At 61.9% G+C, this 916576-nt stretch carries 846 protein-coding genes, 12 tRNA genes, 3 pseudogenes and 5 riboswitches (2 of these 866 running past the window's edge); of the genes and pseudogenes, 423 read left to right on the forward strand and 438 right to left on the reverse strand.

Annotated features, from left to right (window positions below; translation table 11 throughout):
• Positions 1–449: the 3' portion of a 4-(cytidine 5'-diphospho)-2-C-methyl-D-erythritol kinase gene (locus VWY75_RS02620; protein ID WP_416537176.1), read on the forward strand. 388 nt of this gene lie to the left of the window's left edge; 449 of the gene's 837 nt are visible here — the last part of the coding sequence; its start codon lies off the left edge, out of view; it ends in the stop codon at positions 447–449.
• A 71-nt stretch (positions 450–520) separates the two neighbouring features.
• On the opposite strand, the gene VWY75_RS02625 is transcribed toward VWY75_RS02620, so the two are convergent.
• Positions 521–1519, reverse strand: coding sequence for a polyprenyl synthetase family protein (locus VWY75_RS02625; RefSeq protein ID WP_416537177.1), 999 nt, complete (start codon positions 1517–1519; stop codon positions 521–523).
• Positions 1520–1576: 57 nt separating this feature from the next.
• Here VWY75_RS02625 and VWY75_RS02630 point away from each other — a divergent pair, with 57 nt between their 5' ends.
• From VWY75_RS02630 to VWY75_RS02640, 3 genes are all read left to right on the forward strand, one after another.
• Positions 1577–1789, forward strand: a complete 213-nt coding sequence (locus VWY75_RS02630; protein WP_340544262.1) for a DUF2007 domain-containing protein — start codon at positions 1577–1579, stop codon at positions 1787–1789.
• Positions 1789–2556 (forward strand): tRNA1(Val) (adenine(37)-N6)-methyltransferase, encoded by a 768-nt coding sequence (locus VWY75_RS02635; RefSeq protein ID WP_416537178.1) that lies wholly within the window; start codon positions 1789–1791, stop codon positions 2554–2556. Before VWY75_RS02630 ends, VWY75_RS02635 begins: the two co-directional genes overlap by 1 nt.
• Before the next feature lie 157 nt (positions 2557–2713).
• Positions 2714–2893 (forward strand): YdcH family protein, encoded by a 180-nt coding sequence (locus tag VWY75_RS02640; protein WP_340544264.1) that lies wholly within the window; start codon positions 2714–2716, stop codon positions 2891–2893.
• A gap of 170 nt (positions 2894–3063) precedes the next feature.
• Here the strand turns inward: VWY75_RS02640 and VWY75_RS02645 are convergent, their stop codons facing one another.
• The 8 genes from VWY75_RS02645 to VWY75_RS02680 form a co-directional block, all read right to left on the reverse strand.
• A complete protein-coding gene (locus VWY75_RS02645; protein ID WP_416536433.1) occupies positions 3064–3927 on the reverse strand; it encodes a DMT family transporter in 864 nt (287 codons plus the stop codon).
• Complete coding sequence (locus VWY75_RS02650) at positions 3924–4865, reverse strand: transcriptional regulator GcvA (RefSeq protein ID WP_340544266.1); 942 nt, start codon at positions 4863–4865, stop codon at positions 3924–3926. Before VWY75_RS02650 ends, VWY75_RS02645 begins: the two co-directional genes overlap by 4 nt.
• Before the next feature lie 334 nt (positions 4866–5199).
• Entirely contained in the window at positions 5200–5922 is a 723-nt protein-coding gene (gene phbB, locus VWY75_RS02655) for an acetoacetyl-CoA reductase (RefSeq protein ID WP_416536434.1), read from the reverse strand.
• 205 nt (positions 5923–6127) lie between these two features.
• Positions 6128–7303 carry an acetyl-CoA C-acetyltransferase gene (locus VWY75_RS02660; RefSeq protein ID WP_340544269.1) on the reverse strand — a complete coding sequence of 392 codons (1176 nt, stop codon included), beginning with the start codon at positions 7301–7303 and terminating at the stop codon, positions 6128–6130.
• A 301-nt stretch (positions 7304–7604) separates the two neighbouring features.
• Positions 7605–8426 (reverse strand): EAL domain-containing protein, encoded by an 822-nt coding sequence (locus VWY75_RS02665; RefSeq protein WP_416537323.1) that lies wholly within the window; start codon positions 8424–8426, stop codon positions 7605–7607.
• 135 nt (positions 8427–8561) lie between these two features.
• The gene (locus tag VWY75_RS02670) at positions 8562–9497 is read right to left on the reverse strand and encodes a sterol desaturase family protein (RefSeq protein WP_340544270.1); all 936 of its coding nucleotides are present in this window, start codon (positions 9495–9497) and stop codon (positions 8562–8564) included.
• On the reverse strand, positions 9490–9933 hold the full coding sequence (locus VWY75_RS02675; RefSeq protein ID WP_416537180.1) for a hypothetical protein: 444 nt from the start codon (positions 9931–9933) through the stop codon (positions 9490–9492). Before VWY75_RS02675 ends, VWY75_RS02670 begins: the two co-directional genes overlap by 8 nt.
• Positions 9934–10099: 166 nt before the next feature.
• Entirely contained in the window at positions 10100–10663 is a 564-nt protein-coding gene (locus VWY75_RS02680) for a TlpA disulfide reductase family protein (RefSeq protein WP_416537181.1), read from the reverse strand.
• A gap of 22 nt (positions 10664–10685) precedes the next feature.
• Between VWY75_RS02680 and argH the strand changes: the two genes are divergently transcribed.
• The 4 genes from argH to VWY75_RS02700 all read left to right on the forward strand — a co-directional run bounded on the left by argH (position 10686) and on the right by VWY75_RS02700 (position 16536).
• Positions 10686–12080, forward strand: a complete 1395-nt coding sequence (gene argH / locus VWY75_RS02685) for an argininosuccinate lyase (protein WP_416537182.1) — start codon at positions 10686–10688, stop codon at positions 12078–12080.
• 71 nt (positions 12081–12151) lie between these two features.
• The gene (locus VWY75_RS02690) at positions 12152–12337 is read left to right on the forward strand and encodes a hypothetical protein (RefSeq protein ID WP_340544277.1); all 186 of its coding nucleotides are present in this window, start codon (positions 12152–12154) and stop codon (positions 12335–12337) included.
• 52 nt (positions 12338–12389) lie between these two features.
• Positions 12390–13655, forward strand: a complete 1266-nt coding sequence (gene lysA / locus VWY75_RS02695; RefSeq protein ID WP_340544278.1) for a diaminopimelate decarboxylase — start codon at positions 12390–12392, stop codon at positions 13653–13655.
• Positions 13656–13707: 52 nt separating this feature from the next.
• Entirely contained in the window at positions 13708–16536 is a 2829-nt protein-coding gene (locus VWY75_RS02700) for a DUF4175 domain-containing protein (protein ID WP_416537183.1), read from the forward strand.
• Positions 16537–16604: 68 nt separating this feature from the next.
• On the opposite strand, the gene VWY75_RS02705 is transcribed toward VWY75_RS02700, so the two are convergent.
• Complete coding sequence (locus VWY75_RS02705) at positions 16605–17465, reverse strand: zinc-ribbon domain-containing protein (RefSeq protein ID WP_340544280.1); 861 nt, start codon at positions 17463–17465, stop codon at positions 16605–16607.
• Between the two features lie 216 nt (positions 17466–17681).
• On the opposite strand from VWY75_RS02705, the gene VWY75_RS02710 reads away from it, so the two are divergent.
• Genes VWY75_RS02710 through VWY75_RS02725 form a run of 4 tightly spaced genes read left to right on the forward strand, consistent with a single transcriptional unit; the run spans position 17682 to position 20584 of the window.
• Entirely contained in the window at positions 17682–18359 is a 678-nt protein-coding gene (locus VWY75_RS02710) for a cell division ATP-binding protein FtsE (protein WP_340544281.1), read from the forward strand.
• Entirely contained in the window at positions 18356–19255 is a 900-nt protein-coding gene (locus tag VWY75_RS02715; RefSeq protein WP_340544283.1) for a cell division protein FtsX, read from the forward strand. Before VWY75_RS02710 ends, VWY75_RS02715 begins: the two co-directional genes overlap by 4 nt.
• The gene (locus tag VWY75_RS02720; protein ID WP_416537184.1) at positions 19252–20001 is read left to right on the forward strand and encodes a lysophospholipid acyltransferase family protein; all 750 of its coding nucleotides are present in this window, start codon (positions 19252–19254) and stop codon (positions 19999–20001) included. The genes VWY75_RS02715 and VWY75_RS02720 overlap by 4 nt, the downstream gene beginning before the upstream one ends.
• Positions 19979–20584, forward strand: coding sequence for a pyridoxamine 5'-phosphate oxidase family protein (locus tag VWY75_RS02725; RefSeq protein WP_340544285.1), 606 nt, complete (start codon positions 19979–19981; stop codon positions 20582–20584). Before VWY75_RS02720 ends, VWY75_RS02725 begins: the two co-directional genes overlap by 23 nt.
• A 67-nt stretch (positions 20585–20651) precedes the next feature.
• On the opposite strand, the gene VWY75_RS02730 is transcribed toward VWY75_RS02725, so the two are convergent.
• The 9 genes from VWY75_RS02730 to sucC form a co-directional block, all read right to left on the reverse strand.
• Positions 20652–20966 carry an EthD family reductase gene (locus tag VWY75_RS02730; protein WP_340544286.1) on the reverse strand — a complete coding sequence of 105 codons (315 nt, stop codon included), beginning with the start codon at positions 20964–20966 and terminating at the stop codon, positions 20652–20654.
• Positions 20967–21082: 116 nt separating this feature from the next.
• Positions 21083–22480: a dihydrolipoyl dehydrogenase gene (gene lpdA, locus VWY75_RS02735; RefSeq protein ID WP_340544287.1), complete on the reverse strand. Its 1398-nt coding sequence runs from the start codon at positions 22478–22480 to the stop codon at positions 21083–21085.
• 107 nt (positions 22481–22587) lie between these two features.
• Positions 22588–22998, reverse strand: a complete 411-nt coding sequence (locus tag VWY75_RS02740) for an MAPEG family protein (protein WP_416537185.1) — start codon at positions 22996–22998, stop codon at positions 22588–22590.
• A gap of 7 nt (positions 22999–23005) precedes the next feature.
• On the reverse strand, positions 23006–23413 hold the full coding sequence (locus tag VWY75_RS02745) for a hypothetical protein (RefSeq protein WP_416537186.1): 408 nt from the start codon (positions 23411–23413) through the stop codon (positions 23006–23008).
• Between the two features lie 6 nt (positions 23414–23419).
• Entirely contained in the window at positions 23420–24973 is a 1554-nt protein-coding gene (gene odhB / locus VWY75_RS02750; protein WP_416537187.1) for a 2-oxoglutarate dehydrogenase complex dihydrolipoyllysine-residue succinyltransferase, read from the reverse strand.
• 6 nt (positions 24974–24979) lie between these two features.
• Complete coding sequence (locus VWY75_RS02755; RefSeq protein ID WP_416537188.1) at positions 24980–27937, reverse strand: 2-oxoglutarate dehydrogenase E1 component; 2958 nt, start codon at positions 27935–27937, stop codon at positions 24980–24982.
• Positions 27938–28202: 265 nt separating this feature from the next.
• The gene (sucD, locus tag VWY75_RS02760; protein WP_008559701.1) at positions 28203–29087 is read right to left on the reverse strand and encodes a succinate--CoA ligase subunit alpha; all 885 of its coding nucleotides are present in this window, start codon (positions 29085–29087) and stop codon (positions 28203–28205) included.
• A 1-nt stretch (position 29088) separates the two neighbouring features.
• Positions 29089–29538 carry a hypothetical protein gene (locus VWY75_RS02765; protein ID WP_416536447.1) on the reverse strand — a complete coding sequence of 150 codons (450 nt, stop codon included), beginning with the start codon at positions 29536–29538 and terminating at the stop codon, positions 29089–29091.
• Positions 29539–29543: 5 nt separating this feature from the next.
• A complete protein-coding gene (gene sucC / locus VWY75_RS02770) occupies positions 29544–30737 on the reverse strand; it encodes an ADP-forming succinate--CoA ligase subunit beta (RefSeq protein ID WP_340544296.1) in 1194 nt (397 codons plus the stop codon).
• 356 nt (positions 30738–31093) lie between these two features.
• On the opposite strand from sucC, the gene VWY75_RS02775 reads away from it, so the two are divergent.
• Complete coding sequence (locus VWY75_RS02775) at positions 31094–31636, forward strand: AAA family ATPase (RefSeq protein WP_416537189.1); 543 nt, start codon at positions 31094–31096, stop codon at positions 31634–31636.
• A gap of 103 nt (positions 31637–31739) precedes the next feature.
• Here VWY75_RS02775 and mdh read toward each other — a convergent pair whose 3' ends face one another.
• Positions 31740–32702 (reverse strand): malate dehydrogenase, encoded by a 963-nt coding sequence (gene mdh / locus VWY75_RS02780; protein ID WP_416537190.1) that lies wholly within the window; start codon positions 32700–32702, stop codon positions 31740–31742.
• 163 nt (positions 32703–32865) lie between these two features.
• Between mdh and VWY75_RS02785 the strand changes: the two genes are divergently transcribed.
• Positions 32866–33621: a sulfite exporter TauE/SafE family protein gene (locus tag VWY75_RS02785; RefSeq protein WP_340544299.1), complete on the forward strand. Its 756-nt coding sequence runs from the start codon at positions 32866–32868 to the stop codon at positions 33619–33621.
• A gap of 176 nt (positions 33622–33797) precedes the next feature.
• On the opposite strand, the gene VWY75_RS02790 is transcribed toward VWY75_RS02785, so the two are convergent.
• Positions 33798–34127 (reverse strand): hypothetical protein, encoded by a 330-nt coding sequence (locus tag VWY75_RS02790; protein WP_416537191.1) that lies wholly within the window; start codon positions 34125–34127, stop codon positions 33798–33800.
• 383 nt (positions 34128–34510) lie between these two features.
• On the opposite strand from VWY75_RS02790, the gene VWY75_RS02795 reads away from it, so the two are divergent.
• The 13 genes from VWY75_RS02795 (at position 34511) to VWY75_RS02855 (ending at position 45988) form a co-directional block, all read left to right on the forward strand.
• Positions 34511–35365 carry an HpcH/HpaI aldolase/citrate lyase family protein gene (locus VWY75_RS02795; RefSeq protein WP_340544302.1) on the forward strand — a complete coding sequence of 285 codons (855 nt, stop codon included), beginning with the start codon at positions 34511–34513 and terminating at the stop codon, positions 35363–35365.
• 35 nt (positions 35366–35400) lie between these two features.
• Entirely contained in the window at positions 35401–35949 is a 549-nt protein-coding gene (locus tag VWY75_RS02800) for an NnrU family protein (RefSeq protein WP_416537192.1), read from the forward strand.
• A 6-nt stretch (positions 35950–35955) separates the two neighbouring features.
• Positions 35956–36159 (forward strand): DUF1737 domain-containing protein, encoded by a 204-nt coding sequence (locus VWY75_RS02805; protein WP_340544304.1) that lies wholly within the window; start codon positions 35956–35958, stop codon positions 36157–36159.
• Complete coding sequence (locus VWY75_RS02810) at positions 36159–37190, forward strand: MaoC family dehydratase (RefSeq protein WP_416536452.1); 1032 nt, start codon at positions 36159–36161, stop codon at positions 37188–37190. Before VWY75_RS02805 ends, VWY75_RS02810 begins: the two co-directional genes overlap by 1 nt.
• 25 nt (positions 37191–37215) lie before the next feature.
• Positions 37216–37848, forward strand: coding sequence for a histidine phosphatase family protein (locus VWY75_RS02815; RefSeq protein ID WP_416537193.1), 633 nt, complete (start codon positions 37216–37218; stop codon positions 37846–37848).
• A gap of 32 nt (positions 37849–37880) precedes the next feature.
• Positions 37881–38570, forward strand: a complete 690-nt coding sequence (locus tag VWY75_RS02820) for a DUF1194 domain-containing protein (RefSeq protein WP_416537194.1) — start codon at positions 37881–37883, stop codon at positions 38568–38570.
• A gap of 192 nt (positions 38571–38762) precedes the next feature.
• A complete protein-coding gene (sdhC, locus tag VWY75_RS02825) occupies positions 38763–39146 on the forward strand; it encodes a succinate dehydrogenase, cytochrome b556 subunit (protein WP_416536455.1) in 384 nt (127 codons plus the stop codon).
• A gap of 18 nt (positions 39147–39164) precedes the next feature.
• Positions 39165–39536 (forward strand): succinate dehydrogenase, hydrophobic membrane anchor protein, encoded by a 372-nt coding sequence (sdhD, locus tag VWY75_RS02830; RefSeq protein WP_340544311.1) that lies wholly within the window; start codon positions 39165–39167, stop codon positions 39534–39536.
• 15 nt (positions 39537–39551) lie between these two features.
• Positions 39552–41357: a succinate dehydrogenase flavoprotein subunit gene (gene sdhA, locus VWY75_RS02835; protein WP_416537195.1), complete on the forward strand. Its 1806-nt coding sequence runs from the start codon at positions 39552–39554 to the stop codon at positions 41355–41357.
• A gap of 90 nt (positions 41358–41447) precedes the next feature.
• A complete protein-coding gene (locus VWY75_RS02840) occupies positions 41448–42359 on the forward strand; it encodes a hypothetical protein (RefSeq protein WP_416537196.1) in 912 nt (303 codons plus the stop codon).
• 150 nt (positions 42360–42509) lie between these two features.
• A complete protein-coding gene (locus tag VWY75_RS02845) occupies positions 42510–43289 on the forward strand; it encodes a succinate dehydrogenase iron-sulfur subunit (RefSeq protein ID WP_340544315.1) in 780 nt (259 codons plus the stop codon).
• A 539-nt stretch (positions 43290–43828) separates the two neighbouring features.
• Positions 43829–45010: a type III PLP-dependent enzyme gene (locus tag VWY75_RS02850; protein ID WP_416537197.1), complete on the forward strand. Its 1182-nt coding sequence runs from the start codon at positions 43829–43831 to the stop codon at positions 45008–45010.
• Positions 45011–45112: 102 nt separating this feature from the next.
• Positions 45113–45988, forward strand: a complete 876-nt coding sequence (locus VWY75_RS02855; protein ID WP_416537198.1) for an urea carboxylase-associated family protein — start codon at positions 45113–45115, stop codon at positions 45986–45988.
• A gap of 75 nt (positions 45989–46063) precedes the next feature.
• Here VWY75_RS02855 and deoD read toward each other — a convergent pair whose 3' ends face one another.
• The 3 genes from deoD to VWY75_RS02870 form a co-directional block, all read right to left on the reverse strand.
• Positions 46064–46768: a purine-nucleoside phosphorylase gene (gene deoD / locus VWY75_RS02860; protein WP_340544319.1), complete on the reverse strand. Its 705-nt coding sequence runs from the start codon at positions 46766–46768 to the stop codon at positions 46064–46066.
• A gap of 23 nt (positions 46769–46791) precedes the next feature.
• Positions 46792–47109: an H-NS histone family protein gene (locus VWY75_RS02865; protein WP_340544320.1), complete on the reverse strand. Its 318-nt coding sequence runs from the start codon at positions 47107–47109 to the stop codon at positions 46792–46794.
• Positions 47110–47228: 119 nt separating this feature from the next.
• A complete protein-coding gene (locus VWY75_RS02870) occupies positions 47229–49196 on the reverse strand; it encodes a protein meaA (RefSeq protein WP_416537199.1) in 1968 nt (655 codons plus the stop codon).
• Between the two features lie 180 nt (positions 49197–49376).
• On the opposite strand from VWY75_RS02870, the gene VWY75_RS02875 reads away from it, so the two are divergent.
• The 6 genes from VWY75_RS02875 to VWY75_RS02900 all read left to right on the forward strand — a co-directional run bounded on the left by VWY75_RS02875 (position 49377) and on the right by VWY75_RS02900 (position 56396).
• Positions 49377–50831 (forward strand): 1-acyl-sn-glycerol-3-phosphate acyltransferase, encoded by a 1455-nt coding sequence (locus VWY75_RS02875; RefSeq protein WP_416537200.1) that lies wholly within the window; start codon positions 49377–49379, stop codon positions 50829–50831.
• 110 nt (positions 50832–50941) lie between these two features.
• Positions 50942–52222 (forward strand): crotonyl-CoA carboxylase/reductase, encoded by a 1281-nt coding sequence (gene ccrA, locus VWY75_RS02880; RefSeq protein ID WP_340544323.1) that lies wholly within the window; start codon positions 50942–50944, stop codon positions 52220–52222.
• 315 nt (positions 52223–52537) lie between these two features.
• Entirely contained in the window at positions 52538–53257 is a 720-nt protein-coding gene (locus VWY75_RS02885; RefSeq protein ID WP_340544325.1) for a helix-turn-helix transcriptional regulator, read from the forward strand.
• Between the two features lie 94 nt (positions 53258–53351).
• Positions 53352–53993, forward strand: a complete 642-nt coding sequence (locus tag VWY75_RS02890) for an acyl-homoserine-lactone synthase (RefSeq protein ID WP_340544326.1) — start codon at positions 53352–53354, stop codon at positions 53991–53993.
• Positions 53994–54102: 109 nt separating this feature from the next.
• Positions 54103–55641 (forward strand): ATP-dependent DNA helicase, encoded by a 1539-nt coding sequence (locus VWY75_RS02895; protein WP_340544328.1) that lies wholly within the window; start codon positions 54103–54105, stop codon positions 55639–55641.
• On the forward strand, positions 55638–56396 hold the full coding sequence (locus VWY75_RS02900; RefSeq protein ID WP_416536463.1) for an SDR family oxidoreductase: 759 nt from the start codon (positions 55638–55640) through the stop codon (positions 56394–56396). The genes VWY75_RS02895 and VWY75_RS02900 overlap by 4 nt, the downstream gene beginning before the upstream one ends.
• 111 nt (positions 56397–56507) lie before the next feature.
• On the opposite strand, the gene VWY75_RS02905 is transcribed toward VWY75_RS02900, so the two are convergent.
• The 18 genes from VWY75_RS02905 to pcaF all read right to left on the reverse strand — a co-directional run bounded on the left by VWY75_RS02905 (position 56508) and on the right by pcaF (position 72595).
• Positions 56508–57275 carry a TIGR02186 family protein gene (locus VWY75_RS02905; RefSeq protein ID WP_340546273.1) on the reverse strand — a complete coding sequence of 256 codons (768 nt, stop codon included), beginning with the start codon at positions 57273–57275 and terminating at the stop codon, positions 56508–56510.
• A gap of 112 nt (positions 57276–57387) precedes the next feature.
• The gene (locus VWY75_RS02910) at positions 57388–58311 is read right to left on the reverse strand and encodes a sulfite exporter TauE/SafE family protein (protein ID WP_340544330.1); all 924 of its coding nucleotides are present in this window, start codon (positions 58309–58311) and stop codon (positions 57388–57390) included.
• Positions 58312–58551: 240 nt separating this feature from the next.
• Positions 58552–59517, reverse strand: a complete 966-nt coding sequence (locus tag VWY75_RS02915; RefSeq protein ID WP_340544331.1) for an ABC transporter permease — start codon at positions 59515–59517, stop codon at positions 58552–58554.
• On the reverse strand, positions 59517–60611 hold the full coding sequence (locus VWY75_RS02920; protein WP_340544332.1) for an ABC transporter permease: 1095 nt from the start codon (positions 60609–60611) through the stop codon (positions 59517–59519). Before VWY75_RS02920 ends, VWY75_RS02915 begins: the two co-directional genes overlap by 1 nt.
• Positions 60612–62141 (reverse strand): ABC transporter ATP-binding protein, encoded by a 1530-nt coding sequence (locus VWY75_RS02925; protein WP_340544333.1) that lies wholly within the window; start codon positions 62139–62141, stop codon positions 60612–60614.
• Positions 62142–62340: 199 nt separating this feature from the next.
• The gene (locus VWY75_RS02930; protein ID WP_340544334.1) at positions 62341–63336 is read right to left on the reverse strand and encodes a BMP family lipoprotein; all 996 of its coding nucleotides are present in this window, start codon (positions 63334–63336) and stop codon (positions 62341–62343) included.
• Positions 63337–63465: 129 nt separating this feature from the next.
• Positions 63466–63882 carry a GNAT family N-acetyltransferase gene (locus VWY75_RS02935; RefSeq protein ID WP_416537201.1) on the reverse strand — a complete coding sequence of 139 codons (417 nt, stop codon included), beginning with the start codon at positions 63880–63882 and terminating at the stop codon, positions 63466–63468.
• Positions 63883–63936: 54 nt separating this feature from the next.
• Positions 63937–64533, reverse strand: coding sequence for a tRNA (adenosine(37)-N6)-threonylcarbamoyltransferase complex dimerization subunit type 1 TsaB (gene tsaB, locus VWY75_RS02940; RefSeq protein ID WP_416536465.1), 597 nt, complete (start codon positions 64531–64533; stop codon positions 63937–63939).
• Positions 64523–65086 (reverse strand): NifU family protein, encoded by a 564-nt coding sequence (locus VWY75_RS02945; protein ID WP_416537202.1) that lies wholly within the window; start codon positions 65084–65086, stop codon positions 64523–64525. The genes tsaB and VWY75_RS02945 overlap by 11 nt, the downstream gene beginning before the upstream one ends.
• A 168-nt stretch (positions 65087–65254) precedes the next feature.
• Positions 65255–65710 (reverse strand): universal stress protein, encoded by a 456-nt coding sequence (locus tag VWY75_RS02950; RefSeq protein WP_340544338.1) that lies wholly within the window; start codon positions 65708–65710, stop codon positions 65255–65257.
• Positions 65711–65795: 85 nt separating this feature from the next.
• On the reverse strand, positions 65796–66662 hold the full coding sequence (locus VWY75_RS02955) for a branched-chain amino acid aminotransferase (protein ID WP_416536466.1): 867 nt from the start codon (positions 66660–66662) through the stop codon (positions 65796–65798).
• 129 nt (positions 66663–66791) lie between these two features.
• Positions 66792–67559: a Phenylacetic acid catabolic protein gene (locus VWY75_RS02960; RefSeq protein ID WP_416536467.1), complete on the reverse strand. Its 768-nt coding sequence runs from the start codon at positions 67557–67559 to the stop codon at positions 66792–66794.
• A 66-nt stretch (positions 67560–67625) separates the two neighbouring features.
• Positions 67626–68699, reverse strand: a complete 1074-nt coding sequence (gene paaE, locus VWY75_RS02965) for a 1,2-phenylacetyl-CoA epoxidase subunit PaaE (RefSeq protein ID WP_416537203.1) — start codon at positions 68697–68699, stop codon at positions 67626–67628.
• A 10-nt stretch (positions 68700–68709) separates the two neighbouring features.
• On the reverse strand, positions 68710–69183 hold the full coding sequence (gene paaD / locus VWY75_RS02970; RefSeq protein ID WP_416537204.1) for a 1,2-phenylacetyl-CoA epoxidase subunit PaaD: 474 nt from the start codon (positions 69181–69183) through the stop codon (positions 68710–68712).
• A gap of 99 nt (positions 69184–69282) precedes the next feature.
• Positions 69283–70044, reverse strand: a complete 762-nt coding sequence (gene paaC, locus VWY75_RS02975; protein WP_416537205.1) for a 1,2-phenylacetyl-CoA epoxidase subunit PaaC — start codon at positions 70042–70044, stop codon at positions 69283–69285.
• Positions 70044–70328, reverse strand: a complete 285-nt coding sequence (gene paaB / locus VWY75_RS02980; protein WP_008557866.1) for a 1,2-phenylacetyl-CoA epoxidase subunit PaaB — start codon at positions 70326–70328, stop codon at positions 70044–70046. Before paaB ends, paaC begins: the two co-directional genes overlap by 1 nt.
• A gap of 63 nt (positions 70329–70391) precedes the next feature.
• A complete protein-coding gene (gene paaA, locus VWY75_RS02985; protein WP_260017688.1) occupies positions 70392–71369 on the reverse strand; it encodes a 1,2-phenylacetyl-CoA epoxidase subunit PaaA in 978 nt (325 codons plus the stop codon).
• A 23-nt stretch (positions 71370–71392) separates the two neighbouring features.
• Positions 71393–72595, reverse strand: coding sequence for a 3-oxoadipyl-CoA thiolase (gene pcaF / locus VWY75_RS02990; RefSeq protein WP_416537206.1), 1203 nt, complete (start codon positions 72593–72595; stop codon positions 71393–71395).
• A gap of 316 nt (positions 72596–72911) precedes the next feature.
• Between pcaF and VWY75_RS02995 the strand changes: the two genes are divergently transcribed.
• The 7 genes from VWY75_RS02995 to VWY75_RS03025 all read left to right on the forward strand — a co-directional run bounded on the left by VWY75_RS02995 (position 72912) and on the right by VWY75_RS03025 (position 82578).
• The gene (locus tag VWY75_RS02995; protein WP_416537207.1) at positions 72912–74558 is read left to right on the forward strand and encodes a sulfatase-like hydrolase/transferase; all 1647 of its coding nucleotides are present in this window, start codon (positions 72912–72914) and stop codon (positions 74556–74558) included.
• A 278-nt stretch (positions 74559–74836) separates the two neighbouring features.
• Positions 74837–76930, forward strand: a complete 2094-nt coding sequence (locus VWY75_RS03000) for a 3-hydroxyacyl-CoA dehydrogenase NAD-binding domain-containing protein (RefSeq protein ID WP_416537208.1) — start codon at positions 74837–74839, stop codon at positions 76928–76930.
• A 1-nt stretch (position 76931) separates the two neighbouring features.
• The gene (locus VWY75_RS03005; RefSeq protein WP_416537209.1) at positions 76932–78107 is read left to right on the forward strand and encodes an acetyl-CoA C-acyltransferase; all 1176 of its coding nucleotides are present in this window, start codon (positions 76932–76934) and stop codon (positions 78105–78107) included.
• Positions 78108–78202: 95 nt separating this feature from the next.
• Entirely contained in the window at positions 78203–79402 is a 1200-nt protein-coding gene (locus VWY75_RS03010) for an acyl-CoA dehydrogenase family protein (RefSeq protein ID WP_416537210.1), read from the forward strand.
• Positions 79399–80544 carry an acyl-CoA dehydrogenase family protein gene (locus tag VWY75_RS03015; protein WP_416537211.1) on the forward strand — a complete coding sequence of 382 codons (1146 nt, stop codon included), beginning with the start codon at positions 79399–79401 and terminating at the stop codon, positions 80542–80544. Before VWY75_RS03010 ends, VWY75_RS03015 begins: the two co-directional genes overlap by 4 nt.
• Complete coding sequence (locus VWY75_RS03020; protein ID WP_416537212.1) at positions 80525–80989, forward strand: PaaI family thioesterase; 465 nt, start codon at positions 80525–80527, stop codon at positions 80987–80989. The genes VWY75_RS03015 and VWY75_RS03020 overlap by 20 nt, the downstream gene beginning before the upstream one ends.
• 71 nt (positions 80990–81060) lie before the next feature.
• Positions 81061–82578, forward strand: a complete 1518-nt coding sequence (locus VWY75_RS03025) for a class I adenylate-forming enzyme family protein (RefSeq protein ID WP_416537213.1) — start codon at positions 81061–81063, stop codon at positions 82576–82578.
• A 128-nt stretch (positions 82579–82706) separates the two neighbouring features.
• Here the strand turns inward: VWY75_RS03025 and rpe are convergent, their stop codons facing one another.
• Positions 82707–83396: a ribulose-phosphate 3-epimerase gene (gene rpe / locus VWY75_RS03030; protein WP_416537214.1), complete on the reverse strand. Its 690-nt coding sequence runs from the start codon at positions 83394–83396 to the stop codon at positions 82707–82709.
• Between the two features lie 177 nt (positions 83397–83573).
• Between rpe and phnC the strand changes: the two genes are divergently transcribed.
• The 5 genes from phnC to VWY75_RS03055 all read left to right on the forward strand — a co-directional run bounded on the left by phnC (position 83574) and on the right by VWY75_RS03055 (position 88423).
• Positions 83574–84392 carry a phosphonate ABC transporter ATP-binding protein gene (phnC, locus tag VWY75_RS03035; RefSeq protein ID WP_416537215.1) on the forward strand — a complete coding sequence of 273 codons (819 nt, stop codon included), beginning with the start codon at positions 83574–83576 and terminating at the stop codon, positions 84390–84392.
• A gap of 59 nt (positions 84393–84451) precedes the next feature.
• Complete coding sequence (gene phnD, locus VWY75_RS03040; RefSeq protein ID WP_416537216.1) at positions 84452–85360, forward strand: phosphonate ABC transporter substrate-binding protein; 909 nt, start codon at positions 84452–84454, stop codon at positions 85358–85360.
• Positions 85361–85520: 160 nt separating this feature from the next.
• A complete protein-coding gene (phnE, locus tag VWY75_RS03045) occupies positions 85521–86390 on the forward strand; it encodes a phosphonate ABC transporter, permease protein PhnE (protein ID WP_340544364.1) in 870 nt (289 codons plus the stop codon).
• A complete protein-coding gene (gene phnE, locus VWY75_RS03050) occupies positions 86387–87757 on the forward strand; it encodes a phosphonate ABC transporter, permease protein PhnE (RefSeq protein WP_416537217.1) in 1371 nt (456 codons plus the stop codon). Before phnE (VWY75_RS03045) ends, phnE (VWY75_RS03050) begins: the two co-directional genes overlap by 4 nt.
• 51 nt (positions 87758–87808) lie before the next feature.
• On the forward strand, positions 87809–88423 hold the full coding sequence (locus tag VWY75_RS03055; RefSeq protein WP_340544366.1) for a chloramphenicol acetyltransferase: 615 nt from the start codon (positions 87809–87811) through the stop codon (positions 88421–88423).
• Positions 88424–88469: 46 nt separating this feature from the next.
• Here VWY75_RS03055 and phnF read toward each other — a convergent pair whose 3' ends face one another.
• Positions 88470–89204: a phosphonate metabolism transcriptional regulator PhnF gene (phnF, locus tag VWY75_RS03060; RefSeq protein ID WP_340544367.1), complete on the reverse strand. Its 735-nt coding sequence runs from the start codon at positions 89202–89204 to the stop codon at positions 88470–88472.
• A gap of 108 nt (positions 89205–89312) precedes the next feature.
• On the opposite strand from phnF, the gene phnG reads away from it, so the two are divergent.
• The 7 genes from phnG to phnN all read left to right on the forward strand — a co-directional run bounded on the left by phnG (position 89313) and on the right by phnN (position 94608).
• Positions 89313–89789 (forward strand): phosphonate C-P lyase system protein PhnG, encoded by a 477-nt coding sequence (gene phnG, locus VWY75_RS03065; RefSeq protein WP_340544368.1) that lies wholly within the window; start codon positions 89313–89315, stop codon positions 89787–89789.
• Entirely contained in the window at positions 89789–90385 is a 597-nt protein-coding gene (phnH, locus tag VWY75_RS03070) for a phosphonate C-P lyase system protein PhnH (protein WP_416536485.1), read from the forward strand. Before phnG ends, phnH begins: the two co-directional genes overlap by 1 nt.
• A gap of 3 nt (positions 90386–90388) precedes the next feature.
• Positions 90389–91498, forward strand: coding sequence for a carbon-phosphorus lyase complex subunit PhnI (locus tag VWY75_RS03075; protein WP_340544370.1), 1110 nt, complete (start codon positions 90389–90391; stop codon positions 91496–91498).
• 220 nt (positions 91499–91718) lie between these two features.
• Complete coding sequence (locus VWY75_RS03080) at positions 91719–92576, forward strand: alpha-D-ribose 1-methylphosphonate 5-phosphate C-P-lyase PhnJ (protein ID WP_340544371.1); 858 nt, start codon at positions 91719–91721, stop codon at positions 92574–92576.
• On the forward strand, positions 92576–93346 hold the full coding sequence (gene phnK, locus VWY75_RS03085) for a phosphonate C-P lyase system protein PhnK (protein ID WP_416537218.1): 771 nt from the start codon (positions 92576–92578) through the stop codon (positions 93344–93346). Before VWY75_RS03080 ends, phnK begins: the two co-directional genes overlap by 1 nt.
• Positions 93347–93355: 9 nt before the next feature.
• Positions 93356–94039: a phosphonate C-P lyase system protein PhnL gene (phnL, locus tag VWY75_RS03090; protein WP_416537219.1), complete on the forward strand. Its 684-nt coding sequence runs from the start codon at positions 93356–93358 to the stop codon at positions 94037–94039.
• Positions 94036–94608: a phosphonate metabolism protein/1,5-bisphosphokinase (PRPP-forming) PhnN gene (gene phnN, locus VWY75_RS03095; RefSeq protein WP_416537220.1), complete on the forward strand. Its 573-nt coding sequence runs from the start codon at positions 94036–94038 to the stop codon at positions 94606–94608. The genes phnL and phnN overlap by 4 nt, the downstream gene beginning before the upstream one ends.
• Here phnN and VWY75_RS03100 read toward each other — a convergent pair.
• Complete coding sequence (locus VWY75_RS03100) at positions 94590–95273, reverse strand: DUF1045 domain-containing protein (RefSeq protein ID WP_416537221.1); 684 nt, start codon at positions 95271–95273, stop codon at positions 94590–94592. The two genes, phnN and VWY75_RS03100, sit on opposite strands and share 19 nt — an antisense overlap.
• Before the next feature lie 52 nt (positions 95274–95325).
• Here VWY75_RS03100 and VWY75_RS03105 point away from each other — a divergent pair, with 52 nt between their 5' ends.
• Positions 95326–96468, forward strand: a complete 1143-nt coding sequence (locus VWY75_RS03105) for an alpha-D-ribose 1-methylphosphonate 5-triphosphate diphosphatase (RefSeq protein WP_416537222.1) — start codon at positions 95326–95328, stop codon at positions 96466–96468.
• Positions 96469–96493: 25 nt separating this feature from the next.
• Here the strand turns inward: VWY75_RS03105 and VWY75_RS03110 are convergent, their stop codons facing one another.
• From VWY75_RS03110 to VWY75_RS03140, 7 genes are read right to left on the reverse strand one after another with little or no spacing between them, the layout of a single operon-like run.
• Positions 96494–96970, reverse strand: a complete 477-nt coding sequence (locus VWY75_RS03110; protein ID WP_416536491.1) for a class I SAM-dependent methyltransferase — start codon at positions 96968–96970, stop codon at positions 96494–96496.
• The gene (locus tag VWY75_RS03115) at positions 96971–97729 is read right to left on the reverse strand and encodes a polysaccharide deacetylase family protein (RefSeq protein ID WP_416537223.1); all 759 of its coding nucleotides are present in this window, start codon (positions 97727–97729) and stop codon (positions 96971–96973) included.
• Positions 97726–98868 (reverse strand): glycosyltransferase family protein, encoded by a 1143-nt coding sequence (locus VWY75_RS03120; protein ID WP_416537224.1) that lies wholly within the window; start codon positions 98866–98868, stop codon positions 97726–97728. Before VWY75_RS03120 ends, VWY75_RS03115 begins: the two co-directional genes overlap by 4 nt.
• The gene (locus VWY75_RS03125) at positions 98868–99455 is read right to left on the reverse strand and encodes a histidine phosphatase family protein (protein ID WP_416537225.1); all 588 of its coding nucleotides are present in this window, start codon (positions 99453–99455) and stop codon (positions 98868–98870) included. The genes VWY75_RS03120 and VWY75_RS03125 overlap by 1 nt, the downstream gene beginning before the upstream one ends.
• The gene (locus VWY75_RS03130) at positions 99452–100564 is read right to left on the reverse strand and encodes a glycosyltransferase family 4 protein (RefSeq protein WP_416537226.1); all 1113 of its coding nucleotides are present in this window, start codon (positions 100562–100564) and stop codon (positions 99452–99454) included. Before VWY75_RS03130 ends, VWY75_RS03125 begins: the two co-directional genes overlap by 4 nt.
• Positions 100561–101820: a glycosyltransferase family 4 protein gene (locus VWY75_RS03135; RefSeq protein ID WP_416537227.1), complete on the reverse strand. Its 1260-nt coding sequence runs from the start codon at positions 101818–101820 to the stop codon at positions 100561–100563. Before VWY75_RS03135 ends, VWY75_RS03130 begins: the two co-directional genes overlap by 4 nt.
• Positions 101817–103028, reverse strand: a complete 1212-nt coding sequence (locus tag VWY75_RS03140) for a glycosyltransferase family protein (RefSeq protein ID WP_416537228.1) — start codon at positions 103026–103028, stop codon at positions 101817–101819. The genes VWY75_RS03135 and VWY75_RS03140 overlap by 4 nt, the downstream gene beginning before the upstream one ends.
• A 441-nt stretch (positions 103029–103469) precedes the next feature.
• Here VWY75_RS03140 and VWY75_RS03145 point away from each other — a divergent pair, with 441 nt between their 5' ends.
• Positions 103470–105815 (forward strand): mechanosensitive ion channel domain-containing protein, encoded by a 2346-nt coding sequence (locus tag VWY75_RS03145; protein ID WP_340544387.1) that lies wholly within the window; start codon positions 103470–103472, stop codon positions 105813–105815.
• Between the two features lie 4 nt (positions 105816–105819).
• Here the strand turns inward: VWY75_RS03145 and VWY75_RS03150 are convergent, their stop codons facing one another.
• The 5 genes from VWY75_RS03150 to VWY75_RS03170 are packed head-to-tail and all read right to left on the reverse strand — an operon-like array spanning position 105820 to position 113143.
• Positions 105820–107196: a CoA transferase gene (locus tag VWY75_RS03150; RefSeq protein ID WP_416537229.1), complete on the reverse strand. Its 1377-nt coding sequence runs from the start codon at positions 107194–107196 to the stop codon at positions 105820–105822.
• A 38-nt stretch (positions 107197–107234) separates the two neighbouring features.
• The gene (locus VWY75_RS03155) at positions 107235–108389 is read right to left on the reverse strand and encodes an ABC transporter permease (protein WP_340544390.1); all 1155 of its coding nucleotides are present in this window, start codon (positions 108387–108389) and stop codon (positions 107235–107237) included.
• Entirely contained in the window at positions 108386–109414 is a 1029-nt protein-coding gene (locus VWY75_RS03160) for an ABC transporter permease (RefSeq protein WP_416536501.1), read from the reverse strand. Before VWY75_RS03160 ends, VWY75_RS03155 begins: the two co-directional genes overlap by 4 nt.
• Positions 109415–109428: 14 nt before the next feature.
• Positions 109429–111372, reverse strand: a complete 1944-nt coding sequence (locus VWY75_RS03165; protein ID WP_416537230.1) for an ABC transporter substrate-binding protein — start codon at positions 111370–111372, stop codon at positions 109429–109431.
• The gene (locus VWY75_RS03170) at positions 111365–113143 is read right to left on the reverse strand and encodes a dipeptide ABC transporter ATP-binding protein (RefSeq protein WP_416537231.1); all 1779 of its coding nucleotides are present in this window, start codon (positions 113141–113143) and stop codon (positions 111365–111367) included. Before VWY75_RS03170 ends, VWY75_RS03165 begins: the two co-directional genes overlap by 8 nt.
• 276 nt (positions 113144–113419) lie before the next feature.
• On the opposite strand from VWY75_RS03170, the gene VWY75_RS03175 reads away from it, so the two are divergent.
• The 3 genes from VWY75_RS03175 (at position 113420) to VWY75_RS03185 (ending at position 115452) form a co-directional block, all read left to right on the forward strand.
• On the forward strand, positions 113420–113929 hold the full coding sequence (locus VWY75_RS03175; RefSeq protein ID WP_416537232.1) for a class I SAM-dependent methyltransferase: 510 nt from the start codon (positions 113420–113422) through the stop codon (positions 113927–113929).
• A gap of 107 nt (positions 113930–114036) precedes the next feature.
• Complete coding sequence (locus VWY75_RS03180; protein WP_416537233.1) at positions 114037–114666, forward strand: glutathione S-transferase family protein; 630 nt, start codon at positions 114037–114039, stop codon at positions 114664–114666.
• Positions 114667–114786: 120 nt separating this feature from the next.
• Positions 114787–115452 (forward strand): TetR/AcrR family transcriptional regulator, encoded by a 666-nt coding sequence (locus VWY75_RS03185; RefSeq protein ID WP_340544397.1) that lies wholly within the window; start codon positions 114787–114789, stop codon positions 115450–115452.
• A 9-nt stretch (positions 115453–115461) separates the two neighbouring features.
• Here the strand turns inward: VWY75_RS03185 and VWY75_RS03190 are convergent, their stop codons facing one another.
• The gene (locus tag VWY75_RS03190) at positions 115462–118884 is read right to left on the reverse strand and encodes an indolepyruvate ferredoxin oxidoreductase family protein (protein ID WP_416537234.1); all 3423 of its coding nucleotides are present in this window, start codon (positions 118882–118884) and stop codon (positions 115462–115464) included.
• 140 nt (positions 118885–119024) lie between these two features.
• Here VWY75_RS03190 and VWY75_RS03195 point away from each other — a divergent pair, with 140 nt between their 5' ends.
• Positions 119025–119495 (forward strand): Lrp/AsnC family transcriptional regulator, encoded by a 471-nt coding sequence (locus VWY75_RS03195; protein ID WP_340544400.1) that lies wholly within the window; start codon positions 119025–119027, stop codon positions 119493–119495.
• A 45-nt stretch (positions 119496–119540) separates the two neighbouring features.
• Here the strand turns inward: VWY75_RS03195 and VWY75_RS03200 are convergent, their stop codons facing one another.
• The gene (locus VWY75_RS03200; RefSeq protein ID WP_340544401.1) at positions 119541–119933 is read right to left on the reverse strand and encodes a DUF3307 domain-containing protein; all 393 of its coding nucleotides are present in this window, start codon (positions 119931–119933) and stop codon (positions 119541–119543) included.
• A 292-nt stretch (positions 119934–120225) separates the two neighbouring features.
• On the opposite strand from VWY75_RS03200, the gene VWY75_RS03205 reads away from it, so the two are divergent.
• Entirely contained in the window at positions 120226–123183 is a 2958-nt protein-coding gene (locus tag VWY75_RS03205) for an ABC transporter transmembrane domain-containing protein (RefSeq protein ID WP_416537324.1), read from the forward strand.
• A gap of 100 nt (positions 123184–123283) precedes the next feature.
• Here VWY75_RS03205 and VWY75_RS03210 read toward each other — a convergent pair whose 3' ends face one another.
• The 9 genes from VWY75_RS03210 to VWY75_RS03250 form a co-directional block, all read right to left on the reverse strand.
• Positions 123284–124516 carry a mandelate racemase/muconate lactonizing enzyme family protein gene (locus VWY75_RS03210; protein ID WP_416537235.1) on the reverse strand — a complete coding sequence of 411 codons (1233 nt, stop codon included), beginning with the start codon at positions 124514–124516 and terminating at the stop codon, positions 123284–123286.
• Between the two features lie 27 nt (positions 124517–124543).
• Entirely contained in the window at positions 124544–125635 is a 1092-nt protein-coding gene (locus tag VWY75_RS03215) for a zinc-binding dehydrogenase (RefSeq protein ID WP_416537236.1), read from the reverse strand.
• Positions 125636–125774: 139 nt separating this feature from the next.
• Positions 125775–127124 (reverse strand): class-II fumarase/aspartase family protein, encoded by a 1350-nt coding sequence (locus VWY75_RS03220; RefSeq protein WP_416537237.1) that lies wholly within the window; start codon positions 127122–127124, stop codon positions 125775–125777.
• Complete coding sequence (locus VWY75_RS03225; RefSeq protein WP_416537238.1) at positions 127124–127846, reverse strand: alpha/beta fold hydrolase; 723 nt, start codon at positions 127844–127846, stop codon at positions 127124–127126. Before VWY75_RS03225 ends, VWY75_RS03220 begins: the two co-directional genes overlap by 1 nt.
• Positions 127839–128630 (reverse strand): 3-oxoadipate enol-lactonase, encoded by a 792-nt coding sequence (gene pcaD / locus VWY75_RS03230; protein WP_416537239.1) that lies wholly within the window; start codon positions 128628–128630, stop codon positions 127839–127841. Before pcaD ends, VWY75_RS03225 begins: the two co-directional genes overlap by 8 nt.
• Positions 128631–128726: 96 nt before the next feature.
• Complete coding sequence (locus VWY75_RS03235) at positions 128727–129929, reverse strand: endonuclease/exonuclease/phosphatase family protein (RefSeq protein ID WP_416537240.1); 1203 nt, start codon at positions 129927–129929, stop codon at positions 128727–128729.
• Between the two features lie 52 nt (positions 129930–129981).
• Positions 129982–130956 (reverse strand): threonine ammonia-lyase, encoded by a 975-nt coding sequence (locus VWY75_RS03240; protein ID WP_416537241.1) that lies wholly within the window; start codon positions 130954–130956, stop codon positions 129982–129984.
• A complete protein-coding gene (locus tag VWY75_RS03245; RefSeq protein WP_416537325.1) occupies positions 130953–131825 on the reverse strand; it encodes an alpha/beta fold hydrolase in 873 nt (290 codons plus the stop codon). Before VWY75_RS03245 ends, VWY75_RS03240 begins: the two co-directional genes overlap by 4 nt.
• Before the next feature lie 7 nt (positions 131826–131832).
• Positions 131833–132519 carry a haloacid dehalogenase type II gene (locus VWY75_RS03250; protein WP_416537242.1) on the reverse strand — a complete coding sequence of 229 codons (687 nt, stop codon included), beginning with the start codon at positions 132517–132519 and terminating at the stop codon, positions 131833–131835.
• A gap of 198 nt (positions 132520–132717) precedes the next feature.
• Here VWY75_RS03250 and VWY75_RS03255 point away from each other — a divergent pair, with 198 nt between their 5' ends.
• Both VWY75_RS03255 and VWY75_RS03260 read left to right on the forward strand, forming a co-directional pair.
• Complete coding sequence (locus tag VWY75_RS03255) at positions 132718–133146, forward strand: FKBP-type peptidyl-prolyl cis-trans isomerase (protein ID WP_340544413.1); 429 nt, start codon at positions 132718–132720, stop codon at positions 133144–133146.
• Between the two features lie 83 nt (positions 133147–133229).
• Entirely contained in the window at positions 133230–134303 is a 1074-nt protein-coding gene (locus VWY75_RS03260; RefSeq protein WP_416537243.1) for an NAD(P)H-dependent flavin oxidoreductase, read from the forward strand.
• 75 nt (positions 134304–134378) lie between these two features.
• On the opposite strand, the gene VWY75_RS03265 is transcribed toward VWY75_RS03260, so the two are convergent.
• The 3 genes from VWY75_RS03265 to fabA are packed head-to-tail and all read right to left on the reverse strand — an operon-like array spanning position 134379 to position 136962.
• Positions 134379–135170 (reverse strand): enoyl-ACP reductase FabI, encoded by a 792-nt coding sequence (locus VWY75_RS03265; RefSeq protein ID WP_340544415.1) that lies wholly within the window; start codon positions 135168–135170, stop codon positions 134379–134381.
• 6 nt (positions 135171–135176) lie between these two features.
• Positions 135177–136406, reverse strand: coding sequence for a beta-ketoacyl-ACP synthase I (gene fabB, locus VWY75_RS03270; protein ID WP_416536514.1), 1230 nt, complete (start codon positions 136404–136406; stop codon positions 135177–135179).
• 46 nt (positions 136407–136452) lie between these two features.
• Positions 136453–136962 (reverse strand): bifunctional 3-hydroxydecanoyl-ACP dehydratase/trans-2-decenoyl-ACP isomerase, encoded by a 510-nt coding sequence (fabA, locus tag VWY75_RS03275; RefSeq protein WP_340544418.1) that lies wholly within the window; start codon positions 136960–136962, stop codon positions 136453–136455.
• Between the two features lie 234 nt (positions 136963–137196).
• On the opposite strand from fabA, the gene irrA reads away from it, so the two are divergent.
• Positions 137197–137613: an iron response transcriptional regulator IrrA gene (irrA, locus tag VWY75_RS03280; protein ID WP_260099685.1), complete on the forward strand. Its 417-nt coding sequence runs from the start codon at positions 137197–137199 to the stop codon at positions 137611–137613.
• A 35-nt stretch (positions 137614–137648) separates the two neighbouring features.
• On the opposite strand, the gene VWY75_RS03285 is transcribed toward irrA, so the two are convergent.
• On the reverse strand, positions 137649–138548 hold the full coding sequence (locus tag VWY75_RS03285; protein ID WP_416537244.1) for a LysR family transcriptional regulator: 900 nt from the start codon (positions 138546–138548) through the stop codon (positions 137649–137651).
• Positions 138549–138673: 125 nt separating this feature from the next.
• Between VWY75_RS03285 and VWY75_RS03290 the strand changes: the two genes are divergently transcribed.
• Positions 138674–139471, forward strand: a complete 798-nt coding sequence (locus tag VWY75_RS03290) for a phytanoyl-CoA dioxygenase family protein (protein ID WP_416537245.1) — start codon at positions 138674–138676, stop codon at positions 139469–139471.
• A gap of 36 nt (positions 139472–139507) precedes the next feature.
• Here the strand turns inward: VWY75_RS03290 and VWY75_RS03295 are convergent, their stop codons facing one another.
• Positions 139508–140377 (reverse strand): hypothetical protein, encoded by an 870-nt coding sequence (locus VWY75_RS03295; RefSeq protein WP_416537246.1) that lies wholly within the window; start codon positions 140375–140377, stop codon positions 139508–139510.
• Positions 140378–140519: 142 nt separating this feature from the next.
• Between VWY75_RS03295 and miaB the strand changes: the two genes are divergently transcribed.
• The 17 genes from miaB (at position 140520) to trpB (ending at position 157374) form a co-directional block, all read left to right on the forward strand.
• The gene (gene miaB / locus VWY75_RS03300; protein WP_416537247.1) at positions 140520–141842 is read left to right on the forward strand and encodes a tRNA (N6-isopentenyl adenosine(37)-C2)-methylthiotransferase MiaB; all 1323 of its coding nucleotides are present in this window, start codon (positions 140520–140522) and stop codon (positions 141840–141842) included.
• Positions 141843–142048: 206 nt separating this feature from the next.
• Positions 142049–142600: an OmpA family protein gene (locus VWY75_RS03305; protein ID WP_416537248.1), complete on the forward strand. Its 552-nt coding sequence runs from the start codon at positions 142049–142051 to the stop codon at positions 142598–142600.
• 11 nt (positions 142601–142611) lie between these two features.
• Positions 142612–142908 carry a hypothetical protein gene (locus tag VWY75_RS03310; RefSeq protein ID WP_340544426.1) on the forward strand — a complete coding sequence of 99 codons (297 nt, stop codon included), beginning with the start codon at positions 142612–142614 and terminating at the stop codon, positions 142906–142908.
• A 153-nt stretch (positions 142909–143061) separates the two neighbouring features.
• On the forward strand, positions 143062–144069 hold the full coding sequence (locus tag VWY75_RS03315; protein WP_416536521.1) for a PhoH family protein: 1008 nt from the start codon (positions 143062–143064) through the stop codon (positions 144067–144069).
• Positions 144070–144196: 127 nt separating this feature from the next.
• Entirely contained in the window at positions 144197–144727 is a 531-nt protein-coding gene (gene ybeY, locus VWY75_RS03320; protein WP_416537249.1) for an rRNA maturation RNase YbeY, read from the forward strand.
• A 5-nt stretch (positions 144728–144732) separates the two neighbouring features.
• A complete protein-coding gene (locus VWY75_RS03325; RefSeq protein ID WP_416536523.1) occupies positions 144733–145632 on the forward strand; it encodes a hemolysin family protein in 900 nt (299 codons plus the stop codon).
• Positions 145629–147140 carry an apolipoprotein N-acyltransferase gene (gene lnt / locus VWY75_RS03330; protein WP_416537250.1) on the forward strand — a complete coding sequence of 504 codons (1512 nt, stop codon included), beginning with the start codon at positions 145629–145631 and terminating at the stop codon, positions 147138–147140. Before VWY75_RS03325 ends, lnt begins: the two co-directional genes overlap by 4 nt.
• A 61-nt stretch (positions 147141–147201) precedes the next feature.
• Positions 147202–147250: riboswitch (SAM-SAH riboswitch) on the forward strand.
• 6 nt (positions 147251–147256) lie between these two features.
• Positions 147257–148438 carry a methionine adenosyltransferase gene (gene metK, locus VWY75_RS03335; RefSeq protein WP_340544431.1) on the forward strand — a complete coding sequence of 394 codons (1182 nt, stop codon included), beginning with the start codon at positions 147257–147259 and terminating at the stop codon, positions 148436–148438.
• 245 nt (positions 148439–148683) lie between these two features.
• Positions 148684–149331 (forward strand): ATP-dependent Clp protease proteolytic subunit, encoded by a 648-nt coding sequence (locus tag VWY75_RS03340; protein ID WP_340544432.1) that lies wholly within the window; start codon positions 148684–148686, stop codon positions 149329–149331.
• Between the two features lie 105 nt (positions 149332–149436).
• Entirely contained in the window at positions 149437–150201 is a 765-nt protein-coding gene (gene trmB / locus VWY75_RS03345; RefSeq protein WP_340544433.1) for a tRNA (guanine(46)-N(7))-methyltransferase TrmB, read from the forward strand.
• Between the two features lie 127 nt (positions 150202–150328).
• Complete coding sequence (aroA, locus tag VWY75_RS03350) at positions 150329–151678, forward strand: 3-phosphoshikimate 1-carboxyvinyltransferase (protein WP_416537251.1); 1350 nt, start codon at positions 150329–150331, stop codon at positions 151676–151678.
• Entirely contained in the window at positions 151675–152280 is a 606-nt protein-coding gene (gene cmk / locus VWY75_RS03355) for a (d)CMP kinase (protein WP_340544436.1), read from the forward strand. The genes aroA and cmk overlap by 4 nt, the downstream gene beginning before the upstream one ends.
• A gap of 392 nt (positions 152281–152672) precedes the next feature.
• Positions 152673–154352, forward strand: coding sequence for a 30S ribosomal protein S1 (gene rpsA / locus VWY75_RS03360; protein ID WP_340544437.1), 1680 nt, complete (start codon positions 152673–152675; stop codon positions 154350–154352).
• 341 nt (positions 154353–154693) lie between these two features.
• Positions 154694–154978: an integration host factor subunit beta gene (ihfB, locus tag VWY75_RS03365; protein WP_008560927.1), complete on the forward strand. Its 285-nt coding sequence runs from the start codon at positions 154694–154696 to the stop codon at positions 154976–154978.
• Positions 154978–155328: a LapA family protein gene (locus tag VWY75_RS03370; RefSeq protein WP_340544448.1), complete on the forward strand. Its 351-nt coding sequence runs from the start codon at positions 154978–154980 to the stop codon at positions 155326–155328. The genes ihfB and VWY75_RS03370 overlap by 1 nt, the downstream gene beginning before the upstream one ends.
• A gap of 6 nt (positions 155329–155334) precedes the next feature.
• On the forward strand, positions 155335–155985 hold the full coding sequence (locus VWY75_RS03375) for a phosphoribosylanthranilate isomerase (protein WP_416536528.1): 651 nt from the start codon (positions 155335–155337) through the stop codon (positions 155983–155985).
• A gap of 135 nt (positions 155986–156120) precedes the next feature.
• Entirely contained in the window at positions 156121–157374 is a 1254-nt protein-coding gene (trpB, locus tag VWY75_RS03380; protein WP_340544450.1) for a tryptophan synthase subunit beta, read from the forward strand.
• 93 nt (positions 157375–157467) lie between these two features.
• Here the strand turns inward: trpB and VWY75_RS03385 are convergent, their stop codons facing one another.
• The 7 genes from VWY75_RS03385 to VWY75_RS03415 all read right to left on the reverse strand — a co-directional run bounded on the left by VWY75_RS03385 (position 157468) and on the right by VWY75_RS03415 (position 163542).
• A complete protein-coding gene (locus tag VWY75_RS03385) occupies positions 157468–157851 on the reverse strand; it encodes a DUF2237 family protein (RefSeq protein ID WP_340544451.1) in 384 nt (127 codons plus the stop codon).
• Between the two features lie 9 nt (positions 157852–157860).
• Entirely contained in the window at positions 157861–159024 is a 1164-nt protein-coding gene (locus VWY75_RS03390) for a serine hydrolase domain-containing protein (RefSeq protein WP_416537253.1), read from the reverse strand.
• Positions 159025–159101: 77 nt separating this feature from the next.
• Positions 159102–159854 carry an aminoacyl-tRNA hydrolase gene (gene pth, locus VWY75_RS03395; protein WP_416537254.1) on the reverse strand — a complete coding sequence of 251 codons (753 nt, stop codon included), beginning with the start codon at positions 159852–159854 and terminating at the stop codon, positions 159102–159104.
• A gap of 200 nt (positions 159855–160054) precedes the next feature.
• On the reverse strand, positions 160055–160684 hold the full coding sequence (locus VWY75_RS03400) for a 50S ribosomal protein L25/general stress protein Ctc (protein WP_416537255.1): 630 nt from the start codon (positions 160682–160684) through the stop codon (positions 160055–160057).
• 128 nt (positions 160685–160812) lie between these two features.
• Complete coding sequence (locus tag VWY75_RS03405; protein WP_340544455.1) at positions 160813–161976, reverse strand: alpha-hydroxy acid oxidase; 1164 nt, start codon at positions 161974–161976, stop codon at positions 160813–160815.
• A gap of 153 nt (positions 161977–162129) precedes the next feature.
• Positions 162130–162921 carry a tryptophan synthase subunit alpha gene (trpA, locus tag VWY75_RS03410; protein ID WP_340544456.1) on the reverse strand — a complete coding sequence of 264 codons (792 nt, stop codon included), beginning with the start codon at positions 162919–162921 and terminating at the stop codon, positions 162130–162132.
• Between the two features lie 108 nt (positions 162922–163029).
• Positions 163030–163542: an acyloxyacyl hydrolase gene (locus VWY75_RS03415; RefSeq protein ID WP_416536534.1), complete on the reverse strand. Its 513-nt coding sequence runs from the start codon at positions 163540–163542 to the stop codon at positions 163030–163032.
• 297 nt (positions 163543–163839) lie between these two features.
• Here VWY75_RS03415 and ychF point away from each other — a divergent pair, with 297 nt between their 5' ends.
• The 3 genes from ychF (at position 163840) to VWY75_RS03430 (ending at position 166279) form a co-directional block, all read left to right on the forward strand.
• Positions 163840–164937, forward strand: coding sequence for a redox-regulated ATPase YchF (gene ychF / locus VWY75_RS03420; protein ID WP_416537256.1), 1098 nt, complete (start codon positions 163840–163842; stop codon positions 164935–164937).
• Between the two features lie 154 nt (positions 164938–165091).
• Positions 165092–166012, forward strand: coding sequence for a nucleoside hydrolase (locus VWY75_RS03425; RefSeq protein WP_416537257.1), 921 nt, complete (start codon positions 165092–165094; stop codon positions 166010–166012).
• Positions 166013–166189: 177 nt separating this feature from the next.
• Positions 166190–166279, forward strand: a tRNA-Ser gene (locus tag VWY75_RS03430).
• Between the two features lie 612 nt (positions 166280–166891).
• On the opposite strand, the gene VWY75_RS03435 is transcribed toward VWY75_RS03430, so the two are convergent.
• The 13 genes from VWY75_RS03435 to VWY75_RS03495 form a co-directional block, all read right to left on the reverse strand.
• On the reverse strand, positions 166892–167569 hold the full coding sequence (locus VWY75_RS03435; RefSeq protein WP_416537258.1) for a DUF2461 domain-containing protein: 678 nt from the start codon (positions 167567–167569) through the stop codon (positions 166892–166894).
• A gap of 9 nt (positions 167570–167578) precedes the next feature.
• Entirely contained in the window at positions 167579–167923 is a 345-nt protein-coding gene (locus tag VWY75_RS03440) for a TfoX/Sxy family protein (RefSeq protein WP_416537259.1), read from the reverse strand.
• Positions 167923–168321 carry an MAPEG family protein gene (locus tag VWY75_RS03445; RefSeq protein WP_340544464.1) on the reverse strand — a complete coding sequence of 133 codons (399 nt, stop codon included), beginning with the start codon at positions 168319–168321 and terminating at the stop codon, positions 167923–167925. The genes VWY75_RS03440 and VWY75_RS03445 overlap by 1 nt, the downstream gene beginning before the upstream one ends.
• A gap of 12 nt (positions 168322–168333) precedes the next feature.
• Positions 168334–168720: a VOC family protein gene (locus VWY75_RS03450; RefSeq protein ID WP_416537260.1), complete on the reverse strand. Its 387-nt coding sequence runs from the start codon at positions 168718–168720 to the stop codon at positions 168334–168336.
• A 67-nt stretch (positions 168721–168787) separates the two neighbouring features.
• Positions 168788–170023, reverse strand: a complete 1236-nt coding sequence (locus tag VWY75_RS03455; protein ID WP_416537261.1) for an RNA polymerase sigma factor — start codon at positions 170021–170023, stop codon at positions 168788–168790.
• 4 nt (positions 170024–170027) lie between these two features.
• Positions 170028–170534: a YciI family protein gene (locus VWY75_RS03460; protein ID WP_416536539.1), complete on the reverse strand. Its 507-nt coding sequence runs from the start codon at positions 170532–170534 to the stop codon at positions 170028–170030.
• 262 nt (positions 170535–170796) lie between these two features.
• A complete protein-coding gene (locus VWY75_RS03465; protein ID WP_416537262.1) occupies positions 170797–172401 on the reverse strand; it encodes an amidohydrolase in 1605 nt (534 codons plus the stop codon).
• A 10-nt stretch (positions 172402–172411) separates the two neighbouring features.
• Positions 172412–173335, reverse strand: a complete 924-nt coding sequence (locus VWY75_RS03470; protein ID WP_416537263.1) for an oligopeptide/dipeptide ABC transporter ATP-binding protein — start codon at positions 173333–173335, stop codon at positions 172412–172414.
• Positions 173332–174315, reverse strand: coding sequence for an ABC transporter ATP-binding protein (locus VWY75_RS03475; RefSeq protein WP_340544472.1), 984 nt, complete (start codon positions 174313–174315; stop codon positions 173332–173334). The genes VWY75_RS03470 and VWY75_RS03475 overlap by 4 nt, the downstream gene beginning before the upstream one ends.
• A complete protein-coding gene (locus VWY75_RS03480) occupies positions 174312–175169 on the reverse strand; it encodes an ABC transporter permease (RefSeq protein ID WP_416537326.1) in 858 nt (285 codons plus the stop codon). The genes VWY75_RS03475 and VWY75_RS03480 overlap by 4 nt, the downstream gene beginning before the upstream one ends.
• 11 nt (positions 175170–175180) lie before the next feature.
• Positions 175181–176119: an ABC transporter permease gene (locus VWY75_RS03485; RefSeq protein WP_416536542.1), complete on the reverse strand. Its 939-nt coding sequence runs from the start codon at positions 176117–176119 to the stop codon at positions 175181–175183.
• Between the two features lie 73 nt (positions 176120–176192).
• The gene (locus tag VWY75_RS03490) at positions 176193–177755 is read right to left on the reverse strand and encodes an ABC transporter substrate-binding protein (protein WP_416537264.1); all 1563 of its coding nucleotides are present in this window, start codon (positions 177753–177755) and stop codon (positions 176193–176195) included.
• Positions 177756–177777: 22 nt separating this feature from the next.
• Positions 177778–179760: a CocE/NonD family hydrolase gene (locus tag VWY75_RS03495; RefSeq protein WP_416537265.1), complete on the reverse strand. Its 1983-nt coding sequence runs from the start codon at positions 179758–179760 to the stop codon at positions 177778–177780.
• A 126-nt stretch (positions 179761–179886) separates the two neighbouring features.
• Between VWY75_RS03495 and VWY75_RS03500 the strand changes: the two genes are divergently transcribed.
• Positions 179887–180654, forward strand: coding sequence for a helix-turn-helix transcriptional regulator (locus tag VWY75_RS03500; RefSeq protein WP_416541610.1), 768 nt, complete (start codon positions 179887–179889; stop codon positions 180652–180654).
• Between the two features lie 68 nt (positions 180655–180722).
• On the opposite strand, the gene VWY75_RS03505 is transcribed toward VWY75_RS03500, so the two are convergent.
• Entirely contained in the window at positions 180723–184646 is a 3924-nt protein-coding gene (locus VWY75_RS03505; RefSeq protein ID WP_416537267.1) for a Hint domain-containing protein, read from the reverse strand.
• A 212-nt stretch (positions 184647–184858) separates the two neighbouring features.
• On the opposite strand from VWY75_RS03505, the gene VWY75_RS03510 reads away from it, so the two are divergent.
• Positions 184859–185698: an SDR family NAD(P)-dependent oxidoreductase gene (locus VWY75_RS03510; protein WP_416537268.1), complete on the forward strand. Its 840-nt coding sequence runs from the start codon at positions 184859–184861 to the stop codon at positions 185696–185698.
• 35 nt (positions 185699–185733) lie between these two features.
• On the opposite strand, the gene VWY75_RS03515 is transcribed toward VWY75_RS03510, so the two are convergent.
• On the reverse strand, positions 185734–186831 hold the full coding sequence (locus VWY75_RS03515; RefSeq protein WP_340544480.1) for a DegT/DnrJ/EryC1/StrS family aminotransferase: 1098 nt from the start codon (positions 186829–186831) through the stop codon (positions 185734–185736).
• Complete coding sequence (locus VWY75_RS03520) at positions 186831–187241, reverse strand: sugar 3,4-ketoisomerase (RefSeq protein ID WP_416535556.1); 411 nt, start codon at positions 187239–187241, stop codon at positions 186831–186833. Before VWY75_RS03520 ends, VWY75_RS03515 begins: the two co-directional genes overlap by 1 nt.
• 412 nt (positions 187242–187653) lie before the next feature.
• On the opposite strand from VWY75_RS03520, the gene VWY75_RS03525 reads away from it, so the two are divergent.
• A complete protein-coding gene (locus tag VWY75_RS03525; protein ID WP_340544482.1) occupies positions 187654–188598 on the forward strand; it encodes a glycosyltransferase in 945 nt (314 codons plus the stop codon).
• Between the two features lie 25 nt (positions 188599–188623).
• Here the strand turns inward: VWY75_RS03525 and VWY75_RS03530 are convergent, their stop codons facing one another.
• A complete protein-coding gene (locus VWY75_RS03530) occupies positions 188624–189286 on the reverse strand; it encodes a GntR family transcriptional regulator (protein ID WP_416537269.1) in 663 nt (220 codons plus the stop codon).
• A gap of 158 nt (positions 189287–189444) precedes the next feature.
• On the opposite strand from VWY75_RS03530, the gene VWY75_RS03535 reads away from it, so the two are divergent.
• From VWY75_RS03535 to VWY75_RS03555, 5 genes are all read left to right on the forward strand, one after another.
• Positions 189445–190404 carry a dihydrodipicolinate synthase family protein gene (locus tag VWY75_RS03535; RefSeq protein WP_416537270.1) on the forward strand — a complete coding sequence of 320 codons (960 nt, stop codon included), beginning with the start codon at positions 189445–189447 and terminating at the stop codon, positions 190402–190404.
• Entirely contained in the window at positions 190395–191339 is a 945-nt protein-coding gene (locus VWY75_RS03540) for a proline racemase family protein (RefSeq protein ID WP_416537271.1), read from the forward strand. Before VWY75_RS03535 ends, VWY75_RS03540 begins: the two co-directional genes overlap by 10 nt.
• Entirely contained in the window at positions 191339–192769 is a 1431-nt protein-coding gene (locus VWY75_RS03545) for an aldehyde dehydrogenase family protein (protein ID WP_416537272.1), read from the forward strand. The genes VWY75_RS03540 and VWY75_RS03545 overlap by 1 nt, the downstream gene beginning before the upstream one ends.
• Positions 192770–192825: 56 nt before the next feature.
• Positions 192826–194076, forward strand: a complete 1251-nt coding sequence (locus VWY75_RS03550; RefSeq protein ID WP_340544490.1) for an NAD(P)/FAD-dependent oxidoreductase — start codon at positions 192826–192828, stop codon at positions 194074–194076.
• A gap of 166 nt (positions 194077–194242) precedes the next feature.
• Positions 194243–196522 carry a methyl-accepting chemotaxis protein gene (locus VWY75_RS03555; RefSeq protein ID WP_416537273.1) on the forward strand — a complete coding sequence of 760 codons (2280 nt, stop codon included), beginning with the start codon at positions 194243–194245 and terminating at the stop codon, positions 196520–196522.
• Between the two features lie 193 nt (positions 196523–196715).
• Here the strand turns inward: VWY75_RS03555 and VWY75_RS03560 are convergent, their stop codons facing one another.
• The 8 genes from VWY75_RS03560 to VWY75_RS03595 all read right to left on the reverse strand — a co-directional run bounded on the left by VWY75_RS03560 (position 196716) and on the right by VWY75_RS03595 (position 204438).
• The gene (locus VWY75_RS03560; protein WP_416537274.1) at positions 196716–197870 is read right to left on the reverse strand and encodes a M56 family metallopeptidase; all 1155 of its coding nucleotides are present in this window, start codon (positions 197868–197870) and stop codon (positions 196716–196718) included.
• Complete coding sequence (locus VWY75_RS03565) at positions 197860–198255, reverse strand: BlaI/MecI/CopY family transcriptional regulator (protein WP_340544494.1); 396 nt, start codon at positions 198253–198255, stop codon at positions 197860–197862. Before VWY75_RS03565 ends, VWY75_RS03560 begins: the two co-directional genes overlap by 11 nt.
• Positions 198256–198413: 158 nt before the next feature.
• On the reverse strand, positions 198414–198692 hold the full coding sequence (locus VWY75_RS03570; protein ID WP_340544496.1) for a DUF2160 domain-containing protein: 279 nt from the start codon (positions 198690–198692) through the stop codon (positions 198414–198416).
• Positions 198692–199489: a carbohydrate ABC transporter permease gene (locus VWY75_RS03575; RefSeq protein ID WP_008561997.1), complete on the reverse strand. Its 798-nt coding sequence runs from the start codon at positions 199487–199489 to the stop codon at positions 198692–198694. Before VWY75_RS03575 ends, VWY75_RS03570 begins: the two co-directional genes overlap by 1 nt.
• Before the next feature lie 12 nt (positions 199490–199501).
• Positions 199502–200365 carry a carbohydrate ABC transporter permease gene (locus tag VWY75_RS03580; protein WP_340544503.1) on the reverse strand — a complete coding sequence of 288 codons (864 nt, stop codon included), beginning with the start codon at positions 200363–200365 and terminating at the stop codon, positions 199502–199504.
• Positions 200365–201468 carry an ABC transporter ATP-binding protein gene (locus VWY75_RS03585; protein WP_340544505.1) on the reverse strand — a complete coding sequence of 368 codons (1104 nt, stop codon included), beginning with the start codon at positions 201466–201468 and terminating at the stop codon, positions 200365–200367. The genes VWY75_RS03580 and VWY75_RS03585 overlap by 1 nt, the downstream gene beginning before the upstream one ends.
• 7 nt (positions 201469–201475) lie before the next feature.
• The gene (locus VWY75_RS03590; RefSeq protein ID WP_416537275.1) at positions 201476–202552 is read right to left on the reverse strand and encodes an ABC transporter ATP-binding protein; all 1077 of its coding nucleotides are present in this window, start codon (positions 202550–202552) and stop codon (positions 201476–201478) included.
• Positions 202553–202704: 152 nt separating this feature from the next.
• Complete coding sequence (locus VWY75_RS03595) at positions 202705–204438, reverse strand: ABC transporter substrate-binding protein (protein WP_340544511.1); 1734 nt, start codon at positions 204436–204438, stop codon at positions 202705–202707.
• 327 nt (positions 204439–204765) lie between these two features.
• Between VWY75_RS03595 and VWY75_RS03600 the strand changes: the two genes are divergently transcribed.
• The gene (locus tag VWY75_RS03600) at positions 204766–205896 is read left to right on the forward strand and encodes a THUMP domain-containing class I SAM-dependent RNA methyltransferase (RefSeq protein WP_416537276.1); all 1131 of its coding nucleotides are present in this window, start codon (positions 204766–204768) and stop codon (positions 205894–205896) included.
• 15 nt (positions 205897–205911) lie between these two features.
• Here the strand turns inward: VWY75_RS03600 and VWY75_RS03605 are convergent, their stop codons facing one another.
• On the reverse strand, positions 205912–206766 hold the full coding sequence (locus VWY75_RS03605) for a 2-dehydro-3-deoxygalactonokinase (RefSeq protein WP_416537277.1): 855 nt from the start codon (positions 206764–206766) through the stop codon (positions 205912–205914).
• An 846-nt stretch (positions 206767–207612) separates the two neighbouring features.
• Between VWY75_RS03605 and VWY75_RS03610 the strand changes: the two genes are divergently transcribed.
• The 3 genes from VWY75_RS03610 to VWY75_RS03620 all read left to right on the forward strand — a co-directional run bounded on the left by VWY75_RS03610 (position 207613) and on the right by VWY75_RS03620 (position 210880).
• A complete protein-coding gene (locus tag VWY75_RS03610) occupies positions 207613–208356 on the forward strand; it encodes a sugar transferase (protein WP_416537278.1) in 744 nt (247 codons plus the stop codon).
• Positions 208357–208431: 75 nt separating this feature from the next.
• Positions 208432–209490 carry a CpsD/CapB family tyrosine-protein kinase gene (locus tag VWY75_RS03615; protein ID WP_416537279.1) on the forward strand — a complete coding sequence of 353 codons (1059 nt, stop codon included), beginning with the start codon at positions 208432–208434 and terminating at the stop codon, positions 209488–209490.
• A gap of 103 nt (positions 209491–209593) precedes the next feature.
• A complete protein-coding gene (locus tag VWY75_RS03620; RefSeq protein WP_340544519.1) occupies positions 209594–210880 on the forward strand; it encodes a DUF874 domain-containing protein in 1287 nt (428 codons plus the stop codon).
• 22 nt (positions 210881–210902) lie between these two features.
• Here VWY75_RS03620 and VWY75_RS03625 read toward each other — a convergent pair whose 3' ends face one another.
• Positions 210903–212267 (reverse strand): oligosaccharide flippase family protein, encoded by a 1365-nt coding sequence (locus VWY75_RS03625; protein ID WP_416537280.1) that lies wholly within the window; start codon positions 212265–212267, stop codon positions 210903–210905.
• Between the two features lie 144 nt (positions 212268–212411).
• Here VWY75_RS03625 and VWY75_RS03630 point away from each other — a divergent pair, with 144 nt between their 5' ends.
• A complete protein-coding gene (locus VWY75_RS03630) occupies positions 212412–213629 on the forward strand; it encodes a glycosyltransferase (RefSeq protein ID WP_416537281.1) in 1218 nt (405 codons plus the stop codon).
• An 18-nt stretch (positions 213630–213647) separates the two neighbouring features.
• On the opposite strand, the gene VWY75_RS03635 is transcribed toward VWY75_RS03630, so the two are convergent.
• The 8 genes from VWY75_RS03635 to VWY75_RS03670 form a co-directional block, all read right to left on the reverse strand.
• On the reverse strand, positions 213648–214490 hold the full coding sequence (locus VWY75_RS03635; protein WP_416537282.1) for a glycosyltransferase: 843 nt from the start codon (positions 214488–214490) through the stop codon (positions 213648–213650).
• Positions 214487–217060 (reverse strand): hypothetical protein, encoded by a 2574-nt coding sequence (locus tag VWY75_RS03640; protein ID WP_416537283.1) that lies wholly within the window; start codon positions 217058–217060, stop codon positions 214487–214489. Before VWY75_RS03640 ends, VWY75_RS03635 begins: the two co-directional genes overlap by 4 nt.
• Positions 217057–217959: a hypothetical protein gene (locus tag VWY75_RS03645; RefSeq protein ID WP_416537284.1), complete on the reverse strand. Its 903-nt coding sequence runs from the start codon at positions 217957–217959 to the stop codon at positions 217057–217059. The genes VWY75_RS03640 and VWY75_RS03645 overlap by 4 nt, the downstream gene beginning before the upstream one ends.
• Entirely contained in the window at positions 217956–218669 is a 714-nt protein-coding gene (locus VWY75_RS03650) for a 4'-phosphopantetheinyl transferase family protein (RefSeq protein WP_416537285.1), read from the reverse strand. Before VWY75_RS03650 ends, VWY75_RS03645 begins: the two co-directional genes overlap by 4 nt.
• Positions 218666–223303 carry a MupA/Atu3671 family FMN-dependent luciferase-like monooxygenase gene (locus tag VWY75_RS03655; protein ID WP_416537286.1) on the reverse strand — a complete coding sequence of 1546 codons (4638 nt, stop codon included), beginning with the start codon at positions 223301–223303 and terminating at the stop codon, positions 218666–218668. Before VWY75_RS03655 ends, VWY75_RS03650 begins: the two co-directional genes overlap by 4 nt.
• Complete coding sequence (locus VWY75_RS03660) at positions 223300–224373, reverse strand: glycosyltransferase family 2 protein (RefSeq protein ID WP_416537327.1); 1074 nt, start codon at positions 224371–224373, stop codon at positions 223300–223302. The genes VWY75_RS03655 and VWY75_RS03660 overlap by 4 nt, the downstream gene beginning before the upstream one ends.
• 2 nt (positions 224374–224375) lie before the next feature.
• Positions 224376–230867 (reverse strand): type I polyketide synthase, encoded by a 6492-nt coding sequence (locus tag VWY75_RS03665; RefSeq protein WP_416537287.1) that lies wholly within the window; start codon positions 230865–230867, stop codon positions 224376–224378.
• Between the two features lie 266 nt (positions 230868–231133).
• Positions 231134–232597: a hypothetical protein gene (locus tag VWY75_RS03670; RefSeq protein WP_416537288.1), complete on the reverse strand. Its 1464-nt coding sequence runs from the start codon at positions 232595–232597 to the stop codon at positions 231134–231136.
• Positions 232598–232761: 164 nt separating this feature from the next.
• Here VWY75_RS03670 and VWY75_RS03675 point away from each other — a divergent pair, with 164 nt between their 5' ends.
• The gene (locus VWY75_RS03675) at positions 232762–233514 is read left to right on the forward strand and encodes a WecB/TagA/CpsF family glycosyltransferase (protein WP_340544538.1); all 753 of its coding nucleotides are present in this window, start codon (positions 232762–232764) and stop codon (positions 233512–233514) included.
• Positions 233515–233589: 75 nt separating this feature from the next.
• Here the strand turns inward: VWY75_RS03675 and VWY75_RS03680 are convergent, their stop codons facing one another.
• On the reverse strand, positions 233590–234576 hold the full coding sequence (locus tag VWY75_RS03680; protein WP_416537289.1) for a glycosyltransferase: 987 nt from the start codon (positions 234574–234576) through the stop codon (positions 233590–233592).
• On the reverse strand, positions 234573–235688 hold the full coding sequence (locus VWY75_RS03685; protein ID WP_416537290.1) for a glycosyltransferase family 2 protein: 1116 nt from the start codon (positions 235686–235688) through the stop codon (positions 234573–234575). The genes VWY75_RS03680 and VWY75_RS03685 overlap by 4 nt, the downstream gene beginning before the upstream one ends.
• A 161-nt stretch (positions 235689–235849) precedes the next feature.
• Between VWY75_RS03685 and VWY75_RS03690 the strand changes: the two genes are divergently transcribed.
• Positions 235850–236800, forward strand: a complete 951-nt coding sequence (locus tag VWY75_RS03690; RefSeq protein WP_416537291.1) for a glucokinase — start codon at positions 235850–235852, stop codon at positions 236798–236800.
• Between the two features lie 25 nt (positions 236801–236825).
• Here the strand turns inward: VWY75_RS03690 and VWY75_RS03695 are convergent, their stop codons facing one another.
• From VWY75_RS03695 to VWY75_RS03705, 3 genes are all read right to left on the reverse strand, one after another.
• Positions 236826–240488 carry a translocation/assembly module TamB domain-containing protein gene (locus VWY75_RS03695; RefSeq protein WP_416537292.1) on the reverse strand — a complete coding sequence of 1221 codons (3663 nt, stop codon included), beginning with the start codon at positions 240486–240488 and terminating at the stop codon, positions 236826–236828.
• Positions 240485–242338, reverse strand: a complete 1854-nt coding sequence (locus tag VWY75_RS03700; protein ID WP_416535530.1) for an autotransporter assembly complex protein TamA — start codon at positions 242336–242338, stop codon at positions 240485–240487. The genes VWY75_RS03695 and VWY75_RS03700 overlap by 4 nt, the downstream gene beginning before the upstream one ends.
• A gap of 229 nt (positions 242339–242567) precedes the next feature.
• The gene (locus tag VWY75_RS03705; RefSeq protein ID WP_340544549.1) at positions 242568–243800 is read right to left on the reverse strand and encodes a urate hydroxylase PuuD; all 1233 of its coding nucleotides are present in this window, start codon (positions 243798–243800) and stop codon (positions 242568–242570) included.
• Between the two features lie 228 nt (positions 243801–244028).
• Between VWY75_RS03705 and VWY75_RS03710 the strand changes: the two genes are divergently transcribed.
• Positions 244029–245006, forward strand: coding sequence for a LysR family transcriptional regulator (locus tag VWY75_RS03710; RefSeq protein WP_416535528.1), 978 nt, complete (start codon positions 244029–244031; stop codon positions 245004–245006).
• Positions 245007–245093: 87 nt separating this feature from the next.
• Here VWY75_RS03710 and uraH read toward each other — a convergent pair whose 3' ends face one another.
• Positions 245094–245465 carry a hydroxyisourate hydrolase gene (uraH, locus tag VWY75_RS03715; protein WP_340544551.1) on the reverse strand — a complete coding sequence of 124 codons (372 nt, stop codon included), beginning with the start codon at positions 245463–245465 and terminating at the stop codon, positions 245094–245096.
• Between the two features lie 155 nt (positions 245466–245620).
• On the opposite strand from uraH, the gene puuE reads away from it, so the two are divergent.
• The 3 genes from puuE to VWY75_RS03730 all read left to right on the forward strand — a co-directional run bounded on the left by puuE (position 245621) and on the right by VWY75_RS03730 (position 249114).
• The gene (gene puuE, locus VWY75_RS03720) at positions 245621–247036 is read left to right on the forward strand and encodes an allantoinase PuuE (protein WP_416537293.1); all 1416 of its coding nucleotides are present in this window, start codon (positions 245621–245623) and stop codon (positions 247034–247036) included.
• 28 nt (positions 247037–247064) lie between these two features.
• The gene (locus VWY75_RS03725; protein ID WP_340546280.1) at positions 247065–247550 is read left to right on the forward strand and encodes an ureidoglycolate lyase; all 486 of its coding nucleotides are present in this window, start codon (positions 247065–247067) and stop codon (positions 247548–247550) included.
• Positions 247551–247686: 136 nt separating this feature from the next.
• Positions 247687–249114, forward strand: coding sequence for a uracil-xanthine permease family protein (locus VWY75_RS03730; protein ID WP_416537294.1), 1428 nt, complete (start codon positions 247687–247689; stop codon positions 249112–249114).
• 85 nt (positions 249115–249199) lie between these two features.
• Here VWY75_RS03730 and VWY75_RS03735 read toward each other — a convergent pair whose 3' ends face one another.
• The 4 genes from VWY75_RS03735 to VWY75_RS03750 all read right to left on the reverse strand — a co-directional run bounded on the left by VWY75_RS03735 (position 249200) and on the right by VWY75_RS03750 (position 252656).
• Entirely contained in the window at positions 249200–250189 is a 990-nt protein-coding gene (locus VWY75_RS03735; protein ID WP_416536326.1) for a type I glyceraldehyde-3-phosphate dehydrogenase, read from the reverse strand.
• A gap of 145 nt (positions 250190–250334) precedes the next feature.
• A complete protein-coding gene (locus VWY75_RS03740) occupies positions 250335–250823 on the reverse strand; it encodes a hypothetical protein (RefSeq protein ID WP_416537295.1) in 489 nt (162 codons plus the stop codon).
• A gap of 117 nt (positions 250824–250940) precedes the next feature.
• Positions 250941–251771: a bifunctional allantoicase/(S)-ureidoglycine aminohydrolase gene (locus VWY75_RS03745; RefSeq protein WP_416537296.1), complete on the reverse strand. Its 831-nt coding sequence runs from the start codon at positions 251769–251771 to the stop codon at positions 250941–250943.
• A gap of 114 nt (positions 251772–251885) precedes the next feature.
• Positions 251886–252656, reverse strand: a complete 771-nt coding sequence (locus tag VWY75_RS03750; protein WP_340544559.1) for an IclR family transcriptional regulator — start codon at positions 252654–252656, stop codon at positions 251886–251888.
• Between the two features lie 406 nt (positions 252657–253062).
• On the opposite strand from VWY75_RS03750, the gene VWY75_RS03755 reads away from it, so the two are divergent.
• From VWY75_RS03755 to queF, 8 genes are all read left to right on the forward strand, one after another.
• Positions 253063–254514, forward strand: coding sequence for a glutamine synthetase family protein (locus tag VWY75_RS03755; RefSeq protein ID WP_416536329.1), 1452 nt, complete (start codon positions 253063–253065; stop codon positions 254512–254514).
• Between the two features lie 223 nt (positions 254515–254737).
• A riboswitch (glycine riboswitch) is annotated at positions 254738–254818 on the forward strand.
• Positions 254819–255113: 295 nt separating this feature from the next.
• Positions 255114–255476: a glycine cleavage system protein GcvH gene (gene gcvH / locus VWY75_RS03760; protein ID WP_340544561.1), complete on the forward strand. Its 363-nt coding sequence runs from the start codon at positions 255114–255116 to the stop codon at positions 255474–255476.
• 142 nt (positions 255477–255618) lie between these two features.
• On the forward strand, positions 255619–258468 hold the full coding sequence (gene gcvP, locus VWY75_RS03765) for an aminomethyl-transferring glycine dehydrogenase (RefSeq protein WP_416537297.1): 2850 nt from the start codon (positions 255619–255621) through the stop codon (positions 258466–258468).
• A 143-nt stretch (positions 258469–258611) separates the two neighbouring features.
• Positions 258612–259850, forward strand: coding sequence for an acyl-CoA dehydrogenase family protein (locus tag VWY75_RS03770; RefSeq protein WP_340544563.1), 1239 nt, complete (start codon positions 258612–258614; stop codon positions 259848–259850).
• 274 nt (positions 259851–260124) lie between these two features.
• Positions 260125–260823 carry a 7-cyano-7-deazaguanine synthase QueC gene (gene queC, locus VWY75_RS03775; RefSeq protein WP_416537298.1) on the forward strand — a complete coding sequence of 233 codons (699 nt, stop codon included), beginning with the start codon at positions 260125–260127 and terminating at the stop codon, positions 260821–260823.
• Positions 260823–261176 (forward strand): 6-carboxytetrahydropterin synthase QueD, encoded by a 354-nt coding sequence (queD, locus tag VWY75_RS03780; RefSeq protein ID WP_260075073.1) that lies wholly within the window; start codon positions 260823–260825, stop codon positions 261174–261176. The genes queC and queD overlap by 1 nt, the downstream gene beginning before the upstream one ends.
• The gene (queE, locus tag VWY75_RS03785; RefSeq protein ID WP_340546281.1) at positions 261173–261880 is read left to right on the forward strand and encodes a 7-carboxy-7-deazaguanine synthase QueE; all 708 of its coding nucleotides are present in this window, start codon (positions 261173–261175) and stop codon (positions 261878–261880) included. The genes queD and queE overlap by 4 nt, the downstream gene beginning before the upstream one ends.
• A 26-nt stretch (positions 261881–261906) precedes the next feature.
• A complete protein-coding gene (queF, locus tag VWY75_RS03790) occupies positions 261907–262371 on the forward strand; it encodes a preQ(1) synthase (RefSeq protein WP_340544567.1) in 465 nt (154 codons plus the stop codon).
• 55 nt (positions 262372–262426) lie between these two features.
• Here queF and VWY75_RS03795 read toward each other — a convergent pair whose 3' ends face one another.
• Positions 262427–263098 carry a PAS domain-containing protein gene (locus VWY75_RS03795; protein WP_416537299.1) on the reverse strand — a complete coding sequence of 224 codons (672 nt, stop codon included), beginning with the start codon at positions 263096–263098 and terminating at the stop codon, positions 262427–262429.
• A 173-nt stretch (positions 263099–263271) separates the two neighbouring features.
• Positions 263272–264045, reverse strand: coding sequence for a tRNA pseudouridine(38-40) synthase TruA (gene truA, locus VWY75_RS03800; protein WP_416537300.1), 774 nt, complete (start codon positions 264043–264045; stop codon positions 263272–263274).
• Between the two features lie 145 nt (positions 264046–264190).
• Here truA and VWY75_RS03805 point away from each other — a divergent pair, with 145 nt between their 5' ends.
• Genes VWY75_RS03805 through VWY75_RS03815 form a run of 3 tightly spaced genes read left to right on the forward strand, consistent with a single transcriptional unit; the run spans position 264191 to position 267182 of the window.
• Entirely contained in the window at positions 264191–265606 is a 1416-nt protein-coding gene (locus VWY75_RS03805; RefSeq protein WP_416537301.1) for a YcjX family protein, read from the forward strand.
• Positions 265603–266148, forward strand: a complete 546-nt coding sequence (locus VWY75_RS03810; RefSeq protein ID WP_416537302.1) for a GNAT family N-acetyltransferase — start codon at positions 265603–265605, stop codon at positions 266146–266148. Before VWY75_RS03805 ends, VWY75_RS03810 begins: the two co-directional genes overlap by 4 nt.
• The gene (locus VWY75_RS03815) at positions 266145–267182 is read left to right on the forward strand and encodes a YcjF family protein (RefSeq protein ID WP_416537303.1); all 1038 of its coding nucleotides are present in this window, start codon (positions 266145–266147) and stop codon (positions 267180–267182) included. The genes VWY75_RS03810 and VWY75_RS03815 overlap by 4 nt, the downstream gene beginning before the upstream one ends.
• A 107-nt stretch (positions 267183–267289) precedes the next feature.
• Here VWY75_RS03815 and VWY75_RS03820 read toward each other — a convergent pair whose 3' ends face one another.
• Positions 267290–267712, reverse strand: coding sequence for a group III truncated hemoglobin (locus tag VWY75_RS03820; protein WP_416537304.1), 423 nt, complete (start codon positions 267710–267712; stop codon positions 267290–267292).
• A gap of 156 nt (positions 267713–267868) precedes the next feature.
• Here VWY75_RS03820 and VWY75_RS03825 point away from each other — a divergent pair, with 156 nt between their 5' ends.
• The 3 genes from VWY75_RS03825 to ileS all read left to right on the forward strand — a co-directional run bounded on the left by VWY75_RS03825 (position 267869) and on the right by ileS (position 272866).
• Entirely contained in the window at positions 267869–269176 is a 1308-nt protein-coding gene (locus VWY75_RS03825) for an SDR family oxidoreductase (protein ID WP_416537305.1), read from the forward strand.
• A gap of 1 nt (position 269177) precedes the next feature.
• Complete coding sequence (locus tag VWY75_RS03830; RefSeq protein ID WP_416536338.1) at positions 269178–269666, forward strand: DUF2269 family protein; 489 nt, start codon at positions 269178–269180, stop codon at positions 269664–269666.
• Between the two features lie 269 nt (positions 269667–269935).
• Positions 269936–272866 carry an isoleucine--tRNA ligase gene (gene ileS / locus VWY75_RS03835; RefSeq protein ID WP_416537328.1) on the forward strand — a complete coding sequence of 977 codons (2931 nt, stop codon included), beginning with the start codon at positions 269936–269938 and terminating at the stop codon, positions 272864–272866.
• A 245-nt stretch (positions 272867–273111) separates the two neighbouring features.
• Here ileS and VWY75_RS03840 read toward each other — a convergent pair whose 3' ends face one another.
• Positions 273112–273507, reverse strand: coding sequence for a hypothetical protein (locus VWY75_RS03840; protein ID WP_374015375.1), 396 nt, complete (start codon positions 273505–273507; stop codon positions 273112–273114).
• Between the two features lie 202 nt (positions 273508–273709).
• Between VWY75_RS03840 and VWY75_RS03845 the strand changes: the two genes are divergently transcribed.
• Complete coding sequence (locus VWY75_RS03845) at positions 273710–274204, forward strand: methylated-DNA--[protein]-cysteine S-methyltransferase (RefSeq protein ID WP_416534711.1); 495 nt, start codon at positions 273710–273712, stop codon at positions 274202–274204.
• A 60-nt stretch (positions 274205–274264) separates the two neighbouring features.
• On the opposite strand, the gene VWY75_RS03850 is transcribed toward VWY75_RS03845, so the two are convergent.
• The 5 genes from VWY75_RS03850 to fsa all read right to left on the reverse strand — a co-directional run bounded on the left by VWY75_RS03850 (position 274265) and on the right by fsa (position 278095).
• Positions 274265–274960, reverse strand: coding sequence for a CDP-alcohol phosphatidyltransferase family protein (locus VWY75_RS03850; RefSeq protein ID WP_340544582.1), 696 nt, complete (start codon positions 274958–274960; stop codon positions 274265–274267).
• Positions 274961–275129: 169 nt separating this feature from the next.
• The gene (locus VWY75_RS03855; protein ID WP_416537306.1) at positions 275130–275471 is read right to left on the reverse strand and encodes a hypothetical protein; all 342 of its coding nucleotides are present in this window, start codon (positions 275469–275471) and stop codon (positions 275130–275132) included.
• 97 nt (positions 275472–275568) lie between these two features.
• Positions 275569–276504 carry a tyrosine recombinase XerC gene (locus VWY75_RS03860; RefSeq protein ID WP_416537307.1) on the reverse strand — a complete coding sequence of 312 codons (936 nt, stop codon included), beginning with the start codon at positions 276502–276504 and terminating at the stop codon, positions 275569–275571.
• Entirely contained in the window at positions 276501–277208 is a 708-nt protein-coding gene (locus VWY75_RS03865) for a DUF484 family protein (RefSeq protein ID WP_340544586.1), read from the reverse strand. Before VWY75_RS03865 ends, VWY75_RS03860 begins: the two co-directional genes overlap by 4 nt.
• Before the next feature lie 233 nt (positions 277209–277441).
• Positions 277442–278095 (reverse strand): fructose-6-phosphate aldolase, encoded by a 654-nt coding sequence (gene fsa, locus VWY75_RS03870; protein ID WP_072505527.1) that lies wholly within the window; start codon positions 278093–278095, stop codon positions 277442–277444.
• A 192-nt stretch (positions 278096–278287) separates the two neighbouring features.
• On the opposite strand from fsa, the gene VWY75_RS03875 reads away from it, so the two are divergent.
• On the forward strand, positions 278288–280483 hold the full coding sequence (locus VWY75_RS03875; RefSeq protein ID WP_340544588.1) for a primosomal protein N': 2196 nt from the start codon (positions 278288–278290) through the stop codon (positions 280481–280483).
• Positions 280484–280612: 129 nt separating this feature from the next.
• Here VWY75_RS03875 and VWY75_RS03880 read toward each other — a convergent pair whose 3' ends face one another.
• The gene (locus VWY75_RS03880; RefSeq protein ID WP_416537308.1) at positions 280613–281677 is read right to left on the reverse strand and encodes a YeeE/YedE family protein; all 1065 of its coding nucleotides are present in this window, start codon (positions 281675–281677) and stop codon (positions 280613–280615) included.
• Between the two features lie 130 nt (positions 281678–281807).
• Here VWY75_RS03880 and VWY75_RS03885 point away from each other — a divergent pair, with 130 nt between their 5' ends.
• From VWY75_RS03885 to VWY75_RS03895, 3 genes are all read left to right on the forward strand, one after another.
• On the forward strand, positions 281808–283043 hold the full coding sequence (locus VWY75_RS03885) for an MFS transporter (RefSeq protein ID WP_340544592.1): 1236 nt from the start codon (positions 281808–281810) through the stop codon (positions 283041–283043).
• Between the two features lie 108 nt (positions 283044–283151).
• Entirely contained in the window at positions 283152–284024 is an 873-nt protein-coding gene (locus VWY75_RS03890; RefSeq protein WP_416537309.1) for a 50S ribosomal protein L11 methyltransferase, read from the forward strand.
• Positions 284025–284129: 105 nt separating this feature from the next.
• Entirely contained in the window at positions 284130–284474 is a 345-nt protein-coding gene (locus tag VWY75_RS03895) for a hypothetical protein (RefSeq protein ID WP_260086218.1), read from the forward strand.
• Between the two features lie 206 nt (positions 284475–284680).
• On the opposite strand, the gene VWY75_RS03900 is transcribed toward VWY75_RS03895, so the two are convergent.
• A complete protein-coding gene (locus VWY75_RS03900; RefSeq protein WP_340544595.1) occupies positions 284681–284899 on the reverse strand; it encodes a DUF1127 domain-containing protein in 219 nt (72 codons plus the stop codon).
• A 361-nt stretch (positions 284900–285260) separates the two neighbouring features.
• Here VWY75_RS03900 and ruvC point away from each other — a divergent pair, with 361 nt between their 5' ends.
• The 17 genes from ruvC to folD all read left to right on the forward strand — a co-directional run bounded on the left by ruvC (position 285261) and on the right by folD (position 301470).
• On the forward strand, positions 285261–285758 hold the full coding sequence (ruvC, locus tag VWY75_RS03905) for a crossover junction endodeoxyribonuclease RuvC (protein WP_340544597.1): 498 nt from the start codon (positions 285261–285263) through the stop codon (positions 285756–285758).
• The gene (gene ruvA / locus VWY75_RS03910) at positions 285755–286444 is read left to right on the forward strand and encodes a Holliday junction branch migration protein RuvA (RefSeq protein WP_416534705.1); all 690 of its coding nucleotides are present in this window, start codon (positions 285755–285757) and stop codon (positions 286442–286444) included. Before ruvC ends, ruvA begins: the two co-directional genes overlap by 4 nt.
• A gap of 111 nt (positions 286445–286555) precedes the next feature.
• Entirely contained in the window at positions 286556–287587 is a 1032-nt protein-coding gene (gene ruvB / locus VWY75_RS03915; protein ID WP_340544600.1) for a Holliday junction branch migration DNA helicase RuvB, read from the forward strand.
• Positions 287588–287894: 307 nt separating this feature from the next.
• Entirely contained in the window at positions 287895–288563 is a 669-nt protein-coding gene (locus tag VWY75_RS03920) for a hypothetical protein (protein WP_340544602.1), read from the forward strand.
• Positions 288564–288603: 40 nt separating this feature from the next.
• A complete protein-coding gene (ybgC, locus tag VWY75_RS03925) occupies positions 288604–288990 on the forward strand; it encodes a tol-pal system-associated acyl-CoA thioesterase (RefSeq protein ID WP_416537310.1) in 387 nt (128 codons plus the stop codon).
• A 114-nt stretch (positions 288991–289104) separates the two neighbouring features.
• The gene (gene tolQ / locus VWY75_RS03930; protein WP_027247939.1) at positions 289105–289800 is read left to right on the forward strand and encodes a protein TolQ; all 696 of its coding nucleotides are present in this window, start codon (positions 289105–289107) and stop codon (positions 289798–289800) included.
• A gap of 3 nt (positions 289801–289803) precedes the next feature.
• The gene (tolR, locus tag VWY75_RS03935; RefSeq protein WP_260114293.1) at positions 289804–290292 is read left to right on the forward strand and encodes a protein TolR; all 489 of its coding nucleotides are present in this window, start codon (positions 289804–289806) and stop codon (positions 290290–290292) included.
• Positions 290293–290305: 13 nt separating this feature from the next.
• Positions 290306–291457, forward strand: coding sequence for an energy transducer TonB (locus VWY75_RS03940; protein WP_416537311.1), 1152 nt, complete (start codon positions 290306–290308; stop codon positions 291455–291457).
• Positions 291454–292794 (forward strand): Tol-Pal system beta propeller repeat protein TolB, encoded by a 1341-nt coding sequence (gene tolB / locus VWY75_RS03945; protein ID WP_340544609.1) that lies wholly within the window; start codon positions 291454–291456, stop codon positions 292792–292794. The genes VWY75_RS03940 and tolB overlap by 4 nt, the downstream gene beginning before the upstream one ends.
• 121 nt (positions 292795–292915) lie before the next feature.
• The gene (pal, locus tag VWY75_RS03950) at positions 292916–293425 is read left to right on the forward strand and encodes a peptidoglycan-associated lipoprotein Pal (RefSeq protein WP_340544610.1); all 510 of its coding nucleotides are present in this window, start codon (positions 292916–292918) and stop codon (positions 293423–293425) included.
• Positions 293426–293431: 6 nt separating this feature from the next.
• Positions 293432–294277, forward strand: coding sequence for a tol-pal system protein YbgF (gene ybgF, locus VWY75_RS03955; RefSeq protein ID WP_416537312.1), 846 nt, complete (start codon positions 293432–293434; stop codon positions 294275–294277).
• 53 nt (positions 294278–294330) lie between these two features.
• Positions 294331–295536 (forward strand): tRNA lysidine(34) synthetase TilS, encoded by a 1206-nt coding sequence (tilS, locus tag VWY75_RS03960; RefSeq protein ID WP_416537329.1) that lies wholly within the window; start codon positions 294331–294333, stop codon positions 295534–295536.
• Between the two features lie 77 nt (positions 295537–295613).
• Positions 295614–297527 (forward strand): ATP-dependent zinc metalloprotease FtsH, encoded by a 1914-nt coding sequence (gene ftsH, locus VWY75_RS03965; protein ID WP_340544613.1) that lies wholly within the window; start codon positions 295614–295616, stop codon positions 297525–297527.
• 172 nt (positions 297528–297699) lie between these two features.
• A complete protein-coding gene (locus VWY75_RS03970) occupies positions 297700–298278 on the forward strand; it encodes an MOSC domain-containing protein (RefSeq protein ID WP_416537313.1) in 579 nt (192 codons plus the stop codon).
• A gap of 211 nt (positions 298279–298489) precedes the next feature.
• Positions 298490–300166 (forward strand): formate--tetrahydrofolate ligase, encoded by a 1677-nt coding sequence (locus VWY75_RS03975; RefSeq protein WP_340544615.1) that lies wholly within the window; start codon positions 298490–298492, stop codon positions 300164–300166.
• 57 nt (positions 300167–300223) lie between these two features.
• Positions 300224–300529 (forward strand): chorismate mutase, encoded by a 306-nt coding sequence (locus tag VWY75_RS03980; RefSeq protein ID WP_340544616.1) that lies wholly within the window; start codon positions 300224–300226, stop codon positions 300527–300529.
• A gap of 38 nt (positions 300530–300567) precedes the next feature.
• Positions 300568–301470, forward strand: a complete 903-nt coding sequence (gene folD, locus VWY75_RS03985) for a bifunctional methylenetetrahydrofolate dehydrogenase/methenyltetrahydrofolate cyclohydrolase FolD (RefSeq protein ID WP_416534698.1) — start codon at positions 300568–300570, stop codon at positions 301468–301470.
• Between the two features lie 120 nt (positions 301471–301590).
• Here folD and VWY75_RS03990 read toward each other — a convergent pair whose 3' ends face one another.
• The 16 genes from VWY75_RS03990 to VWY75_RS04065 form a co-directional block, all read right to left on the reverse strand.
• The gene (locus tag VWY75_RS03990; RefSeq protein ID WP_416537314.1) at positions 301591–302001 is read right to left on the reverse strand and encodes a PaaI family thioesterase; all 411 of its coding nucleotides are present in this window, start codon (positions 301999–302001) and stop codon (positions 301591–301593) included.
• A gap of 86 nt (positions 302002–302087) precedes the next feature.
• A complete protein-coding gene (gene pdeM / locus VWY75_RS03995; RefSeq protein ID WP_340544620.1) occupies positions 302088–302774 on the reverse strand; it encodes a ligase-associated DNA damage response endonuclease PdeM in 687 nt (228 codons plus the stop codon).
• 53 nt (positions 302775–302827) lie between these two features.
• The gene (locus VWY75_RS04000; RefSeq protein WP_416537315.1) at positions 302828–305263 is read right to left on the reverse strand and encodes a ligase-associated DNA damage response DEXH box helicase; all 2436 of its coding nucleotides are present in this window, start codon (positions 305261–305263) and stop codon (positions 302828–302830) included.
• Between the two features lie 75 nt (positions 305264–305338).
• Positions 305339–306646, reverse strand: a complete 1308-nt coding sequence (locus VWY75_RS04005; protein ID WP_340544623.1) for an ATPase — start codon at positions 306644–306646, stop codon at positions 305339–305341.
• 182 nt (positions 306647–306828) lie between these two features.
• Positions 306829–307335 carry an A24 family peptidase gene (locus tag VWY75_RS04010; protein ID WP_416537316.1) on the reverse strand — a complete coding sequence of 169 codons (507 nt, stop codon included), beginning with the start codon at positions 307333–307335 and terminating at the stop codon, positions 306829–306831.
• Positions 307336–307352: 17 nt separating this feature from the next.
• Complete coding sequence (locus tag VWY75_RS04015) at positions 307353–308201, reverse strand: tetratricopeptide repeat protein (RefSeq protein ID WP_340544625.1); 849 nt, start codon at positions 308199–308201, stop codon at positions 307353–307355.
• A 40-nt stretch (positions 308202–308241) separates the two neighbouring features.
• The gene (locus VWY75_RS04020; RefSeq protein WP_416534695.1) at positions 308242–308844 is read right to left on the reverse strand and encodes a tetratricopeptide repeat protein; all 603 of its coding nucleotides are present in this window, start codon (positions 308842–308844) and stop codon (positions 308242–308244) included.
• A 3-nt stretch (positions 308845–308847) separates the two neighbouring features.
• On the reverse strand, positions 308848–309828 hold the full coding sequence (locus tag VWY75_RS04025) for a type II secretion system F family protein (protein ID WP_340544628.1): 981 nt from the start codon (positions 309826–309828) through the stop codon (positions 308848–308850).
• A 10-nt stretch (positions 309829–309838) separates the two neighbouring features.
• A complete protein-coding gene (locus VWY75_RS04030; protein ID WP_340544629.1) occupies positions 309839–310807 on the reverse strand; it encodes a type II secretion system F family protein in 969 nt (322 codons plus the stop codon).
• Entirely contained in the window at positions 310807–312249 is a 1443-nt protein-coding gene (locus tag VWY75_RS04035) for a CpaF family protein (protein ID WP_416537317.1), read from the reverse strand. Before VWY75_RS04035 ends, VWY75_RS04030 begins: the two co-directional genes overlap by 1 nt.
• Before the next feature lie 29 nt (positions 312250–312278).
• Entirely contained in the window at positions 312279–313511 is a 1233-nt protein-coding gene (locus tag VWY75_RS04040; protein ID WP_340544631.1) for an AAA family ATPase, read from the reverse strand.
• A 204-nt stretch (positions 313512–313715) separates the two neighbouring features.
• On the reverse strand, positions 313716–314342 hold the full coding sequence (locus VWY75_RS04045) for an OmpA family protein (RefSeq protein ID WP_340544632.1): 627 nt from the start codon (positions 314340–314342) through the stop codon (positions 313716–313718).
• Positions 314343–314361: 19 nt separating this feature from the next.
• The gene (locus tag VWY75_RS04050) at positions 314362–315768 is read right to left on the reverse strand and encodes a type II and III secretion system protein family protein (protein ID WP_340544633.1); all 1407 of its coding nucleotides are present in this window, start codon (positions 315766–315768) and stop codon (positions 314362–314364) included.
• Positions 315769–315995: 227 nt separating this feature from the next.
• Positions 315996–316856: a Flp pilus assembly protein CpaB gene (gene cpaB / locus VWY75_RS04055; RefSeq protein WP_340544634.1), complete on the reverse strand. Its 861-nt coding sequence runs from the start codon at positions 316854–316856 to the stop codon at positions 315996–315998.
• A gap of 156 nt (positions 316857–317012) precedes the next feature.
• Positions 317013–317189, reverse strand: a complete 177-nt coding sequence (locus VWY75_RS04060) for a hypothetical protein (protein ID WP_340544635.1) — start codon at positions 317187–317189, stop codon at positions 317013–317015.
• Between the two features lie 90 nt (positions 317190–317279).
• The gene (locus tag VWY75_RS04065) at positions 317280–317465 is read right to left on the reverse strand and encodes a hypothetical protein (protein ID WP_014873714.1); all 186 of its coding nucleotides are present in this window, start codon (positions 317463–317465) and stop codon (positions 317280–317282) included.
• Positions 317466–317819: 354 nt separating this feature from the next.
• On the opposite strand from VWY75_RS04065, the gene VWY75_RS04070 reads away from it, so the two are divergent.
• A complete protein-coding gene (locus tag VWY75_RS04070) occupies positions 317820–318749 on the forward strand; it encodes a lytic transglycosylase domain-containing protein (protein WP_416534691.1) in 930 nt (309 codons plus the stop codon).
• Between the two features lie 145 nt (positions 318750–318894).
• Positions 318895–319386, forward strand: coding sequence for a hypothetical protein (locus VWY75_RS04075; RefSeq protein ID WP_416541626.1), 492 nt, complete (start codon positions 318895–318897; stop codon positions 319384–319386).
• A 71-nt stretch (positions 319387–319457) separates the two neighbouring features.
• Here the strand turns inward: VWY75_RS04075 and VWY75_RS04080 are convergent, their stop codons facing one another.
• The 5 genes from VWY75_RS04080 to tldD form a co-directional block, all read right to left on the reverse strand.
• A complete protein-coding gene (locus VWY75_RS04080) occupies positions 319458–320087 on the reverse strand; it encodes a 3-oxoacid CoA-transferase subunit B (RefSeq protein WP_416534689.1) in 630 nt (209 codons plus the stop codon).
• A 12-nt stretch (positions 320088–320099) separates the two neighbouring features.
• The gene (locus VWY75_RS04085) at positions 320100–320819 is read right to left on the reverse strand and encodes a CoA transferase subunit A (protein WP_340544649.1); all 720 of its coding nucleotides are present in this window, start codon (positions 320817–320819) and stop codon (positions 320100–320102) included.
• A gap of 333 nt (positions 320820–321152) precedes the next feature.
• A complete protein-coding gene (gene topA / locus VWY75_RS04090; protein WP_416537319.1) occupies positions 321153–323840 on the reverse strand; it encodes a type I DNA topoisomerase in 2688 nt (895 codons plus the stop codon).
• A 113-nt stretch (positions 323841–323953) separates the two neighbouring features.
• The gene (gene dprA, locus VWY75_RS04095; RefSeq protein ID WP_340544651.1) at positions 323954–325192 is read right to left on the reverse strand and encodes a DNA-processing protein DprA; all 1239 of its coding nucleotides are present in this window, start codon (positions 325190–325192) and stop codon (positions 323954–323956) included.
• A gap of 285 nt (positions 325193–325477) precedes the next feature.
• Positions 325478–326899, reverse strand: coding sequence for a metalloprotease TldD (gene tldD, locus VWY75_RS04100; RefSeq protein WP_416537320.1), 1422 nt, complete (start codon positions 326897–326899; stop codon positions 325478–325480).
• Between the two features lie 199 nt (positions 326900–327098).
• Between tldD and coxB the strand changes: the two genes are divergently transcribed.
• The 10 genes from coxB (at position 327099) to VWY75_RS04150 (ending at position 336135) form a co-directional block, all read left to right on the forward strand.
• Positions 327099–327938, forward strand: coding sequence for a cytochrome c oxidase subunit II (gene coxB / locus VWY75_RS04105; RefSeq protein WP_416534684.1), 840 nt, complete (start codon positions 327099–327101; stop codon positions 327936–327938).
• 122 nt (positions 327939–328060) lie between these two features.
• On the forward strand, positions 328061–329002 hold the full coding sequence (cyoE, locus tag VWY75_RS04110; protein ID WP_340544654.1) for a heme o synthase: 942 nt from the start codon (positions 328061–328063) through the stop codon (positions 329000–329002).
• A 1-nt stretch (position 329003) separates the two neighbouring features.
• A complete protein-coding gene (locus VWY75_RS04115; protein WP_014873724.1) occupies positions 329004–329183 on the forward strand; it encodes a hypothetical protein in 180 nt (59 codons plus the stop codon).
• Positions 329183–329770 carry a cytochrome c oxidase assembly protein gene (locus VWY75_RS04120; protein ID WP_340544656.1) on the forward strand — a complete coding sequence of 196 codons (588 nt, stop codon included), beginning with the start codon at positions 329183–329185 and terminating at the stop codon, positions 329768–329770. Before VWY75_RS04115 ends, VWY75_RS04120 begins: the two co-directional genes overlap by 1 nt.
• 24 nt (positions 329771–329794) lie before the next feature.
• The gene (locus VWY75_RS04125) at positions 329795–330610 is read left to right on the forward strand and encodes a cytochrome c oxidase subunit 3 (protein WP_340544658.1); all 816 of its coding nucleotides are present in this window, start codon (positions 329795–329797) and stop codon (positions 330608–330610) included.
• 120 nt (positions 330611–330730) lie between these two features.
• Positions 330731–331405, forward strand: coding sequence for an SURF1 family protein (locus tag VWY75_RS04130; RefSeq protein WP_416539353.1), 675 nt, complete (start codon positions 330731–330733; stop codon positions 331403–331405).
• Positions 331406–331409: 4 nt separating this feature from the next.
• A complete protein-coding gene (thrC, locus tag VWY75_RS04135; protein ID WP_416539350.1) occupies positions 331410–332798 on the forward strand; it encodes a threonine synthase in 1389 nt (462 codons plus the stop codon).
• Entirely contained in the window at positions 332795–334057 is a 1263-nt protein-coding gene (locus tag VWY75_RS04140; protein WP_340544663.1) for a M16 family metallopeptidase, read from the forward strand. Before thrC ends, VWY75_RS04140 begins: the two co-directional genes overlap by 4 nt.
• A complete protein-coding gene (locus VWY75_RS04145) occupies positions 334057–334647 on the forward strand; it encodes a GNAT family N-acetyltransferase (RefSeq protein ID WP_260105589.1) in 591 nt (196 codons plus the stop codon). Before VWY75_RS04140 ends, VWY75_RS04145 begins: the two co-directional genes overlap by 1 nt.
• Positions 334648–334710: 63 nt before the next feature.
• Positions 334711–336135: an FAD-binding oxidoreductase gene (locus VWY75_RS04150; RefSeq protein WP_416539349.1), complete on the forward strand. Its 1425-nt coding sequence runs from the start codon at positions 334711–334713 to the stop codon at positions 336133–336135.
• Positions 336136–336153: 18 nt separating this feature from the next.
• On the opposite strand, the gene VWY75_RS04155 is transcribed toward VWY75_RS04150, so the two are convergent.
• The 5 genes from VWY75_RS04155 to VWY75_RS04175 form a co-directional block, all read right to left on the reverse strand.
• Positions 336154–337374, reverse strand: a complete 1221-nt coding sequence (locus tag VWY75_RS04155) for a CynX/NimT family MFS transporter (protein ID WP_340544667.1) — start codon at positions 337372–337374, stop codon at positions 336154–336156.
• A 242-nt stretch (positions 337375–337616) separates the two neighbouring features.
• The gene (locus VWY75_RS04160; RefSeq protein WP_416539348.1) at positions 337617–338093 is read right to left on the reverse strand and encodes a fasciclin domain-containing protein; all 477 of its coding nucleotides are present in this window, start codon (positions 338091–338093) and stop codon (positions 337617–337619) included.
• A gap of 218 nt (positions 338094–338311) precedes the next feature.
• On the reverse strand, positions 338312–338851 hold the full coding sequence (locus VWY75_RS04165) for an adenine phosphoribosyltransferase (protein ID WP_008563170.1): 540 nt from the start codon (positions 338849–338851) through the stop codon (positions 338312–338314).
• Between the two features lie 244 nt (positions 338852–339095).
• Entirely contained in the window at positions 339096–339971 is an 876-nt protein-coding gene (locus VWY75_RS04170; protein ID WP_416539347.1) for an S-methyl-5'-thioadenosine phosphorylase, read from the reverse strand.
• Between the two features lie 147 nt (positions 339972–340118).
• The gene (locus VWY75_RS04175; RefSeq protein WP_416539346.1) at positions 340119–341531 is read right to left on the reverse strand and encodes a hypothetical protein; all 1413 of its coding nucleotides are present in this window, start codon (positions 341529–341531) and stop codon (positions 340119–340121) included.
• Between the two features lie 260 nt (positions 341532–341791).
• On the opposite strand from VWY75_RS04175, the gene VWY75_RS04180 reads away from it, so the two are divergent.
• Complete coding sequence (locus VWY75_RS04180) at positions 341792–343432, forward strand: SulP family inorganic anion transporter (RefSeq protein ID WP_416539345.1); 1641 nt, start codon at positions 341792–341794, stop codon at positions 343430–343432.
• Between the two features lie 100 nt (positions 343433–343532).
• Here VWY75_RS04180 and VWY75_RS04185 read toward each other — a convergent pair whose 3' ends face one another.
• Both VWY75_RS04185 and VWY75_RS04190 read right to left on the reverse strand, forming a co-directional pair.
• A complete protein-coding gene (locus VWY75_RS04185) occupies positions 343533–344174 on the reverse strand; it encodes a CatB-related O-acetyltransferase (RefSeq protein ID WP_416539344.1) in 642 nt (213 codons plus the stop codon).
• A gap of 9 nt (positions 344175–344183) precedes the next feature.
• Positions 344184–344789: a flavin reductase family protein gene (locus tag VWY75_RS04190; RefSeq protein ID WP_416539343.1), complete on the reverse strand. Its 606-nt coding sequence runs from the start codon at positions 344787–344789 to the stop codon at positions 344184–344186.
• Positions 344790–344993: 204 nt separating this feature from the next.
• On the opposite strand from VWY75_RS04190, the gene VWY75_RS04195 reads away from it, so the two are divergent.
• The 4 genes from VWY75_RS04195 (at position 344994) to VWY75_RS04210 (ending at position 347698) form a co-directional block, all read left to right on the forward strand.
• Complete coding sequence (locus VWY75_RS04195; protein WP_416539352.1) at positions 344994–345503, forward strand: GNAT family N-acetyltransferase; 510 nt, start codon at positions 344994–344996, stop codon at positions 345501–345503.
• 96 nt (positions 345504–345599) lie between these two features.
• Positions 345600–346379 (forward strand): EcsC family protein, encoded by a 780-nt coding sequence (locus VWY75_RS04200; protein WP_340544674.1) that lies wholly within the window; start codon positions 345600–345602, stop codon positions 346377–346379.
• A gap of 130 nt (positions 346380–346509) precedes the next feature.
• Entirely contained in the window at positions 346510–347043 is a 534-nt protein-coding gene (locus VWY75_RS04205; protein ID WP_416539351.1) for a DUF1178 family protein, read from the forward strand.
• A gap of 13 nt (positions 347044–347056) precedes the next feature.
• Positions 347057–347698, forward strand: a complete 642-nt coding sequence (locus VWY75_RS04210) for an SDR family oxidoreductase (protein WP_340544676.1) — start codon at positions 347057–347059, stop codon at positions 347696–347698.
• 113 nt (positions 347699–347811) lie between these two features.
• Here VWY75_RS04210 and VWY75_RS04215 read toward each other — a convergent pair whose 3' ends face one another.
• Positions 347812–349602 carry a serine protease gene (locus tag VWY75_RS04215; RefSeq protein ID WP_416539342.1) on the reverse strand — a complete coding sequence of 597 codons (1791 nt, stop codon included), beginning with the start codon at positions 349600–349602 and terminating at the stop codon, positions 347812–347814.
• Between the two features lie 258 nt (positions 349603–349860).
• Here VWY75_RS04215 and VWY75_RS04220 point away from each other — a divergent pair, with 258 nt between their 5' ends.
• The 8 genes from VWY75_RS04220 to glmM all read left to right on the forward strand — a co-directional run bounded on the left by VWY75_RS04220 (position 349861) and on the right by glmM (position 360745).
• Positions 349861–350790 carry a glycine--tRNA ligase subunit alpha gene (locus tag VWY75_RS04220; RefSeq protein ID WP_340544678.1) on the forward strand — a complete coding sequence of 310 codons (930 nt, stop codon included), beginning with the start codon at positions 349861–349863 and terminating at the stop codon, positions 350788–350790.
• A 32-nt stretch (positions 350791–350822) separates the two neighbouring features.
• Complete coding sequence (locus VWY75_RS04225; protein WP_340544679.1) at positions 350823–351356, forward strand: DUF6446 family protein; 534 nt, start codon at positions 350823–350825, stop codon at positions 351354–351356.
• Between the two features lie 145 nt (positions 351357–351501).
• On the forward strand, positions 351502–353730 hold the full coding sequence (glyS, locus tag VWY75_RS04230) for a glycine--tRNA ligase subunit beta (protein ID WP_416539341.1): 2229 nt from the start codon (positions 351502–351504) through the stop codon (positions 353728–353730).
• A gap of 185 nt (positions 353731–353915) precedes the next feature.
• On the forward strand, positions 353916–356495 hold the full coding sequence (locus VWY75_RS04235; protein WP_416539340.1) for a putative PEP-binding protein: 2580 nt from the start codon (positions 353916–353918) through the stop codon (positions 356493–356495).
• Between the two features lie 135 nt (positions 356496–356630).
• On the forward strand, positions 356631–357314 hold the full coding sequence (locus VWY75_RS04240) for a cell wall hydrolase (RefSeq protein ID WP_340546285.1): 684 nt from the start codon (positions 356631–356633) through the stop codon (positions 357312–357314).
• 150 nt (positions 357315–357464) lie between these two features.
• Entirely contained in the window at positions 357465–358385 is a 921-nt protein-coding gene (locus VWY75_RS04245) for a dihydroneopterin aldolase (RefSeq protein WP_340544682.1), read from the forward strand.
• The gene (gene folP / locus VWY75_RS04250) at positions 358382–359377 is read left to right on the forward strand and encodes a dihydropteroate synthase (RefSeq protein WP_340544684.1); all 996 of its coding nucleotides are present in this window, start codon (positions 358382–358384) and stop codon (positions 359375–359377) included. The genes VWY75_RS04245 and folP overlap by 4 nt, the downstream gene beginning before the upstream one ends.
• A gap of 21 nt (positions 359378–359398) precedes the next feature.
• Positions 359399–360745: a phosphoglucosamine mutase gene (glmM, locus tag VWY75_RS04255; RefSeq protein WP_416535785.1), complete on the forward strand. Its 1347-nt coding sequence runs from the start codon at positions 359399–359401 to the stop codon at positions 360743–360745.
• 124 nt (positions 360746–360869) lie between these two features.
• Here the strand turns inward: glmM and VWY75_RS04260 are convergent, their stop codons facing one another.
• The 3 genes from VWY75_RS04260 to ilvC form a co-directional block, all read right to left on the reverse strand.
• Positions 360870–361787 (reverse strand): DMT family transporter, encoded by a 918-nt coding sequence (locus tag VWY75_RS04260; RefSeq protein WP_416539339.1) that lies wholly within the window; start codon positions 361785–361787, stop codon positions 360870–360872.
• A gap of 93 nt (positions 361788–361880) precedes the next feature.
• On the reverse strand, positions 361881–362789 hold the full coding sequence (locus tag VWY75_RS04265; protein WP_416539338.1) for a DMT family transporter: 909 nt from the start codon (positions 362787–362789) through the stop codon (positions 361881–361883).
• A gap of 89 nt (positions 362790–362878) precedes the next feature.
• The gene (ilvC, locus tag VWY75_RS04270; protein ID WP_340544688.1) at positions 362879–363901 is read right to left on the reverse strand and encodes a ketol-acid reductoisomerase; all 1023 of its coding nucleotides are present in this window, start codon (positions 363899–363901) and stop codon (positions 362879–362881) included.
• Positions 363902–364033: 132 nt separating this feature from the next.
• Between ilvC and VWY75_RS04275 the strand changes: the two genes are divergently transcribed.
• A complete protein-coding gene (locus VWY75_RS04275; RefSeq protein ID WP_340544689.1) occupies positions 364034–364489 on the forward strand; it encodes an Lrp/AsnC family transcriptional regulator in 456 nt (151 codons plus the stop codon).
• Positions 364486–364944, forward strand: coding sequence for an Lrp/AsnC family transcriptional regulator (locus VWY75_RS04280; RefSeq protein WP_340544690.1), 459 nt, complete (start codon positions 364486–364488; stop codon positions 364942–364944). The genes VWY75_RS04275 and VWY75_RS04280 overlap by 4 nt, the downstream gene beginning before the upstream one ends.
• A gap of 88 nt (positions 364945–365032) precedes the next feature.
• Here the strand turns inward: VWY75_RS04280 and VWY75_RS04285 are convergent, their stop codons facing one another.
• The 3 genes from VWY75_RS04285 to VWY75_RS04295 form a co-directional block, all read right to left on the reverse strand.
• Positions 365033–366229 (reverse strand): UbiH/UbiF family hydroxylase, encoded by a 1197-nt coding sequence (locus VWY75_RS04285; protein ID WP_340544692.1) that lies wholly within the window; start codon positions 366227–366229, stop codon positions 365033–365035.
• A gap of 111 nt (positions 366230–366340) precedes the next feature.
• A complete protein-coding gene (locus VWY75_RS04290; protein ID WP_416541673.1) occupies positions 366341–366583 on the reverse strand; it encodes a hypothetical protein in 243 nt (80 codons plus the stop codon).
• Between the two features lie 181 nt (positions 366584–366764).
• On the reverse strand, positions 366765–367406 hold the full coding sequence (locus tag VWY75_RS04295) for a pyrimidine 5'-nucleotidase (protein WP_340544694.1): 642 nt from the start codon (positions 367404–367406) through the stop codon (positions 366765–366767).
• A gap of 180 nt (positions 367407–367586) precedes the next feature.
• Here VWY75_RS04295 and VWY75_RS04300 point away from each other — a divergent pair, with 180 nt between their 5' ends.
• A complete protein-coding gene (locus VWY75_RS04300) occupies positions 367587–368240 on the forward strand; it encodes a GntR family transcriptional regulator (protein WP_416539336.1) in 654 nt (217 codons plus the stop codon).
• Here VWY75_RS04300 and VWY75_RS04305 read toward each other — a convergent pair.
• Positions 368237–370189, reverse strand: coding sequence for a glycosyltransferase (locus VWY75_RS04305; protein WP_416539335.1), 1953 nt, complete (start codon positions 370187–370189; stop codon positions 368237–368239). The genes VWY75_RS04300 and VWY75_RS04305 overlap by 4 nt on opposite strands.
• 137 nt (positions 370190–370326) lie before the next feature.
• The gene (gene carA, locus VWY75_RS04310; protein ID WP_260087337.1) at positions 370327–371490 is read right to left on the reverse strand and encodes a glutamine-hydrolyzing carbamoyl-phosphate synthase small subunit; all 1164 of its coding nucleotides are present in this window, start codon (positions 371488–371490) and stop codon (positions 370327–370329) included.
• 220 nt (positions 371491–371710) lie between these two features.
• Here carA and VWY75_RS04315 point away from each other — a divergent pair, with 220 nt between their 5' ends.
• Entirely contained in the window at positions 371711–372184 is a 474-nt protein-coding gene (locus VWY75_RS04315) for a GatB/YqeY domain-containing protein (protein WP_416539334.1), read from the forward strand.
• A 27-nt stretch (positions 372185–372211) separates the two neighbouring features.
• Here VWY75_RS04315 and VWY75_RS04320 read toward each other — a convergent pair whose 3' ends face one another.
• From VWY75_RS04320 to VWY75_RS04330, 3 genes are all read right to left on the reverse strand, one after another.
• Complete coding sequence (locus VWY75_RS04320; RefSeq protein WP_416539333.1) at positions 372212–373033, reverse strand: prephenate dehydrogenase/arogenate dehydrogenase family protein; 822 nt, start codon at positions 373031–373033, stop codon at positions 372212–372214.
• 230 nt (positions 373034–373263) lie between these two features.
• Entirely contained in the window at positions 373264–373755 is a 492-nt protein-coding gene (locus tag VWY75_RS04325) for a DUF2244 domain-containing protein (protein ID WP_340544699.1), read from the reverse strand.
• 156 nt (positions 373756–373911) lie between these two features.
• The gene (locus VWY75_RS04330; protein ID WP_340544700.1) at positions 373912–375585 is read right to left on the reverse strand and encodes a cytochrome c oxidase subunit 1; all 1674 of its coding nucleotides are present in this window, start codon (positions 375583–375585) and stop codon (positions 373912–373914) included.
• Positions 375586–375911: 326 nt separating this feature from the next.
• Between VWY75_RS04330 and VWY75_RS04335 the strand changes: the two genes are divergently transcribed.
• Positions 375912–376340 (forward strand): HIT family protein, encoded by a 429-nt coding sequence (locus VWY75_RS04335; RefSeq protein ID WP_416535882.1) that lies wholly within the window; start codon positions 375912–375914, stop codon positions 376338–376340.
• Between the two features lie 451 nt (positions 376341–376791).
• Entirely contained in the window at positions 376792–378705 is a 1914-nt protein-coding gene (locus VWY75_RS04340; RefSeq protein ID WP_416539332.1) for an alpha/beta fold hydrolase, read from the forward strand.
• A gap of 29 nt (positions 378706–378734) precedes the next feature.
• Here the strand turns inward: VWY75_RS04340 and lipB are convergent, their stop codons facing one another.
• A complete protein-coding gene (gene lipB, locus VWY75_RS04345; RefSeq protein ID WP_416539331.1) occupies positions 378735–379406 on the reverse strand; it encodes a lipoyl(octanoyl) transferase LipB in 672 nt (223 codons plus the stop codon).
• A gap of 123 nt (positions 379407–379529) precedes the next feature.
• Here lipB and VWY75_RS04350 point away from each other — a divergent pair, with 123 nt between their 5' ends.
• The gene (locus VWY75_RS04350; RefSeq protein WP_416539330.1) at positions 379530–381203 is read left to right on the forward strand and encodes a peptidoglycan-binding domain-containing protein; all 1674 of its coding nucleotides are present in this window, start codon (positions 379530–379532) and stop codon (positions 381201–381203) included.
• Between the two features lie 157 nt (positions 381204–381360).
• Positions 381361–381447, forward strand: a tRNA-Leu gene (locus VWY75_RS04355).
• Positions 381448–381985: 538 nt separating this feature from the next.
• Here the strand turns inward: VWY75_RS04355 and VWY75_RS04360 are convergent.
• Both VWY75_RS04360 and VWY75_RS04365 read right to left on the reverse strand, forming a co-directional pair.
• A pseudogene (locus VWY75_RS04360) lies at positions 381986–382966 on the reverse strand (recombinase family protein); the annotation flags it as partial.
• The gene (locus tag VWY75_RS04365) at positions 382966–383250 is read right to left on the reverse strand and encodes a hypothetical protein (protein ID WP_416539329.1); all 285 of its coding nucleotides are present in this window, start codon (positions 383248–383250) and stop codon (positions 382966–382968) included. The gene VWY75_RS04365 and the pseudogene VWY75_RS04360, both read right to left, overlap by 1 nt.
• 256 nt (positions 383251–383506) lie before the next feature.
• Here VWY75_RS04365 and VWY75_RS04370 point away from each other — a divergent pair, with 256 nt between their 5' ends.
• The gene (locus tag VWY75_RS04370; protein ID WP_416539328.1) at positions 383507–384229 is read left to right on the forward strand and encodes a hypothetical protein; all 723 of its coding nucleotides are present in this window, start codon (positions 383507–383509) and stop codon (positions 384227–384229) included.
• On the opposite strand, the gene VWY75_RS04375 is transcribed toward VWY75_RS04370, so the two are convergent.
• The 5 genes from VWY75_RS04375 to VWY75_RS04395 all read right to left on the reverse strand — a co-directional run bounded on the left by VWY75_RS04375 (position 384219) and on the right by VWY75_RS04395 (position 391713).
• Positions 384219–385244 carry a hypothetical protein gene (locus VWY75_RS04375; RefSeq protein ID WP_416539327.1) on the reverse strand — a complete coding sequence of 342 codons (1026 nt, stop codon included), beginning with the start codon at positions 385242–385244 and terminating at the stop codon, positions 384219–384221. The two genes, VWY75_RS04370 and VWY75_RS04375, sit on opposite strands and share 11 nt — an antisense overlap.
• A gap of 488 nt (positions 385245–385732) precedes the next feature.
• Positions 385733–387316 (reverse strand): deoxyguanosinetriphosphate triphosphohydrolase family protein, encoded by a 1584-nt coding sequence (locus tag VWY75_RS04380; protein ID WP_416539326.1) that lies wholly within the window; start codon positions 387314–387316, stop codon positions 385733–385735.
• A 2-nt stretch (positions 387317–387318) separates the two neighbouring features.
• On the reverse strand, positions 387319–387516 hold the full coding sequence (locus VWY75_RS04385) for a hypothetical protein (protein WP_416539325.1): 198 nt from the start codon (positions 387514–387516) through the stop codon (positions 387319–387321).
• A 681-nt stretch (positions 387517–388197) separates the two neighbouring features.
• Entirely contained in the window at positions 388198–388803 is a 606-nt protein-coding gene (locus VWY75_RS04390; protein ID WP_416538405.1) for an AAA domain-containing protein, read from the reverse strand.
• A gap of 51 nt (positions 388804–388854) precedes the next feature.
• Positions 388855–391713 (reverse strand): AAA domain-containing protein, encoded by a 2859-nt coding sequence (locus VWY75_RS04395; protein ID WP_416538406.1) that lies wholly within the window; start codon positions 391711–391713, stop codon positions 388855–388857.
• 433 nt (positions 391714–392146) lie between these two features.
• Here VWY75_RS04395 and VWY75_RS04400 point away from each other — a divergent pair, with 433 nt between their 5' ends.
• Positions 392147–392653 carry an antirestriction protein ArdA gene (locus VWY75_RS04400; RefSeq protein ID WP_416538407.1) on the forward strand — a complete coding sequence of 169 codons (507 nt, stop codon included), beginning with the start codon at positions 392147–392149 and terminating at the stop codon, positions 392651–392653.
• A gap of 393 nt (positions 392654–393046) precedes the next feature.
• A complete protein-coding gene (locus VWY75_RS04405) occupies positions 393047–393682 on the forward strand; it encodes a recombinase family protein (protein WP_416538408.1) in 636 nt (211 codons plus the stop codon).
• Positions 393683–393764: 82 nt separating this feature from the next.
• Here VWY75_RS04405 and VWY75_RS04410 read toward each other — a convergent pair whose 3' ends face one another.
• The 8 genes from VWY75_RS04410 to VWY75_RS04445 form a co-directional block, all read right to left on the reverse strand.
• Positions 393765–394400, reverse strand: a complete 636-nt coding sequence (locus VWY75_RS04410) for an HNH endonuclease (RefSeq protein WP_416538409.1) — start codon at positions 394398–394400, stop codon at positions 393765–393767.
• A gap of 1 nt (position 394401) precedes the next feature.
• A complete protein-coding gene (locus VWY75_RS04415) occupies positions 394402–395628 on the reverse strand; it encodes an AAA family ATPase (RefSeq protein ID WP_416538410.1) in 1227 nt (408 codons plus the stop codon).
• A gap of 72 nt (positions 395629–395700) precedes the next feature.
• Positions 395701–396045, reverse strand: coding sequence for a hypothetical protein (locus VWY75_RS04420; protein WP_416557825.1), 345 nt, complete (start codon positions 396043–396045; stop codon positions 395701–395703).
• A gap of 90 nt (positions 396046–396135) precedes the next feature.
• Complete coding sequence (locus VWY75_RS04425; RefSeq protein ID WP_416538412.1) at positions 396136–396375, reverse strand: hypothetical protein; 240 nt, start codon at positions 396373–396375, stop codon at positions 396136–396138.
• 66 nt (positions 396376–396441) lie between these two features.
• Entirely contained in the window at positions 396442–398319 is a 1878-nt protein-coding gene (locus tag VWY75_RS04430; RefSeq protein ID WP_416541670.1) for a type IV secretory system conjugative DNA transfer family protein, read from the reverse strand.
• Positions 398320–398386: 67 nt separating this feature from the next.
• On the reverse strand, positions 398387–399712 hold the full coding sequence (locus VWY75_RS04435) for a relaxase/mobilization nuclease domain-containing protein (protein ID WP_416538414.1): 1326 nt from the start codon (positions 399710–399712) through the stop codon (positions 398387–398389).
• Positions 399667–400023 (reverse strand): plasmid mobilization relaxosome protein MobC, encoded by a 357-nt coding sequence (gene mobC, locus VWY75_RS04440; RefSeq protein WP_416538415.1) that lies wholly within the window; start codon positions 400021–400023, stop codon positions 399667–399669. The genes VWY75_RS04435 and mobC overlap by 46 nt, the downstream gene beginning before the upstream one ends.
• A 693-nt stretch (positions 400024–400716) precedes the next feature.
• The gene (locus VWY75_RS04445) at positions 400717–403011 is read right to left on the reverse strand and encodes an adenosylcobalamin-dependent ribonucleoside-diphosphate reductase (protein ID WP_416538416.1); all 2295 of its coding nucleotides are present in this window, start codon (positions 403009–403011) and stop codon (positions 400717–400719) included.
• Between the two features lie 185 nt (positions 403012–403196).
• Between VWY75_RS04445 and VWY75_RS04450 the strand changes: the two genes are divergently transcribed.
• Entirely contained in the window at positions 403197–403628 is a 432-nt protein-coding gene (locus VWY75_RS04450; protein WP_416538417.1) for a DUF1489 family protein, read from the forward strand.
• Between the two features lie 135 nt (positions 403629–403763).
• On the opposite strand, the gene VWY75_RS04455 is transcribed toward VWY75_RS04450, so the two are convergent.
• Together VWY75_RS04455 and VWY75_RS04460 are read right to left on the reverse strand one after the other, a co-directional pair.
• Positions 403764–404081, reverse strand: coding sequence for a DUF1244 domain-containing protein (locus VWY75_RS04455; protein WP_416538418.1), 318 nt, complete (start codon positions 404079–404081; stop codon positions 403764–403766).
• An 88-nt stretch (positions 404082–404169) separates the two neighbouring features.
• Complete coding sequence (locus VWY75_RS04460) at positions 404170–404907, reverse strand: N-formylglutamate amidohydrolase (protein WP_416538419.1); 738 nt, start codon at positions 404905–404907, stop codon at positions 404170–404172.
• Positions 404908–405027: 120 nt separating this feature from the next.
• Between VWY75_RS04460 and pyk the strand changes: the two genes are divergently transcribed.
• From pyk to pheT, 7 genes are all read left to right on the forward strand, one after another.
• A complete protein-coding gene (pyk, locus tag VWY75_RS04465; protein ID WP_416535844.1) occupies positions 405028–406473 on the forward strand; it encodes a pyruvate kinase in 1446 nt (481 codons plus the stop codon).
• Positions 406474–406510: 37 nt separating this feature from the next.
• Positions 406511–406732, forward strand: a complete 222-nt coding sequence (locus VWY75_RS04470) for a hypothetical protein (protein WP_340544710.1) — start codon at positions 406511–406513, stop codon at positions 406730–406732.
• Positions 406733–406921: 189 nt separating this feature from the next.
• Positions 406922–407122, forward strand: a complete 201-nt coding sequence (gene rpmI / locus VWY75_RS04475) for a 50S ribosomal protein L35 (RefSeq protein WP_014873788.1) — start codon at positions 406922–406924, stop codon at positions 407120–407122.
• A gap of 15 nt (positions 407123–407137) precedes the next feature.
• Complete coding sequence (gene rplT / locus VWY75_RS04480) at positions 407138–407503, forward strand: 50S ribosomal protein L20 (RefSeq protein ID WP_014873789.1); 366 nt, start codon at positions 407138–407140, stop codon at positions 407501–407503.
• Positions 407504–407718: 215 nt separating this feature from the next.
• Complete coding sequence (gene pheS / locus VWY75_RS04485) at positions 407719–408792, forward strand: phenylalanine--tRNA ligase subunit alpha (RefSeq protein WP_340544717.1); 1074 nt, start codon at positions 407719–407721, stop codon at positions 408790–408792.
• Positions 408793–408919: 127 nt separating this feature from the next.
• Positions 408920–409741, forward strand: coding sequence for an alpha/beta hydrolase family esterase (locus tag VWY75_RS04490; protein ID WP_416538420.1), 822 nt, complete (start codon positions 408920–408922; stop codon positions 409739–409741).
• A gap of 89 nt (positions 409742–409830) precedes the next feature.
• A complete protein-coding gene (gene pheT / locus VWY75_RS04495; protein WP_416538421.1) occupies positions 409831–412227 on the forward strand; it encodes a phenylalanine--tRNA ligase subunit beta in 2397 nt (798 codons plus the stop codon).
• Between the two features lie 67 nt (positions 412228–412294).
• On the opposite strand, the gene VWY75_RS04500 is transcribed toward pheT, so the two are convergent.
• Complete coding sequence (locus VWY75_RS04500) at positions 412295–413173, reverse strand: LysR family transcriptional regulator (protein WP_416538422.1); 879 nt, start codon at positions 413171–413173, stop codon at positions 412295–412297.
• Positions 413174–413260: 87 nt separating this feature from the next.
• Between VWY75_RS04500 and VWY75_RS04505 the strand changes: the two genes are divergently transcribed.
• From VWY75_RS04505 to VWY75_RS04515, 3 genes are all read left to right on the forward strand, one after another.
• Positions 413261–413896 carry a class I SAM-dependent methyltransferase gene (locus VWY75_RS04505; RefSeq protein ID WP_340544723.1) on the forward strand — a complete coding sequence of 212 codons (636 nt, stop codon included), beginning with the start codon at positions 413261–413263 and terminating at the stop codon, positions 413894–413896.
• A 178-nt stretch (positions 413897–414074) separates the two neighbouring features.
• Positions 414075–414524: a YtoQ family protein gene (locus tag VWY75_RS04510; protein WP_416538423.1), complete on the forward strand. Its 450-nt coding sequence runs from the start codon at positions 414075–414077 to the stop codon at positions 414522–414524.
• Positions 414521–415048, forward strand: a complete 528-nt coding sequence (locus VWY75_RS04515) for a GNAT family N-acetyltransferase (protein ID WP_340544726.1) — start codon at positions 414521–414523, stop codon at positions 415046–415048. The genes VWY75_RS04510 and VWY75_RS04515 overlap by 4 nt, the downstream gene beginning before the upstream one ends.
• A gap of 60 nt (positions 415049–415108) precedes the next feature.
• On the opposite strand, the gene VWY75_RS04520 is transcribed toward VWY75_RS04515, so the two are convergent.
• Both VWY75_RS04520 and mscL read right to left on the reverse strand, forming a co-directional pair.
• The gene (locus VWY75_RS04520) at positions 415109–415915 is read right to left on the reverse strand and encodes a mechanosensitive ion channel family protein (protein WP_416538424.1); all 807 of its coding nucleotides are present in this window, start codon (positions 415913–415915) and stop codon (positions 415109–415111) included.
• A 130-nt stretch (positions 415916–416045) separates the two neighbouring features.
• Positions 416046–416480 carry a large conductance mechanosensitive channel protein MscL gene (mscL, locus tag VWY75_RS04525; protein WP_340544729.1) on the reverse strand — a complete coding sequence of 145 codons (435 nt, stop codon included), beginning with the start codon at positions 416478–416480 and terminating at the stop codon, positions 416046–416048.
• A gap of 409 nt (positions 416481–416889) precedes the next feature.
• On the opposite strand from mscL, the gene VWY75_RS04530 reads away from it, so the two are divergent.
• Positions 416890–419259, forward strand: coding sequence for a Hint domain-containing protein (locus VWY75_RS04530; RefSeq protein WP_416538425.1), 2370 nt, complete (start codon positions 416890–416892; stop codon positions 419257–419259).
• A gap of 37 nt (positions 419260–419296) precedes the next feature.
• Here VWY75_RS04530 and VWY75_RS04535 read toward each other — a convergent pair whose 3' ends face one another.
• Together VWY75_RS04535 and VWY75_RS04540 are read right to left on the reverse strand one after the other, a co-directional pair.
• Positions 419297–420841, reverse strand: a complete 1545-nt coding sequence (locus tag VWY75_RS04535; protein WP_416538426.1) for an alanine/glycine:cation symporter family protein — start codon at positions 420839–420841, stop codon at positions 419297–419299.
• Positions 420842–420860: 19 nt separating this feature from the next.
• Positions 420861–421295, reverse strand: coding sequence for a universal stress protein (locus tag VWY75_RS04540; RefSeq protein WP_416535851.1), 435 nt, complete (start codon positions 421293–421295; stop codon positions 420861–420863).
• Between the two features lie 146 nt (positions 421296–421441).
• Between VWY75_RS04540 and VWY75_RS04545 the strand changes: the two genes are divergently transcribed.
• On the forward strand, positions 421442–421897 hold the full coding sequence (locus VWY75_RS04545) for an Lrp/AsnC family transcriptional regulator (RefSeq protein ID WP_374015359.1): 456 nt from the start codon (positions 421442–421444) through the stop codon (positions 421895–421897).
• Between the two features lie 90 nt (positions 421898–421987).
• Here the strand turns inward: VWY75_RS04545 and VWY75_RS04550 are convergent, their stop codons facing one another.
• The 6 genes from VWY75_RS04550 to VWY75_RS04575 all read right to left on the reverse strand — a co-directional run bounded on the left by VWY75_RS04550 (position 421988) and on the right by VWY75_RS04575 (position 428581).
• The gene (locus VWY75_RS04550; RefSeq protein WP_416538427.1) at positions 421988–423208 is read right to left on the reverse strand and encodes a cytochrome-c peroxidase; all 1221 of its coding nucleotides are present in this window, start codon (positions 423206–423208) and stop codon (positions 421988–421990) included.
• A complete protein-coding gene (locus VWY75_RS04555; protein ID WP_340544736.1) occupies positions 423205–423954 on the reverse strand; it encodes an SCO family protein in 750 nt (249 codons plus the stop codon). The genes VWY75_RS04550 and VWY75_RS04555 overlap by 4 nt, the downstream gene beginning before the upstream one ends.
• A gap of 72 nt (positions 423955–424026) precedes the next feature.
• Positions 424027–425340, reverse strand: a complete 1314-nt coding sequence (locus VWY75_RS04560) for a selenium-binding protein SBP56-related protein (protein WP_416538428.1) — start codon at positions 425338–425340, stop codon at positions 424027–424029.
• A 22-nt stretch (positions 425341–425362) separates the two neighbouring features.
• Complete coding sequence (locus tag VWY75_RS04565; RefSeq protein ID WP_416538429.1) at positions 425363–426175, reverse strand: IclR family transcriptional regulator; 813 nt, start codon at positions 426173–426175, stop codon at positions 425363–425365.
• A gap of 177 nt (positions 426176–426352) precedes the next feature.
• Complete coding sequence (locus VWY75_RS04570; RefSeq protein WP_416538430.1) at positions 426353–427318, reverse strand: NAD(P)-dependent oxidoreductase; 966 nt, start codon at positions 427316–427318, stop codon at positions 426353–426355.
• 225 nt (positions 427319–427543) lie between these two features.
• Positions 427544–428581, reverse strand: coding sequence for a LacI family DNA-binding transcriptional regulator (locus VWY75_RS04575; protein WP_416538431.1), 1038 nt, complete (start codon positions 428579–428581; stop codon positions 427544–427546).
• Between the two features lie 94 nt (positions 428582–428675).
• On the opposite strand from VWY75_RS04575, the gene VWY75_RS04580 reads away from it, so the two are divergent.
• Complete coding sequence (locus VWY75_RS04580; protein WP_416538432.1) at positions 428676–429860, forward strand: phytanoyl-CoA dioxygenase family protein; 1185 nt, start codon at positions 428676–428678, stop codon at positions 429858–429860.
• A 12-nt stretch (positions 429861–429872) separates the two neighbouring features.
• Here VWY75_RS04580 and iolG read toward each other — a convergent pair whose 3' ends face one another.
• From iolG to iolD, 5 genes are read right to left on the reverse strand one after another with little or no spacing between them, the layout of a single operon-like run.
• Complete coding sequence (gene iolG, locus VWY75_RS04585; RefSeq protein ID WP_416538433.1) at positions 429873–430859, reverse strand: inositol 2-dehydrogenase; 987 nt, start codon at positions 430857–430859, stop codon at positions 429873–429875.
• Positions 430853–431692 (reverse strand): class II fructose-bisphosphate aldolase, encoded by an 840-nt coding sequence (locus tag VWY75_RS04590; RefSeq protein WP_416538434.1) that lies wholly within the window; start codon positions 431690–431692, stop codon positions 430853–430855. Before VWY75_RS04590 ends, iolG begins: the two co-directional genes overlap by 7 nt.
• Positions 431689–432546, reverse strand: a complete 858-nt coding sequence (locus VWY75_RS04595; RefSeq protein WP_416538435.1) for a 5-deoxy-glucuronate isomerase — start codon at positions 432544–432546, stop codon at positions 431689–431691. Before VWY75_RS04595 ends, VWY75_RS04590 begins: the two co-directional genes overlap by 4 nt.
• Before the next feature lie 11 nt (positions 432547–432557).
• Complete coding sequence (gene iolC, locus VWY75_RS04600; protein WP_416538436.1) at positions 432558–433550, reverse strand: 5-dehydro-2-deoxygluconokinase; 993 nt, start codon at positions 433548–433550, stop codon at positions 432558–432560.
• Positions 433550–435424: a 3D-(3,5/4)-trihydroxycyclohexane-1,2-dione acylhydrolase (decyclizing) gene (iolD, locus tag VWY75_RS04605; RefSeq protein WP_416538437.1), complete on the reverse strand. Its 1875-nt coding sequence runs from the start codon at positions 435422–435424 to the stop codon at positions 433550–433552. Before iolD ends, iolC begins: the two co-directional genes overlap by 1 nt.
• A gap of 119 nt (positions 435425–435543) precedes the next feature.
• Between iolD and VWY75_RS04610 the strand changes: the two genes are divergently transcribed.
• The 3 genes from VWY75_RS04610 to VWY75_RS04620 are packed head-to-tail and all read left to right on the forward strand — an operon-like array spanning position 435544 to position 438732.
• On the forward strand, positions 435544–436647 hold the full coding sequence (locus VWY75_RS04610; protein ID WP_416538438.1) for a Gfo/Idh/MocA family protein: 1104 nt from the start codon (positions 435544–435546) through the stop codon (positions 436645–436647).
• A gap of 22 nt (positions 436648–436669) precedes the next feature.
• Positions 436670–437563 carry a sugar phosphate isomerase/epimerase family protein gene (locus VWY75_RS04615; RefSeq protein ID WP_416538439.1) on the forward strand — a complete coding sequence of 298 codons (894 nt, stop codon included), beginning with the start codon at positions 436670–436672 and terminating at the stop codon, positions 437561–437563.
• An 11-nt stretch (positions 437564–437574) separates the two neighbouring features.
• A complete protein-coding gene (locus VWY75_RS04620; RefSeq protein ID WP_416538440.1) occupies positions 437575–438732 on the forward strand; it encodes a Gfo/Idh/MocA family protein in 1158 nt (385 codons plus the stop codon).
• Between the two features lie 64 nt (positions 438733–438796).
• Here the strand turns inward: VWY75_RS04620 and VWY75_RS04625 are convergent, their stop codons facing one another.
• Positions 438797–439798: a LacI family DNA-binding transcriptional regulator gene (locus VWY75_RS04625; protein WP_416538441.1), complete on the reverse strand. Its 1002-nt coding sequence runs from the start codon at positions 439796–439798 to the stop codon at positions 438797–438799.
• A 226-nt stretch (positions 439799–440024) separates the two neighbouring features.
• On the opposite strand from VWY75_RS04625, the gene VWY75_RS04630 reads away from it, so the two are divergent.
• The 3 genes from VWY75_RS04630 to VWY75_RS04640 all read left to right on the forward strand — a co-directional run bounded on the left by VWY75_RS04630 (position 440025) and on the right by VWY75_RS04640 (position 442945).
• Entirely contained in the window at positions 440025–440975 is a 951-nt protein-coding gene (locus tag VWY75_RS04630; protein WP_416535867.1) for a sugar ABC transporter substrate-binding protein, read from the forward strand.
• Positions 440976–441036: 61 nt separating this feature from the next.
• Positions 441037–442158, forward strand: coding sequence for an ABC transporter permease (locus VWY75_RS04635; protein WP_340544756.1), 1122 nt, complete (start codon positions 441037–441039; stop codon positions 442156–442158).
• A gap of 1 nt (position 442159) precedes the next feature.
• Positions 442160–442945 (forward strand): ATP-binding cassette domain-containing protein, encoded by a 786-nt coding sequence (locus VWY75_RS04640; RefSeq protein ID WP_340544757.1) that lies wholly within the window; start codon positions 442160–442162, stop codon positions 442943–442945.
• A 63-nt stretch (positions 442946–443008) separates the two neighbouring features.
• Here VWY75_RS04640 and VWY75_RS04645 read toward each other — a convergent pair whose 3' ends face one another.
• From VWY75_RS04645 to VWY75_RS04690, 10 genes are all read right to left on the reverse strand, one after another.
• Positions 443009–444925 (reverse strand): beta-galactosidase, encoded by a 1917-nt coding sequence (locus VWY75_RS04645; protein ID WP_416538442.1) that lies wholly within the window; start codon positions 444923–444925, stop codon positions 443009–443011.
• 8 nt (positions 444926–444933) lie between these two features.
• The gene (locus VWY75_RS04650; RefSeq protein ID WP_416538443.1) at positions 444934–445806 is read right to left on the reverse strand and encodes an SMP-30/gluconolactonase/LRE family protein; all 873 of its coding nucleotides are present in this window, start codon (positions 445804–445806) and stop codon (positions 444934–444936) included.
• A complete protein-coding gene (locus VWY75_RS04655; RefSeq protein WP_416538444.1) occupies positions 445796–446407 on the reverse strand; it encodes a 2-dehydro-3-deoxy-6-phosphogalactonate aldolase in 612 nt (203 codons plus the stop codon). Before VWY75_RS04655 ends, VWY75_RS04650 begins: the two co-directional genes overlap by 11 nt.
• Positions 446404–447381 carry a 2-dehydro-3-deoxygalactonokinase gene (locus VWY75_RS04660; RefSeq protein ID WP_416538445.1) on the reverse strand — a complete coding sequence of 326 codons (978 nt, stop codon included), beginning with the start codon at positions 447379–447381 and terminating at the stop codon, positions 446404–446406. Before VWY75_RS04660 ends, VWY75_RS04655 begins: the two co-directional genes overlap by 4 nt.
• Entirely contained in the window at positions 447378–448148 is a 771-nt protein-coding gene (locus VWY75_RS04665) for an SDR family NAD(P)-dependent oxidoreductase (RefSeq protein WP_416538446.1), read from the reverse strand. The genes VWY75_RS04660 and VWY75_RS04665 overlap by 4 nt, the downstream gene beginning before the upstream one ends.
• Positions 448148–449863, reverse strand: a complete 1716-nt coding sequence (locus VWY75_RS04670) for an IlvD/Edd family dehydratase (RefSeq protein WP_416538447.1) — start codon at positions 449861–449863, stop codon at positions 448148–448150. Before VWY75_RS04670 ends, VWY75_RS04665 begins: the two co-directional genes overlap by 1 nt.
• Positions 449860–451959 carry an alpha-galactosidase gene (locus tag VWY75_RS04675; RefSeq protein ID WP_416538448.1) on the reverse strand — a complete coding sequence of 700 codons (2100 nt, stop codon included), beginning with the start codon at positions 451957–451959 and terminating at the stop codon, positions 449860–449862. The genes VWY75_RS04670 and VWY75_RS04675 overlap by 4 nt, the downstream gene beginning before the upstream one ends.
• Complete coding sequence (locus VWY75_RS04680; RefSeq protein ID WP_340544765.1) at positions 451956–452804, reverse strand: carbohydrate ABC transporter permease; 849 nt, start codon at positions 452802–452804, stop codon at positions 451956–451958. The genes VWY75_RS04675 and VWY75_RS04680 overlap by 4 nt, the downstream gene beginning before the upstream one ends.
• Complete coding sequence (locus VWY75_RS04685) at positions 452804–453742, reverse strand: carbohydrate ABC transporter permease (protein ID WP_340546288.1); 939 nt, start codon at positions 453740–453742, stop codon at positions 452804–452806. The genes VWY75_RS04680 and VWY75_RS04685 overlap by 1 nt, the downstream gene beginning before the upstream one ends.
• Positions 453743–453902: 160 nt before the next feature.
• Positions 453903–455153 carry an ABC transporter substrate-binding protein gene (locus VWY75_RS04690; RefSeq protein ID WP_416538449.1) on the reverse strand — a complete coding sequence of 417 codons (1251 nt, stop codon included), beginning with the start codon at positions 455151–455153 and terminating at the stop codon, positions 453903–453905.
• Between the two features lie 134 nt (positions 455154–455287).
• On the opposite strand from VWY75_RS04690, the gene VWY75_RS04695 reads away from it, so the two are divergent.
• Both VWY75_RS04695 and VWY75_RS04700 read left to right on the forward strand, forming a co-directional pair.
• On the forward strand, positions 455288–456079 hold the full coding sequence (locus VWY75_RS04695; protein WP_340544767.1) for an IclR family transcriptional regulator: 792 nt from the start codon (positions 455288–455290) through the stop codon (positions 456077–456079).
• A gap of 17 nt (positions 456080–456096) precedes the next feature.
• Positions 456097–457158 carry an ABC transporter ATP-binding protein gene (locus VWY75_RS04700; RefSeq protein ID WP_416538450.1) on the forward strand — a complete coding sequence of 354 codons (1062 nt, stop codon included), beginning with the start codon at positions 456097–456099 and terminating at the stop codon, positions 457156–457158.
• Between the two features lie 31 nt (positions 457159–457189).
• Here the strand turns inward: VWY75_RS04700 and VWY75_RS04705 are convergent, their stop codons facing one another.
• Together VWY75_RS04705 and VWY75_RS04710 are read right to left on the reverse strand one after the other, a co-directional pair.
• Entirely contained in the window at positions 457190–457786 is a 597-nt protein-coding gene (locus VWY75_RS04705; RefSeq protein ID WP_416538451.1) for an SDR family oxidoreductase, read from the reverse strand.
• Between the two features lie 62 nt (positions 457787–457848).
• Positions 457849–458463: a glutathione S-transferase family protein gene (locus VWY75_RS04710; RefSeq protein ID WP_416538452.1), complete on the reverse strand. Its 615-nt coding sequence runs from the start codon at positions 458461–458463 to the stop codon at positions 457849–457851.
• A 266-nt stretch (positions 458464–458729) separates the two neighbouring features.
• On the opposite strand from VWY75_RS04710, the gene VWY75_RS04715 reads away from it, so the two are divergent.
• Complete coding sequence (locus tag VWY75_RS04715; protein WP_340544771.1) at positions 458730–458999, forward strand: DksA/TraR family C4-type zinc finger protein; 270 nt, start codon at positions 458730–458732, stop codon at positions 458997–458999.
• A 201-nt stretch (positions 459000–459200) separates the two neighbouring features.
• The gene (locus VWY75_RS04720; protein WP_416538453.1) at positions 459201–460322 is read left to right on the forward strand and encodes a serine/threonine protein kinase; all 1122 of its coding nucleotides are present in this window, start codon (positions 459201–459203) and stop codon (positions 460320–460322) included.
• 162 nt (positions 460323–460484) lie between these two features.
• On the opposite strand, the gene VWY75_RS04725 is transcribed toward VWY75_RS04720, so the two are convergent.
• From VWY75_RS04725 to VWY75_RS04750, 6 genes are all read right to left on the reverse strand, one after another.
• Positions 460485–460946, reverse strand: coding sequence for a DUF995 domain-containing protein (locus VWY75_RS04725; protein WP_340544773.1), 462 nt, complete (start codon positions 460944–460946; stop codon positions 460485–460487).
• Between the two features lie 132 nt (positions 460947–461078).
• Positions 461079–461315: a hypothetical protein gene (locus VWY75_RS04730; RefSeq protein WP_416539240.1), complete on the reverse strand. Its 237-nt coding sequence runs from the start codon at positions 461313–461315 to the stop codon at positions 461079–461081.
• 51 nt (positions 461316–461366) lie between these two features.
• On the reverse strand, positions 461367–461561 hold the full coding sequence (locus VWY75_RS04735; RefSeq protein WP_416539241.1) for a hypothetical protein: 195 nt from the start codon (positions 461559–461561) through the stop codon (positions 461367–461369).
• On the reverse strand, positions 461558–463402 hold the full coding sequence (locus tag VWY75_RS04740; protein ID WP_416539242.1) for a M3 family oligoendopeptidase: 1845 nt from the start codon (positions 463400–463402) through the stop codon (positions 461558–461560). Before VWY75_RS04740 ends, VWY75_RS04735 begins: the two co-directional genes overlap by 4 nt.
• A gap of 162 nt (positions 463403–463564) precedes the next feature.
• Positions 463565–464527 carry an alpha/beta hydrolase gene (locus tag VWY75_RS04745; protein WP_340544776.1) on the reverse strand — a complete coding sequence of 321 codons (963 nt, stop codon included), beginning with the start codon at positions 464525–464527 and terminating at the stop codon, positions 463565–463567.
• Entirely contained in the window at positions 464527–464814 is a 288-nt protein-coding gene (locus VWY75_RS04750) for an SCP2 sterol-binding domain-containing protein (RefSeq protein ID WP_340544777.1), read from the reverse strand. The genes VWY75_RS04745 and VWY75_RS04750 overlap by 1 nt, the downstream gene beginning before the upstream one ends.
• A gap of 97 nt (positions 464815–464911) precedes the next feature.
• Here VWY75_RS04750 and VWY75_RS04755 point away from each other — a divergent pair, with 97 nt between their 5' ends.
• The 6 genes from VWY75_RS04755 to VWY75_RS04780 all read left to right on the forward strand — a co-directional run bounded on the left by VWY75_RS04755 (position 464912) and on the right by VWY75_RS04780 (position 471155).
• On the forward strand, positions 464912–465481 hold the full coding sequence (locus tag VWY75_RS04755) for a tetratricopeptide repeat protein (RefSeq protein ID WP_416534725.1): 570 nt from the start codon (positions 464912–464914) through the stop codon (positions 465479–465481).
• Positions 465482–465522: 41 nt separating this feature from the next.
• The gene (locus VWY75_RS04760; protein ID WP_416539243.1) at positions 465523–468531 is read left to right on the forward strand and encodes a helicase-related protein; all 3009 of its coding nucleotides are present in this window, start codon (positions 465523–465525) and stop codon (positions 468529–468531) included.
• A gap of 19 nt (positions 468532–468550) precedes the next feature.
• Complete coding sequence (locus VWY75_RS04765; protein ID WP_416539244.1) at positions 468551–468925, forward strand: RNA-binding S4 domain-containing protein; 375 nt, start codon at positions 468551–468553, stop codon at positions 468923–468925.
• A gap of 63 nt (positions 468926–468988) precedes the next feature.
• Positions 468989–469327: a ferredoxin FdxA gene (gene fdxA / locus VWY75_RS04770; RefSeq protein ID WP_008559821.1), complete on the forward strand. Its 339-nt coding sequence runs from the start codon at positions 468989–468991 to the stop codon at positions 469325–469327.
• 364 nt (positions 469328–469691) lie between these two features.
• The gene (locus VWY75_RS04775; RefSeq protein WP_340544782.1) at positions 469692–470201 is read left to right on the forward strand and encodes a CarD family transcriptional regulator; all 510 of its coding nucleotides are present in this window, start codon (positions 469692–469694) and stop codon (positions 470199–470201) included.
• A gap of 180 nt (positions 470202–470381) precedes the next feature.
• Entirely contained in the window at positions 470382–471155 is a 774-nt protein-coding gene (locus VWY75_RS04780; protein ID WP_340544783.1) for an ion channel, read from the forward strand.
• A gap of 20 nt (positions 471156–471175) precedes the next feature.
• Here VWY75_RS04780 and VWY75_RS04785 read toward each other — a convergent pair whose 3' ends face one another.
• Positions 471176–471934, reverse strand: coding sequence for an adenosylcobinamide-GDP ribazoletransferase (locus VWY75_RS04785; protein WP_416539245.1), 759 nt, complete (start codon positions 471932–471934; stop codon positions 471176–471178).
• A gap of 99 nt (positions 471935–472033) precedes the next feature.
• On the opposite strand from VWY75_RS04785, the gene cobT (VWY75_RS04790) reads away from it, so the two are divergent.
• Positions 472034–473050: a nicotinate-nucleotide--dimethylbenzimidazole phosphoribosyltransferase gene (gene cobT, locus VWY75_RS04790; protein ID WP_340544785.1), complete on the forward strand. Its 1017-nt coding sequence runs from the start codon at positions 472034–472036 to the stop codon at positions 473048–473050.
• A 29-nt stretch (positions 473051–473079) separates the two neighbouring features.
• Here the strand turns inward: cobT (VWY75_RS04790) and VWY75_RS04795 are convergent, their stop codons facing one another.
• The 3 genes from VWY75_RS04795 to VWY75_RS04805 all read right to left on the reverse strand — a co-directional run bounded on the left by VWY75_RS04795 (position 473080) and on the right by VWY75_RS04805 (position 476958).
• Positions 473080–474972 carry a monovalent cation:proton antiporter-2 (CPA2) family protein gene (locus VWY75_RS04795; RefSeq protein WP_340544786.1) on the reverse strand — a complete coding sequence of 631 codons (1893 nt, stop codon included), beginning with the start codon at positions 474970–474972 and terminating at the stop codon, positions 473080–473082.
• Positions 474973–475219: 247 nt separating this feature from the next.
• Positions 475220–476440, reverse strand: coding sequence for a PAS domain-containing protein (locus tag VWY75_RS04800; RefSeq protein ID WP_340544787.1), 1221 nt, complete (start codon positions 476438–476440; stop codon positions 475220–475222).
• 62 nt (positions 476441–476502) lie between these two features.
• Positions 476503–476958, reverse strand: a complete 456-nt coding sequence (locus tag VWY75_RS04805; protein ID WP_416539246.1) for an Lrp/AsnC family transcriptional regulator — start codon at positions 476956–476958, stop codon at positions 476503–476505.
• Positions 476959–477102: 144 nt separating this feature from the next.
• Between VWY75_RS04805 and hppD the strand changes: the two genes are divergently transcribed.
• A complete protein-coding gene (gene hppD / locus VWY75_RS04810) occupies positions 477103–478203 on the forward strand; it encodes a 4-hydroxyphenylpyruvate dioxygenase (RefSeq protein WP_416539247.1) in 1101 nt (366 codons plus the stop codon).
• Between the two features lie 111 nt (positions 478204–478314).
• Here hppD and VWY75_RS04815 read toward each other — a convergent pair whose 3' ends face one another.
• Positions 478315–480996, reverse strand: a complete 2682-nt coding sequence (locus VWY75_RS04815) for a hypothetical protein (protein WP_416539248.1) — start codon at positions 480994–480996, stop codon at positions 478315–478317.
• A gap of 169 nt (positions 480997–481165) precedes the next feature.
• Between VWY75_RS04815 and VWY75_RS04820 the strand changes: the two genes are divergently transcribed.
• Positions 481166–481882: an SIMPL domain-containing protein gene (locus VWY75_RS04820; protein WP_340544792.1), complete on the forward strand. Its 717-nt coding sequence runs from the start codon at positions 481166–481168 to the stop codon at positions 481880–481882.
• A gap of 60 nt (positions 481883–481942) precedes the next feature.
• Here VWY75_RS04820 and VWY75_RS04825 read toward each other — a convergent pair whose 3' ends face one another.
• The 3 genes from VWY75_RS04825 to VWY75_RS04835 all read right to left on the reverse strand — a co-directional run bounded on the left by VWY75_RS04825 (position 481943) and on the right by VWY75_RS04835 (position 484654).
• A complete protein-coding gene (locus tag VWY75_RS04825) occupies positions 481943–483235 on the reverse strand; it encodes an O-acetylhomoserine aminocarboxypropyltransferase/cysteine synthase family protein (RefSeq protein WP_416534734.1) in 1293 nt (430 codons plus the stop codon).
• 172 nt (positions 483236–483407) lie between these two features.
• Entirely contained in the window at positions 483408–484397 is a 990-nt protein-coding gene (locus VWY75_RS04830; protein ID WP_416539249.1) for a hypothetical protein, read from the reverse strand.
• A complete protein-coding gene (locus tag VWY75_RS04835; protein ID WP_416541671.1) occupies positions 484394–484654 on the reverse strand; it encodes a hypothetical protein in 261 nt (86 codons plus the stop codon). The genes VWY75_RS04830 and VWY75_RS04835 overlap by 4 nt, the downstream gene beginning before the upstream one ends.
• 122 nt (positions 484655–484776) lie before the next feature.
• Here VWY75_RS04835 and VWY75_RS04840 point away from each other — a divergent pair.
• From VWY75_RS04840 to VWY75_RS04850, 3 genes are all read left to right on the forward strand, one after another.
• Positions 484777–484852: transfer RNA gene (locus VWY75_RS04840), tRNA-Thr, on the forward strand.
• A 384-nt stretch (positions 484853–485236) separates the two neighbouring features.
• Positions 485237–486940 carry an ATP-binding protein gene (locus VWY75_RS04845; protein WP_416539251.1) on the forward strand — a complete coding sequence of 568 codons (1704 nt, stop codon included), beginning with the start codon at positions 485237–485239 and terminating at the stop codon, positions 486938–486940.
• A gap of 155 nt (positions 486941–487095) precedes the next feature.
• Positions 487096–487698: an acyl-homoserine-lactone synthase gene (locus tag VWY75_RS04850; RefSeq protein ID WP_416541672.1), complete on the forward strand. Its 603-nt coding sequence runs from the start codon at positions 487096–487098 to the stop codon at positions 487696–487698.
• A gap of 35 nt (positions 487699–487733) precedes the next feature.
• On the opposite strand, the gene VWY75_RS04855 is transcribed toward VWY75_RS04850, so the two are convergent.
• From VWY75_RS04855 to VWY75_RS04905, 11 genes are all read right to left on the reverse strand, one after another.
• On the reverse strand, positions 487734–488843 hold the full coding sequence (locus VWY75_RS04855) for an alpha-hydroxy acid oxidase (RefSeq protein ID WP_416539253.1): 1110 nt from the start codon (positions 488841–488843) through the stop codon (positions 487734–487736).
• A complete protein-coding gene (gene comE / locus VWY75_RS04860; protein WP_416539254.1) occupies positions 488843–489397 on the reverse strand; it encodes a sulfopyruvate decarboxylase subunit beta in 555 nt (184 codons plus the stop codon). The genes VWY75_RS04855 and comE overlap by 1 nt, the downstream gene beginning before the upstream one ends.
• Positions 489394–489900 (reverse strand): sulfopyruvate decarboxylase subunit alpha, encoded by a 507-nt coding sequence (gene comD / locus VWY75_RS04865; protein WP_416539255.1) that lies wholly within the window; start codon positions 489898–489900, stop codon positions 489394–489396. The genes comE and comD overlap by 4 nt, the downstream gene beginning before the upstream one ends.
• A gap of 39 nt (positions 489901–489939) precedes the next feature.
• Positions 489940–490350: a universal stress protein gene (locus tag VWY75_RS04870; protein WP_416539256.1), complete on the reverse strand. Its 411-nt coding sequence runs from the start codon at positions 490348–490350 to the stop codon at positions 489940–489942.
• A gap of 30 nt (positions 490351–490380) precedes the next feature.
• Positions 490381–491361: an alcohol dehydrogenase catalytic domain-containing protein gene (locus VWY75_RS04875; RefSeq protein ID WP_416539257.1), complete on the reverse strand. Its 981-nt coding sequence runs from the start codon at positions 491359–491361 to the stop codon at positions 490381–490383.
• On the reverse strand, positions 491358–492119 hold the full coding sequence (locus VWY75_RS04880) for an SDR family NAD(P)-dependent oxidoreductase (RefSeq protein ID WP_416539258.1): 762 nt from the start codon (positions 492117–492119) through the stop codon (positions 491358–491360). Before VWY75_RS04880 ends, VWY75_RS04875 begins: the two co-directional genes overlap by 4 nt.
• The gene (gene hisD / locus VWY75_RS04885; RefSeq protein WP_416539259.1) at positions 492112–493419 is read right to left on the reverse strand and encodes a histidinol dehydrogenase; all 1308 of its coding nucleotides are present in this window, start codon (positions 493417–493419) and stop codon (positions 492112–492114) included. The genes VWY75_RS04880 and hisD overlap by 8 nt, the downstream gene beginning before the upstream one ends.
• A gap of 11 nt (positions 493420–493430) precedes the next feature.
• Positions 493431–494759, reverse strand: a complete 1329-nt coding sequence (locus VWY75_RS04890; protein ID WP_340544842.1) for a TRAP transporter large permease — start codon at positions 494757–494759, stop codon at positions 493431–493433.
• Between the two features lie 13 nt (positions 494760–494772).
• Complete coding sequence (locus VWY75_RS04895) at positions 494773–495285, reverse strand: TRAP transporter small permease (RefSeq protein WP_340544843.1); 513 nt, start codon at positions 495283–495285, stop codon at positions 494773–494775.
• Between the two features lie 111 nt (positions 495286–495396).
• Complete coding sequence (locus VWY75_RS04900; protein ID WP_416539260.1) at positions 495397–496542, reverse strand: TRAP transporter substrate-binding protein; 1146 nt, start codon at positions 496540–496542, stop codon at positions 495397–495399.
• Positions 496543–496565: 23 nt separating this feature from the next.
• Entirely contained in the window at positions 496566–496751 is a 186-nt protein-coding gene (locus VWY75_RS04905) for a hypothetical protein (protein ID WP_340544846.1), read from the reverse strand.
• Between the two features lie 128 nt (positions 496752–496879).
• Here VWY75_RS04905 and VWY75_RS04910 point away from each other — a divergent pair, with 128 nt between their 5' ends.
• The 4 genes from VWY75_RS04910 (at position 496880) to argE (VWY75_RS04925) (ending at position 501943) form a co-directional block, all read left to right on the forward strand.
• On the forward strand, positions 496880–497905 hold the full coding sequence (locus tag VWY75_RS04910; RefSeq protein WP_416539261.1) for a LacI family DNA-binding transcriptional regulator: 1026 nt from the start codon (positions 496880–496882) through the stop codon (positions 497903–497905).
• A 299-nt stretch (positions 497906–498204) separates the two neighbouring features.
• A complete protein-coding gene (locus VWY75_RS04915) occupies positions 498205–499578 on the forward strand; it encodes an aspartate aminotransferase family protein (RefSeq protein WP_416539262.1) in 1374 nt (457 codons plus the stop codon).
• A 21-nt stretch (positions 499579–499599) separates the two neighbouring features.
• Positions 499600–500784, forward strand: a complete 1185-nt coding sequence (locus VWY75_RS04920; RefSeq protein ID WP_416539263.1) for a M24 family metallopeptidase — start codon at positions 499600–499602, stop codon at positions 500782–500784.
• A 4-nt stretch (positions 500785–500788) separates the two neighbouring features.
• The gene (gene argE, locus VWY75_RS04925) at positions 500789–501943 is read left to right on the forward strand and encodes an acetylornithine deacetylase (RefSeq protein WP_416539264.1); all 1155 of its coding nucleotides are present in this window, start codon (positions 500789–500791) and stop codon (positions 501941–501943) included.
• Positions 501944–501970: 27 nt separating this feature from the next.
• Here argE (VWY75_RS04925) and VWY75_RS04930 read toward each other — a convergent pair whose 3' ends face one another.
• Both VWY75_RS04930 and VWY75_RS04935 read right to left on the reverse strand, forming a co-directional pair.
• Positions 501971–503302 (reverse strand): GH1 family beta-glucosidase, encoded by a 1332-nt coding sequence (locus VWY75_RS04930; protein WP_416539265.1) that lies wholly within the window; start codon positions 503300–503302, stop codon positions 501971–501973.
• A gap of 39 nt (positions 503303–503341) precedes the next feature.
• Positions 503342–504370 carry a substrate-binding domain-containing protein gene (locus VWY75_RS04935; protein ID WP_340544854.1) on the reverse strand — a complete coding sequence of 343 codons (1029 nt, stop codon included), beginning with the start codon at positions 504368–504370 and terminating at the stop codon, positions 503342–503344.
• Positions 504371–504617: 247 nt separating this feature from the next.
• Between VWY75_RS04935 and VWY75_RS04940 the strand changes: the two genes are divergently transcribed.
• The 5 genes from VWY75_RS04940 to VWY75_RS04960 all read left to right on the forward strand — a co-directional run bounded on the left by VWY75_RS04940 (position 504618) and on the right by VWY75_RS04960 (position 511127).
• Entirely contained in the window at positions 504618–505970 is a 1353-nt protein-coding gene (locus VWY75_RS04940; RefSeq protein WP_340544856.1) for an ABC transporter substrate-binding protein, read from the forward strand.
• 140 nt (positions 505971–506110) lie between these two features.
• Entirely contained in the window at positions 506111–507118 is a 1008-nt protein-coding gene (locus VWY75_RS04945; protein ID WP_260102984.1) for a carbohydrate ABC transporter permease, read from the forward strand.
• A 13-nt stretch (positions 507119–507131) separates the two neighbouring features.
• Complete coding sequence (locus VWY75_RS04950) at positions 507132–508280, forward strand: carbohydrate ABC transporter permease (RefSeq protein ID WP_416539266.1); 1149 nt, start codon at positions 507132–507134, stop codon at positions 508278–508280.
• Between the two features lie 65 nt (positions 508281–508345).
• Positions 508346–510004 carry an alpha-amylase family glycosyl hydrolase gene (locus VWY75_RS04955; RefSeq protein ID WP_416539267.1) on the forward strand — a complete coding sequence of 553 codons (1659 nt, stop codon included), beginning with the start codon at positions 508346–508348 and terminating at the stop codon, positions 510002–510004.
• A gap of 31 nt (positions 510005–510035) precedes the next feature.
• Positions 510036–511127: an ABC transporter ATP-binding protein gene (locus VWY75_RS04960; RefSeq protein ID WP_340544861.1), complete on the forward strand. Its 1092-nt coding sequence runs from the start codon at positions 510036–510038 to the stop codon at positions 511125–511127.
• 22 nt (positions 511128–511149) lie between these two features.
• Here VWY75_RS04960 and VWY75_RS04965 read toward each other — a convergent pair whose 3' ends face one another.
• Genes VWY75_RS04965 through VWY75_RS04975 form a run of 3 tightly spaced genes read right to left on the reverse strand, consistent with a single transcriptional unit; the run spans position 511150 to position 514276 of the window.
• On the reverse strand, positions 511150–512229 hold the full coding sequence (locus VWY75_RS04965) for an ABC transporter substrate-binding protein (protein ID WP_416539268.1): 1080 nt from the start codon (positions 512227–512229) through the stop codon (positions 511150–511152).
• Positions 512199–513614: a sensor histidine kinase N-terminal domain-containing protein gene (locus VWY75_RS04970; protein WP_416539269.1), complete on the reverse strand. Its 1416-nt coding sequence runs from the start codon at positions 513612–513614 to the stop codon at positions 512199–512201. The genes VWY75_RS04965 and VWY75_RS04970 overlap by 31 nt, the downstream gene beginning before the upstream one ends.
• The gene (locus VWY75_RS04975) at positions 513611–514276 is read right to left on the reverse strand and encodes a response regulator transcription factor (protein WP_260090142.1); all 666 of its coding nucleotides are present in this window, start codon (positions 514274–514276) and stop codon (positions 513611–513613) included. Before VWY75_RS04975 ends, VWY75_RS04970 begins: the two co-directional genes overlap by 4 nt.
• Before the next feature lie 131 nt (positions 514277–514407).
• Here VWY75_RS04975 and VWY75_RS04980 point away from each other — a divergent pair, with 131 nt between their 5' ends.
• The 3 genes from VWY75_RS04980 (at position 514408) to VWY75_RS04990 (ending at position 517547) form a co-directional block, all read left to right on the forward strand.
• Positions 514408–515385 (forward strand): Bug family tripartite tricarboxylate transporter substrate binding protein, encoded by a 978-nt coding sequence (locus tag VWY75_RS04980; protein WP_416539270.1) that lies wholly within the window; start codon positions 514408–514410, stop codon positions 515383–515385.
• 148 nt (positions 515386–515533) lie between these two features.
• On the forward strand, positions 515534–516028 hold the full coding sequence (locus tag VWY75_RS04985; protein ID WP_416539271.1) for a tripartite tricarboxylate transporter TctB family protein: 495 nt from the start codon (positions 515534–515536) through the stop codon (positions 516026–516028).
• A 1-nt stretch (position 516029) separates the two neighbouring features.
• Complete coding sequence (locus VWY75_RS04990; RefSeq protein ID WP_416539272.1) at positions 516030–517547, forward strand: tripartite tricarboxylate transporter permease; 1518 nt, start codon at positions 516030–516032, stop codon at positions 517545–517547.
• A gap of 58 nt (positions 517548–517605) precedes the next feature.
• Here VWY75_RS04990 and VWY75_RS04995 read toward each other — a convergent pair whose 3' ends face one another.
• The 7 genes from VWY75_RS04995 to VWY75_RS05025 are packed head-to-tail and all read right to left on the reverse strand — an operon-like array spanning position 517606 to position 524244.
• The gene (locus VWY75_RS04995) at positions 517606–518538 is read right to left on the reverse strand and encodes an AEC family transporter (protein WP_340544869.1); all 933 of its coding nucleotides are present in this window, start codon (positions 518536–518538) and stop codon (positions 517606–517608) included.
• 51 nt (positions 518539–518589) lie between these two features.
• Positions 518590–519387: an MBL fold metallo-hydrolase gene (locus VWY75_RS05000; protein WP_340544870.1), complete on the reverse strand. Its 798-nt coding sequence runs from the start codon at positions 519385–519387 to the stop codon at positions 518590–518592.
• Positions 519387–520208 carry a TatD family hydrolase gene (locus VWY75_RS05005; RefSeq protein WP_416539273.1) on the reverse strand — a complete coding sequence of 274 codons (822 nt, stop codon included), beginning with the start codon at positions 520206–520208 and terminating at the stop codon, positions 519387–519389. The genes VWY75_RS05000 and VWY75_RS05005 overlap by 1 nt, the downstream gene beginning before the upstream one ends.
• 44 nt (positions 520209–520252) lie before the next feature.
• A complete protein-coding gene (locus tag VWY75_RS05010; RefSeq protein ID WP_416539274.1) occupies positions 520253–521374 on the reverse strand; it encodes a DNA polymerase III subunit delta' in 1122 nt (373 codons plus the stop codon).
• Positions 521371–522075 (reverse strand): dTMP kinase, encoded by a 705-nt coding sequence (gene tmk / locus VWY75_RS05015; RefSeq protein WP_416539275.1) that lies wholly within the window; start codon positions 522073–522075, stop codon positions 521371–521373. The genes VWY75_RS05010 and tmk overlap by 4 nt, the downstream gene beginning before the upstream one ends.
• Entirely contained in the window at positions 522072–523262 is a 1191-nt protein-coding gene (locus VWY75_RS05020) for a D-alanyl-D-alanine carboxypeptidase family protein (RefSeq protein ID WP_340544874.1), read from the reverse strand. The genes tmk and VWY75_RS05020 overlap by 4 nt, the downstream gene beginning before the upstream one ends.
• Positions 523263–523314: 52 nt before the next feature.
• Positions 523315–524244, reverse strand: coding sequence for an SPOR domain-containing protein (locus tag VWY75_RS05025; protein WP_416539276.1), 930 nt, complete (start codon positions 524242–524244; stop codon positions 523315–523317).
• Positions 524245–524577: 333 nt separating this feature from the next.
• On the opposite strand from VWY75_RS05025, the gene VWY75_RS05030 reads away from it, so the two are divergent.
• A tRNA-Ser gene (locus tag VWY75_RS05030) sits at positions 524578–524667 on the forward strand.
• A 75-nt stretch (positions 524668–524742) separates the two neighbouring features.
• On the opposite strand, the gene cobF is transcribed toward VWY75_RS05030, so the two are convergent.
• The 7 genes from cobF to cbiE form a co-directional block, all read right to left on the reverse strand.
• Positions 524743–525510, reverse strand: coding sequence for a precorrin-6A synthase (deacetylating) (gene cobF, locus VWY75_RS05035; RefSeq protein WP_340544877.1), 768 nt, complete (start codon positions 525508–525510; stop codon positions 524743–524745).
• A gap of 69 nt (positions 525511–525579) precedes the next feature.
• A complete protein-coding gene (locus VWY75_RS05040) occupies positions 525580–526257 on the reverse strand; it encodes an energy-coupling factor ABC transporter permease (RefSeq protein WP_416534760.1) in 678 nt (225 codons plus the stop codon).
• A 27-nt stretch (positions 526258–526284) separates the two neighbouring features.
• Positions 526285–526501: riboswitch (cobalamin riboswitch) on the reverse strand.
• 188 nt (positions 526502–526689) lie between these two features.
• Positions 526690–527454 (reverse strand): uroporphyrinogen-III C-methyltransferase, encoded by a 765-nt coding sequence (cobA, locus tag VWY75_RS05045; protein WP_416539277.1) that lies wholly within the window; start codon positions 527452–527454, stop codon positions 526690–526692.
• On the reverse strand, positions 527451–528770 hold the full coding sequence (locus tag VWY75_RS05050; protein WP_416539278.1) for a cobyrinate a,c-diamide synthase: 1320 nt from the start codon (positions 528768–528770) through the stop codon (positions 527451–527453). Before VWY75_RS05050 ends, cobA begins: the two co-directional genes overlap by 4 nt.
• Before the next feature lie 4 nt (positions 528771–528774).
• Positions 528775–529569, reverse strand: coding sequence for a precorrin-4 C(11)-methyltransferase (gene cobM / locus VWY75_RS05055; protein WP_416539279.1), 795 nt, complete (start codon positions 529567–529569; stop codon positions 528775–528777).
• Positions 529566–529943 carry a cobalamin biosynthesis protein gene (locus VWY75_RS05060; RefSeq protein ID WP_416539280.1) on the reverse strand — a complete coding sequence of 126 codons (378 nt, stop codon included), beginning with the start codon at positions 529941–529943 and terminating at the stop codon, positions 529566–529568. The genes cobM and VWY75_RS05060 overlap by 4 nt, the downstream gene beginning before the upstream one ends.
• The gene (cbiE, locus tag VWY75_RS05065) at positions 529940–531136 is read right to left on the reverse strand and encodes a precorrin-6y C5,15-methyltransferase (decarboxylating) subunit CbiE (protein ID WP_416539281.1); all 1197 of its coding nucleotides are present in this window, start codon (positions 531134–531136) and stop codon (positions 529940–529942) included. The genes VWY75_RS05060 and cbiE overlap by 4 nt, the downstream gene beginning before the upstream one ends.
• Between cbiE and VWY75_RS05070 the strand changes: the two genes are divergently transcribed.
• Positions 531135–531875: a cobalt-precorrin-6A reductase gene (locus VWY75_RS05070; RefSeq protein ID WP_416539282.1), complete on the forward strand. Its 741-nt coding sequence runs from the start codon at positions 531135–531137 to the stop codon at positions 531873–531875. The genes cbiE and VWY75_RS05070 overlap by 2 nt on opposite strands.
• Here VWY75_RS05070 and cobJ read toward each other — a convergent pair.
• The 7 genes from cobJ to VWY75_RS05105 form a co-directional block, all read right to left on the reverse strand.
• On the reverse strand, positions 531872–532636 hold the full coding sequence (gene cobJ, locus VWY75_RS05075) for a precorrin-3B C(17)-methyltransferase (RefSeq protein ID WP_416539283.1): 765 nt from the start codon (positions 532634–532636) through the stop codon (positions 531872–531874). The genes VWY75_RS05070 and cobJ overlap by 4 nt on opposite strands.
• Positions 532633–533361, reverse strand: a complete 729-nt coding sequence (locus VWY75_RS05080) for a precorrin-2 C(20)-methyltransferase (protein WP_260087413.1) — start codon at positions 533359–533361, stop codon at positions 532633–532635. Before VWY75_RS05080 ends, cobJ begins: the two co-directional genes overlap by 4 nt.
• Before the next feature lie 3 nt (positions 533362–533364).
• Positions 533365–533994, reverse strand: coding sequence for a precorrin-8X methylmutase (locus VWY75_RS05085; protein ID WP_416539284.1), 630 nt, complete (start codon positions 533992–533994; stop codon positions 533365–533367).
• Between the two features lies 1 nt (position 533995).
• Entirely contained in the window at positions 533996–535174 is a 1179-nt protein-coding gene (cobG, locus tag VWY75_RS05090; protein WP_416534769.1) for a precorrin-3B synthase, read from the reverse strand.
• Positions 535171–538416 (reverse strand): cobaltochelatase subunit CobN, encoded by a 3246-nt coding sequence (gene cobN, locus VWY75_RS05095; protein WP_416539285.1) that lies wholly within the window; start codon positions 538414–538416, stop codon positions 535171–535173. The genes cobG and cobN overlap by 4 nt, the downstream gene beginning before the upstream one ends.
• A 91-nt stretch (positions 538417–538507) precedes the next feature.
• Positions 538508–539587, reverse strand: coding sequence for a cobalamin biosynthesis protein CobW (gene cobW, locus VWY75_RS05100; protein WP_416539286.1), 1080 nt, complete (start codon positions 539585–539587; stop codon positions 538508–538510).
• 4 nt (positions 539588–539591) lie between these two features.
• Entirely contained in the window at positions 539592–539999 is a 408-nt protein-coding gene (locus VWY75_RS05105; RefSeq protein ID WP_416539287.1) for a DUF1636 family protein, read from the reverse strand.
• A gap of 97 nt (positions 540000–540096) precedes the next feature.
• Positions 540097–540317: riboswitch (cobalamin riboswitch) on the reverse strand.
• A 50-nt stretch (positions 540318–540367) separates the two neighbouring features.
• Here VWY75_RS05105 and cobO point away from each other — a divergent pair.
• Together cobO and VWY75_RS05115 are read left to right on the forward strand one after the other, a co-directional pair.
• Positions 540368–541003 carry a cob(I)yrinic acid a,c-diamide adenosyltransferase gene (gene cobO / locus VWY75_RS05110; RefSeq protein WP_340544893.1) on the forward strand — a complete coding sequence of 212 codons (636 nt, stop codon included), beginning with the start codon at positions 540368–540370 and terminating at the stop codon, positions 541001–541003.
• Positions 541004–541250: 247 nt separating this feature from the next.
• Entirely contained in the window at positions 541251–542483 is a 1233-nt protein-coding gene (locus VWY75_RS05115; protein WP_416539288.1) for a PAS domain-containing protein, read from the forward strand.
• Between the two features lie 306 nt (positions 542484–542789).
• Here VWY75_RS05115 and glpD read toward each other — a convergent pair whose 3' ends face one another.
• The 12 genes from glpD to VWY75_RS05175 form a co-directional block, all read right to left on the reverse strand.
• Complete coding sequence (glpD, locus tag VWY75_RS05120; protein WP_416539289.1) at positions 542790–544379, reverse strand: glycerol-3-phosphate dehydrogenase; 1590 nt, start codon at positions 544377–544379, stop codon at positions 542790–542792.
• Positions 544372–545157: a DeoR/GlpR family DNA-binding transcription regulator gene (locus tag VWY75_RS05125; protein ID WP_416534773.1), complete on the reverse strand. Its 786-nt coding sequence runs from the start codon at positions 545155–545157 to the stop codon at positions 544372–544374. The genes glpD and VWY75_RS05125 overlap by 8 nt, the downstream gene beginning before the upstream one ends.
• A gap of 94 nt (positions 545158–545251) precedes the next feature.
• A complete protein-coding gene (locus tag VWY75_RS05130; RefSeq protein WP_416539290.1) occupies positions 545252–546346 on the reverse strand; it encodes a DUF1513 domain-containing protein in 1095 nt (364 codons plus the stop codon).
• A 3-nt stretch (positions 546347–546349) separates the two neighbouring features.
• On the reverse strand, positions 546350–547480 hold the full coding sequence (locus VWY75_RS05135) for an imelysin family protein (RefSeq protein WP_416539291.1): 1131 nt from the start codon (positions 547478–547480) through the stop codon (positions 546350–546352).
• Positions 547480–549114 (reverse strand): di-heme oxidoredictase family protein, encoded by a 1635-nt coding sequence (locus tag VWY75_RS05140; protein ID WP_416539292.1) that lies wholly within the window; start codon positions 549112–549114, stop codon positions 547480–547482. The genes VWY75_RS05135 and VWY75_RS05140 overlap by 1 nt, the downstream gene beginning before the upstream one ends.
• Before the next feature lie 216 nt (positions 549115–549330).
• Positions 549331–550599, reverse strand: a complete 1269-nt coding sequence (locus VWY75_RS05145; protein WP_416539293.1) for an imelysin family protein — start codon at positions 550597–550599, stop codon at positions 549331–549333.
• Positions 550600–550677: 78 nt separating this feature from the next.
• Positions 550678–551184 (reverse strand): hypothetical protein, encoded by a 507-nt coding sequence (locus VWY75_RS05150; protein WP_416534777.1) that lies wholly within the window; start codon positions 551182–551184, stop codon positions 550678–550680.
• A complete protein-coding gene (gene hemP / locus VWY75_RS05155) occupies positions 551181–551348 on the reverse strand; it encodes a hemin uptake protein HemP (RefSeq protein ID WP_317961085.1) in 168 nt (55 codons plus the stop codon). The genes VWY75_RS05150 and hemP overlap by 4 nt, the downstream gene beginning before the upstream one ends.
• Positions 551349–551775: 427 nt before the next feature.
• A complete protein-coding gene (gene metG, locus VWY75_RS05160; protein ID WP_416539294.1) occupies positions 551776–553494 on the reverse strand; it encodes a methionine--tRNA ligase in 1719 nt (572 codons plus the stop codon).
• A 107-nt stretch (positions 553495–553601) separates the two neighbouring features.
• Positions 553602–554825: an MFS transporter gene (locus VWY75_RS05165; RefSeq protein ID WP_340544909.1), complete on the reverse strand. Its 1224-nt coding sequence runs from the start codon at positions 554823–554825 to the stop codon at positions 553602–553604.
• 162 nt (positions 554826–554987) lie between these two features.
• A complete protein-coding gene (locus VWY75_RS05170; RefSeq protein WP_416539295.1) occupies positions 554988–555389 on the reverse strand; it encodes a rhodanese-like domain-containing protein in 402 nt (133 codons plus the stop codon).
• A gap of 86 nt (positions 555390–555475) precedes the next feature.
• A complete protein-coding gene (locus tag VWY75_RS05175) occupies positions 555476–555877 on the reverse strand; it encodes a rhodanese-like domain-containing protein (RefSeq protein WP_340544911.1) in 402 nt (133 codons plus the stop codon).
• A 180-nt stretch (positions 555878–556057) separates the two neighbouring features.
• Between VWY75_RS05175 and VWY75_RS05180 the strand changes: the two genes are divergently transcribed.
• On the forward strand, positions 556058–557101 hold the full coding sequence (locus VWY75_RS05180; RefSeq protein WP_416539296.1) for an aldo/keto reductase: 1044 nt from the start codon (positions 556058–556060) through the stop codon (positions 557099–557101).
• A gap of 68 nt (positions 557102–557169) precedes the next feature.
• On the opposite strand, the gene VWY75_RS05185 is transcribed toward VWY75_RS05180, so the two are convergent.
• Complete coding sequence (locus VWY75_RS05185) at positions 557170–558261, reverse strand: GlxA family transcriptional regulator (protein WP_260114364.1); 1092 nt, start codon at positions 558259–558261, stop codon at positions 557170–557172.
• A 132-nt stretch (positions 558262–558393) separates the two neighbouring features.
• Between VWY75_RS05185 and VWY75_RS05190 the strand changes: the two genes are divergently transcribed.
• The 4 genes from VWY75_RS05190 to VWY75_RS05205 all read left to right on the forward strand — a co-directional run bounded on the left by VWY75_RS05190 (position 558394) and on the right by VWY75_RS05205 (position 562014).
• Complete coding sequence (locus VWY75_RS05190) at positions 558394–559311, forward strand: 3-keto-5-aminohexanoate cleavage protein (RefSeq protein ID WP_416539297.1); 918 nt, start codon at positions 558394–558396, stop codon at positions 559309–559311.
• A 128-nt stretch (positions 559312–559439) separates the two neighbouring features.
• Positions 559440–559775 (forward strand): hypothetical protein, encoded by a 336-nt coding sequence (locus VWY75_RS05195; RefSeq protein WP_416539298.1) that lies wholly within the window; start codon positions 559440–559442, stop codon positions 559773–559775.
• Positions 559772–561244, forward strand: coding sequence for a carnitine 3-dehydrogenase (locus VWY75_RS05200; protein ID WP_416539299.1), 1473 nt, complete (start codon positions 559772–559774; stop codon positions 561242–561244). Before VWY75_RS05195 ends, VWY75_RS05200 begins: the two co-directional genes overlap by 4 nt.
• 11 nt (positions 561245–561255) lie before the next feature.
• Complete coding sequence (locus VWY75_RS05205) at positions 561256–562014, forward strand: SDR family oxidoreductase (protein ID WP_340544918.1); 759 nt, start codon at positions 561256–561258, stop codon at positions 562012–562014.
• A 78-nt stretch (positions 562015–562092) separates the two neighbouring features.
• Here VWY75_RS05205 and VWY75_RS05210 read toward each other — a convergent pair whose 3' ends face one another.
• Positions 562093–562965: a helix-turn-helix domain-containing protein gene (locus VWY75_RS05210; protein ID WP_416539300.1), complete on the reverse strand. Its 873-nt coding sequence runs from the start codon at positions 562963–562965 to the stop codon at positions 562093–562095.
• A gap of 108 nt (positions 562966–563073) precedes the next feature.
• Here VWY75_RS05210 and VWY75_RS05215 point away from each other — a divergent pair, with 108 nt between their 5' ends.
• The 3 genes from VWY75_RS05215 to VWY75_RS05225 are packed head-to-tail and all read left to right on the forward strand — an operon-like array spanning position 563074 to position 565134.
• The gene (locus VWY75_RS05215) at positions 563074–563280 is read left to right on the forward strand and encodes a DUF2061 domain-containing protein (protein WP_340544921.1); all 207 of its coding nucleotides are present in this window, start codon (positions 563074–563076) and stop codon (positions 563278–563280) included.
• A complete protein-coding gene (locus tag VWY75_RS05220) occupies positions 563273–564214 on the forward strand; it encodes a fatty acid desaturase (protein ID WP_416539301.1) in 942 nt (313 codons plus the stop codon). Before VWY75_RS05215 ends, VWY75_RS05220 begins: the two co-directional genes overlap by 8 nt.
• 17 nt (positions 564215–564231) lie before the next feature.
• Entirely contained in the window at positions 564232–565134 is a 903-nt protein-coding gene (locus tag VWY75_RS05225; protein WP_340544924.1) for a DMT family transporter, read from the forward strand.
• 32 nt (positions 565135–565166) lie between these two features.
• On the opposite strand, the gene VWY75_RS05230 is transcribed toward VWY75_RS05225, so the two are convergent.
• Positions 565167–565934, reverse strand: coding sequence for an NUDIX hydrolase (locus tag VWY75_RS05230; protein WP_416534784.1), 768 nt, complete (start codon positions 565932–565934; stop codon positions 565167–565169).
• Positions 565935–565962: 28 nt separating this feature from the next.
• Positions 565963–566379, reverse strand: coding sequence for a DUF983 domain-containing protein (locus VWY75_RS05235; RefSeq protein ID WP_416539302.1), 417 nt, complete (start codon positions 566377–566379; stop codon positions 565963–565965).
• A gap of 235 nt (positions 566380–566614) precedes the next feature.
• Here VWY75_RS05235 and VWY75_RS05240 point away from each other — a divergent pair, with 235 nt between their 5' ends.
• The 4 genes from VWY75_RS05240 (at position 566615) to VWY75_RS05255 (ending at position 568751) form a co-directional block, all read left to right on the forward strand.
• Positions 566615–567118, forward strand: a complete 504-nt coding sequence (locus VWY75_RS05240) for an EF-hand domain-containing protein (protein WP_416539303.1) — start codon at positions 566615–566617, stop codon at positions 567116–567118.
• 64 nt (positions 567119–567182) lie between these two features.
• Entirely contained in the window at positions 567183–567806 is a 624-nt protein-coding gene (locus VWY75_RS05245; protein ID WP_416539304.1) for an RNA polymerase sigma factor, read from the forward strand.
• Positions 567799–568275, forward strand: coding sequence for a hypothetical protein (locus tag VWY75_RS05250; RefSeq protein WP_416539305.1), 477 nt, complete (start codon positions 567799–567801; stop codon positions 568273–568275). Before VWY75_RS05245 ends, VWY75_RS05250 begins: the two co-directional genes overlap by 8 nt.
• Entirely contained in the window at positions 568272–568751 is a 480-nt protein-coding gene (locus VWY75_RS05255; protein WP_416534788.1) for a periplasmic heavy metal sensor, read from the forward strand. The genes VWY75_RS05250 and VWY75_RS05255 overlap by 4 nt, the downstream gene beginning before the upstream one ends.
• A 318-nt stretch (positions 568752–569069) precedes the next feature.
• Here the strand turns inward: VWY75_RS05255 and VWY75_RS05260 are convergent, their stop codons facing one another.
• Positions 569070–570500 (reverse strand): diguanylate cyclase domain-containing protein, encoded by a 1431-nt coding sequence (locus VWY75_RS05260; RefSeq protein ID WP_416539323.1) that lies wholly within the window; start codon positions 570498–570500, stop codon positions 569070–569072.
• A 115-nt stretch (positions 570501–570615) separates the two neighbouring features.
• Between VWY75_RS05260 and VWY75_RS05265 the strand changes: the two genes are divergently transcribed.
• The 6 genes from VWY75_RS05265 to VWY75_RS05290 all read left to right on the forward strand — a co-directional run bounded on the left by VWY75_RS05265 (position 570616) and on the right by VWY75_RS05290 (position 577228).
• Positions 570616–570900 (forward strand): DUF3572 domain-containing protein, encoded by a 285-nt coding sequence (locus VWY75_RS05265; protein WP_340544939.1) that lies wholly within the window; start codon positions 570616–570618, stop codon positions 570898–570900.
• Between the two features lie 303 nt (positions 570901–571203).
• Positions 571204–571893, forward strand: a complete 690-nt coding sequence (locus VWY75_RS05270) for an HAD family hydrolase (RefSeq protein ID WP_416539306.1) — start codon at positions 571204–571206, stop codon at positions 571891–571893.
• A 202-nt stretch (positions 571894–572095) separates the two neighbouring features.
• Positions 572096–573655, forward strand: a complete 1560-nt coding sequence (locus VWY75_RS05275) for a trimethylamine methyltransferase family protein (RefSeq protein ID WP_416534791.1) — start codon at positions 572096–572098, stop codon at positions 573653–573655.
• A gap of 93 nt (positions 573656–573748) precedes the next feature.
• The gene (locus VWY75_RS05280; protein ID WP_416539307.1) at positions 573749–575536 is read left to right on the forward strand and encodes a DUF4153 domain-containing protein; all 1788 of its coding nucleotides are present in this window, start codon (positions 573749–573751) and stop codon (positions 575534–575536) included.
• Between the two features lie 94 nt (positions 575537–575630).
• A complete protein-coding gene (locus tag VWY75_RS05285) occupies positions 575631–576218 on the forward strand; it encodes a heme NO-binding domain-containing protein (protein WP_416534793.1) in 588 nt (195 codons plus the stop codon).
• The gene (locus VWY75_RS05290; protein WP_416603364.1) at positions 576218–577228 is read left to right on the forward strand and encodes a diguanylate cyclase domain-containing protein; all 1011 of its coding nucleotides are present in this window, start codon (positions 576218–576220) and stop codon (positions 577226–577228) included. Before VWY75_RS05285 ends, VWY75_RS05290 begins: the two co-directional genes overlap by 1 nt.
• Before the next feature lie 292 nt (positions 577229–577520).
• Here VWY75_RS05290 and VWY75_RS05295 read toward each other — a convergent pair.
• The 6 genes from VWY75_RS05295 to VWY75_RS05320 all read right to left on the reverse strand — a co-directional run bounded on the left by VWY75_RS05295 (position 577521) and on the right by VWY75_RS05320 (position 582910).
• A tRNA-Glu gene (locus VWY75_RS05295) sits at positions 577521–577595 on the reverse strand.
• Between the two features lie 272 nt (positions 577596–577867).
• Positions 577868–577942: transfer RNA gene (locus tag VWY75_RS05300), tRNA-Glu, on the reverse strand.
• Between the two features lie 134 nt (positions 577943–578076).
• Positions 578077–579819, reverse strand: a complete 1743-nt coding sequence (recJ, locus tag VWY75_RS05305; protein WP_416539308.1) for a single-stranded-DNA-specific exonuclease RecJ — start codon at positions 579817–579819, stop codon at positions 578077–578079.
• Positions 579820–579962: 143 nt separating this feature from the next.
• Entirely contained in the window at positions 579963–580946 is a 984-nt protein-coding gene (glpX, locus tag VWY75_RS05310) for a class II fructose-bisphosphatase (protein ID WP_340544950.1), read from the reverse strand.
• A gap of 133 nt (positions 580947–581079) precedes the next feature.
• Positions 581080–582366, reverse strand: coding sequence for a homoserine dehydrogenase (locus tag VWY75_RS05315; protein ID WP_340544952.1), 1287 nt, complete (start codon positions 582364–582366; stop codon positions 581080–581082).
• A gap of 214 nt (positions 582367–582580) precedes the next feature.
• Entirely contained in the window at positions 582581–582910 is a 330-nt protein-coding gene (locus VWY75_RS05320) for a hypothetical protein (RefSeq protein ID WP_416539309.1), read from the reverse strand.
• Positions 582911–583007: 97 nt separating this feature from the next.
• Here VWY75_RS05320 and VWY75_RS05325 point away from each other — a divergent pair, with 97 nt between their 5' ends.
• On the forward strand, positions 583008–583625 hold the full coding sequence (locus tag VWY75_RS05325; RefSeq protein ID WP_340544955.1) for a TetR/AcrR family transcriptional regulator: 618 nt from the start codon (positions 583008–583010) through the stop codon (positions 583623–583625).
• 62 nt (positions 583626–583687) lie between these two features.
• On the opposite strand, the gene VWY75_RS05330 is transcribed toward VWY75_RS05325, so the two are convergent.
• The gene (locus tag VWY75_RS05330) at positions 583688–584599 is read right to left on the reverse strand and encodes a pirin family protein (RefSeq protein WP_416539310.1); all 912 of its coding nucleotides are present in this window, start codon (positions 584597–584599) and stop codon (positions 583688–583690) included.
• Between the two features lie 236 nt (positions 584600–584835).
• On the opposite strand from VWY75_RS05330, the gene VWY75_RS05335 reads away from it, so the two are divergent.
• Positions 584836–585351: a hypothetical protein gene (locus VWY75_RS05335; protein ID WP_416539311.1), complete on the forward strand. Its 516-nt coding sequence runs from the start codon at positions 584836–584838 to the stop codon at positions 585349–585351.
• A gap of 90 nt (positions 585352–585441) precedes the next feature.
• On the opposite strand, the gene VWY75_RS05340 is transcribed toward VWY75_RS05335, so the two are convergent.
• From VWY75_RS05340 to VWY75_RS05350, 3 genes are read right to left on the reverse strand one after another with little or no spacing between them, the layout of a single operon-like run.
• Positions 585442–586041: a TadE/TadG family type IV pilus assembly protein gene (locus tag VWY75_RS05340; protein WP_340544960.1), complete on the reverse strand. Its 600-nt coding sequence runs from the start codon at positions 586039–586041 to the stop codon at positions 585442–585444.
• 3 nt (positions 586042–586044) lie between these two features.
• A complete protein-coding gene (locus VWY75_RS05345; protein WP_340544961.1) occupies positions 586045–586605 on the reverse strand; it encodes a TadE family protein in 561 nt (186 codons plus the stop codon).
• A complete protein-coding gene (locus VWY75_RS05350) occupies positions 586602–588284 on the reverse strand; it encodes a pilus assembly protein TadG-related protein (RefSeq protein WP_340544962.1) in 1683 nt (560 codons plus the stop codon). Before VWY75_RS05350 ends, VWY75_RS05345 begins: the two co-directional genes overlap by 4 nt.
• A gap of 359 nt (positions 588285–588643) precedes the next feature.
• Here VWY75_RS05350 and VWY75_RS05355 point away from each other — a divergent pair, with 359 nt between their 5' ends.
• The 9 genes from VWY75_RS05355 to VWY75_RS05395 all read left to right on the forward strand — a co-directional run bounded on the left by VWY75_RS05355 (position 588644) and on the right by VWY75_RS05395 (position 600907).
• Entirely contained in the window at positions 588644–590074 is a 1431-nt protein-coding gene (locus VWY75_RS05355) for a Glu/Leu/Phe/Val family dehydrogenase (protein ID WP_340544963.1), read from the forward strand.
• Between the two features lie 528 nt (positions 590075–590602).
• Positions 590603–591856 (forward strand): sarcosine oxidase subunit beta family protein, encoded by a 1254-nt coding sequence (locus tag VWY75_RS05360; RefSeq protein ID WP_416539312.1) that lies wholly within the window; start codon positions 590603–590605, stop codon positions 591854–591856.
• Between the two features lie 81 nt (positions 591857–591937).
• Positions 591938–592198, forward strand: coding sequence for a sarcosine oxidase subunit delta (locus VWY75_RS05365; protein ID WP_416534798.1), 261 nt, complete (start codon positions 591938–591940; stop codon positions 592196–592198).
• Positions 592198–595119 (forward strand): sarcosine oxidase subunit alpha family protein, encoded by a 2922-nt coding sequence (locus VWY75_RS05370; protein ID WP_416539313.1) that lies wholly within the window; start codon positions 592198–592200, stop codon positions 595117–595119. Before VWY75_RS05365 ends, VWY75_RS05370 begins: the two co-directional genes overlap by 1 nt.
• Complete coding sequence (locus VWY75_RS05375; RefSeq protein WP_416539314.1) at positions 595112–595657, forward strand: sarcosine oxidase subunit gamma; 546 nt, start codon at positions 595112–595114, stop codon at positions 595655–595657. The genes VWY75_RS05370 and VWY75_RS05375 overlap by 8 nt, the downstream gene beginning before the upstream one ends.
• 37 nt (positions 595658–595694) lie before the next feature.
• Positions 595695–596033 (forward strand): hypothetical protein, encoded by a 339-nt coding sequence (locus VWY75_RS05380; protein ID WP_416534801.1) that lies wholly within the window; start codon positions 595695–595697, stop codon positions 596031–596033.
• 1 nt (position 596034) lies between these two features.
• Positions 596035–598260: a DNA primase gene (gene dnaG / locus VWY75_RS05385; RefSeq protein ID WP_416539315.1), complete on the forward strand. Its 2226-nt coding sequence runs from the start codon at positions 596035–596037 to the stop codon at positions 598258–598260.
• Positions 598261–598391: 131 nt separating this feature from the next.
• Positions 598392–600380 (forward strand): RNA polymerase sigma factor RpoD, encoded by a 1989-nt coding sequence (gene rpoD, locus VWY75_RS05390; protein WP_340544973.1) that lies wholly within the window; start codon positions 598392–598394, stop codon positions 600378–600380.
• Between the two features lie 227 nt (positions 600381–600607).
• Positions 600608–600907, forward strand: coding sequence for a hypothetical protein (locus VWY75_RS05395; protein WP_416539316.1), 300 nt, complete (start codon positions 600608–600610; stop codon positions 600905–600907).
• 115 nt (positions 600908–601022) lie between these two features.
• Here VWY75_RS05395 and VWY75_RS05400 read toward each other — a convergent pair whose 3' ends face one another.
• Entirely contained in the window at positions 601023–601697 is a 675-nt protein-coding gene (locus tag VWY75_RS05400; RefSeq protein ID WP_416534804.1) for an SDR family oxidoreductase, read from the reverse strand.
• A 246-nt stretch (positions 601698–601943) separates the two neighbouring features.
• Here VWY75_RS05400 and VWY75_RS05405 point away from each other — a divergent pair, with 246 nt between their 5' ends.
• The 5 genes from VWY75_RS05405 to ribD all read left to right on the forward strand — a co-directional run bounded on the left by VWY75_RS05405 (position 601944) and on the right by ribD (position 605034).
• Positions 601944–602354, forward strand: coding sequence for a hypothetical protein (locus tag VWY75_RS05405; RefSeq protein ID WP_416539317.1), 411 nt, complete (start codon positions 601944–601946; stop codon positions 602352–602354).
• Positions 602355–602388: 34 nt separating this feature from the next.
• Positions 602389–602880, forward strand: a complete 492-nt coding sequence (locus VWY75_RS05410; protein ID WP_416539318.1) for a hypothetical protein — start codon at positions 602389–602391, stop codon at positions 602878–602880.
• A gap of 34 nt (positions 602881–602914) precedes the next feature.
• Positions 602915–603331 carry a secondary thiamine-phosphate synthase enzyme YjbQ gene (locus VWY75_RS05415; protein WP_416539319.1) on the forward strand — a complete coding sequence of 139 codons (417 nt, stop codon included), beginning with the start codon at positions 602915–602917 and terminating at the stop codon, positions 603329–603331.
• Positions 603332–603451: 120 nt separating this feature from the next.
• Positions 603452–603919: a transcriptional regulator NrdR gene (gene nrdR, locus VWY75_RS05420; protein ID WP_340544979.1), complete on the forward strand. Its 468-nt coding sequence runs from the start codon at positions 603452–603454 to the stop codon at positions 603917–603919.
• Between the two features lie 38 nt (positions 603920–603957).
• Entirely contained in the window at positions 603958–605034 is a 1077-nt protein-coding gene (gene ribD / locus VWY75_RS05425) for a bifunctional diaminohydroxyphosphoribosylaminopyrimidine deaminase/5-amino-6-(5-phosphoribosylamino)uracil reductase RibD (protein ID WP_416539324.1), read from the forward strand.
• Positions 605035–605053: 19 nt separating this feature from the next.
• Here ribD and VWY75_RS05430 read toward each other — a convergent pair whose 3' ends face one another.
• The 3 genes from VWY75_RS05430 to VWY75_RS05440 form a co-directional block, all read right to left on the reverse strand.
• The gene (locus VWY75_RS05430) at positions 605054–607084 is read right to left on the reverse strand and encodes a capsular polysaccharide biosynthesis protein (protein ID WP_416539320.1); all 2031 of its coding nucleotides are present in this window, start codon (positions 607082–607084) and stop codon (positions 605054–605056) included.
• A 4-nt stretch (positions 607085–607088) separates the two neighbouring features.
• Positions 607089–608225, reverse strand: a complete 1137-nt coding sequence (locus tag VWY75_RS05435; protein ID WP_340544981.1) for a polysaccharide biosynthesis/export family protein — start codon at positions 608223–608225, stop codon at positions 607089–607091.
• Positions 608226–608321: 96 nt separating this feature from the next.
• Positions 608322–609614 (reverse strand): capsule biosynthesis protein, encoded by a 1293-nt coding sequence (locus tag VWY75_RS05440; RefSeq protein ID WP_416539321.1) that lies wholly within the window; start codon positions 609612–609614, stop codon positions 608322–608324.
• 254 nt (positions 609615–609868) lie between these two features.
• Here VWY75_RS05440 and VWY75_RS05445 point away from each other — a divergent pair, with 254 nt between their 5' ends.
• The 6 genes from VWY75_RS05445 (at position 609869) to VWY75_RS05470 (ending at position 614537) form a co-directional block, all read left to right on the forward strand.
• Positions 609869–610462, forward strand: a complete 594-nt coding sequence (locus tag VWY75_RS05445; RefSeq protein ID WP_416539322.1) for a riboflavin synthase — start codon at positions 609869–609871, stop codon at positions 610460–610462.
• A gap of 427 nt (positions 610463–610889) precedes the next feature.
• Positions 610890–612011 (forward strand): 3,4-dihydroxy-2-butanone-4-phosphate synthase, encoded by a 1122-nt coding sequence (ribB, locus tag VWY75_RS05450; RefSeq protein WP_416534810.1) that lies wholly within the window; start codon positions 610890–610892, stop codon positions 612009–612011.
• A 1-nt stretch (position 612012) separates the two neighbouring features.
• Complete coding sequence (locus tag VWY75_RS05455) at positions 612013–612564, forward strand: 6,7-dimethyl-8-ribityllumazine synthase (protein ID WP_416538352.1); 552 nt, start codon at positions 612013–612015, stop codon at positions 612562–612564.
• The gene (nusB, locus tag VWY75_RS05460; protein ID WP_416538353.1) at positions 612561–613052 is read left to right on the forward strand and encodes a transcription antitermination factor NusB; all 492 of its coding nucleotides are present in this window, start codon (positions 612561–612563) and stop codon (positions 613050–613052) included. Before VWY75_RS05455 ends, nusB begins: the two co-directional genes overlap by 4 nt.
• Positions 613053–613289: 237 nt before the next feature.
• Positions 613290–613619, forward strand: coding sequence for a hypothetical protein (locus tag VWY75_RS05465; RefSeq protein ID WP_416534812.1), 330 nt, complete (start codon positions 613290–613292; stop codon positions 613617–613619).
• A gap of 447 nt (positions 613620–614066) precedes the next feature.
• Positions 614067–614537: an MmcB family DNA repair protein gene (locus VWY75_RS05470; protein ID WP_416538354.1), complete on the forward strand. Its 471-nt coding sequence runs from the start codon at positions 614067–614069 to the stop codon at positions 614535–614537.
• 63 nt (positions 614538–614600) lie between these two features.
• Here VWY75_RS05470 and VWY75_RS05475 read toward each other — a convergent pair whose 3' ends face one another.
• Positions 614601–614789 (reverse strand): DUF6324 family protein, encoded by a 189-nt coding sequence (locus VWY75_RS05475; protein WP_340544989.1) that lies wholly within the window; start codon positions 614787–614789, stop codon positions 614601–614603.
• A 204-nt stretch (positions 614790–614993) separates the two neighbouring features.
• On the opposite strand from VWY75_RS05475, the gene VWY75_RS05480 reads away from it, so the two are divergent.
• Positions 614994–615070: transfer RNA gene (locus VWY75_RS05480), tRNA-His, on the forward strand.
• A gap of 116 nt (positions 615071–615186) precedes the next feature.
• Here the strand turns inward: VWY75_RS05480 and VWY75_RS05485 are convergent.
• Positions 615187–615501: a DUF6476 family protein gene (locus VWY75_RS05485; RefSeq protein ID WP_416538355.1), complete on the reverse strand. Its 315-nt coding sequence runs from the start codon at positions 615499–615501 to the stop codon at positions 615187–615189.
• Between VWY75_RS05485 and VWY75_RS05490 the strand changes: the two genes are divergently transcribed.
• The 3 genes from VWY75_RS05490 to VWY75_RS05500 all read left to right on the forward strand — a co-directional run bounded on the left by VWY75_RS05490 (position 615500) and on the right by VWY75_RS05500 (position 619849).
• Positions 615500–616534 (forward strand): RluA family pseudouridine synthase, encoded by a 1035-nt coding sequence (locus tag VWY75_RS05490; RefSeq protein WP_416538356.1) that lies wholly within the window; start codon positions 615500–615502, stop codon positions 616532–616534. The genes VWY75_RS05485 and VWY75_RS05490 overlap by 2 nt on opposite strands.
• A gap of 220 nt (positions 616535–616754) precedes the next feature.
• The gene (gene rpoH / locus VWY75_RS05495) at positions 616755–617651 is read left to right on the forward strand and encodes an RNA polymerase sigma factor RpoH (RefSeq protein WP_340544992.1); all 897 of its coding nucleotides are present in this window, start codon (positions 616755–616757) and stop codon (positions 617649–617651) included.
• Positions 617652–617914: 263 nt separating this feature from the next.
• Complete coding sequence (locus tag VWY75_RS05500; RefSeq protein ID WP_416556085.1) at positions 617915–619849, forward strand: methyl-accepting chemotaxis protein; 1935 nt, start codon at positions 617915–617917, stop codon at positions 619847–619849.
• Positions 619850–620150: 301 nt separating this feature from the next.
• On the opposite strand, the gene thiD is transcribed toward VWY75_RS05500, so the two are convergent.
• Genes thiD through thiC form a run of 7 tightly spaced genes read right to left on the reverse strand, consistent with a single transcriptional unit; the run spans position 620151 to position 626252 of the window.
• Positions 620151–620945, reverse strand: a complete 795-nt coding sequence (thiD, locus tag VWY75_RS05505) for a bifunctional hydroxymethylpyrimidine kinase/phosphomethylpyrimidine kinase (protein WP_416538090.1) — start codon at positions 620943–620945, stop codon at positions 620151–620153.
• A complete protein-coding gene (locus tag VWY75_RS05510) occupies positions 620942–621931 on the reverse strand; it encodes a ThiF family adenylyltransferase (protein ID WP_416538091.1) in 990 nt (329 codons plus the stop codon). Before VWY75_RS05510 ends, thiD begins: the two co-directional genes overlap by 4 nt.
• Positions 621907–622500 (reverse strand): thiamine phosphate synthase, encoded by a 594-nt coding sequence (locus VWY75_RS05515; protein ID WP_416535514.1) that lies wholly within the window; start codon positions 622498–622500, stop codon positions 621907–621909. Before VWY75_RS05515 ends, VWY75_RS05510 begins: the two co-directional genes overlap by 25 nt.
• 30 nt (positions 622501–622530) lie before the next feature.
• Positions 622531–623298: a thiazole synthase gene (locus tag VWY75_RS05520; RefSeq protein ID WP_416538092.1), complete on the reverse strand. Its 768-nt coding sequence runs from the start codon at positions 623296–623298 to the stop codon at positions 622531–622533.
• A gap of 2 nt (positions 623299–623300) precedes the next feature.
• On the reverse strand, positions 623301–623498 hold the full coding sequence (gene thiS, locus VWY75_RS05525; RefSeq protein ID WP_340544998.1) for a sulfur carrier protein ThiS: 198 nt from the start codon (positions 623496–623498) through the stop codon (positions 623301–623303).
• Positions 623467–624441 carry an FAD-dependent oxidoreductase gene (locus tag VWY75_RS05530; protein WP_416538093.1) on the reverse strand — a complete coding sequence of 325 codons (975 nt, stop codon included), beginning with the start codon at positions 624439–624441 and terminating at the stop codon, positions 623467–623469. Before VWY75_RS05530 ends, thiS begins: the two co-directional genes overlap by 32 nt.
• Positions 624438–626252: a phosphomethylpyrimidine synthase ThiC gene (gene thiC, locus VWY75_RS05535; protein ID WP_416538094.1), complete on the reverse strand. Its 1815-nt coding sequence runs from the start codon at positions 626250–626252 to the stop codon at positions 624438–624440. The genes VWY75_RS05530 and thiC overlap by 4 nt, the downstream gene beginning before the upstream one ends.
• Positions 626253–626373: 121 nt before the next feature.
• A riboswitch (TPP riboswitch) is annotated at positions 626374–626502 on the reverse strand.
• 209 nt (positions 626503–626711) lie between these two features.
• Between thiC and bioB the strand changes: the two genes are divergently transcribed.
• From bioB to VWY75_RS05570, 7 genes are all read left to right on the forward strand, one after another.
• Positions 626712–627689, forward strand: a complete 978-nt coding sequence (gene bioB / locus VWY75_RS05540; RefSeq protein ID WP_416535518.1) for a biotin synthase BioB — start codon at positions 626712–626714, stop codon at positions 627687–627689.
• Positions 627689–628828 carry an 8-amino-7-oxononanoate synthase gene (locus VWY75_RS05545; protein ID WP_416538095.1) on the forward strand — a complete coding sequence of 380 codons (1140 nt, stop codon included), beginning with the start codon at positions 627689–627691 and terminating at the stop codon, positions 628826–628828. Before bioB ends, VWY75_RS05545 begins: the two co-directional genes overlap by 1 nt.
• Positions 628825–629544: a dethiobiotin synthase gene (gene bioD, locus VWY75_RS05550; RefSeq protein WP_416538096.1), complete on the forward strand. Its 720-nt coding sequence runs from the start codon at positions 628825–628827 to the stop codon at positions 629542–629544. Before VWY75_RS05545 ends, bioD begins: the two co-directional genes overlap by 4 nt.
• On the forward strand, positions 629541–630839 hold the full coding sequence (gene bioA / locus VWY75_RS05555) for an adenosylmethionine--8-amino-7-oxononanoate transaminase (RefSeq protein WP_416538097.1): 1299 nt from the start codon (positions 629541–629543) through the stop codon (positions 630837–630839). Before bioD ends, bioA begins: the two co-directional genes overlap by 4 nt.
• A gap of 3 nt (positions 630840–630842) precedes the next feature.
• Positions 630843–631463: a pimeloyl-ACP methyl esterase BioG family protein gene (locus tag VWY75_RS05560; protein ID WP_416538098.1), complete on the forward strand. Its 621-nt coding sequence runs from the start codon at positions 630843–630845 to the stop codon at positions 631461–631463.
• Positions 631460–632248, forward strand: a complete 789-nt coding sequence (locus tag VWY75_RS05565; RefSeq protein WP_416538099.1) for a methyltransferase — start codon at positions 631460–631462, stop codon at positions 632246–632248. The genes VWY75_RS05560 and VWY75_RS05565 overlap by 4 nt, the downstream gene beginning before the upstream one ends.
• A 96-nt stretch (positions 632249–632344) precedes the next feature.
• Positions 632345–632872, forward strand: coding sequence for a DUF2478 domain-containing protein (locus tag VWY75_RS05570; protein WP_416538100.1), 528 nt, complete (start codon positions 632345–632347; stop codon positions 632870–632872).
• Positions 632873–633096: 224 nt separating this feature from the next.
• Here the strand turns inward: VWY75_RS05570 and VWY75_RS05575 are convergent.
• Positions 633097–633180, reverse strand: a tRNA-Tyr gene (locus tag VWY75_RS05575).
• 120 nt (positions 633181–633300) lie between these two features.
• On the opposite strand from VWY75_RS05575, the gene rlmB reads away from it, so the two are divergent.
• From rlmB to VWY75_RS05590, 3 genes are all read left to right on the forward strand, one after another.
• A complete protein-coding gene (gene rlmB, locus VWY75_RS05580; RefSeq protein WP_340545008.1) occupies positions 633301–634077 on the forward strand; it encodes a 23S rRNA (guanosine(2251)-2'-O)-methyltransferase RlmB in 777 nt (258 codons plus the stop codon).
• Between the two features lie 218 nt (positions 634078–634295).
• The gene (locus tag VWY75_RS05585; RefSeq protein ID WP_416538101.1) at positions 634296–634910 is read left to right on the forward strand and encodes a YHS domain-containing (seleno)protein; all 615 of its coding nucleotides are present in this window, start codon (positions 634296–634298) and stop codon (positions 634908–634910) included.
• Between the two features lie 367 nt (positions 634911–635277).
• Positions 635278–635748, forward strand: a complete 471-nt coding sequence (locus VWY75_RS05590) for a CoA-binding protein (protein ID WP_416538102.1) — start codon at positions 635278–635280, stop codon at positions 635746–635748.
• Positions 635749–635961: 213 nt separating this feature from the next.
• Here VWY75_RS05590 and VWY75_RS05595 read toward each other — a convergent pair whose 3' ends face one another.
• The 3 genes from VWY75_RS05595 to VWY75_RS05605 are packed head-to-tail and all read right to left on the reverse strand — an operon-like array spanning position 635962 to position 637555.
• Positions 635962–636279 carry a phosphoribosyl-ATP diphosphatase gene (locus VWY75_RS05595; RefSeq protein WP_340545011.1) on the reverse strand — a complete coding sequence of 106 codons (318 nt, stop codon included), beginning with the start codon at positions 636277–636279 and terminating at the stop codon, positions 635962–635964.
• Positions 636276–637037, reverse strand: a complete 762-nt coding sequence (gene hisF / locus VWY75_RS05600; protein ID WP_416538103.1) for an imidazole glycerol phosphate synthase subunit HisF — start codon at positions 637035–637037, stop codon at positions 636276–636278. Before hisF ends, VWY75_RS05595 begins: the two co-directional genes overlap by 4 nt.
• 35 nt (positions 637038–637072) lie before the next feature.
• Complete coding sequence (locus VWY75_RS05605; RefSeq protein ID WP_416538104.1) at positions 637073–637555, reverse strand: DUF2867 domain-containing protein; 483 nt, start codon at positions 637553–637555, stop codon at positions 637073–637075.
• Between the two features lie 273 nt (positions 637556–637828).
• Between VWY75_RS05605 and VWY75_RS05610 the strand changes: the two genes are divergently transcribed.
• Entirely contained in the window at positions 637829–638275 is a 447-nt protein-coding gene (locus tag VWY75_RS05610) for a DUF302 domain-containing protein (RefSeq protein WP_416535527.1), read from the forward strand.
• A gap of 125 nt (positions 638276–638400) precedes the next feature.
• Here the strand turns inward: VWY75_RS05610 and hisA are convergent, their stop codons facing one another.
• The gene (hisA, locus tag VWY75_RS05615; RefSeq protein WP_340545015.1) at positions 638401–639123 is read right to left on the reverse strand and encodes a 1-(5-phosphoribosyl)-5-[(5-phosphoribosylamino)methylideneamino]imidazole-4-carboxamide isomerase; all 723 of its coding nucleotides are present in this window, start codon (positions 639121–639123) and stop codon (positions 638401–638403) included.
• Positions 639124–639315: 192 nt separating this feature from the next.
• Between hisA and VWY75_RS05620 the strand changes: the two genes are divergently transcribed.
• Positions 639316–639702, forward strand: a complete 387-nt coding sequence (locus VWY75_RS05620; RefSeq protein WP_416536739.1) for a DUF2147 domain-containing protein — start codon at positions 639316–639318, stop codon at positions 639700–639702.
• Positions 639703–639774: 72 nt separating this feature from the next.
• Here VWY75_RS05620 and VWY75_RS05625 read toward each other — a convergent pair whose 3' ends face one another.
• Together VWY75_RS05625 and VWY75_RS05630 are read right to left on the reverse strand one after the other, a co-directional pair.
• Positions 639775–640026: a WGR domain-containing protein gene (locus tag VWY75_RS05625; RefSeq protein WP_416536740.1), complete on the reverse strand. Its 252-nt coding sequence runs from the start codon at positions 640024–640026 to the stop codon at positions 639775–639777.
• A 171-nt stretch (positions 640027–640197) separates the two neighbouring features.
• Entirely contained in the window at positions 640198–640734 is a 537-nt protein-coding gene (locus VWY75_RS05630; RefSeq protein ID WP_416539187.1) for a peroxiredoxin-like family protein, read from the reverse strand.
• A 102-nt stretch (positions 640735–640836) separates the two neighbouring features.
• Here VWY75_RS05630 and VWY75_RS05635 point away from each other — a divergent pair, with 102 nt between their 5' ends.
• Positions 640837–641568 (forward strand): AraC family transcriptional regulator, encoded by a 732-nt coding sequence (locus tag VWY75_RS05635; RefSeq protein WP_416536741.1) that lies wholly within the window; start codon positions 640837–640839, stop codon positions 641566–641568.
• A 95-nt stretch (positions 641569–641663) separates the two neighbouring features.
• On the opposite strand, the gene hisH is transcribed toward VWY75_RS05635, so the two are convergent.
• Both hisH and hisB read right to left on the reverse strand, forming a co-directional pair.
• Positions 641664–642302, reverse strand: coding sequence for an imidazole glycerol phosphate synthase subunit HisH (hisH, locus tag VWY75_RS05640; RefSeq protein ID WP_416539188.1), 639 nt, complete (start codon positions 642300–642302; stop codon positions 641664–641666).
• Positions 642303–642890, reverse strand: a complete 588-nt coding sequence (hisB, locus tag VWY75_RS05645) for an imidazoleglycerol-phosphate dehydratase HisB (protein ID WP_340545021.1) — start codon at positions 642888–642890, stop codon at positions 642303–642305.
• A 203-nt stretch (positions 642891–643093) separates the two neighbouring features.
• On the opposite strand from hisB, the gene VWY75_RS05650 reads away from it, so the two are divergent.
• Positions 643094–643333, forward strand: coding sequence for an Lrp/AsnC family transcriptional regulator (locus VWY75_RS05650; protein WP_340545022.1), 240 nt, complete (start codon positions 643094–643096; stop codon positions 643331–643333).
• A gap of 508 nt (positions 643334–643841) precedes the next feature.
• Here VWY75_RS05650 and VWY75_RS05655 read toward each other — a convergent pair.
• The 6 genes from VWY75_RS05655 to VWY75_RS05680 form a co-directional block, all read right to left on the reverse strand.
• On the reverse strand, positions 643842–645194 hold the full coding sequence (locus tag VWY75_RS05655) for an aminotransferase (RefSeq protein ID WP_416539189.1): 1353 nt from the start codon (positions 645192–645194) through the stop codon (positions 643842–643844).
• 201 nt (positions 645195–645395) lie between these two features.
• A tRNA-Gly gene (locus VWY75_RS05660) sits at positions 645396–645470 on the reverse strand.
• Positions 645471–645700: 230 nt separating this feature from the next.
• Positions 645701–645775, reverse strand: a tRNA-Gly gene (locus VWY75_RS05665).
• A 67-nt stretch (positions 645776–645842) separates the two neighbouring features.
• Entirely contained in the window at positions 645843–646754 is a 912-nt protein-coding gene (locus tag VWY75_RS05670) for a NaeI family type II restriction endonuclease (RefSeq protein ID WP_340545024.1), read from the reverse strand.
• A 102-nt stretch (positions 646755–646856) separates the two neighbouring features.
• On the reverse strand, positions 646857–647831 hold the full coding sequence (locus tag VWY75_RS05675; protein WP_340545025.1) for a DNA cytosine methyltransferase: 975 nt from the start codon (positions 647829–647831) through the stop codon (positions 646857–646859).
• A gap of 158 nt (positions 647832–647989) precedes the next feature.
• Positions 647990–648064 (reverse strand) — tRNA-Gly (locus tag VWY75_RS05680).
• Positions 648065–648297: 233 nt separating this feature from the next.
• Here VWY75_RS05680 and VWY75_RS05685 point away from each other — a divergent pair.
• Positions 648298–648504, forward strand: coding sequence for a hypothetical protein (locus tag VWY75_RS05685; RefSeq protein ID WP_416539190.1), 207 nt, complete (start codon positions 648298–648300; stop codon positions 648502–648504).
• Positions 648505–648619: 115 nt separating this feature from the next.
• Here the strand turns inward: VWY75_RS05685 and VWY75_RS05690 are convergent, their stop codons facing one another.
• The 3 genes from VWY75_RS05690 to VWY75_RS05700 form a co-directional block, all read right to left on the reverse strand.
• Positions 648620–652060, reverse strand: a complete 3441-nt coding sequence (locus VWY75_RS05690) for a pyruvate carboxylase (protein WP_416539191.1) — start codon at positions 652058–652060, stop codon at positions 648620–648622.
• Between the two features lie 126 nt (positions 652061–652186).
• Positions 652187–653392, reverse strand: coding sequence for an alpha-hydroxy acid oxidase (locus VWY75_RS05695; RefSeq protein WP_416539192.1), 1206 nt, complete (start codon positions 653390–653392; stop codon positions 652187–652189).
• A 583-nt stretch (positions 653393–653975) separates the two neighbouring features.
• Entirely contained in the window at positions 653976–655772 is a 1797-nt protein-coding gene (locus tag VWY75_RS05700; RefSeq protein ID WP_416539193.1) for a diguanylate cyclase, read from the reverse strand.
• A 230-nt stretch (positions 655773–656002) separates the two neighbouring features.
• On the opposite strand from VWY75_RS05700, the gene VWY75_RS05705 reads away from it, so the two are divergent.
• On the forward strand, positions 656003–658363 hold the full coding sequence (locus VWY75_RS05705; RefSeq protein ID WP_340545030.1) for an ATP-dependent helicase: 2361 nt from the start codon (positions 656003–656005) through the stop codon (positions 658361–658363).
• Positions 658364–658696: 333 nt separating this feature from the next.
• On the opposite strand, the gene VWY75_RS05710 is transcribed toward VWY75_RS05705, so the two are convergent.
• Positions 658697–658915, reverse strand: coding sequence for a DUF1127 domain-containing protein (locus tag VWY75_RS05710; RefSeq protein ID WP_340545031.1), 219 nt, complete (start codon positions 658913–658915; stop codon positions 658697–658699).
• A gap of 328 nt (positions 658916–659243) precedes the next feature.
• Between VWY75_RS05710 and VWY75_RS05715 the strand changes: the two genes are divergently transcribed.
• The 8 genes from VWY75_RS05715 to mraY all read left to right on the forward strand — a co-directional run bounded on the left by VWY75_RS05715 (position 659244) and on the right by mraY (position 668701).
• Positions 659244–660314 carry an Mrp/NBP35 family ATP-binding protein gene (locus tag VWY75_RS05715; protein ID WP_340545032.1) on the forward strand — a complete coding sequence of 357 codons (1071 nt, stop codon included), beginning with the start codon at positions 659244–659246 and terminating at the stop codon, positions 660312–660314.
• A 698-nt stretch (positions 660315–661012) separates the two neighbouring features.
• Complete coding sequence (gene mraZ / locus VWY75_RS05720; protein WP_340545033.1) at positions 661013–661516, forward strand: division/cell wall cluster transcriptional repressor MraZ; 504 nt, start codon at positions 661013–661015, stop codon at positions 661514–661516.
• A 3-nt stretch (positions 661517–661519) separates the two neighbouring features.
• The gene (rsmH, locus tag VWY75_RS05725; protein WP_416539194.1) at positions 661520–662524 is read left to right on the forward strand and encodes a 16S rRNA (cytosine(1402)-N(4))-methyltransferase RsmH; all 1005 of its coding nucleotides are present in this window, start codon (positions 661520–661522) and stop codon (positions 662522–662524) included.
• Positions 662524–662898, forward strand: a complete 375-nt coding sequence (gene ftsL / locus VWY75_RS05730) for a cell division protein FtsL (protein ID WP_014874069.1) — start codon at positions 662524–662526, stop codon at positions 662896–662898. Before rsmH ends, ftsL begins: the two co-directional genes overlap by 1 nt.
• Positions 662895–664682 (forward strand): peptidoglycan D,D-transpeptidase FtsI family protein, encoded by a 1788-nt coding sequence (locus tag VWY75_RS05735; RefSeq protein ID WP_416536753.1) that lies wholly within the window; start codon positions 662895–662897, stop codon positions 664680–664682. Before ftsL ends, VWY75_RS05735 begins: the two co-directional genes overlap by 4 nt.
• Positions 664683–664697: 15 nt before the next feature.
• A complete protein-coding gene (locus VWY75_RS05740) occupies positions 664698–666182 on the forward strand; it encodes a UDP-N-acetylmuramoyl-L-alanyl-D-glutamate--2,6-diaminopimelate ligase (protein WP_416539195.1) in 1485 nt (494 codons plus the stop codon).
• Positions 666179–667591, forward strand: coding sequence for a UDP-N-acetylmuramoyl-tripeptide--D-alanyl-D-alanine ligase (locus VWY75_RS05745; RefSeq protein ID WP_416539196.1), 1413 nt, complete (start codon positions 666179–666181; stop codon positions 667589–667591). Before VWY75_RS05740 ends, VWY75_RS05745 begins: the two co-directional genes overlap by 4 nt.
• A 27-nt stretch (positions 667592–667618) precedes the next feature.
• Positions 667619–668701 carry a phospho-N-acetylmuramoyl-pentapeptide-transferase gene (gene mraY / locus VWY75_RS05750; protein ID WP_061048820.1) on the forward strand — a complete coding sequence of 361 codons (1083 nt, stop codon included), beginning with the start codon at positions 667619–667621 and terminating at the stop codon, positions 668699–668701.
• Positions 668702–669032: 331 nt separating this feature from the next.
• On the opposite strand, the gene VWY75_RS05755 is transcribed toward mraY, so the two are convergent.
• A complete protein-coding gene (locus VWY75_RS05755; protein ID WP_340545038.1) occupies positions 669033–669947 on the reverse strand; it encodes a glutaminase in 915 nt (304 codons plus the stop codon).
• A 129-nt stretch (positions 669948–670076) separates the two neighbouring features.
• Between VWY75_RS05755 and murD the strand changes: the two genes are divergently transcribed.
• Both murD and VWY75_RS05765 read left to right on the forward strand, forming a co-directional pair.
• Positions 670077–671507 (forward strand): UDP-N-acetylmuramoyl-L-alanine--D-glutamate ligase, encoded by a 1431-nt coding sequence (gene murD, locus VWY75_RS05760; RefSeq protein ID WP_416539197.1) that lies wholly within the window; start codon positions 670077–670079, stop codon positions 671505–671507.
• Positions 671507–671848, forward strand: coding sequence for a thiamine-binding protein (locus tag VWY75_RS05765; RefSeq protein ID WP_416539198.1), 342 nt, complete (start codon positions 671507–671509; stop codon positions 671846–671848). Before murD ends, VWY75_RS05765 begins: the two co-directional genes overlap by 1 nt.
• 56 nt (positions 671849–671904) lie before the next feature.
• Here VWY75_RS05765 and VWY75_RS05770 read toward each other — a convergent pair whose 3' ends face one another.
• Positions 671905–673086 (reverse strand): NAD(P)/FAD-dependent oxidoreductase, encoded by a 1182-nt coding sequence (locus VWY75_RS05770; protein WP_416539199.1) that lies wholly within the window; start codon positions 673084–673086, stop codon positions 671905–671907.
• Positions 673087–673218: 132 nt separating this feature from the next.
• On the opposite strand from VWY75_RS05770, the gene ftsW reads away from it, so the two are divergent.
• The 16 genes from ftsW to VWY75_RS05850 all read left to right on the forward strand — a co-directional run bounded on the left by ftsW (position 673219) and on the right by VWY75_RS05850 (position 691123).
• Positions 673219–674388: a putative lipid II flippase FtsW gene (gene ftsW, locus VWY75_RS05775; RefSeq protein ID WP_416536759.1), complete on the forward strand. Its 1170-nt coding sequence runs from the start codon at positions 673219–673221 to the stop codon at positions 674386–674388.
• An 84-nt stretch (positions 674389–674472) separates the two neighbouring features.
• Positions 674473–675570, forward strand: coding sequence for a UDP-N-acetylglucosamine--N-acetylmuramyl-(pentapeptide) pyrophosphoryl-undecaprenol N-acetylglucosamine transferase (locus tag VWY75_RS05780; RefSeq protein ID WP_340545042.1), 1098 nt, complete (start codon positions 674473–674475; stop codon positions 675568–675570).
• Entirely contained in the window at positions 675567–676964 is a 1398-nt protein-coding gene (murC, locus tag VWY75_RS05785; RefSeq protein ID WP_340545043.1) for a UDP-N-acetylmuramate--L-alanine ligase, read from the forward strand. The genes VWY75_RS05780 and murC overlap by 4 nt, the downstream gene beginning before the upstream one ends.
• 58 nt (positions 676965–677022) lie before the next feature.
• Positions 677023–677277 carry a DUF2484 family protein gene (locus tag VWY75_RS05790; RefSeq protein WP_340545044.1) on the forward strand — a complete coding sequence of 85 codons (255 nt, stop codon included), beginning with the start codon at positions 677023–677025 and terminating at the stop codon, positions 677275–677277.
• On the forward strand, positions 677274–677525 hold the full coding sequence (locus tag VWY75_RS05795) for a DUF2484 family protein (protein ID WP_340545045.1): 252 nt from the start codon (positions 677274–677276) through the stop codon (positions 677523–677525). The genes VWY75_RS05790 and VWY75_RS05795 overlap by 4 nt, the downstream gene beginning before the upstream one ends.
• Before the next feature lie 193 nt (positions 677526–677718).
• Positions 677719–678642 (forward strand): UDP-N-acetylmuramate dehydrogenase, encoded by a 924-nt coding sequence (murB, locus tag VWY75_RS05800; protein ID WP_340545046.1) that lies wholly within the window; start codon positions 677719–677721, stop codon positions 678640–678642.
• 286 nt (positions 678643–678928) lie between these two features.
• A complete protein-coding gene (locus VWY75_RS05805; RefSeq protein WP_340545047.1) occupies positions 678929–679849 on the forward strand; it encodes a D-alanine--D-alanine ligase in 921 nt (306 codons plus the stop codon).
• Positions 679837–680730, forward strand: coding sequence for a cell division protein FtsQ/DivIB (locus tag VWY75_RS05810; protein WP_340545048.1), 894 nt, complete (start codon positions 679837–679839; stop codon positions 680728–680730). The genes VWY75_RS05805 and VWY75_RS05810 overlap by 13 nt, the downstream gene beginning before the upstream one ends.
• Before the next feature lies 1 nt (position 680731).
• The gene (gene ftsA, locus VWY75_RS05815) at positions 680732–682066 is read left to right on the forward strand and encodes a cell division protein FtsA (protein ID WP_014874087.1); all 1335 of its coding nucleotides are present in this window, start codon (positions 680732–680734) and stop codon (positions 682064–682066) included.
• 438 nt (positions 682067–682504) lie between these two features.
• On the forward strand, positions 682505–684283 hold the full coding sequence (gene ftsZ / locus VWY75_RS05820; RefSeq protein ID WP_416539200.1) for a cell division protein FtsZ: 1779 nt from the start codon (positions 682505–682507) through the stop codon (positions 684281–684283).
• A 213-nt stretch (positions 684284–684496) separates the two neighbouring features.
• Entirely contained in the window at positions 684497–685432 is a 936-nt protein-coding gene (gene lpxC, locus VWY75_RS05825; protein ID WP_416536765.1) for a UDP-3-O-acyl-N-acetylglucosamine deacetylase, read from the forward strand.
• Positions 685433–686073: 641 nt separating this feature from the next.
• The gene (locus VWY75_RS05830; RefSeq protein ID WP_340545051.1) at positions 686074–686922 is read left to right on the forward strand and encodes an outer membrane protein assembly factor BamD; all 849 of its coding nucleotides are present in this window, start codon (positions 686074–686076) and stop codon (positions 686920–686922) included.
• A gap of 28 nt (positions 686923–686950) precedes the next feature.
• Complete coding sequence (gene recN, locus VWY75_RS05835) at positions 686951–688597, forward strand: DNA repair protein RecN (RefSeq protein WP_340545052.1); 1647 nt, start codon at positions 686951–686953, stop codon at positions 688595–688597.
• A 114-nt stretch (positions 688598–688711) separates the two neighbouring features.
• Positions 688712–690403, forward strand: a complete 1692-nt coding sequence (locus VWY75_RS05840) for a chloride channel protein (RefSeq protein WP_340545053.1) — start codon at positions 688712–688714, stop codon at positions 690401–690403.
• 216 nt (positions 690404–690619) lie between these two features.
• Positions 690620–690811, forward strand: coding sequence for a hypothetical protein (locus tag VWY75_RS05845; RefSeq protein WP_340545054.1), 192 nt, complete (start codon positions 690620–690622; stop codon positions 690809–690811).
• Between the two features lie 168 nt (positions 690812–690979).
• Positions 690980–691123, forward strand: coding sequence for a hypothetical protein (locus VWY75_RS05850; protein ID WP_416539201.1), 144 nt, complete (start codon positions 690980–690982; stop codon positions 691121–691123).
• A gap of 90 nt (positions 691124–691213) precedes the next feature.
• Here the strand turns inward: VWY75_RS05850 and VWY75_RS05855 are convergent, their stop codons facing one another.
• From VWY75_RS05855 to cobS, 4 genes are all read right to left on the reverse strand, one after another.
• Positions 691214–691555, reverse strand: coding sequence for a DUF427 domain-containing protein (locus tag VWY75_RS05855; protein WP_340545056.1), 342 nt, complete (start codon positions 691553–691555; stop codon positions 691214–691216).
• A 62-nt stretch (positions 691556–691617) separates the two neighbouring features.
• The gene (locus VWY75_RS05860) at positions 691618–693408 is read right to left on the reverse strand and encodes an aminopeptidase P family protein (protein WP_416539202.1); all 1791 of its coding nucleotides are present in this window, start codon (positions 693406–693408) and stop codon (positions 691618–691620) included.
• Positions 693409–693643: 235 nt separating this feature from the next.
• Positions 693644–695521 carry a cobaltochelatase subunit CobT gene (gene cobT, locus VWY75_RS05865; protein ID WP_340545058.1) on the reverse strand — a complete coding sequence of 626 codons (1878 nt, stop codon included), beginning with the start codon at positions 695519–695521 and terminating at the stop codon, positions 693644–693646.
• A gap of 192 nt (positions 695522–695713) precedes the next feature.
• A complete protein-coding gene (cobS, locus tag VWY75_RS05870) occupies positions 695714–696700 on the reverse strand; it encodes a cobaltochelatase subunit CobS (RefSeq protein ID WP_416536769.1) in 987 nt (328 codons plus the stop codon).
• A 427-nt stretch (positions 696701–697127) separates the two neighbouring features.
• Here cobS and VWY75_RS05875 point away from each other — a divergent pair, with 427 nt between their 5' ends.
• Entirely contained in the window at positions 697128–699221 is a 2094-nt protein-coding gene (locus tag VWY75_RS05875; protein WP_416539203.1) for a DEAD/DEAH box helicase, read from the forward strand.
• A 224-nt stretch (positions 699222–699445) separates the two neighbouring features.
• Here VWY75_RS05875 and VWY75_RS05880 read toward each other — a convergent pair whose 3' ends face one another.
• On the reverse strand, positions 699446–700069 hold the full coding sequence (locus tag VWY75_RS05880; RefSeq protein ID WP_340545061.1) for a DnaJ domain-containing protein: 624 nt from the start codon (positions 700067–700069) through the stop codon (positions 699446–699448).
• A gap of 118 nt (positions 700070–700187) precedes the next feature.
• Between VWY75_RS05880 and VWY75_RS05885 the strand changes: the two genes are divergently transcribed.
• Positions 700188–700442: a BolA family protein gene (locus tag VWY75_RS05885; RefSeq protein WP_416539204.1), complete on the forward strand. Its 255-nt coding sequence runs from the start codon at positions 700188–700190 to the stop codon at positions 700440–700442.
• Positions 700443–700516: 74 nt separating this feature from the next.
• Here VWY75_RS05885 and VWY75_RS05890 read toward each other — a convergent pair whose 3' ends face one another.
• Complete coding sequence (locus VWY75_RS05890; protein WP_416539205.1) at positions 700517–701188, reverse strand: DUF4177 domain-containing protein; 672 nt, start codon at positions 701186–701188, stop codon at positions 700517–700519.
• A gap of 230 nt (positions 701189–701418) precedes the next feature.
• Positions 701419–702978, reverse strand: coding sequence for an Asp-tRNA(Asn)/Glu-tRNA(Gln) amidotransferase subunit GatB (gatB, locus tag VWY75_RS05895; protein WP_416539206.1), 1560 nt, complete (start codon positions 702976–702978; stop codon positions 701419–701421).
• 287 nt (positions 702979–703265) lie between these two features.
• Here gatB and VWY75_RS05900 point away from each other — a divergent pair, with 287 nt between their 5' ends.
• Positions 703266–705659 (forward strand): Tex family protein, encoded by a 2394-nt coding sequence (locus VWY75_RS05900; RefSeq protein WP_416539207.1) that lies wholly within the window; start codon positions 703266–703268, stop codon positions 705657–705659.
• A gap of 19 nt (positions 705660–705678) precedes the next feature.
• Here the strand turns inward: VWY75_RS05900 and VWY75_RS05905 are convergent, their stop codons facing one another.
• The 3 genes from VWY75_RS05905 to pepN all read right to left on the reverse strand — a co-directional run bounded on the left by VWY75_RS05905 (position 705679) and on the right by pepN (position 710337).
• Positions 705679–707013, reverse strand: a complete 1335-nt coding sequence (locus tag VWY75_RS05905) for a hypothetical protein (protein ID WP_416539239.1) — start codon at positions 707011–707013, stop codon at positions 705679–705681.
• A 177-nt stretch (positions 707014–707190) separates the two neighbouring features.
• Positions 707191–707667, reverse strand: coding sequence for a hypothetical protein (locus VWY75_RS05910; protein WP_416539208.1), 477 nt, complete (start codon positions 707665–707667; stop codon positions 707191–707193).
• Positions 707668–707772: 105 nt separating this feature from the next.
• Complete coding sequence (pepN, locus tag VWY75_RS05915; RefSeq protein WP_416539209.1) at positions 707773–710337, reverse strand: aminopeptidase N; 2565 nt, start codon at positions 710335–710337, stop codon at positions 707773–707775.
• Positions 710338–710458: 121 nt separating this feature from the next.
• On the opposite strand from pepN, the gene VWY75_RS05920 reads away from it, so the two are divergent.
• The 4 genes from VWY75_RS05920 to VWY75_RS05935 all read left to right on the forward strand — a co-directional run bounded on the left by VWY75_RS05920 (position 710459) and on the right by VWY75_RS05935 (position 714503).
• The gene (locus VWY75_RS05920; protein WP_340545069.1) at positions 710459–710659 is read left to right on the forward strand and encodes a hypothetical protein; all 201 of its coding nucleotides are present in this window, start codon (positions 710459–710461) and stop codon (positions 710657–710659) included.
• A 236-nt stretch (positions 710660–710895) separates the two neighbouring features.
• Positions 710896–713028, forward strand: a complete 2133-nt coding sequence (locus VWY75_RS05925; protein ID WP_416539210.1) for a malate synthase G — start codon at positions 710896–710898, stop codon at positions 713026–713028.
• A 66-nt stretch (positions 713029–713094) separates the two neighbouring features.
• Entirely contained in the window at positions 713095–713520 is a 426-nt protein-coding gene (locus VWY75_RS05930) for a GlcG/HbpS family heme-binding protein (RefSeq protein WP_340545071.1), read from the forward strand.
• Positions 713521–713723: 203 nt separating this feature from the next.
• On the forward strand, positions 713724–714503 hold the full coding sequence (locus VWY75_RS05935) for a gamma-glutamyl-gamma-aminobutyrate hydrolase family protein (RefSeq protein WP_340545072.1): 780 nt from the start codon (positions 713724–713726) through the stop codon (positions 714501–714503).
• A gap of 87 nt (positions 714504–714590) precedes the next feature.
• Here VWY75_RS05935 and VWY75_RS05940 read toward each other — a convergent pair whose 3' ends face one another.
• A complete protein-coding gene (locus tag VWY75_RS05940) occupies positions 714591–716831 on the reverse strand; it encodes a molybdopterin cofactor-binding domain-containing protein (RefSeq protein ID WP_416539211.1) in 2241 nt (746 codons plus the stop codon).
• 3 nt (positions 716832–716834) lie between these two features.
• Positions 716835–717299, reverse strand: a complete 465-nt coding sequence (locus VWY75_RS05945; protein ID WP_416536778.1) for a (2Fe-2S)-binding protein — start codon at positions 717297–717299, stop codon at positions 716835–716837.
• A 102-nt stretch (positions 717300–717401) separates the two neighbouring features.
• Between VWY75_RS05945 and VWY75_RS05950 the strand changes: the two genes are divergently transcribed.
• Positions 717402–717983 carry a TetR/AcrR family transcriptional regulator gene (locus tag VWY75_RS05950; protein ID WP_416539212.1) on the forward strand — a complete coding sequence of 194 codons (582 nt, stop codon included), beginning with the start codon at positions 717402–717404 and terminating at the stop codon, positions 717981–717983.
• An 88-nt stretch (positions 717984–718071) separates the two neighbouring features.
• On the opposite strand, the gene kynA is transcribed toward VWY75_RS05950, so the two are convergent.
• The 4 genes from kynA to VWY75_RS05970 form a co-directional block, all read right to left on the reverse strand.
• A complete protein-coding gene (kynA, locus tag VWY75_RS05955; RefSeq protein WP_340545076.1) occupies positions 718072–718905 on the reverse strand; it encodes a tryptophan 2,3-dioxygenase in 834 nt (277 codons plus the stop codon).
• Between the two features lie 152 nt (positions 718906–719057).
• Positions 719058–720251 (reverse strand): kynureninase, encoded by a 1194-nt coding sequence (kynU, locus tag VWY75_RS05960; RefSeq protein WP_416539213.1) that lies wholly within the window; start codon positions 720249–720251, stop codon positions 719058–719060.
• A 99-nt stretch (positions 720252–720350) separates the two neighbouring features.
• On the reverse strand, positions 720351–720734 hold the full coding sequence (locus tag VWY75_RS05965; protein ID WP_416539214.1) for an MmcQ/YjbR family DNA-binding protein: 384 nt from the start codon (positions 720732–720734) through the stop codon (positions 720351–720353).
• On the reverse strand, positions 720734–721486 hold the full coding sequence (locus VWY75_RS05970; RefSeq protein ID WP_416539215.1) for an SDR family NAD(P)-dependent oxidoreductase: 753 nt from the start codon (positions 721484–721486) through the stop codon (positions 720734–720736). The genes VWY75_RS05965 and VWY75_RS05970 overlap by 1 nt, the downstream gene beginning before the upstream one ends.
• Before the next feature lie 248 nt (positions 721487–721734).
• On the opposite strand from VWY75_RS05970, the gene VWY75_RS05975 reads away from it, so the two are divergent.
• The 8 genes from VWY75_RS05975 (at position 721735) to VWY75_RS06010 (ending at position 729293) form a co-directional block, all read left to right on the forward strand.
• Complete coding sequence (locus VWY75_RS05975; RefSeq protein ID WP_416539216.1) at positions 721735–722688, forward strand: MBL fold metallo-hydrolase; 954 nt, start codon at positions 721735–721737, stop codon at positions 722686–722688.
• Positions 722689–722987: 299 nt separating this feature from the next.
• Complete coding sequence (locus tag VWY75_RS05980; RefSeq protein ID WP_340545081.1) at positions 722988–723449, forward strand: methyltransferase family protein; 462 nt, start codon at positions 722988–722990, stop codon at positions 723447–723449.
• Between the two features lie 137 nt (positions 723450–723586).
• Positions 723587–725158: a Re/Si-specific NAD(P)(+) transhydrogenase subunit alpha gene (locus tag VWY75_RS05985; protein ID WP_416539217.1), complete on the forward strand. Its 1572-nt coding sequence runs from the start codon at positions 723587–723589 to the stop codon at positions 725156–725158.
• A gap of 13 nt (positions 725159–725171) precedes the next feature.
• Positions 725172–726605 (forward strand): NAD(P)(+) transhydrogenase (Re/Si-specific) subunit beta, encoded by a 1434-nt coding sequence (locus tag VWY75_RS05990; RefSeq protein ID WP_416539218.1) that lies wholly within the window; start codon positions 725172–725174, stop codon positions 726603–726605.
• 98 nt (positions 726606–726703) lie between these two features.
• Positions 726704–727078 (forward strand): VOC family protein, encoded by a 375-nt coding sequence (locus VWY75_RS05995; protein ID WP_416539219.1) that lies wholly within the window; start codon positions 726704–726706, stop codon positions 727076–727078.
• 70 nt (positions 727079–727148) lie between these two features.
• Complete coding sequence (locus VWY75_RS06000) at positions 727149–727517, forward strand: MerR family transcriptional regulator (RefSeq protein ID WP_416539220.1); 369 nt, start codon at positions 727149–727151, stop codon at positions 727515–727517.
• On the forward strand, positions 727510–727881 hold the full coding sequence (locus VWY75_RS06005; RefSeq protein WP_416539221.1) for a carboxymuconolactone decarboxylase family protein: 372 nt from the start codon (positions 727510–727512) through the stop codon (positions 727879–727881). Before VWY75_RS06000 ends, VWY75_RS06005 begins: the two co-directional genes overlap by 8 nt.
• 131 nt (positions 727882–728012) lie before the next feature.
• Positions 728013–729293 (forward strand): DUF3422 family protein, encoded by a 1281-nt coding sequence (locus tag VWY75_RS06010; RefSeq protein WP_340545087.1) that lies wholly within the window; start codon positions 728013–728015, stop codon positions 729291–729293.
• Here VWY75_RS06010 and VWY75_RS06015 read toward each other — a convergent pair.
• A complete protein-coding gene (locus VWY75_RS06015; RefSeq protein WP_416539222.1) occupies positions 729229–730302 on the reverse strand; it encodes a YeeE/YedE family protein in 1074 nt (357 codons plus the stop codon). The two genes, VWY75_RS06010 and VWY75_RS06015, sit on opposite strands and share 65 nt — an antisense overlap.
• 12 nt (positions 730303–730314) lie before the next feature.
• Between VWY75_RS06015 and VWY75_RS06020 the strand changes: the two genes are divergently transcribed.
• The gene (locus VWY75_RS06020; RefSeq protein ID WP_416541664.1) at positions 730315–730515 is read left to right on the forward strand and encodes a hypothetical protein; all 201 of its coding nucleotides are present in this window, start codon (positions 730315–730317) and stop codon (positions 730513–730515) included.
• A 53-nt stretch (positions 730516–730568) separates the two neighbouring features.
• Here VWY75_RS06020 and VWY75_RS06025 read toward each other — a convergent pair whose 3' ends face one another.
• From VWY75_RS06025 to VWY75_RS06035, 3 genes are all read right to left on the reverse strand, one after another.
• Entirely contained in the window at positions 730569–731540 is a 972-nt protein-coding gene (locus VWY75_RS06025; RefSeq protein ID WP_416539224.1) for an ABC transporter permease, read from the reverse strand.
• Positions 731533–732540, reverse strand: a complete 1008-nt coding sequence (locus tag VWY75_RS06030) for an ABC transporter permease (RefSeq protein WP_416536790.1) — start codon at positions 732538–732540, stop codon at positions 731533–731535. Before VWY75_RS06030 ends, VWY75_RS06025 begins: the two co-directional genes overlap by 8 nt.
• 153 nt (positions 732541–732693) lie before the next feature.
• Positions 732694–734394, reverse strand: coding sequence for a peptide ABC transporter substrate-binding protein (locus VWY75_RS06035; RefSeq protein WP_416536791.1), 1701 nt, complete (start codon positions 734392–734394; stop codon positions 732694–732696).
• Positions 734395–734723: 329 nt separating this feature from the next.
• Between VWY75_RS06035 and VWY75_RS06040 the strand changes: the two genes are divergently transcribed.
• The 5 genes from VWY75_RS06040 to VWY75_RS06060 all read left to right on the forward strand — a co-directional run bounded on the left by VWY75_RS06040 (position 734724) and on the right by VWY75_RS06060 (position 741550).
• The gene (locus VWY75_RS06040; protein WP_340545092.1) at positions 734724–736544 is read left to right on the forward strand and encodes an ABC transporter ATP-binding protein; all 1821 of its coding nucleotides are present in this window, start codon (positions 734724–734726) and stop codon (positions 736542–736544) included.
• Between the two features lie 4 nt (positions 736545–736548).
• Positions 736549–737715 (forward strand): acetylornithine deacetylase, encoded by a 1167-nt coding sequence (gene argE, locus VWY75_RS06045; protein ID WP_416539225.1) that lies wholly within the window; start codon positions 736549–736551, stop codon positions 737713–737715.
• A 241-nt stretch (positions 737716–737956) separates the two neighbouring features.
• Positions 737957–739123, forward strand: coding sequence for a M20 aminoacylase family protein (locus VWY75_RS06050; RefSeq protein WP_416539226.1), 1167 nt, complete (start codon positions 737957–737959; stop codon positions 739121–739123).
• 10 nt (positions 739124–739133) lie between these two features.
• A complete protein-coding gene (locus tag VWY75_RS06055) occupies positions 739134–740297 on the forward strand; it encodes a M20 aminoacylase family protein (protein ID WP_416539227.1) in 1164 nt (387 codons plus the stop codon).
• 89 nt (positions 740298–740386) lie between these two features.
• Complete coding sequence (locus tag VWY75_RS06060; RefSeq protein ID WP_340545096.1) at positions 740387–741550, forward strand: M20 aminoacylase family protein; 1164 nt, start codon at positions 740387–740389, stop codon at positions 741548–741550.
• Positions 741551–741634: 84 nt separating this feature from the next.
• On the opposite strand, the gene VWY75_RS06065 is transcribed toward VWY75_RS06060, so the two are convergent.
• From VWY75_RS06065 to moaA, 3 genes are read right to left on the reverse strand one after another with little or no spacing between them, the layout of a single operon-like run.
• Positions 741635–742678, reverse strand: coding sequence for a glycosyltransferase family 4 protein (locus VWY75_RS06065; protein ID WP_416539228.1), 1044 nt, complete (start codon positions 742676–742678; stop codon positions 741635–741637).
• A gap of 13 nt (positions 742679–742691) precedes the next feature.
• On the reverse strand, positions 742692–744035 hold the full coding sequence (locus tag VWY75_RS06070; protein WP_416539229.1) for a 3-deoxy-D-manno-octulosonic acid transferase: 1344 nt from the start codon (positions 744033–744035) through the stop codon (positions 742692–742694).
• Position 744036: 1 nt separating this feature from the next.
• The gene (gene moaA, locus VWY75_RS06075) at positions 744037–745044 is read right to left on the reverse strand and encodes a GTP 3',8-cyclase MoaA (protein WP_416539230.1); all 1008 of its coding nucleotides are present in this window, start codon (positions 745042–745044) and stop codon (positions 744037–744039) included.
• A gap of 102 nt (positions 745045–745146) precedes the next feature.
• On the opposite strand from moaA, the gene VWY75_RS06080 reads away from it, so the two are divergent.
• Positions 745147–745617 (forward strand): hypothetical protein, encoded by a 471-nt coding sequence (locus tag VWY75_RS06080; RefSeq protein WP_340545100.1) that lies wholly within the window; start codon positions 745147–745149, stop codon positions 745615–745617.
• A gap of 118 nt (positions 745618–745735) precedes the next feature.
• Here the strand turns inward: VWY75_RS06080 and VWY75_RS06085 are convergent, their stop codons facing one another.
• Genes VWY75_RS06085 through glmU form a run of 3 tightly spaced genes read right to left on the reverse strand, consistent with a single transcriptional unit; the run spans position 745736 to position 749615 of the window.
• Positions 745736–746455 carry a DNA alkylation repair protein gene (locus tag VWY75_RS06085; RefSeq protein ID WP_416539231.1) on the reverse strand — a complete coding sequence of 240 codons (720 nt, stop codon included), beginning with the start codon at positions 746453–746455 and terminating at the stop codon, positions 745736–745738.
• Complete coding sequence (glmS, locus tag VWY75_RS06090; RefSeq protein ID WP_416539232.1) at positions 746452–748260, reverse strand: glutamine--fructose-6-phosphate transaminase (isomerizing); 1809 nt, start codon at positions 748258–748260, stop codon at positions 746452–746454. The genes VWY75_RS06085 and glmS overlap by 4 nt, the downstream gene beginning before the upstream one ends.
• Positions 748260–749615, reverse strand: coding sequence for a bifunctional UDP-N-acetylglucosamine diphosphorylase/glucosamine-1-phosphate N-acetyltransferase GlmU (glmU, locus tag VWY75_RS06095; protein WP_416539233.1), 1356 nt, complete (start codon positions 749613–749615; stop codon positions 748260–748262). The genes glmS and glmU overlap by 1 nt, the downstream gene beginning before the upstream one ends.
• 132 nt (positions 749616–749747) lie before the next feature.
• Here glmU and VWY75_RS06100 point away from each other — a divergent pair, with 132 nt between their 5' ends.
• Together VWY75_RS06100 and VWY75_RS06105 are read left to right on the forward strand one after the other, a co-directional pair.
• Positions 749748–750413, forward strand: a complete 666-nt coding sequence (locus tag VWY75_RS06100) for an HAD-IA family hydrolase (RefSeq protein ID WP_340545104.1) — start codon at positions 749748–749750, stop codon at positions 750411–750413.
• Between the two features lie 94 nt (positions 750414–750507).
• Positions 750508–751716 (forward strand): DegT/DnrJ/EryC1/StrS family aminotransferase, encoded by a 1209-nt coding sequence (locus VWY75_RS06105; RefSeq protein ID WP_416539234.1) that lies wholly within the window; start codon positions 750508–750510, stop codon positions 751714–751716.
• Between the two features lie 21 nt (positions 751717–751737).
• Here the strand turns inward: VWY75_RS06105 and VWY75_RS06110 are convergent, their stop codons facing one another.
• Positions 751738–752802: a Hint domain-containing protein gene (locus tag VWY75_RS06110; RefSeq protein ID WP_340545106.1), complete on the reverse strand. Its 1065-nt coding sequence runs from the start codon at positions 752800–752802 to the stop codon at positions 751738–751740.
• 198 nt (positions 752803–753000) lie between these two features.
• On the opposite strand from VWY75_RS06110, the gene VWY75_RS06115 reads away from it, so the two are divergent.
• Entirely contained in the window at positions 753001–754161 is a 1161-nt protein-coding gene (locus tag VWY75_RS06115; protein WP_416539235.1) for an isovaleryl-CoA dehydrogenase, read from the forward strand.
• 152 nt (positions 754162–754313) lie between these two features.
• Here the strand turns inward: VWY75_RS06115 and VWY75_RS06120 are convergent, their stop codons facing one another.
• Positions 754314–754916 carry an OmpW/AlkL family protein gene (locus tag VWY75_RS06120; protein WP_416539236.1) on the reverse strand — a complete coding sequence of 201 codons (603 nt, stop codon included), beginning with the start codon at positions 754914–754916 and terminating at the stop codon, positions 754314–754316.
• A gap of 149 nt (positions 754917–755065) precedes the next feature.
• Between VWY75_RS06120 and VWY75_RS06125 the strand changes: the two genes are divergently transcribed.
• The 28 genes from VWY75_RS06125 (at position 755066) to VWY75_RS06260 (ending at position 782863) form a co-directional block, all read left to right on the forward strand.
• Positions 755066–756607 (forward strand): AMP-binding protein, encoded by a 1542-nt coding sequence (locus tag VWY75_RS06125; protein WP_416539237.1) that lies wholly within the window; start codon positions 755066–755068, stop codon positions 756605–756607.
• A 152-nt stretch (positions 756608–756759) separates the two neighbouring features.
• Complete coding sequence (locus VWY75_RS06130) at positions 756760–757080, forward strand: hypothetical protein (protein ID WP_340545110.1); 321 nt, start codon at positions 756760–756762, stop codon at positions 757078–757080.
• Positions 757077–758681 (forward strand): carboxyl transferase domain-containing protein, encoded by a 1605-nt coding sequence (locus VWY75_RS06135; RefSeq protein ID WP_416539238.1) that lies wholly within the window; start codon positions 757077–757079, stop codon positions 758679–758681. Before VWY75_RS06130 ends, VWY75_RS06135 begins: the two co-directional genes overlap by 4 nt.
• Before the next feature lie 90 nt (positions 758682–758771).
• Entirely contained in the window at positions 758772–760721 is a 1950-nt protein-coding gene (locus VWY75_RS06140; protein WP_340545112.1) for an acetyl/propionyl/methylcrotonyl-CoA carboxylase subunit alpha, read from the forward strand.
• Positions 760722–760812: 91 nt separating this feature from the next.
• Positions 760813–761673 (forward strand): hydroxymethylglutaryl-CoA lyase, encoded by an 861-nt coding sequence (locus VWY75_RS06145; RefSeq protein WP_416537798.1) that lies wholly within the window; start codon positions 760813–760815, stop codon positions 761671–761673.
• A 90-nt stretch (positions 761674–761763) separates the two neighbouring features.
• Positions 761764–762546, forward strand: a complete 783-nt coding sequence (locus VWY75_RS06150; RefSeq protein ID WP_416535937.1) for a crotonase/enoyl-CoA hydratase family protein — start codon at positions 761764–761766, stop codon at positions 762544–762546.
• Positions 762547–762784: 238 nt separating this feature from the next.
• On the forward strand, positions 762785–763150 hold the full coding sequence (locus VWY75_RS06155; protein WP_014874151.1) for an NADH-quinone oxidoreductase subunit A: 366 nt from the start codon (positions 762785–762787) through the stop codon (positions 763148–763150).
• Positions 763141–763674: a NuoB/complex I 20 kDa subunit family protein gene (locus VWY75_RS06160; RefSeq protein WP_082996117.1), complete on the forward strand. Its 534-nt coding sequence runs from the start codon at positions 763141–763143 to the stop codon at positions 763672–763674. Before VWY75_RS06155 ends, VWY75_RS06160 begins: the two co-directional genes overlap by 10 nt.
• Before the next feature lie 24 nt (positions 763675–763698).
• Positions 763699–764304 (forward strand): NADH-quinone oxidoreductase subunit C, encoded by a 606-nt coding sequence (locus VWY75_RS06165; RefSeq protein WP_340545115.1) that lies wholly within the window; start codon positions 763699–763701, stop codon positions 764302–764304.
• Positions 764304–765515, forward strand: coding sequence for an NADH-quinone oxidoreductase subunit D (locus VWY75_RS06170; protein ID WP_260084618.1), 1212 nt, complete (start codon positions 764304–764306; stop codon positions 765513–765515). The genes VWY75_RS06165 and VWY75_RS06170 overlap by 1 nt, the downstream gene beginning before the upstream one ends.
• Positions 765515–766708, forward strand: coding sequence for an NADH-quinone oxidoreductase subunit E (locus VWY75_RS06175; RefSeq protein WP_416537797.1), 1194 nt, complete (start codon positions 765515–765517; stop codon positions 766706–766708). Before VWY75_RS06170 ends, VWY75_RS06175 begins: the two co-directional genes overlap by 1 nt.
• 53 nt (positions 766709–766761) lie before the next feature.
• Complete coding sequence (locus VWY75_RS06180) at positions 766762–766989, forward strand: DUF5337 domain-containing protein (protein ID WP_340545117.1); 228 nt, start codon at positions 766762–766764, stop codon at positions 766987–766989.
• Between the two features lie 6 nt (positions 766990–766995).
• Positions 766996–768294, forward strand: a complete 1299-nt coding sequence (nuoF, locus tag VWY75_RS06185; RefSeq protein WP_040172812.1) for an NADH-quinone oxidoreductase subunit NuoF — start codon at positions 766996–766998, stop codon at positions 768292–768294.
• A gap of 29 nt (positions 768295–768323) precedes the next feature.
• A complete protein-coding gene (locus tag VWY75_RS06190) occupies positions 768324–768662 on the forward strand; it encodes a hypothetical protein (protein ID WP_416541663.1) in 339 nt (112 codons plus the stop codon).
• Positions 768663–768775: 113 nt separating this feature from the next.
• Complete coding sequence (locus VWY75_RS06195) at positions 768776–769180, forward strand: DUF5333 domain-containing protein (protein WP_340546294.1); 405 nt, start codon at positions 768776–768778, stop codon at positions 769178–769180.
• Between the two features lie 3 nt (positions 769181–769183).
• Complete coding sequence (nuoG, locus tag VWY75_RS06200) at positions 769184–771202, forward strand: NADH-quinone oxidoreductase subunit NuoG (RefSeq protein WP_416537795.1); 2019 nt, start codon at positions 769184–769186, stop codon at positions 771200–771202.
• The gene (locus VWY75_RS06205; protein ID WP_416537794.1) at positions 771199–771585 is read left to right on the forward strand and encodes a hypothetical protein; all 387 of its coding nucleotides are present in this window, start codon (positions 771199–771201) and stop codon (positions 771583–771585) included. The genes nuoG and VWY75_RS06205 overlap by 4 nt, the downstream gene beginning before the upstream one ends.
• 6 nt (positions 771586–771591) lie before the next feature.
• The gene (nuoH, locus tag VWY75_RS06210; protein ID WP_340545122.1) at positions 771592–772629 is read left to right on the forward strand and encodes an NADH-quinone oxidoreductase subunit NuoH; all 1038 of its coding nucleotides are present in this window, start codon (positions 771592–771594) and stop codon (positions 772627–772629) included.
• 3 nt (positions 772630–772632) lie between these two features.
• On the forward strand, positions 772633–773127 hold the full coding sequence (gene nuoI, locus VWY75_RS06215; protein WP_340545123.1) for an NADH-quinone oxidoreductase subunit NuoI: 495 nt from the start codon (positions 772633–772635) through the stop codon (positions 773125–773127).
• Complete coding sequence (locus tag VWY75_RS06220; RefSeq protein WP_340545124.1) at positions 773124–773543, forward strand: carboxymuconolactone decarboxylase family protein; 420 nt, start codon at positions 773124–773126, stop codon at positions 773541–773543. Before nuoI ends, VWY75_RS06220 begins: the two co-directional genes overlap by 4 nt.
• On the forward strand, positions 773540–774142 hold the full coding sequence (locus VWY75_RS06225) for an NADH-quinone oxidoreductase subunit J (RefSeq protein ID WP_416537793.1): 603 nt from the start codon (positions 773540–773542) through the stop codon (positions 774140–774142). The genes VWY75_RS06220 and VWY75_RS06225 overlap by 4 nt, the downstream gene beginning before the upstream one ends.
• 4 nt (positions 774143–774146) lie before the next feature.
• Positions 774147–774452: an NADH-quinone oxidoreductase subunit NuoK gene (gene nuoK, locus VWY75_RS06230; protein WP_416537792.1), complete on the forward strand. Its 306-nt coding sequence runs from the start codon at positions 774147–774149 to the stop codon at positions 774450–774452.
• A 6-nt stretch (positions 774453–774458) separates the two neighbouring features.
• A complete protein-coding gene (nuoL, locus tag VWY75_RS06235) occupies positions 774459–776576 on the forward strand; it encodes an NADH-quinone oxidoreductase subunit L (RefSeq protein ID WP_416537791.1) in 2118 nt (705 codons plus the stop codon).
• Complete coding sequence (locus VWY75_RS06240) at positions 776576–778123, forward strand: NADH-quinone oxidoreductase subunit M (protein WP_340545127.1); 1548 nt, start codon at positions 776576–776578, stop codon at positions 778121–778123. Before nuoL ends, VWY75_RS06240 begins: the two co-directional genes overlap by 1 nt.
• A 13-nt stretch (positions 778124–778136) precedes the next feature.
• A complete protein-coding gene (nuoN, locus tag VWY75_RS06245) occupies positions 778137–779576 on the forward strand; it encodes an NADH-quinone oxidoreductase subunit NuoN (RefSeq protein WP_340545128.1) in 1440 nt (479 codons plus the stop codon).
• 70 nt (positions 779577–779646) lie between these two features.
• Positions 779647–780396, forward strand: a complete 750-nt coding sequence (locus VWY75_RS06250) for a biotin--[acetyl-CoA-carboxylase] ligase (protein ID WP_416537790.1) — start codon at positions 779647–779649, stop codon at positions 780394–780396.
• Between the two features lie 21 nt (positions 780397–780417).
• Complete coding sequence (locus VWY75_RS06255) at positions 780418–781206, forward strand: type III pantothenate kinase (protein ID WP_340545130.1); 789 nt, start codon at positions 780418–780420, stop codon at positions 781204–781206.
• Positions 781196–782863 (forward strand): ribonuclease J, encoded by a 1668-nt coding sequence (locus tag VWY75_RS06260; protein WP_416537789.1) that lies wholly within the window; start codon positions 781196–781198, stop codon positions 782861–782863. The genes VWY75_RS06255 and VWY75_RS06260 overlap by 11 nt, the downstream gene beginning before the upstream one ends.
• 190 nt (positions 782864–783053) lie before the next feature.
• Here VWY75_RS06260 and VWY75_RS06265 read toward each other — a convergent pair whose 3' ends face one another.
• The 7 genes from VWY75_RS06265 to VWY75_RS06295 form a co-directional block, all read right to left on the reverse strand.
• Positions 783054–783227 (reverse strand): RSP_7527 family protein, encoded by a 174-nt coding sequence (locus tag VWY75_RS06265; RefSeq protein WP_416535930.1) that lies wholly within the window; start codon positions 783225–783227, stop codon positions 783054–783056.
• A 216-nt stretch (positions 783228–783443) separates the two neighbouring features.
• Complete coding sequence (locus tag VWY75_RS06270) at positions 783444–784997, reverse strand: DEAD/DEAH box helicase (RefSeq protein WP_416537788.1); 1554 nt, start codon at positions 784995–784997, stop codon at positions 783444–783446.
• Between the two features lie 179 nt (positions 784998–785176).
• On the reverse strand, positions 785177–786142 hold the full coding sequence (locus tag VWY75_RS06275; protein ID WP_416537787.1) for a glycosyltransferase family 2 protein: 966 nt from the start codon (positions 786140–786142) through the stop codon (positions 785177–785179).
• A complete protein-coding gene (locus VWY75_RS06280) occupies positions 786139–786900 on the reverse strand; it encodes a hypothetical protein (RefSeq protein WP_416537786.1) in 762 nt (253 codons plus the stop codon). The genes VWY75_RS06275 and VWY75_RS06280 overlap by 4 nt, the downstream gene beginning before the upstream one ends.
• 21 nt (positions 786901–786921) lie before the next feature.
• On the reverse strand, positions 786922–788529 hold the full coding sequence (locus VWY75_RS06285) for a peptide chain release factor 3 (protein WP_416537785.1): 1608 nt from the start codon (positions 788527–788529) through the stop codon (positions 786922–786924).
• Positions 788530–788618: 89 nt separating this feature from the next.
• Positions 788619–789050, reverse strand: coding sequence for an ester cyclase (locus VWY75_RS06290; RefSeq protein ID WP_416537784.1), 432 nt, complete (start codon positions 789048–789050; stop codon positions 788619–788621).
• Positions 789051–789217: 167 nt separating this feature from the next.
• A complete protein-coding gene (locus VWY75_RS06295) occupies positions 789218–790186 on the reverse strand; it encodes a Hint domain-containing protein (RefSeq protein ID WP_416537783.1) in 969 nt (322 codons plus the stop codon).
• A gap of 295 nt (positions 790187–790481) precedes the next feature.
• Here VWY75_RS06295 and VWY75_RS06300 point away from each other — a divergent pair, with 295 nt between their 5' ends.
• The 3 genes from VWY75_RS06300 (at position 790482) to VWY75_RS06310 (ending at position 793701) form a co-directional block, all read left to right on the forward strand.
• The gene (locus VWY75_RS06300) at positions 790482–791261 is read left to right on the forward strand and encodes an SDR family oxidoreductase (protein WP_416537801.1); all 780 of its coding nucleotides are present in this window, start codon (positions 790482–790484) and stop codon (positions 791259–791261) included.
• A 13-nt stretch (positions 791262–791274) separates the two neighbouring features.
• The gene (locus VWY75_RS06305) at positions 791275–792402 is read left to right on the forward strand and encodes a hypothetical protein (RefSeq protein ID WP_416537782.1); all 1128 of its coding nucleotides are present in this window, start codon (positions 791275–791277) and stop codon (positions 792400–792402) included.
• Between the two features lie 171 nt (positions 792403–792573).
• Positions 792574–793701 (forward strand): ABC transporter ATP-binding protein, encoded by a 1128-nt coding sequence (locus tag VWY75_RS06310; protein ID WP_340545141.1) that lies wholly within the window; start codon positions 792574–792576, stop codon positions 793699–793701.
• Between the two features lie 10 nt (positions 793702–793711).
• On the opposite strand, the gene VWY75_RS06315 is transcribed toward VWY75_RS06310, so the two are convergent.
• Both VWY75_RS06315 and VWY75_RS06320 read right to left on the reverse strand, forming a co-directional pair.
• Positions 793712–794419: a helix-turn-helix transcriptional regulator gene (locus VWY75_RS06315; protein ID WP_416537781.1), complete on the reverse strand. Its 708-nt coding sequence runs from the start codon at positions 794417–794419 to the stop codon at positions 793712–793714.
• A 134-nt stretch (positions 794420–794553) separates the two neighbouring features.
• Positions 794554–794862 (reverse strand): antibiotic biosynthesis monooxygenase family protein, encoded by a 309-nt coding sequence (locus VWY75_RS06320; protein WP_416535921.1) that lies wholly within the window; start codon positions 794860–794862, stop codon positions 794554–794556.
• A 225-nt stretch (positions 794863–795087) separates the two neighbouring features.
• Here VWY75_RS06320 and tatA point away from each other — a divergent pair, with 225 nt between their 5' ends.
• From tatA to VWY75_RS06345, 5 genes are all read left to right on the forward strand, one after another.
• Positions 795088–795306, forward strand: coding sequence for a twin-arginine translocase TatA/TatE family subunit (gene tatA / locus VWY75_RS06325; RefSeq protein ID WP_416537780.1), 219 nt, complete (start codon positions 795088–795090; stop codon positions 795304–795306).
• Positions 795307–795312: 6 nt separating this feature from the next.
• Entirely contained in the window at positions 795313–795798 is a 486-nt protein-coding gene (gene tatB / locus VWY75_RS06330) for a Sec-independent protein translocase protein TatB (RefSeq protein ID WP_260087519.1), read from the forward strand.
• Positions 795795–796769: a twin-arginine translocase subunit TatC gene (gene tatC, locus VWY75_RS06335; RefSeq protein ID WP_416537779.1), complete on the forward strand. Its 975-nt coding sequence runs from the start codon at positions 795795–795797 to the stop codon at positions 796767–796769. Before tatB ends, tatC begins: the two co-directional genes overlap by 4 nt.
• Before the next feature lie 185 nt (positions 796770–796954).
• Positions 796955–797410 carry a ribose 5-phosphate isomerase B gene (gene rpiB, locus VWY75_RS06340; protein WP_416535920.1) on the forward strand — a complete coding sequence of 152 codons (456 nt, stop codon included), beginning with the start codon at positions 796955–796957 and terminating at the stop codon, positions 797408–797410.
• Positions 797411–797457: 47 nt separating this feature from the next.
• Positions 797458–798300, forward strand: coding sequence for an ATP-binding protein (locus tag VWY75_RS06345; protein WP_416537778.1), 843 nt, complete (start codon positions 797458–797460; stop codon positions 798298–798300).
• Between the two features lie 108 nt (positions 798301–798408).
• On the opposite strand, the gene VWY75_RS06350 is transcribed toward VWY75_RS06345, so the two are convergent.
• The 19 genes from VWY75_RS06350 to VWY75_RS06440 form a co-directional block, all read right to left on the reverse strand.
• Positions 798409–799629, reverse strand: a complete 1221-nt coding sequence (locus VWY75_RS06350) for a peptidoglycan DD-metalloendopeptidase family protein (RefSeq protein WP_416537777.1) — start codon at positions 799627–799629, stop codon at positions 798409–798411.
• Positions 799630–799768: 139 nt separating this feature from the next.
• The gene (locus VWY75_RS06355; protein ID WP_340545148.1) at positions 799769–800416 is read right to left on the reverse strand and encodes a protein-L-isoaspartate(D-aspartate) O-methyltransferase; all 648 of its coding nucleotides are present in this window, start codon (positions 800414–800416) and stop codon (positions 799769–799771) included.
• Positions 800413–801195 (reverse strand): 5'/3'-nucleotidase SurE, encoded by a 783-nt coding sequence (gene surE / locus VWY75_RS06360; protein ID WP_416535917.1) that lies wholly within the window; start codon positions 801193–801195, stop codon positions 800413–800415. The genes VWY75_RS06355 and surE overlap by 4 nt, the downstream gene beginning before the upstream one ends.
• Positions 801196–801465: 270 nt before the next feature.
• On the reverse strand, positions 801466–802119 hold the full coding sequence (locus VWY75_RS06365) for an SDR family NAD(P)-dependent oxidoreductase (protein ID WP_416537776.1): 654 nt from the start codon (positions 802117–802119) through the stop codon (positions 801466–801468).
• Between the two features lie 99 nt (positions 802120–802218).
• Entirely contained in the window at positions 802219–802488 is a 270-nt protein-coding gene (locus VWY75_RS06370) for a hypothetical protein (protein ID WP_340545151.1), read from the reverse strand.
• 241 nt (positions 802489–802729) lie between these two features.
• A complete protein-coding gene (locus tag VWY75_RS06375; RefSeq protein ID WP_340546295.1) occupies positions 802730–803272 on the reverse strand; it encodes a DUF2199 domain-containing protein in 543 nt (180 codons plus the stop codon).
• A gap of 113 nt (positions 803273–803385) precedes the next feature.
• Positions 803386–804843, reverse strand: coding sequence for an amidophosphoribosyltransferase (gene purF, locus VWY75_RS06380; protein WP_374015315.1), 1458 nt, complete (start codon positions 804841–804843; stop codon positions 803386–803388).
• Between the two features lie 289 nt (positions 804844–805132).
• Positions 805133–805843: a Hint domain-containing protein gene (locus tag VWY75_RS06385; protein ID WP_416537775.1), complete on the reverse strand. Its 711-nt coding sequence runs from the start codon at positions 805841–805843 to the stop codon at positions 805133–805135.
• A gap of 576 nt (positions 805844–806419) precedes the next feature.
• A complete protein-coding gene (locus VWY75_RS06390) occupies positions 806420–806974 on the reverse strand; it encodes a CvpA family protein (protein ID WP_340545154.1) in 555 nt (184 codons plus the stop codon).
• A 40-nt stretch (positions 806975–807014) separates the two neighbouring features.
• Positions 807015–808379, reverse strand: a complete 1365-nt coding sequence (gene radA / locus VWY75_RS06395; protein ID WP_340545155.1) for a DNA repair protein RadA — start codon at positions 808377–808379, stop codon at positions 807015–807017.
• Between the two features lie 187 nt (positions 808380–808566).
• The gene (locus VWY75_RS06400; RefSeq protein WP_416537774.1) at positions 808567–809010 is read right to left on the reverse strand and encodes a paraquat-inducible protein A; all 444 of its coding nucleotides are present in this window, start codon (positions 809008–809010) and stop codon (positions 808567–808569) included.
• A 129-nt stretch (positions 809011–809139) separates the two neighbouring features.
• Positions 809140–809886, reverse strand: a complete 747-nt coding sequence (locus VWY75_RS06405; RefSeq protein WP_416537773.1) for an ABC transporter ATP-binding protein — start codon at positions 809884–809886, stop codon at positions 809140–809142.
• Positions 809883–810683, reverse strand: coding sequence for an MlaE family ABC transporter permease (locus VWY75_RS06410; protein ID WP_340545158.1), 801 nt, complete (start codon positions 810681–810683; stop codon positions 809883–809885). Before VWY75_RS06410 ends, VWY75_RS06405 begins: the two co-directional genes overlap by 4 nt.
• Positions 810680–811717, reverse strand: a complete 1038-nt coding sequence (alr, locus tag VWY75_RS06415; protein WP_416537772.1) for an alanine racemase — start codon at positions 811715–811717, stop codon at positions 810680–810682. Before alr ends, VWY75_RS06410 begins: the two co-directional genes overlap by 4 nt.
• 338 nt (positions 811718–812055) lie before the next feature.
• Entirely contained in the window at positions 812056–813576 is a 1521-nt protein-coding gene (locus VWY75_RS06420) for a replicative DNA helicase (protein WP_416537771.1), read from the reverse strand.
• A 273-nt stretch (positions 813577–813849) separates the two neighbouring features.
• Positions 813850–814530: an orotate phosphoribosyltransferase gene (locus tag VWY75_RS06425; protein ID WP_416535910.1), complete on the reverse strand. Its 681-nt coding sequence runs from the start codon at positions 814528–814530 to the stop codon at positions 813850–813852.
• Between the two features lie 77 nt (positions 814531–814607).
• Positions 814608–815648, reverse strand: coding sequence for a dihydroorotase (pyrC, locus tag VWY75_RS06430; protein WP_416537770.1), 1041 nt, complete (start codon positions 815646–815648; stop codon positions 814608–814610).
• Between the two features lie 81 nt (positions 815649–815729).
• Complete coding sequence (locus VWY75_RS06435) at positions 815730–816689, reverse strand: phosphoadenosine phosphosulfate reductase (protein WP_416537769.1); 960 nt, start codon at positions 816687–816689, stop codon at positions 815730–815732.
• A gap of 198 nt (positions 816690–816887) precedes the next feature.
• Complete coding sequence (locus VWY75_RS06440; protein WP_416537768.1) at positions 816888–817967, reverse strand: glycosyltransferase family 2 protein; 1080 nt, start codon at positions 817965–817967, stop codon at positions 816888–816890.
• 310 nt (positions 817968–818277) lie between these two features.
• On the opposite strand from VWY75_RS06440, the gene VWY75_RS06445 reads away from it, so the two are divergent.
• From VWY75_RS06445 to VWY75_RS06455, 3 genes are all read left to right on the forward strand, one after another.
• The gene (locus VWY75_RS06445; RefSeq protein WP_416537767.1) at positions 818278–819291 is read left to right on the forward strand and encodes an AAA family ATPase; all 1014 of its coding nucleotides are present in this window, start codon (positions 818278–818280) and stop codon (positions 819289–819291) included.
• Positions 819292–819309: 18 nt separating this feature from the next.
• A complete protein-coding gene (locus VWY75_RS06450) occupies positions 819310–820575 on the forward strand; it encodes a vWA domain-containing protein (RefSeq protein WP_416537766.1) in 1266 nt (421 codons plus the stop codon).
• A gap of 122 nt (positions 820576–820697) precedes the next feature.
• Positions 820698–822572: an OmpA family protein gene (locus tag VWY75_RS06455; protein WP_416537765.1), complete on the forward strand. Its 1875-nt coding sequence runs from the start codon at positions 820698–820700 to the stop codon at positions 822570–822572.
• 90 nt (positions 822573–822662) lie between these two features.
• Here VWY75_RS06455 and rsgA read toward each other — a convergent pair whose 3' ends face one another.
• The 4 genes from rsgA to VWY75_RS06475 all read right to left on the reverse strand — a co-directional run bounded on the left by rsgA (position 822663) and on the right by VWY75_RS06475 (position 826867).
• Complete coding sequence (gene rsgA, locus VWY75_RS06460) at positions 822663–823754, reverse strand: ribosome small subunit-dependent GTPase A (protein ID WP_416537764.1); 1092 nt, start codon at positions 823752–823754, stop codon at positions 822663–822665.
• A gap of 252 nt (positions 823755–824006) precedes the next feature.
• A complete protein-coding gene (locus tag VWY75_RS06465) occupies positions 824007–825191 on the reverse strand; it encodes a vWA domain-containing protein (RefSeq protein WP_416537763.1) in 1185 nt (394 codons plus the stop codon).
• Between the two features lie 54 nt (positions 825192–825245).
• Complete coding sequence (locus VWY75_RS06470; RefSeq protein ID WP_340545170.1) at positions 825246–825413, reverse strand: hypothetical protein; 168 nt, start codon at positions 825411–825413, stop codon at positions 825246–825248.
• Positions 825414–825496: 83 nt separating this feature from the next.
• On the reverse strand, positions 825497–826867 hold the full coding sequence (locus tag VWY75_RS06475) for a DUF2927 domain-containing protein (RefSeq protein WP_416537800.1): 1371 nt from the start codon (positions 826865–826867) through the stop codon (positions 825497–825499).
• 322 nt (positions 826868–827189) lie between these two features.
• On the opposite strand from VWY75_RS06475, the gene VWY75_RS06480 reads away from it, so the two are divergent.
• From VWY75_RS06480 to VWY75_RS06490, 3 genes are all read left to right on the forward strand, one after another.
• A complete protein-coding gene (locus tag VWY75_RS06480; protein WP_340545171.1) occupies positions 827190–827567 on the forward strand; it encodes a hypothetical protein in 378 nt (125 codons plus the stop codon).
• Between the two features lies 1 nt (position 827568).
• A complete protein-coding gene (locus VWY75_RS06485; protein WP_416535902.1) occupies positions 827569–827937 on the forward strand; it encodes a helix-turn-helix domain-containing protein in 369 nt (122 codons plus the stop codon).
• A 217-nt stretch (positions 827938–828154) separates the two neighbouring features.
• Positions 828155–828892, forward strand: a complete 738-nt coding sequence (locus tag VWY75_RS06490) for a hypothetical protein (protein WP_416537762.1) — start codon at positions 828155–828157, stop codon at positions 828890–828892.
• Between the two features lie 70 nt (positions 828893–828962).
• On the opposite strand, the gene VWY75_RS06495 is transcribed toward VWY75_RS06490, so the two are convergent.
• A complete protein-coding gene (locus VWY75_RS06495) occupies positions 828963–829802 on the reverse strand; it encodes an AAA family ATPase (protein WP_340545174.1) in 840 nt (279 codons plus the stop codon).
• 193 nt (positions 829803–829995) lie between these two features.
• On the opposite strand from VWY75_RS06495, the gene dksA reads away from it, so the two are divergent.
• The 3 genes from dksA (at position 829996) to VWY75_RS06510 (ending at position 832202) form a co-directional block, all read left to right on the forward strand.
• Positions 829996–830418 (forward strand): RNA polymerase-binding protein DksA, encoded by a 423-nt coding sequence (gene dksA / locus VWY75_RS06500; protein WP_340545175.1) that lies wholly within the window; start codon positions 829996–829998, stop codon positions 830416–830418.
• Between the two features lie 119 nt (positions 830419–830537).
• Entirely contained in the window at positions 830538–831764 is a 1227-nt protein-coding gene (locus VWY75_RS06505; protein WP_416537761.1) for an FAD-dependent monooxygenase, read from the forward strand.
• Positions 831765–831995: 231 nt separating this feature from the next.
• Positions 831996–832202 (forward strand): cold-shock protein, encoded by a 207-nt coding sequence (locus tag VWY75_RS06510; protein WP_014874221.1) that lies wholly within the window; start codon positions 831996–831998, stop codon positions 832200–832202.
• Between the two features lie 244 nt (positions 832203–832446).
• Here the strand turns inward: VWY75_RS06510 and xth are convergent, their stop codons facing one another.
• Entirely contained in the window at positions 832447–833253 is an 807-nt protein-coding gene (gene xth / locus VWY75_RS06515) for an exodeoxyribonuclease III (protein ID WP_416535899.1), read from the reverse strand.
• Positions 833254–833640: 387 nt separating this feature from the next.
• Here xth and VWY75_RS06520 point away from each other — a divergent pair, with 387 nt between their 5' ends.
• Together VWY75_RS06520 and VWY75_RS06525 are read left to right on the forward strand one after the other, a co-directional pair.
• The gene (locus tag VWY75_RS06520) at positions 833641–833892 is read left to right on the forward strand and encodes a hypothetical protein (RefSeq protein WP_416537760.1); all 252 of its coding nucleotides are present in this window, start codon (positions 833641–833643) and stop codon (positions 833890–833892) included.
• A 78-nt stretch (positions 833893–833970) separates the two neighbouring features.
• A complete protein-coding gene (locus tag VWY75_RS06525) occupies positions 833971–835200 on the forward strand; it encodes a DUF6902 family protein (RefSeq protein WP_416537759.1) in 1230 nt (409 codons plus the stop codon).
• 133 nt (positions 835201–835333) lie between these two features.
• On the opposite strand, the gene VWY75_RS06530 is transcribed toward VWY75_RS06525, so the two are convergent.
• Positions 835334–835657 (reverse strand): HesB/IscA family protein, encoded by a 324-nt coding sequence (locus tag VWY75_RS06530; protein ID WP_014874225.1) that lies wholly within the window; start codon positions 835655–835657, stop codon positions 835334–835336.
• 99 nt (positions 835658–835756) lie between these two features.
• Here VWY75_RS06530 and VWY75_RS06535 point away from each other — a divergent pair, with 99 nt between their 5' ends.
• The 8 genes from VWY75_RS06535 (at position 835757) to VWY75_RS06570 (ending at position 843669) form a co-directional block, all read left to right on the forward strand.
• On the forward strand, positions 835757–836938 hold the full coding sequence (locus tag VWY75_RS06535; RefSeq protein WP_416537758.1) for a deoxyguanosinetriphosphate triphosphohydrolase: 1182 nt from the start codon (positions 835757–835759) through the stop codon (positions 836936–836938).
• A 121-nt stretch (positions 836939–837059) separates the two neighbouring features.
• Positions 837060–837374: a YciI family protein gene (locus tag VWY75_RS06540; protein WP_061048797.1), complete on the forward strand. Its 315-nt coding sequence runs from the start codon at positions 837060–837062 to the stop codon at positions 837372–837374.
• A gap of 187 nt (positions 837375–837561) precedes the next feature.
• Positions 837562–839307 carry an arginine--tRNA ligase gene (gene argS, locus VWY75_RS06545; RefSeq protein WP_416537756.1) on the forward strand — a complete coding sequence of 582 codons (1746 nt, stop codon included), beginning with the start codon at positions 837562–837564 and terminating at the stop codon, positions 839305–839307.
• 92 nt (positions 839308–839399) lie between these two features.
• Complete coding sequence (locus VWY75_RS06550) at positions 839400–840758, forward strand: SPOR domain-containing protein (RefSeq protein WP_416537755.1); 1359 nt, start codon at positions 839400–839402, stop codon at positions 840756–840758.
• Positions 840759–840907: 149 nt separating this feature from the next.
• On the forward strand, positions 840908–841912 hold the full coding sequence (gene nagZ, locus VWY75_RS06555) for a beta-N-acetylhexosaminidase (RefSeq protein WP_416537754.1): 1005 nt from the start codon (positions 840908–840910) through the stop codon (positions 841910–841912).
• Positions 841905–842696, forward strand: coding sequence for a segregation and condensation protein A (locus VWY75_RS06560; protein WP_340545184.1), 792 nt, complete (start codon positions 841905–841907; stop codon positions 842694–842696). The genes nagZ and VWY75_RS06560 overlap by 8 nt, the downstream gene beginning before the upstream one ends.
• On the forward strand, positions 842696–843358 hold the full coding sequence (gene scpB, locus VWY75_RS06565) for an SMC-Scp complex subunit ScpB (RefSeq protein WP_340545185.1): 663 nt from the start codon (positions 842696–842698) through the stop codon (positions 843356–843358). The genes VWY75_RS06560 and scpB overlap by 1 nt, the downstream gene beginning before the upstream one ends.
• 104 nt (positions 843359–843462) lie before the next feature.
• Positions 843463–843669, forward strand: a complete 207-nt coding sequence (locus tag VWY75_RS06570) for a hypothetical protein (RefSeq protein WP_340545186.1) — start codon at positions 843463–843465, stop codon at positions 843667–843669.
• Positions 843670–843692: 23 nt separating this feature from the next.
• On the opposite strand, the gene VWY75_RS06575 is transcribed toward VWY75_RS06570, so the two are convergent.
• The 8 genes from VWY75_RS06575 to VWY75_RS06610 all read right to left on the reverse strand — a co-directional run bounded on the left by VWY75_RS06575 (position 843693) and on the right by VWY75_RS06610 (position 852011).
• Positions 843693–844811 (reverse strand): 2'-deoxycytidine 5'-triphosphate deaminase, encoded by a 1119-nt coding sequence (locus tag VWY75_RS06575; protein ID WP_340545187.1) that lies wholly within the window; start codon positions 844809–844811, stop codon positions 843693–843695.
• A 111-nt stretch (positions 844812–844922) separates the two neighbouring features.
• Positions 844923–844999 (reverse strand) — tRNA-Pro (locus VWY75_RS06580).
• Positions 845000–845088: 89 nt separating this feature from the next.
• Positions 845089–848436 (reverse strand): MerR family transcriptional regulator, encoded by a 3348-nt coding sequence (locus tag VWY75_RS06585; RefSeq protein WP_416537753.1) that lies wholly within the window; start codon positions 848434–848436, stop codon positions 845089–845091.
• Positions 848437–848465: 29 nt separating this feature from the next.
• Positions 848466–848768, reverse strand: a complete 303-nt coding sequence (ihfA, locus tag VWY75_RS06590) for an integration host factor subunit alpha (RefSeq protein ID WP_008207184.1) — start codon at positions 848766–848768, stop codon at positions 848466–848468.
• A 119-nt stretch (positions 848769–848887) separates the two neighbouring features.
• Positions 848888–849859: a beta-ketoacyl-ACP synthase III gene (locus VWY75_RS06595; RefSeq protein ID WP_416535889.1), complete on the reverse strand. Its 972-nt coding sequence runs from the start codon at positions 849857–849859 to the stop codon at positions 848888–848890.
• Positions 849860–849874: 15 nt separating this feature from the next.
• Positions 849875–850999: a phosphate acyltransferase PlsX gene (gene plsX / locus VWY75_RS06600; protein WP_340545190.1), complete on the reverse strand. Its 1125-nt coding sequence runs from the start codon at positions 850997–850999 to the stop codon at positions 849875–849877.
• Between the two features lie 40 nt (positions 851000–851039).
• The gene (rpmF, locus tag VWY75_RS06605; RefSeq protein ID WP_014874239.1) at positions 851040–851246 is read right to left on the reverse strand and encodes a 50S ribosomal protein L32; all 207 of its coding nucleotides are present in this window, start codon (positions 851244–851246) and stop codon (positions 851040–851042) included.
• A 219-nt stretch (positions 851247–851465) separates the two neighbouring features.
• Positions 851466–852011 carry a YceD family protein gene (locus VWY75_RS06610; protein WP_340545191.1) on the reverse strand — a complete coding sequence of 182 codons (546 nt, stop codon included), beginning with the start codon at positions 852009–852011 and terminating at the stop codon, positions 851466–851468.
• A gap of 87 nt (positions 852012–852098) precedes the next feature.
• Between VWY75_RS06610 and VWY75_RS06615 the strand changes: the two genes are divergently transcribed.
• The 3 genes from VWY75_RS06615 to VWY75_RS06625 all read left to right on the forward strand — a co-directional run bounded on the left by VWY75_RS06615 (position 852099) and on the right by VWY75_RS06625 (position 855381).
• Complete coding sequence (locus VWY75_RS06615; RefSeq protein ID WP_416537752.1) at positions 852099–852566, forward strand: outer membrane protein assembly factor BamE; 468 nt, start codon at positions 852099–852101, stop codon at positions 852564–852566.
• A gap of 167 nt (positions 852567–852733) precedes the next feature.
• A complete protein-coding gene (locus tag VWY75_RS06620; RefSeq protein ID WP_374015623.1) occupies positions 852734–853528 on the forward strand; it encodes a GNAT family N-acetyltransferase in 795 nt (264 codons plus the stop codon).
• 65 nt (positions 853529–853593) lie between these two features.
• Positions 853594–855381: an ABC-F family ATP-binding cassette domain-containing protein gene (locus VWY75_RS06625; protein ID WP_416537799.1), complete on the forward strand. Its 1788-nt coding sequence runs from the start codon at positions 853594–853596 to the stop codon at positions 855379–855381.
• Positions 855382–855548: 167 nt separating this feature from the next.
• On the opposite strand, the gene VWY75_RS06630 is transcribed toward VWY75_RS06625, so the two are convergent.
• The 4 genes from VWY75_RS06630 to VWY75_RS06645 form a co-directional block, all read right to left on the reverse strand.
• The gene (locus VWY75_RS06630) at positions 855549–856103 is read right to left on the reverse strand and encodes a sugar O-acetyltransferase (RefSeq protein ID WP_416537751.1); all 555 of its coding nucleotides are present in this window, start codon (positions 856101–856103) and stop codon (positions 855549–855551) included.
• A complete protein-coding gene (locus VWY75_RS06635; protein ID WP_416537750.1) occupies positions 856100–856585 on the reverse strand; it encodes a GFA family protein in 486 nt (161 codons plus the stop codon). Before VWY75_RS06635 ends, VWY75_RS06630 begins: the two co-directional genes overlap by 4 nt.
• A gap of 159 nt (positions 856586–856744) precedes the next feature.
• The gene (locus VWY75_RS06640) at positions 856745–857500 is read right to left on the reverse strand and encodes an SDR family NAD(P)-dependent oxidoreductase (protein ID WP_416537749.1); all 756 of its coding nucleotides are present in this window, start codon (positions 857498–857500) and stop codon (positions 856745–856747) included.
• 72 nt (positions 857501–857572) lie between these two features.
• Positions 857573–858517 (reverse strand): GNAT family N-acetyltransferase, encoded by a 945-nt coding sequence (locus VWY75_RS06645; RefSeq protein WP_340545197.1) that lies wholly within the window; start codon positions 858515–858517, stop codon positions 857573–857575.
• A 45-nt stretch (positions 858518–858562) separates the two neighbouring features.
• On the opposite strand from VWY75_RS06645, the gene VWY75_RS06650 reads away from it, so the two are divergent.
• The gene (locus VWY75_RS06650; protein WP_340545198.1) at positions 858563–858700 is read left to right on the forward strand and encodes a hypothetical protein; all 138 of its coding nucleotides are present in this window, start codon (positions 858563–858565) and stop codon (positions 858698–858700) included.
• 310 nt (positions 858701–859010) lie between these two features.
• Here the strand turns inward: VWY75_RS06650 and tyrS are convergent, their stop codons facing one another.
• Entirely contained in the window at positions 859011–860267 is a 1257-nt protein-coding gene (gene tyrS, locus VWY75_RS06655; RefSeq protein WP_416537330.1) for a tyrosine--tRNA ligase, read from the reverse strand.
• A 153-nt stretch (positions 860268–860420) separates the two neighbouring features.
• Between tyrS and VWY75_RS06660 the strand changes: the two genes are divergently transcribed.
• On the forward strand, positions 860421–861593 hold the full coding sequence (locus tag VWY75_RS06660; protein WP_416537331.1) for an anhydro-N-acetylmuramic acid kinase: 1173 nt from the start codon (positions 860421–860423) through the stop codon (positions 861591–861593).
• A gap of 59 nt (positions 861594–861652) precedes the next feature.
• Here the strand turns inward: VWY75_RS06660 and VWY75_RS06665 are convergent, their stop codons facing one another.
• Positions 861653–862084, reverse strand: a complete 432-nt coding sequence (locus tag VWY75_RS06665; protein ID WP_340545201.1) for a cupin domain-containing protein — start codon at positions 862082–862084, stop codon at positions 861653–861655.
• 62 nt (positions 862085–862146) lie between these two features.
• On the opposite strand from VWY75_RS06665, the gene VWY75_RS06670 reads away from it, so the two are divergent.
• Positions 862147–863586, forward strand: a complete 1440-nt coding sequence (locus tag VWY75_RS06670; RefSeq protein ID WP_416537332.1) for a protein adenylyltransferase SelO — start codon at positions 862147–862149, stop codon at positions 863584–863586.
• 2 nt (positions 863587–863588) lie between these two features.
• On the opposite strand, the gene VWY75_RS06675 is transcribed toward VWY75_RS06670, so the two are convergent.
• Positions 863589–864500 carry a DMT family transporter gene (locus tag VWY75_RS06675; protein WP_416537333.1) on the reverse strand — a complete coding sequence of 304 codons (912 nt, stop codon included), beginning with the start codon at positions 864498–864500 and terminating at the stop codon, positions 863589–863591.
• A gap of 170 nt (positions 864501–864670) precedes the next feature.
• Here VWY75_RS06675 and VWY75_RS06680 point away from each other — a divergent pair, with 170 nt between their 5' ends.
• Positions 864671–865390: an endonuclease/exonuclease/phosphatase family protein gene (locus VWY75_RS06680; RefSeq protein WP_416537334.1), complete on the forward strand. Its 720-nt coding sequence runs from the start codon at positions 864671–864673 to the stop codon at positions 865388–865390.
• A gap of 108 nt (positions 865391–865498) precedes the next feature.
• Here VWY75_RS06680 and VWY75_RS06685 read toward each other — a convergent pair whose 3' ends face one another.
• Positions 865499–866827 (reverse strand): DEAD/DEAH box helicase, encoded by a 1329-nt coding sequence (locus VWY75_RS06685; protein WP_340545205.1) that lies wholly within the window; start codon positions 866825–866827, stop codon positions 865499–865501.
• Positions 866828–867199: 372 nt separating this feature from the next.
• Between VWY75_RS06685 and VWY75_RS06690 the strand changes: the two genes are divergently transcribed.
• The 5 genes from VWY75_RS06690 (at position 867200) to VWY75_RS06710 (ending at position 871287) form a co-directional block, all read left to right on the forward strand.
• Positions 867200–867613, forward strand: coding sequence for a Fur family transcriptional regulator (locus tag VWY75_RS06690; RefSeq protein ID WP_416537335.1), 414 nt, complete (start codon positions 867200–867202; stop codon positions 867611–867613).
• A gap of 310 nt (positions 867614–867923) precedes the next feature.
• On the forward strand, positions 867924–868820 hold the full coding sequence (locus tag VWY75_RS06695) for a DMT family transporter (protein WP_416537336.1): 897 nt from the start codon (positions 867924–867926) through the stop codon (positions 868818–868820).
• Between the two features lie 170 nt (positions 868821–868990).
• On the forward strand, positions 868991–870265 hold the full coding sequence (eno, locus tag VWY75_RS06700) for a phosphopyruvate hydratase (RefSeq protein ID WP_416537337.1): 1275 nt from the start codon (positions 868991–868993) through the stop codon (positions 870263–870265).
• 65 nt (positions 870266–870330) lie between these two features.
• Positions 870331–870846: a hypothetical protein gene (locus VWY75_RS06705; protein ID WP_340545209.1), complete on the forward strand. Its 516-nt coding sequence runs from the start codon at positions 870331–870333 to the stop codon at positions 870844–870846.
• A 210-nt stretch (positions 870847–871056) separates the two neighbouring features.
• Positions 871057–871287, forward strand: a complete 231-nt coding sequence (locus tag VWY75_RS06710) for a hypothetical protein (RefSeq protein ID WP_416537338.1) — start codon at positions 871057–871059, stop codon at positions 871285–871287.
• A gap of 214 nt (positions 871288–871501) precedes the next feature.
• Here VWY75_RS06710 and VWY75_RS06715 read toward each other — a convergent pair whose 3' ends face one another.
• The 18 genes from VWY75_RS06715 to VWY75_RS06800 all read right to left on the reverse strand — a co-directional run bounded on the left by VWY75_RS06715 (position 871502) and on the right by VWY75_RS06800 (position 890371).
• A complete protein-coding gene (locus VWY75_RS06715; RefSeq protein WP_340545211.1) occupies positions 871502–871777 on the reverse strand; it encodes a glycine zipper 2TM domain-containing protein in 276 nt (91 codons plus the stop codon).
• A 617-nt stretch (positions 871778–872394) separates the two neighbouring features.
• Positions 872395–872844 (reverse strand): GNAT family N-acetyltransferase, encoded by a 450-nt coding sequence (locus tag VWY75_RS06720; protein WP_340545212.1) that lies wholly within the window; start codon positions 872842–872844, stop codon positions 872395–872397.
• Positions 872841–873782, reverse strand: a complete 942-nt coding sequence (locus VWY75_RS06725) for a nucleoside hydrolase (RefSeq protein ID WP_416537339.1) — start codon at positions 873780–873782, stop codon at positions 872841–872843. Before VWY75_RS06725 ends, VWY75_RS06720 begins: the two co-directional genes overlap by 4 nt.
• Positions 873783–873954: 172 nt before the next feature.
• Positions 873955–875175, reverse strand: a complete 1221-nt coding sequence (locus VWY75_RS06730; RefSeq protein WP_416537340.1) for a DegT/DnrJ/EryC1/StrS family aminotransferase — start codon at positions 875173–875175, stop codon at positions 873955–873957.
• Between the two features lie 168 nt (positions 875176–875343).
• Complete coding sequence (locus VWY75_RS06735; protein ID WP_416537341.1) at positions 875344–876654, reverse strand: NAD(P)/FAD-dependent oxidoreductase; 1311 nt, start codon at positions 876652–876654, stop codon at positions 875344–875346.
• A 117-nt stretch (positions 876655–876771) separates the two neighbouring features.
• Entirely contained in the window at positions 876772–878130 is a 1359-nt protein-coding gene (locus tag VWY75_RS06740) for a glutamine synthetase family protein (protein ID WP_340545216.1), read from the reverse strand.
• Positions 878130–878810: a type 1 glutamine amidotransferase gene (locus VWY75_RS06745; RefSeq protein ID WP_416537342.1), complete on the reverse strand. Its 681-nt coding sequence runs from the start codon at positions 878808–878810 to the stop codon at positions 878130–878132. The genes VWY75_RS06740 and VWY75_RS06745 overlap by 1 nt, the downstream gene beginning before the upstream one ends.
• 71 nt (positions 878811–878881) lie before the next feature.
• Positions 878882–880216: a glutamine synthetase family protein gene (locus VWY75_RS06750; protein WP_340545218.1), complete on the reverse strand. Its 1335-nt coding sequence runs from the start codon at positions 880214–880216 to the stop codon at positions 878882–878884.
• Between the two features lie 191 nt (positions 880217–880407).
• Complete coding sequence (locus VWY75_RS06755; RefSeq protein WP_340545219.1) at positions 880408–881214, reverse strand: ABC transporter permease; 807 nt, start codon at positions 881212–881214, stop codon at positions 880408–880410.
• Entirely contained in the window at positions 881211–882092 is an 882-nt protein-coding gene (locus tag VWY75_RS06760; RefSeq protein ID WP_340546298.1) for an ABC transporter permease, read from the reverse strand. The genes VWY75_RS06755 and VWY75_RS06760 overlap by 4 nt, the downstream gene beginning before the upstream one ends.
• Positions 882093–882206: 114 nt before the next feature.
• On the reverse strand, positions 882207–882917 hold the full coding sequence (locus tag VWY75_RS06765; protein ID WP_340545220.1) for a transporter substrate-binding domain-containing protein: 711 nt from the start codon (positions 882915–882917) through the stop codon (positions 882207–882209).
• A 35-nt stretch (positions 882918–882952) separates the two neighbouring features.
• Positions 882953–883732, reverse strand: coding sequence for an ABC transporter ATP-binding protein (locus VWY75_RS06770; protein ID WP_340545221.1), 780 nt, complete (start codon positions 883730–883732; stop codon positions 882953–882955).
• Positions 883733–884010: 278 nt separating this feature from the next.
• Complete coding sequence (locus VWY75_RS06775) at positions 884011–884796, reverse strand: phosphate/phosphite/phosphonate ABC transporter substrate-binding protein (RefSeq protein ID WP_416537343.1); 786 nt, start codon at positions 884794–884796, stop codon at positions 884011–884013.
• On the reverse strand, positions 884793–885233 hold the full coding sequence (locus VWY75_RS06780) for a TerB family tellurite resistance protein (RefSeq protein WP_340545223.1): 441 nt from the start codon (positions 885231–885233) through the stop codon (positions 884793–884795). The genes VWY75_RS06775 and VWY75_RS06780 overlap by 4 nt, the downstream gene beginning before the upstream one ends.
• On the reverse strand, positions 885230–885772 hold the full coding sequence (locus VWY75_RS06785; protein WP_340545224.1) for a TerB family tellurite resistance protein: 543 nt from the start codon (positions 885770–885772) through the stop codon (positions 885230–885232). Before VWY75_RS06785 ends, VWY75_RS06780 begins: the two co-directional genes overlap by 4 nt.
• Before the next feature lie 42 nt (positions 885773–885814).
• On the reverse strand, positions 885815–886108 hold the full coding sequence (locus VWY75_RS06790) for a DUF1330 domain-containing protein (protein WP_340545225.1): 294 nt from the start codon (positions 886106–886108) through the stop codon (positions 885815–885817).
• Between the two features lie 280 nt (positions 886109–886388).
• Entirely contained in the window at positions 886389–889499 is a 3111-nt protein-coding gene (locus VWY75_RS06795) for a valine--tRNA ligase (protein ID WP_416537344.1), read from the reverse strand.
• 434 nt (positions 889500–889933) lie between these two features.
• The gene (locus VWY75_RS06800) at positions 889934–890371 is read right to left on the reverse strand and encodes an Lrp/AsnC family transcriptional regulator (protein WP_340545227.1); all 438 of its coding nucleotides are present in this window, start codon (positions 890369–890371) and stop codon (positions 889934–889936) included.
• A 121-nt stretch (positions 890372–890492) separates the two neighbouring features.
• Between VWY75_RS06800 and VWY75_RS06805 the strand changes: the two genes are divergently transcribed.
• The 5 genes and pseudogenes from VWY75_RS06805 to VWY75_RS06825 all read left to right on the forward strand — a co-directional run.
• Complete coding sequence (locus VWY75_RS06805) at positions 890493–891644, forward strand: type III PLP-dependent enzyme (RefSeq protein ID WP_416536286.1); 1152 nt, start codon at positions 890493–890495, stop codon at positions 891642–891644.
• Between the two features lie 114 nt (positions 891645–891758).
• On the forward strand, positions 891759–894056 hold the full coding sequence (locus VWY75_RS06810) for a xanthine dehydrogenase family protein molybdopterin-binding subunit (RefSeq protein ID WP_416537345.1): 2298 nt from the start codon (positions 891759–891761) through the stop codon (positions 894054–894056).
• Positions 894034–895233: a DUF2235 domain-containing protein gene (locus VWY75_RS06815; RefSeq protein ID WP_416537346.1), complete on the forward strand. Its 1200-nt coding sequence runs from the start codon at positions 894034–894036 to the stop codon at positions 895231–895233. The genes VWY75_RS06810 and VWY75_RS06815 overlap by 23 nt, the downstream gene beginning before the upstream one ends.
• Positions 895234–895947: 714 nt before the next feature.
• Positions 895948–896490 carry a tyrosine-type recombinase/integrase gene (locus tag VWY75_RS06820; protein WP_416537379.1) on the forward strand — a complete coding sequence of 181 codons (543 nt, stop codon included), beginning with the start codon at positions 895948–895950 and terminating at the stop codon, positions 896488–896490.
• Positions 896469–897024 (forward strand): annotated as a pseudogene (locus tag VWY75_RS06825) (transposase); the annotation flags it as partial. The gene VWY75_RS06820 and the pseudogene VWY75_RS06825, both read left to right, overlap by 22 nt.
• Positions 897025–897432: 408 nt before the next feature.
• Here the strand turns inward: VWY75_RS06825 and VWY75_RS06830 are convergent.
• The gene (locus VWY75_RS06830) at positions 897433–898383 is read right to left on the reverse strand and encodes an alpha/beta hydrolase family protein (protein WP_416537347.1); all 951 of its coding nucleotides are present in this window, start codon (positions 898381–898383) and stop codon (positions 897433–897435) included.
• A gap of 177 nt (positions 898384–898560) precedes the next feature.
• Here VWY75_RS06830 and VWY75_RS06835 point away from each other — a divergent pair, with 177 nt between their 5' ends.
• The 10 genes and pseudogenes from VWY75_RS06835 to VWY75_RS06880 all read left to right on the forward strand — a co-directional run bounded on the left by VWY75_RS06835 (position 898561) and on the right by VWY75_RS06880 (position 907373).
• On the forward strand, positions 898561–899598 hold the full coding sequence (locus VWY75_RS06835) for a helix-turn-helix domain-containing protein (RefSeq protein WP_416537348.1): 1038 nt from the start codon (positions 898561–898563) through the stop codon (positions 899596–899598).
• Between the two features lie 637 nt (positions 899599–900235).
• Positions 900236–900628: a hypothetical protein gene (locus VWY75_RS06840; protein ID WP_260108715.1), complete on the forward strand. Its 393-nt coding sequence runs from the start codon at positions 900236–900238 to the stop codon at positions 900626–900628.
• 83 nt (positions 900629–900711) lie between these two features.
• Positions 900712–900936, forward strand: a complete 225-nt coding sequence (locus tag VWY75_RS06845; RefSeq protein ID WP_260084249.1) for a hypothetical protein — start codon at positions 900712–900714, stop codon at positions 900934–900936.
• Positions 900936–902396: a TolC family protein gene (locus VWY75_RS06850; protein WP_416537349.1), complete on the forward strand. Its 1461-nt coding sequence runs from the start codon at positions 900936–900938 to the stop codon at positions 902394–902396. Before VWY75_RS06845 ends, VWY75_RS06850 begins: the two co-directional genes overlap by 1 nt.
• A gap of 14 nt (positions 902397–902410) precedes the next feature.
• The gene (locus VWY75_RS06855) at positions 902411–903769 is read left to right on the forward strand and encodes a multicopper oxidase family protein (RefSeq protein ID WP_416537350.1); all 1359 of its coding nucleotides are present in this window, start codon (positions 902411–902413) and stop codon (positions 903767–903769) included.
• A gap of 40 nt (positions 903770–903809) precedes the next feature.
• Positions 903810–904508, forward strand: coding sequence for a copper-binding protein (locus VWY75_RS06860; protein ID WP_416536278.1), 699 nt, complete (start codon positions 903810–903812; stop codon positions 904506–904508).
• A 53-nt stretch (positions 904509–904561) separates the two neighbouring features.
• Complete coding sequence (locus VWY75_RS06865; protein WP_416537351.1) at positions 904562–905764, forward strand: ABC transporter ATP-binding protein; 1203 nt, start codon at positions 904562–904564, stop codon at positions 905762–905764.
• A gap of 11 nt (positions 905765–905775) precedes the next feature.
• Entirely contained in the window at positions 905776–906216 is a 441-nt protein-coding gene (locus VWY75_RS06870; RefSeq protein ID WP_416537352.1) for a c-type cytochrome, read from the forward strand.
• 66 nt (positions 906217–906282) lie between these two features.
• Positions 906283–906849 (forward strand): annotated as a pseudogene (locus VWY75_RS06875) (IS5 family transposase); the annotation flags it as partial.
• A 110-nt stretch (positions 906850–906959) separates the two neighbouring features.
• Positions 906960–907373, forward strand: coding sequence for a hypothetical protein (locus VWY75_RS06880; RefSeq protein WP_416537353.1), 414 nt, complete (start codon positions 906960–906962; stop codon positions 907371–907373).
• 293 nt (positions 907374–907666) lie between these two features.
• On the opposite strand, the gene VWY75_RS06885 is transcribed toward VWY75_RS06880, so the two are convergent.
• On the reverse strand, positions 907667–908224 hold the full coding sequence (locus VWY75_RS06885) for a hotdog fold thioesterase (RefSeq protein ID WP_416536274.1): 558 nt from the start codon (positions 908222–908224) through the stop codon (positions 907667–907669).
• 99 nt (positions 908225–908323) lie between these two features.
• The gene (gene metF, locus VWY75_RS06890) at positions 908324–909193 is read right to left on the reverse strand and encodes a methylenetetrahydrofolate reductase [NAD(P)H] (protein ID WP_260087554.1); all 870 of its coding nucleotides are present in this window, start codon (positions 909191–909193) and stop codon (positions 908324–908326) included.
• 96 nt (positions 909194–909289) lie between these two features.
• On the opposite strand from metF, the gene VWY75_RS06895 reads away from it, so the two are divergent.
• Positions 909290–910195 (forward strand): LysR family transcriptional regulator, encoded by a 906-nt coding sequence (locus VWY75_RS06895; RefSeq protein WP_260087555.1) that lies wholly within the window; start codon positions 909290–909292, stop codon positions 910193–910195.
• 180 nt (positions 910196–910375) lie between these two features.
• Positions 910376–911161 carry an inositol monophosphatase family protein gene (locus tag VWY75_RS06900; protein WP_340545240.1) on the forward strand — a complete coding sequence of 262 codons (786 nt, stop codon included), beginning with the start codon at positions 910376–910378 and terminating at the stop codon, positions 911159–911161.
• A gap of 90 nt (positions 911162–911251) precedes the next feature.
• Here VWY75_RS06900 and VWY75_RS06905 read toward each other — a convergent pair whose 3' ends face one another.
• The 3 genes from VWY75_RS06905 to putA form a co-directional block, all read right to left on the reverse strand.
• On the reverse strand, positions 911252–911665 hold the full coding sequence (locus VWY75_RS06905) for a GFA family protein (protein WP_416537354.1): 414 nt from the start codon (positions 911663–911665) through the stop codon (positions 911252–911254).
• Between the two features lie 40 nt (positions 911666–911705).
• Entirely contained in the window at positions 911706–912482 is a 777-nt protein-coding gene (locus VWY75_RS06910) for a rhomboid family intramembrane serine protease (protein WP_416537355.1), read from the reverse strand.
• Between the two features lie 77 nt (positions 912483–912559).
• The gene (gene putA, locus VWY75_RS06915) at positions 912560–916036 is read right to left on the reverse strand and encodes a bifunctional proline dehydrogenase/L-glutamate gamma-semialdehyde dehydrogenase PutA (RefSeq protein ID WP_416537356.1); all 3477 of its coding nucleotides are present in this window, start codon (positions 916034–916036) and stop codon (positions 912560–912562) included.
• 136 nt (positions 916037–916172) lie between these two features.
• On the opposite strand from putA, the gene VWY75_RS06920 reads away from it, so the two are divergent.
• A protein-coding gene (locus VWY75_RS06920) for an Lrp/AsnC family transcriptional regulator (protein WP_416536269.1) crosses the window boundary here: on the forward strand, positions 916173–916576 show its 5' portion. It continues 70 nt past the right edge of the window; only the first 404 of its 474 coding nucleotides appear in the window; it begins with the start codon at positions 916173–916175; its stop codon lies beyond the right edge, outside the window.

Here is a 916576-nt window from a genome sequence, read left to right on the forward strand (position 1 = left end):
ATCTGCCGGTTTGCATGGAGCCGGGCGCCCAGCGGATGCGTGGTATCGGTGAGCAGCTGGAGCGGCTGCCAGCCTTGCCCGACTGCGCGATTGTTCTGGCAAATCCGGGGGTGTCAGTCGCCACGCCCGCGATTTTTCGTTCGATGGAGAAACGTGACAACCCACCGATGCCCGAAAGGCTACCCGTTTGGCAGAGCGCAGAGGAGCTGGCGGCCTGGCTTTCGGGTCAGCGCAACGATCTGCAGGGGGCGGCAATCATGCTCGAGCCTCTGATCGGAGCGGTTCTCGACGCGCTGTCGGGTTTGGCCCCGCTGTTTCACGCGATGTCGGGGTCAGGTGCGACCTGCTACGCGTTATTTGCCGACGAGGCGACGGCAGAGGCGGCGGCTGCCACCTTGCAGGCGGCACATCCTGACTGGTGGGTGCGCGCGGGCCGGTTGCTGGCATGACCGGCGCACAGCCAAAAAAGCCTGCGCAGCGGTGCGGGCCTCTCAGGCGTTAATCCGGTTATTCTTTAGGCCTAGGCAAGGCGGGCGACAACATAGTCGGCCAGATCATGCAGCATCTGGCGGATCGGATCCTCTGGCAGGGAGGTCAAGGCGTCCTGTGCCTTGGCAACCCATTCCATCGCATCGCGGCGGGTCGCGGCCAACGTGTCGTATTTGTCCATCAGGGACAGCGCATGGTCGAGGTCGCCCTCATCCTGACGTCCCTTTTCAATGGTGCGAACCCAGAAGGCGCGCTCTTCTGCGGTGGCCTGTGCAACGGCCTTGATCACCGGCAGGGTCAGCTTGCGTTCGCGGAAATCATCGCCGACGTTTTTTCCCGTCGCGGAGCTATCACCCTGATAATCCAATAGATCGTCGGCAATCTGGAAGGCGATACCAAGCGCATCGCCATAGGCAAACAACGCGTCTACCTGAGCTTCGGGTGCGCCGGCGACAACGCCACCGGCCTGAGTTGCGGCGGAGAACAGCGCTGCTGTCTTGCCGCGCACAACCTGCAGGTACACGGCCTCATCGGTGGCAAGATCGCTGGCCGCAGTCATTTGCAGAACTTCACCCTCGGCAATGGTCGCCGAGGCGTTGGCCAAGATATCGAGCACCCGCAGAGAGCCGGTTTCCACCATCAACTGGAAACTGCGTGCAAAGAGATAGTCGCCGACCAGAACCGAGCTTTTGTTGTCCCACAAGAGATTGGCTGTCGGACGACCGCGGCGCTGTCCGCTTTCGTCAACCACGTCATCATGCAGCAGGGTGGCGGTGTGAATGAATTCAACGGTCGCTGCCAGTTTCACGTGGTTTTCACCGCTGTAGCCACACAGGCGCGCTGCCGCGAGGGTCAGCATCGGGCGCAAACGCTTGCCGCCGGCCTCGACAAGATGGGCCGTTACCTCGGGAATGCGCGGCGCATGTTTCGAGGCCATGCGTGTCTGGATCAGCGTATTGACCGCTGCCATTTCGTCGCTGAGTGTCGCGGCCAGCATGTCATGCGGCTTTTGCGTCAGGATTTGATTCATCGTTTTCCCGCTTGCAAGGCTCGACAAGGCGCAGCCCTTGCCCTTAGATCCATCCCTATGAAGGAACTTTTGCGCAGCACCGACCCAACTGTCATGGCCTTTGCCACCGCCCTTCTTGAGGGTGAGGATATAGACTGCTTTCAAATGGACGTAAATATGAGCATCCTTGAAGGTGGTATCGGGATATTCCCGCGCAGATTGATGGTGCGCAGCGATGATCATGCCGCTGCCGAGCGCGTGATGCGTGACAATGATATTCCGCTGCGCTGATGTCGGGATTTGAGGACAGCGCTCTTAGCCAGGACGCGTTTCTGGGTGGGCGGGTACAGTTGTTGCAACCAAAGCAGGGGTATCGCGCCGGGGTCGACCCTGTCCTGCTGGCCGCAGCCGTTCCTGCACAGCCTGGTGATCGGGTGCTGGAGCTGGGCTGCGGAGGCGGTCCGGCTCTCTTATGTCTGGCTGCGCGGGTCCCGGATCTGGACCTGACCGGGGTCGAGCTTCAGGCCGATTATGCCGATCTGGCGCGACGCAATGCCGCGCTGAACGCAGTCGATATCACGATCGTCGAGGCTGATCTGGCAGCACTGCCGGTGGATCTGCGCCAGATCCAGTTTGACCATGTCATCGCCAACCCGCCCTATTATCGCGCCGGTGCGCACAGTCCGGCGCAGGACGTGGGGCGGCAGATTGCACTCGGCGGGGCGACGGAGTTGACCGTCTGGTTCGATACCGCAGCGCGACGCCTCACCCATAAGGGATATCTGCACATGATCCAGCGGGCCGATCGCCTGCCGGAAATGCTTGGGGCCTGTTTTGGACGTCTGGGCTCACTTGAGGTGTTGCCATTGGCCGCCCGTGTCGGTCGTGGCGCCGAATTGGTTCTGCTGCGGGCGCGCAAGGGTGGCCGTGCAGGGTTCAGGCTGCATGCGCCGCTGATCCTGCACAACGGTGAAGCACATTTGCGTGACGCCGAAAACTACCAGGCGGAGATCCGGGCTGTTCTTCGTGATGGCCATGGGTTGCCCTGGCCAAGCTGATATTTGCGGGAGACTCGCGGAGAATCGGCTCTCATTCGGCGAGGACATGCCGAAATGACGGTTTCATGACAAAATATATGCTTCTGCAGCGTGACAGAGCAATAATCTTGTGTTCCACTCACTTTGTACGCAACACGCTCAAAGAAGGAGGAATGACATGAGCCTCAGCTCGCATCTGACCGAACTAAAGAAGAAGCACGAGCATCTGAGCATGGAAGTCGAACACGCCCAACGCTCACCCGCGACCGACGGGCTGCGTATCGCGTCGATGAAGAAACAGAAACTGAAACTCAAAGAAGAAATTAAACGTCTCTCGACGGAGGAACTTGCCGTCTGAGAGAGTGGTCTGATCTGAGGTGACCGCAGTCCCGTCGCTGCGGTGCCTGAGGCAGAACCGATTGGTTGTTAGGGGTCATCAGCACGGCTGGTGACCCCTTCTTGTTTCTGCGTCTGGCGCGGGATTTTCTGTTGCGGCCCTGGGGAGGGATGCGCCGGTAGATGGATGCTTCAGGGCGTCGCATTGGCCCGCGCGGCCAGCAGCGCCCCGCCTGTTATCAGGCAGGCTGCAATCGCCAGCGTCCATGACGCAGGCGCAATTCCTGCAACAACAAGGATCAGTGTTGAAAGCAAAGGTGCTGCATAAGAGCTGGTGCCGAGCAGTTGGATGTCACCCTGTTTCACTCCGATGTCCCAGACATAGAACGCAAGGCCGACCGGCCCCAGACCCAGCGCGACTGTCGCTCCCCAACCGCTGATGCCGATGGGCCAATGGCTTTCTTCCAGCGCGAAATGAAGGCCCCAGGATGCTGCCGCAGTGATCAGGCAGAATACGGCAACCGTGCTGGTGGGGGCTGTCCCCAGGCGTCGCGCAAGCACGGAATATCCCGACCACGTCAGTGCGCAGAGTAGCGCAAGCCCATAGCCGGGCAGTGCCGCGGCATCAAACTCGGCTCCGCCACCGGTGATGATTGTTGCGGCACCGGCGAAGCCGAGGAGGGCCCCCAGCAAATGCCCCGCGCGCAGTGTTTCCCCGGGCAGCAGGCCGGACAACAGCACAATCAGCAATGGCCAGAGATAGGCAATGAGCCCTGCTTCGGCTGCGGGGGCCATCCTCAGCGCGGAGAAGTAAAGCGCATGATAGCCAAAGAGACCAAGGCTGCCGAAGAGATAGACCCGCCATGACACTTGTCGCAGTGCCGTGAGGCCACCACTGCGCCAACACCATATGAGGCCCAATGAGCCGCCGATTGTGAAACACAAGGCGTTCAACAGGAGCGGTGGGGTCGGCGCAGTGCCAACGGTGAGAACAGCCAGTAGCGACCAAAGCAATACCGCGACAAAGCCGGTTGCCGTTGCGCGGTTCCTGGTCATGTGAGACTGTCTACCGACACGATGGTCAGCCCATCTGACACAGCGGCGGTCTTTTCGATTTCGGCCAGGATCCAGTCGCGGAATGCCACGATTTGCGGGCGCGTTTCAGCGCCTTTCTGACAGAGGAAGCTAAATCGGGCCTTGCCGGTTAGCGCCGTTTTGAAGGGGGCAACCAGACGCCCTTCGGCAAGATCCTTTACCACCAGCGCGCGCCGCCCTAAAACCACCCCGGCCCCTGCCAAAGCGGCATCCACCGCGTGGTCGGCGTTGCTGAAGCGGGCGCCATGGGTGGGGTTGAACTCCTCACCCATCAACTTGAACCAGGCGGTCCAGTCGAGCTGCGGTGACATAAAGTTCAGTGAATCGTCGTGGATTAGCGGCGCGTCTTTCAGCGCGGCGACGGTGGGGTAACGCTGCGCGATATCAGGTGTCATGACCGGCATCACCCACTCCACAGGCAGCGGCATTGAATAGACGTCTGGGTATGGGCCGTAGCCAAAACGGATCGCCACATCGACGTCGTCGCGCATCAGATCAACACGGCGCAGGCTGGCCGAGAACCGAAGGTCGATTTCAGGGTGGGCGCGCGCAAACTCGTAAAAGCGCGGCGCCAGCCATTTCGCGGTAAAGGCAGGGCCGGCCGTGACCGTCAGGACCCCATCGTCCTGTAGCCGGATTGCCGCGCGCCAGGCTGCCGTCAGTGCCTGAAACCCATCAGACGTCCCGGGCGCCAGGGCAGCCCCTGCTTCCGTCAGCTCGACGGCGCGGTTCAGGCGGCGGAATACCGGTGTTCCCAAATGCTCTTCCAGGGATTTGATCTGAAATGACAGCGCTGCCGGGGTCACGTTCAACTCCTGTGCCGCACGGGCAAAGGACATATGGCGGGCGGCGGCTTCAAAGGCGCGCAGGGCGGTCAGTGGTGGCAGGCGATCAGACATGTGAGATAAGTAATACTTAAGTGAAGTGCTGAGAAGTCTCGTTTGTCTGTTGTCACGAAAAGGCGCATATCTAGGTCAAGTTAGCAACACTGATCTGAATGGAGGCCGAAACGATGGAATATTCTGCCAGTGCTACCGTAAAACTCGCCCTGCAACGCGCACATGAGGAGCGCGGCCAGGTCGTACGTGCGCTGTGGGCGCGTATATTCGCACCGCGTCGCGCCACGCGGCTGCGTGCCGGGGTTTCCCGCTGGGCATAGCGCGCATGTCCTTACGGGATTGGAAAAGGGCCGGCCCAGTGGACCGGCCCTTGCCATCTGTGCTCGGTGCGGTCTTACACGAAGAACTGCGCGCCATTGGCCGAAATGGTGGAGCCGTTGATAAAGCCCGAGTCCTCTGATGCGAGGAAGGTCACGCAGCGAGCAATCTCTTCCGGCTCACCCAGGCGGCCAGCTGGGATCTGGCCAATGATCGACTCGCGGACCTTCTCAGGAACGGCCATCACCATCTCGGTCGCAATATAGCCTGGGCAGATCGCGTTGGCGGTGATGCCCGCCCGCGCCCCTTCCTGGGCCAGAGATTTCACGATGCCGAGGTCGCCTGCTTTGGTCGCGGCATAGTTTACCTGAGCGAACTGCCCTTTCTGACCATTGATCGAGGAGATCACGATCACACGGCCGAACTTGCGTTCGCGCATGCCGGGCCAGATCGGGTGCACGGTGTTGAAGACACCAGTGAGGTTGGTGTCGATCACCTGCTGCCATTGCTCCGGTGTCATCTTGTGGAACGGAGCATCGCGGGTGATGCCTGCATTGGCGACGACGATATCGATCGGGCCGATATCCGCTTCAACCTTGGCGATGCCAGCGGCGCTGTCCTCGTAGCTGGCAACGTCCCACTTGTACGTCTTGATGCCGGTTTCATCGGTAAACTTCGCCGCTGCCTCATCATTACCGGCATAGGTCGCCGCCACAGTATGGCCTTCCGCTTTCAGCGCCTGTGAGATTGCAGCGCCGATGCCGCGAGAGCCGCCGGTGACGAGTGCGTTACGTGCCATGGAAAAGTCCTCCGTTATTTGACTTGGTAATCTTGCTACTATTTTGTTTTTGATTTCGCAATTATATTGCTCCGTGAATCCGGGCGCTGGAGCCGATACGGAGTGCGACGCTGCGTCGCCCTCTTCGACAAAGCTATCGTAAAATGCGCTCCATATAGAAAAGGGCGCCAATCGGGCGCCCTTGATATGGTCAGAATAATGCGCCTCAGGGACGCTCCACGCACATGGCAACGCCCATACCGCCGCCGATGCAAAGCGTGGCGAGGCCTTTCTTGGCACCCCGCCGCTTCATTTCAAACAGCAGCGTATTGAGGACGCGGCAGCCGGAGGCACCAATCGGGTGACCAATTGCGATTGCGCCACCGTTGACGTTGACGATTGCCGGATCCCAGCCCATGTCCTTGTTCACGGCGCAGGCCTGCGCTGCGAAGGCTTCGTTGGCCTCAACCAGATCGAGGTCATCCACGGACCAGCCGGCTTTCTCCAGTGCCTTGCGCGAGGCGTAGATCGGACCAACGCCCATGATGGAGGGGTCCAGACCTGCGGTGGCATAGGAGGCGATCCGGGCCAGCGGTTCGATACCCCGCTTTTCGGCGTCATCGGCGCTCATCAACAGGGTGGCCGCGGCGCCGTCGTTCAGGCCTGAGGCATTGGCGGCTGTGACCGAACCATCCTTGGTGAAGGCGGGGCGCAGCTTCTGCATGGCCTCGATGGTGGCACCGTGGCGGATGTATTCGTCCTGATCCACAATGATGTCGCCCTTGCGGGTCTTGACGGTGAAGGCTGCGATTTCATCGGCGAATTTGCCTGCCTTCTGTGCCGCTTCGGCCTTGTTCTGGCTGGCAACGGCAAATTCATCCTGCATGTCACGGGAGATCTGCCATTTCTCGGCAACATTCTCCGCAGTCTGGCCCATGTGGTAGCCGTTGAAGGCATCCCAAAGGCCATCGCGGATCATGGTATCGATATAGCTCATATCGCCCATTTTGTGCCCGGCGCGCAGATTGGCGGCATGGGGCGAGAGGGTCATGTTTTCCTGACCGCCCGCACAGACGATGGCCGCGTCACCGAGTTGGATGTGCTGGGCGCCAAGTGCCACGGCACGCAGACCGGAACCGCAGACCTGATTGATCCCCCAGGCTGCCGATTCCTGTGGCAGGCCGGCATTGATATGGGCCTGGCGAGCGGGATTCTGACCCTGTGCCGCCGTCAGCACCTGACCCAGAATGGTTTCGGAAACTTCGGATTTGTCGATCCCGGCACGTTCAACCACAGCCTCCAGCACTGCGGCGCCAAGATCATGGGCGGGGGTATTGGCGAATGCGCCACCAAAGCTGCCGACGGCGGTGCGTGCGGCGGATGCAATTACTACATTGGTCATCAGTTAGGGTCCTCTGCCATTCATAGTCCCGGGAGGCCAACCGCGCAGTCCGCATTTCGCAGCCGCAGCAACCGGGATCCCCCTGCCTTTTTTTAAAGGCCGTGTGTTTCGCTGCAATTGCAGCACGTGCAAGGTGTCCCACAGGAAGAGCCTGTGTCAATCAATACTATGGCACATATTCTGAGGCAGGTCCGGTCGTTTGCCAAGCGATCATTCCCGACAGAAATTCTCCCTTAAGCTGCGCGGCAGGTATCTGGCGCAAAGATGCGCGAATTCACCCATAAGGCAACGTGCTGTGAGGTCAGGATGCGCGACTGTTCCTGCGCAGCTCTTCCAGCCATGGCGGGCTGACCGAGGGGGCGCCGAACAAATAGCCCTGCAGGCAGTCCACACCGATGGAGATCAGGAATTCGGCGTCAGCTGGGCTTTCGACGGATTCCGCAACCACCAGCATATCGAATTGCTTGGCGATCCCTACCAGCGCGCGGACAACAGCCTGATTGTCATGGTTGGCATGAATGTTACGGATGTACTGCCCGTCAATTTTCACCGCATCAAAGAAGAACTGCCGGAAATAGCTGACGGCCGTTGCCCCGGCGCCGAAGTTATCAAGCGCAAAGGCGATACCGTGTTTCTGCATCCGGTCCATGAAATCGATGACCAACTCGGGCGCAGCCATGGCAGAGGCCTCGGTGATTTCCAGCACTAGCCTTTCGCCTGCGGCGGCATCTTTCTTCAGATGTTTTTCAAGGACACGCATCCAGCGCTGATAGCCGATCGAGCGCGCGGACATATTGACGGAGAGGCGGATATTGGGGCTGCGGGCAAGTGCCTTCAGGCCATGTTCGAGGGCAAGACAGTCCAGTTCACGCCCGGTTTCCTTATCCTCGACCAGCGGCATGAATTCGCGCGCAGGTATCACGCGACCCGTTGAATCGAGAACCCGGATATACCCCTCGTAAAACGCAACCCCCTGTGGCGGCATAGCCTGTATGATGGGCTGATAGGCAAGCATCGTCTGGTTGTGGCGAATCGCGTCGCTGACCATGTCGAGAGTCGACCGATCACGCGATACAACCGCAGAGGTCAGCGGGTTATCGCCGCCTTCTGGCATGTCGGCCATGACCTTTTGCTTCTTCTTCACGGGTATATCCCTTGGCGCTGGGGTGGTCTGATCAATATGGATCAGACCGGACCTTGGCGCAAAAGCGTTGAGCTAGGATTAAGGCGACAATTTTACCCAAATTGAGAGCTGCACTCAGGTCTTGTCAAAGCCAGCGCTGCCGATGTCCTCAGGATGACGTTGCAAATGCTTTGCGCGGATTGTGTCGGAGCTGTCGCGGCTGCCGTCATGGCTGTAGCCCGGCGGGGCAACCGCATATAGCAACCGCTGCCTGACCGTCAGCCCGGGTTGGGTCACATCCTTGAAGATGCTGACCCATTCGTGGAAGGCGACACGCAGTGGGTTGAAGGTGCCGATGTTGTGAACCAGGCCGTAATCCGGGCGGTCGTGATCCTGTTCGGGTACGAATGTGCCGAACATCTTGTCCCAGATGATAAAGACGCCAGCATAGTTGCAATCAAGATAGCGCGGATTGCGGCCGTGGTGGGCGCGGTGATGGCTGGGTGTGTTCATCACGGCCTCAAACCAGCGCGGCATCCGGCCGATGGCCTCGGTGTGGATCCAGAACTGGTAGACCAGATTGATGCCTCCGACAAACAGCACCATGGCAGGATGGAAGCCCAAGAGAACCAGCGGCGCGCGCACCACCATCATAAAGGTGAATGTGCCCGTCCAGGTCTGCCGCAGAGCGGTGGTGAGGTTGTAGTGCTGGCTTGAGTGATGATTGACATGGCTGGCCCAGACCCAGCGCACCCGGTGGCCAAAGCGATGCACCCAGTAGTAGCGCAGGTCGTCCAGGACGAAGCACAGAACGATCACCCAGACCGATGTGCCCAGGTCCAACGGCGTGATCTGCCACAAAAGCATGAAGAAGGCCCAGGCGATGAAGCCAAGCGCAATGCCTGACGCCACGCTACCGGCGCCCATAACAAGAGATGTGACGGCGTCGCGGGTTTCATATCGCCCGCCACGTCCCTTGATGGCGATCCAGAGGAACTCAGCCAGAATCGCGGCGATGAAGAAAGGGACCGCCCACTGGGTGACATCAGGGTACGAAATCGTATCAGGCATGTGTCTGTCCTTCTGTCTGCGCTGTCACGGTCGGTGTGATTGGTGCGCTGTGGTCGCCCATGATGCGCCGTCGCCAATCGTTGAGCTCGGCATCCGACAGGTGGAGCACCACGGAGGGGGTAGCAAAATCGGCGAACCGCAGCTTCAGGCCCTTGGGGTGATCCAATAGTCGCACCCCGGCAAGTGGCCGGGCAATGGTATCGGCGCCAAAACACCAGACCAGACCAAGCCCGAGATCGGTTTCAATCAGGGCCGCCTGACCAAGAGTGCTTGGCCATGTGTTCAGGATTTGAGTATCGGGATCATGACGAGACCAGGCCTTGGCGGCGGTGTCTCGCGTCATCAGAACCGGAGCGGACCGCCCGGTGACATGAAGCAGTATAGCTATGACAACAATGCCGATCAGCACCATCGCCACCAAGATTTCCAGCGGCATTACGTCCTCCCTGCCGCTCAGATTGGCGGCAGGGTGACGGCTCTGTCAAAGGTGGCGTTGGGTCAAGCTCCGAAAGATGCCAGCTATCTGGCCACCGCCCGCGCACGCCCGGGAAAGCTGCTGCACTGCGGTACGGCCGCGGGTCTTCTTAATGAGCGTCAATCAGTCATTCTGCGTCGATCAGAGTTTGCAGGATTGCCTTGGCACTGTCGGAGTTCCACTCTGCATCGCCACGCAGGCGGCCGATTTCATTGCCGTCGCGATCGAGGATCATTGTCATCGGCAGGCCAAATACGGCCATTTCCTTGGCCAGCGCACCCTTTGGATCCTGATGGCGGGGCAGATTGGTGATGCCCGTTTCATCAAAGAACTTCTGAATCCCGGCGGGCGAGTTGCGGCCGGTGGCTAGGGTCAGGACCTCAAAATCCTCACCGCCAAATTCACTTTGAAGTTCGGACAGCATCGGCATTTCTTTCCGGCAGGGAGCGCACCAGGTGGCCCAGAAGTTCAGCAGGACAAACTTGCCTTCATAATCGGCAAGCGAGGCGCTGCCCTTGCCGTCTTCCAGTTCAAAGCTGTTGCTGGAGGTCGGTTTTGCTTCCGGGTGGAGGATCAGACGGCGCATGTCACCTTCGCGGAGCTCGGAAAGGGCTGCGGGGTCCGCGGCAAAGGCGGCATTTGCACCGAGGGCAAGGGCCATATAAAGGGTTAGCTGACGAAACAGACGCATATTATCTCCGGGGTTCCACACCATGACAGATCAATCCTCGAACCAGATGTGGGGCGGCCGCTTTGCCGCTGGCCCGGACGCGATCATGGAGGCGATCAATGCCTCGATCGGGTTCGACAAGCGGATGGCGGCGCAGGACATTGCCGGCTCCAGGGCCCATGCGGCGATGTTGGCCGCGACAGGTGTCATTACGGATAATGATGCCGAGGCCATTCGGGAAGGGCTGCTCACCGTATTGTCAGAGATCGAGGGCGGAACCTTCCAGTATTCCACCGCACTGGAAGACATCCATATGAACGTGGAGGCCCGCCTGAAAGAGATCATCGGTGAGCCTGCGGGCCGCCTGCACACGGGCCGGAGCCGCAACGACCAGGTGGCAACCGACTTCAAACTCTGGGTACGTGACCAGCTGGACGCCGCCGAAAGCGGCCTCTTGGCGCTGATCCGCGCGCTTCTGTCGCAGGCAGAAGCTGGCGCCGATTGGGTGATGCCGGGCTTTACCCACCTGCAGACCGCGCAGCCGGTGACCTGGGGCCACCACATGATGGCCTACGTGGAGATGTTCGGCCGCGATCTGTCCCGCGTCCGCGATGCCCGCGCGCGGATGAACGAATCGCCGCTGGGCGCGGCGGCGCTGGCCGGTACCTCCTTCCCGATCGACCGGGAAATGACCGCCAAGGCGCTGGGCTTTGACCGCCCGGCGGCAAATTCGCTCGATGCCGTCTCTGACCGCGATTTCGCGCTGGAGTTCCTGTCCTGCGCCTCGATCAGCGCCATGCACCTCTCCCGCTTTGCCGAGGAGCTGGTGATCTGGTCTTCTGCCCAGTTCCGTTTCGTGACGCTCTCCGACCGCTTCTCCACCGGCTCGTCGATCATGCCGCAGAAGAAGAACCCGGACGCGGCTGAGCTGATCCGCGCCAAGGTGGGCCGGATTTTTGGCGCCAACACCGCGCTGATGATGGTGATGAAGGGGCTGCCGCTCACCTATTCCAAGGACATGCAGGAAGACAAGGAACAGGTCTTTGACGCTGCCGACAACTGGATGCTGGCGCTGGCGGCGATGGAAGGCATGGTGAAGGACATGACCGGCAACCGCGAGAGCCTGGCGGCGGCCGCGGGTTCCGGCTTCTCCACCGCCACAGACCTGGCCGACTGGCTGGTTAGGGTGCTGAAGGTGCCGTTCCGCGATGCGCACCACGTGACCGGCACCCTGGTGGCGATGGCCGAAAAGCGCGGCTGCGACCTGCCGGACCTCTCCCTGGAGGATATGCAGGGCGTGCATGCAGGCATCACCGAGGACATCTTCACTGTGCTTGGCGTCGAAAACTCGGTAAACTCGCGCATGTCTTACGGCGGCACCGCACCCGCCCAGGTGCGCGCGCAGGTGGCCCGCTGGCAGAGCCTCCTGGCGGACTGATAGCAAGGCGGTTGCGGTTAAGCGGTGATGTGCCGGTTCAATCGCAACCGCCCAGATCGAAAGGGATCAATATGCAGAAAACCGTTCTGATCCTGGGTATTCTGGTGGCCTGCGTGGGTCTTGCGGCCTGCGGGGTCGACGGAGAGCCGGTACGACCCTCGCTCAATGCCGGAGTTGGCGTGTCCAGCAGCGGCGTCCACGCGGGCGGCAGCCTTGGCCTGCACAAAGGGCCACTCAGCGTCTATCTGGGCGTCTGACCCTGAGCGGAATCATTTGATCCGCGCCCCGGTTCTGGTCTAAGCGCGATCTATGGATCATTTTCTCTATCGTGACGGCGCTCTCTACGCCGAAGATGTGCCGGTGGCCGAGATCGCGGCTGCTGTGGGCACTCCGTTTTACCTGTATTCAACGGCGACACTGCTGCGCCATTTCCACCTCTTTGATGATGCGCTGAAGGAGATGGATCATCTGGTCTGCTACGCAATGAAGGCAGCCAGCAATCAGGCGATCCTGAAAACGCTGGCACAGGCTGGCGCCGGCATGGATGTGGTCAGCAAGGGCGAATATCTGCGCGCCAAGGCGGCCGGAGTTCCCGGTGACAAGATTGTGTTTTCGGGCGTCGGCAAGACCGAGGACGAGATCCGAACCGCCCTGAGCGGTGGTATCCGTCAGTTCAATGTGGAATCCGAGCCGGAAATGGACGTGATCAACGCGGTTGCGCAGGAACTGGGCGTTGTGGCGCCGATCACCGTACGCGTGAACCCGGATGTCGATGCAAAGACTCACGCCAAGATCGCGACGGGCAAATCTGAGAATAAATTCGGCATTCCGATTGCGCGGGCGCGGGAAGTCTATGCCCGTGCCGCCAGCCTGCCAGGGCTGAAGGTGATCGGCATTGACGTACATATCGGCTCGCAGCTGACCGAACTGGCCCCATTCGAGCTGGCCTATCAGAAAGTGGCGGAACTGACCGAGCAGCTGCGCGCTGATGGTCATGAGATTCACCGTCTCGACCTTGGCGGTGGCCTTGGTATTCCCTACACCCGCTCGAACGATACGCCACCGTTGCCGGTTGAATACGGCGCTATGGTACAGCGCACCTTGGGGCATCTTGGGTGTGAGATCGAAATCGAGCCGGGGCGTCTGATTGCCGGCAATGCCGGCATCATGGTGAGCAAGGTGATCTATGTGAAATCCGGCGAGGACCGGGATTTCCTGATCATCGACGGCGCCATGAATGATCTGATCCGCCCCGCCATGTATGAGGCGCATCACGAGATTGTTCCGGTGATCGAAGCCGACGCCGGAGTGGAGCAGCGTCCATATGATATCGTTGGACCGGTCTGCGAAACTGGCGATACCTTTGCGCGCCATCGCGATATGCCGCCCCTGGAAGCGGGGGATCTGGTGGCTTTCCGCAGTGCCGGCGCCTATGGGGCAGTGATGTCGAGCGAATATAACTCGCGCCCGTTGATCCCTGAAGTGCTGGTCAATGGGGATCAATTCGCGGTTATCCGCCGACGTCCGGACTTTGACGAAATGATAAACCGCGATACCATCCCCGAGTGGCTCTGACGGGTACCGCGACATCTGACGCGGCGCAGGGCTGATCGGAGGCGCCGCCCGCATGGTCAACGACCCCAAGTTTCGCCGCAAGGCTGACGCGACATCTGCCGCCGCGCCGGGTTCACCGGCGCGCCCGCAGGCGGAGGGTAGGTACTCGCGGAAAGACGGCGGTTCCGATCTGCCGTCCGATCCGATCCCAACAGGTCGCGGCTCAGGCCCGAGGCTCTCAGATCCGCGCCTTGTGCGGCTTCGCTGGCCGGTGCGGCTGACCTGGGTGGGGCTGTTGTCGGAACGTCTGGTGCGCGCCTTCTGGCCGTTGGTTTCGCTACTGATGCTGGCGCTTGCCGCTGTGATGTTGGGCCTGCACGAGCAGTTGCCGATCGAACTGGTCTGGGTGGGGGCCGTGCTGCTGGTGTTGGCTGCGGCAGTCGCGATTGGCTTTGGGGGCTGGCGGTTCAGTATGCCCAGTCTGTCCGACGCCCTGGCTCGTCTGGATATGACGCTGCCCGGACATCCTATTGCGGCGCTGCTGGACGCGCAGGCCATCGGGTCGGATGATCCGGCGTCGCAAGCCCTGTGGCAGGCGCATCAGCGGCGGATGCAGGCGCGCGCCGCCACCGCAGTTGCCCCTAAACCCAATCTGTCAGTCGCGCGCGCTGACCCCTTTGCGCTGCGCTATCTGGCACTTCTGGCGCTATCGGTTGCCATGCTCTTCGGCTCCATCTGGCGGGTTGGTAGCCTTGGCGAGATGGCCCCCGGCGCGGTGAATGCGGCAGCAGGGCCGACATGGGAGGGCTGGATCGAACCGCCGCGCTACACCGGTCTGCCGGTGCTTTATCTCAATGATCAGTCCGAGCCGGTTCTGACCCTGCCCGAAAACAGCCGCCTGACCCTGCGGTTTTACGGTGAGGTCGGAGATCTTACACTGGATGAAACCCTCTCGGGACGCACCGGAGACGTGCCCTCTGCCGCCGCGGCTGAGCAGAGTTTCGTGATCACCCGCGACGGGACATTGACCATCAATGGCACCGGTGGCCGCAGCTGGGATGTGACGCTGATTGAGGACCTGCCTCCGACGATTGCCATTGTGGGAGAGCCGACGCTGGAGTCCGATGATACGACCTCGCTTGCCTATACCGCCAGTGACGATTACGGCGTGGCGGCTGGTCAGGTCGAAATCTCGCTGGATATGGCCGAGATTGATCGGAGCCATGGGCTGGCAGCCGAACCAGATACGCGGGAGCCGATTGTTCTGGACCTGCCACTGCCGCTGACCGGTGATCGCCACAGCTTCGACGAGCAGGTGATCGAGGCCTTCGCCAAACACCCCTGGGCCAACATGCCTGTCAGCTACCGTATGGTCGCACAGGACGCCAAGGGGCAGGAGACCGAGGCAGAGGTGCTCAGGGCGCCGTTGGTGACCCGGCGTTTCTTTGATCCGATGGCCGCAGCGGTGGCAGAGCAGCGGCGCGATCTGCTCTGGGCGCGTGCCAATGCGCCACGGGTGGCCCAGGTCCTGCGCGCCCTGTCGACCTATCCGGCCGAAGTGTTCCACGACCATGGGGATTATCTGCGTCTGCGTACTATCCTGCGTCGTCTGGAACAGCACAGCAACGCAGGAACGCTTGGGCCAGAGCAGCAGGACGCGTTGGCTGAAGCGCTCTGGGATTTGGCAATCCAGCTGGAGGAAGGCGATGTCGGCGACGCTCTTGCCCGCATGCAGCGCGCTCAGGAGCAGCTGAGCCAAGCGATGCGCGATGGTGCCAGCGATGAAGAGATTGCCCGTCTGATGCAACAGCTGCGCGATGCCACGCAGGACTATCTGCGTCAGTTGCAGCGACAGGCGCAGGAGCAGGGCAATGACGGGCAGCCGCAAGGCGCTCCGGATGAGAACGCCATGCAGCTCACTCAGCAGGATCTTCAGGCGATGATGGATCGTATTCAGGAGCTGATGGAACAGGGCCGGATGGCCGAGGCCGAGCAGGCGCTGCGCGAGTTCCAGCAGATGATGGAAAACATGCGTGTCACCCAAGGGCAGGAAGGTCAGGATGGCAGCCCCGGAGAGCAGAGCATGGAGGGGTTGGCCGAAACCCTGCGTGAGCAGCAGGGCTTGTCGGATCAGGCATTTCGGGATTTGCAGGAGCAGTTCAATCCCGGTGCACGCCGCGGCGAAAGTCAGGGAAATGAAGGGCGCAATGGCGGCCTGGGCCGTGGGGAGTCCCACGAGGGCGGTCAGGGCAATCAGGGTGGCCAAGGCGACAGGCCCGGCTCCGGCGACCCCAGCGGTGACCGGCAGCCCGGTCAGGGTGGTCAGGGACAGCGCGCGCCTGATAATGATGGGACCGGGCAGGGTGGCGGCGCCAACACTCCGCAGGACGGCACACAGGGTCCTGCCGGGTCGCTGGCTGATCGCCAGCAAGCTCTTCGCGATCAGTTGCGGGCGCAGCGGGATGGCCTCCCGCTTGGCAATGGCGAAGGCGGTCAGGCGACGCGTGATGCGCTTGATGATGCCGGACGGGCCATGGATGGGGCGGAGGAGGCTTTGCGGCAGGGTGACCTCGCCGAGGCCATCGACCGCCAGTCCGACGCGATGGAAGCTCTGCGAGAGGGAATGCGCGCGCTGGGAGAGGCAATGGCCGAACAGCAGCAACCGGGTCAGGGACAGGGGCAGGGGCGCACCAGCAGCTCAAGCCAAGGCAACCAAATGGATCCGCTTGGTCGACGCAATGGGGAACAGGGTGATGGTGGTGTTTCCGACGGGCAGTTCAGCGAAGGGCAGGCCTATCGCCGCGCCTGGGATCTTCTTGAAGAGATCCGCCGCCGCGCCGGAGAGCGCAGCCGTAGCGAGACTGAGCGAAGCTATCTCGAGCGTCTTCTGGATCGCTTCTGACGACGGCGGTGGACCTGCGGGGCGACCGTTCGTGTCCGATCGGTCGCCGGTACCGTCTGGCTGCGGTTCTACTGCTGCACTGTGAAGGCACGCACCTGCGTATCTAGCCACAGCCGCGCCGCGTCCACCTTGGCGACATAGGTGCTGAGGTAGGGATCCGCCTGTGGCAGCTTCTGGGCGATCAGGGGCGCGTTGTCATAGGCCATGGCAAGACCCAGCGCGATCAACAGTGCAAAGGCAAAGCCCCGCGCAAAGTTCCGCTTTTTCCTTGGGGCCGGTGCATCGACTGGTGGTGCGATCGGGGCCGCAGGCCCTTCACCGGATCGCAGGGTGGAGTTGATTTCGTCGATATTGGGCAGCAATCCGCGACGGGATTCGGTTTCCGAGGTGGAGAGCTGCTGGGGATCTTCGCCACGCATCCGGGCCATCTGCTCGCGGGCTTCGCGGGCACGGCGGGCGGATTCTTCTTCCGGCAGAGAATCCAGTCCCAAATCCGTCTGTGTTTGTAAGCTGTTGCTTTCAGCGGCGCGCAGCCGGGCTTCACGCTCAGCCTCCTCGCGCAGAATATCGCTGATCGTCGGGTCAAGACCTCGCGACGTGGCTGTGATCTCTGGCGGTTGATTCTGGATTTCATCCTGCTGATCAGGCTCTGCGGTCTCCTCCTCCGGCGCGTCTTCCACGATATCATCGTCTTGTGTCGCCGTAAGGGAAGCAGGATCAGGGGCGCCGATTTCGTCCTCAACCGGGGCTATATCGTCGCCGGGTTCCGCAGCGGGGGAAATGCTCGGGTCATCCTCCGCCTCAATCGCACGGCCAGCCTGAAACCACGTTTGCCCGCAGTTGGAACATTGCACGTCGCGCCCCTCATCGGGGATCACATCATCCGGCACCTCATATTGGGCGGCACAGTTCGGACATGTCAGTCGCATGGGTCACTCCTTGGGACCTGAGGTGGCTCCCGGGGGGGCCGGGCGGCTGTCGGCGGGTGATTGTTGAATAATCATAGGCAGTTCCGTCTTTCCACGAAAGAGCCAATCGCTCTCATCTGAACGGACTGTTTCAGCCGGGGTGGCGTGGCAACAGCGCGGACCATTGAAACTGGGCGCACAGTCGGGCAAAACACCGGTGACCAAAAGGGGACCGCCGTGATCGAGCTGGACAATGTGGGGTACAACTACGGTGGCGGGGAACTGCTGAGCGACGTGTCGGTGCAGCTGGCACCGGGGTCGTTCCATTTCCTGACAGGCCCATCGGGCGCGGGCAAGACCACCCTGTTGAAACTTTGTTACGGCGCGCTGACACCAACGTCAGGCCGCGCACGTGCTTTCAACATGGATATCAAGGGGCTGGATCGTGACCAGATGGCCTATCTGCGCCGCCGCATCGGGGTGGTCCACCAGGATTGCCGGTTCCTCGATCACCTGCCGGTGCTGGAGAATATCGCGTTGCCGTTGACGGTCTCCGGGCGGGATATCACCCAGGAAGAGGCTAATCTGCGCGAGCTGTTGAACTGGGTTGGCCTGTCGGAGCGCGCCCATGCCACCCCACCGGAGCTCTCTGGTGGTGAGCGGCAGCGCGCGGCGCTGGCCAGATCGGTGATCCTCTCGCCTGAGGTGATCATCGCCGATGAACCAACTGGCAACGTGGATTGGGACATGTCGCAGCGGCTGCTGCAATTGTTGGTGGAATTGAATCACATGGGCAAAACCGTTCTGGTCGCGACACATGATCTGTCGTTGATCCGGGCCGCCAAGAAGCAGGTTCAGGCACGAGTCCTGCGTATTTCGAACCGCCAGCTTCAGCAGGCCGGAGCGGACCTATGAAACTGACACGTTTGCGCAACCTGATTGTCGGGGATGCCCAGGCTGACCGTGTTGTTCCGCCCAGTGGATTTACCGCCCAGCTGACTTTGTTTGTCTCTGGTGCGATGGCGTTTCTGGCGGTTTTTGCCTTGGCGCTGTCGCTGGCCTCCGGCCGTTTGGCAGATCGCTGGGCAGAGGAACTGGCGCGCGCGGCCACGCTACGGATCAATGCACCTGCGGAGCAGCGTGCTGCCCAGACCGAGGCGGCAATGACCATTCTGGAACAGACGCCGGGTGTCGCCTCGGCTCGTGCGCTGAGCCGCGAGGAACAGGCGGCTCTGTTGGCGCCATGGTTTGGCACCAAACTGCCGCTGGATACGCTGCCGATCCCACAGCTGATCGAAGTGATCGAGGGCGATCCGGGCTATGATGAGACCGGTCTGCGCTTGCGCCTTCAGGCTGAGGTTCCGGGTGCGATCTTGGATGATCACACGCGCTGGCGGGCGCCGCTGGTGGATGCTGCCCAGGCGCTGCGGCGGTTGGCCTGGGTGTCCATCCTGTTGATCGGCGGGGCCACCGCGGCGATGATCACCCTTGCTGCGAATGCAGCGCTTGCGGCCAATGCCCAGGTGATTGAGGTGCTGCGTCTCGTCGGCGCGCTGGACACCTATATCGCTCAGGCCTTTATCCGGCGTTTCACCCTGCGCGCGCTATTTGGCGCCAGCGTTGGCATGGCGCTGGGAATGCTCGGGGTCTGGCTGATGCCCGAAGCCTCCCGCGAGGGCGGGTTCCTGACCGGGCTTGGCTTTCAAGGTTGGAGCTGGCTCCTGCCACTCTGCATCCCTCTGCTTGGTGCGCTTGTCGCCTTTGCCGCGACCACCCGTGCGGCCAACAAACGTCTTGGAGATTTGGCGTGATAACTGCGTTTAGATGGCTGCTCTCGGCCGTGTTCATGATTCAGATCTATGTGATGATGCTGATCTTTGGTCTGGTCTTTGCGCCATGGGCCCTGGTCTCGCCGCGCGGTGCCCGGGTGGCCTGTCGCAGCTATGCCGGTTATGTGCTGTGGTGCGCGCGTTGGATGCTGGGCCTGCGTACGGAGGTGCGTGGCGAGGTCCCGACCGATGAGGTGATCATTGCGGCCAAACATCAGAGTTTTCTGGATATTCTGATTATCTTTCACGCCACGCCAGCAGCCAAGTTCATCATGAAACGTGAGCTGTTGTGGACGCCGATTATCGGCATTTATGCCAAGCGCCTGGGCTGTGTGCCGGTCAACCGTGGCAAGAAAGGCAATGCCATTGCCCGCATGGTCAAGGACGTGGCAGCAGAATTCGCAGAACCCGGCCAGCTGGTGATCTATCCGCAAGGCACGCGGGTCGCGCCCGGGGTTGACCGGCCCTACAAGATCGGCACTGGCGTCCTTTATGCCGCGCTGGAGCAGCCCTGTGTGCCTGCGGCGACCAATGTGGGGTTGTTCTGGCCACGCACCGGGATCATGCGCAAACCGGGGTTGGGCGTTGTGGAATTTCTGCCTTCTATCGCCCCGGGACTGGACCGCGATGCCTTCATGGCCACGCTGGAGCGCGAAGTGGAGACACATTCAGACAAGTTGATGGAGGAAGCGGGGTTCAAGGTCGATGGAATTTCTCAGCACAGTTGATGAGTTGGAGGCGCTTTATGGCGCTCCGGGAACACCGTCCCTGCGCAAGGTGGCACGGCAGATGACGCCGCTGTACCGGCAGTGGATCATGGCATCGCGACTATGCATGTTGGCCACCGTTGGGCCGGAGGGGACCGATGACAGCCCGCGCGGTGATGATGGTCCGGTGGTGCTGGAGCTGGATCCCGGAACGCTCGCGCTGCCGGATTGGCGCGGTAACAACCGTATCGACAGTTTGCGAAACATCCTGCGGGACCCCCGGGTTTCGCTGATGTTTCTGGTACCGGGGTCAAACAATGTGGTGCGGGTCAACGGGCGGGCACGGGTCACTGCAGATGCGGCGATGTTGGCCCGGTTCGACAAGAACGGCAAGCAGCCGCGCACAGTGATTGTGATCGAGATTGGCGAGATCTACAGCCAGTGCGCCCGCGCGCTGATGCGGGCTCGGACCTGGACCTCAGGCGACGAAAGCGCGGGGCTTCCTTCTATGGGCGAGATCCTGGCCGAGCAGACCGCAGGGCAAGAGGGCGGTGTCGCCTATGACCAGGCCTGGGCGCCCCGTGCAGCCAAGACCCTCTGGTAACCGGGAGCGGCTGTGAATGCCCCATCCGGGCTTTCACAGCAGGGTTCGCCCGGGTGGCAGATCAGGGTCAGCTCATCAAGACCTCACCGACAAGGATCTGCGGACGCACATTGGTGAAATTGGCGACGTCGTCGATGATTGGTCCGCTTTTTTCGCCCATCGCGCGGTCCAATGTGTCCATATCTGGAAAGGTGATCGTGGCGATCAGCAGATAGGCCGGCGGAATATCCGGGCCGCTTGCAATCCCGCGCGATGCCTCGACGGTTTCCATCAGATCGCCAAAATGTTCTTCGACCAGTGGCAGGTGGGTGGTCTCATAATAATCATAGTCAAACGTCGCGTCGGCGGAGGCGGGGTAGATCACTTGCAGGCTGACAGTCATGGTAGAGGCTCCGGTTCATGAGAAAGCGGCCCACCATGGATGGGCCGCTCTGGTGTGGGTTAGATATCTAGCAGGCGGAGCCCGGGTAGGGCACCCGGTTTCCTGCGCTGCTCCATTTAGCTGTGGATCGGACCGTCACCGCAGGCCAGCGCCGCTTCGCGGACAGCTTCGGAATAGGTCGGATGTGCGTGGCAGGTCAGCGCCAGATCCTCGGCGGAGGCGCCGAACTCCATCGCTACACAGATTTCGTGGATCAGGTCACCGGCTGCCGGGCCAATGATCGAAGCGCCCAGGATGCGGTCGGTTTCCTTATCGGCGATCAGCTTGACGAAGCCGCCTTCTGCCTGATGCACCGCTTTGGCGCGGGCGTTGCCCATGAACATGAACTTACCCACCTTGATCTTGCGACCTTCGGCTTTCAGCGCATCTTCGGTCTGGCCGACGGTGGCCACCTCCGGTGTGGTGTAGACCACGCCAGGGATCACGCCGTAGTTGACGTGGCCATGTTTGCCCGCAATCACCTCGGCAACGGCCATGCCTTCGTCTTCGGCTTTATGGGCCAGCATAGGACCTTCGATGACGTCACCGATGGCATAGACGCCTTTGACATTGGTCGCCCATTGGGAGTCGGTGGCGATCTGACCCCGTTCGGTCATCTTGACGCCGAGGGCGTCCAGCCCCAGCCCCTCCGCATAGGGTTTGCGACCCGTCGCTACCAGCACCACATCTGCGTCGATCACCTCTTCGTCGCCGCCTTTTTTCGGCTGGTACTTCACCTTTGCCTTGGTCTTGGCGGCATCGACCCCTTGGACGGCCGCGCCCATGACAAAGGTCAGGCCCTGTTTTTCAAGGATCCGCTTGAAGCTGCGCTGAACGTCCTTGTCCATACCGGGGCAGACGGCGTCCATATATTCCACCACGGTGACTTCGCTGCCCAGGCGGGCATAGACCGAGCCCAGCTCCAGACCGATGACGCCAGCGCCGATTACCACCATTTTCTTTGGGATCTTCGGCAGGTCCAGTGCGCCGGTGGAATCCACCACGATGCCCTTGTCATTGTCGACCTCGACGCCCGGCAGAGCCGAGGGAACGGAGCCGGAGGCAATCACGATGTTCTTTGCCTCATGGGTGTCATCGCCCACCTTGACCTTGCCAGCCTCCGGGATGGAAGCCCAGCCCTTGATCCAGTCGATCTTGTTCTTCTTGAAGAGGAATTCGATGCCACCGGTGTTCTGGCCGATGACCTCTTCCTTGTAGGATTTCATCTGTGCCCAGTCGACCGAGGGGCTTTTGCCCTTGAGACCCATATGGGCGAAGTTGTGCTCGGCCTCATGCAGCAGATGGGTGGAGTGCAAGAGCGCCTTTGACGGGATACAGCCGACATTGAGGCAGGTGCCGCCGAGGGTTTCGCGGCCCTCGACCACTGCGGTCTTGAGGCCCAGCTGGGCGCAGCGGATAGCGCAGACATAGCCACCGGGGCCGGCGCCGATTACGATCACGTCATAGGATGCCATATTGATGTGCTCCTTGAGGGGTTAGCGATGAAGATCATGGGGAAAGGGGGCGCTGCCCCCGGCCCCTGTCGGGGCCTCCCCCGGAGTATTTTGGGAAAGATGACGGCTCATGTCAGGGCCGCAATCAGCATGAGGGTGGTTGCGAGGTAGCCCACAGACCAGATCAGCGAGCGCCACGGGACCCAGCCAAAGGCATAGGCGGGAATGTAGAGGACGCGCGCGCCGAGGTAGGCATAGGCGCAGGCCGCGGTGAACCCGGTTGACTTGTCCGCCAGTGACACCACCAGGCAGACGATTCCGAAGAGGATCAGCCCCTCAAAGTGGTTTGACATCGCCCTGTGTAGACGCGCGGTGCGGGTCGAGAGCTGATCGCGCAGATCACCGCCGAGACGATCCCGGTCGCGCGGGCCAAGCGTTTTGCCCTGACCCAGCTCAAGGTTCGCAGGCACCGCCATCAGGGCGATCTGAAACACCTGCAAGAGCGCGGCGAGGGTGAGGGCGGTGAGTTCAGGGGGCATCTAGACCTTACACAATGCTTGTAGAGGTTGCAGATCGGTTTCGCAGCCAGATCACGATGCCGCACAGAGTCACGAAGTTCAGGATACTGGAAACGATGGTGCCAAGAGCGTAAAGCAAGCCCAACCCGATAAGATTGCCGCCAACAAAAAATCCTAGCAGAAGGTATCCACCGTAAAGAATGCCCACTACCGCCCAATCGCGGGCGAGAGCATAGAGAAAAAAGATATAGAATATGCAAACCGCTACCATCGCTTGCGAGTAGGGCGCAATCTCATTCCCAGCAGCAATCTCCAGCGTGCCAATAACGGCGAACAGCCCCCAGACAACGGCGAGCTGAACAAGAGTTGCGCGCGCTGCGAGGCGGCGGCCATCAGCCGCCCGGCCCTTCTCCGTAATCTGGAACAGCGCGCGCATGCTATCCTACAGATCCATCAACAACCGGCGGGGATCTTCCAGCGCTTCTTTGACGCGCACGAGGAAGGTCACGGCACCTTTGCCGTCGACGATGCGGTGGTCGTAGGATAGCGCCAGATACATCATCGGGCGGATCTCGACCTTGCCATTGAGCGCCATCGGGCGGTCCTGGATTTTGTGCATGCCGAGGATACCGGATTGCGGCGGGTTCAGGATCGGCGAGGACATCAGCGAGCCATAGACACCACCGTTGGAGATGGTGAAGGTGCCGCCCTGCATTTCCGCCATCGACAGCTTGCCGTCGCGGGCGCGCGCGCCTTTTTCGGCAATCGCTTTTTCGATGTCAGCAAAGGACATTGCATCGGCGTCGCGGATGACCGGAACCACCAGTCCCGTGGGCGTGCCTGCGGCGATGCCCATGTGGACAAAGTTCTTGTAGACGATGTCGGTGCCGTCGATCTCGGCATTGACCTCGGGCACTTCCTTCAGCGCGTGGCAGCAGGCCTTGGTGAAGAAGGACATGAAGCCCAGTTTCACACCGTGCTTCTTCAGGAACAGATCCTTGTACTCGTTACGCAGGGCCATCACCTCGGTCATGTCGACCTCGTTGTAGGTGGTGAGCATGGCCGCGGTGTTCTGGCTGTCCTTCAGACGCTTGGCGATGGTCTGGCGCAGGCGGGTCATTTTCACCCGTTCTTCGCGCGCGGCGTCGTCGGCTGCCACAGGTGCGCGCACCGGAGCGGCAGCTGCGGGCGCTGAGGCAGTAGCCGCCGGTGCCGCTGCGGCCGCAGCCACAGCGCGGGCGACATCGTCCTTCATGATGCGGCCATCGCGACCGGTGCCCTGGACCTGATCTGCGGACAGACCGGCCTCGGCCATGGCTTTCTCTGCGGAGGGCGCATTGGCGACATCCTTTGCGGGACCGCCCTGACCTGCAGGAGGTGTGGTGTATTGCGCACCACCGGCGGTTTCTGCCTTTGTCGGCTCGGGGGTGACGGCGCCGGCGTCGCCACCGGAGATCACACCAAGTTTGGCCGTTGCATCCACAGTGCTGCCTTCTGCGGCGGTGATTTCGGTCAGAACGCCGGAGACCGGCGCGGGCACTTCGACCGAGACCTTGTCGGTTTCCAGCTCACAGAGCATTTCATCCTGCGCGACGGTATCGCCGACCTTCTTGAACCAAGTCGAGACGGTGGCTTCGCTGACCGATTCACCGAGAGTGGGGACCATCACATCGGTGCTGGCCCCCGCCTTGTCACCGGTGTCTGCGGCTGGCGTGGTATCGCTCTTGGGCGCACCCGAGGTTGCGGCGCCGGAGGACGCACCTTCGGAGATGGTGGCCAGAAGGGCGTCGACCCCTACGGTCTCGCCTTCGGCGGCGACGATTTCACCCAGGGTGCCTGCGGCAGGGGCGGGGACTTCGACGGTGACCTTGTCAGTCTCCAGCTCACAGAGCATTTCATCAGCCGCTACGGCATCACCGGGTTTCTTGAACCAGGTGGCAACGGTGGCTTCGGTCACGGATTCGCCCAGGGTGGGCACGCGAACTTCGGTGGTCATAGGGTGTTATCCTTCGATGCTCAGCGCTTCGTTGACGAGCGCAGCTTGTTGGGCTTTGTGTTCGCTGGCCAGACCCGTCGCGGGTGAGGCCGATGTGGCGCGACCGACATAGATCGGGCGGCTGTTCTTGGCGCCGATACGGGTCAGCACCCATTCGATATTCGGCTCGATGAACGTCCAGGCACCCTGGTTCTTGGGCTCTTCCTGGCACCAGACCATCTCGGCGCCCTTAAAGCGCTCCAGCTCTTTTACGAGGGAGATGGCAGGGAAGGGATAATACTGTTCGATCCGCATCAGGTAGATGTCGTCGATGCCGCGCGCGTCACGTTCTTCCAGCAAGTCATAGTAGACCTTGCCAGAGCAGAGCACCACGCGCTTGATTTTGTCGTCTGCCACCAGCTTGGTGTCGGAGTTGCCGTGCTGTGCATCATCCCACAGCACGCGGTGGAAGCTTGAGCCGGTGGTGAACTCCTCGGCCTTGCTGACCGCCAGCTTGTGACGCAGCAGCGATTTCGGCGTCATCATGATCAGCGGCTTGCGGAAGGTGCGGTGCAGCTGACGACGCAGAATGTGGAAGTAGTTTGCCGGTGTCGTGCAATTCGCCACAATCCAGTTGTCCTGGCCGCACATCTGCAGGAAGCGTTCCAGACGGGCGGAGGAATGCTCCGGGCCCTGACCTTCGAACCCGTGCGGCAGCAGGCAGACGAGGCCTGACATACGCAGCCATTTGGACTCGCCGGAGGAGATGAACTGGTCGAACATGATCTGGGCGCCGTTGGCGAAATCACCGAACTGGGCCTCCCACAGGGTCAGCGCATTGGGTTCCGCCAGCGAGTAGCCATACTCGAACCCGAGGACAGCATATTCCGACAGGGCGGAATCGATCACCTCATACTGCGACTGGCCGCTGCGGATGTTGTTCAGCGGATAGTAGCGCTCTTCGGTCTCCTGGTTCACGATGCCGGAATGGCGCTGCGAGAAGGTGCCGCGCGTGGCATCCTGACCGGCGAGGCGGACAGGGTAGCCTTCAGTCAGCAGCGAGCCAAAGGCGAGTGCCTCACCGGTCGCCCAGTCGATGCCTTCACCGGTCTCGAACATCTTGCCACGGGCTTCAAGGAAACGGCCGATGGTCTTGTGGATCGGGAAGCCCTCCGGCACGCGTGAAAGTGCGGTGCCGATTTCGTTCAGGGTGTCCGGCTTGATGGCGGTACGGCCGCGCTGATACTTGGCGCCGTGCTTGTCGAGGTGCGACCAGCGTCCGTCCAGCCAGTCCGCCTTGTTCGGCTTATAGTTCTTTCCGGCTTCGAATTCCTCGTTCAGGCGAGCCTGGAACGAGGCTTTCATATCCTCAATCTCGCCCTCGGGGATCAGCCCGTCCTTCACCAGACGTTCGGTATAGAGCGACAGCGTGGTCTTGTGGCCCTTGATCTTCTTGTACATCAGCGGGTTGGTGAACATGGGCTCGTCGCCCTCGTTGTGGCCAAACCGGCGGTAGCAGAAGATATCCAGAACCACGTCCTTGTGAAACTTCTGCCGGAACTCGGTCGCGACCTTCGCGGCATGGACCACCGCTTCCGGGTCATCGCCGTTGACGTGGAAGATCGGCGCCTCAACCACCAGCGCGTTGTCGGTGGGATACGGAGAGGAGCGAGAGAAATGCGGTGCGGTGGTAAAGCCGATCTGGTTGTTCACCACGATATGCATGGTGCCGCCTGCCTTGTGGCCGCGGAGCCCTGACAGGGCGAAGCATTCCGCCACGACCCCCTGGCCGGCAAAGGCCGCATCACCGTGCAACAGGATCGGCAGAACCTTGCTGCGATCGCGGTCTTTCAGCTGATCCTGCTTGGCGCGCACCTTGCCCAGAACCACCGGATTTACCGCTTCGAGGTGAGAGGGGTTCGCGGTCAGCGACAGGTGGACGGAATTGCCATCGAATTCACGATCTGACGACGCGCCAAGATGATATTTCACATCGCCCGATCCATCCACGTCTTCGGGTTTGAAGCTGCCACCCTGAAATTCGTTGAAGATCGCCTTGTAGGGTTTCTGCATCACATTGGCGAGCACCGACAGGCGGCCCCGGTGCGGCATCCCGATCACGATGTCTCTGATCCCCAGCGCGCCACCGCGCTTGATGATCTGTTCCATCGCCGGGATCAGGCTCTCGCCGCCATCAAGGCCAAAGCGTTTGGTGCCCATGTACTTGACGTGCAGGAATTTCTCGAAGCCCTCGGCCTCGACCATCTTGTTTAGGATCGCCTTGCGCCCTTCGCGGGTGAAGGTGATTTCCTTGTCGTAGCCCTCAATCCGCTCCTTCAGCCAGCTGGCCTGCTCGGGGTCTGAGATGTGCATGTACTGCAGGGCAAAGGTGCCGCAGTAAGTGCGTTTCACGATGTTCACGATCTGGCGCATCGAGGCGACCTGAAGACCCAGAACATTGTCGATGAAAATCGGGCGATCCATGTCGGCTTCGCTGAAGCCGTAAGTGCGCGGATCCAGCTCAGGGTGCTGGGCGTCCTCGCGCATCCCGAGCGGGTCGAGGTTGGCCGCAAGATGACCGCGGATGCGGTAGGCCCGGATCAGCATCAAGGCCCGGATCGAATCCAGCACGGCGCGCTGGACCTGATCGTCGGTCACTTCGACACCCTTGGCTGCGGCCTTATCCTTGATCTTCTTGCCGGCGCTCTTGCTCTCTTCCGGGGCGGGCCATTCGCCGGTCAGCGCGGCCGTCAGGTCGTCATTGGGAGCAGGCGGCCAGTCGGAGCGCGCCCAGGAGGGGCCTGCGGCCTCGGCCTTCACGTCGAGCTCTGCGTCCCCCATCTGCCGGAAAAACTCCGCCCAGGCGGCATCCACCGCATTGGGGTCATTGGCATATTGGGCATAGAGCTGCTCCAGATACTCCGCGTTGTGCCCCTGCATGAAGGAGGAGGCATGGAAGAGATCGTTAGGGCTCTGGTCGGTCATGAGAGTACCTCTTGCGGGTTGGGACCGGTTTTGGTGCGACCTTGGGTCAATGCGTTGCAGCCTGATCAGAAGGCGTTTCGGAAGAGTAAAACGCCCTCGGAATCCTGCAGCAGATAAGAACGGCCTCTGGAGGTAACAATCTTATCTGCAAAAGGATCCCTGAAACGGGAAGACGAGCGGCCCGGACAGCCGCTCGGTTCCCGGACAGACAGGGTGTGCCCGTCCGGGATTTGGTCCTTGATGCCATATGAGGCGGCCTTCGGCATTACTTGCCGATAGCTTTCAGAACGGCCTCGCCCAGGGTGGCCGGGCTGTCAGCCACAACGATACCAGCGGATTTCATCGCTTCGATCTTGTCCTCTGCGCCACCTTTGCCGCCTGCGACGATCGCGCCGGCATGGCCCATGCGACGGCCCGGAGGGGCGGTACGGCCTGCGATGAAGCCAGCGACCGGCTTCCAACGGCCTTTTTTCTTCTGCTCGGCGAGGAATTCTGCGGCTTCTTCTTCAGCGGAGCCACCGATCTCACCGATCATGATGATGGATTCGGTTTCCGGATCGTCCAGGAACATATCCAGCACGTCGATGTGCTCGGTGCCCTTGATCGGGTCGCCGCCGATGCCCACAGCGGTGGACTGGCCGAGACCGATATCGGCGGTCTGCTTAACAGCTTCATAGGTCAGGGTACCCGAGCGGGACACAACGCCGACCGAGCCACGCTTGTGGATGTGGCCGGGCATGATGCCGATCTTGCAGGCATCTGGAGTGATGACGCCGGGGCAGTTCGGGCCGATCAGACGCGATTTGCTGTCTTCCAGCGCGCGCTTCACCTTCATCATGTCCAGAACCGGGATGCCCTCGGTGATGCAGACAATCAGCTCCATTTCGGCGTCGATGGCCTCAAGGATGGAGTCAGCCGCGAAGGGCGGTGGCACGTAGATCACGGAGGCATTCGCCTCGGTCACGTGCTTGGCTTCGTGCACGGAGTTGAACACCGGCAGGTTCAGGTGGGTCTGGCCACCCTTGCCGGGGGTCACGCCGCCGACCATCTTGGTGCCATAGGCGATGGCCTGTTCGGAGTGGAATGTGCCCTGCGAGCCAGTGAAGCCCTGACAGATGACCTTGGTGTTTTCGTCGATGAGGACTGCCATTTTAGGAGTCTCCTGTAAATTCTGTGGGGGTTTGCCACACGAGCATCGAGCTACCTGTAGTATAGGGACTCGCGTTTCGACCGCCTTTGAGTGCTGGATTGAACTGGAATGAGATCTCGATGATTTCTTCTTTTTCGGTAGAAACCATGCAAAGCACCTCGACCGCCACGTCTCCGTGCTCCGACGAAAGTCGACTGTCTGGGAATGCATAATTCTCAATGCCGACAATAGTAGAAGTCCAGTAGTTCGAAGCTGTAATGGTGAGACTATTGATCCCTTCAAAACGTTTGCCCAACGCTTTCAAAGCTTCGGTCTGGCAAGCCTTATCGCGTTTCGACACCTTTGACTCAAAGTACTGATGCTGGCTCTCGAGAATGAGTTCTTGAGCCACGACAGGGGTTGCACCAACGAGAGCCAGCGCAGCGACCAGAAGGGATTTGAAGCCTTGCATCGGGTTTACCCCTTAACCGCTTTCACGATCTTCTCGGCGCCGTCGGACAGGTTGTCAGCTGCGATGACATCAAGACCGGAGTTGTTGATGATGTCTTTGCCGGCTTCCACGTTGGTGCCCTCGAGACGAACAACCAGCGGAACCTTCAGGCCGACCTCTTTCACCGCGGCAACCACGCCCTCCGCGATGACGTCGCAGCGCATGATACCGCCAAAGATGTTGACGAGGATGCCTTTGACGTTCGGGTCGGAGGTGATGATCTTGAACGCCTCGGTCACTTTCTCCTTGGTGGCGCCGCCGCCCACATCGAGGAAGTTCGCAGGCTCGGCACCGTAGAGTTTGATGATGTCCATGGTGGCCATCGCCAGACCCGCACCGTTCACCATGCAACCGATCTCACCGTCCAGAGCGATGTAGTTCAGATCGTATTTGGAGGCTTCCAACTCCTTGGGGTCTTCCTCGGTGGTGTCGCGCAGTTCGGAGATGTCAGCGTGGCGGTAAACCGCGTTGCCGTCGAAACCGACCTTGGCGTCCAGGACCTTCAGATCGCCGCTGTCGGAGACGATCAGCGGGTTGATCTCCAGCATTTCCATGTCTTTTTCGACAAATGCCTTGTAGAGCTGGCCCATCAGTTTGACGCATTGCTTGATCTGCTGGCCCTCAAGACCCAGCGAGAAGGCGATGCGGCGGCCGTGGAACGGCTGGTAGCCGGTTGCCGGATCAACGGAGAAGGACAGGATCTTCTCGGGTGTGGCTTCCGCCACTTCCTCGATGTCCATGCCGCCCTCGGTGGAGCAGACAAAGGAAATGCGCGAGGTCTGGCGGTCCACCAGCAGCGCGAGGTAAAGTTCGGTCTGAATGCCGGAGCCTGCCTCGATGTAGATGCGGTTCACCTGTTTGCCGGCCGGGCCGGTCTGGTGGGTCACAAGCGTGCGGCCCAGCATTTTTTTGGCTTCGTCAGCGGCTTCTTCGACCGATTTGGTCAGGCGCACGCCGCCTTTTTCGCCCGCGTCGGCTTCCTTGAAGGAGCCTTTGCCGCGGCCACCTGCGTGGATCTGAGCTTTAACCACCCAGAGCGGGCCGTCCAGCTCACCAGCTGCGGTTTTGGCATCTTCTGCCTTGAGCACCACACGCCCGTCCGAAACCGGCGCGCCGTAGCTGCGGAGGAGGGCCTTGGCCTGATATTCGTGGATGTTCATCTGAAACTGTCCCGTCTGGCTGCAATTGTCTTGTCTAATACGCCGTCATGGCGCCAATGTTTAAAGGGTTTTCTCACAGCTGGTAAAGAATTCCCGAAGATTTATCGAATTTGTGATCACAGTTTTCCGGCGTGTGATCACAAATTTACGGAATGTGAATGCAGTTGATTCGATGGGAGGGGTTTGGATCCTGACCGACCGTAAGATGCCCGGATGCGGCATTCGACCGCCCGGACGCCGCGCGTGTGGCACGAACTGGGCGTGTGGGTCGCCGTCTCAGCGGGGCACGGCAGAGATTTCCAACACCCGAGCGCTGAGGCAACGGGCAGTTTCTATGATGCAAAGGGGGGGGCTTCATGACCGAGGGGACAGCGCGGCATGTCATTCTTTCGGGATGTTCAGGGGGTGGAAAATCCACTCTACTGACCGAGTTGGGACGGCGCGGGTTTGCGACCGTGGCCGAGCCGGGGCGTCGGATCGTCGCCGAGGAACAGCTGGGGAGCGGCGCTGCGCTGCCATGGGTGAACATGGAAGCGTTTTCGCGACGGGCGATGGATCTTGCGCGCGAAGATCGCCGCGGCGTTTCTTCTACCCGGGGATGGGTGTTCTTTGACCGGGGGATGGTGGATGCGGCGGTCGCGTTGTCGCATGTCACCGGACGGCCTGTTGGCGATATTCTGGCCAAATCCGAACGCTACCACGATCTGGTGGTCCTAACGCCGCCCTGGGCGGAGATCTATTGCCAGGACGCCGAGCGGCAGCATGGTTTCGGACAGGCTGTTGAGGAGTATGACCGCCTGGTAATGGCTTATCGACGGCTCGGCTATCGTGTCGTTGTCCTGCCTAAAACGACTGTTGCGGCTCGAGCCGATATCGTGCTGCGCCTTCTTGGGATCTAACTGGGTACGGGAGGGGGCGGCTTCCTGCTGGAGGCCGTGCGGCAAGAAAAAGGCCCGCCAAGATGGCGGGCCTTCTAAAATGACGTGTTTCTTGCCGTCGAATTCAAGCCAATGAGCCGTCGATACCTTTGCAGGCTTCGACCAGGCCTTTGACTGCGTTGACTGAATTGTCGAACATTGCCTGCTCGTCTGCGGTCATCTTGATGTCGATGACGCGTTCGATACCTCCGGCACCAATCACCGTGGGCACGCCAACATACATGCCTTTGAGGCCCAGAGCACCATCAACATAAGCCGCGCAGGGCAGGACGCGCTTTTGATCCTTGAGGTAGGCTTCTGCCATTTCAATCGCCGAGGTGGCGGGCGCGTAGAAGGCCGACCCGGTTTTCAGAAGGCCGACAATCTCGGCGCCACCGTCACGGGTGCGCTGAACGATCGCGTCGAGTTTCTCCTGGCTGGTCCAACCCATTTTCACCAGGTCCGGCAGCGGAATGCCCGCGACGGTGGAGTAGCGTGTCAGCGGAACCATTGTGTCGCCATGTCCACCCAGCACAAAGGCGGTGACATCTCTCATGGAGACGTTGAATTCTTCGGCCAGGAAGTGACGGAAGCGGGCGCTGTCCAGAACACCGGCCATGCCGCAGACCTTTTCGTGGGGCAGGCCCGAGAACTCGCGCAGGGCCCAGACCATTGCGTCCAGCGGGTTGGTGATACAGATCACAAATGCGTTCGGCGCGTGGTCACGGATGCCTTCACCGACGGATTTCATAACTTTGAGGTTGATGCCCAGGAGGTCATCGCGGCTCATGCCGGGCTTGCGCGGGACACCGGCCGTGACGATGCAGACGTCGGCGCCTGCAATGTCCTCATAGGACTGGGTGCCCTTCATTTTGGCATCGAAGCCCTCCGAAGGACCGGATTCTGCGATGTCGAGCGCCTTGCCTTCAGGGGTGCCTTCGGCAATGTCGAACAGGACGACATCGCCGAGTTCTTTCAGTGCTGCGAGGTGGGCAAGTGTGCCGCCGATCTGGCCTGCGCCGATCAGGGCGATTTTGGGTCGAGCCATTGGAATATCTCTCCGGTCCGGTTGTGATTGCCGGGAGGACTAAGCCCTTCTGTGTCTTGGCGCAAGATCCCTGCGTGGCTACGGCTGATCTGCCGCAGACTGTTCATTTCGGACGGATCTGTTTAAAAAATCGACATATGAGGCACTTAGAGGGATTTCTCAGATGCCCGAGATCACGGTTATGTTTTTTCTGGTGGCGGTTCTGGCAGTTACCTTCGCGGGTGTTTCCAAGGCGGGCTTTGGTTCTGGTGCTGCCTTTGCCTCATCCTCGATTCTTGCTCTGATTGTGGAGCCTGGTGTAGCACTAGCCTTTATGTTGCCGTTGCTGATGCTGATTGATGTGGCATCACTCCGACCGTACTGGGGGCGCTGGCGGATGCGCGAGTCGCTTTTGCTGATTGTCGGCGGTTTGCCCGGTGTGCTGTTGGGGGCTGTCTTCTACCGATCTGTCGACGCAGATGCCATGCGGATCCTCATCGGTGTCATCTCGGTGGGGTTTGTGGCTTGGCAGCTGTCGGGGCATCTGCGGGCGCGATTGGCAGAGCCGCGTGAGAACGCTGATGTGACCGGGCTGTTGGCCGGACTGGTTGCGGGGTTCACCAGCTTTGTAAGCCATGCCGGCGGGCCGCCGGCGGCGGTCTATCTGCTGGGGCGCAAAATGACCAAGACGGAATATCAGGCCTCTACCGTATTGGTGTTTGGCGTTCTGAATATGGCGAAGTTCGTGCCCTATGCGATGCTTGGGTTGGTGACCCCGGCATCGTTGACACTTGATCTGATGTTGGCGCCCTTTGCCTTGCTGGGGGCCTGGATCGGGGTGCGGCTGCACCACCGGGTATCTGAGCCGCTATTTTTTGGACTGACCTATGTTTTATTGCTGGCCACGGGGACCAAGCTGATCTGGGATGGGTTGACCTAATGATCGACCCCGCCCCAAAGGTTTAAAATGCCGGAGCCAGAGAAATCCAGGTGTCTTTATCCGTGCCCGTAGTCCCGGTCAGCCAGATTGGCAGAGGGCCGTTTGCTGCTCCCCTCCGCCGCTAGACGAACCGACCAATTAGGCAGGTGGTCCTCTGTCTTCGGGTGGGCCGTCTGTCAGGCGTCACTGTCGACGGCCGGGAGCGCCTCAGCCAGGAACTCAAAGGATTGGCCCGAGGCAACAAGGCATGTCACCCCACCCGGCGTTGTGATCGTGATTGTCCAGCTGCCAGTGTCGGCCGAGGCGAATGTTTCCATCACGACACCACGTTGGCCAATCCCAATGCTTTGGCGGCTTTCACCGTAGCGCTCAGCCAGCCGTTTCACGACCTGATCGCGGGGCGCGCAGTTATTGCTGGTTTGTGCCGCCGCCGGCAGGGTCATAAGACCAAGTGCGGCCAGCGTGGCGCCTTTGAGAACTGCAACTTCAAACGTCTTCTTCAACATGGGTTTTACCCTTTCCGGAAGATCCGGCAGCGGGGCGGTCCCTCGGGTCGTGTGATCCGACCCGGGCGGGTCATGCATCGCGCCGGTATCGCGTCATCGTCTGCGCGGATCTGTTTGCCCGCTCCCGGAAGGGTCATGCCGTTTTGGTTCGGTCCTCATCCGGTCTGAAAAGTGTTGCAAATAGATGCTGACATCCCATTAACGCAGAGTTCTCCTTGATTTTTCTTTAAAATAATAAGTCGTTCCAAGTATTTAGGTTTTCACGGTGACTCGTTTCCAACCGGTGTGATGTCGGGAATTCTGCGCTGCGGCGTAATTTCACTTGAAAGCTTCCTTTCACTTAGGTACCCGTTTGCGCAACAAAATGTCTCAGGAGGTCGCTCATGGATCCGCGCACACGTCCCTATCGTTCGGTACTTTACATCCCCGGTTCCAAGCCTCGCGCGCTCGACAAAGCGCGCAGCCTGCCTGTGGATGCGATTATCTTTGACCTCGAGGATGCCGTTTCTGCCGATGAGAAGGAAAACGCCCGGGCGACGCTGGCGGCGGCACTGGACGAAGGGGGGTATGGCGGTCGGATGAAAATCGTTCGGATCAACGGTCTGGACAGCCGCTGGGGCGCCGCGGATGCAGAGGCGGCGGCCGAGATGGATTGCGATGCAATACTGCTGCCCAAGGTGTCCTCTGCCGCTGACTTGGATCAGCTGTCCAAGGTCACAGGCGATACGCCGCTCTGGGCAATGATGGAAACGCCTCGCGGCATGTTGAACGCAGCAGAAATCGCCGCACACCCGCTGCTTCAGGGCATGGTGATGGGCACAAACGATCTCGCCAAGGAGCTACAGGTCCGTTTCCGCGCGGATCGGCTGCCGTTGATGGCCGGGCTCGGTCAATGTCTGCTCGCGGCAAAGGCGGAAGGGGTCATTATTGTGGACGGGGTCTATAATGCCTTCAAGGATGGCGAGGGCCTTGCAGTGGAGTGTGCCCAGGGCCGCGACATGGGGTTTGACGGCAAGACGCTGATCCATCCGGCGCAGGTTGATGTGGCGAATACGGCCTTTGCTCCGTCAGAGGATGAGATTGACCTCGCCCGTCGTCAGATCGCGGCCTTCGATGCAGCCGAAGCAGAGGGGCAGGGGGTCGCGGTGGTCGATGGCAAGATCGTCGAAAACCTGCATGTCGCCACGGCCCGCGAAATTCTCGCAAAAGCGGATGCAATTGCGGCGTTTTCCGCCTAGGCGTTGGGTCAGTCATATTTCTTGGGGAGACTGACATGGCATTGTTGCTTCTAGGCATCCTGATCTGGTGGGGCGCGCATTTCTTCAAAAGGCTGGCGCCGGATGCGCGCGCCGCAATGGGGGGTCGTGGCAAGGTGATGATGGCGCTTGCGCTGCTTGCAAGCGTTGTTTTGATGGTGATCGGCTACCGCAGTGCCGAATCCTTCGATCTGGCGCTGCCGCCCCCGTTTCTTACCCATATCAACAACACTCTGGTGCTGCTTGGCCTCTACTTTACCAGTCCTGGCCCCAGCAAGGGGGCGCTGTTTTACAAGCTGCGTCACCCCATGCTGCTCGGCTTTGCGATGTGGGCCGTGGCGCATCTTCTGGTGAACTGGGATCCGGCCTCTTTTGTGCTCTTTGGCAGTATGCTCGTCTGGGCGCTGGCTGAAATGGTTGTGATCAACCGGTCCGAGCCGAACTGGACCCCGAACCCCAAAGGCAGCATCGCAAAAGATGGGATGTTCCTTGTCGCGTCGATCGTGCTGCTGGGGGTGATCGGCTATATCCACGGGCTGGTTGGCCCTTCGCCGTTTCCGGGGTGATCGCTGATGAAACTCTATCGTTTTCTGTCCGAGGACGACACCTCGGCCTTCTGCCACAAGGTGACCGATGCACTGAACAAAGGGTGGGAGCTTTATGGCAGTCCCACCCAGACCTTCGATCCGGTGAAGGGTATCATGCGCTGTGGTCAATCTGTGGTGAAAGAGGTGCCCGGCACCTATACCCCTGACACCAAATTGGGAGATCACTAATGGCCAAGACCAATCCGGGCCGGTTCTTTGAGGACTATGCCGTCGGCGACGTGCTGCATCATGCGGTGCCGCGGACGGTTTCAGGTGGGGAGCGCGCATTGTATCATGCGCTCTACCCGGCGCGACATGCGCTCTATTCCTCGGATGAATTTGCGCGCGGATGTGGTCTGGCTCAATCGCCGCTGGAGGATCTGGCGGCGTTTCACATGGTTTTTGGCAAAACCGTGCCGGATGTTTCGCTGAATGCGGTGGCGAACCTCGGTTATGCGGAGGGGCGCTGGCACCTGCCTGTTTACCCGGGCGACACCCTGCGCGCCGAGAGTGAGGTGATTGGGGTCAAGCAGAACTCAAACGGAAAGTCCGGCGTGGTCTACGTGCGGACGCGTGGCCTCAACCAACGTGATGACTGCGTGCTTGACTATGTTCGCTGGGTGATGGTGCGCAAAGGCGATCTGGACGTCCCTGCGCCGGAGACCTGCATTCCGGACCTGGCCCGGGTGATCTCTGCTGAGGAGCTGGTCATTCCTGCCGGGCTGGATTTTTCCAACTATGATTTCACGCTGGCAGGCGAGACGCATCGCTGGGGCGACTATGAGGTTGGCGAGCAGATAGACCATATTGACGGGGTCACTGTTGAAGAGGCTGAGCACATGCTGGCCACGCGCCTGTGGCAGAACACGGCCAAGGTGCATTTCGACACCACCGCGCGGCCTGATGGCTCACGATTGATTTATGGTGGTCATGTGATTTCCATGGCGCGGGCGCTGTCGTTCAACGGCCTTGCCAATGCACAGATGATCGTGGGGCTGAATGGAGGCGCCCACGCAAACCCCTGCACATCCGGCATGACCATTCGCGCCTGGTCGGAGGTTCTGGACAAGGCGGAAACCGCGGCTCCCGGGGTTGGGGCAATCCGGTTACGTCTGGTTGCGACGAGTGGCGGTGCTCCGTTCCAGCTGAAGGGGGATGACAACAAATATCGGCCCGAGGTCCTGCTGGATCTGGACTATTGGGCCCTGATGCCACGATGACCTACGCGGGATCAATGGGTGTGAAATGATCGAACTTGATCCCGCCACTGTTATTTACATCACGCATCCGCAGGTGGAGATAGACGCGGCTGTCGCCCCGCCTGATTGGGGGCTGTCCGCGATCGGCTCAGCGCGGGTGGCGCACCTGGCGCAGCGTCTGACGATATTGAAGCCGACAGGCAAGGCGGCGGTGATCGCCAGCGCCGAACGCAAAGCGGTCGAGACCGCCGCGCCGCTGGCCGCCGCGCTTGGGGCGCTGGTCAGCTGTCGACCGGACACGCATGAGAACGATCGCTCCAGCACAGGGTATCTTTTGCCTGACGCCTTTGAGGCGCAGGCTGATGCCTTCTTTGCGAAGCCGTCGCAGTCGGTACGCGGCTGGGAGAGAGCTATTGATGCGCAGGCGCGGATCCAGCGGGAGGTTCAGGCGGTGGAGCAGGATTACCCGGATTCAGCGCTAGTTTTCTGTGGTCATGGGGCGGTCGGCACACTGCTATACTGCGCCTTGAGGGGCGTGGCGATTGACCGGCGCTGGGATCAGTCCGCTGGTGGCGGCAATTGGTTCGCCTATGATCGGCACAGCCGCCAGGTGCTGGGTCACTGGGCGCCGATCGAGACCCTGTTTGCGGGACAGCGGGCGGGCTGCGAAAAACGATAGGGCAACCGCCCGGTTTTCGCTAAGCTTGGAATATGCGGATCCTTCGACTGTGCGTTTTTATGCTTGTGACACTGGCGCCGATGCAGGCGCGGGCGTGCGATCTCGCCTTGGTTCTGGCGGTTGACGTCTCCGGCAGCGTCGATGTCGAGGAATACCGCACGCAGATGGAGGGATTGGCTGCGGCGCTGCGCGATGGGATCGTCGCCGAGGCTCTGGTGCGGGCACAGGCGCGGATAGCGCTAATTCAATGGTCGGGCAGCGGGCGCCAGGACCTGACGCTCAGCTGGCGCAGCGTCACAGATTTCCCGGCGGTCGACCGGCTGGCTGCGGAGATTGCCAGTGCTCCGCGCCCCTGGCGCAACTACGCAACCGGCATCGGTGAGGCACTGCAGCTGGCGTTGGAGCAGTTCCAGCTGGTGCCGAGCTGTCGCCGCCGGGTGATCGATGTTTCTGGTGACGGGCCGTCGAATGAGGGGATCGAGCCGACGGCGATGCGCGGTGCTCTCAGCGCGGCAGGGGTGACTGTCAATGCGCTTGCAATTGAGGAGAGCGAGCCGGATCTGACGGCGTATTTCTTTGAACAGCTCATTCACGGACCCGGCGCCTTTGTTCAGACTGCGGCCAGATTCGACGACTATCCAGATGCGATCCGCAAAAAACTGTTGCGGGAAGTGGCGCAGCAAAATGCAGATTTGGGCAGCTTTGTCCCGTCAGTCCATTAAATTCGCGAACACCATGTGATTCTGTAAGGATTCACCTATATGCTGTTTTGTGATCACTTACCGGAACCGTGTGATCACATATTGTTGTTTTCGTAGCATTCCCAAAAATAACTGCGCATTTTTACCGCTCGTTTGCGTGACAGGACGCAAAAAACCGCTAAAACGTCGTCAGCTAACCGGAAAGGAGCCAACATGGCCGATGTAAATCGGGGCAACCGCCCGCTTTCGCCACATTTGCAGGTCTACCGCCCGCAGATCACTTCGATCACCTCGATCCTGACGCGGATTACGGGCAATGCCTTGCTTGTGAGCGCGCTATTGATCGCCTGGTGGTTTCTGGCGGCGGCAACTTCTGAAGATTATTTCCGCACCGCAAATGCGGTGATGACCAGCTGGCTCGGCGACATCGTGATGAGCCTGTCGGTGCTGGGCCTCTGGTACCACACGCTGGCCGGTGTGCGTCACCTGATTTGGGACAACGGCAAGATGTTGGATCTGGAACCCGCGCAGAAACTGGGCTGGGCCGTCATTATCGGATCGGTTGTTCTGACCGTCCTCACCCTTGTTATCGTCTGAGCTGAAGGAGTTGTCGCAATGCGCTATTTGACAGATCGCAAGCGTGCCGTTGGCATGGGTGCAGCAAAATCCGGTACAGCACATCACTGGTCGATGCAGGTCAGCTCCATTGGATTGCTGATCCTGGTTCCGCTGTTTGTCTTCACCTTTGGCTCCGCGCTGGGGGGATCCTACGAAGAGATCACAGCCTATTACGCGCGCCCGTTCCCGGCGCTGGTTGCTCTGCTGACCATCTGGGTGGGCATGATGCACTTCAAATCCGGCGCGCAGATTATGATCGAAGACTATGTTCACGGTTTTGCAGGTCGTCTGACGATTATTCTGATCACCTGCCTGTCCTATGCCGTGGCCGCTGTCAGCGCCTATGCGCTGATCCGCCTGGCCCTGTAAACTCCGAGGTTCTCAATGGCTGCTTACGAATACGAAACACATGATTATGACGTGGTCGTGGTTGGCGCCGGTGGTGCTGGCCTCCGTGCGACCCTCGGCATGGCAGAACAGGGCCTGCGCACAGCCTGTGTGACCAAGGTGTTCCCGACCCGCTCCCACACCGTCGCGGCGCAGGGCGGCATCGCGGCATCGCTGTCAAATATGGGGCCTGATCACTGGCAGTGGCATATGTATGACACCGTCAAGGGGTCTGACTGGCTGGGTGACACCGACGCGATGGAATATCTGGCCCGTGAAGCGCCCAAGGCGGTTTATGAGCTGGAGCATTACGGCGTGCCGTTCTCGCGTACCGAGGAAGGCAAGATCTACCAGCGTCCCTTTGGCGGTCACACCACAGAGTTCGGCGAGGGTCCCGCCGTGCAGCGGACCTGCGCCGCTGCGGACCGGACCGGCCACGCCATTCTGCACACACTCTATGGTCAGTCGCTGAAGAACAATGCTGAGTTCTATGTCGAGTATTTCGCCATCGACCTGATCATGTCCGAGGACGGGCAGTGTCAGGGCGTTGTCTGCTGGAAGCTGGACGACGGCACCATGCATGTTTTCAACGCCAAGATGGTTGTGCTGGCGACCGGCGGTTACGGCCGGGCGTACTTCTCTGCCACCTCGGCGCATACCTGCACCGGCGACGGCGGCGGCATGGTGGCGCGCGCAGGCCTGGCGCTGCAGGACATGGAGTTCGTGCAGTTCCACCCGACCGGCATCTACGGCTCCGGCTGTCTGATCACCGAGGGCGCGCGTGGCGAGGGTGGCTATCTTACCAACTCCGAAGGCGAGCGGTTCATGGAGCGCTATGCGCCCCAGTATAAGGACCTCGCGCCGCGTGACTATGTTTCGCGTTCGATGACCATGGAAATCCGCGAAGGTCGCGGTGTTGGCGAGCATGGCGACCACATTCACCTGAACCTCAGCCACCTGCCGGCCGAGGCGCTCGCTGAGCGGCTGCCGGGCATTTCCGAAAGCGCCAAGATCTTTGCCGGTGTTGACGTGACCAAGGAACCGATCCCGGTTCTGCCCACGGTGCACTACAACATGGGCGGTATCCCGACCAACTATTGGGGCGAGGTGCTGAACCCGACCGCAAGTAACCCGACCGCCGTTGTGCCGGGCCTCATGGCTGTGGGCGAGGCGGGCTGCGCCTCGGTGCATGGTGCCAACCGTTTGGGGTCGAACTCGCTGATCGACCTCGTGGTCTTTGGTCGCGCCGCAGCGATCCGTGCGGGCAAGGTTGTCGATGCGGATGCCCCGAACCCGGTTCTGAACCAGGCACAGGTCGACAAGGCCTTTGATCGGTTTGATGGTCTGCGCCACGCGAAGGGCGGTATTCCAACCGCTGATCTGCGTCTTGAGATGCAGCGCACCATGCAAAGCGACGCTGCCGTGTTCCGCACCTCGGAGACCATGTCCGAAGGCGTAACCAAGATGACAGCGATCGCTGCCAAGCTTGATGATCTGGCTGTGACCGATCGGTCTCTGGTGTGGAACTCGGACCTGATGGAAACGCTGGAGCTGACCAACCTGATGCCAAACGCGCTGGCCACTATCGTTGGCGCCGAGGCGCGCAAGGAAAGCCGTGGCGCCCACGCGCATGAGGATTTCACCAACCGAGACGACGAAAACTGGCGGGTTCATACCGTCAGCCGCGTCGATGGCAACAAGGTGGATCTGTCCTATCGCCCGGTGATCGTCGAGCCGCTCACCACTGAGGCCGAAGGTGGCATCAGTGAGGCGAAGATCGCGCCCAAAGCACGGACCTTCTAAGAGCGTGATGCAGTCAGCCCCAGCATATCAGATTGCAACATTTCCCCGCATACGCGGGGGAGTGGCGACATCTGTGCAGGTGGTCGCGTGATGGCGACAGGTCGGACATCATCGGTGACGCCGGTTGCAGGCGTTGTTGGCAATGCGGGCTGTTGGCCAGAACTCGGCTGGCGGCCCGATGCTGCGCTGCGGATGTTCGGGATGCGTCGTTCCGGCAATCATGCGGTTGCCAATTGGTTGCAGCGCAATGCGCCGCACGGACAGGCGTTGTTCTTCAACAATTGCAAATCGGGCCGGGGGCCGCTGGCGCATCATCAGGGAGTGGAGCGCAACGCTGTGCAGCTGGCGCGCCATGATACGCGCGATCTGGCAGGGTTGGGGGCAACGCTGGGGGCCGGTGGCCTTTTGCTCATCTCATATGAGGATACGGTGCCGTCGGACTTCGGTCTGGAACGGCCAGTTTCCGGTGATCTGGACGAGACTCTTCTGAGCGGTGATATCCTGTTGCTGCGTGGGTTTCTGAACTGGTCGGCCTCGCTTTTGAAGAAGCTACAACGGAACCCGGATTTCACGGTAGCGCATCGTAGCGCTTCGGTGCTGCGGGCGATCGACAGCTACCGCAAGATGCTGGAGTTGGTCGCGCAGGCGGATGATCTCGCTCTGACCGTGATTGACTATGATGTCTGGATACATGACGCGGAATACCGCTCCGCTCTGCTGGATCGATTGGGGCTGCCCTGCGTTGACAATACCCTTGGCAAGGTTCAGCGCTATGGTGGTGGTTCGTCCTTTGATACGCCAGAGGCTGGCGCCGATTTTGATTTGCGGACGGATCAGCGCTGGCAGCGCATGTCCGGTGACGCTGAGTATCAGGCGATCCTGCATATCGCAGCGCGTGACCCGGCACTGCTTGCCGCGCTGAGCCGACACTACCCTGACGATGCCAAAAGGCTTGCGGCGCTTGCAGATCAGACGCCGATAGCGGCGGGAGGGCTGCGCTGATGCTGCCCTGCGCCTACCAGATTGCGACCGACCGGGTCGCTACACCGACAGATCTTCGTTCCGGCCCTGCCGGAGCGCGGACACCGATCTCCTGCCAGCGCAGCGCTTTGTGCCTGTGGCTGGCGGGCAGCTAAGCAAGGAGAACGATCTATGGTCGAATTCGCACTTCCGAAAAATTCCAAGATCACCACGGGTAAAACCTGGCCCAAGCCCGAAGGCGCAACCAATGTGCGCAAATTCAGCATCTACCGCTGGAATCCGGATGACGGCAAAAACCCGCAGGTGGATACCTATTTTGTCGATATGGACAAATGCGGTCCGATGGTTCTGGACGCGCTCATCAAGATCAAGAATGAGATCGATCCGACCCTGACATTCCGCCGGTCCTGCCGCGAGGGGATCTGCGGCTCCTGTGCGATGAACATCGATGGGATCAACACCCTGGCCTGTATCTACGGCCTCGATGAGATCAAGGGCGACGTAAAGATCTACCCGCTGCCGCATATGCCGGTGGTGAAGGATCTGATCCCTGATCTGACCCATTTCTACGCCCAGCATGCCTCGATCATGCCATGGCTGGAAACCAAGACCAACCGCCCCGCGAAAGAGTGGAAGCAGTCCATTGAGGATCGCAAGAAGCTGGACGGGCTGTATGAATGCGTCATGTGCGCCAGCTGCTCGACATCCTGCCCGAGCTACTGGTGGAACGGGGATCGTTACCTTGGGCCGGCCGCGCTGCTGCACGCCTACCGCTGGATCATCGACAGCCGCGATGAGGCAACCCCTGAGCGTCTGGATGAGCTGGAGGATCCGTTTAAGCTCTATCGCTGCCACACCATCATGAACTGTGCGAAGACCTGCCCGAAGGGATTGAACCCGGCCAAGGCAATTTCGCATATCAAGCAGATGATGGTTGAACGCGCGGTTTAAGCCCTGCCAAGCTTTGATTAGGGAGAACGCCGCTCACCTGCTGTGGGCGGCGTTCTGCGTTGTCGAGCAGCCACTGCGCCCCGAAGTTGCGGCTGACAGTGGGGATCGGTAAACAGGCGATATGCCAGTGTTGATCCTCTTTCTGTTGCTCGGTGTCCTTGGATATTTCCTTTGGCGCCACAATACATCCACCCTCAGCCGGGATTGTCGCTGGCGTCAGGAAAAGTCGGCGAGCCAGTGGCGCTGTGCATCCTGTGGTGCCGTCCAACCAGGAGACGGTGCGCCGCGTGCATGCCTCAGACCCCGAAACACCGGGTAAGTGTTGCAATAGGTGCATGGCTGAAATCTGATCAAATTCCCCATGAAAATAAGGGCTTCAGTGGCCCAGAAAACTCTTGATCGACTCGTGTGTTTGGTAGATATGGCGGACAGACGCCAACGCACGCGCCTCTGTCCCAAGGGTTATCCCCCATGGTTACGTAGCGACGGTAACGTCTCTGATTGAAGTGAGCGGTCATAGATGGCCGGGTCTTTTGGAGATGACCATGAACGCAAACGTAACCGGGCAACTTGCCCGTCAAGATGCTATTGTCCCCGTTTCTCGCCACCTGTCCTATATCGCACAGACCGCGTTTGACCGCCCGACACTGGTGATTGACAGCCAAGCTGTTGCCCGGCAATACGCCGCCCTGGCCCAAGGCCTTGGGCGTGCCCGAATCCACTATGCGGTAAAAGCCAATCCAGAAGCGCAGATTCTGCGTCGGCTCACCACTATGGGGGCAAATTTCGATGCGGCCAGCCGCGCCGAGATTGAAATGTGTCTGGCTGCTGGCGCAAGGCCTGGCCAGATTTCCTTCGGCAACACCATCAAACGGCCGAGCGATATCGCCTTTGCTCATGAGATCGGGATCACCCATTTCGCGGTTGATGCCTTGGCCGAGCTGGACAAGCTGGCCGCCCATGCGCCTGGTGCCCATGTCTGCATCCGCCTGCTGGTCGAAGCCACCGGGGCGGATTGGCCGCTCAGCCGCAAGTTCGGCTGCTCCAGTGCGATGGCGCTTAGCCTGATGGACCGCGCCCGCGAGCTTGGGTTGATTGTCTCCGGCGTATCCTTCCACGTTGGCTCGCAAACCCGCGAGCCGCAGATGTGGGCTGGTACGCTTGATCAGGTTGCCCAGGTTTGGCAGGCCGCAAAATCCGCCGGTCATGAGCTGACCCTGCTGAACATCGGTGGCGGTTTCCCGGCGAGCTACGGCACCGAGGTGATGGCCCCTAATCGCTATGCGCAGGAGGTCATGGCGCTCGTGGAGGCACGTTTCCCCGACGCAACCGAGATCATGGCGGAACCCGGTCGTGGCCTGGTGGCTGAGGCAGGCGCGATCGCGGCCGAAGTGTTGCTGGTCTCGCGCAAGGATGCGCACGATCTGCACCGCTGGGTCTATCTGGATATCGGCAAATTTTCAGGCCTGGCGGAAACCATGGACGAGGCTATCCGCTACCGGATCACCACCGATCATGGGGATGAGCAGACCGGCCCCTGCATTCTGGCGGGCCCGTCCTGTGACAGTGCTGATGTGCTCTATGAAAAGCAGCTCTACCAGCTGCCGCTTGATCTGAAAGCAGGGGATCGCGTTGTGATCCATTCCTGTGGAGCCTATACGACGACCTACGCCTCCGTTGGCTTCAACGGCTTTCCACCGCTCGATGTGGTGGTGATCTGATCTCGGATCTTTGATCAGCAGGGCCTGAGCACCCTGCAATGTCGGCTTGTTTCCGGCGGCTGCATTGGATTTCATGGCGCAAACAACAGAGAGGTTTGCGCCATGTCCGCTACTGATTTTCCCAGCACCGAGGCACAGCCTCCCGAAGATGCAGAGCAAAGGCGTGCCGTGGCGCCAGTCATCTGCTACCCGAACGAGACATTGCCCAAGCCGGATCTGTCGCGATATCGGACTGCTCGTGAGACGGCGCAGAAAACCGCCGAAGTATTGGTCTCGCCGCGGGAGGCGGCCTGTTTCAGCGTCTCTGCTGGAAGCTTCTTTCGTATCACCTCGGTCGAGGGGCCGCAGGTCGGGGACCTAAATCTCTGGAACAGTGCTGATCTGACCGAGCGCTTTTTCTCCGGCAAAACGCGTGCGCTGCATGGAACTCATGTAACCACGGGGGAGAGGCTGTGGAGCAGCCTGCCGCATCTGCGTCCGATGGCGACCATTGTTGCGGATAGCCTGGGCTGGTACGGGATCGACGGCTATGGCGGCTCGGTTCATGACGTGATCGGCACCCGCTGCGACCCCTACACCGGTAATCTGCTGTCTGGCGGTCACTATCATCATTGCTGCCATTCCAACCTGACCCGGGCGCTGGCAGATCATCTGGATATGCCACTGGACGCAGCCGAGCCGCATATTCACGATGTCCTGAACGTATTCATGTGTACCGGATTTACTCGTGACACCGGGCAGTACTTCATGAAAGCGAGCCCAGTGCGCCCAGGCGACTATCTTGAGTTTTTTGCGGAAATTGACCTCTTGGGCGCATTGAGCGCCTGTCCGGGAGGCGATTGTGGTGACGAACACACCAGTGACACCGCGTCCTGTCATCCGTTGTTGATTGAGGTCTTCACCCCCGAAAGCGGTGCATTGGGAGATTGGCGGCCACCTGCGCGCAACGGGTATGACCGTAGTCACGGGCGCAGTTGAGCCTGTCTGCTGGCAGAACGAAAAAGGCAGCGCGATCGGCGCTGCCTTTTCTATGGGTCTTTGCGATTTCTCAGTTCAGGCAAAGGCCGCTTCGAGAGCGATTTCCACCATGTCGCCGAAACTCCGCTCACGCTGATCGGACGGCAGCGCCTCGCCTGTCCCGAGGTGATCGGATACCGTCAGCACCGCCAGCGCGCGGCGTCCGTAGCGGGCCGCCAGGGTATAAAGCTCGGCTGCCTCCATCTCGACGCCCAGAATGCCATGACGCACCATCTGCTCGTTCAGGTCCGGTCGCTCGTCATAGAAAACATCGGATGAGTAGATGCCACCGATATGCGGCGTGAGCTTATGCGCCTCTGCGGCCTTCGCGGCAGCCTGAAGCAGGGACCAGTCGGCACAGGGGGCGAAATTGACCTCTTTGAAAATCCCACGCGAAGGGGAGCTGACAGTGGTTGCCGTCATGGCGAGGATCACGTCACGGATTTTCACCTTGTCCTGCATTCCGCCACAGGACCCAATGCGGATCAAGGTTTTGGCGTCGTAGTCACGGATCAGCTCATTCACATAAATAGACAGGGAAGGCATGCCCATTCCGCTGCCTTGAATGGTGACCGGATGCCCATTCCAGGTGCCGGTGAAGCCCAGCATTCCGCGCACTTCATTCACGAGGCGGGCATCTTTCAAAAATGTTTCGGCGGCCCATTTCGCGCGATAGGGATCGCCGGGCAGCAATACCGTTTCGGCAATCTCGCCCTTGGCGGCTCCGATATGAACAGTCATACTTTGTCCTCAACTTCTGGAAATCAGATTTCCAGATCGGAAATATCAACGCCCGATGTCAGCGCTGCATGGACCCAATGAGGTTTGCGACCGCGACCGGTCCAGGTTTCTTCCGGGTTCTGCGGGTTGCGGTATTTCGGAGCTGCCTTGGTTTTCTTGGCAGTGCCCCGGTTGTTGCCTGCAATCTCGTCAAGCGAGAAACCATATTTTGCGGCAGCTTCTTCAGCGGCTTTCAATGCTTCGATGCGCTCGCGCTGCTCGGCTTCTTTCAGTGCCTTTTCGACATTCGCCTGCAATTCCAAAAGCTCTTTTCGTGACATCGTTGTGAGGTCAACGGCCATTTTCTTCTCCATAAATGAATGCGCGTCGTGATGCTACGAGGCGCATTCATTTATGACCTTATTCCCAAGGTGATTTCACCAAGAAAATTGTGTCGATTAAATTGATTTGCGAAAATCCGCTAATGTGAAGTCGTTTGCGGTTGTTTTGCAAGTTCAACAATATCACCCATGATTGCGTTGAGTTCGAAATCCTTGGGGGTATAAACACGGGCCACACCCATCTTTTTAAGGCGGGCAGCGTCGTCGTCGGGAATGATTCCACCAACGACAACCGGAATATGCGACAGGCCCGCGTCATTCATCCGACCCATCAGCTCCTCAATCAGGGGCAGATGGCTGCCGGAGAGGATGGACATGCCGACCACATGGGCATCGTCCGCCAGTGCCGATGCTACCAGTTCTTCGGGTGTCATGCGGATCCCATCGTAGGTGATATCCATACCGCAGTCGCGTGCGCGAAAGGCGATTTGTTCGGCGCCGTTGGAGTGGCCGTCTAGGCCGGGCTTGCCGACGAGGAATTTCAGGCGGCGTCCCAGTTGGTCGCTTACGGCATTGACCTTTTCGCGCAGCTCATCCAGCCCCTCTGTCTTGTTGGAGGCGGACCCGGACACGCCGGTCGGGCCGCGATATGTGCCGTAGACCTTGCGCATTTCCTCGGCCCATTCGCCGGTGGTGACGCCGACCTTGGCCGCGGCAATCGACGGCTCCATGACATTGGCGCCGCTTTGCGCTGCTGCGCGCAGCGCGGCCAGGGCCGATTGCACAGCGTCATTGTCACGCTCGCCGCGCCAGTGGTTCAGGCGGCTGATCTGCTCCTGCTCCACCGCGGGGTCGACCACCATAATGCCGCCGTCCTCGGTCTGCAGCGGCGATGGCTCGCCCTCGGTCCATTTGTTGACGCCCACCACGATCGTCTCGTTCTTCTCGATCCGGTTCAGCCGGTCGGCATTGGATTCGACAAGTCGGCCCTTCATGTATTCGATCGAGGCGACAGCGCCGCCCATGGATTCGAGGTTGGCCAGCTCGGCGCGAGCGCCTGCCTTCAGTTCCTCGACCTTGGTATCGACCGCCGGGTTGCCGTCGAACAGGTCGCCGTATTCCAGCAGGTCGGTCTCATAGGCCAGGATCTGCTGCATCCGCATCGACCATTGCTGATCCCAGGGGCGGGGCAGGCCAAGCGCTTCGTTCCAGGCGGGCAGCTGCACCGCGCGGGCGCGGGCTTTCTTGGAGAGCGTCACTGCCAGCATCTCGATCAGGATGCGGTAGACGTTGTTTTCCGGCTGCTGTTCGGTCAGGCCGAGCGAGTTCACCTGCACGCCATAGCGGAAGCGGCGGAACTTGGGGTCCTCGACGCCATAGCGGTCGCGGCAGATCTCGTCCCACAGATCGACAAAGGCGCGCATCTTGCACATCTCGGTCACGAACCGGATGCCCGCGTTCACAAAGAAGGAGATGCGTCCGACCATGGCCGGGAAATCCTCCGGCGCGATGCGCGGTTTCAGCTCGTCCAGCACCGCCTGCGCGGTCGCCAGGGCAAAGGCCAGCTCCTGCTCCGGTGTCGCGCCGGCCTCCTGCAAGTGATAAGAACACACGTTCATGGGGTTCCACTTGGGCACGTTGGTGTAGCAGTACTCCGCCACATCCGCGATCATCTTGAGGCTGGGCTTGGGCGGGCAGACATAGGTGCCGCGGCTGAGGTATTCCTTGATCAAGTCGTTTTGCACCGTGCCCTGCAGCTTGGACACATCCGCGCCCTGTTCCTCTGCCACCGCTATATAGAGCGCCAGCAGCCAGGGAGCCGTGGCGTTGATGGTCATCGAGGTGTTCATCTGCTCCAGCGGGATCTCATTGAACAGGGTCCGCATGTCACCCAGATGGCAAATGGGTACTCCGACTTTGCCCACTTCGCCGCGGGCCAGCACGTGGTCGCTGTCATAGCCAGTCTGGGTCGGCAGGTCGAAGGCGACCGAGAGGCCGGTCTGCCCCTTGGCCAGGTTGGCGCGGTACAGCGCGTTGGATGCCGATGCCGTGGAATGGCCGGCATAGGTGCGGATCAGCCAGGGGCGGTCTTTTTGCATCTGCGGCATGTCGGGCCTCGCGAGTCAGTGTTGCGGTAATTTTATTTCGTCAAGCTGATGTAGACTGCAATTTTAAACCCATGTCAATTCGCTGCGTTGCGGCATTTCATGCCAGCTGCTAAATATGGGTGCCTCTGCCGATCCGGCAAAGTGCTTGTAATGACAGCAAGCATGGGGAAGGGTCTCAGGATGACGCAGACCGTGGAACTCCCGCTTTGGCTTTTTGTGCTTATCGTGCTGTTTGCCGCGATCACCTTTGCCTCGCATTTCCTGTTTCCGTCGGTGCGGTGGTTCTTCCGTCGTCGTTTGGAGCGGGCTGTGGCGCGGTTGAACCGCCGCCTGGAACGACCAATTCAACCGTTCAAACTGGCACGCCGTTACGACATGATACAGCGGCTGATCTATGACCCGCAGGTGGCCCAGGCGATTGCAGACCATGCACGTGCGCAGGGCATTCCCGAAAACGTCGCCTTCGAGGAGGCCCGGCGTTATGCCCGCGAGATCGTCCCGTCGTTTTCCGCAGTTGCCTATTTCAGCATCGCGATCCGTCTCGCACGGTTTTTGTCCAATGCGATCTATCGTGTTCGCCTCGGTCATCTGGATGAAGCTGCAGTGAAGGCAATAGACCCGGAGGCGACGGTGGTTTTTGTCATGAATCATCGCTCGAACATGGATTATGTCCTGATCACCTATCTGGTGGCGGACCGGTCGGCCTTGTCCTATGCGGTGGGTGAATGGGCGCGGGTATGGCCGTTGTCGCGATTGATCCGGGCCATGGGTGCCTATTTTATCCGCCGTAAGTCACGCAATGACCTCTATCGTCGCGTTCTGGCGACCTATGTGAGGCTGGCGACGCAGGGCGGGGTGACCCAGGCGATTTTTCCCGAAGGCGGGTTGAGCCTAGATGGCGCTTTGGCACAGCCGAAGGTGGGGCTACTGAAATACATCGTTGACGGTCAGGCGGCACAGGGCGAGGGCGGGCGTGATGTGGTGTTTGTGCCTGTTGCGCTGAACTACGACCGCGTGCTGGAAGACAAGATCCTGACATCGGCTGCGAAATCCGGTGATCGACGATTCCGCGCACGCATCCATGTGGTGGCGGTTCGTATGCTGCGTCAGCTGTGGCTATGGGCGACGAGGCGCTACCAGCGATCCGGCTATGCGGCAGTCAGTTTTGGGCGCCCTCTCAGCCTGCGCGACTTTGTTCTTTGCAGCGGGAGAGAGGACACGCCGACGAGTCTTGCGCAGGAGCTGATGGGTCGTATCGGCGAATGTGTTCCGGTATTGCCGGTGGCCTTGGTCGCCGCCACTGTGGAGTACCTCCCAAAGGGTCAACAGCCGCTCAGCCGTACGGATATTGAAGCTGGGATGGACGCGCTGCTGTCGCGATTGCCCTATGCTTATATCCATACATCGCGCAACGACCGCGGTTCCGCCGCCGAGTTGGGGCTACGTCAACTGACGATGAGAGGCATCCTGCGACAGACAGCGGGCGGCTACGAGGTGGTGGCCGACCAACACGATCTGCTTGTCTACTACGCAAATTCAATCCGTCATCTGATCCCGGAGCCTGACACTGACGGGCCAAAAGAGGCTGGTATTGCTGCAGGTGCAAAAGATTATTCTGCATCCGCTGGGTCATAAAATTACCCAAATCAAATAAATGATGTTGCATTGTTGCTTGGCGGATCTTATTCCCTAGGTAGCAGCTGCGATTCTGCATTGCGGCAAACAGCGGAAAAAAGGAGGCCAGCATGGCTTTGGACACGCAGAACGGCGCCCTCTCCTACGAGGCCCCTGAAAAAGAGCTTTATGAGATCGGTGAACTGCCGCCGATGGGCTATGTGCCACAGAAGATGTATGCTTGGACCATCCGCAAAGAGCGCCATGGCACCCCTGATACTGCGATGGTGCAGGAAGTGGTCGATGTGCCCGAACTGGACAGCCACGACGTGCTTGTGCTCGTGATGGCGGCGGGTGTGAACTATAACGGTGTGTGGGCGGCTCTCGGCACACCCATCAGCCCCTTTGATGGTCACGGTGCGCCGTTCCATATTGCCGGTTCCGACGCCTCGGGCATCGTTTGGGCCGTGGGCGACAAGGTTAAGCGCTGGAAAGTCGGCGACGAGGTGGTCATTCACTGCAATCAGGATGATGGCGACGACGAGGAATGCAACGGTGGCGATCCGATGTACTCTCCCAGCCAGCGCATCTGGGGGTATGAGACGCCCGACGGCTCCTTTGCGCAGTTCACCAATGTTCAGTCGCAGCAGCTTATGCCCCGCCCCAAGCACCTGACTTGGGAAGAAAGCGCCTGCTATACGCTGACCCTTGCGACCGCCTACCGGATGCTGTTCGGCCACGAGCCGCACGATCTGAAGCCGGGCCAGAACGTGTTGGTCTGGGGCGCTTCGGGCGGCCTCGGCTCCTACGCGATCCAGTTGATCAATACGGCTGGTGCAAATGCCATTGGCGTGATCTCGGACGAAAGCAAACGTGATTTTGTCATGGGGCTGGGCGCCAAGGGTGTGATCAACCGCAAAGACTTTGATTGCTGGGGGCAGTTGCCGACAGTGAACACGCCCGAATATGCCAATTGGTTCAAGGAAGCCCGTAAGTTCGGAAAGGCAATCTGGGACATCACCGGCAAAGGCGTGAATGTCGACATGGTGTTTGAACATCCGGGCGAAAGCACGTTCCCGGTTTCGACCTTTGTCTGTAAAAAAGGCGGCATGGTTGTGATCTGCGCAGGCACCACTGGCTATAACCTGACGTTCGATGTGCGTTACATGTGGATGCACCAGAAGCGTTTGCAGGGCTCGCACTTTGCGCATCTGAAGCAGGCCGCCGCTGCCAACAAGCTGATGGTCGAGCGCCGCCTAGACCCCTGCATGTCGGAGGTGTTCTCCTGGAACGATCTGCCGGAGGCGCATATGAAGATGCTCCGCAACGAGCACAAGCCGGGTAATATGTCTGTTCTGGTTCAGGCGCCCCGGACCGGTCTGCGCACACTGGAGGATGTTCTGGCAGGGTAAACACCCTCGAGAGACACATTATTTCACCCGTCAGTCGCTCCTGTGACTGGCGGGTTATTGTTTTGCTGGTGCGAACGTGGTTGTCGAACATTTGTGCGGAATGACCAGCGGTCATGCGCTGATGGTGAAGACATTTTGTGGCCGCGCCCTAGATAATCGCTTATGAAATAAAAACCTGATCATTATGCGGGCTTACCGTTGACGCTGCATCGATGATCGCGGCACAAAGGCCAGAGCTGCGGCAATTTGGATCTGCCGACAGCCAAATAGGTGCAGAGGTTCTGCGCTGAGACCAAGTGAGAATTCAGGCATTTCATGGCAACCAAAGTTAATCTTGATCTTATCCTTGAGGTTTTGGACGCCACGACAACGGTCGATGGTCTGCAAGAGATCATTGAGCGGGTCTGTGAGACCTTTGAGGTTGATCACGCCATGTATCACTGGGTCGACAGCGCTGGCGATCACTATCACTTTGGCACCTATTCGCGGGAATGGGTCGAGCGCTATCAGGAAAAAGCCTATGTTCGTGTCGATCCGGTCATTATCGGTTGCTATCAGCGGTTTCACCCGGTTGACTGGCGCCGCCTTGATTGGTCGTCCAAGCCTGCGCGCGAGTTTCTGCAGGACGCCCTTGCCCATGACGTAGGCAATCAGGGGTACTCAATCCCGATCCGTGGGCCAAACGGGCAATTCGCTTTGTTCACGGTCAGCCACAACTGCAACGATGAGACCTGGACGAAATTCACGGACAGACACAGCCGTGACCTGATCCTGATCGGGCATTACTTCAACCGCAAGGCGCTGGAATTTGAACCGGATCGCAGCCCGGAGCACGTCCAACCCCTGTCCCCACGTGAGATTGACGCGTTAACCTTGCTTGCGATGGGCTACAGCAGAGCCCAGGTGGCCAAGACGCTGACCATTTCGGAGCATACATTGCGGGTCTATATTGAGAGCGCGCGATTCAAACTGGGGGCGATCAACACCACGCATGCCATCGCACGGGCACTGAGTCTCGGGTTGATCATCATCTAAGACGTTGAAGCTGTTGATGTTCATTAACCCTATAGTTGAAAATATCTTCTGATCGTAATCTGGTCCCACTTTTCTATCTAAAGGGGACTAAGTTATGCTTCGTTACGTATATGCACACGACCTGTATAAGCACCGTGAGCTTGCCCATTCGATGTTCGTGGATCGCGCGGATCAGTTCAAGACGCGGCTGGGTTGGGAGGTCTCGGTAGATGCCTGCGGGGAAGAACGCGATGAATACGATGCGCTTGATCCGCTATATGTGATCTGGCAGCAGCCCGATGGCAGCCACGGTGGGTCAATGCGTTTCCTGCCCTCTACGGGGCCAATCATGGTAAATGATGTCTTTCCCGAGCTGACCGGTGGGGAGGCGATCCGCAGCCCTTTGATCTGGGAATGCACCCGGTTCTGCCTGTCCCGACATGTCAGCGGCAATGTGGCCGGGGCGCTGACCCTGGCCGGGCTTGAGATCATGCGGAACTTCAATATCGCGCATTTTGCCGGGGTGTTTGATCGGCGGATGGTGCGGATCTACCGCTCTCTTGGGTTTAGCCCGGAAATTGTCGGCACCATGGGCGCGGGGCGGGACCGGATCTGCCTTGGCCTGTGGGACTATTCTACCGAGGCGTATCACCGGGTCGCGCAGAAGGCAGGCATTCAGCCGGAATTGTCGACACTCTGGTTCGATCGGTCCTTTGGCGGTGCAGGCGCGCCAGGACCCGTTGCGCTGACGGGGTGAGCAGGGTGTCGATGGGCATAGCGCTGAAGGAGGGCGAGCTGCGCTGAAACGATATGATGTGGGGCCGTCTGCTCTGGTGCAGCCGGCCCGGCGGCTGTAGTGTCGCCGAATGAGCGCAGCACCCATTAAATTCTCCGACGATCAGGCCGTCGCTTTTGATCGTGTCAGCAGTCTTCTTCGTGACGCAGGGGTCGATCTCGAAGACGATCTGCTACACCCGCCCCGCGGTGACGGTGGCGCAATGGCGGTTATTGGCAAAGCCGGATCTGGTAAGACGCTGTTGTTGGCGGAACTCTATAAGGCGTTGGAAAAGGCCGGTGTCGAGGTTGTTTCCGGCGACTATGAGAGCCGCAAGAAGAATGAGGACCGGCGCACACTCGCAATCCTTGCGCCCACAAACAAGGCCGCCAGCGTGCTGCGCCTTCGTGGTGTTCCCGCAACCACGATCCACCGGATCCTCTATACGCCTGTCTATGATCCGGAATATGAGCGGATAGCGGAATGGCTGGCGGGTAGTGGCGATGAGCCCGAAATCGAGGGGTTAACCGAAGAAGCCCTGGCGCGGGCGAAGGCGTTTTATGAACGCAACAAGTCGATCCCTGGTGCGTTGGCTGCTGCCGGTCTGCGCGGATCTGACTTCATCACCGGTTGGAAACGGCGGGAGGAGCCGCTGGATATCGGCTTTATAGATGAAGCTTCGATGCTGGATGACCGCCAGTTCCAGGACCTTCAGGAAATTTTCCCGACATTATTGCTGTTTGGCGATCCCGCACAGCTCGCCCCGGTGAACCAATCCGGTGCCATGGTTTTTGAAACGCTGCCAGAAGAGCGCAAACTGATCCTCAACCGCATTCACCGCCAAGAGGCAGGCAATCCCATTCTGGACCTCGCTCATGCTCTGGCTGATCCGAACATCGGGTTTGAGGATTTTGAGCGCATGGTTGAGGACCTCTCTCGCCAGGATGATCGCGTCGTCTGGGGGCAACGGGTCGAGGTGGACCTGATGGCACGTTCTCCGGTTCTGGTCTGGCGCAACAACACCCGGATTCGGCTGATCAATGCGTTTCGTAACGTGCACGGTGCGCCGGAGGACAGTTTGCTGGCTGGCGAGCCGCTGATCTGCGACGGAATCGAATTGCCGATGAAACATCGCAAGAAAAGGCTGGATCTGGAAGCCCGCGGCCTGATCAAGGGGGCCCAGGTCATCTACCTCGGACCGGGTCGCAAGCCTGGATTCTCGCGCCTTCATGTCATGGGAGCCGAGGACCCGCAGGTCTCCGCGGCCTCTATCGTGAAGATCGAAAAACCGGATGAAGAAGAGCCCTTCATTCCATTTGCTGCGCGTATGGGGGCGGCGTTTCTGCACGGGGCGGCCGTCACTATTCACAAGGCGCAGGGCTCACAATGGCCCACGGCGCAGGTTTTTGCGCCTGATATCTATGCCGCGGCGCGCATGGGCCGGGTGGAGGCCGGGCAACCGCTCTGGAAGCGGCTTGCTTATGTGGCCATTACGCGGGCGCAGGAGCGCCTGATCTGGGTGGTGCGCAATCGTCTGGCAAAGCCGACAGGCCCTCTGCAGGTGGACGACCTGCGGGCCGCGCCCGTAGGCGCCCTGACCCTGGAACTGCAAGAGGACAGCCCACTATGACGATCCAAGCTCCAGATTCTAGACGCACGATCCTGATCACCGGAGCCAGCTCCGGTATCGGCCGTGCCGTGGCGGAGCTGTTTCTGGATGAAGGTTGGCAGGTGGGCCTGCTTGCCCGCCGCGCAGAGGCGCTGGAGGCCGTGGCGCAGGGGCGCGACACGGCTCATGTCTTGCCGGCGGATGTCACCGATGCTGAGGCTGTCGATCGTGCCGTGGAGACCTTTGCAAAGCGGGCCGGGCGGTTAGATGTGTTGTTCAACAATGCAGGCATCTTTACCCCTTCCGGCACGATTGATGAGATTGCGCTGGAGGATTGGTTTGCAGCCGTCAATGTGAACTTGAACGGCATGTTCCTTTCGGCCCGAGCGGCCTTTCGCCAGATGCGCCAGCAGGCCCCGCAGGGCGGGCGGATCATCAATAACGGATCAATTGCGGCCCATGTTCCGCGCCCACATTCGGTCCCCTATGCAGCGACCAAAGCCGCGATCACCGGGCTGACCCGTAGCCTGTCGCTGGATGGGCGCCCGTTTGATATTGCCTGCGGACAAATTGACATCGGCAACGCACGCACGCCGATGGTTGCGGATTTGAGCGCCCGGCAGGCCGAGACTGATCCGGCAGCGGGCGCGATGGAGACCTTCGCCGTTGAGGATGCTGCACGGTCGGTACTGCATATGGCAAATCTTCCGCCTGAGGCAAATGTGCAATTCATGACCGTGATGGCAACCAAGATGCCTTACATCGGGCGTGGATAGTCACTGCAGAGGTCTCCCGCCCGTTGTGAGACCAGCAAGCTGGCACCACGCCCGTTGGGCGTAGCGCCGCGCTTTGCGCGGCGGTCTGGGTCTGGATCTGGTTCGTGGTCGTCAGCTGTTGCGCAGCAGGCGGAAGGCGGCAGAGGCACCCCAACCTGCGGCAATTGCAATGGCCAGTGACATAAGGCCGTAGAGAAACGGCTGTTCGCGTGAAAGTGTGTAAAGAAACCGTTCCAGCCCGACTTTGCGCACGTCGATGCTGGTTTCGTACTGCGCGACAACCGACCCGCCTCGTGTGAGCAGGATGCGGGTCCGATAGGCCCCTTCGGTCAGGTCGGCGGGCATCTCGATCGCAGTGCGAAACAGCGTTTGCTGATCGACGGCGACAGTGTTCTCCCGCAGAGAATAGAGATTGTTCTCGGACCGGATGCGGATCACGGCTTCGGCGAATTTCTGTGCCCCGCGGATGTGCATTCCGGCGCCGACCGAGCGGATGGCCCGCCCCACGGAGACTCGATACCGCAGGTCCTCAGTATCGCTCAGCACCTGAGAGAGCGGCGCGCTTGTCGCAACTGCGTAGAAGCTCGGTGCCGAGTCTACCAGCACGCTGTCGGTATTGACCCAGATCCCAAGCTTTTTCTCCTTGCGGCGTACCATCACGGGCGAGGCTGGACCGGATACGGCGACGATCACCTGAAGAGGGTCGTCCTGCGGGATAGGGGCTTCCCGCTTCACGGCCCCAAAGACGAGGATTTCCGATCCGTCGAAGTCGGCGGTGATGGCAACACGGTCTTGGCTCAGACCGAGCACGACTTCCTCGCGCGGGCCAGCGGGAGGGTCGCTATCTGCCGGATCGGTGGAGGTCTGAGCGGTGGCCATCGACCCGAGTGGCAGGACCAGGAGGAATGCAATCCAGAGCCGCGCGGAGCCGCGGGCCGGCTGGGATTGCGGCGCGCGGCGGAGGCGTTGCCTGATGACGCGATGGAGCATCTCAGTGCCCTCCATCGCTGCCGAGCGAGTAAAGCTCAGATGGCATCAGCAACAGGTCCAGCCCGAGTTTGACGCAGACAATAATTACCATCAGCGCCAACAGGATGCGGAGCTGTTCAGCCTTGAGATAGACGCCGATCCGGGTACCGATCTGGGCACCGATCACCCCGCCGATCAGCAATAGAACCGCCAGAACAATATCCACGGTATAGTTCGTGGTCGCGTGCAGCATCGTGGTAAAGGCGGTGACCAGAATGATCTGAAACAGCGATGTGCCAACCACAACCTTGGTTGGCATCCCGAGGATGTAGATCATGGCTGGCACCATGATGAAGCCACCACCAACACCCATGATTGCCGCGAGGATGCCGACGACGACACCCACCAGCAAGGGAGGAATCACGGAGATATAGAGGCCGGATGTGCGGAACCGCATCTTGAAGGGCAGGGCATGGACCCAGCCACGCTGCCGACGCGGCGCGGGGGCGCCACCTGCGGAGGCTTTGGATTTGCGGATCGCATTCAGGCTTTCGATGAACATCAGCCCGCCGACAACGCCAAGAAAGACGACGTAACAGAGTTTTACCAGCAGATCGACCTGGCCCAATGCTTTTAGATAGTTGAAGACCACAACCCCAAGCGCCGCACCGAAAAGACCGCCCGCTTGAAGAACCAGGCCCATCTTGATGTCGACGGTTCGGCGCCTGAAATGAGCAAGCACACCGGAGAATGAGGAGGCCACGATCTGATTGGCTTCGGTGGCAACGGCCACTGCCGGCGGGATGCCGATGAAGAACAGGAGCGGTGTCATCAGGAAGCCGCCACCGACACCAAACATGCCGGACAGGATGCCGACCATGCCGCCAAGCCCCAGCAGCAGGAATGCGTTGACCGAGACTTCGGCGATGGGAAGATAAATCTGCATATCAGTGTTAGAGCGCAGCAATTGGCTAAAATCAACTGCCGATGCCGCTCCGCAGAAAACAGGACTGACGCTAGGGCAAAAACTGGACCTATGAAAGTTGGCCGGAACTCGGATGGGGAGAACTGGTTTCCGAAAAGTCTGACTCTGGCTGTGTCAAAACGGCAAGCGCCCGGCCGGAGCCGGGCGCTTGCAGATGCCTTTGGTACAGCCCCTGCGGGCTGTACCAAATTGATGGCTCTATCAGCGCTCCTTGACGTAGGGCTCTCCACCTGCCTTGGGCGGAACCGCCTTGCCGACGAAGCCTGCCAGGATCACCACGGTCAGGATGTAGGGCAGGGCGTCCATCATCTGCACCGGAATCACAAAGTTGCCGATTTCGATGTTCTGAAAACGCAGGGCCACCGCTTGAAGCAGGCCGAACAGAAGGCAGGCACCAAGCGCGTGCCAGGGGCGCCATTTCGCGAAAATCAGCGCTGCCAGAGCGATAAAGCCGCGACCGGCTGTCATGTCCTTTACGAACCCGGCCTGTAGTGCTGTTGCAAGATAGGCGCCGGCAATGCCGCAGAGCAGGCCACAGATCATTACCGCCGCATAGCGCAGACCGACCACGGACACACCGGCGGTATCGACAGCTGCAGGGTTTTCCCCGACCGCGCGCAGGCGTAGGCCAAAGCGCGTACCAAAGAGGATCCAGGCGGTAGCAGGCACCGCGAGGAACGCCAGGTAGACCAGCACGGAGTGACCGGAAAGCAGCTCGCTATAGATCGGGCCCAACACAGGGACATCCGCCAGCGCATCTGCAAACGGCAGGCTGAGAGGCTCAAACCGGCCGCCCGAGAACAGCGAGGGTGTGCGCCCGCCCTGCTGGAACCAGTCCTGCGCGATCAGTACGGTCATGCCTGCGGCCAGGAAGTTGATCGCCACACCGGAGATCAGCTGGTTGCCACGGAAGGTGATCGAGGCAAGCCCGTGCAGGCCGCTGAGAACCAGCGATGATGCGATACCGGCCAGGAGGCCGAGCCAGACATTGCCAGTGGTCGCAGCCACCGCCGCCGAGAAGAAAGCGGCCATCAGCATTTTGCCTTCAAGGCCGATATCGAAGATCCCCGCCCGTTCGGAAAACAGTCCAGCCAGACAGGCCAGCAGCAGCGGTGTTGCGAGGCGAACGGTGCTGTCGAGCACCTGGATCAGAGTCAGAAAATCCATCACGCTTTCCCCCGGCGCAGAGCAAGGAAGATCCGTTCAAGCGGTCCTCGTACCATATTGTCCAGCGCGCCTGTGAACAGGATCACCAGTGCCTGAATGACGACGATCAGTTCCCGCGGGATGCTGGTCCATAGCGCCAGCTCCGCGCCGCCCTGATAGAGGAACCCGAACAGGATCGCGGCCAGAAACACGCCAAAGGGATGGCTGCGCCCCATGAGTGCCACGGCGATGCCGATGAAACCGGCGCCCTCGGTTGAGTTCAATACCAGGCGCTCGGCCTCGCCCATCACATTGTTGGTGGCCATCATGCCCGCCAGACCGCCAGAGATCAGCATCGCAATCATGGTGATCTTGACCGGCGAGATTCCGGCGTAAAGTGCGCCATATTCGGAGTTGCCATAGGCCCGGATCTCGTAGCCCAGTTTGGTACGCCAGATCAGCAACCAGACCGCAACGCAAGCAGCAAGCGCGACGAGGAAGCTCACATTGGCAGGTGCCGCCTTGGAAAACTCGATCCCGATAGGTGCGAGGAGCTCATGCAAGGACGGCAGGTGGACAGCTTCGGCAAAACGGGCTGTCGCCGGGTCCATCGAGCCTTCTGGACGCAGGAGATTGACCAGCACGTAGTTAAGAACGGCCGCCGCAATAAAGTTGAACATGATTGTGGTGATCACGATATGGCTGCCGCGCTTCGCCTGAAGATAGGCGGGGATCGCGGCCCAGGCCGCACCAAAAAGGGCAGCACCCAGGCTGGCAAAGATCAGTGCCAGCGACCAATGCGGCCAGGGAATATAAAGGCATACGAGGGCCACACCCAAACCACCGAGCATCGCCTGACCTTCACCACCGATGTTGAAAAGCCGGGCGTGGAAGGCCACGGAAACGGCCAGACCCGTGAACAGGAAGTTGGTGGCATAATAGAGCGTATAGCCCCAGCCATAAGTGGATCCAAGCGCGCCCGAAACCATCAGCTTCACGGCGGCAATCGGGTCTTCGCCAATGCCAAGAATCACCAAGGCAGACAGAATAGCGGCCAATACGAGGCTGATCAGCGGGATCAGTACGACATCGGCCCATTTAGGCATTTTATCCATTTACGCGGCCTCCCCCGCGACACCGGCCATCAACAGGCCCAGCTCTTTCTCATCGGTCTGATCGGCCGGGCGCTCGCCCATGATCATTCCGTCAAACATCACGGCAACACGGTCGGCGAGTGACAGGATTTCCTCCAGTTCAACCGAGACCAGCAGGATCGCCTTGCCCTGATCGCGCAATTCGACGATTTGCTTGTGAATAAACTCAATGGCGCCGATATCGACGCCCCGTGTCGGCTGCCCAATCAGCAACAGGTCAGGGTTGCGCTCGATTTCGCGGGCAACAACGATTTTCTGCTGATTGCCGCCGGAGAAATTCTTGGCCGCAAGCCAGGGGTCCGGGGGGCGTACGTCAAACTTGGCCATCTTGGCCTCGGTATCGGCGCGCAGCGCAGCATTGTTCATTAACAGGCCGCGTTGGTATTCGGGCGCGTGATGATAGCCGAACGCCACGTTTTCCCAAGCGTGGAAGTCCATGATCAGACCTTCGCGCTGACGGTCTTCGGGAACGTGGGCCACATGTGCTGCGCGACGGGCGCGGGCATCGGATCCGGCACCTGACAGGGGCAGCGGCGATCCATTGAGACGAATGGTGCCCTGACCTTCGCGCATGCCACCGAGCACCTCCATCAGTTCGGATTGACCGTTGCCGGCCACCCCGGCGATGCCAAGGATCTCTCCCGCACGCACGGTCAGGTCGATATTCTTAACCCGCGCAACGCCCGCCTCATCGACAACACTGAGGTTCTCGATCTCAAGGATCGGCTTGCCGGGAGTGGCGGGAACCTTGTCCACCCGCAGCAGCACCTTGCGTCCCACCATCAGTTCGGCCAGATGTTCGGGGCTGGTTTCAGCGGTTTTCACGGTCGCGGTCATCTGGCCGCGGCGCATCACCGACACCGTATCGGTATACTCCATGATTTCGCGCAGTTTGTGAGTGATCAGGATGATCGTTTTGCCCTCGGCGCGCAGCCTGTCCAGAATGCGGAACAGCTGGTCGGCCTCTGCCGGGGTCAGAACCCCTGTCGGCTCGTCCAGAATCAGAATATCGGCCTGGCGGTATAGCGCCTTCAGGATCTCGACACGCTGCTGCATGCCGACACCGATTTCGTCGATACGGGCATCGGGATCAACGTTCAGCTCATATTCTGCTGCCAGGTCTTTCAGCGAATTTCGGGCCTTGCTGAGAGAGGGCTTCAACAGTTTGCCATCTTCGGCTCCGAGGATGATGTTCTCCAGTACCGTGAAATTCTCAACCAGCTTGAAGTGCTGGAACACCATGCCGATCCCTGCCGAGATCGCCGCCTGGCTGTCGGGAATCTCGGTACGTTTCCCGTGAATCCAGACCTCACCCTTATCGGCTTTGTAAAAACCGTACAGGATACTCATCAGCGTTGATTTGCCTGCGCCATTCTCGCCGATGATCCCATGGATCGTGCCGGGGGAAACACGGATTGAGATATCCTTATTGGCCTGTACGGGGCCAAAGGCCTTGGAGATGCCTTTTAGTTCAATTGCTGGTGCCGTCATTCGGGCTCCCCTTATTCATCCTGGATCGGTTGGCACAGATTCACGCCGAAGCGAGCGGCGGTTAACATGTGCAATTTGGCCAACCTAGGAAAAACCAAACCCGGAGGCGGCAAAGGCGCAGCCTCCGGGCAATATGAAACCCCCGGTCACCACCATAATCATCAAGAGGATCACGGTGGGCCGGGGGGCAGTTCAGTACTTAGAAGGATAGAGCCGGGCAGCTGTCATCCGACATGTAGTCATGCACGGTGATTTCGCCGGTTGCGATCTTGGCTGCGGCTTCATCAGCGGCGGCCTGCATCTCTTCGGTGATCAGCGATGCGTTGTTATCGTCAACCGCAAAGCCGACGCCGCCGTTCGACAGGCCCATGACGGAGAAGCCGGTTTCCAGGTCAGGACCGTCGGAGAAGGCTTCAAACACAGCGTTGTCGACCCGCTTCATCATGGACGTCAGAACTTTGCCCGGGTGCAGGTGGTTCTGGTTGCTGTCCACACCGATTGACAGGATGCCTTCGTCGGCGGCGGTCTGCAGTACGCCAACACCAGTGCCGCCCGCAGCTGCATAGACAACATCAGCGCCCTGGCTGATCTGCGCCTTCGTCAGTTCGGAGCCCTTGACCGGGTCATTCCAGGCCGCAGGGGTGGTGCCGGTCATATTGGCGATCACAGTTGCGTCCGGGTTTGCGGCCTTCACGCCCTCGGCGTAGCCGCAGGCAAATTTGCGGATCAGCGGGATATCCATACCGCCGATGAAGCCCACTGTTCCCGATTTGGACGCTTTGGCCGCCAGCATACCGACAAGGTAGGAGCCTTCATGTTCGTTGAAGACGACAGAACGCACATTCGGCGCATCAACAACCATGTCGATGATCACGAATTTGGTGTCGGGGTAGTCGGCTGCAACCTGGCCCAGAGCGTCGGCAAAAGCAAAACCGGCCATGACGATCGGGTTCGCGCCCGCTTCGGCAAAGCGACGCAGGGCCTGCTCACGCTGAGCTTCGGATTGCAGTTCGATTTCGCGGAAGCTTTCGCCGGTTTCCTCAGCCCAACGCTGCGCGCCGGTGAAGGCGGCTTCGTTGAACGATTTGTCGAACTTGCCGCCCAGATCAAAGATCAGTGCAGGCTCTGCCAATGCGGCACCCGCTGTCAGCGCCACGGCCGCCGCGGCGCTCATCAGGGATTTCATCAGGGTCATAGGGGTACTCCCAATTTGTTGTTCTTGTTGCGGCCAGTTTGACCGCCCCAACCCATGTGTTTTTAAAAAGGTGCGACAATTTAGGCCGTAGCCTGCGGAAAGGGTCAACCGTTTTTTGACCTTTTGGTGTTATTCTGCGGTTTCGGCCTTGCGTAAACTGACGCACATGAGCACTGCGTCCACCGAAGACGCGCCTTCGCGCGGGTAGTAGCCGACCCGCCGCCCGGTTTCGGCGAATCCATAGGAGTGATACAGGGCACGCGCCGATCGGTTGTCCGCGGCAACTTCCAGAAAGCCATCGGTTGCATCTCTGGCCAGCGCGGCTTCCTGCCAGCTGTCCAAGACCATACGCGCAAACCCCTGACGCCGGTAGTCAGGGTGGGTCGCTATGGTCAGCAGTTCGGCCTCTCCAGCGACAACGCGTCCCAAGGCAAAGCATCGTGTATCGCCGACAGCATAGCTGAACGGGCTGTCGAGCAGGGCAGAAAATTCATCCGCAGACCACGGGCGCCCCTGCACAAAGGCAGCCCGATGGGTGTGGGCCATGTCCTGTGGTGTCAGATTTGAGGGACGGTTTCGTAGCATGGTCGACCGAAGGTATCAGCCATCAATCAGCGTTGGTGGGGCGTCTCTTGCCGGCGCGGCATCAGCAGCCCGCAGGTACAGCGGGGCAGGGGCAACTGCTTCTGTTTGGTAACGGTCGGCGGCGTTGCGGGCGATGGCTTCGGCGATATTCGGCGGAGTTGCCTCGGCCAGCAACTCTAGATCATGCGCGGCGGCAACCGCCTGCGCTTCAACAAGTGGCATCAGCCGGGGCTCGCCTCCGGGAGGCAGTGCATAGACATGATCGCGAGGTGCGGGCACCGCAGCGAGAGTGCCGGGGTGATGGCGTGCGTCAAATCCGTTTACACCGACTGCCGGAATATCCAGCCCCAGCGCCAAACCGCGTGCAGCGGACACGGCGATGCGAATGCCTGTGAAGTTTCCGGGTCCGATACCGACACCAATGGCATCAAGATCCGCCCAAGCTGCGCCACCTTCGGCGAGCACCTCGTCCAGCAACGGCATCAATCGTTCGGCCTGGCCGCGAGTCATCTCCTCCAATCGGGAGGCCAGCACCGTGTCCCCACGCAACAAAGCGGCCGCGCAATGCGCGGCCGATGTATCAAAGCCAAGGACGAGAGCGTCAGACGGCAACGGGGCGAACCTCGGTCACTTCGGGGATGTAGTGGCGCAGCAGGTTTTCGATGCCCATCTTCAGCGTCAGTGTCGACGAAGGGCAGCCTGCGCAGGCGCCCTGCATATGCAGGTAGACCACACCACGGTCAAAGCCGTGGAAGGTGATATCGCCGCCATCCTGAGCCACAGCAGGGCGCACGCGGCTGTCCAGAAGCTCTTTGATCTGGTTGACGATTTCGCCATCCTCACCGGTGTGTTCCGCATGGCCAGAGGTCTGTTCGCCACCTTCGGAAATCACCGGCTGACCGGACTGGAAATGTTCCATCACCGCGCCGAGGATCGCCGGTTTCATGTGGTCCCATTCAACCGTCTCTGCCTTGGTCACGGTTACGAAATCGTTGCCGAAGAACACGCCAGTCACGCCTGCAACAGCAAAAATGCGCTGCGCCAAAGGCGATGAGCCTGCGGCCTCTGCGCTGGGAAAATCAGCTGTGCCCATTTCCAGTACGGTCTGGCCCGGCAGGAATTTCAGCGTCGCCGGGTTGGGCGTGGATTCTGTCTGAATGAACATGTCGGGCCTCCTTAAAGCGTGGCAGAGATATGCGCCTCCGGTGGGCTTAAGTCAAGATTTGGAACGGTTCTAAAATTGCGGAACCTTGTGGCGCGCGCTGGGGCCTTTCGCTTCGGATCCACTCGCGGCGAGTTCGTGCAACCCGCAGATCGGTCAGCTTGGCAGCGATCAGGTGATCGCTTCCAGTTTTTCTTTAGACAGATCGCCGGGTACGATTGTGATCGGCACCGGCAGGCTGCCGGATGAGCGACTTAGCTGGGTGACGAGGGGACCAGGGCCTTTGCGGTCGTCACCGGCGCCCAGTACCAATACGCCGATTTCGGGATCAGATTCGATCTGGGCGATAATCTCTGGCACCGCTTCGCCTTCGCGGATCACGAGTTTGGGTTCGATACCTTGCCGGTCGCGCATCCACTTCGCGAATACTTCAAAATGGGCGTGTATGCGTTCGCGGGCCTCTTCGCGCATCACTTCGCCGACGCCAATCCAATGATTGAATTCGTCGGGTGGAATCACCGAAAGGATTTCAACTCCGCCGCCAGTCTTGGCGGCACGCATGGCGGCGAACCGCATGGCGTTCAGGCATTCGCGGCTGTCATCCAATACCACAAGAAATTTGCGCATATTGATCCTCTGGTTGTTCCGTCTGGATCATGGCGCAAGCCATCCCCCGGCGCAATAGATGAGCACAAAGGCTAGTCGCACGCAGCTATCCACGGCTGCTTGTTGCCCAATCCCAATAGAGATCCCGTGTGCGCTTGGCGATTGGTCCGATCTGGTATTGCCGATCGTCAAAGGCGGCAACTGGCGTGACCTTGCTCATATTGCCGGACATGAAAACTTCGTCGGCGTCTTCAAAGTCTTTATAGCCAAGCACCGTTTCATGAACGGTGACACCATCTGAGCGCAGGTTTGCGATGTGACGGGCACGGGTGATCCCTGCAAGGAAGGTGCCATTTGCAATCGGAGTAAAGACCTCTCCGTCACGCACCATGAAAATATTGGCCGTGGCGGTCTCAGCGACATTCCCCATGGCATCGAGGGCGAGCGCGTTGCTGAATCCTTTTGCGCGCGCTTCACGCAGCATGCGGGCGTTGTTCGGATAGAGGCAACCGGCCTTTGCATTGACCACAGAACTCTCCAGCACGGGCCGGCGGAAGGAGGTGCGTGTCAGAGTCGCTACAGCTGTCGGGGCAGCCATAGGGATTTCTTCCAGACAAAGAGCAAACTGGGTGCTTGCGGGTTCCGGCGCGATCATCGTTGAATCGCCCTCGGTCGCCCAGTACATAGGGCGGATGTAGACCGCGGCATCTGGTGCAAAGAGAGCGAGACCCTCTTTGGCGATGGCGACCATATCGTCGACGCTGACGGTTGGAGCCATCATCAGCGCGTGGGCCGATGCGTTGGCTCTGGCGCAGTGCAGATCAAGGTCGGGCGTGACACCATCGAACAGCCGCGCACCGTCGAAAACCGACGATCCAAGCCAGGCCGCATGGTCAGCGGCCTTCATGATTGCCACATCGCCCTCATGCCAGCTGCCGTTGAAATAGGTGCGAATGGTCTTGCTGATCGCCATGTCGGGCCTCGTTTTTGGTGTGCTGGAACAGGCTGACCCTAGGATGCGATGGGTCAGTCGTCCAGACCTTTTCCGCTGGGTTCTTCCGCCATATGGGTGGGTGTCGGGCGGTGCCTTGATGTCGCCGCTTCAGGCCGGTTCGGGGGCCTCCAGCCCCAGCTCTCGCAACACGCCACGCATCTCGCTTTGCCACCGTGCGCGCAGCTCTGCGTTGCTGCGATGGCGCAACCCCAGTGTGCGAAGGGCTTCGAATTTGTCGGAGTCATCGACCCCAAAGCTGATGGCGACACGTGGCCACCAGTAACCGATGGACTCCTGCAACATACCGATGTCGCCTTCCTGGACGAGACGCGACAGGCCTTCATGGGCAAGCCGCGCGTGATGCGCCTCAATCGGTTGAATGGCGCGGAAGGCCTCGGCCAACGGCTGGTAGGAGATCATGGACAGTTCTGCCAATTGCACGGCAACGGCGCGTCCCATCAAAAGGTTCATCACCACTGCATCGGCCCAGCCTTCGAGCGGGTAATTGAACACAGCAAGGCGCCGGTCATGTTTGGATCTGGCCTGGTCCAGTCCAGCCTCGCGGTCCAGTCGGGCTGTCCAAGGGTGGTGGTCTACATAGCGCTCCGTGTCGGCCCCGAAATCGCCCATGACCTGCAAGACCCGGTCTGCATTGGCGGTTTTTTCCAATACGATCCGGGCGGCAGCCATGCGCGATTTGATCCCCGGGCCTTCGTTTATGATATCGACAAACCCCGCCGCTCCCGCCAGCGCGCTATCCACGAAACTGGCCATGATGGTCATCAGCTCAGCGCGATAGCGTGGCGGTACGTTGGAAGGATTGCTGAGGACGCCACCGGCCGCCAGATAGCTCTCAATGCTCATCTCGTCACTCATGCGATTGTCCTCTTGAGTCTGTTGCTGTGTGTTTCGTCCTGATCGCTCGGGCTCTAACCTAGTGGGCTATTGATCGTAGTCCACCACCACCTGATCACTCACCGGATAGGCCTGGCACGAGAGCACATAGCCTTTTTCGACCTCGTAATCCTCCAGCGCGTGGTTGGCGACCATTTCGACCTCGCCCTCCAGCACCTTGCAGCGGCAGGTGGAGCAGACCCCGGCCTTGCAGGCATAGGGCGCATCCATGGCGTTTTCCAGCGCGGCATCCAAGAGGGTCATGTCCTTGCCCATCTCGATGGTCTGGGTGGCGCCGTCCAGGGTGATCGCGGCCTTGGTCTGGTTGGCGCTGCTGGCGGCATCGGTTGCGGTGGCCTTGCGCTTGGCCCGGCCTGGCTGAGCAGAGGCGAACAGTTCGAACTTGATCTGGCTATCGCCTAGACCGGCGGTGCGCAGCGCCGCAGCGATGCCCAGCATCATCGGCTCGGGTCCGCAGATAAAGGCGGTGTCGACCGACTGGATGTCGATCCAGTGCTCGAACAGCTGGGCGCATTTCTCCTCAGTCACCAGACCGGTGAACAAGTCGATTTCCTGAGCGTCGGATTCCAGTACATGGATCACATTGAAGCGGCCCATGTAGAGGTTTTTCAGATCCTCCAGTTCCTCGCGGAACATGATCGTGTTCACGCCCTTGTTGGCGTAGACCAGCGTGAAGGAGGATTTGGGTTCGGCCTCAAGCGTTGTCTTGAGGATCGACAGCACGGGCGTGATGCCTGAACCGCCGGCAAAGCCGAGGTAGTGCTTTTGCGCCGTTCCGTCGAGCGGGGTGAAGAAGGTCCCCATCGGCGCCATCGCCTGCAGGGTATCACCCGCCTTCAGCTCGGTGTTAGCCCAGGTCGAAAAGGCGCCGCCGTCGACGCGCTTGATGCCGACCTGCAGGATGCCTTCGTCCTTGCCGGCGCAGATCGAGTAGCTGCGCCGCAGTTCCTCGCCGTCGAAGTCGCGGCGGAAGGTCAGGTACTGCCCTTGGGTGAAATCGAATTCCTCAGCCGCGCCACCCGCGGGCTTCAGGGTGACAACCACCGCATCGCGGATGGTCTTGCGGACGTCGGTGACTTCAAGGTCGTGAAAGCGCGCCATCAGGGTCTCCTCAGATGCACTTGAAATAATCAAAGGGTTCGAGGCAGTCCTGGCAGCGCCAGTGGGCCTTGCAGGGGGTCGAGCCGAACTGGCTGACCTTGGTGACATGTGTGCTGCCGCAGTGCGGGCATTTCTCGGGGCCGCCTGCGGGCTGGGGCGGGGCGATGCCGTAAGCCTCCAGCTTGGTGCGGCCTTTTTCCGACAGCCAATCGGTGGTCCAGGCCGGCGAAATCTGCGTTTTGAGCCGCAGATCAGTGATGCCGCGGCCGCGCAGGGCGGTCTCGATATCCATGGCGATCACCGCTGTGGCCGGGCAGCCGGAGTAGGTCGGGGTTACGGTGACCACCAAAGTCTCACCCTCCCAGGCCACATCGCGGATGATGCCGAGATCCACCAGCGAGATCACCGGGATCTCCGGGTCCGGCACGGCGTCGAGCCAGTCCCAGACTTGGGTGATGCTTGGCTGAGTTGTTACTTGGCTCATGCGGTTACCCTCATTGGCTGTTCCGCCCGGACTTCCCAGCGGAAGCGGGCCTCACCCCCGTTTGACGCCGGGGATGCCCTCAGTTCCTTGGCCGCGGCCTTACCACTTGGCGCCCGGATAGGCGCGCTGCAGCCATTGCATCTGGGTCAGCAGGTGGCCCAGATGCTCTGTGTGCATCGCACCGGTGCGGCCGCCCTTGTGGGCAAAGCTGCTGTCCGGAACGGTCAGCGTCGCATCGCTCAGGATGCGGGAGATCAGCGCGTCGTATTCTTCGCGCAAGGACGCCGGGTCGGGCGCGATGCCTGCCTTGACCATTTCGGCGTCGGTCTCGTCCGACTGGAACATCTCGCCCACATAGGGCCACAGATAGTCCAGCGCCTCCTGCATCCGGCGGTGGCTTTCCCCGGTGCCGTCGCCCAGGCCGACCACGGTGTCGGCGGAACGCTCCAAGTGATAGGCCACCTCTTTCGAGGCCTTCTCGGCAATCGCGGCGACCCGCTCGTCCGAGGATTTCATCAGCCGACCCAGCTGGATCGAATGCCAGGCGTCGAATAGGAACTGGCGCATCAGGGTGCGGCCGAAGTCGCCGTTGGGCACCTCGCACAGCAGCACGTTGCGGAAGTCCCAGGCGTCGCGCAGGAAGGCGAGGTCGTCGGCGGATTTGCCTTCGCCCTGCACTTCACCGGCAAGGCCGAGCCACATCTGGGTCTGGCCGATCAGGTCCAGCGCAGTGTTGGCCAGTGCGATGTCCTCTTCCAGCACCGGCGCGTGGCCGCACCATTCGCTGACCCGGTGGCCGAGGATCAGGGTGTTGTCCCCCATCCGCAGCAGGAACTGGGCAAATGCGTCGTCGCGGGTCATTACATCGCCCCCACTTCTTCGGGGATGTCGAAGAAGGTCGGGTGGCGGTAGACCTTCGACTCGGACGGCTCATAGAGCGGGCCCTTGTCGCTGGGCGAGGACGCGGCGATGTGGTTCGCCTCGACCACCCAGATCGACACGCCTTCATTGCGGCGGGTGTAGACGTCGCGGGCGTTCTTGATCGCCATTTCGGCGTCCGGCGCATGCAGGGAGCCGACGTGGCGGTGGCTCATGCCGTGCTGGCCGCGGATGAAGATTTCCCAGAGGGGCCATTCGTTTTTCATGTCTCAAATCCTCCTGGCTGAGGGGGCGCTGCGCGTCTGGGCGGGGCGCCGGAATGCTTGGGGTTATTCGGCGGCGTGCCGACGCGCGGCTTTTTTCTTGGCGTGGGCAAGCAGGCCGTCGCGGACCCAGGCGCCGTCGTCCCAGGCCTTGTTTCGGGCGGCGAGGCGGTCCACGTTGCAGGGGCCGTTGCCCTTGATCACTTCAAAGAACTCGCTCCAGTCCGGATCGGTGTAGTCGTAGTGGCCGCGTTCCTCGTTCCATTTCAGGTCGGGATCGGGGATCGTCAGGCCCAGGTATTCGGCTTGCGGCACGGTCTGGTCGACGAACTTCTGGCGCAGCTCATCGTTGGTGTTCATCTTGATCTTCCAGGCCATCGACTGGGCGGAATGGACCGAGTCCTTGTCGGAGGGCCCGAACATCATCAGCGACGGGTACCAGAGGCGGTTCAGCGCATCCTGGGCCATTTTCTTCTGCTCCGGGGTGCCTTCCGCCATCTTGCGGATGGCGTCATAGCCCTGGCGCTGGTGGAAGCTTTCTTCCTTGCAGATGCGGATCATCGCGCGGGAGTAGGGGCCGAAGGAGGTCCGCTGCAGCGGCACCTGGTTCATGATCGCCGCGCCATCCACCAGCCAGCCGACCGCGCCGATGTCGGCCCAGTTCAGCGTCGGGTAGTTGAAGATCGACGAATATTTCATGCGGCCGTCCAGCAGCATTTCGGTAATCTCGTCGCGGGAGACACCCAGGGTTTCCGCCGCGCAGTAGAGGTAGAGACCGTGGCCTGCCTCATCCTGCACCTTGGCGAGGAGGATCGCCTTGCGCTCCAGCGTCGGCGCGCGGGTGATCCAGTTGCCCTCTGGCAGCTGGCCGACGATTTCCGAATGCGCGTGCTGCCCGATCTGGCGGATCAGTGTTTTGCGGTAGCCTTCGGGCATCCAGTCCTTGGGCTCGATCTTCTCGCCCGCGTCGATGCGCGCCTGAAAGGCCGCCAGCTTTTCCGGATCGTCCTGGGTCGCTTCGGATTTGATCATCTGAGCATACATGTCTGGGACCTCCCTAGAGTTCGTTACACGCGTTCGAGGATCAGGGCGGTGCCCTGACCGACGCCGACGCACATGGTGCAGAGCGCATACCGCCCGCCGGTGCGCTGAAGCTGATAGGCGGCGGTCAGCACCAGCCGCGCCCCGGACATGCCGAGCGGGTGGCCTAGTGCAATCGCACCGCCGTTGGGGTTAACATGGGGTGCTGCGTCCGCAACGCCAAGCTCGCGCAGGGTGGCAAGTCCCTGGGATGCAAAGGCCTCGTTCAGCTCGATCACGTCCATCTGTTCGATGGTCAGGCCGGTGCGGGCCAGAACCTTGCGGGTGGCGGGCACCGGGCCGATGCCCATGATGCGCGGCTCGACCCCGGCGGCGGCCATGCCGACAATGCGGGCCATCGGTGTCAGGCCGTTCTTTGCCGCAGCCGCTTCATTCGCCATCAGGATCGCCGCGGCGCCGTCGTTGACGCCGGAGGCATTGCCTGCGGTCACGGTCTTGTCCGGGCCGTTGACACCCTTGAGGCCCGCCAGCTTCTCTGCCGAGGTGCGGGGGCGGGGGTGTTCATCGGTGTCCACCACCAGATCATCGCCCTTGCGCTGGGGGATGGTGACCGGCGTGATTTCGTCCTGGAAGATGCCGGCCTCATGCGCGGCGGCCCAGCGGGCCTGGCTGCGGGCGGCAAAGGCGTCCTGATCTTCGCGGGAAACGCCGTAGTCTTCGGCCACGTTGTCTGCGGTCTGCGGCATCGAGTCGGTGCCGTACATCTCGTGCATTTTCTTGTTCACGAAGCGCCAGCCGATGGTGGTGTCGTAAACCGCATTGGCGCGGGTGAAGGCAGAGGTGGCCTTGGGCATCACGAAGGGCGCGCGGCTCATGCTTTCGACGCCGCCGGCGATGGCCATGTCATAATCGCCCGCCTTGATCCCGCGGGACGCCATACCGACCGCATCCATGCCGGAGGCGCAGAGGCGGTTAATCGTGGTGCCGGGCACAGAGGTGGGCAGGCCCGCCAGCAGCGCCGCCATCCGGGCCACGTTGCGGTTGCTTTCACCCGCCTGGTTGGCATCGCCCAGGATCACATCGTCCAAAGATCCCCAGTCCACATCCGGGTTGCGTTCAACCAGCGCCGCAATCGGCAGGGCGGCAAGATCATCGGTACGCACCTGGCTCAGCGCGCCGCCGTAGCGGCCGATCGGGGTACGGGTGGCATCGCAGATGAAAGCATCCATGGGTGTTCGCGTCTCCAAATCGCAGCAGTAGATAAGCCGACCATTTAGTCGGTGATACGCGCAGAAGTGATTCTGGGCAAGAGAGATGTAACTGGATTGGATAAAGTGGTGGAATTCTGTAACGCATTAATGGTTCTCTTGCTGATCCTTCACATTTCGGTCGCTCTGCGCCTTTGCGCGTATGATCCATTCAGCGTCGCAGTGGCTGTCGAAAATAGTTTACATGTTGACTAATTGCGAGTGTCCGCTCTGATTGGAGAAACGCGAGGTATCTGTTCGCTGCGATCTTTGCGGTGATCGGAATGGGGAGGGGTGAATGAATATTCTCTATATCATGTTTGACCAGCTGCGGTTTGACTACCTCAGCTGTGCTGGGCATCCACATCTACAGACGCCTCATTTGGATGGGCTGGCACGGCGCGGGGTCCGGTTCACCAGAGCCTATGTGCAGTCGCCCACCTGCGGTTCTTCCCGTATGTCGAGTTACACCGGGCGCTATCCCTCAAGCCACGGGGTGCAGTTCAATGGTTACCCGCTGCGGGTGGGCGAATGGACAATGGGTGACCACTTGCGCAAGGCCGGGATGAGTTGCCACCTGATTGGCAAGACGCATATGGTTGCCGATGCCGAGGGGCTGGAGCGTCTGGGTCTTGCCCCTGACAGCATCATCGGTGTGCGCCAGACGGAATGCGGTTTTGACCCATTTGTCCGTGATGACGGGCTGTGGGCTGAGGGGCCGGACGGTTTTTATGACAGTAAGCGAAGCCCCTATAATGAGTATCTCAAATCGCAGGGCTACCCCGGCGACAACCCCTGGAGCGATTTTGCAAACGCCGGCGTGGATGGTGACGATATCGCCTCTGGCTGGTTCATGGTCAACGCAGACAAGCCCGCCAATATCGCGGAGGAGGACAGTGAGACGCCTTGGCTCACCCGTGAAGCCATGCGGTTTATCGAAACTGCAGAGAGGGAGGGCGATCAGCCGTGGTGTGCGCATCTGAGTTACATCAAGCCGCATTGGCCATATATTGTGCCTGCGCCTTACCACGATATGTATGGTCCTGAGCATGTTCTGCCCGCAGTTCGTTCGAGCGCCGAGCGCGAGAATGCGCATCCGGTATTTGCCGGTATGATGAACAATCAGATTGGTCAGGCCTTCTCCCGTGAGGAAGTGCGTCAGAAGGTGATCCCCGCCTATATGGGGCTGATCAAACAGGCTGACGATCAGATGGGTCGGCTGTTCTCCTGGCTTGAGGCAACCGGGCGAATGAAGGATACGATGATCGTGGTGACCTCGGACCATGGCGACTACCTCGGCGATCACTGGCTGGGCGAGAAGAACCTTTTCCATGAACCGTCGATCAAGGTGCCGCTGATCATCTACGATCCGCGGCCCGAGGCCGACGCCACCCGCGGCACCACCTGCGATGCACTGGTCGAGTCGATTGATCTGCTTCCGACCTTTCTGGAGGCAGCGGGCGGCGCGGCGGCACCTCATATCCTGGAAGGGCGCTCATTGATGCCCTTGTTGCGCGGCGAAACTCCAGAGTGGCGCGACTACGCGGTGGCCGAGTTTGATTATGCAACGCTCCCCCTGTCCGAAACACTTGGCCTGGCTCCGAAAGATGCGAGGCTGTTCATGATCGTGGATGCGCGCTGGAAGTTCATGCACGCTGAGGGCGGGCTTCGGCCCATGCTGTTCGATTTGCAGGAGGATCCAGGTGAGCTCGTAGATCTTGCCAAAACGAAGGCGCATCAGGAGGTGATCGACCTCATGTACGATCGACTGCTCGAGTGGGGGCTGCGGATGTCGCAACGCATTACCCTTTCTGACGAGCAGATTGCCAAGCGCCGAGGGAAATCGGCGCGCAAAGGGATCCTGTTGGGCGTCTATGAGCCGTCGGAGGTGGATGCAACCCTGACCGAGGCCTATCGTCGACCGGTTCCGAAAGCTGAGAGCTGACCGTCTAGCGCCCAAATACCGCGAGACGCACCGTCACGACCCGCAGGCAAATCGTGATGCTTGGCAAGCGGCGCAGACGCGCGGCATGATATCTCTTGTCAGGTCACGAAGCCGGATTTAGGGTCGGCATCAAGTTTGCGGAATGATGTTCCGCATGGCGAAATGTGCGGGGGTGACGTCTGCGTCCTGATCCGTGCCTGCCGCAAGGCAGCTGCGTTCCCGCGGTTGGAGCCTGTCGAAGTTTTGCTCGGCATCGCTCGCAATAAGAGGAAAGATCCATGACTGAAGCCGTTGTTTATGAGCGTATTGGCGATATTGCAGTGCTGGGCGCGCAGAACCCGCCAGTGAACGCTCTTGGCGTTGACGTGCGCCGTGGGCTTCTTGCCGGGATTGAGCGCGCCGAGGAAGAAGGCGCACGTGCCGTACTGATCTACGGCGAGGGGCGAACCTATTTCGCTGGCGCCGATATCCGCGAGTTCGGCAAGCCGATGCAAGAGCCCGGATTGCCTGACCTGTGCAACCGCATCGAAGCCGCCAAGCTCATCGTGGTTTCTGCCCTCCACGGCACCGCGCTGGGCGGCGGGTTGGAAGTGGCGCTGTCGTCGCACTACCGGATTGCAGTGCCGAGCGCCAAGATGGGCTTGCCTGAGGTGCATCTGGGCATCATCCCGGGCGCTGGGGGGACGCAGCGGCTGCCGCGCGTCACCGGAACCGAGGCGGCACTGGAGATCATCACCACCGGCCGCCATGTGTCGGCGGCAGAAGCCTTCGACAAGGGGGTCGTTGACCGTATTGCCGAGGGCAGTCCCCGCGAAGTCGGTCTGGCTTACACCCGTGAATTGCTGGACCAGGATGCGCCGCGTCGACCGGTCTGTGATATGTCGGCACCGGAACCCATCGATTTCGATGAAGCCTATGAGCGGGTGCTCGCCCGGGGCCGCGGTCAGCTGTCCCCGGCCGTCGCGGTGCGTGCCGTTCAGGCTGCATGTGAAGCCAAGAGCTTTCTTGACGGGGTGCGCCAGGAGCGAGAACTGTTTAAGAAGCTGATGGAGAGCGATCAGCGACAGGGTCTGATCCACGCATTCTTTTCGGAGCGCGCGGTCAGCAAGCTGCCAGAGCTGGCCGATGTGACCCCGCGCGACGTTGCCTCGATGGGGGTGATTGGTGGCGGCACGATGGGCGCAGGCATTGCAACCGCCGCCCTGTTGTCGGGGCTGCCCGTAGTGCTGATCGAACGTGATGATGCGGCGACGGTCGCAGCTCATGAACGGATCGAAGGCAATCTGAAAGGGGCGCTTAAACGCGGCAAGATCGATCAGTCGCAGTTCGATACCATGATGAACGAGGCGCTGCAGCTGGCGACGGATTATGCAGCGCTGTCGCAGGTCGATCTGGTAGTCGAAGCAGTGTTTGAAGACATGGACGTCAAACGCGACGTTTTCTCGGCGCTGGATACGCATTGCAAACCCGGCGCAATTCTCGCCAGCAACACGTCATATCTCGATATCAATGAAATCGCTGCTGCGACGCGCCGACCGGCGAATGTGATCGGGTTGCACTTCTTCTCCCCGGCGCATGTGATGAAACTGCTTGAGGTCGTGGTTGCAGATCAGACCGCGCCTGATGTGATCGCCACCGGAATTGCCCTTGGCAAGCGGCTGAAGAAGATCTCTGTGCGTTCGGGTGTCTGCGATGGCTTCATCGGCAACCGGATCATGAACAGCTACCGCAAGGCTGCCGATTACATGGTGCTGGACGGAGCCTCACCCTACCAGATTGACAAGGTGATGACCGGGTTCGGATTTGCGATGGGGCCATTTGCGGTGGCGGATCTGGCAGGGCTTGATATCGGCTGGGCAGCCCGCAAACGGCGGGCGCCGACACGCGATCCCCGTGAGCGGGTTGTGCATTTTTCCGATATGCTCTGCGAAGCTGGAGATTTCGGGCAGAAGACCGGCCGGGGTTTTTATGTCTACGAAGAGGGCAAGCGCGGCGGGACCCCAAATCCACAGGTATCCGAGTATATCGAACGCGATCAGCGGGATCAGGGCGTGACGCCGCAGGTCTTGGCCAATGACGAGGTCCTGCGGCGCTACATGTGCGCGATGGTTAATGAGGCGGCGAAGGTTGTCGGCGAGGGAATCGCCCGGCGTCCGCTGGATGTGGATATGGTATTGCTGTTCGGCTATGGCTTTCCGCGGTTTTGGGGCGGCCCGCTGAAATGGGCTGACCTGCAAGGTTTGGATAGCATCCTCAAGGACATCAAACGCTATGCCAAGGAAGATGCGTTTTTCTGGCAGCCGGCGCCCTTGCTGGAAGAGCTTGTCGCCGAGGGCCGCAGCTTTGACGATCTCAACAAGGAGGCCCGGTGAGATGAAACAGGCTGTCATCGTTTCCGCTGCCCGCACTGGGTTGGCCAAGTCTTTTCGCGGATCGTTCAACCAGACCCATGGCGCGACTTTGGGCGGCCATGCCGTAGCTGCAGCCGTCGAGCGGGCTGGCCTAGATGGTGGCGAGATCGAGGATTGCATTATCGGCTGCGGGTTCCCCGAACAGGCTACGGGTCACAATATCGGACGTCAGATTGCGCTGCGCGCGGGATTGCCGCAGACCGCAGCAGGCATGACTGTGAACCGGTTCTGCGCCTCGGGTCTTCAGACCATCGCGCTTGCGGCCCAGCAGATTACGGCCGAAGGGGCTGGCCCGATGGTTGCAGGTGGGGTCGAGAGCATCTCCATGGTGCAGCCCAATGTGAAGCAGGTGCAGGACCCCTGGTTGCAGGCGCACAAGCCAGACGTTTATTTGGCCATGATCGATACCGCAGATATCGTTGCCGAGCGTTACGGGATCAGCCGGGAAGCGCAGGATGCCTACGGGCTGCGCAGCCAGCAGCGGATAGCAGCGGCGCAGGGTGCAGGGCTGTTTGACGACGAAATCGTGCCCATGCAGACCGTTATGGCTTTAAAAGATAAGGAAACCGGTGAGGTTGGCACCCGCGAGGTGACTGTGGATCGCGACGAATGTAATCGCCCGCAAACCACTTTGGACGGGCTTGCCGGATTGGACCCGGTGCGTGGCGAGGGCAAGTTCATTACCGCAGGAAACGCCAGCCAGCTTTCCGATGGTTCGGCGGCGGTCGTGATGATGGAGGCCACCGAGGCAAGCCGTCGAGGGCTGAACCCGATGGGGGCGTTTCGCGGGTTCTGCGTTGCCGGCTGTGCGCCTGACGAAATGGGCATCGGCCCGGTACATGCGGTGCCGCGCCTGCTGGAGCGGCACGGGCTGACAGTCGCGGATATCGATCTGTGGGAGCTGAATGAGGCTTTTGCCAGCCAGGCGCTCTATTGCCGTGACCAGCTCCGTATCCCGGATGAAATCTGCAACGTGAACGGCGGATCAATTGCCATCGGCCATCCCTTTGGCATGACAGGCGCACGAATGGTCGGGCATCTGCTGCGTGAGGGCCGTCGACGTGGGGCCAAGCTGGGTGTTGCAACCATGTGCATCGGCGGCGGCATGGGTGCTGCGGGCCTGTTCGAGATCTACTGACTATCTGGGTACGGCTTCGCCGGTAGGTGCGGTCCAAGTAGATCCCGGATGAGAGCAGCGGGCACTATCGAAATAGCGCGGGGAGGTACGCGGAGATGGATCTGAATTACTCGACCGAAGAGTTGGCCTTTCGCGCGGAAGTGCGCGCCTTTCTGGAGGCGAAGCTGCCTCAGGATCTGTCGGACGCTGTGCGCCTGGGGCGGGGTATCGGCAAAGAGGGGCATGATCGCTGGCACCAGATCCTGAACGATCAGGGGTGGCTGGCACCGACCTGGCCGCAGGAGTATGGCGGCTGCGGCTGGAATGCGGTCCAGCGCCACATCTTCGAAGAAGAATGTTGTCGCGCCCACGCGCCGCGCATCGTTCCGTTTGGTTTGACCATGCTTGCGCCGGTTCTGCAAAAATTCGGATCCGATGCGCAGCGCGCGTATTTCCTGCCCAAAATTCTGTCCGGTGAACACTGGTGGTGTCAGGGATATTCCGAGCCGGGCGCGGGGTCCGATTTGGCCAGCCTGAGCACGCGCGCAGTTCGCGATGGTGACCATTATATCGTCAACGGACAAAAAACTTGGACCACGCTTGGCCAATTCGCCAACTGGATTTTCTGTCTCGTCCGCACTGATCCTCAGGCCAAGCAGCAGGAGGGGATTTCCTTTCTGCTGATTGACATGGCGACACCAGGCATCGAAGTGCGGCCGATCATCCTTCTTGATGGCACCCATGAGGTCAACGAAGTCTGGTTCAATGATGTGCGCGTGCCTGCTGAAAATCTGGTTGGTGAGGAAAACAAAGGCTGGACCTATGCCAAATATCTGCTGACCCATGAACGCACCAATATTGCAGGTGTCGGGTTCAGCCAGGCAGGGCTGGAGGCGGTGAAACGTCTCGCGCGTCACCAGCTTCATCGCGGTCGCCCGCTGATCGAAAATCCACATTTCGCCGCGCGACTCGCCCGCGCGGAAATCGATCTGATGGCCATGTCCACCACCAATCTACGCATCATCTCAGCTGCGGCCCAAGGGCAGGCGCCGGGCGTCGAAAGCTCCATGCTCAAGGTGAAAGGCACCGAAATACGTCAGGAGATCAACGATCTCGCACGCCGCGCTGCGGGGGTTTATGCCCTGCCGTTTGCGTCGGAGGCGGTAGCCGGTGACAACAACGCGCTTTCTCCGCCAGAGGGGAGCGAAGCTGTCGCGGCCCAGTATTTCAACAATCGAAAACTGTCGATCTTCGGTGGATCGAACGAGATCCAGAAGAATATCATTGCCAAGGTTTCTCTGGGAGGCAGGACATGAACTTTCAGCTGACAGAAGAGCGCCAGATGCTTCAGGACAGTTTGCGCCGGTTTCTTCGCGATCGGTATTCTGTCGCCGCCCGAAACCAGGCGCTTGCCGATCCTTCGGGGTACTCTCCGGAAATTTGGGGACAGCTTGCTGACCTCGGGGTGATTGGCGCGCTGCTGCCCGAGGCCGCTGGTGGATATGGCGGGGCCGGATTCGACATTGCGACGGTGTTTGAGGAATTGGGCCGGGCCGGCGTTGTTGAACCGGTGCTTGACAGCGCCGTTCTTTGTGGCGTGCTGCTGTGTGGCTCTGGCACAGATCCGATTTCGCCGCGTGATCAGGAAATGATTGATCGGTTGATCGCTGGAGATCTGCAGCTGGCCTTTGCCCACGGCGAGCCTGCCAGCCGGTATGAGCGTACCTGGATCGAAACCAAGGCTGTCGACGAGGGGGATGACATTCTGCTCACCGGGCGGAAATCCGTGGTGGTGAATGCAGAGGCGGCCGACTTGCTGATTGTTGCCGCGCGCGAAGCGGGGTCACCCGGAGATCGTGACGGCCTGTCCCTATTTTGTGTTCGCCCCGATGCACCCGGTCTGCGAATGCGGGGTAGCGCATTGCTGGCAGGCGGCAGAGCCGCCGAGATGGAACTGGATTGTGTTCGGCTGTCGAAATCAGCGCGGATCGGCGCAGCTGGCAATGCTGCGGACCGTATCGAAGGCGCCATTGCCGCGGCGGAGGTTGCGCTCGCCGCAGAGACGCTTGGCGCGATGGAAACAGCCGTACGGCTGACGATGGATTACCTGACTACACGGCAGCAATTTGGACGTCCAATCGGCACGTTTCAGGCCTTGCAGCATCGCGTTGCAGAGATGTTGATCGAGCTCGAACAGGCGCGTTCTGCCGTGATCAATGCAGCAGGCCACCTGGAGGATCTGCCACTGGTGCGGGATCGTCATATCGCCGCCGCGCGCAATCTCATCGGGCGGACGGGGCGCCATATCGCGGAAGAGGCGATCCAGCTTCACGGAGGCATCGCGATGACTGCCGAATATGAGCTGGCCCATATCGCCAAACGCATCGTCGTGGCGGAACACCGCTTTGGTGATGCTGATACCCAGTTGGAGCGGTTCATTGACCTCACGGCGGCCTGATCCGATATCGCAGGCCACCGAGGCTGCGGCCGCACATGGGTCCGGGGGCACCAAGCGCATCATTGACGATCCAGGTTGTCAGCAGATGGTCGGGTATCGCACCGAGATCGATACGCAAACCGGGGCGTGCCTTGTGATGCTGGAGCTTGCTCCAAAGCACCTTAACCGCAATGGCCTCCTGCATGGTGGCATCGTTGCGACCCTGATGGATGTGGTCTGTGGCAATACGGCATCTCAGCATTTTGACGCAGCCTTGCACCCGCCGGTGGTGACCGTCTCACTGACCTTGTCCTATATCGCGGCTGCACGGTCCGGGCAGGTTGTGGCATCGGCAACGGCAACAGGCGGTGGCGCCTCCCTGGCCTATGTGGCGGGAGAGCTGGTGGATGGTCGCGGGCAGATCTTGGCCACCGCGACCGGGGTCTTCAAAAGGATACGGGGCTGAGGCCCCCGCGGCGCAGCTTTGTCTGCGGAGGGGGAGGTGACAGATATCAACACGACCACGGGGAATCGAACATGACGCTTTGGCACGAGTATCTTGAGCAGCATGCGCGCCATCGTCCGGAGTCTCCGGCCTTCAGCGACAGCGGCGGGACGAAGTGGACCTATGGTGAGCTTGCCCGCGTCTGCGACGAACTGCGATCTCATCTGGTGACCGCTGGAGTGGGGCCGGGTGACCGGGTCATGTTACTCTGCGAGAACTGCTGCGTCGCCGTTGCAGCCCTGTTTGCTACCTCACAATTGGGCGGTGTTGCAGTTCCCGTGAATGCCCGGATGCGGGCGCCCGAGGTCGAGCGTATCCGTGCCCATGCCGAGCCGACAGTGATCCTGCTGACGGTGGCCGCTTCGCCGGATGCTGCGGCCCACGCGGCCCGATTGGGCGCACACCCGATGCCGGGCGATCTGGGCAGCTTGCAGATCGTGATTTCAGCCCCCGGAGAGGGTGTTGCGGCGGGCGATCGAGGCGATGAAACGATACCGTCCGATCTGGCCGTGTTGCTCTACACAACCGGTACGACCGGTGATCCAAAGGGGGTGATGCTCAGCCATGGAAACCTGAGTTTCGGCGGCGGTGCCTCGGCTCGCTTGCGCGATATGACCGTACGAGATGTGATCTATGGCGTTTTGCCACTTAGCCACGTGTTTGGCCTTGCGTCCGTTCTGACCGCCTCCGTGATGATCGGGGCCGAGGTTCGTCTTGAGGCGCGCTTTAGCGCGGCGCGGTTTTATCAGGCGTTGAGGAGCGGCGTCACCCTGGTTTCCGCTGTACCGCAGATGCACGCGCTGGTGATGCAATACGCTAAGGAACAGGGGTTGGCGCATCTTGATAGTCCCGATCTGCGCTATGTCTCCTCTGGCGCGGCTCCGCTCGACCCGGATTGGAAACGGCGGGCGGAAGATTTTTACGGCGTTGCCCTGCAGAACGGCTATGGGATGACCGAGGCCACGGCAGGGATCTGCGCGACCCGCAACTGCCTGGGTGACCCTGATACATCGGTTGGCCCACCGCTATCGGGGGTTGAGGTGCGTCTGGATGAAAATGTTCCGGGCGGCGGCGGCGGGCTGGGAGAGATCTGCCTGCGCGGAGACAACGTTATGCTCGGCTATTTCCGCAACCCGAACGCCACGCGGGCGGCTCTCGATCCCGAAGGTTGGCTGCGCAGCGGCGATATGGGGCGTTGGGACCAAAGCGGCAATCTGCACATCGACGGACGCGCCAAGGAGCTGATTATCCATGGCGGTTTCAATGTCTTCCCGCCGGAGGTCGAAGCAGCTCTGAATGCCCATCCGCAGGTGGTTCAATCCGCTGTTGTCGGCCGCCAGATGGACGGGGACGAACAGGTGGTCGCCTTTGTGCAGGTGGCCACTGCCGATGCGCCTCGGGTTGAGGACTTACGTCTCTTCGTGGCAGAGCGTCTGGCAGGCTATAAACGGCCCGGCCTTATTGTGCTCACAGAACAGCTACCAGCGGCACCGACAGGCAAGATCCTGAAGCATCTTCTGTTGTCGCATTTCGCAGACCGGCTGGCGTGAAGCGCCCGCGCCGCGCAACGCGCGGCGCTTGGCCCAACGGCTTCAGCGCCTTTCTTGAAAGGCGTCGCAGCGGGCGGGAGTTCCTTGTGTCCGCCCTACTGAATGCGCGCTGCTGTGATGTCGCTCGCTCAGGCCCAGACGCCAGCAGCAGCGGCTCGGATGCTGCGGATATTTTCTCCGTAAACCTCCGGCGTATCGACGGAGCCGCCCTTGAACACTGCTGATCCGGCGACCAGCACGTCCGCCCCGGCTTCTGCCACCAGCGGTGCGGTCTTGGGGTCAACGCCGCCATCAATCTCGATATGCACCGGGCGATCACCGATCATGGACCGCAGGCTGCGAATCTTGGCGGTCATATCGATGAACTTCTGACCGCCGAACCCGGGGTTCACCGTCATGACGCAGATCAGATCGGTCAGATCCAGCAGATGGGCAACCGCCTCGGCAGGGGTGCCGGGGTTCAGGGCCACACCGGCTTTCATACCTGCCCCACGGATCGCTTGCAGGGTGCGATGAATATGCGGCCCGGCCTCGACATGTGCGGTCAGCACGTCGGCCCCGGCATCTGCATAGGCGTCGATATAGGGGTCAACCGGTGCAATCATCAGATGCACATCCATCACGGTTTTGACATGTGGGCGAAACGCCTTCACCGCCATCGGACCAAAAGTAAGGTTGGGTACAAAATGCCCGTCCATCACATCGATATGAACCCAATCGGCGCCTTGGGATTCGATGGCCTGAATCTCCTGACCAAAATTGGCAAAGTCGGCAGACAGGATCGAAGGTGCGATTTTGATGGAGCGGTCGAAAGACATGGCAGCAGTTCCTTGGTTTCGTGGGCAGCGTTTCGTCGCCGTATAGCGGCTTGTTGTCGGCGCGCCTAGGGGCGTGCTGGCTGTTGTCATGCCGGCCGTTACAAAAGCTTCACCGCGATGACACACAAGTTTTGATCTGGCAGCTTAGTCAGTCCCGCAAAGAGACGGGAGCCTCAGGTGCTGCGAATTGACAAACTGACCAAGAGATTCGGCGACAAGATCGCGGTGGATGCCGCGACGCTGGATATCGACAAGCCCTGCATGATCGGCATCATCGGCCGCTCGGGTGCGGGGAAATCCACGTTGCTGCGGATGATCAACCGGCTTGGGGACGCCAGTGAGGGGCGCATCCTTTTCGAAGGGCGCGATGTGACCCAGCTGCGCGGCAAGGAGAAACGCGCCTGGCAATCCGATTGTGCGATGATCTTTCAGCAGTTCAATCTGGTTCCGCGGATGGATGTCGTATCCAACGTGCTGCACGGCACGCTCAACCGTCGCTCGACCCTTGCAACGTTGTTCAATCTCTACCCGATGGACGACATCCATCGCGCGATTGATATCCTTGACCGGCTTGGTATCGCCGAACACGCCGCCAAACGGGCCGAGGCGCTCTCGGGTGGTCAACAACAGAGGGTCGCGATTGCACGGGCTCTGATGCAGGATCCGAGGATCATTTTGGCGGATGAACCGATTGCCTCGCTTGATCCGATGAATGCCCAGACAGTCATGGAGGCACTGCGCCGTATCCACGAGGAGGACGGCCGCACTGTCATCGCCAATCTGCACACACTGGATACCGCACGTCGCTACTGCGACCGTGTTGTCGGCATGCGGGATGGGCGCATCGTGTTCGATGGTCTGCCGGAGCAGCTGACGACCGGTGTCGCCCGCGAAATCTACGGAGCAGGCGCGGACTTCTCCGAGGCCGCAACCTCTACAGAGATTGAGACATTGAACCGTACTCAGCCGCGCCGACAGCCTGTTCCGGCGGACTGACAGTTTTTTCCAAACCCGGCGGTTCGTTCGCCGACATGACCAACCAGAGAGATTGACTAATGAAAAACCTTATTGCTACCATTCTGGCGACCACCGCGCTGACCGCACCGGTTCTTGCTGAGACCTCGGAAATTCAGGAATTCCGTATCGGTATTCTTGGTGGTGAAAACGCTCAGGATCGCCTGAACAACAACGAGTGCCTGCGTCAAAAGACCGAGGATCTTCTGGGGGTCGAAACCAAACTCTTTGCCCCGGCCGACTACAACGGGGTGATCCAGGGGCTGCTGGGCGGCACCATCGACATGGCGTGGCTGGGTGCATCCGGCTATGCCAAAACTTATCTCAGTGATCCGGCGGCGGTAGAGCCGATCCTGGTAAAGGTGAATAACGACGGTGGCTATGGCTACTATTCCATCGGTTTCACGCGTAAGGATAGCGGGATCACATCGCTCGATGACATGCAGGGCAAGACATTTGGTTTTGGTGATCCAAACTCCACCTCCGGTTTCCTGATCCCTTCGATCGAGATTCCACAGGTAACCGGCGCGACCATGACCTCCGGCGATTACTTTGGCGAGGTTAAATTCACGGGCGGGCATGAGCAGACAATCGTCGCTGTTGCGAATGGCGATGTGGACGCCGGCGTCAGCTGGGCTGACGGTCTGGGCGAATGGGAAGATGGTTTCAACTCCGGCGCGCTGCGTCGCGCGGTTGATGCAGGTCTCGTCGATATGAACGATCTGGTGCAGATCTGGCAGTCCAAGCCTATTCCCGAGGGCCCGGTTGTTCTGCGCACCGAACTGCCCGAGGACGTGAAGCTGAAGATGACTGGCCTGATGGCCTCTCTGAAGTCGATGGATGCTGAATGTTTCTATGGTGTGGCCGCCGGTGAGGCGAAAGGCTTCATGCCGATCACCCACGAGGCCTACGAGGTTATCATCGAAGCGCGGAAATTGAAGTCCAACTAATTTCAGTACCTAAGCGCGCGGGGTTCGGAGAATTCGTGCTGAACCCCGCCATTTTATCTGCCAACTGCCCTGGTTCGGAACTGACTGCGCGCAGTCTCCACCACGTGAAACATCGAAAGCCCAGCCGTTCGGCTGTTTTCGACGACACAGGATCCCATTCATGACAGATGCAACAGCCTCGGCCCCTTCGGTGTCCGACATTCAGGCCGATTACCAGGCGCTGATACAGCGCAAGCGCCTTTATGGCGGGATCCTTCTGGCCGTATTTGTGGCGATGATGGCCGCCGGTTTCAGGATCGCCGACGATCGCAACGCAGGGTCTTTCTGGAATGGGATTACCCATGTTTTTGACTACCCCTCTGAGGTGCTTTCGGAAGCGGTCGAGAAGGTGGCCCTATTGCCCGGGCATGTGTTACAGTTTTCACCGGCCCTGATCGAGACCTTGAACATCGCTGCCGCTGCCACGCTGATTGGGGCAATCTTCGGAACCATCCTGTCTTTGTTGGCAACACGGGGGCTGGCGCGCTGGCCGCGCCTTATCCCGCTGTTCCGCCGGATGCTGGATATCTTTCGTGCGATCCCGGAAATCGTCATCGCACTGGTGCTGATCTTTCTTTTGGGTGGTGGACCGGTGCCTGCGATGATCGCGATTGCGATCCACACTGCGGGCGCTCTGGGCAAGCTGTTTTCCGAGGTGAATGAAAACGCATCGCTGAAGCCTGTCGAAGGACTGGCCTCTGTCGGGGCCGGTTGGGCGCAGCGCATGGTGCTGGGCGTTTTTCCCCAGGTCGGCCCGAACTATGTGAGCTACGCACTTCTGCGGTTCGAAATCAATATCCGCGCCTCCGCCATTCTCGGCTTCGTCGGGGCAGGCGGTATCGGCTACGAGCTGCGTAACGCCATGTCCTGGGGGCAGGGGCGGTATGATGAAGCTGCGGCGATCTTTCTTTTGCTGTTTTTTACCATCGTCCTGGTGGATCAACTGTCGGGCCTGCTGCGCGACCGGCTGACCCACGGAGCCAAACAATGACGACCTTTGACACCACTGTTCCGCCGACCTTGCGCAAACTGGACATGGAGCGCCTGTTCATCCGCAAGCGCGTCCTGAGCCTTTCTCTGCCGCTCTTGGTACTGGTCTATCTCGCCTATGTCTTCGTCGCCTTCGACGTTGCGGGACTGGCCGCGCGGATGAATCCGCAGAATGCCCGCACGCTGGTGGCTGATAGTTACAGCTACAAAACCCACGTCACGCGCGACAATCGGACAGGTGACGTTAGCGTCGCCATCGAGGGAGAGCGCAAAGGGGCCTATCCCGATGGGCAAGCGCCGGAGTGGGTTTCCCTCGCGACGACACCGTCCGACGTTACCGTGATTGACCTCGAAGATGGTCATCAGGTTCGCTTCGGCCCCGAGAGCATTGTTTTTGATATCCCCGGCTATGGTAGGATCCGCGCAACCCCAAGTCGCAGCGCTGGCGTGCAGGCCGAATTTCCGGCAGGCGATCTGCCGGATTGGATCAATGTCTCAAAGAACCGGTTGGCGGTGACGACCGATGCCGGGCGTCTGACGGTGACCCGTAACCGTGCGGAGGTGTTTCGGTATTTTGCTGGTTGGGAGCTGTTCTTCTTCACCCTCGACAGCCGTTACCACGGTCTGGGGCCCGGTGAGCTGATGACCCGGGCCGCAACCGGTGAAGCGAGCGCGATCTTCCACGATTTCTGGACCAACAAGATGTGGCGGCATCAGGATGTGGCCTGGGCCATTTTCGAAACGCTGCTGATGGCGTTCCTTGGCACGATGGGCGCGGGGCTGATTGCGCTGCCGCTCGCATTTGCTGCTACCCGGAACTTCATGCCGCTGCGCGCGGTCCGCTTTGCAACCCGTCGCCTTTTTGACTTCGTGCGCGGCGTCGACTCTCTGATCTGGACCGTGGTCCTTGCCCGGGCCTTTGGACCCGGTCCGCTGACTGGCGCTTTGGCGATCCTGGTGACCGACACTGGCACCTTTGGCAAGATTTTCTCAGAGGCGCTGGAGAATGTGGACGAGAAACAGATCGAAGGCGTTGCCTCCACAGGAGCGAAGCCGGCGCAGCGCTATCGCTTCGGTGTCATTCCGCAGATCACGCCTGTCTTGCTGAGCCAGCTGCTCTATTTTCTGGAATCAAACACGCGCAGCGCAACGATCATTGGCGCCATCACCGGTGGCGGTATCGGCTTGCTGCTGACTCAGGCCATTATCACCCAGAAGGACTGGGAAGAGGTTGCCTATTACATCGTGCTGATCATTCTCATGGTGATGGTCATGGATTGGGTGTCCGGTTGGCTGCGCCGCCGCCTGATCAAGGGCGAGCCGGGCCGCAAGGCCCGCCGTCAGGGTGGCGCGATGCTGCTGCCGTGACCGTTGGCGGTGCTAAGAACCTGTCTCTTCAATATCTTCGAAAGCCACCCAATGCCCCGTCTCTCTGCCGATCAGCCGTATCTTCATTCCAACTGTTCGATTGCAAACAGCCAGTTTGGCGCCTTCGTCGAAATCGGGGCGGAAAGCCGGGTACTCAACAGCCGGTTCGGCGATTACAGCTACTGTGATCGCTACTGTGATATCGCCAATGCTGAGATCGGGAAGTTCTCGAATATCGCCAGCGCCACGCGTATTGGCGCCACCGATCATCCGCTGCAAAAGGCCTCGCTGCATCATTTCCTCTACCGCTCGTCAGCCTATTGGGACGACATCGAAGATGACGCGGACTGGTTTCAGCATCGTGCCAGTCGGCTGGCACATATCGGCCACGACACCTGGATCGGGCATGGTGTGCTGATCAAGCCCGAGGTGACCATTGGCCACGGTGCCGTGGTGGCGGCCGGGACTGTCGTCACCAAGGACGTTGCCCCCTATACGATCGTCGGAGGAAACACGGCGCGGCTCATCCGGCGTCGGTATACCGAAGCAGTCGCTGAGGCGATGATCGCCTTGGCCTGGTGGGACTGGGACAATGCCCGGTTGAAGGCGGCGGTCCCCGATTTTCGAGCGCTAAGCGCCGAAGCCTTCTTAGAGAAATACGCATAGCACCTGCCTGCGGATCAGCCATCAACGAGGGCGTCATGCAGACAGGTCACCCGTCGGCCAAACCCGCGTCATCCTGATCGCTGACGGTCAGGGTCACCCGGTCCCCGGCAAACCAAGTTCGGCCAAATTCGACAGGGGTCCCGTCTGACGCTGCGTTGATGCCGGTTGTCCGCAGGATCGGGCTGCCCTCGGATATCCTGAGGTGCAGTGCCTGCGTGGCAGTTGCGAGTTTGGCCGTGATACGGGTCTCCACCCTCGTATAGTCGGTGACCCCGCAGATCTTCAGCGCCGCTGTTACCGATTGGGTCTCTTGCAACGCGGGGAGCAGATTAGGCAGGTCTTCGGCGGGGAACACGCTTTGGAAGAGGGCAATCGGCTGGCCATCCGCCAGTGACAACCCATCATAGACATGTACGGCTGTTCCTGATTCCAGCCCCAGCGCTTCGGCTTCTCGGCGGTCGGCAGCCCGGGTCTCCAGGCTGAGGATTTTCTTTGCTGGAATACGTCCCAGCCGAGCGACGTTCTGGTGAAAGCGGACTCTTTTGCCAATCGGGTAATCTGTTGGCTGAGCCGCAACAAAGACACCGGCGCCCCGGCGGGCGTGAACCAGCCCCTGGTCTGCCATCTCCGACAAGGCGCGACGGACAGTGTGGCGGTTGACCCCAAATCGACCTGCGAGCTGCACCTCTGGCGGAAGCTTGTCGCCGGTCTGATAGCGCCCCTGTGCGATGTCATCGGTGAGGCTGATGGCGATGGATTTCCAGACCGGGGTGCGGGGCATGTCACGAAACTTTCACAAGGTTGTCGTTGCGCCGCGTGGGGCGACTCAGGTAACATTTGTCTAGTTGTATAGATAAACTAGACAAACAGGCCAAGAGGCTTCGACAAGATGAACAGAGAAAACAGCATCACAGCGGGTGGTACCGGCAGCGGGGTGGACCGCCAAGCATGGATGAGCCTTCTTGCCTCTGCAAATGCCGCGGCATTGCAGGAGCTCTGGCAGAGCTATGGGCAGAACCCCGATCACGCATGGCTGCGCCCGCCCGAAGTTGGCGGCGTGATGGTGCGGGGGCGCATGGGGGCCAGCGGAGCGGCCTTCAACCTAGGTGAAATGACGGTTACCCGCTGCGCGCTGACATTGGCCGATGGCGTTGTCGGTCACGGCTATGTTCAGGGCCGTAACAAGGCACAGGCTGAGATCGCCGCCAAGATTGATGCGCTGATGCAGACCGGGGCGGCGGCTGACGTGCAGCGTCAGATCCTGGCACCGCTGCGCGAGGCAAAGCAGGCGAAAAAGGCGGCTCGGGCTGCAAAAGCCGCCGCTACGAAAGTTGATTTCTTTACAATGGTGCGGGGGGAAGACTGATGTCGACGCAAGCCCAGGCTTCTCATTTCTCTGGTGGTTTTGCTTCTCCTGCGGTGCAGTCGGCGCATGCGTTTCGCGCTGCGATGACCGCCATGGCACGTCCTGGCCAGATCATGGACATCACTGGCGCAGCGCCACCCGATGACCTGTCTGTCGCCGCTGGCTGCCTGTTGCTGACGCTGTGTGATCCCGACACGGGTCTCTACCTAGCGCCGGATGTTGACACGCTGGCGGTGCGGGAATGGGTCACCTTTCATACAGGCGCGCCGCTGGTGGCGGCTGATGTTGCAGATTTTGCGCTGGGCGGCTGGGCTGCGCTGGCACCAGTTGATGTCTATCGTATCGGCACGGCTGAATACCCGGATCGCTCGGCCACTCTGATCGTTGAAATGGACGAACTTGCACGACCCAACGCTGAATTGAGCGGCCCTGGCATTAAAGACACCGCCCAGATCCACCTGCCTGATCTGGGCGCATTTCAGGATAACTCTGCGCTCTTCCCGCTGGGGTTCGACACTTATTTCACCGTCGGCAGCCAGCTTTGCGCGCTGCCACGTTCCAGCCGGATTGCTCCGCTGTCCAAGAAGGAGGGCTAAGACATGTATGTTGCCGTAAAAGGGGGCGAACGGGCGATTGACAACGCCCATGCGTGGCTGGCCGAAGAACGCCGGGGCGATACATCGGTGGCCGAGCTGAGCCTGGCCCAGATTCGCGAACAGCTGAGCCTGGCGGTGAACCGGGTGATGGCTGAGGGTTCGCTTTACGATCCTGACCTGGCGGCGCTGGCGATCAAACAGGCGCGTGGGGATCTGATTGAGGCGATTTTTCTGATCCGCGCCTATCGCACAACGCTGCCGCGATTCGGTGCATCTGAGCCGGTTGAAACGAGCCGTATGGCCTGTGACCGACGGATCTCTGCGACCTTTAAGGATGCGCCTGGTGGTCAGGTGCTTGGGCCGACCTTCGATTACACCCATCGCTTGCTGGATTTCAAACTGGCGGCGGAGAGTGATGCCGGAGATCTGCCGGAGGCCCAGACAGCTGAGCCGCGGAGCGAAGACACGCCACATATCCTGACTTTCCTCGATGGCGAGAACATTATTGAACAGGAGCCTCAGGACGATACCGAACCGGGCGACCTGACGCGCGAGCCGATGTCATTTCCGGCGGGGCGGGCGGTGCGTCTACAGTCGCTCACGCGCGGGGACGAAGGCTTCATCCTTGGCATGGCCTATTCGACCCAGCGTGGCTATGCGCGCAACCACGCCTTTGTGGGGGAGCTGCGCATCGGCACCGTACCAGTCGAAATGGAGATCCCAGAGCTGGGTTTCGCGATTGAGATCGGAGAGGTTGAGCTGACCGAATGCGAGACCGTGAACCAGTTCAAGGGGTCGAAAACCGTGCCACCGCAGTTCACCCGCGGTTACGGTCTGGTATTTGGTCAGTCAGAGCGCAAATCCATCGCCATGGCCTTGGTTGATCGGGCGCTGCGCTGGAAGGAGCTGGGCGAGGATAACCTCGGCGCCGCGGCCCAGGACGAGGAATTTGTTCTGAGCCACGCCGACAACATTCAGGCCACAGGCTTTCTGGAGCACATCAAACTGCCACATTATGTGGATTTCCAGTCCGAGCTGGAACTGGTGCGCAAATTGCGCCGCGAGGCAACCGAGCTGGCAGAAACACTTGCTGCGCAGGAGGCTGCGGAATGACGTTAGTCGCAGCCGCCATCTCCTCCCCCACATCCATGATCTCCTCCATCGTATTGCCCCTCGGCACCAGCGTAACTGCGGTTCCGTGGTCGCGACTTAAGCGGTTGAACACGGAACAGTTTGACGACCAACAGTATTGCGACCACAGCCAGAACGAGGGTCGTTACGGAAAATTCCTGCAAAACAAGTGGTCCCAAATACGGGCCGTGAGAGAAAAGTCATGACCGACTACAACTTTGCATATCTCGATGAACAGACCAAGCGGATGATCCGCAGGGCGATCCTGAAGGGGCTGGCGGTACCGGGCTATCAGGTCCCCTTTGCCAGCCGTGAAATGCCAATGCCCTATGGCTGGGGTACAGGTGGCGTGCAGGTGTCGGCAGCGACGCTGACGCCGGATGATACGTTGAAAGTGATCGATCAAGGTGCCGATGACACCACCAACGCGGTCTCGATCCGGAAGTTCTTCGAAAACACCGCAGGCGTGGCAACCACCGAAGAAACCGCGAAGGCCAGTGTTATCCAGACCCGCCATCGTATCCCTGAGGCGGAGCTGAGCGAGGATCAGATCCTGGTCTATCAGGTGCCAATCCCGGAGCCGCTGCGCTTTCTCGAGCCGCGGGAGACCGAGACCCGCAAGATGCACAGCCTGCAGGAATATGGGCTGATGCACGTGAAACTTTATGAGGACATCAGCCAGCACGGCGCGATTGCGACCTCCTATGCCTATCCGGTGAAGGTCGCAGGCCGCTATGTGATGGACCCCTCGCCGATCCCGAAATTTGACAACCCGAAAATGAACATGGCAGCGATCCAGCTGTTTGGCGCAGGGCGCGAGCAACGCATCTACGCGGTGCCGCCTTATACCGAAGTGGTCTCGCTGGATTTTGAGGACTATCCGTTTGAAGCCAGCAAGGCGGATCACCCCTGCGATCTCTGCGCGGCCGAAGACAGCTATCTGGATGAGGTGATCCTCGACGACGCGGGCAACCGGATGTTTGTCTGCTCGGACACGGATTATTGCCGATCCCGGCGTGACGCTGGCCATATTGGCCGCCTGAGTGAGGAGGCCGCGTGATGACACCGCTGCTGCAAGTAAAGAACCTGGCCAAGATGTATGGCGCGCGGATTGGCTGCACTGATGTCAGCTTTGATCTTTATCCGGGCGAAGTCATGGGCATTGTTGGTGAAAGCGGGTCGGGGAAATCGACTCTGTTGAACAGTATGGCGGGGCATCTGACGCCGGATTGTGGTGAAGTGATCTTCGACACCCGTGCAGACGGGCCGGTGGACACAGTCACCATGTCGGAACCGGCACGTCGTATGCTGGGGCGAACGGATTGGGCGTTTGTCCATCAGCACGCCCGCGATGGGCTGCGGATGTCTGTGTCAGCCGGTGGCAATATCGGTGAACGGTTGATGGCTGTGGGGGATCGTCACTACGGCAGCATCCGCGCCCGAGCGGCCGATTGGCTGGGCCGCGTCGAGATTGCCGAAAGCCGCATCGATGACCGGCCCACAGCTTTTTCCGGCGGGATGCAGCAGCGACTTCAGATTGCCCGCAATCTGGTCACCGGGCCGCGCCTTGTCTTCATGGACGAACCCACTGGCGGGCTTGATGTCTCGGTGCAGGCGCGGCTGTTGGATCTGTTGCGCGGGCTGGTGCGGGAAATGGGCCTGAGCGCCATTATCGTGACCCATGATCTCGCGGTGGTGCGTCTCCTGGCGGATCGGCTGATGGTCATGAAAGACGGTCATGTCGTCGAGGCTGGTTTGACCGATCAGGTGCTGGATGACCCGCAGCACGCCTATACCCAATTGCTGGTTTCCAGCGTTCTTCAGGTCTGAGGATCCGAGATGATTGAACTTCAAAACGTCAGCAAGAGCTTCACCCTGCACAATCAGGGCAGTGCGGTCATCCCGGTCATGGAAGGTGCAAATCTAAAGGTGGCCTCCGGAGAGTGCATTGGCCTGATAGGCGCATCCGGGGCGGGAAAATCCACTCTGATGCGGGTAATCTACGGGAATTATCTGGCGGCATCTGGCAGGGTTATGGTGGGCGGCGTGGATGTGGCGAAGGCGGCTCCACGCGAGATCTTGGCGCTGCGCCGTGAAACGCTGGGCTATGTGAGCCAGTTCCTGAGGGTCGTGCCGCGAGTACCAACGCTCGATGTCGTGGCTGAGCCGCTTCTGTCGGTGGGCGTTGATACAGCTGCGGCGCGCGACCGGGCCGCGACCCTGCTTGCCGGATTGAACATACCGGAACGCCTGTGGCAGCTCAGCCCGACCACCTTCTCGGGTGGGGAACAGCAGCGGGTGAACATTGCTCGCGGTTTCGCCCATACCTACCCGGCGATGCTCTTGGACGAACCAACGGCGAGTCTCGATGCGCAAAACCGGGCGACCGTTCTGTCTCTGATCGAAGACGCCAAGGCGCGCGGCGCCGCCATTATCGGTATCTTCCACGATGAGGCCGCACGCGAGCAGGTCTGCGATCGTTTTGTCGATGTTTCAGCCTTTACCCCAAAGGCTGCTGCATGATCCTGGAGCCTTCGATAGCCCCTGTTATCGCTGTGGTTGGCCCCTCAGGGGTTGGCAAGGATAGCCTGATGGATGCGCTGATGGCCCGTCTGCCGGGCGTGCAGAAGCAGCGGCGCGTCATCACGCGGGCGCCGGAACTGGGTGGTGAAGACTATGAGGCTGTAAGCGAGGCCCGTTTTGCAGCGCTCCGTGCAGAGGAGCGGTTTGCGCTCCATTGGCAGGCGCACGGTCTGCACTATGCGATTCCACGAGAGATAGACGAGGCGCGTGGGATCGCATCGGGCGTCTTGGTGAACCTTTCGAGAAAGGTGCTCCTCGAAGCGCAGGATGTTTTTGGGGTCCTGATTGTTCTGTCTGTCACAGCCACCCCAGAGGCGTTGGCGGCGCGGTTGGCCGAGCGCGGGCGCGAGGATGGCGCTGAAGTCAGCCGCAGGCTTGCCCGCGCGGCAACGCCGTTACCGACCGGGCTCGAGCATGTAATCGACATCGACAACAGCGGTGAACTGGACGGGGCGATCAAGGCCGCAGAAGCAGCCCTGGCCCCCTGGCTTCAGCCAGTGAGGGCATGACGATGGATCAGCTGAAAACGACCGTCGCTGCCCTCGCCGACCAGAGCCAGATCTCCAAGAACAAAGGGCGCTGGCAGCAGCGGCCCAAGCCGGTCCTGCAACATGCTTTCGATGGCAGGCAGTTCCGCCTTAGGCCGTTTGCCGGTCAGCGTGATGTGGAACCGGAAGCTGTCGCCGACATAGGGGTAGCCCCAGGTGAGAAGCGCCTGTTCCTGAGCGGGCGTCAGACCTCCAGTGCGGCGCCGATCCAGTTCAGCTGCCGAAGGTGGAGAGCGGAAATCGTCCAGATCCCGCACGCAGTTAAACGCAAGGCGGTTCAGAGACAGCTGATCCCCGGTCGGACAAAGGGCGAGGAAACGGCCAAGCCGTGTGAGCGTCAGCCCGTCCAGCCTAACTGGTGCCATCTCAGTTGCGAACTGCGCAAACCGCTCAGCCAGAGCGTCCGCTGTCTTGCCCTCAGCGAGCCGAAACGGCGGCTTGATGGTCGCGTGAAGCCCGTATTTGCGCGGCACGTCAGTGATTGCAGCAACGTCCAGACCGGTGTTCGGGGGATGATCCAGCGGACGCCCTTCGCAAAGGTCCCAGCCCAGCCAACTGGATGCAAATCGGCTCCATTCCGCCTGCTTGGGCGGCACATAATAGATCGCGTATCGCGTGAATGTCACAATGGCCTCCTAGGTGTGGCCCGTTCTATAGCTCAAACCGTGTGAAACTCAGATGACAGAACCTATGATCCTTGCCAATGCCACGCTCGTTCTTCCCGGAGAAACCCGCACCGGTTCCGTCACCCTGAAAGATGGGCAGATCGTGGATATCGCCGATGGCGCATCCGTACCGAATGGGGCTATTGACCTTGAGGGAGACTTTCTGTGCCCCGGTCTGATTGAGCTGCACACCGACAACTTGGAGCGACATATTCAACCGCGACCGAAGGTCGACTGGCCCCATGCCGCGGCCATTATCGCTCATGATGCCGAGCTGGCGGGAACCGGGATTACCACAGTTTTTGATGCAATGCGCGTTGGCTCGATCAAGGCGGCTGAGTCCCGCTACGGCGCCTATGCCCGTAGTCTTGCATCTGAATTGCTTGAGCTTCGCGATCAGGCGGCGCTCAAGATCAGCCATTTTCTACATCTGCGCGCCGAGGTGTGTTCTGAAACCCTGGTACAGGAGCTGAACGAATTTGGGGAGGAGGACCGGGTCGGTCTGGTGTCCCTGATGGATCACACGCCGGGACAGCGCCAGTTCCGCGACATGTCAAAGCTGGAAGCCTATGTGAAGGGCAAGCATGGCTTTGATGACGAAGGCTTCCAAGCGCATGTAGCGGGACTGAAGCAAATGCGCGAGACCTATGGCGACCTGCACGAGGTCGAGGCGGTGAATGCTGCGCGCCGCTTTGGAGCGGTTCTGGCGAGCCATGATGATACAACTGCTGACCAGGTGGCGGTATCAGCCGGTCACGGCATCCATCTTGCTGAATTCCCCACCACCGTCGAGGCGGCACAGGCCTGCCATGCGCACGGCATCAAGGTGATGATGGGCGCGCCGAACCTGATCCGCGGGGGTTCGCATTCCGGCAACGTTGCGGCAAAGGAGCTTGCGGAACTAGAGCTTCTTGACGTGCTGTCCTCCGATTATGTGCCTGCGGCCCTGTTGCTGGCAGCTGCGCAGCTTGGCGATATCTGGGGTGACATGTCGCGAGGCCTCGCGACCGTCACTTCGGCACCGGCGGACGCGGTGAACCTGACGGATCGTGGACGTATCGACATCGGAAAGCGCGCAGATCTGATCCGCTTCCGAATGCGGGTAGGGGTGCCAGCGTTGTCTTCCGTCTGGTCACAAGGAAACCGCGTCGCCTAGTGCCTGCGCGGCAGGGCTGCGCCAGTCAGGCGCGATAGAACAGGTAGCGCCCCGGTGGAATATCCGCCGGGCCTTGCAACTCTTCAAATCCGACCAGCGGCTGACCTGAAACGATGACCCCGCCCGGCGTCATCACTGCCGCAATGGCCGGTGACAGAGCCGCAGCCTCGGCGATGTCCCGCTCCGGGACGCCGAAACCCAGATCATAATGGGCCAGCGCTATTGGGCTGTTCTCGCCGGCCAGCTGGTCCAGCATCGGGCGCGCCTCCCCTTGGAGGAAGTCTGCTTCTGGCGGCACGCAGGAGGGATGGCACTGCAGCACCCGGTCGATGACCCGCACCCTGCGGTCAGGCAATGTTTCGCGCAGGTGGTCATAGGTGCGGCCGTTGCCCAGCCCGATATCAAGAACATCACCGCTCAGGCCACGAATTTGGTCTGCGGCCCAGTTGAGCCCATCTCGCTGCGCGGTCAGCCGACGCAGCATGGAATCCAAGCGGCTCATTCAGTTAATCCTTTCATCAAAAACCCAAGCACGCCCCGGGCCGTCCAGCAGGCGGCGTATCACATCGCTGCAGAACGTCCATGTCACATCGTCCTGCACCAGATGATGGGTCAGGATGCCATAGGGTTCGGCGACATCGGCCTGCCCCTTGCGGCGCGCAGCGAGCTGCGTGACCAGCTGTGAAAGAAGCAACGCTGGCGGTACGAGTGAGCGCGTGCCCTTCCAGTCGATTGGGTCCAGATGCGTATTGATCTGCCATAGACCCGGGGCTGCCTTGGCCCGTCGCCGAGGAGCAAAGGTCGATAGCGCGCTATAGCCGAGTCCGGCCAGCCAGGGTTCAACTTCGGCGTCGATCCGGTTCCAGGGAGGGACGAACATCGGTCTTAGCCGATCGCCAAAAAGCTCACGCAGACGGGTCAGGGCGTTCTCTGCATCCTCCAGCACATCATCTATCGGTCGATGGGTGCCGAACTCAGCCTTCTTTTCACCATGCGGGGCATGGTTCTGATGCGCCCAGCCATGAACCACCGGCACCAGCGTGTCGACCTGAGCCAGCCGATTGGCAAGGGAGGAGGTTGCGTCACGTCCCACGACCGCGAGATGGGCAGGTAGCGCCAGTTGCTGCGATTGTTCGATTAGCCGGTCGAGCTGCGGTGTCGCTGCAATCGCGTCGTCATCGCGCCACCACAGCGGCAGGATCAGCCCATCCTCCTGCCACCTGGCAAGCTCTCGGTCCAAATTGGTCCAATCGGGTGTCATGAACGCTCCTTTGCCATTTCGCGGGCAATCTCTACCGTTCGGGAGGCGCCGTCAAACCGGAAGCCATCTGTTGGCCGTGCGGGTGCCGCCATAACCGCGTCAACGGCCCTGCAAAGCGCCTCCGGCGTCAGATCGGCCGAGGGTATCGCCGCGATGCCATCCAGCTGCGTGAGACTGCTGGCGCGCAGGGTCTGTTCGACCTCATTGCCCGCATCGAATGGAACGATCACTGCGGGCACCCCTGTTTGCAACAGATCGAGCGCAGTATTGTAGCCACACATGCTGACCGAAGCGGCTGCGCCTTTTAGCATCTGCCTGAAATCTGGCCGTGCGGGTTCCAGATGTGCGAGTGTTTCGCCGTGCTCCGCCACCAGCTGGGCGATTTGCTCCGCTGCGGACGGGCCGCCCACCAGAATCCGCCAGCGTAGAGCGGGACGCAGCGCAGCGGCTTTGAGCGCGATCCGGTAAAGCGTTTCACCGACGGCGCCGCCACCGGCGCTGACAAGGATCTCGCCTTTGCCGGTTCCTTCTGGGTGCGGTGCTGGCGGGGGCGGTGCGACATATCCGGTATAGTGCAGCATTGACGAGATCGCCGGTGTGACAGGCCATGAGGCCTCCAACTGCGTGGCCTGGGGATCTGAATGAAGCAGCACACCATCATAGCGTGTTGTCAGAATGGCCGCGGCGTCATCGGCCTTCTTGGGTTTCGAGGGTGGTGCCAGGATATCGCGCACGGACGCCAACACGACAGGTCGTTTCGGCAGGTCTTGAGCCGCATCGAGCAGTGCCAGAAACTCCTGCCGCAAGCTGCGCCGTCCAAAGGGGAATAACTCAGTGATGACAATATCCGGCTGGATCCGTTGAACCGTGTCGCACAGCATTTCGATCCGGCTGTCGAAATAGGCATCGTCGGCCACTTCACCGGTTGGTGTCAGCAGGCGCGAGAAACTGACGCCGTCTGATCGCAAAGGAGGCAGCTGCACGAGATCAACACCGCTATGATCAAGCTGACTCGCCGACCCGCCGCCGGAGACGACACAGGGCTGCTGTCCGGCAGCGCTGAACGCCCGGCCCAGTGTCAGGGCGCGTGACAGATGCCCAGTGCCCAACAGATGCGTGACGGCGATGAGGACTTTCATCACATGTCCCGTTTGCTGAGACGCACTGGTTCAGCGACGGGTGTGAGCCTGCCGTCAGCGTGTCTCTCCACCACGAACAACCGGTTGCGCTTGATCTGAAACGGGGCTGGCGAGTCAAAGTTCCAGCCATATGCCCGCGCCAGGATCATCCGCATGATCCCGATATGGCACACGGCCACGGTGTCCTCTGTCAACTGGGCGAGCCATGGCACGATCCTCTCCCAGACCTCCTGTGGGGTTTCGCCGCCGGGCGGGCGGTAGTCCCAGCCCCACTCCTCGATGTCGCGAAATCCGCTGGTCAGGTCGGCTCTTAGATCCTTGCCGTGCTGGCCTTCCCAGTCTCCCCAGTTCATTTCGATGAGCGCCGTGCTGGTCTGGGGGGTACGGTCTGCAACCAGCTTGGCGGTCTCGGCCGCGCGTTTCAACGGGCTCGACCAAAGCGAAGCTTGATCCCAAGGGGCAGGCAGGGCCTGCACGGCGAGTTCGGCACGTGCCGTGTCGTCCAACGGGATATCGCTGCGACCTTGAATTCGGCCGGCACGGTTCCAGTCGGTGTGGCCGTGGCGCAGGAGGGCAAGCCTGATCATGATGAAATCTCCAGCAAGGGTGAGAGCGTGGCCCACAATTTTTGTGCCGCCACCGGTGCGAGGTGTCGCGTGGCAATCCGGTCGCGGGCGCGTTTGGCCTGCCGGTTCCGCAAGGCTCCATCATCCAGCGCCCGTTCGAGCGCCCGGGCGTAGCCCGCAGCGCCGCTGTCTGTCGTTGGATTAAGGTCTGGTTCCTCCCATTGGGTGACGACATCGCACAGGCCAGGGCGATCCTGCGCCAGGACAGGCACACCATGGGCCTGGGCTTCAAGATAGACCATTCCAAACGCTTCGTTGACACCGGGCCAGAGAAAAAGGGAGGCCTGTTGATAGAGCGCCTCCAATGCCTCCCGGTTCAACTCACCAAGAAATCGGACATGCTCGCCGAAGGGGCGCATCAGGGTTTCGACCTCGGGGCGGGCCGGGCCGTCGCCGACGATGTCCAACCGCCAGGGCTGGGATACCCTGGCGAGCGCATCCGCGAGCAGACGATATGAGGCGAGCTTGTCGCCCGGTCGCATCATACCGACGCTCAACAGCGGACCGGAGTGATCGCTGGCGGTTGGCAGCGTCTTCGCTGTCAAGAACGGGGGCAGGTGGACCAGCCTCTGGTCCGCGTATCTGTCGCGCAGCAAGGTCTCGTGGTCCTGTTCGGTCAGATAGAAGATGACCGCAGCCGCATCGGCCGCCTCATGGGCTGCCCTGGCGAAATCCGACCATGGACCTTTGAGCCTTTTGTTGGCGCGTGTCGATTCTACCTGAACATAGGGGATGCCGAGACGCTCCGCGACGGCAGGGCCGATCAGATCGGGGGCCTTGTAATAGTTGTGGTAGGTAAGCCAGAGCGCAGGCCGGTCGGCCTCGGGAGTGGCGCGAATCTCGGTACAGATGCGGTCGATCTCATGTGCTGCCTTGCCGCGCAGTGTGGCTTGGTGTTCGGTGTCACCGGATCTGTCATACACCCGAAGCTCGCTGGCCAGCGTGACGGTTGCCCCAGTCCCGGCGAGTAATCCCATCAGATTGCGGGCCATCTCTCGATCACCTGAAGGCACCGGGTGGCGCGGTGACTTCATCGGCGCATAAAAGGCAATCTTGTGGCCCCGGCTCATGTCTCGCGTATCATCGTCTTCAGCCGCTCCGACAGGCGGGCGATGCCGGGGTCCATGCCAAAATCATGACGCAGTCTAACGAGTGCCGCTTCTGCCATTCGGGCGGCTTGCTCGGGATTCCGGCTCAGGGTCAGGATGGCCTCTGCCAAGGCTTCGGGGGTATCTTGGCTGAGCACGCCGTGGGTGCCATTTTCGATGAACTCCGGGATCGCAGAGACCGCGGTGGACAGGATCGGCAGGCGCTGCGACGCGGCTTCCATCAGCACGTTAGGCAGCCCGTCCCGATCACCATCTCTGGCGATGCGGCTGGGCAGGACGAATATGTCACATGCGCGCATGGCCGAGATAACCTCGGGCTGGTCGCAGGCGCCGCGCCAGGTGATCCGATCGACCACGCCTAGATCCTCTGCCATGCCTCGTAGCAGGTCTTTCAGGGCGCCGCCGCCGATGTGGGTCCAGTGCCAGTCAAGCGAACTGGGCAGGAGGGCGAGCGCGGCGATCAACCGGTCAAAGCCCTTCTTCTCGACCAAACGGCCGACCGACATCAGATGCAGCGGGTCGCCCGGAGCACGCCATCTGCGCTGGGGCGGAGAGGGGAAACGCGAGAGATCCAGACCGTGATAGATCAGGTCAACCCGGTCAGTTCTGTCCGAAAGCGCTTGCAGGTGTTTCGCCCCAAACCCGGTGCAAGTGGCACCAAAGGCAGCGCCATGTGTCGCGGCTGCAAGCTTTTCTTTCAGTTCCCACTCGGGGGATGTCCAGATGTCCTTGGCATGGGCGGAAAAACTCCAGGGCAGACCGCGCATGATGGCGGCATAGCGCGCCACTGAAGACGGCGTGTGCAGGAAATGAGCATAAAGCCCGAGGACCTGCTCCGGCATTTCCGCAGCCAGGACGCAAGCCTGGCCAAATCGGCGGATCCGGTTGCGGGAGGGATCGCGGCGCAGGTCCTGCCGCCAGATCCGATAGGCGGTCTGATAGCCGGGCATGGCCTGTGCCTGTTGCCGCGCGCTCCAGACACGATCAGGTTCCTGATAAAGATACTCCGGCAGGTAGTGGACCGCGGCGCTCAGCTTCTCATGTAAGGGGTGACGTTTGATATCCGTGGGATGACGAAGGGACCAGATTTCAAAACTATGGCCTGCGGCCTCCAGCGCGACCAGTTCCTGCGCGATGAACGTTTCGGACAGGCGCGGCCAACCTTTGACGATCACGGCAAGAGGCGGGCGCGACGGCGTGGTCTTGCGAGAGTTCATTCGGCGGCCTTCCCGCTGGTCTTATGCAGAAGTGCATCGACCCGGTCGGTTACATAGTCGAGACCGTCTAACAACCCGTCGGGAATCGCCGCCGAGGGCGGTGGTTGGTCGGCGAGCGCACGGATCGCACGGATCATCGCCTCTGGTGTCCAGCCGTCTCGACGCTCATCCAGCATGGCCGTCAGCCCAAGTTCTTCGGCGCGGCTGGCGCGGATCCACTGCTCAAGCCTCGGGGTGGTGCGCGGTACAATGACGGCGGGTTTGTCAAAGGACAAAACCTCGCAGAACGTGTTGTAGCCGCCCATGCAGACAACGCCCTGCGCCCCGGCGAAGAGGGTTTCGATCTCGGATTCGAACCCCACTGCTGTGACGCGGCCGTTCAGAGCGGCAACACGAGTCTCGAACTCGGTTCGGGTCTCGCCCGACAGGAAGGGGCCGTAGACCAGCATGGCCCGGGGTGCCAGGCCCGGGTCGCGTTCATAGGCGGTCAGGACAAGGTCGACCATCATCGCGCCATCGCCACCGCCGCCGGGGGTGATCAGGACATATGGCTGTTCTGGAGGGGTTCCCAGCTCGCCAAGATCGCGGCGCAGATACCCGGTCCAATGCATCCGCGCCTGTGCGTCCGCGCTGAGGGGAAGCCCGGCGGTGGGATCATAGACGGAGCGGATGCCATAGACCCAGATCTCGTCATAGAATTGTTCAGTGGCGGCAACGGCATCCTTGCGGGCCCACTCGGTGGCCAGCACCTCCGGCTCATCCAGAACATCGCGCAACCCGAGGATCAGGCGTGTTTTGCCCTTGCGCTGCAGCTCTTCCAAGGTGGGCAGCAATTCGCCGCGAAACCCGGTTGGTTCCTTGTCGACGATCAGCACATCGGGGGCGTATTCCATCGCGGTAGATCGGATAAGACCTGCCCGCAGCGTGGTGGTCTCTTCAATCGACATTCCCATTGTCCGTGACGCATAGGAGCCGTCCGACCGCTTGATTACACCGGGTAGCCGCACATGGTCGACGCGTGAGGGAAAGGCGAAACGCCCGGCCACGGGAGAGCCGGTCAGGATCAGGGCCGAGGCCGACGGGTCCGCATCGGTAATCGCACCGGCCAGGGCCCTCGACCGTCGCAGATGACCCAGCCCGAAGGTATCGTGGCTGTAGAGCATGACACGGGGGCCGCGAGGGGTGCTGGAGGGTGCGTTGACTGTCATCGCTGGGCCTGCGTCTGGTACAAGGATAGGAGAGATGAAACACCGGGAAACCCAAGTCGGGAGGACGTGCAGAGATGTTCTGGACACGGGTGCCCATCCTCCGCATCAGCGGCTGTGCGTAACAGCTCGGCCAGGGTCCGCCTCAGCATAGTATCGCCTCAGGTTGCTCAGCCTGACACGCTACGGGCCAAGGCACAGATCATCGTTGCGTCAGATCCAGAACGTCGAAGGTGGCATCCTGCGCCCGTCCGCGTGGTCTGCCCTCCTGCGCTCTGTGTGATACGCTGAATTTTCTATAACGTGCAGAGGTATAAGTTGCAATCAAGCGCTTGCGAACCGCACTTTCACCACTGAAACGCCGCGCCAAGGTGCAAAGACTTGATATTTTCACCGTTTTGCGGCCTTGGTGAAGGGATGGTTCCAAAAAATCGGGTTGTTCTCATGTGGCGAATGGTATCGCAGTATCTTGTCTGTTTGACGCTGGCGCTGGTTGTGGCGGCCTTTGGTCCGGCAGCAACATGGGCGCAATCGACGTCACCTCAGGGTGGGGATGATCTAGCCAAGGCGATTGAGCAGGCAGCTGAGAGCGGCGTCGGCGTCATCATCGTTGATGGTCGCGGCCAGCTGGTTTCGCCCTCGGATGCGCAGGGTGGAACGATACCTGTTCCCGCCACGGATCAGATGGAAGGGGCCTCGGCGCTGATGAAAGCGCAATCGGAGGTGGAGCAATTCGGGGATGCCCTGAAAAGTCGTCTGGAGGCGATGCCCTATTCGATCTTTGAGGTGCAGTACATCCTGCGACAGACGAGCCCGGATGGCCGCATTATCACCTACGTGAAGGTGCTCGGCTGGAGCTTGTTTCTGCTGTTCATCGGTCGCTGGGTCTCGGTCGAGATTTACGGCAAGCGTATCGCCAAGAAACATGTGGTGTCGCGGATCAAGGAACAGCCCGAAGGCTATCAGGATAAAATGCCGTTCCTGGTCTTCCGTTTCATTATGGGGGTCGGCGGTACAATTGTAGCCATGGCGTTTGCGTTGCTGACGTCCTATCTCATCTTCGGAACTTCCGGCAATTCATCGGTGAAATTCACCGTCACCGCGATCTACACGGCGTTTTTCTTGTCGCGGACAGTTTCGGACCTGTGGCGCATGGTGCTGTCGCCTTACCTCAGCCAATACCGCATTCCTGTGTTCTCAGACCGGGACGCTCGGCGTCTGTATTTCTGGGCCTCCGGGCTGGCGACCTACGATATCTGTTCGGTGCTTTTTGCGACTTGGGTTGGCGATTTCGGGCTCAATTACAATGTATATGCGCTTGTCTATGGCGTGTTGGCATTGGTTGGCACGTTCGGCAATCTGTTGATGGTTGTGATCAATGCACGACCCATTTCCAACGCCATACGTGCAGGCCGCGCCCCGGAAACCTGCTCCTGGCTCGTCCGGCTTCTGTCTGTTGCCTGGGCACCTGTTCTGGTGGTCTACATCATATTTGGATGGCTGGAGCTGGCCTTCGATCTGGTGTTGGAGCGCGATATGTCGCTGCCGCTCATGGCGGGCAGCTATTCGGTGCTGACCTCTATTCTGGTTGTCTACGGCCTCATCAACTATGTGATCGAACGCTTCTTCAATCGGTCGCAGCGACGGGTGCTGGTCAACGCTGCCGATGGAAGCGACGAAGACAGTGACGCAGAGACCGACGACGATGCCGAGATGCTTCCGCAACAGCAGCGGCACCCGATAGCCACTTTCGAAGATCTCGCGCGCCGCATCGCCGGTATACTGGCCTTTACCGTCGGCTTTCTCGCCATGGTCACGATCTGGAACCCCGAAGCAGCCTGGATGGAAAACTCCCGTCTGGACCGGATGAGCGATATAATCGTGATCCTGTTCATCGGTTATATTGTCTACCACATCGCCCGGATCTGGATCGACAGCAAGATCGACGAAGAGGTTGGCGACATGCCGGTTGGCGAATTAGGGGACGAGGGCGGCGCGGGCGGTGCCAGCCGGTTGGCAACCCTGTTGCCGCTGTTCCGAGGCGCGATCTTAGCGGTTGTCGTGGTCTCCATCATCCTGATCGTTCTGCTGGAACTGGGGATCAACGTCAGCCCGTTGTTCGCCGGTGCCGGTGTAGTCGGTCTGGCGGTGGGTTTTGGGTCGCAGACCCTGGTCCGGGATATCTTTTCGGGTGCCTTCTTCCTCGTGGACGACGCCTTCCGCAAAGGCGAATACATAGATATCGGCGATGTCAAAGGCACGGTCGAACGTATTTCGGTGCGATCCTTTCAGTTGCGCCATCACCTGGGAGCGTTGCACACCATTCCCTTTGGTGAGATCCGCGTGCTGACCAATTATTCCCGCGACTGGGTCATGATGAAGCTGCCGCTACGGGTGACCTATGACACCGATGTGGAAAAGGTGCGCAAACTCATCAAGAAACTGGGGCAAGAGCTGCTGGATGATCCGGTGATCGGAGACACCTTCATACAGCCGCTGAAGTCGCAGGGTGTGATTGAGATGCAGGATTCTGCAATGATCATTCGGGTCAAATTCATGACCAAGCCTGGCGACCAATGGCTGGTGCGCAAGAAGGTGTTTCAGGAAATCCGCGATCTCTTTGCGCGCGAAGGTATCAAATTTGCCCATCGCGAGGTTACCGTGCGTTTGGCTGGGGATCAGGTCGAGCAAACCCCCAAAGAGAAGCGCGATCTGGCTGTCGGGGCTGTTCAGGCGGCCATCGATGAGGATCTGATGGATGTGAACGATGGCGACGGTGACGATCGCTAGGAGATCAGCGAGGCCAGTCCGGCGCTGCTGTTCCTGATGCCGTCGCAGGCTGGACCCACTGCATCTGCGTCTTACCAACCGCCAGCGGCGCAAGCAGCCGCTGTCCGGGTCCCCAGCTTGTCTGCTCCACTTCCGGTGAGAAGTCGCGATCGACTGCGCCCGCCAGTTCCTGGCCGGGTGCGCCGTCATCGCCATGACAGTCGGTTAGGGATGCGAGCTCATGCGCGGTGCGGGCCAGCGACAGGCGCGCATCGGCAACAGGCTCGCCTCTGCTTGCCTTGCTCAATGCCTGTAGAACTGCTGCGGCCATCAGATAACCGGTCGCGTGGTCCAGTGCCTGTACAGGGAGCGGAACCGGTTTTGCCGCGGGGTCAGATGTCGATGGAAATCCGGCGACCCATTGGCGCCCACGTTCGGCGATCCCGCTGCTCATCTGCACAAGGCTGTCAAATCCCCTGTGCTGCGCCCACGGGCCGGTCCAGCCATAGGCATTCAAGCGCACATCAATGAGGTTCGGCGCGAGTTCCTGCAGTTTTGCGGTATCATATCCCAGCCCGTCCAGCGCGCCGGGACGAAAGCCATGCACCAGAACATCGGCGCCGGCTAACAGAGTTTCAAAGCGATCACGCCCGCTGGCGGAGCGCAGATCCAATGACGCCATATGTTTGCCCAGCGAGATATCCTGAAGCACGCCGGGTTCGTCCCAGCCCGGCGGATCAATCCTGAGGACAGTAGCACCGAAGGCGGCCAAGGTCCGGGTCGCTACGGGGCCTGCCAGCACCCGCGTGAGGTCCAGCACCCGCAGTCCCGCCAAAGGCCGAGCCCCTGTTGCCAATGGTTGCTTTCGGAGGTTGATGTGACGGGGCCGCCCCCAGGCGATCAAGGGCTCGGAACCGACTGCCTGCCCCTGTTGATGGGCCTGCCAGTCGGCATGGCTGCGCATCGCTGCCGCGACACCGCCCGCACCAACGATGGCCTGCTCCAACGTATCCGCGGATCGGCTAGCAACAGCGTCGCGTACCGCCTCCGGGGTAGGTTGGCAGCCGAGGGTCGCTAGCGCCGCGTCGCGATGATGGGGAAGGTTGGTATGAAGCCGGATCCATCCGTCGGCTGTGCGATAATCGCCGGCCAAGGGGTCCCAGAGATTGGGCATCTCCCAGCCCATGGGACGGAAGCTGTAGCGAAACCAGAGCGCAGCCCGGCGCTGATCGACGGTAACGGCCAGATCTTCGGTGCTGAGGTTCATCGCGGTCATCAGTTCGGCTAGGGCGATCCCGACAGCAGCCAGCGAGCGGTTGGCCAGTTCCGAAACAGCATAGCAGCTGGGCCAGCGAGCACCTGCGATCACGGAGTAGGTTTCAGGGTCTGGTAGCGCCTGCATTGGGCTCTCCTTTCGCGGGTCAGTTGATCACCTGGGGGTTATTGCTGGTAGGGATCGAGGCTGTCGCGCAATCCGTCGCCGAGGAAATTGAATGCAAGCACAACAATGATGATCGGAAGCATGGGAATAGCGGTCCATGGGTAAATCTCGATCGAAGCAAGATTTTGCGCGTCGTTCAGCATGACGCCCCAACTAACGGCCGGGGCGCGCAAACCGAGGCCAAGGAACGAGAGCGCCGTTTCACCAAGGATCATCGCCGGGATCGACAGGGCAGCAGAGGCGATAAGATGTGACATGAAATTCGGCAGCAGGTGTTTGCGTATCACCCGCCCCGAGGACGCTCCCATCATTTCTGCAGCGCGGACGTATTCTTCTTCGCGCAGGGACAGGAACTTCGCTCTGACGGAGCGCGCCAGTCCGGGCCAGTCAAGAATGCCCAGAATGATTGAGATGACAAAGAACACCGCGACTGGCGACCAGTTGGATGGCACAGCGGCGGAGAGCGCCAGCCACAGCGGCAGTTCAGGCAGCGAGCGCAGGATTTCGATCATCCGGTTGATCATCCAGTCCAGCTTGCCGCCGAAGTATCCCGCGAGGGAGCCAAAGAATATCCCCAGCACAAAGGAGACGGTGATGCCAATCAGACCCACGGTGAGTGACAGCTGGGCGCCATAAAGAATACGGCTGAAGACATCCCGGCCCAGCCGGTCGGATCCCCAGATAAACAGAGTTGCGTCTTCGGGGGGGCAGAACAGATGGGTGTCGGAGGGGAACAGCCCGGCAATCTTGTAGGTTGCACCCTCGCAGAAGTATCGCAGCGGTTGCGGGTTTTCCAGATCTGGCTTGAAGACCCATTGAAAGGTTTCGAGATCCGCCTCCGAGGTCATCGGATAGATAAACGGCGCGCGCAGCTTGCCCTCATGGAACAGGTTTATGGATTGAGGCGGCGAGTAGATATGCTCGCTGTCGCGCTCATTCGGGCCGTAGGGCGCTATGAAGCCGATGACAGGAAGCAGCAGGTAGCAGACCAGCAGGAAGATACCCGAGGTGAGGCCCAGTTTGTGCGTTTTGAACTTGCGCCAGATCAACACCCAATTGGGGGCGTCGAGATCCTTGCGCTCCAGCTCTTGCAGGGCCGTATTGGGATCATAGGGCGCGGTATCGACGTAGCGATTGTCGGGTTGGGTGCTCATCGCTTGCGCTCCTCATAGCGGATGCGGGGATCGAGCATCACCAGCAAGACATCGGAAATCATGGTCCCGATCAGGGTGAGCAGTGCGACGAACATCAAGACGAATCCGCTCAGGAACATATCTTGTGTTTTGAGTGCGGTGAGTAGGGTAGGCCCAATGGTCTGCAGGCCCAGAACAACGGAGACCAGAACCGAGCCGGAGATCATGGCTGGCAGCAGGTTGCCAATGTCCGCAACAAAGGGGTTGAAGGCCACACGCAGCGGATATTTTGCCAACATCCGGGCCGGTGCCATCCCCTTTGCTATGGCGGTTTCCACATAGGGTTTGCCGAGTTCATCCAGCATATTGGCCCGCAGCCGCTGCATCATGGCCGAGGCGCCGGAGGTTCCGATCACGAAGGTTGGCACAATCAGGTGGATCAGAATGGATTTCACCTTTTCCCATGTCATCGGCTCTCCCTCATAGGCGGGATCCATCAGGCCACCGATTGGCAGATCGAAATATTTATGCCCATAATAGAACAGGATAAGCGCCAGCAGAAAGTTCGGCGTTGCGAGTCCGAGGTATCCAACGAAGGCAGAGGTATAGTCGACCCAGGTGCGAGAGCGCGCTGCCGCCAGGACCCCCAGCGGAAGTGCAACGAGGTAGACAAACAGCACTGCTGCAACATTGACCAAAACGGTGAGCCAGAGGCTCTCGCCGACGATCTCGGCAACCGGGCGGTCAAATTCGAAAGACCAGCCAAAATTGCCCTGTATCATCCCGGAGAACCCATGCGGGCCCGGCATGAACCCCATCCAGATCATGTATTGCTGCCACAGCGGGCGATCTAGCGCATATTCCTTGCGAAGGAACTCCGCCTTGTCCACGCCGGACGACTGGCCGGAGGCTCGCAGCTCCGCGATCTGGTTGGACAGGTAGTCACCGGGGGGCAGGTTGATGATGACGAAGATCAGCACTGATACCACAAGCAGCGTCAGCAACATGGTTCCAAAGCGATAGATGGCGTAGCGCAGGATCTCCATCTGGTCGTGGTCCCTCAGCCTTTGCCGTCTTCGAAGAAGAACTCATCCGGGCGGTAGATGCCAAAATGGGCGCCCGGATCCCAGGCCCAGGTGCCTTTTTTCGGCACATTGCGCAGACGATTGCTGACAACAACAGGTTGCGGGGCCGCAGCGACCAGACCGATTGCATAGACTTCATCAGCGTGGATCTTCAGCATTTCCTGCCAGACCTTGGTGCGGGTTTCGTCCGTTGTTGCGGCTTCCCAGGCGTGCCAGAGTTCCATCAATCGTTGGGCGGGTTCGAGGTCCGGTGCCTCCCCAACGTCACCTCCGGTCTGATGGTATTGGCCCCATTTCGGCCAAGACAGAAACACCTGATCGGTCGGTGCCAGATAAGCAGGCGAGGTATAGGTTTGCGGCAGCCCGTTGTCCCAGCCATACCAGACCGAGGCCATTGTGGTGCCGGAAAACACCCGGTTGCGCAGGATGTCTCGATCAAGGGGCCGCATCACCAGTTTGACGCCAACATCGCGCCAGTCATCGGAGATGATCTGTAGCGCGTTTTCTACCTCCTGACGTTCGCCGGCGGTCTCCACGACAAGTTCCATGGGGCGGCCATCGGGCAGTTTACGGATGCCATAGCTGTCACGCTCGCTCAGCCCGGCTTGGTCCAGAAGCTGGTTTGCCAGCTCGGGGTCATATTGAGCCCAGGCCTCGCGCAGGGCGGGATCAAAGAAGGGGCTGGCCTCAAGCACCGTCATCGCCCCCGGCTTTGCCAGTTTGAAATAGAGCGCCTTGTTGATGCCGGCCCGGTTGATCGCGACAGAGAGGGCCCGGCGTACGCGCGTGTCGCGCAGAACCTGGCGCCATTGGTCGTCGTTTACGTTGAGATTTGGATAGATGGCGATCTGAGAAGCAGTTCCATTGCCCCAGAGATAGGTCTTGTAGGCGGCGCCATCGCTCTCTCCCTTGCGCAGGATCGGAATATCGCGAAAGCCAAGTCCGCGGGCTTGCAGGTCCGCTTCGCCGGCATTGGTCTTGGCGGCGACCAGGCCGCCTGCCACGATTTCCATCTCGACCGTGTCGATATAGGGCAGCTGCACGCCCTTGCTGTCGACACGATGGTAATAAGGATTGCGCACGAAGAGATGCCGGATCTTCTTGCCCGAGGTTGCATTGATCCAAGGCTGCAAAGTCGGCAATTCGTGGTTGTCGAACTTATACATATTGTCGAGCTTGTTGTGCAGGGCGGCCCAGCTCTTGACCCGGGCATAGTCCACTTCCTCAGCGAGCTTTTCGGGGTCGGCGTAATCGGCATGAAACTGTTTCAGATAGGCCGATGGGCGATAGATGAAGGGCGGGCTGGCCTGCGCAAGACTGTGCAGGAAACTGGGATTGGGGGCAGCCCATTCGTAGATGATGGTTGTTTCATCAGGAAAACTGACGGTTGGCAGCGCCCCATCCACCCGCAGATAATCCGGGGCGCCAGTAGGGTTGAGCAGCAGGTTATTGGCGACGTCTTTCCACCAGTATTCAAAATCGGCAGAGGTGAAGGGATCACCATTTGACCAGCGGTGACCCGGACGCAGTTTCAAGGTGAAGCGGCGATTATCCTCAACCTCGAAATCCAGCAGGATGTCTGGCTGTAGCTGATAGGTCTCGTCATAGCCCGCCAGTCGGGCGTAGCCATACACCACCATCTGCCGGATGTCCTTGGACCGCGTCACCATGGTGTTGAGCGTGCCGCCCTGGACCCCGAACTGACGGCCCTTGGCTTCCAGATCGACGATCAACGGGACCTCGGGCACTCGTTCGGCGACAGGCGGCAGGTCGCCGGATTGCACCTCCTGTTCCCAAAACCCGCTTTCGATCAGTTGTGCGGGCGTGGCGAGGGCCGTCGAGGCCATTGCCAGACTGAGGGCATGGGCCAGAACCGCGCCAGTTGCGAGGGTCTTCAGGGATGAGCGCAGATTAAACATGACAACGTACCTTATGTCCGGGCTCCACTTGTACCAAAGGCGGTGCCGTGATGCCGGAGAATTTGAAACGGTCTGGCCAGCTATCGGGCGATCCGGCGCCCTGTGCTACCAATTTGAGATTGATCGGGCGCTTGATGCTCGGTTCCGGCTGCGCAGCAATCAGTGCCTTGGTGTATGGATGCTGAGGATTGTAAAACAGCGTTTCAGGCGGCGCCTGTTCTACCACCATACCACGACGCATTACAGCGACCTCATCGGCGATGCGTGCCACCACAGCCAGGTCGTGGCTGATAAAGAGATAGGACAGTTGCTGCTGATCGCGGATGTCCTCCAGCAGTCGCAGGATCTGTTCCTGGACCGAGACGTCCAGGGCCGATGTCGGCTCATCGCAGACGATCAGCGATGGATCGAGCATCAGCGCGCGGGCGATCGACAGGCGTTGGCGCTGACCGCCCGAGAACGCATGTGGATAGCGAAGCAGCATTTCAGGTTGCAGGCCCACTAGCCGCAACATCTCTTCGGCGCGATCCCGGCGGCTGCTGCGATTGCCCAAACCGTGGATCTCCAGAGGTTCTGTCATGGCATCCTGAACACGCATCCGCGGCGACAGCGATGAATAGGGGTCCTGAAACACCATCTGGGCGGCTCGTTGAAACGCCGTCCGGCTGCTGCGGTCCATGTCATGAACAGAAATCGGTGCGGCATCTGCTGCGGGTCTGAACAAGACTTCCCCGCCGGGGTCGGGGGCTTCGGCGCCAAGCGCAATACGTGCGGCTGTTGTCTTTCCCGAACCACTTTCGCCGACGATTGCCAGCGTCTTGCCGCGCGGGAGCGCTAGATTCAGCTCTTTGCAGGCATGAATAAGGGTGGGCGCAGACCAGCCTTTGCGAGCCCGCAACGCGTATGTCTTGGAAATGTTGCGCAGTTCAAGGATCAGATCGTCCTGCGGCACAGGGGAGACGGGTTCTGGTGTCTCGGGGATCTGCGGGGCCGCCCTGAACAAAGCCTGAGTGTAGGGATGCGCGGGCGCGCCAAGGACAGCTTCGGCACTGCCGGACTCCATGACGCGGCCTTTGTGCATGACCACGACTTGCTCTGCCATATTGGCGACAACACCCAGATCGTGGGTCACCAGGATCATCGCCATGCCGGTATCGCGCTGGAGGTCTTTCATCAGGCCCAGTACCTGTGCCTGGGTGGTTACGTCCAGCGCCGTCGTCGGTTCGTCCGCGATCAAAAGATCAGGCTTGGCGACCATCGCCATCGCAATCATCGCGCGCTGACGCATCCCGCCGGACAGCTCAAAAGGATAGGATTTATAGGTGCGCTCAGGATCCGGGAAGCCCACCCGTTCAAAACAGGTCAAGACCTCGCGCTTGGCGGCGCTTTCGCTCTTGCCACCATGCAGCCAGAGTACTTCGGCAACCTGATTGCCGATCCTGTGCAGGGGCGAAAGAGAGCGCATCGGCTCCTGAAAGATCATTGCGATTTCATTGCCGCGAACGTCTCGCATCTGCCGCTCGCCCAGCGTGCGCAGATCCCGTTCGCCACCGCCGTTGGCGCCACGCCACAAGATCCGGCCCTGCCTGATCTGCGCGGCCTTCGGCAGGATCCGCAGGACAGCACGACAGGTCACGGTTTTGCCCGAGCCGCTTTCTCCGACAAGCGCAACGGTTTCACCTGCGGAGACGGAAAAATTCACGTCTCTCACAACCGGGTCACCCTGGCCAAATCCGATACTGAGGTTCTCGACAGACAGCAGAGGCGTCATTTAGCCTAAGCCGCCAAGCCGTTGCGGCGCTTGCATAGCGGTTCCATATCCCCTGTTTTTTTCGCCCACTGTCGCGCGCCACTGGGGCAATAGTCAAATCCCATTTCCATACCCTAAAGATTGATGCCAAAAAATTGAGTGCCCACGAGCAGCCCAGGCTCGTGCAAAAGCGCAGAGACGCATAGCTTCCGGATGCTACACATTCGCGACAATCTCTGTCACAGCTGTCGCAACTTGCGGCCTTAGTGCTGCCACGGTCATCTAAGGGAGAATGTCATGAACGCGCAGAATACCACCACACGGCTTGATCTGTTTATCGACCGGATGGTGTCGCAGCGGGCCTGTCTGGATGCGGCTATTGCGCAGACCGCGGGCCGGACAGAGCCGGTGTTTGAACTGGGGTTAGGCAATGGCCGTACCTTTCACCACATGCGCGAACGCATTCGTGATCGTGACGTCTATGTGTTCGAGCGCGCCGTCGCCTCGCATCCCGACAGCACGCCAGCGGAACATCTGACCATCCTTGGTGACGTTCGTGAAACACTGCCCGCAGCCGCAGACCGGTTTTCGGGAGGCGCCAGCCTGATCCACGCCGACCTGGGCGGGCATGACCGCGAAAAGAACGACGCCTTCGCGAGGATGATCTCGCCTCTGGTCGAGCCGCTTCTGGCGGTGGGCGGCCTTATGGTGTCCTCAGACCGGATGTATTTCGACTCGCTGGTGGAACAGCCTTTGCCAGCGGGGGCGGTTCCGGGGCGGTGTTTCATCTATTGCCGTGTGAGCTGATCCGCGCGTGTCAGCTGCGGTTGCGACGTCGGGTTTGACTGGCGCCGTGGCCTTCCGGCGACCTAGGCTGCTTGAGACGTTCCGAAACGCAGATGAGAGGCCGCACTATGATATTTTACGATTGCAGCACCGCCCCCAACCCCAGACGAGCGCGGATGTTCATCGCAGAAAAGGGGCTGGAGATCGAGACGCGCGACATTTCAATTGCAAAGGGCGAACAATTGTCTGAGGCGTTTCGGGCGGTCAATCCGCAGGCGACGCTGCCGGTTCTGGTGACGGATGACGGGCTGACCTTGACTGAGAACCTGGGGATTGCGGCCTATCTGGAGGCGCTCCACCCGGAACCGCCATTGATGGGGCGCACTCCGGCGGAAAAAGGGCAAGTCCTGATGTGGCATGCGATAGTAGAGGCGCAGGGCGGACTGCCGATCGCCGAAGCGCTGCGAAACAGCCACCCGGCCTTTGCCCACCGGGCCATTCCCGGCCCCGAAAATCATGCTCAGATTCCAGAGTTGGCAGAACGAGGTCTTGCCCGAACTGCGAGGTTTTTCGATCTGCTGGAGGCGCGCTTGCAGCAAAGCGTCTGTGTCGCTTTGGACGATCTGACCCTGGCCGACATTGCCGCCTTTGTTTTTGTCGACTTCGCCCGGGTCATCAAGATGCGTATCCCGGCAGACAATACTGCGACCCGCGCGTGGTACGATAGGATCGCCGAGCGCCCAAGCGCCCGATTGTGAGAACACTTGTAGGACCGGATGGACAGCCTGTACAAACAGCGGCAAGTTGTGCGGTCAGATCATTCGTGTCGTCTGCGGCCCGCCCGCCGAGGTTTCAATCCAAGTATTCAGAGGTCAGCCATGGCTGAAAAACCGATCCTGCACCGCGATGATCCCGAAGCCATCCCATTGGTTGGCAACGTCAAGGTCACGCGTGCAGATTGGCTGAATGTGGCAATGGATGTGCTGATTACCGACGGGGTCGAGCAGGTCAAGGTGCTTGCGCTGGCGGAACGCATGGGGGTTTCTCGGTCTTCGTTCTATTGGTATTTCAAGTCACGGCAGGATCTGTTGGACGCGCTGCTGACCAATTGGGAACAGACCAATACGGTTGGCCTGATGGGGCAGGCTGAAGCTGCGGCAGAGACCATTACCGCCGCTGTCCTGAATGTGTTTCGCTGTACGGCGAACCCGCAGTTGTTCAACACGGCTCTTGATTTCGCGATACGGGACTGGGCGCGCAGATCCGGCCATGTGCGCAATATTCTGGACATGTCGGATGCCCGCAGGATCGATGCGTTGACCTCGATGTTTCGGCGCTATGATTACCCTGAACGCGATGCAGAAACGCGGGCCAAAGTGCTCTATTACATGCAGCTGGGCTACGACATGGCGGGCCTTAATGAGCCGTACGAGCAGCGGCTCAGCATGACGGGGGCTTATCTGGAGGTCTTTACCGGCCAGTCGGCCAGCCCCGCAGAGCTGGCCGAATTTGCGGAATACGCCAAACAGTACTGGCGCCCCTGAGACGCGGTCTCACATCGCAGTGAGCAGCTTGTCGACGTCGGCCCTGGTCTTTTCGGCGGCGGCCATGCGCACCGGTCCGTATCCACGGATATCCATCGGTGCAGTCAGCACGGACAGCCATTTGTCGTGATCCTCTGCTGTATAGCGTACGGCGGCCTGCTGGAGGATGCCCTGATACCAGCTGAGCAGATCACGGTGCAGACGTGCCTCTTCGTGATGACCGAAGGGGTTCCAGCGATGGCCTCTCAGGCGGCGTCCCTTCGCCAGAAGGCGGAGCGCCGGACGCATCCAGCCGCCGAACTGGATTTTGCGGGGGCGGCCCCGCGCATCGGTTTTGCGGCTGAGGAGCGGCGGGGCAAGGTGATAGTTCACCTGAAAGTTGCCCTCAAATTCGGTTTCGAGCTGATGCGTAAAACGATCGTTGCTCAGAAGGCGGGCCACTTCGAATTCGTCCTTGTAGGCCATCAGTTTGAACAGCGATCTTGCGGCTGCCTTGACCAGCTCTTCAGACCGATCCGCAGGAAGGGCATCGCGCAGGGTTTCCAGCTGGGCAGTATAAGATTTTGCATAGGCAACATCCTGATAGCCGGTCAGAAACGTGGCGCGGCGGTCAATCAGCTCGGCCAGGGTTTCTGCGCGCGCCTCCTCTTCGGAGTAGAGATGTGACAGGCGCGCCGGATCATGAGCGAAGGCCCGCCCGATGGCCAGGGCCAGGCGGTTCTTCTCGATCGCAACACCGTTCAAGACAATAGCCTGATCAAGGGCGACGAGGCTGACCGGAACCAGTCCCTTTTGCCAGGCAAAGCCCAGCATCATGACATTGGCCAGAACGGCATCGCCAAGCAGAGTTTCTGCCGCTTCATTCGCGTTGAAGCCCGACAGGTTGTCGGCACCGATGACGCCGGCGATGGATTTTTCGCGCAGAGCGGCCATCAAGTCGGCATCACGGCGCAGGACCAGATCGCCTGTGGGCATTTCGGCGCGGTTCAGCACCATTTTCGTGCCCTCGCGATAGTGGGCTGACGCTTTCGGAGCGGAACTGACCACCACGTCGCAACCGATTACCGCATCTGCCGCATTTTGGTCGATACGCACCTGATGCAGCGCGTCCGGTGCATTTGAAAGGCGGATGTAGCCGAGTACGGTGCCGAACTTCTGTGCGAAGCCGGTAAAGTCCAGGACGCTGGCGCCTTTCCCTTCCAGATGCGCGGCCATAGTGATCAGAGCACCGACCGTGACGACGCCCGTACCGCCGACACCGGTCACCAGAAGATCGAACGGATCCTCCAGCGATGGCAAAGCAGGCATAGGTAGGCCAGCGGTCAGCGTACCAATGTCCAAAGCGGCAATTTCTTTCTTGCGCCGCGTTGCACCTTCCACGGTTACGAAGCTTGGGCAGAAACCATTCAGGCAGGAGAAATCCTTGTTGCAGCTTGAAAGGTTGATCTTGCGTTTTCGGCCAAAGGGGGTCTCTTTCGGCTCGACACTCAGGCAGTTGGATTCCACCGAACAATCGCCGCAGCCCTCACAAACCAGATCATTGATAAAGGCAAACCGCTTTGGATCCTCCATTGTGCCACGCTTGCGGCGGCGGCGTTTTTCGGTGGCGCAGGTCTGTTCGTAAATCAAGACGGTAACGCCGGGGATCTCCCGCAGCTCGCGTTGGACGGTGTCCATTTCGGCACGGTCGTGAAAACTGGTGCCCGCAGGGAAATCGGAGGAGGAGAACTTGCCGATCTCATCGGACACCAGCGCAATCCGGTCGACGCCTTCTGCGCGGCAGGTCTGGGCGATGCCTGAGACACTGACCGGTCCATCCACCGGCTGGCCGCCGGTCATCGCGACCGCATCATTATAGAGGATTTTATAAGTGATATTTGTGCCCGCAGCGACCGCCTGACGGATTGCCAGAGAGCCGGAGTGATACCAGGTGCCCTCGCCAAGGTTCTGGAACACATGCTTGCCGCCGTTGAATTTCGAGGCAACTGTCCAGGGCACCCCTTCGCCTCCCATCTGGGCATAACCGGCTGTGTCGCGGTCCATCCAGCTGGCCATGACATGGCAGCCAATTCCCGAGTTGGCCTTGCTGCCTTCAGGCAGTTTAGTGGAGGTGTTATGAGGGCAGCCCGAACAGAAATAGGGGGTGCGGGTGGCACCGGGGATATTCAGCAACTGAGGGGGCTTGGCCGTCAGGCTATCTGCCCGCTCCAACAGGTTTTCCTCTGGGAAGAACCGGTTCAGGCGTTCCGCCACGATCGGCACCAGCTGCAAAGGCGACAGCTCACCTGTCCAGGGGATCAGCGGGTTGCCCTGACTGTCATGTTTGCCGACCATCCGTTCCGGTTTGTCGCCTGGCCAGTCGTAGAAATATTCCTTGAACTGGCTCTCGATGATGCCGCGTTTTTCCTCGACTACCAGAACTTCCTGTTTGCCTTTTACAAAACGCAGCGCCTCGGTGCGGGCTAAGGGCCAAACCATCCCAACCTTATAGATATCAATACCGAGACGTTTGCAGGCGGCGGCATCAAGTCCGAGCAGGCGCAGCGCCTCCATCAGGTCCAGATGTCCCTTGCCAGTGGTGACAAAGCCGAATTTTGCCTCCGGCAGATCGTAGATCCGCGTATCAATCGGATTTGCCTCGGCGAAGGCACGCACCGCACGCAGCTTGGCGTGGATTCGGGTCTCAATCTCCGGCGAGGGCAGGTCTGATCTGCGGATGTGCAGCCCGCCTGGATAATTGGGCAGTTCGGGGTAGGAGAAAGCGCGGTCCGGGCGCAGGTCCACGGAGCGTGCGCTTTCCACGGTTTCCGAGACGGCTTTGAACCCTACCCAAGTGCCCGAATAGCGCGACAGCGCAAAGCCGTATTCGCCAAACTGCAGGAATTCCCCGACATCGGCCGGGTTCAGGACCGGCATGAACCAGGACATGAAGGCCACGTCGGATTGATGTGGCATTGAGGAGCTGACGCAACCATGGTCATCGCCTGCAACGACCAGAACGCCGCCCTTCTCGGATGAGCCATAGGCGTTGCCGTGCTTCAGCGCATCGCCGGACCTGTCGACCCCCGGTCCCTTGCCATACCACATGGAGAACACGCCCTCGACCTCGCAGTGAGGGTCAAGAATGGCCTGCTGCGCGCCCAAGACGGCGGTTGCGCCCAGATCTTCGTTCACGGCGGGCATGAAGGTGATGTTATTGGCGTCCATGCGTGTGCGGCTGCGCCAGAATTCCAGATCAACGCCGCCCAGCGGAGAGCCGCGATAGCCGGATACAAAGCCTGCGGTATTCAATCCGGCCGATCTGTCGCGCCGTGCCTGATCCAGCATCACGCGCGCCAGCGCCTGGGTGCCGGTCAGGAAGACGCGGCCCGTCGTCATCTCATACCGGTCATCCAGCTGGTAACTGCGAAAATCGTGGCTGAGCTGGGTCATTGGAGTATCCCTTGCAATGATACGATCATATGCGCGAAATGATAATCCACATTGGCTGGATATTCTTGCCAGATTACCTCTGTTTTACTCCATTCATGAATGATATTTCCATGTGGTGTAAGAATTTGGATGATTTTACCATGGATGATGATCTCACCCTTGATGATCGGGACCGTCGGATCCTGACGCTGCTGCAACAGGATGCGCGGATGTCGAATGCGGATCTGGCAGAGGCGGTGGGGATGTCAGCTTCGGCGTTGTGGCGGCGGGTGCGCGCACTGGAGGAGGCGGGTGTCATTGAGCGCTATGGCGCGGTGGTGAACGCGGCGGCGATGGGGCTGGGATTTCACGCGATTGTCCATGTGCAGCTGACCCGTCACGACCGCGAAAAGCTGGCGGACTTCATCAAGGCGGTTGAGACCAGCCGTCTGGTTCAGGAATGCTATGCCACCACGGGGCAGTCGGATTACCACCTGCGGGTATTGGCGCCTGATCTTGACGCCTACAATCGGTTTCTTGAGGAGTTTCTGTTCCGCCTGCCTGCGGTTGCCAGTGCGCAAACAAACGTGGTGCTGCGGACCATCAAGCGCGACGAACCTGTCACGCGCTGAGCTTTGTCCCGGGCGCCGACAGCTTAGGTCGCGCTGCTTCGGCTTTCAGCCGAAACTGACATGCGCCCAGGCAGCTGCCATCGCAAGATAGGTGAGTTGGTGTAAGGCCTGGTCGGTGCCCATCGCGCGCCAGTAGACAGCCATATTCGGTGCCAGTTCCTTGCGTTTGGAATAGCAGGCCTTGCAATAGTCGATGTTGAAATGTGCCACCCATTCCAGCGCGCAGATGATCAAGATGAAGCCAACCGGAGCGCCCATGATAACAAAGGCAATAATGGATCCCATCACATGCACCCCCGCATGTTGTGCCCGTCCGGCATGCAGATATTCACCACGACCCGAGAGCATCTTGGGTGTTTGCAGGTAGAAATCCGCAAACATGTGTTTGATCTGAAGCAGGCAAAGCAATCCCAAAAGGGATGCGAGGTGGTCTGTCAAAGCAATGGCCCCGTTTTGTGTCGCGCGCTGAAAGCTTACGTATTTTTTCGAAACAGGCAAATGGCCTGTGGCACTAATCGCCACGACGCTCCGTCATCTGGATAGGCTTTAGGCAAGGTCAGCTGGATTGAACCGGACGACACGGCGTGTGACGTCCGTCTTGCCATTGCCTGCAACTGGCAATCCGGGCTAGGCATATCGGGATCAGTTTCCGTAACATTTTCCATTTCGGAGCCGTCCCATAGAACGCACTCTTTTTCGGTTTATCTGGAACTACTCAAAGCGCGACCAACTGGTTCTGTTGGTGGTCACGGCCTGCCTGTTTCCACTTCTCTATCTTACTCTGGAACTGCCAAAACGCATCATCAACGATGCTATCGGGGCGCAGAGCTCCACGATTGACCTGCTTGGGTACGAGCTGAACCAGCTGCATTATCTCTGGCTTCTCTGCGGTGGATTTCTTCTGGCGGTTCTCGCGCATGGTCTGCTGAAAATGCGCATCAACACGATGAAGGGGGTTCTGGCCGAGCGGATGCTGCGGCGGTTTCGCTATCGGTTGATCTCGCGTGTTGTGCGATTCCCACAGCCGTATTTCGAGCGGGTAAGCCAGGGCGAACTGGTGTCTATGATCACCTCGGAAAGTGAGCCGATGGGGGGGTTGATGGGGGATGCGGTCAGCCAGCCGGTGCTACAGGCCGGTCAGATGCTGACGATCCTCTATTTTCTGTTCATGCAGAGTGTCTGGTTCGGTCTGGCGGCGGTTGCGCTAATTCCCTTGCAGGGCTGGTTGATCCCGATGTTGCAGCGGCAAATCAACCTGTTGAACAAGAAGCGCATTCATCAGATCCGCGCTTTGGCCTCCGAGATCGGCGAAAGCGCCGCTGGCGCATCTACCCTACGTCTGAACGGCGGTTGGCGTTACCGGATGGCTGTCATCACGGATCGGCTCGGATGGCTCTATGACATCCGGTTTGCGATCTATCAGAAAAAATTCTTCATGAAGTTTCTCAACAACTTCATTACCCAGCTGACACCGTTTCTGTTCTATGCAGTTGGCGGCTATCTGGTGCTTGAAGGCAAGGTCTCGCTCGGTGCACTGGTTGCAGCCCTTGCCGCCTACAAGGACTTGGCATCGCCCTGGAAGGAACTGCTGGCCTATTACAACCAGACGCAGGATATGGCGTTGCGCTGGGATGTGATCCTGGAGAGATTTGACCCGCCCGGCATGGTCGATGAGGCCTTGATGACGGGCGCTCCCGAGGATCTGAAACGGCTTCGGGGCGATATCGTCGTGGAGGGGGTCAACGTCCGCGATGCGGATGGCAATCTTGTTCTGGAAGATCTCAATGCCCGCTTCCCGGCAGGCAAGGTGATCGGGGTTGCCGCGCCCTCGGAGGAGGATCGCCGTGCGTTGGCGGGATTGTTGACCCGCGAATTGCTGCCTTCGGCGGGCAAGGTCTGTATCGATGACCAGAACATGCGTGACATTCATCAGGCGGTGATCGCCGCCCGCATCGGTCATGCCACGTCCCGCCCGGTGCTGTTTCAGGGCTCTTTTGGCGACAATGTGATGATGCCGATCAGGCAGCGGCCGCTTGGTACCGCGCAGGACCTGCGGCGCTATGATGTCGCGCAGCGTGCGGGTAACAGCCCAGATCCACTGGACGCCTCCTGGCTGGACCCGAGCCTGGCCGGGTTCTCCAGCGAGGCGGAGCTGCGCGACTGGTGGCTGCGGTTGGTGTCGGGGATCGGGTCCGATACCGCCCTGTTCCGTCGTGGCGTCGAACAGCGTTTTGATGCCAAGAGTCATTCAGAATTGGCGCTTCAGCTGGTCGAACTGCGACCAAAGGTGCAGCAGGCGGTTACCAAGGCGGGCCTGGAACAATACGTGCACTTTCTGGCGTCAGATCGGTACAATCCGGCCCTGCCGGTGGCGGAGAACCTTCTATATGCAACCACGCAAGCGCGGATCACCGAAGACGTCCTGAGGCAACAGAGTGATTTTCTGGATCAACTCAGGGCACTCGATCTTGACGTCGATCTCGTCGCGCTCAGCCGTGACGTGGTGGAAATGCTGCGGCAAATCTTTGGCATTGACGGTACCGATCATCCGCTCTTCCGCAAGCTTGGGCTGGAGGCTTCGGCCTATGAGGGGGCGCTGGCGCTGGTCGACAAGACTCGGAACGATGGCGTCTCTACGCTGAGCCATGAAGAACTTGCGCGGTTACTTATCGTGCCTTTCAGCATCTCTGCCGAACAAATCGGTGCTGCGTTCAGCGATGAGATAGAAGAGCGCATTCTTGCGTTCCGCCAAAGCCACTCCAAGCAGTTGATGGCGACGCTGGGTGATATTTTCGAGCCGCTTGATGAGGGGGCCTTTGCTCCGGGTCTGACGGTGCTCGAGAATGCCCTGTTCGGCAAGATTTCCGATAGCGCCGGCGGGCGAGCCGAGGAGGTGCAGAAGCTGGTCTCAGAGGTTCTTGTCGAGAACGGCGTGCGTGACCGGGTTGTTGAGCTGATTTTTGATCTGCCGATTGCGATAGGCGGGCAGGGGCTTGCAGCCAGCTTTGCCGAGCCGCTTGCCTTCTCGCGCGCTTCGATCAAGCGCCCGGATATCCTGATCCTAGACGCTGCAATGGCGAGCTACGATCTGGATACACGCATCGCCATTCACAAGAACCTTCGCCATCTTTTGCCAGAGACGACGCTGATCTATCTGGGCAGCAGTTTTGAAAGCCCGGATGTCTTCGACAGTTATTATGAGCTTCGCCAGGGCCGGTTGGTGAGTGACACCCCCGCTGCGGATGCGGTCAGTGATGGTGCGGGCAGTGCTGATCTTGCACGGAAACTACGGGCGCTTGAGCAAACTGAGCTGTTCTCCGAGCTCAACCGTCGCCAGCTCCGGCTTCTTGCCTTTGGGGCGCGCTGGTATACCGCCAAGGCTGGTGACACGGTGTTTCTCAAGGACGATGAAGCGAGTGACGGCGCTTATATGATTCTGGAGGGCGAAGCGGGCCTATATCTGCCGCAGGCAGGTGATGACAGCCGTCTCGTAGCCAAGGTCGGTGCCGGTCGTCTGGTTGGCGAACTGGGATTGATCCGGAAGGAACCCAGGGCGCTGAGCATGATTGCCGAAAGCGAGCTGACGTGTTTGCGGATCGGTGAGGAGGAGTTCCTCGCAGTTGTCGAAAACGATGCCGCCACGGCTTTTAAACTGTTGCAGGTGGTTGCTGGCTACGTGTCGAGCTAGCGCGGCCGAGACTTGTGGCAGGGCAAGCGCAGGCCGGATGGTCAGACAGGCGGCGCGCATGCGCGACAGGTTCGAAATCCTACTGCGACGGGTAGTTCTGTTATTTGGTTTTGGGCGGCGCGCCGCCGACAAAACTGTTACCATCGGCGTAGTTGCAGGGGGCATCCTGCATATTGAGGTGCAAATCGTCTCCCTCGAATGGATGGGCGCGGGCGAGACCTTCGTCTACCTCGATACCAAGGCCGGGGGCGTCCGAGGGGATGACGCACCCAGCTTCGATCGTGATACTCTGCTTGATCAACGACATGTGGAACGGCGTTTCAATGGTCTCGATCATCAGAAGGTTGGGGATCGACGCCGCCAACTGGATATTGGCAGCCCACTCCACCGGACCGGCGTAGAGATGCGGTGCCATTTGGGCACCAAAAACCTCGGCGATGGCCGCAATCTTCTTGACCTCCCAGATGCCACCTGCCCGCCCCAATGCGGGTTGCAGGATTTCGGCCGCGCCAGCGCGCAGCACAGCGGCAAACTCCGCCTTGGTGGTCAGCCGTTCTCCGGTGGCAACGGGAATGCGCACCCGTTCAGCGACACGGGCCATATCCGCGACCAAATCGGGGGGTGTCGGCTCCTCGAACCACAAGGGACTATAGGGTTCAAGAGCCTGCCCCAACCGAATGGCGCCGGCGGGCGTGAACTGGCCATGGGTTCCGAATAGCAGGTCGGCACGATCTCCCACAGCCTCACGGATCGCTCGGCAGAAGGCGACGGATTTCGTGATGTCAGATTGTGCCGGCATATGCCCGCCGCGCATCGTATAGGGACCGGCGGGGTCGAATTTGATCGCTGTATATCCGTTCTCCACAGCTGCAATGGCGGATTCAGCTGCCAGCTCGGGGCTGTTCCAGAACGCATCCATGTCGTGATGGGGTTGCGGATAGAGATAAGTATAGGCGCGCAGCCGCTCGTTCATTCGCCCGCCGATAAGTGCGTGAACCGGACGATTGCGATCCTTTCCGAGAATGTCCCAACAGGCGATTTCCAGTCCTGAGAATGCGCCCATGACGCTGAGGTCGGGCCGCTGGGTGAAACCTGACGAGTACGCCCGTCGGAACATCCATTCGATGTTTTCTGGCGATTGTCCCAGCATGTGGCGGTCAAATACATCACGGATCACGTGGCTCATCGCGTCTGGGCCGATCGAGGCCGCGTAGCATTCGCCCCAGCCGATGATGCCGGTATCGGTGGTCAGTTTGACGAGGATCCAATAGCGCCCTCCCCAGCCGGGCGCGGGTGGGGCTGTGACGATGATGTCGAGGTCTTGCAGTTTCATGTCATTTCCCCGTGGCTACTGAACGGTTTATTGGTCGAAAACGATGATGTTGCGGCGCGCCGAGCCCGTCTTGGTGTCTGCGATCGCTGCATTGATCTCTTCAAGCCGCCACCGGCCGGAGATCAGCTCGTCCAGCTTCAAACGTCCTTGTTTGTAGAGGTCTACCATCCATGGAATATCGCGCTGGATAACGACGTCGCCCATTTTCGACCCGATCATGCCCTGACCGATAGCCGCCATGATCACGGGTTCGTAGCTGGCTTTCGCGCCGGAATGGGGCATGCCGATCATCACCATGCGCCCACCGACACCGAGATACCTTGTGGCCTGATCGTAGGCGGGGATCGCACCAACGGTGACCAGGACGACATCTGCACCGCGACCGCCAAGCGCTTTGTAGGCGGCCTTCCAAGGGGCATCCAGACTGCCGAGAACCGTATGGGTGGCCCCGAACTCTTCGGCAATGGCCAGCTTGTCCTCGCTGAGGTCGACAGCGACGATGCGGCGGGCGCCGGCGATACGGGCGCCCTGAATCGCATTGAGGCCGACACCGCCTGCACCAATCACCACAACATCCTGGCCTGCGCGCAGCTGGGCGGCGTTCACCGCAGCGCCGACACCGGTGATCACGCCGCAGGACAGAAGTGCGGCAACGTCTTTACCCAGATCTGCCGGAATTTTCACAATCTGGCGTTGGTCAACCACCACCCGCTCTGCAAATGCACCGCAGGCCATGGCCTGCATCAGGGGGGAACCTGCAAGGGTTTTCAGCGGGCCATTGATAGCATCATAGGGGGTCTCGCACAGCGTTGGAGCGCCCCCTGCACAGCTGGGACAGCTGCCGCAGGAGCGGATCAGGGTCACGACCACGCTGTCGCCTTCGGCGAAGCCATGAACATGCTCGCCAACGGCGCTGATCACGCCGGCAGCCTCGTGACCATAGACAGCGGGCAGGAAACCGCCCCAGGCACCCTCCGCATAGGAGATATCACTGTGGCAGATCGCGACGGCATCCAGTGTGACCTCCACTTCACCGCTACGCGGCGCGGCAAGCTGGACATCCTCGATCACAAGCGGGCTGCCGAACTGATGGCATACGGCTGCTTTAACGATAGGCATGTCGCGTCTCTCCCCTTTTAGTGGTCACGGTGGACCGGGGGAAGCGAGCCCGCAAGCCCGAAACCGTCTGTGACGCGTCGTATCTTGAAGACGAATTGGCGCAGGGGGCAGGGAAACGGTTGCGCCGATCACCGCCGGGTCAGGAGGGATTTCGTCTGGCTTGCAGGGCGGTGACGCTTCTCGCAAATTGCTGTGCTTCTTCCGGGGCAGAGCCAAGTTGCCGTGCTGCGTCAAAGATCGCGGTGTGATCAAGCTCTGGATAATGCGCGACCGTGATTTCCTGCAACGACTTTCCGTCTTGGGCGGCCTTGGCACAGAGCTCCTTGACCATCGCCTGCGCCTCACCGCGCCGCATATGCTCAGCCAGAGCAAAGCTCAACGCTTCGGCATGAATGGTACCGTTGGCAGCGTTCAGATTGTGCCGCATGCGGTCGACATCCGGTGTCAGCCCCCGGGTCATGGAATTGGCAATCCGCACGGCACTGGCGGCGCAGAAAACGGTCTGCGGCAGGCTTAACCATTCGCCGAGCCAGCTTGTGCCGTCCCGTTGGTGCTGATGGCCAGCAGAATGATGCAGGGCCGAGAGCTGGGCGTTTGCCTGCGACGTCAGCGCAACCAATGCGGAGGCGCCTACCGGGTTTTGCTTCTGTGGCATTGTGGATGAGGCGCCGCGACTGCTGATCGCAATCTCATCAATACCACTCTGACGGAGGGCGAGGCAGTCAGTACCTAGTTTGCCCAATGCAACGCAGACCCGGGTAAACCAATCGGCAATACGCAAGACCGGCGTGCGGTCGGTATGCCAACTGCGACCCGGATCGGCGAGCGACAGACCGGCGGCCAGTTCTGCGCGCAGCTCCGCAACCCGGGGGCCAAGCGCGCCAGAGGTGCCCGCGGCGCCTGAAAGTGACACCAGCAGACAGCTGTCGCGCAACCTTGGCAATTCGTCCAACAGCCCAAGCAGGGGCTGTCCCCAGGCGGCCACGACAGCGCCAAAACTTGTTGGCGTGGCCAGCTGGCCGTAGGTGCGTGCGGCCATCGGCAGGCTGGCATGGGCTTCAGCCAAATCGGAGAGCTGGGCCAGCAGCGCCATCAGATCTCCTTCCACCGCCGCAAGCGCCTGTCGCAGGCGTAGCATCAGCGCGCTGTCCATGATGTCCTGCGAGGTGGCGCCCCAATGAACATATTGTGCATGTTCCGGCGCGCTCATCTCGCTCCGCAGCGCTGCGACCAGACCTGGAACCGGCACGCCGTTCTGCCCAGCCGCGGCAGCCAGTGCCCCAGGATCAAGAGCGACCTCCATCACGGCGCGTCCGATCGCGGCGGCGCTGTCTTCGGGGATAATGCCGACTTTGCCCTGCGCCTTCGCTAGAGCACCTTCGACCAGTAGCATGGCACGGATTTCAGCACTGTCTGAAAACAGCCGGGAGACATCTCCGGCAGGAAAAAGCGCGGCATAGAGCTGACTGTCAAAAAGAGAAGCGGCCATCAGAGATCTTTCACTAAGGTTGCCATCACCGTTGCCAGTTGATCGGGCGCGGCAAAGAACGGCGAATGTGACGTGTCGAGATTTTTTACCCGATCAGTGGGCCAATCCGCCACCATTTCTGCCTGATACTCTGGCGGGATGACGCGATCTTGGGTGCATCGAATATAGGCTTTTGGTGTCGCGGCCCATTGTGGACCCAGTTTCACGGGCGTGTCTTGCGGCCTGATCGGCTGCGGTGCCAGTCGCGACAGCGCATAGTCCACCACTGACCTCGGGCAATCGTGGTATAGCAGATCCGGTGCGGCTTCGGGGTCGAAACAGTAGCTTTGCCCGTCCGCGGTTTTCAAAACCTTGCCGATGAGCGGTTGGCTTGGGCCGCGTTTGCGCATGTCGATCATCGACAGGCCATTCCAGGGGACATAGGCGCAAAGGTAAATCAATCCACGCAGCGGTGGGCCGATATCGGCTGCGGCTGAAATCGGGTAGCCGGCCCAGGAATGGCCCACAACGATAGTCTCTGATCGCGCGGCGTCGCGGACAGCGGCTACGGTTTCCTCCAAAGTGACAGCGACTGGATCGCACCCCCGCGCGTTGCCGCCTATACGAGGGCCGGGAAGGTCGATGGTTCGTGCGTTGACCCCGCGTGCTTCCAGTTGAGGCAGGACGTCGCGCCAGCACCACGAACCGTGGCAGGAGCCGTGGACCAGCAGCAGATCAGTCAATATGCCCGAGCTCCCTCAGGAAGGTCACCAAACGGTCGGCAAAGATATCGGGCTCTTCGACACAGGGAAGATGTCCGGCGCGGCGGATCAGCTCGAACCTTGATCCGGGGATTAAATCCACCGTTTCGCGAACCAGATCTGCCGGCGTTGCACCATCATCCGATCCCGCGATGCCCAAGGTTGGCAGGCGCAGGCCGCTGGTTGGGGTGTAAAAATCAGTTCCGGCGATGGCCGCGCAGCAGCCGATATAGCCTTCGACCGATTGCCCAAGCAGCTGGGCGCGCCAATGGGCCAGCTCCGGGGACCTGTAGAAGGCTGGAGCAAACCAGTTCTGCATGATCGTGTCGGCGACCGCATCAAGCCCATCCTGCTTGATCGCATCAATGCGCTGTTGCCATTTGGCGGGGGTGCCAATCTTGGCCGCCGTATTCGAGAGCACCAGTCCGCGTATCAGATCCAGCCGCTTGACGGCCAGCCCCTGCGCGATCATCCCGCCGATCGACAAACCAACATAAATACAGTCCCGCACCCCCAGATGATCCAGCAGGCGCTCGGCATCGCGTACCAGAGCGCCCATCGAATAGGGAGCGGGCGTGGCTGACGTGCCGCCATGGCCGCGCAGGTCATAGCGAATGATGCGCAGCGACGGCGGCAAGCGCTTCACCACGTCGTCCCAGACATGCAGATCGGTGCCGAGGGAATTGGCGAACACCAGCGTCGGGCCGTCAGGCGGTCCATCCAATTGATAGTTCACCCGGATGTCGCCCAGATCTGCAAGCGGCATGGAACTCCTCCTGAGCCTATTTGATGCGCTTCCCTAGCCTGCGTGTTTCAGGACGTAAACCCGATCCGAGCACCGCCATGCGGCTGGATCGCGGCTCTATTCGGCAGTCTCGAGCCGCATATGGGCCATGATTTGCCCATGGTCGGAGGCCAGCTTGTTATAAGGCGCTTCTGGATGGCTGCCATCAGTAAGGTGGTCGTTGAAGACGCTGAAATATTGCATTTCGCCGATGGCCCCTGTCCATTCGGGATCAAAATGGCGGGACATATAGATCTGATCGATGCTTTGATGCACTCCTCCGAATGTGGTGGTGTATACCACGTCACGGAGAGATTTCTTGAGAAACAGCTTTTCCGCCGAACGCAGGCGAACCCGGTCGATCATCTCCCGGATCTGACGGTCTTCGTCCGGATTGTAGCGATCTCCCGAGTGGCGAGCGTCATGCCGCAGCATCCAGGAGTAGTTGCGAAACGGTGTCTCGCCGCTGATGATTTCAGAGCTGACGGCATCCTCGCCATCATTGAAGTCTCCCAGGACCATGACCGGCCGGTCCTGTTCCAGCTCGTCCAGGATGGCGCGGCGCAGAACCCAGGCCTCGGCCATACGCCGCAGAGCTGCCCGTAACGCGCCCATGGCCCGCCCACTGGCATCATAAGCCGTGAGCACGGTTTCGGGCGCATAAGGCACCCCAAGTGGTGTTATGAACTCGCCCAGTTTCGATTTCAGGTGGCAGTTGAATACGCTGATGATCTGGTTCGCGACGGGAATGCGGGCCTTCATGATCGGTCGAGACAGCCGTCGCAGCGTGTAGTAGCCCGCGTCATCCTCGCCGCCCAGGCAGGCCATCGGGATATCCAGCGGCAGCGGCAGGTCCTGAATAATCTCGACCGGTTCCACAAAACCCGTACGTGACAGAATCGCGAGACCGGGGCGACGCTTGCCCGGAGTGTCGTGGTCATTCGTATTGGCAGCATAGGCCAGCTTGGCATCGGTATAGGGCGTGTAGACGAGTTTGCGGAATATGGCCTTGCGGTGATAGCGTTTGGAGCGATCGGGCAGGGTCGCGGCGTTTACCTGTTTGCCACGCCGATCGGTTTCGGCGACCACCTCGCGCAGCGTCGCCTCATCGAAGATTTCCTGAAACCCCACGATATCGGCATCGAGCGTCAGCAGCTGATCGGCCAACCAATCGGATTTCCAAGCATATTCCTCGGGCGTGTAGCTTTGAAACCTGTAGTATTCTTGATCGGGACCGATCAGGTTCTTCACATTGAAGGAGGCGATAGTGAACTCGGTCATAGGGGCACTCCAGGGGCGAAGGGCACCGGATCGACCGGTGCGAGTGTGAAGCCTATCCGAACTTTTGTAGCGCTTCGGCAAAAATGGCGGGGTCGACATTACCACCGGTCGCAATGGCAATCGCGCTCGATCCGTTGAGGTGGTCTGCGTGAAACAATGCTGCCGCCAGCGAGACAGCACCGCCAGGCTCCAGCACGATTTTGAGCCTCGAAAAGGCCAGCGCCATGGCGTGCATGGCCTCGTCTTCGCTGACAGCAATTCCGGAACCGCAGAGCCGTGACAGGATCGGGAAGGTGATTTCGCCGGGTGCAGGCGTGAGAATAGCGTCACAGAGTGAGCCGGCCGTGGTCTCATTGCGACAGATCCGCCCGGCGGCCAGTGACCTGGCAACGTCATCGAACCCCTGCGGTTCACAGGGGCGAACCCGCATTTTTGGCGCAGCGTGTTCCAGCGCCAAGGCAACCCCCGAAGTCAAACCACCACCGCCGCAGCAGACCAGAACATCCGCCTCGGTCACGTCTTGTTCAGCAGCCTGTCGGGCGATTTCCAGACCAACTGTGCCCTGACCGGCGATGACCTCGTCGTCGTCGTAGGGCTTGATCAGGGTGAGGCCGCGAGTCTCTGCCAGCTCTGCCCCAATGGCGTCACGATTATCGGTGGCGCGATTGAACAGCACCACCTCTGCGCCGAGCGCACGGGTGTTGGCGATCTTAATTCTTGGGGCGTCCTGCGGCATCAGGATCACGGCGGGTGTGCCATGGGCGGCCGCCGCTGCGGCCACACCCTGCGCATGATTGCCACTTGAATAAGCAAGCACGCCTTTCTTGCGCTGATCCTGGCTGAGCGCAGACAGCGCGGCCCAGCCCCCCCGGAACTTGAACGATCCGGTATGTTGCAGGCACTCGGCCTTGATCAGTACCCGGCGACCCGCGATGTCGTCCAGAAAGGGGGAGGAGAGCAACGGCGTTTCGCGGGCGTGGCCCCGCAGGCGCTCCGCAGCGGCACTGATTGCGGCAAAGGATGTCATTGGGCGACCTCGAGAATTCGGTGGATAAGGGCAAGCGCCTTGGGTTCGTCCAGAAACGGGACATGGCCGCGATCCGGCACTTCCATGGCGATCAGGTCCGGCAGACGGCGCTGCATGTTCTCGTAGGTCTCAGCCGTCAGAATGTCGGAGTTCGCGCCGCGGATCACGCCGCAGGGCAGACCTTCAAGTGATTGAAACAATGGCCAGAGATCCGGCGCTGGCCCCGCTGCAGCCTGCGCCAAGAGAGCTTCACGCAACCGGGCGTCATAGCGCAGCGCCAAACCCGTCCGGGTCTGCGTGTAAAAAACCTCGGCTTCTTCGCGCCAGCGTGTCATCGGCACATCGGGAAACGCTGGCGCCATATGGGTCGCAAGCGCCGAGGCGGCTTCTTCGTGGGTTTTGGCTGCCGGACGATATCCGACATAGGCCATAATCCGGGTGATCCCATCTGCCGGAATTTCTGGCCCGACATCGTTCAGGATGACACCGGCCAATCGCTCCTTGTGTAGAGCGGCCAGTGCCATCGCCACCAACCCGCCGCGCGAGGTGCCGAGCAGCGTCACGCGATCAATGCCCAGATGGTCCAGCAGCTCGATCACATCTTGCGCCTCGCGCGGGACCGAATAGCTATGGATATCGTCTGCATATTGAGACCGGCCCCGACCCCGGGCGTCCAGGGTGATCAGGCGATGGCCATGAATATGCGGCCGCAGGTAGCGAAAGTCCTGCCCGTCGCGTGTGAGCCCTGCCAGGCACAATAGGGGTGGGCGGGAAATGGCTGTTGTCTGGGGGGCGAAGTCTGGATCGTCATAGGCCAGCTCCAGCCCGTCAGAGCTGGTAAAATATGAGAGTGCGCGTGGCGTGTTCAGCACGGGTTTATCCCCCCGCCAGGTCAGGGATACTGGCCAGATTCCTCAGCACGTGATGCGGCCTCCACGGCAGGCGATCCATAGGTTCACAACTTCGGTTCACCCAAGCCGTGGTAAACCCGTATCCCGCCGCACCGGCAGCGTCCCAGCCGTTGGAGGACACGAAAAGCACTTCATCGTGCTGGCAGCCAAAGCGTTTGCCGACAAGGTCATAGACCTGCGGGTCCGGTTTAAAGACACCAACGCTTTCGACAGAGAGCACATCGTCCAGCAGGTCGCCGACCCCTGCGGATTGAACGGCTCCGTCCAGCATCTCGGGTGATCCGTTGGAGAGGATTGCGGTCTGCAGGCCCGCAGTCTTGAGGGCGCGCAGCATCTGCGGAACCTCATCATAGGCCTGAAGCTGCCAGTAGAGATCCAGCAGGCGCTTTCGCAGCTGCGGGTCACCGCTCAGGCCGGTGGCCTCCATGGCCCAATCCAACCCGTCCTGGGTGACCTGCCAGAAATCGGCATGTGAGTTTGTGATTACACGCAGCCAAGTGTATTGTAGCTGCTTCAGCCGCCAGTGGTTGGCCAGCTCTGCCCAATGGTCAATCAGATGCGGAAACTCCGGCTCACCTGCAGCTTGCCGCGCGGCCGCTGTCACATCGAACAATGTGCCATAGGCATCAAAGATACAGGTGCTGATTGCCATGGGGCCTCCGGTTCGATGTCCTGCGGTTGTCCCAGCCTAGGCGCAAACGGGGCGCAAATTCCAGCCACAATCATTTCCCGCCGCTCTGCGGACGCCCGGGAACGGTGCGACCGGGGCTGCTTCGGATCATCGGGTTTACATCACGGTGGTGTCCTATACTGTGCGCGCCTTTGTAACGTGAAAGCAACTGGAGGTCCCATGACCGAGGTAAAAAGCGGCGATACCGTACGCATCCACTACACAGGCAAGCTGACAGACGGCAGTGTCTTTGACAGCTCTGAAGGGCGCGAGCCGCTTGAGTTCACCGTCGGCTCTGGTCAGGTTATCGAGGGTATGGACGCCGGTCTGCTCGGCATGGCCGCAGGCGAGACGAAAACGCTCAACATTCCCGCGGATCAGGCCTATGGCCCCAGCCACGACGAGGCGCGGCAGAGCATTCCGCGTGAAGGGATCCCTGATGACATCCCGCTTGAGGTTGGAACACAATTGCAGATGCAGGCTCCGACGGGCGAAGTGCTGCCGGTGACCGTGGTTGAGGTGAGCGAGGCGACTGTGACCCTTGACGCCAATCATCCCCTGGCAGGCAAAGACCTGATCTTTGATATCGAGCTGGTCTCGATCAACTGATCGCATCTGAGGCGGTGCCTCTTGCGCCGCCTCGTCAAACCGGCTCTTTTGCAGCGGGATATGCCGTGGTGAAAGAGGACGGAATGACTGATATTTCCACGTCAGCCGCATTGATGGATCTTCTGGGTATATCCGTGCCGATTCTCCAGTCTCCCATGGCCGGCGTCAGCACGCCCCAGATGGCGGCGGCTGTCAGCAATGCCGGTGGGTTGGGCGCCCTGGGTATCGGAGCGGCGAGCATCGACCAGGCTGAGGAGATGCTGCGTCAAACGGTGGCACTGACTGGCCGACCCTTTAACGTCAATGTGTTCTGCCACCGGCCAGCGCTTGAGGATTCCTCCCGCGAGGCGGCCTGGCTCAGCGCCTTGGCACCGGTGTTTCACAGCTACAATACGGCGCCGCCGGAGGCGCTGCGCGAAATCTACATCAGCTTCTGCGTTGATACCGATATGCAGGAGATGCTGATTGCGCAGCGCCCGGCAGTTGTCAGCTTCCACTTCGGTTTGCCGCCGCAGGGGGTGATCTCGGCTCTGAAGTCAGCCGGCATCATCTTGCTGGCCACAGCAACCTCACTTGCCGAGGCTGCTGTGTTGGCGAGCGCCGGGATCGACGCCATTGTTGCACAGGGGTGGGAGGCCGGAGGCCATCGGGGTATCTTTGATCCGCGCGGCGCGGATCCCAGGCTTGGAACTCTTGAACTGGTCCGCGAACTGGTCACCAACCTGAACCTGCCGGTGATCGCCGCAGGCGGGTTGATGACCGGTGCCGATATTGCAAAGGCGCTGGTAGCAGGTGCCGCTGCAGCGCAGTTGGGCACCGCGTTCATCGCCTGTCCCGAGAGCAGTGCCGATGCGGGCTATCGGGCCGCCTTGCTGGCCGCGGATCCGAAAACAGAGATGACGACGGTAATTTCAGGGCGCCCGGCCCGCTGTCTGACAAACCGTTTCACCGACCTTGCGCAGAAGCTCGATCCGACGATCATTCCGGATTACCCCATTGCCTATGATGCCGGGAAAGCCCTGAATACTGCGGCGAAGCAGGCTGGCGAGCCCGGATATGGGGCGCAATGGGCCGGGCAGGGCGCTGCCGGAGTTCGTGCTATGCCTGCGGCTGATCTCATGCAGCAGCTTCTTTCAGAACTGGCTGCGGAACAGTGATGTCAAGCGGAGACAGCAACAAGAAAGGGCACCCGCTGGGTGCCCTTGGTTCTTGTGACAGGGATTGGCAGCAGGTCAGAGATTGTCCTGCTGCGGCATGCCAAGGACATGAAAACCACCGTCGACGCGGATGATCTCGCCCGTCGTGCAGGCCCCTGCGTCGGAGGCGAGATAGACGGCTGTACCACCAACCGCTTCCAACGTGGCGTTATCGCGCAATGGGGCGTTCTGCGCCGTATGTTTAAACGTCTTGCGGGCACCACCGATGGCGGCCCCTGCCAGGGTTTTCATCGGGCCGGGGGAGATGGCGTTCACACGGATGCCTTCGGGGCCGAGATCATTGGCCAGGTAACGCGTGGCGCTTTCCAATGCCGCCTTTGCGACACCCATCACGTTGTAGTTGGGCACCACTCGGTTCGATCCCTGGTAGGTCAGGGTCAGCAACGTGCCGCCATTGGCCTTCATCAGCGGGTAGGCGCGGCGCGCCACCTCGACAAAGGAATAGGCGGAGATATCCATCGAATTCTTGAAGTTCTCGCGGCTGGTGTCGAGGAAGCGTCCGGTCAGCTCGGTCTTGTCCGAATAGGCGATGGCGTGCACCACGAAGTCGACGCTGTCCCAGCGTGCCGCCAATTGCTCGAACGCGGTGTCGAGCGACGCATCATCGGTGACGTCCACATCGACCATAAAGTCGCTGCCAACGCTCTGGGCCAGCGGTTCCAACCGTTTACCAAAGGCTTCACCCTGATAGGTGAATGCCAGTTCGGCCCCCGCATCGGCCATGGCCTTGGCGATGCCCCAAGCGATCGAACGGTCGTTTGCGACCCCCATGATCAGGCCACGTTTGCCCGTCAATACTCCTGACATCCGCCGTTATCCTTTGTATTTGCTCAATACCATTGAGCCATTGGTGCCGCCAAAGCCGAAGCTGTTGGTCATTACGCTGTCAAGGCCCGCGTTTTCCACCAGCTGGGTTGCGACCTCTCCCGGCTCGATGCCCTCGGCCAGCGTGTCGACGTTGATCGACGGCGTGATGAAGTCATTGTCCAGCATCAGAAGGCAGAAGATCGCCTCCAGTGCGCCCGCCGCGCCCTGCGCATGACCGGTCATTGATTTGGTCGAAGAAATCGGCGGCACGTTGCCCGCGCCGAAAACCCGGCGGGCCGCTTCGATCTCGCCGACGTCGCCGACCGGGGTCGAGGTGCCGTGGGCGTTGATATAGTCCACCTTGCGGCCGTCCGGCAGGGATTGCAGGGCCAGACGCATGGCGCGCTCGCCGCCTTCGCCGGAGGGGGCGACCATATCGTGGCCATCGGAGGTGGCGGCAAAGCCGGTCACTTCGGCGTAGATCTTGGCACCGCGCGCCAGGGCGTGATCCAGATCCTCCAGCACGACGATACCGCCGCCACCAGAGATCACGAAACCGTCACGGTCCTGATCAAACGCGCGGGAGGCTTTCTCCGGCGTGTCGTTGTATTTGGACGACATCGCGCCCATCGCATCGAACAGGCACGATAGGGTCCAGTCCAGTTCCTCGCCACCACCGGCGAACATCACATCCTGCTTACCCATCATGATCTGCTCAGCGGCATTGCCGATACAGTGCAGCGAGGTCGAGCAGGCCGAGGTGATCGAGTAGTTGATACCTTTGATTTTGAAGGCTGTGGCCAGATTTGCCGAGATCGTGGAAGACATGCACTTGGGAACAGCAAACGGCCCGATCCGCTTCGTGGCTCCGGTTTTCAGCACGGTCTGATGGGCTGCCAGCATGGCCGATGTGGACGGCCCGCCCGAACCGGCCACCAGACCGGTCCGCTCATTCACCACTTGCTCTTCGGAGAGGCCGGCATCGGCAATTGCCTGGCTCATCGCGATATGGGCATAGGCCGCGCCAGCCCCCATAAAACGCAGGGTACGCTTGTCGACATGGTCAGCAACATTCAGCTTGAGCGTTCCCGCAATTTGGCTGCGAAAGCCATGCTCGACCATTTCTGGGCTGGCCTCGATGCCAGATTTTCCTGCTTTGAGAGAGGCAAGAACCTCTTCGGCATTGTTCCCGATGGACGAGACGATGCCCAGACCGGTGACGACGACGCGACGCATGATGCGTACTCCTATTTCTTGTTCAGGGGGCGGGGAGAGCTGCGGATCAGCTCTCGGAGAGGGCCACCTTCATGTCCTTGACCTGGTAGATAACTTCACCATCGGCTTCCACGATGCCGTCGGCAACCCCCATGGTCAGGCGACGGGTCTGGATCGCTTTGGTGAAATCGATCTTATAGGTCAGCATCTTGCGGTCGGGTCGCACCATTCCAGTCAGTTTCACCTCGCCTACACCCAGCGCATAGCCGCGACCCTGCCAGCCACGCCAGCCCAGGTTGAAGCCGGTGAGCTGCCAGAGGCCGTCAAGACCCAGACATCCGGGCATGATCGGGTTGCCGGGGAAATGACAGTCAAAGAACCACAGGTCAGGCGTGATATCGAACTCGGCGGTAATGTGACCCTTGCCGTGGGCGCCGCCATCGGCCGACACATCGGTGATGCGATCCATCATCAACATGGGAGGGGCGGGCAGCTGTGCGTTGCCAGGGCCGAACAGCTCGCCTCTGGCGCATTTCAGCAAATCGTCTTTGTCAAAGCTGCTGGGGTAATCGGCCATGCTGGCGCTTCTCCTGCCTATGTTATGATCGTGTATCTGGCTCCCTGTAGCACCCGTTTCGACTCTCCTGCAAGGGTTCCGGGTGCCGAGGGCACACCAGCATTCAGCCTGTGGCCTTCAGGTTTTTCAACTGTGACAGTCTACAGATACAGATCGGAGCTACGCAAATTGAATTGAATGCAAGGACCCTTTCGGCCTATAAATGCGGCCAGCAACGCTATGCAGGACCGCTACATGACGCCAACACCAGCAGATATCGCTACCAACTGGCTGGAAACAGCCGGATTGCGCCCGACCCGTCAGCGGGTGGCGCTGGCAGAGTTGTTGGTGGGCGACGGCAAGCATCGCCATGTGACCGCCGAGAGCCTGTTTGACGCGGCAAAGGACAAGGGTGCAGCTGTTTCACTTGCGACGGTCTACAACACGTTGCGCGCCTTTTGCGATGCTGGCGTCTTGCAGGAAATCACAGTCGATGGGTCCAAAAGCTATTTTGACACCAATACGCACGACCACCCCCATTTTTACTGGGAAGACGAGGGGCGTCTGTCGGATGCGCCATCCGATCAGCTGGTGATCAAGAGCCTGCCCGCGGCGCCGCAGGGCGTTGAAATCGCGTCCGTCGACGTTGTGATCCGACTGCGCAAGGTCTGATCGTTGGAACGCCGGGCGCTGCGCTCATGTGCGTGCTAGAGTATTTCCGTAACCGTTTTCGCCAGAATCTGCTGCGCGGTCTCTATCACGCTGCCTTTTGACGGCGGGCTGTGGCTGATCAGGACCAAGGGCTCCTCTGCCGATGTGTCGCTGATGGGTATCGCGACCAGTGGCTTGCCATCGTAGGAGCGTAAATCGGGGGGCCTGCTGTAGGTGATGCCGATCCCTTCGCCATGGGCGGCCAGGCTGCGCAGCAGCTCGACCGATGCCGCCCGGTGGGCAATTCGGGGCAGCGCGCCAATGGATTTGAACAGGCCAAGCATGTGGCGCACGGACAATCCTTCTTCGGACAGAATCAGGGGCTGTTCGGCCAGATCGGCCAAGGACAGGCGGTCACGATCTGCAAGTGGGTGACCATTGGGCATCAGCGCTACGGGGCCGCGCCGCAACACCTCCTGCCGGACGAAGCTTGCATCCACGCCCAGGTCATAGCTGATCGCCAAGTCGATATTCCCGGCGGTCATCGAGGCCAGCAGCGGTTCAAAGTGATCCGTCCTGTAGCGGATGGCCACACCGGGCAAGCCGATCCGAAGGCGCTGCAGCGCTGGGGCCAACAGAAAGGGGGCCAGATCGGTAAAACATCCCAGGGTCAGCTGCTGGCCGTCGGTTTGATCTGCGCCCCGACGTTCCAGCCGCGCGGCCTGATCTAGGAGCGCTTGCGCACGGTCTGCGAACCTGCGGCCTTGTGGGGTCAGGATCATGCCGGCCCCGCGACGCCTCAGGAACAGGGGCTCTCCCAGCTGCGCTTCAATCCGGGCAAGCGCTGTGGACAACGCGGGCTGGCTGACATGCACGGCGGCAGCCGCCGCCGACAGGCTGCCGTGCTGAGCGATCGCGCAGACATATTCGTAGTGGCGTAGAGTTAGGTATAACATCAGTTTATTTTCTGCATACTAAGATATTATTTGAGCACGCCGCCCCGCCGGGTGCAACATCGGCCCGAAACGGGTGACTGCAACCAGATGCTGTCACCAGTACTCCCGATACCAAGGATTGATCGATGCCCCATCCCCTCATCACCCGAGACCATATTGACGATTTCCAACGCGATGGCGTTGTGTTGATCCGCGGTCTCTTCGTCGATCAGGTCGATATTCTGCGCGACGGCGTCGAGGCGAATATGGCGCAGCCCGGCCCTTATGCTTCCAACAATGAAAAACCCGGGCAGACCGGGCGGTTCTTTGATGACTATTGCAATTGGACCCGGATCCCTCAGTTTCAGCAGGCAATCGAACAATCGCCCGTGGCGGAGGTGGCCGCAGATCTGATGCAGTCCAAACGGGTGCAGATGTTCCACGACCACGTGCTGGTGAAAGAGCCGGGCACCTCCATGGCGACGCCCTGGCATCAGGATGGGCCTTATTATTTCGTCGAAGGGCAGCAGACCATCAGCTTCTGGTCGCCGCTCGATCCTGTCACGAACGCCTCGCTGCGATGCGTTGCAGGCTCGCACCGCTGGGAGAGGGAGGTGTTGCCAACGCGCTGGGTCTCCGAGGAGGGCTTCTTTGCCGATGAGGGGCAGTACATGCCGGTGCCGGATCCCGATGCCGAAGGGATGACAATCCTGGAGTGGGAGATGCAGCCAGGTGACGCCGTCGCCTTTAATTACCGGACGCTGCACGGCGCCCGCGCCAATACCAGCGAAACCCGTCGCCGCGCCTTTTCGTTGCGTCTGGTCGGGGAGGACGCGCGCTATATTGAACGCCCCGGCCCAACCTCGCCGCCCTATCCGGGCCATGACATGGTGTCGGGTCAGACCCTCCGCGAGGATTGGTTTCCCGTTCTATTGCAGCGCTAAGCTATGACAGGGTTGCGCTGCATTGGCGCTCGGACCCTAGAACCACTGTCCCGGCTCCATCAGGCCCAGATCAAGCAGCTGACGAGAATGCCAGTCAAAGGGTGCTGAGTTGTGCCATCGAAAACTGTCGATCTCAAAGGAGGATCCCGGGTTGCGTTTCAACGCCTTTGCGGTGCGAAAAGAGCAAATCGCGGCGGTCAGATTGTGGTGCCAGGGGCAGGCGTAGGTGTTGTACTCCGGTTCGTTGAACCGGTGATCCTCAAACAGCCGTAGCTCCGGTTTTGCACGGAACAGCGAAATCCGGTCGATCTTTCGGCTTGCTGCGGGGATATGTTCTTCATAGCGCCAGCGTATGCCGCCGTAGAAATCCAGCTGGCGATCAAGCGGATGGCCGGTCTGTGGATCAATGCGGGCCTGTGCATAGTAGCCGGATTTATCCAGATGCGCGGTTTCCAGCGATACGCCGTTTGGTGCTGCGTCCAGATCGGCGGCATAAAGATCAATGACATAGGTCAGCATGGCCGAGCGCCGCTCTTCGCCATGAAACCCCAAGAGTTCGACAACATTGCGGCTCTCACAGAAGGGGTAGAACAGGTACTCTGCATTATAGCAGTAATAGAGCCAGCAACCCGGTGCGGCTCTCGCGATCACCTTGTTGATGGCCTCAATCACCGCTTCACGCGCGCTACAGTCAAACGGCACACGGTGGATGCGCGTCTCCAGATCGTAGGGGATGTCGAAAGCGTCCGGCATAAAGGCCACAACGGTTGTAAAGGCGAGATCAAGATGGTGGCGCAGGGTGGTCGCAATCTCCACCTTATCCTCGACAAAGATCAGAGCGACGGGCCCTGTTGTCAGGATCTTGTCCCCGGCGCCAAGAAACCCTTCGAGTGATGAATGCATCATATCTGATTGCCTGCTGTTCTCTGCCGACTTCCCTGTCTGGCGATTGCTGCTAAAGTCGGGTAATCCGCGCGCCATTGCAAGCAGAGCCGTTTCCGGCTATGCCACGCCGCTGTTGCGACCCTCCGGTGAAAAGGTTGTCCCCATGAGCGCCCCGAAGAAGCTGTTTATCAAGACCTATGGCTGTCAGATGAATGTCTATGACAGTGAACGCATGGCCGAGGCGCTGGGCGGCGAAGGTTACGTTGAAACCAAATCGCCGGATGACGCCGACATGATCCTGCTGAACACCTGCCACATCCGGGAAAAGGCGGCGGAGAAGGTCTATTCCGAACTGGGGCGCTTCAAGGGGCTGAAAGCGCAGAAGCCGGACCTGAAGATTGGCGTCGCGGGCTGCGTCGCCCAGGCCGAGGGCCAGGAGATCATGCGCCGTCAGCCGCTGGTCGATCTGGTGGTCGGCCCGCAGAGTTATCACCGGCTGCCGGAGATGGAAGCGAAGGCCCGCAAGGGGGAGAAGGTGCTGGACACCGATTTCCCCGAGGAAGACAAATTCGAGAAGCTGAAGAACCGCCCCAAAGCCAAGCGCGGCCCGACGGCGTTTCTGACCGTGCAGGAGGGCTGCGACAAGTTCTGCGCCTTCTGCGTGGTGCCCTACACCCGCGGCGCCGAAGTGTCGCGCCCGGCGGACCGCATCCTGCGCGAGGCTCAGGAATTGGTGGAGCGTGGCGTGCGCGAAATCACGCTCCTCGGCCAGAACGTGAACGCTTATCACGGTGCTGGCGCCAACGGCGACCTGACTCTGGCGCAGCTGATCTGGGAGCTGGACAAGGTCGACGGGCTGGAGCGCATCCGCTTCACCACCTCGCACCCGAATGACATGCAGGACGACCTGATCGAGGCGCATGGCACCTGTGCCAAGCTGATGCCCTATCTGCACCTGCCGGTGCAGGCGGGCTCCGACAAGATCCTCAAGCGGATGAACCGCGCACATACCGCCGAGAGCTATATCCGCCTGATCGAGCGGATCCGCGCCGCGCGCCCAGACATCCTGATCTCAGGCGACTTCATTGTTGGCTTCCCGGAAGAAACCGAAGAAGATTTCCAGGCCACCATGGACCTGGTGGAAGAGGTGAAATACGGCACCGCCTATTCCTTCAAATATTCCACCCGCCCCGGCACCCCGGCGGCAGAGCGTCCTCAGGTTGACCCGGCTGCGGCTGACGACCGGCTTCAGCGCCTGCAGGCCCTGCTGACCAAGCAACAGCGCGAGGTTCAGGACAGCATGGTTGGCCGCGAGGTTGGTGTTCTGTTTGAAAAGGCGGGCCGCTTCGCGGGCCAGATGGTTGGCAAATCCGATTACCTGCATGCGGTGCATGTTGCGGATTGTGATCGCGCCATCGGTGATCTTGCTCGCGTGCGGATCCTGTCCTCTGGGGCCAACTCACTGGCGGGCGCTCTGATCGATTGATCATGGGCGAGGGGCGGTCGCGCAGCCGATTGCGCCCCCAGCGCGACATGGCGTCGTGAAACTTCTGATTTCCTTAAGCAAATGATTGCAATTTGCGTTCTATACCTGCGAATATCACGGTAACGGCCCGCATAAAGCCTGCGTGGCCGCAAGAATGACGCCTGCGAATGACTGGTGTAAGGGGGATATTGGGTGTGTTGAAACCAATGAGGAAACAACTCTGCGGACTCGTGGCCACCGTTGTCGCGACTGTCGGCTTGAATGTGGGCGCTTTGCTGGCGCAGGACGCCGGTGTGATCGGTCAAAGATATATTCCAACCATCTGGGTTGATCCCGACGGTTGCGAGCATTGGGTGATGGACGATGGCGCCGAAGGTTTCATGACACCCCATGTCACGCGAGACGGGAAACCGGTTTGCCGTCGGGGCAATATCTGCGGCGTGATGCCCAGCGATCAGTTCTTTGCCACCAACAGGCATCACATCAGCGCCGCCGGGCAACAGCGCCTGCGCGAGTTTTTCCAATCCGCCAATGCCCGATCCTTCATCATCACGGGCCATACCGACAGTCGCGCATCAGATGAATATAACATGCGGCTGTCTCAGCGCCGTGCCGATGCGGTCGCAAAAGTCGGCCAATCGGTTGGCGCCCGCATCCTTGAGGCGCGGGGCTATGGCGAGCGTGATCCGCGCGTGCCGAACGACTCGGCCGTGAATATGGCGCAGAACCGTCGCGTCGAAATTATCTGCCTGCGCTGAGGAGCATCGTTATGTCATTCACCAGAACAGCGCTTCTTGCGTCCTTGGCGATCGGTCTGTCTGCCTGTGGCGACAAGGTCGACAAAACCGTGGATCGTGGTTTTGACAGCAAGGATCTGTCTCAGCTGAAGGCGGGGATTTGGGTTGATCCGACCGGCTGCGATCATTGGATCATTGACGACGGGGTCGAAGGTTACCTGTCGCAACGGCTGGCGCCGGATGGCCGCCCGGTCTGTTCCGGCGTCGCCCCTCCGAATACGGCGGTTGGTCCGTTCAAATCCGGGTCCAGCATCGAGGACCCGATTTGACGGGATTTCGTTACCACTGCAAACAACTGACTATTGGCCGTCCTTTTCGGGCGGCCATTTTGTTTCAATCGCGTGAAATTGCCGACGCGTAGCTTGCGCAGGGGCGACCGGAGAGGCACACTGAAAGAGCAACGTCAAAGACAGGAGACCGGATTGGCCATTGGCACTTTGACCCCATCGCATGAGCAGGATTCCTCACATGAGGCGCTGCTCGAATTTCCTGATAACCGACTGCTGATTGATCTGTGCGGTGAATACGACCGCAATCTCGCGACGCTCGAGCAGACGCTTGGTGTTCAGATTGTCCGGCGCGGCAATCAACTCTCAGTGCTGGGAGAAGAAGCGGCCCGCGATCAGGCCGCCGCGGTTTTGGCCGCGCTGTATGATCGGTTGGAAACTGGCCGAAGCGTAGAGGCCGGCGATATTGATCGTGAATTGCGGATGGGACAGGAGCAGGTGGAAAATCCCGGCAGTCAGCTGGAGATGTTTCGGGGCGGCAAGGTCGAGATCAAGACGCGTAAGAAACTCGTCGAGCCACGTACCGACGCTCAGAAAGCCTATGTCCAGTCGCTGTTCGAACATGAGCTTGCCTTTGGGATCGGTCCGGCTGGCACCGGCAAAACCTATCTTGCTGTTGCTGTTGGCGTGAGCATGTTCATTACCGGGCATGTCGACAAGATCATCCTCAGCCGCCCTGCGGTGGAGGCGGGCGAGAAGCTCGGCTATCTGCCCGGCGACATGAAAGATAAGGTCGATCCTTATATGCAGCCGCTCTATGACGCGCTGAATGATTTCCTACCCGGCAAACAGTTGGCGAAGCTGCTGGAAGAAAAACAGATCGAGATCGCGCCGCTGGCCTTTATGCGGGGGCGTACGCTATCCAATGCTTTTGTTGTTCTGGATGAGGCGCAGAATGCCACCACCATGCAGATGAAGATGTTCCTGACACGTTTGGGTGAGGGATCGCGCATGGTCATCACCGGCGACCGCAGCCAAGTTGACCTGCCGCGCGGCGTGGCGTCGGGGCTGGCGGATGCGGAACGTCTGCTGAGCAAAATCCCCAAGGTGAGCTTTAACTACTTCACATCTCGTGACGTGGTGCGACATCCGCTTGTGGCGGCCATCATCGAGGCCTATGAGGCGGATGAGAAATCCGTCTGAATCAGCCTTCGGTTGCTGAACGAGGGGGATGCAAATTCATATTGGGTTGGGGCCTTCATGGAAAACCACCCAAGAAACGCCCTCCCGGACCTGTCGGAACGGGCTGCCTTGGCATTGAGACTGGACTATGACTCTCGACATCTCCATTGAAGACGCTCGCTGGCAGGACATCGGCTTGTCAGCGCATGCCGAGCAGGCCGTTGATGCGGCGCTGTCGCATTTCAATCTCGATCCGGACGACTGCGAACTATCCCTGCTGGCCTGCAATGATGCGCGGATCATGGAATTGAACACTGAGTTCCGTCAGAAGGCCAAGCCGACAAATGTGCTCAGCTGGCCAGCCGAGGAACTTGCCGCCGAGGAACCGGGGGGTGACCCGCTGCGACCCGAGGCGGATTTTACCGGCGAAATACCGCTCGGCGACATTGCGATTGCCTATGAGACCTGCGCAGGCGAGGCCGAGGCCGCTGGCAAGCCATTGGCCGACCATTTGCGTCATCTGATCGTTCACGGAGTGTTGCATCTTTTGGGTTACGATCACATTCGTGACCCGGACGCCACTTTGATGGAAGGTCTTGAGGTGGAGATACTTGGCAAAATGGGTATCGATGACCCATATACATTGGATGACAGCCCCAATCACGGGCGTATCGGATAGGAACGATGGACGATATAGACGGAAGTTCTAACGCAGCGCAGGGCGCGCTGGAGAACAAGGACAGCGCTGGCGACACCGCAGCGGCTGCACAATCGACGGGGTTTCTGGGGCGTATTTTCAGCTCCTTTACTCCGACCGAAAGCGAGGAAGACGTGGATTCCGGACCGGAAACACGCCTGGCGAACCAGCCGCACGGGATGATCAATCTGCGGCGTTTGCGGGTCGAGGACGTTGCCATTCCCGCAGCGGAAATCGTGGCAATCCCGGCCTCGACTCCGAAAGATGAACTTGTTCAGGTCTTCCGCGAAAGCGGTTTTACCCGTATCCCCGTCTACGAGGGCACGCTGGATACACCCATCGGCTTTGTCCACCTCAAGGACTTTGCCCTGATGCACGGTTTTAACGGCACCGATGCCGATTTCGCGCTGGACGCTATGGTGCGTCCTTTGCTGTTTGTCCCGCCGTCCATGACGATTGGCGTTCTGCTGACAAAAATGCAGGCAGAGCGTCGCCACATGGCGTTGGTGATTGATGAATATGGCGGTGTTGATGGTTTGCTGACCATCGAAGACCTGATCGAGCAGGTTGTCGGCGAAATTGAGGACGAACATGACGCGGGCGAAGATCAGACCTGGTTCCGTGAGAAACAGGGCTGTTATGTCGCGCAGGCACGTACCCCGCTGGATGAGTTCGAGAATGAAATCGGTCGGTCGCTGACCAGTCACGATGACGTCGACGGCGAGGAGATCGATTCCCTTGGCGGTCTGGTCTTCATGCTGTCAGGACGCGTCCCTGCACGGGGTGAGGTCATCCAGCATCCCGACGGGCCTGAGTTCGAGGTTATGGATGCCGACCCGCGCCGGATCAAACGCCTGCGGGTGCGGTTGCCCGATTGTTCGGGATGATTGCTGCGGTCCGGCGGTATGTCGGGCTGCGGCCGGTCATTCTGCCTTTGGTCACGGCGGTTGCTGCGGGTGGTCTTCTGGCCTTTGCGCTTGCACCGTTCCATATGCTCTGGCTGGCTCCGTTCTGCCTGGGCGCAGTGGGATATCAACTGCTTCAGCTTTCGGCCTCCCGGCAGGGCGCACTTTTCGGCTGGCTTCTGGGGGCGGCCTATTTTTCCGTCGGCATGATCTGGATCTACGAGCCGTTTCAGATTGATGCAGAACGCTACGCCTGGATGGCGCCCTTTGCCGTCGTCGGTCTTGCCGCCGGATTGGCGCTGTTTTGGGCCCTGGCGTTCGGTTTGGCTGTTCGGCTCAGGCGCGGTGGCCACCGGATCGTCCTGCTGATTGCCGCGCTGTCGCTTGCCGAGTTTGCGCGGGCCTATGTCCTCACCGGGCTGCCCTGGGCAGCGTTCGGGCAATTCTGGATTGATACGCCTGCCGCAGGGCTGCTGCCCTGGATCGGGCCACATGGTCTAGCCTTCTTCACCCTCGTTGCGACTTTACCGCTAGGGCTGATATCGCGTCGTCCGGTCGTTGCGCTGCTGCCCATGCTGCTTGTCGGTGGGGCTATCCTGCTGATGCCGCAGCAGCCCTCTGCCATGCTGACGGGTAAGATTATTCGTCTCGTTCAGCCCAATGCGCCGCAGGACGAGAAATGGCACCCGGATCTGCGCTGGTCGTTTGTTGATCGCCAGCTGGACTATTCGCGCGCGCCAGCTCGCAGCGGACAGCCCGTCGATCTGATTGTCTGGCCTGAAACAGCCGTTCCGTTGATGCTGAATTATGCGGATGACGTGTTGAGCGAGATTGCGGATGCGGCTGGAACTACCCCAGTTCTGCTGGGCATTCAGCGCCGGGAAGAGGGCCGCTATTACAATTCAGCAATCGTACTGGATGGCGCTGGTAACGTTGGCCAGATCTACGACAAGGCGCATCTGGTTCCCTTTGGTGAGTATATTCCAGCTGGCAATCTGATTGCGCGTATTGGCGTCCATGGGTTCGCCTCTCAGGCCGGGGCAGGTTACGCATCGGGGCCGGGACCGCGGCTGTTGGATCTGCCGGTCGGCAAAGCGCTGCCACTGATCTGCTACGAAGCGGTTTTCCCACAGGATGTGAACGGGGCACCGGACCGGGCTGATCTGCTGATTCAGATCACCAATGATGCCTGGTTTGGCACCTATTCCGGTCCGTATCAGCATCTGGTCCAGGCGCGGATGCGTGCTATTGAGCAGGGGCTGCCCATGGTGCGGGTTGCCAATACCGGCATCTCGGCAATGATTGATCCACATGGCCGCGTCCTGGATGCGCTGCCTTTGGGGGAGGCCGGCTATCTGGACGCAGCGCTGCCTGCGCCGCTGCCGCCTACGCTCTATTCGCGGACCGGTGACCTGCCAGTGTTTCTCGGCTGCATCCTCCTCGGCGGGTTGGCGCTGCGACGCAGAACCACAGTTGCGCGCGGGTCATAGCTGCTTAACCTCTCGGCTTTATAGATTGACGACACACGTCTCCCCGCGTACTGCGGATCGATTACTGCCACAACGGCTTCCTGGCGTGGCAGGCTAAACCCAACGGAGCACCTTTCATGACCCGCACGAACTATACCTTCACCTCGGAATCGGTTTCCGAGGGCCATCCGGATAAGGTCTGTGACCGTATCTCGGACGCTGTTCTTGACGCCTTTCTGAGCGAAGAGCCTGAGGCCCGCGTTGCGGCCGAAACCTTTGCTACCACCAATCGCGTGGTGATCGGGGGGGAAGTGGGTTTGTCGGATCAGGACAAACTGCACGACTACATGGGCCGGATCGACGAAATCGCCCGCGCCTGTATCAAAGACATCGGCTACGAGCAGGACAAGTTTCACCACGAAACCGTCGAAATCACCAATCTGCTGCACGAGCAGTCTGCCCATATCGCACAGGGTGTTGATGCGGCCGCCGACAAGGAAGAGGGTGCCGGCGATCAAGGCATCATGTTTGGCTTTGCCACGAATGAGACCCCAGCGCTGATGCCGGCCCCGATCCAGTACAGCCATGCGATCCTGCGCCGGCTTGCGGAAGTGCGCAAGAATGGCTCCGAGCCGACGCTTGGCCCGGACGCAAAATCGCAGCTGTCGGTGGTCTATGAAAACGGCAAACCCACACGCGTCAGCTCATTGGTTCTGTCGACACAGCATCTCGATGAAACGCTGACCTCCAACGATATCCGTGCCATCGTCGAGCCTTATATCCGCGAAACCCTGCCGGATGGCTGGCTGACGGATGAGACGGTATGGCACGTCAACCCGACGGGAAAATTCGTCATCGGCGGACCGGATGGGGATGCGGGGCTGACCGGTCGCAAGATTATCGTGGATACCTACGGTGGTGCGGCGCCTCATGGCGGCGGCGCGTTTTCCGGCAAGGATCCGACCAAGGTCGACCGTTCGGCCGCCTATGCCGCGCGCTATCTGGCCAAGAACGTCGTCGCTGCGGGCCTCGCCGATAAATGTACAATCCAGTTGTCCTATGCGATCGGCGTGGCCAAGCCGCTGTCGATCTATGCGGATACCCACGGCACCGGCGATGTTGATGCGGCCCGGATCGAGGCGGCCATTGATCAGATCATGGACCTCACGCCTCGTGGCATTCGTCATCACCTCGGCTTGAACAAGCCGATCTACGAGCGAACAGCGGCTTATGGGCATTTTGGCCGTGAGCCTGACACAGATGGCGGGTTCAGCTGGGAGCGCACCGATCTGGTCGACGCTCTTACAAAAGCGATCTGACGCCATTAGGCGATGAGACAAATACGACAAAGGCGGGGAAGTCCCCGCCTTTTTTTCATCCGGCCGTAGCCGCTCATAACGGCCTTGGCAAAAGACGTGGAAGATCGGGCGCTTTGCTGGCAATATAGCTGCGAACCCGGATCTACATGGAATTGCGTTTGCCCTGTCTTCGTCATGTTCTGCTATTTTCTCAACGCGCCCCTGCCAGGGCTGCGCAATGCGGCTTGCTTGGACTTGTTGCTCTGATGTCTGTTGGCCTCACCGGGCTTGGCCCCGCCATGGCCCGCGAGACGCTGCCCGCGAAGTTCAAGATAGACGGCAATACACTGATCTATGACACCGACGCCCAGTTTGCTGACAACGGAGATGGCACATCTCAGGAGACAGCCGGTGAGATTACGGATGATGATATCGAACCCTTCCGTGAAATCCTTGATGCGAACCCGGCAATAACACGGCTGCAGCTCAATAGCGGCGGCGGCAGCGTCTACGCAGGTGAGACGATTGCCGACATCGTTCAGGGCCACGCGCTTGATACCTGGGTGGTCGGCGAATGTATCAGCGCCTGCGTCGATATCTTTCTGGCCGGTGACCGTCGCCAGATGACGCTGGGATCAAAGATCGGCTTTCATCAGCGTGATTGGGCGCCCAAAGCGGTGCAGAGCTATTATCGCCTGTGGCGCAAGGATGAGAACTGGGCGACGCCCTTTGAGTTCGGCACCTGGATCTATCGCGACACGCAGTCGGAGGTCTTTCGGCATCTGAAGTATATGATGCAGCGCGGTGTTGATCCGGCCTTTGCGATCGAAACGTTGAAGACCGAGCCCGAGGACGTCTGGTACCCGACCCGGTTGCGGCTGATGGCGGCCGGGGTGCTGCGCGAGAAGCCTTGATAGGGCCTGCCCCGAACCGCATCTATTGCCGGCTGACTTGACCCAGACGCAAGCATGGGGCAGAGGGGCGGCCAGGTTTTGAACGCGCGATAGGAAAGTCTCCCGATGTCTGATGACAGCAAACCCACCCAGGCGCCTACTGGCGACAGCCGGCCCAATGCGGTTGACAAACATCAGAGCGGTGCGCCCTGGCGGAACTTTTACGGGCGGCTCAAAGGCAAGCAGCTGAAAGACAGCCAGCAGCGCTACATCGACGAAGATCTCGCCTCACTCAGCCCGGGCGCTGTTGGCTGGGACGTGAACCCCGATCGCTCCGATCTTGATCTGGCGGCGATGTTCGGAGGGCGCGATGTCTGGCTGGAAGTTGGTTTCGGCGGCGGCGAACATCTGGTGCATCAGGCGAAGTCGAACCCGGATGTCGGGATCATCGGCGCAGAACCCTATATCAACGGTGTCGCTATGCTCTTGGGCAAGATCCGCCGCGCGGGGGTGGACAATATAAAGGTCCATCACGGCGATGCACGCGATCTGATGGATGTTCTGCCGGAACAGTCGATCTCCCGTGCCTTTTTGCTCTACCCCGACCCCTGGCCTAAGGCCCGCCATCACCGTCGCCGTTTCGTGACCCAAGAGCATCTCGAGCCGCTGGCAAAATGCCTGAAACCGGGCGCGATCTTCCGGGTGGCAACCGATATCCCCGATTATGTCCGCCAAACCATGGAAGAGGTGCCGCAGGCCGGATTCGAGTGGCTGGCAGAGGGGCCGGATGACTGGCGCGTGGCCTGGGATGACTGGATCTCGACCCGCTATGAGCAAAAGGCCCTGCGCGAAGGCCGTACGCCCCACTATATGACCTTTCGTCGCCTCTGATCTCATTCGGCCCGCTCGACGAACACGATATTCTGCCGGGAATGGCGGCAGCGGGAAAACACGCTGGACCGAAACCGAGCGATTGGGTAGGTCCAATTGTGAACGCTAGCATTTCGAAAGGTTCCTCATGTCCGGACACGGTACGCCCATCCCGATGACCTCGCACCGCGCCGATCCGCTGACCGGCATCGCTGAGGTTCCAGGCGACAAGTCGATTTCGCATCGCTCGCTGATCCTTGGGGCGCTGGCCGTTGGCGAGACCAAGATTTCGGGCTTGCTGGAAGGTGAGGATGTCCTGGATACAGCCAAGGCGATGCAGGCGATGGGGGCGGAGGTCATCAACCATGGTGGCGGAAACTGGTCGGTGCATGGCGTCGGCGTCGGTGGTCTGGCCGAGCCGGATCAGGTGATCGACTGCGGCAACTCCGGTACGGGCGTACGCCTGATCATGGGGGTTATGGCGACCTCTCCCATCACAGTGACATTTACCGGCGATGCCAGCCTCAACAAGCGGCCTATGGCGCGGGTGACCGATCCGCTGGCCCTGTTTGGTGCGCAGTCTGTTGGCCGCTCGGGCGGACGTCTGCCGATGACGATTGTCGGTGCCTCGGATCCAACCCCCGTGCGCTACACCGTTCCGGTGCCCTCGGCGCAGGTGAAATCCGCAGTCTTGCTGGCTGGTCTGAACGCACCCGGAAAGACGGTGGTGATCGAGAAAGAGGCGACCCGCGACCACTCTGAGCGCATGCTGGCAGGCTTCGGCGCCGAAATCACTGTCGAGGATACCGATGAGGGGCGCGTTATCACGCTGACAGGACAGCCCGAATTGAAGCCGCAGGTCATTGCGGTGCCGCGTGATCCTTCCAGCGCGGCCTTCCCGGTATGTGCTGCGTTGATCACGCCCGGATCTGATGTGCTGGTCCCCGGTATCGGCCTGAACCCGACGCGGGCAGGGCTGTTCTACACGCTTCAGGATATGGGCGCGGATCTCACCTTTGAAAACATGCGCGAAGAGGGTGGGGAGCCGGTGGCCGACCTGCGCGCACGCTATTCGCCTGAAATGAAGGGGATTGATGTTCCGCCAGAACGCGCCGCCTCGATGATCGACGAATATCCGGTTCTGTCTGTGGTGGCGTCTTTTGCCACCGGCAAAACGATGATGACCGGTGTGAAGGAGCTGCGCGTTAAGGAAAGCGACAGGATCGACGCGATGGCCCGTGGCCTGCGGGCCAACGGCGTGATGGTCGAGGAGGGCGACGACTGGTGGGCGGTCTCTGGTCTCGGTCCGGAAGGTGTGCCCGGTGGCGGCACCTGCGAGAGTTTTCTCGATCACCGCATTGCAATGTCCTTCATGGTCATGGGCATGGGCGCGCAGAAACCGGTGACGGTTGACGATGGCACGCCAATTGCCACCTCCTTTCCGATTTTCACGTCCCTGATGACCGGTTTGGGGGCACGGCTAGAGACACCGTCATGAGCTTCACGGTCGCAGTTGATGGCCCCGCTGCTGCAGGTAAGGGCACGATATCGCGGGCGGTTGCGGCTCATTTCGGCTTTGGTCACCTGGACACCGGGCTGCTCTATCGTGCCGTTGGCGCGCGGATGCTCGCAGGTGATAAGCCGATTGAGGCCGCGCTTGCGCTGCTGCCTGAGGATCTTGAGCGCCCTGAACTGCGTACGGCACAGGTGGCCCAGGCCGCCTCAAAGGTTGCTGTGATCCCTGAAGTGCGCGCGGCCTTGGTCGATTTTCAACGCGCCTTTGCCCGTCGGGCTGGCGGCGCGGTGCTGGACGGGCGGGACATCGGCACCGTGATCTGCCCGCGTGCGCAGGCAAAGCTTTTCGTGACGGCAAGCGCCGAAGTACGCGCGCAGCGACGTTTGCAGGAGCTGATGGCTGCTGGAAACCCCACCAGCTTTGCCGAGGTGCTGGAAGATGTGAAGGCCCGCGATGCACGCGACACAAACCGTTCCGAGTCGCCTCTGAAACCTGCCAGCGATGCGGTGATCCTAGACACCAGCGCGTTGAGCATTGAGGAAGCTGTGGCGATGGCCATTGCAGCCATTGAGGCACGCCGCTAGCGGCCGTTGGCAATCCCTAATCCGCAGTTTGCAGGGCAGATCAGATAGCCATGTCACGGCGATAAGCCGCTGTTGCGTCCCATGGCAGAGCGAAACCTCGCGTGCTTTTGCTCGTTCCAGCGGTTATTGTCGGTGTGCCGGCCCGTCCTTTGCGGAGATTTATGACGGTTTCCCTTGCGCCGAAGGGGGAATCCGCATACTAAGCGCGCTGTCACTATAGAGGCGGTTAACGCACGGGCGGCATTCTGAGCAGGGTCGGGGCATACCTCGGCCCTTTGTGTTTGTCTGATCAGACCGGCATGTGCTGCGCCTCATACGGACCAATCTTCAAGACCGGCGGAGACAACCGCCCGGCCAGATAAAACCGATTTGTAAAGGAAACCTGAGACCACATGGCTCAAGACACATCGATGGAGGAATTCGAAGCCCTCCTGAACGAAAGCTTCGAAATGGACACACCCGAAGAAGGGTCTGTCGTAAAAGGCAAGGTCATCGCAATCGAAGCGGGCCAGGCCATCATCGACGTCGGCTACAAAATGGAAGGCCGCGTTGAGCTTAAAGAATTCGCAAACCCTGGCGAAGCTCCCGAAATCTCTGTTGGCGACGAAGTCGAAGTCTTCCTGCGCGCTGCTGAGAACGCCCGTGGCGAAGCTGTTATCTCCCGCGAGATGGCCCGCCGCGAAGAAGCATGGGATCGCCTGGAAAAAGCATACGCAGACGACCAGCGCGTCGAAGGTGCGATCTTCGGTCGTGTCAAAGGCGGCTTCACCGTCGATCTGGGCGGCGCAGTTGCATTCCTGCCCGGTTCGCAGGTTGACGTGCGCCCCGTGCGCGACGCTGGCCCGCTGATGGGTCTGAAGCAGCCGTTCCAGATCCTGAAGATGGACCGTCGTCGTGGCAACATCGTTGTGTCCCGTCGTGCGATCCTCGAAGAGTCCCGCGCCGAGCAGCGCGCCGAAGTTATCGGCAACCTGTCCGAAGGCCAGGCAGTGGACGGTGTCGTCAAGAACATCACCGAATACGGTGCGTTTGTTGACCTGGGCGGCGTTGACGGCCTGCTGCATGTCACCGACATGGCATGGCGCCGTGTGAACCACCCCTCCGAGATCCTGTCGATCGGCGAAACCGTCAAGGTTCAGGTCATCAAGATCAACAAAGACACCCACCGCATCAGCCTCGGCATGAAGCAGCTGCAGGAAGATCCGTGGGATCTGGTTGGCGCCAAATACCCGCTGTCCTCCGTGCACAAGGGTCGCGTCACCAACATCACCGATTACGGTGCATTTGTTGAGCTGGAGCCGGGCGTCGAAGGTCTGGTTCACGTCTCCGAGATGTCCTGGACCAAGAAGAACGTCCACCCGGGCAAAATCGTCTCCACTTCTCAGGAAGTCGACGTCATGGTTCTGGAAATCGACGGTGCCAAGCGCCGCGTGTCTCTGGGCCTCAAGCAGACAATGCGCAACCCATGGGAAGTCTTTGCTGAGACTCACCCCGAGGGCACCCAGGTCGAAGGCGAAGTCAAGAACATCACCGAATTCGGTCTGTTCATTGGCCTCGACGGCGACATCGACGGCATGGTTCACCTCTCCGACCTCAGCTGGGACGAGCGCGGCGAAGACGCGATTCAGAACTACCGCAAAGGCGACATGGTTTCGGCCGTTGTTTCCGAAGTGGATGTCGAGAAAGAGCGTATCTCGCTGTCGATCAAAGCCCTGGGCGGCGACAAGTTCGCAGAAGCCGTGGGCGGCGTGAAGCGCGGCTCCATCGTGACCGTGAACGTCACCGCCATCGAAGAAGGTGGCATCGAAGTGGAATACGAAGGCATGAAGTCCTTCATCCGCCGCTCCGATCTGTCGCGTGACCGTGCCGAACAGCGCCCCGAGCGCTTCTCGGTTGGTGACAAGGTTGATGTGCGCGTGACCAACGTGGACAGCAAGACCCGCCGTCTGGGCCTGTCGATCAAAGCACGCGAAATCGCGGAAGAAAAAGAAGCTGTCGAACAGTACGGCTCCTCGGATTCCGGCGCATCGCTGGGCGATATCCTCGGCGCAGCGCTGAAAACAGGCGACTGATTTCAGCAGCCAGCCTAGGCTGACGAGTATGAACGGTCCTGCCCTGTTGGGTGGGGCCGTTTCTTTTTGTCGCAGGCCAATCCTCTCTGCCGTGGCGGCAGGCGGGGGGAAAACACCGCCGGGCCTGACTGCGAATCACAAAATCTGTCCCGACCCTTGCAGATGAATCCGGCGTGCCCCATCTCTGCTTTGTGGGTGAAAGCCGCCTGAACGAGCCTAATGATAGGCAAACGCTGACTTATTTGCGGGGCAGGCCCGTATCCACTGTTCCCGGTTTGAGGTTTTGTACCTATAGTCGGTGGATAGAAACTGTGCCTAGCTTGGCTTGGGAGGGCCGAGAGATGATCCGCTCGGAATTGATCCAGAAGATTGCAGACGAAAACCCGCACCTGTATCAGCGTGATGTGGAGCGGATCGTGAATACCGTGTTCGAAGAGGTGACCGACGCAATGGCGCGCGGTGATCGTGTGGAGCTGCGGGGCTTTGGCGCCTTTTCGGTGAAACAGCGGGATGCGCGGGTTGGTCGCAATCCCCGTACCGGCGAAACGGTCCATGTTGAGGAAAAACACGTGCCGTTCTTCAAGACAGGTAAACTCTTGAGGGATCGCCTGAACGGAAAAGCCTGATGCGCTATATTCGCTATGCCTATCTTGGGGTGATTGCTATCGCCCTTATCTCTGTTTCTTTGGCGAATCGGGGGCTGGTTGAACTCAAACTGATGCCCACGGCTTTTGCCGAACTTCTGGGATATAATTTTCAGATCACGTTGCCGCTGTTTGTGGTGGTTCTGGGTGGCATTGCGGTTGGTTTGATCATCGGCTTCATCATCGAATGGCTGCGTGAACACAAACATCGCCGCGAAGCAGATCTGAAGGCTCGCGAGGCGAAGAAGCTCTCGCGCGAGGTCAATCGCCTGAAGAAGCAGAAACACGAGGGCAAGGACGAGGTCCTCGCTATTCTCGACGAAGCGAGCTGACGCCCCATGGACATTCGGGTCAAGATCTGTGGGCTGAAAACGCCGGGCGACATCGCGGCTGCGGCTGAGGCGGGCGCCGCCTATATTGGTTTCAACTTCTTTCCGAAATCCCCCCGGTCTGTGACCCCGCAGGAGGCGGCAGTACTTGCTGTTGAGGCGCCGATGGGCTTGTGCAAGGTCGCGTTGGTGGTCAATCCGGATGACGCCCTGCTGGATGAAATCACCAGTGTTGTACCATTGGACATGATTCAGTTGCACGGGCAGGAAACGCCGGAGCGGGTTGCGCAGGTCAAAGCACGCTACGGCCTGCCGGTGATGAAGGTTCTAGGAGTCTCGAATGCTGAGGATATCCAGGGGATCGAAGCCTACGAATCCGTTGCGGACCAGATTCTCGTCGATGCCAAGGCGCCGAAGGGGGCCGTTCTTCCCGGCGGCAATGGGGTCATCTTTGACTGGGGTCTGCTGGCGCGCAAGAAATACTGGCGGCGGCCCTGGATGCTGGCAGGCGGCTTGACGCCTGAGAATGTCGCCGAGGCGATCCGGGTCACCGGCGCGCGCCAGGTCGATGTGGCCTCCGGTGCAGAGAGCACGGTTGGCGTGAAGGATCCGGCCCGCATTCGTGCATTCTGTGAAGCCGCCGGTGCGCCACGCCGCTGAGCGGCACCTTGGCTCCGGCAATCTAACGCCAGCGCCGCGACATTGCGCATCAGCCTCGATAATCCGCTGCACCTCTCTTTACCCGGGGCAGGCTGCGCTATACTCATATCGAGCGCCGCGAAGAAGGAAAGAACCATGGCCGAAGATCTATTCAACAGCTTCATGAACGGTCCCGACGAACAGGGACGGTTTGGTATTTTCGGGGGAAGGTTTGTCAGCGAGACCCTGATGCCGCTGATCCTCAGCCTGGAAGAGGAGTATGATCGCGCCAAGGATGATCCAAGCTTCTGGGCGGAGATGGATGACCTTTGGAAGAACTATGTGGGTCGCCCCAGCCCGCTCTATTTCGCCGAGCGGCTGACGGACCATCTCGGCGGTGCTAAGGTTTATCTGAAGCGTGATGAGCTGAACCACACCGGCGCGCATAAGATCAACAATGTTCTGGGGCAGATCCTGCTCGCCCGCCGCATGGGCAAGAACCGGATCATCGCCGAGACGGGCGCCGGGCAGCATGGTGTTGCAACAGCAACGGTCTGCGCCAAGTTCGGCCTGAAATGCGTGGTCTATATGGGCGCTCATGATGTGCAGCGTCAGGCGCCCAATGTCTTCCGTATGCGGCTTCTGGGTGCTGAGGTGATCCCGGTCACCTCGGGGCGTGGAACGCTGAAAGATGCCATGAATGACGCGCTGCGCGACTGGGTGACCAACGTCCACGACACCTTTTACTGCATCGGGACGGTGGCTGGCCCACACCCCTATCCGGCGATGGTGCGCGACTTCCAGGCCGTGATCGGCAAAGAGGTCCGCTGGCAGCTCGCGGAGCAGGAGGGGGAGGGTCGCCTGCCTGACACTGTGATTGCGGCCATCGGTGGCGGATCGAACGCCATGGGCCTGTTCTACCCCTTCCTTGATGACAAATCGGTCAACATCATCGGGGTCGAGGCCGGCGGCAAGGGTGTCGACGAGAAGATGCAGCATTGCGCATCTCTAACTGGCGGTCGCCCGGGGGTGCTTCACGGCAACCGAACCTACCTGTTGCAGGACGACGACGGGCAGATCCTTGAGGGCTTTTCGATCTCTGCCGGACTGGACTACCCGGGGATCGGGCCGGAACACGCCTGGCTGAATGATATCGGCCGCGCCGACTACGTCTCCATCACCGATAAGGAGGCGCTGGAAGCGTTTCAGCTGTCCTGTGCGCTGGAGGGGATCATCCCGGCGCTTGAGCCAAGCCATGCACTGGCGCATGTGATGAAGATCGCACCGGATCTGCCAAAAGACCATATCATCGTGATGAATATGTGTGGTCGTGGCGACAAGGATATCTTTACCGTCGCCCGTCACCTCGGCTTTGACATGTCTGACACCGAAGGCCGCGACAGCGACTGAACCTGCCACAATGCGCGAATAATCAAGAAAAAGGCGCCTCGCATCGCGGGCGCCTTTATTCGTGGCTCTAGGCTCGCAGGCGGTTCGCTGCGCCTAAGAGGTTTCCCCTGATGCAGCATGGTTTTTCAGCACGCTGAGCGGAACGATCTCCAAAGCACGCTTATGTGTCGCCGCAAGGTTGACCTGTGGTGCGCAACCTTCGTCAGCCGCCTGAAGGAAACGCGCGGCACAAAGGCACCAGCTGTCCCCGGCCTTCAGCCCGGCAAAGCCGAATTCGGGGCGCGGTGTGGATAGGTCATTGCCGACGTATTTGGAATAGGCCAGAAACTCATCCGTCATCACCGCGCAGACCGTATGGCTGCCCTGATCCTGCGCGCAGGTGTTGCAATGGCCGTCACGAAAGAACCCGGTCATCGGAGCGGTGGAACAGGAGGCCAGGGCTCTCCCGAATACGTTTATGCTGTCGTCTTGGTCCATGGTCGGATCCTAAAGAGATTTGGCAAGGGCCCGCAGTATTTTGACGTTTTCATCAGCGACACCGGGATCACGGAACCGCCGATCAGCGCTGGTTACCACAATCACCACCTCGCGGGCCTGATTGATATAGATATACTGCCCGTAGACCCCTCTGGCCAGAAATTCGCCCGGTACGGCATTCTTGGGGATCCACCATTGAAACCCATACCCGATACGACCGGCCTTTGTCGGCGCCGATGGCCGGGTGGAGGCGGTGATCCAGGCCTGCGGAACCACCTGCATGCCGTTGTAGCGGCCGTTCTGGGCAATCATCTGACCAAAGCGTGCATAGTCGCGCGTGGTCTGGTTGATCCCTCCCAGCACAAAGGCAACGCCCTCGCCATCCGTCAGATAATAGCCCGCCTGTTCCAGGCCGAGATGCCTCAGTATTTTCTCTGACAGGAGGTCCGGGACGGTGCGGCCCGTTGCCCCGCGGATGACCATTCCCAGCACATGGGTGTCGATGGAGACATACTGCCAGGCCTCGCCCGGGGCTCCGATTGTTTCGGTCAGGCCAGCGGCGAACTCATCCAGCGTGCCGCCAAGCGCCAGCGTGCGCCCCATACGGTTGATGTCGGAGTTATAGTCCAGATAATCCTCGTTGAACTTAACTCCGCTGGCCATATTCAACACATTGCGGATGCTGGCCCGCTCATAGGCACTGCCCTTCAGCTCGGGCGCATACTCGATGACAAGATCATCGAGCGAGCGGATCTTATCCTCCTGCAACAGAATGCCCAGCAGCGCCGAGAGGTAGCTCTTGGCCATCGACCAGGAAATCCGCAGATCACCCGGTTCGGTCCCCTGATAATAGCTTTCGTGACGAAGCTGACCGCCCTTCAGTACCACGAGAGACGTAACCGTCCGCTCATTGATCCAGTCTTGGGCGCCGGCTGGCAGTGTCATTTCGACGCCGCGCGGCAGGGGGCTGACCGCAGTGTCGCCACGATCAAGGGGGACCGTCAGGAATGCGGCCTCCATATTTGAGAAATTAGAAACAATACGATCTGCATCAAACAGCCTGTTCACGGCCATCAGACGGCTCAGCGACTCTCGCTGCCAATAGGCAAGGGCGGCCGCGCAGATCAGTAAGGTTATGAGAAAATAGGAAAATAGCTTTAAATATCGACGCATAAAAATCCTCCTCGGGCGCGGCTGAGCCTAGCCAGCCGGAGCCTGCCCGCGCAAACAGGACGCAACGGAAACTTTGATTACTTGAACTTGTTCAGCAGCCGCTCCATGGCGGATGGCTGGGGTTGATTGCCGGTGTCAGTTCTATCGGCTTGTGAAGGCTGGGAGGGCTGCGATTTGGCCGTGTCTCCGGATTTTGCCGCTTTTTCCGAAGGTACGGCAGCTTTCTGTCCCTTTGGCGCCGACCCGGCGCTCGAGCTGCGCGGTGGAGCCACGCGCAGGGCAACGGCATTCATGAATTTTCCGCCATCTCCCGCCGCCAAATGGGCGGCGCCGTCGGAGATACCGCGCATTAGATCATCGAGCCAGACCTCATCTGCCTTCGCGAAATCGCGTAGCACATATCCTGCAACGGCGTCCTTGTGACCAGGATGACCGATGCCGAGCCGCACGCGACCGTAATCTGCACCGATATGAGAATGGATCGAGCGCAGCCCATTATGGCCTGCATGGCCGCCGCCCTGTTTCACCCGCGCCTTCCCCGGTGCAAGGTCCAGCTCATCGTGCAGGACAATCACATCGGCGGGGGCGAGTTTATAGAACCGCATAGCTTCGCCGACGGACTGACCGGACAGGTTCATAAAGGTCTGCGGTTTCAGCAGCAGGACCTTGGTTCCGCCAAGCACACCTTCACTGATCTGGGCCTGGAACTTTGATTTCCAAGGCGAAAACCCGTGGTCTCTAGCAATCTGATCCAGCGCCATAAAGCCGATATTGTGCCGGTTGCCTGCATATTTCGCGCCGGGGTTTCCGAGGCCAACAAAAAGTTTCATGGACAATTCTACGATGTGTTTGGTGTGGGGCTCTATCTCATCAGGCTACATGGCGCGTTTGCGAACAAAAATCCAGCCCCTGACGCGATTCGACATCCGTTTGAAAGGTGGCGACCTGCCAAGACTGCCGCCCATATCTACAAAAAAAAGCGAGGCCAAAGATGGCCTCGCTTCGTCGTTCCGGACATTTCGGTCGGAGCTTATTCTTCTGCGGCCACTTCGGCTTCGTCTTCAGACGCTTCGTTGTCAGCGGACTTCAGGCCCGACGGAGCGGAGATGTTGGCTACAACGAAATCGCGGTCGATGGTCGGCTTTGCGCCTTCCGGCAGTTTGATTGAGGAGATGGTGACGGTGTCGCCAACATTCAGACCGTCAAGATCAACAACCAGCTTCTCGGGGATGTCGCCAGCGGTCACAACCAGCTCAACCTCGGGACGGACGGCGGTCAGAACGCCGCCACGCTTGATGCCGGGGGCTTTGTCTTCGTTGATGAACTCTACGGGAACGAAGAGATTCACCTTCGAGGTGCGACGCAGACGCATCAGGTCGAAGTGTGTCGGCAGGTCTTTGACAACGTCACGCTGAACGTCGCGGCAGATCACGCGCACGTCTTCCTGGCCTTCCACTTTCAGGTTCCACAGGGTGGACTTGAAGCGGCCGGCTTTCAGTTTTTTCAGCAGTTCGTTGAAGGGGATCTGGATCGACATCGGTTCGGTATCGCCACCGAAAACAACACCAGGAACCATGCCAGCACGACGTGCTGCACGAGCGGCGCCCTTGCCCGACCCCGTACGTTCTTGGCAAACAAGATCAGGAATCTGACCAGCCATGATAATTCTCCAATTTGATAATGGGGGTGCCTCCAAGGCTGTCACCCCGCGTGAAGCCGTGCGCATAGACCGGATTGGCTGATATTGCAAGTCGCAAACCGGAAATACGGCTGTCGCCGCGCCGTATGTTACTGCCAGCGCCCGCCGAAATCTTCGGGGATCAGCAGGTTGTGACGACCCAGATTGGCGACAGATTTCTCACCGCATAGCGCCATTGTTGTATCCAGCTCCTTGTGCAGCACCTCCAGTGCCCGGGTGACGCCGGCCTGTCCCATAGCGCCGAGCCCGTAAACAAAGGCGCGCCCGATCATGGTTCCCGTCGCGCCAAGGGCAAGTGCCTTCAGGATATCCTGGCCGGAGCGGATGCCGCTGTCCAAATGAACCTCGATCTGATCGCCTACAGCCTCCATGATTGCCGGAAGCATCTGAATGGAGCTTAGTGCGCCATCCAGCTGGCGGCCACCATGATTGGAGACCACGATTGCGTCGGCACCAACTTTTGCTGCCATCCTGGCATCTTCTACATCTAGAATTCCCTTCAGGATGACCTTGCCATCCCAAAGCTCGATCAGCTTGGCAATCTTGCCCCAGTCGAGCGAGGGGTCGAATTGTTCCGCTGTCCAGGCACCCAGTGACGAGGCGTCCGAAATACCGTCCACATGGCCGACGATGTTGCCGAAGTTGCGCCGCTTGGCGCCCAGCATCTGCAGGCCCCAGGTCCATTTGGTCATCAGGTTGGCGATGGTCTTTGGGGTCAGCTTCGGCGGTGCGGAAAGGCCGTTTTTCAGATCCTTGTGCCGCTGGCCAAGAATTTGGAGGTCCAGCGTGATTACCAGGGCGGAGCATTTGGCGTCTTTTGCACGCCGGATCAGACGACGGACATAATCCTCGTCCTTCATCGTATAAAGCTGAAACCAAAAGGGTTTTGTCGTAGCCTCGGCCACGTCCTCGATCGAGTTGATGGACATTGTCGACAGCGTGAACGGGACGCCGAAAGCCTCGGCGGCGCGGGCTGCTTTTATCTCGCCATCGGCATGTTGCATACCGGTCAGACCAACCGGCGCGAGGGCAACAGGCATCGACACTTCCTGCCCGATCATCCGGCTTGCGGTGCTGCGGCCAGCCATATCGACCGCCACCCGTTGGCGCAGTCGAATCTTTTCAAAATCGCTGGTGTTGTCGCGAAAGGTCTGCTCGGTCCAGCTGCCACTTTCTGCATAGTCATAGAACATGCGCGGGACACGCCGTTCATAGATGCGTTTCAGATCGTCGATATTGGTAATGACTGGCACGGTGTCATCCTCGCCCTTGTTTGGTAATAATTTATTACCAATCCATCGGGTGAGATGCAATGCAGGATGCTCGCGCGCGGATGTGAACGGCAAAAAAGCCGCACCCGATGGGATGCGGCCTGATGATTGTTGGCGGCGATCAGCTGATTGCGATCAGGCAGCGTGTGCCCCGTCAGAGAGAGACTTTACGAAACTGAGGACCTCGGCGACGGATTTGCCTGCGCCAATCTGGCCGACAATGGCAGAGCCGACCACCGCGCCATCGGCGACGGAGGCGATGGCCTTTGATTTTTCAGGCGTATTGATGCCAAAGCCGACGATAACAGGCAGATCGGTATTGGCTTTGATCCGCGCCACTTCCGGTCCGACATTGGTCGCTTCGGCTTCGGCTGCACCTGTGATCCCGGTGATCGAGACGTAATAGACGAAACCGGAGGTGTTTTGCAGGACGCGGGGCAGGCGCTTGTCGTCGGTGGTAGGAGTGGCCAGTCGAATGAAATTCAGCCCTGCCTCCTGCGCGGGGAGGCACAATTCGCTGTCTTCTTCCGGCGGCAGGTCAACCACGATCAACCCGTCGATGCCAGCTGCCTTGGCGTCTTTGAGGAACTTATCAACGCCCCGGCTATAGATAGGGTTGTAGTATCCCATCATCACGATGGGTGTGGTGTCGTCTTCGGCGCGGAACGCACGCGCCAGCTCAAGTGTGCGCTCAAGGGTCATACCGGCTTCCAGCGCGCGCTGTCCGGCCAGCTGAATGGTCGGGCCATCGGCCATCGGATCGGTAAAGGGTAGGCCCAGTTCGATCACATCGACGCCCGCCGCGGGCAGCCCCTTTACCAGTTCAAGCGAGGTGTCGAAGTCAGGGTCACCCGCCATGACATAGGCGACAAAGGCCTTTTTGCTGGCAGCTTTCAGTTCGGCGAATTTGGCATCAATGCGGGTCATGATCGGGCCTTTTGAATGTGTCCGCTTCGGTGTGCCGAATGTTGCGGCGGAAATCAATCCCGCTCGCCTTATTGTCACGCTGCTCCTCCGCCAGGCGGGCGCTTGCCTCTAGCCTTTGAAGGGGACGTGCCAGCGTAGCAGCAGCGAATTTACCCCGGGGTTGATATCGGCTGTGGACGCGTTTGATTTATGGGTCAGCGCCAGCGACAGCGATTTGCCATTTGCGAATTCCTTGCCAAGGGCGATTGCGCTGCGAATTTCAAATGTTGAGCCCAGATCGTTGAGCCGGACACTCTCGGCGTAGGCACCGGGCATTACGCTGGTTTCAATGAACCAGCCGCGCTGGAGATGCCACGTGCCGACCGCACCTGCGCCGATGAACAGATCGCCAGTGGTTTGCACATCAAGTGCGGCACCAAAGGCTGCGTCGAAATTGCCACGCTGCCAGAACGCATCATGCTGGTATTCCACCGAGATCAATGCGCTATCCTCTGCGCCTTCACGGGAAAAGCTTGAATATCCTGCACCAAAGATCCAGTCGGCGGCAGCCGAAGGGAGGGCGCTGGCAAGCGTCAGGGCGCAGGCGAGGGGCGTCGCGGTAACGAAGGTGCGTAATGTCATTGTCAATAGTCTCGTTTTGGTCAGCCTAGCTGAAATGAGCCGTTAAATCATAAGAATGTCCACCTTCTGGCGGGGCAAAGGGATCACATTCCGATCAAAGGAACGCGAGTGTCGCCAATTGGTTGCACCTTGTTTTGAAATTTTCCTTGCTCGGAGCCTCCGCATCGGGACTAGGTCTTCACGGCTCTTTGCACCAGCCTCGACCGGGGCGCTTGGCGGAGGGGGCGGGAGATGCGCGCTTGCGTCACTTCGAAATGCTGCCTAGAAGCACCTCCCAAGTGGCATCAGGAGGCCGAAATGGGCTTTAAAATGGGAATCGTGGGTCTGCCGAACGTCGGCAAGTCGACCCTGTTCAACGCATTGACGAAAACCGCATCGGCGCAGGCGGCGAACTTTCCGTTTTGCACGATCGAACCGAATGTCGGTGAAGTCGGCGTGCCCGATGCCCGGCTGGACAAGCTGGCGGCCATTGCGGGCTCTAAACAGATCATCCCGACGCGGATGACATTTGTTGATATCGCAGGCTTGGTCAAAGGCGCTTCGCAGGGCGAGGGTCTGGGCAACCAGTTTCTCGCCAACATCCGCGAAACCGATGCCATCGCCCATGTGCTGCGCTGCTTTGAAGATGGCGATGTGACCCATGTTGAAGGGCGCGTTGACCCGGTTGCCGATGCCGAGGTGATCGAGACTGAACTGATGCTGGCCGACCTAGAAAGCATTGAAAAACGCCGCGCCAATCTGGTGCGTAAGCTGAAGGGCAACGACAAGGAAGCTCAGCAGCAGGACCGCCTTCTGGCGGCGGCACAGGCGATGTTGGAAGATGGCAAACCCGCGCGTCTGGTCGAGGTCGATGCAGAGGATGCCAAGGCCTGGAAAATGCTGCAACTGCTGACGACCAAGCCAGTGCTTTATGTCTGCAACGTCGGCGAGTCGGAATCGGTCGAGGGCAACGAGCATTCGGCCAAAGTGGCGGACATGGCTGCGGCTCAGGGCAACAGCCATGTAATCATCTCGGCCCAGATCGAAGAAGAAATCAGCCAGCTGGAACCGGAGGAAGCAGAGATGTTCCTCTCCGAAATGGGGCTTGCCGAGGCTGGTCTCGACCGGCTGATCCGTGCAGGCTATCAGCTGTTGCACCTGGAGACCTATTTCACCGTCGGCCCCAAGGAAGCACGCGCTTGGACCATCCGGTCCGGTACTGCGGCACCGCAGGCGGCGGGCGTCATCCACGGCGATTTCGAGAAAGGTTTCATCCGCGCTGAAACCATCGCCTATGACGATTTCATCGCCCATAACGGCGAACAGGGTGCCAAGGAAGCGGGCAAGATGCGCGCCGAGGGCAAAAGCTACATCGTCAAGGATGGCGATGTTCTGCACTTCCTGTTCAACACCTGATCTTTCTGCTCTCCGCGACAATATTGGTGCCCGTCTTCCAGTGAAGGCGGGCATTTTCTTGATACAGCTGTTGTCTATTCCTGAAAGTGGCAGGCTTGAGTTGCCGCTAACGGAAATGCTAAACCCGCACGATTAATTAGTCGGAAGGATAAAAATGACAAAGCTGATCATCGACACGGATCCCGGTATCGACGATGCCATGGCGATTTTCTATGCGGCCGCGGCCCCGGATATCGAGCTACTCGGGCTGACGACAATCTTTGGCAATGTGACCACCAAAACGGCCACCCGTAACGCGTTGCGTTTGCTGGAAGCTGCGGGTCTGGACCTGCCTGTCGCCCATGGCGCCGAGACCCCGCTGGTGCTGCCGCCCTTTACGCCCTCTGCCCATGTGCATGGCGCCGAAGGGTTTGGCGACATTCCGGCCAAGACGCCGAAAGGGCAAGCTCTGGAGGAGGATGCAGCTGACTTCCTGATCCGCATGGCGCGCGAGCACAAGGGTGAGCTGGTGGTCTGTCCGATTGGTCCGCTGACCAATATCGCCCATGCGATTCAGCGCGACGCCGAGTTTGCAAAAAATGTGAAACGGATCGTGATCATGGGTGGCTCGCTGGAAGAGGGCGGCAATATCACCCCCCACGCCGAAGCCAACATCTATCACGACCCCCACGCGGCCGACGTCGTCTTCGGTTCCGGCGCGCAGGTCGAGATGGTCGGTCTGGATGTCACGCATCGCATTCTGTGCACCGCCGAGGATTTCTCCGCCATTGCCGCGCAATCCCCTGAGCTGGGTGGGATGTTGCAGGAAATGTCGGTCTTCTACCTGCATTTCTATGAAACCGTCGGCAAGTTTGACGGCTGCTCGCTTCATGATCCGGCCGCAGTCATTGCCTGCACGCATCCTGAGTTGTTCACGGCGCGCTCGGTTGCAATGGAGGTGTCCTGCGACGGTGAAACGTCAGGCGAAACCCGCCTCGCCACAGACAGCGACCGCAAGCCGATCGACGTCTACATGGCAGTTGACGCCGATGCGGTGAAAACTCTGTTCCTGAAGCGGCTTGCCATCCTGCCCTGAATCGGTGCGCGACGATGGTTTCCTTCGTCCGAACAGCGTCTCACATCGCCCCGCTGCAGCACGCCTGCGGCGGGGCGATTGCTGTTTTTGTCCCCCTGGTCAAGGGCTGCAATTTTTTTGCCGAAAACAGCATTTCGCCCTTGTTCTTGGCTTGGTTGCGCTGATAGACGGGTCAGCGGAGACGTGGCCGAGTGGTCGAAGGCGCTCCCCTGCTAAGGGAGTAGGCCCGGAAGGGTCTCGTGGGTTCGAATCCCATCGTCTCCGCCATCTTCCTCAATATTGTCGTATTCTGTTTCTCTTAATGTTTGGGTGGAATAGGGCGCCCACGATGGATTTCCATCCGGCTGATGAGCCGCACATATTGGGGATCGCTCTGCCCTGAGGGCCGTGAATGTGGTCCTCTTGACCACCTTCGCTTTCGCGTCGGGCGCCGGTATCGCAGGTGCAGGCCGCGCGAAACGGTCTGGATCAGCCTGTGTCTTGGATCGAGCGGCGGGCTGCCACTATCTCGATCAAGGCGCCATGCTCCAAGCGGACAACGTCGGCAATCGCGCCGGAATCCTCTCTGTGTCCGTGAAGCAATCCGCTTACCGGTCGCGCTCGGCTGTAAGCACATGGCCATGGATGCAAATAGTCGTTCACCGAGGCCTTCGCCAACCGACTTGGCGGCCGGTCGCCCGATATGGTTTTGCGGCGATAAGCAAGCCGAGTAAATTCATTATGGTCACCGCGCCACGCTGAGATCGGCCTCCGCTCTGCCGCCGTCTATCGGGCTCTGTCATCTAGAGGTGCTTCAGGCCTATCAAATGACGCGCGTCAACCGCCTGTATTCCCACACAAGTGTCATATTGCGACCGTGCCGATGATACTGCGGATTCTTTAGCAGGGGCCGGTAGGGGAACCGATGTCGGAAAGCAGGTCAAATACCGGGATGAGCTTTTGAAACGTCGCAGTGCTACGTTCGACGAGATCTGGCTCCGTGACAAAGGCTGTGTCGGTGATGTCGATCCATGCGGCAAACCCCTTGCGTCGCAGTGCAACCTCGTTCGGATGATCCTTATCAAAACCTTTGGGGACCCGTTTCAGGTCCGGCTCACCGATGCGGATACCTGAGGCACGCAGTTCGTCCGTCAATGCGATCAACTCGGCCCCTTTAGGACCCGCCATCGCCCTGCGGAAATTGGCGAGTGCTTCGTTGTCGTATTGAAACACGCCACAGCCCAGCGTCAGCTTCTCAGGCGAGAGACCGAAGAACCACATGGGCGGCTGCGCAGTTGTTCTTTCTGGTCTCAAGGTGACGTGGATATGAGCGTTGTAGGGCGTCTTGTCCTTGGAGAAGCGGACGTCGCGATGGATACGGAAGATCTTGCTGCTATGCGGTTGACCGGTCAGCGCACCAAGTGCGCTCTCCATGTGAGCCGCAAAGACCTTGGTGGGATCTTTGATGCAGTGTTCATATGTCGTTTTATGTGCCGTGAACCAGTCTTTGGTGTTGTTCGCCTTCAGATCGCGCAGGAATTGCAGCGCATCGGGGCTGTAGCTGTCGAATGTATTCATGATTGTCCCTCACTTTTTGGCGGGCAGGGCTGCTGCATGTGCCAGGCATTGCTGCAGCCAGCGCTTCATTGCGGGGTCCGGGCAATCGGCCTCATCTACCAGGATGAAGCCACCCAGCTTGCGCTTGCCGTGGATGACGACGCGGGCGGTCGGGTCTGCAAGGGCGGCCGCTTCGTTCTCCTTGCCGATACGGAACATAAACCGCCCGACACCATCTTTGTGCCGTCGCGCACCGCAAAGCATATTGCCGTTCAGGAAAAAACACACACCGCCCATCATCCGCTTTTCAGTGATCCCCACATGCGCGGCGAGTGCGCCGCGCATGTGTTGGCTAAGGCCTTCGTCATAAGGCATCAGGCAGCCCCAAATAGTTGCCACAGGATGGCGATGGCGAGCATGAACATCGCCAAGGTTGTCAGCGCGGCACCGACGGCGCGCCCTTTACTATCGGCCGATGCAAGCAGGCCAAAGTAGTGGATGAGCCGCGCCAGGATGAGCACGGCACCGCATAGGGCCACCAGCCAGGCTGCGGTTCCGGCGATTTCAGCACCGGCGAGGGCCAGAAGCGCAAGCGGCACATATTCGACAAAGTTGCCATGGGCCCGGATCCGGCGCAGCAGCACATCATCGTCACCATGCAGCAGCAGGATGCCGGTTTTGGCCCGGCGCACCCCGACCGAGATCGCCATCGGGATGCTGAGAAGGACGAAAATCGCCGTTACGGCCAGCGCGATCTGTGGTGTTTGTTCCATCTGAGCGCGTCCTTAGGCCGGGTTCTGGGCATAGGTGATCACTGCAAAGCGGGCGCCCTGCGGATCTGTGAGCGTTGCCATGCGACCGACACCGGGCATATCCATGGGGGCTTGCAGGACGGTTGCGCCTTTGGCCTTTGCGGTGGTCACGCAGCTGTCCACATCGGCAACGGTAAAGAAAATCGTCCAGCTTCCGCTCTCCTCGGGCATGGGAGAAAAACCGCCAATCGCCGTTTCGCCCACCGCAATCGCCGAGTAGCTGGACCCGTCCTGCATCGGCATATTGTTGATGGTCCAGCCTAGCACCTCCTGATAAAAGGTTTTGGCCTTCTCCTGATCCGGCCCGGAGTGCCCGATCCAGCCGGCGTTTCCAATTGCTGTCATCTCAAGAATGCTCATACGTCTTCTCCCTGTTTGCCTGCCCGAATGCAGGTCTGACCCAAGGACGCATGACCACTCCCAATCCCTACACGTCGGGCAGTTCTTTTTTGCTGAGCGCGATTTTTCCTTGAACGGCGGCGCGTTCCGGTGCTGTCGGGTTGAGTGAAAGCGCTGCTTCAAACGCCTTGATGGCCGCTGGATGATTGCCGGTGTCCTGCAACAGTCGGCCTCTCATGGCATGAAACCAGCGGTATTGCGACAGATCGTCAGCCAGCGGCTCCAACGCGGCCAACGCGTAGGCAGGGCCTTCAATCCGTGCCTCCGCTGCGATGAGGTTGAGACGCACAACGGGCGAAGGCTGCAGGGCATAGAGCGCGGCGTAATGCGCAGCGATCAGTGACCAATCGGTCTCTTCTGCGGAGGGCGCGCGGGCATGGACCGCAGCAATCGCGGCCTGAATGATGTAAACCCCCCGATGATTGATCCTCTGGGCCTTTTGTAGCAGCGCCGTCGCCTCGGCGATTTGGGAGAGATCCCATCGGCTGCGGTTCTGATCCTCCAACGGGACGAGCTGGCCATCAGCATCCATGCGCGCGTCACGCCGCGAATGTTGAAACAGCAGGAGCGACAGAAGCGCCGCCTGCTCGCCCATGGCCGGGAACAGGTTTGCCAGCAGACGAGCGAGGCGGATTGCCTCTTCGCAGACTGTGAGCTTGATCTGGGTCTCACCACCAGAAGCCGACCAGCCCTCGTTGAACATCAGGTAGACCATCAGCGAGACCTCACCCAGCCGCGCGCCCCGCTCCTGCGGGCTGGGCGTTTCAAAGGCGACGGTGCCACTGGCGATTTTCTTCTTCGCGCGGGTGATCCGTTGTTCCATGGCCTTCGGTTTGATCAGGAAGCCGCGTGCAATTTCCGCAACGCTAAGCCCGGCGACGATCCGCAGCGCGATGGCAATCTGATCGCGCCGTTCCAGCTCCGGGTGGCAACAGATGAACAACAGGCGCAGGACGTCATCGCGCAGTTCATCGGGATCAGGGGGTGCCTCTGTCATGGGTTGAAACTCTGCACAGTGCCGCGCAAGGATGGCATGGTGCCGCTGGGACTTGCGCAGCGCGTCGAGCCCCGCGTTGCGGGCGGTGGCCAGCAGCCAGGCCAAAGGATCACGGGGTGCGCCGATGTCCGTCCAGACCTTGAGGGCTTTGAGACAGGCCTCTGCAAAGGCGTCCTCCGCGATATCTATATCGCGGAAGTAGCGGGTCAGCGCGGCCAGCGCCTGCGGACGCTGTCTGGTGATTGTTGCTTCTAGCCAGTCCGACACATGCCTATTCCGACGAAATCGCACCTCCCGCCCAGGCCACGGGCCGCACTTCTAGCCGAACCACCGGGGATGAGATCATCTTGGCATGGGTTAGAGCATCGTCCAGGTTTTCAAAGTCGGCGGCGTAAAATCCCAGGAAACTCTCTTTTGTCTCGGCATAGGGCCCATCCACAATCAACGGAGGCTGATCGACCGCCGGTGCAGGGTCAAGCATCACTGCCGAGGTTGGCGGCATCAGCTTGATCGAGATGAACTCCCCTCGTTTCTTCAGCGCCTCCTGCAACGCGCCATGTCCGGCCAGTACTTCGTCCTGCCGTTCTTTGGGGAGTGTTTCAAAAAGCCCGGCTTCTCCGTAGATTGTAATTGCATAGATCATGGTTTTCTCCAGTGCACTGATCACATGCTGCAAGAACGCGCGGGCCAATGCAAATCCGACAATACCTGCGTGGATTTCTGAAAAAAGATGATTGCTGGTCGCGCGGCTGGATCGCGAACCCTTGTAATCGCCCATGACGCTGCGCTTGCGCGGCGGGTATTCTAGCAGGTCTGCGTCCTATTGGTTCTTTGCAACGCTTGAGCGTGGCATCCCCTCCCAATGCAACAGCGCAATGGAGATGAGGCATGTTGCGGGCGCACACGCATACGAGATTGGGTAATTGCCAAATGCAAAGCTGCTGCAATCTGTGTCCTCGGCTATGGTCTCTCTGAATAGGTTGTGAAGCGATCAAAAATGAACCCGTCACGACCACAGTCACACAGACCTCGTCGGAGGGTCAGTCTCCCGACACCATTTTGCCCGCTCGAATTGTCGCCGTCACTTTCAAATCCAGAAGGTTCTCTGAGGCCGCAATCGGATTGCCTGAGAGAACTGCAAGATCGGCGCATTTTCCCGGCTCTATTGATCCACGAATATCTTCCTGGAAGACCTGCCAGGCCGCGTCTATCGTTTGTGCCCGCAGGGCCGAGAGGGCGCTGATTTTCTGGCTTTCCCCGAGCACCCGCCCGCTTGATGTGGTGCGGTTGACGGCGCAATGGGCCAGATGCAGCGGCCTGGTTGGCGTTACGGAGGCGTCATTGTGCAGGGTGTAGCGGACCCCAAATCGCTCGGCCGACGCGGCGGGGGACAGGCGGCTGGCGCGCTCGGGGCCGAGAAACGTACTGTAATGGCGATCGCCCCAGAAATGGATATGGGCCGAGAAGAAGCTGACCGTGATGCCAAGCTCGGCCATACGGCCAAGCTGGTCGTCGCGCAGGGTCTGGCCGTGAATGATCGTGTGGCGGTGATCCGCGCGCGGGGTGTCGGCCAAGGCGGCGGCCACGGCATCGATGAACATGTCGGCCCCGGCATCACCGTTGCAGTGGCAATGGATCTGGTGGCCGAGGTCATGGAGTTTCCTCACTTCGCGGCGGTGTTCCTCAGCGGCCACATAGGGCATCCCGCAGGAATGTTTCGGGTCAATTGGCCGGTGATAGGGCGCAGAGAGATAGGCGGTCTGAAGCTGGAATGCCCCATCGGTAAATAGCTTGCGCGGGCCAAGGGTGAAATGCCGATTGCCGGGCCAGTCGAGAGTGTCCCAAAGCCCCGGTTCAAGCTCTCCAATGGGCAGCAGCATCAGGTCGATACCGGGATCTTTGTCTGACCCGAGCGAGGCAAAATGCTCCAGCATTACCCGCGAGGTCCAGGCGTTCTGCGCATAGGTGACGCCATGGGCGAGGTAATCGTCGCGGCAGACCGCGAAACCCTGCCAGAATCTTTCGCGATTGATCAGGAAATCAGTATCGCCCATTTCGCCCATGGCCGACAGGCCTTCGATGAGACCTGTCAGCGCGCCGTCATCCCGGCGGCCATAGCGGCCGCCCAGTGGGTCCGGCGTATCCCGTGAGATGCCGCGCATTTCAAGGGCGGCGGAGTTCGCGACGCCATTGTGGCCCGAGGCATGAAGCACCCAGATGGGATGATCTGTGGACACGTCGTCCAGTTCAGCCCGGGTCGGCATCCGACCCTCGGCGATTGCGGTGTTGTCAAAAAGAACCCCCATGACCCATTCGCCTTTTGGGGTGTCGGCTGCCTTGGCACGCAGGCGGTGCAGCGCCGTTGCCATATCGATGCAGTCGCCACGTGGCGGTGACGCAAGATCGACACGGAAAAGCGCAATGAACCCCGGATCGGGAAAGTGCCCATGCGGGTCGATAAAGGCCGGGATAAGCGTCTGGCCCTGCAGGTCATGGAGCCGCGTGCCGCCGGGCATCTGGGCGCGCAGGACGGTTTCGTCGCCGACGGCACGGATCAATCCGCCTTCGGTCAGCACCGCCTCGGGCTGAGAGTTTTCGGCGTCCATCGTCAGGATGGTGCCGTTGGAATAAAGCGTGGCTGTCATTGCGGGCTCGCTACGAGAGTGGCGCGAGGCAGCGCAGGCCATGGCCTGCGGTCACCTCCCATCTGGGTGTTTGGGTGCAAATGTCCTGGCCAAAGGGGCAGCGCTCGCGGAACTCGCATCCCTTTGGCCGGTTCAGCAGACTCGGCGGTTCGCCCTTCAGCGCGATGCGTTCCAGCCGGGCGTCAGGGTCAGGTTCCGGGTTCGCGCTGAGAAGGCAGCGGGTGTAGGGATGGCGCGGGCTTTCGAATATTGCTTCGGTGGTGCCTTCTTCCACCAGCCGCCCCAGATACATGATCCCCATACGGTCGGCCACATGGCGCACGACGCTGAGGTTATGGGTGATGATCACCATGGCCAGACCCAGCCGTTCGCGCAGTTCATTGAGCAGGTTCAGCAACTCGCCCTGCACGGAGACGTCCAATCCCGCTGTCGGTTCGTCGGCCAGGATCAACCTGGGTTCCAGCGCCAGTGCGCGGGCCACCCCGACACGCCGTGCCTGACCGCCGGACAATTGATAGGGATAGCGGTCGGCGAAATGCGCAGGCAGGTTGACCATCTCCAGCAGGCGCTTCGCCTCGGCGTGCTGATCGCGGCTCTTCATGCCCTGAATCCTGTAGGGTTCCGTGATCAGACTGCCGATGGTCAGCCGCGGAGACAGGCTTCCGACCGGATCCTGAAACATCATGGCGATGTCCTTGCGCAGGGGGCGCAGCTGCCGTTCGGGCAGGCCGCGGATTTCCCTGCCGTCGAATTTGACCGAACCGGCCTGCGCCGGGGCCAGCCCGGCAATTGCGCGAATGACGGTTGTCTTGCCCGATCCGCTTTCGCCGACAAGCGCGTAGGTTTCGCCCGGGGCCACGTCAAAGCTGACGCCAGCCAGCACATTGACCTGACCATAGCTGGTTTGAAGGTTATCAACAGACAGAAGGCTCACGCCGTCATCTCCTCATGGTTCAGCCAACAGGCAGCCAGATGACCGTCGTCTCCCAGTCGCTCAAGTGGCGGCACGTCTGCCGCGCAGCGGGCGATTGCCTGATCGCACCGGTCGCGAAAAATGCAGCCGCCGGGCAGGTTCGCCAGATCGGGGACTTCGCCCGGAATGGTCGGCAGGACACGGGCGCGGGTCTTGATGTGGCCCGGATCACATTCGATCAGGCGGCGGGTGTAGGGATGTTTCGGGTTGTGAAAGATCTCGCGCACATCGCCGCTTTCGACGACTGCGCCCGCATACATCACCACCACCCTGTCACAGAGTTCCGCAATCACGCCCAGATGATGCGAGATGAATAGGATCGCGCAGTTCATTTCGCGCTGAAGCTCCTGCAAGCGTTCGATAATCTGTACTTCAAGCGTGGCATCCAGTGCCGTTGTGGGTTCATCGGCGATCAGCAGGTCAGGCTCGGACATCAGCGCCATGGCAATGGCGATCCGCTGGCGCATCCCGCCGGAGAATTCATGCGGGAACTGGTTCAGCCGCGCGTCGGGATCGGGAATGCCCACAGCCCCCAGCATTTTCGCGGCGGTTGCGCGTTTTGCGGCCTTGGATGCGGAGGACCGGTGCTGGATATCGACCATCTGCTGACCGACGGTCAGCACCGGGTTGTGGGTCTGCATCGGGTCCTGGAAGACGATTGAGATATCGTCGCCGCGCAGGGCGCGCATCTGACGCTCGTTGGCCTGCAACAGGTCCTGCCCCTTGAACCGCACCGCGCCCTCACGGAACCGCGTGTTCGGTGCCGTCAACCGCAGGATCGACGAGATCAGCGTCGACTTTCCGCAGCCGCTTTCGCCGACGATCCCGACGATTTCCCCTTTGCGGACGTCAAAGGTGATATCGCGCAAGGCTTTCAGGTCGCCGCGTTCGGTTTTATAGTCGACGCTGAGATGGTCGATCTCCAACAAGGTTTCGGTCATCGGTTCTTTCTCAATTTCGGGTCAACCACGTCGCGCAGGGATTCGCCGAGGAAGGTGAAGCCCAGCGTTGCGATGATGATCGGCAGGCCGCCTCCGACCACCAGCCACGGCGTTTGCCGGATCAGGGCATAGCCATCTTTCAACAATGCACCCCAGCTGGGTGTCGGCGGTTTTACCCCGAGACCGAGGAACGACAGACCGGCCTCAAGCGCGATCACCGTGGGGATGTCCATGGCAGCCAGAACCGCCAGGACGCCAATGATATTGGGCAGCAAATGGACACCCAGAATACGGGCCATGCTGGCCCCCATGGAGCGTTCGGCCAGTATGAACTCCGAGTTGCGCAATGTGAGCGTCTGCGTGCGCGCCACACGGCCATAGGTCGGGATCGAGGTCGCCATGACCACGAAAACCACAGTTTGCAGGCTGGGACCCACCAGCGCGACGACGGCCAGCGCGAACATCACGGTTGGGAATGACCGGATGGTGTCAAACAGAAGCATCAGCAGATTGTCGAGCCATTTTGGTCCGTAGCCCGCGATCATTCCCAGTGTCAGACCGATCACCATGGCCCCAAAGACCGCAGGCAAGGCGACCTTCAGCGCCACCTGTCCGCCCATGATCACGCGGCTGAAGGTATCTCGGCCCAGCTGGTCGGTGCCCAGCCAATGGCTGGCCGATGGGCCTTGCATACGGTCCTGAATATTCATGGCAATTGGATCGTAGGGCACAATCCATGGCGCGAAGATGGCGCTGATCACGATGGCCCCGACGATGATCAGCCCCATCAGGCCCAGCGGGTTCCCGGCGACGCCTTTGAGAATAATGCCGAGTTCGGAGCGCGGTTTACCCATGGTCGAGGCCGTCATGTCGAGGTCCTCGCGCGCGGGTCCAGCCAGGCGTTGACAAGGTCCGCAACGGCGGTCGAGATAACGAACAGCCCCGTTGAGATGAGCACCGAGCCCATGACGATCGGGTAGTTGCGGGTGGTGATGCTATCGATCACCAATTTGCCCAGACCGGGCCGGGCAAAGACGATCTCGGCAAAAACGGCAGCACTGAGCAGAAAGCCCATCCCGACGCCGATCACGGTGACGACCGGCAGAACGGCGATCCGCAAGGCGTAGACCATGACGATCCGTCGCTCGGAGAGACCAAAGGCGCGGGCGGTCCGGATGTGGTGTTCACCAAGCACTTCCAGCATCGAGGCACGTACAAGCCGCGCGATATACCCGACCCAACTCAGCCCGATTGCAAACGCGGGCAAGACCAGATGATCCAGCCGGTCCCAGAACCCGTCACCGACACCAATCGCCGGGAACCACTGGAGCTGCACGGCAAACAGCAAAAGCGACAAAAGCGCCACGACAAATGCGGGGGCCGCGACGAAACTCACCGACAGCACCGCGACGCTTCGGTCGATCAGGGTGTTGGGATGGGCCGCGGCATAGGCGCCAAGCCCGATGCCGAGGGCGGCAGACCAGAGGATCGACGCAAAGATCAGCTCAAGCGTGAAGGGAAGCTGTTGAAAGACAATCTGGGTGACCGAGCGGCCCGAAAACACGTCGGTGCCCAGATCGCCCTGCATCATGTTGCTGTAAAAGATCACCAGTTGCCGCCAAATCGGCTGATCCAGCGCCAGTTCGGCGGTGAGCCGGGCCTGAAGCTCCGGGGTCGCTCGCGGACCAAGCATGATCTGCACCGGATCGCCGGGGACTGCACGGATCATCAGGAACATGAGTGTTACCGCAACAAAGAGGATCAGCGCCGCAAGCGCAAACCGCCTCAGAGCAAAGTTGAACATCGATCGGGCCTTTCTGGGCGGGGTAATCACGTGCGGCCGCCCGAGGGCAGCCACACGCAGAGACGTAGGGAGGTTACGCCTTGCCGAAGTATCTGAGCAGCGAAAGCCCATCCGGGCGCAGGGCCGGAACAACACGCGAGGAATGCACGACCGGCGTTGCTTCATGGGTGATAAAGCGATAGGCGCCGCTTTCTTCCATCAGGTCCTGCGCTCGCTGATACATCGCAGCGCGTTCTGCATTGTCGGTTTCCGCAGATGCGGCGGCGTGGAGTTTGTCGAATTCGTCATTGCGGAAACGTTCCCAGTTCCAGATGCCTGCCTGTTCAGTGGTGAACCAGGCCGTTGCATAGGAGGGATCAGGCGCCATCGAGAAGCGGTTCAGCACCAGTTGCAGATCTTCGTTTTCGCCGCTCGCCCAGAACGCACCGGATTCCAGAACGTTGATTTCCAGCGTGATCCCGATTTGCGCCAGCATCGCCTGAATGACCTGAGCCATCGTCGTGTAGGTCGTCTTGTTCAGGATATCGAGCGTGAGGGAGACATTTGTCTCGCCGGATTCCGCAAGCAGTGCCTTTGCCTTTTCAATGTTGGCCTGCGGCGCCACAAGACCCTGAGCACGGTTTCCTGCCAGACCCGGTGCGATGATGCCTGTCGACGGGTCCGCCGCGCCAAAGTAGGAGGCCTCCAGGATTGTCGGCACGTCGATGGCATGCTGGATCGCCTGCCGCAGTTTCTGGTTCTGTAGTTTCGGATGATCCAGATTTATCCCCAGCCAGACATAGAACAGCGAGGGGTTTTCGACGAGGGTCCCGCCGTTTGGAACGCCGCCACGGTAGCGCGCGACCGATCCTAGCGACACGCGGGTCAGGTCCAGCTCGCCTGCCTCGAATGCGATCTCGGCGGTGTTTTCATCGTCGATCGGGTAGACTTCAATCGTATCCCAGGCCGGTGCGTCCCCTTTCCAGTTGGGGTTGCGCTGCAACACGGTCTTTTCCTTGGGGCTCCAGCTCGCGCGCAGATAGGGGCCGCTTTCGGCGACCGGGTCGGAGCCGATCCGCCCGCCAGCGGCCTCAACCGCGGCCTTGGACACGATGTTGCCGGTGATATAGGGCAAGGCAATAGACCAGAGCGGCGCGAAGGGCTCGTTCAGCACGATGGTGCCTTCGCGCTCGCCAGTGACCTCAACATGGCTGAGCGGTCCCATATCCGGCTTGTTCGGGCTTTCGGTGGCCTCGGCCACGATCCGTTCGAAGCTGAATTTGACATCCTCGGCTGTCATCGCGCCATGGCCGTTGGTAAAGCCGATGTCATCGCGCAGGGCGAATTTGATATGGGTCGGGTCCACCTGTTCGATCATCGACGCCGCATCAAGTTGCCAGCCCCATTCGGAGCCGGGCTTGTACTGGATCAGCTTGTTGTAAATTGCGGCGTGGATCTCCTCTTCCACAACGCCGACACTATGCGCGGGATCCATGTTCGGAGCGTCGCCATAGGCGCGGACGCGCAGGACGCCATCATCCTGGGCAAAAGCGGTCCCCGCCCAGCCCATAGGCATTGCGGCGGCCGCACCAAGCGCTGTCGCGCCTTTTAGGAAGTTTCGGCGTCCTGTTGGTGCCTTCATCCATTCGATCTTCATTGTGATCTCCCCGTTGGGTTGTTCAGAGAAGCCCGCGCGGAATGGTCCGCGACCATTCTTTTGACAGGACTTCGGTTTCATCGGGCCCTTCCGTGGCCCGCAAACTGCGGTGCAGGTAGAAATGCGTCTCGTCGCAGGACATGCGCGAATGCGTGTCGATCCGAACCTGCCAGTCGTCGCGGCGGAACTCGAACCGCCAGTCGGCCACCATCTTGGCGCTGGCGGGATCATCGGGATGGATGGAATAATGCGTCGCTACATGGCTGCCGCTGATAAGGCCGTGATAGGGATCGCGCGACATGCCGAAATCGTCAAATGCGTCGAGCGTTGTCCGTCCTTCATCGTCGGTTCCACGCCGTGACGTGCTCGACGGGTCGCGCAGGACATCCGCAGCCAATGTCGGAAATTTGTCTGGCGGCCCGGGGTTGGCAGGCTCCGGTTCACCAGCCACGCGGCGCTGAGGCAGTGTCAACTGGCTGCCCGCGCAGTCCAGCGTGATCGTCACAGGTTTGGGCGAGGGCCAGACGATCGGCCAGTAGGATGTCGACAGCGCCAGACGGAGGCGATGCCCCGCGCGCAGCCGATGGGCACAGGCGTTCAGTTCGAACTCAACCTCGTAGCGTTCGCCCGGCACCAAAGCGTCCGGGGTTTCGTGGCTGTTGTGATGGGTCAGGTTGAAGGGCCGATAGGTGATGCGTTGCGACACGCCATCCGGCGCGACATCACAGAGCCGGGCCACCACCTGGGCAACCGGTTGATCAACACGAAACGCCAGCTTCAGACGCGGGCGTCCAACGATCTCAAGCGGCGCGTCCAGCGAAATGTCAAAGCAGGCGGAGTGCCTGTCGTCCTCGACCTGATCGCCCGGCAGCTCGTTGTCGATCCGCATCCCCGGGCAGAAATAGCCGCTGGCGGACCCGACGCTGGCAGGATTGGCAATATCAACCTCCCCGGCTTTGGCCGCTGGGCACAGCGCACCATCGCCGAGAAAATAAATGTGCTCCTGAATGGTGTTCGATGGCCAGCTTTCCTCTGACACCCACCGTCCCCTGCGTGGCTGGTTCTTGCCGGACGGGTTGTCATGTTCCTGCACGAATGTTCGCAAGGCAGGCAGTGTTTCAGCCCCGTTCAACTCGCCTTTCAGCCATCGGTCGAACCATCCGATGATCTCCGAATGGGCGTCTGCAGCCTCGATCTTTGAGATATGCGGATATCGGTGCTCCCAGGGGCCGATCAGCGCTTTGGTCGGCGAAGTCAGGTTCTCAACCAGGGTAAGGGGCGTGTTGACATAAGCGTCCGCCCAGCCTGTGATTGCCAGAACCGGCACCTCGATCCGTGACCAGTCTTCGCAAACCGATCCGTGTTTCCAGAACTCATCGCGTGTGGGGTGCGCCAGCCAGTCGGCGGCAAGATCAGGCAGCAGCTCCATCCGCGCGATCCAGTCATCGCGCCAGTCGGGCCGCAGGTCGGGATCAGCAGGGCGAGACAGATAGGCAAACATCTGTGCTGCCCAATTGGCGTTATCGCTGAGCAGGCAGCCGCCCATGTAGTGAATGTCATCGGCATAGCGGTCAGCCGTCGAGGCCATGGTGACAACCGCCTTCAATTCCGGCGGTCGGCGATACGCAAGCTGCAGGCCGTTGAAGCCACCCCAGCTGATCCCGATCATTCCGACGTGGCCATCACACCAGTCCTGGCCTGCGATCCATTTCAGAACCTCTTCGCCATCGCAGAGCTCCTGTTCGGAATATTCATCGTCAAAACGGCCCTGGCTGTCGCCGGTCCCGGCAATGTCGACCCGCACACAGGCATAGCCATGGGCGGCAAACACCCGATGTGTGGTTTCATCACGCGCTGCGGTTCCGTCCCGCTTGCGATAGGGGAGATACTCCAGGATCGCCGGCGCAGCCCCCGGCAGAGCGGGAAGCCAGACCCGTGCCGCCAGTTTTCGCCCGTCCGGAAGAGGGATCCACTCATTCTCTAGTGTCTTGATTTCGTTTTGCACGCCGATCACCGTTTGCGACTCACAAGCGAAAATTGGAACGAAAATCAAAAACCACCTAGTAAGCGACTGTACGCAGGTTTAAGCTTTTGTAAGCATCAATGCGTCTATGTGCGAAGGACTTGTCGCATGTCGGAAAACTTTTCGCGGAACCTGCGATCCCTCTGCGCTGACTACGGCAGCATTGCGCAGGTCTGCCGCGATATCGGCTTGAACCGTCAGCAATTCAATCGATACCTCAATGGCGTTGGAATGCCCTCGGCGCACAACCTTCGGCGCATCGCCCGGCATTTCAATATCAGCGAACAGGACCTCGATCTGGATCACCCGGCCTTCCTGGGCAGGATGAACAGATTGACGGCGCCCTCCCGCAAAAGCCCGGCGCGCGTGCTGTCCAGAATTTTTGAGAACCAGGCCGGTCCGCTGCGTCGGTATTTGGGGTTCTATCACGGCCATTTCACAACGCCGACCTGGGAAGGCAAGATCATGCGCACGCTGATCTGGCTGCGTGAACAGGACGGCTATATCGTTTCGCATACCTTCGAACGTGCATTGAGCGATGATCAAAGCATCGTTCAACGGACGAAATATACCGGGCTGGCAGCCTATAAGGGCAATCGCATCTACCTGTTGGAAAGCGCAAACAGCGAGGATGGATTCTTGTCGGAGTCCATTCTGTTTCCTGCGCATCGCCAACAGGTCAGATATCTGAACGGGATGACAATGGGCGTCGCCACCAAACCGCGTATGGCCCCATACTCGTCGCCGACCGTCTGGAAACGGCTATCTGAAAGCACCTCGGTCCGGGATGCTCTGAAGCAAACAGGTATCTTTCGCTTCAACGACACAAGGATCGACGTAATCGTGCGCAACCAGCTGGCGGACGCGCAGGACTGAATAGGACTGCGATTTCACCGTGTCTCTTCCGGGTGAGGACCAACTGGCAGAGAGCCGCTAACCGGCTGTCACCTGTCGACGTTTTCGACACAAAAACTGCGGTTGGTTATCGGGTGAAACCTTAGTGGGCTGCCAGTTTCGCGCCCCCTGTGGCTGTGAGTCCAATAGGGTTGGGTGCCCGCCAGCCGCCTGCCTTGAAGAAGTCCAAGGCGCCCGTTGAGTTTTTGCAGTTCATTGCGTGACAGAACGGTTGCGGCTCGCGCCCCGTAGGCTTGTTCGACAGGCATCTGATCCAATTCAGGGAGTAGGGCGTATAGTTCTAGGCGAGTTACGGCCGGCATCATCTTCATAGCCATCGGCCCAGGATAGAAGCTTTCGCTCGGAATATCATTGGAGATCAGCGTCGCATGTTTGTCGAGCATAAGATGGATATACGTGACGCTCTGACGACCCCGCGCAAAAGAAGCCAATGCAGTTTCTTCAGCCAGATGCTTGGCCCGCACATAGTAGGACGCATTCGTGAGCTGATCTGTCAGCAGGACGCAGTGCTGCGGCGACACCACCAGCGCACGTGCATTGCCCAGCACGCCCGGCCTGATCCGGACCGGCGTGAGGTTCTGCGGTAGAGACGCAGTTTTAACTGCGACTTCCGACAAGGCCAGCCAGCGTATCGGCATCGGGCCGTATTCAAGAGTTGTGACCAGATCGCCGGGCTTCAGCGTTTCTATCTTGGTTTCGCCGCTTGGTGTTGCGATCACCGTACCGGGCGTGAAACACGGGATGTCCATCGAATTGAGTTTCTGGGCGTTGTCCACCTGCGAACGCTGAACGCCAACCAGCGTCACCGACTCGCCGTTGACAAAGGTCAGCACCGCATCACCTGTCCCGTCGCCATTGGTGTCGCTGACGACAACATCCCAGGCATTGACCGGATTGCCATCTGCATCGACCAGATTCGAGACATCGAATTGGTCTACCGTGGTGCCATCGCCGCTGTCGGTCATGTCGAAATTCGTCACGATATCCGACCCGGCAAGATCGGACACTCCCAGGGTATCCCTGTCGCTATCGGCACCAAGGTCAATAACGTCGTCCCCGGTGCCACCCTCAATCGTGTCGGCACCGGTGCCGCCGGTGATTGTATCGGCACCCGCGCCGCCGTCGATCACGTCATTATTGTTGCCGCCGTCGAGGGAGTCCGCGCCATCTCCGCCTTGAAGGGTATCCTGACCATCACCACCAGCGATACTATCGTTTCCATCGCCGCCGGTGAGGCTGTCTTTGCCCAGACCGCCGTCGATGGTGTCATCGCCCAAGCCACCGTCTATTGTGTCATCCGATAGGTTCAGGCCTGTGTCGATGATCACGTCGTTGCCGTCACCGCCCAGAATCAGATCGCTTTGGTTGCCGCCGTCAATCGTGTCCGCCCCGGCACCACCCGAGATAGTGTCGGCACCGAGTCCACCAAGAAGGCTGTCATTGCCCGCGCCACCGTCGATGGTATCCTCGCCATCGCCACCGTCGATTGTATCGTTCCCGGATCCGCCGGTCACGGTGTCGTTGCCGCCGCCTGCGATAATCTCGATCCCGCCTGCGTCGTTGGTGGCGTCCACCACATCGGCTGAGTCGCCCAGGATTACGCGCTCGATTTCGGAGAAGGTGAGCGTGCTGGTGCCGTCGCTGATCGTGCCCGCGCCGGTACCGGTAAAGGTTACCGTGACCGGAACGGTGACGGCCGACAGATCAAGCGTGTCGTAATCCGTGCCGGTGGTGACCCCTTCGCCGCCGATGATCGTGTCCGCGCCAAAGTTGTCCTCAATGACAAACGTGTCAGCATCGTCGCCACCCGACATACTGTCGGCGCCAGTGCCACCGACCAGCCTGTCATTGTCAGCACCGCCTTCAAGCGTATCGTCGCCGTCGTTGCCTTCGAGCGTGTCATTGCCGCCGGTGGCAACGATGCTGTCATTGCCCGCACCGCCGACCAGGCTGTCATCGCCGTCGGAGTTCATCAACGTGTCATTGCCGGAGCCACCGATCAGGGTATCGTTGCCAAGGCCGGTTGTGAGGAAGTCGTCGCCATCACCGCCGTCGATCAGATCATCCCCGTCGCCGCCCGCAATCGTGTCGTTGCCGGAGCCGCCGGTCACGGTGTCGTTGCCGCCGCCTGCGATAATCTCGATCCCGCCTGCGTCGTTGGTGGCGTCCACCACATCGGCTGAATCGCCCAGGATTACGCGCTCGATTTCGGAGAAGGTGAGCGTACTGGTGCCGTCGCTGATCGTGCCCGCGCCGGTACCGGTAAAGGTTACTGTGACCGGGATAGTGACGGCGGACAGGTCGATGGTGTCGTAATCCGTGCCGGTGGTGACCCCTTCGCCGCCGATGATCGTGTCCGCGCCAAAGCCGTCCTCGACCACAAACGTGTCGGCATCGTCCCCGCCTGACAGGCTATCAGCGCCAGTACCGCCCGAAATCGTGTCCGCGCCCGCGCCGCCGTCCAGCAGGTTATTGGCGCCGTCGCCTGTCAGGCTGTCATTGGCTGTGCCGCCGAGAATGTTCTCGATCCCGCTATAGGTGTTGCCGTGCTGGTCCGTACCGGTCGTGAGATCGATGTTGAAGTTGACATAGGACGCATCAGAATTGACGATATCGTAGGTATCAATCCCGGCACCTCCGATAAAGGTATCGGCGCCGAAATTGGCCAGAAGCGTATCATTGCCGCTGCCGCCATCGATTGTGTCGTCGCCGCCGCCGCCGTCCAGCACGTCGTCGCCTGTACCACCATCGATTGTGTCGGCCCCGGCACCGCCGCTTAGAACGTCGTTGCCGATACCGCCATCAATTGTGTCGGCGCCGGTGCCGCCGGTCACGCTGTCATCCCCAGATGAGGCATCAATCCGCATACCGGTGCTGCCACTCGACAGGTCGATGGTGTCGTTTCCAAGGCCTGTGGAGATGAATTCAATCTCGGAGAAATTGATGGTCGAACTGCCACCGGTCACGGAACCGGCCTCGCTACTGGTTAGCGTGACGGTAAGCGGATCGTTTTCCCAGGCGCCGCCGTCCTCAAACGTCAGTCGTAGCCAGTCGCCATTCCCGTCTTCGTCCCCTTCGCCACCGATGATGCTGATCGTGCCGCCTATGCCTTCTGGTGCATAGTTATAGAAGGTATCGTCGCCGGTCCCGCCCTGTGCTGTATCGCCAGCACCTGTGACAAAGACGTCGTCGCCTGCGCCGCCAGTCATCAGGTCGGCCTCGGTTCCGCCGTAGATCGTGTCTTTGCCGTCTCCGCCGATCAGGGTATCGCTGCCGCTTCCGCCGTAGACGATATCGTTGCCCGCGCCCGCGACGATGCTGTCGTTGCCGGCTACGGCATAGATTGTATCGTCGCCCGCTCCAGCATCCACGATATCGTCGCCGCCATAGGCGTTCATCTGGGTGCCGTCGGCATCGATATAGCTGGCGCCGATGCTGTCATTCCCTGCGGTGCCGTCGACCGTGGCGTCGATAAAGGCATCCTGTTCGAGGTCGGCAAAGGCAAAGGAGTAGTTGTCACCGATGACTGACGTGAGCTGAATGGATTCGATCGGCTTGTCGTCGAGAACGTTGTTGGCAGGGTCACCTTCTCTGTAGGGGTTAAGGAACACCCGACCTGATGTATCCTGCAGGATCAGCATCTGCGTCGTAGCCGTGGTGCCATCGGAATAGGTGACAAGGACATTGTAGTCGATGGCGCTGTCGATATCGGAGGATATTCCGCCATAGATCAGCTGATCGGCGCTTTGTCCGTTGTCGTTCTCAAGGAGCTGCCCGTCACTGTTGAGGTCGTTTACTGTGAGGCTGTCGATGTTGTCATAAAGCGGCGCGCCCGAGCTGCCGAACGTGGCGCCAACCAGGATGGAGGAGTTTTCAGATGCAAAGTTGGCTTCGTTTGGATCCAGATCGGAAAACGTTCCGAGGTAAAACGATTCAATTGTTCTAGTTACCAATTTTCACCTCGGGTTACTGTGCGATACGCAAAACGCGTTGTTTGTACCGGTGCTGGAGCCGTCCAGATCTGAGCGACTAAATTAGAAGATGGTGCTTAAAGTTCAGTTGAAACGGCCAAATCGGGCCCAAACCGCCGCTCCAAGTGGCAGGGAGTACAGCCTCCAGCGTGGATTTGGCCGCTGCCTGACAATGGTTTCCGCGGCTCCGGCAGATGTTCATCGCAAGCGGTTGCGGGCTGGGATCCGCCTTGAATCCCGGCTCCGTGTCGATCGGCGACGGTGTCGCAGGCGATGTTGCGGATGCTCCTGGGCAGGGCTATCAGTTGCCTCGTGGATGCGGGGGCGAGGTGACTGTGAAGAAGAACATTCTGATTGTCGGCGGAAGCTCTGGCGTCGGTCTAGCACTGGCGCGGCACTACGTTGCCGAGGGACACCGGGTCACCATCACCGGACGGGCCGATCCGGGCTGCACCGGCGCACGGTTTCATGCACTTTCGGTGACTGAGGATTCCAGCGATCTGATCACGGAACTGGATCGGTTGGCGCGGCAGGTCGGAGATGTGCAGACCCTGATCTATTGCGCGGGCTTTTTGCAGCAGGGGACGATTGCCTCGCTAGAGGATGCCGCGCTTGCGCAGATGACCAATGTCGGATTGCTGGGGCCTATGATGCTGATCCAGCGACTGGTCCGGCAGGCGTCCGGACCGCTCAAACTGATGCTGATCACCTCAAGCTCACAGTGTAAACCGCAGGCCGAAATGCCTGCCTACTGCGCGACCAAGGCCGGTCTTGGCATGTTGGGGGCGGCGCTGGTGCGCGGCGAGGGGATCGGCAAGGTGCTGGTCGTCGCTCCGTCAGCAATACGTACGAATTTCTGGGACGGCACCACGGAAGACACATCGACCATGCTTGACCCCGGCTGGGTGGCCGGGCGGATTGTGGAACTGTCCAGCGGTGCCTTCAAATACAAATACGCAAAGCTCCTGCGCAGCCCGGCAAGGGTTGAGGTGGTCGATCATCTCGACAATGCTTTCCAGCCGATAAATCCCTGATGGCACCATGCTCTGACCTGGGCAGGGGGCAGGGGTCAGGCCAGCCGCCTGAGGCAGCTGATCACATGATCGGTCTGTGCGTGGCTTTGATGCGGGCCGATGGGTAGGCTGATCACCTCCCGGGCCAGCTGCGTTGCCAGTGGCAGCATCGAATCCGTCAGACCCAAGGAAGCATAAGCCGCCTGCGCATGTGGCGGGATCGGATAATGGACCAGGGTCTGGACGCCGACATCGGCCAGATCTTTCGCCAGCCGGTCCCGGTCCGGGTGCCGCACCACAAACAGATGCCAGACGGGATCGGCCTTGGCCGCGACATTGGGCAGCGCAATGCCAAGATCGCACAATTCCGACAGGTAGCGCGCGGCGATCTGCGCCCGCCGTGCGTTCCAGTCGTCCAGCACCGCCAGCTTCACGGTCAGGAAGCTGGCCTGAACCGGATCGAGGCGGCTGTTGAACCCTGCAACCTCATTGCGGTATTTTTCGTGAGACCCGTAATTGCGCAGCAGCGATAGCCGGTCGGCCAGTGCATCGTCATTGGTGGTGACCGCGCCGCCGTCTCCCAATGCTCCGAGGTTCTTCCCCGGATAAAAACTCCAGCAGACGATATCACCGGTTCCGCCGATGGAGCGTCCGTCCCAGCGCGCGCCATGCGCCTGCGCGGCGTCCTCGATCACCTTCAGCCCCAATTCGCGGGCAACCGCCATGATCGCGGTCATGTCTGCGGGCTGGCCATATAGGTGAACGGGAATAACCGCCTTGGCGCCGGGCACCATGGCGGCGCGTATGCCGTCAGCCGTGATATTATGGGTTGCCGGATCAGGCTCCACCGGTACCGGGATCGCGCCACATTGCGATACTGCCAGCCAGGTGGCGATATAGGTGTTGGAGGGAACCAGCACCCGATCTCCCGGCCCGATTTCCAGCGCCACAAGTGCCAGGCGCAAGGCATCCAGCCCGTTAGCAACACCAAGCGCATGCGAGACGCCGCAGTAGCGGGCAAACGCCTGCTCGAACCCGGCAACATCCGGGCCGAGGATATACCAGCCGGAGCGCAGGCTCTCCAGCATCCGGGGTTCGCTGCGCTCTGCCAGCTCATCATAGGCCGCTTTCAGATCGAGAAACGGAACCTGCATCACGTTGCCCCCACGGCCTGCCGGAAGTCGGTGTAGTCGCGAATATAATCGCTTTCGTCATAAGGCGCGGATGCCATCACCATGCAGACCGCACCGGAGGAGAAGTTATCGAGATATCGCCACATCATCGGGCAGATGTAGATGCCGAAATATGAGCGGTTCAGATGAAAGCGTTTCTTGTCGAACCCGTCATCCAGAACAACGTCAAAGCTGCCGGACATCGCGATCATGAACTGGTGCAGACCCTTGTGCGCATGCGCGCCGCGATCCGATCCGCCCGGTACATCGTAGAGGTAATAGACGCGTTTGATATCAAACGGGATGTGGTTCATCCCTTCGACAAATGTCAGGTTGCCGCGTGCGTCTTCGATCTTGGGCAGGTCAATAAATTTGCAATCGCTGAGTGGCAAATCCGTACTCCGGTCTTGTGGCAACGACCGGCTTTGGCAGCTGATCGGAGCAAACGTCGGATCTATCATCGAAAAAGAGCGATCCAGTCTGGTCTATTGGCACAGCTGTCTACCATATTGTCACCTCCGATCAATCGAATTGGCGCATGCCGCGCCTGCATTGCGGAACTTGGCCTAAGTGACTGTGACCGCCAGAAGAGCGCCGGGATCACTCGATTGCGGTGCCAGCGGGCAGGCAGTTTCATTGGCTGCGCACACGGGCAACCGCAGCTGTCGGGCATGGCTCCTTCTTGCAAACTGCAGTATTGGTGGTCTAACGGCGTCGGCGTCCAGGTGGTAAGACAGGCCTGAGACCCGCAGGGGCAACAGCTATGGATTTTCTGCGCGTGCGTGCAGGTTGGATTGGGTTGAAATGAACAGATACAGCTACTCAGTTGTGCTTCTTACCTACAATCAGCGGGACTATGTGAAAGAGGCGGTTGAGGCCGTGCTGGCACAAGACTGCGATCCTATCGAGATTCTGCTGTCGGACGATTGTTCGCAGGATGGCACCTTTGAGGCGATGGAGGCGCTGGTCGCCGATTACTCTGGGCCACATTCCGTTGTGCTCAACAAGAACCCGCAGAACCTGGGCGTCAACAAACATATCGAACGATGCTTCAACCTGAGTACAGGTGACGTCATCATTGCCGCGTCCGGCGATGATATCTCTCTTCCGGGGCGCGTGGCACGGACCATTGAAGTCTTTGAGCGTGACGATCCGCTTCTGGTCTTCTCGCACGGCCAGGTCGAGACATTGGACGGCAAACCGATGCCCAAAACCTATGCCAAGGCAACATTCTACACCCGGACCGATGCCATGTCCGCGGCCTGTTCGATGCAGTTGTTCCTTGGGGCGACCTGTGCCTGGCACAAGGATCTCTTCCGCAAGTATGGTCCGATCCAATATGCAGACTGCTACGAGGACCTTGTGCTTGGGTTCCGTGCTGCACTGGAGGGGCGCGTCGCATTCATCGACGAAGATCTTATCATCTATCGGGTCGGTATGGGGCAGACCAGCACGCAGCAATCCATCACAGATGCCGAGGCTTTTCGCAAAAAACGTCTGGCAGAGGTCGGCCGCGAGGTTTCGCTTTTGCGCCAGCGCCTGTCCGATGCGCAGGTTTTCGGTCTGACCGAAGGTGACCCGATTCTCGAGGCCATCCGCAGCCGACTTGAGGAACGGCAACTGCGCCGCACCTATCTGAAGGGCGGGCTGCGGAAACTGGACAAATCGGCCTTGAAGCATCCCTGGTCGGTGCTGGGCTTCATTTTATCCGAGCGGCGGCGTCGCAAGAAGGCGCTCAAGACGTCTTAAGGGAGATTGCGGCGGCTCCGGGCGCTTAGCCGAAATCCTCCAATCGTTGCAGCAGCGTTTCGCAGGAGCCGGTGATGTGGTCACGTGTGAGCGCCGCTGCAAGGTCAGCGTCGCCTGCAACACAGGCCTCCCAGATAGCGATGTGCTCACGATTGGCCCGTTCGTTACCATTGGTCAGCACCAGCTGCGCCCTCAGGTAGCTGTCAACGCGGTCCATCGCATTGTCGATCACATCCATGTGGTATTGCAACCCGCTCTCTCGATAGAGTGTGGAGTGGAAATCCCGGTTCAACTCGCCCCAGGTCATCGGATCTTTCGACTGCGAGAACGCTTCCAGGCAGGCCTTGGCATTGGCCAGCGCCAAAGGCGACATCCGCGGGACAGCACGGCGGATCACCTCCGATTCCAGAACCGCGCGGAAATCGAAAATCTCCTTGGCTTCCTGCGCCGACAGGCCTGAGACGACAGCGCCCTTGTAGCGCTGGGTTTTGACCAGGCCCTGTTCCTCAAGTCTGGAAATCGCTTCGCGCACGGGGATTCGGCTGGTGTTGAACATCTGGGCAATCTCATCCTGCCGCAGCGGCTCACCTTCCTTCAGGTCTCCTTCGATAATCGCCTTGCGCAGGGCGTCAAAGACGATCGTCGAGGCCGACGCGGTCTTGGATATATCAACGGATTTCAACTTCATATCTTCGCTCCTTGTCCGGTTTATACCCTTGATCGTCATTGCGGGGAAAGTGCAGATAAATATCATATTGAATATTGGATCCAATATGTATTATGCAATAAAGCATAGCGCCGAGAGCCAGCACCCTCGGGTTCATATCCATTGAAGAGGATCCAACAATGACACACCCCGTATTCTCCGGCTGTATCCCGGCCCTGATGACCCCCTGCACCGCCGACCGCCGACCGGACTTCGATGCGCTGGTCAAAAAGGGGCAGGAGCTGATTTCGAAGGGCATGTCGGCGGTGGTCTATTGCGGATCGATGGGAGACTGGCCACTGATCAGCGATGCCGAGCGGATGGAAGGCGTTGCCCGATTGGTTGCCGCTGGCGTGCCGACTATCGTCGGTACTGGCGCTGTCAATACGGCGCAGGCCGCTGCCCATGCCGCCCATGCCGCCGAGGTCGGGGCCGCCGGTCTGATGGTGATCCCGCGCGTTCTCTCGCGCGGCAGTTCCGTGGCCGCGCAGCGCGACCATTTCGCGGCCGTGCTCTCTGCCGCACCCACGCTGCCTGCGGTGATCTACAACAGCCCCTATTATGGGTTCGCTACGCGCGCTGATCTGTTCTTTGACCTGCGTGGTGACCATCCGAACCTGATCGGATTTAAGGAATTCGGCGGCGCTGAGGACCTGCGGTATGCAGCCGAGAACATCACCTCGCAGGACAGCAGCGTTACCCTGATGATCGGCGTCGATACCACCGTGTTCCATGGCTATGTGAACTGTGGGGCCGGGGGCGCGATCACCGGGATCGGCAATGCGCTGCCTGCTGAGGTGCTGCATCTTGTTTCGCTTTGCCAGTTGGCGGCCAAGGGCAATGCAACAGCCCGTCGGCAGGCGCTTGAACTGGAAGCTGCACTGGCGGTGCTGTCCTCCTTCGACGAAGGTGCGGATCTGGTTCTCTACTACAAGCACCTGATGGTGCTGAACGGCGACAGCGAATACCAGCTGCACTTCAACGATAGCGACCGGCTCAGCGCCAGCCAGAAAGCCTATGTCGAAGCGCAATATGACCTCTTCTGCAGCTGGTACGCCGACTGGAGCCAGCAACCCGATGTTGCGGCGCTATGCGGGTAATCGACAGCCATACCGCTGGAGAGCCGACCCGTCTGATCCTCTCGGGCGGGCCGGACCTTGGCAGTGGATCACTGGCGGAGCGCGCCGAGCGCCTGTTCCGCGAGCATCGGAGCTTTTGCACATCGGTGCTGTCGGAGCCACGTGGTCACGACGCCATCGTTGGTGCCCTGCTGGTGCCGCCGACAGATCCCGGCTGCGCCGTCGGTGTCATCTATTTCAACCCGGTCGGGCCCTTGGGCATGTGTGGCCATGCCACCATAGGAACCGCAGTGAGCCTGCATCATCTCGGGCGCCTTGATCTGGGCCGACACCATATCGAAACGCCGGTTGGGACCGTCGGCGTCCATTTGCAGTCCGCCAATCGCGCCGCTGTCGAAAATGTTGAGAGCTACCGCTATCGCGCCAACGTCGTGGTCGAGGTGCCAGATCAAGGCCCCGTCACGGGCGATATCGCCTGGGGTGGAAACTGGTTCTTCCTGACCTCCGATGCACCGGCACTGCTCACTTTGGCCCATATCGACCAGCTGACCGCGCGGGCCGTTGCCTTGCGGCTTGCCTTGGCCGAGCAGGGGATCACCGGGCGCGACGGCGCCATGATCGACCACGTCGAGTATGTCGCGCCACCGCTGACCTCCGAAGGGCATGCACGCAACTTCGTGCTTTGCCCGGGAACAGCCTATGACCGCTCGCCCTGTGGCACCGGTTCGGCGGCGAAACTGGCCTGCCTTGCTGCTGATGGCGATCTTGCGCCCGGCGTGACCTGGATTCAGGAAAGCGTGATCGGCAGCACCTATTCGCTGCAATACCGCAGAGGCTCCAGCGGCGGAGTGATTGCGACCATAACCGGCACGGCCTTTGTGACCGGAGACACAGTTTTGAACTTTGATCCCGCAGACCCCTATCGGGCGGGGATCACCACCCAAGAGGTATTTTGATGGACTATCGCAACCTGATCGCCGGCGACTGGTCGGAGACCGCCGCCGCCAGCGCCAATATCAACCCGTCCGACACGCAGGACATGTTGGGCTACGCCGCCAACAGCCAGGCCGAAGACATGGATCGCGCCATTGCCGCAGCGAAGGCCGCCGCCCCGAGCTGGGCCGCCAGCACGCCGCAACAGCGATTTGATGTATTGGACGCCATCGGCACCGAAATCCTGGCCCGCAAGGCCGAACTGGGTCGGCTGCTGTCGCGCGAAGAAGGCAAGACGCTGCCCGAAGGCATCGGCGAGGCAGCGCGGGCCGGGCAGATTTTCAAGTTCTTCGCGGGTGAAACCCTGCGCCAGGCGGGTGAGATACTTGCCTCGGTTCGCCCCGGCGTCGGTGTCGAGGTGACCCGCTCTCCGGTCGGCGTTGTCGGCCTCATCACGCCCTGGAACTTCCCCATCGCCATCCCGGCCTGGAAAGTCGCCCCGGCACTGGCCTATGGCAATGCGGTTGTTCTGAAACCGGCCGAGCTGACACCGGGTTGCGCCCACGCGCTGGCCGAGATCATCAGCCGCTCCGGTCTGCCCGATGGTGTCTTCAACATTGTCTTTGGCTCCGGCAGCACCGTTGGTCAGCGGCTTGTGGACAGCCGTGATGTTGATGCTGTCTCCTTTACCGGTTCGGTCGAGACCGGCAGCGCCATTGCGGCTGCCTGCGGCGCGCAGCGCAAGAAGCTGCAGCTGGAAATGGGTGGCAAAAACCCAATGGTGGTGCTGGATGATGCCGATCTGGAGACCGCGGTCGAGGTCAGCCTCAATGGCGCGTTCTTCTCCACCGGTCAGCGCTGCACGGCCTCTTCGCGGCTGATCGTGACCGAAGGCATCCACGACCGTTTTGTCGCGGCTCTGGGCCAGCGGATGACAGATCTTCGGGTCGGCAATGCGCTGGATCAGGAGACCCAGATTGGTCCGGTTGTGGATGAGCGGCAGCTGGAGAAGGATCTCTACTATATAGATGTCGCCGCCAGCGAAGGCGGGCGGGTGCTCGGAGGCCAGACGCTTCAGCGCAGCACCAAGGGATTTTATCTTTCGCCTGCTCTGGTGACCGAGACCTCGAACGAGATGCGCATCAATCAGGAAGAGGTCTTTGGCCCGCTGGCATCGGTTATTCGCGTTGCCGACTATGACGAGGCGCTGATGGTTGCCAATGACACACCGTTTGGTCTCAGCGCAGGGATTTGCACCGGATCGCTTAAATATGCGACGCATTTCAAGGCCAATGTCGAGGCCGGCATGGCGATGGTGAATCTTCCGACCGCCGGGGTGGATTATCACGTTCCATTTGGCGGCACCAAAGGGTCCAGTTTTGGCGCCCGCGAGCAGGGCAGCCATGCGAAAGACTTTTATACAAAAGTCAAAACTGCCTATACCTTGGCGTAACGCCGGTTAGCAGGTGGCGGGGCGGGGGCCTCGCCACAGTCACGAATGGGGGGCAGATGACAAAGACGGTTGTGGTTATCGGTGCAGGTGTCGTGGGTGTCAGCACGGCTCTACGGTTGCAAAGCGAGCTTGCAGCCAGCGGCGGGCAGGTTGTCCTGCTGGATCGCAAGGGCGTGGCCGAGGAAACCTCCGCTGGCAACGCCGGGGCCTTTGCCTTCACCGATGTTGAGCCGCTTGCGACGCCCGGCATCATGAAAAAGGCGCCGGGCTGGCTCCTTGATCCGCTTGGCCCGCTGTCTGTGCCGCCTGCCTACGCCCTGCAGCTGACGCCCTGGTTGATCCGCTTCTGGCGGGCCAGCTGGCGGGATCGTTATCAGGCCGTGGTAAAGGCCCAGGCCGCTCTGATGCACCTTGCCAAGGCCGCGACGGAACGCCAGATCTCCGATACCGGCGGCGAAGCGATGATCCAGCGCGAAGGCGCCCTGCAGCTATATGAATCCGAGGCCGAGTTCGCTGCCAGCCAATACGGCTGGCAGCTGCGCCGTGATCACGGCATCCGGTTTTCTCTGCTCCACAGCCCGGCTGAAATCGCCGAGATCCAACCCGGTCTCAGCTCCCGGTTTACCCATGCAGGGTTTACGCCCGACTGGATGAACACCTGCGATCCCAAGGCCTGGGTTGAGCATCTGTTTCAGGCCTTCACAGCGCGAGGTGGCCAGTTTCGCAAGGGCGATGTGCGCGATCTGGAGACCGGCGACGATGGCATTCGCATCATGACCGAGGGCGAGCCGCTCTTGGCGGATCATGTCGTGATAGCCGCCGGTGCCTGGTCACATCACCTGGCACGCAGGCTGGGGGACCGGCTGCCGCTGGAAACCGAGCGCGGCTATAATACGACCCTGCCGGCGGGGTGTTTTGATCTGCGCACGCATATTACCTTCAGCCGACATGGCTTTGTGGTGAGCCGGATTCGCGGGGGAGTCCGTGTTGGCGGCGCGGTCGAACTGGGCGGGCTGAAACTGCCTGCGAACTTTAAACGCGCGGACACGCTCCTGGCAAAGGCCGCGCAGTTCATGCCCGAACTGGACACGGCCAATGGCACCCAGTGGATGGGTTATCGCCCCTCATTGCCCGATAGCCTGCCAGTGATCGGTACCGCCACCCGTGACACGCGCGTGATCTATGCCTTTGGCCATGGCCATGTCGGCCTGACACAATCGGCGGCCACGGCCGAGCTGGTCGCGGATCTGGTCGAGGCGCGTCGGCCCGCCATCGACCTCTCTGCCTTTGCAGCGGATCGCTTCTGACACAACCGTCTGCATCTATTGTCGTTTTCGCCGTGCCGAAAGGCGCGGCGTTGTTTTTTCCACAGTTGTTCGCAAACCGAACGTGAACGAAATAGAAGGAATTGTCTGGCTATCTCTTAGGCTATTCGGTCGCCTTGCGACAGAATCGGCACTTTTAAGAGGAGACATGCGCGTCATGCCCAAGGCCCCGAAACTCTCGCTCAAGCTGAAATTGCCCCTGATTATGGTGGCCTTGACGGCAACGTTTCTGGTGACAGTCTCATTCCTCGTCTATTCGATGGCGGAGAAGAGCATTCGCGATTTCGTTTATGCGTCGAAAGCGACCACCGCCCGTTCCGGTGAGCAGGCGTTGAGCTTCATGATGGAGGCCGCGCGCCGCGACTTGTCGATCAACGCGTCGCAGCCAACGGTATTCCGGGCCATCAGCAACTTCGACCGCGTCTACACGATGATCGAAGAAGAGCCGGTTGGGTTCCTGCGGCGTCACTACATCGAGGAAAACCCCAACGCGGCGAACGAACGTCATCTGCTGAGCGATCCGGGCGATGGCTCCTATTACAGCCAGTCCCATGCGACCTATCACCCGACTTTCCTGCAGTCGCTGGAGGTCAACGGCTATGAGGATCTCTATCTTCTGAACGCATCGGGCCAGCTGTTGTATTCGGTAAAGAAACGCGAAGACTTCATTCAGCAATTCGGTTCGGGCGAGAATGCCGAAAGCGGCCTTGGCAAAGTGTTCAGCGCAGCGCTCAACGCCGAGGAAGGTCAGGTTGTGACCGCTGATTTTGCGACCTACGCGCCGGGCGGCGGCGGTGCAGGTGCCTTTATGGCGGTGCCGGTATTCAACAAGAAAAAAGAAGTCATCGGCGTGATGGCGGTTCAGATTTCAAGCGCTGCGGTCGTGGCCGCGCTGACATCCAACATGGACGTCGATGGGCATCAGAACATCTTCCTGGTTGGCAGCGACGGCACCGCACGCAGTACTTCGGTGATCGAAGGGGAGTTTGCCATTGGCGATGCCCTGCCGGAGAACGCCGTAACCAAGGCGGCCGCGGCGGGCGATAGCGGTCTGTTTGAGGGCGCCACATCCATCTCTGGTAAACCCATCATTGCCATGGTGCGGCCATTGGACATTGCGGGCTTTGACTGGTCTTTGGTGCTACAGACCGAAGAACAGGCAGCTTTTGCAAAGGTTCGCGACATCCGGCTTGTGGCGATGCTGATGATCGGGGTTTCGGTCCTGATTGCTATCGTGGTGTCTTTCGTCGCGGCACGCCATGTCACCCGCCCGATTCTGGCGCTGCGCGAGGCTACGAATGCGCTGGCTGCCGAAGATTACGCAAGTGAAATCAGCGGCCGTGGCCGTGGTGATGAGCTGGGCGATCTGGCCCGGAGTCTGGATATGTTCCGCGACAAGCTGCTGATCGCGGATGAGGCCGCCGAGCGCGAAGAAGAAGCCGCAAAACAGACCGCTGCGGTTGTCGAGGAGATGAGCGGCGCCCTGGCCGAGTTGCAGCGCGGCAACCTGGCCTGCGACATCCAACAACCTTTTGCGGAGCACTACGAAACGCTGCGCGAGAATTTCAATCGCAGCCTGGTCAACCTGCGCGATTCACTGTCTGAGGTGGTGGATGCGGCTCATAACGTCGACAAGTTTTCCGAAGAGCAGCGTGCCTCCGCTGAGGAAATGGCGCATCGGACCGAAGCGCAGGCCGGCACTTTGGAGGAAACCGCAGCAGCGCTGCAGGACCTGACCAATAGCATTCGAGAGACCGCCGACCGGGCCGGGCAGGTCGATGAGACCATGCGCGGTACACGCGACGAGGCCGAACACAGCAACCATATCGTGACGTCTGCGGTCCAGGCGATGGACCAGATTCAGGATGCCTCCGAGCAGATTTCGCAGATTATCAACATGATTGACGATATCGCCTTCCAGACCAATCTTCTGGCACTGAACGCAGGCGTCGAGGCGGCACGGGCCGGTGAGGCCGGTGCTGGTTTTGCAGTTGTCGCCTCTGAGGTGCGTGCCCTCGCGATGCGGGCATCCAAAGCTGCTGGGCAGATCAAGGGGCTGACGTCGGCAAGCGAGGAACATGTGGCAAACGGTGTGGCCATGGTGGGGCGTGCGGGGGATGCGCTCAGCGGGATCATCGAAAAGGTCACGAATGTATCCGACCTCATCACTGAAATCGCAGATGGCGTGCAGAAACAATCCAAAGGGTTGGAGAACATCAACGGCGCTATGGGGCGTCTGGATGGCACCACTCAGCAAAACGCCGCAATGTCCGAGGAAGCCTCTGCCGCCAGCCAGCTGCTGCAACATGAAGCACAGGCGCTGACCGGCGTGGTTTCGCGGTTCCAGCTCGGCAATGGCGCAGCCAGCGCAGGCTCAGGTGACTGGGCGGCGGATGGGGCTGCTGGCGCACACTCAGCCTACGGCTGACCGCATCAAGACATGAGACAGAATCGCCCGGTCTGATTTTCAGATCGGGCGATTTTTTGTGATCGGGTGTTTGTTTTTCCGGGATCGACACCGCAGCTGCGCAAACTCATCGGTACGCCCTAGAGGATGTCTCGATCAGCAGAAATGGATGCAGTTCTGACAGCCGTCGCAGGTCGTGAACCACCGAACAGGGTTATTTGGTGAGCGTCATGAACCCACCCTGCAAGGCGGTGACGGCCGTCTGATTGGTATCGGTCACAGCGTTGCGGTGGGCCATCCGCTCGAGATTGACGATGGTCGACAACATGATCCGGTCATGGCTCCAGTCGCCGGGCCGCTGCATTAGGAGCGCGGTGGCAATCACCCCGGTCGCCAGCATCGTCGAAACCAGCATCCAGCCGAACATATGGGGATCTTGGGGCTGCTGCGCTGCGGTGACCACATCAATGCGCCGGGCCAGCGTGGCCCCACGGCGCAGTTCGCGCCGATCTACCAATGCGACCGAGGGGCTGCGCTGCACGAAGCGGATCGGATCCCGCGCCGCCAGGGTGCAGGCCCGGATCAGACATTCGCAATAGGCGCGGATATCCCGCTGCCCGCGCGTCATCAGCGCCTGGTCACAGGCAAATTCCCGCAGCATCTGCACTTCACGACGCCAGAGGTGATAGGCGGGGTTCCAGAACAGGAAGGGGCGCAGTGCCTCCAGCAGGAATTCGCATTCCACATCCCACTGGCGGAAATGCTGCAATTCATGGGCAACGCTCAACCGCAGATCCGATGGGTTTGTGACCAGCGCGGAGGGCAGCACAACATAGCGGGTAAACAGGCCGCGCGTGGAGAAGGCGACTGTGCTCCGGTCGCTGATGCGGATTTCGATACGGCCAAGGCGCTTCCAGATATAGGCCTGTCGCAATCCCGACCGCAGCCGCAGCACGGCCAAGCCCAGCTGCGCGAGGGAAAGGAGGGCACCGACAATGAGCGCGGCAATGGCAAGCTGCGCCCAGAGGCTGGTCTGCGCCATCAACGCCCTCACCAGATCTTCGCGCAGGCCAAGGATGCTCTCAAACCGTGTGGCGCTCATGTTGACATTGCCCTGCAGATACTGCGCCACCAGCATGTCCGACAGGGTGGGCGGCTGGGAGACGACATAGGTGGTCAGAGCAACCACCAGTATCGGTGACACCGTCAGCAAAAGCGTCATGCCGTTCAGCAGCCTGAGCTGTGGGCGAAACGCCGGGCCCAGCCGACTGCGTGCCAGGATCGCCCGCAGAGCCAGCCAAAGAACGGTGCCGGCAAGGAGCAGTAAATTCAGGTCAATATAGGCGTTCAGAAAACTCTCAGCGTTCATCGTCCCCCAACCTTTCATTCAGCAAGGCCCGTATCTCCACGAGCATCTCGTCGGTGACATCCTCGTCATCCACCAGGCGGGCGACGAGGGCCGCCGGGGCGCCGTTGAAGAGCTTGCTCGAAAGGTTCTTGAGAGTGGTTTTCTGATAATCCGCCTTGGGCACCGCAGGACGGTAGACCAAGGATCTGTCAGCTCGTTCGCTGCTCAGAAACCCTTTTTGTTCCATAATCTTCAGCACAGTCGCGACCGATGTGTAGGCCCGTTCTTGGCTTTTGTTCAGTTCGGCCAAGATATCGCGCACCGTGCCGCCGCCGGTTTCCCAGACAACAGTCATGAATTCGAGTTCAACCTCTGTCAAAAGCGGGTTGTCCTGTTTCTTTCGCATCATGTCTGTCCGGTTGTCCTGGGCTTTGATCATGCTAGGGGATTGGGGGGAGGTTTGAAAACTACTTTTTTAAGAGAGTGGTCCCGAGACCGCGAAAAACACGGTGATGGTCTTGCGACAAAGGGCCCGCCAAGGGGCCCTTTGCCAATGAACTGCGGTCAGACCTTCCAGAAGGTGAAGACAAACCAGCCGATCGAGAGCCCCAGCGGCCACCACAGCGGCATCCCCACCAGACCCAGCCAGGCCAGGAAGATGTAGGAGGTGCCCAGCAGGCTGATGAACAGCCGGTCGCCACGGGTTGTCACCAGCCCCAGCGCGCCTTTGCGGGTGTCGCCTCCGGGTTGACGGATTTCCAGAACGATCATCAGGCCGATGGCCGAAAAGATCCCGATGAACACAAGGGCGGTGGGCCAGGTCCAGGCCATCCAACTCAGCATTATACCCTCCCCATCGCAAAGCCTTTTGCGATGTAGTTGCGGACGAAATAGATCACGATCGCGCCCGGAATGATTGTCAATGTGCCCGCGGCCGCCAGCAGGCCCAGCTCATACCCGGCACTTGAGGCGGTTTTGGTCATGGTGGCCGCGATGGGTTTTGCGGCAACGGCGGTCAATGTCTTGGCCAGCAGCAGTTCCACCCAAGAGAACATGAAGCAGAAGAAAGCCGCCACGCCGACGCCTGCCTTGATCGACGGGATGAAGATCGTGGCAAAGAAGCGCGGGAAAGAATAGCCGTCCACATAGGCGGTTTCATCCAGCTCTTTGGGGATGCCGCCCATGAACCCTTCAAGGATCCAGACCGCCAGTGGAATGTTGAACAGGCAGTGCGCCAGAGCCACCGCGAGATGGGTGTCGAACAGGCCGACAGCGGAATAAAGCTGGAAGAACGGCAGCGCAAACACCGCGGCCGGCGCCATCCGGTTGGTCAGCAGCCAGAAAAACAGCTGCTTGTCGCCAAGAAAGCGGTAGCGCGAGAACGCATAGGCCGCAGGCAGGGCAACAGCGACGGAGATCACCGTATTGATCGACACATAGATGATCGAGTTGATGTAGCCCCAATACCAGCTCGGATCGGTAAAGATCGTTGCATAGTTCTCAAGCGTAAAGGTTTGCGGGAACAGCGAGAACCCGGACAGGATTTCATTCGTCGTCTTGAAGCTCATCGCCACCAGCCAGTAGATCGGCAGCATGAGGAACAGGATATAGACGATGGGGACGATGGTACGTTTTTGCATCGTATCAGATCCTCAATTCTGGTCGTCTTTGGTCATCAGCGTGTAAAACAGCCAGCTGACCAGAAGTGTGATTGCGAAATAGATGAGCGACATGGCGGCAGCCGGGCCTAGGTCGAACTGACCAAGGGCGATCTTCACCAGGTCAATCGACAACAGCGTGGTGGAATTGCCGGGTCCGCCGCCGGTCAGAACAAACGGCTCGGTGTAGATGTTGAAGCTGTCCATGAACCGCAACAGGATCGCGATGGTCAGCACCGTCTTCATCTTCGGCAGCTGGATGAACCGGAACACGGCCCAGTTGGAGGCACCGTCGATCTTGGCCGCCTGATAATAGGCGTCGGGGATCGACACGAGACCGGCATAGCTCAGCAGTACCACCAGCGAGGTCCAGTGCCAGACATCCATGGTCACGATGGTCACCCAGGCCGCAATCGGGTCCTGTGTCATATCATAGTTGATGCCCAGCACGTGGTTCAGGAAATACCCCAGGAGGCCGATATCCGGCAGGGTGAAGATGTTCCACATCGCGCCGACCACATTCCACGGGATCAGCATCGGCAGCGCCATGGTCACCAGACAGACCGGCACCCAGAACCCTTTGCGCGGCATCGACAGCGCAATCGCGATGCCCAGCGGCACCTCGATGATCAGGATCAGGAAGGTGAACAGGAACTGGCGTCCCAGCGCGGCATGGAACCGGTCAGAGCGCAGGATCTGCTGGAACCAGTCGAGCCCCTGCCAGAAGAACACGTTGTCGCCGAATGTCTCCTGAACGGAGTAGTTGACGACGGTCATCATCGGGATCAGCGCGTTGAAGGCAACGAGCAGAAGGACAGGCAGGACAAAGAACCACGCCTTTTGGTTTTCGGTTTTCATTATGCCTGCTCCTCGGTCGCGGTGGCAGATTGGGCAGCTTCTGTCGCGATCCAGCCATCGACATAAAGCCGGGTCTGGTCCTGACGGAAGGACAGGTGGACCGCCTCGCCCTTGGCGGGGCCTGCACCTTCGATCACGGCATTGATCCGCTGGCCTTCAGCTTCACATTCGACAACGGTGTGCCGCCCGACGTCCGAAACCTTGGTCACAGTTGCAGGCAGGCCGTTCGCGGCGAGCGTGACAAACTCGGGCCGGATGCCGACCTCGGTCTTGCCTTTGGCGTCACCCAAAATCGGGCCTTCCAGTGCAATCGGCTGGGTGCCGATATAGGGCTGGCCTGCGCGCAGGTCGCAAGGCAGCACGTTCATGCCAGGTGAGCCGATGAAATGGCCAACAAACGTATGTGCGGGGCGTTCGAACAGCTCAACCGGGGTGCCGATCTGTACCACCAGACCATCCTGCATCACCACCACCTGATCGGCAAAGGTTAGCGCCTCTGTCTGGTCATGGGTCACATAGATCATCGTGGCCTTCACGCGCTGATGCAGTTCTTTCAGCTTCGAGCGCAGTTTCCACTTCAGATGCGGGTCAATCACGGTGAGCGGCTCGTCGAACATCACGACGTTCACATCCTCGCGCACCAGACCCCGGCCCATGGAGATCTTCTGCTTGTTGTCCGGGCTCAACCCTGCGGCGCGGGTGTTGAGCAGATCAGTCACTTCCAGCATCTCGGCAATGGCCATCACGCGCTCTTTGACCGTCGCCTCGTCACGGCCGCGGTTGCGCAGCGGAAAGGCGAGGTTGTCGTAAACGGTCATGGTGTCGTAGATCACCGGAAACTGGAACACCTGCGCAATATTGCGCTGATCTGGGGGCAGTTTGGTGACATCCTTGCCGTCAAAGAGGATCTGCCCTTCGGAGGGCACCAACAGGCCGGATATGATGTTCAGCAGCGTGGACTTGCCGCAACCCGAAGGACCAAGCAGGGCGTAGGCACCGCCATCGGTCCAGTCGAGGTCGATTTCCTTCAGGGCGTAGTCGGATTCGCTTGAGGGGGTCGGCACATAGCTGTGCCGCAGTTTTGAGAGTGTAATTTTTGCCATTTGCGCCTCACGCCACGCGGGAGCCATCAGGGGCAAAGACATATGCCGCCGAGGGATCCATATAAAAATCATGCAGTTCGCCGACCTCATAGGGGTGAACCCCCGCAGCAAGGGAGACCCAGCTGCCGTGATCTGCATCCAAGCCCATGTCGAAATGGGCACTGCTTTCAGAGCCGGACAGCTCCGTCACCTGCACCCGGCCCGACAGCTGCACCGTGGTCGCAGGGCTGGCGATCGGCAGAACGTGGTAGGGGCGGATCGCGATGGTGTAGGGGCCATCTGACAGATCTGCCGCCGCGCCGGTCAGCGACCAGCTGACGTCATTGCCCAGGCGCGCTGTGCTGCCCTGCTTCACGATTGGGGCGGTGTTGATCGGCGGATCGGAGAATACGCGCGCCGCTGCGACATTATCGGGGTTGCGATAGATATCGGCAGTGGTGCCGAACTGGGTGACGCGGCCATCCTGCATCAGCGCGGTCTTCCCACCCAGCAGCAGCGCCTCTTCCGGTTCGGAGGTTGCATAGACCACAACGGCGCCACGACCAGCAAACAGCTCGGGCAGCTGATCGCGTAGCTCTTCGCGCAGCTTGTAGTCGAGGTTCGCCAGCGGCTCATCCAGGAACACCGCACGGCTTTCCTTGGCAATTGCGCGGGCCAGCGCGGTTCGCTGCTGCTGACCACCGGACAGCTCATGCGGGCGACGGTGCAGCATCGGGCGCAGCTGCAGGATGTCTGCGGCTTCTTCGACGCGGCCTTCGATCTCGGACTTCGCCATACCAGCCACCTTCAGCGGCGAGGCGATGTTCTCGTAGACGGTCATATGGGGATAGTTGATGAAAAACTGGTGCACCAGGCTGATATTGCGCTTCTGAGTGCTGAGCGAGGTCACATCCTGACCATCCATCAGCACCTGTCCGCTGGCAATCGGGTCAAGACCCGCCATCATCTTGATAAGAGAGGTCTTGCCTGACCCGGTGGCGCCCAGAAGGACGTTGAAGTGACCTGGCTCCAGCACAAGGGAGGTTTCCTTGATATGCAGCTGGGCGCCGACGCGTTTGGTCACGTTTCTGAGTTCGAGTGCCATCTTGCTTTGACTTTCCGGCGGACGGCCTGTTGCGCGCGGCATGCGCGATCTAATTTTGGGAAAAAATTGCCCCGGAGAGGGCCAGCCACGCTCCGGGGCGAAAGCGGGGAGCGCAGCGGATAGGTCCGCGCGCTCCCCACGGGGAGGAGGGGTTACTCAGATGCCCAGCGGGCAACCAGCTCGTCATAGTTGACGGTCTGGCCCTGCGGCTTCTCATTCTCCAGTTTCGGCTTGGCGCCGCCATTGGCATACCACCACTCGGCGTCTTTCTCTTCGTTCAGACGCGGGCCGCAGCCGCCATAGACATTCGCCTGCTCGTCTGCACGCTGCATACGGGCCATGGTGATGTCCATTTCCTCGGCCAGACGGTCCATGGCTTCCTGCGGGGTGAAGGCGCCGGAGTTCACGTCACCGATCTGCTGCCACCAGATCTGGGCCAGCTTCGGATAGTCAGGCACGTTCACGCCGGTCGGGGACCATGCAACGCGGTCGGGCGAACGGTAGAATTCGACCAGACCACCCAGCTTGGGCGCACGCTCGGTGAAGCTCTCGTGGTTCACGGAAGAGTCACGGATGAAGGTCAGACCAACGTGGGATTTTTTCACGTCAACGGTCTTGGACACAACAAACTGAGCATAGAGCCAGGCCGCCTTGGCGCGATCAACCGGGGTGGATTTCAGGAAGGTCCAGGAACCCACGTCCTGATAGCCAACCTTCTGGCCTTCTTCCCAGTAGGGACCATGCGGGCTGGGCGCCATCCGCCACAGCGGGTTGCCCTCGTCGTCAACAGTGTTGTTGCCTTCGGACTTCGGCTTCACCATGTCGGCGGTGAAGGCGGTGTACCAGAAGATCTGCTGGGCTACGTTGCCCTGTGCCAGAGCGGGCAGCGACTGGTAGAAGTCATAGGATGCAGCACCCGGAGGGGCGTATTTGCGCAGCCATTCGTCCCACTTGCGGATCGCATAGACCGCAGCCGGACCATTGGCAGCACCACCGCGGGTCACGCTTGCACCGGCAGGGTTGCAGGAATCCGCTTCCATGCGGATGCCCCATTCGTCGATCGGCACACCGTTCGGCTCACCTTTCGAACCGGCACCGGCCATCGACAGCCAGGCGTCGGTCATCCGCCAGCCAAGATCAGGCGCGCGCTTGCCGTAGTCCATGTGACCAAAGATTGTGGTCCCGTCGATTTCCTTGACGTCTTCGCTGAAGAATTCGGCGATGTCTTCATATGCGGACCAGTTGACCGGAACGCCCAGGTCATAGCCGTATTTTTCTTTGAACGCGGCCTGCAGGTCTTCGCGGTCAAACCAGTCCTTGCGGAACCAGTAGAGGTTCGCAAACTGCTGATCGGGCAGCTGGTAGAGATCGCCGTCGGGACCCGTGGTGAACTGGGTGCCCATGAAATCGCCGAGATCCAGACCGGGGTTGGTGACGTCGAAGAAGTCGCCTTCCATCATGTCGGTCAGGTTATAGGCCAGTTGCAGGCGCGAGTGGGTGCCGATCAGGTCGGAATCGTTGACATAGGCGTCATACAGGTTCCGCTTGGTCTGCATTTGCGTCTGCACGGCCTGAACCACTTCACCCTCGCCGAGGATCTGGTGGTTCACCTTGATGCCGGTGATTTCCTCGAACGCCTTGGTCAGCACCTCGGATTCGTAGCTATGCGTCGGAATGCCTTCGGACAGGACGTTGATTTCCATGCCCTTGAACGGCTCGGACGCCTTGATGAACCATTGCATCTCCGAGAGCTGTTCATCCTTGGTCAGAACCGAGGGCTGGAACTCTTCGTCGATCCATTTCTTGGCAGCGGCCTCATCGGCATAGGCTGCCTGTCCCGCGACCACGGCAATAACCGCGGCTGCGGACAAAAGATACTTCCGCATCTTTCTCCTCCCTAGTGATTTATTGTGGCCAAAGATGCCCCGTGGCACCCGGCTGACAAACAGGTTCCATACCGCAGTCTATCTTGTCAAACTAATTTTTTAGTTTGTCGTAAGGTGCTGAATTTTAAAGGTAAGTAAATCCACCTTGAGGCGAGTGATCTGACCGTGCGGATGGGCTCTGCGGTGCTGCATCGCGGCAATCGTCGCGGGAATCCCACTGTGCGCGATCCGCACTTGCGTGCACGGCAACGGTAGCGGCCATCGCCGCCGCGCCGAATGGCGAAATTTGCCGTCGCTGACAGGGGGTTTTGCCGCTAAGGAGAGGTCATGGATACATGTGATACATTCGAGATCTTCTTGACCGCCCCTCCGGGGATGGAGCAGACCCTGCAGCGCGAAGCGACGGAGGCTGGCTTTGCCGGTGCCAAAACGGTACCCGGTGGCGTCACCTTTGAAGGCGGCTGGCCCGATGTCTGGCGCGCCAATCTGCAATTGCGCGGCGCCGCGCGCGTGCTGGCCCGTATCGGTTCTTTCCGTGCGTTTCACCTCGCGCAGCTCGACAAGCGCGCCCGCAAATTTCCCTGGTCGGATGTGCTGCGCGCGGATGTCCCGGTCCGCGTGGAGACCACAACCAACAAGAAATCCAAGATCTACCACGCAGGTGCGGCCACCCAGCGTATCGAACGTGCGATCACAGAGGAGCTTGGCGCCGAGATCAGCGCCGATGCCCCCATCACGGTGAAACTGCGGATCGAGGATAATCTCTGCACCTTCAGCGTCGATACCTCCGGCGAGGGGCTGCACAAGCGCGGTCACAAGACAGCCGTGGGCAAGGCGCCGATGCGCGAGAACCTCGCCGCTCTGTTCCTGCGGGACTGCGGGTATGACGGGCAGGAGCCCGTGGTGGATCCGATGTGCGGCTCCGGCACCTTTGTGATCGAGGCGGCCGAGATCGCCAGAGGGCTGTTTCCCGGCCGCAGCCGCAGTTTTGCGTTTGAACAGATGGCCAGCTTTGATCCCGATGCCTGGCAGGCCCTACGTGCTGAGCAGAACCCGCGCCAGACCAGCGCACGCTGCTACGGATCCGACCGCAATGATGGCGCGGTTGACATGGCCGCCGCCAATGCCGAACGGGCAGGGGTCGGCGATCTGGTGACCATTGTTCAGCAGGCGGTCAGCGACCTGACGCCACCGGATCTGGGTCCGGAGGGCAAACCGGGTCTGGTGATCGTGAACCCGCCTTATGGCGCGCGGATCGGCAACAAGAAGCTGCTCTATGCGCTTTATGCGGCGCTTGGGGAAACGCTGATGGCCCGTTTCAGTGGTTGGCGCGTCGGCATCGTCACCAGCGAGACCTCCTTGGCCAAGGCGACGAACTTGCCCTTCAAACCCTTTGGTCCGCCGGTGGCCCATGGCGGTTTGAAGATCCGGCTGTTCCAGACCAATCCGCTGCCATAGGCGCTCTGGCAGATCCTAGGATGTGATGCCCCGCCAGGCCCGGACCAGACCGGCCAGAGCCATGCGATCGGCGTCGGTACGGGTAACCGGCACGCCCTGGTGATTGAGCGCAAGACAATAGGGCACATCCAGCGGCGCAGCTGCGATCAGGGCAACATTCTGCCCTAACCAATAGGGGCGCGCCGCCGACAGCTCTGCACCAAGGAGCAGCCCCCAAAGCCGCGCCGAGGTTTCGCTGTCTGATCCGTCCCGCAGAACCTGAAGCTCGGCCAAACGCGCGGCCAGGGCTTCAGGTTTGGACTGGATGGTTTCCATCGCCGCTGTCAGAGCGGTGCGCTCGGCACTCTGAAATTCTGCGCCCCCCTCAATGCCCAATCCCGGCGCCAGGCTGCGCCACAGTCCGGGTGTCAGAAAGCTCTGAAAACTGACCACTTCCTCTGCGCTGATCAGTGCCCAATGGGTCGTCACCCCGGCAATGCAGATCACGCCGTCCCAGTCGGGGTTGAGGCTGAGGAACCCCGCAATGCGATTGACGGCACCGCGCATCACTCCAACCGGAGCGCTTTGTGACAGCCCGCCAAGCAACCGCAGCGGATGCGTCCCCAGCATCGCCTCTCCCATCGGCAGCTCCGTGACCTTGGCAGGCACCGCGATCGTGCCCGTCGTGCCGCCCCGCAGGCTGTCATCATTGAGCAGGATCGGCGTCTCCGGGGCGCAGCCATGCAGCGTGCCAACCAGCCAGGCCAGATCCGCCATCAAATCGGCGCCTGTGCTGGCGGAGACATGTTGCACGGCGTCCCCTTCGTTCATCAGCCACACCATCAAGCGACCGTCTGCGTGATCCGCAGCCACCCAGTTGGCAGATTTCATCGGGGCGGCCCCGGCGGTTGATGCAGAGGATGGCTCAGAAGATGCAGCGCACATGTCGATGTCCTTTTGCCCAGATCCCGAAACGGGAATGCGGTGACGGCGGTTTCCGGCACCAGGCCCCTCCTTGCCAAGTTCCGGGTCAATGATCAACGTCAGCCCCGGATTTGGCGCCATTTGGCTTCAGGCGACAATCGGGCCCGGATTGGCGCTATTTTTGTTTCGGCAATGGCGGGGAAATGGTTAACAGATCCAGCCACCGGATAAAGAAGGTTAACATTCCTCATTGGATAAGCCGGGCGTGGACTCGAATTTAGCCATGAGTCTTGGTTGATTCCTTATACTTTTGGGTAGGCTGCGGAGATAGTTCCTATCCTTTAGAGGAATTGTTTCTCAGTTGGCGCCCTGATTTACTGAAAATTGAGCGAATACTGCCCTATCTCCGATTTTACTGAGATTTGCGTAAAATTGCTTTATTAAGAAATGGCCGCAATTGCGGTTCGGAGGGCGACCTGAACGGGCCGCCTGATTGGGACGAAGGTGCCAGCCTCATGGGGGTGCGGCTGGAGAAGAACCATCGATCTTATTGGACTTGGGACCCGGGGCGCTGTCGTGCCGGGATACTCAGATTGGTGCGAGTACGCCCGCTTTGGCGGGGCAATGTCGCTGTTGTTTCAGCGCACGGGTGAGGATCGCGGGGGCGGTCCTAGATTGGGGTTAGAAATGAAGGATTTCGTGCAAGAGGGGGCTGCTCGCCCGCCTGGTGTTGCGGTCGGTCGGGCGACATGGTCGCGCTGGCCGTTGGTCGGAAACGGCTATCCTGTGGCATTGGTCAGGGAGGCGCGTTTTGTGTCTGTCGCCAAGTCCGTTGCCAATATGAATGCAGAGCTTTCGGCGCGATCATCTTCGCCGCGCCGGACGCTCGACAGTCACCTGACCGGACTGCGCGACGACGTGCAGGCCCAGTCCTCGAAAATGTCTCGTCAGGGTTATGCCGTTCTCGGCAAACGTATGCTCGATATCACGCTGGTTCTGCTCACACTGCCGATCAGCCTGCCCTTGATCCTGATGGCCGCGCTTGCGCTTTGGCTGGAAGGGGGCAATCCCTTCTACACGCAGGATCGCCTTGGCCAGCGCGGGCGGGTATTCTCGATCCTGAAGCTGCGCACCATGGTGCGCGATGCCGACAAGCTGCTGGAGCGTTATCTCGCCAGCAATCCGGCCATGCGGCGCGAATGGGACGAGACGCAGAAGCTGAAGGCAGATCCGCGCATCACGCCGGTCGGCCGCTTCCTGCGCACCACGTCACTGGATGAGCTGCCACAGCTGTGGAATGTTCTGATCGGTGAGATGAGCCTGGTTGGCCCGCGTCCGATGATGCCGGATCAACTTTCGCTCTACGGCGATGCCACCGCCTATTTCGATCTCAAACCCGGGATTACCGGTCTCTGGCAGGTCTCGGTGCGCAATGAGAGTGGATTTGCCACCCGCGCCCGCGCCGATACCAGCTATCACGGCGACCTGAGCCTGCGCACGGATGTCGATCTTTTGCTGCGGACGGTGGGTGTCGTTCTGCGAGGCACGGGATATTAACCGATCGCATCTAACTGTGATGGGCCGGACTATAGGCGCATCTTGCCTAACGTGGTAGAACTGCGAGGGGGTTTCATGAAAGATGCGATCAACGACGCGGAGGCCCCTGGCACCTGTGGACAGAAACTGGAGTGGGACGACCCCATTGCAATGACGCAACAAGGCTTTAAGAGATTTCGCCGCCGCAAGGGGCGCAACTCCTCGGACCCAGAGCATGACACGGCTCTGACCGGGCAGCCTCAGTCTGCGCCGAACGCGCCACAACAGGGCGGTGAAAGTGCCCGAGAAATGGCGGCTGCCGCGCGCAGCGCGCAGGCCGATGAAGGCAGACGTTTTGCCCGGCGCCCTGAGAGCAGCAGAAACAGGCCGCTCGAAGGGATCTCAGATACGGATCCAAAGCCGCAGCGCCTGCCCGCGACCCTGCCCGAGATGTGGGAGCGTCTCCACCGCGTCCCACTGGACATTCGCGGCCATCAGGTGGCGCGCTCGCCGCTGGTGAATTTCTTTCGCAACTCCCCCACCGCCAACGCCTTTGACCTGCTGCGCACCCGCCTGCTTCACAGTCTGAAGGCACAGGGCTGGAAGCGGGTTGCCATTGCGGCGCCGACAGCCGGGTGCGGGGCCACGTTCTCTGCCGTCAACCTCGCGCTCAGCATGGCGCGGGTTCCGGGGACACGCACGGTTCTGATGGATCTGAATTTTCGCAGACCCGGTGTCGCCTCCGCGCTGAAACTGCCACCGGCCGGCGATATGCCGGGCTTTCTATCAGGGGAGCTGACACTGGCAGAGCATCTGATCCGCCCCGCCGCGTCTCTGGCCGTCGGGCTGACCGCAGCCCCGGACCGCAACGCCGCCGAAATCCTGCATGACGGGCGGTGCGCCAGCGTGATCGACGACATGGTGCTAAGCACGGGCGCGGATGTGACATTGTTCGATCTGCCGCCGGTTCTGGAACATGACGATACCGCCGCCTTTCTGCCGCAGGTCGATGGCGTTCTGCTGATTGCCGACGGCACCCGTACCACGGCGGCACATCTCGCGGCCTGTGAAAAACTCTTTGATGGTCAAACCCAGTTGCTGGGCGTCAGCCTGAACCGCGCGCGGGGCGCCGGTTTGCTGCAATTTGGCCAATAGATCCGACCGGGGACCTCGCCGAGGTCCCTGATCCCGCCTCCCGGCGCGCGCGCCGTTTCTGAACCGACGACCAACCGCAACCAACCATCAAACGAGCCGACACATGGGACCGATCCGCACTCTGGATGACATTTTGGATATGCTGCGACGGCGCGCGTCGGTGATCCTTTGGGTTGTCCTGCTGGGTGCCATGGTGTCGCTATGGGTCGCGGCAAAGCAGCAGCATTTCTACGAAAGCTCGGCGGTCCTGCAGATCACCCGGCCGAAGATCGCCGACGAACTTGCCAAATCCACCGTTGACGGATCTTCGGCGCGGCGGCTGCAACTGATCGAGCAGCGTCTGATGGCGCGTGGTTCGGTCCTGGAAATCATCGAGAAATACGGTCTCTACAAGGAACTGCCAGGCCTTGTCCCCTCTGAAAAGGTGGCGCTGCTGCGCGACTCCGTCTCGCTGACCGGGGTTGCTGCCGCGAGGGAGGGGTTTGCCGATGACGGCACGATTTCGGTGCTGACCATCTCGGCGCTGATGCCGACGCCGGAACAGGCGCAGGCCGTTGCCAGTGAATTCGCCACCCGCACAATTGAACTGAGCCAGAGCTCGCGCATCGAACAGGCCCGGGAAACCCTGACCTTTTTTGCCGACAAGGAAGCCGCGCTCATCGGCGAGGTGGCCGAGCTCGAGAATGAGATCACCGCCTATCGCAACGCCAATAACGTTGCACTTCCCGGCGGGATCGAGATGCGCCGCGAGGAGATTTCATCGCTCAATACCGGCTTGCTGGAAATCGAGCGCGAGCAAATCGAGCTGCGCAGACAGGCGGATCAGACCACATCGAACCAGCGTCAGGCCACGGCCCGTCGCATGCTGGAAGTCTTTGAGGAGAAACTGGCCACGCTGGACGCGCAGCGCGAACTGCTGCTGAACCGCAGGTCGACGCTTGAGCGATCGCTGGAAACCACACCGGAGGTGGAGCGCCAGCTTGGCGTCTATGAGCGCAGGATGAGCCAGCTGCAAAGCGAGCTGGATGCGATTTCTCAGCGCCGGACCGAGGCGGAAGTGGGCTTTCGTCTGGAGGCCTCGCGCCAGTCGGAGCGCTTGAATATCATCGAATCCGCGCCGCTTCCGGACTATCCGGCAACAGGCGGGCGCAAGAAAAAGGCACTGATGGGCGGTGTTGCCAGTATCGGACTGGCCCTTGGCATCGCCTTCTTGCTTGAGCTGCGGCACCCGGTGCTGCGCAGCGTGGCGCAGATGGAGCGGGAGACCGGCCTGACACCGGTTGTTGCGATCCCCTATCTGGACACGGCACCCCGGCGGCGCGGCTTCCTCGCGCGGCTGCGCAGAGGCTTCAACAGGCGGCGCCCGCCGGGGGCCGAAGCAAGCGGCTGAAAGAGGCGTTCGGTCTTGGTTCTTAGCCAACTGCGGCGATCATCGCCGTCAGCCTGTCCCAGTGCCACCAGATCGCGGACAGGCCAACCATCAGAGCCAGAACCATAAACAGCAGGTCATGCAGCGGATCCCAGACATGGTGTTTGCAGGCCAGCCAGATCATCACCGGATAGGCCATTACCATCGCCAGCCCCAGCGCGGCGATCCCGCCTGTCAGGCCAAACAGCATCACCCCGGCCAGAAACAGCACCGTCTGCGCAATCCCTCGCGCCGCCGTAAAAACAAAGAATGACCGGCTGTCCCCGGCGGCCAACGCGGCCTGATCATAGGTCATGGTGATCACAGCCGGAGCCATGGCAAGCGCGATCAGAACCACCATCGGACCGGCATCGCCATATCGCGCATCATAGAGCAGATCGACAAGCCAGGGGCCAAGCCAGGCCATCGTCAGCAGGATCGACAGGATCATCATGCTCAGCCCGGCGCGCAGCTGGCGCTGTTTGCGCCGGTACTCCGGTGCGGCGTGGGCAGGCTTGTCGCGGTAAACCGGGATCATCAGCCGCTGGTTCACCGCATGGCCGAGTGCCATCGGGAAGCTCGCCAGGAAAAACCCGATATTGTAGATACCAAGCACGTCCAGCGGGACGAACTTGCCCAGAATGGCCCGATCGCCCTGCGAGGTCAGAAACCAGAAGGCGGTCGACAGGAAAATCCATTTGCCGAAATGCAGCAATTCACGCAGCGCCGTCGGCTCCCATCGAAACCGGCTGGGCCGTCCCGGCAGTCCCAGATGCACGCTCAGCAGGAATACGCCTGCCTGCAGGACACTGCCCAGGACCAGGGCCAGAACCGATTGCGTCCACCAGGCCAGCAGAACCATGGCGCCAATACCAATAGCCTGGCTGATCAGCTCCAGCGCCGTTAGTCGACCGACCAGCAAATGGCGATGCGCCGTCTCCACGCGGATCGGGTCAAATCCGTTGAGCACCAGCGCGATACCGGCAATCGGCAGGTACCACAGCAATTCCGCTGCGCCATAGAATTGCGAAACAGGCCAGGCCAACAGCAGGGTCAACCCCCACAGGACAAAGCCACGCACCACCTGCACGCTCCAGGCCGTGTCGAGGAAATCCGGATCGTCACCGCGCTTGCTCTGGGCAATGGACGGACCGATCCCCATATCGGAAAACAGCGCCAGCCCGGTGACCACAACGCTGACCAGCGCCATCAGGCCAAAGGCTTCGGGGAACAGCAGCCGCGTCATCACCAGATTCGCCGCCAGCCGCAGCGCCTGACTGCCGCCATAGCCGATCATCAGCCAGGAGGCCGAGCGCAACACGCGGGCGGCGAGGCGTTCTCCTTGGAAAAGCGACAGGACCTGCTGCATCAATATCCTCGAGGTTTTGCGATACACTTGCGATACTGATCCTCAAAGTCGTCAATTCCGCGGCATGATCGCGGCAATGCTGGGCAAGTGCGACAACTGACGATAGCCTGCGACAAGTCTTGCATAAAATGGGCCATCGTCCTCGTGAAAATAGCGTATATTCTCAATACCTATCCGCAGCCGTCGCATAGTTTCATCCGGCGCGAGGTACAGGCGCTGGAGCGCCAGGGTCACGTGATCCATCGGATCGCCATGCGGCGCAGCAGCGCCCCTCTGGTGGATCCCGGCGACCAGGCCGAGCAGGCGCGCACCATCTACGTCCTCGACCGGGGTGCAATCGGTCTGCTCCGGGCGCTGATGCGGTCTGCTCGCAGGACGCCGCGACGTCTGATCGGCGCGCTCCGCATGGCCTGGCGCCTGGGGGCGGCGTCGCAGGCGGGGCGTCTGCGTCATCTGATCTATCTGGCCGAGGCTGCCTACGTCGCCGATTATGCCGCGCAGCAGGAGATCGCCCACCTGCACGCGCATTTCGGCACCAATGCGACCACCGTTGCACTTCTGGCCTCTGAATTGGGCGGGCGGGGCTATAGTTTCACCACCCACGGGCCAGAGGAATTCGACGCGCCGCAACCCTTGTCCCTGGGGGAGAAACTGAACCGCGCCAGATTTGCGGTAGCCATCAGCAGCTTTGGCCGCAGTCAACTGAGCCGCTGGGCGGCCTTTGGCAGCTGGGAGCGGTTGAAGGTGGTGCATTGCGGGATTGAGCCTGCACGTTTTGCGGATCCCGCGCCATTGCCGGAAGGCGCATTGCGGATTGCCGCCATCGGTCGCTTTGTGGAGCAGAAAGGCCAGATGATGCTGATCGAGGCCATGGCGCATCTGGTCGCGGATTATCCCGATCTGCATCTTGCGCTGATCGGCGATGGTGAGATGCGCCCCGATCTGGAGGCCGCCATAGCGAAGCACCGGCTTGGCGATCATGTCACGCTGACCGGCTGGCTCTCCGAGGCTGATGTCAGGGCCGAACTGGCCCGCGCGCAGGCGCTGGTGATGCCCTCCTTTGCCGAAGGTCTGCCCATGGTGGTGATGGAGGCCATGGCAGCCGCACGTCCGGTAATTGCCACCTATATCGCGGGTACGCCTGAACTGGTGCTGCCGGGAGAGACCGGCTGGCTGGTGCCTGCGGGTGATCCTGCTGCTCTGGCGCAGGCCATCCGGGATCTGGCAGCGACGCCCCATTCCAAACGGGTTGCCATGGGGCAGGCCGGGCGCGCTCGGGTTCTGGAGCGGCACGACAGCGACACAGAGGCCGCAAAGCTGGCGGCGCATTTCCGATCGGCGATTGCTGGGCAGTCCAGCTAGGCCAGCGCAATGGCCCGCCTAGCGGCCCCGCGTCCAGCGGGTTTCCTGTCGGCCGCGAAACAGCGGCGACTTCACCGCGATGGCAACAGCCGCATAGGACATAAATCCCGCCGGGTCGCGCAGCGCCCGCGCCCCAATTGCTGCGGGGCCAGGGCGGGTGACGTCCTCATTGGCCAGCAGTGCGGGGAACCGCGCGGCAATCTCTGCAACCCCGGCATTCTGGCGTCTGCGCACGCGCACCAGATTGCGAAACCCCTCGATCAGCGGCCATTGGTAGCTTGCCTCTAGCCGGAGCCGCTCGTGGGGCGCAAAGCTGAGGCGCGCGTAGATATCGTCGGCGATTATGTCCGGCCAGTCTTCCCAGCGCCCGCGCCCGGCCCGGTTCATCGCAAAGAGGCCAAACCCCGGCACCCCCTGCTGGACAAAGGGCAGTGTTTCCCAGAACCGCCCGTAAAGGCGGCTGATCAGGCTCTTGGCCGGAGCCAGCCGGGGCGACCCGCTGGCATAGCGCGGCGCGGTGCAATCCAGCGCGTGGCATATCTGCGCCATCAGCGGTGGGGCGACACACACATCGGCGTCAAGATATACCAAGATGCCACCGGTGGCCTGCGCTTCTCCCCGTTGAAGAGCCCCGATCTTGCCGCCCTCGCGCCGATCAATCACCCTGCAATCCCACCCGGGCGGCACCGTCACCGCCTGCGCCGCCGCGACCGTGGTGTCAGTGCAACCGTTGGCGATCACCAAGACCTCGGCGGTGGCACCATCCGGCAGCGGATCACTGGCAAACAACGCCGACAGACACGACCCGATATAGCCCGCCTCATTATGTGCGGGGATCAGCACGCTCAACAGCGGTGTCATTTCGCCGCCTCCACAGCGCGCCAGCGCGGGTTGTCGTCGGTCAGATAGCGCAGGCTGCCCCAGCTGCCCCATTTTCCGGGTGTCGAAACATCCGAATAGGCGGTAAACAGACTTCCGCCCAAGGCGGGCCAGCCCTGCAACAGGCTGCGATACAGGCCGCCCATCTCCTCGGTGTAATTGAAATGGCTGAAAAAACCGGTCAGCATGTCGTCATCGACCATCGGACCCAAGCCAACCACATGGCTGCCGCCCTCATACATGATCAGGTCGAGCCCGTTGGCCTCTGCAACTTTGGCATGATAGGGCAGAACCCGGCCCAGAAGATCGCTGATCGTGTCGTCGGAACTGCCGGAAACCAGCCCGTCCTGCAATTCTGCCGCTGCCAATGCGCTCGCGGCATCATATTGATGCGCCTCGACAAAATCGGCCGCGGCGGTTCCGCTGAGACCCTTGGCCCTGGCGGCGGCCTCAGCCTGCTCGCGGCTCTGGGCAATCCAGGCGCGCAGAATTGGCGCGCGTTCCGGCAGGCCGAGAACGCCGCCGAAATAGCCGGTCACCGCATAGGCGTCAAAAGCGCGGGCCGGCGGTCGGCGCGTGGCATCTTCGGCAACCCAGAGCGGCGCGGTCAGCACCTGTTCCTCCAGCCCCAGCCATCCGGTCTGGGTAGAGATAACGCGCACCAGCCGGTCATCGGCCGCCGCGCCAAAAACCTCCGTCCAGATCGCGGCAACCTCGGCAGCGCGGCCACCGTAGAACTGCATCCACAGATCCTGGCCACCCCAGCGGGCGCGGGCCTGATCATCAGCCCAGACCGCCTGTTCGAATTGCCAGTTCCAGACCTCGTTGGAATATTCCACATAGGCGGTCAGCGCTGGGTCCAGCTGCTCCCGCACCAGCCGCGCGTAGTTACGGACATAGGTGTCGTCGGCCATATGGGGCAGGGTGAACCAGGGCGCGGTGCCAAGCTGATTGGCCAGCGCCACCAGCACCTCCGCTGGCGCACCTTTGGCCGCCCAGCTGTAGTCCTGCACCCTTGGGCGATCCTCCCAGCCAACCTGTGTGCTGTCGTTGGTGGCCATCCAGTCCATGAATCGCAGCGCTGCAAACCCACGCATCCGCGCCATGAAATCCGGATTGAAGATGGCGCCGGCCTGCCAGTCCGGTAGGTGTTTTTCCATCACCACCGCGATGTTGCGGATATAGTCACCGGTTCCCTGCCGGTCGCTGCGCTGAATGCGGATTTCGACCGCGCCGGGACCGGGCGTATAGTCAAAGCGGATTTCGGTCTTGCCGTAGCGGATGTTCTTGGCCCGCCCCGTCACCTCGACAATCCCGTCGCCGTCAAACAGCAGAACATAGCGCCCAGCGAGGCTGGCGGCCTCCGCAGGCAAATCGGTGAGGATCAGCGTCCCGACCGAGCCAAGCTCCGGTGGAATTGCGGTCGGCCAGCCATCAGGGTCCAGGTATCCCGCTGCTGCAAGATCGGCATAATCCGCGCCCCCCCATTGCCCGGCCAGATGACCAATCCACGGACGGGCAGTTTTGAAATGGTCGAGAAACGGAGCCTGCGGGCTCCAATCGGCAATCGAGGCCAGGTTCATCGCAATCGGCTGATGCGGCACCTCGGCGCCCTGGGGCAGCCCCTGCGCTGCGGCGATGTCGCGCGGCGCGCTGGTCTGGCTGGCCGAAACCACTCGGTTCAGCGCAGGCAGCATCGGGTCGTCGGGCAGCGGAGGCGGATCGGCAGGCAGGGCTGCCCGCTGTGTTCGGTCCTGAGCGGCATCCCAGGCAATCTCCTGCAGTCGTCGCGCCAGGTCCGGCGCGGGCGCCTCGTAGCGACCGCCCCATTTGGAGCGCAGCTGGTGCGGCAGCCCCACCGGAGACTGATCGGTCAGCACCGCATATTGCAGCGCCGACAGAAAATAAAACCCAAGATCATTGGGATGGATATCATCGGCAAAGACATCTTCGATCCGCGCAAGGCCCGGCACCGTACCTGCCTGTATGGCGTCATCCAGTCGCGCCATCGCCTGACCTGCCTTGAGCAGCCTGATCTCTCCGCCGGTCTTTTTGTTGACCGTGTCGACGACCTTTTGCCAGCGCGGCAGATCCGCCGCCAGCCGGTCGCGCCATTGCATGGTCGCCCCCGGATCAAAAGGCACCTCAACCCCGGTTCCGCTGTTCAGGCTGTGCCAGGTTTCCTGCAGATAGACCTCAACCTCAGGGTTGGCGGTGTGGGCAAGGTTGTAGAACTGCGTCAGCGCCCCCTCGGTATCGCTCCACTTCAGATGGTTGGTGAGGGGGATCGCCTCGGTCACGATCAGCGCATCCACGCCTTCGGCCAGACGGGTGCGGGCATTGATCCCCTCGGCCTGATCGGCATGTGTCCAATTGTAGCTGAGCGGCGCGCCGTTGATGATCTGCGCCTCGACCCTGATCTCTTCGGCGATCTGTCCGGCAGTCGCGGCCGGTTGCCGGGCCAGGAGCTGGTCCAGCATCACCGGATTGTCGGGTCCGAACAGGGAATGCCCGACCATGACGACACTGGCCACCAGATCTGCCAGCGTCATGGGGAAACACCAGTGCGGGGGTGGCGCGTGATCACCTGCCAGACGATCTCCTGCACCTGCCGCGCGGCTTTGGCGCTGAAAGCATCCGCAGGCGAGCCATCGGCGCGTTGCAGCTGATGCGGCAGGCCAACCGGGCTTTTGTGATAAAGCACGCTGACATGGGTCAGCGCTACGACATAGGCGCCCAGATCGTTGATATGGATCGGGTCCAGTGCCCCCTCGGATGTGCGGGCAAAAAGCGCCTCGCGATGAGTCATCCCGTCGATCTGGCCGTCCTCGGCGGCGCGCACGACGGCGGCCATCACCTGTCCTGCGGGGATCAGATAGGCGGGACGTCTCGGATTGCGGCGGCTGTCAGATCCGGCCAGCCCGCCCAGCCAGAGCTGTTCCAGATCACCGTCGATCCGCTTCAGCCAGCCATCCGGCGTATCCAGCGGGTGCCAGGTTTCATAGAGGTATATCCGCGTCCGATCCGACCCCGCCCGGGCCAGATCAGCCCAGCGGCGAAAATATCGCGCGCCTTTGAAATAGCGCAGCGCGTCGCGCAGTTCGACCATCTCCGTCAGGATCACGGCGTCATAATCACCGGAGCCAACCGCCTCGGGTGCATCCCGCCAGACCGGAGGGTGATTGACCTGATCGAAATGCAGGATATCCAGATCCGGCTCCCAGTGATCCTGCAACGGGGTGCCCGACCCCAGCTGGCTGTTGTAGCTGTGCCCTTCCGGTGCCAGCTGCCGCACCATATGCGGCATATCGCGACCAACCAGCGAATGGCCAAGGTGGAACACCCGCATCGGGCCTGTCGGGGCCTTCAGCAAGGGCAGGGCAAAGGGGCTGGCCTGCGCGCGCAGTGGCAGCAGCGACAAGAGGGCGAGAAATCCGCGACGGCCGATCATTGCACCTCTGGCAGCTGCGCGGCGGTTGCGATCAGCCCCTCCCCGATAACAAAACGCCCGTCAATGGCGTCGCCTTTTCGAAACGGCAGCTGATCCGCTGTGAACCGCGCGCAAAACGTCCCGCTGATCTGATCGGTGCCCTGCGCCAAATCCATCTCAACTTCCATCCCGTCAAAGCCAAAGAACCGCTCGCTCAGGCGGTACTGACATTTATAAGCCGCTTCCTTGGCCGAGAATATCACTTTGGCGAGCTGGCCGGGGCTGTTTTGTTGTGCGAGCCAGTCACGCTCGGCCGGGCGGCAGATCTGCGGGATCAGGTCATTCGCCAGAGGCGTGTCCTCCTCCACGTCGACCCCGAGCCCGCGCATCTGTTGGGGCAGGGCCATAACGGCGACGGCGGCGCTGTGACAATGGCTGATCGAGCCGACAACCTCAGGCGGCCAGACCGGCGCGCGTTTGGGGCCGACGGGAATCGCGCTTGGTGTCAGGCCCAGCGTTGCCATCGCGCGATGCGCGGCAGCGCGGCCCGCCGCAAATTCGCGCCGCCGCTTCTCCACGGCATTTGGCGACAGGCAGGCGGCCTCCTCAGGGAAGGGCGGAGGCGGATCGTCCTGCGGATCGCAGGTTTCCACCACGACACAGGCGTCAAACAACCGGCGGATCAGCGCCTTGTGCCGGGCGCTGCGTGAGAGCGGATCGGCAAGGCTCATCCGCTGCGGGCCTTGCGGTTGGCCCGCATCGCGCGGCGTTTCGACATCATATCGGATTTTGCCGCCGCATCGACCGCGGGGGCGGCGGTGTCCTCTGCCGGGGCCGCTCCGGTCAGCGTGTCGATATGGCTGGCCAGCCCCGACAGCGTCGGAAACCGGAAGATATCCGTGATCGAGAGCTTCGGCACATCCAGAGCGCCGCGAATGTCGCGATGGGCCTGCACGGCCAGCAAGGAATGACCGCCGAGGGTGAAGAAATTGTCCTCTGCCCCGATACCGCTGACCCCAAGGATCCCGGCCCAGATCTCGGCAATCTTGCTCTGCGCTCCGGCGCTGAGCGGGGTGTCGGAGATGGGAGCAGTGATCCGCACCGGTTTCGGGTCCGGCAGGGCCTTGCGGTCGATCTTCTTGTTCGGCGTCAGCGGGAAGGCGGCGAGATGCTCGATATGGCTTGGCACCATGACGGCAGCGAGCTGCTGCGCCAGCGCGGCCTTGAGTGCTGCCTGATCCGGCGGCAGCGCGCCGGTGACATAGGCAACCAGCCGGGTGTCTGCCCCGCTGTCGCGCGCCACCACAACCGCGCCGGTTATCCCGTCCATGGCTGCAAGCGCGGCCTCGATTTCGCCCAGCTCGATCCGCTGGCCCCGGATCTTGACCTGATGGTCACTACGGCCGAGGAATTCCAGCTGGCCATCGCCGCGCCAGCGGACCAGATCGCCGGTGCGATAAAGATGGGTCGAGGTCACCCCGGCGCCCGCATCGCTAAAGGGATCGGGAATAAACCGTTCCGCAGTCAGCTCGGGGCGCTGCCAATACCCGGCGGTGACGCCTGCGCCGCCGATCAGCAGCTCCCCCGGCACTCCGACCGGCTGCGGAGACAGATCCTCCTTGACGACATAAACAGTGGTATTGGCAATCGGCGCCCCGATTTGGGCGGTCCCGGCGGGCACGCCGGATAGGGTCTGCATGGTTGACCAGATCGTCGTCTCCGTCGGTCCGTACATATTGTGGATCTCTGCGCTGGTCGCCCCGCGCAGATCCGCGACCAGATCTCCCGGCAGCGCCTCCCCGCCGATCAGCAGGTGCGACAGCCGCCCCAGCACCGGGCGCGCATCGGCATCCGCGGTGATCATCCGCGCCATCGACGGGGTGCATTGCATATGGGTGACGCCATGGCGAAGGATCTGCGCCGCCAGCGAGACATCCTCCGCCGCAAGTTCCTGCGGGGCATTGGCAAGACGCAGCACCTCCGCAAGGGGTTTCAGCCCCTCCAGCACCACCTCGGGCGCGATGCCATAGTCGATCAGACAGGCGATTTCATCAACGCCAATCCGCTTCAGCTGTTCGACCCGCTGCATGGCATCGGCAATGGTTCCAAACAGGCCGGAGTCTTCGAAATACCGTTCAAAGGCGAAGTCCAGAATGGCCTCCAGCTCCTCTGTCGAGAGCATCCCGAGATCCATTTCAAACGGGTTTTTCACCCCCTCGGGTTTCTTGAACGCGGGGAAGGCCCAGGCGTATTGCTTGATCAGACCGGCCGCTGCGCGCAGGTAATCCTTCATCGGTTCACGGGCCGTGGCGCGGGCTTCCTCGCGGGTATCGGCAAGATAGCTGTGTAGCATCAACGTGACCTTGTGATCGCGCGGATCGTGACCAGCCGCGCGCAGGGCGTCGTGGTATATGGCGATCTTGCCCGCGACTTCGTCGATGCTCTGGCCCAGCAGATGGGTCAGCACATTGGCCCCGATGCTGCCAGCTTCGCGCCAGGTCTCGGGGTTGCCGGCCGTTGTCACCCAGACCGGCAGTTCCTTTGACACCGGGCGCGGCTGGGTCAGCACCGCGTGGTCGCCGCCATCCTTGCGCGGGAAGGCAACCTCCTCGCCGCGCCAGAGCTTGCGCACGGTCTCGATCGCCTCAAACAGCGCAGGCTTGTTGGCGGGGGGGGTGTTTTCGGGGCGCAGGATGAAATCATCCGGCTGCCAGCCCGAGGCAAAGCCAATACCGGCGCGGCCGCCGGTCAGATTGTCGATCACCGACCATTCCTCGGCAATCCGGGCCGGGTGGTGCAGCGGCGCCACGCAGGAGCCCGCGCGCACACCGATATTCTTCGTCACCGCAGCCACCGCCGCGCCGGTTACCGCCGGGTTCGGATAGGGGCCGCCAAAGGCGTGGAAATGCCGCTCCGGTGTCCAGACCGCGTTGAACCCGTGCTGATCGGCGAATTTCGCGCCCTCCAGCAGCAGTTCATATTTGCGCGGACCGGGGCCGTCGTCATTGCCCCAGTAGAACAGGTTGAAGTCCATGCCCCGGTCGCTGGTTGCGATGGGGCCATTGGACAGCTGCAACCGTGCCTCATCACTGGACAGCACCAGCTTGAAGCCGCGCGACAGGGTCCAGAACAGCTCAAGCACGGAGATATCAAACGACAGGCTGGTCACTGCCAGCCAGCAATCGCCCGGCTGATGCGGAACCCGCTGGTCCATTGCGGCAAAGAAATTTGCCACATTGCCATGGCGCACCATCACCCCCTTTGGGGTGCCGGTAGAGCCGGAGGTATAGATCAGATAAGCCAGATCCTGCGGCTCCGGCTGGGTGGTCGGCCCACCGCTGCCTGCGGGTGTCTCCGGCAGATCATCCAGACAGAGAACATCGGCAGATGCGGTGCCGGGCAGCTGGTCGCGCAAACGGCTGTCGGTCAGGATCACACTGGCCGCGCTGTCGGTGATGAAATGCGCGATCCGATCCGCCGGATAGGCCGGATCAAGCGGCACATAGGCCCCGCCCGCGGCCATGGTCGCCAGCGCCGCGATGACCAGCGCAGGGCTCCGCCCCAGATAGATGCCGACATGGCTGCCCGGCGCAACACCCCTATGGCGCAGCAGCGCCGCCAGTTGTTCCACCTCCTCAGATAGCTCCGCGTAGGTCAGGCTTTGATTTTCGTAGACCAGCGCTGTGGCCTCCGGGGTCCGCGCCACCTGGGCTGCAAATTCTGCCAGGATGGTGGTGTACTGCGTCCCGGTCAGAGCGGTTTCATTCCAGGCCACCAGCATCTGTTGCCGTTCGGTCTCTGGCAGAACGGGCAGATCGGCAAAAGTCCCCTCGGCCGCTGCGTCGCGCGCTGCGACCAGCATGTTGATCCGAGCGATCAGCAGGTCGACGGCCTGCGCATCAAGGCGTGTGCTATCGGCCTCCAGAGTCAGCCTGCCATCCGTCAGGCAAAGCGTCGCCGCACATCCCGCAATGGGCCGGTCGCTCCCCAGATTGCAGCCGATGTCGGGGCAAAGGCCGCTGCCTGCGGTCTGCCGCAGCTCTGGCGCGCGGGCGATCAGATCGGATGCGAATCCGCCGCTGTTGCGGATGCTGTCGAGATCCTCGCGTAGGCGGGTTTGCAGGTCTGCCAGGTGGCTGTCGCGGCTGGATTGCACCGGCACCCAGTCACAGATCATCCCTGTGACCGCCGCCTGTTGCAGCGCATCATTGCTAAGCGCGATCCCCGCAGCCTCGGACCCTGAACTGCACAGCGCCAGGGCAAGCGCCGTGGTCACCGCATCGGCTTCCGTCATGGCATGGCCGTCGGGCAGGTTCAGCGCGTGGCTGGTGATATCGGCACCGGCATCGCCCGCGGGTCTGGCAAGCGGCAGATCCGTGGCAGGCAGCGCGGCGAGGGCCGCGCGCCATCTGGCTTCGCTTGCCTGTGTTGCGGCCAGCCGCCCTGTCAGATCGCGGCGCGTCTCCGCATTCAGCTGCCGCAGCACATCCCCGGTTTGGACATGGGTGCCGGCGCGGATCAGGCGACCATCGCTATGGTGCAACCCCAGCAGCCGCAGCGCGCCGTCGTCGCAGGCCAGCGTGACGCTGGTGTCGTCGACGGCTAGCACCGTGCCCGGTGCCGCCGATCCCGGCACCACCTCGGCAGAGCCGATCAGCACCACCGGCGCGCTGTCCTCCGTGCCCAGATGTAGCTTGGCCGCGCAGAGCGGGTTCCAATAGCCGTTGAAATCAAGCGCGCGGATCAGCCGGTGCACATCAGCCGCAGGCTGCGACAGGTCCAGCAGGGCGCCGGCTTCGGGCCGATCAGCGCGGGTATAGAGCTTGCGGGTGCTGAAATCCTGCGCCTGCCGCGCCAGCGTGTCGGTTTCCAGCTGGCTCAGCACATCGCCGAAGCTGTCCATCGCCGCGGCGTAGCATTTGGCGTTGAGACTATAGGCCGTCTCATCCCCGGCAATCTCAAACAGGCGCTGGGCGAGGATGTCGCCCTCATCCACACCGCCTTCGATCATATGCCAGGTGATACCGTATTCCGTCGCCCCTTCGATCAGGGCCCAGTTCGGCGTATTGAGACCGGCATAGCGCGGCAAAGGTCCATCATGGAAATTGACGCCGCCCTTGGTCGCGCGGGTCAGCACGCTGTCGGGGATGATTTCGAGATTGGCGATCGACATCAGCCAGTCCACCGATCCGCCAAAGTCGCGCGCATCCTCCAGCACGCTCAGCCCCTTGTCAGCGGCCCACTGGCGGATTTCGGCGTCTTTGGTCACTACGGCGGCGATGCTGTGGCCACGGGCCATCAAGGTGTCGGCACAGGCGACAAGCAGCGATTCATTGCCAAGCACGATACAGGAGAATGGGGTCATTTCTGCTCCTCCGGTTGAGACGGGGTCTGGCGCGTTTCCATAGGCTGGGTTTGGCGGCGGCGAAAGATCGCGCGGCTATGATGAACGATCAGGTCCCGCAGAAAATAGGGCGGATCCGAGGCGGGTTTGTCCGAAACCAGCCGCCGCAGCCCATAGAGCAGGCTGCCCGTGATCAGCGCCAATGTGGCTCCGACCGTATAGGCGCGCCCATGGGTGCTGAGAAAGTAGTGCAGCCTGCTGTCGAACCAGTATTGCGGTGTGCGCTGCCAATCCTTCATCCCGGTTGAGGCGGATCCCACATGGGCCACCTCGCTTTCCGGCAGATAATGCGTGCTCCATCCGGCGCGGGCGGCACGGTGGCACAATTCGGTTTCCTCGAAATAGAGAAAGAAGGTCTCGTCAAAACCTCCAACCGCCTCGATCACCTCGCGTCGGATCATCAGGCTGGCACCAGCGGTCCAATCCAGCTGGGTTGGCTCGGTCGGGATCTCCATGGGCACCACGGCATCTTTCAGCAGGCGGGTCACGATGCCGGTCCGCACCGAGGATTCGAATTCCCCCGCAATGGTCGGGAACCGGAAGGCGGTGCAATGGGGCGTCCCATCGGTGCCCCGCACATAAGAGCCGACCAGCCCGGCGGTTGGTGTGGCCTGCAAGAAATCCCGCAATGCGCGGATCGCTCCCGGCTGCACAAAGGCATCCGAGTTCAGCAGATAATAAAACTCAGGCGCGCTGCCATCGGCGAGGCCGAGGCGAAAGCCGATGTTCATGCCCGCCCCAAACCCGCCGTTGCGGTCGCTGGCGATCAGGCGCAGGCGGCCGCTGTCCAGCCAGCCACGCTCCTGCACCGCCGTCAGCAATTTGTCATAGGACCCATCGCCAGAGCCATTGTCTATGATCACCACCTCACCTTGCAGCGCGTTCATCTGCTCCAGCGCGGCGGCGGCACAGTCCAGCGTCATTTCGGGCGTCTTGTAGTTCAGGATGATGGTCAGAATACGCGCCGGTTCGGCCCCGGCTGCCGGGCGCGCGCAGGTCTCCGTCTGCTGTGGGGCGGGGCTGTCGGTCATGGTCATTCTGCCGCCTTTGGCGCGCTTTGGCGCAGCGCGGCGGCGTCGGCTGCATCAAGCCGCGCCTTGACCTCGCCTGCCAGCACGCTGACGTTGGGCACCAGCACCATGCTGTCGTGATCACCCGGCACCTCGACGACCTCGATCGCTGGCGCCCAGCGGGTCCAGTCGTTGTCGTCGTAGACATATTCGCGCTCGCGGCTGACCCAGTTCCCTGCCGAGACCTGCCAATGGCGATCAAGCGGCGGGCGGAACAATGTGAGAGGTCCGCTCCACGGGCGCAGCTCATAGGCGGGCAAGGCGGCGCGGAAGGCCAGTTCGACCTTGCGGTTGTTGAACACCGGTGCGCTGCTGTCATCGCTGGCGGCATACCGGCGTTTTTCGATCTCCCAGGCGATGCGATTGCCGATCCATTCGCCCAGATACCCGATGCCCTTGCGGCGCAGCTCGGCCCATTTGATCAGCGCCTTGTCGCGGTGGTTCAGCTCAGGTCGCATCGGCAACGGTGTGTCCAGCAGGATCAGCGCGGCGGTGTCTTCGCCGCTGGCGCGCAATTGCTGGGCCATTTCATAGGCGGTCAGCCCGCCGCCGGAAAACCCGCCCAATAGATAAGGCCCCTCCGGCTGGATGCTGCGGATTTCGGCGAGATAGTCGCGGGCTGCCGCATCAAGCCGGTCATGCGGGGCGTCGTCGCCGATCAGGCCACGGGCCTGCAGCCCGTAGACCGGGCGGTCCTTGCCAACCATCAGCGCCAGATGGCGCAGGTTCAGAACGTTGCCGAACATGCCGGCCACCAGAAAGAAAGGCCGTCGCCCGGTGCCATCGCCGGGGTGGAGCTGCACCAGATGGGTATATGCCGGCGTCTCGGCCTGGGGCGTGCCTGTGTGGTCGGCAGAGGTTTCGGTGGTGAGGCCGCCGCCGGTGCGGGCGATCACCAGTTCGGCGAGCCTCGCGACGGAGGGGGCCTCAAACAGGGTGGAAATCGCCAGATCGACTCCAAAGCTGCGCTTGATCTGTGCAAAGAGCCGGACCGCGACAAGGGAATGGCCGCCAAGGTCGAAGAAGCTGTCGTCGACCCCGACCTGCGCCACCCCAAGCAGCCGGGCAAACTGCGCCGCGATCTCCTCCTCGACCGCGTTGCGCGGGGCGAGGTAGTCGGTGTCGAGCTGTGGCCGTTCAAAGCTCTGGCTGTCCTCGCGCGCCTGCTGCGGAGGCTGATCGGCCTGTGCCATCAGATCCGGCAGCGCGAGGGAGGATACCACCACCTGCGATAGGCCAGTCGCCAGCGCCCGGCGCAGCGCGTCCGGGCCTTCTTCGGCGCGGATGCCCTGGCTGATATTGCGATGCAGTCGGCGTTCCTCGGGCGACAGCGGCTGTGCGCCCGGCGATGCGGCCAGTCCCAGATCCGCGCCGCTGGCGTCTGCTTCCTCTGCCGGGGCCAGTTTGGTTGCACCGGGCAGCTGCTGCATCTGAAAGCCCCGGACCTCAACCAGCACGGTGCCATCTTCGGTGGTCAGGGTGATGTCGAACCGGGCACTGGTCGCATCGCTGTCCATCAGCCGCATATGGCTGAGCACGTCGCAGGGCAGCGGAGCAAAGACCTCGATACCGTCATAGGACACCGGCACCCAGAGCGCGGCACCGCGATAGGCGGGAATCAGGTCAATCGCCCATCCGGTGGCAAGATCCATCAGACCGGGTGGCAGCAGCGTGCCGTCCTTGGCGGCGATGGTCGGCAGTTGCAGCCGGGCAATGCCTTCGCCCGTCCCCTGTCGCATCTGTTGCAGGACATGCCAGCGCGGGCCGAACTTCAGATGCGCCTCCTGTGGTGTCCGTAGCCGTTCGCGCTTGGTACAGGGTGGCGTTTCGGTGGCCACCGGTAGCAGATCGGGCAGGGGGTGCCGACCGGACTGCCGCGCCGCGATATCCGTCTCCAGCAGCGCCTGAACATGCAGGGCATAGCCCTCCGCCGTGCGGCTGTAGACGGCAAACTCATAACCGCGCTCGACCGGCAGCAGCCGCACGACCATATCGCAGGGGGCTGTCTCCGAGACCACGAGCGGGCGCAGGAAATAGAGATCACGCAGGGCAAAAGGCGCCTCATGCCCCAGTTCGGCAAGTGCCTCGGCGGCATATTCGATGTAGCCGGTGCCGGGGATCAATGCAGTGCCATCCTTGGTGCGGTGTTCATCAAGGATCCACTGGTCGCTGCTCAGCCGACGATGAAACAGCACCCCGCCATCCGGGGCAAACTGGCGTCTGTCAAACAACGGCTGATCACAGGGGATCGGATCATCACCGGCCTCCTGCTGGTGGGCGCCAATGGCATCTGCCGCCATGCCGACATCTGCCCAGACCCCCCAATCGACGGCAACGACACGGGTTGTGTTGCCCGCAGCCCCGGCACCGCTGCGGTGCTTGGCAAAGGCGTTGAGATATTCATTCGCGGCGACGTAATCGACCTGGCCGATCGGGCGCGTCACCGTCGAGGAGGAGGAGAACAGCACCATCAGCTCCAGCGTGTCGGTGCCGAAAATGGCGTCCAGTACCCGCAACCCGCTGACTTTCGGGGCGAGCACCTGGGAAATGTCGTCCTCGGTCTTGGCCAGAACCGGCGCGTCATTGATCTGGCCTGCGCCATGGATGACACCGGTGATGGGGCCAAAGGCGGTCTCGGCCTTGGCGACGGCGGCGCGCATCTGTTCGCTGTTGCAGACATCGGCTGCCAGCGGCAAGACCCGGCCCCTGCCAATGGCGTCCAATGCCATCACGGCGCGGATGCGCTGGGCGGTTGTATTGGCCGGGCTGTGGCGGTTCAGATAGCTGTCCCACTGGTCACTCGGGGGCAGGCCACCGCGCGAGATCAGCACTACATTGGCGCCATAGCTCTGCATCAGATCCGCCGCGATGGTGCGTCCGATGCCGCCGTAGCCGCCGGTGATCAGATAGGTGCCACCCTCGCGGAAGCCGGGGAGTGACGATGTGATCTGATCCTCCTCCGACAGCTCCACAGGGCGCCACCGCAGGGTGTAGCGCTTGTCACCACGCCAGAGTGCGGTGCCATTTGCAGGCTCCGCCAGCAACTCCTCCAGCAGGCGATCCGCAATCGACGCGGGCTGGTCCTCCGCCAGCCAGCGCCGCAGCCCACCGGGGCGGCGCGGCAGTTCGATATCGACCGTGGCGCAGGTGAGGCCGGGAATTTCGCGCGGCAGCACACCGGCAGGGCCCGCGATCATCGCCTTTTCGGGGTAGGGCAGCGGTTCGTCGCGCAGCTGGGCCGCGCCAGTTGTGAACACTGTCATATGCAGTGGCTGCGGTAGGTCGATCTGGGCCAGAGCCTGCCCCAGCGCGGTCAGCGCATAAAATCCCATCTCCAGATTGCGATCAAAGAAGGAGGCGCCGGGCCGGAAGGTCTCGCCCTCGGTTACCAGCCAGAAATGACCGATACGGCTGGGCAGAAGATCGGCCAGCGCCAGATCGGCAAGCAGCGCATCGTAGCCCGCGCGCCCCTGTTCGGGCGCCAGCATATAGCGGGTCTCGCTCAGTTGCGCATAGGTGTCGCCGGGGCGCACCCGCACCACCCGGTGGCCTGCCTGATCCAGCCTTGCGGCCAGTTCAGAGCAGAGTCCGGCGTCGTCTTCAAACAGCAGCCAGGTTTCGGGCTGCTGATCCAGTTCGCCGGTGACGTCCAGGTCGCAGCTTGCCAATGCGGGCCGCCAGCTGGGGCGCGATCCCCAGTGCGACAGCTGGTCGTGGCGGGCCGGGGTGATGATGGCAGCCTCGGCGCGGGCCGGGGCCGCGGGCTCGATGAAATAGCGGCTGCGCTGAAACGCATAGGTTGGCAGCGGCAGGCGCTGACGCCGTGCATCGCCCCAGATCTGATCCCAATCGGCGTCCAGCCCGCAGGCCCAGAGCCGTCCGATCACCCCAAAGAAATAGGCATCATCCGCCATCATCTGCTCGGGATGGCGCAATGAGCTGAGCACCTGACCGGGTTTGATCTTCGGCGCCATCTGCGCCAGCGAGGACAGTGCCTTACCGGGGCCGACCTCCAGATAGATGCGGTTCGGCACGTCAGCCAGCGTATCAAGACAGGCGGCGAACATGACCGTATTGCGCAGCTGGGCAACCCAGTATTCGGGGTCGGTGGCCTCGGCGTCGGTCAGGATCTGGCCGCTGCGGTTCGACAGGATCGGGCGTCCTGGTGCTGTCAGGGTCAACCCGCGCAGGAACTGGCGGTATTCATCCAGAATGCCCTCCAGCATCCGGCTATGGGCGGCAATATCAATCTGGATCCGCTGGTGATCCACCTCATCGGCGGTGAGCTGAGCCGCAAGCGCATCCAGCGCCTCCTGCGGGCCGGACACGGCAGTGAGGCGTGGGGCATTGACGCTGGCGATGTCCAGATCCGGCGAAAGCCGGGCCTCAACCTCATCCAGTGGAAGGGAAATCGACAGCATCCCGCCGGCAGGCACCTTGTCGAACAGCCGTCCGCGCAGCAGCACCAGATCGATGCAATCCTCAAAAGACAGCACACCGGCCAGACAGGCGGCGGTGTTTTCACCCATCGAATGTCCCACCAGCGCGGCAGGGCGGATGCCCCAGCTGATCCAGAGCTGCGCTAGCGCAAATTCCACGATCATGATCAGCGGCAATTGCACCGACGGCTGTTGCAGCCGGGCATTGGCGGCGTCTTCTTCCCCCGGTTCCGGCAGCCACAGCGCGCGGATGTCATAGTCCAGCTGCGCCTGAAGGTGGTCGAGGCCCCGGTCCATCCAATCGGCAAAGACAGGCTCGGTTTCGTAGAGATCCCGCGCCATACCCGCATATTGCGCGCCGCCGCCGGGGAACATGAAAACCACCTCCGGCGGACGGTCGGCGCTGTCGTGGTCAAACACGCGTCTGGGGTCGCCCGCCTCAAGCAGCGCGGCGGCCTCCTCGGCGGTTTCGGCGACTAGGGTGCGACGCTTGGCAAAGCTTCGGCGGCCCTCCTTCAGCGTATAGGCCACATCGGCCAGAGGCAGATCCGGGTTCGCGCGCAGATGCGCGGCCAGGGCACTGGCATTGGCATTCAGCGCGGCCTTCGAATGGCCCGAGAGGCAGAGCACCTGAAACGGAAAATCGCTGTCCTCCGGTGCGGGGCGGGGTGCGGCCTGTTCCAGCACGACATGGGCATTGGTGCCGCCCACCCCGAGGGCGTTGACCGCAGCGCGGCGCGATCCCTTGGCCGAGGTCCAGTCTCGCAACCGGTCATTGACCACAAAAGGCGCGGTTTCAAAATCAATCGCCGGATTGGGTGCCTCATAGCCGAGGCTGGGCGGGATCTGACCATGATGCAGCGACAAGGCGGTCTTGATCAGCCCGGCGACGCCGGCGGCGGTATCCAGATGGCCGATATTGGTCTTGACCGATCCGATACGGCAGTAACCCACGGCGGCGGTGGTTTCGCGGTAGGCTTCGGTCAGCGCGGTGACCTCGATCGGGTCACCAAGATAGGTGCCAGTGCCGTGGCATTCGACATAGTCGATGGTGTCCGGCGGGGTCTTGGCGGCGCGCAGCGCCTGTCGCACGGCGCTGGCCTGCCCCTCGACCGAGGGGGCCAGATAGCCGGCCTTGTCGGCGCCATCATTGTTGATCGCAGAGCCTTTGATCACCGCCCAGATATGATCGCCATCCGCCAGCGCATCTTCCAGCCTGCGCAGGGCAACCGCACCGGCACCGGAGCCAAAGACCGTGCCCTGTGCGCGGTGGTCAAAGGCGTGGCAGTGGCCGTCGGGCGACAGGATCTCGTTTTCCTTGAACAGGTAGCCGCGGCCCTGTGGCAGTTCGATGGTGACGCCGCCGGCAAGAGCCATGTCGCAGTCGCCCTCGCGCAGGGCCTTGCTGGCATAATGCACCGCCACCAGCGAGGTGGAGCAGGCCGTCTGAATGTTGACCGATGGTCCCTTCAGATCAAAGACATGGCTGACGCGGGTCGACAGGAAATCCTTGTCGTTGCCGGTATGGCGCAGCAGGAACATGCCCACGTCATCCACCAGCGGTTTATTGGAGCAGATGTTGAAGTAGAAATAGCTGCCCATGCCGCAGCCCGCATAAACCCCGATGGGGCCGTTCAGGCTTTCGGGCGGGTGACCTGCATCCTCCATCGCGCCCCAGGCGACTTCGAGGAATTTGCGGTGCTGAGGGTCGAGAATGGCGGCCTCTTTTGGGCTGAAGCCAAAGAACTCGGCGTCAAATTCGGCGTAGCCGTCCAGCGCAGCGGTAGCGGCGACGTAATTGGGGTCGGACAGCGTTTCCGGGTCTTCGCCTGCGGCCAGCAGATCCTGCTCGCTGACGGGTTTGATCGATTCCACACCGTCACGCAGGTTTTGCCAGAACGCCTGCGGCGACTGCGCTCCCGGCACGCAGAGCGACATGCCGACAATGGCGATATCGCCGCTGTAGCGTGACGCGTCAAACGGAGTGCGATCTGTGGTTTTCGCGGATGTTTTCAATTGCCCCAATCGTCCTCAACCCATGTGTCCGAAACAAGAGCCTTGCCCGAACGTAACCCTAACCAATCAACAACACTGACCCTGCGAGCGCAAAGGTCTTGCAACAGTGGCACGAATTGGTCCCCAATCTGTGAACAGGGCGTGCGCCCGCTGGCCCCCAAGCCGACGGATTACCCTGTGCGCGGTGTGAACCCTGCAAAAGATATACGGTATCGATAGGGACAGATTGTGTCCAATTCGGCCTGAATTGCGAAGAGAATGCGGCATCACAGCACACTGCGCCGTGCCTTGGCCAGCGGCGCGGTGGCGAGTGCCTGATGGCCGTCGAACAGCTGCCGCTTTGGCGTGAACAGGCCGGGGTATAGCAGGCGCTCAGCATAGCCAAGCACCGACCCGGCACAGAGCCATGTCACCGGGGTCAGCGTCGCGTTCAGCAGCATATCGACCAGCGTCGCCGCCAGCATCAGCGCCAGAGGCGCGGCAAAGGGCGACAGTGTTGCAGCCGCATGGCGGCGCATCTGTTGCCACAGCAGCACCAAGGGCCCGGCCAGAAGGCCCATCTCGGCGATATAGCCAACCCAGCCAAAGGTGCCAAAGACTAGGATCCAGCGACCGTCCGGGATCGATTCGATCTCTCCGCTTTCGAGGTTGCGTACCAGATTGCGCCCCCAGCCGCCCCAGCCGAACCAGGGTTTGTCGGCGGCGCGATCCAGCATCAGCGCCTCATTGGTGAACCGAAAGCCCAGCGATTGCGCCCGTTCGGGACTGAAGGCCTGGGCCTGCGCAAGGATGGCATCCACGGGCACCAGCCCAAGGTTGCGCAGCATCGGATAGACAATCGCCACCACCCCCAATGCCAGCGCCAGCCGCATCTGCATCCGGTAGGAAGCCATCGCCACAAAGGGTGTAAAGATCAGGCCATAGACCAGCGAGGCGATGCTCTTGCACAGGACCAGCACCGCAAAAAGGTAAATCGCCGCCATGGTATAGCGTCGCTTGTCCGGGCCTTCGGCACTGCGGGCCAGCGATGTTGCGGCCAGCACTGACATCAGCACGAACAGCGCCAGCCACAGACTATGGGGCAGGAATACAATCGGTCGGAACCCGCCCTGACGCATGGTCTGGCTGAAATCATGCTGAAAGAATCCATAAACCCAGGTGTTGATCTGCGGGCTGAACCGGACTTCGAACAGCGAAGGTATCGAATAGATCAGCCCGGCCACCATCAGCACCATCACCAGCTGCCGCTGCTGGTCGGGATGTGAGAGGTAACGGCGCGCCAGAAAGAATGGCAGCAAGACGATCAACTGGTTGATCATCACCGATCCGAGGTCGCGCCAGCGCAGCCCGGGCAGGGCATAGGTCGGAAAGACGATGGGTTCGGCGTTTTCAAGCACGCGGAACACGATCGGGTCACCATTGGTCAGGACGGTTGCAATGACCGAACCGAGGAAGAGAGCCACAAGCGCCCGCATCACCGGATGGCGGGGCCAGATCTCCACCCGCTTACGCAGGATATAGACACAGATCACAAAAGCGACGACGGCCGGAATGGAATCCTTGTCCATATCCGGGACCAATGGCAGGTCGAACACCGCAAGCGGTGGCAGGAACAGATAGCCGCCGATGACGCACCAAAGAATAGCCTGCTGCAACGGCAGACGCCGAAACAGTTTGTATGCGATCACCGGCCAGGCGATCAGCATAAGATAGGCCAAAGCATTTGGCATCGCGTGCGGCCCTGCGCTCCTGTATTTGCCCCCGTGACCATAAGTTTAGCCCCAGATGTCTGCGCTGTCGCCCGCATTCGTATTCTGAGGTAAACTCTTGAAACAGATGCAAGGCCATGTGATCGAAGAGGGGCGTCGCTTCTGGCGCATGAGGGGGGATGCGGGTGTATTTTGATATTCGGGACACACGGATTGATGTGAATATTGCCGATCCGGCGCGGCTGGAACAGGCGGTGATGGGGCATTTCCAGACCCGTCGTGGCTTTGCGCTGGCGACGGTGAATTTGGATCACCTGGTGAAAATGCACAGCTCGCCTGCCTTTCTGAAAGCCTATGCCGCACAGGATTTCGTGGTGGCTGATGGGCGGCCCATTGTCTGGCTGTCGCGGCTGGCACAACGACCGGTGGCGCTGATGCCGGGCTCCGACATGGTGCTGCCGCTTTGTCGTTGGGCCGCGCGCGCCGGGGTGCCTGTTGCTCTTGTGGGCAGCACCGAAGCCGCGCTTCAGGATGCCTCCGCGGCATTGAAAGCTGAGGTGCCGGGGCTTGAAATCGCCTGGTGCCACGCGCCGCCGACGGGCTTTGACCCCGGCAGCGAGGCTGCGGAGCAGATCCTGCGCGAGCTTGCGCGCAAGCAGATTGGCCTGTGTTTTCTGGCGCTTGGCGCCCCCAAACAGGAGATCATGGCCGCCCGTGGTCGCGCTCTTGCGCCCGAGGTCGGCTTTGCCTCAGTTGGCGCGGGGCTTGATTTTCTGGGCGGCCATCAGAAAAGAGCGCCCGCCTGGGTGCGCCGATTGGCCCTGGAATGGCTGTGGCGGGCGCTGAGCAGCCCGCGCCGCCTGGGTCCGCGCTATCTGCGCTGTCTGGCAATCCTGCCGGGTCAGCTGCTTCACGCGCTCAGGCTGCGCCACCCCTGACGGAAACTGGCCTGACCGGATCTGGCCTGACCGGATTTGGCCCGACCGGATCTGACCTGACCGGGGTGGCGGCAGTTATTTGTATTCCATCAATCCGCGTTTGCGCCCCCGCAGTCGCAGCCAGTGATATTCCATCGCGCCCTGTGCCTCGGCAAATTTGCCGAGAATGGAATAGAATGCGCGACGACGGCCCATCCGGGTAGCCAGCCGCAGGAACTGCACCGGGTAGACCAGCAACAATAGCAGCGCCCAACCGGAAAACGGCAGCAGCATCAGGATGCAGGCCGGGATTCCGGCGCCCCAGATCAGCGCCCGCCTGGTTTCCGCAACCCAATGGCGTTCGGGACCGGCGCCATGCAGCGCCGCCCCCTCGGCAAAGGCGAAACCCGCACGGCGGCTGCGCTGCCACCACTGCGAAAACCGGAGCATCTGGGCATCGTGCAATGTCATCTCGACATCCAGCCGCCAGATTGACCACCCGGCGCGTGCCAGACGCAGGCACAGCTCAGGCTCTTCGCCCGCGATCAGGTCGTTGCGATAGCCGCCAACCTCCTGCAGGGCGCGAAGCCGCATCAGGGCGTCGCCGCCACAGGCCTTCGCCGGGCCGACCGGAGTGTCCCATTCGTGATCGCAGAGCTGGTTGTAGATCGAGCTGTCGGGGTGACGTTCGCGCCGCCGCCCACAGACCACCGCCAGCCGGGGATCAGCCTCCAGCCGCGCGGTTGCGCTGGCGATCCAGCCCGGCACCACCTCGCAATCGCCATCCACCAGCTGCACATAGGTACAGTCGCCGTCGAGATGGGCCAGACCTGCATTGCGGGCGCGGGCAGCGGTGAACCGCTCGCTCATATCGAGGCTGACAACCTTTACCCCCAGCGCCTCGGCCGCGGCGACCGACCCATCCGTTGACCCGCTGTCGACATAGATCACCCGACGCAGCTGACCTTGCAGGCTGCGCAGGCAGGCCAGCAGCCGCGCCCCTTCGTTGCGGCCGATGACGACAGCATCGACAATCGGCGGCGTCTGGGCGGCGACCGGCGGATCCTGCACATCTCGGGTCATGCTGCGCTCTCCGCCAGATAACGCGGGGAAACCTGCAGGAAACCGGCCTCGCGCAGCTGTTGCGGCCCGGTTTCCGGCCCGTTATAGCGCTGAGCCTTTTCGGACCATAGGCTGAGATCCGGCGTCGTGGCAAAGCCCGCAACACGCAGCGCATCCTCGCCATGGGAGATGGCCGCGCGGGACAGGGAGGCTTGATCCCGCGCCATCGGATCATTGGCAAATTTATAGTGTTTCAGAACTGCCATCGTGTCGGCGACCTGCACACCGGTCGACAGATGCGGATGCACCGCCGGGCCGACGTCTGCACCGACAAAAACCAACGGGTGTTTGCTGAGGCAACAGTTCTCTCCAAAAACCGCGCCGCGAATGCCACCGAACTGCATTCTGGGTGCAGGCGCGGGCGCATCTGGCAGCCGGTTCTGGGACAGGAAGAACCCCAGCCCGGTAGCCGGATCATGATAGGGCAGGGCGCGCACCGCGCCGATGTCATAGTGGCAGAAGCTCTGCTGCACCTCCGGGTAGGCGTGCTGCGCGACCGATTGCAGCGGCGCCTTGGGAAACATTTCCAGCATCTGCGCCATCATCGCGCTATACCCGTGCCGATCCAGATAGCGCACCAGCCCGGTCAGGCCGAGCTGCGCCTGCCCCTCGAATTCAAGGATTTCGTCCATATCGGCGAAAAGACACCAGCGACCGGCGCAAAACTTCCGCGCCGCATAACCGCGAAAGATATTTTCAAAGCGGCCCCAGGGCAGGCGGGATTGCAGCACCGTGACATCCGGTTCTGCCGCCAGCCGGGCCAGCGTGTCGTCGCTGGAGCCGGTGTCGCAGAAAACGAAATGCGCCGCCCCAAGCGCGCGGTAATGGGCGAGAAAAACATCAAGGTAATAGGCTCCGTCCCGCACCAGCGCGACCACGGTAACTGCTTCGCGCGGTTGATGAATTTGGCGCGGCCCCGACAGGTGCCGGAGCGTTGCACGAAACCGCAGGCGATCAAATGGCATGACGATCCTGCTGTCGAAACGATCCGCAAGACGGGCAAGAAACCGGCGGGTCAGCCCATCGGGCGCTTTCGGCGCGGCGGGGCTGGGAGGATCATCTGTGCCGGTCATCGTGGCTCCTGGTCGGACAGTTCCAACTGTGCAAAAACATCGATCCGTGGCAAGTATATTGCATTATGTTAGCGCTAAAACTATGACCGTCGCAGAATTGCATTTCGACGCTGAATACGGCAGTGTCTCGCAAAAATCGGACATGCAGAGGGACAGAGCACATGGGCTCGGACATGACAGTGCTGGTTGGCGACGTGGGCGGCAGCAATACGCGGCTGGCCCTTGCCGGTCCTGAAATCGGCGTCACGGCGCTGCAAAGCTTTGCTAATGATAGCTTTTCCAGTCTCGATGACGTGCTTGCAGCCTATTGCTCGCAGCCCGATCTGCCGCCTTTGGCCGGTGCCTGCATCGCGGTGGCGGGGCCTGTCTATGGCAACGAATATCAGCTGACCAACCGCAACTGGCAGGGGACGGCAGCGGACCTGGGTCGACAGTTGCAGCTAGGCGAGGGCGCGCGGGTTGACGTGATCAACGATCTGGCCGCGCTCGGGCATTCGCTGCCCGCACTGATCCCCGGCCAGCTGTCGTCGCTGCGGGCGGGACACCAGCGCGGACAGCAGGCGCTGGTGGCGGGCATCGGCACCGGCTTCAACGTGTCCTTGTCGGTGGATGGCCACACTGCCGAAGCCGAGATGGGCCATACCAGCCTGTCGGCGCCTGTCGCGCGTGGTCTGGCCGAACGGCTTGGAGAGCGAGCTGCCGGTTTTGCAACCAATGAGGATCTGTTCTCCGGGCGCGGGCTGGTGCGCTATCATCAGGCGCTGCATGGCGTCGCGGCAGAGGGCGGCGCGCAGATCGTCGCGGATTATCTTGCCGATGCCGACAGCCCTGCCGCCGAGACGGTGACCAGCTGGGCGCGGCTGCTGGGGGATTTTGCCCGCGAATTGGTGCCGACCTATATGCCGGGACAGGGGATCTTTTTTGCCGGCAGCGTGGCACGGGGCGTGCTCGGCACCCCGGCCTGCGAGATATTCCTCAAAAGCTTCCTGCAACCTGCGACCGGCGTGCAGAGCCGGTGTGAAACCACGCCGCTGTGGTTGATCACCGACGATGCCGCAGGCGTCAGCGGGGCGGCGCGTTTTGCAATCGAAATGGCCGGCCGCAGTCGCTGAACCGCGCCCATGGCTGGGGCGCAGATCAATAGTCGCGTTTGAAGAAGAGGCCGATCCCGGTCTCGCCTTCGCCATCCACCTTGCCGGTGACGGTGAGGCTCTTGCTCACATCCAGATTGATGCTCAGCTCACTGTCGCCGCGGGTGTTGACATTGAAATCGGTATAGACGTTCTCCGACACATAGCCGCCGATATCCAGAAGGCCCGCGCCGATATTGTCGAGACCCAGCTCAACATTGCTGGCGCCGGTTTCATCGCGCAGTTTGCTCTCGGCCCGATTGCTGCCGCCGCGCCCGCTGAGCGTGGCGACGGAGCTCGCCAGCCGTGCCAGCGCCAGCGGGGAGAGGTCCTGAATATTGTCGCCAAACAGCAATAGCGCCAATGCCTCCTCGCTTGGGCGTTCCGGCTCGGAGGTCACCTTGATCGAGGGGCTGTCGATCAGCCCGGAGAGTTCGAGCGTCGCGGTGCCTTCGGAGGTCGCTGCCGAGGAGCGCAAGAGCAGATAGGGGCGCAGGTCGCCTTGCAAGGTGATCTGCCCCTCATCAAGCGCCAGCCGTCGTCCAAGAATATCAAAGGTGCCACGGATCAGGCTGATCTGGCCTGATGGCGCCAGGTTCGCGGTGCTGCCGCGCAGCTGGATCTGGCCGCCCAGCTCGGCACGAACGCCACGCCCACGGGCGTTGATGCGATTGGGCGCGCTGATCAGCACGTCAAGTAGGGTTCGGCCAGCCCCGCCACCGCTGCCGCCGGTGTTGATCAGCCCGGCACGGGCGCGCGTGCGGCGCACCTCGGCAGGCTCACCCTGATGGCGGATATCCGGGATCGGCGCTGCGGTAACGGAGCCGCCTGCGGTCGCAAGGTTGATATTGGTCTCGCCCACATCAATCCGCCCTGACAGGCTTTTGGTTCCGATCAGCCCCCCGGTCAGAGACAGCGCACCAGAGAGTTGCGTGTCATAGGACAGCTGATCGCTGAGACCGACATTGGTGAGCGCGATCTGCAACTGCGCATCAAAGGGCGCGATCAGCCCGATGGGTCCGCTGACCCGCAGCTGGCCGCCATCGCGGGGCTGCGCCGTCAGCTGAAGATCGGCTCTGGACCGCGCAATAGAGACGGTGGCGGTGATGTCATCTATCCGCTGGGCGGCAGCCGGAATTGCCAGCGACGTCCCACTGGTACGGATCTGCCCGCTGAGGTTGGCCAGCGATGGCTCCCCTTCCAGCGAGAGATCGAACTGGGCGGGGCCACGGATCAGATTGGGTGACATGAAGGGGTTCAGCCCCTCCAAACGCAGCTGTCCCCTGGCATCAATATCGGCACGGCCCTGCACCTCGTCCCAGCTGCCCGCTACGGTGCTGGTGACCCCAGCCGGGCCAATCGCGCGGCTATCGATCTGCCAGACCCCATCGCGGCGACGGGCGGTGCCTTCGGCGGTCAGCCGCCCCGGCAGCCCGGGAACGAAGCGCTGTACCTCGGCCACCAGCGCGTCAAAGGTGATATCAGCGTCCCCTTTGTTTTCGGAGACCGTACCATCGAGATCAGCCGATAGCCCCGCCGGTCCTTCGGCCGCACCGTCAAAGGTCCAGACCCCGGCGCGGCGGCTGGCAGTGCCCTTGGCGCTCAATGATCCGGCGAGGGTCGGTACAAAACGTTCAAGCGCGTTGATCGCGGCGTCGAACTCCAGATCGCCATCGCCGTTGATATTGATCTGGCCGGTCAGTTCCGCGCGGGATGATTTCGGGCCTTGCAGCTCGGCAATGCCAGAAAACGTCTGGTTCTCGCGGGTGATATCCGCGCTGAATTGCAGCGCTCCGGGGGCCTGCGGCAGGACCTTCTCCAGCTGCTTCAGCGTGGCGCCGAGGGACAGGTTGCCGCTGGTGCTGCCCAGTTGCCCATTGGCCCGCGCGCTCAGCCCTTTGGCCTCCAGCGCGAAGCGGTCGATGCTGAGCCCGGCCTCGTCCCGGCCGGCCTTGAGCGAAATGGTGGTGGTGCCGCCGATCAGGTCATCGACAGGCCGCAATCCCGCCGAGAGGTCCTGACCCCGAACTGCGAGGTCAATGTCAAAGGCCCCAGACAGCGGGGTGGTGGAGCCGACGGCCTTTGCCGTCATCCGCCCCTCCAGAGATTGTCCCGCAAGGCTGGAGAAACGCGCAAGATCCTGGGCGTTGGCGTCAATATCGGCGGAGATGCGCAGCCCGCTTTCCAGACCGTCGATGGTGACCGCCCCGGTCGCACCGTAATCCGCGCCCAACAGCAGCATATTGGTGATACGCAGCGCGCCGGGTCCATCTGTGGTGACCTGCCCGTCAAAGGTGATTGCCGCCCCCAGGGCCTCGGCCAATGCAGGGTCGGTGGGGCGCAGCCCGGTCAGCGCGGCGGCGATCTGCCCATCCAGCGCCAGACCGCTGCTCTGGTCCAGGGTGCCGGTCATCTCCAACTCGGCACGGGCAATGCGCAGCGCGGGGTTGGCCAGCCGTTTCATCCGTGCAGTCACGGTCCAGTCGCGGCCAGCGGGTTTCCGTGCATGGAACGCAAGGTCGGTGACCGTGGTCGAACCGCCTGCCACTGGCAGGACCACCGCTTCCTGTCCCGGCGGAGGGGTGACCGCAGCGCTCAGATCGGCGCTTTCAAGTTCGCCACCGGCGGCCATTTCAACAAAACCGGAAACCTCCAGCGCCTGTGTCGAAAGCGCCAGATCGTCGATCATCACCCCGCCCATGGCGCGGGTCTGGCCGCGCAGCCGGGCGCGCATGTCTGGGCCGAAGAACGGCTGATAGACCGGATCGACCAGCGCGGTGATATCGCCGTTCAGATCCGCACGAAAGCCAATGGGGCGGCTGCCCGCGCTGGGATCCGCCGGGGCGTCGCCGGCAGGCGACAGAACAACAGTACCGCCGAGGCGTCGGGTGCCGTCGGTATCCAGTGCCAGTTCGGCGCTGAAATCCTCAACCGGTCCGCGTCCTTGCAGGGCGAGACGGATATCGGGGCCGCCCGGCAGGCCAAGCGCGGTGGACACAAGCCCGCCGTCTTCCTCCTGCAACACCATATCAACCGTGATATTGCCGGTGTCATTGGCAAAACCCGCCTCCAGGGTGAGCTGATCACTGTCGCGGTCCAACCGGGTGATCTGCAAGGCGCTGTCGAGCGCGCCATTGGCAAGGCTCATCGAACCATCAAGGGTCAGCACCGCCGCCACCCCGACCAGATCCTGCCCAAGTGTCAGCCGCCCAACCTTGATTTCACCGATATTGATCGACACCGGCAGCTCCGGCAGCTGGAACGGCGCCGCCTCGGGGGTTGGCAGGTTGGGGTCGTCCAGCGGCGCAGCGGGTGCGCGTTCGATATGAATGCGATCCGCCTTTAGCGTGTTGATGGAGAAATCACCGCGCAGCAGGCCTAGGCGGTTCCAGTCCAGTTCTGCGCCCTCAATGGTCAGCCAGATGCCTTCGCTATCTGCCACGGTCAGCTTTTGCAGCGTAGCCTGCGAGGACAGCGCCCCCTCCAGCCCGGTAACGCGGATCGCGCGGCTCTCGCCCGAGAGCGTGTCTTCGAGAAAATCAACCAGCAGGCCACCGCTCTCTTGGCGCTCCTGCGCGGGTGTTTCCAGAGGGGCCATTGTCAGCACCACAGCCAGGAGCAGCGGCGAGAACAGGGTGGCAGGGCGGAGGGCTGCAAGAAGATGTTTCAAAATGCCTGTCCTATCCCGATGTAGAATTGCAAGCCGTCGTCGCTGCCACCGTCTACCGGATAGGCCAGATCCAGACGGATAGCGCCGATCCCGGCCACGTCGTAGCGCAGCCCGAACCCGGCGCCGGCATGTCGGGCCGAGTCCGAGGAGACAAAACTCTCCGCATCCACCAGCCCGACATCGTAAAAGCCGACCAGGGTGAATTTCTCGCCGATCCGCCCGCGTACCTCGCCCGATAGGGCCAGATAGCCGCGCCCGCCGGAGATCCCGCCCGCCGCAGGCACGCCCAGCGACTGGAACTCCTGACCGCGCACCGATCCTGCGCCGCCGGAGTAAAACAGCAGGGTGGGCGAAACCTCAGACAGCGACGGGCCGATCACCGATCCCATCTGCAACCGCCCGGCCAGCACGATGCGGTCACTGCTGCCAAGCGCCTTATAGGCGCGCCCGTCGAATTTCAGCTGAAGCCCGGATTTGCTGCCATCCACGCCGACAAAGGGCAGGGCGCGGGCATCCAGATAATATCCGCTGGTGGCGCTCAGGCTGCTGTCGCGCCCGTCGTATTCCGCCCGCAACTGCCCGACCAGATATTTGAAACGTCGCTTGCCGAAGACGTCTTCGGCGAGCACGCTCTCAAAGCCAACAGAGGCCTCGGCAAAAAGCTGGTCGGAATAGACCCGGCGCAGGCCGACCGCGCCCAGTCCACGGGTGGCGGTGTAATGTTCTTCGTCCAGCCTCTCGGCCTCAAGCAGGTAGAACTGGCTGTCATCGGGACCAAAAGCGGCAGGCCGGTCCAGCCGCAGCGCCACGCGCCCGTCCAGATCATTTGCACTGCCAATGCCCGACAACCGGGCCTCAAATCGCAGGCGCTCCGCACCGCCAAAGAGATTGCGGTGCATCCAGGAACCACTCACCTCCAGCCCGTCAGAGGAGCTGAGTTCAGCCCCAAAGGTAAATCGCCGGGGCGGCTGATCCTCGATCCTGGCGACATAATCCAGCGTACCGTCGGGATTGGCGCGTTCGGCAGGGCGAATGGTGACAGCGGCAAAAGCCCCGGTGCGGCGCAACCGTGTCGCGGACCGCGACAGAAGATCGGGGTGAAACACCTCGCCTGTCGGGAAGCCTGCGATCCGCTGTATCGCCTCTGCCCGCACATTCGAGGGTGTGGCCAGTTTCAAACGACCAAAACGCAGCTGCGGTCCCGGCGCCAGGCGCAGACTCGCATTCAGTCTGGCGGCCACATGGTTGGCGGTGATCGACTGCGCGCCGACCTTGGCCTGCGGGTGACCGGCATAGCGCCAGTTTTCCACACCCGCGTTTGCGGCATCGCGCAGGACTGCGGTGGTGGCCGTGCGACCGGTGGCAAATTCTTCGGGGATCTCAACCGCTCGTCGCTGTGGGAGGGGGGCAATCTCAGCGGTGCCAAAGGTGAATTTCGGACCTGCCTTGACGGTGATGTCTATCTTCTTGATCTCACGCGGAAGGTTCAGGGGCTGGATCCGGGCCGCCTCGCGCCCATCGACGCTTATCTGCACCACCGGTGAGAAATATCCCTGATCGTAAAGCACCTGCACCAGCGTGCGATAATCCGAGAGCGCCGCCGCCATCAGCGGCTGCACGCCGGTCTCGCCGCGTGCGCTGGTCGCCAGCGTGGCAGAAGCATCCTGCAGGAGGTCGCGCAGATCGCCGTCCGACCCCGGCGCGACCAGCCGGGCGTCCGCCGCAGACAGCGCCAATGTGCCGCCAAAGAACAAGGCCGTTGCCAGGGCGGCCTTGCGGCCCAGCTGAGCAAAACCCCGAGGTTGAGTGACATGGCAAAGGGAGCGGCGGAAGGATCGGCGATAGAACATGGGACGCTCCGGACAGGCTACAAGATCGGTCCCCGGTCTCGGGCGGATCGGCGCTGACGCCACCGAGACATGTGGACCGGGATCAGACCTAACATAGGGCAAACCCGGTGTGTAACGTCAATGTCGCGTGATAGGTTCCCGCGCCAATTCGTGATCAAGCCTCTGACAGATCGGCGACAGATCGGCGCTGATGCGCGCCCCGGGTTGGAGCTGACGGGCTGACGACTGGCTACATCTGCGCGGCGCGGAACCAGGCCCGGATCGCAGCGCGATCCTCGGGCGCCATATAGGTGATATTGGCAGGTGGCATCGCATGGGTCACACCCGCCTGCAGGTAGATCTCACCGGCGCGGCGGGCCACATCCGCTTCGGTCTCCAGCAAGACACCCTTGGGGGCGGTGCGGATCCCGTCCCAGAAGGGTTCGCGGGCATGGCACATGCTGCATCGGCCCAGAACGATTTCATGCACCTCGGCAAAGCCTTCGGTCTGGGCCATGGTCAGCGCGGTGCCGCTCAGCGCGGCCTCCTCCGGGGCATCGTCGCCCTCATGCTCAAGCCCCAGCGACGACAGGATGATCACGCCCAGGAACAACAGCGCCGTCGCCAGCCAGGTCCAGGTCGGATCACCGGCACGGGCGTGGCGTGTGTTGAAATAATGCCGGATGGTCACCCCCATCAGGAACACCAGCGCCGCGATCAGCCAGTTGTATTCGCTGGCAAATGCCAGCGGGTAGTGGTTCGACAGCATCAGAAACACCACCGGCAGCGTCAGATAGTTGTTATGGGTCGAGCGCAGCTTGGCGATCTTGCCATATTTGGCGTCCGGCGCGCGGCCTTCCTGCAGATCCTTCACCACGATGCGCTGGTTGGGCATGATGATGAAAAACACATTCGCCGTCATGATGGTGGCGGTAAAGGCACCGAGATGCAGCATCATGGCGCGACCGGTGAACACCTGATTGAGACCCCAGCCCATGGCCACGAGCATCACGAACAACAGCACCATCAGCAGGGTCGGGCGCTCAGCCAGACCGGATTTGCACAGACGGTCATAGACCAGCCAGCCCACCGAGAGCGTCGCGGCTGAAATCAGGATCCCCTGCCACAGCGCCAGATCCGCCTTCGACTGGTCGATGAGATACAGCTCGCCACCGACCCAATAGACCACCATCAACAGCGCAAAACCCGAAAGCCATGTCATATAGCTTTCCCATTTGAACCAGGTCAGATGGTCAGGCATCTCGGCGGGGGCGACCAGATATTTGCGGATGTGATAAAAACCGCCACCATGGACCTGCCATTCCTCGCCATGGGCGCCCACCGGCAGATCCGGTGCCTTGCGCAGCCCCAGATCCAGCGCGATGAAATAGAAGGAGGAGCCGATCCAGGCGATGGCGGTGATCACATGCAGCCAGCGGATGGCAAAGCCCAGCCAATCCCACATCATCAACAGCTCAAACATTCAGATCCGGTCCTTTGTCGCCCAATGCGCATTGCTGCGGCCGGGGCTGGGTTAACAGTCAGTCGCTGCGCGTCCTGCGGGCGCCGATGCCGCCCGGTGGTTCGGGCCGGGCGGGGCGCAATCTGGCCTAGCGCAGCCCTGCCACACTAGGCAAAGCGGGGTTTCTTCGGTATTCCCATATACTGCCAAACTGTATCAAAAAATCTGGAACAATCGCAGGCCTCTGTCATGTCTTACCTCGACAATATCCGCACCTTCGTTCGGGTCTATGAACTGGGCTCGATGTCGGCCGCAGGGCGCGACCTCAGGGTGTCGCCTGCAGTCACCTCGGCGCGGATCTCGCAGCTGGAGGAATACCTCGGCGTGCGGCTGTTCCAGCGCACCACTCGCAATCTCACCGCAACCGAGCAGGGGCGAGCCTTCTATGACGGGGCGGTTGCGGTATTGGATGCGGTGGATCTGGCGGAGGCCAGGGTGATGCATCTGACCGATACCCCGCGCGGCACCCTGTTTGTGGCGGCACCTCTGGGGCTGGGTCGGCGGCTGCTGGCGCCGCAGACGCCGGAATTCCTGGCCACCTACCCGGAGATCAACCTGCGTCTGCGGCTGTCGGACCGTGCGGTGGATCTGACCAGCGAGGGGCTGGATCTGGCATTCTTCCTGGGCCAGCCAGAGGACAGCAACCTGCGCATTCGCAAGATTGCGGATTGCCAGCGGGTGCTCTGCGCCGCGCCCGCCTATGTCGCGCGGCGCGGGTTGCCCGCAGATGGTGACGCGCTGCTGCGGGATGGGCATAATTGTCTGAACCTGCGCTACCCCGGCGCCAGCGAGTTTCAGTGGCTGTTGCAGACCGGCGATGGCCCGCGCCGTTTTGCGGTGAGCGGGCGCTACGAATGCGATGATGGCGATGTGCTGACCGATTGGGCGCTGGCAGGGGAGGGCGTGATCCTGAAACCCCTCTTCGAGGTTGCCGAGCATCTGGCGGCAGGACGTCTGGTGCCGGTCGCCGAGGCCACGCCACCGGTGCCCGTCCAGCTGGCCTGTCTTTATACCCATCGCCGCCATCAGGATCCGAAGACCAGATTGTTCATGGAATATATGACCGCGCGGCTGGCCTCAGTGCTGCGTGTCGATGGGCTGCGTGTCGATGGCGCGCAACCGGGGCGTGCTGCCGACCCCGCGCAGGCAGGAACGCCCGAGACCTGAGCGACCCGCAGCAGCTCCCGCCCGCCCCGGCGCTCCTGTCGGAGCGCCGTGTCCGTTGGGCATGGCCGCGCCAGGGCGCGGCAGCGCTCAGCTGCCGCGATAGGTGGAATAGCCGAAAGGCGACAGCAGCAAGGGCACGTGGTAATGCGCGCTCTCATCGGTGATGCCAAAGCGGATCGGAATTTCGTCCAGAAACAGCATCTCGCCGGAGGCCTGGCCATTGGTGCGCAGGTATTCCCCGGCCTCGAACACCAGCTCGTAGAGACCGGTCACAAAATCCTTCTTCGGCAGGATCGGACTGTCGGTCCGCCCATCGGCATTTGTCAGCATCTGCGCGATCTCGGTGCGCCCGCCTGCATCCAGCCGGTACAGCCGGATCGGCAGTCCGGCGGCGGGGCAGCCGCGCGCGGTGTCCAGCACATGTGTGGTGAGATACCCGGGCTCTGTCCTTGTGCTCATTCTTAAGTCCTCCTGCTATGGGGCTACCTCTGCCTGATGGCGGCGGGGCCTGCAAACCTGTGCAATCTGATAGTGTATTCGGGAAAATTTGAAAGATAGCCGTGATCTTCTGCCATAGTAATGACCTGGAGTTGTTTGAAAAGAGGCCCCCGGCAATGAACAGATACCCCCGCAACATGATCGGATATGGCGCGACGCCGCCCGATGCAGCCTGGCCCGGCAATGCCAAGGTCGCGGTGCAGTTCGTGTTGAACTATGAAGAGGGCGGGGAGAACAATATCCTGCATGGTGATGCGGGGTCGGAGGCGTTTCTGTCTGACATCGCCGGGGCGGCGCCCTGGCCAGGACAGCGGCACTGGAACATGGAATCGATCTACGACTACGGCGCCCGCGCCGGGTTCTGGCGGCTGCATCGCATGTTCACCGCTGTGGATATCCCGGTCACCATCTATGGTGTCGCCAGCGCATTGGCGCGCTCTCCCGAACAGGTCGCGGCGATGAAGGCTGCGCAGTGGGAGATCGCGTCACACGGGCTGAAATGGGTCGAACACAAGGATATGGCAGAGGCCGACGAACGCGCCGCCATTGCCGAGGCGATCCGCCTGCATACCGAGGTGGTCGGAGAGCGCCCGCGTGGCTGGTACACTGGCCGGTGCAGTGAAAACACCGTGCGTCTGGTGGCTGAGGAGGGCGGCTTTGACTATATCTCGGACACCTACGACGATGATCTGCCCTATTGGCTGGAGGTCGGCGAACGCGATCAGCTGATCATCCCCTATACGCTGGAAGCCAACGACATGCGCTTTGCCACCGCACCCGGCTACATCACTGGCGAACAGTTCTATCGGTATCTCAAGGACGCCTTTGACCTGCTCTATGCTGAGGGTGAAGAAGGTGCGCCGAAAATGATGTCGATCGGGCTGCATTGCCGCCTGATCGGCCGCCCCGGCAAGGCAGCGGGGCTGAAACGGTTTATCGACTATATCCGGGGGTTCGACGGGGTCTGGTGCCCGCGCCGCATTGATATCGCCGATCATTGGGCGAAAACCCATCCACATCAGCGCCGTGAACGCCCCAGCCAGATGAGCCGCGCGCGATTTGTCGAGGCCTATGGCGGGATCTTTGAACACTCCCCCTGGCTTGCCGAACAGGCGCATGGTCTGGAACTGGGACCAGCCCATGACCGCGCGGCGGGGCTGCATAATGCGCTGTGCCGGATGTTCCGCTCTGCCAGCGAGGCGGAGCGGTTGGGCGTGCTGACAGCGCACCCGGATCTGGCAGGCAAGCTGGCCGCCGCCAAACGTCTCACGGCGGAGAGCACCAGCGAGCAGGCCTCCGCCGGGCTGGATGCGCTGACTGATGCGGAACGCACACGGTTTACGCAATTGAACAGCGCCTATGTGGAAAAACACGGCTTTCCCTTCATCATTGCGGTGCGCGACCACGATAAGACGTCGATTCTTGCAGCATTTGAACGGCGTATCGCCAATGATCGCGACAGCGAATTTGCCGAAGCCTGTCGGCAGGTCGAACGTATCGCCGAGTTCCGCCTGCGGGATGTGCTGCCGTGAGGGACTGCCAGCTATGCCGGAGACCGCGATGAAGATGCTTGAGATCCAGCCGATCACAGCCGAGGGCTTTGCCCCCTTTGGCGATCTGATCGACTGCACCGGAGCGCCGGACAAGATCATCAATCAGGGGCTCTGCGGACGGTATCACGATCGGGCCACCATGGAGTTCAGCGCCGGTCGTGCGGGTCTCAGCCTGTTCAACGCCGAGCCGCGTGAACTGCCGATGCCCCTGCGGATGGTCGAGCGCCACCCGGACGGCAGTCAGGCCTTCATCCCGATGAGTGAAACCGGATTTCTGGTGATCGTCGCCCCGGATCGCGGTGGTGTGCCGGGACTGCCGCTTGCCTTTGAAACGCAACCCGGACAGGCGATCAACTTCCACCGGGGCACCTGGCACGGGGTGCTGACGCCCCTGACGGCGCCGGGCCTGTTTGCCGTGGTGGATCGGATCGGAGAGGGCGCCAATCTGGAAGAACACTGGTTTGAAAGCCCCTATCAGGTGATCCGACCCTGATCTGACAATCAAAGGCGCAGCGACCCAGCGGGTCTTGCGCCTTTTTCTTTCGCAACAGGCACTCCGCCAAATGAGAGTGTCATCACAACACCGACCAAGACCAACAGAATAAGCAACAACAGAGAGGACCAGATCCATGGCCGATGGCTCAATCGGAACGCCGGCGCAGCTGCGCGATCCCAATTACACTCCACCGCTGGCAAAGGCTGTGCCACTGGGCATCCAGCATGTGCTGGCCATGTTTGTCTCAAATGTCACCCCGGCGATCATCGTGGCCGGGGCGGCGGGATTTGGCTTTGGCTCTAATTCCCCCGATTTTCCCGAACTGCTCTATCTGATCCAGATGTCGATGCTGTTTGCCGGGGCGGCGACGCTGCTGCAAACACTGACCATCGGGCCGGTTGGTGCGGCGCTGCCGATTGTGCAGGGCACCAGTTTTGCCTTCTTGCCGATCATGATCCCGCTGGTCGCGGGCAAGGGGGTTGATGCGCTGGCGGCGCTGTTCGGCGGGGTGCTGATCGGCGGGCTGTTTCATGCCGCATTGGGGCTGGTGATCGGGCGTATTCGCTTTGCCCTGCCGCCGCTGGTCACCGGGCTGGTGGTCACCATGATCGGTCTGGCGCTGGTCAAGGTCGGCATTCAATATGCCGCCGGAGGCGTGCCAGCGATCGGGACACCGGAATATGGCTCGCTGCTGAACTGGTCGGCAGCGCTGGTGGTGATCATCGTCACCCTGGGTCTGAAGTTCTTTGCCCGCGGGATGCTGTCGATCTCGGCGGTGCTGCTCGGGCTGATTGTCGGCTATCTCTATGCGATGATGATGGGCATGGTCACGGTCGAGGCCATTGGCACCAGCTGGTCGCGCGCCAGCGCCTTTGCGCTGCCGATGCCGTTCAAATACGGGATCGAGTTTTCCTTTGCCGCGATTGTCGGCTTTTGCCTGATGGGGCTGGTATCGGCGGTTGAAACCGTGGGCGATGTCAGCGGTATCGCCCGTGGCGGTGCAGGCCGGGAAGCCACCGACAAGGAGATTTCCGGTGCCACCTATGCGGACGGTTTCGGCTCGGCGCTGGCGGGCGTGTTTGGCGGGTTGCCCAATACCTCCTTCAGCCAGAACGTGGGCCTGATCGCCATGACCGGCGTCATGAGCCGTCATGTGGTCACCATCGGCGCGCTGTTCCTGATCCTCTGCGGGCTGGTCCCGAAGGTTGGCGCGATCATCCGCACCATTCCGATTGAGGTGCTGGGAGGCGGTGTCATCGTCATGTTCGGCATGGTGGTGGCTGCTGGTATTTCGATGCTGTCGGATGTCGACTGGAACCGCCGCAATATGGTGATCTTTGCCATTTCCCTCTCCATCGGATTGGGGCTGCAGCTGGAACCGGGTGCGGTGCAGCACCTGCCGGATACGCTGCGGGTCCTGATGACCTCGGGCTTGCTGCCGGCGGCGCTCATTGCAGTTGTGCTCAATCTGGTGCTGCCGCAGGAGCTTGCCAGCGAGGCCACGGAAGAGGTCTCTGGCGGCCTGTCAGGACAGGGGCGCGGCAGCCTGCCGGGCGAGTAACCGCAGCTCTTGAGTGTGCAACGAACAGGGGCCGCAGCAGATATGCGCGGCCCCTTTGTTCATGGTCGCAGACAGTCGCCTCTTTTCAGCTCTGCCCTGCCATCAGCGCGGCCATATCCAGCATTCGCGCGGAAAATCCCCATTCATTGTCATACCAGCCAAACACCCGCAGCTGGTGATTGCCGATCCGACGGGTTTCCGGTCCGGCAAGGACCAGCGATTCAGCTCGGGCACGCAGATCGGATGAGACCAGCGGCTGCTCGGTCCATCCCAGAACCTGCGAAGCCTCGATCGCAGTGCGCAGGGTGGTATCGGCGAAGTCTGCCGCCATCGGGTGGCTGGTCCTGACCACCAGATCCACCGCAGACACGCTGGCGGTTGGCACTCGCACCGCAGCACCACTGATGCGACCAGCCAGATGCGGCAGTACCTCGTCGATCAGATGGGTGGCAGAAGTCGTGGTTGGCACCATCGACAGCGCCCCGGCACGGGAGCGGGCAAAATCGCCGCGCGGTGCGTCCACCATCGGCTGCGAATTGGTGTAGCAGTGGATCGTGGTCATATGGGCGCTGTCGATGCCCAGCAGCATGTCCAGCAGCTTGACCAGCGGGGCCAGCCCGTTGGTGGTGCAGGAGGCATTGGAGATGATCGCGCCATCGCCCAGATCGGCCTCGTTTGCGCCCAGCACAATCGTGCGTTCGGCGGCGGGCGAGGGGCCGGAGATCAGCACCTTGCGCGCCCCGGCCGTCAGCCCCCGTCCCGCCACATCCGATGTTCGCGCGATGCCGGTGCATTCCAGCACCACATCGACGCCTGTGAGATCCAGCGTGCTGAGGTCGGCTGTCTGGTGGAACCGGATCACCCGGTCGGCAATCCGCAGGTTGTTGCCCTCGATCGCAACCGCGTCGGGATAGGGGCCAAAGGTGCTATCGTATTGAAACAGATAGGCGCACATGTCCAAGGGTGCGATATCGTTGATGCAGACCAGCTCAATCCCGGCACCGCGCGGCGTCGTCAGGATCTGGCGCAGAATAGCGCGGCCGATGCGGCCGAATCCGTTGATTGCAAGTTTCATGGCCAAGCTATGACAGGGCGCGGCGCGCGGCTCAATCCGCTAGAGCGGCAATCCTGCTCCGGTTTCGGTCACAATTTCCCGCGCGGTGTTTCAAATCGACGCCTGTGCCGCGGGGCGGGGCCACGCGAACCACGGCGGAGTGCGCCTAGGGGCAGGCCAACTGTGCGAAATACGTCCCATTGATGGAGCGCACCATCGTCTCGACCCGGGCCCGGCACCCGGTTGCAGCGTGAAAGGCGCGCACGGCCTGCCGCGCTGTCAGTACCGCAGGCGGGCGAAACGGCTGTAGCTCCGCGTTCTGGCGCTGCGCCATGTAGCGTCCCGTCGCGCTGCCGGTGTTGCGACCTGTGTCTGTCACCTCCGGGGCCACATGCCAGCTGCGCCCCAGCACATTGACCACGGTCACCTGTGTCTCCGGTTCGGTGCCAGCATCAGCCGGACCCGGCAGGGTGAGCAGCAACGGTCCCGTCACCACGGCAAAGGCGATGCCAGTCATCTTGCGGCCAGCGGCCCTGCGCGGGGCGGCGGCAGCGGCGGCGATGGTTGCCGGACGACCCGCACGGGTGCTCAGCACCGCCAGCAGGCTCATCAGCCCCAGCGCAAGACCTGTGAACACGATAGATATGATCGACATTGGCGCAGGCTCCATGGCTGACCTCGCGGGGCGAGATCGACCCGCGAGACTGTCTTGCAACATGTCACTTACCTTAGCGCAGCTGTGCGTTCTGGCAATGGCGATGCGCCGCCTTGGTTAGCGCGGTGGGCTTAGTGGCATGTGCCGGTTGACGTCCTTGTATAGCAGGTAACGGAAGCGTCCCGGTCCCCCGGCATAGCAGGCCTGCGGGCAGAAGGCGCGCAGCCACATGAAATCACCGGCCTCAACTTCGACCCAATCCTGGTTAAGGCGGTAGACGGCCTTGCCCTCCAGAACATAGAGCCCGTGTTCCATCACATGGGTCTCGGGGAAAGGGATGACGCCGCCCGGTTCAAAGGTCACGATAGTGACATGCATGTCATGCGACAGATCTGCCGGATCGACAAAACGGGTGGTGGTCCAGCGACCCTCGGTGTCGGGCATGACGCTGGGGGCAATGTCGCGCTCGTTGGTGACCAGAACTGCGGGTTTCTCGACGCCGGGCGCCGGTTCCCAGCGTTTGCGGATCCAGTGAAACCCTGCTGTGCTGTCGCTGCTGTTGTGCAGGGTCCAGGCCGCCCCGGCCGGGATATAGGCATAGCCGCCCGGTTCCAGGTGATGCGCGACGCCATCGACGGTCAGATCCAGCTTGCCCTCCGTCACGAACAGCACGGATTGCGCGGCGCTGTCATGTTCGGGACTGTCGGAGCCGCCATCCGGTTGCAGCTCAACGATATATTGCGAGAACGTCTCGGCAAAGCCACTCAGGGGGCGGGCGATGACCCACATCCGCATCCCCTGCCAGCCCGGCAGATATGAGGTGGTGATATCGCGCATTGTGCCCTTGGGGATGACGGCATAGGCATCGGTGAACATGGCGCGGTCGGTCAGCAGCTGCTCCTGACCGGGGTGGCCTCCCTTGGGGGTGAAATAACGCGGCGCGGTCATCGGCGATCCTTTCGTGATGGGTGCCGTATTTATGCGGGCTTGCCGATGGGGGTCCAAGAGGGGCGCTGCGGATAACATCCTTCGCGAAATTTTGAATATCGGATGCGGGCAGCGTTACAGATCTGCCAGCGCCTGGCTCTGGCGCAGCTCCGCCGCGCAGAGCTGCAACGCGCGCAGCGAGATTTCGGTGTCCTGTGCCGGGTTCATCCCCCGCGGGGACGAACTGCCAACCACGATAGGCCGTTGATCGGGGCGCGATACCGGCACGGCGTAACCGATGATCCCGGTTTCGAACTCACTGTCGGTCACCGCATAGCCCCGCTGCCGCGCGGTGCGCACCCGGTCGAGGATTTGATCCACCTCGGTCAGGGATTGCTCGGTGTGGCGGGGGATATCCGCCGTCGCCAACGTTTCGGCAGCCGCGTCGTCCGACAGGCAGCCCATCAGCATCCGCCCCAGGCTGGTATGGACCAGCGGGATATGAGCGCCGGCGGTAAACCCATAGGTGACCGGTGCATGTTCGACCGTGGATTGCGCCAGCAGCAACACCCGCCCCTGATCCAGCGTCGCAAGCGTAATCTCAGCGCCAAGGCTGCGGGCATGGCGGTTCAGCACCGGCTGCACCTTGCGGCCAAACTGATTGGCCTGAAGAAACCCGCCGGACAGCGCCAGCACCTGCGGCGTCAGCGACAGGACCCGGCCCTGCTGGCGCAGATACCCGGCCTGTACAAGCGTCAGCGCCCCGCGTCGCGCCGTGGCGCGATCCTGACCGGTGCGCCGTGCGATATCTGCCAGCGTCAGCGTCGGAGTAGCCGCGTCAAACGCCGCCAGAACAGCCAGCCCCTTGGCAAAGCTTGAGGAAATATTACGGTCTTGTTCACTCATCTTCTCATCCAAAAAATACTTGTCAGCGCGCCTGCTTGCACCGGGGGAGGGGATCAAATGGATCGTATCCCGGTAGCACCGACCGCAGATCGAACAAGGTACGGCCCGTGTCCGCATCGGTCTGAAACATCATCGGTGTTCTGTAGGTGCCCCTGCCTCCGTCACCCTGGGTTGTCTGTCAGTTCCAGTCTTCGGCCCTGCGCTGTGCCCTGCGTTCAATTCGCAGCTTTATGTGCCTCGCCTCTGATAAGAGACTGGACCTGAACTAGTTTTTTAGTTCAAGCTTAAATTATCCAGTTGCATAACAAAAACATTGCAAAGGGTGTGATATGGGGAAGACCGACGCAACGTCATGAGCGGCGGGGCACATATCGAAGGCGTGGACAGAAGAAGGTCAGATCACAAGATGACGACGTCACTCATCAAGGGGGCGCTTGCGCGCAAGGGGTTGCTGACAGAGCAGGCCTGTCACGCGGGCGAGGCGGTGCTGGCGCAATGCGAAGCCGCTCGCGTGGAAACCGTGCGCGTCCTCTTTGCCGATCAACACGGCATTCTGCGGGGTAAGACGCTGGTCGCCGCCGGTCTGAGGTCGCTGTTTGAGCAGGGAATCGCGGTGCCGTCGACACTGTTGCTGAAGGATACCGCCCATCGCACCGCCTTCCCGGTGTGGAGCGAAAACCCCGAGGAGGTTGTGACGCCGATGCAGGGCGCCAGCGATGTGCTGCTGGTGCCGCGCCCGGAGACCTTTCGCGTGCTGCCATGGTCCCCACATTCGGCCTGGATCTTCTGTCATGTCGCGTTCCACGATGGCGACGTCGTCCCATTCGGATCGGCCTATGTGCTGGAACGGGCGGTGGAGACATTGGCAGAACAGGGGCTGAAGACCGTGGTCGGGCTGGAGGTTGAATTCCAGATCTTCGAACGTGTGGACCCGGCGCTGGGCCATGCGCAGCAGGGGATGCCCGGGGCTCCGATCGAAACCCGGAACCTCATTCAGGGCTACCAGTATCTCACCGAAACCCGCTACGGCGAGGCCGAGGCGATTCTGGACAGGTTGCGACGCAATGCGCAGGCGCTTGGCCTGCCGGTGCGCACTGTCGAGATCGAGATGGGTCCGAGCCAGTTCGAGTTCACCTTCGATCCGGCCGATCCGATGACGCAGGCGGACGCGATGGTGATGTTCCGCACCATGGTCAAGGAAGTCTGTGCCGCTCAGGGATTACACGCCAGTTTCATGGCCAAGCCGCGGCAGGATCACGCGATGGCCAATGGCTGGCACATCCATCAGTCGCTGATAGATCCCAGCACCGGGCGCAATCTGTTCATGCCCGAGGTTGAGGGCGAGCTGACGGAAGAGGCCAGTGGCTGGATCGCCGGGCTGCTCGCCCATGCCGAGGCGGCCTCGCTGCTGGTTGCCCCTACGGTCAATAGCTACAAAAGGTATCTGCCATACCAGCTGGCGCCCAACCGGATACAATGGGGAGAGGACAATCGCGGCGCCATGCTGCGCGGCCTGATGCGCCCCGGCGACCTCTCCAGCCGGATCGAGAATCGCGCGCCCGACAGCAGTGCCAATCCTTATTTCGCGCTGGCCGCGCAGATCATCGCGGGCAGCGAGGGGCTGGCCTCCGGGCGACGCGCGCCGCCGCCCACGGCATCGCCCTATTCCGACGACGCGCAAAAGCTGCCGCGCTCGCTTGGACAGGCGTTGCAGGCCTTCAGCGGATCCGACCTGTTTCGCATCGCTCTGGGGGGCGATGTGGTCGACTATCTCGCCCATCTGAAAGAGGTCGAATGGTCCCGCTACCTCGATACCGTCAGCGAATGGGAGCAGGCTGAATACTTTAACCTTTACTGATGTTTGACCGGTTCCGGCAGGGCCGTTGCGCGGTCGGTCGGCGGTGCCTGATTGCAGCGGTTCAAATGCGTTCGAGACCGCGATTGCAGCTTGAACGAGACATCCGTTATTGGTACCGTATACAGGCGTATGCGGGAGAACCATTGCAGCAGGAATTGCCTGCCGACACTGGTGCCGAAGGAGCAACCGCCCCGGAAACTCTCAGGCCAAAGGGACCGTAAACGTGACGTACTCTGGAGAGACCCTGATCACACCAGGGCGCCGAAGGGATAACGATCTCAGGCAAAGGGACAGAGGGGGCATCACATTGCGCAGGTTCTGCCTGCGTGACGATTGGATGCCGGGACCATGCCATCATTCCTGATCGGACCGGCCCTGAACTCATGGGATGGATCGGCATGACTGCTGAGACCAGGCAAATAGGAACGATACCGGCGCCAGTCGGGCTGGCCGGGGCAGTTCCCTGCGGGCGGTGCTTGGCTCCGGCGGCTCGTGCCATGCCTGTGATGCCGCAGATTTTGACACCCAAACCGCAGCCGTCCACCAGGGCGCGCTGCCATAAGCGCTGAGATCGGCGCGATCTCCAAAGGAAGAGACTGATGAAATACACCGAAGAACACGAATGGCTGCTGGCCGAGAGCGATGATCTGATCACGGTGGGCATCACAACCCACGCGGCAGAGCAGCTGGGCGATGTGGTCTTTGTGGAACTGCCCGAGGTCGGCACCGAAGTCTCCAAGGATGATGAAATCGTGGTCATCGAATCCGTAAAGGCAGCCTCCGATATCCTGGCGCCGCTGGACGGCGAGATCGTCGAGGTGAACGACGCCCTGATCGACAACCCCGGCAAGATCAACGAAGACCCTCAGGGCGACGCCTGGTTCTTCAAGATCAAGCCGTCCGATCTGTCCCCGATGGACGATTACATGGATGAAGCCGGCTACAAGGACTTCATCGGCTGATCCTTGCACCCCGCCTGCGCCATTCCGCGCGGCGGGGTTTTTTGATCGCTGTTCCCGCACCTATCGCGGTGCCAATCCGCACCACCGGGCCAGCCCGCAGCATTCCGCTGCCTTAACCTCCTGTTGCTGAAGAGGGCGACACATGTCTTTTGAACCCACGGACTATCTGCCGTATGACTTTGCCAACCGCCGCCATATCGGCCCGTCTCCCGAAGAGATGGACGACATGCTTGCCGTGGTTGGCGCCGAGAGCCTGGATGCGCTGATTGACGAAACGGTGCCTGCCACCATCCGTCAGGCCGCCGCGCTGGAGTTTGGCCGTCCTCTGTCGGAACGCGAGCTGCTGCATCACATGCGTGAGGTCGCAGGCAAGAACGTTCTGAAAACCTCGCTGATCGGGCAGGGCTACCACGGCACCGTGACCCCACCCGCCATTCAGCGCAATATTCTGGAAAACCCGGCCTGGTACACCGCCTACACGCCTTATCAGCCCGAAATCTCCCAGGGACGTCTTGAGGCGCTGTTGAACTTCCAGACCATGATCTCGGATCTGACCGGCCTGGAAATCGCCAATGCCTCGCTTCTGGACGAGGCCACAGCCTGCGCTGAGGCAATGACCGTCGCGCAGCGGGTCGCCAAATCGAAGGCCAAGGCGTTTTTTGTCGACCGCGATTGTCACCCGCAGAACATTGCCGTGATCCAGACCCGCGCCGAGCCGCTGGGGATCGAGGTCATCGTCGGCAACCCCGACAAGCTGGAGGCGGATAAGGTCTTTGGCGCTATCTTCCAATACCCCGGCACCTACGGTCATGTGCGCGATTTCACCGACCACATCGCGCAGCTGCACGCGCATAAGGCCATCGGCATCGTTGCAGCCGACCCGCTGTCGCTGACGCTGCTGAAAGAGCCGGGTGCCATGGGTGCCGATATCGCTGTCGGCTCGACCCAGCGCTTTGGCGTGCCGGTGGGCGCAGGCGGTCCGCATGCGGCCTATATGGCGACCAAGGATGCTTACAAACGCTCGATCCCCGGCCGGATTGTCGGCGTCTCGGTCGATGCGCATGGCAACCGCGCCTATCGCCTGTCGCTACAGACCCGTGAACAGCACATCCGCCGCGAAAAGGCGACCTCCAACGTCTGTACTGCACAGGCTCTGCTGGCGGTGATGGCGTCGATGTACGCGGTCTTCCACGGCCCCAAGGGGCTGAAAGCCATCGCGCAGCGCATCCATCGTAAGACCGTGCGTCTGGCCCGTGGGCTGGAAGGGGCAGGGTTCAGCGTTGATCCCCGATCCTTCTTCGACACGATCACCGTTGATGTGGGGCCGCTGCAATCGGCGGTGCTGAAATCGGCGGTGGACGAGGGGCTGAACCTGCGCCGCGTTGGCGAAACCCGCGTTGGTATCACATTGGATGAGGTCACCCGTTCTGAGACCATCGAAGCGGTCTGGCGCGCCTTTGGCATTCGCCGCAAGGACGATGACTTCACCCATGAATACCGCGTGCCGGAAAACATGCACCGCACGTCTGACTATCTGACGCATCCGATCTTCCACATGAACCGGGCCGAAACCGAGATGATGCGCTACATGCGCCGCCTCGCGGATCGTGATCTGGCGCTGGATCGGGCGATGATCCCGCTTGGCTCCTGCACGATGAAGCTCAATGCCGCCGCCGAGATGATGCCGCTCAGCTGGCCGGAGTTCGCCAATATCCACCCCTTTGCCCCTGCCGATCAGATGCAGGGCTATGCAGAGATGGTCAGCGATCTGTCCGAGAAACTGTGCCAGATCACCGGCTATGATGCGATCTCCATGCAGCCCAACTCCGGCGCGCAGGGGGAATACGCGGGCCTTCTGTCCATTGCGGCCTATCACCGTGCCAACGGTCAGGGCCACCGCAACATCTGTCTGATCCCGATGTCGGCCCATGGCACCAACCCGGCCTCCGCCCAGATGGTGGGGTGGAAGGTTGTCGTGGTGAAATCCGCAGAAAACGGCGATATCGACCTCGAGGATTTCCGCGAAAAGGCGGAGAAACACGCCGAAAACCTTGCAGGCTGCATGATCACCTACCCCTCGACCCACGGCGTGTTCGAGGAAACCGTGCATGAGGTCTGCAAAATTACCCATGATCACGGCGGTCAGGTTTATATCGACGGTGCCAATATGAACGCCATGGTGGGCCTGTCCCGTCCCGGCGATCTGGGCGGCGATGTGAGCCACCTAAACCTGCACAAGACCTTTGCCATTCCCCACGGTGGTGGTGGCCCCGGCATGGGACCGATTGGCGTGAAGGCGCATCTGCAACCGCATCTGCCCGGCCACCCAGAAACCGGCGGTCAGGAAGGGCCGGTCTCGGCTGCGCCTTTCGGGTCGGCCTCTATCCTGACCATCAGCTGGGCCTATTGCCTGATGATGGGTGGTGCGGGCCTGACGCAGGCGACAAAGGTGGCGATCCTCAACGCCAACTACATCGCCAAACGTCTCGAAGGCGCCTATGACGTACTCTACAAGGGGCCGACAGGCCGCGTTGCGCATGAGTGTATTCTGGACACCCGCCCGTTTGAGGCCAGCGCGAACGTCACCGTGGACGATGTGGCCAAGCGACTGATCGACAGCGGTTTCCACGCACCCACCATGTCCTGGCCCGTCGCGGGCACCCTGATGGTGGAACCCACCGAGTCTGAGACCAAGGCCGAGCTGGACCGCTTCTGCGAGGCCATGCTGTCGATCCGCGAGGAAATCCGCGCAGTTGAGGCAGGCGAAATGGATGCGGAGAATAACGCATTGAAAAACGCGCCTCACACGATGGAAGATCTCGTTAAGGACTGGGATCGCCCCTATTCCCGCGAACAGGGCTGCTTCCCTCCGGGCGCGTTCCGGGTCGACAAATACTGGCCGCCGGTCAACCGCGTCGACAATGCTTACGGTGACCGCCATCTGGTCTGCACCTGCCCACCGATGGAAGACTACGCCGAGGCGGCAGAGTAACCGCTTGCGAAACGGGCCCTTCGGGGCCCGTTTTTCTGTCCTGCGATGCCTATCCATCTGTGACGTCCCGTCACGCGGCTGGACAGCGGCACAACCCCCGCGCCATGCTGCCGCCAAGGGAAACAACACAAAGAGGCGCCGGGATGGACATGAACTTGGGTATGCGCAGCGAAAACCGCGCGCTTCTGGATCGGGTGGCGGCGATGATCCGCGACGAGATCATGCCGATGGAGGCCGAGTATCACGCCGAGATCGGCAAGGGGGATCGCTGGCAATACACCGACCGGCAGGCCGAAATCCTCGAAGGCCTGAAAGCCAAGGCCAAGGCCGACGGCCTGTGGAATTTCTGGCTCACCGACAGTGACAAGGGCTTTGGCCTCTCGACCGTCGAATATGCTTACTTTGCTGAGGAAATGGGAAAAACCCCGCTGGGGGCAGAGGTCTTCAACTGCTCCGCGCCCGACACCGGCAATATGGAAGTGTTTGAGCGCTACGGCACCGAGGCGATGAAACAGCAATGGCTGGCGCCGCTCCTTCAGGGCGAGATCCGCTCGGCCTATCTGATGACGGAGCCGGATGTCGCCAGCTCGGACGCCACCAATATTGCCATGTCCTGCCTGCGCGACGGCGATGACTATGTGCTGAACGGCGAAAAATGGTGGGCCTCAGGCGCAGGGGATCCGCGCTGCAAGGTCTATATCGTCATGGTGCGCACCGGCGGCGACGAGCTGCCCAAACACAAGCGCCAGTCGATGATCGTGGTGCCTGCGGATGCACCGGGGATCGAGGTGTTGCGCCCGATGGAGGTCTACGGTCACGATGACGCCCCCCACGGCCATATGCACATCCGCTTCTCAGACGTGCGTGTGCCTGCTGAAAACATGCTGCTGGGCGAGGGGCGCGGATTTGAAATCGCGCAGGGCCGTCTTGGGCCGGGGCGCATTCACCATTGTATGCGCGCCATCGGCCAGGCCGAAAGCGCGCTGGAACAGCTCTGCCGCCGCTCGCTGCGCCGCGAGGCCTTTGGCAAGCCGCTGGCCCAGCTTGGTGCCAACTACGATATCATCGCCGAATGCCGGATGGAGATCGAAATGGCCCGGCTCCTCTGTCTCAAGGCGGCATGGTACATGGATCAGGGCGATGCACGCGCCGCAGCACCCTGGATCAGCCAGATCAAGGTGGTTGCCCCCCGTGTCGCGTTGAAGGTGATCGACGAGGCGGTGCAGATGCACGGAGGGCAGGGCATCAGCCAGGACACGCCGCTGGCGCAGGCCTGGACCCATGTGCGCACCCTGCGCCTTGCCGATGGGCCGGATGCGGTGCACCGCAGGCAGGTCGCCCGCGCCGAGCTGAAAGCCTACAGTCAGGAGAATCTGGGTTAACGCTTGTCCCCCAATCCGGGCTGAGCGGCGAGGCTCCGACCAAAAAAATAGGCCTCCAGAAATAGTCAGGCGCGCTCCCGGTGGAGGGCGCCTTTCTCATGTTAAGCCCAATGCGTTGAAAGAATGAGATTTCACCGCGTGAACTGGTCAGATCATCGGCTGATCTGACGTCGCGGAAAAATACTGTGGATATCTTGCCGTAGTTAACGGCAGTCGCTATACGCACGCCTTTCCGGTCGCAGCCTACCCGGATATCAAAACAAGGACTGAAAACTTGAAAACACTTGTCATCTGCTCGGGCGGATTGGATTCGGTATCCCTCGCCCATGTGCTCGCTGCCAAAGGGCAGCTGTCGCGCCTTGTCTCGTTCGACTACGGACAGCGCCATCGCAAGGAACTCGACTATGCTGCCGCCTGCGCAGAGCGGCTCGGGGTTCCCCACGAGATCATTGATATGCGTTCGATCGGCGCGGCACTCAGCGGCTCTGCCCTGACAGACGATATTGATGTGCCGGACGGGCACTACGCCGAAGAGACCATGAAGGTTACGGTGGTGCCCAACCGCAATGCCATCATGCTAACCATTGCCTACGGGATTGCCGCCGCCAAGGGCGACACGGCTGTGGCAACGGCGGTGCATGGCGGCGATCACTTCATTTACCCGGACTGCCGCCCGGCCTTCACCGATGCTTTTGACGCGATGCAGCGCATGGCGCTGGACGGCTATGCCGATGTGGCGCTGGTGACACCGTTCGTGCATCGCTCCAAAGGCGACATCGTCACCGCAGGTGCGGCGGTGAACACGCCCTTTGCCGAGACCTGGTCCTGCTACAAGGGTGGCGAACATCATTGCGGGCGCTGCGGCACCTGCGTTGAACGCCGTGAGGCCTTCGATCTGGCAGGCGTTGAGGATCCGACAGTCTACGCGGACCCCGATTTCTGGCGGACAGCCATCAAGGAAGGGGCCGCCTGATGTTCCGCATTACCAAGGAGTTCCACTTCTCCGCTTCACATCAGCTGACCCATCTGCCAGCCGATCACCAATGCGCGCGGCTGCATGGGCATAATTACATCGTCGTGGTCGAACTGGCCGGCGCCAAGCTGAACAGCGACGGTTTTGTCCGCGATTATCACGAGCTGGCACCGCTGAAGAATTACATCGACGGCAGCTTTGATCATCGCCATCTGAACGATGTGATGGACGGCCCCTCGACCGCCGAGAACATGGCCCGTCATTTCTACGAATGGTGTGTCGCGCGCTGGCCCGAAACCGCTGCGGTGCGGGTATCGGAGACGCCGAAAACATGGGCCGAGTACCGACCATGAGCCTGCGCATTGCCGAAATCTTCGGACCTACGATCCAGGGAGAAGGCGCCCTGATCGGGGAGCCAACCGTCTTTGTCCGCACTGGCGGCTGCGATTACCGATGCAGCTGGTGCGACAGTCTCCACGCGGTTGACAGCAAATACCGCGAGACCTGGATCCCGATGACCACAAGCGATGTCTGGGCAGAGGTCACGCAGCTCAGCGGCGGCCAGCCGCTGACCGTCTCGCTCTCGGGTGGCAACCCGGCCATTCAGGACTTTGCCGAGCTGATCGCACGCGGAAAGGCCGAGGGCTATCGCTTTGCCTGCGAGACGCAGGGCTCGATCAACCAGCCCTGGTTTGCCCAGCTGGACACGCTGGTGCTCAGCCCGAAACCACCCTCCAGCGGCCATAAGGTGGATTGGCAGAAATTTGACCACTGCCTTCAGGCTGCAAAGGGGTGCGGGCAAACCGTGGTAAAGATCGTGATCTTCGACGACCGGGATTATGACTGGGCGCGGGCCGTTGCAAAACGCCTGCCGGACCTGCCGCTCTACCTGCAACCCGGCAACCCGGAGGTGGACCCGGATAAACCGGTGGACCTGACCGCCGCCACGGAACGTCTGCAATGGCTGATTGAAAAGGTAACCGGAGACCGCTGGTTTACCCCCCGTGTGCTGCCACAGCTTCATGTGCTGGTCTGGGGCAACAAGCGCGGTGTCTAGGCCGAGAGACCTGAGGAGAAAAGAAGATGAGTGACGATATCTACAAGGATCTGAAACAGCTGGGCGGCGCGACCGTAATGCCCAGCAACCCCGACGAAGCAGAGCTGGAGCGGGTGCAGAACCCGCAGGCCGACGTCGCCTACAACGTGCGCTTCACCGCGCCGGAGTTCACATCACTCTGCCCGATGACCGGCCAGCCCGATTTTGCCCATCTGGTCATCGACTACGTGCCGGGTAAATGGCTGGTCGAGAGCAAATCGCTCAAGCTGTTTCTGGGGTCCTTCCGCAACCACGGCGCCTTCCACGAAGATTGCACCGTGTCCATTGCGCGTCGGCTGGCCGATTACCTTGAGCCGCAGTGGCTGCGGATCGGCGGCTATTGGTACCCGCGTGGCGGCATTCCGATTGATGTCTTCTGGCAGACCGGACCGCTGCCGGAGGGCGTCTGGATCCCGGATCAGGGCGTGCCGCCCTATCGCGGTCGCGGCTGAAAACGTCGCTCTGGCCGTCAGCCGACGGCCTGATCACTGAATGCGGGCCGGGTCGTCAGGCCTGGCTCGCCCGCGGTCCCAGCAGCGGATCGCGGGCCATGGCGGCGGCATCGACATCCTGCGGTTCCGCTCCCAGAAGATTGCCGCGACGGCGATTGAAGTAGAGATCAATCCGGCTGTAGAGCGTGTTGCGGCGCATCTCCAGACAGCGCATCAGCGCCTTGCGGGCATAGTCCAGCAGCTCATCTTTCTGATCCTGAAGGCCAATCACTTCCTCGGCCCGGTTCGATCCACCATCGGCGGCTCTCCCTGCCTCAGCTTGCGGCGCGCCAGCATCCTCGCGGTTGGCCGTCGGCGGCGGTGATGATGACAGCTGCGGCGACAGCGGAAAGTGACAGCCCAGCAGGACCACATTGCCCGGTGAAACGGTGATCGGGTCGATATAGGTCAGACATTCAAAGGGCTCGCCCTCGGCATTGTAGTTCCACAGCGTTTGCGACCCGCGTCTGCACATATCGCGGGCGTGTTTCAGCTGGCTCACCGAACTTTCCTGAACCGCAGGGCCCTGGAACAGCGGACACGGCCGGTCGATCACATCCTGCGCCCGGTAACCCGTCGCCTGTTCAAAGGCCCGGTTGACAAAAACCAGCTCCAGCTCCTCGGCTTCGGGATTGATCAGCGACAGCGGCAACGTGGAATGCCGCAGCAAAGTACCAAGAAGTTCCATCTCTTTTTCCACGTCATCACCCACCGATTAAGCATATGATCTGTGACGAAACGCGTAACCGAACGGTTGGTTCCCGTAGGGCACCAAAAAACTGAAAAAAAATACGCCGCCCTCCGCAACAGCGGATCGCCGCTGCCGTGAAAGGTGATTTCTGATACTTTTACAGCAGTTTGTCAGGTTGCGGAGAAGGGGTTGTCAGGATATCCGACCCGCGCAAGATAGAGCCCATGCCCCGGGCAGACCGGTCCACAGGCGGCCCTGTCCGTCGCGTCAAGCGCAGATTTCACATCCTCAGGCGACCAGGCTCCGGCGCCGACCCGCTCCAGCGTGCCGACAAAACTGCGCACCTGATTGTGCAGGAACGACCGCGCCCGCACATGGAAATGGATCTCCGGCCCCGAAAAGCCCTGAACCCGCTCGACGCGCAGCTCGTCCAGCGTCTTGAGCGGGCTGGCCGCCTGGCAGATCGAGGAGCGAAACGTGGTGAAATCATGCTGGCCGATCAGATGGTGCGCGGCCTCCTGCATGGCGTCTGCATCCAGATCATGGCTCAGCTGCCAGACCTGTCCGGCGTCATGGGTGGCAGGCGCGCGGCGGATCAGGATGCGGAACAGATACTGCCGCTCAATGGCCGAGAACCGCGCGTGCCAATCGTCGTCCACACGGGCGCAATCCACAATCGCCACTGGGGCAGGCTTCAGATGGTAATTCAGCGCCTCGGACAGGCGGAAGGGATCCCAGTCCTTTTCCATGTCGCAATGGGCCACCTGACCCAGACCATGCACCCCGGTATCGGTGCGGCCTGCTGCGGCAATGGTATGGGGGCCGGGTTCGAGCCGCGCAAGCGCATCCTCGATCGCCCCCTGAACCGAGGGCTGATCCTTCTGGCGCTGCCACCCGGCAAAGGGTGCGCCGTGATATTCGACTTTCAAAGCAAAACGCGGCATGAGCGGGCAAGTAACGCGGCAATCGCGGCGGCACAAGTCCCGGATGGCGGCCTGCCGGGGTGGTATCATACCCGGTCAGCCCTTATCTTGATCAAATCGAACAAGGATCCGACCCCGCAAAAGGTCGGCAAGACGGGGCAAACCTTTGGGATTATCATCACTGGCAGACGGGGTCTTGCGCAGCGTCGAGGAGGCGGGCGCCGCCCTTTCGGAGAGCCTGTTTGAACCGTCGATCCGCCTTGGCGTCACGGGTCTTGCCCGCGCCGGCAAGACCGTGTTCATCACCTCACTGGTGGCCAACCTGATGAACCGGGGGCGGATGGTGCAGCTCTCGGCGGTACGCGAAGGGCGGGTCGAGACGGCGTTTCTGCAACCCCAGCCCGATGACACCGTGCCCCGATTTGACTACGAAAACCACCTTGGCGCCCTGACCGGGCCGCGCCCCTTCTGGCCCGACAGCACGCGGGCCGTCTCTGAACTGCGCCTCAGTCTGAAGGTGCAGCCAAACGGTCTGCTGTCGGGCTTTCAGGGACCACGCACCCTGCATCTGGACATCGTCGATTATCCCGGTGAATGGCTCCTGGATCTGGCGCTGCTGGACAAGACATACGCCCAGTGGTGCGATGAGGTGCTGACCCGCATCCGCAGTCGGTCGCAGGCGGCGGCGTTTCTGGATCTGGCGCAGAAGGTTGACGCCACAGCCCCCCATGACGAACCGCTGGCGCAGGATCTGGCCGCGGCCTTTGCCGCCTATCTGCAGGCGGCCCGTGCCGCCGGCTACTATGACTGCACACCGGGGCGCTTCCTGTTGCCGGGGGATCTGGCCGGGTCGCCGGTGCTGACCTTCGCGCCGGTCCCGCTTTGCGATAGCGCCCCGCGCCGGTCGCTTCACCGCGAGATGGAACGCCGGTTTGAGGCCTATAAGTCAAAGGTCGTGAAACCCTTCTTCCGCGATCATTTCGCCCGCATCGACCGGCAGGTTGTGCTGGTCGATGCCCTCAGCGCGATCCATTCCGGCCCCCGCGCGGTCGAGGATCTGCGCCACGCGATGACTGATATCCTTGCCGCCTTCCGTCCCGGTCGCAACGGGTTTCTGCGCCAGATCCTGCGCGGCAAGCGGGTGGAAAAGATCCTGTTCGCGGCGACCAAGGCCGATCACCTGCATCACCAGCAGCATCCGCAGCTGACCGCCATCATCGAGGCGCTGACCCGCGATGCCCGCGACCGGGCCCGCTTCGCCGGGGCCGAGACGGCGGCGCTGTCGCTTGCCGCCCTGCGCGCCACGACGGAGGAGCTGCGCCATCACAACGGGATCGAGCTACCCTGCGTGCGTGGCACGCTTCTGGACAGCGGCAAGCCTGCGGCCTTTTATCCCGGCGCATTGCCGCAGGATCCCTCGCATCTGCTGACCCCGGCCCGGCAGGGCGCCGAGACCTGGCTCGACGGCGATTATCAGGCCATGGCCTTCGCCCCGGCTCCGCTCACCCTGCGTCCGGGCGACGGCCCACCTCACATCCGCCTCGACCGGGCGGCAGAATTCCTGATCGGAGACCGCCTTTGACCTGTGTCGCACAGTCTGATCCACCGCCCGCGCTGCGCCCGGCCCGCAGCACTGACGCAGGCAAGATTGCCGAAATCCTGCACGGGTTCGAAGTCGACACGCCATGGATGCCCAAGCGCCATACCGGTGCCGAGGCGATTGGCTTCTGCGGGATCATGATTGATCGCGGCTGGGTCACCGTGGTGCAGATCGGCGGCCGGATCGAAGGCTTTCTGGCGCGGGACGGCGCCACGATCTGTGCGCTCTACATCCGGCAGCGCGCACGCGGGCAGGGGCTGGGACGCCTGCTGCTGGACTATGCCAAATCGGTGCAGTCGCCGCTGCAGCTCTGGACCCATCAGGCCAATGAGGGGGCGCAGCGGTTCTACCGGCGCGAAGGCTTCGGGGAGCAGTCGCGCAGCGATGGGGCCACCAATGATGAGCGCCTGCCGGATATCCAGTATCTCTGGCCGACGCCGCAGCCCGCCGCCGGTCCCCGACCGGCGGCGCAGGCCCGGCCGTCCGTCACATCACCGTCCGCCACATCAAAGGACAGAGCATGACCCGCAAGGACGCCGTTCTTTTTGACCTCTCCGACAGCGCCACGGCAGATGCCGCACCGGATGTGACCGCCGCACCACCGGTGCCTGATCTGGATGGCGCCGGCAGCAACCTGCCACAGCCCGCGCTGGCCGAGGCGGCGGAGCTGGCCAGCCGTCGCCCCTCCCGGCTGGCGCGCTGGTTCTGGGCCTGTCTGACGGCCCTCATCGGTGCCGTCATCTCCGTCGCAGCCTGGGATTTCACCACCGGGCTGATCGACCGCCTGCCGCTTCTGGGATGGGCCATCAGCGCAGGCTTTGCCATCGCCCTGCTGCTGGCGCTACTGATGGGTCTGCGCGAACTGGCCGCGCTGTCGCGCCTGCGCCGGGTCGAAAGCCTGCGCGCTGCGCAGCCCCTGCGGGCGGCGGATGCCCGGACCGCCGATGCCACCGCCGATCTCAAGGCTGCGCGCAGCTACGTCTCCGGACTGGAACGGTTTTATCGCGGCCGCAAGGATCTCGCCTGGGGGCTGGCCCGGCTTAGCGAGCGCAAGGCCGATATCATGGATGCCGACGCGCTGCTGCAACTGGCCGAGGCGGAGCTGTTGGCGCCGCTGGATGCCCGCGCCCTGCGCGTAGTCGAAGGTGGCGCACGTCAGGTCGCCACGGTCACCGCACTGGTGCCGCTGGCGCTGGCCGATGTGGTGACCGCGCTTGTGACCTCATTGCGGATGATCCGCCGCATTGCCGATATCTACGGCGGCCGGTCCGGTTCTCTCGGCTCCTGGCGGCTCACCCGCGCCGTGCTGTCCCATCTGGTCGCCACCGGCGCCGTGGCCGTTGGCGATGACCTGCTGGAGCCGGTGCTGGGCGGATCGTTGTTGTCGAAACTCTCGCGCCGCTTTGGCGAAGGGCTGGTGAACGGCGCGCTCTCCGCCCGCGTCGGCATCGCCGCGATGGAGGTCTGCCGCCCGATGGCCTTCTCAAAGGCGCAGAAGCCAAGCACCCGTAAGGTCATCCAGCGCGCCCTGACCGGCCTGTTCTCCAAGGATCAATAGGCAGGCCTGAGGCTCATGCGCAGCATGAGCCACGCCCAAGGCTGCCAGGTGGCTCTGGCCCCGCCAGAGCGCCGCCGCAGAGGCGGGAGAGCCGCCGTCCTCCGGGATCAGAACAGCTTCGGTGGCGCATCTTTGGGCTGGCGCATGGCGACGATCCCGGTGCGAAACCCCTCGCCAATCCGATCCGCCAGCGCGCCCCATTGCAGCGCTGTCCGTTCCGGCAGCTCCGCCTGCAACACCTCGTGAAACAGCCCAAGCCAGAGCGGGAAATGCTCCGCCTTCACATCCGGCCTGCTGACATGCACCCGCATCGGATTGCCGCTATAGCATTTCTCCCGCAGGATCGCATTGCGCCAGAACCGGCTGATCTTCTCCTCATGCTCAGGCCAATCCTCGACATGGGCGGCAAACACCGGGCCGAGCACGTCGTCCGCACGCACCTGCATGTAAAACACCGCGACCACGCGGGAAATCTCCTCTGCGGTGATCTCAAACCGCGCCAGCGGGTTCTGTGTTGTGGTTTCGGTCATTGTCTGCTCCGGCCTGCCATCTGCCGCTAGATATGCTGAAGCAGAGACCAACGGAAGAGGGCGTCTCTGACGCAGCGCTTGTTCAAGCCTCTGCTGGCGCCTGCGGCTGCTGCCGTTATGGTGAGCGGGAGATGTTTCAGAAAAAGGCATTCATTGATGGCAGGGAGCGCAAAGCGGGTGCTGGTTCTGGGCGCCTGCGGATTTATCGGGGCTGAGGTGGTACGCGCCCTGCGGGCCGCTGGAATGCATGTGACCGGCCTGGGCCGCAGCGCCGTGCAGGCTGCCCGGGTGCTGCCGGGTGTGCCGTTTGTGCAGGGTGACTTGCTGCAGCTTTTGCAGCCCGAAGAGTGGGTGCCGCTGCTGCAGGGCGCGGACACTGTGGTCAACTGCGCTGGCATTCTGCAAGATATGGCGCCGGGCGAGCTGGAGGCCGTGCATCACACGGCCATTGCTGCCCTGGGGGTGGCTTGTGCAGAGCGGAACATCGCCGTGGTGCAGATTTCAGCGGCCGGTGCAGGTCCGGATGCCGGGACAGAGTTCATGCGCAGCAAGGGGCGCGGGGATGCCGCCTTGCAGGCCGCTGGTGTGCCGCTGAGGATCCTGAAGCCGGGGTTGGTGATCGGGCAAAATGCCTATGGCGGCACGGGTCTGCTGCGGATGCTGGCGGCGGTGCCCTTGGTGCAGCCCGTAGCGCTGGCAGACGCGCCGGTGCAATGCATCGGCATGGCCGATCTGGCCGCGGCGGTGGTTGCCGCGCTGCGGGGGGAGCTGCCGCAAGGCACCTTTGATCTGGTGGAGGATCAGCCGCAAACCCTGGCGGAGGTGCTGGCAGAGACCCGGGCGTGGCTGGGGTTTGCCCCGGCGGGCTGGCTGCTGCGTTTGCCGGACTGGCTGCTGCCGCCGGTGGCGGGATGTGCTGACGCATTGGGGCGGCTGGGCTGGCGTTCCCCGCTGCGATCCACCGCAATGGCCGAAATCCGGAGCGGTGTGCGCGGCGATCCCGCACCGTACCGGGCCGCCATGGGGCAGGGGATTGCCTCGCTCAAGGCCATCTATCAGCCGCTGCCTTCGGGACGCGCCCAGCGGCTGGACGCGCGGATGGCGCTGCTGATGCCGGCCGCCGTCGCGGTGCTGAGCCTGTTCTGGCTGGCCTCGGGCGTGGTCGGCCTTTGGCAGCTGGAGGCTGCCGCCAAGGTGCTGGCGGATGCAGGCTGGGGCAGCCCGCCGGCGAAAGCCAGCGTCGCCTTCTGGTCGCTTGCCGACATCGCCCTGGGGCTGGCCATCCTGTGGCGGCCCTGGGCGGCGCGGGCCTGCCTGGGTATGGCAGCGGTTTCGCTGATCTACCTGACTGCAGCCACGGTGGTCACCCCGCAGATGTGGGCGGATCCGCTGGGGCCGCTGGTCAAGGTGCTGCCGGGGCTGCTGCTGGCGCTGATCACCCATCAGCTGCTGCAGGAGCGCTGAGATGGACCTGGACCTTGCCTTGCGCTGGCTGCATGTGATCGGCGCCTGCGTGCTGCTGGGCACCGGCGCGGGCATCGCCTTTTTCATGCTGATGGCACACCGGACACGGGATGCCGCACTGATTGCCCACACCGCCAGCGTGGTGGTGCTGGCTGACCTGCTGTTCACCGCCACAGCCGTGATTGCGCAGCCAATCACCGGCGGGCTGCTGGCCTGGCGGTTGGGCTGGCCGCTGAGCGCCGGTTGGCTGGCGCTGTCGCTGGGGCTTTATTTGCTGACCGGGCTGTTCTGGCTGCCGGTGGTCTGGATCCAGCTGCGGCTGCGCAATCTGGCGCGGGCGGCAGCCGCGGCGGGAGAGGCGCTGCCAGCGCGCTATCACCGGCTGTTCGCTATCTGGTTTGCTTGCGGCATTCCCGCCTTTGCGGCGGTGCTGATGATCCTCTGGCTGATGCTGGCGCGTCCGGATCTGGGTATCTGGCTGGTACGTTAGTTCTTACTTATTGCCTGGCCGCAGGCCGGGCTGTGCCCGTCCCACCCCGTGCGGAACGGGCACAGCCCTCATCGCAGTGCGGCACAACTGCCGCTTTACCCGCCTGCCGCTCCTGCCTATAAGGCCCTCATGTCCCATGTTGCGGCCATCATTATTCGAATTATATCCCCGGCGCTCTGACCACGTGAGCCGCCGGGCAAAGGTGCTTGAGCCATCGCACCGAACCGAATATCCCAAAATACGACCAGATCATCCAAAGGACGCTGCACATGTGTGCCGACACGCCTCAGACGCCTGAGTACAAAGACACCCTCAATCTGCCCAAAACCGATTTCCCGATGCGCGCGGGCCTGCCCAAGCGTGAGCCGGGCTGGCTGGAGCGTTGGGCGCTGATTGGCGTCTATGACAAACTTCGCGAAAAGGCCGCCGCCGCCAAGGGCACCGATGCCGAGCGCAAGCCCTTCACCCTCCATGACGGCCCCCCTTACGCCAACGGTCACCTGCATATCGGCCACGCGCTGAACAAGACGATCAAGGACATGATCGTCCGCTCGCACCAGATGATGGGCTTTGACGCGCGTTATGTGCCGGGCTGGGATTGCCACGGCCTGCCGATCGAATGGAAGATTGAAGAGCAGTACCGCAAGAAGGGCAAGAACAAGGACGAGGTGAACATCGTCGATTTCCGTCAAGAATGCCGCAAGTTCGCCGAAGGCTGGATTGATATCCAGCGCGAGGAATTCAAACGCCTTGGCATCACCGGCAACTGGGCTGATCCCTATATCACCATGGATTTCCACGCCGAAGCGGTGATCGCGGATGAATTCATGAAGTTCCTGATGAACGGCACGCTCTATCAGGGCTCCAAACCCGTGATGTGGTCGCCGGTTGAGAAAACCGCGCTGGCTGAGGCCGAGATCGAGTATCACGACCATAAATCGCACACCATCTGGGTGCCCTTCGGCTTTGCCAATGCGACCGGCGATCTGGCCGATGCCCGCGTGGTGATCTGGACCACCACCCCCTGGACGATCCCGTCGAACAAGGCCGTCGCCTTCAATCCGAAGGTCGCTTACGGCCTCTATCGTGTGGACGCCACCGAAGAGGAAAGCTGGACCAACCCCGGTGATCTCTATCTCTTTGCAAACGCGCTGGCCGAGGATGCGCTTGGCAAATCCCGCGTCACCGAATTCACCAAGGTCCGCGATGTTGAGGCCTCCGAATTTGCAGGGCTGATCTGTAAACACCCCTTCAATGGCATCGACGGAGCAGATGGCTTCTGGGATTATGACGTGCCGATGATCGACGGCGACCATGTCACCGATGATGCAGGCACCGGCTTTGTCCACACCGCGCCCAGCCATGGTGCGGATGACTATGAGTGTTTCGTCGCGCGCAACTGGATCGACCGGATGACCCACAACGTGGGCGAGGAATCCGAATTCCTGTCGCATGTGCCGTTCTTTGCCGGGCTTCAGATCTTTGACAAGAAGGGCAAGGAAGGCAAGGCCAACACCGCCGTGATCGCCAAGCTGGTCGAGGCCGGCGGCATCATCGCCCGTGGCCGCATCACCCACAGCTACCCGCATTCCTGGCGCTCCAAGGCACCGATCGTGTTCCGCAACACCCCGCAGTGGTTTGCCTCCGTGGACCGCGAGCTGGACGACGGCATGGGCGAGATGGGCGATACCATCCGCACCCGCGCGCTGAATTCCATCGACCAGCTGGTGCACTGGACGCCGCAGACCGGCCGGAACCGCCTCTATTCGATGATCGAAAGCCGCCCGGACTGGGTGCTGTCGCGCCAGCGCGCCTGGGGCGTGCCGCTCACCTGCTTCGTGAAGAAGGACGTGCTGCCGACAGATCCCGATTTCCTCCTGCGCAATGAACAGCTGAACACGCGCATCGTGGCCGCGTTTGAGGAACATGGCGCCGATATCTGGTATACGGATGGCTTCAAGGAGAAGATGCTCGACGGCATCGCGAACCCTGAGGATTACGATCAGGTCTTTGACGTGCTCGACGTCTGGTTCGACAGTGGCTCCACCCACGCCTTTGTGCTGCGCGACCGCGAGGACGGCACCGAGGACGGTATCGCGGACGTCTATATGGAAGGCACCGACCAGCATCGCGGCTGGTTCCACTCCTCGCTGTTGCAGGCCTGTGGCACCAAGGGCCGCGCGCCCTATCGCAACGTGGTCACCCATGGATTCACACTGGACGAGAAGGGCAACAAGATGTCCAAATCGCTCGGCAACACCATTGTGCCCGAGAAGATCGTCCAGCAGTATGGCGCCGATATCCTGCGTCTCTGGGTGGCACAGACCGACTACACCGCCGACCAGCGGATCGGGGCGGAAATCCTCAAAGGTGTCGCCGACAGCTATCGCCGCCTGCGCAATACCATGCGCTACATGCTCGGCAGCCTTGCGGATTTCTCCGAAGATCAGCGCGTGGATCCGGCCGATATGCCCGAGCTGGAACAATGGGTTCTGCACCGTCTGGCGGAGCTGGATCACAAGGTCCGCACCGGCTATCAGGCCTTTGATTTCCAGGGTGTGTTCTCGGCGGTGTTCAACTTTGCCACCGTGGATCTGTCGGCCTTCTATTTCGATATCCGCAAGGACGCGCTCTACTGTGACGGCGACACGCTGAACGCCCGTGCGGCCCGCACGGTGCTGGATATCCTGTTCCACCGGCTGACCACATGGCTGGCCCCGATCCTGGTCTTCACCATGGAAGAGGTCTGGCTGGAGCGGTTCCCTGGCGATGACAGCTCGCTGCATCTTCAGGATATCCCGACAACCCCGGCCGATTGGCTGAATGAGCCGCTGGCTGCGAAATGGGCCAAGGTCCGTCAGGCCCGCCGCGTCGTTACCGCCGCTCTTGAGGTGCAGCGCGTCGACAAGGTGATCGGCGCCTCACTGGAGGCCGCGCCGGTGGTGCATGTGCGCGACGCTGAGGTTCTGGCAGCGCTGAAATCGGTGAATTTCGCCGATGTCTGCATCACCTCCGATATCGTGCTCAGCGGTGATCCGGCCCCGGCCGAAGCCTTCCGCATGCCCGAGGTGGACGGCGTGTCGGTGGTGTTCGAGAAGGCCGATGGTGATAAGTGCCAGCGCTGCTGGAAAATCCTGCCGGATGTGGGCAACCACAGCCATGCGGGCGTCTGCGGCCGCTGTGATGCGGCGCTTGGCTGAGCCGCGCTAAGACTGGGCGCGGGCGGGTTTGATGTCCGCCCGTCTCGCCTGTGGTGATCACAGATCCCGTCAGGGATCTGCGCGCCGCCCGCTCCTAGATGGGGCGGGCGGCGCGCTTCTTTTGGACGTCCGCGACAGGGGCCCCTGTCAACAAACGCCGGGGGTTTCTATGAAATCTCTTTGTGCTGCTGTTCCGCAGTCGGCGCGGCGGGGCGTGGCCTGCCGGGGTGAACCTCCCGGATGCCTCAGCCGATCACCCGCTGGGCGGCACGATACTGGTTCTGGGCGATCACCTCGCTGACCGGAAGCGGCCCGGCGTGGTAGCCCGACTGCAGATCCTGCAGTTTCTGTTGAACCACTGAACGTAGATACTGGGTGCCTGCCATCATGCTTGCTCCTTCGCTCGGTCCGGTCAACGCTGCCTGTGTCGATGTGGCTGCCGCTTTCTTGGCGACCGATGCGACACTCTCCAGGCCACCCGTCTGCTCACCGGGCTGGCCCGCCTGCGCGGCCTGCTGCCCATTCATATGTCCGCTCAGCATACGGTACACGCTGACATTTGATTGACCGGTGATCTGCATGGTGACTGACCTTCTTAACAACTTGAGACCCATCTTTACTAAAATTTGGCGAAATTGCATGCGCTCCTGTGGGTAGCCGACAGCGCCGAAGGCATAGGTTCCTATCCAAAAGGTTAGGGTCCTGACGGCCCCGGATCGGGCATTGCCTTGACGGCGGGGGCCATCGCGCAGAGAGTCGGCGGATGGGATCAGCAGCCCCTGGTGCTGCGATCCGGGCGGCCAGCGACGTTGAGGCGTGCCGCCGCAGCAATAAGGGATCATCGTGACCGGGCAGCTCTCTGCAACCGCGACACAGCATATCGCTCAGGCCGGTCTCGACACGCCGGTCGGCTGGCTTTGTGTGACCGAGCGGGACGGGGCCATTGTCCGGCTGGACTGGTCAACGGCGCCCGCCGGAGCGTCGGCTTCGGCGCTGACGGAGCGGGCGCTTGCCCAGCTGCGCGCCTATTTTGCCCATGAACTGACGGAATTCGACCTGCCGCTGGCGGTGGCGGGCAGCGATTTTCAGCGCCGGGTCTGTGCTGCCATGTCGGCGATTCCGCTGGGGGAGACCCGCACCTATGGTGAAATCGCGCGGGAGCTTGGCGCCGCCGCGCAGCCGGTGGGCAATGCCTGCGGAGCCAATCCGATCCCGGTGATCATCCCCTGCCACCGGGTTCTGGGCGCGGGCGGGCTGGGCGGGTTTTCCGGTGCGGGCGGTGTGGAAACAAAGGTGGCCCTGCTGCGCCACGAAGGCGCGGCCGGCCTGCTGATCTGACCACAGCGGTCATTTTTTGCAAATATCGTAGGGCGGCATGCCCCCGTCAGCGGCTGAGGCTCAGGCCTCGCGCTCCGGCACGATCTGCTGCGCGATACCGACAAAGATCAGATAGATCGAAGTCAGCACCAGCCCCCAATGTGCCCAGCTCTGCGGGTGGAAATCCACCCAGGCGGCCCAACCGGCAAAGAAGGTCCAGGCCAGCGCCACCGGCAGCGACACCTTGCGCCAGCGTTCGGTCCGGACCGGGTGAATGAACTTCAGCGGCAGGAACATGGCAATCGCCAGGAGGGTGACCAGAACCAGGCTGGTCCAATGGCTCGGCTCCAGCGCAAAGATGACCAGCACCAGCATGTTCCAGCATCCCGGAAAACCGGAAAAGGAGTTGTCCTTGGTCTTCATCCGGGTGTCGGCAAAATACAAGGCACTGGCAAAGGTGATCACGATCAGCGCCATCCAGCCGGTCCAGCCTGCCATCAGGCCGGATTTGAACAGGGCAAAGGCCGGAATGAACACATAGGTGAGATAGTCGATGATCAGATCGAGCAGCACGCCGTCAAACTCCGGCGCATAGCGTTTCACCTCATAGTGGCGGGCCAGCGGCCCATCAATACCATCCACGGCAAAGGCCACGACGAGCCAGACAAACATCAGGCTCCACTTGGCATCAGCCGCAGCCAGCATGGCGAGGATTGCAAACACCGCACCGGTGGCGGTGAGCAGGTGAACGGAGAGGGCGCGAAACTGAGGTGTCATCTGCCCCTGATGGCGAATTTCCCGTTATCTCGCAAGTGGTCAATGGGAAAACGCTGCATCCATAGGCGGAAATTCAGGCCTTTGGTGTCCTCGGTGCCACCTGCTGCCACGGATCGGTTCGGCGTCCATCGCTGGCTGGCGTCCTGCTGTCGCGGCACCGCAATTGGCGTCACTCGTGGTCCGGGTTTTCCATCAGTGCCTTGCGAAACAGCGTCTCGGTCAGATTGCGGCTGCCCACCAGCTGCGGGTAGGCACCGGCCTCCGATGGTCCGGGGCTGGCGACATATTCGCCACGGGCGGCTTTCCCGGCGCGGTAGGCGGCCCATTCCTGATCGGAGATCTGGCGGTCGCCATCGCTGTCCAGATCCGCCAGCAGCTGTTCATAGAACTGGCTGAAATCCACATCACCGATATCGGAGGTCGTGGCATGGGCGGCACTGCGGTTTGCGGGATTATACGGCGCGCCAAGCGGTGCGCTTTCGGAGGTATGGCTTTGGGATACGATACTCATCACTGGGGATCCTTCTGGATTTGACGCCAGTAATTTCTCCCATGGCCGTTACCGCGGGGTTAAGGTCGCTTACGCAGATGCACCTTTTGCGCAGGTCTTACGCTTTGGGGTGGGCGCGGTTGTAGACATCCATCAGATGTGCCGTATCCACGGCCGTATAGGCCTGTGTTGTCGATAGCGAGGCATGGCCCAGCAGTTCCTGAATCGCACGCAGATCGCCGCCGGCCTCCAGCAGATGGGTGGCAAAGCTGTGGCGCAGCGCATGTGGCGTGGCGCTGGCAGGCAGACCCAGCTGCGCGCGGGCCTGTGCCATGGCGCTGCGGATGATACGTGCGTTCAGCGCGCCGCCGCGTACCCCGCGAAACAGCGGTCCCGCGCGCTCCTGCGGATGCGGGCAAAGTCGCAGATAGCGATCCACCGCATCCCGCGCCACGGGCAATACCGGCACGATCCGCTCCTTGCCGCCCTTGCCGGTGATCCGCAGCACCGCAGGCAGCGGCGCGTCTGCTCCTGTCAGACCCAGCGCCTCCGAAATCCGCAGCCCGCAACCATAAAGCAGCGTCACCACCGCCACATCGCGGGCGGCGACCCAATCGGTGGTGGATTGATGTTCCACGGTCTCGATCACCGCGCGGGCGGCCTCCTGCGCCAGCGGGCGGGGCAGTTTCTTCTGGAATTTCGGACTGCGGGCGGACAGCACGGCGGTGGGTTCAAACCCCTGCCGTTCAGCCAGCCAGGTGTAGAAACTCTTGACCGCCGAGAGCTTGCGCGCCAGTGATCGTGCCCCGGTCCCGGTGGCGCGGGTGGCCGCCATCCAGGCGCGCATGTCGCCGGTGGAAATCTCCGCCAGCGCCCCCAGCCCCTGCGGGCCACCAAAATGCTGTGTCATGAAGGCGAGGAATTCGACCACATCGCCGCGATAGGCGGTGATGGTATTCGCCGCCGCCCCCTGTAGCGCCGCCAGACCGGCCAGCCAGTGTTCCAGCGCATCGCGGCAGGCCGGAGAGATCAGCACTGTGGCCGCTGGCGTCACGACAGCCAGTGGCGCATCGAGCGCTCAAAAACGCCGGCAAAGAACGCCAGCAGGTCAGTACCATGCTGCGGGGTGAACTGGTGCGGATCCTCGGCTCCCAGCACCAGCAGGCCGGGCAGGCGGCCTGCGCCCAGTTCCAGTTTCAGACAGGCCTCCGAGCGGATGAACTCGGCCTTTGCCCCATGGGTGCGGGGATTGCCGGATTGCATCTGGCGCAGCGTGACCTGACGGTCCGGCCCGCTCCGCTGCGGGTTGATATACTGTTCGACAAACCCCGGCTCGACCACTTTCAGCACCTGATCCATGCGCTGCACGGCGGCATCCTGTTCCGGCTGCGGCGATTCCAGCACCAGGGTGATCGAATCCACCCGCAGGATTTCCGCCAGCTCACCGCCAAGATTGCCGAGGTAGCTTTCAAAATCCGTCGGATCCAGCAGGCGCAGGACGGCACGGTGGATCTGATTGGTCCCGGCAAGGTTCTCATAAGCCGCCGCAATCACCGACCGATGGGTGTCCTCCAGCCGGTCCAGCCGGGCCTCCATCCGCTCCATCGCAATGCCGCGCAGGTCCACGATATTGGACCCCATCGCGCGCTCATTGGCGCTGACCAGCGCGCTCATCACGCTTTGGTCCTCCAACAGGGCGTCGGGTTTGGCCAGGATCGCCTGGCGCAGGGTGTCTTCCAGTTCTGCCGTCGTGCTCATGCTCTGCTCTTTTTGACCTCTGATGGGTTTTGCCGGTGTTATAACACGGGTTTCACCCAGGGGTGGCAAAATTTTGGACACCCTTTGCAAAACCCTGCCGATGGAACGCCTCAGATACCGGTCGCCCTGCGATCGCCCGCACAGGCCAGCGGCACAAAGAAAAAGGGGCCGCCCGTCAGGCCGCCCCTTGCTGTCTCTAACGTGTCGTGGCCGTCTATCGACGGTCCCCGGCCTTACAGGATCTTGATGTTCGCAGCCTTGATATCGGCGAGGAAGGCATCCAGACCCTTGTCGGTCAGCGGATGGTTGATCATGCCCTTGATCACGGCGGGCGGTGCGGTGATCACATCGGCGCCGATGCGCGCGCTTTCCAGCACGTGGTTGGCGCTGCGGATGGAGGCCGCAAGGATCTCGGTCTCAAAGCCGTAGTTGTCATAGATGGTGCGGATATCCGCGATCAGATCCATGCCATCGAGGTTGATATCGTCCAGACGGCCGATGAAGGGCGAGATGAAGGTCGCGCCAGCCTTGGCCGCCAGCAGCGCCTGATTGGCCGAGAAGCACAGGGTCACATTCACCATATGGCCATCGTCGGTCAGGGTTTTGCAGGCCTTCAGACCGTCCCAGGTCAGCGGCACTTTCACAGCGATGTTTTCGGCGATCTCAACCAGCTTGCGGCCTTCGGCGATCATGGTCTCGGCATCTGTTGCGGTCACCTCGGCAGAGACCGGACCATCGACCAGATCACAGATTTCCTTGGTCACTTCGATGATGTCACGACCGGATTTCTTGATCAGCGAGGGGTTGGTGGTCACACCATCCACCATGCCCAGATCATTCAGCTCGGCAATGGCGTCGATTTCAGCGGTGTCTACGAAGAATTTCATCGGCTAGGGTCCTCTGGATGGGTTGGCCTTGATTGCGCTAGCCTTTACCTGATGGGGCGGGCTTTAAAAACCCCCCGTAACGCCCGGATCGAGCTGAGCAGCAGGCCCGGGCTCAGGCACCAAGGCCGGGGCAGAACCAGCAGGGCGTGGAAACACCCGGCCCCGGCGGATGGGCAGAAGAGGCAGAAACGCGTGCAGGAGCAGGCATTTTTTCACCAAGGCGACCGGGTTGGCGTCCTGACGACACAGCCGCTGGACCGCGTCCTTGACTATCGCGCGCCCGAGGGCGGCTGCCATCTCGGCGCCTATGTCGAGGTGCCGCTCGGCCCGCGCCGTGTGCTCGGGGTGATCTGGGGGCCGGGGGCAGGCGATTTCGATTCGGCCAAGCTGCGCCCGGTGAACAGGGTGCTGGATGTGGCCCCGATGCGCGATGAAATGCGCCAGTTCCTCGCCAAATCCGCCGATTACACGCTGACGCCGCTGCCGGCGATGCTGCGGCTTGCGACCCGCGCACCGGGCCTCTCGGATCCCGTTTCCATGCGCAAGGTGCTGCGCCCCACCGGCCAGATGCCCGACCGCATGACCGATGCCCGCGAACGGGTGCTCTCGGCCGTGGCGGAATACGGCGGCCTGGCCTTCACGGCGAAGGAACTCGCGGATCTTGCCGGGGTCACAACCTCGGTGGTCAAGGGGCTGGTGAAACAGGGCGCCCTGCGCGAAGAGGACGCGCCGCGTGATCTGCCCTATCCGCGCCTCGACCCGGACCTGCCCGGCAAGACCCTGACCGACGATCAGGCCGCCGCCGCCGCCACACTTGGCGAGGGGGTCGCCAGTGGCCGCTACGGCACCACACTGCTGAAGGGCGTCACCGGCTCCGGCAAGACCGAGGTCTATCTGGAGGCGGTCGCCGCAACCTTGCGCGCAGGGCGCCAGGCGCTGGTGCTCTTGCCGGAAATCGCCCTGACGGCAGAATTCCTGAAACGGGTCGAGCAGCGCTTTGGTGCGACGCCCGCCGAATGGCACTCGGGCGCGACGATGACCGAACGTCGCCGGGTCTGGCGCATGGTCGGGCAGGGCAAGGCGCAGCTGGTGATCGGCGCGCGCTCGGCGCTGTTTCTGCCCTATCAGAACCTCGGCCTCATCATTGTGGATGAGGAACATGACACCTCTTACAAACAGGACGAAGGGGTCTGTTATAATGCCCGCGACATGGCGGTGCTGCGCGCGGCCATGTGTTCGGCGCAGGTGGTGCTCGCGTCGGCCACGCCCTCGCTGGAGACCTGGGCCAATGCCGAGGCAGGCAAATACAGCCGTCTGGATCTCACCTCTCGTTTTGGCGCCTCGGTGCTGCCAGAGATGCGCGCGATCGACATGAGGGCGGAAAAACTGCCCGCCTCGACCTGGATCTCACCAACACTGAAACAGGCAATGACAGCCCGCATGGAACGCGGCGAACAATCGCTCCTGTTCCTCAACCGCCGTGGCTTTGCGCCGGTCACCATCTGCCGTGCCTGCGGCGGCCATGTGACCTGCGACCACTGCGATTCCCGCATGGTGGAACACCGTTTCATGAAGCGGCTGATGTGCCACCAATGCGGCGAGACCAAACCCGTACCGGACGCCTGCCCAACCTGCCAGGTCGAGGGCAAGATGGCCCCCGTCGGCCCCGGTATCGAGCGGCTGGGCGAAGAAACCGCCGCGCTGTTCCCAGAGGCCCGGATCGCGGTCCTGTCCTCCGATCTCTTCGCCTCCGCCCGCGCCCTGAAGCAACGGATCGAGGAGATCGCCGCAGGGGAGGCCGATATCATCCTCGGCACCCAACTGGTGGCCAAGGGGCATAACTTCCCGCTGCTCACACTGGTTGGCGTGATTGACGCGGATCTTGGCCTGCAAGGGTCGGATCTGCGCGCGGCGGAGCGAACGTTCCAGCTGATGCGGCAGGTCGCAGGGCGGGCCGGGCGCGCCGACAGGCCGGGCGAGGCGCTGATGCAGACCTTCCAGCCCGAACACCCGGTCATCCGCGCGATCCTCTCCGGCGATGAGGAAGCCTTCTGGAAGGCCGAAGCCGCCGAACGTCACGCCGCAGGCGTACCGCCTTATGGGCGGATGGCGGGCATCATCCTGTCGGGGCCGGATCTGCCTGCGGTGATGGATCTTGGCCTGACACTGGCGCGCAATGACATGCCACTGCGCCAGATCGGCGCGCAGGTTTTTGGTCCGGCACCGGCGCCCATAGCGCGGATCCGCGGCCGCCACCGGGTGCGCCTGCTTGTGAAGGCCGACAAGGGGACGCCGCTACAGGATGCAATCGCCCGCTGGATTGGTCCGATACGTCTCAAGGCGGATCTGCGTCTCTCCGTCGATATCGACCCGCAGAATTTCTTCTGAGGAATCCGATGGGGGCGCTGCCCCCGGCCTCTCGGCCTCCCCCGGGATATTTCCGGCCAGAAGATATCTGCGGCTTGTCATCTTCTGGCATCAAATATCCCGGAGCGCGAGGCAGCGCCTCGCATGTGGTCAGGCCAGCGCCGACATCCGCCGCTGATCGGTCAACACATCGGTCAGCACCGCCCCGACCCACATGGAAAACAGCGCAAGCCAGGCGGTGCCCGCAAAGATCGATCCGCCGGTGACACCCGCACCGATGGCGCAGCCACCCGCCAACATGCCGCCAAAGCCCATCAGGGCCGCGCCAATCATCGCCCGGCGCATCGTGGCAGCGTCGTCAAACGCCTGCAGGCGCATCTCTCCACCAACGGCAGCCGCCAGCATCGCGCCGCCAAAGACCCCTGCAACCAGCCCGATATCGAACTCCAGAACCGAGGCGCGATCGAGGAAAAACATCAGCATCCGTGCCGAGGGGCCGGTGAAGGTCACGCTTTCGATCTGCACCGGATCAAAGGTCACCTGTGCCAGCGCCGAGGTCAGCGCCCAGCCAAGCGCCACCGCAAAGCCGACGCCAGATGCAAAGATCAGCCGACCCGCGCCGATGCGGTTCTGTGCGGACAAACCCAGCGCAAGGAGTGCCGTTAGCAGGCCAATGACCAGCCCGGACCACTCCGGCAGACCGGCTGCGGTCAGCAAATCCAGATTGCGCCCGCCAGAGGTGATCCAGAGCCCGGCCAGATAATCCCTCAGGGGCGCCAGATGCCCGGAAAGGCTCATCTGGGCGGTCACGGCAAAGATCAGCCCCGACACCACCGAGCGCAGGTTTCCGCTCGCGGCCAGCACCAGCAGCCGACCCGAACAGCCCCGCGCCAGCACCATGCCGATGCCAAAGGTCAGCCCGCCGATGATGGCGCCGGACCAGCTGCCCGGCACCGCCATCATCCGCGCCTCATCGGTATCGATCCAGCCCAGCAGCCGACCGGCCTGCACCCAGACCAGCGCGGTCGAAAACGTCAGCAGCCAGACCGAGACCCGGTCCCCCATCCGGCCCCGGGCAAATTCCACCGTGGCGGCCCGCAGGCAGAACCGTGAGCGCTGCGCCGCCACGCCAAAGATGCCACCGGTCAAAGCCCCGAGCAGGGCCGCCGCGCCGGGTTCGCCAACCCATTCGACAAATCCGATAAATCCGTCCACCCGCAGCCACCTTTCATGAAATTCCACTTTGCGAATATGATTTCCGATGCACTCGTGCATTGATGCAGATCAGATGTGCGGGCGGCTTTTTTTCTCGCCAGCGGCGGCCGATCGGCGTAGAGCCGTGGGCATGTTCAAACCTGTCCCCACCGAAGCTGCGGCGTCCCTGCCGCTCTGGCGCCGCCCCACGACCTTGCTGTTTGTGATGGCGCTGACCATGCCGATTGCCTTCAACACCTGGAGCGCGCTGCTCAACAACTTTGTGATCGAGGCCGCGAATTTCGACGGGGCTGACATCGGCCTGCTGCATACGGTGCGCGAGATTCCGGGGTTTCTCGCCATCGGGGTGATCGCGGTGATCCTGTTTGTGCGCGAACAGGTGTTGGGGCTGGTCTCGTTGATGATGCTGGGGCTGGCGACCGCCGTCACGGCGTGGTTTCCCAGCCTTGGCGGGCTGCTGACCATCACTCTGCTCAGCTCGATCGGGTTTCATTACTATGAGACGGTGAATCAGTCTCTACAGTTGCAATGGCTGCCCAAGCTGCGGGCGCCACAGATCCTGGGCTGGCTGGTGGCGGCGGGATCCGCGGCAACGCTGGTGGTCTACAGCCTGATTGCCCTGCTGTGGGAGCCGCTGGGCCTGACCTATAATATCGTCTTCCTGCTGGCGGGGGGCACCACCACTGCGATGGCGCTGTTCTGCCTGCTGGCCTATCCGCAGTTCGACGCGCCGCATCCGCAGACCAAACGCCTGATCCTGCGCCGCCGCTACTGGCTCTACTATGCGTTGCAGTTCATGGCCGGGGCGCGGCGGCAGATCTTTGTGGTTTTTGCCGGCTTCATGATGGTGGAGAAATTCGGCTTTGCCGTGCATGAGCTGACCAGCCTCTATCTGATCAACCTGGTGGTCAATATGATTGCGGCACCGCTGCTGGGGCGCGCTGTCGCCCGCTTCGGCGAGCGCCGCACGCTGATTTTTGAATACACCGGGCTGGCGCTGGTCTTTGCCGCCTATGGCGGGCTCTACTGGTTCAGCTGGGGCGTGGTTCTGGCGGGCGTGCTTTACGTTGTAGACCATATCCTGTTTGGGCTGGCGCTGGCGCTGAAGACCTATTTCCAGAAGATCGCCGACCCGTCAGATATTGCGCCAACCGCTGCGGTGGCCTTTACCATCAACCATATCGCCGCGGTGGTGCTGCCAGTGACGCTGGGGTTGCTCTGGGTGGTGTCTCCTGCTGCGGTCTTTGCGCTGGCGGCTGGGATGGCGATGATCTCGCTGATGCTGTCGCTGCTGATCCCGCGCCATCCCGAACCCGGCAATGAGACGATCTTTGCCAAGTGGCAGGGCACCGCCCCGGCAGAATGACACGCGCGGCCCGCGCCCCAGTCCCAAAGCGGGGCGGGCAGGGTCACGGCTCTTGACCTGCGCCGCCGACGGGCCTAGGCGCTGTGCAACCATTGCCCGGAGACCGCCATGCCCACCTTTACCGCCCTCACCACCCTGACTGGAAAAGCCCCCGCCGAAGCGCTTGGCGAGGCGATGGAGCGCCTGATCCCGGAACCCACCGGTCTGGGCGTGTTCGAGGTCGAGGACGGCTCCGGCCTGTGGGAGGTCGGCGGCTATTTCACCGAGACCCCGGATGAGGCCGGTCTGGCGCTGCTGGCGACCATGTTCGATGCCCAGCCTTTTGTGATCTCTGAACTGCCCGAGACCGATTGGGTCGCCCATGTGCGGCGCGAACTGGCGCCGGTGGAAGCGGGCCGTTTCTTCGTCTACGGCAGCCATGATGCCGACAAGCTGCCCGCTGATCGCATTCCGCTTCTGATTGAGGCGGCGATGGCCTTTGGCACTGGCCATCACGGCACCACCCTTGGCTGCCTGAAGGCGCTGGACAAGCTGATCGACGACGGCTTCGTCGCCGGGAAAGTCGCCGATATCGGCTGTGGCACGGCGGTGCTGGCGATGGCTGCGGCGCGCGTCTGGGATGGGCAGATCCTGGCCAGCGACATTGATCAGGTCGCCGTGGACGTTGCCGAGGCCAATCTGAAGGCCAATGACATGGAAGGCCGTGTGCAATGTCTTGAAGCCGCCGGTTTCGACGCCCCGGCACTGGCCGAGGCGGCCCCTTACGATCTCATCTTCGCCAATATCCTGAAAGGCCCTCTGGTTGCATTGGCCCCGGATGTGGCCGGCCATCTGCGCGACGGTGGCTATGCGATTCTCTCCGGTTTGCTGAACGAACAGGCCGATGAGGTGCAGGGTGTTTATGCACAGAACGGCATCAATCTTGTGGAATGCACCGAGATTGGTGACTGGACGACGCTGCTTTTGCAGAAAAAGGGCTGAATCGTTCAAGTTTGTTGAGCATTTTAATGACCCGCCCCAAAATGGTCCCATTCCCTACCTAAACATTAATATGTGGATGGTGGGAGCCATTGCAGGGTTTTGGTTATGGGTGAACACAGTAACAATTTCTATGCTCGGCTTGACCGGCTGGAACGCAAACACGGGGCCATGGCGCGCGGCTATACTGCCAAAGTGCGCGCGGATGGGTTGATCGTGGTGGCGCCGCGACGGGTGCAGTCGCGGATCTCCGGCCGATCATTGATCCTGTTTGTCGCGGCGTTTCTGCTGTTCAAGGGCTTCTTGATGGCAGCGCTGGGATTTGGCAGCTACGACTATCGTGTCGACCAGCTGCGGGCGGGAACGGGGCTGGAAAAAGCCGGTGCATTTGTCATGCAGCGGGATCCAGTGTCACAGTTCCTGGCCGAGAAGATCGGACCTGTGCTGCGGTAGAGGGACAGGCTGGCGGGCCATGTGTCGGGCGCTGGGGGGCATCCGACACAATCCGGCCGCGCGGTCATGTCCGACGCAGCAGGGTTACGCCTCGGCATCGACGTGCAGACCAAAGCAACCAGAAAACGCCGCACTCCATCAGGAGGCGGCGTTTTTCATGTCTCTCGGATGATAGGTTCTGGATGATCCAGACCCACGTGCCAACCTCAGAAGACCGGCTTGCCCTCGGCAACGCGATCGATATCCGCGCGGGACAGGCCGATATCGGCCAGTTCGCGGTCGCTCAGCTGACCCAGGGTCTGGCGGGTGGCGCGCGCGTCGTTCCAGTCGATAGCCGCGCCCAGAAGGCCGGTGATCATGGCGCTGAAGCGGCCAAACAGGCTGCTGGTGCCATAGGTGGTGCGGGTGGTGTCAAATGCAGCCATGTCCTCGTCCTTTCGGAGGTTGAATTGAACTCTTCGCCCTGTGGCGATGGACGGCAATTAGTCATCTGCATGACGGCTGACAATCGCTGAAATTGCATGTGTCATATGCGCTTTTTGCATGGCTTATGATCCATAAAAACAAGGGAAAAGGCCGATTTTTTACCTCTTGGAAAGGAATGTCGGTTTCCCCGCCGGAGAGGGTCGTTTTCGGAACAGGATTCACGTGTTTTTGCGCCACAGGTGCCGCGCGGCATCCCCGCAGGGCACATCGCACAGGCCTGTAAAGCAATTGGACATGTTCGCCTTTTGTGCTAATCCTGAGCAAAATCAGACCTCCACACCGGGCAGGGATAGGGCAGACATGCGAATATTGGGCATTGATCCGGGGTTGCGAAACCTCGGTTGGGGGGTGATCGAATCACGCGGCACCCGTCTCAGCCATATCGCCAACGGCGTCTGCACCTCCGATGGCGATGATCTGGGAGAACGGCTGCTGTCGCTCCACAATCAGGTGATCGAGGTGATCGCGGCCTACCGCCCCGATCAGGCCGCCATCGAACAGACCTTCGTGAACAAGGATGGTGCCGGCACGCTGAAACTGGGGCAGGCGCGGGGCGTCGCCCTGATGACATTGGCGCAGGCCGGTCTTCCGGTGGGTGAATATGCCCCCAACCGCGTGAAGAAAACCGTGGTCGGCGTGGGTCATGCGGCCAAGGAACAGATCCTGCATATGGTCAAACTGCAACTGCCCGGCTGCCTGCCCAAGAACGCCGATGCAGCGGATGCTCTGGCCATTGCCATCTGTCATGCGTTTTATGGGGGCACGCAACAACGCCAGCTGAAGGAGAAGCGCGCGTGATCGGAAAACTCACCGGGCGTCTGGAGTACCGCAGCAGCGATCACGTGCTGATTGATGTGCGCGGCGTCGGCTATATCGTCTATTGCTCCGACCGCACCATGGCTGCGCTGCCGGGCGTCGGCGAGGCGGTCGCGCTCTATACCGATATGGTGGTGCGTGAGGACCTGATGCAGCTCTATGGCTTCCCTTCGCTGGTCGAAAAGGAATGGCATCGCCTGCTGACCTCGGTGCAGGGGGTGGGGGCGAAAGTCTCGCTGGCCATTCTCGGCGCGCTTGGCCCCGATGGAGTCAGCCGCGCGATCGCGCTGGGGGATTGGGCGGCGGTGAAGGCCGCCAAAGGGGTCGGCCCCAAGACCGCGCAGCGCATTGTTCTGGATCTCAAAGACAAGGCGCCGGGTGTCATGGCGATGGGTGGCACCGTCGTCGACGCCATGGATGGGCCGGGGCTGGATGTGGTCGAACCCGCCGAGCCGGTGAGCACGGCCAGGAAACCACGCAAAGCGCCACCCAAGGCCCCCTCCGGTGCCGCAGCTGCTTCTGCGGGGGCGCTCTCTGCGCTTGGCAATCTGGGCTATGGTCCCTCCGATGCCGCCGCCGCCGTGGCCGAGGCGGCCGCCACCTATCCAGACGCCAATGAGGCCGAGCTGATCCGCGCCGCCCTGCGGCTGCTGGCACCGAAAGGCTGATGGTGTGAGAGTATTGAAAAAAATAGGACAGTGCCCGTCTGCGGGCGGACGGGCACTGCCCGGCCTGCCGATCGGAGTAGGGTTTAAAGAAACCAGATTGGAGTCATCAGAATGATTGACGCCGATCCCACCCTGCGTCCCGCGCCTCTGCCCGAAGACAGCGCCGCCGAAAACGACCGCGCCCTGCGCCCGCAGGGGCTGGGCGAATTCATCGGTCAGGCCGAAGCCCGCGCCAATCTGCGTGTGTTTATCGAAAGTGCGCGCCGCCGCGGCGAGGCGATGGACCACACGCTGTTTCATGGCCCCCCCGGTTTGGGCAAGACCACCCTGGCGCAGATCGTCGCCCGCGAACTGGGCGTCAACTTCCGCATGACCTCCGGGCCGGTTCTGGCCAAGGCGGGCGATCTGGCAGCGATCCTGACCAATCTGGAATCCCGCGACGTGCTGTTCATCGACGAAATCCACCGGCTGAACCCGGCGGTGGAGGAGGTGCTCTACCCCGCGATGGAGGATTTCGAGCTGGATCTGGTGATCGGCGAAGGGCCGGCGGCGCGCACCGTGCGGATCGAGCTCCAGCCCTTTACCCTGGTCGGGGCCACCACCCGCATGGGCCTGTTGACCACACCACTCAGGGACCGGTTTGGCATTCCAACCCGGTTGCAGTTCTACACCATCGACGAGCTCTTTGAGATCGTCAGCCGCAACGCCCGCAAGCTGGGCGCCCCCGCAGATGACGACGGCGCCCGTGAGATCGCGCGGCGCGCCCGCGGCACCCCCAGGATCGCCGGCCGGCTCCTGCGCCGCGTCGTGGACTTCGCGGTTGTCGAGGGCGATGGCACCATCACCCGGGAACTGGCCGATGGTGCGCTGACGCGGCTGGGGGTGGATCAGCTGGGTCTGGATGGCGCGGATCGCCGCTATCTGCGGATGATTGCCGAGAATTATGGCGGTGGTCCGGTCGGGATCGAGACCATGTCGGCGGCCCTGAGCGAAAGCCGTGATGCGCTGGAGGAGGTGATCGAGCCCTATCTGTTGCAGCAGGGTCTGATCCAGCGCACGCCGCGCGGGCGGATGCTGGCGCATAAGGCCTGGACCCACCTTGGGCTGACGCCGCCACGGGGGCAGGGCGACCTGTTGCTATAGCGGCTCATCTGCCGCGCAGGCGCGTCAGTCCTGTCGCGGATTGGCGTCAAAACAGTCTGAAAGTGTTAAAATGGGTTTGAAGAATTGGACTCAATTTTAGCGTATGTTTCGCGTGCGAAACATTTGGTCACGCCTGCTGACCTAAGTGACAAGGCCTGAATGAAGCGCCGCGCCAGGCGCGGCGCTGCCTCCGGCGGGGATATTGTGGGCCAGAAGATGCACAGTGATACCCGGTCGCAACCCTTGCCGTTGATCCCGTGAGCGGGCATTAAGCCCATTCAAGACCGCAGTCCGACTAGAGAGCCGCATGATGACCCCAGCCGAGATCGAAGCCCTGTTTACCCGTGCCGATGGCTCTTATGCCTTTGCCCGTTGGGGGCGGCCGATTGCGCCGATCGTCTTTGGCGTGGAGGACAGCACGCTGGCGACCGTCAAGGGGGCGATCGAGGCGGTGGTGACCCTTGCAGGGCATCAGATGGCGGAGACCGATCCCGAGCTGGGCTCCAACCTCATGGTGTTTTTCTTTCGCGACTGGGACGAGCTGATGGGGGTGCCGGATCTGGACCGGCTGATCCCGGGGCTTGATCCGCTGCTTGAGCGGCTGAAGGCGGCGGATGCCAGCCAGTACCGCGCCTTCCGCTTTGACGATCAGGGGGCCATTCAGGCCTGTTTCGTTTTTCTGCGCATGGGCGGCGCGATGGCAAAGCTGCCTGCCGAAACGCTCGCCCTGACGCAGGCGGTGCAGGCGATCCTGATGTGGGGCGACAGCGCTTTTGCCAAGACCTCGCCGCTGGCGGTGCTGCCGGAGACGGGCGCCACCATCCTGCGCCCGGATATCGCCGGGGTGATTGCGGCGGCCTATGATCGGATGATGCCGCTTGCGGCATCCGACAGCGCCCATGCGCTGCGGCTCTTTGCCCGGCTGCAGGCACCGATTGAGCCCTCGGCCGACGCCTCTGGTCAGGCCAGCCACTGAGCCGCGCGCCAGCGCAAAACGGGGCAGGAGGCCCGGCAGAATGATCCATCGCTTTCCGGTTCGGGTATATTACGAAGACACCGACATGGGCGGGATTGTCTATCACGCCAATTACCTGCGGTTTATCGAACGGGCGCGCAGCGACTGGGTGCGCAACCTTGGCAATGATCAGAACGCCATGCGCGAGGCGGGGCTGATCTGGGTGGTGCGGCGGATCGAGGCGGATTACCTCGCCCCTGCCAAATTCGACGAAGAGCTGCGGATCGAGACCGAGGTGCAGAAGGTCACCCCTGCGCGGCTCACCATGTCGCAGCGGGTGTTTCGCGGCGAGACGGCGCTGTTTCGCGCCATCGTTACGGTGGTTTGCGTCAATGCCGGGACCGGCGCGCCGATCCGCCTGCCGGCAGAGATTCGCGCATTGCTGTAACAATTCCTGCTGTCACGGCTGTTTCATTGGCTTTTGACCTTGAACTGCGATAGCCTTTTGCCAAATGAAAGCCGGAAAACGGCTGGAAAACGGCCAAAAACATAGAGCAGGTCCATGGAAGCAGAAACTCTGGCGTTGGCGCAGGAGATTGATTTCTCCATGTGGGGGCTATTCGCGCGGGCGACCCTGACGGTCAAATTGGTGATGCTGATGCTGGTTGTCGCCTCCGTTTGGTCCTGGGCGATCATCCTGCAGAAACTGATCAACTATCGTCTGGCCCGTCGGGAGGCGGCGGAGTTCGACCGTGCCTTCTGGTCCGGTGAGCCGCTGGATGGTCTGTTTGACCAGATCGGCCCGCAGCCCAAGGGGCAGTCGCAGCGGATCTTTGCCGCCGGGATGACCGAATGGCGGCGCAGTCATCGCACCGACGGGGCGCTGATTGCGGGTGCGCAGGCACGGATCGAGCGGTCGATGGATGTGGCGATCGCCAAGGAAAGCGAACATGTGCAGAGTGGTCTGTCGATCCTGGCCACCGTTGGGTCCACCGCACCGTTTGTCGGGCTGTTCGGCACCGTCTGGGGCATCATGACTGCCTTTATCGAGATTGCGGAACAGCAGAACACCAACCTCGCCGTTGTGGCGCCGGGCATTGCCGAGGCGCTGATGGCGACGGGGCTGGGGCTGCTGGCTGCGATTCCCGCGGTGATTTTCTACAACAAGCTGAGCGCGGACAGCGACCGGATCATCGGCAGCTACGAAGCCTTTGCCGATGAGTTTTCCACCATCCTCAGCCGCCAGCTGGATTCCTGATCCATGGGCGCCTCGGTTCAACCCAATGCCGCCAACGGGCGCCGCCGGGGACGGCGGCGCAGCCGTGCGCGGCCGATGGCGGAAATCAACGTCACGCCCTTTGTCGATGTGATGCTGGTGCTGCTGATCATCTTTATGGTGGCGGCCCCGCTGATGACGGTGGGCGTGCCGGTGGAGCTGCCAAAGACCGCCGCAGGCGCGCTGCCCGGCGATGAGGAAGAGCCGCTGACCGTGACCATGACCGCCAGCGGCGAGATCCAGATCCAGACCACTGCCGTGGCCCCGGATGAGCTGATCGCCAAACTGCGCGCCATCGCGGCAGAGCGGACCTCCGATCAGGTGTTCCTGCGTGCGGATGGGGCTATCCCCTATGAGGCGGTGATGCAGGTGATGGGGGCGCTGAATGCCGGTGGGTTTTCCAGCGTTGGTCTGGTGACCGATGTGGGTGGTCCAACCCTTGATGGGCGGGCTGTCGAAGACAGCGGGCAATAGGCGGGGCACGGGTGTGCAGACCGGAACCAAGATCTCTGTTGCAGGCCATGCGCTGCTGGCGGGCTGGGTCGTTTTCGGCGCCTGGTTCCCGTCCGAGCCGCTGCCGATGGCGGTGCAGGATGTGTCGATCATCTCGACCGAGGAATTCGCCCGGCTGAGCCAGCAGCGCGCCGCGCCAGTGGTGGCCGATACCGCCGGCGATCTGACCCAGCCCGAGCCGGAACCCGCACCGCAGGTCACACCACCGCCGGAGCCGGAGCCCGAACCGCAGATCAGCCAGCCTGAGCCGGTGACCCCGCCCGAGCCTGACACCGAACTGGCCGAGCGCCCGGAGCCGCAGCCGGTTGAGCCGACACCGCCGGTGGCCGCGCCCGCGCCGCCCGACGTGCCGGACACGACCACGGTGACACCGCAGCTGGCCGAGCGTCCGCAGCTGCGCCCGCTGGACCGCGTCGCCCCGACCCCGGTGGCACCACCGGAGCCGGACACCCGGATTGATGATGTGGCCCAGCCAGAGGTCTCCGATGAGGTTGGTTCCGAGCCTGCCCAGGAGTCCCAGCAGGCCACGGCAGAGGCGGCGGCCAACGACCGGATCGTGACCGAGGAGGTCGAGGCGCAGACCGAACAGGTGGCCAGCGCTGCACCTGCGCAGTCACTGCGGCCCCGGACCCGGCCAGCGCGGCCGACGCGGCCGGAGCCAGTCGCACAGCCCGAACCGGAACCTGCCACGACTGAGCCGGTCGAGCCTGACCCCGCGCCGGATCGCTCTGATGCGGTGGAGGATGCGCTGGCCGCAGCCCTTGCCGGTGGTGGTGAGGTGGCAGCGCCGGAACCCTCGGGCCCGCCGCTGACCAGTGGCGAAAAGGATGCGCTGCGGGTGGCCGTGCAGCAATGCTGGAACGTCGGCTCGCTGTCATCGGAGGCGCTGCGCACCACCGTGGTGGTCTCGGTCGCGCTGACACCGGATGGTCGGCCCGAGGAGGGCAGTATTCGGATGCTCTCCAGCACCGGCGGATCGGGGGCTGCGGCCAATCAGGCCTTTGGCGCGGCGCGGCGGGCGATTCTGCGCTGCGGTGCGCGTGGTTTCCAACTTCCGTCTGACAAATATGCGCAATGGCGTAATATCGAAATGACCTTCAATCCCGAAAGGATGCGGATCAAATGAGGACATATCTGGCAACGCTCGTGATGGGCGCGACCCTGCTGGGGGCGGCGGTGATGGCACCGGTTTTGCCTGCGCAGGCACAGGATGGCCCGCTGAGGATCGAAATCACCGACGGGGTGATCGAACCCTTGCCCTATGCGGTGCCCGGCTTTGTGCCGGAAACCCCTGCCGCCGCCGAACTGGCGCGTGAGATTTCGCGGGTGATTGCCGCGGATCTGAGCGGCACCGGCCTGTTTCGTGAAGTCCCGGCCTCGGCCCATATCGCCAAGGTCACCGATTTCGATGCGGCGATCGGCTATGCCGACTGGAAAGCGGTGAATGCACAGGCGCTGATCACCGGCGCTCTCAGCGTGAATGGCAACCGGCTGACGGTTCGGTTCCGGGGCTATGACGTCTTTGCCGAAAAGGAGCTGGGCACCGGTCTGCAGTTTTCCGGCACCACCGACGGCTGGCGGCGCATGGCCCATAAGGTGGCGGATGTGATCTACAGCCGCATCACCGGCGAAAGCGGGTATTTCGACAGCCGGGTGGTGTTTGTTTCCGAAAGCGGGCCAAAGGACGACCGGCGCAAGCGGCTGGCGGTGATGGATTACGATGGCGCCAATGTGCAATATCTGACCAACAGCGCCTCCATCGTGCTGGCGCCGCGGTTCTCACCCACCGGCGACCGGGTGCTCTACACCAGCTACGAGAGCGGCTTTCCGCAGATCCATGTGCTGGATGTGGGCAGCGTGCAGCGTCGGGTGCTGTCGGCGGACAATGGCATCATGAGCTTTGCGCCGCGCTTTGCGCCGGATGGGCGCACCGTGGTCTACTCGCAGTCGCAGGGCGGCAATACCGATATCTTCACCATGGATATCGACACCGGCACCCGGACCCGGCTGACCAGTGCGCCGTCGATCGAAACCGCCCCGTCGTTTTCCCCCGATGGCAGCCAGATCGTCTTTGAAAGCGACCGTTCCGGCGCGCCGCAGCTCTATGTGATGGCGGCAACCGGCGGCGAGGCCCGGCGGATCAGTTTTGGCGCGGGGCGCTACGGCACTCCGGTGTGGTCGCCGCGCGGTGACATGATCGCCTTTACCAAGCAGAACAAGGGCCGGTTCCATATCGGCGTGATGCGGACCGATGGCAGCGAGGAACGCCTGCTGACGGCCTCCTTCCTAGATGAGGGGCCGACCTGGTCCCCGAATGGCCGGGTGATCATGTTTACCCGTGAAACCCAAGGGGCCAGTGGCCGGGCGCTGCTCTATTCGGTGGATGTATCGGGGCGCAACCTGAAACCGGTCCGCACCCCCGATGGCGCGTCGGATCCGGCGTGGTCGCCCTTGCAGAACTGAAGTGTCGCGCGCCTGCCATAATGGTCCGGCGCGCGCCCTGTTAACAAAGACCAAAGTGGCAGCGGCATCGGGCCTGTGGTAAATCTGGTGCAACAATTGGAAATGGGACGAGGCGGATATCATGAGCGGTTTGACAAAAGCAGTGCTGGTGGCAGCGGCGTTGGGGCTGAGCGCCTGTACGGGCAACCCCTGGGATGATGCAGCCGGGGCCGGTGGGCCTGGTGCAGGGGCCGGGGCGGGCGCTGCGGGGCAGCTGGATCCCAGCAGCCCGGCCTACTTCCAGCAGACGGTCGGCGACCGGGTGCTGTTTGCGGTTGACCAATCGACCCTGTCACCTGCCGCCCAGAGCGTTCTGCAGGGGCAGGCGCGCTGGCTGACGGCCAACCCGGATTATGTGGTCACAATCGAAGGCCACGCCGATGAGCAGGGCACCCGCGAATATAACCTTGCACTGGGTGCGCGCCGGGCCAATGCTGCCCGCGAATACCTGATTTCCCAAGGGGTTGCGGGCGGTCGTCTGCAGGTTGTCAGCTTTGGCAAGGAGCGCCCGCTGGAGATCTGCTCGAACGAGGCCTGCTACACCAAGAACCGTCGCGCGGTCACCGTGCTGGCGGGTGGCCTGACGGGGTAAGTGACCATGCGACTGCGTCCTCTTGCGATTGCCGCCCTTGCGCTGACCCTGGCTGTGCCGCCGCTTGCCGTCCGGGCGCAGGATCAACAGACCCTTGCCGATATCCGGCAGGAACTCACCGTGCTGCACGTCGAAATCCAGCGGCTGAAGCGGGAAATGTCGACCACCGGCAGCCCGCAGACCAATGTCGCGGGCGACAGTGTGCTGGACCGCGTCAGCGCCATCGAGGCGGAGCTGCAGCGGCTGACCGCGCAGACCGAACAGCTCTCCTACCGCGTCGATCAGGTGGTGCAGGATGGCACCAACCGGATTGGTGACCTGGAGTTCCGTCTGGTGGAACTGGAAGGCGGCGATGTCTCGAAACTGGGGGAAACCAGCACGCTGGGCGGCGGTGAGCTGCCCGCCGCCGGGGCACCTGCGCTGCCCGCCACGCCGCCGGGCACTTCGGTCGATACGACGTCGGAGCTGGCGGTGGGCGAGCAGACGGATTTCGACGCCGCCAAGGCCGCGCTGGACAGCGGCGCCTATCAGGAAGCTGCGGAGAAATTCGCGGCCTTCACCCTGGCTTATCCCGGCAGCCCGCTGGCCGCAGCGGTGGAATACAACCGCGGCAAGGCGCTGGACGGGCTGGGTGACACCCGCGAGGCGGCGCGGGCCTATCTGGCGTCATTCTCCGGCAGCTCCTCAGGAGAGACCGCGCCGAAGGCATTGTACGAACTGGGCGCCGCACTGGGGCGGCTGGGTCAGACCAGCCAGGCCTGTGTGACCCTGGCAGAGGTCGGCAGCCGCTTTCCCGGTGCAGCCGAAACCGCCGCAGCGGAGGCGGAACGCGCAAAACTGGCCTGCAATTGACGCGCAGGGACCGGGATATCCTCGCCATTGTGCAGGAGCAGTTCCGGTCTGCCTTGCCCGAACGGTTGGGCGTTGCGGTGTCAGGCGGCGGCGACTCGATGGCGCTGATGTATGCGCTGCATGAGTGTTTTGCCGATCTGGGCGTGGAAATCTGTGTCGCAACTGTTGATCACGGGCTGCGCGCGAGCTCGGGCGAGGAGGCGCAGATGGTGGCGGATGTGGCTGCCAAACTGGGTCTGGCGCATGATATCCTGCAATGGGTTGACCGGCCTTCTGCGCAGCAGGCGGGCAATCTTCAGGAGCAGGCCCGCAACGCGCGCTATACGCTGCTGACCGCATGGGCGCAGTTGAATGACATCCCGGTGGTTGCATTGGGGCATACGGCCGATGATCAGGCCGAAACGCTGCTGATGCGGCTGGGGCGGTCGTCGGGGGTGTCCGGTCTGGCTGCGATGCCGCGCAGCCGCGCGATCGAGGGGATCACCCTGCTGCGGCCGCTTCTGGAGGTGACGCGCGAAGAGCTGCGCGGCTACCTGCGGGAGCGGGGAGGGCAGTGGGTTGAGGACCCCAGCAACGAGGATCTGCGTTTCGAGCGGGTGCGGGTGCGTCAGGCGATGGATGCGCTGGCGCCGCTGGGGCTGACCGTGCAGCGGCTGGCCGCCGTTGCCCGCAATATGGGCGCCGCCCGCGAAGCCCTGGACTGGTATACGTTCCTGGCCGCCCGCGACATGGCCGAGGTGCGCGATGGCGCGATTGTCATCGACCAGCGCCAGTTTCGCACGCTGCCGGACGAAATTGCCCACCGGCTGCTGGTGCGATCCGTGCAATGGGTCAGCGGGGCGGTGCATCCGCCACGGCGTGAGCCGATGGTGCAGGCCCGCGAGGCGGTGCGTCGTGGCGGATCCTTCACATTGGGGGGCTGCCGGATGATCACCCGCAAACAGCGCACTTGGGTCTGCCGCGAATATAACCCGGTGGCCGATGAGATGACCCGGCCCGGTCGGCTCTGGGACGGGCGCTGGCGGGTTTTTGGCGGCGAGGTGAAGGACCATGAGGTGCGCGCCCTGGGCTCTGACGGCCTGCAGCACTGTCCCGACTGGCGCAGTGCCGAGGTTCCGGGCGAGGTGCTTCATGCCACGCCGGCCGTGTGGCGGGGGGGTGAGCTGGTTGCCGCCCCATTGGCAGGATTTGGCAACGGATGGTCCGCAGAACTGGTTCAGAACAGCGAAGAGTTCTTCACAGCTCTTTTATCGCATTGAACCTCACTGAAGTATCCCTATTTTAGAGGCAACGAAGGCGGCCTGCCAGGTGCGCCTCGCATTTTGGGAGACTTTCCTTGGGCAACGTACGCAATATCGCCTTTTGGGTTGTTCTGTTTGTGCTCGTCTTGGCGCTGTTCAACTTGTTCAGTGGTTCGGGCAGCACGATGCAGAGCCGAGAGAAGACTTTTTCTGATTTTGTCAGCGCGGTTGAAAACGGCAATGTCAGCACCGTGACGCTGGATGGTGAACAGGTTCGCTATACCACGTCGGACGGGCAGAATTTCATGACCATCAAACCCGGCGATGCCGAGGTGACCGCCCTGTTGATCGACAACAACATTCCGGTCCGCGCCGAGAAGCAGCAGCAGTCCGGGTTCCAGTCGTTCCTGCTGACCCTGCTGCCCTTCCTGCTGCTGATCGGTGTCTGGATCTATTTCATGAACCGGATGCAGGGCGGCGGCAAAGGCGGCGCCATGGGCTTTGGCAAGTCGAAGGCGAAGATGCTGACCGAGAAGCATGGCCGCGTCACCTTTGACGACGTGGCTGGCATCGACGAGGCCAAGGAAGAGCTGGAAGAGATCGTCGAATTCCTGCGCAACCCGCAGAAATTCTCGCGCCTCGGCGGCAAGATCCCCAAAGGCGCCCTGCTGGTGGGCCCTCCGGGTACCGGTAAGACGCTGCTGGCGCGTGCGATTGCAGGCGAGGCGGGCGTGCCGTTCTTCACCATCTCCGGTTCCGACTTTGTCGAGATGTTTGTCGGTGTCGGTGCCTCCCGTGTGCGCGACATGTTCGAACAGGCCAAGAAAAACGCGCCCTGTATCGTGTTCATCGACGAAATCGACGCCGTCGGTCGCCATCGTGGCGCCGGCTATGGCGGCGGCAATGATGAGCGTGAACAGACGCTGAACCAGCTCTTGGTGGAGATGGACGGTTTTGAGGCCAATGAAGGCGTCATCATTCTGGCCGCCACCAACCGCAAGGACGTGCTGGACCCGGCGCTGCTGCGTCCGGGCCGTTTTGACCGGAACGTGACCGTCGGCAACCCCGACATCAAGGGCCGCGAAAAGATCCTGGGCGTTCATGCCCGCAAGACGCCGCTTGGCCCTGACGTTGATCTGCGCATCATCGCGCGTGGTACGCCGGGGTTCTCCGGTGCGGATCTGGCCAACCTCGTCAATGAGGCCGCATTGATGGCCGCCCGTGTTGGCCGCCGTTTTGTCACCATGGAAGATTTCGAATCGGCCAAGGACAAGGTGATGATGGGGGCTGAGCGCCGCTCGATGGTGCTGACCCAGGATCAGAAGGAAAAGACCGCCTACCACGAGGCCGGTCACGCGGTTGTCGGCATGGCGCTGCCGCTGTGCGATCCGGTCTATAAGGCGACGATCATTCCGCGCGGTGGTGCGCTGGGTATGGTTGTGTCGCTGCCGGAAATGGACCGTCTGAATTATCACCGTGACGAATGTCAGCAGAAGCTGGCGATGACCATGGCGGGCAAGGCGGCGGAAGTCATCAAATACGGCGAAGATCATGTCTCCAACGGTCCGGCCGGCGACATCCAGCAGGCCAGCCAGCTGGCGCGTGCCATGGTGCTGCGCTGGGGCATGTCGGACAAGGTCGGCAACATCGACTATGCCGAAGCGCACGAAGGCTATTCCGGCAATACGGCGGGCTTCTCGGTCTCTGCCAACACCAAGGAGCTGATCGAGGATGAGGTGAAGCGCTTTATCCAGCAGGGCTATGAACAGGCGTTGCAGATCCTCAAGGACAAGAATGAGGAATGGGAACGTCTGGCGCAGGGGCTGCTGGAATTTGAAACCCTCACCGGTGACGAGATCAAACGCGTTATGAATGGCGAGCCGCCGCAGGCAGGCGAGGACGAGGATGATGACACCGATACCGGTAGCGCCTCGGTCACCGCGATCCCCAAGGCCAAGCCGAAGAAGCCTGCGTCGGATGATGGCATGGCACCGGAACCGTCGTCCTGACGGCGCGGCGCTGAACACCGTGTAATATCAGACCCGGTCACCCTGGCGGTGGCCGGGTTTTTTGATGACTGAACTGCGCACGAAAAGCCGAGCGGCGGGGCTGGCCAGAACCGGATGCCGCCCCTATGGTGGCGGAAATTCCTGAATGAAATGAGCCTGATGGAGATGCCCCATGCCAGTGATGCGCGAAACGGAGTTTCAGGGACAAGTGACCTGGATCGGCTATGTTCCGGCTGCCACCGGTGGGCTGCGGTCCGAGCCGCGGGACGCGCTGACGCTGGGGTTTGACGGCATCGAAGGCGAGCGCCACGCGGGCGCCTTGCGCGCCTCCTGTGTGCGGGTGCGCAATCTGCATCCCGAGGGCACGGAAATCCGAAACCTGCGCCAGATCAGCATCCTGTCGGAAGAAGAGCTGGCGTTGATCGCCGCTGATATGGGGATGGAGCGGATTGATCCCGTCCACCTTGGCGCGACGCTGGTGCTGCGCGGTATTCCCGACCTTAGCCATCTGCCACCCTCCAGCCGCTTGCAGGGGCCGGATGGGGTGACGCTGACAATCGATCTTGAGAACCGGCCCTGCATTTTCCCGGCCAAGGAGATCGAGAAGGACCACGCGGGCTTTGGTCCGAAGTTCAAGCCGGCAGCCACCGGCAGACGCGGTGTGGTGGCCTGGGTCGAGCGGCCCGGCGTGCTGAGGCAGGGCGAAAGCCTGCGCCTGTTTGTGCCGGACCAGCCTGCCTGGGCACCCTGAGTCGGGGCATGTCTGCGCCGCCGGTTGCCGATAGGCGTTGACGCGGCACGATTGGCAATCTTTGGATGCCCTAGGGGGAGCGAACGCCGTTTCAATGCCTGATCATGTCGGAAATCACGCGCATGGAATGTCGCAGAAGGGCTAAGTCTTGCGGGAAACCGGCACGGCTGTGCCCATGTAACTCGCGACATCACAATTCAGGAAACCGGCCATGAGCTACAAGAGTGACATCGAAATCGCCCGCGAGGCGCAGAAGCGTCCGATCCAGGAAATTGGCGCCAAGATCGGCATCTCCAGCGATGATCTGCTGCCCTACGGCCACGACAAGGCCAAGGTGAGCCAGGACTTCATCAATTCGGTTCAGGGCAAGGAAGACGGCAAGCTGATCCTGGTGACCGCGATCAACCCGACGCCTGCGGGCGAAGGCAAGACCACCACCACGGTTGGTCTGGGTGACGGTCTGAACCGCATCGGCAAGAACGCGATGATCTGTATCCGCGAGGCCTCGCTGGGTCCGAACTTCGGTATGAAGGGCGGCGCCGCAGGTGGCGGTTACGCGCAGGTTGTTCCGATGGAGGAGATGAACCTCCACTTCACCGGTGACTTCCACGCCATCACCTCGGCCCACTCGCTGCTGTCGGCAATGATCGACAATCACATCTACTGGGGCAATGAGTGCGATATCGACATCCGCCGTGTTGCATGGCGTCGTGTGGTCGACATGAACGACCGCGCCCTGCGCCAGATCACCGCCTCCCTTGGTGGCGTCTCCAACGGCTTCCCGCGCGAAACCGGTTTTGACATCACCGTGGCCTCCGAAGTCATGGCGATCCTCTGCCTCGCCAACGACCTGAAGGACCTGGAAAAGCGTCTGGGCGACATCATCGTGGCCTACCGCCGCGACAAGACCCCGGTTTACTGCCGCGACATCAAGGCGGAAGGCGCGATGACCGTTCTCTTGAAGGACGCGATGCAGCCGAACCTGGTGCAGACCCTGGAAAACAACCCGGCGTTTGTCCACGGTGGTCCCTTCGCGAATATCGCCCACGGCTGTAACTCCGTGATCGCAACCAAGACCGCGCTGAAAGTGGCTGACTATGTTGTCACCGAAGCAGGCTTTGGTGCGGATCTTGGCGCTGAGAAGTTCATGAACATCAAATGCCGCAAGGCAGGCATCGCACCCTCGGCTGTGGTGCTGGTTGCGACCGTGCGCGCGATGAAGATGAACGGTGGCGTGGCCAAGGCTGACCTCGGCGCGGAAAACGTCGAAGCGGTCAACAAGGGCTGTGCCAACCTCGGCCGTCATATCGAGAACGTCAAATCCTTTGGCGTGCCGGTGGTGGTTGCGATCAACCACTTTGTCACCGACACCGAGACCGAAGTGCAGGCGGTCAAGGATTACTGCGCCACCCATGGCGTCGAAGCGGTGCTGTCGCGCCACTGGGAGTTGGGCTCCGAAGGCTCCGCCGATCTGGCCCATAAAGTGGTTGAGCTGGCCGACTCCGGCAAAGCCAACTTCTCGCCGATCTACCCCGACGAGATGCCGCTGTTCGAGAAGATCGAAACCATCGCCAAGCGCATCTACCGCGCCGACGAGGTGCTGGCCGATCAGAAGATCCGCAACCAGCTGAAGGAATGGGAAGCGGCTGGCTATGGCAACCTGCCGGTCTGCATGGCGAAAACGCAGTATTCCTTCTCCACCGATCCGAACCTGCGCGGCGCGCCGACCGGCCATTCGGTTCCCGTGCGCGAAGTTCGCCTGTCGGCGGGGGCCGGTTTCATCGTCGTGGTCTGCGGCGAGATCATGACCATGCCGGGTCTGCCCCGCAAACCGGCATCGGAAACGATCCGCCTGAATGACGCAGGCCAGATCGAAGGCTTGTTCTAAGGCCTGAAATAGGCAATCTGCGGCCCGAGGATCCCCTCGGGCCGCAGGAGTTTAAAGATGAGCGAACGACACCCGCCGCAGGACTGTGCCGACATGCCGGCGCTGCGGCAGCAGATCGACAGGCTGGACCGGGAGCTGATTGCCCTGTTGGCCGAGCGGGCGGGCTATATCGACCGTGCGATCGAGCTGAAGGCGGCCAATAACTGGCCCGCGCGCATACCGGCCCGTGTCGAAGAAGTGGTCGGGAATGCCCGGATGACGGCCAGCACGGCAGGGCTTGATCCCGATCTGGTCGAGCGCCTGTGGCGCCAGCTTGTGGAATGGTCGATAGCCCGCGAGGCACAGATCATTCGCGAGGAGTAACGCGGCCCGGAGCGGCGCGCAGCAAGAGGACAGAAGCAATGGCAGCGAATATCATCGACGGCAAGGCCTTTGCCGCCACCGTACGCGAGAAGGTGGCAGGCCACGTGGCCCGGTTGAAGGAAGAGCATGACATCACCCCCGGTCTTGCGGTGGTTCTGGTGGGTGAAGATCCGGCAAGCCAGGTCTATGTGCGCTCCAAGGGCAAGCAGACCGTTGAAGCGGGCATGAACTCCTTTGAGCACAAGCTGGAGGCCGACACCTCCGAAGAGGACTTGCTGGCGGTGGTCGATCAGCTGAACAAGGATCCCTCGGTGCATGGCATCCTCGTGCAGCTGCCGCTGCCGGGTCATTTGAACGAAGACCTGATCATCAATTCCATCGCGCCGGAAAAGGACGTGGACGGGTTCCACATTTCCAACGTGGGCCTGCTGGGCACTGGTCAGAAAAGCATGGTGCCCTGCACGCCGCTTGGCTGTCTGATGATGCTGCGCGACTATCATGGCTCGCTGTCGGGCATGGACGCGGTTGTCATTGGCCGCTCCAATATCGTTGGCAAGCCGATGGCGCAGCTGTTGCTGGGCGATAGCTGCACCGTGACCATCGCACATAGCCGCACCAAGGATCTGCCGGATGTTGTCCGCCGCGCGGATATCGTGGTTGCCGCTGTGGGCCGCCCGGAAATGGTGCCTGGCGATTGGATCAAGGAAGGCGCCACCGTCATCGACGTGGGCATCAACCGGATCGACGCACCGGAAAAAGGCGAGGGCAAGACCCGTCTGGTGGGCGATGTGCATTTTGAGAGTGCGGCCGCGCGCGCGGGCGCAATCACCCCGGTGCCCGGTGGCGTCGGCCCGATGACCATCGCCTGCCTGCTGGCCAATACCGTGACCGCCTGTTGCCGCGCCAATGGTCTGGCGGAGCCGGAAGGGCTGACCGCCTGATCCAAACCGACCTGCTATCTGCGGATGGCTGAGATCTGCTGCTCCCGTCGGATGCCTCCGGCGGGAGTATTTTTTGGAAAAGTGACAGGTGGGAAAAACCTGCGGATCAGGGCGCGCGGATCAGGCCGCGACCGGCACCATGGTGCCCTGCAACAGGGCGATCAGTTTTTCATCCTCTCCGGTGATGGCGTGGACCTCGGCGGTGACAATGATCAGACGGCGGCCGGGTTTGATGACCTGGCCCGTGGCGCGCAGCATATCGCCTGCACCCGGTGCGAGAAGATTGATCTTCATCTCGGCGGTCATCACCTCGCTGTCCTCGGGCATCAGGGTCAGAGCGGCATAGCCTGCGGCACTGTCTCCGATGGCAAAGCTGAGCGCCGCATGGGCGACGCCGTGCTGCTGGCGGCTGCCCGGCAGGATGGGCGCGGAGATGGTCACGGTGCCGGTGCCGACGCTGGCAACCTCGGCACCCAATGTTTGCATCATGCTCTGTCTGGCAAAGCTGTCGCGGATGCGCTGTTCGATCATGGCTGTCCCTTTCGCATGTGCAGCCAGCATAGACCGCGCGTGCTGCGATGGGGAGGTGACGCCGCGCGCAGATCCGCCGCGGCGGGTCAGCGTGGCATCGGGCAGGGCAGCGGACGCGGGCCGGTGAGGATGGCGAGGGCCCGCGGCGCCATGAGATCCGAGAGCGCCGGGTTGGTGGTGCAGAGACCGCCGGTATAGGTGCCAAAGGCGGGCAGGATCAGGCGCTGGTGATCGGCAAGAAACGCAGGCCGGGCGCTGCCGCGCAGACGCGCCTTTGGGTGGTAGTGGCCGGATATCTCGGCGGCAGCTTCGCCCGGGGTCTCAGCGCCGGTGTGGCTCTTGAAGGTGGGGTCGGCGATGTGACGAAACAGCAGCGGGCCGAGGGTCAGGCTGTCACAGGCGTCGCCCGCCAGCCCGCTGGGGGCAGGGTCGTGATTGCCGGTGATCCAGATCCAGCGATGAGCCGCGATCAGCTGGTCGAGACGGGTTTGGTCGGCATCTGACAAGGCGGCTGCCGCCGCGTCATCGTCGAAGCTGTCGCCGAGGCAGATGACCGTTTCAGGACGGGTCTGGTCAAGCACCGCGGCAAGACGCTGAAGGGTATCGCGGGTTTCATAGGGGGGCAGGGCCGGGCCGCCGCGCCGGAGCTGGCGTTCGGATTTGCCCAGATGCAGGTCGGAGACACAGAGCAGCCCCTGCGCCTGCCACCAGAGCGCACCAGCACCAAGCGCGGTGAGGCGCTGGCCTGCGAGGGAGAGATCATAGCCGGTCATGGCTGCTCTGATCGCCGGTTTTGCGGGACGGTGCAAGACGGCAGATTCAGCCGTCAGGGTGACGCAGCGCCGGGCGGAGCCAGCTCTGCCAGCCCGGCGCTGCGCATCAGCTCTTCGGTTTCGCGTTGCAGCAGCTTTTCCTGGGCGGCACCTTTCACCGGGACCTTGCCTGCCTCCAGCAGCAGCGGCGCGGCCAGCGGTGAGATCTGCGACAGCCTGTTGAGGGTGATGTTTCCCTTGATGCGGCTGAGCAGTTCCTCGATGCGGCCGAAATCCACCAGCCCGCCAAGCGCCTCCTGCCGGGTGATGTCCAAGAGCAGGTGATCGGGATCATATTTACGGAGCGTGTCGTAGAGGATGTCGGAGGAGAATGTCGCCTGTCGTCCGTTCTTGCGCTGGCCGGGGGTGTTGCGTTCGATCAGCCCCGCGATGGTGGCCACCGCGCGGAAGCTGCGTTTCATCACCGCATTGCCCGCGAGCCAGCCGTCCAGACCCGCGCGCAGCTCGGCAGGATCGAACAGCGGGGCGGGGTCGTCAACCGGGCTGAGCCCCCAGATCAGCGTGGCATAATCGGTGGCGACAAAGCCAAGCGGATCGAGCGACAGCTCTTCCATCCGTTTGGTCAGCAACAGACCGAGGGTCTGCATCGCATTGCGCCCGGCAAACCCGTAGATGCAGAGGTGTTCGCGGCCCCGGAAGGGAAAGCTTTCGAGCAGCAGCTGGCCCCGGCGGGGCATCTGTGAGACCTCGCGCTGTAGCGCCAGCCAGTCGGCGGTGTGCGGTGGCAGATCGGGCCAGCTGTCGCGTTGCAGGATATCGAGGATGCGGGTGCTGAGCTGGGTCGATGTGGCAAATTTGGTGCCGGAGAAGACCGCGACCTTCGGTTTCCGGCTGGCATTGCGGCTGACCTCGACCGTCATTTCGCGCAGCGATTCATACCGCACGATCTGGCCGCCGATGAGGAAGGTGTCGCCCGGGGTGAGGGTGGCGGCAAAGCTCTCTTCGACCTCGCCAAGCGGTTTGCCGCCGCGGCTGCGTTTGAGTCGGACCTTCAGGAGGTCGGCGTCCTGAATGGTGCCAATGTTCATGCGGATGCGGCGGGCGGCGCGGGGGTCGCGCAGCTGCCACATCCCGTCGGGACGTTGCAGCAGCCGTTGCCACTGGTCATAGACCCGGAGGGCGTAGCCGCCGGTGGCACAGAAATCGAGGCAGGCGTCGAATTCAGCCCGGCTGAGGCTGGCATAGGCGCCGGCTCCCGTGACCTCGGCATAAAGGTCATCGGCGGCGAAGGGACCGGCGCAGGCGCGGATCAGGATGTGTTGGCAGAGCACGTCGCGGGGGCCGGGTGTGCGCGGGCTGCCATCAAGCGTGCCTGCCTCCACCGCCTCAAGGGCGGCACGGCATTCCACCACCTCAAACCGGTTGGCCGGCACCAGAAGCGCCTTGGAGGGGGCATTGTAGCGGTGGTTGGCGCGGCCGATGCGCTGGACCAGCCGTTTCACGTTCTTCGGCGCGCCGATCTGGATCACCAGATCGACGTCCCCCCAGTCGATGCCCAGATCAAGCGAGCCGGTACAGACCACTGCGCGCAGCTCTCCGCGCACCATCGCTGCCTCGACCCGGTCCCGCTGCACCCGGTCGAGTGAGCCATGGTGAATGCCGATCGGTAGCGCGTCATCATTGGCAAGCCAGAGGTTGTGAAAGAAGATCTCTGCCTGGGCGCGGGTGTTGTGGAAGATCAGCGTGGTGTTATGCGCCTTGATCTGCTCCAGCACGGCGGGGATGGCATGGGCAGCGCCGCCCCCGGACCAGGGCGGGGCTGCATCCGTGTGCAGCATCTGGATATCAGCGGCGGGGCCAGGATCGGCCAGCACGATATCGCAGGGATCCGGGTGGCGGGCCAGATACTGCGCGATGGCGGCGGGGTCATCGACGGTGGCCGAAAGGCCGACGCGGCGCATGTCCGGACAGATCGCCTGAAGCCGGGTCAGGGCGAGCATCAGCTGGTCGCCGCGCTTGCTCTCGGCGAGGGCGTGGATCTCGTCCAGTACCACTCGTTTCAGTCCCGCAAACATCCGCGGCGCGTCCTCATAGGAGGTGAGCAGGGCGAGGCTTTCAGGTGTGGTGAGCAGGATATGCGGCGGGTCGGCGCGCTGGCTGCGCTTGCGGGAGGCGGGCGTGTCACCGGTGCGGTCGTCGATGCGGATGGGCAGGCCCATCTCCTCGACCGGGGTGCGCAGGTTGCGTTTGATATCCGCCGCCAGCGCCTTCAGCGGCGAGACGTAGAGCGTGTGCAGCCCGCGGTGTTCGCCGGTTGCAAGATCGGCAAGAGTGGGCAGGAAACCCGCCATCGTCTTGCCGCCGCCGGTCGGGGCGATCAGCAGCGTTGCCGGATCATCCGCGCGCGCCAGCATCTCTTGCTGGTGCGGGTGAATGGTCCAGCCACGGTCGTGGAACCAGGCGGTGATGACATCGGGAAGACTGCTCATCCGACTTATCTAGGCGCGGTGGCAGAACTTTTCTAAACGTTCTGGCCAAAGTTTATCAAAAAACTTTGGGGTGGCTCATTTGACGATGTGTTCGTCCTTGACGAACATATTGGCCCAGGCGCGGTCGATGAGGTCGGGAGACATCTGATAGGGGATGCCTTCGAAATCGCAGATCGCCTTCATCTGGTCGATCAGGAACACCGGCTGGTAGTTGGCGTAGATATTGTCGATGGTCGGATATTTGCGTTTCAGAAGATGCACCAGCGCCGCCTCGTCCAGGGGCACGCCTTTCTTCTGGGCGACCATGGCGAAGATCTTGAGAAAGTTTTCCTGATTTGGCCCGTCGATCTTGATCTTGAAAAAGATCCGCCGCAGCGCCGCCTGATCGAAGATCTCATTGGGGTGGAAGTTGGTGGAGAAGATCACCAGCGTGTCAAAGGGCACCTCGAATTTCTCGCCCGATTGCAGCGAAAGGATATCGCGGCCCTCTTCCAGCGGCACGATCCAGCGGTTGACCAGCGCCTGCGGTGACTCTGCCTGGCGGCCCAGGTCATCGACGATGAAGATGCCGCCGGTGGATTTCAGCTGCAACGGCGCCTGATAGGTGCGCGCGGTTGGGTTGTAGACCAGATCCAGCATCGACAGGGACAGCTCGCCCCCGGTCACCACCGTGGGCCGTTCGCAGCAGACATAGCGGCTGTCAAAGCGGCGGGCGCGGCGCAGGCTGTTGGGGTCGTCCTCGGGCAGCGGCACGGCAGTGTGAACGATGGGATCATAGACCGTGATCACCTGACCGGCATATTCAATCGCGCGCGGCACGTAGACGTGATCCCCCAGCGCGTCGCGGATGCCGTTGGAGATGGAGGATTTCCCGTTGCCGGGCGGGCCATACATCAGGATCGAGCGGCCGGCGCTGACAGCGGGGCCGAGGTGGTCGAGCAGGCTGTCGGGCAGGACCAGATGGCCCATTGCACCGAGCAGTTGCTGGCGGGTGACCAGAATATTGCGGATTGACTGGCGTTTGACCTGTTCGCGGTAGATGTGCAGCGGCACCGGCATGGCGCCGTAATATTCGGACTGGCTGAGCGCATCCAGCGCGCGGGCTTTGCCCGCCTCGGTCAGCTGATAGCCCATTTCATTGCCGCTGTTGGCGTTGAGCGTACCGGTTGCCTCCAGCAGCTTTTGTTCGCGGGCGATATCGACCAGTTCCTGCGTCACCGGGATCGGCAGGCAGATGGCGGCGGCGATTTCGCTGACGTTTTCGCAGGTCTTGCGGAAAATGGTTTTGAGCAGGATATCCCGCATCATCACCATCGGGAGCTGCATCTGCTCCAGCCCGCGCGGGGTAGGGGGTGCCACTACGGCGGATGTCTGCATGTTCATGCTGCGGCCTGCCTGTCTCGATTGTTCAATGTTGCGCCCGGTGGCGCCCGACTGTTCAGACAAGAGTTTATTCAGCACTGTGGCACAAGCGGGGCAAAGCTGGTGCATTTCCGCGAAGGGGCCGACCACATGCGGGGCATTTTAGGAAATTGTCAGTCGGGGGCGATCTGGACCGGGATGCCTCAGACCGGGGCGCTCTGACCCAGCTGGCTGCCGAGCAGCAGATAGGCGACCAGCGTGCCGCCAAGGCAGAGGCCCATTGGAAACTTGCTGCCGACCTCCCAGCTCTTCCAATGCGGGGCAAGACGGCGCAGGGGGGTGTATTTCGCGATGCGATGGGTGAGGAACCCGGCCAGCAGCATGGCGGAGAAGATCATCACCACCACCGAGAGATCGCCAAACACCACAAAGGGGGCTGCGGCACCGGCGAATTTGGCGTCCCCTGCGCCGACCATGCCCGCGCTGTAGCACAGGAAGCCAAGGCCGATGCCGATGGGCAGATGCAGCAACTGCCAGCCATAGTCCGTCCAGCTCATCAGGAAGGGGCCGACAAGGACAAAGATCACGGCCAGAAGATCCACGGTCCAGTTCGGGATCCGCATATGGCGCAGGTCATTCAGCGCGACCACACAGCAGAGCGGCACCACAAAGGGCAGGAACCACAGGGCGACATGGGCCGAGATCAGCATGGGGTGGGGCTCCGGTCTTAGCCGTTTTCCAGCGCAGCAAGTGCGCGCGCCGCCGCGTCGAAATGCTGCGGATGGGTCGAGATCGCCTGCCGCAGCAGGCTTTCGCCGGTCTGCACGTCGCCCTGTTTTACAGCCGATAGCGCCAGCGTGTGCAGCAGCTGGGCGCGTTCGACTTGATCCATCGGGATCACCGGCAGCGTGTAGTTGCGCTGCGCGCCACGGGCCAGCACCAGATTGTTCTTGGCGGTGAACAGCGACTGATCCTGACGGATGGCATCGCCGAACAGGCGCTCGGCTTCGGCATAATCGCCACGGGTCAGTTTCGAATAGCCCCAGTTGTTCATCACGCGGGCGGGCTGTGTCGTGAGGCCGACGGCGGTCTGGTAAAAGCTGTCGGAGCGTTTCCAGTCCTGTTCCGAGTCGGCGACCATCGCCTCCAGCCGGTAGCGTTTGTAGGTCTCATGGGTGGGCGGCACCTTGTCGAGAGTGGCCTTGGCCTCGTCCCAGTTGCTGGTGCGGATCAGCGCGTCGGCCAGTTCGATACGGTCCTCATCGGTGGCCTCGGGCAGCGAGACGACTTTTTTCCAGGCGGCAACCGCTTCGGTGTTGCGCTTGGCGCGGATCAGCGAGATCGCCAGCCCGCGGTTGAGGTCGATCCGGTCGGGTGCGGATTTGACGGTGCGCTGAAAATAGGTGACGGCTTCGTTTGGATCGGCAACCGTCAGCATCACATCGTTGAGATTGCTCTCGTCAACCACATTCACCTCCTGAAAGGCGCGGTCCACGGCTTCGGTGTCGTCCTTGGCGCAGGCCGACAGGACAAGCCCACCGACCAGACATGCGGATACGAAAATCTGCTGGCGCATTTTTTGCGTCCTCTGTGCTGCTTTGCCTCTAGGCCTTGCGTCACTGGGACGTGCGAATCAGGTAGCTGCCCCCTCCGCGTTGCACCAGTGCATAGCCTTTTTGTTGCGGATCACTATGCGTGTTCTGATCAAGTTTTGCGAGGGCAAGGCGGAAATTTTCACGGATTGCGTCACTTTCGCCATTATCGAGGGCGAAGGCGCGGCGCAGGGTCTGCTCGGCCTCCGGGTATTTCTGCCGCTCCATCAGCACCACGCCGAGATTGTTCATCGCCGCAGGCCAGTTGGGATCCTTTGCGACCGCGCGGCGCAGCTGGGTTTCGGCCTGACCCAGACGGCCCAGCCCCAGATTTGCGGTCCCGAGGCCAGAGAGCACCTCGGCGCTGAGACCCTCTTCCAATGCGGCGCGGGTAAAGGCATCCAGCGCCAGCTCATACTCGGCGGCGGCCATCAGACGGTGCCCGACAATAAGCCCGCTTTCGGCGGTGCCACGGGGATCAACGCCGGGCAGGGCGGGCGCGCCAAGGGGATCCTTTGGATCCGGTTTTCCGCCCGGCGACATGCAAGCCGCCACCAACGCAAGCGCGAGGGTGGCGGGGATCAGTCGATAGAGACGGGAGGGGATGGCCCAACCCAATGTCATCATGTGTTATTTGCTCATATTGCCCAGATTGGCGATGCCCTGTGCCGAGGGTCCGACCAGAATGATCAGCAGCGGCGGCACCGTCAGGGTCATTGTGGCAAGGGTCATTTTGGTTGGCAACTTGTTTGCGGCCTCTTCGGCGCGCATGACGCGCTTGTCCCGCATTTCGCTGGCATAGACCCGCAGTGCCTCCGCAATCGAGGTGCCGAAGGTGGCGGATTGGATCATCACGGTCACAAAGGAGGACACATCCTGCACGCCGCAGCGGGTGCCCATGTCGCGCATGACCTTATCCTTGTCCTTGCCGGCCTTCATCTCCTGGGCAACCACCTCGAATTCCTCGGCCAGCGCCGGGTAGGAGGCATGCAGCTCCTTGGCCACGCGCACAATCGCCTGATCCAGCGACTGACCTGCCTCGACGCAGACCAGCATCATGTCCAGCGCGTCAGGAAAGCCCGAGGTGATCTCCTGTTTGCGCTCCTCGATGCGGCGGGTGATCCAGTATTTCGGCAGCATATAGGCGGCGGCACCGGGGCCGATGATGCGGATCACCATCTGCTGGCTGTCATATTCCATGTCCGCATTCAGCACGTAGACATAGAACAGACCCGCGGCGAGGCCGATGAGGCCAAGGGCAAACTGTGCAAAGTGGAAAAAGCGGACCGAGTCCTTGGACTGATAGCCGGCCTGACGCAGCTTCAGCTCCATCTTGGAGAGTTCGGCGGCGTCCTGCGGCTCCAGAAAGGAGGCGAATTTCTGCAGCTGCTCGTTGCGATCGGCCTGCCGCAGACGTTCCTTTTTCGGTTTGGTCTGGGTGCTGGCCGACATGCTTTTTTGCAGCTTCTTCAGCGGATCCTCGGGCTGGTTCAGCAGCAGCGGAATCGCCAGCAGGATCATGAAGAGGCCGATCAGCCCGACCACCAGAAGCGGGCCGAAGGGGCCAAGATGGGAGGTCAGCAGGTCGTTGATATCGCTCAGGGATGTCATGATTATTGCCTCACACCTTGATGTTCGTCAGCATCCGCATGACGAAGAGGTTGACGGTCAGCATGGCGCCGACAACAAAGCAGGCGGGAATGAACCAGGGATGGTCGATCACGCTGTCGTAATAGCCTGGATCCTTGGCCAGGATGCCGCCCAGACAGAACAGCGGAAAGCCGGAGAGGAATTTTCCGGACCACTGCGCCTCGGCGGTGATGGCCTTCACGCGGCGGAACAGGCGGAAGCGGGCGCGGATCACCTTGGCCAGACCGGCCAGCACCTCGGCGAGGTTACCACCGGATTGCTGCTGGATGGTGACGGCCACGGCAAGGAAGCGCATGTCCTGCATGTCCAGACGTTCGGCCATTTCCTTCAGCGCCTCGCCGACATCGCGGCCATAGGCGCTTTCGTCGGCGATCACGCCAAATTCCGTGGCCAGCGGGTCTTCGACCTCATTGGCGACGATCTGCACGGCAGAGGAAAACGGATGGCCGACGCGCAGGGAGCGCACCATCAGTTCGACCGCATCGGGCAGCTGTTCTTCGATCATCGCCATGCGTTTGGCGGCTTTTTTGTTGACCCAGAAGAACACGGCGCCGACGCCGATGATCACCGAGGCCAGCAGGCGCAGCGGCAGTTCGGCGCTGGTGCCGACGCTGAGACCGACAAAGGCGATGGCCGCGACGCCGCCCATGATCATGATCAGCTGGCGCGGTGAGAAGGCGATGGCCGCCTTCTGAGCGCGTTCAGCCAGAAGGGAATAGAGCGGGATCGACTTGGCGCTCATATGCTGGCGCATTTCCTTGCGCAGCTGTTCCAGCACCTGTTCGCGGTTGCCGCCCTTGTCCATCATTTCCAGACGGCGGTTCACGCGGCTGTTGAGGCTGATGGATTTGCCGAATGTCACCAGGTAGAGACCTTCGACCAGCACCAAGACGCCGATGAAGATCAGGCCGTAGATGATCGGTTCTGCACTCAGTTGCATCAGCGGGCCTCCATCACGGTGGGTTCATAGATCGACGCGGGCAGGTCATAGCCCCAGAGGCGGAAGCGCTCGGAGTAGTGGCTGCGCACGCCGGTGGCGGTGAAATGGCCGATGATCTTGTTGTCCGGGGTCAGGCCGACGCGCTGGAAGCGGAAGATTTCCTGCATCGAGATCACATCGCCCTCCATGCCGGTGATTTCGGTGATCGAGGTCATGCGGCGCGACCCGTCCTGAAGGCGCGAGGCCTGCACGATGATGTTGACCGCCGATGCGATCTGGCTGCGTACCGCCTTGATCGGCATTTCGATGCCGGCCATGGCGATCATGTTTTCCAGACGCGAGATGCCGTCGCGGGCGGAGTTGGCGTGGATCGTGGTCATGGACCCGTCGTGGCCGGTGTTCATCGCCTGCAACATGTCGATGACCTCCTCGCCGCGGGTCTCGCCCACGATGATCCGGTCCGGGCGCATCCGCAGGGCGTTCTTGAGACAGTCGCGGGGGGAAACCTCGCCGCGACCCTCGACGTTGGGCGGGCGGCTTTCCATCCGGCCCACATGGGTCTGTTGCAGCTGAAGTTCCGCCGTATCCTCGATGGTCAGGATGCGTTCGGCATTGTCGATGAAGGACGACAGCGCATTGAGCGTGGTGGTCTTACCAGAGCCGGTCCCGCCGGAAACGATGACATTCAGGCGCGTGGAGACAGCGGCCTGAAGATAGGCAGCCATCTCTTCGGTGAAGGCGCCGAAGCTGACCAGATCGTCAATGCCCAGCTTGTCCTTTTTGAATTTACGGATCGACACCAGCGAGCCATCGACCGCGACGGGCGGCACCATGGCGTTAAAGCGCGAGCCGTCGGCAAGACGGGCGTCCACGTAAGGGTTGCTTTCATCGACACGGCGACCCACGGCGGAGACGATCTTGTCGATGATCCGCATCAGGTGCTTTTCATCCTTGAATGTGACATCCGACATCTGCAGCTTGCCGTCGCGTTCGACAAAAACCTGATGCGGGCCGTTCACAAGGATATCGTTGACCGTATCGTCCTGAAGCAGGGTTTCCAGCGGGCCAAGGCCGGTGACCTCGTCATAGAGCTCCTTGGTCAGGGTCTGGCGGTCCTCACGGTTGAGAACGATGCCTTTTTCCTCAAGGATTTCGGTGGCGATGGAGGAAATCTCGGCGCGCAGTTCCGCCTCGCTGGCGCGTTCCAGTGCTGCGAGGTTCAGGTTGTCCAGCAGCTCGCGGTGGAGCTGGATCTTGATCTCACCCATCCGCTCCTTGCGCTTGCGTTCCTTGTCCGCCGGGGCGGCCTCGGCGGGAGTGCCGACCATTGGTCGGCGCATGGAGACGGCCGGGGCGGCTTTTTGCGGGGCGGGCGTGGCCACGGGCGCCGGCTGCGCCGCGGCGCGAGGGGTGGCGGATTGTTTTTTATACTTCGAGAACATGAAAGGAACGCCCCTGGTTAAATCTGGGTTCAGGCCGCCGCAGCGTCGCTTTGACCGAGGTCATGCAGCGATTGGGCCAGTTTCAGAACTTCCTTGCGTAGCGGGTTCTTGGCAGCCGAGCTGGCCAGCGGGGTGCCGTGGTCGCAGGCCTGCGCAACCTGTTTGCCGCCGTCGGGCAGCTGCAGGTCGATAGAAATACCCAAGGATTCCGCCATACGCTTGACGCGGCTCTTGCCGCTGAGGTCGGTGAACTTCGGTGCGCGGTTCAATGCGAAGCGCAGCTTTTCAAACGGCAGCTCCTCCGATTGCAGAGCGCGTTTCAGGCGCAGCGCATTCTGCGCCGACCGCATGTCCAGCTCGACCATGGAGAAATAGACATGCGCCATATTGAGAACGGTTTCAGACCATTGCACCAGCGTGTGGGGCATGTCGATGACGACAAAATCAAAATGGCTGCGCGCCAGCGTTACCACCCGTTCGATATCTTCGGGGGTGATGAATTCCAGCGGGATCATATCCACCGGCGCCGTCAGCACCTGTAGCTTGTCCTCATAGGTGACCAGCGCCTGGCCAAAGATGTCTTCGTCGAGATTCTCGGTATCGCTCAGCATCTCCATCACCACCTCGCGGCGCGGCAGGTCGAGATAGGTTGCGACGGACCCGTATTGCAGGTCAAAATCCAGAAGGCAGACGCGCGGGGTCTCCGATGTGGAAAGCTGCGCCAGCTCCCAGGCGAGATTTACCGCCAGCGTGGTTGAACCGCTGCCGCCGGCCAGACCGTGGCAGACGATGACCGCGCCGTCGCGCTGGCTGCCGGTTTTCAGAGCGTGCTGCGGTTGGGCGGTGCGTTCGGCCTCGGCCAGGCGCAGCCGTTCGATGGCGGCCTGCAGCTCTCCCTCGGGCAGCGGGTAGGGGATGAATTCATCGGCCCCCTGGCGCAGCAGGCTGTGCAGCGCGGCGGGGGTCACGTCCTCGGCAATCAGGATCACCTTGATATTGCGGGACTTTGCCTCGGTGATGATGGTGCCCATCAATTGCAGATTGTCTTCGTCGGCGCTGTCCAGCGCCAGCGCCACAAATTCCAGCGCTTCGGCTTCGCTCTGGTTGAAGAAGGCCAGCGCCTCGGTAAAGCCGAGATCGCCCCAGGCTTCGCCCATGGTGGCTTCCATGTCTTCGATCAGCAGGTCAAAGTTCTGCACGTCGCGGCTGATCGTGCAGGCAACAATCGCGTTCGCTTCTGTCTGCGGCATACCGCTGCTCATCACCGTAATCCTTCTCTCGGGGCGTGTCGCACCATGTTGGCCAGAGCACGCTAGCACGCACGTCCGGCATTTGGACGCACATTACCTCTTGAGAACAATGTCGGTGAAGATCTGGGCGAGATTGGGGCCAAGGCGGCCCATTTGTGGGGAATTCCTAATGAAGCCTGAACAGGGTTAACCGCGGTCAACCCTGTCGTCCTGCGCTTATTCCAGGGTGGTCCTGATCGACCGTTCGCTGGTCAGAGACGTGCGTGGCACCGCGCTTTCGACATATTCGCGGTAGATGATCTGCGCATATTTTCCATCCAGAACAGTGGGATGGCGCTTCAGGAAACCGCTGACCTCGGTCACGGTGCGACGGTTGCGGCGTTCGCGGTCGGAGGTGGGGATCAGAGGCTGCGTTTCGCCAAAGGACACAACTGCCTCCAAGCGGCTGCGGCTGATGCCCCGCGAGACGAGATAGGCGACGGCGGCACGGGCGCGGCGCAGGCCCAGGGCCTTGTTGTAGCTGGCAGAGCCGACGGCGTCGGTATGGCCGAAGACACGGAATCGCACTTCCGGGAACTGTCTGATCCAATGGGCCTGCTGATCCAGCACGGCGCGGGCGTTGCCATCCAGCTGCGCGCTGTCAAAGGCAAAGGTGATCGTATTTGGCACTTCCTCGGCAAACCTGGTGGCGAGCTGGATCGCAAAGTCGCGCTCTCCGGCCATCACGGCGGCGTTGGAATTGGTCGCATTGCCAAAGACCGAGCGGTCCAGCGGTTCGCCCGCTTCATATCCGCAGGCGGCCACTGTCAGGGACAGGCCAAGGAGTGCTGCATATCTGATCATCTGCCCCATGTTCCTCTGCTCAATCCATCACATAGCCGTAAGAGCCGTTGAAGTCCTGCTTGGCGACCTCGCTGGCGGGGCCTTTTTGTCCCTTGGCCACGCGGCCCATCAGGAACAGCTCGCTTTCGCTGGGTGGGCGGATCCGATCGGTGGGCAGGCTCAGCGCCTCGCCCCGTGTCGGCGTAACCAGATGGGCGCTGACAATGATCACCAGTTCAGTCTGCGCGCGCTGGTAGTTGGCGCTGCGGAACAGCGAGCCGAGGACCGGCACGTCGCCAATCCATGGCAGCTGCGAAGAGTTGTCGCGGAACTCATCACGGATCAGGCCGGCAATCGCAAAGCTCTCGCCGTCGCGCAGCTCCACCGTGGTGGAGGTTTCGCGCCGCGAGAAGGCGGCGATATTCAGCCCGTTCAGCTCAATCGAGTTGGTGGGATCAATAGCGGAGACGGCGGCCTTCATTTCAAGGTTGATGACATCGGCGTCCACCACCCGCGGAACGAAGTTCAGCTCGATCCCGAAGGGTTTGAATTCAATCGTAATAATGCCGTCTTCCTGTGCGACGGGAATGGGGTATTCCCCCCCGGCGAGGAATTTGGCTTCCTGCCCGGACAGGGCCGACAGGTTCGGCTCAGCCAGGGTGCGCACGACACCTTTCTGTTCCAGCGCCTCCAGCAGCAGGTTCACCTGAAAGGCCCCGGCGTTGAAGCCAAAGACAAAGGCACCGGTGTTGTCGTTGCCCGCAGGGATATTGCCGGACAGGCTGTTGGTCAGCGCGCCCTGGGTGTTGAGTGTGCTGGTGCCGCCATTGACGCCGACGCTGTTGCCGCCCTTCACGCCAAGCGAGGCGCTGAGCGACTTCGAGACGGTGCGCTGCATCTCGGCAAAACGGACCTTCAGCATGACCTGCTGGACACCGCCCACCGACATCAGGTTGCTGACCCGTTCCGGGGCGTAGCGTTCGGCCAGATCAAGCGCCCGCTGCAATCGCGACGAGCTGGAGACAACGCCGGACAGGACAATACCGTCATTGGCGGTACGGACCTCGATCCGCTCGCCGGGCAGGATCTGCCGCAGCCGCTCCTTGAATTCGCTGACATCCGCGGCAACGCGGACGTCGACATTGGTGATCAGACGACCGGAGGCATCGAGCAGGGTCAGCGTGGTTAGACCCGGCGCCTTGCCCAGCACGTAGATTGTGCGATCCGAAAGCGAGGAGATATCGGCGATGCTGGGATTGGCGATGCTGAGCTCGGAGAAGGGCACATCGCTTTCGACCACGACCGCCCGGTTCATCGGCACCTCAAGATTGGCCGCCGTGCCCTTTTTGACCACGCGCAGGCCATTGCCCCAGGCCGCATCCGCAACCGGGAAACACACCAGCGCGAGCCCGGTGAGGGCCGCCGCTACATACCGTCTAAAAGCCATGTGACCTGCCTTTCCGATCACGCCTCAATACAGGGTCTTATTGCCCATTGTTTGGGACACTCTGCGCGTATCGGCGAATTTTTGCAAGAATCAAAGGCTTCCGGGATGCAGCGACCGTGGCTGACCTGTGGGGTGACAGCAACAATCACATAAAAACGCCGCCCCGGAGGGGGCGACGTTCGATCTGTTATCTATCTGAAACCTTTGCAGGAAAGGCGCGGTGCTGATCAGTTGGTGCAGGGAATCGGGATCTCTACCACCTCGGCGCCGCGACGGGTGCGGATGGTGCAGACTTTTTCCTGCTCGGCCTGCTGCGGCGCTTCGATGGCGCTGAGCCCCAGCAGGCTGCGCTGATCAACCTCGATCACCGATGCAACCGTGTCGTCACCAGCCCCCACAAGGGAGAGCGACAGACGGCCGGTGGACTGGGCCTGGGCCAGGGCCGCAACCTGTTCAGGGCGGACAGCGGCGGTGACGGTGCGGGCAATCACGGCACCATCCAGATCGCCACCTGCAGTCTGATCCACGGCAATCAGTTCGATATTGGTCTGGATCAGACGGGTGAATTCACCATTGCGGCCACCGGCCTGATCATTGAGCGATCCGGTCCAGTAGACATCGACACGGTCACCGGGACGCAGGAAGCCGGACACGCCGGAGGAGACATCGACGCGGATGGCAAAGGCGCGCATCCCCTTGGACAGGCGCGAGGTGATGCCTGCGTCCTCACCGGGTTTGGTGACTTTGACGGCCAGAATCGCCTCGTCCTTTTCCATGCGGCGCAGCACCACGCGATGATCATCGGGGTATTGCGGCGGGAACAGCGCATCCATGGTCAGGAAGGCGCCTTCGGGAATCGCGTTTTCGGGCCAGCGAACGGAGCGGATATGTTCCTTGGTCAGTCGCTCGCCGTACTTCAGCTGGTCATTGGCGACAAAGATATCGACCAATGGGATGTTTTCCCCCCGCGAGGCGCGCTCACGGGCGAGTTCGTTCTGGTAAGCGCTGATATAGTTCTTGGCCATCATCACAGCCCCCCCGGCGAGGGCGACTCCGACAATGAGGACAAGTCCGAATACTGCACGCATGGTGGTACCTCTCATCAGTTGCGGCCGGCATTGCAGACGCAATACCGGCGCCTGGGTCGGTCAAACCGTTGCCTAAGGCGGACGTTCTGTCCTGTTGCGCGCCTGGCGCACCTTAAATCTCTGTCTGGCTGCCGAGCTGCCTCGGCCACTACCGGATCAGCTGAACGACCAGTTGGTCATATAGGCGGCCAGCAGATCGGCCAGCCCCAATGCGCCATCCTCCATGGAGGCGGCGATCAGAACGACCAATCCGACAATCGCAGCGGTCAGAACCACCCAGTCAACGGTGACTGCGCCGTCGTCTTTGGCAATGAAATGCTTGAACCTGTTCATAATGGACCTCGTAAGCCGAAGGTTCCTTGGGCAAAGGGCCGCGCCTTAGGCAAAAGGCGCGGCCCTCAAACTCGTCAGGTCATAAGCGACTTAGGAGTCGGACGGACCTTTGGTGCCCAGGTAGGAGCCGGTTGCCGAGGTCAGGTTCGACGCGCCGTTTTCGATCGAGGTGTAAACAACACCTGCCAGAGCGGCCACAGCGGCGGTCAGAACAACCCAGTCAACGGTCACGGCGCCAGAGTCGTCTTTACGGAAGTTTTTGATGAATTTGATCATGGTACGTCCCTCCAAAGGATCTAAAAGTGTGTTTCGACCTTGCCGTCCGTTGTGAGCCTGCTCTCTCCTGCTCGGCTCTGTTCGACTTGGTGTGAAGCTATATAGCCAGCGGAGCGTGGCAGGATTTGGGCTGAAACGCGGACTCATTTGCCCTACTTTAACTTTTTGCCGAGTATTCGGGTAAGGCATTGAATTTTCACGCTTATTAATTTTACCTCTTGTCAATACCCGTGGCTTCGAGGCGGCAGATCTTGGTAAATATGGCAAATCTGCCAGAATCTGGGGCGCGAAACTGGATTTTTGCCGGGGCTTCGGCGAGTCTCATCTGCGAAAAAGGAGAGGCAGAGCAGCCCCATGAGTCTTCTTCAGTCCATTCGCCGCCGTCTGGTCCGTCTTATTGCGGCTCAGCGGCAGGGCATGAGCCAGTTGTCGGGCCTGCCAGTCGCGGGCAGCGCAGTCATCTGTGGCAATGTGGCGACGCTGGTGATTCTGGCGGTGCTCTGGGCTGGCAGCGCGACGCCCGCCCGGTCGCAGGAGCCGGGTAAGGTGACCCCGGCGCCCTTTCCTGAGTTTGAGGCCAAACGCGTGCGCCCGCCGAAACCGGGAACCAAGCAGCGGATTACCATCCAGATTGATCCGCCTGCCGCACCGGTTGCGGCGCCTGCCAGTGGCGGCGCGGTTCCGGCTGCTGCTGCGGACAGCGGGCGCTACACCGGTTTCTGGCAGGACATCTCAGACAAGCTGGAGGACAGCGGGCCGGGGCGGCTGGCCAAGGCGCTGCGGGCGCTGGATGGCGACACCCCGGTTGCCGCCCCCCGGTTGCAGTTGATGCAGGACATTGCCAGCGCGCGGGGAGTGCAGATCCTGACGGCCAGTGTCGGCACGGATGTGTCGCCCGCGCTGGTCCTGGCGGTGATCGCGGTGGAATCGGCAGGCCGGTCCGACGCGGTCAGCCGCGTCGGCGCGCAGGGGCTGATGCAGCTGATGCCGGACACCGCCGCACGTTTCGGCGTTGGCGACGCGCTGGACAGCGCAGAGAATATCGCGGGCGGAGTGAAATACCTGAACTGGCTGATGGGCGAATTCAACCGCGATCCGATTCTGGTTCTGGCGGGATATAACGCGGGCGAGGGCGCTGTGCGCAGCCATGCCGGGGTGCCGCCCTATGCCGAGACGCGCGATTACGTGCCCAAGGTGCTGGCGGCCTTTCAGGTGGCGCGGGGGCTTTGCATGACGCCGCCGGAGCTGATCACCGACGGCTGTGTCTTTCGCCGGATGAACTAGCCGGATGCGATCCCGCCAAACTCTGCGCAGGTCAGGATCAATTTATCGAAAAATATTCGCGCTCTGCCGATGGGATCATTTTTCCGCCCGAATTGGCTGATTTATCGCGCCCGTATTCTACCTTGAGTTATTTCGGAGACAGGCATTGGATTTAGGGATTGATCCGACGGCTTTGGCCGCGGGCTCGCATGCGGTGACGGGTAATATCATGATGTTCGGCACCATCGCATTTGTCGGTTTTTTCGGGCGACTGGTCTTTGTCGCCTTTGGTCCGGGGGTGGCGCAGGCCAATCCGCTCGGACATCTCTCCGGCTTTGGGCATATTCTGTTGGCAGTGGCACTACTTGCCGGGGCGCTGCATCTGTCGGGCAAGACCGTCAAGGCGCAGGTCCTGTTCAAACGTCATCTGGTCGATCCGGTCATCGTCACCCTGCTGGGGCGGGACAGCTGCGATCCGCAGGGGGAGGCCTATTGTGTCATGGTGTTTGAAGATGGCCGCGAGATGAGCGTCAACTGGCATGACACGCGAGTTCATATGTATGAGCTGCTGAACCCTGTGGAGCTGCCGCTGTGGTCGTCGCTGCGGCCGCGCGAACGCCCGGAGGCGGGCACCACAGAAGCGCCAGCCGGCGTCTGAAACCAGACGGCCCGCCAGCGGAACTGGCGGGCCGTCTCATTCTATATGCTTTGGAACCAGCTTTGCGGCGATCAGTTGACGATGGTCGCCTCGGTGGCGGCGCGCAGCTCTGCCTCGCTGACGCCCTCGGCGGTCTCGACGATCTTCAGACCGCCCTCGACCACATCCAGCACGCCGAGATTGGTGATGATGCGATCGACCACGCCCTTGCCGGTCAGCGGCAGGGTACATGCTTTCAGAACCTTGCTGTCGCCATGTTTGTTGGTGTGGTCCATCACCACCACCACACGGCCGACGCCTGCGACCAGATCCATCGCGCCGCCCATGCCCTTCACCAGCTTGCCGGGGATCATCCAGTTCGCCAGATCGCCGTTTTCGGCCACTTCCATCGCACCAAGGATCGCCATGGCGATTTTGCCGCCACGGATCATCGCAAAGCTCTGTGCCGAGTCGAAATAGGCGGTCTGCGGCAGTTCGGTGATGGTCTGCTTGCCGGCGTTGATCAGGTCGGCGTCCTCCTCGCCCTCAACCGGGAAGGGGCCCATACCCAACATGCCGTTTTCCGATTGCAGCGTCACGTTGACGCCTTCGGGGATGTGGTTGCTGACCAGCGTCGGAATGCCGATGCCGAGGTTCACATACCAGCCGTCCTGCAGCTCCTGTGCCGCGCGGGCGGCCATTTGATTGCGGTCCCATGCCATGTCGCGGTCTCCTTACTTTGCTGCCGGGCGCGTGGTGCGCTGTTCGATGCGTTTCTCGTGATCGCCCTGAATGATGCGGTGTACATAGATACCGGGCAGGTGGATCGAATCCGGGTCAAGGCTGCCGGTGGGGACGATTTCCTCAACCTCGGCCACGCAGATCTTACCGCAGGTGGCGGCGGGCGCGTTGAAGTTGCGCGCGGTCTTGCGGAACACCAGATTGCCGGTCTCGTCCGCTTTCCAGGCCTTGACGATGGCGAGGTCGGCAAAGATGCCTTCCTCCATGATGTAATCCTCCATCGCGCCATCGGGGCCGGTGGGGAACTGCTTTTCCAGCTTGCCCTCGGCAATCACGGTGCCGACGCCGGTCTTGGTGAAGAAACCGGGGATGCCCGCGCCGCCGGCGCGCATACGTTCGGCCAGCGTGCCTTGCGGGTTGAACTCCAGCTCCAGCTCGCCGCTGAGATACTGGCGCATGAATTCGGCGTTTTCCCCCACGTAGGAGGAGATCATCTTTTTCACCTGTCGGGTCTGCAACAGGATGCCAATGCCGAAATCATCGACGCCGGCGTTGTTGGAGGCAAAGGTCAGATCCTTGGTGCCCGCATCCTTGATCGCCTGCAACAGCAGTTCCGGAATACCGCAGAGCCCGAACCCGCCTGCGGCGATGAACATGCCATCGTGCAGAACACCGTCCAGCGCTTCGGCAGCGTTGGAATAAACCTTCTTCATATCCATCTCCCTTGATCATCAGCCAGGTTGGCAAAGTTCTGACCTCCGCCGCAGGCAGAGTCAACGATACGGAGAAAGACAGGTATTTCTACGGAGCGGCCCGCGCCACGGGCCGCCCGGCGCTGCCGACGCCTGCGGCTATATGCCCCCGGGCGCCGCGCCAGCGGCGCTATGCCCAACGGGTCGAGGTCCGTCGGCAGACGGGGCAGACCGGGCGGGAGCAGCTGCGATCGGGCCTCGGCGCCAGACCGGGCCGACCGGGGCGCTGATGGCCGCCGCAACAATGGTCGGGCGGCTGCCACAGGATCCCGATCCCGATCCCGGCGGAAAGGATCAGCCTTCGTCGCTGCTGGCTTCGGCGGCTTTCTTCTTGGTGGTCTTTTTGGTCGTGGTTTTCTTCGCGGGGGTCTTCTTTGCCGCCGCTTTCTTGGCCGGAGCCTTTTTCTTGGCACCGGATTTGCCGGCCTTCTCGCTGATCAGCTGCAGCGCCATCTCGACCGTCACATCCTTGGGCTCGACATCCTTCGGGAGGGTCGCATTGACCTTCTCCCATTTGACATATGGCCCGTAGCGCCCGTCCATGATGCTGATGGCGCCGCCGCTTTCCGGGTGCTCGCCAAGCTCCTTCAGCGCCTTGGCTGCGGCGCGACGGCCGCGACCGGGGTTGGCGCGCTTTTCCGCCAGCATTTCAACCGCGCGGTTCATGCCGATCTCAAACACATCGAGTGTCTCCTTGAGATTGACATAGACCGGCTTGTCCTCATCCGGTTTCTGATGCGCGATATAGGGGCCAAAGCGGCCCAGATTGGCCTGAATCACGCCGCCTTCGGGATGTTGACCAACCTCGCGGGGCAGGGTCAGCAGGGTCACCGCCTGTTCCAGCCCAATCTCATTCGGGCCCCAGCCCGGCAGGAAGTCGCGCCCCTGTTTGGGCAGCGACGAACGCGGCGGCTTCTTGTTCTCGGGCGTCGCCTCGCCGCGCTGCACATAAGGCCCGAAGCGGCCGGATTTCAGGTGGATCTCATCACCGTCGTCTTCGCCCAGGATCCGTTCATAGCCTTCTGCACCCTCGCCGGAAATCGGGCGGGTGTAGTTGCATTCGGGATAATTGCCGCAGCCGACAAAGCCGCCGGTGCGCGAGGTCTTGAGGTGCAGCTGGCCCGCGCCGCATTTGGGGCAGATACGCGGATCGCCGCCATCCTCACGCGGGGGATAAAGCTGCGGCGCAAGTGCTGCGTCCAGCACATCCAGCACCTCGGTGATGCGCAGATCTGAGGTTTCGGCAATGGCTGCCGAGAAATCGCGCCAGAACTTGCCCAGAATATCCTTGTAATCGCGCTGGCCGGCGCTGACGTCATCCAGCTCGCCTTCCAGATTGGCGGTGAATTCATAGCCGACATAGGTGCGGAAGAAATTCAGCAGGAAGATGGTGACAATCCGGCCCTTGTCTTCGGGGAACAGGCGGTTCTTGTCCTTGCGGACATATTCGCGGTCCTGAATCGTGGTGATGACAGAGGCATAGGTGGAGGGGCGCCCGATCCCCAGCTCTTCCATGCGTTTGACCAATGTTGCCTCGGTGAAGCGCGGCGGTGGCTGGGTGTGGTGTTGCAGGCCCAGCACGGATTTGCTGTCGGAGAGGATGGCGGCACCGGTATCGGCCTTTTCCGCCTGTGGCCCCAGCGTGGGCGCGAACTTCAGCGCCTCGCCCTGCATGATCTGGGGCAGGCGCTTGTCGTCTTCGTCCACGACATCGTCGCGGCCCTCTTCATAGACCCGCAGGAACCCGTCAAACAGCATCACCTGACCGGTGGCACGCAGCACCACCTGCGCGTCCTTGGAGCCGATATCAACCGTGGTCCGCTCGAGACGTGCGCCTTCCATCTGGCAGGCGAGGGTCCGCTTCCAGATCAGGTCATAAAGCTTGCGCTGATCATCTTCGGAGACCTTCAGGCTCTTGGCATCGCGGCCCATCTCGGTGGGGCGGATACATTCATGCGCTTCCTGCGCGTTCTTGGCCTTGTTCTTGTAGATGCGTGGCGATGACGGCACATATTCGGCGCCGTAGCGTTTGGCGATTTCGGCGCGGGCCTCCTGCACGGCCTCGGGCGCCATGTCGATGCCGTCGGTTCGCATATATGTAATGTAGCCTGCCTCATAGAGGCGCTGTGCTGCATTCATGCACTGCTTGGCGCCCATGCCGAATTTGCGGCTGGCTTCCTGTTGCAGGGTCGAGGTCATGAAAGGCGCGGAGGGGTTGCGGGAGGCGGGTTTAGCCTCGACCGACTGCACCACCATGTCGCGGCTGGCAACTGCCTGAACGGCGAGTTCGGCGGCGGTGGAATTGGCCAGGCTGTATTTGTCCAGCTTGTCGCCGCCCAGAACCGTCAAACGGGCTTCGAATTCCTGGCCGCGCGGCGTTGCTAGGCTCGCCTTTACCGACCAGTATTCCTGCGGGTTGAAGGCTTCGATTTCCAGCTCGCGCTCAACGATCAGGCGCAGGCAGACCGACTGCACGCGCCCGGCAGAGCGGGCACCGGGCAGCTTGCGCCATAGCACCGGCGACAGGTTGAAGCCGACAAGATAGTCCAGCGCGCGCCGCGCCAGATAGGCCTCGACCAGCGGCATATCCACCTGACGGGGGTTCTTCATCGCCTCGGCCACCGCTTCCTTGGTGATCGCATTGAAGGTGACGCGGCTGACGGCGGTGTCCTTCTTGATCGAGCGGCGCTTGGTCAGCGCTTCCTGCAGGTGCCAGCTGATCGCCTCGCCTTCGCGATCGGGGTCGGTCGCGAGGATCAGGGCGTTGTCGTCTTTCAGCGCGTCGGCGATGGCCTTGATGTGTTTGCGGCTGTCGGCGCCAACCTCCCAGGTCATCGCAAAATCATCGTCCGGTTCGACCGATCCATTCTTAGCAGGCAGGTCGCGCACATGTCCGTAGGAGGCCAGAACCGTGTAGTCTGAGCCAAGATACTTGTTGATTGTCTTGGCTTTAGCTGGGGATTCTACAACAACAACGGGCATAAATTCGAAAACCTCTATGGGACGGGCTGCGGGCGCTCTATGGCGGGGCAACATGTGGGGTGCAAGGGGAGATTGTCAATCCGGCATCGAATGACCGGGGGCTGATGCGTCAATCAGCGCTGGGGCTTGGGCGTGGCCGTGCTGTCTGACGTCGCATCGAAATCACTGCGAACCAGCATTCCGCCCGCCGCGCGGGCCACGGCGCCGGACAGCTCCAGATCGGTGAGCGCCGGTGCCAAATCACGCGAGGGGATCGCCAGATCGCGGACCAGTTGATCCTCCGCCGTCGGGGCGGGGCCGAGCCGGTCGAGGATCTGTTGGTGCAGCGCTGCGGTGTCGCGCAGATTGCGCCGCTCCTTCGGTGGTGGCGGCAGTTCGGTGAGGCGGGCGCTGGCGGCAGCCTCCGGCGGTGGCACCGGGCGATCCGACAGTTCCGCCACCACACGGTGCGACAGATCCATTGGCGGCAGCGCCTCGATCACGTCCTGCGCGTTGCGCACCAGCTGGGCGCCGTCGCGGATCAGCATGTTGCAGCCAGCCGCGCGGGCATCAAACGGATGGCCGGGCACGGCCAGCACGTCACGGCCCAGATCCAGCGCATCGCGCGCGGTGATCAAAGAGCCGGATTTGGCGGCCCCCTCGACCACCACCACGGCCTGCGCCGCCCCTGCGATAATGCGGTTGCGGGCCGGAAAATGCCGGGCTTTCGGTGACATGCCCGGCGGGTGTTCGGAGATCATCAGCCCCTGTTCGGCAATATCCCCGGCGAGGCGGGTGTTTTCGGTCGGGTAGATGACATCAACACCACCTGCCATCACCGCGCAGGTGCCGGTGCGCAGGGCCGCCATATGCGCGGCGGTGTCGATCCCGCGGGCCAGCCCGGAGATGATGCAATAGCCCGCTTCGCCCAGGTCCCGTGCCAGCGCGCGGGCCATGCGTACCCCCAGGGAGGAGGCGTTGCGGGCGCCGACGATGGCGATGGTGGGCTGGTGCAGCAGGGCCGGATCGCCAACAGCCCAGAGCAGCGGCGGGGCGTCGCGCAGCGCGGCCAGATGTGAGGGATAATTGGCCTCACCAAAGCACAAAAGCCGCGCATTGGCGGCTTCTGCGGCCTTGATTTCGGCGAGTGCCGCATCGACAGAGCATGTTTCATACCCTTTAATGCCAGCGGCGCGTGCCATTTCAGGCAACGCGGATAGCGCGTTCTGCGCTGACCCATATTTCGCGAGGAGACGGTGAAACGTCACCGCGCCAACACGTCTTGAGCGCAACAGGCGGAGCCAGGAAATCCGAATATCTTCCGTGGTGGGTGGGAGTGGGGGGTGAGTGGAAGAATGTGCTTCTTCGGTCATCCTGCGCTCCGCCTTGTTGCAAGACTATGATTAGCTCTTGAGTGGTTAACAGGTGATGAACATAGAGAATTAAAGGCAATATTTTTAAAAAACTCAATTCTAACACGTTCTACTGCAAGTAAAATTTCGCAACCTTTGGGCGTTCGACCGTGCTGCCGGGGGGCTGGTAGGGCCGCTGTGAGACCGCTGCAAATCGTAAAATCAACGAAAAATGCCGCCGAGTCGGTTGGTTAGCGACACGGCGGCGATTCTGATCTTAGGTCTGATGCGTATGGGGGGATGAGGTCAGGTGGCGGAACCGCCAACGGTCAGCCCGCCCATCAGGACTGTGGGTTGCCCCACGCCGACCGGCACCCATTGCCCCTGCTTGCCGCAATTGCCCATGCCGGGGTCCAGCGCCATGTCCTTGCCAAGGGCGCGGATCTTGTTCAGGGCCGTGGCGCCATCGCCGATCAGGGTTGCCCCCTTCACCGGTGCGCCGACCTTGCCGTCCTTCACCCGGTAGGCCTCGGTGCAGGAGAAGACGAATTTGCCATTGGTGATGTCCACCTGACCGCCGCCAAAGCCGACTGCCCAGATGCCATCCTTGATGGAGGCCACCAGATCGTCCGGGTTGGCATCGCCGCCCAGCATATAGGTGTTGGTCATCCGTGGCATCGGCGCATGGGCATAGCTCTGACGGCGCCCGTTGCCGGTGCTCTCCACCCCCATCAGCCGGGCGTTCTGTCGGTCCTGCATAAAGCCGACCAGCTTGCCATCCTCGATCAGGGTGGTTTTCTGGCTGGGGGTGCCTTCGTCATCAATGGTGATGGAGCCGCGTCGGTCCGGGATGGTGCCGTCATCCAGCACCGTCACGCCCTTGGCCGCGATCTGCTGGCCCATCAGACCTGCGAAGGCCGAAGAGCCCTTGCGGTTGAAATCGCCTTCCAGCCCATGGCCGATGGCCTCATGCAGGAGAATACCGGGCCAGCCGGGGCCAAGCACCACATCCATTTCCCCGGCCGGGGCCGGCACCGCCTCAAGGTTCACGCAGGCAATCCGCAGCGCCTCGCGGACCTTGGCCTGCCAGTCTGCGGGCGCGACCAGACCATCCAGCCCGACGCGGCCACCGCCACCGGCGGAGCCGCTTTCGCGTCGACCGTCCTGTTCCACGATCACCGAGACATTGAGCCGGGTCATTGGGCGCACGTCCCGCACCCGGGTGCCATCGGCGCGCAGGATCTCCACCTCCTGAAGCGAAGCCGCCAGCGCGGCAGAGACCTGCACCACGCGCGAGTCCTGATCGCGGGCAAAGGCGTCGATCTCGCGCAGCGTCTCTACCTTTACGGCAAAGGGCATAGCGCCAATCGGATCATCCTCAGTATAAAGTCTGGTGTTGGTGCGCACCGGCGGCGGGGCCATGGTGCCGCCGCCATCGCCCACGGCGAGCCGTGCGGTCTCGGCCGCGCGCTTCAGACCGGAGATCGAGACATCGGTGGAATGGGCATAACCGGCCACCTCGCCATTGACGGCGCGCAGTCCGAACCCCTCGGCAGCGTCATAGCTGGCGTTGCGCAGCCGCCCATCGTCGAACACCAGCGCCTCCGACTTGCGCCGTTCGACGAAAATCTCGCCATCATCGGCCCCCGCGAGTGCCTGACGCAGCACCCCCAGGGCCTCGTCCTCGGGCAGGGTGGTTTCAAACGGGCGGAAGGCTGCGGTATCCATGGTTTGACCTCGGTTTTTTTGATCTAAATCAAGAAAGCGACGCTTTGACGCGAGCATTCCTCTTTAACTGCACGATGGAATATGATTTTTAGCAGCGTCAAAGACAACGGGTCCGGCGCGTTTTGTGGAATCAAACTTCCGACATAGGACGTCGGCGCAGGAATAACTCGATCAACCGATCAACTGATCAGGACATGACATGAAGAACGCTTTGATGCTTTCAGGCCTTTTTTCGGGCCTCTCGAGCCTTCCAGCTATCGCGCAAGACGGTCTGGAAACCATTGGCAAGCCGGTTGACGGCGGCCTCGGCTTCCAGCCCGCGGCGACCGAGCTTGCCGAAGGCATCCATTCTCTGGATTACATGATTCTGGTGATCATCACCGCTGTTTGTGTGTTCGTTGGCGGGCTGCTGCTCTATGCGATCTTGCGCTTTAACCGTCGCGCCAACCCGAATGCGGCGCAGTTCACCCATAACACCCCGATTGAAATCGCCTGGACTGTTGTGCCGATCCTGATCCTGGTCTTCATCGGGTCCTTCTCGCTGCCGGAACTGTTCCGCCAGCAGGAAATCCCCGAGGGTGACATCACCATCAAGGTGACCGGCTACCAGTGGTACTGGGGCTATGAATATGTCGACCACGAGTTCGGCTTTGAAAGCTTCATGCTGGCCAAGGAAGATCTGGCTGCCAACGGCTATGCCGAAGACGAGTATCTGCTGGCCACCGACACCGCCGTTGTTGTTCCCGTTGGCAAGACCGTCGTGATGCAGGTGACCGGCGCGGACGTGATCCACTCCTGGACCATCCCGGCCTTTGGTGTGAAGCAGGATGCGGTTCCGGGTCGTCTGGCCGAACTGTGGTTCAAGGCTGACAAGGAAGGCATCTACTTTGGTCAGTGCTCCGAACTCTGCGGCAAGGACCACGCCTATATGCCGATCACCGTGAAAGTGGTGAGCCAGGAGGCCTATGACGCCTGGCTGGAAGGCGCGATCGAAGAATACGCCGGTCTGCCCCAGTCCTATCAGGTCGCCTCCAACTGAGCGACACGACAGGCGCTTGCCTTCGGGCGGGCGCCGCCTAGCTATCACGTGAAATCGGATCGGGCCGCGCCACGTCGCGCGCCCGCTTTGGCAAAGATTGTTCACGATCAAAAGAGAGCACCATGACTGACGCAAGCATCAACGCCAGCACCGTCCAGCAGGGGGACGCGGAGTTCGGGGATTATTTTGCCCTGCTCAAACCGCGTGTCATGTCTCTGGTGGTGTTCACGGCGCTGGTGGGTCTGCTGGCCGCGCCGGTCGGGGTGCACCCTGTCATCGGTTTCAGCGCCATCCTGTTCATTGCCATCGGCGGCGGTGCCTCCGGCGCGCTGAACATGTGGTGGGACGCCGATATCGACCAGGTGATGAAACGCACCAAGAGCCGCCCGATACCTGCGGGCAAGGTGGAACCGGGCGAGGCACTGGCGCTGGGGCTGGCGCTGTCGGGCCTGTCGGTGATCATGCTGGCGCTGGCGACCAACGTGTTTGCCGGGGCGTTCCTCGCCTTCACCATCTTCTTCTATGTGGTGATCTACACCATGTGGCTGAAACGGGCGACGCCGCAGAATATCGTCATCGGCGGTGCCGCGGGTGCCTTCCCGCCGGTGATCGGCTGGATTGCGGCGACCGGCAGCATGGCCGTTGAGCCCTGGCTGATGTTTGCTCTGACCTTCATGTGGACACCGCCGCATTTCTGGGCGCTGGCGCTGTTCATGCGCTCGGATTACGACGATGCGGGCGTGCCGATGCTGACCGTGACCCATGGCCGCCGGTCGACCCGCAAACATATTCTGATCTACACCGCCCTGCTGGCCCTGCTGGCTGTTGGCACCGCCTTCTCCGGCGTTGGTGGCCCGATCTATCTGGTGGTGGCGCTGGTGCTGAACGCACTGTTCCTGCATGGCGCCTGGAAGATCTCGCGCCGCGATGAAGACGACAGCGAGGCCGACAACTTCAAGGTGGAGCGCAGTTTCTTCAAGCTGTCGCTGCTCTATCTGTTCCTGCATTTTGGCGCGATCCTGGCCGAGGCGGTTCTGAAACCCTACGGATTGGGAGGCTGGTAATATGAGCCTGCGCAAAGAACATGAGCTGCACCAGAGACGTAAGGGACGCAATATCGGTGTCGGCGTTCTGCTGGGGTCTTTTGTGGTGCTGGTGCTGGCGCTGACCATCGTCAAGGTCACATCGGCGGGGTTCAAATTCCCGAACACCTCCGCCGCAGAGCAGAGTGAGGGGCAGGGCTGATGGCATTGCAGGGACCACAGAAAACCGTCGTACAGCTGGTTGGTGTTGTTGTCCTGATGGGCGGCCTCGCCTGGGCATCGGTGCCGTTCTATGACTGGTTTTGCCGGGTGACCGGCTTTGGCGGTGTGACGGGCGTTGCCGAGAAGGGGTCGGATACCGTTCTGGATCAGACCATCACCGTACGCTTTGACGCCTCCAAGGAACGCAACATGCCGTGGGAATTCACCCCGGTTGAGCGTGAGATGAAGATCAAGATCGGCGAGACAGGGCTGGCTTTCTACGAGGCCTACAACCCCACCGACCGCCCGGTCGCGGGTCAGGCATCCTATAATGTGACGCCTTATTCGGCTGGTGCCTTCTTTGAGAAAATTGCCTGCTTCTGCTTTGAGGAGCAGGTGTTGCAACCGGGGGAGCGGGTCGAAATGCCCGTGACCTTCTTTGTCGATCCCGAAATTGTCGAGGATCGTGACGGAAAATACGTGCATACGATCACGCTGTCGTACACATTCTATGAAATCGATCTGCCAGAAGGGTATGCCGCCCTTGAAACCGGTGATACAGCCGGGGCAGGCACAAACACGAACTAGGCCGCTTTGGTGAGGGACACTTAAATGGCGCACGCTAAAAATCACGACTATCATATTCTTCCGCCGTCGATCTGGCCTCTGCTCAGCTCGCTTGGCACGTTCATCATGCTGTTCGGTGCGGTTCTGTGGATGCACGGGATCACCGCCTATGCGTTCTGGGGCGGCTTTGTCATGGTGGTCTACAGCGCCTATGCCTGGTGGGCAGAGGTTGTCGCCGAGGCACGCCAGGGGGATCACACCCCAGTGGTGCGGATCGGCCTGCGCTATGGCTTCATCCTCTTTGTGATGTCCGAAGTGATGTTCTTCTTCGCCTGGTTCTGGTCGTTCTTCAAACATGCGATCTACCCGATGGAGACCTATGTCGGCACCGCCTATGCTGCGCCCGAGATCTACCCGGTCGATGCTTTCCACCTGCCGCTGATCAACACGCTGGTGCTGCTGCTGTCGGGCTGTGCGGTGACCTGGGCGCACCACGCGCTGGTTCACAACAACGACCGCAAGGCGCTGATCCAGGGTCTGGCCATCGGCATCGTTCTGGGCATCTTCTTCACCTTCCTGCAGGGCTATGAATATGCCCACCTGCTGCACGAAGGCTGGCAGTTCGGCGGCGATGAGTTCTACTCGAACTTCTTCATGGCGACCGGTTTCCACGGTTTCCACGTGATCATCGGCACCATCTTCCTGACCGTCTGCCTCATCCGCGCGATGAAGGGGGATTTCACCCCCGAGCAGCACGTGGGTTTTGAAGCCGCCGCCTGGTACTGGCACTTCGTTGACGTGGTCTGGCTGTTCCTCTTCGTGGCGGTCTACGTCTGGGGCACCGCCGGCCTCGCCCACTAAGGGCATCGCCCGAATTGTAACGGGTACAGGTTTAAGGTTTCGAATCCCGACCTGACCCCGTAAGACATGCAGCGCGCGGAGCCATGCTCCGCGCGCTTTCTCATTCGCAAGGACGGCGCGATGCGACGGTTGATCTTTCTCTCCCTTGTTGGCGGTCTGGGCCTCATGGCGCTGCTGTCGCTGGGGATCTGGCAGATCCAGAGACTGGAGTGGAAAGAAGACCTGCTTCAGACCATCGAGGCGCGCATCGCCGCTGCGCCGACGGCGCTGCCGCTGACCCCGACCGAGGAAGACGACCGTTACCGTGCCGTCATAGTCAGCGGTCGGATCGAGCCGGGCGAACTTCATGTCTTCTGGGTGACCAAGGCGGCAGAGACCGGCTATCGCATCATCGCCCCTCTGGTGACGGAGGAGGGCCGCCGCCTGCTTCTGGACCGCGGGTTCATTGCCTCCGCCGCCAAGGAGCGCGCGCGCGCGTTTGGTCCGGTCACGGTTACCGGCAACCTGCTGTGGCCGGATGAAGGCGACTGGACCACACCGGCCCCCGAAGTTGACACCAATATCCTTTATGCCCGCGATCTGGCCTATATGGCAGAGCGGCTCGACACTGAACCGGTGCTGATTGTGGCCCGCAGCGTCGCCCCAGATGCAGCGGTGACACCACAGCCGGTGACCACGGCGGGCATTCAGAACAATCACTTGCAATACGCGATCACCTGGTTTTCGCTGGCCCTTATCTGGGCCGCGATGACCACTTATTTCCTGTGGCGCTCGCGCCCCAAATCCGAAGGCTGAAGCGATGAAATATATCTCGACCCGGGGCCAGGCGCCCGAGCTGACCTTTGAAGATGCCATGCTGACCGGGCTTGCCCGTGACGGCGGTCTTTACGTGCCGGCGGAAATCCCGACCATGTCGAAGGATGAGATCGCGGCCCTTGCCGGTCTCTCCTACGAGGAGGTCGCCTTTCGCGTGATGCGCCCCTTCCTTGGGGATTGCTTCACGGATGAGGAATTCCGCGGCATCATCGCCCGCGCCTATGACGGCTTTGGCCACGCCGCCCGCGCGCCGCTGGTGCAGCTGGCGCCGAACCATTTCCTGCTGGAGCTGTTTCACGGCCCGACGCTGGCGTTCAAGGATTTCGCGATGCAGCTGATCGGCCAGCTGTTTGAAACCGCCCTGAAACGGCGCGGCGACAGCGTGACCATCGTCGGCGCCACCTCCGGCGATACCGGATCGGCGGCGATCCAGGCCTTTGGTGGCTTGGAGGCGGTCAATGTCTTTATCCTCTATCCGCATGGCCGGGTGTCCGAGGTGCAGCGCCGCCAGATGACCACGCCCACCGATTCCAATGTGCATGCGCTTGCCGTGGATGGTGACTTCGACGATTGCCAGGCCGCGCTGAAGGATATGTTCAACGACTTCGACTTCCGCGATGAGGTGAAACTGGCCGGCGTGAACTCGATCAACTTTGCCCGCGTGCTGGCACAGGTGGTCTATTACTTCACCTCCGCCGTGTCGCTGGGCGCGCCGGAGCGCAAGATCAGCTTCACCGTGCCGACCGGCAATTTCGGCGACATCTTTGCAGGTTTCATCGCCAAGCAGATGGGCCTGCCCATCGACAAGCTGGTGGTCGCCACCAACCAGAACGATATCCTGCATCGCTGCCTGAGCGGGCAGGGCTACCACAAGGGCGAAACCATTCCGTCGATCTCCCCGTCGATGGACATCCAGGTCTCGTCTAACTTTGAACGCGCGCTGTTCTATGCCTACGGGCAAGATGGCGCGGCAGTGGCTCAGCTGATGGAGGAGCTGAAGACAGGCGGTTTCGAGGTGAGCAAGGGCGCCATGCAGGCCCTGCAGGAGCATTACGTGTCCGGTCGCTGCTCGGAGGAGGAAACCTCCGCCACCATCAAATCCGAACGCGCCGCCTCGGGCGAGCTGCTCTGCCCGCATAGCGCCATCGGCGTGAAAGTCGCCAATGAACAGCGTGACACATCGGTCCCGATGGTGACTCTGGCCACCGCCCATCCGGCGAAATTCCCGGCTGCGGTCGAGGCTGCCAGCGGCGTTCATCCGCCTCTTCCCCCGCGCATGGCAGATCTGTATGACAGATCGGAGCGGGTGACGCGGATCGCCAATGATCTGACCACTCTTGAGACACATATCAGAAAGCACATCGCGAATTGACAGTTCAACAGCACCAACTCGCCAACGGGTTCAGGATCGTCACCGAAACCATGCCGGGGCTGCAATCTGCCGCCATCGGCATCTGGGTGACCGCAGGCGGGCGGAACGAGCGGATCGAGCAGAACGGCATCGCTCATTTTCTTGAGCATATGGCGTTCAAAGGCACCAAGCGGCGCAGCGCGCTGGAGATTGCCGAGGCGATCGAGGATGTTGGCGGCTATATCAACGCCTACACCAGCCGCGAAGTGACCGCCTATTACGCCCGCGTGTTGCAGGAGGATGTACCTCTGGCGCTGGATGTCGTGGCCGACATCGTTCTGAAACCGGTGTTCGACCCGCGCGAGATCGAGATTGAGCGTGGCGTGATCCTACAGGAAATCGGTCAGGCGCTGGATACGCCCGATGATGTGATTTTCGACTGGCTTCAGGAAGAAAGCTATCACGATCAGCCCATTGGCCGCACCATCCTTGGCCCCGCCGAACGGGTGCGGGCCTTTGGCCGCGAAGATCTGGAACGCTTTGTCTCGGAACATTATGGCCCCGGCCAGATGATCCTTGCCGCCTCCGGTGCGGTGGATCACGATGCTATTGTCAAACTGGCCGAAGAGCTGTTTGGCAAAATGCCCCCCAAGACGTTGATTATGCCCGCAGCGGCCAGCTTCACGGGCGGTGAGGCGCGCCATGAAAAGGCGCTGGAACAGGCCCATATCGCACTGGCGTTTGAGGGGCCGGGCTACCGCGACGATGCGATCTATACCGCGCAGATCTACTCCAGCGCACTGGGGGGCGGCATGTCGAGCCGCCTGTTCCAGGAGGTGCGTGAAAAACGCGGGCTGTGCTACACCATCTTTGCCCAGACCGGCGCCTATGCCGATACCGGCACGCTCACGCTATATGCAGGCACCTCCGGCGATCAGCTGGATGAATTGGCTGGCATCACCATCGATGAGATGAAGCGCGCCGCCAGTGATATGAGCGACGCCGAGGTGGACCGGGCTCGGGCGCAGATGAAGGCGGGGATGTTGATGGGGCTGGAAAGCCCCACCAACCGCGCCGAACGGTTGGCACGGCTGGTGCAGATCTGGGACAAGGTGCCGCCGCTTGAGGAGACCGTGGCGCGGATCGACGCGGTGACCACTGCCGATGTGCGCGCCATGGCCGAAGAGATGGCCCACCGGGCCTCGATGGCTTTGGCGCTCTATGGTCCGGTGGGCGATGCCGCCCCGCTGGCCGCTCTGCAGGAGAGGCGCGCGGCCTGATGTTGCTGACCGGACGCAAGGTGCGTATCGAGACCGAACGCCTGACTCTCAGGCCGCCGGTTCATGCGGATTTTCGCGACTGGGCGGCGCTGCGCCAGCACAGCCAGGGCTATCTCACCCCGTGGGAACCGAGCTGGGCGGCGGATCACCTGAGCCGCAAGAGCTTCACCAATCGGGTCTATTGGGCGCGCCGGGCGGTCAGCTCCGGTTCGGCGCTGCCGCTGTTCCTGATCCGGCGCAGCGATCAGCTGCTGATCGGGGCAATCACCCTCGACAATATCCGTCGTGGGCCTGCGCAGGCGGGCACATTGGGGTATTGGACCGGTCAGCCCTTTGCCCGCCACGGCTATATGCGTGAGGCGATCGGGGCCGTGGTGCATCACGCCTTTACCAAGCTGGACCTCAGCCGGATCGAGGCGGCCTGTCTGCCGGAAAACGCCGCCTCGCGCGGGCTGTTGGAGAGTGCGGGCTTCAAATATGAAGGTGTGGCGCAATCCTATCTGCAAATCAACGGGCGCTGGCGTACCCACGTTCTATATGCTTCCCTGCGCCATGACCGGCGCGGACGCACGCAGGTCGGCCAGGCCTGAGGCCGCGGCGCGCGCGGTCAACGCGAGGGCCGACCCCACAGCACGGCATTAGGAGAGATGCGTATGACCCTGAACCCTGCGGACACCGGTTTTGTCGACCATCTGTGCGCGGTGCTGCCTGCCGATACCCTGCGCCCGGCTGAACCGCGTTATCTGGAAGAGCCGCGTGGCCGCTATCACGGGCAGGCGGGGGTCATCGCCCTGCCGCGCAGCACCGACGAGGTCGCAACGCTGCTGCGGGCAGCCCATGCAGCCCATGTGCCGGTGGTGCCCTATGGCGGCGGCACCGGACTTGTTGGCGGTCAGATCATGGGGGCCGGGGGGCCTGCGCCGCTGGTGATTTCGCTGGAACGGATGACCGCCCTGCGCGGGGTCTACCCGCAGGAGAACGTTATCGCGGTTGAGGCGGGCATGATCTTGGCCGACGTGCAACGCGCCGCCACCGAAGCGGGCCGACTGTTCCCGCTGTCACTCGCCGCCGAGGGCACCGCCCGCATCGGCGGCACCCTTTCGACCAATGCCGGCGGCGTCAATGTTCTGCGCTACGGCAATGCCCGCGATCTCTGTCTGGGACTGGAAGCCGTTCTGCCAACCGGCGAGATCTGGCAGGGCCTCAGCCGCCTGCGCAAGGACAACACCGGTTATGATCTGCGCAACCTGCTGATCGGGGCCGAGGGCACGCTGGGCATTATCACGGCCGGGTCGCTGAAACTCTCCGCGATTCCGGCCGAACAGGGCACCGCGATGCTGACAGTGGCCTCGCCCGCGGCGGCGATTGATCTGCTGGCGATGGCGCGGGACCAGCTGGGCGAGACGATCAGCGCCTTCGAACTGATCCACCGGCAGGGGCTTGAGTTCCTGCGCGAAACCCTGCCAGATCTGCGGCTGCCCTTCAGCGACCTGCCGGACTGGTGCGTGCTGATTGATCTTGGACTGCCGCAGGGCAGCGCCCCGCAGGATGCCTTGGCGCAGCTGTTTGAGACGGCGCTGGCAGCGGGGCTGAGCAGCGATGGCGTCATCGCCCAGTCTGAGGCGCAGCGGCAGGCGCTATGGTCGGTGCGCGAACATATCCCGGAAGGCAACCGCCGCATCGGCTCGGTCTCCAGCCATGATATCTCGATCCCGATTTCGCGCATCCCCGATTTCATTGTCGAAGGTGGCAAGCGTCTGGCGGCTCTGGGAGATATGCGGATCAATTGCTTTGGCCATCTGGGCGACGGCAATCTGCATTACAATGTCTTTCCGGCGCAGGGGCGGGACCGCAGCACCTATGAGCATCTGCGCGATGAGGTGAAACGCTGCGTCCATGATCTGACCCATGATTACGGCGGCTCGGTCAGCGCCGAACATGGCATCGGGCGGCTGAAGGTCGCCGATCTGGCGCGATATGGCGATCCGGTCAAACTGGCGGCAATGCGGGCGATCAAACAGGCGCTTGATCCGCATGGCATCATGAACCCCGGCGCGGTGGTGCCACTGGCAGACTAGGCAGTGGTGGTACCGTCGTTAGGCCGGTTGCATCCGGGGCCGCGCCGGTCGGCTGCGCATCAGCAGCAGCACCATGATCGCGATGTTGAGCCCGTTCCACAGGATCCCGTTCACAAAGGCCAGCTGATAGGACCCGCTGACGTCGTAGATCCAGCCGGACATCCAGCCTCCCAGCGCCATGCCGAGGATGGTCATCATCATCACGAAACCGACTCGCGTTCCGGCTTCCTCCGGGGGCATGTATTCCCGCACCACCAGTGCATAGCTGGGAACGATCCCGCCCTGCGCCAGGCCAAAGATGGCGCTGACCAGATAAAGCGAGACCATGCCGTCATAGGGCAGGTATAGAAACAGCGCGATACATTGCAGGATGGAGCCCACCAGCAGCGTGCGTACGCCGCCGAACCGATCCGCGACCAGCCCCGAAATCACCCGGCTGACCACGCCGCCGAGCAGCATCAGCGACAGCATCTCGGCGCCCACCGTGGGGCCGTAGCCCAGCCCGACGCAATAGGCCACGATATGGACCTGCGGCATCGACATGGCGACGCAGCAGCCAATACCGGCCAGCCCCAAAATCCACTGGAGCTGGCGCGGCGAGAGCCCCGCCCGGGCCGCGTTGCTGGCGGATGCGGCTGCGCTGTGGCCCAGGGCGTCCACCGGGATACGCCGCCGCAGCACCACGGACAAAGGCACGACCACCAGCAGCGTGACCATTGCCAATGTGGCGTAAACGCTGCGCCAGCCGCTTTCGGCCAGCATATCGGCAAGGGCGGTCGGCCAGATCGCCCCGGAGAGGTAGTTGCCACTGGCCACCAGCGCCACCGCGATGCCGCGCCGCCGCTGGAACCAATGCGAAATATCGGCGATCAGCGGACCAAACCCCGCTGCCGTGCCAAGCCCCAGAAACAGATGCGCCGCCGACAGCCAGAGCATATCCGGCGCCAGCATCGCCAGCCCGTAGCTCACCGCACTGAGCGCCGCCGCCGCGCAGAGCGCCAGCGTGATGCCAAACCGGTCTACCAGACGGCCAATCACCAGATTGCCAACGGCAAAGCCGATCATCGTCAATGTATAGGGAAGCGACGCCGCCGCACGGCCTGCGCCAAACTCGGCTTCGACCGCAGGCATCACCACAATCACCGCCCACATGCCGACATTGGCGACGGTGGCAATGGCCAGCGTCACCAGAAGTCTGGTCCAGGAGTAGCGGCTGTCGAGGATTGCGGATGTAGACATGTCGGCACGCTAGGAGACGCGCCGACATGCTGCAACGATAATAACGCCTGTTACCGGGGGAGAGAGGCCTAATGGCTGCTATCGTTGCAAAGGGTCTCGGCAGCGACGTCTCGGGCCGCCGCTGCCGATGGTGGGGCTGAGGCATCCCGCGATCCGAAAGGAAAAAGATCGCCGGGCTGCGTTCACGCCACCTGTGGGTGGTGGCCGCGCGAACCGCTTCGCTGGCCGACCCACCCGTAGGCTCAGGGCATGATCACGGTATCAATGACGTGAATGACGCCGTTTTCAGCCTCGATATCGGCGGTCACCACCTTGGCCTCATCGACCATCACGCCGCTGTCCAGATCAATGGTGATTTCGCTGCCCTGAACGGTGGCGGCCTTCATGTCATCGACCAGATCACCGGACATCACCTTGCCCGGCACCACGTGGTAGGTCAGGATCTCGATCAGCTTGTCCTTGTTTTCAGGCTTCAACAGTTCTTCGACGGTGCCCTCGGGCAGGGCGGCAAAGGCGGCATCGGTCGGGGCAAACACGGTGAAGGGACCGTCGCCTTTCAGGGTGTCGACCAGGCCAGCAGCTTCAACAGCGGCGACCAGGGTCGAGAAATCACCGGCACCCGCAGCCGTGTCAACGATGTCCTTTGCGTGACCACCGGCAAAAGCCGAGGTGGTCAGGGCGAGCGTGGCGGCGGCGGTCAGAAGTGTCTTGCGGATCATGAGTACAGTCCTCTGTCTGGGTTACCTGCCTGTGTCGGCATTGACGGTATTACGGCGAGGTCTGCGGTTTGGATCTGGCGGGTTTCCGCCACCTGCATGTTGACAAGAAAAGCGCGCCGCCTAAGCCGCGCGCTTTTAGAATTTCCACTCACAATTATGTGATTGAACGCTGGATGCTCTTTGCAATTAAGGGGTGATCCAACCCTATTTGCAGAGGCTCAGGCGCCTTCGAATTCGCAGAGTACGGTGACATCCATGCCCAGATCTTCGAGCACCTTGCGGCCGCCAAGCTCCGGCAGGTCGATGATGAAGGCACAGGAGACGATCTCACCGCCAAGCCGCTCGATCAGCTTGATGCCCGCCGCCGCGGTGCCGCCGGTGGCCAGAAGGTCATCGACCACCAGAACCTTCTCTCCGGGCTGGATCGCGTCGTCATGGATCTCCATGATCGCCTCGCCATATTCCAGCTTGTACTCCTGGCTGATGGTGGTGCCGGGCAGCTTGCCCTTCTTGCGGATCGGCACAAAACCGACGCTCAGCTGGTGGGCGATGGCGCCACCAAGGATGAAACCGCGCGCCTCAAGCCCGACAACCTTGTCGATCTGCTCGCCCGCATAGGGGTGCAGCATCTGGTCGATTGCCATGCGAAACCCGCGCGGATCGGCAAACAGCGTGGTGACATCGCGGAACATGATGCCCTCATGGGGGAAATCCACGATGGTGCGGATGTAGTCTTTGACAGCGGTCTTGCGGGCCATGGGGTGTCCCCTTTTTGGTCGTCTGGAATGGGTCGTCTGATCTCTGGCGCCTGCGGCCCCTAGCGGGCGACGCGACCAATGATATGTCGCTGATGCTCTTGGCGCAGGCAAGGGGGCGGATGGGGTGGCTGCTGTCAACCGGCGCGGCTGTGGCCTTTCGGAACCAGCGGCGGAGGCAATAATCAACCGTTACCAGACCGGGCGGTCGGTATGCCGAGGCCGCCTAGGCGGCCCCGGCAGCCGGTCAGCCCAGAACCCGTGCGGCAACCGCATCCAGTTTGGCCAGAAGCGCGGCATCGCGTTTTTCCGGCGCCGTCATGATGGCATGTTCCAGCGCGCGGTCGCAGCCATGCGGGCAGGCCACGCGGGTCGCCCCCAGCAGCGCAGGCAGCCGCTGCACCAGCGCACGGCCCTTGGCGGAATTGCCGGTCAGGGTGGCGATGATGTCGGTGATCTCCACCGCGCCATGATCCGGGTGCCAGCTGTCGAAATCCGTCACCATGGCGATGGAAGCGTAGCAAAGCTCAGCCTCGCGGGCGAGCTTGGCCTCCGGCATATTGGTCATGCCGATCACGTCGCAGCCCCAGCTGCGGTACATCTTGCTTTCGGCCATGGAGGAGAACTGCGGCCCTTCCATACAGAGATAGGTGCCGCCGCGATGCACATTGATGCCCGCGTCCCGCGCCGCGGTCTCTGCCGCATCGGACAGCCGCTCGCAGGTCGGATGGGCCACGCTGACATGCGCCACGCAGCCGGTGCCGAAAAAGCTCTTGTCGCGCGCGAAGGTGCGGTCGATGAACTGATCGACAATGACAAAATCCCCCGGCGCCATCTCCTCGCGGAAGGAGCCGCAGGCGGAGATCGAAAACACATCCGTGACGCCGAGCCGTTTCAGCGCGTCGATATTGGCCCGGTAGGGCACTTCGGTCGGCGAATGCACATGGCCGCGCCCGTGGCGGGGCAGGAAGGCGATTTTCACACCATCGAGGTCGCCGGTCAGGATCTGATCCGAGGGCGCCCCCCAGGGCGTCTCAACCGAGACCCATTCTGCGTTTTGCAGCCCGTCGATGTCATAGAGGCCCGAGCCGCCGATGACGGCAATCATTGTTTCCTGTGTCACGTGTTCTGTCCCCTGAAGCTGGTCCTTGCCGTTCTGCCCGAGGAGGCCCCGGTTTGACAAGCGCGACGGGGGATTTGATTGCTGCCGCCCTGTGGGCGGTAGCAAGGCCTTCGGCGAGAGTATTTGGAGAAAGATGACAGGCGGGCGCTATTCGCGCCGGATGATCCCGGTCAAAGCCGCCGCGCCAAGGGCGGTGACGATCCAGCCTGCAAGGGTGAAGATCCAGCGTGCCCACCACAGCATCACACCCGCCGGGCCACGGGTGGTGGAGGGTGCCCAGGCCTCGGTCTGGCCGAAGTCGATGATCGGAACCACGACGTCGGCGGCATAGGCGATCGCTGAGAAGCTTTCCCAGTCGCGGCCGGGAATGGTTGTCTCGCTCCAATGGTACGCCGGGTTTCGTGGCGCGGGCAGTGTGTCCCGCGTGTCGTAGGTCGCCCAGTCCTGGGAGGTCAGAACAATGCTGGAATTGGGCGCAAAGCCACCCGTGTGCCATGTCGCGACGGTGAGCATCCAGAATGCTAGGATCAAGCCTGCGAGCACGCCGATACTGCGAAAGGGTTTGCGCCCGTATCCGACCGTTACGCGTTGCAGCCAGTCGATGGCATGATCCGCGCCGAGCAGTAGGTGTTTTGCAACGCGTCGGCCAAGGGAGGGGGATGTGTCGCGCAGCGTTTCAATCTCTTTTCGCAGAGCTTTGCGCCGCTCGGCGCCAAGCTTCTTTTCCAGAACATAAAGCACCTCCCGCGCATCCGCCTCATGCCCCATGTCGTGCAGCACGTTTGCGAGCTGTTTGTAGGGTTGGGGGGAAAAGTGATCGTGCCAAGTGTCACCCTTTGCAAGCCAAGCGAGCCGGTTCTCCGCATCCTTAGGTGCTGCGCCGTCGAGGCGATCATAAGTGAACCCAGCGAGGATATACTGAGCTTTCTCGCTACAGTAATGTGCATCATCAATGAGAGAGCCAACCGACGCCGCTGTTAAATCGATTACTCCGGAAACAGTGTTATTGGTGTCGGATTTTCGAATGATGAGAGCACCACCAACGCATGTGTTCTGAAGCCGTAGAGAGCGACCGCCCCTGTCGGGTCTGCCTCGTGAACTGAGCCCTTCGAATCTGAGGCCTCCCCCGATGTTTGCGCCGCTGAGATTCAGATATTGAATATGACAATTTTTGAAGACGAGGTCGCCATCGACTTGCAAGCGCGGAGCCTCGATGTCTGCTTGAAAAATACAGTCTTCAAAGATGACTGAGGCTGCTATTCTGCTATCGGCGAGGAACGGAAGTTTACCAACAATTTGGGCACCTATAATTTTGAACAAGCGATTTCGCTGAGACCAGGTTTCAAAGAGATCGTAGAGACAATGCAGTAGTATTTCTGTTCGGATTTGCCTGCCGGGGTCCACCTTCGCCTTTCTTCCGCCGTCAACTGGCCCACCGAAATCGTATTTAACGCCTTTTAGCGAGGGTTGAGAACAGATACTAATGAGTTTCTGTTCCGCCGGCGAAAGGTTGGTGCCAAGCATTGCTTCTAAATCATCAATGCTCTGAAATCGCTGCATCACAAATCCCCTAACCCAATGGAAGAACAGTTCACTGGATCGTCGGGCATTTCAAGGCGAGGCGAGTGGCTAAGTGTTGCTAAACGCTTAAGTTTAATGTCAGCAGCGCTGCCGCAATGTTTCGCGTGCGAAACAATTGGGCAGGAGAGCTGACCCATTGGGCGCTGAACGGGCGGTAACGGGGGCTGCCCTTGCCCCACTGGCGGAATTCCGCTAGGGGCGGGCGCTAACGATACCCTTTCCCGATCACAGGTGACCCCATGACCCGCGGCATAATGGCGACGCTCGCCAAGCAGATTTCACCGCCCAATCTCTCCATCATGCAGGACGAGGGCTTTACCGTGGGCCGTGTGCGCACCGAATTGCTGTCGGGTCTGACCGTGGCGCTGGCGCTGGTGCCGGAGGCGGTCGCCTTTGCCTTTGTGGCAGGGGTGCACCCGCTGGTGGGGCTTTATGCGGCCTTTATGGTCGGGTTGATCACCGCGGTGTTCGGCGGGCGGCCCGGGATGATCTCCGGCGCGACGGGGGCGCTGGCGGTGGTGATGGTGGCGCTGGTGGCCGAGCATGGGGTCGAATACCTCTTTGCCACGGTGGTGCTGATGGGGATCTTGCAGATCTTTGCCGGTGTCATGCACTGGGGGAAATTCATCCGGCTGGTGCCGCATCCGGTGATGCTCGGCTTTGTGAACGGGTTGGCGATTGTGATTTTCCTGGCGCAGCTCACGCAGTTCAAAGACCCGGACAATACCGAGGCCTGGCTGGCAGGGTCGCAGCTGATCATGATGTTGGGGCTGGTGGGGCTGACCATGCTGATCATCTGGGGCACGCCCAAGATCACCGCCATCGTTCCGGCGCCGCTGGCCGGGATCGGCATCGTGGCGGCACTTGTGATTGCGCTGGGCATTGACGTGCCGACGGTGGGCGATATGGCCTCGATCAAGGGCAGTTTCCCCTCCTTCCACAATCCGTTTGGCACGGGTGAAGGCCTTTACGGCACCGCGCTGGCACCCTTCACTCTGGAGACGCTGTGGATTATTCTGCCCTATGCGGTGATCCTCGCGGCGATCGGCCTGATCGAGAGCCTGCTGACGCTGAACCTGGTTGGTGAAATCACCGGCAAGCGGGGCGGGGCAAGCCAGGAATGTATCGCGCAGGGGGCCTCCAACGTGGTCACAGGCTTCTTTGGCGGCATGGGCGGCTGTGCGATGATCGGCCAGTCGATGATCAATGTGAAATCCGGCGGTCGGACGCGGATTGCTGGCATTGCTGCGGCGCTGTTCCTGCTGGCGTTTATCGTGGTGGCCTCGCCGCTGATCGAGCAGATCCCGCTGGCGGCGCTGGTGGGCGTGATGTTCATGGTGGTGATCGGCACCTTTGCCTGGAACAGCTTCAAGGTGATGACCAAAGTGCCCTTGATGGACGCCTTTGTCATTGTGCTGGTGACCGTGGTGACGGTGATGACTGACCTTGCGATTGCGGTGGTTGTGGGCGTGATCGTCTCGGCGCTGGCCTATGCCTGGAACAACGCCCGCCGCATCCACGCCTATACCCGCGAATCCGCCACCGACAAGGGCGCCAAGGTCTATGAGATCGAGGGGCCGCTGTTCTTTGGCTCGACCGACGGGTTCATCGAGCTGTTCGATGTGGCGAATGACCCGGATCATGTGATCGTGGACTTTGCCCGCAGCCGGGTGGTGGATCAGTCGGCGCTACAGGCGATCGAGGCGCTGGCGGGCAAGTATGAGGCCGAGGGCAAGGCGCTGGTGCTGCGGCATCTGAGCCGCGATTGCCATCAGCTTCTGACCAAGGCCGGGCATCTGATGGTCGATAGCGACGATGACCCTGACTATGCGCTGGCGGTGGACTACTCGGTCAAGACCGGGATCCTGGGTGGCCACTAAGCTGTCCCGTGGCATCTGAAAGAAGAAACCCGCGACACCATCGGCGTCGCGGGTTTTCTTGTTTTACGGTGATTGAACGGCGCTCTCGGGCAAAGCTTGGTCAGTCCGGTGCCAGGGTCTCCAGCATGTCGAGGTCACCGGACAAGAGCGCAGGTTCAGCGCGCGAGATCAGGTCGGCGGGCCAGTCCCACCATTTCAGGCCAAGCAGGCGCGCGATCTGCGGTTTGGTGAAGCGGTAGCTGTGGACGGTGCCGGGGTTACCGGTCACGATGGCGTAGGGCGGGATTGACCCGCGCACCACCGCACCGGCACCGATGATGGCGCCATCCCCGATCCGCGCGCCCGGCAGGATCATCGCGCCATAGCCGATCCAGACATCATTGCCGATCACCGTGTCGCGGGTATCGGGCTGAAATCCGGTCATCTGCGTCTGATCGAACACCGGGAAAGGATAGCAGCTGAGCCCGTCCTGCGCGTGATTGGCAGAGGCGGTGATGATGCGCACGCCCTCGGCGATCTGGCAGAATCTGCCGATCACCACCCGCTCGCGCGATCCGGCAAAGAGATAGGGCGCCAGACGGCTGGCCCAGTCCGACGGCGGTTCAAAGGCGGAGGCATAGGTGAAGGCGCCGATGGTGAAATTCGGGTGATCAATCGCCTCCGACAGCATCACCGTGCCGGCATGGGCGCTGCCATCGGGCAGGGTGATCGGATGGCGTTTCTTTGGGTCGGGTAACGGCATTTCTGGGCCTCATTCATCCGGGCGGGTGAGGGAAAACAGATCCCGCACCACAGAGTAGTCACGGTAGCCAAGGCGCGCCAGCGGCTGGAAGCGGGTCACATCGAAAGTCCCGTCGATCAGGCAGCTGTCGTCGAGATGGACGCCGACCACCTCACCAAAGACCACCTTGTTGGCGGCGCCGGGAAGGGTCACGATCTGCGTCAGGCGGCATTCCAGCGCAGCCGGGGCGGCGGCGACACGACCGCAGGGAATGGTTTCGCAGGCGGCCATCTCCAGACCCGCGTGGGCAAATTCATCCACCCCTTTGGGCAGGGCTGCGGAACTGGCGTTCATTGCATCCCGCAGCGCGTAGGAGACAACATTGACGCAGAACACGCCGGTTTCGGCGATATTGGCCACGCTGTCCTTGGTGCCGTCCTGATCGTCCTTGGCCGAGGTGGAGGCAAACATCACCTGCGGCGGTTCATAGGCGACGGCATTGAAGAAGGAATAGGGCGCCAGATTGTTGGTGCCATCGGCCGCACGGGTGGAAATCCAGCCAATGGGGCGCGGGGTGACAATGGCGTTGAACGGGTTGTGCGGCAGCCCGTGGCCGCTCTCGGGTCGGTAGAACATATGCTGGTCTCCAAGTCTGAGCCGGAGCGGTAGCCTGCTGGTATTGCTTGCGGATCCGGCTGCCGGGGTTTGCCCAAGGCTTACGCCCGTGTTAGGGCGATGACCAGCCTGCGTGAAGAGTTTGCAGCGCGCTGTGGGGCAAATCCCTCGGTGGTGCTGGGCTGGTCAGCGGGCGGTGACGGCGACGGGCGTGGAGGCGGGCGCGTGATTGAGTTGAAGGCAGAGCAGCCCGAGGACCGCTGGGAGGTCGAGGCGCTATATGACCTGTGCTTTGCGCCCGGTCGCGAGGCGCTGTCGTCCTATCGTTTGCGCGACGACGTGCCGCCGGTCAGCGGGCTGAGCCAGGTGGCGCGCGATCAGGGCGGTATTCTGGCCGGGGCGATCCGCTTCTGGCCGGTGCGGATTGGTGAGGCGGGCCTGTCGGCGCTGCTGCTGGGGCCGGTGGCGGTTCACCCGACCCATCAGGGCGAGGGGCTGGGCGGCGCCCTGATCCGCGACAGTCTGGCCAAGGCGGAGGAGCGCGGCTGGAGCAGGGTGCTGCTGGTGGGCGATGCGCCGTATTACCGGCGCTTTGGGTTTTCGCTGCTGCCCGCGGTCGAGATGCCGCCGCCGACCAACCCGGAGCGGGTTCTGGGTCTGGATCTGGCGGCTGGCGGCTGGGCCGATGTGCGCGGCAGGGTTCTGCGCTGGAGCGGGCCGCAGATCCCCGGCTGATCGGGGCTGATCGGGGTGGATCGCAGGCGCAGGTTACCGAGATCTTGAAATACGGGCCGGGAAGACAAACATTTTTTTGGCAACATGAGGTATGCCATGACCGAGATCCTGACCCCTGATACTGCCCTGACCACGCCGCTGGACGCTGCTGCCGTGGAGGCGGAGCTGGAGGCGCTGGCCAAGCGTTACCGCGCCGCCGGTGGGCTGGGCATCCAGATCCTGAACCTGCTGGGCGGCTCGGTTGACGGGCTGCTGGACAAATTGCCTGCGCCGGTGCGGAGCCGGTTGAACGGCGCCACCGAGCAGGCGTTGCAACTGGCGATGCAGGGGGCCAGCGGATCGCGCCGGGTGGTGCCGGATCAGCCGGCGGCGGTCAACCGCGCGGTCAGCGCCGCGATGGGCGCGGCGGGTGGTATGGGCGGTTTGCCCGGAGCATTGGTCGAGCTGCCCGCAACCACGGCCTTCCTGCTGCGCAGTATTCAGGGGGTGGCGGCCGAAGAAGGCTTTGACCCGGAGGCCGAGGGCGTGCGCTTTGACTGTATCCGGGTGTTCGCTGCTGCTGGTCCGCTGGCGGCGGATGATGGCGCGGATCTGGGGTTCCTATCACTGCGGCTGGGGCTGACCGGGGGGGCGGTGCAGAAACTGATCGCGCAGGTGGCACCCCGTTTCAGCATGGTTTTGGGCCAGAAGCTGGCCGCGCAGACACTGCCGGTGCTGGGGGCCGTGGCCGGGGCCACGACCAATTTCGTCTATTCGGGCTATTATCAGGAAATGGCGCGGGTCCATTTTGGTCTGCGTCGTCTGGCGGTGGCGGCGGATCAGCCACATGAGACATTGGTTGCGCGCCTGCAGGACCGGTTGCTGGCACCACGGTAGCAACCCGCCCTCCGAAGGCGGTTGCCGATCTGCGGCGGTCTGATGTGGAACACCGGCAGCGGGCGCTTCTGCCCTTGCACTTGTGGGGATTGCAGATTTAATCATCCCCTCCTGATGAAGAGTGATGACGATGATACAATACGCTCTGAAATGCGCTGAAGGACACAGTTTTGACAGCTGGTTCCAGTCGGCAGCCGCTTTTGACAAGCTGGCAGCGGCGGGGATGGTGGCCTGTGCGCAATGTGGATCCAGTCAGGTGGAAAAGGCAATCATGGCGCCCCGCGTGCGCCCCGGCCGTACGGCGGTTTCGCCGGTCGGTGAGGCAGAGTCGCGTGCCGCTGCGGGGGCTGTCGCGCCGCAGCAACCTGCACCACAGGCGGCTGGAGCGCCGGGCGCGCTGCGGGCGGTTCCACCCGGTGCGGGGGCGCTGAGCACCCCATCGGGAGAGCTGGAGGCTGCGGTGGCGGAGCTGCGGCGCAAGGTTGAGAAGAATTCAGATTACGTCGGTAAGGATTTCGCCAATGAGGCGCGCGCCATGCACCTTGGTGATGCGCCGGAGCGGGCGATCCACGGTGAGGCCCGGCCGGAAGAGGCGCGGGCGCTGATCGAGGAGGGCGTGCCGGTGCTGCCGCTGCCCTTCCTGCCCAATAGAAAAACCAATTGAAGGAAGAGCATGTATGCATGTCGTCGTGACAGGAACCAGCCGGGGCATTGGCCGCGAATTGGTCGCGAAGCTGCGGGAGGATGGTCACGAGGTGACGGGCACGTCGCGCGATCATTCCTCCGGTGTGCGGCTGGATGTGACCGATCCCGGCCAGCAGGCGCGGTTTGCCGCCCAGCTGAAGGGGCGACCGGTTGACCTGCTGGTGTGCAACGCCGGTGTCTATCTCGATAAATCAATGGCGCTGGAGGATTACTCTGCCGAGGTCTGGGGCAAGACGCTGGCCGCCAATGTCACTGGGGTCTTTTTGACGGTGCAGGCGCTGTTGCCGAACCTGCGGCTGGCGGCGGATCCGAAGATCGCGATCATTTCGTCACAGATGGCGAGCCATGCCCGTGCGCCCGGCGGCAGCTATGCCTATCGCGCGTCAAAGGCGGCAGCGCTCAATATCGGGCGCAATCTGGCGACGGATCTGCTGCCGGAGGGCATCGCCGTCGGGATCTATCATCCGGGCTGGGTGCGGACGGATATGGGCGGCGAAGAGGGCGACATCTCGGTGCAGGAATCCGTCGCCGGGCTGCTGCATGAGTTTGACGTGCTGAGCACGGAAACCACGGGCTGTTTTCACACCTGGGATGGCCGTATCCACGCCTATTGAGCGTGCGAGTGAAGACCGGCTGAACAGATCGGCGCGGAAACGAATAAGGCCGGAGCATTCGCTCCGGCCTTTTTTGGTTTGCAAAGCCCCGCAGGGCGGTGGCTGGCCGTGGCTCAGTCCCAGCAGCTGACCAGAACGGTCATGCCGCTGGCCTGACGGGTCAGCGCCCCGACCGGCAAGGCGGTTGCCTCAGCGCTGGCGTCAGAGGCGGTGACCCCGGCGCTGCTCAGGGCGGCGCGCAGGGTATCGGCATTTGCCGCAAAACTGACCCCTTCTGGCAGCTGGGTGGCGCCTTTGGTCTGGCTCAGCAATATGCCCTGCACTGCGCCATCGGTGGTCAGCACCGGGCCGCCCGCATCGCCCGGCTGGCTGCTGAGTTGCAGACGCGAGACACCGGGGTTGCCGGACAGATCCTTTACATCCTGCAAGCTGCCCCAGCTGAGGCTGGGGGCGCCGAGGACGCCCTCGTAAGAGAAGCCGGAAACCGCGATATCGGACTGAAGCCGGGCGGAGGCGCTGGCCAGTTTGGCGACGGCCATCGGGGCCAGCGCCTCAACCGGGCGCAGCACGGCGATGCCGGTGGCGGTGTCGGTATAGGCGACCTCGGCCTGGTAGTCGTGATCCAGTGTCACCCGGGTGCAGCCTGCAACCACATCGGCGGTGGTCGCCACGCTGCCCTTGGCATCGACATAGAAGCCGGAGCGCGACAGGCGCGGCTTGCGCACGTCAAGGCCCGAGATCAGATCGACATTCTGCGGGGCATCGGCACCGGCGGCGGGATCCAGAACGCCGTCGATGCGTTCGAAGCTGGCCGACATCGCTGCCAGCACGCGGGCGCGCCGCTCGTCGTCACCGGTCGGCCAGACCAGCGTGAAGCCCTTGATTTCGCCATTGGCGAGCCGGGCCTCGGTATAGGAGACGATGCCATTGCCGCGGCCTTCCAGGGTGAAGCTGTCGCCGCTGCGCTGGCGCGGACCGTCCAGAGGGACGATCTCCAGCGTTTGCATGATGTCGTAGAGACCGTAGAGCGTGCGCCGGTCACCGGGCTGGCTGATCAGCAGCAGCTGCGCGCCGAGATCGCCGCTGCTCTTGAACAGGGCAAAGGGAGATTCGTAGCGATCGAAGGTCACTTCACCTGCGGGGACCTGCATCGAAATCCCGGCTTTGGTATCGGTGAGGGGGGCCATGCCAACCGAAATCAGCGGCGCGTTATATTCATCCATCAGCGCCTGACGCTGGGCGGTGGTCAGCACACCGGTGGGCGCGTAGCCGCGGGCCGACTGCCAGTCCGACATGGAGCCACGCGTGCCGCGACCAAAGGCGCCGTCGATGGTGGAAGTATAGAAACCGGCGGCCTTGAGCGCGGTTTGCAGATCCATGCGTTCTTCGCGGGTGAGACGGGATTCGCTGCGGCGCGCCTCAGCCGGGGTCTCATCGGGGAGCACGGTTTCGACCGGTTCCGCCGGGGCCTGGGTCACCACTGCGGGGTCGATCGGCTCCAGAACCGGGCTTTCGACGGTGGCCTGCGGTTCGGTATTGGCGGTGGCGGCTGTCGGGTAGAACTGATTGCCGAGGTTGCTGCTTAACGCGATGAAGCTGTCGCGCGGGATCTGCCGTTCGGCGCGGTAGACCTGAAGCACCCGGTCGGCATCGCTGCGGGTATAGGGGCCAAGCAGAATGCCATACCAGCCACCGCCAAGCGAGAAGCCGGAGACATCGGGCAGCCGCGCGGCAAATTCCTGCGCTTCGGCCTGGGCTTCGCGCAGGGAGGCGCGGGCGGCAACCTGGATCCAGACCGTCTCCTGCGCGGATTGTTGGGTGCCGGTCTGGGCGGTGGCAACACCTGTAAAGGCGGATGCCAGCGCCATCAGGGACAGTGCCAGCGTAGCAATCAAACTCTTCATCAAAAGGCCTCTATCGGGGTGATCGGTCGTTGGCGCGCACATAACCACTTTCGCGCCGCGAAGGGAACTCCTCTTCGCAGGGGGAAAACCCGGCGGATGGCGCCAAATTCGGCTGATGTGGTCTCAGGGACGCGCTGGAGGGCGGGGGCTGCGTGTTTCAGCGGGGCCGGAGCCGCTGAGGCTGCGATGCGCCGTTGACCCTGCGCCGGGGCTTGCATAGGAAGAACCCCGGATTTGCTGCCCCCATAGGGAAGAAACATGACCGACACCAAAGGCGCTCCGCGCTCGTTCCAAGAGATCATTCTGCGGCTTCAGACGTACTGGGCCTCCAAAGGCTGTGCCATTATGCAGCCCTACGACATGGAAGTCGGCGCGGGCACCTTTCACCCCGCGACCACGCTGCGCGCGCTGGGCAGCAAGGCCTGGGCGGCCGCCTATGTGCAGCCGTCGCGCCGTCCGACCGATGGCCGCTATGGTGAGAACCCGAACCGGTTGCAGCACTACTACCAGTATCAGGTGCTGATCAAACCCTCGCCGCCGAACCTGCAGGAGCTGTATCTGGGCAGCCTCGAGGCGATCGGCGTCGATATGGACATGCACGACATTCGTTTTGTCGAAGACGACTGGGAAAGCCCGACGCTCGGCGCCTGGGGCCTCGGCTGGGAGGTTTGGTGCGACGGGATGGAAGTCAGCCAGTTCACCTATTTCCAGCAGGTCGGCGGCTACGATTGTCACCCGGTATCGGGCGAGCTGACCTATGGTCTGGAACGTCTGGCGATGTATATTCTGGGCGTCGATCACGTGATGGACATGCCGTTCAACGACCCGGACGCGCTGATCCCGCTGAGCTATGGCGATGTGTTCAAGCAGACCGAGGAAGAATACGCGCGCTGGAACTTTGACGTGGCCAATACCGAGGTACTGCTGCGCCATTTCGAGGAGGCCGAGGCCGAATGCGCCGCGATCCTCGCGCAGGAGCATATCGACCCCAAGACCGGCAAACGCATCATCATGGCCCATCCGGCCTATGACCAGTGCATCAAGGCCAGCCATGTCTTCAACCTGCTCGATGCGCGCGGCGTCATTTCTGTCACCGAGCGGCAGGCCTATATCGGCCGGGTGCGCGCGCTTGCCAAGCAATGCGCCGATGCCTTTGTGCAGACCGAAGCCGGCGGTCACGCAGCGTAACCCGAGGCTGATTGCCAATAGGAGTCCACGGTATGGGCAAGTTCCTTTCGCTGATCCTGATCTGCTCCGGCCTCGCGGCTGGGGCGGCGATGTATTACCTGCAGGTCTACGGCTTTTACGAGGATGTCGAGCTGCAGCCGGGCAAGGACGTGATGCTGACGCCGCTTGGTGGTGGCGCGGCGCTGCCGATCCGCTACAGTGGCTTTGAGGCGATCGACGCGGAGAGTTCTCCCATTCGCTATCGCGCCTGTTTCGCTACCGATCTGAAGCCTGAAGAGCTGGCGCAACTGTTTGTGCTGTCGGATCAGAAAGAGCCGCGCAATGCGCCGGGCTGGTTTGACTGTTTTGATGCCGAAGCCATTGGCCAGGCGCTGGCCGAGGGACGCGCCGAGAGCTTTTTGTCGGTCAAGAATATCTCTTACGGGGTGGACCGTATCGTAGCGATCACCGACGCAGGGCGCGGCTATGTCTGGCATGAGCTGAACGATTGCGGCCAGAAAGCCTATGACGGCACGGTTGTGGGCGAGGAATGCCCGCCCCGGCCAGAGGCGGTCGGAGGCGAATGATGCTTGCCTTTCTGAAGAGTACCGCCCCTCTGGGGCGGCGCAATAGCGCCACCCCGCGGGACGGCGCAGCCCTTCGTTCAGAAGCGGCTCCTTTCCGTCAACACGTATTTTCCGCGCCGCGCGCGGCCATCCGTAAGGACATCTGATGCCTGATCTTCTGATTGAACTGTTTTCCGAGGAAATTCCGGCCCGTATGCAGGCGCGTGCGGCGGAGGATCTGAAAAAACGCGTGACCGATGGTCTGGTCGAAGCGGGGCTGACCTATGCCGGTGCCCATGCGCTATCGACGCCGCGCCGTCTGACGCTGGCGCTTGAGGGGCTGCTGGAGCACTCCCCGACAGTGCGCGAGGAGCGCAAGGGGCCGAAAGTGGGCGCGCCGGACAAGGCCATCGAAGGCTTCCTGCGCGGTGCGGGCCTCACACGCGAGCAGCTGGAGGAGCGCGACACCCCGAAGGGCGCAGTCTATTTTGCCCTGATCGAAAAGCCGGGGCGCCCGGCGGCAGAGATCATTGCAGAGGTGCTGGAAGACACCATCCGCAATTTCCCCTGGCCGAAGTCCATGCGCTGGGGATCGGGCGCCCTGCGCTGGGTGCGCCCGCTGCATTCGATCCTCTGTCTCCTGTCCAAGGAGGATGGCGCCGAGGTTGTGCCGCTGGATATCGATGGGATCGCATCGGGCAAGACCACATTTGGCCACCGTTTCATGGCGCCGGATCAGATCACCGTATCCAGCTTTGACGATTATGCCGCCAAGCTGAAGCGGGCGCATGTGGTGCTGGATCCGGCCGAGCGGGAAGCGGCCATCTGGCAGGAGGCCACCAATCAGGCCTTTGCCAGCGGGTTGGAGGTTGTCGAGGACAAGGGTCTTCTGGCCGAGGTCGCTGGTCTGGTGGAATGGCCAGTGGTGCTGATGGGCGCCATCGACGATGAATTCCTGGCGCTGCCGCCGGAGGTCTTGCAGACCTCGATGAAGGAACATCAGAAGTTTTTCTCGGTGCGCAATCCGAAGACCGGGCGGATCGAGAAGTTCATCACCGTCGCCAACCGCGAGACCGCCGACAATGGCGCGACCATCCTGGCGGGCAACCAAAAAGTTCTGTCGGCACGGCTGGCGGATGCGAAGTTCTTCTGGGAGAATGATCTGCGCACGGTGACCGAGCAGGGGTTTGAGCCCTGGGTTGCGAAGCTGGGCAATGTGACCTTCCACAACAAGCTGGGCACGCAGGCGGCGCGGATTGACCGTATTGCCGCGCTGGCCCGCGAGATCGCGCCGGTTGTCGGCGCCGATGCCGATCTGGCAGAGCAGGCCGCACGGGTGGCAAAGGCCGATCTGAGTTCCGAAATGGTCTATGAGTTCCCGGAATTGCAGGGCCTGATGGGGCGCTACTACGCGGAGGCGGCTGGCCTGCCGCAAGAGGTGGCCAATGCCTGCGAGGCGCATTATTCGCCGCTTGGCCCGTCGGATGATGTGCCTTCCGAGCCGGTCTCGGTTGCCGTGGCGCTGGCCGATAAACTGGACACGCTGACCGGGTTCTGGGCGATTGATGAAAAACCCACCGGCTCCAAAGACCCCTTTGCTCTGCGCCGTGCTGCGCTGGGGGTGATCCGGCTGGTGCTGGACAATGATGTGCGGATGCGGCTGGACGGGGCAATTGATGCCCATCTGCTGCGCCATGAAATGGCCCAGAACGGTGGTGACCCGGTTGCTACGGGGCTGATGCAGGACATGCTGAACGAGATCGCCGATCACGGTGTCTTTGGTTCTGCCGTGCGCACGGTTCTGGATGCCTTTGACGGGGATCTGCCCAAACATATCGAGCGGCTGAAGACGCAGCTGCCGGATGTGTCGCGTGATCTCCTCTCCTTCTTCCACGACCGGCTCAAGGTGTTCCTGCGTGATCAGGGCATCCGTCATGACGTGATCGACGCCTGCATCGCGATGGAGGCCAACGATGACCTCACGCTGCTGGTGAAACGCGCCCGTGCGCTGGAGGAGTTCATGGCCTCCGAGGATGGCGAGAACCTGTTGCAGGGCTTCAAACGGGCCAACAATATCCTGGCGCAGGCCGAGGAGAAGGATGGCGTAGAATATTCCTACGGCGCGGATAAGAAATTCGCCGAGGATGACAGCGAAGTGGCCCTGTTCGATGCGCTTGCGCAGAGCGAGGGGGCGATCTCTTCGGCCATCGAGGCCGAAGATTTCGCGGCTGCCATGGGCAGCATGGCCGCATTGCGAGCCCCGGTGGATGCGTTTTTTGAAGCGGTGCAGGTCAATTCCGACAATGAGGTGGTGCGCCGCAACCGCCTGAACCTGCTGAGCCAGATCCGCAAGGTCTGCGGGCAGGTCGCCGATCTGACCCGGATCGAGGGCTGAGACCCCCGCAGGGCCGCGATCTGACCGCGCAGTCCGGGCAGGCAAAACAACGAGAAACCGGGGTGATCGCAGGGTCGTCCCGGTTTTCTCCTTTTGGTCCACGTGCTTTTCCTTGCGGGAATGGACGACAGGGCTATGCTGCATAGCAAAGGAAAGGCGCCGCAGTGCAGAAAAATGATCGAGACATGGCTCGTGCCCCACAGGATGAGACGCCGGATTTTGTGCTGATCACGCCGGTGGCACCCATTGCCAATCACACCCATGGCGGGCGGGCGAAATGCCTGCAACGTCTGGTGCGGCTGGATCTGCCGGTGCCGCGCACCGTGGCGCTGTCGTTTCAGGCGGTGCACGGGATCGCCCAGGGCGAGATGCCCGATATGGCGGCGATTGTTGACGCCTTTCCGTCGGATGCGCTGCTCTGTGTGCGCCCGTCGTCACAGGATCCCGATTGGGGCGGCCCCGGTGCGATCCTCAACATCGGCATGAATGATGCGCGCTATGTCGACCTTTGCGACAGTCTTGGGCGCGACGGGGCGGCGGCCTTGTATCTGCGGTTTGTGCAGTCTTATGCGGTGCATGTGGCGCGGCTGGACCCGGATGTCTTTGACGATGTGGAGGACGGTGGGCCGGATGCGCTGAGCGAGGTTCTGCACGCCTATGAGGCGGAGACCGATGAGCCGTTTCCACAGGATCCGGCGGAGCAGCTGGCGGCGGTGTTGCGGTCGATGGCGCGGGCCTGGGAAGGCACCTCGGCCCGGCTGTTGCGGCAGGCCAAGGGCGCGCCTGCGGATGCCGGGCTGGGTCTGGTGGTGCAGGAGATGGTGCCGGGCTTTGGTCAGGGCGAATGCGGTTCGGGTGTGTTGCAGCTGGTCAATACCAAGACCGGTGAGCCGCAGATCACCGGGCGGTACCTGAGCCAGAGCCAGGGGCGCGATGCGCTGGGGGCGGGGGCCGAGGCGCTGTATCTGGAGTGTGACCCGCGCGGGCCATCGCTGGAGGAATCGGCGCCCGAGGCCTTTGCCGATCTGAAATCCCATGCCCGGCTGATGCGACAGCGTCTGCGCGAAGAGATGCAGGTGGAATTCGTGATCGTGAGCGGTGCGGTGCATATCCTGGACGGGGTGCGGGTCACCCGGTCGGCACAGGCGGCGGTGCGGATCGCGGTGGCGCTGGCCGAGGATGGCATTATCCCGCGGCAGGAAGCGGTGATGCGGGTCGACGCGCATATTCTGACCGAGCTGCTGCACCGGCAGGTGGCGCCGGGGGCGACCCGTGATGTGATCGGAAAGGGCATTGCCGCCAGCCCGGGTGCTGCCACCGGGCGGCTGGTGTTTACCGCTGCGGAGGCGCAGGCCAGTGCGGCGCGCGGTGAGCCCTGCATTCTGGTGCGGCGCGAAACCTCGCCCGAGGATGTGCGGGGTATGCACGCGGCGGTAGGGGTGCTGACGGAGCGCGGCGGGATCACCAGCCATGCGGCGGTGATCGGTCGCGGTCTCGGGCTGCCATGTATCGTCGGGGCCTCTAACCTGAAGTTCCACAGTCGGCGCAAGCAGCTGGTGGCCCAGGGCGACCGGGTGTTCAGCCGTGGCGATATCATTACCATCGACGGCAGCAGTGGCGAGGTGCTGGCGGGCGAACCGGAGATGCTGGAGGCGGCGGAGGACGGCGCCTTTCAGACCCTTCTCACCTGGGCCGATGAGGTGCGCGATATCGACATCCGCGCCAATGCCGACACGCCGGAGGATGCCGAGACCGCGCGCAAGTTCAACGCGCAGGGGATCGGCCTGTGCCGGACCGAGCATATGTTCTTTGATCCCGGCCGGTTGACGGTGATGCGGGAGATGATCTTTGCCGAGACCTCGGAGGGGCGGGCTGCGGTGCTGGCGCGGTTGCTGCCGATGCAGCGGGAGGATTTCTTTGCGCTGTTTCGCATCATGGAAGGGCTGCCGGTCTGTATTCGGCTGTTCGACCCGCCGCTGCATGAATTCCTGCCGACCTCCAAAACCGGGCAGCGGGAGCTTTCGGAAGCCTTGGGCATCCCGGTGAGCGATGTGACCCGCCGGGTCGAGGAGATGGAGGAATACAACCCCATGCTGGGCCTGCGCGGCGTGCGGCTGGGGGTGACGGTTCCGGAAATCTACGACATGCAGGCACGGGCGATTTTCGAGGCCACTCTGGATGCCTCCAAGGAGGGCGATCCGGTGGTGCCGGAGATCATGATCCCGCTGGTCTCGGCCAAACGTGAGGTGGAGCTGGTGAAGGCGCGCATTGATGCCGTCGCGCTGGCGGTGAAGGCCGAGCGTGGCGAGGATTTCACCTATCGTCTGGGGGTCATGGTGGAGACCCCGCGTGCGGCCCTGCGCGCGGGTGAGATTTCGCCGCATACGTCGTTCCTCAGCTTCGGGACCAACGACCTTACCCAGATGACCTATGGCATGTCGCGGGACGATGCGGGGCGGTTTATGTCGGCCTATGTCAATCAGGGCGTCTTTCCAGAGGATCCTTTCCACGTGCTGGATACAGACGGGGTCGGCGAGCTGCTGAAACTGGGGGTTCAGCGGGGTCGTGCAGAGAACCCGCAGATCACGCTGTCGATCTGTGGCGAGCATGGCGGCAACCCCGAATCGATTGCGTTCTGTCGCGAAGCCGGGTTCGATTACGTCTCCTGTTCCCCGTTTCGGGTGCCCGTTGCACGGCTTGCTGCGGCGCAATTGGCGATTTCCAGCCAAACCGGAGATTCACCACGCGAATCTCTAAAATCGTAAAGAAAACAAGGGGCTTTCGCAGGGGCAGCAGAAAGCAGCGGATTGGCGCTTAACCAAGGGGCAGCGGGGTGCGCTGTCCCGCCGCTGGACGTTTGGAGGGATTTCCACTAGGAGGTGCGATCGCGTGACGTTGGGATGGCCGTGCGCGATCTGTCTAGTGGGGATGCCCTTATGAAGATTCTGACTGTAGCTGCCGTGTTTGCTGCCGCCTTGGCAGCGGCCAAAGATGTATATGCGGATTCCGGTTTGGACGCGCTGTTCGAACGTGAGCAATCCACCCTGAACGCCGTGCCGACCGGGCGTTTGAACAATTTCTTCAACTTCAACCGCTCGGCCAAGAAGGCCAAGGCGACCGAAGTGAAATTCACCAAGGCATGGCTGGACACCATTCCGGCCGCCAAGGGGGGCGAGAATTTTGCCTGCCTCGCCGAAGCGCTGTATTTCGAGGCGCGCGGTGAAACCGTGAAGGGCCAGTTCGCCGTTGCCGAGGTGATTATGAACCGTGTGAAATCCTCGCAGTTCCCCGACAGCCTGTGCGGCGTGATCAACCAGGGGACCGGGCGCAAGTATCAGTGCCAGTTCACCTACACCTGCGACGGCCACAAGGAAGTGATCCGCGAGAAAACCGCATTTGAGCGGGTCTCCAAAGTGGCCCGTCTGGTGATGGATGGGGCGATCACCGGGATCACCGATGGCGCGACCTATTACCATACCACAGCGGTGCGTCCGCGCTGGAGCAAGAGCTTCACCAAGACCGCGCGGATCGGCGTCCATCTCTTTTACCGCGATGATCGTTTTCGGACTGCGCTCAACAACTAAGGCGTGTCAGGGGCGGGTGCTTGCCGTGGTTGAAACCCTGGCAGCGCCGTTTTCGGCCACTGGTATGGCGCATGAAGGCCTGTTATGCGGGCGCGGCATGTTTATGCTGGAACCTCACCGCCAGATAGCCAGTTCAGGGGCTCGACCGTCATGTCTTCAGAAATTCGTCTCGCATTTGCGCATCCTTCCGAACGGTCGGAGGCCACTGCAGCGCGCGGACCGCTGGATCGGATTTCGCTCAGGGATCACATCGTCGAGGTGGAAATCGGCGCCTTTCAGGCAGAACGCGGAACCACCCAGCGTATCTGCTTCAATGTGGTTGTCGAAGTTGCGCCGCTGCCTGCGGATCTGGATGATGATGTCGACCGTATCCTGTCGTATGACCGGGTGACAGAGGCGATTGCGCGTGAGCTGTCCGAAGAACGTCTGAACCTGCTGGAAACCCTGGCGGAGCGCGTGGCCGAGCGGATCCTGCTGGAACCGCAGGCTGTGCGGGCCTTTGTGCGGATTGAGAAACTGGATCGCGGGCCGGGGGCACTGGGTGTGGAAATCGTGCGCGCCCGCAATCAGGTCGCGACCGGTGTCGACAGTGAAGAGCGCCCGCATCCGCGGCTGATGTATCTGTCCAACCGTGCCATCGACAGTGACCACCTGACCGGCTGGATCGACCAGATGCAGTGCCGCAAGCGTCCGTTGATCCTCTGTGTTGGGGCGCATGAGCTGGCCACGCCGCAGACCGGTCACAAATGGACCCAGCGCCGGATTGATCTGCTGGCGATTGAACAGAACGCCTGGCGGCTCGCGGCAAAGGATGATCGCTGTGTCGTCGTTTCGACGCGAACGGAGCTGGACTGGGCCATGAAAAACGGGCAGATTTGCGTCTGGGCTCCGTCAAAAATCGTTTTGGATGCGGTAGATGGCCCTTCGGCGGCGCCCTCTGACGCGGTGGCGCTGGCTGCCTGGTTCGCCGCCACATTCGAGGCCGGCGAGATGATCGTGATTGGCGCCGCACTGCCTGGCAATCCGGGGGTGCCGCTGCGCGCCGTGGATGTGGAGCAGACCCAACTGTGAGTTATTACCGACCGCTGGTACAACACGGGGACAATCGCCCCGAGGGGGCGTTGTCGCTGATCAGTGGCGGGCTCTGGTTTACCCAGGTGGAAGTGCTGGAGCGCGGCGCGCCACCGCGGCTGATGCCTGCGGGTCTGCTGCCCGAGGATGTGCGCCACCGGCTGACGGCGCGGCGGGCAACGATTGCCGGGCTGGATATGACGCAGCCGCAGATCATGGGCATCCTGAATGTGACCCCTGACAGTTTCTCGGATGGCGGGCAGCATGATGAGGTCAGCGCCGCCTGCGCGGCGGCTTTGCAGATGGTTGCCGATGGGGCAAGCATCATCGACGTTGGCGGAGAATCCACCCGCCCCGGTGCCGCGCTGGTCCCCGAAGATGAGGAGATCCGCCGCACCGCTCCGGTGATTGAAGCGATCCGCGCCCGTTCGCAGGTGCCGATCTCCATTGATACGCGCAAGGCGGTCGTTCTGGCCGAGGCGCTGGATGCCGGAGCGAGCCTGACCAACGACGTGTCGGGATTTACCTTTGATCCGGCTCTGGCACCCTTGACTGCGCAGGCCGGGGTTCCTGCTTGTATCATGCACGCCCAGGGCGACCCGGCGACGATGCAGGACGATCCGACCTATGAGAACGTCCTGCTGGATGTCTATGATTTCCTGAAGGGGCAGATCGACCGGCTGGAAGATATCGGGGTGGTGCGCGAGCAGATCGTGGTTGATCCGGGCATCGGGTTTGGCAAGACGCTGGACCACAATCTGACCCTGTTGCGCAATCTCAGCCTGTTCCATGGGTTGGGGTGTCCAATCCTGCTGGGGGTGTCGCGCAAGGGCTTTATCGGCAAGCTGGGCCATGAGCCGGATGCTGCCGCCCGCGCGCCGGGCTCTATCGCGGTAGGGCTTGCAGCCCTGGCCCAAGGCGTGCAATTCCTGCGGGTGCATGATGTTGCCGAGACGGCGCAGGCGGTTCGCCTGTGGCAGGCCGTCCGATAAGACCCGACCGAAAGGGCTGATATGCGCAAGTTTTTTGGCACGGATGGCGTGCGTGGCACGGCCAATATCCATCCTATGACAGCGGACATGGCGCTGCGCATTGGCGCGGCTGTCGGCCGGTATTTCCGCCGCGACGCCTCAGGGGTGCACCGTGTGGTGATTGGCAAGGACACCCGCCTGTCGGGCTACATGTTCGAAAGCGCACTGACCGCGGGGCTGACGTCGACCGGTATGAATGTGCTGCTGCTTGGCCCGGTGCCGACACCGGCGGTGGGGCTGATGACCCGCTCGATGCGCGCCGATCTTGGCGTGATGATCTCGGCCAGCCACAATCCGGCGGCGGATAATGGGATCAAGTTCTTTGGACCGGATGGTTTCAAACTGTCCGATACCGTCGAAATGGAACTGGAAGCTCTGATCGAGGCCGGTGTCGAACCCGCGCAGGCGCAGAATATCGGGCGTGCGAAACGGATTGATGACGCGCGGTTCCGCTACGGTGAGCGGGTCAAAAGCTCGCTGCCCCGCGATATCCGGCTGGACGGGCTGAAGGTGGTGATTGATTGCGCCAATGGGGCTGCCCACCGGGCTGCGCCGGAAATCCTGTGGGAGCTGGGCGCCGATGTGATACCGGTGGGTGTTTCACCCGATGGCACCAATATCAACCGCGATTGTGGCTCTACTCATCCGGGGACCGCGGCGGAGACCGTTGTGGCCCATGGCGCCCATGTGGGGATCTGTCTTGACGGGGATGCCGACCGGGTGATCCTGATCGACGAGACCGGAAAAGTGGCGGATGGCGATCAGCTGATGGCGCTGCTGGCGACCCGCTGGGCCGAGGATGACCTTCTGTCCGGCAAGGCTCTGGTGGCGACGGTGATGTCCAATCTGGGGCTTGAGCGGCACCTCGACGCGCGCGGGATAGGGCTTGAGCGGACGGCAGTTGGTGATCGCTATGTCGTGGAACGGATGCGCGAAGGCGGCTTCAACCTCGGCGGCGAGCAGTCCGGCCATATTGTCATGTCGGATTACGCCACCACCGGCGACGGGCTGATGGCAGGGCTGCATTTTCTTGCGGAGATGATCCGCTCCGACAGCCCGGCATCGCAGCTGGCCCAGCAGTTCACCCCGGTGCCGCAGCTGCTGAAGAATGTCCGATTTGCCGCCGGGCAGACACCGCTGGAAACAGATCAGGTGCAGAGCGCGATCCAGAGCGCCGAAGCCTCTCTTGCGGGGCAGGGACGTCTGCTGATCCGCAAGTCAGGCACCGAACCGCTGGTTAGGGTCATGGCCGAATGCGAAGATGCTGCCGTGCTGAGAGAGGCGGTGAATAGCGTGGTTGCTGCGGTTGAGGCGGCTGTGGCTGAATAGTCCGGTCGTCGGACATGCCCTGTGACAGGGCTTGTGACATTACAGGGCTTGTGACAGGCCGATGGACAGCTGAGATGGACCCGCTACCCGCTACCGGTGACCGGGTGGCGGGTTTTGCTTTGTCTCAGGGCCGCAGCTTGCGCGGGGGGCCAAACAATCGCCGCAACGCACCGAACTGGCTGATGCCCAGACCGCCGAGGATCAGGGCCATCGCCAGCAGCATGGAGGGCGGAAGTTCCTCGCCCAGAAATATGGCCCCCAGAACCACCGCCCAGACCGGAACCTGATAGTTGGTCAGTGTCATGAAGGTGGGGCCTGCTTCACGAACGACAATGACCCGCAGCAGATTGGCAGCGGCGGTGGGGATCAGGCCCAGAACCGCTGCAATGCCCAGGATTTGCATGTCCGGGATCACCGGTGGTCCCTCCAGCAGCCAGGCCGCAGGCAGGGTCACGGCAGAACCGATGATGAGCAGGATGGCGGCCAGCCCCAGCGGATCCACTGGCGGCAGGCGCCGGGTCAGGATGGAGCTGACCGAATAGCAGGCGGCGGCGGACAGGCAGGCGGCCCGGCCATAGCCCTCCAATGCGGTGCCGGTGCTCTGAAACGCCTTGCTGCCGATCAGGACCGCGACCCCGACAAAGCCGATGGAAAACCCGATCAGGCGGCGCAGGGTCATCTGCTCTCCCGGCACAAAGACATGCGCCAAGGGCAGCACCATCAGCGGAATCGCCGCCATGCTGACGCCGGTAAATCCAGAGGAGACATGCTGCTGGCCCCATGAAATCAGCATGAAGGGCAGCGCGGTGCTGAGGACGCCGATGATCACCAGCGATGGCCAGTTGGTCTCATCCTTGAACAGCCTGAACCCGCGCAGACCCCAGATCGCGGTCAGCAGCAAAGCTGCAAACCCGATGCGGCTGGCCGCGAGCCAGAACGGCGTCGTGCCCGTCAGGGCCAGCTTGATCAGCAGGAATGTCCCACCCCAGACAAAGCCCAGGGTGGCGATCATCAGCCAGTAGCGCGGAGCGATATCGGGCATCGCGATCTCCCTTTGTGGTGTCGCGCGACAAGACCCCGACGGAGTGGCCGGGTCAATCGCAATTGCTTTGTCCGCTATCGAACGAATTGCGGTTCAGGCCATGCGCGGGCGGCGGCTGCGGCTGAGGAGGAGGCCGCCGAGGATCAGCGCCAGCGCGGCAAACAGCTGCGGTGGTAGGGTTTCCCCCAGCAGCGCCGCACCAAAGATCACCGACCAGACCGGCACCTGATAGTTCACGGTGGACAGGAAGGCCGGGCCTGCGCTGCGGGCGACCTGCACCAGCAGCACCTGGGCGAGCGCGGTGGGCAAGAGGCCGAGGTAGATCACGGCGCCCAGTGGCAGTGGGGCGGGCAGCTCTGGCAGCCCTTTGACCCAAAGCGCGGCCGGCACCATCATTGTGGCTCCGCACAGGAGGGTTGCTGCCGAGAGCGAGAGCATATTCACCTGTGGGCAGAGCCGGGTGATGATCGCACCGATGGCATAACAGAGCGAGGCCCCAAGGCAGGCGAGGCGGGCCAGCGATTCAAAATCCGTTCCGGCAGAGCGGAGGGCGTCGACCCCGATCAGCACCACCACACCGGCAAAGCCGATCAGGAAGCTGATGCAGCGGCGCAGGGTCATATGTTCGCCCGGCACCAGAAAATGCGCCAGCGGCAGCACAAACAGCGGCACCACCGCCATGCAGACCCCGGCAAAGCCGCTGGCCACAAAAGTCTGCCCCCAGCTAAGCAGGGTGAAGGGCAGCGCATTGGTAAAGATCCCCATGCCAGCCGCGCAGGCCCAGATGATGCGGCCGTCGCGGTTGCGCAGGGTGGGCAGGCCGATTCCCATGGCGTAGACAGCCGCCAGCAGACAGGCTGCACCGATGGAGATCCTGAGCGCGGCAATGGTCAGCGGCGCAAAGCCCCTGAGCGCCAGTGACACCGCCATGAAGGAGGCGCCCCAGATCACACCTAGGAACAACAGCTTGGCCCAATTGGCGGCACCGGGGGAGTCTGGCATCGGATCACCTCAGTGAAATAAATGAAAAAGGGCGCCCCAAACAGGAGCGCCCCGGAGAGCTAGGGTGTGCGAGCAGTCTCGCGGGCGCCTTAGTTCTTCTCTTTGTCGACCATCTTGCCTGCGGAAATCCAAGGCATCATGTCGCGCAGCTTGCCGCCGACCACTTCGATCTGGTGCTCGTCGTTGGCACGACGCGACGCTTTGATGGTGGGCTGGCCCACAGCGTTCTCCAGCATGAAGTCGCGCACGAATTTGCCCTGCTGGATGTCTGTCAGCACGTCCTTCATGGCTTTTTTGGTCTGCTCGTAGGGCAGGATGCGCGGGCCGGTGACATACTGGCCGTATTCCGCGGTGTTGGAGATCGAGTAATCCATGTTGGCAATGCCGCCTTCATAGATCAGGTCAACGATCAGCTTGGTTTCGTGCAGGCACTCGAAATAGGCCATCTCAGGTGCGTAACCGGCTTCGACCAGAGTTTCGAACCCGCAACGGATCAGCTCGACGATGCCGCCGCAGAGAACCGCCTGCTCGCCGAACAGGTCGGTTTCGCATTCTTCGCGGAAGTTGGTTTCGATGATGCCGGAGCGGCCGCCACCGATGGCGGAGCAGTAAGACAGGCCGATTTCCAGCGCTTTGCCGGTGGCGTCGGTGTCAACAGCCACCAGGCAGGGCACGCCGCCGCCTTTGGTGTATTCACCGCGCACGGTGTGGCCGGGGCCTTTGGGGGCCATCATGATGACGTCGACGCCTTCTTTCGGCTCGATCAGGCCGAAGTGCACGTTCAGGCCGTGGGCAAACGCGATCGCGGCACCCGGACGGATGTTGTCGTGGACGTATTTCTTGTAGGTTTCTGCCTGCAGTTCGTCGGGCATGGTGAACATGATCACGTCACACCAGGCCGCCGCTTCTGCGATACCCATCACCTGCAGGCCTTCGCCTTCGGCTTTCTTCGCGGAAGGGGAGCCTTCGCGCAGGGCGACGACAAGGTTTTTGGCGCCGCTGTCGCGCAGGTTCAGCGCGTGGGCGTGGCCCTGAGAGCCATAGCCCAGGATGGCCACTTTCTTGTCCTTGATCAGGTTAACGTCGCAATCGCGGTCATAGTATACACGCATGATCATCGTCCTTTTGGTTCGTGTTTGGATGCAGCATAGGCATGTTTTCAATAAAGGAGAGGCGTATCTGGCGCGAAAATCTGCAAATTATTGCAATGGTCATTCGTGTACTATGCAATTATGATGAAAATCATGCTTGATGACTTGGACCGACGCATACTTCGCCATCTTCAGGCGGATCCAGAACAATCGCTGCCTGATCTGGGGGATCGCCTTGGCCTCACCGCCTCGCGCCTGTCGCGGCGGCTGGAGAAGCTGCGCGAGACCGGCGTGATCCTTGGGCAGCGGGCGGTGATCGACTGGCGTGCGCTTGGCTATGAGGTGGAGGTTTCGCTGCGGATCACGCTGGACAAGACCAATCCCCGCGCCTTTGATGAATTCATCCCCGCCGCGCGTGAGATCCCGGAGGTGCTGGAAATCCAGACCTTCCTCGGCCAGGTCGATGTACGGCTCTCGGTGATTGCGCGGGACATGGCACATTATCAGGGGATTTACCGCAGCCAGATCCTGATCCTGCCGCATATCACCGACATCGAGGCGCTGATGCATGTGGCACGCATCAAATCGGACGAGGCGCTGCCGATATGATGGCTCTGGATGACATCGACCACGCGCTGCTGCGCGCATTGGGACGGGATGCCACGCAATCGGCCGGCGCCTTGGGGCGCGAACTGGGGCTGAGCCAGCCCGCAACCTGGCGCCGCATCCGCCGCCTGCAGGAGACGGGGATCATCCGGGGCCGCAAGCTGGATCTTGATGCCGGCAAGCTGGGCTTTGGTGTGACGGTCTTTCTGGGGCTCAAACTGGCCACCAAGGGGCGCGTCTCGCTTGAGGATTTCGAACGTGCGGTGACTGCCATCCCGGAGGTGCAGACGGTCGAACATGTGCTGGGCATGTATGACTATCGCCTGCGGGTGACGGCGCGCGACATTGCTGATTTTGAACGCGTGCTGCGCCGCCGGATCATGACCCTGCCGGGGGTGGGCAATGTGGATGCCAACGTGCTGCTGAGCGAAGAGCGCCGGCCCGGCCCGCTCGGCTAGACGCCGCCGTCGCCCGGATGCGACAGCCCTGTCATCTTTCCCCAAATACTCTCGCCGAAGGCACCGGTCCCCGCAGGGGGCCGGATCCCTATTTTACCCCAAGCCCCATCTGCATCAGGGTCTTGCGTACGGGGGCCATGGAATAGAGCGCATTCAGGCCAAACGCGCGCAAATCGCGCAGCGGGCGGGGCGACAGCATCGAGGTCCGGTTCAACAGGTCGATCCCCTTCACCCGCATCAGAATGTCGCCATGGCGGGCCTTGTGATAGCTCTCGAGCATCCTGGCGTCGCCCAGGGCCTCGGGCCGGGTCTGTGCCAGATCCAGCAGCACCCGGAGATCTCCCAGGGACATATTCAGGCCCTGGGCGCCGATTGGTGGCACCACATGGGCGGCTTCGGCCATCAGGGCAAGGCGTTCGCCCGACATGCGGGCGGCAGACTGGCTGATGATCGGCCAGATGCTGCGGCGTGAGGCCAGCCGCAGCTCTCCCAGCACACCGCAGCTGCGCCGGTTCATCTCGATTTCGAACGGGGCCTGATCCATCCGCTGCAATGCCTCGGCTCTTGGGCCGCGTTCCATCCAGACAATCGCAGAGGAGGGCCGACCGTCGTGATCGGGCAGCGGCACCAGAGTGAAGGGGCCGCCGGAGCGGTGAATTTCGGTCGAGACATTCTGATGGGGCAGGTCGTGGGTCACGGCGAAGGCCAGCGCCTTCTGTCCGTAACGGGTGGTCCGCACAGGGATGCCCGCTGCCCGCCGCATCGGGCTGTCGCGCCCGTCACAGGCGAGCACAAGACGGGCCGTGACCCGGGTGCCATCGCTCAGGGTGACCTGGGCGGAGTCCGTGCGCGTGAACAGGCCGGTGGTGCCCAGACCCGCACGGAAATCTACCGTCTCCAGATCGTCCAGACGCGCCAAAAGTTCCCGGCGCAGGAGCCAGTTGGGCAGGTTCCAGCCAAAGGGCTGATCGGAGATATCGGCGGATTTGAAATCCTTGGTGACACGGGCCACCGGCTCGGCCCCGCCAGCGTCAATGATCCGCATGATGTCCAGCGGCGCGGCGTGGGCGTCGAGCCGGGTCCAGATCCCGGCGTCCTGCAACAGCGCCTTTGCCGGTTGCAGGATCGCGGTGGTTCGCAGATCGGCACCGGCCTCGTCGCGCAGTGTTACGGGCGCGGTCGGGTCGACGCAGATCACCCGGAACCCGGCGGCGCCAAAAGTTGCGGCGGCGGTGAGCCCGGCGATACCGCCACCCGAAATCAGAATGTCACAGCTGTCAGTCATCAGACCTGCCTTTCATCACTGGTCCTGAGATAGGCCGCTGGCAGCTGGAATGACAAGCGACATACTGTCCTTATGCCGGGCCTTTTTCGGGGTTCAATTGGCGCCGCGCCCCTAGCCACAGGTGATCATCACCAAGACGACAAACATGATGCCGGTCTTGGCGACCGCAGGGAGGAACAGCGCGGGCAGGCCCCAGATCGCAACAGCGAGGCCCCAGAGCAGAACATAAAGGAGGATAGCCAGAAGCGCCTTTGTGGCGCCGCTGTTATGGCCATCGGCAGGCACGGGAGCCGCCGCCGGGGCTGCGGTCACAGTGGTGCGGTGCTGGCTGTGGTCGAACGTCAGGTCATTCATCGGGCGGGCATCCTTGGCTGTGGCGGAGTGCGCAGCCTGATGGCGGAAGGGCCGGGCCTGCGCGGAAAAGATACCTGCCATATAGAGGTTAGCAGTCCCGGAAAAAGTCGGGTGCGGCGGCGCGCCACGGGGGGGCGACAGGATGCGCAGGCCGGTGCCACCTTACGCTGTCCGCAGGCGGCTACAGCAGCCCGAGAAACCCGGTCAGATCATCCGTGTGGTGGTGAATATGCGCGCCGGTCGCCGCGGTTGGTGCCACATGCACCGTACGCATCCCCAGATCATGCGGCGCCTGCAGATTGCGCGGATCGTCCTCGAACATCGCAGCCTTTGTCGGGTCGATCTTTGCCTTGGCAAAGATGATGTCAAAGGCCTGACGTTCGGGTTTGGGGCGGTAATTGGCATGTTCGACCCCGTAGATCTCGTCAAAGCAGCCCTCAAGACCCCGCGCCGCCAGCACCCGCTCGGCATAGGGGGCGGTGCCATTGGTATAGATGATCCGCTTGCCCGGCAGATCCCGGATCCGTTCGGCCAGCAGGCTGTCCGGCTCCAGATGATCGAAATTGATGTCGTGGACCTCGATCAGGAACGGGTCCGGGTCCAGATCGTGATGGGCCATCAGCCCGGCAAGGGTGGTGCCATGTTCGCGCCAGTAGTCATCTCGCAGCTTATTGGCCATCTGCTGGTCGACGCCAAGCGCGGTCATGACGTAGTCCGTCATCTTGACCTCGATCTGATCGAACAGCCGGGCGGAGGGGTGATAGAGGGTGTTGTCGAGATCGAACACCCAATGGCGGACGTGAGAAAAAGATTGCGATACCATGGCCTGTGACCTAGGTCGCCCGCCGCATGATTGCAACTGTCGCCATGCGCCGGTGCACTACATCGCCGTGGCGTCTTCGGGTCGATCCGAGGGGCTGATTTTAACTGCGTGGTCGGGGCGGGGTTGATTGCACGGCGGCCGGACCTGTAGACATCGGGGGTCAACAACCCAAGGATCGACATGAACCTGACCCGCAGCACCAGCCAGACCGACGCTTACGCGCTGATCCTTGAAGCCATCGATGTCGGGGTTTACCGGCCCGGAGACCGTCTGGTCGAGAGCGACCTTGCCGAACGGTTCGGTGTCTCGCGCACGCCCATCCGCGAGGCGTTGCAGCGGCTGGAGACCCAATCGCTGCTGGAGCGCGATGGCCGGTCGCTGATTGTTGCCTCGTTGGATCACAACCAGATGGCGGAGCTATATGTGGTGCGGCGCGAACTGGAAGGGCTGGCGGCCAGCCTTGCGGCGCGGCACGCTACCGAGGAGGAGGTCCGGGTGCTGCAGGAGATGGTCGCCTCTGACGATGCCTTTGTAGACAATCCGACGGAGCTTGCGAAGGCCAACCGCCGGTTTCACGAGCAGATCCATCTGGCGTCACATAACCGGTATCTGGTGCAGCAGCTGAACCTGGTCCACCGCACGATGGCGCTGATGGCGACCACCTCGCTGGCGGCGGAGGGGCGGGGCCGGATTGCGCAGGCTGAACATAAGACCATCGTGAACGCGATCGAGCGTCGCGATGAAGAGGCGGCGGGGCGGGCGCTGAAGGATCATATTTCTGTTGCCTTCATGACCCGACTGAAACAGGACGCGGGCGATCGCAGCAAGGACTAGGCGCCACCGGTCGGGAGCCTCGGGGCGAGCGGCTTGCGAGCCTTCGCAGGTTGGCCGTGCGCGGTCTTGTCCCAGAAGAACGGTTTGAAAATCAGCTCGTAGAGCGCCTTGTAGACGGCAATCACACCCATCGGAAAATAGAGCATCATGCTGGGCGCCCAAATCGCCAGCGATCGCCGACCGCTGGCAAAGGCCGCTGTAACGGCGATGATGATGCCAAGGAGTTCAAAGAAAACCAGGGCGGCAGCGGCCAGATAGGGCGCGCCTGCGGGCAGCAGCGGGGCGCTGGGATGGCCAAGGCCGAGGGTGATCAGCCAGAAGGTCCAGAGGCAGGGCGCCAGCAGGAACTGGCCAACGGTGCCGAGGAAGAAAGCCTGAAGGCCGAGGAACTGGCGCCAGCCCAATTGCCGCGCCAGCACGGCGGGGCGGCGCATATGCACCAGATAGGTGACCATGAACCCCTTCAGCCAGCGCGAGCGTTGCTTGATCCAGGGCCATGCGCGGCAGTTGGCCTCCTCATAGGTGGTGGTGGGCAGCATTTCCGTGCGATAGCCAAGGCGGCTGAGGCGGACGCCAAGATCGGCATCCTCGGTCACGTTATGGGCGTCCCAGCCGCCCAGCTGTTCCAGAATGTCGCGGCGGATAAACAGCGTGGTGCCACCCAGCGGAACCACCAGACCAAGGCGGGCGATGCCCGGCAGTACGATGCGGAACCAGCTGGCGTATTCGAGGGTGAAACAGCGCGAGATCCAGTTCTGATCCGGGTTGTAGTAGTCGAGCGCGCCTTGCAGGCAGGCCAGATCGTTATCGCCCTGCGCAAAGGCACGTGCGACCTGTTCCAACTGGTCGGGATCCGGGGCATCTTCGGCATCCCAAACACCGATAATTTCCCCCCGGCAGTAGTTCAGCGCGTAGTTCATCGCCCGTGGCTTGGTGGTCAGGCCGCCGTGGGCGGGCACTTCGATCACGCGGAACCAATCGGGTAAATCGGCGCAATGGATGGCGTTGCGGGTGACCTCGTCGTCTTCTTCGAGGACCAGAAGCACTTCGAGCAGGCTGCGCGGGTAGGTGAGTTTGCACAGGCGTCGCAGGAGGGCGCGGCCGATTTCGGCCTCTTTGTAGAGCGGGACAAGGATCGACATGCGCGGCAGGCGCCGTCCCGTGGCCGCCAGCTGTAGAGGGCCTGCGCTGGGCGGCTGCTTTGGTAGAGGCTGCGTGCTCTCGTGCAGACGTCGCCGCCGCCGGTCCTGCAAATGGGATACGAATCCTGCACATTTCAGCAGAATGAACAGCAAGAGCGTAAAGAGCGCCAACCCGCAGAGCAGGGTGAAAACCAGCCTTGGCCGGGTCGCGGTCAGGCCAAGGCCGGCGAGCCCCGTCAGCAGCGGCAGGCCTAGCCAGTTCGGCTGGCGCAAAGTGCGGCAGCTATAGCGCAGCGGTACAGAGGCGCTGGCGTCGCGGGCAAGATCCTCGCGGAAATGACTGCTGAGCAGTTCGGTGATCTGCGCTTCGCTTGCGATCACCGGCCGCACATCGCCAAAGCTTTCTGCAAGGTCGCGCTGCACCTCGGCAAAGGCGGCTGGATGCGCTATCGCGACGATCACAGTCTGCCCCAGTTGCATGTATGGCAGCGCACAGCGACGCAGCCAGAACCGGGCGGGTTTGCGCGCGAGCAGACGCGCCTGGGGGCGATGACCGCCCAGATCAACCCGTGGCATCCCGTGCTGGGACGACAGCGCATCCAGAACCTGCTCCTGACTGGCCCACCCTTCGGAAACAAGGATCTGATCAATCGGAGCGCGCTGATGCTGACGCAGAACCAGCGCCCGCATCAGGTGATCCTTGCTGACGGCGTGATCTTCCACCAGCCGCCGTTCAAAGGAGGTCTGGCGTTCGCGCCGAATGAGGGGTCGTGCCGCCTCTAGGAATTTGAGGTTGTGTTCAACCATGACAGCACAGTTTATGCGGTCATGGATTCGAGCAAGAGGTTTTTACAGGGGCGTATTTCTCAAGCCCCTGTTTTCCATGGCAAAAGCTTGCCATGGAACAGTGTTTTTTGCGTAGGCTTATCTCAGCCCCACTGAATTTACGCAGATTTGCGCGCAGCCATAGCCTCGGCGAAGCGCTCGAACAGGTAGAAACTGTCCTGCGGGCCGGGGCTTGCTTCGGGGTGGTGCTGCACCGAATAGACCGGACGATCGGAGATGCGAATGCCACAGTTGGAGCCGTCGAACAGCGACACATGCGTCTCTTCGACACCGTCAGGCAGGCTCTGCCCGTCGACGGCAAACCCGTGGTTCATCGATGTGATCTCAACTTTGCCGGTGGCGTTTTCCTTCACCGGGTGGTTGGCGCCGTGGTGGCCGTGGTTCATTTTGACGGTCTTGCCGCCAAGCGCCAGTGCCAGCATCTGGTGGCCGAGGCAGATCCCGAACATCGGCAGATCCGTGGTGTCGAGGATCTGCTGGATCATCGGCACGGCATAAACGCCGGTGGCGGCGGGATCACCGGGACCATTGGAGAGGAAGACACCATCGGGGTTATGGGCCAGCACCTCATCAGCGGTGGCAGAGGCCGGCAAGACGGTCACGTCACAACCCGCCGAGGCGAGGCAGCGCAGGATATTGCGCTTGGCACCGTAGTCGATGGCGACAACCTTGTGCTTGGGGTCTTCCTGACGGGTATAGCCCTCGGGCCAGGCCCACCGCATTTCGTCCCAGCGATAGCTTTGCGCGCAGGTAACGTCCTTGGCCAGGTCGCGCCCTTCGAGGCCCGACCATTCGCGGGCCTTGGCGATCAGTGCTTCGATGTCGAAATTGCCGTCGGGATCATGGGCCAGGGCCACATGCGGGGCGCCCTGCTGGCGGATCGCACGGGTCAGGCGGCGGGTGTCAACGCCGCCGATGGCGATACGTCCGGTGCGGGTGAGCCAGGTTTTCAGCTCTTCGGTGGCGCGCCAGTTGGAGGATTGTGTCGGATCCCATTTCACCACCATGCCTGCGGCGACGGGATCGGCGGTTTCGTCATCCTCGGGGGTGACGCCGGTGTTGCCGATGTGAGGGAAGGTGAAGGTCACGATCTGCCCCGCGTAGGAGGGGTCGGTCATGATTTCCTGATAGCCGGTCATGGCCGTGTTGAAGCAGAGCTCTGCCACGGTTTCGCCGGTGGCACCAAAGCCGTTTCCATAAAAGATGGTGCCATCAGCCAGTGCCAAACATGCGGTGGGCTTGGGTGGGACGGTATCGGCCATGGCGCGACTCTCCAATATGGGCAAAATTCACGGGTATCTAAGGGGTGGGCGCCAAGCCGTCAAGCCTCCGTCGCTGCGATCTGGGCTTGTTTGCGGGGCGAGGCCGGCACCATCTAACGGTGTTTGGGTGCCCCAACGTCATTTGTCTGGCCCCAACTTGAACTTGACTACCACTTTAGGTAAAGATCCGGTTTCCGACTCCGTGGGAATGGACAGATAAATGGATACGCGAACTCGGGTCAATATGGCCCTGAAACAGGCCATGAAGGACCGCGCAGCTGCCCGACTGGCAACCTTGCGTCTGATCAATGCCGCGATCAAGGACCGTGAAATTGCCGACCGGGTCGATGGTGAAGGGGGCGGAATTGGCGATGCAGAGATCCTCGCCATTCTGGGCAAGATGACCAAGCAGCGCAACGAAAGCGCACGCGCCTACGAGGAAGGCGGACGGCTGGACCTGGCCGAACGCGAGCTGGGTGAGATTGCTATCATTGAGGAGTTCCTCCCCAAACAGCTGAGCGACGACGAAATCGCCGAGGCGGTCAGGGCTGCGGTTGCTGATACTGGTGCGCAGTCGATCCGTGACATGGGCAAGGTGATGGGCGCCCTGAAGGGCAAATACACCGGCCAGATGGATTTCGGCAAAGTCGGCCCCCTGGTGAAGGATCAGCTCTGCCACAGCGGCGACTGCTGACGCTGACCTGAGCCAATCGCTGTCAGATCAGAAGCCCGCCACCTTCGGCGGGCTTTTTGCTGGGCATTGGGTTGCCGACCAGGGGGTTGCCCGGGGCTGGTATGTGGATGACTGGCCGAGGTCGGCCGCGCATTGCAGGAAGGCCTCGCGCACCTCAGCCGCGAAGGGATTGTCGCGCAGGATCGCCTGCTGCACGTTAGGGGCATCTCCGGCGACCATCCGGCTGGCCTGTTGCATCAGTTCGAAACTGGCTGTGGTCATCAGCAGGGGACCCGATGCAACCTGACTGAGCGCCTGGGCGATCAGATGGGTCAGACCCTGTACCGTCGCCAGCTCGCGGTCATGGGCCTCGGGTGTGGTCCAGATGACATCGAGCCCGAAGACATGGCGCAGCAGCGCCGCCAGACGCAAGGGGCGCCCGCCGCGTAAGGGGCAGAGGGCGATTTTCTGACCGGCGAGACCCTGCGCGGCGCTTTGGGGGCCGAACAAGGGATGGCTTCCCAGAAGCTGGACCTCAGGCGGCAGGGTCCGCAGCATCACCTCCGCCGGCGCCATTTTGACAGAACCGACATCCATCACCAATGCGCCGGGGGTGAGCAGCGGTGCAATCTCGTGGCAGAGCTGCTCCATCGCACTGACAGGGACGGCAAGAATGACCAGCGGGCAGGCGGCGGTTTCGGCAAGCGGGCAGAAACGCAGGGACGGGTGTTGCGGCAGGTCACAGCCTGAGGCTGGATCATGCACGCAGATCGGCACCAGCGGCGACAGGTGACGGGCGATCAGCTGGCCAAAGGCGCCAAAACCAATCAGGCCAACGCGGGGAAATCTGGTGGAAAGCGACATCGACATCGGGCTCCGGTCTGTGCCGCGCTGCCGTTGGGATGATGTGAGATGCTGCCTCTGTCCGCCGGAACGCGGCGGGATGAACATCAAGAAATGAGAATACGTCCGCCGTTATGAAAACAGCGGATAATACTGGATCGAAAAGGATACGGACGTATTGAACATATGCCTCTGATACGCGGCGCCCCGGCCAAAGTCAAAGGTGCAGTTATGCGGGGCGCTCCGGCATCGGGGTGTCACGGGCTGTGTCGATGCAGCGCGGTCTTCAGATCCTCATAGAGCGCCTTGCGTTCCTCCTCGGACAGGAAGGCGCCGATTTCGACCTCTCGGCCACTGCCGCGCAGGGTGACGTAATTCGGCACGGGTCCGTCATCGGCATGCAGTTCGACCTGTGTCCAATAGCGGTTACAACGCCAGTTCTGGCGCTGTCCGGTCGGGTTGATGCGCTCCAGATGCGCTTCGGTGGAGTCCAGCGTCAGCACTTCCAGCACATGCCGGTCACGGCGACTGCGATCCAGCGCCCATTTCACCGCAAACAGCGTCGCTGTCACAAAGGGCAGAACCCCCCAGAGCGCCGCACTGCCCAAAAGGGGGATCATCGGGATGGTGATCAGCGCCGCAAGCACCCCCAGAAAGCGGACATAGCCCTCTGGCGGCAGCGACTGATGCGGCCAGAGGTGCAGCTCTTGGTTGCTGTCGGTTCGGGCTGTGATCCATTGATACGGCATGGCGTGAATTTAGCGTCCGCCAGCGGCCTGTCCAGCATCTCGACAGGGCCATGCGTCGCAGCTGCAAAAGGGGGGAACCGGGTCGGTGCTGCGGGCAGAAAGAAGGCCCCGAAGCGGGTGCTCCGGGGCCTGTCTGTCATTCAGTTCATCAACACCTTAGTGCGAATGGGAGCGATCCCAGTCTTCCTGCTTGGGCAGGATTTCGAAGGTGTGCTCCGGCGGCGGAGAGGGCAGGGTCCACTCCAGCGTATCCGCATATTCGTTCCAGTAGTTGTTCTGGGTGATGCGGGCGCCGCGCAGCAGCGAGTAGATCACAACGCCAAAGAACAGCAGGAACGATGCAAAGGACAGGAACGCGCCATAGGACGAGATCTTGTTCCAGTACGCAAAGCCTTCCGGGTAGTCGATGTAACGACGTGGCATGCCCTGACGGCCCAGGAAGTGCTGGGGGAAGAAGGTCAGGTTGGCGCCGATGAAGAACATCCAGAAATGGATCTGGGCGCCCAGCTCGGAGTACTGACGACCGGTCATCTTGCCGAAGTAGAAGTACACACCGGAGAAGATCGCAAAGACAGCACCCAGCGACATCACGTAGTGGAAGTGCGCAACCACATAGTAGGTGTCGTGATAGGCGCGGTCGACAGCCGCCTGCGACAGAACCACACCGGTCACACCACCGACGGTGAACAGGAACAGGAAGCCGAAGGCGAACATCATCGGTGCTTTGAACTCGATGGAGCCGCCCCACATGGTGGCGATCCAGGAGAACACCTTAACGCCTGTAGGCACCGCGATCACCATGGTGGCCAGCATGAAGTAGGCCTGCTGGTTCAGCGACATGCCGACGGTGTACATGTGGTGCGCCCAGACGACAAAGCCCAGAACACCAATCGCGATGATCGCCCAGACCATCGGCAGGTAGCCGAAGACCGGTTTGCGGGCGAAGGTCGCGATCACGTGGGAGATGATGCCAAAGCCCGGCAGGATCACGATGTACACTTCCGGGTGGCCGAAGAACCACAGGATGTGCTGATACAGGATCGGGTCGCCGCCGCCGGCAGGGTCAAAGAAGGTGAACCCAAAGTTGCGGTCCATCAGCAGCATGGTGATCGCGCCGGCCAGAACTGGCAGGGACAGCAGGATCAGCCAGGAGGTGACGAAGATCGACCAGGAGAACAGCGGCACCTTGAACAGGGTCATGCCGGGGGCACGCATGTTCAGGAAGGTGGTGATCATGTTGATCGCACCGAGGATCGAGGACGCACCAGAGACGTGAACGGCGAAGATCGCCAGGTCCATGGAGAAGCCGCCTTCGTTGGTGGACAGCGGCGGGTAGAGAACCCAGCCGACGCCGGAACCGGCCTGGTCGTTGCCGCCCGGTGCGAGGACCGAGGCAACCGCCAGCGAGGTGCCCGCGACATACATCCAGAACGACAGGTTGTTCATCCGCGGGAACGCCATGTCCGGCGCGCCGATCTGTAGCGGCATGAAGTAGTTGCCGAACCCGCCGAACAGCGCGGGAATAACCACGAAGAACATCATCAGGATGCCGTGGCCGGTGATCAGAACGTTCCACAGATGCCCATTGGGGGTACATGCCGCAGACGCATCTGCAAAAAGACGTGCACCTTCAAGGCACATGTACTGAACGCCGGGATCCATCAGTTCAAGCCGCATGTAAACGGTGAACGCGACGGAGATGAAACCAACGATCGCCGAAACGATCAGGTAGAGAATGCCGATATCCTTATGGTTCGTGCTCATGAACCAGCGGGTGAAAAAACCGCGCTCGTCTTCGTGGCCGTGACCATGAATGGCTGCATCTGCCATTAAGGTGCCTCCTGTTGCATAACGATAGGCCAACAAACACCGTCCCCGGCGGGCCTAGACTCATCCTGCGTTTTAGTTCGCCGGCAACAGGCCTTCAATGGCGGAGTTTGATATGGATCAAGAATAATTGTCGCGGGCAGGCCCTTTCGGGCTGCCTTTCTGATCCTTTGGCGCCGTGGTCCGGCGTATGTTACGGCGAAGCGCCCCCCGGCCTTGGGTCGTCCGGGAAGGATTTAGCCGTGTTTTATCGAACGGGCGGTCCTTGTGTGCTTGACCAGCGGGCGATAGCCGCGCAAGTTCCCGTTGATAGCTACGGAGGGCAGATAGTGGCGGTGTACGATCCAAACAATATCTTCGCAAAAATTCTGCTCGGAGAACTGCCAGCGCACAAAGTCTACGAAGACAATGACACGCTGGTGTTCATGGATATCATGCCGCGCTCCGACGGGCACATGCTGGTGATCCCCAAGACGCCCTGCCGGAATGTCCTTGACGCATCACCGGCCCAGCTGGCTGCGGTCATGGCGACCGTGCAGAAGATCGGTCGGATCGCGATGCAGGCATTTGACGCCCAAGGGATTACCATCCAGCAGTTCAACGAGGCTGCGGGTGGGCAGGAGGTGTTCCATCTGCATTTCCACGTGTTGCCACGTCGCGACGGCGATACAGTGCGACCACCGGGCATAATGGCCGATCCGGGTGTTTTGCAGGCACATGCGGAGATAATGCGCAAGGCCGTGGACGCCGCCGCCTGATAGAGGCCGCATGTTCTCAGAGTAAGCGATTACCGGCGGGCTGTCCTGGCCTGTCGCGGCTCGTGCTGCTGTGCCGATGCACGGGCGCGAAGTCGCGGACCAGTTATTCTACCTTTGGATGAAATTTATATTGATATGTGTGACCCGTTTATCCTAGGGTCCCGGCAGTCTCGGCCATAGGGCCTGAAGAACTGAGAACTGAACCGATATCGGGAGGGGGCTTGGCAGCGCAGCTGTCCAGGCGGAGCGATGTGGGTTTCATGTTTATGGCGGCCTGTCCCTGGCCTGCCCGTGGTGTCTTTGCAGCGCCCGGCGAAGGGGAACCGGAAATGAAAGTTGCGGCAGTCTCGTATTGGTCGGGGCTGCTTGTGTTCATACCAACCTGCGCAGATGCGCCATGGTTTTGCAAAGTGACGGGCGTTTGGCCTGTGTATGTTGCTGAGGAGGGGCCGTGGGTAAGACGGCAGAGGATAGTGGTGATCTAAGGGGGCTGTCGGACGAGACGGTGGCAGCGGCCGTCTACGGCTCTGTTCTTGGCGCGTCCAATGCGGTCGCCTGGCGGGACCGGCTGATCCGTGCGGGCTATGATGGTGTCGCCGGGAAAGCCAAGAGCGCACTGATAGGATCGACGCCAGTTGGCGCCGGTAAGGCGGTTGCCAGCTCCTGGCAGGGATCTGCGGGCTCTTCTGACGGGCTGGGGCTTGCGGCGCATTTGTCACCTGAACGCGAGCTTGCCGGGTCGGCGCTGATCGGACGTCACTTTGACCGCGCCATCTATCTCAGGAGTCGCCTGATCGCGGCGCAGAACCATGGATCCTGGCCAGAGCTTCAGGCAGTGCTTCCCTGCGGTGCGAGGAACTGGCTGCTGGTATCGCGCGAGGCGGAGATTCTGGCCGCAGGTGATGACTGGCCGAGTCGTGGGCGCATCACCGCGCCCTGGATCGCTCAGGCCATCGGGGTTGCGGATGCCAAGCTGCCGCTGTGGTACACGCTTTTTGATGAGGATAGGCCGCGCCCTGCACTTACGTTGCTGCGGGGCGAGGGGGGGCGGCTGCTGATGTGCCAAGCGGTGGGCGGCCGCGGGGAGAGGCTGGGCGCCGTCGATGGTCTTTCTGGCGCGCGCCCGTCTGACATGGCTGCATGGCGCGGCCGATTACGGGCCGTGGACCCCTCGGCACCGGCGGTTCTGGTGGAACAGCTTGCGACCGGCTGGTCGGATGTGGCGGCAGATCAGGTGGCATTGCGGTTCGGCTTTGATCCGGAGGAAATGTCGCTGCTGCGTCATCTTTTGATTGAGGCCGACTGGATTGAGCTGAGCATCGGGACCGGTGGCGAACGCGGGCCTGAACTGGCCCTTCTGGGCCAGATGCTCAGCAAAACTGCAGCGCCAAACTGCCCTGAAATGCTGCGGTTCCTTGCCTATCTCATGCAGCAGACGACTCGCGATCACGATATCGCTGCGGGTCGCGCGTCACCCCCACAACGCGTACTGAGCCTGGCGTCCGGGCTGACTTCACAATATTTGCAGTTTGGCGCCGAGCGCGGCCAGCCGGTGATCTTTGTCCATGGTATCTTTGACGGGGTTGCGGCGATCCAGCGGCTGCAACCGCAGTTGCGGGCGCGTGGCCTGCGGTGTCTGGCACCTTTGCGCTGCGGCTATGGTGGCTCGGACAGTTTGCCGAGCGGGACTGATCCGATTGATTTATTCGTAACCCAGTTGGATGCGCTGATCGACGCGGAGGGTTTGGTCAATCCCATCCTGTTGGGGCATCGCAGCGGATGCCTGTTTGCCGCCGCCGCCGGGCGCCGGCTGCGTGACCGGCTGGGCGGGGTGGTCTGTATCGGCGCGACACTGCCATTGCCCAGTATCGGACATGCAAGGGCCCTGCGCGGGCATCAGCGCGCGCTGGCGCTGAGCGCGGTCCATGCCAGCGCGGTGCTGCCGCTTGTGGTGCGCAGCTGGTCACGGTCCGTGCGGCAAAAGGGGCCGCAGGTCTTGGTGTCGCGCCAGATCGCTCGCGAAAGCGCGGACCGTCAACTGCTGGCCGACCCCGCGTTGAGCGCGGTTCTGGACCAGAGCCACAGGATGATGATGCAGCAGGGGCGCGGCGGCTACGAAATTGATCTGCGGCTGGCGGTTCGCTCGCGCGACATGCGCCATTGTGCCAAGGCCGCGCCGACCATCTATCTGCATGGCGGAGAAGATACCGTGACGCCGGTCGACAAATTGCAGGCCGCGCTGGGGAGTGGTCACGCCAACCTTCAGATCCGGGTCAGCAAACGCGCCGGTACCATGCTGCTCTATGCCCAGCCGGAGCTGGTGTTTGCAGCGATCGACGACCTGCGTCAGCGCATGACGTCATGATCGGCCTGTCCCGCAACGGGGGCTGACGCCTAGTCGAGGGCACAGGTATCGGTTGTGGCAAAGGCGACATCGAAACATTGCTTCAGCGCCACATCCACATCCGTCATCGTGACCGGCAACCCCAGATCCACGAGGCTGGTAACGCCGAATTCGGTGATGCCGCAGGGGACGATGCCGTCAAAATGGCTGAGGTCAGGCTCCACGTTGATCGAAATGCCGTGAAAGCTCACCCATTTGCGCAGGCGGATGCCGATTGCAGCGATCTTGTCCTCGGTCTTCTCTCCGTTGGGCCGCAGGGGTTTGTCGTCCCGCTCCACCCAGACGCCGACACGGCCGTCGCGGATATGGCCTGTCACGTTGAACCGGTCGAGCGCCAGGATCACCCAGCGCTCCAGCTGGCGGACGAAACAGCGCACATCGCGGCCCCGTTTGGCGACATCCAGCATGACGTAAACCACGCGCTGGCCGGGTCCGTGGTAGGTATATTGTCCGCCGCGCTTGCTTGCGTAGACCGGGAAACGGTCGGGGTCGGTCAGATCGCCGGGCCGCGCCGAGGTGCCGGCCGTATAGAGCGGGGGATGTTCAACCAGCCAGATACATTCCTCGTGGGTTCCTGCGGCAATACCAGCCGCACGCTCCTCCATGAAGGTGACGGCCTCGTCATAGCCGGTCAGGCCGGAGGTGGTGATCCATTCAACCATCGACGGTGTCCTTTGTTATGACTTTTGTAACCACTATAGAGCAATGCGCGGAATTTTCTGGCCTGCGTGATGGGTCGTGCGCTACCGTGATTGCGTGTATTCATCAATGGGGGGACGCGTAATATGTTCTCAAAATCTCTTAAAACTACATTGGCAGCATCAATTCTGGCGACCTCCGGGGCTGCTCCGGCGGTTGCCGACAATCTTGGCGCGGCGCTGGTCGGTAGTATCATCGGCGGCGTGATCGTCAATGAAGCGCATAAAAACCGCGCGCGCAAACAGCCGGTGACCCGCAAACGGACCTATTCGCCCGCGCGGGCGCAGAACCGTGAAACGCAGACGGCGCTGAATTACTTCGGCTTTCCCGCCGGCTCCCCCGATGGCGTGATGGGGCGCAAATCCCGCAGCGCCGTGGCGCAGTATCAGGGGCATATGGGTTTCCCGGCGACCGGGCAGCTGACACAATATGAACGGGATTTCCTGGTGTCGTCCTACAGCCGCGCCCAGATTGGCGGCCCGCAGGTGATCAAGGCGATGCAGGGCCCCAATGGCGTCCGCGGGCTGTTGCGGATCTGGCGGGACGAGGCGACCGGCACCCGCAGCGCGAGTGCAGCCGGCTATGGCAGCTACGGCGGCCTGCCGTTTGAAGTCAGCCAGGCCGTGGATGAAATCGCGGCCAGCGCCGATCCCAGCGCCGAACAGCTGTTGCAACGTTCGGGTTTCATGCAGCTGGCGGATCTGAACGGCGATGGCAAGAACGACTACATGATCGACACCTCGGTGTCCGGCAGCTCCTTCTGGTGCGGTGCGTCGCATTGCTCCGTCATGGTCTTTGCCTCAACGCCGCAGGGCTATCAGCGCAATGACTTCATGGCGCGGGGCGTCACGACGGCAAACTTCGCCTGTCATCAGGGCGTCTGCCGGATGACGGATGAGCCGACGTCTGGCACGGTTCAGGCGGCTGTGCCAACCCCGGCCCCTGCGCCCGCACCCGCTCCGGGAGCAACTGTGCTGGCCTCCGCGCCGCAGGCCGTCGCTCCGGCGCCTGCTCCCGCACCCGCTCCTGCCGGAGGCGGGCTGGCCGGCATTCAGCCGTTCCAGCAACCGGCACCGGCGGCAAGCACCGCGTCGCTCACCAGCCATTGCAGCAAGGTCAGCCTGCTCACCAGTTCCAACGGTGGCTATATGACCGTTGCCAATCTGCGCGACCCGGAGCTAGCATTGGGAGAGCAGTTCTGCCTGACCCGGTCCTATGCGATCAATTCCGGCGAAGCGCTTGTGGCCAAGGTTCAGGGAGTAAGCCAGGCACAGGTCGACAGCCAGTGCGACGCCTTTGGGCCTGCTGTTCAGCCCTATCTTGCCAAACTGGTGACCACGGGCAGTGACGCCTTGATTTCCGACGTGCAGAAATTTGTGCTGCAATCCAACATGTCGATCGAGCAGCTGTCCAATACCGCCGGGATCTGCCTGTTCTCGGGGTATCGCCGTGACAATATGGAGGTGGCGCTAGGAGCGGCGCTCATCATGGTTGGTGTCGGCCAGCGTCCCTATGCCGAGCTGATCGGCCATCACCTGGCGCAGGGCTTTGGCGTTGCGAAATCGCCCGAGCAGGCACAGGGCTGGTATCAGACAGCGGTTTCCGCGCTGGAGGCCGGGGTTGATCCGGTCTTCGCACCCGGACAGCCGGAACGAGTCGCCCTGATCAAGGCCGCCGCTGCGGGCCTGACCGGCGCATTGGCACAACCGGTACCGGCGTCCAGCACCGCAGCCGCGCTGCCGAGTTTCTCAACGGACTGATCGGTTTTTCACACCATCAGACCTGTCAACGGGGGCGGAATGATCATCCGCCCCCGTTCCTTTTTCGGGCGAGCAGAAAAGCCTGAGAAATGATCATTTTGCATCTTCACAACCGTCCCGCGCTCGTCTATACGCCGCTACACCAAGTCAAGACAGTGCGGTCGTGGCGGAATTGGTAGACGCGCAGCGTTGAGGTCGCTGTGGGGTAACACCCGTGGAAGTTCGAGTCTTCTCGACCGCACCATTTTACATTTCAGTGTAAAATCCGCTAAAAACTCAAATATTACAGACACTTGCGGAGTTCGAAAACCGTTTTCACGGTCGTATGCCAATGGTGACTCGAAGGCCATTCTGAGCACGTTTTTGCGTAGGGTCAGGTTACCTTTCTCCCATACATTCCAAGGGTTTGAGAGGAAGGTCTTCAAAAGTTCGAAAATTTCCCGCTTGGTGTATCTCGGTTTGCTGTTGTGAGTGAGTTTATCAGCCAGCAGCAGTTTCTCATCCTCCAGCTTGGCAACCTTATCTTCATAGGCAGACACCACCTTTGCATTGGTCGCATCGACCAGTTTTTCCAGAAGTGAGTCTTGCTGTTTGTCGAGTAGTGCAATGTCCCGATTGATCTGTGCCTTGCCGCTATCGCTATGGGCGGTTCGCTGATCCCAAGCATCCGAAAGCATAGAAGTCACGATGGAGAGCAAATTCTTCGATGGCGTCAGGCTTTTGAGCAGGGCTTCAAAGCCTGCATCTACTTTCTCTGCGCGGATGTTCTTCCGATACTGCGAACAATCACGCGTCTGGCACCAGTAGTAGGGATACCTTTTGCCTGTGCCGCTGCGTGACCAGCAGGAGGTCATTGGCTGATCACAGCAAGCACAGTTCAGTGCCCCGCGCAGAGGGAAATCCACATGAATGTTCTGTTTGGCTGGAGCAAGCGCACGGGCATTCTTGCGGTCTTGGATTTTCTGATAGGTCGCCAATGAGATAATCGGCTCATGATGGCCTTTGCGGCGGGTGATGCCCCATGGCTCATGCTCGACATATCCTGCATAGACCACGCGCTTGAGAATATCGCTGACCTTTTGCTGGCGAATTTGTCCGCCAGGCAGATCTTTGGGAAATGCAGGCTGGCTTTCAAAGAACCGCTTTACCTCGACCTGAGACGCAAAACGCCCCGAAGCATAGCCCTCTAAACCCTCTTGGATGATAGAGGCTATAGGCTCATCGCGAACCAAGAGCTTGCCGTGTCCTTTGGTCTTCTCAAAACGATAACCAATCGGTGCGGAGAATACGGCATAGCCGTTCATCATCCGCCCGCGCATACGGTTCTGGGTTTGCTCAGCGTTCTTCTCACGCTGATGCTGCGCCACTGAGGCCAGCATGTGTTCAACCAGACGCGAGTCACTGTCTTCGCCAAACTCAATGGATGGGCTTTCAAGAATGCCACCTGCATCTGACAGAGTTTCGCGCAGCGCGATATGGGCCTGTACATTGCGGGCAAAGCGGCTGATGTCATCAATGATTACCACCACCGAGTTCTTGGGATGCAGGCGCAAAAACGCCAGCATCCGGTCCATCGCGGGACGTCGCTCAAACTTCCCTGACATATCGTCGGAGAAGATTTCAACCACATCATAGTCTTTGTAGGTGGCGTATTCGCGGCAACGGTTTTCCTGAGAGGCGAGTCCGTCACCTTCGCGGACTTGCTTGGCACCCGACACACGGGTGTAAATCACTGCTTTCTTAGGTCTGCTTTCTCTTGCCATTATTCCTCCTCTCGTAGTGTTTGCTGGTTGATCAAGGATACCACATCCAAAGGTTCTTCTTCGCCGAGGTCGCCGGCTTCTCCACAGATTTGCTGCACGGGATTGAGATCAAAGCCCAGGTCAACAAAAGTGACGACGATACCCCACAGGGGCTCGATCAGCTCCTTTTGCTGCTCGAGCGGCATATCGCTGTCTTCCAGCATCGCCGCATAGGCTTCCCAGTCGATGCTCAAACTGGGGCGGGGTGATGCCAGAGCATCAGTTTTGTTTGGCGGACAGGTCATGCACGCTCCTTTCTTCAAATCAATTTTCGGGAAATATCAGTCCCTCGTTGTCACATTTTCGGACACACGAATGAGAACATATGTGGAACATTCAATCATATTTCCCTGCCATCGCGCAAGAAAAATTTCTCAATGATCCTATGCGCTTAACCTGTCATTAGCATGGCGAGCCAATGGCCATCTTGGGTAATGAACGGGTAAATGGGGGTATTTTGCGCTGTTGGAAACCGTGCCGCGAATACCTATGCATGTGATCATGGATTTTGATGCAAAGAACCCGCTTCACAGGAAGCAGCTATTCCCAGTGCTGCGTAAGCTCGCTGAAAGCGATCCTGTCAGAGGTCCCTTAGATTTTATTGATGAGTCCCTGGAACAGCCGCTGGTTCGGGGTAAGGACTATCTCAACAACGTTCGTAAGGGGCAGTTTGCAGCGCCTATTGCCGCTCAGCTCCATAACTGGCTCGATCAGAACCACTTTACGCTGGCGCACCAGACCAGCCCGGACATCTTCCCAAAACTGCCAGCCAAGCGTTGGACAAAGATCGTGAGCGAGGAGGCCTTCAAAGGTGAGCTTGCCATTGCCGTGCAGCAGGATCGCTTTGGCGTTCTGGAGAAAGCCAGTAAGCTATCCAGCGGCGATGTTACCATCAGGTTGGGGGAGTTCTTCTATTTTGAGATGACGGCAGGCACGTCGGGCTATTTGACTTTGTTCCAGCATGTTGGGTTGGAGTGGAACCCGCTTGAACTGAGCGAGGATGATGCAATGTCTTTGGCGCTGACCGAAGGAGAAAACCGCTTTCCCGTCCTTGCTAATGGGCAAGTTGATCCTCTCCGGGAAAGCAGGGATGAAGGACCGCAAGAGTTTGTGGCGATTGTGTCAAAGGAGGACAACATTCCGCTTACGCCGGAGCGATTGCTCAGTTGGTACGCCTCAAGCGGTTGCGAGCTACACACCATCGTCGTGAACTTCACGAAATAGGTGTTTCCTCATCCAATCCGGTGGGCAGGTTCTGGTAGGTCTTCAATTCCTCGTTCTTGAACACCAGCTCAGCCCATTGCCTTGCACCCGTGGTGCTGAGGTCCGCAAAGCGGCTTGGATCAGCGGCCTTGGCAATCTGAATGTCGCGGAAAAAATCTTCTGGTTCACCCAAATCTTCGGAGATGCTGTTTGCACCTGCAACACGCGCCAGAGACACAGCGTCAAAGAAGTTGGGAATGGTCACCTGGCGGCCAAAGGCGTTGATCTCATCCTTTGATGGGAAGTGAGCGGGATCGACAGCCGTAAGGCCCTGCTGCCGGGCTTGAAGCTGTGCAGGGATCAACGGCATCTCTGTGACATGGCCCAGCAGTTGAAAGATGCGCGTCGCAGCCTTGGGATGGGTAATGCCGGTTTCGCCGTTCTTGGCGTCCTCCCGTTCTATCAGCATCATCATCGCTGAGATCGCCGTTACCCGATGGCGTAGATTTGCCCAGTCATCTGACGAATATGCCCCCAGCACCATTTCTGCGGCGTCATGATCTGCCTGCAATTCTAGGCACAGGGGAGCGTGAGGGCGTAGTTCTGGCGGCAGCGTGATGAGCGGGGCTGGCCTGATCTTGCTCTTGCGCGTTAGACCAAAGCGGGGCGCATTGCGGGTTTCGGAAATGCGGAAGCCGTCAATCAGATCGAAGTGGTTCAGGATGATGTGGTGAAGTTCATGCTGGATCAGCCAGGACAATGACAGATGCGTCATCTGCTCCACATCTGAGGCAAAACGCTGTCCAGCGCCCGCGATGAACACATCATCGGAAAGCCCAGCGACCCATAGCTGTTCAGTTTGTTCAACCACCTCTGTGCTGATCTGTAGAACAAACCCATCATACTCGCGCTCTACGAACGCCCAGAAAGATTCATCTTCAGAGAGTTTAAGCTGCGGAATCACAGGACGCATATCAGATATGGTTAGAAAGTGTTTTAGATTAATTGAATAGGGTTTTGATCCAGCAGCTTTCATTAGTCGATTTTCCGCCTGCCATATTGATGAGTTCGATGGGAATATGTACTTATTGAATTTAATGTATCTTTTGTTATATTTTTATTAGATGACAAATTCAGGGGCAGTAGAGGCACATATTGGCGAGGTGGAAAGAATGAGGAGCGATGAGGCGCTAAGTCTCGATGCTGTAATCTCCGCTGCAAGCGACGGTGACGTTTATGTAAGTAGTAATGGTATTGTGATTGAATGTGTGAAAAAGAAGGCCGTAGGCCGAAAGCACTTTGCGTTGTACTATATGGAAGGCGAATTAATGGCGACAAGATCACAGAACAGTTTGCCTGACGCGCATTTCCTCATTCCCTTCCCGCACAATCTTTGTGACAAGAAAATTTACAAACTCAGTGAGCGTCCAAATTTCCTCGCGTCCGTCGAATTCGACTTTACAAAAGAGCACCGACTTACTGGCAGGCACTATATTCGACCTTCGTGTAAGTAAAAAGGTGCATTCAGGTGTTTATGCCGAATAACGATATCGTTTCCCCAGAGCGAAGCTGATTATATGATGCCAATGCTTCTTGGTCAGTAAGTGATGAAACATAATCACAAACCAACCTCATTCGTACCGCCAGTTCACCGTTCGTGATGCTATCCCTTAGATTGTTCAAGCCGAGTCTTTGCAAGACGTCACGAGGAGCTTCAATGCTTGACCATCTTATGGATTCCTCATTTGTTTCCACTTCTGATTTTAGGTTCTTATAAAAACTTCTGTACTCCTCCGGGAACAGTGATAGCTCCTGATTGTTTCCACTTGAGAAGTCTTGATTTAAAAATGTTGCAAATAATTCTTCAATTACCTGTTTGCTGCGCGCGTCGTTCATTCTGATTTTTTTTGATCTGATAGCCTTTATGTAGTTGAATGATTTTAGGAATTCAATCTGAAGTCTTTTCTTTGTGTTGACCCTAATCTTGGAGTGAGCGAGGATATCCGCGTTCCATCCTCTGACTAGATGTACAGAATCAATGGCTTCAATAATAAAATCTTCACACCAGCGCCTCCGCAACATATTGTTTTCTGATATGAATTTGCTTTCTATTGCCGTCCCTGCCGCGAAGGCAGCGAATGAGCTCTGCATGTTGTATCTGTATTGAAACTCCTTTGAGGGTTCGGTCAGAGAGCCAAAAATGGACCATGCTATAAATAAGATGTCCCTCCTTTCTAAATCAACTTCATTTGGGTTTATTCGACCATCAAAGATCTCTTTTGAGATGCTCCTCTTCATGCTTTCAGTTATTTCTTCGCACTCATCATTGGTCAAAGAAATCACATCTAGAGGGGTGACAACGGCAGCCTGAAAGCAATCTTCCAGGTCATATGTCGAGTACGCAATGTCATCAGCTAAGTCCATTATTTGACACTCGATTGTCTTAAAGGATCCGTCGCTTGCCCTGCCTACAGCACCCTTAACTTTCTCTACAATATCTAGCTCCGTTGCATAGTACCCTTTAGGAGGAGACTTTCGATCTTCATTTAGCGGAATAGCGTTGTCGTACTTGATTGTTGAGGCGATAGTTCGATAGAGAAGATTCAAGCCCTGTGGCGCTGAATACACCCTGTTAAGGGATTCTGTAACAGGAGTATGGGTGCTAATTCTGTTTTCTAACTTCGTGATTATTCGCAGAGTTTGAGCGTTTCCTTCAAATCCACCGTACCCCCTCATGATATCATTCAGAACTTTTTCCCCTGTGTGTCCAAAAGGTGGGTGGCCAATATCGTGAGCCAAGCTGGCTGAAGCGACTATTGACAAATCTATTTTACTGCTGGAGCCAGAGGGGAAGCTCGAATTTATCTTCGAAGCTATGCGAGCAGAAATCTCCGCGACCTCCAATGAGTGAGTTAACCTCGTGCGAAGCAAGTGTGATTGTCCATTTGGAAATAGTTGTGTTTTTCCCTGCAATCTCCGAAAAGCTCTTGAATGAATTATTCGAGCATAATCATTGGCTGTATCCAAGCCGTAGGCCTGACGTTGCCTGATGTTGTTGGAAACAAATTCGTCAACCGGTCTGCTTAGCTCTTTTAAGTTATACATCATAGCTATTTTTCCAGCCGCTCCAGTTGCTTCTCGATTTTTTCCACCACTTCAGATATACGTTGAGAAACGTTTTCATGCATCGCCGAAAGATCGCTGGAAACTGACGCGTCGTGCGTAACAACCTCTTCATATATTCCAGCGCTATCCTTTCTGAGGGTGTAGCTTCGCTCAGCCGTGCTGTTGTTCTTTTTTCTTTTCATGGTTTTATTTGCATTTCTCATTATATCTAGAAGGGTTCTAGTAAAAATTTTCGAACTATTGGGGCCACCCTCTTACGCTATCTAGAAGTAGTAAGTTAGCGTTTGCCGTTTTTGGAACGGTGTGATGATCTTCCCGGTCAGATTGAAGAGGAGCTTATTGTTGCACCCATCACTTTTCAAGCTGCGTCAGACAAACTTTCTGCTATGTGGCTGTCGCATTGAGTTCACTTTCTATCTTTACGCTGCGACCCTTTGGGCATCTTACGGTCTAAGAGTGACCGCGAGATGTGTGTCATATGACACCCCGCGCTGCGTCCTCTATGGGTCATCTTTCGGCGTAAGGCTCACCGCAAGATGTGTGTGGTAGTACCACACGATCTTGGCAAGGGGGTCCGCTGCGCGCCCCCGTTGCATCCCCCTAGGCCGATGGCCATGGACTGGCATTGAGCCAGTACACGACCATGCAAACAGATCGCTGTTTGATCTCTCGTCAGGGAGAAGCCATCTCTCCCCAACACCCCATAGGTCAACCGTCCGCCGATTGAATGCCGCCAGCGTGCCGAAGCTGTACCCGGCCAAAGGGCGAGATCGCCGCCCCTTGGAACCCACTCGCAGAGCTTGGAGATTTGCCTCTCCACCTGCACCGAACCATGCACAAACGAATACGCGTTTGATCCGTATTTAGTGGTAAGTCGGTTCGATTTTTCTTTTGACTGAATTTGCTGCGGGCAAATGTCTGTCCAAAACCGCAAAAACACCGGCTGATTTCCAAAGCTGGCGATTGCCGATCACATAAAGCGATTCTTTGGCTCGTGTTACGGCTACATTTACCAAATTCGGGCGACTGCCAGCCCACGCACGTGCACCGTTTTGAGATGACATTTGGGCGCCGAGGACAAAGAAAACGATTTTAGCTTCCCGGCCTTGAACCGTGTGGACAGTGCCAACATGTTCTCTCACCCAATCCCGCGGCTTTTGCACCCAACCATCCAGAATTCCGCTGTTCACAATCTCTCTGCGGAGATTGTCCTGAACGATGACGAATGGCGTGACGACATATAAATCAGGCTGAGCGCCTGAGGCTCTCAATTGGCGCAGCATCGCAATGAGAGTGGTTGCTTCATCAGCGCACCATTTGTCGGGTCCAGCTTTGCCAACTACATCAACCCAGGCGGAAGGCCCCAAGGTTTCATTGTGCTGAGATGGTGCTTTAGCCTGAACCATTAGGTTGGAATAAGCTATCTCGTTCGAGACGCTGAACATCGGATTGTCGCAACGACGATGCACAAGGAGCGGCGCGCCAACTTCGCGGTGTCCACTGCCTGTTGGAAAACGTGATTAAAACATGCTGGCGGCGTCAGCAACGGTTTGGATAGATGCCTCTGGTGCATTGAAGCGAAGTGGATCGATCCCAAAGTACGCGCAAATCTCCTCAGTCAAACTGTTGGGAAGTGTCACGACAGGTTCAATTTGGAGCGGGTCACCGACGACTACTGATCGTTTTGTACGCATCATTGCGCCAACTGAGGCTTGAGGCACGGCTTGCCCAGCCTCATCGACCAGAAGCCAGCCCAAAGCTTCAGGCGCAAGCCTCGAAAACATCCGGTGCACAGAAGCAAATGTTGTGGAAACCACAGGCACCACTAGGAAAAACGTTGCCCATAGATCGGCTATCAAAGCATCTTTTTGCGGCGTCCCCATCGAACGTGTGCCGAAGGACTCGACAAACACAGATAGGTTTTGACGTATTGGATCAGCAGCGGCATCTATGAAGGCTCGATGAAGTTGGATGGCAGCCTCAAAGACATCATCCCTCAAGCGGCTTGCCGCTTTGTCAAACCAGACATTCTTGATCTGAATCTCTTCATTGGAGCGACCGAGGAAATCAGCATCTGGCACGTCAACATCAAGTTCTGCCTTCATGCGAGTGACATCGGTGTTGAGCTGATCGCGTTCATTTTCTAGCGCAGCTATGGCGTTTTGAATTTGATCCAGTTCGTTTTTCTTGGCTGAATGCGCTCTCTTCAATTCATCGAATGTTTGCCAAGCGTTTGCATACGCCACTTCACAGGCCTTTCGGTCCTGATCAAGCATTGAGTGCTCAGCTTTCCATGTGGCATACATTTGTCTTTGGAGCAGTCTGGCGAAGAAACCTGGGCGTGTTGCCGCATGGTTTGCCAGAGCACGGAGCGCATGGGTTTGTTTTTGCTCAGCCTCTTGTAGCGGGGGCTGGGCGGTGTTCAATTGTTCCTCAATGGATCGGTATTCTTCTGCAATGGCGGGTTGTTGGGCAAGTTTATCATCCAGGCTGGTGATCACAGAAACGAGCCGTTCAATCTGTTTGAATGCTTTTTGCAGCTCACTGCTTCTTTGCTCAGAGATGCGCCTTGCTTCTAGGAACCGAGATCGCGCCTTTTCCCAACGGGCTGCAGCTTCCCGAGGGGAAGAGGGAGGGTTCTCGGTGTCGATGACCCTACGATTGCGTTTTTGAGGAGGGCCGTTTTCCTGTGGTTCGGAAACGATCTGAGGCACGCCACTTGCATGGTTCAAGTAAGTGGACAGCCCGTTTTCATCATCGCGCCAAAACCGCTGGGAGAAGTTGAATCGGTTGCTGGAGTTGCCGAGTACAGCCGCAATGCTGCCCCATGTTTCACGTTCGAGAACGTTGTCTGAGATTGATTTGAAGTAGCGTAGATCTGGTGCGTCCGCTGCAACGGCACCCATTGCCGGAAGTTCCGCACTTACGTTTTCGACGGCCTTGTTGTTCGAGGACGTAACGACCATTTCGAAGCCCTTTAGCTGCTCGTCCAGCTTGTGAAGGGTGATCTTTGCGCCGTTTCTTTGAAGAGTTTGAGATGTTGGCCTGAAGGCATCAGCAGGCTTTTCGTAGCTACTCATCACCGTTGCGCGTTCAATGATCCGTGCCGCAACAACATCGCGTAATAACGTCGTTTTACCTGTACCTGGAGGGCCGTTGACGGCCAAGATACCTGTTTCCATTAGGTTAGGGCTTGCCGCATTGACGGCTGCTTGCTGGAGTAAGGCGAGTGGGAAACGGCCATTACCAGGCCAACGTCCCAATGGCGTAAGAGCTGGCTGAAGGAGCTTCTGGAGGCCTGCGTTGTCATCAAGTAGGTTCGTTTTTACTGACGGCTTCGCAACCCCTAGGTAGTGCTTCAGGGCATTTGGCAGGGTGCCGTCTTTGGCAAGGCGGCGTGCTGCTGCAAGATCCTCAAGATAGAACGAATTTAGAAGCGTCGGTTCTGGTGGGGTCTTACTGGCAAAATACTCGTACCGGCGCAGCGCGAAGTATGGTCGGGTGACTTCTAACCTGTTGAGGTTGAGTTTCTGTGATAGGAAATCGAACAGTTCTTCAATGTGCTGTTTGGTGAGAGGAACGATCTCACCATCCCGATCATATCGGATCAACTGCTTCCGGAATGCTGCAGTCAGGTTCTTTTCATGGATTGGCCAACTTGCAAGTTCCTTGAGGTCTCCTTCCAGAGCAATCGGAACACCCCAAGCGAAACTGGAAATCGCAAAGCTGGTATCTTCCTCAAGCGGTTTACCTTCTTTGTCTAGGAGGATGCTTGCAACAGGACATCGGCCTTTCATTGAAGGCTTGTCTGGGCGTCTATCCGCGTAGAGTTTTAGAAGACTCTCGACAGCAGGGCTGAGTTCGACTGCGCCAAGCATCAACTCATAGAACAACCGCTTTTTGGGCTTGGAACGCTCGCCGCGCTCCCAAGGCAGTTGACCGTCATCCAATCTAGCAATTTTGTATTTGTCGCCAGCAACAAGGTCAGTTTCCCTTCTGTATCCTTGAGGAGACAACACTTCCAAAGCTGTCCACGAACGCAGAATGTTCTCTGGGGCGTTGGTGACTGCGGGTTTTGGACCGAGATCAGCTCTAGTCACTGATGGGGCAACGGGACGATCAGGCTGCCGTGTTTGTGAAAAGTCGCTTTTGATAGGAGGCTCAACGCGAACCTTTGGGCGATCTTGCACTTGCTGCGATTTCTTAGGCAGCGCAACTTTTGCTGCCTTCAGTACTTTTGATTGAAGGGATTGAGCACGTTGTGTGGTGCGGTGCTTGAGTTCTGCGGTCAGGTTTTCCAGAGTGGCCGCGTCACTACCGTTTTGCGCGAAGACCTCTTCTAGTTCTTTGATGGATTTTTTGAAGAATGGCCTTTTCAACTCTTTGCACTCCTGAAATTTTTCCCGGTAATCATATAGTTATCTTGAGATTGAGCAAGCCTGGGTTGCGCAATCTATAGGGTATAAGCGTGTGCCTGCTGTAGAAGTGGGAAGGGGGAATGTTCCTGTGTTTTCCGCTTCTTAGAGTGCACATACAAATGTCCTCAGTTTAGCCTGGATCAGTTCAACCGACATGCGCGTTTGATCCGCAATTGGGGAGATTGTCTTCTCCCCAATACCCCATGACTGACTAGGGCTGCCGCCCCCGCGCGGTTCAAAGGGCGGGTCCTCGCCATGCTCGCTTCATGTGCATTGCAGCTCTGCGTGGCTCTGGTCCTGCCTACGGCACCCTTGATCCTTGCACCCCCGCTCCTCGGCGGAAGCCAGACGGTTGCATGCGCAACCCGTCAGGACAAAGAAGAGGAGAAAAGACATGCCGCAGTTACACACACAACCATACGATTTAGACGCAAACGGCGTTTATTTTGAGAGTTTGGAAGAATACGCCAATAAGACAAGTAAGAACCGCAACGCCTATGGTGATCCAGTCGAAGAATACGAAATCCAGTTCATTGACGGTGACGACATCGACTGCGCCTTGGCAAACGCATGGGGCATCAATCAGGCCAATATCGGTGGATACTTCGCGGCATGTGATGAATGGGCAGACTACCAGAAGAAAATTTTCATCATCGCCGTTGGTGAGGCTGGGTGCAGTTTCGACCCCGAGGATGTTCATCCAGAGGAATTTGATGTGGATCTGTATCACGTGGACAGCATGAAAGAGCTGGTGGAGCAGATGGTCGATGAGGGCCTTTTCGGTGACATCCCTGAGCATCTGGAGCGTTACATCGATATGGACGCCATCGCCCGCGATCTGGCCTATGACTACACAGAAACCGAGATAGCAGGCGAAACGCTGATTTATCGCCTCTCTTGAAAGAAGCGGCTACTGATCCCCGAAGTACCCGACGAAGGTAAAGAAAACTCCGGCTACAGAGATCGGCCCGAGTGTCCAAGTAATCAGAAAGTTGAGAACCTTGTTGTTTTGAAGGTCGAGAGTGAAGTGCAAGAAGTAGGAGAGCGCGATTGATCCGCCCAAGAGCAGGATACCAAATTCAAACCAAAGCATTGGTAGGTCTCCGCAGATAGCAGCCAGCCAAAAGGGTTCCCTTTTGGTACAGCTACCACGCATCACCCATCACGTCACGCCGAACCGGTTTTCCACAAGAAAATCAATGGGGGCGGAGTCCGTGAAACCCATACTCACCCTGCCGTTCAAAAGGGAACCCTTTTGGAAAGGGGGAATCGTATGTTCAGGAGGGCTTGCTGCATGTCCCGGATCAGCCACAATATTCTCATGACTAACAAAGGAACGACCCGCAGCAGAGGCCGCCGCATTGGCTACGCCCGTGTATCAGATCAAGATCAAAACCAAGCCCTGCAAATTGAAGCCCTCAAAGTTGCGGGCTGTGATGTCATCTATGGTGACTATGGCGTATCGGGAGCCTGCGTTACCAGGAGATCACTCGATACGCTCCTACGGGATTTGACCGAGGGCGACACACTCGTGGTCTGGAAACTTGATCGACTGGGGCGTTCAACCCTGCATTTGCTGCAGCTTTTGGAAGATCTGCGGCAGAACAAGGTGGATTTTATTGCCATCACGCAGGGCATCGATACGACCACCGCTGTAGGACGTTTACTCTATGGGCAGTTGGCTGTCTTTGCGGAGTTTGAACGAGAGCAAATAGCAGAGCGCACCAAAGCTGGCATGGCCGCTGCCAAAGCCAGAGGCGTGCATGTGGGAAGACCGCGCGCCATCCCACATGACTTGGCTATTCTTCTGAGGCACCGCATTGAAATCGGGGAAGCCTCAATTGATCAGCTTGCCGAGGAACTCAATCTTTCACGCCAGACCATTTATCGTGCTGTGAATGAAATGACAATTTTTGAGGAAAGGGGGTGAGGGATATCTAGTGCTTCCGTAAATGAAACGTGCTTTAAGGTTGCGTAATTAAGGTTTCCCGCACTCATCCAGCTGCGGTACTTCAATCTATTCCGTAAGATTCGCAAATAGCATCTATCATTCCAGAGTATTCAAATTTTGAGGATCGCATCTCCTTTAGTTTTAACTTCAAAACACTAAGAAGAGGGTCTGAGGCAGTTTGAATCCTAGCAACGAGGTTGTTCAATGCGTCGATTGCTTCTGTTTTTCTTAGAATAAGATCGCTTCTTGACATATCATTAAGTTGAAGGGTTCGAAGGCTGATTTCTGACTCAGCATCACCAGGGGACCACGAAACTATTGGGCCTAAGTGTAGGATACGTTCTTCAATTCCTCCAGTGTAAGGATCTAGGAACGGCTTTTCCACATCGTAATACGCTAGTTTTCGACGGTTGCATTCAGTGCAGGCAATGGTCAAGTTTTCCCAAGAAAAATGCAGCTCGCGCCTGCAAGAGCTTGGCAGCTTGTGTTCCACATCACCTGGTGTGTTGTGACCAATCTTACTTTCGCAGTAGACGCACTTATTTTTTGTTTCTTCCTTTAGTGTTTCTTTTATTTCCGGGTGGCGATATCTGTATTTTTTGGTTCTATTGGTGGGGTCGGCTTGGTACTCAGCGGACCATGTTTCAAAGTTATCGGTTAGCACAGTGGGTTGGTTGAGTTTGTGAATTCTTCTCATTTTACTTCCCGCGGTACTCTACTATTGAATCTGCTAATCCGAGATCGGCAAGACGACGCATGATCTCTGTTGTTTTTTCTTCGCTTGGAAGGTCTTGGGTTTCAACAATTATTTTCTTGACGGCGTCTTCTACCCATATTGGTAAAATTGAGTCCACGTCAAAAATGGAGCGGAGCAATTCGTTGGGAGTTCCGGAGATGTCATTTTCGGATAGAAGTGATGCCGTAATCTTTTGATCTCTGCCAGGAGATAACGCAAAAATTTTCGCCTCTGGGAAGCTGGAAACGATGAACGGGCTATGCGTGGCGACAATAAACTTGCAGTTGGGGAAGGCGTTAGCCAAGCTAGGAAGAAGGTTCCGTTGCAGTGCTGGGTGGAGATGGTTCTCTGGCTCATCGATTGTTATTGTGAATTCCTCTTTCTCGTGCCCAAACATGAAGATTTGCCATACAATAGAAAAGATGGCGCTAACGCCGCCAGACATAGCATCCATCGGAAATGTCCCGGAACGACAAACCAGAACGACTTCAGGCATTCTTATTTCTATTCTCTCAAAGCCGAGTGTTTTGGGAAGAGTCCTTCTGAGGACCTCTTGAAATCCCTCAAACGCCTCTTTCATTGCTATATTTCCAGGAACATGAGAGTTTCCCTCTCCCATCAAGGCGAGAGAAATTAGAGACTCCTTTTGTATCTTTCCAGGGTTTTCCGCTCGACCAGCTCCAAAGGCATTGTTCAGCAAGGATTGGTATTTTTGATACTGTTGGGCTGAGGTAATTGGTTCTGCCGGAATGTTTTGGATGCCATGGTAAGTAGCAACTGGTCTATGGGAAGGAATGTGGAGGCCATCTACCGCCTGGAGTCCTAGGTACTCTGGATGGTATTGAGGGCCTGTAACTGTTTGTGTCATCAGTTCGCAGCGTGCATCATTGTTGTACTTAATCTCACCAATTTTTCTCCGCTGACTGCTACTTTGCATATCTTTTTCATCAAAGCTTGTTTCGCCTCTTTGAAAAATGTCGGACCAAATTCTTTTGGCTGTGCGCTTCCCCATCCAGGGTGTTGAAACAAATGTCCAATTCCATCCGAAGTGACGGCTTACTAAATTGAGTAAAGTGGTCTTGCCTGATCCATTACTTCCGGTTATTACGGTAACTTTTGAATTCAGGTCTATGTTAACATCGGAAAACTGTCGCCAGTTGTTCACTGACACCCTGCTAAAACTCGTCATTCTATCTTTCCTTGTCTCGCATGTTGTTTCTAAGGTGAAGAACAAATAAGGCAAATTTGCAAAATACAGGTATCATTTGTTACTCAGCCCATCATTCACAGGTATTGTCGCCAGAAGATGCCCCTCTGGCGGCATAGAAGTTGGAGTGGGCAGACCTTCGCGGTGACGGATCGACATGTCCATCCACAACCAATACATGAGCAAGTGCGACAATGACCAGTCCTCATGCGGGTTCTGGCTGCAGTGATTTACCCATTCGTCAAAGCTGATATCGCCTTGCTGTTCCAGCCAGTCCGTATAATCCCAATAGCACTGCGGCAGCATGATCAACTCATCAATGCCATGGTGGTTCTTGTAGTTGCGTGAAACCGTGGTGAGGAAGTCAGTGCCGTTTTCTAGCTCCCTCAAATAACTCATAAATTCTCGATGACCCATGCAAAAAAGGATAGCACAGGGTGTGCTATCCTTCAGTAGGAGCGTTGTCCTAGTTTGTTCATTTAGGTCGTGTCAGCGGTCGAAATCGTGGGTGTTGTCGCGGTTGTTCCGTAGCTGTGGAGCCTTGGTTTGATTTTGCGATTTCGGTACCAGATTGCGGCGGATGCCAACCATGCCAGGCGGAGCCAGGTTGGGTGGGTGTTTCGCGCCTGTTGGAGGCTTGGGCACCAATTGGGCATTGTCCTTGTCGCGGATGTTGTCAGCGGGTGTTTTTGCTGCTTTCGCGAAGGCTTTCTTCGAATGTTCATCCATGGGAAGCTCTCAGTTTTGAGGGGGGAAATGGAAGGCCAATACCGGCCTTCCACACGAATGCATGCATCAGCCAGTGTTTGATGCCTCGCCAACGCTCTGTGCCTTGTGCAGATTGACACCTTTCTCCATGAATTCAGGGTCATCAAACCACCGGATTTTCTGCGCGATGATAGGATCGGCGTCTTCAATCAGAAGGAGTTGATGATCTCGGGGCATCCGCCGCAGTTCATCAGGATAAGCCAGTTTGCGCTGCGAAGCTGCCCGTGTGTCAGTGTTGCTGGTGCTGTTACTGTTGCTGCCGTGTGAGCTTGAGCTGAACGCATTGGACATCGCGGAGGAGAAATTCCACACGGTACGTTCTCCGCAAAGCCCTGAGAAGTATTCGGCACTGGTTTTGTCAGGGGAACCGAAATAGGCCACCACGCCGCTATTGGCGATGAAGCTTTCATAGTCCTGCCCATATACGCGGCGAAGCTGGCACAAATCCTGCGTAATCCCCCAGAGCTGAATCCCAAACCCTGCCATCAGGCCATAAGCCTGTTCAACAGCGCTGAGGCGACCCAAAGCTGGCATCTCGTCCAGGATGAAGAGAACGGGCTTTGCGGGTTTGGCTTCGATATTGCGGGCGTTAATCGTAATGGCCTGCTGAACGATGAGGCGCAGGAAGCGGCTGAAAGGTTCCAGGCGATCTGCTGGCAGGATCACATAGATACTCATCGGCTTGGTTTTCAGATCTGCGAAATCAAAATCAGATGCCGACAGGGCTTCACGGACACGGACGCTATCCAGAAATTGAGTTTCGGCTTGTGCCGAAGCCATCACGTTGGACAACAGCTTTGGGTCCTTTTGCAAAAACTGCGCGCCTGTGCTGGCAATCAACGCATGCACCGATCCAGACATGTAAGTGAACAGCTCAATCTGCTCATCACCCGTGAGCAGCAACAGGTCACGCACAGTACCCAGATCCCGGCTGTCTTCATAATGATCGTCAAAGGTCACCAGCAGAATGAGACCTTGCAGCAAGGCTTTGGACTTTTCCTGCCAGAAAGCATCTGAGTGGCTGTTCTTTTGGATCAACGCATCCGCCAGCATCATGGCATTTTCGGGTGCGTCGATGTCGGACAGTTTGATCCAATCCAGCGGATTGATCCGGGCGGGTTCCAGACCAACTTTTGATGCGCCGATATGCCAGGGATCAATGGGAAAAACTTTCTGTCCCATTTCCATGCGCGCTTTGGCTGAGATTTGCAGGTTTTCGCTTTTCGGGTCGATGACCAGAACCGATCCCTCGTAGCTCAGCAGGTTAGGCAAAATATGAGACACTCCTTTGCCACCGCGTGTGGGGGCGCATGTAAGGATGTGACGGTCTCCATGGTACCTGATCATGTGCTCTTCCTCGTCGTTCTCAACTTTGCCCAGCACGATACCGTCTTGGTCCAAAAGCCCTTTGTCTTGGAGATGATCAATTGATGCCCATTTGGCCGACCCAAAGGTGGAAGGAACAGCCATCAGCCCCTGAAGGCCACGAGCCATCCAATAACCCAACCCCCAGAAAAATCCGCAAATGGCATAAGCGCTTGCTACGCTCCAACTCCATGCGGAATCGCTGGCAAAGACATAGAGCGCAGAGAGCGCCAACACGCAGGCCGTAATCACCATACGCGTTTGTCTCGCACCAGGTGAAAGAAACCAGCCAATGGAGAAACCCAGGGCTGTTGCACCGCCAACCATGGACACGCGGGTCAAGGACAGGAGTGTCTCGGAAGACTTGCGGACAGTCCGCTCATCGACCCATTGGCCGTTATGCCAGACCAATTCGGCCATTGCTGTCTCGGGCAGCAGCAAGGTGGAAATCGCCGCAAACAACAGGGGCATGCCCTGTTGCCAGTTGAGTGTTTTTGAGTGTGACAAAGCACTTCTCCTCATCAGAGTTGTAAGTGCCATTCACATCAAACATTACCCTCGTGATTCTCGTGGGTAATGAAGCGGTATTATCGGGTAAAGCTCTTGCTCAGGGCGACAAATCCCAAGACCGTGACCGCTTCCGTTCTCTGGCTACGGCTTTCGCTTGTTCTGCATTGGGCGGTTTGCGCCGCAAATAGGCAGAGATGTTTTTGGCCAACAATTTGCGGTCTTCCTTATGGCGGAAGAGTACAGACCGAGCATCTTTGAGCAGGCCCCGGCGGTCTTTCATCTGTGCCAGGATCAAATCGTCCCGCTGATCCTGATCCCGTTTGGCGCAAGCCATGGCTTCGCACTCATTCTGATTTTGGACTTTGCGGAACTTCCCCGTCAGCCGATCAAACAGGCCGCGCAGACCTTTGTTGAGACGGTCAGAACGGGTTTTGGTTTCCTTGGCCCAGCGTGCCTCTTGTTTGCCCTTGAGAACCTGCCTTTCCGCGCGCTGCGCTGTGACCATTGCCGCCCGCGCTTCAACATAGGGATGCATTTCCTCCGAATGGCGGGACTTGATCTGATTGATGTAACCTTTGACCTGTTCGGTCATACGTGAGCGCAGATTAGTCTGCATATCGGCAACTGAAGGCAACGCACTGGGCGAACCCAACTTGGCTTTTACCTCTTTGGCTTTGACGCCGGACCAGCGGCCAACCTCAAACGTTTTGCCCTGAATATCGAGAGCGACAAAGCCACGGCGATCACCTTTGGCCAGATAGAAACCGCGTTCCTCCAAAGCATTGCGAAATCCATTCATCCCATCGCTGCGCTCCCAAGCATGGCGGAAGATCTGTTTCACCTCACGCGGATCATGGCCATGCCGTTGTGCTTGCTGCCATTCTGACAAGGTGAAGTTCAGCGGGTTCTTATTGCCGTAGGTCGCAAGGCCATTGGGCAGATCCCAGCCATGATCAAGAAACAAATCGCGCGACACATTTCGCAGTTTGGTTTTGAAGTGGGGGAGGTGAACAGCCTTCATCTCATCCACATCAATGCGCGACCAAACAGCATGTGCATGGCGGCGGCCATTTTTCTCATGGACGACAATGGTGCGGGGCTGATCACTCAGGCCAACGGCATTGGCCACACGGTCTGCCGCATCACGAAAATCATCATCCGTGGCAACTGCATGTTCAGGAGGATTGAGCGACACTGAAAACAGGAACTGCTTGCACTGCGTTGCCTTGGAAATCGCATGGGCTTCTTTGAACGCTCCATGCAGATCATCTGCCATGAAGCCATCCATCTCGATCACCTCGACATGATCATTATCGCGGATGTTCATCAGGTGATCTGCCAGAGCCACGGCACCGGACCGCTGGGACGCCACCACAATCATGATTGCACCCCCAAGGCTTCCATCAGCTTGGTTCGCATCCATGCGACTTCGACTATTGCGGCCTTGAGATCAGCTTCCAGTTCCTCATCAATCACCAGCGTTCCTTGGTTGAGGTGTTTGGCGATTTGATTGAGGTTATTGGCGTGGCGCGTCTTTGCCAGACGCGCCAGCACTTCAGCCAGGAGCTGTTGCTCCGCAACAGGTGGTTTCCGCCGACTACGATATTTGGGAGCTTCGTCGGCCAAAACCACGGACTTGATATAAGACGCGAGTGGCATCCCCCCGGCCTGGATTTCAAGCTGCGAGCGCTCTTCTGGAGACAGTCTCAATGAAAACGGTGCAAGGCGGCTCATGGGCGGGGCCCTCGCAGTTCATGTCTGTGATCTTTGATGACGTCATTCCAACGTTCAAGTTCTTCAAAGACTGCCTCAAGATCAGGAACGTTTTCAGAAGTGGAAATTCTCTCAAATCCGCATGAATGCTGGTTCGAAACAGTTCTTTCCTTGCGCACCATTTCACATTTTGATGTGAAGACATCCAAAAATCCAAAACTCTCAGCATCTTGCACCCTGCGGCAAACGGTCTATCTGTCGTAGGCCCATGGTGATTTGATGGCCGCGTTGAAGATGGTTCTTGTCCCAATAGTCATCGCTTTTCGTCGGTATTCCAGGGGCTTGACAGGAAATCGCTCACAGGCTCGATCGTTTCACCGAGGGGGAGGCCGATTGGTTTCTGACAGGATGCGTGACTCATGGTTCGAAAACTGAGTGTTGACCATGTCTGATCTCTTTTAGCTGACGGATGCGCAGCTAGCGAGTTTTTTCCCTCTTCCCGGGAGCCGATGGCGAACCCCACGTTGAAGGCAGGCTGCTTCTCCTGAAAGAAACCTCCAACAAAGTCGGTGTTTTGCAGAAAGTATGCCTAATAGAAAACCACCGAGAGCGGGGCTCCCGGTGGTCTATTTGCTGTGCATCTGAAGGCTAGGAAGCGCCTCTGAATGCGCGGGTCATGCTGCGTCCGACTGTCGAGACATCAGGTGCCGCGGGTTACCCGCATTTGCTGTGGCCGCAGCTGCGGCAGGTCATGCAGCCTTCCACCATCTGCAGATCGTATAGGCCGCAGCTGGGGCAGGGTTTGCCGCGTGGAGCATTGAGGGAAACCACTTCCGCTTGCGGATCTGATTTCAGCCCCATGCCTTCACCTTCGAGGAAGCCGGTTGCCACCATATGGGTTTCAATCACGCCGCCGATCGCCGCCAGAATAGAGGGGATGTATTTGCCTTGCACCCAGGCGCCGCCCCGCGGATCGAAGACCGCTTTCAGCTCCTCGACGACAAAGGACACATCGCCGCCACGGCGGAACACGGCCGAGATCATCCGGGTCAGCGCCAGGGTCCAGGCGTAATGCTCCATGTTCTTGGAGTTGATGAAGACCTCAAACGGGCGGCGGTGGCCGTTGATGATGATGTCGTTGATGGTGAGGTAAATGGCGTGCTCGGAATCCGGCCACTTCAGCTTGTAGGTGTGGCCTTCCAGAGACTGCGGGCGGTCCAGCGGCTCTGACATATAGACCACTTCGGCGCCATTCTCGCCCATATCGCTTTGATGCGGTGCATCGGCGCTTTCGCCCGGCGCCTTGTCGGAGCTTTCGCTGACGGTCAGGACTGAGCCGGTTACGTCATTGGGGCGATAGGTGGTGCAGCCTTTGCAACCAAGGTCCCAGGCCTGCATGTAGACGTCCTTGAACTCATCAAAGGAAATGTCTTCGGGGCAGTTGATGGTCTTGGAGATCGACGAGTCGATCCATTTCTGCGCCGCCGCCTGCATCTTGACGTGGTCGGAGGGGGGCAGGGTCTGGGCGTTGACGAAATAGTCGGGCAGCTCCTTGTCGCCGAACTTGTCGCGCCACATCTGCACGGCGTAATCCACGACTTCCTCTTCAGTGCGGCTGCCGTCCTTTTGCAGGACCTTGCGGGTATAGGCATAGGCAAAGACGGGTTCGATCCCCGAGGACACGTTGCCCGCATAAAGCGAGATGGTGCCGGTCGGTGCGATGGAGGTCAGCAGCGCGTTGCGGATACCGTGTTCGCGGATTGCGTCGCGCACATCCTCGTCCATATTCATCATGGTGCCCGACGCCAGGTAGGCGTCCGCATCGAACAGCGGGAAGGCGCCTTTTTCCTTGGCCAGATCCACCGAGGCCAGATAGGCCGCGCGGGCGATCGCGTGCAGCCAATCCTCGGTCTGCCGCGCGGCTTCGTCCGAGCCATAGCGCAGCCCCAGCATCAGCAGTGCGTCGGCAAGGCCTGTTACACCAAGACCGATGCGGCGCTTGTTCTGGGCCTCCTGTGCCTGGGCCTCCAAGGGGAATTTCGACACGTCTACAACGTTGTCCATCATCCGCACCGCGGTGGCGACCAGCTCTTTCAGGGCCTGCGGATCCAGTTCGGAGTCTTTCTCGAAGGGGTTCTTGACCAGGCGCGCCAGATTGATCGAGCCAAGCAGGCAGGCGCCATAGGGGGGCAGGGGCTGTTCGCCGCATGGGTTGGTGGCCGCGATCTGTTCCACGTAGGACAGGTTGTTGGCCTTGTTGATGCGGTCGATGAAGATCACACCGGGTTCGGCGTAATCATAGGTCGCCTGCATGATCTTGTTCCACAGGTCCCGCGCCTGGACGGTGTGATAAACCTTGTCACCAAAAACCAGATCCCAGGATCCATCTGCCTTTACCGCTTCCATGAAGGGGTCGGTGACCAGCACGGACATGTTGAACATGCGCAGGCGGGCGGGATCGGATTTCGCGGTGATGAAGGCCTCGATATCGGGATGGTCGCAGCGCATGGTCGCCATCATCGCGCCCCGGCGCGAGCCTGCGGACATGATGGTGCGGCACATGGCGTCCCAGACATCCATGAAGCTGAGCGGGCCAGAGGCGTCTGCGGCAACACCTTTCACATCGGCGCCGCGCGGACGGATGGTGGAGAAGTCATAGCCGATGCCACCGCCCTGCTGCATGGTCAGCGCGGCCTCTTTCAGCATGTCGAAGATGCCAGCCATGCTGTCGGGGACGGTGCCCATCACGAAGCAGTTGAACAGGGTCACCTGCCGCGCGGTGCCGGCACCGGCGGTGATCCGGCCAGCGGGCAGATACTGGAAGTCCTCAAGCGCACCGTAGAATTTGTCCTCCCACATCTTGGGATCGGTCTCAGCCCGTGCCAGGTCGCGGGCGATGCGGCGCCAGCTGTCTTCGACGGTCTGGTCGATGGGGGTGCCATCGGCCTGTTTGAAACGGTATTTCATGTCCCAGATCTGTTCGGCAATCGGGGCGGCAAAGCGGCTCATATGGCGAATCCCTATGGTCGGTCGTGGCAAGGTGGCGGCCTGACTACACCAGCCGCGCCGATATCCTCAACGCAGAAATCGCGCGGAGGCGTAAATTTATCATCATCGTACCACAACACCTTGTCGATCTGCCAGTCTGACCTACAATATAGAGTTGATCATCTGGACGACTCTGTGGGCATCTTGTGGATAACTATATCAACCTCGTGAAACTTTCCGTTGGGACTGAAACTGTTGACGGGCTGGCAGCCTGGCAGGCGGAGTACCGCAAGCAGTTGCCGGAGGGATTGCCGCGCCATGTTACGCGGATGTGGCCCAAGCGCGAAGCGGAGATCCTCAATGGCGGGTCGATCTATTGGGTGATCAAGGGACAAATCCAGTGTCGTCAACGCATTCTGCGGCTGGACGAGGTGATCGGTGGCGACGGAATCCGCCGCTGTGCAATTGTTCTGGAGCCGGAAATCCACCGTACACAGGTCGCAACGCGGCGGGCTTTTCAGGGGTGGCGCTATCTGAAGCCGGAGGACACGCCGCCGGATCTGCGAAAAGGGCGTGTGGCAGAAAAGCCGTTGCCGCCTGAGCTGTCGCAGGCGCTTGCGGAAATCGGCGTGATCTGACCAGCCGGCGACCAATCGGCTATGATCGCCTATGTGTCAGGGGCGCAGTGACGCAAAAAAGGCCCCTGACGGGGCCTTCATCAGGTCGCTTCACGCGGCAGCAACCTCGCGGTCCGTGGTGGCGGCGCTGGACCGTCAGGAGGGCTCTTTTCCTACATTCTCTTGAAATACGGTCTCAAAAGCGGCCTGTTTCTCGACAGAGGCCTCGGTCTGATAGTTGGCTTTCCATTCATCCATGGTCATGCCGTAGAAGCTTTCACGTGCCTCGGCTTTTCCCATCTCGATGCCGCGTTCATTGGCGGCTTCCTGATACCAGCGCGACAGGCAATTGCGGCAGAACCCTGCGAGATTCATCATGTCGATGTTCTGCACATCGGTGCGGTCTTCCATCAGGTGCTGGCGCAACCGGCGGAAGGCGGCCGCCTCTAGTTCGATCTGGGTCTGCTTGTCCATGTCGGGCTCCTTCCATGACACTATCTGCGTGACTAGCAGTTGCACCCGGGCGGGGCAACTCGCACCGGTGGTCGCGCCCTATCGGGTGTCAGAGACCTGATTTGTCCAAGGCGCAGGGCAGTACATTGGCCAGACGTTCGGCCCAGTCCTGCTGCTTGGCCGCACTGGCAATCAGATCGTTGCGCAGTTCGATCAGCGTGTTTGGGCGCGCATGGGCGGTACCATGTCGATCCAGCGTATCGCCGGGCAGATAGCCTGTGTAGGGCGCATTCACGCCGACGCAGAGGTCCGGCTGCGCCTTCAGCTCGGTGACGATATGGGGCGACAGGGGCTCGTTGTCAGGTGACAGGATTCCGATGTGCCAGGGCCGTGGCGGACGTCCGCGCAGCTGGCGGGTGAAGGAGTGGATGGACACCAGAATTGCGCCGGGCCGCATCAGCAGCTCGGCCAGGGCATCATGATAGGGGTGGTAGCAGGCCGCCATCCGCGCCGTTCGCTCGGCCGCATCGGCGTGGCGGTTGCCGGGAATGATGGTCCCGTCGTAGAGTTTCATAAGCAGGGTCGGATCATCCGGGCCACGGTTTGGATCAATCACCAGTCGCGAAAAATTGGAGGCGATGACCGGCGCATCCAGAAGCTGCCCCAACTGCTGTGCCACCCCATAGGCGCCGATATCATAGGCAATGTGGCGCTCCATGTCCGCGCGCGGCAGGCCAAGTTCGCCGTTGTTCACAAAGGGGGGGACATGATTGGTGGCGTGATCGCAGCAGATCACCCAGCGGGCAGGGCGCCCGGCCCCATGCAAGAAGAATGGTGAATATGTCATCTGTCCGTCGCCATTTTATGATGAAGCTTTAGGGGAGTTGCGGCAAAATGGGAATTAGGCGATAAGCGCCGCAGCAATGTTTGCGATAACACCGTTCCAGCCGATGAAGAGGATGACCCCATGAGAAGATCGCGCAATGTAAAGATTGTTGCCACCCTTGGGCCGGCATCCGAAACCTATGAGACCATCCGTGCCCTGCATGAGGCGGGTGCAGATGTGTTCCGTCTGAACATGTCGCACGGCAGCCACGAAGAGATTGCCGCCAAACATGCGATTATTCGCAAGGTCGAGGCCGATCTGGACAGCTCGATTGCCATCCTCGCCGACCTTCAGGGGCCGAAGCTGCGTGTCGGCGTCTTTGCCAATGGTTCGGAGGAGCTGGTCGAAGGTGCGTCCTTCCGGCTGGATCTGGACAAGGCAGAGGGTGACGTGAATCGCGTCTGTCTTCCCCACCCCGAGATTTTCGAAGCCCTGCAGCCCGGTGCCCATCTGCTGGTCAACGATGGCAAGATTCGCCTGAAGGTGGAGACCTGCGGCAACGACTTCGCCAATTGTACCGTCACCACAGGTGGGACAATCTCCAACCGCAAGGGGGTGAATGTTCCCGATGTGGTGCTGCCGCTGGCGGCCCTGTCGGAGAAAGATCGCGGCGATCTGGAATTTGTCTGCGGGCTGGGCGTCGATTGGCTGGCGCTGTCCTTTGTTCAGCGCGCCAAGGACGTCTACGAGGCACGTGGTCTTGCGGATGGTCGCGCGGCAGTGCTGTCGAAAATCGAAAAACCGGCTGCGGTCGACAATTTCGATGAAATCCTAGATGCCTCCGACGGGATCATGGTTGCGCGCGGCGATCTGGGTGTTGAACTGCCGGTTGCTGCAGTGCCGCCGATCCAGAAACGTCTGGTGCGTCGCTGCCGTGCAGCTGCCAAACCGGTGATCGTGGCCACCCAGATGCTGGAAAGCATGATTGAAAGCCCGATGCCGACCCGCGCCGAAGTCTCCGATGTGGCAACCGCGATCTACGAGGGGGCGGATGCAATCATGCTCTCCGCTGAATCCGCGGCAGGCCAGTACCCGATCGAAGCGGTGAAGACGATGGATAATGTCGCCACCGAGGTAGAGGTGGATCCGACCTATAGCCAGATCATTGCCTCTTCCCGCTCGGCCAAGGGCGATACCGTCGCCGACGCCATTGTCGCTGCCGCGCGTGAAATCGCCGAGAAGACCGAGATCAAGGCGATCTGCTGCTATACCCAAAGCGGCACCACCGCGCTGCTGACCGCACGGGAGCGTCCGGGCGTGCCGATCATTGCGCTGACGCCGCTGAACCGGACAGCCCGCCGTCTGGCGCTGAGCTGGGGCTGCAACTGTGTTGTGACGCCGGATCAGGAACGCTTCAAAGGCGCTGTGGTCGGTGCCGCGCGCGCCGCCCGTTCCGGCGGGTTCGCCGGGGAAACCGATCAGATCGTCGTGACGGCCGGTGTGCCGTTCAACGTTCCGGGCACCACCAACATCCTGCGTGTGGCACCCTGCGATGAACGTTTGATCTACAGCACCGACCCGGAGTAACCTGAACGCGTCTTAGTCTTCTGCGAGGACGCGCAGCATGGATACGGATCTGGCACTGGTGCTTGGGTTGTTGCTGGCTTTTCTGGCAATACCCGCGCTGTTGTCTGCCGCTACCGACCGCCGCACCCCCAGGGTGTCGGCGGTTTTTCTTGTCGTGGCGGTGGGTCTGCTCCTATATGCGTTCAGTACAAAATCCGGCGGGTATCAGATCGACGATATCCCGAAAGCCATTTTCCGGGTGATTGGCCGCTTTACCTGAGCGTCATGGCGCGCGCTGACTGTCGAGGCCGCGCTGACTGAACCGCAGCAGGGCGGATTGGCCGTCTGCTCGAAGAATCTGCTTGCCCTTATGGTCCAGCTTGCGTAAACGGCAGCCCTGTTCGCGTGGCCGGCCTAATGTGGCATGCCGAGTCGCGCATAGACCGAACCCGCATTGAAGGAGACGGAAATGCCCAAAATGAAGACAAAATCGAGCGCCAAGAAGCGCTTCAAAGTGACCGCGACCGGCAAGGTCCTCGCAGGTCAGGCCGGCAAGCGCCATGGCATGATCAAGCGGACCCGCAAGTTTATCCGCGACGCCCGCGGCACCACTACCCTGTCGGCACCCGACGCAAAGATCGTCAAGGGCTTCATGCCCTACGACCGCTAAGAGGAGATCTGAGATATGTCCCGCGTTAAAGGTGGTACCACAACTCACGCCCGTCACAAGAAAGTCATCAAGGCCGCAAAAGGCTATTATGGCCGTCGCAAGAATACCTTCAAGGTCGCGCGTCAGGCTGTTGACAAGGCAAACCAATACGCAACCCGCGACCGTAAGAACCGCAAGCGGAATTTCCGCGCGCTGTGGATCCAGCGGATCAACGCAGCTGTGCGTAGCCACGACGAGGCTCTGACATACTCCCGCTTCATCAACGGCCTGACCCTGGCCGGTATCGAAGTGGACCGCAAAGTGCTGGCCGATCTGGCCGTACACGAGCCCGAAGCATTCGGTGCCATCGTGAAGCAGGCACAGAGCGCACTGGCAGCCTAAGCTTAGGCGCAAGACAATTCCGAAAGGGCCGCTCTGCAAAGGGCGGCCCTTTTGCTGTTGCGGATCTGCTAGAGAGGCAGGCTATACGGTCTGACGGAGGCGGGGAGGCTGCCGGATTGTCGCGATTGCCGCCCGATTGGCAGAGAACCGGTTCAAAAGCTTGCTTTCAGCTTCTGCTGTGGTAGCAGGGCTGCAGCATTATTCAGGGGACCGTCATGGACGATCTTAAAGCAAAATATCTCGGGCAGATCGCCGATGCTGCCGATGAAAACGCGCTGGAGACCATCCGGGTTGCAGCTGTTGGGAAAAAGGGCGAAGTCGCGCTGAAGATGCGTGAGCTGGGCAAGATGACGCCAGAAGAGCGTCAGGTTGCGGGTCCGGCCCTGAACGCGCTGAAGGATGAGATCAACGCCGCACTCGCCGCCAAGAAGGCCGGGCTGGCCGATGCCGCATTGGATGCGCGCCTGCGGACCGAATGGCTGGACGTCACCTTGCCGACCCGCCCGACGCGCAGCGGGACTCTGCATCCGATCAGCCAGGCCAGCGAGGAGTTGACCGCGATCTTTGCCGAGCTGGGTTTCTCCGTTGCCGAAGGCCCGCGTATTGACACCGACTGGTACAATTTCGATGCGCTGAATATCCCCGGCCACCATCCGGCACGCGCTGAGATGGACACGTTCTACATGCACCGTGCCGAGGGTGATAACCGCCCGCCGCATGTGCTTCGCACCCATACCAGCCCCGTCCAGATCCGCTCGATGGAGAAGATGGGTGCGCCTTTGCGCATCATCTGTCCGGGTGGCGTTTACCGCGCTGATTACGATCAGACCCACACGCCGATGTTCCATCAGGTCGAAGGCCTCGCGCTGGACAAGAACATCTCCATGGCGAACCTGAAATGGGTGCTGGAAGAATTCGTGAAATCCTTCTTTGAGGTGGACAGCGTCGATCTGCGTTTCCGTGCGTCGCATTTCCCCTTCACCGAACCGTCGGCCGAGGTTGATATCCGCTGTTCCTGGAAAGATGGCACGCTGAAGATTGGCGAGGGTGACGACTGGCTTGAAATCCTCGGCTCCGGCATGGTGCACCCCAAGGTGATTGCCGCTGGCGGGATCGACCCGGACATCTATCAGGGGTTTGCGTTCGGGATGGGGATCGACCGGATCGCGATGCTGAAATACGGTATTCCTGATCTGCGCGCCTTCTTCGACAGCGACCTGCGCTGGCTGCGCCACTACGGTTTCCAGTGTCTCGACGTGCCGACGCTGCACGGTGGTTTGAGCCGCTAGGCCCGGATGACGGACTTCTGAACGCCTGCCTCGTACCTGAGGCGGGCGTTTTGGTTTGGGGGCCTAGGTTCACCGCCCCACAAACATGTGAAATGACAGGGGCGTGGTGTCGGGTAGTCTCCCGTCTATGACACGTTTTCTCCTCTTGCTCTCAACCGCTTACATGTGTGCCACCTCTGTCGCGGCCATGGGGCCGTGGAAGGCAAATGCAGACCCCTGCGGCGAAGAGCTGGCCTGCGCGCTGGGAGATCGCAGCTATCACGTGATGGAGCCTGATAACTGGGACGGTGTCGCGCCGCTGCCTGTGCTGATGCATTTTCATGGCTGGTCGCGAACAGGCAAACATGCGCTGCGCTCCGATCGGGTCGGGGCCTCGGCCAAACGGCGGGGCGTATTGCTGGTCACCCCGAATGGCCGTGGCAAGAGCTGGAATTTCTGGACGGCAGACACCGAGGATGTGCCCTTTGCCGATGCGGTGCTGGCGGATGTGGCAAAACGCTACCCGGTCGATGCCGAACAGGTCTTTGTCTCGGGTTATTCCTACGGATCCGCCATGGCCTGGCGTTACGCCTGCCAGAGCGGCAAGGGGATTGCGGCATTGCTGGCGGTGGCGGGCAGTATTGATCAAACCGAAACCTGCGCCGAGGCCCCGCAGGAGGTTCGGCATGTGCACGGGCTTGCGGACACGGTGATGGATTTTCCGATGGGGCCGGGGGGTGATGTGACCTATCCGGTGGCCTTGTGGCGGCGGGCGTTCGACTGTTCCGGCAGAGGCGAGGCGCAGGGAGATTGGCAGGTCCGCAGTTTCCTGACGTTTTCGCGCACCGGCTGGAGCTGCGGTGGGCATGATGTCACCCTGGATCTGCACCCGGGCGGGCATTTCATCCCGCATGGTTGGATCGGTCGGCAGCTGGATGAGCTTTTGGGTCTCACCCCCAGCTATCCTTAGACCGAGAGCGGAGCCAAGGCTTGCACATGGGGGCAATCTTTGTCATTGCCTGCTGCAACATGCATGGCTTGCCATAGGAAACCGGACCGATGAAATTCACTCTTTCTTGGCTGAAAGACCACCTCGACACTGAGGCCTCCGTCGAGGACATCACCGAAACACTGACCGACCTCGGGCTTGAGGTCGAAGGTGTGTCGAACCCTGCGGACCGGCTGAAGGATTTTACGCTGGGCTATGTGAAACATGCCGAGAAACACCCCGACGCGGACAAGCTGCGGGTGTGCAAGGTCGACACCGACGAAGGCGAGATGCAGATCATCTGCGGCGCGCCCAATGCCCGTGAAGGTATCACCGTCGTGGTTTGCAAACCGGGCATGTATATTCCCGGTCTCGACATCACCATCGGTGTGGGCAAGATCCGCGGTGTCGAGAGCTTTGGCATGATGGCGTCCGAGCGCGAGCTGGAACTGTCGGATGAACATGACGGCATCATCGAGCTGCCTTCGGGCAATGTCGGCGATCGCTTCGTCGATTGGCTGGCCGAGAATAGCCCGGCCAAGGTCGATCCCGTTATTGAAATCGCCATCACGCCGAACCGCCCGGATGCGCTGGGGGTTAGGGGGATCGCGCGGGATTTGGCCGCACGCGGGCTGGGCACATTGAAGCCGCTTGATATCGAGCCGGTCGACGGCGGATTCGAAAGCCCGATCAAGGTCAATATCGACGCAGATACGCTGGATGGCTGCCCGCTGTTCACCGGTCGCCTGATCCGCGGCGTGAAGAACGGCCCTAGCCCGCAGTGGCTACAGGACCGGTTGAGCGCCATTGGTCTGCGTCCGATTTCGACACTGGTTGATATCACTAATTATTTCACCTTCGATCAGAACCGCCCACTGCATGTCTTTGACGCAGCCAAGGTGGCGGGCAATCTGCGCATCCACCGGGCAGCGGGTGGCGAGACGCTGACCGCGCTGGACGAGAAGGACTACACCTTCGCCGAAGGGCAGATGGTCATCTCCGACGACAATGGCCCGGAGAGCATTGCGGGCATCATGGGCGGGGCCGACACCGGGTGCACCGAGGAAACGACCGATGTGTTCCTTGAGAGCGCATTCTGGGACCATGTGCAGATCGCGACCACTGGCCGGGCGCTGAAAATCAACTCGGACGCGCGCTACCGTTTCGAGCGGGGCGTCGACCCCGAATACACCCGTGAAGGTCTCGATCATGCCACCCGGATGATCCTCGACCTCTGCGGTGGCGAGCCGTCGAATGTGGTGATCGCAGGCGCTGTACCGGATCACGCGCGCGCCTATAAGCTGGATCCCGAGCGGGTCCAGTCGCTGGTCGGGATGGATATCCCGGAATCCGAGCAGCGCCAGACCCTGACCCGTCTGGGTTTCCGGCTCGAGGGCAATATGGCCCACGTTCCGAGCTGGCGCCCGGATGTGATGGGGGAGGCTGATCTGGTCGAGGAGGTGGCGCGTATCGCGTCGCTCACGAAACTGGAAGGCAAGCCGTTGCAGCGCCTGACAGATGGCGTCCCTGCACCGGTGATGACCCCTGAGCAACGCCGCCAGCAGATCGCGCGGCGGACCTGCGCCAGCCTCGGCTATAACGAGGTGGTGAGCTACACCTTCATCGACAAGGCCTCTGCAACGCTGTTTGGTGGCGGGGACGATGCGACCATGCTGGCCAATCCGATCTCCTCCGAGATGTCGCACATGCGTCCGGCACTGTTGCCCGGGCTGTTGCAGGCTACCGCACGCAATCAGGCGCGTGGCTTCATGGATCTGGCGCTCTTCGAGGCGGGACCTGCTTTTCACGGTGGTGAACCGGGTGAGCAGCATAACCTGATTTCCGGCCTTCTGGTTGGCCGTACCGGCCCCAAGGATGTGCATGGCACCAGCCGCGCGGTCGACACGTTTGACGCCAAGGCAGATATCGAGGCGGTTCTGGCCGCAATCGGTGCGCCTGCCAAGGTCCAGATCCTTCGCGGGGCAGAGCCCTGGTGGCATCCGGGGCGGCATGGCAAAATCTGCCTGGGTCCGAAGAAAGTGCTGGGTGTCTTTGGCGAACTGCACCCGAAGGTTCTGAGCGAAATGGGGATCAAGGGGTCAGCTGTTGCCTTTACCATCTGGCCTGACGAAGTTCCGATGCCACGCAAAACCGGGGCCAATCGTGGTGCGCTGGTTCAAAGCGACCTGCAAGCGGTCGAGCGTGATTTCGCCTTTGTCGTGGCCGAGGACGTCGAAGCCCTTACCCTGGTCAATGCCGCCGCAGGCGCCGACAAGGCGCTGATTGATGATGTGCGCGTTTTTGACGAGTTCATCGGCGGCAGCCTGGGAGAGGGCAACAAGTCTCTGGCCATCACGGTCCGCTTGCAGCCGACCGAAAAAACCCTGACCGAAAAGGATATCGAAGCGGTCAGCGACAAGATTGTCACAAAAGTCACCAAGGCCACCGGCGGCACATTGCGCGGATAACGGCGCCTGTGACCTCTGGCTGAAACCTGTATTATTCTGGAAACGCGCCCCGGTTGAGGGCGCGTTTTCAGTTCTGGGCGAGAAAATCTGCCAGAAGGTCAAAGACCAGCCGGATGCGGCGGCTGGTGTGGAGCTCGCGGTGAGTGGTCAGCCAGATCGGAAATACGATTGGATCCAGCCGCGGCAGTAGCCGTTCAATGCCGGGCGTGGGCTCGGCCACATCCTCCATCATCGGGCAGATGCCGAAGCCCTGTTTGACCAGCTCCCAGGCGGTAAGACCGCTGGAGGACTTGATCCGAAAGTTTTCCGGCGCAAGATGGATTCCAAGCGGTGCCAGGAAGTCAATCGAACGGTCCACATCGGCAAAACCGACAAAATCGTGGTCTGCCAACTCCCTGGTTGATGCCGGACGACCCCGCCGCTCCAGATAGCTCGGGGCGGCGTAAAAATGCGCCCGCGCTTCGCGCACGAGGCGCGCGATCAGTTCCGGCTGGTCAGGGCGCACATGGCGGATGGCAATATCCGCTTCGCGTCGCATCAGGTCCCGGATGTCGTTGGCGGCCACGACATCTATCGTCAGCCGCGGCGCGCGCTGTCGGATCTGGCGCAGCACAGGCGGCAGCACATAGGCCGACACGACGTCGCTTGCGGTAATCCGAATGGTGCCTTCGATGGTTTGGGCCGAGGCGCTGGCCGCCAGTGACAGGCCCTCGGCTGCGGCCCCCATCCTGCGGCTGTGGTCCAGCAGATCCTGCCCTGCGGAAGTCAGTGCCAGACGGCGCCCCGGACGTTCAAACAGCATCACACCGAGATCGGCTTCGAGGGCTGCGACCTGTCGGGACAGGGTCGGTTGGGTCAGCCCCAGCTTGCGCGCACCGGCGGAGAGGGAGCCGGTTTCTGCCGTCGCCAGAAACGCCCGGATATGATTCCAGTCGAGTTTATCCATACAAATATGTATACCTTACCTGCAAATTTTGGCAATTTTACTTAGGTTTCTGCATGGGTAGCCTGTAGCCATCTTAGGAGGACAGAGATGACAACCGATGCGCGCTTCTGGGACAGGACTGCCCCCAAATACGCCAAATCCAAAATCCGGGATGAGGCCGCCTATCAATACACGTTGGAGCGCACGAGAGCCTATCTGAAGGCGGGCGACCACGTGCTAGAAGTGGGCTGCGGTACGGGATCCACCGCGATCGCACTGTCGGACGCGGTTTCGGCGATGACTGCAACCGATCTGTCGGAGGGAATGCTGCGCATCGGTCGCGACAGGGCCGCGCAGGCCGGGGCGGACAACGTGACCTTTGAACATTGCGGTGACGACGCGCTGCCAGCCGGACCGTTTGACGTGGTGATGGCTTTCAACCTTCTGCATCTGGTTCCGGATGTGGATGCCGCACTTGCGTCGGTCGCCGAACGCGTGCCGAGCGGGAAGCTGTTCATTTCCAAGACACCCTGTCTGGGCGAGGCGCGTGGCAGCCTGAAGTACTGGATGTTCTCGGTACTGATCCCATTGATGCGTCTGGTCGGAAAGGCGCCGAGTTCGGTGGCTTTGCTAAGTATTGCTGAGCTGGAGGCCGCCGTGGAGCGGGCCGGGTTCGAGATTATCGAGACCGGCAATTACCCGATCTCGATACCGAGCCGTTATCTGGTGGCACGGCGGCGCTAGCTTCCTGACCTGACGCGAAGCGGTGGACGAATTGTTGCAGCTGGTGGATACTCTGCCTGCCGGCCGAACGGGCTATGGTCCCGGCGCCAGGGCACATCACATTGGCGGGGCCAGCAACAGACAGCATCTGGCAGGGCGGGCCGAAACCGTCAGCTGCTCGCGCAGGAAAGGACATTCCGTGACTTTGAACGTATATCTCTCAGGCGAAATTCACACCGATTGGCGGGACCAGATTATTGATGGTGCAGCGGGCCTGGATGTGCATTTTGCCAGCCCGGTTACCGATCATGACGCCAGCGATGACTGCGGTGTGGCTATTCTGGGCCGTGAGCCGAACAAGTATTGGCACGACCACAAAGGCGCGATGGTCAATGCCATTCGCACCCGCAAGGGTCTGTCAGACGCGGATATCGTCGTGGTCCGCTTTGGCGAAAAATACAAACAGTGGAACGCGGCCTTTGATGCGGGCTATGCGGCCGCTCTGGGCAAGTCGCTGATTGTCCTGTCCCAGGATGAGCATCAGCATGCCTTGAAAGAGGTACATGCCGCTGCCTTGGCTGTCGCGAAAGAACCGCGGCAGGTTGTCGAAATTCTGCGCTACGTGTTGCAGGGGAGCCTGCCTGCGTGACCGGGCCGACATTGACGACGGAGCGGCTGTCGCTGCGCCCTCACCGGCTGGAGGATTTTGATGCGCTGACGGCGTTGTGGATGGATCCGGTGGTTGTCCGTCATACGATCGGTCGCCCGGCCAGCCGCGAGGAAACCTGGACGCGCCTGTTGCGCTACATCGGACATTGGCAGGTGCTGGGTTACGGTTACTGGGCGATCACCAGCCGCGACGACGGACGCTATCTCGGCACCGCCGGCTTTGCTGATTATCAGCGCGATATCGATCCTCCGCTCGGCTCGGTGCCCGAGGCGGGCTGGGGGCTGATGCCAGCGGAGCATGGGAAGGGGCTGGCGACAGAGGCGGTCGAGCGCATACACCGGTGGGCTGCCGAGGAGACTCAATGGCGATCAACCTGTTGTCTTCTGGATCCTGACAACGCAGCCTCGATCCGAGTCGCCGAGAAGATGGGCTACAGCGCCAGTCACGAAGCCAACTACCGTCAAGAGCCGACACTGGTGATGACCAGAGCGATCCCGCGCTAGCACGCTTTCGAAGCCATAGACAGCCGCCCTGCACGTTGATCCGGGGCGGCTGCCGGGAGATCAGCCCTCTTTCTTGATTTCCACGCTGTGCGGGTAGGGGATTGAGATGCCCTTGTCGTCAAAAGCCTCTTTGACGGCTTGGGTCATTGCGAACTTCAGCTCCCAATAATCCGCGGCCTTGCACCACAGACGTGCGGTGAGATCGACCGAGCTGTCGCCAAGATTGGTCACCCGGACCCAAGGAGCAGGATCCGCCATGACCCGTGTATCGGCCTCGGCGAGGGCCATGATGATCTCCTTGGCGTCATCGGCACTGTCGCCGTAGTCGATGCCAAAGACCATATCCACGCGGCGGGTGTCATGGGCGGAGTAATTGGTGATGATTGCACCCCAGGCCTGACCGTTGGGAATGATGATCTGGACGTTGTCCGGTGTGACCAGTTCGGTCACGAAGAGGTTCAGGTCAACCACGGTGCCGGAGGTGCCGCCGATATCGACATACTGGCCGAGCTTGTAGGGGCGAAATAGAACCAGCATGACGCCCGCAGCCAGATCGCTCAGCGTTCCCTGGAGAGCAAGGCCAATCGCCAGGGTCGCAGCGCCGAGCATGGCGACCAGGCTGGTGGCCTCTATCCCAAAGATGCCAAGCACGGCGACCAGCACGATGGCCAGCAATATCCAGCGGACGGCACTGGCGGCAAAATTACCGAGTGTTTGATCCAGATGTGGCGTCGCGTTGATGCGACGGCGCACGGCGCTGCTGATGATACCGGCGGTTATCCAGCCAAGCACCAGCACAACCAGCGCCTTGGCCGTACTGATTAGCAAGGGCCAGAGCGCGCCCAATTGTTCGATCCATTCTTCCATGTCGTTGTCTGGTCCCTGCCATTGTCTCAAAGGAATGCCCGATCACCGGCAACGCGAGGTCGCCGGTGCCCGACATGTGGCCTTAGTCCGACCGGCCGCAGGATGCCACCTGCGGATCGTCTGTGTCTGCTTACCGTTTCAGGGAGTCGCGGATTTCCAACAGGACATCCAGCTCTGTGGGGCCGGCGGGGGCTTCCTCGGCGGGCATGGCTTCCTGCTTGCGGAAAGCGGCGTCTTTGACCTTGTTGACGTAGCGCACCAGCATGAACACCACGAATGCGATGATCAGAAAGTTGATCACTGCCATCACAAAGGCACCGTGAGCAAACACAGCGGCGCCCGCCTCACGTGCGGCCTCCAGGCTCGCACCTTCAGGGACGTTGCCCGCAAGGACCAGGTAGGAGTTGGTGAAATCGATCCCGCCAGTGAACAATCCGATGATGGGGTTGATCAGGTCGTTGACCATGCTGCTGACGATCGCGGTAAAGGCGGCGCCGATGATGATGCCGACGGCCATGTCCATCACATTGCCCTTGGCAATGAAATCTCTGAATTCCTGAAGCATGTTGTTTGTCCCTGTTAACGAAGTCATTTTCATTGAGCAGACGTCGCGACCATCTGCGCGCTGCATGACCGCAGTTTAGTCAGGTTTTGGCCGCCGCTGCTATTGATTTTGCATTGAAAACTCTAGCCGTAGCCCTGTCGCGCGGACCATCGCAGCAGCACCGGTCCGGCGTTTCGCCATATTCTGACCGCAAAATGGGCCAGCACCGGTCCCAGAGCGGTCCTGTGTTGGACGTGTTTGCCGGGTAAATCTTGGCCGTTGGATGTGTTTTTCCCTGGACCCGAACAGCGCGCCGCCTGTGGGATCTGGGCGCGGGCGCGTCATCGGGGGCGCCGGCTGTATCGGCGCGGGGTGTCCGCTGCTGTTGCTGGAGCGGAGTTAATTGTTAGGTACAAGGTAGACGCGAGACATGGCCATTCTTGACAATGCGATCTGGTTGACCGGCATCAACGGCACCGCGCAAAGTGGGTCTACCTCACTGAGTGAAGGCGGCAATACCACGGTTGTGACAGGCACGTTCACAGCGGACAGCTGGGACAGTTCGCAGGATGGCTACGCGGTTTCCGATTTCGGTGCCTTTGGCGTCAGCGATCCCATCACCGCAAGTTACGGGTTCTCCAATCCTGTCACCAATTTACGGTTTGATCTTCAGCATGTGAATTCGAACGGCAGTTCGAATGACGATAAGTTTACGCTTCGGGTGCTGGACGCAAGCGGTGTGTTGATCCCGGCATCGCAGATCATTGCCGGATTGACCGGGGTTACCCACCATCAGGTCTCGGTCAACGCCGATGGTACGGTCTCGATCGAGGCTGAGGGCAGCACAGCCGCCGATATCGGTATTGCAATCGACGGCCCCGTTTCGCAGCTGGATGTGATCTTTGACAATGGGGGGGACGCACCTGTTTCCGGCGGAGCGGGACTGTCCGATCTGACGTTCACGATCCCGCCGGCCTTGGACTACATCGTCGAAGGCACCGATTCCGGCGAGCGCATCGACGTCAACTACCTGGGCGATCCCGAAGGCGATCGGGTCGACAGCGCCGACGCGGCTGATGGCTCCCAGGATGACGTGATCGAGGCCGGCGGCGGCAATGATACGGTTATCGCAGGTGAGGGGGATGACCGGGTCGATGCAGGTGCCGGCGATGACTCGGTCGAAGGGGGTATCGGGTCGGACACCCTGTTTGGCGGCGATGGGAACGATCTGCTACAGGGCGGCGCAGGTGATGATCTGCTGCAAGGTGGCATCGGTAGCGACACGCTGGAGGGCGGCGCCGGGCGCGACACGCTGGAAGGTGGTATCGGGCATGACTCGCTTAGCAGCGGCGACGATAACGATCTGCTGTTGGGCGGCGATGGCAACGATACGATCACCGCAGGCTATGGCGATGACACGATCTATGGCGGGGCTGGCAATGACCAGCTCGAAGGGCTCTATGGCAACGATCTGATCTATGCGGGGGAAGGGGACGACCATGTCTTTGGCCGCGATCAGGATGACCTGATTTATGGTGAAGACGGCAATGACACGCTGATCGGCAGCATGGGAACCGACACCGTCTGGGGCGGGGCTGGCAATGACATTCTGGCGGGCAGCCAGGGCAATGATGAGATCCATGGCGGCGATGGCGACGACCTCGCCTTTATCGGTGTCTATGAAGATTCCGACCGCATCTTCCTCGACGATGGCAATGACTATCTCGATGGGAGCACCGCCGGGTCATCCTTTTATGGCGAAGGTGGCCGTGGCGACGACGTGATGAACAGCGGCGTCGGCAATGACACGTTGCTGGGCGGCGAGGGCTATGACCAGCTGAGTGGCGGCGCAGGCGGCGACTCGCTGGATGGCGGCAGCGAAGATGACATAATCGAAGGCGGAAGCGGCGCTGATACGCTGATCGGCGGTGCGGGTGCGGACAGCCTATACGGCGAGGATGACCGGGATCTGTTGATCGGCGGGGCCGGGGATATCGTCGATGGTGGCGAAGGTGGTGATGATTACGACCGGCTTGATATCAGCGAGCTGCGCGCGCTTGGAAACACCCGGATCATCTATACCAGCGCTGACCGCGAGGACGGCCGGGTCGAGGTCACGAACAACAACAATGACACCGTTGGAACGTTGACCTTCTATAACATCGAAGAGGTCATTCCCTGTTTTACGCCGGGCAGCCTTGTCCTGACACCGCAGGGTGCGGTTCCGGTCGAGGATCTAGAGATTGGTGATCGCGTCCTGACGCGCGACAGCGGGTTGCAAACCCTGCGCTGGACCGCGCGACGGGTGGTTACAACGGCAGAGTTGGCACGCCGCCCTCAGTTCCAACCGATCCTGATTGAGGCCGGGGCGCTCGGCCAGGAGGGGGCCGAGCTTGTGCCGAACCGGGATATGATGGTGTCACCGCAACACAGGATGCTGCTGACGGGAAGCCGTGCCGAACTGCTGTTCGGCTCAAACGAGGTGCTGGTGGCGGCTGTGCATCTGATCAACGATCGCGATATCCGCCGGGCGCGAACACTGGATGTGACCTATATTCATCTGCTCTTCGATCAGCATGAAATCATCTGCGTCGATGGAGCCTGGAGCGAGAGTTTTCAACCCGGTGACCTGACACTGGCGGGGATGGATACGGCCCAGCGGTCAGAGCTTTGCCAACTGTTCCCGGAGCTGGAGAGTATGGGGCAGGCCTTTCCGACGGCGCGGCGGTCCTTGCGCAGCCATGAGGCGCGGGTGTTGCTGTCCGCAGGTCGGCACAATCGCGGCGACGGATCAGCCTAATAACCCGGCCACCATCGGCGGCCGGGTTGCTGCTTTGTTACTGGAACTTCTTGATTTCACCGGTCTTGAGGCGTGCCATGTAGCTGTTCAGCTCACCCTTGACGATTGGCATCAGGAAGTAGAGCGCGACGATGTTCACCACGGCCATGGCAAAGATTGCCGCATCGGAGAAGTCGATGACCGGACCCAGGCTGGCCGCGGCGCCGATGATGACAAACAGGCAGAAGATCAACTTGAAGACCAGTTCAGTCGTCTTGCCCTCACCGAACAGGAAGGTCCAGGCTTTGAGGCCGTAGTAGGACCAGCTGATCATGGTGGAGAAGGCAAACAGGATCACCGCGATGGCCAGAATATACTTGAACCAGCCAAATGCCGACGAGAAGGCCGCAGATGTCAGAGCCACGCCGGAATTGCCATCCACGGTCTGGATCGCGCTTCCTGCCTCGTTCAGCACGTAGAGACCGGTTTCAGGGTTGCTGACCAGCTGGCCGGTGATGATGATCACCAAGGCGGTCATGGTGCAGATCACCACGGTGTCGATGAACGGCTCCAAGAGCGAGACGAAACCTTCGGTGATCGGCTCCTTGGTCCGCACGGCGGAGTGGGCAATTGCCGCGGAGCCAACGCCCGCTTCGTTGGAGAAGGCCGCGCGTTTGAAGCCCTGGATCAGTGCGCCAACCATGCCGCCCGCAACGCCAAGACCGGTAAAGGCACCGTCGAAGATCTGGCCAAAGGCCCAGCCGATTTTGTCAAAGTTCATCAGGATGATCACCAGCGCGGTCAGCACATAGAGCACGCCCATGAACGGCACCACTTTTTCGGTGACTTTGGCGATCGACTTCAGGCCACCAATGATCACGGCAAAGACGACACCAGCGAAGATAACGCCGGTGACCCAGCCCGGATAGTCGCCCAGAACATTGGTCAGCTGCGCATGGGCCTGGTTGGCCTGGAACATATTGCCGCCACCAAGGGCGCCCAGAATGCAGAAGATCGAGAACAGGACCGCCATGAACTTGCCCCCGGGCAGGCCACGCGCAGCAAAGCCCTTGGTCATGTAGTACATCGGGCCACCGGAAACTGTGCCGTCAGGGTATTCGTTGCGGTATTTCACACCGAGCGTACATTCGGTGAATTTCGACGCCATCCCCATCAGACCCGCGAGGATCATCCAGAAGGTTGCGCCAGGACCACCGATGCCAACCGCAACCGCGACGCCTGCGATATTGCCGAGGCCAACGGTGCCGGAAAGCGCTGTGGCCAGAGCCTGGAAATGGCTGACCTCGCCTGCGTCATTCGGGTCGGAGTAGTCGCCCTTCACCAGCGAGATCGAGTGCGGGAAGGCGCGGAACTGGATCAGGCCGAAATAAATGGTGAAAATCGTCGCTGCAATTACCAGCCATGCCACGATCCACGGGAAGCTGGTGCCCGGAAATGGGCTGAAGATGAAATTGACAAACCAGCCCGTGGAACTGGCAAAGAGATCGTTGACCTTCTGGTCGATGCTCTGTGCCATTAGCGGACCCGACAGCACTAGGGCGCCGGGGACGGCCAGTGCGGCCGCTTTGGAAAAACTGTTCATGATGACCCCTGTCGATCAGTTATGGGACAATGGTGACCGGAACCGGCGCGGCCTGCGCCAGACTGCCTGCGACCGAACCAAACAGCCGCGATGACAATGCGGAATGGCCGGTGCGCCCGATAACCACGTGATTGGCCCCTTCGGACTTCGCGATGGACACGAGAACCTCGGCGATATTGCCGTATTTCACGGTGGCCGTGACCTCGACACCGCTGGTCTCAAGATCCTTGAGCAGGGGCTGGATCAGCGCGGTCTCGGCGCGTTCAAGCTCTTCGGTGCGGCGCTTGTGGCGCTCTGCCAGCTCGGCTGCGGATAGAAAAGAATATGGTGACCATTCCAGCACATGCGCGACTACGATGCTGCCGCCCTGTGCCTTTGCTACACCCAGCGCAAAGTTGAGCGCACTCCGCGCGCTCGTGCTGCCGTCGTAGCCAACTACGATTTTTGAGGCCATCTGCCCCTCCCTTGGTTACGTCATCCCTGTGACGAAGTGTCTCAATTTTATGACGTTGTTGATAGGAAAGGTTCTCGATTTCCTTGCCTATTCGGAAAATTTCGGAAAAATGTGCGGATAACGATTAAGTATTGGGAAAATTTCCGATGGACATGCTGGATTCTCGTATTCTTTCCGCCCTGCAGCAGGATGGTCAGATATCAATGGCGCGCCTCTCGGAGAAAGTAGGGCTGTCTTTGTCCGCATGTCACCGTCGTGTCAAGTTGATGGAAGCCAGCGGTATGATCGAAGGCTATGCCGCGCGGCTGGATCGCAAGAAGATTGGTCTGGAGCTTCAGATCTTTATCGAGATCAAGCTGGTCGGTCAGCAGCGCGAGCATATCCAGGCCTTTGAGAACACCATTGCCCGTATGCCCGAGGTGTTGGAATGCCACCTAATTTCGGGCGAGTTCGACTATCTGATACGCGTCGCGGCGCGCAATACGGAAACCTATGAAAACCTCTATCGCAACCGGTTGTCGGACATCCCGTCGGTCGCACAGATGAAGACCTTGCTGGCGGTTTCTACGGTGAAGGAGTTTCGCGGCTATCACCTAGAGTGAGACGCGCCCTCTTCAGGTCTGTTTCGGCTATTGATCATGGAGTTTGGGCGATTTCAGGACGCCCGACCGGTTTTGCGGGCTGTTCGGCGCCTATCGCTGGCGTGCCTCCGCGACGAGGCAGTCCAGTCCCGAAGAGGTGAGCGTCTCGAGGAAGCTCAGCAGGTCTCGCTTTTCGCCATCGGTCAGACGGAGCGGTCGAATGCGCGGATCCTGACCGGGCAGATTGGCACCGCCACCATTGTAGAAGTCGATCACCTCAGCAAGGGTGCCGAACCCGCCGTCGTGCATATAGGGCGGCGAGACGGCGAGATTGCGCAGCGTCGGCGTGCGGAAACGCCATCGGTCGCGTGGATCCTCGGTGACTTCGTAGCGCCCCAAATCGGCCTCCCGCGGCCCGCTGACGGCGCGAACCAGCGCGTAGTCGATCTGATGGACCACGCCGGGAGCGACCTGAACCGGCAGGGTTTCGGGCGGGTTCTGTCGCGCCAGTTCGCGCATCTGCCCGTAGCCTGTGTCGTGGAACTGCTGATCGGTGAAGAGCGCGTCATCTGGTCCGATGCTGTGGCAGGAGACGCAGCCTGCCTTGCCGCGAAAGAGGTCAAAACCACGTTTGGCGGTCGAAGAAACAGCAGCGCTGTCGCCGCCATAAAACCACCGATCGAACGAGCTGTTGCCCAGCGTCAACGCGCGCTGGTAGGCCGCGAGCGCCATACCTATGCGATCCAGAGACGCGGAGGCACCAAATGCCTCGCGAAACAATCGGTCATAGTCAGCCTGCTCCTGAAGATAGGCAACCACGTGGCCCACCGATGGGTTTGCCATCTCGTTACGGGCGGTGAGCGGTCCGATGAACTGGGTTTCCAGTGTAGGGTCGCGCCCATCATGAAACAGGGGCCGCAGCAGGCCGACATTGATCAGGCTGGGAGCATTGCGCTTCACGCTGCGGCCCTCGACGCCGATGGAGGTCGCCAACTCCCAATTGGCAAATCCCTGTTCCGGCACATGGCACATGGCGCAGGACATGGTGTTGTTGATCGACAAGGCGCGATCAAAAAAGATCCGTCGGCCAAGCGCAATGCGTGCTGCTGTGGGCGGGTTGTCGGCCGGATGTTGCAATGGCGGTAGGCCGAGCTGCGGCGTCCGGCTACGTCTTGACGCAGCTTCAGCCCAATTATCGGGCGAGCGTTCACAGGTTTCCGCCGAGATCTGTAGCGGCGCCGCAGTCGATGCCGGGACGGTCCAGAGCAGTGCCAGAAGCGCCGCACATAGTGCAAGACGTTGACGCAGCAAGGCGGGCGGGCGGTGGGTCACTCTGCGGCCTCCGCCATCAGTAGGGTCTCCACGTCGGTCATCAAAAGGCGCGGGTCGATCAGGCCAAGACCATAGACGTTGCGGATCATGCCTTGGGTGTCGACCAGATACATCCGAAGCAGGTGATTGATCTGATCATCCGAGGATCCGCGATCAACCACCTGGCCAAATCCATCCAGCAAGGGGCGCAGCGCCTCCGCGTCAGCGGTGGTCAGGACGTGCCAGTCCAGTTTCTGCGCGCTGGCGGGATCGCTGCTGACCGGGTGGGCAAAAGCGGCGATCGCCTCTACCGTGTCGCGCTCGGGGTCAAAGCTGATGGTCATCAGCTGCACCTTCTGGCGCAGTCCGGGCAGCTGGGCGCTGGCATCATGAATGTCATAAAGCGTCGAGAAGGCCAGCGGGCAGCCGTCCACATCGCCACAGGTAAGATAGACAAAGCTGACGAGGGTGATTTTCTCGTCGAACAGCTGGTGCAGGCGGGTTTGTATTCCGTTTGTGGTCAGAACCGCGCCATCGGGTGCGGGCTTCAGCCGGTTCAGCCTATAGGATCCCGGTTCCGGTGGGCTGAACTGGAAGGCGGGATCGCTCGGGAAGATATCGGAAAAGGGAGTGGTGGCGGTCCGCAGCGCAGCAGGTGTCAACCGTGCGAGCAGATCTGAGGGACGCCAGGTGTCGGCCAGGGCGACAACGCCCGTCAGCAAGGCCGCAGCGGCGGTGATGGAAACAGCGAGTGTTGTCTTGCGCATGGAGATCCTCCGGCAAGTTTAGGTCCGCAAGGGGAGACCGGAGCGGCAGCTGGCCGCCCCGGGAACTGGCAGTCAGGCTGAGTAAAGCGCCGAGCTGCCAAAGCGCATGATGTGAGCGCGGCCCAATCCAGCGGCATAGAAGTCGATATTGAAATCTTCGACCAGATCTGTGCCGTCCCATGTATAGGCGCGCAGATACTGCACATCATCCTCGCCCTTCTTGTCCCAGTTGGCGAGCAGCGACGACGAGAAATAGACCCGTTTGCCATCCCAGCTCTGGCTGACCATATTGACCTGCCGGTCGATGGTCTTCTCGTAGATTTGCGACGGGTTATGCGGGTCCGAGATGTCAAATAGGCGGGTTTTGCCATCCATGAAGGAATTGACCCAGAGCGTCTGATCATCCGCAGCGATGGAGATATCGACGGGCAGGGGGATGTCCTCCGGGTTGCCGATATCCGCGACCGATTTGGCCTGCCATTCGCCATCATCGTCTTCGTAGATCAGCCACAGCTGCGAGGTGAGCGCGGTGGTGGAGAAGGCATAATTGGCATTCGGCCCCCAGGGAAAGCGCACTTCCAACGGTGCGCCGGGCACATTGAACACCTTGCGGGGCTGGCGGGTGTGCAGATCCCACAGCACCATCGTGTTTCCAAAGCGTTTCATCGCTTCGGGATCCTGCAACATCTGGCCAAAATCCATCATGTAGTTGGACCAGCCCGTGAAGGAGGAGGTGAGCATGACATTCTTGCGGATCAGCGCGCGGATATCGTAGCCGTAGCCATCGGCAACCGCGCCATCCACCGCAACGGCACCCTGCATGTCATCTGCGGTGGGCATCCAGTAGGTGGCGACGTAATCTCCATCATCGTTATATTCGACCAGCGCCGTGCGACCGCCGTGATCGTCCTGATTGCTGAGCCCGGTGATCATCATGCTGCCGGGCAGGGCAAAAAACGTGTGGGGACCAACCACACCGCCGGAATCGGTGACGAAGGTTTCAATCACCTTGTGCAGCTTGGGGGCCGCCGGGTTGCTGTGAATGTCAAAGATGAAGATGCGATTGGTATCAAGCCCGCCGGTCCAGAAATACCGACGATCTGCGGAGAAGCCGCCATGATGAGCCTCGTTTCGGCCCCCTACAGAGAGGCTGTGGATGACCTCTCCGCGCGTGGATGAGCCAGGGCGGAGGTCGACGGTTACCATCTTGTCCTGCTCGTCGCCCATCCCCTCGACACCGAGGGTCCAGACGTACACAAATTCTTCTTGGCCCGTAATCTTGGGCATATAGGGGGATTGGCAGGTCTCGTCTGCAAAGGCGCGAAACGGGCCGGCCATGGCCAGTGCAGCAGCAGCGGTCAGCCCGCCGAATTCTCTTCTGTTCATGTTCTTTCTCCCTTCAATAAATTCAGTGTTGTTGGTTCGACCTTTCCATTGCTGCAGCCAGTGACATGGCATTTGTGGTTTCCGCCTCAACGACCGAGCAATGCTGAATGGCCGCAGCGGCGTGAAAGGCTTCTTTCGACAAAATTGGCAGAATGCGGGGGTGAATGGCCGGAGTGATGCGGGCAGATGGCCCGACCACGCCCATGGAAAAAACCGCGCCGAGACGATCAATAATGATTGGTACGGCGATGCTGGTGACACCGACGTCGATCTCGCCGTCGCAGGTTGCATAGCCGTGGCGGCGCACCTGCTGCAATTCGCGGGTGATCTGCTCGGGGTCGGTGCGGGTCTTGTCGGTAAAGCGCGTGGGTTGCGTTTCAATCAGATCACACTGGAGCTCCGGTGCCAAAAAGGCGGCAATAACCTTGGCCGAGGAGCAGGCATGAACCGGACGCGCGCCCAACCCGGGGTAGATATGGGGAACAGAAGGATCTGTCGGGACCTGCGTATGGATGAGGTCAACGCGCCCAGCTCGGTAGCGCGCCAGAAATGCGGTTTCTCCCAGGTCTTTGACCACCCGTAGCAGCACGGCGGAGACCGCGTTGATCACATGAGTGTCCGATTTTCCGGTCAGCGCAATCTTGATGAACCGCATGCCCAATACGTAACGGTTGCCGGTGTCGATCTCTTCCAGGAACCCGCAGGCCAGCAGGGTGGCAATATGGCGATAGAGGCTGGCCCGAGGGGTCGCCGTCATTCTGGCCAGCTCGCTTGCGCTCACTGGCGTCGCGGACGACGCTACCGCTTCCAGAAGGAGGATCTGACGGTCCTGCATGTGAATCCCATAATACGGACAATAGTACCGTAATTCGGGAAAAATGAGTCTGGCAAGACTCTATAGGGTGTGTCGGCGGAACTATGCGCAACTAGCCCGCGAGCCAACGCACCGGGCACAGGTGCCTAAAGGGGGGCACCGCCAGACGCCCCCACTACCATTTTCCGTATCGGAGGTTTAGCTGCCGCTAGCTGCGTTGCGGCCCGTGGGGATCACCTCGTAGCCCGGTTCCTCCGGCTCGTCGTCGACCATCTCAGCCGGAAATCCGGGCGCTCTGATGTCTAACCCTGTTGCCTCTTCCAGCCGCCGGATGATGTTTGGCGACAATTCGCGGCTGCCGAAACGGGCTTCGCCGTCCTTGAAGATCTTGATCATCAACGGGTTGATTTCGAGGGGGACGTTATGCCGATCCGCCACTGCCTGAAACAGGCCGATATCCTTTGAAACCAGATCCATGGTGAAGGAAATATCGCGGGATCCATTCAGGATCACCTGGCTTTCCGTTTCATGCACGAATGAGGTGCCGGAGGAGATCTTGATCGCCTCATAGGCGGTGTTGAGATCCATGCCTGCAGCCTTGGCCGTGACCAGCGCCTCGCAGCAGGTCAGCAGGTTGGCGGTGGCCAGATAATTGGTGATGACCTTCAGCACCGACGCCGAGCCGATCGGCCCGGTGTGCAGAATGCGCCGCCCCATGGTTTTCAGCAGGGGGACGATCCGTTCGAAGGTTTCGCGGTCACATCCGGCGAAGATCGAGATGTTTCCGGTATCGGCCCGGTGGCATCCGCCCGACACCGGGCAGTCTACGGCTGTGCCGCCCGCCTGCGCCACCAGCTCGCCGAGGCGTTTGACCTCTGCCTCATCGGTGGTGGACATCTCCATCCAGATCTTGCCGGGGCCAATCTCCGGCAGCATCTGCTGCATAACCTGATCCGAGGCCGCAGGCGACGGCAGGCAGGTGATCACCGCGTCACAGCTGCGCATCAACTCGGCGGGGTTCTTCGCTGCCGTCGCTCCCGCCTCGGCCGCCTTTGCGACCAGCGTGTCGTTCAGGTCATAGACGCTGAGGTCGATACCGTTGCGCAGCAGGCTGCCGCTCAGTTTGCCGCCGACGTTGCCAAGGCCAATAAATCCTACTTTCATGCCGCTCTCCCTGCTGGCTATTGTCGAAAGCATTCCAAGAATGAGCGCAAAGAGAAACAAGAATTGCATCTTCGAGGCTGAAAAATCGGCCTTTGGCGAGACGGGCTTTTAGCGCCAGGACTGGCGCTTGCAATCAAAAGGGCATTTGCGTCGCAGGCTATGTTGAAAGCGCCAGCGCAGAAATATTCCTGTGTTCCGGAAGAAGCCGATAAAGGCACGCTTTGGTCAGCTTTCGCTGGCGTCGAAGGGCGTAACCATGGAGATCCTGCTCTGAGTCGCGGGGGGAGGTGCCTTCAGGATGTGGTTGGCATGGAGCAGGCTGAGAAAGGCATTGCGCATATCGCTGGCGATGTCGTGTTGCAGGACCACGGTGATCTTGCCCTGACGCATCAGGGTTCGATTTTCCGCATCCAGATCATGGGCGATATAGGCGCGGGGCTCGTGGCCAAAGGCGCACAGCTGTTCGATGATGGCACGATTGGCGCCGCCCATTGAATAGACCGCCACTATCTGGCCGAGATCCGGTTCGGCCAGCCGTTGACGCAGCAGCTCCGTGGTTTCCAGCGCAAGGCCTGCACCGGCACTGAGGGTGACCAGTCTCAGATCCGGGCGGCGTTCCTGCAAGACGCGCAAGAAGCCGCGCCGCCGTTGTTCCTCACCGTGGAATGCCATCTGGCTAAGGGTGGTCAGGATGGTTGCGCCCGGGTCAGGGATGCCGGGAAGGCATTTGTCGATCATGTAGGCGGCAGACTGGCCCGCCGCATAATTGTTGGGTCCGCAATAGAGCCTGCGGGGGCTGTTTGGCAGGTCGGTAAAGACACAGACAACAGGAATGCCTTTGCTGTCCAGTTCGGCCACCGTTGCAATAATCTGAGGCAGATCCCGTGCCTTCAGCACAACCCCATGGCTGCCGCGCCGGGCGATCTGCCCGAGGATTTCAACGCAGTCATCGGCGGACATAATCTGTCGGAAACTGTAGCGGGTATGGATCACCGCCGGACCGATGGTTGGAAGGACGGCCTCGGTCGCGAGACGGATTTCCCGGCTGAACCGTTCGGGAGCCTCGACAACAACGTCGAAATAGAGGCGTCGCCCACGGGCTGAGAGCTGCTGTTCCTGGCCCTCCAGCTCGGCGATGGCCGCCGCGACCCTGGCGCGACTGCGGGCGCTGACATTGGCGCGCCCGTTCAGGACGCGGTCCACGGTTGCCGTGCTCAGCCCGGACTGCCGAGCGATATCCTTAATCGGGAAGCGATGGCTCATTGATGTATTTTTGATGGATCATGCGGCTGACCACAAGTGATTACACCGGCAGTCTGATGGCAGGAGATTTGAAACCACGCAAAGGAGAACAGGGATGGCGGACAGAGCAGCAAGGAGAGGAGATACCTATTTCGACCCTGCCGGATGTGACTTGAGTGATTTTCGGAAGCTGGTTGAACAGGATTTGACGGCGGATCAGGTGCCGCTCGCGGGTGCCATCGTGAAGAATATCCCGATCTACGACATGACGGCCCTCAGCGGGATGCTCGGCAACAGTGATGACCGGCGGCGGCTGATGGCGGAATGGGCGCAAGGTTTGCGCGAAGGGGCCGGCGTATTGGTGCTGAAACAGGCCTATCAGGACACGGCTGCTATCGACAGCGCGAGCGCGATATATGAACAGATCATCGCGCAGGAGAAGCTGGCCAATGGTGGCGGTGCGGATCACTTCGCGGCGGCAGGCTCGAATGACCGGATCTGGAACTCTCTTCAGAAACTCTGCGAGGCCGCGCCGAAGGTCTTCGCGCGTTACTTTGGTAATGTGGCGTTGGCCGCAGTTTGCGAGGCTTGGCTGGGGCCGAACTACCAGATGACGGCGCAGATCAATCTGGTTCGGCCGGGCGGTGAGGCCCAGCAGGCGCATCGCGACTATCATCTGGGCTTTCAAACGGCGGAAACATCCTCGCAGTATCCAGCCCATGTGCATGATCTGTCGCCGGTTCTGACCTTGCAGGGGGCGGTCGCCCATGGGGACATGCCGGTTGAAAGCGGCCCAACCAAGCTGCTGCCGTTCTCGCAGAGATACCGGGAGGGCTATGTGGCCTGGCGGCGGCCGGATTTCCGCGCCTATTTCGAGGAGCGCTATGTCCAGCTGCCACTGGCCAAGGGCGATGCGGTGTTTTTCAACCCGGCTTTGTTTCATGCCGCAGGCGCCAACCGGTCGCAGGATGTCCAGCGCATGGCGAATTTGTTGCAGGTCTCGTCTGCCTTTGGTCGCGCGATGGAAACCGTGGATCGGCGCGGCATGTCCGAGCGGCTTTATCCTGCGCTGGTGCAATTGGAGGCTGAGGGCGCGATGCCAGAGGCGGAGCGCGCCGCGGCAATCGCAGCCTGCGCCGAGGGCTATTCCTTTCCGACCAATCTGGATAGAGATCCGCCGACGGGAGGTCTGGCCCCGCAGACGCAGGCGGATTTGCTGCATCAGGCGCTGGCTGAGGGCTGGCCGCCCGAGCGTTTCAACGAAGCGCTGGCGGCGCAAGACGCGCGCCGCCGGGCATGATAATCTGACCTACTACAGTTGGACCGGTGTCCCCGTCTCAAGCGATTTGGCGGCGGCATCGGCCAACATCTGAGCGCGAAGCCCGTCGTCGATACTGGGCGACGGGGTGGTGCCTGCCTGAACAGCCTCGACGAAGCGGGCCATTTCGTTGCGATAGGCAGCCTCGTAGCGCTCAAGGAAGAAATGCTGCGCGGGCGCTGTCTGGAAGCCATTGGCCCCGGCAACCTCGACCGTGTTTTCCAGCATGTTGGCAGCGCGCAGCATCCCTTTGGAGCCATGTACCTCAACCCGCTGATCGTAGCCATAGGTGGCCCGGCGCGAGTTCGAGATCTGGCAGATCTTTCCGCTGGCCGTGGTCAGGGTGACGGAGGCAGTGTCCACGTCACCTGCCGCGCCAATAGCCGGGTCGACCAGGGCCGAGCCGACGGCGAAGACCTGAATTGGCTCTTCGCCCAGCAGAAAACGCGCCATGTCGAAATCATGGATCATCATATCCCGGAACAACCCGCCAGAGGTCTTGATGTAGCTGACCGGGGGCGGAGAGGGATCGCGCGACAGGATCGAGACGATCTCTACGTCACCAATCTCGCCCGCGCGCAGACGCTGCTGCAGATTGGCAAAGTTGGGGTCAAACCGTCGGTTGAACGCGGTCAGGAACGCAACCCCTGCCTCCGCCACCACCTTCTGGCAATCACGGATGCGGTCGGCGGACATATCGACCGGTTTTTCGCAGAAAATTGCCTTACCCGCCGCTGCTGCCTGATGGATCAGGTCGTAGTGGGTATCGGTGGGTGTGCCAATCACCACCGCGTCTACGTCCGCGCTGGTGATCAGCGCCGAGGCGTCGCGCACATCCGCGCCGATCTTGCTGGCCAGCGCGCTGGCGGCTTCCGGCACGGCATCGGCGACGGCTGTCACGCGCACGCCGTCCAATTGTCCAACAGAACGGGCGTGGACCTGACCGATGCGCCCGCAGCCCAGAAGGCCGATATTCAACATTGTGTTTCTCCCTTGAAGGCGCGAAGAACGCCGCGCGCCGCGGCAACGACCGGATCGTGGGTTTCCGACAGGATGCTGACCCTGTCAAAGCGGTCCGGGTCCCGGTTGACCGCATCGCGCATGGCGGCGCCGAAAGCCATGCGCAATTCGGTGCCGATATTGAATTTGCAGATACGCGACTCGCGGGCCAGCATTCTGCGCTGTGCGACCGGTACGCCGGAGCCGCCATGGATGACCAGCGGCACCTCGGTGAGGGCCTCGATGGCGCGGATCCGGTCAATATCCAGCCCGCCGTCCTTGTCCTGTTGCAGATGCACATTGCCGACAGAGATTGCCATCGCGTCCACGCCGGTTTCCAGTGCAAAGCGGCGGGCCTCTTCAGGATCAGTTCCTGCCGACCCTTCGCCGCCCGAGTAGCCGACAAATCCGATTTCACCCTCGCATGAGACACCTGCGGCATGGGCCATTTCGGCGATGGCAGCGGTTTCGGCGATATTGTCCTCAAGAGGTTTGCGAGAGCCGTCGAACATCACGGAGGTAAAGCCGCTGTCGATGGCAATACGGCAATCCTCTGGGGTGTAGCCATGATCGAGATGTGCAACCACCGGAACCGATGCGGCCTCGGCCAGATGGTGGAACATCTTACCCAGGATTGGCAGCGGCGTATGGGCGCGACAGGATGGCCCCGCCTGCAAGATCACAGGCACGCCTTCGGCCTCTGCCGCTGCCACATAGGCGCGCATGTCTTCCCAGCCCAGCGTCACCAGCCCGGCGACGGCATAGCCATCGCGCAGGGCCGTTTGCAGGACCTCAGCCAGAGTTGCAACGGTCATTTGAACTTGGCCACCATATCCTTGATGCCGGGGATCGTTTCGACCTGATAGGCATGGGTTGGCTGGAAATACTGGATCAGGCTGCGCTGGCTCAGACCGCCAAGGATGGTGAAATAATACATCTCATATCCCGGCATCACGGCGCAGGGGTGATAGCCCTTGTCGATCATGATGGTGGAGCCGTCCATCAGTTGGTAAGCATCCCCCGGCTTGCCTTCTTCGCGTTGCAGGATCTGGACGCCGGAACCATGGTTGGGGCGGAAGCGGAAGTTATAGGTCTCGTCATGACGCGTTTCGATGATATTGCCATCGGCGTCCTTGCGATCGGTGTCGTGCTTGTGCGCCGGAAAGCCGGACCAGCCGCCTTGACCCACAGTGAACAACTCCGAAACCAGCAGGCGTCCGACCTTGTCATGCTGCTTCTGTCCGAGAATATGTTTGATCTTCCGGTGAGTCTTGGTGTCATCAGATCCGTATTGCACGAGGTCGATGCCGTCCGCGCGGACGTCGAACGGCTCCAGAACCTTGTCGTATTTTGCACCGGCAACGAAGGTCTCCGTTGCGTCGGTGGTGCAGGTGATCGTGACCTTTGCGCCGACCGGGATATAGACGCCTTCTGGTTCGCCATCCCAGACGTCCGCGGTTCTGTTGCCGATCCCGGCATAGCTCAGACCTTCCACTTCGATATCCACGGTACCGGTGGCGGGAACGATGCAGGTCTCATATCCGGGGACCAGATATTCGAATGTCTGGCCCTTGGTCAGCTTGACGATGTTGAAATAGTTGAGCGGCACCAGATCGTTGTCGGCATCGACGATGGCTTTGTTCTGGTTGTCATGGGGGGCGATATGCATGGGGGGTCCTTTCAGATTTCGGTGGCGCCGGGGTGCGTTGCGAGGAACGCCTCCAGCGCAGCAAGATCGGGCATCGCCGGGGCGCAGCCGGGTTTGGCTACAACAACGGAGGCACAGGCGGAGCCGCGTAGAATGGCCTCTTTCGTATGGCGTCCTTCGGAAAGCGCGGCGAGGAAGCCGGCCATAAAGCTGTCGCCCGCGCCGGTTGGCTTCAGCGCATCAACAGGGTAGATGCCGGTGCGGATTTCCTGCCCGTCGGCAAAGGTGATGGCGCCCGCTGGACCCATCTTGTAAACCACGACGGAGGCGGTGGTTTGCGCAAGGCTGCGCGCCTTGGCGAGCCCCATGTCAACGCCACCGGCCATGAACCCGAATTCTTCGTCGTTGCCGACGATGATGTCGGACAACTCACCAGCACGCGACAGAACATCAGCGGCCACCTCGGCCGAGGGCCAGCTGTAGGGCCGGTAATCGACGTCAAAAATGATTGGTAAGCCCGCAGCGCGCGCCAGTTCAAAGGCGCGGAAGGTCGCGCTGCGCGATGGTTCGGCAGCAAAGACCGTGCCTGCGGTGATCAGCGCGCTGTATTGGCTGTAATCCACCGCCTCGACATCAGCGATGGTCATCTGAAAGTCGGCGGCGTTGTTGCGGTAGATCACGCTCTGGTGGTCTTCCACAACGCTTTCGTAAATCGCAAGCGATGTCCGATATTCGCCGGTGATGCGTTTCACGTGAGTCCGGTCGATCCCGTAGTGATCCAGCTGGTTCAGGCAATACCAACCCACGGCATCGTCTGAGATGCTGGTGACCAGCGCGGCACGGCATCCCATTTTGACCAGTCCAGCGGCGATATTTGCGCTGCTGCCGCCCATCGCCACCATCATGTCTTGGGCATCTTTTGTTGCGGTGCCTGCCGGGGTTGGACAAAGATCCATGCCCACCCGCCCGATGACCAGGAAGTTGCGCCCTGACAGATCGCCATGGGCTTTGGATGGGGTGTTCATCAGACCCCCCGCCGTTGTTTGCTGCGGCTGGATTCCCATTCGACATGGGCCTCCTGCACATCGGGATTGTTGGTGATATGCGGCGTGCCGACTTCCCACCAGGCGTGACCTTCCGTCGTCCAGCCCTCGTAGGCATCGACGTTCATCACGATGACGGTGGTTCGGTCGTTGCCCTGAGCACGCTTGAAGGCCTCTGCCAGCTCGCCCGGATTGGCGACCGTTTCCGCAATCGCGCCCATAGCGGCTGAATGCGCGGCGAAGTCCACGCCAAAGGCCTCAGGGATGGTCGGGCAATCGGCGAGAAGGTTGTTGAAACTGGTGTTGCCCGTATTGTTCTGCAGCTTGTTGATGACGGCGAAACCGCCATTGTCGAGCACGAGGATGATCAGTTTCTTTCGGCTCAGTACGCTGGAGTAGATATCCGAGTTCAGCATCATATATGAGCCATCGCCGACAAAGACGATGGTGTCACGCTCCGGCTCACGCTCGGTTTGGGCGATGCGAGCTCCCCAGGCACCGGAGATTTCATAGCCCATGCAGGAAAATCCGAACTCGACATCGACCGTGCCAGGTTCCAGCGTGCGCCAGTTGGCGGTGACCTCGGCGGGTAGGCCGCCCGCCGCTGCCACGACGCGGTCGCGCGGGTTGCAGAGCGCGTTCACCACGCCGATGGCCTGGGCATAGGAATTGGGCCGGTTGTCGCCATAGGATGTATTGTCAGCCACATAGGCGACCCAGCTGCGTCGTTCCTCCTGTGCGCGGGCCACCCAGTCCTGCGGGGCGCTGTAGCCTTGGCAGGCGGAGCCGAGGTCGAGCAGGGCGCGCTGGGCGTCACCGACAACCGGCAATGCACAGTGCTTGCCTGCATCATGGCGTGCCGCATTGATCGAGATGAACTGGGCATCCTGCGCAAATGCGGTCCAGGAACCGGTGGTGAAGTCCTGCAACCTTGTGCCCACTGCGAGGATCACATCCGCCTCTGCCGCGATGGCATTGGCGCTGTCCGACCCGGTCACGCCAATCGGGCCGATGTTCAGCGGATGGGTGTCGCGCAGGTTGGCGCGGCCTGCGATGGTTTCTACGACGGGGATCTGATGGGCCTCGGCAAAGGCGGTCAGCTCAGCCACCGCGCGGCTGTATTGCACGCCACCGCCTGCGATGATCATCGGGCGTTTGGCACCGCGCAGCGCTGCTGCGGCTTCGGCAATCTCGGCGGTGTCCGGTGTGACACGGCGAATGCGATGGGTCTTCTTTTCAAAGAAAACCTCCGGGTAATCATAGGTCCAGCCCTGGACGTCCTGTGGCAGGCCGAGGAAGGCCGGGCCACAGTCGCCGGGATCCAGCATCGTGGCAATCGCGGCGGGCAGGGACTGGATGATCTGCGCCGGATGGGTGATGCGGTCCCAGTAGCGCGATACGGGCTTGAACGCATCATTCACGCCAAAGGTCGGATCGTCGAAGTTCTCCATCTGCTGCAACACCGGATCGGGCAGGCGGGTCAGGAAGGTATCGCCGCAGAGCATCAACATCGGCAGCCGGTTGGCGTGCGCCAGCGCTGCCGAGGTCACCAGATTCGATGTGCCGGGACCGGCACTTGCCGTGCAGAACATAAAGCGTTGGCGCAGCCATTGTTTGGCATATCCCGCGGCCGCAAATCCCATGCTCTGTTCATTCTGACCGCGATAGAGCGGCAGCGCCTCGCGCGCTTCATAAAGGGCTTCTCCGAGGCAGGTTACGTTGCCATGGCCAAAGATCCCGAAGCCGCCGCCGCAGAGGCGCATTTCCTCCCCGTCGATCACAATGAACTGATTGGAGAGCCATCGGATGATGGCCTGGGCGGTGGTCAATCTTATCGTTTTCGGCGGCGTCGTCATAGGCAGGGATCCCTGGGATGGTCGGTGGTCGGGTCGATTTGATCTTGCGAGATATCGAATCCCAAGATACAAGTTTTGCAACCGGTTGCAAATCGAATTTCATGGATTGGGAGGCCTGAATGACCGAAATCGGTATCGGAATTCTAGGCGGTGGGTACATGGGCAAGGCTCATGCCGTCGCGATGGCCGCAGTGGGGGCGGTGTTCGATACGTCTTTGCGCCCACGGCTGGAGATGGTCTGTGCCTCAACCCCCGCCAGTGCAGAGCGATATCGGCGGGCCTATGGCTTTCGTCGTGCGACGGATGACTGGCAGGTATTGGTCAATGACCCAGAGGTTGAGGCGATTGTGATTGCGACCCCGCAGCAGACACATCGTGCGGTGGCAGAGGCGGCCTTTGCGCTGGGTAAACCGGTTTTCTGTGAAAAACCTCTCGGCGCTTCGCTGGCAGACAGCCGTGCGATGGTCGAGGCGGCCCGGGTTTCGGGCTGTCCCAATATGGTAGGCTTTAATTACATCCGTACACCGGCTAGCCAATTTGCCCGCCAGTTGATTGCAGATGGCGTGATCGGCGAGGTCACCTGGTTTCGTGGCGAACATACCGAGGATTTCTATGCCGATCCCCATACCCCGGCGAGCTGGCGGACCAAAGGAGAGGCGAATGGCACGATGGGGGATCTTGCCCCGCATATGATCAATGCAGCGATAGCGCTGATCGGGCCGATAGCAGAGCTGATTGCTGAAGTTGAGACCGTCCATAGCGACCGCCCCGGTGGCCTTGTCACCAATGACGATCAGGGCCAGATGATGTGCCGCTTTGCCGGTGGGGCAATGGGGCAGATGTTTTTCAGCCGGATCGCGACGGGCCGCAAGATGGGCTATGCCTACGAAATTACGGGAACAAAAGGTGCGATCAGGTTTGACCAGGAGGATCAGAACGCACTTTGGCTCTACCTCAGCGAGGGCGAGGACGCTACCCGTGGCTTCCGCAAGATCCTGACCGGTCCCGCGCATCCCGACTATCTGCCGTTCTGCCAGGGCCCTGGACATGGCACCGGCTATCAGGATCAGATCCTGATCGAGGCGCGCGACTTCCTGCGCGCGATTGAGACACAGACACCGATTTGGCCGACATTCGAGGATGGCATGGCCGTAAATCAGGTGGTTGCCGCTGCCATGGCGTCGTCCAAGGCCCGGTCGTGGCAAACCGTATCAAAGTTCTAAGCATCTAAGAAAGCACTGCAAAATGACGATCAGAATTGGCAATGCCCCATGCTCCTGGGGGGTGGAATTTGCACAGGATCCCCGCAATCCGGAATGGCGCAGCGTTCTGAAGGACTGCGCCGATGCTGGCTACAAGGGGATCGAATTAGGACCAGTTGGGTATATGCCTGAGGACCCTGCGATCCTGAGGGACGCGCTCGCCGAGCATGATCTGGAACTGATCGGTGGCGTCGTCTTCCGTGCCTTCCACGATCCGGCCCAATGGGAGGATGTGCTGGACGGGGCGCACCGCACCTGCAAGGCGTTGAAAGCCCATGGAGCCGAGCATCTGGTGCTGATCGATTCGATCTCGCCGCGCCGTGCTCCGACTGCTGGCCGCGCTGATGAAGCCGAGCAGATGGATCGCGACGAATGGTTGGCATTCCGTGACCGGCTCGCCACCGTCGCGCGGATTGGCACCGAGGACTACGGTCTCACCGTCGGCATCCACGCCCATGCGGCGGGGTTCATGGATTTCGAGCCGGAGCTGGAGCGGCTGCTGGATGAGGTCGACGACAGGATCCTGAAGATCTGTTTTGACACCGGCCACCATTCCTACGCCGGTTTTGATCCCGTCGCTTTCATGAAACGGCACATGGATCGTATCAGCTATATGCATTTCAAGGATATCGACCCGAAGGTGAAAGCCGATGTGATCGCCAAGCGGACGAACTTCTATGATGCCTGCGGGCAGGGGATTTTCTGCAATCTCGGCGAGGGTGATGTGGATTTTCCGGCGGTGAGGCAACTGCTTTTAGACGCTGGATTTTCCGGCTGGTGTACGGTGGAGCAGGATTGCGATCCAACGCTGGATCCCGACCCGGTGGGGGATGCGCGGGCCAACCGTGAATATCTTGAATCCATTGGTTTCAACTAGGGGGTAACACCATGGCAAAGCTGAAGTGGGGCATGATCGGCGGTGGTGAAGGCAGCCAGATCGGACCGGCCCATCGTCTGGGAGCAGGGCTTGACGGGGCGTTTGAATTCGCCGCAGCGGCATTGGATCACCGCCCCGACGAAGGGCGCGCCTACGGTCAGCGGCTGGGGCTGGCCGCAGACCGCGCCTATGGCGACTGGCAGGAGATGCTGGAGGGGGAACGTCATCGCAACGACCGCGTTGATCTTGTCACCGTTGCCACACCCAATGCCACGCATTTTGCAATCACCAAGAGCTTCCTTGAAGCCGGTTTTCATGTGCTGTGCGAAAAACCGATGACAATGACCGTGGAGGAAGGCGAGGAAATCGTCAAAATCGCCAAGGCGCAGAGCAAGATCTGCGCGGTGAACTATGGCTATTCCGGCTATTCGCTGGTCCGCCACATGAAGGCGATGGTGGCGCGTGGTGATCTTGGAAAGATCCGCCTTGTGAAGGCCGAGTTTGCCCATGGGCATCATGCTGATGCGGCTGATGCGGACAATCCGCGGGTGCGCTGGCGCTATGATCCGGCTCAGGCCGGGGTTTCTGCGCAGTTTGCCGATTGCGGCATCCATGCGCTGCATATGGCCAGTTTTGTGATCGGGCAGGAACTGGAACGCCTTTCTGCGGATACGGTCAGCTGTATTGAGAGCCGGGTTCTGGAAGACGACGCCATGGTCAATATGCGCTTTGATGGCGGCACCGTCGGGCGGCTCTGGACCTCGTCTGTGGCAATCGGACGTCAGCATGGGCTGACCTTGCAGGTGTTTGGTGAAAAGGGCGGTCTGCGCTGGTCGCAGGAGCAGCCGAACCAGCTCTATTGGATGCCGCTGGGCGGCCGCTTGCAGGTAATCGAACGTGGTGAAGCCAACCTCAGCCCCGAAGCGGATCGCACCAGCCGCGTGACAATCGGCCATGCCGAGGGGATGCCTCTGGCTTTTGCCAATATATACAGCGATTTGGCCGAAGCCATCGGCGCGCGGAAAGCCGGGCGATCCATGGACCCGGCGGCGGATCTTTATCCACGGGCCGAAGATGGGCTGCGGTCCATGGCGGCTGTTTTTGCCGTCGCCGAAAGCGGCGCAACAGATGGCGCCTGGGTTGATGCCCGGCCGCCGATGTTTCGCTGACACCGTGGTCTAAGCAATCGCAGGGCACCCGGCAGCGGGTGTCCTTTTCATGCCTAGGATCGCTTCAGGATGTCAGCGGTCGCAATGTGCCGCGATCCACCACATGGCAGGGAAAGATGCGGGCTTCAGGATAGCGATCCGGCTCGTCGAGCATGGCAACAACCAGCTCGATTGATGAATTGACGATCTGTTCGATCGGCTGGTGGATGGTGGTCAGGTCTATGTTCTCCCAACGGGCCATTTCCATATCGTTGAGACCGATGACTCCGATGTCACCTGGCACCTTTAGCCCCTGTTCGCGGATCGCGCTGAGCGCCCCGATTGACAACACGTCATCCCCACAGAAATAGGCTTCGGCCGGGTCGTCCTGCAACAGGCGCAGCATTTCCCGGCGACCGGCCTCAAAGGAGTAATCATCCGCAAAACTGTAGGAGGAGACGATATTCGGATGAGCTTCCATTTCCAGCGTGAATCCCTTCCAGCGATCCTGAGTCGAGGTCGCGCTCTGGGGGCCGCCCATGAAGGCCAGTTTGCCATAGCCGCGATCAATCAGCGTTCGCGCCGCCATTCGTCCGCATTCGACGTTGTCGATCCCAACCACATGCACCTGCGGCGTGGAGGAGGAGCGGCCGAAACTGTGAACTACAGGCACGCCTGCATCTCGAAAGGCCTTGGCAAACCCCGGCGGCAGGGTCGAGGAGGCGACAACAACGCCGTCAACGGAATATTGCCGCAACATACGAACCGAGTTCTCGGGGTCGGTTTCGTCAGAGAGGTTGACCAGCAGCGGGCGCAACCCCTTGTCCTGAAGCCGTCGCGTAAACCGGTCGAAGACTTCGAGAAAAATCGGGTTGTGAAAGTTGTTGGACACCAGGCCAATCAATTTGGTCCGCCCGGTTGTCAGGGAGGAGGCCAGCGCGTTCGGACTATAGCCGAGCTCCTGGGCGGCTTTCTCAACCTTGCGGCGCATCTTCTCCGATACCGATGCGCCATCGGTGAATGTGCGCGACACCGCCGAACGCGAGACCTGCGCCCGTTCAGCCACATCTTTTAACGTAACAGCCATTCTTGGTCTTTCCCTTTGTCAGGGCCCGGCCGGGCCCATCCGCCTGTGCAACCGGCTGCGCACCGGATCAGACTATCTATCGCGGATCGAATTCAAGTTCAGCAGAAAAAATGCTGCCACAATTTGCAACCGGTTGCAAAAAAAATCGATTCGTGGTTATGCTGATCCCCGACGCGGATGGGACCGCCCGGACGCGATCGTGACGGTAAAACTTTGGGAGGAAAGAATGACGTCAATTTTCAAGACATTCCTGCTGGCGACAACGGTTGCAGCGGCGCCGATGATGCTGGCAACCACCGCCTCGGCAGAAGGCGAAAAATACATCCTTGTCAGCCACGCGCCCGATAGCGACAGCTGGTGGAACACCATCAAGAACGGCATCGCCCTCGCGGGTGAGCAGATGAATGTAGAGGTGGAATATCGCAACCCGCCGACCGGTGACCTTGCCGATATGGCGCGGATCATCGAACAGGCGGCGGCTTCCGGGCCCAATGGCATCATCACCACCCTGTCCGATTACGACGTCCTGTCCGGTCCTATCAGAGCAGCTGTCGACAGTGGTGTGGATGTGATCATCATGAACTCCGGCACCCCGGAACAGGCCCGCGAGGTGGGGGCTCTGATGTATGTTGGTCAGCCAGAATATGACGCCGGTCACGCGGCCGGCCTGCGCGCCAAATCCGACGGTGTTGGCAGCTTCCTCTGTGTGAACCATTATATCAGCTCGCCCTCTTCGACAGAGCGCTGCCAGGGGTTTGCAGATGGTCTTGGGATCGAACTGGGCGACCAGATGATCGACAGCGGTCAGGATCCGGCTGAGATCAAGAACCGGGTTCTTGCCTATCTGAATACCAACCCGGAAACTGACGCGATCCTGACATTGGGGCCGACATCGGCTGATCCGACAATGCTGGCACTGGAAGAAAACGGTATGGCCGGCGACATCTATTTCGGCACCTTTGATCTGGGCGAGGAAATCGTCAAAGGTCTGAAATCCGGTGTTATCAACTGGGGTATTGATCAGCAGCCCTTCCTGCAGGCCTATCTGCCCGTGGTGGTTCTGACCAATTACCACCGCTACGGCGTTCTGCCGGGCAACAACATCAACTCTGGCCCTGGTTTTGTCACCAAGGACGGCCTGGAAAAGGTCGAGGAGTTCGCGGGCGAGTACCGCTGACAATCTCCCCCAGGTGCGGGCGGCCGAAGCAATTTGGCCGCCCTTTTTTAGAGAGAGTACAATGTCTGACGCACATACCCAATTTGCGGAGGACGAACGGATCAAGAGCCGTTCGAAGTTCCGCGAAGCCATGATCCGACCAGAGCTCGGCGGCATTATCGGCACCATCGCCGTCTTCACGATGTTTATTATTTTTGCCGGTGACAGCGGCATGTTCAACAGTCAGGGCGTGCTGAACTGGAGCCAGATCTCTGCCCAGTTCATGATCATTGCGGTTGGTGCCTGCCTGCTGATGATCGCAGGCGAGTTTGACCTGTCTGTCGGCTCCATGATCGGTTTTACCGGCATGTTGATCGCAATCTTCAGCGTGACGCTGGGCTGGCCGGTCTGGCTTGCGATCCTGGTGACTTTTGTGCTGGCGATGGCGATCGGGGCATTGAACGGCTTTATCGTAGTGCGGACGGGGTTGCCCAGTTTCATCGTCACGCTGGCGTTTCTGTTCATTCTGCGTGGGTTTGCGATCTACCTGCCGCAAACCATTGAACGCAAAACCATTATCGGTGGCGTGGCAGACGCAGCTGAGGGTGATTGGCTGGCCGCTCTGTTTGGTGGCAAGATCCTGACGGGATTGTTCCAGTGGCTGGGTGACAATGGTTGGATTGCCGTTTTTGAACGCGGCACCAGAAAGGGACAGCCGGTGGTCGACGGGCTGCCGATGTTGATCGTCTGGGCCATTCTGCTGGTTATCGTCGGACATATCATCCTGACCAAGACACGGTTCGGGAACTGGATTTTCGCGGCCGGCGGCGATGCCGAGGCCGCGCGCAATTCCGGCGTGCCAGTGAACCGCGTGAAGATCCTGATGTTCATGTTCACCGCCTTCTGCGCGACGGTCTTTGCGACCTGTCAGGTTATGGAATTTGGTGGCGCGGGATCGGACCGGGGCCTGCTGAAAGAGTTCGAAGCGATTATTGCGGTGGTGATTGGCGGTGCCCTTCTGACTGGCGGTTACGGGTCTGTGCTTGGCGCCGCCCTGGGTGCGCTGATCTTTGGCGTCGTGCAGCAGGGGCTGTTCTTTGCTGGCGTCGAAAGTTCGCTGTTCCGCGTTTTCCTGGGGCTGATCCTGTTGTTTGCCGTGATCCTCAACACCTACATTCGTCGCGTCATCACGGGGGAGCGCTGATATGTCCATGTCTCAACCCTTGATCCGGATGCAGGGCATCGAGAAGCATTTTGGCAGCGTCATTGCGCTTGCCGGGGTTTCGGTCGATGTCTTTCCGGGCGAATGTCACTGCCTGCTTGGCGACAATGGCGCCGGGAAATCGACCTTTATCAAGACCATGTCCGGTGTGCATAAACCGACCAGAGGCGAGATCCTGTTTGAGGGTCAGCCACTTCATTTCGCGGATCCTCGCGACGCGATTGCCGCTGGAATCGCCACAGTACACCAGCATCTGGCGATGATCCCGCTGATGTCGGTCAGTCGCAACTTCTTCATGGGCAATGAGCCGATCCGCAAGATCGGCCCGCTGAAACTGTTTGACCATGAATATGCCAACCGGGTCACCATGGAAGAAATGCGCAAGATGGGCATCAACCTGCGCGGCCCGGATCAGGCGGTTGGAACCCTGTCGGGAGGGGAGCGTCAAACGGTTGCCATCGCCCGTGCGGTGCATTTCGGGGCCAAAGTGCTGATCCTGGATGAACCGACCTCGGCACTTGGGGTGCGCCAGACAGCGAATGTTCTGGCCACCATCGACAAAGTCCGCAAGCAAGGTGTTGCGGTTGTCTTCATCACACATAACGTCCGCCACGCCATGGCCGTTGGTGATCGGTTTACCGTTCTCAATCGCGGGCAGACTCTCGGTACTGCAAAACGCGGCGAAATCACGCCAGAGGAATTGCAGGATATGATGGCCGGCGGGCAAGAGCTGGCGACACTGGAGGGGAGCCTCGGCGGTACGGTCTGAACCGATGTCGGCTCAGAAGATAACCACCCGCCGGGGCTTCTGCCCGGGCGGGTGGTTGTACGGTCAGTCGCCTCTTGCTCTGCGCAGAACGCCCGCAGGAGGCAGAGTGCCGACCTCGGTCTCTACCGCTTCAGCCAGATGATTGAACCAGAACTCTTCGGTCGCGGTCTGGCGCCGACGCACGCCCAGCGGCATCTTGCAGATGCGCAGCTTCGCACGTTTGCAAAGCATTGCGACAAGGTGATCGAGACCCGCCGCGTCCAGCCAGCCCGCGCAGTAGACTTTGTTTCCTGCGGCAACAGCCACGGGCTGACCGTTGGCCGTCTCGATCAGAGTCTCTCCCTGACCATCCAGTGTTTCCAGATAACCGGTGACGGCCCCGTCGACCTGCGCCAGCGGCAGTGGCATATCCGGCCGCAGGCTCTCGACTGCGGCAACGACAATATCTAGCCCGTCCAATGCTGGGGGCAGGGGGCTGGTCGGGATGTTGAAGTCCGCATCCCGCGCGCCTGTTCGCGGCCCATAGAGCACCTGAGCCGCCGCTGTTGCCAAGGCTGTGCGCAAGTGGTCGGGGAGGTGCATCAGACCGGGTGCAAGGATCAGGGAGTATCCTGCAAAATCGGTCTGTGTCGGGGGAACAATGTCCACAGACAGGCCAGCCCGTCGCAGTGCACGGTAATGCGCCAGCACAAGGTCGAAATAACTCAGACCCTGGCCATGTGGCTGCACCTGCCAGGCCCATTCGGCGTCATAGTCGAAGATCAGCGCCACGGGAGCTTGAGCCGGTGCCACCGCGCCCGCTGCGGCCAGTTCATCGGCAACCAGACGCGCCTCGGCGATGGCAGGGGCATCTTGGCTATCGGGACGCAGCAGACCGGCGTGAAGTTGTTCCTGCGCAAACGGCGCCTGGCGCCAGCGGAAATAGCAGACCGCCTCCGCACCATGGGCAAAGGCCTCCCAGGTCCAGAACCTGACCATGCCGGGCAGCGGTGCGGGATTGTAGGGTGCCCAGTTCACCGGTCCGGGTTGCTGTTCCATCACCCACCAGCGTCCGCGCCCGACGGCGCGATAGAGATCATGATGGAAGGCCTGAAAATCAGGGTCGCCCTGACGCGCGTAGCGGCGCTGGTCCTCGGGGTTGGCGCCCACTCGATCTTCGAGAAAGCCCAAAGGGTAGCTGTCCCAACTGGCAATGTCGAGATCCTCGCCAACCTTGTAGTGATCGAAATCGGTCACCCGCCCCATGTAGTTATGGGCAATCGGCGCATCGGAATGGGCACGCAGAATATCGACCTGATCGCGGTTGAAGCTCACCACCTGATCCGAAGAAAACCGCCGGAAGGCCTGCACATGCGCCGGGTTCGGTTCGGTCACGGTCAGGTTGGGCAGGCCGATCTGATCAAAGCGATCATAGTTCATCGACCAGAAAACATTGCCCCAGGCACTGTTCAACGCATGAATATCGCCGTCATAACGCGCCTCTAGCCAGCGGACAAAGGCGATCTGTGCCGCCGGGGAATAGCTGATTGTTGTGTCGTGGCAACCGTATTCATTGTCGGTCTGCCAGGCGGCGATACGGTCACCTGGGCCATAACGTTCCGCCATCAGGGAGACGATCCGCCGGGCTTCGGCGCGGTAGCCCTCGTGACTGAAACAATAGTGGCGGCGCGAGCCAAAACCGCGCGGTTTGCCGTCGACGTCCAGCGCAAACATATCGGGGTGGCGGTCCACCATCCAGCGGGGTGGCGTAGCGGTGGGGGTGCCCAGCACCACCTTCAGTCCGGCCGACACCAGCACATCAATGGCGCGATCAAGCCAGCACAACTGCAGATCGCCGGGGCTGGGTTCAATGCGCGACCATGAAAACTCGCCAATGCGAACCCAGGTGAGCCCGGCCGCAACCATGCGCGCGGCGTCCTCCTGCCAGATGTCTTCGGGCCAATGTTCGGGATAGTAGCAGGTGCCAAGTGTGCGCTGCATGGAGATCCTCAGAGAATGACGCGGTGTTCGCGCTGGCCTTCGGCCGTTGTTTGAATGCGATAGGTCCTACCTGCAGCCGCATCATTCAGCCCGTCTGCGGCGGTGGTAACGAACAGCTCTGACAGGGTGTCCCCGCCAAGCGAAGGGCAGGAGGCCTGGGAGGTTGGGATCGGATAGATCTCGGACAGCGCGCCGGTCGAGGTATAGACAGCGACACGGCCGACCCCCCATTGGGCATTCCAAAAGCGGCCTTCGGCGTCAACAATCGCGCCGTCAGGGCCAAAATTCTGGTTGCTGAGGTCGAGGAAGACCGATGCCGCGCCAACCGGCCAGCCGTCTCTGTTCGCCAGAGGCTGGCGCATGATCTTGCCGGTCGTTGTATCGGTGAAATACGCGCAGGATTTGTCAGGGGCAAAACAGATGGCATTGGTGATGGTTTGCTGTGCGACCAGCTGGCGCAATTCGCCCCGATAGTAGCGGTAGATGGCGCCAAGGCCGGGTTCCGCTTTGTAGCCCATCGTGCCAATCCAGAACCCGCCCCAGGGATCTGCGCGCCCATCGTTGGAGCGGGTTAGCGGCTGATCGGCCTCCAGATCAATCAGATGCGTGCGGGTGCCGGTTTCGATGTCAAACCGCCATAGCGCACGGGCGCTGGCCATGATCAGGGTCTGATCATCGACCCAGCCCGCGGCGGAAACGCAGTCGTCAAACTGCCAGCTAATCTCCGTTTCTCCGGCAACGCTCAGCAGTTGTTTTTCAAGGATATCGAACCAGAACAACTGTTTGCGCGTCGGATGCCACAGCGGACCTTCCCCCAGCATGCAGCGCGTTTCGCTGAAGACCTGAGCTGTCATGGGATGGAGCGCCGGATCACGTGCCATCGAAGGCCTCGTCGTAGGCCGCGACGGTTTCTGCAGCGAGGAGGGCGACATCTTCGACAGAGCGGCCGGGTTTGTAGAGAGAGGACCCCATGCCAAAACCGGTGATACCTGCCCTGTGCCAATCGGCAAAATCCGCAGGCCCGACACCGCCAACTGCGTAGGTTTCAGCATCAGCGGGCAGGACCGCTTTCAGCGCCGAAAAACCGTCCAGTCCCAGTTTGAAGGCAGGGAAGAACTTCAGACCATCAGCACCGGCTCGGAGAGCCGAAAAACACTCTGACGCGGTGAAGACACCTGGATAGGACAACATGCCTGCGGCTTTGGTTGCACGGATCACATCCGGGTTGCAGTCTGGCGAAACCACCATCTGCGCCCCAATGGCCGCGAGTTGAGCCACTGCGCCGGTGTTGAGCACCGTTCCAGCGCCGACTGTGGCGCGCCCCTTTGCCTGATCCAGCATGACGGCGATGCTGTCATAAGGCTGGGGAGAGTTCAGCGGCACTTCGATCTTGGTGATACCTGCATCAATCAGGGCATCGGTCATGGCGCGCGCCTCTTTGGGACGCAGACCGCGCAGGATGGCGATGATGTTACGGCTCATTGGGTTTGGCCTTTTTGCAGTTGGTCATATGCGGCGCATAGGCCCGCGAGTGTCAGGGATTCGGCGTCAACGCGACGGGGCTTGCACCCCAGCGCGGATAGGGCTGTTTCATAGCAGCGGGCCAGCGCATCTGTGCCAAGTATGGTGACGGATTGGTGAGACCAGTAGCCCCGGGTCGCGGCAAGCTCCGCACCGATCAAAAGCCCTGACAGGCGCGCTCTTCCGGTCTCCGCGTTCTGCCCGGACAACAGCGCATCCGCACGGATACGAAACAGCTGTGCCGAGATCGCAGCCGGCGAGGAGAGCGCCTTGGCCACGGCCTGTTTGAACGCCTTTTCGTCCCAGCCATCCTCAGAGACGCAGTGTCGAAGTACGGATTGGCCTTGCAGCAGTGCGAACATCTCGCCGGTCATGAAGGTCGAGAAGCTGGTGACCTGGCCCCGATCCAGTTTGACCCATTTGCTATGGGTGCCGGGCAGGCAAATGACCTGAGGCCCGGTCTGATTGCTGTCTTGTGCGAGGTACCCCGCAATCTGGGTTTCTTCCCCGCGCATCACATCCGCCGGATCGGTTGTCTTGATCCCGGGCAGCAGGTAAACGGTCAGGCGTTTGTCCTGTATCAGCGGTCGGGACGCCTCGGCTATTCCCGGCGGGGGGCAGGGCGCGGTGGCATAAGGGGCCTCGGCCCAGCCCTGACGCGAACCTGCCATTCCGCAGCAGATGACCGGAACCGCCCGGACATCGCTGTTGCTACCGGGCGCCAGACGATCGCCAAGCAGGCCCAGCAGTGTCGGTTCATAGTCCTGCGGGCCAAGCCGCGACATGCCGCGGTCAGAGGAGATGCGGTCGAGGACCTGATTACGGTTGTCCATCACCCACAGCCGCAGCTGGCTCGTCCCCCAGTCAGCCGCAATCCATGCAGGCGTCGGGCCAGCTGGCATCATGTCAAAGGAACGGTTGGGATCGGCCGTCATCCTGTCACCACAACCCCGCCATCCACCACCAGCGTCTGTCCTGTGATCATGCGGCTTGTTGCCGAGGCCAGAAAAAGCGTGGAGCCGACGATATCCTGAGGGGTGAGATGATCCTTCAGGCATTGGCGATCGAGATGGGCGGCAAGCGCCTCGGGCGTGGCCCATTTATCAAGCTGCTTGTCGGTCAGCACCCACCCGGGCGCCAGCGCATTCACCCGCACATGATCCGGCCCGAACTCGCGGGCAAGGCTGCGGGTCAGGCCATTGATGCCTGCGTTGGCAGTCGTATAGGCGGGGTAGCCGCTGTTGCCCATCATATAGCTGATGGAGGTGAAGTTCACGATTGACCCGCCACCGGCGGCCTGCATCCCTGGCAGCACAGCCTGACAGGCAAAGAAATAGGCCTTGAGATTGATCGCCTGCGCCCAGTCCCAAAACTCTTCGTCCACATCCAGCGTGGCGTGGCGCTGATCGTTGGCGGCGTTGTTCACCAGCGTGGTGATCGGGCCATGTGCCTCTGCCGCCTGCTCAATCGCGGATTTCAGCGCCGGGATATCGGTGATGTCGCATTGGATGAACAAGGGGCGGTTGCCGGTCTCGGCTTCCATCCGTTGAACAAATGCGGAGGCATCGGAGCGTCCGACAAAGGCGACCTTGGCGCCCTGACGCAGAAACCCCTCGCTCAGCGCGGCCCCAATGCCGGAACCGCCGCCGGTGATGAAAACCGATGTGCCCTTCAGGTCCGGAAAGATTGCAGTATTGCTCATCAGTGGCTCTCCCGTGTGACGGGGCGGGTGTCTTTGCCCACGAGAAAATCAAGATCAGCGCCTTTTTCAGCCTGAAGGACGCTGTCGACATAGAGTTTTGCATAGCCGCGCGTGTAATGCGGCGGCTCTGGTCGCCAGGCCTCCCGGCGCGCGGTCAGCTCTTCCTCCGAAACCAGAAGGTCAAGCGTGCCGTTCTTTGCACTGACCCGGATCCGGTCGCCGGTCTGGACCAGGCCAAGGGGGCCACCAGCCTGCGATTCTGGCGAGACATGCAGGATCACGGTGCCAAATGCCGTGCCGGACATTCGACCATCGGAAATGCGGATCATATCGCGTACACCGTCGCGCACCAGTTTGCGCGGGATCGGCATGTTGCCGACCTCCGGCATACCCGGATAGCCCTTGGGACCGACGCCTTTCAGCACCAAGATACTGTCTTTGGTCACCGGTAGATCGTCGCGGTCAATATTGGCTTTCATGTCCTCAATGGTCTCGAAAACATGGGCGACGCCTTCGTGCTCCAGCAGATGATCGGTCGCGGCTGAGGGTTTGACGATGGCCCCGTTGGGCGCAAGATTGCCGCGCAGAACACGCAGGCCCGCTGCCGGTTTGACGGGTTCGTCAAAGCTCTTGATGACGTCGTCGTTGAAACATGCGGCGCCCTCGGCATAGGCCGTGATGTCGCCCCCCAGAACGGTGGTGTTGCTGCGCAGGTGCCCATTATCGGCAAGTTGCTTCAGCACAACAGGCATGCCGCCCGCATAGCAGAAATCTTCCATCAGGTATTTGCCAGAGGGCATGCAGTTCACCAAGAGGGGGATGTCGCTCCCCAGACCAAAATCATCCAGGGTCAGCTCCACCCCGACACGGCCAGCCAGTGCCAGAAGATGGACAACCGCATTGGTCGAGCCGCCAACCGCTGCATTGGCCATGATCGCGTTGATGAACGCATCGCGGGTCAGAATGTCGGAGGGTTTGAGATCTTCCTCCACCATTTCGACAATCCGCTTCCCGGTGAGATGCGCCAGCGCCATGCGGCGGGCGTCCACTGCTGGCAGGGCGGCATTCGTCGGCAGGCTCATCCCCATCGCTTCGACGAGGGACGCCATAGTGGAGGCCGTACCCATGGTCATGCACACGCCCTTGGATCGGCTCATCCCGGATTCAGCCGCCATGAAGTCCTGCAAGGTCATCTCACCCGCGCGCACCGCTTCGGAGAATTTCCAGACGTCTGTGCCGGAACCGATATCCTTACCCTGCCATTTGCCGTTCAGCATTGGGCCCGCGCTGACCACGATGGCAGGCAGATCGACCGAGGCCGCTCCCATCAGCTGGCCCGGTGTGGTCTTGTCACAACCGCCAAGCAGGACAACGCCGTCAATCCCATAGGCCCGGATCGACTCTTCCACATCCATGGCCAGAAGGTTGCGGAACAGCATCGCGGTCGGTTTCATCTGGGTTTCGCCAAGCGACATGACCGGGAACTCAACCGGGAAGCCGCCAGCCTCCCAGACTCCGCGCTTCACCCCTTCGGCGAGATCGCGAAGACCGGAGTTGCAGGGGGTCAGTTCGGACCAGGTATTGCAGATCCCGATGATTGGTCGGCCGTCAAAGGCATGATCGGGAAAGCCCTGATTTTTCATCCAGCTGCGGTGGATAAATCCGTCCTTGTCCAGTTTGCCGTACCAGGCGCGATTTCGTCTGTCTTTGGTCATAGGCGTGTTCCTTCAATCACCCAGATCGACTGTGGGAATGTCCAGGGCAGGGTGATCCCTTGGTGCATCAGATATTGGCCGCTAAGGGGGGCAGTGCCGGTTTTCAAAAGAGGTGAACCGCGTGACAGGCCGGGGGTATCCTCGCGGTTCAGCAGGCTGATTTCATATAGCGTATCCGGCTCCAGCCCGGTCAGGCGAAGCGGGCGGGGCAGGATCTGTGCGCTGGCCTCACAAACCCCGGCAAAGACGACAAACCGACTGCCATCCTCTGCGCGCTGCAGCTCTGCGATTACCGCAGGATCGTCACTGTCGAGCCGCAGAATATCGGCCCGCTGCATCCAGTGGCGGTTGTCTTTCCACCAGGAAGTTACCTTGCGCAGGATGTCTGCCTCTTCCTCGGTCAGCTCGCGCGGGTCCATTTCAAACCCCATGTGGCGCTGCGCCGCGACCCAGGCGCGCAGGCGGATGTCTGTCACCCGGCCAGAGGTGTGGCATTTTCGGGGACCTACGTGGCTGCCGGTGACCACCATCGGCAGGAAAAGCGCCGCTTCATGCTGGATCCGCAGCCGTTCCAGCGGATCGTTGCTGTCCGAAAGCCAGACGCGATGGGTGCGCGATAGGATCCCAAAGTCTATACGCCCGCCACCCGAGGAGCAGCTCTCGAATTCCACCTTGGGGAAGTCTGCCCGCAGGCGGTCAAAGAGCGCATAGGCTGCCTCGGCCTGGGCGCTGTCCGGCTCGGGCAGGACACGGTTGTGGTCCCATTTCACATAGTCGATCGGGTGATCTGCCAGAACCGCTGCAAAGCGGTCGTAGAGATAGGCCTGTACCTCCGGCAGGGCGATATTCAGTACCATTTGCTGGCGACCAAGCACCTGATCCAAGTCGCCCAGAACCCAGTCGGGATGGGCGCGGAACAGATCGCTTTCAGGATTGATCATTTCCGGTTCAAACCAGATGCCAAATGCCATGCCTTCGGCGTGGACATGGTCGATCAGTGGCATCAGCCCATCGGGGTATTTGCGCCTGTCGATCGTCCAGTCGCCGAGGGATGTGGTATCGTCATCACGTTTGCCGAACCATCCATCGTCCAGCACGAAACGTTCCGCGCCAAGGTCGGCCGCACGGGTTGCGATCTCGCAGAGCATGGCGTGATCGTGCTCGAAATAGACCGCTTCCCAGCAGTTGTAATGCACCGGACGCGCGCGCACAGGCTCAGGTGGTCGCAGGATCTCATCGCGCAGGTGGCGTTGGAAGGTGACAGCGCAGCCATTGATCCCCCGATCCGAGAACACCGCATAGAGTGGCGCGGTCTCAAAACGCGTGCCGGATGTGCGGCGGCTGCCGGTGGCGTGTCCCCACTGGATTTGGCGACGCCCGTCGGGGAGTTCCTCTGCCAGCATTCTATGGCCCCCCGACCAGCCGTAGTGGAAGGCATAGGCGGATCCTTGGCTGTTCGTGGCACCACTGCAGGGCACAATCAGACCGGGGAAATGCTCATGCCCGGTGCGCCCTGTGGGGTTGTCCCTTAGCCGCGCGCCTGCGCTCCAGGCGGTGCGGCTGGTCTGAAATTCACCGATCCAGCGGCCATGGAAGTCGATCATCTCATGACTGTTCTGAGGTGCCGGAAAGACCGGAGCGGAGAGCCAGTTCACGCTGACGGGCTGCTCCGAGGTGAGAGCGGCCTGCGCAGTGATCATGCTGGTTGCGGGCGTCAGCTCAAACTGTGCCTGATAGTGCAGGCCATTATTGGCATCGCGATAGTAGAGTGTGAGGGTCCGAGTGCCTTCCTCCGCCCGCTCGAAGGTGAAGCGTGGCAGCAGTGCCTTGCCCGCGCCATCCGTCAGCGACAGACCGGGCTGGCCGGGGAAGGTGCGGCGTGCCTCGGGGCAGATCGACAGCGGTGGCACCTGATCCAGCATCCCCCCCGTCACATCCATGCGCGAGGCGGCGGCGAGCATGTCCAGATCGGTTCCATCGGGCAGCCGCGGTCCCCAGTAGATGACCTCTGCCAGATCGGTGCCACGGGCGGCGAGGATCAAGCTTTGGCACTGATCCTGAAGCGCCCAGCAGCGGATGTCTCTCACCGTGCTCACTTCACGGCTCCCAGCGTCAGACCGGCGATAAAGTGGCGCTGCATCAGGAAGAACATCGCAACCGGCGGCAGGGCCGCCACGATGCTGCCCGCGCTCATCAGATGGTACGCTGCCCGGTATTGCGCGTTGAAGGAGGTGATGCCTGCGGTCACCGGCTGGCTCTCGGCGCCCTGGGTCAGAACAACTGCCCAAAAATAATCATTCCAGATGAAGGTAAAGATCAGCACGCTGAGCGCCGCAATTGCGGGTTTCATCAGCGGCAATACCACGAACCAGAAGATCCGCCATTCCGCGACCCCTTCGACGCGGGCGGCTTCGATCAGCTCAAAAGGCAGGGCGCGGATGAAGTTGCGCATAAAGAGCGTGCAAAACCCGGTCTGAAAGGCGATATGAAACAGCACAAGGCCAGTTTTGGTGTTGTAGAGCCCCATGTCCAGCGTCAGATCGCGTACCGGAACCATCAGGATCTGAAACGGCACGAAGTTGCCTGCCACAAACATGAAAAACAGCAGCAGGTTGCCACGGAATTTATACACGCCAAGTGCAAAGCCTGTCATGCAGGAGAGTGCTACGGCACCGATCACCGTCGGCACCGTGATCAGGACGGAGTTCAGTAGGTAGCGTGGCATGTCGGAGCCAAAGAAAACCTTGCCGTAATTGCTGGCGCCTTCAAACGAGCTCGGCATTCCCCAGTAGTTGCCGGTGGTAAAGTCCACATCCGGTTTGATCGAGAAGATGGCCACCGCGATCAGCGGCAACAGCCAAAGGACGAGCGCAGTCGGAACCAGGGCCTGATAGGTGGCCTGCCATCCGCGAGAACTGTTCTGAATGGGTTTCGGAAACATCAGCGGCCCCCTTTGTCGTCTTGGTACATGGACCACAGGAAGTAGGCGATGAAGCACAGCATGATAAGGAACAGCACCACTGCAATTGCTGCGCCATAACCCATGCGGAAGCCATATTCCGACAGGGCCTTTTCAAACATGTAGAACGACAGCACCCGGCTGGAGCCGAACGGGCCGCCGTTGGTCATGATGGAGATCAGATCAAAGCTGCGCAGTGCGCCGATGATTGTCACGACAAAGGCGACAAAGGTCGCCGGCCGCAGTTGCGGGATGATCACATACCACAGCATCTTGGCGCCTTTGGCACCGTCCAGCCGCGCCGCCTCGACCTGTTCGGGATCAACCGCATTGAGGCCCGTGAGGTAGAGGATCATGCAATAGGCCGTCTGCGGCCACAGGCCTGCCGCGATGATGCCATAGGTCACCAGCGTCGGATCCCCCAGCACATTCAACGGCCCAAGGCCAACCCAGCCCAACACTTGATTGAGCAGGCCAAAGGTCGGGTCATAGAACCAGCTGAACACCAGGCCGACAACAACTTGACTGATCACAAATGGAAAGAAGAACAGAGACTTGTATAGGCGAATGCCGGTTACTGTCTGATTGAGGAACAGCGCGATGAACAGGCCTGCCGGGATTGCCAGCAAATACAGCAGAAGCCATTTCAGGTTATTCCAGAGCGAGACCTCAAACGCGCGATCATCCATCAGCTCCCGGTAGTTTTCCATGCCGACGAACTGTGGATCACCGAGCCCGTCCCAGCGGTAGAACGACAGGTTGAAGCTCTGTACGATCGGGAAAATCACGTAGAAGAGAAAGAAAATCACGCCGGGCGCCAGAAAGAGCCAGGGCGCGAGGGTCTGACGATTGCGCCTTAGCCAGCTGTCACGGCTGCCTGATGCGCTGGCAGACGATCTGGTTTCTGGAGCAAGGTTCATCTCAGCCACGGGAATTCTCCCTTGTTTGTCGATTGATATCAGCCTGTCGACTGGGAAGGGCCGATACGGTTCAGCATATTGCGCGCTCCGGTCCGTGACCGGGCTGCGCAGGGCCGATAGGCAGATCGGCCTTGCGCGTTGTATTGGCCAGCAGCAGTGATCAGTAGACGCGCTCGCGGGTCTTTTCCAAACGGTTCAGGATATCATCCAGATTGTCCGGGAAGACCATGAACTCCTGGAAGCCCTCCATGGCAACGGAGGCCATTTCCGCTGGTGCATCGCGGTCAAAGAACTGCGCGATACCACCGGGCGCGTTGGCGGACAGCATCTCGAAGCCCTGATTGAGCATTTCGTCATCATCGACGGAGGACTTTGAGTTCACAGGCAGCTGGCCGAGTGCTGCGCCGCCGTTGATCTTGGTCTGATTGTCCGCCGAGACGACGAAACGCAGGAACTCGCGCGCGGCTTCTTTGTTCTGGGCGCCGGATGGAATGTGGAAGGTGTCGGTTGGTGCGTCTTCAGCCAGCTCGACATCGGGATTGATGGTCGGGAACTGGTAGAAATCCAGCTGATCGGTGCCAAGACCGGCTTCGCGCAGCGGTGCCACGGCAAAGTTGCCCATCAGATAGGCGGCGGCTTCACCTTTGACCATGAAGGGCAGGGCCTCCTGCCAGCTGTAGGACTGATGGTTGTCGATAAAGGCCCCCATATCGATCAGTTCCCGCCAGTTGGCAAAGGTCTGCTTTACACGGTCATCGGTCCAGGCGACTTCACCATTGGTCAGCGCCATATGGAAATCATAGCCGTTGGTGCGCATGTTCAGGTAGTCAAACCAGCCGCCGGCCGTCCACAGGAACTTGGTGCCGATGGTGAAACACTTGCGACCTGAATCGAGAATCTTCTGGCAGTTCGCTTTGAAGGTCTCCCAGTCCTCGGGCTCTTCGAGGCCAAGCTCGTTGTAGATGTCCTCGCGGTAGTAGACGCCCCACTGGTAGTAGGTGTAGGGCACGCCCCATTGCTTGCCGTCCAATGTCATTGCGCCCTTGGTGGAAGCCAGCGCATCAGCGATTTCCGGCTCTGCCCAAAGGTCGGAAATGTCTTCGAACAACCCGGCAGAGACATAGGGCCGCATCCGGTTTGCCGCATACCAGTTGGCCACGTCCGGTGGGTTGGCAGATAGGAAGTTGCGAATCTGCGTCTTGTAGGCCTCGCGGTCGATCACCGTCAGCTCAACGGTCAGGTTCGGGTGCATCGCGTCGAATTCAGCCGCCATCCCCTCCATTACTGCGCGCGGCGCAGGATTGGACATATCTGAGAAAATCTTGAGCGTGCCGCTCAATTCAGCCTGTGCCGCAGTGGCCAGGCCGAGGCTGAGAGCCAGGCCCGCAACTGTTCCTTTCAAAGTCTTCATGACGTCCTCCCTGTTGACGTGTATCGTTTGGTTTCATATATTGGAACCAAATTCCAACTATTGAAACTATGACCGCGCTCGGCTAAGGATGTCAACAGTTACATCGGCCCCGCCCGATCAGAGAAAGGACAGTGATGGCGAAAGCTGCGCCCCAATCGCGAGAGACAGATGGCACCGTTGGCAAGGCTCTGGCCGTGTTGGATCAGATCGCTGAAGCGGGCCGCCCAATGCGGTTCGGCGAGGTGCTGGCGGCCTCGGATCACCCCAAGGCGACGCTGTACCGGCTGGTGCAGACGCTGACCAATCAGGGGATGCTGTCCTATGATGAGACCCATCAGACCTATGCTCCGGGTTTGCGCCTGGTGCGATTGGCTCATGCTGCCTGGCGGCAAAGCGCGCTGGCTCCGGTGGCGCGGCCCTATCTGGACAAGCTGTCACAGGATATCGGCGAGACCATACATCTGGCGCAGCTGGATCGGGGGCAGGTACTCTACGTCGACAAGCGTAATGCGGCCACACCGATTGAGATGTTCAGCCAGGCGGGCAAAATAGGGCCGGGCTACTGTACCGGGGTGGGTAAGGCGATGATCGCGTATCTGTCGCGGGAGGCGCAGCAGGATGCGATCCGCAGGCAGGCGTTTTTTGCCCATACGCCCAACACGTTGGCCACGCCAGAGGCGCTGATGGACGAGTTGCAGCAGATCCGCAAAGACGGCGTTGCCTTCGACCGTGAAGAGCATGAACCGGGCATCATCTGCATTGCCGTTCCGATCCTGTCGGAGGCGGGCAAAGTGATGGGCGGGCTGTCGATCACCTCCTCCGTGCAGCGTCGCTCGCTGGAGGAGCTGGAGACGCTTCGACCGGCCCTGATGACAACCGCCAAGGAAATCGCGGCAGCGGCCGAGACCTGGCAATTTCCGAATTAACCCGAGGGAGAGAACACATGACAGGGGTCACTCTGGCCAAGGCCGTCAAGAAATATGGTGACGTTCAGGTGATCCACGACGTGGACCTCACCATTGAGGACGGTGAGTTCTGCGTCTTTGTCGGCCCATCCGGGTGCGGAAAGTCGACGCTGCTGCGGATGATCGCCGGGCTGGAGGAGACCAGCAGCGGCAGCATCCATATCGGTGAGCGGGATGTCACACGACTGGATGCGGCTGACCGTGGGGTCGCGATGGTTTTCCAGTCCTACGCGCTATATCCGCATATGACGGTTGAGGATAATATGGGGTTCGGGCTTAAGATGACCGGTCATCCCAAGGATGCGATCCGGGAAAAGGTGGCAGAGGCCAGCCGGATCCTGAAGCTGGATCAATACCTTAAACGCAAACCCAAGGCGCTGTCGGGCGGGCAGCGCCAGCGCGTCGCCATCGGACGTGCGATCGTGCGCGGGCCGGATGTCTTTCTCTTCGATGAGCCGCTGTCAAATCTCGATGCCGAGCTGCGCGTGGATATGCGGGTCGAGATCGCTCGGCTACACAAGGAAATTGGCGCCACCATGATCTATGTGACCCATGATCAGGTGGAGGCGATGACGCTGGCAGACAAGATCGTCGTGCTTCGGGCCGGTCGCGTCGAACAGGTTGGCAGCCCGATGAAGCTATACGCCGATCCCGACAACCGCTTCGTCGCGGGGTTTATCGGCTCGCCGAGCATGAATTTCCTTCAAGCGACCGTTTCCGGCGGCGCGGTCGCCGTACCCGCTCTTGGCGGCCGCCGGATCGCGGCCTCTGTCACGCTGCCTGAAGAGGGTGCATCGGTCCTTGTGGGATTGCGCCCGCAGCATCTCTCTGTCGTCGCCCGTGACAGCGATCTGATCCTTGATCTGCGCGAGCGGCTGGGCGGTGTGTCCTACGACTATCTACGCACCCCAACAGGAGAGAAGATCATTGTCGAAACACGGGGGGACGAGGCGCTGCCCGAAGGAAGCGCCGTCGCCTTGGATTTTGACGATGCTGACGCCTATTTCTTTGACGGGACGACAGAGCTGCGTCTGCGCTAGAAGGAGGAGGGCTGTCAGCGATGGTCCGCGGCTACAGTGACTGCATCCGCTTTGTCTTTCCCGACCATGCCGGGTTGCTGACGGCATCTGCGAGGGTTGCGGCGACATCGCCTCGTGCGGCGACGCCTTCGGGATCGACCTGCTCGCCGAACAGCAGGTCTCCGCTGCCGTCGCCATCAGTCAGACGTACTGGGCGCAGGATCGCGTAATCCAGTCCCGACTGTTCCAGATAAACATCCGCGTCGTGTTTGGCCTGCAGGTAATGGGCAAGTTCGCTTTCGGGATCGGGATCGCCGGCTCCTATCGAACTAAGCATGACAAACCGGGTCACGCCCGATGATTTTGCAAGATCCACAAGCGCCTTCGCGCCATCACGATCAACCTTGTCCGTCATTTCGCGAGAGGTGTCGCCGCCAGATCCTGCTGCAAAGATCACACCGTCGCACCCCTCGCAGACATCCGTAGGCAGGTCGGTAAGGTCGCCGCGCCGCGTGCCAGTCCCGGGTGGAAGCGTGCTGGTATCCGACCCCTCCCGGATCAATGCGATGGGCTGATGGCCCAGGCGCTGAAGTTTTTCCACCACCCGGCGGCCTGTATTGCCAGTAGCACCTGCGACAAGAACTTTCATAACGGTCTCCTCATTTCGATAATGGGATTGGGACAATTGGGGGGACACAGCGGGGCCACGGGTCAGAACGACGGGGCCATCGGTCCCACCTTCGCCACTGCGGCCTTGTAGCCATCCTGTGCCTGCAGATCGGTCCAGTAGCACGCGACGCGCGGCGCATCCTTCAGCGCGCCAATCGCCGCCAGATTGGCGAGGATGTACGAGAACTGGATATCGGCGAGCGCGGCCTGATCGCCAAACAGCAAGCCCGTTTCAGGAAGCTGCTGGGCGATGTAGTCCAGATGCAGGTCCAGAGCTTTCTTGGCCTCATCGCCAGCATCCTCTCCCTTCAGGGCCGGCAGGAGCACGCCCATCGCAACGTCGGCAAAGGAGCTCTCGACGTAGTCGAGCAGCTCGTCGTGGCGCAATGCGTCTGCTGTCCCCGGAGCTGGTTGATGGCGGCTGTCACCATAGCGATCAGAAAGATACCGCAGGCAGGTCGCCGATTCCGCTATCTTCATGTCGGCGTCCTCAATCACAGGCGATTTGCCGAGCGGATGAATCTTGGCAAGGCTTTCAGGCGCCCTGAAGTTATCCGTGCGGTCGTAGGTTGTGACATCATAGGGTTGCCCGAGGTCTTCCATCAGCCAGATCAGGCGAATTGCGCGGGAGTAGGCGAGGCAGTGGATCTTCAGCATGAGCGGCGTCTCCTTCAGAGTCGGTCAATTCCGCGCTCGGCTCAGATACTTGTCATGCCAGTGATGCGCGGTCACAAAAGAAAGACGGCATCGGTGCCGTCGTCGAATACTCAACAGCCCGGATCGCGATTTCGTTCCCGATAAAGCGCCCGCATTGTAGACTGCGATCCGGCGGATACCGGAACCCGAGCGGTGCCGAGGGCGTTTCGCAACCAAGGGTGCAGCAGGACGAAACCAGCAGATCGCAGGACAGGAGGAGAAACAGCATGGCCGGAGGATGGACCCGCGATGGTGCGGTGAGTGAACAGATCGAAGCGTCAATCAGTGACGAGCTGGCGCGTCTCAGGTCGAGGCGCGCTCCGGTCGGTGAAAGCCTGACACATTGCGCCGATTGCGAGGAGCCGATCCCCGAACCGCGGCGTAAGGCGATCCCTGGCGTCAAACTCTGTATCGAGTGTCAGCAGGAACGCGACGGCGCCCAGCAGGCGCGTGGCGGAATCAATCGGCGCGGCTCCAAGGACAGCCAGCTGAAGTAACATGGTCCTTTCGCCGGCTTGATCGCGCCGAAGTATCTTCCCCGCGCCATCTGCGGATGCTATATCCCGAGCCGGGCTCACAGGCGATGGCGTCGCCGCAGGCAGACTGCTCTGGCCCAAAACCACGCTCCTGTACGCCGGGACTTTCAATCGGGAGATTGAAGGCCCCGCCTTTGCCTCCCGAGATCAAGGGAGGCATCCATGGCCTGGTCGCCGGAAAAAACTGAAGTCAAAAGCTGGAATGAATGGGACACGCTGCGCCATGTGATCGTGGGCCGTGCCGATGATTGCCACATCCCGCCGGAAGAGCCCGCGCTGGATGCCAAGGTGCCGGAAGACAGCGACATGCGCGGCCAGTGGGGCCGCCGCCCGCAGGAAACCATCGACCGTGCCAATGAGCTTTTGGACAATTTCGCCAGCCAGCTGCAGAACCGCGGCATCCGGGTGGACCGGCCGGTTTCGATTGATCATTCCCAGCCGGTAACCACCCCGGACTTCCACACCGACAGCCAGTTCGGCTGCATGCCGCCGCGTGACGTGCTGCTGACTGTCGGCCATGAGATGCTGGAAGCGACGATGTCCTACCGCTGCCGCTGGTTCGAATACCTGAACTACCGCCCGCTTTTGCAGAAGTACTGGGAAGAAGACCCCAGGTTCCGCCACGAAGCCGCCCCCAAGCCGCGCCTCACGGACGCAGGCTACCACCCGGATTACCTCAGCGAGAAGATCGGCGTGGCCAAGCGGCTGGAATGGGCGGCGGAGAAATTCTTTGTCACCACCGAGGAAGAGCCGCTGTTTGATGCCGCCGACGTGTTGCGCTTTGGCAAGGATCTGGTGGTGCAGCACGGCTTCACAACGAACCTCAAGGGCATTGAGTGGCTGCGCCGCCACTTCCCCGACCACAGGGTGCATACGGTTAACTTCCCGGGTGACCCGTACCCGATCCACATCGACGCAACGTTCACGCCGCTGCGCCCGGGCCTGATCCTGAACAACCCGCAGCGCCGTCTGCCGGAAGAGCAGCGCGAGATGTTCAACAAGAACGGCTGGGACATCGTTGATGCGGCGCAGCCCGCCCATAACACCCCGCCGCCACTGTGTTATTCTTCCACATGGCTCAGCATGAACGTCCTGGTGCTGGACCCCAAAACCGTCTGTGTCGAGAAATCCGAGGTCTATCAGGCCGAGCAGATGGACAAGCTGGGCATGGAGGTGGTCGAGGTCGAGTTGCGCGACGCCTATGCCTTTGGCGGCGGGTTGCACTGCTGTACGGCAGATGTCTACCGCGACGGCGACTGCGAAGATTACTTCCCGCATCAGTGAGCAGTGGCGCGCCGTCAGCTACGGCGCGCCACTCTTCGACGGTTAATCTTGGCCGTACTTGTCTACCGGGAGCAGGTCTCCAGTGCAGGTATCCTGCGGACCAGTTTCGCATGCGTTGCTAACCGTAGCTACTCAGTCGGTCCGGCTCGCTGTCTGAGGCTGTCAGATGCCGTATTTCTTGCGCAGCTTGCGGACCTGTGACGAGATCTTGTTCCCGGGCTTCACGCGTTCGGCGAACTCCTTCGTCGGCTTATACCATGATTGGTCCTTGTCGCTGTACTTCCACAGCTGGCCCTTGCTGTCTGCTACATGGCGGAAGCATTCTTTGTTCTGATCCCCGGACCCGCCTTCGCTGCTGTACCAGAGCGCCTCATAGCACAGCTGACCCTTTGAGGTTGCGTACCATTTCCCCAAGCCAACGCTGTCTTCCCAAACGGCTTGGAAGCTCCCGTCAGGCGCCCAATACGAGCCCCCTTTGCTCCAGATCCATGTCTTGCCGGAATAAAGCTCGACAACCGTTTGTCCGCTTACGCGGTTTTTCCGGTCAGGGCCCGCTGCGAAAACCGGCGTCGCTGCCAGGGCTGACACAATCGCCAAAACACAAATTTTTTTGAAAATAAACATTACTCATCCCCTCAAACTGGTGAACGGCGAAACTATACCATAAATTGTCCGAAAATCCGACAGTGCGGTTCCAGGAGTGTAAAGGCTTTTGCTGCCTGGGGTGACCGCCACCTGGCGGCGATTGATGATGGTTTATTCGCGCGGTAGGGCCATCCGCAGGATGTGCCGGGGGTCGGCAAGGCCATGGGGATAGATGCCGCCGGTGTCCTGAAACCCGCCTTTCAGATAGCAGCGAACCGCCGGAGAGTTTTGCAAATTCACCGTTAGCACCACCGCATGGCGGGCCGGGTACTGGGTCGGCAGATTGCTCGGTAAAGCAGAGACGGCTGTGGGGGCATAACCTTTACCCTGCGCGCCGCGGTCGTTCATAAGCGCGCGCAGGCCCAGCTCATCTGCCGAGGCGAAAACATAGGTTTCGTGTTAAAGGCGGTCGATCTTCAAGAACCCGACCGCGCGGATGCCGTCGAGAATGGCGTGAAAATCCACGCCGTCCTCGTCTTCTTCAAAGGCCTGCGACACGGTGCCAGAGAAGCGGACCTGATCCGGTTCCACACTTATATGGGTGACCAGATCAAACTCGCTGCACGCCACCGAGCGCAGGGTAATGGGCTTCACCCCTCCATCGCTTCCAGCTCATCAATCATCTCGGAGATCATGCTTAGGCCCTTGTCCCAGAAGGTGGGATCAGAGGCATCCAGGCCAAAGGGCGCCAAAAGTTCCTTGTGGTGTTTGGAGCCGCCTGCTTTCAGCATGTCGAAATACTTGTCCTCGAACCCTTCGGCCCCCTCGGCGTAGACGGAATAGAGCGCGTTCACCAGCCCGTCGCCAAAAGCATAGGCGTAGACGTAGAAGGGGGAGTGGACAAAATGCGGTACGTAGGTCCAGAAGGTCTCGTAGCCCTCCATGAAATCAAAGGCTTCACCAAGGCTCTCGGCCTGTACCGACATCCACAGCGCGTTGATGTCATCAGGGGTCAGCTCGCCTTCGGCGCGGGCGGCATGCAATTTGCATTCAAAGTCATAGAACGCGATCTGGCGCACGACCGTGTTGATCATGTCCTCGACCTTGCCTGCCAAGAGGATCTTGCGCTCGTTCTGGTCCTTGGCGTTTTCCAGCATCTTGCGGAAGGTCAGCATCTCGCCGAATACAGATGCGGTTTCCGCCAGCGTCAGCGGCGTTGACGACAGCATTTCGCCCTGCTCGGCTGCAAGTACCTGATGCACGCCGTGGCCCAGCTCATGCGCGAGCGTCATCACATCGCGCGGTTTGCCGAGGTAGTTCAGCATCACATAGGGGTGCACATCGGTGACGGTCGGGTGAGCAAATGCCCCCGGCGCCTTGCCCGGTTTCACGGCGGCGTCGATCCAGCCCTTGTCAAAGAACGGCTCTGCCAGATCGCCCATGCGCGGATCAAAAGCGCTATAGGCATCCATCACCATCTTGCGTGCCTCCTCCCATTTGACGGTGCGGGAGGTCTCCATTGGCAGCGGCGCATTGCGGTCCCAGACCTGCATCCGGTCCAGCCCCAGCCATTTGCGCTTCAGCTCGTAATAGCGATGCGACAGCTTGGGGTAGGCGGCCACCACAGCTTCGCGCAGGGCCTCGACGACCTCCGGCTCGACGTGGTTGGAGAGATGGCGTCCCATCTGCGGAGAGGGCATCCCGCGCCAGCGGTCCAGGATTTCCTTTTCCTTGGCCTGGGTATTGTGGACACGGGCAAAGATCTTGATGTTGTCGGAGAACACCCGGGCAAGTTCGCGCGCCGCGGCTTCCCGCTTGGTGCGGTCTTGTTCGGTCAACAGGTTCAGCGTGCCTTCGATGTTCAACTCTTCGCCGTCAACGGTGAAGGTGAGGCCAGCAATCGTTTCGTCAAAAAGCCGCTCCCAGGCGTCGCCTACAACGCCCAGATCATGCAGGAATTTCTCCAGCTCGTCAGACAGCTGATAAGGCTTCATCGCGCGAATACGGTCAAAAATCGGTTTGTAGCGGGCGAGATCGCTGTTGGCGGCGAAATGGGCCTCCAGTGCCGCGTCTTCAATCCGGTTGATTTCAAGCGAGAAGAACACCAGCGGCGTGGTGAAGATCGTTACCTTCTCCTGCATGTCGGACATGAATTTGGCGCGACCGGCATCGGTGGTCAGCTGATAATAGCGCAGACCAGCAAAGGACATGATCCGCCCGGCGATGGCGTTGATCTTCTCGTTGCGCAAGACGCAGGCCAGCAGACCGTCGGCATCCAGATCGGCCAGTTTGCCTTCGTAGTCACTGGCGAAACTGGCGCATTCTTTCTCCAGCCAGTTGAGGTCGCGATCCAGCTCTGCCGCATCCTCAGAGGTGTAGAGGTCGCTCAGATCCCATTCAGGCAGATTGCCCAGCCCATCCGGCCCGGCACCGCCCGCATCATTGGCGTTGGCGTCTCGCATCAGGTCGCGGTCAAGGAAGGGAGCGTTGAACATCAGGGCACCTCGGGCTGTTGTGTGTCTTCTCCGACATCTAAGCGCGAGGGCTGGGGATCACAAGCAAGCGGCCCGCGTCGGGCGGCGATTTATTGGCCGGGCAGGGGGCACTGCGCGCGAGATTTTAAGAACGCTGATCGCGTCAGCCTGTCCGGGGTGAACCTAGTCTGCGTATTGATCGAACAAACGGGTGATCTTGTCAAAAATGGCGCGGCGGGTTTCAGCCCCTTCCATCATCACCTCATGCTGCGCGCCCTCGACCAGATCCAGTTCGCCCCCCGGCCAGCGCGCCATCCGGTCATGAATGGCTGCCGTATTGACGATCTGTTCCTGTGTGCCGAGGAAGGTGATGCAGGGCAGTGCGGGTGAGGGCATTTTCGCAAGGGCTGCACATTCTCGCAGGCTTTCGCCCAGCCATCGGACGGTCGGCCCGCCAAGCGACAGATCGGGCTGTGCCGCAAGCTGATCCTGCATCAGGCGGTACATCTCAGGATCATTGGTGAGCGAATTGCCCTCGAACGGGCTGGCCTGCACATATGGGGCTAGGGTTGTCGTCGGGGTCCGCATTGCGCCGATGCCGAACCGGTCACCCATAGAACTGAGCAGCCGCGCCACGGGCCGCAGCGCGGGCGGGATCTGAATTCCCCACATCGGCGCGGAAAAAATGCAGGCTTTGACCGGAAGCCCTTCCATGACTGCGCGCAGACCAATGGCGCCGCCCATAGAATGGCCGAGGACGAACCATGGTTTCGGCAGAGCGAGCCGATCGGCCAGCTCGACCGCCGCTTGGACGTCTTTCTGAAAATCGCGAAAGGCGACGACGTGACCCAGAAGCCGCTCCGGCAGCATCCTGTCCGCCAGCCCCTGGCCGCGCCAGTCGATTGCCAGCGTTGCATAGCCTCGGCTTGCCAGATCCTGGGCAGCTCCGCCGTATTTTTCGATATATTCGGTGCGCCCGGGAAACAGCAGCAACGTGCCCTTCTCAGCGCCCGCAGGGCGCCAATGGCCCACGCGGATGCGCAGGCCATCGCTGGTGCTCACCCAATGGGCCTGCCCGCCGTCTGGTCCTCGCGCGATATCGGCAAAGAAGGGAGCGGGGGTCAGATCCATCGGGCGCGCGTCCATCAGGCCATCGCCGATGCCAGTTTCATCGCGGTGCCCATGTCACCGTCGATGGTCAGCTTGCCGCTCATGAATGCCGTGGTCGGGTTCAGTTCACCCTCGATGATGGACTGAAACGTCTCTGCGTCGGCGGTCATGGTGACCTCTGCCTCTTCGTCGGCGACGCGGGCCCCGTTCTGATCCAGCATGATGGTGCCCATGCCGGTGATGTCGAATTTGGCGGAGCCGTCAAAGCCACCATCCATCTTTGCGTTCAGCGTTTCTGCTGCTTGGGTCAGCGTTTCGCTCATGTTCAGTCCTCATTTTGGTCCGCAGCCTGCAAATTTATGTGAAGGATGTCCTTCCCACTCTGGAAAACGCAGGCTGCGCGGTTACACTTAACCCATCATGGTTGCAAAATTCTCCAATCTCAAAGCTATCGTGGCGGCAACGTCTTTGACAGTCCTGTTTTCCGTGCCTTTGCAAGGTCACGCTCAGGAGGTTCAGGGCGAGGCGGACCTGCTGGCCGCTTTGTCCGATGCCGACCCGCAGGAAGCCATCGGTCTGGACAGATCCCTGCAGGCGCTCTGGAACAGTAGCGGCTCACCTGCGATGGACCTGCTTTTGAAACGTGGCAAGGATGCGCTGGACCGCGGCGATACCCGCATTGCCATCGAGCATCTGACCGCGCTGACCGATCATGCGCCAGAATTTGCCATGGGCTGGTACGAGCGCGCACGGGCGTATTTCACCGCGGGCCTCTATGGCCCTGCCGTGGCCGATCTGGAGCAGACGCTGATGCTGAACCCCAACGACTACAATGCGATTTTTGCGCTGGGGGCGATGTTCGAACAGTTCAATGACCCGCAAAACGCCTATGAGGCCTATAAAAGGGCGCAGGCTATACATCCGCACCACGAGGCGATAACCAGCGCGCTCGACCGGCTGAAGACCGAAGTCGAGGGCAAAGAGCTTTAGGGCGGACAGTTGAGCTCGGTTCGGGCGTTGAGGGCAATATCATGACAGGCATGCAGAGTTCCGGGAGCGCCAGGGTCCTGGCGGTTTTGGGGCCGACCAATACCGGCAAGACGCACTATGCGATTGAACGTATGCTGGGGCATCGCACGGGTGTCATGGGATTCCCGTTGCGGCTTCTGGCGCGCGAGGTCTATGACAAGGTCGTCGCCGCCCGTGGCCCGTCGGTGGTGGCACTGATTACCGGTGAAGAGCGTATCGTGCCGCCGCGCGCACAATATTGGATCTGCACAGTTGAGGCGATGCCCGAGGGGATGGGCTGCGATTTCCTTGCGGTGGATGAAATCCAGCTCTGCGCCGACCCGGAACGGGGCCATGTCTTTACCGACCGTCTGCTAAGGGCGCGTGGTACTCATGAGACGCTGTTTCTTGGCGCTGACACCATGCGCGGGCCGATTGCTGCGTTGGTTCCGGGCGTGCAGTTTATGCGCCGCGAACGGCTTTCGGATCTGGTCTATGCCGGATCCAAGAAGCTCAGCCGGATGCCTGCGCGCACCGCTATCGTCGGGTTCTCCATCGACAATGTCTATGCCATCGCCGAACTGTTGCGCCGACAGAAGGGCGGGGCAGCCGTTGTGATGGGCGCGCTCAGCCCCCGGACCCGCAACGCCCAGGTCGAGCTCTACCAGAATGGCGAGGTGGACTATCTGGTCGCGACCGATGCCATCGGCATGGGTCTCAATCTGGATATCGATCACGTCGCCTTTTCGTCGCTCAGCAAATTTGACGGTCGCCGGATGCGGCAATTGGCCCCGAATGAACTGGCCCAGATCGCGGGGCGGGCAGGGCGCGGGATGAGTCACGGCAGCTTTGGGGTTACCGGCGATGCCCCGCCGCTGGAGGATGGCGTCGCGCAGGCGATCATGGAACACCGGTTCACGCCGTTGAAGAAATTGAACTGGCGTTCCTCGGCGCTGCAATTCGGCACGGTAGAGGCACTGATCCGCTCTCTCGAATCAGCGCCTGACGATCAGAACCTGATCCGCGCCCGCGAAGCGGACGATCTTATCGCCTTGAAATCGTTGTCCCAGCAGGATGAAATTCTGGCGCGCACAACCAACGCGCCCTCGGTACGATTGCTCTGGGATATCTGTCGCATCCCGGATTTTCGCGGTATCTCGCAATCGGAACATTCGGGGCTCTTGGGCGTTTTGTTCCAGTATTTGCACGACTCAGGCGTTGTCCCGGACGACTGGCTGGCGCGGCAGGTCAAACGGATTGATCGGGTTGATGGCGACATTGACGCATTGTCGAAACGTTTGGCCTTTATACGAACATGGACCTATGTCGCACAAAGGAACGGCTGGGTCCGTGATGAAAGTCATTGGCGCGGGGAGACGCGCGCTGTAGAAGACAGATTGTCGGACGCCTTGCACGAACGTCTGACTCAGCGATTTGTGGACCGGCGCACATCCGTGCTTTTGCGCCGGCTCAAACAGAAGGAGGCCCTTTTGGCCGAAGTGAATGATAAGGGTGAAGTGACCGTCGAAGGTGAATTCGTTGGTCGTCTTGAAGGGTTCCGGTTCTCTCCGGACAAGGGCGCACAAGGCGCCGAGGCAAAGGCGTTGAAATCCGCCTCCCTGCAAGCACTCGCACCGCATTTCCATCTCCGGGCTGACCGTTTTTACAACGCGCCGGATACCGAAATTGATTTTACCGATCAGGGCGGCCTGATGTGGGGTGAATATGCTGTCGGCAAATTGGTGGCCGGCGCTGACCCGCTGAATCCGCGCATCGAGGTGTTTGTCGACGATACTGCGGGCCCAGATGTGGCCCAGAAGGTCGAACGCCGCCTGCAACATTTCATCTCACGCAAGATCAACGCGCTGTTTGAGCCGCTGCTCAACCTGCAGCGCGACGAGGAGCTGACCGGCCTGGCCCGTGGCTTTGCCTTCCGCATGGTCGAGGGTCTGGGTCTGCTGCCGCGCGGCAGTGTCGCGCAGGAAGTGAAAGATCTGGACCAGGATGCACGTGGCGCGTTGCGCAAACATGGCATCCGCTTTGGCCAGTTCACCATCTTCATGCCGCTGCTTCTGAAGCCGGCGCCGACCCGCCTGCGGCTGGTGCTCTGGGCTCTGTCCGAGGGTCTTGGCGAATTCCCCGATGCACCGCCTGCCGGTCTGGTGACCGTTCCTGTGATCAAGGATGCTCCGCAGGGCTATGATACCATGTGCGGGTATCGCAACGCGGGCGAACGCATGATCCGTATCGACATGCTCGAACGTCTTGCAGACATGCTGCGCGCTGAAGACAGCCGTGGCGGGTTCGAGGCCAAGGCCGACATGCTGTCGATCACCGGCATGACGCTGGAGCAGTTTGCAGATTTGATGCAGGGGCTTGGCTATCAGGCCGACAAGGGCGAGCGGGTCAAGGCCAAGGCGGTTGACACCGTGGTCACCGAAACCAGCATGCCTGATGCGGATATCCCGGTGATGGACGCGGCGCAACAGGTTGAAAACACGCCTGCCGCCGCCCCGGATGAGACCGATACCGCTGCCGTTACGGAAACAGTTACCGCTGATGCAGACGCGCCAGCTGATGTTCCGGCTGATGTTGCGGCGATTGAGGACGCAGGGGTGGCACCGGTTGCAGAAACCATGGCCGACCCGGCAGCTGTTGATCCGATCCCCGAGACCGCCGAGATCGAGACCCCGGTTGGCGAAGCTGCCGATGCCAATGTCGACGAGCTTGAGATGGAGGTGTTCTACACCTTCACCTGGGGGCGCGCCCGGAAGACGGGCGGACACCGCGGCGGTGGCCGTCGCGGTCAGGACGCTGGCGAGAGCGGCGCAAAGCGTGGCGGCGACGCTGCGCGCGGCAAGGGCAAACCACGAGGCGGCAAGCCTGGCCGCGATGGCAAGCCCGGCAAGAAGGGTGGCCGTCAGGATCAGGGCAGCAAAACCTATTCGGCCCGACCGCCGAAGAAGGAAAAGCAGATTGATCCCGACAATCCCTTTGCAGCGGCGCTGATGGGACTGAAACAATCCGATTGATCGGCTGCTGGTGCCATGGATGAAGCAGGTCTCTGAAAAGATCAGGATCGACAAATGGTTGTGGCAGGCGCGGTTCTTCAAGACCCGTAGCCTGTCCGCCAAGATGATCAGCGCGGGCCATCTCCGTCTCAATGGCAACAAGATTGCAAAACCGGCTCAGAACGTCTCTCTTGGGGACGTTCTGACCTTCCCTCAAGGGCGCATCATCCGGACCGTCCGGGTCGAAGCACTTGGAACACGGCGCGGACCTGCTCCAGAGGCACAGGCGCTGTACTTTGATTTGACCGAAAAACAGGACCCCGTGCCGCGTAATCCGCGCTACGAAGGAAAAGGTCGCCCGGATAAGAAAGAGCGCAGGGCGCTTGATCTTAGTCGCCGGGATGGCGCGTTTTGACATCTTGAAGCCGGCGCTCGGGTGAATTAGCTACAAGCCAAACAGCTACGGGACTCGGCCACCATGACTTATGTCGTTACGGATAACTGCATCGCCTGCAAATACACCGACTGCGTCGAAGTCTGTCCGGTCGATTGTTTCTACGAGGGCGAGAATACCCTGGTGATTCACCCGGATGAATGTATCGACTGCGGCGTCTGCGAACCGGAATGCCCCGCCGATGCGATCCGCCCGGATACCGAGCCGGATATGGACAAATGGGTTGAGTTCAATCGGAAATACTCCGAAATGTGGCCGGTCATCGTCTCCAAGAAAGATCCGCTGCCAGATGCAGAGGAACGCGACGGAGAAGAAGGCAAGTTGGAGAAGTACTTCTCCGAAGCTCCCGGCGAAGGCGGCTGATAACAGCAGGTGTCTGCGGCTCCAGCTGGCTGGTTGCTTCGCGACTCACCTTTGCAAGACTGCGCGGTCCGGGAACGGGCCGCACCTGAGACCCGCCGTTTTATGGCATTTTTCGGGTCTGGATCCATTGGGACCATGATGTTTCACGGAGCGCTGCCTTTTTGTGGGGCAGAAAATATGATATACTCTTTCAGTAAATGACCAACCACGGATGTCCGCCTTGACTGTGCGCCCTGCGACGCACGGGTCCTATGGCGGTTTTTCTGCGGCATTTCTGTGGGTGCGGGTATTCGGATCACCGCGCGCGTAGATGTGTGGCAGCCCAGCCGACCCGAAGGTCGGCACAGAGCGAGGAAAGACCTGTATGACTAAATCGAAGAAGCCTGAATTCCGCCCTGACGACTATGTAGTGTACCCTGCCCATGGCGTTGGCCAGATCATCTCGATCGAAGAGCAGGAAGTGGCCGGCTTCACGCTGGAACTGTTTGTGATCACCTTTGAGAAGGACAAGATGACACTGCGGGTGCCGACCAATAAAGCCACCGAAATCGGCATGCGGTCGCTCAGCTCCCCCGATGTGATCGCCAAAGCCATGACCACGCTCAAAGGCAAGGCGAAAGTCAAACGCGCCATGTGGTCGCGTCGCGCCCAGGAGTATGAGCAGAAGATCAATTCCGGTGACCTGATCTCCATTGCTGAAGTGGTCCGTGACCTGCACCGCACCGATGACCAGCGTGAACAAAGCTATTCCGAGCGTCAGCTCTATGAAGCGGCACTTGAGCGTCTGACGCGCGAGGTTGCGGCGGTTTCAGGTGGTGACGAAATCTCCGCCGCCAAGCAGGTGGACGAGGTGCTGACCTCCCGCGCGGCCTGATCCAGATCTGATCGCCGCAGGGTCCGATCCATCGGATATACGAACAAAGAAACCTAGGCCGCGCTCCAGGGCGTGGCCTTTTTCGTTTTTGCGCTATGCTTTAGGCGCTGACATGTGGATCGTGACGGCGTTCGTGTGTGACACATCGAGCCAAGACCCAAAAAACGAGCAGAGAACACCATGACGGACCTAAAGACTCGCCTGACCGATCTCTATCGCGGGACCGACAGTGCGTCGGTCCGGTTTCGCTACGGGCTGATCGGATTTGATGCGGTTACAATTCTATTCTTCATGTCGACGGCCCATATTCCCCATGGTCCCTGGCTGATCGGGCTGAGCTGGATGGCCGGTGTCGTCATCGCTTTGGATCTGGCGGCGCGGTTCTGGATCAGCGGCAACCGCCGCAAACTGCTCTGGCGCATCTATACGCTGGCCGACATTGTGGTGCTGATCTCACTGCTGCTGGAGACGATCCTGCCGGGAGGGCTGGCTTTCCTACGTATCCTGCGAGGGCTACGGCTGATCCACTCCTATCATCTGCTACAGGACCTGCGGCGCGACAGCCGGTTCTTCCGCCGCCATGAAGATGCAATCATCGCGGGGATCAACCTCTTCATCTTTGTCTTCGCAACCTCGATGACGGCTCTTGTGTTCTTCATGGATACATCCGGCAGCGATTATCCTTACATTGACGCGCTGTATTTTACCGTGGCGACACTGACCACGACCGGCTTCGGCGACATCACCATGGCCACACCAGCTGGCAAGACATTTTCGGTTTTTGTCATGGTTGTGGGGGTGACTTTGTTCGTGCGGCTGGCGCAGGCGATCTTTAACCCCCAGCGGGTGCGCTACACCTGCAGCCAATGCGGATTGACGCGCCACGATATCGACGCGGTGCATTGTAAACATTGCGGCGGGCAGCTGAAAATCCGCACCAGCGGGGTGGAGTGACCGGAACCAGGCGTGGCTGTTCAGCCAAGCGCCGCCGCAAGGACCAGCAACCCGGAAAGCTCGCTCAGCTGTTGCGTCGCCCCCAGCACATCCCCGGTTTGTCCGCGAATCTTGGTACGCGCGGTTGCCGCGATCACGGCTGTCGCGGCAAGCATGGCCAGCAATACGCCCCAGCCTGACCAGCCCAGTATCAGCAGCGCCACCAGACCCGCAATCGCCAGCCCCAGCCCGCAGGCACGCCAAGGCGGTCGGCCGACGGAGGATGACAGACCCGAGCCGCGCGCATTCGCAAGCGCGGCCATGACCAGTGGCATCATGGCCCGGCTCAGCATTGCAACAGACAGTAGGGCCCAGGGGGCGGCCGCCGCCAGAATGCTGGCGTACGCCATCCAGCGCAGGCCAACGCTCAGGATCAGGGCCAGAACGCCATAGGTGCCGATATGGCTGTCCTTCATGATCTCCAGCCGCCGCTCCCGTGTGAAGCCACCCCAGAACCCATCAGCTGTATCGGCCAGCCCGTCCTCATGCATCGCCCCGGTCAGCACCGTCTGCGTCAGCAGCGCAATCCCCGCCGCGACCATCGGGCTGAGCCCGAAGGCCAGCGCCATCATCGACAGAATGCAGGCAGGTACCGCAACGGCAACCCCGGCAAAGGGGAAGGCCCAGACCGCGTGCGCATGGCGCGCAAACTGTTGTTTTTGCAACTTTGGCATCGGCAAACGTGTCAACAAGATCAACACGAGTAGAAAATCTATGCCAGATATGTCGTTTTTTCGCATTTGCGGGCCTCACAGAGGGCTTGCGGTGTCAAGATGAACGGGTACATACGGATGATCCGCTTTACCTGCGACGACCCCTTCGATGCAATGAGGCTTTCAATGCTGTCACCGCTCTTTTCGCTTGATCACTTTCGTGCGCAGCTTGCGCAGGCCCCGGGGGTGGACGAACAGGCTGAGACCGCTGCCGCCGAGCGCAACAGTCAACTGACCAAACCGCCCGGTTCGCTGGGGCGGCTTGAGGATCTGGCAATCTGGTACGGCAGCTGGCGCGGAAGCGAGCGTCCGGTGATCCGCGCGCCGCAGGTGATCGTCTTTGCCGGCAACCACGGGATTGTGGAGCAGGGGGTGTCTGCCTTTCCCAGTGAAGTGACAGCGCAGATGGTCGCGAACTTCAAACACGGCGGCGCGGCGATCAATCAGCTGGCCAAGCTGGCAGGCGCCCGGCTGGATGTTCACAGCCTTGATCTTGAAAAACCGACTCAGGATTTTACCAAAGGCGCCGCCATGGACAGCGTCGAGCTGCTCAGCGCGCTTCAGACCGGGTGGAAGTCGGTGGATCCGGCTGCGGATTTGCTTGTTGTCGGCGAAATGGGCATCGGCAATACGACTCCCGCCGCCGCGCTGGCCTGCGCGCTGTTTGGCGGCGACGCTGCGGATTGGACCGGCCGGGGGACCGGTATTGATGATACCGGGCTTGCCAACAAAACCCGGGTCGTGGCCGAAGGAGTGGCCTTGCATGGCCCTGCCATCACCGACGGTGTCGAGGCGCTGCGCCGTTTGGGCGGGCGTGAGATTGCAGCCATGGCCGGGGCGATGACTGCGGCCCGCATGATGCGTATCCCGGTTATTCTTGATGGCTTTATCTGCTGTGCCGCCGCGGCGTGCCTGATGCGGACCCATCCGGCGGCGCTGGATCATGCGGTCGCGGGTCACCAGAGCGCCGAAAGCGCCCATGCCGCGCTGTTGACCCACCTGGGCAAGCCGCCGTTTCTCTCGCTTGACCTGCGCCTTGGCGAGGGATCGGGTGCGGCTTTGGCGATCCAGGTCCTGCGGGCCGCCGTTGCCTGCCACAGCGGTATGGCGACATTTGAAGAGGCGGGCGTCTCCGTCAGCTAGGCCAGGGCGCGACGGCGCAGGATCGGCGCTCAGGCTGACTTCTGGTCAGTGGACTTCTTGGCTTCGGCAAGCTCCAGTAGGGCTGTTTCCAGATCTTTTTCCAACTCGCGGGCGCGGGCGATGTAGGCTGGGTTTTCACTGGCCGGCGTGCCCGGGATCCAGAGGCTAGCCAGTTCCCGCACAGTATGGCGGTCATGCGCATAAAAGGTCTGTTCAGCCTGTGCGGCCTCATATTCGCTTAGGCCGATCTGCTCCAGAACGTAGCGCCCCGCGCGAAGCGAGCTGTCGAACATCTCGCGGACGATATCATTCGCCCCCGCCTTATAGAGCTCAAACACGTGGTTGCGGTCGAAGGCGCGCGCAACGATATGCAGCTCCGGATGGCCGCGACGGGCATGGGCGACCAGCCTCAGCGCGGCCTCGCGATCATCCAGTGCGACAACCAGAACCTTGGCCTTGGCAATCCCCGCGGCTTTTAGCAGCTCTGGCCGGGTCGGATCGCCGAGGAAGCTCTTGACCCCGAACCGGCGCATCAGCTGTACCGAGGCCATATTGCTATCGAGCACAACCGTGTTGAACCCGCTGGCGCGCACCAGACGATTGACAATCTGACCAAAGCGGCCAATCCCCGCTATGATGACGGGACCTTCTTCGTCGATTTCGTCGGCGGCCTGTTCCTTGGGGTTGTCCTTGCTGTATTTCGACAGCACGTCATAGAGGATGAACAGAAGCGGGGTGATCAGCATCGACAATGCAATCACCAGAAGCAGCTTTTCCGACAGCTCGGGCGGAACGACATTGAGTTGCCGCGAAAATGCCAGCAGGACAAAGCCAAACTCCCCCGCCTGTGCAAGGCCCAGCGTAAACAGCCAGTGATTTCGTTTCTTCAGGCCGAAGGCCTTGCCGACAAAATAAAGCACTATGCCTTTTGCAAGGATGACGAGAAGCGCAAGGCCGATCAGATCGCCCGGCTCGGCCAGGAACAGGCGGTAGTTGATGCCAGCCCCGACCGTGATGAAGAACAGCCCCAGCAGCAGCCCTTTGAAAGGGTTGAGATCGCTTTCGAGTTCATGGCGAAATTCGCTGTTGGCCAGAACAACCCCGGCCAGAAAGGCGCCAAGCGCAGGCGAGAGACCAACCAGCGTCATCAGGAAGGAAATGCCGACGACGATCATCAGCGCCAGGGCGGTGTACATCTCCCGTAGATTCGATGCGTGGATGAAGCGGAAGACCGGGCGGGCAAGATAGACACCGGCCAGCACAATGGACGCAATCGCGCCAATGGTGACCAGCGTCACGGCCCAGCCGGGCAGCCCTTCGACCAGAGAAAGCGTTGCGTGGCCGGAGGCCGCATGGGCTTCCTCGGCGCTGCGCGCAATGGATCCATCGCCAATGATCTGAGCGCCATGCTGGGCAGCGAGCAGGGGCAGCAGTGCAAGAATCGGGATGACTGCGATATCCTGTGTCAGCAGCACCGAGAATGTCGCCCGCCCGCCGCCAGTACGCATCAGGCCTTTCTCCGAGAGGGTCTGCAAGACGATCGCAGTTGACGAGAGCGAGAGCGCCAGACCAACGGCCAGGCTGACCTGCCAGGTCTCCCCCGCCAGCATGGCCGCGCCCATCAGGGCCACGGTGCTGAGAAGGATCTGTAATCCCCCAAGGCCAAGCAGTTTGTTCCGCATTGCCCAAAGCGCGCGCGGCTCAAGCTCCAATCCGATCAGGAACAGCATCATGACGACGCCGAATTCGGCGAAATGCCGCAGGTCTTCTGCTTCGCTTCCGACGAAGCCAAAAACCGGTCCGATGATGATCCCGGCCGCCAGATAGCCAAGCACGGAACCGAGGCCCAACCGCGCCGCGATGGGCACCGCAATTACAGCGGCTGCTAGGTAAATTGTCGCCTGATAAAGAAATGCGTCCATAGGCTTTGATATCGCAAGCGTAGGGCGTGTTGGCAACGTCTAACATGCCGCCGTCCCGATAGCGGAGCGTTGCCGCCGGTCGGCCTTTCACACCACCGATCAGGAGACCGGGCAGGGACACAGCCGTGGATGTCAAAATGCGGAGGGATCAACGAACCCCGGAGGCGCTCCAAAGCAAGGAGCGCCCCCGGTCAGGCGCGCGAAAGCGCCATGCGAAAGAATGAGCCGCGTAACAGCTTGGTTAGTGTCAGCGTTCCAGCGAGCGGATTTCATTGCTCAATTTGGCGATACGTTCCAGGCGATGGGAAATACGTTCCTGAAACACGCCGAGCTGGTCGATGATATCGGCAAGTGTCTCGCCCGATTCCGGCAGGCGGGCGCTTTCAATCTTACACAGGACACGGGTTGAGCTGAGGCCAAGAAAATGTCGGTGCATGACCTGACAGGCATGCATGATGCGCGACGCCTCGCGGTCCACCTGATCCAGTCCTTTGCCCGCGCGCTCAAGCTGCGCAGCCACCAGTTCGGCCAGTACCTCACGCTCGCCCTGCATGTCGACATCGCCAAGGCTGCGCCGCTCTTTCTGAAGCTGGATGTCGCATTCCTTCAGAACGCGAACCATACATTCGACAAACAGTGAATCATCGACGGCGGTTTCAATCACCGCAAAATTGCTGTCTTTCCCCATTACATGGGCCGCGAACCAATCCGACATCTCGCGCGACATAGCACCGTAGTTCTGCGAGAGCACGGTGACCGGACCGCCTGACGGCTCAATGCGCGACGCGATGACCCGCAGGTTATGCGGGATCGTGTGCATGGCGTCGAAATCTTTGATCAGACCTTCGGTTTCCGCAACAAGCGTCTTGGCGTTGGCCAGCATCTTGCACAGATCGACGATCATCTGATCCGGCTCGTTCTCCAGCCCGATGTCTCGTGCGATCAGTTCTTCGCTCATCGCTTTTGTGGCGAATTGGCGGTAGTTTTCGTAACCGTGTTCGACGATCCAGCTCTTCAGCCGTTCGGCGCTTTCCTCTGGCGACAGACCTTCGTCTTTTTCAGCAGCCAACAGCTTGGTATATAGGGCGCGCACGTTGTCAAAGATCTTGCTGCTGGGTTTGAGGCGGGCCGACAGGTAACCATCGCCGCAGGGCACGACAACCGCATAGACCCAGTAATACAGGCCATCCTTCGATTTGTTTTTGACGTAGGCGCCCATGGTCTGGCCGCTTTTGATCGTGTCCCAGAACAGTTGAAACACGCCCTTGGGCATGTCCGGGTGGCGAATGGTGCGATGCGGCGCGCCCAGCAGCTCTTCCCAGTCGTAATTGGACACCCTTTGAAATACATAGTTACCGGCAAGAATGACCCCGCGGCTGTCAGTGCGCGAGAAAAATACTTCGTTCAGCCCAAATGGGGCTTCTCCGCGGGAGGGGCGGCTTTCAATGCGACGATCTACAAAGGACACGGTCTCTATCCAATCTCTGAGTCTGTACCGTGTTTGTATATCGCACGAGTGTTCACGGAACCTTAAGTTGGCAGGGGGCTATCGCTTTTTAATTGTGCCATGACGATCTGACTTTGGACCCGCGCAACAGTGGGATGTGGCAGTAAAATTTCATGCAAAAGTCGATTCAGGGCGGCCAAATCAGTGCAAAATACCCTAAGTAAATAGTCCGCTTCGCCCGTCATCGTCCAGGCGGAGGTGATTTCCGGGCGCGATCTGACCAACCGGGAAAATCGCTCAGATTGTTCGGGTCCGTGGCTCTCCAGGTGAACCTGAACAAACCCCTGTACGCTCAACCCCAACTTGTCAGGATCAAGCCGCGCCTCGTAGCTGCGGATATAGCCATCGACCTCCAGTCGCTGCCTGCGTCGCCCCGCCTGACTGGCAGAGAGATTCAGCAATTCACCCAGCTGCTGCGCGGTAAGATGGGCATCCTTCTGCAAGGCTGCCAGCAGTTTCTGATCGGTTGCGTCCAACATGTGCGGAACTTTCACGTAAATCACTCGATGAATGCGCGTTCTGCGCATCTGGTCCTAGGTGTAACCTAAACTATGCGCAAAACAAGCATCGGAATTGCGGTATTCTGGATGCAGCTACACCATTCCCGATCTGGAGGAAGCCGCATGGGTCCATTCCCGCATAATGCCCCGAAGTCCGTCATCAGCGCCGAAAACCCGGCCGGCACCGATGGTTTTGAATTTGTCGAATTCGCTCACCCCGAGCCTCAGGAGCTGCGCGATCTGTTTACGCGCATGGGCTATGAGCTGGTTGGTCATCATAAGGCAAAGCCCGGCGTGGAGCTGTGGCAGCAGGGCGATATCACCTATATCCTGAATGCCGAGGCCGGTAGTTTTGCCGAGAAATTCGTGGCCGAGCATGGTCCCTGCGCACCTTCGATGGGCTGGCGGGTGGTTGACGCGCAAAAAGCGTTCGAACATGCCCTGTCCAAAGGCGCCGAAGCCTATGAGGGCGACGACAAGACCATGGATGTGCCCGCGATCAAGGGGATCGGCGGCTCTCTGATCTACTTCATCGACCAGTACTATGACACCTCGCCCTATAACGAAGAGTTCGAGTGGCTGAAGCAGTCCAAACCACGCGGCGTCGGCTTCTACTACCTCGATCACCTGACCCACAATGTCTACAAGGGCAATATGGACAAGTGGTTCAAGTTCTACGGTGAACTGTTCAACTTCAAGGAAATCCGCTTCTTTGATATCGAGGGCAAGTTCACCGGCCTGTTGAGCCGCGCGCTGACCTCCCCCTGTGGCCGGATCCGCATTCCGATCAACGAAGATCGTGGCGAAACCGGGCAGATCGTGTCCTATCTGAAGAAATACAACGGTGAAGGTATCCAGCACATTGCTGTCGGGACCGAGGACATCTATGGGGCGACCGACGAAATCTCCGAGCGCGGGATCACCTTCATGCCGGCGCCGCCCGCGAGCTATTACAAGATGAGCCATGATCGTGTCGTCGGTCATGACGAGCCTCTGGACCGGATGCAGAAACACGGCATCCTGATCGACGGCGAAGGGGTCGTTGACGGGGGCGAAACCAAGATCCTGCTACAGATCTTCTCCAAGACCGTGATCGGGCCGATCTTCTTTGAGTTCATTCAGCGCAAAGGCGACGATGGTTTTGGCGAGGGGAACTTCAAGGCTCTGTTTGAATCGATCGAGCGCGAGCAGATCGCCAATGGAGAGCTTACAGGGGTAGAATAACTGTCCCTTACCCCACTGAACCAAAGAAGCCGGGCCTATGCAGGTCCGGCTTTGACAAGTCAGCTTCGAATGAGCGTCTTCAGTTAAGATGCAGCCCATAGCCACTCGGAATTAGCCACTCGGAATTTTCAGCGTCAGATTTCGATTGCCTTTCTGGTATTGCAGCTGGCTGTCGCCGATAGCGACAACGCGGCCACCGTCGATCCGGTCTCCGACCTTCACCTTCTTGTACCGCCCATTGGGCATCAGGATCAGCGCCCGGCGATTTGAAGGGGTGCCATAGACGCCAATCAGGTTCACGCGCCGCAGGTTGATCGCGTTGTCGATCGTGGCCTGACGGGCCACGGACGCGCTGGACGGGATCCGGGGCGTCACGGTCTGCGGCGGGCTGCTGGCAACGGCTTCGGCAATGCTCGGCTCCGCGTTACGCTGCGGGTTGCGTTGGGCACGATCGACCAGATTGGCAAAATTGGCCGGCCGCGCGCGCGGAACCACGGAGCGCGCAATGGCCTGTGCGGTTGCAGGCAGGCTGTTCTCTTCAGCGGGCTTCAGTCCGGGCGGGCGCGGGCGGGGACGTAAGGCGCCCAGCTCGGCGCGGCTCAACCCGCCGAGCTGGGCCCGTTCGTTCTGCTCAACCAGATCCCTTGGGCGTTGCTTCGGCCGGAGTTCCGACAGGATCGCCTGTCGCGCGGCTTCCTCTGCTGCCGCTGCAACTTCGGGGTCCGGGCGGGCCGGTGTCGGCGGCGGGACTTTCTCCGGGCGACCGAGGAACACCATGACCCCATCCGGGTTCAAGCTGCCTTCCGGAGTCGCTTTGACCAAGCCGCGCTCATCCAGTTCAAACTGCTGACCGGCGGCCGTTGGCGTGCTGACCGAACCAAGTTGCAGGTCGGTCGCGTAGAGATCCGGATCCGGCAGCGCGATGGCATCTTCGGAAATGTCTGTCGGGTCAATCGAGGCCACGTAAAGCGTCTCGAGGTTCTCCGCCCCCGGTGCCTCCGGCGTTTCGGGGGCGTGCTGCCAGATACCTGTGGCCGCATATTGGGCGGCGCGGGTCAGCGGTGTATCCTGTTCGGCGTCGCCCATTTCTGGGTCCGCCTCAGGTGCCAGCTCTGCCAGATCGAGGTCTTCGGTCAGCGTCTGCTCCGCCGCTTCGGGCCCCTCCTGTTCAAGCCGCAGGGCATCCAGAACCGCCGTATCGGTACTGGAAAGCCCATCCATGTCGCTCTCTGCCGGGTCGGAGGGCACGGCGGCGGCGTCATCGGAGATGTTGTCGAGCGGCAGCAGGGAACCATCGTCCGGCTGATCGGGAATGACGCTTACCTGTGGGGCAATGTCGCCAGCCTCAGCGGTCTCGGGCGTGTCCAGAGGGACCGCGGTGCCATCAGTCACGGCATTGCGCGTCTGCTTCTCCGCAAGTATGGCCCAGGCGGCCACGATTGCCATGAATAGGAGCAGAGCCGTCACCAGAGCAAGCCCCAGGAAACGTGGTTTGCCGCCGATTTTTTTCTTTCTGACGCCCGCCAGCAGAGCAGCCTTGCCTGCTTCATGCAGGGATTTCTTATCCTTCGGGGTGTCCGTCAGGGAAATCTCAACCATTTCATCGCGGGGCAGGACAGGCGCTGGACCCGATGGTTTTGGCGCCGGGGGGATGATGGCCTTGGCGGCTGCGGGCGGCGTAACTATCGCCGGGGCCTTGCCCAGACCACCACCAGACCCGACAGGGCTATCTGCCAGGGCGATCGTGCCAAACGCCGCATGCGGGACCACGCGACCAGCATCAGGGGATTTGCCATTCGCAGTCAGCCCTGGTGTTATAGCAGCGACCTTGCCCGACGGTTTATCTGACGGTTGCGCCGCGTCCGTGGAAGTTCCAGCCGGGATCGACGCCACATCCGCAGCGGCGGTCGTGGCGCGCAGCGTTGGTTCGCTCCGGACTGCGCCCTCCTTGCGCCTGCGCGTGGAAAACCCGGTCGCGGCAGCGGGTTCGGCGGGGTCGCTTGGGGTGTCGGCTGTCGCTGACGGTGCGGTCTCCACCGCAGAGGCTTCGACAGTGTTGCTCGCTTCAGGCGCGGTTGCAGCCGTGTTCACAACCGCTTCGTTCGCCGTTGCGTCCTTGGCGACAGCAGCGGCATCGGTCGGCAGGGCATCTGGCTGCTCGTCGGGTCTGGCCTCGGTGCCGTCAGACGTGCTTTCCACAGGCTCAGGCTCAGGCTCAGGCTCAGGCTCAGGCTCAGGCTCAGGCGGCGCGGCGGGGCCTATGTTGACGACCGCAATTCCATCAGGCTCAGCCGGTTCTTCCCCTGATTGCAGCAACGTCTGCGAGGCGCCAAAGTAGGGCTCTCCCAGAAAATCCATATCGCCCGGTACCGCCACGAAACCAACCGGCAGAAACCCGTGCATCAGAGCAAAATCTTCGGCTTCCTGCAGTGTCTCCCGGGCAACTGCGGCCACATGCGTCTGCGATCCATCCTCGCTGAGGTCAAAGGCTAGTTCATCGACCCGATACGGGGTCGCCCCGTCCAGTCCCCGTTCGGCGGCGGCACGACGATCCGCAGTGTCAGTGACGCCGGTCTGAAGGGTCAGATAGCGGATCTGATCATTGGGGATGATGAGCTTGCAGGCGATCGGCCCCTGGGCGTACCGTTCGCCCAGTCGGCGCAGGTCTGCCAATGCCTCACCCAGATCCTCCACATCCAGCGAAACCGTGCCAATCTGACGCCAGCCACCAGCGGCTCGCTGCAACAGGCAAACGCCGGTGGAGGACAGAGAGAGTGCAAACCCCGGTTTCATGATGCAAACACGCCTTCAGCTCTAATGTGCCCATACCCCAGTGTGGCAAGGCGATCTTGGCGCAGACCATACGGCAGAGCGGGCGCAAGGGAAAGGAAAAGACACCATTTCCCCCTTGCAGGCGGTCAATTGCCATCCCCATGTAACACCTCAGAAAGGGAGCAGTTCTATGAAAGCGACACATATTTTGGCCTCGGCCCTGGCCGTCGTGCTGGCAACAGGTCTGGCAAGTGCCGATGAAACCCGCATCGACCGGCAGATTGCCGTCACCGGGGACGCACGTATCGCGGTCACGCCCACGCTGGCAACAATCACGCTTGGCGTGACCGAAGAAGCTGATGAGGCCGCGCTGGCCATGTCGGCCGTCTCGACCAAGATGGTGGAGGTCGTCGATGAGTTGAGAGCGGCCGGCATCGCGGCTGAGGATATGCAGACCCAGCAGATCTCGCTCAACCCGGTCTGGTCGCAGGATCGCAGCTATGACGACGGGCGCCGCAAGATTACCGGGTTCTCGGCGTCAAATACCCTGGCCCTCAGGATCCGCGATCTGGATCGTCTGGGCGAGGTGCTTGATCAGGTGCTGAGGGTCGGCGCCAATGATTTCCGCGGGCTTAGCTTTGGTGTGGCCGATCCGGCCAAGGTGCAGGACCAGATCCGGGGGGCAGCGGTAAAGGATGCCCTGCGCAAGGCGACCCAGCTCGCCGAAGCCGCTGGGGTCGAACTGGGGCCGGTACGGTCGATCCATGACCGCGAGACCGGCGGTGGCCAGCCGATGATGGCGATGGAGATGGCCCGCAGCGCCCCTATGCCGATCGAGGCGGGCGAGCTGAGCTTTAGTCACAGCGTGTCGGTTGTCTACGATATCAAATCCACCGACGCCGACTAACCACATAGCAAAAAGGCCGGGTTACCCCGGCCTTTTTCATGTTTTGGCAGTGCCGTTGCCCTAGCTGGTGGCGGCGGTCAGCGCCTGATCCAGATCGGCGATCAGGTCTTCAGCATTTTCGATCCCGATCGAGACACGCACGACATTGGCCCCGGCGCCGGCGGCTTCCTGCTGTTCCGGCGTCAGCTGACGGTGGGTGGTGGAGGCCGAGTGGATGATCAGCGACCGGGTATCGCCAAGGTTCGCGACATGGCTGAAAATCTCGAGAGAGTTCACCAGTTTGACACAGGCGTCATAGCCGCCCTTGACCGCAAAGGTGAACAGCCCGCCGGTGCCCTTGGGATAGTGCTCCTTGGCACGGGCGTGATATGGCGACGAGGGCAGCCCCGCATAGGTCACATAATCAACCCGCGGATCCTGTTCGAGCCAGGACGCAACGGTTTTGGCGTTCTCGCAGTGGCGTTCCATCCGCAGGCTAAGGGTTTCGACCCCCATCAAGGTGTAATGCGCGGCCTGTGGGTTCATCGTCATGCCGAGGTCACGCAGACCGATGGCAATCCCGTGGAAGGTAAAGGCCAGCCCGCCAAAGGTCTCGTGGAACTTCAGCCCGTGATAGGCCGGTTCGGGCTGCGACAGCGACGGGAATTTGTCATTTGCCGACCAGTCGAATTTGCCGGAATCGACAATCACGCCGCCGGTGACGGTACCATTGCCGGTCAGGTATTTCGTGGTGGAATGCACCACCAGCGTCGCACCATGGGCAATTGGATTGCAGAGGTATGGCGTGGCAGATGTGTTGTCGATGATCAGCGGCACGCCCGCCGCATCTGCAACATCCGCAATCGAGCGGATATCGGTCACATAGCCGCCGGGGTTGGCGACCGATTCCCCAAATACGGCCCGTGTATCGTCATCAATTGCGGCAGCAACCGCATCCGGGTCGTCAAAATCGACAAATTTCGCTGACCAGCCAAAGCGTTTGATGGTCTGGCTGAACTGGGTGACGGTGCCTCCATAAAGGCGCGTCGATGCAACGACGTTACGGCCCGGGCCCATCAGCGGGAACAGCGCCATGATCTGTGCGGCGTGGCCGGAAGAGCAGCAGACCGCGCCGACGCCGCCTTCCAGGGTCGCAATGCGCTCCTGAAGTACAGCGACCGTGGGGTTGGTCAGGCGCGAATAGATAAAGCCAACTTCCTGCAGATTGAACAGGGCGGCGGCGTGATCTGCATCGCGGAACACATAGGCCGTGGTCTGGTAGATCGGTGTCTGCCGCGCACCGGTGGCCGGATCGGGCTTTGCGCCCGCGTGAATCTGCAATGTGTCGAACCCGTAGCTTGGCGCTTCAGACATGGATGTGCTCCCCTTGGATGGTCGAATGCGTCTCGCGCGTAAGAACACTCCGCCACGGCGCGTAAGGCAAGGCGCAATTTGGACGCGCCTCTTGATCGGTGACGCCGGGGCCGATTGAAACAGCGCTGCCTGGCCCTTGGTCCTGATCCGGGGCTACCAGCGGCGGTGCCGGTTATCGCATCCAGAAGCCTGCGGATTTGATCCGATTGCGCAGGGCCTGCTCCTTGCGAGGCAGGTTGTCGCGGTCAAACATCGCGCGCAGCTTGGCACCGCGCCCCTGGTAGATCATCCGTTTCATCGGCTCATATTGCTTCAGAACTTTCTTGATTTTGTTCGGGCTTGCCACGGTCTCCAGCGCGTCGACAACGGCGTCGCTCTCGCGCGCATATAGCAGCGGGAAGCTGCGGTAATGGCAGCTGGTCACCCCGTCGAGATATCCCTCCGGCAGCGTGTCGCGGCCACCGCCCAGGCTATGGATGACAAGGGGCAGGGCGATCTGGTCCAGCCAAGGGTCAAGTGACTGCCCGATCAGCGCCATGGGCAGGTCGTCGCGGATTGATGTCGCATAGTCGAGAAACCGGCGCCCAAAGACCTGCGGACAGGCACCATAGAAACAGCCGCCATTGAAGTAGAGATAGCGGCGCCAGAAATTTTCAGGCTGGCTGAGATCGAGGCTGCTGTCAAAATCCAGATCGAAACGGTCATAGAGCGCCCGCCAGATTCCTGTCATATCGGGCCCATAGAGCGTGGGCTTCGGCCAGGTGCCTTCGCGCCGCAGCGATGCCGAGGGCCGACCAAAATCAAACGGCACCTGATCAATTGGACCGGTGATCAGCGTATCACTGTCAAAGAAGACAAAAGGCTGCCCCTCAGGAAGCGCCAGAAGCGCCTCGATCTTGTTCCCATAGGGGTAGGCCTGACCAAAGACGTCGGACTGAAATGGCAGGAGTTGCGCCCCAAGCATATCCAGCGCCTGCAAGACCGGCTGGCTGCGGATGCTCGGGTCCTTGTGCCACTTGGGTCCAGGCTGCGGAACCGCCACATAGAGCCGCCCGGCAAAATCGGGAGCATAGTGTCGCAGAGAGGCGGCAAACAGCACCGCCTCATATTGCAACCGTCCGGCCTGTCCGATGATCATGATGTTGAAATGGGGATCGGTCATGTTGTGGCGTCCGGTTTTCTGGCGATGCGGTGTTCATATACTTTCGACACGTATGCGACATCCCCTGCAATGCGGTTGCGGCCATGATCATATATTTCCACCACCGCTGCCAGTAGGTCTCTGGAGAGATTGGCATCTGCTGCCTGACCGCCTGCCTGTCGAACCAGCAGGCGCAGGTTTCGCCTGAGCGCTACTATTTCGTCAATGCGCCTGCAAGGCAGGGCTTCAGCGGCCTCCTGTCTGACCACGACGAACATTGCGCCGATCGCTACGAGAGGGCACGCGCTCTGCTGCGAAATTGACGCCGCGAAATTCTCGGGTGGGTGACGAATTTTTCGTCTTGCACCCTCCATCCAGAGACGCTATTTCGCTGCCCAAGGCCCCTATAGCTCAGCTGGTAGAGCAACTGATTTGTAATCAGTAGGTCCGCGGTTCGAGTCCGTGTGGGGGCACCATTTACCTGACATAGCTGGTATGATCGATTGATTTACGCTCTTCGCAGTCGCAATCAGTTGATGGGATGCCCTCAGGCGACCTTCGGTCATGACGTGGGTCTTTCCGGCCCTTGCACTGCGGGCTGGCCTTTTTGGTACAGGACCTATCCGATCCACCGCCACCGCGCAGGGTAATCGACCTGACTGTGTCAAGAGGCCAGCGTGACTGTATTAAGTCATCAGTCATTATTTGACTGCAATTTAACGGTAGGGACGAATCGGTTAGCAGTGATGCAGTCAGGTGAGGCTTGTTTTCACGCTTGGGCGTAACCGAAGGGACAGCGCCAAAGAAACACGGGAAGGAGGATGCGTTTGTTTTCTTTATCGCCAGACCTCGTGAACTCCGTGTCCAGTCAAAACCAGCTTGTGCGCTCGGATCTTCCGTCGCGGTTTGCCTCCATCAGCCTGGTCTCGCTGTTGTCGCTCTACTTCCTGTCGTTTCAGGCCGTCGCGGTGGTCTATGGCGCCTATGTCCTTGTCGAAGTTGTTGGGCTGCGGGTCTATCGCAGGCTGATATCTGAGGTGACGGTCCGCAACACGCTGCTGTTTGCCGGCTCCGCATTCGTCGGCGTCTGCGTCTTTAACTCCCTGTCATTGCTGTTGTTTCTGCACCCGGAACCCTTTCCGAAACTGATGGGTGCAATGCTGCTGATCATCGCGCTCAACCACTGTGTTGTTGCGCGGTCAGCCTGGCTTCATTTCGGTATCATCACGGCGGTGCCGATCATCTGCACGGTCGGTTATATGATCAGCGCGACGCTGTCCCGGTTTGCCAGTGCGGGAGAGATGGTCATTGCAGCCGTGGTCGCCCTGCTGGGGGCCGCCTACATGCTTCATGCCATGTGGGTGCAGCACCGGCTGACCGCCCGCCTGCAAGAGGCCCTGCGTGCGGCAGAAGCTGCAAGCCGCGCGAAGAGCCGTTTCCTCGCAGCGATGAGCCATGAGATCCGCACACCTTTGAATGCGATCTGCGGCATGTCCGAGCTGATCGAGGAGGAAAACTCCGGCTCTGAAACGCTGAGGGAGCAGACGCAGCTTCTGCGCAAATCGTCGCAGGCGCTGACCGGCATTCTTGATGACGTATTGGATCACGCCAAGATCGAGTCCGGTCAGTTCGAGCTGAACCTCGCGACAGCGGTCCCGGGCGAAGAAATCTCCAGTGCCGTTGAAATGTATCGCGCACGGGCGGATGAGAAGGGGCTCAGGCTTCATATCAGATTGGAGCCGGGTATTCCCGACTATGCCGAATGTGATGCGCTGCGCCTGCGTCAGGTGATCGGAAACCTTGTTTCGAATGCCGTGAAATACACCGAGGCTGGCCATGTCGAGGTCGTCGCCGATATCGAAGAGTTCGAGGGGCATGCGATGCTGCGTGTCGCGGTGTCTGATACCGGACGTGGCATGACACCCGAGCAGAGCGCCAAGCTGTTCACGGATTTCTATCGTGCCATCGACAAGGCTGCACCAAATGTGCCGGGCACCGGTCTGGGCCTGGCGATCGCCCGCCATCTGGCACGCATCATGGGGGGCGATATCACCGTTCGGACCAGCCCCGACTGGGGCAGCTGCTTTACCTTTTTCTGTCCGATAAAAAGCCTCGACCCTGCGGAGGTTGAGACCCTTCAACAGCCGACAACCGGTAGCGAGATCAGCGATCTCGGGGGGCTGTCGATCCTCGTGGTGGATGATACCGCCTCCAATAGAATGGTCGTTCGCGCCTTCCTCAAAAACAGCAACGTCCAGATCACAGATGCCGAAAATGGCGTCGAGGCGCTTGCCTGGCTTGAGCAGAACCCGGTTGATCTTGTGCTGTTGGACATGAAGATGCCGGTCATGGACGGTCGCGAAACACTGACCGAAATGCTGCGGCGTGGTGGACGGATCGGGGCCACCCCGGTGATCATGTTGACAGCGAATGCGGCCCCTGAGGAGCAGGAGCTGTTTTTGCAGCTGGGTGCGGCCAGTTACCTTGCCAAACCTGTCAAGAAATCGGTTCTACTGTCGGAAATTCGCAAGATAGCGATGCCGTCGTTAACTCGCACGGTCTGATCGGCTCTCACACCGACAAGAACCGTTCGTAAAAAGAAGTTCAACCCACAGGAATTAATTCAAAATTTACGATTGCCGGATAGGTTGAGTCAAATTTTCGATAAATTTGCAGAATGCACGCCCGCGGGCGGCAGGAACAGCTGGCCGGATCGCGGATGCAGTCGACAGATATTACATTTGATAATTTTGGGGAGACCGGCGCGCTCTTTACCGAGCTTTTGCGCGCGCGCTACCGTCATTTCGTCAAGTTACGGCGCTGGGATCTGCCCAATGTGCGTGGATTGGAGTTCGACCAATATGACACGCCCGAGAGTATCTACTGTGCAGTTCACGACGGGATGGCTGTTCTCGGCGGCTTTAGGCTGACCCCCACAACAGCGCAATGTATGAACACCAGCTATATGTTGCGGGATGCGCAGCTGGGCCTGCTGCCGGGGCTGCCCTCCAATGTGCTGGATGACGCCGCGCCACAGGATCCGGGGATCTGGGAGGTCAGCCGGTTCTTTATCGAAGACACTCTGGGAGCCCGTGACAGAATGCGGGTGCGGCGGCTGCTGGAACAGGGGTTTGCCCGTTTCGCCCGGGATTGGAATATTGATACGTTCTTGTGTATCACCTCGGTGACGGCGGCGCTGCTCATGCGCAGGGCCAGCCTCTCGATAAGCTCGGCAGGCCCCCGGTTCGAAGCGGGTGGAGAAATCTGCCAAGCCTACCACCTTAGCGTCGTTGCAAAAAGCCAGCGCAGCGATGCGGCGTGAATGCGCAGGGCGGCACGCGCGGGTATTTCGTTATCTTAGCAGATCTGATGGTTATGGCGATCCAGTGAGTGGCGCCCGGTCTGTGCCATGGCAATACTCAACTCGTCGCTGATTGCCTGCCAAAGCTGGGTCAGCCCGGATTCTCCTTTTGCAGCAATCGCAAACTGCAAAATGCGGCCCAGAAATACAAAATCAGCCCCCATGGACAAGGCTTTAAGGATGTCTTCACCCGACCGGAGGCCGCTGTCGTAGAACACCGGGAATTCCGGCCCCAGCGCGGCTCGGATCTTCGCGAGCATCTCGATCGGGGTAGGGGCTGCCTCAAGCTGCCGGGCGCCGTGGCTGGAGACTTGAATGGCATCGACGCCCGCGGACACCAGCGCGCGGGCGTCTTCAACGTCCAGCACGCCCTTGATCACCAGTTTGCCGGGCCAGAGGTCGCGCAGCCGTGCCAGCGTGTCCCATGTGGCGCGCGCCCGGCTTTCGGTGCGGTCGAAGTCATAGCCTTCCATCAGAAAATTCGCCATCACCGGCTTGCCCTTCAGCAGGGTGGTCAGCGACCAGCGCGGGTGCAGGGCAAAATCGACGAACTGCCGCGGGCCGATGCGGAACGGCATTTTGAAGCCATGGCGCAGCTCGCGCGGGCGGCGGCCCACCTCGGGCACATCGACCGTCAGCACCAGCGTCTGGTATCCGGCCGCGCGGGCACGCTCCGCCAGCTTGAAGGTGCCGCTGCCGTCACCGCTGAAATAGAGCTGGAACCAGGCGTAGCCTTCTGCCGCTTCCAGGATGGTTTCCAGCGGTGTCGAGGCAACGGTGGAAACCCCATGCGGTACCCGGTAGCGCGCCGCCAGCCGGGCTAGCATCAGGTCGGCGCCGGGGGCTGCGAGGTTGCACATGCCCATGGGGGCAATCCCGAAGGGCCGGTCCGCCTCGGCACCGAAAATCCGAACCGCCAGCGACCGCTGGCTGACATCGCGCAGGATACGGGGCCGCAGGGTGATGGCATCCAGGGCCGCACGGTTGCGCGCCGCCCCGGTCTCCTGCCCGGCGGCCCCGTCGATATAGTCAAACACCATCCAGGGCAGCCGCCGCCGGGCGAGGCGGCGGGCGTCCTCGGCCGAATGGATGGCGCCTGCACCCATCAGCCGGCCACGGCCTTCATGAAGCGGTCGCGGATCACCACCGGGTCCATCGTGATCACCGGCATCTTGGCGTTGCCGCTGTCGCATTTGACCACCAGAACCGTCGCCTCGCCGCTGGCCAAAGCCTCCTCCAGCGCAGGGCCGGTGTCCTTATCCTGCACCTCCACCACCCGGGCGCAGCCGGCGGCGCGGGCCATGCCGGCCAGATCGGTGCGCTGGCTGGTGTAGGTCGGCTGATCACCGGTGGAGCCATAGGAGCCGTTGTCGATGATCATCAGGATGTAGTTGGAGGGCGCGTTGTTGCCGATGGTGGGCAAGGTGCCGAGGTTGGTCAGGATTGAGCCGTCACCGTCGATCACGATCACCGGTTTCGGCTGCGCCAGCGCCAGCCCCAAGCCGATGGAGGACGCCAGCCCCATGGTGCCCAGCATGTAGAAATTGCTGGGCTGGTCGTCGATGGCGTGCAGCTCTTGCGACGGAATGCCGATGTTGCAGACCACCAGCTCGTTGCGCAGGATCGGCGCGATCTCTTTCAGGATTTCGGAACGGATCATTGGTCGCCATAGCCTCCCCAGAAATTGGCGTCGGTCAGGATGGCAACGGGTTTGTTGCACATGAAGGTGTATTTCAGGATGTTGTCCAGCTCCTCGACATCTTTCTGCCAGTGAAAGTGGTAGGTGGGGATGTTGAGCTGGGCCAGCAGCGCCTTGGTATGCACCGCCATCTCCACCTGGCAGGCCACCGGCTCGCGCAGCTCGCCGCGGTAGGAGATCAGCATCGGCAGCGGCATCCGGTAATACTGGATCAGCGTCGCCAGCGTATTGATGGTGACCCCGATGGCAGTGTTCTGCATGATGATGGCCGGGCGCTTGCCGCCCATCCAGGCGCCGGCGCACAGCCCCATGCCCTCATCCTCCTTGTTGGAGGGGATATGGAAGATGTCGTCGCGCTGGTCGATCTCCTGGATCACCCCGGCCAGCTGCTTGCAGGGCACGGTGGTGACGAAGGAGACGCCGTTGGCCGCCAGATCGTCAGCGATCCTCTTGTCTATGGTCATGGTGGGTTGCCTTTGCTTCGGGTGTCTTGTTTCGCTGGGTCAGGAGGTGCGGCAGACATGCACCGCGCAGGGCGCGTGGCGGACCACGCGGGCAGCCGTCGAGCCGAGGAAAAAGTCGCTGAGACCCGGTTTGTGGGAGCCGACGACGATGCAGTCCATGCCATGTTGCTGCGCGTATTCTACAATGGCGCGGTAGGACCGGCCCTTGACGATTTCTGTCGATACATCGCCATGATCTGCGGTTTTCTTTGTCAGCTGCAGACGGGCGTTGGCCAGGCCTTCGCGCAGGGCGTCCTCGTCGAGGTAGGTGCTGACGGATCCCTGTGGTGCCTCATAGACATGCAGCGCCGTGATCTGCCCGCCGGGGTTGCACAGGGTGGCGGCGGCCTTCAGCGTTGTCCCCGACACCCCGTGATCCAGAGCCATGGGAACCAGGATTTTGTCATACATCGTTGCTCTCCGTCTGTTAGGTGCGCGGGCTCAGGCCCAGGGGTCAAGGATGATCTTGGGCGCCGCCACCGCGCCGCTGCGCAGATCGCGAAAGGCGGCGGCGCCCTCTGACAGCGGACGCAGCTCAGACCAGTCCAGCGGCCCGAGGCGGCCGTCAAAGATCGCCTGCGCGGTGTCGCGGAAGTCTTGCGCGGTATAGGTGTAGGTGCCGATGAAGGTGATTTCCTGCAGGGTCATGCGGCGGATATCCAAGCCGCCGGTGTCCTCGCCCAAGCCAACATGAGCGATCACCCCGCCGGGCGCGGCAATGGCAGAGGCGGCGGCGCGGGTGGCGGCATAGCCCACCGCGTCCACCACCAGCGGCACCATGCCCTGAAACTCCGCCACCGCCTGCTGGCCGCAGCGATCTGTCAGAAAGGCACGGCGCGCGGCGTTGGATTCCTGGATCGTGACGTCCTCCACCCCCATCGCGCTGAGCGCCAGCGCCGCCGCCAGCCCGATGGCACCGCCGCCGATCACCAGCGCGCGGCGTTCGGTGTCCGGGTGCAGCGCCTCCAGCGCCAGCCGGGCGGCGTGCCAGCTGACCGCCAGCGGTTCTGCCAGCGCAGCCTTTGCCAGCGGGACCGCGTCCGGCACGGTCACCAGATTGCGTTCCGGCATCGCCACGAACTGGGCAAAGGCGCCCTCGCGCGGCGGCATGGAGATGATCTGGCGGCTGGCGCAGAGGTTTTCGCGCCCCGATGCGCAGGCCGCGCAGCTGCCGCAGGTGACCAGCGGGTTGATGGTGACGCGGCGGCCTGCCTGCGGTCCGTCCTCGGTCACCCCGGCGGCTTCGTGCCCCAGGATCAGCGGTGCGGGCCGGCGGCTGTCGTGGCCCAGATAGGCGTGCATGTCCGACCCGCAGATGCCGGAGGCATGGATGCGGATCAGATGCTCGCCCGGCTGGCCCGCGGCCATCGGCACATCGCGGACGGCAAGCGTCTCAACCCCTTCATAAACCAAGGCTTTCATTTCGCGGTGAACCCCCCGTCAACCATCAGGATTTGCCCGGTGACATAGGCCGACGCCTCCGAGCACAGGAACAAGAGCGGCCCGTCGAGATCGTCCAGCCGCCCGTTGCGGCCGATGCAGGTCTGCGCGGCGTTGCGGGCCGCGCGCGCGTCATCCTCGAATACTGATTGGGTCAGCTCGGTCGGGAAGAACCCCGGCCCGATCGCGTTGGCGGTGATGCCGTGGGGCGACCAGGCCTCTGCCATGGCGCGGGTCAGCTGGCCGATCCCGCCCTTGCTGGCGCCATACGCGATGCCGCCGGGAAAGGCGCGGGAGGTCTGGAGCGAGGCGAAATTGACGATCCGCCCCCAGCCCCTGTCCTTCATCACAGGCACAAACGTTTGGCTAAGGAAGAAGGGCGCCGAGAGGTTCAGCGCCAGGGTGCGGTCCCAGCCTTCCGTGGTCACCTCATCCGCAGGCTGCCGCGTGTTGACGCCGGCCGCGTGGATCAGGATGTCCGGTGCGCCAAAGGGGGCCGCGACGGCGTCCCGCAGTGCCTCCATCGCGCTGCGGTCCGCCACATCCGCGACTGCGTAAGCCGCGCTTGGTCCGATTTCTGCACAAAGGCTTTCCAGCGCCTCCGCCCGGCGCGCCACCGCCACCACCTGCGCCCCGGCGGCGGCCAGCGCGATGGCCGCCCGCCGCCCCAGCCCGGAGCTGGCGCCGGTGATGCAGGCGGTCCGGCCCGTCAGATCGAACAGGGCGCGCGGGTCAGCCATTGGCGGTCAGGTCAAAGGTTTCGTCCGGGAAATACTTGGCCAGCCGCACATCAGCGGCGCGGGCGTGGCCTTCCATCCCTTCCAGCCGGGCGATCCGGGCCGTGGCCTCCGCCACCGGTTTCGAGCCTTCGCGGGTGGCGCGCTGCCAGGTGACGATCTTCATGTATTTGTGAACTGACAACCCGCCGGTATAGCTGGCCGCGCGCGAGGTCGGCAGCACGTGGTTGGTGCCCGCCGCCTTGTCGCCGTAAGAGACCGTGGTCTCCTCACCCAGAAACAGCGAGCCGTAGCAGGTCAGCTGCTCCAGCCACCAGTCCAGATCCTCTGCCTGCACGGTCAGATGCTCGGGCGCGTATTCGTCGGAGCAGGCCGCCATATCCTCGCGGTCTTTGCACAGGATCACCTCGGCATAGTCGCGCCAGGCAGCGGCGGCGTTCTCGCGGTTCACCTCCGGCAGGTCGTCGATCAGCCCCGGCACCAGCCGCATGACGTCCTCGGCCAGGGCGCGATCGTCGGTCACCAGCCAGACCGGCGAGTTATAGCCATGCTCGGCCTGGCTCACCAGATCGGTGGCGACGATATGGGCGTCGGCGGTGCTGTCGGCCAGGATCAGGCTGTCGGTCGGGCCAGCAATCATGTCGATGCCGACGCGGCCGAACAGGATGCGCTTGGCCTCCGCCACGAACTGGTTGCCGGGGCCGACCAGGATATTGGCCTTGGGCAGGCCAAAGAGGCCAAAGGTCATCGCCGCAACCCCCTGCACGCCGCCCATCGCCATGATCTTATCCGCGCCGCAGATATGGGCGGCATAGACGATGGCGGGGGCCACGCCGGTGCCCGGGCGCGGCGGCGAGCAGGCGGTGATGTGCTTGCAGCCCGCCACCTTGGCGGTCGTCACGGTCATGATGGCGCTTGCGATATGGCTGTAGCGCCCGCCCGGCACATAGCAGCCCGCCGCATCCACCGGGATCACCTTCTGCCCGGTGATGAAGCCGGGGCAGATCTCGGTTTCCACATTCTGCATCGTGCTTTTCTGCAGCTCGGCAAAGCGGCGCACGTTGTCGTGGGAAAACCGGATGTCGGCCTTGAGCTTCTCCGGTACCTGCGCGCAGGCGGCTTCGATCTCCTCTGCCGTCAGCAGGACGTTGCCCTCGTATTTGTCGAACTTCGCGGCGTACTCCAGCGCCTTGACGTCGCCGCCGGCCTCAATGTCGTCCAGGATGCCCTGCACGATCTTATGGGTCTCGGACGCGTCCGACTTGGGGGTCAGGGCCGCCTTTTTCAGGTATTCACGGGTCATGTCAGAGGGTCCTACTTGTAAATATCAGGAAGCAGCGTGGTCGAAATCGCGGGGATATAGGCGATCAGCAACACCACAATCAGCATGGTCAGCACAAAGGGGATGGCGCGGGCGGCGATCTTGAGGATGGACTCGCCGGTGATGCCGGAGACGACAAAGAGGTTCAGGCCCAGCGGCGGGGTGATAAAGCCGACCCCCAGCGCGGTGATCATCATGATGCAGAACTGGATTTCGTTCATGCCGATGTTGTCGGCGAGCGGCTTCAGGATCGGCGCCAGGATCACGATGTTGGGGGTTGTCTCCATCACGCAGCCGGCCGCAATCAGGATGCAGATCATCAGCAGGATCAGCACAGAGGGGTCATCGGTCAGCCCGGTCACAGCCGTCACAAACCCCTGCGGCACACCCATGATCGCCAGCGCCTCTGCCAGCGGCGCGGAGAAGGCGATGATCGGCAGGATCACCCCGTTCACCTTCGCAGAGCTGACCAGCATCGCGGGGAAATCCGCCAGTTTCAGGGTGCCGAGGACAAAGCCCATCAGGATGGTGACGACCACTGCCGTGGCGCCGGCCTCTGTCGGGGTCAAGCGGCCTGAGAAGATGCCATAGAAGATGATCCCCGGCACGATGAAGGCATACCAGCCGGATTTCAGCGACTGGCCCAGATTGCCCAGCCATTCTCCGAACCCCATGTTGCCGCCGGTCTCATAAGTGTAAAGCCGGTTCATGATGATATTGGTGACCAGGATCGACACCAGAATGGCAATCCCCGGGATCAGCGCCGCCAGGAACAGGGTGGAGGCGGAAATTCCCAGCACCAGACCGATGATGATATAGGCGATGGAGGGCGGGATCAGGATGCCGGTACAGGCGCCTGCAGCCACCAGCGCGCAGGCATAGGGGCGTGGGTAGCCGCTTTCGACCAGCCGGTTGATGGTCATCCGTCCAACGGCGGCAGCACCGGCCGCATCGGAGCCGGAGATCGCCGCGAACATGCCGCAGACCAGCACCGTGGCCGAGCCGAAGCCGCCCCGCGTCCAGCAGGTCAGCGCCTCTGCCACATCCAGAAATTTCTTGCTGAGGCCGGTGCGCACCAGCACGTCGCCGGTCAGGATAAACAAAGGCACCGCGGTCAGCGCAAAGGCATCAATGCCGGTGAACAGGCTTTCGCCGATGGCGCTGAGCGGCAAATCTCCCGACATCACCAGCATGGTGATGGCAGCAGCACCAATGGCGGCCCAGACCGGCACCGCCAGCGCAATCAGCGCCACGAACATGATCACCGGCAGGTAGAAATCCCATCCCAGTTCGACCGTTTGATTGAGTGAATTCCACAGCATCGCTTAACGCCCCTCAATCAAACAGCTTGTCGCCTTCGAAGACGGGGGTGCCGTCGCGAAGGCTGCGCCAGTCGCGCAGGAAGGATTGCAAGAGCCGCCAGACCATCAGCGCAAAGCCCACAGGCACCGCCATCAGGAACCAGACCATCGAAATCCGCAGCCCGTGGCTGACCGATCCGAACTTGGCGGAGACCAGAACCGTCTCGAATGACCAGTAGAGCGCCACCAGCGCCACGATGAACATCACCAGATCGCCAAAGATATAGAGCAGCGCCTTGGGCCGTGGGCCGAGGTAGTGCATCAGCACATCAATGCGGATATGCGCACGTTCCTTGACCGCGGCGGCGGCACCGATCCAGGCCAGATAGATGAAGGAATAGCGGACGATCTCCTCGCCCCAGATCGAGGAGAAGGCAAACAGCTCGCGCCGGATCACCTCGATTGCCATGGTGATGACCAGCATCACGTAGAACACCAGAAGCAGCCAGCGCTCCGCGTTCTTGTCGATCGTTCGCAGGATCTGCATTGCCGTTCCCGTGGTTCAGGCGCACCCCCGCAACCAGCCCGGGGGACTGTTGCGGCGGCGGCTGTTGGAATAAGGACGGGCGGGGGGTTCGCGCTACCCGCCCGGTCCGGCTCAGGCGTCGTGGACGAAGTATTTGCCCTGGGTGCCTGCGGCCTCCTCCAGCTTGGCGAAATTGTCCATTGAGCCTGCCAGCTCGGTCTTGAAGGAATCCCATTCACTGCGCTGATAGCCGCCGGCCTCTTGCCATTCGCCCAGCTGATCGTCGCTGAGGCTATGGAATTCGACACCGGCCTTGGTCAGTTCCGCCATTGCATAGGCACGGGCGGAGGGCACTTTGGACAGGTTCTGATGCGCGGTCATTTCAGACCCCCACATCACGCCCTCCTGAACATCGGCGGGCAGTGAATTGAACCATTCCAGATTACAGGAATAAACTTGGCTGTCCGGCACCGCCTGGGTAAAGGTCACATGGCTGAGAATATCCTTGAAGCCAAAGACATAGAGCGCCCCGACCGATGGATCGAGCGCATCCGCCACACCCTGTTTGATGGCCGATGGCGTCTCGCCCCAGGCCACCGGCGTCGGATTGGCGCCGACCATGCGGTAATACTGCTGAAGCATCTTCGAGCCTGGCACCCGGAATTTCACCCCGGCCATGTCACCGGGTGACATTACCGCGTTGCCACCCTTGCGCACCGCCACCACACGGGGGTCGATGTTCACATAAAACAGCGCCTTGAACCCTGCGGCCTCCACTTTCGGATGCACCTCCGAGTTCCAGAAATCTGAGGTCACCAGATTGGTGAACCGCTGGTTGGAACCGCAGAGATAGGGCATGTTGATCAGGTCTACGGTAGAAGCAAAGGGCGCGAAATTTGACAGCGAATGCTGCGCCGCCTGGATGGTGCCGCCCTGTACCTTCTGCACCAAAGCGCCGCCCGCGCCGAGCTGCCCGCCGGGGGCTAGCTTCACGTAGACCTTGCCGTTGGTGGCGTTCTGGATGTTTTCCTTCAGATCCAGCTGCATGATCGGATAGCTGCGCGACGCGCCCAGCACATAGGCGGTTGCCACGGTCATGATATGCTCGGCCGCACCCTCACGTTCCTTTTCCTCCTTGGCGGTTTGCGCAACCGCCTCAGTGGACCAGAGCACACCGCCAGCCCCTGCGACCATCGCCGCAGTAAAAGAGCCGGTCGAGGCCAGTTTCAGAAAATTGCGGCGCTCCGCAGATTTGAGGCCATCCTTGCCATTGGTCATTGTCTTCCTCCCTTGGAAATCCGTCAGCTGCCGTTTTGATTTTTCTGGTCAGCCTCTCGTTTGAGAATTGCCGCCACAAACAGAATGGAAGCTGCAAACAGGACCACCATTTCGCCGACATCGCCCAGGAAGCCGCCGCCGCCAAACGCGCCGAGGGCAACATTGGCAAAGAACACGACAAATACGCAAACAGACGCCATCAGAAACATCGCAAGATCCCGGTTTGTATCTCAACATCATTTGTAAGCGCTTACATCAATAATGCAAGCGCTTACATTGGTGGCTGGCAGCTGCCCCGATTTATGCTAACATACGCCAAAGACATGGCAGGTAAGACATGGGAAAAATCCCCTCAGCTCCAACACTTAACGATGTTGCCAAGGCGGCGGGCGTTTCCACCGCGACGGTGTCGCGCTGCCTGAATTCACCTGATCGGGTGATCAAGGCAACCCGCGACCGGGTGATGGAAGCGGTCGAATCGCTGGGGTACACGCCAAATTTCGCCGCGCGGGTGATGGCTGCCAAACGCAGCTTCACCATCGGGGCGATCATTCCCACCATGGACAACGCGATCTTTGCCCGCGGCCTGCAGGCCTTTCAGGACCAGCTGCGCGAGGATGGCTATACGCTTCTCGTCTCCAGCTCCGCCTACAGCCCAGACGTGGAGGAGGAGCAGATCCGGGCTTTGGTTGCGCGCGGGGCCGACGGTCTGCTGCTGATTGGCCATGAACGGGACGAGAAGATCTACCAGTATCTTGCGAAACATCAGGTGCCGGTTCTGGTGGCCTGGTCCTATGCGCCCGACCTGCCTCAGATCTCCGTCGGCTTCAGCAATACCAGGGCCATGTATGAGCTGGCGCAGGCGGTGCTAACGGCAGGCCACCGTCGCATCGCCATGATCTCGGGTATCCGGCAAGGCAATGACCGGGCACAGAACCGCGTCAGCGGGGTCCGCGATGCCCTCCAAGCGCAGGGCTGCGATCCGCAGGCGCTGACATTGATCGAAACCCCCTATGAAATTGAAAAAGGCGCCAGGGCATTTGCTGAGTTGATGGCCCGTGATCCTCGTCCGACCGTGGTCATGTGTGGCAATGACGTCCTTGCAGCCGGTGCGCTGGGCGAGGCGCATCGCCTTGGCATCGCGGTGCCGCAGGATGTCTCGATAACCGGCTTTGATGATATTGAACTGGCGGAGATCGTCAGCCCACCGCTGACGACGGTGCATGTTCCGCACCGTGAAATGGGGCGCAAGGCGGCTCAAAAGCTGATCGCCATGGTTGAAGGCCGTTCCGACGGTCAGTCGATCTGCATCAACACAGCTGTTGTCAGACGGAACTCCCTGGCGCCGCCGCCTGCCGAATAGGGCTGCCGTCGAATCTGTGATACCGCGCGGTTTGGAAACAGATCTGCGGCGTCGACCATCGGGGCAGGGGCCGGCGACCACCGGTCCTAGCCACGGCGCAAAAAAAATCTGTTGCCATCGGCCGGTCTCTCATGGTCCAACTGCTGCACGACCCTGGCAATAAAGGCATTGCGCGCTGCTGTCCGGGTGAGCGGAGCCTTCTTCTGCTCAAAAACAGGCCGCCCCGCTGGCCTGTCGCGTGCAACTGGCTCCCTTCATGTGACCAAAGGCGGCGCGCCGCCATAGCCAAGGACAGAGCCATGCTGCACAACGATCAACTGGACCAATGGGACCGCGACAGTTTTTTTCACCCTTCCACGCATCTTGCCGAATTTGCCCGCGGAAACCTGCCGCAGCGGGTGGTGACCGGCGGCAGTGGCTGCCATATCGAGGATCGCGATGGCAATCGGATGCTGGACGCCTTTGCCGGGCTTTACTGCGTCAACGTCGGTTATGGTCGCCCTGAGATTGCCGAGGCCATCGCCACCCAGGCCCGCGATCTGGCCTATTACCACTCCTATGTCGGCCATGGCACCGAGGCCTCGATCACCCTCGCCAAGATGATCATGGACCGGGCGCCCGATCACATGTCGAAAGTCTATTTCGGCCTCTCCGGGTCCGATGCGAATGAAACCAACATCAAGCTGATCTGGTATTACAACAACATCCTCGGCCGCCCGGAAAAGAAAAAGATCATCTCCCGCTGGCGGGGCTATCACGGATCCGGGCTGATGACGGGGTCGCTGACCGGGTTGGAGCTGTTTCACAACAAATTCGATCTGCCGCTGGCGCAGGTGGTGCATACCGAGGCGCCATATTACTTCCGCCGTGCGGATCGCAGCCAGAGCGAGGCCGATTTTGTCGCCCATTGCGTAGCTGAGCTTGAGGCGCTGATCGAGCGGGAGGGGGCCGACACCATCGCGGCCTTTATCGGTGAGCCGGTGCTGGGCACCGGGGGCATCGTGCCGCCGCCTGCCGGGTACTGGCCCGCCATTCAGGCGGTGCTGGAGCGCCACGATATCCTGTTGGTCGCGGATGAGGTGGTGACCGGTTTTGGCCGGTTGGGCACGATGTTCGGCTCTGATCACTACGGCATGCGATCCGATCTTATCACCATCGCCAAGGGGTTGACCTCAGCCTATGCGCCGCTGTCGGGCTCTATCGTGTCAGACAAGATGTGGCAGGTTCTGGAGCGCGGCACAGATGAGAACGGCCCGATTGGTCATGGCTGGACCTATTCGGCGCATCCCATCGGCGCCGCCGCTGGCGTGGCCAACCTCAATCTGATCGACCAGCTCGGACTTGTCGAAAACGCCGGTGCCATTGGCGCCTACCTCAATGATCAGATGCGCAAGGCGCTGGGAGACCATCCCAATGTGGGCGACGTGCGCGGCGAGGGGATGCTCTGCGCGGTGGAATTCGTGGCCGACCGCGATGATCGCCGTTTCTTTGACGCCAGTGATAAGATCGGACCGCAGATCGCCGCCAAACTGTTAGAGCAGGACAGCGTGATTGCGCGGGCGATGCCGCAGGGGGATATCCTCGGCTTTGCGCCGCCATTCTGCCTGACCCGGCAGGAGGCAGATCAGGTGGTCGCGGCAACGCACCGGGCCGTCACTGCGGTTCTGGGCTGAGGGCAGGAAGGGAGATACAAAATGGTCAAGCCAAATACCCCGTTTGAGCAATCCGAATACCAGCAGCGGCTGGCCAAGACCCGGGCCGCCATGGCTGCCGCCGGTCTGGATGCGCTCTTTGTCACCGATCCCTCCAATCAGGCCTGGCTCACCGGCTATGACGGCTGGTCCTTCTATGTCCATCAGGGGGTGATCGTCACCCATGACGATGACCCGATCTGGTGGGGGCGGCATATGGACATGATGGGGGCCCGCCGCACCTGCTGGATGGCTCAGGACAGGCTTCTCGGCTACGGCGATCACTATGTTCAATCAATCGACCGCCATCCGATGCAGGATCTGGCCGAGCGGCTGCGCGCGCAGGGGCTTGAGGGCGCCCGCATCGGTGTCGAGATGGAGAATTACTACTATTCAGCCAAGGCACATGCGGTACTGGCGGCAGAGCTGCCTCAGGCCGACCTTCAGGACGCAACCGGAGTGGTCAACTGGCAACGGCTGATCAAAACCGAGGCTGAGCTGACCTTCATGCGCAAGGCGGCGCGGATCACCGATCGGGTGATCCAGACCGCCATCGACCGCGCCGAACCCGGGGTGCGCAAAAATGATCTGGTCGCGGATATTATTCATGCGGGCATCACCGGCGTGGGCGAGGACTGGGGGGATTATCCCGCCATCGTGCCGCTGACCCCTTCGGGGCTGGATGCCACCGCAGCGCATCTGACCTGGGACGGCACCCCGATGCGCGCGGGCGAGGCGACGTTCTTTGAACTCTCCGGCTGCTATCGCCGCTATCATGCGCCACTGTCGCGCACGGTCTTCCTCGGCACTCCTCCGGCGGAGATGCTGCGAACCGAGGCTGCCCAGATCGAAGGCATCGCCGCCGGTATCGAGGCGGCGCGCGCAGGCAATCGCACCTGCGACATTGCCGACGCCTTTATGGCGGTGATGGCCAGACACGGCATCGAACGTTCTGGCCGCATGGGCTACCCGGTTGGCCTGTCCTACCCGCCGGACTGGGGCGAACGAACGGCGTCGATCCGCAGCGAAGACACCACCGTGCTGCAACCGGGCATGGTGTTCCACTTTATGCCGGCGCTTTGGATGGACAGCTGGGGGCTTGAGACCACCGAAACCCTGCTGATCCGCGACACCGGCGCCGCCGAACCGCTCTGCACAGTGGAGCGGAAACTGTTCATAAAAGGATGAGCCGGTGATTGATGAGACCACCCGGATCCTGTCGGATCTCATTGCCTTTCCAACGGTCTCGGCTGACAGCAATCTGGAGATGATTGCCTATCTTGCCAACCGGCTTGAGGACTGCGGCGCCAGTGTTGATGTGCTGTTTGATGCCAGCGGTCAGAAGGCAAACCTCTTCGCCACGCTTGGCCCGGACGCCGATGGCGGGATCGTGCTGTCAGGCCATAGCGATGTGGTGCCGGTGACCGATCAGGACTGGAGCAGTGACCCCTTCACGATGGTGGAGCGCGACGGGCGGCTCTACGGACGCGGCACTTGCGACATGAAAGGTTTCATCGCGGCGACCCTCGCCATGGCGCCGCAGTTCGCCGGGCAGATCGGCAAGCGTCCCCTGCATTTCGCCTTTACCTACGACGAGGAGGTGGGCTGCGTCGGTGCCGGTCATCTGGTTCAGACGCTGCGCGACCGCGAGATCAGGCCACGACTGGCCCTGATCGGTGAACCGACAAGTATGCGCATCATTGAGGGCCATAAGGGCTGCCACGAATACACCACACGTTTTCAGGGACTTGAGGGTCACGGGTCGGATCCGTCACGAGGGGTCAATGCGGTGGAATACGCGGTGCGCTATGTCAGCCGCCTGCTCGATCTGCGCCTGGATTTGCAGCAGCGTACCCCGCCGGACAGTCGATTTGATCCGCCTTGGACCACGCTGAACATCGGTGCGCTCAACGGTGGCAGCGCGCATAATGTCATCGCATCAAAGGCGCAGGTCGATTGGGAGATGCGTCCGGTCCAGCAGGCCGACGCCGACCATGTGAAGGACACGATGGCACGCTATTGCCACGATGTTCTGCTGCCTGCCATGCGCGCGGTCTACCCCGAGGCCAGCATCGAGACCGAGGTGGTGGGAGAGGTGGCAGGGCTGGTCCCCACCACGCGGAATGAGGCCCGCGACATCATGGCGGAGCTGCTGGGCAGCAAGAGCGCGGAACTGGTGCCCTTCGGCACCGAGGCGGGCTTGTTTCAGGCGCTGGGTATGGATGTGGTCGTCTGCGGGCCAGGGTCCATCGCGCAGGCGCATAAGGCGGATGAATACCTCGCCATTGACCAGCTCGGGCAATGCCTCAGCGTGCTGGACCAGCTGGCAGCGCGGCTGGCGGACTGACGCCAGCCCGCGATCGAAGCACCGGCATCACGGCGGGGGTGCCAACGCCGATTGCAGCGCGCGGTATGATGCCTTGGGGGTGCGGGTCAGCGTGTCGAAATCCACATGTATCAGCCCGAACCGTTTCTCATACCCCAGCGCCCATTCGTAATTGTCCAGAAGCGACCACAGGAAATAGCCCTGCACCGGCACGCCATCCGCAATGGCACGGCGCACCGCGTCCAGATGGTCATCGACAAAGGCAATCCGGGCGTCGTCCTGCACGGTGCCATCTGTCACCATATCCGCGTTGGCCATGCCGTTTTCGGTCACGATCAGCGGCAGATCTCCCGTATAGTCGCGAGCCGTCCGGGTCAGAAAATCATAAAGCCCCTGCGGATAGATCTCCCATCCCATCTGGGTCTTGGGCAGCGGGCCATCGACCTCGGCGTAATGGGGCCAGGCGCCGCTGCCCGGCGCAATCAGCTTGCGGGTATAGTAGTTGAGGCCGCACCAGTCGACGGGGGCTGAGATGGTGGCAAAATCATCCTGCCAGCCGTGCGGCAGATGCGGTTCCAGCCCTTCCAGCGCCAGATCCGGGTAGCGCCCGTGAAAGGCACCGCCAAGGAAAAAGCCATTGTAGATCGCATCATAGCGCGCAGCGGCCTGCCGGGCGACCTCGCTGTTGTCGGCGGGGGCTGCCCATTCCAGATTGAACACGGCGCCAAGGTTCTCCATGCCTAGGCCGCGCATCGTTTCGATGGCGGTGCCATGGGCTACCATCACATGGTGCATCGCCCGCGCCGTTGCCCGGATATCACGCAGGCCAGGCGCATGATGGCCAAGGAAATGCGACAGCCAGCCTACGCACCATGGTTCATTGATCGGCGCCGCGGAATACATCCGGTCGCCAATGCGGCCCATGATGACCGCGGTAAAGTCGCCAAACCAATTGGCGATATCGGCGTTGCGCCAGCCTCCCATATCGGCCAGCGCCTGTGGCAATTCCCAGTGGTAGAGCGTCACGCAGGGTTTCAGCCCCCGCTCCAGCATCGCATCCGTCAGCCGGTCGTAGAAATCCAGCCCGTCGGGGTTGGGTGTGCCACGCCCCTCGGGCAGAACCCGCGCCCAGCTGGTGGAGAACCGGTAGCAGTCAAACCCGGCAGCTGCCGCCAGATCCAGATCCTCAGCGTAGCGGTGGTAATGATCGCAGGCGCGCTGGCCGTGCTCGGCTCGCACTACATTGCCGGGGGTGGCGGCGAAACTGTCCCAATGGGTCGCCCCGGCGCCGCCAAACCCGTGTCCTTCGATCTGATAGGCCGAGGTTGCCGCGCCAAAGAGAAAACCCTCGGGGAAGTCCTGGCGGCTGTTGCGTAACATGGCGGCTCTCCTGATTGGATGGTGCGGGCAGCGGTGAGCCTAGCGCGACGGCGCAGGCCCGGTGGAGCGGCCAACCGTCAGCTGCGCTTCCAGCAGGCGTGTCAAAGGGGCGTCACCCGGATCGCGGATCTGCGCCAGCAGCAGGTCGGCCAGCTGTCGGCCGGCCTCCTGCACAGAAGAAAGCGTCGCGGTGAATTGCGGCAGCTCATCGCCATTGCGCAGATAGGAGAGATCATCGTCATGGGTGATCACCGAAATATCGCGCCCCATCTGGCGCCCCGAATCCTCGATTGCGCGGCGCACACCCATCGCCGGGATGATCGACGACACCAGATAGGCTGTGGGCGGATCGGCCATGGCCTGAGTGTGTACGACGGTGCGGTGACCGTAGCTCTCGGTCATTTCCTCGGCAAACATCAGCGCGGGATCCAGGGGGATGCCCGCTGCGGTCAGCGCGCATTCGTAGCCTGCGCGACGGCGCCATGCGAAATCCATGCTCTCCAGACCATTGACCAGACAGATCCGCCGATGCCCGAGATCGAGCAGGAATTGTGTCGCCCGTTCAAAGGCGCTTTTGTTGTTCACATCCAGCCAGCTGTACGGCCCCTCCAGATCGGAGGCCCGGCCATGCACCGCAAAAGGCAGGCCAATATCGCGCAACAGTGCAATCCGCGGGTCCGACATGCGCGGCGCATGCAGCACGATGCCATCGACGTTCCGCTTCGCCGCCATCTCGCGATAGGCCTTTTCCTGTTTGCTGTCCTCGACCAGCGACAGCACCATGTCATAGCCGGCCTTGGCGTAGCTCTCGCCCGCTCCGGCGATGAAATCGCCAAAGATCGGGTTCACCATCTCATGCTGCGATGACAGCGGAATCACATGGCCGATGGCCATTGCACGCCCGGTTGCCAGCGCCTTGGCGCGGGTGTTGGGGCGGTAGTTGTGCTGCTCCGCCGCCGCCGCAACCCGCCTGCGGGTGGCTTCGCTTACTTCGGGAAACCCATTCAACGCACGGCTGACCGTTGTCTGTGACAGGTTCAGATGGGCGGCCAGTTCCTTCAGATTCATACGGAAAGTCTCCAAAGCGCTTTGATATTTCGGGCGCATATCGCAACGCGGTGCTCATGCTCAGGTAGTTATGGCAGGGGTGAGGTGAGGCTGGCAAGGGTCGTTTAAATTAAGAGATAAGAGGTGTTTCTTGGTAATTTGTTGACAGCGCCGCGCGAATCTAGAAGTGTAGCGAAATCCAAAGCGCTTTGGATAACCGGATCAAACAGGATCTGGCAGGGCGTTGTGATTATCGGGAGGAAATATCATGAAACGCAGGCTTACTGCCGCTGCGGGCGTGTTGGCATTGACAGCCGGACTTGCGCAGGCCGACGGGGCGCTGACCTTTCCGGTCGGTGAGGGAGAGTTCAACTGGGACAGCTTCGAGGCGCTAAAGGCGACCGATCTTGCCGGTGAACAGGTCACCGTCTTCGGACCCTGGCTTGGTCCCGATCAGGCACTGGTCGAGAAAGTGCTGGCCTATTTTGCCGAGGCTACCGGCGCCGATGTGCGCTACACCGGCTCCGACAGTTTCGAACAGCAGATCGTGGTGGACGCCGAGGCCGGCTCCGCGCCCAACATCGCCGTCTTCCCGCAGCCGGGACTGGTGGCGGACATGGCGCGGCGCGGCTTCATCTCGCCTCTGGGCAGCGACACCGCCGACTGGGTGCGTGAAAACTACGCCGCTGGCGACTCCTGGGTCGACCTCAGCACCTTCAAGGGGCCGGATGGCAACGAGGATCTCTTTGGCCTGTTCTACAAGGTCGATGTGAAATCCCTTGTCTGGTACGTGCCTGAGACCTTTGAGGATTTCGGCTACGACGTGCCGCAGTCGATGGAAGAGCTGAAGGCGCTGACCGATCAGATGGTCGAGGATGGCAATACGCCCTGGTGCATTGGTCTGGGGTCCGGTGGCGCCACGGGCTGGCCTGCCACCGACTGGGTCGAGGATATGATGCTGCGCACCCAGGACCCGTCCGTCTATGACCAGTGGGTCAGCAACGAAATCCCATTCACCGATCCCCGCGTCATCGGTGCGATTGAGGAATTTGGGCATTTCGCCCGCAATGACGCCTATGTTTCGGGCGGGGCAGGGGCGGTGGCCTCCACAGATTTCCGCGACAGCCCCAAGGGCCTTTTCGCCAGCCCGCCGCAATGTCTGATGCACCGTCAGGCGTCCTTCATCCCGGCCTTCTTCCCCGAAGGCACCGAGGTGGGGCTGGATGCGGATTTCTTCTACTTCCCGGCCTATGAAGAAAAGGATCTGGGCAGCCCGGTTCTGGGCGCAGGTACCCTGTGGTCGATCACCAACGACAGCAAGGGCGCGCGCGCCTTGATGGAATTCCTGAAATCCCCTATCGGACATGAGGTCTGGATGGCGCAGCAGGGCTTCCTGACCCCGCACAAGGGCGTCAACACCGACCTTTATGCCACTGATACGCTGAAAAAGATGGGCGATATCCTGTTGTCCGCAGACACCTTCCGCTTTGACGCATCGGATCTGATGCCCGGCGCGGTCGGCGCGGGTTCCTTCTGGACAGGCATGGTCGGCTACGCTGGCGGCACCCCGGCAGAAGAGGTCGCGGCCGAGATCCAGTCCTCCTGGGATGCTTTGAAATAAGTCACAGGTGCGGGCTGCCTCTATCAGGTCGGCCCGCACCATTTGCAGTTTTCCCATCGAAGATCCGCGCCGATCTGCCCGCCTGCGTTGCTGCCGGGGGCTGATCTGCCCACTCCACCCCACCGCGAAGGGAGTTTCTCATGCACCCAGCCATTCAGGGCCTGCTCACAATCGCCTTTGGCGTCGGAGGGTGTGTCGGCTATTTCTACTTCTCCAATCTGGTGCTGGACCGGGTGATCTTTCCGGCACGCGGTGCGCATATCGCCCGCAATATCCGCCGCGCCAACATGATCCGACCCTGGCTGTTCCTGTTGCCCGCCTTGCTGGCGCTGGGGCTTTATCTGGCCTATCCGGTGGTCGAGACGCTGCGCCTTTCTGTCAGCGAACGCCTGCCCGGTGGCGGATCTGAATTCGTCGGTCTTGCCAACTACCAGCAGATGCTGGCCGAGGCGAAATTCTGGGAAGCGCTCAAGAACAATTTCCTGTGGCTTCTCGTGGTGCCTGCCGCCTCGACCGCCTTCGGCCTGCTGGCCGCACAGCTGACGGACCGGTTGGCCTGGGGCAATATTGCGAAGTCACTGATCTTCATGCCGATGGCGATCTCCTTTGTCGGGGCTGCGGTGATCTGGAAACTGGTCTATGACGCCCGCCCCGAGGGCACCGAGCAGATCGGCGTTCTGAACGCGCTCTACATCTATTTCGGCGGCGACGGGCCGATGCAGTGGCTGACCATCCCGTTCTGGAACAACTTCTTCCTGATGATGGTGCTGATCTGGATCCAGACCGGTTTTGCCATGGTGATCCTCTCCGCCGCCCTGCGCGGCATCCCCGAAGAAACCGTTGAAGCCGCCATCGTGGATGGGGCCGGACCGTTTCAGATCTTCTTCAAGATCAAGGTGCCGCAGATCATGGACACGATCGTCGTCGTCTGGACCACCATCACCATCGTTGTGCTCAAGGTCTTTGACATCGTCTTTGCCATGACCAACGGCCAGTGGGAGACGCAGGTTCTGGCCAATTACATGTACGACAAACTGTTCCGCGCCAATGACTGGGGCGTCGGCTCCGCCAGCGCCATGGTCATCATGCTTCTGGTCCTGCCGATCCTGGTCTGGAACGTCTACAACGCCCGCCGCGAAATGCGCTGAGGAGAAGACCGCCATGACAATGATTGCCGGACAAAAACCTGCGCTGACCTGGGCCTTACGCCTTTCTGTGGTGCTGCTCGTGGGGCTGTGGCTGTTCCCGACGCTGGGCCTCTTGGTGTCCTCCTTCCGCACCGCCGATCAGATCGCGACCAGCGGCTGGTGGCGCGCGATGTTCCCCAGTGAACAGAACCTGACCCTGCGCATTGACCCGCCCAGCGAACAGCTGCGACAGGGAGATCTCTTTGTGATTGAGGGCCGCCTCTTTGCCGAAGACACCAGCAGCGAGATTTCCGCCTGGGGCACCTCGGCGCGCGAGCCTGCCGCCTATCAGCCCGGTGAAACGGCCGAGCTGCGCCGTGGCGGCACCCTGTCGGTTGCGGCAGATGGCGCCTACCGGTTGGAAAGCACCGAGGAAATCAGCGGCAAGCGCGGCCCCCGGGTGTTTGTCACCGCAACCGTGCCGCCGGAATTCACGCTGGAGAACTATGAAACAGTGCTCATCTCCGGCAATTCAACCGACAATATGGCCAAGGCATTTTTCAACACGCTGACCGTCACCATTCCGGCAACCATCATCCCGATCCTTGTTGCCGCCTTCGCGGCCTATGCGCTGGCGTGGATGGAATTTCCGGGCCGCGCCCTGCTGGTGGCTGCCATCGTTGGCCTGCTGGTGGTGCCATTGCAACTGGCGCTGATCCCGCTACTGAAATTCCACAATGAGATCGGCATCGGCAAAGGCTACATCGGCGTCTGGATGGCCCACACCGGCTTTGGCCTGCCGCTCGCCATCTACCTCTTGCGCAACTACATGGTCGGCATTCCACGCGATATCATCGAAAATGCCCGTGTCGATGGCGCGACCGATTTCATGATCTTCACCCGCATCATCCTGCCGCTGTCCTTTCCGGCGCTGGCCTCATTTGCGATCTTCCAGTTCCTGTGGACCTGGAACGACCTTCTGGTGGCCATGGTGTTCCTGATCGACGCCACCGGGGAAACCACCGTGATGACCAAACAGATCGTTGAGCTGCTGGGCACCCGTGGCGGCAATTGGGAGATCCTCGCAACCTCCGCCTTTGTCTCGATTGCGGTGCCGCTCGGTGTCTTCTTTGCCATGCAGAAATACCTCGTCCGTGGCCTCCTTGCAGGCTCGGTCAAGTGACGTGATCCGCAGGCCGGATCACACCGGTCCTGCCTCTTACTCTACAGACTATGGAAACAGCTGATATGAACGCTCAAGCTCAACTCGACCCGGCACAGGTTCTCGCCGCTGACCCCGATTGGTGGCGCGGTGCGGTGATCTATCAGATTTACCCGCGCAGCTATCAGGACAGCAACGGCGATGGCATCGGTGACCTCAGAGGCATCACCCAGCGCCTGCCGCATATTGCTTCGCTTGGGGTGGATGCGATCTGGATCTCGCCATTCTTCACCTCCCCGATGAAGGATTTCGGCTATGACGTCTCCGACTATTGCGACGTCGATCCGATGTTCGGCAGCCTGTCCGACTTTGACCAGCTGGTCGCGACGGCGCACGGCCTGGGCCTGCGGGTGATGATTGATCTTGTGCTGTCGCATACCTCTGACCAGCACCCGTGGTTCGGCGAAAGCCGCCAGAGCCGCGACAATGCCCGCGCTGACTGGTACGTCTGGGCCGACCCGCAGCCCGATGGCACGCCGCCGAACAACTGGCTGTCGATCTTTGGCGGCTCTGCCTGGCAATGGGATCCCCGGCGGGAGCAGTATTACCTGCACAACTTCCTTGTCTCGCAGCCGGATCTGAATTTTCACTGCCCCGCCGTGCAGGACGCGCTGTTGGATGTGACCCGCTTCTGGCTGGAGCGCGGCGTTGATGGCTTCCGTCTGGATACCATCAACTTCTATTTCCACGACGCTGAGCTGCGCTCAAACCCGGCCCTGCCGCCAGAGCAGCGCAATGCCACCATCGCGCCCTCGGTAAACCCCTATAATCACCAGGAACATCTCTACTCCAAGAACCAGCCGGAAAATCTGGCTTTCCTGGGCCGGTTCCGCGCGCTTCTGGATGAATACCCGGCCAAGGCGGCCGTGGGCGAGGTGGGCGACGCGCAGCGCGGTCTTGAGATCATGGGCAGCTACACGGCAGGCAACAGCGGCGTTCACATGTGCTACGCCTTTGAACTCCTGGCCAAGGATGTGCTGACCGCCTCCCGGCTGGCCGAAGTCTTTGCCGAGGTGGACCGTGTGGCCGCAAATGGCTGGGCCTGCTGGGCGTTTTCCAACCACGATGTGATCCGCCACAGCAGCCGCTGGGATCTCAGCCCGGAGGCGCAGCGCCTGTTCACCACCATGATGATGTGCCTGCGCGGCACCACCTGCATCTATCAGGGCGAGGAGCTGGGCCTGCCAGAGGCAGACATCGCCTTTGAAGATCTGCAGGACCCCTATGGCATTGAGTTCTGGCCCGAATTCAAGGGCCGCGACGGCTGCCGTACGCCAATGGTCTGGGAACCGTCAAACAGCGCAGGCGGCTTCAGCGAAGGCAAGCCATGGCTGCCCGTCTCGCCCGAGCATCTCAGCCTGAGCGTCGCCAGTCAGGAAGCCGACCCGCAGGCCATGCTGCACCACTACCGCCGCGCCATCGCCCTGCGCAAGGCACATCCGGCGCTCGCGGTGGGCACTCATGATCAGCTGCGGGCAGAGGGCAATGTCGCCTTCTTCACCCGTCAAGACCGCGACGAGGTGATCTTCTGCGCTTTCAATCTGGGGGACACCCCGGCAGAGATCACCCTGCCGGAGGGCACATGGCGCAGGCCCGACACCGACATCGCCCTGGCCGACCTGCCGCAAAGCGGCGCCCGTGTCGCGCTGGCACCGTGGCAGGCCTGCCTTGCGGTGCGGGTCTGACAGAAACGACGAGCAGGGGAGGGACCAGTAGATGGCAAACCTGAAATTGACCAATGTCGCCAAGACCTACGGGGGCGGCGTCGAGGTCCTGAGAGATATCAATCTCGATATCAAACAGGGGGAGCTGATCGTCTTTGTCGGCCCCTCTGGCTGCGGCAAATCCACCCTGCTGCGGATGATCGCGGGGCTGGAGCGGATCAGCGGCGGCACGCTGGAAATCGACGATGCGGTGATGAATGATATCCCGCCCGCCCAGCGGGGCATCGCGATGGTGTTCCAGTCCTATGCGCTCTATCCGCATATGACCGTTCGCGACAACATGGCCTTTGCGCTGAAAATCGCCAAGAAGAGCAAGCCTGAGATCGACGCCGCCATCGACCGCGCCGCCAAGATCCTGCAGCTGGAGCCTTATCTCGACCGCCTGCCCAAGGCGCTGTCGGGCGGGCAGCGCCAGCGGGTCGCCATCGGTCGCTCCATCGTGCGTGATCCGAAGGTCTATCTCTTTGACGAGCCACTCTCAAATCTGGACGCGGCCCTGCGGGTCGCCACAAGGATCGAAATCGCCCAGCTGAAAGAGGCGATGCCGGACAGCACCATGATCTATGTGACCCATGATCAGGTGGAGGCGATGACGCTGGCCAGCCGCATTGTGGTTCTGGCCGACAAAGGCATCGCACAGGTCGGCACGCCACTGGAGCTGTACCAGCGCCCGGAGAATGAATTTGTCGCCCAGTTCATCGGCTCGCCCGCAATGAACCTCATTCCCGGCACTGTGATCGCCACTGGCCCACGCACCACCGTGCGGCTCAACAGTGGGGAAGAGGTCATCGCCGATATCCCCACGACCGACGCCGATCAGGGGCTCGCGGTGAATGTCGGCGTCCGGCCCGAGGATCTGGTCGAAACCGGCACAGGCGGCGCGCTGATCGACAGCCGCGTCGATATTGTGGAGGCTCTGGGTGAGGTGACGGTGCTCTACATCGCCGCAGGCGAGGGCAAGGATCCCCTGATTGCGAAACTCCCCGGCATTCACAAGGGGTTGCGCGGCTCCTCTGTGCGGCTCTACGCCGACCCGGCCAAGCTGCATCTGTTCCACAACGGCCAGTCGCTGCTCTATCGTTGAGCGGTGCGGGCGGCAGGCGGGCTTATTTCTGCAACACGGTGCTGCGCCATTCTTCGATAAAACGCGCCCGTTTCAGCCGGTCCAGAAACACCAGCAGCCCCGGTCCCATCTGGATCGGGCGCAGCGCCGCCTCGGGACTGGCGGCCCCGGTTGGATACCTTGGGAACGGATAGGCCGGATCGCGGCTGCTTCCCCAGGCCGCGCGCAGCAGATGGTCGATAAAGGCGCCGGCCAGATCCGGCCGCTCTGCCCCCTTCAGCACCACGGCGGTGCGCAGCATCATGTTGGTGTAATCCTGCGGATCCACGATCTCGATCCGATCCGCCAGATCATCCCGCGCGCGGGCGTAGCTGCCCAGCACGTTATAGGCAATCGCCAGATCTCCCCGCGCGACCGCCTCGATCATCTCGCCGGAACAGCAATAGAGCCGCAGGTCAAGACTGCCGAAAATCTCCATCATCCGCCAGAAACTCTCTGAGGTGCGCAGATCCTGCGTCGCAAACAGATAGCCAAGGCCGCTGGTCTCGACATCATAGGTGCCGATGCGGCCCCGGAACCGGTTGGGGTATCGCCGTAAGAGCGACATCAGCGCCTGCCGGCTGCGCGGCATCTCCAGCCCCTCAAAGGCCGCCGGCGACAGCACAATCGACGCAGGCTCCTGCGAGAAGGCAAAGACATGATCGCGCCAGTTGCCCCAGACCGGCAGCTGCGCCGTCGTGGTGGAGCGGTGCGCCAGCGTATAGCCGTCATTGGCCAGTTTGGTCTGCAAATCCAGCGCCGAGGAAACGGCCAGATCAAACGGCGCGTTCTCCTCCACGACCGCCCGCATCAGCTCGGCACTGCTGACAGCAACATAGTCCACCACCACGGTCGGTCGCGTCCGCAGGAAGCTATCGACAAGCGGCGCCAGCAGATCGGTGTCTGTGGTTGACAGAACCCGCAGCAGATCCGGTGCCGCCTCGGCTGCGGCAGGCCCAAAGCGACGGCGATCTTCGATCTCAAACGCCTGCGCTGCGATCCCCAGCTGAACAAGCGCCAGTAGCGCCAGACACAGACCCCGCACCGGGCGGCTCACGACAGCGGAAAATACAAGGATACGCATGATCCCTCCCGTCTTGGGGCCGCCGCTGGCGGGCCGGTGGTGGCCTCGCTGGGGGCAATGCGCAGCCGTCCGCCATGGGCCTCAACCACCTCGCGCGCGATGGTAAGGCCAAGTCCGGAGCCGATGGTGCCTTCGGCGTTTGTGCCACGGGCAAACCGCGCGGTCAGCGCGTCGGTGTCGCCATCCGGAAACCCACCGGCCTCATCGATGATGCTCAGCCGCAGCGCCTGTCCCTCCCGGCGCAGGATCACCTGCACGTCGCTTTCGCCCGGCGCATATTTGATTGCATTGTCCAAGAGGTTGCGCACCGCGTTCTGGATCAGGATCGGATCACCCGACAGGGCCGGTGTCTGCGGCAGGTCGCAATGCAGCGCGATGTCCTTCAGCTCGGCAATCGGACGAAGCCGGTTCAGAAGCTCCCGGCAGAGGGCCCCCAGATCCACCTCTTCGCGCAAGAGGCTGTCAGTGCGAAAGGTCACCATCGCATGATCCAGCAGCTGACCCGCCGCGCGCGAGCTTTCGTCAATTGCGCGGATCATCTCGCGCAGCGAGGCGCGGTTTTCGTCCCGCTCAACCCGGCGCAGCGTGATCTCCGCCTGCGTGCGCACAGTGGCCAGCGGCGTGCGCACCCGGTGCGCGGCCTCGGCGATGAAATCCTCCGACCGAGACAGCGAAATCCGCAGTCGGTCGATAAACCGGTTGAGCGAGGACACCAGCGGGATCATCTCCGAGGGCACGGGCCTGCGCACCGGGCGCAGATCCTTGGGCCCGCGCCGCGACACCGCCCCGGCAAGTTCGGCCAGCGGCCGCACACTGGATTGCGCCGCCCAGATCGCGAGGACTGCGGCAATGACAAAGAAACCGACCCCCAGTTGCAAGGCGCGGCGTGTCAGCTGCGCCAGCTGCGCCGATTGCCCCTCGCGGGTCTGCGCCACCGAAATAATCAGGTCGGATGCCTGCCCGCCCAGCGAAACCCGCCGCGCCAGCGTCACCATCCGAATGCTGTCGCCCTTGTAGCTCAGCGTTTGAAACCGGGGCGCCCCCTGTCGCGGCAACGGGTCGGGTCGGGGCAGGTCGTCGTAACCGGTCAGCACCAGCTGATCCTGCGCCACGCGATAAAATACCCGGTCATTGCTCACGTTGCCCAGCATCGACAGCGCCGCATAGGGGATATCCACTGTCACATCGCCCGAGCGGACCGAAACGGAATCCATGATCGAGGTGGCCGAGGCCTGTAGAATGCTGTCATGGGTCTGCTGCGACACATCGCGGGTGAAGACCAGCACGATAAAGAACAAGAGCGACGCCAGAAAGGCCGCACTCCCCACCAGTTGCAGCGTCAGACGCCGCCGGATCGACCCACTGGTGCGGATGGCCTCGCTCATGCAAGCGACATCCGGTAGCCAAGGCCGCGCACCGTGGTGATCTCCACCTCAGATCCGGCCAGATGCTTGCGCAGCCGCGCCACATAGACCTCGATCGCATTTTCCGAAACGTCCTCCTCATAGGAGAACAACCGGTCCACCAGTTTCGACTTGGAAAAGATACGGTCCGGCGCGTTGATGAAAATCTCCAGCAGCCGCAGCTCCTTGTTGCGCAGCGATACGGTTCTGCCGCCCACCGTCAGGGTTCCGGCAAGCGGATCAAAGATCAGCGCACCGAATCGTTTCTGGTTGGAACTGCCGCCACCATGGCGCCGTAGCACCGCCCGGCAACGCGCCTCCAGCTCGGAAAAATCAAAGGGTTTGGTGATGTAGTCATCCGCCCCCAGATCCAGCACACCAACCCTGTCCGATACCTCGGACCGTGCCGTCAGCACAATCACCGGCGTTGTGCCCTGACGGTTGCGATGGGATTTCAAGAAGCTGCGGCCATCCCCGTCTGGCAACATAATATCCAGTAAAATCAAATCGTAATCCGCGGTCGCCGCATAGTCATCCGCCACCGCCAGATCCGGGGCATGGTCCACCACATGGCCATCCATCCGCAGCCGGTCCTCGACGGCGGCCGCAAGGCTCAGATTGTCTTCAACCAGCAAGAAGCGCATAGGAGTCCATTCATCCAGGTGGCCGGGCAGGTGGCGGCTGCATCGGGTGTGACAGGTTTGTGTCAGCTTAACGTGTTCCCTTCCAGTCATGAGCGGCCAAGCCGCCATTTGTCAAATGGGAGGACAAACAGATGAAAATGACTTTGACCCGGCGCGCCCTGATGGCCGTGACCGCTGCGACACTGGCCTTTGCGGCGCCGGTTTCTGCGGATGAAATGGTGGACAGCATCCACTTTCTGATCCCCGGCGGCGCAGGCGGCGGCTGGGACGGCACCGCGCGCGGCACCGGTGAGGCGCTGACCAAGGCGGGGCTTGTGGGCAATGCCTCCTACGAGAACATGTCCGGCGGCGGCGGTGGCAAGGCGATCGGCTATCTGATCGAAAACGCCGAGAGCAACCACGGCACCCTGATGGTGAACTCCACCCCGATTGTGATCCGCTCGCTGACCGGTGTCTTCCCGCATAACTTCCGTGACCTCACCATGGTCGCAGGCACCATTGGCGATTACGCGGCCATCGTGGTGGGCAAGGACAGCTCGATCAACTCCATGTCCGATCTGATTGCCGCCTATCAGGCCGATCCGCGCAAGACCGCCATCGGCGGTGGCTCGGTACCCGGTGGCATGGACCATCTGGTTGCCGCGATGGTGATGAAGGCCGCAGGCGAAGAGCCGACGGCGGTGAAATACATCCCCTACGATGCAGGCGGGGTTGCCATGGCGGCGCTGCTGTCCGGTGAAATCGCAGCACTCTCCACCGGTTTCTCCGAGGCGATTGATCTGGCCAACGCAGGCGAGGTGAAAATCATCGGCGTCACCGCCGAGGACCGCGTGCCGGCCTATGCAGACGCCCCCACGATGAAAGAACAGGGGATCGACGCAACCTTCGTCAACTGGCGCGGTTTCTTTGGCGCCCCCGGCCTTCCGCAGGAAAAGGTCGACGCCTATCGCGCGGCCCTGGCCAAGATGTATGACACCCCCGAATGGGAAGAGGTCCGCGCCCGCAACGGGTGGGTCAACATCCACAACAGCGGCGATGATTTCGTCAGCTTCCTGGAAGGTCAGGAAGAAGTCATCAAGAGCCTGATGCAGGAACTCGGCTTCCTCTAAGTCTGGCAGAGCAGACAGGCGTCCGGTCCGAGAGGTGTCGGGCGCCCGCCTCTGACGACAGAAACCGGCGGCGCAGATCTTCGGGAGGAGCCGCGCTGCCTCTCAGGTTTCATTCTGAACATATCTCACCAAAGGGGGGGAGAGCCTCATGGCGCTCGACCGATGGATCGCGCTGGTCATCCTCATGATCAGCCTCGCCTATGGCTACACGGCCTTTTTCACCATGGACGAAGGGCTGCCGCCGTTCATGAAATTCAATGCCATCTGGCCCAGCACCTTCCCCAAGGGGCTGTCGGTTCTGGCGGTGATCTGTGCTTTGATCATCCTGCTGTCGCCGCAGAAATCCGATGCAGGCCCAAAGACGGGTGACATCGATTACCGCCGCCTGCTGGATTACAAGCTGGGGCAGGCCACGGCACTTCTGGCGATGATGGTTCTCTACGCGCTGGCGCTGCGTCCGGTGGGGTTCCTGATCGCCACCGTTGGTTTTCTGGTGATCAGCGCCATGATCCTTGGCGAGCGCAAGCTGCATATCCTGATCCCCATCGCGGTTCTGGCGGCTGGCGTGGTCTGGTATCTGGTGCAGCAGGTGCTGGGCATCTACCTGCGCCCGCTGCCCTTCTTCTTGGGAACTGGGGGCTGATATGCTGGATGGTATTCTGATCGGCCTCAGCACGGCCTTTTCCTTTAGTAACCTCCTGATGGTGATCGGTGGCTGCCTCATCGGCACCTTTATCGGCATGTTGCCCGGCCTAGGCCCGATGAGCATCATTTCCATCATGATCCCGGTGGCGATCTCCATCGGTGATCCCTCTGCCGCGCTGATCCTGCTGGCGGGTGTCTACTATGGCGCCATCTTCGGTGGCTCGACTTCGTCCATCCTGATCAACGCGCCGGGTGTGGCCTCGACAGTGGCGACGTCCTTCGATGGCTACCCGCTGGCGCGGCAGGGCAAGGCCGGCAAGGCGCTGACCGTGGCCGCGATCTCCTCCTTCTGCGGCGGCAGCATCGGTGCGGTGCTGCTGATGATTTTCGCGCCTGCACTGGCCAGCGTCGCGCTGCTGTTCCACTCCGCCGAATACTTCGCCTTGATGGTGGTGGGGCTGTCGGCCATCGCCGCCTTTGCGGGGACCGGCCAGGTGGTGAAGGCGCTGCTGATGACGGTGCTTGGCCTGATCATGGCCACCGTGGGCGAGGGCGCGCTGTTCAACATGCCCCGCTTTACCATGGGCATTATGGATCTTCAGTCGGGCTTCGGTTTCATCACGCTGGCGATGGCGATGTTCGCCCTGCCGGAGGCGCTTTATCTGGTGCTTGATCCCAGCCGCTCTGCCAGCGAAGGCGGCAGCAGCGAGATCAAGGATCTGCGCATCACCAGAGCGGAGGCCAAGTCCATCGCGCCGGTGATTGGCCGTCAGTCGATCCAGGGCTTTCTGATCGGCGTCCTGCCGGGGGCCGGGGCCACCATCGCTTCCTTCCTGGGCTACGCGGTGGAGCGCAATATCGCGCCTAAGGACGAACAGAAAGAGTTCGGCAAAGGCTCGATCAAAGGCCTCGCCGCGCCCGAAAGCGCCAATAACGCGGCCTGCACCGGCTCCTTTGTGCCACTGCTGACGCTGGGCATTCCCGGCTCCGGCACCACTGCGATCCTTCTGGGCGCGCTGATTGCGCTCAATGTTTCGCCCGGTCCGCGCCTGATGGTGGATGAGCCGGAGATCTTCTGGGCCGTGATCATCTCGATGTATGTCGGCAATCTGGTTCTGCTGATCCTCAATCTGCCGCTGATCCCCTATATCGCCAAGGTGCTGGCGGTCCCGCGCAACTACCTGATCCCCTTCATCTTCTTCTTTACGTTGATGGGGGCCTATATCGGGCAGAACAATGCGACAGAGTTGCTGATCCTTGTGGGGCTGGGGATCTGTGCCACGGTGCTGCGCTTTGCCGACTATCCGCTCGCGCCCTTGCTGATCGGCTTCATCCTGGGGTCGATGCTGGAGGATAATTTCTCCCGCTCGATGCAGCTCTATGATGGGCTGGGCTTCCTGATGGAACGCCCGATGACCATCGGCCTGCTGGGGCTGGCAGCCATTCTGGTGATCCTGCCCAGCTACCGCGCCCGCCGCGCGCGGCTGCGTCAGGCCGGGGTGGCGGACGGCGACTGACGGGCGCCATGGAAACAGACCATCGGGGGCGCTGTGGCGCCCCTGTTTGTTTGCCCCCTCAGCCCAGGATCAGCAGCCACAGCCAGACTGTCAGGATACAGCTGCCGGTCGCAATCAGCACCGAGGAGGCCGCCACCCGTTTCGCGCGCCCATACATATTGGCAAAGATATAGGCGTTGAACCCCGGCGCCATGGCCGCGTTCAGCACGCCGGAGCGGAACAGATCCGGCTGCACCTTCAGCGCCGTGCCCATGCTCCAGACAATTGCCGGATGCACCATCAATGAGATCGCGCAGACAAAGCCAATGGCGCGCAGATCGCCCTCTGGCCGGTATTGCACCAGCACACCCCCCAGTGCGAACAGCGCCGCAGGCAGGGCGGCGCGAATGACCAGCGACAGCGCCTCATCCACCGCCTGCGGGATCCACAGGCCCGAGAGATTGACGACAAACCCCAGGGCGATGCCCAGGATCAGCACATTCTTGAACATCGCGCTCAGCACGGCCTTCACCGTCTTGCTGCTGCCAGCGCCCCGGCTGCGCACGATCTCCATCACCGTGATCCCCAACCCGTAGCAAAACGGCGAGTGAAAGGCGATGATCGCATAGTTGCCGGTCAGATTGTCGGCACCATAGGCCCGTTCCGTGATCGGCAGCCCCAGCAGGACCGAATTGGAGAACAGGCAGCAAAACCCGATCGCCACGCAATCTTCCCAGTCGCGTTTGAAAATCAGCCGCGCGCCCGCCATGCCCAGACAGAAACAGGCCGCGGCGCCGGTGTAGAAACTGATCAGCAGGCGCGGATCGAAACTCGCCGACAGATCCAGCGTCGCAATGGCGCGGAACAACAGGCAGGGGATGGCAAAGCTCTGGGTGAATTTCATCAGCCCATCGACATGACTGGCCTGAAAATACCCCCGCCGAGTGGCGATATACCCCGCACCGATGACCAGAAATACTGGCAGGATGACATCAATCAGGCTCTGAAACATGACGTGCCTTCCTATCGGCGGGAGAGGGGTCTGCCCACCGGCGGACGCGGATCAGATCGGGTATTCGATCACCATCCCGTCATAGGCCGGGTCGATGTGATCGGGGGTCTCTGCGGCGACCTCGGCATAATCGAGATCAATGTGCATATTGGTCAGCACCGCGCGTTTTGGCGCCATCCGGTCGATCCACTCCAGCGCCTCGTCCAGCGACAGATGGGTGGGATGTGGCTTGCGGCGCAGCGCATCCAGAATCCAGCAGTCCAGGTCCTGCAATTCCACCAGCGCGCTGTCGGGGATCTTGGCCACATCCGGCAGATAGGCCAGATCGCCAATGCGGAACCCCAGCGCATCCATGGAGCCGTGGTTGACCTCAAACGGGCGCAGGGTGATATCGCCACCGGGGCCAGAGATGGTCAGCGGTCCATCAATGCTGCGCAGGTCCAGAATGGGCGGGTAGGGAGAGCCTTCGGGCTGCACAAAGGCATAGCCGAACCGCGACAGCAGCGCGTTCTGCGTTTCGCCATCGGCATAGACCGGAATGCGGTCGCGCATGTTGAAGACGATCATGCGCAGATCGTCAATGCCATGCACATGGTCGGCATGGGAATGGGTGTAGACCACCCCGTCCAGCCGCCCGATACCACTGTCCAGCAACTGGCTGCGCATATCCGGGGAGGTGTCGATCAGCACCGTTGTCGTGCCCTCCGGCCCCTCACGCTCCACCAGCAGCGAACAGCGCCGCCGGGTGTTGCGCGGATTGGTCGGGTCGCAGGCGCCCCAATGCCCGCCAAGACGCGGCACCCCACCGGAGGAGCCGCAGCCCAGAATGGTAAAGCGCAGCACGCCCATCAGGCGGCAGCCTCATATTGGGCGGCTTTCCAGAACAGCCGGTCGAAATTTGCCTGCGTCTGCGCGGCAAAATCGGCGTAGTCCACACCAAACACCTCGGCACCCACGCGGGCGGTATGGGCGGTATAGGCCGGCTCATTGCGTTTGCCGCGATAGGGGGGCGGCGCCAGATAGGGCGCGTCGGTTTCCACCAGAATACGCTCCAAGGGGGCGGCGGCAAAAATATCGCGCAGCTCCTGGCTCTTGGGGAAGGCGGCGATGCCCGACATCGACAGGTAGAACCCCAGATCCAGCGCCGCCCGTGCCAGTTCGGGCGAGGAGGAGAAGCAGTGCATGACGCAGCTATAGGCGCCCTTGGCCATCTCATCGCGCAGGATCATCGCCATATCATCATCCGCCGCGCGGGCATGGATGATCAGCGGCAGGCCGGTTTCTCGCGCTGCCGTGATATGGGTCCTGAGCGATGTCTTCTGCACCTCAGCACTCTCAGCGGTATAGTGATAGTCCAGCCCGGTCTCGCCGATGCCGACAAACTTGGGATGCTGCGCCAGCGTCACCAGCTCATCAACAGACACCAGCGGCTCATCCGCGGCGCTCATCGGGTGGGTGCCGGCGGCATAGAACACCGGCGCATGCGCTTCGGCGATGGCGCGCACGGTGGGTTCATTGCGCAGCTTGGTGCAGATAGTGACCATCCGGGTGACACCGGCCTCTGCCGCGCGCGTCATCAGCGCGTCCAGCTCGCCCTCGAAATCGGGGAAATCCAGATGGCAATGGCTGTCCGTGATGGACGGGGGCATGGGGGAAAGGCTCTCGGTCATCTGTGCTCTCTGTCGCGTCCTGCGGGGCGGTCCGGTCGCCCGGATCAGCGCGCCGCAGTGTCCTGCATCTTGAAAACCGTATCTAGAACAAGTGCTGCGGGGTCAAGGTTCACCGCCTGACCGTGGCGCATCCGGGCTGTCACCTGCGCTGCCAGATCCGCCCAGGCCCGCGCCTTCTGCGGTGTTGGTGAAAGCCGCGACAGCACCGCGGCCTCCTGCGGGGCGGCCTCCGGCTGCGGTGCCATTCCGGTGGCCCCGGTGCGCGCCAGCCGCGCCAGCGCGGTGTCGATCAGTGTCAGCAGCAGCTCGAATTTGTCGGCCGCACCGCGCGCTGCGGCCTGTTCCGCCAGCGCCATGGCGCGCTGCCGATCCAGCCGGGGCATACTGTCCAGCAGCCGCACCACATCGCTATAGGCCTGTAGGCCGCCAAGGTTCAGCAGCCGCAGCGCCGCCCCGACAGAGCCATTGGCCAATGCGGCCAGATGATCGGCCTGACCGGGCAGCTCGGCCCCCGCCTGATTGAGCGCGGCCAGCATATCCTCAGGCCCCAGCGGCGACAGCCGCAGCAGGCGACAGCGCGACCGGATCGTCGGCAACAGCCGCGAGGGCTGATGCGACACCAGCAAGAGCGTCGTGCGGGCAGGCGGCTCCTCCAGCATCTTCAGCAGCGCGTTGGCGGCGCTGGTGTTCATCTCGTCGGCGGCATCGACAATCACCACCCGGCGCCCGCCGTCAGTTGCCGACAGGCCAAAGAACTTGTTCAGTGCGCGAATGTCGTCAACCACGATCTGATCGCGCAGCTTGCCCTTGTCGTTAATGCTGCGGGTGATCGAAGCCAGCCCCGGCTCCGCCAGCGCCTGAATACGATGCTTCACCGGGTGGTCCGCGCCAATCTCCAGCGAGGTGGCAGGCGGCGGCGCGCCAAACAGACCGGCATCCTCCGCCGGGGGCTGCGCCAGCAGAAAGGCCGCGATCCGCCAGGCCAGCGTCGCCTTGCCCACACCCTGCGGTCCGGTCACGAGCCAGCCGTGATGCAGCCGGTCCGAATTGAAGGCGGTCAGGAAATCCTGCTCTGCCTGATCCTGTCCGAACAGTTGAACCGTCTCGCGCGGGTGCGGCGCGCCAACGGTCTGATCCGCGCGCAGGGGGGCGTCATCCTTGCTCATCTCGCCGCGCCATTCTCTGCGGCGGCTGAGGTCACGCCGGGCAGCGACGGGGTGACGGTCGCCAGCACATCCTCGGCCACCAGCTCAATCGGGCGGTCCCCGTCAATGACGCGAAACCGGTCGGCAAACTCCTCCGCCAGCGCTAGAAACCCTGCGCGCATCTGCTGTTGCAGATTCAGACCGAAATCCTCAAACCGCTCCTCGCTGCCCTGACGCCCCTTGGCGCGGGCCAGCCCCTTGGCCGGGTCCATGTCGATCAGCACGGTCAGATCCGGTTCCTGCCCGATCATCAGCGCGTGCAGCTGGTCGACGCTGGCGCGCAGATCGCCGCGCGACAGCCCCTGATACATCCGGGTGCTATCGGCAAAGCGGTCGCAGACCACGACCTTGCCTGCCGCCAGCGCAGGCAGGATCCGCCGTTCCATATGGTCGCGCCGTGCCGCCGTGAACAACAGCAGCTCGGTCTCCGCAGACCAGCGGTCAGGATCCCCCTCCAGCACCAGACGGCGGATTTCCTCGGCACCATCGGAGCCTCCCGGCTCACGGGTCAGCACCACCTCATGGCCACGCGCCTCCAGCGCCTCGGCCAGCAGCCGGCATTGTGTCGATTTGCCGGATCCGTCGATGCCCTCAAAGGTCACGAACAGGCCGGGGTAAGCAGAGGCACCGCCGGAGCCAGCGGCAGGTTTGGCTGCTGTCACTGGCTGACCTCGGGACCGCTGAGGAAGCGTTTCACCAGCACCTGGGCTGCGGTTTTCACCCGCACCGGAAAGCCGCCGGTCGGAATGTCCTTCTCCGCCACCAGCGGCAGGCGCACCTCGGGCAGCTCGTCCGGTTGCAGCACCAGCTCGGCCAGCTTCTGGCCCTTCTCAATGGGGGCATCAATCGGCCCGGTATAGACCACCTCGCCGGTGATTTCGCGGCCCGCAAGCGCAGGCAACAACACATTCAGATCCTCGGCAGGCACCAGCCCTACGGTTGTCTCTGCCCCGCGCCAGACCTCGGCTTCTGCGACCGGAACACCCGCTTTAGCCACCGTTTTTTTGGCAAATTGGCGAAACGACCAGTTAACGATGGCCTCGGCCTCCTCTGCGCGGGCGGTGGTGCTGTCCAGACCGGTGATCACAAAAATCACCCGTCGGTCACCCTGTGCCGCGGAGCCCACAAGACCATATCCCGCCTCGGATGTGTGACCGGTCTTCAGACCATCCGCGCCAATGCCCAGACCCAGCAGCGGGTTGCGGTTGCGCACATTGGAGGGCGCGCGGCCATCAAATTCAAACTCCCGCTCGGCAAACAGCGGATAATACTGGGGGAAATCCTCGATCAGCTTTTCCGCCAGAATCGCCAGATCCTGCACCGACATACGGTGCCCGGCGGCGGGCCAGCCGTTGGAATTGGCAAAGGTGGAATTCTCCATCCCCATTTCCTGCGCCCGCTTGGTCATGTAGCGGGCAAACCCCGCCTCGGTGCCATCCGGGCTCAGCGCTTCGGCCAGCACCACACAGGCATCATTGCCTGACAGCACGATGATCCCGCGCAACAGATCCTCCACCCGGACCCGGTCCTGGGTGTTGAGGAACATGGTCGAGCCCTTGTAGCTCATCGCGTGTTCACTGACCGGCAGCCGCTCGTCCAGCGTCAGGCGGCCATCGCGGATCGCCTCAAACGCCACATAGAGCGTCATCAGCTTCGACATCGACGCAGGCGGCAGCGCCAGATCGGCGTTCTTGGCCAGCAGCACCGTGTCGGTCTCCTGATCCAGCACATAGGCGGCGCGGGCGCGGGTATCAAAAGCCGCCGCCGACAGCGCCGAGAGGCTGACCAGAAGGCCAGCCGCACAGGTCAGTTTCAAGGCAGAGCGAAACGGGGAGGGAAGAAAGGTCATGACAGGGTCGTCTTTCCGATTGGTCAGGTCAGGCAGCGCCGCACAGGCAGGGTCAATTGGTGACCGCATAGGCATCGGAGAAGCCGACGTCCTTTACGCTCTTCAGCAGCTGACTGCGTTCTGATTTCGATTGAGCCGGACCCACAAGCACCCTCCAGAACGGCTTGCCGTTGCTGGATTGGGCCAGGACAGAGGGCACAAGTCCGGCGTTGCGCATCTGATCGGCGGTGCGTTTGGCATTGGCCTCAACGCTGAAGATGCCGATCTGGATATAGGGTTTGCTCAGCGATGAGCTGGCCGCCGCCACCTTGGCTGTCGCAGCGGGTGCTGCGCTCACGGCGGCGGGCGCCGGGGCAATGGCGGTGGGGGCTGCGGCATCAATCGCAGCGGCTGCATCGGCAATCGGATCAAGCGGCTGGATGTCGATGTCAGCGGCATCGCTGATTGCGATATCCGCGTCATCCAGCAGCTCCGGCGCAGGTTGATCCGGGTCGGCCACAGCTTCGCGGCGCAGGGCGGTCACATTCAGCTCAACCGGCGCGCCCGCCAGCATGCCAAGCGCCTCGGCGGCATCTGAGGAGACCTGCAACCGGGGGCCGGGGATCTCCCGCTCGCGCCGGAACAGCGCTCCGATCACAAATTTGCCATTGGCCTGATTGCGGATGATCACCTGTTCGGGATCCTCGGCATCCGGATGCGCGACCCAGACCCCGCCCAGCGACGGGCGACCATCCCAGAGACCCGCTTCGGTCACCTGGAACACTTCCGGCGCCTCGACCTCGCGTTCCACCAGCCGGGTGCTGCTTGAGGGCGTGACGGCGCCCGTGTCCTGCGCCTTTGGTTTCAGAAAGGCCAGCCCGGGGCCATCCTCGCAGGCACCAAGGATCATAAGCCCGGCCAATGCCGCAGCCAGCCGCGCCCCGCGACGCGGCGCACCGAGGCGTCGCGCGCTGTGTTTCCGTGTCGACATAGCGTGAACCATGTGTGCTTCCTTGCCTGTATCTGACGGCGTCCCGCGCCCGGTCTTGTGCTCAGCCATATGACCAGTCACCCACCCCGAGCCGGTTGCTCCGGCGTCAGCTGTTCCTGTACCGGTTGTTCCGGCGCCCTTATGCTGGGCGCAGCATAGCCGTCAGGCAATCGCATGGAAACCCTGCCGCCGCCCGCTCGGCAAGATTTCGAAGATCGCGGATCCGCCCGCCCTCCACATCCCCGCAGGGGGCCAACAGCGGCTGAGCACGGCGCTGCAGAAATGCCGCCCGCTGCAATTCCCTCTTGCCAGAACGGCAACCAGCGCCTAAACCCTGCGCCGACCGGGGAGGTGGCAGAGTGGTCGAATGCGGCGGTCTTGAAAACCGTTGAACGTGAGAGCGTTCCCAGGGTTCGAATCCCTGTCTCCCCGCCACTCCAGCTGCCCTAAGCTCAAGCCCGTGGCCACAGTCATCGCCGAGCGCGAGACCGGACATCTGCGCAGCTGTTGTCAGCTGCGCCGCAGCAGGTAGATATCCATGATCCAGCCGTGATCCGCACGCGCCTTGGCACGGGTCTCGATGATCTGATCGGTGACCTCGGCCAGCGGACCCGAGATCGAAATCTCATTCGCCATGCCGGCATAGGCCGTCCACCAGATGTCGATGCCGTCAGCCTCAAGAGACTGGAACGAACAGGCGCCATCCAGCATCACAACCACGGTATCCGCAGTGGCAGGCCAGCCGGCATCGCGCAGCTGTCGTCCGGTGGTGATGGTGAAGGGGCCGTTGATCGTATTGATCGGGATCGCATGCGCCGCCGTCAGCGCCTGAATGGAGGTGATGCCGGGAATGACGCGCAGGGCAATCTCGGCCCGTGTTTTCAGCCGGTCCGCAATCCGCATCGTACTGTCATAGAGCGACGGATCCCCCCAGACCAGAAATCCAACCGCGCCGCCCTCGGGCAGGTGGCTGGTGATGGTCTGCCACCAGATCTCGGCAATGGCGTCATGCCAGTCATCCACCCGCTGGCGGTAATCCTGTGTCGCCTCATCGCGCACCGGCAGGTCGAATTCCACGATACGGGGGCCATCGCCCTGCTGTCCGCGACTGCGGATCGCCTCGGCGCAGATCGCCTGTCGCAGTCCCGCCAGATCATCTTTGCCGGCCCCTTTGTTGGGGATCAGGATCAGATCCTGCGCGTTCAGTGCCTCAACGGCCTGCAGGGTCAGATGCTGCGGGTTGCCGGTGCCAATGCCGATCAGGGTGAGGTCAATCATTGCGGGGCCTTTCAGACGAAAACACGGCCCCGAAGGCGGGGCCGTGCCGGTTCACTCATGTGCCAAGGATCAGGCGTTGTTGTAAAGACGCGGCGTGACCAGCGCGCTGCCATTGAGGCCACGCGTCGCCTTTGCCGCCGCCAGAACGGCCAGATCGGCAATCGGCTCGATCAGGATGACCAGCATATAGGCGCCGCCAAAGCTCAGCACCGAGGTCACGGTCGCGCTGCCAAATCCCTGACCGTAGAAGGCCCAGAACGCCACCCAGGCAACCACGCCGCCCTGATAGGCGGTGCTCAATGCCAGCGCCTGGCTGTATTTCAGGTCGATATAGGCGGTGCCCGGCGCGATGATGCGGCTTGCCAGCGCCTGCAGCGCAAACAGTGGCACCAAGAGCGTGGTCAGGTTGATGAAGTACATCGGCAGATCAAACGGCGCAAAGAACACGCCCTGGATCAGCAGACCCATCGCCAGACCAAAGGCCGCAGGCGCGGACCCGAGGATCAGGAACAGGGTCGAGCCGAGAATGAAATGCACCTCGGAGACGCCCACCGGGAAATGCGGCAGCACTTCAAAGAACACCAGCACACCCACGGTCGCGATCATCGCGCGCATCGCGTAGGAGGCGATATTGGTCCTCTTCAGATCCACAAAGGTCTCTTTTGCAGCATAGGTCGCGGCACCGGCTGCGGTGGCATAGGACAAGCCAATTTTGGTGGCATCAACGATGCCCGGTTCGATATGCATATCTGTCTCCTCTCCGTCTCACCCGACGGGTTGATTATGTGGTATGGCCGGTCTCCTGACTCGCGGGTCGCTGCTTGCTTTCCCCCTTCCCAGCCAGTTGGCCAGTGGGTGTTGGAAAGCTGCTCGCCGCTCACAGTCGCGGGGGCGGTTGAGGCTTCGGTGCCGCAATTGGGTCCACCGTTCCTCATTCCCGTTTCAGTCCTGACGCTTCGCGCCGTTGGACACCATATGGCGCCTATGTGGCCCCTGCGCCCCGACTCGGTCAAGTTTGAATCCGGCCCCGGAGAAGGCGATTGCGACGCGCCCTTGGGTCAGCTGCGGCGAACACGCGAAAATGGAAATGCCCCACCCGCGAAACACGGGGAGGGTGTGGCGCTCTCAGAGCGGGATGACCTCTGGTCCGGGCGTAGGGACCCGCGCGGTGACGGCGGGTCAGTGGTCGTCCTTGGCATTCACGGCGGCATGGGCCGGATCCGCAGGCTGATCGGCAAGCGGGCCATAGAGGATCAGCACCGGCGCGGTGGTCTCCATCGCACGCAGCACCTCCGGCAGCTCGCCCACCGTGTGGCAATGCAGCTCCTGCTCCGGCGTCGAGACCCCCAGTGCAATCAGCGCATGGGTCTGCGGGGGCAGCCCCGCCTCCAGCAGCTTCTCCGCCAGCGCCGCAAAGGTCCGCTTGCCCATATAGACCACGGTGGTCGCATCCGGGTCCGCCAGTGCGGCGAGGTTCAGCTGATCGGGCAGCCCACCGGTCACGTCATGGCCGGTGATGAACTGCAACCGCCGCGCCGTCAGCCGCCGGGTCAGCGGGATATTCGCCGCCGCCGCCGCTGCCGAGGCCGCGGTAACTCCGGGCACGATCTCGAACCCGATACCCGCCTGCCGCAGCGCGGTGATTTCTTCCTCCAGCCGGCCAAAGACACCGGAATCGCCCGATTTCAGCCGCACCACATGCAGCCCACTTTGGGCATAATCCACCAGAAGCTGGCTCACATGGTCCTGCTTGGGGGAGGGACGTCCGGCCCGTTTGCCCACGCCCACCAGATCCGCGTCGGCGCGGGCATGGGTCAGGATCGGCCCCGAGGACAGGTCGTCAAACAGCACCGCATCCGCAGCCTCCAGCCGCTTCACCGCCTTCACGGTCAAGAGCTCCGGGTCGCCCGGACCGGAGGAGACAAAGGAGACAAAACCGCTCATGCGCGCTCTCCCGTGATCAGGTGAAAGAACGTGCCGGTAACATGGCCCTTGATCGAGCCGGTCTCTGGCACCGGGCCGCCGTCGGCATCCATGACATTGGCCAGCGGCGCGTCAGGTTCTTCCAGAATGGTCGAATAATGGAACTCATGGCCGCGCAGTGCTGTGCCTGCGTCAAATCCGGGCATCGCCGCCTGAAGCACCGCACGGCGGTAGCCAAGGTGGAACTTGCGCTTCTCGTAGGAGGTCACGAGGCCCAAGAGGCCCAGCATCCGGTGGCGGTTGCCCTCCTTGTCGATCAGCGCCTCGCCCAGGGCCATGTAGCCGCCGCATTCGCCATGCACCGGTTTGGTCTCGGCGTGCTTGCGGACACCGGCGCGGAAGGTCTCCGCCGCCGCCAGCACTCCGCCGTGCAATTCCGGGTAGCCGCCGGGCAGCCAGACCAGATCGGCATCTGCCGCGGGGGCCTCATCAGCCAGCGGCGAGAACGGCAGGATCTCTGCCCCCGCCGCGCGCCAGCCTTCCAGCAGGTGCGGATAGGTGAAGGAAAACGCCGCATCCCGCGCCAGCGCAATCCGCTGGGCAGGTGGCTTGGGCAGGCGCGCCGGGGCGGGGGCAGGCCCCGCCAGCGCTGCCGCCTTGATCGCGTCGAGGTCGACATTCTCGCGCAGGAACGCCGCATAGCCCGCGATGGCGGCTTCCAGATCGGGATGTTCCACCGCCTGGATCAGGCCCAGATGCCGCTCCGGCAGCGCCAGATCGCCGCGCCGGGGCAGGGAGCCGAGCACCTTGATGCCTGCCTTCTCCATCCCCAGCCGGGTCAGCCGCTCATGGCGCGGGCTGGCTACACGATTGAGGATCACCCCGGCAAAGGGCACTTCGGTGTCATAATTCTTGAACCCCAGCGCCGTGGCCGCCGCCGATTGCGCCTGTCCGCCCACGTCTACCACCAGCACCACCGGCCAGCCCATACGCTTGGCGGTCTCGGCGGAGGAGCCAAAGCCCGACTGCCCGCGCGTCGCCACACCGTCATAAAGGCCCATGGAGCCTTCGCCGACGCAGATCTCCGCCCCCGCAGATTGCGCTGTGACTGCATCCAGCAGGCCGCCGTCCATCGCCCAGGTATCGAGGTTGAAACTGGGCCGTTTCGCCGCCGCCAGGTGGAAGGCCGGGTCGATATAATCCGGCCCGCTCTTGTAAGGCTGCACCACCAGCCCGTCTTCGGCCAGCGCCCTGAGCAGGCCCAGCATCACGGTGGTCTTGCCGGTGCCCGAGGAGGGCGCCGAGATCATCAGTCCGGGAGGGTTCATATTTGTCATGGCCTTAGTCGTCCCCATGGCTCCAGCTCGACCACGGGCTGTCGGCGCTCTGCGGCCGGTAGCGGCGATCGTATTCGGTGGAATAGAGGCAGCTTTCGTCAAAGCCTTCGCCCTTCAGCACCGGTCCAACAAGGATCAGCGCGGTGCGGGAGATTTTCTCGTCCAGCGCATCCTTCAGGGTCTCCAGCGTGGCGCGGATGATCTGCTGATCCGGCCAGCTGGCGCGGTAAACCACCGCCACCGGACAATCCGCGCCGTAATGGGGCGCGAGGCTGTCCACCACATGGTCCAGATTGCCGATCGACAGGTGAATGGCTAGCGTGGCACCGGTACGGGCGAAATTCTCCAGCGTCTCGCCCTCGGGCATCGAGGACGCGCGCCCCGGCGTGCGGGTCAGCACCACCGACTGGCCAAGGCCCGGCAGGGTCAGCTCGGTCCCCAGCGCGGCAGCAGCGGCGGCAAAGGATGGCACACCGGGGGTTACGCTTACCGGAATGCCCTCCGCCTTCAATCGGCGCAGCTGTTCGCCCATCGCCGACCACACCGACAGATCGCCCGAATGCAACCGCGCCACGTCCTGTCCCGCCTCATGCGCCGCCTTGATCTCCGCCACGATGGCATCCAGATCCATCGCTGCGGTGTTCACGATCTTTGCATCCTCGGGGCAATGGTTCAGGATCTCCTCCGGCACCAGCGAGCCCGCGTAGAGGCACACCGGGCAGGCGGCGATGATATCGCGCCCGCGCAGGGTCAGAAGGTCGGCAGCGCCCGGTCCGGCGCCAATGAAGTGAACGGTCATGGCTCAAGTCTTTCTGCTATGGCCGCGGTGGCAAGCCCATCCGCGGTGACAACTCTCGGGGAAAGAAGGCGCGCGCGTGCGCCCTTCACCCCATGGCGCGCGCCCGCCAGCGCCGCGGCTTCCGCCAGCGACCCGGTGCCGAACCGCGCCTTTATCCTTGGCGAGCAGGTCAATGTCTGCTCCCCGGCTATATCCTGTTCCTGCAACGAAATCACCGGCAGCCCAAGGCTGCGCGCAAACTCCTGCATAGCGGGGGCGTCGGCCTTATGAGCGATGGAGGCCAGCGCATCCACCCGCTCCCCGGTCAGCGCCAGCGCGGACTGCAAATCCGTCGCCGTGGCCGTGCTGCGGAACCCGATGCCTGCCACCTTCATCGCGTGACACTCCATTGTATGACAGGCCGCGCCCGGCGCCAGTCGCGCATGGTGCCCAGCGGCCCGGCCTCGGCGATCTCCGCTTTCAAGAGATGCCCGCCATGGTCCGCATGGGCCTGCATCAAGAGGGTTTCGGTTTCCAGCGTCACCCCATTGGCAACCAGCCGGGTGCCTGCGGGCAGGATGTCCCACAGATGATCCAGCAGCGCCTGCGAGCCGCCGCCGCCGATGAACACGCAGTCGGGCATCTCAAACCCGTCCAGCACCTCCGGCGCCTTGCCCAGCACCGCCGTCATCCGGTGATCCAGCCCGAACGCCGCCGCATTGGCGCGGATGTTCGCCAGTCGGCTTTCGCGCGGCTCGAAGGTGATCGCCCGCGCACCCTGTGCGGCCAGACACCACTCCACCGAGACGGACCCAGACCCGCCGCCGATGTCCCACAGCAGCTCACCTGCGCGCGGGGCCAGCGCCGACAGGGTCAGCGCCCGAATGGGGCGTTTGGTGATCTGCCCGTCGCTGGCAAAGAGGTCATCCGCCAGCCCCGACGCCTGCGGCAGCCCGGGCCGCATGGCCTCGATGGCCATAAGGACCGGCGCTTCTGCCTGCGGCAGATCCCAGGCTTCGGCTGTTGCTTGGCGCAGCCGTTGCCTTGGCCCGCCCAGCCGTTCCATCACATGAAGCCGCGCGTCGGGCTGGCCGTTTGCAGCCAGCCATTGCGCCAGCTCCGCCGGTGCCTTGCCATCGCGCAGGGTGCAGATCAGGCGCACGCCCCGGCCCAGAAGCGGCAGCAGCCGGGCGTAAGGCGCGGCATGAAGGCCAAGGCACAGAACCTCCTCCAGCTTCCAGCCCAGAAGATTGGCGGCCAGCGCAAAACAGGATGGCACCGGGTGCGACACCCATTCACCCGCCTCCAGATCCCGCATCAGCGAGCCGCCGGCGCCATGCCAGAACGGATCGCCGGAGGCGAGAACAGCGACTTTGCGCCCGCGCATCGCCAGCACCGGCTCAATGGAAAACGGCACCTGCCATGCCCGGCCCTTGGCCCCAGCACCCGCCAGTTCCAGATGCCGCGGGCCGCCAAAGATCACCTCGGCCTGCTCCAGCGCCTTCCGGCTTGCATCGCTTAAGGAATCCAGTCCATTTTCGCCCAGACCAACGATTGTGAGCCAGTGCTTGGAAAGGCCATCAGACATGACACGCATCCTCCTGCTGGGCGGCACCACCGAGGCCTCGCAATTGGCCAAAACCCTTGCGGAAACTGGCGCGGATGCAGTGTTTTCCTACGCGGGCCGCACAGCCAAACCGGTCAGCCAGCCGCTGCCCACGCGCATTGGCGGCTTTGGTGGCGTGGAGGGGCTGGCAGCCTACCTGCGCGCCAAAAGCATCACCCATGTGGTCGACGCCACTCACCCGTTTGCCGCTCAGATGAGCACCAACGCGGTGCGCGCCTGCAAAGCGGCGGGCGTGCCGCTCTGCGCCTTTGAACGCCCGGCCTGGCAGGCGGGAGAGGGCGACCAATGGGTTCACACGGACAGCATCGAAGGCGCGGTAAATGCTCTGCCGGATTCCCCCGCGCGGGTGTTCCTGGCAATCGGCAAGCAGAACCTCAGCCAATTCGCCGCCAAGCCCCATCACCACTACCTGCTGCGGCTGGTGGACGAACCGGAGGCAGACTTGCCGCTGCCAAACACCACGGTCGAAATCGCCCGCGGGCCGTTTGACGTGGCGGGCGACACAGATCTGATGCAGCGCCACGCCATCACCCATGTGGTCGCCAAGAACGCGGGCGGCGCGGGGGCCGCAGCCAAACTCGCCGCCGCGCGCACCCTCGCCCTGCCGGTCATCATGATCGGCAGACCCGAGGTGCCTCAGCGGCCCGTATTGGGCAGCGTGGCAGAGGTGATGGCCTGGCTGTTGCATTCCGCCGCTTAACCCTCAGCCGCGTAGCGGGGGGTGTAAACGTAATGGCCCACCCGCCGCGTGTCGCGGTTGCCGACAATAACCACCGTGCGCATGTCGGCCATCTCGGGCGTTGCGTCCTTCAGCGGCACGGTCAGCAGCTCCTGCCCGGGCTTGGTCACGTCGCGGGCAAAGGTGATCAGCGTCTCCGCACCGCAGGCCTCGCGCAGGATCTCCAGCGCGCGGGCAAACTGATGCGGTCGCGACTTGGAGCGCGGGTTGTAGAACGCCATCGCCAGACCGGCCTCGCCAACCAGTTGCAGGCGTTTTTCAATGAGGCTCCAGGGCTTCAGGTTGTCGCTGAGGTTGATGGCGGCAAAGTCATGCCCCAAGGGCGCGCCGATGGCAGCAGCGGCGGCCAGCATGGCGGTGATACCGGGCAGCACCTTGATCTCCAGATCCAGCCACTCGGGGTTGCTTTCGGCACTGTTCTCCAGCGCCTCAAACACAGCAGAGGCCATGGCAAACACCCCCGGATCACCGGAGGAGACAACGACAACCCGCTTGCCCTCGGATGCCATTTCCAGCGCATGGGTGGCGCGGTCCACCTCGACCCGGTTGTCGGTGGCGTGGAGGGTCAGCCCCTCGCGCGGCGCGACCCGGTTGACGTAGGGGATATAGCCAACGATATCCGTGGCCTCATCAATGGCGTCGCGCACCTCCTGCGTTACCAATGCCTCGTTGCCGGGCCCAAGCCCCGCAATCACCACCCAGCCGTTTTGCGATAGTTTCATGGCCGGCGCCCCTGTCCGTGAACCAAGACGATAGAAAAGTAAGGCACCTCGCCGTCGATCTCCGACAGCTTCTGCACTGTCTGGCCGGGCATGGTGCCGCGTTCGACCAGCCAGGCGTCATCTGCGCGGCCCGCACGTTCCAGCGCGCGGCGCAGTTTGGGCAGGTTGCGGCCGATTTTCATGACGACTAGCGCGTCGGTTTCTGCCGCGCGTTTGGCCAGCTCATCCTCGCTGAGGGTGGCCATCGCCACGGTCAGCACATCATCGCCCCAGGTGATCGGCTGGCCGGAGGCGGTCCAGCAGCCGGACATGCCGGTGATGCCGGGAATAATCTCCTGCGCGGCCCGGCCCTGAAGGCGGGTGTAGAGATGCATATAAGAGCCATAGAGGAACGGATCCCCCTCACAGAGCACCACGACGTCCTCGGTCTGGGCAATCTCGGCCAATGTGTCGGCCCAGCGGTCATAGAACTCCGCCAGTACCCGGTTGTATTCGGGATCGGAGAAATGGATCTCGGTCGTCACCGGGTATTCCATCGCGTGTTCGGTGACGCCGTCTGCCAGCATGCCTTCGACAATCGCGCGGGCTTGGCCCTTGCGGCCGGCCTTGCGGAAATAGGCGATGTGGCGCGCGCCGGAAATCATCCGGTGCGAGCGCAGGCTCATCAGATCGGGATCGCCGGGGCCGAGCCCCGCGCAGATGACTTTGCCCTTCGCAATGGTCATGGCTTACTCTTTCCAGCTCGCCAGCGCGTTCACGGCAGCGACAGTGATTGCAGACCCGCCGAGGCGCCCTTTGACGATCATCGACGGCACTGGCAGATCTTCCATCAGCGCCTCTTTGGATTCCATCGCACCGACAAAACCGACGGGACAGCCGATAATGGCGGCGGGGCGGGGGCAATCGGGGTCTTTCAGCATGTTCAACAGGTGAAACAGCGCGGTTGGGGCATTGCCGATGGCCACGACCGCACCTTCCAGTTTCGGGCGCCAAAGCTCCAGCGCGGCGGCGGAGCGGGTGTTGGACATCTCCTTGGCCAGCTCCGGCACCTTGGGGTCTCGCAGGGTACAGATCACCTCATTGTCCGCGGGCAGGCGCGGGCGGGTGATGCCCTCGGAGACCATATACGCATCGCAGAGGATCGGCGCGCCCTTGGCAAGGGCTGCGCGGGCGGTCTCGGCCATGCCTTGGGAAAACCGCACATGCTCCTCCAGCCCCACCATGCCTGCGGCGTGGATCATGCGGACGACGACAATTTCCTCGTCCTTGCTGAAGCGCGCTAGATCGGCCTCGCGGCGGATGGTGGCAAAGCTTTCGGCATAGATCGCGGCGCCATTGGTTTCATAGGTGTGGAGCATATCAGCTGCCCTCTGTCATAAGGTCTGGAGCGGCGCGTAAGCGGGCGGCGCTCAGGGAGGTGTTTAGCGGGTGATCGGCGGCAGTGCCATTGCGGATCAGGTCAAATTGGTCGTCACCGGTGGCGGTCAGCACCAGATCGGCGGGGCGGGGGTGGGCACAGCCTTTGGCGCAGCCGGAGACATGCAGATGCAGGCCCGCAGGCACCGCAGGGGCCAGATCGCGGGCCAGAGCGCGCGTCGCCGCGCGCGCCTGCGGGCAGCCGGGTGCCCCGGTGCAGGCGCTCACCCGCAGGCGGGGATCGGTTGCATCCAGGATCAGGTCGGGCAGGGGGGGCAGGGTGCTGGCGCCTTCGACAAGCAGCATCCGCCAGGGGGTGAGTCGCAGCGCGCCGTGATCGGCCAGCGCCGCCAACGTGCGGGCAGGCATCTGGCCAAATTCCAAAGCCACCAACAGCCCCTGCGCCGATGCGCCCGGGAGAGGCCGGAAGGAAGACGTTGCGGCACCGACCGTTGCCGCATGCGCCGCAGGGGGGCCGCGGCGCGCAATCAGCCGGTGCATTCTGCCACGCCCCCCGGACGCGCCGCCTTGGTCGAGAAACCAGCGCGCCAGCGCGAGGGCGTCGCCTGCGGCACTGTCAGCCGTGACCGGCAGGCCCCTGTCTGCACCATCGGCGCGCAGGATCAACCCGTCGGGGCCACGTTCGATGCGGATATCTGCGGCTGTCTCGGCCAGCACGGGCAGGTCACCACAGTCCACGGCAAAGCCGAACTTGCCGGGAAGCGCCAGATCGCGGGCCTCCGTCAGCGCGGCCGCCAGCGTCTGCGCAATCTGGTGGCTGTCGTCGCCTGCGCGCCAGAACGGCGTCAGGGTGATATTGCGACGCGCCTCGGCCTCTGCATCCTCATCGACCAGACCCAGATCGCCAAGACCTGCGATCAGTGGCAGATGGGCGTCCTCGCGAATGCCGCGCAGTTGCAGATTGGCGCGGGCGGAAATATCGACAATGCCGGATCCACAGCGCTGCGCCAGATCGGCCAGACCACGCGCCTGATCCGGTGTGAGCCGCCCCAAAGGTGCGCGCACCCGCACCACCAGCCCGTCGCCCGACATCATCGGACGCAGCGCACCGGGACACCAGCCATAGACTTTGGGCGCTGGGGAGGCGGCTTGCTCAGTCACACCGCGCCCTCCAGCTCGGCCATGATCGAGTTGCGCCGCGTGCTCCACAGGCCGGCATCAAACAGCGCGCGAAAGCGGTCGCGCATGGCAGCCAGCGCGTCGGGGTTCTCGCGCTCCATGAAGTCGACCAGATCCTCGCGGCCCAAAGTGGCCTCGAAATAGAGATCAAAGAGATGCGGCTGCACCACCTGCGCCAGATGGGCAAAGGCCGCCATATGATCCAGCGTCGCCGCGATTTCCGCCGCGCCGCGAAAGCCGTGGTTCATCATCGAGGTGGCCCAATCGGGATTGGCGGCGCGGGCGCGCGTCACGCGGGCGATCTCCTCGCCCAAGCTGCGCGCCTGCGGTTTGTCAGGCCGGGTGGCATCCATGTGGTAGAGCGCCGGTGCCTTTTGGCCGATGCGCGCCATGGCGGCGGCAAATCCGGCCTCATGCGCGGCATAATCCGAGGCCACCAGCAGGTCGGTTTCCGGCAGATCCTGCAGGTGCACAAAACTATCCGTGGTTTGCAGCCGGATCTCCAGGGCCTCGCGGGCATCGGTGATGGTGCCCTTGGCATCAATCGCGTGCGACGACGCATTGAGCCAGGCCTCGCCCGCTGCCGCGCGGGCCGCGTCGCTGTAGTCATCCAGATGCGGGTTCATCGACAGGCCGTATTGACCCGGTTTCGGGCCAAAAACGCGGGGCGTCTGCGCCAGATAGGGATTGTCGCTCGCGCTTTCCTCGCGGCCTGCCAGCGCGGCGGCGGCGGCCTCGAACATCTGCGCCAGACCGGGGAAGACGTCACGGAACAGACCGGAGACCCGCAGGGTGACATCAATGCGTGGCCGGTTCAGCATCGAGAGCGGCAGCACCTCGAAACCGGAGACGCGCTCGGAGCCTTCGTCCCACTTGGGCGCCAGCCCCGCCAGATGCAGCGCCATGGCAAATTCCTCGCCCGCGGTGCGCATGGTGGCCGAGCCCCAGAGATCAATCACCAGCCCGCGTGGCCAGTCGCCATGGTCCTGAAGATGGCGGCGCAGCAGCTCTTCTGCCAGCTTGACCCCTTGCGCCTGCGCCGCGCGCGACGGCACCGCGCGGGGATCCGTGGTGAAGAGGTTGCGCCCGGTCGGGATCACATCCGTACGGCCGCGAAACGGCGAGCCGGAGGGGCCGGGGGCCACCATCTGGCCATTCAGCGCGGCCACCAGCCCGGCGCGTTCCTCAGCGCCGCATTGACCGGTGCCAAAGATATGCAGTCCTTCCCCGTATTGGCTTTCCTTGATGTCGCAGACAAAGGCGTCGATCCGGGTGATCGCCTCGGCGGGCGAGGTGTCGGGCGTGAGGCCCAGATCAGCCTCCACGCCTGTGCCCTGCGCCTCGGCCCGGATGCTGTCGATCAGCCGGTCGCGGCGGGCCGGATCCAGTCCGTCAGCGGTGGAATATTCATCAAGCAGGCTTTCCAGCCGCGCCATGCCTGCGGGCAGATTGGTCTGCGCCAGCGGCGGCGGCAGATGGCCCAGGGTGACGGCGCCAATGCGGCGCTTGGCCTGTGCGGCCTCGCCCGGATCATTGACGATAAAGGGATAGGCAACAGGCAGCGGCCCGGTCAGCACCTCGGGCCAGCAGTGCTCGGACAGGGCGACGGCCTTGCCCGGCAGCCACTCCAGCGTGCCATGGGCGCCGATGTGGACAATGGCGTCGGACTGGCTGCGCAGCCACATGTAGAACGCCACATAGGCATGGCGCGGGGTGCGGTCGAGATCGTGGTAATCATCGACGCGGGTTTTCACCTCGCCGCGTTCGGGTTGCAGCGCGATCAGCGCCTTGCCTGCCCGCAACGCCTTGAAGTGAAAGGCACCATCGCGGCAATCCGGGTCTTCCTCAGCGGCACCCCAGGCCTCCGACAGCCTGTCCTGCAACACCTTCGGCAGGGTCGCCAGCGCAGCCCTGTAGCCCTCTAGCGAGATGGTCTGCGTCTCCGCCATCAGCCGCAGGCCGGTGCTTTCCAGCGGTTCCACGACATAGCCCTGATCCCAGAGCTCGCGCAGGATTTCATCGCAGGAGGCCAGCGCGTCCAGTCCCACCGCATGGGCCAGATTGTGATCGCGGCCCGGATAGGTGGACAGCACCAGCGCCAGACGTTTGTCGGCATTGGGCAGCTGCGCCAGCCGCAGCCAGCCCTCGATCCGGTCAACGGCTGCGGTGATGCGGCCGGGATCGGCGCGATGGGCAAAGCGGGAATATTGCAGATCCGGGTCTTTCTTGCCCGGCGCCTTGAAGCTGACCAGCCCGGCGAAAATGCGGCCATCCACCTCGGGCAGCACCACATGCATGGCAAGATCGGCCGGGGACAGCCCGCGATCGGCCTCGGCCCAGTCCTTGCGCCGCGCGGTGGACAAGGCGACCTGGAACACCGGGCAGCCGGTGGTGGAGAGCGGCGACGCGCTGCCATCGGTGCCCTGCGCCGAGAAGGCGGTGGCGTTCACGATGGCTGCCGGGGCCAGTCCGGGCAGTTTGTCACGCAGCCAGTCCGCGCTGGCCGGTGCCTTGAGGCTGGCAGCAAAGGCGCCATAGGCCGCATAGCCCCGTCCGCGCAGCTCATTGATCAGCGCATCCACCGGGGCGGTATCGGCGGCCGTCAGATAGGAGCGGTAGAAACTCACCAATATGAGGGGTTTGTCCTGCGCCGGCAGATCCGCCAGCACGCCTTTTTCCGGGTCATAGAACCCGTGTTCGGGCGTGCTCTTGAGGCCAAGGACCGGACCGGCATAAAGCCCCGCCGCCAGCGACAGCTGGGCAAGTGCCGCCTGTGCCGCCACCGCACCGCCGGCATCACATAGATGCTGGAGCCGGCGCAGAGTTGAAACCGGCAGGGTCGAGAGGGCGTCCAGACGGGCATCTTCGCGCCCGTCAGCCGGCAGGATCGCCAGCGCTATGCCCTTGCGCCGCGCCAGATCCTGTAGCGTGGCAAGCCCGTAGGACCAGTAGCTTTCTCCGCCGATCAGACGTACCAGAACGCCCTTGGCGCCCTCCAGTGTCTGTTCGGCATAGACATCGACCGAGAGCGGGTGTTTCAGCGCCACCAGATTGGCAAGGCGCAGGCTGGGCAGCTTGCCCTCGGCCCGGTGCCAGCCCGCCGCAAAGGCCCCGAGATCGCTGTCGGAGAACGACAGCACCACAAGGTCCGCAGGCGTCTGCCCCAGATCCTGTGGTGTATCACTCTCGTCGAGGCCGTGGCTTTCGCGGAAGACGACATGCATGGGTCAGGCCTTTGTATTCTGGCAGGCGGCGGGCGCTGTGTGGGCTGCGTCCGAGCCTGGGAGGGTGCGAATGCGCCCGACCGGCATCGGCTCAGGCCCCCAGCTCGGCGCGGATGGCGGCGGCGTCGATGTTGTCGTGCTCGGCAATCACCACCAGCTGGGTACGCCGGGGCATGTCACCCCAGGGCTGGTCATATTGCGAGCGCAGGCGTTCGCCCACGGCCTGAACAAGCATCCGCATCGGTTTTCCTTCCACCGCCACATAACCTTTGACGCGCAGGATATTGCGCTCGCGGGCGAGTTTCACGATGGCATCTTGCAATGCCTGCGGATCGGAAACTTCGCCGAGGTCGACCACGATTGTATCAAAATCGTCATGGCTGTGATCATGGTGGTGATGATCGTGATCGTGGTCGTGATCATCGTCATGGTGGTGATGATGCTCATGGTGCGACGGGCGCGCATCCAGATCGTCTTCGGCCGCGGCCTCAAGCCCCAGAATGACGCGCGGGTCGATCACGCCTTCGGACATCGACAGGATCGGCAGTTTGCGCGGCGCTTCGGCCTCGATCATCGCGCGTGCCTTGTCCAGGCCCTCTTCACCGGCCAGATCGGCCTTCGACAACAGGATGATGTCCGCGCAGGAGATCTGATCCTTGAACAGCTCCGACAGCGGGGTTTCATGGTCGATGCCCTCATCGGCTTCCCGCTGGGCCTGCACCGCATCCAGATCGGTGGCGAACTGGCCCTTGGCGACCGCTTCGGCGTCGGCCAGCGCAACCACGCCATCCACAGTGATGCGCGACCGGATCGCGGGCCAGTCAAAGGCCTTCAAAAGCGGTTTCGGCAGCGCCAGACCGGAGGTTTCGATCACGATGTGATCGGGTTTTTCCGGCAGGTTCATCAGCTGTTCGATGGTGGGGATGAAATCATCGGCCACGGTGCAGCAGATACACCCGTTGGCGAGCTCCATGATGTTCTCTGCCGGGCAGTTCTCATCGGCGCAGGATTTCAGGATTTCACCGTCCACACCGGCGGTGCCAAATTCATTGACCACCACGGCCAGACGCTTGCCCTGCGGGTTCTGCATCAGATGGCGGATCAGGGTGGTTTTGCCCGCACCAAGGAAGCCGGTGATGACGGTGACGGGGATTTTGTTCAGATCGCTCATGGGGTCAGTCCTTGGATAAGGAGGGAGGAGTGGGAGAGGTCGCCGCAGGTGCGGGCGCAGGCGGGATACGGGCGATGGATTGCTTGCGGAACACCACGGGGCGTTCGCGCCAGGGCACCAGACCATCCGTGGTGGCGGCATAGGCGGCAGCGCCGCTCAGGATGTCGGGCACATGTTCGTCGGGATCAAGATCACCGTAGATGTAGCTCCAGCGGGCGTCGCCGCCGCTCAGCACCATGGAACAGCCACGGGTGCAGGCCGAGAGGCATTCGACACCGCGCACCGCAACGCCATCGGGCAGATCGGCCTCTTGCAGGGCGGCCAGCATACGGGCACCGGGGCGGGGGGCCTCCGGGTCGGTCACCTCGCCGCGACGGCAGGTGGTGCAGATCGTCAATGTTACCTCGGCCATGAGCGCCCTTCACTTGGTTCAGCGAGGGGGCTGCGGGCCAGCGGGGGCGCGAGGGTCGCGCGCGGATCCCAGCCGGTCGCGGAACACCCCGTCCGCCCGTTGCATTTCGTGCGTTGGCAGGTCTCCCGGCTTGCGGATGCCAGGACCTTTTTCGGGTCCTGACGGTCATCCTGCCTTCCCGAGTGGTACTCAGTGGCATCGGAGACCTCTCCGGTCACGGTCGCGGGGGCGGCTGTGCTTTGACGGACCCTGATGGCCCAACTGTCACATTCCCTCTTCGCCTGCCAAATGGCAGGAACCAACAAAACCCCCTTGCGCCATTGCCCCTGTCTTTGTCAAGAGATGGGCGAACCAGTAGGAGAGCCACAATGAGCGATACGCCCGAGACCGACATTTCCGAAGCAGAAGCGGCACGCCATGCGGCGAAAATGGCCAAGAAGAAGGCCGCCCGCGACCGCATGATGCAGAACAAGGATGGCGAAAAGGGGCTGATCATCGTCCACACCGGCCCGGGCAAGGGCAAGTCCAGCTCTGGATTTGGCATGATCATGCGCTGCATTGCCCATGGGATGCCCTCGGCAGTGGTGCAGTTCATCAAAGGCGCCTGGCAGACCGGTGAACGCACCCTGATCGAGGAGAACTTCAGCGAGCTGTGCCAGTTCTACGCGATGGGCGAAGGCTTTACCTGGGAAACCCAGGACAAGGCGCGCGATATTGCCGCCGCGCAGAAGGGCTGGGAGAAGGCCAAGGAGATGATCCGCGACGAGCGCAACGCCATGGTGCTCCTCGATGAAATCAATATCGCGCTGCGCTATGACTACATCGACATTGCCGATGTGGTGGAATTCCTTGAGACCGAGAAACCCCCGATGACCCATGTCGTCCTGACCGGTCGCAACGCCAAGGAAGAGCTGATCGAGATCGCTGATCTGGTCACCGAAATGGGTCAGATCAAACATCCTTTCCGCGACGGCATCAAAGCCCAGAAGGGTGTGGAGTTCTGATTTTCTGACGTGATCGTGACATGAGGCGGAAAGCTCCTGCACTATTTTGCGGGGGCTTTTTTTGTTGGCGATTGTTGTTCGGATGCGGGGTCGGTGGCAGGCGGTGAAAGCGGACCCGCAGGGCGGGCTCCGGGCCGGGAGAGTCCGAATTCTTGAAATTTATCTCGATTTTCCACGGTGAATTTACGGCTGTGTAACGCACAAGGTTTAGGCAGGTCACCTACACAAGTAGCGATGGGAAATCACTTTGACGTTCATGGACAGCCGGATCGAAGCGCGCCCGCTCAGGGGAGAGGCTCCCTTTGCGCTCAATGAAGTATTCTACTCCAGAACGGATGGCCGTGGGGTTATTCAAATCGGAAACGAGATTTTCCGGCGGGTGTCAGACTACCCGTGGGGCGATCTGATCGGAGCGCCACATAAGATCATCCGCCACGAGGATATGCCGCGCGGGGTGTTCCAGCTGTTCTGGGAGACCATCCAGGCCGGCGATTTCTTTGGCGGCTATGTAAAGAACAAGTCCCGCGATGGGCTGCACTACTGGGTTTATGCAGTTGTTGTCCCCTGCGAAGAGGGGTTTCTTTCGGCGCGGATCAAACCGACCAGCAAACTGTTTGATAAGATCGCACAAGGCTATGCGGATCTGCTGAAAGCCGAGCAGGACGGCGGGCTCAGCCCTGAGGAAAGCCGTGACAGGCTGCTGGACTGGTGTCGTGAACTGGGTTTTGAGAACTACCAGCAGTTTGCCGCCAACGCGCTGGCAGATGAGCTGGCGGCCCGCGATCAGGGGATGGAAAATGCGCCTGATCTGGCGATTGAACGCCTGCGGACCATGCTCGCAAACTCGGATGTTCTTGCAGAAGAAACCCGTGGTCTGATCGACGATTTTGCGGCGATGCGCACCATTCCCCACAACCTGCGGGTCCTTGCGTCGCGGATTGAACCGTCGGGCGGCCCGGTGACCGTGCTGTCACAGAACTACGGGTCCATCTCGCAGGAGATGTCGAACTGGTTCGCCACCCATGTTATGGGCAAGGACAGCAATTTTTCAAAGATCAAGGGGCAGGTCAGCCAGAGCCTGTTCGTGGCAGGCGTCGTACGTATTTTCAGTGAATGCAGCAAGCAGCTTCAAAGCGAAAATCATGCAGTGCTGGGTGAGGAGGGCCGGGCGCATGAGCAATCGCTGCTGCGGGCGCTAGCCATGGTACAGGAAGAACATGCTCGCACACAGCTGTCGGATGTGAACCGCGAGGCGGAGCGAATCACCAAGATCTGCGAAAACATGCAGCGCCAGCTGCTGGGGCTGAGTTCGACGCGGGTGCTGTGCAAAATCGAAAGCGCGCGGCTTCCCGAGGATGGGCATTCTCTGTCTGACATCATCGACCAGCTGGGACGCTTCCAGCAGCGTATCTCGCAGCGGCTTCAGCACATCAGCAAGCTGTGCTCCAACGATCCGTCGCCCGCAGATCAGACCGCATGAGGCGCGGGAGATCCTTGGGTCGTGCCGGGACATAGCACCGGCAGGCCGCGCCGGACGAAGGCCGCTGCGGATTTTTGATCGAAGGAATATGGCAACGCTTGCTCACCCCGGGCATTGCCGCTCTTGCTGCCAACAATGTCAGCCCCTCTGACCAAATGTTTCGCGTGCGAAACAATCGGACAGGGGGGCTGATACTTTTTGTAGGCGTTGCGCAGGCTGCGGGCGCATAGGGCTGGGAGGTGTTGCCGCGGGGTTAAGCCGCGCAGGCTGAAACGAGCTGAGACGCGCCCGCTCTGCAACTGGACCTCAGGCGGTCAGATCGGCGGCCCTTGCACGGATATAGGCGTCAACCGCGGCGCGCTCTTCCTCGGTCAGGCGCAGGGCGAGTTTGGTGCGGCGCAGGAGGTAATCCTCGCCGGTGCGGACCCATTCGCGGGCGATGGTCCAGTCGAGTTCACGCGCGGTGATGGTGGCGCCAAAAGCCTGGCCAAGATCCTCGGCTGAGGTTGCCTCGCCCAATACGTCCCAGGCCTCGGTGCCATAGGCGCGGATCAGGCGGCGGGTCGCGTAGGGGCTGAGGAAGGGATAGTCCTGCGCCAGTTTCGCGGTGAGTTTCGCCACATCGCCGACCGGGAAATCGCCGCCGGGCAGGGCGACACCTGCGGTCCAGTCGCGGGGGAGGTCGGGAAACTGGGTGCCGATTTTCTCCAGCGCGGCCTCGGCCAGTTTGCGGTAGGTGGTGATCTTGCCGCCAAAGACATTCAGCAGCGGCGCGGCAGTGTTGTCCAGCGTCAGCACGTATTCGCGCGTGGCAGCGGTGGCCGAGCTGGCACCATCGTCATAAAGCGGACGCACGCCGGAATAGGTCCAGACGATATCGTCACGGCTGAGCGGATTGGCGAAATACTGCGAGGCGAAATTGATCAGGTAATCCTGTTCCTCGGGCGTGCAGGTCGGGGCGGTTTCGGGATCCGGGTGGTCGGCATCGGTGGTGCCGATCAGCGTGTAGTCCTCTTCGTAGGGGATCGCGAATATGATGCGGCCATCGGTGCCCTGAAAGAAATAGCAACGCCCGTGATCGTAGAGTTTCGGGACCACGATATGGCTGCCGCGCACCAGCCGTACGCTTTCGCGGCTGTTCTGGCCCAGTTTCTGGCGCAGCACATCGGCAACCCATGGGCCACCGGCATTGACCAGCATCTTTGCGCGCCGTTCGAAGGTCTCGCCGGTGGCGATATCCTGAAGCTGGATCACCCAGTGGTCATCGCGACGCCGGGCGCCGGTGACCTTGGTGCGGGTCATGATCTCGGCGCCGCGGGCCTCGGCGTCGCGGGCATTCAGCACCACAAGACGGGCGTCTTCAATCCAGCAGTCGGAATATTCAAAGGCGGTCTTGAACTTCGGGTCCAGCGGGCGGCCTGCGGGGTCGCTGGCGAGATCCAGTTTGGAGGTGCCGGGTAGGATGCCGCGTTTGCCGAGGCTGTCGTACATGAACAGGCCAAGGCGGATCAGCCAGGCGGGGCGGCGGCCCTTCATCCACGGCAGAAAGGTGGTGAGCAGTTTCGACGTCGGTGTGGTGTTGTCAAAGCGCATGTCCTTGTGGAACGGCAGGACAAAGCGCATCGGCCAGGAGATATGCGGCATTGCCTTCAGCAGCACCTCGCGTTCGATCAGCGCCTCGCGGACCAGACGGAATTCGAAGTATTCAAGGTAGCGCAGGCCGCCGTGGAACAGTTTGGTGGAGGCCGAGGAGGTGGCGGAGGCGAGGTCGTTCATTTCGGCCAGCGCCACCGACAGGCCGCGCCCTGCGGCGTCGCGGGCGATGCCGCAGCCGTTGATGCCGCCGCCGATGATGAAAAGATCGGTGATCTGGTCTTGCGCGTGAGTATCAGGCATTTTCGCTACTTTCGTTTTCGCCAACCCAGAGGATTTGCGTGTCCGCAGCCTCGGCTGCGCGGGAAAATTCAGGGGGGACGGGGCGGTCGGTGATCACCACGTCAAGATCGGCAACATCGCAGATGCGGACCGGGGCGGTGCGCTCGAACTTGCTGCCGTCGCAGACCAGCACCCGTTTGCGGGCGTTCTTCAGGATGGCGCGGGCAACCGAGACTTCGCGTGCATCATGGTCGAGAATGGCACCGTCGGCGTCCATGGCCGAAGCGCCGATAACGGCGATATCGACCTTGTAGCGGGCGATAAATTCCAGCGCGTCCTCGCCCACGATGGCGCCATCGCTTTGCCGGATGGCACCGCCGACAAGTATCAGTTCCTTGCTCTCATCCTCCATCATCATATTGATAATGTTGATATTGTTGGAGAGCACCGTGAGGCCGCGATGGCCGGAGAGCGCGCGCGCGACCTGTTCGGTGGAGGTGCCGATATTGAGGGTGATGGCGCAGTTGTCAGGGATCAGATCAGCGGCAAGGGCCGCCATGGCGCGTTTGCCGCGGGCGTTCAGCTTGCGCCGTTCGGCGTAGTCGCGGCTGGCGCCACTGCTGCTGCGCACCGCGCCGCCGTGTACGCGGGAGAGTGCGCCACGGGCGGCCAGATCGCGCAGGTCGGTGCGGATGGTTTGTAATGAGACGCCAAAGCGCTGGGCGAGGTCCTCGACCTCGACCCGGTCCTGCCGGGTCAGCAGGTCCAGAATTGCCGTTTGTCTTTCGGTTGCGTCCATAGCCCGTCCTCTCGCAGGCTTATCTAGGCCTCCGATTGCGAAAAGTCACGAGTTATTTTCGTTTTGCTTTCGTTTTGCTTTCTGCTAGGGCGCGTCAGGGGATTGGAACCAGATGATTGTCCCAGGCGAGATCGGCCCGGCCCAGATGGGTCAGCGTGCCGTTGCGGATCGTGCTGACCTCACCGGCGCCGGTGGTCACGATAAAGCCCGCGCCCGCGCCAGTGAGTCCGCAGACGTCGGCCAGCCGGACCTCATGCCGCAGCGCGCCGCTGACGCAGTCGGCGATCTGCACCACGCCGCCGCGTGGCGAGGTGACGGCGATCTGTGTTCCATCGCGGGAAAAGGCGAGGGAGCCGCCATAGCCATCAAGATTGCGCAGGCGGGGGTCATCCTCGGCCATCAGGCGGGGGGCGGAGCCGGGATTGTGCAGGCCGATGATTGGCAGATCGGCGCCCGCATCGCCCTGCCACTGCATCGCAAAGCCGACGGTGCCGGAGGCGCTGATGGCAAGGTGGCGGATCGAGTTCAGGCGCATGTCGGCGTTCAGGATCAGCTGATCGTCCAGGGTGCCATCAAGGCTGAGGTAGCTGAGGGTGGGCTGCATGGTGGCGAGGTTCAGCTTTGCGCGGCCGCTGTCGGGGTGGGTCTGGATGCCGCCGTTGGCCACCACCAGATTGTGCTGGCCGTCAGGGCTGGTGCGCAGGCGGATATCATGCGGTCCGATCCCGCCGGAGGCATGATCGCCAATGCGGCGGTAGCCCGCGCTGGCGTCCCAGATCCCGATGCGACCATCGCCACTTTCATAGGCGTTTTCGGTGGTGAACAGATAGGCGCCGTCCGGTGAGAAGACGCCGTGGCCGTAGAAATGATGCCCGGTCGGTGGCGTCAGCCGCGCCAGCGCCGCGCCGTTGCGGCAGTCGATCACATCCGCGAACTGGCCGGGGCGGCGGGCAAAGGCGACGGCTTCGGGGCGGCTCGGGTGTGCGGCTGCGGCATGGCCACGGGCGGGCAGGGCGTGGCGGAACAGGATGGCGCCGCCGCGGTCCAGACCGGCGAGGAGGAAGCTGCCATCGGGGGTTTTACCGGCGGCGAGATAGGCCGGGTGGCCAAGGTCGGCCCAGCTGGCCTGCGGGGCCATGCCTGCGGCGAGTAGACCGGCGAGAAAGCCGCGACGGGAGGGGCCTGCCATGGATCAGTCCCCGTCGAGCGAGTTGAACCCGGCAGTGACGCCAAGGGCCGCGCCCAGCCGGGTGGAGATCAGGTCGCGCAGGTCGTTGATATCCTGCTGTAGGGCTTCGATGCGAAAGCGGCGGGCGGGATCGGCAACCCCGGCGAGGGACGGATCGTCCAGCGCGGAGGCGCGTTTCAGCGCCTTGGCAAAGCCTGCGTCGATATCCTGCATCAGCGCGGGGTCGCCCGCCGCAAGGGCTAGGGCAAGCGGTTCCATCGCGGCGAGGTTCAGCGCGATATGGCGCTGGCTGCGGGCGGAGCGGCGGGCCTCGGCGCGGTTGGGGCGGGGGGCGTCGAACTGGCCCAGCGGACGGCCCAGCCGCATGTCGGAGAGCACCTGAAACCCGGTGGTGAGGGTTTTGAACAGCTCCTGCCGGATTTCCGCCTGGGACCGGTAGCGATAGCCCGGCCCGGCGGTCACCAGCGTTGCGGCATAGCTGTTGTGCCAGTCGTTGCGGATCGCGGCACTGGTGCGGGCGATATCGCTGGTGATGGCGGCCACCAACGCGCAGCGTTGTGCGGCGCTGCCTTCGGTCTGCATGTCCGCATCGAACAGCAGATATTCCAGCGCATAGAACCCGCGCAGGGCCACCGATTGGCTGGCAAAGATCTCGGGGGTGGTCAGCTCTTCGCGCGGGGTTTCGGTGACGGCGCGGCGCAGGGTGCCGGGGATCTTGTTGCGGCTGTCGGGCCAGAAGGCGAGGGCAAAGGCACGATTGTCGGTTTCGGTGGGACCAAAGCGCAGATGGCTGACTTTGATCCAGGCATCAAAGGCACGGCCAAAGGCATCGCGCAGGGCCGGATCATCCGGGGTGCAGTGGCGGGCGCCGCCCTCGGCCAGGGTGGTGCTGCGGGCGGCCAGCTCGTCAAAGCCGGGGAGGATGTGGTGGGTCAGGATCCAGTCCACCTGAAGCGCGCGGCTGAGCGACGCGGGCGGCAGCTCCGGCGCGGTGATCTGAAGCGGCGGGGAGGTCTGGGCTAGCAGCGGCGGCGCGGGGAGGGTTGCGCCAAGGGTTGCGGCCAGAGCGAGACCGGTGAGGAGCGCGCGGCAGCGGCGCGATGGCGCGGGGATGGCGTTGGGGGATGCGGGCATCAGAGCGACTCCAGAAAGCGGATCAGATCGGCGCGGTCTTCGGGCGCAAGGCCCACCACGGTGTCTCGGGCGGATTGGGCTTCGCCGCCATGCCAGAGGATTGCCTCCAGCAGGGTGCGGGCGCGACCATCATGCAGGAAACCTGCGCGGGGATTGACCTGCTGCACCAGCCCCAGCCCCCAGAGCGGCGCGGTGCGCCATTCGCGCCCGGTGGCGCGGGCTTCGGGGCGGTTGTCGGCAAGGCCGTCGCCCATGTCATGCAGCAAGAGGTCGCTATAGGGCCAGATCAGCTGGAAGCTCTGCGCGGGTTGCGCCTCCAGCCGGTTGGTGACGAATTTCGGGGTATGACAGCTGGTGCAGCCTGCGCCGTAGAACTGCGCCTTGCCGCGCAGCACGGCGGGGTCGTCCGGGGTGCGGCGCGCTGGCACGCCGAGGTTGCGGCTGTAGAAGGTGACCAGATCCATATTGGGCTGGTCGATCTCGGTCTCGCGGATGTCCGCGCCGCCATGGGGCGCGCTGCGGCAGCTGGTCTGCGCGGTGGTGCAATCGCCTGCATGGGCAGGAAACAGCGGCGTGGAGATGCCGATATCGCCGGAGAAGGCGGCGGCGGATTGTTCATGCACCGTGGGCTGCCCGGCCTTGTAGCCAAAGCGGCCGAGCATGATCCGGTTGTGCTCTACCGACCAGACCAGATTGGCGCGCCCGGAGATGCCGTCGCCGTTGCTGTCATCCTCGTCGGCGCCCGCCAGAATGTCGGCGGCCGGGATCGCCTCCAGCAGGCCAAGGCCGATCATGCTGGGGGCGACGCGGGGGGAGAGCATGGCATCGGGGTGCAGCGGGCCATAGCCGAGGGTATTGGCGCTGTACTCGGGGCGTTGCAGGGTGGCGATCTCGCCGCCTGCAAGCGCGATGGTGTCTTCGGTGTAGGTGACGCCGAGGCGGTATTCCGGGGCGATGCCGGGGGCGGAGAAATCCTGCATCTGGCCGCCATAGGTCGGCTCTGGCGCGGTGCCGATATAGTCGGCGATGGTTTGCATCTGCTCTGGCACCGGGCCGGGAACAGAGACGCGCAGGAACATCGTGGTCGAGGCATAGTCCGGCCTATCCGGCACATGGCCGCGCCCGTCCTTCAGGTGGCAGCGCTGGCAGGCGCGGGAATTGTAGAGCGGGCCCAGCCCGTCGGAGGCAAGGGTGGAGGCGGGGGAGAAGACCCAGATTTTTTTGAACAGCCCGTTGCCGAGCTTGAATTCCAGCTCTTCCTCGAAGCTGAGATTGGCGCTGTGCTGCGAAAACGCCTCGTCATCGGTGCGGGCGCGGACGGTGGCGGCCCCTGCGGGCAGCGCCTCATAGGGTTCGGTCCGGTCGAACTGATCTGCCGGGCGGGTGACGGCGCGGATGCGGGTCTGTTCCTGGGCGGTGCGGGGAAGGGTGGCGAGATGCGCGTCAGTCAGAATGTCAAAGGGGGAGGATTGGCGCGCCGTGGTATTGGCAACATCCCCGGTGAGGGTCTTTGACAGCGGGGTGGCCTGCGGATTTGCCGAGGCGGGCGCAAGCGGCGCGGCCAGTGCGATCAGGCTGAGCCCCACCACGAGGGAGGGCAGGCGCGGACGGCAGGGCGGCGGGACAACTCGCATACGGGCAGGACAACTTTTCTTGGGCGGGCGCTGTGCCTCCTTTCCATGGATAGGGGGAACCGCAGCTGGCATCAACTCTTGCCGGGGCACTAAAGTGCCCCGGTGGGCCGGGGCGGGTCCGGGGGGCAGCGGACTGGCGGGCCGACCCCCGGATAGAGGGGCCACGCGATGCGCGGCCCCTGCCTGATCAGTGCTGCTGGCGCAGTGTTTTCGGGGTTACTGGAAAACCGCCGATGGGTTGTCGAGCGAGTCGGAGCCTTCGATGGCGACGCCGTCGAGGTCCAGCGCGGTGACCACCCGTTCGATGGAGCGGGTCTGATCGACCAGACCGTTGACGCCGCCCATGATCAGCGCCTCGCCGGCCTCATTGCCCTGTTCCAGCATCTGGTCGTAGGAGAAACCAGCCTCGGCTGCGGTTTTGATCTGACCCAGCGCACGCATGGTGGTCGCAAGCTTGCCGCGCATTTCAGCGTCCAGCTCCGGGTCAATATCCTGCACCAGATCGGAGAGCGAGGCGCCGGAGACCAGGCTGCCATCGGCGCGGATATATTCGCCGAGATAGACATTCTGCACGCCCAGACCGTCGTAGTAGTGGCTGTTGTGGGTATTGTCGGAGAAGCAGTCATGCTCTTCCTCGGGGTCGTTCAGCATCAGGCCAAGGCGCATACGTTCGCCTGCGGTCTCGCCGTAGGAGAGTGAGCCCATGCCGGTCAGCATGGCGGTGATGCCTGCGTTTTCGTCCGACAGAAGCGTGGTTCTGGCCTCGCCTTCGGTGCTCCACTGTGCGGCCATCCACTCCAGATCGGAGATCAGCAGATCGGTCGCCGCCTTCAGGTAGTCGCCCCGGCGGTCGCAGTTGCCGTTGGTGCAGTCCTCGCCTGCGGCGAAATCGGTCCAGGCGCGGGTGCCTGCGCCATGGTCGGTGCCGTTCAAGTCCTGCCCCCAGAGCAGGAATTCGATCGCGTGATAGCCGGTGGCGACATTGGCCTCGACGCCGTCGGCCTCATGCAGGGTGGTTTCCAGCAGTTCGGGGGTGATGGTGCTGGCGTCGATGGTGGTGCCGGACAGCTCAAAGCTCGGATTGGCGATGATGTTCAGCGCGGCGAGGGTGTTTTCATCGGTCGGACCGCCATAGCTGGCATCGACATAATCAATCAGGCCTTCATCCAGCGGCCAGGCGTTCACCTTGCCTTCCCAGTCGTCAACGATGGCATTGCCAAAGCGGAACACCTCGGACTGCTGATACGGCACGCGGGCGGCGAGCCAGGCTTTGCGGGCGGCTTCCAGCGCCTCGGCGGAGGGTTCAGCGATCAGGCTGTCCACGGCTGTTTGCAGGGTTTTGGCGGTTTCAAGGCTGTCCTGGTATTTGGCCTGGGCAATATTTGCGTAGGTGGTCAGCACCTCAGCCTTGTCGGCCGCAAAAGCGGGAGCCGCAACTGTGGCGAGCGCTGCAACAGCGGTGCCTGCGAGGAAATGCGATGTCATCTGGTTGGTCCTTAGGTGGTCGTCGAAGCGGGTAAAGTGGAACGGGTTAAGCGACGGGTGCCGGTCGGCGCCGGACCGTCAGTGAAGAGTTGCCGACAGCGGGGTGAGCGGTGCCGGATGCGCGGAGGGGCGGGCCTGCCGATCCGCGAGCTGGTCGAGTACCAGGCCGATCTTGGCAGCGAGAACGGTGGCGCGCTGCGCCTGTCGGGGCTGCACGATCAGCGCGGCAAAGAGATTGGCATCCTCATATTCGCCACGCGCGGCAGCGGCGACCAGATTGGCAAAGCAGTTTTCGTCAGCGCCAAGGCAGGTGCAGGTCATCCCGTGGCGCACCAGCGGGCGGCGGCCTTCGGTCACGCAGAAGTTGCAGAGGCGGCCAAAATTCTCATAGGTCTGACGGCCAAGAACCGGGCCAAGCAGGTCTTGCAGCTGGTGGCGCAGGGCGATGCGGGTTTCGGCCCCGCTGAACCAGTGGCGCAGATGGCGCACGACCATGGCTTCCAGGGCGGGCAAGTCGGTCAGCAGACCAACAGTGGCCCCGCCCCGTGAGACCGCAGATGCGGCTGTTGCAGTATTGGAAATCATTTTGTCAGGATCAGCTTTCCGGCGCGGGTGATCCGCAGGCTGTAGATCTGGCCGTTGAGCAGAATGCGGGCCTGGTTCCCGCCACGGGCCAGTTCCTCGGCGTGGTAGGTTGGGAAGACTTCGGTGGCCGCAGTTGTCGTGGTGGTGGCGTGGTCAAAATTCATCTGGTTCATCAGGGTCACCCGTTTCTGTTTTCCGACCGATCCAGATACCACTCCAGGCAAAACCCCTGATCGCCGCGCGGCAGCCCGTAGGCGTTCAGGCTGTGCGGTATGCTCCGACCTTCGGCGGGGCGGTGGCGCAGGGAAAAGAATTGCAGAAGAAACGACACTGGACGATCTCGGTTGAATTGCTATCAGTCGGGCTGGCTGCACAATCACAGGTTGGCTGAACTGCGCTAAACCTGACTGATTTAATCGGAATCGTCAACCTGACTTTTTTAGTCAGATTAAGGTTTTTTGCGCGCCTTGATATTTTGTCAGCGCGCAGGTGTGGGTGGTGGCGGTGCTGGGCGGAATGGCCCGCATCTGACGAAAAAGGCCGCTCCCGGTGGAGCGGCCTTGGTCTTTGTCACGGGGCGCGGCCCTGAGATCAGTCGCGGGTGCCGGAGAAGCGCTCCTGCCAGCCTTCGCGCTGTTCGTCGGTGATCTTGGCAAAGAGCACCTCCGGCACGGTGAAGGCATGACCTGCGGGCAGCGCGCTGAGGGCGGCGGCCACATCGTCGGGCCAGCTGCGATCCTCGGTCTGAAGGGCGGCCAGCAGACGCTCGGTCGCGTCGGGGATGAAGGGGGCGGACAGCACCGCATAGAGCCGGATAAGGTTCAGCCCCAGACGCACCTGAGCGGCGGCCTGATCGGGGTCGGTTTTGAAGACGGACCAGGGGGCTACGGATTGCAGGTATTCATTGCCTGCGACCCAAATCGCCCGCAGCTCCTGCGCGGATTTGCGCACATCCATGGCGGCCATATGGCCCTCATAGGCGGTGACGCGGGTGCTGATTTCGTCAATCAGCGCCTGTTCGGCCTCGCCGTAGTCATTGCCTGCGGGGACCGCCTCGCCGTATTTGGAGCGGCAGAATTTTGTGATGCGGCTGACAAAGTTGCCCAGCACGTCGGCCAGATCCTTGTTCACCGATTGCTGGAAATTCTCCCAGGTGAATTCGGAATCACTGCTTTCCGGCGCATGGCTCAGCAGCCACCAGCGCCAGTAATCGGCGGGCAGGATGTCCAGCGCCTGATCCATGAACACACCGCGCCCCTGCGAGGTGGAGAACTGGCCGCCGTCATAGTTCAGGTAGTTGAAGGATTTGAGGTGGTCGACCATCTTCCACGGCTCACCCGAGCCAAGGATGGTGGCCGGGAAGGAGAGGGTGTGGAAGGGGACGTTGTCCTTGCCCATGAACTGGACGTATTTCACATCCTCAGCGCCCTTGTCGGTGCGCCACCAGCGTTCCCAATCGGCGTCGGTCTTGCCGTTGGCGTCGGCCCATTCCTTGGCGCAGGCGATGTATTCGATGGGGGCATCGAACCAGACGTAGAACACCTTGCCCTCCATGCCGGGCCAATCTTCATCGCCTTTCTTGACCGGGACACCCCAGTCGAGATCGCGGGTAATGCCGCGGTCCTGAAGGCCGTCGCCGTCATGCAGCCATTTCTTGGCAATCGAGGTGGTGAGGACCGGCCAGTCCTTCTTGGAGTCGATCCAGGCATCCAGCTGGTCCTTCAGCTGCGACTGGCAGAGGTACAGGTGCTTGGTCTCGCGCACTTCCAGATCGGTGGAGCCGGAGATCGCGGAGCGCGGGTCGATCAGATCGGTCGGGTCCAGCTGCTTGGTGCATTCCTCGCATTGGTCGCCGCGCGCCTTCTCATGGCCGCAGTTGGGGCAGGTGCCTTCGATATAGCGGTCGGGCAGGAAGCGGCCGTCGGCGTGGGAATAGACCTGTTTTTCGGTCACTTCTCGGATCAGACCCTGTTCGGCCAGCTTGCCTGCGAAATGCTGGGTCAGCGCATGGTTCTGCGCGCTGGAGGAACGGCCGAAGTGGTCAAAGCTGAGGCCAAACCCCTTGGCAATACCGGCCTGGACCTCGTGCATTTCGGCACAGTATTCCGCCACCGGCTTGCCTGCCTTGGCGGCGGCCAGTTCGGCGGGGGTGCCGTGTTCGTCGGTGGCGCAGAGGAACATCACCTCATGGCCGCGCGCCCGCTGGTAGCGGGCATAGAGATCTGCGGGCAGCTGACTGCCGACCAGATTGCCCAGATGCTTGATCCCGTTGATATAGGGGATCGCCGAGGTAATGAGAAAGCGCGCCATATCATCCATCCAACTAAAGCTCTGCTGGCCCGTCTAGCGCATGGCGCTGCCGCCGAAAACCCCGTGGTGCGCTTTGCCGCCATTTTCCCGTATCGGGTCGCGGCGGGCTAGCGGCGCTCGCGGGAGCGTTTCAGCAGGCGGCCTATGGTGAAGGAGGTGCGCGGCGCATAGACATAACGTGTGCGATCCTCGGGGGCGGGGCGGGCGCGCATCCGCAGCAGGCCAAAGACGATCAGCCCAAGGTGACCCACGGCGACAAAGGCAAACAACGCGCCGGGACCGTAGTTTTCGATCAGCGCCGAGGTGATCAGCGGCGAGGCGATGGCACCAAGGGCGTAGAAGAACATCAGCGCAGCGGAGAGTTCGACGCGCTGCTGCGAGGTGGCAAAGTCGTTAGCGTGTGCGGCCGAGACCGAGAAGATCGGCATGGTGGTAAAACCGAAGAAGGCGGCAGAGGCCATCACCGCCAATGTGCCCATGCCGCTGGCCGCCATGGTGACGCCACAGGACAGGATCGCCACCACCGACAGCCAGATCAGAACCCAGCGGCGGTCGTATTTGTCGGCCAGCCAGCCGAGCGGATATTGCGCCAGCGCGCCGCCCAGAACAAAGGTGGCGAGGAAGAAGGCGATCTGGCCGACCTCCAGACCGACCTCCTGACCGTAGATCGGCCCCACCATACGGAAGGAGGCTGAACTGAGCGCGGCGACGATCACCCCCGCGACGGCGAGTGGCGAGCAGGCCCAGGCCAGTTTCGGGCGCAGGCGCGGGGCGTCGGGGATCTCCGGCTGGCTCGCCTTGGTCATGGTGAGCGGCAGCAGCGCGGCACAGCAGAGGATGGCCAGCAGGTTGTAGGACACGTAGGAGGCTGGCGGCAGCACCGCGATCAGCAGCTGTGCCGCGAGCGAGGCGGAGAGATCCGCGATCCGGTAGGTGCCCATGGCGCGGCCACGGCTTTCATTGGTGACCTTGGCGTTCAGCCAGGCTTCGATCACCGTGTAGCAGCCCGCAACGCAGAGGCCGGAGGCCATGCGCATCACGGCCCAGGCCATTGGATCCTCGGTCAGGGTGTGGCCGATCAGCCCCATGGCGCCGAGCGCGGTACAGACGGCAAAGGCGCGGCTGTGGCCGACATTGCCCATCAGGCGCGGCACCCACCAGCAGCCGACAAAAAAGCCAAGGAAATGCGCCGAGCCGAGAAAGCCGATCTGCTCCTTGTCAAAGCCAAGCGTCAGGCCAGAGATCGCGTCCAGCGGGCCAACGCCGCCGGTCGACAGTTGCAACAGGATCACCGAAAGAAACAGCGCCGCAAAGGAAATCATCATCCGCATAATGGCCAGTCATGACCGCTGCGCCGCGGGATTGCACGGGTGTTTCCGACATTTGCCGGTCAGGAATGTCGTATTGTGCAGCGGCGCGGCAGATTTGCCGCGCAGGCCTGTCAGGCGCGGGTTATTCCGGTGCAGGTCGTTCCGGCGCAGGTGGGGTGCGGGTCAGTCGTCGCGCTGGGCGATTTCGCCGCCGGCCTTGCTCCATGCGGTAAAACCGCCCTCAAGGTGCATCACCGGTCCGAGCCCCATCTCCATCGCCGCCTTGGCGGCCAGCGCGGAGCGCCAGGCGCTGGCACAGTAGAAGACATAGGTCTTGTCCTGATTGAACACCGGTTTGTGGTAGGGGCTGTCCGGGTCGATCCAGAATTCCAGCATCCCGCGCGGGCAGGAAAAGGCGCCTGGAATCATGCCGCTGGCCTGCAATTCGCGGATATCGCGCAGGTCGATGAAGGCATAGGCGTCATCATGGATGGCCTCTTTTGCGGTCTCCACGGACATGGTGTCCACGACGGCGTTGGCCTCGTCAAGGAGCGCCTTGACGCCTTTTGTGATGGTTTGCGGCATGCTGTGCTCCCTCTGGCTGTCAGAGGCACAGGCTGCCGGGTTTTGCGCGGGGTGACAAGCACCGCTTGTCCGGTATCAGCCGGTATTTACCACTTGTAAGGGATGGCATCGCCCCCGTCGGCGATCCAGGCATCAAAGCCGCCTTTCAAAAAGACCACCCGCTGCAATCCCATTTCCAGCGCGGTGCTGGCAGCCAGGGCCGACCGCCATCCGTTGTCACAATAGAAGATGAAGGCCCGATCCTCGGCAAAGACCGGTTTGTGGTAGGGGCTGGAAGGATCAATCCAGAACTCCATCAGGCCGCGCGGGCAGGACAGGGCGCCGGGGATGACGCCGGTGCGTTCAACTTCGCGGATTACCCGCAGGTCGACAAACAGGCTGTCGTCACGGCCATGCAGATCTGCCGCCTCTGCCGGGGAAATCGACACCACGATGGCTTCAGCTTCTGCGATCAGGTCTTTGTAGCTTTTGGACATAGAGAACGTCATGTTGTCACTCTCCTTTTCTAGATTTGCGACAATTTTAATCATATCATATCCATCGTGTTTCACGTCTGGATTGTGCATGAAAGGTTAACGCCCTGATGCACGACGGAGGCGATCTGGTTGCACTGGGCCGCGGGTGGGCTAGGGTCTGTTGCGAGTTGCAACACGAAGGATCTGCGCGAAATGAAAAAGAACCCGCTTGGCCGCACCGGTATGGAGGTGTCGCGTATCTGTCTTGGCACCATGACCTTTGGCACCCAGACGGATGAGTCTGACGCCCATGCGCAGATCGACCTGGCGCTGGCGGCGGGGGTGAATTTTCTGGATACCGCCGAGATGTACCCGGTGAATCCGATCAGCGCCGAGACGATCGGGGACAGCGAGGCGATCATCGGCAATTGGAATGCCCGCAGCGGGCGGCGCGGGGATTACATCCTGGCGACCAAACATTCCGGCGAGGGGTTGCAGGCGGTGCGCGATGGCGCTGCGATCACCGCAGAGACCATTCCGGCCACCGTCGAGGGATCGCTGCGGCGGCTGCAGACGGATTACATCGACCTCTATCAGTTTCACTGGCCCAATCGGGGCAGCTATATGTTCCGCAAGAACTGGCAATATGATCCGGGTGGCGATGACCGGGCCGAGGTGCTGGACAATATGGCCGGCTGCCTGGAGGCGCTGAAAGCGCAGGTGGACAAGGGCAATATCCGCGCCTTTGGTCTGTCCAACGAAAGCGCCTGGGGCACGGCGCACTGGCTGCGGCTGGCGGAGGAGACGGGCGGGCCACGGGTGGCCTCGATCCAGAATGAATACTCGCTGCTGTGCCGTCTATACGATACCGATCTGGCGGAGCTGAGCGCCTATGAGGACGTCGGGCTGCTGGCATTTTCACCGCTGGCAACGGGCTTGCTCACGGGGAAATATCAGGATGGTGCGGTGCCTGAGGCCTCCCGCAAGACGCTGAACCCGGAACTGGGCGGGCGTGATACGCCGCGGGTCTATCCGGCGGTAGCTGCCTATCTGGAGATTGCCGCGCGCCATGGTCTGGACCCGGTGCATATGGCGCTGGCCTGGTGCCATACCCGGCCGTTCATGGCGTCGGCCATTCTGGGTGCCACCACGCTGGCGCAGCTGGAGCACGCGCTGGCGGGCGATGATCTGACGCTGTCGCTGGAGGTGATGGACGAGATCGACGCGGCCCATCGCGCCCATCCGATGCCCTATTGATCTGGCGGTGCTGCTGGCAGAACGGGCACGCCCGCCGCGGCGTCCGTTCTGATCTGCAAAAGGCTCAGTCAGTAAGAACCGGTTGAGTGCCGTGGCAGCGGTCCGCTCTGGCGCAGCGAGGTCTGGCCCTGCGACAGGGGGGCTTGGCTGAACAGCGGTTTGCTTGCCGCCAGACGTGGCGTTGCGGCGGTTGCGAGGCTGGTCTGGCGCAGTTCGCGCGCGGTGATGCCATGGGCGGTGCGGAAGGCGCGGGCAAAGCTCGACTGCGAGTTGAAGCCGGTGGCCAGCGCGACCTCCATGATCGGCAGATCGGTGTCGGTCACCAATCGGCGTGCCTCGGCCAGACGCAGTTGCAGATAATGGTCCTGCGGCGTCGTATTCAGCCGCAGGCGGAACTGCTGTTGCAGGCTGCGGGTGCTGGTTCCCAGTTCCTCGGCAATCTCGCTGAGCGGTTTGGGATCGTCCAGCGCGGCCTCCATCAGGGCGTTGGCCCTTGCCGTGAGCGAGGAATGTCTGGAGCTGCCAAGGCGGCTTTGTGGCCGTTCGGTCGAGCCGGGGCCATCGTAGAGGAACAGGCCGGCCACGCGTGAGGCAAAGCCCGCACCATGACGGCTGCCGATGATATGCAGCATCATCTCGATCGCCGGGGTCGCCCCGCCGGAGGTCATCCGCCCCTCGGAGAGGGTGAAGCGGTCGTTGCGGCTTTGCACGCCGGGAAAGCGGCTGGCGAAATTGTCCAGATCTTCCCAATGTGTCGTCGCGGGGTGGCCGTCCAGCAGACCAGCCTCGGCCATCAGCCAGGGGCCGCCGTCGATGCCCGCGATGGTCGCGCCACCTGCCGCCAGACGGCGCAGACCGGCGAGCAGGCTGGGGGTCGCATGGCGCGCGAGCTGGAAGCCGGCGATCACGATCAGCAATTCGCAGCTTTGCAGCCGGGCCAGCGGGATGCCGGGCACCGAGAGGCCGCTGGTCAGCATCGCAGGCTCGCTGGTGGCGGTGACATAGTCCCAGTCGAATGCGCCGCGACCTGCCAGCCGATTGGCCGCGCGCATCGGATCGACGGCAGCGGCGAAGGACAGCGTATTGCTCTCATCAAGCACCAAAACAGCGGTTTTTAGCGGCTGATTCTCGGGCTGGAGGATGTTTTTTGCGGATTTCATCAAGTTCGATTCGCATGTTGACTAGTGGATGCACCAAGGCTGCGGCACTGTTGAAAGCAACACAAACAGGAATCTGGGGGCAGGCTTGGGGATAACTCGGGCACAACCCTGTACATCGAGGGGAAAACCAAAATGCCTCTGAATATGGCCAAAAACGTCTTTATCACCTGCGCCGTGACCGGCTCTGGCAGCACCCAGGATCGCAGCCCGCATGTGCCCAGATCGCCCCAGGCGATTGCCGATAGCGCGATTGCGGCGGCCAAGGCCGGGGCGGCGATCGTGCATTGCCACGTGCGTGATCCCGAGACCGGTGCCCCCAGCCGACGGCTGGATCTGTACCGCGAGGTGACCGAGCGGATCCGCGATGCGGATGTCGATGTGGTGCTGAACCTGACAGCGGGCATGGGCGGTGACATGGTGTTTGGCGACACCGAAAACCCGCTGCCGCTGAGCGAGGCTGGCACCGATATGATCGGCGCCACCGCCCGGATGGCGCATGTGGCGGAGTGCCTGCCGGAGATCTGCACGCTGGATTGCGGCACGATGAACTTCGCCGAGGCCGATTACGTGATGACCAACACGCCGGGCATGTTGCGCGCCATGGGCCAGATGATGACCGATCTGGGGGTGAAGCCGGAGATCGAAGCCTTCGACACCGGTCATCTGTGGTTCGCCAAGGAGCTGGTGAAGGAAGGCGCGCTGAACAGCCCGGCGCTGGTCCAGCTGTGCATGGGGGTCCCCTGGGGCGCGCCCAATGACCTCAACACCTTCATGGCGATGGTGAACAATGTGCCGGGTGACTGGGACTGGTCGGCGTTCTCGCTGGGGCGCGATCAGATGGCCTATGTGGCGGCCTCCGTGTTGGCGGGCGGCAATGTGCGGGTGGGTCTTGAGGACAACCTGTGGCTCGGCAAGGGGCAGCTGGCGGAGAACTGGCAGCTTGTTGAACGTGCAGGCACCATCATCGAGAACATGGGGGCCCGTGTGATGGGGCCGCAGGACGTGCGGGAGCAGCTGGGTCTGGTGAAACGCGCACCGGTGGCGAAGTAAGCATTCAAAACCGGGGGGTGACATGCGTGCACCCTCTGTGCCCCCCTGTGCACCGGCCAATTGGCCCTGCTTGAACTTGGCAGCGAAAACCCAATGATGCGAATCATAACCAAAAAGGGGATTTCAGCATGGTTTTGGTAATGGCGCTTCCGTTTGCAGGGATTGTTGGTCTTTCTGCCTTTCTTCAGGCAAGCGATGGCGGATGGAGGTACTTTGCGGCCGCGGTCGCCATGATGGCTGCAGCGTTGGCCGCTCCGGCATTTCTTCATGAGGGCTGGCAACAGAATGGGCAAATTGCGTTTCTCGTGGGAAGCGGTTTCAACGCAGGTGCATTGGTGTTGGCGGGCGCAGTGATCGGTTTGATCGGCAAGCGAATCAGTACAGCGGGAAAAGTAGGAGGCGTGGGATTTCTTGTCGGTATTGCCACGCTATGGACCTGGACTTGGATGAGTATTCTGACATGAAAACAGCAGCAATCATCGGCGGCGGGGTTATTGGCGGCGGCTGGGCCGCGCGGTTTCTTCTGAACGGCTGGAACGTGCGGGTGTTCGACCCGGACCCGGAAGCGGAGCGCAAGATCGGCGAGGTGCTGGCCAACGCCCGCCGCTCGCTGCCGGGCCTGGGCAATGTGGCGCTGCCTGCGGAGGGCAGCCTGACCTTCCATGATACCATTGCGGAGGCTGTGGACGGCGCGGCATGGATCCAGGAGAGCGTGCCGGAGCGGCTGGACCTGAAGCAGAAGGTTTATGCCGAGCTGCAGGCGCATTGTGCGCCGGATGCGGTGATCGGCTCTTCCACCTCCGGCTTCAAGCCGTCGCAATTGCAGGACGGGCGCGAGAACCCCGGTCAGATCGTGGTCGCGCATCCGTTCAACCCGGTCTACCTGCTGCCGCTGGCGGAGCTGGTCACCACCGGGGCCAACCCGGCGGGTGTTGTCGACCGGGCCAAGGCGATCATCACCGAGATCGGCATGTACCCGCTGCACCTGAAGAAAGAGATCGACGCCCATGTGGCGGATCGCTTTCTGGAGGCAGTCTGGCGCGAGGCGCTGTGGCTGGTGAAGGACGGTATCGCCACCACCGAGGAGATCGACAACGCGATCCGCTACGGCTTTGGCATCCGCTGGGCGCAGATGGGCCTCTTTGAGACCTACCGGGTTGCGGGCGGCGAGGCGGGCATGAAGCATTTCATGGCGCAGTTCGGCCCCTGCCTCAGCTGGCCCTGGACCAAGCTGATGGATGTGCCGGAGTTCACCGATGAGCTGGTAGACCTGATCGCGGGCCAGTCGGACGCGCAGTCCGGCCAGTATTCGATCCGCGAGCTGGAGCGGCACCGGGATGACAACCTGGTCGGCATGATGCGGGCGCTGGGCGCAAACAACTGGGGTGCGGGCGCGCTGCAGAACAGTCATGACCTGAACCGCGAAGGCGAGGCCGGGCTGGTGCGCCGGATCGAAGACCTGAAAGACCTGAGCCAGCCGGTTTTGACCCAGAGCCGCGTGGTGCCGCTGGACTGGACCGATTACAACGGTCATATGACCGAGAGCCGCTATCTGGATGCCTTTGCGCAATCCACCGACCGGCTGATGATGATAATCGGCTGCGATGCGGAGTATATCGCCAGTGGCGGCAGCTACTTCACCGCCGAGACCCATATCCGCCACATTGACGAGGTCCATGCAGGCGATCCGATCCAGGTGCGGACGCGGGTGATCATGGGCGCTGGCAAGAAGATGCACCTGTGGCATGAGATGTATTCGGGCGAGCGTCTGCTGGCGACGGGCGAGCATATGCTGCTGCATGTGGATCTTGCGACCCGCCGCTCTGCTCCGCCTGCGCCGCATATCGAGGCCAATCTGGTGAAGCTGGCCGAGGCGCATTCCGCATTGCCCGCGCCGGACGGGCTGGGCCGCGCCATCGGCGCGCCACGGTGAGTTCTGAAGGGATGAGCCGGGTTCTGATCACCGCCGGCGGGTCAGGAATTGGCCGCGCCATGGCCGAGGGCTTTGCCGCCGCCGGGCATCAGGTCTGGGTCACGGATGTGAGCGCCGTCGCACTGGCAGACGTGCCGGAGGGCTGGAGGGCGACGGCAGTGGATGCCACCGATGAGGCGGGCGTCAAGGCGCTGTTTGCCGAAATCGCTGACGCCTGGGGCGGGCTCGATGTGCTCTGTGCCAATGCAGGGATCGCCGGGCCGACCGCATTGATCGAAGACATTGCGCTGGAGGACTGGCGCAAATGCGTGAGCGTCAATCTGGAGGGCTGCTTTCTGGCCGCCAAATACGCAGCACCTTTGATGAAGGCGGCAAAGGCCGGGTCGATCATCGTGACATCCTCAACTGCCGGGCAGTACGGTTATCCGAACCGGGCGCCTTATTGTTCGGCCAAATGGGCGGTCATCGGCCTGATGAAGACGCTGGCGATGGAGCTTGGCCCCTTTGGCATCCGCGCCAATGTGATCTGCCCCGGGGCGGTGGAAGGCCCGCGGATGGAGGGCGTGCTGGAGCGCGAGGCGGCGGCCAAGGGCATGACCCGGGATGAGGTCTATGCGGGCTATGCCTCCGGCACCTCGATGGGACGGTTTGTCGAGGCCAGCGACATTGCCAATATGGCGGTTTTTCTGGGGTCGGACGCGGCGCGGCTGGTATCGGGGCAGGTGATTGCGGTTGATGGCCACACGGAGAATCCGGACCCGAAGCTGTGACGGTGGAGTGGCGGGCGGAAACGCTTGCCCAACGGTGAAATGTTCTGCCCGGCTGCAAGGCAGGCGCAGCCCTCGGTGTTAGGTGGAACCGCTGCCGATCGCGGCGCTGAGCGCTCTGAGCCGTCCCGGCAGCTGCCGGGCGGTGATATCCGCCTCGCGCACCAGATTGTCGAAATGGCTGGTGAAGGTGGCAATCCGCTCCTTGTCGCGGAAGGCCAGATAATGCGAGCCGGCATAGAACACCCCTAGGAGCGGGCCGAAGATGGTGATCGGTGAGGAATAAAGCCGCTTGGCATCAAAGAGATAGATGCGCAGGCGGGGGTAGAGTTGCTCACAGAGGCGTTCAAAGTGGGCAAGCTGCTCCCGCCGGATCTCTGCCGACAGCCCCTCATAGTAGCCGACGCCCTGAGCAAAGCTCTCCAGCTCATAGATGGGCATGGCGATTTCATAATCGGAGGCTGATTGGCGCATCCATGTCAGACGATCCTCCGACGCGCCGATGGCCTGATCGGCGGTGCGGCCTAGATGCGGGGCATATTCCCATTCCAGCAGGGCGCGGGTTTTCAGCATGTCGGGCAGGGCGGCGGGCACATGGCGGATCTTGTAGCCCTGTGCCTCCTGGTGCCATTCAAAGATACGTTCATCCACCAGAGCGCGGGGGGCCGCGGTCATCGTCAGGCTGGCGGCCACCAGATCGGCGGCGTTCTCCGGGCGGTCCGACAGGCTGAGGAGCCAGTCGGCAGAGACGCCGAGGGCCGCAGCGCAGGCGCCGACCACATGGGCGTTCGGCAGCCGCGCGCCGGCGTCGGTCAGCAGTTGCGAGATGGTGGAGCGGTCGACGCCGATGGCGCGGGCCAGCGCGCTCTGGCTGAGGCCGCTGTCGCTGAGCGCGCGGTTGAGACGCAGGCGGAACTGTTCGGCGCGTAGCCGTTTGTCCAGAATTTCAATCATGTGGTGATTATTATCACTGCTGCTGAATTTTGTTAATCATATTCCGAATTCTGCATCGTGTCGCGCCGGGGTAGGCCTGAGGGGAGCCGAAAAAACAGGAGGATGCGGATGGAAACGCGGGCGCGATCCGTGGCGAAGGCGGTGATCTGGAACCTGCTTGGCCTGATAATGATGGCAGGCGTTGGCTGGCTGGTGACCGGATCTGCCGGGCTGGGCGGCAGGCTTGCGATCCTGAACAGCTGCGTCGGGTTCCTGTGCTATGTGATCTATGAACGGGTCTGGGCAGGCGTGGGCTGGGGGCGGCGGCATGTCTGATCCGCATACCGCCCGCAGCGCTGGCCTAGACCGTTTCGTGCTTAATCCGGGGCGGGTCGAATGGGGCACGCTGGGGCTGATGCTCGGCTGTTACGCGGTCTGGGGCGCGGCACTGATCTGGCTACCATCTCTATCTGTCTGGCTGGCGGTGCCGGTTCTGGCCTGTCTGATCACGTTGCATTCCTCGCTTTGTCATGAGGCGCTGCATGGGCATCCGTTCCGCCTGAGGGCGCTGAACGAGGCGCTGATGGCGCTGCCACTGAACCTTGCCATTCCTTATGGCCGGTTTCGCGACACCCATCTGGCGCATCACCGGGATGAGCGGCTGACCGATCCTTACGATGATCCCGAAAGCAATTACCTGGATCCGGCGCGCTGGCGGCGGCTGGGGCTGTCGGCGCGGCTGCTGCTGCGGGTGAACAACACGCTTCTGGGGCGGGTGCTGCTGGGGCCGCTGCTGGGGCAGATCCGTTTTATGGTGGCGGACTGGCGGCTGATCCGGGGCGGGAGCATGGCAGTGCTGCGCGACTGGCTGCTGCATATCTTGGGGGCTGGGCTGACGTTGTGGCTGGTGGGACAGAGCGCGCTGCCGCTATGGGCCTATCTGCTGGCGGCCTATCTGGGGCTTGCGATCCTGAAGATCCGCACCTTTCTGGAGCATCGCGCCCATGTCAGCCCGGCGGCGCGCACGGTGATCATCGAGCGGGGCGGTGTTCTGGGGTTTCTGTTTCTGAACAACAACCTGCATGTGGTGCACCATAGCCATCCGGGGGTGCCCTGGTACGTGTTGCCGAAGCTGTACCGAAGTCGGCGCGCGGAATTTCTCAGGCGCAACGAAGGCTATGCCTACCCGTCTTATGGCGCGGTCCTGCGCCGATATGCGCTGCGCGCAAAGGATCCAGTGGCACATCCGATCTGGTCAGAGCGCCCATAGCGCCCCATAAGGGCGGTATGACATTGTGGATCCCCATCGCTATCGCCGCGGCCAGTTTCCAGACGGTTCGCTTCATGCTGCAAAAAGTGCTGAGCAGCGTCACGCTGTCGTCGGCCGGCGCGACCTTTGCCCGGTTTGTCTATTCGGCGCCGGTGATCTGGGCCGGATTGCTGGCCTATCTGGCGATATCGGGGCAGGGGATGCCCGCGCTGACCGGGCGGTTCTGGGTGTTTGCCACCATTGGCGGGACGGCGCAGATCCTTGCGACCGTCTGCGTGGTAGCGCTGTTTCGCCAGCGCAATTTTGCCGTGGGCATCACCTTCAAGAAAACCGAGGTGATTCAGACCGCGCTGGTGGGGTTGGTGGTGCTGGGCGATCAGATCACGCCGCTGGGCTGGCTGGCCATTGTCATCGGGCTCTGCGCGGTGCTGGTGCTGTCGAAGACGCCCGAAAGCAAGGGGCCGTGGTGGCGGCATCTGTCCAGCCCGGCGTCGCTGCTGGGGCTGGGATCGGGGGTGCTGTTTGCCTTTTCCGCGGTGAGCTACCGCGCCGCCTCGCTTGAGCTTGACGCGCTGGCGCCTGCGTTTCGTGCCGGGGTCACGCTGGCCATTGTGGTGAGCCTGCAGACGCTGTTCATGCTGGTCTGGCTGAAGTGGCGGGAGCCGGGCGAAATCGCGCGGGTCTGGGCGGCGCGGCGGGTGGCAATCTGGGTGGGCCTGACCAGCATGGCGGGATCCTTCTGCTGGTTCTGGGCCTTCACCCTGCAGAACGCGGCCTATGTAAAGGCGCTGGGACAGATCGAATTACTGTTGTCCCTGCTGGCATCGGTGCTGTTTTTCAGGGAACAGATCACGCGCCGGGAAATCCTGGGCATGGGCTTGCTGATCCTGTCCATTCTGGCACTGCTGCTGGCGATCTGAGCGATCATGCGGGCAAGTCAACTGGCCGGGGGTCAGCCGTCCTGCGGCATCGGATAGCCGTTCAGCCGCAGAAAATGGCTCGATTCATCATCATTGCGAAAGAACGGCACGCTTGCGGGCGGGCCTTCCTGGCGGATGCGGCGGGTGACCTCGGCGAGCACCACCTCGGTGATGAAGGGCAGATCATAGGTGCGCACCTGGCTGAGCGGGATCCATTGCAGGTGCGACAGCTCATCCGAGGCGCGGGAGAAATCGTCGATATCGCTGCTGACATGCGCCGCATCCACCAGAAAGAACCGCGCATCAAAGCGGCGCGGGCGACCGGGGGGCGTGATGGCGCGAAAGACAAATTGCAGCGCCTCGGCGGCAGGCAGATGACCGGTCGCGGCAAAATCGACCCAGTCGGGGGTGGGGGCTGTCGGCCAGCTGCCGGGCTGCCCGAGGATGAGACCGGTTTCCTCCCACAGCTCGCGGATGGCTGCGGCGGCAAGAGCGTGATGCAGATCCTCCTGCGCCTGCTCCGTCAGCCGTTCGCGACAGAGGGGCGGCAGGGCGCTGGCGAGCGGGACATCGGCGTCGCCCGGATCGACGGCGCCGCCGGGAAAGACCACCTTGTTGGGCATGAAGGCGGCCTTTGCCCCGCGCTGCCCCATCAGCACCTGAGGGTCGTCGCCCATCCGGTCGCGCACGGCGATAATTGTCGCGGCGTTGCGGATCGGTGTTGTGTCCCGGCGGGCAGTGGCGGCATCGGCGTAGCCGGTGTCCATGGTTGCCTGGGCCGGGCTGGGCGATTTGCTCATGTCTGGGTCTTCCTGTCGATTTTCGGGATCAGCTGTCCTTGCCGAAGCCGTGCATCCGGCGTGCCCATTGATAGGCGATCACGATGCCTTTCATCCGTGGCAGGAGGAACAGCGAGGACAGCAAACAGCCCAGCGAGAACACCGTGAAGGTGACCATCGGCTCGGGCCGCCAGGTGAAATAGACCACATGCAGCAGCGGGGCCATGATGTGGCCGACCAGCAGAATGGTCAGATAGGCCGGGCCGTCATCGGCGCGCGCATGGGTGAGATCTAGCCCGCAGTTGGAGCAGCTGTCGTTCACCTTCAGATAGGAGTGCAGCAGCTTGCCTTCGCCGCAGTTGGGGCATTTGCACCGCCAGCCGCGCAGAACGGCGGGCATGGTGGGGCGGTCTTCCTGATCGTTCGATTGAATATCGGCCGCAAGGGCCACAGATGACTCGGTCATGACAAATCCTATCTTTTGTCCGCTTATCTGAGCGTTTCTCCCATAAGTTTAAAGAGGCAGTGCGCCACAGTGCGTCGGCATGCCGCAAGACTGCGCTGCCAAGTGCTTCAGTGCAATGGACGGTTGAAACTTTCTGCGACGGTTTTGAAGTTTTTGCGACGGAACCCGGATGGGGCTGCGTTTTGTTTCTGTGATCGGCAGCATGGGGCTGCCTGCTGCAAGAGGACGCGCAGATATGAAGCATACCAATTTTATTGCCGCTGTTGTTGCTGTCGGAGCTCTGATCGGGGCCACCGGTGCGATCGCCAAACCGGGGTTTGCGGGCAAGGGCGGGCATGGTCCAAGCATGAGCTTTGAGGAGATGGACACCAATGGTGATGGTCAGGTCACCAGGAGCGAGATGGAAGGTCTGCGCGAGGCGCGCTTTGCTGCGGCGGATGCGGATGGCGATGGCAAGCTGACGCTGGCGGAGATGGAAAAGGCTGCCGAGGCCCGTGCCAAGACCCGTGCCGCAGCGATGCTGGAGCGGATGGACGCCAACAAGGATGGCGCGCTAAGCCTGGATGAGTTGCCGAAACCGCGCCGGATCGGAAAGATGTTTGACCGCGCCGATGCCAATGACGATGGTGCAATCAGCAAGGATGAATTCGAAGCTGCCCGGGCAAAGTTCCGTGACCGCCATGGCGCTGGTCACCGACCACGCGCCGGGGCGCAGGACAGCGGGACGGAACAGAACTGATCCGATACGAGAGGTGCATAATTCTGCCGATACCCTGCAGCGGGCCCGTGATGAGGGCCCGCTGATGTCACCGCCTGACGTCAAGGCGGCGGCTGATATGGGCGCTGTGGATGGTCCTGTGTTGGATGATCCCGATGGCGCCTTGCTGATCCGATTTGCGGCGGGCGACCGCGATGCGGCCGGTTTGCTGACCTCGCGGCTGGCGCCTCGGGCCTTAGGGGTCGCGATGCGGGTTCTGGGCAACCGGGCCGAGGCCGAGGATATCGCCCAGGAGGCAATGGTGCGTCTGTGGCGACAGGCGGAACATTGGGAACCCGGACGGGCGCGGCTGTCGACCTGGGTCTACCGTGTGGTGATGAACCTCTGTATCGATCACAAGCGCCGCCTGCGCGGCGGGCATGTGGATCTGGATGCGATACCCGATCCGCCCGATCCGTCGAAATCCGCCGCAGAGAAGATGCAGGATGGCGCGCGGCAGGATGCTTTGCAGGCCGCTTTGATGCAGCTGCCGGAGCGTCAGCGGCAGGCGGTGGTGCTGCGCCACATTGAGGATCTGCCGAACCCGGAAATTGCCGGGATCATGGACATCAGCGTCGAGGCGGTCGAAAGTCTGACCGCGCGGGGCAAGCGGGCGCTGGCGGCTCTTCTTGCCGGGCGGCGGGCTGAACTGGGGTATAGTGATGGTTGAAAAAACTGGAAAAACTGCGCCTGCGGATATGGGCGATGATGCGCTGCATGAGCTGGATCCGGCGGCGCTGGAAGCTGCGGAGCTGGTGCTGGACGATCTGTTTGCCGAGGCGCGAACCGCCGCACCGATGGCGCTGCCCCCGGCATTGGAGCGCGCGATCCTGAGCGATGCACAGGCGACGCAGGCGGCGATCCTGCAGCGCAGCGTGCCTGTGGAGGATCTGGCGGCTGAGCCCGCTGATATGCGCGACCGGATTTTTGCCGGGCTGCGGGATCTGTTGGCCGGGCTGGGCGGATGGCCTGCCCTAGGAGGCCTTAGCGTGGCGGGCGCGGCGGGGCTGTGGATCGGGCTGGCGCCGCCGTCGTTCCTGCCCGACCCGGTGAGCCTTGCCGGGCTGGAGATGAGTGAGGATGCGTTGCCGGATGACAGTTACGATCTGGCGATGGTGCTGAGCGAGGAGATGGAATGACCAACGAACCCCCCAGACCTGAGCGGCGTCGCTGGATGCGCTGGCTTCTGATTGCCTCTCTGGCGCTGAACCTGGTGATTGTCGGCATTGTGGGCGGGGCCGCCTGGCGGTTTGCGGGCGGCAGGGCCGCTGCCGGGATGCCACCGCCGGTGGGCGCGATATTGTTCCGGGATCTGGAGGTCGAGACCCGCCGCAGCCTGCGCAAAGCGGCAGAAGGCGAGCACGGCAGCTATCAGGGACGGCGCCAGGCCGAGGGGCGCAAGGTGGTGGATCTGCTGCGGGCCGACCCCTTTGATGCCGAGGCGCTGAGCGGAATGCTGGATGAACACGCCGAGCGGCGGCATGGGTTCCAGCGCTCGGTGCAGGCGGCCTGGCTGGATCAGGTGGTGGCGATGAGCCCGCTCGAACGGGCGGCCTATGCCGACAATCTGGAACAGCGGATCAAACATCCGCGTCGGCGCCGGTGGCCGCATTGAGCCATTGCTGCGCAGGCTAACAGGCATGAGGTGCGTATGACCGGGATATAGCACCTCGTCGAATTGCAGCCATACCAAACGGGGCAGTGAGAGGATCGCTGCCCCGTTTCATGTTTCTGGACCCTTTGGCTGCTCGGCCGGTCCTGCCTGCGTCTGTGCCAGTGGCCTGCCGGGTTGTCCCGGTCTGTGGCCGCTGGCGCCCATAACACTGTCCCGTGTCTGGTGGTCGTGGTCTGTGTCCTGCGCCGCGCCATGGTCCGCGCGGATATCTCTGAGCCGTTTGCCCCGCAAGAAGTCCCGGAGCCGTGGTGGACTGCGTCAGGCGGCAAGCTCCGCGAGCGAGACCTGATTGCGTCCGGCATGTTTGGCCGCGTAAAGCGCCCGGTCGGCATTGGTGATCAGGGCGCTGACGGCGCTGTCCTGATCCTGAGGCGACAGCGCGGTGCGGCTGTGCTGATCTGCCCGGGTCGATCGCCCGCCGATCACCGCACCGATGCTGATGGTCACATAGATCGGTGTCTCGACACCGGCGATGTGAAACGGCTTGCTGTTGATCCGGTTACAGAGATCGCTGGCGGCGGCCTCGGCCATGGCCTCGCCGATCGCGGGCATCACGATCATGAATTCCTCGCCGCCGATGCGGGCGAGCAGGTCTACCGGGCGCAGCGCGGTCTGCAGGCGCTTGGCCGCTTCGATCAGCACGGCGTCACCGACCGGGTGGCCGTAGAGATCATTGATCTGCTTGAAGTGGTCCAGATCGGCCAGCATGACGGCAAATGTCTCGCCGGTCTTGGCCGATGTCTGCGCGACGCGCTCCAGAAATGGCTTGGCATAGCGGCGGTTGAAGAGGCCGGTCATCGGGTCTTCGACGGCGGCGCGCAGCCCGTTGCGCAGATTGTCGCGCAGCTGGTCGATCCGCGCCTTGTTGCGCAGCTGGCTATCCAGTCGCAGCGCCAGTTCGGCGACATCGAACCCGGACTGGAGCACATCATGAGCGCCCCGGTCCAGAGCTTCTGCGGCGATGGCGGGATCGGCGGGGTGAACGACAGCGATGACGACGGATTTCCGGGTGGCGGCGCGGGCGCGCAGGTCGGCCAGCAGGCGCAGGCCCTGCGCCAGCGTATTGCGGCCGAGTTCGATCACGATCGCATCCGGCACCGGTTCGCGCATCAGCGGATGCACGGCGCTGAACTGGTGGTGGCACAGGTGGTAGGGAACCCGCGGCGCGAGCTGCGCCTGCCAGTAGACCGCAGTGGCGGTCTGTTCGGTGACCAGCGCGACATGGGCGCCGCCCAGACCGGCGCTGATATGCGGGCTGGACAGGGGAAGGGCATAGCCATGCGAGCCGCCCTGTTGCAGATGCAGCTCTTCCTGGGTGCTGCTGGCGCGCAGCAGGCTGCGGATGCGGGCCTGAAGCATGGTGTCGTCGAGCGGCTGGCACAGCACGTCGTCGATGCCGGCGCTGAGAGCGGCCAGACGGCGGTCGGCGTCGCTGTCGCGATCAATGGCGATCATCGGGATTTCGGCAAGCTGGTCATCTGCGGCCAGCGCCTGTTTCACATCCATCGCCTCGCCATCGGGCAGTGACATCGCGCTGAGGATCAGGTCGGGGCGGCAGCGTCTGGCGGTCTTGGCAATATCGGCGACCGTTTCGGCCTGAACCACCCGGTAATAGGCGGCGGACAGCTGGACCTTTAGCATGATCCGGTTGGTCGCAACCCCGTCGATTATGAGGATAGTGCCCTGCACGTGGTGCCCTTTCGCCCCTTGCATTGGAATTGACTCAAGTTTTAATGAGACTGGTTAACAAACCCTTTCGTATTTTCATCAATTTGACAGCGAAGTGTCAGGAATGTGTGCCCATATGCTATTTTCCGCCGATGCAGCCGAGACTTTGGGCTTAAAAGCGCTTGCCTGGCTGGCGGGCAATGATGAGTTGCTGCCGGTTTTTCTGGGCGCAACCGGAGCGAGCGAGGCGGATCTGCGCGATCAGGCCGCAAATCCCGAGTTTCTGGGGTCCGTCCTTGATTTTCTGACCATGGATGACGCCTGGGTCATGCAGTTCTGCGACAGTGTCGGGCTGGCCTATGATCAACCGATGCAGGCGCGGATGGCGTTGCCCGGCGGTTCGCAGGTGCATTGGACCTGAGCCACGCGGCAGGGACGCCCAGCCACGACTTCCAGCCGGGGCGGCAGGTCTGCAACGGCTGTGATGGCGGGAATGTGACGCTGACGTGCGCGGCCGGTGGGCGCGGTGTTGGTGTTAACGGGTTTGATTAACCTCTCTGAACCAGGCGATCTGGGCGGTGCTGCCGCGCTCTGGCGTGGGGCGTGGCAATCGCCTATGACTCGGGCGACGTCTCCGGCAGCCTGCGGGCAACCGTTCCGCGTCTGACCCGTTGCGCTGATGTCAGGGCGCGGGATGAAACAGAGCTTTGATCTAGGAGAGCCCATGCCCGTTGATGCCCTGTTGTTCGACAAGGACGGAACCCTGTTCGACTTTGCCGAGACCTGGAACCGCTGGACCCGGCGGATGCTGGAGCTGCTGTCGGACGGCGATGCCGAGCGGTTGCAGGCGATGGCGGCGGCGATAGATTTTGACCTGGAGACGGGAAAGATCCTGCCCAGCAGTCTGGTGATCGCCTCGACCAATCGACAGGTTGCCGAGGCTCTGGCGCCATATGTGTCGACGATGGATCTGGATGCGTTGGAGCGTTACATGGCTGAAAGCGCCGGGGCGGCAGAGCTTGCAGAGGCGGTGCCGCTGGCGGCCTTCCTTGATGATCTGCTGGCGCGGGGCAAGGTGCTTGGGGTGATGACCAATGATGCGGAACTCTCGGCCAAATCGCAGCTGAGCCGCGTCGGTGTGCTGGATCGCTTTGCCTTTGTGGCGGGGTTCGACAGCGGCCATGGCGCAAAGCCGGATGCCGATCCGCTGCTGGCCTTCTGCGCCGCCACCGGGATCGCACCTGAGCGGACGGCGATGGTGGGCGACAGCCTGCACGATCTGGAGGCCGGTGCGGCGGCGGGGATGCGACGGATCGCGGTTCTGACCGGCCTTGCCGGGGCCGCGGAGCTGGAAGCGCATGCCGATGTGGTCCTGCCGGATATTGGCCATATCCCGGCCTGGCTGGATCGCTGACCGGCGGTCAGGGTTTGACGGACTGGACACATATGCCCAGAATTATGTGTTCTGAGACGGTTTGGCGCTGAAAAGCGACAAAACCTGTCGGGAACAGGCATTCCTGCCCGGTGTGAACAGGGCCTGCTGAGAGACATGAGCCGGCGGTCGGGCGCATCTCAATGTGTCTGCTGCGGCTGGATGACAGCAGGGGAGGGCCGCCATGACATCCGAGACCAGATCCAGACGGCGCGGTGGTGGGCGCGCGGGGGCGGCTGCCCGGCGCGGCGATGCGGTGATCGAACAGATGCCCTGGTCGATTCCGCGCAACATCGACCGCCCGGTGGAACCGCTGGGGCCCGAGGGGGTTGCGGCGATCCATGATGGCGCGATGCGGATCCTGGAAGAGATCGGCATCGTGTTCCTCAACGATGAGGCGCTTGCGATCTTCAGGGAAGCGGGTTGCAAGGTGGTCGGCGACCGCGTGCATCTGGATCGTGAGTTCGTGATGGAGATGATCGCCAAGGCACCATCTGAGTTCACCATCACCCCGCGCAACCCGAACCATAGCCTGCCGGTGGGCGGCAATCACCTGCTGTTCGGCAATGTCTCCTCGCCACCGAACTACTGGGACATGTCGCTCAATGCGAAGGTGGCAGGCACCCGCGAGCAGTGCCAGAACCTGCTGAAGCTGACCCAGTATTTCAACTGCATTCATTTTGCCGGTGGTTACCCGGTGGAACCCGTGGATATCCATGCCTCGGTGCGGCATCTGGACGTGGTTTATGACAAGCTGACGCTGACTGACAAGGCGATGCACGCCTATTCGCTGGGCAAGGAGCGGGTCGAGGATGTGATGGAGATGGTGCGCATCGCCGCAGGGCTTACTCATGAGGAGTTCGAGGCCCGTCCGCATATGTATACCAACATCAACTCCACCTCGCCGCTGAAACATGATCAGCCGATGATCGACGGCTGTCTGCGGCTGGCGCGCCGTGGTCAGGCGATTGTTGTGACGCCCTTTACCCTGGCGGGGGCGATGGCGCCGGTGACCATGGCCGGTGCTGTTGCGCAATCCATCGCGGAGGCGCTGTCGGCCATTGCCCTGTTTCAATATGTGCGCCCGGGGACGCCCTGCGTGATCGGCACCTTTACCTCCAATGTGGATATGAAGTCCGGCGCCCCGGCCTTTGGCACGCCGGAATATATGCGCTCGACCCAGATGACCGGGCAGATGGCGCGCTACTATGGGCTGCCGATGCGATCCTCCGGTGTCTGCGCGGCGAATGTGCCTGATGGGCAGGCGATGTGGGAGACCTCCAATTCGCTCTGGGCGGCGGTGCAGTCCGGCACCAATATGGTCTATCACGCGGCGGGCTGGCTGGAAGGCGGGCTGATCGCCAGCCCCGAGAAATTCATCATGGATTGCGAAATTCTCCAGCAGATACAGCGCTATATGCAGCCTGAGATCATTGGGACCGGCCCTGAGGATATCGCGTTGGACGCCATTCGCGAGGTCGGGAACGACGGCCATTTCTTTGGCATCCAGCACACGCAGGACCGCTACAGCACCGCGTTTTACCAGCCCTATCTGAGCGACTGGCGCAATTACGAGGCCTGGGAGGCGGCAGGCGCCATCTGGACCCCGCAGCGCGCCCATAATCTGTTCAAGGAGATCATCGCCCGGTTTGAGGCTCCACCGCTGGATCCCGCTCTGCGCGAGGAGCTGGCGGAGTTTGTCGCGCGGCGAAAATCCGAGGGAGGTGCCCCGACGGACTTCTAATCCCGGTTGAGGGGAAGTTTCGCCTGTTCGGACCTCTGCCATTAATTGATGCGATTGTATAAATCAGGACGGTCTAACGAGAGAATCGCAACCATGACTGATCCGGATACCGCGACCTTGCTACGGGCCCGCTTGCCGATGGTGGCGTTGGGGGCTGGCAGCGGGTTTGCCTTCTGGCTGCTGGCGCGGTCCTGGGATCAGACGGTCCTGCCGGAGGCCGGGTTCCTGGCGGTATTTGCCTTTCTCTCCAGCTTTTGCGGTGCGGCGCTTGCGATGATTGGCCCGGTATCGCTGGCGCGGGCGCTGCGGGGGGCGCTGTGGATCGCGCTGCCGATCACGGGTCTGATGCTGCTGGCGGGAACGCGGTACGAGGTCGCAACAGGTCTCTTTGACAACGAAGTTCTGGTCCTGGTGGCCGTGGTGCTGGTGGCGATCGCCTGCCCCTTTGTTCTGTTGCGGATGTCGCAGCCGGGGCGCTGGATGCGTTTTGCTGATCTGTCGTCGGCCAGCTGGGGGATGCTGTTCCGCCTGTCCTGTGGCGCCGGGTTTGTTCTGGTGTTCTGGATCCTGGGATTCCTGTCCCATGCGCTTCTTGATCTGGTGAACATCACCCTGCTGGAGGATATCGCCGAGATCGACTGGCTGGCGCTGATGCTGAGCGGCGCTGTCTTTGGGCTGGGGCTGGCGGTGGTGCAGGATCTGGGTGGCAGCGGCGCGCCTCAGCTGCTGTTCCGGCTGCTCAGCCTGCTGTTGATCCCGGTGGCGCTGGTGGTCGGCCTGTTCCTGGCCGCTATCCCTGTGCAGGGGCTGTCCAGCGCCTTTGGCCAGCTGTCGTCGGCGGGAACCCTGATGGCGATGGCTCTTGTGATGATGATGCTGGTCTGCGTGGCGCTGACCTGGCAACAGCACCCGAGCGGGGTCAACGGGGCTGCCGCGCGCCTGCTGGCGGGTGCGCTGATGCTGGTGACCGGGCTTGCCGTATGGGCGGTGCTGATGCGCGTGCGGCAATATGGCTGGACCCCGGATCGGGTCTATGCGCTGTGGTTCGCGGCGGTCTTGCTGCTGCATGGGCTGGCCTATGGCGGCTGTGCCGTCTTTGGCGGGTCAGCGTGGCCCGGTCGGCTGCGCCGGGCGGCTGTTGGCCTTGCGCTGGTGACCGCGGCCGCCTTGGCCCTGATCCTGACACCGGTTGTGGATGCCGGGCGCATTGCCGCCAAGAGCCAGGTGGCGCGGGTGCTGGCGGGCGACGCTGATGCGGCGGAATTGCCCCTGTGGCAGATGGCGCATCGGTGGGGGACGGCCGGGCGCGACGGGCTGGAGCAGCTGGCGGCCTATGCCGAGGCCTCGGGCAACACGGATCTGACGACCCGGCTGCAAGAGGCGCGCAGTGCCGCGACCTATTGGGAACTGGCGGCGGATGTGCAGGATGTCACCGATGATCTGCGCCGGGACCTGCTGGAGGTGATGCCGGTGCAGCCAGCCGGAGCGGTGCCGACTCCTGAGGATTTCAGGGGGCTGAGACGTTATCAGCTGGTCCGCTGGATCCGGGGCTGTAAACAGCTGTTGCCGGATGGCGCCGCCGGATGTGTGCTGGTTCGCGGGCCACTCGGGGTGAGTGCTGATGCGGCCGACGATCAGGCGCTGCTGTTGTTCAGAGAGGGCCGCAACGGTGCCCAGCTTGAGAGTCTGGCCCTGCGGTTTGGCCCGGATGGGGCCGAGATGCTGGGCAGCGTTCTGCTTGGAGAGGCGGCCCGGACAGAGCAGACCATAGCGCAGGTCGAGGCCCTGCTGGCGGCGGCGCAGGCGGGTCGTTTCGAAATCTCGCCCGCGCGGCAAAATACGTTGAAATTGGGCGATTTGGAGGTTCTGATAACCCCCTGATCGACGGTTGAGGGAAAACCGTAGCAATTTTAATTGTTGGCCCTTTATTAACCAGGCTGGGCCAAAAGTAGAGACATGTAGCAAGGGGCCAGTGATGCACGGTCTGATCAACAGGGCATTCCAGGCGTTTGTCAGCACCACCTTCGGAACGGAGAGCTGGCAGGCGATTATGGATTCGGCAGAGCTCGGCTTCAGCGAGTTCGAAGCCATGCTCACCTACACGGATGAACAATCCCAGACCATGCTGCGCACCGCCGAAGAGCTACTGAGGCGTCCGCTGCCTGAAATGCTTGAGGATATGGGCACGTTTCTGGTGTCGAACCCGCAGCTGGAGTCGCTGCGCAGATTGCTGCGGTTTGGCGGGGTTAACTATGTGGAATTCCTGCATTCTCTGGACGATCTGCCGGATCGTGCGCGGCTTGCGGTATCGGATCTGAACCTGCCCGGACTGGAACTGATCGAACAGGCACCGGGGCAATTCGAACTGCATTGCCAGCCGGGTTTGCCGGGCTATGCCCATGTTTTGATGGGCGTGCTTCGGGCGATGGCGGATGACTACGGCGATCTGGTCTTCCTTGACCACTCCGGCACGCAGGACAATGCCGAGGTGATATCGATCACATTGGTCGAAACCGAATTTGCCGAAGGCCGGGCCTTCGATCTTGGGGCCCATTCGCTATGATGCTGAGCATGCAGGAAATCTCCTCCATCGCCAATGAAATCTGCCCGATGCATGTGGTCATTAACCATGACGGTCGGATTACCGGGGTCGGAGCGACGCTGCGAAAGCTGCGCCCGGATACGGAATGGCTGGGCAGCAGGTTCTTTCGGATCTTTGATCTGGCGCGGCCGCGCCGGGTGCGCTCGACCGAGGATCTGATGAAGACGGCAGGGGCCAAACTGCACCTCAATTTCCGCGATGCGCCGCAGACCGGCCTGAAGGGGGTTCTGGCACCGTTTCCAGAGGGGAAGGGTGGGTTCATCAACCTGTCTTTTGGTATTTCCGTGCTTGAGGCCGTGCGTGATTATGACCTGACCAGCGCCGATTTCTCCCCCACCGATCTGACCATCGAGATGCTCTATCTGGTTGAGGCCAAATCGGCCGCGATGGAGGCGTCACGCCAGCTGAACCTGCGCCTGCAGGGGGCAAAAATCGCCGCCGAGGAACAGGCCTTCACTGATACGCTGACCGGGGTCAAGAACCGCCGCGCGATGGATCATATCCTCAACCGGCTGATTGCCTCGGGCCGGGATTTCTCGTTGATGCATGTGGATCTGGATTTCTTCAAAGAGGTCAACGACACGCTTGGTCACGCCGCCGGCGATACCGTGCTACAGCGGGTGGCAAAGCTTATGGTGCAATGTACCCGCCAGAACGACACCGTTGCCCGGGTCGGCGGGGATGAGTTTGTTCTGATCTTCGAGGGGCTTATTGACCGGATCCAATTGTCGGGCATCGCGCGCCGTCTGATCGCCAGCATTGAAGAGCCGATCCCTTTTGGCGACAAGACCTGCAAGATCTCGGCAAGCGCAGGCACCGCGCTTTCTACGATGTTTTCTGCCGGGCTGGATGCCGCGACACTGCTCAATCAGGCCGATGTGGCGCTCTATGCGGCGAAAAACGCCGGGCGCGCGCGCCATTTCTTTTACCAGCCGGGTATGGAAGACAAAGACACCGTCAAGCCGATTTAAGCGGCTGTTCCGAGGCGGCGCGACCTGCGCGCGGCCTTCAGGCGTCTGATGCTCCCTGCGGCCTGATTTCGCGACCGGCGAGTTGGACCTGTCTCATCGGCAGACGTCGCTGGAGGCGCATCGGAGGCAGTTTTTCAGATGGATTTGCCAGATCACCCGTTGCGCAGGGGCTCAGCATCTGCGGGGAAAACGGGTGATATATTCGAGACCCGGATACCCTTTGAACCCACCAACAGGACCAATCGGATCTCAAGCGCGTAGGGATCTCGAAGCAAAATCGGGGGAGATACAGTGGCAGCCCGTAGGGGAATCGAACCCCTCTTTCCAGGTTGAAAACCTGGCGTCCTAACCGATAGACGAACGGGCCACTTGGTCTGTGAGGGGGTGTTTACTGAGTACGCTGCCCCGGTGCAAGAGGGATTTTCACAAGAAGACCAGTTTTTTTCCAAATCGCAAAAATCTCTGCAAGCTTCTGAAAAACCTCAGAATATAATCAGAGCTTTTCGGATTTATTCGAACGGGCCGTTTGCCGGTGTTGCAAGGGAACATGACGGCGGGAGACCCGCAGACAGGCAAGGCAGATGCGCAAAAGGCAACAGGGGCGTCACGACCAACAGGGATATGCAAGGGGAGGAAAAGTGGCAGCCCGTAGGGGAATCGAACCCCTCTTTCCAGGTTGAAAACCTGGCGTCCTAACCGATAGACGAACGGGCCACTTGGTGTGAGCGGGTGTTTAGTGGCTCAGGCCGGAAGCCGCAAGCCAAAAAACACCGGCATCGCGATTTATTTTGTCCCCGCCAAAAGCTGGAGATTGTTGTGCTCTCCCTGGCTCTGCTGGCGGCGCGCGGTCAGGCCTCTGCCGCATCCTCCAGTCGCAGCTGCACCGACTGTCGGCCGCCCCAGGTGTTGATTTCAAGGCGCCCGGCAAAATGGAACCGCGCGCCGCCGTGGTCCAGCAGGCGCTGTCCCAATGGAGTGTCAAAGGCACCAAAGCAGATGGCGTCAATCCCGCTGCTCAGCCCGTCGCTGAGCGAGAGTTTCAGATGGCTTTCACCAACCCGTTTGGCAAAGCGTACCTGCAGATCGGGGAACCCGTAGCGCGGGGCCGGTGCGCCCGCGCCGAAGGGGCCCGCCAGTTCAATCTGTTCGATCAGCGATACCGTGGCGGCGCCTGGCATCAGCATTCCGTCGAGCTTCAGGTCGCTGGGCCCCAGATCACCGGCGCCTTGCTTCGCAAGCAGCTCGCTCAGCCGTGCCATGGCGGGCTCCAGCTGGTCGCGCGCGACAGTCAGACCAGCGGCCATCTTGTGACCGCCGCCCTTGATCAGCAGCCCTTCGGCGGCGACCCGCTGGATCGCGGCGCCAAGGTCGATGCCGCTGACAGAGCGGCCCGACCCCTTGCCCTCGTCGCCGTCAAGGCCGATGACAATGGCGGGGCGACCTGCGGCTTCCTTCAGGCGCGAGGCGACAATGCCGACAACGCCCGGATGCCAGCCCTCGCCTGCGGCCCAGACCAGCGGTGCATCCAGTCCGCGCACCTCCGCCTGTTCCAGCGCCGCGGCGCGAACGGCGTTTTCAATATCACGACGCTCGGTGTTCAGCTCATCCAGCCGGGCCGCGATTGCCTCGGCCTCGGCAGGATTCGTGGTCGCCAGCAGGCGCGCGCCCAGATCGGCCTTGCCGATGCGGCCACCTGCATTGACCCGAGGCCCAAGCAGGAAGCCGAGGTGATAGGTCGAAGGGGCCGAATCCATCCGCGAGACATCGGCCAGCGCCACCAGGCCGGGGCGCTGGCGGGCGGCCATCACCTTCAGCCCCTGACGGACCAGCGCCCGGTTGGCCTCGATCAGCGGCGCCACGTCCGCAACGGTGGCCAGCGCCACCAGATCCAGCAGCGCCATCAGGTCCGGCCCGGTGCCAAGTCCCTTGTCGCGCATCTGGCGGCGCAGCTCGACCAGCATCAGGAACACCACACCCGCGGCGCAGAAATAGCCCAGATCGCCGTCCTCATCCTGACGGTTGGGGTTCACCACCGCCACGCAGTCGGGAAGGGTTTCGCCGCCCAGATGGTGGTCCAGAACCACCACATCGGCGCCTTTGGCGGCGGCAATCGGGCCGTGAGACAGCGTGCCGCAATCGACGCAGACGATCAGATCGTGATCCCGCGCCAGGGCGGCCATCGCCTCGTCATTGGGGCCATAGCCTTCGTCGATGCGGTCCGGGACATAGAGCGTGGCGCTCAGGCCGACCTGGTTCAGCCAGACCAGAAGCAGTGCGGCAGAAGACCCGCCATCCACATCATAGTCGGCAAAGACCGCAATCCGCTCGCGCCGCTCCACCGCCTGCAGAAACCGGGCGGCGGCCTTTTCCATATCTTTCATCCGGCGCGGATCCGGCAGCAGCTCCTTCAGCTGCGGGGTCAGAAAGCCGCTGGCCTCATGCGCCGGGACGCCGCGCCGGGCCAGCACCTGACAGACGGCCGGGGGCAGGTTGGTCTGCTGTTCCATCATTTCGGCGGCGCGGGCGGTGTCCACGTCGGGACCGATCCAGCGACGACCGGTGAGCGAGGTCTCAACTCCCAGAAAGTTCATATCTGCGCCCCTTTCCTGCGTGCCCGCCCCTAGTCCGATACCGGGGCTGACCATGGCAAAGGCCGGATCTGCGCGGACCCGGCCTTTCACCTTTCTTCAAATACTCAAATCCCGACCGGTGCTGCAAGCCGCACGGTCAGAGCTTACTGATGCGCGCTCAGCGGAGTGCGATAGCTCATCCGGCGGACCGAGCCTGTCTTGGATCGCATCAGCAAGGTGGTGGTCTCAACCCAGCCCGGCTGGCGCTTGATCGACGGCAGCAGCGAACCGCCGGTGACGCCGGTCGCGGCAAAGATCACATCGCTGGTCACCATTTCATCACGGCTGTAGACCCGGTCCAGATCGGTGATGCCAGCCTTGGCGGCGCGGGCTTTCTCATCGTCGTTGCGGAACAGAAGACGGCCAAAGATCTGCCCGCCCATACATTTCAGCGCAGCGGCGGCCAGTACGCCCTCAGGCGCGCCACCCTGGCCCATATACATGTCGATGCCGGTGATCTCGCTTTCGGCGCAATGCATGACGCCCGCAACGTCACCATCGGTGATCAGGCGGATCGAGGCCCCGGTTTCGCGGACCTCGGCGATCATGGCCTCATGACGCGGCCGTTCCAGAATGCAGACGGTGATGTCGCCGGGCGCGCAGTTCTTTGCCTTGGCGAGGGCTTCGACCCGTTCACGCGGGCTCATGTCGAGGGAGACGACATTCTCGGGCAGGCCCGGGCCGACAGCCAGCTTGTCCATATAGGTGTCCGGTGCGTGTAGCATGGAGCCGCGCGGTCCCATGGCAATGACGGTCAGCGCATTGGGCATGTCCTTGGCGGTCAGCGTGGTGCCTTCCAGCGGGTCCAGAGCGATATCGACGCCGGGGCCATTGCCGGTGCCGACTTCCTCGCCGATATAAAGCATCGGCGCCTCGTCACGCTCGCCTTCGCCGATGACCACGACACCTGCGATGTCCAGCAGGTTCAGCTGCTCGCGCATGGCGTTGACGGCGGCCTGATCGGCGGCTTTCTCATCGCCGCGACCGATCAGCGGTGCCGAGGCCAGAGCGGCCTGTTCGGCCACACGGGCCAGGCCGAGCGACAGCAGGCGGTCGTTGAATGCGGCGTCGTTGGTGTCAGAAGTCATAGCCAATGTCCTATCTCAATCCCGGGTCGGTGCCGTCGCATACCCTGCATCTGGCAGCGCGGGCAAGGGCAGTTGGCGGTAACGGCGCGCTGCAATCGACGCCGCTACCGGTGTTTTTCTGCGTTTGGGCCTGTCAGACCTCTTCAATCCGCAGGGCAACGGGTTCGCTTGCCACCACATCGGTCTTGGCGAGGTCTTCCAGCGCGGTCTGCAGGGTGCTGGAGGTGCATTTGTGGGTGACGATCAGCACAGGAGCGGTCGGTTCGGTATGGCCGTATTGGCGCATCCGGTCGATCGAGATGCCGGCATTGCCGAGGGCCGCCGCCACCTTGGCCAGCGCGCCGGGTTTGTCCAGCAGCGCCAGGCGCAGGTAATGCGGTGCGGCCAGGCTGGTGCGGGCGGCGGGGGCATCCTCCAGCGAGGTGGCAGGCTGACCAAAGGTGGCCAGACGAGTGCCACGGGCCAGATCGCAGATATCGCCCAGGACCGCGCTGGCGGTTGGGCCCTCGCCGGCGCCGGGGCCGCGCAGAACGATCTGTTCAACTGCGTCACCTTCGATCACGACCATATTGGTGCCGCCTTCCAGCTGGCCAAGCGGTGAATCCGCCGGCACCAGACAGGGGGTCATGCGCTGTTCCAACCCACGCCCGGTGCGCTGTGCAACGCCGAGAAGCTTGATGCGGTAGCCCATGTCGGCGGCGTGGCGGATATCATCCAGGCTGATGCGCTGGATGCCTTCCAGCTGCACGTCGTCGAAGGCGGGCTTGGTGCCGAAGGCGATGGCCGAAAGGATCGCAAGCTTGTGCCCGGCATCAATGCCGCCCACATCAAGGTTCGGATCGGCCTCAAGGTAGCCCAGGCGGCCGCATTCCTCGAACAGGGCATTGTAGCCCTGACCGGTGGCTTCCATCTGGGTCAGGATGTAGTTGCAGGTGCCGTTCATCACGCCCATGACGCGGGTGATCTGATTACCGGCCAGACCTTCGGTCAGGGATTTGATCACCGGAATGCCGCCGGCCACAGCGGCCTCGAAACGGATCACGCGGCCTGCGGCCTCGGCCTGTTCGGCCAAAGCCTGACCGTGGATCGCCAGGAGCGCCTTATTGGCGGTGACCACATCCTTGCCCGCCGCCAGCGCGGCCTCGGTGGCGGCCTTTGCGGCGCCTTCATGGCCGCCCATCAGCTCGACAAAGACATCCACATCGTCGCGGGTTGCCAGCGCCACGGGATCGGTTTCCCAGGCGTAGTCGCCGAGCGGGACGCCGCGATCCTTGCTTGCGTCGCGCGCCGAAACCGCGGTGATCTCGATGCGGCGTCCGGTGCGGGCCTCCAGCATGGCCGCCTGCCGACGGACGATCTTGACCACGCCGGTGCCAACCGTGCCCAAACCTGCGATACCAAGGCGAAGCGGCTCTGTCATAGCTGGGGATCCTTTAATTCCGAAAAGACGTCTCCCCGCCTTAGCGGGTTCGGCGCAGCGGTGCAACGGCAGCAGCGGCTCCGGGCGGACAATTCCGAAGAGCGGGTTTTGGCGGCAGCAATGCAGCCGCATGAGACGGAACAGCAGGGGCTGGGACCAGCGCGGAGGATCCACGCGCAGGGGCATCTCGACCGGCGACCAAGGCAGGTGTCGCTTAGGGCTGGGCTGCGCGCAGCGCATCGGCGCGGGCCTGAAGGCGGGCAGCGCGGGCCTCCAGCGTCTGCTCGAGCGCTTTGCTCTCCTCGGCGGGGGGCGTCTCGGGGTTCAGGGCCTGCTCCAGCGGAACAAGGGCCGGATAATCGGCACCGCGCAGGTCTGGGGTCAGCCGGTCTTCCAGCTCCGGCACCCGCGCGCAGCCGCAGAGCAGCACGGCCGCGGTCAGCAAGGTCAGGCGCATGGTGGTCCCGTGGCTGATCCATGCCGCCCGCTCGTTATCAGTTGCGGGCATCTGCGGCCGGTTCTCGGGCTCTGCGGTCAACTGCATCAAAACCATCCTTGTTCGCTGTTCCCTTGATGCACATATTGGTGAAAAGGCACAAGCGGGGCTTTTATCTGAACATCTGTTCAGATATTGTTGAGGCATGGCACGTACCCAAGGTTCACATTCCGATATCACAGGCCCACGCATCCGTGCCGCCGCCCTGCAGCTGTTTGCCCAGCATGGGTATGCGGCTGTTTCAATGCGCCAGATCGCATCAGAAGTCGGGGTGCAGGCGGGGGCGCTCTATAACTATACACCAGACAAGCAGAGCCTGCTGTTCAGCCTGATGGAAGGTCACATGACCGAGCTGTTGCAGGCCTGGCAGGATCAGCGCAGCCCCGATCAGGCGGTTACAACCGGCAGTGCCGAGGACCATGTGGTGGCGCGGCTTGAGGCCTTTACCCGGTTTCACATTCGCTTTCACCTAGAACGGCCCGATGCGGTGTTCATCGCCTATATGGAGCTGAGAAACCTGTCAGAGGACAATTTCGCAGCCATCGAATCCCTGCGCCGCGAATATGAAAATACACTGGAGACCATCTTGAAGGATGGCGTGCGGCTGGGGGTGTTTCACATCCCCGATACCAAGATCGCGACGCTGGCGGTGATTGCGATGCTGAACGGTGTGATGACCTGGTATCGCAGCGGTGGACGTTTGTCGCTGGATGAGGTCGAGGCGATTTACTGGGATATGGTGCAGAAATCCGTGCGCGCCTGACAGCCCAACAGCGGGCGCGACGCTGTTGGCGCCGCACCCGCCGGGGCGGTGATGTTTGAGGTCTAATGCGCCGGACGGATAAAGCTGCCGTTGCGCAGATCCCTGAAGGCCTGGCGCAGCTCTTCCTGGGTGTTCATCACGATCGGGCCGTGCCAGGCCACGGGTTCCTCGATCGGCGCGCCTGAGATCAGCAGGAAGCGTATGCCATCGGGGCCTGCCTGCACGGTAATTTCCTCGCCGCTGCCAAAACGCACCAATGTGCGATCCCCTGACATGTCGCGGATATGCAGCTCTTCGCCTGCGACCTCTTTTTCCAGCAGGACCCCCTGTGGCGGGGCGGCATCGACAAAAGCGCCCTGACCGGCAAAGACATAGGCAAAGGCCCGTCGATAGGTGTCGATGGAGAAGGTCTTTTTCACGCCGGGCGGCACCGAGACATCCAGATACTGCGGGTCGGCGGCAATTCCGTCCACCGGGCCGCGCTTGCCCCAGAATTCGCCCACGATGACCTTTACGCGGGTGCCGTCATCGTCGATGACCTCGGGAATGTCCTTGGCGGTGATGTCCTGATAGCGCGGCGCCGTCATCTTCTGGCTGGCGGGAAGATTGCCCCAGAGCTGGAAGCCGTGCATCTGACCCTTTGCGTTGCCCTTTGGCATTTCCTGATGCAGGATGCCTGACCCTGCGGTCATCCACTGCACGTCACCTGCGCCCAGGACACCGTTGTTGCCGAGTGAGTCGCCATGCTGAACGGTGCCGTCCAGAACATAGGTGATGGTCTCGATCCCGCGGTGCGGATGCCAGGGAAACCCCGCTTCGAAATCCGCAGGGTGGTCATTGCGGAAGTCGTCAAACAGCAGGAACGGGTCCAGTTCACTTGGGTCGTGGAAGCCGAAAGCGCGATGCAGTTTGACGCCTGCGCCCTCCAGCGCCGGAGTGGCGGGGCGGGTCTCTAGGATAGGGCGGATCGACATGGCGGGTCTCCGGTTGCTGATTGCTCCGTCATAGATAGGCCTGTGCGAGTGTGTCGAAAAGCCCTTCCGGTTAACGGCTGATGTGCGGGAGCGCACAGCCGCAGTCGGTACTGCCCCTGGTGCAGCGGTGCCGCGACAACAGGGGGGCTATGCGGTCAGACGCAATCAGGGTACATCCGCCCGGACCGACCCCATGATGCAGGCGGGGTGCGACGAACAGGCTGAGGGAGCAGGTGATGGGCGAGATGACTGGATCGGGCGAGATGAGCGATGAGATTTTGGCAACCGTCAATGCCTCGGCGCCGCGACGGCTGCTGGCGACAGTGATGCTGGTCGTGGTGGGGGCGCTGGTGATCTATGTTGCACTGGCCACGCCGCCTGCCGCGCATTGGCTGGTGTTCCTGCTGGCCATCGGCGGTTTCTGCCTGTGGCTGGCGATGCGTCTGTGGCAGGCGACAGCGTTGCGGATCGAGCTGACAGAACAGGTGCTGCGTAGCTCTGACGGGGCAGTGATCGCCGAGGTCGCAGATGTCGTCGCGGTGGACCGCGGCGTATTTGCGTTCAAGCCGTCAAACGGGTTTCTGATCCGCACCGCCTCAAAGGGCGACCGCATCTGGCGGCCCGGGCTATGGTGGCGGTTGGGACATCGCATTGGCATTGGGGGTGTGACGCCGGGGGCGCAGAGCAAATCCATGGCCGAGATCCTCGCCATCATGATTGCACGGCGTGAGGCGGGACAACCACAGGTCTGAGCCCGAATTTGTTCGACGAACATAGTAAGGCGCCACCGTTACCGGAGGCGCCTTTGTTGTTCGATCCACTCTTGGGTGGTCCGTAGGGTGTCAGTCTGTTGGCGGTGTGCTGTCGTCATGGCCGCCGCCGCTGCCATCCTGACCTTCGAATTTTACCTGTGGTGCAAAGCGGGGTCGGGTGAAGACGAAATTCTCGATGTCCATGGCTGGCAGGCCGATGTTGAACGCAGGGTCGATGTCGTTGCGGGTTTCCACCAGAATGACCCGCTCCTGATCGGGCATGTTTGGCAGGTTGGCTTTTACCTGCTGGATCGTGGCGTCCTGCCATTCCGCGAACTGTCCGCCGCGCACCTTGGACCAGTCAACGTAGTAGCGGTTGTCCGTCTCGTCCCAGCGGATCACCGAAATCCGCAGGGAGATCGACGAATCCACGCGGATCAGCAGCTTGGCCAGCTCGTGCATACTGTCGATATAGTCCTCGTTGAGCGTGGAGGTCTCCCGCGAGATGAGGTCCGAGATCGTATAGGCGGCCTTGAGGTTCACACCTTCCTGCCGGAAAGCATCGAAATAGGTGTAGATCGCCGCAAAGACACCGAGCAGCAGTGGCATGTAAAAGGCGAATTCCACCGAGACGGAACCGTCGGTCTCTCGCTTGTAGCGGCGAAACAGGGCGCGGATATTGGTCAACATGGCTTACCGAGGCTCCTGAACAAAGGCGGAGGTCGCATAGAGGCGGATCCGGCCGTCGGCGTCATTGTCCATGTCATCGGCCAGGCCCCAGTGGGGAAAGACCGGCTTGAACGCCATGCAGGCGCGGATGAACATCAGCTCGTTTGACGCCCCTGTCACGAAGGTTCGGACCGGCTGCACGTCCTCGACCCGGTTGATGCAATCGGGCTCGGGATCGACGGGCATCCAGGCGTAGGGGTCGACCTGGACCATTTCCAGCCTGAGCGATGTGCCGCAGTCGCGAATAAACCCGGACCGGCTACAGACCTCATCGCGGATTTCATTGTGCTGTTTGGGCACGCCGGTCGACAGGCGCAGGCCGCGCACGGTCTGATCCAGCGCCCGCTCCAGCATCGACTGCTGGATGGTGATCATGCCCAGTTCCACCGTATTCATCAGCAGGAACAGAAAGGCCGGGATCACGATTGCAAATTCAACCGTGGCATTGCCGTCTTCGCGATCGCGAAACAGGCGCAGCGCCCGGCGCAGCCGATGGAGGCCCTTATGCGGGGGGTGACAGGTCATTGGGTCAGCCTCAGCTGGCGGATCGACGTGGCGATCGAGGCAAAAGCGTCGTTGATCTCCAGCCCGTTGACGTCAAAGTGATGGGCATCCGAGCTGGCACAGTCCTTCAGCACCGCAGTGCCGCCGCTGGGCGCTTCAAAGCCGATGGTATAGACCACGATGCCCTGGTTCTTGGCAGCGGTGCAGATGGCGCTGGTGCGGGCGTTTTTGACGCTGGTGTTCCAGTAGTCATAGACACCATAGTACCAGACGCTGCGCGCCGAGGACTGCCCCATCCAGTCGCCATAGAGGTTGGAATAGAGATACTTCAGCGACGTGTCGGCAAAGAGATCCGCGTAGCTCAGCCGTTGCACATTGGCAGGCTCGCCCTGTTCGTCCTGCCACCAGCAGCTATAGCTGTCGCATTTGCGGTAGCTGCCCTGACCATAGGCGTGGTCTTCCCAGCGGTTGAGGCGATCCCACCAGTATTTGTCGCGCTGCGGGTCATAGAGCGAATAGCGCGGATTGGATCCGGTCGCCGCCGAATTGTACCAGACGTCGGATGGCCCCTCGCGGTGATCCTGCTCCACATAATACTGCGCGGTGTTCTGACCGTCGGTCATCAGGACGATGACCTTGACGGTTTCACTGTCGTTGAAATTCGCAGGCCGGTTGGCAAAGGTTGCCGGAACCATAGAAGCGCCCCCCGAGGCCAGCGCGCTGATGGCCGGGCGGGCGGAGGGATCGAGCAGGGCGGTCCCCCATTTCATACCGACGTCAATCGACGTATTGCCTCTTGCGTAGAGGTTGTCGATGAAGGTTTTCAGTGTGTTTGCATCTTTCTGGAGCGGCAGCGTCTCGCGGTCTGCGCGATCTTCGCAGACGGGGCTTGCGACGAGGTCCGAGCTGCGACGGTAATCACCGCTGGACCATGGGCTGAAGTGCATTGTGCGCTGCAGCTCGATCCCGGTCGACAGGGCGGTGCTCTGGAAATGGGCGCCGGTGAAATTCACACAGTTGGAGTATTCGTGTTCATCGGTCGTTGTGTATTGGTCCATCAAATCCGCCGGGAGGCTGACCTGAGTGGCGTAGGGGATGATCGAGATCGACATCTTGTTGTCGATGGTATTGGCGACCATCGTGTCGATGAAGTCTTTGGCCGCAACCTTGAGGTTGGTCAGGCGGCTGTTGGAGTTCATCGAGCCGGAGACATCCAGCACCAGTGAAATCTCCAGCCCGTCAATGCTCTCTTCTGCGCGCGAGGTCGCGTAGAGAGGCATGTCCTGACCGCTGGAGAATTTCAGCATATGGGTTTCAAATGTGGTGTCGATGGTGCTCTGCACCTTTTTGAAACCGATCCCGGTTTCGGCCACCGGTGGGGTGTAATATTTGTTCAGCCCGGCCTTGTTGAGATAATCCTGAACAACCACTGCAGGCGGCAGTGGCTGATCGAGGTCAGCTGCTGCCAGAACCGCACGGTCGAGCGTATATTGCAAGATGGTCCGGTCGCGCTCCATGCGCATCAGATCGACGCCGATCCCGCCGACGGCCAGCATCGACAGCAGAAATCCCACCATGGGTTTCAGCAGTACGCCCGATTCATCCGCGCGGAACGCCCGCAGCCGCGCATCGCCACGGACACAGGCGGTCAGGCAGGCCTTGCGGGCCGCGATGGATATCTTGTCAAAACGCGTAGTCATAAGTCGAACCCCCAGCCGCTTAACCCCCCGGCACAGCGCCATCAGAAATGGAATTTCACACTTATTAATGCTTTATGAAGGTGGCGGAATTGGGGCGTATACCGGACCAAATCGCGCGAATTGTCGTCAATTCCAGGCCCAATGAGGTCTCGGCGCGCCGGTTGTTCGGGCGCTGCGAACAAATCGACGGTAGCTGCGAGCAAGAGGCGACTCAGTCAAATGCCCACTGTTTTCAAATTGCCTAAAAATAAATCTTTTTGCATGGGAATGGTCAAAAAGGTCGCACCTTCTTAATCCAAGAGTCATAGTGTCCGAACACTATCTCACTGAGTCGACGCAGAAGCACGGAGTACAGCCTGATGAGCAGTGCAACAGAACCCAGTTTTCGCCAGAGTGTGGACCTGATGTTCAACAGGGCAGTTGCCCTGATGGACCTGCCACCAGGCCTGGAAGAGAAAATCAGGGTTTGCAACGCGACCTATACGGTGCGTTTTGGCGTTCGCCTGCGTGGAGGCATCCAGACCTTCACCGGCTATCGCTCGGTTCATTCCGAACATATGGAACCCGTCAAAGGCGGTATCCGCTATTCGATGGGAGTGAACCAGGATGAGGTTGAGGCGCTGGCGGCGCTGATGACCTATAAATGTGCGCTGGTCGAAGCGCCGTTTGGCGGCTCGAAGGGCGGGCTCTGCATTGATCCGCGCCAGTATGAAGAACATGAGCTTGAACTCATCACCCGCCGTTTTGCCTATGAGCTGGCCAAGCGCGACCTGATCAACCCGTCGCAGAACGTTCCGGCCCCCGATATGGGCACCGGCGAACGCGAGATGGCCTGGATCGCCGACCAATATGCGCGGATGAACACCACCGACATCAACGCCAAGGCCTGTGTTACCGGCAAGCCGCTGAATGCCGGCGGGATTGCCGGCCGTGTGGAGGCCACCGGCCGTGGCGTGCAATACGCTCTGCGCGAGTTTTTCCGCAACCCCGAGGATGTGGCTGCGGCCGGTCTCGAAGGGAAGCTGGACGGCAAGCGGGTCATTGTTCAGGGTCTGGGCAACGTGGGCTACCACGCGGCAAAGTTCCTGATGTCCGAAGATGGTGCCAAAATCACCGCAGTGATCGAACGCGATGGCGGTCTGGTCGATGAAAACGGTCTGGACATCGAAGCGGTGTCCCATTGGATTGCCAACCATGGCGGCGTCACCGGTTACCCGGATGCCCGCTACGTCGAAAACGGCGCGGTTCTGCTGGAGGAGGCCTGTGACATCCTGATTCCGGCGGCGCTGGAAGGGGTGATCAACCTCTCCAACGCGGCAAACGTGAAAGCGAACCTGATCATCGAGGCGGCCAACGGTCCAATCACTGCAGGCGCTGACGAGATCCTGCGCAAGAAGGGCGTGGTGATCATTCCCGACATGTATGCCAACGCGGGTGGTGTGACGGTTTCCTACTTCGAGTGGGTGAAGAACCTCAGCCATATCCGTTTTGGCCGGATGCAGCGCCGCCAGGAAGAGGCACGCCATCAGCTGGTCGTGGATGAGCTGGAAGCGCTGTCGGAAAGCCTGGGCAAGACCTGGACGCTGGATCCGAAGTTCAAGGAACGCTACCTGCGGGGCGCCGATGAGCTGGAGCTGGTGCGGTCGGGGCTCGATGACACCATGCGCACGGCTTATCAGTCCATGCGCGAGGTCTGGCATGGCCGCGACGATGTCACCGATCTGCGCACCGCCGCTTATCTGGTGTCCATCGACAAGGTCGCCAAGAGCTACCGCGCCAAGGGGCTTTGATCGTCACGCGAAGGACCCGAACCGGATCGGGTCCCCGCAAACACACCGAGCGCTGACGCGGTTTTGCGCCCGACCTACAGGAAACCTCGCCAGCTTGGCGGGGTTTCTTGCGTTTTGGATGTCCGCTGCGACGCGTTGGAATGCCGCCGATGCCCTTCGGAAACCCCGATAAAGCAGTAGCGCTGCGATCAAGGCGGCCCGCTGGCCAGGCCCGAGGCGCGATCCGGCAACGCTGGCTTCTTTGCTCTGGACACATGTGTATTGAATGTGCTGCTGATAGCGGGCGGTGTCGTTTGCCAGGGCGGATCAGGGCAGGTGCAGCGCCGGTCGGCACGGGTGTCCCGGCCAGGGCTGGAACCGGGAACAGGGCGCGGGCCAATCGGTGCATCAGGGCTGGTATCGGGATGCGGAACGCGCCAGACTGTCGCCCAAGAGGGCGCGGCGGCTGGCATGAGATCACCGCGGGTGCAGGTGGCCTGGCCTGCGGATGACCGGGGGATCAACCGGGATACAAAGGGGGGAGCGGGGATGCGATTTTCTGGCTTGCGTGTGCTGCGCGAAGGGCTGACAGGCAACCGGGGCTGGCAGGCCCATTGGCGCGACCCGGATCCCAAACCCGAATATGATGCGGTGATCATCGGCGGCGGTGGTCACGGGCTGGCCACGGCCTATTACCTGGCCAAGGACCACGGGATGCGCAATATCGCCGTGCTGGAGCGCGGTTATATCGGCGGTGGCAATGTCGGACGGAACACCACCATCGTGCGGGCGAATTACTATCTGCCCGGCAATTCTGAGTTCTATTCCCATTCGTTGAAGCTCTGGGAGGGGCTGGAGCAGGACCTGAACTACAATGCGATGATGTCGCAGCGGGGGATCCTGAACGTGTTCCACAATGACGCGCAGCGCGACAGCGCGGTGCGGCGGGCGAATGCGATCATCAATCAGGGCGATGATGCCGAGATCCTGTCCCGTGACCAGCTGCGCGAAATGGTGCCGCTGCTGAACTATGACAATAACCGGTTTCCCATCCAGGGGGCGCTGTTGCAGCGGCGGGCGGGCACGGCGCGCCATGATGCGGTCGCCTGGGGCTTTGCGCGGGGGGCGGATCAGCGCGGTGTCGATATCCTGCAGAATTGCGAGGTCACCGGCATTCGGACCGAGGGCGGCAAGGTCATCGGGGTGGAAACCCCCCGTGGCCTGATCCGCGCGGGCAAGGTTGCGATGGCCGCCGCCGGGCGCTCCAGCCAGGTGGCGGCCATGGCGGGGCTGACCCTGCCGATCGAGAGCCATGTGCTCCAGGCCTTTGTCTCCGAAGGGCTGAAGCCGATTATCGACCATGTCATCACCTTTGCGGAGGGGCATCTCTATATCAGCCAGTCCGACAAGGGGGGGCTGGTGTTTGGCAGCTATCTTGACCTCTATGCCTCTTATGCGGCGCGAGGCAATCTGCCGATGGTGGAACACACGATGGAGGTCTGCATGGCGATGCTGCCGGCCATCGGCAAGGCGCGGCTGCTGCGCAGCTGGGGCGGCATCATGGATATGACGCCGGACGGATCGCCGATCATTGATCGCACGCCGATTGAGGGTCTCTATCTCAATGCGGGCTGGTGTTATGGCGGCTTCAAGGCAACCCCTGCCTCGGGGCAGTGTTACGCGCATCTGATCGCCACGGATCGCCCGCATCAGGCGGCGGCAGCGTTCCGGCTGGACCGGTTTGAGACCGGTCGGGGCCTGATGGATGAGGAGGCGACCGGTGCGCAGCATAACCTGCATTGACCGTCGCGTGGTCCGCGCCGGCGTCGTGGCTGGCGTGACGGCGTATTTGAGTATTTCTGGAAAGGTGAAAGGGCGCCCGTCATGAGGATTACCTGTCCGCTCTGCGGTGAGCGTGATCGTCGCGAGTTCTATTATCGCGGGGCGGTGCTGGAGGCGCCGGAGGAGGGCGCGCCTCTCGAGGTCTGGCATGCTCATGTCCATCTGCGGCTCAACCCGGCAGGCCCGCTGGAGGAATGGTGGTACCATCAGCACGGCTGTGGCAGCTGGATCAGGGTGCGGCGCGACACCTCAAATCACGAGATGCTCGCCGCCGCGCCTGCGGCAACCGGGGAGGCGGGCTGATGCGGGTTGCAGGTTGGGGCGGCATGGCAGAGCCGCGCGAGGTCGATTTCAGTTTCAATGGGCGTGTGTTGCGGGGGCATGAAGGTGAGCCGCTGGCGGCGGCGCTGTTGGCCAATGACATTCACCTTGTCGGGCGCTCGTTCAAATATCATCGGCCACGCGGCATCCTGACCGCGGGCAGCGAGGAGCCCAATGCGCTGGTTACCCTGGGCGAGGGGGCGGCGCAGGAACCCAATCTGCGCGCCACCACCCTGCCGGTCTACCAGGGGTTGGCGGCGCGGAGCCAGAACTGCTGGCCCTCGGTGGGCTTTGATGTGATGGCCGTCAATGATCTGGCGGCCCCGTTTCTGGGCGCGGGGTTCTACTACAAGACCTTCATGTGGCCTGCGGTCTTCTGGGAAAAGATCTACGAGCCGGTCATTCGTCGTGCAGCAGGGCTGGGGGCGTTGTCCGGGGCGCCGGATGACGGGACCTACGAAAAGGCATTTGGGTTCTGTGATCTTCTGGTCATCGGCGCGGGACCTGCGGGTCTGATGGCGGCGCTGACGGCGGCGCGGGGTGGTGCGGATGTGATCCTTTGTGACGAAGATAGCGCGCCCGGTGGTCGCTTGCTGAGCGAGCGCGAGACCATCGCAGGGCAGCCGGCACGGGACTGGGTGGCGGCTGTGGTTGCGGAGCTGGACAGTCTGGACAATGTGCGGCGCATGGCCTCGACCACGGTGACCGGGGTCTATGATCAGGGCACCTATGGTGCGCTTGAAACCACAGCTGCCGGGTCCGGCAAGGCTGCGCGCAGCTGTTTCTGGCGGCTGGTGGCAAAACGCGCGATCCTGGCATCCGGCGCGCTGGAGCGGCCGGTGGCCTTTGCCAATAACGACCGACCCGGCATCATGATGGCAGGTGCGGTGCGAAGCTACCTCAATCGGTGGGGGGTGGCGCCCGGAGAGCGGGTGACGGTGTTTGCCAACAATGACGATGCTCATCGGACGGCACGGGATCTGGCGGCGGCGGGTGTTCATGTCGCGGCGGTCATCGACAGCCGCCATGACGCACCACAGAGCGATGAGTTCCGGGTGATCCGGGGGGCTCAGGTCTGCAATGCCTCAGGCCGTCAGCGACTGGAAAGCCTGACGCTGCGCTCCGTTGCGGGGGAGGAAAAGCTGCAGACCGACTGTCTGGCCATGTCCGGTGGCTGGAATCCGACGCTGCATCTGACCTGTCACCTGAACGGGCGGCCGCGCTGGCGGCGTGATCTGGCCTGTTTTGTGCCGCAGGAGGGCGCGGTGCCGGGGCTGGCGGTTGCCGGGGCCTGTGGCGGAGCTTTCTCCACTGCGGCGGCCTTGCGGGATGGGGCGGAAGCGGGCGCACGCGCGCTGGAGGCGCTGGGCAGGCGCGCTGTGCCCGTGGAGCTGCCGGAGGCCGAGGATGCGCCCTGCCGGGTGACGCCGCTGTGGTCGGTGCCGGGGCGCGGGCGGGCCTGGGTGGATTTCCAGAACGATGTGACGGTCAAGGACATCTGTCAGGCGGGGCGCGAGAATTTCCGCTCGGTCGAGCATATGAAGCGGTACACCACGCAAGGCATGGCCACCGATCAGGGCAAGAGCTCCAATGTGGTGGCTCTGGCGGTGCTGGCCGAGGCCACGGGCCGCAGCATTCCCGAGACCGGCACCACCACCTTTCGCCCGCCTTATGTGCCGGTGCCGATCGGGGTGATGGGGGCAGGCGCGCAGGATCACGGCTTTGCGCCGCGTCGGCTGCTGACATCCCATGCGCTGGCCGAGGATATGGGCGCGCATATGATGGAGGTGGGGCTGTGGTATCGCGCCAGCTATTTTCCGAAACAGGGTGAAACCAGCTGGCGGCAATCCTGCGATCGCGAGGTCGGGTATGTGCGCAATGCGGTTGGGGTGGCGGATGTCTCCACCCTTGGCAAGATCGACATTCAGGGGCCGGATGCCGCGCGGTTACTGGACTATGTCTATGCCAATGGGTTTGCCACGCTGCAACCCGGTCGGGTGCGCTATGGGCTGATGCTGCGCGAAGACGGGTTTGTCATGGATGACGGCACCACCGCCTGTCTGGCGCCAGACCACTATGTGATGACCACCACGACCGCAGCCGCCGGGCAGGTGATGGCGCATCTGGAATTCGTGAGCCAGGCGCTGCACCCGGAGTGGGACGTGCGGATCCATTCTGTGACCGAGCAGTGGGCGCAGTTTTCCATCGCAGGCCCGAAGGCGCGGAGGCTGTTGCAGGATCTCCTCGGCGCGGCATTCGTTAGCGAGGACTGGCCGTTCATGGCCTGTGGCGCAGTGGCGCTGGGAGAGGTCACGGCCCGGCTGTTCCGGATCTCTTTCTCGGGCGAGGAGGCCTATGAGCTGGCGGTTCCTGCGCGTTATGGCGAGAGCCTGTTTGGCGAATTGCTGCGCCGGGCGGAAGCGCTTGGCGGTGGGGCTTATGGGCTGGAGGCATTGAATGTGCTGCGCATTGAAAAAGGGTTTCTGACCCATGCCGAGATCAACGGCACCGCCACGCTGCATGACCTGGGATTCGGCGGGATGCTCCGTTCCGGCAAACCCTGTGTCGGTCGCGCGATGGCCCTGCGCGAGGGGTTGGTCGACAAGGCGCGGATGCGGCTGGTCGGGATCAGACCGACCGGCGCGGTGCAGCAGCTGACCGCCGGGGCGCATCTGTTTGACCCGGAGGATCCGGTCGACCGGCCACATGATCAGGGTTATGTCACCTCGGTCTGCTATTCGCCGACCTTGGGGCATATGATTGGTCTGGCGCTGATAAAGGCCGGTCCAGACCGGATTGGCGATCCGATCCGCATGGTGGATCACACGGCAGGGCTGGACGTGCTCTGCGAGATTGTCGAGCCGGTGTTCTTTGATCCAGAGGGGGAGCGTGCGCGTGGTTAAGCTGATTGCAAAATCGCCCTGTGCGGGGCTGCTGCCTGTGCAGGTGGGGGATCTGTCGCTGAGGGAGGCGACGCTGGAGGAGATGACCACCCTCGCGCCCTATGCCGGTCAGGAAGCCGCGCTCTCCGAAGTGCTGTCGGCCGCGCATGGGCTGCGCTGGCCGAAGCCGAACCGAAGCAACAGCAAGGCCGGGGCGCGGATTATCTGGTTTGGCCGTGAGCTGGCGCTGCTGTCCGGCGTGCGGCCGGATCCTGCGCTGGCAGATCATGCCGCGCTGACCGATCAGAGCGATGGCTGGGCCGTGGTGCTTCTGGAAGGCGCGCAGGGCGACGCGGTGCTGGCACGGCTCTGCCCGGTGGATTTGCGGCCCGCCGTGTTCAAACGCGGCCATACCGTCCGATGTGAGCTGAAGCACATGGCGGCCTCGGTCACCCGGCTCGGGCCAAAGAGCCTGCAGATCATGGTGTTCCGCTCCATGGCGGAGACACTTGTGGATGATCTGAAAACAGCGATGGAAGCTGTTGCGGCACGGGGGTAATCTCGGGGATCACCAACTGATTCCGGGAGCCAAGTGTATGATCCGTCTTGCCCTTGTCGCAGCTTTGCTGGCCGCGCCAGCCTATGCCGCTGAAAAAAAAGAAGAAAGCTGCAAGTATCAAGGGCAGGTCATGGCGGCCGTGCAGCAGGCGCGGCTGGACCGTGTGAAACAGGCCGATGTTGCCCAGACGATTCTGGACAGTGATCCCGCCTGGCCCGAGCAGTACAGCAAAGCCATTCCGCAGCTGACCGCGCATATCTACAGTCTGCGCAAGCGCGATCTGCGCGACAATGACTTCGGCGCGCTGCTGGAGCAGCAATGTCTGGCGAATTGGGATCAGATCCAGAAGATGCAGAAGCAGTTGCAGAGCAACTGAGATGTCGCTTCCCCCCGGTTTCCTTGATGAATTGCGCACCCGCGTCAGCCTCTCTCAGGTTGTCGGGCGCAAGGTCATGTGGGATCAGCGAAAATCGAATCAGGGCAAGGGCGACATGTGGGCGCCATGCCCCTTCCACCATGAAAAATCCGCCAGTTTCCATGTCGATGACCGCAAGGGGTTCTATTACTGCTTTGGCTGTCATGCCAAAGGGGATGCGCTGAAATTCGTGCAGGAGACCGAGAACGTCGGCTTCATGGAGGCGGTGCAGATCCTGGCGCAGGAGGCGGGGATGGAGATGCCCGCCCGCGACCCCAAGGCCCAGCAGAAGCAGGACCACCGGGCCCAGTTGGCCGAGGTGATGGAACAGGCGGTGCGGTTTTTCCGCCTTCAGCTCAACACGCGGTCGGGTGAGGCTGCGCGCAGCTATCTTGCGCGGCGCGGGCTGACGGGTCAGGCCCTGGAACGCTGGGAGATCGGTTTTGCCCCTGACGGCTGGCAGAACCTATGGGACGCGCTGCGCGGCAAGGGTGTGCCGGAAGAGCTGATCATGGGTGCGGGGCTGGCCAAACCCTCGAACAAAGGTGGCAAGCCCTATGACACCTTTCGCAACCGGATCATGTTTCCAATCCGCGATGCGCGCGGGCGGGCGATCGCCTTTGGCGGCCGAGCCATGGATCCGCGCGACAATGCAAAATATCTGAACTCGCCGGAGACCGCGCTGTTTGACAAGGGGCGCAGCCTTTACAATCACGGGCCTGCGCGCACCGCGTCGGGGAAATCCGGCCAGCTGCTGGTCGCCGAAGGCTACATGGATGTGATCGCCCTTGCAGAGGGCGGATTTGAGGCGGCGGTGGCGCCTCTGGGCACTGCGATCACCGAAAACCAGCTCCAGATGCTGTGGCGCATTGCGGATGAGCCGATCATCGCGCTGGACGGCGATACCGCTGGTCTGCGCGCGGCGATGCGGCTGATTGATCTGGCATTGCCCTTGCTTGAGGCGGGGAAATCCCTGCGGTTTGCGCTGATGCCCGAGGGCAAGGACCCCGATGACCTGATCCGAGCCGAAGGGCCGGAGGCGGTGCAGAGGGTGCTTGATCAGGCGATGCCGATGGTGCGGCTGCTGTGGCAGCGCGAAACGGAGGGCAAGGTTTTCGACAGTCCCGAGCGCAAGGCCGCGCTGGACAAGGCGCTGCGCGACAAGATCCGGCTGATCCGCGATCCCTCGATCCGCCGCCACTATGGCGAGGATCTGCAGGATCTGCGCTGGCAGCTGTTTCGCGGCGGCCGCCCGCGCGAAGCGACAGCGGCACCGGGGCTGGACGCCGGGTTCGATGCGCTGCCGGATCCGGGGTTTGATACCGGTTTTGATCCGGGGCCAAGCTTTGATCCGGGCTTTGGAGCTGCGGGCGATCCCGACTTTGGCGGCGATTATGGCGATTATGATAGCGGCTACGATCCGGGCTACGACAGTGGATTTGATCCCGGTTATGAGGCGCCGCCGCCGCCCGTCACCCCGGCTCAGGCGGGCAATCAGGGCAATTACAGCGCTGGAAAATTCCGCAAGGCTGGTGGTTTCCGCGATGGTGCCCGGATGCCCTGGCGCGGCAAGAACGCCCCACCACAGCCGCTGGAGACGACCCGTAATTCGCTGCTTGCTGGCGGCAGCGAGGAAGCGCTGGTGCGCGTCCGTGAGGCAGTGATTCTGGCGACGGTGATCACCACACCGGCGGTGATTGCAAAATATGAGGTCAATCTGGAACGTATGGCCTGTGTCGGCTCGGATCACGCGCTGCTGCGCGATCTGGTGCTGCGCCATGGTGTCGATGCGCCTGAACGGCTGAAAGAGGAAATTGCACAGGCTGCCGGCAGCCATGCCCTTGAAAACCTCTTTGCGCTTCGCCATGTGGCAATCAGCCCCTGTCTGCGTCGTCCCGGCGATGTGGAAATCGCCAGCCTGACCCTGGCGGAGGAATTTGCCAAGCTGGAAGCAAGCCGGGGCCTGGATGCAGAGCTGGCCGAGGCGGAAGAGGATCTGGACGGGCTGGCTGATGAGGCTGTGACATGGCGGCTGGGACAGGCTGCCGAAGCGCGCAACAAAGCCGTGCGCAGTGAGAACGAAGACCGAGCGCAATATGATGTGGGGGAGAACGGAGCGCGTCTGAACCGTGAGGAACGCGACGCTTTCGGAGCCCTTTTGGAACGAATTGGCTACTCCAAGAAGTGACCGCTGCGCCGCAGTCAGGTCGTTTTGCTAAGGAAGAGCGAAAGAAAAACGGGTAAACCGGGTGACGAATCAGCGGATCGCGATAATGATTCGCGAAACCGAATCGCCCCAGCCCCGACGAGGAGCATTGAATGGCCGCCAAAGATACCGACGACCGCAAACCTGACGATCAGGAGCCCGAAATCTCTCTCGACATGAGCCAGGCTCAGGTCAAGAAGATGATCGCCGAAGCGCGCGAGAAGGGTTACATCACCTATGATCAGCTCAATCAGGTCCTGCCGCCGGATCAGGTAAGCTCGGAGCAGATCGAGGACGTGATGTCGATGCTCTCCGAAATGGGCATCAACATCATCGAAGATGAGGAAGCCGAAGAGGAAGAGCAGAAGGGCTCGACCGATCTGGTGACCACCGACAGCAACCGCGAAGTGGCGGTGGCTGGCGCGGCAGCTGAGAAGCTGGACCGCACGGACGATCCCGTCCGCATGTATCTGCGCGAAATGGGATCGGTCGAACTGCTGAGCCGCGAAGGCGAGATCGCCATCGCCAAGCGGATCGAAGCTGGCCGCAACACGATGATCGCCGGTCTCTGCGAGAGCCCGCTGACCTTTCAGGCGATCACCATCTGGCATGACGAACTTCTGTCTGAAGACATTCTGCTGCGCGATGTGATCGACCTTGAGGCGACGTTCGGCAACCAGCTGGACGAAGACGGTGAAGTTGGCGAGCCGGTGGTGGATACCTCTGTCGTTGCCGCGAGCAAACCTGTGGCGAAAGACACCGGTCCAGAGCTCGACGCTGACGGCAACCCGATTGCATCGGACGACGACGAGGACGAGGACGATCAGGCCAACATGTCCCTTGCCGCGATGGAAGCGGCGCTGAAGGACAAGGTGCTGACCACGCTGGAACAGATCTCCTCCGACTATGCACAGCTGAGCGAAATGCAGGACAGCCGGATTTCGGCCACCCTGAACGAAGATGGCTCTTTCAGCGCGCAGGATGAGCAGATCTATCAGTCTCTGCGGTCTGAAATTGTTCTGCTGGTCAACGAGTTGCACCTGCACAACAACCGGATCGAAGCGCTGATCGACCAGCTTTATGGCATCAACCGCCGTGTCATGCAGATCGACAGCTCGATGGTGAAACTGGCGGATCAGGCCCGTATCAACCGTCGCGAGTTCGTGGATGCCTACCGTGGCCGCGAGCTGGATCCGAACTGGCTGGCCGATATGGCGGAGAAGCCGGGACGGGGCTGGCAGATGTTTGTCGAACGTTCCACCGACAAGGTCGAAGAGCTGCGCGCCGATATGGCGCAGGTCGGTCAGTATGTCGGTCTCGACATCTCTGAATTCCGCCGCATCGTGCAGCAGGTCCAGAAGGGCGAGAAAGAAGCCCGTCAGGCGAAGAAGGAAATGGTTGAGGCCAACCTGCGTCTGGTGATCTCGATCGCCAAGAAATACACCAACCGCGGCCTGCAGTTCCTTGACCTCATTCAGGAAGGCAACATCGGCCTGATGAAGGCGGTGGATAAATTCGAATACCGCCGGGGTTACAAGTTCTCGACCTATGCGACCTGGTGGATCCGTCAGGCGATCACCCGCTCCATCGCGGATCAGGCCCGGACCATTCGTATTCCGGTCCATATGATCGAGACGATCAACAAGCTGGTCCGCACCGGCCGCCAGATGCTGCATGAAATCGGCCGCGAGCCGACGCCGGAAGAACTGGCCGAAAAGCTCCAGATGCCGCTGGAAAAGGTCCGCAAGGTGATGAAAATCGCCAAGGAGCCGATCTCTCTCGAAACCCCGATCGGGGACGAGGAAGACAGCCAGCTGGGCGATTTCATCGAGGACAAGAATGCCGTGCTGCCGCTCGACAGCGCCATTCAGGAAAACCTCAAGGAAACCACCACCCGCGTGCTGGCTTCGCTCACCCCGCGTGAGGAGCGGGTTCTGCGGATGCGTTTTGGCATCGGCATGAACACCGACCACACGCTGGAAGAGGTGGGCCAGCAGTTCAGCGTGACCCGCGAGCGGATCCGCCAGATCGAGGCGAAGGCGCTGCGCAAGCTCAAGCACCCGAGCCGGTCTCGCAAACTGCGCAGCTTCCTCGACCAGTAATGCGGCAGTTGATATCCGAACAGAACAGGCGCCCCGGTGGGGCGCCTTTTTGCTGTGTGCCTTGCAGCAGGGGGCGGTTCGGCATGGATTTTGCGGGTCCAGCCCGTCGCAGACCGGCCCGCCTGTCTGGGTGGCGTTGTTAACCATTCCTAACAGTCAGCAATTGTTTTTGGGCCGCGAATACCTAAGTTACCAATAGGTTAACTTTGCGAGATCGGAGGGGTCCAATGGCGCATCATTCGAATTTGAACGAGGCACTTAATGTGCTGGACGACAAGCTCCGCTCGCTCAGCGCGCTGACCAAGGCGAATGCCTTTCTTGTCGAAATCATGCGCAAAGATCGCGCCCTGCTGGAACAGATGGAAGCCCCTGCTGCCCGGGCGATGTTGATGGACCGCGCCTGCCAGTGCTTTGGTGAGGGCGCAGGAGATGCCGCAGATCCAGATGTTCTGGAGGTGCTGGCGACCGCCCTAACCGAAGGGCAAACAGCTGAAATCATTCCGTTTCCCACCGACCGACGTCATTGAGCGGGCCATAGGCACCGCCGCGTCACCGCGCCTGAGGTGACACATCCGGAAGGGGTGACCCTTCCGGATGTTTTTATGGGCGTTACTCCCCCGCAGTGCTGCGGCGCGTGCGGCCTCAACCGGTCGGCATCAGGAAGACCTCCCGCACGGCATTGCGCGGGTCGGCCTCCAGCGCAAAGACAACGGCATCGGCCACGTCTTCGGGCTGGAGCTTGTCGGGCTTGGCTTCGTCGAAGAACGCGGTGTCCACCATCCCCGGCGCAACCACGGTACAGCGCCCGCCCCAGTCCTTCATCTCTTCGGCCAGATTGCCGCCATAGCCATGGACGAACCATTTTGAGGCGCCATAGATGGAGCCGGGGATATGCACCCGCCCTGCCGCCGAACCGGTCAGCACGATGTGTCCTTTCTGCGGTTTCAGATGCGGGATAGCGGCTTTTGCCGTGTAGAGCAGGGCCATGATGTTGATATGAACCATGTCATGCCATTCCGAGGGGTCGCCGTTTTCCGTCCCGGGAGTGTTGAGACCGGTCCCGGCATTGGCAAAGGCTGCGTCGATCTGGCCGAAACTGTCGCGCAGATGCTGTAGGGCGGCGACCTGATCCTCGAATTTGGTGGCATCTCCCGGCAAGGCCAGGGCGCCGTCGCCCAGTTCCTCGGCGAGGCTGTTGAGCTTGTCTTCGGACCGTGCGAACAGGCCGACGTTCCAGCCTGCCTTATGGGCCGCACGCGCGGTTGCTGCGCCGATGCCGCTGGATGCGCCGGTGATGAACAGGGTTTTCTGAGCCATGGGAGGATCCTCTGTCTTGTGGTTGTTTGACCGCTCAACGCGGCGAGTGCCCGATTGGTTGCGCAGGTGATGGGCCTGTTTCGGCAGCGTTGAATGTGAACAGTTGTGACTGGCCGTGGTCGGCGGTATCTGGAATCCTGCCGTTGGCCCTCTATCTCTAAGCTGTGGGCTTCGCGCAGATCGCAGGTCAGCTTGCGCGCGCATCCTCAGAGCCGCGGGCTGAATTACTCATCAAGGATAGGCATCATGCGACTATTTTCTGTGACTATTGCGGCGGCGCTTGCGCTGTCAGCCTGCGCCGAAGCAACCCCGACCGGCCATGTGACCGTCGATCAGGCGCGTGTCTTTGCTCTTCCTGACGGCAGTTTCGAAGTGGTCCCGCCGCAGGGCGCAGTGCGCTCGGCATTCTGGTGTGGCGCGGCGGACTACGCGCGCCGCGCGCTTGGTGCCGACTGGGGGCAGAGCATCTATGTCGTGCGCGGTATCGGCGAGGGCGTCGCCGTGAACCGTAAATCCACCGTGCATTTCAGCCTGAGCCCGGTTGCAAGTGACCGTCCTGACAGTTGGCTGAAACGGACAAATGCCTATCGCGTTGGTGACCGGCTCAGCGTTCAGGAGGCCGATCACCAGTGCACCACCGCCTTTGTTCGCTTCTGACCAGCGCCCTCATTCGCAATCGGCGAGGTTCATCATGACCGGCTTTCCCAGTTTCAAATTCCGCAGAGCGCGTCAGATCTCCAGGGGCCGTCGGGCTGGACCACGCCGGACGGCACTCGCCGTTGTGGGTGTTGGGCTTGGCCTTCTGGCGCTGGCGGTGCCGGCATCCGCCTTTCGTGCGATTAACCGGCTGGAGGTCGTGCCCGCGGGGGCGAGTCAGTTTGAGGTGATCGGACGGGCCGGGGCGCTGAAATCCGACTACTGGTGTGCCGCCGGAGACTATGTGCGCAAATCGCTCGGACTGCCCTGGCAGACAAAGATCTACGCCGTGGACGGCATCGGGGCCAGCAGCACCACCGGTGCACGTTCCGCCGTGCGGTTCACCTTGGATCCGGCCGCCGCCGGGGTGACGCCATTCACCGGCAACTGGACCGGTGATATCCTGACGCCCGGCTATGCGTTTCGTGCCAATGCGGCCTATGGCAAATGCGAAGACTGGATTTTCCCCTTTCGCAGCCGTAACTGATAGCCGGGCAGAAGTTTGGGCATCGAGGTGATCCATGCAGGCAGAGTTCACCGTCTCCACCCGCGGGCAGGGGCTGTATGAAATCACCGATCAGATCGTGGACTGGGTATTGCGCGCACACTGCGACGCCGGGCTGCTGACGCTTTTTGTGCGGCACACCTCCTGTTCGCTGCTGGTCCAGGAAAACGCCGATCCGGAGGTGCAGGGCGATCTCCTCGCTTATCTGTCGCGTCTGGTGCCGCCCGCGTCCGATCCGTCGATGGCCTATCTGCGCCACACCTATGAGGGGCCAGACGATATGCCTGCCCATATCAAGGCAGCGATCCTGCCTGTCAGCCTGTCGATCCCGGTGACCGCCGGGCGGCCTGCCTTGGGCACCTGGCAGGGCATCTACCTGTTCGAGCATCGCGACGCAGCGCACAGCCGCAGGGTGATCGCGCATTTGGTTTAAGCCCCGGCATCTTGTGGTCTTAATTCACCTCTACCCAAACCCTAGAGGCTGCCATATAGTTGTGGATAAGGGCGCAGCGGCGTCCGGTTGACCGGCGGACTGGAACAGGGGGGACAGCTGATGCGCTGCCCGTTTTGCGGAAATATCGACACCCAAGTAAAGGACTCGCGCCCTGCTGAGGATCACGTTTCGATCCGGCGGCGCCGGTTCTGCCCGGCCTGTGGTGGCCGCTTCACCACCTATGAGCGGGTGCAGCTGCGTGACCTCGTGGTGATCAAGACCAATGGCAAACGTGAAGATTTCGACCGCGACAAGCTGGAGCGCTCGATCCGCATTTCCATGCAGAAACGCCCGATTGAACCGGAACGCATAGATCAGATGATCTCGGGCATCGTGCGGCGCTTGGAGAGCATGGGTGAGACCGATATCCCGTCCAAGAAGATCGGTGAAATCGTGATGGAGGCGCTGGCCCGTATAGATACCGTGGCCTACGTCCGCTTTGCCAGTGTTTACAAGAACTTCCAGGCGGCGGATGATTTTGAGGATTTCGTTCACGAGCTGCGCCCGCCGGAGGCGCCGGAAGAGTGAACGCCTCCGGACGGATGCGGGCTGGGGATACGCGCTATATGTCGCTGGCCCTGTCGCTGGGACGACGGGGGCAGGGGCAATGCTGGCCGAACCCGGCTGTCGGCTGTGTGATCGCGCGCAAAGGCCGCATTGTCGGCCGGGGCTGGACCCAGCCGGGGGGCCGCCCTCATGCGGAGACCGAGGCATTGCGCCAGGCCGGTGCACTGGCGCGCGGCGCTACCGCCTATGTCTCGCTGGAACCCTGTTCCCATACCGGTAAGACACCTCCCTGTGCTCAGGCCCTGATCGACGCTGGCGTGGCGCGGGTGGTGGCGGCCATGGAAGATAGTGATCCACGGGTTTCAGGCCACGGGTTTGCGATGCTGCGCGATGCCGGTATCGAGGTCACCACCGGGGTGTGCTCGGACGCGGCAGCGCGGGATCATGCCGGGTTTTTTCTGAAGACGGAACAAGGCCGCCCCTTTGTGACGCTGAAGCTTGCGAGCAGCTTTGATGGCCGTATTGCCACCGCTGCGGGCGAGAGCAAATGGATCACCGGACCCGAGGCCCGCCGTGCCGTCCACGCGATGCGGGCACGCCATGATGCGGTGATGGTGGGTGGTGGGACTGCTCGTGCGGATGACCCGTCACTGACCGTGCGGGATCTTGGGGTGAGCCGTCAGCCCGTGCGGGTGGTGATTTCGCGACATCTCGACCTGCCGCTGATGGGGCAGCTGGCACGCAGTGCACGCAATATCCCGGTCTGGATCTGCCATGGGACCGGCGCCGATGCTGAGCGCCTGCGCGCCTGGGAAGGGTTGGGCGCGCGGTTGCTGCCCTGCGCCGCAGAGGGTCAGCAGCTGGATGCGGCTGATGTCTTGCAGCAGCTGGGGCAGGCGGGTCTGACACGCGTCTTCTGCGAAGGCGGCAGCGCGCTTGCAGCCTCGCTTCTGGCGCAGGATCTGGTGGATGAGCTGATTGGCTTCACTGCCGGGCTGGCCATCGGGGGTGATGGTCTGTCCTCAATTGGCAGCATGGGCCTAAAGGGTTTGGCCGATGCGCCGCGCTTTGATCTGATCGACATGCGTCCCGTTGGGGCAGATATCCAGCACCGTTGGGCCCGTTCACTGGGCTAGGTCGCCTAATGGCAGCAGCCTAGCGCCAGAGATGCGCATAGGTGGAGAATAGCCCCTGAAGCTTTGCCAGGGACCGGGTGGCGGTGCCCGGGGCAGGAATATCGCCCTTCGCCAGCCGCTCCACCACCAGTTCGACCTGACAGGGCAGGCCGCTGACCGGATCCACATAGCGCGGATAATCAATCAGCGCGGCATGGACCAACCCCATCAGGGAGGGGCGGGCCTGCCGTCGGGCAACGGGCACCGCGCCCAGATCCCGGGTCAGCCCCCAGCCCGCATAGAACGGTGCGCCAACCGTGGTCACCTTGACCCCACGCAGCAGCGCTTCAAAGCCCAGAAGCGAAGTCATCGTCCAGACCTCATGCACCATGTCAAGAAGCGCCATCGGGTCACTGTCGGGCACGACGACATCCGCCAGCCCCTCGGCGGCGATGCTGCCGTCGCGCAGCCCGGCCTCCACATCCGGGTGCGGCTTGTAGATCAGCACGGCGTCCGGGTTGGCCGCACGGGCCGCCCGCAGCAGGTCGGCATTGCTTGCGATTTTCTCACATCCCAGACGGACCGAGGCATCATCTGCCACCTGTCCGACCACGAGAATGCGGTGCCCCTCGGGCAGGTTCGGGACCGTTCCGCCGAGGTTGTATTTCGACAGGCTGTCCTGCACCAGCCGCCGGGTCAGGTTCTCGGCGCGCTGTTGCTGCTGGGCGGTCAGGGTCGCGCGGGCGGCGATCAGGTCTTCCAGGTCGCTGGGCTGATGCGGATCGTAGTAGATACCCTGCCGGTCGACGACCAGCGACAGTGGCGGCACCAGCGCCGCCCCCAGCCCGCGGGACCGCAGAAACCCGTCCTCGACACGATGGGCGCCCGGAGATTGCCCGGTGCCGGTGCGCCCGGCCCAGATCATCCAGTTGCGCCCGCTGGCGCGCGCGACCTTGGGGCTGTCGCTAAACCGCAGACGTCGGTAGCGGCCAAAGAACTGTTGCAGCGGCCGTCGTTTCCACAGCCGCATTCCTGAGGCGATCCAGCCTGCGCGATCCTGCTGCCAAGCGCGGGCTTCGGCCTCCAGCGCGTCGATCACCTCCTCCAGCTCGCAGAGCCGGTCGTGATAGGGGCTGTACCAGGTCGGATAGAGGATCATCGCCGCCGCAAACAGCTGCGCGCGGGTCAGGCGGCGCTGGCGCCGGGTGATCGGGAATTCGTCCTCGCTGAGGCCCCAGCCTGCGTAGAAGGGCTGGCCAAAAACGCGGGGTTTGTGACCGCAGAGGATGGCCTCGAACCCCATCTGCGAAGACACGGTATAAACGGCGATGGCGCCCTCCAGCAGCGCCCAGGGCGAGACCGGCGCATCAAGGATCTCGACCCGTCTCTGCGCGTCTGCGGCGGTATAGTAACCGGGGCGATGGCCTGCGCGGTCCTCCGGATGGGATTTGATGATGATGCGGGCGCCGGGATGTTCGTCCTGCGCATAGTAAAGCATCTCCTGAAAGCGCGCGTGATCGGTTCCTTCATGAGGGGTGGATGCGCGGACGGAGGCGTCGCCGCGGGCCTGATCAATCACCAGAACATAACCCGGTTCCGGCACCGGCGCGTTTGGCGAATAGGCGTTGTATTTGCTCAGATGGGCGTCCTGTAGCCGGGCAATCGCGCGCCGGGCGCGGCGCATCAGCGCGCTGTCATCCAGCGGGTGCGTGGCCAGCAGCTGCTCCAGATCCGAGGGGGTGGCGGGATCGAAATGCAACCCTGACCGGTCGAGCAGCAAGCCCAGCGGCGGCTCTCCCTCACGGCCGGGATAGATCGAGCGCAGAAACGCGTCTTCGACCCGCAGCAGGCCACAGCCCTGTGCCGCCGCCACGGCCAGACCACGATGAGCGGTATCGGCATTGCCCCAGACCGCGACAAGATCCTCTGCCGTCGGCTTGCCCAGCCGCAGGTCATAGCCCGCCAGTGACAGGATGCGCCGCAGCCGCCGCTGGCGCAGGAAACCGGCGTTGAAATAGTAAAGCCGGGAGCGAATGCCCCCGGCCCTTGTCGTCGGGTCTGTTCCCGTCATGTCATCAGCCGCCGCTGGCCAAACTTTCGACGCTGGCGATCGGCGCCAGCGGGCTGGCCAGAAGCGAGATGGTCTTGGTCCACTGGGCGTAGGGTGCCTCGGTCACATAGAGCGTGTCGGCATCGCGGATCACGAAGTCGCGCGCCACGAACAACCCGTTGGGCTTGGTCAGGTTCAGCACGTAGACCAGCCGCTGCGCCCCGATCAGATCGTTGCGCCCGAGCACCTGATTGGCAATTTCCGCAGGCTCATTGCGCAAGACGAAGACGCCTGTCGGATCTGATGCGGTGGAGACCAGACCGCCGACCTGGGCGATGGCCTCAAGTGCGGACAGGTTCTGGCTTTCAAACGGGACACGCGCCTGCGCGCTGGTTGCGCCCAAAGCAGTAAAGGAGCGACTGTCCTCTTCCACCAGGATCTTGTCGCCGCCGCGCAGGGCGATGTCCAGCTCGGGGTGTTTGAACAGATCCTGGAACCAGATGGTACCGCGCTCCGCACCACGAATAACGGTGATCTGGGCGTTTTCCGGCTCAATCGCGACGCCGCCGGCGCGGGCCAGCATGGTGGCCAGCGTCCGTGTTGGACGTTCGATCGCGTAAACCCCCTGTCCTCCGACAGCCCCGGTTAGGCTGACAGTGGCGCCATCGCCTGCGAGGCGGCGGACCTGAACCTGCGGGTCGGGGGTCTGATCTTCGAGTTTCTTGGTGATGGTGCGGCGCAGCTGATCCGGCGTATTGCCTGAGGCGCGCAGCCGACCGGCATATGGCACGAAGATAAAGCCGGCGCTGTCGACCTGCACCTCTTCCAGCACCGTGGCATTGGTGGCCTCTGCCGCCAAGAGCCCGTCATCGACGTTTTCCCAGACGGTGAGGCCCAGAACATCACCGGGGCGGATCACGTCGGAGGTCAGCTGACCGGCGCTGCGGAAGCTTTCGGAAAAGCCAAGCGCCGGGACAACGGCGGTGGCGCGGGTCACGCGATCATTGACCGATACAATGAAGGCATCGCCTTCTTTTTGCACGGAACCGGCATAGATCTGACGCTTGTTCGGGCCGACCTGGGGCAGGCCGCAGGATGCTGCCAGCGTGACTGCGGCCAGAATCGCAACCGGGCGCGCCCATTGCAAGGGAACGGTTTTCACTGCTCGGTCTCCTCGACCTATTATTGTTCTGCCTCAAGTTTTAAGGCCAAGCTAGCGCAGTGTTTTGAAAAAATCCAGCCTTGGAGGTCTGGCTCGTCAGTTCACCACACGCAACTGTTGCCGCGGTGCCGCTGTCCCCTGGATCAGCGCCTGATAGGGGTCCTCCGGCGCCAGCATCATATCCACCACCTGCCGCAGCAGCTGGCGGCGGCCCTTGCGGGAATAGAAGCCACCGGGGAGCTGCGAGGTTTCCAGAAGATAGCGGCGATAATCCTTATAGGCGCGATTGTCCGGTCGTGCGGGCGCGGCAAAGAACTCCGGCAGGGGTTGGGTGGAGACAAATTCGGGCTTGTCGTAGACCGCCTTGCCAAACACCTTCAGCGGGATGCCGCGCCAGAGCACCTGCTGGCCGGCCGTCGAATTCACTGTGACCGCTGTGCGGGCCTCGTTCAGGAGGGCGGCGAGCTTGCCGCCACGCACGTAGTGGACGCGGTGTTCCAGCCCATAGTGTTTTGCCAGCTGGCGCACCGCGCGCCGGATCGGAACACGGCCATCTTCCAGCGGATGCGCCTTGACCACCAGATGGTGATGGCGCGGCGCGCCCTCCGCAAAGCCCTGGAACACCTCGGTCAGGAAATCTGTGAGGCTGGCAAAGGGGGAATGCTCCTGAAAGGCGCTGTCATGTTCCAGTTGCAGCAGGGCCAGATGATAGGGAAAGCCGCCGTTGCGGATGCGCCGGGTCGCCAATCTGCGTTCCAGCGCCTGAATTGGCATCAGCAGCAGGCGGCGCAGATAGAGCTGAAATTCGCGGGTGACCGGCAGCGCCCGATGCGGGCGGAACTGGCGGTACCCCTGATTGAGCAGCATGACACAGCCGTGGTAAAGCGCGCCGTAGAAGACATGTTGCCGGGTATCGCCCCAATGTGAAGGGGGCAGCGGCGCCTCCATATCGGAGAGCGCAAGCGCTGCGGTCATTTGCTCCACGGGCATGTCCATCAGCCGCGAGTTGCCGTTGGAGCCGTCCCGCTCATAGGTGACCCAATAGGGGCGCAGATAGCCTTCCTCGAAGACATGTACCCGGATGCCGCGGCCCCGCGCGATGCTCACCGCCTTGGCGTGGATCGGGCGGGTATCGCCGTAGAGCACCAGATCGGTGATCTTCTTGTCGTCCAGCATCGTGTCCAGATGGGCGGGCCAATCCTGTGGGGCGCCGCGATAGGGCAGGTAGCTGGCCCGGTCGCGCCAGAACGCCTGATCGCCGGCATTGAACCCCACCCGCCACACGTCTGAGCCCGCAGCCTGCAACATCTCTGCCAGGCTGGCAAAGAACGGGCCATGAGGCCCTTGCAGAAACAAAAAGCAGCGTTGTGGATGGTCGGTCTTGTGCATAATGGGCCGAATATATCCCGATTGTACAAACAATGGCTTAACCCCTAATCGGATTTAACCATCTTTCCGCGCAAGGGTAGGCTGGCGCGGCTGGGCGAGGCAAGCCCAGTGGCGGCCTGTTCTGCGCCACAGCGACCCGGGCGCGCCTATCCGGCAACAGCGGGGCTTGCCGCGCGGCGGTCCAATGGCTACCAGAGAGGCGCCGGCCGACCAAGACGGCCATAACCGCATATGCAACCTGCAGGAGCCCGCCCATGTTCACAGGCATCGTCACCGATATCGGCATCATCACCGAGCTGGAGCAGCAGGGCGACCTGCGGGCGCGGATCAAGACCGGCTATGACACTGCAACCATCGACATCGGGGCCTCGATCGCCTCTGATGGTGTCTGCCTGACGGTGATCGCACTGGGGGAGGATTGGTATGATGTGCAGATCTCTGCCGAGACCGTGTCCAAGACCAATATCGGCGGCAACGGCTGGACCCTGGGCAAGCGCGTCAATCTGGAACGCGCGCTGAAGGTCGGTGATGAGCTGGGCGGCCATATCGTGTCGGGGCATGTCGATGGCGTGGCCGAGGTGGTGGAGATCCGCGATGAAGGGGACAGCACCCGCGTGACCCTGCGCGCGCCACAGGAGCTGGCGCGCTTTATCGCGCCAAAGGGATCGGTGGCGCTGAATGGCACCTCGCTGACTGTGAACGATGTCGACGGATGTGATTTCGGCATCAACTTCATCCCGCACACCAAGGAAGTGACGACCTGGGGGGATGTTGCGATTGGCGATGCGGTGAATCTTGAGATCGACACGCTGGCCCGTTACGTGGCCCGGCTGAACGAGCAGGGCTGAGCCTCTTTCACGCGCGCCCCCGTGCAATCTGGGGCTGTCTGCCTGGGGCGTCCCAAAAGGCTCCCGCCCCCGTTTCCCGGCATCGCGGATGCCGTCTCAGGCGTTGGGCGTGGCGCGCCGCAGGGGCGGCGCGCGTCAGCGATCTCCCGCGACGAGGGGAGCTGATCTTGCGGCGCAGTTTGACCTTTGCCGTGGCTGCGTCGTGCCTGTGCAAGGGGCCATCTGCCGCCGCAACCGCTGACCCTGAAACAGCCTCTGACAGGGGAACGCGCCACCGCGACGCCGCGTCCGGTACATGGGCTGCCGCAAGCGGGGCTGGTATTTACGCTGCGGCTGGTCTATCCCGCTGGGGTATCCACGGCCTTGCTCGGGGTTGTGGAGGTCGCACTGACCATTGTCCACGACTGCCCACCGAAAGGTTGCCTGAATGAGCTTTGAAACACCGGGGCCGATTGAAGCCCAGTTGCGTGACGCAATCAGCCCTATTGAAGAGATCATCGAAGAGGCCCGTCAGGGGCGGATGTTCATCCTGGTCGATCACGAGGACCGCGAAAATGAGGGCGATCTGGTGATTGCCGCCGAATTTGCGGATGCTGCGGCGATCAACTTTATGGCGACTCACGGACGCGGTCTGATCTGTCTTCCGATGACGGCGGAGCGGGTCGATGCGCTGGGGCTGCCGATGATGGCGGTGAACAATTCTTCGCGCCATGAAACAGCTTTCACCGTGTCGATCGAAGCCCGCGAAGGTGTCTCGACCGGGATTTCCGCTGCCGACCGTGCACTGACCGTGGCGGCGGCCATTGACGAGAGCAACACGATGGCCGCGCTGGCGACACCGGGGCATGTGTTTCCGCTGCGGGCCAAACGCGGCGGTGTGCTGGTGCGCGCAGGCCATACCGAGGCGGCGGTTGATATCTCTCGTCTGGCTGGTCTGAACCCCTCGGGCGTGATCTGCGAGATCATGAATGAGGATGGCACCATGTCGCGGCTGCCGGAGCTGGTCGATTTTGCCCGGACGCACGGGCTTAAAATCGGCACCATCAGTGATCTGATTGCCTACCGCGCGCGCAACGACAATCTGGTGGTGGAGACCTCGCGCAAGACCGTCACGTCTGAAATCGGTGGCGATTGGGAACTGCGCCTGTTTACCGACCAGACCCACGGCATTGAACATGTGGTGATGACCAAGGGCGATATCACCACCCCTGAACCGGTCCTGACCCGCACCCATGCGCTGCATGAGGCAACGGATCTTCTGGGACTTGGTCCCAAACCGGGCCGACAGCTGCCGCGCGCGATGGAACTGATCGCGGCCGAGGGGCGCGGCGTCGTCTGCCTGTTCCGCGAGCCGCGCAATTCGCTCTATGCGCAGGACGACGAAGGCCCGCGCACCATCAAGCAGACCGGGCTGGGCGCGCAGATCCTGTCCAAAATGGGTCTGCATGAGCTTGTGTTGCTGACGGATTCACCCTCGACCACCTATGTTGGACTAGACGCCTACGGCCTGAGCATCGTTGGCACCAAACCTCTTCTGAAGGACGCTTGATATGGCTGCACATGAAACTCACTATACGCTGGACCGTCCGACATTCGACAAACCGGTCAAGCTGCTGATCGTGGTCGCGCCTTATTACAAGGATATCGCCGACAATCTGGTGGCCGGCGCCCAGGCCGAGATCGAAGCCGTCGGCGGCACCTGCGAACTGATCGAAGTGCCGGGTGCGCTGGAGGTGCCGACCGCGATCGCGATTGCCGACCGCAGCTCTAACTTCGACGGCTACGTGGCTCTGGGCTGCGTGATCCGTGGCGAAACAACCCATTATGAAACCGTCTGCAACGACAGCAGCCGCGCGATTCAGTTGATGGGGCTACAGGGGCTGTGCATCGGCAATGGCATCCTGACGGTGGAAAACCGCAAGCAGGCGGAGGTCCGCGCCGATGTGAAGGATCAGAACAAAGGTGGCGGTGCTGCGGCTGCGGCCTTGCATCTGATCGCGCTGACGCGTAAATGGGGCGCCCAAACCAAGGGAGTCGGCTTCAAAGCCCCTTCCGAGGCCATCAGACTGGCCGACTCAGACAATGGACCCACCACCGTATGACCACTTCGGAAAGCCAGGGCGCCGCTCGCAAGGGCAGCGACAAGCATAAAATGAAATCAGCGTCGCGGCTCTATGCCGTGCAGGCGCTGTTTCAGATGGAACATAGCAACCTGTCTTTCGACAAGGTCATCGTCGAATTTGAGGACCACCGTTTTGGGGCGGTCTACGAAGGCGATGAGATGGCAGAGGGCGATCCGAAAAGCTTTCGCAAGCTGATCGAGGGCGCAGTCAATAATCAGGCCAAGATCGACCAGATGACCGACCGCGCACTGGTGGCCAAATGGCCGATTGCACGGATCGACCCGACGCTGCGCGCCCTGTTCCGGGCCGCGGGTTCTGAGATGCTGGCAGGCAAGACACCGCCCAAGGTGGTGATCAATGAGTTCGTCGACATCGCGCGGGCCTTCTTTCCAGAGGGCAAGGAGCCGAAATTCGTGAATGCCGTTCTGGACCATATGGCGCGTGAGGCATGCCCCGAAGCCTTCTAACCAGGGCAATCTGACTGGGAGCTTCTGACCGGGGCTTGCGACAGGCGCCAGCTGCTGTGGCGCAACGAGGATCGAGAAGCGTGCCCGATGGGCGCGCTTTTTTCGTCTGCCGCCGGGCTGCCAGAACACTGCCGTAAAATGCTGGTCGACATGCGTCAAATCCCGCCGATCCGGCAATTGCCGCTGGACCATGTCGCAAAGAGTGCTACCGTTTTGGCCGAAGCAGGAGGGTATGCCATGCCAAAGCTGGTGAGTCTTTATATTCGCAACGTGGTGATCGGCTTTGCCATTGCCGCAGCTTTTGTCGGGCTGCTGTTGTGGTTCAACGTGATGAACCTCTGGCATCTGGTCAGCACATCGGACAGTGGCGTTTTGGCGGTTGCGATCCTGTGGTTCATGAACGGTATCGTTTTTGCCGGGGTGCAGTTCGGCTATGCGGTGATGTCGCTGGCGCAGAAAGAAGACACCCCGCGCGGCGGGATGCGGATCACCCCCGATATGCACTCTGAGATGGTTCCGGTGCGCGTTCCGGCCAAGAAAGCCTCTCGGCAGCTGCCGCGCCGCTGATCCGCAGATCTGGACACCAAACGTCCAGACCAGCAAGCCCTCAGTCAGCCGTGCCCCTCAGGCGCGGCTTTTCTTTTGTCAGCCAGAACAGTGGTGGAATGCGGCGGGACCACCAGGCAACCGTGCGGTTATGATTCCCGAGGACCTGTATGTACAGGTGGGCGCCAGGTAAAAGGACCAGGGTCCAAACAGAGCCAGCTCCCTCGGAATTGCTTAAGGCCACTGGAATGCTACCTGTCACGAGAAGGGCAGAACCCGCCTCCGTTCTAACTAGGCGTCGGGGCAGGCGGAGACAAGGGGCGTCCGCCGTCTTTTCGACATGGCCCTCTCACCGTGGCGGATGTGGCATGGCCGCAGGCTGTCTTGATACAATATCTGACCAGTGCGTTTGCAAGGTGCCTGCGCCATGGCCTTGTCATTTGTTCATGAATTGTTCACATTGGCCCCATGATGCAGGATCTTGCCCCCGGTCAGCGCCTCGCGCGTGGTGTGGCCCGCCATATGGCGGCGCTTGGTTTTGTCACGGTCGAAGAATTCGTTCCCGCCCGTGGTCTGCGGGTCGATGTCATGGCGCTTGGCCCCAAGGGTGAGCTATGGGTGGTCGAGTGCAAATCCAGCCGCGCCGACTATCAGTCCGACAGCAAATGGCGGGGCTATCTTGAATGGTGCGATCGCTATTTCTGGGCGGTGGATCTGGCGTTTCCGAATGAGCTGTTGCCTGACGACAGCGGTTTGATCATCGCCGATGACTATGACGCCGAGATCATCCGCATGGCGCCGGAACAGAAACTGCCCGCCGCCCGTCGCAAGAAGCTGATCCAGAAATTCGCAATGGACGCCGCCAGCCGCCTGCATCGGCTGCGCGACCCGCGACCGGGGATGGATGGGATATGGGACAGCGAGGCGCGCGGCGCCTGATTGCTGGCGGCGCGTCGGTTGGCAGGGCGGGCGCGTCAGCCCGCCGCCGGGTGTTCGTGGGGCTCAGGTATCGAGGCTGCGCGCTGCCTGGGCTGCGGCCATGATTTCTTCGGCGATTTCATTGGCCTCATCCGGATCAAAATCCATCGGGATTTCGATCCCGTCGGCTTCGATGAAGATGCGGACCATGCCTGCGTCGGTGGGGCCGATCTGCATATTGGCTTCGATGTCGCGCTCGGTGTTGATGCTCATGCGGCACTCCTGTCATGGGGCTTGCGGTGACGGGTTCTGCTAGCCTGCTGCCACTGTAATGGCAAGCACTCGCGGCTTCCAGATGGACCTCGCGGGCGGGGCAGAAGATCGCAAGCGTGACGGCAAATCTCTTCACATTCGGGGTAAAAAACTTGCCGCTTGCCTCTTGCGCTCTCATCGCCCCTGTATTAAATCGCCCTCAGTGCCGCCTTAGCTCAGTTGGTTAGAGCGCCTGATTGTGGATCAGGAGGTCCCCCGTTCGAGCCGGGGAGGTGGTACCACCCTTCAGATGATATTGATATGACCACATTGGACCGCCAGAGGCACGACGCCTGTTTTCATGTCGGTAATTCAGCGGCTTACCCTGGGTTAGCCTGCATGAACGAGCCGGTGAAGATCAGTCGCTGACCGGTTGGATCGCCACGCGTTGTTCGATAGCACCGCTCAGATTGTTCAGGATCAGGATCTCATCCCCATCGGTGACCACAGCAATCCAGCCGTCGCCAAAGGTCACGGCGCGCGCGCTGACCCCGGCTGGCAGCGTCACCGTTTCGGGCAGCTTTGGACCTGACGCAGACAAACGGATGACAAGCAGGGTCAGAACCACTAAGAACCCGCAAATCATGATCACCGTTAATGTGGTCACCATCCGCCGCAGGAACACCAGCTGGGGCGGTTCACTTTGAATATCTGTCTCAGAAGGATGTGTCATGGCCCGCCGCCGGATCGAGTTTGTCATCGCGGAAAACCCGCCTAAACGGCTTGATAAAGCGGTTTCGCGTGATGTGCCAGAGGAAGCCACCCTGTCGCGCACCCGTCTGGCGCGGCTGATCGAGGCAGGGCAGCTGCAGGTCAATGGCACGGTCGTGACCGACCCCAAGGCCAAGATCGAGGAAGGTGCGCTGATCGAGATCACCGTGGAAGAGGCCGAGGACAGCCACATCGGCCCCGAGGATATCCCGCTTGAGGTGATCTATGAGGACGACGATCTGATCGTTGTCAACAAACCCGCAGGCATGGTTGTCCATCCCGCCCCCGGAACACCATCGGGCACGCTGGTCAACGCATTGCTGCACCATTGCGGCGATAACCTCTCCGGCGTTGGTGGCGTCAAACGCCCCGGCATCGTGCACCGCATCGACAAGGAGACCAGCGGGCTGCTGGTGGTCGCGAAATCCGATGTCGCCCATCAGGGTTTGGCCGCTCAATTCGAGAAACATACGGTCGAACGCTATTACCGCGCTATCTGTTATGGTGTGCCGGATGCCAATGATCCGCGCCTGCGCGGGGTAAAGGGGACGAGCTTTGAACCCGGCAATATCCTCAAACTGACCACACAGCTCGCGCGCCATAGAACCGACCGGCAGCGGCAGGCGGTGCTGTTCCAGGGCGGCCGCCATGCTGTCACCCGTGCCCGTATCGTCGACAGCTACGGCACGCCGCCGGTGGTGGCGCTGATCGAATGCTGGCTTGAAACCGGCCGCACCCATCAGATCCGGGTGCATATGGCCCATGCAGGCCATGGGCTGGTCGGCGATCCGGTCTATGGCGGCAAGCGCAAACTTGCCGCAAAATCGCTGCCCGAGGCCACCGCAGCGGCCATCCAGTCATTCCCGCGTCAGGCACTGCATGCTGCGGTTCTGGGCTTTGTCCATCCTGTCACCGGTGACGACATGCGATTTGAAGCGCCGGTACCAGAAGATATGACAGATCTGCTGCAAATGTTGGCAACGCCTGCGGAATAATCACGCCTGCGATCAGCGAGCTCCTGATTTATTGCAGAAAAACCGAGATCCCGCCGCGCGTTGCGGCGGGTCGATGGTCTGCAACTTGCTGTGAACTTCGTCACAGACCGCTTTTCTTATGATTCCTATAAGAGATAAACTTGGCAACTCTTGAACGGGGCTGTGCGTTAACCCATATGACGAGATGTTAAGTCCTTATACATTGGGAGGGACACAAAGAATGGCAAATTATGCAAATCTGCCCGCACCGACACCCGAAGGCGGGCTGAACCGGTACCTTCAGGAAATCCGCAAGTTCCCGCTGTTGGAACCGGAAGAGGAATATATGCTGGCCAAGCGCTGGGTCGAAGAGCAGGACAGTGCCTCGGCCCATAAGATGGTGACATCGCACCTGCGTCTGGCGGCGAAAATTGCCATGGGCTATCGCGGCTATGGTCTGCCGCAGGCCGAGGTGATCTCCGAAGCCAATGTCGGTTTGATGCAGGCGGTCAAACGCTTTGATCCCGAAAAGGGCTTTCGCCTGGCGACCTATGCCATGTGGTGGATCCGCGCCTCGATCCAGGAATATATCCTGCGGTCCTGGTCGCTGGTGAAACTCGGCACCACCTCGGCGCAGAAGAAGCTGTTCTTCAATCTGCGCAAGGCCAAGGCCCGTATCGGCGCGCTGGAGGAGGGCGACCTGCACCCCGACACCGTCAAGAAGATCGCCACCGACCTCGGCGTGACCGAGACGGAGGTGATTTCGATGAACCGGCGGATGTCCGGCGGCGATGCCTCTCTCAATGCCACCGTCGGCAGCGAGGGCGAAGGCACGATGCAGTGGCAGGACTGGCTGGAGGATGAGGATGCCGATCAGGCCGGCGACTACGAGGCGCGCGATGAGCTTGAGGCCCGCCGCGAGCTGCTCGCAAATGCGCTTGATGTGCTCAACGATCGCGAGAAGGATATTCTGACGCAGCGCCGGCTGGCCGATCAGGCGAAAACGCTGGAGGACCTCAGCACGCAATATGGCGTCAGCCGCGAGCGTATCCGCCAGATCGAGGTACGCGCCTTCGAGAAACTTCAAAAGAAGATGCGCGAGCTGGCGTCCGAGAAGGGCATGTTGCCGGTGAGCTGACCCGTCCGGAGCGGTCCGCGAATCGCAGATTAAACGGCCCCCTTTGCGGGGCCGTTTTTCCTGTGCCGCGAGGGGCGCCACAGCGCCGCCGCGACCAGCTGCGGCCCGAGGCGGGCGAAGGTTTCCAAACTCTTAAGATAAGAGATTGAAATTCTATGCAATAATGGCGTGAAGCCTGCGATTTTGGGTCTTTGCCTAACGCTTTGTTAGGGGCGCCGGTCCTAGTGTTCGGGGATGTAATTCCTCAAAGGACCAAGTAACCGATGCCGTCCATATTCTTTCGTCTTCCCATCCGTATCTACGCTGTGGTGGCGATGGCACTCGCGCTCTCTGTGCTGCTGACCGTCCTGCTGCTGTCACGCGCAGTCGACAACGCCTATGCCATGCGCGACCGTGAGCTCAGCAATATCATCGATACCTCAATCAGCCTGCTTGCCGATCTTGAGGCGCGGGTACAGTCTGGTGAGCTGACAGCCGAGGAGGCGCGCGCTCAGGGCCGTGAAGTGATTGAGAAAATTCGCTTCGAAACCTCCGGCTACCTCTTTGCATTCGACAAGGAACTTATCGTGCGTGCGCACCCCATGGTGCCGGACTGGGTCGGCACTGACCGGTCCGGCTTCGAAGACGTGAAGGGTATCAAGGTGTTCCAGGAGCTGGGCAAGGTTGCCGCAGCTGATGGTGCCGGCTCGGTCCGCTATTGGTTCCAGAAACCGGGTCAGACCACTCCAGAGCAGAAAATCGGCTATGTGAAGGCCTTTGAACCCTGGGGCTGGGTCATTGGCACCGGCTCCTATGTCTCTGACATTCGGGCGGATCTTGCCCAGATGCGGACCGAAGCGATGGCCACCCTCGCGATCAGCCTGATTCTTCTGGTGATTGCCTCGACGGTCCTGCTGCGCAGTGTTACCGGCCCGATCAACGGTCTGAAGGCGCGGATGGCCACGATGGCCGACGGCGAGACGGCGACGGATGTACCCTATACTCGGGCGCGCAGCGAAATCGGCGAAATGGCCCGAACGCTTGAGGCATTCCGCGGGAAGCTGCAGGAGCAAGACGTGCTGAAAGGCCAGCAGCAGACCCGCGACGCCGAGCGGTCCGATGTGGTGTCGATCATCTCCAGCCGTCTCGCGGCACTGTCGCAGGGCGATCTGACCGTGCGTATCAACGAGACCCTGCCGGAGGATTACGCCCAGCTGCAGCGTGACTTCAACCGCACCGCGGAAACGCTGAGCGCGACCGTGACCCAGGTGATCGACACTGCCGAAAGCATCCGCAACGGCGCCAATGAGATCAGCCAGGCCTCCGACGACCTGTCCAACCGCACCGAAAGCCAGGCCGCCACGCTGGAGGAAACCGCCGCCGCCCTGGACGAGATGACGGCCAGCGTGAAATCCGCCGCCGAAGGTGCCCGCAGTGTCGAAAGCATCATGCAGGAAGCCAAACAGGAGGCCGAAACAAGTGGCACCGTGGTGCAGAGCGCCGTCTCCGCAATGACCGAGATCGAGCAGTCCTCGACCCATATTTCGCAGATCATCGGGGTGATTGACGACATCGCCTTCCAGACCAATCTCCTGGCGCTGAACGCCGGTGTCGAGGCCGCGCGGGCCGGCGAGGCGGGCAAGGGCTTTGCCGTGGTCGCCAGCGAGGTGCGCGCCCTTGCGCAGCGGTCCTCGGATGCGGCGATGGAGATCAAGACGCTGATCGGCGACAGCACCAAACAGGTGGAGCGGGGCGTTGATCTGGTGGGCAAAACCGGCGACGCGCTGCAAAGCATCGTGGAGCGGGTCGGCCATATCTCGAAACTGGTTTCGGGCATCGCAACCGGTGCCAGCGAACAGTCGACCGGTCTGCATGAGATCAACACCGGCGTGACCCAGCTTGACCAGGTCACCCAGCAGAACGCCGCCATGGTCGAAGAGGCCACTGCCGCCGGGCATATGCTCAATGCCGATGCCACCAAGCTGGCCCAGCTGGTCGCCCATTTCCGGGTCGCGGCGGGGGGCAGACCGGCCTCGGAACCTGCCCGCAAGACCCCAGCAGCGGCCCCGGCGCCGCGGGTCACCAGAAATGACCCCAAACCGGCGGCGCCCAGTGCCCATGGCGATGACTGGGATCTGGAGGCGGTGAAACCGACCCCGGCCCCGGCGGTCGCCAGTACCAGTGGCAACGCGGCCAAGGATATCTGGCAGGATTTCTGACCCGGAAACGGGCCTTGAAAGCCAGAATTTCAACGACCGAGACAGAGACCGCGCCGGACCATCCCGGCGCGGTTTTTCCATGCCTGCGGTCTGGCTGACGCCTGCCGCGATGATGCCGCGATTCCCCAGTGCTCCAGTGCTCCAGTGCCATGATCCATCGGCCCTGGTGTCGCGCCGGATGCCGATCGTCGCGATCAACGGCCAATGTCAGTCTCAAAGCGCTCCAGAAATCTGCGGCTGGAAACCGACATCACAGCAGCGAGCACCGGAAACAGGCGGCGGGGAACCGACCATGCGCCAATCAGGCAGGGATCTCTTTCAGCCACTCATGCACATAGTCGCCAGCCGCCCGGCAGGCTGTCTCGATCTGTTGCGCGGCCATCAGCTGGACTGCGATTGCGGTGGCCAGGGTGCAGCCGGTGCCGCGCTTGGTCTGTTTCAGTCTTGGCCGCGGGAAGGCGACATGGGTGGCGTCGCAGAAAAGATGGTCCACTGCCATCGCGTCGGTCCCATGTCCTCCTTTGATCAGAACCGCTCCGGCGCCCGCCTGGTGAAGCTGGCCCGCCTGCGCTGCCATGCCGAAGTGCTGCGGGTCAACGCGGCTCCCGCCGCCCGGAACTGCGCCGTGCAAGCCTGGGCATAGCTGCGATGCTTCGTGCAAGTTGGGGGTGATCAGATCGGCGCGGGCCATTAACGGTGCCAGATCACCGGCGTGCATCAGCCGACCGCCTGAACTGCTGCGCAGAACCGGATCCAGCACAACCGGACAACTCGGCGGGAGCAACCGCGCCAGAGTTGCGGCAATTGCCTCGGCAGCTGCCGCGCTTCCGACCATGCCGATCTTCACCGCGCTGATCGGGCCGGTCTCAACAGCGGCCTGTATCTGACCCAGAATACCGTCAACCGGCGTCGGGTAGATCTCCTGCAAGGCCTGGTTGGTCTGCACGGTCACGGCTGTCACCACCGGTCGCAGGCTCAGCGATCGGGCCGCGAACTGCGGGATCATGCGGGCCATCGCCGTGGCGGCGGCGATATCACGGGTCAGCCCGGCGCCGCCGCTGCTGTCGGTGCCTGCGATGATCAGCAGCGCGCTCATTGCCGCCGCCCCGCTGCCAAGAGCGCCAGATCTCCGGCAAAGTCAGGCGCAAGCTCCGCCGCCTTGCGCCAGGCCCGCAGGCCACTATGACAGGCAAGCACAACCCGGCGGTCCGTCGGCAGATCAGCCGCCGTCAACCGATCCGGCAGGATGCGGACAGCGGTCGTCGTGGCCGGTTCAGCGGCCTCATCCTCCGGGCGCAATTCTATCACGTAATCGGCGGCGGTCACGCTGTTCATCCCGATAAAGGGCAGCGACCACGCAGGCTCTGCGGCCGTGGCGAAATCAAACCCGCCCATCTGAAGCCCGGCAAAGTCGAGGCTGAACATCCGCCCCAGCGGGGTTGGCTGATGGCCCAGTAGCAACTTCAGGGCAAGCTGTGCCTGCAGGGCGCCAATCACCCCGACAACCGGCCCCATAATCCCGGCACTGGCGCAGGTGGCGCTCCTGTCGGGCGGGTCGGGGAAGACGGCGCGCAGCGAGGGGCCGCCCCCGCAAAAGACGCCGACATAACCCGATTGCGCCAGTGCCGACGCACTGATCAGCGGACGCCCCAGCGGCTGACAGCAATCCGAAAGCGTGTAGGACACCGCATAGCTGTCGGCAGCATCTATCACCAGATCGGCGGGGCCGACCGCAGCGGCGCCATTGTCCGGTGTCAGGTCGCGTGCATGGGGGTGCAGCCGCAGCTCCGGCGCCATTGCGATCAGCCGCCTGCGCGCGGCCTCGACCTTGTAGCGACCAACGTCCGCAAATGTATAGAGTGGCTGGCGTGGCAGGTTGGTTGCCTCAACCCGGTCCCCGTCCATCACCGTGATTTCGCCAATACCGGCACCGGCAAGATATTGCAGAACCGGACAGCCAAGCCCGCCGGCCCCGACAACAAGAATATGGGCGCTGGCCAGCCTCTGCTGTCCCTCGGCGCCCACCTCCGGCAAAGCGGTCTGGCGGTCAAAGCGGCTCATCTCGCGCAGGCCCGGATCCATTCCAGGGTCCGCGCCTCCGGGTTGGCGGCCTGCTGGATATCCGTCACCACGGCAGCGCTGTCTGCACCTGCGGCAAAGACCCCGGGCAGGCGTTCGGGCGTCAGCCCGCCAATGGCAACCAGCGGTGTGTCTCCCGCCATCGCTTTCCACCGGCGCACCCGGTCAAGCCCCTGTGGGGCCCATTTCATCTGTTTCAGCAGGGTTTCATAAACCGGACCAAGCGCCACATACTCAGGGCCATGGGCGAGGGCGCGCTCCAGCTCCGCTTCGTCATGGGTCGACAGGCCAAACCGCACGCCCTTGCGGCGCAGGGCCTCGAAATCGGCCGTGTCCATGTCTTCCTGTCCCAGGTGCACAAAGCTGCAGTTCAGATCCAGTGCGGCCTGCCAATAGTCATTGACCACCAGCTGCGCGCCATGCACGGCGCAGAAATCCCGCGCGCGGGCAATCTGGCGGCGGATCTCTGGCTCCGGCAGGTCTTTCAGCCGCAGCTGCACAAGGCGCACCCCATGGGGAACCAGCAGTTCCAATTGGCTGACATGACCAACGATCAGGTAAAAACGCTCCATTGTCGTCTCCGTGAATAAGGGGGGCGCAGCTCAGCTTAGCGCTGCGAGGCCAAGAACAGGGGTGGAGGGCACCGCCATATCGCGCCGCTCCATCGGGTCTGCGTGATATCCGGCGCGCCCGGCCTCAATCGCCAGCGCCATGGCGTGCGCCATTCCGGCAGGATCTCCGGCCTTGGCCACAGCGGTGTTTAGCAGCACGGCATCCATGCCCAGCTCCATCGCCTGCGTCGCATCCGACGGGCGGCCAATGCCCGCATCCACGATCAGCGGCACCTCAGGGAAATAGGCCCGCATCGCGCGCAGGCCATCCGGGTTGCGCAAGCCCTGACCGGATCCGATCGGCGCGCCCCAGGGCATCAGCACCTCACAGCCCGCCTCAAGGAGTTTCTCTCCGACCACCAGATCGTCGGTGGTGTAGGGAAAGACCTGAAACCCATCGTCAGACAGCGTACGCGCGGCCTCGACCAACCCGAACACATCCGGTTGCAGCGTGTCGCAATGGCCGATCACTTCCAGCTTGATCCAGGGCGTGCCGAACAGTTCGCGCGCCATCTGGGCGGTGGTCACTGCTTCCTGCACGGAGTGGCAGCCTGCAGTGTTGGGCAGGATGCGGCAGCCGGTATCGCGCAGGCCGTCCCAGAATCCCGCGCCGGAGCCATCAGCGGTCTCGCGCCGCAGGGACACGGTGATGATCTCGCAGCCACTGGTCCTGATTGCCTCGCTCAGGACCACAGGCGAGGGGTATTGGGCGGTGCCCAGCAGCAGCCGCGAGGTGATCTCTTCTCCATAGATCTGCATCGTCATCCCCCCTGCATCGGGGCGAGCACTTCGATGCGGTCGCCCTCGTTCAGCTCGGTGTCAGCGCGTCGGGTGCGGGCCACAAAGGCGCCATTCAGCGCGGTGGCGACCGACGGGCTGATATAGCCCAGCTCACGCAGCGCAGCTTCCAGCGTCCGGGCGCTCACCTCATGCGCTTTGGCGTTCACGGTGATGTTCATCTGATGTCTCCGGTCTGAGGCGGTCCGCCACCTGCTGCGCCATCGCGGGCGCCAGCAGAAATCCGTGGCGGTACAGCCCGTTGAGGAATAGTGTCCCGCCGTCCTGATGAAGGCGGGGCAGATTGTCGGCAAAGGCGGGGCGCAGCCCGGCACCTGTTTCCACAACGCTGGCCTCGGCAAAGCCCGGGTGCAGGGTGAAGGCTGCATTCAGCAGCTCGCTGAGCGAGCGCAGGGTGACGGGACGGGTGGATGTGCTTTCAACCATGGTGCCGCCGATCATGAACAGCCCGTCGCCGCGTGGGACGAGGTACAGCGGTATTCTCGGGTGCAGCAGCCGCAGGGTGCGGGTGAGCATGACCTCCGGGCAGTGCAGTATCGCCATCTCTCCGCGCACAGGCCGCAGACCCGTTAGCCGGTCGGCGGCGGCGATGCCCCGGCAGTCGATATCAACGCTTCCCGGCGCATCAGCCCCCAGACAGATCTCAACGCCAAGGGCAGAGACCGCAGCCGCCAGATCCCGGATCGCCTGTCGCGGGTCCAGATGTGCCTCCTGCTCAAAGAACAGCCCCTGCGCAAACCGCCCCGCCAGCGCCGGCTCCATCGTCGCGATCTCGGCCTCGTCCACGCCCCGATGCCCGGTGGTGCGGCGGGCAAAGCGGGTCAGCTCGGCCCGGTCGCGGGCAGGCGCCAACATCAGCGTGCCGCGCCTGTGGACGCTCGTGACCTTGGCCCACCAGTCGATGGCGCGGCCACCGAGGGTGATCACCGCCTCCTCGGCGCTTTCGCGTTCGCACCAGGGGGCGAGCATGCCGCCGGCATAGCGCGCGACACTGCCTGCACCGATCGCAGCCGCGCGTTCGTAGATCTGCACGGCGGCCCCGCGCTGCGCCAGCTCATAGGCGCAGGCGAGACCGGCGAGGCCTGCGCCTGCGATGGTGATCATTCCGCCGGTTCCGCAGCCTCAGGTGCAGGCACATAGAGCTCGCCGCCCTCGCGGAACTTGGCCGCCATTGCCTCCATGCCTTCCTTCTGCGCTTCGGCGCGGATGTCGTGGCTGATCCGCATGGAGCAGAACTTCGGCCCGCACATGGAGCAGAAATGCGCCACCTTATGGGCCTGTTTCGGCAGAGTCTGGTCGTGGAATTCGCGCGCAGTATCCGGGTCCAGCGACAGGTTGAACTGATCCTCCCAGCGGAACTCAAACCGCGCGCGGGAGAGCGCATCATCGCGGCGCTGCGCCCCCGGCAGACCCTTGGCCAGATCGGCGGCATGGGCTGCGATCTTATAGGTGATCACGCCGGTTTTCACGTCGTCCCGGTCAGGCAGGCCCAGGTGCTCCTTCGGCGTCACGTAGCACAGCATCGCGCAGCCGAACCAGCCGATCATCGCCGCCCCGATGCCGCTGGTGATGTGGTCATAGCCCGGCGCGATGTCGGTGGTCAGCGGCCCCAGCGTATAGAACGGCGCCTCGTGGCAGCACTCCAGCTGCTTGTCCATGTTTTCCTTGATCTTGTGCATGGCGACATGGCCCGGCCCCTCGATCATCACCTGGCAGTCCTTGGCCCAAGCGATCTTGGTGAGTTCCCCAAGGGTTTCCAGCTCGGCAAACTGCGCCTCGTCATTGGCATCGGCGATGGAGCCGGGGCGCAAGCCATCACCCAGCGAGAAGCTGACGTCATACTGGCGGCAGATGTCGCAGATCTCCTCGAAATGCTCATAGAGGAAGCTTTCCTTGTGGTGATGCAGGCACCACTTCGCCATGATCGAGCCGCCGCGCGAGACGATCCCGGTCACCCGGTTCACGGTCATCGGCACCATGTGCAGCCGCACACCCGCATGAATGGTGAAGTAATCGACGCCCTGTTCCGCCTGCTCGATCAGCGTGTCGCGGAACACTTCCCAGGTCAGGTCCTCGGCGATGCCATTCACCTTCTCCAGCGCCTGATAGATCGGCACGGTGCCGATCGGCACGGGGGAGTTACGCACGATCCATTCGCGGGTGTTGTGGATGTTGCGCCCCGTGGACAGGTCCATCACCGTGTCAGCACCCCAGCGGATCGCCCAGACCAGCTTGTCCACCTCTTCCTCCATTGAGGAGGTGACAGCAGAGGTGCCCATATTGGCGTTGATCTTCACCTTGAAATTGCGGCCGATGATCATCGGCTCGAGTTCAGGGTGGTTGATGTTGGCCGGGATGATGGCGCGACCGGCGGCGATTTCGGAGCGCACGAATTCCGGCGTCACGTAGTCGGGGATATTGGCGCCAAAGTCATTGCCGTCGCGTTTGCCGTGGCAGGGCGACAGCTCGCGCAGCTGGTTTTCGCGGATCGCCACAAATTCCATCTCCGGCGTGATGATACCGGCGCGGGCATAGGCCAGCTGGGTTGGCGCGGCGCCGTCCTTGCCGCGCAGCGGGGCAGGCTTCACCGGGAACTCAGGCACCAGCCGGTCGCCCTCGACAAAACCGTTGTCCTCTGGCTTCACATCGCGGCCCTGATAGCTCTCGACGTCGCCGCGCGCGAGGGTCCACTGGCGGCGCAGGGCGGGCAGGCCCTGTCGGATATCGGTCAGCACATCCGGGTCGGTGTAGGGGCCGGAGCTGTCATAGACCGGCAGCGGCGGCTCGCCCGCAGTGGGGTGGGTGGCGATCTCGCGCATCGGCACGCGGATGTCCTGATGGACCTCGCCTGCAACGTAGATCTTGCGCGATGCGGGCAGGCCACCTGTGGTGATCTTTGGGTTGGGGACGTTCATTATGGTGCTCCTCGAAGCCTAGACTCAGAAAAGACACCAGATGAGGCTTGGCTCGGGAAACAGAGGGCGCGCGGCCCTCTTGTTCGGTCAACGCAGGGTGGTCGGGGTGTATTTGTCCCGGCGCCGTGCATGCCTAGCTTCCTACGCCAGTATCAACTGGGTCAGGTTCAAAGGGTCGCGCCGCCGGTTTGGGTTGCCCCGCACCAAAACGCCTCTCAGTCCCCTTGGCGGGACTCCCCTGCGTGCCTTAGGGGTAGGGGAGATGCTGTCATCCCGTCAACCTGTAATTTTATAGATTATTTATATGTATAAATAACAATGCGCTAAATCCAAGATGACTCCTCCGGTGGGGCAAATCGCTGCATCGCAGCTTTACGCTTGATCGCAACCCTGCAAGTTATCTATAAAACCGCAACGCCATCCGCGCATGGCCGACAGGTATAGAGAACAGGAGACAGCATGCTGGACGCTGCACCCATCCGCACCGACTGGACCCGCGAGGAAGCGGAAGCGATCTACAACAAGCCGTTCATGGATCTGCTGTTTGAGGCGCACAGCGTGCACCGACAGTATTTCGACCCCAATCAGGTGCAGAAATCCAAGCTCCTGAGCATCAAGACCGGCGGCTGCGCCGAGGATTGCGCCTATTGCTCGCAGTCGGCGCGCAACGGCGCGCAGCTCTCGGCCTCCAAGCTGATCGAGGTGCAGCGAGTGATTGCCGAGGCCAGGAAAGCCAAGGAAGGCGGCGCGACGCGCTATTGTATGGGCGCCGCCTGGCGTTCGCCCAAGGACCGCGACATGGCCGCACTTGAGGCGATGGTGCAGGGCGTCAAGGACCTGGGCATGGAAACCTGCATGACCCTGGGCATGCTGGACGAAGAGCAGGTGTTCCGCCTGCGCGACGCCGGTCTCGACTACTACAACCACAACATCGACACCTCCGAGCGTTACTACTCCGAGATCATCACCACCCGCACCTTTGCCGACCGGATCGACACCCTGAACCGGGTTCGCGAGGCGGGCATCAAGGTCTGTTCCGGCGGCATCGTCGGCATGGGCGAGCAGCAGCTGGACCGCATCGACATGATGCTGGCGCTGGCCACGCTCGAGGTGCATCCGGATTCAGTGCCGGTCAATATGCTGATCCCGATTGCCGACACGCCGCTCGCCAATGTCGAGAAGCTGGATCCGATCGAATTTGTCCGCTCCGTGGCGCTGGCCCGGATTTTGATGCCGAAATCCCATGTGCGCCTCTCCGCAGGCCGCACCGATATGTCGGACGAGATGCAGGCGATGTGCTTCTTTGCCGGTGCCAACTCGATCTTTGTGGGCGACACGCTGCTGACCGCCGACAACCCCGAAGAGGACAAGGATCAGCAGCTGTTCGACCGTCTGGGCATCACCGCCATGGCCGCGGGCTGCGACGGCAGCCGCTGATGGCGGGCGCCTTCCCGAGGCATGACAGATCGCTGGAAGCGCTGCGCACACGTGGACGCTACCGGCAACTGATGCCGCGGGACGGGCATGACTTTGCCTCCAACGACTACCTTGGGCTGGCAGGCAGCGATGTGCTGCGCGCCGCCGCTTCAGATGCGCTGGCGCGCGGGGTTCCGGTGGGGGCGGGCGGTTCGCGCCTCTTGCGTGGCAACGATGCGGAGCACCAGCTGCTGGAGACGGAGGCGGCCGCGTTCTTCGGCACCGAGGCGGCGCTGTTCATGGGCGGCGGTTTCAATGCCAATCAGGCGATTTTCTCCACGCTGCCGCATCAAGATGATCTGGTGCTTTATGATGTGCTGATCCATGCCAGCACCCATGACGGGATGCGGCTGGGCCGGGCAGAGACCCGCAGCTTCGCTCATGGCGATGCGGAGGACGCGGCACGGGTGCTGAAGGATTGGCGCTCGACAGGCGGTTCAGGCCAGGTCTGGATCGCGGTAGAGGCGGTTTATTCCATGGACGGCGACCTCGCGCCGCTGGGGGCGCTGATGGCGCTGGCGGATGCAGAGGGCGCCGTGCTGGTGGTGGATGAGGCGCATTCGACCGGCGTGTTCGGCGATCTGGGTCGCGGACTGGCACATGACATCGCCCACCGCCCCAACGTCCTTTCCTTGCACACCTGCGGGAAGGCGCTGGGCGGTTCCGGCGCTTTGATTTGCGGCCAGCGGGTTCTGATCGAAACGCTGATCAACAAGGCGCGCGGCTTCATCTTCGCAACCGCGCCGTCACCCTTGAATGCGGCTTTGGTGCGGGCCGCCTTGCAGGAGCTGCAACAGAACCCGGGCCGCCGCGAGCGGGCGTGGCAGGGGATTACTCATGCGCATGATGAGGCCAAACGCCAGTGCGGGCTGGAAGGATTCCAAAGCCAGATCCTGCCGGTGGTGATTGGCGACGATAAGCGCACCATGGCGCTGGCCGCGAGGATGCAGGCCCGCGGCTATGACATTCGCGGCATCCGCCCGCCGACGGTGCCGCGCGGCACCTCGCGGCTGCGGCTGTCGATCACATTGAACACAGGGGCAGAGGTCATCACCCGGATGTTCGAAGACCTCGCCCGGGAAATGGAGAGTGCAGCATGAGCGCGCTGATCGTGACCGGAACCGATACCGGCATCGGCAAGACCATCTTTTCCGCCGGTCTGGTGCAGGCGCTCGGTGCCACCTACTGGAAGCCGGTGCAATCCGGGCTGGAGGAGGAGACCGACAGCCAGATCGTCGCCCGCCTGTCGGGCCGCCCGGCGCTGCCGGAGGGATACCTGCTGCAGCTGCCCGCCTCGCCGCATCTGTCGGCAGAGGCCGAAGGGGTGGAGATCGACCCGGATACGCTGTCCTTGCCCGAGGTGGACGGCGTGCTGGTGGCCGAGGGCGCGGGCGGGCTGATGGTGCCCTTGAACCGCAAGCTGCTGTACCTCGACCTGTTCGCCCGCTGGTGCGCACCGGTGATCCTCTGCGCCCGGACGCAGCTGGGCACGATCAACCATACGCTGCTGTCGCTGAGGGCGCTGCGCGATGCAGGCTGTCCGGTGGTCGGCGTGGCCTTCATAGGCGACGCGGAGCCGGCGGTGGAGGAAACCATCTGCCAGTTCGGCCAGGTCGCGCATTTGGGACGGCTGCCCTTCATGGAAGAGCTGAGGGCCGCGCCCGAGCCTGGGCGGGTGCGAAGCGCCCTTCCGGGGGGAGGGTCGGGCGCGGCCCGGTCTATCGACCGGACAAGAACGGTGCTCGAAGATACCTTTGCCGAAAGCATCAACGTGGACCTGATCAAGGAGGCCTTGGCCCAAGGAGAGATGGCATGAGTGCGGCAGACCTCACCCAGCTGGAATTCGACCAGCAGCACCTCTGGCACCCTTACACCAACGTCGCCAAGCCTGGCCCGACCTTTGTGGTGAAGGAAAGCGAGGGCATGTACATCACGCTGGACGACGGCACAAGGCTGATCGACGCCATGTCGTCCTGGTGGTGCATGATGCACGGCCACAGGAACCCGGCAATCACCAAGGCGATCCACGCCCAGCTCGACACCCTGCCGCATGTGATGTTCGGCGGGCTGACCCATGACCCCGCCATCGACCTGGGCCGCAAGCTCTTGGAGATCGCGCCCGAAAGCCTGACGCGCATTTTTTACTGCGACAGCGGCTCGGTCTCGGTCGAGGTCGCGATGAAGATGGCGGTGCAGTACCAGCACGCTATCGGCCAGCCGGACCGCCAGCAGTTCGCCACCATCCGCGCCGGCTATCACGGCGATACCTGGAAGGCGATGAGCGTCTGCGACCCCGACACCGGCATGCACCACCTGTTCCAGGGCGCGCTGAGCGTGCAGCATTTCGTCTCACGCCCGCCGGTCCGCATCCATGAGGACTGGGTGGACGACCCGGCCCTAAACGGATTGGGTGAACTGCGCGATGTGCTGGAGGCCAACGCAGAAAGGATCGCCGCCTTCATCCTGGAACCTGTGGTGCAGGGTACTGGCGGTATGTATTTCTACCACCCGGAATATCTCAATCAGGCCCGTATCATCTGCGATGAGCTGGGTATCCTCCTGATCTTCGACGAAATCGCTACCGGCTTTGGTCGCACGGGGGAGCTGTTCGCTACCAATTTTTGCACAGTGGAGCCGGATATCATCTGCCTTGGCAAGGGGCTGACCGGCGGCCATATCTCCTTTGCCTGCACCATGACCAACGACCGTGTGGCGGAGGGCATCGGCGGCGGCAGTCCCGGTCTGTTCATGCACGGGCCGACCTACATGGGCAATCCGCTGGCCTGCGCCGCGGCTAAGGCCTCTCTGGATCTGCTGACCGGACAGGACTGGCGCGGCACCGTGGCGGCCATCGCTGAGCAGTTGCAGGCCGAACTGGCCCCGGCCCGCGATCTACCCAATGTGGCTGATGTGCGGGTCTTGGGCGCCATTGGTGTCATCGAGATGAAGCACCGCGTCTCGGCGGATGAGGCGCACGCGCGGGCGCATGAGATGGGCGTGTTCCTGCGCCCCTTCGGCACCAATATCTACACCATGCCGCCCTTCATCACATCGGCAGATCAGCTGAGCGAAATCACCGCAGGCATGCTGCGGCTGGCGCGGGAACTCTAGGCGATGGAATTCCGCTGGCTCAAACAGAACGAGGCAGTCGAGGCCATCGTGGTCTTCGGCGGCTGGGCGATTGGGGCGGATGTTTTTGCGCATCTGACCGGCCCTGAGGATGTTCTGTTTGTCAGCGATTTCCGCAGCCTTGATGCCGATCTCCCCGATCTGTCTGGCTACGATCATGTCACGCTGCTGGCCTGGTCTTTCGGCGTTGCGGGTTATGCCCATTGGCAGCAGTGGCGCGGCGATCCCTTTGATCGCAAGGTCGCGGTCAACGGCACCCTTGCGCCTGTGGACGAGACGCGCGGCATCCCGCCGGAGGTGATGGCCAGGACCGCAGAGGGGCTGAGTGAGCAGAGCTTTGCCCAGTTCCTGCGCCGGACATTCAATGCGCCGCAGTCTCCCCATGAGATCGACATCGACGCCCGCCGGGCCGAGCTGCATGCGGTCGCGCAGCGCGGACCGGCGCCGGCTGTCGGCTTTGATCTGGTCTGGATCGCCGGGCGGGACCGGATCTTTCCGCCCGCAAATCAGCACCGGGCCTGGGCGGGCGTGGCGCTGAGGGAGCTGCCTACAGCCGCCCACGCGCCGTTTGATCACTTCGACAGCTGGCAGGCCCTGCTGTCATGAGGGATCTGCCCCCCCCAACCGTGGATGCCGCCCGCGTGGCCCGCGCCTTTCGCCGTGGGCTTGGGAGCTACCACGATGCTGCCAGCGCGCAGGCACAGATCGCGGCAGAGCTGTCGGCGCTCCTCGCTGCACATATCGGCACCTCCCCCGTCGCACATCTGTTTGAATTCGGGGCAGGGACCGGCCATCTGACCGATGCGCTGTTGCGGGATCTGTCGGTCCGCCATCTCACGCTCAACGACCTTGTGCCAGAGGCAGAGGCAGGCCTTCAGCCGGTTCTGGCAGCGCATGGGCAATCGGCGCTCTTCCTGCCGGGACGGATCGAAACCCTCGCGCTGCCCGAAAACCTGGACCTGATCGCGGCTGCCTCGGTTGTGCAGTGGATCGGCGACCTGCCTTCCCTCCTGCAAGGGTTTGAGACCGCGCTGCGCCCCGGTGGCTGGCTGGCGCTCTCTGGCTTTGGGCACGCGCATTTCCACGAATTGGTCGCGCTGGGGTCCGGGGCGGCGGCGCCCAACTACATGGATCACCACGAATGGGCGCAGCATCTGCCGCCGGGACTGCGACTTGTCGAGTTGCGGCAGGCTCCGATCACGCTCAGCTTTGAGACCCCGCGCGCCGTGCTGCGCCACCTGCGGGCAACGGGCGTGAATGGCCAGTCTCGGGGAGGCTGGACCCGCAGAAGGCTGCGCCAGTTCGAGGAGGACTATCGTCGCCGCTTTGGCCATCAGGGGGGCGTGCGGCTGACCTATGATCCGGTGCTGATGCTGGCACAGCGTGTCTGATGCCAAAGTCGTGTATCGCGCGGCAATCGGGCCTCTGGCTGTCATGTGCATTTGGGGTTAGCCTGCGGGCACGCAATTTCCTAGCAAGAGGCCACAATGCATCTGTCCTACGTGATGACCCAGGAACGCGGTGCCACCGATAAACTGCTCAGCGCCCTGGCGGAGCGGTTGCAGGCCGATGGGCTGCGGCTGGCTGGCATCGTCCAGACCAACACCGAATGCTACGACAGCCAGCTCTGTGACATGGATGTGCGCGTTCTGCCCGCGGGCGAAACCATCCGCATCTCGCAGTCTCTCGGCCCCGAGGCACGCGGCTGCCGCCTGAACCCCGAGGCGCTGGAGCGCGCGGTTGGACAGGTCACGGCAGCGCTGGGGCAGGACCCGGCGCCGCAGGTTCTGCTGGTCAATAAATTTGGCAAACACGAAGCTGACGGACGCGGGATGCGCCCCGTTATCGGCGAAGCGCTGGCGCGCGGCGCGGTCGTGGTTTCAGGTGTGAACCGGATGAATGTGGAGGCGTTTCAGAGCTTTTCCGACGGGCTGGCACAGGAGGCCGAACCGGACCTTGAGGCGTTGGTAAGCTGGGTCCATTCCGCCGTCGCACAGGCCGAACAGGAGCGCTGAAGCCTTCGCGTCCAACCTCCAATTCGATGAGGCCGGCGCAGATTGCTGCGCCGGTTTTCTTCTGCCGCAGCCACGGATCATCAGCAGATGACATGGAAAGCAGCTCAGCGGCCGAGCGTCTTGATGTGCCGGAATAGTGATATGTATCAGAGGCTTGCGAGATGCGCCCATGGTCCGGGCGGCTGCCACCATCTTCTTGCTTACCGTCACTGAAAGAGAGAAGATGGTGGGCGACCCTGGAATCGAACCAGGCGTGCGTCTCCGCGAGGGAGTTACAGTCCCCTGCCACACCTTGCGGCCTGTCGCCCACAATCAGTTGCGTGTTGCACCTGATGTGGAGGCGTGATTACAAGCAGGCCAAAGGGGCGTCAACAGGAAAATCGCCAGATTTTCACACGGGTCCGGATTTCTTTCTGCTGGAGAGCAAAATGTCTAAAAAACCCAAATGGGTCGTCGAAAAAGAGCAGTCCAAAAAGGCAGCCTCGGCGGAAACGGTATGGTTGTTTGGTCTGCATGCGGTGCGCGATGCGCTGCTCAATCCCAAGCGCGAAAAACTGCGTCTGATGGTGACCCAGAACGCCGAGGCGAAACTGGCCGATGCCATCGCCCAGTCGGGCATCGAGGCCGAGGTGATCGACCCGCGCAAGTTCAACCCGCCGATCGACAAACAATCCGTCCATCAGGGCGCGGCGATGGAGGTCAAGCCGTTGAACTGGGGTGGTCTGGCGGAAAACTGCATCGGTGCCGAACGCCCGCGTGTGGTGCTCCTGGACCGGGTCACTGATCCGCATAACGTCGGTGCCATCCTGCGCTCGGCCGAGGTGCTGGGCGCCAGCGCCGTGATCGGCACGCGGCACAACTCGGCACCGGAAACCGGCGCCCTTGCCAAAACCGCCAGCGGCGCGCTTGAGCGCCAGCCCTATCTGCGGATGCGCAATCTCGCCGATACCATCGTCGAGTTGCAGCGGATGGGGTTTCTGGTGCTCGGCCTTGATGGCGAGGCGGAAGAGACCATCGAAACCGTGCTTGAGGGGCGCAAGGGGGATCCGGTAGCCCTCGTGCTGGGGGCAGAAGGGCCGGGCCTGCGCCAGAAGACCAAGGAAACTGTGGATCATCTGGTGAAGATTGACGCGGCGGGCGGATTCGGATCGCTGAACGTCTCCAATGCCGCGGCGATTGCGCTTTATGCCTCCATTGCGCGCTAAGCCTTGCCTGCCTGTCGATGCCGCCAGCTGAACCGCTAGCGGCGGCCCAGCCCCGATCAGGGGTTGGGCGCATCTGTGCAAAGGTCACGGATCCATCACAAATGCGTATCCACCCTTTGCAGCGGCCTGCGCGCCGGGCAGACTTGGCCGGGCAAGAGCGACTGTTCTTGCTGCGCTTTAAATTCAACCCCAGTTGCCTGACAAGGACCTGCACGCCCGTGACGTTTTCGACTGCCATCATCTGCCGGAGCTGGCGCGCCTGCGCGCAGCCCGTGTTGGGTGCCTCGGCAGGACTGGTGGCTGGTTTGCTGGCCAGTTTGCTGGTCGGTCTGGTGGTCGGCGGGGCCGCGACGCGAAGCGATGCCAAGGCGGGATCCAGGCTCGCCGCCCTGTGCCTGGGCGCGCTGATCACCCTGGCCGCAGCGACGCTGACAGCCGCGCCAGCACGGGCGGAGGTTGCACTGGTCTCCGCGCCGCGGGGGCTGGCGGTGGGCGGCCATGACGTGGTGGCGTTCTTTCAGGATGGCGCGGCAATTCCCGGTCAGCAAGACCATGCGATCCTGTGGCGCGGGGCGATCTGGCGCTTTGCCTCATCGCAGAATCAGGAAGAATTCGAACGCAATCCCAGAGCTTTTGCGCCACGATTTGGCGGCTATTGCGCCTATGCGCTGTCGCAGGGATATCTGGCGCCCGGCAATCCGACGCTCTGGGTGATTGCCGACGGGCGACTCTATCTCCTGAACAACCCCAGCGCATTGGCCGCCTGGGAGGCGGAGCGGCTGAGGTTGATCGCTGATGCCGAACAGCAGTGGCCAGCCGTCCTGCGCAAATGACCGCCTCGAACGCCTGCTTGTGCTATGGGCCTATGTGACTGGCCCCGCAGGAGAAATGTCACGAATTTGAGAGGATCCCTTTCAAAACGCGATGACCATCCCATATTATTAACAGACTGCGAATTGGAACCTTCGCAGATCTTTTTCACTGTCCCTCGTTCCATACCTCGCGCCCAGGTTTGTCCTGGGCGCTTTTTTATTGTCTGACCGGGCTTTATCTCTCGTTCTTGCACCAACAGGCTGGTCCGTCTGCGGGCGTCAGAGCCGTTGCAATTCATCTTGCACCTCGTGTCCCAGCCGATAGGCTCAGGCAGATCGAAGCGCGATGAGGGCGCCTTGATACAAGGCCAGAACAGCCGGGGGAGCGATGCCAGACTATTCCGATCGACATCTGAAGGACGTGCTCACACGCAGCAAGACCATTGCCGTGGTCGGGGTCTCCACGAACCCGGTGCGTCCCAGCTACTATGTGGCCCGCTATCTCGGGTTCAAGGGCTATCGCGTCCTGCCGGTGAATCCCGGTCATGCCGGCAAAACCCTGTTCGGCCAGACCATTCACGCCAGTCTACGGGACATCGACGAGCCGGTGCATATGGTCGACATCTTTCGCCGCTCAGAGGCAGTCCCACCCATTGTCGAGGAGGCGCTGGAGGTCTGCGAGGGGCTGCAGACGATCTGGATGCAGATCGGGGTCGAACATGCCGAAGCGGCTGAACGGGCAGAAGCGGCAGGCCTCACCGTGATCCAGAACCGGTGCCCCAAGATTGAATATCAGCGCCTGTTTGGCGAGCTGCGCATGGGTGGGTTTGCCACCGGAATCATCTCGTCGAAACTGTGATGCCCGACCGCCGGGCAGGGCGCTCCCGCCCATTCCCGCCGCCCTGACGGGCGGCATACACGGTTGGGCCGGGCGCCGCTGCGCGGCGCAGACGATGTGTTGGGATCCCTCGAAGGGCCTTGACGATTGTAAGGGGCCTTTTGCGCGTCAAGGGCAAGCCGCGCGTGCCGCGCGGAGGCTGCGCCTCCCCTGATCCGCCGCATGGCCTGGATTTCAGCCTTTGGGGCGGGCGGCCTTCTCGGCGATGCCGCTCAGACCCTGACGCTCGGCCAGCACCTGTAGCACATCATCCAGCGCCACATCGCGGGCCGCCAGCATCACCAGAAAATGATACAGCACATCGGCGCCCTCGGAGGCAAGTCCGGCCGTGTTGTCCTTCACCGCCTCAATGATGGCCTCAATGGCTTCCTCGCCGAATTTCTCGGCGCATTTCTCTGGACCCTTGGCCAGCAGTTTGGCGGTCCAGCTGCTCTCCGGATCAGCCCCCTTGCGGGACAGAATGGTGGCTTCGAGATCGTGCAGCAGACTCATGTCAGCCTCATCGGGATACCGGCCTTGGCCATATGCTCTTTGGCCTCCTGGATGGTGTATTCGCCAAAGTGGAAGATCGACGCCGCCAGAACCGCGCTGGCGCCGCCTTCGGTGACGCCCTCGACCAGATGGTCGAGCGTGCCAACCCCGCCAGAGGCAATCACCGGCACGTCCACCGCATCCGAAATGGCGCGGGTGAGCGGCAGGTTGAAGCCGGATTTCGTGCCGTCGCGATCCATCGAGGTGAGCAGAATTTCCCCGGCGCCCTTGGCAACGACCAGCCGGGCAAAGTCCACCGCATCAATGCCGGTTTCTCGGCGCCCGCCATGGGTGAAGATCTCCCATTTGCCGGGGGCCACGGTCTTGGCGTCGATGGCGCAGACGATGCACTGGCTGCCAAACTGATCGGCCGCCTCGCGGATCACATCCGGGTTGGCCACGGCTGCGGAATTGAACGACACCTTATCGGCGCCTGCCAGCAGCAACGCGCGCACATCATCCTTTGTGCGCACCCCACCGCCCACGGTCAGCGGCACAAAACACTGCTCTGCGGTGCGTCGCACCATATCGAACATGGTGCCGCGATTTTCGTGGGTTGCATGAATGTCGAGAAAGCAGATTTCATCCGCGCCTGCCGTGTCATAGGCCTTGGCTGCCTCAACCGGGTCTCCGGCATCGCGCAGGCCGACAAAATTGACACCTTTGACCACGCGGCCGTCAGCCACGTCGAGACAGGGGATGATACGGGTCTTCAGCATGGCGATCCCTTTGCCGCTGGGGGTGCCTTGTGTCTTTACTGCGCGGGTGGTTGGGATGCAATCATCGGGCGGTGCCGCGCGATGCGGCGCATGCTGTCACGGATGATCAGGATGTGAAACGGCATCACCAGCGCCAGATAGATCCGTCCCAGCAGATTGTGACGATGCACCCAGGTGGCCATGTGAATCCGTCCTTCGTGCCGCAATACGGTGACCCGGAAATCGAGATGAGCATCATCGGCGCCCAGGATCAGCTCGCGGCTGTCCTCGAATGTCACCGGAAAAATCGCGCCCTCGCCGCTGTCGCTCAGCTCGGTCTTCAGTCCGAACGGACGGACCAAGGCATTGCGCAGCCGCAGGAGTGCGGCTGCCCAGCCCGGCATCGACAGGCCGATATCGGCGGCCTCACGCGGGGTGAGCGGGCTGTCGACCGCATAGCCATCGACAAAATCACCGGGCGATACCATCTGCCACAAACGGGCGCTGTCTGGGAGGCGGGTCTTGCGGACGCGGGGCATGGGAGAACTTTCGTGTCTGTGATCGCAACCGGAGGCGCCGATTGCGCTGTCGCCGCGCAATAGACGCCATTACGTGAGGAATGGAAAGCAGGCGCGGTGCCGCAGGCCGCGCGCGGCCTTGGGGTGTCGACCGCGGGTCTTGCCTGGCAGAGGGTGGGCCACCGAGGGGCGGTCAGGTCAGCGACACTCTGCCGATGCCTGAGATGTGAATTGCCTGTTTGCCCCGCTTGGCCTGTGCTGCTGGCATGTTGTCATTTTCTCGGAGCCATCGCCATGATCAAATCCCTCGCCCTTGCCGGAACTCTTGCTGCGCTCTCCGCGATCCCGGCCGCAGCCGAACTGATGACGGTTCCGAGCCCGAGTTCCGTGTCTGACACCATGGATGCGCTACAGACGGCGGTCGAAGGCGCCGGGGCCACGGTTTTTGCCCGGGTAGACCACGCTGCGGGTGCGGCAGCCGTGGATATGTCCCTCGCCGAGGCGCAACTCCTGATCTTTGGCAATCCCAAGCTGGGCACCCCCGCGATGCAGGCGGATATCCGGGCGGGGCTTTTCCTGCCGCTGAAGGTTCTGGTCCATGAGGATGCCGAGGGGCAGGTCTGGCTGACCTATGAAAACCCGGCAGAGATGCTGGCGGGTCTGGATATCGCGGCTGATGCCGATGTCATCGCCAAGATGCAGGGCGCGCTGGCAAAACTGACGGCGGCCGCCGCGCGCTGATCCGCTGCGGGGGCAGCTGGAGCCAACCGGGAGCGGGGGCCGGGGGCCGGGGCGGGGGCGCTGCCCCCTCTGGGCCTTTGGCCCATTCACCCCCGGGATATTTTCGGCCAGAAGAAGACCAGGTCTCAGCCCTTCAGGATCTTCAGCGCCTGCGCGAGGTCGATGGCCCCATCGTAGAGGGCGCGGCCGGAAATCGCTCCATTGAGCGGCGCGCCGCAGGATTTCAGGGCCTGCAAATCGTCGAGCGAGGACACGCCGCCCGAGGCGATCACCGGGATGCTGACGGCATTGGCCAGATCTGCCGTTGCCTCGATATTCGGCCCCTTCATGGCGCCGTCGCGCAGAATATCGGTGTAGATGATCGCGGCAACACCTGCGTCTTCGAAGGATTTTGCCAGATCCGTAACCATCACATCGGTTTCCTCGGCCCAGCCTTTGGTCGCTACGCGGCCATTGCGCGCGTCAATGCCGACGGCAACCTTGCCCGGGAATGCACGTGCCGCCTCGCGGACCAGATCGGGATTTTCCACCGCCACGGTGCCAAGGATCACCCGCGCCAGCCCCTTGTCGATCCAGCGTTCGATGGTCGCCATATCGCGAATACCGCCGCCCAGCTGTGCGGGCACCTGGCACCGTTTCAGAATGTCCTCGACCGGGGCCGCATTGACCGGCTCGCCTGCAAAGGCACCGTTGAGATCGACCAGATGCAGCCATTCGCAGCCAGCGGCGACAAACTCCAGCGCCTGCGCTGCCGGATCGTCGTTGAAGACCGTTGTCTTGTCCATATCGCCATGCAGCAGGCGAACGGCTTGCCCGTCCTTGAGATCAATTGCGGGGTAGAGGATCATATCGCGTGCCCTTATCGGTACTGCCAGAACTGTCTGAGCCGGGGCCGCCGCCTCCGGTCGCCGGTGATCGGGGCGGGCCTGCTCTGACGCCTCTTTTGCACAAGGCGGCCCGTGATTGCAACGCGACCCGAGGTCAAGCTTGCCTGAATTGCCTCTTGGCGGCCAGACTGGCTGCAAAAGGGAGGATGATACATGAAGAAACTGGCACTTGGCGTGACATTTGCACTGGGGCTGGCGGGCATGGCGGCGGCGGATCCGGTGCTGGGCACCTGGAAGACGCAGACGGATGACGGCTCTTATGCGCATGTCACCATGGCGCCCTGCGGCGCGGCGGTCTGCGGCAAGATCAGCCGGACCTTCAATGCCGAGGGAGAGTATAAATCCCCCAATATCGGCAAGACATTGGTGATCGATATGGTGGCCAATGGCGACGGGTCTTATGCGGGCAAGGTCTGGCGGCCGTCGAACAACAAGATCTACATCGGCAAGATGAACCTATCGGGCGCATCGCTGGCTCTGCGGGGCTGTGTCGCGGGCGGGCTGATCTGCTCCAAACAGACCTGGAGCCGCGTGAAGTAAACAGCCGGATTGCTGTGAGTGATCGGACGGGCGGCGTGGACGGTATGTCTGCGCCGCCTTTTTTGTGCCGGTCTAGAACAGTCCCAGCTGAACCGGAATCGGGACAAAGCCGCGTTTGATCTGACGGTCGCGCTGCTGCGCCGCTGCGGCCAGCGCGATCTCCTGCGAGGCATAGTAGCTGCGCCGCTGCTGCCCTCCGGCCTCACCCAAGGGCCCGCTGGTCTGCTCGACACACCATTCGCCAAACAGGGTTCGGCTCAGATGCAGCACGCAATAGCGGTGCTGGCCTTCCTGGTGGTCGAATTTTTCAAGACGGATCTGCACCGGACGGTGACCTGCAAGCGACTGGGATATCTGGGTCTGCGGTGTATGCCCTTGTGCGGCACCGCTGTCCATCCATTCTTGCCCGGATTTCTACCTGTCGACCTGAGGCAGGTGGCGATCCGGCCACAGCACGCCGTGGCCGACAGGCGCCGCGACCTGGCGCAGCCCGCGTCAGACGTCGCCGTCGTATTCGCCGCGCGCCGGATAGTCGTTGGCGATGGCGAAATCCAGCGCCGATACCAGCTCTGAAAAATGCGGCCGGACAAAGGGCATGGTCTGCACCGACCCATAGTAGAGCGTCTGCTCAGGGGTCACCATGAACAGGCCCGGTTCGGAGAACAGCGCCGGCTCCTCGATCCCGATTGATGTCTTCCCGCGTGAGGTCGACAGGTACAGACCCCATTGGCGGGCGACATTCAAGGGCAGATCATAGCCAAACCGTAGGTTCTTCGCCTCAATCTTCTCGGCCATGGCGCGGGTGCGCTCTTCGCCGTCCGAACTGACCGCAATGCAGTTCACGCCACGGCTGGCGAAATCGGCCACCCGTTTTTCCAGTTCCTTGAGGTAGTTGGCACAGATCGGGCAGTGCAGTCCGCGATAGAAGCAGATCACGGTGCCGCGCTGGCTGTCTTCCCGCGACAGGTCAAACGGTCCATGGTCCAGCGTTGGCAGGGTCAGATCGGGCGTGGTTTGGCGTGGCATCAACATGTTGTCGCTCCTTGTTCGAAGTCAGCTCTGGGGGCTTGTCTCGAAGTATGACGCAGCATAGTGTCAGATAAATCCGAAAAACCTGACGGAAACACCGATACCATGGACCGCCTGACCACATTGATGGAGCGTTTCCAGCTCTCCGTTCGCGCTGCCGCACCGGGAGAGGCCAATCTTATCGCTCTGGCGGATGCGTCGGGGGAGCCGGTGCGGCTGCTCTACAGCAGTTGTGATGATGCCCCGGCGCAACCGCCCGACAGGGTGATGTGGGCGGCACGGGTGGATTGGTCAGGGCGCCGCAATCCGCTCATCGCCGCACTGCCCGGGCTGGTGGATTATGATATCGCCGACAAGCCGGAGGCCCGGGATCTGCTGCGGTTGATGCGGGACGAGGCTGATGCGCAGCGCTGCGGGGCGCAATCGGTGATCAACCGGCTGGGGGAGGTGCTGATGGTGCGGCTGCTGCGGCATCAGATCCGCGAGGGTGCTACGGAGCCGGGGCTGCTGGCAGGGCTCTCCGACCCGCGTCTCAGCCGGGCGATTGTGGCGATGCACGATCACCCCGGCCGCCTTTGGAGCAATGCCGATCTGGCCGAGGTCGCCGGCCTGTCGCTGTCCCGCTTTGCCGAGCTGTTCGGGGCCGCTGTCGGCGAAACCCCGATGGGGTACCTGCGCCGCTGGCGGTTGATTCTGGCGCATCAGGATCTCACGCGCGGCGACCGGGTGGAGGCGGTGGCCCGCCGCTATGCCTATGCCAGCCCCGAAGGCTTCAGCCGTGCCTTTCGCAAGGCCTATGGTGCGGCGCCGCTCTCGCTGCGCAGGGCAGCGGCCTGATCGCGCCCCGCCTGTCATCTTTTCATAAATACTCAAAAACAAAAGCCGCCTGTGCAGCAGGCGGCTTTTTCATATGCTGCGGGTCAACCGCTGCGTCACGGTCGCCAGGTCAGAAAATTCCCGATCATCCGCAGGCCGATATCCTGGCTTTTCTCCGGGTGAAACTGCATCCCCACCATGGTGTCGCGCCCGATGACGGCCGTGACATCGCCGCCATAGTCCACATGCGCCAGCCGTTCCGCCGGATCGGTGACGCGGAAATGATAAGAATGCACGAAATAGCAGTGATCGCCTGAGGAAATACCATCAAAAATCGCGTGGTCATGGTCAATCACCAGATTGTTCCAGCCCATATGCGGCACTTTCAGACTGTGGTCGCTTGGGGTGATCTTGACCACATCGCCCTCAACCCAGCCAAGGCCGGGCGTCTCGCGATACTCATGACCGGTGGTGGCCATCAGCTGCATGCCGACGCAGATGCCGAGGAAGGGTCGGCCGTTCTGCTCGATCGCCTCCACCATCGCCTCATAGATGCCGCGATGGCCGCGCAGTTCTTCTGCGCAGGCCGGAAAGGCGCCGTCGCCGGGCAGCACCAGCCGATCGGCCCGCGCCACCACATCCGCGTCAGAGGTCACGATCACCTCGCCGCCATTCACCTCCCGCGCCATGCGCTGAAAGGCTTTTTCGGCGGAGTGGAGATTGCCCGATTCATAGTCGATGATCGCGGTCAGCATTTACAGAGCGCCTTTGGTGGACGGGATCGCATCCGCCTTGCGCGGGTCGGTCTCAACGGCGGTGCGCAGCGCGCGCGCCACCGCCTTGAACGCGGCCTCGGCAATATGGTGGCTGTTGAACCCGTGCAGCTGGTCGATGTGCAGGGTGATGCCGCCATGGGTGCTCAAGGCTTGAAAGAACTCGCGCACCAGCTCGGTATCAAAGCTGCCGATCTTCTGGGTTGGCAGCTCAACGTTCCAGATCAGGAAGGGGCGTGCCGACAGATCCAGCGCACAGCGCACCTGGGCGTCATCCATCGGCAGGTGGCATTCGCCATAACGGTTGATGCCTTTCTTGTCGCCAAGTGCGGCAACCAGCGCCTGACCCAGTGCAATGCCGGTGTCCTCCACCGTGTGGTGGTCGTCGATGTGATAGTCACCCTTAGCGCGGATGGTCATGTCGATCAGCGAGTGGCGCGACAGCTGGTCCAGCATGTGATCAAAGAAACCGACGCCGGTCTGATTGTCATAGGCGCCAGTGCCATCGAGGTTGATCTCGACACTGATCTCGGTTTCGGCGGTCTTGCGGGTGATCTGAGCGGTACGCATGGTCGGCATGTCCTTGATATCCTGCCGCTGCTTATAGGGGCAGGGCGGGGCCGCGCTCAAGCCTGCCGCGTCAATTGGCGCAAAACTGTTGCGCCAATTGTCTGCGGCCAGCCTCTCATGCCCGTCGCCGGGGATTGCCTCTGCTGCGCCCGCATGCCAGCTTGGCGCGCAAACCACGCATTCCCAAACAGTTGAGGGCCATCATGTCCACCTGCGTCTTTATCCAGATCCGCTGCAAACCCGGCACCACCTACAAAGTGGCCGAAGAGATTGCCCTGCGTGAAATCCACTCCGAGCTTTATTCCACCAGTGGCGATTATGATCTCCTGATGAAACTCTACATTCCCAGCGATCAGGATGTTGGCAAATACATCAACGATCAGCTGCTCGATATCGAGGGAATCGAACGCTCGCTGACAACGATGACGTTCAAGGTGTTCTGACCTGGGATCCGGCTCAGAGGCTCAGACAGGAAGCTCTGCGGCCCGCAGCCTGTCAGGCAGAACTTCACGCAGAGTTTCAGCCAGACTGTCCGGCGGCAGGGAGTGACGCGGTCCGTGCCGCCTCACGTCCCATGCCCCGGTTCCCCCGACCTACCGGATACAGTGGTCCCCGGACCCATTGGTCTCCGTATCCCACAGGTCCCGGACCATCAGGTTCCCCCCGAAACCATCCGACGACAGGGCCATGCGGGATCGCGAAATGCGCTGGTGCTGAAATGCAAGGTTTGGAACACCCTTGGGATAAGACAAACCTCGCAGTAATTTGTGATCCTTTCACGGGGAAAAACCGCAAGATTGTGACATTATCGGATATCGCACAGATCTCGCGGGTGTCGCTATCAGCCTGTTGTCTGGCGAGGCGGAGGTCTTGGGGGCGATAAAAAAGCAGCGCCTCAGCCGGGGCGCTGCTCTTGTCGGTCCGTCGTTGCACACTGGGGCGTCTGCGGCCTCAATGCGCCAGGTGACCGGCTGCCTTCAGCTCTTCGAAACTGGCGTCGATCGCGGTTTTCAGGCGTGCCAGCATGTCGTCCACCTCATCCTTCGTGATGATCAGCGGCGGGCAGAGCGCGACCGCATTCCCGGCCACGGCCCGCAGGATTAGACCATTGTCCTGACACAGCCTTTGCGCGGTGGCCCCGGCAAGACCCCTGTCAAAGCTTGCGCCGGTGGTCTTGTTCGACACCAGTTCCAGCGCCGCGATCAGCCCCTTGCCGCGCACTTCGCCCACCAGCGGATGATCGGTGAAGATCTCACGCAGCTGCGCCTGCATGTAGCTGCCAACCTCGGCGGCGTGGTCGAACAGATTGTCGCGCTCGTAGATTTCGAGCGTCTTCAGCGCGGCGGCACAGGCGACCGGGTGCCCGGAGTAGGTATAGCCATGCCCAAACACGCCGACCTGATTGGTCTGATCCACCATCGCCTCATACATCCAGCCCGGAATGACCGAGGCCGAGATCGGGAAATAGGCCGAGGACAATTGCTTGGCAAAGGTCATCAGGTCCGGCTTGATGCCCATGGTGGTGCAGCCGAAATCAGCGCCGGTGCGCCCAAAGCCACAGATCACCTCATCGGCCCAGACCAGAATGCCATATTTGCGCAGCAGCGCCTGTAGCCCCTCATAGTAGCCCTCCGGCGGCACGATCACGCCAGAGGCGCCAGTGATCGGCTCCACGATCATCGCCGCAATCGTTTCGGGATCTTCCGCCAGGATCTGGTCTTCGAGGTTCTGAAGGATGCGCTCGACAAACTGCGCCTCGGTCTCATTGCCCTTGCGGGCGGTGTAATAATGCGGCGAGTCGGCGCGCAGGATCGACAGCGCCTCCAGCGGGGCATCAAAATGCGCAAGATTCGCGGGCAGGGAGGTCAGCGAACCGGCTGCAACCGTGACCCCGTGATAGCCGCGCTCGCGGGTGATGATCTTGCGCTTCTCCGGCTTGCCGATTGCGTTGAAGTAATAGCGCAGCATCTTGTAATGGGTGTCATTGGCGTCGGAGCCTGAGTTGCCAAAGAAGATATAGGCGTCCTCCACCGGCACCATCGCGGCCAGCTTCTTCGCCAGATCCTGGATCGGCTGATGGGTCTTGCCGCCAAAGGTGTGCGAAAATGGCAGCTTATGCAGCTGCTCGGTGATCGCATCCATCACTTCGGTATTGCTGTAGCCCAGCGATGTACACCAGAGCCCGGCCAGCCCTTCGATATATTTGTTGCCCTCGCTGTCGAACACATAGATGCCCTCGCCGCGCTCAAGGCAGAGCTGTTCGGTGGCGGTGAAATTGGTGGTGGGATAGATGACCGGGGCCATGGGCTGTTGTCCTCCTGAGCTGAAGCGCCAGACCTGCGGCGCATAGGCGATGGGGCTCTGGCCCCTTTGGCACAGCATTGGCGGGTTTTGAGAGTCGCGTCAAAGGAATTTGATCAAATGTTCGCGCAAGCGCATCGTGGCGCTGATCCGGGTGCGGAAACGCAAAAGGCCGCTCGTAAAGAGCGGCCTTTGCAGTCCAAATGGAGCGGGCGAGGCGATTCGAACGCCCGACCCTAACCTTGGCAAGGTTATGCTCTACCCCTGAGCTACGCCCGCGCTGCCATTTGGTGAGGCGGTGTTTAGGAAATTGCCGCAGCACCTGCAAGAGGAAAAATGACAGCTGCGTGAAGAAATTAATCGGACGCCCACCCGCACGTCAGCCCTGCGCGCAGATCCAGATCGCCGCAATCGTCATCGCCGTAAAGACACCGCAGATGGCCGGCTAACCCTGTGTTTTTGGTAGAAAAACAAAAAGCCGCTCAAAAGAGCGGCCTTTGTGATCCCGATGGAGCGGGCGAGGCGATTCGAACGCCCGACCCTAACCTTGGCAAGGTTATGCTCTACCCCTGAGCTACGCCCGCGCTGCCATCCGGTGAGGCGGTGAATAGGCAATTGCGCGCAGGGCTGCAACCGAAAAACAGCGGGTTTTCACCTCGGATCGAAAAAATCTTCGCGGATCGTGTGACCAGCGCTGGCGGCCAGCCGCGCCTGCGTCAGGTTGGAGAGCTGCGCCGATATGAACTCCGAGCCGCCGCAATGGGGCAGGTCAAGCGCGCGGATCAGCTGCGCATCCTTGCGCCCCTCGAGGATAACGATGCCCTCCCGCCCCAGCAGGTCCCGCGTGCCATGGCCGCCATCCGAACGGATCCGTCGCATGAAATCCTTCTGCGCGGCCACCGCCTCGACGACGTCACGGGGAATCGGCTGACGCTGCACCTCCCGGAACAGCGTCGCCATCCGGGCATTGCCGCTCTCCCCGGCAAAGATACGCGCCACCACCCGCTCCGGCAGCAGGCGCCAGAAATTGGCCGGATAGGGCTGATCGCAGAGCAGCCAGAGAATATTGCCAAACCCCTCGGCCGAGATCGAGCGTTTGGCGTCCTTGTTCTGACCGGCGGTCAGATAGGCCTGCCGCGCGACGATCAGCCCGAGGTAACAGCGCGCCCGCGGCTCATCCGCCGCCACCAGGATACAGGGCTGGTCGACGGCTTCGGTCGGGATCATCCAATTGCTGCCCATGGTGTGTTTGATATCCACATCATGGCCGAGGATCACGGTATCCAGCCGCCCCTTTGGCAGGCGCAGCAGCGCCCGCAGCTCAATCTCGACGCGGGTGCCGATATAGGTCTTCTCGGTTTTTTCCAGATCCTCATAGGCGCGCCGCCCGGTCTTGGCGGTCAGGATCACATCGTCGATGCACGTGCGCAGCATCAGCGGAAAGCCCGCCGCCAGCTCCATCGGGCCGCCTGCGCGGCTGGTGATATCCTGTGCCAGCGCGCTGAGCAGCAGGTGATCGGCATGGCCGGGATGGATCCGGCTGGGCGGCAGTTTCTGTTTCATCGCAGAGCCTGCTCCCGGTTGCAGCCGTGGCTTGAGTATTTTGGGAAAGGTGACAGGGCAGGATGTGGCCCCACATCGCGCAGCGCCATCACAACGGCCCGATCAGCGCCCGGTGGCAGGGCTGGTCACCACCTTCAGGCTGGGGCGTGCGATGGCCTGACGGATCTGCCGGGCCACGGCTTCGGCCACCGGCGGCGGAAAGGCATTGCCGACCTGGCGATAGGCGTTGGTCTTGGCCCCGGTGAAATGCCAGCTGTCGGGGAAGCCCTGAATGCGCGCCACCATCCGCACGGTGAGGCGCGGCATGTCGTTGTGAAAGGGATCCGGCGCCTCATAGGCGATGGTGCGCCCCTCGACGCCCAAAGCGGCCCAGGCGCGCCGCGCCCGGGTGGGGCCGAGGTCCGGCCCGCCATGTTTCTTGGAGCCGCCCACAATCGTTGGCGCAATCTCATCGGCCCTGGCGGCCCACTCCTCGGCCCCGCGCCAGCCGCGTTCCTTCATCAGGTCAAGCAGGGTCTCGCCCACGGTGCGGGGATTATGCGGCAGCGGCTCGGGCCAGTTGAACTGGCCGGAGAATTCCTTGCGCAGGGCGACGATGGCCACCCGCGGGCGCAGCTGCGGCACGCCGAAGTCGGAAGCATTCAGCAGGCGCCAGTCGGTCTCATAGCCCAGTTTGGCCAGCTGTTTCTTCAGCTTCTCGCGGTAGTCATGGAATACTGCATCCAGAAAGCCGCGCACATTCTCGATCATCACCGCGCGGGGGCGGGTGGCGGCGACGATTTCGATGGCATCGTCAAAGAGGTTGCGCTCGTCCTTCTCGCCCAGCTGTTTGCCGGCCACCGAAAATGGTGGGCAGGGCAGCCCGCCGGCCAGCAGGTCAATGCCGCGATAGGCGTCGGCATCCGCCTTGAAGGCGCGCACATCCTCTTCCAGCACATTCCACTGGGGCCGGTTGTGGCGCAGAGTGGCGCAGCAATGTTTGTCGATTTCGACCAGCGCGGTGTGGTCAAAGCCGGCTTTCTCAAGCCCCAGTGCCTGGCCGCCTGCACCAGCGCAGAGTTCTACCGATGTGAGCATGCTGCCGTATCACCTGTTCTCATGCTGCCGTTGCAGCTGTTCGCGCTCTGTTCTTAGGCGCTGAAGTGATTCCGCGCAAGCCAGAGGCTATGTCGTATTTCACAAACGCGAAAGGCCACCGTTGCGTCTGCAAGCGGTGGCCTTTTCATGTATCCAAATGGAGCGGGCGAGGCGATTCGAACGCCCGACCCTAACCTTGGCAAGGTTATGCTCTACCCCTGAGCTACGCCCGCGCTGCCATTCGGTGAAGCGGATTTAGTCATTCACAGGCAGGGCTGCAAGGGAAAAACGCAAAGCCGTCGGCAAAAAATGACCGTCACGGTGTTTTGAGCGACGGAAGCCGCCACGTGCGGCGTTTTACCCTTATGATGATGACATGAGCCTGGCCAAGACGACCTGATGTTTGCGAGCCAACGAGCCGGGCCAACCCGCGGAGATATCTGCGAAACCGAAAGGGAGCCCCGAGATGACACTGCTTAGCAAACCGCTGCGCGACCGGATGGGTAAATCCTTGGACGACAGGCTGGACACATTGCGCATCCTTGGCCTGACCGTCGCCATTGGTCTGGCGATCGGCGCCAAACTCACCACGGATGGGCAGGCTGCGGGTCTTCATACCGCCGAGGCCCCGGTGATGATGCCACCACAGATCGAGACACAGGCGCTGATCTGACCACCGCGCATCTGGCAGACCGCGCCACCTGACAGGAAAAGGCGCCCCCGGAATGCGGGGACGCCTTCATGTGATAGTCGCAGTGCCTGTCATCGGTGACAGGCGCGGGCTGTGATCACTCCAGCTCGATCAGCAGATCCTTGGCGTCGATCTGCCCGCCTGCCTGCACATGCAGGGCCTTCACCACCGCATCGCGCTCGGCATGAATGCCGGTTTCCATCTTCATCGCCTCGATGGTCAGCAGCAGGTCGCCCTCATGCACCGGCTGGCCGACCTGCACGGCAACGGTGGCCACGACACCGGGCATCGGCGCGCCGACATGGTTGGCATTGCCCTGCTCGGCCTTGGGCCGGGCCTGCGTCGTCGCCTTGACCAGACGGTTCGGCACGCGGATGACGCGGGGCTGGCCGTTGAGTTCGAAAAAGACTTTCACCTCGCCCTTGTCATCGGTTTCGCCGATGGCCTGCAGGCGGATTTCCAGCGTCTTGCCGGGGTCGATTTCTGCGGTGATCTCCTCGCCCGGTTCCATCCCGTAAAAGAAGGTGCGGGTGGGCAGGCTGCGGACCGGACCATATTGGCGATGGCGGCCCATGTAGTCGAGGAACACCTTGGGATACATCAGGTAGCCGTTCAGATCCTCGTCATCGACGGCCTTGCCTTCCAGCTCCCGCGACAGCTCCGCACGGGTCGCTTCCAGATCGACCGGGTCCAGATGGGCGCCGGGGCGATCCAGATTGGGCGCGTCGCCTTTCAGCACCTTGGAGACGATCCCCTCAGGGAAGCCACCCGGAGGCTGGCCGAGGTTGCCGCGCATCATGTCGACAACCGAGTCAGGGAAGGCCACATCACTCTTCGGATCCTCGACGTCGTCACGGCTCAGACCCTGGCTGACCATCATCAGTGCCATGTCGCCAACCACTTTGGACGAGGGCGTCACCTTCACGATATCGCCGAACATCTGGTTCACATCGGCATAGGTCTGGGCGACCTCATGCCAGCGATCCTCCAGCCCCAGGCTGCGCGCCTGTGCCTTCAGGTTGGTGAACTGGCCGCCGGGCATCTCGTGCAGATAGACCTCCGAGGCGGGCGCCTGCAACCCGGATTCAAAGGCGGCATATTGCATCCGCACCTGTTCCCAATAGTCCGAGATTTCGCGGATCTTGGCGATGTCCAGCCCGGTGTCGCGGTCGGTGTTGCGCAGCGCTTCGACGATGGAACCGAGGCAGGGCTGCGAGGTGCCGCCACTGAAGGCGTCCATAGCCGCGTCCACCGCATCGACGCCGGCATCCGCTGCCGCCAGGATGGTGGCACCAGCCACACCCGAGGTGTCATGGGTGTGGAAATGGACCGGCAGGCCAACCTCTTCTTTCAGCGCCTTGACCAGCTGGCGGGCAGCGGCTGGCTTCAGCAGGCCCGCCATGTCCTTCAGACCCAGAATATGCGCGCCTGCCGCTTCCAGCTCCTTGGCCATGCCGACATAATACTTCAGGTCGTATTTGGCGCGGTTCGGATCCAGGATATCGCCGGTATAGCAGATGGTGCCTTCGCAGATCTTGCCGCTTTCAACGACCGCATCCATGGCGACGCGCATGTTCTCGACCCAGTTCAGGCTGTCAAAGACGCGGAACACATCAACGCCGGTGGCCGCCTGTTTCACAAAGCTCTGCACCACATTGTCGGGATAGTTGGTATAGCCGACACCATTGGAGGCGCGCAGCAGCATCTGGGTCATCAGGTTTGGCATCCGCTCGCGCAGGTCGCGCAGGCGCTGCCAGGGGCATTCCTGAAGGAAGCGATAGGCCACGTCGAATGTCGCACCGCCCCAGCACTCGACCGAGAACAGCTGGCTCAGGTTCTGGGCATAGGCCGGGGCCACCTTGATCATGTCATGGCTGCGCATCCGGGTGGCCAGCAGCGACTGGTGGCCGTCGCGCATGGTGGTATCAGTCAGCAGCAGCTGACGCTGCGCCTTCATCCAGTCGGCCACCGCCTGCGCGCCCTTTTGCTCCAGCAGGTTGCGGGTGCCATAGGGCTGCGTCGCGGCATCGGCCTTTGGCGCGCGCGGCTCTTTCAGATCGGGATGAGGCGCCGGGCGACCTTCGGTTTCGGGATGCCCGTTCACCGAGATATCGGCGATATAGGTCAGCACCTTGGTGCCGCGGTCGCGGCGCTTGGCGAATTGGAACAGCTCCGGCGTCTCGTCGATGAATTTGGTGGTGTATTCATTCGACAGGAAGGTCGGGTGTTTCAGCAGGTTCTCGACAAAGGCGATATTGGTGCTGACACCGCGCACCCGGAATTCACGCAGCGCGCGGTCCATGCGGGCAATCGCCTTTTCCGGGGTGGGGGCCTTGGCCGTCACCTTGGTCAGCAGCGAATCATAGTAACGGGTGATCACGCCGCCCGCATAGGCGGTGCCGCCATCCAGACGGATGCCCATGCCCGTGGCCGAGCGGTAGGCGGTGATTCGACCGTAATCCGGGATGAAGTTGTTGAGCGGATCCTCGGTGGTCACCCGGGTCTGTAGCGCATGACCATTGAGCTGGATCTCGTCCTGCGACGCCTTGCCGGTGGCCTCGGCAATGGTCTTGCCCTCGGCGATCAGGATCTGCGCCTGCACGATGTCGATGCCGGTGACTTCCTCGGTCACCGTATGCTCCACCTGCACCCGCGGGTTTACCTCGATGAAGTAGAATTTGCCGTCGTTCATATCCATCAGGAATTCGACAGTGCCTGCGCATTCATAGTTCACATGCTGGCAGATCTTGCGGCCCAGATCGCAGATTTCGGCGCGCTGTTCCTCGGTCAGATAGGGGGCGGGCGCACGCTCGACCACTTTCTGGTTGCGGCGCTGGACCGAGCAGTCCCGCTCATAAAGGTGGTAGATTTGCCCATGTTTGTCGCCCAGGATCTGTACCTCGACGTGGCGGGCGCGGGTGATCATCTTTTCCAGATAGCCCTCGCCATTGCCAAAGGCCGCTTCCGCTTCGCGGCGGCCTTCCAGCACCTTTTCCTCAAGTTCGGATTCGCTGTGGATCGGGCGCATACCGCGACCGCCGCCGCCCCAGGAGGCTTTCAGCATCAGGGGATAGCCGACCTCAGCCGCTTCGGCGCGGATCGCATCCATGTCATCGCCCAGCACTTCGGTGGCGGGGATCACCGGCACGCCGGCCTCGATTGCGACGCGACGGGCACTGGCCTTGTCGCCGAGCGCGCGCATGGTTTCCGCCTTCGGACCGATAAAGGTGATGCCGTTGCGGGCGCAGGCATCCACGAAATCCGGGTTCTCCGACAGCAGGCCGTAGCCGGGGTGGATCGCATCGGCGCCACTTTCCTTGGCCACGCGGATGATCTCGTCAATCGACAGATAGGCGGCCACCGGTCCCAGACCTTCGCCGATCCGATAGGCTTCATCCGCCTTGAACCGGTGCAGGCCCAGCTTGTCCTCTTCGGCATAGACGGCAACCGTCTTCTTGCCCATCTCATTGGCTGCCCGCATGACGCGGATGGCGATTTCGCCGCGGTTGGCGATCAGGATTTTCTTGAAGTCAGTCATGGCTTCCTCGGGGTCGTGCAGTTTGGCGGAGTGATAAGCGCAAATTAGGGTCCGGTATAGACGTAGTTCTGGGTATGGACAGCGTGATAGCGCTGACCTGAGGCCAGAATCCGGCAAAAAATACGATTACGGCGGAGATTTTAGGTCCGTATCGGTCCTAAATGTCGCAAATGGCGGCGCAATCGGCTGAAGTGGGAGCGGTTGCGGCAGCATCGTCAGGTCCTCCGCCCCCAGCTGGCCCATGTTTGCCAGCAGATCCAGGCGCAAAAGATCGATCAGATGGTCCGGCCCCTGCGGGCCAAGCGCTGCCAGGGCAAAGTGGAACGCGCGGCCTAACATGACATAGTCCGCCCCCAGCGCCAGCGCGCGCAGGATATCCAGACCACCTTCGATACCGCTGTCGAAAATCAGCGGCAGGGTGGTGGCCGCACGAATATCCGGCAGGGCCTCGATGGTGGCGCGGGCCGCATCGAACTGGCGCCCGGCATGGTTCGATACCCACAGCGCATCGACGCCAAGCGCCTCCAGCGGTGCGGCATCCTCGGCGCGCATCACCCCCTTGATGATCAGCGGCCCCTCCCAATGATCGCGCAGCCATTTCACATAATCCCAATCGGGCGAGGTGCGCAGCAGATAGCCGACATGGGCCGTCGACGACAGGCTGCCGCTCTGGCCGGTCACATATTTATCCAGCGTCCGCATATGCGGCATCCCCCGGCGCGCCATGCCCAGGGCCCAGGCCGGTCGCATCGCCACCTGTGCCAGCAACCGGGGCGTCAGCCGGGGGGGCTGCGTCAACCCGGAGCGCGTCTGCCGTTCCCGGCGCGAGGCCACGGGCACATCAACTGTCAGCACCAGACCGGCAAAGCCTGCGGATTTGGCGCGCTGCAGCATATCGCGGCGGATGGCGGGATCCTTCGGCGGGTAAAGCTGGAACCACGGCGCCGCCCCGAGGTCATCGGCCAGATCTTCGGGGGACTGGCTTGCCACGGTCGACAGGCAGTAGGGCAGGCCCTGCGCCGCGGCGCAGCGGGCCAGCTGGCGTTCCGCGTCGGGCCAGATCAGCCCCGACATGCCAACTGGCGCAATGCCAAACGGCAGCGGGCGCGACACGCCCAGAAACTCGGAGCTGAGCGTGGGCTGTTGCGGCCCATGCAGAATCGACGGGGCAAAGCCGATACAATCCAGCGCTTTGCGGTTGCGGGCGGTGGTCGCCTCCCGCCCGGTGCCACTGTCCAGATACTCCCAAACGAAACGGGGCAGGCGCCGCCGGGCGCGCTGGCGAAGGTCACTGAGAGCGGGGTAACGCTGGTGCAGATCCATGCTGCGCATTTGTCGCTGCCTTGCAGCAAAAGTCTAGTGTGGAGTGCAGCATTGAAACATTTTTGTAACTATTTGGACCGCACCCGTTCCAGCTCCGGCGCTGTTGTCGTCCGTATGTCCCACCTGCTGCGCGCCCTTTTGGTGCCTCTCTCGCGGGTCGCTGCCATCCGTTACCCACCCCGGTGCATTGTGCGGACCTCTATCGCTTGCGAGCCTTCTGATCGGCGTCTTGTCGCGGCCCTGCGGGGGTCACGCCGGGTCGTGGGGCCGCGCCAGGCGAAGAGCCAGGTCCATCGGGCGCGCGATGTGTCCGCCAATTGCAAAAGGGGGCTATTGCGCGCCCGATGGGCCAACGGTCGGCGTCGGGCGTGTCATCCTGTTGGCTGGTCAATGACCGATCCGAAGGATCGCGCAGCGAGCGCGAAGCCCATGTCGAAGGCGGTCAGCCCAAGCGCCCAGTTGCCCGGTCACGCCGTCAATCCAGCCGCCGCAACTGGGGCGCTGGCGCCGGGTGCATCGTTTGGTCGCTGTGACGGGGCTTTGGTCAATGCCCGTCGGCCCGGTTCCTGCTGCGGGGGCAGGGGTCTCCGGCCTACTCCGCAGCGATCGAGTTGCCCGAATCCGACGGCCTTGAGGGACCTGTCTGCGCGGCAGGGTTGCGTGGCGCCTGCTCTGCGGCGGAGGCGACACAGACCTGGTTGCGGCCTTTCGCCTTTGCCTCGTAGAGCGCCTCGTCGGAGGCGCGCAGCAGGTCCTGTGGCATCGTGCCGTGGCGCGGGTAATGGGCCACGCCAAGCGAGATCGAAATCCCCGGCAGCGCCTTCTCGCCGTAGCGGACGACAATCGCCTCCACGGCCTGGCGCAGCAGCTCGGCCTTGGTCATCACATCCTGCTGGCTGACCCCGGGAAGGATCAGCGTGAATTCCTCTCCGCCCGGACGGCAGGCCACTTCATCGCCGTCACAGGCCTGTTCCAGCACCGAACCGACCGCCCGCAGGACCATGTCACCGGCATCATGGCCGTGATTGTCATTGAACTTCTTGAAATGATCCACATCCACCGCAATCAGGCTCAGCGGTGTGCCGCTTTTCTGGCTGCTGGAGATGCTCTTGCGCAGGGTCTCCGTCATGTGGCGACGGTTGAACAGACCGGTCAGCGGATCACGCACCGACTGATCATGCAGCTGGTCGCGCATCCGCACATTGGCGATCGCCATGGAGATCTGTTCGGCGCACATCTGGGCCAGTTTCTTGCTGCTGCGGAACTCTTCCGTGGCGTCGCTCAGCGCGCGCAGATGCATCAGGCCGACGGTCTCGCCATGGGCCAGAATCGGGAAACAGTAATAGGCGCGGCCGTCATGCGGCTCGGCATGTTCGCAGACAAAATCAATCTCGGAGGAGCCGAATTCATAGCTGCGGCCGCGACGCAGCCCCCAGCATTCTTCCGGGTGGATATGGTCCTTGTGACTGCCGCCATTCCAGCTGGCACAGCCGTCGAGCACATCGCGCGAGTTGGAGTAGACATAGACGCTGCCCTCAGCCGTCGGCAGGATATGGGTCATGAAACGGGCCACCATGTCGAACAGCTCGTCGAGCGAACGGCTGGATTGCAGCCATTCGTTCAGCTCTCCCAGCAGCTGCACTTCACGGGCCAGCCGCAGCTGCTCGTCCAGGATCTCGCGCTCGGTCTCGTTGCGCTGGCGCAGCTGATTCATGCGGAATCGGTTCGATTTGAACACGACATAAACAGCAATTGTCATTGCCAGCAGCGCTATGGATGTCAGCACGATCAGCGACAGCCGCACCCGGTTGATGAAGATGTTCCGCAGCTCGGTGATATCGGTATAGAAATCAATCGCACCGTCGAAATGCCCGTTATGAATAAGGGGCATGTATACCTGTGCGATCTCCCGCGTGACCTCGCTGTTGTAGTTGCCGGTTGCCAGGGTCAGCCCGTCGACGTCATAGGCGGGCAAGGCATCGTGCATATAGTAGACCTCACCTTTGGCGACCTTGGTGGTGAAAAAGACATTTGCCTCAAACTCGCCGATTTCATCGCTGCGCGAGGACCAGAAAATTTCGCCCGAGCTGGTCAGCAGGCGATAGCGGTAGACATCGGTTTCCTCGGTGAACAGCGCCAGCATATGGGCGTCATGCGGCTGGATGATGCCCTCCTCGAACGACTCCTCCGGGTTTGCCATATGCAGGACGATCCGCCGCTGCCAGAGTTCCGCCTGTTTGCGGATGTCGGCTTCCAGCATGTGATCGACGATGGGGGTTGGCACCGCAAAAACGGCCCAGACCGAGGCGGCCGCGGCCACAACCAGCACGAAAAGGAGTGACATGCTGCGGGTTCTCTCCGCGACGCTGGTTTTGAGATCAGGTTTCATTGTGCCGTCTGCCGTCCGATTGAGAGTGCCCTCACGGCGCTATGGCCGCTGGTCCATGCTGGTCGGTTGAGTTTTCAATTGTGTTAATCGTTAACCTAAATTCCGGGGTGTCGGGGTTTAAACTACTGAAGATTTTCGGGATTTGCTCGGTTGATCTGTTGCGGATGCCTGCGGAACAGACTGTGAACGCCCTCTTTCCGCCGGGATTGAATCACGTTAATGTCCTGCCCATGAGCAGTTTTGACGATATCGACCCCTATGAGGGGATTTCGCTGTCCGCGCGGGCCATGGCGGCGCGGCCGATGCCCTATCTTGACGGGCTGAACCCCGCACAGCGCGCCGCCGTCGAATGTCTGGAAGGTCCCGTGCTGATGCTGGCAGGGGCCGGCACCGGCAAGACCAAGGCGCTGACTGCGCGGATTGTCCATCTGCTGACCACCGGCACGGCCAAACCAAACGAGATCCTTGCCGTGACCTTCACCAACAAGGCCGCGCGTGAGATGAAGGAGCGCGTCGCCGGAATGCTGGGGCAGGCGGTTGAGGGGATGCCCTGGCTTGGCACCTTCCACTCGATCTGCGTGAAACTGCTGCGCCGTCACGCCGAACTGGTCGGGCTGAAATCCAATTTCACCATTCTGGACACCGACGATCAGATCCGGCTGCTGAAACAGCTGATCAAGGCCGAAGGCATAGATGACAAACGCTGGCCTGCGCGGATGCTGGCGGGGGTGATCGACGATTGGAAAAACCGCGCGCTGACGCCTTCCCGGGTGCCGGTTGCGGATGCCAGCGCCTATAATCACCGTGGCGTGGACCTCTATGCGCAGTATCAGGTGCGGCTGAAGGATCTGAATGCGGTCGATTTCGGCGATCTTCTGCTGCATATGGTCACCATCTTTCAGGACAACCCGGATGTGCTGGAACAATACCAGCGCTGGTTCCGCTTTATCATGGTGGACGAATATCAGGATACCAACGTGGCCCAGTATCTCTGGCTGCGGCTTCTCGCGGGCGCGCATAAGAACATCTGCTGCGTTGGTGACGATGATCAGTCGATCTATGGTTGGCGCGGGGCCGAGGTGGGCAATATCCTGCGGTTTGAAAAGGATTTTCCCGGCGCCAATGTGGTCCGGCTGGAACAGAACTACCGCTCGACCGAACATATTCTCAGCGCCGCCTCCGGGGTGATCCGGGGCAACAGCGGACGTCTGGGCAAGGAACTCTGGACCGAGGCACGCGGCGGCGAAAAGGTGCGTCTGATCGGCCATTGGGACGGCGAGGAGGAGGCTCGCTGGATCGGCGAGGAGATCGAGGCGATGCAGCGCGGCACCCGTGGCCTTGCCCCCATCGACCTCAACAATATGGCGATTCTGGTGCGGGCCTCGCATCAGATGCGCGCCTTTGAAGACCGCTTTCTGACCATTGGTCTGCCGTACCGGGTCATCGGCGGGCCGCGCTTCTACGAGCGGCTCGAAATTCGCGATGCCATGGCCTATTTCCGGCTGGTGGTCAGCCCGGAGGACGATCTGGCGTTTGAGCGGATCGTCAATACCCCCAAACGTGGTCTTGGCGACAAGGCGCAGCAGACCATCCAAACCATGGCGCGCAGCAATGGCGTCTCATTGGTCGAGGGCGCGCGGCTCGCGGTGGAGAGCGGCCAGATCAAGGGCAAGGGCGGCAATGCCCTGCGCCAGCTGGTCACCGATCTTTCCCGCTGGGGACGTCTGGCGGGCGACGCCGACATGACCCATATGGAGCTGGCCGAAACCATCCTCGACGAGAGCGGCTACACCACCATGTGGCAGACCGACAAGAACCCGGATTCGCCGGGCCGTCTGGAAAACCTCAAGGAACTGGTCAAGGCGCTGGAGGCGTTTGAAAACCTGCAGGGCTTCCTCGAACATGTCAGCCTGATCATGGACAATGACAAACAGGATGCGGCGCAGAAGGTCTCCATCATGACGCTGCACGCCGCCAAGGGGCTGGAATTTCCTGCCGTCTTCCTGCCGGGCTGGGAGGATGGTCTCTTTCCCTCGCAGCGCTCGATGGACGAAAGCGGCCTGAAGGGCCTCGAGGAAGAACGCCGTCTGGCCTATGTCGGTATCACGCGGGCCGAGGACATCTGCACGATCTCCTTTGCCGGCAACCGCCGTGTCTTTGGTCAGTGGCAATCGCAGCTGCCCTCCCGTTTCATTGATGAGCTGCCCGAAGAACATGTCGAGGTGCTGACCCCGCCCGGTCTCTACGGCGGCGGCTACGGCGCGGCGGCTCCGGGCGGTTTCGGGGGCGTGCGCTCCACGATTGAGGACCGCATGGCCTCTGCCGATGGGTACAACTCGCCGGGCTGGAAACGCATGCAGTCCCGCGCCGGAGAGCGTGGTCTGTCCCAGCCCAAGGAAAGCAAGTCCAGCGTCATCGACCTCACCGCCACCTCCGCCTTCACTGCCGGTGAACGGGTGTTCCACCAGAAATTCGGCTATGGCGCGATCACCGCGATCGAGGGGGACAAGCTGGAAGTCGCATTCGAGAAGGCCGGCACGAAAAAGGTTGTCGCCCGTTTCGTCACCGCAGCAGAGGACGTGCCGTTCTGACCGCGCCGACTGCGGGTCTGATCCAGCACCGATAGATCCCCGCCATCGGCAGGCGGGCACCAGCTCGGGCGTCGGCAGTTTGCCGGCGCCTTTTTGCGTCCTGTCATCAATGGGAGGCGCTGCCGATCAGGCAATCAGGCACAAAAAACGGCGGTGCCAGGGAGGAGGAGGGCACCGCCGTTCTGTACAACACCATACCATCAGGGAGGAGGAGGCATGGTGTATCAGGGTCCGGCTATGACGCCGGTATAGGGTGCGGTGACATCAGGGAGGAGGAGGATGTCACCGCGATAGCAGGCTCCCAAGGGAGGAGGAGAAGAGAGCCTGATCTCTTTATTTCGTGCCGTATGCGGCCTCATAGGCGACGCTGCGCAGCATGGAGCGGCTCAGCCCCAGGTCAGCCAGCTCGCGACCGGAGAGCGTCGACAGCTCATCCATGGTCTGGCGATACAGGCGGTAGCGTGCAATCTTGCCTTTCAGCTCGTCGAACATGGCGCGCGGGCTGAAGGCCAGAGCGCCTTTGCGGGTTGTGATATTGTCAACAGCGGCCATCGGTGTTGTCCTTAACGTCTATGAATGTCTGGCCGTTCCCGGCCTCTCTTGGCCTCATAAATATGATAATGCTGCACACGCACAATCCCTGAAAGAGGCATTTCTGCTATGCAGCAAATGCATGGGTTTCCTCGCGGAAACCGGGTTGATCTTGCCGAGGTATGCGCCAATCGGTGTGCTGATGCCTAAATTCGCGGCAGGCGGCAAACGGGCAGGCTACAGGCCGCGCGCAGATTGGGGCCGACCGGGAGCCTGTGCAGGGTCCGATGCGGTCTTGGGCTTGTCGGCCGCAGGTCTTATATGGCGGGTAACCAACAGGAGACAGGCCATGACCCCCACCCAGGATGAGATTCGCGACGCCCTTGCGCGGCTGCAACTGCCCGATGGCGGAACGCTGGTCTCGCGCGACATGCTGCGCGCGCTGATGGTGGAGGGAGGCCGCGTCAGCTTCGTGATCGAGGCGCCCAGCCCGCAGATCGCCGCCCAGATGGAGCCGCTGCGCCGTGCTGCCGAGGCAACCGTTCTGGCGCTGCCGGGTGTGGAGAGCGTCTCCGCGGCGCTGACCGCCCACTCCGATGCCGCCGCGCGGCCCGCGCCGACCCTGAAACTGGGCGGCCACCCCAAGCCGCAGCAGGGGCCGCTGAAACCCAGCGGGGTGAAACGCATTCTCGCCGTCGGATCGGGCAAGGGCGGCGTGGGCAAATCCACCGTCAGCGCCAATCTCGCCGTGGCGCTCACCCGGCAGGGGCGCAAGGTGGGCCTGCTCGACGCTGACATATATGGACCCAGCCAGCCACGCATGATGGGGGCGAGCGGCCGCCCCGCCAGCCCTGACGGCAAGATCATCGAACCGCTGCACGCCCATGGCGTCACGCTGATGTCGATCGGCTTCATGGTTGACGAGGCCAAGGCGGTGGTCTGGCGCGGCCCGATGCTGATGGGCGCGCTTCAGCAGATGCTGGGGCAGGTGAACTGGGGGGAGCTTGACGTGCTGATCGTCGATCTGCCGCCCGGCACCGGCGATGTGCAGCTGACCTTGTGCACCAAGGCCGAGCTGTCCGGCGCCATCGTTGTCTCCACCCCGCAGGATGTGGCGCTGCTGGATGCGCGCAAGGCGATTGACATGTTCAACACCCTGAAAACGCCGGTGCTGGGCCTGATCGAAAACATGTCCTTCTTTGCCTGCCCGGATTGTGGCGGCGAACATCACATCTTTGGTCACGGAGGGGTTGCTGCCGAGGCTGAGCGCATCGGGGTGCCCTTGCTCGGGGCGCTGCCGATTGATCTTGAGACCCGGCTGGCCGGTGACAATGGCACTCCCATCGCTGCCGGTGACGGTCTGATGGCCGAGGCCTATGCAAAAATGGCCGAAGGTCTGATCCGCGGCGGCATGGCCTAGATCGCGAAGCTGAAACGCTCCCGGCGCTGCTGGGAAATCATGGGCCGCGTGGGAATTGATGGGCCATGTGGGAAATTATGGGCGGCGTTGAGACATTTTGGCCCGCTTTCCCGAATCACTGTGCTGTTCTGGCGTGATTTTCAGGCGATATCGCCCGGATCACGGGAATTGCCCCGGTCCAACTGCCACACGCACCCATGAACAGAATGTGAACATTCTGATTCTCCAGACTCGCTCTCAAAATTTCTGGGAAATCATGGCACTTTTTCAAAGCCAGATGTGACCCTACATATAGTGGCCTTTATGGTAACTTAATCTACCACTGGACGTATCTGCGATTCTTTCCCGTAGAATCGGCTCGTCGTTATCTAGATGTGCAGATGTGGTCCATAAAAAACAGTTGTCGCCCACGTATTCCCATAGTATCCCTAGTTCATCGAATGAGACGAAGAGCAGGGGCACCAAACGACCCCAACCAAGACTACTAAGAAGCAGGTTTCATACAGGCCTTCGCTTTCATCGAAAATAGAGAGATCCGGCGCGCGAGCGAGCAGACATCCCCCCAGGTGGCGCGCGCAGTCGGACACCCCGCAAGTCGGGACAAGGAGGCGGGTTGATCAGTGGCAGCAGATCAGCCCGCCCCTTTTGCTTCTGGGGATAGCTTCGGCACGAGGGACGCTGAAAAAAGGGACGATAGATTGGGCCGTAGGTTCAGAGGTGAAAGCCACCACAAGGTGGATACAAAGGGGCGGGTCTCGATTCCGGCCTCCTTTCGCCGTGTTCTGGAAGCGGGTGACCCCAACTGGCAATCCGGCAGCAACCCCGAACTGGTCATCGTCTATGGTGACCACCGCCGCAATTTCTTGGAATGCTACACGATGGAGGCGATCGAGGAAGTCGACGCCAAAATCGACGCCTTGCCGCGCGGCTCGATGCCGCGCAAGATGTTGCAGCGCATGTTCCACGGTCAGTCCTTCCCGACCACCGTTGATGAAACCGGGCGGCTAGTACTGCCCGCCAAGCTGCGCAACAAGATCAATCTGGAGGCCGAGGCGTTCTTCATCGCCGCCGGCGACACCTTCCAGATCTGGAAGCCTGAAACCTATGAAGAGGAAGAACTGGCAAAATCCGAGGAGTGGCTGGACGATCTGCCCGAGGACTTTGACCCGGCGGAATTCCTCGATGGCGCCGGAGGCGCTTGATCCATGACAACGGACCGCCCAACCTCAACCGGTCCTCACGTACCGGTCCTTCTGCGTCCGCTGCTGAAAGCCGTGGCGCCGGTTTCCGGGCGCTGGCTCGATGGCACCTTCGGGGCCGGGGGCTACAGCCGGGGCCTGCTGGAGGCGGGGGCCGATCACGTGATCGGCGTTGATCGCGATCCGCTGGCCTTTGAAATGGCTGAAAGCTGGATCGGCGACTACGATGGCCGCCTGACCCTGCAACAGGGGGTGTTCTCCCGCATGGATGAATATGCGCAGGATCTCGACGGCGTCGTCCTCGATCTTGGCGTCTCCTCCATGCAGCTGGATCTGGCCGAACGCGGCTTTTCCTTCATGCGCGACGGGCCGCTGGATATGCGGATGTCGCAGGATGGCCCCTCTGCCGCCGATCTGGTCGCGGAACTGGACGAGGCGGCGCTGGCCGATATCCTGTTCCTCTTTGGCGAGGAACGCGCCAGCCGCCGTATTGCCCGCGCCATCGTGAAGGCCCGCACCGAGGCGCCGATCACCACTACACTCCAGCTCGCCGGAATCATCGAGAGCTGCCTGCCGCGCTCCAAACCCGGCCAGTCACATCCGGCAACCCGCAGTTTTCAGGGGCTGCGCATCGCGGTGAACGCCGAATATGAAGAGCTGTTCGAGGGGCTGCTGGCCGCCGAACGCGCGCTGAAACCCGGCGGTCTGCTGGCGGTTGTGACCTTCCATTCCATCGAAGATCGCATGGTCAAACGCTTCTTCCAGCATCGCGCGGGCAAAACCGGTCGCGCCAACCGCTACGCCCCCGAGGTCGAGGAAACGCCGTCGCAATTCACGCTGGTCACTCGCAAGGCCGTCGGGCCGGACGATCAGGAGCTGGCGGACAACCCGCGCTCACGCTCTGCCCGGCTGCGCGTCGGTCGCCGCACCGGGGCCGCGCCGATTGCGATCAGCGCCAAGGATATTGGCATGCCGCAGCTGAAACAGGCGCAGGCAAGAGAGAAACGCTGATGAAGACCCTGCTTTATATCGCCACCTGTCTCGCCGTCTTTGGGCTGGCTTTCTGGGCCTACCGCGAGAATTACACCACCCAGCAGGTGCTGAAGGAAACCCGCAGCCTGCAACGCCAGATCGGCGCATCGCAGGTCCGGCTCAGCGTGCTGCGCGCCGAATGGGCCTATCTCAACCGTCCCGACCGGCTGCGCGAACTGGCGGAACTCAATTTTGATCGCCTCAGCCTGCTGCCGCTGCGCCCGGAACAGTTTGGCCGCGTGGATGAGGTCGCCTATCCGCCGCAGGAGGATGAGCTGCTGGATTTTACCAACGGGGTTGAGGTTTCCTCGCTTGGGGCCAATGGGCAGACCGCAACGGGGACACAGCCATGATCCGCACGCCGCTACGCCCGCTGGCGCGGATCCTGACCGCGCGCGCGCGGGGCGAGAACCCGGATGCCATCGAACGCGAAAACCTGCGCCAGCGCCACGCCGAGATGCAGGCCCATGCCCGCCAGCGCGCCGAGGGGCGGCTGCTGGTTCTGGGCATGTTCTTCCTCTGCGCCTTCACCGCGATTGGCGCCCGTATGGCAACGCTGGCCACCTCGGAGCCGGTCGAACCGGTCGCCAGCGCGCCGGGCAGCGCCATTGCCATGCAGCGCGCCGATATCGTCGACCGCAAGGGCCGCATTCTGGCAACCAACTTCGAGACCCATTCGCTCTATGCCCAGCCACCGCAGATGGTCGACCCGGACGGGGCGGCGCGGCGTCTGGTGGAGATTTTCCCCGATCTGGAGCTGGAACGCCTGCTGAAGGATTTTTCCGGCAAGCGTAAGTTCATCTGGATCAAGAAAAAAATCAGCCCCGAACAGAAACAGGCCGTCCATGACATCGGCGATCCGGGGCTGCTGTTTGGTCCGCGCGAAATGCGTCTTTACCCCAATGGCAGCCTGGCGGCCCATGTGCTGGGCGGCGCCGGTTTCGGCAAGGAAGGCGTCAGCGCCGCCGAGGTGATCGGTGTTGCCGGGGTCGAAAAACAGTTCGACGACTACCTGCGCGACCCGGCCAACGGCGGGCGGCCCTTGCAGCTCTCGCTGGATCTGACGGTGCAGGCGGCATCCGAGCGGGTGCTTTTCGGCGGCATGAAGCTGATGAACGCCAAAGGCGCCACCTCGATCCTGATGGATGTTCACACCGGCGAGGTGATTTCGGTGGTGTCGCTGCCGGATTTTGATCCCAATGACCGCCCACGTCCGCCGACCTCCGGTTTCGATCCCTCCGACAGCCCGTTGTTCAACCGCGCGGTGCAGGGGGTCTATGAACTGGGCTCGACCTTCAAGATTTTCACCGCAGCTCAGGCCGTTGATCTGGGGCTGGTGAATTCCGAGACCATTATCGACACCTCCGGTCCAATGCGGATCGGGCGCTTTCCGATTGGCGAGTTCCACAACAAGAACTACGGCAAGCTGAGTGTCGCCGATATCATCGTCAACAGCTCCAACCGGGGCACCGGGCGCCTGGCGCTGCAGATCGGTGCCCAGCGGCAGCAGGATTTCCTGCGCGCCATGGGGATGTTTGATCCGACGCCGATCGAAATCGCCGAGGCCGCAGGCGGTAAGCCGCTCAAACCCAGCAAATGGGGCGAGCTCAGCACGGTGACGATTTCCTATGGGCACGGGCTGTCCACCAGCCCGATGCATCTGGCAGCCGGTTATGCGGCCATCGCCAATGGCGGCCAATATGTCAGCCCCACCATCCTGCGCCAGAAGGGGCCGCAGCTGGGCCACCGGGTGATGTCGGCTGAGGCGGCCCGTCAGGCCCGCGCCATGCTGCGCAAGGTGGTGACCAGCGGCACCGCTTCCTTTGGCGAGGTTCCGGGTTATCAGGTGGGCGGCAAGACCGGCACCGCCGATAAACCCAAACCACGCGGCGGCTATTACGAAAGCAAGGTCATCGCCACCTTCGCCGCGATGTTCCCGGCCCATGATCCGAAATATGTGCTGGTGGTGACGCTGGATGAACCCTCGGTCATCGCCCATGGCGAGGAGCGCCGCACCGCAGGCTGGACCGCTGTGCCCGTCGCTGGCGAAATGATCGGTCGGATCGCGCCGCTGCTTGGCCTCAGACCGCAAGTTGAACCGGATGAGATGGCTGCTATAACCCTCACCTCAAACTGATCAGGTGGGGTTGCTATGGGCACCATTGAAAACCGTCCTCTTAGCCAGCTGGGGCTGACCGCTCGCGGCGGTGTCGATCCGACGATCCATGGCATTGCCGTGGACAGCCGCAAGGTGGTCGAAGGGGGGCTGTTTGCAGCCCTTCCGGGCAGTCAGGTGCATGGCGCCAAATTTGTGCCCGCCGCTCTCGGCAATGGGGCGGCTGCGATTCTCACCGATGCGACAGGCGCGTCGATTGCGGCGGAGCTGCTGCGCGAGTCGACCGTGGCGCTGGTGGTGGTCGAAGACCCGCGTCAGGCGCTGGCCTATGCCTCGGCGCTGTGGTTCGGCGCACAGCCCGAAACCATGGTGGCAGTGACCGGCACCAATGGCAAAACCTCGGTGGCGAGCTTTGTGCGCCAGATCTGGGTGGAGCTGGGCCATAAGGCGGTGAACCTCGGCACCACGGGGGTTGAGGGCGCCTGGAGCCATCCGCTCAACCACACCACCCCGGAGCCGGTTACCCTGCATGACGCGCTGGCAAAAGCGGCGGCGGCGGGGGTTACCCATGCCGCAATGGAGGCCTCCTCGCATGGGCTGGATCAGCGGCGTCTGGATGGTGTGCATCTGGCGGCGGCGGGGTTCACCAATTTCACCCAGGACCACCTCGATTACCACGAGACGTTTGAGGCATATTTCGCCGCCAAGGCGGGCCTGTTCCGCCGGGTGCTGCCCGATGATGGCGTGGCCGTCATCAACATGGACGACCCGCGCGGCGCCGAGATGCGGGCGGTCGCCGCTGCGCGCGGGCATGAGGTGATATCGGTCGGGCGCGGTCTCGGTGATCTGAGCCTTGTCGGTGCGCGTTATGACGCCTCGGGGCAGGACATGCGCTTTACCTGGCACGACCGGCCTTATCAGGCCCGGCTCAACCTTATTGGCGGCTTTCAGGCGGAGAATATCCTTTTGGCCTGCGGTCTGGTGATTGCAAGCGGCGAGGACCCGGATGCGGTCTTTGCGACGCTGCCGCATTTGCAGACCGTGCGCGGCCGGATGCAGCTGGCGGCCACGCGCGAAAATGGCGCGACGGTTTTTGTGGATTACGCCCATACGCCTGATGCCGTGGCCACCGCGATCAAGGCACTGCGCCCGCATGTGCTGGGTCGGCTGGTCGCCATTGTTGGTGCCGGTGGTGATCGCGATGCCGCCAAACGCCCGCTGATGGGACAGGCGGCGCAGGACAATGCCGATCTGGTGATCGTGACCGATGACAACCCCCGCAGCGAGGACCCGGCCGTGATCCGCGCCGCCGTCAAGGGCGGCGCGCCGGATGCGATGGAAGTTGGCGACCGGGCCGAGGCGATCCTGCGCGGCGTTGATGCGCTGGGACCCGGCGATGCCCTGCTGATCTGCGGCAAGGGCCATGAAACCGGCCAGATCGTTGGCAGTGATGTTTTGCCCTTTGATGATGTGGAGCAGGCCAGCATGGCGGTCGCGGCTCTCGACGGGAGGTTGGTATGAGCCTTTGGACAGCTGAGGAGGCGGCAGCGGCCACCGGTGGTCAGGCGATTGGCGACTGGAGCGTGAATGGCATTTCCATCGACACCCGCAGCATTGCGGCGGGCGATCTCTTTGTGGCGCTGAAGGCGGCGCGCGATGGCCATGACTTCGTGGCGCAGGCGCTGGAGAAAGGCGCTGGTGCGGCGCTGGTCTCGCGCAGGCCCGAGGGCGTCGGTGACGATGCGCCGCTGTTGCTGGTGAATGACGTGCAGGCCGGGCTGGAGGCTCTGGGCCGGGCAGGTCGTGCGCGCACGGATGCACGGGTGATTGCCGTCACCGGATCGGTCGGCAAGACCTCGACCAAGGAAATGCTGGCGCGGATGCTGTCCGATCAGGGGCGCACCCATGCGGCTGTTGCCAGCTATAACAACCATTGGGGCGTGCCGCTGACGCTGGCGCGGATGCCGCGGGACACCGAATTTGCCGTCATCGAGATCGGCATGAATCACCCCGGTGAAATCAGCCCGCTTGCCAAGCAGGCGCGTCCGCATGTGGCGATGGTCACCACCGTGGCGCCGGTGCATCTGGAGGCCTTTGACGGGATCGAGGGCATCGCCGCCGAGAAAGCCGCCATCATCGACGGGCTGGAGCCGGGCGGTGTTGCGGTGCTGAACGCCGATATTGCCGAGGCTCCGATCCTGCACTCCGTTGCCGAGGAGGCTGCGCGCCCTGCGCAGTGGTTTGGCACCGGTCAGGGGCCGATCGTTCCGGGCTATCGCCTGACCGGAACCGCCTCACGCGGGGATGAGACAGAGGCCGAGGTCACGCTGCCGGATGGGCAGCGATATCGCCTGAATATCCAGTCGCTTGGCGCCCATTTTGCGATGAACGCGCTTGGCGCGCTGGCCTGTCTGGCGGCGCTGGATCTGGATCTGGCCAAGGCCGTGCAAAGCCTGTCGCTCTGGTCGCCGGTCACCGGGCGCGGGGCGCGTGAAACCGTGACGCTTGGCGCGGGGCGGGGCGAGATCCTGCTGCTGGATGACAGTTACAACGCCAATCCGACCTCGGTCGCGGCGGCGCTGGCGGTTCTGGCCGCGACCCCCTGCGCGGGACGGCGGATTGCCTATCTGGGCGATATGAAGGAGCTGGGACCGCAGGAGGCCGATCTGCACGCGGCCCTTGCCGATCTGCCCGCGATGGCGGATCTCGATGTGGTGCATTGCATCGGCCCGCTGATGGGGGCACTTCATGCGGCGTTGCCTGCGGACAAACGTGGTGGTCACTATGCCAGCAGCGGTGATGTGCAGGCGGATCTGGCGGGTCAGATCGCGGCGGGGGATGTGGTTTTGGCCAAGGGGTCGCTCAGCATGGCGCTGGCCAAGGTTGTTGACGGCATCCGCGAATTGGGCCATGGCGAGGCCACTTTCTGAACTTTGACGAACTGAGGACCGGCTGACATGCTCTATTGGTTAACCGCGCTGTCGGATGGGGGCGATCTTTTCAACCTCTTCCGCTACATCACCTTCCGCGCGGGCGGGGCGTTTCTGACGGCGCTTCTGTTTGGGTTTCTGTTTGGGCCACCGCTGATCAATGTGCTGCGCAAGAAGCAGGGCAAGGGTCAGCCGATCCGTGATGACGGCCCCGAAGGGCATCTGGCAAAGGCCGGTACGCCCACCATGGGCGGGCTGCTCATCGTCGGCGCGCTGGTGACGGCGACGCTGCTCTGGGCGCGCTGGGACAATCCCTTTGTCTGGCTGGTGCTGTTTGTGACGCTGTCCTTTGCGCTGATCGGTTTTGCCGATGATTATGCCAAGGTCTCCAAGCAGAACACCGCAGGCGTACCGGGCAAGCTGCGGCTGGCGCTTGGGATCACCATTGCGGTGATCGCCGCCCTCTGGGCCTCTGCCTATCATCCGGTGGAGTTGCAGAACCAGCTGGCGCTGCCGGTGTTCAAGGATACGCTGATCAACCTTGGTCTGTTCTACGTGCCGTTTTCGATCTGCGTGATCGTCGGCGCGGCCAATGCGGTGAACCTGACCGATGGGCTTGACGGGCTGGCGATTATGCCGGTGATGATCGCGACCTCGACCCTTGGGGTGATTGCCTATGCGGTGGGGCGTGTGGACTTTACCGAATATCTGGATGTGCATTACGTGCCCGGCACCGGGGAAATCCTGATCTTTGCCGCGGCGCTGTTTGGCGGCGGTCTGGGCTTCCTTTGGTACAATGCGCCGCCAGCGGCGGTGTTCATGGGCGATACCGGCTCGCTCGCCCTTGGCGGCGCCTTGGGCGCCATCGCGGTGGTCACCAAACACGAGCTGGTGCTGGCGATTGTCGGCGGGCTGTTCGTGGTGGAGGCGCTGTCGGTGATCATTCAGGTGCTCTATTTCAAGCGCACCGGCAAACGGGTCTTCCTGATGGCGCCGATCCATCACCACTATGAGAAAAAGGGCTGGGCGGAGCCGACCATCGTGATCCGCTTCTGGATCATCTCGCTGATCCTCGCGATGATCGGTCTGGCCACGCTGAAAGTGCGCTGAGCCACGCCGGATCGCCGCCGCGCAGGTCATCCTGCGGGGCGGTGTGCCGATCTGGTCTGATATCTGAAACCGCTCGGGGCTGAAAATGCTTCGGGCGGTTTTGCGTAAGAAGAAGGCGGCGCCGCCGGAGGGGCGGAGGGTGGATGACCTTTGCCAGGGGTCATCTCCGTCTGTCGGCCTGTGCGGATCCCCATACGCCCGGAGTCTTGACCTTGAAAGGGTCAGTTGGGCGGGGACGTTCTCCTGATCTTGGTGTTGCAACGGATGTGAGCATAGCGCTGCCGCCTGAACGGATGGTAAGCCCTGCGTGCGCCGGGCTGGCAACGGCGGCTCAGAACACCGACCAGTCCATCTCCCGCGCCAGCCGCTCCATCGCTTCGGTGCCCAGTTTCGAATTGCCGTTGCGGTCCAGCCCCGGCGACCAGACGGCGATGCTGGCCTTGCCCGGTACGCTGGCCAGAATACCACCGCCAACCCCGCTTTTGGCGGGCAGGCCGACGCGATAGGCGAACTCGCCCGAGCCATCGTAATGCCCGCAAGTCAGCATCAGCGCATTGAGCCGCCGCACCCGGTCCAGCGAGACCAGCCGCGGACCGACACCGGCGCCGATCAGGAAACGGCCGGCACGGGCCAGCTGGGTGGTGGTCAGCTCGGTGGCGCAATGGTGGAAATAGGTGCCGAGCACCTTGTCCGGGTCATTCTTGAGATTACCGCAGGAGGCAAGGAAATGGGCATGGGCGAAATTGCGGTGCCCATGGGCGGTTTCGGAGCGGGCAACCGCGCCATTGATGTGGATATCGTCATCCTCGGCGGCGGCGCGGATAAAGCCCAGGAATTCGGCCAGCGCATCGCGCGGTTCGCGGCCCGCCAGCACCTCATCCGTGGTGACAATGGCACCTGCATTCACAAATGGATTGCGCGGTCGGCCGCGTTCATGTTCCAGCTGCACGATGGAGTTGAAGGCGGTGCCGGAGGGTTCGCGACCAACCCGCTGCCAGAGCTGATCGCCGGAGCGCCCGAGCGCAATCGCCAGCGTAAAAAGCTTGGTGATGCTCTGGGCCGAGAACCGCGTGGCGGCATCCCCGGCGCTGTAGATCTGGCCGTCGGCGGTAGCCACGGAGATGGCAAACTGGTGGGGATCGACTTGCCCCAGTTCGGGAATGTAGCTGGCCACGTCGCCCCGGTCGGGATCGTCGCGAAGATCGCGGTTGATGGCATCGAGGATCTGCTGCAATCGCGCGTCCATGGCTGTGGGGCCTCCCAATTTTTGGCCGACACTAGCCGGGTGTCGGCGGACTGGCAAACGCAACGGGACTGGTGTTGGTTCCCGTGATCGGGTAGCGATTCGAGCAAAGATCAAATGGGAGGGCAGGCGATGATCCCTGTGACCGGATTCGAAGGCGCAACTGTAGCGGTGCTGGGGCTTGGACGGTCTGGCCTTGCCACCGCGCGGGCCTTGCGTGCAGGCGGGGCAGAGCCGGTCTGCTGGGATGACAACCCCGGCGCGCGGGCCCGGGCCGAGGTCGAGGGGTTCACCTGCCGGGATCTGCTGAAATCCGGCGCCTTTGACGATGTTGCATCGCTGATCGTCTCGCCGGGTATTCCGCATCTCTACCCCAAACCCAACCCGGTGATCCGCGCAGCGCTGGTGGCGGGGGTGCCGGTGGACAATGATATCGGGTTGTTCTTCCGGTCCATCGCGACCCAGGGCTGGGAGCAATACGATCAGGCGCCGCGTATCGTGGCGGTCACTGGCTCCAACGGCAAATCTACCACGGTGGCGCTGCTGCACCACATCCTGGAGGAGGCCGGTCGCGAAAGCCAGCTGGCGGGTAATATCGGCCGCGGTGTACTGGATATTGATCCGCCGGGCTCCGGGGGCGTGGTGGTGCTGGAGCTGTCGAGCTATCAGACCGATCTGGCGCGGGCGCTGACGCCGGATGTGGCGGTGTTCACCAACCTCAGCCCCGATCATCTGGACCGGCACGCAGGCATGGGCGGCTATTTCGCGGCCAAACGCCGACTGTTTGCCGAAGGCGGCCCGGATCGCGCGATCATTGGCGTCGATGAGGATGAGGGGCTGTATCTGGCCGGTCAGCTGTCGGAGGCGGCCAGCGATGACCGGGTGATCCGCATTTCTGCCAGCCAGAAACTGACCGGACCGGGCTGGCAGGTCTTTGCCCGCAAGGGGTTCCTGAGCGAATACCGCAAAGGGCGGCAGGCGGCCTCGATTGATCTGCGTCAGATGCAGGGGCTGCCGGGCGCGCATAACCATCAGAATGCCTGTGCGGCCTATGCGGCGGCGCGGGCACTGGGGCTGGCCCCGCGCCTGATCGAGGAGGCGCTGGCCAGCTATCCGGGTCTGCCGCATCGCAGCCAGACCATCGCGACCCATCAGGGGGTGCGCTATGTGAATGACAGCAAGGCCACCAATCTTGACAGCGCGGCCAAGGCGCTGAGCGCGTTTGACAATATCCGCTGGATCTGTGGCGGGCTGGAGAAAGAGGGCGGCCTGACCGCCCTGCGCGGCCAGACCGGCAAAGTGCGCAAGGCCTATGTGATCGGTCGCGAGGCGGCAGGCTTTGCCATGCAGCTGGATGTGGAGGCCGAGGTCTGCATCACCATGGCGCAGGCGGTGGCCCGGGCCGCCGCTGAGGCGGAGGCGGGTGATACCATCCTGCTGGCCCCGGCGGCAGCGAGTTTCGACCAATATGACAACTTCGAGCAGCGCGGAGAGGATTTCATCGCCGAGGTGCAGAAGCGACAGGCGGAGGCCCCGGTGCAACCCGATGGGGAGGCAATCTGATGGCCGAGACGACAGCGCCGCAGAACACGGTGATGCTGGCCTTTCAGGTCATTCCCCGGCTGCGCGAGGGCAATAACTTCGAGGTTGTGGACCGCGCGATTGATGTGGTGAAGGCCTCAGGTCTGCCGTTTCAGGTGGGGGCGATGGAGACCACGATGCGTGGTGAGCTGGATCAGCTGCTGGGGATCGTGAAACAGGCCGAACAGGCCTGTCTTGATGCCGGGGCGGTGGAGGTGATCACCAATATCAAGATCCATACCACCACGCCTGATGCGCATGACACCTTCTGCACCTATACGCGCGGCGTCACGCCGGCCAATAAGGTGTTTGTCGAGGAGTGACGCGAGGGGTGAACGGGGCGGCGTTTCGGGCTGGCCCGAGCGGAGACGCCCGAGGCTCAGCCCTTGGCGGCGATTGCGGTTCCGGCCGCGACGCCGGAGGCCCAGGCCCATTGGAAGTTATAGCCGCCCAGCCATCCGGTCACATCAACCGCTTCGCCAATCGCATAAAGCCCCGGAACCGTCTTGGACTCCATGCTCTTTGACGACAGCGCATCGGTGTCGATGCCGCCCAGCGTCACCTCGGCGGTGCGATAGCCTTCGCTGCCCGAAGGGGTGAGCGTCCAGTTTTCCAGTTGGTCGCAGAGATCGCGCAAGGCGGCGTCGGACTGGTCGGCGAGCCGCCCCTTCAGGGCGAATTCAGGGGCCAGGAACTCCACCAGCCGTCCGGGCAGGTGACGGGCCAGTTCGGTGGTCAGATCCTTGCGCCCGGTTTCCTGACGCTGGCGGCGCAGGTGATCAAACAGCGGCGTTTCCGGGATCAGGTTGACGCGGATCTGCTCCCCCTCGCGCCAGTAGGACGACAGTTGCAGCACCGAGGGGCCGGAGAGGCCGCGATGGGTGAACAGCAGCGCCTCGTCAAAACTGGTGCGCTCATTGGAAAGCCGTGCGGGCAGGGCGACGCCCGCGAGAGGTTTGAAGCGGTCTTCGGAGAAGGTGAACGGCACCAGTGCCGGGCGGGTTTCGGTCAGCGGCAGCTCAAACTGGCGCGCCAGATCATAGGCCAGACCGGTCGCGCCCATTTTCGGGATCGACTTGCCGCCCGTGGCAATCACCAGATTGCGCGCGGTCAGCACCTGCGGCTTGCCCTCTCGCTCCACCGCGACGCGAAACCCATCCGGGCTGCGGCTTACCGAGGTGACGGAGGTCTGCAACCAAAGCTCGGCCCCGGCGGCCTGCATCTCCTGCACCAGCATGGCGACGATCTGTTTGGCCGAGCCATCACAGAACAGCTGGCCCAGTGTCTTTTCATGCCAGGCGATGCCGTGGCGGTCCACCAGCTCGATGAAATCCCACTGGGTGTAGCGCGCCATGGCGGATTTGCAGAAATGCGGGTTCTGCGACAGGTAGTTTTCGGGGCTGGCGTACATATTGGTGAAATTGCAGCGCCCGCCGCCGGAAATGCGGATTTTCTCGCCCGGCGCCTTGGCGTGATCAATCACCAGGGTGCTTGCGCCGGAGCGGGTTGCACACATCATGCCGGCCGCGCCGGCGCCAAGGATCAGGGTTTCATATGCCATGCCCGGCCATAGGCGCGGATAACTGCCAAAGGCAAGAGGAAGAGGGTGGCCTGAGGCAAAGTTTCCGGTTACTGTTTGCCTAACGATCCCGAAAACGGGACGGATGACGAGGCAGATAGTGGCGGTACTTCCATGACTGAAATGGTCTATGGCGCGCTCCCCGTACAGGCGGGCGAGCCGATTCTACCCAAATGGTGGCGGACGCTGGACAAATGGACGATGTCCTGCGTCCTGATGTTGTTTGTCATCGGGCTGCTCTTGGGGCTGGCCGCTTCGGTGCCGCTGGCCGAGCGCAACGGGTTTGACAATTTCCACTATGTCGAGCGGCAGGCGATTTTTGGCATCACCGGGCTGGTGGCGATGCTGATCACCTCGATGATGTCGCCAACGCTGGTGCGGCGACTGGCGGTGATCGGGTTTATCTGCGCCTTTGTCGCACTGGCGCTGCTGCCGGTGTTTGGCACCGATTTCGGCAAGGGCGCGACGCGCTGGTACAGCCTCGGCTTTGCCTCGTTGCAGCCGTCGGAGTTCTTGAAGCCCGGATTCATCGTGGTGGCGGCCTGGATGATCGCCGCGAGCCAGCAGATCAACGGCCCGCCGGGCACGCTGATGTCCTTTGGCCTGTGCCTGACGGTGGTGCTGATGCTGGTGATGCAGCCTGATTTTGGTCAGGCCTGTCTGGTGCTGTTTGGCTGGGGCGTGATGTATTTCGTGGCCGGTGCGCCGATGCTGCTGTTGGTGATTATGGCGGCGGTGGTCGTGATGGGCGGGGTTGTGGCCTATTCCAGCTCCGAGCATTTTGCCCGCCGCATCGACGGCTTCCTGAACCCTGAAATCGACCCGACCACCCAGATGGGCTATGCCACCAATGCCATCCGCGAAGGTGGGTTGTTCGGTGTCGGCGTCGGCGAGGGCGAGGTGAAATGGTCGCTGCCGGATGCCCATACCGATTTCATCATCGCAGTGGCGGCCGAGGAATACGGGCTGGTGCTGGTGGTGATCCTGATCCTGCTTTATTCGGCGGTGGTGGCCCGCACGCTGTTCCGCCTGATGCGGGAGCGCGACACGTTTATCCGGCTTGCCGGAACCGGTCTTGTCTGTACCTTTGGCGTGCAGGCGATGATCAACATGGGCGTTGCGGTGCGGCTCTTGCCGGCCAAGGGCATGACTCTGCCGTTTGTGAGCTACGGTGGCTCCTCGCTGATTGCCGGCGGGATCGCGGTGGGGATGTTGCTGGCGTTTTCGCGGTCGCGCCCGCAGGGCGAGATTGCAGATTTCCTGCGCGGACACGGGCGCGGCTGAGCCTGCCCGATCGAAGCGCACCCCTCGGTCTGCCCTGCGCGGTCGGGGGGGTGAGTGAGCAGAGACAGAAAGACCGAAAATACGATGGCGCAGAAATTGCTCTTGATGGCGGCGGGTGGCACCGGGGGGCACATGTTCCCCGCGCAGGCCCTGGCCGAGGCAATGCTGAGACGCGGCTGGCGGGTGAAACTGTCAACGGACGCGCGGGGCGCGCGGTACACCGGCGGCTATCCGCATACCACCGAGATTGCCGAGGTGCCCTCGGCCACCTTTGCCCGCGGCGGGCTGCTGGCCAAGGCGATGGTCGCGCCGAAGATCGCCGCAGGTGTCACAAGGATGGCGATGCAGATGCGGCGGGACCGGCCTGACGTGGTGGTCGGCTTTGGCGGCTATCCGTCGATCCCGGCACTGGGGGCTGCGACCCTGCTGAAGCTGCCGCGTATGATCCATGAACAGAACGGCGTGCTGGGCCGGGTCAATCAGCTGTTTGCTCCCCGTGTGGCCGGGGTGGCCTGTGGCGTCTGGCCCACGGCGCTGCCGGAGGGGGTTGATGGCGTCCATGTCGGTAACCCGGTGCGCGCTGCGGTGCTGGAGCGGGCTGGGGCCGGTTATATTCCGCCGGGTGACTATCCGATGTCGGTGCTGGTGATGGGCGGCAGCCAGGGCGCGCGGATCCTCTCTGACGTGGTGCCCGCAGCGATTGCCGCACTGCCAGAGGCGCTGCGCAGCCGGTTGCGGGTCTCGCATCAGGCGCGCGATGAAGATGGTGCGCGGGTTGCGCAATTCTACGCCGAACAGGGGATCGCGGCGGATGTGCAGCCGTTTTTCACCGATGTGCCCGCCCGCATGTCGGAGGCGCAGCTGGTGATCTCGCGCTCCGGTGCGTCGTCGGTTGCGGATATCTCGGTGATCGGCCGCCCGTCGATCCTGATCCCCTTTGCCGCGGCGGCTGGCGATCACCAGAGCGCCAATGCCCGTGGGCTGGTCGATGCCGGGGCGGCGATCCTGATCCCGGAAAGCGCTCTTGACGTTTCGGCGCTGACAGAGCAAATGAGCGCGGTTCTCAGCAATCCCGATGGTGCCAGCCAGATGGCACGGGCCGCCTTGCAAGTGGGTATTCCCGATGCGACCGAGCGGCTGGTGGGGCTTGTTGAACAGCTGTCCGAGGAAGGAATGACATGAACCCTGCGACCAAACTCCCCGGTGATGTGGGCCCGATCCATTTTGTTGGCATCGGCGGCATCGGCATGTCCGGCATCGCCGAAGTGCTGCTGAACCTTGGCTATGTGGTGCAGGGCTCGGATCTGAAAGCTTCCAAGATCACCAACCGGCTGGAAGAGCTGGGCGCGCGGATCTTTGTCGGGCAGGCGGCGGAAAACCTGGAAGACGCGGCGGTTGTGGTCATTTCCTCGGCGATCAAACCGGGCAATCCAGAGCTGGACGAGGCGCGCCTGCGTGGCCTGCCGGTGGTCCGCCGGGCCGAAATGCTGGCCGAGCTGATGCGGCTCAAATCCAACATCGCCATCGCAGGCACCCATGGCAAGACAACGACCACCACCATGATGGCGGAGCTGATGGTGGCCGGTCATTTCGACCCGACCATTGTCAATGGCGGCATCATTCACGCCTATGGGTCGAACGCGCGGATGGGCCAGGGCGAGTGGATGGTGGTTGAGGCCGACGAAAGCGACGGCACCTTTAACCGCCTGCCCGCAACCATTGCGATCGTCACCAATATCGACCCTGAGCATATGGAGCATTGGGGTGATTTCGACACGCTGCGCGACGGGTTTTACGACTTTGTCTCCAATATTCCCTTCTACGGCGTCGCGGTCTGCTGCACCGACCATCCCGAGGTGCAGGCGCTGGTTGGCCGGATCACCGACCGCCGGGTCGTGACCTATGGGTTCAACGCGCAGGCAGATGTGCGGGCAGTCAACCTGACCTACAAGGCGGGCGTGGCGCATTTTGATATTCATCTTCAGGCCGAGGATCGCGTAATCGAGGGCTGCACTCTGCCGATGCCGGGGGATCACAATGTCTCCAACGCGCTGTCGGCAGTGGCCGTGGCGCGCCATCTGGGCATGAAGAGCAGCGAGATCCGCGAGGCTCTGGCGGCCTTTGGCGGCGTCAACCGCCGCTTTACCAAAGTGGGCGAAGTGGACGGTGTCACCATTATTGACGACTACGGCCACCACCCGGTCGAGATCACTGCCGTGCTGAAAGCGGCCCGGCAGGCCTGCGAGGGCCGGGTGATCGCGGTGCATCAGCCGCACCGTTATTCGCGCCTGTCCAGCCTGTTCGAGGATTTCTGCGCCTGTTTCAACGAGGCCGATGTGGTCGCCATCGCCGAGGTCTTTGCCGCGGGCGAAGACCCGATCGAGGGCGCCGGGCGCGACGATCTGGTGGCCGGTCTGATCCGTCATGGCCATCGCCATGCCCGCGCGCTGCTGGACGAACCCGATCTGGAGCGGCTGGTGCGTGAACAGGCCCGACCCGGCGATATGGTCGTCTGCCTTGGGGCGGGTACCATCAGCGCCTGGGCCAATGGTCTGCCCGAGCGGTTGCGGGGCTGAGGGTGGCTGGCGTGATCTCCTATCCGCGGGCGAGGGTCCCGGCGGTTGAGGCAGCGCCATGCTGAGCCTGCTGGCCTCTGTCCTGTGGGTGTTCATTGCCACCGGCGTGGCCGCCCTGCCGGTTCGCTGGCAGCGCGGGCCGGGGATTGCGCTGGTCGCTGTGGCGCCGGTGCTGATCTATTTCCTGGGGCGAGACCACGGCTGGTTTGCCGCTGCCTTTGGCTGTTTTGCGCTGGTGTCGATGTTCCGCCGTCCGCTGCTGCATGTGCTGTCGCGCCTGCGCCGAGCCTCCGGGCCGGAGGTTGGCGAATGACGCAGTCGCTGATCCTGGCCTGTCTCTGGGTGGTGGCCGCCAATGTGCTGGCGATGCTGCCGAGCCGGGACAATCACTGGTCGCGCGCCTATCTCCTGATTGCCTTTGGCATCCCGCTGCTGGGCTATGTCACCTATGAAAACGGTCCCTGGTGGGGGCTGGCGGCGCTGTTTGCGGGCATGTCGATGCTGCGCTGGCCGGTGATCTATCTGGGCCGCTGGCTGCGCAACCGCCTGAGCCGCAGCTGAACCCCGCCGATTTCCACGAATGAGCGCTCTGCCCTTTGCGCCGGGCTGCCGGCTGGGCCATTGTGTGCATGGGCAAAACCGGAGTACACGCAGGGCCGGTCCGGGCTGCTGAGTCTCGCCGTCGTTTGCCCGCTGGGTGCTGCGTCGGCTGGCTTGGCCGGGGTGGACGCCAAGACAGGCAGGGGCAGAGCATATGAACATCGACGGGCTGCGCGGCAAGCTTCATCCGAATCGCGATCTGGCAGGGTTGACCTGGCTGCGGGTTGGCGGACCGGCGGACTATCTGTTTCAGCCTGCCGATGTGGAGGATCTGGCGCATGTTTTGCGGTCTCTGGATCCGTCGGTGCCGGTGTTCCCGATGGGGGTCGGCTCAAACCTGATCGTGCGTGATGGCGGGTTGCGGGCGCTGGTGATCCGGCTGGGGCGCGGGTTCAACGCGATTGAGGTCGAGGGCGACACGGTGACCGCTGGCGCTGCTGCGCTGGATGCCCATGTGGCCCGCAAGGCCGCGGATGCGGGGGTGGATCTGACATTTCTGCGCACCATTCCCGGATCGATCGGTGGCGCGGTGCGGATGAATGCCGGTTGCTATGGCAGCTATGTCGCAGATGTCTTTCAGTCGGCAACGGTGGTGCTGCGCAGCGGTGAAGTGGTGAGGCTGAGCGGTGAGGACCTGAAATTCGCCTACCGCCAGAGCGACCTGCCGGAGGGGGCCGTGCTGGTTTCGGCGGTGTTGCGCGGCCCGATGGGCGATCCCGAAGCCCTGCATGCGCGCATGGAAGAGCAGCTGGCCAAACGCGATGCCACCCAGCCGACGAAGGACCGGTCAGCCGGGTCGACCTTTCGCAATCCGGCGGGGTTTTCATCGACCGGTCAGGCCGATGATGTCCATGATCTGAAGGCCTGGAAAGTGATTGATGATGCCGGAATGCGCGGCGCCCGGCGCGGCGGTGCGCAGATGAGCGAGAAGCATTCCAATTTCTTGATTAACACAGGTGGCGCATCTGCCGCAGATCTTGAGGGATTGGGCGAAGATGTCAGAAAAGAGGTTTACGCCAATTCTGGCATAACGCTAGAGTGGGAAATCATGCGGGTGGGGGATCCGCTTTCCAAATAGCCGATAAAGGCCATGTTTTTCAGGGGGTTATCTCTGATCAGCAGGTCGCTCCTGTGGGAATCGCAGCAGCTGGCGAACTGGAAAAGCGCGATCTTGGTAAAGGCACTGTTAACGGGCCGGTAACGTTTATGACGTTAATGTGGTGACGGCGAACCACAGTGGTCCGTCCGGTGCGGGGAATAGGCCTCGCAAGACGAAAAAGCAGGCCTTGGCCTGCGCGAATTGGGGTCAATTTACGACCGCATAACAAGGGGCGAGAAGCCCCGGAACATTTGAGGCGCTTGTCGTGAGTAAGTCGAGCAGGACACTCCCGAAAGTGGCGGTATTGATGGGTGGCCCCTCGGCTGAACGCGAGGTGTCTTTGTCCACAGGGCGCGAATGCGCCACCGCGCTGCGGGACGAGGGATATCAGGTTACAGAACTGGACGCGGGTCCGGATCTCGCGGCGCGTTTGCAGGCGGATCGTCCTGACGTGGTGTTCAACGCCCTGCATGGCCGCTGGGGCGAGGATGGCTGCGTGCAGGGGCTGCTGGAATGGCTCGGCATCCCCTATACCCACTCCGGCGTGCTGGCCTCTGCCCTGGCGATGGACAAGCAGCGGGCCAAATCCATCTATCGCGCCGCAGGTCTGCCGGTTGTCGAGAGCGGCATCTATTCCAAGACCGAGGTGATGGCCGGCCATGTGATGGCGCCGCCCTATGTGGTGAAGCCGAATAACGAAGGCTCCAGCGTGGGGGTCTATCTGGTGAATGAAGTCGCCAACGGTCCGCCGCAGCTGTCGCAGGACATGCCCGATCAGGTGATGGTCGAGAGCTTTGCCCCCGGCCGCGAGCTGACCACCACCGTACTGGGCGACAGACCACTGACGGTGACCGATATCCTGACCGACGGCTGGTATGACTATGACGCCAAGTACAAACCCGGTGGCTCGCGTCATGTGCTGCCTGCGGATCTCCCGGAGGAGATCTTTGCGCTCTGTCTCGAATATGCAGTGAAGGCCCATGAGGCGCTGGGGTGCCGGGGCATCAGCCGCACCGATTTTCGCTGGGACGAGACGCGCGGCGCCGAGGGGCTGATCCTGCTGGAGACCAATACCCAGCCCGGAATGACGCCGACGTCGCTGACGCCGGAGCAGGCGGAACATGTGGGTATGACATTCGGGCAGCTCTGCGCCTGGTTGGTTGAGGATGCGACATGCCCTCGCTGATCACGCGGTTTCGCAAACCTCGCGAGGGGCGTTCCGATCCTGCCCCCTCCCGTCTGACCTATCGCATCCAACGCTGGATGCTGACCCCGGGCATTCGCTTTGGTGTGCGTTTTGGCATTCCCTTCTGTCTGGTCTTTGTGGCCGGCACCGTGTTCATGGCCGATGAGGCGCGACGCGACCGATTGCAGGTGATGATCAGCGATCTGCGGGCCTCGATCGAGGAGCGCCCCGAATTCATGGTCAATGTGATGGCCATCGACGGGGCGGGGCGCAGCGTGGCCGAAGATATTCGCGAAGTGGTGCCGATTGATTTTCCCATCAGCTCCTTCGATCTGGATCTGGCCCAGATCCGCGACGAAATCACCGGTCTGGATCCGGTGCGGACGGCGGATGTGCGGATCCGCCCGGGTGGGGTGCTTCAGGTCACGGTGGAAGAGCGCAAACCCGCAGTTGTCTGGCGCAGCCGCGAAGGTCTGGCGCTGCTGGATGCCAATGGCGTGCATGTGGCTGAGCTGGGCGCGCGCAATATGCACCCGGATCTGCCGCTGGTGGCCGGGCGCAATGCCGACGACGCCATTGAGGAGGCGCTGCGGCTGTTTGCGGTGGCCAAGCCGCTGGGGCCGCGGATGCGTGGGCTGGTGCGGATTGGCGAACGGCGCTGGGATCTGGTGCTGGACCGTGGCCAGCGGATCATGCTGCCGGCCGAAAATCCGGTGCCCGCATTGGAGCGGGTGATTGCCGTCAGCGAAGTGCGCGACCTTCTGGAGCGTGATGTGGCGGTGGTGGATATGCGCCTGGCGGCGCGTCCAACCGTAAGAATGACCGAAAACGCCGTCGAGGACTGGTGGCGGATCCGACAGTTGAACGCAGGCGGGCTATGATATGACCGATCTCTACCAATCCCAAAGAGCCATGCGGCAGATGCGACGCCAGGCGATGCAGCGCGGTGTTGTGGCCATTCTGGATGTGGGCAGTTCCAAGATTGCCTGTCTGGTGCTGCGTTTCGACGGCACCGGGCGGCTGAGCGAGGATAATTCCATTGGGTCTCTGGCGGGGCAGTCGGGGTTCCGGGTGATCGGTGCGGCCACCACGCGCTCGCGCGGGGTGCAGTTCGGCGAGATCACCGCCATGCAGGAAACCGAACGTGCGATCCGCACGGCGGTTCAGGCCGCGCAGAAGATGGCCGAGGTGCGGGTGGATCATGTGATCGCCTGTTTTTCCGGGGCCAATCCGCGATCCTACGGGCTGGATGCGCAGGTGGATCTGGAAGGTCAGGTGGTGACCGAGAATGAAATCGCCCGCGTGCTGGCGGCCTGCGAGGTGCCGGAATATGGCGCCGGACGCGAGGTGCTGCATGCCCAGCCGGTGAACTTTGCGCTGGACAACCGGTCGGGTCTGAATGACCCGCGCGGGCAGATGGGGCAGACCCTTGCAGCGGATATGCACATGCTGACGGTTGATGCGCTGACCGTGCAGAATCTGGTGCGCTGCATCCAGCGCTGTGATCTGGAGCTGGCGGGCATCGCGTCCTCGGCCTATGCGTCCGGGTTCGCGGCACTGGTTGAGGATGAGCAGGAGCTGGGGGCGGCCTGTATCGACATGGGCGGCGGCTCGACCTCGATTTCGGTCTTTATGAAGAAACATATGATCTATGCCGATGCGGTGCGTATGGGCGGTGATCACATCACCAGCGATATTTCTATGGGGCTGGGGGTGCCAACGGCCAACGCCGAGCGGATCAAGACCTTTCACGGTGGCGTCCATGCCACCGGCGCCGATGACCGTGAGATGATTGATATCCACGCCGATACCGGCGACTGGGAACATGACCGCCGCACTGTCAGCCGGGCTGAACTGATCGGGATCATGCGGCCGCGCGTCGAAGAGATCCTTGAAGAGGTGCGCGCCCGTCTGGATGCGGCAGGGTTTGACAGCCTGCCAAGCCAGCAGATCGTGCTGACCGGCGGCTCCAGCCAGATCATGGGGTTGGACGGGCTGGCCAGTCGCGTTCTGGGGCAGCAGGTGCGCCTCGGCCGGCCTTTGCGGGTTCACGGCCTGCCGCAGTCGGCAACCGGTCCCGGCTTTGCCTCCGCCGTTGGTCTCAGCCTGTTTGCCGCCCATCCGCAGGATGAGTGGTGGGATTTTGAGATGCCGGTGGACCGCAACGCCAGCGGCACGCTGAAACGGGCGGTAAAATGGTTCCGCGACAACTGGTGAGGCCTCTGTCGGAGTAGGGGGGACAGGCCCGCTCCGCGTCTTCGCAGCGCCGTCTTCATTAATCAAATGTTAACGAAAAACTTTGCTGGCAAAGTGGTTTCGCGGGTGACAGCGAAATCCTGCCGCGTTAATGTTCCGGTAACGACCGCATCATGCGGCGCATGTAGGCCGAGCAGTGGCCACCAGTATCAGTGACGAGATGTGCTTTCGAGGGCTTTGGTTTTCGGAGGCTGCCGTCATGTTGTGGTGTGTTGCTGGGCTTTCCACAGCATTTGCCAAAATCGGCGAAATGTCGCGAAATTAGACAATACTATGTCTATATTTTGTGGAAAATAGCGCTTTTTTGGATGACGCGACTCGTGCTGCGCGGTAGGATTGTCGCAAAGATGGACAGGAATAGGCCCTTGCGGGAGGGCTGATAACACAGGCGGAACGAGCATGACCTTGAACCTTTCGATGCCCGGCCAGGAAGAGCTGAAGCCCCGGATTACCGTGTTTGGCGTCGGCGGGGCAGGCGGCAATGCCGTCAACAACATGATCGACAAACAGCTGGACGGCGTGGATTTTGTCGTCGCCAATACCGACGCGCAGGCGCTGCAGCAAAGCGCCTCCAAAAGCCGCGTCCAGCTGGGCATCAAAGTCACCGAAGGTCTGGGCGCCGGCGCGCGCCCCTCGGTTGGGTCTGCCGCTGCTGAAGAAAGCATTGAACAGATCGTTGATCACCTCGCGGGCGCGCATATGTGCTTTATCACCGCAGGTATGGGCGGCGGCACCGGCACCGGGGCTGCGCCGATCATCGCGCAGGCCGCCCGTGAACTGGGTGTGCTGACCGTTGGCGTTGTCACCAAGCCGTTCCAGTTCGAAGGCAACAAGCGGATGCGTCAGGCCGAGGAGGGTGTCGAAGCCCTGCAAAAGGTCGTCGATACGCTGATCATCATTCCGAACCAGAATCTGTTCCGTCTGGCCAATGAAAAGACCACCTTCACCGAGGCGTTCTCGATGGCGGATGATGTCCTTTATCAGGGTGTCAAAGGCGTGACCGATCTGATGGTGCGTCCGGGTCTCATCAACCTCGACTTTGCGGACGTGCGCGCCGTGATGGACGAGATGGGCAAGGCGATGATGGGCACCGGCGAGGCCGAGGGCGAAGATCGCGCCGTGCAGGCCGCCGAGAAGGCCATCGCGAACCCGCTGCTGGACGAAATCAGCCTCAAGGGCGCGAAGGGTGTTCTGATCAACATCACCGGCGCACATGACCTGACCCTGTTTGAACTGGACGAAGCGGCCAACCGCATTCGCGAAGAGGTCGATCCCAACGCAAACATCATCGTCGGCTCGACCCTCGACACCGCGATGGAAGGCAAGATGCGGGTTTCCGTTGTGGCCACCGGTATTGATGCCGTGGATGTGCACTCCGACATTCCGGTGCCGCGCCGTCCGATGTCGGCACCGCTGAAGCAGACCGTCAGCGTCGAAGACAGCCGCAGCGCCGCGCCGCTGGAGCTGAGCACCCCGGTTGAGCAGCCCGCAGCTGCCGCCGAACCCGTGGTCGCCGCTCAGGAAGAGCCGTCGCTGTTTGCGGAATTCGACGATGGTCAGGCCGCCGCTGAAGGTCACTATGAAGAGGTACTGGAGGACGCAGGCGAACAGCTGGGCGCCGACGGTCTGCCCGCACCGGCCTATCAGGGCACGCCCGCGCCGGAATTCCAGCCGCAGGCCGAAGTTGCGGCCCATCAGGCCGAGAGCTTTGTGGCACCAAAGGCGCCCGCACCCGGTACCCCGTCGCCAGAGGCGATCGTGCGGCTTCAGGCGGCTGCGCAGCGCGCCCAGCCTCAGCAGCCGATGCAGCAGACACAGATGCAGCAGCGCCCGTCGATCGACACGGTTCAGCCGCGGGCTCCGCAGCAGGTGCAGCAGCAGCCTCAGCAGGTGCAGCAGCCCGCCGCAGCGGGTCACGAACAGCGCCGCTTTGGGCTCAATTCGCTGATCCATCGCATGACCGGCAGCGCCGCTGAAGGTCAGGCCGCCAAGCCGCAGCAACCGGCACGTCAGCAGCCGCCCATGCAGCAGGCCGCCGCACAGCAGGCCCCGATGCACCAGCCCCAGGTTGCGCATCACGGCCAGCAGGCGGCACCCGCAGCGCAGCCGCAGCGGCAGGCGAACCCTGAGCAGGAACGCATCGAAATTCCCGCATTCCTGCGCCGTCAAGCCAACTGAGCTGATCACATATAAGTCAAAAAGGTCGCCATATGGCGACCTTTTTTCGTTTTAAATCAGCGAGTTGGTGCCGGTTGGGCAGGGTTTTGCCGATCTGTTACAGGGATGTTTCATTCCGTTACAAAGATTGAGTTGAGCCTAACGAAGTGACACCTTACCTCTGTTCCGCAACAAGGGCCCAAGTACGGCCCACCCTTACGGAATGAGGCCATCGTGCAGAATACGCTTAAAGCATCAGTGACGTTTGACGGTGTGGGGCTCCACTCCGGCAAACCCGTTCGCATGATCCTGAAGCCTGCATCGGCTGGCCACGGCATCTGCTTCCGGCGCACTGACATCGCTTTGGGCAACACCATGGTGCCGGCGCTTTGGGACCGGGTCGAGCGGACGCCATTGTGCACGCGGCTGGTCAATGCCTCCGGTGTTTCGGTTTCCACGGTGGAGCATATCATGGCCGCGCTGGCGGGCTGTGGCATCCACAATGTGATGATTGATATCGACGGCCCGGAAGTGCCGATCATGGATGGGTCTTCGGCGCATTTCGTGCGGGGCATCATGCAGACCGGTATTCAGCGCCTTGCGGCGCCGGTCACCGCCTATCAGATCCTGAAGCCGGTGAGTGTCAGCCATGACGGTGCCACCGCCACCCTGTTGCCGAGCAACCGCCTGACCATCGAGTTCCACATCGACTTTGCCGAGACGGCGATTGGCCGTCAGAGCAAGACGCTGGATCTGCGCAATGGTGCCTTTGCGCGTGAGCTTTGCGACAGCCGCACCTTCTGCCGTCGCGTTGACGTCGAAAGCATGCAGGCCAATGGTCTGGCGCTGGGGGGTGTCCCCGGCGAGAACGCGGTTGTGTTCGACGGCCCGCAGGTCGAGAGCGGCGCGGGGCTGCGCCACTCGGATGAGCCGGTGCGCCACAAGATGCTGGACGCGCTTGGTGATCTGTCGCTGGCGGGTGGCCCGGTCTTTGGCCACTATATCGGCGAGCGTGCCGGTCATTCGCTGACCAACACATTGCTGCGGGCGGTCTTTGCGACACCCGGCGCGGTGCGTCAGGTGAGCTGCGATGCAGCGATGACAGCGCGCCTGCCGGGGCAGGGGCTGGTCTGGGCGGAGATCCCGACCGATGCGCGCCGCGTTGCGTAACTGAATTGAGGCTATCGGGCGGGAACGTCGGCTGGGGGGCCTGACGTTCAACCTGGGTTCCCCCGGACAATCGGGGTGCACCCGGCGCCAACCGGACCGCGGGCTGCAACGACAGCACTCCGGTCACTCGCGAACTGATGATTGCAGCACAGACGCCGGGCGCAGACTGCACCACAGTTCGATCCAATACAGGCCTATGCGTTGGCGCAGCCCGACCGGGGCAGATTGCGCCGGGGGCACCGGGGGAGATCTTCGAGCCGTCCTTAGGTCGTGACCCTAGAGGGGCGGGGCGGTTCGAAGATCACACCGGCGGCTTCACGGCGCAGCGCGCCGCCTCACCGTGCCCCAAAGCGGCTTGCCGGGACTTGTCCAGACCCCGTTTGGTTCGAACCCTTGCAGCGCTCACCTCATATTGACCAATGTTTTCGGATGCGGCGAACCCCGGCGCGGCATGGGGTATCGGCTGGCGTGGGCCATGTTGTGGCGGGCCGGGGCTGCTTCGCACTCTTGACCCCGCCGCGCTTTCTCTGCCAAGTGGGCGGGAAATCGGTTAAAGACGTTTTGCGCGTCAATTGAATGTGCTAGACCGGGCAGAACCGGGGTTCACACCCGTAAGTAAATGACGGTGAGGTTAGGCGAACATGATGGGCATGGGGGCGGCAGCCAAAACCATCGGCGCGGTTCTACTCGTAGCTGCGCTTTCGGGATGTGGCGGAGACGGGGGCGCGGCCAAGAGTTCGCAGCCACTTGACGGGTTCACCCCGGAGCAGATCTACGAGCGCGGCGAATTCGAGATGGAGCGCAACCGGACCGAGGATGCGGCCTTTTACTTCTCCGAGATCGAACGTCTTTACCCCTATTCCTCCTGGGCGAAACAGGCCCTGATCATGCAGGCCTATGCCTATCATCTGGGGCGTGACTACGAGGACAGCCGCGCTGCCGCACAGCGCTATATCGACTTCTACCCGACCGAAGAAGACGCCGCTTATGCGCAGTATCTGCTGGCGCTGAGCTACTATGATCAGATCGACGAAGTGGGCCGCGATCAGGGCCTGACCTTTCAGGCGCTGCAATCGCTGCGCACCGTGATCGAGGTCTACCCGGACAGCGAATATGCGAGCTCGGCAATCCTGAAGTTCGACCTTGCCTTTGACCATCTGGCGGGCAAGGAGATGGAGATCGGCCGCTACTATCTGCGCAAGGGGCATTATACCTCGGCGGTGAACCGGTTCCGCGTTGTGGTCGAGGATTTCCAGACCACAACCCATACCGCAGAGGCGCTGCACCGTCTGGTCGAGGCCTATCTGTCGCTGGGGCTGGTGAATGAGGCGCAGACCGCCGGTGCCATTCTGGGCCATAACTATCAATCGACCGAATGGTATGAGGACAGCTTTAAGCTGCTGACAGACAACGGGCTGAAAATGCGCGATGTCGGCAACAACTGGTTGAGCCAGATCTACCGTCAGTCCATCAAGGGGGAGTGGCTTTAATTGCCACTTCCGCAATTGGGGCCGGGCCATGCTGCGCGCGCTTGATATTCGCGATATCCTGATCATCGACCATCTTGAGCTGAATTTTCAGCCGGGTCTCAATGTGCTGACCGGGGAGACCGGGGCCGGCAAGTCGATCCTGCTGGATTCGCTTGGTTTTGTGCTGGGCTGGCGGGGCCGGGCCGAACTGGTGCGCCAGGGCGCCAAACAGGGGGAGGTGCTGGCCGAGTTCGAGCTGTCGCCCGACCATCCGGCCCATGCGGTGCTGGCTGAGGCGGGGCTGCCCGGAGGCGATACGCTGCTGTTGCGCCGGGTGAACACCGCCGAGGGACGCAAGACCGCCTGGGTGAATGACCGGCGCTGTTCGGGCGAGGTACTGCGGGCGCTGTCGGACACGCTGCTGGAATTGCATGGCCAGCATGATGACCGGGGCCTGCTGAACCCGCGCGGCCACCGCGCCATGCTGGATGAGTTTGCCGGTCTTGGCGATCTTCTGCGGACCGTCCGTGATCGCTGGGCCGCTGCCAGCCGCGCCCGAAAGAGCGTTGCCGAAACCCGCGCCGCGCTGGAGGCCATCCGCGCCGAAGAGGATTTCCTGCGCCATGCGGTGGCGGAGCTGGACGCGCTTGACCCGCAGCCCGGCGAGGATGCTGCACTGGATCAGCGCCGCCGCGAGATGCAGTCCGCTGAGCGGATCCGTGGCGATATCCAGCGCGCCCAGAGCATCCTGACCGATGGTGCCGAAACGGCACTGGGGGATGCGCAGCGCTGGCTGGAAGGGGTCTCTGCGCAGGCGGACTCGGCGCTGGATGCGCCGATTGCGGCGCTGTTGCGGGCGATGATCGAACTGGGTGAGGCGCAGGATGGCGTTGCCCGTGTGCTCGACGGGCTGGAGTTCAATCCCGGTGAGCTGGAAGAGAGCGAGGAGCGGCTGTTTGCCATCCGCGCGCTGGCCCGCAAACATGATGTGCTGCCTGATGATCTGGGCGGCTATGCTGAAACCCTGCGCGAGAAACTGGCGGCGGTGGACGCCGGGGATCAGGATCTCGCCGATCAGGAGGCCGCACTGGCCGAGGCCGAGGCGGCCTATACGGGGGCGGCGGCGCAGCTGTCGGCGGCGCGGCGGGAGACGGCGGCGGCACTGGATGCGGCGGTGATGGCTGAGCTGGCCCCGCTCAAGATGGAACGCGCGGTGTTTGAAACACGGCTGACCGAGGCCGAGCCGGGACCGGAGGGCAAGGACGCGGTTGCCTTTACTGTGGCCACAAACCCCGGCGCGCCGGCGGGGCCGCTGAACAAGATCGCCTCGGGCGGTGAGCTGAGCCGCTTTTTGCTGGCGCTGAAGGTCTGCCTGCGCGGCGAGACCGGCAATCAGACGATGATCTTTGACGAGATCGACCGCGGTGTGGGCGGCGCGACGGCGGATGCGGTGGGGCGGCGGCTGAAGGCGCTGGCAGATGGCGGGCAGGTGCTGGTTGTGACCCATTCGCCGCAGGTGGCGGCCCAGGGCGCGCATCATTGGCGGGTGCAGAAGCAGGTTGTCGACGGGCAGACGCTGTCGCAGGTGGTGCCGCTGGATGAGGACGAACGGGTCGATGAGCTGGCGCGTATGGTTTCAGGTGATACAATCACCTCGGAGGCCCGCGCCGCCGCCAGGGCGCTGCTGGTGGGCTGAGCTAAAACTGTTGCCCGGATCGTTCTAAGCTGTTGAGTTTTCACGATGGCTTAACCAACCTGCCGATAGTTTGCCGCGTAAACAGACAAGAACGACACCGGGACAATCGGGTTCATGCCACAGACCATACGCTCCGCCATTTCCGCCCAGCTGGCTCAGGGGGTTGCTGGCGTGCGGGATGTCTGGCGGGTGCTGCGCCACCGGGGGCCGAGCCAGTTTCAATTCTGGTTTATCGCCTTGCTGATCGGGATCGCTGCCGGGTTTGCGGCGCTGTTCTTCCGCAAGGGGATCACTGCCTTTCAGGCCTGGGTCTATGGCGCGGAGGATGTGAATTTCCTGCATAGTTTCGCACAGGACATGCCCTGGTACTGGCTGATGATCATTCCGACCCTTGGCGGGCTGGTGGTGGGGCTGATCCTGCACCGGTTTACGCCGGATGCCCGGGTGCGATCCGTTGCCGATGTGATCGAGGGCGCCGCGCTTGGCGATGGGCGGGTGGAAATTCGCGCCGGTCTGGCGTCTGCCTGTGCCTCTCTGATCACGCTCAGTACCGGCGGATCAACCGGTCGCGAGGGGCCGGTGGTGCATATGGCGGGGGTGATCTCGACCTGGGTCAGCAATCGCATTCAGGCCGATGGCATCACCGGGCGCGATCTCCTGGGCTGTGCGGTGGCGGCGGCGGTTTCTGCCAGCTTCAATGCGCCTATCGCCGGGGCGCTCTTTGCGCTGGAGGTGGTGCTGCGGCATTTCGCGGTCCATGCCTTTGCGCCCATTGTCATCGCCTCTGTGGCCGGAACCGTGATCAACCGGCTGGAATATGGCGATGTGACGGAGTTCGATCTGATCACGCCGGGGGCGCTGCAATTCTACGTCGAGCTGCCGGCCTTTCTGATGCTTGGGCTGATCTGCGGGATCGTGGCGGTGGTGCTGATGCGGTCGATCTTCTTTGCCGAGGAAATCGGCAATGCTGTGCAGACAAAGCTGGGTCTGCCGCGATGGCTGCGTCCGGCGGCCTCTGGCCTGCTGCTGGGCGGGCTTGCGGTCTGGTTTCCCCATATCATTGGCGTTGGCTATGAAACCACGGTTCTGGCCCTCACGGGCGCGCTGGTGCTGCATCAGACCATTCTCTTTGCCATGGTCAAAACCGCGGCCGTGGCGATCACCATGGGCGGGCGCATGGGGGGCGGGGTGTTCTCGCCGTCGCTGATGGTCGGGGCGCTGACCGGGCTCGCCTTCGGGCTGATTGCGACCGCTGTTCTGCCGGATGTGTCGGGGACGCATACGCTCTATGCCTTTGCCGGGATGGGCGCCGTGGCGGCGGCGGTGCTCGGCGCGCCGATTTCCACGACGCTGATCGTGTTCGAACTGACCGGCGACTGGCAGATCGGCCTGGCGGTGATGGTGGCGGTGTCGATGTCGACGGCGCTGGCGTCGCGGATTGTCGACCGGTCGTTCTTTCTCACCCAGCTGGAGCGGCGCAATATTCATTGCGCGGCGGGGCCACAGGCCTATCTGCTGTCGATGCTGCGCGCCGGAGCGGTGATGCGGCCCCTGGGCGATCCGCGCTGCGCCAGCGCGGAGGACTGCGCCGCGCTGATTGACCAGGGGCTGTCGGTCCGCGCCTCTGCCTCGCTGGAGGCGGCGATGCCGATCTTCGACCGGGCCGATCTCAGCTATCTGCCGGTACTGGCCGAAGGGGAGGGCGGCGATAATCCGCCGAATCTCATCGGGGCCCTTTACCACATTGATTCGCTGAAAGCCTACACCCGTGCGCTGGCTGCGGCGGCTGCGGAGGAGCATAGTTGAGGATTGAAAACTACGGCGGCTCATCGTCAATTTGCGACATTTCCCATAAAGCCGTCGCTTAAAGACAAGTTTACCCGCAAAAGACGATCCCAAATATGTGATATTTCTGAAACGGGTGTTCGCTTTTTTCCAGAAGAAATTTTAACCTTTATCGGCCCAGCGGCTTAAATATGGTTAACATAAGGATAATGGTGATCATTCTTCGGAAGTGAAAACATGCAACACAAAACAATCAGCCCGACAGAGGCTGAAACAGTGGCGAAGGCAGTAGAGCAGGAAAATGAGCGGGCGTCTTATGAGGCCCTGATCGACTATGTCGTTCAAAGCGCACGGGATGCACAGATGTTCTGTACCGGTGAGGCCGTGGAGGCCGCGCGTCAGCATCTTTGTCAGACCATCCTGAACTAGGGGGGCATGCGACATCCGTCGCGCCTATTTGTTTCTTCGTCGGTATCTTATTTGGTCCTGGGGCAGGGTTCCGGGCGGGCTCTCTTTGGCCTGCAAAAACGGTAGCGAAATAACGATCAATATGATCGTTATACGTGCATCTTTCTAATTTCTGTGTCGGGAGAATATGTGAAGTCCGAATTCTCCGACCGCGTCATTGGCCGTTTTTCGGATCCGTTCGCGACCCATCAGATGGAGTTTTCCGACAATCGCGCGCCGCTGCGCCGGGGCCTGCGGGCGGTGGGTTGCCCGGTTCCCAGCGCGGTTTCCTGATGAGCGAAAGGCTGCTTATCCACGAAAAAGGCGCCCCGAGACGGGGCGCCCTGACTGCATAAGAGCGTGTTTTTGCCGATCGGGGCGGGCCTAGATCCGCTCCACTTTCACGGTGTCACCGGTGACGAAGGCAAGGTGGTCCTTGATCTGCGCTACGGCCTCATTGGGGGTTTCGTAGCTCCAGACCGCGTTTTCGGTCACGGATGATTTGTTCACAATCGAGAAGTAGCTGGCATCGCCTTTGGCCGGGCAGTGGGTGGTCTTGTCGCTGCGGTCGAGGAAGGCTGTCGCGATGTCGCCACGGGGAAAATAGATGACGGGCGCCAGATCGCCCTCGCTCAGCTCAAGCGCGTTGCTGCTCTCGCCCAGCACGGCACCACCGGAGCGCACCACCCAGGTGCCTTCTGCTTTGCGAATATGGATCTTTGTCATGGTCTTTTCCTTCACGTCGTTCGTCACGGATCAATGTCGTCTTCAGATGTAACACTGCGGTATCACAGCGGCGCCGTTGCGGCATCCAGCCAGCGTTGTGCCGGGTCTGTTACGTTGGGTCCTATCTTGGCGGCTACATCCGCATGATAGGCGTTCAGCCAGTCCCGCTCTGCCGTGGTGAGCAGGTCCACCACGATCAGGCGGCGGTCCAGCGGGGCGTAGGTCAGGGTGCGCCAGCTCAGCATTTCGCGTTCGGCGTCGGCGCTGTCCAGCTCAGGCGCCGGTTCTACCACCAACAGGTTCTCAATGCGAATACCAAAAGCGCCTTCGCGGTAATATCCCGGTTCATTGGAGAGGATCATGCCGGGTTCCAGCGGTACGGTGCCGGCACGGCTGAGCCGCTGGGGGCCTTCATGTACGCTGAGGAAGGCGCCGACCCCGTGGCCAAGCCCGTGGTTGAAGTCCTGCCCGGCGAGCCAGAGCGGCATTCGTCCCACCGCCTCGATGTCGCGACCGGCAAGCCCCTTGGGCCAGCGCAGGCGGGACATGGCGATCATGCCTTGCAGAACGCGGGTATAGGCCTCGCGGGCTTCCTGCGGTGGGGTACCGATGGCGAGGGTGCGGGTGATGTCGGTGGTGCCGTCCAGATATTGCCCGCCGCTGTCCAGCACCAGCAGATGCCCGTCCAGCAGCGCGGCATTGCTGTCCTCGCTGACCCGGTAGTGGATGATGGCGCCATTGGGGCCGGTGCCCGAAATGGTTTCAAAGCTGATGTCGCGCAGCTTCGGATCCTTGCGGCGGGTGGCTTCGAGATGTTTGACCACGTCGATTTCGGTGATGCTGCCGGGGGGCTGGGCGTCCAGCCAGGCGAGGGTTTCCACCACGGCGGCACCATCGCGCAGATGAGCGGCGGCGCTGCCTGCGATCTCGGCGGCGCATTTGCGGGCCTTGGGCAGGGCGCAGGGGTCACCGGCCGCAACCAGCGCATCGCCGAGCTGATCGGCGACGATCCGGGGCAGGGTCGTCAGATCGACGGTGACGGAGGCATCTTTGGCCTGCGCCAGCTCAGCCACGGCTGACAGGAAGGTCTGCGGCGCATGAACGGCCACATCCGCGCCGAGGTGATCCCTGACACCCGTCAGCTTCTCTTCCGCCATGAACAGATCGACCCGTGCGTCGGCGTGCAGGATGGCAAACCCGTGGGCGACCGGGTTGTGGGCGATATCGCTGCCGCGGATGTTCAGGAGCCACATGATGCTATCTGGCAGGGTGATCACGGCGGCGCTATGTCCGGCGTCGCGCAGATCTTGGGCCAGAGAGGCGGTCTTTTCGGAGGCGGATGTACCTGCATAGCTGAGCGGATGGGCGATGACGGGCTGCACCGGCGGGGTGGGCTGATCCTGCCAGATGCGATCCGCCAGATTGTCGACCGGCACGAATTCAAACCCGTGCAGATCGAGCCCCTGCATCTGGCTGGCCGAATGCAGCCAGGGGTCATAGCCGATGCGCCCCCCGGTCGGCAGCTGCTCCTTCAGCCAATCGGCCAGCTGTACCTCGGGCCAGTGCACCGGGGTAAAGACCTCCGCGACCTGCTGTTTTACCTGCGTGCGGTAACGCCCGTCGATAAACACCCCGGCCACATCGCGCAGCACGGCACAGAAGCCCGCAGAGCCGGTAAATCCGGTGAGCCAGGCCAGACGTTCATCGCCGGGGGCGACATATTCGCCCTGATGGGCATCGCTGCGCGGCACCAGAAAGCCGTCGAGCCCCTCGCGCTGCAATTCAGTGCGCAAAGCCTCGAGGCGGGGCGGGCCCTGTTCCGGGCGGGCTGTCACGTCGAAGGTCTGGAACATCGGCTCCCTCCATCTGTTTCGGGTGGTCCGCGACGGTTGGTCAGGGCGCAGCGGCCGGCCCTTCTGGGCGGGTGTTGCGCAACGTCGGCAGGAACAAGGAAATGGCGCGGCAGTCACGGCGCGCTCTGTCGCGAACACTTGTTCCAAATCCGGCGACGTCCCGCAACCCCTGTAACACAAAGCCCCGCACCGAAGCGGCGCGGGGCTTTGATTCAGAGCGGTGCGGCTGGCGTGCTCAGCTCGCGCGTTTGATGCCCATCACCCGGGCGCGGGCGCGCGGGTCACTGTCAAAGAGAGCGGCCAGCTGTTCGGTCATGGCGCCTGCCAGCTGTTCAACATCGGTGATGGTCACGGCGCGATCGTAATAGCGGGTGACGTCATGGCCGATGCCGATGGCCAGCAGTTCGACCTGTTTGCGCCGCTCGACCATCGCGATGACATCACGCAGGTGTTTTTCCAGATAGTTGGCCGGGTTCACCGACAGCGTGCTGTCATCCACCGGCGCGCCATCGGAGATCACCATTAGGATCTTGCGGGCTTCCTGACGGGCGACCATGCGGCGGTGCGCCCATTCCAGCGCCTCGCCGTCGATATTCTCCTTCAGGAGGCCCTCTTTCATCATCAGGCCAAGATTGTCGCGGGTCCGGCGCATCGGCGCATCGGCGGCTTTGTAGATGATGTGGCGCAGGTCGTTGAGGCGTCCCGGCAATTGTGGGCGGCCGTCATTGAGCCAGGCCTCACGCGCGAGCCCGCCTTTCCACGCGCGGGTGGTAAAGCCGAGGATTTCGACCTTCACGTTGCAGCGCTCCAGAGTGCGGGCCAGAACGTCGGCGCAGATCGCGGCGATGGAGATTGGCCGACCGCGCATGGAACCGGAGTTGTCCAAGAGGAGCGTCACCACGGTGTCGCGGAATTCGGTGTCTTTCTCCCGTTTGAACGACAGCGGCGTGGTGGGGTTGGCCACCACGCGGGCCAGACGGCCGGCGTCCAGAATGCCCTCTTCGAGGTCAAACTCCCACGAGCGGTTCTGCTGCGCCTGAAGGCGGCGCTGCAATTTGTTGGCAAGCCGCGAGACGGCCCCTTTCAGCGGTTCCAGCTGCTGGTCCAGATAGGCGCGCAGCCGTTCCAGCTCCGCCGGTTCGGCGAGATCCTCGGCGGCGATTTCCTCGTCATGGGCATCATCGAAGACCTTATAGTCGGGATCAGCCTCCGACACGGCGGGCGGCGGTGGCGGGTCCAGCGGAGCCTCGCCATCGGGCATTTCGGTATCTTCAGCCAGCTCTTCATCGGCCATCTCGTCCATCGAGACCTGCGCCTGGCTTTCGTCCTGCTGCTGTTCCTGAGCCTGCTCGGGGTTGGCGTCGGCCTCTTCCTCTTCGGAGTCGTCCTGACCGCTGCTGTCGGGGTCCTGCTGTTCCTCGGCGTCGTCTTCGGCGTCGCTGTCCTGTTCGTCGTCAAGCTGATCCGGGTCGTCGCCCAGCTGGTCGCCATAGCCCAGATCGGTGATCACCTGCCGCGCGAATTTGGCGAATGCGGCCTGATCCTCGATGGTGTCACCGAGATTGGCCAGTGTGTCGCCGGCCTGCTGCTCAATGAAACCGCGCCACAGTTCCATGACGTTGGCCGCCGCATCGGGCATCGGGCGGCCGGTGGCCAGATGGCGGATCAGATAGCCGGCGGATACCGCCAGCGGCGCCTCGGTTGCGGATTTGATCTGGTCGTAACCCTTGCGCAGGGCTTCGTTCTGGATCTTCACGTCGATATTGGAGGCGGTGCCGGGCATGTGTCGCGCGCCCATCGCCTCACAGCGTGCGGATTCCAGCGCCTCGTAGAGATCAAGCGCCATGTCGCCGGGCGGGGCATAGCGGGCATGGGTGGCGGGGTCGTGGAATTTGTGGCGCAACGCCAGCGCATCGGCGGTGCCACGGGCCAGCAGCACCTCTTCGCGGGTCATCCGTCGGGAGACCTGAGGCAGCCGCATATTGTCGCCGGACAGACCGGCAGGGTCGACCGAGTAGGAGACGTTCAGCTCGGAATCATTGGCCATGACCTTGGTGGCTTCGGCCAGCGCCTTCTTGAACGGATCGGCGGGGTTGTCGTTGGGCTTTTTCATGGTCGCACCTAGTCCCTTGTGAGCATCCCCCCTCGTGTCGGAAAAGTCCAGTGGCACTGCTGCGGATAGGGCAGCGCCTGTCCCGGCGGGGTGAGAGGCGAAGCGCCCGCCCGTTTTGCCGGAGGCAAACCTTCGGTCTGGCGGGGGCAGTTCGGGCGCTGCCCGGCCTTGCGGCCGGGCGGCACATTGCTGTTAGCCCAGCGAAACGCTCGCGGCGCTTTCCGGCAGCTCTTCGTCAAAGCAGCGCTGGTAGAACTCGGCCACGGTCTGGCGCTCCAGCTCGTCACATTTGTTCAGGAACGACAGGCGGAAGGCATAGCCCACATCGCGGAAAATCTCGGCGTTCTGCGCCCAGTTGATCACCGTCCGCGGCGACATCACGGTGGAGAGATCGCCGTTCATGAAGGCGGTGCGGGTGAGATCGGCGACGGTGACCATCTGGCTGATGGTCTTGCGGCCCTTCTCGGTGTTGTAATGCGGCGCCTTGGACAGGACGATGGCGCTTTCGGCGTCGTGGCTGAGGTAGTTCAGCGTGGCCACCAGCGACCAGCGGTCCATCTGGGCCTGGTTGATCTGCTGGGTGCCGTGATAGAGGCCAGTGGTATCGCCCAGACCAACGGTGTTGGCGGTGGCAAACAGGCGGAAGAACGGGTTCGGGGTGATGATCTCGTTCTGATCGAGGAGCGTCAGCTTGCCGTCATGCTCCAGAACGCGCTGGATCACGAACATCACGTCCGCGCGGCCCGCGTCATATTCGTCGAACACGATGGCAACCGGGTTGCGCAGCGCCCAGGGCAGGATGCCTTCGTGGAATTCAGTGACCTGCTTGCCGTCGCGCAGCTTGATCGCGTCCTTGCCAATGAGGTCGATCCGGGAGATGTGGCTGTCGAGGTTCACCCGGACGGAGGGCCAGTTCAGGCGCGCGGCGACCTGTTCGATATGGGTCGATTTACCGGTGCCGTGGTAGCCTTGGATCATCACGCGGCGATTGTGGCTGAAGCCTGCCAGAATGGCCAATGTGGTCTCGGGATCGAATTTATAGGTCGGATCCAGAGCCGGTACCCGGTCGGAGCCGTCGGCGAAGCCCTTGACGGTCATATCCGTATCAATTCCGAACACATCGCGCACCGAAAGGGTTTCGGTGGGTTTCGCGTTCATATCCAGCATACCGTCGGTCATCGCAATCGATCCTTATCCTCATCCGCGCAGCGTCCGTCGGCTGGCGGCAATCCGGTGGATTGGTGCCTGATCTTGTCTGCAATCGCAAGGGGCCAAGGCCGGGTTTGACCAGCTGTCGTGACGTTTGGTCTCAATCTGGCACTAAGGCCGCGCCTGGCCGGGCCAGTTGCGCGCGTGTCGGGGGAGCATTCCGGCCCGTGCCCCTGTGTTCTGCCGGTGGCAGGGTGTGGCGGCAAACGCATAGCGGGGTTGCGTCTGCTGGTGGCTTCTGGTGCCGGATGAGCCAAATGAACCCTGTACAAAAGGGGGCAAAGCCGATATCAGCGCGCACTTGGATGATGCCATCCGCGTTCCTGCGCAGTCGGGGACATTCCCGATATTCGGCGTGCCCTTTGGCGGCGCGCCCCGCAGCAAGCGAAATGAAATCTTGAAAACAGCACTCGAACAAGCGCTTCAGGCGCGCGGCTACGAGCATTTGACACCCGTTCAACAGGCCGTCACCGCGCCCGAGCTGGATCAGTCCGACCTTCTGGTGTCGGCACAGACCGGTTCCGGCAAAACCGTAGGCTTTGGCCTGGCGATGGCCCCTACATTGCTGGGTGAGGCCGAGAAACTGGACCGGGCCGAACTGCCGCTGGCGCTGGTTATCGCGCCGACGCGCGAACTGGCGTTGCAGGTGAAACGCGAACTGGGCTGGCTCTATGCCGAGGCCGGTGCGCAGGTCGTCTCCACCGTGGGCGGTATGGACATGCGCGACGAACGCCGCGCGTTGGAGCGTGGCGCGCATATCGTCGTGGCCACCCCCGGCCGTCTGCGCGATCACATCATGCGCGGCTCGATCAACCTGTCGCAGGTACGCGCCGTGGTGCTGGACGAAGCAGACGAGATGCTGGATCTGGGCTTCCGCGAGGATCTGGAGTTCATTCTGGGCGAATCCCCGGAAGACCGCCGCACCCTGATGTTCTCGGCAACTGTGCCGACTGGTATCGCGCGTCTGGCGGAGACCTATCTCAAGGATCACCAGCGGATCAAAACCGTGGCTGAAGCCTCGCAGCACGCGGATATCGAATACCAGATGCTGGCTGTGGCGCAGCGCGACGTCGAAAACGCCGTTATCAACGTGCTGCGCTTCCACGAGTCGCCCAATGCGATTGTGTTCTGCAACACCCGTGCGGTGGTGAACCGGATGACCACGCGGCTGAGCAATCGCGGATTTTCCGTGGTTGCCCTGTCGGGCGAGCTGTCCCAGGCGGAGCGGAGCAACGCGTTGCAATCCCTGCGCGACGGGCGGGCGCGGGTTTGCGTGGCCACCGATGTGGCGGCGCGCGGGATCGACCTGCCGAAGCTGGATCTGGTGATTCATGCGGATCTGCCGTCCAGCCACGAAACCCTGTTGCACCGCTCGGGCCGTACCGGCCGTGCCGGGCGCCAGGGTGTGTCCGCGCTGATCGTGCCCCCAAAGGCCAAGGGCAAGGCCCTGCGCCTGCTGCGTGCCGCCAAGATCACCGCAGAAACCAGCCCGGCCCCCAGTGCCGATGATGTGCGCGCCCGCGACTTTGAACGTCTCTTGGGTGACAAGGCCTGGAGCGAGCCGGTCAGCGAAAATGAGACCGCCCCGGTGGCGGAACTGGTCGAGCGTTTCTCTCCCGAGCAGCTGGCCGCCGCCTATCTGCGCCTCTTCCACGACCGCCACAGCGCGCCGGAAGAGCTGAGCGATCCGCAGATGGACAAGCGCGAGCGGGAAGAGCGGGCGCCCTTTGGCCCCTCCGTCTGGTTTGCGGTCAGTGGTGGTCGCAAGACCGGTGCCGAGCCGCGCCGCCTGCTGCCGATGCTGTGCAATGCCGGCAATCTGACCAAAGACGACATCGGTGCGATCCGCATTCAGTTCGACCAGAGCTATGTCGAGGTGCGCGAAAGCAGTGCCGATGCGTTCTGGGGTGCGGTCAAACATGGTGAGCTGGAAGAGGGCGCCACGGTAACGCGTCTGGACAAGGCGCCAGATCTGCCGAAATCGCCGCGCCCGCAGAACCGGGACCGCGATGGTTTCCGCGATGACAAGCGTGGCCCCCGTGGCCAGGATCGTGGTGAGCGCAAGCCCTACGGCGACAAACCCAGCTATGACAAGCCGCGCGGTGACAAACCCCGGGGCGACAAGCCTGCCTATGGTGACAAACCGGCCTACGGTGACAAGCCACGGAGCAGCAAGCCCTATGGCGACAAACCCCGTGGCGACAAGCCCAGCTATGGCGACAAGCCGCGCTTTGACAAACCAAAGCGTACTGGCGAAGGCGGCAAGGCCACGGTGACCGCGCGCGGCCCGTCGGATCGTGCCGCCAGCCCCTCAAAACCCGCCAAACCGGCGGTTCCGGGCAAGCCCAAGGGCGATTGGTCCAATCCGGGGAAATCGGGCCGCAAGGGCGCACCGCCACCAAAGGGCAAGCCGACCAGCAAGAAGAACAAGGCCCGGGCAGCAGTTGCCAAAACCGGCGGAGCGGCGCGGCCGCAGCGCAAGGGCAGCTAACATCCGAGCCTGTCAGCAAGACAGAAAGCCACGGCACCGATCTGCCGTGGCTTTTTCATTTAGGGACAAATCTCTGCCCCGCGACGACCCGTAGTTGTCCCGTGGCGGGCGTCTGAACGCTGCAAGCTTCTGGCGTTGCAAAACCCAGAGGTTGCACAAAGAAAAAGCGCCGCTTGCGCGACGCTCTGGTTTTCTGTCTGGCTGGTTCGGGGCGCAACTACCGCTTATTTGAAGCTGCGGCTGTCCTTGATCTGGTCCCAGGCCCAGACCACCTCTTGCAGCTGTTCTTCCTGGCTGCGGTCGCCACCGTTCATGTCGGGGTGCAGCACCTTGATCAGCTTCTTATAGGCTTTGCGGATGTCTGCCTTGCTCCAGTCGTCCTTGGCCTCAAGCACTTCCAGCGCGCGGCGTTCGGTCGGGGGCAGGCGGCGCCCGGCCTGGGCTGAGCGACCCGGATTCCGGGTGGCGTTCTGGCCCAGCACCTGATGCGGGTCCTCGATGCCCAGCCGCGCCCAGGCGCGCGCCTCGGGGTCACCCATCGGTTTGGTCTGACGTTCCCAGACCTTGTCCTTGGATTGCTGGGCGTTCAATTCGGCCTCGGTGGTGCCTTCAAAGAAGTTCCACTTGGTATTGTATTCGCGCACGTGCTCCTGGCAGAACCAGTAGTAATCATCCAGCACATCCGGTGCCTTGGGCGCGCGGAATTTGCCGGGTTCATCGCAGCCATCCTTGTCGCAGATGCGCTGCGAGGTCTCGGACGCGCCGGTGGCGGCCCGCCGGCCGCGGGGGTTCTTTTTCTTCGCTGACCGGATGGACATATCGAAACCAAAGGGATCTGACTTGGTCATGGGGCGCACCTTCTAGACGCAACTGTTCGACTCGGAGGCAGCAGTTTAGTCTAAGGGGCGGCAGATTGAAGGGGGCTGGGAAAATTAATACGGGGATTTTTATGCAGGACACGCCAGAATGAGCATCCGTGAAGAGATCGAGACGCGTCTGCGCGACGCATTTGCACCACGCGCATTGCGGGTTGAGGATGAGAGCGACCAGCACGTCGGCCACGCCGGTCACGACGGGCGTGGCGAAAGCCATTTCAACGTATATATCCGGGCCGATGGCTTTGCCGGGATGTCCCGCGTGGCGCAGCATCGCGCCGTGCATAAGGCGCTGGGCGATATCGTGCCGCGCATCCACGCGCTGGCGCTGGATATCGGAGTCTAGCGGCCAAAGTCAGGCAAAGCCCCGCCGATGTGCCACAATGGCAACGCTGGCGGGGAATTGCATCCGGGGGCTGGTCAGCTGTTTGCCGGATCCTCGGAGGATTTTTCCGATCTGGTCAGTTTTGGTTCCGCTTTTGGCGCGGGTTTGGCGGGGCCATCTTTCGGGGTGGCGGCAAGGCTGGCGCGGGCTTTCAGGGCGGCGGTCAGGCCGGACACCGGGCTCAGCTCCTCGACGCCGTCATCGGCGACCATGGAGCGGGCGCCCCGGCCCGGAACGGCAATGGCGCCTGCCGGGGCCTCTGGGTCGCCGGCGATGGCGATGGGTGGCGCGACAGCGCTGGTGGTGGCCGGGCCAAGCGTCGGGACTGCTGGTGTCTCCTCCGCGGGGGGCGCCGCGGCAGCTGCCGCTGTGCTGTGATCCGCCGCTTGGGCGGGGGGCTGCGCTGCGAGCTGCGCGGTGATCTGGGCGGCCAGCTGAGCCACGGCCTGAGCCTGCAACTGCTCGGCGGCGGCTGGCAGCGCACGGCGGAAGATCAGCACGTTGCGCCAGTTCGTCGTCGAGCCGGTCAGCCCGCTGCGCTCTTCGGATGGCAGCAGCTCCGCGCGCTGATATTCCCAGCCCTCTGCCGCCATGTCGTTCAGCAGGATATCAATGGAATTGGCAAAGCGGGCTTCGGCGGTTTTGACGCCCTTGGCCTTGGTGCCCTTGGCGGGGGCGGGGACAACTTTGTATTCAAAAGCTTGCATAAACGTCTCCTGTGTCGGCGGCAGGTTTAGCGCAAGCGTGCGGGGGGTCAAGCGTCCGCGTTCCCCATGGGCGGGGACCTGTCGGGCGGCAGTATACCCCAATTGCCGCTGCGGCTTCCAGATCATCGCGTTCGGGTTGGGGGTGGCAGCGCCTTTCACACGACAAAGGGCGCCACCGGGGCGCCCTTGCGTGGTTCTTATCTGAGGGCGTTGCGTGCCCGGTGGCCGGATCAGCCGCCCAGCTTCTGCGCCACCAGCTTGTTCACGGCGGCCGGATTCGCCTTTCCGCCGGTGGCCTTCATCACCTGGCCGACAAACCAGCCTGCCAGTTTCGGGTTCACCTTGGCCTTCTCCACCTGCGCGGGGTTGGCGGCGATGATCTCGTCCAGCGCGGCTTCGATGGCGCCGGTATCTGTCACCTGCTTCATGCCGCGCTCTTCGACGATCTGAGCGGGGTCGCCGCCTTCATTCCAGACTATCTCAAAAAGCTCCTTGCCAATCTTGCTTGAGATTACGCCTTCACGAGTCAGGAGAATGATTGCCCCGAGTTGTTCAGGGCTGATGGGGCATTCGCCTATTTCAAGACCCGCATTTTTCAAAGCACCAAACACGTCGTTCACGACCATGTTCGAGATGCCCTGTGCAACGGTGTGGCCAGAGCTCTGGCTTTGTTTCGTGTCGACACCTTTGGATTCGACACTTGAAACAACAGCTTCGAAGTAGTCAGCAGAAGCAACTTCAGCGGTTAGTACGGACGCGTTGTAGTCAGTAAGTCCAGAATCCTTGATGAAGCGCACTTTCTTTTCGTCCGGCAGTTCCGGCAGGTTGGCGGCGATGTCATCCACCCAGGCCTGTTCGATTTCCAGCGGCAGCAGGTCCGGGTCGGGGAAGTAGCGGTAGTCATGCGCTTCTTCCTTGGAGCGCATGGAGCGGGTTTCGCCCTTGTCCGGATCGTACAGGCGGGTTTCCTGCATGATCTCGCCACCTGCCTCGATGATGGCGATCTGGCGACGGGCTTCGACCTCGATCGCCTGCTGGATGAAGCGCATCGAGTTCATGTTCTTGATTTCGCAGCGGGTGCCGAGGTGGGAGAAGTCCTGGGTTTCCTGATATTTCTCGTACTGGCCCGGCAGGCAGACGGAGACGTTGACGTCGGCGCGCAGGTTGCCGTTCTGCATATTGCCGTCGCAGGTGCCGAGATACTGCATGATCTGGCGCAGCTTGGCGATATAGGCGGCGGCTTCTTCCGGGCCGCGAATGTCGGGGCGCGAGACAATCTCCATCAGGCAGACGCCGGTCCGGTTCAGGTCGACAAAGGACATGTTGGGATCCATGTCGTGGATCGACTTGCCCGCGTCCTGCTCCATGTGGATCCGCTCCACACGCACGTTGCGCGCGGTGCCGTCGCCCAGTTCCACCAGCACTTCGCCTTCGCCCACGATCGGGTGGTAAAGCTGGGAAATCTGGTAGCCCTGCGGCAGGTCGGGGTAGAAGTAGTTCTTGCGGTCAAAAGCCGACCACAGGTTGATATCGGCCTTCAGGCCCAGACCGGTGCGCACCGCCTGTTCAATGCAGTATTCGTTGATCACCGGCAGCATGCCGGGCATCGCCGCGTCCACAAAGGCCACGTTGGAGTTCGGCTCGGCGCCGAATTTGGTGGAGGCGCCGGAGAACAGCTTTGCATTGGAGCTGACCTGAGCATGCACCTCCATACCGATGACCAGTTCCCAGTCATGCTTGGCGCCCGCGATCACCTTGGGCTTGGGGAGTTCATATGTCAGGTCGAGCATGGTTTTCCGCCGTATCCGAATGTCCGATGTTGGCAAGCGTTCTAGGCCCCCGCGCGGGCAGGGGCAAGGGGGCATTGAGGGGCAGACGGGTACATTGATTTGCCCTTTTGCATGGGCCGCAGGTCCGGGAAGCGCCCGTCCCGCGCCCATGGGCGGGCGCTTCACGCCCACCCTCGGGACGGACTCTGCCCTCCGCAATGGTTCGCTCGGGGCTGATTCAGCCTCTTGGCGAGATGTTCCGGCAGGGCTAGTACTGGCAGCCCGAGCAGAATTTTCAGGAGGCCGCCTTGGACACATCCGCCCGCATCAGCCAGACCATTGCTACGGAAATCGGCGCCGCCGCCAAACAGGTGAGTGCCGCCGTTGCGCTGCTGGATGAAGGCGCCACAGTGCCCTTTGTCGCGCGCTACCGGAAGGAGGCCACGGGCGGGCTGGATGACACCCAGCTGCGCACGCTGGCGGAGCGGCTGGACTATCTGCGCGAGCTGGAAAAGCGTCGGGCGGCCATCCTCGACTCGATCAAGGGGCAGGACAAGCTGACTGATGATCTGGCCGCCTCGATTGCCAAGGCGGAGACCAAGGCGCAGCTGGAGGATATCTATCTGCCCTACAAGCCGAAGCGGCGCACCAAGGCGATGATCGCCAAGGAGAACGGGCTGGAGCCGCTGGCGGATGCCATTCTGGCCGACCGCAGCACCGACCCGGAGGCGCTGGCCGAAGGCTATGTTACCGAGGCGGTCGTGACGGTGAAGGACGCGCTGAACGGCGCGCGGGATATCCTGACCGAACGGCTGACGGAGAATGCGACCCTTTTGGGCAGGCTGCGGGAGTTCCTGCAGAAGGAGGCGGTGCTCACCGCCAAGGTGGTCGAGGGCAAGGAGCAGGAGGGGGCGAAATTCTCCGACTATTTCGCGCATTCCGAACGCTGGGCGGATGTGCCCTCGCACCGGGCGCTGGCGATGCTGCGGGGATCAAACGAGGGCGTGCTGACGCTGGACGTCGGGCCGGAGCCGGAGGAAGGCGTGGCGCGCGCCGAGGCGATGGTAGCGGCGGTGCTGGGCGCGGGCGGCAACGGGCCGGGAGATGTCTGGCTGCGCAAGGTCGCGGGCTGGTGCTGGCGGGTGAAGCTGTCGCTCTCGATGATGCTGGAGCTGATGGGCGATCTGCGCGGCCGGGCGCAGGAGGATGCGATTCAGGTTTTTGCCCGCAATCTGAAGGATCTGTTGTTTGCCGCGCCAGCCGGTGCGCGGCCGACTCTCGGGCTGGATCCGGGCATTCGCACCGGCGTCAAGGCGGCGGTGGTTGACGCAACCGGAAAACTGGTGGCCACCGAGACGTTGTACCCGTTCCAGCCGAAGAACGATCTGCGCGGGGCGCAGGTGTCGATTGTGAAGCTGATTGCCGAACATGGCGTTGAGCTGATCGCCATTGGCAACGGGACCGCCAGCCGCGAGACCGAGCGGATGGTGGCGGAGGTGCTGCAACACCTGCCGGCCAAGGTGAAGGCGCCGACCAAGGTGGTGGTGTCTGAGGCTGGTGCCTCGGTCTATTCCGCCTCTGAGCTGGCGGCGCGGGAGTTCCCGGATCTGGATGTCTCCTTGCGCGGTGCGGTCTCGATTGCCCGCCGCCTCCAGGATCCGCTGGCAGAGCTGGTGAAGATCGAACCGAAGAGCATCGGCGTCGGCCAGTACCAACATGATGTGGACCAGCACAAACTCTCGAAATCGCTGGAGGCGGTGATTGAGGATGTGGTGAACGCCGTGGGGGTGGACCTCAACATGGCATCGGCGCCGCTGCTGAGCCATGTCTCGGGGCTTGGTCCCGGCCTGGCGGAGGCGATTGTGGCGCATCGTGACATGAACGGCGCGTTCAACTCGCGCAAGCAGCTGCTGAAGGTCGCGCGGCTTGGCCCCAAGGCATTTGAGCAATGCGCGGGATTCCTGCGGATCCGCGATGGCAAGGAGCCGCTGGATGCGTCCTCAGTTCACCCCGAAAGCTATGATGTGGCGCGCAAGATCGTGGTGGCCTGCGGCCGTGATATCCGCCAGATCATGGGCGATGGTGCGGCGCTGAAAGGCTTGCGGGCAGAGGAATTTGTGGGCGGGGACGTCGGCCTGCCGACGGTTCGGGATATCTTTGCGGAACTGGAGAAACCGGGCCGTGACCCGCGCCCGTCTTTTGTGACGGCGTCCTTCAAGGATGGGGTGGAGACGATCACCGACCTGAAACCCGGCATGGTGCTGGAGGGCACGGTCACCAATGTCGCGGGTTTTGGCGCCTTTGTAGACATTGGGGTGCATCAGGATGGGCTGGTGCACGTGAGCCAGCTGGCCGACCGCTTCGTGAAAGACCCGCATGAGGTGGTGAAGACAGGACAGGTGGTCAAGGTCACTGTCACCGAGGTGGATGTGCCGCGCAAGCGGATCGCCCTCACCATGAAGAAGGACGGCGGTGCCTCAGCCAAAGAGGAGCGCAATGCTCGCGGCCCGGCCAAGGGCGCAGCTCCGCAGCGTGGTGGCAAGCCCGGTGGGCATTCGGGCGGCGGCAAGCGCCAGACGTCCGCTGGCCCAAAGGGTGGTCAGGGCAGGGGGCAGGGTTCAGGCCAAGGCTCTGGGCAAAGCTCTGGCCAAACCACGGGCGCGCTGGGTGCGGCCCTGTTGGATGCGTTCAAAAAAACCTGAGCGATGCTGCGCGGCCCGCCTAGTCAGGCGAGACGCGCAGCCCTTTGGCGGAAAACTCCACCCGCTGGCCGGCCTCGATTTCGCTGCGAAACAGGCCGGCGATGAAGCGCAGCGCGTCCCGGCGGCCATGGTCGGCAAACCGGCGCGGTGAGGCGATGCGCAGGTTGTTGTCGAACCGCTGCGCGGCGTGGGCCCAGATCAGCGGATGAATTTCGCGCAGGTGGTCGCGGATCAGCCAATCCGCCGCCCCGGCGATCTCGCCGCGCTGCCCGGTGGTGGTCGTTGCGGTCTCTTCGACATAACGCAGCGCCACCGCGCAGTAAGAGGCCAGCAGGTTGATCATTTCCTGATCCGGTCGGCGTGAGACTATATCGCGCAAGCCATCCATGAAGAAGTCGATGTCGACGCGGGCGCAGGCTTCCGGGTCCAAGGCGATGGCGTCGAAATAGACCCAGGCGTAGCCGCCGTCGCCCCAGATCTCTTGTGTACGGGCGGCAGTGCGGCGCGCTTCGAGGTCGAGGGCATCGTAGCTGCCGAACCAGCGCGGCAGCATATGGGTGCCGAGACTGCGCATGTGGCGGTGATTGTCGGGGTCCAGGTCGATGAGTGCGGCGAAATCATCCGCCACCTGCGTCGCGCTGGCGGATCGTTGCCCGGCGAGCAGCGCGGTTTTCGCTGCGGCAATAAACGGGCTGTCGAGGGCAATACCATCCAGCGGATGCAGCAAGGCGGCTGCCCTGTCGAAATGGGCGGCGCAACGCTGGCCATTGGCCACGGTGATTGACAGGACATCGGAATAGCCGCGCCAGATCCAGGCCACATCAATATGGGCGAGGGCCACCAGAGTGCGCAGATAAGGATCGTCGCGGTGTTCCACGCACATCGTCTCCAGCCCCATGACGCCTTCGATCATCTTGCGCCGGTCTCCGGCGTGGCCAAGGCTGAGCGCATGTTCGACGGCATTGACCACATCGCTGCGCGCGCCATGGGCAAGAAGCTCGGCAACGGGCAGGCCATGCGGCGTATTCTGGCGGGCCTTGTCGGCTTTTGCGATCTCTGCGGAGAGGTCGGTCCAGCGGTCCTGACGGGCCAGAAACTGTCCCTTGTCCTGAAGCGTTGCGCAGTCGCTTTCGCCCTGATCCGGCTCGCAGACCGGCACGATGAGCTGCTGCGGCGGGTGATCCGGGCGGTCTGCGGCGCGGCGGGGGGCGGTTGCCTGATCCTGCCTGCTGCGGGCGGCAGCGCAGGGGTGCGCCGCTGTGTTTTGCGTGAGGGTCGCCCGGCCTTCACCGGGTAGCAGAGTTGAAAATACCTGTCTGATAAGGTCGCGCGCTGGGGTGTTTTTGTTGAGCATATCCATGTCCGCGTGCTGGCAGCTGAAATCACTGCAATCAGACTGGCCGTTCTTTGGGGCGCAATCATGGCGGGCGCGCGCCATTGCGATGGACGATTGGGATATTCCAGTGGCAGGTTAACGCGGGTTAAGATTTGCCTGTGTGCCGGCGGGGCGTCGTTTTGGGGAGGTCCGCGCTCAATAGATGCGGAAGTGATGCCGCCTGACGGGCAGGCCTGCTGCGGTGAGGGCCTGTTCAAGGATCTGATGCGGTGGCAGGCAATCGGGGGGAATGCGCAACCGCTTGCCCGCCTCCGTATGAATGGTGGCGCGGTGAGAAAAGTCCCAGCGCCGGTCGAGCGTGACATGGCTTATCCGATTGATCGGCAGGTCTACGGCGCCGGAGGCATTGCGCCAGCAGAGCCGTGTTGCATTCAGCTTCAGACTGGCAGTCGGGTTGCGCCAGAGTTCCCAGAGGCCGGGCAGCATTGGCAGGATCAGCAGCAGCGAGATCCAGAGCGCGACGGACAGCGCCAGCGACAGCGCCGCAATCCCGGCCCCCCACAGGCCGAGGGCGAGCAGCAGGCGTGGCGAGCGGGCGGCCCGGCTGTAGCGATAGGCGGGAATGACTGCCCGGCGGCTCGTCGGCGGATCTATCATCGGAGCATCAGCCATGAGGCGGGGCCTCGATGACAGATGGTTCGCGCCGGGGTGCGGAGGAGCGGCGGCGGATTGCGAACGGGCCATGATATGGCCCGCTCCTCTGCGCGGCCTGTCGCATCACCCCTTCAGGATCCGGCTGACCATTTCATGGGTGTCCCGGCTCAGCCCGTCAGTGGCCAGAATGCGCTCCAGCTCGGCCCGGACCAGCGCCTGACGCGCGCTGTCGTAGCGCGTCCAGGTCTGGAAGGCAGCACACATCCGTGCGGTGGTCTGCGGGTTCAGCGGGTCCAGCGCGATGAGGTTCTGCGCCAGCAGGGAATAGCCTGCACCGCTGTCGTGGTGAAAGCCTGCGTGATGGCCGGCAAGCGCGCCCATGACGGCGCGGAACCGGTTGGGGTTCTTCATGCTGAACAGCGGGTGCTGGGTCAGCTCTGCGGCCGTGCGAGCGGCGGCGTCTGGCGCGGCGCAGGCCACTTGCAGGGCAAACCATTTGTCCATCACCAGACGGTCGTCCTGCCATTGATCAAAGAAGGCCTGGCTCTGGTCCGCGCCTTTCTCCGCCTTCATCAGGCTTGCCAGTGCGGCATATTGCTGGGTCATGTTGTCGGCGGTCTGATACTGGCGCGCAGCCTGATCGCCACCGTCGAGACGGGTCAGCAGCGCCAGAATACGGCCGTTGAGCGCCCGCAAGCCCGCGCCATGGGCGTCGGGCTGATAGGGGCCATCGACAGTGGTGGCGGCATAGAGCCGGGGCAGGCTGGTTTCCAGCTGCTGCGCCAGGGTCTGGGTGAAGGTCTCCGCCGCGTCGTAGATTCTCTGCGGGTCGGGCGTGACCCCACGATCGTGCAGGGTCTGGGCGATTTCCGACTGGCTGGGGGGAGACAGAACCAGCGCGCGGAAGGCGGGGTCCAGCGCATCGTCGCGCACCAGTTTGACCAGCGCATCAAGATAGGCCGTATCGGGGGCGATGCCATCGGTCACCATGGCGACGCGGGTTTCTGTCGCGAGGAGATTGCCGGCCTCCCAGCGGTTGAAGGGATCAGTGTCATGGGCCAGCAGGAAGGCACGCTCTGTGTTGGTGGTCTCGCGCTCCAGGATCACCGGGGCCGAAAACTCCCGCAGGATGGAGGGCACCGGTTTCGAGGCGAGGCCGTCAAAGGTGAAGCTCTGTCTGGCTTCGGTCAGCTCCAGCACTTCGGTGCCGCGCAGGTCGTCGCCGTTGGGGGACAACAGGCCCACCGCGATCGGAATGACCCGCGGCGCCTTGTTCTGCTGGCCGGGTGTCGGCGGCGTTGATTGCTCAAATGTCAGGGTATAGGTGCCGTCGGCGTAATCCTCGGACACTTTTACCCGCGGCGTGCCTGCCTCGCTGTACCACAGCTTGAATTGGGTCAGGTCGCGGCCGGTTGCGTCCTCGAACACCTTTAGCCAATCCTCGATGGTGCAGGCCTGCCCGTCGTGGCGCTCGAAATAGAGCTTCAGCGCCTTGTAGTAGTTTTCATCGCCGACCAGCCGCTTCAGCATGCCGATTACCTCGGCGCCTTTTTCATAGACGGTGGCAGTGTAGAAGTTGTTGATTTCCTGGAACTGTTCCGGGCGCGGCGGATGGGCGAGGGGGCCGCCGTCCTCCGGGAACTGGCGGGCGCGCAGGGCGATGACGTCTTCGATCCGCTTCACCGGCTCCGATCGCATGTCGGCGGTGAACTGGGCGTCGCGATAGACGGTCAGCCCTTCCTTGAGGCAGAGCTGGAACCAGTCGCGGCAGGTGATGCGGTTGCCGGTCCAGTTGTGGAAATACTCATGGGCGATAATCGCCTCGATCCGTTCGAAATTGGCATCCGTGGAGGTTTCGGGCGATGCCAGTACGCAGGAGGAGTTGAAGATATTTAGCCCCTTGTTTTCCATCGCACCCATGTTGAAGTCGTCAACCGCGACGATGTTGAACAGATCGAGGTCATATTCGAGGCCATAGACGTCCTCGTCCCATGTCATCGACTTTTTCAGCGCCTCCATGCCAAAGGCGCATTTGCCCTCATCCCCCGGACGGACCCAGATGTTCAGCTCGACATCCTTGCCGGATTTGGTGGTGAAGCGGTCGGGGTGGTTCACCAGATCGCCGGCCACCAGCGCAAAGAGATAGGCCGGTTTGGGCCAGGGGTCGTGCCATTCGGCCCAACCCTCGCCTGCGCCCACCGGGTTGCCGTTCGACAGCATCACCGGCGCGTCGCCTTCAATCCGGACCGAGAACGTCGACATCACGTCCGGGCGGTCCGGGTAGTAGGTGATCTTGCGGAACCCTTCGGCCTCGCATTGGGTGCAATACATGCCGCTGGACATATAAAGCCCTTCCAGCGCGGTATTGGCGGCAGGGTCGATTTCCACCTCGGCCTCCCAGACGAAGGGAGTATCGGGGGTGGCGCAGGTCAGCCCGCCGTCGATCAGCTCGGGTGTCACCGGCGCACCGTCGATTTTGGCCGAGATCAGCTTCAGCGCTTCGCCGTGCAGGAAGAACCGGGGATCGGCAGCCTCGGCTTTGGGGGAGAACCGGATCTTGCTCAGAACGCGGGTGGCATTCGGCGAGAGTTGAAACGTCAGCTCAACCTTCTCCACCTCAAATCCGAAGGGTTTGTAATCCTTTAGATAAATCGTCTCCGGTGCGGTGGCGGGCGCGGCATCTTTCATGGTTTTTTCCTGTTCCATGGAACCCGGATGGGTCCGTCAGCGTATCTATACCAAGACTATGTACCAGCGGCTGCGGCCCCGCGCCAGCAACCGCGCAAACTTGTAGACAAAGGAGCGGCCCATGTCGGCACCTGACACCAATGTTGAACGCGAAGAGAAACTGCACAAACCGGCCCTGTTGGGCATTCGGGGCGTCGTTGTTGCGGTGCTTTTGATGTTCGCCGTCTTCCTGTTGTGGGTTTTCAACAAAGGTGGCGAGCAGGACGTGGTCGAAGCACCGCAGACCGCCGCCGAAGTGCAGGCGACTATCGCCGGTGACTGACCCTGTATGACAATCTGATATTCCTCCCCGACTTGCCCGGTAGCTCGCTACCGGGCTTTTTCTGTTTGGAGAGTGTCGCTAGTCTGAGAGACGGTCAGCGCTGTCGGGCATCTGTAGAGATTATTTGAAGCAGTTTCGCATGAATTGGTAAACTAATATTACCGCCGACGTTGATGATACGGAACTATTGGTGTATCGGGGGCAGTAATACGCCCAGTTAACAGGAGGATGGCCCCATGAGCGGGATGCAGGAACGTCATGATATGCAGGTGGCTGACACGCTGGTGTCCTTCATCGAGGACAAGGCGCTGCCCGGCACCGGTGTCACGACAGATGCCTTCTGGGGTGGTCTGGATGGTCTAGTCAACGGCATGGGTGACGAAAATCGCGCATTGCTGGCCAAACGCGCCGATCTTCAGGGACAGATTGATGCCTGGCATATCGCGCGCCGGGGCCAGGCCCATGACGCGGCGGCCTATGAGGCGTTTTTGCGCGAGATCGGCTATCTGCTGCCCGAAGGGGATGATTTCGAGATCGAGACGCAGAATGTTGACGATGAAATCGCCAATGTTCCGGGGCCGCAGCTGGTGGTGCCGATCACCAACGCGCGATTTGCCCTGAATGCGGCCAATGCGCGCTGGGGCAGCCTGTATGATGCGCTTTATGGCACCGATGCCATGGGCGACCTGCCGGAGGGCAAAGGCTATGATGCCGGGCGGGGCGCGCGGGTGATCGCATGGGGGCGTGGGTTCCTCGATCAGACCTTCCCGCTTGCTGACGGGTCGTGGTCGGACTGCAATGGCCTGTCGGTTGAGGATGGCGCGCTGGTGCCTGCGCTCAAGGATGGGACGCAGTTTGCAGGCTATGACGGCGCCGCCGCCACGCCGGGCAAGATCCTGCTAAAAAACAACGGGCTGCATGCAGTGATCGTGGTCGATGCCGAGGGCAATATCGGCAAGGGCGATCAGGCGGGGATCAACGATATCATCCTGGAATCCGCGCTGTCGACCATCATGGATTGCGAAGACTCCGTTGCCTGCGTGGACAGTGAGGACAAGGTCACGGCCTATTCCAACTGGCTGGGCCTGATGAAGCGTGACCTTTCCGAGGAGGTGAGCAAGGGCGGGACCACCTTTACCCGCGTGCTGAATGACGATCTGTCCTTCACCGCGCCGGATGGGTCCGATCTGCGGCTGAAGGGGCGCTCGCTGCTGCTGGTGCGCAACGTCGGCCATCTGATGACCAATCCAGCGGTTCTGGACAGCGAAGGTCGTGAGGCGGGCGAAGGCTTCATGGATGCGATGATCACCGTGCTCTGCGCCATGCACGACCTCCAGGCGGAGGGCGGCAATTCGCTGCATGGTTCGGTCTATGTGGTGAAGCCGAAGATGCACGGGCCCGAGGAAGTCGCCTTTACCAACCGGATCTTTGACCATGTCGAAGACGCGCTGGGCCTGCCGCGCCACACGGTCAAGATTGGTATCATGGATGAGGAACGCCGCACCTCGGTGAACCTCAAGGCATGTATCCGCGCGGCCAAGCATCGTGTGGCCTTTATCAACACCGGCTTCCTAGATCGGACCGGCGATGAGATCCACACCTCGATGGAAGCAGGCCCGATGCTGCGCAAGGGCGAGATGAAATCGACCCCCTGGATTGCCTCCTACGAGGATCGCAATGTCGATATCGGTCTGGCCTGCGGTCTGAAGGGGCGGGCGCAGATCGGCAAGGGGATGTGGGCGATGCCGGATCGCATGGGCGAGATGCTGGAGGCCAAGATCGGCCACCCGAAATCCGGCGCGACCTGTGCTTGGGTGCCGTCGCCGACGGCGGCGACCCTGCACGCCACCCATTACCACCATGTTGATGTCCACGCGGTGCAGGACAGCCTGAAGGCAGCCGGTGCGCGCGGAACCCTTGCGGATCTGCTCACCATTCCGGTGATGGATGGTCAGAACCTTTCGGACGCCGATATCGCGCAAGAGATCGAGAACAACGCGCAGGGCATCCTGGGCTATGTGGTGCGCTGGGTTGATCAGGGTGTCGGCTGCTCCAAGGTGCCCGATATCCACGACGTGGGGCTGATGGAAGACCGGGCGACCTGTCGGATTTCCAGCCAAGCGCTGGCCAACTGGCTGCATCATGGCGTGGTGGACGAGGCGCAGGTCATGGCCGCGATGCAGAAAATGGCGGCGGTTGTGGACCAGCAGAATGCGGGTGATCCGAGCTATACGCCGATGGCACCCGGATTTGACGGGGTTGCCTTTCAGGCCGCCTGCGATCTGGTGTTCCGTGGTCGCGTCCAGCCCTCCGGCTATACCGAGCCGGTGCTGCACGCCCGCCGCCTGGAGCTGAAGGCGCAGGGCTGAGAACAACGACTGGGGTCGGGCGGTCTGCCCGGCCCCTTTTTTATGTGCACATCAAGGACAATAGACATGACCCTCACTCTGGATCAGGCCCGCAGCATCATCGAACATACCCGCGCCAAGGGGCGGGAGATGGCGCTGAAACCGCTCTCTGTCGTCGTCTTGGACGCGGGCGGACATGTGCTTGCCTTTGAACGCGAGGACGGCGCCGCGCCAGGCCGGTTTGCCATCGCCCATGGCAAGGCCTATGGCGCGGTGATGCTGGGCATGGCTGGCACTGCGCAGATGGCGCGCGCTGAACAGCAGGCCTATTTCATGGCGGCCGTGAACGGTGTCTACGGCGGGCAGGTCGTACCGGTCCCCGGTGGCGTATTGCTGCGCAGTGATGCAGGTGCGGTGATCGGGGCTGTGGGGGTCACCGGCGATACCTCCGACAATGACGCCGAGGCGGCGATGGCCGGGATCCGCGCCACCGGGCTGACCGGGGAAGCGTGAGCCGAGGCGCCCGCTGACGAGCTGGCAGATGATCGCGATCTGCCGAAAGCTGCGGCGGAGATACAGCTTTTTACGGCAAAGCGGCAGGTTGCGCCCCATAGGGGAATTGCAACCCGCCGCGGCAGGGCTGTAGGATTGCGGTGACCCGGAGATGCTGTCCGAGGATGGACAGAAGGGCCGGCGCCCAAACCGCTGAGGACAGAATGACACGCCCCAAAGTCGGCATTATTGGCAATTCCTATCTCATCAATGATGAATACCCCGCCCATGCCGGGGGGACGATGAACTCCGAGGCGGTGGCCGAGGTTGCAGGCTGTATGCCGCTGCTGATTCCGTCGGATCCCCGGTTTCTGACGGTGGAGGAGCTGCTGGAGAGCTTTGATGGCTTTCTATTGACCGGCGGGCGGCCGAATGTGCACCCGCATGAATACGGCGAGGCCGAGACGGATGCCCATGGCGCCTTCGACCGGGCGCGTGATGCCATCACCCTGCCGCTGGTGCGCGCCTGCGTCGAGCGGGGGCAGCCATTTCTTGGCATCTGTCGTGGCTTTCAGGAGGTGAATGTGGCCATGGGTGGCACGCTTTACCCGGAAATCCGCGATCTGCCGGGACGGATGAACCACCGGATGCCCCCCGACGGGACACTGGAAGAGAAATTCGCCATGCGCCACATCGTTGAGCTGAGTGAAGGCGGCGTTTTCCATCGTCTGTTCGGTGCGGCGGAGGTGATGACCAATTCGCTGCATGGGCAGGGGATCAAGGTGCCGGGTAAGCGGATCGTGATCGACGGAACCGCCCCTGACAGCACGCCCGAGGCGATCTATGTGAAAGACGCTCCCGGTTTTACCCTTGCGGTGCAATGGCATCCAGAGTGGGACGCCGCGAATGACCCGGTGTCGCGGCCTTTGTTCACCGCCTTCGGTGACGCGGTGCGCGCCTGGGCCGAGGGTGCGGGCAGGCCAACCCAACGGAAATCGGCCTGAGGCACGACATCGGCCTGAGGCATCCGGTCTTTGACTACCCGTAGACACCTCAATCGGCACCGCCTTTAGGGCGGTGCCGTTGGTCTTTTAGACCAGCAGATCAAACTCATGTATCAGCGGCAGCTGACGGGCGCGTTTGCCGGTCAGATCGAAGATCGCATTGGCCAGCGCCGGGGCCGCCGGGGGCGTGCCGGGTTCTCCGGCGCCGCCCATGCGGGGCTGGTTTTCCAGCAGCGCGACCTGCACCTCGGGCATCGTGTGCATGCGCAGGGCGTCATAGTCGGGGAAATTCTGCTGCTGGACCGCGCCACCGTCAAAGGTGATCTCGCCAAAGCAGGCCGCAGACAGACCGTAGACCATGCCGCCAAACATCTGCGCGCGGGTGTTCTGCGGGTCGATGACACGGCCCAGATCTGCGGCGATCCAGGCTTTGGTCATGCGAATCTGCCCGTCCTGGTCGGCGACCTCGATGACCTGCGCGACCGGCGTGCCGAAACTATAGGCAAGCGCCACACCCCGGCCGATGCCATCGGCTGTCTTGCCAGTCCAGCCGGACATGTCTCGCACGGTTTCCAGCACCTTGGCAGCAGGCTCCCACTCGGCGCGGGCCAGCTCCAGCCGGAATTCCAGCGGATCGCGCCCGGCGGCATGGGCCATTTCGTCGATGATACAATCGGAGAAGAAGCCGTTGAAGGAGGCCCCCACCGAGCGCCAGAAGCCGACGGGAATCATCGGTTTGGCCAGATAGCCTTCGACGCGGAAATTGGGGATGGCGAGCGGCTGGTTGAAGGCGGTATCCACATGCCCCTTGTCCGGGCCGGACATTGGCAGGCCGAGCATCCGGCCAGCGCCTTCGACGGTGGTCGATTGCGCGGCGATTTTGCCGTGGACCATCACCGCCTTGCCGTCCTTTACCGCGGCGCGGTAGCGGGCGATGGCGCCTGGGCGGTAGAAGTCATGGGTCATGTCTTCCTCGCGGCTCCATGTCAGCTGCACCGGGGTGTCGGGCATCTGCAATGCGATCTGAACGGCGCGGTCGGTATAATCGGTTTCAATCCGCCGCCCAAATCCGCCGCCGAGGTAGGTTGTATTGACCTCAACCGCCTCGGCATCGAGCCCGGCAAGCGCTGCGGCGTTTTTCTGCACCACGGTTGGCCCCTGATTGGGCGCCCAGATTTGCAGCGCATCCCCGGAGTAAAGCGCGGTCGCGTTCATCGGCTCCATCGTGGCATGGGCCAGATAGGGCAGGCGATATTCCGCTTCGATCACGGTTGCCCCGTCCGGCAGCGCGTCCACATCGCCGTCATCGCGCAGGGTCGAGTTGGGGGCAGTGTCAAAACTGCGGGCGATCTCGTCAAAAATCGCGTCGGTTGTCTCGGGGTAAGGGGCTGCCTTCCACGTTATGTCAATGGCATCCACGGCCTGCTGCGCGAGCCAGGTGTTGCTGGCAACCACCGCGACAGCATCGCCAAGATCCAGTACCTTTTCCACACCGGCCATGCCTTCGGCTGCGCTGGCGTCAAAGGCGGTCTTGCCCACGCCGAAATGCGGGCTTTGTTTGATGGCGGCGAATTTCATGCCCGGCAGGCGGACGTCGACGCCGAATTCTGCGGTGCCGGTGGATTTGGCAATCATGTCGATGCGGGGCACATCCTTGCCGATCAGGCGCCAGCTCGACGCCGGGCGCAGATCCGCCTCGACAGGGTCAAGGGCGGCGGCTGCAACGGCAAGGCTGCCATAGGGCAGGCGGGTGCCATCCGGAGCGATGACATGACCATCTTCGGTGGCGAGCTGATCGCGTCCGACTGCCAGCTGCTCCGCAGCGGCCTGTTTCAGGGTCTCGCGGGCGCTGGCGCCCGCATGGCGCATCCGCTCAAAGCCGTCGCGCATGGAAGAGGAGCCGCCGGTGACCTGAAGATCAAGGAACTTGGCCATGTGACCGACGATTTCGCCCAGTGAATGCTGCAGAGGCGAGCTGTCATAGCCCCGTCCGGGCAGCGCCTCTGACATCATGGCGCTGTTGTAATAGGCCTTGGCGGCGGGGCCGTGCAGGACCGTGACCTTGGCCGGATCCACGTCCAGCTCTTCGGCGATCAGACTGGCCCAGGCGGATTTGACGCCCTGTCCCATCTCCGCCCGGGGCGCAATCAGAGTGACGCCGGATTGATCCACAAACACAAAGGGGTTGAGCACCGCGCGACCATCCTTCTGGTCGAGCGGGTTGGGAGCGGGCTGGTGGTACTTATAGGTGCCAAAGGCGACGCCACCTACGATGGCAGCAGAGCCGATGAGAAAGCTGCGGCGGGCGATTTTCCTGATGCTGGCCATGGCTCAGACCTCCTTCATCATTTTGGCGGCGTCATGGATGGCGGCGCGGATTCGGGGGTAGGTGCCACAGCGGCAGAGGTTGCCCTGCATCGCCTCGTCGATATCGGCATCCGAGGGGGCGGGGTTTTCCGCCAGCAGGCTCGCGGCCTGCATGATCTGGCCGGACTGGCAGTAGCCACATTGCGCGACCTGATTGGCGACCCAGGCTTTTTGCACGGCGGCCATGGCGTCGGGTGTGCCGATCCCCTCGATGGTGGTGACCTCACCCCAGACATCGGACAGCGCCACCTGGCAGGAGCGCACGGCCTCGCCGTCAATATGCACGGTGCAGGCGCCACAGGCCGCGACGCCACAGCCGAATTTGGTGCCGGTCAGGCCGACTTCATCGCGCAGCACCCAAAGAAGCGGCACGTCGTCAGGCAGGTCAATCTGATGGGATTTCCCGTTGATGCGAAGGCTGGTGGACATTGGGTGTCCTTTCTGTGCTGGCTGCGTGACTTTGTGACAAAATGATGCATATGTGTCAGTGTGTCAATTGACAAATTTGGTATCGAATGTCAGAACTGCGCTATGGACATGAAGCAGATCGACCCCAAACAGCGCAACATTCTGGAATCCGCCTGGGAAGCCTTTGCGACCTATGGGTTTCGCAAGACTTCAATGGATGACATTGCCAAGCGGGCGGGGATGTCTCGCCCTGCGGTCTATCTGCATTTCAAGAACAAGGAAGCCATCCTGAAGGCGTTGATTGATGCCTATTACGCCGAGACAGCGCGAGCGGTCCACGCAGCGCTGACCGCAGACGGGGATCTTCAGTCGAAGGTTCTGAACGCATTCGACGCGCAGGGCGGCCCGGCTATAGAGGCTATGCTGAGCACGCCCCACGGGATGGAAACGCTGGAAGCCAGCATGAACGCCGCCGGCGATCACATTGAGGCCGGCGAATGCCTGATGCGCGGGGTTTATGCGGATTGGCTAAAGGATATGGCGGCTGCGGGACTGGTGCGGTTGGCCGGCACGCCGCAGGATGTGGCGCGCAGCTTTTGCAGTGCCATGAAGGGCGTCAAACATACCTCGGCAGATTATGCCGCCTACCGCTCGGGCGTTCGCCAACTGGCGCTGTTGTTCGCGGCTGCGCTGTCGCCGCGCTGACTGGAGCAGGTTGACTGAGGGCAGGTCCAAATGGGGCAGCCTTGGGGGGGGGCGGGCAGGGCTGGCCTGCCGCCGATCCCATCTGGCGTCAGAGCGTGGTGCGCAGGTGCCAGAGCTCGGGGAACAGCTCCACCTCCAGCATCCGTTTCAGATAGCTGACGCCACCGGTGCCGCCGGTGCCGCGTTTGAAGCCGATGACCCGTTCCACCGTGGTGACATGGTTGAAACGCCAGCGGCGGAAATAATCTTCAAAATCCACCAGTTTCTCGGCCAGCTCGTAGAGATCCCAATGCGCTTCGGTATTGCGGTAGACCTCGGTCCAGGCCGCCTCAACCGCCGGATTGGGGCTATAGGTTTCGGAGAGGTCACGGTTCAGCACCTCTTCGGGTAGCTCAAACCGCTTGGACAGGGCGCGCAGGGCAACATCATAGAGCGAGGGCTGGCGCAGTTCTTCTTCCAGTAGCGCCAGAATGTCGGGGCGGTGGGCGTGCGGGCGCAGCATCGCCTTGTTGCGGTTGCCGAGCATGAATTCGATCTGGCGATACTGATGCGACTGAAAGCCGGAACTCTGCCCCAGTTCATTGCGAAAGGCAGAATAATCCGAGGGTGTCATGGTGCGCAGCACATCCCAGGCAGAGTTCAGCTGTTCGAAGATCCGCGCAACGCGGGCCAGCATCTTGAACGCCTCATGCGGTTTTTCCGCCAGCAGGCGCGCGCGCGCGGCGGTCAGCTCGTGAATGGCGAGGCGCATCCAAAGCTCTGAGGTCTGATGCTGGATGATGAACAGCATCTCGTCATGGGTGTTGGTCCAGGTCTTCTGCGCGGTCAGCAGCGTGTCGAGCGACAGGTAGTCGCCATAGGACATGCGCCCGTCAAACGACATCTGCGCGCCTTCCTTGGCGGGATCATAGGGGGTGGACATGGAAAGGCTCCTTGGTGTTCCGGTAGTGTATCAGATTGCGGGAACGGGGGCCTTTCTTGCGTTGAGCGTACCGCATTGGGCCAGTCGTCGCCACAGGGCGATCCAGCCCGCTGGTCGGCACAGTGGCAGGCGATATGCGGGCAGGCTCGCCATCAGGTGACTGCGTTGCGGGTTTTGTATTCCGGGCGATCCCAGAGCGCGTTGGTCATCACGTCCTCGATGATATCAACAGCGGCCCTGACGTCACCTTCGTCAATGTAGAGCGGGGTGAAGCCGAAGCGCATGATATCCGGCGCGCGGAAGTCTCCCACCACACCACGGGCGATGAGCGCCTGCATGGCGGTATAACCTTCATGGAAGCGGAAGGACACCTGGCTGCCACGGGCGTTGCCGTCGCGCGGCGACGCAAGAGTGAGATCGGGGCAGCGGGATTCCACCTCGGCAATGAACAGATCGCAAAGTTCGATGGATCTGGCGCGCACATCGGCCATATCGGCCATGTCCCAGATATCCATCGAGGCCTCGAGTGCGGCCAGCTGTAACACCGGCGGCGTGCCGACGCGCATCCGTTCGATCCCGCTGCCGGGTTTGTAATTCAGGTCGAATTCAAACGGCGCGGCGTGACCCAGCCAGCCGGAGAGCGCCGGGCGGGCCAAGTCGGCATGGCGCGGCGCCACATAGATGAACGCTGGACCACCGGGGCCGCTGTTGAGGTATTTATAGGTACATCCTACGGCGAAATCGGCCTTGCAGCCTGCCAGATCGACCGGCAGCGCACCTGCGGAATGGGCCAGATCCCAGACCGTCACGACACCGGCGGCATGGGCCTGTTCGGTCAGCGCCTTCATATCGTGCTTGCGACCGCTGCGGTAATCGACTTCGGTCAGCATCAGCACGGCAATGTCTTCGGTGATATGGGCGCTGACCTCTTCCGGTGCGACCACGCGAAGCGAATAGTCCGGGCCAAGCGATTTCACCAGACCTTCGACCATATAGAGATCGGAAGGGAAGTTGCCGCTGTCAGACAGGACCACCTTGCGCGATGGGTTCAGCTCCAGTGCCGAGGCGACGGCCTGATAGACCTTGATCGACAGGGTGTCACCCATCACCACATGGCCGGGTTCTGCGCCGATCAGCCGGGCAATCCGGTTGCCGATGGAAGTTGGTTTCTGCATCCACCCGGCCCTGTTCCAACCGGTGATCAGCATCTCACCCCATTCGTCCTCGATCGTGCTGCGCACCCGTTCGGCGGTTGCACGCGGCATCGGACCCAGAGAATTGCCATCGAGGTAGATCATCCCTTCGGGCAGGGAAAACATAGCCTTGGTTGCGGCGAAATCGGTCATCTGAACCTCGTGATCATGGGCGGCCTGACGGACGGAGTGGTTTACTTTAGGCTTAAAGCTTCTCGAGTGCTACCGCATCGGATCTGTCCTGTCCAGAGATTAGCGGCTGGTGGGATCCAGCTGCGGTTCCGGAATGCCCAGTTCAGTTCGTTTTCGTTTCGACAGACCGGCGGTCACCAGACTGTACGACAGGCTGATCTGCTCTTTCAGCTCGGCATCGGTCAGGCCGGGATCTTTGAAATGTTGCAGCCACTTCATTCCGCGCGAGGCCAGATAGGGCGCCGGGCGGACGCCCGGTCGCTCCTGCAAAACCTCAAAGGCGATCTCGCCCGTCTTGAAGGTAAAGGCGTCCTTGCCCTCGGCCCAGCCGCAGATGGCAAAGACCTTGCCTCCTGCCTTCCACACATCGGCATCGCCCCATTGGATGACATGCGATGTAGCGGGGAAGCTGGCGCAGAAGGCGTTGAACTCCTCGCGGGTCATCAGGTCTGCCCACCTGCGATTTCGATGGTTTGCCCGTTGATAGACTGAGAGCCGGGACCACAGAGCCACAGCAGCGCGGCGGCAACCTCATCCGGTTGGATCAGCCGCTTGTGCCGGTTCGCAGAGACCATGATCTTCAGCGCCTGTTCTTCGCTCACTCCGGCGCGCTGAGAGATCGAGGTGACGTTGCGGTCGATGATCGGCGTATCGACATAGCCCGGGCAGAGCGCGTTGAAGGTATAGGGCGTGCCCAGATAATCCTCGCTCAGCGATCGGGTCAGGCCGATCAGCCCGTGTTTGCTGGCCGAATAGCAGGGCGCGCCCTGCAGCCCGCGCAGGCCTGCGATGGAGGATACGGTGATGACACGGCCCCAGTCGGTCTGGCGCATGGATTTCATACATTCGCGGATCGTCAGAAAAGCGCCGTCGAGGTTGGTTGCCATCATGTTGCGCCAGAAGTCCATCGACATCTTGTGCAGGGCCTTGCCCTCGGCGATGCCTGCATTGGGGACGCAGATCTGCACCGGACCGCGAGCTGCGGTGGCGGCGTCAATTTTTGCGATCACGTCCTGTTCGTCGCGCACATCCATGGCGAGCGGATGCAGCCCATCGGTTGCGACCTCCTCTAGCACCTCCTGCCGACGGCCGGTGATCGTCACCGCAGCCCCCTCGGCGGCCAGCGCCTTGGCCATCGCCAGACCAATGCCGGTGCCACCGCCGGTGATCAATGCGTGTTTTCCCTTGAGTGTCATGGTGTTGCTCCGCTGTTGTTCGTAACTGTTGGGGCCATGCGGGTGATCCCCACATGCAACCCGGATCTTGATATGAGCCTAACCGCCGCAGGGAGGCTGGCAAGATCTCCGTTCCGTCACTTTATCAACCGGCACGGGCACAACGCTTGTGGCGACGGGTTTTGGAGAAATGGTTTACAGAAATATTCCTATGTGTGAATGTCACGGCATGTGGCGACGAACCGCCACCAAGGCTGACGGAGGATCCCATGAAAGCTCTTGTCTGTGGCGTGGCAACCGCGCTGATGTTGCCTCTATGCGGGCTGGCCAGCGAAGATATCGCGGATCAATACCCGCAGTCCGAGTTGTACTCAAAGCCGGTGGAGGTGATCCCGCATGTGTTTTCGGCCATTGGAGCCACCGCGCCGCCAACCTATGAAAATGCCGGCCATAACAATAACCTGAGCTTCGTTGTGACCGAGGCGGGTGTTGTGGTGATCAATGCGGGGGCGTCTGATGCGCTGGCTGCCGCGCTCCATGCCGAGATCAAGACGGTGACCGATCAGCCGGTGGTGCTGGTGATCAATGAAAACGGTCAGGGCCACGCGATGCTGGGCAATGGCTATTGGCGGGATCGGGGCGTTGACGTTCTGGCGCATGTAGATGCCACGGCCGAGGTGACGCAGAACGGTCATTTTATCCTTCAGGGGATGCAAGGCTACAATAAGGACAGGGCCGGGGACACGCGGGTGGAGCCTGCGAACCTGAGTTTTGAAGATCGTTACGATCTGTCGCTTGGCGGGGTCGACTTTCAGGTCCTGCATCTTGGTCCGGCCCATGATCCGGGGGACACGCAGGTCTGGATTCCGCAGTGGGGGATGCTGATCGCAGGCGATATTGCCTTTCACGAGCGGATGTTGCCGATTTTTGAACATACCTGCACCAGCTGCTGGATCGAGACCTGGCAGGACAAGCTGGAACCGCTGGCGCCGACCTATGTGATCCCCGGCCATGGTCATCCGACCAACCTGGATCAGGTCCGGCGCTACACGCTGGAGTATCTGCTCGATCTGCGCAGCAAGATTGGCGCCCATATCGAGGAGGGCGGCGATCTGGCCTCGGCCTATTACGTGGATCAGGCCCGCTGGCAGCAGCTCGATACTTTTGAGGAACTGGCGACCAAGAATGCCGGGCGTGTCTATGAGGAGATGGAGTGGGAATAGCGCGCCCGCCCGGTGATCTGCGCCCATCGTCATCCTTGCGACAAGAACTGTGAGCGGTAGCAGAACTGAGCATCCCGATCAGTTGCGGCAGGCATGCAAAAGTATACGTGGTCATTCGCAACAATATATGCAGGATCATGCCGCAAACGGAACGGATTCGCCGTTTCACGACCATTTTGGGCAATCTGTCCTTATCCTTCGGAAGTCATCTCCGAAGGCTGGACGTTCTGGCCACATGAGGGAAAACTGCCGCTGATGCGCATCAAGACCGACAAGGATCACCCGGAGTGCCGTCTGCAATGAAATGGATTGACGTGCCTCCTGTGTGGTTGCTGGGGTTTGCAGTGCTGGCCTGGTGTCAGGCACGTTTCCTGCCTATGGGGCTCGAATTGTCGCATGGCGTGATCGGCGCCGTCGTCGGGCTGGTCAGCGGCCTCTTGATCGGAGCGGGAGTCATTCTGATGCTGCTCGCGGTGATGGAAATGCGGCGTCATAGGACGACGCTGCATCCACACGGGCAGCCAAGCCAGCTGGTTCAATCGGGTATTTTCAAACGCAGCCGCAATCCAATCTACCTAGGTGATTGCCTGCTGCTACTCGGACTGATCCTGCGGTTTGACGCGGTGCTGTCGCTGATACTGCTGCCGGTCTTTGTCTGGGTGTTGGAACGCCGTTTCATCCTGCCCGAGGAAAACCGGTTGCGGCGGCAGTTCAGGGCGCAGTGGGGGCGCTACGAAAAAGACACAGGACGATGGCTGTGACGGATTTGCGGCACCGCAGCAAAGTGTTGCGGCGACGCAGCGAAACTGTTGCGCAAAAATATTGCGCAATGTAGTCAAAATATTTGCGATCCGTGCTCAGTCAGTCTGATGCGGACACAAAGAGGGGGACCGACAAGGTGAAAATAGGCACACCAAAAGAAGTGTTTGACGGCGAGGCGCGGGTTGCGATGACCCCGGACTCCGCGGTTCAACTGCAAAAGCTGGGGTACGACTGCGCGATTGAAAGCGGTGCCGGGGCAGCGGCAGGTTTTTCTGACGCCACCTACGAGGCTGTCGGCGTCGAGATCATCAAGACACCGGCCGCATTGTGGAAAGCCTGCGATATCGTTGCCAAGGTGCGTCAGCCCACCGAAGCGGAGCTGAAGCGGATGACAGCGGGCAAGACGCTGATCTCCTTCTTCAATCCCGGCGGCAATAGCGAAGGTCTGGAACTCGCCAAATCCAAGGGCGCCAATGTGATCGCCATGGAAATGGTACCACGTATCAGCCGTGCCCAGAAAATGGACGCGCTGTCGTCCATGGCCAATATCGCAGGTTACCGCGCCGTCATTGAGGCCGGGAATAACTTTGGCCGGTTCTTCACCGGTCAGATCACAGCTGCGGGCAAGGTTCCTCCGGCCAAGGTTCTGGTGGTTGGTGCAGGGGTTGCAGGCCTTGCGGCGATTGGCGCCTCTACCAGCCTGGGTGCGGTGACCTACGCCTTTGACGTGCGCCCCGAAGTGGCGGAGCAGGTCGAAAGCATGGGGGCCGAATTCGTCTATCTGGATTTCGAGGAAGACCAGCAGGATGGCGCGGCAACCGGCGGCTATGCTGCCGTCTCCAGCCCGGAGTTCCGTGAAGCGCAGCTCGCGAAGTTCCGCGAACTGGCTCCCGAAGTCGATATCGTCATCACCACCGCGCTGATCCCCAACCGCGAGGCTCCCAAGCTGTGGCTTGAGGATATGGTCGCCGCGATGAAGCCGGGTTCGGTGATCGTTGACCTTGCAGCCGAAAAGGGCGGCAACGTCGAAGGCACGGTGATGGACGAGAAAGTGGTAACCGAGAATGGCGTGACCATCATCGGCTATACCGATTTCCCGAGCCGGATGGCCGCGCAGGCCTCGACGCTTTATGCCACCAACATCCGCCATATGATGACTGACCTGACGCCCGAGAAGGACGGTCAGATCAATCACAACATGGAAGACGACGTAATCCGCGGCGCCACGGTGACCTTCGAGAAGGAAATCACCTTCCCGCCGCCACCGCCCAAGGTGCAGGCCATCGCGGCCCAGCCGAAGAAAGAGGTGAAGGAACTGACGCCCGAAGAGAAGCGGGCGCAGGAGGTCGAAGCCTTCAAGCAGCAGACCAAGAACCAGGTCACCCTGCTGGCTGTGGGCGGTGCCTTGGTGTTGTTTGTGGGGCTGTTTGCTCCCGCGAGCTTCATGCAGCATTTCATCGTGTTTGCACTGGCCTGTTTCGTGGGCTTCCAGGTGATCTGGGGCGTTGCCCATTCGCTGCATACGCCGCTGATGGCTGTCACCAATGCGATTTCCTCGATCATCATCCTTGGCGCGTTGATGCAGATCGGATCCGGGTCGTTCCTGGTGATCTTCCTTGCGGCGCTGTCGGTGTTCATGGCCGGGATCAATATCTTCGGCGGGTTCCTCGTCACGCGGCGCATGCTTGCCATGTTCCAGAAATCTTAAGGAGGCCGGGAGTATGGACTTTGGCTTTACAACTGCCGCCTATGTGGTTGCGGCTGTTCTCTTCATCTTGTCGCTGGGCGGCCTGAGCGGTCAGGAAAGTGCGAAACGCGCGGTCTGGTACGGCATTGCGGGTATGGCGCTGGCGGTTCTGGCAACCCTGATTGGTCCCGGTGCCGGTCTTTGGCTGTTGTCGATCGTCCTGATCGCCGCAGGCGGTATCATCGGCTACTACGTCGCCAAACGCGTGCAGATGACCGAAATGCCGCAGCTGGTGGCGGCGATGCACTCGCTGGTGGGTCTGGCTGCGGTGTTCGTGGGCTTTATCGCCCATATCGAGCTGGGCCGCGTTCTGGCGATGGATGACACTGCGAAAAAGGCGCTCGAAGGCTTTGGTGCGCTTCTGGCCAAGAAAGACGGTGTCGAGATCGCGATCCTGCGGGTGGAACTCTTCCTCGGTGTCTTCATCGGTGCCGTAACCTTCACCGGGTCGGTGATTGCCTATGGCAAGCTGGCAGGCAAAGTGTCCTCGGCGGCGACCAAGCTGCCCGGCGGCCATATGCTGAACGCCGGTGCTGCGGGTCTCTCGCTGATCTGTCTGATCTGGTATTTTAACACTGGCGGTTTCTTCCCGCTGTTCCTGATGACCCTGGCAGCGCTGTTCATCGGCTACCACCTGATCATGGGAATCGGCGGCGCGGATATGCCCGTGGTTGTCTCTATGCTGAACAGCTACTCCGGCTGGGCCGCGGCGGCGATTGGCTTTTCGCTCGGCAACGATCTGTTGATCGTGGTTGGTGCGCTTGTGGGCTCCTCCGGTGCGATCCTCAGCTACATCATGTGTAAGGCGATGAACCGGTCCTTCATCTCGGTGATTCTGGGCGGCTTTGGCGGCACGGCTGGTCCGGCGATGGAAATCGACGGCGAGCAGATCGCGATTGATGCCGATGGTGTGGCCGCTGCCCTGGATGAGGCCGACAGTGTCGTCATCATCCCCGGCTACGGCATGGCAGTGGCACAGGCCCAGCAGAATGTGGCTGAGCTGACCCGCCGTCTGCGTGCCAAGGGCAAGAACGTCCGCTTTGCGATCCATCCGGTTGCCGGTCGTCTGCCAGGTCATATGAACGTGCTCCTCGCCGAGGCGAAAGTGCCCTACGATATCGTGCTGGAAATGGACGAGATCAACGAGGACTTCCCGGACACGGATGTGGCGATCGTCATTGGCTCCAACGACATTGTGAACCCGGCGGCACAGGAAGACCCGAACTCGCCCATCGCCGGTATGCCGGTGCTGGAATGCTGGAAGGCGAAACAGGTGTTCGTCTCTAAGCGCGGGCAGGGTACGGGCTACTCGGGCATCGAGAACCCGCTGTTCTTCAAGGAGAATACCCGCATGTTCTATGGCGATGCCAAGGCCAGCCTGGATAAACTGCTGACCATGATCAGCTGATTTTTCGGCGTATCGCTGCACATACCGAAAGAGCGCTCCTGCCGGGGCGCTCTTTTTTCGTGATCCTGTGGTATCATTCGCCAGCCGAGGAGGATGATATGGAAAAGGCCCAAGGCATAGGTGGCGTGTTTTTCCGCGCCAAAGACCCCGAAGCGCTGAGCCGGTGGTACAATGACCATCTGGGGATTGACCCCGTCGGCGGAACCCCCTGGATGCAGGGCGGCGGCTATACCGTCTTTGCTCCATTTGCCGAGGATACCGATTATTTCGGAGATACCAGCAAACAGTGGATGATCAATTTCCGGGTGACGGATCTGGCCGCGATGATCGCCCAGCTGACCGCCGCCGGTATCTCTGTTGAGACCCGGCCGGAGTGGGACGGCGAGATTGGCTATTTCGCGCGGTTGCATGACCCGGAGGGCAATCCGATAGAACTCTGGCAGCCGATTGGACGCGCCGCAGATACCGCTTGAGCTGGAGTGTACTCCAACCGCTAGGGTGTCCCGACTCACCCACGAGGGGTGGGCAGCAAGAGAGATGTGCATGAAGATTTCAGAGGTGGCGATGGCCACGGGGCTGAGCGTGGATACCCTGCGCTTTTACGAGAAGATCGGGTTGATTGATCCGCCGGCGCGGGATGCCGCCGGGCGGCGGGTCTATGATCGCGAAATCCTCGGCTGGATCCGCTTTCTGGGGCAGCTGAACGCCACCGGAATGAAACAGGCGGATCGGGTCCGCTATGCCCGGTTGCGGGCGCGGGGGCGCGAAACCCTGGCCGAACGCCGCGCAATGCTGGAGGCCCACCGCGAGGTGATCCGCCAGCAGCTGGAGCAGCTTCATGACACGCTTGCCCTGATGGATCGCAAGGTTGCGATCTACCACGAGCTGGAGAAGGAAAGCGCAGATGTCTGACGCAGTGACCAAGGGCCGTAATCTGTTGGCCGAATTGAACCCGGAGTTGGAGAATATCCTGGCAGAGCGCTATGACGCCCATCTGCCGGGAATGTCGGAGAGCCTGGTGGAATGGGCCTATGGGCGCCACTACGCACGCGCGGGGCTGGACCTGCGGACACGGCAGCTCTGTACGGTTGCAGCGTTGACTGCGCTTGGTGGTCAGACCGCGCCGCAGCTCAAGGTGAATATCGCCAACACCCTCGCCGCAGGGGCAAGTGAAGGCGAGATTCTGGAGGTCATCTGGCAGATGGCGGTCTATGGCGGCATGCCTGCGGCCATCAATGGTTTGAATGCGGCGATTGAGGTGTTCGAGGCGGCATAATGTCGGCGAGAGTTGAGGGTTGTCCCATAATTGTATACGGTTGTATCCAGTTAAGGCATTGAAAAAACGTAATTCTTTACAGGTTGCTCCACCTCGGCTAACCTGTGGCCTGCTGCTCAGGGAGACCATAGATGCCGCCGATCCAAGACCACCCGCTGCGCTACCAGCTGGCCAATGAGCTGCACGCCCGCCCGTTCCCGACGATGAGCAACCCCTCGACGGTGATCTACCTGGCGATCAAGCAGCCGCAGGAGGCCGTGCATCGGGATCGCAGCCGGGACCTTGCGCATCTGGTCGATCTCTTGGACCGTCACGGTGTCGCCCACCCGACGCCGGGGGCGACCCATCATTCGGTGCAGCTGGGCCGCCATACGCTCAAATGGGAACAGCATACTGAATTTGTGTCCTACACCCTGTATTTCGACGGTATCAGCGCCCGCCCGTATGATCCTGCGGATTTTGATGTCTTCCCGTCGGACTGGCTGGCGGAGGCTCCGGGTCAGCGCATCACTTCGATCATGCTGCGGGTCTTGCCTCGTGGCGAAACCTCTGACGTTCGGGCGGCTCTGACCGATTGGTTTGTGCCGGAAAGCCTCGCCGTGGCCCGAGTGCTGGACGACAGCTGCGTGGTGGCGGGGGATTTCCGCATTGATCCGGCTGGGCATATGCGGTTTGCGGTTTTCCCGAACCGGGAAACCGGCGCCCAGCGGATCGGCCGGGTGGTGCAGCGCCTTTGCGAGATTGAGACCTATCGGGCGATGTCGATGCTCGGGTTTTCGCGGGCGCGCGGGTTGAGTCCGACGATTGGCGCGCTCGACACCCATCTGAGCGAGATGATGGCCGAGATGACCGGGGATCGCATGCCGGCGGAACAGACCCTTGCGCAGCTGCTCACGGTCTCGGCTGAGCTGGAGGCGATGGCGGCGCAGGCAGCATTCCGCTTTGGTGCGACGGGGGCCTATGATGCGCTGGTCAACCAACGGATCGCCCTGCTGCGCGAGACCCGGTTTGAAGGGTATCAGACCTTTGCCGAGTTCATGCTGCGCCGATTTGAACCGGCGATGCGCACGGTGAAGTCAACCGAAGGGCGGCTCGCTACGCTGGCAGACCGGGCGCGTCGCGCCGGGGAGCTGCTGCGAACCCGTGTCGATGTGGAACGCAGTGCCCAGAACCAGGCCCTGCTGGAAAGCATGGACCGCCGCGCCGATATGGCGCTGCGGCTGCAACATACGGTGGAAGGGCTGTCAGTGGTGGCGATCAGCTATTACGCTGTGTCGCTGGCGTCTTATGCGCTCTATCCCCTCGCGGCGGTGCTGGACCTCAGCAAGGGGATGATGACGGCAGCACTTACTCTGCCGGTTGTGCTGCTGGTCTGGCTCGCGGTGCGGCAGATCCGGAAGCGGCTGCATTGAGCAGGGCGTCTGCCGCCAAACCGCCTGCGCCAATCGACAGCAGTGCCAGAACAGCCGCTAGGCTGAGGGTTGGGATACCGGCGAGACCGGCCCCGACTGTGCAGCCGCCAGCCAGTACACCGCCAATCCCCATCAGCACCGCGCCAGTGAGGTAGCGGCCGGTCTGTCGCGGGCTTTCAAAGCTCTGCCACTGGAAGCGACCGCTCAGCAGGGCGGCGACCAGCGCGCCAATCAGCACGCCGCCCACCAGCCCGGTCCCGAAGCCCGCAGGCACGGCGCTGGACGCCAGCGTGTAGAATAGTGTTTCCGCCGAAGGCGCGGTGAAGGAGAGGCTCTCCATGGCGATCGGGTCAAATTCATCATACAGCACATAGCCGGTGCCGACCCAGGCCAGCGGCACCAGCGCGCCGATGGCGGCCCCCCCGGCCAGCATCAGAGGATGATTGCCCGAGCGCAGAGCGATGACAAGAGCGGCCGCAACGATCAGCCCGGCGCCCGTCAGCGCGCCGCCGGGCAGTGCGGTGAGAGAGGCGAAATCCCCAATCGGCACCGTGACGCCGCCGATCCAGCTGCGCAGCGGTGCCAGCACGCCCTTGAGCGTTGCGTGGGCGACAATTGCAAAGGTCACGATCACAACCAGCGCCCGCAGGTTGCCGCTGCCGGTGAGAACCATCAGGCGCGAGACGCAGCCACGGGTCAGCACCATGCCGGCCCCGAACATAAGGCCGCCCAGTACCACCGCAGCAATCGGCAGATCCGCGACCATCAGGCGGTGCTCGGCAAAGCTGATCCAGCCCTGCGCCACGGCGGCCTGCGTGCCGAGAACAGCAACGGCCAGCGCCATTGTCCAGACGCCTGCGGCCTGACGGCGATCAGCGCCGACAACAGCGCGGCGGAAACAGAAGCGGGTCAATTGCGCCAGCCCGCCGAACAGGCCACCGACAGAGAGTGCAAACAGAACCGAAACCGCCCGCGCGGTGGTATCTTCAAAGCCAAGTGTCTCGAACATAGGTGGCCTCCATTGCTGCGAGTGGATTTGTCGCGTTTGGAATATTTTCCCGAAATGGCCGGTTTTTGTGATCTGAGCAACCCTATGGCACCAAGCTGGCGCGGCATCTTGCAGAATGATGTTCTCGGCCAGGTGCCCTTCGCAGGCTATGTGTCCCAGTCCTGCCGCTGCGGGCAAAAACAAACCGGCCACCTGAGAGAAGTGGCCGGTTGATATGTTTTTATTTGAATGTGTTGAGCTGTTCTGCCCTCACATCTCTGGTGTGGTCAGCGCCCTCGGATCCGTGGGTCCAAGGCGTCGCGCAGACCGTCGCCGAGGTAGTTCACGCTCAGCACGGTGAGCGAGATCGCCATACCGGGCCAGAACACCCGCTCCGGGTATTGCTGGAGATAGTCCGTCGCATCATAGAGCAGACGCCCCCATGTCGGGAAATCAGGCGGGAAGCCCAGGCCGAGGAAGGACAGGGCGGATTCGGTGATGATCGCGGTTGCAATCCCCAGCGTGGCCGAAACCATGATCGGTGACAGCACGTTGGGCAGGATGTGCCGCGAGATCAGCTTGCTGTTGGTGGTGCCGATGGAGCGGGCCGCAAGAACGAATTCCCGTTCCTTGATCGCCAGCACATCGCCACGCACGATCCGCGCGGTGGGCATCCAGCTGGTGATGCCGATCGAGGCCACGATCAGGATAAAGATCCCCTGTTCCGGGCCGAAGGCGGCGTTCAGCGGCTCGCGGAACAACAGCATCATCACCAGCAGAAGCGGCAACAGCGGCAGCGCCAGGAACAGATCGGTCAGGCGCATCAGCGGTCCGTCGAGACGTTTGAAGAACCCTGCGAGAACGCCAACCAATGAGCCGAGGAACAGCGCCAGCAGCATCGCGGTCAGGCCAACGGAGACCGAGGTCGCGCCGCCTGCCATCATCCGGGCCAGCATGTCACGCCCCAGCTGATCCGTGCCAAAAGGATGCGCCCAGCTTGGGTTCTGGTTGCGGGCACGGATATCAATGCGGGTGGCATCAATGTCCCAGAAAAACGGGCCGAGATAGACGGCCAGTACGATCAGCAGGAACAATGCCCCGCCAAGCATGGCGCCCTTGTGTGACTTGAACTGATCCCACACATCCAGCCACTGGCTGCGGGGCGGTTGGTCCAGTTCTTCGATCACGCCTGCCGCAGGCAGCGCGGTCGAGGCGGGCACAATCCCTTCGTCGGGCACCAGACGGTCCTTATCAGTCATAGCGGATCCTCGGGTCTAGAATGCCATAGAGCACGTCGGCAATCAGGTTGAACAGCACGATCAGCACGGCAAAGATGAAGGTCAGCGTCTGCACCATCGGCAGGTCGTTGGCCTCGATCGCGCCGATCAGCAGCTGGCCGATGCCGTTCACCTTGAACACCTGTTCGGTGATGATGGCGCCACCGAAGATCGACGGAATCCCCAGCGCGATCACGGTCACGACCGGGATCATCGAGTTGCGCAGAACATGGACCATGACGACCACATATTCGCTGAGGCCCTTGGCGCGGGCGGTGCGGACGTAATCCTGATTGAGGTTGTCCAGCATCGAGGCCCGCATGAACCGGCTCAGCTGTGCGGTGATTTGCAGCGCCAGCACCATGACCGGCATGATCATCTGTTGCAGCTGCTTAACAAAAGACTCCCAACTGTTCACGACATGAGTGGTGTCGTAGATCGATGGGAACCAGCCCAGCTGGACCGAGAAGATCACAATCACCAGTACGCCGGAGAAGAAGGGCGGCACCGAGAAACCCACCATCGACACAAATGTGCCGACCTGATCGAACCAGCTATACTGGCGATAGGCCGAATAGATGCCGATGGGCAGGGCGATGGCGATGGCGACCAGATAGGCGGTGCCCACGACCCACAGGGTCTGGGGAATACGCTGCACGACGATATCCATCACCGGCGAGCGGGTCTGCCAGGAGATCACCCGCAGGTCACCTGCGGAGAAGCTGGTGCCAAAATAATAATCGATCAGAACCTGAGGTTCGATCCAGAAGAACTGCACGATCCATTTCCAGAATCGGATATGCGCGGGTTGGCCAAGGCCAAGCGCTTCGCGCATCTTTTCTTTGACTTCGGGGGGGACGGTCAGAGGGACCTGAGCCATCGGGTCACCGGGCGCAAGTTCAAGCAGCAGGAAGATCACCAGGCTGATGAACAGAAGCGTCGGTACCGACAGGACAAGGCGTCTGATTGTAAAGGTCAGCATCCAGTAGGCGCCTTTGCAATTGGAAGAATGGGGTGGAACTGGGCGGTCTTTTGCCTGAGATCCATTTCTGGCCGACGCAATGACGTCATTCGGACGTGAATGGCAAGAGGCCCCAGCGCGTTAACTGGGGCCTCTGCAGGCGTTTGACGCTGCTTACTCGGTGCGGTGCCAGTCAGCGGCGTTCCACAGTTCGCTGTCCCAGACGTTCAGATCCACACCGCCAAGGGTGTTGGAGCGCGCGGAGAGGCGACCACGGTGCACCAGCGGAATCATGCCACCTTTTTCGACAATGATGTCGTTCAGGCGCTTGGCGATTTCCGCGCGGGCTTCCAGACCTGCGGTCTGCGCCAGCTCTGCGTGCAGCTTGTCGAACTCTTCGTCACAGAAGCGGGAGATGTTCTCGCCCTGCCACTGGGTCTCGGGACGCGGTGCCTTGTCGCACAGACCGTTGCCCAGGTAGGACTGCGGATCGGTGCCATTGAAGGTGTTGGCGTACATTTCGACGTCAGCATAGAACTTCTGGAAGGTGTCGGGGGAACCCGGATCACCACCGAAGAAGACGGACGCGTTGATGTTGCGCAGCTCGGTTTCGATGCCGATTTCGCTCCACCACTGTTTGATCAGCGCCTGGAAGTCCTGACGCACAGCGTTGGTCGAGGTCTGATACAGGATCTTCATCGGCTTGCCATCGGGGGTTTCCCGTACGCCGTCGCCATTGGTGTCCTTGTAGCCTGCTTCGTCCAGCATGGCGTTTGCGCCTGCGATGTCCTGGGTGTCACAGGTCATCGAGTCGGAGTTGAAGGCCGCAGGTGCCGGTACCCAGTTACAGGTGACCTTACCAGCCTTGCCATAGCCGATTTCCACCAGCAGCGGGCGGTCGATGGCCATCGACATGGCTTTGTAGACCGCAGGATCGCTGAGGAACGGATGCGGGCGGATCACCGAACGCTCATCCGGGCCAAGTGCCGGATCGGGGTTGGTGTTGTTCAGCATGATGCGTTCGACCAGCGGGCCGAAGCCAGCAACTGGCACGCCTTTGCCGCCGGCTTCCATCTGGGCGACCACTTCGGGCGCCAGCTGAAGGTTCCAGGCGTAGTCGAATTCACCGGTTTCCATCACCGCACGGCCCGCAGCAGTTGCGTCGCCGCCCCCTTTGAACAGGAGCTTGGCAAAGGCCGGCTTGGCCGGGTCGCGGTAGTTGTTGTTGGCCGACATGGTGATCACGTCGTTGGGCTTGAACTCATCCACGACAAACGGGCCGGTGCCGATCGGGGCAAAGTTCGCTTCAGTACACTCAGGTGCCTTGGCGCCCAGGCATTCGGCAAATTGTGCCGCCTGAATGATCGGGCTTTCGCCGCCGACAAAGGGGCCATAGGGGAAGGGAGTCGGCTTGTCGAAGGTGACCTTGACGGTCAGATCGTCAACGGCCTCGACATTGGTGACACCTTCGAATTTGGTCACCTGCGCGCAGCCGCCCTCGGGGTGCATACAGTATTCGGCGGTGAATTTCACGTCATTCGCGGTGAAGGGCGTGCCATCGGACCACAGGATACCGGGTTTGATTTTCCAGGTGATCGAGGTGAGGTCTTCGCTCACGCCGCCATTGTCGACGGTGGGGATGTCCTCAACCAGGTAGGGAACCATCTCACCTTGCGGGTCGTAGCGGGCCAGCGGCTCGATCACGAGGGAGGCGGATTCCACATCCTTGGTGCCACCCGAAAGGAAGGGGTTCAGGATCGAGGGCGCTTGCCAATAAATAATGTTAACCTGGCCGTCGGATCCCCGTTCGGCAAAGGCTGCGGGAGCAAGCGCGGCTGACGCAATTGCACCCAGCAAAAGGGTCTTGATTTTCATAATTCACTCCTTGTCGGACACGTATGTGCCTTCTTTATGACCGGGGCTTTGGCGCCCCGGAGATTTGCCACATCACTGCGGTCTGTGCGTTTGAGCACGCGCTATCTGCCGGGCGTTGGCTGCGATCACGTTACCGCGATCATGGCTTGCAACCGGAGGCAGGCGTGGCTGCACTGAAGGTATCGAATACAGACTCCTGCCAAATTGCAAGACTTCCGTCGGAGAAAAAATCGCGCAGGGTTAGGAGGTGGGTTTGACGGGGTCAACGCAGGTGCGTACACATTTCTGTTAACGCCATCGAAAAAGAAGAACACGAAGGGGACGTCACGGTGCTGGATCAACCAATCGCGCAAATTAAGGGACTCCGGGTGGAGTTTCAGACAAAGGACGGTCCGGTTGTGGGGGTGAAGGATGTCTCCTTTGACATCAATCCCGGCGAAACCGTTTGCATCGTTGGCGAATCCGGGTCCGGCAAATCGGTGTCCTCGCTGTCGCTGATGCGGCTGGTCGAGTTCGGCGGCGGCGACATTACTTCGGGGCAGCTGCTGTTTGACCGTCGCGACGGCGAGGAGGTCGACCTCGGCAAGACCGATCAGGCGCTGATGAAACAGATTCGCGGCAATGAGATCGGAATGATCTTTCAGGAGCCGATGACCGCGCTCAACCCGGTGTTCACCGTTGGCCGTCAGCTGACCGAAGGGTTGCGGATCCACAAGAACCTCAACAAGAAACAGGCCGAGGCCCGTGCGCTGGAACTGCTGCGTGAGGTGCGGATCCCCGAGCCGGAGCGCCGCCTGAAACAATATCCACACGAACTGTCCGGCGGTATGCGCCAGCGGGTCGTGATTGCGATGGCCATGGCCTGCGAACCGCGCCTGCTGATCGCGGATGAGCCGACAACCGCGCTTGATGTGACCATCCAGGCCGAGATCCTGGCGCTGATGGACCGGCTGAAGCGCGAGACCGGCACTGCGGTGATGTTCATCACCCACGACATGGCCGTCGTGGCGCAGATGGCGGATCGCGTTGTTGTCATGTATCGCGGCAACAAGGTCGAGGAAGGCACCGTCACCGAAATCTTCGAGAACCCGCAGCACGACTATACAAAGGCGCTGCTGGCCGCCGTTCCCAAACTGGGCGAGATGCGCGGCAAGGACTACCCGGAGCCGATGAAGCTGATGGGTGTGGAACAGCAGGAGATCAAGCCGATCAAGGGCAGCGACGAGGTGCTGCTGGAGGTGCGCAACCTGGTGACCCGCTTCCCGGTAAAAGGCGGCGTTCTGCGCCGCACTATAGCCAATGTTCACGCGGTGGAGGATGTCTCCTTCAAGGTGTTCAAAGGGCAGACGCTGTCGCTGGTCGGGGAATCCGGCTGCGGCAAGTCCACTGCCGGGCGGTCGATCCTGCGGCTGGTGGAGCCGCTGTCCGGGTCGGTGGAATTTGAAGGGCGCGATATTCTGGGTCTGAACCCGCGGGAGCTGCACAAGGCGCGCCTTGATATGCAGATGATTTTTCAGGATCCCTTTGCCTCGCTCAATCCGCAGATGCAGCTGCTGGATCAGGTGGCGGAGCCGATGCGCAACTATGGGCTTGCCTCCGGCTCCGAATTGCAGGACCGCGTCGCCAATCTGTTCGACAGGGTGCATCTGCCGCGCAGCTTCATGCGCCGTTATCCGCACGAAATGTCCGGCGGTCAGCGGCAGCGCATTGCCATCGCCCGCGCGCTTGCGCTCAACCCGAAACTGATCGTCGCGGATGAGGCCGTTTCGGCGCTGGATGTGTCGGTGCAGGCGCAGGTGCTTAACCTGATGATGGAACTGCAATCAGAATTGGGCCTGTCCTTCTTGTTCATCAGTCACGATATGGCGGTGGTCGAACGGGTCAGCCATCAGGTCGGTGTGATGTACCTTGGCCGTATCGTGGAACTGGGACCGCGGGCGCGGGTCTTTGAGAACCCGCAGCACGCCTATACGCAGGCCTTGATGAAGGCGGTGCCGATTGCCGATCCAAATCAGCGCAAATCGGAGAAGGACCTGAATTTCAAACCGATCCCATCGCCGATCCATGATCTGAACTACGAGCCGGAGCCCTCGCAATATATCGAGGTGGAACCGGGGCATTTCGTTCTGACAACTGATAGCGGCTACTAAGGGTATGGCAGATCAGCTCAGCCCGCTGGAGATCATGACCAAGCTGATCTCCTTTCCCACTGTCAGCAGCGAAACCAACCTGCCGCTGGTGGATTGGGTTGAGGGCTATCTGGCAAGCCACGGCATCACCGCGCATCGCTGGGTCGATCCCGAGCAGCCGCATAAAGCGGCGGTTTTTGCCCATGTTGGCCCCGAGGTCGAGGGGGCTGTTGTGCTCTCGGGGCACACGGATGTGGTGCCGATCGAAGGCCAGCCCTGGGACAGCGATCCCTTCACCGTGGTCGAGCGGGATGGCAAGTATTACGGGCGCGGCACCTGCGATATGAAAGGCTTTGACGCGCTGGCGATCTGGGCGCTGGTGGCCGCCCATTATCGCGGCGTCGCGCGGCCCTTGCAGCTGGCGCTCAGCTTTGACGAAGAAGTCGGATGCACCGGCGCGCCGCCCATGATTGTCGCGATGCAGGAGGTCCTGCCAAAAGGATCCTGTGTCATCGTTGGTGAGCCTTCGGTGATGCGACCGGTGACCGGCCACAAGGGCGGGATCGGCTACAGCACCCATCTGGTGGGTTTTGAGGTGCACAGCTCGCTCATGCACACCGGTGTCAGCGCCATCATGCAGGGCGCACGGCTGATCGACTGGGCCAATGCCCGCAATTCCGAGAATATGGCCAAGGCGCCGGATGAGGTTGCAGCGCTGTTCACGCCTCCCTTTACCACCTGCCATGTCGGGATGATAAACGGCGGAACCGCGCATAATATCACCGCAAAGGACTGTCGCTTCGTGATGGATTTCCGCGTGGTGCCGGGCGAATCTGCCGCCGACTGGGAGGCCGCCTATCTGGCCAGGGTGTGTGAGGTTGAGGCGGAGATGCAGGCGATCCATCCCGACACCCGCATCGACGTCAGCAAGAAATTCAACGTTCCGGGGCTGGTCCCCGAGGTCGAGGGCGAGGCAGAGACGCTGGTGCGCTCGCTCACCGGGGATAATGGCACCCATGTGGTGAGCTATGGCACCGAGGCCGGACAGTTTCAGGAGGCGGGCTATTCCGCCGTGATCTGTGGCCCAGGTGACATTGCCCAGGCCCATCAGCCCAATGAATATATCGAGGTGTCGCAGTTCGACGCTGGCCACCACTTCATGCAGCAGCTGGTCGACCGGCTGGCATCCTGAGCCCAGAACAACGGCGCGTCGGCGGCAGCTGTTTGGGCTGATCGCGGCCTAAGGAGATCTGCTTGCACGTCGATACTTGATAAGGCAACTTTTCTGGCAGAGAGTGGCCGCAGACCCCGGAGGTTAGCGCTGTCGCCGGTCTGCACTGCCTGACTGAACGCGCATCGCCGAGGTGCAGGCTCAGTGCGCATCAGCCAGCGTTGCGGTTGGGGAACGACGGATCAAGTGTAGGGAGACACCCATGCCGATCAAGAATCGCCTGTCCGAAATGCACGCCGAAATCACCGGCTGGCGACGTCACCTGCATCAGATGCCCGAGCTGCTCTATGAGGTGCATAAGACAGCGGCCTTCGTCGAGGAAAAGCTACGCAGCTTTGGCATCACAGACATCACCACCGGGATTGGCCGCACCGGGGTTGTCGCTGTGATCGAGGGCAAGGCGAACACCTCTGGCCGGGTCATTGGCCTGCGCGCGGATATGGACGCGCTTCCCATCACCGAGGCGACCGGGCTGGACTATGAGTCGCAGACACCGGGGCTGATGCACGCCTGTGGCCATGATGGTCATACCTCTATCCTGCTCGGCACCGCCAAATACCTGGCCGAGACCCGCAATTTCGACGGCAAGGTTGTGCTGATCTTCCAGCCCGCCGAAGAAGGCGGCGCCGGGGGCAAGGCGATGTGTGACGATGGCATGATGGATCGCTGGAACATTCAGGAAGTCTATGGCCTGCACAATGCTCCGGGGATTCCTGTGGGCGAATTTGCCATCCGGTCCGGGCCTCTGCTTGCCTCCTCCGATGAGTTCGAGATCAGGGTGACTGGGGTCGGCGGCCATGCAGCAACCCCGCATGAGGCGATTGATACCACGCTGGTCGCTGCACAGATCGTGGTCTCGCTCCAGTCTATCGTGGCGCGCAATATCGACCCGCTGAAACGTGTGGTGTTGACCGTTGGCACATTTGAGACAAACAGTACCGCATCTAATGTCATTGCCCATACCGCGCGTCTGCAGGGGACGGTGCGGACGCTGGAAACGGAGTGCCGCGGTCAGGCCGAGACCCGCGTGCGGCGCATTGCCGAGGATATCGCCTCTGCCTATGGTGCCCATGCCGAGGTGATCTGGACGCCGGGCTATCCGGTCACCGTAAATACCGAGGCTGAGACCGGATACGCGGTTGAGGCCGCGCGCGCTGTTGCGGCCAAGGTCAGCGATGATACCGACCCGATCATGCCCTCCGAAGATTTCGCCTATATGCTGGAAGAACGTCCGGGCGCCTATATCTTCCTCGGCAATGGCGACACCGCCATGTGCCACCACCCGGCCTATGATTTCGACGATGAGGCAATTCCGCTGGGGTGTAGCTGGTTTGCCGAACTGGTCGAACGACGTCTGCCCGCAGCCTGAGGATTATCCGATGCCCGTGAAGAACCGCTTTGCCGAAATGCACGCTGAAATCACCGCCTGGCGTCGGGATATCCACCAGCACCCCGAAATCCTGTATGAGACGCACCGCACCAGCGCGCTGGTTGCCGAGAAACTGCGGGCCTTTGGCTGCGACGAGGTGGTGACCGGTATTGGCAGGACCGGGGTTGTCGGGGTGATCCGGGGGCGCAGCGACACGCAGGGCCGCGTGATCGGCCTGCGGGCCGATATGGATGCACTTCCTATGGCGGAGGATACCGGCCTGCCACATGCGTCGAAGATCGACGGGGCAATGCACGCCTGCGGCCATGACGGTCATACTGCGATGTTGCTCGGGGCTGCGAAATATCTGGCGGAGACGCGCAATTTCGATGGTGCGGCGGTGGTGATCTTTCAGCCCGCAGAAGAGGGCGGCAACGGTGCGGAGGCCATGTGCAAGGATGGGCTGATGGACCGTTTCGGCATCGACGAGGTCTATGCCATCCACAATTCGCCAGGGCTGGAGCTGGGCCAATTCGCGCTGCGGCCCGGCCCCATTCTGGCATCGGTCGACGAGTTTATCATCCGTCTTCAGGGGCGCGGCGGCCATGCTGCCAAACCGCAGGAAACCGTCGATACCACGGTGATGATGTGTCAGCTGATCACCGCCCTGCAATCCATCGTGTCGCGGAACGTCGATCCGGTGATGCAGGCAGTTCTATCGGTCACCTCGGCAGAAACGTCATCGAATGCCTATAACGTCATTCCCGACCGGGCCGAGGTAAAGGGCACCATTCGCACCCATTCTCCGGACGTGCGGGCGCAAATCCCGGAGCGGCTGTGCGCGGTGACTGCCGGTATCGCGCAGAGCTTTGGCGGTTCGGCGGAGGTGGAGTTCGTGAACGGCGTACCGGTGACCATCAATGACGCTGCCGCAACCGAACATGCCCATGCGGCTGCGGTGGCTGTGGCCGGTCGTTGCGCGGAGGTGCCCCTGGCGATGGGGGGCGAGGACTTCTCCTTTATGCTGGAGGAACGCCCCGGTGCGATGATCCGCGTCGGCAATGGACCCTCTGCTGGGCTGCATCACCCGGCCTATGATTTCAACGATGACGCAATTCCCAGCGGATGCAGCTGGTTTGTCACCCTGATTGAGCAGCGCCTGCCGCTGCCCTGACGGGCAGGCGCGCTGCGCCCTGATCCAATTACCCGAATACGGCGCAGACCATGACGGTCGGCGCATTGAGCAAAAAAGAGGATATGATCATGCCTGTGAAGAACCGCTTTGCCGAACTGCAAGAGGAAGTCACCGCCTGGCGCCGTGACATTCATGAAAACCCCGAAATCCTGTTCGAGACCCATCGCACCAGCGCTCTGGTCGCTGAGAAGCTAAAAGAATTCGGCTGCGACGAGATTGTCACCGGCATTGGCCGGACCGGTGTTGTGGGCGTGATCAAGGGCAAGTCTGACAGCTCCGGCAAGGTCATCGGTCTGCGCGCCGATATGGACGCGCTGCCGATCCATGAGCAGACCGGTCTGGATTATGCCTCCAAAACCGATGGCGCGATGCATGCCTGTGGCCATGACGGCCATACTGCGATGCTGCTGGGGGCGGCCAAATACCTGTCTGAGACCCGCAATTTCGACGGTACTGTCGTGGTGATCTTCCAGCCCGCCGAAGAAGGCGGCGGCGGCGGCAAGGAAATGTGCGACGACGGCATGATGGATCGCTGGAATATCCAGGAGGTCTATGGGATGCACAACTGGCCGGGTCGGCCGGTTGGATCCTTTGCGATCCGCCCGGGTGCTTTCTTTGCAGCGACGGACCAGTTCGACATCACCTTTGAAGGGCGCGGTGGCCATGCCGCAAAGCCGCAGGAAACCATCGACACCACCGTGATGACGGCGCAGGCGGTGCTGGCGCTGCAAACCATCGCCTCGCGCAATGCGGACCCGGTGCATCAGATCGTTGTGTCCGTAACCTCCTTTGAAACCTCCTCCAAGGCGTTCAATGTGATCCCGCAGAGTGTCCAGATCAAAGGCACCGTGCGTACGATGTCGGGCGATATGCGGGATCTTGCGGAGAAGCGCATCAAAGAGATCTGTGCCGGTGTGGCAGCGACCTATGGCGGCACGGCTGAGGTGACCTATCACCGCGGCTACCCGGTGATGGTCAATCATGAAGAACAGACCGAATTTGCAGCCAAAGTGGCCCGCGACATCTCCGGCAGCTGCGATGACGCGCCGCTGGTGATGGGGGGCGAAGACTTTGCCTTCATGCTGGAAGAGCGCCCCGGTGCCTATATTCTGGTCGGCAACGGCGATACCGCCGCCGTGCACCACCCGGAGTACAACTTCAACGATGAGGCGATCCCGGCGGGCTGTAGCTGGTGGGCCGAAATCGTCGAGCAGCGCATGCCTGCTGCCTGATCAGCCCGTCATCCCGTCGGTGACCTGCTTGCCTGTCCCATCGGGGCAGGCAATTTGCGTTCTGGCCGGGGAAGGGGAGCTGGATCAGCCTGCGGACCAGAGGTCCTGATAGACCGCGTCAATCCCATCGGCCTCGGCGCTTGCGCTGAAGGTCGTTACCGCGAGGTCACGCCCGGCGCGCCCGAAATCCAGCAGCTGATCGGGTGTCGACAGCAGGCGATCTGCCGCTGCCGCCGCGGCCTCGGTAGCTTCCAGCGGCACCACCGTCCCAACCGTTCCCTGTGCGGAGAACGCGCGGTAGTAGCCTGTGTCTGACCCGACAAAGGGGACGCCGCTTGCCAGCCCCTCCAGCGGAGCCATGCCATAGCCCTCATAGCGCGGCAGCTGCATCACCAAGGACAGCGCCCGTATCATACGCGGCAGATCGCCAGCCGGAATTTCGCCGGGAAAGAGGATGCGATCGCCAAGGCCAGCCGCCGCAATCCGGGCTTGCAGCCCCTTCAGAAAGCCCTGATGCTCCCGCGCGGCGCGGCCGACCACCAGAGCCACCAGACCGGGATGATCCGGCAGCAGGCGCAGCATGGCGTCTACGAATAGATCGGTGCCCTTCTCGGGGCGAATGCGCCCGATGGTGGCAATCCCCTGCTTGCCTCCATACCCCAGCGCGGCCCAGGCGGAACTGCGGTTTTCCGCCGGTGTGAACAGATCTGTCTCGACGCCATGTGGCACCACCGCGCGGACATGCGGGACATAGGCCGCTGCGGCCTCGGTGGTGGCGATCACAGCGTCCATGCGCGAGATCAGCCAGCGCGGAAAGGCCGAGTGGCGCCGCTGCGCCGCTGAGGTGAAGACAATGCGGATAGGCAGCCTCAGGACGTCGCGCGCCCAGATCGCCGCGCGCATTTCGGTGTTGCGCCTCACATGCCAGATGGCAAAGGGTTTGGCGGGATCATGCCTGCGTGAGGCCGCGCGGGCAGCGGCGATGCTGATGGGGTCGGGGCAGCCGGGCAGGGCGCGTCCGACCAGCGCCATATCATAGCGGCCCGCCTGCTGACGGATCACATTGGCGGCGGTTGCCGAGACGCCGGTGAAGTTGCGATTGAAATTGGTGACAAGAAGGTCGGCCATCTGCGGGTCCCGTTCAATGGGGCTGGCGGGCGGGCGACAGCGCCAGATTGTCGATCAACAGATCAACCACGCCATCAAGCGCTGCCGCCTGTGCCGCGACCACGCCCCGCGCCGCGTCGCGCGCTGCGTTGAGGGCGGCATCATCATCCATCCAGTGGCTTACGGCACCTGCTAGCCCCTTGGCATCATTGACCTCGACCGCGCCGCCCGCGCTGATCAACGGCGGATAGGTCTCGGCGAAGTTGGAGTATCCCGGACCCGTGATCACGGCAGCGCCTGCCTGTGCCACCTCAAAGGGGTTATGGCCGCCGATGGGCGCAAGGGAGCCACCAAGAAACACGATGGGCGACAGCGCATACCAGGTGCCGACTTCGCCCAATGTGTCGGCAAGATAGACCTGGGTATCCGCTGTCAGCGGCTGACCGGCGCTACGGCGCGCAACGCTGAGGCCTGCCTGCTCGATCAGCGCGATGATGTCCTCGGCTCGTTCCGGGTGGCGGGGGACCAGCAGCAGACAGATATCCGGGTCCTCGGCCAGCAGCGCCTTATGCGCGGCGATCACCGTCTCTTCCTCGCCCCGGTGCGTGGAGCTGGCCACCCAGAGCGGGCGCTCGCCAAGCTCTGCGCGGACCGCATCAAGGGCCGCCTGATCGACGGGCAGCGGAGCGGAACCAGCTTTTAGGTTGCCGCTGGGATGGACTTTGTCCGGTGCGGCGCCCAGCTCGATCAGGCTTTCCCCCATCTGCGGGTTCTGGCTGAGCAGCAGATCAAACTTCTGCATCACAAACGCCGCGGTGGCCGGTTTCGATTTCCACCGCGCCACAGACCGGGCCGAGAGGCGGGCATTGACCAGCGCGAGCCGCACAGCAGCCTGTTCAGCGGCATGGAGCGTTACCGGCCAAAGCTCGCTTTCGACAAAAAGCGCTGCATCGGGCTGCCAATGGCGCAGGAACCGATCGACCGGGGCGGTGGCATCCAGCGGGGCGAACTGGTGGCGACAGTTGGCGGGCATACGCTTGGCCATCATCTCAGCCGAGCTGGCGGTGCCGGAGGTCAGCAGAAACTCCGCGCCGGGCAGCCGTGGGGCCAGTTTGTCAATCAGGCTGAGCGCTGCGAGGCTTTCACCGACCGAGGCCCCGTGCAACCAAAGCAGAGGCGCAGGCCTGCCGTCCGGTCCGCGCGGGGTCGGGCGCGGCTGGCTGGCATAGCCCAGACGCTCGCGCTGCCGTGTGGGAGAAACGCCATGGTCGGCGAGCTTGCCCGCCACCTTGCGAAACGCGAATGGTGCCAGCAGCGCAGTGACGCCACGGTAGAGGTGAAACAGCAGCGTCGGCGCGCTGGTCCTGCGGCTGGCCATGTCAGCCGCCGGTATGGCTCATGTGGCGTGGCATCTGCCCGTCCAGTTTTTGCCGGGAATAATCGAAATCATGCCCCTTGGGCTTCAGCGTGATTGCTGCCCGTATGGCCGCTTCCAGCGCCTGATCATCCTCGGGGTGATCCCGTAGCGGCGCGCGCAGGTCCGCCATGTCTTCCTGCCCCAGGCACATGTATAGCTCACCGGTGCAGGTCAGGCGTACCCGGTTGCAGCTTTCGCAGAAGTTATGCGACAGCGGCGTGATAAATCCGATCTTCTGGCCGGTCTCCTCCAGGCGGACATAGCGCGCCGGTCCGCCGGTCCGTTCGGTCAGATCAGTGACGCTGTAGTGATCCTCATAGGCGCGGCGCACGTCTTTCAGCGACCAATATTGACCCAGTCGGTTTTCATTGCCGATATCGCCCATCGGCATGACCTCGATCCAGGTCAGATCCATATCGCGCTCGGCGCACCAGCGGGTGATGGCGGGCAGCTCGTCCTCGTTGAAGCCTTTCAGGGCAACAGCGTTGATCTTGATCCGCAGCCCGGCCTTCTGGGCCGCATCAATCCCGCGCAGCACCTGGGGCAGGCGGCCCCAGCGGGTGATCTCGGCAAATTTGGGCTCGTCGATGGTGTCGAGCGAGACATTCACCCGCCGCACACCGGCGTCATAAAGATCCTGCGCGTATTTTTCCAGCTGCGAGCCATTGGTGGTCAGCGTCAGCTCCTTCAACGCCCCGCTTTCCAGATGCCGGGTCATGGCGCGGAAGAAAGTCATGATGCCCCGGCGCACAAGTGGCTCACCACCGGTGATCCGCAGTTTCTCAACACCAAGATTGACGAAGGTCGAACACATGCGATCCAACTCTTCCAGTGTCAGAAGATCCTTCTTCGGCAGGAAGGTCATGTTTTCGGACATGCAGTAGACGCAGCGAAAATCGCAGCGGTCGGTGACCGAAACGCGCAGATACGTAATGGCGCGGGCGAAGGGATCGATGAGTGGCGCTGTCATTCTTCTTAGGTAAAGCGGGGCGGCGCTTGCGGCAAGGGCTGAGTTTGGCCGAACCCGGGATTGCCGCTGGCAAAGCCGTGAGCGCGGAGCTAGTGTCGCGATATGCGTTATTCTGTTTTGATCCTGTCGTCTGTCGTGCTGCTTGGAGCCTGTGGCCAGTTGCAGTGGAATTCCTCGGTTCTGGGTGGGGGTAGACCCTCTGGCCCGGTTGGTGATCCGGTCAGTGATACGGCCGCTACGGTCCCGCTGGCGCCGGGTGTCGAACAGACACCGCTGGACGCTGCGAACGGTTCGGTTGCCTCGGTCGGCGCGGCTGCGGGCTATACCGGGCGCGCCTCAACCGTGGCCAGCCTCGGGGATCCCTCGCAGCCCGGCCTGTGGATGGACACGCCTTTGGTCGATAGTGCGCAGGTGGCGCGCGTGCGCTCGCCTCGGGGCACCGAGGTCACGCTGACTCTGCGTCCCATCGGCGGGGATACCGGCGCCGGAAGTCGGCTTTCGATTGATGCGATGCGCGCACTTGGGCTGCCGCTGACGGAGCTGGTCGAAGTTGAGGTGCTGCCTGCCGCCTGATCGGCCCTGAGGTCGTCACCTCCGGCGAGCCCCCCCAAAAAAAGAAATGGCGCGAAGGATATCTCCTGCGCGCCTATTTTGTTGGTAACAGCTGTTGCGAGATTCCTGCCTGCGCGGTTCAGTCGGCGTGACTGGCCGCAGGCAGATGTTTGGCCGCTTCCTTGCGAGCAAAGGGCTTCATCGCTGCGCCATGTTCGGTAAGGAATGCGCGGGTGCGGTCAGCGTCATGTTTGCTCAGATCGCGCAGCCACCAGGCGATGGATTTCTGAATGAACCAGTTGCGATCCGGCACGTAGCCAGCGGCCCAGCCGAGGATCCGCTCGCGTGCGGCCAGTTCTTCAGCTTTGGGGTTGGGCAGCTTGGCCCAGGGCAGGGTGGCAACCAGGGCTGCCCGGCGGGTCCACATGTGATCAGAGCCGGTCCAGCCCTCGACGATATCCAGACGTGCGGGCGCAGCCTGAAGGCGTTTCTGGATGGCCGAGGCTGCGTGGTCTGCAATGGCCCAGCTGTCAAAATCCGGCAGCCAGCTTTGCAGTAGGTCCCAGACCGGTGCGTCGTCCCTGATCCGCGCCTGTGTCAGCAGCTTTGCCGCCGCGATGCGCGCCTCGAACACATCGCTGGCCCAGAGCTCCTGCGCCAGCGCGCAGCGCGCGGCAACCCCATCGTCGCCCGAACTCAGCTGCTTGCGCCACTCCTGGCTCAGGCTGTTGATGGTGGGATTCGGAACCCCCAGCACAACGCGCTTCTGCTTGTGATAGCTGGCCATCTGAGCCGCGCGCGCAGGCTCGGCGGCGCTCTCCAGCGCGGCCAGTGCCACCTCCAGTGTCAGATCGCTCATTCCACCGTCACCGATTTTGCGAGATTGCGGGGCTGGTCCACATCGGTGCCCTTGGCGATTGCGGTGTAATAGGCGATCTGCTGCGCCGGCACCGCATAGAGGATCGGGGCCAGCGCATCGGGCACCTGCGGCATCACGATCACCTCATGGGTGCCATCACCGGCGATCTTGGCGCCTTCGGTGTCGGTCACCAGGATCACCTTGCCCCCGCGTGCCATGACCTCCTGCATGTTTGACACTGTCTTGTCGAACAGTGCATCACGCGGCGCCAGAACCACCACCGGCACCTTCTCGTCAATGAGCGCGATGGGGCCGTGTTTCAGCTCGCCGCTGGCGTAGCCTTCGGCATGGATATAGCTCAGCTCCTTGAGCTTCAGCGCGCCTTCCAGCGCCAGCGGATAGAGCTGCCCCCGCCCGAGGAAGATGATATCCCGTGCCTTCGCCAGCCCGCGTGCCGTAGCGGTGATCTGCTTGGCGCCCGTCAGTGACTGGTTGATCAGACCGGGCAGCGCGCGCAGATCGTCGGGCATTCCGGCAGGCAGGGCGATGCCGCGCTGTTGGGCCGCCCGCAGGGCGAGCAGCAGCAGGATGGTCAGCTGACAAGTAAATGCCTTGGTCGAGGCAACAGAGATTTCCGGGCCAGCGTGCAGCGGCAGAAGCACATCGCTTTCCCGCGCGATGGAGCTTTCGGGAACATTGACCAGCCCCACGATCTGCTGCGCCTTGCCGTCCATGTAGCGCAGGGCGGCCAGGGTGTCGGCGGTCTCTCCCGATTGTGACACAAACAGCGCCATCGTCTTCTCCGACACCGGCGGCTCGCGGTAGCGGAACTCAGAGGCAACATCGACTTCGACCGGCATCCGGGCGATCTGTTCGAACCAGTATTTCGCAACCATACAGGCATAATAGGCGGTGCCACAGGCCACCATGGTCAGCCGCTCGATCCTGGTGAAGTCCAGCTCGGACGGCAGCGCCAGCTGGCCATCCTCGCTCAGATAGGCTTTCAGCGCGCGGTCAATGGCAACCGGCTGTTCGGCGATTTCCTTGGCCATGAAATGCTTGTGGCCGTCCTTGTCGACGCGCGCATTTGCCAGCTGGATCTGGCGTTTTTCGCGGTTGGCGATGGCGCCGCGCTGGTCCCAGATATCGAGGCTGGTCCGGGTCAGTACCGCAAAATCGCCTTCTTCCAGATAGGTGATCTGGTCGGTGAACGGAGCCAGCGCTATCGCGTCCGACCCAACGAACATTTCGCCCTCGCCATGGCCGATGGCAAGCGGCGAACCCTTGCGGGTGGCGATCATCAGATCCTCTTCGCCCTCAAACAGGAAGGCCAGGGCAAACGCTCCGTCCAGACGCGACACGGTTTCGCGCGCCGCTTCGACCGGGGACTTGCCGTCGCTGATCAGCGCCTCGCAGAGCAGGGCGACGGTTTCGGTATCTGTCTCGGTCTCAAAAGTGATGCCTTTCTGACCCAGCTCCACACGCAGCTCTTTGAAGTTCTCGATGATGCCATTGTGGACAACGGCAACCCTGCCGGCCCGATGCGGGTGGGCGTTGCTGACCGTCGGCGCCCCATGGGTGGCCCAGCGGGTATGGCCGATGCCGGATTTGCCGCGCAGCGGTTCATGAACAAGAAGATCGGAAAGGTTCACCAGCTTTCCCACCGCACGGCGGCGGTCCAGCGCGCCGTCACTGACGGTGGCGATCCCGGCGCTGTCATAGCCGCGGTACTCCAGCCGCTCGAGAGCCTTGACCAGGACTGGGGCCGCTTCATGATTGCCAAGAACGCCGACGATGCCACACATTATTCGGCTCCTTTGCCAAGACGGGCCTTCTTGGCGCGCAGCATGTCCATCAGCTTGCGCGCCCGCCCGGGTTTGTTCTGTTGCTCGGCGCGCGCAATGGCCAATGCGCCGTCCTCGACGGATTTCGTGATCACGGCTCCGGTCGCGGTCATGGCCTGATTGCCGATGCGCACCGGGGCCACCAGCATGGTGTTGGACCCGATAAAGGCACCGGCTCCGATTTCGGTCCGGTGTTTCATCACGCCGTCGTAGTTGCAGGTGATCGTTCCCGCGCCGATATTGGTACCGGCCCCAACGCTGGCATCGCCGATGTAGCTGAGGTGGTTGACCTTGGCGCCCTCGGCAATTTCAGCATTCTTGATCTCAACGAAATTGCCGATGTGGGTGTTCTCTGCCAGCTCTGCACCGGGGCGCAGGCGGGCATAGGGGCCGACCTTGGAGCCGCGCGAGATATGGCAGCCCTCAAAATGTGAGAATGATCGGATGAAGACACCGCTTTCGACCGTGACATCGGGGCCGAAGACCACATTGGGCTCGATGATCGTGTCGCGGCCGATGACGGTGTCAAAGGCCAGATAGACCGTCTCCGGATCCATCAGCGTGACGCCATCCTCCATCAGCGCGGCACGTGCACGGCGCTGGAAAATGCGGTCGGCTTCGGCCAGATCCGCGCGGGAATTGATGCCAAGGGTCTCGGCCTCATCGCAGGAGACCGCAGTGACCCGAAGCCCATCGGCGCAGGCCAGTTCCACAAGATCTGTGAGATAATATTCGCCGGAGGCATTGGCGCTGTCGACACGGTCAATCAACGCAAACATCTGCGCCGCATTGCCGGCCATCAGCCCGGAATTGCAGAAATCAATCGCGCGCTCGGCCTCGGTTGCGTCCTTGTATTCGACAATACGTTCCAGGCTGTCGCCATTCATGACCAGGCGGCCATAGCGTGCCGGATCAGCTGCGGTGAAGCCCAGAACCACCAGATCGGCGTTCTGCCGTGCGGCGATCATATGTTCCAGCGTTTCGGCGCTGACAAAGGGCGTGTCGCCATAAAGCACGACGATATCGCCCTCGAAACCGGTCAGTGCCTCTCGCGCCTGCGCGACGGCATGAGCTGTGCCAAGCTGTTCTTCCTGAACGACAATTTCGACATCTTCGTCGATATCGGCCAGGGCTGCCCGTACATAATCCGCGCCGTGGCCGGCCACCACGATGGTGCGCTCGGGGGCCAGCGCGCGACCTGCGGACAGCGTATGTTCCAGCATCGGGGCGTGGGCAATGGGATGCAAAACCTTGGGCAGGTCGGAGTTCATCCGGGTGCCTTTGCCTGCGGCCAGAATGACGAGGGCGGTGCTCATGTGATGTTTTCTCTTTGTCTTTTCAGCGCCCCCGTTTTATCCGCTAACAGCAGGCGCGCAAGGCAAAGCGCCATCAAACAAGGTTGCGGCTTGCAACAAGCGGTGGCGGAAACGCGCCGAGAGAGGGCAGATATGCGAACGGTTATCTTCGATCTCGATGGTACTTTGGCGGATACATCCGGTGATCTTCTGGCTGCGGCGAATGCCTGTTTCCGTCAGATGGGACTGGGGGACCTGCTGACCCTGCCACGGGATGCTGCGGTTGCCCTGCGCGGTGGTAAGAGCATGTTGACCACCGGGCTGAAACGCGCCGGGGAGTATCGTGAAGAAACCGTCGAGGAATACTATCCGCGGCTTCTGGAGTATTACCGCGATGCGATTGACCATCACACGGTGTTGTATCCGGGCGCCATGGCGGCGGTGGAGCAGTTGAAAACCGACGGGTTCCGGGTGGGGATCTGCACCAACAAGCCGGAGGCGCTGGCGGAGAAGCTGATGCAGAGTCTGGGCGTACGTGATGCGTTCCACTCTCTGGTCGGGGCGGATACGCTGCCGGTGCGCAAGCCTGACCCGGAGCCGCTGCGGGAGGCTGCCCGGCGGGCCGGGGGTGATCCTGAGCGTACCATTCTGATCGGTGATACGGACACCGACCGCAAGACCTCGGCAGCGGCCGGGGTGGCCTCGGTGCTGGTGACTTTTGGTCCGTCCGGCGACGACCTTGAGGCGCTGCGCCCCGAGGCGCTGTTACAGCGTTTTGAGGATCTTCCGGCACTGGCGGCCCGCTTGCTGCCTCTTTGATGTCGGGCGATGTCGTCATGACATCGTCGCCGTCTTCTCGGGTGGTTCCATGGCAGGGCTTGACCTCCTGTGATCAGGGGCAGACAAAAACACCATGACAGAGATATTCAGCGGTAGCTTTACCCAGCAGGAACCCATCCCCGAAGATGCCATCGAAGCCGCCGTCGCGGTGATGCGCCACGGACGCCTGCATCGCTACAATGTGGTAGCGGATGAGGCAGGCGAGGTAACCCTGCTGGAAGAGGAATTTGCGGCCCAGATGGGCGCGCCCTATGCCCTGGCCGTGGCGTCGGGGGGCTATGCGCTGGCAACCGCCCTGCGCGCGGTCGGGGTGCGGCCCGGCGACAGGGTTCTGACCAATGCCTTCACCCTCGCGCCGGTACCGGGGTCGATTGCCGCTGTTGGCGCACAGCCGGTCTATGTCGGGGTAACCGAAGCGCTGACCCTTGATCTTGAGGATCTTGAGCGTCAGCTGGCGGCGGATGGTCACCCAAAGGTTCTGATGCTGTCGCATATGCGGGGGCATCTTTGCGATATGGATCGGTTGATGGCCATTTGCGATGCTGCGGGTGTCACCGTGATCGAGGACTGCGCCCACACCATGGGGGCGCGGTGGAACGGGGTTCTGTCCGGCCGTCACGGCGCTGTCGGCTGCTATTCCTGCCAGACCTATAAGCACGTGAACTCGGGAGAGGGCGGTCTGATGATCACCTCGGACCCCGAAATCGCGGCCCGCGCCATCATGCTGTCGGGGTCTTATATGCTCTACTCACGGCATCGGGCTGCGCCCGGACCTGAGGTGTTCGAGCGGATCAAATATGAAACCCCCAATATTTCGGGCCGTATGGACAACCTGCGCGCTGCGATCCTGCGCCCGCAGCTGCGGCAACTGGACCAGCAGGTGCAGCGCTGGAACGAACGCTATCAGCAGATCGAGACAGGGCTGCGAGACACGCCTGGCCTGCAGGTCGTTGAACGCCCGCAAGCGGAGTTATATGTCGGCTCCTCCATCCAGTTCCTGCTGCTGGACTGGTCGGCTGACAATGTCCGTGAGGTGCTGCGCCGGTGCAGCGCTCGCGGAGTCGAGCTCAAATGGTTTGGTGCGGCTGAGCCGGTCGCATTCACCTCCCGCTATGACAGCTGGCGCTATGCGGCGGCACCGGCAATGCCCGCAAGTGATCGGGTGCTGCACGGGATCATCGACATGCGGGTGCCATTGACCTTCTCGCTTTCCGACTGTGCGCAGATCGCGCGCATTATCCGGGCTGAGGTGGCGGCGGTGTTCCAGGCCGGAGAGCGCTGACGGGTCGGCTGGCTGCTCGGCTCAGATAGGATCCACGACAGCGCGATTGTTTTTGCCGATCCGTTCCAGAAGCCGCTTTTGTCTGGGCTGTGGCGGGATGGGTCTGGCGCTGGCAGGGCCGTGCTGCGCCGCGCCAACCAGATCCGGAAACAGCTGTTTCAACTCCTGCCGCGCGGCGGGGGAGAGGGCGGCCAGCGACGGTTCGGTGACCAGCAGGCTTTCGCTGGGGGCACCATTGGCGAGAACGATCTCGTGGTTGTCGAACAGCATGTGGAAATAGGCGATGCCCTCCTGCGGTGCCGATACATAGATCCCCGGCAGGGCGGTAAGGCGAATGGCCGGGATCAACACCTCGAATTGGCCAAACATGCGCTGTGCCACGCGTGATCGGATCAGCATCCGATGCTGCCGCGAGACCAGCAGCGGTTTCTTGGGCAGTCCCGGCCCGAGGGCGCCGGCCTCGATCCGCACCGGGCGGAGCCTGGGGTCGTCCCTCATCTCGTTCGCCGAGACACGCCGCCTGCCAATCCAGCGCAGCGGCTTCAGCCCGTCCTCGGTCATGACCATGTCGCCCGGCGTGAGGGTTTCGATGGCGCGGGGACCGTCGGCCGTTTCGATCAGGGTGCCATTGCAGAAGCATACCAAGAGCGAGATATTGTCGACGATCGCGCCGAGACTATCGTCGCTGCCAAGTTCGGTCAGGCGCAGCGTGTAGTCTCCGGGGCTGGTGAAGTTCACATTCAGGCTGGTCTGGGTAAAGCTGCTGGTGGTCGGCAGCACCGACATGGAGGCGATAACGGCTCCGCTCGCATCCAGAATTTCGACGGTAAATCCCTCGGTGCCCGCCTGACTCAGCGAGGCAGTACGCAGGGCGGCGTCCAGCGTCAGGGTGGTCTGGATCGGAGCAGTGACAGTAAAACTCTGCTCCATCACGGTGGTCTGGCCGGATTGACCGTCCATTTCGGCCACGCGATTGGAGGAGCCATTCCCGAGATAGGCGCTCTCGGTATTGCTGGCCTCCAGGTCGGTGCCGCTCCAATTGGCGGAGCCGCTGTCAAATGTTCCGTTGATGATCAGATTTTGCATCGCGCCGGGCCTCTGCCTGCTTTTGGTAAACAGTGCGTTAATCGCAAAGTAAGGCGCCAGTGTGGCAATCGCACCGCCGTGGCGGCGGGTATGTGCAGATTATTTCTGCACCCTGAGGTGTCATCTTATTGACTGAAGGCCAGGGATGTGGCTATTAATGAACAACTGTTCAATAACCGGCGACTTCGGGAGAAAACGATGTTTAACGCAAGCATGACCTTTGATCTGGGCGAAGATGTGAATGCCCTGCGCGACATGGTGCACCGCTGGGCGCAGGAGCGCGTCAAGCCAATGGCGCAGGAGATTGATCAGAAAAACGAATTCCCCGCCGAGCTATGGCAGGAGATGGGTGAGCTGGGATTGCTGGGTATCACCGTGCCTGAGGAATTCGGCGGTGCCGGCATGTCCTATCTGGCCCATACCGTCGCGGTTGAGGAAATCGCCAGGGCCAGCGCCTCGGTGTCGCTGTCTTATGGCGCGCATTCGAATCTCTGCGTCAATCAGATCAAGCTCAACGGCAATGCCGAACAAAAGGCAAAATATCTGCCGCGGCTGATTTCCGGCGAACACGTCGGCGCGCTGGCCATGTCCGAGGCAAGCGCCGGTTCCGATGTTGTCTCGATGAGCCTGCGCGCGGAGAAGCGCAATGATCACTACCGCCTGAACGGCAATAAATACTGGATCACGAACGGTCCCGATGCCGACACGCTGGTGGTCTATGCCAAGACCGACCCCGAAGCGGGATCCAAGGGGATCACAGCCTTCCTGATCGAAAAGGAATTCAAGGGCTTCTCGACCTCGCCGCATTTTGACAAGCTCGGGATGCGCGGCTCCAACACCGCCGAACTGGTGTTCGAAGACGTCGAGGTCCCATTTGAGAATGTGCTGGGTGAAGAAGGGAAGGGCGTGCGCGTCCTGATGTCTGGTCTCGACTATGAGCGCGTCGTTTTGGCGGGCATCGGCACTGGCATCATGGCCGCCTGCATGGATGAGATGATGCCCTACATGAAAGAACGCAAACAATTCGGCCAGCCGATTGGAAACTTCCAGCTGATGCAGGGCAAGATCGCCGACATGTATACCGCGATGAACACCGCGCGGGCTTATGTCTACGAAGTGGCAAAAGCCTGCGACAAGGGGACCGTGACCCGCCAGGATGCCGCCGCCTGCTGTCTTTACGCCTCTGAGGTGGCCATGACGCAGGCGCATCAGGCGGTGCAGGCCTTTGGTGGGGCGGGCTATCTCTCCGACAACCCGGTGGGCCGTATCTTCCGGGATGCCAAGCTGATGGAGATTGGCGCGGGCACCTCGGAGATCCGCCGGATGTTGATCGGCCGCGAGCTGATGGGCCAGATGTAAGCCGACACCGGGGCAGAGGCCCCGGGTGACTGCTGCCTTGCGGCTTGGTGATGCAACACGCCTGCAAGGCGCAAGACAGAGAAAGCGGCGCCCCATAAGGTGCGCCGCCTCTCCCTGAACCACTCGTTCTAATCAGTTACTCGTCAAAGGGATCAGAAACGGTGAACGTAGCCAAACCCAACAGTGACCGGATCAATCTCGGCGGTGCCGATCTTGGTGCCGTTCAGGGTCACATCGGTTTCGATATCCATGTAGCGGACGTTCACCCGCAATGCGCCACGATCCGAGATCTGCCAGTCGGCGCCAAGGTTCAGTGCCAGCCCGACGCTGTCATCAAGCGAAATCACCCCCGCGGGCGAGCTTTCCTCAAAGAAGGTCGTGTAGTTGATACCAACGCCGACAAAGGGTTTGAACTTGGTCTGTGTCGGGAAGTGATAGTTGACCGACAGGGTCGGCGGCAGATGCTTCGTAGTCGCGGTATAGGCGCCGTTCAAAGAAATATCATGTTCGAACGGGCTGGCGGCCAGAAGTTCAATCCCGATGTTGTCGCGGATGAAGTACTCCGCGGTGAAGGTCAGAGCAGTATCGTCGTCAATCGTGGCAGCAGCACCGGCGAGCGTACCATTGTCGGATTTCGGATTGACGTTGGCGATGCCGATGCCAAGGGTCCAATCCCCCTGGGACTGGGCAAGGGCGGGGCCGGCCAGGGCTGCCAGTGCAGCGCTAAGAGTCAGGGCGGAAACCATACGGGTCATTGGGACTATCCCTCTTCTTTCGTGTACGGGGGATCTATGCGCTCATCCGCCGGGTGTTACACTGATCTGGATCAAACCCGCGCGGGCTTTCCCCTTGGGAACGCAGTGAAAAAACGCATGTCGGCCATGCAACCTGCGAGGGGCTGTTAATGACCAAGCAGACGACATATCCCGGGTTGACGGCCGCAGGCGACTGGGCGTTTCCTGCCCGCCTCAACATGGCTGAACAAGCTCTGGACCACCCGGACGATGCGCTTGCGCTGATTGACCTCACAACCGCAGACCGCCGGGATGTGACCTACGGGATGCTGCGCGGACAGGTGGACCTGCTGGCCCGCCACCTGTCGGCGCAGGTCGCCCCCGGAGATCGTGTCGGTGTACTGCTGAGCCAGTCTGTCGGCTGCGCAGTTGCGCATCTGGCGATCTGGAAGATCGGTGCCATCTCGGTGCCGTTGTTCAAGCTGTTCCAGCAGGATGCGCTGGCCTCACGCATCGGCGATGCCGGATTGGACCTTGTGCTGACCGATACGGCTGGGGCCGCCCAGCTGGGTGAGCTGGCACAGCCGCTTCTGGTGGAGGAGGTCCTGACCGAAACCCCGGCGCACAATGGCGATCTGCTGCCCTATGCCGAAACCACCCCGGAGACGCCAGCGGTGTTGATCTACACCTCCGGCACCACAGGCAGCGCCAAGGGGGCATTGCACGGGCACGGGGTTTTGTCGGGCCATCTTCCCGGTGTTGCGATCAGCCATGATCATCTCGGCCAACCTGGCGATTGCCTCTGGACCCCTGCGGACTGGGCCTGGATCGGCGGTCTGTTCGATGTGCTGATGCCGGGTCTGGCGCTGGGCGTCCCTGTTGTCGCCGCACGGTTGGACAAATTTACGCCGGAGGCTTGCGCCGACATCATCCGCCGGGGGGACGTGCGCAACGTCTTCTTCCCGCCGACCGCATTGCGCCTGCTGAAGGCGGCGGGGCAGGGACTCGACGGTCTGCGCTCGGTCGCGTCTGGTGGAGAGCCCCTGGGCGCAGAGATGCTCGCCTGGGGCCAGCGGAGCCTGGGCGTGACCATCAACGAATTCTACGGTCAGACCGAGTGCAATATGACGGTTTCCTCCTGCGCCGCTGATTTCCCGGTCCGTCCGGGCTGTATTGGCAGGACGGTTCCGGGGTGCGTGGTCGAGGTGATCGACGCCGACGGCACCCCCACGCTTGCTGAGGGCGACGTCGCCGTGCGCCGGGGCGCGGCGTCGATGATGCTTGAATACTGGAACCGCCCCGACGCGACGGCTGAAAAATTTCATGGCGACTGGCTGGTCACCGGGGATCGCGGCATCTGGGAGGGTGACTATCTGCGCTTTGTGGGCCGCGAGGATGATGTCATCACCTCCGCCGGCTATCGCATCGGCCCGGCCGAGATCGAGGACTGCCTGATGACCCACCCGGCCGTGGCAACCGTGGGTGTGGTGGGTAAGCCGGACGAGCTGCGCACCGAAATCGTGAAGGCCTATGTGGTGCTGAAACCCGGTCACTCACCATCCGAGAAAGATCTGCAGGACTACGTCAAATCCCGTTTGGCAAAGTATTCTTACCCACGCGAAGTGGAGTTCTTGGATGCCCTACCTATGACTGTGACCGGTAAGGTGATCCGCAAGGAACTGAAGGCGCGGGCAGCGGGGGAGGTGAATTGATAAGGCAACTCGCAATATCGGCTCTTCTGATCGCAGGCGCCGCCGGTGCAGCTGCGCAGAAAGCACCAGAGCAACTCGATGTGCCACTTTGGTTTGACCGTTGTACTGCCCTTTCGAGCACTCACATTGCCAGTGAGATGGATCGTCGGTGTATGTCCACCGCATACGACTATTGCGAATATGGGAGGCTGTATGATGAAAGGCGGCCCTGCATTGAGGAGCTGACCCTCCATATTCGAGGTCGAACTGAGGCGATCGCAGCGGTACTTCCTGAACAGGCATCGTTGTCTGACGCCTTCTTGGAGCAATCGTATCATCAGAGATTGGCAACGCTTATGAACGATGAGTTGGCCCCCAACTGCGCGCAGATGACGAAATTTATGTGTGAAACCCTGAAAGTCGTGTTGCGATGGAGCACGGCTCGCGAATTGGCACGCACTGCCGGTGTAGCAAATGAATTGGATGTGAAATGAAACTCAATTCCAAGGCGATGCCTTCCTCGGAAGGCTTCAAACAGAACCGCGAGGCGCATCTGGACGCGCTCGCGCAGATCAGCGAGGCAGCCGAGGCCGCGCGCATGGGGGGCGGCGAGAAATCCCGCGCCCGGCACGAAAGCCGCGGCAAGATGCTGCCGCGCCGCCGGGTGGCGAACCTCTTGGACCCCGGCTCCCCGTTTTTGGAGATCGGCGCCACTGCGGCGCACGCCATGTATGACGGTGCTGCTCCTGCGGCGGGCGTGATCGCGGGCATCGGTCGGGTTCACGGCCAGGAGGTCATGGTGGTCTGCAACGACGCCACCGTGAAGGGCGGCACCTATTACCCGATGACGGTGAAGAAGCACCTTCGCGCGCAGGAGATTGCCGAGGAAAACCGTTTGCCCTGCATCTACCTGGTCGACTCGGGTGGTGCCAATCTGCCCAACCAGGATGAGGTTTTCCCCGACCGTGACCACTTCGGGCGCATCTTCTACAATCAGGCGCGGATGTCGGCCAAGGGCATCCCGCAGATTGCCGTCGTCATGGGCTCCTGCACTGCGGGCGGTGCCTATGTGCCGGCGATGTCGGATGTCACCATCATCGTGAAGGAGCAGGGCACCATCTTCCTCGCGGGCCCGCCGCTGGTGAAGGCCGCCACGGGCGAGGTGGTCAGCGCCGAGGATCTGGGCGGCGGCGATGTGCACACGCGCCTCTCCGGTGTGGCGGATTACCTCGCCGAGGATGACGCCCATGCGCTGGCACTGGCGCGGCGCGCGGTGCAATCGCTGAATATCACCAAGCCGTTGACAGTGAACTGGGCCAGCCCAGAGGACCCCGCCTACGACCCCGAGGAAATCCTCGGCGTGGTGCCGGGCGATCTGCGCACGCCTTATGACATCCGCGAGGTGATTGCGCGGCTGGTCGATGGCTCGCGCTTTGATGAGTTCAAGCCGCGCTTTGGCGAGACCCTTGTGACCGGCTTTGCCCATGTGAAGGGCTGCCCGGTCGGCATCATCGCCAACAACGGTGTCCTGTTCTCCGAAGCCGCCCAGAAAGGCGCGCATTTCGTGGAGCTGTGCTCCCAGCGCAAGATCCCGCTGGTGTTCCTGCAAAACATCACCGGCTTCATGGTCGGCCGCAAATATGAGAACGAAGGCATTGCCCGCCACGGCGCCAAGATGGTGACAGCGGTTGCCACCACCAATGTGCCGAAGGTTACGATGCTGGTTGGCGGCTCCTTCGGTGCCGGCAATTACGGCATGTCGGGCCGCGCCTATTCCCCGCGTTTTCTGTGGACCTGGCCGAATTCCCGTATCTCGGTGATGGGTGGCGAGCAGGCGGCGGGCGTGCTGGCGACAGTGAAACGCGACGCGATCGAACGTATGGGCGGCAGCTGGAGCACTGAAGACGAGGCCGAGTTCAAACGCCCCACCATCGAGATGTTCGAGGAGCAGAGCCACCCGCTTTACGCCTCGGCGCGGCTTTGGGACGACGGCATCATCGACCCGCGCAAGAGTCGCGACGTGCTGGCCCTGTCGCTGAGTGCCGCCCTGAACGCCCCGATCGAAGAGACCAAATTCGGCGTCTTCCGGATGTAAGCGCCCCGCGTTTCTTCTGGCCCAAAATATCCCCGGGGGTCCGGGGGCAGGCAGCCCCCGGTCCAGAGCTCCAGACAAAGGACCAACCCCATGTTTGACAAGATCCTGATTGCCAACCGCGGCGAAATCGCCTGCCGCGTGATGGAAACCGCCCGCGCCATGGGCGTGAAAACCGTGGCGGTCTATTCCGACGCCGATCGTGGCGCAAAGCATGTCGCCATGGCGGATGAGGCCTGCCACATCGGGCATGGCCCGGCGCCGGCCGACAGCTATCTCCTCGGCGATGAGATCATCGCAATCGCCAGGGCGACCGGTGCGCAGGCCATCCATCCGGGTTATGGGTTTCTTTCGGAGAACCCGGGTTTTGTGGATGCGGTAGAGGCTGCGGGCCTTACCTTCATCGGCCCTTCTGCGGAGGCGATCCGCAAGATGGGTCTGAAAGACGCCGCCAAGGTGCTGATGGAGGCGGCTGGCGTGCCGGTGGTGCCGGGCTATCACGGCGCCAATCAGGATGCCGATTTCCTCAGGGATCAGGCGGATCAGATTGGCTATCCGGTGCTGATCAAGGCAGTTGCCGGTGGCGGCGGCAAGGGGATGCGGCTGGTTGAGAAACCTGCCGATTTCGCCGACGCGCTCAAAAGCGCGCAGGGAGAGGCCACCACCGCCTTTGGCAACCCCGATGTGCTGATCGAGAAATACATCCAGCAGCCGCGCCATATCGAGGTGCAGGTTTTTGGCGACGGCAAAAGTGCCGTGCATCTGTTCGAGCGCGACTGCTCCCTGCAACGCCGCCATCAGAAGGTGATCGAGGAAGCCCCCGCGCCGGGCATGACCGCAGAAATGCGCGCCGCGATGGGCGAGGCTGGCGTGCGCGCGGCCGAAGCCATCGGCTACAAGGGCGCGGGCACGGTTGAGTTCATCGTTGACGGCTCTGACGGGCTGCGCCCTGACGGGTTCTGGTTCATGGAAATGAACACCCGCCTGCAGGTGGAGCATCCAGTGACCGAGCTGATCACCGGCGTTGATCTGGTGGAATGGCAGCTGCGGGTTGCATCGGGCGAGAGCCTGCCTGCCAAACAGGAAGACCTCACCATCACCGGCCATGCGTTTGAGGCACGGCTTTACGCCGAAGACGTGCCCAAGGGCTTCCTGCCCGCAACCGGCACGCTGACGCATCTGTCCTTCCCGGCTGAGGCCCGCGCCGACAGCGGTGTCAGGGCAGGGGATACCATCAGCCCCTGGTATGATCCGATGATCTCGAAGGTGATCGTACATGGTCCCACCCGCGCAATCGCCCTGTCGCGCCTGTCGCAGGCGCTGGCGGCAACCGAGGTCGGCGGCACGGTCACCAACCTTGCCTTCCTTGGCGCGCTGGCGGCGCATGAGGGCTTTGCGGCGGGGAACGTCGACACGGGCCTTATCGCGCGCGATCTGGATCAGCTGGTGCAGGCGCCTGGGGTGACGCCCGAGCAGAAGGCCGCCGCCGGTATGCAGGCCCTTGGCCTCCTCGAGGGCGGCTGGGAGACCGGCTTTACCCTTTGGTCCGATATGCGCCGTTCCGTTCACCTCAGCCATCAGGGTGATGTGTTTGAAGCCACGGTTGAGGTGGATGGACCGGATCGCCAGATCTGGGAGTTCCCCCAGGACCCCGAATCCCAGGTCTGCGCCACCAGGATCGGTGGACATTGGGTGCTGGGCGGTAATCGTCTGCCCTCGATCGCCCAATCGGGCAATACGATCACCGTATTTGATAGCTATGGCCTTGAGTTCGAGGTGATTGACCCCCTGGACCGCGCATCGGCAGCGGGCGGGGATCAGAATGTGATCGAGGCCCCGATGCCCGGTCTGGTCAAGGCGGTTTTTGCCGAAGCAGGCCAGAGCGTCAAAGAAGGTGAACGACTCGCTATCCTTGAGGCGATGAAAATGGAACACTCGCTTCTGGCGGCCCGCGACGGCGTGGTGGCTGAGGTGCTGGCCTCGGCTGGTGATCAGGTCGAAGCGGGGGCCGCGTTGGTCCGCCTGGAGGAGGCGGACAGCTAAACGGCTGGCATGGGCGCGATCTCGGGTCGTGCCCGCGCCCTGCGGCCTGATGGGCCATTTGATTTGTGAATTGAGCTTGGGAGGATGTGCTGTGGGTGAAAGCGTCGAGATTTTCGAAGTCGGACCACGCGATGGTTTGCAGAATGAAAAGCGGGACATACCGTTATCGGAGAAGGTTGCGCTGATCGACCGCCTGACGCAGGCGGGCTTCCGGCGGATCGAAGTGGCGAGCTTTGTCTCGCCCAAATGGGTGCCGCAGATGGCCGGATCGGGCGAGGTGCTCGCCGGGATCAACCGTGGGGCGGATGTGCGCTATGCCGCGCTGACGCCGAATATGCGCGGTTACGAGGATGCCTTGGCCGCCAAAGCGGATGAGATCGCGGTCTTTGCCTCTGCGTCGGAGGGGTTCTCCAAGGCCAATATCAACGCCAGCGTGGCCGAATCCATCGAACGATTCACGCCAATCATCGAGGCCGCGCGCCATATCGACCTGCCGGTGCGCGGATATATCTCCTGTGTGACCGAATGCCCGTTTGACGGGCCAACGGACCCCGACGCTGTTGCGGCGCTGGCGGATCGGCTGTTCTCCATGGGCTGCTATGAGATTTCGCTGGGCGACACCATTGGTCAGGCAACACCGGATTCGATTGCACGCATGTTGCTTGCGGTGCGTGAGCGGGTGCCGGTCAGCCGCTTGGCGGGGCACTATCATGACACGGCGGGGCGGGCGATTGACAACATTGATGCGTCGCTTTCGCTTGGTGTCCGGGTGTTTGACGCGGCCGTCGGCGGCCTGGGCGGTTGCCCCTATGCGCCGGGGGCAGCAGGCAATGTCGCAACCGAGGCGGTGCATGAGCATCTGACGCGGCTTGGCTACGAGACGGGTCTTGACGGTTCTGTGCTACAGGACGCGGCGAAGATGGCCCAGGCAATGCGCAGCGACGACAGCTGATTCACGCCGAAGCGTAAACAACAGCGGACCGAAACCAAAATCGCAGCCCGCCGGCAGTGGGCTGCGACCAGGACAGGCAGGACGACCCCTATGTACACCACACTCACGCTGACCACCGACGATCGGGGTGTTGCGACCCTCATGCTCAACCGCCCCGAGAAGCACAACGCCATGTCAGGCGAAATGCTACAGGAGCTGAAGGCTGCCGCAGCTGCGCTGGCTGCGGACCGGTCGGTGCGCGTTGTCGTGCTCACCGGGGCGGGCAAGAGTTTCTGCGCGGGCGGCGATCTGGGCTGGATGCAGGCACAGATGACTGCGGATGCCGAAACCCGCGCGCGCGAAGCCAGGGTTCTTGCGGAGATGCTGATGGCCATCAATACCCTGCCGCAGCCGGTGATTGGGGCGGTTCAGGGCAATGCCTTTGGCGGCGGTGTCGGCATGGCTTGTGTCTGCGATGTCGCGATTGGGGCCGACCACATCAAGATGGGTCTTACGGAGACACGGCTGGGCCTGATCCCGGCCACGATTGGCCCCTATGTCGTCGCCCGCATGGGCGAGGCGCGGGCGCGGCGTGTCTTTATGTCGGCGCGTCTGTTCGGGGCTGATGAGGCGGTCGATCTCGGGATTCTTGCGCGGACCGTGCCCGCCAGCGAGATGGACGCCGCAATCGAGGCCGAGGTGACCCCCTATCTGAGCTGCGCGCCCGAGGCGGTCGGGGCCGCAAAGGCATTGGTACGTGATCTGGGGCCGAAAATCGACGATGCGGTGATTGATCATACGATTGCCGCATTGGTGGAGCGCTGGGAAGGCCGGGAGGCACCCGAAGGGATTGCCGCGTTTTTCGCCAAGGAAAAACCAAGCTGGCAGCGGTAGCCCCGTTAAAAATGCCTGATTTCTTCGCTTGGGGCGTGCCTTTTGCCGGGTACGCCTTATCCTATGAAAACAATAGGGTTTAAGGCCCATGATGTGGATCTGCCGCGCCCGTTACAGAAGGTTTATCCATTAACGATGCGTTGGTTGACGGTGAGGGGGGAGGGGAGTAGACACTGCCCCAAGTCAACACGCCAATTGACGGCGCGCAGAAATCCGCGCGCACGGAAAGGAGCCACTCGTGGAAGAGATGTTGCGGGAATACCTCCCGATTCTGGTGTTTCTGGCCGTAGCGGTCGGGCTTGGAATTGTTCTTATTTTGGCGGCAGTTGTGCTGGCCGTCCGCAATCCGGACCCTGAAAAGGTCAGCGCCTACGAATGCGGGTTCAACGCATTCGACGACGCACGGATGAAGTTTGATGTCCGGTTCTACCTGGTGTCGATTCTGTTCATTATTTTTGATCTGGAAATTGCGTTTCTGTTTCCCTGGGCCGTCGGCTTCAAGGATATGAGCGATGCGGGCTTCTGGTCGATGATGGTGTTTCTCGCTGTGCTGACCATCGGTTTTGCCTATGAGTGGAAGAAGGGGGCCCTGGAATGGGAGTGATGACCGGAGCCAATACGGCTGGCGTCGACAAGGAAGTTGTCACCCAGGCCCTGAATGCCGAACTGCAGGACAAGGGGTTTTTGCTGACCTCGGCAGAGGATATCATCAACTGGGCGCGCACCGGCTCGCTGCACTGGATGACCTTTGGTCTGGCCTGCTGCGCGGTTGAGATGATGCACACCTCGATGCCGCGCTACGATGCCGAGCGTTTCGGTATCGCGCCGCGTGCCTCTCCGCGCCAGTCGGATGTGATGATCGTCGCGGGGACGCTGACCAACAAGATGGCGCCCGCCCTGCGCAAGGTCTACGACCAGATGCCCGAGCCGCGTTATGTGATCTCGATGGGGTCCTGCGCCAATGGCGGCGGCTATTACCACTACAGCTATTCCGTGGTGCGCGGATGTGACCGGATCGTGCCTGTGGATGTCTATGTGCCCGGTTGCCCGCCGACGGCAGAGGCGCTGCTGTATGGTCTGATGCAATTGCAGCGCAAAATTCGCCGCACCGGCACGCTTGTGCGTTAAGTGGCTTTGGTTGGAGAGACAAATATGACTGAAGCTCTGAAAGAACTCGGCACCCAGATCGCTGCCAAACGTCCTGATTGTGTCATCGACTGGGATGTCAGCTTTGATGAGCTGAATGTCGATGTTGCCCCGTCGAACCTTGCGGGGTTTGTCGAATTTCTGAAAGCCGATGCGACCTGCAAGTTCTCGTCGCTTGTCGATATCACGGCCGTTGACTACCCGGACCGCGCCAAGCGGTTCGACGTGGTCTACCACTTTCTGTCGATGTATCAGAACCAGCGGATCCGCCTGCGCGTGTCGATCCGCGAGGATGAGATGCTGCCGTCGATCGTGACGATCCATCCCTCGGCCAACTGGTTTGAGCGGGAGGTGTTCGACATGTTCGGCATCCTGTTCACCGGCCACCCGGATCTGCGCCGCATTCTGACCGACTATGGTTTCCGTGGCTATCCGCTGCGCAAGGATTTCCCGACCACCGGCTATACAGAGGTTCGCTACGACGAGGCGCAGAAACGCGTTGTCTATGAACCGGTCAGCCTGGTTCAGGAGTACCGCCAGTTTGACTTCATGAGCCCGTGGGAGGGTGCCGAATACATCCTGCCCGGCGACGAGAAAGAGGGGGCGAAGTAATGGACGGCTCCAAAATGGATGACGCCCTGACCGGCGAACAGAAGATCCGTAACTTCAACATCAACTTCGGACCGCAACACCCTGCGGCACACGGCGTTCTGCGTCTGGTGCTGGAGCTGGACGGCGAAATCGTTGAGCGCTGCGACCCGCATATCGGCCTGTTGCACCGCGGCACCGAAAAGCTGATGGAGAGCCGGACGTACCTGCAGAACCTGCCGTATTTCGACCGCCTCGACTATGTGGCGCCGATGAACCAGGAACATGCTTGGTGTCTGGCCATCGAAAAGCTGACCGGCGTGGAAGTGCCGCGTCGCGCGTCGCTGATCCGCGTTCTCTATTCCGAGATCGGCCGGATCCTCAATCACCTGCTGAACGTGACGACGCAGGCGATGGACGTTGGCGCTCTGACCCCGCCGCTGTGGGGCTTTGAAGAGCGCGAGAAGCTGATGATCTTCTACGAGCGGGCCTGTGGTGCGCGCCTGCACGCGGCGTATTTCCGCCCCGGTGGTGTGCATCAGGATCTGCCCGACGCGCTGATCGACGATATCGAAGCCTGGACCCATAGCTTCCCATCCGTTCTGGATGACATCGACGGGCTGCTGACCGAGAACCGCATCTTTAAACAGCGGAATGCCGATATCGGTGTCGTGACCGAGGAAGATATTCTCAACTACGGGTTCTCCGGGGTGATGGTACGCGGCTCCGGCCTTGCCTGGGACCTGCGCCGTGCGCAGCCCTATGAGTGCTATGACGAATTCGATTTCCAGATCCCGGTTGGCAAGAACGGCGACTGCTACGACCGCTACCTTGTCCGTATGGAAGAGATGCGCCAGTCGCTGTCGATCATTCGCCAGTGTATCGGCAAACTGCGCGAGACCCCCGGTGATATTCTGGCCCGTGGCAAGCTGACCCCGCCCAAACGGGGCGATATGAAAACTTCGATGGAGAGCCTGATCCATCACTTCAAGCTCTATACCGAGGGGTTCCACGTGCCCGCCGGCGAGGTCTACGCCGCTGTTGAGGCACCCAAGGGCGAATTTGGCGTCTATCTGGTTGCAGATGGCACCAACAAACCTTATCGCGCCAAGCTGCGTGCGCCGGGCTTCCTGCATCTGCAGGCCATGGATTATGTGGCCAAGGGCCACCAACTCGCCGACGTCGCGGCCATCATTGGCACCATGGACGTCGTATTTGGAGAGATTGACCGCTAATGCTTCGTCGTCTGCATTCCGAACAACCCGATAGTTTTGCCTTCACGCCCGAGAACCAGACATGGGCCGAAGCGCAGATCACCAAATTCCCTGATGGCCGTCAGGCCAGTGCGATCATTCCGCTGCTGTGGCGTGCGCAGGAGCAGGAAGGCTGGCTGACGAAGCCTGCAATCGAATATGTCGCGGACATGCTGGGCATGGCCTATATACGTGCGCTTGAGGTTGCGTCCTTCTACTTCATGTTCCAGCTGCAACCCACTGGATCGGTTGCACATGTTCAGATCTGCGGGACCACGTCCTGCATGATCTGCGGTGCAGAGGATCTGATTGCCGTCTGTCAGGAAAAGATCGCGAACAAGCCTTTTACCCTGTCGGCGGATGGTAAGTTTACCTGGGAAGAGGTCGAGTGCCTTGGTGCCTGCACCAACGCCCCGATGGCCCAGATCGGCAAGGATTATTACGAAGATCTGACCGCAGAAGGCTTTGCCAAGCTGCTGGATGATCTGGCTGCCGGTCAGGTGCCGCTGCCGGGCCCGCAAAACGGGCGCTACGCGGCCGAGCCGAAATCGGGGCTGACCTCGCTGACAGAATATGAAAGCGGCAAGACGCAGTATAATGCGTCGGTCCAGCTGGCGGCGGATATTGGCGATACAGTCAAGCGTATCGACGGCACCGAAGTGCCGATCCTGACGCCATGGATTGGCAAGGACGGCAAGGTTGCCGGTCGCGACAGTGCCGACACCCCGCCGCCCGCGCCGAAAACACCGCTTCCGGCAGTGAAACAGGCCGAGGTTGCCAAGGCAAAGAGCGACGCACCAAAGAAGGCCGCTCCGAAAAAAGCTGCTGTCAGCGAACCGGCATCGCCAGAGGGCGCCGCCGCAGAAGCCGGAGCCGCTGTTGAACAGAAGCCGGAAACCCTGACCGCAGCGCGTGATGGTAAGGCCGATGATCTGAAGATGCTGAAAGGTGTCGGTCCCAAGTTGGAGCAGACCCTGAATGATCTGGGGTTCTACCACTTTGACCAGATCGCCGCCTGGACGGATGAGCAGATCGCATGGGTCGATAGCCGGTTGAAGTTCAAGGGGCGCATCGTCCGCGACGGCTGGATCGAACAGTCCCGGCAATTGGCGGCTGGCGAGGAAACCGAATTCGCCAAGAAGGCCAAGGCCGACGACCGCTACAAAAAAGACTGACACCACGATAACCGCGCCTGTCCTACGGGGCAGGGGCCAATATTCAGGACCACATGAGCGTAGAGCGCGACAAAGCACTGGCAGCAAAGGGACGGCACATCGCATTGGTGATTGCCGCAACCATGCTTGGCTGGCTGGCAATGTCGTTGTTCATCGGCCCCGCGCTGGGGCTCGCCGGGCGCTACGCTCTGCTGTTTGATTTCGCAGCCCTTGCAGGCTTCATCTATGCAGCGGTCAACATTTTTCAACTCTGGCGGATGCGCCAGGACAGCCAAAGGTAGGCAGACATGCTGAAGGACCAGGACCGGATCTTTACCAACCTTTACGGGATGCATGAGCGCACATTGGCAGGCGCAAAACAGCGGGGCCATTGGGATGGCACTGCGGGCATCATCGAAAAAGGGCGGGACTGGATCATCCAGAACATGAAGGATTCCGGCCTGCGCGGACGCGGTGGTGCGGGCTTCCCGACCGGCCTCAAATGGTCCTTCATGCCGAAAGAGAGCGATGGTCGTCCCTCCTATCTGGTCATCAACGCCGATGAATCGGAGCCGGGCACCTGCAAAGACCGCGAGATCATGCGCCATGATCCGCACACGCTGATCGAGGGCGCGCTGATCGCCTCCTTCGCGATGAATGCGCATACCTGCTACATCTATCTGCGCGGCGAATACATCCGCGAGCGCGAGGCGCTGCAGGCCGCCATCGACGAATGCTATGACCAAGGTCTTCTGGGGCGCAATGCAGCCGGATCCGGCTGGGACTTTGACGTCTTCCTGCACCATGGTGCAGGGGCCTATATCTGCGGCGAAGAAACTGCGCTGATCGAAAGCCTTGAGGGCAAGAAGGGCATGCCGCGTATGAAGCCGCCGTTCCCGGCTGGTGCTGGCCTTTATGGCTGCCCGACCACGGTGAACAACGTGGAGTCTATCGCCGTGGTGCCGACCATTCTGCGTCGCGGACCCGATTGGTTTGCAGGCTTTGGCCGTCAGAACAACGCCGGCACCAAGCTGTTTGCGATCTCCGGTCACGTCAACAATCCCTGTGTGGTTGAAGAGGCGATGAGCATCTCCTTTGAGGAGCTGATCGAGAAGCATTGCGGCGGTATTCGCGGCGGCTGGGACAATCTTCTGGCTGTCATTCCCGGCGGCTCTTCGGTTCCTTGTGTGCGCGGCGAGAAGATGAAAGACGCCATCATGGACTTTGACTATCTGCGCGGCGAACTGGGCTCCGGCCTTGGCACAGCGGCGGTCATCGTGATGGACAAGCAGACCGATATCATCAAGGCGATCTGGCGCCTGTCGAAGTTCTACAAGCACGAAAGCTGCGGTCAGTGTACGCCCTGCCGTGAAGGCACCGGCTGGATGATGCGCGTGATGGATCGTCTGGTGAAGGGCGAGGCCGAGCTGGAAGAGATCGACATGCTTTGGGATGTGACCAAGCAGGTCGAAGGCCACACCATTTGCGCGCTCGGCGACGCCGCAGCCTGGCCGATCCAGGGCCTGATCCGCAATTTCCGCGAGGAAATCGAAGACCGTATCAAGGCACAGAAGTCCGGGCGCATGGGCGCCATGGCAGCCGAATAGGGTCGGGGGGGTAGCGGATGATCACGGGTGTGACCAAAACCATGGCTGTGCTGGCCGTCTGCGGCGGGGTGCTGGCGGGGTGTGACGGTATCGTCAACAATCGCCCGACCTACGCGGGCGTGCCCTTCTCGGCGAAGTCCAAAGCGGTCAACAAGAAAGAGACGCTGGCGGTGTTTACCACTACGGTATCCAAAGCCTCTCGCTCGCTGGAAGGCGCGCGGCTGGCCGCTCAACACGAGAGCACCCGTTACTGCATCGAAAACTTCGGCACGTCGCGCATTGCCTGGCAGGTCAACCCGCTTGATGCGGATATTGCCGTGCCGCTGGATGGCGATACGGCCGTCTATGGTGGAACCTGCACCCCGTGATCGCAGGCCGGGCATATCCCATGGCCGCGCCATCTGCGCCCGCGCCGGTGTTATTGCATAACGCCGTCGCCTGCGCGTGTTCTGGTCGCTCCCTCACCAAGGAGTGTTCACCAATGCGAATCCTGATTGCGACCTGTGCCGCCTGCCTGATGCTACTGCCGTCGATGGGCGCGGCAAAGCCGTCCTTGCGCGATGTGCAAGAGATCGAAGACCCGCTGTTCGCGGTCGCTCTGGCCAAGGAAGTGGCCGACCACTGTGATGCGATTACCGCGCGTTACTTCAAGGGTCTGACCGAACTGCGGCGCCTGCGGGCACGTGCCAATGCTCTTGGCTACACGGATACGGAAATCCGCGCCTACATCGGCTCGGACGAGGAAAAAGCCCGGATGCGGGCCAAGGGAGAACGCTTCCTGGCGCAAAACGGGGTCTCATATGAGAAAACGGAAACATTCTGTACGTTTGGTCGTGCGGAAATCAAGAAAAACAGCGCGATCGGCGTTTTACTGAGGGCGAAATAGACCATGTCTGACCTCCGCAAGATCAACATTGACGGAACCGAGATTGAGGTGGATGGGGCGATGACCCTGATCCAGGCCTGTGAAGAGGCCGGGGTGGAAATTCCCCGCTTCTGCTACCATGAGCGGCTGTCGATTGCCGGCAATTGCCGGATGTGCCTGGTTGAGGTTGTCGGCGGCCCGCCGAAACCTGCCGCCTCTTGCGCCATGCAGGTCCGCGACCTGCGTCCCGGTCCCGAAGGCCAGGCGCCGCAGGTGAAGACCAATTCGCCGATGGTCAAGAAGGCCCGTGAGGGCGTGATGGAGTTCCTGCTGATCAACCACCCGCTGGATTGCCCGATCTGCGATCAGGGTGGCGAATGTGATCTTCAGGATCAGGCGATGGCTTATGGCGTCGATTTCTCGCGCTTCCGCGAAGCAAAGCGCGCCGTCGACGATCTCGATCTCGGCCCGCTCGTTGGCACCGCAATGACCCGCTGCATTTCCTGCACGCGCTGCGTTCGTTTCACCACCGAAGTCGCAGGCATTACCCAGATGGGCCAGACCGGTCGTGGTGAGGATAGCGAGATTACCTCCTATCTGAACGAGACGCTGGATTCGAACCTTCAGGGCAACATCATCGACCTGTGCCCGGTTGGGGCGCTGACCTCGAAACCCTATGCCTTCACGGCCCGCCCGTGGGAGTTGACCAAAACCGAAACCATCGACGTGATGGACGCGCTGGGGTCGAACATCCGTGTCGACACCAAAGGCCGCGAAGTGATGCGCATCCTGCCGCGCAACCATGACGGCGTGAATGAGGAATGGATCAGCGACAAGACCCGGTTCGTCTGGGACGGGCTGCGTCGCCAGCGTCTGGATCGCCCCTATGTGCGTGTTGACGGCAAGCTGAAGCCCGCGACCTGGCCGGAGGCCCTGGAGGCAGCGGCCGCCGCAATGAAGGGCAAGAAGATTGCCGGCCTGATCGGTGATCTGGTCCCGGTTGAGGCGGCTTTTGCGCTGAAACAGCTGGTGGAAGGGCAGGGTGGCAAGGTTGAGTGCCGGACGGACAAGTCCCGTCTGCCGATCGGCAACCGCGCGGCCTATGTCGGCACCGCCACCATCGAAGATATCGACAGCGCCAAGGCGATCATGCTGATTGGCACCGATCCTCGCAATGAGGCGCCGGTTCTGAACGCCCGCCTGCGCAAGGCCTGGATCAACGGCGCCAATATCGGCCTGATCGGCCAGCCGGTCGATCTGACCTATGACTACGCCCACCTCGGCACCGACCGCGCAGCGCTCGAGACACTGCTCAACGGCGAAACCGAAGGCGCGATTGGCAAGGATACGTTGGTTATCGTCGGCCAGGGTGCCCTGCGTGAGGCCGATGGTCTGGCGGTACTGGCCCATGCGCAGAAATACGCGGCCATGACCGAGAGCAAACTGCTGGTGCTGCACACCGCTGCCGGCCGTGTTGGTGCGATGGATGTGAATGCGGTCACCGAGGGTGGTCTTGAGGCGGCCATCGACGGCGCAGAGGTGATCTACAACCTCGGCGCTGATGAGGTCGAAATTGATGCAGGCGCCTTTGTGATCTACCAGGGCTCGCACGGCGATCGTGGTGCCCATCGCGCCGACGTCATCCTGCCCGGTGCTGCCTATACCGAAGAAAACGGTCTGTTCGTGAACACCGAAGGTCGTCCGCAGCTGGCCATGCGCGCAAGCTTTGCCCCCGGTGAGGCCAAGGAAAACTGGGCGATCCTGCGGGCGCTCAGCGCGGAGCTGGATGCCAAGCTGCCCTATGACTCGCTGGCGCAACTGCGCAGTGGGCTGGTGGCAGAGGTGCCGCATCTGGCGCGCATTGACGAAGTGGCGGCAAATGACGGCCCGGCGCTTGAGGTTGAGGCCATGGGCAAGGCGGCATTCCTGCCTGCGGTCAAGGACTTCTACCTGACCAACCCGATTGCGCGGTCGTCGCAGCTGATGGCGGAACTCTCCGCCAACGCAAAGGCGCGTAGCGCCGAGAAGATCGCGGCGGAGTGATCCGTGCGGGCATCATATCGCCTCTGCTGCTGGCAGCCTGCGCGCAGGCTCTGCAGACGTCTCAGGCGCCGTTCACCCCCGACTACAAAGGGGTAGAGACACGGCTACTGGATGGAGATCTGGTGCAATTCCACGTGGCCATGACCGGCGCCCGCAATGGTGCCGATCTGGACAACTATGCGGAATGCGCGGCGGCGCAATATGCGCTGATCCGCGGTTATGGATTTGCACGTCATGTGCGCACAAAAATGAAACAAGAGGGTGGCAATCAGACGGCAGATGCTGTCTACACCATCTCGCCTTCCCTCCCGCGCGGACTGCGCACCATCGACGCCGAAGTCGTGGTCGCGGATTGCGAGGCTAACGGAATACCCACGGTGTGAGGACCTATGGCTGAATTCTTTAACACCCCAGGCGGCATCGCTGTTCTGATCCTGGCGCAAGTGCTTGCAGTTGTTGCATTTGTCATGATTTCGCTGCTGTTCCTCGTCTACGGGGACCGCAAGATCTGGGCGGCTGTCCAGATGCGTCGTGGCCCCAATGTCGTAGGCATCTACGGCCTGCTGCAAACGGTGGCCGACGCGCTCAAATATGTTGTCAAAGAGGTGGTGATCCCCGCCGGTGCCGATCGCACCGTGTTTATTCTGGCCCCATTGACCAGCTTTGTGCTGGCGATGATCGCCTGGGCGGTGATCCCCTTCAACGACGGCTGGGTCCTGTCGGACATCAATGTGGCGATCCTCTATGTTTTCGCGGTCTCCAGCTTGGAGGTCTACGGCGTGATCATGGGCGGCTGGGCCTCGAACTCGAAATATCCGTTCCTCGGCAGCTTGCGCTCAGCGGCGCAGATGATCTCTTACGAGGTCTCGATTGGTCTGATCATCGTTGGGGTCATCATCTCCACCGGCAGCATGAACTTCGGCGACATTGTGCGCGCGCAGGACGGTGATCTGGGTCTGCTGAACTGGTACTGGATCCCGCATTTCCCGATGGTCTTCCTGTTCTTCATCTCGGCACTTGCGGAAACCAACCGCCCGCCGTTCGATCTGCCCGAAGCGGAATCGGAGCTGGTTGCAGGCTACCAGGTGGAATACTCGGCGACACCGTTCCTGCTGTTCATGGCCGGGGAATACATCGCCATCTTCCTGATGTGCGCGCTGACAACACTGTTGTTCTTTGGCGGCTGGCTGTCTCCGATCCCTGGGCTGCCCGACGGCGTCTTGTGGATGGTCGGCAAAATGGCGTTCTTCTTCTTCCTCTTCGCAATGGTGAAGGCAATCACGCCCCGCTACCGCTATGACCAGCTGATGCGTCTGGGCTGGAAAGTGTTCCTGCCGTTCTCGCTGGCCTGGGTGGTCTTCGTATCCTTTGCTGCAAAATTTGACTGGTTCTGGGGCATCTTCGCCCGCTGGACCGTGGGAGGCTGATCAATGGCGAACATCGACTACACCCGCGCCGCCAAATACTTCCTGCTGCAGGATTTCTGGGTCGGCTTCAAACTGGGGATGAAGTATTTCTTTGCCCCTAAGGCCACCCTGAACTATCCGCACGAGAAGGGCCCGCTGTCTCCGCGTTTTCGCGGCGAGCACGCGCTGCGCCGCTATCCGAACGGCGAGGAGCGCTGCATTGCCTGCAAGCTGTGCGAGGCGATCTGCCCGGCGCAGGCGATCACCATCGACGCAGAACCGCGCGAGGATGGCAGCCGCCGCACCACGCGGTACGACATCGACATGACGAAGTGTATCTACTGCGGTTTCTGCCAGGAAGCCTGCCCGGTGGATGCAATTGTCGAAGGCCCGAACTTCGAGTTCGCCACCGAGACCCGCGAGGAGCTGTTCTACGACAAGGACAAGCTGCTTTCGAACGGGGAGCGCTGGGAAGCCGAGATCGCGCGCAATCTCGAACTGGACGCGCCGTACCGATGAGCGATGCCAAGAACCCATTTGAGGCCATGATGGCCCAGGCCCAGGACATGGCCAAAGCCCTGAACCCGGCGTTGGAGAGCTTCTCTCCCACCGGAGCGTTCAAGGAGTTTGAAGCGCTTTGGCCGACGATGCCGAAGGATGTCATGGAGATGATGTTCGGCAATACCGTCAACAAGGGCGGGCTGGATGCCAAGACCCGGCTGCTGCTGACATTGGCCGGGCTGACAATGCAGGGCGCGCAGGCGGATTCAGCCGTGCGCCAGACCGTACGCCATGCCCTGGAGGCGGGCGCTAAGAAACAAGAGATCGTTGAAACGATCGGACAGATGTCGGTGTTTGCCGGCATCCCGGCCATGACCCGCGCGCTGGAACTGGCGCAAGAGGTTCTGGACGCCAAAGGGGACGATGAAACATGACCGTTTTTGCCTTTTACCTCTTTGCCATCAGCGCCATCACCGGCGGGCTGTTCACCGTGATCAGCCGCCAGCCGGTGCATTCTGTGCTGTGGCTGATCCTGGCCTTTATTTCCTCGGCCGGGCTGTTCGTGCTGCTGGGCGCCGAATTTGTCGCCATGCTGCTGGTCATCGTCTACGTCGGTGCCGTTGCGGTGCTGTTCCTCTTTGTGGTGATGATGCTGGACGTGGATTTTGCCGAGCTGAAAGCAGAGATGGCGCGCTATATGCCGTTGGCGCTGCTCATCGGTCTGGTGATCCTTATGCAGTTCGTGATGGCTTTTGGTGTGTGGGAAACCGCACCGGCGGCGGCCACGCAGCTGGCCCAGCCGATCCCGACTGACCAGCATAACACCGAGGCGCTTGGCCTCATCATTTACGATCAATATTTCCTTCTGTTCCAACTTTCCGGCCTGATCCTGCTGGTTGCGATGATCGGCGCCATTGTGCTGACCCTGCGCCACCGCACCGACGTCAAGCGTCAGGACGTTGTCGCCCAGATGATGCGCGATCCGGCCTTGGCCATGGAACTCAAGGATGTGAAACCGGGGCAGGGGCTTTGAGACAATGATCACACTCGAGCATTATCTAACCGTCGCGGCGACGCTGTTCGTCATCGGCATCTTCGGGCTCTTCCTGAACCGCAAGAACGTCATCATCCTGCTGATGAGCATCGAACTGATGCTCTTGGCGGTGAACATCAACCTTGTGGCCTTCTCCAGCTTCCTTGGGGATCTGGTGGGTCAGGTCTTCACCCTCTTTGTGCTGACCGTGGCCGCCGCCGAGGCCGCTATTGGTCTTGCGATCCTGGTTTGCTTCTTCCGCAACCGCAGCACCATCGCCGTGGAAGACATCAACGTGATGAAGGGCTAAAGCGTCATGGAAACCATCCTTCTCTTTGCCCCTCTGGTCGGGGCCATCATCTGTGGCTTTGGCTGGAAGTTCATCGGCGAGACCGCAGCCACCTGGACGGCGACCGGGCTTTTGTTCCTGTCGGCGCTTCTGTCGTGGATCGTCTTCCTCAGCTTTGACGGGGTGACCCAGTCGATCGAGATCATGCGCTGGATCGAAAGCGGCTCGCTGTCGACGTCCTGGGCGATCCGTCTGGACCGGATGACGGCGATCATGCTGATCGTTGTGACCACGGTGTCATCGCTGGTGCATCTCTATTCCTTTGGCTACATGGCCCATGATCCGCAGTGGAAGGACGGGGAGAGCTACAAGCCGCGCTTCTTTGCCTATCTGTCGTTCTTTACCTTTGCGATGCTGATGCTGGTGACCTCCGACAACCTGGTCCAGATGTTCTTTGGCTGGGAAGGCGTGGGCGTTGCCTCCTACCTGCTGATCGGTTTCTACTACCGCAAGCCTTCGGCCAATGCGGCAGCGATGAAAGCCTTCATCGTCAACCGCGTGGGTGACTTTGGCTTTGCCCTCGGTATCTTTGCCCTGTTCTTCCTGACTGACAGCATCAATTTTGATGACATCTTTGCAGCGGTGCCGCAGCTGGCGGAAACCCAGCTGACCTTTCTCTGGTCGGAGTGGAATGCCGCCAATCTGATTGCAGTCCTGCTGTTCATTGGTGCCATGGGTAAATCGGCGCAGCTGATCCTGCACACCTGGCTGCCGGACGCGATGGAAGGCCCGACCCCGGTGTCGGCCCTGATCCACGCCGCCACCATGGTGACCGCCGGTGTCTTCCTCGTCTGCCGCATGTCGCCGCTGATGGAGTTCGCACCCGAAGCGACAACCTTCATCACCGTGCTGGGTGCAACTACGGCCTTCTTCGCGGCGACTGTGGGTCTGGTTCAGACCGACATCAAACGCGTGATCGCCTATTCCACCTGTTCACAGCTTGGCTACATGTTCGTTGCAGCCGGGGTCGGCATGTACTCCGCAGCGATGTTCCACCTGTTCACACATGCCTTCTTCAAGGCGATGCTGTTCCTTGGTGCAGGCTCCGTAATCCACGCGATGCACCACGAGCAGGACATGATGAACTACGGTGGTCTGCGCAAAAAGATCCCCTACACCTTTGCGGCGATGATGATTGGCACGCTGGCCATCACGGGCGTTGGTATCCCGCTGACCCACTTTGGCTTTGCCGGCTTCCTGTCCAAGGATGCCATTATCGAGAGCGCCTATGCTGGCGGGTCGATGTATGGTTTCTGGCTGCTGGTCATCGCGGCGGCAATGACATCCTTCTACAGCTGGCGCCTGATCTTCCTGACCTTCTACGGCAAGCCGCGCGGCGACAAGCATACGCATGATCACGCGCATGAAAGCCCGATGGTCATGCTGATCCCGCTGGGTGTGCTTGCCCTTGGTGCGATCTTCTCTGGCATGCTCTGGTACAACAGCTTCTTCGGCCATGCTGATAAGGTTGGCAAATTCTACGGCATCCCAGTGGCAGAAGCCGCGGCACATGGCGATGCGGCAGCGGATTCGGGCCACGGCGCTGATGACAGCCACGCCAGCACGGCGGATGACGGTCACGGCACCGCTGACGCATCCGGTGAGCATCACTATGTATTCGCGGGTCAGCCGGGCGAAGGCGCGCTGTATTTCGGTGCCGACAACACTGTGCTGGATGACGCGCACGCCGCTCCGAAATGGGTGAAAGTTTCGCCCTTTATCGCGATGCTGCTTGGCCTTGGTCTTGCGATCCTGTTCTACATCGTGAACCCAAGCCTGCCGGGCCGTCTCGCCAAGCAGCAGCAGCCGCTCTACCTGTTCCTCAAGAACAAGTGGTATTTTGACGAGCTCTACGATTTTGTCTTTGTCAAACCGACGCTGATGATCGGCCGCTTCTTCTGGAAGCGCGGTGACGGCAAGACCATTGACGGCGCGCTCAACGGGATCGCCATGGGCATCATTCCCTTCTTTACCCGCCTCGCCGGTCGCGCACAGTCGGGTTACATTTTCACCTATGCTTTCTGGATGGTGCTGGGCATTGCTGCCCTGGTTACCTGGATGTCGATCGGCGGAGGAGCGCACTGATGGACAATCTCCTTTCTATTGTCACCTTTATCCCGGCGCTTGCGGCGGCCATTCTGGCCCTGTTCCTGCGCGGCGAGGATGAGGCGGCGCAGCGCAACGCCAAGTCTGTTGCGCTTTTTGCCACCACGATCACCTTCCTGGTGAGCCTTGGCATCTATTTCCAGTTCGACCCCTCCGACACAGGCTTTCAGTTTGTGGAAGAGGCCGAATGGATCTTTGGCCTGAAGTACAAGATGGGCGTCGATGGCATTTCGGTGCTGTTTGTGATGCTCACCACCTTTGTTATGCCGCTGACCATTTTGGCGAGCTGGGGTGTGAACACCCGCGTCAAGGAATACATGATCGCCTTCCTGATGCTGGAGACGCTGATGCTTGGCGTGTTCATGGCGCTGGATCTGGTGCTGTTCTACCTGTTCTTTGAGGCGGGCCTCATTCCGATGTTCCTGATCATTGGTATCTGGGGCGGCAAGGAACGGATCTACGCGTCGTTCAAATTCTTCCTCTACACCTTCTTTGGCTCGGTGCTGATGCTGGTGGCCATGGTCGCTATGTACGCAGATGCAGGCACCACCGATATTGCCCAGCTGCTGACGCACAGTTTCTCGGCCTCCGGCTTTGATCTTCTTGGAGTGCATGTCGTTGGTGGGATGCAGACCCTGTTGTTCCTCGCGTTCTTTGCCTCCTTCGCGGTGAAAATGCCGATGTGGCCGGTGCACACCTGGCTACCCGATGCGCACGTGCAGGCGCCGACCGCAGGCTCCGTGGTGCTGGCGGCGATCCTGTTGAAGATGGGCGGCTACGGCTTCCTGCGCTTCAGCTTGCCAATGTTCCCCGTCGGGGCCGACGTAATGACGGATCTGATCCTGTGGATGTCGGCGATTGCGGTGGTCTATACTTCGCTGGTGGCGCTGGTGCAGTCGGACATGAAGAAGCTGATCGCCTATTCTTCGGTGGCGCATATGGGCTTTGTGACCATGGGCATCTTTGCGGCGAACCAGCAGGGCATTGATGGCGCGATCTTCCAGATGCTGAGCCACGGCTTCATCTCGGCGGCGCTCTTCCTCTGCGTGGGTGTCATCTATGATCGGATGCACACCCGTGACATCGACGCCTATGGTGGCCTTGTCATTCGTATGCCTGCCTATGCGCTGGTCTTCATGTTCTTCACGATGGGCAACGTCGGCCTGCCGGGTACCTCGGGCTTCATCGGGGAATTCCTGACGCTGATGGGCACCTTCCAGAAGAACACCTGGGTCGCAGCAGTTGCCGCAACCGGTGTCATCTTCTCGGCAGGCTATGCGCTGTGGCTCTACCGCCGCGTGGTCTTTGGCGACCTGATCAAGGGCAGCCTCAAGACCATCAAGGATATGACTGCCCGCGAGCGGTTCATCTTTGCACCGCTGGTGGTGATGACCATCCTTCTGGGCGTCTACCCGGCGCTTGTCACCGATATCATCAGCCCGTCGACCGAGGCGCTGATTGCAAACTTCAATGAATCTCTGGCTGCCGCGGACCTGTCCCCGGCGACCCAGATAGCTTCGCACTAAGGGGGCGTGGGCGATGATCCCAGCTGATCTCACCGTTATCCTGCCAGAGATTGTTCTGGCGCTCAGCGCAATGGCGGCGCTCCTTGGCGCCGTCTACACCGGCAAGGACAAACTGGCCCCGGCGTTGATCTGGCTGATGGCCGGTCTGATGTCGGCGCTGGCCATCTGGATCGCCACCGGATCCTCGGGCAGCCGCGAGGCATTCAACGGCATGTTCGTCGACGATGGTTTTGCCCGCTTTGCCAAGGTCGCCATCCTGCTGTCGGCCTCTGCCGTGCTGGTCATGGGCCAGGACTACATGTCACGCCGTGGCATGTTGCGCTTTGAGTATCCCATCCTCGTCGCGCTGAGCGCGGTGGGCATGATGGTGATGGTCTCGGCCGGCAACCTGATGTCGCTATACATGGGCCTTGAGCTGCAGTCTCTGGCGCTCTACGTCGTGGCTTCGCTGCGTCGTGACAGTGTGAAATCCACCGAAGCCGGTCTGAAGTACTTCGTGCTCGGCGCGCTTTCGTCCGGTTTGCTGCTCTATGGCGCATCGCTGGTCTATGGTTTTGCCGGGACCACCGACTTTGCCGGTATCTACGCGGTGGCCAAGCATGGTGAAGTCTCCGTCGGTCTGCTGTTCGGCCTGGTCTTCCTGATCTCCGGCATGGCGTTCAAGGTGTCTGCCGTGCCGTTCCACATGTGGACCCCTGACGTCTACGAAGGCGCGCCAACCCCGGTTACCGCATTCTTTGCATCGGCGCCGAAGGTTGCGGCCATGGGTCTGTTCGCCCGCGTGCTGCATGATGCCTTTGGTCATGCGGTACAGGACTGGAGCCAGGTTGTGGCCCTTCTGTCGCTGCTGTCGATGTTCGTCGGGGCCGTTGCCGCCATCGGCCAGCGCGATATCAAGCGTCTGATGGCCTATTCCTCGATCGCCCATATGGGCTATGCGCTGATGGGCCTCGCCGCGGGTACCGCCTATGGCGTGCAGGCGCTGCTGGTCTATATGGCGATCTATGTCTCGATGAATATCGGCACCTTTGCCTTCATCCTGATGATGGAGAAGGACGGCAAGCCGATCACTGACATTCGCGCGCTCAACCTCTACTCCCGTCGCGAGCCGGGCAAGGCGCTGGCGATGCTGATCCTGTTGTTCTCTCTGGCGGGTGTACCGCCGATGCTGGGCTTCTTCGGCAAGCTTTATGTGCTTAATGCGGCCTATCAGGCGGATATGGCGTGGCTGGCGATTGCCGGTGTGATCGCATCGGTTATCGGCGCGTTCTACTACCTGCGCATCGTGTACTACATGTATTTCGGTGAAGAGGGCGAGGAGCTGGAAACCAACCGCTCGCCGATCCTCTGGGGGTTCCTGATGGCCTCGGCGGCCGTGATGCTTCTTGGGATCATCAACATGTTCGGCATCGAGGGTGCAGCGGCTGCGGCGGCTGCCACGCTGGTCAACTGACGGTTTCGACACAGAACACACAAAGGCCTGGTCTGCGGACCGGGCCTTTTTGCCTTGAAGGGACAGTATCATGAGTGATTGGCCAGAGGGATACGGGCGGAGCCTGCTTGACGAGGTGGACAGCACCCTCGATGAGGCGGCGCGCCGCGCGCCCACATTGACCGGCCCTGAATGGATCATGGCCAAACGCCAGACAAAGGGGCGGGGGCGCCGTGGCCGTGCCTGGAAGGAGCCCAAGGGGAATTTTGCCGCAACACTCGTCATGCGGCCGGAGGGGCCACCCGATCAGGTGGCGCTGCGCAGCTTTGTTGCGGCGCTGGCACTTTATGATGCCTGTGTCGCGCTCTGCGGCGAGACGGCTGGACTTGCACTGAAATGGCCCAATGACGTGCTGCTGAATGGTGGCAAGCTGGCGGGGATCCTGCTGGAAAGCGCGGGGGCCGCCGCCGGTGTGACACATCTTGCGATCGGGATTGGTGTCAATCTGATCGAGACGCCGATGCAGGAATGGCTGGAACCGGGTGCTGTCTGGCCTGTCTCGCTGCTGTCGGAAACCGGGGTCCAGGTCACCCCAGAGGCGTTCCTGACCGCGCTTGCGGTCGCCTATGACCGCTACGAACGACAGTTTGTCACCTATGGGTTCGAGCCGATCCGCACCGCCTGGCTGGCCCGTGCTGCGCGCCTGGGCGAGGTGGTGGTGGCCCGCACCATGAACTCCGAAACCGAAGGCACCTTTGAGACAGTGGACGGCGGCGGCAACCTCGTCCTAAACACCGCCAAGGGCCGTGTCAGCATTCCGGCGGCGGATATCTTTTTCTAGGGCATAGGAACGGGGCAGGTCATGCTTTTGGCAGTCGATTGCGGCAACACCAATACTGTCTTCTCAATCTGGGACGGGGAGAATTTCATCGGCACCTGGCGTACCGCCACCGATTGGCGGCGCACGGCGGATCAGTATTTTGTCTGGCTCAATACGCTGATACGGCTACAGGGGATCGAAGCGGATATCACCGATATGATCATCTCCTCCACGGTCCCGCGCGTGGTGTTCAATCTGCGGGTGCTGGCGGATCGTTACTTCCACACCCGCCCCCTGGTGGTGGGTAAGCCTGACTGCCTGCTGCCGGTTGCGGTGCGGGTTGATCAGGGAACCAATGTCGGCCCGGACCGTTTGGTCAATACAGTCTCCGGGTTTGACAAATATGGCGGCAACCTCATCGTCGTCGATTTTGGCACGGCGACAACCTTTGACGTGGTGGCCGAGGATGGCGCCTATATCGGCGGTGTGATTGCGCCGGGGGTGAATTTGAGCCTGGAAGCCCTACATCAGGCAGCAGCGGCTCTGCCGCATGTGGATATTTCCAAACCCCAGTCGGTGATCGGCACCAATACGGTTGCATGTATGCAGTCAGGTGTGTTCTGGGGATACGTAGGACTGGTGCGCGAAATCTGCGCCCGCATCAAAGCGGAGCGCGACGTGCCGATGAAAGTAATCTCGACAGGCGGGCTGGCGCCTTTGTTCCAGCAAACAGCAGATCTGTTTGACGCATTTGAGGATGATCTCACGATGCATGGGCTACAGATCATACACAAATATAATAAGGATAACGGTCTCGAGGATGAGCACTGAACGTTTAATCTACCTGCCCCTCGGCGGGGCAGGCGAAATTGGTATGAACGCCTATATCTACGGCTACGGCAAACCGGGCAAGGAACGCCTGGTCCTGGTTGATCTTGGCGTTACTTTCCCGGACATGGACAGCACGCCCGGCGTGGATCTGATCATGCCGGACATCAGCTGGCTGAAGGAACGGGCCGACCAGCTGGAGGGGGTGTTCATCACCCATGCCCATGAGGATCACATCGGCGCCGTGGCGCATCTCTACCGTGACCTGAATGTGCCAATCTATGCCCGTGCCTTTACCGCAAATCTGGCGCGTCGCAAGATGGATGAGGCCGGTCTGGACAGCGAAGAAGTGAAAACCGTCTCCGCATGGCCAGAGGTCACCAAACTGGGGCCGTTTACCATCGGCGTTGCACCGATCTCACATTCTATCCCGGAGAGTGGCGGTCTGGTGATCGACACGCCTGCGGGCCGGGTCGTTCACACCGGTGATTTCAAAACCGACCCGACGCCGATTGTCGGCGAGGCATTTGATCCCGACATGTGGAGCGAGATTGCCAAGGATGGCGTCAAGGCGCTGGTCTGCGACTCCACCAATGTATTCTCGCTGCATCCGGGCCGGTCTGAGGTCGATGTCGGACCCGAGATCACCCGCCTGGTGGGCGAGGCTGAGGGGATGGTGGTTGCCACCACATTTGCCTCCAATGTCGCGCGGGTGAAAACCCTCGCCGAGGCCGGTCAGCGGGCCGGGCGCTCCATCGTGCTGCTGGGCCGCGCCATGCAGCGCATGATCGAAGCCGCCACCGAAACCGGCGTGCTCAAGGACTTTCCGAAGGTGGTCAGTGTCGAGGCCGCGCAAGAGCTGCCGCGTGAGAACCTGATGCTGATCGTGACTGGTAGCCAGGGCGAACGCCGTGCGGCGTCCGCTCAGCTGGCGCGCGGCAAGTATCGCGGGATCGAGGTTAAGGAGGGCGACCTGTTCCTGTTCTCCTCAAAGACCATTCCGGGCAATGAGCGTGGCGTCATTCGCATCATCAACCAGTTCTCTGAAAAGGGTGTGGATGTGGTCGATGACAGCTCCGGTCTCTACCATGTCTCCGGTCACGCAAACCGCCCCGATCTGGAGCGGATGCACGATATCATCAAGCCGCAGATGCTGATCCCGATGCACGGCGAGCACCGTCACCTGCGCCAGCACGCCCGTCTCGGCGAGGCCAAGGACATTGCCAGCGCGGTTGTGGTCAACGGCATGATGATGGACCTGACCGGTGATCGCCCCAAGGTCGTGGATTATGTCGACACCGGCCGCACCTATCTGGATGGGTCGGTCAAATACGGTGCGCTGGATGGCGTGGTCCGGGACCGGATTCGCATGGCGCTGAACGGCCATGTCATCGTCACCGTCATTCTTGACGAGGAAGATGAGCCATTGGGCGAACCCTGGTGCGATATCAAGGGGTTGGCCGAGACAGGCCGCTCCAATGCCGCGCTGGTCGAGGTGATGGAAGAGGATCTCAACCAGTTCATCATGCGCGCCGGTGCCAAAACACTGCGCGATGACGACAAGCTGGAAGAAAACCTTCGCCGCGTTGCCCGCCAGACAGCACAGAACGAGATTGGCAAGAAACCGGAAGTTACCGTGGTGGTCAGCCGGATGCGCTGATCGCTTCGGACCAAGTTGATAGACAGGCCCGCCGCAGTTTCTGTGGCGGGCCTTTTTTATGTGCACATCGGCCCTGTGGGCCACAGCCCACGCGCTTTATAGAAAAAGCCCCGGCGGTGGGGCCGGGGCTTTGTTCGGCTGCTAGGAGCAACCGTCAATCAATACTGCGCAGGCGTCGCTGCGGATGGGGTCAGGCGTGCCGGGGGCGCGACAGCAGCGCTGCAAGTTTGCCGGGCACGCTGACGATCCCACGGCCCAGGCTGCGCAGGAAGGAAGCCATCGCCTGTGCGCGCAGCTCATGTGCGCGGGCTTCGATGGCGCGGATTTCGTCGGCGGTCACAGTGGGGAACTCAAGGTTGTTCATGGCGGGTCTCATCTTGCTTAAGTACGTCTTGTTGCCCTCCAGATAGGCGTTCCTGCCGGGGGCGACATCTGCAAAAATGGGCAATCCTGCCATGCCGCAAGTGCAAAGCTCATGAGAGAAATTGGGCGCTGTTTGCGGTCAGGTTTCTGATCACACATATAAAAAAGGGCTGCCCCAAGAGGCAGCCCTTCGGAATACGACTATGCGGTAGCCAGTTTAGCCGGCGCGGCGCTCGGCAAAGCTGAGTGCGATAAAGCTCGGCATATGGTCGCCCATGCCAACCACATTGTTGCGGTCGTTGCCACCACGTCCCCGGCCGGATTTCTGGTTGCCCTTTTGCCCGGTCTTGGGGGCGGAGGGTTTCTCAGCCGATTTCTGACGGGAGGAAGAGCGGCTATCGCTGCGCTTCTCCTGCTCGCCCTGCGGCTGCTCCGGCGTTGCCGCTTTGGCTTCAGCTGTCGGGGTATCCTTGGCCTGTGCCTCTGGCGCTGCGGTCTCTTCCTTGGCGGCCGATTCCTTGGCAGCCGGTGCACGGGTGGAAGACCTGCGGCTGCGGGTCTTGCGCTCTGTGGTCTCGCCGGTCGCTGCGTCCTTGCTGTCTTTTGCCGCTGGTTCGGCCTTTTTCAGCGGGTTCTCAAGACGCGGGATCTCGTTCTGGACAAGGCGCTCGATATCTTCGAGGTTCCTTTCGTCCTTGGGCACGCAGATCATCATCGCGGTGCCGTTACGGCCTGCGCGACCCGTCCGGCCGATGCGGTGAACATAGTCCTCGGCATGGCTCGGCACATCGAAGTTGAACACATGGCTGACGCTGGGCACATCAAGCCCGCGAGCGGCCACATCAGATGCCACCAGAAAGCGCAGCGACCCTTCGCGGAAGCCTTCCAGCGTCTTGGTGCGCTGGCTCTGATCAAGATCACCGTGGATCGGCGCCGCGTCATAGCCGTATTTCTTCAGCGATTTAGCAACGATATCCACATCCGTCTTACGGTTGCAGAAGATGATCGCATTGGTGCATTTCTCGCCTTCCTGATCAATCAGGTGGCGTAGAAGCTTCCGTTTCTCGCTGCCTTCACGATCGCGGCGCGAGGCTTTGAACAGCACAACACCCTGGGAAATATTCTCAGAGGTGGTTGCCTGCCGCGCCACTTCGACACGCTCCGGGGCGGAGAGGAAGGTATTGGTGATCCGCTCGATCTCCGGCGCCATGGTGGCGGAGAAGAACAGGGTCTGACGGGTGAAGGGCGTAAGGCCGAAGATGCGTTCGATATCGGGGATGAACCCCATGTCGAGCATACGGTCGGCTTCATCCACCACCATCACCTTGACGTCAGATAGGATCAGCTTGCCGCGCTCGAAATGGTCGAGCAGGCGACCGGGCGTTGCGATCAGAACGTCAACCCCCTTGTCGATCAGCGTGTCCTGTTCCTTGAAAGAGACACCGCCGATCAGCAGGGCCTTCGTCAGTTTCAGGTGTTTGGTATAGGTGTCGAAGTTCTCCGCCACCTGGGCTGCCAGCTCCCGCGTGGGGCAAAGCACCAGGCTGCGCGGCATCCGCGCACGCGCGCGGCCACGCGCCAGCAGGGTGATCATCGGCAAGGTGAACGAAGCCGTCTTGCCGGTGCCGGTCTGTGCGATCCCCAGCACATCGCGCCCTTCCAAGGCGGGCGGAATCGCCCCTGCCTGAATGGGAGTGGGGGTTTCGTAACCCGCTTCCTCAATCGCTTTGAGGACTTTGGGGTTCAGGTTCAGATCTGAAAATTTTGTCATATGCGTCCGTTTTTGCGGACACTGACCTGGCCCGCGCGTGTATGTCAGGGCCGATTCCGCATGGTCTTGCGTCCTGTCTCTATCGGCTTGCGCGGGGCATAGCAAAATCCGCTGCAATCGTCAAACGAAGCCGGGTTTTCGGCGCGTATTGATTGAATAACGGGCAAACTCGAAACAGTTTATTCAAATTGCGGGAAATGTTCACGCCGTTTGGCGGTCAGATCCAGCGGGCAGTGGTGGATCATCCCACGCTTTTGCAGCCGTTGATAGATGTCCGGCGCCTCTGCGTTGATTTCGCCAAAGAAACGCTTCAGCCCTTCAGAACCGTGCTCTTCCTCGATCATCGACAGCAGATCATGGGTGTTCAACCCGCCGAGGTTGCGCGAAAACCCGGCAGCCAGACCCGGACGATAAGAGCCCTGCTTGAGCCGGAACCGATAGCTGTCCTGCCAGGCCTCCCAGCTAGGGGCGTGGCGATGACAGATCTGCAGGGCGTGCTGCTCCTGCTCGCGCGTGTTTTTTTCACCATGCTGGAACAGGTTGTGGATTCGGAACTGAATGTCAGGCAGGCCGGTGCGGGCGAACAGCTTGCCCGCAGTATGGCTGAGGAACCCGCCTTTCAGGAAGACACCAAATTCGGGATAGATCGCACGGACCTTCTGTTCGCGGTCGGCTGCACTGGCAATCATGGATTTATACATATCCACCCGCCCAGCAAGCGCTTCCAGCGGGCGCATCCGCAAGACATCGGTTTCAGCGGGCAGGGCAGCCAGTATTTCGCCAATCTGCGGCCTCGCACCTCTTGCCGAGATATGGGGCCAGAGAAATTCGTCCACATCTATATGGGCGACCCAATCGGCCTGGATCCGGCCGTAGGCATGGGTCGCATTCATCGTCTGGCGCGCCTGGTGCATCTTCGGGCGTGGTTTCTTGCGCTGGCTCCAGTGGCTGTCGTCGCAGGTGGTGACCCGCACCTTTGGATGTGCTTTCAGATGCGGATAGGCCTCAGGATTCGGCGCATCCAGATAGAGATGAAGCCGATGGGCCCCCAGATCCAGATGATAGGCGGCGAAATTCAGGATGGTCTCTGCATCGGCCTTGATCGTGCTGACGATGCCCCATTTCGGATCGTTGGGCCTGCTCATGATTTGCGGGGTTTCTTGTAACGCTGAATGCGGCCGAAAATGCTGCGGGGATCGTCCATGACCATCCGCAGCATCCGCACACCAAGCGGGCGCAGCACGGCATCGTCCTCGACCTGGCGCCAGAGCCGCGCCAGCATGTGCCGATCCAGATCTCCGTGGGGCAGGTGATAGGGCTTCATGCCAAAGCCGATATCGTCAAGCTTCTTGCCTTTCACCCGAGGAAAGCCGCTGTCGGTCGGCCGTCCTGACAGCCGACGTTCGCTATCGTGCAGTGCGATCAGGTGAAACAGCATCTGGAGCCCCTGACCACCAAGCCGCTGCTCCATGGTATCCCCATGATCGGCAAAGGTGGCGGCGGCGGAAATCAACCAGCGTGTGGGCAGCTCGGCGGCGAGCATCGGGCCCTGTTCGCACCAGATCCGCAGAAAGAGGCTGCGCGCTTGCTCTGGCGGATCCCGGCGCCGCAGAATCGCGATGCACAGCGCATGTCGTGCCCAAAGTTCGGGCTGGCCTGCGAACTCGGCTCGCAGGGCCTCCCATTTCCGCGCGATATGCCGACTGGGCAGATCGTCCTCTGGTGACTGTAGTGCGGCCTCGGGCAGGGGGGCGAGCAGCGACGAGAGATCCACATCCACCGGCGGCAGCGCCGACGCCGGATCTATGAAGGGGGTCTCTTTTTTATCAAGCTGGCGCAGCAGGCTGTAGAACCCGCCAGGATAGGTTTCGTTGTCGATATCCATGGCGGGGTCTGATGTCACCTATGTGTCAGGGTGCTGGTCTTAAACCATCATCTCCTTGGTCGCCGTCAGTTTCAAGTCTGGATAGTCGCGCTCTACACGGTCGATATCCCACTGCAGGCGGGTCAGATAGACCACGTCGCCGTCATGGTCATGGGCAATGTGCTGCTTGTTGGTGTTGATGAATTTATCAAGCGCGGTCTTGTCGCCACTGACCCAGCGGGCCGAGGTGAACTGCGAGGCTTCGAAGCGCACCGGCAGGCCGTATTCCATCTCGATACGGCTCGCCAGCACTTCGAATTGCAGCTGGCCGACCACACCCACGATAAAGCCGGAGCCGATCGAGGGTTTGAAGACCTTTGCGGCACCTTCCTCGGCAAATTGCATCAGCGCCTTTTCCAGGTGCTTGGCCTTCATCGGGTCACCCGCGCGCACCCCCTGCAACAGTTCCGGCGCAAAGGACGGAATGCCGCTGACACGCAGCGCCTCTCCTTCGGTCAGCGTGTCGCCGATGCGCAGCTGGCCGTGGTTCGGGATGCCGATGATGTCACCAGCCCAGGCTTCCTCGGCCAGCTCGCGGTCAGAGGCCAGGAACAACACCGGGTTGGAGATGGCCATCGGCTTCTTTGAGCGCACATGGGTCAGCTTCATACCGCGTTTGAAATGGCCCGAGGCCAGCCGGACAAAGGCCACACGGTCGCGGTGCTTGGGATCCATATTGGCCTGCACCTTGAATACAAAACCGGCAACCTTCGTCTCATCCGGCGCAATCTGGCGCGGCAGCGCCGATTGTGGCTGCGGCTCGGGTCCGTAGGTGCTGATGCCATCCATCAGTTCCTTCACGCCAAAGGAATTGATCGCCGAGCCGAACCAGATCGGCGTCATATGCCCCTCAAGCACCGATTGCGGATCCAGTGCAGGCAGCAGCTCGCGGGCCATTTCGACCTCTTCCAGCAGCTTCTCAAGCAGATGTGCAGGCACATACTCGGCCAGCTTGGGATCGTCCAACCCCTCAATCGCGATGCTTTCGGCGATCTTGTTGCGATCCGCGCGGTCCATCAGTTCCAGCCGGTCGCGCAGCATGTCGTAACAACCGATGAAATCACGGCCAACGCCGATCGGCCAGCTGGCGGGCGTCACGTCAATCGCAAGGTTCTGCTGGATCTCGTCGATGATCTCAAAGGTGTCCCGGCTCTCTCGGTCCATCTTGTTACAGAACGTCAGAATCGGCAGGTCGCGCAGGCGGCAGACTTCAAACAGCTTCTGGGTCTGGCTTTCCACACCCTTGGCACCGTCGATCACCATCACCGCCGCGTCCACCGCCGTCAGCGTGCGATAGGTATCTTCCGAGAAATCGGAGTGACCGGGTGTGTCCACCAGATTGAAGCGGTAGCTGTTGTAGTCAAACGACATGGCCGAGGCTGAGACGGAGATCCCGCGGTCCTTCTCCATCTGCATGAAGTCCGACCGCGTGCGCCGTGCCTCGCCTTTTGCGCGCACCTGACCTGCCATCTGAATAGCACCGCCATAAAGCAGGAACTTTTCAGTCAGCGTGGTTTTGCCGGCATCCGGATGCGAAATGATCGCAAAGGTGCGGCGCCGGGCAATTTCAGCCGGCAGGTCGGGGCGGTTTGGGACGATATCGAGCATGAGCGCGCGTATATCAGGATGGCGGGCCGAGGCAAGAAAAACAGGGCGACAGCCGTTGCGTCGCGGTCCTGATAGCTGAGACCTGCTGTTTACTCCCAGACCAGCGTCTGCCCTCCAAGGCAGGCCGGCATGGCATCTGGCGGCAGCTGACCCAGCTGTTCAAAAAAGGTGAAGGCATCGAACTTGGAACACAGCTCGGCGATTTTGCCGTCCGCAAACCGAATCATCATGATTCCCTCGGCGCTGACCGGCGTCATCCCGTCCGGGCCATCAGAGGTCAGCAGATAGCGTGTCGAGGTCCAGTCGCCATCCTCGATATACTGCAGGATCTGAACGCGGAATTTGCCCGCAAGCTTGTGAACGACGTCAATCAGGACGGGATAGTCCTGACGTGGATTGGGGAGCCCGTCGAGCAGTTCGGTCGTATCCAGAGAGGGGGCCAGCATCTCGGCAAACGCGGCCATGTTGCGTTTCTCCCAGACCTCGAAAAACCAGCGCTGCACCAGTTGCTGTTTTGTCATCGTCAGGCAAAGTCCCATAGAGTCCATAAGGAGAGAATTCCCCATATGGTTGAATTGTAGGGGCAATTCTATCAGTAATCGTAAACTCGCTTCGCCTCTCGCCCAGTTCCCGGGCATCTGTTGCGGCCTCGCACATCCCGGCGCGAAGGGGCCATATACCAGCATGTTTACATCGGGCGCGGCTCCAGGCCCGAGATGCGCGGTGGTTGACCGGGGATCAGGCCCGGCGTGCGGATCAGCTTCTCCTGCGGCAGCGCAGCCCGTGTCAGCGGATCAAGCAGCAGGCTCTCAGCGGCGATCCCTTCGGCAAAGATGATCTGGTGGCGATCAAACAGCAGCTGGAAATAGTCGATGAAGCCGCCGGTTCGTTCGACAATGTCGATGCCATTGACCAGTTCGCGTGCGCGCACCAGCTGATCTGGTCGGCCACGGCGGCGACCTTCGCGACAGCGATGCACCAGCAACCGGTGGTCCGGGCTGACAAGCAGGTCATTTGCGTTGTTGAGCGCCCCGGCCCGGATCAGGATCGGAGCCATTTCTCCAACCGCACGGCTGGTGCATTGGCCGATCCAGCGCACCACTTGGGCACCGGCATCGCGGGTCAGAACCCGGTCGCCTACCTGTAGATCCTCAATCGGTCGCTGGGCGCCGGTGTCCAGGGTGATGTGTGTTCCGCGCGTGAAGGAGACACAGGCAAGCTGTGCAAGCCGCTGGCGCGTGCCCTCGCGGGTCTTGCGCACAAGGGTATAGCCGGTCTGCGGCAGCAAGGGGGCAAGCGGCAGCAGATAGATCGCCGCGATCAACCCGTCGTCATCGACCTCAACCACCACCAGCGCCTCCACATTGGCGCCGATATCCGGCATCAGCGTCAACAGGCAATCCAGATGCAGCCGGGCACCGGGTGCACCTGTTGCGCTGTCCTGACCAAGAACAAGCTGCCCGTCCGCGCGTGCGGTCAACGACAATTGGCGCGGTGGCGCGTTGCGCATCAGCTGATAGACGTCGTCCAGATGCAGGTCATCATATACCCCAAGCCCATCGCCCATATTCGCGCCCATCTCGACGCAGAAATCGGCGGCAGGAAAAACAGCAAGAATCTGGGCGGCAACGGGGCTCTGATGCAGCTGTGTCAGCATGAATAACCTAACCAGTATCGTGTGCGCATCCTGCGCGTATGACCTTCTATCTTGCGGCGAAATGTGGCGAGATGCGGACCAGAGCGGGGTGGTTTTGCGAAGCCGCAGGGGGAAACTGCCAAAGCCGGCAGGGCAGGGGATGACCACCGGATCGCCGATGGCATCGGGGCTGGTCAATCCCGGGGCGAGCGTGCAAGCTTCGGGCAACAGAACAGATGCGTGATCCGGTCCGCCACATCAGCCCATCGGGCAGCTGACAGGCGGACGACGACGCGCCGTAACAGGGAGAGAGATGATGGATTTGGGATTGTCGGGAAAGCGGGCGTTGGTCTGTGCCAGCAGCAAGGGGCTGGGGCTGGGCTGTGCTGAGGCTCTGGCCGAGGCGGGCGTGGATCTGGTGATGAACGCGCGCGGCGAAGAGGCGCTTCTGGCGTCAGCCCAGTCGATCCGCGATGTGTATGGTGTCAATGTCGAAACCATTGCTGCTGACATCACCACCGAGGCAGGGCAGGCCGAGGTTATCGCCGCGGCAGAGGGCGTCGATATCCTTGTCACCAACGCGGGCGGGCCGCCACCGGGCGTGTGGTCCGATTGGGGCCGTGATGATTTCATCAGGGCGCTGGATGCTAACATGCTGACGCCGATCGCGCTGATCAGGGCGCTGGTCCCCGGCATGATGGAACGCGGATGGGGCCGTGTCGTCAACATCACCTCACAGTCGGTGAAGGCACCGATTCCGGTTCTGGGCCTCTCCAATGCGGCGCGCACCGGGCTGACCGGCTATGTGGCAGGCACCTCGCGCCAGGTCGCGTCCAGGGGCGTGACCATCAACAATCTGCTTCCCGGCATCCATGCCACTGACCGCGCGGTCTCGCTGGATACGGGCGTGGCCCAGCAACAGGGGATATCGCTTGAGGAAGCGGCCGAACAGCGCGCCGCCAGCATTCCCGCCGGGCGCTACGGCACGCGGCAGGAATTTGGCGCTACCTGCGCCTTTCTCTGCTCCCAGCATGCGGGTTTTATCATTGGCCAGAATATTCTGTTGGATGGCGGCGCCACCAATATGACCATCTGATGGGGGCGACAGCGTGGCATCCGGTTTTTCGCTGAAGGATCAGTTGTTTAATATTGAGAAGACCCGCTATCTCGCGGGTCTCTTTGCGGCGGCGGACCCGGGGTTTGAAGCGGACAGATTTGTGTCCGAGGTGATGGCGGATCTGCCCGATCTGGAGCTGAAGCAGCGCATCGCGCTGATTGCCGATGTGCTGGCCCGCCACCTACCGGAGGATCTGGAGGCCGCAGCACCGGTGTTGCGGCGCGCCTTGCCACCGCCGCTGGACCCAAGCCTGAGCGATGATGACTTCGGTGATTTCATATTTGCGCCTTTGGGCGAACTTGTGGTGCTGCGCGGGCTGGACCAGGCGCCGGAGCTGTCGTTGCAGCTGCTCCGCGACATCACGCAGCGGTTCTCGATGGAATGGGCGATACGTCCCTTTTTGACCCGCTGGACCGATCTGACTCTGGCAGAGATGCAGCACTGGGCCACGAGCGACAATTATCATGTCCGCCGTCTGGTGAGCGAGGGCACCCGTCCAAGGCTGCCCTGGGGGCAGTCGGTACCGCTGACTCTTGCGCAGCCCTTGCCGCTGTTGGATCAGCTTCACGCAGATCCCACCCGCTATGTCACCCGCTCGGTCGCCAACCACCTGAATGACATCTCGAAGAAGGAGCCGGAACTGGTGCTGGACCGGCTACGCAGCTGGCAGGCGGCCGACCAGCAGCGCCCGGAGGAGCTGGCCTGGATCACGGCCCATGCCCTGCGCGGTCTCGTCAAAGAGGGTCATACAGGCGCCATGCAGATGCTGGGCTATGATCCCGAGGCCGCCGTCAAGGCGACGCTGGCGCTTGCCAAGGAGCCGGTCCATATCGGCGGAGCCCTGCAATTTGACTGCCATCTGGACGGCGCCCCCGGCGCCCCTGTGCTGGTGGATTATCGCCTGCATTTCCAGCGGCCCGGAGGCAAGGTCTCGGCGAAGGTCTTCAAACTGAAACAGACGGCGATTTCCGAAGGCGGCACCCGTCTCAGCAAGCGCCATCCGCTGAAAGCCGGGGCCAGCACCTTTACGCTGGTGCCGGGGCCGCATCGGCTGGAGTTGCTGGTCAATGGCCGGGTGCGGGATGATCTCACCTTTGATCTGCTGGAGCCTATGAGCTAGCAGTCCGCCCTCGGTTTACCCTCTGCCAGCTGCCCCTCCGTCAGCGGTGAGTTTGCCCGATCCAAGGCGCGATCTGTCGCGCCGCGCCCCGTTCCCTTGCATGGGGGCAGCGGGGTTGATATCTGCGAGCTAAACCAGATCGTTTTGATCAGAAACCAGTTACGAGGTCGCATGACATCTGCCCCCCTTGATCCGATGGTTGGCACCGATAGACCCGCCGTGACCGCACCACGTCTGGAGATCCGCAACCTGCGGCGCTTCTTTGACGGGCGGGCGGTGGTGGATGACGTGTCGCTACAGATCCAGGCCGGTCAGGTGACCTGTCTTCTGGGGCCTTCGGGCTGTGGTAAGTCCACCACTTTGCGGATGATTGCCGGCGTCGAGATGCAGGACAGCGGCGAGATTTACGTCGATGGCAAGCTGATCTGCGACACCGTGTTCCGCGTTCCGCCCGAACGCCGGGAAATCGGGCTTATGTTTCAGGACTTTGCCCTGTTCCCGCATCTGAGCGTGGCCGACAATGTCGCCTTCGGACTGAAGGGCAGCAAGGACGAGAAACGCCTCCGGGTGCAGGAGCTGCTGCAGAAGGTGTCGCTGTCGCAATATATCGACGAATTCCCCCATCAGCTGTCGGGCGGCGAACAGCAGCGGGTGGCCCTGGCCCGCGCGCTGGCGCCCAAGCCGCGCATCATGCTGATGGATGAGCCGTTCTCCGGGCTGGACAATCGCCTGCGCGACGGCATTCGCGACGAGACCCTGACATTGCTGAAGGAAGAGGATGCTGCCGTCCTGCTGGTCACCCATGAGCCGGAAGAGGCGATGCGGATGGCTGATGAGATTGCGCTGATGCGGTCCGGTAAGATCGTGCAGCAGGGGGCGCCCTATAATGTCTATACCCGTCCGGTCGATCGTGCGGCGGTGGGGTTCTTCAGTGACACCAATGTTCTTCATGCCGAAGTGAATGGCGCTCTGGCCGAAACGCCCTTTGGTCAGTTTCTGGCGCCGGGTGTGCCTGATGGCACCAAGGTCGACATCGTGTTCCGCCCCCAACATCTGCGCATTGATTTTGATCGGAACGGGCGCGGCCCGCACCCGACCCCCAGCGACGGGGTAGCCGCGCGCGGCGTGGTCGAGCGGGCGCGCTTTCTAGGGCATGAGAGCCTGGTTGAATTTCGCATGGATTTCGATGGCAGCGTGCTGAAGGCGACTGTGCCCAATGTATTCCTGCCGGATGCAGGCCGGGTGATGTGGCTCACGGTTCGGCGCAACCGGTGCTTCGTCTTCCCGACCGGCAGCTGAGCTACATCCATCAGCCGGTCGTTGGCCCCGCAGCAGCATCGGACGAGTCGGCATAGGGCTGGTAGTCCATCAATCGTTTGCCGGGCTCATCCACGAACAGCTCGGGCAGGGGTTTGGCCGCCTCGATCAGGTCGACCCGGAACACCCGGAAATCGCCACGCGTTTCGCACCAGGCGGTCAGCGTCCAGACCCGGCCCCAATACTCCATATGCAAGGGGCGGATGACGCGCTCGGTCAGCGTCTCATCAATGCGGCGATAGGTCAGATGCAGCTTCTGGCGGGCCTTTATCGCGGCCCGCAAGGTTGGCATCTGCGTAAAGCCCCGCGCAGCATCGGCAAAGGGGTAGACGGCAAACTTCCACGCATCCGCCTCGGCGATGGTGCCTTCGGGCAGCACCGCGTCCACCTTGGCGGCCAGCCTCTCTGCGGCGGCCTTCAAATCCGGATCGGCGGCCTCGGCCACAATCGCCATGCCCAGGTTCAGCGCCTCCAGCTCCTCCGCAGTCAGCGTCAGCGGCGGCAGCGTGATCGCTTCGCGCACCATATAGCCGACCCCTCGTGCGCCCTCCACCGGGACACCGCTGGCAACCAGCGTATCCATGTCGCGGTAGATCGTCCGGGTCGAGACTTCCAGCCGTTCGGCGATATCCTGTGCGCGGTGCAATTTCCCGTCGCGCAGGATCTGGATAATATCAAAGAGGCGATCAGTACGGCGCATGATCTAGCCTTGGAACGGCGCGGGGAGGAGGTCAAGGCCCGACACCACGCGCAGTGATTGACGCCCCCCGCCGGATAGAGGGCGGATGCAGCGCATCCACCCTCCGTACTTGACCTGAGCCTGGCTTGCGCCCCTCAGGAGGCCATGCTCCACTGTACCTCCTCATGACGCATCTGCGCAGTGCCCTCGGCAATCGCCTGCATCAGGCTGGCGCAGAAGTCCTGCTTGTGGAACTCAGCCGCGACCGACTTGGCGGTTTCCATGTCTGCCCAGATGACATAATCGGTCCAGCGCCCGTCCTCGCCGCAACTCAGCTGTCGGTGAACAAATCCGGGCTGGGCGCGAACGAAGGATTCGCTGGCCTGGCTCAGCACGATGAATTCCGCTTCGCTCACACCTTCGGCCAGTTTGAAGGTCACAATCTCTGCAACATGTTTGCTCATCACGTCTCTCCTTGAATGCTGTGATGGAGGTGGTGTAGAGCAGGCCAACTGACATAAACCTGTCAGTTGTGTTTTCAGCAGCGCGCAAAAATGCAGTTTTGCGTGGAATCCACGCCCCTGCCGATGTCTCACGGCTTTTCCCGCCGGGGGCTCGGCGCTTAAAAACAGGTCAAACAACAACGCAGACCGTCTCCCGGCGGATCTGCCGCAGAAGGAGACGCTCTCATGCTTAACAATATCGGCCTTCCCGGCCTGCTGCTCATCGCCGTTGTGGTTCTGGTCCTCTTTGGCCGCGGCAAGATTTCCTCGCTGATGGGTGAGGTCGGCAAAGGCATCACCGCCTTCAAAAAGGGCGTGAACGACAGCACCAAGGAGCTGGAAGAAGAGACCTCCGCCGAGACCGCGCGCGACGTGACGCCCGAGACCGAAAAAGACAAGGTCTAAGCCGCGATGTTTGATCTTGGGTGGACCGAACTCATGGTTATCGGCGTTGTGGCGCTGATTGTTGTCGGGCCCAAGGACCTGCCGGTTTTGTTCCGCAATGTCGGACGGTTCGTGGGCAAGGCCAAGGGCATGGCGCGCGAATTCAGCCGGGCCATGAATGACGCCGCCGATGAGGCGGGCGTCAATGAGATGGCCAAGGGGCTGAAAGCGGCGGCCAACCCGGTCAATACCGCAATGGACGGCGTCAAACAGGCCGCGCAGGATATGGCAAAATCCATCGACCCGACCAAGTTCGACCCCGACAGTGAAACCGGGAAACTGGCCGCTGAGCGGGCTGAGGATGCCAAGAAGATCCAGGCGGCCACTGCCCGTGCCGCTGCGGACCGCAAGGCACGCGAGGCCGCAGAGGCCCAGGCCAAGGCAGCCGAAGCGGAGGCGGCCCTGGCTGCCACAGACACGTCGGCGACGTCAGAAAGTGAGACCAAGACATGAGCGCGTCCGAGGATATCGACGACAGCACAGCGCCGCTGATTGAGCATCTGGCCGAATTGCGCACCCGCCTGATCCGGGCGGTTGGCGCGTTCATCGTGGGGATCGTGCTGGCCTTCACCGTGGCAGAGCCGATCCTGCAGTTCCTGCTTGGCCCGATCGAGGAAACCCTGCGCAGCCTCGGCGACCCGTCGCCAACGCTGCAATACACCAGCCCGCAGGAATATCTGTTCACGCTGTTCCGCATCTCCATGGTGTTTGGCTTTGCGCTGTCATTCCCGGTTATCGGCTTCCAGCTCTGGCGCTTTGTGGCACCGGGGCTTTACAAGACAGAGAAGAACGCCTTTTTGCCCTTCCTCATCGCCTCGCCGGTGATGTTCCTCTTGGGGGCCAGTTTTGCCCATTTCGTGGTCACACCGCTGGCGATGGCGTTTTTCCTTGGCTTTGCCGATGTGTCATCCATCTTTGCCAACCTCTTGTCCGGCGCGGTCGACAGCCTGCCTGCGGATGCCGCCGTGGTGCCGGAAACCACAGAAGGTGTGCGCATCACCTTCTTTGGCAAGGTCAACGAGTCGCTGGACATCACGCTGAAGTTCATTATGGCCTTTGGCCTGTGTTTCCAGCTGCCGGTGCTCCTGACCCTGATGGGCAAGGCCGGGTTGGTCAGCGCAGATGGTCTTGGCAGCGTGCGCAAATACGCGGTTGTCGCCATTCTGGTGCTGGCTGCGCTGGTGACGCCGCCGGATGTGATCACCCAAGGCATCCTGTTCTCGGTGGTCTATGGCCTTTACGAGCTGTCGATCCTGTTGGTGCGTCAGGTGGAAAAGACCCGCGAGGCCAAGCTGCGCGCAGAAGGCTACTATGATGACGAGGATGATGACGGCGACGATCTGTACGAGGAGATGGGCCGGCATCCCGAAGACGACCCGCTGATGGCCGAGTTCGACGATGAGGACGACGGCAAGACCCGGTAATCCAGACCGGATCTGCTCCTGCTAGATCTGGACCAGCATATCGAGAAAGGGCGCGCCGGAGACGGTGCGCCCTTCCTTATGCGGCCGGGGCGCCATGGCGGATCGGGCAGGGGTGTATAGGCTGCCCCCTTGCTCGCGCAGCCGGAACATGCTTTGACGCCGGTAACCCACCGACGGAGACACCCATGGACCAGACCAAACCCACCCGCGTTGTTCTTTCCAGCGATCACGCGGCAATCGACCTGCGCCAGGCCATTGCCACGCATATTGCCGCAAACGGATATGAGGTGGTTGATATCGGTCCGACAACACCGGAAAGCACACATTACCCCAAACATGGCGCGGCGGCGGCAGAGCGTGTTGCCTCGGGTGATTGCGATCTGGGCATTATCCTCTGCGGCACCGGCCAGGGCATCATGATGGCCGCGAACAAGGTCAAAGGCATCCGCTGCGGCGTCTGCTCAGAGACTTTCTCGGCCAAGATGATCCGCCAGCACAATAACGCCAACATGCTCTCTATCGGAGCGCGTGTGGTAGGCGACAGCCTGGCGATTGAAATTGTCGATGCCTTCCTCAATGCTGAGTTCGAGGGCGGCCGACATGCCACGCGCGTCGACATGATCGAGCCGCAGGACAGCTGAGCCCGAGCGCGCCGATACGCCCCACGTGCAATAGACCGGAGGCCCCGATGGATGACACAAGCCTGAGCCGCATCGCCGATGCGCTGGAACGGATGGCACCTGCGCCACTGAAGGCGCCTGACTTTGGTGCTGCCTCTGCCTTTGTCTGGCATGTGGCCCCGGACCGGCTGGAGGCTGTCGAAACCGTGAACCGCGTCGATCTTGAGCTGCTGCTGGGGATCGACCGCGCGCGCGACACGCTGCTGGACAATACCCGCCGCTTTGCCGCCGGGTTCGGCGCCAATAATGCACTGCTCTGGGGCGCGCGGGGGATGGGTAAATCCAGCCTTGTGAAAGCGATCCACGGACAGCTGTCGCCGGACTTCCCCGCTCTGAAACTGGTGGAGCTGCAGCGCGAGGATCTGCCATCGGTCGCGCGTCTGCTGAACCATCTGCGGGCAGCGCCCGAGCGGTTCATCCTGTTCTGCGATGACCTGTCCTTCGGCCATGACGATCAGCACTACAAAAGCCTGAAAGCGGTGCTGGATGGCGGCATCGAAGGTCGGCCGGACAATGTGCTGTTCTATGCCACCTCCAATCGCCGTCATCTGATGCCGCGTGATATGATCGAGAACGAACGCTCCAGCGCCATCAACCCGTCGGAAGCGGTTGAGGAAAAGGTCTCTCTCTCGGATCGGTTCGGGCTGTGGCTGGGTTTCCACCCCTGCGATCAGGATGAATATCTCGCCATGATATCAGGCTATTGCGCGGCCTATGGCGTTGTGGTGCCGGAACCGGTTCTGCGCGCCGAGGCGATCGAATGGCAGGCCACGCGCGGCGCCCGCTCGGGCCGGGTGGCCTGGCAGTTTTTTACCGATCTGGCCGGCCGCCATGGGGTGAAGGTCAGCTGACCGCAAAGACGGCAGCAGCCATGATTGAACAGCTGTGATCAACCAAAAGACGGCGCTCGGGATGACCCGGAGCGCCGTCTCTTTATTGCCTGTTGCCGCTTGCGACGTTTATTGCAGATAGGGGAGCGGATCGACGCTTTCAAAGCCGTTGCGCACCTCGAAATGCACATAGGCAGCGGGTCCGTCCCGCAATGCGGCGATGGTCTGACCGCGCGAAACGGTGTCGCCCTTGTTGACCTCGATCTTGTCGACATTGGCATAGACCGTCAGCAGCTTGGCGTCGTGGCGGATCACAATGATCGGAATATTGTTGGAATCCTTGGTGATCGCCGCCACCGTACCGCCATCGGCGGCCTGCACCGGGGCGCCCGCTGCACCTGCGATATCAATGCCGTCGTTCTTGCCCTTGGAATAGGTGCGGATGATCTTGCCCTTGACCGGGAAGCCCATCGCGGCGCTGGAGCTGCGGGTCGGGGTCGGGACCTCTACCTTAGGCAGCGCTTTCGGCGCCTGGGCCGCGGGGGCGACGGTTTCCTGCGGCAGTGGCTTGGTGGCGCTTGGCGGCAGGGGCGTATTGGTGCCTTCACCCGGCGCGGTGACGGTGGCGGCGGCTGGAACCACCGCTGCGGATGCTTCCTTGCGCGGGGCTGGGCGGTCCTTCAGCGGGATCAGCAGGAACTGGCCCTCACGGATGGCAAAATCGCTGCCGAGGCCGTTCCATTCCGCAAGGGATTTCACCGGCACCTGATAAAGCCGCGAGACGGTATAAGCGGTTTCGCCGCGCTTCACCTTATGGCGCACCGGCTCTGGGCCGCTTTGGACCTGCGGCTTGCTTGCGGTCGGCTGCGGTGCCAGCGGCGTTGTGCTGACGGTGCTTGCCGCCGAGGGTGTGGTCGATGGGGCGCTGTCGATCGCATCCCCCGCCAGCGAGGCGATATCGACGCCGCCGCTGGTCGCCGTACCGGGTGCGCGGCGGGGCAGGGCAATGATCTCCCCCTGCCGCAGCGGATCGTCGGGCTTCATCCCGTTGAACCGGGCCAGCTCGCTGGCGGGCAGACCAATGCGGCCTGCCACATCGTTCAGCGTATCGCCGCGACGGGCAACGGCCACCTGATAGGATGGATAGGTGATCAGCCCCTTGGCATCGGGTTTCGGGCGGCTGGCGGTTGCGGTCTGCGCCGCCTTTGTCGTGTTGAACGCACCGATCTGGCCGCGCAGGTCGTAATCCAGCGGTGCCTCGCAGGCCGCCAGCACGGCCACCAGCGGCAGTGCCATCAGCGCCTTGCGTCCTGTCACACGATTGCGGTGGGTGGGTACAGTCACTGTCATTTCGCTCTCCTCGGAACGCCGTTCCCGTCTTGCGGGCCCCCATTATCCCTGGGGCTTGCCAATAGTCTGTCGGCCAGCCACGCGATCCCGCTGGAGGATGTCCGGAGCGGTTGGGGTGGGCGGGTCTCTTGCCCCTCCCTTACGTGTCTTTGCCGATCCCCTCAAGCAGGGGAACAAAACGCACCGGGCGCAATTCGTCGTATTCGAGGCCGCTGTCGGTTTTTTGAACACGGATCAGCGTCTGTACAGTGTCGGACTGCCCCACGGGCACCACCATAATACCGCCGGTCTTCAGCTGCGCCAAGAGTGGGCCGGGCGGGTCTTCGGCGGCAGCGGTCACGATGATTCGATCAAAAGGCGCCTGTTCGGGCAGGCCGTGGCTGCCATCGCCGACCAGCGAGGTAATATTGGACAGGTGCAGTTGATCGAAGATCTGCCGCGCCTCCCGCACCAGCCGCGCATGACGATCCACGGTATAGACCCGCCGCGCCAGCTTGCTCAGGATCGCGGCCTGATAGCCAGAGCCGGTGCCAACTTCCAGCACCGTATCGCGGGGCGAGATCTGCAAGGCCTGGGTCATCAGACCGACAACAGAGGGCTGCGAAATGGTCTGCCCGCAGGCGATCGGCAACGGCATATCCTCGTAGGCGCGCGCCGAAAACAGCCCCCGCACAAAGGGGCCGCGGTCGATCTGTTCCATTGCATCGAGGACCTGCGCATCCGTCACCCCGCGCGAGCGCAGGGCGAACAGGAACTGCATCTTGGTTTCAGCTGTCGGGTCGCTCATTCAATGCCCTTCAGGCGCTCCAGCGCATCTGTCGCGGTCAGATCCGCCCGCATCGGCGTCACGGAGATATAGCCTGCCAGGTTCTGCGCTGCGTCACTGCCCTCGGCGGTGGCAACATGCTGGTTGCCACCACGGATCCACAGGTAGCGCCGCCCGTTGGGGGAGGTCTGCTCCTCGGCCGAGAAATGGCTGCCGCGCCGGAAACCCTGCGGTGAAATCCGCCGTCCCTTCACATCAGCGGCAGGGACAGGTGGGAAATTAATGTTGTAAAACAAGCGGTAATCGGCGTCTTCCTTGGGCTGCGCTTCCAAGATGGAACGGATCAGATCGGCACCATGTTGGGCGGCTGCCTCAAACGGGTTTTCAAGCTGCGCGTTCTGAGGCCCAAAATACTGCGACAGGCCCATGGCCGGAATGCCCTGCAATGCCGCCTCCATCGCCCCGCCGAGGGTGCCGGAGTAGAGCGCGTTCTCGGCAGAATTGTTGCCCCGGTTTACCCCGGACAACACCAGATCCGGTTGCTGGTCTTTCATCACCACATGCAGCCCGGCCAACACACAGTCCGCAGGCGATCCTTCTGCGGCAAAGCGATGTTCGCCCAGCTGGCTCAGCATGAAGGGGCGGGTGTAGCTGATGCAATGACCAACGCCGGATTGCTCAAACGCCGGTGCCACTGTCCAGACTTCTCCGCCGGGACCTGCAACCTCGCGGGCGATCTGCTCCAGAACCGCAAGGCCGGGGGCGCTGATGCCATCGTCATTGGTGATCAGAATTCGCATGGACGGGGCCTCTCGTCTGGCTCTGGCAGCCTATGTGTCGGGCGTGATTACGCCGATCTGCACTCCAGACCTGAATAAGATGTGGGGCAAAAGGGGGCAAGCCTTTCCCCGTCGTGACCCCGACCAGAGCGCCCGGCGCCAGCCCCTGCGGCACAGAGGTCACAGATTTTCTGGCCCGCTTGAAAACCAGAACGACCGGCGCCCGTTGCAGGCACCGGTCGGCGGAAAGCCGCGTGTTCGCGCAGTTTGCGGGTGTCTCTGACCCTCAGATCAGTCGGCGGCGGCCAGAATCTCGGGGAGCAGCCGTGCGGCCTCGGCCTGCGGCGTGCTCAGGGCATCGCGATCTTCACCCGGAAAGAACCGTGCGCGCACCGCTGTCGCCATCGGATTTGGCGCCAGCACCTGCACCTTGGGGCCGGTCTTGGCGCTTTCGACCTGCCAGCTGTTGGCCAGCGACATCTGCGCGGCCTTGCTGGCGCCATAGGCTCCAAAGAATTTCTCGCCCGCGCGGGGATCGTCAAAGAATACGGCCTGACCGGTCTGCCCCAGAAGCGGCGCCACATAGGGGATCAGAACGGAGGGTGCCGTGGCATTGATCGCGATGGATTTCTGCCAGTCCTTGGCCGCCACGAATTGCGCCGGGCTCAGCGGCGCGGCGTGAATGGCGGTGTGCAGCCAGAGGTCCAGCCGCCCCCAGCGATCATGGATGCCCCGGCAGAGCGTGGCCATGGCCTCCGGAACGGTGATATCCATAGGGGCCAGAGTCGCCGAGCCACCGTTGGCCTTGATACGATCGTCCAGCTCTTCCAATGCGCCTGTGGTGCGGGCCACGGCGACGATGTGATGCGTCGGCGCCAATGCCTCTGCGAGGGCGGCGCCCAGGCCCCGTGAGGCCCCGGTGATGAGAGCGAGTTTCTGTGTCATGGGCGCCTTGTGCGGCGCAGCGCGGCGCGGGTCAAGGGGCCAAAGCGGCGCAGCGGTCTCAAGCCTGGGCGTGATGCCCGTCCGCGCGCCGGTTGCGGGTCACCCGCCCGGCATCGCCAGACGTGATGCCTTGCCGTTTTTCTGAAGGATCAGGCCGTCGGCATCAATGGCAACAACTTCGCCACCGGACAGGCGGCTGCCGCGGGTCACGATCTGCATGCGGCCGTTCGGCATCCGCACCATGGCGCTCAGGTTGTCGTTGGCGCCGAACAACCCCAGAAGGCTGAGGCGGTTGCGGTGCAATGCGTCTTTCTGGGTGGCATGACCGGCGACATTGGCCGGCGTCTTGCCATTCTCACGATTTGCCATTCTGGACAGGATTTCTTTCTTGTGCGGTATCGACCTTCGGCTATCAGCTGCGCACTGCCGGGAACAGGGGGCGCCGAGAGCGTGGGCAAGCCCATGCCGGTGCGCCCCGGCGCCCTGCGCAAACGCCCGCCCATTCCGCCAAGTGACCCTGCGCAATTGCGCGCAGGGGGCTTGAAGTCTCAGGTGTCGCATCTTGCAAGAGCGACAGTGCAGCGCCTAGGCGGCGCGCAGATCAGCCTCCTCAGGCATCATAGATGAGCGAGGGCAGATCGTGGCCATAGGCATAAAGCAGCCCCAGCAACTCTTCCATCTGCGCGCCGACCATCTGCAGATTGTAAAGCGGGTGATCCGGCTCGGAGATCTGTAGCTCAGGGTATTGCCCTTCGGGCCGCATATGCAGCATCGCTTCAACAGACTCGCTGTCATCGGGCGGAATGGCATTGGCCAGCCAGGCCCGCTTGCTGTCCATATCTTCGGTGTCCTGCATCTCGAACCGGTCGAGATAGGCATCGAAATCCTCTTGGCTGAGCCGCGCCCATGTGCCCAGAATGAACTCTTCTCCACGGGTGTCCGCCAGCGGTACAGCCAGCACCGCCCGCACAAAGCGCAGATGCCCCAGGCGGCAGAAATCTTCGGTCAGCACATCCCCCGCCTGCGCCGAGATCGCCGTGTTGTCATGCACGAACATATCCTCCGGGCAGACGTCGGGCCGGTCGCAGCTGAGGCTCAACAGCTGGGCAAACGTCGCTCCGCAACAGCGACACTGGCGCTGTGAGCCAAGCATGCGGGCGAGATGTGGATCCAAGGGGACGGCCTTTCGGGGGCAGGGGCAAAAAGGAAAGAGGCGCCGATCTGGTGATCAGCGCCTCATGAGTCGTACTGATATCGGCTGCGCTCTTACTCTGCCGGCGACTTCATTTCAAACCCCCGTTCGACCATATCGGTCGGAACAACAGGGTATTCGCCCGAGAAACAGGCATCACAATACTGCGGGCATTTGCTGTTACGGCCCTGATCCTGCCCGACGGCCCGGTAAAGCCCGTCCAGCGAGATGAACTTCAGGCTGTCCACGGCCAGATGTTTGGCCATCTGATCCTCGGACATGGTTGCGGCCAGCAGCTTGTCACGTTCGGGCGTGTCCACACCATAGAAACAGGGCCAAGCGGTCGGCGGCGAGGCAATGCGGAAATGCACCTCGCTGGCCCCGGCATCCAGGATCATCTCCTTGATCTTGCGCGATGTTGTCCCACGCACCACGGAATCATCCACCAGGATCACCCGCTTGCCCTCGATCAGGGCGCGGTTCACGTTCAGCTTCAGGCGCACGCCCATGTTGCGGATCTGCTCGGTCGGCTCAATGAAAGTCCGGCCCATATACTGGTTGCGGATGATCCCCATCGCATAGGGAATGCCCGATTGCAGCGAATAGCCGATCGCTGCGGGCGTGCCGCTGTCCGGCACCGGGCAGACCAGATCCGCCTCGACCGGGTTTTCCTTTGCCAGCTCGCGACCGATGGCTTCGCGGGTCTCATAGACGGACCGCCCGCCAAGGATCGAATCAGGGCGGGAGAAATAGACATGTTCAAAGATGCAGAACTTGGACGACTGGCGGCGGAACGGGAAATGGCTCTCGACACCTTTGTCGGTGATCACCACCATTTCGCCCGGCTCGATCTCGCGCAGGAACTCGGCGCCGATGATGTCCAGCGCACAGGTCTCCGAACTCAGTGCATAGCCTTCGCCGACCCGACCCAGCACCAGCGGGCGCACGCCCAGCGGGTCGCGGACACCGATCAGCTTGGTCCGGGTCATGGCAACAACCGAGAAGGCGCCTTCGACCCGGCGCAGCGCATCTTCCATCCGCTCCGGGATATTGCGCTGCAACGAGCGGGCCATCAGATGAATGATGCACTCACTGTCGGACGAGCTCTGGAAGATCGAGCCGCGCTCGATCAGTTCGCGGCGCAGGGCATTGGCGTTGGTGATATTGCCGTTGTGGGCAATCGCTGCACCGCCCATAGCGAATTCGCCAAAGAAAGGCTGCACGTCCCGGATCGCAGTCTGACCCTTGGACCCGGCGGTGGAATAGCGCACATGGCCAATCCCGATGGGGCCGGGCAGGGTAGACATCACATCCTGCGAGGTGAAGTTGTCGCGGACATAGCCGAAACGACGGGCGCTCTGGAACCCTTCGACAGGATCATGGGTGACAATGCCGCCGGCCTCCTGTCCCCGGTGTTGCAGGGCGTGCAGGCCGAGCGCGACAAAGTTGGAAGCGTCCTGGACGCCGACGACGCCAAAGATGCCGCATTCTTCGCGCAGCTTGTCATCGTCAAACGGGTGGGCGGGGGGCATCTGCGGCATCGGCAAGGCGGTGTAGCTCCGAATCCGGTTGTCAGGATGTCCCCCACATAGAGGGTCCGTCCGCGCATGTCACCCAAGGATCACGGTTTCACGACAGTTGGGTAAAAAAACCGCAGCCCTGACCGCCGTCGGACAGCCGCCAAAAACAAAAAACCTGCGAAATATCGCAGGCCGCAGGAGGGGGGTGCCGGAGCATATTTATTTGGCGAACAGCGTGGGATATGCAGATCCCGTGACCGGCAACGTCCAGATCCGTGTCCGGTTCGCGCCCGCGTCAGCCTCAGGCGGCCAGCAGCCCGCGCAGCATGTCAAAGGCGGAGAGCACATCGTCACGGTCATCTTCGCGGCTGTCGGTCTCGTCCTTGCCCGCGTCAGAAAGAGCACGCCCGTCCTCGCTGGCGAGGATCTGACGGGTTTCGGCCAGCGACAGCGCCCGGAAGGCACCATCATCGGCGCTGTTGGCGGTGTTCTCATGTGCAACATGTACCAGCATCCCGCAGGCAGCCCAGATCATTTCTTCCTCGGCAAAGGACAGATAGATGCGGGCCATCTTCTCCGGCATGGCGGCAGAGATGCCGTTGTAGCCAATCAGCGACACCACCTTGGTGATCGCGGTGGGCACATCAAACAGCCTCTCGACGGCAGCCAGTTCCAGACCAACCTGCTGATCGGCGGGCAGCATCAGATCGTCATCATTGCCCAAAGCGCCGGCGGGGACATGCACCAGAGAAGTGAGGCGCGGCACCGCGTGTTTGACACCGGTCACCTCCTGCGCACCGCCATCCAGGGTGTAGACTTTGTCGCCGGGCTTGACGTGACGGGCCTGTACAAACCCACGCTCGGTCTCGATCATCATATGCGGCAGCAGACCGCCGGTGCGCGGACGCAGGCGGCTGCGGTTGGATGCGGCAGGGCGCGCAGCTGTCGGGAAATCCATCAGAAGACCAACCGGCTGACAGTCCGCAAATGATGTCGAGTGATCCAGCAGCATGGTGTTGTCCTTCTGAGCGATAGGCCTGACGTTCTGTCCGGCGTCTTGTTGACACCAATGTGCGCTCCGAATTTGGACGGAATTGGGGCAAGGATCGGGCCGATTGGGACAACAGCGGGGTTTTTGGTCTCCAAAGCTGCCTCATTCCCCAAATTGTTGCCGAAAAACACCTCCGATCACAGGATTTGTTAACTTTTATCGGTTTGCCCCCGCGTTCAGCACATGGAGCAGGGAGGCGATCAGGCGCTAAAAATCGCGATTCTAATTGGTTAATAAAGCGTTAATGGGCGTTCTTGATGTTAGGAAAGGTAAACGCCAGTCGGGGCTGGAATGTCGGAATTGGATAAGTCGCCATCGCTCCAAAGTCCGCACTGCGCAGCCCTAACCGGAGGCTGCTATGGCCAGTCGAGGCGGCGCTGCCCATGGGCGCCACAACGCGCCTCCTGTCCCAGGCGTGACCCGATGTATTAAAAAAGGGCGCCCGAAGGCGCCCCGTTTCAGTCTGGTTGTAATCCCGTTTCTCGCCCGCACCCGTGATCCGCGCAGCCACCCACTGGCGGCGGATCGGCGTCCGTCTCACTTGTCGCAGGAGCCGATCAGGCTTTCATATTGTGTGGTCACCCAGCCAAGCGCCTGCTCGGGGTTGCGGTCTTCGATCTTGCCGATCATCCGCTCAAACACCACCGCAGAGCGGCTCTCGTCCACGATGGTAAAGCTCTGGCCGGTCATCACCACATTATAGAGGAAGAAGGCAATCGCCACCAACAGGATGCCGCGCAGCACCCCGAAGAAGAAGCCGATCCCCTGATCCAGCCCGCCAAGCGCCGAGCGCTGGACCAATGATGAGAACAGCGGCGTGAAGAACGACACCACAATCAGCGCCAGCGCAAAGACCGCGGCAAACGCCGCGATGATCGACAACTCGCAGCTGTCCGCAATGAACTCCCCGATGACCGGGATCTCGGCCATCAGCGGCTCAACCTGTGGCGCAAACAGAAAGGCCAAGATGGCGGCGGCGATCCAACCAGCGATGGCCATCGCCTCACGCACGAAACCGCGCGAATAGGCCAGCAACGCTGATACAACAATGACCAGGGCCACGACCCCGTCGATAATGGTGAAACCTTCCATGTCCCTCGCCCGTTAACCTGCGATTAGAATTCTTGCGACTTTAGCCAGCCCCAAAGTATTCGCCAACAAAACCGGCGAGATCAGAGGCCTGCCGCACCGCAAGTCCGGGGACCGCGACGGATTTGCCACCACTTGGAGCTATCGCTGCGGTGAAACCAAGTTTTTGCGCTTCTTTCAACCGGTTTTCGGTCTGGGGGGCCGGTCGCAGGGCTCCTGAGAGCGATATTTCTCCGAATACCACCGTATCAGAGGGCAATGCGGTGTCTTCGCGGGCGCTGAGCAGCGCCGCCGCCACCGCCAGATCCGCCGCAGGTTCCGATATCTTCATGCCGCCGGCCACATTCAGATAGACGTCGAGCCCGGCAAAGGGGATGCCGCAGCGCGCTTCCAGCACGGCAAGGATCATCGCCAGGCGCGAAGAGTCCCAGCCCACCACGGCCCGGCGTGGCTGCGAATGCGGCGAGGGCGCGACCAGCGCCTGCATCTCGACCAGAACCGGGCGGGTACCTTCAATGCCAGAAAACACCACAGAACCGGGCGAGGGTGTGCCGCGTTCCGACAGAAACAGCGCCGAGGGGTTGCGGACTTCGCTCAGCCCGCCACCGGTCATCTCGAAGACGCCGATCTCATCCGCCGGACCAAAGCGGTTCTTGACCGCGCGCAGAATGCGGAACTGATGCCCGCGCTCGCCTTCGAAATACAGCACGGTATCCACCATATGCTCGACCACCCGCGGACCGGCAATCTGGCCTTCCTTGGTGACATGGCCCACCATGATGATAGAGATCCCATTGGTCTTGGCAAAGGTGGTCAGCTCATGCGCCGCGGCACGGACCTGGCTTACGGATCCCGGCGCGCTGTCCACATGATCGGCCCACATGGTCTGAATGGAGTCGATGATCGCCAGCTGTGGCCGCTCCGCCTCCAGCGTGGTCAGGATATCGCGCAGATTGGTCTCCGCCGCCAGCTTGACCGGCGCTTCAGCCAATCCCAGCCGCTGCGCCCGCATGCGTACCTGCGCACTGGCCTCTTCGCCGCTGACATAGATCGTCTTGAGGCCTGAATGGGCAAACTGCGCCGCCGCCTGTAGCAGCAGCGTCGATTTCCCGATCCCAGGATCGCCGCCCACCAGAATGGCCGAGGCAGGCACCAGCCCGCCGCCCAGCACCCTGTCCAGTTCCGCAACCCCGCAGCAGGTGCGTGGCGGTGGCGTCTCCTCGGTTGCAAGATCGCTGAGTGGAATGGTCTTGCCCCGGCGCATGCCCAGAGATTTCGACGCCGGGCCGCCTTTGGACAGGCCCTTGTCTTCGGTGATGGAATTCCACTCGCCACAGCCATCGCAGCGCCCGGACCACTTTGAAAAAGATGCTCCGCAGGCAGAGCAGGAATATGTTGTTTTTGCCATCCGGTAGATCTGGCAGATGTTTCTGGTTTGTTCAAGTGTTGCGGTCGCTGAAACCGATCCTGCGAGGCGCTGCCTCGCGCTCCGGGATATTTGACGCCAGAAGATGGGAAGTAGCGGATTTCTTCTGGCCGGAAATATCCCGGGGGAGGCCGCAAGGCCGGGGGCAGAGCCCCCGCGGACCCGGTTCTTACTCGGCAGTTCTGACCCGCCGCTCGGTTATCAGCCCCAGCACCACCGAGGCCAGGATACAGCCTGTAAACAGATAAAGCCCCCAGGCGGTTTCGATCGTCGCGTAGCCGATCCCCTTGGCCAGGGTGATATAGAGCGCGATCAGAAAGACATCGGCCATCGCCAGCTTGCCCAGAATATGGAGGACGGGCTGTAGCCGCATATCCAGCAGGCCCCATTGCACCAGCGCCAGCCCGATGGTTTTGAGATAGGGCGCAAAGATCGCAAAAGCCGTGACCGTCAGAGCGAGGATGACATCGCTGCCCCAGAGGCTCTGCAAGCCGGTGATAACCGAGATCTCGCTGAGGCCGAAGATCGGCAGCAGACCCGCCCGCATCAACGGCGCAAACCAGGCGACGGGGTAGAGGATCAAGAGCGAAAGGGTGAGGAGGCGGAGGATCATGGCAGCTCGTTTTCTGTGGGTCGGCCAAGACTTGCGCGTTTAGTGCCGGATTTGAAGGGGGAAGGCTGCGTGCGAACGCCAGACGCGGTGCCAGAGATAGCGACCCTCGCAAAGAAAAGGCCGCGAGGCCTAACGCACCGCCTCGATCGGTCCTTCCGCGCGGCCGTGGATGAACTGGTCGAGATAGGGATCGCCCGACTGGTCCATCTCGCTGACCGGGCCGGTCCATTGGATCACGCCTGCGTGCAGCATCGCCACATTGTCGGCAATGGCGCGGACCGAGGACATGTCGTGGGTGATGGTCATCGCCGTTGCGCCCATCTCGACCACGATTTCGCGGATCAGGTCGTTGATGACGCCGGACATGATCGGGTCGAGGCCGGTGGTTGGTTCATCAAAGAAGATGATTTCGGGCTCGGCTGCAATCGCACGGGCAAGTCCCACACGCTTCTGCATGCCGCCCGACAGTTCTGCGGGCAGCCGGTCCGCCACATCAGCCTTCAGACCCACCCGGCGCAGCTTCTCGATGGCGATTTCGCGCGCCTCTTCGGTGGGCCGCTTCAGCGCGCCGCGCAAGAGGCGGAAGGCCACGTTTTGCCAGACCGGCAAGCTGTCAAACAGCGCGCCGCCCTGGAACAGCATCCCGAAGCGGGCCAGAAACATGTCGCGGTCGCCGGATCCGGCGGGTTTGCCATCGACAAGGATCTCACCGCTGTCGGGCTGGATCAGGCCAAGGATGCTTTTCAGCGCCACCGATTTGCCGGTACCGGAGCCGCCGATGATCACCATCGAGGTGCCTTTGGCGATCTCGAGATTCATGCCGTTCAGCACGCGGTTGTCGCCAAAGGCCTTATAGACGTCTTTCATCTGGATCATAGCGAGAAGAAAATCCCTGTAAGGACAAAATTGGCGGCCAGGATCAGCACGGCTGCGGCCTCAACCGAGCCTTTGGTGGCGCGGCCGACGCCCTGCGCGCCGCGGCCCGACTGCATGCCGTAGTAGCAGCCCATCGTGGCGGCGATGGTGCCAAAGGCGGCGCCTTTTACCAGGCTCGAGACGATGTCGCGGGCTTCGAGGAAATCTACGGTATTCTTCAGATAGGCAGCCGGGTTGAAGCCCAGATTCTGGGTTGCCACCACATAGCCGCCCATAATGCCGATGATGTCACCAACCCCGACAAGCACCGGCACTGTGATCAGCGCGGCCAGCACCCGCGGCGCCACCAGGTATTTCATCGGATGGGTGGAGAGCGTCACCAGCGCGTCGATCTGCTCGGTCACCTTCATGGTGGCGATTTCGGCTGCGATGGAGGAGGTGACGCGCGCAGCAATCATCAGCCCGACCAGAACCGGGCCGAGTTCGCGGACCATGCCGATCGCCACGATCTGCGGCACCACAGCCTCTGCGTTGAAGCGGGCGCCGCCGGCATAGATCTGCAAGGCCAGGGCCGCGCCGGTGAAAATCGCGGTCAGCCCAACCACCGGCAGCGACAGCCAGCCCACCTGCAACAGCGCATTAAGCAGCTCGCGCGGGTAGAAGGGCGGGCGCAGCATGTGGCTGAAGGTCGAAAGACCAAAGAGCGTGACCCGCCCCACAGCCCCCAGTCCGGCAAGGGCCATCTGTCCCAGCCGGGCAAGCAGGCTGAGGGGCGAGAGACGCGAGAGGGTGCTCATCCGGTGTAGCTCCGTGCATAGCGGCTGCCGAGGGAAGTGAGAATTTCATAGCCGATGGTGCCGGCCGCATCGGCAAGCGTATCGACGGTCTGGCGTTCATTCAGAATGGTCAGATGACCCGGCTCGTCACTAAGGTCGGTGACATCGACCGTGATCAGATCCATCGACACCCGGCCGACCACGGGGCAGGGCGTGTCGCCCGCGTAGACCTTGATCCCACCATTGCCAAGCGCGCGGTGCAGCCCGTCGGCATAGCCTGCGGCGACGGTGGCAATACGGCTGGGGCGCTGTGCAGTCCAGCTGTTGCCATAGCCGACGGTCTCGCCGAGATCCAGGCTGCGGATCTGGATCACGGGCAGATCGAGTTGCACCACCGGCAGCGCATCACCGAAGGGCTGGCCACCATATAGGCCGATGCCCGGACGGCAGAGGTCGAAGTGATACTTGCGCCCCAGCAGCAGCCCGCCGGTCGCGGCGAGGGAGCGGGGCAGATCAAGCCCGTCGGTCATCTCGACGAAGCGCTGCAACTGCTGGTCGTTCATCGGATGGGCCGGCTCATCGGCGCAGGCCAGATGCGACATCAGCAGCACCGGCCCCTGGCTGAGCGCGATGTCGCGCACGGCGCTCCACTCGGCGGCTTCCATGCCGAGCCGGTTCATGCCGCTGTCGAGCTGCACGCCAAAGGGGTGCCCCGGCAGGCTTTCGAAATGGCGCAGCATCTGGTCCAGCGAATTGAGCATCGGCGTCAGCTGGAAATCACGCAGCAGTTTTGCATCGCCTTCCATATGGCCTGCAAAGACCGAGATGCCGGGGCCGGGCCCGATGGCGCGGCGCAGGGCGACGCCTTCCTCTGCCATGGCCACGAAGAAATTGCGCGCGCCCGCCTTGGCCAGCGCCTTGCCAACGCGGCCTGCGTCCAGCCCATAGCCATTGGCCTTGACCACGGCGGCGGTTTCGCAATTGGTCAGCGCATCGAGATTGCGCCAGTTGGTCACCAGCGCATCGAGGTTGAGTGTCAGTCTAGCAGTCGTCATGTGCTGTTCATGACATGGGGGGCACAGGGGTCAAGGGGGAAACCGCATTCCGGCTTTGCTGCGGGCGTGCTTGGCGGAGTTTCGGCGCTGACCTGACACATATCGGCCTGCGGGGAGGCCGGGCCTGCGGGGGCTGTCACGGCAAGTGATGATCTGCGCCGCGATCGGGGATTTTGAGTATTTCTGGAAAGGTGACAGGCAAGACCTGGACCATGACCGAGGACAAGCGCCGAGCTGCGGCCCAAGTCGGCAGGGCGCGCGGGGCAGGGCCGCGGCATAACAATAAGGCAGCGCAATAGATCTGCGCCGCCTGATGTCGATTGCCAGAGTATCAGCGCTCAATATTCGGGCGCATGGTCCTGCTGCCAGGCTTTGGCGAGATTGCCGAAACGGGTGAACTGCGCCTCAAACGCCAGTTCCACGGTGCCGATGGGGCCGTGACGCTGCTTGCCGACGATCACCTCGGCCTTGGCGTGCAGCCGTTCCATGGCCTGTTTCCATTCTTCCATCTTGTCCAGCTCGTGATCGCCGGGCTTCTCGCGCTCCTTGTAGTATTCCTCGCGGAACACGAACATGACCACGTCGGCATCCTGCTCGATCGAGCCTGATTCCCGCAGATCCGACAGCTGCGGACGTTTGTCTTCCCGGCTTTCCACCTGACGCGACAGCTGGGAGAGGGCAACCACCGGAATGTTCAGCTCCTTGGCGATGGCCTTCATGCCCATGGAGATCTCGGCGATTTCATTGACCCGGTTGTCAGCCATGCCGCGACAGAGCTGGAGGTAGTCGATGACCAGCAGATCCAGCCCATGGGTCCGCTTCAGGCGTCGTGCCCGGGCCGCGAGCTGCGAGATCGGCAGCGCCGGGGTGTCGTCGATAAACAGCGGACAGCTTTCCAGATCCTTCGCCGCCTGAACGAACCGGCGGAACTCTTCCTCGGTCATATCGCCCTGACGGATCTTGTGGGAGGAAATTTCCGAAGCCTCGGCGAGGATACGGCCGGCCAGCTGTTCGGCCGACATCTCCAGCGAGAAAAAGCCAACCACCCCCCCGTCAATGGCGCCTTCGGTGCCATCGGGTTTCACACCCCGCTTATAGGCCTTGGCCACGTTGAAGGCGATGTTGGTCGCCAGCGAGGTCTTGCCCATCGAGGGCCGCCCGGCGAGGATCAGGAGGTCCGAGGGGTGCAGGCCGCCGAGCTGTTTGTCGAGATCAGCCAGACCGGTGGAAATCCCGGCCATGCCGCCGCCACGCTGATAGGCTTCATTGGTGACATTGACCGCTTCGGTGACCGCCTTGAGAAAGGATTTGAAGCCGCTTTCCGTCTGCCCCTGTTCGGCCAGTTTATAAAGCGACTGTTCCGCCTCGACGATCTGCTCCTTGGGTTCGGAGGCGACATCGACGCGGCGTGCCTTGTCGGCGATGCTGCGCCCCAGTGCGATCAGCTCGCGGCGGATCGCCAGATCATAGATCATCTGCGCATAGTCGCGCACCGCAAAGGCCGAGATCGAGGCGCCTGCCAGTTTTGCCAGATAGGCAGGGCCGCCCAGTTCCTTCAGCCCCTCGTCATCCTCCATGAACGCCTTCAGCGTGACCGGGGAGGCCAGCGTGTTCTTTGAGATCCGCGCAGCGGCGATCTCGTAGATGCGGGCATGGACCGGATCGTAGAAATGCGCCGAGGTGATGATCGAGGCAACGCGGTCGTAGACGTCGTTGTTGGTCAGGATGGCGCCGAGGAGCTGCTGTTCGGCCTCGACGGAATGGGGCAGGATGTTGACGTCGTCTGCATTGCCCTCGCCAGTGGCATCAGGCTGCGGGGCGGCGGGCAGATTGGGGTCAAAAGGCGTAATATCGTTCATCGCTGCTCTCGTCTTTGGCCCCGCGTTATACCGGCGTGGCGCGCGGTTTGGCTATCTGGAAAACTCTGTGGATGAATTGTGAACAGCCTGTGGATATCCGCAGGCTGGCCTGTGCGCCAAATCCACAGAGACCGGCTTGGGCTGGGCGCAGTCTATATCATGTGGTGCAATCTGGGAAGCGATCTATATCTGGGCGATTGCCAGTGGCAGGGACGATTCGAGGGCAGCCCTGTCCACAGGCCGCCCCCGGTGCATCACTGTGCTGATTTCAGATCAGGCGGATTTATGCGCGTCCTGCCAGGCGCGCGGATCCTTGAGGAAACGCTCCACCTCATCCAGCGTCTCGCTGGAGAAGGCCTGCTGCGCGCGCGCCTCGGCCAGCACGTCCCACCAGGTGCACAGATAGTGCAGCGATACGCCGTGGTCGCCCAGCGTCTTTTCGGTTTCGGGGAAGATGTCGTAGTAGAAGACCACTGCCGTATGGCCACAGGAGGCGCCGGTTTCGCGGATCGCATCGACAAAGGACAGTTTCGAACCGCCATCGGTGGTCAGATCCTCCACCAGCAGCACCCGCTCGCCATCGCTCATCGCGCCTTCGATGCGGGCGTTCTTGCCATAGCCTTTGGGCTTCTTGCGCACATAGGTCATCGGCAGCGCCATGCGCTCGGCGACCAGCGCGGCAAAGGGAATACCTGCGGTTTCGCCCCCGGCAATATTGTCAAAGGCCTCAAAGCCGGCATTGCGCATCACTGTGACGGTCATGAAATCCATCAGCGTCGAGCGGATCCGCGGAAAGGAGATCAGCTTGCGGCAGTCGATATAGCTGGGCGACGGCAGGCCGGAGGCCAGGGTATAAGGCGTCTCGGTATTGAAATTCACCGCGCCGATCTCCAGCAGCATACGGGCGGAAAGACGGGCGATTTCTTCGCGGGAAGGGTAGGAGGAGGGGATCATTCTATCATCCTTGTGGTCGGCGCGAGCCGCCGGTGGCAGGAGCCTCCGGCGGGGATATTTGGAGCCAGAAGATATGGTCAGGCAACTTTCCAGAATACATCAAACCCCGGATCAAAGACGGTCACCGGGCCATCGGCGGTGCTGATCTGGTCGGGGAACATCACGGCATTGTCCTGTTTGATCAGGGTCAGCCTGTCTGCATTGACGGGCAGGCCGTAGAAGGCTGGGCCATGTTCCGAGGCAAAGCCCGCCAGCTTGTCCAGCGCGGCCTCTTCTTCGAAGACATGCGCGAGCAGCGACATCGTATTGGGGGCGGTGAAACAGCCGGCACAGCCGCAGGCGCTGAGTTTGTTGGGGTCGGTATGGGGCGCGGAATCCGTGCCGAGGAAAAACCGCCGATCGCCGGAGGTGGCGGCCGCGCGCAGGGCGATCCTGTGCTCCTCGCGCTTGGCCACCGGCAGGCAGTAGTAATGCGGTTTGATGCCGCCGGCCAGGATGTGGTTGCGGTTGATGATCAGATGGTGCGTGGTGATTGTCGCGCCGAGGTCTTCGTTCTGGCTGGTGACATAATCGGCGGCGTTTCTGGTGGTGATATGTTCCATCACCACCCGCAGGCCCGGTGTCGCCTTGCGGATCGGGTCCAGCACCCGGTCGATGAAAACCGCCTCGCGGTCGAAAATGTCGATATCATGGTCAGTGACCTCGCCATGGGTGCAGAGCGGCAGGCCGATCTCTGCCATCGTCTCCAGCACCGCACGGACCTTGTCGAAATTGCTCACCCCCGAAGCAGAGTTGGTGGTGGCCCCGGCCGGATACAGCTTCACCGCCTTGACCAGACCGCTGGCGTGGGCCGCTGCCACATCCGCAGGATCGGTGTCCTCGGTCAGGTAGAGCGTCATCAGCGGTTCAAATGCCATGCCGTCGGGCAGGGCCGCCAGAATACGGTCGCGGTAGGCGGCGGCCTGGTCACCGGTCACCACGGGCGGCACCAGATTCGGCATGATGATCGCACGGCCGAAATGGCGGGCGGTTTCGGGGAGAACGGCCTTCAGCATCGCGCCGTCGCGCAGATGCAGATGCCAGTCATCGGGGCGGGGGATGGTGAGCTGAACGGTCATGGCGTTCGCCTAGCACAGGGCCGCGCGAAGGGGAAGCGACGGGATCATCTTGTCGCGCCGCTGGCCTGTCCCCGGTGTCGCTCAGCGCTCGGGTGGCAGGGTGATCTCGCCCTCGGCAGCTCGTTTCCGGAGCGCCTCAAGCCGACGACGGAAGCGCGGGGCGCGCAGCCTGCCGGTGACATTGCGGCAGAGCAGCGCCATCAGATAGGGGCGGTCTGTCTGTTCCAGCTCTGCCATCAGCTTTCGCAGATACGGGCCATTGGTGCGGCGGGCGCGATAGAGTTTGTAGAACTGCTGTTCCGTCAGCCGGTCGGCACCGGCCAGCGCCAGAATATTATAGAGGATTTCCATCTCGATCAGCCGGGTCTGCACAGTGTCGCCCAGATGGGGCGTGCGCAGGCGCATCACGTTTTTTCGTGCAAACAGGGCGGCATGCATGGAATCCAGCCGCTCACGCGGATCGTAGATCACAAAGCCCTGCCGGGCCGCATCCATCATGTCGGGGGCAAACCCGTAGCGATTGCTGAAATCGACACGGCGCATCTCGGTGAAGCGGTCGTCCCAGTCTGTCAGCCGGGGATCAAGGGTTGCTTGCGGCTGGATCGCGACCACGGTAGCGCCGGGCGCGGCCACGGAGAAGGCGGCCGCGGCATAGCCGCAGGGACCGGCGCCGTAGAACACCACCTTGTCGAATTCGTCAAAGAAACCATCATCGATCAGCTGGTCGAAAAACCCGAAGATGCGGTCATTGCGAAACCAGGTGTCGCCGTTGGAGATGAGGCACAGATGCGACCAGCCCAGGTTCTTGACCAGATCAAACCCGAGGGGCTGCGCCAGATCTGACAGGTTGTGGATGCCTTGGATTGTCTCAAAGCTGACCAGCAGCGTATTGCCCTGATCGATGAAGCTGGCAAAGTGACGATTCCCGAGCGGCTGATACATGCCGTTTTCTTCGGCCAGCGCGGCCATGCGGGCCTGCCACTGCGCGGGCTTCAGCCCGGACAGATCCTCGTCCAGCGTGTCCAACGTATCCTGCTGCATAGCCTCGTCCTCTCGCCCCGTCCTGGATCGGACGGGTTTGCCTCCAGCAACATCTAAAGGCGAAATAAGGCTAAAATTGGAAATTGTAAGGCCGGTTTGTCGGCCATTGTTGCGCGCAAAAGGAGGCGGAACGGCTTGCTGCGCGGGCGCCGGGGGCGGGCCGATCGCATCCGGTCAGGGCTCAGCTCTGCCCACTGCTCAGTCCTGCCCATTGTCGGGGTTGCCGCTGCCCTGCTGCGCGCTGTGACGGCCCAAGGTGGCAAAACCGGCGAGAGTGCGGGCGGTTCCGGGGCTGATCAGCCGCGAAGGCGGAGTCATCAGCAGGCGCGAAAACAATGTCCGATAGGCGTCCTGCTGCATCAACATGCGAAAGCGGTCGTGGCGCCACTGCACCGCACGTTCGTGCAGGCGCTGAAGCTTGGGGTCTTCGCGCAGCAGCTCGGCGATCGCCTCACGGGCGGGGCGATAGCGGGCGATGCTGCCGTCTTCATCGGTGTTGAAATTGCGTTCCACCCAATAATCCATGCCCAGCTCGCCCGGGCGGTTGACCCGTCCGCGGTCGGCTTTCAGCACATAGCTCTCCATCGCGCCAAGCGGGTAGTGGTTGAGCTGCACCAGATCGAAATTCGACTGACCATAGTTGGAATAGATCCGCTGCGTCCTGAAGTCCTGACCCAATTCACGACCCGATCCGTCGAACCAGCGATACCGCGCCAGCGCGGCCTCCTCCTGTGGGCTTCGCGGGCGATGCACCCCCAGTTTGCGATAGGTGCCGTCATTGCGATAGAGCGTCTTGAACATCGCCGCGCGCCACGGCCAGTGGATCACCTCCGGTGCGCAGCGGGTAAAGCTGTCGGTCACCGGCTGGTCCTGATAGCGCACCGTTTCGCCATTGCCGAACAGCCGCCAGGTGAGGGTGATCGCATCCGCCTCCGGCAGCGCGTCATGCAGGTCGGTCAGGCGGCCGTCTCCGACGTGGATATTGACGAACTCATCCACGTCAAACGCCATCACCCAGTCCGCCTTGCGCATCAGCCGGTGTTTGTCCGCTTTCTTCAGCCCGGTGAACTGGATGCCGCCCTTGTCATAGGGGCCGTCGTTGCGCAGATGGGTGATATGGCCCAGTTCATCCAGTCGATCCAGCATCCGGTCGGTGCCATCCGCGCAGTCATTGGACAGGATCAGAATGTCGCTGAAGCCGACGGCCTTGTGATGGGCGATCCACTCCAGCAGGAAAGCCCCTTCGTTCTTTACACATGTTACGGCCAGTGTTCGCATGCTGTCTCCCGCTACGTCTGTGCCGTCGCCGCCTTGGGGGCATGGCGCGCCCTTGGGGCGGATGGCCTGCCTCTGTCATCGCATTGCAGCGAAAGCCGGTCAATGTCATGCGCCGCTGCGCCGGGTGTTTGGGCCTTGCTGTGCAGATCGGTACATGCGGTGAGGGCGTGGTCGGCGGGGCGTCTATGAGACCAAAGTGGCATCGACAAGCGCTTGACCCGACCGGTTCGGCGTGGCCTCTTGGTGCCGAACATATGGCCTGTTGGTCAGGGGCCAGATGTCTCCTGATCAGGGACCAGAAGGGGGGCAGATGTCGCAGGAAACACAGGCGGTCGAGCCGGAAAATCCCACCCGCCACGCAGCGGACAGTGCCCAGGCTCGGGGACGGGCTCAGGGGCAGGCTCAGGCCAACGGTCTGCCCGGCTCCATTGATGCGGTGCAAACCCTGCTGACAGGCGCGGGCTATGTCGCGGATCGCGGGCTTGCCACGGTGGTCTTCCTGTCGCTGCGCCTCGGTCGGCCGCTGTTTCTGGAGGGCGAGGCCGGGGTCGGCAAGACCGAGATCGCCAAGACACTCGCTGCCGCGCTTGGACGTCGGCTGATAAGGCTGCAATGCTACGAGGGGCTGGATGCCGCCAGCGCCGTCTATGAATGGAACTTTGCCGCCCAGATGATGGCCATCCGCACCGCCGAAGTCGCCGCCGGGGAGGCAAGCGACCGTGCTGCGCTTCAGGCGGAACTCTTCAGCGACGACTATCTGATCCGCCGCCCGCTGCTTGAGGCGATGCAGCCGGACCCGGCGGGCGCACCTGTCTTGCTGATCGACGAACTCGACCGCACCGATGAGCCGTTCGAGGCCTTCCTGCTTGAGGCGCTCAGCGATTTTCAGGTCACCATCCCCGAACTTGGCACCATCAAGGCTCCCGAGCCGCCCATTGTGATCCTCACCTCCAATCGCACCCGCGAGGTGCATGACGCGCTGAAACGCCGCTGTCTCTATCACTGGGTGGATTACCCGGACTTTGAGCGCGAAATGGAGATCCTGACCGCCCGCGCTCCCGGTCTCGCACCGCGTCTGTCGCAGGAGGTCGTCGCCTTTGTGCAGGCCCTGCGCACCGAGGATCTGTTCAAACGCCCGGGCATCGCCGAAACCATCGACTGGGCCAATTGCCTGCTGGCGCTGGATGTGATCGACCTGTCGCCCGAGGTGATCGCCGACACGCTGGGGGCCATCCTGAAATATCAGGATGATATCAGCCGCCTGCATGGATCAGAGGCCAAACGCATTCTCGATCAGGCCCGTGCCGCGCTGGGTCCCGCCTGATGCGCCAGCCCTGTCCATATGCCTGAATACCCGCCATTGCCGCTGCCGGAAACGCCCCGGCTGGCGCAGAACATCACCCATTTCGCGCGGGCTTTGCGCCGCGCTGGGCTGCCTATTGGTCCGGGCCGGGTGAGCGAGGCGGTGGAGGCTGTTGCCGCTGCTGGCTTTACCTCGAAACAGGATTTCTACTGGACGCTGCACGCCTGTTTTGTCTCAAAGCCGGAGCATCGTCAGGTCTTTGCGCAGATCTTTCGCCTCTATTGGCGCGATCCGCGCTTTCTGGAGCATATGATGGCGGCGATGCTGCCCGCAATCCGTGGCACGCAGGAGGAGAAGGCCGCCAAACCGGCCCAGAAACGCGCCGCCGAGGCATTGCTGGACGGGGCTGAGGCACCGGATCGCCCTGACCCGCCGGAGGGGGAGGAGCCACCGGAACAGCTGGAATTAAACGCCGAACTCACCATGTCGCGCGAGGAACGGTTGCGGCAGCTCGACTTTGAGCAGATGAGCACCGCCGAGGTGGCCGAGGCCAAGCGGATGCTGGCCAAGATGCAGCTGCCGATCCGCCCCATTCAGTCGCGCCGCCTGATGGCGGCTCCCTCTGGCAGCCGGATCAACTGGCGGCGCACGCTCGCCCAGGCCGCACGTCAGGGCGGAGAGGTCACGACCCTCGCACGGGCGCAGCGCCGACTGCGCTGGCCCAATCTGGTGGTGATCTGCGATATCTCCGGCTCGATGAGCCAGTATTCCCGCCTGATCCTGCATTTCCTGCATGCGGTCGCCAATCGCAAGGGGCCGGGCTGGGCGCGGGTCCATGGTTTTACCTTCGGCACACGGCTTACCAACATTACCCGCCATCTGGCGCAGCGCGATGTTGATGCCGCCCTGGCCGCAGCCGGGGCCGAGGCGCAGGACTGGGAGGGCGGCACAAGGATCGGCGCCTGCCTGCATGATTTCAACCGTGACTGGTCGCGCCGCGTCATGGGGCAGGGGGCCGTGGTCCTGCTGATCACCGACGGGCTGGACCGCGACGACAGCGATCAGCTCAGCGCGGAAATGCAGCGGCTGCATCTCTCCGCGCGCCGTCTGATCTGGCTCAACCCCTTGCTGCGCTTTGACGGGTTCGCCCCCAAGGCGCGCGGCATCCGCGCCATGCTGCCTCATGTCGACAGCTTTCGCGCAGGCCATTCCATTGCCGCGCTTCAGGATCTGGCGGATATGCTCGCGCGTCAGGATGACAGCGGCGAAAAACAGCGCCTGATGCAGATGCTGACCGCCGACTGACCCCGGCGCCCGACGCCCGCATCGGCAGGCTCTGGCCGAAAAATGACCCTCACAGGCAACTTATTTGCTTTGCCGCGAGTTGGCTCCTTAGGCTTTGCACTGCACAGCGAAAGGAACACCGCATGGTTTCGCAGCTTCTCAGATCCTCGACCGCGTTGGCGGTCATCGTCTCTCTCAGCCTTCCGGTCGCCGCACCGGCGCAGTCCAAATCGGATCCGACCGATCTCAGCCAGATGACGGCGGAGCAGATCACCGAGGCCGTGCAGCGCTGCCTGCGTTGGCTGCAAAACGGCCGCATCACCCCCGAGGGTGAGATCCTCAAAGGCAAGGGCAAAGGGGCCAAGGCACAATTCTGCCAGGCCTATGTCACCGGAGAGCTGGACGCAGCATTGGATCCGGCGCTCGCGTCCGTTGCGCTGATGGCGGGCGCTGAACAGGCTGAGCCTGCACCTGAGGCAGGCGAACAGGCTGAGCCAGCAGCGCCGACCGAGGCCGAGCAGGCCGCCGCCGCTCCGGTTGAACCTGCTCCAGAACCTGCCACAGACGCTGCCGATTCTCAGACCGCGCCGACCGAAGCTCCGGCCGAGACGGCAGAGACAGCCGCCGAACAGAGCGCAGGTGAAACCACCGCAGAGGCAGAGACACCGGCGGAGCCGACAGCCAATGACGGAGTGGATACAGCCGCCAGCACAGAGGCAGGCGCCGCCGCCGCACCCGAGGCTACGGCTGAGGCCGAGACCACCTCCGACGCCGAACTGGCCGCAGCGCTGGCAGAGGCTGAGGCTGGGACCGACCCTGCACCTGCGTCCGATCCTGAACCCGAACCCGAGGTTGAGCCGCTTGACAGTCAGGCGCAGGCCGACGCCCTTGCCCAGACCGAGGAGGCAGATGACAGCGCCGCCGCCGCAGCGGCCAGCGCCGCCGCCACCGAGGAGGCAGAGGTTGTCGAGGAAACCGTGACCGAGGACAGCGCGCGCAGCTCGGATGAGGAATTTGAAACCGCGGTGAACACCCCGGCGGCTGAGGCCGCGGCCACTGCCGAGACGTCTGCAAACGCTGAAACTGAAAGCAACAGCGCCGCTGCCACCGCAGACAACGACGATGACGGTCTCAGCAAGTTGCAGAAGGCCGCTCTGCTTGGACTGGGGGCCGTGGCCATCGGCCAGCTCCTGAAACAGGGCGAAACCGTTGTCAGCAATTCCGGCGACCGCGCGGTGGTTGAACAGAACGGCCAGTACCGGGTGATCAAGAATGACGACGCCCTGCTTCGCCAGCCCGGCAGCAATGTCACCACCTACAAGTTCAAGGACGGGTCCACCCGCACCGTTGTCGTACGCGAGGATGGCGCTGAGGTGGAAACCATCCGCGCCCGCGATGGCCGCGTCCTGCGCCGCACCCGCACGCTGACCGATGGCAGCACCGTGGTCCTGTTCGACGACACCCAGCGCAGCGACAATGTTGTGGTCTCCGAACTGCCCACCGCCGCGCCGCGTCAGTCAGGTTTCAGCAGCGACGCGATCAGCGCCGATGAGCTGGCGCTGGCGCTGGCGGCAAAGGAATCGCCGCAGGTCAACCGCCGCTTCTCCCTGCGCCAGATCCGCAATATTGACGCGGTGCGCCGCTTGGTGCCGGAAATCACCGTGCAATCCATCAACTTCGAGACCGGCTCTGCCGTGATCCGCGCCGCTGAGGCCGAAGAGCTATCGGCGCTGGGCAATGCCATGCGCGAGATGATTGCAAAGAACCCGCAGGACGTGTTCCTGATCGAAGGCCACACCGATGCGGTCGGTGCCGCGCCCTATAATCTGGCACTATCGGACCGCCGCGCCGAGAGTGTCGCGCTGGCGCTCACCGAATATTTCAACGTGCCGCCGGAAAACATGGTGGTGCAGGGCTATGGGGAAACCGATCTGGCGGTGGTGACACAGCGCGCCGAGCGCGCCAACCGCCGCGCTGCCGTACGCCGCATCACGCCGCTGCTACAGGGCGGTAGCTGACCGGGCGGCAGGGGGCAAACCCCCCGCATCTGCACATAGCAAAAGGGCGCCCCAACGAGGCGCCCTTTCTGTCTTGATCGCGCAGCGCGGTTACTTCCGGTTGCGCTTCTTGATCGACTTCACGGTTTTCACCATCTTGCCAAAGCTCTTGTCCTTGGCACGGCGCTGCGCCAGCGAGGCCGAGTTGAACGCCTCCTCCGCCGCCAGCTTGCGCCAGCGGTCAAGCCGCGCCGGGTCCACCTCGCCGGCTGCGATACCGGCCTGCACCGCGCAGCCCGGTTCGCCCTCATGGGCGCAGTTGCGGAACCGGCACTGGGTGGACAGCTCTTCAAGATCGGCGAAAACATCGCTCACCCCCTCGGCGGCATCGGTCAGCTGCAACTCCCGCATTCCCGGCGTGTCCAGCACGCCGCAGCCGTTTTCGATGAAATAGAGCTGCCGCCGGGTGGTGGTGTGGCGCCCGCGCGCGTCGTCTTCGCGGATTCCTTGGGTTGCGATATCCAGATCATCGCCCAATGCCTTGGTCAGCGTGGATTTGCCCACGCCGGAGGTGCCGAGAAAGGCAATCGTCTGCCCGGCCCGGACCCAGGGCGCCAGCGCCTCGCGCGCGGTCTCGCTCTTGGCGTTCAGCGGAACCACCTCAACCAGATCGGAAATCGCCTTTGCCTTGGTGACATAGGGCTCAAGATCGTCGCAGAGGTCGATCTTCGTCAGCACGATCACCGGCGTCACCTCCGCGTCAAAGGCCATGGCGATAAACCGTTCCAGCCGCGCGACGTTGAAATCCGCGTTGCAGGAGGTGACCACGAACATGGTGTCGATATTGGCCGCAATCAGCTGGATCTTGCGATCCTTGCCCGGCGCGCGGCGGCGGATCAGGCTCTTGCGCTCCAGCACCCGGCTATGGGTCGGCAGCTCGGCGTCCAGCATCAGCCAGTCGCCCACCGTGGCCTCGGGGCCGGGGGGGATCACCATGTCGATGCCATCGCCAAGTGCGCGCAGCCCGCTGCGGTTCACCTCGGTGATACGGACGGGCGGATGGCTGGCGATCTCTTCGAGATCGGTTTGCTGAGAGAAAAAGCTCTGCCAGCCCAGATGCTCCAGCGGGCTCAGCGGTCGCGCGGTATCGGCAGATCCGTCAGTGGAGGCGGGGCTCAGGAATTGGGAATAGTCCCTTGTCATTGGGAATGTCTTTCTTGGTGTGATCGCGGGGCCTGCCCGGATCCGTGTCTCTGATGAATGTCGCGCAGATCTTTCCTGACACCTGCGGATGAGCGCAGGTGGTCTTCACCGGGGCAATCTGCAAACCGGGGTGGCCTCTGCCGCCCCTTCTTCACCAGGACATAAACTCTCCAATTCTCTGGCGCTTGGTCTACCCGAGGCAGGGTGACTTGGCAAGCTTTCGCCGCGCGTGGCCTGTGCGCGCTGCCGGGCCTAGCGCGTCAACTCCCGCATGCCGCGCTCCAGTCCCGCCAATGTCATCGGCACCATCTGATCCTCGAAAATCTCCCGGATCATCTGGATCGAATGGGTATGGCCCCAATAGGCCTCCGGCACCGGGTTGATCCACAGATGTGAGGCCCACTGCGCCCGCGCCCGCTCCAGCCAGACCTGACCTGCCTCCGGGTTCCAATGCTCATTGGCGCCGCCGGGATAGGCGATTTCATAAGGCGACATCGAGGCATCGCCGACAAAGATACATTTATAGTCCGGCCCATAGGTGCGCAGCACCTCATGGGTGGGGATCTGCGCCTCCCAGCGGCGGCGGTTGTCGCGCCAGACCCCTTCATAGAGGCAATTGTGAAAATAGAAATATTCCAGATGCTTGAACTCGCTGCGCGCCGCCGAGAACAGCTCCTCCACCACCTTGATATGCGGATCCATCGACCCGCCGACATCCAGAAACAGCAGTACCTTCACCGCATTGTGCCGCTCGGGCCGGGTCTTCACATCCAGATAGCCATGTTCGGCGGTGGCGCGGATGGTGCCGGAGAGGTCCAGCTCCTCGGCAGCGCCCTCGCGCACCCAGCGGCGCAGCCGTTTCAGCGCCACCTTGATGTTGCGGATGCCCAGTTCGACATCGCCGTCGAGGTTCCTGAACTCGCGCTTGTCCCAGACCTTCACGGCGCGCTGGTGGCGGCTTTCCTTCTGGCCGATGCGCACGCCTTCGGGGTTGTAGCCATAGGCGCCAAAAGGCGAGGTGCCAGCGGTGCCGATCCACTTGTTGCCGCCCTGATGGCGGCCTTCCTGTTCCTTCAGCCGCTCTTTCAGGGTTTCCATCAGTTTTTCAAACCCGCCAAGCGCCTCGATTTCGCGGCGCTCTTCCTCGCTCAGATGCTTTTCCGCCATCTTGCGGATCCACTCCTCGGGAATATCCACGGCCTGCATCACCGCCTCGGCGGGGATCGCCTCCAGTCCCGAGAATGTCGTGGCAAAGGCACGGTCGAATTTGTCGATATTGCGCTCATCCTTCACCATGGCGGCGCGCGCCAGATAGTAGAAAGCGTCGATATCATAGGTCGCCAGCCCGGCCTTCATCCCCTCGAGAAAGGTTAGATACTCCCGCAGGGATACCGGAACCGCCGCCTTGCGCAGGTTTTCAAAGAAGGGCTGAAACATCGGGGTCTCCGTCAGGGCTGATCAGGCGGTCATGTCGCGGCCCATAGCCCCGCGTCAGAGCAGGGCGCGGTCCGCAAGGATGGTTGCAAACATCCCCAGAATACCAAAAACAATGGCGTATGCAGCGCCATATTGCAGTTTGTCCGCCAAGCTGCCGCCGCGTTTCTGGGCCGTACGGGCCCCCAGGAATGCGCCAATGATCAATGCGCCGATTACGATCATGCCAATGTCCGTATGTTAGAGTGTTCAGGTCTCACGTGGGGCCGCCGCGGGCCGGGTCAAGCCGGTGCGCCCCTCAGCTGCGGTTATTGCGGCGGCGCCAGGGCTGCGATTTCGCGCATTGCCCCCCGGACCGCCCAATCCGGGCCAAACCCGTATCGCGCCCACCCCTGACTGTCCAGCCTGACCGCATAGGCAGCGTCAGTTTGCCCCTCCAGCAGCAAGGCCTCGGCCTCCAGCAGCATCAGGCTTGACAACAGCACCGCATTCTCGCCGCGCGCTGCCACCGGCAGGGCAGGGCGGATCCGCGCCAGGGCGCTGGCGCCGTCGCCGCGCACGATGTCAAAGGCCGCCATGCGGCTGGCGATCTGCGCGCGCAGCAGCGGGCTGTCATAGCGCCCCTGCAAATAGATTAGCGCGGTCTCGAAATGCTGCTGCGCCAGCTCCGGCTCGTCCCGCTGCAAAATGCGCCCCAGCACATAGTGGTTGAACGCCCGCCGGTGATCCTGCCAGCCCAGATCGCGGGCAATGGCGGCGCCGCGATGGGCGGCCTGCAAACGGGTGCCGCGGCCAGTGCCCGGTGTCAGCGCCGCCTCGGTCGCGCGGATCCAGTCCCGAGAGGTGCGCGGCAGCGGCGCCGCGGCGCGCCCGGCACCTGCCGGGTTCAGCCGTGCCAGAATGGCAGGCAGGCGCGCGGCCACCTCGGCCCGTGTCATGCCGGTACGCAGCTCGGGCGCATAGCCCAGCCGCAGGATCAGCATGTCAAACCCGGTCAGTACCGTATGGATATTGTCATCGTTGAACACTGAATCCGGCAGCCGGTAGAGATCGTTCAGCGGCCCGATCGCCTGCGCCAGCTCTTCGTGCAGGCAGTCGCGGGTCTCTTGCGGGCTGACATCATTCGGCACAAAAATCGCCAGCCGCTGACGGGCGCGCAGATTGGCCCAATTGGTGCGCGGATGGCGCTTGTAGCGGCGATACTCCGCCAGCGAGCTGACGTTGGGGACCACGAAACAGGCCGCCCGGGGCGAGGCACGGCGGATCGCCTTGCGCGGCACGGCTTCGATGGTGATATTGGCCGCCCCGGTGGTCAGCTGCCGCAGGTCCAGCCCCGCTTCTCGGCGCAGCCGCAGCAGCAGCGCCTCCAGATCGCGGGTCAGCCCGCTGCCCGGCTGGCCGGTGACGCGCAGCGTGATCGGAGTTTCAAACCGGGTAAACACAGGCAGTTCGGTGCCGCCTTCCAGCTGGAAATGCAGATCCAGGAAATCCCGTGCGATATCGCTGTTGGCCCGCTGCGGCGCCACTGGATGGGCACGGGCAAAGCTCTTGGCCGGGGCCAGCGCTGCCGTGGCCGCGCCGCGGTGACCGGGGGCCGGCGGGGCGCTTCCGGTGCCACATCCCGCCAGTGTGGCGAGCAGCACCAGCGCGGCGCAGCCGCGCCGGAACACGCAGGACAGGGCAGCCGCCGGGCCGCTGCTGCCGCTGGCAGGCTTGCGCGGGGCCGCGATGGGGGGCCGGAATGTGAACAAGCGATATCTCCTGCGGCGCGATCGCCCCAGCTTGTGCCAAGACAGGGTTAAAAATCAATGTTATGGCTGGCCTTATCGCAGCGGTGTGACAATGAGAAGAGCTACCCGGCATCACATTGACGGCAAAATTTCGCCCGCGCCGCGGGCGGTGCAGCTCTGCTGATGCAGGCAGAGGTTGTGCATCACGGCGGGTCCGATCAACTCTGCCAGCGGTGACGGAACGCAGAGACAGGTTGAAAAGGCTACGCCAATGGCGTATATACGCAAAGAGACACAGAAATGCCTGCGGGTGGATTATCGCATCACCCCGGTCGCGGTCGAGGACGCCATCCACGCCTATCTGGACGAGGATGAGCTGGCCCGGCTGATCGCAACCCTGGTGCGCGACCCCACCATCGGGCGCAAGACGGATGAAGATTACACCCATGTCGCCGGGGATCTGGCGCTGCGCTACCGCATCCATCAGGCCAGCCCTGATCTGATGATGGTCTATGTGCTGCGGATCCACCGCCGACAGCCCGATCCGCGGCTGTCCGGCTTGATGGCGCAGGGGGCACGGGCAGTGCGGGATCTGGCCCTGGATGTGGTCAAATCCCGGATCAAGGCACTATTGAAGGAGGGCAACTGACATGGCAGAGCAGCGGGCAGATCATCGGGCAGAGCATCACGCACGGCGTCGAACCGGCAGCCGTATCCGCCAGCAAAGCGAAGCGGACCGCGACGCCATGGCGCTCAAACAGATGCAGGAGGACATCTCCGGCAAGACGCCCTTGGAGACCATCGCAACCCGCGAGGTGCCGATGGTGGATGTCGTGCGCCTGCGCAAGACCCTCGGCATGTCGCAGGAACGCTTTTGCAGCCACTTCGGCTTTCGGCTCGGCTCGGTGCGCAACTGGGAACAGGGCCGCCGCCTGCCGGAACGTCCCGCCCGCATCCTCTTGCGCATGATCGAGGATGACCCCGAGCGTGTCGAACGCTTCCTGCGCGAGGCGTATTGACCTTGTGACCGCTTCCATGCGGGCAGGGCAGGCCGACGGGGAAACCCCGCGGTGCGAAACACCGCAGACGGAAGACGCGGCATAGGCGCCGGTCCAGCCCACTGGCGCACTCAGCCGTCAGCAGGCCGGTGTATGTGCCGCCCCCTTACCAACCCGTCGCGTCGCCGCGCACCATGCGCGAGCACCGAAAACAACGCTCAGCGATCAGGGAGCGGACGTGCCTCCATCACAGCTTACAATCACACCCCGGCTGTCCTGCGATGATCTGGTCACATGGGCGCATCGCGGACCCGGCGACAGGCTCGTCGTCTGTTTTTCAGGGATTGGCAAGGATGCCGAAACCTGCCCGCCTTATGAATTCGCGCGAAGCGCGACGGGAAATGGCCGCCACAACACCCTGTTCATCGCGGATCCGCAGCGAAGCTGGCTGAACACGCCGGGTCTTCTGAGCCGCATCGGTGCCGAAATTGAGAGTTACCGCGCGATATGCGGCGCCACCCGTGTGATTGCGATGGGCCATTCCATGGGCGGCTTCAGCGCCATCGTCGCATCCTCCGTTACCCGCATAGACGCCGTTCTCGCCTTTGCGCCGCAGATTTCGATCCACCCCGATATCGTGCCTGACGAAACACGCTGGGCGGCCTATCGCAACCGGATCTCGCATTACGAGGTGAAATCTGCTGCCGATCATTTTCGCGACGGCACGGATTATACCATCATCCACGGGCGACATGGCCGCGAGGCACCGCAACGGGACCGCTTTCCCCGGCGCGACACCCTTCGCCACTATGTGATGCCCGGCACCCATCATAACGTCCCGCAACGGCTCAAACAGCTGAACTGTCTGGAGCAGGTCGTGCACTTTGCCATCGAAGGGCGCCCGCGCAAGCTGCGGCTTCTGTTGAAGCAGACAGCGCAGGCCTATCTACGACCAGAAGAGGGACAGCCCGTCTGATACGGAGGCAAGGACAAAAAAGGCCCGCAACAAGGGGCGGGCCTCTGGTCTGATCCTGCGCGGCTGGCCTTCAGCGACGTCCCCGCGCCATAAAGGCGAGTCGCTCGAACAGATGCACATCCTGTTCGTTCTTCAGCAGCGCGCCATGCAGTTTCGGCAGCGCATCCGCGCCATCGCGCTTCAGATCTTCCGCGCTCAGATCCTCCGCCAGGAGCAGCTTCAGCCAGTCCAGCACCTCTGAGGTCGAAGGTTTCTTCTTCAACCCGGCCGTATCGCGGATCTCGTAGAACTGCGTCAGCGCGGTGGTCAGCAGGCTGTCCTTGATACCGGGATGATGCACCTCGACGATCTTGCGCATGGTTTCGGCATCGGGAAACTGGATGTAGTGAAAGAAGCACCGACGCAGAAACGCGTCCGGCAGTTCCTTTTCATTGTTGGAGGTGATGATCATGATCGGGCGCTGCCTGGCCCGGATCGTCTCGCCGGTTTCGTAGACATGGAACTCCATCTTGTCGAGCTCCTGCAACAGGTCGTTCGGGAACTCGATGTCGGCCTTGTCGATTTCGTCAATCAGCAGAACGACCTTCTCGTCGGCCTCAAAGGCCTCCCAGAGCTTGCCTTTCTTGATGTAGTTCCTGACGTCATGCACCCGCTCGTCGCCCAGCTGACTGTCGCGCAGCCGGCTGACCGCATCGTATTCATACAGCCCCTGCTGCGCGCGGGTGGTGGATTTCACGTTCCATTCGATCATCCGCAGTCCCAGCGCATCCGCCACCTGCCGCGCCAGCTCGGTCTTGCCGGTGCCCGGCTCGCCCTTCACCAGCAGCGGCCGCTCCAGAGTGACCGCGGCATTGACCGCGATTTTCAGATCTTCGGTCGCGACATAATCCTTAGTGCCCTGAAACTGCATGTCTTTCCTGCCTCGTTGCCTCGCTGCAACCCCTGGGGGCGCTCTTATGCAGGTTTTAACCCTTTGTGCGTACTATTGTGTAGTGACAATCGCCTGCGCAGGGGATAAACGCTGCGGCATGCGGGGGGAGCCGCTGAGTTTGTAAACAATACCGAGGAAGACCGGCAGTATGGGGCAAACCAAAGGTAGCGAAATGAAGCAAGACGTGTTCCTGCCGGATGATTATCGTCCGGCTGAAGATGAACCCTTCATGAATGACCGGCAGCAGGAGTATTTCCGTCGTAAGCTCTATGACTGGAAACAGGAACTCCTGGCCGAAAGCCGTGACACCATCGAGGGGTTGCAGGACAATACCCGCAATATTCCCGATGTTGCCGACCGCGCCAGCGAGGAAACGGACCGCGCGTTGGAACTGCGCACCCGGGACCGTCAGCGCAAACTGGTCGCCAAGATCGACGCCGCGATCCGCCGCATCGACGAAGGCGAATACGGCTATTGCGAAGTCACCGGTGAACCGATTTCGCTCAAGCGTCTGGACGCCCGGCCCATCGCCACGATGAGCCTTGAGGCACAGGAACGCCACGAGCGGCGCGAAAAAGTCCACCGCGACGACTGATTTTCTTGCATTTGTGAAAAAAATCACAACGCCGGGGCCTGTCGCTCCGGCGTTTTTCGGTTATCTGGGGGTATCGCCTGGCCAGAACGGACCGGTCGGCGTGCAGACAGCGGGACAGCATGAGACTGACAGACCGGAAAATCACCATCATCGGCGCGGGCATCGGTGGGCTGGCGGCGGCACTGGCGTTCAGCCAGCAGGGCGCCGAGGTCACGGTCCTCGAACAGGCCGAGGCGATCACCGAGGTCGGCGCGGGCATTCAGATCAGCCCCAATGGTGTCGCGGTTCTGCGGGCGCTGGGGCTGGCCGATGATCTCGCCTGGACTGCGCCGCGCGCCCGTGCGGTGGTTCTGCGCAGCCACCGGCGGGGCCGGGAGGTGCTGCGTCTCGATCTCGACCAATATGCGCCGGGGCGGAATTTCTACTTTGTCCACCGCGCCGATCTGATCAACCTGCTGGCTGATGCCGCACGTCGCAGCGGCGTCAAGGTGCGCCTGTTGCAGAAGGTCGACCGCATCAGCTGCGGCGCCCGGCCGGTGGTGCATCTGGCCAATGGCGCGCAATGCGGCGGCGATCTGGTGATCGGCGCAGACGGGCTGCACTCCAAGGCGCGCGCCGCGCTGAACGGCGTGGCCAAACCGCGCTTTACCGGGCAGGTGGCCTGGCGCGCTACGGTTGCCAATCTGCACAATCACCCGGCCGAGGCGCAGGTCTTCATGGGGCCGGGTCGCCATCTGGTCACCTATCCGCTGCGCGACAGCAGCCTGATGAACATCGTCGCGGTGCAGGAACGCAAGACCTGGGCGGATGAGGGCTGGCATCAGCAGGATGACCCCGAAAACCTGCGCGCCGCCTTCCAGGGCTTTGGTGGCGCTGCCGCAGAATTGTTGGGTCAGGTCGATCAGGTGGCGCTCTGGGGGCTGTTCCGCCATCCGGTGGCCGAAGTCTGGCACAAGGGCGCGCTGGCGATCATGGGCGATGCCGCGCATCCCACGCTGCCGTTCATGGCTCAGGGTGCGAACCTCGCGCTTGAGGATGCCTGGGTGCTGGTTGATGCCCTGCGCACCGCCAAGACCACCGAGGCCGGTCTGGCCGCCTATCAGGCGCGCCGCTACGACCGCACCGCCCGGGTTGTCGATGCCGCTACCGGCAATGCCTGGAAATACCACCTGCGCCAGCCGCTGGCTTGGCCTGCGCATCAGATCCTGCGCCTCGGCGGTCGCCTCGCGCCCCAGCGCATGGTGCAGCAATTCGACTGGATCTACGGCCATGACGTTACCGGCGACAGCGCGGGCCCAGCCGAAAACGACCCCGGCACCGGCGGCCCCGTCACCACGCTGGCCTGACCGGCGGGCAGGGCGTCAGAACCTGGGGCGCGGCGCTGGAGCTGGCGCATTCGCACACCCTCGTCGCAACAATCCGCAGTTGCTGCTTGCTTAGTTGCACAAAGGCAGGTAGGGAGGTCGGGTTAGGTTATCTCTATCGACTTTTCTGCTCCTTACGGCTCAGCGATGCGATCTTGCACTGACTGGCCGAGCTGCCGCATTCCGCGGGTGGCATTTTTTAGGAGACTTACGATGGCTAATGGCACCGTAAAATGGTTCAACTCTACTAAAGGTTTTGGTTTTATCGCCCCCGAGGGCGGTAGCAGAGACGTGTTTGTGCATATCTCGGCGCTTGAGCGCGCAGGCCTGACCACACTGAATGACGACCAGAAAGTCACATTCGATATCGAAGCCGGTCGTGATGGCCGCGAAAGCGCAGCCAATCTGGCTCTCGCCTAAGCTTTTGCCCCCGCGGGGGTATCTGCTGAGATGATATTCGGGCGCATCGGAAACGATGCGCCCTTTGTTGTTCTTGCGGACTTGTTCTTGCGGACTTGTTTGTGCGGAGTTGTCCGTGCCGAGATGAAATCTTTGCGGACCTCAGGGGCGGGCCGATATCAGCGGCCCGCGCGCCGTTAGGGCTGACCCCGATCAATCCGCCGGATCGCCCGCGACCCGGCACTCAGGCTGCTGCCTTATCCGCCTATAGGTCCAGATCGACCCAGACCGGCACATGGTCTGACGGTTTGTCGCGGCCGCGCACCTCCTTGTCGATCTGGCAGTCGCGCAGCAGATCGGCGGCCTGCGGGCTCAGCAGGAAATGGTCGATGCGGATGCCGTTGTCGCGGTTCCAGGCCCCGGCTTGATAATCCCAGAACGAATAATGCCCCGGCCCCTGATGGCGGGCGCGGAACGCTTCGGTAAAGCCGAGTGCGACAATCCGCTGGAATGCCGCCCGGCTTTCGGGGCGGTGCAGCGCGTCGTCTTTCCAGGCTTCGGGCGTCTTGGCGTCTTCGGCCTGCGGAATGATATTGTAATCCCCGGCCATCAGCGCGGGCATTTCCTCGGCCAGCAGATCCTTGGCCCGTTGCCGCAGCCGCTCCATCCAGGCCAGTTTATAGGCGTATTTGCCGCCGTCGACCGGCTGTCCATCTGCGTCCAGCTCAACCGGGTTGCCATTGGGCAGATAAAGCCCGCAGATGCGGATCGCCTGTTTGCCCACCACGGTTGCCTCGATCCAGCGCGCCTGTTCGTCGCTGTCATCTCCCGGCAGGCCGCGCCGCACATCCTCCAGCGGCAGCTTTGACAGGATCGCCACCCCGTTGAAACTCTTCTGGCCATGGGTTTCGACATTGTAGCCCCGGTCCTCGAACAGCTCACGCGGAAAGGCCTCATCGACCGATTTGATCTCCTGCAGCACCACCACATCGGGTTGCGCCTCATCCAGCCATTCCGGCAGCGCATGGATGCGGGCCTTGATACCGTTGATGTTGAAGGTGGCGATTTTCATATCCGGTCTCCTGCCTCAATGGCCCGCAGCGGGGCGCCTGATCTATCGCGCAATCCGGGCGAGGGGGCAAGGGCGCGTCCGGGCGACAGCAGCGAATCAGCAGCACGCGATCCGCTCGGTCTCGCCCTCCCGGCTGCCGGGTGATTTGCAGCCCTGCAAAATCATCGCCTGACGGTCTGCTTATGCTTTGTGCGTCTGCGGTTGTGGATAGCTCTGTGGCTAACCTGTGCAGAACCTGCCATTCGGTTCAGGATCAACGGATTGACGCTCCTTCCTAAACCGTGGACCTATCAGAAAAACAACCGGTAGGCGTGTTTATCAGTTGCGAAACAGGCATCCCGTGCCAATCGTCGACGGGTGTTTTTCACCTAGAACGGGAGACGATCCATGACCACATCAACCTTGCGCCACGACCTCTTTGCACGGCCGTCGACACCTGCGGCGGCGGAGCTTCATACCGGCGATCTTCATGCCGGGGACGGGGTCGAGATGTTCTCCTCCGGTTCGATCTGCCGCGAGGGCGACGGCAATCTGGTTGCGGGCGCAGGCACCGCGCTGTTCTCCTCCGGTTCCGCTCCGCAGGCCGATGGCGCCACCACCACGGGCGCGGCCACCGGCCTGTTCTCCTCCGGCAGCTAAGCCGCGATGAGCCAGCCCCCCGGCAGCCTGTCTGACGGCTGACGGACACAGGGCGCGTTCCATCTTGGTGCTTCAACCATGACCATCATCCTGCCTTTCAAGATCCCGGACGCTGAAACTCGTGCGTCCGCTGATGTCCCGCCCGACCATCCGCCTCCCTCTGGACCGGGGCGGCGGGGCACGGCGCCGGGTACATCGGCTGCAACATGGGTCGAGAGCTTTGCCTGCCACCGGCGCCGGCCGCAGGCGGTCTACTGGCTGAAGGAGAACGCAGAACTGCTGAGCCTGCTGCGGGTGATGCAGCAGCGGGCCGGGGGACCGGCAGGCGCAGGGGGGATCGGCGGCGAGGCGGCGCTGTCCCCCCTGCGCCCCTTCTGTGACGGCGCCACGCGCCAACTGCGGTTTTTCCCGCAATATTATCGCTTTATCCTGTCGATCTGCCTCGACTACGAAGATCTGACCGGCACGCCCGCCGCCGCATCGGAGCTGGCACATTGGGCCGCGGCTCAGGGGCTCGTGGAGGCGGAACTGTCGGATCTGCAACGCGCTGAGGCACAGCAGCTGCTGGCCCGCCGTGGCATTGCGCTGCCGGTTGATCCTGGGCTTGCGGACCGGCTGCGCCGCTTCACCCGCCGCAGCGCGACCTTTGCGATCCCCAATCGCAAGGCTGCCTACGAGCTGACCCATATCGTGTTCTACCTCTCCGATTACGGGCGGCGGGATCCGGGGCTGGACGCCCGCGCCCTGCAAAGCCTGACCTACGCCGGGCTGTTGGCCTGCCTTGATCAGGATCTGGACCTGTTGGCCGAGATCTGCATTGCCCTGCGCTATGCCGGCGCGACGCCTGCGCCCTATTGGGAGCAGCTGCTCAGCCACGCGACCGCGCAGTTTACCCTGACACCAGACGGGTTTGACGGGCGTATGGATGGCTATCACGCCTGTTTCGTTACGCTGTGGTGGCAGCAGGTAACTGCGGTGGGCCGGAAAGCCGAGCCCGCCTGCCGGCTCCCCGCAGGCGCCGGGCAGGCCCTGCATATCGCCGCCCCCGCCACCCGCAGCCTGCTGGCGCCGCTGTCGGTCTGGCTGATGGAGGCAGGCGCTGGACCCGGCCGGACAGCACCCGCACTCTGGCAGGATGCCCTCAGCCATATGGCGGCGCACTCCGGTCCCGAGGCCCGCAAACAGTTGCGGAACCTGCAAAACAGCACCCCCGCATTCGAGGCGTTCTGGCAGATCTTCAGCAGGGCGGGGGACTGTCACGCCCGATATCGACGGATCGGGGCAGGGGGACTCAGCCTGTCGCCGTGATCAGAACGCGCCAGCCCGTTTAGCGGCGACGCTCCGGCCATATGGAAGCAGATGACGGATCTGGTCCGCAGGGCACCGCGCGGCCAGCATCACTTAGCGCGAACCGGTGGTCATGCAGCCCCTGCGGGCGTTTCTACATCGAAAACGAGGTGCCGCAGCCGCAGCTTGAGGTGGCATTGGGGTTGTTGATCACGAACCGCGCGCCAATCAGCTCTTCGGTAAAGTCGATCACCGCGTTTTCCAGAAACGGTAGCGAGACCTCATCCACCACCACCTTCTGCCCCTGACCCTCAAGGATCAGATCATCGGCCTGCGGGGCATCCAGTGCAATTTCGTACTGAAACCCGGAACAGCCGCCGCCTTCGACAGCCACGCGCAGCGCCTGACCCTGATCGGCGGCGCCGATTTCGGCCAGCCGGGCAAAGGCGCGCTCGGTCACTTTTGGAGGCAATTGCATCTCTGGTCTCCCAATACGGTGATCACTGCCGTGTTGCAGCTGAGTTCATAATATAGAAAGGTGACGCCACAGGGACAAGATTGACTGGGGAAAAGATTAGTGACCTACGCGCCTTATGCGACCATGCCCGACCGTAGCCGTGGCCGCCAAGTCCCCGAAGAAGAAAGCAGTTTCCGCTCCCCCTATCAGCGCGACCGTGACCGGATCATCCACGCCAGCGCCTTTCGCAGGCTGAAACACAAAACCCAGGTCTTTGTCGAACATGAAGGCGACAATTATCGCACCCGGCTCACCCATTCGATCGAGGTGGGGCAGGTGGCGCGGACCATTGCGGGCGCACTTCGGCTCAACCAGGAACTGACCGAGGCGGTGGCGCTGGCGCATGATCTGGGGCACACGCCCTTCGGCCACACCGGCGAGGATGCTCTGCATGCGCTGATGGCCCCCTATGGTGGCTTTGATCACAATGCGCAGGCCATCCGCATCGTCACCTCGCTGGAACGGCATTACGCCGAATTCGACGGGCTGAATCTCACCTGGGAAACCCTTGAGGCGATTGCCAAACATAATGGTCCGGTTGTGGGCGATCTGCCCTGGGCGCTGGCCGAATGCAACGCGGCGCTGGATCTGGAGCTGCACACCCATGCCAGCGCCGAGGCGCAGGTTGCGGCCTTGGCCGATGACATCGCCTATAACAACCACGACCTGCACGACGGTCTGCGCGCCGGGCTGTTCACCGATGCCGATATTGCCGAGCTGCCGGTGATCGGCCCGGCCTATCAGGCGGTGGATCGCCGTTATCCCGGCCTTGACGCGCGCCGCCGCCGCCATGAGGCGCTGCGGCGGGTCTTTGGCGTGATGGTCAGCGATGTGATCGACGGCGCCCGCGCCCGTCTTGCTGCCAGCGGCGCGCAAAGCGTCGAGGATGTGCGTGCCCTGGGCGCGCCCGTGGTGGTGTTCTCCGATGCGCTCTGGGCCGACCTGAAGGAAATCCGCGCCTTTCTCTTCACCCGCATGTACCGCGCGCCCAGCGTGATGCGCAAACGCGCTGAGGTCTCCAAGGTGGTGGAGGCGCTGTTTCCGCATTTCCTCAACCATCCGGCAGAGATGCCCGCGCGCTGGCAGGGCGATATCGCCGCCGCCACTGATGAAACCGCTCTGGCCCGGATCGTGTCGGATTACATCGCAGGCATGACCGACCGCTTTGCATTGCAGGAGCACCGCCGCCTGTTCCCGGCTGAGGCCGCTGCCGCTGCGGCAGATCTGCAAGCCGGGCAATAGGCGCGGGCTGCACCGCGACTGGCGGTAACGCTGACGCCAACTGGCACTATCCTGAGGTAGGTCCGATGCGGTTTCATGGGGCAGACGCCCAGAACCGCAATCGCAGATGCAAGAGGCCGCCATGGCAAGCAATGGCATGACGCATTGGACCGTGACCTTTCAGGATGCGCCAGAGATGGCGCGGATCCGCGCGGATCGCCCGCGCCGGGATGCGCATATCGCATATGTACGCGCCCATCCCGAATTGCAGATCGGCGGCGCATTGGCGATGCGGCCCGAGCAGGATTTTCCGGGGGCGATCTGGAATGTCGAGGCGGCCAGCCGCGATGAGGTTGAGCGTCTGATTCTGCGCGACCCCTATTATGTCGCCTCGCTGCGCCGGTATCAGATCACCAGATGGGGCCGTCTGCCGGCCCGTGATGTACCGGTGGCCTGACCTGCCGCGCCTTGGTGCGCATATCGCGTAACCTCGCCCCGCGCGCAATTTTCTTCACCCGGAGAATTGACCGGAAACGGGAATTTTCCGGGACGCCCCCGCTGCTGATGGTGATGGGTTCTGCAATCCTGTTGACCCTTCCTGCCGCCCCCGGTATCCGCTGTGCTGAACAGTTGGGACGCCAGATATGAACCTCTTTACCGATATCCGCTCGCTCGTGATCGACAGCCTGACCGCCATGACCGGCGAGGGCGCGCTGCCCGAAGGGCTCGATTTTGCCAATGTGGCGGTGGAGCCGCCGCGCGATGCCGCCCATGGCGACATGGCGACCAATGCGGCGATGGTGCTGGCCAAGCCCGCCAGGATGAAGCCGCGCGACATCGCCGAGGCGCTGGCGGCGAAGCTGGCCGCGGACGATCGGATCGCCAGTGCTGAGGTCGCAGGCCCAGGCTTCCTGAACCTGCGGCTGGCTCCGGGCATCTGGCAGGGCGTGCTGAAATCGGTCCTGGACGCAGGCACGGATTTCGGCCGCTCGGACGTCGGCGCGGGCAAGCGGGTGAACGTGGAATATGTCTCCGCCAACCCGACCGGCCCGCTGCATGTGGGTCACACCCGCGGTGCGGTCTTTGGCGATGCGCTGGCGGCGCTCCTGGCCTATGCCGGCTATGACGTCACCCGCGAATATTACATCAATGACGGCGGCGGTCAGGTCGATGTACTGGCGCGCTCTGTCTACCTGCGCTACCTCGAGGCACACGGGCAGGACGTGGCCTTTGCCGATGGCACCTATCCGGGCGACTATCTGGTTCCCGTCGGGCAGGCGCTGAAGGACAAGGTGGGCGATGCCTATGTCGATCAGGGCGAAGATGTCTGGCTGGCCGAGGTGCGCGAATTCGCAACCGATGCGATGATGCAGCTGATCCGCGAGGATCTGGCCCAGCTTGGCATCGAGATGGATGTGTTCTACTCGGAAAAATCCCTCTACGGCACCGGCAAGATCGAGGCCGCGCTGAAGGAACTGGATGCCAAGGGGCTGATCTATCAAGGCGTGCTGGAACCGCCGAAGGGCAAGAAACTCGACGATTGGGAGCCGCGCGAACAGACCCTGTTCAAATCCACCGATCACGGCGACGACGTTGACCGGGCAGTGAAGAAATCCGATGGTTCCTGGACCTATTTCGCGCCCGACATCGCCTATCACTACGATAAGGTTGAGCGCGGCTTTGACGAGCTGATCGACATTTTCGGCGCCGACCACGGCGGCTATGTCAAACGGATGAAGGCGGCAGTTTCGGCGCTGTCCGATGGCCGGGTGCCGCTGGATATCAAGCTGTGCCAGCTGGTGAAGCTGTTCAAGGACGGTCAGGAATTCAAGATGTCCAAACGGGCCGGGACCTTTGTCACCCTGCGCGATGTGGTCGATGCGGTGGGCGCCGATGTGACCCGTTTCATGCTGCTGACGCGCAAGAACGATCAGGGTTTCGATTTCGACCTCGACAAGGCGCTGGAGCAGTCCAAGGACAACCCGGTGTTCTATGTGCAATACGCCAATGCGCGGATCTGCTCGACCCTGCGCAAGGCGGCAGAGGCCGGGATTGCGACCGACGAGGCCACGCTGGCCGCGGCCGACCTGTCGCTTCTGGACGATTCCGCCCAGCTGGCGGTGGCCAAGAAGCTGGCCGAATGGCCACGTCAGGTGGAAATCGCCGCCCGCACCCACGAGCCGCACCGGGTTGCCTTCTATCTCTATGATCTCGCCTCGGAACTGCACGGGCTGTATCACCTTGGCAAAACCAACGAAGGTTTACGTTTTGTTAACGAGAGCAACCCATCTGCAACACATGCAAAAATGGCACTGGCCAAGACCGTTTCCATTGTCATTTCTGCCGGTCTTGGTATTCTTGGGGTCACACCGGCGCAGGAGATGCGATAGCTAAAATCGCCCAGGCCGCCGGATCGAGGCAGATCATCAAGTAGAAACCCGGATCGGCGCATTGCGTGCCGTCTGCGGGCAGTGAGGCGGAAATGGCGTATTTTACGCAGGCAGGTCACGGCCAGTCGTATTCCAATGGTGGGGACCGTTCTTCGGCCTCCGCCACTGAAACACAGGGCACCCGGCAGGAGCCTTCTTTTGCCGATGCGCATCTGCCCTATCCGCAGCCCAAACACCCCTTCGGATTCGATCCGCAGACATCGGCCGCCGCGCCACAGGCCCAGCAGGCGGCAGCGGGCGGCTATTTTGCGCAGCCCCATACATCCCCCGGACAGGGCGCGCAGTCCTACAGCCCCTACCAGCAGCCCGCGCCCAGCTATGGTGCCTCCGCGCAGGACGCCTATAGCGGGCCGGGCACCGGTCAGGGGCATCGCTACGATGACTACGGGTTTAGCCCGGAACCGGCAGGGGCCGGTCGCGCCGGCCTCAGCAAGGCGTTCAGCGTCCTTGGCGCCGTGGCCTCGCTTGTATTGGTCGCAGGCATCGGTCTCTGGGGCTACCAGCTGATTTCCCGCGATGTCAGCGGCGTGCCGGTCGTGCGCGCCGTCGAAGGCCCGCTGCGGGTGCAGCCCGAGAACCCCGGCGGCCTCCCCGCCGACCATCAGGGGCTTGCCGTCAATGCGGTTGCCGCCAATGGCAATGTCGAAACTCCCGCCGACCGGCTGACACTGGCGCCGCAGGACGTGCAGCTGACCGAGGATGACCAGCCCATGCAGGCGGCGCTCACCACCGGTGCTGCGCGGATCAACGACACCCGCGATGGCGCGGCTGATGCCGCTGCGGTGGCCAATGCCGATACAGGCAGGCTCTCCAGCGAAGCCGTCGCGGCCTATCAGGGCGGCGATATCGACGCGCTGGTGGCTGAGCTGACCGAGGATTTCGCCCCTCTGGTGGAGGAGACCCTGCGCGGCGCCGAACAGCTGTCGGCTTCCGCCCCGGCCATCGTCCAGCCACAACCCCTACAGGCCGTGAGCGTCGCGGCCGTGGCGCCCGCGCCAAATGCAGCCCTGCGCAATGCCCCCGGTGTGCGCGTCTCGCTGCGCCCTGCCGCGCGGCCCGCCCGTTTTTCACCAAGCCGCGCCACAGCGTCTGCGCCGGTGGCGCAAACCACGCAGGATGTCTCGCCCGACAGCCTGCCCGCAGGCACCCGTCTGGCCCAGCTCGGCGCCTATGAAAGCGCCGAGGTCGCGCGCGCCGAATGGGATCGCATCCACGGACGCTTCGCCGATTATCTGGAAGGCAAGAAACGGGTGATCCAAAAGGCGGAAAGCGGAGGTCGCACCTTCTACCGCCTGCGCGCGATGGGCTTTGACGACCTCTCCGATGCGCGCCGTTTCTGCTCCGCTCTGGTGGCAGGCAACGCCGACTGTATCCCCGTGACCACCCGCTAGGACATGGGCCTCCCCCCGACACCTCCGCGCCCGGCTCCAGCCGGGCGTTTGTCGTTTTCCATCCGGCAAACTGCTGCCAGTTTGACCCATCCGGCCATGGCGCCGCCCCCGACACTGGTGTATCAGCGCCCCAGCACAAGAGGATCGCAATGCGTTACGGAGCCACAATTCTAGATGCCGAAGGTCTGCGTCTCAGCGCCGCCGAAAAGGCGCTGTTCGCCCGCGCCAATCCCTTTGGCTTCATCCTGTTTGCCCGCAATATCGACAGCGCCGAGCAGACCCGCGCGCTCTGTGATGAACTGCGCGAGGCGGTTGGCCGGAACTGTCTGATCACCATAGATCAGGAGGGCGGCCGCGTGCAGCGCCTGCGCCCGCCGCTGGCACGCCAGTGGCGGCCAGCGCTGGATCACGCGGCGGCTGCCGGGGCAGGGGCGGATCGCGCCATGTATCTGCGCGCCCGCCTGATCGCGGAGGAGCTGCGCGGGCTGGGCATCGACAGCAACTGCGCACCGCTGGCCGATGTGGCCGGTCCCGATACCCACCCGTTTCTCCAGAACCGCTGTTACGGCAGCGATCTGGCGGCGGTGGTGCGCCGCGCCCGCGCCACCGCCGACGGCCTGCTGGATGGCGGCGTCGTGCCGGTGGTGAAACATATCCCCGGTCATGGCCGCGCGACACTCGACAGCCACAAGGACCTGCCCCGCATCAGCGCGCCGCTGGATCTGCTGACCGGCTCGGATTTTGCCGCCTTTGCCGCGCTGAATGACCTGCCGATGGGGATGACCGCCCATCTGGTCTATGAGGCGCTGGACAGCCGCCCCGCCACCCTGTCGCCCCGCGTCATGCAGATGATCCGCACCGACATCGGTTTTGACGGGCTGATCATGAGCGATGACATCTCGATGAAGGCGCTGAGCGGCACACCGCAGGATATCGCGCGCGACACGCTGGCGGCAGGCTGCGATGTGGTCCTGTTCTGCAACGCCCCGCTGGATGAGCGCGCCGCCGTGGCGGAGGCTTCGGGCCAGATGAGCGTGGCTGCACAGGCCCGCGCCGAACAGGCCGAGGCCGCTCGCCGCGCTCCGGCCCCGCTTGACATAACCGCGGCCGAGGCCGAACTATCAGCCCTCATGGGCGGACAGGTATATGGCTGACACTTTGTTTGACGACGACGCGACCAGCGTCGAGGAGCGGCTCGCGGCCGAAGCATTGATCGTGGACGTTGACGGCTACGAGGGGCCGCTGGACGTGCTCTTGTCGCTCTCGCGCACGCAAAAGGTCGACCTGCGCCGCATTTCGGTGCTGGAACTGGCGCGCCAATACCTCAGTTTCGTGGAAAAGGCCCATGAGCTGCGTATCGAACTGGCCGCCGATTATCTGGTCATGGCGGCCTGGCTTGCCTATCTGAAATCCCGCCTGCTGCTGCCGCCCGACCCGACGGAGGACGGCCCCTCCGGTGAGGAGCTGGCGGCGCATCTGGCCTTCCAGCTGGAGCGGCTTCAGGCCATGCGCGACAGCGCGGCGCGGCTGATGGCGCGCGATCAGCTGGGCCGCAACTTCTTTGCCCGTGGTCAGGGTGAGGATGTGACCCGCATCCGCACCGTCAGCTATTCGGCCAATCTCCTGGACCTGATGCAGGCCTATGCGCGGATCCGCACCCGCGATGATTTCCGCCCCTTCGTGCTGGACCGCGAGGCGATCTTTACCATGGAGGCGGCGCTGGAACGGATGCGCCACCTGATCGGCTACACCGGCAGCTGGACCGATATGCTGACCTATCTGCCCGATGGCTGGCACTCCGACCCGATGAAACGCCGCTCCGCCACCGCCTCCACCTTTGCCGCCTCGCTGCAACTGGTGAAAGAAGGCCGGCTGGAGCTGCGACAGAGCGAGACCTATGCGCCCATTCAGCTGCGCATTCGTGACAAGGATACCTGATGGACGACCACAGCCAGAACACTGTTGCGGAGGAAACCCAAACCCTCTTCGACGCGCCCCCCATGGCCGAACAGGAGCGCATGGTTGAAGCGGTGCTCTTTGCCAGCGCCGAACCGGTGACGGTGCGCGATCTTGAGGCGCGGATGCCGCATGGCTGCGAACCGGGCACCGCGCTGGAGCACCTGCGCAAACGCTACGACGGGCGCGGCGTCAACATCGTGCGCGTCGGCGATGCCTGGGCGCTGCGCACCGCCTCTGACCTTGGCTTTCTGATGCAGAAGGAAACGGTCGAAACCCGCAAACTCTCACGCGCGGCCATCGAAACCCTTGCGATCATTGCCTATCACCAGCCGGTCACCCGCGCCGAAATCGAAGAGGTGCGCGGCGTGTCGGTGTCGCGCGGCACCATCGACCAGCTGCTGGAAATGGACTGGATCCGCCTTGGCCGCCGCAAGATGACACCGGGCCGCCCGGTGACCTTTGTGGTGACGCCCACGTTCCTCGATCACTTCGGGTTGGAAAGCGCCCGTGACCTGCCGGGCCTCAAGGAGCTGCGCGCCGCAGGTCTGCTGGAAAACCGCCCGCCACCGGGCAGCCTGCCTCTGGGCGGGCGCGGCGACAGCGACGAGGTCGAGGAACAGCCGGAACTCTTTGGCGACTGAGGGCAGGCCGCCGCGCCGCAAAAGGGCCGCAAACCTCTGCAATACTGCCGGTGCACGCGGTGAGATCCGCGTGCAACAGATGCCAGGGCCAAGGAGTGACGCAGATGAGCATAGACCGGTTGATCAACATGATCCTGCGCCGTCTTGTGGGCCGCGCGGTCAATGCAGGCGTCAACGCCGGGATCAGGGCAATCGCCAAGCGCGACAAGGGTCAGGGCACGGAAAAATCCGCGCGCCCGCTGCCACAGGACAAGGCAACCGCCCAGAAGGCGCGCCTGACCGGGCGCAATACCCGACCCCCACGGTTCTAGGCTCAGGCTCTCCCACCAGGGCGTCAGCCCTTGGTTTGGGGTTTGAAATGCTTTGATAGCTTCAGCCCCTGGCCCTGATAGTTCGATGCGATATCAACGCCATAGAGCTGTTCGGGGACTTCTGACATCTTCTCGTAGACCAGCCGCCCCACGACCTGCCCGTGCTCCAGCACAAAGGGCGCATCATGGCAGCGCACTTCCAGAACGCCACGCGATCCGGCCCCGCCAGCGGCAGCATAGCCAAAACCGGGATCAAAGAAGCCCGCGTAATGCACCCGGAATTCGCCCACCATCGCCAGATAGGGCGCCATTTCGGCAGCATAATCCGGCGGGATGGCAATCGCCTCGCGGCTCACCAGAATGTAGAACGCACCGGGATCCAGAATGATCTGCCCCTTGGTGGTGCGGACCTCTTCCCAATACTCCGCCGGATCGTAATGGCCGAGCTTTGACAGATCGACCACACCGGTGTGATGTTTGGCGCGGTATCCCACCAGATCGCCCCGCTCAGGCCGAAGATCGACGGAGAAGCCCAGACCGTCGGAGATCACCGGTGTTCCCGAAACAATCGGCGTCGCCTCATGCACCGCGCGCAGCTCCGCATCACTGAGGAATGTGCGCCCCTGACGAAAGATGATCTGCGTCAGCAGCTGCCCCGGCTGCACCACAACTGAGAAGCTCTGCGGGCAGATTTCCGCATAAAGCGGCCCGTCATAGCCATCGGTGACCCGGTCGAACTCAACCCCCTGATCGGTGATCACCCGCGTCATCACATCCAGCCGCCCGATGGAGGATTTGGCGCTGGCGGCGGCTGTCATTCCCTCGGGCAGACGGATCCGCTCCATCAGCGGCACCACATAGACGCAGCCTTTTTCCAGCACCGCACCACCGGTCAGCGCCACCCGGTGCATGGTCAGATCCTCCAGCCGGTCGGCCACCGTGCGCCCCAGACCGGGCAGAAAGGAGGCCCGCACCCGATAGGCACAATCGCTCAGCCGCAGATCAAGGCTCGCCGGTTGGATCTGGTCATTCAGGATCGGAGAAGAAGCGGAAATCGCAGCCTCGGTGATCATCTGGCGGATTTGGCGATCCGACAGCACGCCCTGTGCCGCTCCGCTCACGAGCCGTGGTTCTGATGTCATCCCGATCCTCCCAACGCTTTATTATCAATACCTTGCACGAAAGGCAGATACAAAAACACCCACCCCAGAGAGGGGCGGGCGTTTTTTAGCCCCTTGCGAGGCGGGGTATTTTGGTCGGGCTAGCAGGACTCGAACCTGCGACCTTCCGTCCCCCAGACGGACGCGCTACCAGGCTGCGCTATAGCCCGTTGCGCTGGTTTCTACCCGTTTTTCCGGCAGGGGCAAGCGAAAAAACCAGATTATTTCGCCGCCTCTGCAAGATTAATGTGACGCGACCCTAGGCAGCGCCCCGATGCGCCCGCAATGCCTCGGCACAGGCGCGGGCCTGTCCGACATGATCCGCAGGCAGCTGCGCAATCCCCGCAAGCCGCGACAGCGCGCCGGAGGTCTGCGCAGCGCGCGGCTCCGCCTCATCGGGGATATCAATCACCAGCGGTCGAAGCTCTGGCGCCGCAGCCTCGGCGGGATCGTCGGCGGTAGGGGTGTCAGCGGCAGATGTATCAGCGGCGGGCAGGTCCGCTTCGGCCACATCGGCTGCGGGGAGATCGGATTCGACAAATTCCTGCCCAGCCGGGGCGGAAACCGGCGCGGCAGGCTCTGCCGGTTCATCCAGCGCCGGCGCCGTCTCCGTGACCTCTGCGACCTCGGTAACCTCGGCCATCGCCTCCTGGTCCGGCGTTGCCGTATCCACAGGCTCTGCGAGCGGCGCGGTCTGCGCCAGCTCTTCAGGCTCTGCCAATTCGGTTGCCTCGCCCAGTTCGACAGGGGCGGTCAATTCGCTCGGCGGGCTCAGCTCGCCCGTGGCAGCCATATCGGAGCCACCCGCGGGCATCGCAGCCGCATCCTCGTCATGTGGCTCAGGCGCGATAGGCTCAACCGCGCCTTCGGTCATCTCGGATGCCGGGTCAGCGGTGGCCAGTTCAGTGGCCTCCGCTTCGGGATGCTCCGGCGCGACAGCCGCAAATCCTGCGTCCTCAAGTCCCGCAAGGTCAGGTTCCGGCAGGTCAGGTTCCGGCAGGTCAGGTTCCGGCAGGTCAGGTTCCGGCAGCGCGGCATCCTCCTGCACCGGCGTGGTCAACAGATCCTCATCAACCGCAGGCGCAGCCAAGACCGGATCGCTGACAATGCCCGCGTCCAGCTGCGGATCCTCCAGGGCAACCGGAGCCGCTACCTCAACCTCGGCCGCAACCTCAGCCAGATCTGGCAGCTCTTCCGGCCCTGCCTCCAGTGCCGCCACAGCCTCAAGCTCCGCACGATCGGCAACCGGGTCAGGCATATCCAGCACGTCAGCCGGAGGCGCGGCAGCGTCCGGCGTCTCCGCTGCATCGGCAAAGGCCAGCGGCACATCCTCGGGCGAGGGGGCCTCATTGTCGTCGGGCAGATGATCACCCGCTGCGTCGGTCAGCAGATCGCTGCCCGCCAGTTCGCCCGCTATCAGATCGCCATCTGCCAGCGCGTCATCTGACACATCGCCACCAGCGAAAAAGTCGGTTTTCGCTACCGGCTCGGCAGCCTCCTGTGCGACATCGGCCTCAGGATCGCCCAGCGGCTGCACTGTGACCTCTGGCACGGCCTCCGCCGCAGGCGCGTCTGGCGGCATATCGCCAATTGCGGGATCGCTGTCCAGCGCCTCAACCACGGGTGCCGGGCTGTCGCCCTGATCAAACACCACGGGATCTTGCGCATCCGTCTCGGCGGGGGGCTCGGCCATCGGCGCGTCAGAGTCGGCAGCAAATACATCCGCGCCAGCACCGGCAAGGGCTTCGGCCTCATCGGCGGCAGGCGCCATTGCCATGGAAACCGGCGTTTCCACCTCGGGCGAGGCAAGCTCCTCATCCCCCCAGGGAGAGAGATTCGGTGCCTCGGCCTCGATTGATGCGTCTTCCGCAGTCTCTTCCACGACCTCCGGGATGAGCTCATGCTCAGGCTCGACCTCAGGCTCAGGTGCAAGGAGCGGCGCTGGCTCAGCCTCGGCTATCAGCTCCACCGGCGCGACAGTTGTCACCGGCTCGCCCGGTTCTGCCATCAGCGCGGCGCTATCAGACATGGTGCTGTCAGGCGCATATGGCGCAGGCGCGGCGCTGTCATCTGCGCCCGCATCTGTGTCCAGAGCCATGGCAACCGGGCTGCCCGCTGGACTCTCAACCGGACTCGCAACCGGTATCTCGATTGTCGCCTCCAGCGCCGGATCCGCTGACGGTTCGGCAAGCCTGTTCCCTTCCGGCGCCACCGGCGGGAGTGCCGCAGCCTCGGCGACCTCCACGGTGCCGGGGTCTTGCGACTCCGGCGTCTCCGGCCAGAGCTGCGCCTGCTCCTGCTCCGGCGCATCTGCCGCAGCGTCGACAGGCGCATCCACCAGCGCATCGTCTTCCTCACCAAGCGGCAGGCCCGGTTGGGTCAGCTCCGCTGCAACATCGGATGGCGCCGCCGGGGGCAGGTCTGCGATCGCGTCGGCGGTATCCGCCGGCACGGAAACGTCGGGTGCCTGCGGCATGGCCGCGTCCATCATCGGCGGGAGGTCATCCGCAGGACCATCTGCCTGTGGCGCGCTCTCGGGGGCGTCGGCCATGACATGCAGATCGCTGGTAGGTTCGGCGGCGGCAGGGATGGCGGTTTCGCTGACCGGTGCGGCAGGCGGGTGGACCGAACCGGTCTGCGCGACAGCCGCGTCAATCGGATCCATCGGCGCCATGGCAGGCTCCGCCGCAAGCGGCGCTGTCGGAGCGGGTGCAGCTGCGGCGGGTGGAACATCTGCCAGTGGGGCCATTGGTGCAGCGCCCTGAGGCTGCACCGGCGTCAGGGGGGCAGCGCCGGTTTCGGGCTGCGCCGGGACAGGGCCAGCATCGGAAGGCTGCGCCACGGCGGCGGCGTCGAAGGCGGCAGCCTCAACCGGACCGGCATCCACCGGTGACGTTGCTGCGGAGCCGACCACTGGCGCGGGCGGGCCACCTGCGGCGGGCGCTGCGGGCATTACCGGCGCAACAGGCGCGGCGGAAGCAGGGGCCATTGGTGCCGCTGCTGCGGGCTGCATCCCAGCCGAGGCCGCGCCGGGGGAGGCATCCGCAGCCAGAGTGGCCATTGGTGCAGCGGCAGGAGTGGTCGCAGCGGCGGCGACAGGCGCGGTGGCAGGCGCAGTGACGGGCACGTCCGCAACAGGCATCTCAACAGCGGGGGCGGCTGCCACCTCTGGCGCCTGCGCGGTTGCAGGCTCGGGCGCGGGCGCTTCGGCGTCGGAGATAAGATCACCCCCGGACAGCTCCGCGCTGGCGGGTTCCTCCTGCGCCTCTGCGACCGTGGCCTCAATTGTGTCCGCCTCGACCGCGTCCGCCTCAACCGTGTCGGCATCTATCGGCGCGCCACCGCCCATCGCGGCGACATGGACCGGGCCATGTTCGCGCAACAGCGCCTGCACATCCTTGATGGACAGCCCCTTGTCGTGCAGCAAGTACTTGATGCTGCTGATCAATTCCACATCGGCAGGACGATAGTACCGGCGTCCGCCTGCGCGTTTGACCGGTTTGATCTGGGTGAATTTGCTTTCCCAGAAACGCAAGACATGCGCCTGGATCCCCAGCCACTCCGCAACTTCGCTGATGGTGCGGAAGGCGTCTGGTGATTTTGACATCGCGTGGTGTGTCCCGTGGTTACTGACCGTTATTTACGGTTCCCGTCTGCCACCCGGTCCTTCATCAGATGCGATGGTCGAAAGGTCAAAACCCGGCGAGGCTGAATGGGCACCTCTTCGCCGGTCTTCGGGTTGCGGCCAACGCGGGCGGATTTATCGCGCACGCTGAATGTCCCGAAGGAAGAAATTTTGACCTGTTCCCCACGGACCAGGGCGTCAGACATATGCTGAAGCATGCTTTCCACCAGCTGCGCGCTTTCGTTGCGCGACAGGCCAACCTCGCGGAAGACCGCTTCACTCAAATCCATTCGTGTTAGTGTTTTTTCGCCCATGACTATCCCCGCTGTTTGGCAAAGCATAGGGCGGGGGGAATTTCCCTGTCAATATCAATGAATTGCATCGCGGAGTTCCGCCCGTAAAATCGCGCCGCTTCTCGGGCTGGCTTTGCCGCTTACCAGCGCAGGACAACCGATCCCCAGGCCAGACCGCCGCCGATGGCTTCGGTGACGACCAGATCGCCCTGTTTGATCTGGCCGCGTTCCTTGCCCACTGACAGCGCCAGCGGGATCGAGGCGGCCGAGGTATTGCCGTGGTCTTGCACGGTGACCACCACCTTTTCCATCGGCAGGCCCATCTTCTTGGCGGTGCCCTGGATGATGCGGATATTGGCCTGATGGGGCACGATCCAATCGACATCGGCGGCGGTCAGGCCGGCGCGCTCCAGCGCGGTATTGGCAGTGGAGGCCAGTTTCTCGACCGCATGGCGGAACACCTGATTGCCCTGCATCCGCAGATGGCCGGTGTTCTGGGTGGAAACGCCGCCATCCACATAAAGCAGATCCTTGTAGCGACCGTCGGAATTGAGGTCGGTGGCCAGAATACCACGGTCGGCACTGGTGCCTGCGCCGTCCTGCGCCTCCAGAACCAGCGCACCGGCACCATCGCCGAACAGCACACAGGTGGAGCGGTCGCTCCAGTCCATGATCTTGCTGAAGGTCTCGGCCCCGATCACCAGCACCTTCTCGGCCTGCCCGGAGGCCACCAGCGCATTGGCGTTGCTCAGCGCATAGACAAACCCGGCGCAGACCGCCTGCACGTCAAAGGCAAAGCCGCGGGTCATGCCCAGCTGGGCCTGCACCATGGTGGCGGCAGAGGGGAAGGTGAGATCGGCGGTCGATGTGGCCACCACGATGGCGTCGATATCATCCGCAGTCAGCCCGGCATCACCCAGCGCCTTTTCGGCGGCCTTGGTGGCCATGAAGGAGGTGGTCTCGCCGTCGGCGGCGAAATGGCGGCGCTCAATCCCGGAGCGGCTGCGAATCCATTCGTCCGACGTATCCAGCGTGGCTTCGAATTCCGCGTTCTCGACCACGCGTTCAGGGAGATAATGCCCGGTCCCGACAATTACTGCGCGTCGCGTCATTCTGATGCCTGCCTTTTAGTCTTTTTTGGTGGGCGCCTGGTCGGTTTTGGTCTCGTCCATTTGCGCTGGTTTATCTTGGGTAAGCGCCACAGAGGATGCAACCCGTGCGGCGAGTTTTTCTGCAAACCCCTGCTGGGCAAGACGGAAGGCCAGCTTCACCGCCGCCGAGACACCGGTGGCATCCGCGCCACCATGGGATTTCACTACGGTGCCATTGAGACCAAGGAAAACACCGCCATTGACCCGGCGCGGGTCCATGCGCTTGGACAGCCGCTTGAGCGAGGTCATCGCCAGCAGCGCCGCAATCCTGGACAGGAACGAATATTCAAAGGCTTCCCGCAGGGCGACACGCATCAGGCTGGCAGTGCCCTCGCCGGTCTTGATCGCGACATTGCCGGTGAACCCGTCGGTGACGATCACATCGGCGACATCGCCGGGGATATCGCTGCCCTCGACAAAACCGACAAAGTCAAACCCCCCGGTTTCGGAATGATCCGAGATCAGCCCATAGGCTTCTTTCAGGTCGGCATGTCCCTTGTGCTCTTCGGTGCCGACATTCAGCAGGCCCACGCGGGGGCGGGGAATGTCCATCGAATTGCGCACATAAGAGGTGCCCATCATAGCGTATTGCAGCAGATCCTGCGCGTCGGCGCGCACATCGGCGCCAACATCGAGCATCACGTTGAAGCCCTGTGGATTGCGCGACGGCCAGAGAATCGCAATGGCCGGGCGGTTCACACCGGGCAGCTTGCGCAGCCGCAGCATCGACAGCGCCATCAGCGCGCCGGTATTGCCACAGGAGACCGCACCGGCGGCTTCACCCTCCTTGACCGACTCCAGCGTCGACCACATCGACGTGCCCTTGCCGTGGCGCATCACCTGAGAGGGCTTGTCCTCCATGGTGACCACATCGCGGGCATCGCGGAATTCCACCCGGCCGTCGAGAATACGCTTCTTGGCGACCAGCGGCGTCAGTTGTTCTTCGGGACCATGCAGGATGAACCCCAGATCGGGGTTCTTTTCGGCGGACATGGCAATGCCGGCCACCACAACTGCGGGGCCGGCATCTCCGCCCATGGCGTCAACCGAAATAACTATGCGGCCGGCATTCTTCTGCATCTGATCGGGTTTACCCGCCATGAAAATGCCTGCCTGACATTAAGTCTGGTGCAGACGCGGCTTAGGCCGCGTCTTCGTCCATGTCGATCTCGTCAGCGGCTGCGACGATTTCTTTCTCGTCGTAGTGGCCGCAGGAGGGGCATACGTGGTGCGGACGCTTCAGTTCGCCACAGTTGCCGCATTCGTTCGGGTTTGCAGCAACCAGTGCATCGTGCGCGCGGCGGTTGTTGCGACGCGACTTGGATACTTTGTTCTGTTGGACAGCCATGTCTCAACCTTTGTCACTTGGGGCCTTGGGGCTGTCCCCGCGGCGCGTTTCACATTCAATGTTTCGATCGGTCTGCCGTGCGTTTAGGCCTCAGCCTTGCCGATGTCCAACCAAAATTCCGATGAGCGCGCGAAAATACTGCGAATTGACGCTGGCGCAAGTGGTTTTTTGGCCGGTCAGCGCATGAACACCAATCGGAATCGTCTGGCCGCTCTCTTTTCAGTCTTCGCGGCTGCCGTCAAGCTGATCACGCAGCGCGGCCAGCCCGGCAAAGGGCTTTGTGTCCTCGTCGCGCATCGGGGCAACACCCGGTTCGGCGTGCACTGATTCTCCGAGCGAGACGCCGTCTTTGCGGGGGTATTGCGGCAGCGCCAACGCCAGCGCTTCGACCATCACCTCATGCGGGGAGATATGGCTGCCCAGCGGTTCGCTGGTGTCATCCTCGGGCATCTCCACCTCTTCCTCGCTGTCGGGATGCACCATCCCGGCGATAAAGCTGCGGCGCACCTTCTGATCAATGCGGGTGGTCACCGGATCCAGTGTCACCACGCAGGGCTGCACCACGGTGGCGCCCAGATCCGCAACCAGTTCCCAGTCACGTTTGCCCAGAGCGCGGATCTCTCCGGCAAAGCGCAGTTTGCGCAGATCGTCGACGCCCAGCTCCTGCGCGAGGGCGGTCAGACCAGCGGCGTCGGGGCGCAGTTCGAACGAGGTTGCGCGGTTTTGCGGCAGGTCAGCGACCCGAAAAGCGGTGCTCTCAGACATTTGGGGGACTTTCGTTTCTTGAACCGGAGGCTTGGTTTAGGTAATCCGGTTCAAAGGCGTATTCAAGCCGGGGGGCAAGAGAGTAGCATGGCATCCAAACGTATGAGGTCGCTGAAGGCGGCGATAAGGGTCACGGTTCTCTTGGTAGCGGGGCTCGCGGTTGGCGCCTGTTCCATGTACCGCAAGCACGGATATGTCCCCAGCGAAGAGCTGCTGTCAGAGGTGGTTGTCGGCGTTGATACCAAGGACAGCGTTGCTGAAACCATTGGGGTTCCGGCGGCAGAGGGCGTGCTGACCGATGGCGGCTACTACTATGTTTCCACCCTGATGCGCCGCCGCGGACCTTCGGCCAGCAAGCCGGTCTCGCGGGAGCTGGTTGCGATCAATTTCAACGATCAGGGCGTGGTCACGGGGATCGAACGCTACGGTCTGGAGCAGGGCCGGGTGATTCCCCTGCAACGCCGCGTGACCAGCTCAAACGTTCAGGACAAGACCTTCCTGCGCCAGCTGCTGGGCAGCCTCGGCAACTTTGGTCCCGGTGGGCTGATCGAATGATGCGGCGGGTCTTATCGGCCTGCATATCTAATTCTGAGAAAGCCATCCCGATCCGGGGTGGCTTTCGTCGTTTGGCTGATACGTGAACCATGCTAGGCAGGCCTCAGGCTGCGGTGCCTGTGGTCGCTGGAAGAGCTGCGTTGCGTGATCTGTTGCCCCTTGTGAAGATGTCCCCTGCAAAGGTCGCGCCGCGGCCGCTGCTGTGTCGTGGCCGCTATCGGGTCCGGCTGATTGATGGCGCCGGGCAGGTGGCCGGTGATGGCGGCGATCTGCAACGGGCGCGGGCGCTGCGAAGCCTGTGTTTCGGCCGCAGCAAGCTCGACGCAGAACCGTTGGACCTGCGCTGCCAGCATATGCTGATCGAGGATCAGGCCAGCGGTGTTCTGGTCTGTTGTTTTCGCCTTCTGCTGCTGCCAGATGGCGCATATATCGCCCAGAGTTATTCCGCGCAAAGATATGATCTGAATATGTTTTCCGCCCGTCGTGGCCCGTTGCTGGAGCTGGGTCGGTTCTGCATCCATCCCGATTGGCAGGATGCCGATATCCTGCGGCTTGCCTGGGGGGCGCTGACGGCGTTTGTCGATGATCACGGGGTCGAGCTGCTGTTTGGCTGCTCGTCCTTTCAGGGTGTTGATCCGGCGCCCTATGGGCAGGCCCTTGCCCTGCTGCTGGCCCGTCATCAGGCACCGACCGGGCAGGGGGTGGGGGTGCGGGCGGCGCAGGTGCTGCCCCTTGCGGCACTGGATCTGCCGCCCGTGGATGGCAAGGCGGCGCAGCAGCAGATGCCGCCCCTGTTGCGCACCTATCTGATGATGGGCGGCTGGGTCAGCGACCATGCGGTGATCGACCGCGAGCTTGGCACGCTGCATCTCTTTACGGCGGTGGAAATCGCCACCATTCCCGCAGCGCGCAAACGTCTGCTGCGCGCCATTGTCACCGGCGTTGACCATCCGGTGCGCTGACAGCCGTTGACCTGCCCCGCGCCCCGGTTTAGCAGCCTCACATGGCACGTATTCCTCTTTTACAGATGTCCGGTATCTCCCTCACCTTTGGGGGCGATCCGGTGTTCGCGGATCTTGATCTGGTGGTGCAACCCGGCGACCGGGTGGCGCTGGTCGGGCGCAATGGCTCCGGCAAATCCACCCTGATGAAGGTGATGGCCGGTCTGGTCGAGGCCGACACCGGCTCGCTGGTGGTGCCGCCGGGCAAATCCGTCGGCTATATGGAGCAGGACCCGCAGATGACCGGGTTTGCCACGCTGGGCGATTTTGCCAGTTCCGAACTGGATCCGGGCGAGATGTACAAGGTGGAGCGGGCAGGCGAGGGGCTGAAGTTTGATCCCGCCCGCCCCGTGGCGACGGCCTCCGGTGGTGAAAAACGCCGCGCGGCGCTGGCCAAGCTGATGGCCGAGGCACCGGATCTGATGCTCTTGGACGAGCCGACCAACCATCTGGATATCGAGGCGATCACCTGGCTTGAGAATGAGCTGAAATCGACCCGCGCCGCCTTTGTGCTGATTTCTCACGACCGGGCGTTTCTGCGCGCCCTGACCCGCGCGACGCTTTGGGTGGACCGGGGGCAGGTGCGCCGTCAGGAGAAGGGGTTTGATGCCTTTGAGGCCTGGCGCGACAAGATCTGGGAAGAAGAAGACCAGCAGAGGCATAAGCTGAACCGGCTGATCAAATCCGAAAGCCGCTGGGCGGTTGAGGGCATCTCCGCCCGCCGCAAACGCAATATGGGCCGGGTGCGCGCGCTTCAGGATCTGAAGGCGGAGCGGTCCAGCCAGATCAAGCGGCAGGGCACGGCTGAGCTGGCGCTGGACGCGGGCCCGAAATCGGGCCGCAAAGTGATCGAGGCCGAAGGGCTGACGAAATCCTACGGTGACAAGGCAATTGTGCGGGACTTCTCGCTGAAGGTGCAGCGCGGCGATCGCGTTGCCTTTGTCGGGCCGAATGGGGCAGGTAAGACCACGCTCCTGAAGATGCTGCTGGGGCTGGAACAGCCTGATGAAGGCCATGTGCAGATGGGCACCAATCTGGAGCTGGCGCTGTTTGATCAGACCCGCGATCAGCTGGACGGCGATGCCAGTCTCTGGGAAAACCTGACCTCGGATCCGCTTCTGGGGATTTCGGGCAAGGCGGATCAGGTGATGGTCCGGGGGCAGCCGAAACATGTGGTCGGCTACCTGAAGGAATTCCTGTTCGACGAGGCGCAGGCCCGCGCGCCGGTGCGGTCCCTGTCCGGGGGCGAGAAGGCGCGTCTCTTGCTGGCGCGGCTGATGGCGCGGCAGAGCAACCTGCTGGTGCTGGACGAACCGACCAATGATCTGGATGTTGAGACGCTCGACCTGTTGCAGGAACTCCTGGACAGCTACGATGGCACGGTTCTGCTGGTGAGCCACGACCGGGATTTTCTGGATCGTGTAGCCACCACCACCATCGCCATGGAAGGCGGCGGGCGCGCCACGGCCTATGCCGGCGGCTGGAGCGATTACCTCTCGCAGCGTGCCCCGGTCGAAGGTGCCGCAGAGAAGGCGGAGAAAGCCAAGGCGAGCAAGCCGAAACCCAAGCAGGAAGCCCAGCCCAAGGACGGTCTGAGCTTTAAGGAAAAACACCGGCTGGAGGCGCTGCCCGGAGAGATCGAGCGGCTGGAGGCAGAGATCGCCAAATTGCAGCAGCTGATGGCCGATCCCGAGCTGTTCACCCGCGAACCGGTGAAGTTCCAGAAGGCCACCGATGCGCTGGTGGAGCGGCAGGAGAAACTCTCTGCCGCTGAGGAGGAATGGCTGGAGCTGGAAGAGAAATCCGCAGGCTGAAGCCCCTCTGATTTTTCGGTAAGCAGGGCTGACCCAATGTTTCGCGTGCGAAACATTGGGTCAAAGACGCTGTCGTAGTCATTTGTAAAATATAAATTTTTCCTGATTGAAGCCTAAGGCAGCGCGCGGCTGCTGCGCAACGGGTGCGAGTTTTGACCCTGCGGATGCTAGCGAGGGAGCGCCCGCGCCGGATTGCCGACCACTGTCACCCCGGCCTCCACATCTCGTGTCACCACCGCGCCGGCACCGACGATGGCGCCATCGCCGATGCTGACGCCGGGCAGGATGATCGCGCCGCCACCGATCCAGACATCGCACCCCAGCGTGACCGGATGGGCGATTTCCAACCCCTTGGCGCGCAAAGCTTTATCCTTATGGTGCTGGGCGCAGTAGATCTGCACATTCGGCCCCAGCATGGAGCGGTCCCCAATGCACACCGGCGCGGTATCAAGGATGGTGCAGCCCGCGTTCAGATAGACCTGATGCCCGAGGGTGATATTGACCCCGTAGGCGCAGTGAAACGGCGCCTCGATCAGGCAATTCTGCCCATGACCGGCAAAGAGGGCTGCCAGCGACGGGCTGAGGCTGTCGCCGGGATCAGGGGGGCGGTGATTGTGCTGATGCACCGCCAGACGGGCCTGATGACGCAACGCGGAGAGTTCGCTGTCCAGGCAACAGTACCAGTCGCCCGCCTGCATCTTTTGTCGTTCGGATCTGCTCATGCCGGATCCGTTCCGGGCGAGGGTGGTCTGATGGTTCGGGTGTAGCCATCCATCAGATCCGCCAGCTCCTTTGCCGTTGTAGGGAAGCGGGCATAGCTGTGAGCGGCCGGAACCGTCGCCCAGGGCTGTTTGTCCTCGGCCATGACTTCGACAAAGGGGGTGAACCAAGTCAGTTCATCCAGCAAAGAGGCGCGCAGGTTCACCCGTTCTGGTGCCGCCTTCAGGCGGGAGAGGACAAAGCTGAGGCAGGTCGGGCAGTAATAATGCTTGCGCTCTTCGCTGTGTTTTCCACCCTGCACCAGCTCTCCCGTGACGGTGACCGCCTCTGCCGGAAACATGACGGTCAGGGAATAGGCGCTGGCGGCAAGTTTCTGACAATCGCGGCAGTGGCAGGCCAGCGTCAGCAGGGGGGAGGCGGTGACATGTAGCTGGACAGCACCGCAGAGACAGGCGCCGGTCAGCGGCAGGTTGGGCTGGGTCATGGGTCTGCTCCCCCTCGGCAAGGTTGTGCGACAGGCTAGCGGAGAACCGGGAGGCTGTCGCTGATCAATTCCGTATTGCGCGGAGAGGGGAGAGGGGGTGTCTCAAGGGGTGGTCTGCCCCTTGAGGTCTTGGTTTCGATGCGGGTAACCGAGAGCGCCTCAGCGCATCCGCAGCGCGCCGTCGAGGCGGATCACCTCGCCGTTGAGATAGCCCATCTCGACGATGAACCCGGCCAGACGGCCATATTCGGCAGGGTCGCCAAGCCGGGCCGGGTTGGGCACATCGGCGGCGAGCTGCTGCTGCACCTCTTCCGGCAGGCCCGCCAGCATCGGGGTCATGAAGATGCCCGGCGCGATGGTCATCACCCGCACGCCAGAGGACGCGAGATCACGGGCCATCGGCAGGCACATGCCCACAACGCCGCCTTTGGAGGCGGCATAGGCGGCCTGACCCTTTTGGCCGTCAAAGGCCGCGATTGACGCGGTGTTGATGATGACACCCCGGCCACCGTCTGCCTCAGCCTCGCATTTGGCGATTTCCACCGCAGCGAGCCGGGCGACGTTGAAGGTGCCGACAAGGTTGATGTCGATGGTGCGCTGATAGGCATCCAGAGGGTGCGCGCCATCGCGGCCCACGGTCTTGATGCCAAGGGCGATGCCTGCGCAGTTCACGCAGACGTTGATCTTGCCCATCTTCTCGCTGGCAAGCGCCATGGCGGCGGCAACCGACTCTTCGCTGGTGACGTCGGTCTGGGCAAAATGCCCGCCGATTTCTTCGGCAACGGCAGCGCCGCGTTCGGCGTCACGATCCAGGAGCGTGACCTGGGCGCCTTGGGCGGCAAAATGACGGGCGGTGGCCTCACCAAGGCCAGAGGCGCCGCCGGTGATGACGGCGGCGGTTTGCGACAGTTTCATGAGCAGGGCTCCTCCCGGGGGTCTATGCTATCGGGTTCATATCTGAACGTGTGTTCAGATAATCACGTCCCCCTAGCAGTGTCCAGAGAGCCCGGGGTTCATCAGCCGTTTGTCGAGCGCGGCGAGCGGACGCAGCAGCCGACCCAGCGGCGGCCAATAGGCCCAGGTGCCACCCAGCTGGTGCAGCCGTGCGCCGGTGCCCAGTTTGAAGCGGGCCAGACCGGCGGCGTTTTCGGTGTTGATCACGCCAAGGTCGAGCTGTTCATAGCCGCGTTTGGCAAGCCAGGACATCGCCTCCCACATCAGCAGGTTATGGGCGGACAGCGCCTTGCCGCGATCGGTGGTATGGCCGATGTGATAGGTGGCGCCACGCCCATGGCAGAGCACCAGCACGGCGGCGACGATCTCCTTGCCGTCATGGGCTTCGAAAATCTTGGCCATCCCCTTGTTCTCGCGGGCATAGGCCAGGGTCAGATCCACCGGCCAGTTGCGATAGCCGCGGCTGGATTGCTGCGCGGCATCGGCAGCAAAGATCCAATGCGCCGGGGTCTGGGGCAGGGATTGGCGGGTGATGCGCAGCCCCTGCTGTTCGCCATGGACCAACCGGTTGCGCCATTTCTGATGCAGCGCCGCGCGGCGCTGATCCGGGTCACCGGTGAGGTCGAGCAAACCGACATGCGCCGGGCTGACCAGCGCCACCGCGCCGTGGCGGGCGAGGGCGGGGGTCGGCGTTTCTGGCGACAGGATGACGGGCGTGCGGCGCAGGCCGTTTTCCTGCAATTGTTCCAGCAGTCGCAACGGCTTGTCGATGCGGGCGCGGTTGACCATGGCCACGTTGATGCGGCCCCAGAGCTTGCGGCGCATGACGACGGTGCCTTTCATCTGGTTCAGCACCAGAGGGTCCTTGCCCGTCGCCTGAAGCGCGCGGGCAAATTCCGCCGATTGCGGTAGGGCAGAGATGGTTTCGTCGCGGAGAATGGGGCGGGGCATGACATCTGCTGGTGTGAAATCGAACATGGCGCCATTAACCGCAGCGAAACCTAAATGATGGTTAATGAAGATATGAAAAATGCGAATAAAATTCGAAATCATTCCGCACCGGCTCCGCGGGTCACCAAAGCTGCGGCTCTTCTGGTGGCTCTGGCGCTGTCGCTGCCGGTTGGGCTGGTGCTGATGCTGCTGGATCTCTGGGTGCTGTGAAGCCTTTTGTTTTAGCACGGAATTCGAGGGCCGGGTCGTGTCAGCAGCTCCGGTGCACGGCGGTGGTGCCCTGTCGTGATGCGCTGCCGCGCCGCGCCTTCGCGCGGCGCCCCGCCCAACGGGAACACCCCATCCGGGATGGGGGATGACGGGCGGGAGCCTTTTGCGGAGGTTCCCGCAACGCCTCGGCCCTGGGCTGGCAATGGCGCTGCGGCTGGTCTGATCTTCGGGATCGAAAAAGGGGCCACAGCGGCCCCTTTTCTTTGATTGCTGTCGGTTGGTCCGGCCCGTCGGCTGCACCGCGGGGCGATTACCCCTCCAGCTGCACCAGCGCGTGGCGTTTTTTGCCGGCAGACAGTTTGATCGGCGAGGCCAGAGCGGCGGCGTCGATCATCAGCCCTGCATCGGTCAGCGGCGCGTCGTCGATCTTGGCGCCGTTCTCTGCGATCAGGCGCTTGGCGTCCTTGCCCGATTTGGCCAGCCCGGATTTCACGATCAGCTGCACGATGGAGATGCCATCGCCCAGATCTGCGGCAGTCAGGCTGAGCGTGGGCAGGTCGTCGCCAATGCCGCCTTTCTCGAACACTTCGCGGGCGGTGGCCTCGGCGGCGGCGGCGGCCTCGGCACCGTGCAGCAGGGTGGTCACCTCATTGGCAAGGATCACCTTGGCGGCGTTGATCTCCGACCCTTCCAGCGCACCCAGGCGGTTGCATTCGTCCACCGGCAGCTCTGTATAGAGCTTCAGGAAGCGGCCCACATCGGCGTCGGTGGTGTTGCGCCAGAACTGCCAGAACTCATAAGGCGAGAGCAGATCGCCATTGAGCCAGATCGCGCCATTCTGCGATTTGCCCATCTTCTTGCCATCCGAGGTGGTCAAGAGCGGCGAAGTGAGACCGTAGATTTCATGGTCCAGCACCCGGCGGGTGAGGTCGATGCCGTTGACGATATTGCCCCATTGATCGGAGCCACCCATCTGCAACACGCAGCCGTAGCGGCGGTTCAGCTCCAGGAAGTCATAGGCCTGCAGAATCATGTAGTTGAATTCGAGGAAGGACAGCGACTGTTCGCGGTCAAGACGCGATTTCACGCTCTCAAACGACAGCATCCGGTTCACCGAGAAATGGCGGCCGATATCGCGCAGGAAAGTGAGGTAGTTCAGATCATCCAGCCATTCGGCGTTGTTCAGCATCATGGCGGCGTTATCCGCGTCGCTGTCATAGTCGATATAGGCGGCAAACACCTTCTTGATGCCGGCGATATTGGAATCGATCTGCTCATCCGTCAGCAGCGGGCGTTCATCAGCGCGGAAGGAGGGATCGCCCACCTTGGTGGTGCCGCCGCCCATCAGGGTGATCGGTTTATGGCCGGTTTTCTGGAACCAGCGCAGCATCATGATCTGGATCAGCGAGCCCACATGCAGCGAGGTCGCGGTGGCGTCAAAGCCGATATAGGCGGATTGGCCGGGGGTCATCAGCGCCTCGTCCAGGCCCTGGTAATCGGTGCAGTCGGCCAGATAGCCACGTTCCATCATAACTGCGATGAAGTCCGATTTTGGGTGGTAGGTCATGATGTGCCTCGGCTTTCTAAATTGCGCGCTGCTGTATAAAACGCAAATTGCCGGGGGGAAAGCAGTGTGAACGGCTTTGCGCAAGAAATTCGCTGCTGTATCCTTGGCGCAAACCGGCGCGGCGCGCCCAATATCACAGCAGGCACCATCAGCATGACCAGATCCCCCTCCTCGGCCCGTTCTGTGGCGATCCCCAAGACCGGCGTTCTGCGCGCCCTTGGCACCATGAGCGGCACCTCGCTGGACGGGGTGGATGCGGCCATTGTCGAGACCGATGGCGTGGTGATCCACGGCTTTGGCGCCAGTGCCTATCGCGCCTATGAGCCGGTGGACCGGGCGCAGCTGGCGGCCGCACTGGGACAGTGGCAGGGGCCACAGGTGGACGCCGCCGCAGAGATCGTGACCCGCGCCCATGCGGCGCTGTTGGCGCAGGTTCTGGCTGAGGATGCAGAGGCCGGGGCGGATCAGCGGGCGGTTGATGTCATAGGGTTTCACGGTCAGACGCTGGCCCATGCGCCGCGCGTGCAGGGCACCCTGCAGGTGGGCGATGGGGCGGCACTGGCGGCTGAGCTTGACACCCCGGTGGTCTGGGATTTTCGCAGCGACGATGTGCGGCTGGGCGGGGAGGGCGCGCCGCTGGCGCCGTTCTTTCATTTTGCCTGCGCCAAATACCTGAAGCGGGACAAACCCCTGTGTTTCCTGAACCTCGGCGGCGTGGGCAATCTGACCTATGTCGATCCGCGCTGTGACGCGGCTGAGGATCCCGGCGCGCTTTTGGCGTTTGACACCGGGCCTGCCAATGCGCCGATCAATGATCTGGTGCAGGCGCGCTGTGGTCAGATGATGGACGAAGGCGGCGCGATTGCCCGTGGCGGCGCGGTGGAGACCGGGGCGCTGGAGCTGTTTCTGGCGGAGCCCTATTTTGCCCGGATGCCGCCGAAATCTCTGGATCGCAATGATTTTTCCGAGATGATCACGCTGGTCTCCGAATTGAGCGACCGCGATGCGACGGCGACGCTGACCGGCATGTGCGCCGCTGCTGTTGCACAGGGGATGGAGCATTGCCCGGAGCCGCCGGAGGTGGTGCTGGTCACTGGCGGCGGGCGCCACAACCCGGTGCTGATGGAGATGCTGCGGGTGTCGCTGGACTGCCCGGTTCAGCCGATCGAGACGGTGGGGCTGGATGGCGACATGCTGGAGGCGCAGGCCTTTGCCCATCTGGCGGTACGGGTCGCGCGCGGGCTGCCGACCTCCTGTCCCGGCACAACCGGTGTCAGCGCCTGTGTTGGCGGCGGTGTGGTGAGTGTGCCGGGGCGCGAGGACTGAGGTCTGGCGGCCGGGAAACTTGGAGGTTTCCTGGCAAATCCCTTCGAAGCAATCTGGGGTCAGGCGCGCGGGATATCGAAGCCGGGGTCGGCGAGGGTGAAGCCCTCGAACCGGAACCCCGGTGAGACGGTGCAGCTGACCAGCGTATAGTCGCCGGTGGTGCGGGCGGCCTGCCAGTGGCCTTCGGGGACGATCAGCTGCGGTTCTCCGGTGGTCAGGTCCGGGGTCAGCAGGTGGTCGTGGGCGGGGCCGTCATCGCTGGCTGACAGCGACAGCACCAGCGGCGCGCCAGCGTGATAAAGCCAGATCTCGGTGGCATCGACACGGTGCCAGTGGCTGCTCTCACCCGCCTTCAGCAGGAAATAGATGCAGGTGCCGGTTGCGCGGTCGTCGTGGCTGGCTGTGGTTTCGGCGATCCATGTCTGGCGGTAATAGCCGCCTTCGGGGTGGGGCTGGAGGTTCAGCCGGGCGATGATCTCATCGGCGGTCATGTCAGTGCTCCGTTTTGTCTGTTGGCTCTGGCAATTTGGCATTTGCCGCATATGTTTGGGCCATGACATTGCACATCCCCTTTGACAATACATATGCCGCGCTGCCGCCGCTGTTCTACAGCAAACAGGCTCCCGTGCCGGTGAAGGCGCCGGAACTGATCGCCTATAATGGTGCACTTGGCGCGGAGCTGGGCATCCGGGCGGGTGACAGGGCCGAGCTGGCCGAGATTTTTGCGGGCAACCGTGTGCCCGATGGCGCCGATCCGCTGGCGCAGCTCTATGCGGGGCATCAGTTTGGCACCTACAATCCGCAACTCGGCGATGGGCGCGCGATCCTGCTGGGCGAGGCTGTTGGTGTTGATGGCGAGCGCCGCGATATCCAGCTGAAGGGATCAGGGCGCACGCCCTATTCGCGGGGCGGTGACGGGCGGGCCTGGCTCGGGCCGGTCCTGCGCGAATATGTGGTGAGCGAGGCGATGCACGCGCTTGGTATTCCGACGACGCGCGCGCTGGCGGCGGTTGCGACCGGTGAGCTGGTCTGGCGCGAACAGGGTGGTTTGCCCGGCGCGGTGCTGACACGGGTGGCCGCGAGCCATCTGCGGGTCGGGAGCTTTCAGATTTTTGCTGCGCGGGGCGAGCAGGCGGCGCTGCGGCAGCTCACGGATTACGCCATCCAACGCCATTATCCTGAGGCGAAGGGGCCGATGGGGCTGTTGCGGGCGGTGCGCGATCGGCAGTCGGAGCTGATCGCGGCCTGGATGTCGGTGGGCTTTATCCACGGGGTGATGAATACCGATAACTCGTCCATTTCCGGCGAGACGATTGACTATGGTCCCTGCGCCTTTTTGGATGTCTATCACCCCAGTACGGTGTTCAGTTCGATCGACCGGATGGGGCGTTATGCCTATTCCAACCAGCCCGATATTGCGGTCTGGAATCTGGCGCAGCTGGCCACCGCGCTGATCCAGCAGGCGGAGGATCCGCAGGCGCTGGTTGAGGAGGCGACCGAGATCGTTCATGCGATGCCCGCCCGGACCGAGGCCGCCTGGCTGCGGCGCTTTGGCGCCAAGATCGGCATTGCCGAGGCAACGCCTGACGATATGGCGCTGATCACCGACCTGATGCAGCGCATGGCGGCGGGGCAGGCGGATTTCACCAATACCTTCCGGGCCTTGGGCGATGCTGTTGCGCCGGACTCCGGCAAGGTGCGCGATGAGTTTCTGGAGCCTGAGGCGTTTGACGGCTGGGCAGTGGACTGGCGCGCGCGTCTGGCGCAGGAGGCGGATCCGGCGGCGGTGATGGCGGCAGCGAACCCGGTCTATATCCCGCGCAACCACCGGATCGAGGCGATGATCAGTGCCGCCGTTGCGGGCGATTTTGGCCCGTTCGAGCGGCTCAATACCGTGCTGGCGGATCCCTATACCGTGCAGGCAGGGGCCGAGGATCTGCGTCGCCCGCCGGCTGCGAGCGAGGTGGTGAAGGCGACCTTCTGCGGCACCTGAACCTATTTGCGATTGATCAGCAGGATACCGACCGCGACCAGCACCAGTGCGGCCCAGACCTGCGGCAGGATCACCTCGTCCAGCAGCAGCCAGCCGAGAATGGCCGCGATCACCGGCGACAGGAAGCTGAAGGAGGCAACGGCATTGGCGCGGTAGAGGCTGATCAGCCAGAGCCACAGCAGATAGCCGAGGCTGGCGATGGCGATGGCCTGAAACAGCACGCCGGAGATATGCAGCGCCGTGGGGTCGCGCAGCAGCGGTCCAAACAGCGGCGAGATCGCCAGCAGCACCAGCGCCGATGTGGCCAGCTGATAGGTGAGCTGGCGGATCGGCGGGACATGGGCCAGTGGCGACAGCCGCGCGCAGAGGGCGATCCCGGCCCAAGCCAGCGTCGCCGCAAGCGCGAGAATATCGCCCAGCAGCGAGGCATCGCCGCTGCCCCGGTGCAGCACGGCCAGCACCACGCCGCCCATGGCCAGGATCAGTCCCAACATGCGCAAGCTGTTGAGCCGCTCGCCGGGCAGGAGCAGATGGCCGGCCAGGGCCAGCCAGACCGGCATCGAGTTGAAGATGATCGTGACCCGCGACACCGAGGAGAGATCAAGTGCGATATAGAGGCAGACAAATTCGGCCGTGAACAACAGCCCGGACACCAGCCCCCAGAAGTGGACAGAGCGGCTCCAATGCGCCGACGTCTGGGCAGGGGCAGGAGTGCTGGCGCGCATCAGCTGGCCGCGAAAGGCGAGCCATGTCAGCAGGACCGCCAGCCCGATGAGAGAGCGCAGGCCCGCCTGAAACACCGGGCCGAACCCGCCGTTGGAGACCTTGATCACCACCTGATTAAAGCCCATCAGCCCGCTGAAGCCGATCAGCATTGCGGCCCCGATGCCGTCCATTGCGCGTTTCTCACTCATGCCGCCAGAGGAGGTGGGCTTGGTCCGAGAGTCAAGCGGGGAAAACAGATGCTTAGGCCGCGATGGGTGTGACAGGGCGCGCTCTGGCCTGCGGTGCGGATTTCGGCCATGCTGTGGCCGTATCACGCACCGGATCGGTGACAAGGCGCGGTGGCAAAGAAGGCAGAGGAATGACGCAGGAACAGGGCACCCGGCCGGGACGGCTGCGGCTGGCAAGTTACAATATTCAGAAGTCGATGGGACTGGATCTGCGTCGGCGTCCGCGTCGCACCTTGCAGGTGATCGAGGGCACCGGGGCGGATCTGGTGCTGTTACAGGAGGCCGACAAGCGGCTGCCGCCACGACCCGCCGCGCTGCCGCATTTCATTCTGGATGAGGCAGGATGGCAGATTGTCGATCTGGGCGGGGCAGGGTCACTGGGCTGGCATGGCAATGCGGTGATCTGGCGGGGCGCCGGGATTGCACTTCAGGATCACGGCCATATTCCGCTGCCGGGGCTGGAGCCGCGCGGGGCGGTCTGGGCGCTGTTCGAGACGGCGCTGGGACCGCTCAGGGTGGTGGGCGCGCATCTGGGGCTGACCACCAAGGCGCGCCATGAGCAGGTCCATCATCTGGCGGGGATCATCGCCAAGCGCCCGGATCTGCCGACGGTCTGGGCCGGAGATTTCAACGAATGGTCCCGCCAGCCGGTGCTGGATCATCTGGCTCCGAAACTGCGGTTTGTGCCGCCACGGCCCAGTTTTCCGTCGCTGCGCCCGATTGGCGCGCTGGACCGGATTGCGGTCAGCCGGGGGCTGGAGGTGGTGGACAGCGGCGTCTATCGCGCCCGTCCGGCGCATATCGCCTCGGATCACCTGCCGGTCTGGGCGGATCTGGTGGCGGCGCGGTAAGTCGATGACGAAAAAGTAAAAACCGGGGACGAAAAAGCCGGGGACGCAAAAGGCATCCCCGGCTTTGTCTGGTTTTCAGCCGTGCCCCCATAGGGGCATGGTGAGGGTTTACTGGGCGCGACGGCGCTGACCGCCGGGTTTGCCCTGAGCCGCGCCTGCGGCGGCACCGGATCCACCGCTGCGCGCACCGCTCTGGCCGCCACCGGCACCACCGCTGCGACGCCGGCGATGACCGCCGGGTTTGCCGCTGCCACCGGGTTTGCCGCCGCCACGACGGCCCGCCGGGGCCTTGGCATCGGGCAGAACCTCCCACGGACGGCCTGAGGCCACCGGGATATTGAGGTTCATGGTCTTCTGGATCGCCTTCAGCTCATCCATTTCATCCGGGGCACAGAAGGCCACGGCCTGACCGTCCTTGCCTGCGCGTGCGGTCCGGCCAATCCGGTGCACATAGGCATCCGCCACATTGGGCAGCTCGTAGTTATAGACGTATTTCACATCCGGGATATCGAGACCACGGGCCGCCACATCGGTGGCCACGAGGATCTTGACCTCGCCGGATTTGAAGGAGGCAAGCGCGCGTTCACGCTGGCCCTGGCTTTTGTTGCCGTGGATGGCTGCGGCCGAGAAACCGGCGGCCGACAGCGTTTTCATCAGCTTTTCCATGCCGTGTTTGGTGCGGCCAAAGACAAGTGTCCGCTCGTCCTTGTGTTTGGTCAGCAGCTCTTTCAGCAGCGAGAGCTTCTCTGCCTTGGCGATGAAATGCACCGATTGGGTGATCTTGTCGGCAGCCTTGCCGGGAGGGTTCACCTCGATCCGCACCGGGCTCTGCAGATAGGAATTGGCGATCTCGTTCATCTGCTTGGGCATGGTGGCCGAGAACAGCATGGTCTGGCGCTGTGCCGGCAGAAGAGCGGCGATCTTGCGCAGCGCGTGGATAAAGCCGAGGTCCAGCATCTGGTCGGCCTCATCCAGCACGAGGAAGTCGCAGGAGCCAAGATCCAGCGCGCCACGGTCAAGGATGTCCAGCAGACGGCCCGGGGTGGCGATCAGGATATCGGTGCCGCGCGACAGGCGGCTGATCTGCGGGTTGATGGAAACGCCGCCGACAACCAGACCGGTTTTCATCGGGGTGCCTTCGGTCAGGCCCTTGAGGTTGGCGGCGATCTGGTTGGCCAGCTCGCGGGTCGGCGCCAGCACCAGGCCGCGCACGGTCTTGGCGGCGGGTTTGCGGCCGTATTGCATCATCTGGGCAATCAGCGGCACGCCGAAGGCGGCGGTTTTGCCGGTGCCGGTCTGCGCCAGACCCAGCACGTCCTTGCCGTTCAGCGCATGCGGGATGGCGCGGGCCTGAATCGGGGTCGGATCGGTATAGCCAAGTTCTGCAATGCGCTTCAGAAGCTGCTCGGGCAGCCCCATGGTTGAAAATTCTGTCACGTCTCGTCCTTTCACAGCCGCGCCAACAGGGCTCGGCCGGTGCCGCCACGGGGGCGGTCTGTCGTTGGGGCAGGGACCTCGGGCGGGGCTGGCATCATGCCAGACCGCTGGTCGCTGCGAGTGCCCCACGCGTGATATTGGGAACGGTGGCATATCCTTAGGGTCGGTGTTTGGCCTGCGCATTGATCTGGCGCGGCCCGACGTCCTCTGCTCACGCGGCAGGGAGGGATGCCTGACAGGGCAGATGGCCCCGCCAGCGGATAAAGTCAATGGGCAATTGTTGTATATTCTGCGCCACAGACTGTTAAAACCCGGTTTGCGACGCGGGCGTCTTTGTATAAACAGGGACGCCATGCTGAATAAGGGATGACCATGAGCGAGACGATTATCGCACGCTGCGAAGCCATAGGTCTGCGGATGACAGGCCAGCGACGGGTGATTGCGCGCGTATTGCAAGAGAGCGACGATCACCCCGATGTCGAGGAACTCTATGCCCGTGCCAGCGCGCTGGACGGGGCGATTTCGCTGGCCACCGTCTATCGCACGGTGAAGCTGTTTGACGAAGCGGGCATTCTGGAGCGGCTTGAGTTCGGCGACGGGCGTGCCCGCTACGAGGATGCCGACCGCGACCATCACGATCATCTGATCGACATGACCACCGGGGCGGTCATCGAATTCTGCGACCCGGAGATCGAGGCCTTGCAGGAGAAGATCGCCGAAAAGCTGGGCTATGAGCTGCGCGGCCACAAGTTGGAGCTATACGGCGTGCCGCGCAAGAAGAGCTGAGCCAGCGCGCGCCCGCTGACCACATGCCGATGCGCGGGCGGGGGCGTGTTTTCTTAGACAGGATAACGGGTCAGTATATTCCCGGAGAATTCCGGGGCGCGCCGCAGCCCGGCGGTGGCCCAGTATCACGGCGCGTGATAGGAGCGGTCACATGAAGTCATGAAGCTGCGCCGCAAATATCGAGTCGTGTCGCAAATGGACAAGTGGGCGGTCGCTTCCGGCTATTTGTTGTGCGGATCAGTCGATGCAGCGACGGCGGGCACGGCCCCCTCGGCAGAGCCATCGGACCCATTGGAATGGAACGATCAAGATGAACAATGTCACGGGAATATTGCTGGTGATCCTCGCCATGGCGGGGTTTTCGCTGGAGGATATGTTCATCAAGCAGCTCGCCACCTCGGTGCCGGTGGGGCAGATCCTGATGATGCTGGGGCTGGGCAGTGGCACGATCTTTGTGATCTGGGCCAAGCTGCAGGGCCACCGGGTGATGGCGCCACGTAACTGGCGCTGGCAACCGGTGCTGCGTGCCTCGACCGAGGCGCTGGCGGCGGTCAGTTTTGCCTCGGCGCTGGCGGTTGTGGATATCTCGACCGTGGCGGCGGTGTTTCAGGCGATGCCGCTTGCGGTCACTGTCGGGGCGGCGCTGTTTCTGGGCGAGGATGTCGGCTGGCGGCGCTGGACCGCGATCCTTGTCGGTTTTGCCGGGGTGCTGATGATCGTGCGGCCCGGTCTGGCCGGATTTGAGCCGGGGGTGCTGCTGGTGCTGATCTCGGTTGTGGCGGTTGCGGCGCGCGACCTGATGACGCGGGTGATGGATAGCGCGGTGCCCTCTGCCGTGGTCAGCTCGCAGGCCTTTGGCTCGGTGATCCCGGCGGGGCTGGTGATGCTGCTGATCCTGCCCGGAGAGCCGGTCGCCCTGGAAGGCAGCCAATGGGGCATGTTGCTGGGAGGCGTCATCTTTGGCGTGCTGGGGTACTACGGGATTGTCACCGCCACCCGGATCGGCGATGCCGCCGTGATCACGCCGTTTCGCTACTCCCGGCTGATGTTTTCGACCCTGATCGGCGTGGTGATCTTTGCCGAGGCGCCGGATATGATGACGCTGGCGGGATCGGCGCTGATCATCGGCTCCGGGCTTTATACCTTTCTGCGGGAGCGGCGTCTGGCGCGGCGGGCGGCACGGGCACAGGCGGCGGTCCCTGTCTGAGCACATCGGGCTGGCGGCGGCGATTGATTGCGCAAACAGCGAACTGTTAGCCCTAACCCCGTAAAATTAGTGACGTTAGCGATAACGCTCATGGTTTACTTTTGACCTGTGAGTGCTATGACGCAGGCACCAATTGCCGCAATCACTTGCCAAGATCAGGGACCTGAATAATGAGCACCATTATCGATATCCACGCCCGTGAAATTCTCGACAGCCGGGGCAATCCGACCGTTGAAGTCGACGTCATGCTGGAAGACGGCACAATGGGCCGCGCGGCGGTACCGTCGGGTGCGTCAACCGGGGCCTATGAGGCGGTGGAAAAGCGCGACGGCGACACGTCCCGTTACCTTGGCAAAGGCGTTCTGGAAGCAGTTGCCGCCGTCAATGGCGAGATCGCCGAAGAGCTGGTCGGCTTTGACGCCTGCGAGCAGGTCGCCGTGGACATGGCGATGATCGAGCTGGATGGCACCGAGAACAAGGGCCGTCTGGGCGCCAATGCCATTCTGGGTGTCTCCATGGCGGTGGCCAAGGCTGCGGCGGACTTCACCACCCAGCCGCTGTATCGTTATATCGGTGGCACCTCGGCGCGGGTTCTGCCGGTTCCGATGATGAATATCATCAACGGCGGCGAACATGCCGACAACCCGATCGACATTCAGGAATTCATGATCATGCCGGTGGCCGCGGACAACATCCGCGACGCCGTGCGCATGGGCTCTGAAGTGTTCCACACCCTGAAGAAAGAGCTGTCGGCGGCGGGTCTGTCGACCGGGATCGGTGACGAGGGCGGCTTTGCCCCAAATATCGCCTCTACCCGCGAGGCGCTGGATTTTGTGCTGAAGTCGATTGAAAAGGCCGGCTACAAGCCGGGCGAGGAAATCTATCTGGCGCTCGATTGCGCGGCGACCGAATACTACAAGGATGGCAAATATGTGCTCTCCGGCGAAGGCAAAACCCTGTCGTCGGAAGAGAATGTGGCCTATCTGGCGGCACTGGTGAAGGATTATCCGATCATCTCCATCGAAGATGGCATGGGCGAGGATGACTGGGACGGCTGGAAAGCCCTGACCGACGAGCTGGGCGACAAGGTGCAGCTGGTCGGCGACGATCTGTTCGTGACCAACCCGGCCCGTCTGGCCGATGGGATTGCGCGCGGCTGCGCCAACTCCATGCTGGTGAAAGTGAACCAGATCGGCACCCTGACCGAGACTCTGAAGGCGGTCGATATGGCCCATCGTGCGCGCTACACCAATGTGATGTCGCACCGCTCCGGCGAGACCGAGGATGCCACCATCGCCGACCTCGCCGTGGCCACCAACTGCGGCCAGATCAAGACCGGTTCGCTGGCGCGCTCTGACCGGCTCGCGAAATACAACCAGCTGATCCGTATCGAGGAAATGCTGGGTGAAGTCGCCGAATACGCGGGTCGTTCGATCCTGAAGTAAGACCAGAGGCCGGGGCATGTTGCTCCGGCCTTTTTGTTCCTGTGTTCCGTTGTTGTGTGGTTATCATGCTCAAGAAGGTTGCCCATTTCCTGATCCGGCGGGCTGAACGCCGTATTGGCGTCTCGCTCGATTATGCCCATGCCATTGCCGATACGGACCTGGGGTTGCTGGCCCGCTACAACCGGGTGTTTGGTTTTCTGGATCCGAACCGTCAGCTGCCTGCCGCCGCCTATCATGCGGCGCGGCTGACCGGGGCGCTGAGCGCGGATTGCGGGTCCTGTGTCGAGGCGGAGATCAACCTGGCGAAATCCGCCGGGCTGTCTCCCGAGCTGATCAGGTCGATCCTGACAGGCAGCGCGCTGGAACCTGAGCTGGAGGCGGTTGTGCGTCTGGCGGGCGCGGTGGCTGGCACGCGCAGTGACGATCCTGAGGCGCGGGAGGCCGTGCGCGCGGCCTATGGCGAGGCGGGGTTGATCGAGCTGAGTTTTGCGATGAACGGGGCGGCGATGCTGCCGGGGATCAAGCGCGCCATGGGCTATGCCACTGCCTGCGACCTGCAGCTGATGCGTCGGCTGTCCTGAGCGTCTGAGTGCCGGGCCTGGGTGTCGGGCCTGGGTGCCGGGCCTGCGTGTCGGGGCGAGGACGGCCCCGGATCTGCGCCGATAACCTCTCAGATCGAAATCTGTGCGGATGGCGCACTTCTGTGGCCTGCTTCACAGACCTGTGATCGCGGCTATGGCAGTCTTGGTCGCAGGCGCTACGGGGGTGGCGCTGGCCAGGAGGGGAAGATCATGGGAGCGACTGCACATCTGAAAGCCCGGGAGAGTGTTTATCCGATGCCTGCGGTGAGGGTGGCCGGAACCGCAAGCTGGCTGCCGCTGGGGTTCATCATTGCGGTGGCCCTGCTGGCCGGTTGTGCGGGGCCCGGGCATTATCCGCTGACAGGGCATGACGCAAATGTGGCTGATCCGGTTCACAGCATGTCGATGACACAGGGCGCAATGGTGGCCGGGGGGCTCTGAGGCGCCCTGCCAAAGGGGGATCGACATTGTCAGCCCTGAGTATGTCAGGGACTTGGCGCAGAGGGGGCGCGGCGTAATTTCAAGCCGTTGGCGACAGGGAAAGACCCTGAGAGCGGATCCGCTCTCAGGGTCTTTCTTTGACTCTTGGGTCGGATCCGCGATCCGTGATGCGTGATGCGAACGCTGCAGGTCTCGCCCGCGCTCTGCGCCGGAATTACGGGCAGGCCGCTGTGTAATAGGTGCCGTCACCGCGGGAATAGGCGCATTGGCGCGACTGGTTGTTCTGCGCCACAAGCGTACCGGCGGCGGCCCCGCCGAGGGCGGCAATCAGGCGCCAGTCGTCATCGGCCTTGAGCGCGTCGGCGGCAATCAGACCTGCTGCGGCACCACCGGCGACACCGGCCACTGTGCGCTGTTCGGGGGTCAGATCGGTGCAGGCGGAGAGCGCCAGCGTCGCGGCGCTGAGGCCGGCGAGGATATGGGATTTCATGAGATTTCCTTTCCTGTCATTGATGCGCTTGTGATGGCTGTGCAGGAGCGCTCCTGCATCTTTGTGGCTTGTCCCGGCGATACGCCGTCTCCGGCCCGCTTCGACTGGCGCCAACCGGAGCCGCCACACCCCAGGACGGCTCCGCTCAGCTGCTGGGGCCCACCCCTGAACCCCGGTTTGGTCGACCGCCAAAAGGCTGCCGCCGTCGTGCGGATCCATGGCCCCATGGTGTGATGAGGCGTGACGGATCCGGTGTTACGCGCGCGGGTGTTCGCCCGGCGCCCACCCCGATGGGTGGCTGTGCATCACGGCTTCTGCCGCTGTCTTCGTTGCGCCGCCTATCGGTTGGCGACGCGCTCCCACACGTTCCACGGTGTGTTCAATTGGTCTGTTCCATCGCGCTGGCGCTGGCCGGTGCCCCGCGCCTCTGGTTCAGAGAGAGAACCCCAGACGTGCAGATTGGTTCCCTGTGTCATGAAAAATAATTCACGGGGCGCGAAACTGGCGCCAGACAGCGTGCCATCCGCGCACAGGCAATCGCCATGCGGCGGCCTGCGCGCACGTCCGGGAACGCCCGGGCGCGTCCGCAAGCGGGCGGCATGCGCGGTGGTCCGGTGCTAGAGCTTGCGGCTCATCAGCATGTGTGTGTCGCGCGGCTCGAACCGGGCTCGGGCATAGAGGCCGCGGGCAGGCGCATTGTTTCTGTCGACGTCCAGATGCAGCGCTTTGATGCCGGCTTCGGCCAGGGTGCGGGGCAGGGAAAACAGCACTTCGGTGGCAATGCCGCGCCCGCGCACGGGCGGGCGGATGAACAGCTCGTCGATAGAACCATCCATGCCGCCAAACTCCACCGACCAGCTGAAGGTGACAACGATATAGCCCACCGGTGCGCGGGTCGGGCCGATCAGATAGACGGCGCCATAGGGCAGCCCGTTCAGCAGCGGCTCAATGGCGGCGCGGCGGTGCGGCTCATCTGAGGCGATGCCCATCTCGCCGTGAAAGGCCGCGACGAGATCCAGAACACGGGTCAGATCCTCGGGGCCTGCAAGGTGCAGCGCGGCGCTCATAGGGTGGCCAATCGGTTGGTGATCAGGTCAAAGAAACCATCGGCGTCCAGATCGCCAATGAACAGCGCATTGGCAGGCCGGTCGGTGACCCCCCACCAATCGGCCACAGTCATGCCAAGGGTCAGCTCGGAGGTGGTTTCGACGACCACGTTGATCTTGCGGCCCGAGAACAGCTCAGGCCGGATCAGATAGGCAATGACGCAGGGATCATGCAGCGGGCCGCCTTCGGAGCCGTATTTCTCGACATCAAAGCGTTCAAAGAAATCAAGCATATCGGCGGTGAAATCGCCCACTTTGGTGGCCAATGCACGGATCGCCTCGATCCGGGGGCGGGTGGCCAGCGCCTTGTGGGTGACATCCAGCGGCATCATGGTGACCGGCACGCCGGAGCTGAGCACGGCGGCGGCGGCCTCCGGATCGACGTAGATGTTGAATTCCGCCGCCGGGGTGATGTTGCCGACCTCGAAATAGGCGCCGCCCATCAGCACGATCTCCTGAACCCGGGTGACGATGTCGGGGGCTTTCTGAAAAGCGGTGGCAATATTGGTCAGCGGCCCCAGCGGGCAGAGCGTAACGGTGCCGGGAGCTTCGCGGCGCAGGCTGTCGATGATGAAATCGACAGCATGTGTTGCAGCCAGCGGCATGGTTGGATCCCAAAGGTCCGGCCCATCAAGGCCGGTCTTGCCATGCACATGTTCGGCGGTGATCAGCGGCCGGGCCAAGGGCGCGTCGCAACCTGCGTGCACGGCGACATCCGGGCGGCCTGCCACTTCGCAGACGCGGCGTGCATTGGTCTGGGTCAGCGCCAGCGGCACATTGCCCGCAACACAGGTTATGCCAAGCAGATCAATCTCTTCTGGGCTGGCCAATGCCAGCAGAATGGCGACAGCGTCATCCTGTCCGGGGTCGGTGTCGATAATGATCTTGCGCGCGCTCATGGGGCTGTCCTTCTGGTCGTTGCCAGACCCTCGCAAGGGTGGCGGGCAATGTCCAGCGGCGGCGCGGGCTGCGGTCGGGAATTCGCCGGTTTGCGGCCTAAGCCGCCGACAAAAAGGCGCGCCGCCTCAGCCTGCGCGCCCCGGTGTCCGATGAACCTCGCCGCCCGCAGGGTCAGGCGGCAGCGGCCCCCATGGTGTCGGCCATCGCAGACAGCAGCACAGTGGCGATCACATCGAGTTCGTCGCGGCTGAGGCGCACCGGCAGGCGCACATCGCAGGCCTGCATCAGCATGGCGCGGGTCTGCGGCAGCTCGGGGATATCGCGCAGGAACTGCCAGTTCCAGAAAGCGCGGGCGTTGTCTTCGGAGAGGCCGAAGATCTGCACCTTGACGCCCCGCGCCTCGGCTGCGGCGGCAAAGCGGTTGATCTCCTCGCTGCTCATATCGACCAGGTTGAACTGGATCGAATCCGGCGCGCGCTGTTCCGACGGCAATGGGGCAGGCACGTCGATATGCGGCGAGCGGTTGAGCTGATCTGCGACATAGTCGTGGTTCTTCAGCCCGTCGCGCACCCGGCGCGCCAGTTCGGGCAGCTGCGGGCGGATCACGGCGGCCGACAGGTTGCTCATCCGCAGGTTATAAAGCGGCAGCTGGTTCTGCCATTTGGCAAAGGCCTGCTCGAGCGCGCCGGTGTTGTCGCCGGGGGCGGATTTGTGTTTTTTCCAGTTGTGCTCATAGGCGCCAGACATGATCACGGCGCGGGCGACCAGATCGGCATCATCGGTGACCAGGATGCCGCCTTCGCCGGCGTTGATCATCTTGTAGGACTGGAACGAGAAGCAGCCGATGGCGCCCAGCGTGCCGATATTGCGGCCATGCCAGGTGGTGCCCAGCGAATGGGCGGCATCCTCAATCACCGGAATGTCGCGCGCGCTGCAGAGCGCCATGATCGCATCCATATCGGAGGTATGGCCGCGCATATGGCTGATGATCACAGCCTGCACATCCCCCAGCTTGGCCTCGAAATCGGCCATGTCGATCCGGTAGTTGGCCCCCACCTCGCAGAGGACCGGCACGCAATCGGCGTGGACAATCGACGAAGGCACGGCCGCAAAGGTGAAGCCGGGGATCAGCACCCGGGCATCGCGGGGCAGGTCCAGCGCCTTCAGCGACAGGAACAGCGCCGCAGAGCAGGAGGAGACCGCCAGCGCGTATTTGCTGCAAAGAAGCTGGGCAAATTCCTCTTCCAGCAGGGCAACCGGCGCATCCTGCGGCGCGGTGTAGCGGAACAGATCGCCAGACTGCATCAGGGCGTCAATGGCGGCGCGGGCAGCCTCCGGGATCGGTTCTGCCTGATGGACGTTCGGGACTTGCGACGGGGATGCCTGGCTCATATTTCAAAATCCTGAATCTACCTTTCCAAAAACATAAATGCTTGGCGCAAAAATGCCAAGCCTCGCCCGCGGGATCGGCAGGTTTTGGCGGAAAATTTCACAGAACTGTTGCTTTGGCTGCGGGCGTGGTCTGCGGGGGTGATCCCCTGTGGCCTGGGCCGCGCAGGATCAGACGCCGATCCGGTCGCGCAGCGCATACCAGGTCATCGCCAGCGCCAGCAGGGGGCTGCGCATGGCGGTGCCGCCGGGAAAGGCGGGGGCTGGTACGCGGGCCATGGCATCAAAGCCGTCGCTCTCTCCGGCGATGGCCTGCGCCATCAACTGGCCTGCATGGGTGGCGGTGCCGACGCCATGGCCGGAATACCCCGAGGCCGAGAGCACATTGGGCGCCAGCCGCACCAGATAGGGCATCCGTTTCATGGTGATCGCGAGGGTGCCGCCCCAGGCGTAGTCGATCTTCACATCGCGGAGATGTGGAAAGATCTGGACCATCGGCTTGCGCACGGTGGCGGCGATATCGCTGGGGAAGCGGTAGCCATAGCTTTCACCACCGCCGAACAGCAGGCGGCCGTCATGGCTGAGCCGGAAATAGTTCACCACAAATTTGCTGTCGGCCACCGCCACATCGCGGGCCAGTACCCGCGCGGTTTCGGCGCCAAGCGGCGCGGTCGCGGCGATGAAATTGTTGATCGGCATCACCCGCGCCGCCACGCGGCGGTTGAGCCCGCCGAGATAGCCGTTGCAGGCCAGCACCAGCTGATCGGCAACGACCTCCCCCGCCGCGGTGCGCAGCCGGATCTGCTTGCCCTCGTCGATGTTCAGAACCTCGCTGCCCTCACAGATCCGCACACCGGCTGCCGCAGCGGCACGGGCGAGGCCAAGCGCGTATTTCAACGGGTGCAGATGCGCCGCCCCCATATCGAGAGAGCCGCCGACATAGGCGGGCGAGGGGCAGATCGCCTGCAAACCATCGTGATCCAGGGCGGTGATCTCCTGGTAACCATAGCGGTTTTGCAGATGCTCCACATAGCGGTGTTCGTGGTCGACCTCGCCCTTTGAGAAACAGGCATGGGCAATGCCGGGCTTCAGATGGCAGTCGATATCGTGGCGTGTGATCAGCGATTTCACCAGATCCTTGGCGTCCTCTGCCAGCTGCCAGAGCTTTTCGGCATCCGCCGTACCCAGCAGGTTTTCCAGCCCGTCCTGTTCCATACGCTGACCGCTGCCAAGCTGGCCGCCGTTGCGACCGGAGGCACCAAATCCGACGCGGTTGGCCTCCAGCAGGATCACCGAACGCCCGGAATCGGCCAGATGCAGCGCCGCCGACAGCCCGGTGTAGCCACCGCCGACAACGCAGACATCAGCGCGGGCGTCGCCCGTCAACGGCGCAAAAGGCGCCAGCGGTGTGGCCGTTGCGGCATACCAGCTATCGGGATAGGTCCCTTTGCGGTCGTTGGAATAGAGCAGGTTCAACCCCATGGCACACCTCAGTCCCCGGCAGTCGCCGCCCCAAGTCCGGTTACGCGCAACTGCCTGTCATCTTTCCATAAATACTCACCGGCGCTGACCTCGGCGGAGAGATCAGCGCCGACAATTTTAGACGTTCATCAGCAGATGCTCGCGCTCCCAGGGGGAGATCACCTGCAGGAATTCGTCATATTCGGCGCGTTTCACGATCGAGTAGACGCGGGCGAACTCGGGTCCCAGCACCTCATGCAGGGCGGTGGCCTCTTCGAACAGGTCGAGCGCCTCGCCCATGACCTGCGGAATGTCGCCATCCCCGTCATAGGCGTTGCCCTTGAACTGCTTGCGCGGGCGCTTTTCCTCCATCAGGCCCAGATACCCGCAGGCGAGCGACAGAGCGATGCCCAGATAGGGGTTGCAGTCCATGCCGGCGATGCGGTTCTCCACCCGCCGCGCTTCGGGGCCGGACAGCGGCACGCGGATGCCGGTGGTGCGGTTGTCGCGCGCCCATTCCAGATTGATCGGCGCGGCGTGGTCCTTCACGTAGCGGCGGTAGGAGTTCACATAGGGTGCCATCACCGCAAGGCCTGCGGGCAGGTGGTTCTGCAAACCGGCGATAAAGTGGAAGAAGGCATCCGTCTCGCCGCCCTGCGGGCCTGAGAAGATGTTCTCGCCGGTCTCCATGTCGATCACCGAATGGTGGATGTGCATGGCAGAGCCCGGCTCATCCTCGATCGGCTTGGCCATGAAGGTGGCAAAGCAGTCGTGGCGCAGGGCGGCCTCACGGATCAGCCGCTTGAAGTAGAAGACCTCATCCGCGAGCTTCACCGGGTTGCCGTGGCGCAGGTTGATTTCCAGCTGGCCCGCGCCGCCTTCCTGGGTGATGCCGTCGATCTCGAACCCCTGCGCTTCGGCAAAGTCGTAGATGTCGTCGATGACGGGACCGAATTCATCGACCGCGGTCATCGAATAGGCCTGCCGTGCCGCGGCGGGACGGCCGGAGCGGCCCATCATCGGCTTGATTTCATGCGCCGGGTCCAGATTGCGCGCGACCAGGAAGAATTCCATTTCCGGCGCCACAATCGGCTCCCAGCCTTGATCATGATACAGCTGGACCACCCGCTTCAGCACGTTGCGCGGGCTGTAGGGGATCGGGTCGCCGTCCCGGTCATAGGCGTCGTGGATCACCTGCAGCGTCCAGTCCGCCGTCCAGGGGGCGGCGGTGGCGGTGGATATGTCCGGCTTCAGCGTCATGTCCTTTTCGATCCAGCCGTCGTCATCCGCAGCATCAGCCCAGTCGCCGGTGATGGTCTGGTAGAAAATGCTGTCGGGCAGGTGGAAATAATCCTGCTTGGCAAATTTGGATGCCGGCACCGCCTTGCCTCGGGCGATGCCCGGCAGGTCCGAGATAACGCATTCGACTTCGTCGAGACGACGCCCCTCCAGATAGGCTTGTGCTGCTTCGGGAAGAGTGTCGAGCCAGGCTGACATCAGGTCCTCTCTTTCTTGAAAAAGGCATTGAGGAAGGTTGCGATTTCGTCCGATTGGACGGGGTGATGCAGGTCGGCGCTGGCAGCGTCCAGTATCTCATCGGGGACCACGCCGCGACCGCGGCTGTCGATCAGACCGCCGACAAAGCTGCTGGCGAATTCCGGGTGCGGTTGCAGGGTCCAGATATGATCGCCATAGGCCAGAATGCCGTTCTTGCAGTGGTCGTTGCCCGCCAGCACGCGGGCGCCTTCGGGCAGGGCGGTGACCTGATCCTGATGCCAGGCATTGAGCCGCAGGGGCTTGCCGTCCATCTGATACGTCACCGGGCCAACGGCCCAGCCGCCTGCGAATTTCTCCACCTTGCCGCCGAGCGCCTGAGCGATGATCTGATGGCCAAAGCAGATGCCGACTAAAGGCTTCTTGCGGGCGTGGATTTCGCGGATCAGATCCTCCAGCGGGGGGATCCAGTCGTGATCCTCATAGGCGCCATGTCTGGAGCCCGTGATCAGCCAGCCATCCGCCGCATCGGCGCCGGAGGGGAAGACATTGTCGACCACCGCATAGGTGTCGAATTCAAACCCGCCGTCGGCGAGCAGGGTGCGGAACATCTGGTCATAGTTGCCGGCGCTGTCGATCAGGTTTTCGGGCGCATGGCCGGTTTGCAGAATGCCGATTTTCATAAGTCACCAGTTAGAAAGGAGTTCGCTGCACGGGACGATAGCCCGCCGTCAGGACGGCGGGCAAGAGGCCGTCAGACGGTATCCAGGTAGATCTCCACCCGTTCCTCCGGGGTGAGTTCTTCCATGTAATGCAGCTCCTGGCGTTTGGTCAGCACCATGTTGCGGATCATCTCGGCGGAGAAGAACTGCGGGATGATCTCGGAGCTCTCGAATGCGTCGATGGCGCTTTGCCAGGTATTGGGCACCTGCGGCAGGTCCAGCGCATAGGCGTTGCCGGTGATCGGCTCATTGGGGTCGATCTTGTTCTCGATCCCATACAGCGCGGCGCCGAGGATGGCGGTCAGCATCAGATAGGGGTTCACGTCGCCGCCGGCAAAGCGGTGCTCGATGCGGCGCGCCTTGGGGCTGCCCGAGGGCACGCGGATGGCGGCGGTGCGGTTCTCATAGGCCCAGCAGATGCCGGTGGGGGCATGGGCGCCCGGCACCATCCGGTCATAGCTGTTGCCATGCGGCGCAAACACCAGTGTGGAATCGCCCATGGCCTTCAGACAGCCGCCGACAGCGTGGCGCATGGCATCGGTGCCCTTGGGGCCGCCATCGTCAAAGATGTTGTTGCCGTCCTGATCCAGCACAGAGAAATGGGTATGCAACCCGTTGCCGGCGTAATCGTCATAGGGTTTGGCCATGAAGCTGGCGGCAAAACCGTGGCGGCGGGCAAGACCCTTGACCAGCATCTTGAACAGCCAGGCGTCATCGGCGGCGCGCAGGGCGTCGGGACCGTGCATCAGGTTGATTTCGAACTGGCCCAGACCCGCCTCGGAAATCGCAGTATCGGCGGGGATGTCCATGTCCTCGCAGGCGTCGTAGAGATCGGTGAAGAAGGTGTCGAACTGGTCCAGTGCCCGGATCGACATGGTCTCTGCTGCCTTGCGGCGCTTGCCGGAGCGGGGAGAGGTCGGCACCTGCAGTTTTTTGCCGCTGTCGTCGATCAGGAAGAACTCCAGCTCCACCGCGACCACCGGGGTCAGCCCCAGTGCCTTGTAGCGGTCCACCACGGCGCGCAGCGCATGGCGCGGATCGCCCTCATAGGCGCGCCCGTCTTCGCGGTACATCCAGATGGGCAGCAGCGCCGAAGGCGCGTCGAGCCAGGGCATCGGCACAAAGCCACGTTCGGTTGGCTTCAGCACGCCGTCGGCATCGCCGCTTTCAAACACCAGCGGGCTGTCGTCGATATCCTCGCCCCAGATGTCGAGGTTCAGGACCGATAGCGGGAACCGGGTGCCTTCCTCTACCGCCTTGTCGGCAAAGCGGGCAGGGACGCGCTTGCCCCGGGCCTGACCGTTGATGTCCGCCGCCGCAACGCGGATGGTGCGCACATGCGGGTTTTTCCTGAGCCAGTTCTTCATTTAATCACCTGACGGTTTCGAGGGCACCACCGGCCGCCAGCGCCCCCGGATGGGGCGCAGCAGGGCCGGGGCAGTTTATCACCCCTGGTCCAATTTTTGATCATAACTCAGTATAACCTAGAATTTGTCCATGAACTCGCAGGATTCTGCGGCCATAAACTCAGGTTCTAAATTTGATCAAATAATGGATACTACCGGATCAGATTAGGACGCAAGCGAATTTTTTTCCGCCGGTCCTGCGGCAGATGTGCGTTCAGACGGGTATTGATCGCGCCAAAGAGGGTGATCACCGCCAGCGTCAGCAGGATGAAATAGAAGGCCAGGATCGGGTAGGGCACGAAGGGGTTGAAGGTCTTGTCGGCGAAATAGCTGGCGTAGTAGAGCGCATCGCCGCGCTGTTGCCATGCCGGAAAGCCGGAGAAGAACACCAGCGTGGTGGCGTGGAAGAGAAAGATCGCTTCGTTGGTGTAGGAGGGCCAGGCCAGCCGCATCATCGTTGGCCACATGATTCGACGAAACCGGGTCCAGCCGGAGAGGCCATAGGCATCTGCCGCCTCGATATCGCCCTTTGGGATCGACCGCAGCGCGCCGTAGAAGATTTCGGCGGAATAGGCGGCGGTGTTGAGGATCAGCACGATCAGCGCCCCGAGCCAGGCCGCCGACAGCGGGTCAAAGATGGAGGACACCGATTTCAGTTGCAGGAACAGGAAGTAGGCAAAGAAGAACTGGATGAACAGCGGCGAGCCACGGAAGATGAAGATGAACCATTCCGCAGCTTTGCGCAGCGGCGTGGAGGTGGAATTCTTGGCCAGCGCCACGCCATTGGCGATGACAAACCCGATGATGACGGCGATCGCGCCGAAATAGATGTTCCACAGCATCCCCGAACCGATCAGCACAAACTGGTCGCAGAGGGTGAAATCGCTGCGCGGCAACATGCGTTCGCCGATGCCGAGGGCGCGCAGGCCGTAATCTTGCAGTGTCTGGATACAGCTCATGACGCTTTCCTTTGCGCTTCGCCGGCCAGCGTGGCCTGACCGTGGGAGAGCCGGTCGCGGATCCGGTCCAGCACCAGTTCGGAGAGTTTGGTGAACGCGAGGTAGAAGACCAGAAGGCCGAGGAAATACCACATGCGCCAGTCGCCATGGGGGTATTCGGTGAAGCGGGCCGTCTTGGAGCCGCCGAGTTCACGTGCCCAATAGACGATATCCTCAACCCCCAGCAGGAACAGCAGCGGCGTCGCCTTGATCAGGACCATCCACAGGTTCGACAGACCGGGCAGCGCATAGGTCCACATCTGCGGCACCAGAATGCGCCAGAAGGCCTGTCGGTGGCTCATGCCATAGGCTTCGGCGGTTTCGATCTGGGCGCGGGGCACAGCGCGCATGGCGCCATAGAGCACGTTGGCGGCAAAGGCGCCGAAGACGATAGCGAAGGTGACCACCGCAAGGGTGAAGCCATAGACCTCATGGATCCACTGTTCGGAGGTGCTAAGCGGCATCTTGGCGATGTCGCAGACAACAAAGTCATTGCCCTGGCGCACCGGCGCGTCCCAGTCGGGGCATTTCACCTGATGGCGCAGATATTCGATGCCCTGATCCAGAGCGATGACGAAGAACAGGAAAAAGGCAATATCCGGCACGCCGCGCACAATGGCGATATAGGCCTTGCCCAGCCAGGAGAGCGGCGCGAATTGCGCGCGGGCAGCCATGGCGCCGCCAAAGCCGAAGGCCAGCGCCGCGGGCGCGGTGACAGCCAGCAGCAGCAGAACCGTCCCGAAGGAGGCGTAGAAGGCAAAATGCTTGCCGGTGGTGAGATAACAGCTCAGCCACTGGAAACCCTCCAGGCTGGCCGGATCGGTGCAAAAGGAGAAGATGGCGGGCCTCGTTCGGACAGGGACCGGTCAGGGCGCCACAGCGGAGCGGGACCGGTCAAGGGCGAAGGGGGGCCATGCCGCCCCCCTTCCTTGATATCAGGATGATGCGAGGGCTCAGAACCGGCCTTCGATTTCCCATTTTTCCAGCAGGGCGTTCAGCGAGCCGTCTGCCTTCATCGATTCGATGGCAGCGTCGAACTTGCCGCGCAGCTCATCATCGGATTTGCGGAACGCCATGCCGATGCCACCGCCCAGCAGCACGTCCTCTGCAACGAAGGACAGCTCGGTTTCGTCGACGATCGGGATCAGGAAGTCCTTGTCGGCCATGACCGCGTCGACTTCGCCAGCTTTCACCGCAGCGACGGTTTCATCCGGGGTGGGGAATTCGACCAGGGTGGCGCCGGTGGAGGCGACATGGGCGGCCTGAATGGTGGAGGCCTGTGCTGCCACAACGGCGCTGTTCACATCGACATCAGCCGACATCGCCGCATAGGCGGAGGGCGACGGGCGGGTGTAGCCGGTGGTGAAGTTCACAACTTCCTTGCGCTCTTCGGTGATCGACATGCCGGCGATGATGGTGTCGTAGTTGCCCGACAGCAGGTTCGGGATGATCGAATCCCAGTCATTGGTGACCCATTCGCAGTCCAGTTCGGCGCGCTTGCACAGCTCGTCGCCCAGCTCACGCTCAAAACCGTCAACCTGACCGTCGTCGTTCAGGAAGTTGTACGGAGGGTAGGCGCCCTCGGTGCCCAGACGCACGGTGTCGGCCATCGCGATACCGGCCGTAAGAGCCAGCGCAGCGGTGCTGAGGATAAGAGATTTCATGAGGTTACTCCCGTTTGGTTTGGTTGTTATGATGATTATTTACCGTGTCGCGTGGAGGCAAGAAAGCCCCGCAGGCGTTCGGAGCGGGTGTTGCCAAAGAGTTCGTCCGGGCAGCCTTCTTCTTCGATGAGGCCCTTGTGCAGAAAGACGATATGGCTGGACACATCTGCGGCCATGTTCATGTCATGGGTCACGATGATCATGGTGCGGCCTTCGGCTGCGAGATCCTTGATCACCCTGACCACTTCCTGTTCCAGTTCGGGATCAAGAGCAGAGGTCGGTTCGTCAAACAGCAGCGCCTCGGGTTCCATGCAGAGTGCGCGCGCAATGGCGGCGCGCTGCTGCTGTCCCCCGGAGAGCTGCGCGGGATAGGCATCGCATTTGTCGCCGATTCCCACCTTGGTGAGGTATTTGCGCGCGGCCTCTTCGACCTCGGCACGGTCGCGACCGAGCACGGTCAGCGGCGCCTCCATGACGTTTTGCAGAATGGTCATATGGGCCCAGAGATTGAACTGCTGGAATACCATCGACAGGTTGGTGCGGATGCGCAGCACCTGTTTCGGGTCCGCGGGACGCCGCGCAAGACCGCGTCCTGACCAGCGGATCGGTTCGCCTTTGAACAGGATGTCACCCTCCTGGCTGTCCTCTAGGAGGTTGCAGCAGCGCAGCAGGGTGGATTTGCCCGAACCGGACGATCCAATGAGAGAGACCACATCGCCCCGGTGGGCGGTGATATCAACACCTTTGATCACTTCCAGCTCGCCATATGACTTGTGCAGGCCGCGGATTTCCAGAACTGGTGTTGTGTCGGTCAAGGTGTCTCTCGTTCAATTGTCGTTGAATTCGTCCTTATTGGACCGAAAAAAAGAGCGGATGCAACGTGCAAACCGATAAGGCCGGTGCGGAATTTATCATTTTGGCGGGTAATCTGATCAAATTGTACTCATACATGTGGAGGCTGTGGCAGATGCGAGATCTGCCTGTAATCAATGGGCGAGTTTGCGGCCCTTCGACTGCTCGCGGCGTGGTTGTCAGGCCCTCGCGCCCCCTCCGGGCCGGCTCAGCGCGGGCCCTGAGGGCGGGAACCAAGGTGTCAGACTGCGGCCTGCTGGCGGATGGATTGTTCCGTCAGCACCGGCCCGAGCGGTGTCGGGACCGCCAGATAGGCGCCGGGGGCAATATCGCTGACGCCCTTCAGGTGCAATATCTGACGCTGGGTCTCGTCCAGCTCGGCGACAGCCTGGGCCACGGCGGCGCGCAGCGGAACCGGATCGCGGGTCCGGGCGGTGATCAGCGGCAGGCCCGGCGTCGGTTTGGTGCGGGCGATTTCCACAAGCTCCGTCGCCCAGTCGTCATGCTCCTGCATCAGCGCCCAGCTGACGGCATCAAGTGCCGCGAAATCTGCGGTCCCGTCGGCGACGGCGCGGGCGGATGCGCGATGGCTGCCGGATTGGAACAGGCTGCCGGGCAGCAGCGAGAGGTCGCGCAGGTGCATCATCGGTGCGGCCCAGCCCGATTGCGAGAGCGCTTCGTTATAGGCAAAGCTGCCGCCCGCGATGGTCCGAAGATCCGCGCCGGATCGGTCGCGATGGGCGACAAAGACGCTGGTGTAATAGCCCGGCGGACAATCCGCGACGCCGTGGTCCAGCGTGGTGACCAGATTGACCTGTTCATAGAGCCGCGTGCGGTAGGGCAGGCCACAGGTCTGCGCCAGCAGCAGTGTCGAATCGGACCAGATCGACCAGAGGTCGCCGCCTCGGCTCAGGGTTTCGGGGGCCTCGATTGAGGCATCGGCCAGAGCGCTGCGGATCGCCTGCCACAGGGCATCAAGCGCTGCGGCGGTTTCCGGGCGATCATACATCGCCAGGCTGGCAATCATGAGCTGGCCTCGGCGCGTTGGCGGGCGCGGGCGCTGTCCATATCGCTGACCCCGAGCAGGCTGGCGGAAAGCCGCAGGAGCGCATCCTCGGCGTCGTCGCGTTTGCCATCGGCCAGCACCACCTGCCACAGCGCCTCGACCACGGCCATGCGGTTTTCATAGGGCACCGCGTCCTTGATCGCGCGGGTGAAGCGGACGGTGTCGGGGGCCTCGGCCTCCAGCGCCTCGGCCTGTTCGCGCAGCAGGATCGCACCGCCCATGTCGAGGTCGTAACGAGCGCGCAGGATCCGGTCGATCCGGTCCCGTTCGTCATCGGAGTAATTGTGATCGGAGCGCGCAATCCGCACCAGCAGCGCGCAGAGCGCCAGTCGGGCGTCGCGGTCATCCAGCGGTTCGGGCGCGGGCGCCAGAAGCCGTCCCAGCAGTTCCTTGATCATGGTTGCGGTTCCCTGTCTGGAATGGGCGGCGGCGGGGTGTCCTCGGCCGTGCCTACAGCCTGCGGTCGCTGGGCTGCGGCAATGGCTGGCTCCGGGGCGAGCAATTTGCCCTGCGCGCGGGCGCGGGCAGTGTCGCTGTCGGCCCTTGACAGACCCATCGCCTTGCGCGCGTCCTCGACGATTTTCATCTCGCCGGGGTGTTCGTGACCATCGGCCAGCACCACCTCCCAGAGCGCATCCAGCGCCGCGAGCCGTTCCTCAAGCCCGGTGGTTTCGCGGATCAGACGCCCGAATGTGTCGGTTTCCGGCGCGGCGGCATGGAGTTTTTCGCAGGCGGCACGGACCTTTGCCGCCTCGATCGCGTCGTGCTGGTAAAGGCGGGCCAGAATGCGGTCGATCAGGCTGATTTCTTCCAGCTGGTAGTCGCGATCCGATTGCGCCACACGCACCAGAAGCGCACCAAGGGCCAGCTCGGCATCCGGGTCCGGCTGGGCGGGGGTCTTTTGCGGTCGAAAGACCTGAAACAGTTTCTTCAGCATGGCATTACTCTACTGTTGAGTGCGTCCAGGGCCAAGCGGGTCCTAGTCGCCGTAGCCTTCGATGATTTCCATGTCGCCGGTTGCGACCGGATCGCGCAGCGCCTTGGCCTGCTGGTAGGCGACAGAATCATAACAGGCCTTGGCGGTGGCGAAATCCTTGAACTCGATGACCACGGTGCGCGCACGCGTCTGGCCTTCGCGCACTTCCTTGGCACCACCGCGGATCAGGAATTTCGCACCATATTCGGCAAAGGCGGTGGCATTGGCTGCGACATAATCCTTGTAGCGGTCCATATCATCAACGTCGACATGGGCGACCCAGTATCCTTTGGGCATGGGGGGTCCTTTCTGGCGCGGATATCAAGCTGTTGGCACAGGCTGATACAGAACCGGAGCAAAGGCAATGACCGCGTTGTGTGGTTTTTCCCCTTATGGGGACGATTTGACGGGATGGCTCAGCCAGGAGTGCAAATCGGGGCGGCAGATCGCGCCGTTTATGCAGGGCACATGACCTGATCGCGGGCGGTTGCTGCCGCGGCGCTGGATCTCATCTTTGGAGATCGTACCGGGGCAAGCCGGTAGGATTACCAATGGCTTGCCCCGCAGTTTGTTGTGATCAGCCGATCTCGGCAAGGCGCGCCAGCGCTTCCTTCACCTTGGCTTCTTCTTCCTCGCGCAGGTTCAGGTTTTCGCGGGCCTCGGCGACCACCTCTTCGGGGGCGGAGGCCGCGAATTTGGGGTTGTTGAGACGTCCGCGCAGGCCGCCCAGCTCCTTGGCCAGCTTGCCCAGGGTTTTTTCCAGACGCGCCTTTTCGGCGTCCACGTCGATGACATCCGCCAGCGGCAGGCCGAAGGAGGCACCGGGGGCGGCGACGCTTGCGCAGCCCTTGGGGAAGGTGTCGACCTGTTCCAGCGTGGTGATCCGCGCAAGTTTCTGGATCATCGCCTCGTTCTTCTCCCAGGCGCTGCGCGCCTGATCGGAGAATTCGGTCACAACCATCGGGATCTTGGCGCCCGCCGGGACGTGCATCTGCGCGCGGGTGGAGCGGATGTTCTCGATCGCGGTGATTACCCAGTTCATTTCGGCGTCCGCATCGGCGTTCACCAGCTCGGTGCCATAGGTCGGCCAGTCTTCATGCACCAGCATGTTTGACCGCTTGGCGGTATTGCCCCACAGCTCCTCGGTGATGAAGGGCATGATCGGATGCAGGAGGATCATGCACTGATCCAGCACCCAGCCCAGCGTCTGCCGGGTTTCGGCGATCACCGCCTCATCCTCGGAGCCGAACAGCGGTTTGCTGAGTTCAATGTACCAATCGCAGACCTTGCCCCAGACAAAGGCGTAGAGGCCGAGGGCGGCGTCGTTGAAGCGGAAGGCCTCAAGGGCGGCGTCCACTTCAACCCGGACCTTGGCGGTTTCGCCGATGATCCACTGGTTCACGGCGGCCTTGGCATCGGGGATGTCATAGGCGGGGGTGTCGGCGTCATAGACGTTGTTGAAATGGGCGAAGTTCACCGCATTCCACAGCTTGGTGCCAAAGTTGCGGTAGCCTGCGATGCGCTGCATGTCGAGCTTCAGCACGCCACCAAGGCTGGCCATCGCCGCATTGGTAAAACGCAGCGCGTCGGCGCCGTATTCGTCGATGATCTCCAGCGGGTCGACCACGTTGCCGGTGGATTTCGACATCTTCTTGCCCTTGGCATCGCGGACGAGGCCGTGGAGGTAGACGGTGTCAAACGGGATGCGCTGTTCAACCGGCAGATCCTGATCCAGAACCGCCAGCTGCATCATCATCATCCGGGCAACCCAGAAGAACAGGATGTCCTGACCGGTGACCAGCGTCGAGGTCGGGAAGTATTTCGAGGTTTCCTCAGTCCACTCGGGCCAGCCGAGTGTGCCGATCGGCCAGAGACCGGAGGAGAACCAGGTGTCCAGCACGTCGGGGTCGCGAAGCAGCAGTACAAAGTTTGCAGAACCGTCTTCTTTCCCGGCTTTGTTACCCGACTGCGAAATAAACGTGGCTGTTTCAACTTCGTCATCCCAGAGGAATTTTGCGTTTTCCTGTGGGCTGTTATAAGCGAACTCAACCTCGTAGAGTGCTTTGGCTTTTTCTTCAGCTTCACTCGCTGAGGATGCACAAATCATGACCTCCATGCGCGAATAGTCGAATTTGCCGGTAGCTTGGTCTTTGACTGGCCCATACCAAACCGGGATCTGATGACCCCACCACAGCTGGCGCGAGATGCACCAGGGTTCGATGTTCTCCAGCCAGTGGTAATAGGTCTTTTCGCCGCTTTCCGGCAGGATCTTGACGGTGCCGTCTTTCACCGCGTCCAGCGCCGGGCCGACGATCTTTGCCGCGTCCACGAACCACTGGTCGGTCAGCATCGGTTCAATGACCACTTTGGAGCGGTCGCCAAAGGGCTGCATGATCGGCTTGTTCTCGACATAAGGCGTGGTCTCGGTCACCTCGGTCTCGTTGCCGTCCTCATCCTTTACCGTTCTGCTGGTGGTCTGCATCACGGCGAGACCTTCGGCTGTGATGTCGGCGACCACGCGTTTGCGTGCCTCGAAACGGTCCAGGCCACGGTATTCTTCCGGCACCATGTTCATCGCGGCGATGCTGGCTTCGGTGAACTCTGCCTCGCCATTGGCGATGGCCTGTGCTTTGGCGGCTTCCTCGGCATAGGGCGCGCCGTCGCTGCGCATATTCGCCTTGGTATCCATCAGGTTATACATCGGAATGCCGCCGCGCTTGGCGACCTGATAGTCATTGAAATCATGCGCGCCGGTGATCTTTACGGCACCAGAGCCGAAATCCTTGTCCGGGTATTCATCAGTGATGATCGGGATCAGGCGGCGGTGCTCCTTGGGGCCGACCGGGATTTCGCACAGCTTGCCCACAATAGGCGCGTAGCGTTCATCCGAAGGATGCACAGCCACCGCGCCGTCGCCCAGCATGGTTTCGGGACGGGTGGTGGCGATGGAGATATAGTCGCGCTCTTCCTCGAGGATGACATTGCCGTCCTCGTCCTTCTCCACATAGGTGTAGGTGGCCCCACCGGCGAGCGGGTATTTGAAGTGCCACATGTGGCCCGCAACCTCGATATTCTCCACCTCAAGGTCGGAGATCGCGGTCTCAAAATGCGGGTCCCAGTTCACCAGCCGCTTGCCACGGTAGATCAGCCCCTTGTTGTACATTTCAACAAAGACTTTGATCACCGCATCGTGGAAATTGGGCGAATTCTCATGGCCCGTACGGGTGTCGCCCGCAGCGCCGGCCATTGTGAAGGCGGTGCGGTCATAGTCACAGGAAGCGCCAAGGCGCTTCAGCTGGTTGATGATGGTGCCGCCGGATTGTTCTTTCCATTCCCAGATCTTTTCCAGGAACTTCTCGCGGCCCAGTTCTCCGCGGGAGGGCTGCTGGGTCTGGGCCAACATGCGCTCCACCACCATCTGGGTGGCGATGCCCGCGTGGTCGGTGCCGGGCTGCCAGAGCGTGTCATACCCCTGCATCCGTTTCCAGCGGATCAGGATGTCCTGAAGCGTGTTGTTGAAGGCATGGCCCATGTGCAGGACGCCCGTGACATTCGGGGGCGGGATCATGACGCTGTAGGTTTCGCTGCGCTTGGCGTTTGCACCTGCGCGGAAACAGCCTGCCTTTTCCCAGGCCTCGGAAAGCCGGGTTTCGGCTTCGGCTGCGTTAAATGTCTTGTCCATCGCCATCGGAATGTCCTGCCTGCGTATCCATCTAATCGGCTCATCCCATAGCGAATGGCGGGGGAAAGGGAAAGGCTCGATAGGAGGCGGCGGTGCTGGCGGGGCGGTGTTGGCGGATGATTTTTGAAAAACCAAAATTAATTTGGAACGATCGCGGTGATAACGGCGTTTTAAGCTTAATCCGGCACGGTTGGTGGTGGGGATATCGGGATGCAGATGACAGTGAGTGATGTCGCGCCCGGGTCACCGAGGTGGAGTTCCAAGCCGCCTTTGTCCACAGGGATCTCCCTCGGATCCTGATTGCCGATGTCTATGGTTTCAAGCCGCCCGGGCGCCCTTGATGCGGATACCGCAGGGGCGGCCGGGCGCACGACTTTTCACGTTTTCCAGGGTTTGGATGTGGTGGGAGGCTTTGGCACGCGTTGCGGCGCGTGGGAACACTATTGGCCGGTGCGGTCCAGTTTGGTTGCGAGATGGATCAGGCTTTCGGAAGAGCGCACGCCGCGTGCCTCGCCGATGCGGTCAATGGTTTCGTCCAGCTCCGCCGTGGTCTGCGCCACCACCTGTGCCAGTAGGTCAAAGCGCCCCGAGGTGGTATGGACCACCTCGACGCCGGGTAAGCCGCGCAGCCGGGCCAGCACCTCGGGGCCGGAGCGGGGTTCAATCGAGATCAGCACCGTCGCCTGAAGCGGCGGACGCGCCTGCGACGAGGTGCGCAGCGTGTAGCCGCTGATCACGCCTGAGGTCTCCAGCCGCTCGATCCGTGCCTGCACCGTCGTGCGCGCCAGCCCCAGACGCCGGGCCAGATCCGCCACAGGGCGGCGGGCGTTCTCGCGCAGGAGCGTCAGCAGATGTTGGTCGGTTTCGTCGGTTTGCATGTTTGACCTGCGATATGACGGTGATTTTCGTCACTATAGTCAATGTGACGAGCGAAATCGACGGGGTTTCGGCGGAAACTGATAAAAACACCACCGAATATTCCAATTAGGGCCGTTCCCCATGCAGCAGATCCCACCCCTCTGGCTTTCCCCTGAAACTCATCTGGCGCGCAGCACCCCGGATCATCCGATCCTCTATTTCTCGCCGCGCGTGCTGCATGATGTGGCCAACCGCTTTCAAAAAGGCTTTCCGGGGCTGGTGACCTATGCGGTGAAGGCCAACCCGCATCCTGCTGTGCTGTCCAATCTGGTGGCGGCGGGGATCACCGGTTTTGATGTGGCGTCGCCTGCGGAAATGGATGCGGTGCGCGCGGCAAGCCCCGATGCGGTGATGCATTACAACAACCCGGTGCGGTCGGAGGTGGAGATCGCTGCAGGGATCGCCCATGGCGTTGCCAGCTGGTCTGTGGATGAGGCCAGCGAGCTGGACAAGCTGGCCGAGGTGCCCAAGACCTGCGAAATCGCCGTGCGCTTTGCGCTGCCGGTGGCCGGTGCCGCCTATGATTTCGGCAGCAAATTCGGGGCCGAACCCGAGCTGGCGATTGAGCTGCTGAAACGGGTGGCAGCTGAGGGCTGGACCCCGGCCTTGTGTTTTCACCCCGGTACCCAATGCGAGGATGAGAGCGCCTGGGTCGAATATGTTCATGCCGCCAAACGGATCGTGGATGCCGCCGGTGTCCGCATTGCCCGGCTCAATGTCGGCGGGGGATTTGCTGCCAACCGCGACGGGGTGGCGCCGGACCTGGAAAAGGTTTTTGCGGCGATTTCAGCTGCCGCCGATGAGGCTTTTGGTGCAGAGAGGCCGCAGCTGATCTGCGAGCCGGGGCGCGCGATGGTCTCTGAAAGCTTTACCCTGGCGGCGCGCGTCAAGGGGATGCGCAAGCAGGGCGCGGTGGTGTTCCTGAACGACGGGATCTATGGCGGGCTGGTCGATATCCGCGACATGGGCCTGCCGGGCCGGGTCGAGGTGGTGGCCGCCGATGGCACCCGCCGGGTGGCGGACTGCCAGCCGCGGGTGGTCTTCGGGCCGACCTGCGACAGCCTGGACCGGCTGCCCGATGGGCTGCCGCTGCCAAGCGACACCCGGATCGGTGACTATGTGCTGTTTCCGGGGCTTGGTGCCTATTCCTCGGCCATGAGCACGCAGTTCAACGGTTATGGGCTGTCGGACGTGGCGACAGTGATCGAGCTGTCTGGACAAGCGCGCCCCTGAGGCTAGTCTCGCTTCTGACAGGATCAACACTGCGGCGCGGGGCGGACCCGGCGCCGCTGTGGACGTTTTGCAGCTGAAACGCGATCCGACACGCAAGGCAGGTCAGGGGCGGTGATGGATAAATTCGGCAAGAGCCAACCCGTGAGACGGGTCGAGGATGTGCGGTTTCTGACCGGGCAGGGGCGCTATCTGGAAGATATCGCGCCAGCCGGGGCGCTGCGGGCCTGGGTGCTGCGCAGCCCTGTCGCCCATGGCACCATCACCCATCTGGATCTCGACATGGCGCGCGAGGCCGACGGCGTCGCGGCGGTGCTGGCGTTGGCTGATCTTGAGGCAGCTGGACTGATCGTGGGCATGGACGGTGCCGTGGTGACCAACCGCGATGGCAGCAAGGCAGCTGCGCCCGAACGGCCAATGCTGGCGCGCGAGCGGGTTCGATTTGTCGGTGAGCCGATTGCGGTGGTGATTGCCGAGACGCTGGATCAGGCGCGCGACGCTGGTGAGATGATCGAGCTTGATATCGACGATCTGCCGGCGAAACTGGATCTGGTCGCAGGGGGCGAGCAGCTGCACCCGGAGGCGCCTGACAACCGGGCCTTTGACTGGGGCATGGGCGATGAGGCCGCGACGGACGCCGCATTCGCCGCTGCCGCCCACCGGGTGGCGCTACAGGTCGAAGACAACCGGATCATTGTCAACACGATGGAGCCGCGCGGCTGTTTTGCGCGCTGGGCCGATGGCCGGTTGCAGTTCACCTATGGCGGTCAGGGCGTCTGGGCGATGAAAAAGCAGCTCAGCGAGAAGCTGGGACTGGCGCCCGAGGCGGTGCATGTCACCACACCGGATGTCGGTGGCGGCTTTGGCATGAAGGCGATGCCGTATCCTGAGTATTTCGCGGTTGCCCATGCCGCGCGGTTGCTGGGTCGGCCGGTTCTGTGGATCTCGGACCGTACCGAGGCGATGCTGAGCGATAATGCCGGGCGCGATCTGACCTCTCTGGCGGAGCTGGCCTTTGATGCGGATCTGCGCATTACCGGCTACCGGGTCCACAGTCACTGCAACCTTGGCGCCTATAATTCACATTTCGGCCAGCCGGTGCAGACGCAGCTGTTCAGCCGGGTGCTGGCCGGGGTCTATGACATCCGCGCCACCTGGCTGCGGGTTGAGGGGATCTATACCAATACCGCTCAGGTCGATGCCTATCGCGGCGCCGGTCGGCCGGAGGCGATCTATGTGCTGGAGCGGGTGATGGATCACGCCGCCCACGCGCTCGGCGTCGACCCATGGGAGCTGCGGCGACGCAATTTTATCCGCGCCGACCAGTTTCCCTACCAGACCGCAACGGATGAGACCTATGACGTCGGCGATTTCCACCAGCTGCTGGCGCGCACCGAAGAGGCGGCAGATCTGGCGGGATTCGCTGGGCGCAAGGCCGCTGATGCGGAACGCGGAAATTTACGGGGCGTTGGGCTGTGTTACTATATCGAAAGTATTTTGGGCGATCCTTCTGAAAGCGCGGAGGTCGCCTTTGAAGCGGAGGGTCGGGTGAGCATCTATGTCGGAACGCAGAGCAACGGGCAGGGCCATGAAACGGTCTATGCGCAGTTTCTTGCGGATCAGACCGGAATCCCTGCCGCTGATATCACCGTGGTGCAGGGTGACAGCGACAGGATTGCCCAGGGCGGCGGCACCGGCGGATCACGTTCGGTGACCACCCAGGCCAATGCCACGCTTGCAGCCGTCGATGTGATGATCGCCGCCTTTACCCCCTTCCTTGAGGAGGAGCTGGGCGTCGCCCATGGCTCCGTCACCTTTGACGGGGAACGGTTCACTGCCCCGGGCAGCAACCAGCGGCCAAGCCTGGTGGAGGCCGCAGAGATGGCCCGTGCGCAAGGCCGCCACGAGTTGCTGCGTCACGCGGCACGGGCCAAACTGCCGGGGCGTTCGTTTCCAAACGGAGCCCATGTTGCCGAGATCGTGATCGACCCGGAAACCGGGCTGAGCCATGTCGATCGCTACACGGTGGTTGATGACTTTGGTAATCTCATTAACCCGTTGCTGGCTGAAGGTCAGGTTCATGGCGGGGTGGTGCAGGGGCTGGGGCAGGCGATTCTGGAGCGTGTCGTCTACGATGCCGACGGGCAGCTGCTCACAGCATCGTTTATGGACTATGCCTTGCCGCGTGCCGCCGATGTGCCGATGATTGAGGTAGGCTTTGCGCCGGTGCCATCGACCCAGAACCCGATGGGTATGAAAGGTTGCGGCGAGGCCGGAACCGTGGGGGCGCTGGCGGCGGTTGCCAATGCGGTGCAGGACGCGGTCCGGGAGCGCGGCGTTCAGCAGATAGAGATGCCGTTTACACCACTTAGACTATGGGAAGCATTGAGGAATGTCGCTGACGCAGCTGAGTAAGAGGATCCTGGGATGGCTTGGGCGGCCTTTGCGCTCCGAGCATTCCGCCGAGACCAAGCTGCGTGGGCCGCAGGCGCATGTGATCATCCTGGATGGCACCATGTCGACGCTGGAACCCGGACATGAGACCCATGCGGGCATGGTCTACCGGCTGTGCCGCGAGGTCGGCCCGCAGGTTTCGGTGTTCTATGAGGCCGGTGTGCAATGGCAGAGCTGGCGCAAGACGACGGATGTGATGATCGGGCGCGGCATCAACCGTCAGATCCGCCGAGCCTATGGCTATCTTGCCTCGCGCTATCGTCCTGGCGACCGGATCTACCTGATGGGCTATTCGCGGGGGGCCTATGCGGTGCGCTCCCTTGCGGGGGTTATTGACGAGGTGGGGCTGCTGAAGGCCGAACATGCCACGGTGCGCAATATCCGCACCGCCTACCGGCATTATCAATGCGGCGGGGCCTCGGCCAGCGGGATGCGTGATCATACCGCCACCAGCCTGCCGCCCATGGCCGAGACGGGCGAAGAGACGGCCCCTGAACCCGATGCGACCGGTCATGGGCAGGCGATGGCGCAGACCGGAGCCTGTGTCGCCTCCACCTTCAGCGAGCGGTATTGCCACCGAAATGTGGAGATCGAAATGGTGGGGGTCTGGGATACGGTGAAGGCGCTGGGTCTGCGCCTGCCGCTGCTATGGCGCTGGGCGGAGCGGCGACACGGATTTCACAACCATCAGCTGGGCCGACATGTGAAGAACGGCTTTCACGCGCTTGCGCTGGACGAAACCCGCCGGGTGTTTGAGCCGGTTCTCTGGGAATGCCCGGATGGTCACGACGGCAAGGTTGAGCAGGTCTGGTTTCGCGGCAGCCATGGCGATGTCGGCGGGCAGCTGGGCGGGTTCGAAGCGGCGCGGCCGCTGTCAAATGTCTCGCTGGTGTGGATGCTGGAACGGGCAGAAAACTGTGGCCTACCGCTGCCGCGCGACTGGCGGATGCGGTTTCCGGTTGATCCGACGGCGCCCTCCGTCGGGACCTGGCGCGGCTGGGGCAAGATTTTCCTGCTGCGCGGCAAGCGGCGGGTCGGGCTGGACAGCAGCGAGAGGCTGCACAGCAGCGTTGGCGCCAATGCCACCGACAAACGTCTGGCGCATTGGCAATCAGAGATGTCGAAGGCAGCCCGCTAGGCGCGCAGTAGGGCGCGCCATTGTCTGTGAGCGGCTGTGGGGGCCGGGATGGTGGATGCGCTGATGACGAGCACACAGCTGCGGGCAAAACCTGGCGGCTGCGGGAAGAACACTCATAGTCGTTGGTCCGAAAGGGGGCAGGCCTGAGGGCAGGTTGCGGCTGAAGTATTCGCCGCGCTGGAGGAGCTGTGAGGGCAGGGAGATGTATGTTCCTGGTTCATCATATCCTGCGGCAATTTTCTGTGACATATGGCGCGGCCGCGAAAGTCATAGAGATGCCGACAGTTACGCCTCTTTGACCAGATGCGGTGCGTTCTCCGCGTCCTCAAGAAAAGCGCGCCAGGCTCGATCGCCCAAACACCCAGGATTTCGGACCCAGTCCGGCCCTTCACCACGAGCGTGCAACGGTCCGGAGCGCGGGACGGGGACGAAGCCGCGACGGCGGCAGGGGCGCTCGGTGATACCGTTGCGGGATGATCTGACGACTGAGATTTTGGGAATGGGCGTGTCTGTCTGACGATTGGGGTCTCTCAATCAACAGACAGGAGTTCCCCATGGCGGACATGAAGTTGACACCGCTTCGAGAGCGGATGATCGAAGATATGCGGATCAAAGGGCGAAGGGAGAGTTCGCAGAAGGCGCACATCCGGGCCGTTCGATTTTCTTGGCCGATCGCCGGATACTGCAACGCCCGAAGACCTGCGCGCTTACCAGCTGCATATGGTGAACACGAATGTCACCCCGTCGACCAACAATGCGGGGCTTGTGGGTTTGCGGTTCTTTTTCGAGACGACGTGTAAACAGCCCGCGATGAAGGATTGCCTGCACTTTCGCACGGAACCGCGCAAGCTTCCGGTGGTGTTCAGCGCCGAAGAGGTGTTCGAGATACTCAGGGTCGCGCCCGGCCCTCGGCTTAAGTATCGAGCGGCGCTCAGTATTTCCTACGGTACAGGGGTGCGCGCGTCGGAAGTTTGCAATCTCAAGGTCACGGATATCGACAGCGATCGGATGTTGGTCCACGTCGAGAAGGGCAAAGGCGGTAAGGATCGCAAGGTGATGCTGTCGCCCGGATTGCTGGACCTTCTGCGTGACTCCTGGCGTGAGGCTCCACCGGATGGCTGGCTCTTTCCCGGAAAGCCCCGGGTCAACCCGCTCTCACCGCGGCAATTGTATCGCGGCTTCAGCGCAGCCAACTGCGCCTCATGTCGGCCATCGAGATCTGTCGCACGGAAGCGCTCGGCGCCCGTGTCGGCTTGACCAGCGTGCTGCACACCTGGGGCTCGGCGTCGTGCTGAAAGCACGCCTCCGGCGTGGCCCCATCATCCCCACATCCTCATGATCGTCCCGGGTGGCGGCCTGCCGCCGGACGGCACCCTGTGGGTTGCCTGCAAACCTGGGTTTGTTCTGCATGTGCGCATGCTGTCGCGGCTGTCCCGGCGGGTGTCTGTCGAAGGCCTGATGGCCCTGCACCGCGCAGGACAACTGAGGTTCTCTGGTGATCTCACCGTACTGGCATACCTGTCCCGCTAAACCCACGGCATCGCCATCTCCAACCACCGACTGGTCAGCGCTGATGCAAACACCGTGGCCTTCAAATGGAAAGACTACCGGATCAAAAGTGGGGATCGCATGAAGACAATGCCGCTCAATACGTATGAGTTCATCCGCCGCTTCCTGATGCACGTCCTGCCAAACCGGTTCCATCGCATGCGCCATTACAGCTTCCTCGCAGGTGCCGGTCGCAAAGAGGCTTTGCCCCAATGCAATCTATGCGTCGCAACGGGGGCCAAACCGACGCAGTAAGGCCGATAAACGAGACCAACCCCATGCCAAAGGCACCGGCGCGGAGCCTCCAAACTCAGAAAAACCCGCGAAACTCTAACCGATATTATGGACCGATGTCTGCGCTTTCCCGATAGCACGGCGCTTCCATCCCGTGGCTTCCACCGTGTCAGATTGGTTAACGCGGTCCACACCGCATGAAACGAGCCTAACCAGCTGATCCAAATGGAAAAATATTAGATAGAACGGGCTTTCGCTGCGGCTGCGCCAGGATCAGTTTTGATGATTTAGCGGCGTCAAAACCGGTCCTTTCCGCCGGTGTTAGAAACTGTTGAGTCTTGGCAAAGAGTGCTGCCTTCGGCGCTGTTAACTGGAAGCCGCACTCTTTTTTATTGATGGATCGAGCGAGAGCCTCTCTTAGAGCTCAAGACCAAACGTAATTGCGTCAATCAGCTGCAAGTGCGCAGTGGTGCGATCCGCGCCTTTCGGGTCCGTGCAGATCGGGTCGTCCTGCTCCTCTTCAAGCAACGCGGCGGCACCAGATTTGCAGGTGCCGAGGAACGTGAAGTGGTTTGCCGCTGCAATCTCAACGTATGTTGCATCGGGCAACCTGTTCGCGAGGTCATTTCCATCCGGTCCCACGTCAACAGCTCCGAGTCTGTCTGCATCACCCAGGTTGATGAGAGTAATCCCCGCCAAAGCGCCCTGGAGCGTCCCTGGATCAGCGGCACCGCCAAAGCCGGGGTCGACAATCACGGCCCGTGAGATGCGCGGGTCGCGTGCATCCGCTTCGAAACCGGGGTAGTCGGCAAACCGTACTCCGCCACGGCGGAAGAAAACGCAATCAGCAGCATCGGGACCAGTGCTGCAATTCGTATCTTGCGCAGCACCATCGAAGCGGACGCCGGCCATCCCGAGAGCGGTGGTCCCGCCCAAGGAGAATCCGACGACGCCAATCCGATCTGGATCGATGAATGGCGCAAAAGCAGGGTCAGCGAGGATCATGTCGAGCGCGGCCGTCAGGTCATTTGCGCGCGCGCCCAGATCAACCGATCGGCGAGGGGAACTATCGCCGCTTGTGGATCCCGGATGGTTCACCGCCAAAACAATCGCCCCGTTCGCGACAAGGCCGCTTGTCAGCCATCCCAGGCTATCGGAATTACCGCCTGATCCATGGGACAAAAGTACAAGCGGATGCTCTCCCTGTGCAATGGAGGGGCCAATGAACGCGAAGGTCGGGTCGAAGATCGGACCATCGCCGACAGGCGCGCGATATGTGGGGTTCGCTGCCGGATACCAAATCGAGGCGGCGATGGGGCTGGCGCGGTGGTCGGCTGTCAGATCGAACCGGTCGTAACCGGGCAGCATATCCGCCGCAACCGGAACCGCGATTGGCAATCCAAGCATGGTGAGAAGGGCAAGGCGTTTCATGGGAACCTCCGTTTTTGAACGCATGCCAATTGATGTGCGGACAACGGCAGTTTATCGCGTCCTATTTTCGGGATTCAGGTCGTCACAATCCGGATTTTGGACAATAGTCGTGGCATGCCCATGCTCCCGATCCCTGCTTTTGCAGCCATTGTCCTCGCCTATCTTGCCGCTCGCACCTTTATGTCAGAGGGCAGGCCGCTGCTTGTCGCCTTCCTTACCGCCTGCGCGGTTCAATCTCTTCTGGTCGCTCTGGTTCTGGGCTACGATATTGCGTGGCTCAGACCCATTTTGCCAGTCAGTGCCACGGTCATCCCGCCGCTCGCCTGGATCACATTGCAGGATGCCCTGATCAGCCGGATATCGCTGCGTCAAACCGTGCTGCACGGCGCGGCCCCGTCATTTACACTGTTCTGTCGTGTCTTCGCGCCCGAGACGACGGATATCGTCGTGCCGCTAGTCTTTACTGGCTATGGCTGCGCGATCCTATATCTGTTGCACAGCGCCACAGACATGCCCCTTGCCCGGCTGGACGCCGGGCGAGTCCCTAAGGTTCTTTGGCAGGTCCTGGGCTGTGCGTTGATTGCTTCCGCCCTCAGCGACGTTCTCATCGCGGTCGCCTTCATGACGGGCAACGAAAAATGGGCTGGATGGCTGATCACCTTCTCTTCGTCTCTGGTGCTTGTGCTTTTGGGGTTGCTCAGTGGCAGCCCCTCTGCAGCGGGTGTGGTTGGCGAAGACCCAGATGAGCCAGCTTCACGCCCCAGAGAAACGAGTAAAGAGGACATCGAAATCCTGGAAGTGCTTGAAACGTTTTTGAGGCGCGAGCCCATGCATCTTGATCCCAACCTGAGCTTGTCGCGGCTTTCGCGCCGCTTGCATCTGCCGCAGAAGCGCCTTTCGATGGCCGTCAACCGCGCGACCGGTGCCAATGTCTCTCGCTACATCAATAGCTGGCGCATTCGTCATGCCTGCAAGCTTATCGAGGATGGTGCAACCGTCACCGATGCGATGCTGGATAGCGGTTTCAACACCAAATCGAACTTCAATCGAGAATTTGTACGAGAGACCGGCGTTCCGCCGAGCCAATGGAAACGCGGAGTGCAACCATCTGCAAATGTGGCGCGGATTTTCGACGCGGGCAAAGGTGCTTGAACCGGTAAGCGTTTGAACATTATCCCCCTGCAAGCCGCCAGGCGCAAGAAACGGCCCTTTTGCCACGCACAGCCTGAAGCCCGAAGTCTCCGGAAAATCTGGCGCCACAACCCTGTGGCAAAACCTCGTTTGGTTTTAGCATGTTTTGGGCTGCCGACGGCCAACCTGTCATTCGTCGCCCCGCAGCATCCCTACACGTTGGGCTCAAACTGTTCGTCTGGAGCATCTTTCGCGAACGGCTGGTTTTGCGCTCCGCTGCCTCCGGTGCAACCCGCAGCATCCCATGAAGCAACTTGGCTCTGCCGAGCGTCCGCGTCCGGGGAAATGACCATGGAGTTTCGCACCAGCAGCATCCTTGGCGCGGCACCACATATCTACGACAGCTTTGGGCTGCGTCCTTCCCTTAGCTGAGTATCCATTGGGGTACTGGATTGTGACTTTATCGACTAATTCAGGGACCGAATCATTACCGTGAACTGCAGCGCCCTTCCTGCGCTGGAAGGTTTGTGGCTTTTTCCGAAGCTCGGGGATCCATCCCCTTGATTGACGGAAAAGACCTCTTAAAAGCGCTGATTTGTGCTCTCGACGCATGATTGCCGCCTTGACGCGGTCGGGTCCTTTCGGAAGAAATAACCGCATGGCGTTTATGGCACATATTCTTCGGCTGATCAGGGTGACTGCTACATGTGCAGTGATCATTGTGCTGGGTTTTTCGCTGCCATCCGCCGCGCATACTGTCGCGGGGCACCACGGCAATACGCTGACTGCGCAAAGTGCTAGCAACCACGGCGACGTTGCCGTGATCGCCGCGGCGCAAGACGTTTCCACGGCCGGGGCGCATGATCCCCAGGAGGCGTCGCAAAATGCTGCCGACACTGGAAACTGTTGCCTAGGCGCCTGTATGGCGGTTGGCGTGATCTCCCTGGAGTCGGCGGAAATCGCCCTCAAGCGCCCAGTGCGCTGGCGGCAAGCAGCTTCGCAGCTGCCGTCCCAGCAACTGAACTCCCTGCTGCGTCCTCCGAAAGCCTGAAACATCTGAACCGTTTTTAACGGCCGCTAATCACTCCTGCACATCCATGCAGGAGCCGCGAAGATATTTCTCAGGAAAAACACATGAAATCTCTCTTACTGGCCGGGGCGGGCGCCCTGCTGCTGGGGGCGTGCGCCAAGTCACCGGCGGCGCTGCCCGATACCGCAGACTTGCAACGTGCCGCCGCGCCCTCCGGCCCCTACCGGTCCCTGAATTACCAGTCCCCTTTCAGGGGATTTGAAAACCACACGCCCCGCGGCCCTGCGTCCTGGCGCGGTGTCAACGGGCAGCAGCAGGAGAACCACTGATGACAGTGAAAACTTGGCGCGTTCTTTTGGCGTCGCCCCTGGTGCTGGCCGCCTGTTCGGCGGCGGTGCCGGAGAAATACACCAGCCCGCAGGCCGGGTTTCAGGAGGTCGCCAGCCAAACCGCGGCCGCAATCGGCAAGCGCACGGCCTTTGCGCGGACACAGGCCCAGAACGAGGCGCTGGCGAAAGAAGTCCGGCAGTTGGTGCAGGGCAAGACAATCTCTGCCGATACCGCGGTGCAGGCGGCGCTTTTGAACAATAAAGGCCTGCAGGCGTCTTATGCCGCAGTCGGGCTGTCGGCGGCGGAGGCCTGGCAGCAGATGACGCCGGAGAACCCGGTGGTCTCGATCGGCCTGATGGGGATCGGCGCGCCGGAACTGGGCCTGTACCGGGCTCTGGAATCCACCATCGCCGTGAACCTGCTGGACGTGAAGACCCGCAAGCAGCGCATCGCCGTGGCTGAGACGCAGTTCCAGCAGGCGCAGCTGAACGCGGTGAACGACACGCTGGCATTGGCGGGGCAGACCCGGCTGGCCTGGATCAATGCCGTGGCAGCCTTTGAGCGGCTGAGCTATCTGCGCCAGGCTGGCGAGACAGCAGCGGCGGGGGCAGAGCTGGCCAGCCAGCTGGGCAGGACCGGCGCGCTGAACAAGGCGAGCCAAGCGCGGGAGTTCGCCTTTAACGCGGAGCTTGCAGGGCAGGTGGCCCGCGCCCGGCTGGAGGCAAAGCTTGCCAAGGAGGAGCTGACCCGGCTGATGGGGTTGTGGGGCAGCGATGCCAATTACTATGTGCCCGATGCGCTGCCGCCGCTGCCCAAATCGCTGAGCAAAGTGTCGGCAATCGAAAAGGCAGCGCTGCAGAACCGGGTAGACCTGCAGGTGGCCAAGCTGGGGCTGGAAGCGCAGGCCCGGGCTTTTGGCCTGACAGACCGGACCCGGCTGGTCACTGACCTGGAACTGATTGCCGGGGTGGAGTCCGAGCGCGAGTGGGAGGACGGGGTGACAGACACCGAAACCCTGCCGCAGCTGGAACTGGAGTTCGCCATCCCGGTTTTCGACACCGGCAAAGCGCGGATGCGTAAGGCGGAGCTGTCCTACATGCAGGCGGCCAATGCGCTGGCGGAACGGGCGGTCACTGTCCGCTCAGAAGCCCGCAGCGCAGAGCTGGCCTATCACTCCTCTTACGAGATTGCGCGCCACTACCGCGACGTGCTGGTGCCGCTGCGCCGGACAATCGAGGAGGAAGGGCTGCTCAGCTACAACGGCATGATCACCAGCACCTTCGAACTGCTGACAGACGTGCGCGAAAAGCTGGCGGGCTCGCTGGAAGCGGCCAACGCCAAGCGCGATTTCTGGCTGGCTCAGGCAAATGTCAGCGCCGCGATCTATGGCGGCGGTGCGGAATCAGCTCCGCAGGGCGGCAGCGCCGAGATCGCTGCCGGCGGCGGCGCAGGCCATTGAAAGGATCAAATGACATGATGAACAGACGTCAAATGCTTGGAGCCGGCGCGGCGGGGGCTGCGCTGGTGTCCAGCCAGGCTTGGGGCAAGACCGCGAACATGGGCCTGCCCGAGGCCGCCAGGATAGACAGCGCGGCAACCCAGCCGCCGCTGGCCCCAACCACCGGGCCGGACTACAACCCGGTGGTCACCCTGAACGGCTGGACGCTGCCGTTCCGGATGAACAACGGGGTGAAGGAATTCCACCTGGTGGCCGAGCCGGTCGAGCGCGAGCTGGCCGACGGCATGATCGCCCACCTGTGGGGTTACAACGGCCAGTCCACCGGCCCCACCATCGAGGCGGTGGAGGGCGACCGGGTGCGGATCTTCGTCACCAACAAGCTGCCGGAGCATACCACGGTACATTGGCACGGGCTGATCCTGCCTTCCGGTATGGACGGGGTTGCCGGCCTCAGCCATCCCGGCATCCCGCCCGGCAAGACCTTTGTGTATGAGTTCGACCTGATCAAATCCGGCACCTTCATGTACCACCCGCATGGCGATGAGATGGTGCAGATGGCGATGGGCATGATGGGGATGTTCATCGTGCATCCCAAGGACCCCTCCTTCATGCCCGTCGACCGTGATTTCCTGATCATGCTGAACGCCTTCGACATCGACCCCGGCTCTTATGTGCCGCGGGTGATGGAGATGACAGACTTCAACCTGTGGTGCTGGAACAGCCGGATCTTCCCGGACATCGACCCGCTGGTGGTCAATCAGGGCGACCGGGTGCGGGTCAGGACCGGCAACCTGACCATGACCAACCATCCGATCCACATGCACGGCTACGACTTTGAGGTCACTTGTACCGACGGCGGCTGGGTTCCGGAAAGCGCCCGCTGGCCGGAGGTGTCGATCGACATTCCCGTCGGCGCCATGCGTGCCTATGAGTTCGACGCGGTGCATCCGGGTGACTGGGCGATCCACTGCCACAAGTCCCACCACACGATGAACGCCATGGGCCACGACATTCCGACCTTCATCGGGGCCGACAAGCGCAAGCTGACCGGTCAGATCCGCAAGCTGCAGCCAGAATACATGCCGATGGGCACCTCAGGCATGGCGGATATGGGTGAGATGTCGATGCCGCTGCCCGACAACACCGTGCCGATGATGGCCGGTTGGGGGCCTTACGGGCCGCTGGAAATGGGCGGCATGTTCTCGGTCGTGAAGGTGCGCGAGGGCATCGGCGCAGACGACTACAGCGATCCCGGCTGGTACGAGAACCCGCCCGGCACCCAGGCCTATGAGTGGACCGGACAGCTCCCGGAGACTGCCCGCGTCGAAGACGCGCAGACGCGCATTACCCCCAAACCACCCGTCAAGGGCTGACCAGCCCTTGACCTTAACCAAACCTAATAAGGAAACAAACATGAACAAAGCTCTTTACACCGCCCTTCTTTGCCTACTTCCCGCAGCTCCGGTCTTTGCCGATGGAACACACGGCGGCGGCCATGATGGCGGCATGGAAGTTGGCAAGCCCGGCGACCTGTCCCGCACGGACCGCGAGGTCGCCGTCACCATGATGGAAACCGATGACGGGGAGATGCTGTTTGAGCCTTCCAGCTTTTCTTTTGTTAAGAATGAGACGGTGAAATTTGTGATTACCAACGCCGGTGAGCTGGAGCATGAGTTTGTGCTGGATACGGCAGAGCGTAATGTTCGGCACAAGGCGATGATGGCCGAAATGGAGATGGAACATGATGATCCGAACTCGGTGCGCCTAGATCCGGGTGCAAGCGGAGAGGTCATCTGGACCTTCTCCAATGCAGGCACATTTGAGTTCGCATGCCTGATCCCTGGTCATTATGAATCGGGCATGCACGGGCCGGTTGCCGTGCTGGCTGATAGCGCAGGTAGCTTCACCAAGGGCACGGTAAAAAAGCTCGATACCAAATCTGGCAAGGTTACCATCATCCATGAGGAACTGGTGAACCTGGAGATGCCCGCGATGACCATGGTGTTTCGGGTAGCGGATCAGGCGATGCTGGACCAGCTCGAGGTTGGCGATGCCATCGAGTTCGTTGCCGAGCGGATCCAGGGCAAGCTTACCGTGACGGCCCTGAACTAAGTTAGGCGGGAGGCGGGCCATCCCGCTTCCCGCGTTTTCCAGCAGAGAATTCGATGCCCAAATTTCACAGTCTAGCGCATGATGCAGCGGCGGCACTTGGCTTCAGCTATGACAGCAGCGCGCCGGCCTGGCTGCATCCGGTGATGCATCTGGTGCTGGTTCTCGCCCCGGCACTGCTGGCAGCAACCTTGGCGGTTCAGGCGGCCTTGCTGCTGCGCAGGCATCTTCGGACCGTCGTGTCACCTGATGAAGCGATACCGGGGCAAGCAGCCGGAATTCGGGCCAGTCTTCCGCGCCATATCCTGATCGCCACCGGACGGCAGCAGGCAGTCCTGGTTGTGCTGAGCCTGACCGCCATGCCCACCCTCTACCTGACACTTGAACTGCCCAAGCAGATCGTGAACCGTGTTTTTGAAAGCCAAGACGGGACGGTTGCGGTCCTGGGATATGACCTCCCGCAAATCTCGCTGCTGTTTGTGCTTTGCGGCGCCTATCTGGCGGTTATATCGCTCAACGGCCTCAATAAATACTGGCTGAACATCTGCAAGGGTCGGGTCGCCGAGAGCTTCGTGCGCCGGCTCCGCCTTGCAGTCTACCGCCAGTGGCGACGAAAGCACCCCGCGCAGCGCCACGCTGCCATCATGCCAGTACTTGGTCCCGAGGTTGAGCCTGTCGGCGGCTTTGCCTCCGAACTGCTGGCAGTCCCGCTGCTTCAAGGCGGAACCCTCGCGACAATCCTTCTGTTCATGTTCGTGCAGGATCCGATCCTCGCGGCTGCTGCGCTCACAGTGCTCCCTTTGCAACTGATCATCGTGCCGCGACTGCAGCGGCGGGTAAATGCGGTATCCCGCAAACGTATCCGCGAGATGCGCCTGCTTGGTGGCCATCTGGACTTGCAACTGCGGGAGTTGAGCTCCGGCGTTCTGCCGGTTGCGCAGAGCTTCCGCCAACTGCAGGATCTGCGACTGCAGATCCACCGGCTGAAATTCCTTGCCAAGGCCATCAACAACTTCCTGACAGCCTTGACCCCGTTCCTGTTCTATTCCCTGGGCGGCTATTTTGTTTTGCAGGAGCGCGTCTCGCTGGGTGCGCTTGTGGCGATGCTATCGGCACACAAGGAGTTTTCCTCACCGCTGAAGGATCTGTTCCGTTTCTACCAGCAAAGCGAGGATGTGCGGATCCGCTACCAGGAAATTCGCGCCTTCGCGGCGCTTTCCGGCGGGATACTGAGACCAGCGCCTGACTTCCAAAGATGAAAGAACTTCTCATGAACAAAATCACCACGATCATTGCTGCTGCGACCTTTTCAGCGGGAGCGACCTATTTCGTACTTCGCAGCGCTGGCGGAAACGAAGCGGCCCTGCAGGGTTCCGTTTTGGAATACGGTGCCCCCCTTACGGAGGTTCAGCTGCCGCACGACTTGAGCCAGACTGCAGCAATCGGCAAACGCGCCTTTGATGCGGTCTGCGCCGAGTGCCATGGTACGAATGCCGCCGGACGAAACGGGATTGGGCCGCCGCTGGTTCATAACATCTATGAACCATCTCACCATGGTGACGCTGCCTTCCTGCTCGCCGTCCGCAACGGAGTGCGGGCACACCACTGGGATATTGGCAGCATGCCGCCGCAGCAGGGGCTTACTGATGGCGACGTCAGTGGCATCATCCGCTATGTGCGGGAACTGCAGGAAGCAAATGGTATCCGCTAACTAGGGTCAGGCCCCATTGATTTCCGCTTGGCTGGATGGCTCTCGGTTCGAGAATGAGCGGTGAACATGTCTGATCTTTTCTGGCTGAGGGACGCGCAGGTGGCGCGCCGTGAGCCTTATTCTCCGAAGTCCCACGGCGAACCACGCGTTGATGACGGGCCGGTGCTGAGTGGGATTATCTTCATTAATCGCAGTGGCTTACGATGGCGCGATGCGCCTACAGCATATGGCCCGCAGAACACCCTCTACAACTGTTGGAAGCGGTGGAGCGACAAGGGCATTTTCGCTCGGATGATGGTCGGCTTGGCCGCCGAGGATGGCGAACAGAAGACCGTGATGATCCCCTCTCATTGATTGCTGCGTAATCAACTGCCGGGCAGTGGACGCGACGTATCTGAAGGCCCACCGGACAGCGACCAGCATGGGCGTCAAAAAGGGGGGCGTCGACGTCTGATTGGCCGGACCACGGGTGGCATGAACACCAAGCTGCATGCCATCCGCGATAGCCAGGGCCGACCGCTCAACCTGTTCGTCACGGCCGGTCAGGTCAGCGACTACATTGGCGCACGGGCATCGCTGAGCAGCCTGCCTGATGCCGACCGGCTGCTTGGGGACCGCGGATATGACGCTGATTGATTCAGAGATGTGTTGAAAGACTAAGGGATACGCGCATGTAAAAGGATGCTGCGCGCAGGGCGAAAGCCTGCTATGTGACTTGTTATTAGGGGGAAAATTGTGACTACATGACTGAGCTGAACACAATAGAAGAACATGACGCATTTCTTGTTCGGAAATTGCCTCTTTGGGTGAAGTTACGTTTTGTGCGCCACGAGGCTTGGGTGCTCAAGGTCGCAAGGAGAGTGCCTCTCCTGGCTATATTCGCCTTCGGAACGCTGTGGATTTGGTTCTTTTTACCCATGATCCCTGTTGGCATTCTGTCCGTCCTCCTGCTTGAGAAAACGGGTATTTTCGGAGCAATCGTCAACATGGTTCTGGGCATCGGAGTGTTGGTGCTCTTCGCCCCATGGTTCTTTCGTTGGTATTTTATCTGTGCAGGCTTGATGTGGGGGCGCACCAGGATGGCGCAATCTAAAGAGGATGAGGTTTCAGATCGCATTATGCGGCTCACAAGATCGAAAGCCGCACGAGAAACCTGATGATTGCTTTTCAGCCAAATGGTCGATGCAACTAAGGTTGCAAAGTTGTGGCAATCAATCAGGACTGCAAGCGCTCTTAACCTCCAAAACTATCGAACTGAAAAATAAATGATTCTTGCGGCACAAAACATCTTCGCGGCGGCAAAGATCAAACGCCCAACACGCTTTACAGACATTGCTTGATTTTCTATGCGTTGGCAATAAGAGCCCGGCGCGCTCCCTCTGGGAGCGATCTTTGGGGGAGTTTCCGAACTCCAAGCAGCGCCTGAACCGGAGGGGAAGCGCTTCGGCGCTTAGCCGGCGGTGATCTGCATCACGATGCAGGTGGTGGAGCCGGTGGCATAGAGGCGGCCATCCGCAAGCCCGCGCAACTCACCATGGGCGACACCGGTCGAGCGCCCGACATGGTCGGTCATCCCGATACATTCGATTTCAGTGCCGAGTGGGATGGAACGCAGGATATTTACCTTGAATTCCAGCGTGGTATAGGCTGCTCCCTTCGGCACGCGGGTCATCACTGCGCAGGCCATGGCGCTATCCAGCAGGGTGCCGTACCAGCCGCCGTGGACCGTGCCCATTGGATTGGTCACAGCAAATTCCGGGGTGCCGCGAAACACGACTTTGCCTGCCTCGACGCTGTGCAGGTGGTAGCCCAGTGTCTCGCCAATGGGCGGACCGGGCAGGCGACCTGCGAGAATGCCCTGCATGAAGTCCAGCCCGGACATGCCGGTGATGTCCTCGGGGCGCAGCAGGTCGTCCGGGCCGGTCGCGCGGCGCAGAGGGGAAGCGGCTGCGGCGGTGGTGGAGGACGTCTTGGCCGACGTTTCGGGCGAACTTATGGGTGAGGTCATGCAGAAATCCTGATCCGGTCGGCAAAGACGATGCCCCCGCCGACAGCGGCAGGGGCGACCAGATCAAAGGCTAGGAGGACAGCGGTGGCAGGACAAGCGCTACGCCACGTTCTCCAGCGAGACCGTTGGTGTGATGCCGAGCGCAAAGCAGACATCGCGGGTCAGCTCGGGCCGGTTCAGCGTGTAGAAATGCAGCTTGTCAACGCCGTTGTCCATCAGATCGGAGCAGAGCTCGGTGCACAGCGCCGTGGCAAGCAGGTCCTCGCGCCCATCGCGGATCGCCTTGTCAAACGCATCGTCGATCCAGGCCGGAATATTGGTGCCACAGCGTTTGGCAAAATTGCGCGCGCCCTTCCAGTTTTCGATGGGTAGGATACCGGGCGTGATGCGGCTGGTGTCGATCCCGGCCTTGGCGCAGTCATCGCGAAAGCGCAGGAATGTATCGGCTTCAAAGAAGAACTGGGTCAGCGCCTCATCGGCGCCAGCGTCCAGTTTGCGCTTCAGCCAGTCGACATCCGCACGCGCGCTAGTGGCCTCCGGGTGGCGGTCGGGATAGGCGCCGACGCGGATCGAGAACTGATCGCGCTCTGCCAGCGCCGAGATCAGCTCGACCGAATTGGCAAAACCCTCGGGGTGGGGTTCAAACCCGGCGGAGCCTTTTGGCGGATCGCCACGCAGGGCAACGATTTCGCGCACGCCGGCCTCGGCAAACTGGTCGGCAATCTCCATGGTCTCGGATTTGCTGGCGTTCACGCAGGTCAGATGCGCCGCCACATTGAGACCGGAGGATTTATGCAGCGTTGCCACCGCATCGCGGGTCAGGTCGCGGGTGGTGCCGCCGGCCCCATAGGTGACGGAGACAAAGCGGGGCGCCAGCGGCGCCAGTGTCTGAACCGTATCCCAGAGCCGGAAAGAGGCCTCCAGCGACTGCGGCGGGAAGAATTCAAAAGAGATGTCAGGGGTCGTCATTTTCAAAAGCGCTCCGCATGATTTCATCTCTTGTTGCATAGCGTCTATTGTGAAACAATTTCATAATACTCAAGAACAACATGAGCGACACGATAGATGCACATCGAATTTCGTCACCTGCGCACCATCAAGGCCATACATCAGGAAGGCGGGTTGGCGCGGGCGGCCGATCAGCTGAATATCACTCAGAGCGCGCTGAGCCATCAGATCAAGGGGCTGGAGGATCAGGCGGGGGTCGAACTGTTCCTGCGCCGCTCCAAGCCGATGAAACTGTCGGCGGCGGGGCTGCGGCTGCTGCGGCTGGCGGATCAGGTGCTGCCACAGGTGGAGGCGATGCAGGCGGAATTCTCGGCCCTGCGTGACGGAAACACCGGGCGGATGTATATCGCCATCGAATGCCACGCCTGTTTTGAATGGCTGTTCCCCGTGCTGGAGGGACTGCGCAAGAACTGGGCCGATGTCGATGTCGATATTCGCCCCGGCCTTGCCTTTGACGCGCTGCCTGCATTGCAAAAGGAGGAGGTCGATCTGGTGGTGTCCTCCGATCCAGAGGTGCTGCCGGGAATCGAATTTATCGAGTTGTTTGACTATAAACCGGTTTTTGTTGCCTCGGCGCTGCATCCGCTGGCTGAGAAACCCTATGTCGAGGCCGAGGATTTTCGCGGCGAGACCCTGATCACCTATCCGGTGGACAAGGCACGGCTGGATATCTTCAGCCAGCTGCTGACGCCTGCGGGCGTGGAACCTGCCGGCATCCGGCAGGTGGAGCTGACGGCGGTGATCCTGCTCTTGGTGGCGTCGAACCGGGGTGTTTCGGTGCTGCCGGACTGGGTGGTGCGGGAGGTCAAATATTCCTCCGACTATGTGACCCGGCCGCTGACTTCCAAAGGGATCACCCGCAGGCTTTATGCGGCGATCCGCAGTGAAGATCGTGAAAAACCCTATATGCAGGAGCTGATCCGACTGGCCAAGGTGGAGGCGCGCAGGCTGCAACAGCAGTAGTGCGCGAACACTGGCGGTGGCGCAGGGGGCAGAGCAGGGCATACCCATGCGCCAGAGGCATAGCTCTCATGTGTCGTACTGGTGCGTTCAGGCCCCTATTGGGCCTTGGCAAGCGGCAATCAGGCGCGTATAGGCACGGTTTGACCGACATCTCCCCCTTTTCGCTCAGGAGTCTTTCGCATGATTGGCAGCGCAAACCTCAACATCATGATCAAAGCTGCCCGCAAGGCGGGGCGGTCGCTGGTCAAGGATTTTCGCGAAGTTGAAAACCTTCAGGTGTCGAGAAAGGGGGCAGGCGATTTTGTCTCCAAGGCCGATATCGCTGCCGAGAAGATCCTGAAAGAAGAGCTGATGGGCGCCCGCCCCACTTACGGCTGGCTGGCCGAAGAGGGTGGCGAAGAAGAAGGCGCAGATCCGACCCGCCGCTGGATCGTTGACCCGCTGGATGGCACCACCAACTTCCTGCACGGTCTGCCGCATTGGGCGATTTCCATCGCGCTGGAGCATAAGGGCAAGGTTGTCGCCGGTGTTGTGTATGATGCCGCCAAGGACGAGATGTTCTTTGCCGAAAAAGGTGCTGGCGCCTGGATGAATGACACCCGGATCCGGGTCTCGGGCCGTCATCGCATGATCGAGTCGATCTTTGCGACGGGGCTGCCGTTTGCCGGTCGTTCCGACCTGCCTGCGACCCTGCAGGATCTGGCGCGTCTGATGCCTGCCTGCGCCGGTGTGCGTCGCTGGGGCGCGGCTGCGCTGGATCTGGCCTATGTGGCGGCGGGCCGCTACGAGGGCTACTGGGAGCGCCGCCTGAATGCCTGGGATCTGGCTGCGGGTGTGATCATCGTGCAGGAGGCAGGCGGCCTTATCGAAGCGGTGAACCCCGAGGATGATATCCTTACCTCCGGCGATGTGCTCTGCGCCAATGAGTCGATTTACGACAGCTTTGCCAAAGTGATCCGGGGCTGATGCCGCCCCGGTTTTTTCGCTGGATTTGACGTATTGAAACGCGGCCCCTCGGGTCGCGTTTTTGTTTTGCGGCTGATCCGCGGCGTCTGCCTAGCGGTCAGAGGGGTGATTCACCCCGTCGTGCCAAGGAATGTCACCACAGGTTTCGGCGTGGGTGCGCGGGTTGCCACCGTCGATACAGCCCAGATTGATCCCGCATTCTGCCGGATCGGAACGGCGCTGGTGATAGACGTAGATGCCGCATGTCTTGCAGAAATAGTGTTTCGCCGTATGGCTGCCCCAAGTGTAGAGGCTGAGATTTTCGGCGCCTTTGAGAATGGTCAGGCTGGCGGTGCGCGCGGTCACTGCCGCGGCCCCGCGACGGATGCAGAAGGAGCAATTGCAACGGCTGGCTGAGGCGAGCCCGTCAGGCAGCTCGGCTCTGATTACAACTGCGCCGCAATGACAGCTTGCCTGCCAGGGCTGGGCGCCGTCCTGCGGCGTGGCGGAGGTGGATGCGGACATCTGCTGCGGCCCTTTGTTTGAGATTGCGATATCTGGACGGCTACTTGCCCCAGGGGGTGTTGCGCCGGTTGGGGGCGGATGGCCTGCGCTGCACGCGTGGGATGCGGCTGTCGGTATAGCTGACCTCGGGATGAGGTGGATGGCCGTGGGTCTTGCCCCAGTACACCGGCCCGCCGCGCCTGAGCCAGAGCGGTAGTGTCAATACCAGCCCGACGCCGAAACCGCCGGCATGCGCCCAATGGGCGACGCCGCCTGCCTGAGGGTCAGAGCCAATCCCGCCGAGGAACTGCATGCCCAGCCAGACGCCCAGCATGACGAAGGCAGGGATCGAGAAGACGCGGAAATAGATGATCAGGATCAACAGGATATCGACGCGCGCCCGTGGGAACAGCAGCAGGTAGCCGCCCATGACACCGGCAATGGCGCCGGAGGCTCCGACCAGCGGCACCAGCGAGTCCGGGGCACTTGCGACATGGACCAGCCCGGCGCCGATACCGGAAACAAGGTAGAAGGCGAGAAAGGTGAAATGCCCCATCTCGTCCTCCATATTGTCGCCAAAGATCCATAAAAACAGCATGTTGCCGCCTAGGTGCATCCAGCTGCCATGCAGAAAGGTCGAGGTGAGCAGGGTTTTCCAGTCATAGCCTGCCATGATCTCCGCCGGCAGCAACGCATAGGCGTTGTAGAGCGCGGTCAGGCGGCGCGGGCTGTCATAGCCAAAGTAGGTCAGCGCAAAGATCGCGATATTCGCAACCATGAGCGCATAGGTCACATAGGGCGTGCGCCCGGAGGGGTTGTGGTCACGGATTGGAAACATGGGGGAACGCTGGGCCGGATATGGCCCAGCGTCAAGAGTTTAGCCGGATATTGTGCGCATTGGCCTGACGCTCGCGGTCAGGACATGCCGCCAAGCAGGGCTGCGTTGCCGCCTGCGGCGGTGGTGTCGACGCAGACATGCCGTTCGGCCTGTACCCGTGCCACATCCGGCAGGCCGGGGATCAGCGGCAGGATTGGCCCGTTGCGTCGCGCCAGCCCAGTCTCAATCTCGCGCGCGGTTGCCTCATCACCCCACCAGATCACCCCGGAGATTCCCTCTGCGGTCAGAAGCAGGGGCATATCGCAGGGGCCGGTCGCTTCGATCGCGGTGCCGCCGAGCGCGTGAACGGCGCGGGCCTGGGCCGCCACGGCCTGTGGTCCCGGTCCCAGGCAGAGCAGCGGTGGGCGGGCCTGCTGAGACAGGCGGTTCGATTCGCCGGTCGGGCCGGGCAGGCTGGTGGTGGTCTGCTGCATTGGCTGACCTGTTGGCGCGGGCAGGGACACCATCGCTGCGGTATCGGCGGGCCAGCTGTCGGTGCTCTGCTGACGGTCAGGCGCACAGAAACGCGTCATGTAGAAGGGGCCGCCGGCCTTGGGACCGGTGCCGGACAGGCCTTCGCCTCCAAAGGGCTGGCTGCCGACGATGGCACCGATCTGGTTGCGGTTCACATAGAGGTTGCCTGCGTGAATACGGTCGCAGACATATTGCACCCGGTCGTCGATCCGCGTGTGCAGGCCAAAGGTCAGCCCATAGCCGGTGGCGTTGATATCGTTGATGATCCGGTCGAGATCCTGCGATCTGAATCGGGCGACATGCAGGACCGGGCCAAAGATCTCCTGTTCCAGCGCGCTGATGCCGGAGACTTCGATCAGGGTTGGTGCCACGAAGGTGCCGCCCTGCGGTGCGGTCAGTTCCTTCAGCACCCGGCCCTCGGCGCGGGCGGTGTCGATATGGGCGAGAATACCGGCGCGGGCGGCCTCGTCGATCACCGGTCCGCTGTCGGTTGCCAGGTGCCAGGGATCGCCAAGCCGCAGGGCATCCATCGCGCCTTTGAGCATTTTCAACACGTTATCGGCGATATCTTCCTGGAGGTAGAGGCAACGCAGGGCCGAGCAGCGCTGACCTGCCGACTGAAAGGCGCTTTCGATGACGGCCTGAACGGCCTGTTCCGGCAGCGCGGTGCTGTCCACGATCATCGCGTTGAGACCACCGGTCTCGGCAATCAGCGGCGCGCCGGGACGCAGGTGCTCGGCCATGGCAGCGCGGATTTTCAGTGCGGTTGCAGTGGAGCCGGTGAAAGCGACGCCGCCGACGCGCGGATCTGAGGTCAGCGCGCCGCCAACAGCGCCGCCGCCGGGCAGCAGCTGCAACGCTTCTTTCGGGACGCCTGCCTCATGCAGCAGCGCGATGGCGCGATGGGCGATCAGCGGGGTCTGCTCGGCCGGTTTCGCGAGCACTGCATTGCCGGTTGCCAGGGCGGCTGCAATCTGGCCGGAGAAAATCGCCAGCGGGAAGTTCCAGGGCGAGATGCAGGTGAACACGCCGACCGGCGGCTCTGCTGGAATGCGGGCGGCGTAGTAGCGCAGGAAATCCACCGCTTCGCGCAGCTCGGCCACACAGTCGGGCAGCGTCTTGCCCGCTTCGCGCGTCAGCAGCGCAAACAGTTCGCCATAATTGGCCTCGTAGAGGTCGGCGGCCCGGTTCAGCACTTCGGCGCGGATGTCGGCGCTGGCTTGCCACGGGGCTGCGGCGCCGAGGGCCGCCTCGATTTCGGCCTGACCGGCGCTGTGCACCTGGCCTACCGTGGTGAGATCAGCCGGGTTGCGTACTGCGTCTTCGGTGGTGCTGGGGCTCGCGGGCGCCTTGGCCAGCAGGGGCCCTGCGGTCCAGCTGTGGCTCTTCCAAGGCGCGCGGGCGGCGTCGATCGCCGCAAGGGTGGGGGCGTGGCCCAGATCGAACCCGGTGGAGTTCGGCCGCTCCGGCTGGAACAGCTCCGGTCCGCTGCGCAGGTTCGCAGTCAGATCCTCGACCTGATCGAAGGGATCGGCGGCGACCACTTCGGGAGGCACGTTTTCATCAACGATCTGGTTCACAAAGGAGCTGTTGGCGCCATTCTCCAGCAGACGGCGGACCAGATAGGCCAGCAGGTCGCGATGGGCGCCAACCGGCGCATAGATCCGGCAGTGGGTGCGGTTCTGTTCCAGCACCATCTGATGCAGGGTCTCGCCCATGCCATGCAGGCGCTGAAACTCATAGGCGCCTTTGTCGGTGTCCTTGGCCATATGCAGAATGGCTGCGACGGTATGGGCGTTATGGGTGGCAAACTGCGGGTAGATCCGGTCGGTCATCGACAACAGTTTGCGGGCGTTGGCGATGTAGGACACATCGGTCAGCGATTTATGGGTGTAGACGGGGAACCCATCGACGCCCTCGACCTGGGCGCGCTTTACCTCGGTGTCCCAATAGGCGCCTTTGACAAGGCGGACCATCAGGCGGCGGTCATAGCGGTTGGCCATATCATAGAGGGCATCCAGCGCCACTCCGGTGCGCGGTCCATAGGCCTGGACCACCACACCAAACCCATCCCAGCCAGCAAGCGCGGGATCGGAGATCACGTCTTCGATCACCTCAAGCGACAGGGAAAGGCGGTCGGCCTCTTCGGCATCAACGTTGAGCCCCATGCCGGCGGCCTTGGCCAGCAGCGCCAGCGCCTGCAGGCGCGGCACCAGTTCCTCCTTGACGCGGGTTTCCTGCGCCAGTTCGTAGCGCGGATGCAGCGCCGAGAGTTTGACCGAGATACCGGGGTTCTGGCGGATATCCTCGCTGTCGCAGGCGGCGGCGATGGCCGAAATCGCGCGGGAATAGGCCAGGTGATAGCGGGCGGCATCCGCTTCGGTGCGGGCGGCCTCTCCCAGCATGTCGTAGGAATAGGTGTAGCCTTTGGCTTCCATCCCGGCGGCGCGTTTCATGGCTCCTTCAATGGTCTCGCCCAGCACGAACTGGCGACCCATTTCCTTCATCGCGCGGCTGACGGCGGTGCGGATCACCGGTTCGCCCAGACGTTTGATGGCGCCGCGCAGCGCCGAGACCGGGCTGCGTTTTTCGTCAAGCACCTTGCCGGTCAGCATGAGGGCCCAGGTCGACGCATTGACCAAAGAGGAGGTGGATTTGCCCAGATGCTTGCCCCATTCCGACGGCGCGATCTTATCCTCGATCAGCGCGTCGATGGTGTCGGCGTCGGGCACCCGCAAGAGCGCCTCGGCCAGGCACATCAGGGCAACGCCCTCGTCGGTGGAAAGACCGTATTCGGCGAGAAATACTTCCATCAGGCCGGGCGAGGAATGGCCCCGGATGTCGCGCACCAGGGCGGCGGCATTGGCGCAGATGGTGCGACGGTCCGCAGCGCTGAGATCGGCCAGCGCAAACAGCCGGTCGCGCATCTGAGCCTGATCAACATAGGTGCCCGCGTCGATGCGGTAGCGCAGCGCCTCCGCGTGGTCCGCAGTCTGTGCGGAGGACAGGGGGGGCGTGGGCCGGGATTGGGTCGCTGTCATTTTAGGGAACTCTCCGAAGGAACCACAGATCGTGCCGTGGTTGGTCTATCCGCATATGATATCGCGAAATTGCCGGGACAATCGCCCTATGTTGTGCAATTAATAGGCATAACGCCCAAAAAAGGATCTCAGGACAATGCAAATAGACTTTCCGGGCATGGATCGGTTCGATCAGGCGATTCTGGAGGCGCTTGGAGAGGATGGCCGCATGTCCATCGCGGATCTGGCGCGGCGGATCGGCCTGTCCAAAACGCCGACACAGGCGCGGCTGCGGCGGTTGGAGACCGAGGGCTTCATTACAGGCTATCGGGCGCTGATCGATCCGATCCGGCTGGGCCTGGATCACGTCGCCTTTGTCGAGGTGAAGCTGACCGATACCCGAGAGGAGGCGCTGGCGAAATTCAATGCGGCGCTGGCGCGGGTGCCCGAGATCGAACAGGCCCATCTGATGGCCTCGCATTTCGACTATCTGCTAAAGGTGCGGACGCGGTCGATGTCGGCTTATCGTGCGGTGCTGGGCGAGAAGATTTCGGCGCTGCC

The sequence above is a fragment of the Phaeobacter sp. JH20_08 genome (assembly GCF_048056635.1).
In the GTDB taxonomy this organism is placed as follows: domain Bacteria; phylum Pseudomonadota; class Alphaproteobacteria; order Rhodobacterales; family Rhodobacteraceae; genus Phaeobacter; species Phaeobacter bryozoorum.

Excerpts from the sequence above, each read along its gene's own strand:
- VWY75_RS02625 (WP_416537177.1), bottom strand. The coding sequence starts at position 1,519 with ATGAATCAAATCCTGACGCAAAAGCCGCATGACATGCTGGCCGCGACA.
- VWY75_RS02630 (WP_340544262.1), top strand. The coding sequence starts at position 1,577 with ATGAAGGAACTTTTGCGCAGCACCGACCCAACTGTCATGGCCTTTGCC.
- VWY75_RS02635 (WP_416537178.1), top strand. The coding sequence starts at position 1,789 with ATGTCGGGATTTGAGGACAGCGCTCTTAGCCAGGACGCGTTTCTGGGT.
- VWY75_RS02640 (WP_340544264.1), top strand. The coding sequence starts at position 2,714 with ATGAGCCTCAGCTCGCATCTGACCGAACTAAAGAAGAAGCACGAGCAT.
- VWY75_RS02645 (WP_416536433.1), bottom strand. The coding sequence starts at position 3,927 with ATGACCAGGAACCGCGCAACGGCAACCGGCTTTGTCGCGGTATTGCTT.
- VWY75_RS02650 (WP_340544266.1), bottom strand. The coding sequence starts at position 4,865 with ATGTCTGATCGCCTGCCACCACTGACCGCCCTGCGCGCCTTTGAAGCC.
- phbB (WP_416536434.1), bottom strand. The coding sequence starts at position 5,922 with ATGGCACGTAACGCACTCGTCACCGGCGGCTCTCGCGGCATCGGCGCT.
- VWY75_RS02660 (WP_340544269.1), bottom strand. The coding sequence starts at position 7,303 with ATGACCAATGTAGTAATTGCATCCGCCGCACGCACCGCCGTCGGCAGC.
- VWY75_RS02665 (WP_416537323.1), bottom strand. The coding sequence starts at position 8,426 with ATGGCCGACATGCCAGAAGGCGGCGATAACCCGCTGACCTCTGCGGTT.
- VWY75_RS02670 (WP_340544270.1), bottom strand. The coding sequence starts at position 9,497 with ATGCCTGATACGATTTCGTACCCTGATGTCACCCAGTGGGCGGTCCCT.
- VWY75_RS02675 (WP_416537180.1), bottom strand. The coding sequence starts at position 9,933 with ATGCCGCTGGAAATCTTGGTGGCGATGGTGCTGATCGGCATTGTTGTC.
- VWY75_RS02680 (WP_416537181.1), bottom strand. The coding sequence starts at position 10,663 with ATGCGTCTGTTTCGTCAGCTAACCCTTTATATGGCCCTTGCCCTCGGT.
- argH (WP_416537182.1), top strand. The coding sequence starts at position 10,686 with ATGACAGATCAATCCTCGAACCAGATGTGGGGCGGCCGCTTTGCCGCT.
- VWY75_RS02690 (WP_340544277.1), top strand. The coding sequence starts at position 12,152 with ATGCAGAAAACCGTTCTGATCCTGGGTATTCTGGTGGCCTGCGTGGGT.
- lysA (WP_340544278.1), top strand. The coding sequence starts at position 12,390 with ATGGATCATTTTCTCTATCGTGACGGCGCTCTCTACGCCGAAGATGTG.
- VWY75_RS02700 (WP_416537183.1), top strand. The coding sequence starts at position 13,708 with ATGGTCAACGACCCCAAGTTTCGCCGCAAGGCTGACGCGACATCTGCC.
- VWY75_RS02705 (WP_340544280.1), bottom strand. The coding sequence starts at position 17,465 with ATGCGACTGACATGTCCGAACTGTGCCGCCCAATATGAGGTGCCGGAT.
- VWY75_RS02715 (WP_340544283.1), top strand. The coding sequence starts at position 18,356 with ATGAAACTGACACGTTTGCGCAACCTGATTGTCGGGGATGCCCAGGCT.
- VWY75_RS02725 (WP_340544285.1), top strand. The coding sequence starts at position 19,979 with ATGGAATTTCTCAGCACAGTTGATGAGTTGGAGGCGCTTTATGGCGCT.
- VWY75_RS02730 (WP_340544286.1), bottom strand. The coding sequence starts at position 20,966 with ATGACTGTCAGCCTGCAAGTGATCTACCCCGCCTCCGCCGACGCGACG.
- lpdA (WP_340544287.1), bottom strand. The coding sequence starts at position 22,480 with ATGGCATCCTATGACGTGATCGTAATCGGCGCCGGCCCCGGTGGCTAT.
- VWY75_RS02740 (WP_416537185.1), bottom strand. The coding sequence starts at position 22,998 with ATGCCCCCTGAACTCACCGCCCTCACCCTCGCCGCGCTCTTGCAGGTG.
- VWY75_RS02745 (WP_416537186.1), bottom strand. The coding sequence starts at position 23,413 with ATGCGCGCGCTGTTCCAGATTACGGAGAAGGGCCGGGCGGCTGATGGC.
- odhB (WP_416537187.1), bottom strand. The coding sequence starts at position 24,973 with ATGACCACCGAAGTTCGCGTGCCCACCCTGGGCGAATCCGTGACCGAA.
- VWY75_RS02755 (WP_416537188.1), bottom strand. The coding sequence starts at position 27,937 with ATGACCGACCAGAGCCCTAACGATCTCTTCCATGCCTCCTCCTTCATG.
- sucD (WP_008559701.1), bottom strand. The coding sequence starts at position 29,087 with ATGGCAGTCCTCATCGACGAAAACACCAAGGTCATCTGTCAGGGCTTC.
- VWY75_RS02765 (WP_416536447.1), bottom strand. The coding sequence starts at position 29,538 with ATGCAAGGCTTCAAATCCCTTCTGGTCGCTGCGCTGGCTCTCGTTGGT.
- sucC (WP_340544296.1), bottom strand. The coding sequence starts at position 30,737 with ATGAACATCCACGAATATCAGGCCAAGGCCCTCCTCCGCAGCTACGGC.
- VWY75_RS02775 (WP_416537189.1), top strand. The coding sequence starts at position 31,094 with ATGACCGAGGGGACAGCGCGGCATGTCATTCTTTCGGGATGTTCAGGG.
- mdh (WP_416537190.1), bottom strand. The coding sequence starts at position 32,702 with ATGGCTCGACCCAAAATCGCCCTGATCGGCGCAGGCCAGATCGGCGGC.
- VWY75_RS02785 (WP_340544299.1), top strand. The coding sequence starts at position 32,866 with ATGCCCGAGATCACGGTTATGTTTTTTCTGGTGGCGGTTCTGGCAGTT.
- VWY75_RS02790 (WP_416537191.1), bottom strand. The coding sequence starts at position 34,127 with ATGTTGAAGAAGACGTTTGAAGTTGCAGTTCTCAAAGGCGCCACGCTG.
- VWY75_RS02795 (WP_340544302.1), top strand. The coding sequence starts at position 34,511 with ATGGATCCGCGCACACGTCCCTATCGTTCGGTACTTTACATCCCCGGT.
- VWY75_RS02800 (WP_416537192.1), top strand. The coding sequence starts at position 35,401 with ATGGCATTGTTGCTTCTAGGCATCCTGATCTGGTGGGGCGCGCATTTC.
- VWY75_RS02805 (WP_340544304.1), top strand. The coding sequence starts at position 35,956 with ATGAAACTCTATCGTTTTCTGTCCGAGGACGACACCTCGGCCTTCTGC.
- VWY75_RS02810 (WP_416536452.1), top strand. The coding sequence starts at position 36,159 with ATGGCCAAGACCAATCCGGGCCGGTTCTTTGAGGACTATGCCGTCGGC.
- VWY75_RS02815 (WP_416537193.1), top strand. The coding sequence starts at position 37,216 with ATGATCGAACTTGATCCCGCCACTGTTATTTACATCACGCATCCGCAG.
- VWY75_RS02820 (WP_416537194.1), top strand. The coding sequence starts at position 37,881 with ATGCGGATCCTTCGACTGTGCGTTTTTATGCTTGTGACACTGGCGCCG.
- sdhC (WP_416536455.1), top strand. The coding sequence starts at position 38,763 with ATGGCCGATGTAAATCGGGGCAACCGCCCGCTTTCGCCACATTTGCAG.
- sdhD (WP_340544311.1), top strand. The coding sequence starts at position 39,165 with ATGCGCTATTTGACAGATCGCAAGCGTGCCGTTGGCATGGGTGCAGCA.
- sdhA (WP_416537195.1), top strand. The coding sequence starts at position 39,552 with ATGGCTGCTTACGAATACGAAACACATGATTATGACGTGGTCGTGGTT.
- VWY75_RS02840 (WP_416537196.1), top strand. The coding sequence starts at position 41,448 with ATGGCGACAGGTCGGACATCATCGGTGACGCCGGTTGCAGGCGTTGTT.
- VWY75_RS02845 (WP_340544315.1), top strand. The coding sequence starts at position 42,510 with ATGGTCGAATTCGCACTTCCGAAAAATTCCAAGATCACCACGGGTAAA.
- VWY75_RS02850 (WP_416537197.1), top strand. The coding sequence starts at position 43,829 with ATGACCATGAACGCAAACGTAACCGGGCAACTTGCCCGTCAAGATGCT.
- VWY75_RS02855 (WP_416537198.1), top strand. The coding sequence starts at position 45,113 with ATGTCCGCTACTGATTTTCCCAGCACCGAGGCACAGCCTCCCGAAGAT.
- deoD (WP_340544319.1), bottom strand. The coding sequence starts at position 46,768 with ATGACTGTTCATATCGGAGCCGCCAAGGGCGAGATTGCCGAAACGGTA.
- VWY75_RS02865 (WP_340544320.1), bottom strand. The coding sequence starts at position 47,109 with ATGGCCGTTGACCTCACAACGATGTCACGAAAAGAGCTTTTGGAATTG.
- VWY75_RS02870 (WP_416537199.1), bottom strand. The coding sequence starts at position 49,196 with ATGCCGCAGATGCAAAAAGACCGCCCCTGGCTGATCCGCACCTATGCC.
- VWY75_RS02875 (WP_416537200.1), top strand. The coding sequence starts at position 49,377 with ATGACGCAGACCGTGGAACTCCCGCTTTGGCTTTTTGTGCTTATCGTG.
- ccrA (WP_340544323.1), top strand. The coding sequence starts at position 50,942 with ATGGCTTTGGACACGCAGAACGGCGCCCTCTCCTACGAGGCCCCTGAA.
- VWY75_RS02885 (WP_340544325.1), top strand. The coding sequence starts at position 52,538 with ATGGCAACCAAAGTTAATCTTGATCTTATCCTTGAGGTTTTGGACGCC.
- VWY75_RS02890 (WP_340544326.1), top strand. The coding sequence starts at position 53,352 with ATGCTTCGTTACGTATATGCACACGACCTGTATAAGCACCGTGAGCTT.
- VWY75_RS02895 (WP_340544328.1), top strand. The coding sequence starts at position 54,103 with ATGAGCGCAGCACCCATTAAATTCTCCGACGATCAGGCCGTCGCTTTT.
- VWY75_RS02900 (WP_416536463.1), top strand. The coding sequence starts at position 55,638 with ATGACGATCCAAGCTCCAGATTCTAGACGCACGATCCTGATCACCGGA.
- VWY75_RS02905 (WP_340546273.1), bottom strand. The coding sequence starts at position 57,275 with ATGGCCACCGCTCAGACCTCCACCGATCCGGCAGATAGCGACCCTCCC.
- VWY75_RS02910 (WP_340544330.1), bottom strand. The coding sequence starts at position 58,311 with ATGCAGATTTATCTTCCCATCGCCGAAGTCTCGGTCAACGCATTCCTG.
- VWY75_RS02915 (WP_340544331.1), bottom strand. The coding sequence starts at position 59,517 with ATGGATTTTCTGACTCTGATCCAGGTGCTCGACAGCACCGTTCGCCTC.
- VWY75_RS02920 (WP_340544332.1), bottom strand. The coding sequence starts at position 60,611 with ATGGATAAAATGCCTAAATGGGCCGATGTCGTACTGATCCCGCTGATC.
- VWY75_RS02925 (WP_340544333.1), bottom strand. The coding sequence starts at position 62,141 with ATGACGGCACCAGCAATTGAACTAAAAGGCATCTCCAAGGCCTTTGGC.
- VWY75_RS02930 (WP_340544334.1), bottom strand. The coding sequence starts at position 63,336 with ATGACCCTGATGAAATCCCTGATGAGCGCCGCGGCGGCCGTGGCGCTG.
- VWY75_RS02935 (WP_416537201.1), bottom strand. The coding sequence starts at position 63,882 with ATGGCCCACACCCATCGGGCTGCCTTTGTGCAGGGGCGCCCGTGGTCT.
- VWY75_RS02945 (WP_416537202.1), bottom strand. The coding sequence starts at position 65,086 with ATGTTCATTCAGACAGAATCCACGCCCAACCCGGCGACGCTGAAATTC.
- VWY75_RS02950 (WP_340544338.1), bottom strand. The coding sequence starts at position 65,710 with ATGCGCAAATTTCTTGTGGTATTGGATGACAGCCGCGAATGCCTGAAC.
- VWY75_RS02955 (WP_416536466.1), bottom strand. The coding sequence starts at position 66,662 with ATGGCGATCAGCAAGACCATTCGCACCTATTTCAACGGCAGCTGGCAT.
- VWY75_RS02960 (WP_416536467.1), bottom strand. The coding sequence starts at position 67,559 with ATGAGTGACGAGATGAGCATTGAGAGCTATCTGGCGGCCGGTGGCGTC.
- paaE (WP_416537203.1), bottom strand. The coding sequence starts at position 68,699 with ATGGCGCGCTTTCACGACCTTGAAGTCACCGACGTCCGCAAGACCATC.
- paaD (WP_416537204.1), bottom strand. The coding sequence starts at position 69,183 with ATGAGCCAAGTAACAACTCAGCCAAGCATCACCCAAGTCTGGGACTGG.
- paaC (WP_416537205.1), bottom strand. The coding sequence starts at position 70,044 with ATGACCCGCGACGACGCATTTGCCCAGTTCCTGCTGCGGATGGGGGAC.
- paaB (WP_008557866.1), bottom strand. The coding sequence starts at position 70,328 with ATGAAAAACGAATGGCCCCTCTGGGAAATCTTCATCCGCGGCCAGCAC.
- paaA (WP_260017688.1), bottom strand. The coding sequence starts at position 71,369 with ATGTATGCTCAGATGATCAAATCCGAAGCGACCCAGGACGATCCGGAA.
- pcaF (WP_416537206.1), bottom strand. The coding sequence starts at position 72,595 with ATGGATGCTTTCATCTGCGATGCCACCCGTACCCCGATCGGCCGCTAC.
- VWY75_RS02995 (WP_416537207.1), top strand. The coding sequence starts at position 72,912 with ATGAATATTCTCTATATCATGTTTGACCAGCTGCGGTTTGACTACCTC.
- VWY75_RS03000 (WP_416537208.1), top strand. The coding sequence starts at position 74,837 with ATGACTGAAGCCGTTGTTTATGAGCGTATTGGCGATATTGCAGTGCTG.
- VWY75_RS03005 (WP_416537209.1), top strand. The coding sequence starts at position 76,932 with ATGAAACAGGCTGTCATCGTTTCCGCTGCCCGCACTGGGTTGGCCAAG.
- VWY75_RS03010 (WP_416537210.1), top strand. The coding sequence starts at position 78,203 with ATGGATCTGAATTACTCGACCGAAGAGTTGGCCTTTCGCGCGGAAGTG.
- VWY75_RS03015 (WP_416537211.1), top strand. The coding sequence starts at position 79,399 with ATGAACTTTCAGCTGACAGAAGAGCGCCAGATGCTTCAGGACAGTTTG.
- VWY75_RS03025 (WP_416537213.1), top strand. The coding sequence starts at position 81,061 with ATGACGCTTTGGCACGAGTATCTTGAGCAGCATGCGCGCCATCGTCCG.
- rpe (WP_416537214.1), bottom strand. The coding sequence starts at position 83,396 with ATGTCTTTCGACCGCTCCATCAAAATCGCACCTTCGATCCTGTCTGCC.
- phnD (WP_416537216.1), top strand. The coding sequence starts at position 84,452 with ATGAAAAACCTTATTGCTACCATTCTGGCGACCACCGCGCTGACCGCA.
- phnE (WP_340544364.1), top strand. The coding sequence starts at position 85,521 with ATGACAGATGCAACAGCCTCGGCCCCTTCGGTGTCCGACATTCAGGCC.
- phnE (WP_416537217.1), top strand. The coding sequence starts at position 86,387 with ATGACGACCTTTGACACCACTGTTCCGCCGACCTTGCGCAAACTGGAC.
- VWY75_RS03055 (WP_340544366.1), top strand. The coding sequence starts at position 87,809 with ATGCCCCGTCTCTCTGCCGATCAGCCGTATCTTCATTCCAACTGTTCG.
- phnF (WP_340544367.1), bottom strand. The coding sequence starts at position 89,204 with ATGCCCCGCACCCCGGTCTGGAAATCCATCGCCATCAGCCTCACCGAT.
- phnG (WP_340544368.1), top strand. The coding sequence starts at position 89,313 with ATGAACAGAGAAAACAGCATCACAGCGGGTGGTACCGGCAGCGGGGTG.
- phnH (WP_416536485.1), top strand. The coding sequence starts at position 89,789 with ATGTCGACGCAAGCCCAGGCTTCTCATTTCTCTGGTGGTTTTGCTTCT.
- VWY75_RS03075 (WP_340544370.1), top strand. The coding sequence starts at position 90,389 with ATGTATGTTGCCGTAAAAGGGGGCGAACGGGCGATTGACAACGCCCAT.
- VWY75_RS03080 (WP_340544371.1), top strand. The coding sequence starts at position 91,719 with ATGACCGACTACAACTTTGCATATCTCGATGAACAGACCAAGCGGATG.
- phnK (WP_416537218.1), top strand. The coding sequence starts at position 92,576 with ATGACACCGCTGCTGCAAGTAAAGAACCTGGCCAAGATGTATGGCGCG.
- phnL (WP_416537219.1), top strand. The coding sequence starts at position 93,356 with ATGATTGAACTTCAAAACGTCAGCAAGAGCTTCACCCTGCACAATCAG.
- phnN (WP_416537220.1), top strand. The coding sequence starts at position 94,036 with ATGATCCTGGAGCCTTCGATAGCCCCTGTTATCGCTGTGGTTGGCCCC.
- VWY75_RS03105 (WP_416537222.1), top strand. The coding sequence starts at position 95,326 with ATGACAGAACCTATGATCCTTGCCAATGCCACGCTCGTTCTTCCCGGA.
- VWY75_RS03110 (WP_416536491.1), bottom strand. The coding sequence starts at position 96,970 with ATGAGCCGCTTGGATTCCATGCTGCGTCGGCTGACCGCGCAGCGAGAT.
- VWY75_RS03115 (WP_416537223.1), bottom strand. The coding sequence starts at position 97,729 with ATGACACCCGATTGGACCAATTTGGACCGAGAGCTTGCCAGGTGGCAG.
- VWY75_RS03120 (WP_416537224.1), bottom strand. The coding sequence starts at position 98,868 with ATGAAAGTCCTCATCGCCGTCACGCATCTGTTGGGCACTGGGCATCTG.
- VWY75_RS03125 (WP_416537225.1), bottom strand. The coding sequence starts at position 99,455 with ATGATCAGGCTTGCCCTCCTGCGCCACGGCCACACCGACTGGAACCGT.
- VWY75_RS03130 (WP_416537226.1), bottom strand. The coding sequence starts at position 100,564 with ATGAGCCGGGGCCACAAGATTGCCTTTTATGCGCCGATGAAGTCACCG.
- VWY75_RS03135 (WP_416537227.1), bottom strand. The coding sequence starts at position 101,820 with ATGAACTCTCGCAAGACCACGCCGTCGCGCCCGCCTCTTGCCGTGATC.
- VWY75_RS03140 (WP_416537228.1), bottom strand. The coding sequence starts at position 103,028 with ATGACAGTCAACGCACCCTCCAGCACCCCTCGCGGCCCCCGTGTCATG.
- VWY75_RS03145 (WP_340544387.1), top strand. The coding sequence starts at position 103,470 with ATGTGGCGAATGGTATCGCAGTATCTTGTCTGTTTGACGCTGGCGCTG.
- VWY75_RS03150 (WP_416537229.1), bottom strand. The coding sequence starts at position 107,196 with ATGCAGGCGCTACCAGACCCTGAAACCTACTCCGTGATCGCAGGTGCT.
- VWY75_RS03155 (WP_340544390.1), bottom strand. The coding sequence starts at position 108,389 with ATGAGCACCCAACCCGACAATCGCTACGTCGATACCGCGCCCTATGAT.
- VWY75_RS03160 (WP_416536501.1), bottom strand. The coding sequence starts at position 109,414 with ATGGAGATCCTGCGCTACGCCATCTATCGCTTTGGAACCATGTTGCTG.
- VWY75_RS03165 (WP_416537230.1), bottom strand. The coding sequence starts at position 111,372 with ATGTTTAATCTGCGCTCATCCCTGAAGACCCTCGCAACTGGCGCGGTT.
- VWY75_RS03170 (WP_416537231.1), bottom strand. The coding sequence starts at position 113,143 with ATGACGCCTCTGCTGTCTGTCGAGAACCTCAGTATCGGATTTGGCCAG.
- VWY75_RS03175 (WP_416537232.1), top strand. The coding sequence starts at position 113,420 with ATGAACGCGCAGAATACCACCACACGGCTTGATCTGTTTATCGACCGG.
- VWY75_RS03180 (WP_416537233.1), top strand. The coding sequence starts at position 114,037 with ATGATATTTTACGATTGCAGCACCGCCCCCAACCCCAGACGAGCGCGG.
- VWY75_RS03185 (WP_340544397.1), top strand. The coding sequence starts at position 114,787 with ATGGCTGAAAAACCGATCCTGCACCGCGATGATCCCGAAGCCATCCCA.
- VWY75_RS03190 (WP_416537234.1), bottom strand. The coding sequence starts at position 118,884 with ATGACCCAGCTCAGCCACGATTTTCGCAGTTACCAGCTGGATGACCGG.
- VWY75_RS03195 (WP_340544400.1), top strand. The coding sequence starts at position 119,025 with ATGGATGATGATCTCACCCTTGATGATCGGGACCGTCGGATCCTGACG.
- VWY75_RS03210 (WP_416537235.1), bottom strand. The coding sequence starts at position 124,516 with ATGAAACTGCAAGACCTCGACATCATCGTCACAGCCCCACCCGCGCCC.
- VWY75_RS03215 (WP_416537236.1), bottom strand. The coding sequence starts at position 125,635 with ATGCCTATCGTTAAAGCAGCCGTATGCCATCAGTTCGGCAGCCCGCTT.
- VWY75_RS03220 (WP_416537237.1), bottom strand. The coding sequence starts at position 127,124 with ATGGCCGCTTCTCTTTTTGACAGTCAGCTCTATGCCGCGCTTTTTCCT.
- pcaD (WP_416537239.1), bottom strand. The coding sequence starts at position 128,630 with ATGCCGCTTGCAGATCTGGGCGACATCCGGGTGAACTATCAATTGGAT.
- VWY75_RS03235 (WP_416537240.1), bottom strand. The coding sequence starts at position 129,929 with ATGACCGAGTTCACTATCGCCTCCTTCAATGTGAAGAACCTGATCGGT.
- VWY75_RS03240 (WP_416537241.1), bottom strand. The coding sequence starts at position 130,956 with ATGACATCCTTTGCCGCAATCAGTGCCGCTGCGGAGCGCCTGCGGGGC.
- VWY75_RS03250 (WP_416537242.1), bottom strand. The coding sequence starts at position 132,519 with ATGGCAATCAGCACCTGTATCTTTGATGCCTATGGCACATTGTTCGAT.
- VWY75_RS03255 (WP_340544413.1), top strand. The coding sequence starts at position 132,718 with ATGACCGAGGTAAAAAGCGGCGATACCGTACGCATCCACTACACAGGC.
- VWY75_RS03260 (WP_416537243.1), top strand. The coding sequence starts at position 133,230 with ATGACTGATATTTCCACGTCAGCCGCATTGATGGATCTTCTGGGTATA.
- VWY75_RS03265 (WP_340544415.1), bottom strand. The coding sequence starts at position 135,170 with ATGTCAGGAGTATTGACGGGCAAACGTGGCCTGATCATGGGGGTCGCA.
- fabB (WP_416536514.1), bottom strand. The coding sequence starts at position 136,406 with ATGCGTCGCGTCGTCGTCACCGGTCTGGGCATCGTCTCGTCCATCGGG.
- fabA (WP_340544418.1), bottom strand. The coding sequence starts at position 136,962 with ATGGCCGATTACCCCAGCAGCTTTGACAAAGACGATTTGCTGAAATGC.
- irrA (WP_260099685.1), top strand. The coding sequence starts at position 137,197 with ATGACGCCAACACCAGCAGATATCGCTACCAACTGGCTGGAAACAGCC.
- VWY75_RS03285 (WP_416537244.1), bottom strand. The coding sequence starts at position 138,548 with ATGTTATACCTAACTCTACGCCACTACGAATATGTCTGCGCGATCGCT.
- VWY75_RS03290 (WP_416537245.1), top strand. The coding sequence starts at position 138,674 with ATGCCCCATCCCCTCATCACCCGAGACCATATTGACGATTTCCAACGC.
- VWY75_RS03295 (WP_416537246.1), bottom strand. The coding sequence starts at position 140,377 with ATGATGCATTCATCACTCGAAGGGTTTCTTGGCGCCGGGGACAAGATC.
- miaB (WP_416537247.1), top strand. The coding sequence starts at position 140,520 with ATGAGCGCCCCGAAGAAGCTGTTTATCAAGACCTATGGCTGTCAGATG.
- VWY75_RS03305 (WP_416537248.1), top strand. The coding sequence starts at position 142,049 with ATGAGGAAACAACTCTGCGGACTCGTGGCCACCGTTGTCGCGACTGTC.
- VWY75_RS03310 (WP_340544426.1), top strand. The coding sequence starts at position 142,612 with ATGTCATTCACCAGAACAGCGCTTCTTGCGTCCTTGGCGATCGGTCTG.
- ybeY (WP_416537249.1), top strand. The coding sequence starts at position 144,197 with ATGACTCTCGACATCTCCATTGAAGACGCTCGCTGGCAGGACATCGGC.
- VWY75_RS03325 (WP_416536523.1), top strand. The coding sequence starts at position 144,733 with ATGGACGATATAGACGGAAGTTCTAACGCAGCGCAGGGCGCGCTGGAG.
- lnt (WP_416537250.1), top strand. The coding sequence starts at position 145,629 with ATGATTGCTGCGGTCCGGCGGTATGTCGGGCTGCGGCCGGTCATTCTG.
- metK (WP_340544431.1), top strand. The coding sequence starts at position 147,257 with ATGACCCGCACGAACTATACCTTCACCTCGGAATCGGTTTCCGAGGGC.
- VWY75_RS03340 (WP_340544432.1), top strand. The coding sequence starts at position 148,684 with ATGTCTGTTGGCCTCACCGGGCTTGGCCCCGCCATGGCCCGCGAGACG.
- trmB (WP_340544433.1), top strand. The coding sequence starts at position 149,437 with ATGTCTGATGACAGCAAACCCACCCAGGCGCCTACTGGCGACAGCCGG.
- aroA (WP_416537251.1), top strand. The coding sequence starts at position 150,329 with ATGTCCGGACACGGTACGCCCATCCCGATGACCTCGCACCGCGCCGAT.
- cmk (WP_340544436.1), top strand. The coding sequence starts at position 151,675 with ATGAGCTTCACGGTCGCAGTTGATGGCCCCGCTGCTGCAGGTAAGGGC.
- rpsA (WP_340544437.1), top strand. The coding sequence starts at position 152,673 with ATGGCTCAAGACACATCGATGGAGGAATTCGAAGCCCTCCTGAACGAA.
- ihfB (WP_008560927.1), top strand. The coding sequence starts at position 154,694 with ATGATCCGCTCGGAATTGATCCAGAAGATTGCAGACGAAAACCCGCAC.
- VWY75_RS03370 (WP_340544448.1), top strand. The coding sequence starts at position 154,978 with ATGCGCTATATTCGCTATGCCTATCTTGGGGTGATTGCTATCGCCCTT.
- VWY75_RS03375 (WP_416536528.1), top strand. The coding sequence starts at position 155,335 with ATGGACATTCGGGTCAAGATCTGTGGGCTGAAAACGCCGGGCGACATC.
- trpB (WP_340544450.1), top strand. The coding sequence starts at position 156,121 with ATGGCCGAAGATCTATTCAACAGCTTCATGAACGGTCCCGACGAACAG.
- VWY75_RS03385 (WP_340544451.1), bottom strand. The coding sequence starts at position 157,851 with ATGGACCAAGACGACAGCATAAACGTATTCGGGAGAGCCCTGGCCTCC.
- VWY75_RS03390 (WP_416537253.1), bottom strand. The coding sequence starts at position 159,024 with ATGCGTCGATATTTAAAGCTATTTTCCTATTTTCTCATAACCTTACTG.
- pth (WP_416537254.1), bottom strand. The coding sequence starts at position 159,854 with ATGAAACTTTTTGTTGGCCTCGGAAACCCCGGCGCGAAATATGCAGGC.
- VWY75_RS03400 (WP_416537255.1), bottom strand. The coding sequence starts at position 160,684 with ATGGCTGGTCAGATTCCTGATCTTGTTTGCCAAGAACGTACGGGGTCG.
- trpA (WP_340544456.1), bottom strand. The coding sequence starts at position 162,921 with ATGACCCGCATTGATGCCAAATTCGCCGAACTGAAAGCTGCCAGCAAA.
- VWY75_RS03415 (WP_416536534.1), bottom strand. The coding sequence starts at position 163,542 with ATGACATTACGCACCTTCGTTACCGCGACGCCCCTCGCCTGCGCCCTG.
- ychF (WP_416537256.1), top strand. The coding sequence starts at position 163,840 with ATGGGCTTTAAAATGGGAATCGTGGGTCTGCCGAACGTCGGCAAGTCG.
- VWY75_RS03425 (WP_416537257.1), top strand. The coding sequence starts at position 165,092 with ATGACAAAGCTGATCATCGACACGGATCCCGGTATCGACGATGCCATG.
- VWY75_RS03435 (WP_416537258.1), bottom strand. The coding sequence starts at position 167,569 with ATGAATACATTCGACAGCTACAGCCCCGATGCGCTGCAATTCCTGCGC.
- VWY75_RS03440 (WP_416537259.1), bottom strand. The coding sequence starts at position 167,923 with ATGCCTTATGACGAAGGCCTTAGCCAACACATGCGCGGCGCACTCGCC.
- VWY75_RS03445 (WP_340544464.1), bottom strand. The coding sequence starts at position 168,321 with ATGGAACAAACACCACAGATCGCGCTGGCCGTAACGGCGATTTTCGTC.
- VWY75_RS03450 (WP_416537260.1), bottom strand. The coding sequence starts at position 168,720 with ATGAGCATTCTTGAGATGACAGCAATTGGAAACGCCGGCTGGATCGGG.
- VWY75_RS03460 (WP_416536539.1), bottom strand. The coding sequence starts at position 170,534 with ATGGGCGATTACAAGGGTTCGCGATCCAGCCGCGCGACCAGCAATCAT.
- VWY75_RS03465 (WP_416537262.1), bottom strand. The coding sequence starts at position 172,401 with ATGACAGCCACGCTTTATTCCAACGGCACCATCCTGACGATGGACGCC.
- VWY75_RS03475 (WP_340544472.1), bottom strand. The coding sequence starts at position 174,315 with ATGACCGAAACCTTGTTGGAGATCGACCATCTCAGCGTCGACTATAAA.
- VWY75_RS03480 (WP_416537326.1), bottom strand. The coding sequence starts at position 175,169 with ATGGGTAAACCGCGCTCCGAACTCGGCATTATTCTCAAAGGCGTCGCC.
- VWY75_RS03485 (WP_416536542.1), bottom strand. The coding sequence starts at position 176,119 with ATGTTCAACTTTGCTCTGAGGCGGTTTGCGCTTGCGGCGCTGATCCTC.
- VWY75_RS03490 (WP_416537264.1), bottom strand. The coding sequence starts at position 177,755 with ATGAAGATCGAATGGATGAAGGCACCAACAGGACGCCGAAACTTCCTA.
- VWY75_RS03500 (WP_416541610.1), top strand. The coding sequence starts at position 179,887 with ATGTCGGAAAACTTTTCGCGGAACCTGCGATCCCTCTGCGCTGACTAC.
- VWY75_RS03510 (WP_416537268.1), top strand. The coding sequence starts at position 184,859 with ATGTTCATCGCAAGCGGTTGCGGGCTGGGATCCGCCTTGAATCCCGGC.
- VWY75_RS03515 (WP_340544480.1), bottom strand. The coding sequence starts at position 186,831 with ATGCAGGTTCCGTTTCTCGATCTGAAAGCGGCCTATGATGAGCTGGCA.
- VWY75_RS03525 (WP_340544482.1), top strand. The coding sequence starts at position 187,654 with ATGAACAGATACAGCTACTCAGTTGTGCTTCTTACCTACAATCAGCGG.
- VWY75_RS03530 (WP_416537269.1), bottom strand. The coding sequence starts at position 189,286 with ATGAAGTTGAAATCCGTTGATATATCCAAGACCGCGTCGGCCTCGACG.
- VWY75_RS03535 (WP_416537270.1), top strand. The coding sequence starts at position 189,445 with ATGACACACCCCGTATTCTCCGGCTGTATCCCGGCCCTGATGACCCCC.
- VWY75_RS03540 (WP_416537271.1), top strand. The coding sequence starts at position 190,395 with ATGCGGGTAATCGACAGCCATACCGCTGGAGAGCCGACCCGTCTGATC.
- VWY75_RS03545 (WP_416537272.1), top strand. The coding sequence starts at position 191,339 with ATGGACTATCGCAACCTGATCGCCGGCGACTGGTCGGAGACCGCCGCC.
- VWY75_RS03550 (WP_340544490.1), top strand. The coding sequence starts at position 192,826 with ATGACAAAGACGGTTGTGGTTATCGGTGCAGGTGTCGTGGGTGTCAGC.
- VWY75_RS03555 (WP_416537273.1), top strand. The coding sequence starts at position 194,243 with ATGCGCGTCATGCCCAAGGCCCCGAAACTCTCGCTCAAGCTGAAATTG.
- VWY75_RS03560 (WP_416537274.1), bottom strand. The coding sequence starts at position 197,870 with ATGAACGCTGAGAGTTTTCTGAACGCCTATATTGACCTGAATTTACTG.
- VWY75_RS03565 (WP_340544494.1), bottom strand. The coding sequence starts at position 198,255 with ATGCGAAAGAAACAGGACAACCCGCTTTTGACAGAGGTTGAACTCGAA.
- VWY75_RS03570 (WP_340544496.1), bottom strand. The coding sequence starts at position 198,692 with ATGCTGAGTTGGATGGCCTGGACCTGGCCCACCGCCCTTGTGTTCATC.
- VWY75_RS03575 (WP_008561997.1), bottom strand. The coding sequence starts at position 199,489 with ATGCAAAAACGTACCATCGTCCCCATCGTCTATATCCTGTTCCTCATG.
- VWY75_RS03580 (WP_340544503.1), bottom strand. The coding sequence starts at position 200,365 with ATGAAAACCGAAAACCAAAAGGCGTGGTTCTTTGTCCTGCCTGTCCTT.
- VWY75_RS03585 (WP_340544505.1), bottom strand. The coding sequence starts at position 201,468 with ATGGCAAAAATTACACTCTCAAAACTGCGGCACAGCTATGTGCCGACC.
- VWY75_RS03590 (WP_416537275.1), bottom strand. The coding sequence starts at position 202,552 with ATGGCACTCGAACTCAGAAACGTGACCAAACGCGTCGGCGCCCAGCTG.
- VWY75_RS03595 (WP_340544511.1), bottom strand. The coding sequence starts at position 204,438 with ATGCGGAAGTATCTTTTGTCCGCAGCCGCGGTTATTGCCGTGGTCGCG.
- VWY75_RS03600 (WP_416537276.1), top strand. The coding sequence starts at position 204,766 with ATGGATACATGTGATACATTCGAGATCTTCTTGACCGCCCCTCCGGGG.
- VWY75_RS03605 (WP_416537277.1), bottom strand. The coding sequence starts at position 206,766 with ATGAAATCTGCCAACTGGGTGGCTGCGGATCACGCAGACGGTCGCTTG.
- VWY75_RS03615 (WP_416537279.1), top strand. The coding sequence starts at position 208,432 with ATGAAAGATGCGATCAACGACGCGGAGGCCCCTGGCACCTGTGGACAG.
- VWY75_RS03620 (WP_340544519.1), top strand. The coding sequence starts at position 209,594 with ATGGGACCGATCCGCACTCTGGATGACATTTTGGATATGCTGCGACGG.
- VWY75_RS03625 (WP_416537280.1), bottom strand. The coding sequence starts at position 212,267 with ATGCAGCAGGTCCTGTCGCTTTTCCAAGGAGAACGCCTCGCCGCCCGC.
- VWY75_RS03635 (WP_416537282.1), bottom strand. The coding sequence starts at position 214,490 with ATGACACCGCTGTTGAGCGTGCTGATCCCCGCACATAATGAGGCGGGC.
- VWY75_RS03640 (WP_416537283.1), bottom strand. The coding sequence starts at position 217,060 with ATGACGCTGGCAGATCTGGTGGCCAGTGTCGTCATGGTCGGGCATTCC.
- VWY75_RS03645 (WP_416537284.1), bottom strand. The coding sequence starts at position 217,959 with ATGATCGGCCGTCGCGGATTTCTCGCCCTCTTGTCGCTGCTGCCACTG.
- VWY75_RS03650 (WP_416537285.1), bottom strand. The coding sequence starts at position 218,669 with ATGAGCCTTGCCGATCCGCTCTCACGCAGCGCCCGGCACAAGGCGCTG.
- VWY75_RS03655 (WP_416537286.1), bottom strand. The coding sequence starts at position 223,303 with ATGACCCCATTCTCCTGTATCGTGCTTGGCAATGAATCGCTGCTTGTC.
- VWY75_RS03660 (WP_416537327.1), bottom strand. The coding sequence starts at position 224,373 with ATGACCGACAGCCCCGCCCCACAGCAGACGGAGACCTGCGCGCGCCCG.
- VWY75_RS03670 (WP_416537288.1), bottom strand. The coding sequence starts at position 232,597 with ATGCCAAATGCTTTGGCCTATCTTATGCTGATCGCCTGGCCGGTGATC.
- VWY75_RS03680 (WP_416537289.1), bottom strand. The coding sequence starts at position 234,576 with ATGACCCGAGATGTGCAGGATCCGCCGGTCGCCGCCCAGACGCCGCCG.
- VWY75_RS03685 (WP_416537290.1), bottom strand. The coding sequence starts at position 235,688 with ATGACCGGCACAGATGATCCTCCCAGCCCCGCCGCGCCGAAAGCGCCC.
- VWY75_RS03690 (WP_416537291.1), top strand. The coding sequence starts at position 235,850 with ATGGGCTCGGACATGACAGTGCTGGTTGGCGACGTGGGCGGCAGCAAT.
- VWY75_RS03700 (WP_416535530.1), bottom strand. The coding sequence starts at position 242,338 with ATGTTCTATCGCCGATCCTTCCGCCGCTCCCTTTGCCATGTCACTCAA.
- VWY75_RS03705 (WP_340544549.1), bottom strand. The coding sequence starts at position 243,800 with ATGTTTGAGCTGTTGATGATGTGGGATTGGCTGGGCTTTGCCATCCGC.
- VWY75_RS03710 (WP_416535528.1), top strand. The coding sequence starts at position 244,029 with ATGTCTTACCTCGACAATATCCGCACCTTCGTTCGGGTCTATGAACTG.
- uraH (WP_340544551.1), bottom strand. The coding sequence starts at position 245,465 with ATGAGCACAAGGACAGAGCCCGGGTATCTCACCACACATGTGCTGGAC.
- puuE (WP_416537293.1), top strand. The coding sequence starts at position 245,621 with ATGAACAGATACCCCCGCAACATGATCGGATATGGCGCGACGCCGCCC.
- VWY75_RS03725 (WP_340546280.1), top strand. The coding sequence starts at position 247,065 with ATGAAGATGCTTGAGATCCAGCCGATCACAGCCGAGGGCTTTGCCCCC.
- VWY75_RS03730 (WP_416537294.1), top strand. The coding sequence starts at position 247,687 with ATGGCCGATGGCTCAATCGGAACGCCGGCGCAGCTGCGCGATCCCAAT.
- VWY75_RS03735 (WP_416536326.1), bottom strand. The coding sequence starts at position 250,189 with ATGAAACTTGCAATCAACGGATTCGGCCGCATCGGCCGCGCTATTCTG.
- VWY75_RS03740 (WP_416537295.1), bottom strand. The coding sequence starts at position 250,823 with ATGTCGATCATATCTATCGTGTTCACAGGTCTTGCGCTGGGGCTGATG.
- VWY75_RS03745 (WP_416537296.1), bottom strand. The coding sequence starts at position 251,771 with ATGACCGCGCCGCGTTATTTCACCCCCAAGGGAGGCCACCCCGGTCAG.
- VWY75_RS03750 (WP_340544559.1), bottom strand. The coding sequence starts at position 252,656 with ATGAGTGAACAAGACCGTAATATTTCCTCAAGCTTTGCCAAGGGGCTG.
- VWY75_RS03755 (WP_416536329.1), top strand. The coding sequence starts at position 253,063 with ATGACGACGTCACTCATCAAGGGGGCGCTTGCGCGCAAGGGGTTGCTG.
- gcvH (WP_340544561.1), top strand. The coding sequence starts at position 255,114 with ATGAAATACACCGAAGAACACGAATGGCTGCTGGCCGAGAGCGATGAT.
- gcvP (WP_416537297.1), top strand. The coding sequence starts at position 255,619 with ATGTCTTTTGAACCCACGGACTATCTGCCGTATGACTTTGCCAACCGC.
- VWY75_RS03770 (WP_340544563.1), top strand. The coding sequence starts at position 258,612 with ATGGACATGAACTTGGGTATGCGCAGCGAAAACCGCGCGCTTCTGGAT.
- queD (WP_260075073.1), top strand. The coding sequence starts at position 260,823 with ATGTTCCGCATTACCAAGGAGTTCCACTTCTCCGCTTCACATCAGCTG.
- queE (WP_340546281.1), top strand. The coding sequence starts at position 261,173 with ATGAGCCTGCGCATTGCCGAAATCTTCGGACCTACGATCCAGGGAGAA.
- queF (WP_340544567.1), top strand. The coding sequence starts at position 261,907 with ATGAGTGACGATATCTACAAGGATCTGAAACAGCTGGGCGGCGCGACC.
- VWY75_RS03795 (WP_416537299.1), bottom strand. The coding sequence starts at position 263,098 with ATGGAACTTCTTGGTACTTTGCTGCGGCATTCCACGTTGCCGCTGTCG.
- truA (WP_416537300.1), bottom strand. The coding sequence starts at position 264,045 with ATGCCGCGTTTTGCTTTGAAAGTCGAATATCACGGCGCACCCTTTGCC.
- VWY75_RS03815 (WP_416537303.1), top strand. The coding sequence starts at position 266,145 with ATGACCCGCAAGGACGCCGTTCTTTTTGACCTCTCCGACAGCGCCACG.
- VWY75_RS03820 (WP_416537304.1), bottom strand. The coding sequence starts at position 267,712 with ATGACCGAAACCACAACACAGAACCCGCTGGCGCGGTTTGAGATCACC.
- VWY75_RS03825 (WP_416537305.1), top strand. The coding sequence starts at position 267,869 with ATGGCAGGGAGCGCAAAGCGGGTGCTGGTTCTGGGCGCCTGCGGATTT.
- VWY75_RS03830 (WP_416536338.1), top strand. The coding sequence starts at position 269,178 with ATGGACCTGGACCTTGCCTTGCGCTGGCTGCATGTGATCGGCGCCTGC.
- ileS (WP_416537328.1), top strand. The coding sequence starts at position 269,936 with ATGTGTGCCGACACGCCTCAGACGCCTGAGTACAAAGACACCCTCAAT.
- VWY75_RS03840 (WP_374015375.1), bottom strand. The coding sequence starts at position 273,507 with ATGCAATTTCGCCAAATTTTAGTAAAGATGGGTCTCAAGTTGTTAAGA.
- VWY75_RS03850 (WP_340544582.1), bottom strand. The coding sequence starts at position 274,960 with ATGACACCTCAGTTTCGCGCCCTCTCCGTTCACCTGCTCACCGCCACC.
- VWY75_RS03855 (WP_416537306.1), bottom strand. The coding sequence starts at position 275,471 with ATGAGTATCGTATCCCAAAGCCATACCTCCGAAAGCGCACCGCTTGGC.
- VWY75_RS03865 (WP_340544586.1), bottom strand. The coding sequence starts at position 277,208 with ATGAGCACGACGGCAGAACTGGAAGACACCCTGCGCCAGGCGATCCTG.
- fsa (WP_072505527.1), bottom strand. The coding sequence starts at position 278,095 with ATGAAATTCTTCGTAGACACCGCTGAAATCGACGCCATTGCCGAGCTG.
- VWY75_RS03885 (WP_340544592.1), top strand. The coding sequence starts at position 281,808 with ATGTTCAAACCTGTCCCCACCGAAGCTGCGGCGTCCCTGCCGCTCTGG.
- VWY75_RS03890 (WP_416537309.1), top strand. The coding sequence starts at position 283,152 with ATGCCCACCTTTACCGCCCTCACCACCCTGACTGGAAAAGCCCCCGCC.
- VWY75_RS03895 (WP_260086218.1), top strand. The coding sequence starts at position 284,130 with ATGGGTGAACACAGTAACAATTTCTATGCTCGGCTTGACCGGCTGGAA.
- VWY75_RS03900 (WP_340544595.1), bottom strand. The coding sequence starts at position 284,899 with ATGGCTGCATTTGACACCACCCGCACCACCTATGGCACCAGCAGCCTG.
- ruvC (WP_340544597.1), top strand. The coding sequence starts at position 285,261 with ATGCGAATATTGGGCATTGATCCGGGGTTGCGAAACCTCGGTTGGGGG.
- ruvB (WP_340544600.1), top strand. The coding sequence starts at position 286,556 with ATGATTGACGCCGATCCCACCCTGCGTCCCGCGCCTCTGCCCGAAGAC.
- VWY75_RS03920 (WP_340544602.1), top strand. The coding sequence starts at position 287,895 with ATGATGACCCCAGCCGAGATCGAAGCCCTGTTTACCCGTGCCGATGGC.
- ybgC (WP_416537310.1), top strand. The coding sequence starts at position 288,604 with ATGATCCATCGCTTTCCGGTTCGGGTATATTACGAAGACACCGACATG.
- tolQ (WP_027247939.1), top strand. The coding sequence starts at position 289,105 with ATGGAAGCAGAAACTCTGGCGTTGGCGCAGGAGATTGATTTCTCCATG.
- tolR (WP_260114293.1), top strand. The coding sequence starts at position 289,804 with ATGGGCGCCTCGGTTCAACCCAATGCCGCCAACGGGCGCCGCCGGGGA.
- tolB (WP_340544609.1), top strand. The coding sequence starts at position 291,454 with ATGAGGACATATCTGGCAACGCTCGTGATGGGCGCGACCCTGCTGGGG.
- pal (WP_340544610.1), top strand. The coding sequence starts at position 292,916 with ATGAGCGGTTTGACAAAAGCAGTGCTGGTGGCAGCGGCGTTGGGGCTG.
- ybgF (WP_416537312.1), top strand. The coding sequence starts at position 293,432 with ATGCGACTGCGTCCTCTTGCGATTGCCGCCCTTGCGCTGACCCTGGCT.
- VWY75_RS03970 (WP_416537313.1), top strand. The coding sequence starts at position 297,700 with ATGCCAGTGATGCGCGAAACGGAGTTTCAGGGACAAGTGACCTGGATC.
- VWY75_RS03975 (WP_340544615.1), top strand. The coding sequence starts at position 298,490 with ATGAGCTACAAGAGTGACATCGAAATCGCCCGCGAGGCGCAGAAGCGT.
- VWY75_RS03980 (WP_340544616.1), top strand. The coding sequence starts at position 300,224 with ATGAGCGAACGACACCCGCCGCAGGACTGTGCCGACATGCCGGCGCTG.
- folD (WP_416534698.1), top strand. The coding sequence starts at position 300,568 with ATGGCAGCGAATATCATCGACGGCAAGGCCTTTGCCGCCACCGTACGC.
- VWY75_RS03990 (WP_416537314.1), bottom strand. The coding sequence starts at position 302,001 with ATGATCGAACAGCGCATCCGCGACAGCTTTGCCAGACAGAGCATGATG.
- pdeM (WP_340544620.1), bottom strand. The coding sequence starts at position 302,774 with ATGACCGGCTATGATCTCTCCCTCGCAGGCCAGCGCCTCACCGCGCTT.
- VWY75_RS04000 (WP_416537315.1), bottom strand. The coding sequence starts at position 305,263 with ATGAGCAGTCTTCCCGATGTCATCACCGCCTGGTTCCACGACCGTGGC.
- VWY75_RS04005 (WP_340544623.1), bottom strand. The coding sequence starts at position 306,646 with ATGAACATGCAGACATCCGCCGTAGTGGCACCCCCTACCCCGCGCGGG.
- VWY75_RS04010 (WP_416537316.1), bottom strand. The coding sequence starts at position 307,335 with ATGCTGATCTCGGCCCATGTCGCCCTGTGGTTCCTGCCCTTTGTGGTG.
- VWY75_RS04015 (WP_340544625.1), bottom strand. The coding sequence starts at position 308,201 with ATGCGCCAGCAGATTTTCGTATCCGCATGTCTGGTCGGTGGGCTTGTC.
- VWY75_RS04020 (WP_416534695.1), bottom strand. The coding sequence starts at position 308,844 with ATGATGACATTGGGTTGGGCCATCCCCTCCCGTCTCTATCGACTGATC.
- VWY75_RS04025 (WP_340544628.1), bottom strand. The coding sequence starts at position 309,828 with ATGACATCCCTGAGCGATATCAACGACCTGCTGACCTCCCATCTTGGC.
- VWY75_RS04030 (WP_340544629.1), bottom strand. The coding sequence starts at position 310,807 with ATGCAACTGAGTGCAGAACCGATCATCTACGGCCTGATCTTCATCGGC.
- VWY75_RS04035 (WP_416537317.1), bottom strand. The coding sequence starts at position 312,249 with ATGTTCTCGAAGTATAAAAAACAATCCGCCACCCCTCGCGCCGCGGCG.
- VWY75_RS04040 (WP_340544631.1), bottom strand. The coding sequence starts at position 313,511 with ATGAGCAGCGGTATGCCGCAGACAGAAGCGAACGCGATTGTTGCCTGC.
- VWY75_RS04045 (WP_340544632.1), bottom strand. The coding sequence starts at position 314,342 with ATGATCAGATATGCAGCACTCCTTGGCCTGTCCCTGACAGTGGCCGCC.
- VWY75_RS04050 (WP_340544633.1), bottom strand. The coding sequence starts at position 315,768 with ATGGCTTTTAGACGGTATGTAGCGGCGGCCCTCACCGGGCTCGCGCTG.
- cpaB (WP_340544634.1), bottom strand. The coding sequence starts at position 316,856 with ATGCGTGCAGTATTCGGACTTGTCCTCATTGTCGGAGTCGCCCTCGCC.
- VWY75_RS04060 (WP_340544635.1), bottom strand. The coding sequence starts at position 317,189 with ATGAACAGGTTCAAGCATTTCATTGCCAAAGACGACGGCGCAGTCACC.
- VWY75_RS04065 (WP_014873714.1), bottom strand. The coding sequence starts at position 317,465 with ATGATCAAATTCATCAAAAACTTCCGTAAAGACGACTCTGGCGCCGTG.
- VWY75_RS04070 (WP_416534691.1), top strand. The coding sequence starts at position 317,820 with ATGAGTCTTCTTCAGTCCATTCGCCGCCGTCTGGTCCGTCTTATTGCG.
- VWY75_RS04080 (WP_416534689.1), bottom strand. The coding sequence starts at position 320,087 with ATGGCATGGGACCGCAATCAAATGGCCGCCCGCGCGGCACAGGAGCTG.
- VWY75_RS04085 (WP_340544649.1), bottom strand. The coding sequence starts at position 320,819 with ATGAAGAAGGTTTATTCCAACGCTGCCGAAGCGCTGGACGGTGTTCTG.
- topA (WP_416537319.1), bottom strand. The coding sequence starts at position 323,840 with ATGCCCGTTGTTGTTGTAGAATCCCCAGCTAAAGCCAAGACAATCAAC.
- dprA (WP_340544651.1), bottom strand. The coding sequence starts at position 325,192 with ATGACCGAAGAAGCACATTCTTCCACTCACCCCCCACTCCCACCCACC.
- tldD (WP_416537320.1), bottom strand. The coding sequence starts at position 326,899 with ATGGATACCGCAGCCTTCCGCCCGTTTGAAACCACCCTGCCCGAGGAC.
- coxB (WP_416534684.1), top strand. The coding sequence starts at position 327,099 with ATGAAGAACGCTTTGATGCTTTCAGGCCTTTTTTCGGGCCTCTCGAGC.
- cyoE (WP_340544654.1), top strand. The coding sequence starts at position 328,061 with ATGACTGACGCAAGCATCAACGCCAGCACCGTCCAGCAGGGGGACGCG.
- VWY75_RS04115 (WP_014873724.1), top strand. The coding sequence starts at position 329,004 with ATGAGCCTGCGCAAAGAACATGAGCTGCACCAGAGACGTAAGGGACGC.
- VWY75_RS04120 (WP_340544656.1), top strand. The coding sequence starts at position 329,183 with ATGGCATTGCAGGGACCACAGAAAACCGTCGTACAGCTGGTTGGTGTT.
- VWY75_RS04125 (WP_340544658.1), top strand. The coding sequence starts at position 329,795 with ATGGCGCACGCTAAAAATCACGACTATCATATTCTTCCGCCGTCGATC.
- VWY75_RS04130 (WP_416539353.1), top strand. The coding sequence starts at position 330,731 with ATGCGACGGTTGATCTTTCTCTCCCTTGTTGGCGGTCTGGGCCTCATG.
- thrC (WP_416539350.1), top strand. The coding sequence starts at position 331,410 with ATGAAATATATCTCGACCCGGGGCCAGGCGCCCGAGCTGACCTTTGAA.
- VWY75_RS04145 (WP_260105589.1), top strand. The coding sequence starts at position 334,057 with ATGTTGCTGACCGGACGCAAGGTGCGTATCGAGACCGAACGCCTGACT.
- VWY75_RS04150 (WP_416539349.1), top strand. The coding sequence starts at position 334,711 with ATGACCCTGAACCCTGCGGACACCGGTTTTGTCGACCATCTGTGCGCG.
- VWY75_RS04155 (WP_340544667.1), bottom strand. The coding sequence starts at position 337,374 with ATGTCTACATCCGCAATCCTCGACAGCCGCTACTCCTGGACCAGACTT.
- VWY75_RS04160 (WP_416539348.1), bottom strand. The coding sequence starts at position 338,093 with ATGATCCGCAAGACACTTCTGACCGCCGCCGCCACGCTCGCCCTGACC.
- VWY75_RS04165 (WP_008563170.1), bottom strand. The coding sequence starts at position 338,851 with ATGGCCCGCAAGACCGCTGTCAAAGACTACATCCGCACCATCGTGGAT.
- VWY75_RS04175 (WP_416539346.1), bottom strand. The coding sequence starts at position 341,531 with ATGCAGCGATTTCAGAGCATTGATGATTTAGAAGCAATGCTTGGCACC.
- VWY75_RS04180 (WP_416539345.1), top strand. The coding sequence starts at position 341,792 with ATGACCCGCGGCATAATGGCGACGCTCGCCAAGCAGATTTCACCGCCC.
- VWY75_RS04185 (WP_416539344.1), bottom strand. The coding sequence starts at position 344,174 with ATGCCGTTACCCGACCCAAAGAAACGCCATCCGATCACCCTGCCCGAT.
- VWY75_RS04190 (WP_416539343.1), bottom strand. The coding sequence starts at position 344,789 with ATGTTCTACCGACCCGAGAGCGGCCACGGGCTGCCGCACAACCCGTTC.
- VWY75_RS04200 (WP_340544674.1), top strand. The coding sequence starts at position 345,600 with ATGACCGAGATCCTGACCCCTGATACTGCCCTGACCACGCCGCTGGAC.
- VWY75_RS04205 (WP_416539351.1), top strand. The coding sequence starts at position 346,510 with ATGATACAATACGCTCTGAAATGCGCTGAAGGACACAGTTTTGACAGC.
- VWY75_RS04210 (WP_340544676.1), top strand. The coding sequence starts at position 347,057 with ATGCATGTCGTCGTGACAGGAACCAGCCGGGGCATTGGCCGCGAATTG.
- VWY75_RS04215 (WP_416539342.1), bottom strand. The coding sequence starts at position 349,602 with ATGAAGAGTTTGATTGCTACGCTGGCACTGTCCCTGATGGCGCTGGCA.
- VWY75_RS04220 (WP_340544678.1), top strand. The coding sequence starts at position 349,861 with ATGACCGACACCAAAGGCGCTCCGCGCTCGTTCCAAGAGATCATTCTG.
- VWY75_RS04225 (WP_340544679.1), top strand. The coding sequence starts at position 350,823 with ATGGGCAAGTTCCTTTCGCTGATCCTGATCTGCTCCGGCCTCGCGGCT.
- glyS (WP_416539341.1), top strand. The coding sequence starts at position 351,502 with ATGCCTGATCTTCTGATTGAACTGTTTTCCGAGGAAATTCCGGCCCGT.
- VWY75_RS04235 (WP_416539340.1), top strand. The coding sequence starts at position 353,916 with ATGGCTCGTGCCCCACAGGATGAGACGCCGGATTTTGTGCTGATCACG.
- VWY75_RS04240 (WP_340546285.1), top strand. The coding sequence starts at position 356,631 with ATGGCCGTGCGCGATCTGTCTAGTGGGGATGCCCTTATGAAGATTCTG.
- VWY75_RS04245 (WP_340544682.1), top strand. The coding sequence starts at position 357,465 with ATGTCTTCAGAAATTCGTCTCGCATTTGCGCATCCTTCCGAACGGTCG.
- glmM (WP_416535785.1), top strand. The coding sequence starts at position 359,399 with ATGCGCAAGTTTTTTGGCACGGATGGCGTGCGTGGCACGGCCAATATC.
- VWY75_RS04260 (WP_416539339.1), bottom strand. The coding sequence starts at position 361,787 with ATGCCCGATATCGCTCCGCGCTACTGGCTGATGATCGCCACCCTGGGC.
- VWY75_RS04265 (WP_416539338.1), bottom strand. The coding sequence starts at position 362,789 with ATGCCAGACTCCCCCGGTGCCGCCAATTGGGCCAAGCTGTTGTTCCTA.
- ilvC (WP_340544688.1), bottom strand. The coding sequence starts at position 363,901 with ATGCGTGTATACTATGACCGCGATTGCGACGTTAACCTGATCAAGGAC.
- VWY75_RS04275 (WP_340544689.1), top strand. The coding sequence starts at position 364,034 with ATGCTTGATGACTTGGACCGACGCATACTTCGCCATCTTCAGGCGGAT.
- VWY75_RS04280 (WP_340544690.1), top strand. The coding sequence starts at position 364,486 with ATGATGGCTCTGGATGACATCGACCACGCGCTGCTGCGCGCATTGGGA.
- VWY75_RS04285 (WP_340544692.1), bottom strand. The coding sequence starts at position 366,229 with ATGACTGACAGCTGTGACATTCTGATTTCGGGTGGCGGTATCGCCGGG.
- VWY75_RS04290 (WP_416541673.1), bottom strand. The coding sequence starts at position 366,583 with ATGAATGACCTGACGTTCGACCACAGCCAGCACCGCACCACTGTGACC.
- VWY75_RS04295 (WP_340544694.1), bottom strand. The coding sequence starts at position 367,406 with ATGGTATCGCAATCTTTTTCTCACGTCCGCCATTGGGTGTTCGATCTC.
- VWY75_RS04300 (WP_416539336.1), top strand. The coding sequence starts at position 367,587 with ATGAACCTGACCCGCAGCACCAGCCAGACCGACGCTTACGCGCTGATC.
- VWY75_RS04305 (WP_416539335.1), bottom strand. The coding sequence starts at position 370,189 with ATGGTTGAACACAACCTCAAATTCCTAGAGGCGGCACGACCCCTCATT.
- carA (WP_260087337.1), bottom strand. The coding sequence starts at position 371,490 with ATGGCCGATACCGTCCCACCCAAGCCCACCGCATGTTTGGCACTGGCT.
- VWY75_RS04315 (WP_416539334.1), top strand. The coding sequence starts at position 371,711 with ATGGATACGCGAACTCGGGTCAATATGGCCCTGAAACAGGCCATGAAG.
- VWY75_RS04320 (WP_416539333.1), bottom strand. The coding sequence starts at position 373,033 with ATGTCGATGTCGCTTTCCACCAGATTTCCCCGCGTTGGCCTGATTGGT.
- VWY75_RS04325 (WP_340544699.1), bottom strand. The coding sequence starts at position 373,755 with ATGCCGTATCAATGGATCACAGCCCGAACCGACAGCAACCAAGAGCTG.
- VWY75_RS04330 (WP_340544700.1), bottom strand. The coding sequence starts at position 375,585 with ATGGCAGATGCAGCCATTCATGGTCACGGCCACGAAGACGAGCGCGGT.
- lipB (WP_416539331.1), bottom strand. The coding sequence starts at position 379,406 with ATGGTTGAATGGATCACCACCTCCGGCCTGACCGGCTATGACGAGGCC.
- VWY75_RS04350 (WP_416539330.1), top strand. The coding sequence starts at position 379,530 with ATGTTCTCAAAATCTCTTAAAACTACATTGGCAGCATCAATTCTGGCG.
- VWY75_RS04365 (WP_416539329.1), bottom strand. The coding sequence starts at position 383,250 with ATGACCTGTCCGCCAAACAAAACTGATGCTCTGGCATCACCCCGCCCC.
- VWY75_RS04370 (WP_416539328.1), top strand. The coding sequence starts at position 383,507 with ATGGATTTTGATGCAAAGAACCCGCTTCACAGGAAGCAGCTATTCCCA.
- VWY75_RS04375 (WP_416539327.1), bottom strand. The coding sequence starts at position 385,244 with ATGAAAGCTGCTGGATCAAAACCCTATTCAATTAATCTAAAACACTTT.
- VWY75_RS04380 (WP_416539326.1), bottom strand. The coding sequence starts at position 387,316 with ATGATGTATAACTTAAAAGAGCTAAGCAGACCGGTTGACGAATTTGTT.
- VWY75_RS04385 (WP_416539325.1), bottom strand. The coding sequence starts at position 387,516 with ATGAAAAGAAAAAAGAACAACAGCACGGCTGAGCGAAGCTACACCCTC.
- VWY75_RS04400 (WP_416538407.1), top strand. The coding sequence starts at position 392,147 with ATGCCGCAGTTACACACACAACCATACGATTTAGACGCAAACGGCGTT.
- VWY75_RS04405 (WP_416538408.1), top strand. The coding sequence starts at position 393,047 with ATGTCCCGGATCAGCCACAATATTCTCATGACTAACAAAGGAACGACC.
- VWY75_RS04410 (WP_416538409.1), bottom strand. The coding sequence starts at position 394,400 with ATGAGAAGAATTCACAAACTCAACCAACCCACTGTGCTAACCGATAAC.
- VWY75_RS04415 (WP_416538410.1), bottom strand. The coding sequence starts at position 395,628 with ATGACGAGTTTTAGCAGGGTGTCAGTGAACAACTGGCGACAGTTTTCC.
- VWY75_RS04420 (WP_416557825.1), bottom strand. The coding sequence starts at position 396,045 with ATGAGTTATTTGAGGGAGCTAGAAAACGGCACTGACTTCCTCACCACG.
- VWY75_RS04425 (WP_416538412.1), bottom strand. The coding sequence starts at position 396,375 with ATGGATGAACATTCGAAGAAAGCCTTCGCGAAAGCAGCAAAAACACCC.
- VWY75_RS04430 (WP_416541670.1), bottom strand. The coding sequence starts at position 398,319 with ATGGCACTTACAACTCTGATGAGGAGAAGTGCTTTGTCACACTCAAAA.
- VWY75_RS04435 (WP_416538414.1), bottom strand. The coding sequence starts at position 399,712 with ATGGATGCGAACCAAGCTGATGGAAGCCTTGGGGGTGCAATCATGATT.
- mobC (WP_416538415.1), bottom strand. The coding sequence starts at position 400,023 with ATGAGCCGCCTTGCACCGTTTTCATTGAGACTGTCTCCAGAAGAGCGC.
- VWY75_RS04445 (WP_416538416.1), bottom strand. The coding sequence starts at position 403,011 with ATGAGCCGCTTTGCCGCCCCGATTGCCGAACAGATCTGGGACATGAAA.
- VWY75_RS04455 (WP_416538418.1), bottom strand. The coding sequence starts at position 404,081 with ATGGACAAGCAGACCCAGATCGAACTAGAGGCGGCCGCCTTCCGCCGG.
- VWY75_RS04460 (WP_416538419.1), bottom strand. The coding sequence starts at position 404,907 with ATGACATATTCACCATTCTTCTTGCATGGGGCCGGGCGCCCTGCCCGC.
- pyk (WP_416535844.1), top strand. The coding sequence starts at position 405,028 with ATGAGAAGATCGCGCAATGTAAAGATTGTTGCCACCCTTGGGCCGGCA.
- VWY75_RS04470 (WP_340544710.1), top strand. The coding sequence starts at position 406,511 with ATGGATACGGATCTGGCACTGGTGCTTGGGTTGTTGCTGGCTTTTCTG.
- rpmI (WP_014873788.1), top strand. The coding sequence starts at position 406,922 with ATGCCCAAAATGAAGACAAAATCGAGCGCCAAGAAGCGCTTCAAAGTG.
- rplT (WP_014873789.1), top strand. The coding sequence starts at position 407,138 with ATGTCCCGCGTTAAAGGTGGTACCACAACTCACGCCCGTCACAAGAAA.
- pheS (WP_340544717.1), top strand. The coding sequence starts at position 407,719 with ATGGACGATCTTAAAGCAAAATATCTCGGGCAGATCGCCGATGCTGCC.
- VWY75_RS04490 (WP_416538420.1), top strand. The coding sequence starts at position 408,920 with ATGACACGTTTTCTCCTCTTGCTCTCAACCGCTTACATGTGTGCCACC.
- pheT (WP_416538421.1), top strand. The coding sequence starts at position 409,831 with ATGAAATTCACTCTTTCTTGGCTGAAAGACCACCTCGACACTGAGGCC.
- VWY75_RS04500 (WP_416538422.1), bottom strand. The coding sequence starts at position 413,173 with ATGGATAAACTCGACTGGAATCATATCCGGGCGTTTCTGGCGACGGCA.
- VWY75_RS04505 (WP_340544723.1), top strand. The coding sequence starts at position 413,261 with ATGACAACCGATGCGCGCTTCTGGGACAGGACTGCCCCCAAATACGCC.
- VWY75_RS04520 (WP_416538424.1), bottom strand. The coding sequence starts at position 415,915 with ATGGAAGAATGGATCGAACAATTGGGCGCGCTCTGGCCCTTGCTAATC.
- mscL (WP_340544729.1), bottom strand. The coding sequence starts at position 416,480 with ATGCTTCAGGAATTCAGAGATTTCATTGCCAAGGGCAATGTGATGGAC.
- VWY75_RS04530 (WP_416538425.1), top strand. The coding sequence starts at position 416,890 with ATGGCCATTCTTGACAATGCGATCTGGTTGACCGGCATCAACGGCACC.
- VWY75_RS04535 (WP_416538426.1), bottom strand. The coding sequence starts at position 420,841 with ATGAACAGTTTTTCCAAAGCGGCCGCACTGGCCGTCCCCGGCGCCCTA.
- VWY75_RS04540 (WP_416535851.1), bottom strand. The coding sequence starts at position 421,295 with ATGGCCTCAAAAATCGTAGTTGGCTACGACGGCAGCACGAGCGCGCGG.
- VWY75_RS04545 (WP_374015359.1), top strand. The coding sequence starts at position 421,442 with ATGGACATGCTGGATTCTCGTATTCTTTCCGCCCTGCAGCAGGATGGT.
- VWY75_RS04555 (WP_340544736.1), bottom strand. The coding sequence starts at position 423,954 with ATGCGCAAGACAACACTCGCTGTTTCCATCACCGCCGCTGCGGCCTTG.
- VWY75_RS04560 (WP_416538428.1), bottom strand. The coding sequence starts at position 425,340 with ATGAACAGAAGAGAATTCGGCGGGCTGACCGCTGCTGCTGCACTGGCC.
- VWY75_RS04565 (WP_416538429.1), bottom strand. The coding sequence starts at position 426,175 with ATGCAGGACCGTCAGATCCTCCTTCTGGAAGCGGTAGCGTCGTCCGCG.
- VWY75_RS04570 (WP_416538430.1), bottom strand. The coding sequence starts at position 427,318 with ATGAAAGTAGGATTTATTGGCCTTGGCAACGTCGGCGGCAAACTGAGC.
- VWY75_RS04575 (WP_416538431.1), bottom strand. The coding sequence starts at position 428,581 with ATGAGCCATCGCTTCCCGATTAAGGATATCGCTCGGCAGTCCGGGCTG.
- VWY75_RS04580 (WP_416538432.1), top strand. The coding sequence starts at position 428,676 with ATGGCGGACAGAGCAGCAAGGAGAGGAGATACCTATTTCGACCCTGCC.
- iolG (WP_416538433.1), bottom strand. The coding sequence starts at position 430,859 with ATGTTGAATATCGGCCTTCTGGGCTGCGGGCGCATCGGTCAGGTCCAC.
- VWY75_RS04590 (WP_416538434.1), bottom strand. The coding sequence starts at position 431,692 with ATGACCGTTGCAACTCTGGCTGAGGTCCTGCAAACGGCCCTGCGCGAT.
- VWY75_RS04595 (WP_416538435.1), bottom strand. The coding sequence starts at position 432,546 with ATGCATATCGCCCCCCATGACAACCAGAACAAAGCCATCGTCGATGCC.
- iolC (WP_416538436.1), bottom strand. The coding sequence starts at position 433,550 with ATGAACACCCCATCCAAAGCCCATGGCGATCTGTCAGGGCGCAACTTC.
- iolD (WP_416538437.1), bottom strand. The coding sequence starts at position 435,424 with ATGACGACGCCGCCGAAAACGATAAGATTGACCACCGCCCAGGCCATC.
- VWY75_RS04610 (WP_416538438.1), top strand. The coding sequence starts at position 435,544 with ATGACCGAAATCGGTATCGGAATTCTAGGCGGTGGGTACATGGGCAAG.
- VWY75_RS04615 (WP_416538439.1), top strand. The coding sequence starts at position 436,670 with ATGACGATCAGAATTGGCAATGCCCCATGCTCCTGGGGGGTGGAATTT.
- VWY75_RS04620 (WP_416538440.1), top strand. The coding sequence starts at position 437,575 with ATGGCAAAGCTGAAGTGGGGCATGATCGGCGGTGGTGAAGGCAGCCAG.
- VWY75_RS04625 (WP_416538441.1), bottom strand. The coding sequence starts at position 439,798 with ATGGCTGTTACGTTAAAAGATGTGGCTGAACGGGCGCAGGTCTCGCGT.
- VWY75_RS04630 (WP_416535867.1), top strand. The coding sequence starts at position 440,025 with ATGACGTCAATTTTCAAGACATTCCTGCTGGCGACAACGGTTGCAGCG.
- VWY75_RS04635 (WP_340544756.1), top strand. The coding sequence starts at position 441,037 with ATGTCTGACGCACATACCCAATTTGCGGAGGACGAACGGATCAAGAGC.
- VWY75_RS04640 (WP_340544757.1), top strand. The coding sequence starts at position 442,160 with ATGTCCATGTCTCAACCCTTGATCCGGATGCAGGGCATCGAGAAGCAT.
- VWY75_RS04645 (WP_416538442.1), bottom strand. The coding sequence starts at position 444,925 with ATGCAGCGCACACTTGGCACCTGCTACTATCCCGAACATTGGCCCGAA.
- VWY75_RS04650 (WP_416538443.1), bottom strand. The coding sequence starts at position 445,806 with ATGGCACGTGATCCGGCGCTCCATCCCATGACAGCTCAGGTCTTCAGC.
- VWY75_RS04655 (WP_416538444.1), bottom strand. The coding sequence starts at position 446,407 with ATGAGCCGTAACATCATCGCCATCCTGCGCGGTCTGCGTCCCAAAGAG.
- VWY75_RS04660 (WP_416538445.1), bottom strand. The coding sequence starts at position 447,381 with ATGACGGCCGATCCCAACCGTTCCTTTGACATGATGCCAGCTGGCCCG.
- VWY75_RS04665 (WP_416538446.1), bottom strand. The coding sequence starts at position 448,148 with ATGAGCAATACTGCAATCTTTCCGGACCTGAAGGGCACATCGGTTTTC.
- VWY75_RS04670 (WP_416538447.1), bottom strand. The coding sequence starts at position 449,863 with ATGACCAAAGACAGACGAAATCGCGCCTGGTACGGCAAACTGGACAAG.
- VWY75_RS04680 (WP_340544765.1), bottom strand. The coding sequence starts at position 452,804 with ATGTTTCCGAAACCCATTCAGAACAGTTCTCGCGGATGGCAGGCCACC.
- VWY75_RS04685 (WP_340546288.1), bottom strand. The coding sequence starts at position 453,742 with ATGAACCTTGCTCCAGAAACCAGATCGTCTGCCAGCGCATCAGGCAGC.
- VWY75_RS04690 (WP_416538449.1), bottom strand. The coding sequence starts at position 455,153 with ATGAAGACTTTGAAAGGAACAGTTGCGGGCCTGGCTCTCAGCCTCGGC.
- VWY75_RS04695 (WP_340544767.1), top strand. The coding sequence starts at position 455,288 with ATGGCGAAAGCTGCGCCCCAATCGCGAGAGACAGATGGCACCGTTGGC.
- VWY75_RS04700 (WP_416538450.1), top strand. The coding sequence starts at position 456,097 with ATGACAGGGGTCACTCTGGCCAAGGCCGTCAAGAAATATGGTGACGTT.
- VWY75_RS04705 (WP_416538451.1), bottom strand. The coding sequence starts at position 457,786 with ATGAAAGTTCTTGTCGCAGGTGCTACTGGCAATACAGGCCGCCGGGTG.
- VWY75_RS04710 (WP_416538452.1), bottom strand. The coding sequence starts at position 458,463 with ATGCTGAAGATCCACTGCCTCGCCTACTCCCGCGCAATTCGCCTGATC.
- VWY75_RS04715 (WP_340544771.1), top strand. The coding sequence starts at position 458,730 with ATGGCCGGAGGATGGACCCGCGATGGTGCGGTGAGTGAACAGATCGAA.
- VWY75_RS04720 (WP_416538453.1), top strand. The coding sequence starts at position 459,201 with ATGGCCTGGTCGCCGGAAAAAACTGAAGTCAAAAGCTGGAATGAATGG.
- VWY75_RS04725 (WP_340544773.1), bottom strand. The coding sequence starts at position 460,946 with ATGTTTATTTTCAAAAAAATTTGTGTTTTGGCGATTGTGTCAGCCCTG.
- VWY75_RS04730 (WP_416539240.1), bottom strand. The coding sequence starts at position 461,315 with ATGAACGACCGCGGCGCGCAGGGTAAAGGTTATGCCCCCACAGCCGTC.
- VWY75_RS04740 (WP_416539242.1), bottom strand. The coding sequence starts at position 463,402 with ATGTTCAACGCTCCCTTCCTTGACCGCGACCTGATGCGAGACGCCAAC.
- VWY75_RS04745 (WP_340544776.1), bottom strand. The coding sequence starts at position 464,527 with ATGGACGCGCGCCCGATGGATCTGACCCCCGCTCCCTTCTTTGCCGAT.
- VWY75_RS04750 (WP_340544777.1), bottom strand. The coding sequence starts at position 464,814 with ATGAGCGAAACGCTGACCCAAGCAGCAGAAACGCTGAACGCAAAGATG.
- VWY75_RS04755 (WP_416534725.1), top strand. The coding sequence starts at position 464,912 with ATGGTTGCAAAATTCTCCAATCTCAAAGCTATCGTGGCGGCAACGTCT.
- VWY75_RS04760 (WP_416539243.1), top strand. The coding sequence starts at position 465,523 with ATGACAGGCATGCAGAGTTCCGGGAGCGCCAGGGTCCTGGCGGTTTTG.
- VWY75_RS04765 (WP_416539244.1), top strand. The coding sequence starts at position 468,551 with ATGAAGCAGGTCTCTGAAAAGATCAGGATCGACAAATGGTTGTGGCAG.
- fdxA (WP_008559821.1), top strand. The coding sequence starts at position 468,989 with ATGACTTATGTCGTTACGGATAACTGCATCGCCTGCAAATACACCGAC.
- VWY75_RS04775 (WP_340544782.1), top strand. The coding sequence starts at position 469,692 with ATGACTAAATCGAAGAAGCCTGAATTCCGCCCTGACGACTATGTAGTG.
- VWY75_RS04780 (WP_340544783.1), top strand. The coding sequence starts at position 470,382 with ATGACGGACCTAAAGACTCGCCTGACCGATCTCTATCGCGGGACCGAC.
- VWY75_RS04785 (WP_416539245.1), bottom strand. The coding sequence starts at position 471,934 with ATGCGAAAAAACGACATATCTGGCATAGATTTTCTACTCGTGTTGATC.
- cobT (WP_340544785.1), top strand. The coding sequence starts at position 472,034 with ATGCTGTCACCGCTCTTTTCGCTTGATCACTTTCGTGCGCAGCTTGCG.
- VWY75_RS04795 (WP_340544786.1), bottom strand. The coding sequence starts at position 474,972 with ATGGACGCATTTCTTTATCAGGCGACAATTTACCTAGCAGCCGCTGTA.
- VWY75_RS04805 (WP_416539246.1), bottom strand. The coding sequence starts at position 476,958 with ATGTTGGACGCAACCGATCAGAAACTGCTGGCAGCCTTGCAGAAGGAT.
- hppD (WP_416539247.1), top strand. The coding sequence starts at position 477,103 with ATGGGTCCATTCCCGCATAATGCCCCGAAGTCCGTCATCAGCGCCGAA.
- VWY75_RS04815 (WP_416539248.1), bottom strand. The coding sequence starts at position 480,996 with ATGAAACCGGGGTTTGCACTCTCTCTGTCCTCCACCGGCGTTTGCCTG.
- VWY75_RS04820 (WP_340544792.1), top strand. The coding sequence starts at position 481,166 with ATGAAAGCGACACATATTTTGGCCTCGGCCCTGGCCGTCGTGCTGGCA.
- VWY75_RS04825 (WP_416534734.1), bottom strand. The coding sequence starts at position 483,235 with ATGTCTGAAGCGCCAAGCTACGGGTTCGACACATTGCAGATTCACGCG.
- VWY75_RS04830 (WP_416539249.1), bottom strand. The coding sequence starts at position 484,397 with ATGACCGATCCCCATTTCAACATCATGATCATCGGACAGGCCGGACGG.
- VWY75_RS04835 (WP_416541671.1), bottom strand. The coding sequence starts at position 484,654 with ATGTTCGTCGTGGTCAGACAGGAGGCCGCTGAAGCCCTGCCTTGCAGG.
- VWY75_RS04850 (WP_416541672.1), top strand. The coding sequence starts at position 487,096 with ATGCAGTCGACAGATATTACATTTGATAATTTTGGGGAGACCGGCGCG.
- VWY75_RS04855 (WP_416539253.1), bottom strand. The coding sequence starts at position 488,843 with ATGGGTGCAGGCGCCATCCATTCGGCCGAGGACGCCCGCCGCCTCGCC.
- comE (WP_416539254.1), bottom strand. The coding sequence starts at position 489,397 with ATGATCCGTTCCGAAATCCTGAAAGAGATCGCGCCGATCCTGCGCAAC.
- comD (WP_416539255.1), bottom strand. The coding sequence starts at position 489,900 with ATGACCATAGACAAGAGGATCGCTGACGATCTGGCGGCCAACGGCGTC.
- VWY75_RS04870 (WP_416539256.1), bottom strand. The coding sequence starts at position 490,350 with ATGTATGACAAAATCCTGGTTCCCATGGCTCTGGATCACGGGGTGTCG.
- VWY75_RS04875 (WP_416539257.1), bottom strand. The coding sequence starts at position 491,361 with ATGAAAGCCTTGGTTTATGAAGGGGTTGAGACGCTTGCCGTCCGCGAT.
- VWY75_RS04880 (WP_416539258.1), bottom strand. The coding sequence starts at position 492,119 with ATGGCTGACCCGCGCGCCCTGTTCGATCTGACGGGCCGGACCGCCTGC.
- hisD (WP_416539259.1), bottom strand. The coding sequence starts at position 493,419 with ATGACCCGTGAATACCTGAAAAAGGCGGCCCTGACCCCCAAGTCGGAC.
- VWY75_RS04890 (WP_340544842.1), bottom strand. The coding sequence starts at position 494,759 with ATGCTGTGGAATTCACTCAATCAAACGGTCGAACTGGGATGGGATTTC.
- VWY75_RS04895 (WP_340544843.1), bottom strand. The coding sequence starts at position 495,285 with ATGCAGATCCTGCGAACGATCGACAAGAACGCGGAGCGCTGGCTGCTT.
- VWY75_RS04900 (WP_416539260.1), bottom strand. The coding sequence starts at position 496,542 with ATGACCAATGGCAAGGATGGCCTCAAATCTGCGGAGCGCCGCAATTTT.
- VWY75_RS04905 (WP_340544846.1), bottom strand. The coding sequence starts at position 496,751 with ATGTTTCTGATGGCGTCTGTTTGCGTATTTGTCGTGTTCTTTGCCAAT.
- VWY75_RS04910 (WP_416539261.1), top strand. The coding sequence starts at position 496,880 with ATGGGAAAAATCCCCTCAGCTCCAACACTTAACGATGTTGCCAAGGCG.
- VWY75_RS04915 (WP_416539262.1), top strand. The coding sequence starts at position 498,205 with ATGCTGCACAACGATCAACTGGACCAATGGGACCGCGACAGTTTTTTT.
- VWY75_RS04920 (WP_416539263.1), top strand. The coding sequence starts at position 499,600 with ATGGTCAAGCCAAATACCCCGTTTGAGCAATCCGAATACCAGCAGCGG.
- VWY75_RS04930 (WP_416539265.1), bottom strand. The coding sequence starts at position 503,302 with ATGTTACGCAACAGCCGCCAGGACTTCCCCGAGGGTTTTCTCTTTGGC.
- VWY75_RS04935 (WP_340544854.1), bottom strand. The coding sequence starts at position 504,370 with ATGAATCTGAAGGAACTGGCCGCCCATCTGAACCTGTCACAGACAACG.
- VWY75_RS04940 (WP_340544856.1), top strand. The coding sequence starts at position 504,618 with ATGAAACGCAGGCTTACTGCCGCTGCGGGCGTGTTGGCATTGACAGCC.
- VWY75_RS04945 (WP_260102984.1), top strand. The coding sequence starts at position 506,111 with ATGCACCCAGCCATTCAGGGCCTGCTCACAATCGCCTTTGGCGTCGGA.
- VWY75_RS04950 (WP_416539266.1), top strand. The coding sequence starts at position 507,132 with ATGACAATGATTGCCGGACAAAAACCTGCGCTGACCTGGGCCTTACGC.
- VWY75_RS04955 (WP_416539267.1), top strand. The coding sequence starts at position 508,346 with ATGAACGCTCAAGCTCAACTCGACCCGGCACAGGTTCTCGCCGCTGAC.
- VWY75_RS04960 (WP_340544861.1), top strand. The coding sequence starts at position 510,036 with ATGGCAAACCTGAAATTGACCAATGTCGCCAAGACCTACGGGGGCGGC.
- VWY75_RS04965 (WP_416539268.1), bottom strand. The coding sequence starts at position 512,229 with ATGCGTATCCTTGTATTTTCCGCTGTCGTGAGCCGCCCGGTGCGGGGT.
- VWY75_RS04970 (WP_416539269.1), bottom strand. The coding sequence starts at position 513,614 with ATGAGCGAGGCCATCCGCACCAGTGGGTCGATCCGGCGGCGTCTGACG.
- VWY75_RS04975 (WP_260090142.1), bottom strand. The coding sequence starts at position 514,276 with ATGCGCTTCTTGCTGGTTGAAGACAATCTGAGCCTTGCGGCCGCCGTC.
- VWY75_RS04980 (WP_416539270.1), top strand. The coding sequence starts at position 514,408 with ATGAAAATGACTTTGACCCGGCGCGCCCTGATGGCCGTGACCGCTGCG.
- VWY75_RS04985 (WP_416539271.1), top strand. The coding sequence starts at position 515,534 with ATGGCGCTCGACCGATGGATCGCGCTGGTCATCCTCATGATCAGCCTC.
- VWY75_RS04990 (WP_416539272.1), top strand. The coding sequence starts at position 516,030 with ATGCTGGATGGTATTCTGATCGGCCTCAGCACGGCCTTTTCCTTTAGT.
- VWY75_RS04995 (WP_340544869.1), bottom strand. The coding sequence starts at position 518,538 with ATGTTTCAGAGCCTGATTGATGTCATCCTGCCAGTATTTCTGGTCATC.
- VWY75_RS05000 (WP_340544870.1), bottom strand. The coding sequence starts at position 519,387 with ATGGGCGTGCTGCGCTTTACCATTCTGGGCTGCGGCTCCTCCGGTGGG.
- VWY75_RS05005 (WP_416539273.1), bottom strand. The coding sequence starts at position 520,208 with ATGACCGAGAGCCTTTCCCCCATGCCCCCGTCCATCACGGACAGCCAT.
- VWY75_RS05010 (WP_416539274.1), bottom strand. The coding sequence starts at position 521,374 with ATGAGCAAGGATGACGCCCCCCTGCGCGCGGATCAGACCGTTGGCGCG.
- VWY75_RS05020 (WP_340544874.1), bottom strand. The coding sequence starts at position 523,262 with ATGACCTTTCTTCCCTCCCCGTTTCGCTCTGCCTTGAAACTGACCTGT.
- VWY75_RS05025 (WP_416539276.1), bottom strand. The coding sequence starts at position 524,244 with ATGGTTCACGCTATGTCGACACGGAAACACAGCGCGCGACGCCTCGGT.
- cobF (WP_340544877.1), bottom strand. The coding sequence starts at position 525,510 with ATGATTGACCTCACCCTGATCGGCATTGGCACCGGCAACCCGCAGCAT.
- VWY75_RS05040 (WP_416534760.1), bottom strand. The coding sequence starts at position 526,257 with ATGCATATCGAACCGGGCATCGTTGATGCCACCAAAATTGGCTTGTCC.
- cobA (WP_416539277.1), bottom strand. The coding sequence starts at position 527,454 with ATGAGCGGTTTTGTCTCCTTTGTCTCCTCCGGTCCGGGCGACCCGGAG.
- VWY75_RS05050 (WP_416539278.1), bottom strand. The coding sequence starts at position 528,770 with ATGACAAATATGAACCCTCCCGGACTGATGATCTCGGCGCCCTCCTCG.
- cobM (WP_416539279.1), bottom strand. The coding sequence starts at position 529,569 with ATGACCGTTCACTTCATTGGCGCCGGACCGGGCGCTGCCGACCTTCTG.
- VWY75_RS05060 (WP_416539280.1), bottom strand. The coding sequence starts at position 529,943 with ATGAAGGTGGCAGGCATCGGGTTCCGCAGCACGGCCACGGCGACGGAT.
- VWY75_RS05070 (WP_416539282.1), top strand. The coding sequence starts at position 531,135 with ATGACACGCATCCTCCTGCTGGGCGGCACCACCGAGGCCTCGCAATTG.
- cbiE (WP_416539281.1), bottom strand. The coding sequence starts at position 531,136 with ATGTCTGATGGCCTTTCCAAGCACTGGCTCACAATCGTTGGTCTGGGC.
- cobJ (WP_416539283.1), bottom strand. The coding sequence starts at position 532,636 with ATGAAACTATCGCAAAACGGCTGGGTGGTGATTGCGGGGCTTGGGCCC.
- VWY75_RS05080 (WP_260087413.1), bottom strand. The coding sequence starts at position 533,361 with ATGACCATTGCGAAGGGCAAAGTCATCTGCGCGGGGCTCGGCCCCGGC.
- VWY75_RS05085 (WP_416539284.1), bottom strand. The coding sequence starts at position 533,994 with ATGCTCCACACCTATGAAACCAATGGCGCCGCGATCTATGCCGAAAGC.
- cobN (WP_416539285.1), bottom strand. The coding sequence starts at position 538,416 with ATGCATGTCGTCTTCCGCGAAAGCCACGGCCTCGACGAGAGTGATACA.
- cobW (WP_416539286.1), bottom strand. The coding sequence starts at position 539,587 with ATGAGCGATCTGAACAAAATCCCCGTCACCGTCATCACCGGCTTCCTT.
- VWY75_RS05105 (WP_416539287.1), bottom strand. The coding sequence starts at position 539,999 with ATGGCCGAGGTAACATTGACGATCTGCACCACCTGCCGTCGCGGCGAG.
- cobO (WP_340544893.1), top strand. The coding sequence starts at position 540,368 with ATGAGCGATACGCCCGAGACCGACATTTCCGAAGCAGAAGCGGCACGC.
- glpD (WP_416539289.1), bottom strand. The coding sequence starts at position 544,379 with ATGCCTGATACTCACGCGCAAGACCAGATCACCGATCTTTTCATCATC.
- VWY75_RS05125 (WP_416534773.1), bottom strand. The coding sequence starts at position 545,157 with ATGGACGCAACCGAAAGACAAACGGCAATTCTGGACCTGCTGACCCGG.
- VWY75_RS05130 (WP_416539290.1), bottom strand. The coding sequence starts at position 546,346 with ATGGCAGGCCCCTCCCGTCGCGGCTTTCTCGCCGGTCTACTCGCCGCA.
- VWY75_RS05135 (WP_416539291.1), bottom strand. The coding sequence starts at position 547,480 with ATGCCCGCATCCCCCAACGCCATCCCCGCGCCATCGCGCCGCTGCCGC.
- VWY75_RS05140 (WP_416539292.1), bottom strand. The coding sequence starts at position 549,114 with ATGCGAGTTGTCCCGCCGCCCTGCCGTCCGCGCCTGCCCTCCCTCGTG.
- VWY75_RS05145 (WP_416539293.1), bottom strand. The coding sequence starts at position 550,599 with ATGACATCGCATTTCCTCGCAGGCACCGCTGTTGCAGCGCTCGCCACA.
- VWY75_RS05150 (WP_416534777.1), bottom strand. The coding sequence starts at position 551,184 with ATGATTTCCAATACTGCAACAGCCGCATCTGCGGTCTCACGGGGCGGG.
- hemP (WP_317961085.1), bottom strand. The coding sequence starts at position 551,348 with ATGAATTTTGACCACGCCACCACCACGACAACTGCGGCCACCGAAGTC.
- metG (WP_416539294.1), bottom strand. The coding sequence starts at position 553,494 with ATGGCGCGCTTTCTCATTACCTCGGCGATCCCCTATATCAACGGGATC.
- VWY75_RS05165 (WP_340544909.1), bottom strand. The coding sequence starts at position 554,825 with ATGCGGATGATGATTTCCTTTGCGGCGCTGTTTCTTTCGGTGATCCTG.
- VWY75_RS05170 (WP_416539295.1), bottom strand. The coding sequence starts at position 555,389 with ATGCCGCAAACCATCACAAAAGGCGTCAAGGCGCTCCTTGACGAGGCC.
- VWY75_RS05175 (WP_340544911.1), bottom strand. The coding sequence starts at position 555,877 with ATGACGTTCTCTATGTCCAAAAGCTACAAAGACCTGATCGCAGAAGCT.
- VWY75_RS05180 (WP_416539296.1), top strand. The coding sequence starts at position 556,058 with ATGAAAAAGAACCCGCTTGGCCGCACCGGTATGGAGGTGTCGCGTATC.
- VWY75_RS05185 (WP_260114364.1), bottom strand. The coding sequence starts at position 558,261 with ATGAAATCCGCAAAAAACATCCTCCAGCCCGAGAATCAGCCGCTAAAA.
- VWY75_RS05190 (WP_416539297.1), top strand. The coding sequence starts at position 558,394 with ATGCCTCTGAATATGGCCAAAAACGTCTTTATCACCTGCGCCGTGACC.
- VWY75_RS05195 (WP_416539298.1), top strand. The coding sequence starts at position 559,440 with ATGGTTTTGGTAATGGCGCTTCCGTTTGCAGGGATTGTTGGTCTTTCT.
- VWY75_RS05200 (WP_416539299.1), top strand. The coding sequence starts at position 559,772 with ATGAAAACAGCAGCAATCATCGGCGGCGGGGTTATTGGCGGCGGCTGG.
- VWY75_RS05205 (WP_340544918.1), top strand. The coding sequence starts at position 561,256 with ATGAGCCGGGTTCTGATCACCGCCGGCGGGTCAGGAATTGGCCGCGCC.
- VWY75_RS05210 (WP_416539300.1), bottom strand. The coding sequence starts at position 562,965 with ATGATTGAAATTCTGGACAAACGGCTACGCGCCGAACAGTTCCGCCTG.
- VWY75_RS05215 (WP_340544921.1), top strand. The coding sequence starts at position 563,074 with ATGGAAACGCGGGCGCGATCCGTGGCGAAGGCGGTGATCTGGAACCTG.
- VWY75_RS05220 (WP_416539301.1), top strand. The coding sequence starts at position 563,273 with ATGTCTGATCCGCATACCGCCCGCAGCGCTGGCCTAGACCGTTTCGTG.
- VWY75_RS05225 (WP_340544924.1), top strand. The coding sequence starts at position 564,232 with ATGACATTGTGGATCCCCATCGCTATCGCCGCGGCCAGTTTCCAGACG.
- VWY75_RS05230 (WP_416534784.1), bottom strand. The coding sequence starts at position 565,934 with ATGAGCAAATCGCCCAGCCCGGCCCAGGCAACCATGGACACCGGCTAC.
- VWY75_RS05235 (WP_416539302.1), bottom strand. The coding sequence starts at position 566,379 with ATGACCGAGTCATCTGTGGCCCTTGCGGCCGATATTCAATCGAACGAT.
- VWY75_RS05240 (WP_416539303.1), top strand. The coding sequence starts at position 566,615 with ATGAAGCATACCAATTTTATTGCCGCTGTTGTTGCTGTCGGAGCTCTG.
- VWY75_RS05245 (WP_416539304.1), top strand. The coding sequence starts at position 567,183 with ATGTCACCGCCTGACGTCAAGGCGGCGGCTGATATGGGCGCTGTGGAT.
- VWY75_RS05250 (WP_416539305.1), top strand. The coding sequence starts at position 567,799 with ATGGTTGAAAAAACTGGAAAAACTGCGCCTGCGGATATGGGCGATGAT.
- VWY75_RS05255 (WP_416534788.1), top strand. The coding sequence starts at position 568,272 with ATGACCAACGAACCCCCCAGACCTGAGCGGCGTCGCTGGATGCGCTGG.
- VWY75_RS05265 (WP_340544939.1), top strand. The coding sequence starts at position 570,616 with ATGCTATTTTCCGCCGATGCAGCCGAGACTTTGGGCTTAAAAGCGCTT.
- VWY75_RS05270 (WP_416539306.1), top strand. The coding sequence starts at position 571,204 with ATGCCCGTTGATGCCCTGTTGTTCGACAAGGACGGAACCCTGTTCGAC.
- VWY75_RS05275 (WP_416534791.1), top strand. The coding sequence starts at position 572,096 with ATGACATCCGAGACCAGATCCAGACGGCGCGGTGGTGGGCGCGCGGGG.
- VWY75_RS05280 (WP_416539307.1), top strand. The coding sequence starts at position 573,749 with ATGACTGATCCGGATACCGCGACCTTGCTACGGGCCCGCTTGCCGATG.
- VWY75_RS05285 (WP_416534793.1), top strand. The coding sequence starts at position 575,631 with ATGCACGGTCTGATCAACAGGGCATTCCAGGCGTTTGTCAGCACCACC.
- VWY75_RS05290 (WP_416603364.1), top strand. The coding sequence starts at position 576,218 with ATGCTGAGCATGCAGGAAATCTCCTCCATCGCCAATGAAATCTGCCCG.
- recJ (WP_416539308.1), bottom strand. The coding sequence starts at position 579,819 with ATGAACTTTCTGGGAGTTGAGACCTCGCTCACCGGTCGTCGCTGGATC.
- glpX (WP_340544950.1), bottom strand. The coding sequence starts at position 580,946 with ATGACTTCTGACACCAACGACGCCGCATTCAACGACCGCCTGCTGTCG.
- VWY75_RS05315 (WP_340544952.1), bottom strand. The coding sequence starts at position 582,366 with ATGACAGAGCCGCTTCGCCTTGGTATCGCAGGTTTGGGCACGGTTGGC.
- VWY75_RS05320 (WP_416539309.1), bottom strand. The coding sequence starts at position 582,910 with ATGCAGTTGACCGCAGAGCCCGAGAACCGGCCGCAGATGCCCGCAACT.
- VWY75_RS05325 (WP_340544955.1), top strand. The coding sequence starts at position 583,008 with ATGGCACGTACCCAAGGTTCACATTCCGATATCACAGGCCCACGCATC.
- VWY75_RS05330 (WP_416539310.1), bottom strand. The coding sequence starts at position 584,599 with ATGTCGATCCGCCCTATCCTAGAGACCCGCCCCGCCACTCCGGCGCTG.
- VWY75_RS05335 (WP_416539311.1), top strand. The coding sequence starts at position 584,836 with ATGGGCGAGATGACTGGATCGGGCGAGATGAGCGATGAGATTTTGGCA.
- VWY75_RS05340 (WP_340544960.1), bottom strand. The coding sequence starts at position 586,041 with ATGTTGACCAATATCCGCGCCCTGTTTCGCCGCTACAAGCGAGAGACC.
- VWY75_RS05345 (WP_340544961.1), bottom strand. The coding sequence starts at position 586,605 with ATGACCTGTCACCCCCCGCATAAGGGCCTCCATCGGCTGCGCCGGGCG.
- VWY75_RS05350 (WP_340544962.1), bottom strand. The coding sequence starts at position 588,284 with ATGACTACGCGTTTTGACAAGATATCCATCGCGGCCCGCAAGGCCTGC.
- VWY75_RS05355 (WP_340544963.1), top strand. The coding sequence starts at position 588,644 with ATGAGCAGTGCAACAGAACCCAGTTTTCGCCAGAGTGTGGACCTGATG.
- VWY75_RS05360 (WP_416539312.1), top strand. The coding sequence starts at position 590,603 with ATGCGATTTTCTGGCTTGCGTGTGCTGCGCGAAGGGCTGACAGGCAAC.
- VWY75_RS05365 (WP_416534798.1), top strand. The coding sequence starts at position 591,938 with ATGAGGATTACCTGTCCGCTCTGCGGTGAGCGTGATCGTCGCGAGTTC.
- VWY75_RS05370 (WP_416539313.1), top strand. The coding sequence starts at position 592,198 with ATGCGGGTTGCAGGTTGGGGCGGCATGGCAGAGCCGCGCGAGGTCGAT.
- VWY75_RS05380 (WP_416534801.1), top strand. The coding sequence starts at position 595,695 with ATGATCCGTCTTGCCCTTGTCGCAGCTTTGCTGGCCGCGCCAGCCTAT.
- dnaG (WP_416539315.1), top strand. The coding sequence starts at position 596,035 with ATGTCGCTTCCCCCCGGTTTCCTTGATGAATTGCGCACCCGCGTCAGC.
- rpoD (WP_340544973.1), top strand. The coding sequence starts at position 598,392 with ATGGCCGCCAAAGATACCGACGACCGCAAACCTGACGATCAGGAGCCC.
- VWY75_RS05395 (WP_416539316.1), top strand. The coding sequence starts at position 600,608 with ATGGCGCATCATTCGAATTTGAACGAGGCACTTAATGTGCTGGACGAC.
- VWY75_RS05400 (WP_416534804.1), bottom strand. The coding sequence starts at position 601,697 with ATGGCTCAGAAAACCCTGTTCATCACCGGCGCATCCAGCGGCATCGGC.
- VWY75_RS05405 (WP_416539317.1), top strand. The coding sequence starts at position 601,944 with ATGCGACTATTTTCTGTGACTATTGCGGCGGCGCTTGCGCTGTCAGCC.
- VWY75_RS05410 (WP_416539318.1), top strand. The coding sequence starts at position 602,389 with ATGACCGGCTTTCCCAGTTTCAAATTCCGCAGAGCGCGTCAGATCTCC.
- VWY75_RS05415 (WP_416539319.1), top strand. The coding sequence starts at position 602,915 with ATGCAGGCAGAGTTCACCGTCTCCACCCGCGGGCAGGGGCTGTATGAA.
- nrdR (WP_340544979.1), top strand. The coding sequence starts at position 603,452 with ATGCGCTGCCCGTTTTGCGGAAATATCGACACCCAAGTAAAGGACTCG.
- ribD (WP_416539324.1), top strand. The coding sequence starts at position 603,958 with ATGTCGCTGGCCCTGTCGCTGGGACGACGGGGGCAGGGGCAATGCTGG.
- VWY75_RS05430 (WP_416539320.1), bottom strand. The coding sequence starts at position 607,084 with ATGACGGGAACAGACCCGACGACAAGGGCCGGGGGCATTCGCTCCCGG.
- VWY75_RS05440 (WP_416539321.1), bottom strand. The coding sequence starts at position 609,614 with ATGCACAAGACCGACCATCCACAACGCTGCTTTTTGTTTCTGCAAGGG.
- VWY75_RS05445 (WP_416539322.1), top strand. The coding sequence starts at position 609,869 with ATGTTCACAGGCATCGTCACCGATATCGGCATCATCACCGAGCTGGAG.
- ribB (WP_416534810.1), top strand. The coding sequence starts at position 610,890 with ATGAGCTTTGAAACACCGGGGCCGATTGAAGCCCAGTTGCGTGACGCA.
- VWY75_RS05455 (WP_416538352.1), top strand. The coding sequence starts at position 612,013 with ATGGCTGCACATGAAACTCACTATACGCTGGACCGTCCGACATTCGAC.
- nusB (WP_416538353.1), top strand. The coding sequence starts at position 612,561 with ATGACCACTTCGGAAAGCCAGGGCGCCGCTCGCAAGGGCAGCGACAAG.
- VWY75_RS05465 (WP_416534812.1), top strand. The coding sequence starts at position 613,290 with ATGCCAAAGCTGGTGAGTCTTTATATTCGCAACGTGGTGATCGGCTTT.
- VWY75_RS05470 (WP_416538354.1), top strand. The coding sequence starts at position 614,067 with ATGATGCAGGATCTTGCCCCCGGTCAGCGCCTCGCGCGTGGTGTGGCC.
- VWY75_RS05475 (WP_340544989.1), bottom strand. The coding sequence starts at position 614,789 with ATGAGCATCAACACCGAGCGCGACATCGAAGCCAATATGCAGATCGGC.
- VWY75_RS05490 (WP_416538356.1), top strand. The coding sequence starts at position 615,500 with ATGGCCCGCCGCCGGATCGAGTTTGTCATCGCGGAAAACCCGCCTAAA.
- VWY75_RS05485 (WP_416538355.1), bottom strand. The coding sequence starts at position 615,501 with ATGACACATCCTTCTGAGACAGATATTCAAAGTGAACCGCCCCAGCTG.
- rpoH (WP_340544992.1), top strand. The coding sequence starts at position 616,755 with ATGGCAAATTATGCAAATCTGCCCGCACCGACACCCGAAGGCGGGCTG.
- VWY75_RS05500 (WP_416556085.1), top strand. The coding sequence starts at position 617,915 with ATGCCGTCCATATTCTTTCGTCTTCCCATCCGTATCTACGCTGTGGTG.
- thiD (WP_416538090.1), bottom strand. The coding sequence starts at position 620,945 with ATGAGCGCGCTGCTGATCATCGCAGGCACCGACAGCAGCGGCGGCGCC.
- VWY75_RS05510 (WP_416538091.1), bottom strand. The coding sequence starts at position 621,931 with ATGGATCCGGGCCTGCGCGAGATGAGCCGCTTTGACCGCCAGACCGCT.
- VWY75_RS05515 (WP_416535514.1), bottom strand. The coding sequence starts at position 622,500 with ATGGAGCGTTTTTACCTGATCGTTGGTCATGTCAGCCAATTGGAACTG.
- VWY75_RS05520 (WP_416538092.1), bottom strand. The coding sequence starts at position 623,298 with ATGCAGATCTATGGAGAAGAGATCACCTCGCGGCTGCTGCTGGGCACC.
- thiS (WP_340544998.1), bottom strand. The coding sequence starts at position 623,498 with ATGAACATCACCGTGAACGCCAAAGCGCATGAGGTGAGCGCCCGGACG.
- VWY75_RS05530 (WP_416538093.1), bottom strand. The coding sequence starts at position 624,441 with ATGATCACCATCGCAGGCGCAGGCCTCGCCGGTCTCGCCTGCGCCTAT.
- thiC (WP_416538094.1), bottom strand. The coding sequence starts at position 626,252 with ATGAACGTCCCCAACCCAAAGATCACCACAGGTGGCCTGCCCGCATCG.
- bioB (WP_416535518.1), top strand. The coding sequence starts at position 626,712 with ATGCTGGACGCTGCACCCATCCGCACCGACTGGACCCGCGAGGAAGCG.
- VWY75_RS05545 (WP_416538095.1), top strand. The coding sequence starts at position 627,689 with ATGGCGGGCGCCTTCCCGAGGCATGACAGATCGCTGGAAGCGCTGCGC.
- bioD (WP_416538096.1), top strand. The coding sequence starts at position 628,825 with ATGAGCGCGCTGATCGTGACCGGAACCGATACCGGCATCGGCAAGACC.
- bioA (WP_416538097.1), top strand. The coding sequence starts at position 629,541 with ATGAGTGCGGCAGACCTCACCCAGCTGGAATTCGACCAGCAGCACCTC.
- VWY75_RS05560 (WP_416538098.1), top strand. The coding sequence starts at position 630,843 with ATGGAATTCCGCTGGCTCAAACAGAACGAGGCAGTCGAGGCCATCGTG.
- VWY75_RS05565 (WP_416538099.1), top strand. The coding sequence starts at position 631,460 with ATGAGGGATCTGCCCCCCCCAACCGTGGATGCCGCCCGCGTGGCCCGC.
- VWY75_RS05570 (WP_416538100.1), top strand. The coding sequence starts at position 632,345 with ATGCATCTGTCCTACGTGATGACCCAGGAACGCGGTGCCACCGATAAA.
- rlmB (WP_340545008.1), top strand. The coding sequence starts at position 633,301 with ATGTCTAAAAAACCCAAATGGGTCGTCGAAAAAGAGCAGTCCAAAAAG.
- VWY75_RS05590 (WP_416538102.1), top strand. The coding sequence starts at position 635,278 with ATGCCAGACTATTCCGATCGACATCTGAAGGACGTGCTCACACGCAGC.
- VWY75_RS05595 (WP_340545011.1), bottom strand. The coding sequence starts at position 636,279 with ATGAGTCTGCTGCACGATCTCGAAGCCACCATTCTGTCCCGCAAGGGG.
- hisF (WP_416538103.1), bottom strand. The coding sequence starts at position 637,037 with ATGCTGAAGACCCGTATCATCCCCTGTCTCGACGTGGCTGACGGCCGC.
- VWY75_RS05605 (WP_416538104.1), bottom strand. The coding sequence starts at position 637,555 with ATGCCCCGCGTCCGCAAGACCCGCCTCCCAGACAGCGCCCGTTTGTGG.
- VWY75_RS05610 (WP_416535527.1), top strand. The coding sequence starts at position 637,829 with ATGATCAAATCCCTCGCCCTTGCCGGAACTCTTGCTGCGCTCTCCGCG.
- hisA (WP_340545015.1), bottom strand. The coding sequence starts at position 639,123 with ATGATCCTCTACCCCGCAATTGATCTCAAGGACGGGCAAGCCGTTCGC.
- VWY75_RS05620 (WP_416536739.1), top strand. The coding sequence starts at position 639,316 with ATGAAGAAACTGGCACTTGGCGTGACATTTGCACTGGGGCTGGCGGGC.
- VWY75_RS05630 (WP_416539187.1), bottom strand. The coding sequence starts at position 640,734 with ATGTTGATGCCACGCCAAACCACGCCCGATCTGACCCTGCCAACGCTG.
- VWY75_RS05635 (WP_416536741.1), top strand. The coding sequence starts at position 640,837 with ATGGACCGCCTGACCACATTGATGGAGCGTTTCCAGCTCTCCGTTCGC.
- hisH (WP_416539188.1), bottom strand. The coding sequence starts at position 642,302 with ATGCTGACCGCGATCATCGACTATGAATCGGGCAATCTCCACTCCGCC.
- hisB (WP_340545021.1), bottom strand. The coding sequence starts at position 642,890 with ATGCGTACCGCTCAGATCACCCGCAAGACCGCCGAAACCGAGATCAGT.
- VWY75_RS05650 (WP_340545022.1), top strand. The coding sequence starts at position 643,094 with ATGTCCACCTGCGTCTTTATCCAGATCCGCTGCAAACCCGGCACCACC.
- VWY75_RS05655 (WP_416539189.1), bottom strand. The coding sequence starts at position 645,194 with ATGGCCCCGGTCATCTATCCCACCACCAATTTCACCGCCACCGAACAG.
- VWY75_RS05670 (WP_340545024.1), bottom strand. The coding sequence starts at position 646,754 with ATGAAACAGAAACTGCCGCCCAGCCGGATCCATCCCGGCCATGCCGAT.
- VWY75_RS05675 (WP_340545025.1), bottom strand. The coding sequence starts at position 647,831 with ATGCTCACATCGGTAGAACTCTGCGCTGGTGCAGGCGGCCAGGCACTG.
- VWY75_RS05685 (WP_416539190.1), top strand. The coding sequence starts at position 648,298 with ATGACACTGCTTAGCAAACCGCTGCGCGACCGGATGGGTAAATCCTTG.
- VWY75_RS05690 (WP_416539191.1), bottom strand. The coding sequence starts at position 652,060 with ATGACTGACTTCAAGAAAATCCTGATCGCCAACCGCGGCGAAATCGCC.
- VWY75_RS05695 (WP_416539192.1), bottom strand. The coding sequence starts at position 653,392 with ATGCGCAGCATGGATCTGCACCAGCGTTACCCCGCTCTCAGTGACCTT.
- VWY75_RS05700 (WP_416539193.1), bottom strand. The coding sequence starts at position 655,772 with ATGAAACCTGATCTCAAAACCAGCGTCGCGGAGAGAACCCGCAGCATG.
- VWY75_RS05705 (WP_340545030.1), top strand. The coding sequence starts at position 656,003 with ATGAGCAGTTTTGACGATATCGACCCCTATGAGGGGATTTCGCTGTCC.
- VWY75_RS05710 (WP_340545031.1), bottom strand. The coding sequence starts at position 658,915 with ATGGCCGCTGTTGACAATATCACAACCCGCAAAGGCGCTCTGGCCTTC.
- VWY75_RS05715 (WP_340545032.1), top strand. The coding sequence starts at position 659,244 with ATGACCCCCACCCAGGATGAGATTCGCGACGCCCTTGCGCGGCTGCAA.
- rsmH (WP_416539194.1), top strand. The coding sequence starts at position 661,520 with ATGACAACGGACCGCCCAACCTCAACCGGTCCTCACGTACCGGTCCTT.
- ftsL (WP_014874069.1), top strand. The coding sequence starts at position 662,524 with ATGAAGACCCTGCTTTATATCGCCACCTGTCTCGCCGTCTTTGGGCTG.
- VWY75_RS05735 (WP_416536753.1), top strand. The coding sequence starts at position 662,895 with ATGATCCGCACGCCGCTACGCCCGCTGGCGCGGATCCTGACCGCGCGC.
- VWY75_RS05740 (WP_416539195.1), top strand. The coding sequence starts at position 664,698 with ATGGGCACCATTGAAAACCGTCCTCTTAGCCAGCTGGGGCTGACCGCT.
- VWY75_RS05745 (WP_416539196.1), top strand. The coding sequence starts at position 666,179 with ATGAGCCTTTGGACAGCTGAGGAGGCGGCAGCGGCCACCGGTGGTCAG.
- mraY (WP_061048820.1), top strand. The coding sequence starts at position 667,619 with ATGCTCTATTGGTTAACCGCGCTGTCGGATGGGGGCGATCTTTTCAAC.
- VWY75_RS05755 (WP_340545038.1), bottom strand. The coding sequence starts at position 669,947 with ATGGACGCGCGATTGCAGCAGATCCTCGATGCCATCAACCGCGATCTT.
- murD (WP_416539197.1), top strand. The coding sequence starts at position 670,077 with ATGATCCCTGTGACCGGATTCGAAGGCGCAACTGTAGCGGTGCTGGGG.
- VWY75_RS05765 (WP_416539198.1), top strand. The coding sequence starts at position 671,507 with ATGGCCGAGACGACAGCGCCGCAGAACACGGTGATGCTGGCCTTTCAG.
- VWY75_RS05770 (WP_416539199.1), bottom strand. The coding sequence starts at position 673,086 with ATGGCATATGAAACCCTGATCCTTGGCGCCGGCGCGGCCGGCATGATG.
- ftsW (WP_416536759.1), top strand. The coding sequence starts at position 673,219 with ATGACTGAAATGGTCTATGGCGCGCTCCCCGTACAGGCGGGCGAGCCG.
- VWY75_RS05780 (WP_340545042.1), top strand. The coding sequence starts at position 674,473 with ATGGCGCAGAAATTGCTCTTGATGGCGGCGGGTGGCACCGGGGGGCAC.
- murC (WP_340545043.1), top strand. The coding sequence starts at position 675,567 with ATGAACCCTGCGACCAAACTCCCCGGTGATGTGGGCCCGATCCATTTT.
- VWY75_RS05790 (WP_340545044.1), top strand. The coding sequence starts at position 677,023 with ATGCTGAGCCTGCTGGCCTCTGTCCTGTGGGTGTTCATTGCCACCGGC.
- VWY75_RS05795 (WP_340545045.1), top strand. The coding sequence starts at position 677,274 with ATGACGCAGTCGCTGATCCTGGCCTGTCTCTGGGTGGTGGCCGCCAAT.
- murB (WP_340545046.1), top strand. The coding sequence starts at position 677,719 with ATGAACATCGACGGGCTGCGCGGCAAGCTTCATCCGAATCGCGATCTG.
- VWY75_RS05810 (WP_340545048.1), top strand. The coding sequence starts at position 679,837 with ATGCCCTCGCTGATCACGCGGTTTCGCAAACCTCGCGAGGGGCGTTCC.
- ftsA (WP_014874087.1), top strand. The coding sequence starts at position 680,732 with ATGACCGATCTCTACCAATCCCAAAGAGCCATGCGGCAGATGCGACGC.
- ftsZ (WP_416539200.1), top strand. The coding sequence starts at position 682,505 with ATGACCTTGAACCTTTCGATGCCCGGCCAGGAAGAGCTGAAGCCCCGG.
- VWY75_RS05830 (WP_340545051.1), top strand. The coding sequence starts at position 686,074 with ATGATGGGCATGGGGGCGGCAGCCAAAACCATCGGCGCGGTTCTACTC.
- recN (WP_340545052.1), top strand. The coding sequence starts at position 686,951 with ATGCTGCGCGCGCTTGATATTCGCGATATCCTGATCATCGACCATCTT.
- VWY75_RS05840 (WP_340545053.1), top strand. The coding sequence starts at position 688,712 with ATGCCACAGACCATACGCTCCGCCATTTCCGCCCAGCTGGCTCAGGGG.
- VWY75_RS05845 (WP_340545054.1), top strand. The coding sequence starts at position 690,620 with ATGCAACACAAAACAATCAGCCCGACAGAGGCTGAAACAGTGGCGAAG.
- VWY75_RS05855 (WP_340545056.1), bottom strand. The coding sequence starts at position 691,555 with ATGACAAAGATCCATATTCGCAAAGCAGAAGGCACCTGGGTGGTGCGC.
- VWY75_RS05860 (WP_416539202.1), bottom strand. The coding sequence starts at position 693,408 with ATGTTCCAGACCTTCGACGTGACAGCCCGCCCGGAACAGGGCCCGCCC.
- cobT (WP_340545058.1), bottom strand. The coding sequence starts at position 695,521 with ATGAAAAAGCCCAACGACAACCCCGCCGATCCGTTCAAGAAGGCGCTG.
- cobS (WP_416536769.1), bottom strand. The coding sequence starts at position 696,700 with ATGACCGACGGTATGCTGGATATGAACGCGAAACCCACCGAAACCCTT.
- VWY75_RS05880 (WP_340545061.1), bottom strand. The coding sequence starts at position 700,069 with ATGACCAAGTCAGATCCCTTTGGTTTCGATATGTCCATCCGGTCAGCG.
- VWY75_RS05885 (WP_416539204.1), top strand. The coding sequence starts at position 700,188 with ATGAGCATCCGTGAAGAGATCGAGACGCGTCTGCGCGACGCATTTGCA.
- VWY75_RS05890 (WP_416539205.1), bottom strand. The coding sequence starts at position 701,188 with ATGCAAGCTTTTGAATACAAAGTTGTCCCCGCCCCCGCCAAGGGCACC.
- gatB (WP_416539206.1), bottom strand. The coding sequence starts at position 702,978 with ATGCTCGACCTGACATATGAACTCCCCAAGCCCAAGGTGATCGCGGGC.
- VWY75_RS05905 (WP_416539239.1), bottom strand. The coding sequence starts at position 707,013 with ATGCTCAACAAAAACACCCCAGCGCGCGACCTTATCAGACAGGTATTT.
- VWY75_RS05910 (WP_416539208.1), bottom strand. The coding sequence starts at position 707,667 with ATGGCTGATGCTCCGATGATAGATCCGCCGACGAGCCGCCGGGCAGTC.
- pepN (WP_416539209.1), bottom strand. The coding sequence starts at position 710,337 with ATGAAAGATGCCGCGCCCGCCACCGCACCGGAGACGATTTATCTAAAG.
- VWY75_RS05920 (WP_340545069.1), top strand. The coding sequence starts at position 710,459 with ATGTCGGCACCTGACACCAATGTTGAACGCGAAGAGAAACTGCACAAA.
- VWY75_RS05925 (WP_416539210.1), top strand. The coding sequence starts at position 710,896 with ATGAGCGGGATGCAGGAACGTCATGATATGCAGGTGGCTGACACGCTG.
- VWY75_RS05930 (WP_340545071.1), top strand. The coding sequence starts at position 713,095 with ATGACCCTCACTCTGGATCAGGCCCGCAGCATCATCGAACATACCCGC.
- VWY75_RS05935 (WP_340545072.1), top strand. The coding sequence starts at position 713,724 with ATGACACGCCCCAAAGTCGGCATTATTGGCAATTCCTATCTCATCAAT.
- VWY75_RS05940 (WP_416539211.1), bottom strand. The coding sequence starts at position 716,831 with ATGGCCAGCATCAGGAAAATCGCCCGCCGCAGCTTTCTCATCGGCTCT.
- VWY75_RS05945 (WP_416536778.1), bottom strand. The coding sequence starts at position 717,299 with ATGTCCACCAGCCTTCGCATCAACGGGAAATCCCATCAGATTGACCTG.
- VWY75_RS05950 (WP_416539212.1), top strand. The coding sequence starts at position 717,402 with ATGGACATGAAGCAGATCGACCCCAAACAGCGCAACATTCTGGAATCC.
- kynA (WP_340545076.1), bottom strand. The coding sequence starts at position 718,905 with ATGTCCACCCCCTATGATCCCGCCAAGGAAGGCGCGCAGATGTCGTTT.
- kynU (WP_416539213.1), bottom strand. The coding sequence starts at position 720,251 with ATGACCGATTTCGCCGCAACCAAGGCTATGTTTTCCCTGCCCGAAGGG.
- VWY75_RS05965 (WP_416539214.1), bottom strand. The coding sequence starts at position 720,734 with ATGACCCGCGAGGAGTTCAACGCCTTCTGCGCCAGCTTCCCCGCTACA.
- VWY75_RS05970 (WP_416539215.1), bottom strand. The coding sequence starts at position 721,486 with ATGACACTCAAGGGAAAACACGCATTGATCACCGGCGGTGGCACCGGC.
- VWY75_RS05975 (WP_416539216.1), top strand. The coding sequence starts at position 721,735 with ATGAAAGCTCTTGTCTGTGGCGTGGCAACCGCGCTGATGTTGCCTCTA.
- VWY75_RS05980 (WP_340545081.1), top strand. The coding sequence starts at position 722,988 with ATGAAATGGATTGACGTGCCTCCTGTGTGGTTGCTGGGGTTTGCAGTG.
- VWY75_RS05990 (WP_416539218.1), top strand. The coding sequence starts at position 725,172 with ATGGACTTTGGCTTTACAACTGCCGCCTATGTGGTTGCGGCTGTTCTC.
- VWY75_RS05995 (WP_416539219.1), top strand. The coding sequence starts at position 726,704 with ATGGAAAAGGCCCAAGGCATAGGTGGCGTGTTTTTCCGCGCCAAAGAC.
- VWY75_RS06000 (WP_416539220.1), top strand. The coding sequence starts at position 727,149 with ATGAAGATTTCAGAGGTGGCGATGGCCACGGGGCTGAGCGTGGATACC.
- VWY75_RS06005 (WP_416539221.1), top strand. The coding sequence starts at position 727,510 with ATGTCTGACGCAGTGACCAAGGGCCGTAATCTGTTGGCCGAATTGAAC.
- VWY75_RS06010 (WP_340545087.1), top strand. The coding sequence starts at position 728,013 with ATGCCGCCGATCCAAGACCACCCGCTGCGCTACCAGCTGGCCAATGAG.
- VWY75_RS06015 (WP_416539222.1), bottom strand. The coding sequence starts at position 730,302 with ATGTTCGAGACACTTGGCTTTGAAGATACCACCGCGCGGGCGGTTTCG.
- VWY75_RS06025 (WP_416539224.1), bottom strand. The coding sequence starts at position 731,540 with ATGACTGATAAGGACCGTCTGGTGCCCGACGAAGGGATTGTGCCCGCC.
- VWY75_RS06030 (WP_416536790.1), bottom strand. The coding sequence starts at position 732,540 with ATGCTGACCTTTACAATCAGACGCCTTGTCCTGTCGGTACCGACGCTT.
- VWY75_RS06035 (WP_416536791.1), bottom strand. The coding sequence starts at position 734,394 with ATGAAAATCAAGACCCTTTTGCTGGGTGCAATTGCGTCAGCCGCGCTT.
- argE (WP_416539225.1), top strand. The coding sequence starts at position 736,549 with ATGGCAGATCAGCTCAGCCCGCTGGAGATCATGACCAAGCTGATCTCC.
- VWY75_RS06050 (WP_416539226.1), top strand. The coding sequence starts at position 737,957 with ATGCCGATCAAGAATCGCCTGTCCGAAATGCACGCCGAAATCACCGGC.
- VWY75_RS06055 (WP_416539227.1), top strand. The coding sequence starts at position 739,134 with ATGCCCGTGAAGAACCGCTTTGCCGAAATGCACGCTGAAATCACCGCC.
- VWY75_RS06060 (WP_340545096.1), top strand. The coding sequence starts at position 740,387 with ATGCCTGTGAAGAACCGCTTTGCCGAACTGCAAGAGGAAGTCACCGCC.
- VWY75_RS06065 (WP_416539228.1), bottom strand. The coding sequence starts at position 742,678 with ATGGCCGACCTTCTTGTCACCAATTTCAATCGCAACTTCACCGGCGTC.
- VWY75_RS06070 (WP_416539229.1), bottom strand. The coding sequence starts at position 744,035 with ATGGCCAGCCGCAGGACCAGCGCGCCGACGCTGCTGTTTCACCTCTAC.
- moaA (WP_416539230.1), bottom strand. The coding sequence starts at position 745,044 with ATGACAGCGCCACTCATCGATCCCTTCGCCCGCGCCATTACGTATCTG.
- VWY75_RS06080 (WP_340545100.1), top strand. The coding sequence starts at position 745,147 with ATGCGTTATTCTGTTTTGATCCTGTCGTCTGTCGTGCTGCTTGGAGCC.
- VWY75_RS06085 (WP_416539231.1), bottom strand. The coding sequence starts at position 746,455 with ATGAGCGATCTGACACTGGAGGTGGCACTGGCCGCGCTGGAGAGCGCC.
- glmS (WP_416539232.1), bottom strand. The coding sequence starts at position 748,260 with ATGTGTGGCATCGTCGGCGTTCTTGGCAATCATGAAGCGGCCCCAGTC.
- glmU (WP_416539233.1), bottom strand. The coding sequence starts at position 749,615 with ATGAGCACCGCCCTCGTCATTCTGGCCGCAGGCAAAGGCACCCGGATG.
- VWY75_RS06100 (WP_340545104.1), top strand. The coding sequence starts at position 749,748 with ATGCGAACGGTTATCTTCGATCTCGATGGTACTTTGGCGGATACATCC.
- VWY75_RS06105 (WP_416539234.1), top strand. The coding sequence starts at position 750,508 with ATGACAGAGATATTCAGCGGTAGCTTTACCCAGCAGGAACCCATCCCC.
- VWY75_RS06110 (WP_340545106.1), bottom strand. The coding sequence starts at position 752,802 with ATGCAAAATCTGATCATCAACGGAACATTTGACAGCGGCTCCGCCAAT.
- VWY75_RS06115 (WP_416539235.1), top strand. The coding sequence starts at position 753,001 with ATGTTTAACGCAAGCATGACCTTTGATCTGGGCGAAGATGTGAATGCC.
- VWY75_RS06120 (WP_416539236.1), bottom strand. The coding sequence starts at position 754,916 with ATGACCCGTATGGTTTCCGCCCTGACTCTTAGCGCTGCACTGGCAGCC.
- VWY75_RS06125 (WP_416539237.1), top strand. The coding sequence starts at position 755,066 with ATGACCAAGCAGACGACATATCCCGGGTTGACGGCCGCAGGCGACTGG.
- VWY75_RS06130 (WP_340545110.1), top strand. The coding sequence starts at position 756,760 with ATGTCCACCGCATACGACTATTGCGAATATGGGAGGCTGTATGATGAA.
- VWY75_RS06135 (WP_416539238.1), top strand. The coding sequence starts at position 757,077 with ATGAAACTCAATTCCAAGGCGATGCCTTCCTCGGAAGGCTTCAAACAG.
- VWY75_RS06140 (WP_340545112.1), top strand. The coding sequence starts at position 758,772 with ATGTTTGACAAGATCCTGATTGCCAACCGCGGCGAAATCGCCTGCCGC.
- VWY75_RS06150 (WP_416535937.1), top strand. The coding sequence starts at position 761,764 with ATGTACACCACACTCACGCTGACCACCGACGATCGGGGTGTTGCGACC.
- VWY75_RS06160 (WP_082996117.1), top strand. The coding sequence starts at position 763,141 with ATGGGAGTGATGACCGGAGCCAATACGGCTGGCGTCGACAAGGAAGTT.
- VWY75_RS06165 (WP_340545115.1), top strand. The coding sequence starts at position 763,699 with ATGACTGAAGCTCTGAAAGAACTCGGCACCCAGATCGCTGCCAAACGT.
- VWY75_RS06170 (WP_260084618.1), top strand. The coding sequence starts at position 764,304 with ATGGACGGCTCCAAAATGGATGACGCCCTGACCGGCGAACAGAAGATC.
- VWY75_RS06175 (WP_416537797.1), top strand. The coding sequence starts at position 765,515 with ATGCTTCGTCGTCTGCATTCCGAACAACCCGATAGTTTTGCCTTCACG.
- VWY75_RS06180 (WP_340545117.1), top strand. The coding sequence starts at position 766,762 with ATGAGCGTAGAGCGCGACAAAGCACTGGCAGCAAAGGGACGGCACATC.
- nuoF (WP_040172812.1), top strand. The coding sequence starts at position 766,996 with ATGCTGAAGGACCAGGACCGGATCTTTACCAACCTTTACGGGATGCAT.
- VWY75_RS06195 (WP_340546294.1), top strand. The coding sequence starts at position 768,776 with ATGCGAATCCTGATTGCGACCTGTGCCGCCTGCCTGATGCTACTGCCG.
- nuoG (WP_416537795.1), top strand. The coding sequence starts at position 769,184 with ATGTCTGACCTCCGCAAGATCAACATTGACGGAACCGAGATTGAGGTG.
- nuoH (WP_340545122.1), top strand. The coding sequence starts at position 771,592 with ATGGCTGAATTCTTTAACACCCCAGGCGGCATCGCTGTTCTGATCCTG.
- nuoI (WP_340545123.1), top strand. The coding sequence starts at position 772,633 with ATGGCGAACATCGACTACACCCGCGCCGCCAAATACTTCCTGCTGCAG.
- VWY75_RS06220 (WP_340545124.1), top strand. The coding sequence starts at position 773,124 with ATGAGCGATGCCAAGAACCCATTTGAGGCCATGATGGCCCAGGCCCAG.
- VWY75_RS06225 (WP_416537793.1), top strand. The coding sequence starts at position 773,540 with ATGACCGTTTTTGCCTTTTACCTCTTTGCCATCAGCGCCATCACCGGC.
- nuoK (WP_416537792.1), top strand. The coding sequence starts at position 774,147 with ATGATCACACTCGAGCATTATCTAACCGTCGCGGCGACGCTGTTCGTC.
- nuoL (WP_416537791.1), top strand. The coding sequence starts at position 774,459 with ATGGAAACCATCCTTCTCTTTGCCCCTCTGGTCGGGGCCATCATCTGT.
- VWY75_RS06240 (WP_340545127.1), top strand. The coding sequence starts at position 776,576 with ATGGACAATCTCCTTTCTATTGTCACCTTTATCCCGGCGCTTGCGGCG.
- nuoN (WP_340545128.1), top strand. The coding sequence starts at position 778,137 with ATGATCCCAGCTGATCTCACCGTTATCCTGCCAGAGATTGTTCTGGCG.
- VWY75_RS06250 (WP_416537790.1), top strand. The coding sequence starts at position 779,647 with ATGAGTGATTGGCCAGAGGGATACGGGCGGAGCCTGCTTGACGAGGTG.
- VWY75_RS06255 (WP_340545130.1), top strand. The coding sequence starts at position 780,418 with ATGCTTTTGGCAGTCGATTGCGGCAACACCAATACTGTCTTCTCAATC.
- VWY75_RS06260 (WP_416537789.1), top strand. The coding sequence starts at position 781,196 with ATGAGCACTGAACGTTTAATCTACCTGCCCCTCGGCGGGGCAGGCGAA.
- VWY75_RS06265 (WP_416535930.1), bottom strand. The coding sequence starts at position 783,227 with ATGAACAACCTTGAGTTCCCCACTGTGACCGCCGACGAAATCCGCGCC.
- VWY75_RS06270 (WP_416537788.1), bottom strand. The coding sequence starts at position 784,997 with ATGACAAAATTTTCAGATCTGAACCTGAACCCCAAAGTCCTCAAAGCG.
- VWY75_RS06275 (WP_416537787.1), bottom strand. The coding sequence starts at position 786,142 with ATGAGCAGGCCCAACGATCCGAAATGGGGCATCGTCAGCACGATCAAG.
- VWY75_RS06285 (WP_416537785.1), bottom strand. The coding sequence starts at position 788,529 with ATGCTCGATATCGTCCCAAACCGCCCCGACCTGCCGGCTGAAATTGCC.
- VWY75_RS06290 (WP_416537784.1), bottom strand. The coding sequence starts at position 789,050 with ATGACAAAACAGCAACTGGTGCAGCGCTGGTTTTTCGAGGTCTGGGAG.
- VWY75_RS06295 (WP_416537783.1), bottom strand. The coding sequence starts at position 790,186 with ATGCTGACACAGCTGCATCAGAGCCCCGTTGCCGCCCAGATTCTTGCT.
- VWY75_RS06300 (WP_416537801.1), top strand. The coding sequence starts at position 790,482 with ATGGATTTGGGATTGTCGGGAAAGCGGGCGTTGGTCTGTGCCAGCAGC.
- VWY75_RS06310 (WP_340545141.1), top strand. The coding sequence starts at position 792,574 with ATGACATCTGCCCCCCTTGATCCGATGGTTGGCACCGATAGACCCGCC.
- VWY75_RS06315 (WP_416537781.1), bottom strand. The coding sequence starts at position 794,419 with ATGCGCCGTACTGATCGCCTCTTTGATATTATCCAGATCCTGCGCGAC.
- VWY75_RS06320 (WP_416535921.1), bottom strand. The coding sequence starts at position 794,862 with ATGAGCAAACATGTTGCAGAGATTGTGACCTTCAAACTGGCCGAAGGT.
- tatA (WP_416537780.1), top strand. The coding sequence starts at position 795,088 with ATGCTTAACAATATCGGCCTTCCCGGCCTGCTGCTCATCGCCGTTGTG.
- tatB (WP_260087519.1), top strand. The coding sequence starts at position 795,313 with ATGTTTGATCTTGGGTGGACCGAACTCATGGTTATCGGCGTTGTGGCG.
- tatC (WP_416537779.1), top strand. The coding sequence starts at position 795,795 with ATGAGCGCGTCCGAGGATATCGACGACAGCACAGCGCCGCTGATTGAG.
- rpiB (WP_416535920.1), top strand. The coding sequence starts at position 796,955 with ATGGACCAGACCAAACCCACCCGCGTTGTTCTTTCCAGCGATCACGCG.
- VWY75_RS06345 (WP_416537778.1), top strand. The coding sequence starts at position 797,458 with ATGGATGACACAAGCCTGAGCCGCATCGCCGATGCGCTGGAACGGATG.
- VWY75_RS06350 (WP_416537777.1), bottom strand. The coding sequence starts at position 799,629 with ATGACAGTGACTGTACCCACCCACCGCAATCGTGTGACAGGACGCAAG.
- VWY75_RS06355 (WP_340545148.1), bottom strand. The coding sequence starts at position 800,416 with ATGAGCGACCCGACAGCTGAAACCAAGATGCAGTTCCTGTTCGCCCTG.
- surE (WP_416535917.1), bottom strand. The coding sequence starts at position 801,195 with ATGCGAATTCTGATCACCAATGACGATGGCATCAGCGCCCCCGGCCTT.
- VWY75_RS06365 (WP_416537776.1), bottom strand. The coding sequence starts at position 802,119 with ATGACACAGAAACTCGCTCTCATCACCGGGGCCTCACGGGGCCTGGGC.
- VWY75_RS06370 (WP_340545151.1), bottom strand. The coding sequence starts at position 802,488 with ATGGCAAATCGTGAGAATGGCAAGACGCCGGCCAATGTCGCCGGTCAT.
- VWY75_RS06375 (WP_340546295.1), bottom strand. The coding sequence starts at position 803,272 with ATGCTTGGCTCACAGCGCCAGTGTCGCTGTTGCGGAGCGACGTTTGCC.
- purF (WP_374015315.1), bottom strand. The coding sequence starts at position 804,843 with ATGCCCCCCGCCCACCCGTTTGACGATGACAAGCTGCGCGAAGAATGC.
- VWY75_RS06385 (WP_416537775.1), bottom strand. The coding sequence starts at position 805,843 with ATGCTGCTGGATCACTCGACATCATTTGCGGACTGTCAGCCGGTTGGT.
- VWY75_RS06390 (WP_340545154.1), bottom strand. The coding sequence starts at position 806,974 with ATGGAAGGTTTCACCATTATCGACGGGGTCGTGGCCCTGGTCATTGTT.
- radA (WP_340545155.1), bottom strand. The coding sequence starts at position 808,379 with ATGGCAAAAACAACATATTCCTGCTCTGCCTGCGGAGCATCTTTTTCA.
- VWY75_RS06400 (WP_416537774.1), bottom strand. The coding sequence starts at position 809,010 with ATGATCCTCCGCCTCCTCACCCTTTCGCTCTTGATCCTCTACCCCGTC.
- VWY75_RS06405 (WP_416537773.1), bottom strand. The coding sequence starts at position 809,886 with ATGATCCAGATGAAAGACGTCTATAAGGCCTTTGGCGACAACCGCGTG.
- VWY75_RS06410 (WP_340545158.1), bottom strand. The coding sequence starts at position 810,683 with ATGAGCACCCTCTCGCGTCTCTCGCCCCTCAGCCTGCTTGCCCGGCTG.
- alr (WP_416537772.1), bottom strand. The coding sequence starts at position 811,717 with ATGACGACTGCTAGACTGACACTCAACCTCGATGCGCTGGTGACCAAC.
- VWY75_RS06420 (WP_416537771.1), bottom strand. The coding sequence starts at position 813,576 with ATGAACGATATTACGCCTTTTGACCCCAATCTGCCCGCCGCCCCGCAG.
- VWY75_RS06425 (WP_416535910.1), bottom strand. The coding sequence starts at position 814,530 with ATGATCCCCTCCTCCTACCCTTCCCGCGAAGAAATCGCCCGTCTTTCC.
- pyrC (WP_416537770.1), bottom strand. The coding sequence starts at position 815,648 with ATGACCGTTCAGCTCACCATCCCCCGCCCCGATGACTGGCATCTGCAT.
- VWY75_RS06435 (WP_416537769.1), bottom strand. The coding sequence starts at position 816,689 with ATGCAGCAGGATACGTTGGACACGCTGGACGAGGATCTGTCCGGGCTG.
- VWY75_RS06440 (WP_416537768.1), bottom strand. The coding sequence starts at position 817,967 with ATGCGAACACTGGCCGTAACATGTGTAAAGAACGAAGGGGCTTTCCTG.
- VWY75_RS06445 (WP_416537767.1), top strand. The coding sequence starts at position 818,278 with ATGTCGCAGGAAACACAGGCGGTCGAGCCGGAAAATCCCACCCGCCAC.
- VWY75_RS06450 (WP_416537766.1), top strand. The coding sequence starts at position 819,310 with ATGCCTGAATACCCGCCATTGCCGCTGCCGGAAACGCCCCGGCTGGCG.
- VWY75_RS06455 (WP_416537765.1), top strand. The coding sequence starts at position 820,698 with ATGGTTTCGCAGCTTCTCAGATCCTCGACCGCGTTGGCGGTCATCGTC.
- rsgA (WP_416537764.1), bottom strand. The coding sequence starts at position 823,754 with ATGACAAGGGACTATTCCCAATTCCTGAGCCCCGCCTCCACTGACGGA.
- VWY75_RS06465 (WP_416537763.1), bottom strand. The coding sequence starts at position 825,191 with ATGTTTCAGCCCTTCTTTGAAAACCTGCGCAAGGCGGCGGTTCCGGTA.
- VWY75_RS06470 (WP_340545170.1), bottom strand. The coding sequence starts at position 825,413 with ATGATCGTAATCGGCGCATTGATCATTGGCGCATTCCTGGGGGCCCGT.
- VWY75_RS06480 (WP_340545171.1), top strand. The coding sequence starts at position 827,190 with ATGGCGTATATACGCAAAGAGACACAGAAATGCCTGCGGGTGGATTAT.
- VWY75_RS06485 (WP_416535902.1), top strand. The coding sequence starts at position 827,569 with ATGGCAGAGCAGCGGGCAGATCATCGGGCAGAGCATCACGCACGGCGT.
- VWY75_RS06495 (WP_340545174.1), bottom strand. The coding sequence starts at position 829,802 with ATGCAGTTTCAGGGCACTAAGGATTATGTCGCGACCGAAGATCTGAAA.
- dksA (WP_340545175.1), top strand. The coding sequence starts at position 829,996 with ATGAAGCAAGACGTGTTCCTGCCGGATGATTATCGTCCGGCTGAAGAT.
- VWY75_RS06505 (WP_416537761.1), top strand. The coding sequence starts at position 830,538 with ATGAGACTGACAGACCGGAAAATCACCATCATCGGCGCGGGCATCGGT.
- VWY75_RS06510 (WP_014874221.1), top strand. The coding sequence starts at position 831,996 with ATGGCTAATGGCACCGTAAAATGGTTCAACTCTACTAAAGGTTTTGGT.
- xth (WP_416535899.1), bottom strand. The coding sequence starts at position 833,253 with ATGAAAATCGCCACCTTCAACATCAACGGTATCAAGGCCCGCATCCAT.
- VWY75_RS06520 (WP_416537760.1), top strand. The coding sequence starts at position 833,641 with ATGACCACATCAACCTTGCGCCACGACCTCTTTGCACGGCCGTCGACA.
- VWY75_RS06525 (WP_416537759.1), top strand. The coding sequence starts at position 833,971 with ATGACCATCATCCTGCCTTTCAAGATCCCGGACGCTGAAACTCGTGCG.
- VWY75_RS06530 (WP_014874225.1), bottom strand. The coding sequence starts at position 835,657 with ATGCAATTGCCTCCAAAAGTGACCGAGCGCGCCTTTGCCCGGCTGGCC.
- VWY75_RS06540 (WP_061048797.1), top strand. The coding sequence starts at position 837,060 with ATGGCAAGCAATGGCATGACGCATTGGACCGTGACCTTTCAGGATGCG.
- argS (WP_416537756.1), top strand. The coding sequence starts at position 837,562 with ATGAACCTCTTTACCGATATCCGCTCGCTCGTGATCGACAGCCTGACC.
- VWY75_RS06550 (WP_416537755.1), top strand. The coding sequence starts at position 839,400 with ATGGCGTATTTTACGCAGGCAGGTCACGGCCAGTCGTATTCCAATGGT.
- nagZ (WP_416537754.1), top strand. The coding sequence starts at position 840,908 with ATGCGTTACGGAGCCACAATTCTAGATGCCGAAGGTCTGCGTCTCAGC.
- VWY75_RS06560 (WP_340545184.1), top strand. The coding sequence starts at position 841,905 with ATGGCTGACACTTTGTTTGACGACGACGCGACCAGCGTCGAGGAGCGG.
- scpB (WP_340545185.1), top strand. The coding sequence starts at position 842,696 with ATGGACGACCACAGCCAGAACACTGTTGCGGAGGAAACCCAAACCCTC.
- VWY75_RS06570 (WP_340545186.1), top strand. The coding sequence starts at position 843,463 with ATGAGCATAGACCGGTTGATCAACATGATCCTGCGCCGTCTTGTGGGC.
- VWY75_RS06575 (WP_340545187.1), bottom strand. The coding sequence starts at position 844,811 with ATGACATCAGAACCACGGCTCGTGAGCGGAGCGGCACAGGGCGTGCTG.
- VWY75_RS06585 (WP_416537753.1), bottom strand. The coding sequence starts at position 848,436 with ATGTCAAAATCACCAGACGCCTTCCGCACCATCAGCGAAGTTGCGGAG.
- ihfA (WP_008207184.1), bottom strand. The coding sequence starts at position 848,768 with ATGGGCGAAAAAACACTAACACGAATGGATTTGAGTGAAGCGGTCTTC.
- VWY75_RS06595 (WP_416535889.1), bottom strand. The coding sequence starts at position 849,859 with ATGACGCGACGCGCAGTAATTGTCGGGACCGGGCATTATCTCCCTGAA.
- plsX (WP_340545190.1), bottom strand. The coding sequence starts at position 850,999 with ATGGCGGGTAAACCCGATCAGATGCAGAAGAATGCCGGCCGCATAGTT.
- rpmF (WP_014874239.1), bottom strand. The coding sequence starts at position 851,246 with ATGGCTGTCCAACAGAACAAAGTATCCAAGTCGCGTCGCAACAACCGC.
- VWY75_RS06610 (WP_340545191.1), bottom strand. The coding sequence starts at position 852,011 with ATGTCTGAGAGCACCGCTTTTCGGGTCGCTGACCTGCCGCAAAACCGC.
- VWY75_RS06615 (WP_416537752.1), top strand. The coding sequence starts at position 852,099 with ATGGCATCCAAACGTATGAGGTCGCTGAAGGCGGCGATAAGGGTCACG.
- VWY75_RS06620 (WP_374015623.1), top strand. The coding sequence starts at position 852,734 with ATGTCCCCTGCAAAGGTCGCGCCGCGGCCGCTGCTGTGTCGTGGCCGC.
- VWY75_RS06625 (WP_416537799.1), top strand. The coding sequence starts at position 853,594 with ATGTCCGGTATCTCCCTCACCTTTGGGGGCGATCCGGTGTTCGCGGAT.
- VWY75_RS06630 (WP_416537751.1), bottom strand. The coding sequence starts at position 856,103 with ATGAGCAGATCCGAACGACAAAAGATGCAGGCGGGCGACTGGTACTGT.
- VWY75_RS06635 (WP_416537750.1), bottom strand. The coding sequence starts at position 856,585 with ATGACCCAGCCCAACCTGCCGCTGACCGGCGCCTGTCTCTGCGGTGCT.
- VWY75_RS06640 (WP_416537749.1), bottom strand. The coding sequence starts at position 857,500 with ATGAAACTGTCGCAAACCGCCGCCGTCATCACCGGCGGCGCCTCTGGC.
- VWY75_RS06645 (WP_340545197.1), bottom strand. The coding sequence starts at position 858,517 with ATGTTCGATTTCACACCAGCAGATGTCATGCCCCGCCCCATTCTCCGC.
- VWY75_RS06650 (WP_340545198.1), top strand. The coding sequence starts at position 858,563 with ATGAAAAATGCGAATAAAATTCGAAATCATTCCGCACCGGCTCCGCGG.
- tyrS (WP_416537330.1), bottom strand. The coding sequence starts at position 860,267 with ATGACCTACCACCCAAAATCGGACTTCATCGCAGTTATGATGGAACGT.
- VWY75_RS06660 (WP_416537331.1), top strand. The coding sequence starts at position 860,421 with ATGACCAGATCCCCCTCCTCGGCCCGTTCTGTGGCGATCCCCAAGACC.
- VWY75_RS06665 (WP_340545201.1), bottom strand. The coding sequence starts at position 862,084 with ATGACCGCCGATGAGATCATCGCCCGGCTGAACCTCCAGCCCCACCCC.
- VWY75_RS06670 (WP_416537332.1), top strand. The coding sequence starts at position 862,147 with ATGACATTGCACATCCCCTTTGACAATACATATGCCGCGCTGCCGCCG.
- VWY75_RS06675 (WP_416537333.1), bottom strand. The coding sequence starts at position 864,500 with ATGAGTGAGAAACGCGCAATGGACGGCATCGGGGCCGCAATGCTGATC.
- VWY75_RS06680 (WP_416537334.1), top strand. The coding sequence starts at position 864,671 with ATGACGCAGGAACAGGGCACCCGGCCGGGACGGCTGCGGCTGGCAAGT.
- VWY75_RS06690 (WP_416537335.1), top strand. The coding sequence starts at position 867,200 with ATGAGCGAGACGATTATCGCACGCTGCGAAGCCATAGGTCTGCGGATG.
- VWY75_RS06695 (WP_416537336.1), top strand. The coding sequence starts at position 867,924 with ATGAACAATGTCACGGGAATATTGCTGGTGATCCTCGCCATGGCGGGG.
- eno (WP_416537337.1), top strand. The coding sequence starts at position 868,991 with ATGAGCACCATTATCGATATCCACGCCCGTGAAATTCTCGACAGCCGG.
- VWY75_RS06705 (WP_340545209.1), top strand. The coding sequence starts at position 870,331 with ATGCTCAAGAAGGTTGCCCATTTCCTGATCCGGCGGGCTGAACGCCGT.
- VWY75_RS06710 (WP_416537338.1), top strand. The coding sequence starts at position 871,057 with ATGGGAGCGACTGCACATCTGAAAGCCCGGGAGAGTGTTTATCCGATG.
- VWY75_RS06715 (WP_340545211.1), bottom strand. The coding sequence starts at position 871,777 with ATGAAATCCCATATCCTCGCCGGCCTCAGCGCCGCGACGCTGGCGCTC.
- VWY75_RS06720 (WP_340545212.1), bottom strand. The coding sequence starts at position 872,844 with ATGAGCGCCGCGCTGCACCTTGCAGGCCCCGAGGATCTGACCCGTGTT.
- VWY75_RS06725 (WP_416537339.1), bottom strand. The coding sequence starts at position 873,782 with ATGAGCGCGCGCAAGATCATTATCGACACCGACCCCGGACAGGATGAC.
- VWY75_RS06730 (WP_416537340.1), bottom strand. The coding sequence starts at position 875,175 with ATGAGCCAGGCATCCCCGTCGCAAGTCCCGAACGTCCATCAGGCAGAA.
- VWY75_RS06735 (WP_416537341.1), bottom strand. The coding sequence starts at position 876,654 with ATGGGGTTGAACCTGCTCTATTCCAACGACCGCAAAGGGACCTATCCC.
- VWY75_RS06740 (WP_340545216.1), bottom strand. The coding sequence starts at position 878,130 with ATGTCAGCCTGGCTCGACACTCTTCCCGAAGCAGCACAAGCCTATCTG.
- VWY75_RS06745 (WP_416537342.1), bottom strand. The coding sequence starts at position 878,810 with ATGAAAATCGGCATTCTGCAAACCGGCCATGCGCCCGAAAACCTGATC.
- VWY75_RS06750 (WP_340545218.1), bottom strand. The coding sequence starts at position 880,216 with ATGAAGAACTGGCTCAGGAAAAACCCGCATGTGCGCACCATCCGCGTT.
- VWY75_RS06755 (WP_340545219.1), bottom strand. The coding sequence starts at position 881,214 with ATGAGCTGTATCCAGACACTGCAAGATTACGGCCTGCGCGCCCTCGGC.
- VWY75_RS06765 (WP_340545220.1), bottom strand. The coding sequence starts at position 882,917 with ATGAAATCTCTTATCCTCAGCACCGCTGCGCTGGCTCTTACGGCCGGT.
- VWY75_RS06775 (WP_416537343.1), bottom strand. The coding sequence starts at position 884,796 with ATGATTGCCAGCCTGGCGATGTATGATCGCCCGGAAACCGCCGCAGCG.
- VWY75_RS06780 (WP_340545223.1), bottom strand. The coding sequence starts at position 885,233 with ATGATCAAGGAACTGCTGGGACGGCTTCTGGCGCCCGCGCCCGAACCG.
- VWY75_RS06785 (WP_340545224.1), bottom strand. The coding sequence starts at position 885,772 with ATGCTGAAGAAACTGTTTCAGGTCTTTCGACCGCAAAAGACCCCCGCC.
- VWY75_RS06790 (WP_340545225.1), bottom strand. The coding sequence starts at position 886,108 with ATGCCCAAAGGATACTGGGTCGCCCATGTCGACGTTGATGATATGGAC.
- VWY75_RS06795 (WP_416537344.1), bottom strand. The coding sequence starts at position 889,499 with ATGGCGATGGACAAGACATTTAACGCAGCCGAAGCCGAAACCCGGCTT.
- VWY75_RS06800 (WP_340545227.1), bottom strand. The coding sequence starts at position 890,371 with ATGCAAACCGACGAAACCGACCAACATCTGCTGACGCTCCTGCGCGAG.
- VWY75_RS06805 (WP_416536286.1), top strand. The coding sequence starts at position 890,493 with ATGCAGCAGATCCCACCCCTCTGGCTTTCCCCTGAAACTCATCTGGCG.
- VWY75_RS06810 (WP_416537345.1), top strand. The coding sequence starts at position 891,759 with ATGGATAAATTCGGCAAGAGCCAACCCGTGAGACGGGTCGAGGATGTG.
- VWY75_RS06815 (WP_416537346.1), top strand. The coding sequence starts at position 894,034 with ATGTCGCTGACGCAGCTGAGTAAGAGGATCCTGGGATGGCTTGGGCGG.
- VWY75_RS06830 (WP_416537347.1), bottom strand. The coding sequence starts at position 898,383 with ATGCTGCCCGGTTACGACCGGTTCGATCTGACAGCCGACCACCGCGCC.
- VWY75_RS06835 (WP_416537348.1), top strand. The coding sequence starts at position 898,561 with ATGCCCATGCTCCCGATCCCTGCTTTTGCAGCCATTGTCCTCGCCTAT.
- VWY75_RS06840 (WP_260108715.1), top strand. The coding sequence starts at position 900,236 with ATGGCGTTTATGGCACATATTCTTCGGCTGATCAGGGTGACTGCTACA.
- VWY75_RS06845 (WP_260084249.1), top strand. The coding sequence starts at position 900,712 with ATGAAATCTCTCTTACTGGCCGGGGCGGGCGCCCTGCTGCTGGGGGCG.
- VWY75_RS06850 (WP_416537349.1), top strand. The coding sequence starts at position 900,936 with ATGACAGTGAAAACTTGGCGCGTTCTTTTGGCGTCGCCCCTGGTGCTG.
- VWY75_RS06855 (WP_416537350.1), top strand. The coding sequence starts at position 902,411 with ATGATGAACAGACGTCAAATGCTTGGAGCCGGCGCGGCGGGGGCTGCG.
- VWY75_RS06860 (WP_416536278.1), top strand. The coding sequence starts at position 903,810 with ATGAACAAAGCTCTTTACACCGCCCTTCTTTGCCTACTTCCCGCAGCT.
- VWY75_RS06865 (WP_416537351.1), top strand. The coding sequence starts at position 904,562 with ATGCCCAAATTTCACAGTCTAGCGCATGATGCAGCGGCGGCACTTGGC.
- VWY75_RS06870 (WP_416537352.1), top strand. The coding sequence starts at position 905,776 with ATGAACAAAATCACCACGATCATTGCTGCTGCGACCTTTTCAGCGGGA.
- VWY75_RS06880 (WP_416537353.1), top strand. The coding sequence starts at position 906,960 with ATGACTGAGCTGAACACAATAGAAGAACATGACGCATTTCTTGTTCGG.
- VWY75_RS06885 (WP_416536274.1), bottom strand. The coding sequence starts at position 908,224 with ATGACCTCACCCATAAGTTCGCCCGAAACGTCGGCCAAGACGTCCTCC.
- metF (WP_260087554.1), bottom strand. The coding sequence starts at position 909,193 with ATGACGACCCCTGACATCTCTTTTGAATTCTTCCCGCCGCAGTCGCTG.
- VWY75_RS06895 (WP_260087555.1), top strand. The coding sequence starts at position 909,290 with ATGCACATCGAATTTCGTCACCTGCGCACCATCAAGGCCATACATCAG.
- VWY75_RS06900 (WP_340545240.1), top strand. The coding sequence starts at position 910,376 with ATGATTGGCAGCGCAAACCTCAACATCATGATCAAAGCTGCCCGCAAG.
- VWY75_RS06905 (WP_416537354.1), bottom strand. The coding sequence starts at position 911,665 with ATGTCCGCATCCACCTCCGCCACGCCGCAGGACGGCGCCCAGCCCTGG.
- VWY75_RS06910 (WP_416537355.1), bottom strand. The coding sequence starts at position 912,482 with ATGTTTCCAATCCGTGACCACAACCCCTCCGGGCGCACGCCCTATGTG.
- putA (WP_416537356.1), bottom strand. The coding sequence starts at position 916,036 with ATGACAGCGACCCAATCCCGGCCCACGCCCCCCCTGTCCTCCGCACAG.